Annotated in this window: 877 protein-coding genes, 20 tRNA genes, 3 rRNA genes, 1 other RNA gene, 8 pseudogenes and 1 CRISPR repeat array (2 of these 910 only partly in view); of the genes and pseudogenes, 449 read left to right on the top strand and 460 right to left on the bottom strand. The window is 40.6% G+C overall.

Translation table 11 applies throughout. The features are described from left to right. The 3 genes in view from H729_RS07980 to H729_RS07970 are tightly spaced (at most 4 nt apart) and all read right to left on the bottom strand, a layout consistent with a single transcriptional unit that may run on beyond the window. Nucleotides 1-468, bottom strand: the beginning of a protein-coding gene (locus H729_RS07980; protein ID WP_020449497.1) for a hypothetical protein. The gene continues 1431 nt to the left of window position 1, outside the view; 468 of the gene's 1899 nt are visible here — the first part of the coding sequence; the start codon lies at nucleotides 466-468; the stop codon falls past the left edge of the window. A gap of 4 nt (nucleotides 469-472) precedes the next feature. Next, a complete protein-coding gene (locus H729_RS07975) occupies nucleotides 473-2407 on the bottom strand; it encodes an InlB B-repeat-containing protein (RefSeq protein ID WP_020449496.1) in 1935 nt (644 codons plus the stop codon). Next, nucleotides 2404-4791 (bottom strand): leucine-rich repeat protein, encoded by a 2388-nt coding sequence (locus H729_RS07970; protein WP_020449495.1) that lies wholly within the window; start codon nucleotides 4789-4791, stop codon nucleotides 2404-2406. The genes H729_RS07975 and H729_RS07970 overlap by 4 nt, the downstream gene beginning before the upstream one ends. A gap of 136 nt (nucleotides 4792-4927) precedes the next feature. Between H729_RS07970 and H729_RS07965 the strand changes: the two genes are divergently transcribed. Then, nucleotides 4928-5803, top strand: coding sequence for a hypothetical protein (locus tag H729_RS07965; protein WP_020449494.1), 876 nt, complete (start codon nucleotides 4928-4930; stop codon nucleotides 5801-5803). A 3-nt stretch (nucleotides 5804-5806) separates the two neighbouring features. On the opposite strand, the gene H729_RS07960 is transcribed toward H729_RS07965, so the two are convergent. From H729_RS07960 to H729_RS07920, 9 genes are all read right to left on the bottom strand, one after another. After that, the gene (locus H729_RS07960; protein ID WP_020449493.1) at nucleotides 5807-6094 is read right to left on the bottom strand and encodes a hypothetical protein; all 288 of its coding nucleotides are present in this window, start codon (nucleotides 6092-6094) and stop codon (nucleotides 5807-5809) included. A gap of 81 nt (nucleotides 6095-6175) precedes the next feature. Then, the gene (locus H729_RS07955; protein ID WP_020449492.1) at nucleotides 6176-6811 is read right to left on the bottom strand and encodes a recombinase family protein; all 636 of its coding nucleotides are present in this window, start codon (nucleotides 6809-6811) and stop codon (nucleotides 6176-6178) included. Further along, entirely contained in the window at nucleotides 6811-7170 is a 360-nt protein-coding gene (locus H729_RS07950) for a hypothetical protein (RefSeq protein ID WP_020449491.1), read from the bottom strand. The genes H729_RS07955 and H729_RS07950 overlap by 1 nt, the downstream gene beginning before the upstream one ends. Further along, complete coding sequence (locus tag H729_RS07945) at nucleotides 7170-7406, bottom strand: hypothetical protein (RefSeq protein ID WP_020449490.1); 237 nt, start codon at nucleotides 7404-7406, stop codon at nucleotides 7170-7172. The genes H729_RS07950 and H729_RS07945 overlap by 1 nt, the downstream gene beginning before the upstream one ends. Next, nucleotides 7406-7594 carry a hypothetical protein gene (locus H729_RS07940; protein WP_020449489.1) on the bottom strand — a complete coding sequence of 63 codons (189 nt, stop codon included), beginning with the start codon at nucleotides 7592-7594 and terminating at the stop codon, nucleotides 7406-7408. The genes H729_RS07945 and H729_RS07940 overlap by 1 nt, the downstream gene beginning before the upstream one ends. Continuing rightward, complete coding sequence (locus H729_RS07935; protein WP_020449488.1) at nucleotides 7591-7839, bottom strand: ASCH/PUA domain-containing protein; 249 nt, start codon at nucleotides 7837-7839, stop codon at nucleotides 7591-7593. Before H729_RS07935 ends, H729_RS07940 begins: the two co-directional genes overlap by 4 nt. Before the next feature lies 1 nt (nucleotide 7840). Continuing rightward, complete coding sequence (locus H729_RS07930; protein ID WP_020449487.1) at nucleotides 7841-8104, bottom strand: hypothetical protein; 264 nt, start codon at nucleotides 8102-8104, stop codon at nucleotides 7841-7843. Next, nucleotides 8101-8964, bottom strand: a complete 864-nt coding sequence (locus H729_RS07925) for a DNA adenine methylase (protein WP_020449486.1) — start codon at nucleotides 8962-8964, stop codon at nucleotides 8101-8103. Before H729_RS07925 ends, H729_RS07930 begins: the two co-directional genes overlap by 4 nt. After that, nucleotides 8961-10094, bottom strand: a complete 1134-nt coding sequence (locus H729_RS07920; RefSeq protein ID WP_147554421.1) for a TrmB family transcriptional regulator — start codon at nucleotides 10092-10094, stop codon at nucleotides 8961-8963. Before H729_RS07920 ends, H729_RS07925 begins: the two co-directional genes overlap by 4 nt. Nucleotides 10095-10406: 312 nt before the next feature. Between H729_RS07920 and H729_RS10230 the strand changes: the two genes are divergently transcribed. Further along, a complete protein-coding gene (locus tag H729_RS10230; protein ID WP_256365361.1) occupies nucleotides 10407-10538 on the top strand; it encodes a hypothetical protein in 132 nt (43 codons plus the stop codon). A 77-nt stretch (nucleotides 10539-10615) separates the two neighbouring features. Here the strand turns inward: H729_RS10230 and H729_RS10045 are convergent, their stop codons facing one another. The 6 genes from H729_RS10045 to H729_RS07890 all read right to left on the bottom strand — a co-directional run bounded on the left by H729_RS10045 (nucleotide 10616) and on the right by H729_RS07890 (nucleotide 12630). Then, nucleotides 10616-10783: a hypothetical protein gene (locus tag H729_RS10045; RefSeq protein ID WP_172618685.1), complete on the bottom strand. Its 168-nt coding sequence runs from the start codon at nucleotides 10781-10783 to the stop codon at nucleotides 10616-10618. A gap of 342 nt (nucleotides 10784-11125) precedes the next feature. Next, nucleotides 11126-11201 (bottom strand) — tRNA-Pro (locus tag H729_RS07910). A 38-nt stretch (nucleotides 11202-11239) separates the two neighbouring features. Then, the gene (locus H729_RS07905; protein ID WP_020449485.1) at nucleotides 11240-11431 is read right to left on the bottom strand and encodes a DNA-directed RNA polymerase subunit N; all 192 of its coding nucleotides are present in this window, start codon (nucleotides 11429-11431) and stop codon (nucleotides 11240-11242) included. Nucleotides 11432-11437: 6 nt separating this feature from the next. Next, entirely contained in the window at nucleotides 11438-11839 is a 402-nt protein-coding gene (locus H729_RS07900; protein WP_020449484.1) for a 30S ribosomal protein S9, read from the bottom strand. Between the two features lie 4 nt (nucleotides 11840-11843). After that, nucleotides 11844-12263: a 50S ribosomal protein L13 gene (gene rplM / locus H729_RS07895; RefSeq protein WP_020449483.1), complete on the bottom strand. Its 420-nt coding sequence runs from the start codon at nucleotides 12261-12263 to the stop codon at nucleotides 11844-11846. A gap of 4 nt (nucleotides 12264-12267) precedes the next feature. Then, complete coding sequence (locus tag H729_RS07890) at nucleotides 12268-12630, bottom strand: 50S ribosomal protein L18e (protein ID WP_020449482.1); 363 nt, start codon at nucleotides 12628-12630, stop codon at nucleotides 12268-12270. Between the two features lie 238 nt (nucleotides 12631-12868). On the opposite strand from H729_RS07890, the gene H729_RS07885 reads away from it, so the two are divergent. The 10 genes from H729_RS07885 to H729_RS07840 all read left to right on the top strand — a co-directional run bounded on the left by H729_RS07885 (nucleotide 12869) and on the right by H729_RS07840 (nucleotide 22698). After that, nucleotides 12869-14059: a TIM barrel protein gene (locus H729_RS07885; RefSeq protein WP_020449481.1), complete on the top strand. Its 1191-nt coding sequence runs from the start codon at nucleotides 12869-12871 to the stop codon at nucleotides 14057-14059. Between the two features lie 8 nt (nucleotides 14060-14067). Continuing rightward, nucleotides 14068-14607 (top strand): SIS domain-containing protein, encoded by a 540-nt coding sequence (locus tag H729_RS07880; protein ID WP_020449480.1) that lies wholly within the window; start codon nucleotides 14068-14070, stop codon nucleotides 14605-14607. Between the two features lie 89 nt (nucleotides 14608-14696). After that, nucleotides 14697-15815, top strand: coding sequence for a tryptophan--tRNA ligase (locus tag H729_RS07875; protein ID WP_020449479.1), 1119 nt, complete (start codon nucleotides 14697-14699; stop codon nucleotides 15813-15815). A 31-nt stretch (nucleotides 15816-15846) separates the two neighbouring features. After that, on the top strand, nucleotides 15847-17352 hold the full coding sequence (gene pheS, locus H729_RS07870) for a phenylalanine--tRNA ligase subunit alpha (RefSeq protein WP_020449478.1): 1506 nt from the start codon (nucleotides 15847-15849) through the stop codon (nucleotides 17350-17352). Between the two features lie 94 nt (nucleotides 17353-17446). Next, nucleotides 17447-18361, top strand: a complete 915-nt coding sequence (locus H729_RS07865; RefSeq protein WP_020449477.1) for a hypothetical protein — start codon at nucleotides 17447-17449, stop codon at nucleotides 18359-18361. Between the two features lie 136 nt (nucleotides 18362-18497). Further along, nucleotides 18498-19433, top strand: a complete 936-nt coding sequence (locus tag H729_RS07860; RefSeq protein WP_020449476.1) for a hypothetical protein — start codon at nucleotides 18498-18500, stop codon at nucleotides 19431-19433. A gap of 83 nt (nucleotides 19434-19516) precedes the next feature. Next, nucleotides 19517-20524 (top strand): S-methyl-5-thioribose-1-phosphate isomerase, encoded by a 1008-nt coding sequence (mtnA, locus tag H729_RS07855; RefSeq protein WP_020449475.1) that lies wholly within the window; start codon nucleotides 19517-19519, stop codon nucleotides 20522-20524. A gap of 10 nt (nucleotides 20525-20534) precedes the next feature. Continuing rightward, the gene (locus tag H729_RS07850) at nucleotides 20535-21149 is read left to right on the top strand and encodes a class II aldolase/adducin family protein (RefSeq protein ID WP_020449474.1); all 615 of its coding nucleotides are present in this window, start codon (nucleotides 20535-20537) and stop codon (nucleotides 21147-21149) included. A gap of 12 nt (nucleotides 21150-21161) precedes the next feature. After that, nucleotides 21162-22244, top strand: coding sequence for a ribosomal biogenesis protein (locus tag H729_RS07845; RefSeq protein WP_048134074.1), 1083 nt, complete (start codon nucleotides 21162-21164; stop codon nucleotides 22242-22244). A gap of 73 nt (nucleotides 22245-22317) precedes the next feature. Continuing rightward, a complete protein-coding gene (locus H729_RS07840; RefSeq protein ID WP_020449472.1) occupies nucleotides 22318-22698 on the top strand; it encodes a translation initiation factor IF-5A in 381 nt (126 codons plus the stop codon). Nucleotides 22699-23351: 653 nt separating this feature from the next. Here H729_RS07840 and glmM read toward each other — a convergent pair. Beyond that, on the bottom strand, nucleotides 23352-24713 hold the full coding sequence (gene glmM / locus H729_RS07835; RefSeq protein ID WP_020449471.1) for a phosphoglucosamine mutase: 1362 nt from the start codon (nucleotides 24711-24713) through the stop codon (nucleotides 23352-23354). A gap of 276 nt (nucleotides 24714-24989) precedes the next feature. Here glmM and H729_RS09910 point away from each other — a divergent pair, with 276 nt between their 5' ends. After that, the gene (locus H729_RS09910) at nucleotides 24990-25172 is read left to right on the top strand and encodes a hypothetical protein (RefSeq protein WP_147554420.1); all 183 of its coding nucleotides are present in this window, start codon (nucleotides 24990-24992) and stop codon (nucleotides 25170-25172) included. Between the two features lie 281 nt (nucleotides 25173-25453). Here H729_RS09910 and H729_RS07830 read toward each other — a convergent pair whose 3' ends face one another. The 8 genes from H729_RS07830 to H729_RS07795 form a co-directional block, all read right to left on the bottom strand. Beyond that, nucleotides 25454-26419: a sugar phosphate nucleotidyltransferase gene (locus tag H729_RS07830; RefSeq protein ID WP_020449470.1), complete on the bottom strand. Its 966-nt coding sequence runs from the start codon at nucleotides 26417-26419 to the stop codon at nucleotides 25454-25456. A gap of 13 nt (nucleotides 26420-26432) precedes the next feature. After that, nucleotides 26433-26648 carry an LSM domain-containing protein gene (locus tag H729_RS07825; protein ID WP_048134072.1) on the bottom strand — a complete coding sequence of 72 codons (216 nt, stop codon included), beginning with the start codon at nucleotides 26646-26648 and terminating at the stop codon, nucleotides 26433-26435. Nucleotides 26649-26755: 107 nt separating this feature from the next. Further along, on the bottom strand, nucleotides 26756-27262 hold the full coding sequence (gene scpB / locus H729_RS07820; RefSeq protein ID WP_020449468.1) for an SMC-Scp complex subunit ScpB: 507 nt from the start codon (nucleotides 27260-27262) through the stop codon (nucleotides 26756-26758). A gap of 1 nt (nucleotide 27263) precedes the next feature. Then, the gene (locus H729_RS07815) at nucleotides 27264-28142 is read right to left on the bottom strand and encodes a hypothetical protein (protein ID WP_020449467.1); all 879 of its coding nucleotides are present in this window, start codon (nucleotides 28140-28142) and stop codon (nucleotides 27264-27266) included. Then, complete coding sequence (gene smc / locus H729_RS07810) at nucleotides 28139-31744, bottom strand: chromosome segregation protein SMC (protein ID WP_020449466.1); 3606 nt, start codon at nucleotides 31742-31744, stop codon at nucleotides 28139-28141. The genes H729_RS07815 and smc overlap by 4 nt, the downstream gene beginning before the upstream one ends. Nucleotides 31745-31857: 113 nt before the next feature. After that, nucleotides 31858-32691, bottom strand: coding sequence for a DUF2797 domain-containing protein (locus H729_RS07805; protein WP_020449465.1), 834 nt, complete (start codon nucleotides 32689-32691; stop codon nucleotides 31858-31860). Further along, nucleotides 32681-33319 (bottom strand): RNA 2'-phosphotransferase, encoded by a 639-nt coding sequence (locus H729_RS07800; RefSeq protein WP_020449464.1) that lies wholly within the window; start codon nucleotides 33317-33319, stop codon nucleotides 32681-32683. The genes H729_RS07805 and H729_RS07800 overlap by 11 nt, the downstream gene beginning before the upstream one ends. Nucleotides 33320-33360: 41 nt before the next feature. Continuing rightward, nucleotides 33361-34251, bottom strand: a complete 891-nt coding sequence (locus H729_RS07795) for a bifunctional 5,10-methylenetetrahydrofolate dehydrogenase/5,10-methenyltetrahydrofolate cyclohydrolase (RefSeq protein ID WP_020449463.1) — start codon at nucleotides 34249-34251, stop codon at nucleotides 33361-33363. A 138-nt stretch (nucleotides 34252-34389) separates the two neighbouring features. Here H729_RS07795 and H729_RS10040 point away from each other — a divergent pair, with 138 nt between their 5' ends. From H729_RS10040 to H729_RS07770, 6 genes are all read left to right on the top strand, one after another. Beyond that, nucleotides 34390-34557 (top strand): hypothetical protein, encoded by a 168-nt coding sequence (locus tag H729_RS10040; protein ID WP_020449462.1) that lies wholly within the window; start codon nucleotides 34390-34392, stop codon nucleotides 34555-34557. A gap of 33 nt (nucleotides 34558-34590) precedes the next feature. Continuing rightward, nucleotides 34591-34923: an Lrp/AsnC family transcriptional regulator gene (locus H729_RS07790; protein WP_020449461.1), complete on the top strand. Its 333-nt coding sequence runs from the start codon at nucleotides 34591-34593 to the stop codon at nucleotides 34921-34923. A 38-nt stretch (nucleotides 34924-34961) separates the two neighbouring features. Continuing rightward, nucleotides 34962-35216 carry a UPF0147 family protein gene (locus H729_RS07785; protein WP_020449460.1) on the top strand — a complete coding sequence of 85 codons (255 nt, stop codon included), beginning with the start codon at nucleotides 34962-34964 and terminating at the stop codon, nucleotides 35214-35216. 27 nt (nucleotides 35217-35243) lie between these two features. Next, nucleotides 35244-35318 (top strand) — tRNA-Gly (locus H729_RS07780). A 58-nt stretch (nucleotides 35319-35376) separates the two neighbouring features. Continuing rightward, nucleotides 35377-35709 carry a DUF3800 domain-containing protein gene (locus H729_RS07775; protein ID WP_020449459.1) on the top strand — a complete coding sequence of 111 codons (333 nt, stop codon included), beginning with the start codon at nucleotides 35377-35379 and terminating at the stop codon, nucleotides 35707-35709. A 340-nt stretch (nucleotides 35710-36049) separates the two neighbouring features. Continuing rightward, nucleotides 36050-36436 (top strand): DUF3784 domain-containing protein, encoded by a 387-nt coding sequence (locus H729_RS07770; RefSeq protein ID WP_020449458.1) that lies wholly within the window; start codon nucleotides 36050-36052, stop codon nucleotides 36434-36436. Nucleotides 36437-36584: 148 nt separating this feature from the next. Here the strand turns inward: H729_RS07770 and H729_RS07765 are convergent, their stop codons facing one another. Next, complete coding sequence (locus H729_RS07765) at nucleotides 36585-38492, bottom strand: potassium channel family protein (RefSeq protein WP_020449457.1); 1908 nt, start codon at nucleotides 38490-38492, stop codon at nucleotides 36585-36587. Nucleotides 38493-38721: 229 nt separating this feature from the next. Between H729_RS07765 and rtcA the strand changes: the two genes are divergently transcribed. Continuing rightward, nucleotides 38722-39714 carry an RNA 3'-terminal phosphate cyclase gene (gene rtcA / locus H729_RS07760; RefSeq protein WP_048134069.1) on the top strand — a complete coding sequence of 331 codons (993 nt, stop codon included), beginning with the start codon at nucleotides 38722-38724 and terminating at the stop codon, nucleotides 39712-39714. A 14-nt stretch (nucleotides 39715-39728) separates the two neighbouring features. Further along, nucleotides 39729-40358 carry a 2,5-diamino-6-(ribosylamino)-4(3H)-pyrimidinone 5'-phosphate reductase gene (locus tag H729_RS07755; RefSeq protein WP_081633179.1) on the top strand — a complete coding sequence of 210 codons (630 nt, stop codon included), beginning with the start codon at nucleotides 39729-39731 and terminating at the stop codon, nucleotides 40356-40358. Here the strand turns inward: H729_RS07755 and H729_RS07750 are convergent. The 6 genes from H729_RS07750 to ppk1 form a co-directional block, all read right to left on the bottom strand. Further along, nucleotides 40330-41262 carry a hypothetical protein gene (locus H729_RS07750; protein ID WP_020449454.1) on the bottom strand — a complete coding sequence of 311 codons (933 nt, stop codon included), beginning with the start codon at nucleotides 41260-41262 and terminating at the stop codon, nucleotides 40330-40332. The two genes, H729_RS07755 and H729_RS07750, sit on opposite strands and share 29 nt — an antisense overlap. An 86-nt stretch (nucleotides 41263-41348) precedes the next feature. Continuing rightward, nucleotides 41349-42281 carry a transcription initiation factor IIB gene (locus H729_RS07745; RefSeq protein WP_020449453.1) on the bottom strand — a complete coding sequence of 311 codons (933 nt, stop codon included), beginning with the start codon at nucleotides 42279-42281 and terminating at the stop codon, nucleotides 41349-41351. Then, nucleotides 42247-42537 carry an H/ACA ribonucleoprotein complex subunit GAR1 gene (locus H729_RS07740; protein WP_148285444.1) on the bottom strand — a complete coding sequence of 97 codons (291 nt, stop codon included), beginning with the start codon at nucleotides 42535-42537 and terminating at the stop codon, nucleotides 42247-42249. Before H729_RS07740 ends, H729_RS07745 begins: the two co-directional genes overlap by 35 nt. Nucleotides 42538-42650: 113 nt before the next feature. Continuing rightward, on the bottom strand, nucleotides 42651-44165 hold the full coding sequence (locus H729_RS07735) for a Ppx/GppA phosphatase family protein (RefSeq protein WP_020449451.1): 1515 nt from the start codon (nucleotides 44163-44165) through the stop codon (nucleotides 42651-42653). Further along, a complete protein-coding gene (locus tag H729_RS07730; RefSeq protein WP_020449450.1) occupies nucleotides 44162-46288 on the bottom strand; it encodes a YfcE family phosphodiesterase in 2127 nt (708 codons plus the stop codon). Before H729_RS07730 ends, H729_RS07735 begins: the two co-directional genes overlap by 4 nt. After that, nucleotides 46275-48404: a polyphosphate kinase 1 gene (gene ppk1 / locus H729_RS07725; protein WP_020449449.1), complete on the bottom strand. Its 2130-nt coding sequence runs from the start codon at nucleotides 48402-48404 to the stop codon at nucleotides 46275-46277. The genes H729_RS07730 and ppk1 overlap by 14 nt, the downstream gene beginning before the upstream one ends. A gap of 531 nt (nucleotides 48405-48935) precedes the next feature. On the opposite strand from ppk1, the gene H729_RS10035 reads away from it, so the two are divergent. From H729_RS10035 to H729_RS07700, 5 genes are all read left to right on the top strand, one after another. Then, nucleotides 48936-49418, top strand: a complete 483-nt coding sequence (locus tag H729_RS10035; RefSeq protein ID WP_020449448.1) for a hypothetical protein — start codon at nucleotides 48936-48938, stop codon at nucleotides 49416-49418. Continuing rightward, nucleotides 49415-53452 (top strand): hypothetical protein, encoded by a 4038-nt coding sequence (locus H729_RS07715; RefSeq protein WP_020449447.1) that lies wholly within the window; start codon nucleotides 49415-49417, stop codon nucleotides 53450-53452. Before H729_RS10035 ends, H729_RS07715 begins: the two co-directional genes overlap by 4 nt. Before the next feature lie 9 nt (nucleotides 53453-53461). Beyond that, a complete protein-coding gene (locus tag H729_RS07710) occupies nucleotides 53462-55381 on the top strand; it encodes an InlB B-repeat-containing protein (protein WP_020449446.1) in 1920 nt (639 codons plus the stop codon). A 65-nt stretch (nucleotides 55382-55446) separates the two neighbouring features. After that, entirely contained in the window at nucleotides 55447-56658 is a 1212-nt protein-coding gene (locus H729_RS07705; protein ID WP_020449445.1) for an InlB B-repeat-containing protein, read from the top strand. 119 nt (nucleotides 56659-56777) lie between these two features. Continuing rightward, nucleotides 56778-56864 (top strand) — tRNA-Leu (locus tag H729_RS07700). Between the two features lie 131 nt (nucleotides 56865-56995). Here H729_RS07700 and H729_RS07695 read toward each other — a convergent pair. Further along, nucleotides 56996-58168 (bottom strand): hypothetical protein, encoded by a 1173-nt coding sequence (locus tag H729_RS07695; RefSeq protein WP_020449444.1) that lies wholly within the window; start codon nucleotides 58166-58168, stop codon nucleotides 56996-56998. Nucleotides 58169-58354: 186 nt separating this feature from the next. On the opposite strand from H729_RS07695, the gene H729_RS07690 reads away from it, so the two are divergent. The 6 genes from H729_RS07690 to H729_RS07665 all read left to right on the top strand — a co-directional run bounded on the left by H729_RS07690 (nucleotide 58355) and on the right by H729_RS07665 (nucleotide 77696). Next, a complete protein-coding gene (locus tag H729_RS07690; RefSeq protein ID WP_147554419.1) occupies nucleotides 58355-59437 on the top strand; it encodes a hypothetical protein in 1083 nt (360 codons plus the stop codon). Then, a complete protein-coding gene (locus H729_RS07685) occupies nucleotides 59434-60366 on the top strand; it encodes an ABC transporter ATP-binding protein (protein WP_020449442.1) in 933 nt (310 codons plus the stop codon). Before H729_RS07690 ends, H729_RS07685 begins: the two co-directional genes overlap by 4 nt. Further along, the gene (locus H729_RS07680; RefSeq protein WP_020449441.1) at nucleotides 60363-61163 is read left to right on the top strand and encodes an ABC transporter permease; all 801 of its coding nucleotides are present in this window, start codon (nucleotides 60363-60365) and stop codon (nucleotides 61161-61163) included. Before H729_RS07685 ends, H729_RS07680 begins: the two co-directional genes overlap by 4 nt. A gap of 815 nt (nucleotides 61164-61978) precedes the next feature. Next, nucleotides 61979-63754, top strand: a complete 1776-nt coding sequence (locus H729_RS07675) for an InlB B-repeat-containing protein (protein WP_020449440.1) — start codon at nucleotides 61979-61981, stop codon at nucleotides 63752-63754. A 396-nt stretch (nucleotides 63755-64150) separates the two neighbouring features. Then, a complete protein-coding gene (locus H729_RS09855) occupies nucleotides 64151-76246 on the top strand; it encodes an InlB B-repeat-containing protein (RefSeq protein ID WP_020449439.1) in 12096 nt (4031 codons plus the stop codon). Between the two features lie 16 nt (nucleotides 76247-76262). Then, nucleotides 76263-77696, top strand: a complete 1434-nt coding sequence (locus tag H729_RS07665) for a hypothetical protein (RefSeq protein WP_020449438.1) — start codon at nucleotides 76263-76265, stop codon at nucleotides 77694-77696. A 260-nt stretch (nucleotides 77697-77956) separates the two neighbouring features. Here H729_RS07665 and H729_RS07660 read toward each other — a convergent pair whose 3' ends face one another. From H729_RS07660 to H729_RS07625, 8 genes are all read right to left on the bottom strand, one after another. After that, nucleotides 77957-78505, bottom strand: coding sequence for a hypothetical protein (locus H729_RS07660; RefSeq protein WP_048134061.1), 549 nt, complete (start codon nucleotides 78503-78505; stop codon nucleotides 77957-77959). A 510-nt stretch (nucleotides 78506-79015) separates the two neighbouring features. After that, on the bottom strand, nucleotides 79016-79498 hold the full coding sequence (locus tag H729_RS09575; protein WP_147554418.1) for a 4Fe-4S dicluster domain-containing protein: 483 nt from the start codon (nucleotides 79496-79498) through the stop codon (nucleotides 79016-79018). Between the two features lie 66 nt (nucleotides 79499-79564). Further along, entirely contained in the window at nucleotides 79565-79789 is a 225-nt protein-coding gene (locus H729_RS09570) for a hypothetical protein (RefSeq protein WP_052312436.1), read from the bottom strand. 98 nt (nucleotides 79790-79887) lie between these two features. After that, the gene (locus H729_RS07650; RefSeq protein ID WP_020449436.1) at nucleotides 79888-80070 is read right to left on the bottom strand and encodes a helix-turn-helix domain-containing protein; all 183 of its coding nucleotides are present in this window, start codon (nucleotides 80068-80070) and stop codon (nucleotides 79888-79890) included. Between the two features lie 1540 nt (nucleotides 80071-81610). Further along, complete coding sequence (locus H729_RS07640; RefSeq protein WP_020449434.1) at nucleotides 81611-83563, bottom strand: hydantoinase/oxoprolinase family protein; 1953 nt, start codon at nucleotides 83561-83563, stop codon at nucleotides 81611-81613. Nucleotides 83564-83698: 135 nt separating this feature from the next. Then, nucleotides 83699-84910: an ATP-binding protein gene (locus H729_RS07635; protein WP_020449433.1), complete on the bottom strand. Its 1212-nt coding sequence runs from the start codon at nucleotides 84908-84910 to the stop codon at nucleotides 83699-83701. Between the two features lie 110 nt (nucleotides 84911-85020). Beyond that, nucleotides 85021-85359, bottom strand: a complete 339-nt coding sequence (locus tag H729_RS07630; RefSeq protein ID WP_020449432.1) for a DUF1634 domain-containing protein — start codon at nucleotides 85357-85359, stop codon at nucleotides 85021-85023. Beyond that, nucleotides 85359-86186 (bottom strand): sulfite exporter TauE/SafE family protein, encoded by an 828-nt coding sequence (locus H729_RS07625; RefSeq protein WP_048134059.1) that lies wholly within the window; start codon nucleotides 86184-86186, stop codon nucleotides 85359-85361. The genes H729_RS07630 and H729_RS07625 overlap by 1 nt, the downstream gene beginning before the upstream one ends. A 77-nt stretch (nucleotides 86187-86263) precedes the next feature. Between H729_RS07625 and H729_RS07620 the strand changes: the two genes are divergently transcribed. From H729_RS07620 to H729_RS07605, 4 genes are all read left to right on the top strand, one after another. Next, on the top strand, nucleotides 86264-87121 hold the full coding sequence (locus tag H729_RS07620; protein ID WP_020449430.1) for a THUMP domain-containing protein: 858 nt from the start codon (nucleotides 86264-86266) through the stop codon (nucleotides 87119-87121). Between the two features lie 544 nt (nucleotides 87122-87665). Next, nucleotides 87666-88976 (top strand): dockerin type I domain-containing protein, encoded by a 1311-nt coding sequence (locus H729_RS07615; protein WP_020449429.1) that lies wholly within the window; start codon nucleotides 87666-87668, stop codon nucleotides 88974-88976. A 38-nt stretch (nucleotides 88977-89014) separates the two neighbouring features. Beyond that, entirely contained in the window at nucleotides 89015-90157 is a 1143-nt protein-coding gene (locus H729_RS07610) for a FecCD family ABC transporter permease (RefSeq protein WP_020449428.1), read from the top strand. A 4-nt stretch (nucleotides 90158-90161) separates the two neighbouring features. Continuing rightward, a complete protein-coding gene (locus H729_RS07605; RefSeq protein ID WP_020449427.1) occupies nucleotides 90162-90941 on the top strand; it encodes an ABC transporter ATP-binding protein in 780 nt (259 codons plus the stop codon). Between the two features lie 22 nt (nucleotides 90942-90963). Here H729_RS07605 and H729_RS07600 read toward each other — a convergent pair whose 3' ends face one another. From H729_RS07600 to H729_RS07590, 3 genes are all read right to left on the bottom strand, one after another. Beyond that, entirely contained in the window at nucleotides 90964-92274 is a 1311-nt protein-coding gene (locus H729_RS07600) for a nitrogenase-related protein (protein WP_020449426.1), read from the bottom strand. Then, entirely contained in the window at nucleotides 92271-94379 is a 2109-nt protein-coding gene (locus H729_RS09565) for a nitrogenase component 1 (protein WP_020449425.1), read from the bottom strand. The genes H729_RS07600 and H729_RS09565 overlap by 4 nt, the downstream gene beginning before the upstream one ends. Nucleotides 94380-94620: 241 nt before the next feature. Continuing rightward, a complete protein-coding gene (locus H729_RS07590) occupies nucleotides 94621-95247 on the bottom strand; it encodes a 50S ribosomal protein L15e (protein ID WP_394295673.1) in 627 nt (208 codons plus the stop codon). A gap of 263 nt (nucleotides 95248-95510) precedes the next feature. Here H729_RS07590 and H729_RS07585 point away from each other — a divergent pair, with 263 nt between their 5' ends. Then, nucleotides 95511-95993, top strand: coding sequence for a TspO/MBR family protein (locus tag H729_RS07585; protein ID WP_020449423.1), 483 nt, complete (start codon nucleotides 95511-95513; stop codon nucleotides 95991-95993). Between the two features lie 14 nt (nucleotides 95994-96007). Here the strand turns inward: H729_RS07585 and H729_RS07580 are convergent, their stop codons facing one another. Both H729_RS07580 and H729_RS07575 read right to left on the bottom strand, forming a co-directional pair. Beyond that, on the bottom strand, nucleotides 96008-96472 hold the full coding sequence (locus H729_RS07580; protein ID WP_020449422.1) for a peroxiredoxin: 465 nt from the start codon (nucleotides 96470-96472) through the stop codon (nucleotides 96008-96010). Continuing rightward, nucleotides 96465-97031 (bottom strand): flavin reductase family protein, encoded by a 567-nt coding sequence (locus H729_RS07575; protein ID WP_020449421.1) that lies wholly within the window; start codon nucleotides 97029-97031, stop codon nucleotides 96465-96467. The genes H729_RS07580 and H729_RS07575 overlap by 8 nt, the downstream gene beginning before the upstream one ends. Before the next feature lie 175 nt (nucleotides 97032-97206). Between H729_RS07575 and H729_RS07570 the strand changes: the two genes are divergently transcribed. From H729_RS07570 to H729_RS07550, 6 genes are all read left to right on the top strand, one after another. After that, the gene (locus H729_RS07570; protein ID WP_020449420.1) at nucleotides 97207-97770 is read left to right on the top strand and encodes a cupin domain-containing protein; all 564 of its coding nucleotides are present in this window, start codon (nucleotides 97207-97209) and stop codon (nucleotides 97768-97770) included. A 12-nt stretch (nucleotides 97771-97782) separates the two neighbouring features. Continuing rightward, nucleotides 97783-99432 carry an AMP-binding protein gene (locus tag H729_RS07565; protein WP_020449419.1) on the top strand — a complete coding sequence of 550 codons (1650 nt, stop codon included), beginning with the start codon at nucleotides 97783-97785 and terminating at the stop codon, nucleotides 99430-99432. 651 nt (nucleotides 99433-100083) lie between these two features. Then, nucleotides 100084-100332 carry an HsdR family type I site-specific deoxyribonuclease gene (locus tag H729_RS09905; protein WP_020449418.1) on the top strand — a complete coding sequence of 83 codons (249 nt, stop codon included), beginning with the start codon at nucleotides 100084-100086 and terminating at the stop codon, nucleotides 100330-100332. Nucleotides 100333-100430: 98 nt separating this feature from the next. Beyond that, nucleotides 100431-101273, top strand: a complete 843-nt coding sequence (locus H729_RS07560; RefSeq protein ID WP_020449417.1) for an alpha/beta fold hydrolase — start codon at nucleotides 100431-100433, stop codon at nucleotides 101271-101273. Between the two features lie 136 nt (nucleotides 101274-101409). Continuing rightward, complete coding sequence (locus H729_RS07555; protein ID WP_020449416.1) at nucleotides 101410-102681, top strand: cation:proton antiporter; 1272 nt, start codon at nucleotides 101410-101412, stop codon at nucleotides 102679-102681. Nucleotides 102682-102761: 80 nt separating this feature from the next. Then, entirely contained in the window at nucleotides 102762-104045 is a 1284-nt protein-coding gene (locus H729_RS07550; protein ID WP_020449415.1) for an AAA family ATPase, read from the top strand. A gap of 234 nt (nucleotides 104046-104279) precedes the next feature. Here H729_RS07550 and H729_RS07545 read toward each other — a convergent pair whose 3' ends face one another. Next, complete coding sequence (locus tag H729_RS07545; RefSeq protein WP_020449414.1) at nucleotides 104280-104825, bottom strand: HdeD family acid-resistance protein; 546 nt, start codon at nucleotides 104823-104825, stop codon at nucleotides 104280-104282. A 171-nt stretch (nucleotides 104826-104996) separates the two neighbouring features. Between H729_RS07545 and argF the strand changes: the two genes are divergently transcribed. Further along, nucleotides 104997-105908: an ornithine carbamoyltransferase gene (gene argF / locus H729_RS07540; protein WP_020449413.1), complete on the top strand. Its 912-nt coding sequence runs from the start codon at nucleotides 104997-104999 to the stop codon at nucleotides 105906-105908. Here argF and H729_RS07535 read toward each other — a convergent pair. After that, entirely contained in the window at nucleotides 105895-107373 is a 1479-nt protein-coding gene (locus H729_RS07535) for a single-stranded-DNA-specific exonuclease RecJ (RefSeq protein WP_020449412.1), read from the bottom strand. The genes argF and H729_RS07535 overlap by 14 nt on opposite strands. After that, on the bottom strand, nucleotides 107370-108134 hold the full coding sequence (locus tag H729_RS07530; RefSeq protein WP_020449411.1) for a ribonuclease H-like domain-containing protein: 765 nt from the start codon (nucleotides 108132-108134) through the stop codon (nucleotides 107370-107372). The genes H729_RS07535 and H729_RS07530 overlap by 4 nt, the downstream gene beginning before the upstream one ends. A gap of 84 nt (nucleotides 108135-108218) precedes the next feature. Between H729_RS07530 and H729_RS07525 the strand changes: the two genes are divergently transcribed. From H729_RS07525 to H729_RS07510, 4 genes are all read left to right on the top strand, one after another. Next, nucleotides 108219-108944: a metallophosphoesterase gene (locus H729_RS07525; protein ID WP_020449410.1), complete on the top strand. Its 726-nt coding sequence runs from the start codon at nucleotides 108219-108221 to the stop codon at nucleotides 108942-108944. Between the two features lie 303 nt (nucleotides 108945-109247). Then, nucleotides 109248-109892: a cobalamin B12-binding domain-containing protein gene (locus H729_RS07520; protein WP_020449409.1), complete on the top strand. Its 645-nt coding sequence runs from the start codon at nucleotides 109248-109250 to the stop codon at nucleotides 109890-109892. A gap of 184 nt (nucleotides 109893-110076) precedes the next feature. Further along, the gene (locus H729_RS07515) at nucleotides 110077-111075 is read left to right on the top strand and encodes an MtaA/CmuA family methyltransferase (RefSeq protein ID WP_020449408.1); all 999 of its coding nucleotides are present in this window, start codon (nucleotides 110077-110079) and stop codon (nucleotides 111073-111075) included. A gap of 106 nt (nucleotides 111076-111181) precedes the next feature. After that, on the top strand, nucleotides 111182-112819 hold the full coding sequence (locus H729_RS07510) for a methylamine methyltransferase corrinoid protein reductive activase (protein WP_020449407.1): 1638 nt from the start codon (nucleotides 111182-111184) through the stop codon (nucleotides 112817-112819). A gap of 183 nt (nucleotides 112820-113002) precedes the next feature. On the opposite strand, the gene H729_RS07505 is transcribed toward H729_RS07510, so the two are convergent. Then, nucleotides 113003-113278, bottom strand: coding sequence for a helix-turn-helix domain-containing protein (locus tag H729_RS07505; protein ID WP_048134049.1), 276 nt, complete (start codon nucleotides 113276-113278; stop codon nucleotides 113003-113005). 136 nt (nucleotides 113279-113414) lie between these two features. On the opposite strand from H729_RS07505, the gene H729_RS07500 reads away from it, so the two are divergent. Further along, nucleotides 113415-113675 (top strand): hypothetical protein, encoded by a 261-nt coding sequence (locus H729_RS07500; RefSeq protein ID WP_020449405.1) that lies wholly within the window; start codon nucleotides 113415-113417, stop codon nucleotides 113673-113675. A 337-nt stretch (nucleotides 113676-114012) separates the two neighbouring features. Next, nucleotides 114013-114477, top strand: coding sequence for an Lrp/AsnC family transcriptional regulator (locus tag H729_RS07495; protein WP_020449404.1), 465 nt, complete (start codon nucleotides 114013-114015; stop codon nucleotides 114475-114477). 96 nt (nucleotides 114478-114573) lie between these two features. Here H729_RS07495 and H729_RS07490 read toward each other — a convergent pair whose 3' ends face one another. Together H729_RS07490 and H729_RS07485 are read right to left on the bottom strand one after the other, a co-directional pair. Next, the gene (locus H729_RS07490) at nucleotides 114574-115185 is read right to left on the bottom strand and encodes a hypothetical protein (RefSeq protein WP_020449403.1); all 612 of its coding nucleotides are present in this window, start codon (nucleotides 115183-115185) and stop codon (nucleotides 114574-114576) included. A gap of 143 nt (nucleotides 115186-115328) precedes the next feature. Beyond that, complete coding sequence (locus H729_RS07485) at nucleotides 115329-116222, bottom strand: class I SAM-dependent methyltransferase (protein ID WP_020449402.1); 894 nt, start codon at nucleotides 116220-116222, stop codon at nucleotides 115329-115331. Between the two features lie 38 nt (nucleotides 116223-116260). Between H729_RS07485 and H729_RS07480 the strand changes: the two genes are divergently transcribed. From H729_RS07480 to H729_RS07450, 7 genes are all read left to right on the top strand, one after another. Next, nucleotides 116261-117460, top strand: a complete 1200-nt coding sequence (locus H729_RS07480) for a YcaO-related McrA-glycine thioamidation protein (RefSeq protein WP_020449401.1) — start codon at nucleotides 116261-116263, stop codon at nucleotides 117458-117460. Then, entirely contained in the window at nucleotides 117457-118086 is a 630-nt protein-coding gene (locus tag H729_RS07475; RefSeq protein ID WP_020449400.1) for a TfuA-like protein, read from the top strand. Before H729_RS07480 ends, H729_RS07475 begins: the two co-directional genes overlap by 4 nt. Nucleotides 118087-118339: 253 nt before the next feature. Further along, nucleotides 118340-119662 (top strand): coenzyme-B sulfoethylthiotransferase subunit beta, encoded by a 1323-nt coding sequence (gene mcrB / locus H729_RS07470; RefSeq protein WP_020449399.1) that lies wholly within the window; start codon nucleotides 118340-118342, stop codon nucleotides 119660-119662. 19 nt (nucleotides 119663-119681) lie between these two features. After that, the gene (gene mcrD / locus H729_RS07465; RefSeq protein ID WP_020449398.1) at nucleotides 119682-120095 is read left to right on the top strand and encodes a methyl-coenzyme M reductase operon protein D; all 414 of its coding nucleotides are present in this window, start codon (nucleotides 119682-119684) and stop codon (nucleotides 120093-120095) included. Between the two features lie 12 nt (nucleotides 120096-120107). Further along, nucleotides 120108-120881: a coenzyme-B sulfoethylthiotransferase subunit gamma gene (gene mcrG / locus H729_RS07460; RefSeq protein WP_020449397.1), complete on the top strand. Its 774-nt coding sequence runs from the start codon at nucleotides 120108-120110 to the stop codon at nucleotides 120879-120881. A 2-nt stretch (nucleotides 120882-120883) separates the two neighbouring features. Next, nucleotides 120884-122539 carry a coenzyme-B sulfoethylthiotransferase subunit alpha gene (gene mcrA / locus H729_RS07455; RefSeq protein ID WP_020449396.1) on the top strand — a complete coding sequence of 552 codons (1656 nt, stop codon included), beginning with the start codon at nucleotides 120884-120886 and terminating at the stop codon, nucleotides 122537-122539. 11 nt (nucleotides 122540-122550) lie between these two features. After that, the gene (locus H729_RS07450) at nucleotides 122551-122826 is read left to right on the top strand and encodes a DUF2098 domain-containing protein (RefSeq protein ID WP_020449395.1); all 276 of its coding nucleotides are present in this window, start codon (nucleotides 122551-122553) and stop codon (nucleotides 122824-122826) included. A gap of 368 nt (nucleotides 122827-123194) precedes the next feature. On the opposite strand, the gene H729_RS07445 is transcribed toward H729_RS07450, so the two are convergent. The 4 genes from H729_RS07445 to H729_RS07430 all read right to left on the bottom strand — a co-directional run bounded on the left by H729_RS07445 (nucleotide 123195) and on the right by H729_RS07430 (nucleotide 126414). Next, nucleotides 123195-123578 (bottom strand): hypothetical protein, encoded by a 384-nt coding sequence (locus tag H729_RS07445; protein ID WP_020449394.1) that lies wholly within the window; start codon nucleotides 123576-123578, stop codon nucleotides 123195-123197. Between the two features lie 73 nt (nucleotides 123579-123651). Beyond that, a complete protein-coding gene (locus tag H729_RS07440) occupies nucleotides 123652-123831 on the bottom strand; it encodes a hypothetical protein (protein WP_048134047.1) in 180 nt (59 codons plus the stop codon). 481 nt (nucleotides 123832-124312) lie between these two features. Further along, the gene (locus tag H729_RS07435; RefSeq protein WP_020449393.1) at nucleotides 124313-125023 is read right to left on the bottom strand and encodes an NYN domain-containing protein; all 711 of its coding nucleotides are present in this window, start codon (nucleotides 125021-125023) and stop codon (nucleotides 124313-124315) included. After that, nucleotides 125020-126414: a hypothetical protein gene (locus H729_RS07430; protein ID WP_147554417.1), complete on the bottom strand. Its 1395-nt coding sequence runs from the start codon at nucleotides 126412-126414 to the stop codon at nucleotides 125020-125022. Before H729_RS07430 ends, H729_RS07435 begins: the two co-directional genes overlap by 4 nt. Before the next feature lie 98 nt (nucleotides 126415-126512). Between H729_RS07430 and H729_RS07425 the strand changes: the two genes are divergently transcribed. Further along, a complete protein-coding gene (locus tag H729_RS07425) occupies nucleotides 126513-127001 on the top strand; it encodes a hypothetical protein (RefSeq protein ID WP_148285443.1) in 489 nt (162 codons plus the stop codon). A 33-nt stretch (nucleotides 127002-127034) separates the two neighbouring features. Next, the gene (locus tag H729_RS07420; RefSeq protein ID WP_020449390.1) at nucleotides 127035-127610 is read left to right on the top strand and encodes an OsmC family protein; all 576 of its coding nucleotides are present in this window, start codon (nucleotides 127035-127037) and stop codon (nucleotides 127608-127610) included. A 15-nt stretch (nucleotides 127611-127625) separates the two neighbouring features. Here the strand turns inward: H729_RS07420 and H729_RS07415 are convergent, their stop codons facing one another. Further along, on the bottom strand, nucleotides 127626-127979 hold the full coding sequence (locus H729_RS07415; protein ID WP_020449389.1) for a NifB/NifX family molybdenum-iron cluster-binding protein: 354 nt from the start codon (nucleotides 127977-127979) through the stop codon (nucleotides 127626-127628). 86 nt (nucleotides 127980-128065) lie between these two features. Between H729_RS07415 and H729_RS07410 the strand changes: the two genes are divergently transcribed. Next, the gene (locus H729_RS07410; RefSeq protein ID WP_020449388.1) at nucleotides 128066-128524 is read left to right on the top strand and encodes a hypothetical protein; all 459 of its coding nucleotides are present in this window, start codon (nucleotides 128066-128068) and stop codon (nucleotides 128522-128524) included. A gap of 103 nt (nucleotides 128525-128627) precedes the next feature. Then, the gene (locus H729_RS07405; RefSeq protein WP_020449387.1) at nucleotides 128628-129998 is read left to right on the top strand and encodes an MFS transporter; all 1371 of its coding nucleotides are present in this window, start codon (nucleotides 128628-128630) and stop codon (nucleotides 129996-129998) included. On the opposite strand, the gene H729_RS09560 is transcribed toward H729_RS07405, so the two are convergent. Continuing rightward, nucleotides 129974-130678: a metal-dependent hydrolase gene (locus H729_RS09560; RefSeq protein WP_020449386.1), complete on the bottom strand. Its 705-nt coding sequence runs from the start codon at nucleotides 130676-130678 to the stop codon at nucleotides 129974-129976. The genes H729_RS07405 and H729_RS09560 overlap by 25 nt on opposite strands. Nucleotides 130679-130912: 234 nt before the next feature. Between H729_RS09560 and H729_RS07395 the strand changes: the two genes are divergently transcribed. Further along, nucleotides 130913-131659 (top strand): ABC transporter ATP-binding protein, encoded by a 747-nt coding sequence (locus tag H729_RS07395; protein WP_020449385.1) that lies wholly within the window; start codon nucleotides 130913-130915, stop codon nucleotides 131657-131659. Further along, nucleotides 131635-132861, top strand: a complete 1227-nt coding sequence (locus tag H729_RS07390; RefSeq protein ID WP_020449384.1) for a SufB/SufD family protein — start codon at nucleotides 131635-131637, stop codon at nucleotides 132859-132861. The genes H729_RS07395 and H729_RS07390 overlap by 25 nt, the downstream gene beginning before the upstream one ends. Nucleotides 132862-132945: 84 nt before the next feature. Here the strand turns inward: H729_RS07390 and H729_RS07385 are convergent, their stop codons facing one another. Further along, entirely contained in the window at nucleotides 132946-134019 is a 1074-nt protein-coding gene (locus H729_RS07385) for a GTP-binding protein (protein WP_081633139.1), read from the bottom strand. A gap of 114 nt (nucleotides 134020-134133) precedes the next feature. Here H729_RS07385 and H729_RS07380 point away from each other — a divergent pair, with 114 nt between their 5' ends. The 6 genes from H729_RS07380 to H729_RS07355 all read left to right on the top strand — a co-directional run bounded on the left by H729_RS07380 (nucleotide 134134) and on the right by H729_RS07355 (nucleotide 139033). Further along, on the top strand, nucleotides 134134-135024 hold the full coding sequence (locus tag H729_RS07380; protein ID WP_081633138.1) for an MIP/aquaporin family protein: 891 nt from the start codon (nucleotides 134134-134136) through the stop codon (nucleotides 135022-135024). Between the two features lie 105 nt (nucleotides 135025-135129). Continuing rightward, nucleotides 135130-135909: an EFR1 family ferrodoxin gene (locus H729_RS07375; RefSeq protein WP_020449381.1), complete on the top strand. Its 780-nt coding sequence runs from the start codon at nucleotides 135130-135132 to the stop codon at nucleotides 135907-135909. Continuing rightward, a complete protein-coding gene (locus H729_RS07370; RefSeq protein WP_020449380.1) occupies nucleotides 135906-136691 on the top strand; it encodes an SDR family NAD(P)-dependent oxidoreductase in 786 nt (261 codons plus the stop codon). Before H729_RS07375 ends, H729_RS07370 begins: the two co-directional genes overlap by 4 nt. Before the next feature lie 133 nt (nucleotides 136692-136824). Further along, complete coding sequence (locus H729_RS09555; protein WP_020449379.1) at nucleotides 136825-137496, top strand: TetR/AcrR family transcriptional regulator; 672 nt, start codon at nucleotides 136825-136827, stop codon at nucleotides 137494-137496. Nucleotides 137497-137508: 12 nt separating this feature from the next. Then, nucleotides 137509-138366: a DUF1638 domain-containing protein gene (locus tag H729_RS07360; RefSeq protein ID WP_020449378.1), complete on the top strand. Its 858-nt coding sequence runs from the start codon at nucleotides 137509-137511 to the stop codon at nucleotides 138364-138366. Between the two features lie 253 nt (nucleotides 138367-138619). Further along, complete coding sequence (locus tag H729_RS07355; RefSeq protein ID WP_147554416.1) at nucleotides 138620-139033, top strand: hypothetical protein; 414 nt, start codon at nucleotides 138620-138622, stop codon at nucleotides 139031-139033. A 639-nt stretch (nucleotides 139034-139672) separates the two neighbouring features. Here H729_RS07355 and H729_RS07350 read toward each other — a convergent pair. Next, nucleotides 139673-139876, bottom strand: a complete 204-nt coding sequence (locus H729_RS07350) for a hypothetical protein (RefSeq protein ID WP_020449376.1) — start codon at nucleotides 139874-139876, stop codon at nucleotides 139673-139675. Nucleotides 139877-139957: 81 nt separating this feature from the next. Here H729_RS07350 and H729_RS07345 point away from each other — a divergent pair, with 81 nt between their 5' ends. Then, complete coding sequence (locus H729_RS07345; protein ID WP_147554415.1) at nucleotides 139958-140164, top strand: hypothetical protein; 207 nt, start codon at nucleotides 139958-139960, stop codon at nucleotides 140162-140164. 117 nt (nucleotides 140165-140281) lie between these two features. Here the strand turns inward: H729_RS07345 and H729_RS07340 are convergent. Continuing rightward, nucleotides 140282-140357: transfer RNA gene (locus tag H729_RS07340), tRNA-Pro, on the bottom strand. 121 nt (nucleotides 140358-140478) lie between these two features. Here H729_RS07340 and H729_RS07335 point away from each other — a divergent pair. From H729_RS07335 to H729_RS07320, 4 genes are read left to right on the top strand one after another with little or no spacing between them, the layout of a single operon-like run. Further along, nucleotides 140479-141162 (top strand): helix-turn-helix domain-containing protein, encoded by a 684-nt coding sequence (locus H729_RS07335; RefSeq protein ID WP_020449374.1) that lies wholly within the window; start codon nucleotides 140479-140481, stop codon nucleotides 141160-141162. A 14-nt stretch (nucleotides 141163-141176) separates the two neighbouring features. Beyond that, on the top strand, nucleotides 141177-142235 hold the full coding sequence (locus H729_RS07330; protein WP_020449373.1) for a hydroxymethylglutaryl-CoA synthase: 1059 nt from the start codon (nucleotides 141177-141179) through the stop codon (nucleotides 142233-142235). Continuing rightward, nucleotides 142232-143401 carry a thiolase domain-containing protein gene (locus H729_RS07325; RefSeq protein ID WP_020449372.1) on the top strand — a complete coding sequence of 390 codons (1170 nt, stop codon included), beginning with the start codon at nucleotides 142232-142234 and terminating at the stop codon, nucleotides 143399-143401. The genes H729_RS07330 and H729_RS07325 overlap by 4 nt, the downstream gene beginning before the upstream one ends. Next, on the top strand, nucleotides 143401-143805 hold the full coding sequence (locus H729_RS07320) for a Zn-ribbon domain-containing OB-fold protein (RefSeq protein WP_020449371.1): 405 nt from the start codon (nucleotides 143401-143403) through the stop codon (nucleotides 143803-143805). Before H729_RS07325 ends, H729_RS07320 begins: the two co-directional genes overlap by 1 nt. 60 nt (nucleotides 143806-143865) lie before the next feature. On the opposite strand, the gene H729_RS07315 is transcribed toward H729_RS07320, so the two are convergent. Beyond that, nucleotides 143866-144906 (bottom strand): DUF2776 domain-containing protein, encoded by a 1041-nt coding sequence (locus H729_RS07315; RefSeq protein ID WP_048134043.1) that lies wholly within the window; start codon nucleotides 144904-144906, stop codon nucleotides 143866-143868. 310 nt (nucleotides 144907-145216) lie between these two features. Beyond that, on the bottom strand, nucleotides 145217-145687 hold the full coding sequence (cgi121, locus tag H729_RS09550; RefSeq protein ID WP_020449369.1) for a KEOPS complex subunit Cgi121: 471 nt from the start codon (nucleotides 145685-145687) through the stop codon (nucleotides 145217-145219). Nucleotides 145688-145844: 157 nt separating this feature from the next. Between cgi121 and H729_RS07305 the strand changes: the two genes are divergently transcribed. Both H729_RS07305 and thrC read left to right on the top strand, forming a co-directional pair. Beyond that, nucleotides 145845-146777 (top strand): homoserine kinase, encoded by a 933-nt coding sequence (locus tag H729_RS07305; protein ID WP_020449368.1) that lies wholly within the window; start codon nucleotides 145845-145847, stop codon nucleotides 146775-146777. A gap of 1 nt (nucleotide 146778) precedes the next feature. Further along, nucleotides 146779-147981, top strand: a complete 1203-nt coding sequence (gene thrC / locus H729_RS07300; RefSeq protein ID WP_020449367.1) for a threonine synthase — start codon at nucleotides 146779-146781, stop codon at nucleotides 147979-147981. Here the strand turns inward: thrC and H729_RS07295 are convergent. Further along, nucleotides 147978-150173 (bottom strand): DEAD/DEAH box helicase, encoded by a 2196-nt coding sequence (locus H729_RS07295; protein ID WP_020449366.1) that lies wholly within the window; start codon nucleotides 150171-150173, stop codon nucleotides 147978-147980. The two genes, thrC and H729_RS07295, sit on opposite strands and share 4 nt — an antisense overlap. Before the next feature lie 169 nt (nucleotides 150174-150342). Here H729_RS07295 and lonB point away from each other — a divergent pair, with 169 nt between their 5' ends. The 3 genes from lonB to H729_RS07280 all read left to right on the top strand — a co-directional run bounded on the left by lonB (nucleotide 150343) and on the right by H729_RS07280 (nucleotide 153362). Beyond that, complete coding sequence (lonB, locus tag H729_RS07290) at nucleotides 150343-152322, top strand: ATP-dependent protease LonB (protein WP_020449365.1); 1980 nt, start codon at nucleotides 150343-150345, stop codon at nucleotides 152320-152322. A 66-nt stretch (nucleotides 152323-152388) separates the two neighbouring features. Then, complete coding sequence (locus tag H729_RS07285; protein WP_020449364.1) at nucleotides 152389-152898, top strand: nicotinamide-nucleotide adenylyltransferase; 510 nt, start codon at nucleotides 152389-152391, stop codon at nucleotides 152896-152898. Beyond that, on the top strand, nucleotides 152895-153362 hold the full coding sequence (locus tag H729_RS07280) for a CinA family protein (RefSeq protein WP_020449363.1): 468 nt from the start codon (nucleotides 152895-152897) through the stop codon (nucleotides 153360-153362). Before H729_RS07285 ends, H729_RS07280 begins: the two co-directional genes overlap by 4 nt. Here the strand turns inward: H729_RS07280 and H729_RS07275 are convergent. Genes H729_RS07275 through H729_RS07250 form a run of 6 tightly spaced genes read right to left on the bottom strand, consistent with a single transcriptional unit; the run spans nucleotide 153359 to nucleotide 160452 of the window. Then, on the bottom strand, nucleotides 153359-154468 hold the full coding sequence (locus tag H729_RS07275; protein WP_020449362.1) for a GNAT family N-acetyltransferase: 1110 nt from the start codon (nucleotides 154466-154468) through the stop codon (nucleotides 153359-153361). The genes H729_RS07280 and H729_RS07275 overlap by 4 nt on opposite strands. Beyond that, entirely contained in the window at nucleotides 154458-155852 is a 1395-nt protein-coding gene (locus H729_RS07270) for a B12-binding domain-containing radical SAM protein (RefSeq protein WP_020449361.1), read from the bottom strand. The genes H729_RS07275 and H729_RS07270 overlap by 11 nt, the downstream gene beginning before the upstream one ends. Next, on the bottom strand, nucleotides 155849-157018 hold the full coding sequence (locus tag H729_RS07265; protein WP_020449360.1) for a glycosyltransferase family 4 protein: 1170 nt from the start codon (nucleotides 157016-157018) through the stop codon (nucleotides 155849-155851). The genes H729_RS07270 and H729_RS07265 overlap by 4 nt, the downstream gene beginning before the upstream one ends. A gap of 8 nt (nucleotides 157019-157026) precedes the next feature. Next, complete coding sequence (locus H729_RS07260; protein WP_020449359.1) at nucleotides 157027-158442, bottom strand: B12-binding domain-containing radical SAM protein; 1416 nt, start codon at nucleotides 158440-158442, stop codon at nucleotides 157027-157029. Next, nucleotides 158439-159611 (bottom strand): glycosyltransferase family 4 protein, encoded by a 1173-nt coding sequence (locus tag H729_RS07255; RefSeq protein WP_020449358.1) that lies wholly within the window; start codon nucleotides 159609-159611, stop codon nucleotides 158439-158441. Before H729_RS07255 ends, H729_RS07260 begins: the two co-directional genes overlap by 4 nt. Before the next feature lie 4 nt (nucleotides 159612-159615). After that, nucleotides 159616-160452 (bottom strand): glycosyltransferase family 2 protein, encoded by an 837-nt coding sequence (locus H729_RS07250; protein ID WP_172618684.1) that lies wholly within the window; start codon nucleotides 160450-160452, stop codon nucleotides 159616-159618. Nucleotides 160453-160662: 210 nt separating this feature from the next. Between H729_RS07250 and H729_RS07245 the strand changes: the two genes are divergently transcribed. The 6 genes from H729_RS07245 to H729_RS07220 are packed head-to-tail and all read left to right on the top strand — an operon-like array spanning nucleotide 160663 to nucleotide 167183. After that, complete coding sequence (locus H729_RS07245) at nucleotides 160663-162327, top strand: hypothetical protein (RefSeq protein WP_147554414.1); 1665 nt, start codon at nucleotides 160663-160665, stop codon at nucleotides 162325-162327. Between the two features lies 1 nt (nucleotide 162328). Further along, on the top strand, nucleotides 162329-163507 hold the full coding sequence (locus tag H729_RS07240) for a glycosyltransferase family 4 protein (protein ID WP_020449355.1): 1179 nt from the start codon (nucleotides 162329-162331) through the stop codon (nucleotides 163505-163507). Continuing rightward, nucleotides 163504-164589, top strand: coding sequence for a glycosyltransferase family 4 protein (locus H729_RS07235; RefSeq protein ID WP_020449354.1), 1086 nt, complete (start codon nucleotides 163504-163506; stop codon nucleotides 164587-164589). The genes H729_RS07240 and H729_RS07235 overlap by 4 nt, the downstream gene beginning before the upstream one ends. Next, entirely contained in the window at nucleotides 164589-165524 is a 936-nt protein-coding gene (locus H729_RS07230) for a DUF1616 domain-containing protein (RefSeq protein WP_020449353.1), read from the top strand. The genes H729_RS07235 and H729_RS07230 overlap by 1 nt, the downstream gene beginning before the upstream one ends. Beyond that, nucleotides 165505-166263: a class I SAM-dependent methyltransferase gene (locus tag H729_RS09545; protein ID WP_020449352.1), complete on the top strand. Its 759-nt coding sequence runs from the start codon at nucleotides 165505-165507 to the stop codon at nucleotides 166261-166263. The genes H729_RS07230 and H729_RS09545 overlap by 20 nt, the downstream gene beginning before the upstream one ends. Beyond that, on the top strand, nucleotides 166263-167183 hold the full coding sequence (locus H729_RS07220; RefSeq protein ID WP_020449351.1) for a glycosyltransferase family 2 protein: 921 nt from the start codon (nucleotides 166263-166265) through the stop codon (nucleotides 167181-167183). Before H729_RS09545 ends, H729_RS07220 begins: the two co-directional genes overlap by 1 nt. On the opposite strand, the gene H729_RS07215 is transcribed toward H729_RS07220, so the two are convergent. Continuing rightward, nucleotides 167184-168179 (bottom strand): glycosyltransferase family 4 protein, encoded by a 996-nt coding sequence (locus tag H729_RS07215; protein WP_172618683.1) that lies wholly within the window; start codon nucleotides 168177-168179, stop codon nucleotides 167184-167186. It abuts the gene before it with no gap. Between the two features lie 118 nt (nucleotides 168180-168297). Between H729_RS07215 and H729_RS07210 the strand changes: the two genes are divergently transcribed. After that, nucleotides 168298-168957, top strand: coding sequence for a PIG-L deacetylase family protein (locus H729_RS07210; protein ID WP_020449349.1), 660 nt, complete (start codon nucleotides 168298-168300; stop codon nucleotides 168955-168957). Here the strand turns inward: H729_RS07210 and H729_RS07205 are convergent. Further along, the gene (locus tag H729_RS07205; protein ID WP_020449348.1) at nucleotides 168954-169997 is read right to left on the bottom strand and encodes a GNAT family N-acetyltransferase; all 1044 of its coding nucleotides are present in this window, start codon (nucleotides 169995-169997) and stop codon (nucleotides 168954-168956) included. The genes H729_RS07210 and H729_RS07205 overlap by 4 nt on opposite strands. A gap of 234 nt (nucleotides 169998-170231) precedes the next feature. Between H729_RS07205 and H729_RS07200 the strand changes: the two genes are divergently transcribed. Then, complete coding sequence (locus H729_RS07200) at nucleotides 170232-171137, top strand: phosphoribosylaminoimidazolesuccinocarboxamide synthase (protein WP_020449347.1); 906 nt, start codon at nucleotides 170232-170234, stop codon at nucleotides 171135-171137. Nucleotides 171138-171148: 11 nt separating this feature from the next. On the opposite strand, the gene H729_RS07195 is transcribed toward H729_RS07200, so the two are convergent. Then, nucleotides 171149-171574 (bottom strand): UPF0179 family protein, encoded by a 426-nt coding sequence (locus H729_RS07195; protein ID WP_020449346.1) that lies wholly within the window; start codon nucleotides 171572-171574, stop codon nucleotides 171149-171151. A gap of 9 nt (nucleotides 171575-171583) precedes the next feature. Next, a complete protein-coding gene (locus H729_RS07190; RefSeq protein ID WP_020449345.1) occupies nucleotides 171584-172648 on the bottom strand; it encodes an NAD(P)-dependent glycerol-1-phosphate dehydrogenase in 1065 nt (354 codons plus the stop codon). 118 nt (nucleotides 172649-172766) lie between these two features. Here H729_RS07190 and H729_RS07185 point away from each other — a divergent pair, with 118 nt between their 5' ends. Both H729_RS07185 and H729_RS07180 read left to right on the top strand, forming a co-directional pair. Then, nucleotides 172767-173324 carry a flavodoxin family protein gene (locus H729_RS07185; protein ID WP_020449344.1) on the top strand — a complete coding sequence of 186 codons (558 nt, stop codon included), beginning with the start codon at nucleotides 172767-172769 and terminating at the stop codon, nucleotides 173322-173324. 22 nt (nucleotides 173325-173346) lie between these two features. Then, nucleotides 173347-173724 (top strand): CopG family ribbon-helix-helix protein, encoded by a 378-nt coding sequence (locus H729_RS07180; RefSeq protein ID WP_020449343.1) that lies wholly within the window; start codon nucleotides 173347-173349, stop codon nucleotides 173722-173724. On the opposite strand, the gene H729_RS07175 is transcribed toward H729_RS07180, so the two are convergent. The 4 genes from H729_RS07175 to H729_RS09540 all read right to left on the bottom strand — a co-directional run bounded on the left by H729_RS07175 (nucleotide 173721) and on the right by H729_RS09540 (nucleotide 178484). Then, entirely contained in the window at nucleotides 173721-174572 is an 852-nt protein-coding gene (locus H729_RS07175; RefSeq protein ID WP_020449342.1) for a HisA/HisF-related TIM barrel protein, read from the bottom strand. The two genes, H729_RS07180 and H729_RS07175, sit on opposite strands and share 4 nt — an antisense overlap. 49 nt (nucleotides 174573-174621) lie before the next feature. After that, the gene (locus H729_RS07170; RefSeq protein ID WP_020449341.1) at nucleotides 174622-176205 is read right to left on the bottom strand and encodes a TrkH family potassium uptake protein; all 1584 of its coding nucleotides are present in this window, start codon (nucleotides 176203-176205) and stop codon (nucleotides 174622-174624) included. 10 nt (nucleotides 176206-176215) lie between these two features. Beyond that, nucleotides 176216-177577: a Trk system potassium transporter TrkA gene (trkA, locus tag H729_RS07165; RefSeq protein WP_020449340.1), complete on the bottom strand. Its 1362-nt coding sequence runs from the start codon at nucleotides 177575-177577 to the stop codon at nucleotides 176216-176218. Nucleotides 177578-177668: 91 nt separating this feature from the next. Next, the gene (locus H729_RS09540; protein ID WP_020449339.1) at nucleotides 177669-178484 is read right to left on the bottom strand and encodes a fasciclin domain-containing protein; all 816 of its coding nucleotides are present in this window, start codon (nucleotides 178482-178484) and stop codon (nucleotides 177669-177671) included. A gap of 158 nt (nucleotides 178485-178642) precedes the next feature. On the opposite strand from H729_RS09540, the gene H729_RS07155 reads away from it, so the two are divergent. Together H729_RS07155 and H729_RS07150 are read left to right on the top strand one after the other, a co-directional pair. Continuing rightward, nucleotides 178643-179227 (top strand): TetR/AcrR family transcriptional regulator, encoded by a 585-nt coding sequence (locus H729_RS07155; RefSeq protein ID WP_020449338.1) that lies wholly within the window; start codon nucleotides 178643-178645, stop codon nucleotides 179225-179227. Between the two features lie 50 nt (nucleotides 179228-179277). Continuing rightward, entirely contained in the window at nucleotides 179278-179724 is a 447-nt protein-coding gene (locus H729_RS07150) for an Hsp20/alpha crystallin family protein (RefSeq protein WP_020449337.1), read from the top strand. A gap of 26 nt (nucleotides 179725-179750) precedes the next feature. Here the strand turns inward: H729_RS07150 and H729_RS07145 are convergent, their stop codons facing one another. Then, nucleotides 179751-180161, bottom strand: a complete 411-nt coding sequence (locus tag H729_RS07145) for a hypothetical protein (RefSeq protein ID WP_020449336.1) — start codon at nucleotides 180159-180161, stop codon at nucleotides 179751-179753. 68 nt (nucleotides 180162-180229) lie between these two features. Between H729_RS07145 and H729_RS07140 the strand changes: the two genes are divergently transcribed. From H729_RS07140 to H729_RS07125, 4 genes are all read left to right on the top strand, one after another. Next, nucleotides 180230-180970, top strand: a complete 741-nt coding sequence (locus H729_RS07140; RefSeq protein WP_020449335.1) for a winged helix-turn-helix domain-containing protein — start codon at nucleotides 180230-180232, stop codon at nucleotides 180968-180970. An 81-nt stretch (nucleotides 180971-181051) separates the two neighbouring features. Then, the gene (locus H729_RS07135) at nucleotides 181052-183196 is read left to right on the top strand and encodes a CDC48 family AAA ATPase (RefSeq protein ID WP_020449334.1); all 2145 of its coding nucleotides are present in this window, start codon (nucleotides 181052-181054) and stop codon (nucleotides 183194-183196) included. 40 nt (nucleotides 183197-183236) lie between these two features. After that, complete coding sequence (locus tag H729_RS07130; RefSeq protein ID WP_020449333.1) at nucleotides 183237-183608, top strand: cyclophilin-like fold protein; 372 nt, start codon at nucleotides 183237-183239, stop codon at nucleotides 183606-183608. A gap of 1 nt (nucleotide 183609) precedes the next feature. Further along, complete coding sequence (locus H729_RS07125) at nucleotides 183610-184077, top strand: hypothetical protein (protein ID WP_020449332.1); 468 nt, start codon at nucleotides 183610-183612, stop codon at nucleotides 184075-184077. Here H729_RS07125 and H729_RS07120 read toward each other — a convergent pair. Then, nucleotides 184074-185174, bottom strand: a complete 1101-nt coding sequence (locus tag H729_RS07120; protein WP_048134037.1) for a M24 family metallopeptidase — start codon at nucleotides 185172-185174, stop codon at nucleotides 184074-184076. The genes H729_RS07125 and H729_RS07120 overlap by 4 nt on opposite strands. A gap of 107 nt (nucleotides 185175-185281) precedes the next feature. On the opposite strand from H729_RS07120, the gene H729_RS07115 reads away from it, so the two are divergent. After that, the gene (locus tag H729_RS07115) at nucleotides 185282-185665 is read left to right on the top strand and encodes a hypothetical protein (RefSeq protein ID WP_147554411.1); all 384 of its coding nucleotides are present in this window, start codon (nucleotides 185282-185284) and stop codon (nucleotides 185663-185665) included. A gap of 55 nt (nucleotides 185666-185720) precedes the next feature. On the opposite strand, the gene H729_RS07110 is transcribed toward H729_RS07115, so the two are convergent. Continuing rightward, nucleotides 185721-186533: an aspartate dehydrogenase gene (locus H729_RS07110; RefSeq protein WP_020449329.1), complete on the bottom strand. Its 813-nt coding sequence runs from the start codon at nucleotides 186531-186533 to the stop codon at nucleotides 185721-185723. A gap of 72 nt (nucleotides 186534-186605) precedes the next feature. Between H729_RS07110 and H729_RS07105 the strand changes: the two genes are divergently transcribed. Genes H729_RS07105 through H729_RS07095 form a run of 3 tightly spaced genes read left to right on the top strand, consistent with a single transcriptional unit; the run spans nucleotide 186606 to nucleotide 189101 of the window. Beyond that, a complete protein-coding gene (locus tag H729_RS07105; RefSeq protein ID WP_048134552.1) occupies nucleotides 186606-187010 on the top strand; it encodes an archease in 405 nt (134 codons plus the stop codon). Between the two features lie 57 nt (nucleotides 187011-187067). Further along, on the top strand, nucleotides 187068-188003 hold the full coding sequence (locus H729_RS07100) for a carbohydrate kinase family protein (protein WP_020449327.1): 936 nt from the start codon (nucleotides 187068-187070) through the stop codon (nucleotides 188001-188003). A gap of 18 nt (nucleotides 188004-188021) precedes the next feature. Next, nucleotides 188022-189101 (top strand): hypothetical protein, encoded by a 1080-nt coding sequence (locus tag H729_RS07095; protein WP_020449326.1) that lies wholly within the window; start codon nucleotides 188022-188024, stop codon nucleotides 189099-189101. 88 nt (nucleotides 189102-189189) lie between these two features. Here the strand turns inward: H729_RS07095 and H729_RS07090 are convergent. The 4 genes from H729_RS07090 to H729_RS07075 form a co-directional block, all read right to left on the bottom strand. Then, a tRNA-Glu gene (locus H729_RS07090) sits at nucleotides 189190-189262 on the bottom strand. A 126-nt stretch (nucleotides 189263-189388) separates the two neighbouring features. Beyond that, on the bottom strand, nucleotides 189389-190180 hold the full coding sequence (locus H729_RS07085) for an NAD+ synthase (RefSeq protein WP_020449325.1): 792 nt from the start codon (nucleotides 190178-190180) through the stop codon (nucleotides 189389-189391). 54 nt (nucleotides 190181-190234) lie between these two features. Beyond that, a tRNA-Ser gene (locus H729_RS07080) sits at nucleotides 190235-190318 on the bottom strand. 227 nt (nucleotides 190319-190545) lie between these two features. Next, complete coding sequence (locus tag H729_RS07075) at nucleotides 190546-190788, bottom strand: hypothetical protein (protein ID WP_020449324.1); 243 nt, start codon at nucleotides 190786-190788, stop codon at nucleotides 190546-190548. Between the two features lie 164 nt (nucleotides 190789-190952). Here H729_RS07075 and H729_RS07070 point away from each other — a divergent pair. The 3 genes from H729_RS07070 to H729_RS07060 all read left to right on the top strand — a co-directional run bounded on the left by H729_RS07070 (nucleotide 190953) and on the right by H729_RS07060 (nucleotide 195493). Further along, a 16S ribosomal RNA gene (locus H729_RS07070) occupies nucleotides 190953-192420 on the top strand. 179 nt (nucleotides 192421-192599) lie between these two features. Continuing rightward, the gene (pyrG, locus tag H729_RS07065) at nucleotides 192600-194237 is read left to right on the top strand and encodes a glutamine hydrolyzing CTP synthase (RefSeq protein ID WP_020449323.1); all 1638 of its coding nucleotides are present in this window, start codon (nucleotides 192600-192602) and stop codon (nucleotides 194235-194237) included. A gap of 23 nt (nucleotides 194238-194260) precedes the next feature. Next, a complete protein-coding gene (locus tag H729_RS07060; protein WP_020449322.1) occupies nucleotides 194261-195493 on the top strand; it encodes a tRNA (N(6)-L-threonylcarbamoyladenosine(37)-C(2))-methylthiotransferase in 1233 nt (410 codons plus the stop codon). Here the strand turns inward: H729_RS07060 and H729_RS07055 are convergent. Beyond that, nucleotides 195488-196516: a BMP family ABC transporter substrate-binding protein gene (locus tag H729_RS07055; protein WP_172618682.1), complete on the bottom strand. Its 1029-nt coding sequence runs from the start codon at nucleotides 196514-196516 to the stop codon at nucleotides 195488-195490. The genes H729_RS07060 and H729_RS07055 overlap by 6 nt on opposite strands. Before the next feature lie 110 nt (nucleotides 196517-196626). Here H729_RS07055 and H729_RS07050 point away from each other — a divergent pair. Then, nucleotides 196627-196699, top strand: a tRNA-Gln gene (locus H729_RS07050). 143 nt (nucleotides 196700-196842) lie between these two features. Continuing rightward, nucleotides 196843-197199, top strand: a complete 357-nt coding sequence (locus tag H729_RS07045) for a hypothetical protein (protein ID WP_020449320.1) — start codon at nucleotides 196843-196845, stop codon at nucleotides 197197-197199. Here H729_RS07045 and cca read toward each other — a convergent pair. After that, the gene (gene cca, locus H729_RS07040; RefSeq protein WP_020449319.1) at nucleotides 197196-198524 is read right to left on the bottom strand and encodes a CCA tRNA nucleotidyltransferase; all 1329 of its coding nucleotides are present in this window, start codon (nucleotides 198522-198524) and stop codon (nucleotides 197196-197198) included. The two genes, H729_RS07045 and cca, sit on opposite strands and share 4 nt — an antisense overlap. Nucleotides 198525-199060: 536 nt before the next feature. Between cca and H729_RS07035 the strand changes: the two genes are divergently transcribed. Then, nucleotides 199061-200020 carry an InlB B-repeat-containing protein gene (locus H729_RS07035; RefSeq protein ID WP_020449318.1) on the top strand — a complete coding sequence of 320 codons (960 nt, stop codon included), beginning with the start codon at nucleotides 199061-199063 and terminating at the stop codon, nucleotides 200018-200020. Nucleotides 200021-200068: 48 nt separating this feature from the next. After that, nucleotides 200069-200344 carry a KEOPS complex subunit Pcc1 gene (locus tag H729_RS07030; protein WP_020449317.1) on the top strand — a complete coding sequence of 92 codons (276 nt, stop codon included), beginning with the start codon at nucleotides 200069-200071 and terminating at the stop codon, nucleotides 200342-200344. Between the two features lie 19 nt (nucleotides 200345-200363). On the opposite strand, the gene tgtA is transcribed toward H729_RS07030, so the two are convergent. Beyond that, a complete protein-coding gene (tgtA, locus tag H729_RS07025) occupies nucleotides 200364-202322 on the bottom strand; it encodes a tRNA guanosine(15) transglycosylase TgtA (RefSeq protein ID WP_020449316.1) in 1959 nt (652 codons plus the stop codon). Nucleotides 202323-202417: 95 nt separating this feature from the next. On the opposite strand from tgtA, the gene pth2 (H729_RS07020) reads away from it, so the two are divergent. The 9 genes from pth2 (H729_RS07020) (at nucleotide 202418) to H729_RS06980 (ending at nucleotide 211779) form a co-directional block, all read left to right on the top strand. Further along, nucleotides 202418-202771, top strand: coding sequence for a peptidyl-tRNA hydrolase Pth2 (gene pth2 / locus H729_RS07020; protein WP_020449315.1), 354 nt, complete (start codon nucleotides 202418-202420; stop codon nucleotides 202769-202771). 393 nt (nucleotides 202772-203164) lie between these two features. Further along, complete coding sequence (locus H729_RS07015) at nucleotides 203165-203593, top strand: 30S ribosomal protein S12 (protein ID WP_020449314.1); 429 nt, start codon at nucleotides 203165-203167, stop codon at nucleotides 203591-203593. Further along, nucleotides 203590-204186, top strand: a complete 597-nt coding sequence (locus H729_RS07010) for a 30S ribosomal protein S7 (protein ID WP_020449313.1) — start codon at nucleotides 203590-203592, stop codon at nucleotides 204184-204186. Before H729_RS07015 ends, H729_RS07010 begins: the two co-directional genes overlap by 4 nt. A 15-nt stretch (nucleotides 204187-204201) precedes the next feature. Next, the gene (locus tag H729_RS07005; RefSeq protein ID WP_020449312.1) at nucleotides 204202-206400 is read left to right on the top strand and encodes an elongation factor EF-2; all 2199 of its coding nucleotides are present in this window, start codon (nucleotides 204202-204204) and stop codon (nucleotides 206398-206400) included. A gap of 77 nt (nucleotides 206401-206477) precedes the next feature. Continuing rightward, on the top strand, nucleotides 206478-207743 hold the full coding sequence (gene tuf, locus H729_RS07000; RefSeq protein WP_020449311.1) for a translation elongation factor EF-1 subunit alpha: 1266 nt from the start codon (nucleotides 206478-206480) through the stop codon (nucleotides 207741-207743). Between the two features lie 37 nt (nucleotides 207744-207780). After that, on the top strand, nucleotides 207781-208092 hold the full coding sequence (gene rpsJ / locus H729_RS06995) for a 30S ribosomal protein S10 (RefSeq protein WP_020449310.1): 312 nt from the start codon (nucleotides 207781-207783) through the stop codon (nucleotides 208090-208092). A gap of 112 nt (nucleotides 208093-208204) precedes the next feature. Further along, nucleotides 208205-209851, top strand: a complete 1647-nt coding sequence (ilvD, locus tag H729_RS06990) for a dihydroxy-acid dehydratase (RefSeq protein WP_020449309.1) — start codon at nucleotides 208205-208207, stop codon at nucleotides 209849-209851. A gap of 112 nt (nucleotides 209852-209963) precedes the next feature. Then, on the top strand, nucleotides 209964-210353 hold the full coding sequence (locus H729_RS06985; protein ID WP_172618680.1) for a PH domain-containing protein: 390 nt from the start codon (nucleotides 209964-209966) through the stop codon (nucleotides 210351-210353). Next, nucleotides 210340-211779, top strand: coding sequence for a PH domain-containing protein (locus H729_RS06980; protein WP_020449307.1), 1440 nt, complete (start codon nucleotides 210340-210342; stop codon nucleotides 211777-211779). Before H729_RS06985 ends, H729_RS06980 begins: the two co-directional genes overlap by 14 nt. Before the next feature lie 468 nt (nucleotides 211780-212247). Here H729_RS06980 and H729_RS06970 read toward each other — a convergent pair. Next, a tRNA-Ala gene (locus H729_RS06970) sits at nucleotides 212248-212319 on the bottom strand. A gap of 472 nt (nucleotides 212320-212791) precedes the next feature. Between H729_RS06970 and H729_RS06965 the strand changes: the two genes are divergently transcribed. Next, a 23S ribosomal RNA gene (locus H729_RS06965) occupies nucleotides 212792-215716 on the top strand. Nucleotides 215717-215920: 204 nt separating this feature from the next. Here the strand turns inward: H729_RS06965 and H729_RS06960 are convergent. The 29 genes from H729_RS06960 to H729_RS09530 form a co-directional block, all read right to left on the bottom strand. After that, on the bottom strand, nucleotides 215921-216703 hold the full coding sequence (locus H729_RS06960; protein ID WP_020449305.1) for an S-methyl-5'-thioadenosine phosphorylase: 783 nt from the start codon (nucleotides 216701-216703) through the stop codon (nucleotides 215921-215923). A gap of 193 nt (nucleotides 216704-216896) precedes the next feature. Next, on the bottom strand, nucleotides 216897-217445 hold the full coding sequence (locus H729_RS06955) for a hypothetical protein (protein WP_020449304.1): 549 nt from the start codon (nucleotides 217443-217445) through the stop codon (nucleotides 216897-216899). A 36-nt stretch (nucleotides 217446-217481) separates the two neighbouring features. Beyond that, entirely contained in the window at nucleotides 217482-218294 is an 813-nt protein-coding gene (gene pheA / locus H729_RS06950) for a prephenate dehydratase (RefSeq protein ID WP_020449303.1), read from the bottom strand. Then, nucleotides 218291-218944: a histidinol phosphate phosphatase domain-containing protein gene (locus tag H729_RS06945; protein WP_020449302.1), complete on the bottom strand. Its 654-nt coding sequence runs from the start codon at nucleotides 218942-218944 to the stop codon at nucleotides 218291-218293. Before H729_RS06945 ends, pheA begins: the two co-directional genes overlap by 4 nt. Continuing rightward, nucleotides 218941-219552 (bottom strand): bifunctional phosphoribosyl-AMP cyclohydrolase/phosphoribosyl-ATP diphosphatase HisIE, encoded by a 612-nt coding sequence (gene hisIE / locus H729_RS06940; RefSeq protein WP_020449301.1) that lies wholly within the window; start codon nucleotides 219550-219552, stop codon nucleotides 218941-218943. The genes H729_RS06945 and hisIE overlap by 4 nt, the downstream gene beginning before the upstream one ends. After that, a complete protein-coding gene (gene hisF, locus H729_RS06935; protein ID WP_020449300.1) occupies nucleotides 219549-220301 on the bottom strand; it encodes an imidazole glycerol phosphate synthase subunit HisF in 753 nt (250 codons plus the stop codon). The genes hisIE and hisF overlap by 4 nt, the downstream gene beginning before the upstream one ends. Then, a complete protein-coding gene (locus H729_RS06930; RefSeq protein WP_048134024.1) occupies nucleotides 220302-220850 on the bottom strand; it encodes an imidazoleglycerol-phosphate dehydratase in 549 nt (182 codons plus the stop codon). It abuts the gene before it with no gap. Continuing rightward, nucleotides 220847-221554 (bottom strand): 1-(5-phosphoribosyl)-5-[(5-phosphoribosylamino)methylideneamino]imidazole-4-carboxamide isomerase, encoded by a 708-nt coding sequence (locus H729_RS06925; protein ID WP_020449298.1) that lies wholly within the window; start codon nucleotides 221552-221554, stop codon nucleotides 220847-220849. Before H729_RS06925 ends, H729_RS06930 begins: the two co-directional genes overlap by 4 nt. Then, nucleotides 221551-222216 carry an imidazole glycerol phosphate synthase subunit HisH gene (gene hisH / locus H729_RS06920; RefSeq protein ID WP_020449297.1) on the bottom strand — a complete coding sequence of 222 codons (666 nt, stop codon included), beginning with the start codon at nucleotides 222214-222216 and terminating at the stop codon, nucleotides 221551-221553. The genes H729_RS06925 and hisH overlap by 4 nt, the downstream gene beginning before the upstream one ends. After that, a complete protein-coding gene (hisC, locus tag H729_RS06915) occupies nucleotides 222210-223253 on the bottom strand; it encodes a histidinol-phosphate transaminase (RefSeq protein WP_020449296.1) in 1044 nt (347 codons plus the stop codon). The genes hisH and hisC overlap by 7 nt, the downstream gene beginning before the upstream one ends. After that, nucleotides 223253-224116, bottom strand: coding sequence for an ATP phosphoribosyltransferase (gene hisG / locus H729_RS06910; RefSeq protein ID WP_020449295.1), 864 nt, complete (start codon nucleotides 224114-224116; stop codon nucleotides 223253-223255). Before hisG ends, hisC begins: the two co-directional genes overlap by 1 nt. A gap of 127 nt (nucleotides 224117-224243) precedes the next feature. Beyond that, complete coding sequence (locus H729_RS09535; protein ID WP_020449294.1) at nucleotides 224244-225734, bottom strand: ComEC/Rec2 family competence protein; 1491 nt, start codon at nucleotides 225732-225734, stop codon at nucleotides 224244-224246. A 38-nt stretch (nucleotides 225735-225772) separates the two neighbouring features. Beyond that, nucleotides 225773-226486 carry a UPF0280 family protein gene (locus tag H729_RS06900; protein ID WP_020449293.1) on the bottom strand — a complete coding sequence of 238 codons (714 nt, stop codon included), beginning with the start codon at nucleotides 226484-226486 and terminating at the stop codon, nucleotides 225773-225775. Continuing rightward, nucleotides 226483-226887 carry an NIL domain-containing protein gene (locus tag H729_RS06895; protein ID WP_020449292.1) on the bottom strand — a complete coding sequence of 135 codons (405 nt, stop codon included), beginning with the start codon at nucleotides 226885-226887 and terminating at the stop codon, nucleotides 226483-226485. Before H729_RS06895 ends, H729_RS06900 begins: the two co-directional genes overlap by 4 nt. Continuing rightward, nucleotides 226887-228056, bottom strand: coding sequence for a homocysteine biosynthesis protein (locus H729_RS06890; RefSeq protein WP_020449291.1), 1170 nt, complete (start codon nucleotides 228054-228056; stop codon nucleotides 226887-226889). Before H729_RS06890 ends, H729_RS06895 begins: the two co-directional genes overlap by 1 nt. 10 nt (nucleotides 228057-228066) lie before the next feature. Continuing rightward, a complete protein-coding gene (gene asd / locus H729_RS06885) occupies nucleotides 228067-229128 on the bottom strand; it encodes an aspartate-semialdehyde dehydrogenase (RefSeq protein WP_020449290.1) in 1062 nt (353 codons plus the stop codon). Continuing rightward, nucleotides 229129-230196, bottom strand: a complete 1068-nt coding sequence (locus H729_RS06880; protein WP_020449289.1) for a prephenate dehydrogenase/arogenate dehydrogenase family protein — start codon at nucleotides 230194-230196, stop codon at nucleotides 229129-229131. Further along, nucleotides 230189-231268 (bottom strand): chorismate synthase, encoded by a 1080-nt coding sequence (gene aroC / locus H729_RS06875; RefSeq protein WP_020449288.1) that lies wholly within the window; start codon nucleotides 231266-231268, stop codon nucleotides 230189-230191. Before aroC ends, H729_RS06880 begins: the two co-directional genes overlap by 8 nt. Further along, nucleotides 231265-232521, bottom strand: a complete 1257-nt coding sequence (gene aroA, locus H729_RS06870; RefSeq protein ID WP_020449287.1) for a 3-phosphoshikimate 1-carboxyvinyltransferase — start codon at nucleotides 232519-232521, stop codon at nucleotides 231265-231267. The genes aroC and aroA overlap by 4 nt, the downstream gene beginning before the upstream one ends. After that, nucleotides 232505-233359 (bottom strand): shikimate kinase, encoded by an 855-nt coding sequence (locus tag H729_RS06865; RefSeq protein WP_020449286.1) that lies wholly within the window; start codon nucleotides 233357-233359, stop codon nucleotides 232505-232507. Before H729_RS06865 ends, aroA begins: the two co-directional genes overlap by 17 nt. Beyond that, the gene (locus tag H729_RS06860; protein WP_020449285.1) at nucleotides 233356-234777 is read right to left on the bottom strand and encodes a shikimate dehydrogenase; all 1422 of its coding nucleotides are present in this window, start codon (nucleotides 234775-234777) and stop codon (nucleotides 233356-233358) included. The genes H729_RS06865 and H729_RS06860 overlap by 4 nt, the downstream gene beginning before the upstream one ends. Continuing rightward, a complete protein-coding gene (locus H729_RS06855; RefSeq protein ID WP_020449284.1) occupies nucleotides 234777-235805 on the bottom strand; it encodes a 3-dehydroquinate synthase II in 1029 nt (342 codons plus the stop codon). The genes H729_RS06860 and H729_RS06855 overlap by 1 nt, the downstream gene beginning before the upstream one ends. A 6-nt stretch (nucleotides 235806-235811) precedes the next feature. After that, entirely contained in the window at nucleotides 235812-236603 is a 792-nt protein-coding gene (locus tag H729_RS06850; protein WP_020449283.1) for a 2-amino-3,7-dideoxy-D-threo-hept-6-ulosonate synthase, read from the bottom strand. An 89-nt stretch (nucleotides 236604-236692) separates the two neighbouring features. Next, nucleotides 236693-237265 (bottom strand): hypothetical protein, encoded by a 573-nt coding sequence (locus tag H729_RS06845; RefSeq protein ID WP_147554409.1) that lies wholly within the window; start codon nucleotides 237263-237265, stop codon nucleotides 236693-236695. Between the two features lie 608 nt (nucleotides 237266-237873). Further along, on the bottom strand, nucleotides 237874-238527 hold the full coding sequence (gene phoU, locus H729_RS06840; RefSeq protein ID WP_020449281.1) for a phosphate signaling complex protein PhoU: 654 nt from the start codon (nucleotides 238525-238527) through the stop codon (nucleotides 237874-237876). Next, nucleotides 238527-239360 (bottom strand): phosphate ABC transporter ATP-binding protein PstB, encoded by an 834-nt coding sequence (gene pstB / locus H729_RS06835; protein WP_394295672.1) that lies wholly within the window; start codon nucleotides 239358-239360, stop codon nucleotides 238527-238529. The genes phoU and pstB overlap by 1 nt, the downstream gene beginning before the upstream one ends. Beyond that, on the bottom strand, nucleotides 239338-240201 hold the full coding sequence (gene pstA / locus H729_RS06830) for a phosphate ABC transporter permease PstA (protein ID WP_020449279.1): 864 nt from the start codon (nucleotides 240199-240201) through the stop codon (nucleotides 239338-239340). The genes pstB and pstA overlap by 23 nt, the downstream gene beginning before the upstream one ends. Further along, nucleotides 240198-241106: a phosphate ABC transporter permease subunit PstC gene (gene pstC / locus H729_RS06825; RefSeq protein ID WP_052312456.1), complete on the bottom strand. Its 909-nt coding sequence runs from the start codon at nucleotides 241104-241106 to the stop codon at nucleotides 240198-240200. Before pstC ends, pstA begins: the two co-directional genes overlap by 4 nt. Then, nucleotides 241096-242040: a PstS family phosphate ABC transporter substrate-binding protein gene (locus tag H729_RS09530; RefSeq protein ID WP_020449277.1), complete on the bottom strand. Its 945-nt coding sequence runs from the start codon at nucleotides 242038-242040 to the stop codon at nucleotides 241096-241098. The genes pstC and H729_RS09530 overlap by 11 nt, the downstream gene beginning before the upstream one ends. A 196-nt stretch (nucleotides 242041-242236) precedes the next feature. Here H729_RS09530 and H729_RS06815 point away from each other — a divergent pair, with 196 nt between their 5' ends. Further along, the gene (locus tag H729_RS06815) at nucleotides 242237-243259 is read left to right on the top strand and encodes a PhoU domain-containing protein (RefSeq protein ID WP_020449276.1); all 1023 of its coding nucleotides are present in this window, start codon (nucleotides 242237-242239) and stop codon (nucleotides 243257-243259) included. 2 nt (nucleotides 243260-243261) lie between these two features. Here H729_RS06815 and H729_RS06810 read toward each other — a convergent pair whose 3' ends face one another. Together H729_RS06810 and H729_RS06805 are read right to left on the bottom strand one after the other, a co-directional pair. After that, complete coding sequence (locus tag H729_RS06810; RefSeq protein WP_020449275.1) at nucleotides 243262-244311, bottom strand: mRNA surveillance protein pelota; 1050 nt, start codon at nucleotides 244309-244311, stop codon at nucleotides 243262-243264. 32 nt (nucleotides 244312-244343) lie between these two features. Further along, nucleotides 244344-245444: a branched-chain amino acid aminotransferase gene (locus H729_RS06805; protein WP_020449274.1), complete on the bottom strand. Its 1101-nt coding sequence runs from the start codon at nucleotides 245442-245444 to the stop codon at nucleotides 244344-244346. A 55-nt stretch (nucleotides 245445-245499) separates the two neighbouring features. Here H729_RS06805 and dcd point away from each other — a divergent pair, with 55 nt between their 5' ends. After that, entirely contained in the window at nucleotides 245500-245994 is a 495-nt protein-coding gene (gene dcd, locus H729_RS06800) for a dCTP deaminase (protein ID WP_020449273.1), read from the top strand. Here dcd and H729_RS06795 read toward each other — a convergent pair. Beyond that, entirely contained in the window at nucleotides 245971-247002 is a 1032-nt protein-coding gene (locus H729_RS06795) for a class I SAM-dependent methyltransferase (RefSeq protein WP_048134023.1), read from the bottom strand. The genes dcd and H729_RS06795 overlap by 24 nt on opposite strands. A gap of 9 nt (nucleotides 247003-247011) precedes the next feature. Between H729_RS06795 and dph5 the strand changes: the two genes are divergently transcribed. Continuing rightward, the gene (dph5, locus tag H729_RS06790; RefSeq protein WP_020449271.1) at nucleotides 247012-247806 is read left to right on the top strand and encodes a diphthine synthase; all 795 of its coding nucleotides are present in this window, start codon (nucleotides 247012-247014) and stop codon (nucleotides 247804-247806) included. Here dph5 and H729_RS06785 read toward each other — a convergent pair. Further along, a complete protein-coding gene (locus H729_RS06785; protein WP_020449270.1) occupies nucleotides 247793-248713 on the bottom strand; it encodes an FtsZ/tubulin family protein in 921 nt (306 codons plus the stop codon). The two genes, dph5 and H729_RS06785, sit on opposite strands and share 14 nt — an antisense overlap. A gap of 233 nt (nucleotides 248714-248946) precedes the next feature. Here H729_RS06785 and H729_RS06780 point away from each other — a divergent pair, with 233 nt between their 5' ends. Further along, nucleotides 248947-249501, top strand: a complete 555-nt coding sequence (locus H729_RS06780) for a hypothetical protein (protein ID WP_148285442.1) — start codon at nucleotides 248947-248949, stop codon at nucleotides 249499-249501. Nucleotides 249502-249541: 40 nt separating this feature from the next. Here the strand turns inward: H729_RS06780 and H729_RS06775 are convergent, their stop codons facing one another. The 3 genes from H729_RS06775 to H729_RS06765 are packed head-to-tail and all read right to left on the bottom strand — an operon-like array spanning nucleotide 249542 to nucleotide 253718. After that, on the bottom strand, nucleotides 249542-250642 hold the full coding sequence (locus H729_RS06775; RefSeq protein WP_020449268.1) for a DNA topoisomerase IV subunit A: 1101 nt from the start codon (nucleotides 250640-250642) through the stop codon (nucleotides 249542-249544). After that, nucleotides 250632-252632 carry a DNA topoisomerase VI subunit B gene (locus H729_RS06770; RefSeq protein ID WP_020449267.1) on the bottom strand — a complete coding sequence of 667 codons (2001 nt, stop codon included), beginning with the start codon at nucleotides 252630-252632 and terminating at the stop codon, nucleotides 250632-250634. The genes H729_RS06775 and H729_RS06770 overlap by 11 nt, the downstream gene beginning before the upstream one ends. A 57-nt stretch (nucleotides 252633-252689) precedes the next feature. After that, nucleotides 252690-253718: a zinc-ribbon domain-containing protein gene (locus H729_RS06765; RefSeq protein ID WP_020449266.1), complete on the bottom strand. Its 1029-nt coding sequence runs from the start codon at nucleotides 253716-253718 to the stop codon at nucleotides 252690-252692. A gap of 251 nt (nucleotides 253719-253969) precedes the next feature. Between H729_RS06765 and H729_RS06760 the strand changes: the two genes are divergently transcribed. Both H729_RS06760 and hisS read left to right on the top strand, forming a co-directional pair. Continuing rightward, nucleotides 253970-255085, top strand: coding sequence for an OBG GTPase family GTP-binding protein (locus H729_RS06760; protein ID WP_020449265.1), 1116 nt, complete (start codon nucleotides 253970-253972; stop codon nucleotides 255083-255085). A 33-nt stretch (nucleotides 255086-255118) separates the two neighbouring features. Continuing rightward, complete coding sequence (hisS, locus tag H729_RS06755; RefSeq protein ID WP_048134527.1) at nucleotides 255119-256360, top strand: histidine--tRNA ligase; 1242 nt, start codon at nucleotides 255119-255121, stop codon at nucleotides 256358-256360. On the opposite strand, the gene panD is transcribed toward hisS, so the two are convergent. Further along, nucleotides 256361-256726 (bottom strand): aspartate 1-decarboxylase, encoded by a 366-nt coding sequence (gene panD, locus H729_RS06750; protein WP_020449263.1) that lies wholly within the window; start codon nucleotides 256724-256726, stop codon nucleotides 256361-256363. It lies immediately after the preceding gene. Between the two features lie 208 nt (nucleotides 256727-256934). Between panD and H729_RS06745 the strand changes: the two genes are divergently transcribed. Continuing rightward, nucleotides 256935-257267 (top strand): DUF6951 family protein, encoded by a 333-nt coding sequence (locus H729_RS06745; protein WP_020449262.1) that lies wholly within the window; start codon nucleotides 256935-256937, stop codon nucleotides 257265-257267. A gap of 429 nt (nucleotides 257268-257696) precedes the next feature. Here the strand turns inward: H729_RS06745 and H729_RS10030 are convergent, their stop codons facing one another. Beyond that, nucleotides 257697-257870 carry a ribbon-helix-helix domain-containing protein gene (locus H729_RS10030; RefSeq protein WP_020449261.1) on the bottom strand — a complete coding sequence of 58 codons (174 nt, stop codon included), beginning with the start codon at nucleotides 257868-257870 and terminating at the stop codon, nucleotides 257697-257699. A 144-nt stretch (nucleotides 257871-258014) separates the two neighbouring features. Further along, complete coding sequence (locus H729_RS06740; RefSeq protein WP_020449260.1) at nucleotides 258015-258662, bottom strand: DedA family protein; 648 nt, start codon at nucleotides 258660-258662, stop codon at nucleotides 258015-258017. A 407-nt stretch (nucleotides 258663-259069) separates the two neighbouring features. On the opposite strand from H729_RS06740, the gene H729_RS06735 reads away from it, so the two are divergent. Then, the gene (locus H729_RS06735) at nucleotides 259070-259432 is read left to right on the top strand and encodes a hypothetical protein (protein WP_020449259.1); all 363 of its coding nucleotides are present in this window, start codon (nucleotides 259070-259072) and stop codon (nucleotides 259430-259432) included. On the opposite strand, the gene H729_RS06730 is transcribed toward H729_RS06735, so the two are convergent. Continuing rightward, on the bottom strand, nucleotides 259427-260728 hold the full coding sequence (locus tag H729_RS06730; RefSeq protein WP_020449258.1) for an MFS transporter: 1302 nt from the start codon (nucleotides 260726-260728) through the stop codon (nucleotides 259427-259429). The two genes, H729_RS06735 and H729_RS06730, sit on opposite strands and share 6 nt — an antisense overlap. A gap of 118 nt (nucleotides 260729-260846) precedes the next feature. Here H729_RS06730 and H729_RS06725 point away from each other — a divergent pair, with 118 nt between their 5' ends. Further along, a complete protein-coding gene (locus H729_RS06725; RefSeq protein WP_020449257.1) occupies nucleotides 260847-261473 on the top strand; it encodes a class I SAM-dependent methyltransferase in 627 nt (208 codons plus the stop codon). A gap of 54 nt (nucleotides 261474-261527) precedes the next feature. Next, nucleotides 261528-261785 (top strand): DUF3795 domain-containing protein, encoded by a 258-nt coding sequence (locus tag H729_RS10315; RefSeq protein WP_020449256.1) that lies wholly within the window; start codon nucleotides 261528-261530, stop codon nucleotides 261783-261785. 81 nt (nucleotides 261786-261866) lie between these two features. Here the strand turns inward: H729_RS10315 and H729_RS06720 are convergent. The 4 genes from H729_RS06720 to H729_RS06705 form a co-directional block, all read right to left on the bottom strand. After that, nucleotides 261867-261980 (bottom strand) — tRNA-Leu (locus tag H729_RS06720). Nucleotides 261981-262021: 41 nt separating this feature from the next. Further along, on the bottom strand, nucleotides 262022-262912 hold the full coding sequence (map, locus tag H729_RS06715; RefSeq protein ID WP_020449255.1) for a type II methionyl aminopeptidase: 891 nt from the start codon (nucleotides 262910-262912) through the stop codon (nucleotides 262022-262024). Beyond that, nucleotides 262905-263543, bottom strand: coding sequence for an L-threonylcarbamoyladenylate synthase (locus H729_RS06710; protein ID WP_020449254.1), 639 nt, complete (start codon nucleotides 263541-263543; stop codon nucleotides 262905-262907). Before H729_RS06710 ends, map begins: the two co-directional genes overlap by 8 nt. Continuing rightward, complete coding sequence (locus H729_RS06705; RefSeq protein ID WP_052312427.1) at nucleotides 263543-264178, bottom strand: MBL fold metallo-hydrolase; 636 nt, start codon at nucleotides 264176-264178, stop codon at nucleotides 263543-263545. The genes H729_RS06710 and H729_RS06705 overlap by 1 nt, the downstream gene beginning before the upstream one ends. Before the next feature lie 171 nt (nucleotides 264179-264349). Between H729_RS06705 and H729_RS06700 the strand changes: the two genes are divergently transcribed. Beyond that, nucleotides 264350-264712: an indolepyruvate ferredoxin oxidoreductase subunit alpha gene (locus tag H729_RS06700; RefSeq protein ID WP_020449252.1), complete on the top strand. Its 363-nt coding sequence runs from the start codon at nucleotides 264350-264352 to the stop codon at nucleotides 264710-264712. On the opposite strand, the gene H729_RS06695 is transcribed toward H729_RS06700, so the two are convergent. The 3 genes from H729_RS06695 to H729_RS06685 form a co-directional block, all read right to left on the bottom strand. Continuing rightward, nucleotides 264709-266745 (bottom strand): ATP-dependent DNA helicase, encoded by a 2037-nt coding sequence (locus H729_RS06695; RefSeq protein WP_081633129.1) that lies wholly within the window; start codon nucleotides 266743-266745, stop codon nucleotides 264709-264711. The genes H729_RS06700 and H729_RS06695 overlap by 4 nt on opposite strands. A gap of 52 nt (nucleotides 266746-266797) precedes the next feature. Beyond that, nucleotides 266798-267268, bottom strand: a complete 471-nt coding sequence (locus H729_RS06690) for a hemerythrin domain-containing protein (RefSeq protein ID WP_020449250.1) — start codon at nucleotides 267266-267268, stop codon at nucleotides 266798-266800. A 79-nt stretch (nucleotides 267269-267347) separates the two neighbouring features. Then, entirely contained in the window at nucleotides 267348-268289 is a 942-nt protein-coding gene (locus H729_RS06685; protein ID WP_020449249.1) for an EF-Tu/IF-2/RF-3 family GTPase, read from the bottom strand. A gap of 126 nt (nucleotides 268290-268415) precedes the next feature. Here H729_RS06685 and H729_RS06680 point away from each other — a divergent pair, with 126 nt between their 5' ends. After that, nucleotides 268416-268853 carry an Lrp/AsnC family transcriptional regulator gene (locus tag H729_RS06680; RefSeq protein WP_048134018.1) on the top strand — a complete coding sequence of 146 codons (438 nt, stop codon included), beginning with the start codon at nucleotides 268416-268418 and terminating at the stop codon, nucleotides 268851-268853. 52 nt (nucleotides 268854-268905) lie between these two features. Here the strand turns inward: H729_RS06680 and H729_RS10255 are convergent, their stop codons facing one another. Continuing rightward, the gene (locus H729_RS10255; protein WP_020449247.1) at nucleotides 268906-269478 is read right to left on the bottom strand and encodes an NUDIX domain-containing protein; all 573 of its coding nucleotides are present in this window, start codon (nucleotides 269476-269478) and stop codon (nucleotides 268906-268908) included. Nucleotides 269479-269563: 85 nt separating this feature from the next. On the opposite strand from H729_RS10255, the gene H729_RS06670 reads away from it, so the two are divergent. Genes H729_RS06670 through H729_RS06660 form a run of 3 tightly spaced genes read left to right on the top strand, consistent with a single transcriptional unit; the run spans nucleotide 269564 to nucleotide 274511 of the window. Continuing rightward, a complete protein-coding gene (locus tag H729_RS06670) occupies nucleotides 269564-270559 on the top strand; it encodes an NOG1 family protein (RefSeq protein WP_048134016.1) in 996 nt (331 codons plus the stop codon). Between the two features lie 8 nt (nucleotides 270560-270567). Continuing rightward, the gene (locus H729_RS06665) at nucleotides 270568-273918 is read left to right on the top strand and encodes a DNA polymerase II large subunit (protein ID WP_020449245.1); all 3351 of its coding nucleotides are present in this window, start codon (nucleotides 270568-270570) and stop codon (nucleotides 273916-273918) included. 38 nt (nucleotides 273919-273956) lie between these two features. Next, nucleotides 273957-274511, top strand: a complete 555-nt coding sequence (locus H729_RS06660) for a manganese efflux pump MntP (RefSeq protein ID WP_020449244.1) — start codon at nucleotides 273957-273959, stop codon at nucleotides 274509-274511. Nucleotides 274512-274608: 97 nt separating this feature from the next. Here the strand turns inward: H729_RS06660 and H729_RS06655 are convergent, their stop codons facing one another. Continuing rightward, nucleotides 274609-275091, bottom strand: a complete 483-nt coding sequence (locus tag H729_RS06655; protein WP_020449243.1) for a DUF835 domain-containing protein — start codon at nucleotides 275089-275091, stop codon at nucleotides 274609-274611. A gap of 200 nt (nucleotides 275092-275291) precedes the next feature. Between H729_RS06655 and H729_RS06650 the strand changes: the two genes are divergently transcribed. Both H729_RS06650 and H729_RS06645 read left to right on the top strand, forming a co-directional pair. Continuing rightward, complete coding sequence (locus tag H729_RS06650; protein ID WP_020449242.1) at nucleotides 275292-275666, top strand: DUF6015 family protein; 375 nt, start codon at nucleotides 275292-275294, stop codon at nucleotides 275664-275666. 421 nt (nucleotides 275667-276087) lie between these two features. Next, complete coding sequence (locus H729_RS06645) at nucleotides 276088-276891, top strand: ZIP family metal transporter (RefSeq protein WP_020449241.1); 804 nt, start codon at nucleotides 276088-276090, stop codon at nucleotides 276889-276891. Nucleotides 276892-276895: 4 nt separating this feature from the next. On the opposite strand, the gene H729_RS06640 is transcribed toward H729_RS06645, so the two are convergent. The 3 genes from H729_RS06640 to H729_RS06630 form a co-directional block, all read right to left on the bottom strand. Next, nucleotides 276896-277213, bottom strand: coding sequence for a YlmC/YmxH family sporulation protein (locus tag H729_RS06640; RefSeq protein WP_020449240.1), 318 nt, complete (start codon nucleotides 277211-277213; stop codon nucleotides 276896-276898). Between the two features lie 42 nt (nucleotides 277214-277255). Then, nucleotides 277256-278710 (bottom strand): flippase, encoded by a 1455-nt coding sequence (locus tag H729_RS06635; RefSeq protein WP_081633127.1) that lies wholly within the window; start codon nucleotides 278708-278710, stop codon nucleotides 277256-277258. 73 nt (nucleotides 278711-278783) lie between these two features. Then, nucleotides 278784-278981, bottom strand: a complete 198-nt coding sequence (locus tag H729_RS06630; protein WP_020449238.1) for a hypothetical protein — start codon at nucleotides 278979-278981, stop codon at nucleotides 278784-278786. Between the two features lie 153 nt (nucleotides 278982-279134). Here H729_RS06630 and H729_RS06625 point away from each other — a divergent pair, with 153 nt between their 5' ends. Continuing rightward, nucleotides 279135-280070 (top strand): NAD-dependent epimerase/dehydratase family protein, encoded by a 936-nt coding sequence (locus H729_RS06625; protein ID WP_020449237.1) that lies wholly within the window; start codon nucleotides 279135-279137, stop codon nucleotides 280068-280070. On the opposite strand, the gene H729_RS09525 is transcribed toward H729_RS06625, so the two are convergent. Then, the gene (locus H729_RS09525) at nucleotides 280034-280381 is read right to left on the bottom strand and encodes a helix-turn-helix domain-containing protein (protein WP_020449236.1); all 348 of its coding nucleotides are present in this window, start codon (nucleotides 280379-280381) and stop codon (nucleotides 280034-280036) included. The genes H729_RS06625 and H729_RS09525 overlap by 37 nt on opposite strands. 87 nt (nucleotides 280382-280468) lie before the next feature. After that, complete coding sequence (locus H729_RS06615; RefSeq protein ID WP_020449235.1) at nucleotides 280469-281299, bottom strand: Mrp/NBP35 family ATP-binding protein; 831 nt, start codon at nucleotides 281297-281299, stop codon at nucleotides 280469-280471. A 145-nt stretch (nucleotides 281300-281444) separates the two neighbouring features. Between H729_RS06615 and H729_RS06610 the strand changes: the two genes are divergently transcribed. Together H729_RS06610 and H729_RS06605 are read left to right on the top strand one after the other, a co-directional pair. Then, complete coding sequence (locus H729_RS06610) at nucleotides 281445-281969, top strand: PRC-barrel domain-containing protein (RefSeq protein ID WP_020449234.1); 525 nt, start codon at nucleotides 281445-281447, stop codon at nucleotides 281967-281969. A gap of 31 nt (nucleotides 281970-282000) precedes the next feature. Continuing rightward, on the top strand, nucleotides 282001-282720 hold the full coding sequence (locus H729_RS06605) for a HesA/MoeB/ThiF family protein (protein WP_048134014.1): 720 nt from the start codon (nucleotides 282001-282003) through the stop codon (nucleotides 282718-282720). Here the strand turns inward: H729_RS06605 and H729_RS06600 are convergent. Beyond that, nucleotides 282717-283430 carry a hypothetical protein gene (locus H729_RS06600; RefSeq protein ID WP_147554408.1) on the bottom strand — a complete coding sequence of 238 codons (714 nt, stop codon included), beginning with the start codon at nucleotides 283428-283430 and terminating at the stop codon, nucleotides 282717-282719. The two genes, H729_RS06605 and H729_RS06600, sit on opposite strands and share 4 nt — an antisense overlap. A 201-nt stretch (nucleotides 283431-283631) precedes the next feature. Here H729_RS06600 and H729_RS06595 point away from each other — a divergent pair, with 201 nt between their 5' ends. Next, entirely contained in the window at nucleotides 283632-284552 is a 921-nt protein-coding gene (locus H729_RS06595; RefSeq protein ID WP_020449231.1) for an ABC transporter ATP-binding protein, read from the top strand. After that, complete coding sequence (locus H729_RS06590) at nucleotides 284516-285403, top strand: ABC transporter permease (protein WP_335324211.1); 888 nt, start codon at nucleotides 284516-284518, stop codon at nucleotides 285401-285403. Before H729_RS06595 ends, H729_RS06590 begins: the two co-directional genes overlap by 37 nt. Before the next feature lie 14 nt (nucleotides 285404-285417). Here the strand turns inward: H729_RS06590 and H729_RS06585 are convergent, their stop codons facing one another. Continuing rightward, nucleotides 285418-285918, bottom strand: a complete 501-nt coding sequence (locus H729_RS06585; RefSeq protein WP_020449229.1) for a hypothetical protein — start codon at nucleotides 285916-285918, stop codon at nucleotides 285418-285420. A 109-nt stretch (nucleotides 285919-286027) separates the two neighbouring features. On the opposite strand from H729_RS06585, the gene H729_RS06580 reads away from it, so the two are divergent. Continuing rightward, complete coding sequence (locus tag H729_RS06580) at nucleotides 286028-286498, top strand: CBS domain-containing protein (RefSeq protein WP_020449228.1); 471 nt, start codon at nucleotides 286028-286030, stop codon at nucleotides 286496-286498. Between the two features lie 16 nt (nucleotides 286499-286514). On the opposite strand, the gene H729_RS06575 is transcribed toward H729_RS06580, so the two are convergent. The 11 genes from H729_RS06575 to eif1A form a co-directional block, all read right to left on the bottom strand. After that, nucleotides 286515-286859: a hypothetical protein gene (locus H729_RS06575; RefSeq protein WP_020449227.1), complete on the bottom strand. Its 345-nt coding sequence runs from the start codon at nucleotides 286857-286859 to the stop codon at nucleotides 286515-286517. A 62-nt stretch (nucleotides 286860-286921) separates the two neighbouring features. Further along, the gene (locus H729_RS06570; RefSeq protein ID WP_020449226.1) at nucleotides 286922-289330 is read right to left on the bottom strand and encodes a DNA-directed DNA polymerase; all 2409 of its coding nucleotides are present in this window, start codon (nucleotides 289328-289330) and stop codon (nucleotides 286922-286924) included. A 4-nt stretch (nucleotides 289331-289334) separates the two neighbouring features. Further along, nucleotides 289335-290525, bottom strand: a complete 1191-nt coding sequence (locus tag H729_RS06565) for a redox-regulated ATPase YchF (protein ID WP_020449225.1) — start codon at nucleotides 290523-290525, stop codon at nucleotides 289335-289337. A 35-nt stretch (nucleotides 290526-290560) separates the two neighbouring features. After that, complete coding sequence (rsmA, locus tag H729_RS06560) at nucleotides 290561-291352, bottom strand: 16S rRNA (adenine(1518)-N(6)/adenine(1519)-N(6))-dimethyltransferase RsmA (protein ID WP_020449224.1); 792 nt, start codon at nucleotides 291350-291352, stop codon at nucleotides 290561-290563. Nucleotides 291353-291360: 8 nt separating this feature from the next. Beyond that, nucleotides 291361-291909, bottom strand: a complete 549-nt coding sequence (locus H729_RS06555; protein ID WP_020449223.1) for a DUF655 domain-containing protein — start codon at nucleotides 291907-291909, stop codon at nucleotides 291361-291363. A gap of 23 nt (nucleotides 291910-291932) precedes the next feature. Continuing rightward, entirely contained in the window at nucleotides 291933-292253 is a 321-nt protein-coding gene (locus H729_RS06550) for an Rpb4 family DNA-directed RNA polymerase subunit (RefSeq protein ID WP_020449222.1), read from the bottom strand. A gap of 10 nt (nucleotides 292254-292263) precedes the next feature. Next, nucleotides 292264-292557, bottom strand: coding sequence for a 50S ribosomal protein L21e (locus tag H729_RS06545; protein WP_020449221.1), 294 nt, complete (start codon nucleotides 292555-292557; stop codon nucleotides 292264-292266). Between the two features lie 2 nt (nucleotides 292558-292559). Then, complete coding sequence (locus H729_RS06540) at nucleotides 292560-293795, bottom strand: tRNA pseudouridine(54/55) synthase Pus10 (RefSeq protein ID WP_020449220.1); 1236 nt, start codon at nucleotides 293793-293795, stop codon at nucleotides 292560-292562. Between the two features lie 12 nt (nucleotides 293796-293807). Further along, entirely contained in the window at nucleotides 293808-294347 is a 540-nt protein-coding gene (locus H729_RS06535; RefSeq protein WP_020449219.1) for a KH domain-containing protein, read from the bottom strand. Beyond that, nucleotides 294344-295120 carry a serine protein kinase RIO gene (locus H729_RS06530; protein WP_020449218.1) on the bottom strand — a complete coding sequence of 259 codons (777 nt, stop codon included), beginning with the start codon at nucleotides 295118-295120 and terminating at the stop codon, nucleotides 294344-294346. The genes H729_RS06535 and H729_RS06530 overlap by 4 nt, the downstream gene beginning before the upstream one ends. A gap of 11 nt (nucleotides 295121-295131) precedes the next feature. Beyond that, complete coding sequence (gene eif1A / locus H729_RS06525; RefSeq protein WP_020449217.1) at nucleotides 295132-295458, bottom strand: translation initiation factor eIF-1A; 327 nt, start codon at nucleotides 295456-295458, stop codon at nucleotides 295132-295134. A gap of 305 nt (nucleotides 295459-295763) precedes the next feature. Between eif1A and H729_RS06520 the strand changes: the two genes are divergently transcribed. The 5 genes from H729_RS06520 to H729_RS06500 all read left to right on the top strand — a co-directional run bounded on the left by H729_RS06520 (nucleotide 295764) and on the right by H729_RS06500 (nucleotide 299810). After that, nucleotides 295764-295836 (top strand) — tRNA-Glu (locus tag H729_RS06520). Nucleotides 295837-296117: 281 nt separating this feature from the next. Next, nucleotides 296118-296930, top strand: a complete 813-nt coding sequence (gene thiD / locus H729_RS06515; RefSeq protein WP_020449216.1) for a bifunctional hydroxymethylpyrimidine kinase/phosphomethylpyrimidine kinase — start codon at nucleotides 296118-296120, stop codon at nucleotides 296928-296930. 57 nt (nucleotides 296931-296987) lie between these two features. Further along, nucleotides 296988-298154, top strand: coding sequence for a glycosyltransferase (locus tag H729_RS06510; RefSeq protein WP_236608626.1), 1167 nt, complete (start codon nucleotides 296988-296990; stop codon nucleotides 298152-298154). 110 nt (nucleotides 298155-298264) lie between these two features. Continuing rightward, entirely contained in the window at nucleotides 298265-298753 is a 489-nt protein-coding gene (locus H729_RS06505) for a hypothetical protein (protein ID WP_020449214.1), read from the top strand. After that, nucleotides 298734-299810, top strand: a complete 1077-nt coding sequence (locus H729_RS06500) for a glycosyltransferase family 4 protein (RefSeq protein ID WP_020449213.1) — start codon at nucleotides 298734-298736, stop codon at nucleotides 299808-299810. Before H729_RS06505 ends, H729_RS06500 begins: the two co-directional genes overlap by 20 nt. Nucleotides 299811-300147: 337 nt before the next feature. Here the strand turns inward: H729_RS06500 and H729_RS09705 are convergent, their stop codons facing one another. Next, nucleotides 300148-301179, bottom strand: coding sequence for an HAD-IIIA family hydrolase (locus H729_RS09705; protein ID WP_020449212.1), 1032 nt, complete (start codon nucleotides 301177-301179; stop codon nucleotides 300148-300150). Beyond that, complete coding sequence (locus tag H729_RS06490) at nucleotides 301176-302129, bottom strand: GHMP family kinase ATP-binding protein (RefSeq protein WP_020449211.1); 954 nt, start codon at nucleotides 302127-302129, stop codon at nucleotides 301176-301178. The genes H729_RS09705 and H729_RS06490 overlap by 4 nt, the downstream gene beginning before the upstream one ends. A gap of 161 nt (nucleotides 302130-302290) precedes the next feature. On the opposite strand from H729_RS06490, the gene H729_RS06485 reads away from it, so the two are divergent. Together H729_RS06485 and H729_RS06480 are read left to right on the top strand one after the other, a co-directional pair. Further along, on the top strand, nucleotides 302291-304129 hold the full coding sequence (locus H729_RS06485) for a threonine--tRNA ligase (protein WP_020449210.1): 1839 nt from the start codon (nucleotides 302291-302293) through the stop codon (nucleotides 304127-304129). 292 nt (nucleotides 304130-304421) lie between these two features. Further along, the gene (locus H729_RS06480; protein WP_020449209.1) at nucleotides 304422-304604 is read left to right on the top strand and encodes a hypothetical protein; all 183 of its coding nucleotides are present in this window, start codon (nucleotides 304422-304424) and stop codon (nucleotides 304602-304604) included. A 148-nt stretch (nucleotides 304605-304752) separates the two neighbouring features. Here H729_RS06480 and H729_RS06475 read toward each other — a convergent pair whose 3' ends face one another. Further along, a complete protein-coding gene (locus tag H729_RS06475; protein ID WP_020449208.1) occupies nucleotides 304753-305154 on the bottom strand; it encodes a hypothetical protein in 402 nt (133 codons plus the stop codon). A 443-nt stretch (nucleotides 305155-305597) separates the two neighbouring features. Here H729_RS06475 and H729_RS06470 point away from each other — a divergent pair, with 443 nt between their 5' ends. From H729_RS06470 to H729_RS06445, 6 genes are all read left to right on the top strand, one after another. Next, the gene (locus tag H729_RS06470; protein ID WP_020449207.1) at nucleotides 305598-306494 is read left to right on the top strand and encodes an ABC transporter permease; all 897 of its coding nucleotides are present in this window, start codon (nucleotides 305598-305600) and stop codon (nucleotides 306492-306494) included. Further along, entirely contained in the window at nucleotides 306494-307303 is an 810-nt protein-coding gene (locus H729_RS06465; protein ID WP_020449206.1) for an ABC transporter ATP-binding protein, read from the top strand. Before H729_RS06470 ends, H729_RS06465 begins: the two co-directional genes overlap by 1 nt. A gap of 2 nt (nucleotides 307304-307305) precedes the next feature. Continuing rightward, nucleotides 307306-308283, top strand: a complete 978-nt coding sequence (locus H729_RS06460) for an ABC transporter substrate-binding protein (RefSeq protein WP_048134009.1) — start codon at nucleotides 307306-307308, stop codon at nucleotides 308281-308283. Between the two features lie 8 nt (nucleotides 308284-308291). Next, nucleotides 308292-309326, top strand: a complete 1035-nt coding sequence (locus tag H729_RS06455; protein ID WP_020449204.1) for a uroporphyrinogen decarboxylase family protein — start codon at nucleotides 308292-308294, stop codon at nucleotides 309324-309326. A gap of 127 nt (nucleotides 309327-309453) precedes the next feature. Next, nucleotides 309454-309897 carry a C-GCAxxG-C-C family protein gene (locus H729_RS06450; RefSeq protein ID WP_020449203.1) on the top strand — a complete coding sequence of 148 codons (444 nt, stop codon included), beginning with the start codon at nucleotides 309454-309456 and terminating at the stop codon, nucleotides 309895-309897. A 4-nt stretch (nucleotides 309898-309901) separates the two neighbouring features. Beyond that, entirely contained in the window at nucleotides 309902-310882 is a 981-nt protein-coding gene (locus H729_RS06445) for a radical SAM protein (RefSeq protein ID WP_020449202.1), read from the top strand. 18 nt (nucleotides 310883-310900) lie between these two features. On the opposite strand, the gene H729_RS06440 is transcribed toward H729_RS06445, so the two are convergent. Genes H729_RS06440 through H729_RS06425 form a run of 4 tightly spaced genes read right to left on the bottom strand, consistent with a single transcriptional unit; the run spans nucleotide 310901 to nucleotide 314819 of the window. Beyond that, complete coding sequence (locus H729_RS06440; protein WP_020449201.1) at nucleotides 310901-311719, bottom strand: ABC transporter ATP-binding protein; 819 nt, start codon at nucleotides 311717-311719, stop codon at nucleotides 310901-310903. Then, nucleotides 311720-312886, bottom strand: a complete 1167-nt coding sequence (locus tag H729_RS06435; RefSeq protein ID WP_020449200.1) for a FecCD family ABC transporter permease — start codon at nucleotides 312884-312886, stop codon at nucleotides 311720-311722. 22 nt (nucleotides 312887-312908) lie between these two features. Then, nucleotides 312909-313397, bottom strand: a complete 489-nt coding sequence (locus H729_RS06430; RefSeq protein ID WP_020449199.1) for a hypothetical protein — start codon at nucleotides 313395-313397, stop codon at nucleotides 312909-312911. 36 nt (nucleotides 313398-313433) lie between these two features. Beyond that, nucleotides 313434-314819, bottom strand: a complete 1386-nt coding sequence (locus H729_RS06425) for an iron-hydroxamate ABC transporter substrate-binding protein (protein WP_020449198.1) — start codon at nucleotides 314817-314819, stop codon at nucleotides 313434-313436. 344 nt (nucleotides 314820-315163) lie between these two features. On the opposite strand from H729_RS06425, the gene H729_RS06420 reads away from it, so the two are divergent. Then, nucleotides 315164-315553, top strand: coding sequence for a hypothetical protein (locus tag H729_RS06420; RefSeq protein WP_020449197.1), 390 nt, complete (start codon nucleotides 315164-315166; stop codon nucleotides 315551-315553). Between the two features lie 331 nt (nucleotides 315554-315884). Here H729_RS06420 and H729_RS06415 read toward each other — a convergent pair whose 3' ends face one another. From H729_RS06415 to H729_RS06395, 5 genes are read right to left on the bottom strand one after another with little or no spacing between them, the layout of a single operon-like run. Then, a complete protein-coding gene (locus tag H729_RS06415) occupies nucleotides 315885-316436 on the bottom strand; it encodes a hypothetical protein (RefSeq protein ID WP_020449196.1) in 552 nt (183 codons plus the stop codon). Then, nucleotides 316433-317443: a hypothetical protein gene (locus H729_RS06410; RefSeq protein ID WP_020449195.1), complete on the bottom strand. Its 1011-nt coding sequence runs from the start codon at nucleotides 317441-317443 to the stop codon at nucleotides 316433-316435. The genes H729_RS06415 and H729_RS06410 overlap by 4 nt, the downstream gene beginning before the upstream one ends. A gap of 1 nt (nucleotide 317444) precedes the next feature. Further along, nucleotides 317445-318191 (bottom strand): hypothetical protein, encoded by a 747-nt coding sequence (locus tag H729_RS06405; RefSeq protein ID WP_020449194.1) that lies wholly within the window; start codon nucleotides 318189-318191, stop codon nucleotides 317445-317447. A 4-nt stretch (nucleotides 318192-318195) separates the two neighbouring features. Continuing rightward, entirely contained in the window at nucleotides 318196-319320 is a 1125-nt protein-coding gene (locus H729_RS06400; RefSeq protein ID WP_020449193.1) for an SPFH domain-containing protein, read from the bottom strand. Then, nucleotides 319317-319853 (bottom strand): hypothetical protein, encoded by a 537-nt coding sequence (locus H729_RS06395; RefSeq protein ID WP_020449192.1) that lies wholly within the window; start codon nucleotides 319851-319853, stop codon nucleotides 319317-319319. The genes H729_RS06400 and H729_RS06395 overlap by 4 nt, the downstream gene beginning before the upstream one ends. Nucleotides 319854-319969: 116 nt before the next feature. Here H729_RS06395 and H729_RS06390 point away from each other — a divergent pair, with 116 nt between their 5' ends. From H729_RS06390 to H729_RS06385, 3 genes are all read left to right on the top strand, one after another. Continuing rightward, nucleotides 319970-320182, top strand: a complete 213-nt coding sequence (locus H729_RS06390) for a zinc ribbon domain-containing protein (RefSeq protein ID WP_020449191.1) — start codon at nucleotides 319970-319972, stop codon at nucleotides 320180-320182. Nucleotides 320183-320297: 115 nt separating this feature from the next. Continuing rightward, on the top strand, nucleotides 320298-320438 hold the full coding sequence (locus H729_RS10025) for a hypothetical protein (protein WP_172618679.1): 141 nt from the start codon (nucleotides 320298-320300) through the stop codon (nucleotides 320436-320438). Nucleotides 320439-320456: 18 nt separating this feature from the next. Beyond that, on the top strand, nucleotides 320457-320696 hold the full coding sequence (locus H729_RS06385; protein ID WP_147554407.1) for a hypothetical protein: 240 nt from the start codon (nucleotides 320457-320459) through the stop codon (nucleotides 320694-320696). Nucleotides 320697-320904: 208 nt separating this feature from the next. Here H729_RS06385 and H729_RS06380 read toward each other — a convergent pair whose 3' ends face one another. After that, nucleotides 320905-321267, bottom strand: a complete 363-nt coding sequence (locus H729_RS06380; protein WP_020449189.1) for a hypothetical protein — start codon at nucleotides 321265-321267, stop codon at nucleotides 320905-320907. A 794-nt stretch (nucleotides 321268-322061) separates the two neighbouring features. Between H729_RS06380 and H729_RS09900 the strand changes: the two genes are divergently transcribed. Then, complete coding sequence (locus H729_RS09900; protein ID WP_147554406.1) at nucleotides 322062-322328, top strand: hypothetical protein; 267 nt, start codon at nucleotides 322062-322064, stop codon at nucleotides 322326-322328. Between the two features lie 312 nt (nucleotides 322329-322640). Here the strand turns inward: H729_RS09900 and H729_RS10020 are convergent, their stop codons facing one another. From H729_RS10020 to H729_RS06355, 5 genes are all read right to left on the bottom strand, one after another. Beyond that, nucleotides 322641-322790: a hypothetical protein gene (locus H729_RS10020; protein ID WP_172618678.1), complete on the bottom strand. Its 150-nt coding sequence runs from the start codon at nucleotides 322788-322790 to the stop codon at nucleotides 322641-322643. 378 nt (nucleotides 322791-323168) lie between these two features. Beyond that, on the bottom strand, nucleotides 323169-324281 hold the full coding sequence (locus H729_RS06370) for an isocitrate/isopropylmalate dehydrogenase family protein (RefSeq protein WP_020449187.1): 1113 nt from the start codon (nucleotides 324279-324281) through the stop codon (nucleotides 323169-323171). Then, nucleotides 324281-324763 carry a LeuD/DmdB family oxidoreductase small subunit gene (locus H729_RS06365; protein ID WP_020449186.1) on the bottom strand — a complete coding sequence of 161 codons (483 nt, stop codon included), beginning with the start codon at nucleotides 324761-324763 and terminating at the stop codon, nucleotides 324281-324283. The genes H729_RS06370 and H729_RS06365 overlap by 1 nt, the downstream gene beginning before the upstream one ends. A gap of 9 nt (nucleotides 324764-324772) precedes the next feature. Continuing rightward, nucleotides 324773-326014, bottom strand: coding sequence for a 3-isopropylmalate dehydratase large subunit (locus tag H729_RS06360; protein WP_020449185.1), 1242 nt, complete (start codon nucleotides 326012-326014; stop codon nucleotides 324773-324775). A gap of 4 nt (nucleotides 326015-326018) precedes the next feature. Next, entirely contained in the window at nucleotides 326019-327608 is a 1590-nt protein-coding gene (locus H729_RS06355; protein ID WP_020449184.1) for a 2-isopropylmalate synthase, read from the bottom strand. A gap of 602 nt (nucleotides 327609-328210) precedes the next feature. Here H729_RS06355 and H729_RS06350 point away from each other — a divergent pair. Next, nucleotides 328211-329233, top strand: coding sequence for a hypothetical protein (locus H729_RS06350; protein WP_020449183.1), 1023 nt, complete (start codon nucleotides 328211-328213; stop codon nucleotides 329231-329233). Between the two features lie 82 nt (nucleotides 329234-329315). Here the strand turns inward: H729_RS06350 and H729_RS06345 are convergent, their stop codons facing one another. The 4 genes from H729_RS06345 to mtxX are packed head-to-tail and all read right to left on the bottom strand — an operon-like array spanning nucleotide 329316 to nucleotide 331901. Beyond that, nucleotides 329316-329951, bottom strand: a complete 636-nt coding sequence (locus tag H729_RS06345; protein WP_020449182.1) for a 7-carboxy-7-deazaguanine synthase QueE — start codon at nucleotides 329949-329951, stop codon at nucleotides 329316-329318. Then, complete coding sequence (gene queC / locus H729_RS06340) at nucleotides 329948-330631, bottom strand: 7-cyano-7-deazaguanine synthase QueC (RefSeq protein WP_020449181.1); 684 nt, start codon at nucleotides 330629-330631, stop codon at nucleotides 329948-329950. Before queC ends, H729_RS06345 begins: the two co-directional genes overlap by 4 nt. Then, the gene (locus H729_RS06335) at nucleotides 330628-331113 is read right to left on the bottom strand and encodes a 6-pyruvoyl trahydropterin synthase family protein (protein WP_020449180.1); all 486 of its coding nucleotides are present in this window, start codon (nucleotides 331111-331113) and stop codon (nucleotides 330628-330630) included. The genes queC and H729_RS06335 overlap by 4 nt, the downstream gene beginning before the upstream one ends. 23 nt (nucleotides 331114-331136) lie before the next feature. Then, nucleotides 331137-331901, bottom strand: coding sequence for a methanogenesis marker protein Mmp4/MtxX (mtxX, locus tag H729_RS06330; protein ID WP_081633175.1), 765 nt, complete (start codon nucleotides 331899-331901; stop codon nucleotides 331137-331139). Nucleotides 331902-332220: 319 nt separating this feature from the next. On the opposite strand from mtxX, the gene H729_RS06325 reads away from it, so the two are divergent. Further along, nucleotides 332221-332775, top strand: coding sequence for a phosphatase PAP2 family protein (locus H729_RS06325; RefSeq protein ID WP_020449178.1), 555 nt, complete (start codon nucleotides 332221-332223; stop codon nucleotides 332773-332775). Between the two features lie 15 nt (nucleotides 332776-332790). Here the strand turns inward: H729_RS06325 and dph2 are convergent, their stop codons facing one another. From dph2 to H729_RS06310, 3 genes are all read right to left on the bottom strand, one after another. Further along, a complete protein-coding gene (dph2, locus tag H729_RS06320) occupies nucleotides 332791-333762 on the bottom strand; it encodes a diphthamide biosynthesis enzyme Dph2 (protein WP_048134008.1) in 972 nt (323 codons plus the stop codon). 32 nt (nucleotides 333763-333794) lie between these two features. Then, nucleotides 333795-334313, bottom strand: a complete 519-nt coding sequence (locus tag H729_RS06315) for a 50S ribosomal protein L16 (RefSeq protein ID WP_020449176.1) — start codon at nucleotides 334311-334313, stop codon at nucleotides 333795-333797. Between the two features lie 465 nt (nucleotides 334314-334778). Then, nucleotides 334779-336665: a cation:proton antiporter gene (locus tag H729_RS06310; protein ID WP_020449175.1), complete on the bottom strand. Its 1887-nt coding sequence runs from the start codon at nucleotides 336663-336665 to the stop codon at nucleotides 334779-334781. Nucleotides 336666-336856: 191 nt separating this feature from the next. Between H729_RS06310 and H729_RS10310 the strand changes: the two genes are divergently transcribed. Genes H729_RS10310 through serS form a run of 3 tightly spaced genes read left to right on the top strand, consistent with a single transcriptional unit; the run spans nucleotide 336857 to nucleotide 338765 of the window. Further along, on the top strand, nucleotides 336857-337177 hold the full coding sequence (locus H729_RS10310) for a ribonuclease P protein component 4 (protein ID WP_020449174.1): 321 nt from the start codon (nucleotides 336857-336859) through the stop codon (nucleotides 337175-337177). Beyond that, entirely contained in the window at nucleotides 337178-337453 is a 276-nt protein-coding gene (locus H729_RS06300) for a YhbY family RNA-binding protein (protein ID WP_020449173.1), read from the top strand. A gap of 49 nt (nucleotides 337454-337502) precedes the next feature. Next, nucleotides 337503-338765 (top strand): serine--tRNA ligase, encoded by a 1263-nt coding sequence (gene serS / locus H729_RS06295; RefSeq protein ID WP_048134498.1) that lies wholly within the window; start codon nucleotides 337503-337505, stop codon nucleotides 338763-338765. 13 nt (nucleotides 338766-338778) lie between these two features. Here the strand turns inward: serS and H729_RS06290 are convergent, their stop codons facing one another. Beyond that, the gene (locus H729_RS06290) at nucleotides 338779-339525 is read right to left on the bottom strand and encodes a TrmB family transcriptional regulator (RefSeq protein WP_020449171.1); all 747 of its coding nucleotides are present in this window, start codon (nucleotides 339523-339525) and stop codon (nucleotides 338779-338781) included. 65 nt (nucleotides 339526-339590) lie between these two features. Here H729_RS06290 and tes point away from each other — a divergent pair, with 65 nt between their 5' ends. The 3 genes from tes to H729_RS06275 are packed head-to-tail and all read left to right on the top strand — an operon-like array spanning nucleotide 339591 to nucleotide 342523. After that, nucleotides 339591-341144: a tetraether lipid synthase Tes gene (gene tes / locus H729_RS06285; RefSeq protein ID WP_020449170.1), complete on the top strand. Its 1554-nt coding sequence runs from the start codon at nucleotides 339591-339593 to the stop codon at nucleotides 341142-341144. Nucleotides 341145-341162: 18 nt separating this feature from the next. After that, complete coding sequence (locus H729_RS06280; RefSeq protein WP_020449169.1) at nucleotides 341163-341336, top strand: DUF362 domain-containing protein; 174 nt, start codon at nucleotides 341163-341165, stop codon at nucleotides 341334-341336. Continuing rightward, nucleotides 341333-342523, top strand: coding sequence for an NAD(P)/FAD-dependent oxidoreductase (locus H729_RS06275; RefSeq protein WP_020449168.1), 1191 nt, complete (start codon nucleotides 341333-341335; stop codon nucleotides 342521-342523). Before H729_RS06280 ends, H729_RS06275 begins: the two co-directional genes overlap by 4 nt. A gap of 5 nt (nucleotides 342524-342528) precedes the next feature. Here H729_RS06275 and mvk read toward each other — a convergent pair whose 3' ends face one another. Continuing rightward, nucleotides 342529-343482, bottom strand: coding sequence for a mevalonate kinase (gene mvk, locus H729_RS06270; protein WP_052312454.1), 954 nt, complete (start codon nucleotides 343480-343482; stop codon nucleotides 342529-342531). A 187-nt stretch (nucleotides 343483-343669) separates the two neighbouring features. Here mvk and H729_RS06265 point away from each other — a divergent pair, with 187 nt between their 5' ends. Beyond that, nucleotides 343670-343975, top strand: a complete 306-nt coding sequence (locus tag H729_RS06265; protein WP_020449166.1) for a hypothetical protein — start codon at nucleotides 343670-343672, stop codon at nucleotides 343973-343975. Here H729_RS06265 and H729_RS06260 read toward each other — a convergent pair. The 3 genes from H729_RS06260 to lysS all read right to left on the bottom strand — a co-directional run bounded on the left by H729_RS06260 (nucleotide 343952) and on the right by lysS (nucleotide 347283). Then, complete coding sequence (locus tag H729_RS06260) at nucleotides 343952-345154, bottom strand: MFS transporter (RefSeq protein ID WP_020449165.1); 1203 nt, start codon at nucleotides 345152-345154, stop codon at nucleotides 343952-343954. The genes H729_RS06265 and H729_RS06260 overlap by 24 nt on opposite strands. Then, entirely contained in the window at nucleotides 345151-345663 is a 513-nt protein-coding gene (locus H729_RS06255) for a hypothetical protein (RefSeq protein ID WP_020449164.1), read from the bottom strand. Before H729_RS06255 ends, H729_RS06260 begins: the two co-directional genes overlap by 4 nt. 75 nt (nucleotides 345664-345738) lie before the next feature. Then, on the bottom strand, nucleotides 345739-347283 hold the full coding sequence (gene lysS / locus H729_RS06250) for a lysine--tRNA ligase (RefSeq protein ID WP_020449163.1): 1545 nt from the start codon (nucleotides 347281-347283) through the stop codon (nucleotides 345739-345741). 539 nt (nucleotides 347284-347822) lie between these two features. Here lysS and ppsA point away from each other — a divergent pair. Next, complete coding sequence (ppsA, locus tag H729_RS06245) at nucleotides 347823-350132, top strand: phosphoenolpyruvate synthase (RefSeq protein ID WP_020449162.1); 2310 nt, start codon at nucleotides 347823-347825, stop codon at nucleotides 350130-350132. Nucleotides 350133-350147: 15 nt separating this feature from the next. Here the strand turns inward: ppsA and H729_RS06240 are convergent, their stop codons facing one another. Both H729_RS06240 and H729_RS06235 read right to left on the bottom strand, forming a co-directional pair. Further along, nucleotides 350148-350957, bottom strand: coding sequence for a CBS domain-containing ParB/RepB/Spo0J family partition protein (locus tag H729_RS06240; protein ID WP_020449161.1), 810 nt, complete (start codon nucleotides 350955-350957; stop codon nucleotides 350148-350150). A 71-nt stretch (nucleotides 350958-351028) separates the two neighbouring features. Further along, nucleotides 351029-352471, bottom strand: a complete 1443-nt coding sequence (locus H729_RS06235) for an MFS transporter (RefSeq protein WP_020449160.1) — start codon at nucleotides 352469-352471, stop codon at nucleotides 351029-351031. Nucleotides 352472-352904: 433 nt separating this feature from the next. On the opposite strand from H729_RS06235, the gene H729_RS06230 reads away from it, so the two are divergent. From H729_RS06230 to H729_RS06225, 3 genes are all read left to right on the top strand, one after another. Further along, nucleotides 352905-352980: transfer RNA gene (locus tag H729_RS06230), tRNA-Asp, on the top strand. 463 nt (nucleotides 352981-353443) lie between these two features. After that, on the top strand, nucleotides 353444-353587 hold the full coding sequence (locus tag H729_RS10015) for a hypothetical protein (protein WP_172618677.1): 144 nt from the start codon (nucleotides 353444-353446) through the stop codon (nucleotides 353585-353587). 22 nt (nucleotides 353588-353609) lie between these two features. Next, nucleotides 353610-353999 carry a hypothetical protein gene (locus H729_RS06225; protein ID WP_147554404.1) on the top strand — a complete coding sequence of 130 codons (390 nt, stop codon included), beginning with the start codon at nucleotides 353610-353612 and terminating at the stop codon, nucleotides 353997-353999. A gap of 61 nt (nucleotides 354000-354060) precedes the next feature. Here the strand turns inward: H729_RS06225 and H729_RS06220 are convergent, their stop codons facing one another. The 6 genes from H729_RS06220 to H729_RS06195 all read right to left on the bottom strand — a co-directional run bounded on the left by H729_RS06220 (nucleotide 354061) and on the right by H729_RS06195 (nucleotide 358621). Next, nucleotides 354061-354282 carry a hypothetical protein gene (locus H729_RS06220; protein ID WP_020449158.1) on the bottom strand — a complete coding sequence of 74 codons (222 nt, stop codon included), beginning with the start codon at nucleotides 354280-354282 and terminating at the stop codon, nucleotides 354061-354063. 129 nt (nucleotides 354283-354411) lie between these two features. Next, nucleotides 354412-355203, bottom strand: a complete 792-nt coding sequence (locus H729_RS06215; RefSeq protein ID WP_020449157.1) for an ABC transporter ATP-binding protein — start codon at nucleotides 355201-355203, stop codon at nucleotides 354412-354414. A 1-nt stretch (nucleotide 355204) separates the two neighbouring features. Further along, nucleotides 355205-356248, bottom strand: coding sequence for a FecCD family ABC transporter permease (locus H729_RS06210; protein WP_020449156.1), 1044 nt, complete (start codon nucleotides 356246-356248; stop codon nucleotides 355205-355207). Nucleotides 356249-356257: 9 nt separating this feature from the next. After that, nucleotides 356258-357220 carry an ABC transporter substrate-binding protein gene (locus tag H729_RS06205; RefSeq protein WP_020449155.1) on the bottom strand — a complete coding sequence of 321 codons (963 nt, stop codon included), beginning with the start codon at nucleotides 357218-357220 and terminating at the stop codon, nucleotides 356258-356260. Nucleotides 357221-357612: 392 nt separating this feature from the next. Continuing rightward, nucleotides 357613-358086: a flavodoxin gene (locus tag H729_RS06200; protein WP_020449154.1), complete on the bottom strand. Its 474-nt coding sequence runs from the start codon at nucleotides 358084-358086 to the stop codon at nucleotides 357613-357615. 22 nt (nucleotides 358087-358108) lie between these two features. Further along, a complete protein-coding gene (locus H729_RS06195; protein ID WP_020449153.1) occupies nucleotides 358109-358621 on the bottom strand; it encodes a nitroreductase family protein in 513 nt (170 codons plus the stop codon). A gap of 325 nt (nucleotides 358622-358946) precedes the next feature. On the opposite strand from H729_RS06195, the gene H729_RS06190 reads away from it, so the two are divergent. The 3 genes from H729_RS06190 to ileS all read left to right on the top strand — a co-directional run bounded on the left by H729_RS06190 (nucleotide 358947) and on the right by ileS (nucleotide 363563). Continuing rightward, nucleotides 358947-359132 carry a hypothetical protein gene (locus tag H729_RS06190; protein WP_020449152.1) on the top strand — a complete coding sequence of 62 codons (186 nt, stop codon included), beginning with the start codon at nucleotides 358947-358949 and terminating at the stop codon, nucleotides 359130-359132. A 91-nt stretch (nucleotides 359133-359223) separates the two neighbouring features. Further along, the gene (gene fen, locus H729_RS06185) at nucleotides 359224-360276 is read left to right on the top strand and encodes a flap endonuclease-1 (protein ID WP_020449151.1); all 1053 of its coding nucleotides are present in this window, start codon (nucleotides 359224-359226) and stop codon (nucleotides 360274-360276) included. Nucleotides 360277-360419: 143 nt separating this feature from the next. Further along, nucleotides 360420-363563 carry an isoleucine--tRNA ligase gene (ileS, locus tag H729_RS06180; protein WP_020449150.1) on the top strand — a complete coding sequence of 1048 codons (3144 nt, stop codon included), beginning with the start codon at nucleotides 360420-360422 and terminating at the stop codon, nucleotides 363561-363563. A gap of 88 nt (nucleotides 363564-363651) precedes the next feature. Here the strand turns inward: ileS and H729_RS06175 are convergent, their stop codons facing one another. The 12 genes from H729_RS06175 to H729_RS06120 all read right to left on the bottom strand — a co-directional run bounded on the left by H729_RS06175 (nucleotide 363652) and on the right by H729_RS06120 (nucleotide 377075). Beyond that, nucleotides 363652-364179, bottom strand: a complete 528-nt coding sequence (locus H729_RS06175; RefSeq protein WP_020449149.1) for a DUF2085 domain-containing protein — start codon at nucleotides 364177-364179, stop codon at nucleotides 363652-363654. A gap of 85 nt (nucleotides 364180-364264) precedes the next feature. After that, nucleotides 364265-366412, bottom strand: coding sequence for an InlB B-repeat-containing protein (locus tag H729_RS10245; RefSeq protein ID WP_020449148.1), 2148 nt, complete (start codon nucleotides 366410-366412; stop codon nucleotides 364265-364267). A 28-nt stretch (nucleotides 366413-366440) separates the two neighbouring features. Beyond that, nucleotides 366441-366818, bottom strand: coding sequence for a hypothetical protein (locus H729_RS06165; RefSeq protein ID WP_020449147.1), 378 nt, complete (start codon nucleotides 366816-366818; stop codon nucleotides 366441-366443). A gap of 46 nt (nucleotides 366819-366864) precedes the next feature. Further along, entirely contained in the window at nucleotides 366865-367632 is a 768-nt protein-coding gene (locus tag H729_RS06160; RefSeq protein WP_020449146.1) for a transglutaminase domain-containing protein, read from the bottom strand. Nucleotides 367633-367844: 212 nt separating this feature from the next. Next, nucleotides 367845-369410: an Hsp70 family protein gene (locus H729_RS06155; protein WP_020449145.1), complete on the bottom strand. Its 1566-nt coding sequence runs from the start codon at nucleotides 369408-369410 to the stop codon at nucleotides 367845-367847. A gap of 5 nt (nucleotides 369411-369415) precedes the next feature. After that, the gene (gene grpE / locus H729_RS06150; RefSeq protein WP_020449144.1) at nucleotides 369416-370372 is read right to left on the bottom strand and encodes a co-chaperone GrpE; all 957 of its coding nucleotides are present in this window, start codon (nucleotides 370370-370372) and stop codon (nucleotides 369416-369418) included. Nucleotides 370373-371172: 800 nt separating this feature from the next. Next, on the bottom strand, nucleotides 371173-372312 hold the full coding sequence (locus H729_RS06145) for a DUF362 domain-containing protein (RefSeq protein WP_020449143.1): 1140 nt from the start codon (nucleotides 372310-372312) through the stop codon (nucleotides 371173-371175). A 153-nt stretch (nucleotides 372313-372465) separates the two neighbouring features. Next, complete coding sequence (locus tag H729_RS06140) at nucleotides 372466-373317, bottom strand: SIR2 family NAD-dependent protein deacylase (protein ID WP_020449142.1); 852 nt, start codon at nucleotides 373315-373317, stop codon at nucleotides 372466-372468. Then, nucleotides 373283-374050: a protein-ADP-ribose hydrolase gene (locus tag H729_RS06135; protein ID WP_020449141.1), complete on the bottom strand. Its 768-nt coding sequence runs from the start codon at nucleotides 374048-374050 to the stop codon at nucleotides 373283-373285. Before H729_RS06135 ends, H729_RS06140 begins: the two co-directional genes overlap by 35 nt. A 4-nt stretch (nucleotides 374051-374054) precedes the next feature. Next, nucleotides 374055-374678: a 4Fe-4S binding protein gene (locus H729_RS06130; RefSeq protein WP_020449140.1), complete on the bottom strand. Its 624-nt coding sequence runs from the start codon at nucleotides 374676-374678 to the stop codon at nucleotides 374055-374057. 140 nt (nucleotides 374679-374818) lie between these two features. Beyond that, a complete protein-coding gene (gene hcp, locus H729_RS06125) occupies nucleotides 374819-376393 on the bottom strand; it encodes a hydroxylamine reductase (protein ID WP_020449139.1) in 1575 nt (524 codons plus the stop codon). Between the two features lies 1 nt (nucleotide 376394). After that, complete coding sequence (locus tag H729_RS06120; protein WP_020449138.1) at nucleotides 376395-377075, bottom strand: ATP-binding protein; 681 nt, start codon at nucleotides 377073-377075, stop codon at nucleotides 376395-376397. 73 nt (nucleotides 377076-377148) lie between these two features. Here H729_RS06120 and H729_RS06115 point away from each other — a divergent pair, with 73 nt between their 5' ends. Beyond that, entirely contained in the window at nucleotides 377149-377820 is a 672-nt protein-coding gene (locus H729_RS06115; RefSeq protein ID WP_020449137.1) for a Crp/Fnr family transcriptional regulator, read from the top strand. A 45-nt stretch (nucleotides 377821-377865) separates the two neighbouring features. Further along, entirely contained in the window at nucleotides 377866-378603 is a 738-nt protein-coding gene (locus tag H729_RS06110; protein ID WP_102030416.1) for a DUF4241 domain-containing protein, read from the top strand. A gap of 50 nt (nucleotides 378604-378653) precedes the next feature. Here the strand turns inward: H729_RS06110 and H729_RS06105 are convergent, their stop codons facing one another. Then, nucleotides 378654-379988 (bottom strand): MATE family efflux transporter, encoded by a 1335-nt coding sequence (locus H729_RS06105; protein WP_020449135.1) that lies wholly within the window; start codon nucleotides 379986-379988, stop codon nucleotides 378654-378656. 148 nt (nucleotides 379989-380136) lie between these two features. Here H729_RS06105 and H729_RS06100 point away from each other — a divergent pair, with 148 nt between their 5' ends. The 11 genes from H729_RS06100 (at nucleotide 380137) to H729_RS06055 (ending at nucleotide 392262) form a co-directional block, all read left to right on the top strand. Then, complete coding sequence (locus H729_RS06100; protein ID WP_020449134.1) at nucleotides 380137-381636, top strand: tetratricopeptide repeat protein; 1500 nt, start codon at nucleotides 380137-380139, stop codon at nucleotides 381634-381636. Nucleotide 381637: 1 nt separating this feature from the next. Then, the gene (locus H729_RS06095; RefSeq protein WP_020449133.1) at nucleotides 381638-382366 is read left to right on the top strand and encodes a hypothetical protein; all 729 of its coding nucleotides are present in this window, start codon (nucleotides 381638-381640) and stop codon (nucleotides 382364-382366) included. Nucleotides 382367-382381: 15 nt separating this feature from the next. Continuing rightward, nucleotides 382382-383866, top strand: a complete 1485-nt coding sequence (locus H729_RS06090; RefSeq protein ID WP_020449132.1) for a DUF6348 family protein — start codon at nucleotides 382382-382384, stop codon at nucleotides 383864-383866. Between the two features lie 12 nt (nucleotides 383867-383878). Next, on the top strand, nucleotides 383879-385225 hold the full coding sequence (locus tag H729_RS06085; protein WP_020449131.1) for an immunity protein Imm33 domain-containing protein: 1347 nt from the start codon (nucleotides 383879-383881) through the stop codon (nucleotides 385223-385225). A gap of 110 nt (nucleotides 385226-385335) precedes the next feature. Continuing rightward, nucleotides 385336-386118 carry a 4Fe-4S binding protein gene (locus tag H729_RS06080; RefSeq protein ID WP_020449130.1) on the top strand — a complete coding sequence of 261 codons (783 nt, stop codon included), beginning with the start codon at nucleotides 385336-385338 and terminating at the stop codon, nucleotides 386116-386118. Between the two features lie 200 nt (nucleotides 386119-386318). Next, a complete protein-coding gene (locus H729_RS06075; protein ID WP_020449129.1) occupies nucleotides 386319-387683 on the top strand; it encodes a periplasmic-binding protein in 1365 nt (454 codons plus the stop codon). 42 nt (nucleotides 387684-387725) lie between these two features. Further along, nucleotides 387726-388829: a FecCD family ABC transporter permease gene (locus H729_RS06070; protein WP_020449128.1), complete on the top strand. Its 1104-nt coding sequence runs from the start codon at nucleotides 387726-387728 to the stop codon at nucleotides 388827-388829. Continuing rightward, nucleotides 388829-389173: an ATP-binding cassette domain-containing protein gene (locus tag H729_RS10190; RefSeq protein ID WP_052312426.1), complete on the top strand. Its 345-nt coding sequence runs from the start codon at nucleotides 388829-388831 to the stop codon at nucleotides 389171-389173. The genes H729_RS06070 and H729_RS10190 overlap by 1 nt, the downstream gene beginning before the upstream one ends. A gap of 17 nt (nucleotides 389174-389190) precedes the next feature. Continuing rightward, nucleotides 389191-389640, top strand: a complete 450-nt coding sequence (locus H729_RS10185) for an ABC transporter ATP-binding protein (protein ID WP_052312425.1) — start codon at nucleotides 389191-389193, stop codon at nucleotides 389638-389640. A gap of 139 nt (nucleotides 389641-389779) precedes the next feature. Next, nucleotides 389780-391273, top strand: a complete 1494-nt coding sequence (locus H729_RS06060; RefSeq protein WP_020449127.1) for a catalase — start codon at nucleotides 389780-389782, stop codon at nucleotides 391271-391273. A 116-nt stretch (nucleotides 391274-391389) separates the two neighbouring features. Then, nucleotides 391390-392262 (top strand): SPL family radical SAM protein, encoded by an 873-nt coding sequence (locus H729_RS06055; RefSeq protein ID WP_020449126.1) that lies wholly within the window; start codon nucleotides 391390-391392, stop codon nucleotides 392260-392262. 92 nt (nucleotides 392263-392354) lie between these two features. Here the strand turns inward: H729_RS06055 and H729_RS06050 are convergent, their stop codons facing one another. From H729_RS06050 to H729_RS06040, 3 genes are all read right to left on the bottom strand, one after another. Next, nucleotides 392355-393872, bottom strand: coding sequence for a catalase (locus H729_RS06050; RefSeq protein WP_102030401.1), 1518 nt, complete (start codon nucleotides 393870-393872; stop codon nucleotides 392355-392357). Nucleotides 393873-394013: 141 nt separating this feature from the next. Next, nucleotides 394014-394709 carry a M48 family metallopeptidase gene (locus tag H729_RS06045; RefSeq protein WP_020449124.1) on the bottom strand — a complete coding sequence of 232 codons (696 nt, stop codon included), beginning with the start codon at nucleotides 394707-394709 and terminating at the stop codon, nucleotides 394014-394016. Between the two features lie 268 nt (nucleotides 394710-394977). Continuing rightward, a complete protein-coding gene (locus H729_RS06040; protein WP_020449123.1) occupies nucleotides 394978-396762 on the bottom strand; it encodes a leucine-rich repeat protein in 1785 nt (594 codons plus the stop codon). Between the two features lie 341 nt (nucleotides 396763-397103). Between H729_RS06040 and H729_RS06035 the strand changes: the two genes are divergently transcribed. The 3 genes from H729_RS06035 (at nucleotide 397104) to twy1 (ending at nucleotide 400874) form a co-directional block, all read left to right on the top strand. Then, nucleotides 397104-398441, top strand: a complete 1338-nt coding sequence (locus tag H729_RS06035; protein ID WP_172618676.1) for a hypothetical protein — start codon at nucleotides 397104-397106, stop codon at nucleotides 398439-398441. A gap of 102 nt (nucleotides 398442-398543) precedes the next feature. Beyond that, nucleotides 398544-399935, top strand: coding sequence for a replication factor C large subunit (locus H729_RS06030; protein WP_020449121.1), 1392 nt, complete (start codon nucleotides 398544-398546; stop codon nucleotides 399933-399935). A 9-nt stretch (nucleotides 399936-399944) separates the two neighbouring features. Next, nucleotides 399945-400874, top strand: coding sequence for a 4-demethylwyosine synthase TYW1 (gene twy1 / locus H729_RS06025; protein ID WP_020449120.1), 930 nt, complete (start codon nucleotides 399945-399947; stop codon nucleotides 400872-400874). A gap of 78 nt (nucleotides 400875-400952) precedes the next feature. On the opposite strand, the gene H729_RS06020 is transcribed toward twy1, so the two are convergent. The 3 genes from H729_RS06020 to H729_RS06010 all read right to left on the bottom strand — a co-directional run bounded on the left by H729_RS06020 (nucleotide 400953) and on the right by H729_RS06010 (nucleotide 404698). Continuing rightward, nucleotides 400953-402860 carry a beta-CASP ribonuclease aCPSF1 gene (locus H729_RS06020; protein ID WP_020449119.1) on the bottom strand — a complete coding sequence of 636 codons (1908 nt, stop codon included), beginning with the start codon at nucleotides 402858-402860 and terminating at the stop codon, nucleotides 400953-400955. A gap of 46 nt (nucleotides 402861-402906) precedes the next feature. Next, a complete protein-coding gene (psmB, locus tag H729_RS06015) occupies nucleotides 402907-403572 on the bottom strand; it encodes an archaeal proteasome endopeptidase complex subunit beta (protein ID WP_020449118.1) in 666 nt (221 codons plus the stop codon). Nucleotides 403573-404185: 613 nt separating this feature from the next. Then, nucleotides 404186-404698, bottom strand: coding sequence for a DUF2085 domain-containing protein (locus H729_RS06010; RefSeq protein WP_020449117.1), 513 nt, complete (start codon nucleotides 404696-404698; stop codon nucleotides 404186-404188). Between the two features lie 77 nt (nucleotides 404699-404775). Here H729_RS06010 and H729_RS06005 point away from each other — a divergent pair, with 77 nt between their 5' ends. Beyond that, a complete protein-coding gene (locus tag H729_RS06005) occupies nucleotides 404776-405588 on the top strand; it encodes a UbiA family prenyltransferase (RefSeq protein WP_020449116.1) in 813 nt (270 codons plus the stop codon). Here H729_RS06005 and H729_RS06000 read toward each other — a convergent pair. From H729_RS06000 to H729_RS05995, 3 genes are all read right to left on the bottom strand, one after another. Next, nucleotides 405585-406760 carry a geranylgeranyl reductase family protein gene (locus H729_RS06000; RefSeq protein ID WP_020449115.1) on the bottom strand — a complete coding sequence of 392 codons (1176 nt, stop codon included), beginning with the start codon at nucleotides 406758-406760 and terminating at the stop codon, nucleotides 405585-405587. The genes H729_RS06005 and H729_RS06000 overlap by 4 nt on opposite strands. Then, entirely contained in the window at nucleotides 406757-406927 is a 171-nt protein-coding gene (locus H729_RS09695; RefSeq protein WP_020449114.1) for a 4Fe-4S binding protein, read from the bottom strand. The genes H729_RS06000 and H729_RS09695 overlap by 4 nt, the downstream gene beginning before the upstream one ends. A gap of 229 nt (nucleotides 406928-407156) precedes the next feature. Further along, complete coding sequence (locus tag H729_RS05995) at nucleotides 407157-409412, bottom strand: hypothetical protein (RefSeq protein WP_020449113.1); 2256 nt, start codon at nucleotides 409410-409412, stop codon at nucleotides 407157-407159. A gap of 367 nt (nucleotides 409413-409779) precedes the next feature. Here H729_RS05995 and H729_RS05985 point away from each other — a divergent pair, with 367 nt between their 5' ends. After that, nucleotides 409780-411696, top strand: a complete 1917-nt coding sequence (locus H729_RS05985; RefSeq protein WP_020449112.1) for a U32 family peptidase — start codon at nucleotides 409780-409782, stop codon at nucleotides 411694-411696. Nucleotides 411697-411699: 3 nt separating this feature from the next. On the opposite strand, the gene H729_RS05980 is transcribed toward H729_RS05985, so the two are convergent. Next, complete coding sequence (locus H729_RS05980; RefSeq protein WP_236608625.1) at nucleotides 411700-412941, bottom strand: 2,3-bisphosphoglycerate-independent phosphoglycerate mutase; 1242 nt, start codon at nucleotides 412939-412941, stop codon at nucleotides 411700-411702. A gap of 154 nt (nucleotides 412942-413095) precedes the next feature. On the opposite strand from H729_RS05980, the gene H729_RS05975 reads away from it, so the two are divergent. Next, the gene (locus H729_RS05975; RefSeq protein ID WP_020449110.1) at nucleotides 413096-413662 is read left to right on the top strand and encodes a sugar O-acetyltransferase; all 567 of its coding nucleotides are present in this window, start codon (nucleotides 413096-413098) and stop codon (nucleotides 413660-413662) included. Nucleotides 413663-413779: 117 nt separating this feature from the next. Then, entirely contained in the window at nucleotides 413780-414163 is a 384-nt protein-coding gene (locus tag H729_RS05970; RefSeq protein ID WP_081633122.1) for a VOC family protein, read from the top strand. Nucleotides 414164-414469: 306 nt separating this feature from the next. On the opposite strand, the gene H729_RS09690 is transcribed toward H729_RS05970, so the two are convergent. Further along, nucleotides 414470-414646, bottom strand: coding sequence for a CxxC-x17-CxxC domain-containing protein (locus tag H729_RS09690; RefSeq protein WP_020449108.1), 177 nt, complete (start codon nucleotides 414644-414646; stop codon nucleotides 414470-414472). A gap of 190 nt (nucleotides 414647-414836) precedes the next feature. On the opposite strand from H729_RS09690, the gene H729_RS05965 reads away from it, so the two are divergent. The 3 genes from H729_RS05965 (at nucleotide 414837) to thiE (ending at nucleotide 416751) form a co-directional block, all read left to right on the top strand. Then, nucleotides 414837-415199, top strand: a complete 363-nt coding sequence (locus H729_RS05965) for a hypothetical protein (protein ID WP_020449107.1) — start codon at nucleotides 414837-414839, stop codon at nucleotides 415197-415199. Nucleotides 415200-415318: 119 nt separating this feature from the next. Beyond that, a complete protein-coding gene (gene thiM, locus H729_RS05960; protein ID WP_020449106.1) occupies nucleotides 415319-416122 on the top strand; it encodes a hydroxyethylthiazole kinase in 804 nt (267 codons plus the stop codon). Continuing rightward, complete coding sequence (thiE, locus tag H729_RS05955) at nucleotides 416119-416751, top strand: thiamine phosphate synthase (protein WP_020449105.1); 633 nt, start codon at nucleotides 416119-416121, stop codon at nucleotides 416749-416751. The genes thiM and thiE overlap by 4 nt, the downstream gene beginning before the upstream one ends. Here the strand turns inward: thiE and iorB are convergent. From iorB to H729_RS05925, 6 genes are read right to left on the bottom strand one after another with little or no spacing between them, the layout of a single operon-like run. After that, nucleotides 416729-417337, bottom strand: a complete 609-nt coding sequence (gene iorB / locus H729_RS05950) for an indolepyruvate ferredoxin oxidoreductase subunit beta (protein WP_020449104.1) — start codon at nucleotides 417335-417337, stop codon at nucleotides 416729-416731. The genes thiE and iorB overlap by 23 nt on opposite strands. Continuing rightward, nucleotides 417334-419148 carry an indolepyruvate ferredoxin oxidoreductase subunit alpha gene (gene iorA, locus H729_RS05945; RefSeq protein WP_020449103.1) on the bottom strand — a complete coding sequence of 605 codons (1815 nt, stop codon included), beginning with the start codon at nucleotides 419146-419148 and terminating at the stop codon, nucleotides 417334-417336. The genes iorB and iorA (H729_RS05945) overlap by 4 nt, the downstream gene beginning before the upstream one ends. Before the next feature lie 11 nt (nucleotides 419149-419159). After that, nucleotides 419160-420038 (bottom strand): thiamine pyrophosphate-dependent enzyme, encoded by an 879-nt coding sequence (locus H729_RS05940; protein WP_020449102.1) that lies wholly within the window; start codon nucleotides 420036-420038, stop codon nucleotides 419160-419162. Next, a complete protein-coding gene (locus H729_RS05935; protein WP_020449101.1) occupies nucleotides 420031-421188 on the bottom strand; it encodes a transketolase C-terminal domain-containing protein in 1158 nt (385 codons plus the stop codon). Before H729_RS05935 ends, H729_RS05940 begins: the two co-directional genes overlap by 8 nt. Continuing rightward, complete coding sequence (locus tag H729_RS05930) at nucleotides 421185-421454, bottom strand: 4Fe-4S dicluster domain-containing protein (RefSeq protein ID WP_020449100.1); 270 nt, start codon at nucleotides 421452-421454, stop codon at nucleotides 421185-421187. The genes H729_RS05935 and H729_RS05930 overlap by 4 nt, the downstream gene beginning before the upstream one ends. Beyond that, nucleotides 421451-422011, bottom strand: a complete 561-nt coding sequence (locus H729_RS05925; RefSeq protein ID WP_020449099.1) for a 2-oxoacid:acceptor oxidoreductase family protein — start codon at nucleotides 422009-422011, stop codon at nucleotides 421451-421453. The genes H729_RS05930 and H729_RS05925 overlap by 4 nt, the downstream gene beginning before the upstream one ends. An 865-nt stretch (nucleotides 422012-422876) precedes the next feature. On the opposite strand from H729_RS05925, the gene H729_RS05920 reads away from it, so the two are divergent. Both H729_RS05920 and H729_RS05915 read left to right on the top strand, forming a co-directional pair. Continuing rightward, the gene (locus H729_RS05920) at nucleotides 422877-425687 is read left to right on the top strand and encodes an InlB B-repeat-containing protein (RefSeq protein ID WP_020449098.1); all 2811 of its coding nucleotides are present in this window, start codon (nucleotides 422877-422879) and stop codon (nucleotides 425685-425687) included. A gap of 77 nt (nucleotides 425688-425764) precedes the next feature. Beyond that, nucleotides 425765-427162 carry a hypothetical protein gene (locus H729_RS05915; RefSeq protein WP_020449097.1) on the top strand — a complete coding sequence of 466 codons (1398 nt, stop codon included), beginning with the start codon at nucleotides 425765-425767 and terminating at the stop codon, nucleotides 427160-427162. A gap of 272 nt (nucleotides 427163-427434) precedes the next feature. Here the strand turns inward: H729_RS05915 and H729_RS05910 are convergent, their stop codons facing one another. Next, nucleotides 427435-429114 (bottom strand): glutamate--tRNA ligase, encoded by a 1680-nt coding sequence (locus H729_RS05910; protein ID WP_020449096.1) that lies wholly within the window; start codon nucleotides 429112-429114, stop codon nucleotides 427435-427437. Nucleotides 429115-429201: 87 nt separating this feature from the next. Here H729_RS05910 and H729_RS05905 point away from each other — a divergent pair, with 87 nt between their 5' ends. Further along, complete coding sequence (locus H729_RS05905) at nucleotides 429202-430464, top strand: UbiD family decarboxylase (protein ID WP_020449095.1); 1263 nt, start codon at nucleotides 429202-429204, stop codon at nucleotides 430462-430464. A 204-nt stretch (nucleotides 430465-430668) separates the two neighbouring features. Here H729_RS05905 and H729_RS05900 read toward each other — a convergent pair whose 3' ends face one another. The 5 genes from H729_RS05900 to H729_RS05880 all read right to left on the bottom strand — a co-directional run bounded on the left by H729_RS05900 (nucleotide 430669) and on the right by H729_RS05880 (nucleotide 435051). Continuing rightward, nucleotides 430669-431349, bottom strand: coding sequence for a nitroreductase family protein (locus H729_RS05900; protein ID WP_020449094.1), 681 nt, complete (start codon nucleotides 431347-431349; stop codon nucleotides 430669-430671). A gap of 29 nt (nucleotides 431350-431378) precedes the next feature. Beyond that, entirely contained in the window at nucleotides 431379-432245 is an 867-nt protein-coding gene (locus tag H729_RS05895; RefSeq protein ID WP_020449093.1) for an alpha/beta fold hydrolase, read from the bottom strand. 179 nt (nucleotides 432246-432424) lie between these two features. After that, the gene (locus tag H729_RS05890; RefSeq protein ID WP_020449092.1) at nucleotides 432425-433771 is read right to left on the bottom strand and encodes an MATE family efflux transporter; all 1347 of its coding nucleotides are present in this window, start codon (nucleotides 433769-433771) and stop codon (nucleotides 432425-432427) included. Then, entirely contained in the window at nucleotides 433768-434214 is a 447-nt protein-coding gene (locus H729_RS05885; protein WP_020449091.1) for a MarR family winged helix-turn-helix transcriptional regulator, read from the bottom strand. Before H729_RS05885 ends, H729_RS05890 begins: the two co-directional genes overlap by 4 nt. A gap of 300 nt (nucleotides 434215-434514) precedes the next feature. Beyond that, nucleotides 434515-435051, bottom strand: coding sequence for an FmdE family protein (locus H729_RS05880; protein WP_020449090.1), 537 nt, complete (start codon nucleotides 435049-435051; stop codon nucleotides 434515-434517). Nucleotides 435052-435144: 93 nt separating this feature from the next. Between H729_RS05880 and H729_RS05875 the strand changes: the two genes are divergently transcribed. Genes H729_RS05875 through H729_RS05865 form a run of 3 tightly spaced genes read left to right on the top strand, consistent with a single transcriptional unit; the run spans nucleotide 435145 to nucleotide 438298 of the window. Continuing rightward, nucleotides 435145-436362 (top strand): ABC transporter substrate-binding protein, encoded by a 1218-nt coding sequence (locus H729_RS05875; RefSeq protein WP_020449089.1) that lies wholly within the window; start codon nucleotides 435145-435147, stop codon nucleotides 436360-436362. Between the two features lie 9 nt (nucleotides 436363-436371). Further along, entirely contained in the window at nucleotides 436372-437517 is a 1146-nt protein-coding gene (locus tag H729_RS05870) for a FecCD family ABC transporter permease (RefSeq protein ID WP_020449088.1), read from the top strand. Beyond that, nucleotides 437504-438298, top strand: a complete 795-nt coding sequence (locus H729_RS05865) for an ABC transporter ATP-binding protein (RefSeq protein ID WP_020449087.1) — start codon at nucleotides 437504-437506, stop codon at nucleotides 438296-438298. Before H729_RS05870 ends, H729_RS05865 begins: the two co-directional genes overlap by 14 nt. Before the next feature lie 53 nt (nucleotides 438299-438351). Here the strand turns inward: H729_RS05865 and H729_RS05860 are convergent, their stop codons facing one another. From H729_RS05860 to H729_RS05830, 7 genes are all read right to left on the bottom strand, one after another. Beyond that, nucleotides 438352-438831, bottom strand: a complete 480-nt coding sequence (locus tag H729_RS05860; RefSeq protein WP_020449086.1) for an MGMT family protein — start codon at nucleotides 438829-438831, stop codon at nucleotides 438352-438354. A 15-nt stretch (nucleotides 438832-438846) separates the two neighbouring features. Next, nucleotides 438847-440031: a hypothetical protein gene (locus tag H729_RS05855; RefSeq protein ID WP_020449085.1), complete on the bottom strand. Its 1185-nt coding sequence runs from the start codon at nucleotides 440029-440031 to the stop codon at nucleotides 438847-438849. Between the two features lie 80 nt (nucleotides 440032-440111). Next, nucleotides 440112-441413 (bottom strand): adenylosuccinate synthase, encoded by a 1302-nt coding sequence (locus tag H729_RS05850; protein WP_020449084.1) that lies wholly within the window; start codon nucleotides 441411-441413, stop codon nucleotides 440112-440114. Between the two features lie 467 nt (nucleotides 441414-441880). Further along, nucleotides 441881-442123 (bottom strand): hypothetical protein, encoded by a 243-nt coding sequence (locus tag H729_RS05845; RefSeq protein ID WP_147554402.1) that lies wholly within the window; start codon nucleotides 442121-442123, stop codon nucleotides 441881-441883. A gap of 73 nt (nucleotides 442124-442196) precedes the next feature. Continuing rightward, nucleotides 442197-443294 (bottom strand): tRNA (guanine(26)-N(2))-dimethyltransferase, encoded by a 1098-nt coding sequence (locus H729_RS05840; RefSeq protein ID WP_020449081.1) that lies wholly within the window; start codon nucleotides 443292-443294, stop codon nucleotides 442197-442199. Next, complete coding sequence (locus tag H729_RS05835) at nucleotides 443291-443836, bottom strand: NTPase (protein ID WP_020449080.1); 546 nt, start codon at nucleotides 443834-443836, stop codon at nucleotides 443291-443293. Before H729_RS05835 ends, H729_RS05840 begins: the two co-directional genes overlap by 4 nt. 188 nt (nucleotides 443837-444024) lie before the next feature. Continuing rightward, on the bottom strand, nucleotides 444025-444507 hold the full coding sequence (locus tag H729_RS05830) for a GNAT family N-acetyltransferase (RefSeq protein ID WP_020449079.1): 483 nt from the start codon (nucleotides 444505-444507) through the stop codon (nucleotides 444025-444027). A gap of 191 nt (nucleotides 444508-444698) precedes the next feature. On the opposite strand from H729_RS05830, the gene H729_RS05825 reads away from it, so the two are divergent. Beyond that, a complete protein-coding gene (locus H729_RS05825) occupies nucleotides 444699-445049 on the top strand; it encodes a hypothetical protein (protein WP_020449078.1) in 351 nt (116 codons plus the stop codon). 189 nt (nucleotides 445050-445238) lie between these two features. Here the strand turns inward: H729_RS05825 and H729_RS05815 are convergent, their stop codons facing one another. Continuing rightward, complete coding sequence (locus tag H729_RS05815; protein ID WP_020449076.1) at nucleotides 445239-445625, bottom strand: dihydroneopterin aldolase family protein; 387 nt, start codon at nucleotides 445623-445625, stop codon at nucleotides 445239-445241. 85 nt (nucleotides 445626-445710) lie between these two features. On the opposite strand from H729_RS05815, the gene nadA reads away from it, so the two are divergent. From nadA to H729_RS05775, 8 genes are all read left to right on the top strand, one after another. Continuing rightward, complete coding sequence (gene nadA / locus H729_RS05810; protein WP_020449075.1) at nucleotides 445711-446613, top strand: quinolinate synthase NadA; 903 nt, start codon at nucleotides 445711-445713, stop codon at nucleotides 446611-446613. 27 nt (nucleotides 446614-446640) lie between these two features. Next, nucleotides 446641-448137 carry a hypothetical protein gene (locus tag H729_RS05805; protein WP_048133994.1) on the top strand — a complete coding sequence of 499 codons (1497 nt, stop codon included), beginning with the start codon at nucleotides 446641-446643 and terminating at the stop codon, nucleotides 448135-448137. A 31-nt stretch (nucleotides 448138-448168) separates the two neighbouring features. Continuing rightward, a complete protein-coding gene (locus H729_RS05800) occupies nucleotides 448169-448630 on the top strand; it encodes a putative immunity protein (RefSeq protein WP_020449073.1) in 462 nt (153 codons plus the stop codon). A gap of 210 nt (nucleotides 448631-448840) precedes the next feature. Beyond that, nucleotides 448841-450163 carry a hypothetical protein gene (locus H729_RS05795; protein ID WP_020449072.1) on the top strand — a complete coding sequence of 441 codons (1323 nt, stop codon included), beginning with the start codon at nucleotides 448841-448843 and terminating at the stop codon, nucleotides 450161-450163. Nucleotides 450164-450200: 37 nt separating this feature from the next. Continuing rightward, complete coding sequence (locus H729_RS05790; protein WP_020449071.1) at nucleotides 450201-451286, top strand: FecCD family ABC transporter permease; 1086 nt, start codon at nucleotides 450201-450203, stop codon at nucleotides 451284-451286. Further along, nucleotides 451286-452338 carry a FecCD family ABC transporter permease gene (locus tag H729_RS05785; RefSeq protein WP_020449070.1) on the top strand — a complete coding sequence of 351 codons (1053 nt, stop codon included), beginning with the start codon at nucleotides 451286-451288 and terminating at the stop codon, nucleotides 452336-452338. Before H729_RS05790 ends, H729_RS05785 begins: the two co-directional genes overlap by 1 nt. A gap of 6 nt (nucleotides 452339-452344) precedes the next feature. Then, nucleotides 452345-453181, top strand: a complete 837-nt coding sequence (locus tag H729_RS05780; RefSeq protein WP_020449069.1) for an ABC transporter ATP-binding protein — start codon at nucleotides 452345-452347, stop codon at nucleotides 453179-453181. Between the two features lie 13 nt (nucleotides 453182-453194). Next, nucleotides 453195-453458 (top strand): hypothetical protein, encoded by a 264-nt coding sequence (locus H729_RS05775; RefSeq protein WP_020449068.1) that lies wholly within the window; start codon nucleotides 453195-453197, stop codon nucleotides 453456-453458. Nucleotides 453459-453570: 112 nt separating this feature from the next. Here H729_RS05775 and H729_RS05770 read toward each other — a convergent pair whose 3' ends face one another. Then, nucleotides 453571-453783, bottom strand: a complete 213-nt coding sequence (locus H729_RS05770) for a hypothetical protein (protein ID WP_020449067.1) — start codon at nucleotides 453781-453783, stop codon at nucleotides 453571-453573. A gap of 107 nt (nucleotides 453784-453890) precedes the next feature. On the opposite strand from H729_RS05770, the gene H729_RS10010 reads away from it, so the two are divergent. The 3 genes from H729_RS10010 (at nucleotide 453891) to H729_RS05760 (ending at nucleotide 457792) form a co-directional block, all read left to right on the top strand. Next, entirely contained in the window at nucleotides 453891-454043 is a 153-nt protein-coding gene (locus H729_RS10010) for a hypothetical protein (RefSeq protein ID WP_172618675.1), read from the top strand. Between the two features lie 19 nt (nucleotides 454044-454062). Beyond that, complete coding sequence (locus H729_RS05765; protein ID WP_147554401.1) at nucleotides 454063-457293, top strand: InlB B-repeat-containing protein; 3231 nt, start codon at nucleotides 454063-454065, stop codon at nucleotides 457291-457293. A gap of 298 nt (nucleotides 457294-457591) precedes the next feature. Next, on the top strand, nucleotides 457592-457792 hold the full coding sequence (locus H729_RS05760) for a DUF6440 family protein (protein ID WP_048134469.1): 201 nt from the start codon (nucleotides 457592-457594) through the stop codon (nucleotides 457790-457792). A 79-nt stretch (nucleotides 457793-457871) separates the two neighbouring features. On the opposite strand, the gene ilvN is transcribed toward H729_RS05760, so the two are convergent. From ilvN to H729_RS05740, 4 genes are all read right to left on the bottom strand, one after another. Next, nucleotides 457872-458372 carry an acetolactate synthase small subunit gene (gene ilvN / locus H729_RS05755; protein WP_048134466.1) on the bottom strand — a complete coding sequence of 167 codons (501 nt, stop codon included), beginning with the start codon at nucleotides 458370-458372 and terminating at the stop codon, nucleotides 457872-457874. A gap of 10 nt (nucleotides 458373-458382) precedes the next feature. Next, entirely contained in the window at nucleotides 458383-460110 is a 1728-nt protein-coding gene (gene ilvB, locus H729_RS05750) for a biosynthetic-type acetolactate synthase large subunit (RefSeq protein WP_020449063.1), read from the bottom strand. A 175-nt stretch (nucleotides 460111-460285) separates the two neighbouring features. Next, a complete protein-coding gene (locus H729_RS05745; RefSeq protein ID WP_020449062.1) occupies nucleotides 460286-461032 on the bottom strand; it encodes an ABC transporter permease in 747 nt (248 codons plus the stop codon). Then, nucleotides 461029-461916 (bottom strand): ABC transporter ATP-binding protein, encoded by an 888-nt coding sequence (locus tag H729_RS05740; RefSeq protein WP_020449061.1) that lies wholly within the window; start codon nucleotides 461914-461916, stop codon nucleotides 461029-461031. The genes H729_RS05745 and H729_RS05740 overlap by 4 nt, the downstream gene beginning before the upstream one ends. Nucleotides 461917-462182: 266 nt before the next feature. Here H729_RS05740 and H729_RS05735 point away from each other — a divergent pair, with 266 nt between their 5' ends. The 6 genes from H729_RS05735 to H729_RS05710 all read left to right on the top strand — a co-directional run bounded on the left by H729_RS05735 (nucleotide 462183) and on the right by H729_RS05710 (nucleotide 474462). Then, entirely contained in the window at nucleotides 462183-463481 is a 1299-nt protein-coding gene (locus H729_RS05735; protein ID WP_020449060.1) for an ABC transporter substrate-binding protein, read from the top strand. Nucleotides 463482-463562: 81 nt separating this feature from the next. Next, the gene (locus H729_RS05730) at nucleotides 463563-464663 is read left to right on the top strand and encodes a FecCD family ABC transporter permease (protein WP_020449059.1); all 1101 of its coding nucleotides are present in this window, start codon (nucleotides 463563-463565) and stop codon (nucleotides 464661-464663) included. Between the two features lies 1 nt (nucleotide 464664). Continuing rightward, the gene (locus tag H729_RS05725; protein ID WP_020449058.1) at nucleotides 464665-465489 is read left to right on the top strand and encodes an ABC transporter ATP-binding protein; all 825 of its coding nucleotides are present in this window, start codon (nucleotides 464665-464667) and stop codon (nucleotides 465487-465489) included. Between the two features lie 24 nt (nucleotides 465490-465513). Further along, nucleotides 465514-469239: a cobaltochelatase subunit CobN gene (gene cobN / locus H729_RS05720; RefSeq protein ID WP_020449057.1), complete on the top strand. Its 3726-nt coding sequence runs from the start codon at nucleotides 465514-465516 to the stop codon at nucleotides 469237-469239. A gap of 83 nt (nucleotides 469240-469322) precedes the next feature. Further along, a complete protein-coding gene (locus H729_RS05715) occupies nucleotides 469323-469859 on the top strand; it encodes a RusA family crossover junction endodeoxyribonuclease (protein WP_020449056.1) in 537 nt (178 codons plus the stop codon). 430 nt (nucleotides 469860-470289) lie between these two features. Continuing rightward, nucleotides 470290-474462, top strand: a complete 4173-nt coding sequence (locus tag H729_RS05710; RefSeq protein WP_147554400.1) for a Hint domain-containing protein — start codon at nucleotides 470290-470292, stop codon at nucleotides 474460-474462. A 181-nt stretch (nucleotides 474463-474643) separates the two neighbouring features. Here H729_RS05710 and H729_RS05705 read toward each other — a convergent pair whose 3' ends face one another. Beyond that, entirely contained in the window at nucleotides 474644-474868 is a 225-nt protein-coding gene (locus H729_RS05705; protein ID WP_020449054.1) for a ribbon-helix-helix domain-containing protein, read from the bottom strand. 88 nt (nucleotides 474869-474956) lie between these two features. Here H729_RS05705 and H729_RS05700 point away from each other — a divergent pair, with 88 nt between their 5' ends. Next, nucleotides 474957-475325 carry a helix-turn-helix transcriptional regulator gene (locus H729_RS05700; RefSeq protein ID WP_020449053.1) on the top strand — a complete coding sequence of 123 codons (369 nt, stop codon included), beginning with the start codon at nucleotides 474957-474959 and terminating at the stop codon, nucleotides 475323-475325. Nucleotides 475326-475461: 136 nt separating this feature from the next. On the opposite strand, the gene aspS is transcribed toward H729_RS05700, so the two are convergent. Then, the gene (gene aspS / locus H729_RS05695; RefSeq protein ID WP_020449052.1) at nucleotides 475462-476781 is read right to left on the bottom strand and encodes an aspartate--tRNA(Asn) ligase; all 1320 of its coding nucleotides are present in this window, start codon (nucleotides 476779-476781) and stop codon (nucleotides 475462-475464) included. Nucleotides 476782-477637: 856 nt separating this feature from the next. Here aspS and H729_RS05690 point away from each other — a divergent pair. The 3 genes and pseudogenes from H729_RS05690 (at nucleotide 477638) to H729_RS05685 (ending at nucleotide 479093) form a co-directional block, all read left to right on the top strand. Then, on the top strand, nucleotides 477638-478204 hold the full coding sequence (locus tag H729_RS05690) for a GrpB family protein (RefSeq protein ID WP_020449051.1): 567 nt from the start codon (nucleotides 477638-477640) through the stop codon (nucleotides 478202-478204). A gap of 37 nt (nucleotides 478205-478241) precedes the next feature. Further along, a pseudogene (locus tag H729_RS10305) lies at nucleotides 478242-478413 on the top strand (cysteine-rich KTR domain-containing protein). Between the two features lie 305 nt (nucleotides 478414-478718). Then, a complete protein-coding gene (locus H729_RS05685; protein WP_020449050.1) occupies nucleotides 478719-479093 on the top strand; it encodes a hypothetical protein in 375 nt (124 codons plus the stop codon). A gap of 47 nt (nucleotides 479094-479140) precedes the next feature. On the opposite strand, the gene H729_RS05680 is transcribed toward H729_RS05685, so the two are convergent. The 3 genes from H729_RS05680 to H729_RS10225 form a co-directional block, all read right to left on the bottom strand. Further along, nucleotides 479141-479542 carry a pyridoxamine 5'-phosphate oxidase family protein gene (locus tag H729_RS05680; RefSeq protein ID WP_020449049.1) on the bottom strand — a complete coding sequence of 134 codons (402 nt, stop codon included), beginning with the start codon at nucleotides 479540-479542 and terminating at the stop codon, nucleotides 479141-479143. Nucleotides 479543-479633: 91 nt separating this feature from the next. After that, nucleotides 479634-480143: a GyrI-like domain-containing protein gene (locus H729_RS05675; protein WP_081633121.1), complete on the bottom strand. Its 510-nt coding sequence runs from the start codon at nucleotides 480141-480143 to the stop codon at nucleotides 479634-479636. A gap of 187 nt (nucleotides 480144-480330) precedes the next feature. After that, nucleotides 480331-480465, bottom strand: coding sequence for a hypothetical protein (locus tag H729_RS10225; RefSeq protein WP_256365360.1), 135 nt, complete (start codon nucleotides 480463-480465; stop codon nucleotides 480331-480333). Between the two features lie 238 nt (nucleotides 480466-480703). Here H729_RS10225 and H729_RS05670 point away from each other — a divergent pair, with 238 nt between their 5' ends. The 4 genes from H729_RS05670 to H729_RS05655 all read left to right on the top strand — a co-directional run bounded on the left by H729_RS05670 (nucleotide 480704) and on the right by H729_RS05655 (nucleotide 483718). After that, nucleotides 480704-480928 carry a ferredoxin gene (locus tag H729_RS05670; protein ID WP_020449047.1) on the top strand — a complete coding sequence of 75 codons (225 nt, stop codon included), beginning with the start codon at nucleotides 480704-480706 and terminating at the stop codon, nucleotides 480926-480928. 115 nt (nucleotides 480929-481043) lie between these two features. After that, entirely contained in the window at nucleotides 481044-482186 is a 1143-nt protein-coding gene (locus H729_RS05665; RefSeq protein WP_020449046.1) for a fructose-1,6-bisphosphatase, read from the top strand. Further along, on the top strand, nucleotides 482179-482856 hold the full coding sequence (tpiA, locus tag H729_RS05660) for a triose-phosphate isomerase (RefSeq protein WP_020449045.1): 678 nt from the start codon (nucleotides 482179-482181) through the stop codon (nucleotides 482854-482856). Before H729_RS05665 ends, tpiA begins: the two co-directional genes overlap by 8 nt. 232 nt (nucleotides 482857-483088) lie before the next feature. Further along, nucleotides 483089-483718, top strand: coding sequence for a hypothetical protein (locus H729_RS05655; RefSeq protein WP_147554399.1), 630 nt, complete (start codon nucleotides 483089-483091; stop codon nucleotides 483716-483718). A gap of 109 nt (nucleotides 483719-483827) precedes the next feature. Here the strand turns inward: H729_RS05655 and H729_RS05650 are convergent, their stop codons facing one another. From H729_RS05650 to H729_RS10300, 5 genes and pseudogenes are all read right to left on the bottom strand, one after another. Beyond that, nucleotides 483828-486044 (bottom strand): S8 family peptidase, encoded by a 2217-nt coding sequence (locus H729_RS05650; RefSeq protein ID WP_020449043.1) that lies wholly within the window; start codon nucleotides 486042-486044, stop codon nucleotides 483828-483830. Beyond that, nucleotides 486037-487191, bottom strand: coding sequence for an ATP-binding protein (locus H729_RS05645; RefSeq protein ID WP_020449042.1), 1155 nt, complete (start codon nucleotides 487189-487191; stop codon nucleotides 486037-486039). Before H729_RS05645 ends, H729_RS05650 begins: the two co-directional genes overlap by 8 nt. A 1041-nt stretch (nucleotides 487192-488232) precedes the next feature. Next, the gene (locus H729_RS05640) at nucleotides 488233-490476 is read right to left on the bottom strand and encodes an AAA family ATPase (protein ID WP_020449041.1); all 2244 of its coding nucleotides are present in this window, start codon (nucleotides 490474-490476) and stop codon (nucleotides 488233-488235) included. A 76-nt stretch (nucleotides 490477-490552) separates the two neighbouring features. After that, nucleotides 490553-491197: pseudogene (locus tag H729_RS05635) on the bottom strand (DNA adenine methylase); the annotation flags it as partial. A 7-nt stretch (nucleotides 491198-491204) separates the two neighbouring features. After that, nucleotides 491205-491426 (bottom strand): annotated as a pseudogene (locus tag H729_RS10300) (helix-turn-helix domain-containing protein); the annotation flags it as partial. 119 nt (nucleotides 491427-491545) lie between these two features. Between H729_RS10300 and H729_RS05625 the strand changes: the two are divergent. The 8 genes from H729_RS05625 to H729_RS05610 all read left to right on the top strand — a co-directional run bounded on the left by H729_RS05625 (nucleotide 491546) and on the right by H729_RS05610 (nucleotide 516716). Then, nucleotides 491546-493906 (top strand): InlB B-repeat-containing protein, encoded by a 2361-nt coding sequence (locus tag H729_RS05625; RefSeq protein WP_020449038.1) that lies wholly within the window; start codon nucleotides 491546-491548, stop codon nucleotides 493904-493906. Between the two features lie 168 nt (nucleotides 493907-494074). Continuing rightward, a complete protein-coding gene (locus H729_RS05620) occupies nucleotides 494075-495214 on the top strand; it encodes an IS1634 family transposase (RefSeq protein ID WP_455424298.1) in 1140 nt (379 codons plus the stop codon). Between the two features lie 1306 nt (nucleotides 495215-496520). Beyond that, on the top strand, nucleotides 496521-496661 hold the full coding sequence (locus tag H729_RS10005; RefSeq protein ID WP_172618674.1) for a hypothetical protein: 141 nt from the start codon (nucleotides 496521-496523) through the stop codon (nucleotides 496659-496661). Between the two features lie 67 nt (nucleotides 496662-496728). Continuing rightward, a complete protein-coding gene (locus tag H729_RS05615) occupies nucleotides 496729-496911 on the top strand; it encodes a hypothetical protein (protein ID WP_020449036.1) in 183 nt (60 codons plus the stop codon). Between the two features lie 1025 nt (nucleotides 496912-497936). After that, nucleotides 497937-498074, top strand: a complete 138-nt coding sequence (locus H729_RS10000) for a hypothetical protein (RefSeq protein WP_172618673.1) — start codon at nucleotides 497937-497939, stop codon at nucleotides 498072-498074. After that, a complete protein-coding gene (locus H729_RS09995; protein WP_172618672.1) occupies nucleotides 498064-498213 on the top strand; it encodes a hypothetical protein in 150 nt (49 codons plus the stop codon). The genes H729_RS10000 and H729_RS09995 overlap by 11 nt, the downstream gene beginning before the upstream one ends. Before the next feature lie 744 nt (nucleotides 498214-498957). Further along, complete coding sequence (locus H729_RS10220) at nucleotides 498958-499080, top strand: hypothetical protein (RefSeq protein ID WP_256365359.1); 123 nt, start codon at nucleotides 498958-498960, stop codon at nucleotides 499078-499080. A gap of 131 nt (nucleotides 499081-499211) precedes the next feature. Next, entirely contained in the window at nucleotides 499212-516716 is a 17505-nt protein-coding gene (locus tag H729_RS05610) for an InlB B-repeat-containing protein (RefSeq protein WP_020449035.1), read from the top strand. Between the two features lie 65 nt (nucleotides 516717-516781). On the opposite strand, the gene H729_RS05605 is transcribed toward H729_RS05610, so the two are convergent. Beyond that, the gene (locus H729_RS05605) at nucleotides 516782-517063 is read right to left on the bottom strand and encodes a peptidylprolyl isomerase (protein WP_020449034.1); all 282 of its coding nucleotides are present in this window, start codon (nucleotides 517061-517063) and stop codon (nucleotides 516782-516784) included. 106 nt (nucleotides 517064-517169) lie between these two features. Here H729_RS05605 and H729_RS05600 point away from each other — a divergent pair, with 106 nt between their 5' ends. The 5 genes from H729_RS05600 (at nucleotide 517170) to H729_RS05580 (ending at nucleotide 524198) form a co-directional block, all read left to right on the top strand. Continuing rightward, nucleotides 517170-518132 carry a transglutaminase domain-containing protein gene (locus H729_RS05600; RefSeq protein WP_020449033.1) on the top strand — a complete coding sequence of 321 codons (963 nt, stop codon included), beginning with the start codon at nucleotides 517170-517172 and terminating at the stop codon, nucleotides 518130-518132. Then, nucleotides 518116-518595 carry a GNAT family N-acetyltransferase gene (locus H729_RS05595; protein ID WP_020449032.1) on the top strand — a complete coding sequence of 160 codons (480 nt, stop codon included), beginning with the start codon at nucleotides 518116-518118 and terminating at the stop codon, nucleotides 518593-518595. The genes H729_RS05600 and H729_RS05595 overlap by 17 nt, the downstream gene beginning before the upstream one ends. Nucleotides 518596-518688: 93 nt before the next feature. Next, a complete protein-coding gene (locus H729_RS05590) occupies nucleotides 518689-519888 on the top strand; it encodes an MFS transporter (RefSeq protein WP_020449031.1) in 1200 nt (399 codons plus the stop codon). 229 nt (nucleotides 519889-520117) lie between these two features. After that, nucleotides 520118-520261: a hypothetical protein gene (locus H729_RS09990; protein ID WP_172618671.1), complete on the top strand. Its 144-nt coding sequence runs from the start codon at nucleotides 520118-520120 to the stop codon at nucleotides 520259-520261. Nucleotides 520262-520319: 58 nt separating this feature from the next. Further along, nucleotides 520320-524198: a beta strand repeat-containing protein gene (locus H729_RS05580; RefSeq protein ID WP_147554398.1), complete on the top strand. Its 3879-nt coding sequence runs from the start codon at nucleotides 520320-520322 to the stop codon at nucleotides 524196-524198. A 158-nt stretch (nucleotides 524199-524356) separates the two neighbouring features. Here H729_RS05580 and H729_RS05575 read toward each other — a convergent pair whose 3' ends face one another. The 4 genes from H729_RS05575 to H729_RS05560 all read right to left on the bottom strand — a co-directional run bounded on the left by H729_RS05575 (nucleotide 524357) and on the right by H729_RS05560 (nucleotide 527967). Continuing rightward, on the bottom strand, nucleotides 524357-525889 hold the full coding sequence (locus H729_RS05575) for an ATP-binding protein (RefSeq protein WP_020449028.1): 1533 nt from the start codon (nucleotides 525887-525889) through the stop codon (nucleotides 524357-524359). Then, nucleotides 525882-527291: a DNA primase DnaG gene (gene dnaG / locus H729_RS05570; RefSeq protein ID WP_020449027.1), complete on the bottom strand. Its 1410-nt coding sequence runs from the start codon at nucleotides 527289-527291 to the stop codon at nucleotides 525882-525884. Before dnaG ends, H729_RS05575 begins: the two co-directional genes overlap by 8 nt. Before the next feature lie 274 nt (nucleotides 527292-527565). Beyond that, on the bottom strand, nucleotides 527566-527766 hold the full coding sequence (locus H729_RS05565; RefSeq protein WP_020449026.1) for a ubiquitin family protein: 201 nt from the start codon (nucleotides 527764-527766) through the stop codon (nucleotides 527566-527568). A 9-nt stretch (nucleotides 527767-527775) separates the two neighbouring features. Further along, the gene (locus H729_RS05560) at nucleotides 527776-527967 is read right to left on the bottom strand and encodes a hypothetical protein (RefSeq protein ID WP_020449025.1); all 192 of its coding nucleotides are present in this window, start codon (nucleotides 527965-527967) and stop codon (nucleotides 527776-527778) included. 132 nt (nucleotides 527968-528099) lie between these two features. On the opposite strand from H729_RS05560, the gene H729_RS05555 reads away from it, so the two are divergent. The 6 genes from H729_RS05555 to H729_RS05530 all read left to right on the top strand — a co-directional run bounded on the left by H729_RS05555 (nucleotide 528100) and on the right by H729_RS05530 (nucleotide 534727). Then, nucleotides 528100-528206: transfer RNA gene (locus H729_RS05555), tRNA-Ser, on the top strand. Nucleotides 528207-528313: 107 nt separating this feature from the next. Further along, nucleotides 528314-529831, top strand: a complete 1518-nt coding sequence (locus tag H729_RS05550) for a serine hydrolase (protein ID WP_020449024.1) — start codon at nucleotides 528314-528316, stop codon at nucleotides 529829-529831. 231 nt (nucleotides 529832-530062) lie between these two features. After that, nucleotides 530063-531157 carry a FecCD family ABC transporter permease gene (locus H729_RS05545; RefSeq protein WP_020449023.1) on the top strand — a complete coding sequence of 365 codons (1095 nt, stop codon included), beginning with the start codon at nucleotides 530063-530065 and terminating at the stop codon, nucleotides 531155-531157. Continuing rightward, the gene (locus H729_RS05540) at nucleotides 531148-531921 is read left to right on the top strand and encodes an ABC transporter ATP-binding protein (RefSeq protein ID WP_020449022.1); all 774 of its coding nucleotides are present in this window, start codon (nucleotides 531148-531150) and stop codon (nucleotides 531919-531921) included. The genes H729_RS05545 and H729_RS05540 overlap by 10 nt, the downstream gene beginning before the upstream one ends. Nucleotides 531922-531934: 13 nt before the next feature. Next, the gene (locus H729_RS05535; protein WP_020449021.1) at nucleotides 531935-533302 is read left to right on the top strand and encodes an ABC transporter substrate-binding protein; all 1368 of its coding nucleotides are present in this window, start codon (nucleotides 531935-531937) and stop codon (nucleotides 533300-533302) included. A 57-nt stretch (nucleotides 533303-533359) separates the two neighbouring features. Then, nucleotides 533360-534727: an MATE family efflux transporter gene (locus H729_RS05530; protein ID WP_020449020.1), complete on the top strand. Its 1368-nt coding sequence runs from the start codon at nucleotides 533360-533362 to the stop codon at nucleotides 534725-534727. Here the strand turns inward: H729_RS05530 and H729_RS05525 are convergent. Further along, a complete protein-coding gene (locus H729_RS05525) occupies nucleotides 534724-535221 on the bottom strand; it encodes a hypothetical protein (protein ID WP_020449019.1) in 498 nt (165 codons plus the stop codon). The two genes, H729_RS05530 and H729_RS05525, sit on opposite strands and share 4 nt — an antisense overlap. A gap of 174 nt (nucleotides 535222-535395) precedes the next feature. Between H729_RS05525 and H729_RS05520 the strand changes: the two genes are divergently transcribed. Continuing rightward, nucleotides 535396-536136 carry a class I SAM-dependent methyltransferase gene (locus tag H729_RS05520; protein WP_052312422.1) on the top strand — a complete coding sequence of 247 codons (741 nt, stop codon included), beginning with the start codon at nucleotides 535396-535398 and terminating at the stop codon, nucleotides 536134-536136. A gap of 55 nt (nucleotides 536137-536191) precedes the next feature. On the opposite strand, the gene H729_RS05515 is transcribed toward H729_RS05520, so the two are convergent. Both H729_RS05515 and H729_RS05510 read right to left on the bottom strand, forming a co-directional pair. After that, entirely contained in the window at nucleotides 536192-536932 is a 741-nt protein-coding gene (locus tag H729_RS05515) for a class I SAM-dependent methyltransferase (protein WP_020449017.1), read from the bottom strand. A 121-nt stretch (nucleotides 536933-537053) separates the two neighbouring features. After that, nucleotides 537054-539507 (bottom strand): MMPL family transporter, encoded by a 2454-nt coding sequence (locus H729_RS05510; RefSeq protein ID WP_020449016.1) that lies wholly within the window; start codon nucleotides 539505-539507, stop codon nucleotides 537054-537056. 244 nt (nucleotides 539508-539751) lie between these two features. Between H729_RS05510 and H729_RS09500 the strand changes: the two genes are divergently transcribed. The 3 genes from H729_RS09500 (at nucleotide 539752) to H729_RS05495 (ending at nucleotide 541439) form a co-directional block, all read left to right on the top strand. Beyond that, nucleotides 539752-540486: a TetR/AcrR family transcriptional regulator gene (locus tag H729_RS09500; protein ID WP_020449015.1), complete on the top strand. Its 735-nt coding sequence runs from the start codon at nucleotides 539752-539754 to the stop codon at nucleotides 540484-540486. 139 nt (nucleotides 540487-540625) lie between these two features. After that, complete coding sequence (locus H729_RS05500) at nucleotides 540626-541015, top strand: hypothetical protein (protein WP_020449014.1); 390 nt, start codon at nucleotides 540626-540628, stop codon at nucleotides 541013-541015. 13 nt (nucleotides 541016-541028) lie between these two features. Further along, nucleotides 541029-541439, top strand: a complete 411-nt coding sequence (locus tag H729_RS05495) for a tetratricopeptide repeat protein (RefSeq protein ID WP_020449013.1) — start codon at nucleotides 541029-541031, stop codon at nucleotides 541437-541439. On the opposite strand, the gene H729_RS05490 is transcribed toward H729_RS05495, so the two are convergent. Together H729_RS05490 and H729_RS05485 are read right to left on the bottom strand one after the other, a co-directional pair. After that, entirely contained in the window at nucleotides 541431-542117 is a 687-nt protein-coding gene (locus H729_RS05490) for a tetratricopeptide repeat protein (RefSeq protein WP_172618670.1), read from the bottom strand. The two genes, H729_RS05495 and H729_RS05490, sit on opposite strands and share 9 nt — an antisense overlap. Beyond that, entirely contained in the window at nucleotides 542098-543282 is a 1185-nt protein-coding gene (locus H729_RS05485; RefSeq protein WP_020449011.1) for a tetratricopeptide repeat protein, read from the bottom strand. The genes H729_RS05490 and H729_RS05485 overlap by 20 nt, the downstream gene beginning before the upstream one ends. A gap of 217 nt (nucleotides 543283-543499) precedes the next feature. Between H729_RS05485 and leuS the strand changes: the two genes are divergently transcribed. Next, nucleotides 543500-546547 (top strand): leucine--tRNA ligase, encoded by a 3048-nt coding sequence (gene leuS / locus H729_RS05480; RefSeq protein ID WP_081633173.1) that lies wholly within the window; start codon nucleotides 543500-543502, stop codon nucleotides 546545-546547. 2 nt (nucleotides 546548-546549) lie between these two features. Here leuS and H729_RS05475 read toward each other — a convergent pair whose 3' ends face one another. Further along, nucleotides 546550-547089 (bottom strand): UbiX family flavin prenyltransferase, encoded by a 540-nt coding sequence (locus H729_RS05475; RefSeq protein ID WP_020449009.1) that lies wholly within the window; start codon nucleotides 547087-547089, stop codon nucleotides 546550-546552. A 1055-nt stretch (nucleotides 547090-548144) separates the two neighbouring features. On the opposite strand from H729_RS05475, the gene H729_RS05470 reads away from it, so the two are divergent. The 6 genes from H729_RS05470 (at nucleotide 548145) to H729_RS05445 (ending at nucleotide 550773) form a co-directional block, all read left to right on the top strand. Continuing rightward, nucleotides 548145-548402, top strand: a complete 258-nt coding sequence (locus H729_RS05470; protein ID WP_020449008.1) for a CopG family ribbon-helix-helix protein — start codon at nucleotides 548145-548147, stop codon at nucleotides 548400-548402. Nucleotides 548403-548855: 453 nt separating this feature from the next. Next, a complete protein-coding gene (locus H729_RS05465; RefSeq protein WP_020449007.1) occupies nucleotides 548856-549284 on the top strand; it encodes a 30S ribosomal protein S19e in 429 nt (142 codons plus the stop codon). A 22-nt stretch (nucleotides 549285-549306) separates the two neighbouring features. Continuing rightward, nucleotides 549307-549648: a DNA-binding protein gene (locus tag H729_RS05460; protein ID WP_020449006.1), complete on the top strand. Its 342-nt coding sequence runs from the start codon at nucleotides 549307-549309 to the stop codon at nucleotides 549646-549648. A 5-nt stretch (nucleotides 549649-549653) separates the two neighbouring features. Further along, a complete protein-coding gene (locus H729_RS05455) occupies nucleotides 549654-549809 on the top strand; it encodes a 50S ribosomal protein L39e (RefSeq protein ID WP_020449005.1) in 156 nt (51 codons plus the stop codon). A gap of 17 nt (nucleotides 549810-549826) precedes the next feature. After that, complete coding sequence (locus H729_RS05450; RefSeq protein ID WP_020449004.1) at nucleotides 549827-550099, top strand: 50S ribosomal protein L31e; 273 nt, start codon at nucleotides 549827-549829, stop codon at nucleotides 550097-550099. Nucleotides 550100-550116: 17 nt separating this feature from the next. Continuing rightward, nucleotides 550117-550773: a translation initiation factor IF-6 gene (locus H729_RS05445; protein ID WP_020449003.1), complete on the top strand. Its 657-nt coding sequence runs from the start codon at nucleotides 550117-550119 to the stop codon at nucleotides 550771-550773. Nucleotides 550774-550810: 37 nt separating this feature from the next. Here the strand turns inward: H729_RS05445 and H729_RS05440 are convergent, their stop codons facing one another. Next, nucleotides 550811-551446, bottom strand: a complete 636-nt coding sequence (locus tag H729_RS05440; RefSeq protein WP_020449002.1) for an MBL fold metallo-hydrolase — start codon at nucleotides 551444-551446, stop codon at nucleotides 550811-550813. 254 nt (nucleotides 551447-551700) lie between these two features. On the opposite strand from H729_RS05440, the gene H729_RS09495 reads away from it, so the two are divergent. Together H729_RS09495 and H729_RS05425 are read left to right on the top strand one after the other, a co-directional pair. Continuing rightward, a complete protein-coding gene (locus H729_RS09495) occupies nucleotides 551701-552822 on the top strand; it encodes a DUF373 family protein (protein WP_020449000.1) in 1122 nt (373 codons plus the stop codon). 6 nt (nucleotides 552823-552828) lie between these two features. Next, nucleotides 552829-553470, top strand: coding sequence for a 6-hydroxymethylpterin diphosphokinase MptE-like protein (locus tag H729_RS05425; protein ID WP_020448999.1), 642 nt, complete (start codon nucleotides 552829-552831; stop codon nucleotides 553468-553470). Here H729_RS05425 and cutA read toward each other — a convergent pair. Continuing rightward, nucleotides 553445-553864 carry a divalent-cation tolerance protein CutA gene (gene cutA, locus H729_RS05420; RefSeq protein WP_052312420.1) on the bottom strand — a complete coding sequence of 140 codons (420 nt, stop codon included), beginning with the start codon at nucleotides 553862-553864 and terminating at the stop codon, nucleotides 553445-553447. The genes H729_RS05425 and cutA overlap by 26 nt on opposite strands. Between cutA and H729_RS05415 the strand changes: the two genes are divergently transcribed. Further along, nucleotides 553839-555434 carry a site-2 protease family protein gene (locus H729_RS05415; protein WP_020448997.1) on the top strand — a complete coding sequence of 532 codons (1596 nt, stop codon included), beginning with the start codon at nucleotides 553839-553841 and terminating at the stop codon, nucleotides 555432-555434. The two genes, cutA and H729_RS05415, sit on opposite strands and share 26 nt — an antisense overlap. On the opposite strand, the gene H729_RS09895 is transcribed toward H729_RS05415, so the two are convergent. Further along, complete coding sequence (locus H729_RS09895; RefSeq protein WP_147554397.1) at nucleotides 555405-555674, bottom strand: hypothetical protein; 270 nt, start codon at nucleotides 555672-555674, stop codon at nucleotides 555405-555407. The genes H729_RS05415 and H729_RS09895 overlap by 30 nt on opposite strands. Nucleotides 555675-555932: 258 nt before the next feature. On the opposite strand from H729_RS09895, the gene H729_RS10215 reads away from it, so the two are divergent. Further along, nucleotides 555933-556064 carry a hypothetical protein gene (locus tag H729_RS10215; RefSeq protein WP_256365358.1) on the top strand — a complete coding sequence of 44 codons (132 nt, stop codon included), beginning with the start codon at nucleotides 555933-555935 and terminating at the stop codon, nucleotides 556062-556064. Next, a complete protein-coding gene (locus tag H729_RS05410; protein WP_020448996.1) occupies nucleotides 556061-559939 on the top strand; it encodes an InlB B-repeat-containing protein in 3879 nt (1292 codons plus the stop codon). The genes H729_RS10215 and H729_RS05410 overlap by 4 nt, the downstream gene beginning before the upstream one ends. 108 nt (nucleotides 559940-560047) lie before the next feature. Here the strand turns inward: H729_RS05410 and metA are convergent, their stop codons facing one another. The 7 genes from metA to H729_RS05375 all read right to left on the bottom strand — a co-directional run bounded on the left by metA (nucleotide 560048) and on the right by H729_RS05375 (nucleotide 566971). After that, complete coding sequence (metA, locus tag H729_RS05405; RefSeq protein WP_020448995.1) at nucleotides 560048-560965, bottom strand: homoserine O-acetyltransferase MetA; 918 nt, start codon at nucleotides 560963-560965, stop codon at nucleotides 560048-560050. 12 nt (nucleotides 560966-560977) lie between these two features. Continuing rightward, entirely contained in the window at nucleotides 560978-562261 is a 1284-nt protein-coding gene (locus H729_RS05400) for an O-acetylhomoserine aminocarboxypropyltransferase/cysteine synthase family protein (protein ID WP_020448994.1), read from the bottom strand. Nucleotides 562262-562291: 30 nt separating this feature from the next. Further along, nucleotides 562292-563197: a cysteine synthase A gene (gene cysK, locus H729_RS05395; RefSeq protein WP_048134445.1), complete on the bottom strand. Its 906-nt coding sequence runs from the start codon at nucleotides 563195-563197 to the stop codon at nucleotides 562292-562294. Between the two features lie 92 nt (nucleotides 563198-563289). Continuing rightward, nucleotides 563290-564384: an ATP-NAD kinase family protein gene (locus tag H729_RS05390; protein WP_020448992.1), complete on the bottom strand. Its 1095-nt coding sequence runs from the start codon at nucleotides 564382-564384 to the stop codon at nucleotides 563290-563292. 182 nt (nucleotides 564385-564566) lie between these two features. Then, nucleotides 564567-565304, bottom strand: coding sequence for a cell division GTPase Z (locus H729_RS05385; RefSeq protein ID WP_020448991.1), 738 nt, complete (start codon nucleotides 565302-565304; stop codon nucleotides 564567-564569). A gap of 68 nt (nucleotides 565305-565372) precedes the next feature. Beyond that, complete coding sequence (locus H729_RS05380) at nucleotides 565373-565741, bottom strand: ribbon-helix-helix domain-containing protein (RefSeq protein WP_020448990.1); 369 nt, start codon at nucleotides 565739-565741, stop codon at nucleotides 565373-565375. A gap of 351 nt (nucleotides 565742-566092) precedes the next feature. Further along, the gene (locus tag H729_RS05375; RefSeq protein WP_020448989.1) at nucleotides 566093-566971 is read right to left on the bottom strand and encodes an ABC transporter ATP-binding protein; all 879 of its coding nucleotides are present in this window, start codon (nucleotides 566969-566971) and stop codon (nucleotides 566093-566095) included. A gap of 122 nt (nucleotides 566972-567093) precedes the next feature. Between H729_RS05375 and H729_RS09490 the strand changes: the two genes are divergently transcribed. After that, nucleotides 567094-567681, top strand: coding sequence for a hypothetical protein (locus H729_RS09490; protein WP_020448988.1), 588 nt, complete (start codon nucleotides 567094-567096; stop codon nucleotides 567679-567681). A 92-nt stretch (nucleotides 567682-567773) separates the two neighbouring features. Beyond that, on the top strand, nucleotides 567774-568775 hold the full coding sequence (locus H729_RS05365; protein WP_020448987.1) for a methanogenesis marker 2 protein: 1002 nt from the start codon (nucleotides 567774-567776) through the stop codon (nucleotides 568773-568775). Here H729_RS05365 and ffs read toward each other — a convergent pair. From ffs to H729_RS09675, 3 genes are all read right to left on the bottom strand, one after another. Continuing rightward, an RNA gene (ffs, locus tag H729_RS09680) (signal recognition particle sRNA) lies at nucleotides 568770-569081 on the bottom strand. The two genes, H729_RS05365 and ffs, sit on opposite strands and share 6 nt — an antisense overlap. 49 nt (nucleotides 569082-569130) lie before the next feature. Continuing rightward, nucleotides 569131-569412, bottom strand: coding sequence for a DUF2769 domain-containing protein (locus tag H729_RS05360; protein ID WP_020448986.1), 282 nt, complete (start codon nucleotides 569410-569412; stop codon nucleotides 569131-569133). A 17-nt stretch (nucleotides 569413-569429) separates the two neighbouring features. Next, a complete protein-coding gene (locus H729_RS09675; RefSeq protein ID WP_020448985.1) occupies nucleotides 569430-569720 on the bottom strand; it encodes a DUF2769 domain-containing protein in 291 nt (96 codons plus the stop codon). A gap of 104 nt (nucleotides 569721-569824) precedes the next feature. Here H729_RS09675 and H729_RS05355 point away from each other — a divergent pair, with 104 nt between their 5' ends. Continuing rightward, nucleotides 569825-570418: a 2-oxo acid dehydrogenase subunit E2 gene (locus H729_RS05355; RefSeq protein WP_020448984.1), complete on the top strand. Its 594-nt coding sequence runs from the start codon at nucleotides 569825-569827 to the stop codon at nucleotides 570416-570418. On the opposite strand, the gene H729_RS05350 is transcribed toward H729_RS05355, so the two are convergent. Beyond that, complete coding sequence (locus tag H729_RS05350; RefSeq protein ID WP_172618669.1) at nucleotides 570419-570706, bottom strand: YbbN family protein; 288 nt, start codon at nucleotides 570704-570706, stop codon at nucleotides 570419-570421. A gap of 146 nt (nucleotides 570707-570852) precedes the next feature. Between H729_RS05350 and H729_RS05345 the strand changes: the two genes are divergently transcribed. Then, nucleotides 570853-571224 (top strand): YbaN family protein, encoded by a 372-nt coding sequence (locus H729_RS05345; protein ID WP_020448982.1) that lies wholly within the window; start codon nucleotides 570853-570855, stop codon nucleotides 571222-571224. A 92-nt stretch (nucleotides 571225-571316) separates the two neighbouring features. On the opposite strand, the gene H729_RS05340 is transcribed toward H729_RS05345, so the two are convergent. Further along, on the bottom strand, nucleotides 571317-571598 hold the full coding sequence (locus tag H729_RS05340) for a peptidylprolyl isomerase (protein ID WP_020448981.1): 282 nt from the start codon (nucleotides 571596-571598) through the stop codon (nucleotides 571317-571319). A gap of 151 nt (nucleotides 571599-571749) precedes the next feature. On the opposite strand from H729_RS05340, the gene hisD reads away from it, so the two are divergent. Genes hisD through H729_RS05325 form a run of 3 tightly spaced genes read left to right on the top strand, consistent with a single transcriptional unit; the run spans nucleotide 571750 to nucleotide 574065 of the window. Beyond that, on the top strand, nucleotides 571750-573000 hold the full coding sequence (gene hisD, locus H729_RS05335) for a histidinol dehydrogenase (RefSeq protein ID WP_020448980.1): 1251 nt from the start codon (nucleotides 571750-571752) through the stop codon (nucleotides 572998-573000). Then, the gene (locus H729_RS05330; RefSeq protein WP_020448979.1) at nucleotides 572960-573469 is read left to right on the top strand and encodes a hypothetical protein; all 510 of its coding nucleotides are present in this window, start codon (nucleotides 572960-572962) and stop codon (nucleotides 573467-573469) included. The genes hisD and H729_RS05330 overlap by 41 nt, the downstream gene beginning before the upstream one ends. Further along, nucleotides 573466-574065, top strand: coding sequence for a class I SAM-dependent methyltransferase (locus H729_RS05325; protein WP_020448978.1), 600 nt, complete (start codon nucleotides 573466-573468; stop codon nucleotides 574063-574065). The genes H729_RS05330 and H729_RS05325 overlap by 4 nt, the downstream gene beginning before the upstream one ends. Nucleotides 574066-574069: 4 nt before the next feature. On the opposite strand, the gene H729_RS05320 is transcribed toward H729_RS05325, so the two are convergent. Beyond that, nucleotides 574070-575854 (bottom strand): ABC-F family ATP-binding cassette domain-containing protein, encoded by a 1785-nt coding sequence (locus tag H729_RS05320; protein ID WP_020448977.1) that lies wholly within the window; start codon nucleotides 575852-575854, stop codon nucleotides 574070-574072. 126 nt (nucleotides 575855-575980) lie between these two features. On the opposite strand from H729_RS05320, the gene H729_RS05315 reads away from it, so the two are divergent. The 7 genes from H729_RS05315 to H729_RS05285 all read left to right on the top strand — a co-directional run bounded on the left by H729_RS05315 (nucleotide 575981) and on the right by H729_RS05285 (nucleotide 581614). Then, nucleotides 575981-576202, top strand: coding sequence for a hypothetical protein (locus H729_RS05315; protein ID WP_020448976.1), 222 nt, complete (start codon nucleotides 575981-575983; stop codon nucleotides 576200-576202). A 14-nt stretch (nucleotides 576203-576216) separates the two neighbouring features. Continuing rightward, nucleotides 576217-576621, top strand: coding sequence for a PaaI family thioesterase (locus H729_RS05310; RefSeq protein ID WP_020448975.1), 405 nt, complete (start codon nucleotides 576217-576219; stop codon nucleotides 576619-576621). A 7-nt stretch (nucleotides 576622-576628) separates the two neighbouring features. Next, on the top strand, nucleotides 576629-578386 hold the full coding sequence (locus H729_RS05305) for a M3 family oligoendopeptidase (RefSeq protein WP_020448974.1): 1758 nt from the start codon (nucleotides 576629-576631) through the stop codon (nucleotides 578384-578386). Nucleotides 578387-579037: 651 nt separating this feature from the next. Further along, the gene (locus H729_RS05300) at nucleotides 579038-579280 is read left to right on the top strand and encodes a hypothetical protein (protein WP_020448973.1); all 243 of its coding nucleotides are present in this window, start codon (nucleotides 579038-579040) and stop codon (nucleotides 579278-579280) included. Continuing rightward, a complete protein-coding gene (locus H729_RS05295) occupies nucleotides 579247-579594 on the top strand; it encodes a hypothetical protein (protein ID WP_187289318.1) in 348 nt (115 codons plus the stop codon). Before H729_RS05300 ends, H729_RS05295 begins: the two co-directional genes overlap by 34 nt. A gap of 233 nt (nucleotides 579595-579827) precedes the next feature. Further along, nucleotides 579828-581483, top strand: a complete 1656-nt coding sequence (gene pheT, locus H729_RS05290) for a phenylalanine--tRNA ligase subunit beta (RefSeq protein ID WP_020448971.1) — start codon at nucleotides 579828-579830, stop codon at nucleotides 581481-581483. A 43-nt stretch (nucleotides 581484-581526) separates the two neighbouring features. Then, nucleotides 581527-581614 (top strand) — tRNA-Ser (locus H729_RS05285). A gap of 20 nt (nucleotides 581615-581634) precedes the next feature. Here the strand turns inward: H729_RS05285 and H729_RS05280 are convergent. The 3 genes from H729_RS05280 to H729_RS05270 are packed head-to-tail and all read right to left on the bottom strand — an operon-like array spanning nucleotide 581635 to nucleotide 584667. Next, the gene (locus tag H729_RS05280; protein ID WP_020448970.1) at nucleotides 581635-582417 is read right to left on the bottom strand and encodes an ABC transporter ATP-binding protein; all 783 of its coding nucleotides are present in this window, start codon (nucleotides 582415-582417) and stop codon (nucleotides 581635-581637) included. A 4-nt stretch (nucleotides 582418-582421) separates the two neighbouring features. After that, nucleotides 582422-583474, bottom strand: a complete 1053-nt coding sequence (locus H729_RS05275) for a FecCD family ABC transporter permease (RefSeq protein ID WP_020448969.1) — start codon at nucleotides 583472-583474, stop codon at nucleotides 582422-582424. 38 nt (nucleotides 583475-583512) lie between these two features. After that, the gene (locus H729_RS05270; protein ID WP_020448968.1) at nucleotides 583513-584667 is read right to left on the bottom strand and encodes a hypothetical protein; all 1155 of its coding nucleotides are present in this window, start codon (nucleotides 584665-584667) and stop codon (nucleotides 583513-583515) included. 388 nt (nucleotides 584668-585055) lie between these two features. Between H729_RS05270 and H729_RS05265 the strand changes: the two genes are divergently transcribed. After that, nucleotides 585056-585994: a Na+-dependent transporter gene (locus tag H729_RS05265; RefSeq protein ID WP_020448967.1), complete on the top strand. Its 939-nt coding sequence runs from the start codon at nucleotides 585056-585058 to the stop codon at nucleotides 585992-585994. Here H729_RS05265 and yjjX read toward each other — a convergent pair. The 6 genes from yjjX to H729_RS05235 all read right to left on the bottom strand — a co-directional run bounded on the left by yjjX (nucleotide 585991) and on the right by H729_RS05235 (nucleotide 590846). After that, on the bottom strand, nucleotides 585991-586956 hold the full coding sequence (gene yjjX / locus H729_RS05260) for an inosine/xanthosine triphosphatase (protein WP_020448966.1): 966 nt from the start codon (nucleotides 586954-586956) through the stop codon (nucleotides 585991-585993). The two genes, H729_RS05265 and yjjX, sit on opposite strands and share 4 nt — an antisense overlap. Next, on the bottom strand, nucleotides 586953-587156 hold the full coding sequence (locus H729_RS05255) for a DUF2116 family Zn-ribbon domain-containing protein (protein WP_020448965.1): 204 nt from the start codon (nucleotides 587154-587156) through the stop codon (nucleotides 586953-586955). Before H729_RS05255 ends, yjjX begins: the two co-directional genes overlap by 4 nt. A 51-nt stretch (nucleotides 587157-587207) precedes the next feature. Next, nucleotides 587208-587798, bottom strand: a complete 591-nt coding sequence (gene trmY / locus H729_RS05250; RefSeq protein WP_020448964.1) for a tRNA (pseudouridine(54)-N(1))-methyltransferase TrmY — start codon at nucleotides 587796-587798, stop codon at nucleotides 587208-587210. Beyond that, entirely contained in the window at nucleotides 587795-589132 is a 1338-nt protein-coding gene (locus H729_RS05245) for a signal recognition particle protein Srp54 (protein WP_020448963.1), read from the bottom strand. The genes trmY and H729_RS05245 overlap by 4 nt, the downstream gene beginning before the upstream one ends. Nucleotides 589133-589460: 328 nt before the next feature. Then, nucleotides 589461-590333 carry a coiled-coil protein gene (locus tag H729_RS05240; protein ID WP_020448962.1) on the bottom strand — a complete coding sequence of 291 codons (873 nt, stop codon included), beginning with the start codon at nucleotides 590331-590333 and terminating at the stop codon, nucleotides 589461-589463. Between the two features lie 162 nt (nucleotides 590334-590495). Further along, nucleotides 590496-590846, bottom strand: a complete 351-nt coding sequence (locus H729_RS05235) for an ArsR/SmtB family transcription factor (protein WP_020448961.1) — start codon at nucleotides 590844-590846, stop codon at nucleotides 590496-590498. Between the two features lie 104 nt (nucleotides 590847-590950). On the opposite strand from H729_RS05235, the gene purB reads away from it, so the two are divergent. The 4 genes from purB (at nucleotide 590951) to H729_RS09670 (ending at nucleotide 594505) form a co-directional block, all read left to right on the top strand. Continuing rightward, on the top strand, nucleotides 590951-592312 hold the full coding sequence (purB, locus tag H729_RS05230) for an adenylosuccinate lyase (protein WP_020448960.1): 1362 nt from the start codon (nucleotides 590951-590953) through the stop codon (nucleotides 592310-592312). 2 nt (nucleotides 592313-592314) lie between these two features. After that, nucleotides 592315-592791, top strand: a complete 477-nt coding sequence (locus H729_RS05225; RefSeq protein WP_020448959.1) for a flavodoxin family protein — start codon at nucleotides 592315-592317, stop codon at nucleotides 592789-592791. A gap of 55 nt (nucleotides 592792-592846) precedes the next feature. Beyond that, nucleotides 592847-592918 (top strand) — tRNA-Ala (locus tag H729_RS05220). Nucleotides 592919-592987: 69 nt separating this feature from the next. Beyond that, complete coding sequence (locus H729_RS09670) at nucleotides 592988-594505, top strand: mechanosensitive ion channel family protein (protein WP_172618667.1); 1518 nt, start codon at nucleotides 592988-592990, stop codon at nucleotides 594503-594505. A gap of 2 nt (nucleotides 594506-594507) precedes the next feature. On the opposite strand, the gene larE is transcribed toward H729_RS09670, so the two are convergent. Then, entirely contained in the window at nucleotides 594508-595281 is a 774-nt protein-coding gene (larE, locus tag H729_RS05210; RefSeq protein ID WP_048134433.1) for an ATP-dependent sacrificial sulfur transferase LarE, read from the bottom strand. Nucleotides 595282-595338: 57 nt separating this feature from the next. Between larE and larB the strand changes: the two genes are divergently transcribed. From larB to thsA, 6 genes are all read left to right on the top strand, one after another. After that, entirely contained in the window at nucleotides 595339-596097 is a 759-nt protein-coding gene (gene larB, locus H729_RS05205; RefSeq protein ID WP_020448956.1) for a nickel pincer cofactor biosynthesis protein LarB, read from the top strand. Further along, nucleotides 596084-597712 (top strand): PHP domain-containing protein, encoded by a 1629-nt coding sequence (locus H729_RS05200; RefSeq protein WP_020448955.1) that lies wholly within the window; start codon nucleotides 596084-596086, stop codon nucleotides 597710-597712. Before larB ends, H729_RS05200 begins: the two co-directional genes overlap by 14 nt. Before the next feature lies 1 nt (nucleotide 597713). Continuing rightward, nucleotides 597714-598610, top strand: a complete 897-nt coding sequence (locus tag H729_RS05195) for a GNAT family N-acetyltransferase (RefSeq protein WP_020448954.1) — start codon at nucleotides 597714-597716, stop codon at nucleotides 598608-598610. Between the two features lie 67 nt (nucleotides 598611-598677). Beyond that, on the top strand, nucleotides 598678-599961 hold the full coding sequence (locus H729_RS05190) for an Nre family DNA repair protein (RefSeq protein ID WP_020448953.1): 1284 nt from the start codon (nucleotides 598678-598680) through the stop codon (nucleotides 599959-599961). After that, nucleotides 599954-600727, top strand: coding sequence for an SPL family radical SAM protein (locus H729_RS05185; RefSeq protein WP_048133977.1), 774 nt, complete (start codon nucleotides 599954-599956; stop codon nucleotides 600725-600727). The genes H729_RS05190 and H729_RS05185 overlap by 8 nt, the downstream gene beginning before the upstream one ends. A 91-nt stretch (nucleotides 600728-600818) precedes the next feature. Next, on the top strand, nucleotides 600819-602477 hold the full coding sequence (gene thsA, locus H729_RS05180; RefSeq protein ID WP_020448951.1) for a thermosome subunit alpha: 1659 nt from the start codon (nucleotides 600819-600821) through the stop codon (nucleotides 602475-602477). Nucleotides 602478-602628: 151 nt separating this feature from the next. Here thsA and H729_RS05175 read toward each other — a convergent pair whose 3' ends face one another. Continuing rightward, nucleotides 602629-602937, bottom strand: a complete 309-nt coding sequence (locus H729_RS05175; protein ID WP_020448950.1) for a nucleic acid-binding protein — start codon at nucleotides 602935-602937, stop codon at nucleotides 602629-602631. A gap of 303 nt (nucleotides 602938-603240) precedes the next feature. Here H729_RS05175 and H729_RS05170 point away from each other — a divergent pair, with 303 nt between their 5' ends. After that, a complete protein-coding gene (locus H729_RS05170; RefSeq protein WP_020448949.1) occupies nucleotides 603241-604056 on the top strand; it encodes a recombinase family protein in 816 nt (271 codons plus the stop codon). Continuing rightward, the gene (locus H729_RS05165; protein WP_020448948.1) at nucleotides 604056-604883 is read left to right on the top strand and encodes a recombinase family protein; all 828 of its coding nucleotides are present in this window, start codon (nucleotides 604056-604058) and stop codon (nucleotides 604881-604883) included. Before H729_RS05170 ends, H729_RS05165 begins: the two co-directional genes overlap by 1 nt. Nucleotides 604884-604948: 65 nt before the next feature. Here H729_RS05165 and H729_RS05160 read toward each other — a convergent pair whose 3' ends face one another. Beyond that, the gene (locus tag H729_RS05160) at nucleotides 604949-605503 is read right to left on the bottom strand and encodes a flavodoxin family protein (protein ID WP_020448947.1); all 555 of its coding nucleotides are present in this window, start codon (nucleotides 605501-605503) and stop codon (nucleotides 604949-604951) included. Nucleotides 605504-605577: 74 nt separating this feature from the next. Continuing rightward, entirely contained in the window at nucleotides 605578-606222 is a 645-nt protein-coding gene (locus H729_RS09485; protein WP_020448946.1) for a hypothetical protein, read from the bottom strand. A gap of 515 nt (nucleotides 606223-606737) precedes the next feature. Between H729_RS09485 and H729_RS05150 the strand changes: the two genes are divergently transcribed. Then, nucleotides 606738-607016, top strand: a complete 279-nt coding sequence (locus tag H729_RS05150) for a DUF5615 family PIN-like protein (RefSeq protein WP_020448945.1) — start codon at nucleotides 606738-606740, stop codon at nucleotides 607014-607016. 31 nt (nucleotides 607017-607047) lie between these two features. Next, entirely contained in the window at nucleotides 607048-607728 is a 681-nt protein-coding gene (locus H729_RS05145; RefSeq protein ID WP_020448944.1) for a TIGR00266 family protein, read from the top strand. 58 nt (nucleotides 607729-607786) lie between these two features. Here the strand turns inward: H729_RS05145 and H729_RS05140 are convergent, their stop codons facing one another. Genes H729_RS05140 through H729_RS05130 form a run of 3 tightly spaced genes read right to left on the bottom strand, consistent with a single transcriptional unit; the run spans nucleotide 607787 to nucleotide 609668 of the window. Continuing rightward, nucleotides 607787-607999 carry a heavy-metal-associated domain-containing protein gene (locus H729_RS05140; RefSeq protein WP_020448943.1) on the bottom strand — a complete coding sequence of 71 codons (213 nt, stop codon included), beginning with the start codon at nucleotides 607997-607999 and terminating at the stop codon, nucleotides 607787-607789. Between the two features lie 53 nt (nucleotides 608000-608052). Continuing rightward, complete coding sequence (locus H729_RS05135) at nucleotides 608053-608748, bottom strand: demethylmenaquinone methyltransferase (RefSeq protein WP_020448942.1); 696 nt, start codon at nucleotides 608746-608748, stop codon at nucleotides 608053-608055. Then, nucleotides 608745-609668 (bottom strand): prenyltransferase, encoded by a 924-nt coding sequence (locus H729_RS05130; RefSeq protein WP_020448941.1) that lies wholly within the window; start codon nucleotides 609666-609668, stop codon nucleotides 608745-608747. Before H729_RS05130 ends, H729_RS05135 begins: the two co-directional genes overlap by 4 nt. Nucleotides 609669-609813: 145 nt before the next feature. Between H729_RS05130 and H729_RS05125 the strand changes: the two genes are divergently transcribed. Next, nucleotides 609814-610449, top strand: a complete 636-nt coding sequence (locus H729_RS05125) for a metal-dependent transcriptional regulator (protein ID WP_048133974.1) — start codon at nucleotides 609814-609816, stop codon at nucleotides 610447-610449. 115 nt (nucleotides 610450-610564) lie between these two features. Here the strand turns inward: H729_RS05125 and H729_RS05120 are convergent, their stop codons facing one another. Both H729_RS05120 and H729_RS05115 read right to left on the bottom strand, forming a co-directional pair. Beyond that, nucleotides 610565-611476: a 4Fe-4S dicluster domain-containing protein gene (locus H729_RS05120; protein WP_020448939.1), complete on the bottom strand. Its 912-nt coding sequence runs from the start codon at nucleotides 611474-611476 to the stop codon at nucleotides 610565-610567. A gap of 13 nt (nucleotides 611477-611489) precedes the next feature. Further along, nucleotides 611490-612908, bottom strand: coding sequence for a cobyrinate a,c-diamide synthase (locus tag H729_RS05115; protein WP_020448938.1), 1419 nt, complete (start codon nucleotides 612906-612908; stop codon nucleotides 611490-611492). Between the two features lie 178 nt (nucleotides 612909-613086). On the opposite strand from H729_RS05115, the gene H729_RS09480 reads away from it, so the two are divergent. After that, complete coding sequence (locus tag H729_RS09480) at nucleotides 613087-617880, top strand: DUF4011 domain-containing protein (protein WP_020448937.1); 4794 nt, start codon at nucleotides 613087-613089, stop codon at nucleotides 617878-617880. 103 nt (nucleotides 617881-617983) lie between these two features. Here H729_RS09480 and H729_RS05105 read toward each other — a convergent pair whose 3' ends face one another. Beyond that, on the bottom strand, nucleotides 617984-618694 hold the full coding sequence (locus H729_RS05105) for a pseudouridine synthase (RefSeq protein ID WP_048133972.1): 711 nt from the start codon (nucleotides 618692-618694) through the stop codon (nucleotides 617984-617986). A gap of 218 nt (nucleotides 618695-618912) precedes the next feature. On the opposite strand from H729_RS05105, the gene H729_RS05100 reads away from it, so the two are divergent. Beyond that, nucleotides 618913-620184: a hemolysin family protein gene (locus H729_RS05100; protein ID WP_020448935.1), complete on the top strand. Its 1272-nt coding sequence runs from the start codon at nucleotides 618913-618915 to the stop codon at nucleotides 620182-620184. A 114-nt stretch (nucleotides 620185-620298) separates the two neighbouring features. After that, on the top strand, nucleotides 620299-620919 hold the full coding sequence (locus tag H729_RS05095) for a flavodoxin family protein (protein ID WP_020448934.1): 621 nt from the start codon (nucleotides 620299-620301) through the stop codon (nucleotides 620917-620919). A 95-nt stretch (nucleotides 620920-621014) separates the two neighbouring features. Here the strand turns inward: H729_RS05095 and H729_RS05090 are convergent, their stop codons facing one another. Next, a complete protein-coding gene (locus H729_RS05090; protein WP_020448933.1) occupies nucleotides 621015-621332 on the bottom strand; it encodes a DUF6951 family protein in 318 nt (105 codons plus the stop codon). Nucleotides 621333-621597: 265 nt separating this feature from the next. Here H729_RS05090 and H729_RS05085 point away from each other — a divergent pair, with 265 nt between their 5' ends. The 3 genes from H729_RS05085 to H729_RS05075 are packed head-to-tail and all read left to right on the top strand — an operon-like array spanning nucleotide 621598 to nucleotide 623791. Beyond that, nucleotides 621598-622518, top strand: coding sequence for an ArsA family ATPase (locus H729_RS05085; protein WP_020448932.1), 921 nt, complete (start codon nucleotides 621598-621600; stop codon nucleotides 622516-622518). Beyond that, complete coding sequence (locus H729_RS05080) at nucleotides 622496-622852, top strand: thioredoxin family protein (RefSeq protein WP_147554395.1); 357 nt, start codon at nucleotides 622496-622498, stop codon at nucleotides 622850-622852. The genes H729_RS05085 and H729_RS05080 overlap by 23 nt, the downstream gene beginning before the upstream one ends. Continuing rightward, the gene (locus tag H729_RS05075; protein WP_020448930.1) at nucleotides 622853-623791 is read left to right on the top strand and encodes a phosphoenolpyruvate carboxykinase (ATP); all 939 of its coding nucleotides are present in this window, start codon (nucleotides 622853-622855) and stop codon (nucleotides 623789-623791) included. It abuts the gene before it with no gap. Here the strand turns inward: H729_RS05075 and H729_RS05070 are convergent. Beyond that, nucleotides 623781-624617: a PD-(D/E)XK nuclease family protein gene (locus tag H729_RS05070; protein WP_081633114.1), complete on the bottom strand. Its 837-nt coding sequence runs from the start codon at nucleotides 624615-624617 to the stop codon at nucleotides 623781-623783. The genes H729_RS05075 and H729_RS05070 overlap by 11 nt on opposite strands. 179 nt (nucleotides 624618-624796) lie before the next feature. On the opposite strand from H729_RS05070, the gene H729_RS05065 reads away from it, so the two are divergent. Then, entirely contained in the window at nucleotides 624797-625231 is a 435-nt protein-coding gene (locus H729_RS05065; protein ID WP_020448928.1) for a C-GCAxxG-C-C family protein, read from the top strand. A gap of 19 nt (nucleotides 625232-625250) precedes the next feature. Here the strand turns inward: H729_RS05065 and H729_RS05060 are convergent, their stop codons facing one another. Together H729_RS05060 and H729_RS09475 are read right to left on the bottom strand one after the other, a co-directional pair. Continuing rightward, nucleotides 625251-626279: a uroporphyrinogen decarboxylase family protein gene (locus H729_RS05060; RefSeq protein WP_020448927.1), complete on the bottom strand. Its 1029-nt coding sequence runs from the start codon at nucleotides 626277-626279 to the stop codon at nucleotides 625251-625253. Further along, nucleotides 626276-627766, bottom strand: a complete 1491-nt coding sequence (locus H729_RS09475) for a redoxin domain-containing protein (protein ID WP_020448926.1) — start codon at nucleotides 627764-627766, stop codon at nucleotides 626276-626278. The genes H729_RS05060 and H729_RS09475 overlap by 4 nt, the downstream gene beginning before the upstream one ends. A gap of 138 nt (nucleotides 627767-627904) precedes the next feature. Between H729_RS09475 and H729_RS05050 the strand changes: the two genes are divergently transcribed. The 4 genes from H729_RS05050 to H729_RS05035 are packed head-to-tail and all read left to right on the top strand — an operon-like array spanning nucleotide 627905 to nucleotide 632308. Next, nucleotides 627905-629527 carry a hypothetical protein gene (locus tag H729_RS05050; RefSeq protein ID WP_020448925.1) on the top strand — a complete coding sequence of 541 codons (1623 nt, stop codon included), beginning with the start codon at nucleotides 627905-627907 and terminating at the stop codon, nucleotides 629525-629527. A gap of 26 nt (nucleotides 629528-629553) precedes the next feature. Continuing rightward, nucleotides 629554-630408 carry an ABC transporter permease subunit gene (locus tag H729_RS05045; RefSeq protein WP_020448924.1) on the top strand — a complete coding sequence of 285 codons (855 nt, stop codon included), beginning with the start codon at nucleotides 629554-629556 and terminating at the stop codon, nucleotides 630406-630408. After that, complete coding sequence (locus H729_RS05040) at nucleotides 630405-631199, top strand: ABC transporter permease (protein WP_020448923.1); 795 nt, start codon at nucleotides 630405-630407, stop codon at nucleotides 631197-631199. Before H729_RS05045 ends, H729_RS05040 begins: the two co-directional genes overlap by 4 nt. Next, nucleotides 631196-632308, top strand: a complete 1113-nt coding sequence (locus H729_RS05035) for an ABC transporter ATP-binding protein (RefSeq protein WP_020448922.1) — start codon at nucleotides 631196-631198, stop codon at nucleotides 632306-632308. The genes H729_RS05040 and H729_RS05035 overlap by 4 nt, the downstream gene beginning before the upstream one ends. 17 nt (nucleotides 632309-632325) lie before the next feature. Here H729_RS05035 and thpR read toward each other — a convergent pair whose 3' ends face one another. Both thpR and H729_RS09665 read right to left on the bottom strand, forming a co-directional pair. Continuing rightward, nucleotides 632326-632868, bottom strand: coding sequence for an RNA 2',3'-cyclic phosphodiesterase (gene thpR / locus H729_RS05030; RefSeq protein WP_020448921.1), 543 nt, complete (start codon nucleotides 632866-632868; stop codon nucleotides 632326-632328). 73 nt (nucleotides 632869-632941) lie between these two features. Next, on the bottom strand, nucleotides 632942-633109 hold the full coding sequence (locus H729_RS09665; RefSeq protein WP_020448920.1) for a 4Fe-4S binding protein: 168 nt from the start codon (nucleotides 633107-633109) through the stop codon (nucleotides 632942-632944). A gap of 113 nt (nucleotides 633110-633222) precedes the next feature. Between H729_RS09665 and H729_RS05025 the strand changes: the two genes are divergently transcribed. From H729_RS05025 to H729_RS04995, 8 genes are all read left to right on the top strand, one after another. Beyond that, nucleotides 633223-634281 carry an amidohydrolase family protein gene (locus tag H729_RS05025; protein ID WP_020448919.1) on the top strand — a complete coding sequence of 353 codons (1059 nt, stop codon included), beginning with the start codon at nucleotides 633223-633225 and terminating at the stop codon, nucleotides 634279-634281. 1 nt (nucleotide 634282) lies between these two features. Then, nucleotides 634283-634744 carry a universal stress protein gene (locus H729_RS05020; RefSeq protein ID WP_020448918.1) on the top strand — a complete coding sequence of 154 codons (462 nt, stop codon included), beginning with the start codon at nucleotides 634283-634285 and terminating at the stop codon, nucleotides 634742-634744. Further along, entirely contained in the window at nucleotides 634731-635576 is an 846-nt protein-coding gene (locus H729_RS05015) for a CBS domain-containing protein (RefSeq protein ID WP_020448917.1), read from the top strand. The genes H729_RS05020 and H729_RS05015 overlap by 14 nt, the downstream gene beginning before the upstream one ends. A gap of 86 nt (nucleotides 635577-635662) precedes the next feature. Further along, nucleotides 635663-637372, top strand: a complete 1710-nt coding sequence (glyS, locus tag H729_RS05010; RefSeq protein WP_020448916.1) for a glycine--tRNA ligase — start codon at nucleotides 635663-635665, stop codon at nucleotides 637370-637372. Between the two features lie 185 nt (nucleotides 637373-637557). After that, on the top strand, nucleotides 637558-638760 hold the full coding sequence (locus tag H729_RS05005; RefSeq protein ID WP_020448915.1) for a CBS domain-containing protein: 1203 nt from the start codon (nucleotides 637558-637560) through the stop codon (nucleotides 638758-638760). A gap of 78 nt (nucleotides 638761-638838) precedes the next feature. Then, nucleotides 638839-638959: ribosomal RNA gene (gene rrf, locus H729_RS05000) — 5S ribosomal RNA — on the top strand. 235 nt (nucleotides 638960-639194) lie between these two features. Further along, nucleotides 639195-639371, top strand: a complete 177-nt coding sequence (locus H729_RS09985; protein ID WP_020448914.1) for a hypothetical protein — start codon at nucleotides 639195-639197, stop codon at nucleotides 639369-639371. A 79-nt stretch (nucleotides 639372-639450) separates the two neighbouring features. Then, entirely contained in the window at nucleotides 639451-642063 is a 2613-nt protein-coding gene (locus H729_RS04995) for a valine--tRNA ligase (RefSeq protein WP_020448913.1), read from the top strand. 28 nt (nucleotides 642064-642091) lie between these two features. Here H729_RS04995 and H729_RS04990 read toward each other — a convergent pair whose 3' ends face one another. From H729_RS04990 to H729_RS09980, 4 genes are all read right to left on the bottom strand, one after another. Continuing rightward, the gene (locus tag H729_RS04990) at nucleotides 642092-643036 is read right to left on the bottom strand and encodes a DUF2971 domain-containing protein (RefSeq protein WP_020448912.1); all 945 of its coding nucleotides are present in this window, start codon (nucleotides 643034-643036) and stop codon (nucleotides 642092-642094) included. 43 nt (nucleotides 643037-643079) lie between these two features. Next, a complete protein-coding gene (locus tag H729_RS04985) occupies nucleotides 643080-644984 on the bottom strand; it encodes an AAA family ATPase (RefSeq protein ID WP_020448911.1) in 1905 nt (634 codons plus the stop codon). Next, entirely contained in the window at nucleotides 644966-645997 is a 1032-nt protein-coding gene (locus H729_RS04980) for an ATP-binding protein (RefSeq protein WP_020448910.1), read from the bottom strand. Before H729_RS04980 ends, H729_RS04985 begins: the two co-directional genes overlap by 19 nt. Nucleotides 645998-646265: 268 nt before the next feature. Further along, on the bottom strand, nucleotides 646266-646412 hold the full coding sequence (locus H729_RS09980; protein WP_020448909.1) for a hypothetical protein: 147 nt from the start codon (nucleotides 646410-646412) through the stop codon (nucleotides 646266-646268). Between the two features lie 265 nt (nucleotides 646413-646677). On the opposite strand from H729_RS09980, the gene H729_RS04975 reads away from it, so the two are divergent. The 3 genes from H729_RS04975 (at nucleotide 646678) to H729_RS04965 (ending at nucleotide 648453) form a co-directional block, all read left to right on the top strand. Continuing rightward, nucleotides 646678-647565 (top strand): ABC transporter ATP-binding protein, encoded by an 888-nt coding sequence (locus H729_RS04975; RefSeq protein WP_394295667.1) that lies wholly within the window; start codon nucleotides 646678-646680, stop codon nucleotides 647563-647565. After that, nucleotides 647565-648314: an ABC transporter permease gene (locus tag H729_RS04970; RefSeq protein ID WP_020448907.1), complete on the top strand. Its 750-nt coding sequence runs from the start codon at nucleotides 647565-647567 to the stop codon at nucleotides 648312-648314. Before H729_RS04975 ends, H729_RS04970 begins: the two co-directional genes overlap by 1 nt. Before the next feature lie 66 nt (nucleotides 648315-648380). Next, nucleotides 648381-648453, top strand: a tRNA-Gly gene (locus H729_RS04965). Nucleotides 648454-648456: 3 nt separating this feature from the next. On the opposite strand, the gene H729_RS04960 is transcribed toward H729_RS04965, so the two are convergent. The 37 genes and pseudogenes from H729_RS04960 to H729_RS04780 form a co-directional block, all read right to left on the bottom strand. Continuing rightward, nucleotides 648457-649569 (bottom strand): tyrosine-type recombinase/integrase, encoded by a 1113-nt coding sequence (locus H729_RS04960; protein ID WP_020448906.1) that lies wholly within the window; start codon nucleotides 649567-649569, stop codon nucleotides 648457-648459. Between the two features lie 143 nt (nucleotides 649570-649712). Further along, nucleotides 649713-649901, bottom strand: coding sequence for a hypothetical protein (locus H729_RS04955; RefSeq protein WP_020448905.1), 189 nt, complete (start codon nucleotides 649899-649901; stop codon nucleotides 649713-649715). Between the two features lie 501 nt (nucleotides 649902-650402). Next, nucleotides 650403-651026, bottom strand: a complete 624-nt coding sequence (locus tag H729_RS04950) for a hypothetical protein (protein ID WP_020448904.1) — start codon at nucleotides 651024-651026, stop codon at nucleotides 650403-650405. A 256-nt stretch (nucleotides 651027-651282) separates the two neighbouring features. After that, complete coding sequence (locus tag H729_RS04945; RefSeq protein ID WP_020448903.1) at nucleotides 651283-651867, bottom strand: hypothetical protein; 585 nt, start codon at nucleotides 651865-651867, stop codon at nucleotides 651283-651285. Between the two features lie 218 nt (nucleotides 651868-652085). Continuing rightward, entirely contained in the window at nucleotides 652086-652367 is a 282-nt protein-coding gene (locus tag H729_RS04940) for a hypothetical protein (RefSeq protein ID WP_020448902.1), read from the bottom strand. Continuing rightward, nucleotides 652360-653070, bottom strand: coding sequence for a hypothetical protein (locus tag H729_RS04935; protein WP_020448901.1), 711 nt, complete (start codon nucleotides 653068-653070; stop codon nucleotides 652360-652362). Before H729_RS04935 ends, H729_RS04940 begins: the two co-directional genes overlap by 8 nt. Nucleotides 653071-653225: 155 nt before the next feature. After that, nucleotides 653226-654008: a hypothetical protein gene (locus H729_RS04930; RefSeq protein ID WP_020448900.1), complete on the bottom strand. Its 783-nt coding sequence runs from the start codon at nucleotides 654006-654008 to the stop codon at nucleotides 653226-653228. Next, a complete protein-coding gene (locus H729_RS04925; RefSeq protein ID WP_048133965.1) occupies nucleotides 654005-654316 on the bottom strand; it encodes a hypothetical protein in 312 nt (103 codons plus the stop codon). Before H729_RS04925 ends, H729_RS04930 begins: the two co-directional genes overlap by 4 nt. Then, the gene (locus H729_RS09470) at nucleotides 654316-654822 is read right to left on the bottom strand and encodes an ASCH/PUA domain-containing protein (protein WP_172618666.1); all 507 of its coding nucleotides are present in this window, start codon (nucleotides 654820-654822) and stop codon (nucleotides 654316-654318) included. Before H729_RS09470 ends, H729_RS04925 begins: the two co-directional genes overlap by 1 nt. 45 nt (nucleotides 654823-654867) lie before the next feature. Then, nucleotides 654868-655149 carry a hypothetical protein gene (locus H729_RS04915; protein ID WP_020448897.1) on the bottom strand — a complete coding sequence of 94 codons (282 nt, stop codon included), beginning with the start codon at nucleotides 655147-655149 and terminating at the stop codon, nucleotides 654868-654870. After that, nucleotides 655146-655394: a hypothetical protein gene (locus tag H729_RS04910; protein ID WP_020448896.1), complete on the bottom strand. Its 249-nt coding sequence runs from the start codon at nucleotides 655392-655394 to the stop codon at nucleotides 655146-655148. The genes H729_RS04915 and H729_RS04910 overlap by 4 nt, the downstream gene beginning before the upstream one ends. After that, a complete protein-coding gene (locus H729_RS04905) occupies nucleotides 655391-656254 on the bottom strand; it encodes a DNA adenine methylase (protein ID WP_020448895.1) in 864 nt (287 codons plus the stop codon). Before H729_RS04905 ends, H729_RS04910 begins: the two co-directional genes overlap by 4 nt. A gap of 85 nt (nucleotides 656255-656339) precedes the next feature. Further along, complete coding sequence (locus H729_RS04900) at nucleotides 656340-656999, bottom strand: DUF2786 domain-containing protein (protein ID WP_020448894.1); 660 nt, start codon at nucleotides 656997-656999, stop codon at nucleotides 656340-656342. Continuing rightward, on the bottom strand, nucleotides 656996-657166 hold the full coding sequence (locus tag H729_RS09975; protein ID WP_172618634.1) for a hypothetical protein: 171 nt from the start codon (nucleotides 657164-657166) through the stop codon (nucleotides 656996-656998). Before H729_RS09975 ends, H729_RS04900 begins: the two co-directional genes overlap by 4 nt. A gap of 5 nt (nucleotides 657167-657171) precedes the next feature. Further along, a complete protein-coding gene (locus H729_RS09465) occupies nucleotides 657172-657960 on the bottom strand; it encodes a DUF5662 family protein (RefSeq protein ID WP_020448893.1) in 789 nt (262 codons plus the stop codon). Nucleotides 657961-657974: 14 nt separating this feature from the next. Continuing rightward, nucleotides 657975-658875, bottom strand: a pseudogene (locus H729_RS10295) (DNA cytosine methyltransferase). Nucleotides 658876-659160: 285 nt separating this feature from the next. Continuing rightward, nucleotides 659161-659460, bottom strand: a complete 300-nt coding sequence (locus H729_RS04885; RefSeq protein WP_147554394.1) for a hypothetical protein — start codon at nucleotides 659458-659460, stop codon at nucleotides 659161-659163. After that, nucleotides 659453-659791, bottom strand: coding sequence for a hypothetical protein (locus H729_RS04880; RefSeq protein ID WP_020448889.1), 339 nt, complete (start codon nucleotides 659789-659791; stop codon nucleotides 659453-659455). The genes H729_RS04885 and H729_RS04880 overlap by 8 nt, the downstream gene beginning before the upstream one ends. Then, nucleotides 659788-660492, bottom strand: coding sequence for a hypothetical protein (locus tag H729_RS04875; RefSeq protein WP_020448888.1), 705 nt, complete (start codon nucleotides 660490-660492; stop codon nucleotides 659788-659790). Before H729_RS04875 ends, H729_RS04880 begins: the two co-directional genes overlap by 4 nt. Next, nucleotides 660489-660779 carry a hypothetical protein gene (locus H729_RS04870; protein ID WP_020448887.1) on the bottom strand — a complete coding sequence of 97 codons (291 nt, stop codon included), beginning with the start codon at nucleotides 660777-660779 and terminating at the stop codon, nucleotides 660489-660491. Before H729_RS04870 ends, H729_RS04875 begins: the two co-directional genes overlap by 4 nt. Beyond that, nucleotides 660776-661045, bottom strand: a complete 270-nt coding sequence (locus H729_RS04865; protein WP_020448886.1) for a hypothetical protein — start codon at nucleotides 661043-661045, stop codon at nucleotides 660776-660778. The genes H729_RS04870 and H729_RS04865 overlap by 4 nt, the downstream gene beginning before the upstream one ends. Before the next feature lie 94 nt (nucleotides 661046-661139). Beyond that, entirely contained in the window at nucleotides 661140-661322 is a 183-nt protein-coding gene (locus tag H729_RS04860) for a hypothetical protein (RefSeq protein ID WP_020448885.1), read from the bottom strand. Between the two features lie 153 nt (nucleotides 661323-661475). Then, on the bottom strand, nucleotides 661476-661889 hold the full coding sequence (locus tag H729_RS04855; RefSeq protein WP_020448884.1) for a hypothetical protein: 414 nt from the start codon (nucleotides 661887-661889) through the stop codon (nucleotides 661476-661478). Nucleotides 661890-661893: 4 nt separating this feature from the next. Continuing rightward, a complete protein-coding gene (locus H729_RS04850; protein ID WP_020448883.1) occupies nucleotides 661894-662097 on the bottom strand; it encodes a hypothetical protein in 204 nt (67 codons plus the stop codon). Beyond that, complete coding sequence (locus tag H729_RS04845; RefSeq protein WP_048133963.1) at nucleotides 662087-662314, bottom strand: hypothetical protein; 228 nt, start codon at nucleotides 662312-662314, stop codon at nucleotides 662087-662089. The genes H729_RS04850 and H729_RS04845 overlap by 11 nt, the downstream gene beginning before the upstream one ends. 1 nt (nucleotide 662315) lies before the next feature. Next, nucleotides 662316-662564, bottom strand: coding sequence for a hypothetical protein (locus tag H729_RS04840; protein WP_020448881.1), 249 nt, complete (start codon nucleotides 662562-662564; stop codon nucleotides 662316-662318). 2 nt (nucleotides 662565-662566) lie between these two features. Then, nucleotides 662567-663532 carry a hypothetical protein gene (locus tag H729_RS04835; protein ID WP_020448880.1) on the bottom strand — a complete coding sequence of 322 codons (966 nt, stop codon included), beginning with the start codon at nucleotides 663530-663532 and terminating at the stop codon, nucleotides 662567-662569. Nucleotides 663533-663772: 240 nt separating this feature from the next. After that, nucleotides 663773-663982 (bottom strand): hypothetical protein, encoded by a 210-nt coding sequence (locus H729_RS04825; protein ID WP_020448878.1) that lies wholly within the window; start codon nucleotides 663980-663982, stop codon nucleotides 663773-663775. A 34-nt stretch (nucleotides 663983-664016) separates the two neighbouring features. Continuing rightward, the gene (locus H729_RS04820) at nucleotides 664017-664301 is read right to left on the bottom strand and encodes a hypothetical protein (protein ID WP_020448877.1); all 285 of its coding nucleotides are present in this window, start codon (nucleotides 664299-664301) and stop codon (nucleotides 664017-664019) included. A 15-nt stretch (nucleotides 664302-664316) separates the two neighbouring features. After that, on the bottom strand, nucleotides 664317-664775 hold the full coding sequence (locus tag H729_RS04815; RefSeq protein ID WP_048133960.1) for a hypothetical protein: 459 nt from the start codon (nucleotides 664773-664775) through the stop codon (nucleotides 664317-664319). Nucleotides 664776-664809: 34 nt separating this feature from the next. Further along, a complete protein-coding gene (locus H729_RS04810) occupies nucleotides 664810-665118 on the bottom strand; it encodes a hypothetical protein (RefSeq protein ID WP_020448875.1) in 309 nt (102 codons plus the stop codon). Nucleotides 665119-665140: 22 nt separating this feature from the next. Further along, complete coding sequence (locus tag H729_RS04805; protein WP_020448874.1) at nucleotides 665141-665590, bottom strand: leucine-rich repeat protein; 450 nt, start codon at nucleotides 665588-665590, stop codon at nucleotides 665141-665143. After that, complete coding sequence (locus H729_RS04800) at nucleotides 665590-665916, bottom strand: leucine-rich repeat protein (protein WP_020448873.1); 327 nt, start codon at nucleotides 665914-665916, stop codon at nucleotides 665590-665592. The genes H729_RS04805 and H729_RS04800 overlap by 1 nt, the downstream gene beginning before the upstream one ends. Further along, complete coding sequence (locus H729_RS04795) at nucleotides 665909-666175, bottom strand: hypothetical protein (protein WP_020448872.1); 267 nt, start codon at nucleotides 666173-666175, stop codon at nucleotides 665909-665911. The genes H729_RS04800 and H729_RS04795 overlap by 8 nt, the downstream gene beginning before the upstream one ends. Further along, entirely contained in the window at nucleotides 666159-668309 is a 2151-nt protein-coding gene (locus H729_RS04790; RefSeq protein ID WP_020448871.1) for a minichromosome maintenance protein MCM, read from the bottom strand. The genes H729_RS04795 and H729_RS04790 overlap by 17 nt, the downstream gene beginning before the upstream one ends. A 30-nt stretch (nucleotides 668310-668339) precedes the next feature. Beyond that, on the bottom strand, nucleotides 668340-669044 hold the full coding sequence (locus H729_RS04785) for a hypothetical protein (protein WP_020448870.1): 705 nt from the start codon (nucleotides 669042-669044) through the stop codon (nucleotides 668340-668342). Nucleotides 669045-669108: 64 nt separating this feature from the next. Beyond that, nucleotides 669109-669297: a hypothetical protein gene (locus H729_RS04780; protein ID WP_020448869.1), complete on the bottom strand. Its 189-nt coding sequence runs from the start codon at nucleotides 669295-669297 to the stop codon at nucleotides 669109-669111. A gap of 363 nt (nucleotides 669298-669660) precedes the next feature. On the opposite strand from H729_RS04780, the gene H729_RS04770 reads away from it, so the two are divergent. From H729_RS04770 to H729_RS04735, 7 genes are all read left to right on the top strand, one after another. Continuing rightward, nucleotides 669661-669939 (top strand): hypothetical protein, encoded by a 279-nt coding sequence (locus H729_RS04770; protein WP_048133956.1) that lies wholly within the window; start codon nucleotides 669661-669663, stop codon nucleotides 669937-669939. Between the two features lie 497 nt (nucleotides 669940-670436). Continuing rightward, a complete protein-coding gene (locus H729_RS04760) occupies nucleotides 670437-670718 on the top strand; it encodes a hypothetical protein (RefSeq protein WP_020448866.1) in 282 nt (93 codons plus the stop codon). Between the two features lie 366 nt (nucleotides 670719-671084). Then, complete coding sequence (locus tag H729_RS04755; protein WP_020448865.1) at nucleotides 671085-671351, top strand: hypothetical protein; 267 nt, start codon at nucleotides 671085-671087, stop codon at nucleotides 671349-671351. A 600-nt stretch (nucleotides 671352-671951) separates the two neighbouring features. Then, complete coding sequence (locus tag H729_RS04750) at nucleotides 671952-672218, top strand: winged helix-turn-helix domain-containing protein (protein WP_020448864.1); 267 nt, start codon at nucleotides 671952-671954, stop codon at nucleotides 672216-672218. A 1446-nt stretch (nucleotides 672219-673664) separates the two neighbouring features. After that, the gene (locus H729_RS04745; protein ID WP_020448863.1) at nucleotides 673665-673895 is read left to right on the top strand and encodes a hypothetical protein; all 231 of its coding nucleotides are present in this window, start codon (nucleotides 673665-673667) and stop codon (nucleotides 673893-673895) included. A 4-nt stretch (nucleotides 673896-673899) separates the two neighbouring features. Continuing rightward, nucleotides 673900-674562 (top strand): hypothetical protein, encoded by a 663-nt coding sequence (locus tag H729_RS04740; protein ID WP_020448862.1) that lies wholly within the window; start codon nucleotides 673900-673902, stop codon nucleotides 674560-674562. Nucleotides 674563-674828: 266 nt separating this feature from the next. After that, nucleotides 674829-675299, top strand: coding sequence for a hypothetical protein (locus H729_RS04735; protein ID WP_020448861.1), 471 nt, complete (start codon nucleotides 674829-674831; stop codon nucleotides 675297-675299). A 132-nt stretch (nucleotides 675300-675431) separates the two neighbouring features. Here H729_RS04735 and H729_RS04730 read toward each other — a convergent pair whose 3' ends face one another. Further along, complete coding sequence (locus H729_RS04730) at nucleotides 675432-675704, bottom strand: hypothetical protein (RefSeq protein WP_020448860.1); 273 nt, start codon at nucleotides 675702-675704, stop codon at nucleotides 675432-675434. A 150-nt stretch (nucleotides 675705-675854) separates the two neighbouring features. On the opposite strand from H729_RS04730, the gene H729_RS04725 reads away from it, so the two are divergent. The 30 genes from H729_RS04725 to H729_RS04585 all read left to right on the top strand — a co-directional run bounded on the left by H729_RS04725 (nucleotide 675855) and on the right by H729_RS04585 (nucleotide 707654). Continuing rightward, nucleotides 675855-676400 carry a Panacea domain-containing protein gene (locus H729_RS04725; RefSeq protein WP_172618665.1) on the top strand — a complete coding sequence of 182 codons (546 nt, stop codon included), beginning with the start codon at nucleotides 675855-675857 and terminating at the stop codon, nucleotides 676398-676400. A gap of 124 nt (nucleotides 676401-676524) precedes the next feature. Further along, complete coding sequence (locus tag H729_RS04720) at nucleotides 676525-676851, top strand: MarR family winged helix-turn-helix transcriptional regulator (protein ID WP_020448858.1); 327 nt, start codon at nucleotides 676525-676527, stop codon at nucleotides 676849-676851. Nucleotides 676852-676958: 107 nt separating this feature from the next. Beyond that, entirely contained in the window at nucleotides 676959-677369 is a 411-nt protein-coding gene (locus H729_RS04715; protein WP_020448857.1) for a hypothetical protein, read from the top strand. Between the two features lie 22 nt (nucleotides 677370-677391). Then, nucleotides 677392-677703, top strand: coding sequence for a hypothetical protein (locus tag H729_RS04710; RefSeq protein WP_020448856.1), 312 nt, complete (start codon nucleotides 677392-677394; stop codon nucleotides 677701-677703). Between the two features lie 125 nt (nucleotides 677704-677828). Next, complete coding sequence (locus H729_RS10210) at nucleotides 677829-677951, top strand: hypothetical protein (RefSeq protein WP_256365357.1); 123 nt, start codon at nucleotides 677829-677831, stop codon at nucleotides 677949-677951. Nucleotides 677952-678122: 171 nt separating this feature from the next. Beyond that, on the top strand, nucleotides 678123-681395 hold the full coding sequence (locus H729_RS04705) for an InlB B-repeat-containing protein (protein WP_020448855.1): 3273 nt from the start codon (nucleotides 678123-678125) through the stop codon (nucleotides 681393-681395). Between the two features lie 185 nt (nucleotides 681396-681580). Then, nucleotides 681581-684613 (top strand): InlB B-repeat-containing protein, encoded by a 3033-nt coding sequence (locus H729_RS04700; RefSeq protein WP_020448854.1) that lies wholly within the window; start codon nucleotides 681581-681583, stop codon nucleotides 684611-684613. Nucleotides 684614-684708: 95 nt separating this feature from the next. Then, nucleotides 684709-685563 carry a hypothetical protein gene (locus H729_RS04695; RefSeq protein ID WP_147554393.1) on the top strand — a complete coding sequence of 285 codons (855 nt, stop codon included), beginning with the start codon at nucleotides 684709-684711 and terminating at the stop codon, nucleotides 685561-685563. 417 nt (nucleotides 685564-685980) lie between these two features. Continuing rightward, nucleotides 685981-687525: a PKD domain-containing protein gene (locus H729_RS04690; RefSeq protein ID WP_020448852.1), complete on the top strand. Its 1545-nt coding sequence runs from the start codon at nucleotides 685981-685983 to the stop codon at nucleotides 687523-687525. Next, nucleotides 687515-690199 (top strand): InlB B-repeat-containing protein, encoded by a 2685-nt coding sequence (locus H729_RS04685; protein ID WP_020448851.1) that lies wholly within the window; start codon nucleotides 687515-687517, stop codon nucleotides 690197-690199. The genes H729_RS04690 and H729_RS04685 overlap by 11 nt, the downstream gene beginning before the upstream one ends. Continuing rightward, complete coding sequence (locus tag H729_RS04680) at nucleotides 690196-693093, top strand: InlB B-repeat-containing protein (protein WP_020448850.1); 2898 nt, start codon at nucleotides 690196-690198, stop codon at nucleotides 693091-693093. Before H729_RS04685 ends, H729_RS04680 begins: the two co-directional genes overlap by 4 nt. Further along, entirely contained in the window at nucleotides 693090-694922 is a 1833-nt protein-coding gene (locus tag H729_RS04675) for a hypothetical protein (protein WP_020448849.1), read from the top strand. The genes H729_RS04680 and H729_RS04675 overlap by 4 nt, the downstream gene beginning before the upstream one ends. Beyond that, nucleotides 694919-695086, top strand: a complete 168-nt coding sequence (locus H729_RS09970) for a hypothetical protein (RefSeq protein ID WP_172618663.1) — start codon at nucleotides 694919-694921, stop codon at nucleotides 695084-695086. Before H729_RS04675 ends, H729_RS09970 begins: the two co-directional genes overlap by 4 nt. After that, complete coding sequence (locus H729_RS04670; protein ID WP_147554392.1) at nucleotides 695083-695865, top strand: hypothetical protein; 783 nt, start codon at nucleotides 695083-695085, stop codon at nucleotides 695863-695865. Before H729_RS09970 ends, H729_RS04670 begins: the two co-directional genes overlap by 4 nt. Continuing rightward, the gene (locus H729_RS04665) at nucleotides 695862-696740 is read left to right on the top strand and encodes a hypothetical protein (protein WP_020448847.1); all 879 of its coding nucleotides are present in this window, start codon (nucleotides 695862-695864) and stop codon (nucleotides 696738-696740) included. Before H729_RS04670 ends, H729_RS04665 begins: the two co-directional genes overlap by 4 nt. Continuing rightward, the gene (locus H729_RS04660) at nucleotides 696737-697180 is read left to right on the top strand and encodes a hypothetical protein (RefSeq protein WP_020448846.1); all 444 of its coding nucleotides are present in this window, start codon (nucleotides 696737-696739) and stop codon (nucleotides 697178-697180) included. The genes H729_RS04665 and H729_RS04660 overlap by 4 nt, the downstream gene beginning before the upstream one ends. Further along, the gene (locus H729_RS04655; protein WP_020448845.1) at nucleotides 697177-697710 is read left to right on the top strand and encodes a hypothetical protein; all 534 of its coding nucleotides are present in this window, start codon (nucleotides 697177-697179) and stop codon (nucleotides 697708-697710) included. Before H729_RS04660 ends, H729_RS04655 begins: the two co-directional genes overlap by 4 nt. Then, nucleotides 697710-698831, top strand: coding sequence for a hypothetical protein (locus tag H729_RS04650; protein ID WP_020448844.1), 1122 nt, complete (start codon nucleotides 697710-697712; stop codon nucleotides 698829-698831). The genes H729_RS04655 and H729_RS04650 overlap by 1 nt, the downstream gene beginning before the upstream one ends. Before the next feature lie 231 nt (nucleotides 698832-699062). Further along, complete coding sequence (locus H729_RS04640) at nucleotides 699063-699269, top strand: hypothetical protein (protein WP_020448842.1); 207 nt, start codon at nucleotides 699063-699065, stop codon at nucleotides 699267-699269. Nucleotides 699270-699380: 111 nt separating this feature from the next. After that, nucleotides 699381-700223, top strand: a complete 843-nt coding sequence (locus tag H729_RS04635; RefSeq protein ID WP_020448841.1) for a hypothetical protein — start codon at nucleotides 699381-699383, stop codon at nucleotides 700221-700223. 67 nt (nucleotides 700224-700290) lie between these two features. Then, on the top strand, nucleotides 700291-700773 hold the full coding sequence (locus H729_RS04630; protein ID WP_020448840.1) for a hypothetical protein: 483 nt from the start codon (nucleotides 700291-700293) through the stop codon (nucleotides 700771-700773). Nucleotide 700774: 1 nt separating this feature from the next. Beyond that, entirely contained in the window at nucleotides 700775-701872 is a 1098-nt protein-coding gene (locus H729_RS04625) for a hypothetical protein (protein ID WP_020448839.1), read from the top strand. 57 nt (nucleotides 701873-701929) lie between these two features. Beyond that, on the top strand, nucleotides 701930-702820 hold the full coding sequence (locus tag H729_RS04620) for a hypothetical protein (RefSeq protein ID WP_020448838.1): 891 nt from the start codon (nucleotides 701930-701932) through the stop codon (nucleotides 702818-702820). Continuing rightward, nucleotides 702759-703256, top strand: a complete 498-nt coding sequence (locus H729_RS04615) for a hypothetical protein (protein WP_020448837.1) — start codon at nucleotides 702759-702761, stop codon at nucleotides 703254-703256. Before H729_RS04620 ends, H729_RS04615 begins: the two co-directional genes overlap by 62 nt. Nucleotides 703257-703262: 6 nt before the next feature. Further along, nucleotides 703263-703523: a hypothetical protein gene (locus tag H729_RS04610; protein WP_020448836.1), complete on the top strand. Its 261-nt coding sequence runs from the start codon at nucleotides 703263-703265 to the stop codon at nucleotides 703521-703523. Nucleotides 703524-703528: 5 nt separating this feature from the next. Next, complete coding sequence (locus H729_RS04605; RefSeq protein WP_236608656.1) at nucleotides 703529-704218, top strand: DUF3800 domain-containing protein; 690 nt, start codon at nucleotides 703529-703531, stop codon at nucleotides 704216-704218. 459 nt (nucleotides 704219-704677) lie between these two features. Beyond that, nucleotides 704678-704806, top strand: coding sequence for a hypothetical protein (locus H729_RS10205; RefSeq protein WP_256365356.1), 129 nt, complete (start codon nucleotides 704678-704680; stop codon nucleotides 704804-704806). A 29-nt stretch (nucleotides 704807-704835) separates the two neighbouring features. Beyond that, nucleotides 704836-705939, top strand: coding sequence for a hypothetical protein (locus H729_RS04595; protein WP_020448833.1), 1104 nt, complete (start codon nucleotides 704836-704838; stop codon nucleotides 705937-705939). Between the two features lie 91 nt (nucleotides 705940-706030). Continuing rightward, nucleotides 706031-706855, top strand: a complete 825-nt coding sequence (locus H729_RS04590) for a DNA-methyltransferase (RefSeq protein ID WP_394295671.1) — start codon at nucleotides 706031-706033, stop codon at nucleotides 706853-706855. Continuing rightward, nucleotides 706833-707654 (top strand): MvaI/BcnI restriction endonuclease family protein, encoded by an 822-nt coding sequence (locus tag H729_RS04585; protein ID WP_020448831.1) that lies wholly within the window; start codon nucleotides 706833-706835, stop codon nucleotides 707652-707654. Before H729_RS04590 ends, H729_RS04585 begins: the two co-directional genes overlap by 23 nt. A gap of 109 nt (nucleotides 707655-707763) precedes the next feature. Here the strand turns inward: H729_RS04585 and H729_RS04580 are convergent, their stop codons facing one another. The 3 genes from H729_RS04580 to H729_RS04570 form a co-directional block, all read right to left on the bottom strand. Beyond that, complete coding sequence (locus tag H729_RS04580; protein ID WP_147554391.1) at nucleotides 707764-708882, bottom strand: InlB B-repeat-containing protein; 1119 nt, start codon at nucleotides 708880-708882, stop codon at nucleotides 707764-707766. A gap of 483 nt (nucleotides 708883-709365) precedes the next feature. Further along, nucleotides 709366-710166, bottom strand: coding sequence for a DUF2971 domain-containing protein (locus tag H729_RS04575; RefSeq protein ID WP_020448829.1), 801 nt, complete (start codon nucleotides 710164-710166; stop codon nucleotides 709366-709368). Nucleotides 710167-710219: 53 nt separating this feature from the next. Then, complete coding sequence (locus tag H729_RS04570) at nucleotides 710220-710999, bottom strand: hypothetical protein (RefSeq protein ID WP_020448828.1); 780 nt, start codon at nucleotides 710997-710999, stop codon at nucleotides 710220-710222. A 1092-nt stretch (nucleotides 711000-712091) separates the two neighbouring features. On the opposite strand from H729_RS04570, the gene H729_RS09890 reads away from it, so the two are divergent. Further along, entirely contained in the window at nucleotides 712092-712271 is a 180-nt protein-coding gene (locus H729_RS09890) for a hypothetical protein (RefSeq protein ID WP_147554390.1), read from the top strand. 350 nt (nucleotides 712272-712621) lie between these two features. Next, complete coding sequence (locus H729_RS04565) at nucleotides 712622-713098, top strand: hypothetical protein (protein WP_020448827.1); 477 nt, start codon at nucleotides 712622-712624, stop codon at nucleotides 713096-713098. 660 nt (nucleotides 713099-713758) lie between these two features. Here H729_RS04565 and H729_RS04560 read toward each other — a convergent pair. Continuing rightward, on the bottom strand, nucleotides 713759-714364 hold the full coding sequence (locus H729_RS04560) for a hypothetical protein (protein ID WP_020448826.1): 606 nt from the start codon (nucleotides 714362-714364) through the stop codon (nucleotides 713759-713761). Nucleotides 714365-714502: 138 nt separating this feature from the next. Here H729_RS04560 and H729_RS04555 point away from each other — a divergent pair, with 138 nt between their 5' ends. The 3 genes from H729_RS04555 to H729_RS04545 all read left to right on the top strand — a co-directional run bounded on the left by H729_RS04555 (nucleotide 714503) and on the right by H729_RS04545 (nucleotide 716568). Further along, a complete protein-coding gene (locus tag H729_RS04555) occupies nucleotides 714503-715381 on the top strand; it encodes an SPL family radical SAM protein (RefSeq protein ID WP_020448825.1) in 879 nt (292 codons plus the stop codon). Between the two features lie 85 nt (nucleotides 715382-715466). Further along, the gene (gene pth2, locus H729_RS04550; RefSeq protein WP_020448824.1) at nucleotides 715467-715934 is read left to right on the top strand and encodes an aminoacyl-tRNA hydrolase; all 468 of its coding nucleotides are present in this window, start codon (nucleotides 715467-715469) and stop codon (nucleotides 715932-715934) included. Nucleotides 715935-716034: 100 nt separating this feature from the next. After that, nucleotides 716035-716568, top strand: a complete 534-nt coding sequence (locus H729_RS04545) for an inorganic diphosphatase (RefSeq protein WP_048134395.1) — start codon at nucleotides 716035-716037, stop codon at nucleotides 716566-716568. Nucleotides 716569-717254: 686 nt separating this feature from the next. Here the strand turns inward: H729_RS04545 and H729_RS04540 are convergent. Continuing rightward, entirely contained in the window at nucleotides 717255-717794 is a 540-nt protein-coding gene (locus H729_RS04540; RefSeq protein ID WP_020448822.1) for a flavodoxin family protein, read from the bottom strand. A 1-nt stretch (nucleotide 717795) separates the two neighbouring features. Beyond that, on the bottom strand, nucleotides 717796-718371 hold the full coding sequence (locus H729_RS10250) for a sugar O-acetyltransferase (RefSeq protein ID WP_020448821.1): 576 nt from the start codon (nucleotides 718369-718371) through the stop codon (nucleotides 717796-717798). A gap of 244 nt (nucleotides 718372-718615) precedes the next feature. On the opposite strand from H729_RS10250, the gene H729_RS04530 reads away from it, so the two are divergent. Next, nucleotides 718616-719497, top strand: a complete 882-nt coding sequence (locus H729_RS04530) for a LysR family transcriptional regulator (RefSeq protein ID WP_020448820.1) — start codon at nucleotides 718616-718618, stop codon at nucleotides 719495-719497. Between the two features lie 158 nt (nucleotides 719498-719655). Continuing rightward, entirely contained in the window at nucleotides 719656-720339 is a 684-nt protein-coding gene (locus H729_RS09460) for a helix-turn-helix domain-containing protein (RefSeq protein ID WP_020448819.1), read from the top strand. Between the two features lie 25 nt (nucleotides 720340-720364). Here H729_RS09460 and H729_RS04520 read toward each other — a convergent pair whose 3' ends face one another. Beyond that, nucleotides 720365-721381: a uroporphyrinogen decarboxylase family protein gene (locus H729_RS04520; RefSeq protein ID WP_020448818.1), complete on the bottom strand. Its 1017-nt coding sequence runs from the start codon at nucleotides 721379-721381 to the stop codon at nucleotides 720365-720367. A 15-nt stretch (nucleotides 721382-721396) separates the two neighbouring features. Further along, entirely contained in the window at nucleotides 721397-722899 is a 1503-nt protein-coding gene (locus H729_RS04515; RefSeq protein WP_020448817.1) for an APC family permease, read from the bottom strand. A 390-nt stretch (nucleotides 722900-723289) separates the two neighbouring features. On the opposite strand from H729_RS04515, the gene H729_RS04510 reads away from it, so the two are divergent. From H729_RS04510 to H729_RS09450, 4 genes are all read left to right on the top strand, one after another. Continuing rightward, nucleotides 723290-724090: a hypothetical protein gene (locus tag H729_RS04510; protein ID WP_048133949.1), complete on the top strand. Its 801-nt coding sequence runs from the start codon at nucleotides 723290-723292 to the stop codon at nucleotides 724088-724090. Nucleotides 724091-724168: 78 nt separating this feature from the next. Beyond that, nucleotides 724169-724333, top strand: a complete 165-nt coding sequence (locus H729_RS09965) for a hypothetical protein (protein WP_172618661.1) — start codon at nucleotides 724169-724171, stop codon at nucleotides 724331-724333. Beyond that, nucleotides 724330-726141: an InlB B-repeat-containing protein gene (locus H729_RS09455; RefSeq protein ID WP_020448815.1), complete on the top strand. Its 1812-nt coding sequence runs from the start codon at nucleotides 724330-724332 to the stop codon at nucleotides 726139-726141. Before H729_RS09965 ends, H729_RS09455 begins: the two co-directional genes overlap by 4 nt. 136 nt (nucleotides 726142-726277) lie before the next feature. After that, complete coding sequence (locus H729_RS09450) at nucleotides 726278-726715, top strand: hypothetical protein (RefSeq protein ID WP_020448814.1); 438 nt, start codon at nucleotides 726278-726280, stop codon at nucleotides 726713-726715. A gap of 3 nt (nucleotides 726716-726718) precedes the next feature. Here H729_RS09450 and H729_RS04490 read toward each other — a convergent pair whose 3' ends face one another. Then, nucleotides 726719-727696, bottom strand: a complete 978-nt coding sequence (locus tag H729_RS04490) for a caspase family protein (RefSeq protein ID WP_172618704.1) — start codon at nucleotides 727694-727696, stop codon at nucleotides 726719-726721. Nucleotides 727697-730308: 2612 nt separating this feature from the next. On the opposite strand from H729_RS04490, the gene H729_RS04485 reads away from it, so the two are divergent. Continuing rightward, a complete protein-coding gene (locus H729_RS04485) occupies nucleotides 730309-730524 on the top strand; it encodes a hypothetical protein (protein WP_020448811.1) in 216 nt (71 codons plus the stop codon). Between the two features lie 209 nt (nucleotides 730525-730733). On the opposite strand, the gene H729_RS04480 is transcribed toward H729_RS04485, so the two are convergent. From H729_RS04480 to H729_RS04415, 14 genes are all read right to left on the bottom strand, one after another. Beyond that, the gene (locus tag H729_RS04480) at nucleotides 730734-731555 is read right to left on the bottom strand and encodes a hypothetical protein (RefSeq protein WP_020448810.1); all 822 of its coding nucleotides are present in this window, start codon (nucleotides 731553-731555) and stop codon (nucleotides 730734-730736) included. Further along, nucleotides 731552-732724 (bottom strand): hypothetical protein, encoded by a 1173-nt coding sequence (locus H729_RS04475; protein ID WP_147554389.1) that lies wholly within the window; start codon nucleotides 732722-732724, stop codon nucleotides 731552-731554. The genes H729_RS04480 and H729_RS04475 overlap by 4 nt, the downstream gene beginning before the upstream one ends. Nucleotides 732725-733033: 309 nt before the next feature. Next, nucleotides 733034-740479: direct repeats of the CRISPR family, unit length 31 nt; unit sequence ATTTACATTCTAGTTTAGATGGATTTCTAAC. A gap of 177 nt (nucleotides 740480-740656) precedes the next feature. Further along, on the bottom strand, nucleotides 740657-740953 hold the full coding sequence (gene cas2, locus H729_RS10290; RefSeq protein WP_048134385.1) for a CRISPR-associated endonuclease Cas2: 297 nt from the start codon (nucleotides 740951-740953) through the stop codon (nucleotides 740657-740659). Nucleotides 740954-740955: 2 nt separating this feature from the next. Then, nucleotides 740956-741948: a type I-B CRISPR-associated endonuclease Cas1b gene (cas1b, locus tag H729_RS04465; protein ID WP_020448807.1), complete on the bottom strand. Its 993-nt coding sequence runs from the start codon at nucleotides 741946-741948 to the stop codon at nucleotides 740956-740958. Between the two features lie 9 nt (nucleotides 741949-741957). Then, complete coding sequence (locus H729_RS04460) at nucleotides 741958-742443, bottom strand: CRISPR-associated protein Cas4 (RefSeq protein ID WP_020448806.1); 486 nt, start codon at nucleotides 742441-742443, stop codon at nucleotides 741958-741960. 11 nt (nucleotides 742444-742454) lie between these two features. Continuing rightward, entirely contained in the window at nucleotides 742455-744668 is a 2214-nt protein-coding gene (locus tag H729_RS04455; RefSeq protein WP_048133944.1) for a CRISPR-associated helicase/endonuclease Cas3, read from the bottom strand. Between the two features lie 11 nt (nucleotides 744669-744679). Beyond that, nucleotides 744680-745408 (bottom strand): CRISPR-associated protein Cas5, encoded by a 729-nt coding sequence (gene cas5 / locus H729_RS04450; RefSeq protein WP_020448804.1) that lies wholly within the window; start codon nucleotides 745406-745408, stop codon nucleotides 744680-744682. Next, nucleotides 745401-746276, bottom strand: coding sequence for a type I-B CRISPR-associated protein Cas7/Cst2/DevR (cas7i, locus tag H729_RS04445; RefSeq protein ID WP_394295670.1), 876 nt, complete (start codon nucleotides 746274-746276; stop codon nucleotides 745401-745403). Before cas7i ends, cas5 begins: the two co-directional genes overlap by 8 nt. Next, on the bottom strand, nucleotides 746263-747936 hold the full coding sequence (gene cas8a1 / locus H729_RS04440; RefSeq protein ID WP_020448802.1) for a type I-B CRISPR-associated protein Cas8b1/Cst1: 1674 nt from the start codon (nucleotides 747934-747936) through the stop codon (nucleotides 746263-746265). Before cas8a1 ends, cas7i begins: the two co-directional genes overlap by 14 nt. Before the next feature lie 4 nt (nucleotides 747937-747940). Then, nucleotides 747941-748645, bottom strand: a complete 705-nt coding sequence (cas6, locus tag H729_RS04435) for a CRISPR-associated endoribonuclease Cas6 (RefSeq protein WP_020448801.1) — start codon at nucleotides 748643-748645, stop codon at nucleotides 747941-747943. 107 nt (nucleotides 748646-748752) lie between these two features. Beyond that, the gene (locus tag H729_RS04430; RefSeq protein WP_020448800.1) at nucleotides 748753-749421 is read right to left on the bottom strand and encodes a tetratricopeptide repeat protein; all 669 of its coding nucleotides are present in this window, start codon (nucleotides 749419-749421) and stop codon (nucleotides 748753-748755) included. Between the two features lie 370 nt (nucleotides 749422-749791). Further along, a complete protein-coding gene (locus tag H729_RS04425) occupies nucleotides 749792-752497 on the bottom strand; it encodes a metallophosphoesterase (RefSeq protein WP_020448799.1) in 2706 nt (901 codons plus the stop codon). Nucleotides 752498-753291: 794 nt separating this feature from the next. Beyond that, a complete protein-coding gene (locus H729_RS04420; RefSeq protein WP_020448798.1) occupies nucleotides 753292-753861 on the bottom strand; it encodes a DUF3793 family protein in 570 nt (189 codons plus the stop codon). Between the two features lie 49 nt (nucleotides 753862-753910). Beyond that, nucleotides 753911-754243, bottom strand: coding sequence for a hypothetical protein (locus H729_RS04415; RefSeq protein WP_020448797.1), 333 nt, complete (start codon nucleotides 754241-754243; stop codon nucleotides 753911-753913). Between the two features lie 111 nt (nucleotides 754244-754354). Between H729_RS04415 and H729_RS04410 the strand changes: the two genes are divergently transcribed. From H729_RS04410 to H729_RS04385, 6 genes are all read left to right on the top strand, one after another. Next, complete coding sequence (locus H729_RS04410; RefSeq protein WP_020448796.1) at nucleotides 754355-754732, top strand: GntR family transcriptional regulator; 378 nt, start codon at nucleotides 754355-754357, stop codon at nucleotides 754730-754732. Beyond that, nucleotides 754732-755601, top strand: a complete 870-nt coding sequence (locus tag H729_RS04405) for an ABC transporter ATP-binding protein (RefSeq protein ID WP_020448795.1) — start codon at nucleotides 754732-754734, stop codon at nucleotides 755599-755601. Before H729_RS04410 ends, H729_RS04405 begins: the two co-directional genes overlap by 1 nt. Then, a complete protein-coding gene (locus H729_RS04400; protein ID WP_020448794.1) occupies nucleotides 755589-756221 on the top strand; it encodes an ABC-2 transporter permease in 633 nt (210 codons plus the stop codon). Before H729_RS04405 ends, H729_RS04400 begins: the two co-directional genes overlap by 13 nt. Nucleotides 756222-756366: 145 nt before the next feature. Then, nucleotides 756367-756696 (top strand): DMT family transporter, encoded by a 330-nt coding sequence (locus H729_RS04395; protein ID WP_236608654.1) that lies wholly within the window; start codon nucleotides 756367-756369, stop codon nucleotides 756694-756696. After that, nucleotides 756697-757068, top strand: a complete 372-nt coding sequence (locus H729_RS04390; protein WP_020448792.1) for a DMT family transporter — start codon at nucleotides 756697-756699, stop codon at nucleotides 757066-757068. A gap of 59 nt (nucleotides 757069-757127) precedes the next feature. Further along, entirely contained in the window at nucleotides 757128-757487 is a 360-nt protein-coding gene (locus H729_RS04385; protein ID WP_020448791.1) for a DMT family transporter, read from the top strand. A gap of 30 nt (nucleotides 757488-757517) precedes the next feature. Here the strand turns inward: H729_RS04385 and H729_RS09445 are convergent, their stop codons facing one another. From H729_RS09445 to H729_RS04365, 3 genes are all read right to left on the bottom strand, one after another. Beyond that, on the bottom strand, nucleotides 757518-758114 hold the full coding sequence (locus H729_RS09445) for a DUF998 domain-containing protein (protein WP_020448790.1): 597 nt from the start codon (nucleotides 758112-758114) through the stop codon (nucleotides 757518-757520). 119 nt (nucleotides 758115-758233) lie between these two features. After that, nucleotides 758234-760330 carry an anaerobic ribonucleoside-triphosphate reductase gene (gene nrdD, locus H729_RS04375; RefSeq protein WP_020448789.1) on the bottom strand — a complete coding sequence of 699 codons (2097 nt, stop codon included), beginning with the start codon at nucleotides 760328-760330 and terminating at the stop codon, nucleotides 758234-758236. A gap of 351 nt (nucleotides 760331-760681) precedes the next feature. Next, nucleotides 760682-761866: an FprA family A-type flavoprotein gene (locus H729_RS04365; RefSeq protein ID WP_236608653.1), complete on the bottom strand. Its 1185-nt coding sequence runs from the start codon at nucleotides 761864-761866 to the stop codon at nucleotides 760682-760684. 265 nt (nucleotides 761867-762131) lie between these two features. On the opposite strand from H729_RS04365, the gene H729_RS04360 reads away from it, so the two are divergent. The 7 genes and pseudogenes from H729_RS04360 to H729_RS04325 all read left to right on the top strand — a co-directional run bounded on the left by H729_RS04360 (nucleotide 762132) and on the right by H729_RS04325 (nucleotide 769719). Continuing rightward, nucleotides 762132-762776: a cobalamin B12-binding domain-containing protein gene (locus H729_RS04360; protein WP_020448787.1), complete on the top strand. Its 645-nt coding sequence runs from the start codon at nucleotides 762132-762134 to the stop codon at nucleotides 762774-762776. 9 nt (nucleotides 762777-762785) lie between these two features. Continuing rightward, nucleotides 762786-764195 (top strand): annotated as a pseudogene (gene mtbB / locus H729_RS04355) ([dimethylamine--corrinoid protein] Co-methyltransferase). A gap of 190 nt (nucleotides 764196-764385) precedes the next feature. Beyond that, nucleotides 764386-765876 (top strand): annotated as a pseudogene (gene mttB, locus H729_RS04345) ([trimethylamine--corrinoid protein] Co-methyltransferase). 12 nt (nucleotides 765877-765888) lie between these two features. Then, the gene (locus H729_RS04335; RefSeq protein ID WP_020448782.1) at nucleotides 765889-766539 is read left to right on the top strand and encodes a cobalamin B12-binding domain-containing protein; all 651 of its coding nucleotides are present in this window, start codon (nucleotides 765889-765891) and stop codon (nucleotides 766537-766539) included. 83 nt (nucleotides 766540-766622) lie between these two features. Then, on the top strand, nucleotides 766623-768080 hold the full coding sequence (locus tag H729_RS04330; RefSeq protein ID WP_020448781.1) for a DMT family transporter: 1458 nt from the start codon (nucleotides 766623-766625) through the stop codon (nucleotides 768078-768080). Nucleotides 768081-768094: 14 nt separating this feature from the next. Beyond that, nucleotides 768095-768244: a hypothetical protein gene (locus tag H729_RS09960; RefSeq protein WP_172618660.1), complete on the top strand. Its 150-nt coding sequence runs from the start codon at nucleotides 768095-768097 to the stop codon at nucleotides 768242-768244. A 17-nt stretch (nucleotides 768245-768261) separates the two neighbouring features. Continuing rightward, complete coding sequence (locus H729_RS04325; RefSeq protein WP_020448780.1) at nucleotides 768262-769719, top strand: APC family permease; 1458 nt, start codon at nucleotides 768262-768264, stop codon at nucleotides 769717-769719. A gap of 106 nt (nucleotides 769720-769825) precedes the next feature. Here H729_RS04325 and H729_RS04320 read toward each other — a convergent pair whose 3' ends face one another. The 3 genes and pseudogenes from H729_RS04320 to H729_RS04305 form a co-directional block, all read right to left on the bottom strand. Further along, a complete protein-coding gene (locus tag H729_RS04320; protein WP_020448779.1) occupies nucleotides 769826-771157 on the bottom strand; it encodes an ammonium transporter family protein in 1332 nt (443 codons plus the stop codon). 77 nt (nucleotides 771158-771234) lie between these two features. Then, a pseudogene (locus H729_RS09655) lies at nucleotides 771235-772602 on the bottom strand (monomethylamine:corrinoid methyltransferase). 6 nt (nucleotides 772603-772608) lie between these two features. Continuing rightward, a complete protein-coding gene (locus H729_RS04305; protein ID WP_020448778.1) occupies nucleotides 772609-773250 on the bottom strand; it encodes a cobalamin B12-binding domain-containing protein in 642 nt (213 codons plus the stop codon). Between the two features lie 541 nt (nucleotides 773251-773791). On the opposite strand from H729_RS04305, the gene pylSc reads away from it, so the two are divergent. From pylSc to H729_RS09650, 7 genes and pseudogenes are all read left to right on the top strand, one after another. Continuing rightward, a complete protein-coding gene (pylSc, locus tag H729_RS04300; RefSeq protein WP_020448777.1) occupies nucleotides 773792-774619 on the top strand; it encodes a pyrrolysine--tRNA(Pyl) ligase large subunit in 828 nt (275 codons plus the stop codon). A 10-nt stretch (nucleotides 774620-774629) separates the two neighbouring features. After that, entirely contained in the window at nucleotides 774630-775712 is a 1083-nt protein-coding gene (gene pylB / locus H729_RS04295; protein WP_020448776.1) for a methylornithine synthase PylB, read from the top strand. After that, nucleotides 775709-776881, top strand: coding sequence for a 3-methylornithine--L-lysine ligase PylC (pylC, locus tag H729_RS04290; protein WP_020448775.1), 1173 nt, complete (start codon nucleotides 775709-775711; stop codon nucleotides 776879-776881). The genes pylB and pylC overlap by 4 nt, the downstream gene beginning before the upstream one ends. 8 nt (nucleotides 776882-776889) lie before the next feature. Continuing rightward, entirely contained in the window at nucleotides 776890-777729 is an 840-nt protein-coding gene (pylD, locus tag H729_RS04285) for a 3-methylornithyl-N6-L-lysine dehydrogenase PylD (RefSeq protein WP_020448774.1), read from the top strand. Next, nucleotides 777726-779360: a methylamine methyltransferase corrinoid protein reductive activase gene (locus H729_RS04280; protein ID WP_020448773.1), complete on the top strand. Its 1635-nt coding sequence runs from the start codon at nucleotides 777726-777728 to the stop codon at nucleotides 779358-779360. The genes pylD and H729_RS04280 overlap by 4 nt, the downstream gene beginning before the upstream one ends. Nucleotides 779361-779447: 87 nt before the next feature. Beyond that, nucleotides 779448-780104 carry a cobalamin B12-binding domain-containing protein gene (locus tag H729_RS04275; RefSeq protein WP_020448772.1) on the top strand — a complete coding sequence of 219 codons (657 nt, stop codon included), beginning with the start codon at nucleotides 779448-779450 and terminating at the stop codon, nucleotides 780102-780104. A 5-nt stretch (nucleotides 780105-780109) separates the two neighbouring features. Further along, nucleotides 780110-781501, top strand: a pseudogene (locus H729_RS09650) (monomethylamine:corrinoid methyltransferase). A 245-nt stretch (nucleotides 781502-781746) separates the two neighbouring features. On the opposite strand, the gene H729_RS04260 reads toward H729_RS09650, so the two are convergent. Next, nucleotides 781747-782403: an SIMPL domain-containing protein gene (locus H729_RS04260; RefSeq protein ID WP_020448771.1), complete on the bottom strand. Its 657-nt coding sequence runs from the start codon at nucleotides 782401-782403 to the stop codon at nucleotides 781747-781749. 94 nt (nucleotides 782404-782497) lie between these two features. Between H729_RS04260 and iorA (H729_RS04255) the strand changes: the two genes are divergently transcribed. From iorA (H729_RS04255) to H729_RS04240, 4 genes are read left to right on the top strand one after another with little or no spacing between them, the layout of a single operon-like run. Beyond that, nucleotides 782498-784282 (top strand): indolepyruvate ferredoxin oxidoreductase subunit alpha, encoded by a 1785-nt coding sequence (iorA, locus tag H729_RS04255; RefSeq protein ID WP_048134369.1) that lies wholly within the window; start codon nucleotides 782498-782500, stop codon nucleotides 784280-784282. Beyond that, entirely contained in the window at nucleotides 784276-784857 is a 582-nt protein-coding gene (locus tag H729_RS04250; protein WP_172618703.1) for an indolepyruvate oxidoreductase subunit beta, read from the top strand. The genes iorA (H729_RS04255) and H729_RS04250 overlap by 7 nt, the downstream gene beginning before the upstream one ends. 35 nt (nucleotides 784858-784892) lie before the next feature. Next, nucleotides 784893-786122, top strand: coding sequence for a phenylacetate--CoA ligase family protein (locus tag H729_RS04245; RefSeq protein WP_048134366.1), 1230 nt, complete (start codon nucleotides 784893-784895; stop codon nucleotides 786120-786122). 38 nt (nucleotides 786123-786160) lie between these two features. Continuing rightward, nucleotides 786161-786508: a TIGR04076 family protein gene (locus H729_RS04240; protein WP_020448767.1), complete on the top strand. Its 348-nt coding sequence runs from the start codon at nucleotides 786161-786163 to the stop codon at nucleotides 786506-786508. Nucleotides 786509-786593: 85 nt separating this feature from the next. On the opposite strand, the gene H729_RS04235 is transcribed toward H729_RS04240, so the two are convergent. Genes H729_RS04235 through H729_RS04225 form a run of 3 tightly spaced genes read right to left on the bottom strand, consistent with a single transcriptional unit; the run spans nucleotide 786594 to nucleotide 793850 of the window. After that, complete coding sequence (locus H729_RS04235) at nucleotides 786594-787514, bottom strand: DUF1848 domain-containing protein (RefSeq protein ID WP_020448766.1); 921 nt, start codon at nucleotides 787512-787514, stop codon at nucleotides 786594-786596. A 3-nt stretch (nucleotides 787515-787517) separates the two neighbouring features. Further along, a complete protein-coding gene (locus H729_RS04230) occupies nucleotides 787518-788198 on the bottom strand; it encodes a DNA alkylation repair protein (protein WP_020448765.1) in 681 nt (226 codons plus the stop codon). Between the two features lie 9 nt (nucleotides 788199-788207). After that, on the bottom strand, nucleotides 788208-793850 hold the full coding sequence (locus H729_RS04225) for a DUF3320 domain-containing protein (protein ID WP_020448764.1): 5643 nt from the start codon (nucleotides 793848-793850) through the stop codon (nucleotides 788208-788210). 975 nt (nucleotides 793851-794825) lie between these two features. Here H729_RS04225 and H729_RS04215 point away from each other — a divergent pair. From H729_RS04215 to H729_RS04205, 3 genes are all read left to right on the top strand, one after another. Continuing rightward, the gene (locus H729_RS04215; RefSeq protein ID WP_020448762.1) at nucleotides 794826-795365 is read left to right on the top strand and encodes an HdeD family acid-resistance protein; all 540 of its coding nucleotides are present in this window, start codon (nucleotides 794826-794828) and stop codon (nucleotides 795363-795365) included. Between the two features lie 197 nt (nucleotides 795366-795562). Next, a tRNA-Leu gene (locus tag H729_RS04210) sits at nucleotides 795563-795649 on the top strand. A gap of 28 nt (nucleotides 795650-795677) precedes the next feature. Beyond that, nucleotides 795678-796133, top strand: coding sequence for an RNA-binding domain-containing protein (locus H729_RS04205; protein ID WP_020448761.1), 456 nt, complete (start codon nucleotides 795678-795680; stop codon nucleotides 796131-796133). On the opposite strand, the gene feoB is transcribed toward H729_RS04205, so the two are convergent. From feoB to H729_RS04155, 10 genes are all read right to left on the bottom strand, one after another. Next, entirely contained in the window at nucleotides 796109-798025 is a 1917-nt protein-coding gene (gene feoB, locus H729_RS04200; protein WP_020448760.1) for a ferrous iron transport protein B, read from the bottom strand. The two genes, H729_RS04205 and feoB, sit on opposite strands and share 25 nt — an antisense overlap. After that, entirely contained in the window at nucleotides 798026-798688 is a 663-nt protein-coding gene (locus H729_RS04195; RefSeq protein ID WP_048133934.1) for a metal-dependent transcriptional regulator, read from the bottom strand. It lies immediately after the preceding gene. Nucleotides 798689-798726: 38 nt separating this feature from the next. Then, nucleotides 798727-799761: a radical SAM protein gene (locus H729_RS04190; RefSeq protein WP_020448758.1), complete on the bottom strand. Its 1035-nt coding sequence runs from the start codon at nucleotides 799759-799761 to the stop codon at nucleotides 798727-798729. Then, nucleotides 799746-801140 carry a cysteine--tRNA ligase gene (gene cysS / locus H729_RS04185; protein ID WP_020448757.1) on the bottom strand — a complete coding sequence of 465 codons (1395 nt, stop codon included), beginning with the start codon at nucleotides 801138-801140 and terminating at the stop codon, nucleotides 799746-799748. Before cysS ends, H729_RS04190 begins: the two co-directional genes overlap by 16 nt. 29 nt (nucleotides 801141-801169) lie before the next feature. Then, a complete protein-coding gene (cysE, locus tag H729_RS04180) occupies nucleotides 801170-801817 on the bottom strand; it encodes a serine O-acetyltransferase (protein ID WP_020448756.1) in 648 nt (215 codons plus the stop codon). Nucleotides 801818-801868: 51 nt separating this feature from the next. Continuing rightward, nucleotides 801869-801965, bottom strand: a tRNA-Cys gene (locus H729_RS04175). Nucleotides 801966-802093: 128 nt separating this feature from the next. Then, on the bottom strand, nucleotides 802094-803992 hold the full coding sequence (locus H729_RS04170) for a heavy metal translocating P-type ATPase (RefSeq protein ID WP_048133933.1): 1899 nt from the start codon (nucleotides 803990-803992) through the stop codon (nucleotides 802094-802096). A gap of 15 nt (nucleotides 803993-804007) precedes the next feature. Continuing rightward, complete coding sequence (locus H729_RS04165) at nucleotides 804008-804226, bottom strand: cation transporter (RefSeq protein WP_020448754.1); 219 nt, start codon at nucleotides 804224-804226, stop codon at nucleotides 804008-804010. 14 nt (nucleotides 804227-804240) lie between these two features. Further along, on the bottom strand, nucleotides 804241-804600 hold the full coding sequence (locus H729_RS04160; RefSeq protein ID WP_020448753.1) for an ArsR/SmtB family transcription factor: 360 nt from the start codon (nucleotides 804598-804600) through the stop codon (nucleotides 804241-804243). 167 nt (nucleotides 804601-804767) lie between these two features. Further along, on the bottom strand, nucleotides 804768-805352 hold the full coding sequence (locus H729_RS04155) for a ribonuclease H1 domain-containing protein (protein WP_020448752.1): 585 nt from the start codon (nucleotides 805350-805352) through the stop codon (nucleotides 804768-804770). 53 nt (nucleotides 805353-805405) lie between these two features. On the opposite strand from H729_RS04155, the gene H729_RS04150 reads away from it, so the two are divergent. Then, nucleotides 805406-806266, top strand: a complete 861-nt coding sequence (locus H729_RS04150) for a DUF7714 family protein (protein WP_020448751.1) — start codon at nucleotides 805406-805408, stop codon at nucleotides 806264-806266. On the opposite strand, the gene H729_RS04145 is transcribed toward H729_RS04150, so the two are convergent. Continuing rightward, on the bottom strand, nucleotides 806226-806693 hold the full coding sequence (locus tag H729_RS04145; protein WP_172618659.1) for a tetratricopeptide repeat protein: 468 nt from the start codon (nucleotides 806691-806693) through the stop codon (nucleotides 806226-806228). The two genes, H729_RS04150 and H729_RS04145, sit on opposite strands and share 41 nt — an antisense overlap. 2 nt (nucleotides 806694-806695) lie before the next feature. Then, entirely contained in the window at nucleotides 806696-806902 is a 207-nt protein-coding gene (locus tag H729_RS04140; protein WP_020448749.1) for a hypothetical protein, read from the bottom strand. A 223-nt stretch (nucleotides 806903-807125) separates the two neighbouring features. On the opposite strand from H729_RS04140, the gene H729_RS04135 reads away from it, so the two are divergent. The 4 genes from H729_RS04135 to rd all read left to right on the top strand — a co-directional run bounded on the left by H729_RS04135 (nucleotide 807126) and on the right by rd (nucleotide 810390). After that, nucleotides 807126-808334 carry a PAS domain-containing protein gene (locus H729_RS04135; protein ID WP_048133932.1) on the top strand — a complete coding sequence of 403 codons (1209 nt, stop codon included), beginning with the start codon at nucleotides 807126-807128 and terminating at the stop codon, nucleotides 808332-808334. 137 nt (nucleotides 808335-808471) lie between these two features. After that, nucleotides 808472-809773, top strand: a complete 1302-nt coding sequence (locus tag H729_RS04130) for a phenylacetate--CoA ligase family protein (RefSeq protein ID WP_048133931.1) — start codon at nucleotides 808472-808474, stop codon at nucleotides 809771-809773. Further along, nucleotides 809774-810202 (top strand): ACT domain-containing protein, encoded by a 429-nt coding sequence (locus tag H729_RS04125; protein WP_020448746.1) that lies wholly within the window; start codon nucleotides 809774-809776, stop codon nucleotides 810200-810202. Nucleotides 810203-810228: 26 nt separating this feature from the next. Continuing rightward, entirely contained in the window at nucleotides 810229-810390 is a 162-nt protein-coding gene (gene rd / locus H729_RS04120; protein ID WP_020448745.1) for a rubredoxin, read from the top strand. 56 nt (nucleotides 810391-810446) lie between these two features. On the opposite strand, the gene H729_RS04115 is transcribed toward rd, so the two are convergent. From H729_RS04115 to H729_RS04100, 4 genes are read right to left on the bottom strand one after another with little or no spacing between them, the layout of a single operon-like run. After that, complete coding sequence (locus tag H729_RS04115; protein ID WP_020448744.1) at nucleotides 810447-811214, bottom strand: dihydroorotate dehydrogenase electron transfer subunit; 768 nt, start codon at nucleotides 811212-811214, stop codon at nucleotides 810447-810449. Beyond that, nucleotides 811207-812115 (bottom strand): dihydroorotate dehydrogenase, encoded by a 909-nt coding sequence (locus tag H729_RS04110; RefSeq protein WP_048133928.1) that lies wholly within the window; start codon nucleotides 812113-812115, stop codon nucleotides 811207-811209. The genes H729_RS04115 and H729_RS04110 overlap by 8 nt, the downstream gene beginning before the upstream one ends. A 41-nt stretch (nucleotides 812116-812156) precedes the next feature. Next, nucleotides 812157-812528 carry an iron-sulfur cluster scaffold-like protein gene (locus tag H729_RS04105; RefSeq protein ID WP_020448742.1) on the bottom strand — a complete coding sequence of 124 codons (372 nt, stop codon included), beginning with the start codon at nucleotides 812526-812528 and terminating at the stop codon, nucleotides 812157-812159. Then, nucleotides 812512-813687: a cysteine desulfurase family protein gene (locus H729_RS04100; RefSeq protein WP_020448741.1), complete on the bottom strand. Its 1176-nt coding sequence runs from the start codon at nucleotides 813685-813687 to the stop codon at nucleotides 812512-812514. The genes H729_RS04105 and H729_RS04100 overlap by 17 nt, the downstream gene beginning before the upstream one ends. 100 nt (nucleotides 813688-813787) lie before the next feature. Between H729_RS04100 and H729_RS04095 the strand changes: the two genes are divergently transcribed. From H729_RS04095 to H729_RS04080, 5 genes are all read left to right on the top strand, one after another. Continuing rightward, nucleotides 813788-814984, top strand: coding sequence for an aminotransferase class V-fold PLP-dependent enzyme (locus tag H729_RS04095; protein WP_020448740.1), 1197 nt, complete (start codon nucleotides 813788-813790; stop codon nucleotides 814982-814984). A 63-nt stretch (nucleotides 814985-815047) separates the two neighbouring features. Continuing rightward, nucleotides 815048-815881 (top strand): deoxyribonuclease IV, encoded by an 834-nt coding sequence (locus H729_RS04090; protein WP_020448739.1) that lies wholly within the window; start codon nucleotides 815048-815050, stop codon nucleotides 815879-815881. A gap of 138 nt (nucleotides 815882-816019) precedes the next feature. Next, entirely contained in the window at nucleotides 816020-816313 is a 294-nt protein-coding gene (locus tag H729_RS09440; RefSeq protein WP_020448738.1) for a transporter permease, read from the top strand. Continuing rightward, entirely contained in the window at nucleotides 816289-817137 is an 849-nt protein-coding gene (locus tag H729_RS04085) for an SLC13 family permease (protein ID WP_020448737.1), read from the top strand. Before H729_RS09440 ends, H729_RS04085 begins: the two co-directional genes overlap by 25 nt. A gap of 162 nt (nucleotides 817138-817299) precedes the next feature. Then, nucleotides 817300-818712, top strand: a complete 1413-nt coding sequence (locus H729_RS04080) for an MBL fold metallo-hydrolase (RefSeq protein WP_147554387.1) — start codon at nucleotides 817300-817302, stop codon at nucleotides 818710-818712. 60 nt (nucleotides 818713-818772) lie between these two features. Here the strand turns inward: H729_RS04080 and H729_RS04075 are convergent, their stop codons facing one another. Further along, nucleotides 818773-819150 carry a hypothetical protein gene (locus H729_RS04075; RefSeq protein ID WP_147554386.1) on the bottom strand — a complete coding sequence of 126 codons (378 nt, stop codon included), beginning with the start codon at nucleotides 819148-819150 and terminating at the stop codon, nucleotides 818773-818775. A 135-nt stretch (nucleotides 819151-819285) separates the two neighbouring features. Here H729_RS04075 and H729_RS04070 point away from each other — a divergent pair, with 135 nt between their 5' ends. Beyond that, the gene (locus tag H729_RS04070) at nucleotides 819286-819762 is read left to right on the top strand and encodes a DUF835 domain-containing protein (RefSeq protein ID WP_020448734.1); all 477 of its coding nucleotides are present in this window, start codon (nucleotides 819286-819288) and stop codon (nucleotides 819760-819762) included. Nucleotides 819763-819780: 18 nt separating this feature from the next. Here the strand turns inward: H729_RS04070 and H729_RS04065 are convergent. After that, nucleotides 819781-819855: transfer RNA gene (locus H729_RS04065), tRNA-Ile, on the bottom strand. A 146-nt stretch (nucleotides 819856-820001) separates the two neighbouring features. Beyond that, on the bottom strand, nucleotides 820002-820424 hold the full coding sequence (speD, locus tag H729_RS04060; RefSeq protein WP_020448733.1) for an S-adenosylmethionine decarboxylase: 423 nt from the start codon (nucleotides 820422-820424) through the stop codon (nucleotides 820002-820004). 173 nt (nucleotides 820425-820597) lie between these two features. Here speD and hmgA point away from each other — a divergent pair, with 173 nt between their 5' ends. Beyond that, entirely contained in the window at nucleotides 820598-821749 is a 1152-nt protein-coding gene (gene hmgA, locus H729_RS04055) for a hydroxymethylglutaryl-CoA reductase (NADPH) (protein WP_020448732.1), read from the top strand. 22 nt (nucleotides 821750-821771) lie between these two features. On the opposite strand, the gene H729_RS04050 is transcribed toward hmgA, so the two are convergent. From H729_RS04050 to H729_RS04030, 5 genes are read right to left on the bottom strand one after another with little or no spacing between them, the layout of a single operon-like run. Beyond that, nucleotides 821772-822308: a 2-oxoacid:acceptor oxidoreductase family protein gene (locus tag H729_RS04050; RefSeq protein ID WP_020448731.1), complete on the bottom strand. Its 537-nt coding sequence runs from the start codon at nucleotides 822306-822308 to the stop codon at nucleotides 821772-821774. After that, nucleotides 822301-823056, bottom strand: coding sequence for a thiamine pyrophosphate-dependent enzyme (locus H729_RS04045; RefSeq protein ID WP_020448730.1), 756 nt, complete (start codon nucleotides 823054-823056; stop codon nucleotides 822301-822303). The genes H729_RS04050 and H729_RS04045 overlap by 8 nt, the downstream gene beginning before the upstream one ends. Then, entirely contained in the window at nucleotides 823057-824118 is a 1062-nt protein-coding gene (locus H729_RS04040; RefSeq protein WP_020448729.1) for a 3-methyl-2-oxobutanoate dehydrogenase subunit VorB, read from the bottom strand. Between the two features lies 1 nt (nucleotide 824119). Beyond that, nucleotides 824120-824329 carry a 4Fe-4S dicluster domain-containing protein gene (locus tag H729_RS04035; protein ID WP_020448728.1) on the bottom strand — a complete coding sequence of 70 codons (210 nt, stop codon included), beginning with the start codon at nucleotides 824327-824329 and terminating at the stop codon, nucleotides 824120-824122. Nucleotides 824330-824352: 23 nt separating this feature from the next. Next, nucleotides 824353-825006, bottom strand: coding sequence for a hypothetical protein (locus H729_RS04030; protein ID WP_020448727.1), 654 nt, complete (start codon nucleotides 825004-825006; stop codon nucleotides 824353-824355). A 126-nt stretch (nucleotides 825007-825132) separates the two neighbouring features. Here H729_RS04030 and H729_RS04025 point away from each other — a divergent pair, with 126 nt between their 5' ends. The 4 genes from H729_RS04025 to hypD are packed head-to-tail and all read left to right on the top strand — an operon-like array spanning nucleotide 825133 to nucleotide 828851. Further along, on the top strand, nucleotides 825133-825717 hold the full coding sequence (locus H729_RS04025; protein ID WP_020448726.1) for a helix-turn-helix domain-containing protein: 585 nt from the start codon (nucleotides 825133-825135) through the stop codon (nucleotides 825715-825717). Beyond that, nucleotides 825714-827345, top strand: a complete 1632-nt coding sequence (locus H729_RS04020) for an AMP-binding protein (protein ID WP_020448725.1) — start codon at nucleotides 825714-825716, stop codon at nucleotides 827343-827345. Before H729_RS04025 ends, H729_RS04020 begins: the two co-directional genes overlap by 4 nt. A gap of 47 nt (nucleotides 827346-827392) precedes the next feature. Continuing rightward, a complete protein-coding gene (hypA, locus tag H729_RS04015) occupies nucleotides 827393-827785 on the top strand; it encodes a hydrogenase maturation nickel metallochaperone HypA (protein WP_052312417.1) in 393 nt (130 codons plus the stop codon). Beyond that, nucleotides 827778-828851 (top strand): hydrogenase formation protein HypD, encoded by a 1074-nt coding sequence (gene hypD / locus H729_RS04010; RefSeq protein WP_020448723.1) that lies wholly within the window; start codon nucleotides 827778-827780, stop codon nucleotides 828849-828851. Before hypA ends, hypD begins: the two co-directional genes overlap by 8 nt. A gap of 206 nt (nucleotides 828852-829057) precedes the next feature. Here the strand turns inward: hypD and H729_RS04005 are convergent, their stop codons facing one another. Continuing rightward, complete coding sequence (locus H729_RS04005) at nucleotides 829058-829324, bottom strand: TfoX/Sxy family protein (protein WP_020448722.1); 267 nt, start codon at nucleotides 829322-829324, stop codon at nucleotides 829058-829060. Between the two features lie 113 nt (nucleotides 829325-829437). On the opposite strand from H729_RS04005, the gene H729_RS04000 reads away from it, so the two are divergent. From H729_RS04000 to H729_RS03990, 3 genes are all read left to right on the top strand, one after another. Beyond that, nucleotides 829438-829890, top strand: a complete 453-nt coding sequence (locus H729_RS04000; protein WP_020448721.1) for a ferritin-like domain-containing protein — start codon at nucleotides 829438-829440, stop codon at nucleotides 829888-829890. A 378-nt stretch (nucleotides 829891-830268) separates the two neighbouring features. Further along, nucleotides 830269-830862, top strand: coding sequence for a DUF1638 domain-containing protein (locus H729_RS03995; RefSeq protein ID WP_236608652.1), 594 nt, complete (start codon nucleotides 830269-830271; stop codon nucleotides 830860-830862). An 84-nt stretch (nucleotides 830863-830946) separates the two neighbouring features. After that, on the top strand, nucleotides 830947-832356 hold the full coding sequence (locus H729_RS03990) for a DEAD/DEAH box helicase (protein ID WP_020448719.1): 1410 nt from the start codon (nucleotides 830947-830949) through the stop codon (nucleotides 832354-832356). A 346-nt stretch (nucleotides 832357-832702) separates the two neighbouring features. Here the strand turns inward: H729_RS03990 and H729_RS03985 are convergent, their stop codons facing one another. Next, nucleotides 832703-833035, bottom strand: coding sequence for a hypothetical protein (locus H729_RS03985; protein WP_020448718.1), 333 nt, complete (start codon nucleotides 833033-833035; stop codon nucleotides 832703-832705). A 498-nt stretch (nucleotides 833036-833533) separates the two neighbouring features. Here H729_RS03985 and H729_RS10285 point away from each other — a divergent pair, with 498 nt between their 5' ends. Continuing rightward, complete coding sequence (locus H729_RS10285) at nucleotides 833534-833692, top strand: DUF3096 domain-containing protein (protein WP_020448717.1); 159 nt, start codon at nucleotides 833534-833536, stop codon at nucleotides 833690-833692. Nucleotides 833693-833700: 8 nt separating this feature from the next. On the opposite strand, the gene H729_RS03980 is transcribed toward H729_RS10285, so the two are convergent. Continuing rightward, nucleotides 833701-834996 carry an ABC transporter permease gene (locus H729_RS03980; RefSeq protein WP_020448716.1) on the bottom strand — a complete coding sequence of 432 codons (1296 nt, stop codon included), beginning with the start codon at nucleotides 834994-834996 and terminating at the stop codon, nucleotides 833701-833703. After that, nucleotides 834993-835709 (bottom strand): ABC transporter ATP-binding protein, encoded by a 717-nt coding sequence (locus tag H729_RS03975; RefSeq protein ID WP_020448715.1) that lies wholly within the window; start codon nucleotides 835707-835709, stop codon nucleotides 834993-834995. The genes H729_RS03980 and H729_RS03975 overlap by 4 nt, the downstream gene beginning before the upstream one ends. A 185-nt stretch (nucleotides 835710-835894) precedes the next feature. Here H729_RS03975 and H729_RS03970 point away from each other — a divergent pair, with 185 nt between their 5' ends. Beyond that, nucleotides 835895-836512, top strand: a complete 618-nt coding sequence (locus H729_RS03970; protein ID WP_020448714.1) for a hypothetical protein — start codon at nucleotides 835895-835897, stop codon at nucleotides 836510-836512. A 2-nt stretch (nucleotides 836513-836514) separates the two neighbouring features. Here the strand turns inward: H729_RS03970 and H729_RS03965 are convergent, their stop codons facing one another. From H729_RS03965 to H729_RS03930, 8 genes are all read right to left on the bottom strand, one after another. Then, complete coding sequence (locus H729_RS03965; protein WP_020448713.1) at nucleotides 836515-837330, bottom strand: cobyric acid synthase; 816 nt, start codon at nucleotides 837328-837330, stop codon at nucleotides 836515-836517. Continuing rightward, the gene (locus H729_RS03960) at nucleotides 837327-839111 is read right to left on the bottom strand and encodes a cobyric acid synthase (RefSeq protein ID WP_020448712.1); all 1785 of its coding nucleotides are present in this window, start codon (nucleotides 839109-839111) and stop codon (nucleotides 837327-837329) included. The genes H729_RS03965 and H729_RS03960 overlap by 4 nt, the downstream gene beginning before the upstream one ends. Before the next feature lie 40 nt (nucleotides 839112-839151). Continuing rightward, on the bottom strand, nucleotides 839152-839424 hold the full coding sequence (locus H729_RS10280) for a DUF1294 domain-containing protein (protein WP_020448711.1): 273 nt from the start codon (nucleotides 839422-839424) through the stop codon (nucleotides 839152-839154). Between the two features lie 28 nt (nucleotides 839425-839452). Beyond that, a complete protein-coding gene (locus H729_RS03950) occupies nucleotides 839453-843433 on the bottom strand; it encodes a DEAD/DEAH box helicase (RefSeq protein WP_020448710.1) in 3981 nt (1326 codons plus the stop codon). 6 nt (nucleotides 843434-843439) lie between these two features. Continuing rightward, a complete protein-coding gene (locus H729_RS03945; protein WP_020448709.1) occupies nucleotides 843440-844096 on the bottom strand; it encodes an endonuclease III domain-containing protein in 657 nt (218 codons plus the stop codon). Continuing rightward, the gene (locus H729_RS03940) at nucleotides 844074-845345 is read right to left on the bottom strand and encodes a bifunctional folylpolyglutamate synthase/dihydrofolate synthase (RefSeq protein ID WP_020448708.1); all 1272 of its coding nucleotides are present in this window, start codon (nucleotides 845343-845345) and stop codon (nucleotides 844074-844076) included. The genes H729_RS03945 and H729_RS03940 overlap by 23 nt, the downstream gene beginning before the upstream one ends. 37 nt (nucleotides 845346-845382) lie before the next feature. Beyond that, on the bottom strand, nucleotides 845383-846081 hold the full coding sequence (locus H729_RS03935) for an asparagine synthase C-terminal domain-containing protein (protein ID WP_172618657.1): 699 nt from the start codon (nucleotides 846079-846081) through the stop codon (nucleotides 845383-845385). Nucleotides 846082-846202: 121 nt separating this feature from the next. Next, entirely contained in the window at nucleotides 846203-848146 is a 1944-nt protein-coding gene (locus tag H729_RS03930; RefSeq protein ID WP_048133927.1) for an FUSC family protein, read from the bottom strand. Nucleotides 848147-848458: 312 nt separating this feature from the next. Here H729_RS03930 and nikR point away from each other — a divergent pair, with 312 nt between their 5' ends. Both nikR and H729_RS03920 read left to right on the top strand, forming a co-directional pair. Next, nucleotides 848459-848917: a nickel-responsive transcriptional regulator NikR gene (gene nikR / locus H729_RS03925; protein WP_048134359.1), complete on the top strand. Its 459-nt coding sequence runs from the start codon at nucleotides 848459-848461 to the stop codon at nucleotides 848915-848917. 48 nt (nucleotides 848918-848965) lie between these two features. Next, nucleotides 848966-851443, top strand: coding sequence for a DNA topoisomerase I (locus tag H729_RS03920; protein ID WP_020448704.1), 2478 nt, complete (start codon nucleotides 848966-848968; stop codon nucleotides 851441-851443). On the opposite strand, the gene H729_RS03915 is transcribed toward H729_RS03920, so the two are convergent. Beyond that, the gene (locus tag H729_RS03915; RefSeq protein ID WP_020448703.1) at nucleotides 851431-851847 is read right to left on the bottom strand and encodes a hypothetical protein; all 417 of its coding nucleotides are present in this window, start codon (nucleotides 851845-851847) and stop codon (nucleotides 851431-851433) included. The genes H729_RS03920 and H729_RS03915 overlap by 13 nt on opposite strands. Further along, the gene (locus H729_RS03910; RefSeq protein WP_020448702.1) at nucleotides 851847-852446 is read right to left on the bottom strand and encodes a GTP-binding protein; all 600 of its coding nucleotides are present in this window, start codon (nucleotides 852444-852446) and stop codon (nucleotides 851847-851849) included. Before H729_RS03910 ends, H729_RS03915 begins: the two co-directional genes overlap by 1 nt. Nucleotides 852447-853168: 722 nt before the next feature. On the opposite strand from H729_RS03910, the gene H729_RS03900 reads away from it, so the two are divergent. Genes H729_RS03900 through H729_RS03890 form a run of 3 tightly spaced genes read left to right on the top strand, consistent with a single transcriptional unit; the run spans nucleotide 853169 to nucleotide 856001 of the window. Further along, on the top strand, nucleotides 853169-854257 hold the full coding sequence (locus H729_RS03900) for a hypothetical protein (protein ID WP_020448700.1): 1089 nt from the start codon (nucleotides 853169-853171) through the stop codon (nucleotides 854255-854257). Continuing rightward, complete coding sequence (locus tag H729_RS03895; RefSeq protein ID WP_020448699.1) at nucleotides 854254-855198, top strand: ABC transporter ATP-binding protein; 945 nt, start codon at nucleotides 854254-854256, stop codon at nucleotides 855196-855198. Before H729_RS03900 ends, H729_RS03895 begins: the two co-directional genes overlap by 4 nt. Then, nucleotides 855195-856001: an ABC transporter permease gene (locus tag H729_RS03890; protein WP_020448698.1), complete on the top strand. Its 807-nt coding sequence runs from the start codon at nucleotides 855195-855197 to the stop codon at nucleotides 855999-856001. The genes H729_RS03895 and H729_RS03890 overlap by 4 nt, the downstream gene beginning before the upstream one ends. 150 nt (nucleotides 856002-856151) lie before the next feature. Here H729_RS03890 and H729_RS03885 read toward each other — a convergent pair whose 3' ends face one another. The 4 genes from H729_RS03885 to H729_RS03870 all read right to left on the bottom strand — a co-directional run bounded on the left by H729_RS03885 (nucleotide 856152) and on the right by H729_RS03870 (nucleotide 859507). Continuing rightward, nucleotides 856152-856577 (bottom strand): OsmC family protein, encoded by a 426-nt coding sequence (locus tag H729_RS03885; protein ID WP_020448697.1) that lies wholly within the window; start codon nucleotides 856575-856577, stop codon nucleotides 856152-856154. Then, nucleotides 856574-857764 carry a nicotinate phosphoribosyltransferase gene (locus H729_RS03880; protein ID WP_020448696.1) on the bottom strand — a complete coding sequence of 397 codons (1191 nt, stop codon included), beginning with the start codon at nucleotides 857762-857764 and terminating at the stop codon, nucleotides 856574-856576. Before H729_RS03880 ends, H729_RS03885 begins: the two co-directional genes overlap by 4 nt. Before the next feature lie 161 nt (nucleotides 857765-857925). Continuing rightward, complete coding sequence (gene eno, locus H729_RS03875) at nucleotides 857926-859203, bottom strand: phosphopyruvate hydratase (protein WP_020448695.1); 1278 nt, start codon at nucleotides 859201-859203, stop codon at nucleotides 857926-857928. Nucleotides 859204-859357: 154 nt separating this feature from the next. Continuing rightward, nucleotides 859358-859507, bottom strand: coding sequence for a 50S ribosomal protein L40e (locus tag H729_RS03870; RefSeq protein ID WP_020448694.1), 150 nt, complete (start codon nucleotides 859505-859507; stop codon nucleotides 859358-859360). A gap of 249 nt (nucleotides 859508-859756) precedes the next feature. On the opposite strand from H729_RS03870, the gene H729_RS03865 reads away from it, so the two are divergent. Both H729_RS03865 and H729_RS03860 read left to right on the top strand, forming a co-directional pair. Continuing rightward, nucleotides 859757-860098, top strand: a complete 342-nt coding sequence (locus tag H729_RS03865; protein WP_147554385.1) for a DUF6442 family protein — start codon at nucleotides 859757-859759, stop codon at nucleotides 860096-860098. A 3-nt stretch (nucleotides 860099-860101) separates the two neighbouring features. Next, entirely contained in the window at nucleotides 860102-860311 is a 210-nt protein-coding gene (locus tag H729_RS03860) for a helix-turn-helix transcriptional regulator (RefSeq protein WP_020448692.1), read from the top strand. Nucleotides 860312-860346: 35 nt separating this feature from the next. On the opposite strand, the gene H729_RS03855 is transcribed toward H729_RS03860, so the two are convergent. Next, nucleotides 860347-861318: a replication factor C small subunit gene (locus H729_RS03855; protein ID WP_048133922.1), complete on the bottom strand. Its 972-nt coding sequence runs from the start codon at nucleotides 861316-861318 to the stop codon at nucleotides 860347-860349. Between the two features lie 170 nt (nucleotides 861319-861488). On the opposite strand from H729_RS03855, the gene H729_RS03850 reads away from it, so the two are divergent. The 5 genes from H729_RS03850 (at nucleotide 861489) to H729_RS03830 (ending at nucleotide 864365) form a co-directional block, all read left to right on the top strand. Continuing rightward, nucleotides 861489-861869, top strand: coding sequence for a hypothetical protein (locus H729_RS03850; protein ID WP_020448690.1), 381 nt, complete (start codon nucleotides 861489-861491; stop codon nucleotides 861867-861869). A gap of 98 nt (nucleotides 861870-861967) precedes the next feature. After that, on the top strand, nucleotides 861968-862345 hold the full coding sequence (locus H729_RS03845; RefSeq protein ID WP_020448689.1) for a zinc-ribbon domain-containing protein: 378 nt from the start codon (nucleotides 861968-861970) through the stop codon (nucleotides 862343-862345). Nucleotides 862346-862443: 98 nt separating this feature from the next. Beyond that, nucleotides 862444-862890: a zinc ribbon domain-containing protein gene (locus H729_RS03840; RefSeq protein WP_020448688.1), complete on the top strand. Its 447-nt coding sequence runs from the start codon at nucleotides 862444-862446 to the stop codon at nucleotides 862888-862890. 66 nt (nucleotides 862891-862956) lie between these two features. Beyond that, a complete protein-coding gene (locus H729_RS03835; protein ID WP_020448687.1) occupies nucleotides 862957-863391 on the top strand; it encodes a zinc-ribbon domain-containing protein in 435 nt (144 codons plus the stop codon). A gap of 59 nt (nucleotides 863392-863450) precedes the next feature. Next, complete coding sequence (locus tag H729_RS03830) at nucleotides 863451-864365, top strand: TIGR00269 family protein (RefSeq protein ID WP_020448686.1); 915 nt, start codon at nucleotides 863451-863453, stop codon at nucleotides 864363-864365. A gap of 15 nt (nucleotides 864366-864380) precedes the next feature. On the opposite strand, the gene H729_RS03825 is transcribed toward H729_RS03830, so the two are convergent. Together H729_RS03825 and H729_RS03820 are read right to left on the bottom strand one after the other, a co-directional pair. Then, the gene (locus tag H729_RS03825) at nucleotides 864381-865658 is read right to left on the bottom strand and encodes a serine hydroxymethyltransferase (RefSeq protein ID WP_020448685.1); all 1278 of its coding nucleotides are present in this window, start codon (nucleotides 865656-865658) and stop codon (nucleotides 864381-864383) included. A 132-nt stretch (nucleotides 865659-865790) separates the two neighbouring features. Beyond that, a complete protein-coding gene (locus H729_RS03820; protein WP_020448684.1) occupies nucleotides 865791-866834 on the bottom strand; it encodes a bifunctional phosphoglucose/phosphomannose isomerase in 1044 nt (347 codons plus the stop codon). 326 nt (nucleotides 866835-867160) lie between these two features. Between H729_RS03820 and ribB the strand changes: the two genes are divergently transcribed. Genes ribB through ribH form a run of 4 tightly spaced genes read left to right on the top strand, consistent with a single transcriptional unit; the run spans nucleotide 867161 to nucleotide 869175 of the window. Further along, nucleotides 867161-867862 (top strand): 3,4-dihydroxy-2-butanone-4-phosphate synthase, encoded by a 702-nt coding sequence (ribB, locus tag H729_RS03815; protein ID WP_020448683.1) that lies wholly within the window; start codon nucleotides 867161-867163, stop codon nucleotides 867860-867862. Nucleotides 867863-867866: 4 nt separating this feature from the next. Then, a complete protein-coding gene (locus tag H729_RS03810) occupies nucleotides 867867-868298 on the top strand; it encodes an adenylyltransferase/cytidyltransferase family protein (protein WP_236608651.1) in 432 nt (143 codons plus the stop codon). Continuing rightward, the gene (ribC, locus tag H729_RS03805; protein ID WP_020448681.1) at nucleotides 868295-868762 is read left to right on the top strand and encodes a riboflavin synthase; all 468 of its coding nucleotides are present in this window, start codon (nucleotides 868295-868297) and stop codon (nucleotides 868760-868762) included. The genes H729_RS03810 and ribC overlap by 4 nt, the downstream gene beginning before the upstream one ends. A gap of 5 nt (nucleotides 868763-868767) precedes the next feature. After that, the gene (gene ribH / locus H729_RS03800; protein ID WP_020448680.1) at nucleotides 868768-869175 is read left to right on the top strand and encodes a 6,7-dimethyl-8-ribityllumazine synthase; all 408 of its coding nucleotides are present in this window, start codon (nucleotides 868768-868770) and stop codon (nucleotides 869173-869175) included. A gap of 60 nt (nucleotides 869176-869235) precedes the next feature. Here the strand turns inward: ribH and H729_RS03795 are convergent, their stop codons facing one another. Both H729_RS03795 and H729_RS03790 read right to left on the bottom strand, forming a co-directional pair. Next, nucleotides 869236-870183 (bottom strand): bile acid:sodium symporter family protein, encoded by a 948-nt coding sequence (locus tag H729_RS03795; RefSeq protein WP_020448679.1) that lies wholly within the window; start codon nucleotides 870181-870183, stop codon nucleotides 869236-869238. A 101-nt stretch (nucleotides 870184-870284) separates the two neighbouring features. Next, nucleotides 870285-871484 carry an aminotransferase class I/II-fold pyridoxal phosphate-dependent enzyme gene (locus tag H729_RS03790; RefSeq protein WP_020448678.1) on the bottom strand — a complete coding sequence of 400 codons (1200 nt, stop codon included), beginning with the start codon at nucleotides 871482-871484 and terminating at the stop codon, nucleotides 870285-870287. Nucleotides 871485-871630: 146 nt separating this feature from the next. Here H729_RS03790 and H729_RS03785 point away from each other — a divergent pair, with 146 nt between their 5' ends. Beyond that, nucleotides 871631-873541, top strand: coding sequence for a phosphoadenosine phosphosulfate reductase domain-containing protein (locus H729_RS03785; protein WP_048133918.1), 1911 nt, complete (start codon nucleotides 871631-871633; stop codon nucleotides 873539-873541). Nucleotides 873542-873609: 68 nt separating this feature from the next. Here the strand turns inward: H729_RS03785 and ftsZ are convergent, their stop codons facing one another. Continuing rightward, nucleotides 873610-874848 (bottom strand): cell division protein FtsZ, encoded by a 1239-nt coding sequence (gene ftsZ / locus H729_RS03780; protein ID WP_020448676.1) that lies wholly within the window; start codon nucleotides 874846-874848, stop codon nucleotides 873610-873612. Nucleotides 874849-875294: 446 nt separating this feature from the next. Between ftsZ and H729_RS03775 the strand changes: the two genes are divergently transcribed. Beyond that, nucleotides 875295-875627 (top strand): roadblock/LC7 domain-containing protein, encoded by a 333-nt coding sequence (locus H729_RS03775; protein WP_020448675.1) that lies wholly within the window; start codon nucleotides 875295-875297, stop codon nucleotides 875625-875627. Here H729_RS03775 and H729_RS03770 read toward each other — a convergent pair. Next, nucleotides 875617-876372 carry a hypothetical protein gene (locus tag H729_RS03770; protein WP_020448674.1) on the bottom strand — a complete coding sequence of 252 codons (756 nt, stop codon included), beginning with the start codon at nucleotides 876370-876372 and terminating at the stop codon, nucleotides 875617-875619. The genes H729_RS03775 and H729_RS03770 overlap by 11 nt on opposite strands. 110 nt (nucleotides 876373-876482) lie before the next feature. Here H729_RS03770 and metG point away from each other — a divergent pair, with 110 nt between their 5' ends. Genes metG through H729_RS03755 form a run of 3 tightly spaced genes read left to right on the top strand, consistent with a single transcriptional unit; the run spans nucleotide 876483 to nucleotide 881180 of the window. After that, nucleotides 876483-878693, top strand: a complete 2211-nt coding sequence (gene metG, locus H729_RS03765) for a methionine--tRNA ligase (RefSeq protein WP_020448673.1) — start codon at nucleotides 876483-876485, stop codon at nucleotides 878691-878693. Then, on the top strand, nucleotides 878690-879346 hold the full coding sequence (locus H729_RS03760; RefSeq protein ID WP_020448672.1) for a CehA/McbA family metallohydrolase: 657 nt from the start codon (nucleotides 878690-878692) through the stop codon (nucleotides 879344-879346). The genes metG and H729_RS03760 overlap by 4 nt, the downstream gene beginning before the upstream one ends. Before the next feature lie 46 nt (nucleotides 879347-879392). After that, nucleotides 879393-881180 carry a ribosome biogenesis/translation initiation ATPase RLI gene (locus H729_RS03755; protein ID WP_048133913.1) on the top strand — a complete coding sequence of 596 codons (1788 nt, stop codon included), beginning with the start codon at nucleotides 879393-879395 and terminating at the stop codon, nucleotides 881178-881180. A gap of 235 nt (nucleotides 881181-881415) precedes the next feature. Here H729_RS03755 and metK read toward each other — a convergent pair whose 3' ends face one another. Further along, nucleotides 881416-882660, bottom strand: coding sequence for a methionine adenosyltransferase (gene metK, locus H729_RS03750; protein ID WP_020448670.1), 1245 nt, complete (start codon nucleotides 882658-882660; stop codon nucleotides 881416-881418). A gap of 86 nt (nucleotides 882661-882746) precedes the next feature. Between metK and H729_RS03745 the strand changes: the two genes are divergently transcribed. Beyond that, on the top strand, nucleotides 882747-883268 hold the full coding sequence (locus tag H729_RS03745; protein ID WP_020448669.1) for a CBS domain-containing protein: 522 nt from the start codon (nucleotides 882747-882749) through the stop codon (nucleotides 883266-883268). 42 nt (nucleotides 883269-883310) lie between these two features. Then, a complete protein-coding gene (locus tag H729_RS03740; protein WP_048133911.1) occupies nucleotides 883311-884255 on the top strand; it encodes a PHP domain-containing protein in 945 nt (314 codons plus the stop codon). Between the two features lie 220 nt (nucleotides 884256-884475). Here the strand turns inward: H729_RS03740 and H729_RS03735 are convergent. Together H729_RS03735 and H729_RS03730 are read right to left on the bottom strand one after the other, a co-directional pair. Continuing rightward, a tRNA-Arg gene (locus H729_RS03735) sits at nucleotides 884476-884553 on the bottom strand. 30 nt (nucleotides 884554-884583) lie between these two features. Then, nucleotides 884584-885354, bottom strand: coding sequence for a peptidylprolyl isomerase (locus H729_RS03730; protein WP_020448667.1), 771 nt, complete (start codon nucleotides 885352-885354; stop codon nucleotides 884584-884586). A 208-nt stretch (nucleotides 885355-885562) separates the two neighbouring features. On the opposite strand from H729_RS03730, the gene H729_RS03725 reads away from it, so the two are divergent. Next, nucleotides 885563-885639, top strand: a tRNA-Thr gene (locus tag H729_RS03725). A gap of 85 nt (nucleotides 885640-885724) precedes the next feature. Here H729_RS03725 and H729_RS03720 read toward each other — a convergent pair. Further along, nucleotides 885725-886264, bottom strand: a complete 540-nt coding sequence (locus H729_RS03720; protein ID WP_048134349.1) for a methylated-DNA--[protein]-cysteine S-methyltransferase — start codon at nucleotides 886262-886264, stop codon at nucleotides 885725-885727. Between the two features lie 26 nt (nucleotides 886265-886290). Further along, nucleotides 886291-886542: an Ada metal-binding domain-containing protein gene (locus H729_RS03715; RefSeq protein ID WP_020448665.1), complete on the bottom strand. Its 252-nt coding sequence runs from the start codon at nucleotides 886540-886542 to the stop codon at nucleotides 886291-886293. Between the two features lie 281 nt (nucleotides 886543-886823). Between H729_RS03715 and H729_RS03710 the strand changes: the two genes are divergently transcribed. Both H729_RS03710 and H729_RS03705 read left to right on the top strand, forming a co-directional pair. After that, nucleotides 886824-887612 carry a 4Fe-4S double cluster binding domain-containing protein gene (locus tag H729_RS03710; protein WP_020448664.1) on the top strand — a complete coding sequence of 263 codons (789 nt, stop codon included), beginning with the start codon at nucleotides 886824-886826 and terminating at the stop codon, nucleotides 887610-887612. A gap of 113 nt (nucleotides 887613-887725) precedes the next feature. After that, nucleotides 887726-888691 (top strand): asparagine synthase-related protein, encoded by a 966-nt coding sequence (locus H729_RS03705; protein ID WP_020448663.1) that lies wholly within the window; start codon nucleotides 887726-887728, stop codon nucleotides 888689-888691. A gap of 181 nt (nucleotides 888692-888872) precedes the next feature. Here H729_RS03705 and H729_RS03700 read toward each other — a convergent pair whose 3' ends face one another. The 8 genes from H729_RS03700 to argC form a co-directional block, all read right to left on the bottom strand. Further along, nucleotides 888873-889220, bottom strand: a complete 348-nt coding sequence (locus H729_RS03700) for a cupin domain-containing protein (protein WP_020448662.1) — start codon at nucleotides 889218-889220, stop codon at nucleotides 888873-888875. Beyond that, complete coding sequence (locus H729_RS03695) at nucleotides 889217-889900, bottom strand: DUF7523 family protein (protein WP_048133906.1); 684 nt, start codon at nucleotides 889898-889900, stop codon at nucleotides 889217-889219. Before H729_RS03695 ends, H729_RS03700 begins: the two co-directional genes overlap by 4 nt. 188 nt (nucleotides 889901-890088) lie before the next feature. Then, nucleotides 890089-890490: a secondary thiamine-phosphate synthase enzyme YjbQ gene (locus H729_RS03690; RefSeq protein WP_020448660.1), complete on the bottom strand. Its 402-nt coding sequence runs from the start codon at nucleotides 890488-890490 to the stop codon at nucleotides 890089-890091. 72 nt (nucleotides 890491-890562) lie between these two features. Beyond that, nucleotides 890563-891216: a hypothetical protein gene (locus H729_RS03685; protein WP_020448659.1), complete on the bottom strand. Its 654-nt coding sequence runs from the start codon at nucleotides 891214-891216 to the stop codon at nucleotides 890563-890565. Between the two features lie 39 nt (nucleotides 891217-891255). Further along, nucleotides 891256-892410, bottom strand: a complete 1155-nt coding sequence (locus H729_RS03680; RefSeq protein WP_020448658.1) for an acetylornithine/succinylornithine family transaminase — start codon at nucleotides 892408-892410, stop codon at nucleotides 891256-891258. 2 nt (nucleotides 892411-892412) lie between these two features. Beyond that, the gene (gene argB / locus H729_RS03675; RefSeq protein WP_020448657.1) at nucleotides 892413-893207 is read right to left on the bottom strand and encodes an acetylglutamate kinase; all 795 of its coding nucleotides are present in this window, start codon (nucleotides 893205-893207) and stop codon (nucleotides 892413-892415) included. Between the two features lie 10 nt (nucleotides 893208-893217). Then, on the bottom strand, nucleotides 893218-894444 hold the full coding sequence (gene argJ / locus H729_RS03670; RefSeq protein ID WP_020448656.1) for a bifunctional ornithine acetyltransferase/N-acetylglutamate synthase: 1227 nt from the start codon (nucleotides 894442-894444) through the stop codon (nucleotides 893218-893220). Nucleotides 894445-894446: 2 nt separating this feature from the next. Beyond that, entirely contained in the window at nucleotides 894447-895466 is a 1020-nt protein-coding gene (argC, locus tag H729_RS03665; RefSeq protein ID WP_020448655.1) for an N-acetyl-gamma-glutamyl-phosphate reductase, read from the bottom strand. Nucleotides 895467-895673: 207 nt separating this feature from the next. On the opposite strand from argC, the gene H729_RS03660 reads away from it, so the two are divergent. The 3 genes from H729_RS03660 to H729_RS03650 all read left to right on the top strand — a co-directional run bounded on the left by H729_RS03660 (nucleotide 895674) and on the right by H729_RS03650 (nucleotide 899069). Next, on the top strand, nucleotides 895674-896963 hold the full coding sequence (locus H729_RS03660; protein WP_020448654.1) for an argininosuccinate synthase: 1290 nt from the start codon (nucleotides 895674-895676) through the stop codon (nucleotides 896961-896963). Between the two features lie 55 nt (nucleotides 896964-897018). Continuing rightward, nucleotides 897019-898467 carry an argininosuccinate lyase gene (gene argH / locus H729_RS03655; protein ID WP_020448653.1) on the top strand — a complete coding sequence of 483 codons (1449 nt, stop codon included), beginning with the start codon at nucleotides 897019-897021 and terminating at the stop codon, nucleotides 898465-898467. Between the two features lie 377 nt (nucleotides 898468-898844). After that, the gene (locus H729_RS03650) at nucleotides 898845-899069 is read left to right on the top strand and encodes a hypothetical protein (protein ID WP_020448652.1); all 225 of its coding nucleotides are present in this window, start codon (nucleotides 898845-898847) and stop codon (nucleotides 899067-899069) included. A gap of 44 nt (nucleotides 899070-899113) precedes the next feature. On the opposite strand, the gene H729_RS10095 is transcribed toward H729_RS03650, so the two are convergent. Next, entirely contained in the window at nucleotides 899114-899485 is a 372-nt protein-coding gene (locus H729_RS10095; RefSeq protein ID WP_020448651.1) for a hypothetical protein, read from the bottom strand. Nucleotides 899486-899713: 228 nt separating this feature from the next. Between H729_RS10095 and H729_RS03640 the strand changes: the two genes are divergently transcribed. The 4 genes from H729_RS03640 (at nucleotide 899714) to H729_RS03625 (ending at nucleotide 903649) form a co-directional block, all read left to right on the top strand. Next, a complete protein-coding gene (locus H729_RS03640) occupies nucleotides 899714-900508 on the top strand; it encodes a hypothetical protein (RefSeq protein WP_020448650.1) in 795 nt (264 codons plus the stop codon). Between the two features lie 136 nt (nucleotides 900509-900644). Beyond that, a complete protein-coding gene (locus tag H729_RS03635) occupies nucleotides 900645-901763 on the top strand; it encodes a pyridoxal phosphate-dependent aminotransferase (RefSeq protein ID WP_020448649.1) in 1119 nt (372 codons plus the stop codon). Nucleotides 901764-901775: 12 nt separating this feature from the next. Next, complete coding sequence (locus H729_RS03630) at nucleotides 901776-903230, top strand: MFS transporter (RefSeq protein ID WP_020448648.1); 1455 nt, start codon at nucleotides 901776-901778, stop codon at nucleotides 903228-903230. A 41-nt stretch (nucleotides 903231-903271) separates the two neighbouring features. Further along, the gene (locus H729_RS03625) at nucleotides 903272-903649 is read left to right on the top strand and encodes a hypothetical protein (RefSeq protein WP_147554382.1); all 378 of its coding nucleotides are present in this window, start codon (nucleotides 903272-903274) and stop codon (nucleotides 903647-903649) included. Nucleotides 903650-903654: 5 nt separating this feature from the next. Here the strand turns inward: H729_RS03625 and H729_RS03620 are convergent, their stop codons facing one another. The 8 genes from H729_RS03620 to H729_RS03585 all read right to left on the bottom strand — a co-directional run bounded on the left by H729_RS03620 (nucleotide 903655) and on the right by H729_RS03585 (nucleotide 910380). Further along, nucleotides 903655-903999 carry an SdpI family protein gene (locus H729_RS03620; protein WP_048133904.1) on the bottom strand — a complete coding sequence of 115 codons (345 nt, stop codon included), beginning with the start codon at nucleotides 903997-903999 and terminating at the stop codon, nucleotides 903655-903657. A gap of 85 nt (nucleotides 904000-904084) precedes the next feature. Continuing rightward, nucleotides 904085-904921: a DNA-directed RNA polymerase subunit D gene (locus H729_RS03615; protein WP_020448645.1), complete on the bottom strand. Its 837-nt coding sequence runs from the start codon at nucleotides 904919-904921 to the stop codon at nucleotides 904085-904087. 15 nt (nucleotides 904922-904936) lie between these two features. Continuing rightward, the gene (locus H729_RS03610; RefSeq protein ID WP_048133899.1) at nucleotides 904937-905326 is read right to left on the bottom strand and encodes a 30S ribosomal protein S11; all 390 of its coding nucleotides are present in this window, start codon (nucleotides 905324-905326) and stop codon (nucleotides 904937-904939) included. Next, nucleotides 905323-905967, bottom strand: a complete 645-nt coding sequence (locus tag H729_RS03605; protein ID WP_020448643.1) for a 30S ribosomal protein S4 — start codon at nucleotides 905965-905967, stop codon at nucleotides 905323-905325. The genes H729_RS03610 and H729_RS03605 overlap by 4 nt, the downstream gene beginning before the upstream one ends. Nucleotides 905968-905980: 13 nt before the next feature. After that, nucleotides 905981-906502, bottom strand: coding sequence for a 30S ribosomal protein S13 (locus H729_RS03600; RefSeq protein ID WP_020448642.1), 522 nt, complete (start codon nucleotides 906500-906502; stop codon nucleotides 905981-905983). A gap of 141 nt (nucleotides 906503-906643) precedes the next feature. After that, entirely contained in the window at nucleotides 906644-908425 is a 1782-nt protein-coding gene (locus H729_RS03595; protein WP_020448641.1) for an alanine--tRNA ligase, read from the bottom strand. A 49-nt stretch (nucleotides 908426-908474) separates the two neighbouring features. Next, complete coding sequence (locus H729_RS03590) at nucleotides 908475-910022, bottom strand: mechanosensitive ion channel family protein (RefSeq protein ID WP_172618655.1); 1548 nt, start codon at nucleotides 910020-910022, stop codon at nucleotides 908475-908477. Between the two features lie 67 nt (nucleotides 910023-910089). Further along, nucleotides 910090-910380 (bottom strand): DUF5654 family protein, encoded by a 291-nt coding sequence (locus tag H729_RS03585; RefSeq protein WP_020448639.1) that lies wholly within the window; start codon nucleotides 910378-910380, stop codon nucleotides 910090-910092. Between the two features lie 460 nt (nucleotides 910381-910840). Here H729_RS03585 and H729_RS03580 point away from each other — a divergent pair, with 460 nt between their 5' ends. Beyond that, entirely contained in the window at nucleotides 910841-912379 is a 1539-nt protein-coding gene (locus tag H729_RS03580; RefSeq protein ID WP_081633167.1) for a beta/alpha barrel domain-containing protein, read from the top strand. Between the two features lie 172 nt (nucleotides 912380-912551). Here the strand turns inward: H729_RS03580 and H729_RS03575 are convergent, their stop codons facing one another. The 7 genes from H729_RS03575 to H729_RS03545 all read right to left on the bottom strand — a co-directional run bounded on the left by H729_RS03575 (nucleotide 912552) and on the right by H729_RS03545 (nucleotide 918308). Then, nucleotides 912552-913136, bottom strand: coding sequence for a DUF4443 domain-containing protein (locus H729_RS03575; RefSeq protein WP_020448637.1), 585 nt, complete (start codon nucleotides 913134-913136; stop codon nucleotides 912552-912554). Between the two features lie 83 nt (nucleotides 913137-913219). Continuing rightward, nucleotides 913220-914128, bottom strand: a complete 909-nt coding sequence (gene rnz / locus H729_RS03570; RefSeq protein WP_020448636.1) for a ribonuclease Z — start codon at nucleotides 914126-914128, stop codon at nucleotides 913220-913222. A gap of 10 nt (nucleotides 914129-914138) precedes the next feature. Next, the gene (locus H729_RS03565; RefSeq protein WP_147554381.1) at nucleotides 914139-914333 is read right to left on the bottom strand and encodes a hypothetical protein; all 195 of its coding nucleotides are present in this window, start codon (nucleotides 914331-914333) and stop codon (nucleotides 914139-914141) included. Nucleotides 914334-914496: 163 nt separating this feature from the next. After that, nucleotides 914497-915456: a prenyltransferase gene (locus H729_RS03560; protein WP_020448634.1), complete on the bottom strand. Its 960-nt coding sequence runs from the start codon at nucleotides 915454-915456 to the stop codon at nucleotides 914497-914499. 58 nt (nucleotides 915457-915514) lie between these two features. Next, nucleotides 915515-916162: a ribulose-phosphate 3-epimerase gene (gene rpe, locus H729_RS03555; protein ID WP_048134342.1), complete on the bottom strand. Its 648-nt coding sequence runs from the start codon at nucleotides 916160-916162 to the stop codon at nucleotides 915515-915517. A gap of 101 nt (nucleotides 916163-916263) precedes the next feature. Continuing rightward, the gene (locus H729_RS03550; protein WP_020448632.1) at nucleotides 916264-917202 is read right to left on the bottom strand and encodes a radical SAM protein; all 939 of its coding nucleotides are present in this window, start codon (nucleotides 917200-917202) and stop codon (nucleotides 916264-916266) included. Between the two features lie 38 nt (nucleotides 917203-917240). Continuing rightward, entirely contained in the window at nucleotides 917241-918308 is a 1068-nt protein-coding gene (locus tag H729_RS03545; protein WP_147554380.1) for a hypothetical protein, read from the bottom strand. A 369-nt stretch (nucleotides 918309-918677) separates the two neighbouring features. On the opposite strand from H729_RS03545, the gene H729_RS03540 reads away from it, so the two are divergent. The 3 genes from H729_RS03540 to acnA form a co-directional block, all read left to right on the top strand. After that, entirely contained in the window at nucleotides 918678-919379 is a 702-nt protein-coding gene (locus H729_RS03540) for an NfeD family protein (RefSeq protein WP_081633103.1), read from the top strand. Between the two features lie 87 nt (nucleotides 919380-919466). After that, nucleotides 919467-920546, top strand: coding sequence for an SPFH domain-containing protein (locus tag H729_RS03535; protein WP_048133895.1), 1080 nt, complete (start codon nucleotides 919467-919469; stop codon nucleotides 920544-920546). Between the two features lie 136 nt (nucleotides 920547-920682). Then, nucleotides 920683-922746, top strand: the 5' portion of a protein-coding gene (acnA, locus tag H729_RS03530) for an aconitate hydratase AcnA (protein ID WP_020448628.1). It continues 555 nt past the right edge of the window; only the first 2064 of its 2619 coding nucleotides appear in the window; the start codon lies at nucleotides 920683-920685; its stop codon lies off the right edge, out of view.

The following is a 922746-nucleotide window of genomic DNA, read 5'->3' as shown; positions in this document are numbered from 1 at the left end:
CTCAGACTGCCTCATCCAGTACGCATTTGAGAACTTCCAGATGTCGGCATATCCTGAAATACTGTTAGCAAGCAGTTCTTTGTTGCTGTTAAGAATTGTGTAGACTAACTCGGCTTCATGAAGCCTCATCTGCTTAGCAACCTCGTCCTCGTTTCCTGCCGGCGGTGTGCCTGGAGGGATGATCTCCCCCTTGTAATAGTACTCGGCAGCTTCCCATCCCAGCGCGCTAAGGGGGTTCATGTGTGCTAAGACATCAACTGCAAAGAAGCCCCAGTCAACGTTTCCGTCTTTATCTCTCCAGCCGTCGAACCAGTGGTCTGTAAAACCTGCTAAGACAGTAGCGTCTGCATCAGTCTGCTGTTCCTCTTCCTGAAAGATGAACGGACTGGAGACTGCTACAGCAAGCATGCATAGCGTGATTATCAGAGCAACACATGAGGCAATTCTTTGTTTTTTAGTAACCTTCATTTTATCACCCAAAAATCACGTAAAGTATGATGCAGACAATGATCAACAGAACAATTAACCAAATCCACCATGGAATTGAAGATAAGATGCCAGAACTAGATTTTTCATCCCACTTGGCATAGAGAGTTATGTTAGAATTGACGAGCGTATTAAAATTGTATTCAGAAACCAATTCCGCATCAGTGAACCAGCCGGCAAAGGTGTATCCTTTTTTAGTTGGGTTGTCTGGTTTCACGGCATTGGTGTTGGCGCCCACGGTCTGATTTTCTATCTCACTACCACCGTTGGTGTTGAATGAGATCGTGTACTTTGAAGCGTCTTCCCATTTCGCATATAATGTGAGATTACTTTTTACTGGCTCGTTAAAGTCATATTCTGTGGTTAATTCTGCATCGCTGAACCAGCCGGCAAAGCGGTAGCCGGTTCGAAGCGGATCAGCGGGCTTAGACACTTTGTTATTCTCAACAATGACCTGATTCTGCACTTTGCTACCACCGTTGCTGGTAAAAGTGACAGTATAGGTTGTCAGATCTGATGAAGCTTTGACAATCTGAATTGAGTACGACCCGCTGACGCTGACGTCATACTCGTATGATGTCAGAGTGATGGCATAAGCAGAATTTGCTTCGTATGTATGTCTCAGAACATCACTGACGACTGAACCCGCAGTATCTGTTTTTCCGTCTCCCCATTCGACCGTATGAGACGTACATTCAGACATGCTGTTGCTGATGGTGATTGAAACAATCGGGTCTTGCGTGACATCGACTTTGAAATAGTCGGTTCTGACAGGAGTCAGAGTGATGGATTCCTGAGCAGGCACGGTATAGCTGTAGCCTACTGCATTGCCTGCCTGATCTCTCCAGCCAGTCATAAGCTGTACCCAGCCGTCTTCAGATATTGTAGCTGGCATTTGCGGTAACTTTATGGTTGTTCCTACGGGAATGTCTGCTGAATTATTGAGCAATGCGATGTTGTCTTTGTCTGTTTCTAAGTAGTCGATGAGATCATCACAGTTCAGAGTCACAGTAGGCATTTTCCAAATTGCATAGAGCTTTTCTCCTTCTGCTGATGCTGTATATGTGCTTCCAAGAGCGTATTTAGTGCCTGAACCGTCTGCTGATGTGTTCCAACTGTCAAGATAATATCCTTCTCTTGAAAATCCATCTGAAGGCAAAACAACACGGTGATTATCATCAGTGACGATGAATGAATACCAGTAATCAGAGACACCGCCATTTGAATGCAGATACACTTTGTAAACTTCAGTCGCCCAGACGGCATAGAATGTGACGTTTGATCTGACTGTGTATTGTCCTAATGTTGTATACTTAGTTCCTGACGTGGAATTAAGAGCCCAGCCGTTCAGGTACGTGCCGTCCTTCTCCACATCACCAATGCCTGGAAGCGTGATGGTTGTACCAGATGTAACAGTGCGTGTTGTTGACATTGATGATACTACGTGACCGCCAGACAGATTGTATGTGACTGTGTAAGTCGGGGTTGATGAAGAGTAGTGATCGATGGTTACACTGATCGTTTTAGATGTTGTTGCTAGTTTATTCGCCCCGTCTTTCCATGTTTCGATTGATATTGATATGCTGTAATGTCCGTTTGATGTGTAAGTATGGGATGCTGATCCATTATTGTATGAGTTCAGTTCAGATGAGCCGCTGTCTCCCCAGTTGATTTTGTAAATATCATCAATGGCAGAGCCAACATTAGAATCACTCACACTTATCGTGACTCTTGCACCTGATACGCTTACAGTAGCACTTGAATACTGGGTAGGAGAAAATGAAGTTGGGCTTACACTGCTTGATAGTACAACACCGTTGTCATTAGTTTCAGCATCGTCATTAACCGCTAATGCAAGTGATGATAGGCAGAAGACGAGAACAAGGGCTACCGCTCCAAGCATTATCTCTTTGCGCTTCATAGTACCACCTTACAAATCAATGCGAACATAACAATGCACAGAAGCAGAATGACAATGTAGACCCACAACGGTAAGTCTTCAGATGTGTGTTTGTCTGAAGGGTTGTCCGTGTTATTTACCGTCCATGATGCATAAAGTGTAACGTCACTGGTAACCGGCTCGTTAAAATCATATTCTGTTGTTAATTCTGCGTCTGAATACCAGCCTGCAAATGTAAATCCGTCTTTTGTCGGGTTGTCTGGTTTTGTCAGCATGCGGTCTTGCAGTATTTTATGAGATGTAATTTCTGATCCGCCGTTGCTGTTGTATGTGATTGTGAATGTGTCGAGCTTAATGACTTCAGCGGAGGCTGGAAAAGACGAAGCTGTATACTGTACAGTCTTAGGCATCGTGATTGATTCAAGAGATGTTTGAGCGAATGCCTGATTGCCTATTGATTCTACAAGAGCACCTATGCTTGCTTGTTTCAGTGACGTGAAGTAAGCAAAACAATAGGCAGGAATCTGTGTTACATTGTCTCCGATTGTAACAGTAACTTCACTTTCTGAAAGCCCTGCGTTGTACCATGGAGTGGTACTCGACGTGTATATCTTCTCATTTAGTGATTTAGCATTAAACTCTATATTCTTTAAGTGAACTAAATTATAGAAGATTGATTCTGGAATATATCTGACGTTCTCGCCGATTCTGAGTGTTATACCGCCTGCAACGCTGTTGCCTGCTTGATTTTCAGCTTTACTATCACCATATGGGGATGTTGATGCTGTGTAAGAAGCATCTGATACAGCTACTGCATTGTAATTGATCACTGCCAAACGTTGACAACCGCTGAATGCACTATTTGCTATTGATATGACAGACTCACCGATGGTTACCTCGATCAAATACGATGATTTCTGGAATATGCCCGACGGGATATTTGTTACATTGTCTCCAATAATGAGTTTGAAGCCTGCCAGCTTTTCTGGGTCGCTATAGTATAACCTGTATCCTGTAGAGTTGAATACTGGTGTACTGCTGCTTCCTACACTCAAATCGGCGACACTTGGAGCATTGTAATAAACTGTTCCGTAGTAGTCAAGATTTGAGAACATAGAGAGTTGCAGAGCAGTCACAGATTCACCGATGACAAGAATGCAGTCATCAACATCTTTCCCGATGTTTGATCCAGATATCGAACCTGTCGCATTCGATGCGTTGTAGTTTATTTGTGCAAGTTTGTAGCAGTTGTAAAATGCATTGCTTCCAAGTGTTGTTACAGATGCGGGTATTGTTATTTCTTCTAAATTAATGCAGTTATAAAATGCATTTTGTCCGAACTCTGTAAGAGTCTGATTCATTATGATGCTATGTAGATTCTCGAACCAGTAGAATGCAGAAGACGGCAGCACCTTCACATCATCAGACAAAACAACAGTCACATTTTCGGTGTCTTTTCCGGTGTTAAGCCATGCGGATGTTGTGTTGCTATACGATACTGATGTTGCATTGCAGTTGTAATTGATCGTTGCAAGCTTTGTACAGTCTGCAAATGCAAGATTGCTGATGTTAGTTACCGCTTTAGGAATATTGATACTCTCAATAGATGAACAGCCCTGGAACGCTGACACCCCTATTACTGTCAGTGAGTCTGGCAGTATCAGATTGTTCAATTGTTTACAGTCCTTGAATGCACATTCATCGATCTTTGTTGCATGCTCGATCGTGATCGATTCGAGTGAAGACTTATCGAATGCATGAACCCCAATAGTAGTCGTTGAAGGACTCAGAGTGACAGACTTCAGATGATTTGCATTGTAAAAACAGTAAGGTGATATGCTTGTAACAATATTGCCGAATACAACGTTAAGTTCCGATCCAGCGTTGTACCACGGGCTTGTAAGATCTGTATATGGAGTTTCTACACTTGTCGCTGAATTTGAATTGTAATAAACTGCATTTAATTTCAGACAGTTGGTGAATGCATTAATTCCTACCGTCTTGATTGTATACGGAATCAAAACAGATGTCATGTCATAGCAGTTTCTGAAACCGTTTGCATCGATCCGCACAACAGGCAAATCTTTGTAAGAATCTGGGATGACAACATCTCCTTTCAGGTTTGTTGTCTTTGCTGACACACTGTATCCAGTCATCGTAGTCACAGCAGACGAGCCCGTTCCTGTTGTCGTATATACTTCTTTGAATGTGAAGTCGTCAAGTGATGACGACAAAACGTGACTTTGTGTCTGATCGCTTTGATTGTCTGATGTGACCATTCCGAGTGGAATGACAAGCATCAGAGCAACCAAGGCGATGAGAGCTATCGCTAACTTATTTCTTGATTGAATGAAAATACCTCCATTGTTGCCTTCCTTTTTAGAAAAAAGGAGTAAAGAAACCACCTTGCTCTGGTAGGCGGTTCGTAAGTATCTACACCAACTTAAACATATTTATTAAAAGCTAAATTTAAATATTTAAAAAACGAAATGTATATATATATATATATATAAGAATTTTGAAGATAGTTAAATACTAAAAATGCCATCAAAATATTTGGTATTTATCATGAATATGATTATTGAACAGATGGACTATCTAAAAGGGTACATGTCTAGATTCTTAGTAACGACCGTAATCTTTGCCATCGTATCCGTTGTGTGTATATATCTATGTATTATAAATCCAGAGAATCCATACATAGTCATTCCAACGACATTAGCAGGAGCAACTGTTTCAACAGTGGTATGGTTGATAAATGACTATGTGAGATTTCAGAAAGAAACACGTATGTTATATGTTAGCGAAAGGATAAATTGTGAAATAAAGGTTAGAGAATATCTATCTGAAATTAATAACTACATACGACAAAAGATCGATCGTAAGGCATTGGCTATGAATAAAAACCCACTTAGCCAGGAAGATTACAAATATATATTTAGTAAAGTTGATGATATTCGATCATATCTCTGTGATTACCCTTATTTCTGTCAGGTTTATACGGTTTCAGAAGAATTTTTAAGGGCATATTATTATTTTACCAGACTATATTTTAAATTAGATGCATGCGTAATGATTAATAAAAAGAAAAACGTCAGTATAGATAAAGCATATGATACTCTGGTGTATCGAACACGGCTTGATCAAAACATTTGCGATATTGTAAACGAGAATAATGAAGTACTTGAGACCTCTATGAAATTACAGGATATCGAAGTGAATACAGAGAAACTAGAGTGTGAAGGTTTTATAGACACGAGTGAGGAGGATCTAGGATTCATATTTGAAACAGGTAACATTGCATACTATCTCATACCATTGAGGCAACTAAGGGATTATTTCCCTATTAACATGGGCGATTATAGCTTTTATAAATTAAGTATGAGAGATAGAGATATTTATAAGGATATAATCTAAGAATTAAAGAATCCGCCGAAGAAGAGATTCGATCTCTTCAACGGTTTTTATACACTTTTTAGCATCTTTATCCATCAATGAATCTAAGATTGGTTCCATTAACTCCTTTGGGATACATGAATACATCAAGTAGAGGAGTCTGATTGCATCTTCAGCCAGTTCTGACTTTGTTTTATTAGTAGCTAACTTCAGGATCTCTACTTTTTGCTTAACATCATTAGAAAGAATAAAACCACACACTTTCTCATCTATTTTTTCTTTGAAAAATAGGTCATGAGTAGTTATTCCCATTTTATCTACCTTTGTACGGCATCATAGCATCTAAGATGGCTTTACTAACGACCGTTTGAAGATCATAGCTTATTTTGCCATTCATTTATATACCTCCGACGATCCCCTTTCTTGACCACTCCAAAGACCGAGGTCTGATAATTCTCTTCGTAAAGTATTGCGTGAGATCCCTCTCATCATCGCAGAGAGTTTTCTAAGCGAGATCTGCGGATCTTCTTCTAGAATCTTTTTGATCCTCTCGATTTGATCTTTACTCAATGTCGTCTTAGGATGCCCGATCTTCTTGCCTTCTCTCCTTGCTCTATCTAATCCATCCTTTGTCCTCTCGCTGATCAATTCTCTTTCAAATTCTGCAAATGCAGAAAGCATCGTGAAGAACATCTTTCCTGCCGGTGTGCTTGTGTCGATCTGCTGATCAACGAATTCTAGATCTACATTGTAGCTTTTCAGCTGATCGCACACGGTGAGAAGATTTGAAACGGATCTCATCATTCTGTCAAGCTTAATTGCAACGATTTTGTCGAAGCAGTGCATCTTAGCATCTTTCATCATTCTGTCAAGATCAGGACGATGCGCCTTTGCACCTGAACAGACATCCATGTAGGTATCATAGACTTCAAGTCCTCGTCTCTGCGCAAACTCCTTGAGTCTGAACATCTGATTGTCAGTGTCCTGCTCTCTTGTAGAGACCCTTGCATAAAGAGCGACTCTGAGCATCAGATCGCCCCCAGGAATAAAAGCAATGCACACAGTCCCAGCGTACCGATCAGAACAACCGTGAACAGATGGAGAAATCCATCCATTCTGTACAGAATTGCTGTGTACCCAGTCGTTATGCCATCTGCCTCATCCGTAACGATATGAGTTATACGACCGCGATTCTTGCCGAATGGAAACATACCATGCTTTGAGTCTAAATTTATAATTTCAATGCGGTCTCCTGGGTAAAACGTAGGGGATGTCTCATTGTTTTTTGATGTGGCGATACCATACCGGCTCCAGAATACGTGTCGATATTCACCACGCCTCATGTATGTTTTATGCAGGATTGGCAGCCTGTCTGGTGATCCGTTCATCACTCATCACCTATCCTGAAAAAGTGATCAATGCCTTTCTGCGTGATGCTCCAGCGATCGCGTGTTGATCTTATGTAGTTCTGTTTCTCAAGAGAGTAAAGAGCAGTCAGGAGTTCGTCCATGCTGTAGAGCTCGTGTCTTATGTGGGTAATTAAGCTTACACTCAACACAGTCTGGCCGTTCTGCTGTGCAGACAAGAGATATCTAGCTATGCAGAGCTCAATAGATTCAGACATTACAGACCCTCCCTGCTTTTGATGATCCAGCATCCTGATGATCTGATGACATCATTTCCTGCATGCTTTAGTTCTGTCTGTGCAATACTAGATAGGTAGCCCTTGTAACGATATGTGTGTCTGGCAGGAGTGAAAAAGAACAAACGGGCTGGATTTTGCAGTATCACGCGCGGGATCTGATATTTCATTCCGATCCCTCCTCGATACCCAGAATGGCGTATCCAGAAGTCAGACCTGGGACACGCTTCAATACATAGCAGATGCGTCTGACCACTTCCCTGCCCGTAAATTCTTCAGCGTCTGGATCCCATTCTTTCAAAATGAGAATATCGCGAATCTGGAAACCTCTGTCATCATTTATCAGCTCAAATGTCTTTGCTCCAATAACCACTGCTTCAAAATAATCTGGCATTATCTTTAATTCATGAATCATATTAATCACCTAAAAAATCTAGTCTGGCCTGCTTTCCGGAAAACATTTTAGAGCGTTTGAGATAGTCTCGTCCCAATGGACTTAGCACATATCCTCTGAGAAAATAATCAGCTAAACGCTCGTCTTCAATGTACTTAAAAACATTTGTTAAGATCTCGTTGTCCTCACCGCAGTCTATCATGCTGACGAGGGATTTTCGATCAAGAGGAACATCTGAGTCTTTGATGAGCTTAAGAGTCTTGAGTAATAGATCCTCAAAGCTCATTGAACCACCTCTTCAAGTTTTGTCTGCTTCGGCGCCTGTTTGATATTCAGCTTCTCAAACGTTTCTGGATCATAATTGGTCCAGAGGATTTCCTGTCTCTCTGATTTTAACTCGTTGTTTCTGTTGATTTTATCTTTACTGCAATACCAGCCTTCGTAAAGCTCATCAAAAAAGTCTGAGTGGTATCCAGATATGGCCACGTAGCCTTCTACGTTGTTGAGAATGTATGCCAGATGCCTATGTTGCACCGAGCTCATTTCATATTTGTAGCAGTAAGAATTTGACCTGGAACCATGGTAGTACGGAGGATCCACATAGAAGAGTGTATCCTGAGTGTCATATTTCCTGATGATCTTGAGAGCGTCATCGTTTGTTATCTGCACCCTCAGAAGTCTTGATGCGATGAGCTCTAAACGTTCCAGATTGACCTGGTATCTACCTACGGCGCCGGACATTTCACGCCGCGTATGTGTGATGGAAGGATTCCACGCTCCATGATATGGTCTTGCCCCTCTGGACATTGTGGCTCTGATGAAAAATGATCTTGCGCGTTCCAGGTCGCTGTGTCCTTCTGTATTGAGGGTTATCAGGGCATTTTTAAACTCTTCCTGGGAAAACGGTGTCAACTCAAGCGATTTGAGAAGATCTTCCGTCTGTTCTCTGAGGACTCTGAAGAATATGACAATGTTTGAGTCCAGGTCGTTGTATGTTTCCACCTCAACTGGGTCTCTTGACAGTAAGACGGATGCGGCGCCGGCGAAGGGCTCACAGTAGCGTTTGGTCTGAGGTAGTTTCGGCAGAATGAAACGCAGATGTCTTGATTTACCGCCGTAATATGGAAACGGGGGCACTGCTTTCATAGGTACATCACTCCAAAGTCTGTTGATGCAGTTGTTGGCTCCTCTGACTGCTGAGTTGATCCAATCTTGGCCATTACGAAATGCTTGAATTCAATATCGTTCCTAATTGCCTCTTTTGTCCTCTTGGCATCCATCTCATAAATAGACCAGAATGTTTCCAAATCATTCTGGAAAGATGTCATTTGAGTGGCCATTGATTCGACATTTGCCTCTAGTCCTCGTATCTTTTCTGGAGCTTCAACGATGATTCTTGCCAGCGTTGGAGTGTGTGCACCGATTTCGTATCCTTTCCTTGAGTCTGAGAGATACACCTCTCTGCTTTCGGAATACGTTACGATTCTGTCAGATATGCCTTTCAGGGATTCATCGTACTGTTCCAGGTGCGGTTTCTGTTTTGTTAGAATGGGAGCACCTAACTGCCATTCCAGTTCAGTTTCCAGATAATCGATTATGTCTTTTGTTGCTTCAACTGCTATCTGTTCCCAGATATCTCCTTCGTCAGGGGTGACTATTAGTTCAGGAGGATTGATGAGCAACAGAAGTTTAGGGTCTCCTCCCTGCTTGTAGCTCTCGTTGACTACGATTGTCACTGTGGGATCAGGAGAATAAGGCATGCGGCCAAGCAGCTTAACGAGATTTTCATAGTGAATAGGCTTCTCGTAGTAGGGGAGCTCTCCCCTGAGAGACCGTGTGTTGTTTTTGATAGGCCTGTTCCATGAATCCTTCTCTATGAAACCAATATCGCCGTGTTTGTAGACCTGCACCTTGCACATCGAATGATGAAAATTCAGGAACCTAGAATCGTGATCGGGGGCGTGACTAAGGGAGGGGGTGGTGGGGGCTATGCCCTTGATTTTTGCCTTGTAGTCACGGCCAGTGTTGCAAGAGTACCCTTCGGGTAGTTTATCCAATAAAAAGTCTGGCACATTTCCGGCTTCGTAGATCACAGGTTTTGAGGAACCTTCTTTTTTCCTGACGTATCCTAGCCTTTCTAGCTCTTTCACATACTCAGAAATTCTCTGTTTAGGCTTTCTAAGCCTCATAGAAATTGTAGCCTGGCTATTTCCATGCACTAACATTGTGAAAACTTTCGTAAGAGTTTTGGAGAGGGGCATGGGTTTAGAAATCACGGCGGAGCCCTCCCGTAGGTGTCACGGTTTTAGTCACGGCCAGTGTTGCAAGAGTGCCCTTCAAAGGGTGCCCTCCCTTAGTCACGGCCAGTGTTGCAGAAAACTCTTCCCTAAAAACCCTAGGTTTCCTGTGTTTTCTGTGGTCATAGTCACGGCCAGTGTTGCAAGAGTGCCCTCCCTTGCTATACGTACACACGGTACACCCTAAGCAGTGAGATTCTGCACCTAGTCTGATGGTCGCGGAGCACCGCAGACCTGGTTTGAGAGGGCAGGCGTAAAGCTTCATTGCCGCTCCCTTTTCAGAGGTTCAAAGTGTCTGCACCTGGGGCAGGTTCTGCAGCTTACTCTTCCGCTTGTGCATCTGAACTTGTCATACCTGCACGGAGCAGATACCTCGTTGTGTATGCAAAATTCACAACAGTCTTTCCGTATCCAGTGGATTGACTCGTCACAAGGCAGGTCAAGGTAGGTCTGCGAATAGAGATCTAAAGCAGACATGAAATAAGGGTAGGAGGTGGTCATTATGACCGTCTCCGTGTCCAGTTCAGAGCCGTTATCTGCCTCTTTTTTAGATCTTCTTCCAGGATATTTAATGCAAATTCAAGCTCATCGAGTGATTTGTTGAGTTCATTTATCGTCAGAGCTTTGTTTGCTTTGAAGATCGGTGTTAAAACGCTCGGAAGCGTCAATTGACCACTTCCTTCTCAAGAGCTAGCGCTATTGCTGGCTTATCATTTAGCTTCAGAGCTAAAGCTAGAGCTAATTCAATTCTTCTTCTCATTTCTTCGACACCTGTTACGCTATGCGCAACGCCGAGGGCTAACGCTTGATCTTTATAAATATGTTTTTGAAAAAGTCGTAAGAGAGGACCGCCCTCACAGATTTTAAGGTGTCGAAGCTTAAAAAATGTGAGTGAGGGCGGTTCATATTCAGCGTTTTTTGTATATGATTCTTGTGATTTTTGCTGGCGAATTCCAATGCACTGAATGCCGGCGGAATTAGAGCCAGATTTAATGTTTACCAGTGGTAATTGGTGGGTCCGTCCGAATTTGAATCGGAGTCACCAGCACCCCAAGCTGGAAGGATACCAAGCTACCCCACGGACCCGTTGATATAAAAGGGAAAAGGGAAAGAGGTTTATAAGCTTAGCCCAGAGGTATAACTTCGTCGACTAAATCTGCGTGAGCGACGATCATCCTGCGGCAACAGTAGCGGGTTAAACCAAGGTCATCTAAGACGTCCTTGGGGTTTTCGCCCATCTGCACTCTTTTGACATATGTTTCGTATAGGCCTCCGACGACCTTGCCGCATGTAAAGCACCTTACTGGGATCATCATATTGCATCACCTGTATGACTTCTGTCTCTTCTTTCTAGCACCGCGTCCCTGTGGTTTCTTTGGAAGTTTTCTACGCGGGTCGCTGATAAGCAAAGAGCGGTCATATTGTTTGAAGCTTGCCTCTAGTTCTGAATCCTGCAGAAATTCAACAAGTCCTTTTGCGATGGATGTACGGACTGCTTCAGCCTGTCCCATAAATCCTCCACCCTGAACATTTACGTTGATATCTACAGCTGCAACTTTATCCCCTGCGAGGAGCAGAGGTTCCATCATTTTGAAACGGGCAAGTTCAGGAGTGTATATCTCAATTGGTACATTATTTACCCTGACTTTCCCACTTCCGCTTTTTACGGAAGCACGGGCGACAGCTTCTTTTCTCTTACCGCTAGTATTTACTGCGTCTGCCATACAATCACCTCACTCTAGATCCGAGACGTTCTGCAACTTCACCGAGGGTTACATATTTGTCAGTCCAAAGTGTCATCGCGCTTTCAATCTTTTCAAGTTTAGCGGACTCCAGCTCTTTAGGAATTCCAACGTATACCCTTACTCTGCGGTATGCTTCTCTTCCTCTTGGGTGCATGAATGGAATCATTCCCCTGACTGTTTTCTTGAGGATTAGATCAGCTCTCTTTGGGAAGAACGGACCGCTTGTCTGCTTTCCACGGTGATATTTATCAAGGTACTTGTTGAATATCACTTGCCTGTCGCCTGTAATGATTGCTTTCTCGGCATTTACTACGATTACCTCTTCACCATTAAGGATACGCTTTGCGATATTTGTGCTCAGACGTCCTAGGATGTGTTTATCTGCATCGATAACAATTGCCATATAATCACCCCATAATCCTTACGCCTTTACCACTGGGGTTTTCTTTCACTAGCTCAGCTATTGTAAGCTTTTTTCCACCAGCGTCTTCTATGGCTTTTGCGGCTGCGGCAGAGAAACGGTATGCTGCGATAGTAATGTTTTTACTAATTTTCCCAGCACCTAGTACCTTTCCAGGCACTAAAATTATGTCTCCATCGTTTGCGTTCCTTTCTAGCTTGCTCAAGTTAACTTCGGCCCAGTTACGACTGGGTTTTTCTAGTCTTTGAGCAATGTCTCGCCAGATGGCCGCATCCCCTTCGCGCGTCTCCCTCTTCAATTCAGCGATGAGGGCTACTAAATTGGGATCTGTCTTCTGTGTCGTTTTCATTCTGACTCCCTCGACATTGAGTGGGAGCTCTAAACAGGATGCAATAGATAAAGCTTTCCAATGATCTCTTTTTGATATTCGTATTTATATCATCAGATGCTTTAGCATTTCTATTCTTCAGATGATGCATCGATAGAAGAAGATTTATAAATCCTTCATCTTTTTCATTAGTTATAAATATAATCAGATATAACCTCCATTCTGGAAGTGTTGGAGTTATTGTGATGGTGATTTGTCCATGATACGATTTGGTCCCGCTGGTATCCCGCTCTCGTGTAAAGGAAGAACACTTAGGGATGGAATTGAAGATGTCCACAGCCTGGGCTTAACAGCCATGGAAGTTCAAATGTTGCGAATAAATGCAATGGAAAGATTTCCGGACGATGATGAAATCGGTCTTTCTCCCTTAGAAATTGAGACTGATTTAGTTGTAGAAATAATCAGAACCAAAGGGAAAAAAGAGATATCCATAACCGACCCGTCAGAGCCAATCAAGGAATCTGATGTCCTAATATCTCTTGCTTCAGGCCTTGCTCAAACTTACTCTGAATTCAATGAAATTGGAGCAATGGGCAAAGAGATGGATGTCCAGCTTTCAATGCACACTCCATACTATATGGATCTTGGAACCAATGATGAACTGACAGCAAAATGTCTCAATGCTCTGAGATGGGCCGGCATGATGACTGATCAGATGGATGGTAAAATCGTTGTAACACACATGGGTTTGTACGGTGACAACCCTAAAAAACAGACCAAGAAAAACATTATCGACAATCTTTCCGAGATAATGGCTTGGTGGGACGATAATGGAATCAGGCCAAAATTAGGTTTGGAGATGAGCGGACGTCAGGAAGTATTTGGTTCCACATCTGAAATCTTTGAAGTCTGTGATAATGTTCCAGGAACAATACCTGTGATTAATTTTGCTCATGTTCATGCCCGCAATCCTACGCTGCACGAACCTGAAGATTTTGGCATACTTATTGATGAAGTCAGGAAATATGCAAGCAATGATATTTACGCTCATTTTGCAGGTGTAGAGCATGAAGGCGGAAATGAGAAAAGGATAACTCCAATCAAGCGCGGAGACCTTAAATTCGAACCGCTGGCCGAGTATCTAGCTGATGAGTCTGCAAATGTAACTATAATCTCTTCATCTCCACTGCTGGAGCACGATGCGATGTATATGAAACTGATATACGAACGCATGCTCACGAGAAAAGTGTCAAAAGAGTCCAGAATTAAGAAAGGCGGAAAGGAGCAGTCGTTTGACGATGTAGGATATGACATCTCAATCGATGGGGTATCACCCTCATCTGATGAATCTGCATCGTTCCCTGACGATTCAATTGATGACTTAGATACAGAATCCGACAGTTTTGATGATCTCGAATTAAAAAAATCCTCACCTAAAAGAAAGAGATAAGTGATCTCATGAAAGAGACACTAAACTACTTTCTCGGCGCAATTGATAAAGCACTATCTGGCGTAAATCAAGCATCTGTCGATCTGATGATCGATTCTATAACTGCGCCCAGAAAGATCTTCATTTATGGTGTAGGCAGATCCGGTCTCATCGCTCAGGCATTTGCAGTCCGTTTGGTACAGCTGGGCTTTGATGTTCATTTCGTAGGGGAAATGACAACGCCAATTGTTGATTCCGGAGATCTTGTGATAATTGTCTCAAACACTGGTGAAACAATGTCTGCTGTACAGACTGCCAATATCGTAAGGAGGGTAGGAGCTGAGGTTATTTCAATAACTTCTCATCCTAATTCAAAACTTGGACACGCTTCTAACCTAATCATTCAGATATCTTCTCCAGATGATAAGGAAAAAAAGCGTAACGCTCCTCTTGGAACTATTTTTGAAGATGCTTCGCTGTTATTCTTTGATCTGTTGATTCCTAAAATAATGGAGAAAACAGGACAAAACGAACAGTCCCTAGAGAGGCGTCATGCTATCTGGGTATGACGTACAACAATAGCAATTCTGTATTCTAACTTAAAGAACTACCCAAGGTAAAATTTAAACACTACCAGCGCTCTCTTCGCTTTGGTAAGATGGCTGAGGATTTTAAAGTCACTCCCTGGGAAGTCAGCGGTGAAGTAGATTACGACATGTTAATCGAAAGATTTGGAACCAAACATGTTGATAATGCACTTCTTGATCGTATGTCTAAGTATGGCGAGCTTCATCCATTGCTTAAGCGAGGTATAGTATACTCTCACAGGGACATGGATTGGATCCTTGATCGCTATGATGCAGGTGAAAAATTTTATCTGTATACTGGAAGGGGGCCGTCTGGTAACACTCACATGGGGCACCTAATGCCTTGGATATTCACAAAATATCTTCAGGATACCTTCAAAGTACCACTTTATTTTCAGCTCACTGATGATGAGAAATTTCTTTTCAATGAAAAATTAACATTGGATGATACAAAAAATATGGCATACGAAAACATGCTGGATGTAATCGCTTTAGGCTTTGATCCTACATTAACTAAGATAATAATAGATACGAACTGTATCAAGACTCTTTATCCCATCGCTTTGAAAACTGCAAAGAAAATCACATTTTCTACAGCTCGTGCTGTGTTTGGGTTTGAAAATTCCACTAACATTGGGAGCATATTTTATACAAGCATCCAGGCAGCTCCAGCCTTCATGGTATCTGAAATCGAAGGAAAGAATGTTCCTTGCCTGATCCCCTGCGGAATCGATCAGGATCCTCACTTCAGGGTTGCTAGAGACATAGCTCCGCTGTTAGGATACTATAAACCAGCACTGCTGCACAATAAAATGTTTCCCGGTCTTCAGGGAACAGATAAAATGTCATCTTCACAACCAAACAGTACAATATACACCACTGATACTCCCAAACAAGTCCGTAAAAAGGTAATGTCTGCATTTACAGGTGGTGCAGTAACAGTTGAAGATCAAAGGAAGAATGGTGGTAAACCAGAAATCTGTTCTGTGTTCAAATACCTGCATTTCCTCTTTGAAGAAGATGACAAAAAGCTTGAGGAACTGATGATAAAATGCCGTAATGGAGAAATTCTCTGTGGCGAGTGTAAAAAGTCATTAGCGGATTCTATGGTAAACTTTATTGAAATTCATCAGGAGAAACGGGAAAAAGCGAGAGACAAAGTTCAGGATTATCTTTTCTGCGAGGATTAGTCTTAATTACTAATGCGTTTTTCCTCTTTTTATGAATGTCTCAGAAATTCTAGAAGGCCTGAATGCCAACGAATCAAGGCTACTTCTAGCGCTGGCATCGAAAGGTAAACCGACTTCCCCTGAAGAAATATTTTCTGCTGGTGCTTTTGACCAGTTAGTTGAAGTCATGAATGCTGCTTCCTGGCTTAATGCTAAGGGATTAATCACTCTTTCTGAGACCTCTTACAAATGCTATGCCCTTAAGAAGCCGTTGGATGCGCCTCTTCCTGAGAGGCGGGCGTTGGAATACATATTGAACAATGACGGTAAAATAGAAATGGCCGATCTGTCAAAAGCGGTCGACAGTTCTGAAGTTTCTATTGCTCTCGGCTGGCTGAGAAAAAAGAATCTCGCATCCATTGACAAATCATCTGGCAAAACAATGATCATCGTTACAGAAGAGGGAAAATCCAAAACTGAGACAGACGATGAAAAAGTTTTGAGAATCTTATCAAACGGTGAGGCACACGAGTCTGATCTTGATTCAAAAGCCATAGCTCAATTAAAATCCAGGCAGGATCTTATATCTGAGCGCATAGTCACAGATAGGATACTTACATTGACTGATCTGGGAAAAGAAGTTGTGAACAGCGGATTAGAAGTCAAAGAAGAAGTAGCACAACTGACTCCAGAATTGATCCAGAGTGGGAAATGGAAAGACGTTGCCATTAGAAAATATGATGTCAGGACATTTGCACCTGCAATCTATCCCGGTAAAAAACATCCTCTGAGCATCATAGCCGATGAGATTAGAACGATTTTTACCAGTATGGGGTTTAAAGAAATCGATGAACAATACGTGCAGCCTGCATTCTGGAACATGGATGCCCTCTTTACACCACAAGATCACCCAGCCAGGGAACTCCAAGACACTTTCTACTTAGCACATCCGCAGCGTGCTGAATTGGACGATCCTGTAGTAGAAAAAGTAGCAGCAATTCATGAGAACGGAGGAAATACAGGATCAATAGGCTGGGGAACAAAATGGTCAAAGGAGGAAGCTGAAAAACTACTTCTGAGGACTCACACAACCGTCAACAGCATCAAATATCTCAGCCAGCACACTGAACCTCCAGTAAAGGTGTTCTCACTCAGCAAAGTTTTCAGAAAAGAAGCCATAGATGCAACGCATCTTCCAGAATTCACACAGATTGAAGGGATCATCATGGATGAAGATGCGAATTTCGATATGCTGTGCGGTATCATCAAAGAATTCTACCGTCGCATGGGTTTCACAGACATACGATTCCGTCCAGGGTATTTCCCTTACGTAGAACCTTCATTAGAAGTAGAGGTTAAATTCAGAGGAAAATGGATGGAACTCGGTGGAGCCGGAGTATTCCGTCCAGAGGTTACAGAGCCTTTTGGAATAAAACATCCTGTTTTAGCATGGGGCATGGGATTTGAAAGGTTAGCCATGCTAAGGTGGAATCTGAAAGATCTGAGGGACCTTTACATCAGTGATATTGAGATGTTGAGAGAAAATCCTCTCATCTAATTTATTCTCAATTTATTAATTCAAAATTTAGGGTCTCATTCATATCCTAGAGCATTAAGTAATATCCAGCACATGCATTCTATGGAGAACCAATATGACCGCAATACTCACTGATAGACCCCTTGAAGAGATAATGGAGCATGCACCTTCAAGAGGAGAGGACTACCTAGAAGATGAACTGCTGATTCATGGCTGTGTGAGGATCATCAGGCGTGATGATATACGACTCAGCTATCTCAAATACTTCAACTGCGGTTTTGATCAGCAGGTCAATAATCTTCTGCATACTGATGTAAATCATTGGTACGTATATACTCTGGAAGAGGATACCGGACTATCAATTGATGTTAGTACGTTTCTATTTGTGTATTGGTATCTTACAAAAGGTAAGCATATCGTACTATACCGCATAGAGAATATACCGGGATTTGGACCAGAGACTATGGTTTCAACCATAGACATTGCACCAAAAGGTTCAGGCATGACACCTAAGGAAGAGTATCATCGTAATGTCCCAGATGTGCTATATCATTTCTTAGATCCCAGCGGCAGTGCACACCTTCATGATACTGCTATTTTGGAACGGATGAGTAAAGATGAATATTTTGATGAGAATTTTTTAATCGGCAGAATACCAAACGATCATATAACACTCAAAGAGCTCATGGAAATTTCTGGAAACTGTTCGATGTATACAACAGTCTATGATTATGATGAAGCGATGTCTATACTCTCTGAACTCGGTGGAATACTGTCAGCAAGAGAGAATGAAGTATGGAAGAAGTACGCTAAACCATTAGAACTGATAACATCATATGAGCAGTACTGGGAGTGGAAAGATCGAGGCGGTAAAACTCCTCCGATGACTAGAAAAGACAGCAAATATAATGACTGCCAGGTGAAAATGTACGGTCTCTATAGCAGATCCTATGTCAATATGCTCCTCAGGGTTTGTATATGGGACGTACCTGTTGACAATAATCTGATTGGATTGATAGCTTTCATCTAATCGACAATAAAACATAATATTTGGGCAAATGCCCAATCTTATTCCTGTCAGCAAGTACATTATTTGTAATCGATTTACTACAATATAATGAGAGTACTAAAAAATACACAGCACATGCATTCTATGGCGGAGTAATATGACCACGATACTTACAGATGTGCCTTTAGAAGAAATCATGAGTCATGCACCCCCAAGGGGATATCCATACTTGGAAGAAGAAACATTAATTTATGGTTGTATCAAGTTGGCCAGATATGATGAAATTCTCAACGCATCTCAACAGGAATATGCTGATAATTTTAATCACCATCTCAACAAACTGATGAACACTGATGTTGATTGGCACACATATGTAGTGGCAGATGATATCTGTCCCAAAATAGACGCTCGTTTGTTCTTATTCGTATATTGGTATCTAACAAGGGGAGACAACATTGCCATTTATCTGGATGTTGATATGCCCCCATTTGGGCCTGAAACCATGGTCTCCCATATAGATATAAGTGTAAAAAAACCAGGTATGACTCCTATGTGGAATTGTCGCAAAGTGTCTGAAGATGTAATCTATCATTTTACTGATTCTAACAACACCGCGCATCTTCATGACACAACCATACTTGAGAGGATGGCAAAAGATGAATATTTTGATAAAAATCATTTTCAGACAGGCAGAGTACCACATGATGTTTTATCTCTCAATGAACTCATGAAAATCACTGGAAATTGCTTAACATATACAACGGTCTACGATTATGACTTGGTAACATCTACACTCAATCTGTTTGGGGGAATCTGCTCTGATCGTGAAACTAATGCTCTTGATATGTATGTTACTCCTCTGGAATTGATAACATCTTTTGAGAAGTATTGGGCATGGAAGGATTGTGGTTGGGAAGGTCCTCCTATGACAAGGGGACCAAGCATGTATGGTAATTGCCTAGTGCGCATGTATTGCCTGTACAGCAGCTCCTCTGTTGATGAGCTCTCAAAAATATGCATCAATGGAGAACCGATAGATAATAATCAGATGGGGATGGTAGTTCTGATTGACAACAAGATTCCAAGCAGATAAACACTTAGGGGGTTAAATCTCCCTTATCTTTTTTGTCAACAAGTATATTATTTGTAAGCGACTTCCTACAACTAAGTGGTTAAATGAAAGTTCTTACTGATGGTGGATCCATTGATATCCGTGCAGTATGGTTTGAAGATAACAAAGTCAAAATGATCGACCAGCGAATCTTACCTCATGAGTTCAAAATTATCGAATTTTCTAATTATCTTGATGTAGCCGAGGCTATCAAAAATATGACAGTCCGCGGTGCACCTGCTATCGGTGCCTCTGCGGCGTATGGCATGGCTTTAGCATCTCTGCAGGAAGTAGATCTTTTGGAAGCAGCAACTGTTCTGAAATCTACCAGGCCGACAGCTTTTGATTTGTTCTATGCTGTAGATAAAATGCTCGAGGCTGCAAAAAATAATGAAAATCTGGTCACTGCCGCGAATAATTACGCTGATCAGATTGTAGACAAATGCCGTAAGATCGGTGAATATGGAGCAGAATTAATTGCCGATGGAAACGTCATCATGACTCACTGCAATGCCGGTGCCTTAGCAACTGTAGATATCGGGACTGCTCTTGCACCTATGAGGGCTGCCAGGGATCAGGGTAAGAATATATTCGTATATACCTCTGAAACCCGTCCCAGGCTGCAGGGTATGAAGCTAACTGCATGGGAACTTTTGAACGAGGGGATCCCGCACAAGATTATCGCCGATGGAGCATCAGGCGCAGTGATGAGAAAAGGTGTGGATATGATCATAGTCGGAGCTGACAGAATCGCTGCAAACGGAGATTTTGCCAATAAAATCGGGACCTATGATAAGGCCGTCTTAGCTCATGAGTTAGGCATTCCATTTTATGTAGCCGCTCCAGTTTCAACATTTGACTTCAGCATTGCCAGCGGAAAAGAGATTGTTATCGAAGACCGCAGTGAAGAGGAAGTTACAGAAATAGATGGATACAGAATAGCTCCAGACGGATGCAGTGCGCTCAATCCATCATTCGATATGTCTGAAGCTAAGTATGTTAAAGGTTTCATAACTGAAATTGGGGTCTTGTCTCCAAGCGAGATAAGCCGCATAAATTCTGCAAAACTATGATGGTGCAATTATGAATGAACAACTTTCTCAGGATCTGGCTGATGTCGGCAGGCTGCTTTATGAAAAGCGTCTGACAATTGCCAGCGGCGGCAATATGAGTGTAAGGGCTGGCAACTCTATGTTGATCACTCCGTCAGGTGTCTGCAAAGGAATGCTTTCCGGTCGCGATATGATTGAAATTGATATTTCATCAGGAGAGATAATCGGAAAAGGAAAACCATCAATCGAGACTCCCTTCCATTTAGGGATCTACCGTTCCCGGCCTGATGTAAATGCAGTCATCCACTGCCATCCTGTTTCTTGCACAGTTCTTGCCATCCAGAAAAAAGATCTCCGTACGAATCTTACTCCAGAATCTTTAATGATCCTAGGAAAAGATGTGCCGATGATACCTTACGATACTCCAGGTTCAGACGGCTTGGCTGAGAAATTAATTGCCACTATGGGACCAAGCAAAGCCTGCCTGATGCAGAACCACGGCGCTTTGGTAGTCGGCAAAGATCTGATGGATGCCTTCTTCAGAATGGAAACCCTTGAATACATTGCCACTTTACAATTGAAATGCGGTGAGGTACCCGGTCTTCCAGAAGATGAAATCGAAAGGGTACTTGCTATGAGCAAATGATGGTGCATGCCGATGATAATTGTAACAAAGTGGTTTGGAGTATTCTTAGTTGACAAAGACAAAGTAGTCCGCAGTATCCTGTTTGATAAGAATCCAAACACCATTGCGCAGAAGCTTTCAGTTGTTCAGCGCGGTGAAATCCTTCCAGAAGAGGAACAGCTGGCTGGAAAGCATATTCATGTGGCTGAAGCAAGGATGTCCTCATTGGGCAGACCGGAATTCTGTGATTCTTCATTCATTCACCCTGAAGATTTTGGCTATTCTCCCCAGCTTATGCAGAAAGTAATGATTGAACTGGGAAAAATGAGGATCAGGGAGCCTTTGTCGCCGGACAGGGTCATCGTGCAGGCCGTCAGAGCCCTGGATGATGTGATAGAAACAATTAACCTTGTTAGTGAGAGACTGCATGAGTGGTACGGGCTCTATTTTCCAGAACTTTCAGACTATGCAGCTGATGAAAGCTATGCCCGCATGATCTCTGAAAAAGAGTCAAGGGAGGATATTCTGGATTCTCTGGATCTCCGCTTGGAGACAGTAGGATCAGAGTTAGAGCCAGTTGATCTGAACTCAATAAGGCATTTTGCCTCCTCACTTCATTATTTATACGAGGAAAAAGAGGAACTTGAAAAATACATCAAGGACAGGATGGATAAGGCTGCACCAAATCTTTCTGCAGTTGTAGGACACAGTCTTGCTGCCAGATTAATCTCTCTGGCAGGGGGTCTGAAGCGTCTCACAACTATGCCTGCAGGAACAGTCCAGCTCCTAGGTGCAGAAAAAGCTCTCTTTGCACACCTGAAACAGGGCAAAAGACCACCTAAGCACGGTATAATCTTCCAGCATCCTCTGATTCACAAGGCTGCATATTGGCAAAGGGGAAAGATCGCTAGAGCAATGTCCAATAAATTATCGCTGGCTGCCAAGATTGACTACTTTAAAGGTGAATTCATTGGAGATCAGCTTTATGAGGATCTCTGCAAAAGGGTAGAAGAGATTCAGGAGAAGTATCCCGAACCTCCGCCAAGGAAGGAACCCGTAAGACAAAACCGCAAGCCTAAAAAACGCAATAATAACAAAAATAGAAAGGCAAAATAAAATTTTCCATAATATTGCGCTTTCGACCAGCAAGTTATATAAATAGCTGGTGTTTTCCCTTTTTTAGATTACTATGTGGACTCAGGCTGAAGTAAGGGAACTCAAAGTAGGCCGTTATATGCTTATTGATGAGGAACCCTGCAAGATTATTTCCATCGATACATCCAAACCTGGAAAACACGGCGAAGCTAAAGCTCGTATAGAAGCTGTAGGCTTGTATGATGGAAAGAAGAGAAGCGTTGTGCACCCAGTGAAACATAAAATCCAGGTGCCAATGATCGACAAGAGAAAGGGACAGATCCTGAATCTTGCTGGTGACGAATTGAATGTAATGGACCTTGAAACATACGAACAATTCTCATTACCTGCTGATCCAGAATTTGCAGACCTGCAACCAGGCGACGAAGTTCTGTACATGGTCGCAATGGGAAAACGTAAAATTATAAAAGTATAAAACCAGCATGGGGCCGCAGCCCCACTTATTTTTCTATATCTGCTATCGCAGCACACCATTTCACAGATCATGCTCTGCTTTTTTTGATCATGTGAATACACTTAATTGCAGTGTAAAATTATGCAGTGATAATGCATATATAATTTGGATGTAATCTCCAACTATAGCTGCAATAAAGCTAACCACTTTAAAGTTAGTTTCGTCCTCGATAACCTCCCATTATGGTCAGGGAGTGTTAGCTTTATGCACTATACATACGTTAAGCGCTACGGGTGTCTCGTGCAGACACCCAAAACCTTTTCGTAGTTTATTTGTTTTAAATGTTGTTTTTGATTCGTTGTATTTTAGTGCGATACGTAACTATAAATATATTGGATGCTATGTCCAATTACTACTATCGCAGAGGCATACTCATATCGTCTAATTGAGTAAGCCATTGTGTTGTAGCACTAGCGAAATCCATAGTCTACAGGCTCGGACATTATGCCTGTAAAACCTCTTGTCGTAAGCTATGCATATGGGTGCACACAAGCACCCCAAACCTTTTCATGATGTTTTATTAGAATTATCTTATTGGTTTTTAATTGCATATATTAATTTTATAAAAATTATAAATAGGTACAGGCTTAGAAAGCACTGTCCCCGGTTTCAGATCATTTTAGGTATTTTCTTATTGCTTCTGCTAGAACTTTCTCGCACTCATCAGATCTTTCTTTTGCTTCCAGTTCCGTCTTTGCTTCAGAATATATTCTGAATAGAGGTTCAGTTCCAGAAGGTCTTACAAGAGTCCATCCATCAGAGTAGCAGATTTTTACACCGTCAATGGTATTGACCTCTTCCTTTTCATACTGTTTTACCAGATAGGAGAGAACTGAATTTTTCAAATCATTTGGACACACAGTCTTGCGTTTATCCTGACTGTATCTTGGAAGTTTCTCTACTAAGTCTGACAGAGGTCCCTGTTTTGATACAATTTCAAGCATTTTGGCGGCAGTCATGGCGCCGTCTCTGCAGTACTGATGCTTTGGAAAGATCAATCCTCCGTTTTCTTCTCCTCCAAAGACTGCACCGATCTCGATCATTTTTCTTGATACAACCGGAGCTCCTACTTTGGTGTAAACGATCTTTCCGCCTTCTGCGGTCACAACATCTTCTACACAGTTGGAAGATGAAACAGGAGTCACTACTGTGCCGCCATTATTTTCTTTGACCATTTCTGATGCTACTATTGCCAGACTTTTGTCTCCGTAGAGATAATGACCTTTGTTGTCTATGAATATCGTCCTGTCGGCATCGCCGTCATGAGCTATTCCCAAATCTGCTCCAGTTTCCTTTACAGTCGCTATCAGATCTTTTAGATGATCTTCGGTAGGCTCTGACGGATGTCCTGGAAATGTTCCCATCGGATTGCCGTTCAGAGTAATCGCCCTGACTCCCAGATCTTTCAAGAGTCTTGGTGATGAAACTGTTGAGGCTCCATTTGCACAGTCAAGAACGACTTTCAATTCGGCGTTTTTTATTGCCTGAACATCAACCAATTTTATGATGGATGAAAGGTACGCATCGATAGCTCCAGATCTTGGATACATCGAACCGACCTGATCCCAAGACATATTTGAGAATGATTTTTTATAATAACTCCTCTCAATTTCTTCTTCTTTCTGTCTTGGCATCTCTGTTCCGTCTGCATCTATGCATTTGATGCCGTTGAATTCTGGAGGATTGTGAGATGCAGTGATCATAACTCCTCCTGCAATACCATTGGATTTTACATAATGCTGTACAACTGGAGTAGGAACCATTCCCAGATCAATTACATTGGCTCCAGAAGACATAATTCCGGCAGCAACTGCACTTTTAATCATATCTGCAGATGTTCTTGGATCATTACCGATCGCGACATTGCCTTTCATGCAGGTTCCAATAGCTTTTCCCAAGTCCATTGAGAGTTGTGCAGACAAGTCTTGATTGATTACTCCCCTTACACCATTTGTTCCAAATAAACGTTCATCCATAACAAGTACACCTTATGAATCAGACTCAATGTTGTTTTATAGCAATGTATGATATTTGAACTTCCCTATCTTTCTTTAGATTGTATTCTATATGGCAGTATATAGCATAATAACATTATATATTGATGAACAAAGCTGGATAACAGAACTGCTAACTCTTTTCATACGTTTGATTCAGTTAAAAATGGAGACGCTATCGATATCAAGGCTTTAGCCGCACTTCTTACCATAATGCTCTTTTATTAAATATCAAAAAGTCAATTCGAAAAATCCCGGATGTCGCAAGAAATTGTGAAAAAAGGGAGAGTCAGCCCTGCGGGGGTGACTACCACTCATCCCCGCCGGGCCGGATCCTCGCATTTGGGAGGAGGTGAAGAAATGAACCTTTTCTCCAGATGTAGCGTCTGGACGATCGTTACGATCGATGATGTCATTGTAGCGATCCTTGATTGGATGTAAAAGTCCAATCCGTCTGGCTCACGTTACGAGCCCGGTTCCTGCAAAGGAACCGTCAACCCCCGCCTTGATCTCATATTGTCTTTGGTGCTTATACTTTTTTTGCTTTTGTCATTCAATGACATTCTTGTGAATGAAATGCAACAACTTCGCTAAGAAACGTTTTCGATTATTGTAAACACCTTCATTCGCAGTAATGATACGCTAAAGTATGCTGGCTCAGGCTAATGAATTGTAAATGTTGATAAAAATATGCAAAAATTATGATCTATAAAGTGTAAAATTCAATCTTTTGCTGATATGGTATCAGTCACAACAGAATTTTTTGTAACTATGCAGCCCTGGCTGATGACAGAACCTTCTATTGTTGATCCTTCTTCGATCAGCGAACCACGCAGCAGCATGCTGTTTGATACCGTTACATTTGATGATACTAGCACATCGTCTTCAATGTATACATTGGGACCGATATTGCAGTTTCTGAGATGTGCTCTTTTGATGAGATTTTGACCTGTAAGCTTCACATTATCTTCGAGGATTGCATCTGTGGAAACATGTGCATATCCGTTGTTTAAAAGAATCTTCTGAGCTGTGATGTAGTTGGCTCTGGTTCCGCAGTCTACCCAGTATCCATTGAACTCATAGCCGTACATGCCTTTGTCCAGAATTTTGGGAAATACTTGTTTCTCTATCGAAACAACTCCGTCTGGAATATAGTCAAAAATTTCTTTCTCAAAAATATACGTTCCTGCGTTTATCAGGTTGGACAGTGCTTCTTCTCTTTTCGGTTTTTCCTGAAAAGTCATTATTTTAGAGTCTTTGCAACCTACAACACCAAATGCTGAAGGATCATCCACTGTCCAGAGCGACATACTGCCGATCCCGCCGTGTGTTTTGTGGAATTTCAGCATGTCACTGATATCTAATGAGCAAACAACGTCACCGTTCATGACAATAAATGTATCATCAAGATATCTGGAAACGTTTTTGATAGCGCCTCCTGTTCCCAGAGGCTCTTCTTCACTGACTAAAATTATCGTTCTTCCTACATCGTTTTCCTTAAAGTATTCTTCCAGCTTGTCACGCATGTATGATACTGCCAGAATTACACTGTCAACCTCTTTAGGCAGAGAGTCAATAATATGCATTACAAGCGGCTTTCCTACTAATGGAATAAGCGGCTTGGGAAGATAGTTTGTTAGTGGACGCAACCGTGTTCCGAGTCCACCAGCTAAGATTAATGCGTTCATTATAATCTTAGATTTACATTGGAGAGATCCTTACGACATTGTTGCCGCGAAGAACTACAGTTCCGAGACGACGGGTCTGTTCTGCTGTACGCTCTTCAGTCTCCTCAAGTACCATGTTCATATAATCGTCATAACCCGCTAACTTTCCTTCAAGGATTCTTCCATCCTTGAGTAGTAGGGATATGCGGTGGTTCATTGATTTCTCCAGTAAAGCCAGGGGCATAACCATGATTACTCACTTCCAAGTGGCATTGTGGATTCTTGATTTAAACTTTCCGTATTAATACGGTCTGAAACTCTGACCTTCATACCATATCTTAAATCGCATTCAAGAGCTTAATTTCCTTTCGCTCTTTCTTCTAGATATTTTTTGATAGCGGTCGGGCTGGTGCCGTTTATTCCAAAGTATTCCGGGAATTTTTTGGTGGTGCTCAGCACATAGCTGTGCCCTTTCTTTTTCATAGATATGAGTCCGAGATCATGAAGCTCTCTGACGTCTGTGTATGTTTTGCTTCCCAGAGCATGAGCAAGATCGCTCTGCATTACCGGCTGATGATAAGCTATCCAGGTGGCTGTCCGAAGTATGTTGTCTGGAATTTCCTTAGGGGCAAAGGCTCTGCCGAAAGGCGCGTATTCATCCTTCAGCAGCAAAGCATATCCGCTTCCCACTTTGGCAACTCTCAAAGACGTCTCTTTTTTCTCATATTCTGATGTTAGATCCTTTACTGCTTTGCGGACGGTGGCAGACGGCAGCTGTGTCTGTATTTCCATATCTGATATCTTAACGGGCTGAGGCGATGAAAATAGAACAGCCTCGATTATTCTTACTGGATCCAGATCCATCTCACACCACCGAGTCTTTGTTCTCAATTACAATCTCTTCAGCTACCTCAGAAGAGATGTCTTCAATTGTAGCAATGTCCTTTTCAATTCTTACCTGAAGTCTGACTCTGCCGAAAGGAGCATCTTCCTGCCAGAGATCGATTTTTCCATCTCTTGCCAGGAACAATACGGACATGAATATAGTCACCAGGTCTTCCCGGCCTCCTTCCCAGATGTCTTCGATGTCAATCTCGCCTGGTCCGCATTTCATAATCCTGGCCCAGATCATTTCAACATCGCGTTCCATGTCATCATTGTGAGCCTTTGTGTCAAACTTCTCATCTTTAGGCTTGACCTCTCTGATTCTGACTCTGGATAAGTTCTGCTCCTCTTCTCTTCTTGCCTCTTCGAAGGCTTCCAGAAGCTCTACCAGAGTGACTGCCCTGGAACCTTTGCGTCTGACAACCTCATACAGGGATACTTCATCAGGCATGCAGAGCAGTTCCCTTTCGCTGCCATAATCATCATAAAATTCGTCAATCGGTTCTTCCTGTTCTTCAGAGTTTATAAGAATCCTCTCACTCTGCATCCTCAGGATTGACCAGGCCATAAGCATTAATTTTCCAGCAAGTACGAAATTCACTTCGCTGTCCTTTACCTTCTCAGTATAAAGCTGTGTAAAGCGCATCAGATCGATGTCCCACGGATCCATGTCGTTATTCAATACTAAGTCGAATACTGTTTCAATGGAGCGGTCGAGAGGGTCGCTGCTTGTTGTCTCTGAAGCACTTTCCAGGATTCTTAGATAATTGTCAATTTTCTCTGAAGCATCATTCTCATCGATTATTGCTTTGTGAAATAGAAGATGCTGCAGGACACCCTCTGTACCAGTGAATTTCATGTGCTACCCTCCTCTTTCTCGTCCGAGATTCCAAACTCCTTCTGGAAGTCTTCAATCCCTGAGATATTAGGCCTTACAATTACGTTTGAGATTCCTCCGCCCTGTTTTGTAACACCGATTATATGATCGGCCTTGGTGAGAGTAATCTTCCTCAGTGAAATCTGTACGAACTGAGCTGTCTTTGATGACTTCTGCACTCTCTTTGCTACCATATCAGCGTTTATTCCGTCAAGGAACATATCCACTTCATCCAGAAGATAAAACGGAGACGGCTGGTATTCCTGAATGGCAAATATGAATGCAAGCGCTGTCAGCGATTTCTCTCCTCCGCTGAGCGCATCAAGCCTGAGAACCTTTCCCTGCTTCGGCTTAACTTTTATGCTGAGACCGCCTTCAAACGGATTCTCAGGGTTTTCTAAAATTAAGTCAGCATCTCCTCCCTGAGACAGTTCTGAGTAAGCTTGTTTGAAGTTTACATTTACGCCTTCGTAAACTTTCATCAGCGCAACTTTCTTTTTATCTCCCAGCTCCATTTCTAGTTTGAGCAGGTCATCGCGCTGTGCGCTGAGTCTCTTGATTTCCTCATCAAGTTCATCATGGCGCTTTTTCCTTTCAGAGTAATCTTCCAGAGCCCTGAGGTTCACTGCCCCCATGGCATTCATTGCTCTCTCGCATTGTCTTATTATCTCTTTCAGAGATTCGATTGTAGGAAGAATTTCATCAGATATGTCAACATTATAACTCTGCAGCTCTTCTTCCAGCTCTTTAATGCTGTCCTGACACTGCCCTATTCTGGTATTGATGTTGATGATCATTCCTTCGGCAGTTTCAATGTCTGCAGAAATCTTGTCCTTTTCAGAGCCGAGCCTGACTTTCTGCTTGAATAGATCATCTCTTTTCTTGCGCAGAATATTAATCTCATTTCCCATCGACTCTTCAATCAGTCTCAGAGCTGTGAGTTCCACTTTGGCTTTCTCTGCTCCTTCTGCAGCGGTTTTTCCTTCTGCCTTGACCGTCTCTATTTTATTGATCGTCTGCAGCTTTTCTTTTTCAAGATCATTCAGTCTGCGTTCGGTCATCCCTATTGTTGCTGTAAGTGTATCGATCTCCGCCTTCAGCGAGGCCATGGTTACTGCCAGCTCTGAAGTCTGAGCCTGAAGGAATTTAAGTCTGTCAGACAGCTCCCTCGGTGCAATCTCTTCCATCTTGGCACGGGCGGCTTCCAGAGTTTCCCTCATTCCATTCAATTCAGTCTCATGAGATTCAATCTTTCCAGACAGTTCAGATATCTCAGCAGATATCTTCTGCTTCTCGATTTCTTTCTCTTTTCTCTGCTCCACTCCCTGGTCATATCTTTCTTTCAGCTGTTTGCGCTGTTTTTCCAGAGTTTCCAGAGTTATCGATGAAGACTTGTCTGTTCCGGTGATTGTGTGCAGCTGTCTCTCAAGATCTAGAATCTCATCGCGGAGGTCCTTCAGATCCACAGATAAACTCTCCGAGGCCAGCAGAGCTTTTTCAAGCTGCTGGGATATCTCTTCTTTCTTTCCCTTTGATGACGACCCGAATTTAAGGCTGGACTGTTCCACATTTCCTCCGACCATTGCACCGGAGGCCTCCAGCAGTTCTCCGCCTGCTGTCACCAGTCTCACGCCGCCCATCAGCTTTCTGGCCTGGTCTAACGTATCAACGACTACTGTGTCTCCTAACACATACCAGAAGGCGGCGCGGTACTGCTCGTCAAATTTAACCAGATCTATAGCAAATCCCACGGCATCTTTGGCTGCCATTATTGCCTTTCCTCTCGGGCGGCCGTCCAGCATCTTTGTCAGAGGCAGAAATGTTGCTCTGCCGGATCTGTTGTTCTTAAGATACTGTATGCATTCTGCAGCCGTCTGATCATCATCAACGACTATTGCCTGCATTCTGTTTCCAGCAGCAATATTCAATGCAGTCTGATATGCCGGATCTACCTCGGCAAGTTCTGCTATTGTGCCGTGGATGCCCCTTATCTTTAAAGAATCCCTGGCATCCAGTATTGCACGGACCGCTCTGTTGTATCCTCTTGCAACATCTCCTGCAGCCTCTTCTTCAGCCTTAATGCGCGTTAATTCCCGAGTCAGGCTCTTAACGGCCTGTTCCAGCTCGTCAGACTCTCTCATCAGTCTTGTTTCCGCGCTGCGTTTAGCCATCAGTCTTTCCTGCAGCTCCCTGAAGTCTTTCTCAGAAGTTTTCTCACTGTCTCTGATCTCTTTGATCTTCCAGTCTATTTCCTTGACTTCAAAGTCCAGAGAATTCACCCTTTCAGCTGCTTCTGTTATGTCTGAGTCAAAGCGGTTTTCTCTGCTGACCAGTCTTTCCAGTTCCATCTTCATGGAATTCAGGACCCTGTCAGATTCTCTGACTGAAGCTTCCCTTTCGCTGATCTCTGCATCAAGATCTGCAAGCTGTTCATCGCAGGCGGAAATCTGGTTCTGAGTCTCTTCCAGTTCCTTTTTGGATTTAGCCAGCTTCTCTTCTTCGGAAGAATACTCTTTCCGATTCTTTTCCAGCTTGGTTTTCATTTCTGAGACTTCCTGGCTCATTTCATCATGTTCTTCTCCAATTTCAACCAGGGACTCTTCAAGTTCTGTAACAGTCTGCGCGGATGTTGCAACTTTATCCTCCATCCTTGCAACCTGAATCTTCAGAACATCGATTTTTTTCTGCAGCTCTTTGAACTCTTCTCCGCCTTTTGACACAAGCTCCTCTTCAATCTGAACTACGGCTCCCTCGATTTCATTTATCTTGATGAATATCTCTGATTTCTTCAGTTTGCCGTCTTCGATCTGCTTGTTGAAAGTTTCAATCTGGTCGCGGAGGCTTCTTATCTCTACCTGCGTGTTTTCTTTTCTGCGCTTGGCCAGCTTGGCTTTGGAAATGGTAAGCTTCTCTTCAAGCTCCATATACTTAAGCGCATTTTCCTTCTCTTTTTCCAGCTGCTTCATCTGAGCCAGTATCTCGTTGAGAATGATGCTGATGCGTTCAATGTTCGCATTCGCTTCTTCTCTTTCTTCGCTTGCTTTGTTCAGCTCCTCATCGAATTTTGCTATGCCGGAAATATTGTCTAAAATTCTTCTGCGCTCAACATTAGACATGGTTACAATTCTAGTAACATCTCCCTGCTGTACCAGGTTATATCCGTCGGCGCTTATGCGGGCATTGGATAGCAGCATGTCAAACTCAGATAGTGACGATTTTCTGTCATTGACGTAAAAATAAGAAGTATAGCCTTCGCCGTCAGCAGACATCTTAATCATTCTGGTGAGGCGCACAATGTCTTCATCTATGGGGATGGTGCGGTCTGTATTGTCAAAAACAAGTGAAACTTTGCAGTATTTAGCAGGATTTTTATTGTTTCCGCCGTTAAATATCAGGTCAGAAAGCTTGCCGGCTCTGATTGCTTTAGAGCTCTTGGGACCTAAAACGAACAATATTGAATCCGATATGTTTGATTTGCCGGACCCGTTAGGGCCAGTTACTGCAGTATATCCTTCAAGAAGTGGAACAGTAAGCTTTTTTCCAAATGACTTAAAGTTTTCCAACTCGATCTGTTTTAAATACATTTAACCTCCGCTCGGAGGCGAGACGCTATCTCTAGAGTTTCTGTGCATCCCACCACAGAATCAACTTCAGTTGAGCGGGGTAAAAACGGTTACTGGGTATATAATATTTCTCTCTATCTGGAATCATCATCAGCATTGATGAAAATCGTTCTTCCTACCAAATCAGAAAGGTCTAATGCTCTTGCTCCTTTTGGTGTGCTGTAAACTAAAAACCTGCCTTTTATCCCCATTACGCTGCCGGTATGCTTTCCTTTAGAGTGAACAATTTTCGGAGGCGACTTCGGTCTTGTTGTTATGGGATACTTATCAAAGGCATCCAGATCTTTATTCAGCGGTTTTTTCCAGGTGCTTATCTTCTGTAAATATGTGCTGTATACATTCTGCATCTGCGGCATGGATGGTGCAGTGACCCACTGTTTCATCAATGCTCCTGGCTTTATTTCCTGAGGAATTTTGAATCTTGCTGAAATCTCTTTTTCAAGGGTTCTTGCTTCCAATCTGTTTCTGCACACAAAGATCTCCGCGGCTGCATCAGCTCCCTGTTCTGTTATGCGTTCTTTGAATCTCTTTTCTGAGGTCATGCCGACTTTTATCAGATTGCTGTAAAGTGCAAGATACACAACGTGCGGTCTTGTGCAGAAAAGAGGACTGCCGCACCGTTCCCCCTCGCATCTGGGTTCAAAAACGCATTCCAACACTGGTATGGCAGGAGAGCTGCATTTCATGCATGTTGCATTCTTAGTAAGCTTCACCTGCTGCGGACACGGGATGTACTCATCATCCTCCATTTTTCCTGTGCAGATTTTGTTCTCCGAGGCTGAAAAATTGATCTGTGTTAATCCAAGCTTATCTATGGAATTATTCTGAGAATTATAAAGCAGTACTACCGGGTCAAATGCGTCCCAGTAGTATGCTATAACGTGTTTTGCTGCAGTATCATTCGTCATTGACAACTGTCAGGTATTCTGGAGGTACTTCTTTGGTGAGAAACACCGTTTTTGCAGCATGCTGAATTTCCATACCTGCGCTGATCATATCTGCTGCAGCCACCTTCAGTATGACTGGAGAATCCGTGCGGACCCTGCCTGCTGTTAAAGCGTCCTCATATGCCCTTGAGAGGTGCACCATCTTACGGTCTGAGGGCTTGAGTCCCGTTTCCAGAATAATATCTTCTTCTTCCTGGGTTGTCGGGTAATACAGTTCGTCCGGAATGTCATCGGTAGGATGCTTCAGATCCAGATCTATTGTGTGACCATATGTTGCGCGCATATTCCCGTTGACGATCTGATACCTTCCCTTCTCATCAGTTTCAATCAGTGCAACAATGTGATGTGGTCTGAGCCAGCGGTATCTGGGATGACTTTTCTTCATCGCATCTACAAAATCGCGGATAGACACGAATCCCTGTTCGTCCATTTCCAGACCAAATTTTTCAGGGAAGTGACGAAGCGAGCCAGCCATAGCTTTGCTGATGCGGCTCAGTTCTTCATCATTCATCAGGTATTTTCCTTCTTCTCCGCATACTTGGCAGAAATCGCCTCTGAAATAGCCGTGCTCTGGACATTCGCGTAACATACCAACACGCCTTAATGTTGCTGATTGATTAATACTTTCCCTTACATCTCTAAGTTATTCGCTTTGTATGCTGCTGAGATGGCATTTTTCATCAGCATGACAATGGTCATCGGTCCGACTCCTCCCGGAACCGGTGTAATCGCAGATGCTACTTCTTTCACGTTCTCAAAGTCTACATCTCCCACCAGTCTGTAGCCTTTCTTTGCTGTGGCATCTTCCACCCTGTTGGTTCCGACATCTATCACGACCGCCCCTTCTTTTATCATATCTTTCGTGATGAATCTGGGAGATCCTATGGCCGCTACGACAATGTCCCCGGTTTTTACAATTTCCTGGAGATTGCTTGTTCTGGAGTGGCATACAGTAACTGTAGCATTGGCGCCTTTTCCTTTCTGCATGAGAATTGCGGCGACAGGTTTTCCGACAATGTTGCTGCGGCCTATAATCACTACATGCTTTCCTGCCGGGTCGTTTCCAGACCTCACAAGCATCTCTTGAATGCCGTGCGGGGTGGCGGGCATGAAGATGGGGTCTCCGATAAGCATCCTTCCTACGTTGAATGGATGGAACGCATCTGCATCTTTGTGGGGATCGATGCGGTTGATTACCTTATTCTCATCGATATGCTTCGGCAGCGGAAGCTGTACCAGAAACGCATGGATTTCCGGATCCGCATTTAATTCATCTACTTTCTTCAGCAGCTCGTCTTCCGTCACTTCCGCTGGGAGAATCACTGCTTTGGATTTCAGTCCCAGATCTTCGCAGGCTTTGATTTTGTTATTTACATATATTTTCGATGCAGGGTCTTCCCCTACAAGCACCACTCCTAAACCGGGAGTAATGCCGCGGTCTTTCAAATATGCAACTTTTTCTCTCAATTCTTCACGAATCTGTTCTGAGATTTCCTTTCCGCTGATGATCTGAGCATCCATATGATCAAGGTATAAAACACGCCATTAGATTAAGCATTTTGCTGAATCAAGATATTTACGTTTGTTGATTTTTGACAAAAGAGATATATATAAAATCTTGTTTGCACCAATCAGACTAAAATTTTGTTGAGAGGTGTTATGGTGGAAGAGAGCCTTTGCAACGTTGAGTTTATAAAGGATAACAATGACTACATAGCCAGAGTTCAAAGTGATATCGGCGGTCTCCGCGAATACCGTAGCTCTTCACTTGAAGAAGTTTTAGAGCAGGTAATTATCGACCTTCAGGAAGAATTTGAAAACGCATGAGACCCGTGTAGCTAAGAACTCAGGGGTGCCTATATGCGCAGCAGTAAAGATGGATCAGATTATGACTCGATAATCTCCTCATACTATGGGGATGACCAGGTCACAGCAATGATCAGCGTAAAAGTGGAAACCAAAGATGTAGATTTAATAGCCGAAGCAATATCTAAGAACAGTTCTGTTGATGATGTTTACATTCTCACAGGCGAAACGGATATTATGGCGATGGTCCGCTTTAACACGTATAAAGAGTTAAAGTCCTTCCTGATTGAAACTGACGGGATACCCGGAGTAAAAGAGACTAACACATCAATGGTGGTCACTACCTTTAAGAGAAGCGGAGAATCATTCTTCGAGGATGAACTCTGAACCAAACATTTTAAAAATACTTTAAGTGGGGTGTAATTATGGCAGACAATTCGAATTTAAAGCAGATTATCGATGTGCTCGATCAATTGGCAGACGATACTTCTGTGCCGCGTAACATCAGACGCGGGGCAAACGATGCTAAAGATAAACTTCTTAAACAAGACGAAGCTTTGGATGTCAAAGCCGCGAGCGCGATCTTTATTTTAGATGAACTGGCAAATGACCCCAACATTCCATTACACGGCCGCACACTGATTTGGAATATCATAAGTCAGTTAGAGATGGTAAAGTAATCCATCTCTCTTTTTTAATATTTTAATGCGAGTATAGTCTAGCGGTTATGATTTAAGCTTCCCAAGCTTGAAGCCCGGGTTCGAATCCCGGTGCTCGCACCATTACGCATAGCCAGAATTCGTATCTATATCTCACTTTCACTGGGGAGAAAAGAAGAAAATGTATCAGCAGGCCTTGGCAGAATTTACAGACTTTATTCTGCAGGATTCTGGTGACTCTAACTACTATTTCATTTTGGATGAACACACAGCAATCAGTACAGAAAGCGAGCCGGACAAGGGTTGTGAAATCTGTAGGAAAGTCGCTGCTCAAAACAGTAAAGACATAGAGTGTAAAATGGTCAAATCAAAGGATACAATGTCTCTGCAAGCTCATGATTTTGTCGTAGGTGCTATTGGAACAGCATTCAATCATTCCGATGACCAATATTTACACAGACTTAAAAAAGCCAAATACAAAGAAGGATCTGCTTACTGCACAAAAAAACTTTAGAAGACCACACCCCCAGATCCGCATTTCTGCGGATCTGATAATGCCGATAACGTCCTGTATGCTAAATCCATCATCGCACGCGGCTAGGACCCCACGACTTCTCAGCGGATGCGCAGTTACTAATTGCATCAATAGTTATTTGACATTTCTGATCTGTGCTGAAAGGCATGAGTCGACAACTCCATTTGAAATTTCTGTCATAGAAAGAATATGATGTTTTTATTGACTGCAATCTTTGAGAGTCGCGAACATCTTTATCGAATTTTAGTTTATACTACAAATGCATATACTGATCGTAAATGTACTGAATCAATCTCATCATGTTTATGGAGGATTTTGAATGGATGATAGTTCAAAGTTAGCTGCTCTTGCAGTAATATCTCCTTTTTTAATTATTGCAATTTTGATCTTTGCCCTCGTATCTCCAAATGGGTCTGAATATATATCTTGGATTTTTTTACTGGCCATGATCGTGATCAGTGTCATATTTTTGTGCGGAAAAGGAACTTGGGCAATTGCCGGATTCAACACAATGAATGACTCAGAAAAGTCTCAATATGACACAAAAAAATTAGCAAGTTTAGTCGGTTTAGTATCTTTAACAACTATACCATTAATCCTGTCTGCTATAATCGAGAGCGAAGGTCTTTTGATTTTTTCAATTATTCTGATGGTCTGTGCATCAATTTTCGTTATTGTCTTCTGTAACAAACGGTGTATGTTGTAATGTTCCTTTGAGATAATAACACACATCCATACGATATTTAGTAACGACTCATCAGAACTAGTTATTTAGACAGTGGGCTTGAACTTACAGTTTCTTGATTATTCCTCTATTCTCTAATGGAATATTGTCTTTTAATCTTCCAGAGTTGTCATCTGAGAGTTTTCCTTGTGAATGAAATGGTCAAATACGCCATTAAGAAAAGGCCGAGAAATCCTTCAACTATCACGAATAGCCTTGGAACTGCTTCAATCGGATACATATCGCTGAATCCGATAGTCAGGAATGTAATGCTGCTCAGGTAGAGGGCATTTGCAACATTATGTACTGGATTAGTCGGGCCGTCATTTCCCAGTTCTATTACTGATCCATATTGCATCATTATATAATAAACTCCTGCGAATATTAATGGTACAATGAGCATCCAGCAGACAACTAATTTCGGATTAGTTCCATATTCTCCCACTAAATCTAATAAAGACGGCAACGGTCTGTACGTACGTTCATCATTTCTTCTTACCTTTTGTGTAAACCTGGCATATCGTGGATGTTCTTTACAACGTTCTATATGTTTTTCTCTTACTTTTTCTCGTTTATACTCCACATACGCTTCATCCTCCCAGTCATACTGCCCAAGCTGACGATAATTTTCTTTCAGTATCTGAAAGACTCCTGATGACCTGTTCTCTAATCTGCAGCCGCATTTTTCCTTTCTGAAAAACATATCTTTCTTGTTTTGTTTTGCATTAAGATAATCCCAGTCCAGATACAGTTTTCCGATAATCTTAGCTGCAGTAATATCAATAGTGCCGTATCCTTTAATTCGTGATATCTGTTCGAATGTGCAGTTTTTAAAACATAAATTATTGCCGTTTTGTTTCGAATCAGTCGGCTCTGGCAATTCAATGTTGGCGTTTATGATCTTAGAGCTGCTGAAGTCTGCAAGATTCGCAAATTCAGATCTTATGAATTCACAATCTCCTCTGAAGTTAGATTCTGTAAATCTGGCATCTCCTTTAAATTTGCAATATCGAAAATTTGTTCTCCCGCCATACTCTGAATTTGTAAAGTCAGCCAAGGCTGAAAATATAGACTGTGTGAATTTGACTTCTCCTAAAAATCTAGAACTTATAAAATCACAGTTCTTTAGAAACTCTGATCGAAAAAAACTCACATCTCCTGAGAACATCGGTGCTTCAAATTTGACATCTTCTGAGAATCTGGAGTAGAAGAAACTGGCGTAGCCGGAAAATTCTGTACCTGTGAAACTACACTCTCCCAGAAATTCAGAATTTGTAAAATCGGCGTTTTTAAGGAATTTAGACCAATGATAATTTGTGCTGCCAGAGAATCTTGTATCTGTAAACTCTGTGTTTCCTTCAAATTTGGATTGTATGAATTTGGCATTTCCTAAAATCCTAGAGCCTGTGAAATTACTGTCTCCTAAAAATCGGGAGCTTGTGAAATCAGCATTTTTAGAAAATTCTGAGTTTGTAAAATATGTGTTCCACGAAAAAATAGATCTGCGAAAATTTCCATTTTCCAAAAATTTAGAACCTGTGAATTCAGCACCTTTCAAAAACACAGAGTTAGTAAAATCAGCTCTTTCCAGGAACGTACATTCTTGTGCTTCAAACGCTCTTTTAAATATGGCATACTCAAAGTCGCTGCAACTAATTGTACAATGTCTTAATATGACTGGACATTCAAAGTATGCAAAATCAGCATGCATCTCCAGTGTTTCATGTTCTTTGAGTAATAAAATTTTATTAAATTCACTTATAGATACATATCTGTGAGTAAGATCAAGGATATTACTATTAAAATCCACTCCTCTCTTGAATTGACGCCTGAAGCAGACATTCTTAGAACCATATGTGTACTCAAAGAAAATTATTACAGCATCATCTGCAATTTCAGCAATCTCATGTTTCAATAAGTCTCCATATCTTATTGCTGAGAGTATGAATGAATCTTCTGAATCTTTTTCCAGTCGTCCGTGTATCAATGCATAAAATTCATCAGGTGTAAATGTAGGAATGTAAATATCTTCATTCATTACATACTTGTATAATGGATCAATGCCTAGATATACGCTATGAATGCGTTACATCGACTAATTACTCATTCATGTCTGTTAAAACTCATTTGAAAAAGATGTGCAATAGGATTGGTCAAGTTTCTCAGAGATTGTACATATAGACGCATAGTGTCTGTCTTAATCAATTGTATATTAGATAATCTATTGAAAGGGTTGTAATACTATCTTTACATACACTCATTCACAAATGTTAACTATTGATGGATCGATGGGAGAAGGAGGAGGACAAATTGTCCGTACCTCGATGGCCTTTTCTGCTCTGCTGGATGAGGAAATTACAATCACAAATATCCGTGCCAACCGCAGCAAGAAAGGACTGAGGCCGCAGCATGTCGCCGCAGTTTCAGCCATAGCTTCCATCTGCGGGGGAGAATTAGAGGGAGCATTCACCGGATCAGAAGAATTGAGATATTCTCCAGGTGATTCAGAACTTCAGGATTATACTATAGATGTAGGGACGGCAGGCAGCATACCGCTTGTACTTCAGGCATGTATGCTGGCCGTGTTGAAAAAACCGCACATGCATCTCAAGGTTTACGGCGGTACGAATGTGTACTACTCTCCCTCCATAGATTACTGTGAATACGTTATTTTTCCATTTCTGGAGAGAATGGGCTATAATATTACATTGAATGATTTTGCAAGAGGCTTTCATCCTCAGGGGGGAGGAATGGTCGACATCTCCCTATCTCCAGGACCGCTCAAATCCATTGATCTGAGCTGCCGCGGAGAGCTTCTTAATGAAGGCGGCATCTGTTACATTCAGAATCTGCCGTATAAGATCGGAGAACGGCTGAAAACCATGTCCGGCGCTGATGTGATTCAGAGCAGCAATGGTATTTCTGACGGAGCAGGACTGTTTTTGTACACTGAGTATGAAAATACAGTCTTTGGAGTAGATGCCCTGGGAAGAAAAGGACTGTCATCAGAAAAAGTAGCGTCCATGGGCATTGATGCCATGAAGCAGGAAATCAACTCCGAGGGCACGATTGATATGCATGCGGCAGACCAGCTGTTTCCCTACATGGTTCTTGCAGAAGGAACTTCCCGCTTTAAGGTTAGAAAAATCTCAAATCATCTCTACACCCTGATGGATCTGATTCCGAAATTTGTAGATGTGCAATGTAACATATCAGATGACAGCGGATGCTTTTTAGTTGAAGTCAAACCTCAGAAATAATTGGAATGATCATCATGCGGCCTTTTGTAACTGTTAACTGTGCCATGACTGCAGACGGAAAAATAGCTTCTGTGCTGAGAAAACAAATGCGGATATCTTCAGCGGAAGATCTCGCAAGGGTCAAAGAACTGAGAAAGAATTCTGATGCCATTCTGGTCGGGATAGGTACAGTCTTGTCTGATGATCCGCATCTTACAGTCAAAGGTCTCAGCTACGAGGAAAATCCGCTGAGAATCGTCTTAGACGGCAGAGGACGTCTGCCTGAAACCGCCAGAGTATTAGATGATCTCGCTGAGACATTGATTGTAACATGCGAGAACTGCAGCAAAACATGGGCAGGCGCAGAAGTTTTGAGAACAGGCAGAGACAAAGTCAATCTGACAGACCTGATGGAGAAACTCTACGACCGCGGCATCAGGACATTAATGGTTGAAGGGGGAGGTGAAGTGATCTCCTCATTCTTTGAAAACGGACTTGTTGACAAATACTGCGTATTTGTAGGCAGCATGATCATCGGGGGAAGAACAGCACCTACGCCGGCAGACGGAAACGGTTTCGAGCAGCCTGTAAATCTTAAACTGGTTGATTATAAAATTCTTGGAAACGGTTTGCTGCTTACGTATGAACCGGTGAACGATCTATAGGAGATTTGTAAAAGTCTATTATTTTCTTATTGTATCCGTTCACATATATTTCACTGCCTTCATTTTTAATGTGCCAGACCGGAACATAATATGTGTTCAGATATTCTATCTTTATCTCATCTTCTTTAGGTGCGATCTTACGGCGCTCTTTAAGCGTGATGCTCTTGTTTTCAAAGATGTATTCTCTTACAGAACTGTTGGATTCTATGATTTCCTGCAGGGTTATCTGCTCAGCATCACTCACTGTAATGGCCGGCTGCATTTTGCTGTGCTCAATCTCCAATGAATACACAACATCAACATCTCCCCAGGCTTCAGCTCTCATCGATACTGAATTTACGGCGATGTTCATGCTCTTGGCACTCTGCAGGTCATCAGATTTTATCATACATCTGAAAACAAAATACGGTACGAGATGTATGGACTTTAAAATGCAGGCAGGGTAGTCTTCATCCACTTCATTTTCTGTGTAATTGAGTTTAAGAATAATATCGCATAAAGAAACTTTTTCGACTTCATCTATCTCTTCTTCAGAAATCAGGGGAGGAAAATCAGTTGCAGTTATCTCATCGAGGATACTGCAGTTCTTTTTATTCACAGAGTCTTCGAGCTTTACTCTCTTAATCTCATCCTCTAAGCTGTTTTTATCCCAGATTATCACATCTGGATCAATATCATATGCAACTTCTTCCGGCAGGCCTCCCATTACCACTAAAATCTTTTTTCCAGTGAAGTCGCTGAATTTTGCCAGAAATTGATTGAGGGCTGCCATATCAAAAGTCATCTGCAGGCATATTGCTGCATTACTGTCTTCCCTGTCTGCAATGATATATCCATCTGCTCTGTGCGAATCAAAGCCGTTGTAGCTGAGGATTTTTTCGATAAGTGAATATAAACTCTGCAAAACAGTCCCTGCGCCCGATATGAAAATAAAGAATATAAAGATAATCACATGGTACTGGACTGCAGTATCATATGATTGTTTGGAATTTAAAGCTGAATCTCGATGCCGAGTTTTTCAGTGAGCTCTTTGTAACGGTTTCTGATTGTCACTTCAGTAACACCGGCGATATCTGCCACTTCTCTCTGGGTCCTGCGCTCATTGCACAGAATCGATGAGATGTAGATAGCTGCTGCAGCTACACCAGTCGGTCCTCTTCCGGATGTAAGCTCTTTTTTAGCTGCATCTTTGAGGATTTCTGCTGCTTTTGTCTGCACTTCGCCGCTCAGCTTCAGTTCTGAACAGAACCTCTGCACGTAATCCTGCGGTTTTGTAGGCATCAGTTTGAGTTTGAGCTCTCTCGTCATGAATCTGTATGTTCTTCCGATTTCTTTCCTGCCGACACGTGATGAAGTTGCTACTTCGTCCAGAGTTCTCGGGACATTGCACTGTCTGCATGCCGCATACAGCGAAGCTGCTACGACTCCCTCAATGCTTCTTCCTCTGATGAGGTTCTTGTTAACTGCTTTACGATAAATCATTGCTGCAGTTTCCCTCACGTTTCTGGGAAGACCCATTGCAGATGCCATTCTGTCTAATTCGCTCAGAGCAAATGCCAAGTTTCTTTCTGTGGCATTTGAAACTCTTATTCTCCTCTGCCATTTCCTCAGACGATAGAGCTGGGCACGGTTTCTTGTAGGAATGCTCTTACCATAACTGTCCTTGTTTTTCCAAGAAATTTCGGTAGAGAGACCCTTATCATGTATCGTGTAAGTCATAGGCGCACCAGTTCTGGCACGCTTTTCTCCCTGTTCTACGTCAAATGCTCTCCATTCGGGACCCTGGTCTATGAACTGATCATCGAGCACCATTCCGCAGTCTTCGCAGACTAGTTCCCCACGCTCATAATCACGTACCAAGTGGCGGCTTCCGCACGCTTCACATTTTTCAATTTCTTCGGTCCCTTCTCTTACCTTTGGCATTGTATGTGACCTCCTCAATGTAGACCTGCTTTCCGATCAGGGAAAGCATGCCCCCCTTGCCGTTTGGTCTGACCAGTATGTAGGGTGAATCAACAGGTCCGAAGACTCTTCCTACCTGGCCAACAGGTTTGTTTCGGTTATCCACGATGCGGTCGCGCGGGTTCGGTGCAAAGGATCCCCTTACAATGAGTTTGCCATCATAATTGATCTTTGAAACCGTACCTAAAAATTTCATGCGCATCCCTGCAGATAACATTTTTATAGGAGCTAAGTCAACTTACTAATATTTATACTTTACGATATGCTTTTTAATTAGTATGGTTAGATTCATTTAACAGATTTCAGAGGCTTTATTCGCATATATATTAGTTATTGTTTTTCGGCCTGTTTTATTTTAATTCTCAGGTCCCTATTAAAGGCTTTCTGGAACGTTTTTCTGCAGTTTTCCAGGCCCCATTTTTCTAAAGTAGCATCTCCTTCTGCCGTACATTTCAAAACTGCTGATACTTTGCCGTCTTTCTGCAGCGATGCTGATTTTATGACATTGTTTCTGCTGCGGTCCAGGCTTTCAGCCAGTTTAAGAAGTGCCGACAGAATCAGAACCGTCTGCGGATTGACAGAACTCTGCAGTTTTTTACTCTGATGAAGCACTGCCTCAGCTATGATCGTAATCTCCCGGTTATTAAATCCCAGCAGATCAGCGTTCATGATTATGTAATAAGAATGCTCTCTTCTGTTGTTGAAGGAGATGAATTCTCCTGCATCATGAAGATATGCTGCATACTGCAGAAGTTCCCTTTCATCGTCTGACAGTTTGTGCATGCCGCTTTCTTTTGAAGTATCAAAAAGCTCCAGTGCAAGTCTTACCACTGTTTCAGCATGTTTTTCATTGATGCCGCAGGACTTTCCCAGTTTCTGTACGCTTGCCTCTCTCACAGACATGCCGTTCTGAGAACATTCTTTCATCTCCAGAAGATAATCGGCGACCATCCCGTCCTTGACTCCCCTGTCGGTAGTTCTGAGTTCGCTGATCCCGAATTCTTCCATAATCGTTTCAAGAATCGCTGTTCCTCCAACTATGATATCTGCCCTCTCGGGATTTATGCCGGGAACCTTCTTTCTCTCTTCCAGCGGCAGGCTGCGCAGTGTGGTTGACATCTTCTTCAGGTTGGAGTACTTGATCGTTCCTTCCTTTCCGCCGTAAGCTCTGAAACTCATGTCCGCCAGATTAAGGATGGTTCCTGAACCGCCTATGACCGTCTCCCACTTTTTCTTTTTTATGGAGCTGGCGGAAGCCCCGATGCTCGTCCTGGCGTATTTTTTCATTTTGTTATATGCGGAGTCTCCGACAATCTCCTTGTCTTTTTGGAATTTATGACTCAGCCTCATGGCGCCGATCTGAAAACTCCACAGTCCGCTGTAGTCTTCCTTGTCGCCGACAGCTATTTCCGTACTGCCCCCGCCGATGTCTATCAGCAGAGTGGTTTTATTCTCAAAATCTGTGCCGGACCTTACTCCTAAATAAGTAAGCCTGGCTTCTTCTCTCCCGGAAATGACGTTGATGTCCAGTCCCGTCTCTTCCTTCACGCGTTCTATCAGCTCTTCCTGATTCCTTGCTTCCCTGGTTGCTGACGTTGCGACAACTACAATCTCTGCCGCATTGTATGTTTTAGCCAGCTGTGAGAACTGTCTGCAGACCATTACTGCACGATCTATAGCATCTTCCCGGAGAATATTCTCTCCGAATTCTCTTTCTCCCAGCCTGACAATCTCTTTTTCTTTTCTTAAGAGCGTAAATGTACACGGCTCTTCAATGCTGCCTATTAAAAGCCTGATGGAATTTGTTCCCAAATCAATGAATGCTACATTGCGGCTTTCGGTCACAGCACTTCCACCTTGTATTTAAAGACCTTTTCAAACAAGTCGTTCTTTTTCAAGAAAATGTCATCTGTTTTCTGCGAGAGGAATATTTCCAGTCTTCCATTGATTACCGGGCAGTTTGTAATCTCTTCCATATCTGTCTGATTTGCTATGTCATCGGCAATCCTGAGAATGCCGGCCAATCTTAAAATTCTGTTCAGGTCTGTATTCGACACGTCTTTTATTTCCGGGTCGTCCAGTTCCGGCAGATCTCCCCTGTGGTATCTTGCTATGCAGGCGATGATGTTTTTATCATTGCTGCTCACCGGCAGGCTGAGATCCATGATTATTTTGTAAGAATTCTTTTCATGATCTCTCTTGCCCATCAGCCAACCTGCATCATGCAGGATTGCTGCATATTGAAGGAGAGTGAGATCATCCTCATACAGCTTGTGCAGCCCGCATGTGTTGCAGAATATACTGGAAGATAATCTTGCTACTGCCGCTGCATGGCTGATATTTATGTCCAAATTCTCTGCCAGTCTGAAAACGTCATCGATTCCGCCTGATATCTCTGCATTTTTCTTCCTATCCTCTGTATGTATGTCTTCCAGTCTGCATCTGGACGAGACCTCTGAGAATCCATCATCCAGCTTTATTATTTCTGCTTCCCCGGTGCTTACATCAAGAACTGCGTAAGACGGTCTGGCATCTGAGTCTTTGATATTGCCGATGCTTCCCGGGTTGATAAAAAGGACTTCATTGACCCTGCGGATGAAGGGCAGATGAGAGTGCCCCATGAGTACTATATCCGCTTGAGACATATCTGCCAGGCAGGCAAGTCTGTCCGCGGGGGTCTTGGGTCCCAGGCGCTCCTTTCCTCCGGCAGGGCTGTCATGAACCATGAGGATCCTTTTGTCTGATACTTTCAATCTCAGCCTTGAGGGGAATGTCAGAATCTCATTTATGCTTTCCAGTGAGATATTCTTCATTGAATCTTTCAACTCATATCTTGATTTGAAAAATTCCGATGACCAATAGATTTCGGCTGTAGCCAGATCATAGTTTCCATGAATGCATATAGCATTATTCTGCTTGAGCAGCCGGAGACAGGCATCGGTGTCTCCTCTGCCCGAGATGTCTCCCAGGCAGAGAATGCCGCCGACTCCTCTGCATATGGCATCATTCAATGCTTTGACAAGTGAATCGTAACTGCCGTGAATGTCTGAAACGATCATCAGTTTCTGACTCTGCATTTCTTTTAAACAATCTGGCAGATTTTCTTCAAATTTGGCAGTAAGATGTTCTTTGTAATATTCATCATTCAGCCTCTTCCAGACTTTCCTTGTTTCTGTGTATAGTCTATCTCTCGACTCTCTGCAGTTTTTAAGCAGTAAATCCTGCAGCTCAAGAATCTTGTCCATATCTGCGCCTTCGAACACGGATTCCCTGATAATTTCTGGAATTTTTTCTAAAAATACATCAAAATCATGCATTTTTCCCAGAGAATCCTGCAGTTCTTTCAGAGATGCCAGCTCTGCAGACAGTTTGTCATCGAACAAAGGGCTGAAAACTTCAAGACAGTAACGGAACTTCTTGACTGCTATCCTCATTTTATGATGTCCTGTCTTGTCATAGACATCATCCAAATTCCGGCTGTATTTTTCTACTGCTGAATATCTCACACAGATGTTTGCCAGTCCGAGGGAGTAGCAGTTCTTATCGCTGCAGTTTATTTCTTTAAGATTTGAAATTATATCTTCCAGGATGCCGCTTTTGTGCATCTGAGATATTCTTTTCTTTGCAAATATATACGATTTCTCCCGGCTGACTTTCAGTCTTTCAACGATTTCTGTCAGCGGCTGATCCTCATACCTGCTGAGATACTTGATAAAAACATCGCTGTCCCGGGCATCTCCCAGTGAGTTTGTAAGAGATTTCAGGGCTTTCAGCCATTTGGCCGCTTCTTTGCCCTCGAAGCATGAGCTGAAGATTGGTATGCCGGTTCTCAGCCTTCTCGATGCTACTCTGATGTCGTGAATATCCTCTTCTTCAAAGTTCTTCAGAGAACTCAGTTTAATCAGAGTTTCAGCAGGCTCCAGAAGAGTCTGAATTGCAAGATCCTGCAGGCTTTCAGTTTTCCCCATGCCATATTCCTCTATGCTCAATCAGCCATTCCTGCGAATCGATCCTTTCCTGCCCTTCTTTGGGATGAAGTTTTATCCATTCTCCGTCCAGCTGCAGTTCTCTTGCTTTCACATTGTCTGAAAGGTGGATATTGAGAATATCTATTGCTGCTTTTCTGAGGCTGTCATCTTGAATGGGAAACAGTTCTTCCACCCTTCTGTCTAAATTTCTCGGCATCATGTCTGATGAGCCTAAAAGCACCTCTTCATCCCCGCCGTTTCTGAAGTAGTATATTCTGGCATGTTCTAAAAATCTTGAAACAATGGAAATCACCCTGATGTTCTCGCTGACTCCCTGAATTCCTGGTCTGAGGCAGCACATTCCGCGGACATTGAGATCAATCTTGACTCCAGCCATTGATGCTCTGTACAATGCTCTGATAATGCCTCTGTCCACCAGTGCATTGAGCTTGAATCCCAGATACCCATCGCCGTGTTCCCTTTGTCTTTTAATTTCTCTCTCAATTCTTTCCATTATTCCTGCTCTCAGGTAATCAGGTGAAACGAGAAGCTTCTTGTATTCTTCATTTACGCAGTATCCAGTAAGACTGTTAAACAGCTTGGATACATCAGAAGCTATGTCCGGATCACATGTAATGTATCCTATGTCTCCATAGATCTTTGCAGTCTGTGTATTGTAATTTCCTGAAGATAAGTGGCAGATGCGCTTGATGCCGTTTCTTGTCTTGTAGACTATCATGCACAGCTTTGCATGAATTTTCAAACCTACAGGACCGTAAACAACATGCACACCTGCTTGTTCCAGGCGTCTTGCCCATGAAATGTTGTTAGTCTCGTCAAACTTAGCCTTCAGCTCTAATACGACAGCTACAGCTTTGCCGTTTCTTCTTGCTTCCATCAAAGCATCAATCAGCGGCGAATGAGCATCAACTCTGTAAAATGTAATCTTAATTGCCATCACATTAGGGTCTTCTGCAGCCTTCCTGACTAAATCTACGAAGGACTGGAAACTGTCGTAAGGATGGTAGAGCATGATGTCTTTGTAAGTGGATTTGGCCACTATCGTTGACAGGTCTGAAAGAGCTCTCGGCGTGTACGGCTGAAAAGGAGTATCCATCAGCTCTGCTCTTCTTATGCCGTGAATCTGCCAGAAGTCATTGAGTGCCAGTGGAGCTTCTGATTTGTAGATCATATATGCCGGCAGTTTCAGGTTCCAGGACAGCAGTTCGATGATTTTGTCCGGTGTGTTTTCTGAAACTTCAAGCCTCACCGGTTCTCCGACAAATCTTGATTCCAATCCTTCTTCCACTGCTGTCAGAATGTCTGTTGTCTCATCAACTTCTATTTCGAATTCTGCATCCCTCAGCACTCTGAATTGATACACTTTTTCTACGCTCACTCCTGGAAACAGCACATCCAGATTGGAGCTTATCAGATCTTCCAGCATGACCAAGTGGAATTCTGCTGATTTTTCTGCTCCCTCGTCCTCTATCCTGATAAACCTTTCAATCAGGTTCCTTCCCGGAACCTTTACCCTTGCAAATTTGCTGTTTCCAGTTTTGTCTTTAACAAGGATTGCAAGATTTATGGACCCGCCTGAAATGAATGGAAATGGATGATTGGAGTCAAAAGACAACGGTGTAAGTATTGGATAGATATTGTTCTCGAAGAATTCCCTCAGTTTCTTCTGCCTTTCTTCGCTCAGGTCTTCTATTTTATGAACATATATCCCATTTTCTGCCAGCTGGGCTTTCAGTTTTTCCCACACTTCGCAGTATCCTGTTGTAAGCCTACACACTTCTTCCCTTATTGCTTCGATCTGCTCCAAAGGAGTGGATTTCCCGGAAGAGATGTTCAATGCTCCGCTCTCTGCCTGATGTCTCAATGTAGACATGCGTGACATGAAGAATTCGTCCATGTTGTTTCCGCATATGGCTAAGAATTTCACTCTCTCCAGCAGCGGCTGGGTCTGGTCTTCCGCTTCTTCCAGTATCCTTTTGTTAAACTTCAGCCAGCTGAGTTCTCGGTTGAAGTAAAGCTGCGGGTCATCAAGGGAAACATTGTCTGTATTGTTCATCTCGCAACACTCTGTATTGGGTAGTTCACTGTCAGTCATAACTTACACACATGCCATTAATATGAAATTGTTTAGTCTTCCTGAGCTAATATATAACTGTTTTTTGTCTTAGCGTTATACTCATCGCAAGACTAACCTAAATAGCTTAGGTCTAAACTGTCAACTCATTTAGAAGCCTTTATGATATTATCTATTCTGAATATTTTTATTTAATACGTTATGCAGGCTTTTTTTGATTATACACTATTTGTATCAATTACGAATTTTATAATCTGTCCGCTCAATGATGCAATATATCATGTTTAATGTTTAGAGTTTTACTCATTTAGAATTATCTGTAATGATAATTCTACATATGTTAAAATCAGTTACTGGCTATGGATAAATACTCCATTTATCAAATACTTAATCCAAGTAATATTTTAAATATGAGGCAACCAATCGGTAGCCTAAGTTCATTGATATTCAATGTGTGTGCGATCGCAAGGATGGGAACCGGCGTGTCATCACATCGCTCGTCTTATTCTTCTTACGCACCCGTTGTCGATGAACAAAACGATGGTGGCATGTATGAATAAACAGACCTTGTTTGTTAAGGTTTCAGACACATCTGGAGCTGACATGCTGTCTCAGAACCCCTACCTCCAAATCCTGACGGGGGGGGGGTATTGGAATTCTCACTCTGCTAAAGAGTCAGGATTGTTGATCACTTCTTCTGTTAAAGAAAGAAAAGGATCTCAGAATTCCTCGCCGCTTAACCTTAAGTCGATTTTTTATGCGGATAAGCGTGGTGTTGTTTCATATTACAAATGTTCCAGCGTAAGCGGTCAATGCTCACCGGTCGCTTCGTTTGTAACATTGTTATGCGAAAGCAAGCATCACCTTACTTCACATAATTTCGAGGCTCGAAACTCTGAGATGCATGCATCATGTCATTGTCGTTTTAAAAATCCATCGTTTGCAACGGATGGTTTTCAAAATCAGTTTTTGAAATTTTCTCCAAATAGGATCAGCGAAAGCTTTCGTGATTTGGAAGGCAGAGTGATATTATGAACGACAAGTCGAAAAATAAATCGATAATTATGGCATTAGCAGTGTTCATAGCGATCGCTGCATTTGCATCGCCTTTGCTTATGAGCGATGACAATGGCGATTCAAACACTGTTGTGCTGAGCGATGAGGCTCCTGACTATGTATCAGTTTCATCTCAAGATGATATTGATAACGCAGCTGAAAATAGCAAGCTTTTGCTTAACGATGACTTCACTGGGTCTTTAACAATCCCATCTGGAACGTCACTGTATGGTATAGATATCCCTAAGGATCTGACTGATCTTGTAGGTGCCCCAGATGGTGCAAAAACAATCACTGGAGACGTTACTCTGGAAGCAGGAGCAACCTTAAACTTTATCAAAATTAATGGAAAAGTATCCATCTGTGACAATAACGTAACTGTCAATGACTCTACAGCTACAGAAATCCGATACTGTACAATTAACTCGGAAACTGCAATTGCAATATCTTATCTTGATATTCAGGCAGGAGATATATCCATAGTTTCAAACGAAATCAATAATAGTAACACTACCAACGCAATATTATCCTTTGAAGGCGCTCGCGATGGTAAAAGAGGTGCTACTGCATCTGAAAGCATATTTAGTCTTAGTATCTCTAATAATAAACTCGGTGCAGATGAAGGCAGGGCTTTTTCAGGAAATGATAAAGTTGGATTGAGCTACGCTGGTGGAAGTCAAATATCGATTTCTAACAACATAATTGCTGATGCTCCTAGCTGGGGCGCAAGCATTATGCTCAGATCTTTAAATGAAAACTCAACATTCGACGTATCTAAAAATAACATAGCAAATGGTGACAAACCTGAGGTTGGTTTATCGGGAGGTAATGCTTTTGATGGAGATGCAAACTCATTTTTAGATGGATTTACGACTGATGCTAAATCATTAATTATTCCAATTGGATCTATCGCAGTACTTTCAGAAGGGTCTGAATTTGAGTTTGAGAGGATAACTGTTAATGGTACAATTACATACGATGGCAGTTCTATCTCAAATGTTGATGGAATCTCAGCAATCAAAGCTGGTTCATTAATTATTAATGGCGAACTTACTCCAATTGGTGCTGACACACCAATCGTTGTCTCTGGAGACATCACTCTGGAAGGCAGTTTAATGGGAAAACTTATCATTCTTCCAGAAGAAATAGATGAGGATGGAAATGTTCTCGTAAAATCAAACATAAAGCTTCGTAATTTTGAAACAACTGATGGCGCTGTCATCGAATACAAACTAACCGTTGATGACGAGGGATCTGTATCAGATATTGGTACAATATCAAACGTATCAGAAATAAAGACTAATGAAGCTGGAGAAGATGTAGTTATTTCTAACTTGTATGAAGACCGTGGTGTTATAATTGATGTTCATGACATTGAATACAACAGTGAATACCAGGATGCTCCAGTTGACGTCACTCAGTTTAAAGCTGCAAACAACATTAAGGTTCTAAAAGAGATCACTTATACCAATGTATGTGGAGCTAAATTTGTATACAATGTAGAAGATTACTTCACTGATAGTATACTAGATGTAAATGGAATAAGTGCTAAAGTAGAGACTATCGACAAAACTTCTGCATTCCTCAACTTAAAGGTAACAAATGCCGGAAAATATGAGTTGACCTATATTGTATCAACAAATGCCATCAGTGATGATGGTAAAAACATTGTAGATTCTGACTTTAAAGTTGAGTTTACAGTATCTCAGAAAGTAATCAAATATGCTTTACCACTCGTAGTCAAGATATTTGATGGAACGACAGATGTATTTGGAAACATAGTCTGTTTAGATATATTTGATGAAGATGAAGTTTCATTCCTCTTAGAATTTGAATCAGCAGATGCTGGAATTCACAAACTCATCTTCAAGGGATTAGATGGTGAAGATGCGGGTAACTACATTCTAGCAGATTATTATTTCATAACTAATTATACACACGATTGTTGTGAAAATTCAGAGTCCTGTGAATGCGGAGACCTCCCATTTAGTATGGATGATTGCACATGTGAAAATGACTTCTGCATGTGTAAATTCATATTCTATGGGCTGATTCTACCAAAAACAATAACCTCGGATATGATCACAATATCGAACGTCGTTCCGTCTTTTGATCATCCTGATAAAGTCTACCCAACAATTACAGTTGAACTCCTTGATGGGACTACAGTTGAACTGGACACAAGTAAGATGAATGAACGCGACTATGATATCCCATTCGATGGATTCTTTGTAAATAAAAATGATTGTGAACAATACTTTGAATTTGAAGATGGTATCAGCATCAATGACGCTGGAGATTATTATGCCGTCATATGTAATCACCCTCTAGCACCAAGCTACAATATGAATTATTCATCAAGCTTCTCAGGGTCAAACTATATCGCAGGTCCAATTCTTGAAAATATATTTTATGAATATATTGAAAACGTTATTTATGAACTCCCTGACGCTACAGATAATGGAATGGATAATTCAATTCCTATGTATCTAACCGACTTGTTAACTCAATTCATATCTCATTTCACAAACAATGGTGAATCTGTTAACATTCAGGACATTATTAATCTGCTTTTCACATTGCCTATTAACGGAGAAGACAGTGGAAACAAAGCAATTGTTGACATTGATGATAGGACACTTTTTATGATGTACTATCTAGCATCTGCTGAAGAGAATGCCAATCTTAAAGGAGAATTAGCCTACGATGGTGGAAATAACATAATTAGATTCTCTGAAGATCTTAAAAATGAAGCAGGACTCCGCGCATGGTATCTCTCATTCAATAATCAGTTATCTGAATTTGGTGAAGGAGATTACCATCTGAGAATCTCTGCAGACGATGTTACAATTGCAGAATATACATTCACATTCAGCAGCGATGGAATTGATGATATTGTTAATGTGATCTATGACGAAGGTTATGCTTTGGACTTTGCAAATGCATGGGCGTCTAAGAAAGGGTTCGAATCAAAATCAGGAATTGTAATTAACTACCATTATATCTATGATGATAAAGGCAGTGAGATCCGTGAGGAACACATTGAACAGATAATAAACATCGCAATGCTCAAAAATGGATTACAATACACTTACAGCAACGTAGGCGCACAACTGCAACAATATGAGTTCCTTAGATGGTCTACCGTAGGAAGCCCAAGTCTATATGATGATGCCTGTTTAGTTGATAATGAGTTATTCCACTTCAATGCCCTTGAAGTCATAGATAGAACTGATCTTGAATCATATGCAGTTGATGGAGTTCTCAACCTCTATGCAGTTTACGACATGAAAACACCGAAACCAGACAACAAATCTATCGATAATGTTGCTGCATTCTATGATATAGATGCTAAAAAAGTGCAGGACCTGATGAGTTTGTATGGCATAAACGTCGATGATGTTATCAGCAGAACAATGGCCTTCATTTATGAACAGTCTGGATACAGCAATACAACCATGAAAGGTATTCTTTACAAGCTTGTTAATGGCGAACTTTTAGAGGTATATCATGAAGATAATCTCAATAGCGATGATGGTTTAAGAGCTTGGTATTTCTCATTCGATGATCAGGTAAACTCCGCCGTTGATACATACGGACTCGCAGGTTACTATGATGCACGTATTGTTGCTGTCGATCCTGAGGGAAATGAAACAGAACTTCTGAGTGCTAAATTCCACATTGCAGAAGAACTGTATGGGGCAAACATCACCGTTGACTACGTAAATGTAGACGATATAAATGACGCAGTGAAAGTATATATTGAACCTAAAAATGGATGCTTAGTCCCTGCTGGTGACCTCATAGTTGCTTACTCATTCATGTCTTCTGGACCGTTTGGAGATGAGCCTGCTAGTGCACTAGCTGATGCTGTTCCAATACCTGTATCATCCTCAACACAAATCATTGATGTTGATATCTCTGGTATGGACTCAGCAAATGCTATCTTCAAGTGGATAGATAGCAGCGGCCACACGGTATACTCTCTGTCAAACACGGTTACATCGCAGTGAGGGAGTCGAATGAAAATTACAAAAAGGACCATAGGGGCATTTACCTTCTTGGCGGCATTCGTCATGATGATGTCAGTAATGACACCATTAACGGATGCCGGCGCTGACAACAGCGCTCCTGTTCTTTTTTCTAATGAATCTGAAGATGGCTCTTTTTCAGACATTGATATCTTAGGAACATGGACCAATGAAGATGGTTTGACTCTGAAATATGCGCAAGCATATTATCATGGTGAAACCAAATACGGACTTATTGCACAGTTTGACGATGAATTCCCTCTTACCACCTATAACACAATTATGCCAAAATTGGATACGTCTGAGTTGTTGAAGGTGGCGGCTAATGCTGTAAGTATTGTGAAGGCTGATAAAACTCTGAATATCACACTAAACGGGCCATTAACTCCGGGTGAACATATCTATTGTGTGTACGATCCGGACCATAAGGATAAAACTCTATCATCCGTCAACTTTACAATAGGCTCTTCATACATTGGAGTGATAACATCAAATTATTTCGCATCAGCCGAAAACGCTAAAGCAGCAATCAATGCTGTATTGGAAGAAAGCAGAACAGATGTTGCAGACAAAACAATGTTCATTATTTATAATCAAATAGGAACATTCACCAACGATGTTATTGGAGAGTTATACTTCAATGATACGCTAATCTACTCTGAAACTCTGAAAAATGAGAATGGACAGCGTATCTGGTACTTCACATTCAATCAGCCAAATGCTAATGGAGACTCAATTTCCTGCATTGCAGGTGAATACGTTATGAAACTTGTTTCAAACGGTGAAGTAGTTGCAGATGGAAAAGCAACAATTTCTGCAGTAATGTATACGATCAGTGCTACAGCAGGAGAAAATGGATCAATAACTCCATCTGGAACAGTGACATTAGCAGAAGGATCGTCTCAGACTTTTACATTCACTCCTAATGCAGGATTTGAAATAGATCAAGTCTTAGTCGATGGATCACCAGTTGAAGTAACAGAAAACACATATTCAATCGAGAATGTAACTGAGAACCATTCAATTAAAGTTACATTCGTAGAAACTGGAGATATTCCTCAAAAACTGATCATTGAAGTAGAAGCTGGTAAAGGTGGATCTATCTCTCCATCTGAAAACGTGGAAGTAATAACTGGAGGAAACCAGACGTTCACAATAACTTCTGATTCAGGATATAAAGTCGATAAAGTCTTAGTTGACAATAATGAAGTATCTCTGACAGATGGAAAATACACATTCTCCAATGTAACTGAGAACCATTCAATTAAAGTTACATTTAAGAAGTCAGATACTGGCGGAGGCAGTGGTGGCGGTGGTGTAACCACAAACTACACAATTACTGCTACAGCAGGATCTGGAGGAAGCATCAACCCTTCTGGCAGCGAATCTGTGAAATCCGGAGGTTCCAAAACTTTCACAATAACTTCTGATTCAGGATATAAAGTCGATAAAGTCTTAGTTGACAATAATGAAGTATCTCTGACAGATGGAAAATACACATTCTCCAATGTAACTGAGAACCATTCAATTAAAGTTACATTCGTAGAAACTGGAGATATTCCTCAAAAACTGATCATTGAAGTAGAAGCTGGTAAAGGTGGATCTATCTCTCCATCTGAAAACGTGGAAGTAATAACTGGAGGAAACCAGACGTTCACAATAACTTCTGATTCAGGATATAAAGTCGATAAAGTCTTAGTTGACAATAATGAAGTATCTCTGACAGATGGAAAATACACATTCTCCAATGTAACTGAGAACCATTCAATTAAAGTTACATTCGTAGAAACTGGAGAAACACCAACTCCTTCAGGAGACAGTGGTAAAGATAGCACGATGTACTACATTATCGCAGCTATAGTCATTATTTTGATTATCGTTGCTATTGTATACTTCGTCATGAAGAAATAAACGCTAAAAAATAGGACTGCGTGAGCAGTCTTTACTTTTTTTTAGTAGTTAAATGAGGGATCACAATGAAAACTGCAAAGATGCAGGCACTGATATTCGCGATAGCTGCTGTAATGATTCTGTCAGCATTAGCATCGCCCATAACATCTTCCGAATCATCAGATTCAAGGATGTTTCTTGGAAACGCAGAATATGGAATAAATGTTACCTACAATGAGGGAGGTTTGGTCAAATATCAAACAACCGTATCAGAAGGAAAAGATGCATTAATTATTGTATCTCCTAATGAAGGATATGTAATAGAAATTGTAAAGTTAGACGGAGAATCATTCAACCCATCAAGTGTATCACCGGATGGCAAATCCGCCCTGTATGTTATTTCAAATGTTCAAAGTAGTCATTCAGTCAACGTAAAATTTAAACAGGAAGACGGCAGCGGTGAAGAGCACTACGCGATTACTGCATCAGCAGGAACAGGCGGCTATATCTCACCGCAGGGCAGTGTATCTGTATCTTCTGGAAGTTCTAAGACTTTCAAGTTTACACCAAACAATGGATATGAAGTAGATACCTTGTTAGTGGATGGAAAAACTGCGTATATTTCAGGGAACTCTTATACATTTGAAAATGTTACTTCAAATCATACAATTTCCGTGACATTTAAGAAAGTCAGAGAGTCTACCACTTACACAATTACAGCAACCGCTGGATCTGGAGGAACGATCACTCCTTCTGGAGAAATCTCTGTAAATAACGGAGCAGATCAGACCTTTATGATCTCACCAAGCAGCGGTTACAGAATAAATACCGTATCGGTTGATGGTAAAAGTATACAGATAACCAATAACCAGTATACTTTTTCAAAAGTCACTAAAAATCATGCAATATCTGTAACCTTTGCAAGCAATGGGGGAGATACGCCGGCTCCCGGAGAGCATACGGTTACAGCAACAGCGGGAAAAGGTGGTTCAATCAACCCTGCTGGATCTGTAAAAGTAAGTGACGGACAGAATCAGGCATTTACAATTTCTGTTAATGAAGGTTATGAAATTGATACTGTAATTGTAAATGGGAATGAAGTCAAGCTTACCGGCAATACCTATAATTTTTTAAATGTTGATGCAGATCAGTCAATTTCTGTAACATTCAAAGAAACAGGTACTGAGCCCTCTACCAGCGGAGATGACAGCAATGGCAATACTGTATACTGTATCATCATTGCAGTTGTAGTAGTTCTCATAATCGTGGCACTCGCATACCTCTTCCTGCGGAAATAAACATAACACGACTGCTTCTGCAGTCTTTTACTTTTTCTGGATCATGTTTTTATCGGTCTCACAGTCTTTTCTGCACTAAGGAAGCTTTATATTCTGGTTGGTTATTTGGTGAAAGATAAGCAAGGGTAGCCAAGCTTGGCCAACGGCGTAAGATTCAGGGTCTTATCCTTAGTGGTTCAGGGGTTCAAATCCCTTCCCTTGCACCAGTTTTTATTCTTATTGCTCACTCTTTATAATTTATACAAAGATCTTACGATTAAGAGTTCACGATCTATTCTTCATATTAAAATAGAAAAGTTTGCAGATGCACATCTGCAAACTCACTTCTCAGGTTTGTTTAAGGAATATTTACACGAAGTGTAGCATCATACAACTGATAATCCTGACAGTACCATGGTGACCAAGGCCAGAATCCAGCTTTATATTTACAGTAATTTATACTGTAGTAGTCATCTACAATGTATCCACCATTGTTGCTAGATTTTGATGAAGATGATATTAAACCTGGTTGTATCATGGTGGTAGTATTTCCAATATTTTCCCCTTCATTTATATCATGACTTGTACTAAATAAATCATCCCCAAATGATGAATAGTCATGTACTGCTAGATCTGGAACACTATATGTCCATGTAGTTGACATTCCAACTTCTAGACCACTTTGGCTGACACTCCAATTCAAGTTAACAGATACTTGTGATGTACCAGATGTACTGGTTGGTCCATATATTAACAGTTGTTGCGTATTCCTTAGGTTATCTACATCCGATCTAATATTTATGTCTGCAATTCTGGAATCAGAGTTTGGAACACCTTGGAATATATAGCCTGCTTTATAATACCTGTATGTATCACTATTGGTAATCTGTTCAAAGTAATTTGTTCTAACATATGCCCATCCATAGCTGCCACAATCTATATCTGTATGAGATCTGATTTCTGATCCCCACTCAGGTTCTGCTCCATTTGTGGCAGATAATGCTACGCCTTCTTTTAATTCAGTACTTTGAACTAACATATCATCTGCCCAGGCATATAGTCTATTTTCTGCTTCAGTCATATTATTTGTTTTTATACTGTAGCATGTAGTCACATCGTTTACTTCATCATAATATATTCCACATGCAGCTGCGCCTAGTGCAAATGCTGTCGGGATATCAAATCCATCTTCCATAAATACAGACGGATCATCTAACGAGACAACGGGTGTGCCTTCTAAAACGCAGTTTGCCAGGGCCTGGCGATACTCAAGAGTATTTGACGAATCAATGAGGCTCGAATCTATCAATACTATGCTGTCTGCCTTAATCGATTCAAAATTTTCTATTGATGATGCTGTCACAACACGCTTGCTTATTTCATCAGCTTTTTCTTGGGTAATCGAATAATCACCCAATATCACATTGCCATCCATACTATCTGCTTTATCGTTTAGCATGTATGCTGCAGGAGCTATGGAGAAAGATGCAACGATTAGCACCGTGATTATAAACGTTCCAATTTTGTTCATCTTTTACCTCCATCATACTTTAGCTTCTCTTTAGAAGCGTATTAATATATGTTTAATAGTATTAATAATTTACCAATTATTAAAATATGAATAAATTATATTATGATTATTATTTAACATTAAAACTTGGTGTATTTTTATTGAAAAATATATTAACTCATAATCGTATATCTATGAGGGGATTTTATGAAGTTTCGGAGCACTAAAACAACAAAGCGTACGGTCATTTGTCTAACACTAATCCTCGTATGTTTATTGTTGTCTCTAGGACTCATCTCAATTTACCATCATTCTGAAAAAAATTTGCAGCCCCTTACTCCATTTTCCATCTCTATGGAAGCAACCGGATCTGCAGAAAATACTGGCTATGGTGAAAGTCTGCAAGGTCAAATTTTATATGAGGCATTATTCTCAGAAGCTGATTTAATCTACAGTAGAATGGTTGTAACATATTGGACTAATCAAGGACCGTACGTTTCACAGCATTTTCAATATGAATACTATTTTTGGGCTTCAAAAGACCTCTTTATCCCCCAGAATTCAGAAAAGATCGAATCCAATCCTTCAAAAGAAGTCTACCTCTACATAGATGAAGAGTCTGGTGCAGAATTCAAGCTAACGCTCAATGCACATACAAAAATGTTATCTTTAGTTGAATACACTCACATTGGGATCTTTAAAAAATCAGGCACGGCAGAACAGAAGATTTCGCACATCTCTTTGTTGACATATGAGTCACATCCTCTAATAAAATATGGTGAAGTTCAGAAAGGAACTTCAGCTTTGCATATAGCTGTGGATGTAACAGGAAAGGAATCTTCAGGTGAAATATCAGATGAAACTAGCGGTAAAGTAGACATGACTCCAGTCTCGTCTGAAAGAGTGTATGATTTAAACAGTCACATATTACCAGATGAACAATCAAACAGGTATAGCAAAATTTCAGTAAATATTCCTGATACTTTTCATCTGCCCTCATGTGTTTATGAATTCTATGCACCTAGCAATCTCAATGGTTCTGTTGGATCATACAAATCAATGGAAGATGGATCAAAACCATATTATGAGTATGTTCTAATCATCAATATCCTTTCTTCAGATCTGCATGAGTATACTGGTAATATGACTCTACGTAGCTATGTTGATGATGTTGAGGGGCAGATTACTGGTATTCAATATTCTGGAGAAATTGCATCTACGCTTTATGATGAGACCGGCAAGATCATCGAGGAAAATCTGATAATCCTTGGATATGAGGGGTCATTATGAATGCAATGCTGGAGACTGTAAATTTAGTTAAATACTTCAATGATTTCTGCGCTGTAAATGATATTTCATTCACTGTAAAGAAAGGAAGTTTTACTGGTTTATTGGGACCGAACGGATCTGGAAAAAGCACTACTCTGAAAATGCTTTGTAACTTATCTTCTCCTACTTCTGGTGAGGTATATATCAATGGAATTGATGTATGCAAAGATGCTCCTCATGCATTGTCTACCGTGGGTTGTGTAATTGAAACACCAGAGGCATATCCATACATAACACCAACTGAACTACTGCACTATGTGGGTAAATTATTCTGCATGTCTAAGACTGCAATAACCGCTGAAACTAAAATTATTTTAGATAAAGTAGGGATCACAGAATATGCTGATAAAAAGATAGGAAAATTCTCGAAAGGTATGAAACAACGAGTTGCCTTAGCCCAAGCATTAATCAATGAGCCAGAACTTCTTATTTTAGATGAACCATCTTCAGGCTTAGATCCTAAGGGAATGTCGGACATGAGGACTATCTTAAAAAGTCTTAATGATGACGGAACAACAATTCTCATGAGTTCCCACATGTTACATGAAGTTGAAGAATTATGTAACAATGTCGTAATCATCAGTCAAGGACGTGTCATTGAATCAGGGGATCTGGAATTTGTAAAATCTTTGACAAAAAAAATATGCTTAACTGTCAAATCATCAAACAATCCCGATGCTGAGATGCTCTCTAAAATCTCATCGCTATCGGGCGTCAAATCAATATCACTTCACGATAATTCAGTCTCACTTTCTTTTGAAGGATCCATATCTGATCGTGCTTATCTATTAAGGGAAATTCTTAACTTAGGGTTAGATGTGTATGATTTTTCTGAATCTAGCACAGCATTTGAGCAAGTATTTCTTAAACTCACGGAGGAATCTAAATGAATGCTGCTCAACAAACAGCCAAACAACTCAGCTCAGTTACATTTTTTGAATTTCGAAATATACTTAAAAGCTGGAGATTTATAATTCCCCTAGCTATAACATTGGGAATATTTGCAATGGCATTCATCACTGGAAGCGATGCAGCCCGCGCTCACGAATATGATCCAGTTGAATTTTTAAGAGCAATGGTTGGTTCATCTGCACTTTTGCTTGGCATTTATGCAGCCGTTTCTTCTTCTGATTCGTTATCATCAGAGTACGATAAAAAAACAGGTTTAGTCTTATTTACAAAACCAGTTAGTAAATATACAATATACAGTGGTAAGTTATTGTCTAGATACCTCTTAGGATTAATCATCATATCTATCTATTATGTCTTGGCTTATTTATCATGCATATTGGTATGCAGCCACGCTCCAGTTACACTCGGACTTTCATTTTTATTGTCTCTTCTATACTTGTTTGCAGCAATTGGTATTGCGATGTTTTTTAGTTCAATATCTCCTAAAAGCATGGTAGCAACAATGTTGTCTTTTATGACATTAGTTGTCTTGACGCTTTTCATCCAGAGCATTACCATATCTTCCTTTGAGCCATGGTATAGTTTTTCATACTCCTCTGGAGCAATAGAAAACATAGTTTCTGATCGCTGCACAATATTTACATCAAATGGAGCTGGATCATTTTCAACCAATGAGTATATTCCAGAGACAGTCATTTCAACAATTGTGATGGGTATTTATGGGGTTTTTTCAACTTTATTCTCTGCAGTATTTTTTAGATATAGAACTCTGTGATGCACAATGGCTATTTATCTGAGGTTGAGTTGAGAATATACAAAATTTTAGTATATTGCATATGCGATATACTCCATCTGAATGATATTCTAATGCTCGATCTACCATCATTTATGTGATAAAAGTTAACACACGCAGTATTGTGCTTTATATTTTGTAAAATTTTATCACCATCTATTTTAAGAGCTATCTGCCGGATTAGAACATATTATAGCTCTATTCCTGTGACTAAAACTCAATTTTACATGATTTAGCTTTTTAATTAATGTATGTCATTCTCTCATCTATTGTTTAAATTATTTACTAAATCACCCAATACATCTGGTTCATTTTTTAAGGACAATTAGTTATCTTTGCAGTACCAAAATGGGCCCATAAAAAGATCATTTTTAGAATTGGATTCAAAATAATTTATCGTTAATATTTTAGGCGTGCGGAATTATATTAAACCTCTTGTATGGTAATACTCTGTAATACATAATGATTATAAATTATAAATAGCATAGTATATTTTATAGATCTGGCTTTGAATTATAACACATCTCGGGGGGGGGGGGTAATAAAAATCAGAGTTTTATCTTGGTTTAGAACACCTGTCTTAATATTATATAGTAGCATCAAAATTATCTCGCTTAGTTAGTCACGCCTATGCATACTGATCTATGCATTCGGGTGTGCTTAAAGATTGATAAGTTTGAAATTTAACAATCTCTAGGTGAGTAGTATGGAAAAAAACAACAAGATGATTGCAGCAGTAATCGTAGTCTTGGTTATATTGCTGGCAGTCGTCGGCGCCCTTTACGCCACGGGTAACCTTGGCGGGGGGGGGGGGGGGAGATGAAAAACTAACCGTTTCCTTCGTCGACGGCGACAGCGAGCTGTCAAATGTAGACATTGATAAGAACTCATATGTCACAGAACCGGCAGCACCGACCAAGGAAGGTTACATCTTCGCAGGCTGGTATTCAGACTCAGCATGCACAAAGGAATTTGATTTTAAGAATACTAAGATAACTGAGAACACTAAGATCTATGCTAAGTTTGTAGCAAATGATGAAAAGTTCACAGTTTCATTCAATACTAACGGCGGATCAAGCATTGCTTCTCAAACAATCAACGCAGGAGAGAAAGTAACAAAACCAGCTGATCCGACAAAAGCAAACAATAAATTTGCAGGCTGGTACTGCGATTCAGCATTGACTCAGCCTTATGATTTCAGCAGTCAGGTATTATCAAGCTTTACATTATATGCAAAGTGGACTGCAGAATCAGGAACTTATACAGTAACGTTTAACAGCAACGGAGGAAGCGCAGTTCCTGCTCAGACAGTAAAAGCAGGAGAGAAAGCAGTTAAACCAGCTAACCCTACTAAATCAGGATATTCATTCTCAGGCTGGTACTCAGACGCTTCACTTATAACTCAATATGATTTCAATTCAGCAGTAAATGCAGATATAACTCTCTGCGCCAAATGGACTTCTAACGGAGGAGGAGGCGGAGGAGGACCAGTTACACCTACAACTTATACTGTAACATTCTGCAATAATAATGAAACATATGCTACAGTTTCTGGCATCACATCCGGAACTTCCTTAGGCGACAAAATGCCCGTAGATCCATTCAATGGTGGTTATCAATTCTTAGGATGGAACACAGCTAGCGATGGAAGTGGAAATGCTTTCACAAAGACCACTAAAGTGAACGGCAACACAACTGTGTATGCTAAGTGGTCCGAAATTGAAGTAGTAATCCCTCCTACTCAACCTACTGACAAAACAGCATCTATATCTGAGTCTGTGGATATATCTGATTTAGTCAAAACTGCAGAGGATAATGGTAGTACTACCATTGCTTTCAATGCTTCTGGTTTCACTAATCCTGTGGATTCCATATTAATCCCTTATTCACAGATATCTAGCATGAATGATGCAATCAGTAGTAGTACTACTGTGGATTCAGTTACACTAAAAACAACAGAAGGTACAATCGTATTAAGCTCTGCGATGCTCAATAATATATCAACAACTGTCGCACAATCTAACGATATTATAATCTCTTTAAGCAATGTCACAGATGCAACTGATACTCCTACGTTATCTGGTTTACCTGATGATATACTATCTAGTGCAGTTGTATATGACTTATCAATTAAATATGATAATGGTACACCTGTATCCCTTAATGATACTAACACATCGACTATGTATGTAACAGTGCCAATATCCGAAGATTATGCCTCATCAGTTGTAGTTTTCTATGTAAATGATTCTGGAAAATTAGTCTCAAGTTGCAATGTCATAGATAGAGGCGTAGATACAATTACCTTTGAAACAACACATAATTCATATTACACCATTATCCAACAGCCATTTAAAGATTCAGCCGATGGTGTACTGACTAAAAACAACGTGGATGGAAAATACGAAGCAACATTCACACTGAGTGAAACTAAACCGGACGTAAGTGCATATGACAACTATCTAGTGGATTCATTCTTACAATTGATACAAAAGATAACAATGGCTTCACACTGGACTTCAGTGGAAAAACATATGCAAAAGGTAGTAACGATCCACTTGGTGTTAGCCTAGATAAGACTGGCTATCAGGTTGGCAAAGATGTAACAAAGCTATTCTTCAGCGACATCTATATAGCCGAAAAGTCAATCGAAACGTACAACTTCACAGTTAGTAAAGTCTGGAGCGCAGGAGCTGGTGGAAGAGCTGTAGCAGAAGTTTCGAACATACGTGGTCTCGATGAACCCGCTGATATAACTCTGACAATGATCATGTATAAAGATACAGATGCCAAAGCAGCTGGAAATTACTTTGTTCTTTCCAACACCGTTCCAGGAACAATAGTCAAGCCTCAAACATCTGAACCACAAACCGCGGAGTGAAAACTCCGTTTTATTTTTTTATTTATTAAATGAAACAATCAACAAGACCGAATTGACAACAAAAATAACACACACATAGGTGAAGTCTGTGAGCAAAAACAACAAAATAATCACCGCGGCAATAGCAGTCGTAGCTTTGCTGATCATCATAGTAGCTGTATTCGCTTCAGGCATACTCGCACATGACAGCGATGATGTCAAATCAGCAGAATATGAAGTGAACTTTATCGACGGCGATGATATTCTTAAATCAATATCAGTAAAGGAAAATAACTTAGTAAACAGAATAAGCGATCCTGTAAAGGAAGGATATGTCTTCACAGGATGGTATTCAGATAAAGAATTAACAAATGAATTTGATTTTAACGATACTTACATTACTGAAAATACTAACATTTACGCTAAATGGGTCAAGTCATCAGAACCTGAACCAGGCGACATCACATTCACAGTTACATTTAACACTGACGGCGGTAATGAAATTGCTTCTCAGATTGTAAAGAAAGGAGAGAATGCAGTAAGGCCGGCAGATCCTATCAAATCAGGATACAAGTTTGCAGGATGGTATTCTGATTCATCATTCACTACAGAATTCAATTTTAAATCACCAATCAATTTTGACATTACTCTTTACGCTAAATTCACTCTTAATCAGGGAGGAGGCGGAGGAGGTGCAATTACACCGCCGCCTGTAACTCCTGAGAAATATACAGTTACATTCAATTCTAATGGCGGATCAGCAGTTCCTTCTGAGTCAGTTGAATCAGGAAAGACTGTTTCAGAACCAACAACAGCTCCAACAAAAGAAGGATACGCTTTTGCAGGTTGGTATGATGGCTCAGACTTTACAACCAAATTTGATTTCAACAATACAAAAATTAATTCTGATAAAACATTATACGCTAAATGGACACCTGGAACTTATACGGCTGAGGGAGACAAAGTCACTGTAAATATCTCAGAAGAGCAAATCAATGAAATTATCAATTCACCTAATGATACAATTACATTGGTTGACGCTTCAGCATTTAATACTAATTCAGTCTCAATCGATTCTTCAGTACTTCAGAACGTCAAAGAGAATTTAAGTAGCAGCGATCCTAATAATAACAAGAAAATAGAAATTGCGCTTCCTAATGCTTCTATTGAACTCGGAAAGACTGCAATTGAAAACATTCTATACAAGAGCGGCGGAGAAGAATTATCATTCTCTGCCTCGAAAATCGATAACCTTGATACTAGTGTGATTAATAACTCGGATGTTGTATTAGATTCAGACTCAATTTATGAATTTAAAATCGGAGACGGTTCAATAAGTACTTTTGGTGAAGTGATCACAGTATCTATCCCATATGATCTTGATGGTGCTAACGAAGAGGATATCGTAGTTTATTACCTCAAGGGTGGTGAATTACTGCAGATCGCAGGTAAATATGATCCTAAAAATAAATGCGTAAACATTCAAACTGATCACTTTTCAACATTTGCTGTCGGCAATATCGGCAGATTCACAGTGAATTTCGATCTTGACGGCGGTGTCTTCTCAACAGAAGATTTCGATCCATCTGACTACGTATATCTCAAATTTAATGCTAATATCAAAGAAATAACTCCAACGAAAACTGGTTATAGCTTTAACGGGTGGGATTATAATGGCAGCATATGGAATTTTGCTAATGATGTTGTCAAAAAGAACATATCGCTCAAAGCCACGTGGACTCAAAATTCTTACAATATTGATTATGAATTGAACGGCGGATCTTCTTCTGACTATGATAAAAAATATACAATCAAATCAGAAACAATAAACCTCGGCAAACCTGTTAAGGCAGGACATACTTTCCAGGGATGGTTTACTGATAGCAATCTTAAAACTCCATTCAATTATGTCAGTGGAGTAACATGCGATAATTTGACTCTTTATGCGAAATGGAGTATAAACGAATACTCTGTTACGCTGCTGTCTGGAGAGGGATATAAGTTAAATTATCTCAATAATCAGAATGCAGATCAAAACATAAAAGTCAAGTACGGCGATAATTTCTCATTTACTCTTGAACTCTATGGCACATATGAAAACTCAAACATTGCCGTCAAAGACATTGATGGAAATGAAATACGTCCTATCAATGAAGTATACACATTAAACAACATCACTAAAGATCAAGTAGTTGCTGTCGAAGGAATTGAAGCAGACCCCGTGGACAGCTATAACATGATATTTGCCAATGAGAGTGAAGCATATTCTGTTAATCAAAAGGGTCCTGTTGAAAAAGGAAATGACTTTACATTCACTATTTCATTAACTGACGCTTACTCTAAATCTGCTGCTTTGTCTCTGCAGATATATGGCAGCTATGATTCCTTCGCTCTTGATACTTCATCTGGAAACAATCACACTTACACTATCAAAAATGTAATATCAGATTTAGTGATAATTGTCAACGGACTTGAGAAGAATACATACACTGTTACTTTCATGTCTGAAAATAAAAAGATTCTCGATCAGACTGTAACTCATGGTGAATCAGCATCGCTGATTAAAAATCTTACAAGGCCTGGATATGAATTTGGTGGATGGGCTTTTGAAAATGGAACTAAATACACTAATCAGCAAATCACTGAAGATACAACACTCTATGCAGTCTGGTCTGCAGGCAGTTCTAATTATTTCATTTACGTCTATCAGGAAAAAGTACAGTCTTCAGGTGTAAATACGTATGAATTAATCAAAGTTGAACAGAAATCAGAAACGATTGGTACAGAGATAAATGTCACTTCGGATGAATATCACACTAATGAGATATTAGGTGATTCGAAGGGCTTTAAATTAAACGAATCTATGAGTAAGCTCAATGGAACAGTTTCTTCCGAATCTCCATTAGTCTTAAGCCTCTATTTTGACAGAATTGAGTTTACTATAACCTTCTTAGCTCAAGACGGCTCTCAATTAACAACAGATGGTAGAACGGTAGCAAAAATCACTGCTAAGTATGGACAGCCCGTTTATCCTGTCAGAGTTGTTTTGCCAGACAATGCAATTCTTGATTACTGGCATAAATCTGGTGAAGAGGCTCTTTATACATTCACAACAATGCCTGCTGAAAATCTTACACTTTGTGCTAAATATGCTAGTGTTTACACATTATCATACAATGCAAACGGTGGAGAAGGCAGTCTTCCATTCTCTGTTCTATATTCCCCAGGTACAAAAGTAACTTTATTTGGTCCTGGTTATCCTGAAGATAACACATATGCTCTTACTAAAGAAGGCTACACATTCAGCGGTTGGATGTATGATGGCACTGTTTATCAGCCAAAAGATACATTCGTAATGCTTGAGGAAGATGTCACTCTAGTCGCCAAATGGACGGCTAACAAATATACAATAACATTCAACAGCAACGGCGGATCAGATGTAACTTCAATCACTGAGGATTACGGTAAAGTAATAACAAAACCAGCAGATCCGACAAAGACAGGTTACACATTTGCAGGCTGGTTCAAAGATGAAGGTTTGACAACTGCTTGGAACTTCGAAACAGACACAATGCCTGTCAACGGAACAACACTCTACGCAAAATGGCAACCTAATAAGTACACTTTAACAATCAACTATGTTTATGAAGATAGTTCAAAAGCTGCAGAATCATATTCTGAATCTCTGGATTACGATTCATCATATGATGTAACACCACCAGAAATCAGCGGCTATCTTCCAGACCGCAGTACTGTTTCCGGAATTATTAATGGAAATATATCTATTACTGTAACATATGGAGCATATGTAGCAAGCATAGGAAAAAATAATTACAGAACTTTAGAAGATGCTTTAGATGTTGCTACTGCTGGTGATAAGGTAATCCTGTTAAGAGATTACACTCTTACTCGGAGCGTTACAGTACCGAAAGGCGTATTCTTAGTACTGCCCTGCGCTGATGATGACAAAGGTTACGATTTAACAGTTGATTATGAACAACAGCACAATCCTGATGGAACTGTAAAAGATAAGGGAAGTTACAGCACTTTGTATCGCTCACTCACCGTCTCTGAAACTGCAACAATCACTCTTGATGGTCAGTTATTGGTCAATGCAGTTACTGGACGTGCCGAAGGTGGTTACAGAGTAATGGACATCACCGGTGGTTATGCGCAGATACTCCTTGAAGGGAATATAATCATCAAAAATGAAGGAATTTTAGAGGTCTGTGGATATATCACAGGAAGCGGACAGATAACAGCAGAATATGGTGCAGAAGTTAGAGAAATGTACATTGTGCAGCATTGGAGGGGTGGCTCTCAAGCATTGGCTATCTATCCCGATCTCTTTCCTTTCAATGAGTATGATTGTCACAGCATTCAATCTGATCTTAGAATTGAGTCTGGCGCATCGCTGTTTGGAAATGTAAAAATGTATGAAACTTGGTATAAGAGTTATCACTATACTCGTTTCCCTCAGATTGATAATGAAAATGGTTTAATCAGGCTTGCTGATGGTGCTTATGCAGTTATATCATTTGATTCAAGTGCCGTAAATGGAGAATCTTCTTCAGACACAGGCCGAACAACAATTGAAATCTACGGTGGAGCAACTTTCAGTCACAGCACTCTTTTAATCGTTGGTTTGGAATTGTCTACAAAAGAATTTATTTATCCAATCGATGGAGACATCTCGTTCGGTCTTCATGATGGTGATTATTTTATTGAAAACAGCTTTAAAGCCTTAACTGGTGTTGAAGTTACGCTTTATGAGCACACTTCGTTAACTTTAAATGCTAAAGGTGCAGAGGTAAACAGTAGTAATTCAAAGCTTGAAAAAAATACATTGGTATTTTACGATAATTTCAATGATGTAAATAACACTGATACGACTGAGTATCCGCAAAGACCCGCAGCAATTCTTAACTTAATGGATGATAGCACATTCAACATCTATGGAGTGTTTGCTGGTATTATCAATTTCGAAGGAAAATTGGGAAATGCAGTCGTAAATACAAAAGATGCTATCTCTTTGAAGTTAGATACAATCGAGGTCAATGGATACGTTGGAGATTACTCCCCTACTGAAATAACTGCACATGGTTTTGTAAACCTTCCTTTTGAAACAAAATATCAGTACACAATCCTCTTCGATTCTAATGGGGGATCAGATCAGCCTCCGATGAAGTATATTGCAGGAGATGAAATCGAAGAACTGCCTGTTCCTGAAAGACTGGGTTATGACTTCAAGGGATGGTATTCAGACTCTGCTTTAACCCAGTTATGCAATCCCGACAGCATAACCTCTGGAAACCTGACTCTCTATGCTGGATGGGCTGATTCAAAATACACAGTTTCTTTCAATTCAAACGGAGGAAGTTCTGTCTCAAATCAAACGATCAATTATAATGAAACAGCTAAAAAGCCGAGTGATCCTATCAGATCAGGATTTACATTTGATGCTTGGTATGCAGATAAAGAACTGAATCAGAAATATGACTTCAACACTCCTGTAACTGAAAATACAACAATCTATGCTAACTGGAATGCAATTGTGTATACGATTTCATTCGTCACCAATTGTGATGAAACTCTTGACAGTATGGACTATACTACTGACAATGCTTCCTTAAACATTGGAAAAATCAGCAAGACAGGATATGATTTCAAAGCGTGGTATCTTGATAAAGAACTCACTTCTGAGTTTAAATTCAAACAGTATGAAACAGTTGGTGATCTGACATTATATGCAGACTGGACTCCTACTGTTTACACTATAAAATATTATGACGGTACTGAGCTGAATCTTGAACCTCACACTTACACCATTGAAGATACTGTAACTCTCCCGACCCCTGTGAAAAAAGGATATGAATTTGCAGGATGGCACGAGAAACAAGATTTGACTGATGATGCAATATTCACTATCGCTGAAGGAACAATCGGCAACAAAGCCTACTATGCATCATGGAAGGAATCAGTATACTCAATAACATACATGGATGGAAAAAATAAGATTGAGAATCTATCTCCAGTGTCATACACCACAACTGTGAGAACTGAGCTGCCGACACCGTCAAAAGAAGGTTACGCATTCACTGGATGGTACAGTGATGCAGACTTCAAAAATAAAGTATCTTCAATTCCAAATGGCAGCACCGGAGACAAGATATTCTACGCCAAATTCACAATTAATCAATACACAATAACATTCGAAAGCAATGGTGGATCAGAAACAGGTGCAGTAAAACAAGATTATGGAACCACCATAACAAAACCAGCAGATCCAACAAAGACAGGTTACACATTTGCAGGCTGGTTCAAAGATAACAATACATTCCTGCAGGAGTGGAACTTCGACACAGACACAATGCCTGTTAACGGAACAACCATCTACGCTAACTGGGATCTGGATACATACACAATAACTCTACATGATGGAGATTCCATCTCAACCGTAAACTATGATGTAACAATGGATTCAGTATCTCTGAATAAACCATCTAAAGAAGGTTACACTTTCAATGGATGGTTTGAGAAAGATTCACAAACTGAATTCAAATATGTCAAAGGAACAACTGTAGGAAACAAAGATCTCTATGCAGAGTGGACCATCAATCAATATGCAATAACATTCGAAAGCAATGGTGGATCTGCAGTAAAATCAATAGAACAAAACTATGGAACCATCATAGAAAAACCATCAGATCCAACAAAGACTGGTTACACATTTGCAGGCTGGTTCAAAGATGATGAAACATTCCTGCAGGAGTGGAATTTCGACACAGACACAATACCTGTCAACGGAAAAACCATCTACGCTAAATGGACTCCAATGGTATACTCAATCATCTTTGATGCAAACGGCGGAACGGGCAGTATGAAAGATCAGCCTTTCATTTATGATGAGGCTAAGAACTTGGCCGCTAACACTTTCTCAAGAACAGGATACAACTTCCTAGGATGGTCTCTAAATCAAAGTGCAACAAACGTAGAATATGCAGATCAAGCTTCAGTTAACAATCTTGCTTCTGAAAATGAAGCAAAAGTAACTCTCTATGCTGTTTGGCAGATCAATAAATACACAATAACATTCAACAGCAATGGCGGATCAAATGTAACTTCAATAACACAGGATTATGATACGACAGTGGATAAACCGGAAGATCCAACAAAGACTGGTTACACATTTGCAGGCTGGTTTACAGATGCTGAATTCGCAAATGCATATAAATTTGGCAAAATGCCTGCTGAGAACATTACACTCTATGCAAAGTGGACCATTAATCAATACACAATAACATTCAACAGCAATGGTGGATCAGCAGTAGATGCAGTAAAACAAGATTATGGAACCACCATAGCAAAACCAGAAGATCCGACAAAGGACGGACATTCATTTGCAGGCTGGTTCAAAGATGAAACACTGACAACTGCTTGGAACTTCAAAACAGACACAATACCTGTTAACGGAACAACTCTCTACGCTAAATGGGATGTAATCAGTTATAATGTGAGATATTACGTAGATTCTAACATAGTCCTTGATAAAAACGTAAAGTATGGAGAGTCTGTACCTAAACCAACAGATCCAACAAAGACAGGTCACACTTTCATAGACTGGGGTATAGAAATACCACAAACAATGCCGGCTAAGGATCTTGAGTTCCATGCAACCTTTGAGATCAATAGCTATAAGATTACATACATGATTGATGGGGAAACCGTTGAAACACAGACATATGAATACGGAGCTGAGATCTCACCATATCAGCCAGCAGCTCAGGAAGGAAAAGAATTCTCCGGCTGGTCTCCAGGTATACCAGCTACGATGCCTGCTAATGACATGACTGTATCTGGATCATTTGATCCTAGTAAATTCACAATAACATACTATGTTGATGGAATTCAGTACGAATCGCCTCAGTCTGTCACATTTGGAGAAGCAGTAACTCCAATGATTGCTCCAACAGAAGTAGGTTACAGTTTTTCAGGATGGGATTGGAACGAAGATGAAGAAGGATTAGGAGAAGCTCCGCAGACAATGCCTGCTAAACATCTCAGTGTTTACGGATACTTCACAATAAATTCATACGATGTAACATTCCATTACAACAATGGAACTAATAACACAACAACTTCTGTTAACTTCAACAGTTCAATAACTAAACCAGAAGTTTCCAGATTGGGATACACTCTTGAAGGTTGGTATTTAGAAGACTCATTCACAACTAAATGGGAATTTAATGCTGACAAAATGCCTGCCAATGATATTGATCTCTATGCGAAATGGAATCTTGATACATACAAGATAAAATTACACAATGGCAGTGATGTACAATCAATAGGCTATAACATCACTCAAGATGTATCATTACCATCAGAATCTAAAAAAGGTTACACATTCAATGGATGGTTTGAACAAAATTCACACGCAGCCTTCGAATATATCAAAGGAACAACAGTAGGAGACAAAGATCTCTATGCTGAGTTCACCATCAATCAATACACAATATCATTCAACAGCAACGGTGGATCTACAGTGAAAAACATCACTGATGATTATGATAAAGCAATAACAAAACCAGGTAATCCAACAAAGACAGGTTACACATTCGATGGCTGGTTTACAGACAATGGAACATTCAACAACGAATATTCATTCACAGCGATACCTGCTGAGAACGTCACTCTCTATGCAAAGTGGATTTTAGACTCATACTCCATCAAATACTATGATGAAAGCAGTGAGATCTCAGATCTTAATCCAAAAAGTTATACTATTGAATCTGGTGAGATAACTCTTGAGAATGCAACAAAGACTGGTTACATATTTGCAGGATGGTATGATACTGCAGACCTTTCAGGAACTGCAGTATCATCAATTTCTGCCAACTCAACTGGGGATAAAACATTCTATGCTAAGTTTGTTGCAAATTCATACTCAGTCATCTTCAATGCAAACGGCGGAACAGGTAGTATGGATCCTCAGACATTCACATATGGTACATCTCAGAACTTAACTGCCAACACTTTCACAAGAACCGGACATGATTTCAAAGGATGGTCTACGGATTCGAATGCAATAGATGCAACATACAACGATCAAGATTCAGTTAGCAATCTCACTCCTGATGCTAATGGATCAGTTAATCTGTATGCTGTTTGGCAGATCAATCAATACACAATAACATTCGAAAGCAATGGTGGATCTGCAGTAGCAGACATCACTAAGAATTACGGTAGTGAAATAACAAAACCAGAAAATCCAACAAAGACAGGTTACACATTTGCAGGCTGGTTTACAGATTCTGAATTCGCAAATGCATATGCATTTGACAAAATGCCTGCTAAAGATATCACATTGTATTCAAAATGGACTATAAACTTATACAATGTAACATTCCATTACAACAATGGAACTGTTGATACAACTGATCCTGTTGAATTCAACAATTTAGTAGCTGAACCAAAAAATGTTTCCAGATTGGGATACACTCTTGAAGGTTGGTATTTAGAAGACTCATTCACAACTAAATGGGAATTTAATGCTGACAAAATGCCTGCTGAAAATATCGATCTCTACGCAAAATGGACTTCGATTACGTATAATATATCATTCAATCTAGGTGAAGGATCTGGATCCATACCGGATATGGAATATACTGTCGAAATCTCAATAACATTACCTACACCGACACGTGAAGGTTATGTGTTCGTTGGTTGGTATGAAAACGGTGCTAAATTTGAATACACCAAGGGACAAACAGTTGATGATCATAGTCTGGTTGCCAAATGGACTGCAGAAAACTATACAATAATATATATGGATGGAGACTCTAAACTTACTGCAGAACCTGGATGGCCTACAAAATATACATCTGAACGTGCAACAGACCTGCCTGCTTCTGCAACAAAGACTGGTTACACATTTGAAGGATGGTATGCTAATGCAGATTGTTTGGGAAATAAAGAAACATCAATTTCTGCTCAATCTATCGGAAACAAAGTGTTCTATGCCAAATTCGTACCATATAACTACACAGTCATCTTCAATGCAAACAGCGGAACAGGCAGTATGAATGGTCAGCCCTTTGCTTATGATGAGACTAAGAACTTAACTGCCAACGCTTTCATAAAAGAAGGTTATATATTCATAGGATGGTCTAAAACTCCAGACGGGTCTGTAGACTATAGAGATCAAGCTTCAGTTAGCAATCTCACTTCTGAAAACAAAGCAGAAGTGACACTCTATGCTGTTTGGCAGATCAATCAATACGCAATAACATTCAACAGTAACGGTGGATCAGAAGTAGCTTCAATAACTACTGAATATGGCTCAACGATAACTAAACCAGTAGACCCATCAAGAACCGGATATGTGTTCGGTGGGTGGTATTCAGACGAAGGGTTGAGTAATTCATACATCTTTGGTTCTGCAGTTACTGAAAATCTGAATTTGTATGCGAATTGGACTCCAATCAAATATAGAGTAACATTCTACCCAAATGGTGGTGAAGGTAGAGCTGTATCTGCATCATTCAATTATGATGAGTTAAAACCATTAACTTTGAATACATTTACAAAAGAGGGATGTAAATTCATAGGATGGTCTTTAGATCAAAATGCAATCGAGCCCACATATTATGATGGGGAGATTGTAAACTTAACCTCTGTGAATAGAGCTCAAGTTAATCTATACGCTATTTGGTCTTCTGGTCCTTATGTGGTTTCCTTGCCCAATAACCCAATAGATGGACATACATACACTGTTAAGGTTGCAGAAGGATATGATGAGAGTTCTGCCGAGTATCTCAAGCCATTTGAATTCATAATTACCTTTGATGACGAATTATTGGATAATCTAGTTCCAATTGTTAACTATGATGGTAATTACATTATTGGAACTACTTCAGATGGCCTAACTTATAGTTTCATAATTGATTGTATAAATGGAAATATAACATCTTCAAGATTAGATGTAATTAATCTTGATGAAAAACTCAATGCACTCATCGATGGCATTCTTTCTGATGATTTTTCAGTAGTAAAAACTGGAAAAACAATATTGGTATCCATCAAAAATGCTAATAGTAACGCAGCCGAACTGATGTCTGCATTATCTATGCTTGGGAATTTAGGACACAATTCAGTTAGAACAAATGATTCGACACTCTTATCTTATCTACCATCTGATGAAGACTTATGGGAAGACAATAATGCACAATATACAATCAATACTCATGGATATTCAATTATATTCAAACAGGACACCAGTGAATTAGAAAAAATTAAGATTGAATATCTAACTAAAATTGAACAGGCTGTGAGAGTATTCCGTGATAATACTACCTGGTATCCTGTAATGAAAGTAGTAGACTCCGTAACGAAAGAAAACATCCCTTGGGATGAGGTGATATCCACTTCTGCAGGAATTGAATATCTTGATGGGGTAGAATATAAATATATTGACCTGCCCATTCTATACACAGCAATTAATGGGTCTGATATCTCAATTTTCAATGCTTTGACAACAAACTTTGCGACAGTGATGGTGTTGATAGGTCACGAAGATCTGAGATATGGTACTTACTCCACAGATACAAACTTCGGTTCAGATATGGTAGAATTTGGAAGTAGCTTATTCGATCCCAATGGAAATATAAATGGGAATTATATATCATACATCTATAAGCAGGCGCTGTCTTTCTTAAAGTATATGGGTCTGCCTATAACAACTATAAACGACCCACTTGCTAAGTGCTTCGATGAAAATGGAATTGGATATGGTGGATTTGCTAGACAGTATTGTATAAGTGGTGAGAATGGACTCAGATATACTGATATCTATCATTTCAAATTCTCCAACTGTACTGATGCTGGTTCAAAACCGAAAATGCATACACTCACCAATTCACAGGGCATATCGCTTCAAGACTTCGGTCTTGGAAACAGTCTGATAGATGACTCTCTAGTGTTATATAAGAATGAATATGGAGCTAGTATGTTGGGTAAACCCAATTCACTAACTAATGTTTATGAATCTGAAAATACTAGGTTTGTAAAAGGTGAACTAATTGTATTTGAAGGTGGCTACTCTCAATCGAATCTGACTATAACATCTACAGCTGGAGATATCATCTGGTACAATGATCACTCATTCATCATGCCCGATGGGGATGTAACAATTACGATAAACCAATAATTAGGAGGAAAAATAAATGCAAAACAAAAATAGATTATTACTTGCAATGGGAACAGTACTGCTTGCAGCATTCTGTTTCATCGCAGTTGGAGCATTGGAGGATTCTAGCTCTGACAACGATGTAACATTATCTGCAACAAGTACTGAACCCGTAGCAATGGTAGGAACTGAGACATTTACAACTTTGGAAGCAGCATTGGAATATGCATTTGAGGGAGATACAATAATCTTACTTGGTGATTATACAATGTCCCAGAGTGCAACTTTGTATTCGGGCGTATCATTACTCATACCCTGCATGGATGACGATGTCGGATATACATCAACAGGATACAACCCTGATGGAACAACATCTAGCGTTAAGACACTATACAGAACTCTGACAATTCCTGAGAATGTTGTTTTAACAGTTGAAGGAAGTATTTTAGTCAACGCAGTCACAGGTTACCCTGCAGGCGGAGATTTTGATCAAGACATCAGAGGAGGATACGCTCAGATCAACTTATCAGGAGACATCATTGTTGAAAACGGTGGTCTTCTTGACAACTGCGGATACATCAAAGGAGCAGGACAGGTAACTGCAAAATCAGGAGCAGAAATAAGAGACTTGTTTGTAATTGAAAGCTGGAGAGGAGGAAGTCACGCTCTTAACTTAATCGGTGGATTATTTGATGTAATTCTTGCTGATGAGTATCACGATCCCTTCCCTCTCAACGAATACAACTGTCATAACATCGAGTCAACAGTAAAAATTGAATCAGGATCTTCTTTCATCGGCAATGTAAAAATGTACGGTGCAAGCTCATTCAATTACACTCTGTTCCCTCTGATTGACAACACAAACGGTCTGATAAGATTAGCACCTAACGCATACATAATCAAAACATACAATGAAACTGCAAGCAACGGTGCTGCAGCAAACGATACAGGCAGAACAACAATTCAGATTTACGGAGGAGCAACTGCTGATGATTCTACATTGAATTTCACATTCAGCGGTGTATCTAAAGATCTCTCAACAAGCAGGTTTACTTTCCCTGTAGACGGAGACATTGAATTCGAATTACACAGCGGGAACTACACATTCAATGACAACTTCAAATTCTTAACAGGATCAGTCATGACAGTGTATGCAGATGCAACTCTGACAGTGCCTTCCGATAAGAAAGTTGTCTTCTACGATGAATTCAACGATATCGACAACAACGGAACTTCAGAGTATCCTCAGAGAGATGCAGCTTACATCTTACTGAAAGGAAATTCAACACTGAATATTCAGGGATCATTTGCAGGCATTGTCAAATGTGAGACCTCACTGGATCAGGTAATCGTAGGTGCAAACGCTGTTACAATAAATATCGAATCAAAGGAAGCGAACGGCTACAACAACAAAACAGCACCGTCCGTATCTCTTTACTTTGATCTTCAGACGCAGCTGGTAACAGCTTAAACTCTAAACTGAAAATAAAACCTGTCAGTCTCTCAGACTGACAGTATCAAACTCTTTAATAATGACGGCGCTGCTTTAAAGTTCCCGCAGAAGAACTGACGCGGCAGGATCGGTTATTTTTGCTCACCAATCGATCAGCTGCGAAAGATCATCTGACGAGATGCAGCAGTGACCGTCATCCTTGATATCAACAAGGATTATATTAGATTTTCAGATCAATTCATGATATCCTACTAGCTTCTCAGTAAATTTTTAGACGTTTATTGATCAGAAGCTCCGTAAAATACCTGCACAGGGTATTTTTCATCAGCTACATACATAGCATGACGAAAATGTGCGATCTTAAGCAGATTCTCTTTTAGATCAGTATCTTCTATAGCATTTCCATCAGAACCTGCATTTTCAATCAGCTTGTATGCAGTGTTTCTGTCTGCTGCATATAAATCAATTTTCATATTCTTGTCTTCTGTATTGAATATTCTTAAAGCATCCTCTTCATTGATTGGGTCTATGGAAACATACAGTTCGGCTTCATTCTTCTTTTTAGTTTCGATGTATGCTATGTAGTATTCAGAGGGTTCTTTCTTTTTGCTGGTATCCTGATTTAGAATCTCCATATCGTAAGTTTTGCCCCCATAGGCTTCCGCAGTAACTAGCTTTTTTTGTGATTCTTCAAAAGAGCAGTAGTTAACATCTAATCTTACCTCTTTTACCAATCCCTCTAGTTTTTCATTGAATTTACGCAGTTCCCGCGGTGCGTATATCATGAGAATTATACCTACTACAATTGTAGCCGCTATGAGAATCATGCAAAGTATGTTTCCAAACAATTGCATCTCAATTGATTTGCCTCGAGTGATGATACTTACGGAAAGCGAGACTATCAACAGGACTACAAAAAGAACTGCAAGCCCGATACTGACAGCTTTTACGCTGCTTCTATCTCCTCAACTCGATGTTTTGTACTTAACGATCTAACATCGGCTTCTCATCTATTTAGAACACTAACTAAATTCTTACTCTGCAATTTTAGACGCAATCTCGATTAATATAAAATAATGAAATTGAAAAATCTGCCTAGATGCGCTTGCTGCTATTGGGGATACCAAATTACAGTTCTGATCTTAGATTTAATAATCTTTGATAAGTTCTTTTTTGTATTAAGAAGCCAATCAACAAGGATGTAGATCCGGTATTCAAATCCGTTTCATCCTGTCTGCAGAAATCATTATTTTGGTAACCATCATCTATCGAAGTTTTAGTGAAGGATTGACCGCATGCTTAACATGCCTTAACCAAGCTCTATTTGCTGCATTCAATTACGAACCATGTTTTTGACAGTGTTCGACACCCGCAGCAGTCACAACTTCTACACCCCTATACTTTTTAAGATCATCTCCGACAGGACAGACGCTTGTACAGATCCCGCACGGCCAATGATGTTCATTTTTTATCCTGAGATGATGCCTCGTGCATCTTTCTTTATCCATCGCGTAGATGCCGCCGTTGTTTTCTGTAAAACACTGTGCAGGACATTTTTTAAGGCATTTTCCACAATGAATGCAGATGTTGCTTTCCTGCATATCATCCGGTGGAATCGGAGCATCTGTAAGAATGGAAACAAGCCTGATGCGGGGTCCGAATTCCTTTGTAATCAGATTATGACTGTCACCTATGCTTCCCATGCCTGCATAATATGCAGCAACGACATGAGAAAACGCTGCATCAGAATTGTCCATTAAAACTTCAATATTGTAATAACAATCTCGTGGGAAATAAAGTGCTCTGTATCCTTTTTTCATTGTTATGTAATTTGTTAAACGATAAGCGATATCATCGAGAACTCTGTTGCTTGTATTGTACAGCTCCTAATACACCATAGATGGTGTGGTATCAATCATTGGTATGTAGAGTGGGATTCCGAGAACGATGATATTTTTCACCCATGGCCAAATATTCTGCGGCCAGAATTCAGGCTCCTGTATTGGGAGTTCCTCCCATTTTGAAACCGAGCAGGAACGGACAATATTGGCTCCCAGGTCTTGTGCCTTTTTGATGATTTCCTGCTTCAGTTCTTTATCGATCGAATCCACAGTACGCTCCTCCAACCGCCTTTATCAAACATAACTCAAATAATTTAAAAAAATGGTTTTGTCAGCTGATCTCAGCCGTTTTCGTATTTCTGCTGAACTCACTTCTTAGCGGGTTCCCATTTGCAGCGGACTGGAGAAACAATTGCACCTTCTGCCTTCAGCTCTTTGAAGGCTTTGTCAATCTCCTTCCTGTCGATTCCAAGTGCTTTTTCAACTTCCCCTGCGCTCATGGGCTTTCCATTTTCATTCATGGCTTTTAAAACATCATCTTTAACTGCCATTTTTTCACCAGGTGCGAATCAGTCTGTTTGTATTTGATCTTGTCACCAAACTGCAAAAATTTACCCAAAATAGTTTCAGCAGACTGATTGATGCAAAAATCCGGCTGGATATGTTGCATCTCTGTTTTTTTGAGATTTTTTGATGCATATGCTCATTTTTACGAGCAGTTTCATTCGTTTTTGCAGGCATTTTATGAATTTTTCGCTCGGATAAATGCATACAATTCCATGCACTGATCAAAATCACATTTATTATCATGCTGATTATCTCAAGACAGAGACTTTTTGCAGCACTTACCTCTTTCCAGAGTCCATTTGAGCAGTAATCATTTGTCAATATTTTCATTTTTTTAAGAACCTCCTGATTAGCATATCAGATATGACTATATCAATACTTTTTTCGAATCACTCCGAATAAATTTAATATTATTTTGATTCACATAATCAAATGAGAAGCCATTGTTTTATGCGGATGCAACAATTATTTTCAAAAATGAACATGCCAAAACCATAGTTTTAAATAGGGTTCAGAAAAAATCTAACAAGATTTCTTGATTTTGATAATTAAGTCAAGCACATTCCAATTTACACGGCAACAAGTCACAGACTTGTATCCTAACTTCAATGCCAGTCTTAAAAAACAGTTCATTTTCGATCATTTTTTTAACAGATGCTGATGAAACTGCCGATTTTACAGAATTTAAAATCATGCCTGAGAGTTTACGAACGTTCATCGTCGCACTTTCTTATTGTTTTAAGCTGAAAATCCTGTTTTTGACGTATTCTAATGCTATGGATGTCTCAGAATGAGTGAATGCCGTTTTAGGTGAGTTGTGATGCTAAAATCAATCGAAACTGCATTCGAAATCAGGCGTTTTATGCTGTTCGTATCGAGTACGATCGGCTCATTTGCATGATTAAAAACGAGGGGGCATTTAGCAGTGGTATTTTGATGAATTTAACCAACGGAAACTAAGCAGATTTCAGCTCAAAATTCTCAAAATTTTGATTGATTTTCTCATCAAAATCTTTGAAAATTTCGAAAAATTTCGAAGGGCGCAAATTAGGCGAACTTGACTTAAAAAGACGGGCAGGGGGCTATGCGTATGCGCACGCGCGCGCACATTGTAAGCAACCTTTGCGAAAACGATCACTGCAGGAAATTCATATTTAATGATTTTCCCGTTTAGATATTTAAATATATCTCAAATTTAGCATTAAACTATTGATTTTATTGTATTTTATATGACATTATTAAAAATAATTTTAAGTCCGCCTAAAATAAACACAATTTCAAGAGCATTTATGATCAGTTGCAGCTCTCATAATCTCACATCGGATAGCTTAATTTAAGTGACTTTTTAGATCAGAGATGAGTCAAAATATTTCAAAAAAAGCAGAGTCTTTTTAGCTGATAATCAATGATGCATGCTTACCTGCGATGTGCGTTAGAATGATACTCAATGGCGTAGCTCTTGAGGAAAAGTCTTGCGCTGCAATCATAGACTCTCTGTTCGTGCAGCGCAGTTTAGAACATTATTCACCGCATTTTAGTCTTCGGCATCCCTACTGCTGTAGCTGTAACATCGATCCAATTCGTGAACTTCATTTCTTTGCCGTATCCATCACAGAATCTGTGCTCATCGACTTCCACATTGAGATGCACATCTGTTACAGACATAGCTTTCATTTTGTCCATTACATGATTTTCTGCAGCAGTTCTGGCAGAGCTCTTTGCCATTTCAATGGTAGAATATTCAATCGGTGAAGAACCCGGACTGAATACTCTATATGTATGGTCTGCACTGGGGTATATCTTGACAGTCACAGATTCGATAACCTTGCTGAGAACAGCTCCTACTGCATTACAGACTTCATAGCCCTGAGGAACGATCATTTCCACATCCATTTTTCCAGATACCGGTTCTATGAGAATTTGAGCCGGAGCACCAACCCCGATCAGCGGCAGTTTCATGTGCGTTTCAATTGAAAGATCATTGAATAAATCAGACCCGGCGGCAGCGCGGAGAAGAGTTTCAAATGCACTATCATCACTCAGCAGGATGTTCTTGTCCGACAAGGATTTCTTGATTACTTCTTCACCAACGCGTGTTATGATCAGATCCATGATAACTTCTGACAAATCAGCATCATCATCTCCGTATTTGTCAGAGAAAATTTTCAAACCAATCTTTGATGCTTCCTCATCTCCAGACTTATAACTGCCGCGGCAGTGCATAATGTCTGTCGGAGTCAGCCCAGTCATGCTCACAAATCCGCGTTTTTTCAGTTTTATAAGTTCATCTTCTATGAAGACTATACCTTCAATTTTGGAAATTGCTTCATAAATGCTGCACGGAGCATTTTCCTCTACAAACTTAAGTGCAGTCTTCTCTTTTTCAGTCATGTTTGATATTGCTGGTCTGGAAGGAACATAGAATGTGAGAATATTCTCATCCAGCATCTTGTCTTTTAAGTTTGGATACTTCAACGAAGCAACTGCCAGAGGCACTACTTTGTCAGGACCGATTACGATGTTTCCCTTATCATTGATATAAACATTGGAATCTCCTCCGAGTCCGCACGTCCAGATATCGATTGCGTTTACTCTGGTTCTCCATTTTCCAACCATTGCCCCTTCAGTGTTCAAACGAGGGAAGCCGTTTTTCAGACAGACTATGTCTGTTGAAGTTCCTCCCATATCCACAACCATGCAGCTGTCTTTTCCGGAGAGTGCGTGGCCTCCCATAAGTGATGCGGCAGGACCGGAAAGAAGGGTCTCTACCGGGATCTCCTTTGCCATATTGAGATCCATCAGACCGCCGTTGCCTCTGAAAACGTAAACAGGAGATGTAATCCCCCTGGAGTTAAGGGAGGTTTCCATTGAATTCAAAAATGAACTGATGATCGGCATCAATTGAGCATTCAGAACAGCTGTGACAGTGCGCTCATATATGCCGAGCTCTGCACTCATCTCATGCCCGAGTACAACCGGCAGGCCGTACTTCGACATGATCATTCTCTTTACTCTCGTTTCCTGCATAGGATTAGCTACGCTGAATTTTCCTGAGACTGCAACAGCATCAACGCCTTCGCAGATATACTCTAGAGCTTTATCCAGCTCACTTTCATTCATGTTGGTTGACTTCATTCCCCAGGAATCGTAGCCTCCAGTGATGAATGTAGATTTTTTGCATCCCAGCTCCCAGTCATCTCTTGGAGTCCATCCTATACCGAGGAGACCAACTTCTCCTCCTTTTCCTTCTAAAATTGAATTGGTAGCCAATGTGGTAGAAAGTCCGACTATGTCTATGTCTGCGGGCGGGATGCTGCAGGATGACAACGCTCCATCGATAGCGCCCAATATTCCGATCGATAAGTCTTGGTAAGTTGTAGGCGATTTTGCTTTGGAAAGAATTTTCTTACTGTCTAAATCAACTATTGCCGCATCGGTAAAAGTTCCGCCGGTATCGACTCCCAGACCTATTGACATAGTCTTACATCGTCCTCTTGAATATTAAACCATACGTGAAAAAATGTTACATTCATATATCAGAATTCTGGTTGAAATGTAACGGGATTGCTCTTAATTCACTGTTGATATTCAGCAATAAATGGTTTAAACGAGTCACAATCTTGTTGCTTCAAGCAGCCAGTCCAGCAGATTAACATGTTTTATCCCGTTGCCTGTATTGCGCGTAATTGGATCTAATGATAATATTGTTTTAGGAAAATTATCATTTATCAATTCCAATGATCTCACTTCTCTTTCATATGTTTCTTCAGGCAGTAAGGTCTGAGTTACTTGAAAATACTCAATTTTATTTCTTTTTCTGGCCGTGAAATCTATTTCATAATCGCGGTAGCTGCCGACATTCACAGAATATCCCCTTCGCAGAAGCTCAAGGTATACAATATTCTCAATCTGTCTGCTGATATCATCTCCGGCTGAATTACCGAGAACTGTATTTCTCATTCCAGTATCCGAGACGTAATATTTCTCACGCGTTTTCAATAATTTTTTTCCTCTGATATCATATCTGTACGCTTTGTAAATGATGTAAGCTTCTTCCAATGTGCGAAGGTAATTTCTTACCGTGACTGGAGATAAATCAGTATTTTCAGAAATTGAATTGCTGCTGGTGATATTTCCGATATTGGACATTATGTATCTGCACACATTGTTGAGCATCACCGGATCATGGACACCCAATCTAAACTGAACATCTTTGTTGAGAATTGTATTGTATATGCCTACCAGATGATCGCTGGTAAACTCCTCATCTCCGTCAGGGTCAACCATTGGCATTGATCCATACCATATATAATCCTGAAATCTGGCATACTTGTCATGACCTTCGCTTGGCGGATGAAGTTCAAGATATTCTTTGAATGATAATGGCAGCATGTTTATCTCTACATATCTTCCAGACAAGTAGGTAGATAGTTCAGAAGACAGGATGTACGCGTTAGATCCTGTAATATATATGTCGGCATCATAGTCAACCATCAGAGAGTTGATGCTTTTCTCCCACCCGCTTACTCTTTGAATTTCATCCAGGAAAACATATGCTCTTTTTGCTGAATTTATTTTTGAAGCTAAGTAATCATTGAGATCCTTGTATGTTTCAATTGATTTGGCTTCTCTCGACTCCAGATTAATGTAGACTATGGCGTTTTCATCAACAGTCTCTTTCAGTTTCTTAATATACTGCCTTATCAAAGTGGATTTGCCGCATCTTTTGAGGCCTGTGATTACTTTCACCACATCGCAGCGGTCCTTTCCACTCTCCAGTCTTCTGAGATAACCTGTTCTTTGGACTTCATGAGATGCGTTCATCCGCCTTTCCTCTTTGACTCATGAAGACTTCATATGTAAAAATTATAACTGTAGTTACAAAACTTGTAAAATATGAGAGTTTTGTAACTGTAATTACAAACTTTAATCATTTATGCGCCCGATTTAAGAATTACTGTCACTGCTACCAATATCAAAACTATAAGGCATGCCGCAACAAACTTGCCTTCTTTTTTCATGGCGAATGTGACAGCTAAAGAGATCACACGTACCAGCGGAGTAATGATGAGCAGTATAATTCCTAAATCAATAACGGCTATTGGATTTCCCTGCAGAATCCCCTGTGCGATTTCTGAAAGAGACATCGTGACTTCTTCGTAATCTCCACCGAGGATGATGAGCATGACCAGTCCGATGAATAGAACGATGATGCTGGCAATCATGCCGACAGCAAGAACGGAACTTATTCTGTGATTAAGATTATCGTCCATCACATCACCTCATATCCGAATACTTTCAGAATCATCGCAATGGCAATGATTATCATCAGCACTGCGAACATTTTTTTCATACTGTCGCTGGCTGTTTTTAATGCTAATATCGGTCCTACTTTGGTTCCTAAGAATGCTCCGATAGCCACTGAAGCTGCCAACGTTGGTGAAAGACGCCCGCTGACATAGTAAACGCTGGCGCTCGCAAGTGCTGTCACACCGATCATGAAGTTGGATGTAGCGGTGGCAGCTTTCATGGGAACGTTCATCCAGAGGTTCATTACTGGAACTTTGATGATGCCTCCCCCCACACCCAGCATGCCTGATATATTGCCGGCTCCGAAGCTGGCAGCCATTCCGCGCGGGAGATTCACAACATCATAACTGACTTCCTTTCCCTCATCCATGTAGCTTCCGGAGACTGAAGGATATGTCTTTTTATCTTTTAGCGCAGAATCCGATTTTTTCCCATATGCCATGTGGTATGAGCCGTAAATCAGAATGACTGCAAAAAGTGCAGAGAGGATCTCCTGGTTCAGGTACATGGCTATCGCTGCTCCGGTTATTGATCCTGCTACAGTAAACGGCTCCAAAAACATTCCCAGCTTCATATTGGCCATGCCTTTGGACACATATCTGGAAGCTGCGCTGGTTGATGTTGCAATGATACTTATCAAACTGGCCCCTATGGCTTCTTTCATAGGCAGGCCGAAAATTAAGGTTAAGACGGGAATAACAATCAATCCGCCGCCTATCCCGAACATGGATCCGATTATACCAGCTGCTGCAGCTGTTATCATCACTTCTACCATGAGTATAGGATCCATTGGCTAAGGAATACAGAACAACTAATTGAAGATTAATCCTGCGCAAAGTGTTATAATCGATATGCAATACGAGTAATGTGGATGTAATCTTAGTTCGATATGCAGAAGTCGGTCTGAAAAGCCCAGGCGTCAGACGTTATTTTGAAAACATACTTATTGACAACATTCTCAACAATCTCGCACATCATCAAATCGAAGCACTGGTGGATTGTGAGCAGGGCAGAATACACGTTACTACTGACAAGATCGAGGCTGCAATCCCAGTCCTTACTAAAGTCTTCGGAGTGGCTTCTGTCTCTCCTGCTTACACCTGCAGCAGCGACATGGCTGAAATGTGTCAGGCAGTTGCAGACTTTTCCAGAGACTACATGAGCGAAGGAATGTCATTTGCCGTCAAGGCCCGCAGGGAGGGCAATCATCCCTATTCAAGCATGGATGTAGGCAGGGAAGTAGGGTCGGCAATATTCATTGCAAATGAAGACAGAAACGTAAAGGTCAATCTGTCTAAGCCTGATATGACCTTCTACGTTGAAATAAGAGGAAAATCTGCACGTGTCTTTACTGAATACATTCCCGGACCGGGGGGTCTGCCTTTTGGAAGCCAGGGAAAAGTTGTAGCTTTCGTAGAAACGGAAAAAGATGCCCTTGCTGCCTGGTTCATGATGAAACGCGGCTGCAGAGCGGTAATCGCAGGCAGAGAAGACGGAGCTGCCAGACTTCTCAGGGAATGGGTTCCTAACCTAAAAATCATGGACTGCAGCATAAAAGATGTGCTGTATAAAGAAAATAAGATACTGGCCGCAGTCTACGGCTATACTTTAAGAGACATTGATAAAATAAAATCTGTAAATCTCAGCCTGCCGGCATTCTATCCGCTTTCAGGAATGAGTGATGAAGAAGTCGACTCATGGATTCTGAAAGTGCTTAACAGCTGAGAACAATATCAAAATCAGAACCGGCCTTAATGCCGGTATGCACATTTTTGTAAGTTTGAGGCAGGCAGTAGATATCAAGAAGGGAATCGAAATATCTATCGAAAGCAGAATGCCTTCAGTCCCGCCTCGCTACCCCTATGTAGTTGAATTATATAATATGATACTAATACAAGTAAAATTAATGTAATCTGGTGTATAACAAGATAAATTCTTGTTTTGTCATTCAATATACTGTACAACTTATGGCATAGTTATCCATAGTTATGATTTAATGAATGAAATAGATCATGAAATTTTAATCTGAGCATCAGTTTCAGTGAACTCTGATGTATTAATCCTAGATCACTTCTGTGCTTAATCTGCACTTTCTGATATGATTGTTTTTTCATATGTTTTGACAGGGTTCTGCTCGTTGTGCAAAGATTTATATCGATTGATACTTTGTAGTGGATATATCATCCAATATCAATACATATGATGGAGATATATGACATCTGCAGGCGGTAGGTTTCCTGCAAAGCTATTCAAATGAGGAATGTTTATCATGAACAGTAAAATTATTGCCGTTGTAATTGTTGCAATTTTAGCGGTAGCAGGAATTGGAGTAGTTGTTCTTACAACGGGGAACGATGACTCCTATAAGACTGTTGAAACCAACAGATTAGTTGTTTATGGAAATGCTAACAATGACGATACGATTGATACTCATGACTTGGACATCGTCAAAAGCATTGCTGATGGGGAATCAGTCTGGGACAGTCAGAGCAATCCATTTGCAGATACAAATGCGGACGGTGTAATAGATTCCAAAGATGTGGATCTTCTTGAGAAAATAATCAAAAAAGAGCCCTGTGAAGTATATTACCGTGATTATCAGGGAGATGCTGTGAGGGTGGATTATCCGCTTGTAGGCAAAATTGGAACTATGTATTATCAGCAGGCTCAGCTGGCAATTCTTCTTGGCCTCTGGGATAATGTAACTGCGTGCTGCGAACGCTCTATGAATGATGTAACAAGTCCCGGCTACCTGGAAAAATTCTCATATGGTGATGGATACAATGTCGATCCTGAACTTGTGTTGAAATCTGGCGTAGACACTATAATCTGCTACACACAGACAGACACAACAGCTCCAGATATGAAAAAGCTTGTTAATTCCACAGGTGCAGATCTAAATGTACTGTGCATAAACCACGAGAGCCTTCTGGAATGTGTTGTTACGTATGGTTTTCTGTTCGATGTTACTGAAAAATCTCTTGAATATGCAAAACTTGCAGATGAGTGCAGCACTTCACTCTATGAATGCATGAAAGATGTTCCTACAGATGAACAGCCGTCAGTGGCTATTGTCATGCTTTATGGAACAGCAACAACTGACAAAATAAGAGTGCTGGGCTACAGTGAGACAGGAAATAAGCACAACCTAGCTAAACTCATAAATTCTGTACCCAATGTCAATTGGGTAAGAGCGGATCTTAATTCTCCTTCATATGGTACATATGTAACTTCTGAATGGTTTCTGGAAAATCAGCCGGATTACATAATTCTGGTCGGATCAAGCATGGGTACGTCATCAGATATGTCTTTAGATGAAATTAAAAATGTATATTATACCAAATGTGAAGAGGTGTTTGGAAAAACCAACGCGTTTAACAACGGCCACATAATCGCAGCATCCAACGGGTTGTTGAATGGTTATTCCAATCCGCTTGTATCACTCAAGCTGCTTTCTTACGTGTATGATGAGATTGATGATAAACTGGCGGAAGAAGCATACAACCAGTGGTATGACAAATATGCACTGCACACAGTTGAGGAATACCCTTCAGAAAGCATATTCTATGTTACTAAGTAAACCAGGGGCTCAGCCCCTGTTCTTTTTCCAGTGATGTTATGAGTGAAGGCGAGATAGACAATGACAGACTGATTGGTGAAATCGTCAGAAATTCTATCAAAAAGTGGCAGGAAGAAAAACAAAGCCCCGCTGTCAAACCGGAAGTCGTCAATGAATATCATAAATACAATTCAAGAAAATTTACCTTCATCTTACTCTGTTTTATCGCATTAATCGTATGCTGCGGTATTGCGCTTACAATCGGACAGTATGATATAGGTTTTTTTGAATCGTATCAGATACTGTGGCAGCACATAACTGGGAATGTACAAGATGTTCTCAAAGATTATACAATCTGGGAGTTAAGACTGCCGAAGATCATTGTCGGAATAATTGCTGGATCTGCCCTTGCCATATGCGGCGTAACCATGCAGAGCATTCTGAAGAATCCTTTAGCTGATCCATACACCACAGGTGTATCATCCGGTGCAGGATTTGGTGCTACACTTGCGATAGTGCTCGGAGCTTCAATAGTCACAGATGAATACTCGATCGTTCTGAATGCATTCATCTTTGCATTAATACCAACAATGGCAATCATATTTGTTTCTAAAATAAAAAATGCTTCTCCAACCACCATGATCATGGCGGGCATTGCTATAATGTACATTTTCAATGCCATGACGACAATTATAAAGCTCTGGGGTGACCCGGATTCATTATCAGCCGTGCTGGAATGGCAGGTAGGCTCTATCGGCGGAATAGAGTGGAAGAACATTCCAGTTATGTTAGTTATAACTGTAATAGGTTTTGTAATCATTCAAATCCTGTCTAGAAAGTTAAATGTCCTGGCCACTGGTGAAGACAATGCTAAAGCCTTGGGAGTGGATGTAGACAACCTCAGAACATTGACAATGGCTCTTGTCGCCCTTGTTACTGCAACTGTGGTGAGTTTTACAGGTTTGATAGGATTTATTGGTTTAGTGGCACCACACATATCTAGAATTGTCATAGGTGCAGACAACAGGTATCTTGTACCAGCATCTGCGCTGTTTGGAGCTGCGTTGCTCATCGCAGCAGATATTGTGGGAAAGACTGTTATTGCTCCGGCAGTTTTACCAGTTGGTGTTATAACTGCCTTCTTAGGAGGACCTCTGTTCCTATTCTTGATACTTAGAAATAAATCTGAAATATGGGGCTGATTTGATGCAGATAGAAATTTCTAACGCATCGTATGATTATTCTAAAAATGTAAGCGTTCTTCATGATATCAGTCTTAAGATGGAGAGCCCTAACCTGATCTGCATTGTCGGACCAAACGGCGTTGGTAAATCGACATTAATCAAATGTATAAACGGGCTCTTAAAACCAAAATGTGGAGAAATAATCATCAATGGAAGAAATATCAGGGACTTTAGTAAAAAAGAACTGGCAATGACGGTTGGCTACGTCCCTCCCAAAACGACTGATCTATTTTCCCTGCCTGTTTTAGATGCCATAATGATCGGCAGGCACAATCTTCAGGGATGGAAAAACACTTCAGAGGATGTAAATGAGATTTACGGCATACTCAAATTGTTGAATATCGAAGATCTGGCTATGAGATCATTTAATAATCTTTCATCCGGGCAGCATCAGAAAGTATCAATCGCAAGGGGGCTGGCGCAAGAAACACCCATTCTTTTGCTTGATGAACCTACATCAAATCTGGATGTTAAACATCAAGTATATGTCACCGAGCTGTTGAGAGGAATTGCCAAGGCTAATGATATGCTGATTGTCATGATAAGTCATGATTTGAATATCGCAGCCAAATACGCAGACAAGATCATTGTGATGGCAGAACCGGGAAAGATCTACTCATACGGCACTCCCGGGGAAGTGATAACACAAGAGATGGTCAGAGATGTCTACGGAATCGATTGTGAGATCGAGGACCATGACGGAGTGCCGCATGTAATTTTAGGTTTTGTGCTGTCTGCCTGAAATTAATTGATATCTGCTGTTTTTATCTAAAGTCAACCATGGTCGGCTGTCCGCAGTAAAACATTCCGCGGCTGTTGATGATCTCATCCAGAATATACCTGCAGCCATATGTGCCGATCAAGCTTCTGTTCACAAGCGATGTTCCAAAGCTGTAGGGAATTCTCGTCTGAACACATGAACTCGTACCATCATTTCTCTTGATGATTTCTGCACTCATACCGTCTGTAAATATCAATTCGTATTTCTCTGATGGATCTGCGTCAAGTGCATCCATGCAGTCTATTTCTTGAAGAAATTTCATTAAATGTTCTGTCATCGGAGATTCATCTTCTCCTAGGATCTTTACATATTCCGGCACTATTGAAAGATGATCATGCATCCATCTGATGATGGGCAGAACATCTGACGGAATGCCTGTGATTGAGCATCCGCATCCCCTGAAACCGCCCAGCATCTTTTCTGAATTCATGAGAATCCTGTCAACATCTGACTTTTCAGACATAATTGATTCCAGTGCGGTTGTAGGATCAGTTCCAAACCTTGAGGAAACCTCTTGAATAAACGAACAGATCGAAGGGTAGCCTATGGGTGATCCGAAACTTGGGATCATGTAGGGTATATCAAAATTAGCTGAATAATACTCTGCAGTCTTCATTGAAAATTCGGGATGAATCAAGATGTTCAGTTCGGAACTGGTTGATCTTTTCAGCTCTTCCTTTGTACAGCCGCATCCTATGAATGCTGTTACACTGATACCTATTGACTCCAGCATCTTTGCAATTTCTTTTCTGCCGTATTCCCAGCAGCTGTCTGATATGTTATATCCCAGAATATTCACCGTCTGAGGAATTTTGTGTTTTTCTTCAGCTTTACACAGATGTTCTACAATTCGTGTTATCGTATCATCAAAACCTTTGTAGATCGACATCGAAGAAACATATCGGCTGGCAGTGATTGTTTTGTCTTCTGCATGAGCTCTTCTTATTGCATTCATATTGTCTGTTACCTGCACCGATGCTCCCAGCGTATCTACCATAATTGTGTCAGAGTCGGATACAGAATTGATCGAGCTCAGCCCATCTGAAATCTTATCAGCAGAACCCATAATCATGTCATTGGAATTCAGGTATGTGCACGGCAGTTTGGATTGTCTGCTGAAATACTTGGATGAGCAGCATTTGGGGTCTTCTTTGGAATACTCATGTATCAGCTCTTTCAGCAGAATCTGGGTTCTGGAGCGGCAGCCTCCGGGGCCGTTTATCAAGATCTTCATTCCTTTTATTCCTTCAGCAGCCAGCACTGCACCCAGAAATCCGTCAGGTTCAGTATTCATAAGTCAATCCTCCAGCCATCGTTCACTGGTATTTTCAGCGAGTTCCGAACTCTTCTTGCCCAGCGCAGTGCACCGGATACTCCTGTGTAACCTGTATTGAAACCTATCCATCTGATGCCGAGTCTGCCTACGCGGGAATCACTGGTTATAATCAGATCCGGTTTAATCTCATCAATGAGATCTTTTAAGCCGCAGAGCGACACATCATAGTTGTGCTGAATATTTTCATGTCTGCTCTTTTTAAAATTTTTATCAGATGTTGTTCCTTTCCAATGTGCTATCCTTTTGACATCTATACCCATATCAAGAAGAGTATCGATCTGCCAGTCTACATCATGTTCAGGCATTAAGTACAACATTGCAGACAGTCCTTCAGTATTTTCTTTCATTTTTTCCATAAATCCATAATACCTGTCTTCAGCGCAGAGCAGGTAGTCTTTGCCGGCATCAGGTCTGCCCGTCATCTTCGACAATGCATCTATCCAGGTTCTTATTCCATGCATGCCGTTGGGCATCTTAAGCATCCTGCAGTCTTTTCCCTGAAGCAGGATTTCAGACATTTTGTTGTTTAGCTGCGAATCTCCAATCTGGATGTTATATTCTGCAGTATGCAGTTTTTTAATTGAATCAAGTGACGTTTTTTCATTTATCACCGTGTTCACATTGAGTCCTGACGATTCCAATATCCTGTAGATCTCACGGATATTTTCAAGCCTGGACAGCATTGGTGAAGAATAACATAGAATATTCACAGTGTTGGGAATTACCTCTTTGTCTTGATCTATCAGGCTGGCCATGCACTTTAGTGCACCTGTATAGCATCCAAATTTGCTGCCAAGAAAAACATCATCTTCCGGGACTGCTATGACCTGCACATCATCTCTGCACAATCTTTTAGCAGCGCGTTCTAAATCAGCGCCGATCTCAACAGGGGTGCACGTCGGTACTAAAAATACAGTTTTGTATCCCTGAGAAATTACTTTGTCTACAGTGCTGTTTAAACATTCTAAGTCTCCGCTGAATGTAAGATCATCATTCATTTCTGTACAGAATATATTGCATGAATTCAGTTTCCCTTCAATAGAGGGAAGTTTCAGCGACCGTCTTCGATTGGCATATTCCATGAGATATGCACAATTCCGGGGTCCATGGAGCACGACAGCAGCATCTGAAATTCCCTGAAGAAGTTCCACAGCGCCGTGCGATGTGCACGAAGGCATCACGTAATTTCCTTTGTATGTGATGCCCCTTTCACAATCATACGCATCAAAATTGCACACTGTTTCCTTTTCAGAGGAAATATCCTTTCTTGCAGGTTTTCCAGATGCTATATCTCTCATAGCTTCTTCTGAAATGGGCCGAGGGGATTTCAGTTCAGCATATCCCTCTGATGCATTGATCACAGCTTCAACAATCTCATTCAGCTCTGATGCAGATTCTGACTCTGGAAACAGTTCTAAAACAGTGTTGCCTATAATCTCTGCTTTTGAAAACACAGCATCTTTTGAAATGCTGCCAATAATCTCCAGACCTGTGGCAATAGAAAACTCTCTGACATTTGCACTCAGCTCAGGCGCCCTGCTGTTCACAATCAAACCAAGTATGCATGGAGTATCGTTTAGATTTTTGATTCCGCGGAGGATATTGTTAGCAGCATACAGCGACATGAATTCTTCAGAGACCACAAGAATAACCGCATCCGTGTTTTCTTTTCTCATCGGTACTGAAAATCCGCCGCAGACAACATCGCCGAGAACATCGTGTATTCTTATATCAACATCGTCTGGAGTGTGTTCGTCCAGATAGTCGAATAATCTGATCATTCCTTTTCCTGCACATCCGATTCCAGGAAATGCTCCGCCGCACTCTACACATGATATTCCGTTTGATCCGGATTCTACCGGGTCTGTATCTTTCTGGTCCGTCAGGCAGTCCATGAAAGTTATCTGATTTACTCCGCCGGTCAGCAGTCTCGTGGAGTCATGCTTGGGATCGCAGCCTACGTGAAGTACTTTCAATCCTCTGGATGATATTCCGTAGGAAATATTGGCTGAGATGGTTGATTTTCCTATGCCGCCTTTGCCATAGACTGAAATCCTGTACATATAAACAAACTGACACTTTATGTTAGATATATAATCCAATTGCTTAGATTGTTATATTTCATAAAATCATTTAATTTCTTCAAGCTCTTGCATGCAGCCTTGTGGATATCAATCTTAAAAACATAAATCGGTTATTATAAAACAAAGTCTGCACTGGAAATGAAGGGGTCTTTATTGAAAAATTCAGAAAAATTGGTAAATAGATATCCCGCATGTGCGGGAATATCTTAGTTTACTGAGTTTACTTTCCTTTACGGTTGTGAGCACCGATTGAAGGTCTGACCTTCTCAGCGCCTTTGCCTTTCCATTTAAGTCCACGTCCTGCTTTTCCAGCAGCTGTGAGTCCACGGTAGGCACGGCCTTTCTGTTTTGGAGAGCAAATCCAGTTGATGTTCTTGTCAGCTTTGATAACAGGGTGGTGAGGGTCAACCATTATGATTTCAAACCATTCGTGCTGTCCATCCATTCCAACCCAGTAGGAGTTGAGAACTTCTAAGTTTGGATATTTCTTGCAGGCTCTTTCCTCAGCAATGCGCTGAAGGCTCTTTGCCATTGTGATCTTGTTGATACCGCGGCGTTTTGCCCTGCGTCCTTTTCTGATCTTTCTCTTTCTGAGAGATCCCTTACGGACACGGCCTCTTACAATGATATATCCCTGCTTGGCTTTGTATCCAAGTTTTCTTGCACGGTCTAAACGAGTAGGATGATCAATCTTTACAAAATTCTCTTCCTTTCTCCACTCAATCAAACGAGACCACTGTAACTGCTTAACATAGCTCTCACTTGGTGTGTTCCAAGCTTCAGCGATGTAAGTGTACATGCTTTTTCCATTTACATTCCTGGAAACTTCCTCGGAAGTCTCAGGCATTTGTTTCTCTTCGTTATCGTCCATGTATGTCACCTGCCGCCACAGCGGCTATTCAGGATTCACCCTTGCGGGCACATTTCCGAGAGCAAGCCCTCGTGACTTGGGACTCGAAGATTGAGTGATGATATTTATACTTGCCCATCAGCCATAAATCATTAATATCTTTATCAAACCAGGCTTTCTGAGTTTTCTGCGATTGTAACTGGTTAAATCAGCATTAACTGAACAAAATATGAAGATGGTGGCAATAAACTCACACTCATATGAATGAGCGTAAAAAAAGGAATTGGATACGCCTGATAATTCTCATTGTAATTCCTTTAGCAGTAGGCATGCTGTCGTCTTTTGTCACAGGAGACAGCATGACAATGTATAAGGATTACAATCAGCCGCCGTTTTCACCGCCTTCGCTTTTGTTTCCTATAATGTGGACGATCCTTTACATCTTGATGGGCATATCCGCATACCTGGTCACTGGACCTGAAGTTCCTGCCAGACAGAAAAGCGCTGCTTTGACAATTTTTGCAGTGCAGCTTGTAGTTAACTTCTTCTGGTCGCCTCTTTTCTTCAAAATGGGGCTGGTTCTGATCTCTTTCTTCTGGATAGTCATGCTGTGGATTTTAGTTCTGATAATGATCTTGGTGTTCAGAAGGATCAGCAAAGCCGCTGCCTGGCTGCAGCTTCCTTACATAATCTGGCTTACAATCGCGGCATACCTGAATCTAGGAATCTTTTTACTGAACTGACGGGCGCAAGCCTATCATTCATTTATTTTTAAAGCTTCTAAAACCGATTCAGCACTGCTCTCCGCTTTGATATTGTACAAAGCAGAAACGATCTTTCCTTCTTCTATGATAAATGCGGATCTGACAGTTCCCATAACTTTCTTGCCGTACATCATTTTCTCTTTTCTTACACCGTATGCCTCTGCAGTTTTGCAGTCTGGATCGGACAACAGATGAAATTTCAGACCGTACTTTTCTGCAAATTTTTTGTGTGAAGAGACTGTATCTTTGCTGATGCCGATAATCTCGTACTCCATCTTCTTAAACGATTCATACGACTCGTTGAACGAAACGGCCTGTTTGGTGCATCCCGATGTATTATCCTTTGAATAGAAGTAGAGGATGATTTTTTTGAAGTCTGAAAGGGAAATCTCTCCTTCAGCGCTGTCAAGTTTGAATGAAGGAGCATCGTCTCCTGATTTAAGCTGCGTATCACTCATGAGAAGGAAACTCCTTTCCTATCTTGAATGCTTTTCCTACTTTTTCTCCCAGTGAATAGTAGATGCTGCCGCAGGTGAAGTACATCAGTGGGTTCATCTTCAGAGCGTCTGCTTTGCCCTGTTCTAAAATTTCATCATCTGCATATACATTCACAATTCTGCCTACGATCAGATCTGTGCCTTCGAACTCAATGATCTTTTCAAGTCTGCATTCTGCTGTTACGGGGCAGTCGCTGATCATCGGCGCTCCAGTCTCTCCGCTGAATGTTTCGAATACTTTGGATTTATCAGTGTCATACCCGGAAACAATGCCGCAGTAGTCTGTCGGCTCTGCCATCTTTATGTCTGGAATATTGACAGAGAAATTTTCAGTCTGAACTATGCCGTCTTTAGTGTATCTCTTCTTGGCTGTGACCAGCCCGATCATCGGGGGCTCATCGTCAATAATGGTTGACCAGGCTATCGGGCAGAATGTCGGTTTGTCATTCATATTTGATCCCAGCAGACATACGGGCAGGGACATTGGAGGCACCGCGGCTCCCAGTTTTACTTTGTTCATGCATCACACATGCACTTCTTTTCTTATCTTTAACTGCATGTCTTTTCGCAAGAATGACTGCCGTTCTCTAAAGCTAAATTTAAGTATGATTTTTCGCTTTTCCATCCAACCTGTTTAATAACACCTATTTTTCGGCCGATCGCAGTCGAAGAGTACCATTAATGGAGAGAAGAATATGACAAATCCACAGACACTTGGAAACAGAGTTCGCACATTCCGCGAACGTTTAGGATTATCTGTTGAAGAACTATCTCAAAACTCAAATGTGGATACAGCTGTCTTGGAGAGCATCGAAGCTGATGAGGTATATCCATCAATCGGTACATTAGTCAGATTAGCAAGGGCCCTGGGTCAGAGAGTGGGGACTTTCACAGATGATCATTTTGTTCCCGACCCGCTTATTGTAAAATCCTATGTGATGCAGAATGAAACCGCTCCCAATCAGGGAGTCGGAACTCCCGGATACCGCTACTGTCTGCTGGGAAAAGGAAAAACAGACAGGCACATGGAACCTTATTATATCGTGATTGAGCCGTCTGAAAAGAGGCCGATCTCCGCCCACGAAGGAGAAGAATTCATAATAGTGGTCTCTGGAAAACTAGAACTTGAGTACGGGAAGCAGAAATATGCTCTGAATGCCGGGGATTCGGTATATTACAACTCAGTCGTGCCTCACGCGGTCAATTCGGCAGATGACAAGCCGGCTACCATATATGCCGTAATTTACACACCGATCTAAAGGGGTATTGAATTGAGAACCGAACCAACTCGCGAAGCTACTCTGGGACAGTTACTGGATGAAACAGTTTCTAAGTTCCCGGACACAGATGCAATCGTATACCCCGACAGAGATTACAGACTTACATGGTCTCAATTTTCAGATGTTATCGACACTGTAGCAAAAGGCCTGATGGCGATGGGGGTGCAGCGCGGAGAAAAAGTAATGATCTGGGCCACAAACGTTCCTCACTGGCCTACGCTGCTTTACGCAACTGCCAAAATCGGAGCCATCTTATTAACAATTAATACCAATTATAAAGAAAAAGAGCTTGAGTATGTTTTCACTCAGTCTGAATCAGAAAACATCTTCCTCATTGATGGTGTCAGAGATACAGACTATGTGCAGGTGGTATACAATCTCCTGCCTGAACTGAAAACGCAGCCGAGAGATACTTTTCATTCAGAAAGATTCCCTCACCTCAAGCGCGTTTTCTTCCTTGGACCTGAGAAACACCGCGGAATGTACTCTATGAATGAGCTCATGTCCATGGCCTGCCAGGTTTCAGATGAAGAATATGAGGCAAGAAAAGCGGAAGTCTCCTGCTATGATGTAGTCAACATGCAGTATACATCTGGAACTACCGGCTTTCCCAAAGGTGTGATGCTGACGCATCATAACATAGGAAACAACGGATACTGGATAGGAAATTACCAGAACTTTACGGAAAAGGATCGTATCTGTATTCCCGTTCCGCTGTTCCACTGTTTCGGCTGTGTGCTGGGTATGATGTCCAGCTTAAATACCGGTGCCACGCTGGTAATCCTTGAAAAATATGATCCGGTAAACACAATGATGGCCATCGAGAAAGAAAAATGTACCGCAGTCTACGGTGTTCCCACGATGTTCATTGCCATGCTGGAGCATCCTCTGTTTGACAAGTTTGACTTCTCATCTCTGAGAACGGGAATTATGGCCGGATCTCCGTGTCCAGTCAAAAGCATGTACGAATGCGTTGAAAAGATGAACATGACCCAGGTGACAAGCGTATATGGTCTTACGGAAGCTTCACCGGGAATAACGCAGACCCGCTGGGATGAACCGAGTGTAGAGAGAAAATGTACAACAGTCGGCAAGGTTCTTCCCGGTATCGAAATGGCGCTGATCAACCCAGACACAGGAGAATTCTGCAAACTGGGAGAACACGGAGAAGTGTGCTGCCGCGGTTATAATGTCATGAAGGGATACTATAACATGCCTGAAGAAACAGCCAAATCCATTGATAAAAACGGATGGCTTCATTCAGGAGATGTCGGTGTTTTAGATGAGGAAGGATATCTTTCCATCACCGGACGTCTAAAGGATATGATCATCCGCGGAGGAGAAAACATCTATCCTAAAGAAGTGGAAGATTTCATTCACACCATGGATGGAATTCAGGATGTACAGGTAGTCGGAGTTCCAAGCAAAAAGTATGGAGAGCAGCCCGGGGCATTCATTATTCTCAAGAAGAATGTCGACATGACCGAACAGGATGTGCTGGACTTCTGCCGCGGGAAGATCGCCTGGTACAAGACTCCAAAATACATAGCCTTCGTTGACACTTACCCGATGACGGCTTCAGGAAAGATCCTGAAGTATAAACTCAGGGAAATGTCTGCTGAGCTGTGGCCCGATGCGTGATTAACTGAAAAGGATGCGATGCCCATCACCGCATCCTTTCTGTTTTTATTTTTTGAATCGTTATTATTGAACTGAATATGATACATATCGATTGTGATTCATTCGTATCTGTTCGTTCTTCTGATGAAAACTTATCATTTACACAGAGGTGCAAGCCGTCTTAGAATGTTTGATATGCTTGAATATTTACCAATGTATAAAGTACACAATATGGCAGCAAACTTGGCTAGACAGCAACCGACAAGAAATTCTTGTTGGTTCGTACTGGAGTGCAAGGCAAGTACGAGAAAAATTGACTATCATTACCTGAGTATAACATTGCATTAGACTATCGTGTTCAATCGCAAATTGCAAACGTATTTCTGCTGTTGGGTGGCAGTTGGGCTTCATGAATATCTTCGAAAAGAGATTTGTGATAGGCGATGACTGTTTAAAACAGGATGGCCCCTGTTATTTCCGGGAACCTTGCAATATATTTGCGACATTCGGTCTTCTGAAAGAAATTTCTATCAATAAGTAATGAATATATATGCAGTGGTAACGGACTACAACCAATATTCCGATCTAGCAGGGGTTTTTTTGCAATGGTGCAGAACAAGCATTACTTTACTGTAAATCTCAATATAACAACACGGACGTGGATGAAGATTGATGAAATTTATTTTGGAACAGAAAGGATCAGATCTTTCGACAATTATTGCGGAGGAATATTTGAAACCGGAAGAGACTAGAAAATATCCAGGTAATTCATTCCGAAGTGGTATGTTGAAAACAATCGGTACAAGTGTAGATCTCAGTGTGCCATCAGTGTCACGGTTTGGCAGTGAAAATAGACTAACGAGGAAGCAGAATATAATCAAATATAATAACTTTTTAGACAAATATTCTGGATTAATCTGACGTACTAGAATTATCTTCAAAGATAAACATTGATCTGTATGATATTCCAAGAAACTCTTGGAATAATCCGTAAATACTTGGTCACAATTTGGCGATTGATGCCATTTCAAAAAGTAGGCGATGTCAAAGTTCATTATCACGTATCAGGTGAAGGAGAACCTCTTCTTCTGGTAGCCGGCTTGTTTGGAGATCTGCACAATTGGAAGAAAACTGTACCACTCTTTGAGAAAGATTATAAAGTGATCATCTGTGACAACAGGGGATCAGGTCTCACCGAAGCGCCTTCAGATCAGTTTGTGATGAGTGATTTGGCAGATGATGCAGCCGGTTTATTGACTGAGCTGGGAATTGAAAAGGCACACATATTGGGATGGTCGATGGGTGGAAATGTAGCTCAGGAAATTGCTATAAACCACAGCGATCTGACAGGAACGCTCACTCTGATGTCTACATACACTAGAGAACCAGATCGGTCCAGGTATGCAATTGAGGCTATGCTTCATTCTGTTCTGGAAGGTGCTGATCTGTATACATTCAATGCCATGATGCAGGCCTGGTGCTCTACAGATGCTCATTTGAGCGGTAAATTATACAGGCCTACGAGACGGGGAAGTGAGAACCGCGGGGAAGATCTGCGCATCATCAATGGGTATGTGCAGCAGAAGAGGGCATTAGATGCATTCGACAACCGCGAGAGGCTGCATATGATCACCGCTCCCACACTGGTTGTTCACGGAGATTCAGATATAATGGTGTCTCCATATTTTGCAGATGAGCTTGTGAAAGGCATATCCAGCGTTGAACAATACTGGGTTCCAGGCGCAGGACATTTTCTTTCTTCTCACTCATATGCGGAAAGGGTGATGCAGTTTCTAAACTCCCACCCTTTAGATAATCTCTCAGCGGAATCAGAGAAGAAACCCACTGCCTGTCAAAACTAACTTTTTCAATATTCTTTTGTCTCTAATTGATGAGAGCTTATATGATAAGATTAATTAAGCCCAATATGTTGCGTTAATTGATATCTCATGAATTCACGCCCCTTAATCTTTTCATGTATTTTCCAGAGGTGCCGATATGGCTGAGGAATTTACAGTGACTGTTGTGATATTACAGTTATTTGTTTTGTTCCTGCTGTCTAAAATCGCAGGTTACCTCTGCAGGAAAGTAAAAATTTCTGCTGTTATCGGGGAAATTCTAGTTGGGATAATTGTTGCAAACATCTTCCTTTATCAGTGGCTAGGTTTCGGAGATACTCCGGAATACATGGACGTTTTAGAAGTCCTCAGTGAACTGGGTGTCATTTTCCTGCTGTTCTCTGTAGGTCTTGAGACTCCTTTCAGCGATCTTAGAAAGGTAGGAAAAACGGCTATGCTAGTAGCTATACTGGGTGTAGTTCTTCCATTTATTGCTGGATTTGCATTAATCATGTTCCTCTACAACAATCAGGCAGAGGCATTATTCATTGCAGCAGCGATGGTTGCTACCAGTATTGGAATCACGGCACGTGTGATAGGCGATATGAAGCTCACTCAGCGTATTGAGTCCAGAGTCATTATCGGAGCGGCTGTGATTGATGATGTTCTAGGCATGATTGTTCTGGCAGTAGTGACCGGTATAGCAGTAGGTGGAGAAAGCGCCAACGTAATCGACATCGTATCTACAGTCGGCTTAGGAATACTGTTTGTAATCTTAGTCATTGTAATGGGGTCGTTTATCTTACCGAAAGTTCACAAACGGCGCCAGGAAGAGTACAAGAAAAAATGCGAATGTGAGGGATATGTACCTGCTAGAAACCCTAGGAGGAGCAATCCGTTCATTCTCGCAATTATCGTATGTCTCGGTATCTCGCTTGCTGCATCATATGTCAACCTGGCAGCTATCATCGGTGCATTCCTTGCAGGTATGGTATTTGCTGAGTTCAAAGAAGAGCTGCCTTGTGAAGAAGAAGTTCAGTCATTAAATCAATTTTTAGTGCCGTTCTTCTTTATTTATGTAGGTATGCAGGTGGATCTTTCCGCTTTCGACTTAGAGACGCTCATACTTGCGATTGGAGTAACGATCATTGCGCTGCTTACTAAATTCATCGGATGCGGAATTGGTGCCTGGAAGCTTGGTCCCAAATCAGCTGCTATCGTAGGCATAGGGATGGCACCGAGAGGTGAGGTAGGTATTGTCGTTGCTACATTAGCATTTGGTACATACGGTCTGATAACATCTTCCCTCTTTGCGGTCATCATCTTCATGTCGATGGCTACTACGATTATTGCTCCGCCGATCTTAACATGGCTGTTCCGTAGGAAGATCGAGAGTGAAAATCTAGAAAAAGTGGAAGGAACAACAGGCTAAAACTAGCGGGATTTTCCCGCTTTCTATATTTTTTTAACATCTTTTGCCTGCATATGAACTCCTAGATCTGTTGTGATCTTATGAAATTGCTAAGTGTAAAAATTGATGGATTTAGAAATCTCAAGGATATACACGTCTCATTCTCAGATATGTGCGCATTGGTTTCTACGAATGATTATGGCAAATCCAATTTATTGGATGCTATCAAGTTCACAACTGATTTCATGTTGGAATCTAGGGACTCTAAGCGAAAAATGATGGCAGATATGTCTTGCATGCCCTATAATATCAATCATCATCCAGATGTGTTTTCAGCAGAATTATTATTGGCTGTAGACTTTGATGGTTTGGAGTGTATAGTAGAATATCATTTTGCATTTGAGTGGAGATATGAGGAAGAATATAAGATCGTCTCAGAATCTCTTAAAATAAAACAAGACAGAAGTAAAAAGTTTACTACATTGATAAATAGAGATGAAAGCTCTGCACAATACAAAGCTTCAGATGCTGCCAGATGCAACAGTAAAATTTCTGTTGATGATTATGAGCTAATTCTAAACAAGCTCCAAGCGTATGAAGATCTATACTATCATTCAATAATCTGTAAACTTAACAATATTGAGATTTATGTAGATCGTTATCTAGACGCATCTTCATCATACCAACCAGATCCATTTATCAGAAAAGACTTTAATGAGCTGGATCTAGAATCTCTGCATAATCTTCCAAGGATACTTTTCTTCTTAAGCAAGCAATATCCAGATGAGTATCATCGTTTAGAAGATGCCTATATGCAATTATTTCCAAATATAATAGAAATACAAATACGTGAGCTTGAGTTAAACGCACCTATGATATCTGAACCAACGGATGATTTTTCGCATGTTATCGCCGATAAGATATATTTGATGAGGTTCAAAGATAAAAATCTTCATAGATTATTGGATATGGATTCTTTATCAGGTGGTGCAAAAAGAGCGTTTGTACTGCTCACACGCTGTGTTATTGCAGACATTAGACAAATGCCACTTCTTGCATTTGAAGAACTAGAAAACTGTGTGCATCCTTCACTTTTGAAAATGCTCTTGAGCATAATTAAACAATTAACCAATGATGACTGCAATATACTGCTAGCGAGTCATTCTCCATATCTGGTAAGTTATCTCAATCCTCAAGACATATATGTGGGACTTCCGAATGATGAGGGGATAGCTGAGTTCCTTTGTATAAATAACGGTAAGAAATTGCTGATTGATGCTTATGAGTCTAATTGTTCCATAGGTGATTTATTATTTGATCTGATGTCAAGTGATCATGATAATTTACTGAAATATTTGGGGAGAAATAAAGCAGGATTGAATTAACCGTGCTTTTTGTTGAAGGAGATACTGAAAAGTTATTTTACAATAATGTCTTGCAATTCTTATCTGGCAATATCAAACAAAACCTGAAATTAATACAATGTAATTGAGGAATCTCAATATGCTTTAAACAATCTCTTTGGTCACGTCTCAAGTTTATAAATACACAATGCAAACTTTGTTCATCTGATTAAAAAAAATGATCAGCGGCCTGTTTTCAGACCGCTTAAAATCTGTTTAGGAAAATACTTTCTTAATTTTCAGTCCGCCAGCAATGTTGATTATACCGATCAGAATCAAGAATGCTCCAATGATCCACATTGAAACTTCAATTGTCTGAGCGGGGAATATTGCGATTACACATCCTAGTATCAAGGAAATAATCCCAGTTATAAGCGGGAATAAACTGTCGCCCTTTGATCCGGTGCCGGCAACGAATATGAGGCCGAAGATCTGGAACAATCCCATTACAATCAGGAATGCTGCCATGATGTATACCAGAACTTCTGCAAAGTACAGTGGCGTCATTATCATAATTATTGCAAGAATAATATACAGTATGCCTTCCAGGAGTGGAAAAGCTCTGCTTCCCTTGGGAAGTGCTGTACCGTTTATTACTCTTGAAAGTCCAGACAACAATGCAAATGCTCCGAGCAGGATAATAGTAATGCCCAATGTAATGCCGGGATACACAATTGCTATTATTCCGACAACCAGCGCTAACACGCCAAAGATTAACATGTTCTTCCAGTCATTGGCGATCATTCGTTTCATTATATCCATAATAATCATCTCAAGATCTATTGTAAGATCTTATCAGGTTCGATAGGCAGGGATGTACGCTTGAAATATATAGTTTCATCCCAATAACTAGAATAAAACAAAGATGACGGCTCTTTGTATATCTTTGTACACAATCTATTATATCGGCATGGTATTTTAGCGGGTGAAATCATGAAGAGAGATATTATTTCGGTTTTTGATATGAAGGATGATATTCAAGACATCCTCAGTCTCGCAGCAAAGCTCAAGAGTGGTGAAAAATACACACCAGTTCTGCAGGGCAAGACACTCGCATTAATCTTTGAAAAATCAAGTACAAGAACCAGAACCTCTTTTGAAGTAGGCATATATCAGCTGGGAGGACACTCTGTACATCTGAATCAACACGAGTCGCAGATGGGCAGGGGAGAAACAATTGAGGATACTGCAAAAGTCCTCAGCCGTTTTGCCGACTGCATTGCATACCGTGCATTCAATCATTCAGATGTTTGCACTCTCGCTGAGAATGCGTCCATTCCTGTAATAAATGCTTTGGATGATCTCGAGCACCCATGTCAGATTATTGCAGATCTTCTCACAATTACTGAAAAGAAACATAAATTGAAGGGTCTTAAGCTGTCATATATCGGTGATGGAAATAATGTCTGCAACTCTCTTATGATCGGATGTGCTCTTACTGGAATCAACTTTGTAGCAGGATGTCCAGAAGGATATATGCCCGATCAGGACATAGTTGAAGAGTCTGCGAAAATAGCATCTGCTAATGGCTGTAGCCTAACCATCACGACAGATCCTGTCGAAGCCGCCACGGATGCTGATGTAATTTACACAGATGCATGGGTTTCGATGGGTCAGGAAGATCAGGCGAAAGAAAAAGAGAAGCTGTTTGCACCTTATCAGATCAATGCTGCATTAATGTCCCATGCTAAAAAAGACTGCATTTTTATGCACTGCCTTCCAGCTCACCGCGGTCTAGAAGTGACGGAAGATGTAATTGACGGCAGCCAGAGTGTTGTTTTTGATGAGGCAGAAAACAGACTTCACGCTCAGAAAGCGATAATGCTGACAATCATTCCCCATTAATCTGCTGACCGATCATCTTATCGAGTTTCAGCAGAAACTCATTTTCTTTTCCATACGGAACACTTGCGCCGGCAGCGATGTTGTGGCCGCCTCCTGTGCCTCCGCATTCTTTTGAGCTTTTAATCATTGCAAGAGACAGATCCAGGCCGCGGTCGACCATTTCCTTTGTGCCCCGTCCTGATACTTTCAGCATGTTGGAACCGTCAGATGAGTCCGCAAAAGCAATGAGGGGTCTGTCAGAACACTGCACTTCTGGAGAATTCAAGAGCATCCCGGTAATTATTCCCAAAATTGTGTCTTTAACCTTTTTTCCGCCGTTGAAGAATCTGATGTTGTTGAGAGGAACACCTGAGATCTTGTCTTTGATGCCGTTTTCTTCACCAAGCTTAACAAGTTCTATTGCGGTTTTCAGACTTTCTCTGTGCCCGCTCTGCTGATTGAGAGCACGAATGAGATATTCAGACCTGTCTCCCTTGCAGACTTCCATTCCAACTTCCGGCAGTTCATGTCTTCCGCATGCATTTAGCAGAGTGGCGAATTCTTTAGCATCAAAGAGTACACGCGCATTAGCTCTCATTTCTTCAGGGAGTTTTTCTATCCAGTTGTCTGGCGTTCCTACTGTATTTTCCGGAATGGTATAAATCTCTCCAAGAAGTTTTCTCACATCAGCTACTCCGCAGCCTCTGTTTATCATCCTGTTTACCAGCGCACTGACAATTTTAGATTTTTCATTTCTGTCAAGCTGTGTCCAGTAAATGTTCTCATTCACATCAATATCCAGCTCTGTGAAAAATCTGATGCATGATTCCCGGTCATCATTCTGATCTGTTATGTAATCAATTAACTTAGGATCTGTAGAATACTGAAACAGTATCGGCAGCGGTTTAGTCTGCTTTCCGAATGTTCTGATGTCAACTTCTGCAGTTATGCCGGCATATTCAACAGCATCTTCTACAATTTTATGATTGTATCCAGTAAGTCTGCTGTGGGCCGACTCCTGAAAATCACCTACGGCTCCAACTATTGCCAGGGCCGACAGGTCTCTGTTGCGTTCATCCATTGCAACAGCTATTGCATATGCCACACCGGAACCGGACACTTCTGAAGACCCGTCTATTCCATACAGATGTGGATTTACATGCCTCTCTTTTTCCAGAGAATCCGGTCGATGGTGGTCTGCAACCACGCATCTTTCATCCATCTTTGAATACATGCCGCTTCCGAGATCTACAAACCAGAGGACATCACACTCCTCATCCAGAATAAACTGCAGTGCAGGCGGGTCAAGTTTTTTGATGAACTTTACACTATGCTCAATCTCTTCTCGTTCCAGAGCAATGGATGCGATAGATGCTGCAGTTATCCCATCGGCATCTATATGAGCTATCACCAGTGCAGATCCAGCACTCTTTATTTTTTCTGCTGCCTCTGCAGCTCCCCTTTCAAAACCGCTTATGTCGCTCATATGTCTGCCTCCTCAATCAGTTTTTGTTTTAGAATGGAGTATGTTGTTTTGGCAATCGGCTCAAGGTTGAGAACATCCTCTTCATTGTACTTTACTAAAAGTTTCAGAGCATTTTTGCTTTTAGATCTCTCCCATGCACGCCAGAGATAGACAGCCTCTTCTCCGGTCATATACTCAACTTCCTTCTCTCTGAACATTCCCATCTGTTTTTCAATACTTTTCAGGCCTCCGCAGTATCCAGCTCTCCTGCAGGCATGGCGCAGGTCGCAGTGCGGTACTTTAGGTACTGCAAACGGGAAATGATACTCCAGTATCGGCAGGTCGAATGAACTGCCGTTGAATGTAACCAGCATTTTAGCGTCTTTCAATGAGTCAGAAAGGCTTTGGAAAGTCAGATCTTCACCTTTGACCAGCGAAGTCATTTTTCCTTTGTAATATATTCCTACCACGGTGACACTGGCATATCTGCTTCTTCCGCTGGTTTCGATATCAAGATACGCAGCATCGTCCCAAAAATTATCAAGCATTCTCCAGTGTTCCACACTGGGAAGGATCTTTGAAAAGTATTCGCTCTGCCTGTTTTCAAGAGACTGGTCTGCCCTCAGCAGCAGAGCATCCATGTTTTCTTTTCTTTCGGCAGAGATGCCCTTGATTTTTGAAGTTGATACAAAATCATTCCAGTCTAATATTCCTTCTTTCCAGAGGTTGACCTCTTTTTTCTTGCCCAGTGAAGGAAGGATCAGAAAGGTTCTCCGTATCATAGCGTTCTTTATGCACAGGTCATTAATCTTGATTTCGCAACGGGAATCGCATGAAGTATATAGCACTCAGAGTCATATGGAATTGTGGACAAGGTAGAACTTTTCGATGATATCTATGCGGTTCCGGAAAACTGCGTTTACATTCCCAGAGAAAAATGCATAATCGCTGCAGATTTTCACATAGGCTACGAATCAGCGCTGGAGCAGGATGGGATACACATCCCGCGGTTTCAGACCCAGACTGTGCAGGATGCCCTGCTGAATCTTTTAGATAAGTACTCTCCTGAAAAATTTATAATCCTCGGAGATCTCAAACACGATTTCAGCAGAAATGCAGATCAGGAGAAGAAAGACATCTCAGCCATATTGAGAATTCTTACTAAAAATACTGAGGTAGTTCTGATAAAAGGCAATCATGACAATTACCTTGAAAACATCTCTTCCAGGTTTAGCCTGCCTGTTTATGAAGAATATGAGATTAACGGGGTAACGCTGGTTCACGGGCATAAAAATATACTTTCAAGGCCGGTGATTATTGGTCATGAGCACCCTTCGATCAGACTTACTGACGGCGTAGGTGCTTTTTTGAAACTGCCTTGTTTTATGCATTTAAGATCTGAAGGTATTGTAGTTCTTCCTGCTTTCAGCCCGCTTTCTGCAGGTACTGATGTAACAAGAGCCTCTTCTAATTCATACCTGTCTCCGATACTCAAGTCTGCTAATGTCAGAGAGGCAGAGCTGATTGCATGCAGCGACATAGGCCTCATCCCTCTCGGCAAGCTCTCCTCGCTGGATGATCTGCTGCATTGATCAAGATGTTTAGAAATGTTAAGGCAGTTATGTTTGATGATTTACCATCAAAATCAGTTTTTTGTGGCTATTCATCTAAATTTTGTTGATTTAATATATATCTTATGTACCAGATATTTGCATGGCGGGTTAAACCAGCCATGAGAGCCTTTATAATAATGATACCGTGATCCCTTATTCAGACCTAGGAATTTATGTGCACATATTCTACAAGACTCTTGTCTGGTCTTTACCAATTAAACCGAAGGCAACGGGGGTAGCCTGATTCGCATCAGGAAATTTGCCAAACTTGGAGGAATCATAATGAGCGCAGAAGAATCATTAGAGAAGCTATCAGAAGTAGTGATAAAGGGAAAGATCAAGGAAGCCAAGCCACTCGCAGAAGAGGCTATTGCCGCAGGTGCCTCACCTGAAGTCATCATTTTCGATGCTTTGAGCAAAGCCATGGGGGTTGTAGGACAGAAATACGAGAGCAAGCAGTACTTCCTTCCTCAGGTATTATTGGCCGCACAGACAATGTACCAGGCCTTAGATGTAGTATTACCATTACTGAAAGCAGGCTCTGCAGCAGACACAGCCGCAAAAGTTGTTATTGGTGTAGTTGAAGGAGATGTTCACGATATCGGAAAGAACATCGTAAAAGCTATGCTTACTGGTGCTGGATACACAATATTCGACATGGGTCGCGACTGCCCAACCAAAACAATGATTGACAAAGTCAAAGCCGAGGGTGCTAACATTGTTGCTACCTCTTCATTAATGACTCCTACACTCGCTGCAATGAAAGAGATTGAGAGAGTCCTCGCAGAAGAGAACTTAAAGCCCCAGGTAAAATCCATCATCGGCGGAGGAGCTACAACAAAAGACTTTGCAGCTCAGATCGGTGCAGATGCATGGGCATACGACGCTGTAGAAGCTGTCGAAGTTGTAAAGAACTTACTGAAATAAGCTCAATACACCATCCCAAACCCCTTCCTTCACATTTTTTAAGGGGATTGGGAGTCAACCGTCAAAATATCATATTCACATATACTGAAGTCAAGAAAATTCATATATGATAAGCAAAAACTCTTTTATACAGTGTCTCTATTCGAGAAACTAAACACGTTTATTGAGATAAGGAGATTATTCAATGACCCCAAAAGAGAGATTTTTAGGAGCCCTTGCCCGTAAAGAGATGGACAGGCCAGCTGTAGGATGCGTTACACAGTCCGTAACTGTTGACCAGATGGATTGGGCCGGCGTAGAATGGCCAGCTGCCCACACTGACGCACAGATGATGGCAAAGCTCGGTATTGCAGGTGCAAAAGTTTTCGGATTTGAAAACGCTAGAGTACCTTTCTGTTTAACCGTTGAAGCTGAAGCTTTTGGAGCAACAGTCGATCTCGGAAACAGAGTAAAGACCCCTATGTTAAAGGCTCACCCTTATTCATCTGAGGACGAGCCTGTAATCCCAGAAGGATTCTTAGGAAAAGGCAGAATCGCAACTGCAATCGAGGCTGTAAAGATCTTGAAAGCAGAATATGGTGATGAGTATCCAATCGTAGCTGGTACAACTGGACCATTAACAATCGCTGGTCACTTAGTAGGAACAGAAGACCTCTTACTTATGATGATCACAGAACCAGATACAGTTCACAAATTCATCAAAGTCACAGCTGAGATGGAGAAACAGTACATTTCTGCACTCGTTGCTGCTGGTGTCGATGTAATCAACATGAGCGACCCATCTGCTTCAACAGATATGCTCTCTACAGAAATGTTTGATGAGTTCGCTCTTCCATACACAAAGCACGCATTCGAGGGAAGCGGAGATGCAAAGAAAATCTTACACATCTGCGGTAACACAACAGCTCTCCTCGACCACATGATTAACACTGGTGTAGACGCTCTGTCTATCGAAGAAAAAGTCGACTCTGCAGAAGCAGTTAACATCGTAAACGGCCGTGTAGCCCTTGTCGGTAACCTCGGATCAGTTAAGCCTCTCTACATGGGAACCCCAGAAGAGTGCGCAGCTGATGCAGCCCGTATCAGAGATGCAGGATTCAACATCATTGCTCCTGGTTGCGGACTTGCTGCTGAGACTCCAAAGGCTAACATCGAAGCCTTCGTCAAAGCAATCAAAGGATGAGATTGTATCTCATTTCAAACCCCTTCCTTTTACCTTTTTTGATATGTTGGACTCAATTTTTGCTTAGGGCTTAAATACTTAAGTTCCACTGTTTATTCTGATTTTCATGGGATATGGCATAGCATTGGATGTCGGTACAAGCGGATACCGTAGCCACGTGGTAGATCTTTCAGATAATGGTAAGATTATCTCTACAGCTATCACTATGAGGCACCCCCTTCCCGGTGCAAACGTGATGGATCACCTTCATTTTTGGATAGAGAACGGGGCTGAAGTAGGTCATAAGATTCTGATGGATACAATCAATAATCTGATTGATCTGCACCATGTCGATAAATCAAAAATTGAAAGACTGGCAGTATGCGGTAATCCTATCCAGGTCTCCATGTTTGAGAACATCGAGGTCAGGGATCTGGCATATGCTGGAAAATCAATGCTCAAAAAGCTAAACATCACGCCTCCCAACAGGCGAGGTAAGATCATAACCGCTGGAGATCTCAACCTGACAGCCCTCAATCCTGAGACAAAGGTAATCATACCTCCTGCCATCAGACATGAAATCGGTGCTGATGCTCTTGCCATGATCATTAAGTCTGGACTGCTGGATAAAAAGGAAACATGTATGGTTACAGATTATGGTACAAATGCAGAGATGGGGTTGTATCATGACGGCGACTTATATTCTGGATCTGCAGCCGCAGGACCGGCAATGGAAGGACAGGCGATTACTCATGGTATGCTTGCAGCTCCATTAGCTATCAGCGATGTTAACTTTGCAGAGAACGGCGGATGGACAAATATCATTCTCAATGATGATCTGAAACCGACAGCAGGATCCGTCATAGATCCAAGGGACGGAAAACTTCTGAAATCCTCATCTCAAAATGCTATTGGAATCACTGGTACCGGAGTCGTTTCCATTGTAGCATTAGGTATAGAATCTGGTGTAATTAAGCTGCCTTCAATTGCAACCGTTGATCACAACATCCATCTGCAGGGCGGAATGGTTTTGACAGAGGGAGACGTCAACGAAGCAGGAAAGGCAATGGGTGCAATCCGCGCTGGACATCGCACTCTGATTGAAGAAGTGGGAATCGATGATGAAGAAGTAAAAACGATGTATATGGCCGGGGCATCTGGTACATATGTCGATCCTATAAAGTCACAGACGGTAGGTATGATTCCGAGAGTCATAGATAGGACTGTACAGATTGGAAACACCTCATTAATGATGGCTTATGACCTGGTCAGGGATGATGAAACTCTGGATATGATGCAGAGTGTAGCCGATTCCATCGCTTCTAAACATATCATGTTTGCCGGCAATGAAATCTTTGAGAACATCTATGTCAGCGAGTTAGCCTACTGGACTGAGGGTATGCCTCTGGAGATGTACAACGATATGATCGTTGGCAATGGTCTCAGGCCTCTTCCTGATCTCAAACGCCCCAAACATGTAGACCGCTTAGTATTATCAGATATCCCAGTCATCGGCGGAGGAAAGCTCAAAGTGCTTGATAATGTGGGCGTATACCTTACAGGCAGCTTTGAAGGCTGCATCGGTTGCGGTGTATGTGTGGACCGCTGCCCTGAAAAAGCGCTCTCTCTTGTAGATGGTGGAAAATATGGATACACTTTGAAGATTGCAACAGAACATTGCCTGGGTACAGCCTGTAAGAACTGTGAGTCTGTATGTCCTCAGAGTGTCTATAGTTTCAGCGATCTTACGATCTCTGAAAAATGAGCACGTAAGATAAGTACAATATACCTTCAAAAAAGATGAAAAAGAAATAAAGGTATATTGTACAATATTTTTTTTAACTCAATATACAAACCGTAATCTGTAAGGTCTTGTGCAGATACACATATGCCAACCGTAAATAATTATTTTTGGTAAATTTTAAAATAGCTTCATCCGAGAATCTTCTCATTGAGCTTCAATTTCTTCATTAAGCTTTAACAATCTCTTGGCGAGATCTTCTCCGCGTGGTGTCAATGAAATCAGTTTACGTTTTCTTGGTTTAGTTTCTTGTATTATCTCGATCATCTTTCTATCTTCCAAATTTTTGAGAATATTTGATATCTGTTGATAGTTAGAAACTGCGTTCTTTAAGTCTGTAGCAAGTATCTCTGATTCTTTATTTTCTATCAAATACGTTAATACATCGAGTATTCCAGTCGTTTCTATGACTGTTTTTCCCATACGTGTTACGTAATATGTTTTTGCTAATAACATATCTGATACGAATTACGTATTCCGTAATTAATAAATAAGATTATATAGTATATGTGTATATTACATATTACGTAATATAAAACTATATTTCACAGGTGAATTTATGAAAGAAATAACCAAAGAAAATGTTACATTGTTGGATGTGTTAGTATCACTGCCAGATTCTTCTTCGGTGAATGGCATTACTCCTGCAAAGCTTTCGATTAAGTATAATATTTCAGAAATGTCATCAAAAAGAGCTTTAGACATCCTAGTGGAAATGGGACTAGCAAGTGTTTTAGAATGTGAAACTTATATTGAAAGTTCAGAATCAGAAGATTTTCTGAGGGTTCTCAATGCTCTCCAATTATCTTTAGTGGGGTGACATTAGGGTTTACTCATCCATCGCTGATACACATTGGAGTCAGCATTTCTATTTTTATTTGAAATATTTATTGGGTAATATCTTTAACGAAATTCTGTTCTGGTCAAGGTCATCACATAACTCATCAAGATATGAAAGTAGCTATAAATAGTCATTAAGCCTCACTCATCCAATCAAAGTTAGATAATGATTTGATTCAATGATCTCTGATCCTTTATAAAAAACTTTGATAATTGTATTTTTGATATTTTGTTTTTAAATATCGCCTTTTATGCAAAAATATTTTAATTACTATCACGTTATACATACTAAATGCAAAAATATTGCGGTGAATTCGATGGATAAAACTGATGTAGAAATCCTCAAGATTCTTAAGAAAAACTCTAGGGAAAATCTAGCCACTATAGCAGATCGTCTTGGGATTTCGAAAGCCACCGCATCCAGGAGAATTGCAAAGCTTGAGAGCGGCGGAGCAATTTCATCTTATTCTCTAAACATAAATTACAGTGACCTTGGAATTATACGTTCATTGATATCCATCCAGATTGAAGGAACTTTTGTAAATGAGGTAATCGATCCAATCCGATCATTTCCTGAAATTGCTGCTGTTTCTAAAGTATTCGGGGACTACAGTCTGATTTGCGAAGCTTATACCAGGAGTGTTGATGAGCTGTATCAACTGATTCAGGAACGAATCGTCAAGCTTCCCAATATCAGAAATGTGGATGTAAGTATCATCATTTCTACTGAGGCCTCACATTTCACTCCAGATCTGGATATTCTCGTTAAAAACTCACCATGATCTGTATTAACCCGCGATCTTACTTATCTTAATACAGTTTCTGGTCAAATCATCGACCTGAACTTAATGCATCCGACCAGATTTGAGTCTATCTACTCATGCGTTGTCGATATGGCTCTGATCATACAGTGGAACACTGATGGTGTCGTGTACAACCCCTGTGGAATCACCTTGGGTGCCGAACGCTATGCCAAAATCCAATGATGTAGCATCACCAATGGCCGACATGTCTACGTCATATTCTATAATGCACATTCCATGCCCTCCGCCAGGCGGTGTGTATGGCCTACAAAGAGTTCTGGCAACTTCCACCATGATATGATATTTTTCCATATCTCCCGATGTACTCCAAGTGGCAACATAGTCGTCAGAGGTGTTTCCTCCGATGCTGCAGATAATATCAGTTATAGAAAGACAACCCAGGGCATAAAACTGAATCCCACCTGTGTCTTTTTCTTCCACATTGGTATTCGCTACCATCTTTATATGAAGATTATCATTTTCTTTTGAAACAAAAAATGTTCCGTTGACGAACGAATCAGTCACAGACTCATCAGAAATGTTAAATTCTGTTATGGACATTAATCCATCATTAGGCACGACATATCTTTTTTCGTTGCCTTTGCTATTGTCAATTATGTAAAACCCGCCAGCTATTATTACAACCGCGATAAATACTGTAATCAATGCTACGATATTCTTTTTCATACGAATCATCAACCCGCTGACGCATAGACTCAGGCAACTGTTTTCATCATAATTTCAATGGAAGCTAGTAATAATATTTTATAAAACGTAATGCAGTTGATATATATAAATATGCACAACTGCATTAATTATATTAATATTGATTAAGAAATCAAACATACCCAGTGATCGTAAAAACCATCTCTTTCATTTTCCATCAACTTGGTTTTTCGACCTGATAGCTCTGCCCATTCCTTTACAATACCTGCTTCCTGCTCGCTTTCTACAGTCACGATTATGTTCTGGCATTGTTCTATCAATTCTTCAATAATATCTTTCCAGATGTAGGCTGTATGTGTGCTTATACTCCCTGCCATCAATGCCAATCCGTATTTACAGTTAGGAACGTAAAATGAGGCATAGCGTGCGTCAATGCAGATACTTTCATCTGCCTTGAGGCGGCCGCTTTCAATGCCTAGATGAAGCAGAGATGCGTCATTGTCATAACTGACTGGTGAATATCCTAGATCTCTGAGAATTAGTGCCCCCATTCCTGATCCGCATCCGCAGTCCAGGCATTTCTCTCCGGCGCCGTTTCCCCAGACTTCTGATATCAGTTCTTTTACTTTTGAAGCCCTGTCCGGTGAAAAGTCTTCAATGGCAGGAGGGACATCCTGACATAAGAGGTCCATGTAATATTCCCTGATTGAATTCATGAGGGTTTCTGTATCTAACTCTACAGTGTCTCCATCAATCTCCTCAAACTTTTCAACTACTTCTACAACCGGCGGTCTAAGAATAAATACGCAGCCTCTCCAGTTTTCTCCAGACTTCAGAGCAAAAAGTGCCGGCCATCCCTTCTCATTAATAACCAGTTTTGCTTCAGTCCCGGTTTCAAGAAGAATCTCATCAGTATATGCTTCATTAATTAATGATTCAAATGTGGGCTCAATCAGCTCGATCGAGGGAATGCCTAAAAGTTCATGGAGTTTCATCAGCGCCTTGATGCTCTTATGAGATATATCTAAATCTCCCGAACCTGCCTGATCATTTGTCATAAGAAGGTTAAATTATCACATAGCTGATTTACGCATTCATGAAGCTGGGCCACACACCGAAAAAATACACTCACGGAGGTCATCATGCCGTTGATCCAGAAACAACTTTGAAGCGTATCGAACCGCTTGCTGAAGTTGCAGGGATAACAAGGACTGCAGACATAACAGACCTCGATCGTATCGGAATACCGGTTTTTTCGTCAATAAGACCATCTGCAGAGAGCGGGGCCATTTCAGTATACAATGGAAAGGGTCTTACCAAAGACGAGGCAAAAGTGTCTTCGATCATGGAAGGAATAGAAAGATACTGTGCAGAGCAAGGCAGCATGCAGGTTGTGCGTGCAGGTGTGGAAGAGTTTATGGCAGCAAACAATGCGGTCCATCCGATGGATCTCATTCTGCCTCAGGGTGCAGCCTACACCCTCTCAAGATATCAGGTGGGGTGGGTAAAAGGAACAGAGCTCAATTCCATGAGCGAAATGTGGGTTCCGGCATCAGCGGTATTTCATCCTTATTCATCTAAATTGGACATGATGCTCTTTAGAACTTCCACAAACGGTCTGGCATCTGGAAACACGCTGGAAGAAGCAATTCTCCACGGCCTGCTGGAAGTTGTAGAACGGGATTCATGGTCATTTACAGAATACTACAGGCGAGTCAACGGAGACATTGAAATCCCGGGCTCCGGGCCTGTGAAAGACCTGGTGGATAAATTCACTGCCAAGGGAATAGAGGTGCATCTGAAGGATCTGACATCAGATATTGGAATTCCGACTATTGCCGCAGCGACTGATGATGTAGAAATGCAGGATCCTGCTCTTTTAACGCTTGGCATCGGGACGCATTTAGATCCGGAACTGGCTGCAGTAAAGGCCCTCTTGGAAGTGGCGCAGAGCCGTCTGACTCAGATTCACGGCGCCAGGGAAGATACGGTAAGGGGAGAAGCCGCCAGAAAGCTTGGATATGAAAGGATGAGGCGTATCAATAAAATGTGGCTTGAGGACTCTGAAAACTCAATCTCTTTGGATAGCTTCCCTGATCAAGTTACAGATGATATTTTTGACGATCTGCAGATCACAAGAGCCAGGCTGAATGCAAAAGGTTTGAACCGTACCATAATTGTTGATCTGACTCGTGAAGAAATTGGAATTTCAGTCGTAAAAGTCATTGTTCCCGGCATGGAAGTATTTGCGATAGATGACGAAAGAGTCGGACTGAGGATGATGAACGGCAGATGACAACATTCGTCTACGTAGGTCCAAGCATGCCTCATGAGGATGCCTGTAAGATATTAAATGCAGAATATCTGCCGCCTGTTAAACGGGGAGACCTGCAGAATATCCCAGATGATGTGGATACAGTCGTCATTATAGACGGGGTTCTGCTGAATGATGCTGCTGTTGGGCACAGAGAGATACTTTCTCTCCTGAAATCCGGCATAAATGTGATCGGCGGAGGCAGCATGGGAGCTCTCAGAGCCGCTGAGTTGGGCTCATTCGGAATGAAGGGATTGGGAAGAATTTATGAGGAGTATAAATCAGGCAGAGTGGATGGAGACGATGAAGTCGTTTTAGCTTACGATCCTTTTTCATTAGCACCTCTCTCTGAGCCGTTAATCAATTTCAGGCTCAATTTGTACGAAGCGGTCAATAATGATGTAATTAGCAAAAATGTTGCAGATGAGATAATATCTGCCTTAAAGAAGGTATATTATCCTCACAGAACAGACAAGAAATTCACAGAAATCGTATCATTATTTTTAAATGAGCCTGAATGCGGATCTTTTTTAACTTATTGGAATTATAACTTTAAAGATTATAAAAACCTCGATGCAAAGATCATCTTGGAAAGTCTGAAAAAATAATGCAAAAAATTTGCATTTTAACGAACGTTAATCAGCTTTATTTTGCTGGGTAGTTTTCTCAATGCCCAATTGGGATGGATGGATGAACCCTTTCTAATCAGCAATTATATAAGCTTCGCTCTCTTTTACGTTAAACATACAAGGGGGTTCGGTTTTCACTGAAGTACTGCTTCTGATGAAAATCAACTAAAACTTTTTAGCTAGACAGAGGGGACTTTGTTTGGCTTGGAAAGATTAATTAGGAGGTAGAAAATTGGCTAAATACAAGGACAAAATAGACTTGTATGACGAGAGGGGTAAACTCATTGAGAGTGGCGTTCCATTAGACGCTATCAGCCCGTTATACAACCCTGCTATCCAGAGAACTGCTTCCTTGGCTAAGAGGACAATCGCTGTCAACCTTGCTGGAATTGAGAAGAGTCTCAAGTCTGGCCGCGTTGGCGGTGGATACATCAAGGGCAAGGAAATCGACGCACCTGTCGTTGCAAATGCAGAAAAAGTCGCTGCAAAAGTAAAAGAGTATGTCAAAGTAGACAGCAGCGATGATGACACAGATGTTCGTGTGTTCTCCGAAGGAAAGAACATGATTGTAATTGTTCCTTCCCGCAGGATGGATGCTGGTGTCGAGTACACCACTGGATTTACAACTACTGCAGCCGCTGTTACCCAAGCAATCATCGATGAATTCGATGTTGATATGTTCCACGCCAACATGGTTAAGGGAGCTGTTTGGGGCAGATATCCACAAACTCTTAACTTCGTCGGATCTAACCTTACATCTATTCTGGATGTCCCACAAGTTAACGAGGGATCTGGTTACGCTTTAAGAAACATCAAAGCTAACCACATCGTTGCTCTAGCTGGAAAGAACTCAATGAATGCTGCAGCCCTCGCGTCAATATTTGAACAGACTGCTATGTTCGAACTCGGTGACGCTATCGGACCATTCGAGAGATACCATCTCTTAGGTCTCGCTTATCAGGGTTTGAATGCAAACAACATGACAATTGATCTCGTAAAGGCAAACGGATCCACTGGAACCGTCGGTACTGTTATTGAATCACTTGTTGACCGTGCTATTGAAGACAAAGTAATTAGAGTAAAGGAGAAGCTCCCATCTGGATACTGTGTATACACAACCGATGACTTCCCACTCTGGAATGCATACGCTGCAACCGGTATGCTTGCCGCAATTATGGTAAACGTCGGTGCTGCAAGAGCTTCACAGGGTATTCCATCAACAATTCTCTATTACAACGACTTACTTGAACACGAAGTAGCTCTACCTGGTGTAGACTTTGGACGTTCAATGGGTGTCGCCGTTGGTATGTCTTTCTTCTCTCACTCCATCTATGGAGGAGGAGGCCCTGGTCTGTTCCACGGTAACCACGTAGTTACAAGGCACTCTAAGGGTTTCGTTATCCCTGCTGTCGCAGCTGGTTGTTCATTGGATGCTGGTACTCAGTACTTCTCCCCCGAAGCCACATCTGGCTTAGTTAGAGATGTATTTGGAGACATTCCAGAATTCCACGCACCACTCAAATGCGTTGGCGAGGAGGCCAAAAAACTAATGTAAATGGTTGGTGACTAAAATTATGAGTACTGAAACAAAAGAATCCGTTCCGCTGCCAGAAATTTTGATATTTCCGGCACGCATGCTATCTGCTGGCACAACAGAAAAACTACTGAATAATATCTATGAAGTACCAAACGTACGACAAGTAAACATCAGCGGCGAGGCTCTGCCTGCTGTTGTGGGGAACGGACCTGCTAAAGGGACACTTGTAAACCACCCCGAACGCAAAGTGATTAACGTAAAGGGAAGGGAGTATGAGCTTAACCTTCTGGTAGGAAGAGTTTTTGTTGAAATCAATGATATAGACAATGTGGATAAGGCCGTTGAGGAAATCAAAAAGATTTGCGACGATCTTCTTCCGTTTGGATATAACCTTGAAGTAGGTAGGTACTCAAAATTCCAACCAACTATCACTGATTACAAAAAAATGTAAGAGGTAATTATTATGGCATACAAGAGACAATTCTATCCTGGAATCAGCCAGGTAGCCAAAAACAGGCGTCGCTTCATGGACCCTTCCCAGGAACTCAAGAAGCTGCGTGACGTTTCTTTGGATGACGTCGTTAGAATCATGGGACACAGGTCACCCGGAGAAGAATACAAGTCCATCCACCCACCACTCGAAGAAGGAAACGAACCAGATGATCTCATCAGGCAGCTCGTTACACCTATCGAAGGTGCAAAGAAAGGTGACAGAGTCAGGTACGTTCAGTTCGCTGATTCCGTGTACTTCGCTCCAATGGTTCCATACGTTAGAGCATGGGCATACATGTCAAGAATCCGTGGATTCGATACAGGTACACTTTCTGGAAGACAGATCATCGAAATGAGAGAAAGAGATCTCGAGAAAGTCGCTAAAGAATTCATCGACAACGAAACATTCGATCCTGCTAGATGCGGTATCAGGGGTGCAACTGTGCACGGTCACGCTTGCAGACTTGACGAGAACGGACTTATGTTCGATGCATGGCAGAGATACGTCTGGAACGAAAAGACCGGTGAAGTCGACTACGTCAAAGACCAGGTCGCTATACCACTCGACAAACCAATCTCCGTAGGAAAACCAATTCCTGAGGCAGATCTCAAGAAAATGACCACAATCTTCCGTATTGACGGCGACGACATGAACGCTGACAAGGAAGTTTTGGACATGAACTTAAGAATCCACACACTCAGAACACTCTGTGGATACCAGGCCTTCGCTCTCAAGGGGGAATAAACATGGCTGACAAATTGTTCATGGACGCAATGAAGAAGAAGTTTAAAGAAGATCCAACTGATGAATACACATCCTATTACACCTTCGGTGGCTGGAAACAGTCCAAGAGAAAGAGGGAATGGGTTGAGCAGGCCAATGCAATCGCAAAAGCCCGTGGTATTCCAATGATGAACCAGGACATCGGTGTTCCACTCGGTCAGCGTGTCCTCATGCCTTATCAGCTTTCTCACACAGATATGTATGCAGAAGCTGATGATTTGCACTTTGTAAACAACGCTGCTATCCAGCAAGCATGGGATGATATCCGCAGGACCGTTATCGTAGGTCTGGATACCGCTCACACAGTTATCGAGAAGAGATTGGGAAAGGAAGTTACACCTGAAACAATCAACAACTACCTTGAGACTGTCAACCACGCTATGCCCGGTGGAGCAGTTGTGCAGGAACACATGGCAGAATGCAGCCCAGCTCTCACTGCTGACTGTTACGTCAAAGTGTTCTCCGGTAACTCAGAACTTATCGACCAGCTCGACAAGCGCTTCGTTATCGACATCAACAAAGAATTCCCAGAGGATCAGGCAAAACAGCTGAATGACGCTATCGGCAAATCACTCTACCAGGTAGTACGCTGCCCAACAATCGTTGGACGTGTGTGCGATGGTGGTACAATGTCCAGATGGAGCGCCATGCAGATCTCAATGTCATTCATCAGCGCATACCGTCTTGCTGCCGGTGAAGCTGCAATCGCAGACTTCGCATACGCCGCAAAGCACGCATCTGTCGTTGAAATGGGTACAATGATGCCTGCAAGGAGAGCCAGAGGACCAAACGAGCCCGGTGGAATTCCATTCGGTTTCCTCGCTGATATGGTTCAGTCTACAAGGGAATACCCAGATGACCCTGCAAGAGCAGCTCTTGAAACTGTAGCTCTCGGTGCAATCATCTTCGATCAGATTTACCTTGGATCATACATGTCTGGTGGTGTCGGATTCACACAGTACGCTACTGCAGCATACACAGATAACATCCTTGAAGACTATGTCTACTGGGCTGTTGACTTAATCAAATCCCAGTACGGCGGTCTCTGCAAGAGCAAACCTTCAATGGATCTCTTAGAGAAACTCGGTACTGAGGTTAACACATACGCTCTTGAGATGTATGAGAAATATCCTGCAGCTATGGAATCTCACTTCGGTGGATCCCAGCGTGCTACAGTTGCAGCCGCTTCAACCGGTATCGCTTGTGCAATGGCAACCGGAAACGCCGACTTCGGTGTAAACGGATGGTACCTCTCTATGCTCCAGCATAAAGAAAGGCACGGACGTCTCGGATTCTATGGATACGACTTACAGGATCAGTGCGGTTCTGCTAACTCATTCTCCTACAGAAGCGACGAAGGTCTGCCATTCGAACTCAGAGGACCCAACTATCCAAACTATGCAATGAACGTTGGTCACCTTTGCGGTTACGCTGGTATCGCAGCTGCTCCTCACGCAGCCCGTGGAGACGCTTTCGCTTGCAGCCCACTCATCAAAGTCGCATTCGCCGACAAGAACCTACCGTTCGACTTTGCACACATTACAAAGGAAATCGGTCGCGGTGCACTTCGTGAGTTCATGCCTGCCGGTGAGAGAACCGTCATCATACCTGCAAAGTAAGCGTGATTACCATGCAGATCGGAGACATAGTAAAATACACCAACACTGGAACTGTCGGCAAGATAATTGCCGAGAAGGAGCAGGATGGAGCAATGTGGTATCAACTGGATATCACTCAGTTGTTCTATCATTACTCTGCACTAGTGCCAGCTGAGGAAAGTGAATACCGTGTCTTCGATCAAGAAAAATCCTTGAAGGATAAGTTAGACGATGCCGAGGCCGTTCGGAAAGAATTTGAAGATATGGTCAAGGATCTCGTTGATGTTACTCCTTCAGGTGCAGGTTAAGACGACACCAAACTAAACCACTTCCTTCACTTTTTTCTAATTTTAACCTTTTATAATTTTAAATAATGTACGTTTATTTTATTGGTGTCTTAATGGATATTAAGATCAATTTAAGAATAATCATATATTGAAATGCAACCTGCATTCTATGGATACGTTCAAGAATGATTGAATGTGATATCACATTGATTTATCAAAAACATGTGTTTAATGAGGACTTAGTGTATGTTCATAAATAGATGGCTCATAGAAATTAGAATATGTGATCTGAGTTTATTGATCTTTTAATTTACATATGCAAAATTGGATTGAGCATATTCAGCACTAATGCTTTTTATCAAGAAAAAGAAAGGGGTTTAGGATGTGCTTTATACAGTTGCTTGTATCTTGCCCTTTTGCATACGATCTGCAACATACCGTATGAGAAAGACCATTACTGCTATCTCAAGAACTATCACACCTGTGAAGATGGAAGGTTCCAATGAGAAGACTACTCCGCATACAATGGTGGCCGTAACAACGATTATTAATGCACTCATATACCCTTGGAATGTTGGTGTAGAGAACATCTTCAACCATTGAACATCCATTAGTATGACGCGGCATAGTACTCCAAATATGACTAGATCTATCAACAACCATGCCGCAAGTTCTACAGGATCATCCAGATTGCCTACCTTGTAGGTGCATAGAAGCATTATCACTAACAATGATACCGCACCTACTAATCCAACTATTGGTGGTCTTCTCATGTGTAATCACCTCATATGTTTGTTGGGATTCTTGTATGCAATAACGTGACAAGTGGTATTGTAGTGCTGTGTGTTATGTATGTTCCAGTGTTTCCATGGCTTCTATGCTCATGAGATCACGCTCACCTTTAGTAGCCAATATTGGTGCATCGCCCGTAGCGTTCTCAGAATCGTTAGGGTTCAAAGCTGCAAAACAACTTACAGACAAAAACATCAGTGCTACGACCACACACGATATTTTTTTTGCATCCATTTTATCCCTCTTTGCTTGATCTACACTCGTAGGGAATGGCTATCGCTATGGATATAAATCTGTAAAAGCTAGCTAACCTTTGGCTAGGATATAGATCATATGAGTGATGGATTGGTGCAATATATAGCACTATCTAAAAAATTCTATGACTTTATAATAGATTATTATATATATTCATTATTTATTTTATTTTTTAAAGAACTTTATAATCAATATGTTCATGTAGTTTGATAATTCAATGATTTACCTAGCATAATCCATCTGGATACTTACAATATTCATATCTTTGGACATATGCGTCTTTGATTAGAGACCTATGGGGGGTAAAAATAGGCAGTCTTCGATGCAAAATTATACGGATTATATATCAATAACTTAGATACTAAATTTGAGTCACATATGATGATTTAACAAGATTATTTTGTATATTATAATATGATTAAGCTTTTTTGTAGTCGATAATAACATGATACCTTGTAAATTATTGATCGTTTCTCTCTTTTCTAAGACGTTCTTCCCAGTCTTCAGGTCTTTCAGAAAATCCTCTAGAACGCCAATAAGCAATGTTGTTTGGATTTAGTTGGTTAGGGCGGACCTTGCTTTTTGGACGTTTCTCTTCATTGCGCTTTTTAACTTCTGGTCTTATAATTGTTTCCGGAATCATATTCTTAAAGTCACTCACATGAGAAATCAATTGCAAAGAGTGACACCTGTAACCGAGTTCATTGCATTTTGATATTAGATATCCAGACATTGTACTGGATTCTCCGATGACCATGACTTCTTTTTCGTGGGCTTTAATGTATTCAAGCGGTACAGTTATGTCCTTGTCGCCGGTAATTATCATAAATATGTCTGGGCAATCTTCGTCATGCAGGCGATCTATCAGAAAGCAGTACATGGCAGGATCAGTGAGGCTTTTTCCATAGGCATATCCTCCTCCAGCATTAAAATATTTGAATGCCTTGCTTTCTATGAATTTAAACCCGTTTACTTCGTAATTCATCTTAGTAGTTTCTTCTCTCCACTGCGTATCTTCGTCAATAAAAACAAATGATTCAATAAGATCTCCATTCAGTGAGGCATACTCTTTGAGGATATTTCCGATATTCTGCAGAATTGCAGTTTCTTTGGCTTCGTAAAGGCCTCGTTCAATATTGGGTCCATCTACATACAGCCCGATGGACTTCATAACTCATACCTCATATGCTCAGATAGAATTTCATCAGCTGACTTTTCAAGCAGTATGCAGTTCAGGATCGTAAGCAGAATATTGGGGATTGTAAACGACATTTCCCGCATTCCCAGCACGTATCTCACAATCTCATTGCAGACTGCCGTGCAATAGCTGTTTATTGAACGATATAAATCTGAGATGCAGTTAAGCTCCATCAGTTCAGATATGACTTTTTCATCAAGGTCTTCTTCACTTATGTTTAGTATCTCTTGTATTCTCTTACACGTTTCCTCTTCACCGCGGATGTGTGCATTGCAGCATATCTTTTGAGATAGTTCGATAAGCCTTATTCTGATTATCTCTGAAATTTTCTCTTTATTGCTTTCTTTGACTTCTACCCCGTCAATCATGAATGATTCGTCATCAAGAGTAACATCAAAATTCAAAAAACAAAGAAAATCATCAGATGGAAACTTCATATCAATATTTAGCTTATTGATAGTTTTCAGCAGTTTTTGGATATGCGCCAATCCTTCTGGGGATATATCCTGAGGAATGATCGTTCCCTCAAGTATTTCCGACTCAATGCTTTTTATCTCCTGCACAGAAGTTTCATCCTCTGCGGATGCACCATATACCCTTACTGTACAATTCATTATGTTTCCCTTGCGGCTTTCCAGCAGTAGCATCTCAGCCACTTGGTCATAAAGCACATCGTCAACTCTTTTTATGCTGAAACTGTAGCAGGGATTGAACAATTGTATCGATAATTTTTTGAGGTACGGGCAGAGCTCTGATGAAAATATCCCTGAATCTGGAGAAATTTCATCCCAGTATTCATCTATGGTCTCTTGTGAGTATCTTGGTCTGTTGTTTATTATATTGTTTAACTGAAATAAACATTTTATAAACTCCCTTGTACACAGGATGTATTCGTCTGGTACATTGTTTTCATTTAGGGTAATTTTCATAACCGGCATTGGTGCCACTTTAGCTCTGCACGCTTCCGGGTAATCTGAATCGGCATTGGATGTGGTTTTAGTCCACTCGTTTAAAACAAATTTGAGAATTTCCAGTTTATCTGGTGAAATCATTGGAGAATATGCTTCAATTTTAGCTTCTATAGCCGGACTTAACATTTTTCTGATTATGCTGTTTTTACTCTCTCCCGTATCGCCCATGAGGCTCATCAGCTTATATGCCGTGGCAGTTTTCATTTTAATTTTGGATGAGGTCATCTGTGAGAACGTACGTTTAAACAAGCCCTCTCCGTCAAATTCTGAGCCGCCAGCGGTATCTTTTTTTAAGAATTCTATGCCGCCGTCATCAGTTTCAACAGGAATGCAGTCCAATACTGCTGCTAAGATTTCTGAATCAGATTTGTTCAGTCCATTTATTCTCATCACACCGGCATCAGCGAATCGTTTAATCAATATGTCGATTGGATAAATCTCGCACTCTCAGCGCTTTATAATCATATAGTTAGCTTTGTAAAATGTTTGATATGACTGATTCAGGCGTTTCACCATATGGCAGGGTCTGTCGAAGACCCTTAGGTGTAACTATCCTGGCTGCTTTGGAAATTATCTGGTCTATTTTCATGCTTATAGCTGCAATCGGCATGTTTGCAGCTGCAGGTTTTCTGGCTATAGACGGAGTTCCTCCAGAACTGATGGACATGGTCTCTCCAGACGTCCTTCAGGGTCTTCCAATGACTTGGGCGGTTATGGGTATAATGATCTTGATTTTTGCAATAATAGGTTTCGCTATTGCATGGGGTTTCCTCAAGGGCAGAAACTGGTCCAGAGTACTGCTGATGATTTTCCTGATACTTTCGATCATTTCATCCATTTTGGGAGCCATAATGTACGGATCTATGACCACAGGCACACTGGTGTCTTTAGGAATATCAATCGTGATACCCGTAATCATCCTGTGGTACCTTGCATTAAATCATGTTTCAAACTGGTTCCACTGCTATGACCGCCGTTAAGATGAAATACTCTTTGTTGCAAGCAGATTCGCAATGCACATGGAGATGCCATTACAAGAGGTCAAAGGGTTCATTAACGGTGTAGATGTCGGAAAGCTGGAGGCCACTATTGATGCGGTAAATAACAATCCGGATCTAGCGGCCTTCCGCTTTCACATCGCGAATGAATGGATAAACGGAACAAAAACAGAAACGGCGGCTCAGCGTATAGACGGCGGTCCTCAGGTCTTAATCAGGACAGAACCTTTTAAAATACGTTCAGATCAACCTTGTGTATTAATGGGAGCTGATACAGCACCCTGCGCCGCTGTATCTTTGATGCATGCTTTAGCATCATGTCTTTCGACATCGATAGTCTATGCAGCAAGCCTCAGAGGAATAGAAATCAAGAAGATGTCTATTATTCTGGAAGGAGATGTAGACATTCAGGGAGTGTTAGGCATTTCTGAACAAATAAAACCAGGATTAACAAATCTTGATCTAGATATCAGGATCGATTCAAACTCCCCCAAACAAGAAATAGAAGAGATTGTGCAGTATGCACAAAAACATTCAATGATCCTGGATACACTGATCAATCAGATGAATCTAGACATCAATCTTGTCTGATGTGGTATGAAACGGTCACTGCTTCTTCAGCCATCTGTCTATGGAAGAACGGACCGTTCCATCTTCATCAAACACGAGTTTTATACCAGCATCTTCCAGGATCTTCTTTCCGTGAGGGCCTACAAAACCAGTCAAAACAACTTCTGGACCTAATTTTACTACCTGTTCGGCAGCCATGATTCCAGAGCCTTCAGCAGAGATCGTAGCTTCATTTGGATAGGCATTCCATTCTCTGGTTTCAGAATCATAGATTATGAAGTAGTCAGCATGACCAAATTCTTCTGCTACCAGCGATTCAAGCTCAGGATCCTCAGCACTTACACACAATTTCATATCTGTACCTATTACCAGCATGGGTAATGATGGCACATTAATTTTCCTCAAGAATCAGAAATCTTCTATCTGATTAATAGGGAACTTCAAATATTTGAGACGTTCATGTGGAAGGGATTCCTATGGATTCATTAAACCGCAAAACACTATTTTGGGTGTTAATAACATTAGCAATCTCTCTTTTCATCTTGTTTGTACTGTTGGCATTATTCATTGACCCTCAGGACGTTCAAGCGTCAGGACTTGTAGATCTTGCCGCAGCTGATGAGCTTCGTATGATCTGGATCCTAGCGTTAATGCTGTTCCTTGGACCTATAATCATGATCCTTGTAACCGCGGCTACGATCATGCTGCTTAAAGACATACAGATCCCTCAGATTGTACAGTATGCAGACACATCTAATTTTAAAAGCCAGATAATCGGGAGGAAACCTACTCCGGTTCCGAGCAATATTCCTGGAGAAACAGAAAATACCCAGGCATCTCTGGATGACTTGAATCTTAAATTTATACGCGGAGAGGTAACAAAGGAGCAATATGACGAGATGAAACTCGCCATGGAACAAAAGGGAAAAGACTGAGTTTAGGCGGTTATTATCAAATTTGATCACTTGATAATAACGAGCTTATAATATCTCCTGGGGTGGAACTCTTGGGACTTCTAAACTGTCCCTGGAGAAGGAGATGAAAAACAAAAGACTGCTCAGTGATAACGAGGTCCAGAAAGGACTCAGAAGCATCATTTTTGACGGAATGATGTCACAGTCACTGTCAACGCTTACGGGCAGTGTTTTTCTCACTGCTTTTGCGCTGGCTTTAGGCGCCTCTGAATTAATTGTAGGTATATTGGCTACGATTCCGTTTCTTGCCAATGTTATTCAGATTCCTGCAGTTTTTCTGGTTGAGAAACTGCGTGTAAGGAAATCCATAACTGTATTAGCCAGCGCCTTAAGCCGTTCTTTGTGGCTGGTCATAGCCTCTGTACCATTTATCGCTGAAGGCTTTGAGATACCTTTGATCATAGTGCTTCTTGTAGCACTCTCTCTGCTGGCATCTATCGGAAGCTGCAGCTGGAACTCATGGATGAATGACATAGTGCCAAAGAAGTCTCTTGGGAATTTCTTCTCTAGGAAGATGCTGATGTCCACTGCAGTGGGAATACCAGCAGCGTTAGCCGCGGCATGGTTCATTTCAGTCTGGCAGACATACTTTCCAGGAATGGAAGTGTTGGGATACTCTACGCTATTCATCTGCGGGTTTGTATTCGGCCTTATCGGCGTAATAGTCGTCTCCAGAATGCCTGAGCCTTCAATGACCGCACAGACTATGCCGCCTTTCTCGGAGATTGTGAAGAAACCTTTTGAAGATAAAAACTTCAAGACGCTCATAAAGTTCCTGGCTTCATGGAATTTTGCCATTAATCTGGCAATGCCATTCCTTACCGTATATCTGATGACCACCTTCGGTTATTCTGCTTCATCCGTGACGATATTCACTGTGATCAGCCAGATCACCAGTATGTTGTTCTTCAGAGTATGGGGAGCCTTGTGTGACCGCTATTCCAATGTATCCGTGTTAAAAATTGCAGGACCTGCCATGGTCGCAGTGGCTTTGATGTGGGCGGCAACTTCCGCCTTTGCAGGCAGCGATTTAGTAGCAGTACTGATCGTAGGAATACACATGATCAGCGGTGCAGCCTCTGCCGGTGTAAACCTGGCTACTGGAAACATAGGCCTGAAGCTTGCACCAAAAGACAAAGCAACTTCTTATCTGGCGGCAACCTCGCTGTTCTCATCTGTGTCTGCTGGATTGGCGCCTTTAATCGGTGGAATCGCAATCGGGTTTGTAGGCGGCTGGGAGTATTTCTTCGTCTTTGCCTTCATACTGGGACTCGTATCTCTGTGGTACCTCCTGAAACTGAAGGAAGACGGAAACGCTCCAAATAAGGTGGTAGTCAAAGAACTGGTGGTGGAATTAAAGAATACAACATCTCCTCAGAACGTAGCATCCAAAGCCAAATCTGTAAGCGATCACCTCTTGGCTGCATTCAAGTGAGATGATAGCAGATCATCATCAATTTCTTTTTCTTTCATGCCGTAAAGCAGTCCCAGACCTCCAAGGATTGCAACGGCGCCTATTACAATATCATCATGATAATGGCGATTAACTCCATACATGATGTATGTGAATCCTACTATCATCAAAAATATCTGAGATATTGGATAGCTTTTTTCAATATGCGGAGACAGTCTGGCAAATAGCTTTATTTTATCTTTATACATTACAATTAATACTAATATTGACATTATTGCAAATACCCATTCTGAGACTGAGAGAACTTCTTTGACTGCGAATGTAGTAAAATAAGACTCAAAATTCGATGTTTCAAAAGGCCCGTTGAACGGCCAGAGTAATGTTGTTGGAGATTTCCAGACTTCATCGAGAACAATATGTGATGAGATTCCGGCAGAGACTGCAAGAATGGAAAGACTCGACTTTTTCTTCCAGTAATAGAGTCCAATGATGACAAATATGCTCAGCATCAACAGTGTATGAGCATAGATTCTGCCGGAATTGAGGGAATCTGCAAGAATAAAATGCCCCAGAGGCTTATCTATCAAATCTGGAAGTATGGCTCCGAATCCGCAGGCGATGACTGCAGAGCGCTGATCTGTAATCTTGTAAATTATCAGGCCGATGACAATTCCTGCGAATAAATGACAGAACCCAAGCACATTTTGACTTTTGCAGTATGGTATTTTTGAATCTTTCTATGCATTTTTCAGTCTGACTCTCATTTTGCTACCAATTTTTCGTTATGTTCAGACTCTTTATTAACTATCGTGAATATGAGAGAGCAGTTATTTCGGGTAAGCTTGATACACTCAAATCAGAAGCAGGCCGTAAGCTTCCTAAAGGAAACAGGGGAAGCTTCAATAACGATGATTTGTTTCTTTAGGAGGGAGAGCATGTTAGAAATTAAAGATCTCACAGTTGAAGTAGGGGGCAGAAGAGTCCTCAACAATGTAAATCTCAGCGTTTTACCAGGATCTACAAGTGTTTTGTTTGGACCCAATGGATCTGGAAAATCCACGCTGCTTTCAACAATAATGGGGCTGGGAAACTACAAAGTTGTGAAAGGACAAATTCTGTTCAATGATGTAGACATAACGCATATGCCCATTAATGAGAGGGCAAGACTGGGAATCGGCCTCATGTCTCAAAGGCCTCCAAACTTAAGCGGTGTCAATCTTTACGACATTATCAAAGTAAGCAGCCGTGGAAAAGTGGATCCAAAAAATCTTGCTTCAAAGCTCAACATGGAGAATTTTCTCAGCAGAGATGTGAATGTCGGCTTCTCCGGCGGAGAAATTAAGAGATCTGAATTGCTGCAGCTTGCTGCCCAAGATCCATGTCTGTTCATGCTTGATGAACCAGAATCCGGTGTAGATCTGGAAAGCATTGAAAGAGTGGGTACCATGGTGCATGATCTGATTTCCGGCGGCAGATGCGCTGGAAAAAGGGAAGAATCTGGAAAAAGTGCTTTGGTGATTACTCATACAGGGCAGATTCTTGATTACATTGAGGCTGACCGCGGATATGTCCTCTGTGACGGTACTATCACATGTACAGGCAACCCGCGTGAATTACTGAAAGATATCAGAACAAAAGGTTACGAGGAGTGTATAAAATGCCGTCTGATAGAAATGAACTGATAGAACGTGCAAAAAATGCATTACAGAAAAAAGGGGCCTTCGGAGAAGATTTTGATCTTAAAACTTACTCTGAAGTTTCCGGAGACATTCCTGTATTCAACGCTCCTTCTGAACTGCCAAGCAGCATTAAGGAAGCAATGCTGAAAACCGGTGTCAACCCGTCTGCTGAAGGGAATGACGGAAGCATGCTGGTTATCGATAATTCCATTGTATTGAATAATTCAAGCGATGATGGATTTGAACTGATGGATATCAGAGACGCTTTAAAAAAGTATGACTGGCTTAAAGAGTATTCATGGAACGCGGTAAGCGTTGACGCTGACAAATACACCGCAGCCACATATCTGAATGACTCTCCAGGATATTTTATCAGGGCTTTTGCAGGCAAAAAGGTCAAACTGCCGGTTCAGACCTGCATTATGATCGGCCACAACACTGCCGCTCAGACAATTCACAACATCATCATAGTGGAAGAGGGAGCTTCTATCGAGATCATTTCCGGATGTACTTCCGGAAGCGATGTGGATACCGCACTCCACATGGGTATCTCTGAGATGTACATCAAAAAGGATGCCAGCTTGAAATTTACGATGATTCATAACTGGGCGGAAAATATCGGTGTAAGGCCTCGTACCGGGATAGTGGTGGAAGAAAACGGTACTTTCATCAATAATTATGTGATCCTTAAGAAAGTCAAGAGTGTCCAGACATATCCAACGGCAAAACTTGTTGGAAGAGGCGCAGTAGCTCAGTTCAACACTGTGGCGATTGCACAGCCTGGAGCGGAGCTTGATCTTGGTTCAAGAGCTATCCTGGCAGCCCCTGAATGCAGAGCTGAGATTATTTCACGTTCAATCACAGTCGGCGGAAAGGTCATAAACAGAGGTACTCTGGAAGGAGACGCTAAAGACATTAAAGCTCACCTGGAGTGCCGCGGGCTCATTCTCGGGGACAGTGGTGAAAACATTGCAATTCCTGAGCTGGATGCCAGAGTGGCTGATGTTGAAATGACTCATGAAGCTTCACTTGGAAAAGTCGCGCAGGATCAGGTAGAGTACATAATGTCTCGTGGACTGACTGAGGATGAAGCTGTAGGAATGATCGTGAGAGGATTCCTTGAGGTAGGAATACGCGGAATTCCTGATGATATAAAAGCTGAAATCGATGAAGCCATCAGGCAGAGCGATCTCGCTACTGGATAAGCAAACTTTGGTTCGGTATTACCGAATCAACATCTATTTTTTAAGTTATAAAAATAAAAAAACGGGGAGGGATACATTCCCCGTTTATTCGTCCAATATCCTGTAGGTTGGATTAGGCCTGCCAGGTGAGAAACAATCGTCGAATTGGAGTTTATATTGGATGCATTTCTCTTTGAAACAGGAGTCTATTGTTTCTCTGATAGTCTGTCTCAATTTCTCTGGTTCAGAAACAATTCTTGCATTGAAGTTTAATTTAGATTCTCCCTTGCCGAATCTGGATCCTTTGACACCGCCTATTGTAAACTCGTTGCCGATAAGAGAGATCTTTGTATGACTGCTTGCATTTGTTATCGCTACCTTTGCATGTGCGATGTCAGAAGGCGTATACTTCGATGCCAGACTTTTTAGTATATTCATTGAGAGCTCGTACGAATCATATTCTGGTGCAGTGAATTCATATATTCCGTTATACCAGCCCAATTCAGCTTCTGCTTCAGCATATTTATCATAATCCACATCTACTGGTTTTCTTGCGGTCTCTTCATCTGAGGTGATGATGCCAAGTATGTCTTGGAAGCCCTCGCCGGTGACTGCGGAATATGGAATAATTTTCCTGTTTGGATTGATACCTTTTAGTTTTAAGATCAGGGATTCAACATCGTCAGAACCGATTTCATCAATTTTTGTAAGTATCAGATACTCAGCTTCTTCAGCCTGATGATTTCTGAGATATCCGCCGAGAGTCGATGTATCGAATGCATTGTTCAGCAGTCTTGGAGCATCAACTAGTACGATCAGCGGAGCTACAGAAAACTGATCTCCGTGATATTTTTTCAAAGGTGTAGCCACTGTAGCTATCAAATCTGTACAGCTTCCCACAGGTTCTGCAACAATATACTGGGGATTAATCTGTTTTAATAACTTATTTGCATTGTCCAGAAGCTTTGGGAAGTTACAGCAGAAGCACCCGCCACACACTTCTTCTACATTCAATCCTCTGACTTTTATGAATTCAGTATCAATAAGCAATTGTCCCTGATCATTTGTAATTATGCCGATCGGTACTTTTTCTTTGATAAACTCCTGTGCGATTTTGTTTATCAAAGTGGTCTTTCCTGCACCTAAAAACCCTCCAATTAATACCATTCGAGCTCTCATGTTCTCTACATCAACTTACTTAAATATATATTTTTTGAATTTCACATTATAGTTTATAATATATTATTATATTCTATGCCTCAACATTAAATATTAGAATTAAGATTACTGTCTATGACCTGTTGCCAAAGTCTTTCTAAAAACTTAGTTGCAGAATTTCTTGGAACAATGGGACTAATTATAGTTGCAATTGGATCAATTATTCTTCCTCAACTCGTGTGGGGTGCTGAATTTGGATACCAATTTGTATTCATGAATGCTATAGCAGTAGGTTTTGTATTGTTTGCTCTTATCGAAACATTCGGACCGCTGTCAGGGTCTCATTTTAATCCAGCGGTAACGATTGCACTCTTAGTTTCAAAAGAAATAACTCCTAAGAAGGCTGCTGCATACATTGTAGCACAGATCTGCGGAGCATTAGTCGGTATCTTCCTGCTCAACATAATCTTCTACGATACTACTCAGGCGTTATACTTTGTGAGTGACATCGATAGATCCAGCATATACATTCTGATTTCAGAGTTCCTTTGTACATTTATGCTGGTTGCAGTAATCTTTGGATGTGTAAGAGGGACGTCTAACAAAACATCACTGGCTGTTGGTTTATTTGTAGGCGGTATGATCATAACAACCTCCAGCACAATGTTTGCTAACCCTGCCGTAGATATTGCCAGAATATTTACTAATGCGGCTTGCGGCATTAATCCAATGTCTGCTGTTTACTTTATAATTGCTGACATTTTAGGAGCTGTATGCGCTGCAGTCCTCTTTAATTGGCTGTATCCGCTTAAACTAAAAGAAGGAGAAAAATGTGAGCCGTTCGACTGCAGTACCTGCCAAAGTACTCCAGAACAAACAGTTACAAGAAAGCTGGAAGACGGGGAGAAGTGTGAACCGTTTGACTGCAGTACTTGTCAGAACACTCCAGAACAAAAAGCCACAAGGAAGCTGGATGACGATGAGAAATGCGATCCATTCGATTGCAGCCGCAGAGATAATAAATAAAGATAAATAAGAACTCCAAGTCAAACATTTTCCACTCGAAACGACGGTGTATGTCCCAATGGAATTAAATCATTATACACATACACCGTCAACCGAGTGAGTATTATGATCTTCTACTTCTCTGGAACTGGAAACAGTCTGTATGTCGCACGCCTGCTTGCAGATGAATTGAATGACTGCATAATCTCAATTCCGGATTGTATCAACAACGGTACTTTTGAATTTGAGTTAAAAGATTCAGAGAAGATTGGAATTGTAACGCCCGTATATTTCTACGGTCTCCCTTCAATCGTAGAAACTTTTTTGGATAAGCTCAATCTTAAAAAATATTCTTCATTTTATCTGGTAGTTACATTCGGTTCTTTTACCGCCAATACAGGGCCCAACGCTCAAAAATATTTTAGTGGTCTGGGATTAAATCTGGATCATATCTTTTCTGTTAAGATGCCTGAAAACTATGTCCCTTTGCTTAAAGTTCCATCACAGGATGTGTGCAGCGCGCTAATCTCCGATGCACAAAAATCCGTTCATGATATAGTAAAAATTCTAGATGAAAATCCACCAGGGGATTACGACATACACAAGGGAAAATTTCCTGGTATTGTATCTTCACTCTGCAGAATGATCTATAAAGATGGAATGACGACTAAAAAATTCTGGGTTGATGATGCTTGTACCAGCTGCGGTTTGTGTGAACGCATCTGCCCCACCAATGCGATTTCATTGCAGGATGGGAAACCGTGCTGGACTAAGGATATATGCCCAAGATGTCTAGCATGCCTTCACCGCTGCCCTTCTTCTGCAATCCAACTTGGGCATTTTACAAAGAAAAAGGACCGATATGTGAATCCAGAGATCAATTTCAATCAGGAGATTCGGCAATGACTCCTATTGAAAATAAACACATAGTTCTTACCGGAGCTAACAGCGGTATTGGTCTGGAAGTCTTAAAACTCCTTCTGGAGAGAAAAGGAAACATCATCTTTGCTGTTGATTTGCACATTGATGCAATCAGCAGTTTCGATCCCTCGAGAGTTATTCCATACATATGTGATGTCTCGAAGCCTCAGAATATCGATAAGCTGTTTGAAGATGCAGTCTCTGCAATGGGTTCAATAGACATATTCTATGCCAATGCTGGATTTGCCTATTACGAAGAACTAAACTATACTGACTGGGCGCGGATTGAAAACATATTTGAAACAAACACAATATCTCCGATATACTCATATCAAAAATTTGTTGAATATCTGGACGGCAGAGAGGGCATGTTTGCAATCACGGGTTCAGCGATGGGTTTCATGGGTATGCCAGGATTTACACTGTACTCCGCTTCAAAATTTGCAATTACTGGATTTCAAGAGTCAATCCGTCTGGAGAAGCCAGACAACATTCATCTGGTAACTCTCTTTCCCGTGTCTACAGACACGGGTTTCTTTAAAACTGCCAGTAATGTTGAATTCAAAAAGCCTTATCCTGTTCAGTCTCCAGATATTGTAGCAAAGAAAATGGTTAAAGGCATGGAAAAGCAAAAGAAAAAAGTCATGCCATGCACCATGTTCAGATTTGCACTGGTGCTGTTTCGCATTCTTCCTTTCGTGAGAACAATGTATTGGAATCATGAGAAAAAGAAGTTCGAGGATTATAAGAGTAAACGAGATCGTTAAACCGATGCAAAGCTGCTGGCATTTTATTCATTTCTTCTAAAAGCACGTCTTAATTTTTTGTTGAACAAGTTCAAATACTAGGAATCATATTCTCTTGAACAAGTTCAAATAATGCTATGTACGAGGTGAAATTGTGAATCAAACTGACAATATGAAAGAGAAGACGTGTGAAACGCCTTTTGAGAAAATCATCGACATAGCTTTTGATTTATTCTTAGAAAATGGTTATGAGGATACAACAATCAGAATGATTGTTGAAAAAGCCGGGATACATATAGGAAGTCTTTATTATTTATTTCCAAATAAAGAAAGTATTCTAAAAGCAATGATGATCACAGTATATGATATGATTCACAAAAAGGCTGAGATCGTCCGCATCAACAATAACGATCTGGCTGCTCTGTTATATCCAACTGCTTCCATATTGTACATGACCAGCCGATCTAAAAATGTTGCCAGATTATTGTATAAATCATACTCAACATGGTCTGTATTTGATGAATTACTGAAATTCTCAAAGAACTGGGCTCTGAAGTATGATTTTTCTCCTAACTCCGATGACCGCGAATATCACTCAAAACTCTTTTTTGTCTTTGGAGGGCTGGGTAATATGATAGGGGAATTTTACTACAGCAGCAGAGCTCTTGATTACCGTGAACGACTGGATAAGTTCATAGATGTAGCTTGCAGAATATTTGCAAGAGATGTGCCGGAAGACATAGAATCTGCAAAAAATCTTCTTTACAATTTATTGGAAAGTGAAGAAATCACGATTTTAGGAAAACAGATAGATTTGAACAATTGAGAGGTGAATGATATGAATCAGAACAGTGGTATAGAAAAATCAGATTTTCAGATCCCGAAGGGTGTTGCTGGGACAATTGGTGTAATTGCCTGCCCCATGCTTGAAGATGAGCTCATTTACGACATCCTCTGCGATTCTGATGAGAAGATAATATATGTCGTAGATACAGGATCTCAGGGAAGCTTTGTTGGTAAATTGAATTCTAATAACATCCCATACAATATGATAAGCGAGTACTCTTTTGATCATGGCATCAACGGATTGGACAAATCTAAATTTAACTTAGTTGTGTGCATGAACCAGCTGGGGTTACATGCAGAGCCAAAATCTCTGAAAAGCCAGATTGAAAGCCAGGTTCTGCTTCATTCGCATCTGTTTGACGCAATACTTGTATTCTATGGCATCTGTGGTAACTTTGGCTGGGACATATCTGAAACTTCATCAGCTACTTCAGAAATTCCAGTTATAACAATACGTGATGAAAACGGTAAGATTTGTGATGATTGCATAGGTGTTGCTGTAGGAGGAACTGACAATTATTTTCGTCTCAACAAGGCATACACCGGAGTTCTATATCTTACACCGGCAACAGCTACGAACTGGGATGATTTTATGGCTGTATCTGATATGGCAAGAGGATGTGACATAACTGATCATTCGCTGATGAAGATGCTCTTTGAAATCTGCGGATACAAGTATGCTCTCAGGCTTGACACCGGACTCGGAGACAGGGAAAACTATGAAAAGTGCGCTCAGGAAATCTGTAAGGAAATGAATTTAGAACTCATCGACCCGGAAGGCACTTGGACTACTTTAGAACCTATCAAAAGAGCATACGTTGAAGCTAAAAGTGCGTTAAAATCTTCATAATCGGTGATAAGCAATCACCTATTTTTTTAATTTTAATTTTTTTAAATATTGGTTTTACACATTGAGAATGATTTAAAAAGATGTATATAATGTTGATACATTTAACTTACCCATTCACATCTTAGCCAAACTTGGTTGATTTTTCCAGTTTGCATAGCCTAACAGGTTTGGCCGTCTTAATCTAAAACTAATAGCTCTTAAAGAGTCTTCATTGTAATCCATAGATGCAGATGTGAATATGGGTGGTGAAAATATGTTTGGATGGACGCTAAGAAAAAAGCCGCCAATCGTTGGGTTGGCAATCGCCGTATCAATATTGATAACATTACTGGCCTATACTTTTGTAGCATGTCCTTTAGACGACCTCTTTCTACTTTTAGTATGGTTAGTTGTAGACCTTATTGTATTTGGACTCGCATATTTTGTAATGAGTGTAGATGTTCCCTGGTTAGAGTTCTTTAAAATGCCTAAGTTTCAGAGGAACATTAGTCTAATTATTGTTGCAATTGCAATAGTAATTGCTTTTGAACTTTTGATAATCGCCTTAGATATACTCACTTATGGCGCATTAGTGCATTTGGACTTAGCCTTGATCGTCTGCGCTCTTTTCTATACCCTAGCATCTGTCGAATCTGCGCAAAAAGCCGCGCTCTCTGCAACAGCTTAAACCCTTATTTTTTATTTTTTAAATCCAATGTATATGACTTCACGGTATTATGTAATGTGCATCAATAATTGCCGTATATTGAATGAACACTTTGTTTCTTTTATTATCCTCTTTTTAGACAGTTCGTTTAATACATAAGCAAAATTTAGATGAATATATGATCAGTGCACAGGCTGCCTCTGAATCTGCGAGTGGGTTTAGAGGATGTAAAAAAACCTTGAGCTCATTGGAACATCCTAACTCTCAAAATCAATAGCTGTGCAATTTTGCAACTTGTGTGTCTTTTCCTCAGATCTCAAGAATCATTATTAATTGAGTCTAAAAAAGCAGTTGATCAACAAAATACTGGCAGTTATTCTCTAGGGATAATCCCTTCAGTTAAATTCAAAAATTCAACCAGAAAATGCCCAAAAAAGGTTGGGCCGGCTCCGTAGAGTGTTACTCATCTTGCTGGTCAGATCTCGGGAGGAGGTGGTAAACATTCCACATTTTTCTGTTGTGGTCTGTATAATAATCACGATCGATAACTTAGTCATGATTACTGAAGACTGGCGATAAGTCCAGTCTAAGTGCGGTTCACTTTACAAACTTCGTCCCAGCAAGAGAACGGTCACCTCTGCTCCGAGATTGTGTATACTTTCAATCCTCGCATGTGTTTTGATATATCTGTTCCCACTTGTCATCAGTCGAGTCTAGATAATATTTCATTACATGAATGATAAACTCACTGACTGCCTCAAATCCTAGTTTCTTAGCCATTTTTTCAGCCAGTTCGTATTCGTCTTCATCTAGGTATAGCATAATATCTGTTTTAGTCTCATCAGTCTCAGAATTAACACTCATTTCGTATCACGTTGGGTTAGATAACTGCCCCACTTATTATAAGTTTTGAAATTAGATATCAGTTGATTAATGCCTCGTAGCTTGCCAAAACGATACGAATTCAAGGTTTTTGTTACTGAAGATGTTCTCGCTCAGATCGATGAGATCGTACGGGATGAGGAGTATAACGGCAGAGGTGATTACGCGCTGACCTTGATCAGGCAAGATCTAGCAGATAGGAAGCGTGCAAAGCTCATCGAGCAGGAGTTTGCACTGATGGAGGATCGTAATCACAAAAAGCAGAAGTGAGTGAGAAGGTAAAGGATTTGTATGACTACTCATTGACCAACCGGCCGAATTGAACCCTCTCTTGAAGTTAAATCCTATTTGATTGATTTGAAAAAATGGGACCCTGGCTATGCATGATGGTGGGTCCGCCCAGATTTGAACTGGAGTCTATAGCTCCCGAAGCTACAAGTATACCAAGCTAGCCCACGGACCCACTTAAAACCGCTAATAAGTAAATCAAATATATATCTTCGCACCCATTGCTTTTTTAGATATGCTATTGTCGATGTTTGACTTCGACATCTATATATACAGACTTGTTTTTCTCACCTTCGATGAAGGATCAGCTGCGAGAAAAGATCGCAGGAGAGATAACTCTTTCTCAGGATGCTGGTAAGACTATCCGAAAGTGGAGGGAAGAGTTTCATGTATCACAGCAGGACCTTGCAGAATACATGGGTGTTTCTCCTTCAATGATCAGCGACTATGAGTCCGGCAGAAGAAAATCACCGGGAATCGCCATAGTGCGCAGGATTGTAGACAGCCTCATCGAACTGGATGAAATGTCAGGTGGAACAGTTCTTAAAAAATTTGGATTAGATAAAAAACATGATTGTGTCACCCATATCGCTGAGTTCAGTTCAAGCATTTCTATTGATGACTTTTTAAAGGCCATAGATGCTGAGCCGCTGAATGATATCTTTGATTCTGAAAGACATATTCATGGATATACCATCATTGATTCGCTCAAAGCAATCACATCTCTGAGCTCCTTTGACTATCTTCAGATCTATGGATGGAGCAGCGAAAGGGCTCTTATCTTCTCCGGCGTTAAATATGGACGTTCGCCGATGATTGCTATCAGAGCACATCCTCTTAAACCTTCAATGGTGGCATATCTGAGTCCTGAACAGGTGGATCCTTTAGCTATTCGATTGGCAACTCTTGAAAACATACCTTTGGTGAAAATAACACTGCCGGTTTCAATATTGGTTGACCGGCTCAGTAAGTTTGAGTAGGAGAGATTGATTATATGGACGTTGGAATTGTAAGTTACGGGGCATACATCCCTAGATATCGAATAACTCCCCAGGAAATCGGCAGAGTATGGGGTACCGATGGAGAGGCCATGAGCCGCAATCTCTTCATTATCTCTAAATCTGTACCGTCTCCAGATGAAGATGTTGTAACTATTGCGGTTGAAGCTGCCAGAAATATGATGAAGAGATCTACAGTGGATCCAGCTGAAATAGGCTCAATATATGTTGGATCAGAATCTCACCCATATGCTGTCAAGCCTACAGGGACAATCGTTGCAGAAGCCATCGAAGCATCTCCAAATCTTACAGCTGCTGATTTTGAGTTTGCCTGTAAGGCAGGAACAGCCGCCATCCAGTGTTGTATGGGATTGGTCGGTTCTGGAATGATTAAATATGGTGTAGCCATTGGAGCGGACACGTCTCAGGGTGCTCCGGGAGATGCTTTAGAATTTTCAGCATCAGCAGGGGGCGCAGCATATCTTATCGGCAGAGATAAGCTCATTGCAAAAATCAATAAGACTTGTTCATATACTACAGATACTCCCGATTTTTGGAGGCGTGAGGGAGCTCATTATCCTTCACACGGCGGACGTTTTACGGGAGAGCCAGCATACTTTAAGCATGTGACTTCTGCGGCTAAAATGCTTATGGAAGAAATGGGAACCACCCCAGAGGACTATGACTATGCAGTATTCCACCAGCCTAACGGAAAGTTCCCTGTGCGGGTAGCTAAACAGCTTGGGTTTACAGAAGAGCAGATAAATGCAGGGCTGCTGACTCCCTTTATCGGTAACACTTACTCAGGCGCTGTACCCTTGGGATTAGCTTCAGTACTTGATATCGCCAAACCGGATCAGCACGTCTTCGTAGTGGCATATGGTTCCGGCGCCGGGTCGGATGCATTTGACATTACAGTAACGCCAGCAATACGCAAATTCAGAAAGGAAGCGGCACCGTCCGTAAGGGATTTGGTGGAGAATAAGAAATTTTTAGATTATGCTTCATATGCAAAAGTTCGTGGAAAGATAAGAATGAAGGAGGCATCCCAATGAGAGAAGTAGCGATTATTGGAATTGGAGATACGAAATTTGGTGAATTATGGGGGATGTCCCTTAGAGATCTGGGAATCAATGCCGGACTGGCAGCAATAAATGATGCCAAACTGTCTGGAGATGAGATTGATGCGCTGTATGTTGGAAACATGTCTGCAGGCAAATATGTCGATCAGGAACATATTGGGGCATTGATAGCGGATTATTCCGGCATGTCTAAAAATTACATACCAGCCACTAGAATCGAAGCGGCTGGTGCTTCCGGCGGTCTAGCTTTTCGTCAGGGATACATGTCTGTAGCTTCTGGAGCAACAGATATTGTTGTTGTAGGAGGAGCAGAAAAGATGACTGACGTTGGAGATGTACTCTCTACTGAAATTCAGGCAATGGCTGCAGATCAGCAGTGGGAAACATTCTTTGGAGCTACATTTCCAGCTCTCCATGCAATGATCGCAAGGAGACACATGCACGATTATAACACAACAAGGGATCAGATTGCTCAGGTAGCTGTGAAGAATCACAAACATGGTTCATTGAACCCAAAAGCTCAGTTCCAGAAGGAAATAAAACTGGAAACTGTGCTGAGAGCAGCACCAGTGGCAGATCCTCTGCGGATGTTTGACTGTGCTCCTGTTTCAGATGGTGCCGCAGCCGTAGTTCTGTGCGCCATGGATAAAGCTAAAAAGTATACAGATACGCCCGTTAAGGTGCTGGCGTCAGGACAGGCCTCTGACACACTCGCGCTGGCACATCGCAAAAACATCTGCGAGTTTAAAGCAACATCAATCGCAGCATCTAAAGCATTTAAGCAGGCAAAGCTGACACCAAGTGATGTCCAGATTGCAGAAGTGCATGATAACTTTACCATCTCTGAAATTCTTGCAATTGAAGACCTTGGATTTTTCCCTAAAGGCGAGGGTGGAAAAGCTACAGAAAATGGAGAAACTGAGATCGGTTCCAAGCTGGCAGTAAACACCTCTGGAGGCCTAAAAGCCAGAGGAGACCCGATGGGTGCTACAGGAATTGCTCAGATAGTTGAGCTTGTAACACAATTGAGGGGAGAAGCAGGTAAGAGGCAGGTCCCCGATGCAAAAGTAGGCCTAGCTCAGAATGTCGGTGGAACTGGTGCTACTGCGGTAGTTAATATTTTAGAGAGGGTGAACTAATGACAGTTGCTAGATTCTGGAGAGAGAACTCTGCAAGATACAACCTGGTGGGAGTGAAATGCGGCAATTGCGGCAAAGTCTTCTTCCCTCCAAGAACCATTTGTCCAGAATGCCGCCGTCTCAGTATTGGAAAGATGGAGCCGTATAAACTAAGAGGCGATGGAGAAGTTTTTACATTTTCCATCGTTCATGATGCACCATCTCAGCTGGAGCTGCAGAAACCATATATCATGGCAATTATTGAAATGGCTGAAGGAGTACGCATAACTGCTCAAATTATAGATTGCGATCCTGCAGAGGTGCATATAGGGATGAAAGTAAGAGCCACGATGCGTAAAATCCGTGAAGAAGGAGCATCTGGTATAATCCATTATGGTTATAAATTCATACCTATTAATAAATAAGATATTTTATCCAAGGATGCCGACATAAACCGGCATCCAGAGATTTTTTTTATAATTTGATTACTTTGAAGTTCCAGACTCCAATATTGATACTATTGCAAACAATGTGAAACACACTGCTCCCAAACCTACCATAATGTGTGATGGAACAAAGAAGTTTGAATTGAGATATGAGGTCTCAAAGAGGAATGCTGAAAGGAACAGACACGTCAAAGCAGTTACAATGGGTATCAATGGAATACGGTTTGCCAGAGGTTCATTTCTGCGCCACACTGAAGCAAGGAGAATGACCTTGCTTGAGATGCTGTAACAAATCATTCCCAGGCCGATCAGTACAAACCCTGGAGCAACAGCCGCAGCACTGTACGGAATCATGATTGCAATTCCCCAGATTATGCATATCGATCCCATAATTCCAACAAATACCGACCATATCCAGCGTTCTTTTTTGCCAAACTTGTTTTGTATCTGGCGCAGAACCGTTCCAACGAGTGCTATAAGGCTTGCACACACGAGTCCTAATCCAACCATGACATGTCCTGCTACAAAGTCTGGAGGGGTATTTCTGCCGATAAGCACACTTGCATAAATCAAAGCGATTGCAGTAGCAACTATCGGGACGCTGAAATACGCATAGTATCTTGAATTTGAATATCTGTTAGATGGCACATCTTTATAAGTTAGATTTTCAGAATTTTGTGGAATCATTGTAAATTTAGCAGATGAAATTGCGACTGTAGCAACACAGCAAGCGATCAATCCAACTCCAAAAACAACATTTCCTGAAACTATATCATCCGTTGTTTTTCCAAAAATGAATAAATATATTCCACACAGACACGTAATTACTCCCGCTGTATATCCTAAAATCGGAAGGACAATTCGATCAGCTCTGCTGAACTTATTAATGAGCTGCCTTATGATTGTGGCCGCTGTGGAAAATAGAGCTATGCATATGGCAGTGAGTGCTATCAGAACATTTCCTGCAATAATATATCCGCTTCCAATACTCATCGTGCGGACGTACATCCCAAAAGCTAAGCAGATCACACCCATAGCCAAGGGAATTATGCGGAAAAGTATACTCATCTTGTAATTCAGTCAGATCACCGCTATTTCGTTTTGGAAACTTATGTGCATTTTCAGAGTCTTTCTATTAAAACCCTCTTTGTTAAAAAATCTAAAAATACATCAATTCCTACAGTTTTTCAATATGCATTATACATGTGAATGATCTTGCATTAATTCTGATGAATTGTAAGTTCTGCAAACTACCACACATCATCTAACAATAATTCTGCATTAGTTTTACTATAATATGTTCAGCTAATTTTAGCCGATTGATAGTTTAGCAAATTGCTTTTGGCAGCTTACCCGATGACTGTTGTTTTTTTGGGTCTGCATCAATTCTTCATTTTTTTAAAGCTGCAAATGCTACATGTTCCAAGATCAAATCATACTTTTTATTCTCAGGAACAGAATGCATTTCGGATTCATCTATCCCGAACCTCATCATTTTTTCTTCTGAGGGCTCTAGTAGTGAATCATCCTGTTTTAAATTTAATTTGGAAAGAACCTCTTCCATTTTCATATCAAATATCACTAATGCCACTGCATTGTTGGACTTAATTCCCATCTTGTCTGCGGCTTTTAATATCTGGTGCTCTCCCGATGCATAGAGCATGGTCTCCATAGCTAAAGTGCTGCATACATTTCTGTTTGATGAAAATGCTCTGACGGCGCAGTTGGCAGCCGAAATGAGATGATCTTTTCCACAGACCATTTCAGGATCTATACCTAGCACTCCCATTTCCTGAAGTTTCATTTTAAAATCTTCTATTTCAAACGAGCCGGTCGCGCCGATTACAGTTACCTCAGCCATCAGGAGTAGATGACAGATACAAGATATCAGGCTTTCGAAAGAAATCAGATTCTATGGTGATGCCAAGGATCTGCAGTTTTTCCATATTTATACCGCCATGGGTTCATTTGTGAAAGCTTAAAGTAGTCCATATTAATGAAGGCTCAGAGGCATAATCATGGAAAAAGTAAAGGTTGTCGCTCCGGCAACACTTTCCAACCTTGGATCCGGATTCGATGTGTTTGGAATGGCATTATCCGAACCATTTGATATTATCGAGGCCAGGAAAACCAGTGAACCTGGAGTTATCATAGAATCTGTTGAGGGATGGGGTGCCGAAGTTATAACTCTGGATGCAGCTCTAAACTCAACCGGGGTAGCAGCGGCCGAAGTTCTGAAAAAAAGCAATGCAGATTTTGGTATAGCATTCAACATCAAAAAGGGGTTCCGCCCTGGATCTGGGATAGGTTCTTCTGGGGCTTCTGCCGCCGGCGGCGCCGTAGCAGCAAACCTGCTTTTAAAAAATAAACTCCCTCCAAGAGATATTGTAGCCTGTGCTGCAGAATCTGAGAGAGTAACTTCTGGAAGTTTTCATGCGGATAACGTAGGTCCTTGCGTTTTAGGCGGATTCACGGTAATCCGCTGCTATGAGCCTCTTGAACTTAAGAAAATAACCCCACCTAAAAATCTGGGTGTTGTTGTAGTAATGCCATCCTTTACGGTAAAAACACTTGATGCACGAACAGTAATTCCCAAACAAGTCAAACTGAGTGACATGATTTATGAAGTCGGGAATGCTTCATCTTTAGTTTTGGGAATGTGCAGCGGGGACGTTGATTTAATTGGTAAGAGCATGACTGATATTGTTGTAGAACCTTCACGGTCTAAGCTCAATCCCGGGCTTATGGATGCTAAGAAAGCAGCCATTGAAGCAGGAGCAGCAGGCTCATTTTTGGGTGGATCCGGTCCCTGCGTTATAGCAATATTTGATAATTCACTAACTGATGGAAAACCTATTCTGGATGCAATGCTTGACAGCTATAAACGGGCAAACATTGCAGTTGATAAAACCTGGATCACCACGTGGGGTGAAGGGTGCAGGAGTTTATAATATGCATAAAATAAAATGTTTTGAGTGTGGATCGGAAATTACTGATCCATTTTTAGATGCCTGCCCTAAGTGCGGCGGAATTTTAACGATAGAAACAGATCTGGATGCAGTTGCAAATCTCAAACCAAAAGATCTGAGAGAGAAACCATTGAATGTCTGGAGATACGCTCCGTTCCTGCCTGTTAAGTGCAATGTTTCCCTGTTGGAAGGAGGAACTCCCCTTTATGACTGCAGGGCTCTGAGCAAACAGCTTGGTGTCAAAGAAGTATATGTGAAGTATGAGGGAGCGAATCCAACAGGTTCATTCAAAGATCGTGGTATGACCGTTGGTGTATCTAAGGCAATAGAACTTGGATGTCAGACCGTTGGATGCGCTTCAACAGGCAATACCTCTGCATCACTGGCCGCATACGCAGCCAAAGGCGGTTTGAATTGCGTAGTACTGCTTCCATCTGGAAAAGTTGCTGCCGGTAAATTAGCTCAGGCAATGTTCTACGGTGCGAAGGTTGTAATGGTCAATGGAAACTTTGACGATGCATTAAATGTTGTAAAATCCCTTGCAGACGAGCGCGTTTTGTACTTATTAAACAGCATAAACCCATACCGTCCGGAAGGCCAGAAAACATTAGCCTTTGAGATTGTAGATCAGCTGAACTTTGAGGTTCCAGACAGAATCATCATCCCTGTTGGAAACGCTGCTAATATCTGGGCTGTATACAAAGCACTGTCTGAATGGAAAGCATTAGGCTGGATCGACAAGATGCCTAAACTCACCGGTATTCAGGCAGAAGGAGCGGCCCCAGTTGCAAAGGCCTTTAAAGAAGGCTCTTCGGATTTTCAGCCTGAATTAAATCCCGAGACGATCGCTACTGCGATAAGAATCGGAAATCCTGCCAGTGGCAGAAAAGCTTTAAAGGCAATATATGACACAAAAGGCTACTCAACCACTGTAACCGATGCAGAAATTCTCGATGCCCAGAAGTTACTGGGACGTAAAGAAGGAGTTGGTGTCGAACCAGCATCTGCAGCATCCATTGCAGGATTGGTTAAACTCAGAAACGAAGGTGTCATCGATTCCGATGAACGCGTAGTGTGCGTCTGTACTGGCAATGTGCTGAAAGATCCTGACACAGTCATAAAATCCTGTGGAAATATCCTGAATGCAGAGCCAAACGTAACTGATGTCAAACGCGTTATAGCTTAAAAATCAAAAAGACTTTTTTGATGCGGAGGTGGAGGAACCTGTTTAACTGGTTCCTTCATTTCCACTTTCTCATTTTTAGATGACCACTGCGGATCAACTTGTCGTTTGATCCTCTCAGCCAGTTTAAGATTTATGCTGGGAATTCTTGCTAGTTTCTGCATTTCTGTGTTGCGGATATCTTCAAAACTTCGGATATTGTATGTATACATAGATCTGGCTCTAGCTCTGCCCACTCCTTTTAAGCGTACCAGCTCAAGAAGCTCTGGTTTGACACCATTTTTCAATCTTGCCATAAGTTCTGTGAGCATTGGGTAAGCATCCTTATTGAAAATGTTTGAAAGTTCCCTCGTAGCGTAGATCAGCCATTCTGCAGTATCTGCCTTGTTTCTCAAATCTCCGGGACCGATTCCAAACTCTGATAAAAGCTCATCTTCATCCTTTTCATCAATCCAGGATTCGATCATACATGCAGTCTTAATCTCAGTGAGGTAGAATTCATAATCCTCACTGAACTCATTAGGGGGTTCAAGAAGCAGTTCGCCGGATCTTCTAATTACAACTTCATCATATTTTATGTCCTCACCGACTTTCAGATAAAGCGGAAGCAGGTCTGGAGTAGAACATATTGCCTGCAGAAATCCAAATATGGTCTTTCCGTCTGTGTAATTTCGAAGGGCGTCTCTTAATTTTATTGCGCTGAGAGGGTCTATATACAAATCAGAAACCCTCTTTCCAAAAAATGTAGCCTTAATAACTTCATTGGATGTTTGTATCATCTCTTCCTGTTCTAAAAATTCCAGCACCTTATCCGCTGTGTCTTCTAACAGCGACATTGTTGTCTGATGTGCATAGAATGTAGAATTTAAGAAATCCATCAGGGTGTCTCTGGAATGCGCAGTCTCAGATGCAATGAGTGCTAAGATATGAGATCTTAAAACAGATTCATTGCCTAATTTTGAATAAATCTCTTCAGAATCTGCAAGGATGTAGTTATCAATCAAAAATGATTTCTTTTCTTCTGAATTTGCAAGAAGTATAGCTTCGCCGTAGGGATCGAATCTCGGTCTGCCGGCTCTTCCACACATCTGTTTGATCTCCATTACTGGGATCGAAACCTGTCCTCCAGGTCCAAATCTCTGAACATCTCTGATGATTACTCGTCTGGCCGGGAGATTTATGCCGGCGGCGAGGGTGGGAGTGGCAACAATGCATTTGATATGGCCATGTTTAAAATTCCTTTCCACATACTTTCGCTGGTCGTTTGTCAGGCCTGCATGGTGAAATGCAACTCCACGCTTCATGCATTCTTTAAGCAGTTTTGCCACCGAAGTCTGTTCGCCGTCTTCATTCTCCTCCGATTCCAATTCCGGAGAGTACTTCAAAGTAGCAGCAATCTTCTTTGCTTCAGTCTCTGTGGCTTTTCTCGTATTTACAAAAACCAGACACTGGCCGCCGTTCTCCACAGCATCGCAGACAAGGGATACCACTGGAGTTTTAAGATTCCGCACTTCATGCCTTGTGTTGTCTACAAAATATATCTTATTCTCTAGGTAGACACCCTCCTTCAATCTGGTTGGGCGCCATTCACTTTCTATCAGTTTGGCATCAAGCCATTCTGCAACGTCTTTTGCGTTTTGAATCGTGGCGGACAATGCGATTACTTGGATCGCCGGGTTTAACTTTTTCAGTTTAGCTAATGTTATCTCTAACGTAGGACCTCTTCCCGGGTCGTGTATGAGATGCACTTCGTCAGCTATTACAAGTGCGATGTTCTTGACCCAGTCGGTTCTGTGTCTTAACAATGAATCTGCTTTTTCAGAAGTAGCAACAATTATGTCATATCTGTCAAGCTGAGGATCAGGTGAATCAAAATCTCCGACAGAAACTCCGACTTTCAGTCCCAGTCTTTCAAATCGTTTCAAATCTTCATATTTCTCTGCGGCCAGCGCCCTTAATGGGACTATATATATGACTTTACCGTGATTTTCAAGTACTTGTTTAACCGCAGCCAGGTATGCTATCAAACTCTTTCCAGAAGCTGTCGGAATGGCTACCATGAGGTTTTTTCCATCTAATGCAGGGAATACTGCTTCTGCCTGGGGGGGATACAGCTCTTTAATGCCGTTTTTAATCAGAATTTCTGTAACCCCTTCGGGTAAATCCAAATCTTCCACTGATACATTCTTAGCCATTCATTTTCAACATTCTTTACTTGAATTAAAACCCTTCCTTTAATATGTTGGATTTTAACGGCATCGCTGAGATTTTCACATATATTGGTTGCCATACATTCATAAAGGTAAGGATAAACTTTAATTAAGGGCAGGGGCATGAGTTCATTTGAGTTGGAGAATATCTGATATGAGCAACGAACAATTCAGCTCTACAGGAAGGTCTTCTGATATCGACAACTGGTTAAATTCTCAGAACTTTAACACGACCGCTGATATTGAAATTCCTGAAAAGCTTGCCGATCAAGTTATCGGCCAAGATTCTGCTGTCGAGGTAATAAAAAAGGCTGCCGAGCAGAGGCGTCACGTGATGCTTATCGGTGAGCCTGGTACTGGAAAGTCTATGCTTGCCAGGTCGATGACAGAGTACCTTCCAAAGAGCGAGATGCAGGACATCATTGGGTATCATAATCAAGAGGATCCCAACGAACCCAAAATACGGGTGGTCCCTGCTGGAAAAGGAAAAGAGATCGTCGCTGCGCAAAAAAGGGAGGCCATGCAGAGGAAGCAGCAGAAAACAACAATGCTCACCATGATCATGGTGTTAGTTGGTATGATGTGTCTGGCGTGGTTTATAATCACAATGGACACAACAATCCTGTTTGTTGCACTGTTGTTTATCCTAGTTATTATGATGGCTATGCGCTACATAGGTGGTAACAAAGAGAATTATCTTGTTCCTAAGCTGTTAGTCGGGCATGATGATAATGAAATGCCGCCATTCGTGGATGCAACAGGTGCTCACGCAGGAGCATTACTGGGTGATGTCAAGCACGATCCTTTCCAAAGCGGAGGACTAGAGACACCAGCCCATGAGCGTTTAGAGGTAGGTGCAATCCACAAAGCTTCAAGAGGAGTTCTCTTCATAGACGAGATCAACCTCCTTAGAACAGAAAGCCAGCAAAGCCTGCTGACTGCTCTGCAGGAAGGAAAGTTCTCAATTACTGGACAGAGCGAAAGATCCTCCGGTGCTATGGTGAAATCTGAACCTGTACCCTGCGAATTCATCTTAGTCTGTGCTGGAAACCTCGATGCTATTCAAGGAATGCATCCCGCATTAAGATCTCGTATTCGTGGATATGGTTATGAAGTCTACATGCAGTCTACAATGCCCGATACCGATGAAAACAGGACAAAACTTGTAAGATTCGTAGCTCAGGAGATTGCTAAAGATAAGAAGATCCCCCACTTTGATAAAGCCGCAGTTGGGGAAATCCTTAAAGAGGCACAGCGCAGAGCCGGTAGATTTGGTCATCTCACACTCAGGCTTAGAGAACTGGGTGGATTAATCAGAGTTTCCGGTGATGTTGCAAGAGAAAGAGGTGCAGATCTCGTCACTGCTGATATCGTTGTAGACGCTAAGAGAATCGCCCGCAGTCTTGAACAACAGATTGCAGATAGATATCTGGAGTCTAAGAAAGAGTACAACACATTTGTTGTAGAGGGCGATGCAGTGGGAGTAGTCAATGGTCTTGCAGCTCTAAATGGTGAAAGTTCCATGTCTGAATATTCAGGTGTGGTACTGCCGATAGTGGCTGAAGTTACACCTCCACAGACCAGATCTGGCGGAAGAATAATCGCAACAGGTAAGCTTGGCGAAATTGCAAAAGAGGCTGTTGAAAATGTCTCTGCTCTCGTCAAAAAATACTCCGGCGAGGACATATCCAACCACGATGTACATATTCAGTTCATAGGAACCTATGAAGGAGTCGAAGGTGACTCTGCATCGGTAAGTGTAGCAACTGCCGTAATCTCTGCCTATGAAAACATCCCAATCGATCAGACAATAGCCATGACCGGTTCACTCTCAGTCAGAGGCCAGGTTCTGCCGGTTGGTGGAGTTACAGCTAAGATCGAAGCAGCTGCAGACTCTGGGATTAAAAAAGTAATCATTCCAAGATCTAATCTGGGTGACGTTGTCATAGAAGATCGTTACATGGATATGATTGAAATCGTCCCAGTCGACACCCTTGGAGATGTCTTAGAAAATGCACTGGTATCTTGCCCTGAAAAGGAAAGTCTGGTACATAAATTTACAAACATCGTCTCCAAAGGAACTGAAAAAATCAGACCTGTAAACATAAGGAGTAGCGGTCCTACTCCAAACTAATCTTTTATTTTTCTGCGGAGCAACCGCAGATATCTTTTTAATTCTTATTTGTGTATGGTGCTTCTGATGAGCGCTCTTATTATAGGGAGATTTCAGCCATTTCATAAGGGACATCTCAGTGTCATCAAGATGGTCGCTCAAAAGAGTGACAGCATTATTATTGGTATAGGGAGTGCTCAACTGTCGCACACCTTTGAAAATCCATTTACGGCAGGTGAAAGACACTTAATGATCTCTAGAGCTCTCCGTTATGAAGGTATTGATAACTGCTATCTAGTTCCAATTGTAGATATCAATCAGTATTCATTGTGGGTAGCTCATGTAGAGTCTATGGTGCCTCCGTTTGATACAGTGTACAGCAATAACCCATTAACCCGCAGGCTTTTTGAAGAGGCTGGTTATGAAGTGGATATAGCACCTATGTTTGATCGTCACATCTATTCTGGTACTGAGGTTAGGACTAGAATGCTGAATAACGGGGACTGGCAGTCTCTGGTACCAAAAGGCGTAGCAGAAACAATTTATGAAGTTAAGGGCGATGAACGGCTGCGTCAGCTTATGGGCGATTCCCAATGATCTCCGAAGCAGTAAAAAATCTATTAATCTCTAACAATCTCACACTAGCCGCAGCTGAGTCTTGCACCGGCGGCATGGTCTCAGAGATAATTACAAGTGTTCCTGGAGCTTCAAAATATTTTCTTGCGTCCTGCGTAACTTATTCATACGACTCTAAAACAAATCTTATTGGCGTAAGCAAAGAAACTTTAATGCAGCATGGTGCAGTAAGCATCGAAACCGCAGCCGAGATGGCATCTGGAATAAGAAAAGTCACCGGTGCTGACATTGGCATATCAACAACGGGTATAGCAGGGCCAGATGGAGGTACAGACTTAAAACCAGTTGGTACTGTATGTTTCGGTGTTGATTATAAAGGACGGATTATAACTAAAAAAGAGGTTTTTAAAGGAGATAGAGACAGCATTAGAAAGCAATCTTCTGCTTATGTGTTAGATCTCCTTATAAATGCTGTTGAAGATTAATCATTTATTGCTTTCAAAGCATTTTCTTTAACTCCGCTTTTGTTTAATACATATTTTACACCTGGAAGTGAAGATAGTTTAGACATGGTTTTCATAGATCCTCGTTTTGACTGTATGCGCATTAAAAATCTATCTTTTGATCCCAATCTATATTTATATTCTTCAGAACCAGCACCAAAATCAAATCGTGTAAATCCTGATTTTAAAGCTTCGCTCATGGCGTAGTATGATACTAAGTTTCCTGGAGACAACTGCGAAAATCTAGGCTGCATGCCGACCCGGTATGCTCTCATAACATCTCCATCTTCAAAACATATCATCTGTGATGCAAGCGTACCATCAATCCAGACTTCAAAAACTTCGCCATATCCTTCATTAGCAGCATATGTTGTAATATCTTTTAGAAAGGAGGCAATATCTTCATTTGAAAAGATGCTGCCACCCTTGTCTTCCCATCTTGATATGTGATGCAGTGCATAGAATTCTGCAGCTTCCTTCACTTCTTCTGGTATGTCTACTCTCCTGTATCTTATCCTGGAATCTTCTTCAAGGGACTGTAATGTTTTTCTGATCATTCGTCTGGTACGCGATGAAGCGTTATCCAGAGCATCTGAAATGGAATCTAACTCTACATATGGACATGGAATTTTTACTATTTCATCAGTATCCCAAAGCGAAGATATTTTTTCATAAAGCAATGTTGAAACATCATCTTCCCTTATGTCATGTATTTGTATGACATTCCAGTCCAGCTGATCTATGATCTCTGCAAGGGCATCAGCTATCTTTTCAGCCTCTCCGCACCAGAGAATGCTGAGATCGTATAGTTCGGTGGTACCTGTACCGTTTCCAATCATTGATAGTTTTTTGATTTTGATGCCTGCGGTTTTCTGTTCTGTAATTATAAACGGTGCAATAGCACATGTTCTGCCATTTTCTTTCAAAACAACTACATTAGGCTGCGTATGCGATCCAAATTTATCCAGCCACTCTAAAGCCCAGGCATGAGACGCATATATTGATGCATCGCAGCATTTTCTCAGAATTTCCCACTCTCTTTCTATGCCTTCTATCTCATCCTGCGAAGTCAGAATTTCATGCTCCATTATTGTCCCCCTTGCGTTTCATCATAAATCTAATAGCTCTCATCGGTGCAGTAATCGGATCTTTTGTAATTGATTTTAGATAAGAATTAATTGTTGCCTTACGCTTAGTTCTCTTCTCCATTGAAATGTACATCTTATTGGCATAACTTGATAATCCCTTATCCTGAATGGATGAGACGCTGAACGTTCCCATGTCTCCCCACCCTTCCAGATTCTCCGGAGGAGCAAATCCATTCTCAACAGCAGATTCAAAAAGTGCTGTCCCTGGATATGGCATATATGTTAAAAATTCAGTATATTCTGGTTTTATCGTGTCAAGCATATGCTCTGTACTTCTGATATCTTCTTTAGTCTCAGTAGGAAGGCCATTGATCACCATCGCATAGACTTCCATACCGGCTTCATGAATAAGATTTGATGCTTTGATTATGTCATCTGCTGTAATATCTTTTCTAACCATGGTCAGGAGTCTGTCTGAACCGGATTCCACACCTACTAAAATTTGCTTACATCCAGCACGTTTCATGATATCTAATAAAGATTCAGTTATCATGTCTGCTCTAATTTCACAGTTCCAGATGATATCAAGTTTTTTATTAATTATTAATGAGCAAATATCTTCAACTCTTTTTGGATCTGTAGCAAACAAGTCATCCATTATGATGAATCCCGTTATCCTCGGGTCTAGTGTCATAATGTTTTCTATCTCGCTCACAACTCTCTGTGGACTGAATGCATACCACTTGTAACCCCACATCATTTTTGAATAACAGAATGTACAATTTCCTGGGCATCCGCGGCTTGTAACAATTGATACAGCGTTTCTGCCGTACAGCGGAGTAAAATATCTTGAAAGATCTCCTAGTTTATTCCAGAGTGGTGATGGAAGTGAATCGAGATCTGTCATTCTTTCTCTTGGTGGAGTTCTTACATATTCTCCATTTTCTAAATAGGCTATACCGTTAACATCTCTTAGAGAAGACCCTTTTTCTAAACACTCCAGAAGTTCTGCAGCAGTAATTTCTCCTTCGCCTAGTACCAGATAATCAACAGGACCTTCCTTGAGCATAAGCTCTGGAATAACCATTGTTCCAGGACCACCCCATATTACCGGAATCTCCTTTACCTTAACCCATTTACTGATTTTAATGGCTCTCAGAAGTGCGGTCGAAATCTTCGTGTGTATCCCGACTATGTCTGGTTTAAAATTTATGAGCATTCTTCTTTTTTCATCATTCAGTTCTTCTCCGCTCCAATCGAACAGTGACACTTCGTGCCCTTTAGATTCAAGATATGCCCCAATGGTCATTATTCCATACGGCGGAGCGGGTCGTAAATCGCCTTCATTTGGCTCAAAACCAGAGTTTATCAACGCTACTCTCATATCATTGCCTCCACCACTGAAAAATACTGCTTCATGAAGGCTTCCGGACTATGTTCTTTCTCATACTTCATCAATGCATTGTGCGACATTTTACCCCTCAACTCGTTATTACTGTAAATCTGGATTAATGCAGACGCGAAATCATCATCATTAGGTTCTGAAATGATTCCGCAGTTTTCAGCAAGCTCAGGTAATCCTCCGTTGGGTGAGACAACTAACGGCACACCCACTGACAATGCTTCAATGCAGGACAGTGGAGAATTTTCACCACATATTGATGGTGCAGCCATACAGAGAGATGATGCAACTTCTGGAATTAATTTAGATCTTGGAAGAAATCCTAGATATTTTATTCCCTTGTCAGACATTTTTAAAATATTCTCTCTCAATGATCCGTCACCGAGAATATGCAATTCAGCATCTGATTTAGATTTCAAATATGCATTAATGAGTATCTCTAAACCCTTGTGTTTTTCAAGAACCCCAGTGTATATAAAATGAGAATTTCCCTCGAAGTTGACATTTTCAGTAGGATGGGGAACAAAATTTTTAATCAAAACAGATTCTGTTCCAAACATAGATAGCATATTCTGCATATATTTTGAAGGAGCGATTATAGCATTCACTCGTTTAATCTCAGACATGATTTGATTTGTACTGATTATTCTAACTGGTCTGTGCGATTTTATCGAACACTTTAGACAGTTTTGTTCATCGCAGATTCGCTCTCCAAATTTCATATAATCATTGCGCTGACAAAACGGCCAGTGATCATGACATGTGTATATTTTCTTGGATTTTCCTTTATTCAATACTCCGCATCCTAACATTGATATGTTATGATAATGAATCCAGTCTGGTTTTATCTCTGAGCATACTTTTTCTACAAGTCTGTCTGCGCTTCTGTTTTTACCGATTATGTAACTGCCAGCCGCAGAAATAGCTCCCAGTTCTGTTTTTAATCTGTAAATATGTTCAGAGTCAGCATCATTCTCATGCTTCTTTTCATTCTTTTTTAAATTATATGCATCTAAACTATGAATTACGTGTACTTCGTGACCTGCCTTAGACAGTTCATCGGCGAGGTACTTTACATGAATTGCATCTCCACCCAGATGATATGGCGGATAAAATGTTGAAACCATCAGTATCTTTGCAGTTTCCATATAATTCCTCAATGGGCGTCTTTCATTTTGTGAAAAACAAAATTGTTTACAATCTTCAACGCGTACCTGAATGCAAGATCAAGATCAGACGGCTCTGTAATCACGTGTTTTAGGTTTGATCCCCACCACCTGCCAGATGTATACAGCGCTCTGTACGCAGCTTCTCTGGCGTTGTTGAGATCGTCTGGAGTAAGTTCTGCGGTCCCAGTCACCGCACTGTCTTGATACAATTTTCTAAAATCTGTGTTTGGCACATCCTTTCCATAAGTGTCTTCGTACAGTTTTGTACCAGGATATGGGACTGCTACATTGAACTGAGCTGATGTTGGCAGCGTTTCTTTCACAAAACGCATAGTTTCAGATACGCTTTCCCAGTTTTCTCCAGGCAGACCCAGAATAAATGAACAAAATGTCTTAATCTTGGCTTCTTTGGCCCATTTTATTGCATTTTTAGCTTCATCTATCTTGATATTTTTCCCTACTGAATCCAGAATTCTTTGACTCCCTGATTCTATTCCGAATGATACTCCGCGGCAGCCAGCGGATCTCATCATTTCTAAAAGTTCCTTATCTACTAAATGCGCTCTTGTATTGCAGTACCATTTAATATCCAGATTTTCTTCTTTCAATAATCTGCAGACTTCTTCTGTTCTTTTTCTATTGAATGTAAATGTTTCATCAAAAAATGAAGCTGTGCGCAGGCTGTAATGTTCTTTAAGATATCTGAGCTCTTCAATTATCTTTTGTGAAGATTTCATCTTTAAGGGAGTACCAGCAACTGTGCAGAATGAACACTTGAATGGGCATCCTTTACTGGTGTATAATATGCTAAATGGCTGACCTGCTGGAGCAGTTACAAAATAAGGATCTAAATTAGGAAGCAGATCATACGCAGGAAGAGGCAGCGAATCATAATCTTTTATTGCCTCTACATTTCCTCCATATCCATGTTTTGTTATTGCACCGGGAGAGATGTTATCTCCGTTTTCCCAGGAATTAATTAATGCGGGAGATGCAACTTCATATTCATCGGTTATGTATGCATCAAGGTCAGGAGCTTCATTCATAACCTGTGATCCAAGAGTGTGAAGTGTCCAGCACAGTCCGCCTGTATGTATATCTGAATTCAATTCCTTAGCTATGCTGGCAGTTTTCATATCATGATCAAATGTGGTGGGAGTAAAACGAAACAAAACTGCATCTGGCTTAGTACGTTCTATCTTATCTTTGAGGGTATCATAACCCATATCCAATCCATTTAGATCTATGAATGATACATTGTGATTATCATTTCTCAGGAGCGAAGCTATCTGCAGAAGTGAATATGGCTCCAATACTGAATATCTTTCTGTGACTTCACATCTTTCTTCACGTATAACGGATACTCCATTATACCTAGGCGGATTTACAAGAAGAACTTTCATTTTGATTCTCCAATAGCTTTTATGTAAGCGTTTGCAGTGTTTCTTGCCATAGTTTCCACGTTGAATTTATCTAAAATTTTGTTACGTGAATTGATTTTAATATCATTTACAAAATTATCATTAACTAATATTCTGGATACAGCTTTAGCCAATTCTTGGCTGTTTCCAGCATTTATAAGCATGGCATCTTTTTCATTTTGAACAATCTCTGGAACTCCCCCGACATTTGAAGCAATCACTGGAACTCCACACGACATGGCTTCTAAGATTGTCAGTGGAAAGCTTTCTGAAAAAGAAGGAAGTATAAATGCAGAGGCTAACGAATATAGGTATGGCATTTCCTGATAAGCTACAGGTCCGAGGAATATGCACTCATTATCATCCAGACCGATTGTATGTGCGTAAGATATCCATCTCGATGCATCTCCATTCCCTGCAAAAACAAAACATGCCTTATCATCTAGATTTTTTTTGGCAAGTATCGCAGTTTCTATTCCTTTGAGAGCAATCATTCGTCCAGAAAACAAAACAATATTTTCGATACCATCCAATCGTGGAAAATGCTGTATTGCTTCACTATATTCTTTGTGTGAAAATACATCAGCGTCTATGCCATTGGGAATTACATTTGAATCGGTTCCTACACCTATTTTATCTATACACCAGTCTCGTATGTATTCTGAAACGAAAATAAGGTTAGGTGATCGTTTTAGATAGAATTTTTCGGTAGCAGACAGCAATGGATAGAGCGCATAAGTCATTCGTTCAGACTTTTCCAACCTCTCTACCGGAGCGGCTGAATTTTTAGTGCCAAGCCGTTGTGAGCCAATTGTGCTGTGTACAGTTGTTATTGATGGAACTCCGTTGCGGTTTAATTTCATCAGGATGTCTGGCATCTGGGCATGGTTTGCGTGTATGATATCAAATTTGTTCTCATTCTGTAGTTTTTTAAATGATCGCCACAGCCTGTATTGGAATTGTCCATTGCAGAAGAAAGTATCTTTTGATTCTCCTAAGCTGTGTACGTCTATATCACATAAGCAGTCACTGCCATTTAGGCAGATTAAATGCATTTCAAACTCATCTGGAAGATGTTTTGCAAGTTGCATCGTATAGCTCCCTATCCCTCCCCAGCTGAGAAATTCTGGAGTAACCATTGCAATTTTCATATAATCATCCAGAACGAATCGAATTTGCAGAATTATCGCTATGTTTTATTAGTCGAAATCCAAAACCACCACCGGCATTCCAAAATCTTCTTTTTATGATCATGGCAAGTATGGAGACTCCTGCTGCTATCGGAACCAGTTTAGTCTCTCCGCGCCTTGGCAAATATCTGATTGGAACTTCTCCCACATTCAATCCTTTCTTTATGGACTCAGCGAACAATTCTGCTTCAAGTTCAAAGTGTTTAGATTCCAGCTGCAGCACTTTTAATGCATCAGTCTTAAACCCCCACATTCCTGTGCAAATATCGCTGCATTTATGACTGTATAATAATGCAGCTAGAGCGCTCAGAATCTTATTTCCGATTCTATTCATTCCAGTCATTGCGCCTTCTTCAATTGTGCCTTTAAATCTAGACCCCATAACAACGTCCTCACCAGATTCAAGAGCGTCAATTATGTCTGGGATGTACTTTGGAGGGTATGTTCCATCTGCATCTAGCATTATTATATAATTAGTATCTAGAAGTGAAGAAATTTCCTGAACTTGATCACAGTTTCCGCATGCAAGAGATAACGTTCTATTTACTACATTTTTTGGAAAGCAAAGATCAATAGTCTGTCTTATTCCAACTCCTTTTCCTTTTCCTTTTTGAACTATTACGTTTGCACCTTTCTCTCTGGCAATTTCTACAGTTCGATCTGACGAGCGACCATCTATGATCTCCAGAAATAGGTTATACTCTGGATTTTGATAACCAACTTCTAGCACATTATCGATAACATCTGCTATGCTTTCTTCTTCATTCAATGCAGGTATGATAATTGCTACCTTTTTGGTCATTTCTGGCATCCTCATTCAGAGCGTACGCTGTATTATGCAGAAACTGCTTTTCAGAATCATATCTTATAGTCCAGCGTTTGCTTAGAATTGATCCTATTTTGTAAAGGAGAGCTACTTATAATTTCGGTTTTAATAGCAGTAGCTTCTTCTGAAACAATATCATATTCATCGGTTAATTTTATAAACACTCTGTTGAAATAGGATTCAAAGATGGGGAAATTCTTGAACAATGAATACCGGGTACGTCCACTACCCCTCTATCTTTTGACGTTGGTGGGATTAGCGATATGCATAGTCTCATCGTACGGATATTCAATACAGCATATTCCAGTCTCTGAGTCATTTGGGCTTTTTGGAATGCTCCCTGTTGGTTTCTGGATTGGAATCGGTGTGATGACACTGTCCCTTGTAATAGGTGCTTTCACAGCATCTGAACGGGTATTTTTCATTCAAGCAATGGCCGTCTTTGTTACATTATGGGGATCAACGGCATTGTTTCAGACATATCCTGCTGTATGGGACTCATATATGCATTACAATTCATCATTCGAAATAGTTTCAACTGGTTTTATACCCGATGATCCTGATTATTCTTATGCATATAACTATCCTGGATTCTTTGCATTTGCTGCAACTTTTTCAACCATTGCTGATCCAAATGTAATTGAATTTCTGCGATTTTATCCTGTATTTGCTGCAGCCTTTACATTGGTTGCAATATACCTGTTTATTAGAACATACGTACCAGCGACAGGATACCGGGTAGCGTTTTTGGTAGCCGCTTTTGTAAATGTGTGGCTGCAGTTTAATTTCTCTCCTCAGTCTGTAGGTCTGGCAATCGGGCTTTTGATCTTTGTGTGTCTCGAAAGACAGGGAACAGTCTGGAAAGGTACTGCTGTTGCATTATTTGCATTTTTGACAGTATCTCATCCGACTACGGTGCTTTTTGTGTTGAGTGCAGTTGTTGTAAAGGAAATACTCAGTAGGATATATCACAGAGTTAAGACTACAGCACCACCGGCAAATGGACACTGGCCGGCAGCGTTATTCTTGATAATCTGGATACTGTGGTCTTTAGTTGGAGCAGCTGAATTTACTTTAAATCTGACACAGTTTGTTCTCGGTCAAGTTCAATACCTTGGATTCATGGATCAAGCTGTTCAAAATCAGTATGAGATGAGGACAGGCACAGAGAATATATTTGGGACTCTTTACCCGCAAATCCGTACATTTACTATCCTGTTGTTTGGATTATTAACTCTCATTGGACTGTTAATATATGTATTTAATAGAAAGAAAATTTCTATTCCAAAGCACATACTGCCTCTATTATTCATTCCGGCATTAGCTATTCCATTGGATGCATTGTTCTTTAATGGTCAGATATACGACAGAGGGATATTGTATTTAATGTTGGTAGCACCACTGTTCTTTATCCCAACTCTCTTGAGAAAAAAGAAAATCACTGCTGCATTAACCACTATACTCGTAGCAGGTATAGTTGTTTCCTGTGCTTCAACGATGTTTTATCAACAGAGTTTGTATACCAGCAGTGCCGAAAGTATCGCAGCTTCCGATTATTTATCTGAGGAAGTACCGCAGACCTATGTAATTGGAGGTTATTATCCGTATAAAGACTGGGGCGATGGGGAATCATATCAAAGACTGCAGTTCAGTGCAACATATCCAACAACTGTGCTAGAAATGGCTTCAAGTTCTGGATCTGGTTCATACCTATTTGATGATACTACTGAGCTATGGTACAAACAATGGGGAATTGAAGACAGATATGATTTCTATTTAAATCAGGAAATAATGAACTCTAAGGTCTATGATAATGGGCGTTATCAGGTAATGTTTGTCAGGGGGACTTAATGTGAACATCGCCCTGGTAAACTTGATTACCAAAACTGCTGATCTGCCAAAAGGACGAACTGCAAAAAATCCAGTACCAGATTCAGACGATGATCTGAATATTACAAAACTAGCAAAGACTCTGGCATCCAAAGGTCATAACGTAACAATATACATCTCAGACGCCTATGAGCCAACTATAAAATGCTCTAGTGACGGTATAAACATCATATATGTGCCAACACGACTAACTTCAATCTTCCCTCCTGCAGTGTTTCCCTGCACACCGTCTTTGAAAACATATCTTAAACAGAATGGCTTTGACATAGTTCAATCTGGAGAAGTTTTCCAGATGGGAACTATCTACTCAAATTCTGCAGTTAAAAATTCACATTCAAAGTTATTTGTATGGCAGGAATTAGATGTTTTGATGCAGGGAATGGCAGGAACCATCCAAAAACAATTCTATAATACGTTGGGAAAACGGATAGCAAAAAATTGTAAAATAATTCCTCGTTCCAAATCAGCAGCCACTCATCTTATAAATTATGGATTCGACAGTGATCTGATAACACAAGTAGTTCATTCTGGTGTAGATTGTTCGGTATTCAGGCCTATGGACAAAGACGAGTCCCGCAGGGAATTTGGGCTGTCCACTGATCAAAATGTAGCGATTTCTGTTGGAAGGCTGCATTATAACAAAGGCATGGATATTCTGGTCAGAGCTGCTAAGATAATACGAGAAGAAGATCCAGATTTTAAGCTGATTCTTAAAGGAACAGGTCCGGAAGAAGAAAATTTAAGAGCACTTATCCAAAAATTAGGACTTGTAGATACAGTTTTCATTCACACTGACTATCTTGACAGTCATGGCTTGGCAGAACTCTACAACTGTGCAGATCTTTATATGCTGAGTAGCAGAAACGATCTATTTCCATTTACTGCTATAGAATCCATCTCCTGCGGAATACCTATCTTATCTTCATTTAGCCGAGGTATAGAATCAGATATAGTTGGTGAAGGCGCAGGGATTATGGCTCCACAAACGCCAGAGAACATTGCCGATTCAGCAATAATGCTCTTCAATGATCTAGGCAGGCTCAAATCAATGAGCTGTAAAGCCAGAGATCTGGCGGTTGGTGAATTTGATTTTGGTGTTTCTGCAGACAGACTGTGCTGCATTTACGAGGAATCTCAATGAACAAAATCATATTTGTTCCATATATAACTCCAAATCCTCAAAGCAGTGAGCGAACTCCAAAACTTATCCATATCCTGTCAGGATGGACTGAAATACTGCCCGTATCTACTGATGAACTTGATAACAGAGTATATGATCAGAATTATAATAAATTTCAAAGATATGGTTTATTTATTTTGAGTGAACTGAAAACTTTCTTCAATATACTGAAGATTGGAAGAAAAAACAGAGATTCAATCATATTCGCAGAAGGTTCGTACTATGCATTTGCTGGCGCGATGGCTTCCAAAATTCTGCAGATCCCTTCAGTTTGGGATAATCATGGAAATATCAAAGATTTTGGTGCGGCAGTTGGAAAGTCTAATGCATTTATAAAATCCAATCTGATGATGGAAAAAATAGTGGCAAGGGCTGCATCCAAAATAATTGTAGTATCTGAAAAAGATGAAGATGTTTACAAGAAGAGTGGTTTTGACAGATCAAAATTCATTGTAATTCCAACATGTGCAGATTTAAGCATGGTAACAATAACTCCAAAATCAGAAGCCAAATCTAAATTAGGAATACCAGCTAATAAGAAAGTCATCCTTTTCTTTGGATCTTTAAACTATTATCCAAATGAAGATGCAGTGCGGTATTTGATTGACAATGCCATTCCTGACCTAAGGAAACTGATTCCTGACGCAACGTTGTATGTTGCTGGCAGCGGAACTATTGAGAATACAGATGATGCAGTAATGCTGGGGTACGTACCGGATATATTTCTATGGATCTCAGCTGCAGACGTATGCGTAGCTCCGCTGTGGAAAGGTGTTGGTATTTTGACTAAAGTAATAGATGTCCTGTCTGTAGGCTGTCCCATTGTAGTAAGCAGCCTTGCAGTAGATGGGATTCCAGAACTAGTGGATGGGAAAAATTGTTTAATCGGAACTAAGGATAATTTTCATGAAAAAATCGCACAGATTCTGTGCAATCCAGAATTGGGAAATACGCTTGGAAATGAAGGCCGTAAACTGATCCTTGATAAGTACTCCTGGGAAGCGGTCGCTCCCAAATTAAAATCATGTCTGGAGGCATTATAATGAAGAACTTTGTTTTTGCAGGACCATCGAGACCTTTTGATCTGATACTTAATCTGGTCATTGTAGTTGTTGCGCTCTTTATGAGTCTTGCAGGCCTGTATGGGGTTGTTTTAGACATTATTGCATTTTACGCAGTATTTTTTTCTGTAGGATATGCTCTGGTTTCTGCATTATTTCCTGGAAACACAGCGCTGATGTCGCAGTCGTTTACACTGCCGAGAACAGAAAAAACTCACGAGATCACGATGCTTGAAAGAATTGCACTTTCTGTAGCGCTGAGTGCTGTAATCGTAGGTATAACTGGAACTTTCTTATCTAGAGGCATATTTGGAATAACTACAATAACCGCAACGTTTGAAATTCTTATCTTTACCGTAATTTTCACAATAATTGCAATAAGCAGGAGAATTTCATGGGCAAGAGATCCGTTTATACTAAATGTTAAAGTTGGAACTGGCATAAAGTACACGACTGCTGAGAAGTCGATGCTGATGATGGTTGTTGCAGCTTTAGTATTGTTTGCTGCCGTGTCTGCAGTTACTTTAGCCAAAGAACCTCAAAAAGAGAATTTTGCAGAATTTAGCATAAGTGGGCCTTCAGGCACTGTAGATACACTTCCCACCACAGTAACCGGAGTGTCAAACGTTGTAGTTAACATAAAATCTCACCTGTCCGAAGCAGAAAATCTGACGCTTATTGTCTCGGACGGGTTAGGGTACACGCATACGGTTTATTTTACACCTGGATCCGTAATCTCACTTGACGCTTCAACAGGGCAGTCTACAGTACTGTCACTCGATGAAGGTGAGGAATTGCACCTGAACATTTACTTTTCAGTTCCTTCACCAGGCAGTCATACTATCTTCTTTACATTAATCAGCAGTGAACAAACATTACAACTTTGGATGCCTGTCTATGTCCCCTCTAGTGAATGATCAAGACACTTATCAAATACCTCATACTACAAAAGTCAAAGTAGTGTATGGCTCTGAGAACGGACTGCTTGGAAGAACCCGAATACTCTCCGAATGGATGTCTGATGGAGAAACATACCTGGACGTTGGATGCTCAGACGGAGAAGTAGTAGGTTCTGTAGGCGGCCGCTGTTCAAAAGCTGTAGGCCTGGATGTGGATACAAGAACAATGGCTGAAGCCAAAAAGCGTTATCCCGATTTCGAATTTGTTCTTGGGAGTGCCGATAATCTGCCCTTTGAAGACGAATCATTCACTACTGTTTCAATGCTGGATGTCTTAGAGCACGTACCAAATCCTGAAAAGTCTCTGAGTGAAATAGATCGTGTTCTCCAGCCCGGAGGACATTTGATAATTTCCGTACCGCACAAAGGCTCATTTTGGTACATAGATGCTCAGCGTTCCAGAATCTTCGCTGCAGGCCGAAAGATACTCTTAGGAAAAAACGACTCAGTTTTGGAGCATAAACACTACAAGACAGATGAGTTGCTGGGAATGCTTCCCAGCTACACTGTTGTGAACAAACACTATGGAGGACTTTTATTGTATCCTTTATGTGGTTATGCATTAATGTTTACAGACAGCCTGGGCGTTAGCAGACTGTCGAGCGCGATAAGGCGAATTGAGGAATCTGATTTTCAAAGAGATTATGGCAACAGAAGCTGGCACTTAATGATGCAGCTTAGAAAAGGTGAGAAATAATGACTTCTGTCTCTATCATCGTATGTACCTATAATCGAATACAATGGCTTACAAAATGTCTCAGATCGATAGAATCACAGACGCCGAGACCTGATGAGATAATCGTTGTTGACGGACCATCTACCGATGGAACCAGAGATATGCTGGAGCTGCTGGCTACAAAGGGAGAACTTAAGCTCATTCGTCAGGAAACTCTGGGCGGGATATCTTCTGCAAGGAATCTTGGTTTGGCTGAAGCAACATCGGATGTAGTTTGTTTCATTGACGACGATGCCGTAGCACAGCCTGGGTGGTTGCAGTCTATTATTGACGAATATGATGACGATATGGTTGGGGGAGTAGGCGGTCCTGTTTTTGATATGAATGGAAATTTATCAATGGGCAAAAATGCAGTCGCTCCAGATGGAAGATGGTTTGATGAATCTCGTGAGGAATGCTTAGATGGTCTTTATCCAGTAATGGTTGGATGTAACATGTCTTTCAGAAGACAAATTTTAATCGATGCTGGCGGATTTGACCCTTATTTTAAATTTCATCAGGATGAAACGGATGCATGTCTTAAAGTTGTAAGGTCTGGGTATACAATAGCTTATTCAGATACTGCTGCTGTAAGGCATGAATGGTGCGAAGGATCTTATAGAAAAGACAGAGTTCGTTGGTATCTAAAACTCAGGTATTTATGGGGCAGAAATAATTCATATTTAGTACGTAAACATTTTAGTGAAGAAATGAGATTTAAACATTATGTAAACTGCAGAATGTCTAATTTCATTAACAAACGCGTTGCTCCAAAAGGTATTTTAGAAAAAGAGGAAACCGAGGGTAAACTGCCGATTTACATCGTTGTTGTTGGAACAATGTTTGAAGCAGTTGGCTTACTTAAAGGTTGGAAAGATGGAGCGAGTAGAAAACATCTCTAACTACGCGATTTCTTTCACCAACTCCATATACTCTTTTTTGAATCGTTCCATGGAAAATCGTCTGGCAATTTCGGAAGAAGGAACAAAGTTTGTTTTGATGACGTTCTCGATTCCCTTCATATACCCTTCTTCATTACCAATTTCAACTATTGCACCAACATCTTCTGCATCGATATCTTCAAGTATGCCTGTTTTTGAAGCCACTACCGGAATCCCACATTTAATCGCTTCCATCACTGAGTATCCCGATGATTCATATCTTGAAGGAAAAATTAAAAAGTCAGCAGCAGAATAATATTTGGGCATATCCTCGTATTCTACATTGGTTCTTATTATTATATTATCCGTACTTTGTAATCTATTAGGAGTAACACATATTATTTTTATACTTTTAGAAATTTTTGATACTATGTCAAAACCCTTAGTCCTGTCTGTACGTCCGACAAATATCCCCAGAGGCCCTGAATAATCAATATTAAGTTCTTCTCTAGCTTTTTCTTTAGGTATGTTATGAAATATATCAGGAACTGCATTTTCTATGACTTTGGATTCTGTTTTATAGTATCTTTTCAGTTCTCTTTGAACCTTTGCACTGACTGCAATATTGACACCCTTGTTCAAACAAAGTTTTTCAAAAAAAGGTGAGATGTATTTAGCCTGAAACCGACCTTTTGTTCCCTGCATGGCTTCCCGTGAAAAACCAGAATATGTAAAATGAAAAATATTAATCATTGGAGACCTAGTTTTGATATTCCAGCCTGCATAGGCATTTCTGAAGATGGCATCAAATTGATCATCGATTTCCAAAAATCTTTTCCCAGCTTTCCAAGATCGGTATTCATTTTGAAAACCTGCTTTTGCGAAGATCTGCCCTATATTCTGCGGTGCAGTTATAATTGTGGATTCAGGAAATACAGTATGCAGGTGTTTAGTAAATACTTCAGTACCTCCTTTGACCTGATTGTAATCATTCAGTGCAATGATTGCGGTTTTCAAGAGTATTCCTCCGGTTAATTTATTAAGGGAACCTTTCAGTATATTCAATGTGGGTATGCATAGTGCTTCATTGGAGCTAAAGTTCATAACTGAAAAGATCAGGAGACGATTTGGAGTAATGGACTCATTAGAGGGAACTACATGGGATCCGAAGGTTATGGAAGTCCCTCCTGGAAATCGATTTCTGGTGATCTCTCCGCATCCCGATGATGATGCGATAGGTTGCATGGGCACACTACTTAAACTTCGCGACAATGGATCGGAACTAAGAACACTTTATCCATCGATACAAAGCGGTAATTTTACTCAAGATGAGAGAATCTCTGAAATAAACGCAGCAATCAGGGAATGTGATATCCAAAACTGCAGACTGAATAAATCTTCGTTTCCTAATGCTGCAGATCTTAAGGACATGATCTCTGATGAAATCCTTACGTTCCAGCCAGATACTATTTTGGTACCGTCTCCTTTTGAAAATCACGATGAACACTTGAGAGCGTTTCATGCCGTTGCCGATCTTCTTGAAAACAACAATGAGATTAATGTGATGATGTATGAAGTCTGGGGAGCCCTGATGCCTAATCTGGTAATACCCATCTCAGAAACAATGGAAAAAAAACTTAGTGTAATCAGAATGCATGGCACGCAGATGGAAGATATTGATTATGTCAGAATGGTAAGGGGAATAAATGAATACAGAGCAGCAATGAATCGGTTAGAGGGCTATGCAGAGTCATTTATCTACATGCCAGGTAAAGATCTGAAAAAGATGTTTTAAGATGAAAGCTGTTCTTCTCTGAACCTTGACTCGACATTCCTCAGCATTCCTTTGTTGACAATTCTCATCGTAGATTGCATTCTGTCAATCGCATTAAATCTGTACTTATATCCTTCAGTGCCCCGCAGCATATCTACTTCTTTTATCTTATTCGAACAGCACTCTTGAATTATTTCAGATATTAGCACATATCCAGGAGACATTTTTGCATACTCTGGATTAAAACCTGAGAGATAGTACATATACCGTTTCTCATCCTCAAAACCCATTGCGATGGCTATTGGAGTATCGTCAATGTCTATTGAATGAAATACTGTGCCTCCCGACTCTCCATGAATTCTGGAAACCCTTTCAGCAAATTTCATCATATTGGGAAGCTTTAGGACATTATCACTTTCCCAGCGGGCATCGCTGAGTTCCTGCAGCATCCGCACTCCTTCTCTGCACTCTTCATCTCCCTTTCTGGAGGTAAATCGGCCGCCGGCTGCTTCAATCTTTCTTTTAGACCTTCCGATATTGTATCTCATATTCTTTGAAAGATTGGCCATATATTCCTGATATCCGTGTGATACATCGATATGCGGAGACAGACTCGTAACGTATTCCGCTTCCGGAAATGCCATCTTTGCATTTGTGAAAGTTGGGTTTGCATATACCATATCCCGAAGTTCGATTACATCCCATTTATTCGTTGATTTCAAGTAATTCCATATTGCCATGTGTATGTCGCTTCGTCCGTTCTTTGCAATAATTCCACATCTGTCTGATGGTCCAGTTCCTAAAAACAGAACCTTCCTCCAGGGAATGGCCCGACCTCTTGAAGAAACTGCGAACGGTCCCACACCAACAATCTCTCCGTCTTCTTCAACAGTTATGCATTTTAGTTTGTACTCAGACCCAAAAACATCCCACCAGGTTTTTAACCATGGTATGGAGAGAAAAAAAGAATCCTCTCTGCTTGATTTCAGCAGCTCATTCCATATCTCCTCAAGTGCCAGCATACCTGATAATGAATCAATTTCTTTAGCTTCAAGAGCCATTATCTTAAGTTTTTAGAGTATTAACAACATTATACTTTCGTAGAATCATGACTGACTGCAGATCTAACCCCATTAATGCTCCTGTTCTGAACTCAAAACTCAATTTTCCCGTCATCCAGGTTGCAGTTTAAACTGCGTTAGTCTGATGTTTTTTGCGAAATGTGTAGAGCATTGTTCAAGCTTATACAAAAACCTCATATACTGCCATAAATCTCCTCGCTTGGGGCGCTAGTGATGAACTTATTACGAACCGGCAAAGTAAAGGAAGTCTATGAAGTAGATAACGATACACTGGAATTTGTCTTTACTGACAATATCTCTGTGTTCGACAAGATTATACCGTCTAATGTTCCAGGCAAAGGCGAAACTCTCTGCAGAACTGCAGCGTTTTGGTTCCAAGTATGCCGCAAAGCAGGTATTAAGACTCATTTTACTGAGCTAATTCCTCCGAACCGCATGAGAGTAAAAAGAGTTGAAGTCATTGAAGATACAAACAGAATAAACACTTCGACTGTGAATTATCTGATTCCCTTGGAATTCATATCCAGACACTATGTAGCCGGATCTCTATTTGACAGAGTTCGTTCAGGTGAGATCACAGCTTCAGATCTAGGGTTTGAAAAAGATCATGAAGTTAAATATGGAGAAAAGCTCCCGACTCCGTATTATGAGACTACAACCAAACTTGAAAAAGTTGACAGGCTTCTTACGCGGAAAGAAGCTCTGGAACTATCTGGCTTAACTGAAAAAGAGTTAGATGGAGTGTTTGAACTTGTAGCAAAAATCGATGATGTCATCGCATCTGAAGTCGGTGAACGCATGCTCATTCATGTAGACGGAAAGAAAGAGTTTGCTATGGATTCTCAGCGCAACATCATGCTGATTGATACATTTGGAACTTCTGATGAGGACCGCTGGTGGGATGAGGATGCATATGCAGCCGGAGAATGCGTAGAGCTGTCCAAAGAAGCAGTAAGACAATATTACAGAGAAACTGGATATTTTGATAAATTAATGGCCGCAAGGAAAAACGGTCAGCCAGAACCAGATATTCCAGCACTCCCCAATGAATGGATAAGAAAGGTTCAGGATCTGTATATTGAAATGTTTGAACGTCTCACCGGAGAAAGTTTCCGGTGAAACATACAAACTCATTCTAAAATTACTTTTACCATCCTCTGCCCTGCGGGACAGTCAAGTTCCCCATCGGCAGAGATTATTTTAAAGCGCATTCCTTTGGTGACGCCTGTTGGATGACAAAGTCTGTAATTTTCACATCCAATCTGGCTGCATTCAGTCGGATTAAATGATAATGTAGACCCTTCAAGCGCATATTTTTTTGGAACTGCTCCATTAATATTCAGTTTCTCAACTTCTGCTGCGCGTACACCACCTTCGTGGATGCGGCATTCATGATGAACATCCCTCACTTCTTTTACACAATAGCGGCAGCCAGCGTCTAGATTGAAGCAGATTCCTTTCAATTTGCAGTCTCTGCATTCAGTTATTGGGCCGCGAAAGACAAAAGTTTTTCCAACTTCTGCAAAATCTTCTCCGATTAAGGTAACAACTACCATTTTAATCCCTCAAATGACCTTTGTGATTTTAGCCAGTCTCTCCGCAGCTTCGTACGTGAGACCTTGATGACCGAGTATCGTAAATCTATCGCGAATTTTATGAGCCATAGTCAGAGCTTCAAGAAGCTCTTCCTTTGTTATTCCCAGCTCTCTTGCTGTTGTGGGCGCCCCTAGTTTGATCAGAGCATCTCTTATTGCCATCCAGTTCCCCCCGTGCAGGTACATCATCATAATACAGCCTACTCCGCATTGTTCACCGTGGAGGGCTCTGCCGGGAGCGATCATATCTAATGCATGAGAAAACATATGCTCAGATCCGCTGGTTGGTCTGGATGAGCCAGCAACAGCCATTGAAACTCCCGATACGATGATTGGCTTCAGAGAGATCCAGACGCTCTCTTCAACACCGGGTTTTATTAAATCTGCGGATTCAATGATCGCTTCTGAAGTGTAAAGTGCCATAGCGCATGCAGATCTTGAGAATTCTTCGCCAAGGAGTCTTTCAGCATATTCCCAGTCTTTGATTGCGGTTATGTTTGAGATGACATCTGCGCAGCCGGCTACAAGCAGCCTGAACGGTGCTTTAACAATAATGCTCGTATCTGCGACTACTCCCAGAGGAGTCTTTGCTTCCATGGATATTGGCCCGTCAGGACCCTTAATGGAAGCTCTGCCGGATGCTATACCGTCATGAGATGCAGAGGTGGGTACGGAGATAAACTCAATACCTAACTCCTTAGCAGCCATTTTCGCGAGGTCTATCTTAGAACCGCCGCCAACACCTATTAAAAAATTCGCATGGCTGTCTTTTGCCAGATCCACCGTTTTGTGTAGATTCTCTCTGGTTGCAGCCCCTATGCTTATTGTAGTTACATTATAATTGCTTGATTTGAGAAGTGAGGATATCGAGTCTGCTGCAACGTCTTTTGTTTTATCACCTGTAATTATTGTTGCGGTTCCAGACAGATCGAAGTTTTTACACATTTCTGGAATGTCCTTTATTACACCATGTCCCATCAGTACATTCCTGGGAAAAAGAATCGAACGAACTTTACAAAAATTACCTTCATCCATTTAATCCACCCTAACTATAGACGTCTATTTGTATCTTCTCGGTGAAGTTTAACAACCATACATTAAACGATATGCCTGTCGGAAAGTAGTAAATCATCATAAGATATACTTCACCGCGATGCTTGTAATCGGGATATCTGGAAGTCCACGGGTTAATGGAAACACAAATTTGCTGCTGGATGCAGTATTGGAAGGTTCCAGATCTGAAAATGCTGAAGTTAAAAAATTCTATTTGGCAAACTCTGTACATTCGGGATGTCTTGGATGCGGCAGATGCGACACCGCCGGTTCATGTCACATCAAAGATGATATCTCAGAAATTTATGACTGCATAAAAGAAGCTGATGCGCTGGTCTTAGCTTCTCCAATCTATTTTGAAAATATCTCATCTTGGATGAAGACCTTTGTAGACCGAGGTCAGTTTTTATGGTCCAAGAATCTAGATGTGGATACTTCGAAGGCTGGTTTGTTCATTTCAGTCGCTGCCAGATTGAGCACGGATTTTGCCTGTGCTGAAAAGACCATTCGTATATTCTTTAAGACATTAGGGTTTCAGCAGAGTAAATCCCTGCTGTTTCCTGGATTTGAAGAGCCAGGTTCTATTTTGGATGCACCCTTCGCATTGGACGAATCAAGAGCGGCAGGCCGCAAACTTGTTGTAGAACGATTGCATTAATCTATCAGGTATAGTGGGAACAATGGTGGTAATCAGTGTATCTATCCCGGAAGAGGAGCTGCAGGAATTTGACAGCGCATCCAAAGATGCTGGTTTCTCGTCAAGATCTGATGCAATACGTGATGCTATCAGGGGTTTTATTTCCACTAAAAAATGCATTCCAGATTCTGGTGAAAATATAAGTTGCATCGTAACAATCATCTATTCTGACAAAAAGAAGCACCATGTTCATGACATAATCCATAACTACTCAGATGTTGTGCATTCTTCAATGCACACTCATGTCAATGGGCAGTGTGTGGAACAGATCGTGCTGGATGGTTCTTCTTCAGAGATAAAAGAACTCTTTTATCATTTATCCGCACAGAAAGATGTCAGGATCAATCTAAGTATACTTTAATTAAACTCTGGATCAAGTATTACTCCCCTGAGTTTCAGGTTTTTCAGATCTGTAACATCTTCTTCGCGTACTCCACCGCCGAAGATTATGCCGGAAAATGTTTCCGAGATCCTGGATGCATATGATTTGTCAGGGCCTTTATTTTTGCCAAGGCAATCTAAATCAATGATGATTATCTCCTCATATCCTATTCTTTTGAGACTTTCAATTACTCTGAACAAATCAGTTTCATTAGCGGATGATTTCCATTGAACTTTATCCCCGCATGTACAGATACAAGGCAGAATATGATCCGATAAGTCGAATGCTTCTTCATAGACTTGTACTGATGAAACGCAGATGCTGCTGCAGATCACTCTGCCTGCATCTAATGTAAATGCATCAAATATGTCCTCATCATTATGTATTCCGATATCCAGCCAGATGTTGTATTTGGGCTTTACAATATTTTTCAGTATCTTATAATTGGGATGTCTGGTTTTAATTCCTATCAAGTCTAGAATAATTGTGTTTGAGCATCTGTTATTCCGTATGGTACTCTTGTATTCTTCGAATATTGTTTGGTTATCAGTGGTGACATATTCATTGCCATCCCACTGTATTTCTGATACAATATTCTCCAGTTTAGTATTTGCAGTATCTACCGGAACCATAGCCACTTTGTAGAATCCGTCTTTATTTTCATTCTCAACCTTCGACTCATCTATAAGAAGCGGAACGGATTCCTGTCCACACGATCTGCAGAAGTATCGTTCGTTACCGGTAAGGCCTGGAACATACCCTACATTTCTGGACGGCTCAATGTCTCTGCTCCCGCAGTTGGAACACACTTTTACATACTCAACCATTGGCTTCTTTTCAGCTAACTCTTGGTTACTATTTTAATCAACCGTACTCTCAGCTGTACCTTTTGTGGAATCTTAGGAATTCTTTCCAGAACACCGGACTCAATATGACGAATACAGAGATAAACTCAAGACGACCGGCCCACATTGCAAACATCAGCACCAGCTTAGCAAGATCCGGAAGTCCTCCGTATGATGAGGCCACATCTCCCATGCCCAATCCTGCATTTGAAAGCGAAGCTATCGTAGAACACACAGAACCCATGGTGTCTACTCCCAGCATCATAAGTATGAATATGCACACTACTGCCGTACCAAAATAGCACACCAACAGCGCCATAAGGGAAGATACCGTTTTTTCTTCTACTGTTTTTTCATTGATTTTTATGGGGACTACTGCCTTGGGGTGAATCGTTCTATATAATGTGGCAGACAGGAATTTACGCAGTATAACAAACCTGACTATCTTTATACCACCTGCAGTAGAACCGGAAGACCCTCCAATTATCATTGCAATAATTAAAATCAAGCTGGCTATGTTTACAAGTCCACCGAGACTGATTGTGGTATATCCTGTGCTGGTCATGGCAGATATTATCTGAAACGTGGATGCGGTAAATCTGTCAAACGTGCTCATTCCAGCAACTTCTGGACCTAAAAATGCGAATAAAATCAAGCTTGCAATTATGACGATAAGTACATATGCTCTAAATTCGGAGTTTTTGATGAGTTCCTTATACCCGCCTCTGCTCATGGCGCGGAACTGCAGGAAAAAGTTCGTACCACCCAGGAACATGAATATAATCACAATCCACTCTACTATCCGGCTGTTGAAATGAGATATGCTGTCTGAATACGGTGAAAGCCCTCCTGTTGATATGGATGAGAGCGCAATAGTTGCAGAGTCATAGACGCCCAATCCTGTCAATAAGAGCATCACAATCATCAACAGCGTAAGGCTGAGATAGATGTAATGGAATTTTCTTGATTCTTCCTGCATCCTTTGTGTAATATTCTGAGTGTCTGTTCCTGCCAATTCTAACGTCACAAGGCTGCGGCCAGTGGCCCCCATCATTGGTAGGATCGTCACGAATATCATAATTATACCCGCGCCTCCCAGCCACTGCATCATGCTTCTCCACAACAGTATGCTTTTAGACCATTCTTCAATAGGAGCTACGCCGCCTCCACCCATAATTGTAGATCCAGTCGTTGTGAATCCGCTCATTGATTCAAAAAGTGCATCGATTACATCCATTCCAGACAGGATGAACGGAAGTGAACCGAATATTGTAACGAGAATCCATGATGTGGTGATTACAAACAGAGTTTCAGTAGAACGTGTATGCTCTGCTGATTTGAATCTCATAAGAAGTGGAATAGAGAAAAGGAAACAGATCAGCATGGTAATGATCCATGGATCATATGGATCATTGAAGATGTATGAGCAGATCAAAGGAACGATCAATGCCAAGCCCACATAGAATACCAGCGTCCCAAATAGGTACAGCACGGTATTCTCTCTTCTTGAGACTTTTTTTGTTATAGTATATTTGTCAACACCATGTCGTTTGAAAAATGATTTTTTCTTAACTGGTGCTATTTGACTATTTTGGGATGGTTTGGTCAGTTCCATGCAGTGCCTCTTAAGGTGTTATAGGTATAGTCGTTCCAAACAGTTTTTCCAACGCATGAATATCCATCTTATCAGCGTAAACCAGAAGAGTATCTCCTTCTTTGATTACAGCCTCTGGTCCTGGTATTATGATATCGGTTCCAGTTATAATCAGAGCGATGTTGGTCCTATCTGGCAGATTGGCTTCGATAAGCATTTTGTCTTTTATGCGGCAGCGTGGCCCTACAGTGAGTCCAATAAACTCTTCCGTTGTACTCTCCATGGTCATTAAGACTTCATATTCCGGAACTGTCTGGCGAATGGCTTCGTTCGCAACCACGCCATAATATCCGATTGCCGCATCGATACCTGCCATTCTAAAAATATCTCTGTAATCTCCCTTAGTGTATACTGTAACAGTCTTGCTGACTCCTAGATGCTTTCCTACAAGGCAGGACAGCAGGTTACCGTCTTCATTATTGGTGGTGCATACTAAAACATCTGTATTCTTGGCGTCTTGGCTACGCAGAACTAGTGGATCTGTACCGTTGTCATTGATGATTATTGCATCATCGAACATCTTAGACAGCTCTTGACAGCGATTCTCGTCTTTTTCAATGAGTCTGACACTGACCTTTTCTTCGGACAGCATTTCTAGCAGGTATTCTGCCAATATGCTGCCTCCAATCATTAGAATATCGCGATGTTTTTTATGGGGGCTGAGGAACTTATCAAACTCACGAAGCGATTCCCGGTCTCCAATGACAACTGCTTCATCGCCAACAATAAAATAATCATCATCTGTGGGCACTATGCTTTCCATTCCTTTCTGGCTCATCCGATGGATCATGATGATCTTACATTTTTTAGGCAGTGGAAGGTGCTTCAAAGCTATTCCCTGAATACCGTGACGGTTATCCGGTCCAATACGGAACTTTGCAAGGCTTAATCCAACAGCTTCAATATCTTCAAAATCAATCGCATTATCCATCATTGCGATTTCTTTCATTTTGGATGCTACAATATACTCTGGAGAAATTATGCAGTCCACACTAAGATAGTTTTCCAGCTGGTCCCCAAATGTATACTCTCTGTCTCTCATTCTAGCAAGCGTTGTTACATTGGGGTTTAGACGTTTGGCAGTCATACAGGCGAATATATTGGCCTCGTCACTTTCTGTAACTGCCATAAGCAAGTCTGTTTTTTCATTTAGGAGTTGATTAAGAATTCTTGGGCTGGCACCATTGGCATTGATTCCGCCGACGTTCAACGAATTGATAACGTAATCGAATCGCTTTTTGTCTCTTTCAACTACTGTCACTGAATGTTGTTTTGAAAGTATTTGTGCCAATAGGTATCCAACATTACCAGCTCCTATGATGACGATATTCATGATCGTTCCTGCCTACTTTCAGCTGAGGAGTATGCATGGAACAATAAAAGGATATCCCTCTCTTGAGAGATATCTACTTATTTATTGGTAATTAGTTTTTATCATCTGTTTTTTTCCGGATCTCCTCTTTCATTTCTCCCATTTTTGGCGACTCAGACGACATATTTTTCTGATCCATGCTGCCACGGACATTGTCTTTCGTATCAGAAGCTGATGATTTTTCATCTCCCATGCTCTCGTGAACCTTATCTTTCATGTTATCCATCTTTGAAGATGTTGCCGAAGATGTATTGCTTACTGCGTTCTGCATTTTATCTTTCATATCGTTCATCTTGGAGGATCCAGCAGACATTGTTTTATCTCCCATGTCCTTCATTTTATCCTTCATGCCCTGCATTTTCTGAGAGCTGGTAGACATGGCTTTATCCATCATTCCTCCTTTTGGAACCATCTTCACATCTCCGCCCTGTGGAACATCCGTATCTATCAAATCTCCTTTGACATCCTTTGGCATCAGCACAGCATCTATCACATGTACGAGCCCATTGCGGCATTCAATGTCTGCTTCAGTAACTGAAGCGTTTCCTACTTTGAATCCATTGCATGTTTCTAAGTCAAGAACTTCCCCATCAAGAGCCATCGCATTTTTGGCAGATATTGCATCCGAGGAAGATATCTGATCTGCAATGACATGATGTTTTATCACTTCGGCCATCCTGGCCTTGTCCATCATCAGAGTATCCATCAATCCCGCTGGCAGATTTGCGAATGCTTCATCTGTCGGAGCAAATAACGTAAATGGTCCGCTGCCATTGAGCTCTTCTTCCAGTCCACTTAAATCTACAGCATCGGCGAGACTCTGAAATCCTCCCTTGTTTTCAAGTGTTTTCAAAATCTTTCTTTCCATGCTCAATAAGTGATGTTTGCGCTCCATAAAATTGAGGCATATTGCATTTTATATGCAATCTCTCCAAGCATAATGCGGTTTATCACTGCTAGTCCGCATTTTTTGAAAAGTAGAAACTGTAATAACATCAACATGCTTTGTGGTAGTGGAGACACACAATGTCCAATGGGGATTTAAAAAAAGCTATTGTCGATGCAGCATTGGAGTTATTTGCCGAGAGGGGCTTATCAAATGTTGACATGAATGATATATCCAAACGTTCTGGAGTTTCGATTGATAATATCTTGCAATATTATGAGATTCCTGGTGACATTTTGCATGAATCATTTAAGAAAGGCCAGAGAAAAATGGAAGAGATCTTTAGAGATCCAGTTATGGGAAACATGGATAATTATCTAGAAGTAATGTTTGACGGTCTCGAAGCTGCCATAAGTCCATGGGGTCCAGAACTTTATTTCAATACTCTTTATCTATCCACTAAAGACAAAGTTTTAAAAGATGCTTTTCTAAGATCATCGAGAAGTATGGGATTTGCTGTAAAATCATTCTTGGCTCAGATGGTTGCCATGTCAATCGTTGACGAGATTGAAAATGTGGAAATAGTCAACAGCAATCTGGTAAGTTCATTTATTGAAAATCTTGCAAAGTCTTTAGAAGGTGTGAGCATGAATGATATAAAATCTAATTGGGTGAAGAATGCTTCCAAGATGCTCGTCCAATCATCATCCACTCATGTTGAATGAATAGGCAAACATTCTATATCTGAACCACCCAAAACTATCTTGGGTGAATTATGAACAACGAAAATCAAAAATGTTGTAAACCTCAGAATAATGCTATCGAAGATATTGGAAAAGCAATGGATAGCATTAAACTCACGGTAGGCGGGATGGTTCAGTCAGCGGGCAATATGATAGCTCCTCACTTTCCAGCTGTGGATATCATAGATAATTTTGACGGGTACATTATAAATATAGATTTACCTGGAATATCTAAAGAAAACGTATCTCTGGAATGTTCAGATCATGCACTTGTAATCAAAGCAACCAGAATCGATGAGGAAGAGACTAAAAGTGCTGGTTACATAAAAAGGGAACGTGGTGTTTCAACAGCATATCGGAGAATAGAACTGCCAGAAGATGCAGATCGAGACAACCTTGAGGCTGAATTGGTAAATGGAGTTCTGCGCATTGATATACCTAAAAAGGAAATGAGTGTCAGAAAAATTGATTTAAAATAAATAAGCCGCTAGTGCGGCTGTTAATTTCATGCGATTTTGTTTCCAGCATTCGGACTGGCACCCTGGTCGAATACTTCGGCAGGCTCTACAATCCAGACGCCTGCTGCACGAAGGTGTATTGCAGCAAGGTGCTCATTCATTCCATCTACAACAGGACCTGATGTCTGATAATCCTTGATGGAGGCGCTGATGGAATATGATTCTTTTCCGCCTGATACGAGAATGGACATTTTCTTGCCGTTTGCTTTCATGTTCTCTAAGTTCTTTCCAGTGGTTTTCATCAGGACTGCTCCGAATACGATTGTATTTGCATCTGGAGCTGAAAGACTTCCAACCTGAATTGCATGCGCATTTCCCTGAGCGTCAGCAGTAGCTAAAATCTTGACTGCAGACGGATCATTTACGAGTTTCATAACATTTTCCGGTAATGATACCATATTAACACCTACGTTCTAAATTGAAGAAGTAATACATAAATATTTAGAATGTATACAATTTTATACCTATGACCGATGAGATACTCAATGAGATCCGGGAACTGCGGGATGAAATGACTGCTCTCAGCGATAAATTAGCGAGTCTTCGTTATTCCGATTTTAAAAATCTATGTACCGAATACATGAGGCCAGTTATTGCAGACGAAGGAAGGAGAGTTTTCGAAAACGATCGCAGGGATGCTGAAAGCTCTTCCGTATGTGAACTGCGCAGTAGTTGTACAACTACTCTGAAAACTATAGTTGACCGCTCTGCAAAGGAATTTGAAAATGGTAATTTCGAAGAAGCTTCACGCATTCTTTCTGATGCAAAGGATCTCGTCTGCTGCAATTCAGAGTCATGTCAAGACAAAGAATGTTCTCGCAAAACTGTTGAAATGCTGCATAAAATCGACTCTGTTCAGAATACTTATTTTCGAATAATGAATATGATGGGTACAAGCGCCGGTCTGCCGGTTCAAACAGCAATATTTACAGAAGAAGAAGTTGAAACTTATCTGGCCCCTTTATCCAATGCCAAACGAATCGGGATTATGAGAAGTCTTACAGGCGGTCCCAAAAATCTATCCGGACTCTGCAGAGAATTCGATATGCCAACAGGCCACATAACGTTCCATCTCAATGCCCTCAGAGATTCTGGATACGTTATTAAAGACACAAAAACAAAATTATACTCATTAACTACAAAAGGATCAGTGGCCTTGAATGAACTAAACTTCCTGGTTCAGAAATTGAAGGGTGTTATAGGTTAAGTATTTATAGAAGAACTGACCTATATCATCTATACAACTGTAAGTTAACTACTCTAAGATGTAAGTATAAGGGGGCACTATATGAAAAATGATGATAAAGTGTTGAAGGTGGCTGAAGCACGCTCCAAGGATGCCGGCCGCGGAATAGCACGTATTGACTCTGCAGTAATGGATATTTTAGGTATAACCGCAGGAGACGTAATTCAAATCGAGGGAAAGAAAAGAACTGCAGCTATAGCTTGGCCAGGACTACCCGAAGATACTAACAAAGGAATCGTAAGGATCGATGGAACATTAAGGAGAAATGCCGACACTGGTATTGACGATCGCATTTCCATTCGCAAAATCTCAGCCAAAGAAGCTACAAAAATTACTGTAGCGCCTACCAAAGCTCTAAGAATCGTAGGCGGAGAAGAATACCTCCGTCAGATACTGAACGGGAGAGTAATCGTCAAAGGGGATATTGTTGAAGTCAACACTCTAGAAGGACGCATTGATCTGGTCGTGACCAACTGCAGCCCGGTAGCAGATGCCTTAATTGTCAAATCCTCCACCGAATTTACGATAAGTGAAAAGCCAGCGAGCGAGACACCGTCAGTCCCAAGGATTTCCTACGAAGATATTGGAGGTTTAGGCGACGAAGTCAAAAAAGTAAGGGAAATGATCGAACTGCCGCTTAGGCATCCAGAGTTATTTGAAAGGCTTGGAATTGAAGCTCCTAAAGGAGTCCTTCTGCATGGTCCTCCTGGAACAGGCAAAACGCTGCTGGCTAAAGCAGTAGCATCAGAGACCAATGCCAATTTCATGACAATCGGCGGACCTGAGATCATGTCAAAATATCATGGGGAAAGCGAAGAGCATCTTCGTGAAATTTTCAAGCAGGCTCAGGAAAATGCGCCGACCATTATATTCATAGATGAAATTGATTCCATAGCGCCAAAGCGTGAAGAAGTTACAGGGGAAACAGAAAGAAGGGTAGTAGCCCAGATGCTGTCTTTGATGGATGGTCTGGAATCCCGCGGTAAGGTGGTAGTCATCGGAGCTACCAACAGACCAAACGCACTCGATCCCGCTCTTAGGCGTCCAGGCAGATTTGACCGTGAGATCGAAATCGGAGTTCCAGATAAAGCAGGCCGCCTAGAGATTCTGCAGATTCATACGAGAGGTATGCCTTTAGAAGATGGAATCGATCTTGATAAGTTTGCAAATCTTACTCATGGATACGTGGGAGCTGATCTCTCTGCATTGTGTAAAGAGGCAGCAATGAGATCTCTTCGCAGAATCCTTCCAGAGCTTAATCTCGAAGACGATATCATTCCGATTGAGATCCTAAATAAAATCACAGTCTCTGAAGATGACTTCATGGGCGCGCTTATGGAAATGCAGCCATCTTCCATGAGGGAAGTGCTCGTTGAGCGTCCGAATGTCCACTGGGTAGATATCGGCGGGTTAGAGGATGCTAAACGCCAGTTGAGAGAAGCTGTGGAATGGCCACTTAAGTATGGAAAAGTCTTCAGAAAAATGAATGCAGCCCCACCTAAAGGGATCTTGATGTACGGCCCTCCAGGTACAGGTAAGACCATGCTTGCAAAAGCAGTTGCTACAGAGTCTGAAGCAAACTTCATCTCCATAAAAGGTCCGGAGTTTCTTAGCAAGTGGGTGGGTGAATCCGAAAAGGCCGTGAGAGAAACTTTCCGTAAAGCCAGGCAGGCGTCTCCATGTGTAATATTCATGGATGAAATCGACTCCATCGCTACATCTCGTGGGAGCGGTGACGATTCACACGTTACTGAACGTGTGATCTCACAGCTGCTCACAGAGCTGGATGGTCTTGAAGGACTTCAGGATGTCGTAGTAATTGCCGCAACCAACCGTCCAGACATGATCGATCCAGCTTTACTGCGTCCAGGCAGATTTGACCGCATGGTGGAAATAGGCCTACCTGATTTAGAGAGCCGTAAGAGCATCTTAGCCATACAGACCGCAAATACACCATTGGCAGATGATGTCGACCTCACAGCAGTTGCGGATAAAACAGAGGGATACACAGGAGCCGATTTGTCTGCTGTTGTTAATGAGGCGATTATGGATGCCGTAAGAGAGCTTGTCAAGAGTGATGACATATCAGATGAGCGCCTGAACGAGGCTAAAGTTTCAATGTCTTCATTCCTCTCTGCTATAGAAAAATTAAACCCTGCAAACAGAAAAGCTGAAAACTATCTGTGAAGGCAAAACGCTAATATCCCTACTCAATTAGGGGCAGCATATGGGAAACAGAATATCTTTCCTGATCGGCAACATTGAGTTTGAGGCTGAGCTCAACGATTCAGACACTGCTAATGCAGTATGGCTTGCTGCTCCTTTCACCTCATACACTAACATATGGGGTGGAGAGATATATTTTGAGATACCAGTTAAGACTCGGCTTGAAAACGGCAGGAGGATTATGACCCCTGGTGAGATTGCTTATTGGCCCGAGGGACAGGCATTATGCATATTTTTTGGTCCAACTCCTGTGGGAAAGGGAGATAAGCCAGTTGCAATTTCAGATGTAACTCCGATCGGGAAAGTAGACGGCCCTATAGAAATTCTTGAGAGTGTTGGTGATCGTACTAAAGTTACGGTGAGGATTGCTTAATATGGCCTCAAAGAAGTATCTACTCAATAAGGGAGATTATTACATTTACTCTGCTACCGGAAAACTCGGAGACAAAGATGTAAAAGGTGTTCTGGCAGTAAAGGTAATATCTGCCACTGATAAAGGATTCAAAGTAGCCGTTTTGCCAAAAGATATCCCATTTATGAATCCTGCAAAACTGGACTTTCCATGGTCTAATAATGATCTATCAAACTTAGGTGGAATTGTAGCTGGATGGTCTGTAGTATTTGATGGTATAAGAATTGGAAAGGAAACAGTTCCCACGCCGTTTGGGGATAAGGAACTGGAAAAATACATGAGAATTGAAGAAAAAGAAAACGGCACCTTAAAGGTAGAACAATTTGTGGATCCAGCCAATAACTTCCCGTATGGTGCACTGCTTTCTGGAAAAAGCGGAGAGGTTTTATTTGGGATAATTAAGACAAACATCCCTTGGATTTTGTCTTAAGCTATCTTCACATCATCGAGTTCTTTCTTTGCATGTGTAAGTACTTCACATCCATTTTTTGTTACCAGTATATCATCTTCAATTCGAACCCCGCCCCATCCGGGTATGTATATTCCTGGTTCTACCGTCATCACCATGTTTTCTTCAAGTATAATCTGCGATTTTGGAGAGAATGAGCCCCCATCATGAACGTCAAGGCCTAGTCCATGTCCTAACGAGTGTATCATTTTTCCTTTGAATTCTGAGATCGAATCAATGTGATCTCTTGCTACTTTATCGACATCCGCAGAACAAATTCCTGGCTGTATCTTTTCGATAGCTAGATATTGAGCTTTAAGTACAGTTTCGTATACTTTTTTGAAAAGGTCTGAACATTCAACTGGTGCAAATGTCCTCGTGATGTCCGAACAGTATCTAGATACTCTGCATCCGAAATCAAACAGTCCCATGTCTTCCTTCTGCAGCTTGTATTTCCCTGGACTATGGTGAGGTTCAGCAGCACTTTTTCCAAATGCAGCTATTGTATCGAATGAAGTAGAAGATGCTCCTATCTTCTGCATTCTATATCCGATCTCTGCAGCCAGTTCATACTCTGTTTTACCGCATGATAAGACTTCTGGAATACTGTCAGCTACAGATGATGCTATTTTGCATGCGGAACGTATCTTTTCAATTTCATCCGAATCTTTAATCATCCTGGCTTTTAATAATGCATTTCCAGCATTGATAAATTCAATATTGTCTATTATTTTCCTCAGATACTGCGTAGAAGAATAGGTGATTCCGCGGTTGTTTATACCTATCTTATTTGATTTTTTAAGTACATTCTTAATAGCATCGTCTCTTTCTTTTTGAGTGGAATATGTGATTATCTCTGCAGATGAATTCTTAGCTGCACTCTCTTCAAGCTGGGATGTTACTAATGTAGATCGGCCATCCGGCTGCAGTATGGCAACACATTCTTCAAAGAGGCCAGAGTCTATTCCGCAGGCATAGTAAAATGAAGCATCGAGCATTGGTTCTTGGCCATTCATTAGAACAATGGCATCGCATTCTTCCTCCATTTTGGAGAATATCTTATTCACCCTTTCTTTCATAACTCGATCTATAATTAATAACCGCTATTTCGTGTTTGTTATTTTGCTTAATGATTTGTTTAAAAACTGATATTTAATATATCTGAATTACTTTAGAGGGATTAAAAATGGTGAACGAAATGGTTACACTAGGCACAGCTTTTGGAGACATTGAAGACGAGCTTGAGAGTATGTTGGACATAGTTTCAGAAGCTCTGGATCTTATGGACGACAATAAGGATGATGAAGCAGCAAAATTGTTGCTGGATCTAGAAAATAAATTGCTTGATTTCTTAGATTATGAAGAAGTAGACGAATCCTCGGAGGATATAGTCTTAGCCGAGACCATTCAGGCAAAGGCCCCTTCAAAGCAGCAGTCCAATAAGCCTAAAAGTTCATCAAAACCAAAATCTAATCCAAAACCAAAAGCTGCTGCAAAGGCCCCTTCGAAACAACAATCAAAGCAGTCCAATAAATCAAAAGGTTCTTCAAAACCAAAGTCAAAAAGATGATACTGAAACTTGAGATTGATGAGTAGATGGGTGATAAACACCCTCCTCATCAAAATTATATTCCTATCCAGACATTTCCTAGTATTCTTTTGATTGAAGAAGCTGCCGAAAGCGCAGCCAGATAGCTAGTGGCTGGATTCATAGGTGATGGTACATTATTCACTTCGCACCTCATTTCTCCAAAATCACCTTTAGCAATTACTACATGGGAATTTTTATTGGTGTTAGGATCACAGATAATTGTGACTCTTGTTTTGTCAAATCCTATGCCGAGGAGGGATAAAGTAGCAGCTACGTTTATGTTTTTAGGAAATTTATCGACTGCATCTTTAGCCGTACCATCAAACACAATAGTTGAGTCAGTCAAAGAATCAAGATCAATTCCCGATTCGATTATTCCAGGTGCTCCTTTCAGACTTTTGGGGTTCTTAGTTGTTATCAAGCGGACTTCATCAAATGTACCTGATGCCGCTGCGTGAATTCCATCAGTTCCGCACACTGCACCAGACGGAACATATATCCTGGCATGATTATTTTTTGCTAATTCAAAGCATTCATCTTTGAATTTTTCATCTGAAAATGCGCCAACACTCATCATCATCACATCAGTTCCCTTTCTTAGAACCTGTGGTATGTATGTTTTAGCAGCAGTCTGGCTTGCGGCTTCTACTACAAGATCTACTTCAGTCATTATGCTATCGATCTCTACTAAACTAACAAAGCTTGTTTTATTCAACCGCTCAATAAGGTGAATTGAAAGATCCTTCTTTTGGTCTGTGATGTAAATACGGTCCACTTCTGGAATCTCATGAACCGTTTCAGCGAGTATTGATCCTATCGAACCGCAGCCGATGATTAGTATGCGCATGACTCTGTATCCTTTGACTTACATATAATCCTTAGGAAACATTTTCATATGTTCAGTGCATGTGCAATCCGTATGAGGTACGAACGGCTTGAACACACAGCTGACGTTTTGATAAAAGCCTTCGGTAACTCGATCGAAGAATGTTTTGGAAATGCAGCATATGCTATGCTGGATACTGTTCTAGATATATCTACGGTCGAATCTCTAGAAACGGTATGCTTTTCAGTGGATGGAGACAATCTCTATGATAAACTTTATAACTTTTTATCAGAACTCTTGTATCTTTTTGATGCTGAACATTTTGTTCCAGCAGAATTCAATATTTCACTCAGCCAGAGCACTCTTCGATGCGAATCAAGGGGAGAACGGTACAATCCATTGAAGCATGATCCGAAAACAGAAATAAAAGCGGTTACATACCATAAAATGAATATTGATTTAGACGAGCCGTCAATTACTGTTTTATTCGATGTGTAGTTCAAAATCCGGATTTTAAATGATAATTATATATTCTCTTTCATAGTGGGGATAGATATGGATTTGCTCGGTGTCGGCTCAGTGTATTATGAAATCATGTATGATCTTCCTAAAAATTCAAACATATCTTTAGAAGAAATTCGCATGGATTCCTCGAAGCCAGATCAACTCCTAGAAAAACTTCAAAATGCTTGTCCGCCGCTGTATCACGGAATTGGTGGTAGCAGTGCGAACACAATATACGCGCTATCGCGTTTGGGGTACCGTGTGGGATATTTGGGAGTTGTGGGCAACGACAAATATTCAAAAGAGACCTTATCCTTTTTTAAAGACGTTGATTCTAGATTAGTCCGACGGTATGGAGAATCTGGAATTTCTATTCGCGTCTTTGATGAAAAAGAAACTCTCCATCTGAAATTTCCAAATTCAAACAATTATCTCTCATTTATTGAAGACGACCTGTCAATCATAAATTCATCGAATTACATATATCTTGGTCCAATCGAGGCTGGAAATCCAGTCAACTCCTACAAGCAGCTTTTAAATTTCATAGATGATTCAATCTATATATTTTATGCACCTGGAATTGAATGCGCATCTCTTGGACTTCAGAAGCTCGGAGACCTCATATCTAAAGCTCGTATTGTTTTTGTCACAAAAACTGAACTTGAACTCTTAACTTCATCAGATCTGAGTGATGGCTGTAAAGCTATGATTGATGAAGGTGCAAGGGTTGTAGTATGCATTAATGATAGCGATGCCACTATTGTTTCTAAGCATTCCAATTACACATTGCCTTTCAAAAAGACAGTCTTAAAAGATAATACAGATTTCCTGGATGCATACATAGCAGGATTTTTATCGGCGTATGTTGAGGGATCTGACCTTAATATATGTGGTAATGCAGGCGCAACCGTTGCTGCATTAACCAGTACTTCGTATGGCAGGAAGTCATACCCTGATTCGAAGTTTCTAAAAAATATTTTACCATGATTATTTGGAGAGGTCTTTATGGATTTTGAACCAATGGATAATGCATCATATGATGGCTGGAAATTTTTCATAGTATGTGGAGAAGGCACGATATTTCCAAAAAATGTAACCAGAGAGTTATGCTTGAATAAAATTCCCAATGGCTCTAAATTGTATGATGTCTTGTACAGCTATGCATCATTTTCATTAATTTCAATGGAACGACCCGCATATCGCAAAGAAGACACTCTTAGGCTAATTCTGCCATTCTTAAGATCATATGGGCTATCCAACACATCTCTAAAACAGTACTTTAAAACAAATCTTAACTTAACACCAGGATCTCGTCGTACGATGCGATTTGCACAGGAGATCACTCTTCCATTCCTGATATCTTCTTTATATGAACATTACGTTTGCGAAGCATGTGAAGTAGTAGACATTCCAGTCGAAAATACTTACTCAATGAGCCTAGATTTGGATTATTGGGACATATCGAAAGATGAAGAATCAACTGTCAAAAAACTTGGAGATGAAATTGCATCAATGCCGATCATAAACAGGCCATCCGATGAAAGCACAATGGATGACATTTCTGAAACAGATAAAAACACTCTGTCAAGGCTTGATGAAATTTTTGAGGATGAATTGATCGGGCTTCAGTCATTCAGGCTGCTTTCGTCTTCATCTCCGCTGGGTGGGGAAGAAAAAGCCTCTTCATTTTTAGACATTCGGAGGAAGACCGCGCTAAATGCTGATGATGTCATGCTGGTATGCTCATCCGATTCCGACTCTCTGCTTGCTCACATGATTAGAGAAGCTGGAGGTCTTGTAGTAGCGTTTAATGCTACACCATTAACACTTATAAGTTCGGACATCGCCGTAGTTTCTGAAGACACTACAATTCTTTCATTCCTTGCAGATGTATTCCAAAGCTCTGGTAAAGGACACGTGGAAGAATTAGTGGAAAACTGGTCTACAGAGGCTATTCGTGAGTCTCCAGCAAATAAATATCTAATAAATGATCTTTTGAAGTCCAGTGCGCTTAGTGCTCCACTGGTAACCAATGTAAATCATAAAACACCTATGCTGGATTTAAATGAGAGGTTTCTCCAATAACCTCTCATCTGCAACAAGCAGTCTTTAACATGGGCTCATTTGGTCTGGACATTAAGTGCACAATTGTGCGATAGTATGTGTAAAATAGTGCTCTTGTCGGGATTTGAACCCGAGTCGAAGCCTCGAGAGGGCTTCATGATTGGCCGCTACACTACAAGAGCGTGATAGGGTGCAAAATAGCGTAGGATATATTAATCTTTCCATCATCCTACATTCACTTTCTTGCACCTGCAATCATCAATCATATTTTTAATATGTTTGTATTTAATATCATTTTATGACTATAATCACTCTCTCCAATCGCATCCAATTGTTCTGATTCCAAGTTTTGGAATCAAAGGTGTCTTTCTTTTATGGGTTGAAGATTTGTACCTATCCCATATTGAATCGATTACATCCATATCGATACCTGTATCGTCATGAATCTCATCTGCACTTTTCATTTGTTCAAAGCCATATAGAATTTCATCTAGGTCGCAATAACGAACCCCTAGATCCTCTTCATCCGTCTGTCCTAACCTAAGCCCAGCACTTGGTGATTTTGATATTATATGTTCTGGAATATGGATCAATTTTGCAAGTTCTCTAACCTCTGTTTTGTATAAATCTCCAATAGGTGATATGTCCACTCCGCCGTCTCCATATTTAGTGAAATATCCAGTTAAAAGTTCACTTTTATTGCCAGTTCCAATTACCAGTCCATTCATAGAGTGAGCATAGTTGTATAGAATAATCATTCGGCTGCGTGCCATTATGTTTCCTTTTAATATTGGATTTTCGGCATTTAGAACTTGGGTAAATGCATTTGTAATTGTATCTAGATGTATCATTGTATAACTCATACCAAACTTATTGCACAAGTCCTGCGCATCATTGATATCCTCTGCTGAAGAAACACCAGATGGCATAATAACATTGAATACTCTTTCAGGTCCCAATGCATCGCAGCATAATTTGGATACAACGGCAGAATCAATCCCACCACTTAAGCCAATGACTGCGTAATCTTTCTGTTCAGTCTGGCATTTTATAAATTCGATTATGGATTGATATGCATATTCCTTAAGATGGGGTTTCATCAGTCAGAGATATTCATGTTAAATATCAATTCTTTGGATGATTGAAAAATAAAGCGCGAAGGGAGGGATTTGAACCCCCGAGTCCTTGCGGACATTGGATTAGCAATCCAACGCCTTGCCGGGCTGGGCCACCTCCGCTTAGCTCCTCACAATACAATGCGGGATTTAAAGCTTTTGTGAATGTGGTCGATATTATAGACAATTCGCGAAATACATTCTGCCCGCATCGTTTTTAATATTGTCCGGTGCTATTGACCCAACAAAACATGAGAAATCTGCTTAAAACCTTGTCTAATATATCATATTTTTCTCTTTGTGGAGAAAACATCTCAAAATGTACGAAGGTTTTAAATACAACTTGTGTTTTAGACGGAAATACTGAGGCATGTGGGAACATATGTGTACACTCCCTCAGAGAACGCAAAAATTGAGGCTTCGGGACTTGTTTCGAAACCTTTATATACCTCTCCTGCTTTGGAGGGAAAGCTGCGTTCAACAGCAACCAACGCTGCGAAACGGAACAGAGCCAAGATCGGAAGATCAGCTGTGAAGTATTCGTATCCAAAGCGATTGGACAAAACATGGAGGACTAAGATCTCCGCAATCATGCGTGCACTCTTGGTTCTGACGTTCGATGCAAAATGTAACCCAAATCAAAGTTATAACGTGAGTACAAGAATATCAGCGTGGTTACGCTGGTGAAACTTGGTATCCTGCCAATCTTAAATTAAGTGTGTCCTGCAACGACTCTTTGTTGTTTGTGGAATAATGGATTCCGGTTGATCCTGCCGGCGGCCACCGCTATTGGAATGCGATTAAGACATGCGAGTCGAGAGACATTTGGTCTCGGCGGACCGCTCAGTAACACGTGGACAACATGCCCTAAGGTGGGGGATAATCTCGGGAAACTGAGGATAATACCCCATAGGTCTAATCTGCTGGAATGCTTTTAGGCCGAAAACTCCGGTGCCTTAGGATTGGTCTGCGGTCTATCAGGTTGTAGTGGGTGTAATGGACCCACTAGCCCGTGACGGATATGGGCCTTGAGAGAGGGAGCCCAGAGATGGACTCTGAGACATGAGTCCAGGCCCTACGGGGCGCAGCAGTCGCGAAAACTTCGCAATGGGGGAAACCCCGACGAGGGAATTCCAAGTGCCAGCATTTAATGTTGGCTGTTCTTTTGTCTAAAAAACATGAGAAGTAAGGGGCGGGTAAGACGGGTGCCAGCCGCCGCGGTAATACCCGCGCCCCAAGTGGTGGTCGATATTATTGAGCCTAAAACGTCCGTAGCCGGTTTTCTAAATCCTTGGGTAAATCGGGCAGCTTAACTGTCCGAATTCCGGGGAGACTGGGAGACTTGGGACCGGGAGAGGTCAGAGGTACTTCTGGGGTAGGGGTAAAATCCTGTAATCCTGGAAGGACCACCGGTGGCGAAGGCGTCTGACTAGAACGGATCCGACGGTGAGGGACGAAGCCCTGGGGCGCAAACGGGATTAGATACCCCGGTAGTCCAGGGTGTAAACGCTGCGGGCTTGGTGTTGGGGGTCCTTAGTGGGCGCCCAGTGCCGGAGAGAAGTTGTTAAGCCTGCTGCTTGGGGAGTATGTCCGCAAGGATGAAACTTAAAGGAATTGGCGGGGGAGCACCGCAACGGGAGGAGCGTGCGGTTCAATTGGATTCAACGCCGAAAAACTCACCAGGAGCGACGGATATATGAAGGTCAAGCCGATGACTTTACCTGATTTTCCGAGAGGTGGTGCATGGCCGTCGTCAGTTCGTACCGTAAGGCGTTCTCTTAAGTGAGATAACGAACGAGACCCTCACCATTAATTGCTAATCCTTTCTCCGGAGGGGATGCACATTAATGGGACCGCTGGCGCTAAGTCAGAGGAAGGAGAGGTCAACGGTAGGTCCGTATGCCCCGAATCTCCTGGGCAACACGCGCGCTACAAAGGACGGGACAATGGGCTTCAACACCGAAAGGTGAAGACAATCCTGAAACCCGTCCATAGTTCGGATTGGGGGCTGTAACTCGCCCCCATGAAGCTGGATTCCGTAGTAATCGCTTGTCAACATCAAGCGGTGAATATGCCCCTGCTCCTTGCACACACCGCCCGTCAAACCACCCGAGTTGGGTTTCAGTGAGGATGTTTCTAATTGGGGCTTTCGAACTGAGATTCAGCAAGGAGGGTTAAGTCGTAACAAGGTATCTGTAGGGGAACCTGCAGATGGATCACCTCCTACGTAACAAATTAAGCAAGGAGAGGCCCCGTGCCTTTCTCTGCCCAATTCCAAGTGGGATTCCAAGCACCAAAAATTTGCATCGAACGTCAATGTTTGTTTTTTTATTGTTTTTAATATCTCTATTCTAAGCTAACTTTAAATATCATGTTATCTTCATCTCAAAATCCCATGCAGATGATGAAATATATATTCGTCACTGGTGGAGTTATTTCTGGTTTAGGAAAAGGCATAACGGCTTCATCAATGGGACGTCTTTTAAAATCACGTGGATTAAAAGTTACTGCTATTAAGATCGATCCATACTTGAATATCGATGCTGGAACCATGAACCCATTCGAACATGGTGAAGTCTATGTACTCGATGATGGCGGAGAAGTAGATCTTGATCTTGGCAACTATGAACGATTTCTTGATATTAGCCTAAGCAGTGATCACAACATCACAACCGGAAAAGTTTACAAGACCGTGATCGAAAAAGAGCGGGCTGGTGATTTTCTTGGCAAAACTGTACAGATCATTCCACATATTACTAATGAAATCAAGCGGAGAATCAAGTCAGTAGCTGAATGCACTGGTGCTGACGTATGCATTGTGGAACTCGGTGGAACCGTTGGTGATATCGAGTCTATGCCTTTTTTGGAGGCAGCTAGGCAGATGGGAAGTGAATTGGGAAAAGGAACTAACTGTATTTTCGTTCATACCACGCTTGTTCCAGTTATGGGATCTGTCGGAGAGCAGAAAACAAAACCAACTCAGCATTCTGTCAAAGAATTACGCTCTATCGGCATACAGCCCGATATTATCGTTGCGAGAGCCAAAGAACCTCTTGATTACTCAATCCGAAAAAAGATTTCTTTATTTTGTGATGTTCCAATCGAAGCAGTTGTTTCAGCGGCCGATGCCGCTTCAATCTATGAAATTCCGATTGTGCTTGAAGAACAGGGAATCACAGACTACCTTCTGAAAAAAATGGGTATCGAAGCTACAACTAAAGATCTCACTTCCTGGAGAGAATACTTAGACCGCATTCATTATCCAACGAATACTGTAAAAATCGCGTTAGTTGGAAAATACACGAACTTGGCGGATAGTTATCTATCTCATCTGGAAGCATTCCACCATGCATCTGCAGAATTTGGCACTCAGGTAGAGTGTGTATTCTTCGACTCAGAAAAAATTGAGCAAACGGGAATACCGAAAGATCTGGCAAGTGTCGATGGAATTCTCATTCCAGGCGGTTTCGGAAATAGGGGAGTAAATGGAAAGATTCTAACTGCTAAATTTGCAAGAGAGAATTACATTCCATTTTTAGGAGTTTGTCTTGGATTTCAGGTTGCAACCATGGAAATTGCTAGGAATCTTGCAAACCTTGATGGTGCTAACAGCACAGAATTTGATCCAGATACAAAATACCCAGTAGTGGATTTGTTGCCCGATCAGGTAAACATTACAGATATGGGAGCAACAATGCGTCTGGGCGCTCAAAAAGTAATCATTTCTGAAGGATCAAACGCGCATGAATTGTACGGAGCTCTGGAGATAAGCGAGCGTCACCGCCATAGATATGAAGTTAATCCAGAGTTTATTGATAAATTAGAATCAGTGGGATGGAAATTTACTGGGAAATCTGAAGACGGGATCAAAATGGAAATTGCAGAACTGGAAGATCACCCATATTTTATGGCATCTCAATTCCACCCCGAGTTCAAATCTCGTCCTGGAAAACCATCCCCGCTGCATTTAGGACTTGTGAAGGCAGCAGTTGCCCGCAGGCAGCGGCTTGTGGATAGAAATCTCCATCTTCCATCAGACTGATATAAACAACCTGGGTGAAAACTGTGAAGGTATACGTTGAGAGCTATGGATGCACTATGAATCACGGCGAGGGCGAAAAAATAGAAACGACAATGTCTTTGCTTGGGCACGAAATCGTTTCAGACCCATCCGATGCGGATTTGATAGTTCTCAACACCTGCACAGTAATTACGGAAACTCAAAACAGGATGTTGAAACGTGCAAAAGAGATTTCAGAAGATGGTAAAAAATTAATCATTTCAGGCTGCATGGCATCCATACAGCCGGAGGATCTAATTTCTGTAGCGCCGAATGCTCAAATAATCGATCCAAAAAACTATCATAAGCTGCCATCGCTTGTTGGAAATGGTGATGGGCTGCCTGTAATTAAAAATCCTACAATTACCTCCATTTTACCAATTGCGCAAGGATGCCTGGGATCATGTACATATTGCATTACGAGATTTGCAAGAGGTACACTGTGCAGTTATCCACTTCAAGATCTGGTCTCAGAAGCTAAAAGTCTAATCCAAACTGGAACAAAGGAACTTTTAGTGACTGCGCAGGATACTGCGTGCTATGGATTTGATACAGGCTCAACATTGACTGATCTGATAACCTCGTTGACTAGTCTCGACGGCAGATTTATGATACGGATCGGCATGATGAATCCAAATAATCTCTTGAAAATCTTAAAAGAGTTTATGCCGGCATGGATGAATCCTAAAGTCTATAAGTTCATACACATACCAGTTCAAAGCGGCAGTCCAGAGATCCTCAAATCCATGCAGCGTTCGTACTCGCCGGAAGAGTTTAAAAATTTAGTCTTTGAACTTCGCTCTTATTGTCCAGAAATCTCAATTTCAACAGATGTAATCACCGGATTTCCTGGAGAAACCGATGTCGATCATAAACTCACCATGGAATTAATTGAAGATATCATGCCAGACACTGTTAATGTCACTCGGTATTCAGCAAGGCCCAACACTCCTGCTGCATCATTCAGCCATCAAGTTCCTGGCTGGATATCTAAAGATCGCTCCAGAGAGCTAACAAAATTAAGATTTAAAATCAGTGAATCAAAGAACAATTCACAGATTGGTAAGGATTTTTCAGGAATTGTATCAGAACTTGGAAAACCTGGCACGATGATTGTTCGTACGAACTCCTATCGGCCAGTTGTGATTTGTGAGAAGCTCCCGCTTGGATCAGAGGTTCGTGTTAGGATAACGGATTCCAAATCCACGTACCTCATCGGCGAGATAATCTCTTCATAATTGCACAAAGTTTTGTATGAATTTCTCATAGCTCAGTTTATCATCAGGTACGTTTATATCTCCAGACAATATTTTTTCTTTTATCTGCATTATATCTTTGTATTGATTATCTGTCAGATTTCCTTGAACTATTCCTTCAGCGCCATTTGAAAAATCAAATACGACATTTTGTACCGCTAATTTTTCATCGTTTACCAATTGTTCATTGACTAGAGCTGTTGCTTTTGTAATCTCTTTAATGACAGACGTCAACACGTTATCTGGAGCTAAATATTCTTGATCAGAATCTGACCCAATTACCCATTTGTCGTATACCTTAGCCTCTTCTATAACTCCAATTCCTGTGACGCCAGCAGCTTGGAATATTACATCGCATCCCCCTTCATACAATTCCTGGGCTATTGTTCTGCCTTTGTCTTTATCGGTGAAACTGTCAGCATATTGAGATATTGTCTCTACATTTTTTCCAAGAATCTTACTGGCATAGTCAACGCCAGCTTTGTATCCATATTCAAATGCCTCAATAACTTCTGATTCCTGTCCTCCTACAAATCCTACTACATTGGTCTCAGTAAGCATCGCCGCGGCACACCCACCTAAGAATGAAGATTCGTTCGAATTAAATGAAATTGTAATCAAGTTATCTAACTTTTCTTCAGATTGAAAATCAACCATCACATACAGGATATCTGGATTTGCTTTTGCTGAATCAATTACCTCTTTGTTTGTTTTGGATGGGACTGTCCATATTATATCAGGGGTTTGGGACGTGGCCTTATCTAACTTATCTTTCATACTCTCGCTTCCGGCGATATATGAAACGTTTGCTTCAGCCGATGCAGATTTTATCCCTTTGAACACTAGATCGTTATAACTGCCATCACCAATTGCTTCTTCTTCTATGACCAATATTACAGTTTTTCTCTCTTCTTTTTCATCTGTAATAATGTATGCTGCAGATGCGATAATGGCTACTACCAAAACCAGTGCAATTACGATTGAGACGATAACTCGATTATTCATCTTTTTCATCCCTCTCATCGATATTTTTAATTCGTATATATTTTGCTCTCTGTGTTGTTTGAAGTCTTAGAAAGAAAATATGTATATGAGAAGTGTAATGCAAGTTTGAAAGTCCTGTAGTGTAGTGGTCAATCATCCCGGCCTTTGGAGCCGGGGACAGCAGTTCGAATCTGCTCAGGACTATCTCCTTTCTAGATTTTTCAGATCAATGGTTCTGCAGACGCATGCTGGATGCGGTTAAAGTTGATATTTAAAGCAAGAGTCTAAACGATTATTTGTTTGAATCTGAGAGAAAGTTTATAATATGCTTATGACATCCGAATTTCATGGCTCAGAAAAGAAAAAAGAAAGAGCTGGAAGAAGAATATGTCTGGGTACCTCCAGAATTTGACGAGAAAGCGTTCCTTAAAAAGGATATTCTGAGCACTAAGCTTCTAGCAATAGCAGCGGTTATTGCTATTGTTTTTGGTATAATCTCTGCATTAATCGGCAGAGGACTGGGAAACAATGCATATGGTTTCATTGGGTGGATCATCGGTGCAATCGTAATGACTCGCGCATATAGACTGGCCGGTCTTAAAAAGGAAGAAGTCGAAAAAATGAGCCTGGTTGGTAATATCCTACTTTATGCTTTACTGGCACTCGGTGTATGGATTTTACTGATAAACGAACCGTTTATCTAAACTACTTCCCAACTCATTCTTTTATCAATCATTTTTGATAGGATTACTGCATTATCTTCGCATATTGCATCTTTACCGCTTGTAATTTTCATGCCTTTCAGTTCTCTAAAATCCTTTCCCAGCGCAGATGACTTCAGGTTTTTGTTGAGATATGATACAACATTTGTATCATCACGGCGGATTATAACCTTCCACAGTCCATTTTCAACATATGGTTCAAATGTATTAGATTTCCATTTGTTTATAAATGAAGGAGCGTTTTCACTCCAAACTGGTGGACCGTAATGCTGTTTAATTGATGGTAATTCTAGCGTTTCTATTTCTATCGCAAATTTTACGGACGTCTCTTTCACTTCATAATCTGAATCTATTGCAGAGATATTCTCTTTTTGCAGTGTGGTGATAACCCCTTCCAGAGTTTTTCTAATTTGCGGGTATAGATTATCATCGATCAAGTTTGGTTTATCTAGTTCGATTATGATAACCTCAGTATTTCTTTTTGAGATATAGTGTTGGATGCCATCTAGCGAATATGTAGTTCTCACATTTGGAAAGAAAAACCGCTCCGATGGGTTTTTTAGATATTCCTTAGCTGCGTATATGAATTTAGAAAAAGATTGGATAGATACTGCGGAAGCTACATTTCGATTGGAATCAACCGGGTCATGAACAATCAGTGGGTCCCCTTTGAATTTTTTTTCATTGTTTGGAAACACCACTTGTCCCAGGTTCCATCTAGATGCCGCTTCAATGACTTTATTAAAATTGCCATACCGGATGATTAGAAGTTCCGTCAAGTATCCAGATATTCCTTCTGTTTTGGACTCTGCCCCATATACCCCAATGCCTTTTGCAAATTGTTTGAGCAGCCTGACTTGATCTTTCATCTCAGAGTCCATGTTTGTCTTTATGTATTTTGTATGAAACGGAGTCCTATCAACTGCACATTTAATATTTTCAGTTGATTCCAGCTTATAGCATGGTACAATATCCATCTCATATCCACCTCTGGTACCATGCGTATACGGATGTTCGGCATATCGCTCTTCATATGTTGGTAAGTGTTTTTTACCAATTTCCAATCCAATTTTCTGTAGATGAGATCTATCGGTTGATGTTGGAAATAAGATGAATATGTCGATATCTGGATTGCTTAGAAACGTACCTTTGGCCACCGACCCTACCAGCATGATTTCTGCATTGTATTCTTTTACCAGATTATCATCTTTGATTTCCTCAACTACTTCTTGAGCGCACGTTTTCAAACGTTCAACATCACATGCAGATGGTAATATTCGGTCCAGAATGGTGGTTTCTAAAGACATCACATTGAAATCTCGTTTTATATCAAAATCTTTGCTATGAATCCGGAGCGGGGCAGTGGGGATTCTTAGAACTGTCGCTTAGGAGGAAAAGTCGGGCCCCGCTTCCAGATGTTATGATTGTGCATCGCCTCTTATATCATCATTTTTTGTTCGAAGAGCGGTAATTCCTTATTCATTTGAGTTTAAAGCGATTGCTTAATATGGACCATATGGATACCTATTCGGTATACCATAAGGCTTCATTTATTTATACTCAAAGGACCATATTTGTCATAGATACTTTGTAATCATATACGCATACGGAGCATGATACTATCGTTAAAAGACACGCAGTGATCTCGATATCGGCACTTTTGTTGCTTGCTTTTTGTTTAATTGCTATATGTCCAGACGCACAACCCTCTGTGGGGGGGGGGTATCAACATGAAGCTTTACAAAATATTTCAAATTATGAATTATTAGGTGAAGATAATTCAATCGATGTAATATATCATTCGAATGATTCGCAAAACCTAGAAGAATGCATCTCCGAACCCTTGTACAAAAACATTATCCTTATTGATAAAACTCCAGCGAAGTTAGGATGGTCAGATGATGATTTGTCCTTTATTGGTTGGTGTTCAAATCCGCTGGGCGGCACATACATATATCATTCAGGAACATACACAATTGATCCAGATAATCTAGGCAATATTCCAGAGAGCTTAGACTTATATGCTATCTGGGAGCCATATTTCGTGACGGTTTCATTTGAAACATTTGGCGGCACATCAATAGCTCCTAGAGAAGTTAGATATCATGAGGTATTAACACTTCCAGGTGATCCTGAACGGTATAATAGCACATTTATTGGATGGTATGCGGATAAAGAATATGGTGTTCTTTATTCTGCAAATGATCCCGTTATCGAAAATTTTACGTTGTACGCTAAGTGGTACACATATTCAGTAGACTATCAAGTTCAGTATGATGGCAATTATAACACTGGAGGTAAAGTCCCTATTACTTCATATTTTGAATCTGGAGATCGGTTTAAGGTACCGGGTCCAGGAAATTTAACAAAAGATGGTTATACATTTGCAGGTTGGCATTATGGCGATATCACATACTCTGAAGGCGCCATGTTCAAGATGCCATCCAAATCAGTACATTTTGTTGCAGTATGGGAAAAAATACCTGAATGTGTGGTATCATTTTTAGTGGATGGTGTTCAAATTTCATCAGTCAATGTTGAATCTGGACAAGTGGTTGAAGTACCAGATGAGCCTACAAAAGATGGATATAAATTCTCTCATTGGAGTCTAAATGATGAGGAATACGATTTTACTTCAGCAATAACTGGTGATGTGACTCTTGTTGCTGAATGGGAAAAACTGGCAGATTCCACCGATGATACACAAAGGAGCAGTCAACCAAATTGGTTCTACACTGCAATCGCAATAATCTGTAGCATCGTGGCAATATTAGTCTATCTGTTATACAAAAATAAGATTTAATGGATAACTAATATTTTTAAACCATTTTTAACCATTTTTTTGTTAACTATGCAGCAGAAGCTTTATTCTGTATTGAATCGTTCAAGGTTCATGACTGTGAATTGCAAAATTGAACTGGAATACGCATCTGATGAAGAGGCTAATGTGGTGATGGAGTCAATATCTCCTGACAATTTCAATTACGTCAATGCGTACATGGAAGGTAAAAAAGTAATCGTAAGTTCTTCTTCAGATACGCCTATGCAGATGCTGCACACAATGGAAGATTTACTGGCGTGCATCAAAATTGCAGAAATGACATTTGATGCAGCCAGTGGAGAATGAACCACCAAGATCGATAGTTCTAAGCTTCTTTTATTCCTTCTCTTACTTTAACTGCTATTCCAGTTTGGAATGACAACATCTCTTCCCTGATCATCATTGCGCGGCCTATTGCTATTAGATTGTCAGATGAATCAACTACCATGATCTCATCCATCAGTTTGATGTCCTTATCGCAGTCTTCAACAAATGAGCAGAATACATTTTTTCCTTCTCTGTTGAATGGAATTGCGTCATCATTCACAACAACTCTTAGTTTTGGGGCCGGAAATGTCTTCATGAGGATATGTGCCCCTTCTGGCCTGAGAGTAAAGAAACCATCATTAGCGCGCATAGACAAGATATGCTGGCCGTTTAGAAGCACATTTCTGATCTTACCAGTGCTTTTTGATTTTATAATTGAAACTTCACCGTCTAAGAATGCATTTCCTGCACCGGTCCCGAATTGATAATCTGAAACTGCTTTCACCCTAGCTCTATCCATATCGAACTTAGGTGTTTCTTGGCACATCATATCCAATGCGTCCAGTGTACTGTTTTCATCCCACATCATGGTTAATGCATAGGGATGTTTATGGGACATGTGTTCCATCTGCGCACGAGAATATTCTTTTGTCTCCATATCCTCTGGATCAGGGAACAGGGATTGAGCAATCGGATATATCTCATCTAATTCAATGGGAACGGGTCCAAACGGTGTATGTACCATAAAATGAGCATCATATTTTTCAGATATCTTGTTGATTTCTCCTTCTCTATATCTGTGATATGGTTTACCCGTGCTGTCTTCGAATACCACCAGAGCCTCAGACGCAGGATATTCATATCTTGAAAAGAATCTTTTTGAATAACGGAGGAATGAAGGTCTGTTGAGTGTTTCAATTCCTGTATATAGCAGTGAATTATCTCTGCTCAGCGGTTCGTACTGTTCTAAGAAATCCTTATGTTTTTCGAGAGTTCTTAGCGCACTAAGAAGTGCTGGATGAGCACGACATCTTCTTTCTGCCAATTCCCAGATGTCGCCTTCTAGTATTGCTCTTTTTACTCTTTCAATCTCGCATTTCGAGGCCCATAAATTATGTCTTGCAATAAGAGCAGTTCTTTCAGCAGGTTTCATTTTTGTAATTTCATCATAGCTGTGGCCGCTGCATGCAGGACAATTGCAATGCAGGCCTTTCATATCCTGCAGCCCTGCGGTACCTTCTGGGAACATAAAGCGGTCAGTTCTAGCAAACTTTGCATAGGATGCAGAGTCGAACATGTCGCATCCAAGAAGTGCAGCCAATGCGAATACCATAGGATGACCGGCTCCAAAAAGGTGAACGGGCCTGCTGGGATCCAAACCTTTTTTAGATGAAATAATTACATTAACCAGATCTGAAAAACGATACTGTTCCATCAACGGAACAACTCCTCCAATGGGATGAACATCAACATCCAAAAGTGCCATGCGTTTAGCGCAGTTTTCTCTAAGGTTCTGATATATGGAACCCTGAACTACGCCGGCAAGCAGCATATCTCCTTTGAGTTTAGCTGCTTCACCCGTACGGTCGATTGTTACATCCACTGCATGAGATGTCTTATCCTCGCTCCATTCCGGTTCTGTAAATATATCAAGAACAGTTCCAATATCGGAGCCAATTTCTCTTTGAAAATTAACAATATCCTCATTTTTAACTTCAACTTCTCCATACATGTGAGATTGAAAAGTTCCGGAATCTGTCATGATTACACTAGGATAGTCAAGCATCTGGTGCAAACCTTCATTCAACGCCCTTTCTTTTAGTTTTTCATCGCTTCTGATGATATATGAATTAGTAATTATCGCTTTAAATCCAAAAATGTCATACAACTCTCTCGGTGGTACAGTACTGAGTTTTGGATTTACCACAGGTAGTAACGCAGGAGTTTCAAGGATTCCATGAGGTGTAGATAGCTTTCCAGTTCTTGCTAACCCATCCCTACGGATTAATTCAAACATGCATGGAGGACACAATACTGATTAATTAAATTATTTGCACTTTGCCGACTTCATAATACTGAATATTAATATAGCTTTCAATATTCTCACGGCTCATGGAATACAAAATGGTAATAGCCATGAGGAAAGACATAAAACTCTCTCCAGGTAAAATGGCCGCACAAGCTGCACACGCTGCAGTTTCATGCTCTTTCGCATCTAAAAAGAAAAATCCATTAGTATTCGAAAAATGGTATGCAGAAGGTCAAAGAAAAATAGTTGTGAAAGTTGACACATTAAGAGAACTTTATGAACTCAAAGCTTCTGCGGAGTCGATGGGGGTCGTCTCTTCAACTGTTATTGATGCAGGATTAACCGAAGTGCCTCCCGGTACAGTAACGTGTATAGGATTTGGCCCAGGGTCTAATGAGGTCTTAGACAAACTCACGGGGCACCTAAAACTGATGTAATGCTGTAATATTCATTACTATAATATTACAAGATCATTCAGGAAACATTCTGTTTTTGTACATACAGTGAACTCTGTGTTGACTGGATAATTGAAAATTGTGAATTCTGAATTCACCGACTGCAGCAGTCAATGACTTAGAATCCTGCAAACTAACACGAGTCCAGCCGATCTGTTGAATTGAAGTGTGTAATATCCTACCACTCGTTCATATTCCAGCCGCAAGACTATTAGATAATCTAATATAGGTAAGCTATCTTCCAAGCTTATCAAGTCGTGAAGCGAAATAATCACAATTCAAGCAGAATCATGCAATTCAGCAGGTTCTTGACCCTTAACTATTAAATATAGCTACCATTATGGGGAACCGCTTCTGACATAAGAAGGTGAAACATTGGCTAGAGGTCTATATACTGCTAGTAAGCTGAAACACGATCATCAGAAATCAAGATGGTCTGACGGCAAATACAAGCGGAGGATGTTGAAATTAAGGGAGAAGTCTGACCCATTAGAAGGTGCAGCTCAAGCCCGCGGTATCGTTTTGGAAAAAGTCGGTATCGAAGCAAAACAGCCTAACTCCGCTATCAGGAAATGCGTAAAGATTCAACTCATCAAGAACGGACGTCAAATTACTGCTTTTGCAGTAGGAGACGGTGCTATCAACTTCATTGATGAACACGATGAAGTTATGGTTGAAGGCATCGGTGGCAGAATGGGAAGATCATATGGAGATATTCCTGGTGTCCGTTATAAAGTCATCTTAGTAAACAACGTTTCCCTTAACGAACTTGTAAGAGGTCGTAAGGAGAAGCCGGTTAGGTGAAAACTGTGGACGGAGAAACTCAGATTCAGAGCAATATTTTGCTCTTTGGTAAGTATGATATGACTGACATCGCCATCAGGGACGGCGGATTAGCTAAATACATAGACCTCTCCCCCATCACCGTGCCACATTCTGGTGGAAAGCATGCCAACAAGTCATTTGCAAAGTCTAAGATGAGTGTTGTTGAGAGATTAGTCAACAATCTCATGAGGACCGAAGTATATACTGGCAAGAAGGTAAAGTCTATCAAAGTCGTACAGGGTGCCTTTGAGATTATTGAAAAGAAAACTGGAAATAATCCTCTTCAGGTACTCGTAGAGGCTATTGAAAATGCTGCACCTCGCGAAGAGATTACAAGGCTGCAATTTGGTGGAATTTCCGTACCTAAGGCTGTGGATATCTCTCCAGCTAGAAGATTGGACATCGCTCTCAGAAATATTGCTAAGGGTTCAGTTGATGCTTCTTTTAAAAGCAAAAAGTCAGCAGATGACTGTCTCGCTGATGAATTAATGCTGGCTTCCAAGGGAGATATGACCTCTTTTGCCGTAGCTAAGAAAGAAGAACTCGAACGTGTAGCTGCATCTGCAAGGTAATCAGGGTGAAAACACATGGGACGTAAGGAAGAAAATGTTGCTAGGGCACAGGCCGTAGCTAAAAACCCTGAATTCATAAGGAATATCGGTACAGCTGCTCACATTGACCATGGAAAAACTACACTAAGCGATAACTTAATCGCTGGTGCTGGTATGATGTCAGAAGATCTTGCTGGTCAACAGCGTATGTTAGATTTTGATGAGCAGGAGCAGGCCAGAGGAATCACGATTAATGCAGCCAATGCATCCATGGTTCACAAATACAATGGACAAGAGTATCTTATCAACTTGATTGATACGCCCGGTCACGTGGACTTTGGTGGAGATGTTACCAGAGCCATGAGAGCTCTTGATGGTGTAATTATCCTAGTTTGTGCTGTTGAAGGTATAATGCCACAAACAGAAACTGTGATAAGGCAAGCCATCAAAGAGCGTGTCAGGCCATTGTTATTTATTAACAAAGTCGACAGGCTGATCAATGAGCTTAAAGTAACCCCAGAAGAGATGCAGAAGAGATTCACATCAATTATTACTGATGTAAACCGCCGTATTGCAGCACAGTTACCAGAACCTCTGAATAAAGAGTGGCAGGTCAACCCCGCAGATGGTAGTGTTGCCTTTGGAAGTGCATTCCATAACTGGGCTGTAAATGTGCCATTCATGCAGAAGAGTGGCATCAATTTCAAAGATGTCTATGAATTCTGTAAAAATGAAGACCAGAAGACACTGGCTAAAAAATCTCCAGTTCATGAAGTCCTTCTCAACATGGCAATCGAACATGTTCCTAACCCACTTGAGGCTCAGAAACTTCGTATCCCTGTAATCTGGAAGGGAGACATGGAGTCTGAAATTGGAAAGTCCATGATGAAATGCGACCCCAATGGTCCAGTGGCCTTGATGGTTACAAAAATTGTAATCGATCCCCATGCTGGTGAAGTAGCACTTGGAAGATTATTCTCTGGAACTCTATCAAGAGGACAAGAACTGTGGATTGCAGGCATGCCGAATATGCAGCGCTCTCAAACTGTATCTCTGAGTGTTGGTGCGGATCGTATTCCCGTAGATGCAATGACTGCAGGGAATATTGTGGCAGTAGCCGGTCTAAAAGATGCTATTGCAGGTTCAACTGTGACATCAATTAAAGATGCCGAACCGTTTGAAAAGATCAGCCACTATACAGAACCAGTAGTTACAGTTGCGTTAGAAGCAAAGCATATGAAGGATTTACCAAAGCTCGTAGAAGTTTTAAGAACTGTAGCAAAAGCAGATCCTTCTATTCAAGTTGAAATTAACAATGAAACTGGAGAACACTTACTATCTGGTATGGGTGAACTTCACTTGGAAATCACGACATACCGTATCGTAAATGATTTCAAGATTGAGATCAACCAGTCTCCGCCAATCGTTGTATATAGGGAATCTGTAAAAGGCAAGAGTGAAACTTTCGAAGGAAAATCTCCGAACAAACACAACCGTTTCTTCGTAGAAGTATCTCCGCTCGAACAGCCTATCATCGATGCAATCAAAACTGGTGAAATCTCAGTAGATGGTAAGATCAAGGATACTAAAGAACTCGCAAAGAAGCTCCAGGACCTTGGAATGGATCGTGAAGAAGCAAAAGGCGTTGTGATGTTCAAAGATAACAATGTCTTTATCGATGGAACAAAAGGTATCCAGTACCTCAATGAAACTATTGAACTATGTAAACAAGGTTTCGAAGAGGCCATGAGTCTTGGGCCTTTAGCTCAAGAAAAAACAATGGGCCTGAAAGTTAAGCTCATGGATGCTAAGCTTCACGAAGATTCTATTCACAGGGGACCAGCTCAGGTCATTCCCGCTTTCCGTTCTGCTGTTTATGGAGCAATGTGCTTAGGAAAGAGGGTTCTGATGGAACCGCTGACTAAGATCTACATTAACTGTCCAGAATCTGTAATGGGTGATGCCCTGCGTGAATTGCAGCAGAGAAGAGGTGTAATTGACGAGATATCTCAGGAAGGAGAAGCAACAACTATCGTTGCAAGAGCACCTGTAGCTGAGATGTTTGGATTTGCATCTACGATTCGTGGAGCTACTCAGGGACGTGCATTATGGTCTACAGAGAATGCTGGATTTGTTCCAGTTCCGCCAGAATTGCAAACCAAAGTGGTAGAACAAATTAGAACAAGAAAAGGTCTGAAACCAGAACCTTATGATGCAGCTTATTACTCCGCATGATGGTGAATAAGCGTTATATACAACTAACATAATGAAGTGAAACCAATTCCGATATAATATACTCAGGAGACATAGAAATGGCAGAGAAACCACACATGAATTTAGTCTTCATCGGTCACGTCGATCACGGTAAATCTACATCCGTAGGTCGTATGCTCGCCGATACTGGAAACGTGGATGCATATTTGATTGAAAAATATAGAAAGATGGCTGAAGAGACTGGAAAAGCCACTTTTGAATTTGCATGGGTTATGGACTCTCTAAAGGAAGAGAGGGACAGGGGTGTGACAATCGATGTTGCTCACAAGAAATTCAATACTGATAAGTATTATTTCACCGTCATCGATGCACCTGGTCACCGTGACTTCGTTAAAAACATGATCACCGGTACCTCTCAGGCAGATGCAGCAGTATTAGTCGTATCTGCAGTTGAAGGACCTCAGGCACAGACAAGAGAACACTTATTCCTTGCATTCACACTTGGTGTAAGGCAGCTCATCATTGGTCTTAACAAAATGGATGCTGTAAAGTGGTCTGAAGAGAAATATAATGAAGCAAAAGGCGAAGTTGAGAAGCTTCTTAAACTCACCGGTTACAAAGATGTACCAGTTATTCCGTACTCTGCATACACTGGTGACAACGCTACCAAGCGCTCTGAAAACATGCCTTGGTATAAAGGACCTACAATCTTGGAAGCTCTTAATAACTTGAAAGAACCAGCAAAGGCCACCGAGTTACCACTCAGGCTTCCTGTTCAGGATGTTTATACTATCACAGGTATCGGAACAGTTCCAGTAGGACGTGTGGAATGTGGTGTACTGAAACCAGATACAAAGGTTATCTTTGAACCATCACACGTTGTCGGTGAAGTAAAGAGTATCGAAATGCACCATGAACAGTTACCTCAGGCAATTCCAGGTGATAACGTTGGTTTCAACGTCCGTGGTATCGCCAAGAATGATGTACGCAGAGGAGATGTTGCTGGTCCAGTCGACAATCCACCAACCGTTGCAAAATCATTCAAAGCTCAGGTAATGGTTCTTAACCACCCATCTGTCATCACCGTTGGATACACACCAGTATTCCACTGCCACACCATGCAGATAGCTTGTACCTTTGTAGAGCTCCTGGCTAAACTCGATCCAGCTACCGGTTCAGTCAAAGAAGAGAACCCACAGTTCTTAAAGACTGGAGATGCAGCAATCGTAAGAATTCAGCCTTCCAGGCCTATGGTCATTGAGAAAGCTAAAGAATTCCCACAGCTTGGCAGGTTTGCTATCCGTGATATGGGTCAGACTGTAGCTGCTGGTGTCTGTTTAGACGTTGAGAAGAAGGTGCAGTAATCTTCTTCCCCTCCCAATTTTTTTGGGGCGAATGTCTATGGCACAGAGAGCAAGAATATCATTAAGCGGTACAGATCCCAAGAAAGTAGATAGCGTCTGTGGTCAGATTAAATCTATTTCTCAAAGAACTGGGGTTGCGATCCGTGGACCCATTCCACTTCCGACTAAGAGATTAGTTGTTCCAGTCAGGAAATGTCCTGATGGAGAAGGTTCTGAAACATGGGACCGTTGGGAAATGCGTATCCACAAGCGTCTGATCGATCTTGATGCTGATGAGCGTGCATTAAGGCAGCTCATGAGAATTCAGGTTCCTGATGGCGTAAATATTGAGATCGTATTGAGATCTTAAACCAACACATTCTAAACTCCTTCCCATTTATCTATTTTTTATTAGTTCTTTTCGAATATTATTAAAGCATCATAGGATAATTATTTTTACATGTCATGTTATCGTAAACTCAATGAGAAGCGATCAGATAAAGTCAGGACTTGAAAAAGCACCAAGCCGTAGTTTGCTACGTGCAACTGGTTTGACTGATGAACAGATGAAAAAACCTTTTGTTGGTATTGCAAATTCTTGGAATGAGATCGTTCCTGGACATATACATCTGAATCGTCTTGTTGATGAGATTAAAAAAGGAATAGTTGAAGCAGGGGGTGTCCCCTTTGTTTTTGGAGTACCAGCAGTTTGTGATGGCATTGCAATGGGCCACAAGGGCATGAGGTACTCATTGGTTTCCAGGGAAACAATTGCGGACTGTTGCGAAATTATGGTAGAAGCTCATGCTTTAGATGGATGGGTAGGAGTAACAAATTGCGATAAAGTTACACCGGGTATGCTAATTGCGGCTGGGAGAATGAATATTCCTACAATGATGCTGACCGGTGGCGCGATGGAGGTCGGCGTTAAAGATGGAAAAAACTTAGATCTTCAATCCATTTTTGAAGCTATTGGGGAATACCAAGCAGGCAAGGTTGACGAATCTTATGTAACTGGTATCGAATGTGCCGCCTGCCCAGGTGAAGGAAGTTGTTCAGGTTTATTTACTGCAAATACTATGGCTTGTCTTACGGAAGTACTTGGTTTAAGCCTAACTGGATGTGGAACTTCCCTAGCTGTTGATGATAAAAAGCTAAAAATTGCAAGAGAAACCGGGCATAAAATTGTAGAATTGATAAAGAAGAATATCACTTCTCATGACATTATAGACCTAAAATCCTTTAGAAATGCGATAAAAGTTGATATGGCCATAGGCGGATCTACAAACACTGCGTTGCACATTCCTGCAATTGCAAAGTCATTTGGTTATTCAATTTCTCTGGATGAGTTTGATTCAATCTCTAAGCAGATTTCACACATAACTAGTCTAAGGCCAAGTGGGCCATACAGCATAAGAGATCTCGATAATGCAGGTGGCGTACCTGCAATCCTGTATCGATTGAAAGATCATCTGGAGGATACTCCGACGGTAAATGGTAGATCATTGATGGATATTGCAGCCAAATCCAGTGTGCTTGATGACGCAGTGATCAGATCTTTGGACAATCCGTTTCATTCTGAAGGTGGCATAGCTGTTTTAAAAGGAAATCTTGCACCAAAAGGTGCGATAGTTAAACAAGCAGCCGTTAGTGAAAAAATGATGAAATTCAAGGGTGCTGCTATTGTTTTTGATTCTGAGCAGGATGCTATTGATTCAATAACTGCAGGAAATGTAAAAGCGGGTTCCGTTGTAGTTATTCGATACGAAGGTCCGAAAGGCGCGCCAGGGATGCCAGAAATGCTTTCACCAACAAGTTTGATTGCAGGTATGGGACTTGGTGATTCCGTTGCACTCATTACAGATGGCAGATTTTCTGGTGCTACACGTGGAGGTAGTATTGGTCACGTATCTCCAGAGGCTTTTAACTGTGGTCCGATAGCTGCAGTGAATAATGGAGATATAATTGAGATCAATATTCCAGAACGAAAATTAACTCTTTGCATATCTGATGAGGAGTTGACTGAACGTATGAAACACATTACTGTCTTGGATCGCAAGCCTATAGGTGTTTTGAAAAAGTATAGAGAACTAGTTCAGGATGCCTCCGAAGGAGCATACTTGGAGTGAAATAATGACTGAGTATAAAATGCTCAATCATAAATCGATATATTCCATGTATATTGGGTATATCATATCTTTCATATTTTTAATTATTGTATTTTATGTAATTTATTACTTAATGAATACTCATAACTATGAATATCTGGAGTATGTAAAATATTCAATGGGCATCTTGATAATTATTTCACTCATTTATATCATTATAGCACCACACATATATTATCATCATTATCGATATCTAGTTACTAATGAAAAAATCGACATCAAGCGCGGAATAATTATCCTGAGGCGTATCTTAGTTCCTGTTGAAAGAATTCATCAGGTTGAGATAACAAAAGGACCGATAAATAATATATTTGGTCTTGCAGATATAGAAATCACAACTGCAGGCGGTAAGGTCAGATTAGAATTTTTAGACAGTCAAGATGCAGAACAAATTGCTGAACTGTTAAATGAATTCGTTAGGTCAATGATTGCGAATCGAGGTAGTTCTATTGAACAGCAATGATGGATTTAGACATCATCCTTCCATTATACTGGAACAATTACTTGGAGCCTTGTTTACATTAGCAATTTTGTTTGCTGTAATCTATGGGACAACTTCGTATGCCAAGTATATTTTTTTGTTAATGGTAGCCGCTGTTGTAATATCATATGTCTGGTGGAAAAGAACATTAATTTATTTTAAAGACGATGAATTGGTAATCGAAAGGAATTTAGTATCAAAAATGAAAAAGACCATACCCTATAGTAAAATCGCATCTATAAATATAGAACGTAAAGTCTTGAATAGAATATTTGGTACCTCTGCCATTAAAATAAATATTAACTCTGGCGTTAATGCTTTAAATGCAGAAGCAACGTTGGTATTTAGTGAAGACTTAGCTGTAAAAATCAAATCAGAACTCTCATCAAAGGTATTCAATAACACAGACTGCATAGAAGATGACGTTGTCAAACCATTAATCAACTTTACATTTAAGGACATCTTAATTCACAGTATCTTTGGAATGCCAACTGGTCAGTCTATCTTAGCACTGATTTTTCTGATGTGGACAATTATCTCCATCTTCTTGCAAGGTTCAGGGATAACCATTCCATTGATTCTCTTCATATTGGTAGAAATATTCCCTTCACTGGGTGGAGTAATTAAATTCTACAATTTTAAAATGTATCGTACTGGAGACACAATCCATGTACAACATGGGATGCTTCAGACATACAAATCATCATTCAAAATTTCGAGAATAAATGCAGTATGCATAAAGCAGCCACTTTTAGCCAGATTGCTGCATAAGTCTTTAATTGAACTAGAGGTTGTTGGATTAAGTGATTCAGATGGTAAAAAACCTACAATCTGTCTTCTTGCAAATAATAATCTCATACCTGTAGTCATGAGTGAAGTTTTACCAGAATTTATTTACGATCATTTCTCATTGAAACAACCAGCAGCTGCTAGATACCCAATCTTGTTTGAATACTCTATAGCAGTTATCATCTCTGTCTTGATTATTTCGATCATTGGGTATGCATCCATGTCATACTTTGATGATTCTGCGATTTCATCATATGTCTTATATGTCTTTCTTATCATGGCAGTCTTAACAGTCTTTTCATTATTCATTTGTGCTTACTATTCATATTCAATAATGGAATTCGATATGGGAAACGATCTGTTTACCTTTGTAAATGGAGTATTGGATAGAGAGATGTCTATTGTTTCATATGATCGCGTCCAGATTATTGAAATACGGGCTTCTCACATAGCAAGACATTTTGATCTTGCAAAATGTAAAATCTCGTTATTGTCTTCAGTAGGTGAACGTAATATCAGTTCTGGATATTTTTATGAAGCTGATCTCTCAAAAATATCTGATCGGATATTAGAAAGACTGTGTGACGGAGAGTATGATTATAAATTCAGCGGAGCTTAATCATCACTCTTTCTTTTTTTGCATTTTCCATATTTGAATTAACTTATCTGCATATAATTGGTAGGTTCGAACCAGGGAATATATATGTCCGTGTCCTTCAATTGATAAACAATTGCCAGGCATGTTTTCCACTTTAGTTCTTCTTTTGGTGTATGCGGTTATATCTATATCCAATAAATGGAGGACGATCTGTGCCATTTTATTTTTCTTTTATTGACTTCGCTTTGTATGATGTTGAATTTGCACATTGGGAATCGTCAACGTTAATATCAGATTCCAAAAGAATCGAGTTCAAATATCCTGGGTGATCGTACGGATGAAATTTTTTTGACGATAGCCCAACCAACAGTTCACAGTCTATTCTGTTGAATTGGGTTAACGCCGAGCTTATTAATCTTGCCAGGCTGTGTTTTCATTATCTAATGACTCTGATGAGCCAGATCTATACTTTATAAAGTAGTAAAAAAGTGGACTGAGCGGGACTTGAACCCGCGGCCTCATGATTGCAAATCATGCGATCTACCGCTGATCTATCAGCCCTATATTTCCCTGTATTATACACTTACATATATAGACTTCGATTCAAAACCCTAAAATCTAGCATATTTGCAATAATTCGCTTTATAATATACACTATTAAGTACCAAAATCTCATCATTATCTAAGCTATATTCTCACAATCGCCTAGATTTATCCTATCTTTGTGCGGTTGATGTGGGATTTTTAGAAATATTTATATAGTAGTTGTGTATAGCATGGGATACCTGAGTAAGTCGGTAAGACTTCAGGGACATAGGATAGCCTCCTATGGTAAGCTATAAATACTCCTTCAGATATGGAGGGGAGCTGCGATCGAATAGAAATATTCGGACGCAATCACAGTAACGTTTAATGTGCACCCGAGAAATGTATTTCCCGGGGAAGAGATGGAGGACAACAGTGGTTTGGAAGATAACATTGTTGTTCAGTGAATTCGATCATATGCAATTCGGACGTGTGTTAAGTCGACACAAGTAGCGGCATATGCTACGTTATATAGGGAATGGCTCGGCTCAAGCGCCGATGAAGGTCGTGTCAAGCAGCGATATGCGCCGGGTAGACGCAAGAAGTCTATGATCCGGTGACCGCCGAATGGGACTTCCTATTCTTCGGAATGTTCAGTAATGAACGGGAACGCGGGGGATTGAAACATCTTAGTACCCGCAGGAAAAGAAATCACCGAGATGCCGTCAGTAAAGGCGATCGAACGCGGCACAGAGCAAACCGAATCCCTTGTAGAAATATGAGGGAGATGTGGTGTAGTGGACCCAGATACGTCTTAACCAACTAACCTGAAGTCGTCTGGAAAGACGCGCCATAGTGGGTGATAGCCCTTTAGGGGTAAGTTGGAAAGATGAGTTTTGGTGCTCCGGAGTAACGTGCGTTGGATATCGCGCGTGAAGCTAGGGAACATTCATCTCTAACTCTAAATACGTCTTGAGACCGATAGCGCAGTAGTAGCGTGAGTGAAAACTGAAAAGCACCCTTGACGGGAGGTTAAAAGAGCCTGAAACTATATAACTATAAACTGATGTGGCGTGGAAGCTAAGAAACCTTTATGGTGGAGCAGCGTTGCATCATCCGTTTTGAATAACGGGCCAGCGAGTTCTGATCAGTGGCGAGATTAAAATATTGAATATTGGAATCAAAGGGAAACCAACAAGCACGCAACCTTCGGGTGAGGTGCGAGGTGTGCTCGCCTGGAGTCACTGGTGGGATACCCGAAGCCAGTTGATCTATGCGTGGGCAGGATGAAGCCCTTCGAAAGGGGGGTGGAGGTCCGAACAGGTGATGATGTGCAAATCTTTCTGATGACCTGCGTATAGGGGTGAAAGGCCAATCTAAACTGGAAATAGCTGGTTCCTCTCGAAACTTGTCGCAGCAAGACCTCAGCCGAGGTAGATTGTGGGGTAGAGCGACCAATTAGGGATTTAGGCCGAGAAATCGGTCGGTCTCTTGTTAAACTCCGAACCTGCGATCGCCGAAGACGCTGGGATTGAGGGCCTCTGGGGTAAGCTTGGGGTCCATAAGGAAATGAATCCAGCCTGAGGTTAAGGTCCCTAAATACCGGCTAAGTGAAACATGAAACCGAGTCCGTAGTCTAAAACAACCGGGAGGTGGGCTTAGAAGCAGCCACCCTTTAAAGAAAGCGTAACAGCTCACCGGTCGAGATTATGGGCCGGGAAGAGAGACGGGTCTAAAGCCGGTTACCGATACCTCAGAGCACCGCAAGGTGATCTGGTAGAGAGGTGACGTGCATGGGTGGAAGTTTGGCCGTGAGGTCAAGTGGACCGTGCTCGTATATGGATGCTGGTAGGAGTAGCAGCAAAGAATGGTGAGAATCCATTCCGCCGCAGGGGCCAGGGTTCCTCGGCAATGTTCGTCAGCCGAGGGTTAGCCGATCCTAAGACAACTCTTAATCGAAGTTGCCGAAAGGGAAACAGGTTAATATTCCTGTGCTATAATAGTCATCGCCTAATATGAAACATATCCGGATAAGCTGAGCAGGGGTGTCAATCTGTTCAAGCGTCGAAGCCTTTGGAGTACCGTAATGGTGAGAATTAGGTGAATGCGCGAGTAGGCAAGCGAAGGCTTGCTTCAGCTGATTCCAGGTATCAATGAAAATTGTATTAGTTTAGTCTGTTATGTTCGTACCAAGAACTGACACAGGTGCCCCTAGGTGAGAAGCCTAAGGCGTGTCGGCGTAATCGTAGCGAGGGAATTCGGCAAAATAGCCCCGTACCTTTGGTAGAAGGGGTGCCAGCCATGAAGATGGCTGGTCTCAGTAACAAGGGAGCTCCGACTGTTTAACAAAAACATAGGTCACAGCTAGTTCGAAAGGATGTGTATTGTGGCTGAAGCCTGCCCAGTGACGGTATCTGAAACTCGGGTTCAACTGAGCGAAGGACCGTTAAACGGCGGGGGTAACTATGACCCTCTTAAGGTAGCGTAATACCTTGTCGCTTAATTGGCGACTTGCATGAAGGCACAACGAGAGCTCTACTGTCCCCGCTTCGAAGCCGGTGAAACTGATAGTACCGGCGCACAATCCGGTATCTTCCACCTGAAAGCGAAGACCCCATGGAGCTTTACTACAACCTGTTGTTGTGATACGAGCCCTAATGTGTAGCGTAGGCAGGAGTCGTTATCAGGGCTTGCCGCCAGGCAAGTTCCGAGACATCAATGAAACACTGCCCTTTAGGACTCGTACCACTTACTCTTTCTGAGAGGACAGCTATAGGTGGGCAGTTTGGGTGGGGCGCCACGCGCTCAAAAAGATAACAAGCGCGCCCAATGGTCAGCTCAGGCAGGTCAGAAATCTGCCGTTGAATGCAAAGGTAAAAGCTGGCTTGACGTCGGTTGGGACAATAACAATCGGCGATACGAAAGTAGGGCTTAGCGAACCACTCAGCCTTCTGAATGGGGGCGAGTGATAACAGAAAAGTTACCCTGGGGATAACTGAGTCGTCGCTAGCAAGAGTTCATATCGACCTAGCGGTTTGCTACTTCGCTGTCGGCTCTCCCTATCCTGGTGGTGCAGCAGCTACCAAGGGTGGGGTTGTTCGCCCATTAAAAGGGATCGTGAGCTGGGTTCAGACCGTCGTGAGACAGGTTTGTTGCTTTTTGGTGGAAGTGTATTGATGCCTGACGGGAAGGATCCTTTAGTACGAGAGGAACGGGGATTCGTAGCCTCTAGTTCATCAGTTGTCTGGCAAGGCACTGCTGAGCAGCCACGCTGTAAGGGATAAGAGCTGAAAGCATCTAAGCTCGAAACTCCCCCGGAAAAGAGGCATCTTAGAACGCTCATAAATGATGAGTTTGATAGGACTGGGGTGTAAGTATCAAGGTTTTCCGAGATATTCAGCCCGCAGTTACTAACGTTTGCTTCGTCGCGAACGTGTCGACTTGACAGTCAATCGAGTTGCGTATGATCTTCTTCCATCCCTTAATTGGATTTTTGATAAGTTATTTTACTGTAATTTGACTTTAGTAGTTTAATTTAGATTTTTTTGTAAAATACATGGATCAGGTTTAATGATCTACTCAAATCAATAAATTAAGGGATCTGGGGTTATACACCCCTCGATCATATAAAAAAATATTAGAGTGCTGATGACTCTAATGTTTTAGGGCAGTTGCATTTTTCTCGTTTAACTGGTATTTTTGGTATAATTGCCCCTAATAAATTCCTGATTTTTTCAGAATTTTCTTCCATAACTTTTGATACAGTCATTGCATCTACAGTTTCTTCAGACCACGCATCGTAGTCTGTAATTGTTGCCAGTGACATGTAACACATATTCATTTCCCTAGCTAATTGGCATTCGGGAACAATGGTCATGCTGATAATATCAGCAAATTGTCTAAACATCTTAGATTCTGCGCGAGTTGAGAATCTGGGTCCTTCTATGCATACACATGTTCCATTATTGTGTGAGTTTATCTTTAGATTCTTGCACTCAATTTCTGCAATCTGATTTAATTCAGGACAGAATGGATCAGGTATTGCAATGTGCTCTGTTTTAGGACCATCAAAAAATGTATATTTTCTTGACTTTGTAAAATCGATAAATTGATCGACAATGACCATGTCGCCAGGTTTATACTCTTCCTTGAGTGATCCTACTGCGCAAGGTGATATTATTCTCTCAATTCCAAGTTGTTTTAATGCATATATGTTGGCTCTATAATTGATCATATGTGGTGGAATGGTATGATTTTTTCCATGACGTGGGAGAAATGCTACTTCTATTCCATTCATAACGCCAATTGCTATTGAGCTGGATGGAGATCCATATGGTGTATGAATATCTATTTCGTTTACTATCTCTAATTTGTCCGGGTACACTCCTGTACCCCCAATGATGCCGATTTTTGGCTGCATATCATTAAGATGCATTGTTAATATATTTTAGTTTATGAGCTCGATCCTATCTTTAATTGTAAATATCAATATTGTTAACTTTCTTGAATTATTTTCAAGAAGTCTAAATAATCTTTTCTGATAACACTCTAGTACTATACTTGAATTATTTTAATCGTGTGTATAGTTTCGAGTGTCACCAGATTATGCATGCTTACAATTCTTTGATGCCAAGGCCATCTAACAGATCTATAATGCTCATCAGTTCTGTACAATTTCTTCGTCCCATCTTTATTTTCATATTATTTTTGAGTACGAATGTTAGGTGTATAGGAAGGTTTTGGATGCCATTTTCTGTTTGAAGATTCATTCTTTTTACTTTAATCCCCCTTAAATCATCTGAAGTCATGAATGATTTTTTCCCCAATGCCTTTTCAAAGCTAGTCGTATACACCAAAACTCCATTTTTATAGACTCTTATCGGTCTAATCACTCTCTGAGCGTCTGGACTTATTACTTCTGTTATGTAAAATATCAGCAGAGCTCCGATCAGAAAGATAACTGGATAAACTATCTCCAAGCCATAAATTGCAGACAAAATTGCCATAAATATAAGAAATACTCCAACAAACCTCCCTAGATTTTCGAGGATGTTCCATTTTTTACCTCTCATCCATTTTCTTGGCATGAGGCTCAAGGGTATTTTTTCAGTATAGATAGGTTTTTCTTCTTCAATTGTGTTGCCACGTCTGCGTCTTGCCATCGAACAGTGATCAAATTTGTAGAATAAATGTTTTGGTCATATATCTTTAATTATCCGTGAATATCTTCCAAGTACTTTCACAAATGCAGCTTTTTTGTTTAATTCTGCCGTTGCTTTTGAGGCGCGCTCGCTCCAATCCATGTCTGCATAGAATACATATTCCCAAGGATGATTCTTTCTTGGCCTTGATTCTAGCCTGGTAAGATTAACATTGTTCTCTGCAAAATATTTCAAGGCTTCGCATAATGAGCCGGGAGCATCTTTTACAGCAAATGCTATTGAAAAACGATCTCCTTCTTGTTTTTCAGGATTCTTTTCTATAACAAAAAATCTGGTGTAATTCAGAGGTTCATTTTGTATATTCTCTGCTGCAATTTTCATGTTATATTCTTCTGCCGCGCGTCTTGATGCTATCGCGGCTTCTTCTTCAGAACCGTCATCCGCAATCATTTTTACTGACCCTGCTGTATCGTATGCAGACATTATTTCCCACGGCATTTCGTTAAGGTATTTGCTGCATTGCCCCAATGCCTGTGGGTGAGAATACACTCTTTTAATTTTAGATAAGTCTGAATCAGGTTGTATTATCAGACAATGCTTAATCTGAACGACAGTCTCTTTAGTAACTGTAAGATCATTTTCCAGTAAAAGATCATTTACTTGTGTAACGCTGCCATGAAGTGAATTTTCTACAGGAACTACGCCGTGGGTAGCATCTCCGCAGGCTACTTTTGAAAACAGCTCATAAAAATCATGGCAGGGTAACGTTTCAGAGTCGCCGAACAGCTTATTGCATGCATCTTCGCTGTATGCCCCTTTGATTCCTTGAAATGCAATCCGAAGGTTCATATCAATTTCCTTACCAAACTCTTAGGAATATCATATACACATTTTTCAGCTTCTGAATTGCTAAGACCTGCCCCCATTGCAATCTGAATCGCTCTCTCTTCTGTGATCAAGTCTTTAGGTGAGTGGGTATCTGTATCAACTACCATGTTTGCGCCATATTTTTTTGCTACAGCAGCGACATGCCCGTTCGTCAATGCATGAGATGGTCGAGACGTAATCTCTAAAGCGATGCCATTGTCTGCAGCTAATTTAGCATCGTCTTCAGTAATGAATCCTGGGTGAGCTAAAATATCAACATACTCGCACACAACAGATGCATGGTTTGTTCCTGGTGCTACTGGTTCAGATATGGTTTCTCCATGTATAACTACAATTTTTGCCCCCATCTTTTTAGCTTTTTCAGAAACTTCTGAAATTTTAGACGGCGGGACATGTGTAATTTCCACTCCAGGAAGAACCTTTAATCCATATTCTTCAGCAAGAATTGCATCCTTTGTACATTTTGAAATTATGTCTTCTAGATTGCTCAGCGATGCATGATCTGTAAATGCTATTGCTTCATGGTTCATTACCGCTGCTCTTCTTGCTAATTCTATTGGTAAAAGCTCTCCGTCACTGAGAAATGTATGCATATGCAAGTCAATTCTCATTCTTTTGAACCCCCATGTCGGCGAGTTAATTTCCCAAAGACTTCATCCATTGGAAGTCCTAAATATTCATACATCACAAGTTGGTGATAGATTAGATCAGCAGCTTCCCAAATCTGTGCATCTCTGTCTTTGCCTTTGCCTGCGATTGCTACCTCACCTGCTTCCTCTATGACCTTTTTTAGAACCTTATCCTCATCATTGAGAAGAGCATTTGTGTAGCTGCCTTCTTTTGGATTTTCTTTTCTGTCATGAATGACTCTAACGAGCTCAGGTATTATCGCTGCTGTTTTTTCGGTGCTTCCATATAGCACTTCATCAAAGCAAGATGGTTTATCAAGATGGCATGCATTGCCAGTCTGTTTTACCTTTACAAGCAGTGTGTCAGCATCACAGTCTGTCTGAATGGAGACTATGTTCTGTACGTTTCCAGATGTTTCTCCTTTCATCCATAATTTTTGTCGGGATCTCGACCAGAAGTGTGTTTTTCCAGTGGTGAGCATCTTTTCATATGCTTCTTCATTCGCCCAAGCCACCATTAAAACTTCATTGGTCAGATAATCTTGAACAACTACTGGTATTAACCCATTAGAATCATAAGTCAATTTCATCTCACGAGCACTCCTTTATCGCGAAGGTATGCTTTCACATCATTTACAGTATATGTGCCGTAATGGAATATGGAAGCTGCCAGTGCTGCGGAGGCATTGGTCTGTGAAAATACTTCGTAAATATGTTCCAATGTGCCACAGCCACCAGATGCTATGACTGGTATGTTTACTTGATCCGCTATTTTTTCTGTTAATTCCAAATCATATCCATTTGTTGTTCCATCTGCATCCATACTAGTCAATAGTATTTCTCCGGCACCAAGATCTTCAACTTTTTGAGCCCACTCTAAACAGTCTAGATCTACTTTATTTCTGCCGCCGTGTGTGTAAACATTCCACGACTCTCCATCTTTTTTAGCATCAATGGCAACTACCACGCATTGGCTTCCGAATTCTTCAGCACATTCAGATATGATGTCTGGATTCTGAACTGCGGCACTGTTCATTGACACTTTATCTGCTCCTGCTTTTAGCGCAGCGCGCATATCCTCCTTAGACCGGATTCCGCCGCCGACAGTCAGTGGAACAAAAATCTTTTCTGCGGTTTTTTCTACTATATTTAGAAGTGTTTCTCTTGCATCTGATGTAGCAGTAATATCTAAAAATGTGATCTCATCAGCACCCTGCTGTTCATACATGTGAGCAAGATCTGGCGGGTATCCGATTCCCTTGAGATTCTGGAATTTAACTCCTTTCACAACCTTTCCATCTGTAACATCTAGGCATGGTATTATTCTCTTAGTAAGCAATCAGTCACTCTCCATAATTACTTTACTTTTAGTGCTCAATAGGTCCTTTCTAACAACTACTGCATTTTTCAGGGCTTTACCCAGTGCTTTGAATGACGCTTCGATGATGTGATGATCATCGAAACCACGATAAACCAATATGTGCAGCGTTATCCCCGAAGCCATTGAAAATGAGCGGAAGAAATGTAAGTATAAATCGTCTGGACAATCAGCATCACACCATGGTCTGTCCACTATATCGACAGATGCCATGACTAGGGCATCATCCATTGGTAGTGTGAAAAATGAAACACGCTCCACTGGTTCCTCTCCCAGCGCTGATTTAAAAGCTCTGCCCAACGCTATAGCAACATCTTCAATTAGATGATGCGTATTATCTCCAGTTGCAGTTATATTGAGATCGAATGAACTGTATCTGCTGAATGTTTCAAGCATATGTTTGAAAAACTGATCATCTACGCATACTGCAGATGCGCCTGTGCCATCAAGGTCAATTTTTATAGAAATATCAGTCTCTTTAGTTTTTCTTTTTAAACTTGCCGCCCTCATTTTTGTTTCCTCCATATATCTTCTGGCATTATGGCGCCTGTGTATATCGCCATTCCAACCACTGCAAATTCTATGCCGATCTTTTCTAACAGGGCTATATCCGACTTGCTTGAAATGCCGCCAGATTCGATGATTGGATGAGGGCACATAGCTCTAAAACTCTCAGTCTCTTCTACATTTATGCCCTTGTTCTGACCCTCTACATCAACATTAGTGTGCAGTACACCTTTTAACGGCAGCTCTGACGTGTTTCTGAGAATACTTTCTAATGATTCTGGTGAGGATTCTTTCCACCCTTTTACCTGGATCATTCCTTTCTTAACGTCCAATGCCAGAATGACGCGGTATGGGTATGAATCTGCTAGATCTTTCAGCCATTTAATGTCCATAACTGCGCGGGTTCCAACTACGATATCAACGCCTAGTTCTAGCAGCGACTCTGCTTTTTCTGTAGTTCTTATGCCCCCGCCGACTTCGATCTGTACATTTGTATGATCAACTATTGATGAAATCGCAGATAGGTTATCGCCGTTGCTCATAGCAGCATCCAAGTCTACAACATGCAGACGTTCTGCTCCCTTATCTTCCCAGGATTTTGCGACACTCCACGGATCAGGCAGACTGATTTTTTCTGTTCCTGGTTTCCCGCCTACCAATTGGACAGCTCTTCCTCCGAGGATATCAACTGCTGGGATTACAATCATAATTTTTCCTCAATGAACTTTACAAAATTTTTTAGAAATATAGCACCAGAAGCTCCGCTCTTTTCTGGATGAAACTGTACAGCTACAGTGTTCTTCTTTCTCATTATTGATGGAAACGTTTCATAATATTCAGTAGTTCCTTTGATGATATCTTCTTCTGGATTGGCCCTATATGAATGTGCAAAATAGAAATATGGTGATTCTACATCTGTGAAATATTTGTCTTCTGTTGTTACTTTATTCCATCCCATGTGAGGAATTTTTTCACCATGAATCTTCTCTACTCTGCCTTTCATAAATCCTATCCCAGGTATTGATCCTTCTTCACTTTCTTCGAATAATATATGGGTCCCGATGCAGATTCCTAAACAGGGTGTACCAGCGTTCAATCTGTCTAATATTATTTCTCTGTATGGTTCTAGCTTCGCGGCTGCAGGATCAAACGCTCCAACACCCGGAAAGATCATCACTTCTGAATCCAAAAGATTTCTAACATTTGATTCTATAACAGGTCTTGCACCAGCTAATTCAAGTGCTTTTCTTATTGAATGCAGATTTCCAACCCCATAGTCAACAATGGACACTTTTACCTTCGGCCTTTGGCCGATTCTATATGAGTCATTGGATTCGGGATATTTTACTGAACGGCGAATCTCTACCACTCTTCGTTCACCTCTTTTATTTTACTCAAGAGCAGTTCATTCAATTCTTCTGTTCCGATTGTGGTCCGTACACAGTTTTCAAGCATTCTGCGTTTTCCAAAGTCACGAATCAAAATCCCCTTTGCAGCCAGTCTTGACACAAACTCATCAGAAGGTACTTTAACTCTAAACATAATGAAGTTCCCATCAGACGGGAATACTTCAAATCCGAGTTCTCTTAGTCCGTTGGATAGTTTTTCGCGCTGTTCCTTTACAATCTTCTGACCTTTTTCTAAATATTCTGTGTTCTGAAGTGCTGCGATCGCCACGGCTTCGCTTATCTTATTCAATGAATATGGAATTTTTACCTTTTGCATCATGGTTGCCAATTTCTTATTGGCTGCAAGATATCCGATTCTCATGCCAGCAAGCCCGTATGCTTTTGAAAAAGTTCTGGTTACTATCAGGTTATCAAATTCATTTACGTATGAGAGATACTCTTCTGAAGTGTACTCGGTATATGCTTCATCCACGATTATCGGGCGATCATATTCTTCGATCAGTCTTTTCACATCAGCTCTTTTGAAACAATTGGATGTTGGATTATTTGGAGTACACAGAATAATCATTTTACTCTTCTTTTCTAGCATTCCATCTACGTCCAGTTGGAATCCCGGGAGTAAGTCAACAGTTTCGAAACATCCTCCGTTTATCTTTACGAAGAAGCTGTGCAGTACATATGACGGGTGTGGGGCGACAACAACGTCACCGGATTCTAAAAATGATTTAAATGATACATCCAGAAGTTCATCAGATCCATTTCCTACAACGAAATTGTCTGCCTCTAAATTATATCTTTCAGCCAATGCTTTACGCAGATCATCAGAGTATGGAGACGGGTATTGATTAACTTCCATGTCCATACACTCTTCAAGTACTTTTTTCACTGCCGGGTTGGGTCCAACTACATTTACTGATGTATCCATCCTGATGGCTTTTACCTTTGGATTATAATATAATTCTAGATCTCTTACAGTGCTTCGACGCAATTCTTCCATTACGGCACCATCCTGTCAATTGGTACGATTAATATGCCTGAAGCTCCAAGCTTTTTGAGTTTGTTTACTGTATTATATATCTGTGATTTATCAATAACAACATGAATTGCCACAACATCATCTCTCCCTGCGATATTCATGACGGTTGGGCCGTCTATTCCGGGTAAAAATGTTCTCACCTCGTCCAATACAGCCACCGGCACGTCTGCCATCAGGTACTTTTTATGTTCAGCAATTTCTACACTTTCAAGCGCGTTGGCAAGCTCTTCCAGTTCCTTCATTTTTTCAGAGTGTAGGTTTTTAGATGCTATCAAAACGGCCTGAGAATCTGAGATAACTGCTAGTTCTCTGAGATTGTTGCTTTTTAAAGTGCTCCCGCTTGATACCAAATCTGTAATAAAATCAGCCACACCCATGCGTGGCATTACTTCAGCAGCTCCGGAGATGACTGCGATTTCTACTTTTTTACCTATACTTTCGAAGAACTGTTTCGTCATATTGGGAAATGAAGTCGCAACCCTGGAACCATCGGCAATGTCTTCAAGAGAGTTAATTCCTGAGGACTCGGGAACAGCTACTGAAAGCCTGCATTTTCCGAACCCCATTTCCCTTACAAGTTCTACCCCATTGCCGTTTTCTAGAACAAGATCCCAACCAGTAATGCCTGCATCGACCGCACCGGTTTGCACAAACCGCACTATATCTTGAGCTCTTAGAAATAGAACAGAGAAATTTCCATTTTTAACAGATGCAAAGAGAAGTCTGTCTCCCCCGTTTTCTATCTCTAACCCAGCACGCTTCAGCATCTCTAATGAGCGCTCATTTAATCGTCCTTTGTTTGGTACAGCCAGTTTGATGGGCATCTGATTCACCAGTATATATGTGGGGGCAATCATTGCTCCCATATATTAAGAATCTTGCCTAGCTGGTTACAGCTGTATTTTCATCATAAATACGGATAGTATACGGCATTGTTCTGTTGAGTATTTCTCAGTCAATGATCTTTCCAGATGATGTGTAGCTGTAAGCTCCAGAGATATCTATCCTAACGACCTCTTCTGAATATGTGTTCAATCTTTCTAATGCTTCTTCGTGCGGATGCCCATATGAATTATCCTTGCCACATGATATTACGGATATGGATGGTGTAACAGCCTGTAGGAAATCACTGGAACTTGATGATTTAGATCCGTGATGGCCCACTTTAAGTATGTCAGTATCAAGTTCATCCGAATAGCTCTGCAGCATCTCCATTTCAACATTATCTGGAGCATCACCGGTAAATAAGAATGAATGCGATTCGCAACTCATTCGTATGACGATGCTTGCTGAATTAGCATCATTCTTTGTTTTGCTGTCTACAGATAACACTCTGAAATTTTCAGTGGTACTTAAATTTAAATAATCCCCAGCTGAAAAATCTCCTATGTGCTTTTCACAGCCTTCTTGATCTATTGCGCTTAGCAGATTGGTATATGTTGCACTCTTAGCTGTTTTTTTGCACATGTATACACTCAAAACATCATACTCATCTAAAACTGCTTCTGCACCCGCAATGTGATCGTAATCCGGATGCGTCAGTATCATGGCATCTATCTTTTCTACGTGGTAATTTTTTAACTGCTCAATAAGCTTTGGAGCATATTCTGTTTTCTTATTCAAAGGGACTCCAGCATCAATCAGGATTGTTTTGTTGTCTGATGTGAATATTAATGCGGAATCGGCCTGCCCAACGTCTAGGAAATTAACTCTTACATTTTCAGGATAGCTTTCTTCACCATTCTCGAATATGTGAAAATGGAATTGGTTATTTCCGTTTTTATAATTCTCATAATCCAATTCAATATTCCATATTCCGGCAGTTAACCCATTGTCTGCTTCAAATGTCAGTTTTTCATTGGAATCCATTAATCCATCATTATCTGTGTCCTGAAAGCTTACCCGCACATTATCAAATGACAGTGTATATTCAGATCCGCCAAGTGATCCTCTGCACTGTTTTCCAGTTTCAGGGTCATACACAATCACCGTGACTTCTTCTACCTTTGGAATTGGGTATAGATCTCCCAAGACTATCTCTACTGTCTTGTCATCTATCTTGTATGACTGACTTGATGTAGAAGTAAATCCGGTTCTGTCATTCTCTTCTTCGATTGTCCAAACTGCGAATACTGTAATATCTTTATTGATCTGAGTGTCTGAGGTTACATTATTGCCAGATCCGTCAGTTTTAGTATTCCATCCTACAAAGATCATACCGTTTTCGGATGAAGGTGCACTTGGCATATTGTTCCCGATTGTTGGGTGAGCAGGATCAATATTTATCCTAAAATATTCGGCATTTCCATTGATAAATGTAACTTCATACTCTTTTGATCCCTCGTTATCTGATACCTCATCAGATAGTGCTGGGTACACCAATATGCAAATTACTAGTAAAATTATGATTATCGCAATTATTCCTTTTGCAGATTTGGACATCTGTCGTGTATATGTTTCGTATCTTTATAGTTTTTTTACTAAAATTCAATTTTAGTTATTGACGATTCATCAAAGCGAACTCTGCACAATTGTGGAAGAACTCCCTTCATTGCGATTTTTGAATTTACTGCTACAAAGGCGCCATCGACTCCATCAATGCTGCATACTATATCCATTGCTTTTTTTATCACATCTTCTTCATCGGATGTTACTAAATTTCCTAATCTTGTAGCGCATGCATCAGCAAGACACACATCATTCGATATGACCACTGATGCATCCGATACGCCGAATGATATGGACGGCCCTATGCTGGCAGAGGATGTACACATTCCTAAGATCTGATTTACTGGATCGATGTGAAAGCCCACATCCTTAAGCGCAGGTGCGAATATTCCGATATTTACTGGTTTTTCTAAAACCATTGCAATGTCGCCGCCATTCTCAACTATGCAGTGTCTTGACCCTTCATCCATTGCGGTCTGAACCGCTTTCTCTGCAATTGCACCCGCCACGGCGGCCATTGGCCCAACCCCTGCTTTTTTTGCGGCTTTGCACATTTTTATAATAATCTCTTCACCGCTAACTTCCAAAGGCTCTAGTGACCACTGGAACTCAGGAAAATCCATTATGCATTGTTTGATTATTTCTCTAGAATCAAAAATTGAATTTTGAATGGATGAGACATATTCTTCATCACAGATGATCGTAACAGCAGTCTCTTCCACTTCAAAATGTTTATGAATTATCATATTTTTAGAACCATTGCGTTCAGGGGGCAGGCTTCAACACACAGAAAGCAGCCTATGCATTTTTCGGTGTTGAATTTGACAACCCAGGTATCTCTGTCCATATCTATTGCTTCAGCAGGACAGATCGAAACGCATAATCCACAGTTTGTACATTTCATTTCATCTTTGGACACGAAGTCGCATACTTCTTTCACAGAAACTCCGCGGTCGCGAAGGTATTTTAGGCCGGCACCAATGCATTTTTCTTCTCCTTCTATTTCTAAGAGAAGTTTTCCTCCGCCGTCTATTATTTTAGCCTGAAGTATGTTGAATCTCAAATTGTAATCTTTCACAAGAACGTATGTAATGGGCTCATTAGCTTGTCCCGGTACAAATTTTAGCTTAACTTTCTTTTTAACCATTATTTAGCCACCTCGTCTTTTGTGCAGATATTCAATGGTTTTTGTTTGCGTTCTTCTGGAAGTTTTTCAACAGGTTGTGTAAGCAGAAATTCTCCATTGGCTATCATATTTTTCAGCTTATCTGCGATCACGCGGGCCTTGTTATATGAGGATAAAGATGAAGTTTTAATGCTCTTTCCCAGGATCTCTACGCTGCCGCTTTTAAGTTCTGCATAGCTTACTTCACCTATTGGACGTCTGTCTCTCGATTGTTCTGAATAGTCCAATACTGGTGCATAGATATCCTTATCTGCAGTAACTGCAGTTTTCATCAGATTTTCATCCAATATCGGTATTGGAACTCCTATACCAACACCAAGTGAAACGCCATACCCATGAATGCTCATTCCTCTCAGGAATTCACTACTCATTCCTTTCAAATCTCCGATCACTGCCAGTGTACGTGCAGATGCTGATGGTACGCCATTTCTTATGGGTACATTAGTTTTGTATTGTGTACCCTCCCACGCTACATATCCGATCCCGCCGCCCAGAAATATCCTTGTACCTATTCCTATTGTACGCAGAGTTGGATCTTTGAGCAGTGGTGAAAGCTGTCCAGCACTGCTGTATGTCATGTTTCCATATTGTGGAAGCAGTTTTCCCATGTACGTAAACAAAGTCTTCTCTGAAGAATTTGTAGCAACTGCATAGTTTTGATACATGTTCCTTGGATTGTATAAGTATGCTTGATTTAGAGTTTTTAGTGATATGTATGTATCTATTTCCTTTCTTGGATAGCAGTCTGTCCCAGGGGCGGTTGCTTTAAGATGTACAGCCTCTCCATTTACGAGCGACTCTATTACGTGAGCTCCGCCATATCCGTGTTCTGAATCGGGACGTTCATCGGTAGCACCTATGTATGCATCTACTGCAGCTAAACCAGCACATACAGGAACCCCGTTTAATGTAACATTTGACATACGAATCGGTGGTTCCGAGTGTCCAAAATTTACAAACGCTCCTGATGAACACATAGCTCCAAATGTGCCTGTAGTCACGACGTCTACTTCTTCCGTTGCCTTTTCAATGCCCTTGCTCTCAGCGAGTGCAATGGCTTCTTCAGCTGTCATGACAACTGCGTCGCCACTTTTTATTTTGGCGTTTATTTCATCGTATGTCCTTTTCATTGTATTAGCCTCACATCATCTTTTTTGCTACAGCTAATTCGGCATTAAGCACAGATCCACCTGCCCCACCGCGCAGAGTGTTATGTGATAGTACGAACATCTTGAAATAATTGTCTTTTTCGCGGATTCTTCCAACTGTACATGCCATTCCACGTGCTCTAGCAGGTGTCCCGGCAAAAGCATCGCATGCAGGCTGCGGGCGGTCTGGTTCATCGCGTACGATAATCGGCGCAATCGGTGCAGACGGTAGCTGTAGTTTTTGAGGTTCTGCTGTGAATGAACGTATCACTCCAGCCAGTTTATCTACGTCAGCATCTTTGGACAGATTGAATACCAGCGATTCAAGATGGCCGTCTATTACAGGTACGCGGACGCAGTTGGAAAGTACATTTACATTTGCGTCTATGAATCTTGAACCATTATAGTCTCCCAGTATCTTTGCTAATTCCATCTCCATTTTTTCTTCTTCATTTTTAATATATGGCACTACATTGCATAATATGTCTAATGATGGAACTCCTGGATACCCAGCACCGGAAACTGCCTGATATGTGGATATGCATACCATTTTTAGTCCAAATGACGTATCAATTGCTTTCAGAGGCACAGCAATGCCGGTTGTTGAACAATTGGCATTTGTAACTATATATCCACCGTTGCTGTATGTTTTCTGCTGTTTAATCGCTTCCAAGTGAGATGAATTGCATTCGGGAATAAGCAGAGGAACGTCATCCCTCATCCTGTGGTTAGCCGCATTTGAAAAAACAGCTACGCCCAAATCTGCCAGATCACTCTCGATTGGACCGGCGATATCTGAAGGAAGACCAGAAAATGCAATTCTATTCAGCTCTGAGATCTTTTTTGTTTCAAGACGCTCAATCGTCATATCCAGCGTTTCATCATTGAAGCTGTGATCTCTGACTTTGAGTACATCTTTGAGTTTTTTACCTTCTGAGCGTTCAGATGCGTATAATCCTCCGATTTCGAACCAGGGGTGATTTTCTAGAAGTTGTATGAACCGCTGACCAATCATCCCCGTAGCTCCCAGAACTGCTACATTTATTTTTGACATTTAATTGCCTCCAAAGTATTCTTTCCCTTCATTCATCATTTTGGTGAAGGCGTCTTTGTTATTTTTACGAGCTGCATCTTTTATTGTGTTTACTGAATCTACAAGACTACTAAGAACTTCTTGTTCGTAAGGGTTGAGATTTTGAATTTCGTAGTATAGCTGTGCATTATCGGATACTACATTGTGAGAGGTCTCTACCTGATCTTTAAATGTGGTGGATGCCACTCTTGACAATTCTGAATAACTTTTACCACTTCTATTCAATGTCTCAAAGAATGCAATGTTTGTGGCGTGGCTGAGTCCTAAAACATATGCCATTAGCTTATCATGCTCATCCAGATCAGTCTTAGTTATATTGGCACCGTCAAATAACTCTTCAGCTTTGTCGACGGCGCTGTATGATCCGCAGTTACATATGACAACATTTTCATCAATAATTGAATTAGTTTCAGGTCCAAACATTGGGTGCACTGAACAGACTTCTGCAATCTTACCGCCTTTCTTCAGAATCTCTGCAGACGGGGTCTTAACAGAAGAAACATCAAATATCAGTGCTGATGTGTTATATGACAGAACCTCTTCCAAAATCATTGGTGTATATGAAATAGGTACAGCAATAATTACAACTTCAGCCTCTAGAACTCCCTGCTTCAAATCTTTCTCGCAAGGATATTTTATATTTTCAGTCGTATCGTAGATCTTTATTTTGTGGCCTCGTGAAGCAAAGAATCTGCACAACCACTGCCCCATTTTTCCATTTCCTCCGATGATCAGCATTCTTTTTGATTTTGCTGGACGGGGAATTAGTCCTTGCTGCTCTATTGATTCATGAATGAGTAGTCTGGCTATTGTAGATGCCGAATCCTCGGACATTCCAAATTCTTTAGCTTTACTAACATATCTCCCAATGACTTTTTCTTCTACATCTGGAGCACGTAAAGGTAGAGAATCCGAGGCTTTTCTTTTACCCATTTCAACAGCGGCGGCCGTTCTGTTGGCCATCATGCGCAGTATTTCATTATCTATCTTCTCTATGCGCTTTCTAATGTCTTCTATATCTTCACGCAATAAAATCTCCCCTTAAACACAAATCAGTCAGTACTATCGCTGTTGCAGCCTCTACCGGGGCAACTGCTCTTGGAACTATACAGGGATCATGCCTTCCTTCAATCAGAAGTGTTTCTTTCTCCATCTTCCCAAGATTTACACTTTTCTGCTCTTTGAATATGGATGCTGTAGGTTTAAATGCAACTTTAAAATCCAGCGGCATGCCATTTGAAAGACCACCCAGTACACCGCCGGCATTGTTCGTATCAGTCTTAATCAGATAATCATCTACAACTGAATATGGATCATTATGAATGGATCCTCTCATCTTGGTAGCTTTGAATCCTGCTCCGAACTCTATTCCTTTTACACCGGGAATTGCAAACATCATTTTTGCAATCTCGCCATCTAATGTATCAAAAAACGGTTCTCCTACACCAACAGGCAATCCTTCAGTCAGGCATCGAACTATCCCGCCCACACTATCTCCATCATCTTTAGCGGTCAATATTTCATTCAGCATGTCTAGTGCAATTTCTGGATCAGCGGCATGAACTGGATTTTCTTTCGTTTCCCTTTTGATTTCTTTGAACGTGTGCTCTGCAGGATCATCTATCGATCCTATGCTCTGTGTGTAAGCGGCAATCTTAACGTCTATGCCAAGCAGCATTTCCTTTGCTATTGCACCAGCGGCGGTCAGCGGAGCAGTCATTCTTCCTGAGAATTGTCCGCCGCCGCGTATGTCATGGGCTGGACCATATTTCTCAAATGCAGGAAAATCTGCATGTCCTGGCCTGGGTATAATTTTAAACTTTTCATATTTTGAAGAGTCTGTATTGGAATTTTTAATCTGGATGACTAATGGAATTCCCGTTGTAACTTCGTCTTTTAATCCTGCAAGTACTTCCACTTTGTCTTCTTCTTTTCTTGGCGTGCCGATGAGTGCCACTGGTTTTCTACAGTCCACTTCTTTCTGGATATAATCTAGATCCAATTCTATTCCTGCAGGGATGCCGTCAATTACGCAGCCGATGCAAGTATCATGGCTTGCACCGAAAATTGTAACGCGGAATCTTGTTCCGATTGTGTTCACTTAACTTCCTCCAGATCCGCACCTAGAGTATTAAAATCCTTAATAAATGCTGGATATGATACATCATAGCAGCCGCCGTCTGTTATAATGGTCTTCCCGCTTGCTGACATTGCGGCAACCACAGCTGCCATTAATATGCGATGGTCTCCGTTTGGATTTACTGTACATCCAGTTAGATTGCATTTACCTCTTATGATGCAACCATCATCAGTCTCATCTATGTCGGCACCCATATTTCTTAAGAATGTGACTACTGCGGCTATCCTGTCGCTTTCTTTATGTTTCAGATGAGCTGCATTGTATAATGTAGTCACTCCTTCAGCCTGCGTTCCTATGACTGCTAAAATTGGAAATAGATCTGGGCAGTTCCCTATGTCGGCATTTATTCCCTCTAACTCTGATTTTACAACGGTCACAGAATCTCCAGATATGCTGATGTCTGCACCAAACTCTCTTAAAAAATCGATTATTAACCGGTCTCCTTGAACATCATTTGGATCCAATCCAGTTACTGTCACCTTTCCAGATATTGCACCAGCTCCAAGTGCGAATGCAGCAGATGAATAGTCTCCTGGGATGACATATTCTCTGGGCCTGTATGATTGTCCACCCATAACTCTGTAACCATCTTTAGTCTCACTGCATCTGACTCCAAATTGAGCCATCATGCTTGTTGTGATATCTATATATGGTTTTGATACAAGGGGCGATGTGATCACGATGTCCGTGTCTCTTGGTTTTAATGCAGAAGAGATCAACAATGATGATATGAACTGAGAAGAGACATCTCCTCTTATATGGGTCCACCTCCCATTATTTGGACCTCTAATCGTTATCCCCTTCGAAGTTGATACGCAGTAGACTCCCATTTCTGTAAACGCATTCAGCAATGGTTTCATAGGTCTTCCTTTTAAAGACTCATCTCCTGTAAGTGTGATATTATTGTCCATGAGGGAAGCTATTCCGCTGCACAATCTGAGGGTTGTTCCGGAATTGAGACAATCAATTGGTTCAATGGGGGCTTTCAGTCTTCCACCACGAATGCTCAGCTTATCATTGTCTTCTTTAATTGTTGCTCCAAATGCTTCCATTGCCTGTATTGTAGCTGTTGTATCTTTGCAAATCAGAGCTTTTTCTATTTTTGAAGTACCCTTAGCTAAGGAGGCTAGTACTATTGCCCGGTGTGTACAGCTTTTTGATGGGGGTGCAATAATCGTGCCACTTATTTCGGATGGTTTAACTTGAAGTTTCATTAAAATCCCCGTTATTTACATTAGCGACAATTAATCGATGCTCACCCATATTTTCTATGAATTTATCTAATTTATCCTTATTAACTACCATTATTGTTGCAGGCCCTGATCCTGTTAAACCCGAGGCGAGTGCACCGTTACATAATCCGCGTATTGATATTTCCTGATCAAGGTTGAATGCTGCTGAATAGCACATCCCATTAAGAGTCAAGGCTTCCCAATACTTTCCCTCGCTTGCTTTATCAAAAGCTATTCTTGCTATCGGAGTTACCGCTTTAATTCTGCTGCGGTCGAGGGATGGTTTTCTTATCTGGTACTCTGGAATATCGATTACAACTGCTACATCTTCTTCAAGATGTCTTCTTTTTATTAAATCATTTGAATTGTTATTTGTCAGTACAACTCCACCTAACATGGATGCGCAAGCATCATCAAAAGCTCCAGTTAGTGATACTCCGCAATCAATCGAAGCGGCAGTACCGATTCTTATTAGATCTAGGATATCGCAATCTATCGACAATGTATTTTTCATTGCCATCAGCACAGCATTGCACGCTGCACTGCTGCTTTTAAGCCCACGTGATACTGGTATATTTGAATTTAATTCCGCACATACTCTATATTCTTCACCGGGTGCAAATTTGTCTAAAAATCTTTCAATGCACAGGGTCACAAGCTGTGGAGATTCATCAACATCTGTTTTTATATAGATACCTTGACCAGAACTGATCGTAATTTCAGCTTCTGTTTTTAAGTCTATGCCGAATGCTGCACCATATCCAGTAGCCATGGCATTCACTATAGTTGCAGCACTGTATGCTGTTCCAGTCCCTTTCATCTTGTTTCACCATATGCCTTGGACATAACCGAATAGTCAGGCTTAAGCCCGGTCCAAGTTTCAAACGCATCCATGGCCTGATAGATTAACATTTCTCTTCCAGAAATTATATGCGCTCCGCATTCTTTGGCCTTTTCTAGAAACTTAGTAATTTCTGGAACCGGAACTGCATCCATCACTGTTTGATTTTTGTTAAACAAGCACTCCTGAAAAATAGATTCTTTCTCAAAACCTTCCATTCCTATTGGAGTGCAATTTATAATAATATCTGAGTCTGTATCTGCAGAATCAACCACTGTGCCATTAAACTCTTTTGCAAGTTTCTCTGCTTTTTCTTTTGTGCGGTTAGTGATCTTTATCTCTGAGTGCTCTTCTGAAAGGAATGCTGCGCATGCTCTAGCAGCACCTCCCGCTCCGATTATTAAAGAATTTTTATCCCGTACACAGACTCCAGCTGCCTTAAAAGACTCTCTAAATCCAGCTATATCAGTATTCATTCCTTTCAGCTGGTTCCCTTCATTCATTATGCAGTTTACAGCACCCGCATCTTCAGCCGTTTTGTCCACTTCATCAATATACTCCATTATTTTTTGTTTATAGGGTATAGTTACATTCATGCCCTTCATGCCGAGCACTCTGATGATATGTACGATCTTCTCCAGCTCATTCTCTTCACATCTAAATCTAAAATAATGTCCATTTATACCTAAGGATCTAAAAGCTGCATTATGCATGTCTGGAGACCTAGAATGACTAACTGGATTTCCGATTATGCCAGTCAAGCAGCAGCCTTTGCCAAGCTTTTTTAGTGACTTGACATCAATCTGTCCTGCGGCAGTTTCTTTGCCGATGCATGGTGATGCATATGTTATCTCAGATCCCAGGGTATCATAACATATTCTAGTCAACTCTCCCAATTCACCCATTCCGATCAGAATATAACTGCCAGTAAGATGCTGAGATGCAGTTATGATTTCATATAGATCCGTAACCGATCTCACATAGAACGCAGCTTTTGCAATGCATGCTTTTTTTTGTAGATTAGTTATAATCTTTTCAATAATCTCTGCGGGCGGAGTTTTTAAAAAGTCATGATATGAAACAATCTTTTTACAATTATCAAATTGCATATCTGATAGCTTAGAATCATATTCAATATCGATGTACTCAAAATATTTTGAGCATTCTCTAAAAAAATCCAAACGCTCCTCATCGAAATTGCATTTTCCACCTTGTGATAATGTTCTAAATGTAGCTATCTTCGGTACAGGTATTTTTTGGAATACACTCAGGTCCTGAGGTATTTCCTGTATGGAGTCAAATCTTACTTCTACAAGATCCGCCCCAATTGATGCTGAGTCAATGCCGACATTCACGGCATCCTCAGCAGATTGTTCTGATATAGCTGCACAGATCATTATAATTCCACGATCGTTTCATCGATAACTTGTCCAAAGTGGCGGCCGCCTTCTTCAATTCTAGCTAAAACGCAATCACCCACTTTCAGATCAGAAACTGATACCGTGCTATTTTTTGTGCAAAGGCGTATTGTTTCTGCATTTTGAAGAATTACGCTATGTTTTTTATTTTTGCATTCACCTTCGATTAAGACCAGTGGACGTTTTTCGACTTTAGCCCTTCCCACGTTAACCTTTCTTGCAACACCATCACTCTTTACTGCAAGAAGCTCATCTCCAGATCCAATTTCTGACAGATACTTTGTACGTCCAGATGATGTCATGACATATGCATGTACAGCACCAGCATTGACTCTAAATGGCCTTGAAGCTACATACTCACTTTCTAGGCTTTCAGATGCAATCAAAAACAAGCAGGATGATTGAGACCCTACAAGCATTCCTTCTCCTACTTCTAATATGGAACAGGTATCTATACACACACGGTCTCCAATACCTAGTGTCTCTATTTTTGTTATTTTCACTTCATTAAGACATACTGGTTCATTCTTTTCGATTAAGAACGCATACTTGCTCAAATCTGCTGGATTAGAGATGTTAACCAGAATACCATCGGATCCTACTTCCATAGTTTCTAAAAACAATTTTGCATCGTCTGGATTTGATGACGAAACAATCAAATTTGTGATTGTTTTTTGGAATGCAGTTATCAGATTTTCCAATGGTATGACTTTCCAATTTTCGGTAGATATAACTACATTTTCTATCTTGCCGGCGAGAGTGGCTGCAAAGTCCTGATCTTTAGACGATGTTATTACGACTTCTTCTCCTATTTTTTTACCATCTAATATGTAGTCGCCATCATTGTAGATTATTGCATTGAATCTACCTAGATGTTTAAGCTGTTCATCTTCTGCTCTAATAATTATATCTGTAAATCCTGCTTCAAGTGCTGAAGATACTATCGATTTTCGATCATCATACTCCTCAAGCAGGTCTGCTCTAATCCAAACGATCTTTTTATCCATGCCAAATCACTCTAGAAATCTTATCGCTTCATCAACACTCAGATCATCAAATACAATTCCAGATATGGCTTTTGTTATTCCTACTACATTTTGATGCTGGAATACATTTCTTCCAATACTAGTTCCGCTTGCTCCAGCATCTATTGAGTCGCGTACCATCTGTAGAATTTCTTTAGTGGATGACATCTGCGGGCCGCCTGCTACTAATACAGGAATCGAAACCCCTCTTGTAACCTCTTTAAATGTATCAATATCTCCAGTGTATGACGTTTTTACAATGTCAGCTCCTAATTCTTGAGCTATGCGAGCACAACGTTTTATCATATCGACATCGAAGCTGTCTTTTATTTTCTGTCCGCGCGGGTATACCATTGCCAGCAGTGGCATTCCCCATTCTGTGCATTCTCTCGAAACGTATCCAAAGTCTCTCAGCATTTCAGCTTCAGTGTCCGCTCCGATATTTACGTGAATTGAGACTGCATCAGCGCCCATCTTTAGTGCTTCTGTAACTTCACAGACTAATACGCGGGAATTAGGGTCGATTGATAATGAAGATGATGCGGACATGTGAACAATCAAACCAACATCTCTGCCTAGCGCACGGTGTCCATAGGGTATTGCACCTTTGTGTTCGATAACCGCTGTAGCACCACCTTCTGCTACTTTATCCACTGTATCCTTCAGATCAACGATTCCTGGGATTGGTCCCATTGAAACTCCGTGGTCTAAAGGTACCACAACTGCCTTTTTCGTGTTCCTATCTAATATTCTTTCTATTCTAATTTCTTTACCGGACATAGTAGTCTCATGCTAGACAAACTCTAGCACGTATATAATCTTTTACTATCACTTCTTCATAAACAATTAAAATTAAGCTCATATCAGGCTTATTCAGGGCCTATAGTTGCTATATCTGAAAAGTAAGCGTTGTTTTTGTGCTCTTTTTGAAAAACTTTTGGGGGTTTCAATATTGTAATTTTCCAAGAATTGGACTCTTTTTCATTGGTGCTGAATATAACACCTGCCGCATCACAAATGCTGCATTCTACTATTTTCCCAGAATATAATATTGGTGAATTAGTCTCGATTGAATTATTGCAACACGGACACATTATTCTGCCACGTTCATCCCGCTCAGTTGGAACGACATCTTCTGAAAAAAATGCTTTTACTGGTATATCTATATAGTAGTTTTTTTTTGGATCAAGCACAACTCTTCCGATTATGCGCTCATCTTCGTTTGGTTTTTTTAATATCATGACTAATCCACATTTTGGACATTCTGTTTTACATTCTGCGTCTGAACTGAATTTTAAAGCATCTTTTGATCCGCAGGATGGACAGTTTCTTACCATAACCCTTTCATCTTCTTCTGTAGGGTATGCCGCCCAGGTGTATTTGTCATGAAGATCTATTGCCAGTACTCTCATTTTTTTTGGAACGTCTTTTATTTGATACATTTTCACTCTTTTTTCGTTTGTATCAATATATTTTCCCCTGATGCCGCACTGAAAACAAATCCATTCACCGCGAGTGGCGGCCAAACCACTTTTACCTATTGGAGTTTTACATTGTGGGCATAGATATGTAGTAATCCGGCTGCCACAGATGATCTTTTCATCAGTTTCAAATTTTCCGCAGTCTCCGGAATTAAACTCTACAATTTGTACGCGATCACTCATCTAACTCGAATCCCTCTTTCTATATGAAAAATATCCTAGATCAATATCGGCAATGACATTTGTTCCCCGAAGTTAGTCATCATTTTTTATAAAACTGATCTTAGATTTTTAAATGCATACTACAAAATATTACACCGTAATACGACAAATTACATTAGTTATTTATGTAATTCCTATTCAGAGTTTATGATACCTTGCCAAAATCTCAACCTATTGTAACAAGACTTCCATTGGAGCTAGTAAATTGGTTAGATGAAAAAGTAGAAAAACGCGATTTCGCTAGCAGGTCTCATGGCGTAGTATGGTGCATCTCGAAAATGATGGAAAAAGAACAAGAGGAGCAAAAGGAGAACAAAGATAGTAATGATTGATGTTTGTTTCAAGCATCAGATCATTGGTCTTTGTCCAGAGATCATGAAAACTACCCTGTCTCCAATATTGCAGGCATGATCTGCAATCCGCTCTAAGTATCGTGACGCTAATATGGCTTCAGCTCCAACAGAAACGCTAGTTTTACATTTTTGATTTTCTTTTATATAATCCAGTGACTCTTTTAAGGTCAGTTTCCACAATTCATCGATCGTATCATCTCTGCAGGATATGCTTTTAGCTAGTTCGATGTCTCTGGTTACAAAACTTCTAATCGCATCCGACACAAGCAGCAGAACCTCATCGATCATCGTAATCAATGCTTGTGGAACATCTTTTGACTTATCTGGGTCTCCGGTTTCTGCCAGATCTCTGCCATACCTTCCTATTCTATTGAGATCCGTTATTATTTTTAATATCGAAGATACTGTTCTGAGATCCACCGCTAAAGGCTGATGGAGAGCTATAATATCCAGACAGTGTTTCTCAATCGTCTGATCCATTACGTGCAGCTCATAATCCAGATTTTTCATCTCTTCAAGATACTGAGGATCCCCTTCTACAAATGCCTTGGTTCCAGTTTTTATCATCGTTTCTGCCAAAGCACCCATCTGGATCATTTCTTGATCCAGATTTTTCATCTCCTGTGTAAAGACAGTTCTTGAAGCCATTATCCCATTCTCCCCGTCAAATACTGCTCTGTGAGCTCTTTTTCTGGTTTTTCAAATAATTTTTTAGTTGGACCGTATTCGACAAGGTCGCCCATATAGAAAAATGCTGTCCTGTCAGCTACTCTAGCAGCCTGCTGCATATTGTGGGTTACAATAACCACGGTATAATCTTTACGCAGATCGACTAACAAATCCTCTATCTTTGCAGTTGCTATTGGATCAAGTGCTGAACAAGGCTCATCAAATAAAATTACTTCCGGCTCGATGGACATTGTTCTCGCTATGCACAATCTCTGTTGCTGGCCGCCAGACAAATCATACGCAGACTTATTTAGTCTGTCTTTAACCTCGTCCCAGAGGGCAGCGCGTCTTAGACATTTTTCAACGATTTGGTCTAATTCGTCTTTTGTTGGTTTCCTGCGTACGATCTTCTCTTTGTTGGTTCTGGGATCTTTCTTAACTTCCTCTACACCGTGTATTTTAGGTGCGAACACTATATTCTCATAAATGCTTTTAGGAAATGGGTTGGGTTTTTGAAATACCATTCCGACGTCTTTTCTTAAGTCTACGGGATCAATATCATTTGCTAAGACGTTTTTGCCATCCAATAGTATTTCGCCTTCTATTTTTGTAGATGGTATGAGATCATTCATTCTATTGAGGCATCTGAGAAATGTTGATTTTCCGCATCCAGATGGTCCGATTATTGCAGTGATTTCTTTTTCATATATCTCGATACTGACATCTTTCAGCACATGTTTTGTATCGAACCAAAGATTCAGATCTTTTACTTCTATTTTTGATATTTGATCACCACTTGTATTTTTCACGATACCTGCTACGCAATGTAGCAGCAGCTAGATTCATCACCATCATGATTATAATCAGAACAAGTGCTGCCCCATATGCCATGGGGTATGCACTAGCTCTATCTGATGCGGAAGTCATCATGTATATATAATATGGTAGAGCCTGGAACTGGTCGAATATAGATAAAGGAATTGCTGCATTTATAGCAACTCCCGTAAGCAGCAGAGGAGCCGTCTCTCCTCCGGCTCTGGATAGTGATAAAATAATTCCTGTAATTATTCCCGATGCGGAATATGGAAGAATATGATGCAGAATTGTCTGCCATTTTGTAGCTCCCAGTCCTATGGATGCATCATATATTGAGCTGGGAATTGCCTCCAAGGCTTCTTTGGTGGATACCATTACAATCGGAAGAATCATCAAACTCAGTGTAATTGCAGCAGAAATCAAACTTAATCCAAATGCTAAATAGTATACGAATATACCAACACCCAGCAATGCCCAGACTATTGATGGCACTCCGGCCAGATTGTTAACTGTCATCCATATATATCGGGACCATTTATACGGCCTGCAGTATTCTACCAAGAACACGGCTCCGAAAACTCCAATGGGGATTGCAATTATCAAAACAAGCCCCATCAGCATTAAAGTCCCTATTATGGGGCTGAGTATTCCACCAGATACTAAAGCTCCGGAATCATTTGGCATTGGATTCTGTGTCAAGAAATCCCAGCTTATCGTACCGGCACCGTTTACAATTACGAACATTATGATGATTGTTAAAAATGCAATGACTGCCGCCGCACAGCCTCTAAATATCCAGAAGAACACGCGCTCTTTATTTTTGCGGCTCATCATCATTTATATGTCTCCTGATATTTTGAAAGGACCATATCTGCTATTAAATTAATCACAAATGTTATAATAAACAGAAGCAGACCAACTGCAAATAGTCCTTGATATTGTAATGATCCAATGGCTGCTTCCGGAACATCAATCGCAAGTGCCGCAGTCATTGTCCTCACCGATGTAAGAATGTCAAATGAGAATTGCGATGCATTTCCTGTAGCCATCAGCACAGCCATTGTTTCTCCAACTGCTCTTCCGATTGCTAGAGCAATGGAGGCGATTATGCCTGGCAGTGCTGCTGGAATGATCACTCCTTTTATGGTCTCCCATCTGGTAGCTCCCATTGCGTAGGATGCTTCTCTGAGGTTTCTAGGTACAGCGTTCAGTGCTTCTTCAGAAATTGAAACTTGAATGGGAATCATCATTATTGCTAGAATTATAGCACCGTTTAGTGCATTTAATCTATATAATGGATCAAACAACTCCATTATCCAGTTGGAAAGAACCAATGCCGCAAACAAACCATATATTACAGAAGGTACGCCGGCTAATATTTCAATCGCCGGTTTTAATATCTTTTTTATTTTAGAATCTGCCAGTTCTGACAGATATATTGTACAGCCAAGCCCTATCGGGATGGCAATTATCGCACCTACAAAACTTACAAGCAGCGTGCCTGAAAGAAGCGGCAGCACGCCCCACATGGCTTCGCTGCCAAACGGATCCCACTGTGTACCAGTGAAGAAGTTTGTAAGGCCTACACTTTGAAAAAATGGAATCGAGTTGGTAATTAAAAATATAAACACAAGCGCAAGAATAAGAACAGAAAAGATACCACATACTCCTAGCACTCCAGTGATGCCACTTTCTGCATAACGGCGAACTCGGTTCTCTCGTTTATATATCTTAATTTCCATTCTGTTTTCCCACCCATTCATCCGCTAGTGATTCTTCTGCATAACCTACGCCCACATAACCAATTCCGCCCAGGTTATTTTCCACTTCAGCTACAATAAGTGCGTTTGATGAAAATTGTTGCATTTTGATACTGTAGCTTTCCCCATCCAATATCGCTTCTTTAAAGTAATCATAACTTCCCGATGCACTGTCTCTTCCATACAGTACGATTGGACAATCATATCCTCCCAGCTCGCTCCAGTTTGTATATGTCCCATTGTATATACCTTTCAAATCTTCAAGCGTGATATTCGTCACTGGATTGTCCTTATGAACAACTATTGCCAAAGCATCGTATGCCACTATCCATTCAATAATGTTCACATTATTGCTTTTTGCACTTTCCAACTCGATCTCCTTTATATCTCTGGATGATTGTGCGGCATCTACAAAGCCATTTATCAAGTTAGTTATTCCTGTTCCAGATCCAGGAGTATTGAGTAATACCTTAATGCCGTATTTTTCTTGAAAATCATTTGCCCACAACGTTGCCAAATCACCTAGCGTTGTGGACCCGCTTTGAGTTATCTCGCCGTTTCCATAATTATTGTTGATTGTGCCGCTATTCAGCTGAATCTCCATCTTGTTCTTTACTTCAGAAGTAACCGGATAAAAACCTGCATTTTTAACATAACGCTGGCCATCATCTGAATAGATATATTCAAGCCACCTGTATAAAGAACTGTTTTCTGCCGGCACTCCATCAGTATAGATGTATAAAGGCCGTGTAATCGGATACTCTTCTGGATTTTCTAAAGGTGAATAGCTGATATTCTCTTCATTTTGAACGCTTAAAACACCGACACCTGGAAAATTCATGCTAGTGAACATAGCTAATACTGCAGAGATTACGAGAAGTACTGCAAATCCTCCAGCTACTAGCTTGTTGCCCATTTATTCACATCCAAACGGGTTATAAATCTTAAATTAAATTTCAAATTATATAGATTACCTATATACTGTAATTATTTTTTACATAATACACTTGTTATATTGTTAAACTATATTGTATGTATATCCAATTGTATGTAAATCATATTTAGTCGAAAAGAATATATTGCATCGTACTTTTACATATCTAGGTAGTTCTATGCCAAACAATACTGAATCTAGAAAAGTGCAAAAAACAGGTACATCAACAATTACTGTGTCCCTTCCTAAAAGCTGGATAGATTCTAATAACATTAAAGCAGGCGACAGGGTGAATATGTGTATAACGGATGATGGTACACTATGCATAGATGCCGGCGAGAGAAAAAAATCTACGCCAGCCAAGAGTATCATCGAAGTGGATGAAGGCGAAGCAGAGCACTTGGGCCGCAAGCTCATCGGGGCATATCTCGCAGGCTTTGATATAATCGAGGTAAAGTCCAAAGAGAGAATCGATTTGGAGATGAAACATGTTATTAAGGCATTCTCAAGACTGGTTATAGGACCTGAAGTTATAGAAGAAACCAGTAATTCGATCACCCTGCACGATCTATCGGATCCTGTAGAACTGCCACAGAAAAAATGCGTACGAAGGATGCATCTTCTCGTGGGCTCCATGTACAAGGATGCAATAACATCCTATGTTTCATTGGATTCTGCTCTTGCAGAAGACGTGATTGATAGGGATCAGGATATTGACAGGTTGTATTGGATGACTGTGAAACAGTTCAATCTGATCCAAAAAGACCGTAAACTTGCTGAGATTGTAGGCACCAACATCTATGATTCTATGAGCTTAATGCTTGTTGCAAGAGCTATTGAACGCATAGGCGACCATGCAGAAAAAATTGCAAAACATGTACTTGAGAGAAAATCTCAAAAATCATCGCAGGATGAGATGGATACGATTATTAAATTCAGCGAAGAAAGCATAAACATATTATCACTGGCTACAGAGTCATTTTTCTCTAGAGATGTTAATAAGGCAAATAAAGTCATAGACTCTGCTGACGAGCTGTCTGAGAGAATAAAGGAAACCTCATACTCCAGTCAAAATGATTTTACTGCTGAAGTAATGTCAATATTGGACTCAGTAAGTCGAGTTGCAATGTATTCAGCAGATATCGCAGAGCTTGCAATCAACGATGCCATGAGATCAGTTGATACTTCAAATGCCAACTAAGTTTAAATGCTGAAGCGTAAAAGAGCAGCAATCCCTCCGATGGATTCAAGCTTTTTTCCAGCTTCAAAATTTTCACTTATAACCACTACCTTTCCTCGGGCCTCTTCAACCTGATTCATAATCGATTCCACGTTGTTTTTTCTTATCTCTGAATCAAGAACTAATAACGTGTCGATGGCGCTCATATCCGCAGCGTGTTTAACGTCCAATGGACCATATGAGATTAGGTTGTCTTTGGCTATTCTTTCTAATGCTTCTTCTACGAGCTTAGTCTCCATGGAGATTCTGGAATCCTTTATGACCTCTGCCCCCATTCCGGACTTCATAAGCTCCTGGATACCAGCTGTACCTGCCTGCCCTGTATGATATATGTATGAATTTGCGAAGATCTCTGGTTCTTTTGATTTCCCCAGAGACATTAAAGTCTCTTTGGCGAATCCCGGGCCGAGTATAACAATTGGAGTTCCTGGTTCATAGCTCATTTTTATTTTTTCCAGCACTTCTCCGTAAAAGTCTCCGGATTCTTTCTGATCATACATTTTTCCAGATGAAGATGCATTTATTGTTGCAATTTCCTGAATTCCAAACTGCCTGGACGCTGCCAAATACGCCTCATCAGTCTCGATGGCTATGAACAATATCTTTGGCTTTTTGGAATCATCAACTGCTCTTGCAATCCGTTCTAAAGCTACTTTGCTCCACTCTTCTTTTCTGATTGTAAGATTTTCTCTTTCACTCAATATCAGTGTGTGATGGGCACCTATATCCTGCGGTCCCTCTTCGATCACACCTAATATGCGGAGTCTTGATTCAGAATCATGAAACTCTATTTTCTCAACCCTGATTCCTAAAACCATTCTCTTCTTTTCTGCACGTTCTGCACGGATCTTATCTGCCTTTACTTCATCCCGTCTGAATGTGACAGCTATTACAATATCTCCAGGGTTGATAATATTGTATAAATGCCACAGGTCGTCGAGAGTCTCAATAAGAACTTTGATCTCTCCTGTTTGTTCTTCTTGATTGAGAACGCGCATGAGAATCTCATACATCAAAGGTTATTTCAACTCTCGCCCTCGTGGCTTTATTGAATCTTTGTTATCCAGCCAAATGTATCTTCTTTCTCACCGTACTGGATTCCGGTTATCTCATCATAGAACATTTTTGCAATGGGTCCTGTTTTGAAATTATTAACTGTTACACTTTCCCCATTGTGATACACCTCTCCAACAGGCGAGATGACAGCGGCTGTTCCGGTTCCAAAGATTTCAGTCATGCTTCCGTCTTTGACAGACTCCATCACTTCATCAATTGAAATTCTCCTTTCTTCAACCTTTATGCCTTTTTTCTTTGCAATTTGGATTACACTATCGCGTGTAACTCCAGGGAGGATTGTACCCTCAAGCGGTGGAGTGATTAATACATCATCTTTGAAGAATGCAATATTCATCGTTCCCACTTCATCAATGTATTTTCCTTCCAGAGCATCTAACCATAGAACCTGTGAGAACCCTCTTCTCTGAGCTTCCATTGCTGGCAACAGTGATGCAGCATAATTCGCGGCTGTTTTCGCTTCTCCAAGCCCGCCACGGACAGCTCTGACATATCCTTCAGATGTCATCAGTTTAACTGGGCTCAGACCTTCTTTAAAATATGTTGAAACTGGTCCGGTTAATATGTAAAAATCGTACTTTTCTGAGACTCTGACACCTATGTAGTTCTCAGAAGCGAATATGAATGGCCGTATGTACAATGAGGATCCTCTTGCCTGAGGTATCCATTGCCTGTCCAGACCGACTAGTGTGGTTACTGCTTCTTTGAACATTTCACTATCCAGTGTTGGAATGCACATCCTTTTGCATGAATTTTCCATCCTAGCAATGTGCTTGTCCAGTCTGAATATGTTAACAGATCCATCCGCCGAACGGAATGCTTTCAGTCCTTCGAATATGCTTTGTCCATAGTGCAGGCTTGATAATGATGGATATACCTCGATCTTTCCAAAAGGAATAATCGCTGGGGGATTCCACTTGTTGTTGCGATACTCCATCTGGAACATATGATCGGAAAAAGTATGTCCGAACACTAAATTATCAAAGTCGACTTCATCGATTCTGCTTTTTTCAACCTTGTGAATTTCAATACTCACGATATCGCCACGTTCCAGACCCCTAATGCAGATCAAATATTTCTATCCATCCTCGGAGAAGCTATTTATCTGAGATGCTTACCGGGGCATCATGTGCATTTTACCAGATCATGAGATTCTGTCAAATATTCAAAATGGAATAATGAATATCAGTGATTTTTATGATGGATCCATAACTCCTAATGGCTATGACCTGAGAATCGCTGAGATCTCCATACCTGATTCCGGGCTAAAAATTACAGATGGGAAAGTAAAGATTCCACCCAAAACTATGTTTTATGTATCTACAATTGAAAAGGTAGAACTGCCGAATTATATCTCAGCACAATTATGGCTGAGAACTTCCTGGATTCGAAAAGGAATAATCGCCGGATTGGGAAAAGTGGATGCTGGATTCAAAGGAACGCTGACGTTTATGGGTTACAACGTCTCAAACAGTGACATCGAACTTTCCATCTCAGACAGATTTGTTCAGATTGTTTTTGAAACTCTGCATTCTCCGGCTTTAATTTCGTATGAGAAAAGAAGCGGGAATTATCAAGGTCAAAATGGAATAACACTCTCACCAATCCTCGACAAGATCTAGATCTGAAAATCTAATGTCTGCGCTGTATACGCTCATAGTCGGAGAGTATGTTTTAAGCTCTTCCAGTCTGTCGATAGTGATCTTAGATCCCATACTTCTTGCCTGCATAGACAGCTTGGCAAATACGGAATCCAGACTATCTCTCTCGCAGATCGTATAGAAATGGATGGTTCCGCCGGGGTTCAGGCATGTGAGGGCGTCATAAAAGAATTCGTGAGCGGAGTGCGGCAGGTTCATAATTATTCTATCGGCCGGAGGAAGATCATGGATCATCGCGGCAGAATCCCCTTCCAGAGGAATTATATTCTCTACCTTATTTATCTCTATATTTTTTTTCAGATAATCGATAGCATATGGGTTCAGATCCATTGAAAATACGATCTTTGGTTTGGCATATTTGGCAATCATTACTGAGTAAGGGCCAACTCCGGCGAACATGTCCACAACAATCTCATCATCTTTCACAAGAGATGTTATCCTGTGGCGTTCTGTAGCTAATCGTGGATTAAAGTATACATATGCAGGATCAAGAAGCAACCTTACCCCATGTTCCGTATGCATGGTCTCTGTTTTATCTTTGCCAGCAATTATATTCAAATCCCGTACCCGCAGTTCGCCCTTTACACCGCGGTCTTCCGCTACCGTACTGATATTGGGATGCACTTTCAACAGAGCATTTCCAATTTCATTTCTATATTCTTGAAGTTCCTCATCCAATTTAATGATGATAACCTCGCCGATAATGTCATACGATGCTGGAAGATAATCCTTTAACTCTGCAGGCATCTTTACAATATTCTTATAATCAGTTTCTGTCTTTTCTTGAGACTGAAGTTCTTCTTCAACAAACTCGTACTCACAATCTATCTCTTTAGAAACGACAGGTATTAGTATAAATTCACCTTGACCTTTTATTCTGAATGAAATATCCAGCAAACCGGATTCTATAAGTCTTCTGCGTATGGACTCCGCTTTCTCTCGAGGAACTTTAAGACAAGTGGCTAGCACGGTGTCATCATGGGTGAAATAATATTTGTGGGTTTAGGCATGTCAAAGCCTGAAGACATGAGCGTAAAAGCGCTCGAAACGCTTCGATCATCTGATAAAATCTTTGCGGAATTTTACACATCCAAGCTCATCGATTCATCAATAGAAGACTTAGAAAATTTTATTGGCAAAAAAATCACGGTTTTAAAAAGATCAGATGTTGAAGAGCATGATACTATAATCGAAGAGGCAAAATGTGGAAAAGTATCATTTGTGACAGCTGGAGATCCCATGTCTGCCACGACTCATGTGGATATAAGGTTGAGAGCTGAAAAGGAAAATATTCCTACGAAGCTAGTACACGGCGTCTCGATCTTTACAGCATGCGCTGCAGCTTTCGGCCTTCAGCCTTATAAATTTGGAAGAGCAGTAACAATTCCATTTCCTGAACCTGGTTTTCTTCCAGCATCTCCATATGATAATATTCTGGAGAATTTTGAACGCGGACTTCACACATTGATTCTTTTAGACATCAAAGCTGATGAAAGCAGGTATATGACGGCGAACATTGCCATGCAGTGGCTGTTGGATGCTGAAGAAAGACTGCATAAAAATTTAATAACGGATACCTCGCTGTTTTGTGCTGGAGCAAGGATTGGTTCTTCAACTCAAAAATTAGTTGCCGGATCTCCAAACAGTATTCTATGTGCAGATCTTGGATCACCGCTTCATTGTCTAGTTATGCCTGGGAAGCTGCACTTCATGGAAGCCGAGTCATTATGTGCATTTGCCGGAGCACCAAAATCTATTCTCAATGCTGATTAGGGCAGTCAAGCAGTAATGTAACTTCAGATTCTGCATTATCCTCCAGTGTTGGAACAGTCCAGTACAGAATCTTTGAGTGAGGTATCTTAGGACCCAGAAATTTCATTACATTTTTAAATGTATATTCATCTGCTTTTGGTGCAGATATAATCATAAGCGCCCTTTCTACCTCATACAGGTCAAAATCAAACCATGGGGATGTTAGTGCTTCCTGAATGGCGGCTTCTTCACCCCATGTGCCGCCGCCGCGTCCTATCCCCACTCTCATGTGGGATCGATTAAGATTTGTTTTTATTGCTGAAATGTCATCTTTTGTGATCATGCCTGCGATGTCTAAAATTGGTTTCGTCATGAAAAAATTCATAACTTTAAGCGCAGATTGAAGTGGTAAATCTGGTGCAAGTTTCAGCAATCCATCGTTTGGATATGAGATTGTAATATGTGAATGTTTTACTATTGTCGGTAGAGCTGCTGCAGATTGTTTTTTTCTGGCCTGTCCTTCTGCTGAAAAAGGTATGGCAACTGACGATACTGCAAGGGCTGTTGATTTTTTGCATGCATACGCTGTAAGTGGTGTGATCTTACTTCCAGTTTCACCACCCAGACCAGAAAAAATCGATACCATTTCTATGCCATCGATTAATCTGCATATTTTGTCAAGGGATGTGTGATTCAGCGTTCCAATAAGCTCGGGAGTTATCGAGTTTAAAAATTGAACATCATCATTGTCTAGTTTATATGCCGGTACAACCGGATCGATAAATGCGTCTCTGGATGTACACAATGCCACTTTATTTAAGGAACAGTCTTTTAGAATGTTGTGTCCAGCTCCGCCTATACCTATTGCTTTGACCGGAGGTCTGGGGTTTACACTTCCCGATCCTAGTGGTATTAGTTCTAGATCCATGATTCAATTTCCAATAGCCATGATTCCTTAACTAATCTTCTATTTTGCGCTCATTTTGCTTTTAATGGATCTTCTTCAACTGTGAATTGTTACTCAGCAAAATATGCACAACTCGTCAACATTTAATTTGGATGGATGCTTTATTTTAAAATATCTGGCTAAATTGGATACTACATCCAATTACTATTTTTCAAGTAATAAGGTTTATTTATTGACATTTTCATCCCAATATGATGGTAAAGCTTCAAGACATAGTGGATCGCATAAAATTAATGGACGGCACTCACCACGTTTTTCCTCTAAAAAACGAATGTCGTGAAAAAATATTAGACATCGAAAAAAATATCACTGCTGCAGCGGGAATACGTGTTTCTAATATTGGTGTAGAGGAGTGTCTGAAGAGGCAGTATGTGATATGCATTATCAAAGACAAGCGTTTCCGTCCTCCTCCGGAACCTACATTAAAGCTAATCTCTGACAACATAATACTCGGTGAAGAAGTTCTTCCGAACGCTAAAGAACAGTTTCTTGCAAATGTAAACGAATCAATTCTATGGCTATCTGAAGAATTTGTAATGTACCCTGAACGGTATGGCGGTGGTAAAGAGTGTTTTATCATGCCTCCGGTATCCTTCCCAGAAGTCAATGAATTCGAAGGTGCAGAAAATATTGTATCATGCTCTCCAGCTCCGCCTTCTGATATGTATATCAGAGCAAAACACGGCTATGAGGATGATCCGAAACTTGCAACAATTCTGGTAGGATTTGATTTTCCTAATCTGGAGTGATAATTTTAATAAAATTAAAAAAATGGTTTACTCAGAAGATTTAATTTCTGAGTATTCCAAATTCATTGAGTTTATCTGGTAGATATGTATCTGTAACGAAATCCAGACCATATTTAGCTAGAGCCTGCTGTTCAGCTTTTTTCTTTAATTTTAGCATCAACTCTATTTCACCTTTCCAGAATGATGTTTGAAATCTAGGGTCTTTCAGCTCTGCGTTAAGTGCTCTTACATCCATATCCGACAGCTTATCTGTAGGCAGGTCATAATTTTCAATATCTGAGGCAGTTATACCAATATACTCTGCAGATGGGGTTGCGAGATATTCAGAAAGGTGAGCTGTTTTAATTGCACCATATGCTACAGATGCATATATCCTAAAGGACCATGGATCTCCATCCGTGAACACTATAACCGGAAGCCCCATTTCATCGTTTAAACGTTTTATGAATCTTCTGGTGGATCTTGCAGGCTGCCCCTTAAGGTGAACCAATATTCCATCACTCTTTTCATCGAATCCGTTCTCAACAAGACGGTCAAACATACCACCGGTTTCTATTGCAATTACGAATTTAGCGCTGGTACTCTTCAGCTCTAATTTTTCTTTCTCAACATTGTATGGTATGCCGTATCCAGAATCTCCAACATCATCTCTGCAGTTCAATGCTTTTTTCTTTCCCTTTCTGTCTGTTTCAATGATGTTTAGATCTCCGATGATGTGTGCTCCATTTTCTTCTGGCCTGAGCTTGAAGTCCTCCCTGAGACAGTCTGTAACTATTTCCAGGTCTTCTGCTAGCAGATTGGATTCATCCTGTGAATTAAATTTAGCTTTGCCCCACGCTTCTGAAATGTAATAAGCTTCTCTTAAGGTAGATGACTTGTTTGTTTCAATCATATTCTGGATGAGCTCCAGCATGTACGATGTTCTCAGCAGCATCATGGCGCCTTTTACCTTTTTTGCGCTTCTGACACCGTTCATACTTCCGTATTTCCACACCTGGGAACGGTTATCAAATTTAATATTGGCTTTTGTTCTGAGAGGAAGCACCATTTTAGGAATTTTTCCAGACTCAAGCTGGTCATAAATATCTTCAGATATGGAATAAAGACGTTTTATTGCTTCCGTGTTGCGTTCATTCGTCATATAAATCCTCCTCAGTCTCATCGTAGTCGGGTTCTTCATCTTCTTCTTCACTAATTTCCACATCTGGAACCATGTCTACTTCCGTGAAATTAACTCCTTGAAGATCCCAGTCTCCTGGCAACGGGTCAGCACCCATCACATCTACCGGATTAATATTTGAAACGTAAATGTCCATCTCTTCATATGCCTCTTTATCAAGACCATTCAATTCAAAACTGATCTCAAAAATTTCTGTTGAGGCGATGCGGGGAAGATCCCATGTTAATTTTATATCATCTTTAACTTCTGATGGGTTTAATGAATATGATATGAGACTCGTTCCTTCTTTTGGCAACACTGTGTGCAATTTAAACTTCTGATTTTTTGGAGTATAGTTGTATATTGTAATTTTAGCACGGTGTTTTCCCTTATCATATGTTATTGACTCATCAATCCATACGACATTCATGATTTTTGTGATGGTTCCTCTTAGATCCGGTATTGGTTTACCGAGAACATTGGCAGTTTTTTCTGCCATGAGCGGAATAATGACCTGAACAATTTCGAATTTAGCTCTTGTTTTCTTTTTTCTTTCTTTTTTATTCAAGTGTGTACGCAGGCTTCTTCCGCAGGCTTTGAGTGCAAGAGTTATCTCTTCTTGTATCTGTGGTATTGCAGAAACTGCTTCTTTAGCTTCTGATGTAAATGGTATTTTTGTGGATGCAATATGCACAAGAATTATTGCTGGACCATATGGAATCCCGGTTCCGCCACGCTGCTCCAATCCGTATCTTCTCCAGTCTGTGGCTTCTATCGCTTTTGTAATTGCGCATGCGCCCTGCTGATAAAGAAGAGGAACCCTGTTAGCAAATCTCAATATCTGAACCTGTTGATCAGACGGCAGCCCGCCTCCATATACTATTCCAACTTCAACAAGGAATGGATTCCCCGAATGTGATTTGGGATCTCTGGTGATGGGAGGTGCATAGTATTCTGGTTTAATGTCTGAAAGAACGTGCTTCAAACCCTTCCTTATCAGGTTCTCACCAATCGGCGAAAGGCAGTCAGACTGCGGTGCCATGATCTTTACTTTTCCTATGCCATCCTGCAGCTGTTTGCATTTTTCAAGATCCATCGTTGATAATCTGGTTGTTTCTGTTATTCCAGCTGCACTGCAGATCTCTTTGGCTACACGTTCTGATATCCTGCTAAAATCATTCTGAAGAAACTTTATCAGACTCTTTTCAGAACTGGCATTTACCATGTTCATCAATGTTCCCAGTTCAATCCCGTCAGGATGTGGTTTGATCTCCTTTGACTGGGGAGGCAGTTCATTCGTTGCCCTTTCAAAGATATATTTGTGTCCGTCTGGATCAATAAATGTTAAAGATGCATGAGGATTGACAATTGCAGTTTGCCGGAGATACTCATAGATTGATTGTTTTCCGGTGATGTATCTTCCGCTCATGTAGAATGTAATGCGGGTTCCAGACTCTTTCTCATTCCACGGGATATACTCTTCTCTTAAGATTACCGGGGTGTTCTTTTTAGTATCAATGATAATATCAATTTCTTTGGCGGCTTCCGCACTTTTCACCTTAGATCTGGCTGTTGCAGGTTTTCCGGTAGTAATCTGTGCACACATTACCGTTGCAGAAATGCCGATACCCTGTTGTCCTCTGGACTGTCTCACAGCATGAAATCTCGAACCATGCAGCAATCTGCCAAATACATTCGGCATAGCTGCAGAAGGTATACCAGGACCGTTGTCTTCAATAGTTACTTTGTATTCTTTTTGATCCATTTTTGATATTTCTACAAGTATGTCTGGAAGGATTCTAGCTTCCTCACAAGCATCCAGAGAATTATCTACTGCTTCTTTAACACCCATAAGCAGTGACTTCACTGGAGAATCAAAACCAAGAATCTGTCTGTTTTTTTCAAAGAATTCTGAAACTGAAATGTCTTTTTGACTTTTCACTGTTTTTGTAGTCGTCGTCTTAGATGGCATGCCAGATGAGGGCAATATGTAAAAAGATTAAAAAGTTTGGGAGACAAAGTCCCCCGTTCATTCAAATTTTTTCCCGCATCCAGGACAAACCGTAGCGTTTTCATCCACCTTTGTGCCACATTCTGTGCAGAAGTAATCATCATCAGCGCCTTTGAATGGGGCAGATGGCATCTGAACCTCTTTGGGATCCACAGCAAAGCTTTCTCCACACTGTGGACAGAACTTTTGTCCTTTAATTACTTCTGAGTTGCACTTTGGACAATGGAATGTTCCGTCAGGCCCTTCTTCTGGACGGCTCTGTTTAGCTCTCTGCTGTTCGAACAGTTCTCTGTTCCTGCGGTTGGTATACATCATGAACATTAGTAAGAAGTATAACAGACCGATATACAATGCAACATTTGTGACAGTTGTTTTGTATATTGTGACGTACAGCGATGTGGAATCCTCATTGATTGGTCCGATAACTGCACTAGTGAACTCACCATCTATCTCTGAGCTTTCATCAACAAGCTTTCCTTCAAACATGTATGAATACATATTTGGACTCAGATTGTCAAGAGTTACGCTCCAAATATTTTTTCCATCCTCTGTTTTGCCTTCAGTAGTCATGGAGTAAGAACTACTATGACCATTTCCTACGAAGTATATACCAAATGCAGATGTCGGTGCAATCCAGAGTTTAACAACGTCATATTTTTCATCTGCTTCTACAGTGAATGTATATGTTCCGTTTTCTGATTCAATATATGGAGTTACTGTTCCATTAATGATTGTTTTGTCCTTACTTTCTGAAAATATATCTTTATCTTCATATTCGTACACTACATTTTCTGAAAAATAAGATAACGGTATTGGCATCAATAGAATAAATGCAATTCCCCATACTGCAAGCAGTTTAAACGATTTTAATCCGAAATAGTATGGAATGAAATAAATTACTAATACACATATCAAAAATCCAAAGCAGATGCTTGGTGATATGTATGCCAGTAATATAAATGCAATAACTGATGCTATTACAATACCCAAGATCGGTCCCCATTTTTTACTGGAGATCGCGTCTAGAGATGATTTATATCCGGCCATGTTTAACCATCTCACCCATGCATTGATGCATATATAACTTTCTTTCTACTTTATATGCGCCTGTAATCTTAACACTCTTTCTTTTTAAATGTGATGAATGTTGCCCCATTGCAGTGTTTTTATATTGTTAAATATGTCTATTCAACTGCTCTCTACTAAATATTGCTGTATGCAATGCTTTATATGTCACATGGAAGGGAAAGGATAAATAAGGTCATGGAGTACCGAATTACAGTCGGTTGGTGTGTTTATTGGCTCTAACGATTGATGAACAGATAAAATCTATTGAAGAGGAAATCGAGAAGACCCAATATAATAAAAAAACACAGGGACACATAGGACTTCTGAAAGCCAAGATCGCCAGATTAAAAATGGAGCAGGAAAAAAGACGTGCTGCTTCAGGCGGCGGAGGCCAGGGATATTCTGTTAAGAAATCAGGCAATGCTACTGTAGCACTGGTTGGATTTCCGAGTGTAGGAAAATCAACACTTTTAACTAAATTAACAGGCGCTAAAAGTGATGTTGCAGCTTATGCATTCACAACTCTGGATGTAATCCCCGGATTGATGACTTATAAGTTTGCTAAAATCCAGATTTTAGATATGCCAGGGCTTATCCGGGACGCGTCAAAAGGAAAAGGCCGAGGCAGAGAAGTTTTAGCTGTTGTCAGAACTTCTGATCTGGTGTTTTTTATTGTTGATGTGTTCGACACCAATGTAGAAGTTTTGATGGATGAACTATATAATGCTGGTATTCGATTAAATACCCACCCTCCGAATGTTGTAATCACAAAAACTGATCGCGGTGGTATAGAGGTTAAGCCTACAACCACTATGACTAAAATGAGTGCAGAATCTGCTGCAGAGATGGTATCTGCCTACGGGTACGTAAACGCAGAAGTCATCATCAGAGAAGATATCGATGAGGAGCAGTTGATCGATGCTCTTACTGGCAATCGTGTATACCTTAAGGCGATTGTAGCTATAAACAAGATAGATTCAGCCGAACCTAAGCTTTTAAACTCCGTTAAAGAGAAAATGAAGAAATATGATCCAGTTTACATCTCTGCGAATAAAGAAATTGGCTTAGATGAACTGAAGGAGCGCATATATCATGAGCTCGATTTCATTCATATCTTTTTGAAGCCGCAGGGAATGGATGCTGATATGGATGAACCCATGGTCATCATGAACGGGTCGTCTATCGGAGATTTATGTGACCGCATCCATCGTTCCTTTAGGAAAAATTTCAGGTATGCTATAGTCTGGGGCAAAAGCGCCAAGTTTCCAGGACAGACTGTTGGAGTGGATCATATCCTCAAAAACGGCGATATCGTGACTGTAGTGGTAAAGCGCGGTGGTGACTAACCATTTTATATCCTTTATTTATTTGTACTTTTGATGATTCAGAAACCACGCGGCACTAGAGATTTTCGCTCAGATGAGATGGAAAAGAGAAGATATCTCGAAAAATTGATGCGTGAAGAAGCAGCGCTTTTTGGTTTCAGAGAAATTGCCACACCGATTTTTGAGAATACCGAATTATTCACTTTAAAATCTGGCCCCAACGTGATCGATGAAATTTATGCATTTACAGACAAAGGCGGGAGAGAAATAGCACTCCGCCCTGAGCTTACTGCTCCGGCAATGAGATTTTTTGTAAATGAGCTCTCTTCAGAACCAAGACCATTGAAGATGTTTTACTTTGGACAGTGCTTTAGGTATGAAAGACCGCAATCTGGACGTTATAGGGAGTTCTTCCAGTTCGGCGCAGAAATGATCGGATCAGCCGGACCGCAGTCTGATGCTGAAGTGATATCTCTGGCAGCTTCCATTATGAAACACATTGGATTGAAGGATTATAGAATAAGAATCGGACACATCGGAGTTCTGAGAGAAATGCTATCTTCTTCTGGAGCCAGTGCGGAAAATATTCCCCTCATACTTCAGAAACTTGATAAAAAAGAGTATGAAGAAGCATCTCAACGTATGGAAGCAGCCGGGTTATCTAAAGATTCGATCTCTACAATCATTGATGTAACTGAGACTGTAGGTTCCATTGATGTTTTAGAAAAAATCAAAGGGGATGCAAGAGAACATTTATCAAAAGTATTCCAGATACTCAATTACTATGGGTTTGACAATGTAGAGATCGATCTTGGAGTTGTAAGAGGTCTGGATTATTACACAGGATTAGTGTTTGAAATGGACGCACCGGTTTTAGGTGCTGAGAAACAGATCTGTGGAGGAGGCTCTTATTCTCTTACAGAATTGTTCGGCGGAGAAAAAACATTCTCCACAGGTTTTGGCATTGGGTTTGACAGGACGCTTCTCGCACTGGAGCGTGAAGGATTTGAAACTCCAAAATATGAAATTTCGGCATATGTAATCCCTGTGTCCGACACTATGAAAGATGAATGTTACAAAATTGCTGCAGACTTAAGACTGTCTAACATACCTACAGAATTAGACTTGATTGGTCGCAGTCTTTCAAAGAACTTCAAATATGCTTCTTCGATAAATGCTAAAAAGGCAGTTATCGTAGGTGAAAAGGAATTTGCTGAAGGGTGCGTTTCTATCCGAGATATGTTGAGCGGTGAACAGAAAGTTGTAAAAATCGCCGAGATCCTTCAAGAGTTCTGATTACTTATTGAGTGGCTGGGACTCTACAGATCTTAAGATCTGAACACATCTGTTCTTTTCATCTACAAGTAATATCTTTGGTTCTATCTGGACGTCACCGTACTCAAATGACATTATGATTACTCTGTCGCCTACATCTACCAGCCTTGCCGCTGCACCGTTTACGCATATGACTCCAGAATCGCCAGGGACAACATATGTTTCAAATCGGCTGCCATTGTCCACATCTGAAACCAGTACTTTTTCTCCTGCCCAGATCTCCGCTTCAGCTAAAAGCGATCTATCTATAGTAATGCTACCAACGTATTCTACGTTCGCTTCGGTTACCGTTGCGCGATGAATCTTGCTCCGTAGGAGGCAACGCATGGGGGCTCTATGGTAGCTTTATTTTAAATACTTTTGATTCTCCATGTGATTTACAGAATCTAACGTCTTGAAACAGACCATGCATCAATGCACGCTGCTCATTAAATGCAGCAGCGATCTGTTGCTTCACGGTTTCTCTATTTGATAGACTTATGCTGTGATGATGAGTGATATATAGTATATTGATAATTATGACATGGAGTTGGAAATGTCTTCAAAAGTTGTAGTTGATATGCCTATTTGTCCTAATCATACTGTTATTGAAACTGATTTGAATGAAGATGGGTCTGTTAAAATTCATATAAAATCCACGTGCAGTCACGTTCGAGACTATGCTAAATCTTTAACAGAAGTTGAATTAGTCGATATGACATCAATGACAGATTCTAAAATAATGAAACTTGCAGAAACATCCCATATCACACCAACTTGTTTAGTTCCAGTTTCAATCTACAATGCTTGCTGGCTGGAATCTGGAATGATCTCAAAGACAGCTGCAAAAAATTCACCGACTTCTACAATGACATTTGATATGGAATGAATACAGCTAATATTCTGCATATCCCTCTGAGTTTATGCAGACATCATATTTACAATTTGGAATTTAGTGAAAAGCAATATATGCTCTTTAACAATGCTGCACCTATGGTTTGTGATAATGATGCTTCAAAATGCAGCTGCTCAAGTAGCTGTCCCAGACATGGAAAATGCTGTGAATGTGTTACATTCCATAGAGATGTGAAGAAGAATCTCCCTTCATGTCTTAGAGGACTGCAATCAAATTCTCCCATTACTATCTGCTAATACTGCTTTGAGTATTGGTCTTATTTTAAGTCCTTACTCTGAAATGAGTATTTAGCAGCGCAGATTCTGCAAGCGATGCAAATCTGTTTATGGCATATGCACATGCCAAAAACAGTTACGCTTCATCGTAAAATAATGATCATCTCATTATTTGACATTATTATATTTAATCTTCAGATTCCTTTTTAGTGGCTGGTGTTTTATGATTGTCGATGTAATACCTTATTGCGTAGAGTACAAAGTCTCCACGACCTGTAAATCTCCCATTCTCAACTTCTTCATCGATGACTTTTACAATTGCAGGCGGAGCTGTGACTTTGATTTGCCTTGTATTGGACATATCTGCCTTATAATGGTATTTAATTAATGATATTTTATGTATTGTATGGTTACTATTTTAGACCATTTGTGAATCTGGCTATTTATGACCGTAAAAGGGCTGTTTTTGTAATAAATTATGTCTGAATATATCCGTTTAAGTCCATTATTCGTCTGTAATATTGTTTTTGACTTTTTTATAATGCTTATATATGAAATATGTGGCTAATGCAATTACAAGGATACTTAATATTATAATATCGATATGAGCTGCCTCAAAAAGTTCCTCAATCTGCCCGTAATTCTCCCCAAGAACATAACCTGCAGATCCTAATACAGTATTCCATATTGCAGCCCCGATGAATGTAAAAATTGTAAACTTCTTTAAATCCATATCTGCAAGGCCTGCAGGAAACGAGATTATAGAACGAATGCCAGGCAGTGCATGGCCTATTAAGACTCCATATGATCCATACTTTTCAAACCATGCATTTGCTTTGTTTAATGATCCTTCATTTAATCCGATGTACTTTCCGTATTTTAGTATCACAGCCCTTCCCAGCCATTTTGCGAGATGGTATGCTACTATAGCACCGAGTGTAGCTCCGACTGACGCTACAAATATTACCAGAACTAAATTAAAGCGGCCATTTTCTGCAAGGTAGCCAGCAAACGGCATTATAATTTCACTGGGTATCGGTGTCAGAATGCCCTCAATAAACATTGCTAAAAATATTCCTGCATATCCAATAGTATCTATAAAATTGGTAACAATCTCAAATATCGTGTCGAATAAGCTGCCGACTATGGACACTTTGTAACCCTACAAGTTAATCTACGGTTGTTTCAGTATATTTCTTTTGTGTTTTACGTTGAAATGCAACCCGATCTAAAAACGTGAATGCATTGCTGAAAACCGTTAATACTTATGCTAGGTTTTGCTTTCACTACTGAAAACAACATTCTAATCTCTTTGTTATTTCAAAGGAACCCCTTCGTTCTGCATTTTTAGATCCCATATCTTTAGAATTCGATGATATTATTGGGTCGTATTGCAAAAGAGACTAAGCATATCAGAAATAAAAAAAATCACAAGATGGAATTTAATTTTCTTACCTGCAGATATTACATAAAACATGCCATTATGTTGAAAAGTGACATGTTTTTGAAGATAAATTTGGGTAATTTTTAAAGTTCATTAGTTGAAAAGATTTTAGCAATATGATTACACTATTATGTCCATTATGCAACGATCCTATCATCGGTGCAGGCGAATCAGATCTTAGTAAAAATCTGCAAAATCACTTTTTAACAAAGCACAATATTTCCGTAGCTTCAGTACCACATGGTAGCAATCTCCAGCCCGAGGATTATTCTCAGAGGCCATATGATCAGGAGGCAGTTATTGAATTTCATGATTCCCGATCAGAAAGACTTCCAGGCGAAGCATTACCAGAATCTATAATCTGTCCAATATGTGGAGATGCGATAAGAGGTTTAACCGATGATAAACTTTCATATAACCTGGCATATCATATGGATGTAGTTCATGGTATGAAGGTTAAGTTCAGTGGCAAATCATAATTCCCTAATCTTTACTACTGCTTCTTCACCTTTTTTATTTTCTGGAGATATATATACAAAGATGCAGGTCAAAACCTGGCATATAAACATTATCATCCATAAAAATCTAAACTCATCTATGGAGCTGTTCTTGTTAACTATATAATGAGACAGACTCTGCATTACACCGGCACCTAGGAATAAAAAAACATTCATGGTAGCAACTGCAGTACCAGATATTGCTATTGGAAACCAATCTTTCAACTGAGCATAGGTAACTATCATCCAAGATGCTGTGAAACCCATTGCTACATTGACTGCTATCCAGAAAGTGTAATTATTTATCATTCCTGCAAATGTGAAAATTATCAGCCATATAACTGCGTATCCAATGTTTCCTGTAAGGCTCACACGTTTTCTGGAGTGAAATACGCGGTCTGACATTAGACCAGCAAGAGGAGCACCTATGATCATACCGATGCCGACTGCGGTGATCATCCAGCTGGAGTTATACTCAAAGTCATAGGCATTATTGAAATATGTACCCGCCCACAAGCCTTCGTATGTCATCAATGTTCCGTACAATAAGAAATAAGCGATAGCCGGAGCCCAGAATTTTCTTCCGCTGGTTACAACAGTCATCAAGCCGCTTTTCATGGATACTTTAGCGGAGGTGGAGTCTGAGACAGAAACTCCAGTTTCATTTGAAATTATTTCTTCTATGCTCATATACCCTTTTTCTGAGGGGTGGTTTCTGATAATTACATAACACATTACAGCCAGGATCAATGTGGTTATAGCTAGGAATATAAACACATCCTGCCACCCGATAGCATCTGAGAGGATTGCAAGCGGAGTCGCCGAAGCTATTGCTCCGGCATTTCCAACTGCAAGTATTATTCCATTTAGTGAAGCAAACTCATTTTTCTTAAACCATACTGCTAATACCTTTAGCATTGGGATGTAAATAGCACCGAGTCCAAGGCCTATGAGCACCCTTCCAATTAAGACGGTATTCCACGATTCTCCCAGTCCAATTAAAAATGCACCTAATGCTGCGATTAACAAAAATACACTTACCAATGACCTGACTCCATATCGATCTGCCATCAATCCGCTTGGAATCTGCATCAGCACATATGAATAAAAATATGCGGAGCCGAGTAAAGCAACAGACCCTCCCACCGCTGAAACTATTTCTGTACCAACTACAGCGGTTGAGGTTCTATGAAAATAAACAAAAAAGTAAGCTATGAGAAGTATGACTAAGATTATCCATCTATAACTCAAAGTCTTGTTTGCTTTTTGGCTGTTCACGACAACGCCACATTGAGATATTATAAAATCCTATTTGCTATCATATTTTCAAAAAGAATGCTTATAAAAATGCATCAGTATATATTTGAATCCTGATCTGATACACTGTTGAATATTAATGAATCAAAAGGAGTACTGGGACAAGTCTACATGCAAAACATTCACTGCTATGTTGCATCTTGATGAATTATCATTATATCTGAAAAATGATGACAGCATTTTGGATGTAGGATGTGGTTATGGAAGGACTCTGTATGAATTATATTCAAATGGTTATAAAAATTTAAAAGGTGTTGATTTTTCTTCAAAAATGATTGAAAAAGGTAAGCAACTTTATCCATTTCTAGATCTGACTGTTAAACACGATAAAACACTTGAGTTTGATGACTGCAGTTATGATGCAGTTATCTTATCTGCAGTTTTGACATGCATTGCAGATGATAATGAACAAAAATACCTCTTGGATGATATATTTCGTATCCTCAAACCAGATGGGATTATTTACGTAACTGATTTTTTAATTAATTATGATAGAAGAAACTTAATCAGATATGATCTATATGCATCAAAATATGATAAATATGGAGTTTTTGAAACTCCTGATGGAGCTGTTCTGAGACATCACGACATAGTTTGGATCAAGGAATTATTAAGTTCGTTCAAAATGTTAACTCTAAAGAATGTAGTATATGATACGATGAATGGCCATACTTCCAATGCCTTTTACTTCATCGGTAAAAAATGATAGCGTCACCAAATACACTTATTTTTTAATAATAGGCATTCGTTAGTTATCTACATGTATGAATCGCGGTGCGGTGTGCTCTGTAATTCTTGTGAACGTAAAGAAAGTGTGCATTGTAAAGGCTGCATAGACATGAAAACGCCATTTTGGGGCGGAGAATGTAAAGTAAAAAGCTGTTGTGAATCAAGAAGTTTCAATCATTGCGGAGAATGTAATGTTTTTCCATGTGATACTCTCTGCAATATGGGTAAGGATCAGGGGTATGATCCAGCTATTAAGATAGATCAATGTAAAAAATGGAAAAGTGAGTAAACATTGTTTGACTAATGAACAGTCAGACATTCAAAACTGATTATTAACAGCTAATAACTAACCCACAATGATATTCTTCAGTGGTGCGAGGGAAGGGATTTGAACCCCTGAACCTCTACGGAACAGATCTTGAGTCTGTCGCCTTTGGCCGGTGAGATAGGAATCTCACCATTGACCTGGCTTGGCTACCCTCGCTTAGCAAGCTTGTATATACATTGGGTAATTAAAAGTACCGTTTAACGTGTAGTAACTATTGTTTTAGAGCCGTCTATGTATACCGTATGCTCTTTTTGAGATACAAGGCCGTCTTTAACTTCATTTAATATTGCATATGAGTATACGATGCCGCGGCGCAACAGTGTTTTGAGGTTGTCCTGAGCATTTGGATCTATATCCGAACACCATCTTTCACAGAATGGCAGTGTTCCAAAATTATTCTTAATCTTTTCAAGCAGTTCATCTGCTCCCTTATCCTTTGCAGGGCGGTCTCTTAAAACACGGTAAATGTTGCCAGGCTTTCCATTGGCTATTTCTCCTTCTCCATCAGTGGCAAACGGTTCAATGGCTACCAGCATCCCGCTCATAACCTTTGTTTTGTCTCCGTTGTCATAGTTTGGTACTGAAAGTCCAGCATGTAGATTGTACTGCTTCATGCTGTGTCCTGTTAAGTTTGTGACTGGTACAAAACCATTGGTTTCAATTGCTTTTTCAATTACCGCTCCTATAGCTCCTACTGATATATTGTCAGTTACTGTGTTTAGTGCCATATCTAGGGCTTCTGCGGAAGCTTCGATGAGTGCTGAATGTGTTTTTGTTCCTACTTCTACTGTTTGAGCAGTGTCTCCAATATATCCATTAACATGCGCTCCCACATCGACTTTAACGAGGTCTCCTTTATGAAATTTCAAAGTATCATTCGAGTGCGGTGTATAATGAGCTGCTTGATTATTGATACTGAGGTTTGTAGGGAATGCTGGTTTAGCACCTTTGCGTATCATATATGCTTCAACTTCTTCCGCTACATCTAGAAGGCGGACGTTCTCATCTACCATGGAAGCTCCGAGAGATCTAGCTTCCCCAGCAATTTTACCTGCTTTTAATATGCATTCAACAACATCATCATTCATTTAGAACAGCCTCTACGCGTTCTTTAGGAAGAGAACCGGGACGAATCAGTATCATTTCATCTTCAGTAAGCTGAATAATTGTAGAAGGTTGCCCTATTGGGGACTTTCCACCATCAACATATAACGAAACACTAGGACCCAGATCTTTCATGGCATCTTGACATGTTAAAGGAGAATTGTGCGAATGTACGTTTGCGGATGTTGATACTATTGGTCCAAACTCTTTTACGATGGATAATGCAACATTGCAGTCCGGGATTCTAATTCCTATCTCATCTGTAGATGCACTCAGGATATTCGGCACAACTGGTTTTTTTGGAAGTATTAATGTTAGCGGCCCAGGCATAAATTCTTTGACTAGTTTTATGGCTCTGTCGTCAACATACGCTACTTCTTCCATCATGGCAATGTCTTGAACTATTATGGACATGGCCATATCGAACGGACGCCTTTTTGCCATGAAAAGTCTCTTAACAGCGGTCTCATCAAACGGATCACATCCAAGCCCGTAAACTGTTTCAGTTGGATACACAATAAGTCTACCGGCTGAAAGCTCAGTTACTACTGAATCCATATCCTCCTTATTAATCGAAAGCTTTCCATTGTTTTTTTCGCAAACTATCGTCCGCATTAAAATCCCTCCACGTACATTAGAGCGTTAGCGATCCTAGACTTAGCATTTCCCTTTACGCATGGTCCATGACCTGGATATAAGTATGAAACATCTAGTTCAGCTAGTTTATGAACAGAATGTTTTAGGCATGAGAGATCACCTGTTGGAAAATCCCATCTGCCAACGCCTTCTGCAAATACAGTGTCTCCACTGAATAAAATTTGATTAACCCTATCAAAAAGTGATATTCCGCCAGCCGTATGTCCTGGAGTATGTATAACTTCAAGCAGGTGTTCACCAGTATCTATAGTTTCTTTGTCTTGAAGTATTGTAACATCTACTGCCGGCATCTCACAACCGAATACATCTGCTGCTGTTTCTTTTGTCAATCCGTTGCGAACTGCCGCGGCATCACGTTCATGAATAAATACAGTAGCATTGAAATGTTTCGATAATTCAGCAGCTCCCCCAGCATGATCAAAATGACAGTGAGTTAATATGATTTTTGAAATATGATCTGTAACCTTTTCTATATCATTCAAGAGCCTTGAATATCCTGACCCAGATCCAGCGTCTATAAGAATCGGTTGCATCCCTGTAACAAGAAATATATTGCTGTCGTATCCAGCACCAGGGAACATGTGGACAGTCATTTATGATTGAGAAGAATGAAGTGTTATATTTGCGTTTCGCAAATCCTGCATTAAAGTGCAGGTTTTAGGCTCATATATTTAAAAAAGATCACAACGCAGCAGACTCAATATTTGATCTAGTAGCAGGGATCAGTAAATACAAGAAATAACATCAACATATTGGGTGTCAGAGTGAGTGGTACAAATGATGATTATTCTCCTATCAGAGAAATACTATATGCCCTTCCAAGGGTTCCAAAAGAACTAGCTGTAAAATTTGCTAAAATTCCAGGCATCCACATCCGTGCGAATGATAACTGCAGAGGCTGTGGATTATGTATAAAAAGAGAGTTTTGTAAAGTTCATGCTATTAACATCATAGATGGAAAAGCTATGATCGATGATAGGCGCTGCCGGGGATGCACACGCTGCGTACAAATGTGCCCTCACGATGGACTTGAGATGTACGGCCGGACAGCCTACATCTTAGATTCAACCAAGAAGCATGTGGATCCAGTAATAAACAAAATGATGGATGATTTCGACAAACTTTAAAATCTTCTTGACCAGCCTAGGAAATCTGTAAGCTCTTTTACAGGGTCCTTGGTTGGTTTAGCATCCAGCTGTTCACGGTAACGGGAAGCTCTTGAATCCAAGATGATGGCAACACCCTTGTCAGTTTCTGTTCTAATTAGCCGTCCTATGGCCTGTTGCATTTTGCGTACTGCCGGAGCAGCTGAGATATATTCCCAGCCCGTTCCAGATCCGTATCTGGCATCATAACGTCTCTTAAGTTCATCACTTACCAAACTGGGCGGTGGATAAGGTATTCCAACGATTACCGCTATATCTAATTCTTGTCCAGGAAAATCCAGGCCTTCTGAAATTTTTCCTCCCATTACTGTAAAAAATACTCCATCTTTGTGTGTTTTGAATGATTCGATGGCATTTGCCAGTTTGTAAGAATGACCCGACTCTTCCCAGTATAATTTTCTATCAATCTCGCTTTCCAATGAATATCTCATTGATTTCAGCATTTCATATGATCTGAAGAATACCATTGTGTTTCTATCTGTAGCATTGCAGATGTCGATTATGTATTGTTCAATCCTCAGCTTCATCGAGGGGTCATCTTTCATTTCCCGTTGTCCAGCGCTTACATCCTCAGTGTATAATGTGAGCTTATTTGTCTTGGGAAATGGGGATGGAAACTCCTTTAGTACCGAAACAGGTGTAAGATCCAACAGATCAGCATATTGTTTGAGCGGTTTTAATGTACCAGACATGTGAACGGCTCCACCGGTGCCTAATAGAAATTTAGAAATTTCGCTTGGCTCCAGACAGGCGGCACACAGCATACCGCCGTTATCTGAAGAAACTGTTTTTAGATACATTGAATCAGACGATCCAATCCAAGAATTAAGGGCTGCACCTAACTTGAGGATGTATGACATCGGCTCTTTTCCTGAGTCTACCCTGTCTTCCAGGATTTTTTCTCCCCTGTCGATCATTGCAAAACATAGATTATCTAGATCTTCTCCACTGATGCCAAGTTCCTGTCTTAATTTCCCTTCTAAAAATCTTCTTCCTAGGCGTGCATCGTTGGATCTCGGAGGTATCAATTCTTTAACTGCCGTCTCAATAATATCTTTAAGCAGGATGCACAGGTCAAAAATTGAAATATTATTCTTGAGATATACATTACCAGTCTCTCTGATTTCTACCAATACAGAATCAATATCTGAAACAGATATGTGAAAACTTTCCTGATCTCTGGCAGCATCTATAAGGTTGTGTGCTTCATCTACGATTACTGTAAAGTCTCCGCCTTCTATTTTCAATCTGTCAAATAGACTATTTCTAATATCTTCCGAAAGCAGATGGATATACGGCACAGCGATGATCTCTGCCATTGGCATTATTGCTTTTCGTGCTTCATAGGGGCATGCTCCCTGTTTCTCGCAGAACTTGTCAAATTCCCCGACAGTAGGCAGATTCGCAAAACAATACTGCGTAAATGCTAGTTCTCCGATTGCAAGGAAATCTGCATAATACGGGCATCCGCCGCGTTCTTTAGCAATCGTCCTCTTTTTGCGATCTTCGCAGATTCTAGACATGACTGCAGGCGGCACATCTCCCATTTCCTCTTGTTTTTGTAAGAGGCATGATTTCATTCTGCCTGCAATTGCAATCCCTGTGACTTTATTATTCCTTGAAATAGTTCTAAGTTCTCTCATCACCTGGTCGCTTTGAGAAACGGTCCTCGTAAGGTAGATGATCTTCTTTTTTCGAGGTTTTGAATGCTCCAGCGTTCCTACCAGCGAACATATTGTCTTTCCTGTGCCAGTCCCTGATTCCATTATGATATGTTTTCCAGAGTCTAGAGTGTCTCTGATGCAGTCTACAATTTCCAATTGAAACGGTCGCGGCTCATAAGGAAATAACTCGTGGCCATGTTTCTCAATACTCTGCGACGATCTCGCTGCATTTTGAAAATGTGCCACAGGTGCTCCCGATAAGCACCTTGGACATTTCCCTGTTGCAGGGTTCAAAAGACTTCCGCATTTATCGCAGAAATTGCCACTCATGCTGGCATCAAGGCAGTCTCTATAATCAATTTAGCGGCTCAGGATTTAGTATTTAATTTTCATACACCATTTCAGACTGTTTAAACTCTTCTTTTTCATGTCTTTCAAAGTCTATACCGAGACGGTTTATTGTTGCCTGGTCTAGCATTTGTTTCGCCAGCGGCATGATCGAATCTTCTTCAAAAGACATATGCTGCAATATGAGTCCCTGAAGGGCTAAGAATTTAGGTAGCCATAATTCATCATCCAGTTTCACATTTTGGAGCTCTATTGTCAAAACTTTTGCGATTCTCTCTTGTTCTTCTGCAAGGAGTGCGAGCGGTTTTGTTTCATCATATAGCTTCATCTGAGCATGAATGGTTTCCTGTTCAGCTTTCTCATGAGCAAAAAGTCTAGACTCTATCTCTGCAAACATTTCCAAGCGCTCGTCAACATCTTCAATGCTGGTGTCTGCAACAGCCTCCATGCCGTTTCTCAGCAGATCATGATCTTCCTCAATCATCTGTTCAAGACTACGTTTCATGATCCAATCTTATTCCGCTTCGTAGTAGTATTTTTCTCGCCATGTGTGCGAAGATGTATAGCCGAATCAGAAAAAATGCTCAGGAAAGGGAGATTGATCCAACGATCCTGAGTTTGCCCCCGTCCAGATACATAACCACAGCTTTATCGCCAGGTAAGTGGACCATAGGTTTTTCAAGACTCAGTTTTATTTTTCCTCCTTCAGGGGCACTCTCAACCCTTGATGGTATAAACTGCATCCAATGACCGATATGGAGTACCATTCCTTCTTTAACCGGGCTTTTCCAGAATGGAACGAGCTCTAGTGTAGTTTCCAAATTGGATGTGCATTTGATACTGGGATCTGATGTAAGCACATCGCCTCTATCCAGATTCTCTACAGTGACATTTTTAAGAGCTAGTCCTACACGGTCACCCTTAAACGCTTCGTCATAGTCATCATCATGTTTCTGGATTGAACGTACTTGGGCCGTTTTATCCGTTGGCAGGACTTTTAGATCCTCGTGTTTTGAGACTTTCCCTGCTGCGACATATCCTAAAATAACAGTTCCTACACCCTTGACATTGAAAAAGTGATCAATGGGAATAGAACATGCGCCATCGCTCTCGCTCTGTAAAGTTCTGGCATCATTTAAGAACTGTTCTCTTAGTGCAACCATATCCTCATTTACGATAGAATATGATTCAAGGACTGTACCTTTAATGAGCGGCGATATCTGTTCAGCTGTCAGGTAATTTCTGAGGAGTATGTATCCATGAGAAATTCCAGCAGCGTGGAGCATGACTATGCATTCTCCTAATTGGGCGTTAATCTCATCAATGACAACAATTGCACTGTCTGCCATTGAGACAGCAAAGAATAAAGGAGCAAGACGCTCTGGATATTTGCTTGCTTCAATGAACGTAACTGTATCCTTTCCCTGTTTTAAATCATATAGAGTAATATCTGAAACCGTTCCTTTTTTGCCTAGTTCCCGAGCAAAGTCAGCAGGGCCGATTACAGCTACATTAAGATTAGACATATTCGATGAGTAAGCACATGAGGATATAAAATTAAGGCTCAATCATACGAAACTTTTAGAAATTTCAGCAGAATCTGCAATACGACTGCAAATTATAAGAACGTAGGGAAACATAGAATTTAGAAGATGGTTCAAGATTACTTGGATTCGGAGATACTGAAGTATCTTCAGAGGAACAGTAAGTTGACTTATGAAGAAATCGGAGAGATTGTGGATAGATCTCCTTCGACCGTACGGGACAGAATTAAAAAACTTGAGGAAAACAAAACGATAACTGGGTATTCGGTAATTGTCGATCATGAAAAGATGAGCATAAATGCAGATGCATATGTTGCAGTATCATTACCTTCGGAAGAGATTGAATCTGTGGAAGCTCTAAAAAAAGTCGAGGGTGTTTCAGAAATACTCAGGGTCACCGGCAGACGGAAAATAATGTTCAGGCTTTCTGCAACAGACAATAAGACGCTGTCAGAGATTATCGATAAAAAAATCAGACCGCTGGGTTTTTATGATATTGAAATCACAATGATACTAGAACCCGTGATAAGATACCCTGGAATCTAATGGTTACTGCTGCTTTTCTTCCATTTTTCAATCATCTGGTCATGATCGAAAGCTAAATGCGGAAGATTATCCAGGGAAAGTAGTCTGCATTTGCTGCATCGTCCCCGGAACAGAGTGTTCCACCTAGTACACGTAATGAATATGCTACAGACATTGTATGCCTTCTTGGATCCCTGTCAGGTGATGAGAATACTCCTACTAAATCAATGATTTCAGTCTCCAGGCCGGTTTCTTCAAGTATTTCGCGTACTACCGCTTCTTCTGCAGTTTCTCCATACTCCACAAAGCCTCCAGGGAGTGCATAACATCCTTTGAATGGTTCTTTCTTACGTTGGATGAGTACGATCTTTCCAAAAGCTGTGATTATTCCATCCACAGTCGGTGTAGGGTTCCTATAGGCTGCAGAAAAAAAGTCTTTGAAATATTGTGATTTTTCCAAATACTCGTTAAGTATCTCATTTCCTTCAAAATTCAAAGAAGAGCCGTCTGGAGTAGTATATTGGGGAAGGTCGTCTACTTTTGAACTAATCCCATTTCTTAAATCCAGCAGACGTTCTGCCTCTTCTGCACTCAGGATTATTTGATTACCTTTTTTTAACCTGATTACTGGTTCAGGAGTGTACATGCAAACGTATGTTTATGGCGGATCAGTCTTATAAAAGATCATTCCACACGCTTAACTTTAATAATACCATACCATATTGAATGGCATGACCGATTGGAAAAGGAAGATACCAACCATTATGACTTCACAAGAATTGCTGGACAAAGCTTATGCCAGAGCGTCTAAAATTACAGTAAATGGTGCCGTACCTTTCGATACTGTCAAAAAAACCAATATCGCTAAAATAACGGCGATTGGCGACATGACAATCGTCACACTGCTCAAATATGTAAGAGGCTTTCCAAAGATGGAGAAAGAAGAGGACTTCTTTTCTCAATTGGTTGATGTAATTATCGGTCAGGACAAGCTCAAGATTTCTCTGTCCAATGTTTCTTGGTGTGCTGAAAAATGTTCAGAACTGCAAAGAAAATATTTGCTTAAGGTAAGAAGAGCGCCAAACATAGACAGCGTTGCGAAATCAACTAAAGAATTCTACGGCCGTTTCTCATCAGTCGTAAAAAGAATCAATGAAGATTTGGTATTTCTTCAAAAAGCAAGAGACTCTCTAAAAGTTCTTCCTACTGTAGATCCAGATCTTGAGACAATCGTAATTGCAGGATATCCAAATGTAGGTAAAAGTAAGCTTGTAGAGAAAATTTCAACAGCTAATCCTACAGTTGCATCATATCCGTTTACAACAAAAGGTATAATCATCGGTCATCTGACTAAAGGATGGCGCACATATCAGATTATTGATACACCCGGTCTGTTAGACAGAGAACTGGAGGAGAGAAACAGCATAGAACTCCAAGCTATATTGGCATTGAAATATCTGGCAGATGTGATTGTATTCGTAATAGATCCATCTGAAAGCTGCGGATACTCTACTGAAAAACAAATAGCGCTCCTTAATTCTGTGAAAAATAATTTTAATGGAATTCCAATGATTGAAGTGGAAAACAAATGTGATCTCCAAGGAAACTTCACTGATCGCAGAAAAATTTCTGGTGAGACCGGTGAAGGGGTGGATGAGATGGTTGATGAAATAGAAAAGCTCTTTAAAGCGAAACGTCTTGAAAATATGGACAAACTGCCGGAGTGAATTAAGTCATGCCAGATGTCGCGTGCAGCCAGCACATGAAAGAGTACTTTAAGAATTTGGCAGATGGTGCGGAATACTGTTATCAAATCGCAAATGAAGCTAGAAGCAAGGGTTTGGATCCAGAATTGTCTGTAGAGATTCCTAGGGCAGAAGATCTGGCTTCCCGTGTAGAAAAACTTCTAGCTGATTGGCATGTTGAAGGTGTAGCCGAACGCATCAGGGAATTATCAAAAGATCATAACAGAGAAGAAGTCTCTCTTTTGATTGCAAAAGAGATGGCATCTAAAGAAGCCAAAACCAGGGAAGAAAGAGTTGATAGGGCAGTAAGGGTCGGTCTTGCTGTATTGACGGAAGGAATCCTTGTGGCGCCTCTTGAAGGAATTGCCGGAGCAAAAATCGGTAAAAATAGTGATGGCAGTGAGTATCTTTCATTATCATTTGCTGGGCCTATACGTGCTGCAGGCGGAACTGGTCAGGCATTAAGTGTTCTCATCGGAGATGTCGTTAGAAGAGAGCTGGGTCTTGGAAAATATATACCCACTGACTCTGAAGTTCAGCGCTTTAAAGAAGAAATCCCGCTTTACAGGCAGTGTCAGCATCTTCAGTACTGCCCAGGCAATGAAGAGATCGAGATTATTACAAGTTCCTGCCCCGTATGTGTTGATGGTGAAGGCACGGAGAAAATGGAAATCTCAGGATTTAGAGATCTTCCTCGCATTGAAACAAACCAAGTCAGAGGCGGAGCATGCCTGGTTATTGCTGAAGGAATGTGTCTCAAAGCCCCTAAAATCCAGAAACACGTTAAAAAATTAGGAATTGATGGATGGGAATTCATTGATGAATATCTAAAATGGAAACAGCATCATGAAGCAGAGGTATCGGGTGGAAAAGAAACCAAAGGTATCGTTCCCGACTCGAAATTTCTGAAGGACATGGTTGCCGGAAGGCCAGTTATTGGCCACCCGTCAAAAGCAGGCGGACTGCGGTTAAGGTACGGCCGAGGCAGGACCACTGGTTTAGCGGCGTTAGCAATTCATCCTGGAACCATGTTCGTTCTTGATGATTTCTTGGCAATAGGAACCCAGATCAAAATTGAAAGACCTGGTAAAGCTGGAGCTGTAACTCCCTGCGATCAGATAGAAGGTCCCATTTTACTCATGAAGAATGGAGATCTTATACAACCCAAGGAAGCAGAAGAAGTCAGAGCAATCAGAAAAGACATTGAGGAAATAGTCGATCTTGGAGAAGTACTCCTGCCGTATGGGGAATTCATGGAAAATAATCACGTACTGGCTCCGGGTGCCTATTCCTTGGAGTGGTACAAAGTAGAATTGGAGTCCAAATGTGAAAAACTTCCAGATGACTGGAAAGATCCCACTTATGAACGCGCGAAAGAAATTTCAAAAACATATGGGGTTCCGTTGCATCCAAAATTCAATCTTTTTTGGTATGATGAAACAGTAGATGGGCTAAATGTACTCAGATCTGAAATAATTAAACATGGGAATTTTGCTGAAGGTAAGCTGATACTTCCAAGAGATGATTTTCCTAAAAGAACGCTTGAGACATTAGGTGCATTACACACTATACAGGACGGCAAAATCGTCATTGATTTTTACTCCATTCCTCTGCTTGAAGGTTTAGGACTTGGAGTTGATGGTGGGAAAATTATTGAAAAGGTTCCCTTAATTGATATTGGTGAAGATGAGGAAAAAGCATTTTCTTCAGCTACTCTTCGCTCAGTTTCAAACGTCCTTGGAATAGAGGTTCGGGCCCGGGCTGTAACTCGGATAGGTGCCAGGATGGGAAGGCCTGAGAAAGCCAAAGAGAGAGAAATGAAACCTCCGCCGCATGCTCTTTTCCCACTTGGTCAAAATGGTGGAATGCAGCGTCTTGTTTCAGTAGCTGTCAGGAGCAGGGTTATAGAAGTGGACATAGGTGTCAGGCAGTGCACTAATTGTGGAAAAACCGGATACTTTTGCGGTTGCCCTGATTGCGGTGGTCATACTATACCAATAAGCGAACCTACGACTCAAAAGGTAGAACTTTCAAAGATACTTTCAGATGCGTTGAGTAAATTAGGTATCTATCCAGCACCAGAAATTAAAGGAGTGCAGGGGATGATGTCTAAAAACAAAACTCCCGAAGCGTTAGAAAAAGGGGTATTAAGGGCATCAAATGGTCTCTTTGTTTTCAAAGACGGAACGATCAGATATGATATGACTGATGTTCCAGTCACTCATTTCAGGCCCAATGAAATTGGTTTAAGTGTAGAAAAGGCCAGAGAAATTGGGTACGTGACTGATACATTTGGAAATGAATTGGTCAGCGGAGATCAGGTTTGTGAACTCAGAGTTCAGGATATCATCCCGTCAGTTGGATGCGGAGATTATCTCGTTAAAGTTTCAAAATTTATTGACGATCTGCTGGAAAAGCAATATGGAATGGAACGATTCTATAATGCAAAGACGAAAGAGGATCTCATTGGGCAGTTGACAATAGGACTCGCCCCTCATACTTCTGGTGGAATTCTCTGCAGGCTTATTGGTTACACGAAATCAAATGTGGGCTACGGGCATCCATTCTTTCATGCTTCAAAAAGACGTAATGCAGACGGCGATGAAGATTCAGTAATCCTGCTTCTTGACGGTCTTATCAATTTCTCACGATCATTCCTCCCTGATAGACGAGGTGGTCTGATGGATGCACCACTCGTTCTTACTACAAGACTAGATCCAAATGAGATCGATAAAGAAGCTCATAATATCGATGTATTATGGGAATATCCGCTTGAATTCTATAACGCAACACTTGAGTACAAGCATCCTAAAGATATTGAAAAAATAATGGATACTGTAGCTACCAGAATAGGATCTTCTTTGCAGTATGAGGGTTTTGGATTTACGCATGACACTTCCAACATTTCTGCCGGGCCTGCCGAATCCGCATATAAAACATTAGAAACAATGATTGATAAAATGAACGCTCAGCTTGAGATAGCTCGCAAGGTAAGAGCTGTAGACTCTCAGGATGTGGCATATCGGGTAATCACAAAACACTTTTTACCAGATATGATTGGAAATCTCAAGAGTTTTTCTTCACAGACTCTGAGATGTACTAAATGCAATACCAAATATCGGAGAGTACCGTTAATAGGGCGCTGTTATTGCGGAAACACCCTAACACTGACTGTTCATGAAAAGAGTGTTAAAAAGTATCTTGAGATTGCCAAGGAAATCAGTGAAAAATTCGATCTTGATGCATATACTCAGCAACGTATTGCAATTGTAGAAGAATCCATGAATTCACTATTTCAATCAGATAAAATTAAGAAGTGTAAGCTCACGGACTTTATGTAATTGTTTAATTAATCGATTTAGACGAGATCCGCGATACTATGAATCTGATTGAGCTTATCTTCATTGCAATAGGATTGTCCATGGATGCCTTTGCCATCGCTATCTGCAAAGGAATCTCCATTGGAAAGGCTACGATAAAAGATGCAGCAGTAGTCGGATTATTTTTTGGTGGATTTCAAGCAATCATGCCCATAATCGGGTACTATGTTGGTGAGGGTTTTCATGGTTTAGTTGAATCATTTAGCTATCTGATTGCAGCTGCTTTGCTAATTATCCTGGGACTTAAAATGATAAAGGATTCCAGGGGTGAAAAAGATACCACAAAGGGTTTAGATTTCAAAAATTTATTAGTTCTTTCAGTTGCTACCAGCATTGACTCATTAGCAGTAGGAATAAGTTTCTCACTCACAAATGTTGCATTATTTCCAGCAGTAGTCATAATCGGACTAGTTACATTCATAATCTCATTTATTGGGGTAAAATCTGGTAGTTTCTTTGGAATGAAATTTCAATCAGGGGCCGAAATATTTGGAGGTATCATCCTTATCCTGATTGGTTTAAAGGTGCTTCTCGAAGGTCTTGGGACTATTTGAGGTCTATTTAGTTCCTAATTAGGTTATCTCGTATCTACTCTATAGGTACAAATAAGGTACCAATTTGGTATTAAATAGTACTTAAGAAATGAGGCCATTAATCTTTAGATTTTTTGGATATTACTTCATCTGCTATATCTTCTAACATCAATAATCTATGAGAATTTATTACAAGTGGATTTTGAGTAATTATGACAGAATAGCCATTCTCCAATGCAAGCTTCTTTACATATTCTATTGTTGATTTAATCTTACTAAAACTCATCCATTTTTCCATTATTTCAATTCCGTTGATAACGATTATTCCATCTGATCCATCTTCAATAAATTTTTGAATAGTATGCATCAACGCATCAACATTCATCGGGGAAATGCAATTTGATTCAGGTCTGGGAGATAACGATCTTAGATCTATCAGATTATTGTCTTTATCAAACTGTTCTTTAAGAACTCCGATTGGCATTTTGGATATGTATAAAATTCTTCTTCCATTTTTAAGTTCATTTCTTATCAAGTGATTAGTGTTATATGCTTTTTCCTCTTCAAACAAATATACTTGTCTATCGCATGTTATGATCATATCAATCGAATTTGATAAAGGAAATAATTATAATTAAATTTTGTAGCAATCTTCGTGTATTGTAATCTCTATTTAAATTTTAGAGATGGAAAAATAAAATCACGATTTAATTATGATAGCCAGTAGTTTTTATGATTATTTTATGAGAATATACCTTTATGACAAAATATATCTACTCCTTAATTCGAGATAGATAAATCATGACGGTCGTGTCCGTATTAGAAATAGAGTTAGCTCTAAAGAACACTCTTGGAAAAAAGGGCATGGAATGTGATGACATACAAAAGCTAGCTGAATATGTAGCTGGCTTTTTTGGATATGCAGGAGCGGTTATCGACAATCGCTTAGCGTCTGAAGATCGGGATATCTTCTACATGCTGGAAGAAGAAGGACTTCTGACAACTATGGAAGAAGAAGTCCATCTGAAGAAAGGAAAAATGTGGAGGATTCATTATTGGATGCTGAAAACTGATCAAGTATCCAGACTGGCGCAAATGGACTCAGGCAGCTCCGAAGAGGAAGAGCTCTTAAAGATCTATGAAGCACTTCCTTCAGATGCATGGGGAAGAGATTAGATTAGATTAGATTAGATGATCGATCATACTTGAATGAGCAATCATTACAGCAGATACATATGAATGGTGTATACAATAACAAGATAAACCACTGATACTTGAATTACTCACACATAATTGCACAATCAATCATTAGTTTGATTAACAATCCTATCAAAAGGTAACAATAATCCCCATCTGCATAAACCATCCAAACGCTATCGAAAAATATGTAATTACATGACCAAGCATAATAAAAGCAGAGCATGCACTTCATTAAGGAGTATAATATGGCATATGCGCTTTTATTATGCTAGTCATTTTTGTTGTCATCCTGCTGTCTAAAGTTTAAATTACGCCGTGTAAAGACATTCCTTAAGTATTTATTAAAAAATACAAAAGTTTTTAATAAGTAATCTGTATTTCTCAATTTAGGATAACGATGAGTGATACCTTGGTGGAGCTAGTACTTTATTTACTGGCAATAATCGTAGTCTCTTTAATTGGCGGGGCTCTTCCGTATATGCGTAGGTGGGGCTCTTCAAATCTTCATTACTTTGTTGCCATAAGTGCTGGTGTGTTTATCGGTGCAAGTTTTTTGATTTTGATTCCAGAAGCAATCAACACACTCATCGAAGAAGGCGGAGACGTACACGATGCCGTATCTCATGCTCTGATGTGGGTAATGATTGGATTTATACTCCTATTAATGATTGAAATCATAATCAAAGAGCGTCATGAAAAAAAGTGTCGCAACCATACGAATGAGCATAAACATAAACTTACATCGCTAGCTGCTTTCACTGGTCTAGGCATTCACTCAGCAGTAGACGGCTTAGCCCTTGGAGCAGCCATAGTCGCCTCTGAATCAAATTCTGAATTGGGAACCGTGGTTTTACTTGCAATCTTAGCTCATAAGGCAATAGACTTATTCTCGTTATCAACCACTTTTTGTCTGGCAGATGTTCCCAGAAAACAAGGTTTGATCAATATTGGACTTTTTACGCTGATTACACCAATCGCCGCAATAATCTCATTCTTCGCTGTTGATTTAATTGACTCAGCTCCGATTGGGGTTTTGATGGCTCTGGCCGGCGGAACATTTACTTTCGTAGGTATGTATGATCTGCTTCCTGAAGCATTCCATGAGAAACGCAATAATTACAAAGCCTATGCATTGGTAGTTATTGGCATACTTCTGATACTCATTTTGAATATGCTTACAGGAGGAGCTCATACACATTGATTGATTACACTTTAGACTCTGTTAAAGCACCGCTAAGCTCTTCAATTGTTGAATTAAGCTTCACCACATCGGAAATTACGCCGACATACCTCACAGGAAGAGCAGTTTTAGTGCTTCTCAGCATCTTCTTTTTCAAATCTAACATCTCTGCGGTATTCTTATCCATCTCAACGATGAGGTGTTCTACATTCCAATTTGATGTGTTTATCCACACCCCAGTCATTTTCCCAAGAATCTTCCCATCCGATGATACGACATCTTTACTGTCTGTCTCACCAATCTCGAGAGGTCTTGTTTCTACGAGAGTTTCAGACTTAAACATATTCTTACCTAGTTATAACTTGTAATGCATGGTAATTAAAGCTTAGACTCCTTTTTTCATAACTCTCTTAAGAATTTCGCGGTCTTCTTTGTTTAATCCGCCTAATATCAGAAATACTCCAAAGTAGGAAATGACTCCTACAAGCAGCGATATAATCAGAGACATGTGCGGCAGTATCAAAAGCACTATACCCATGATCATAGCGGAGATTATTGGTTTTACGAGTATGTCTCTAACATCTACTGAAAATATTTTCTTTGCCATAAACCTCTCTCCAGACACAACTATCGCCACATATGATATTGTGAATGCCGCCGCTGCACCGATCGCACCAAAAAATGGAACTAGTGCGCAGCATAGGATGGCATTTACACCCGCTCCAATAGCTGCCGATAGAGTATTGTAGTGCACCAGTCCCGCAGATGCCAAAACTCCGCCCAGGCCCGTTCCAAAATAGCTGATTGCTATCACAGGCGCTAAAACTTCAAAGACCTGATATGAGTCTATGAATTCTGGAGAGTATATTAAAGAGATTATATCCTTTGCTAAAATTACCCCTCCAACAGAAAGAGGAATACCTAGCGCAAACATGTATTTCATTACCTTCTGCTGTGTAAGTCTTGTCAGATCTGAAGAAGTACGATACAACCTGGATATCGCCGGCATAAGCGCGGTCATCAGAACTGTAGGAATTGTGATCAACGCTACAATGACGTTGAATGACAAATTATACAGGGCGGTGTCATGAGCTGCATATACTGATCCGCCCCCAGTCCATAAAACCACATTCCATATTATCACTGCATTCAATGAATACATGGACGTGTTCAAAACTCCCGCGGCTGCGTATGGGAGTGCTGTTTTTAATTGTCTCATTGACTGTTTGACATCTGGTTTTTTATTTGCTTTTACAATGTATTTTGAAGTTACAGCCCAGCTGAGAAATACATTTAGAATGGATCCGAGCAATACGATGATAATTACAAACTCCAATCTGTAGCCGAGGAATAGTGCTGCAATTGCTACCGAGGTAGTAAAACAGCGTTCTACCAGTGTGGTATACATTATGTAATGCATTTGTTCAAATGCAGACAACATTGCTGTAAATGATTGAGAAATCCAATTGAATGCAGTACTCAATGCGATTATTAAAATTGCCAGATTTGTTTCATATCCCAGATTGGATACTGCAATGACTACGAACGTCACACCCATTCCTATTGTGCCGAGAATAATTCTTAGAAAAATTGTATTTGTTAAATACTGAGGGGCAATCTCTCGATTAGGAGCTACGTCAATAACTGTTTGAAAGTTAAGTCCAAAATCTGAGATTATAAAAATGAGAGACGCTAATGAAAACGCGTAAGAATATATTCCATAGCTGTTTCCCAAGTATAACTGCAGGAACACGGATAGTATGAATGTAGATAACTGACTAGCGAGTTGTACAGAACCCATCGCTATAGTATTCTTTGCCACATTCCTCGCTAAGCCCATGATCCCCAATCCGTTTTGTAAGACTTTGGAGTGTCAAGTATTTAAATTGCGCAGAATGATGAAAAAGATTCGATCAGTGTTTGAATAGAATGGTTAACACTAATATGACTATAAATGAGATTACAGTGTATGTAATGTTTTCAGTAACGAACCAGACAAGTACAGCAGCTATTGATGGAGGTATCAGAGAATAAACTGATTTAATCAGAGCAGCTACTACAATCACAATTGCAACTGCAACTATTATTTCAGTCAATCCAATCTCTATCATAACACACCTTCTGGGTGGCCAATGCTTTGTTAATATCTAAATTTTAGCAGTCTACCTGCAGTTTTATCATTTATAGGGACTTACAAAATTTAAGTCTGTCTGAGCATCTGCTCGTAGTAACTTTTTTTTATTTATTGCTAGAAACATAGTGCTATGAATATTTTGATAACTGGTGCATCTGGGCAGCTTAGTTCTTATCTGTTTGAAGAAGCAGATGTTAGAAATCATGATGCATGGGGTGTAGATATTGTACCGCCAGGGAATGCAAGTGCAAAGGACAAAGTGGAGATTATCGATATCCGCGATACAGAAAAATTAGCTAAATCAGCGAACGGGGCAGATGTAATTATTCACACAGCCGCACAAGTTTCTGTTCAAAAATCATTAATGGATCCAGTTTTTGACGCCGATATCAATGTTCTAGGTACCGTGTCAGCTCTCAAAGCCGCTGTGGATTCAGGCGTTAAAAAATTCATATTTATCTCTAGTGCAGCAGTTTATGGAAATCCAGTAAGTCTTCCAATATCTGAGATGCATCCGGTTAATCCGTTGTCTGTGTATGGTGCAAGCAAGCTCGCTGCGGAAGGATATGTAAGAATGTTTGAGAATACATATGGATTAAAAACCATCATTATCAGGCCTTTCAATTTTTATTCATCCAGAGCCGATGCGGACAGTCCATATTCTGGAGTAATAACAAAATTTTCAGAGTGTGTTAAAAACAATAGCCCCATCACAATAGATGGAGACGGTATGCAGACTCGAGATTTTCTTCACGCTGCAGATGTTTCTAAATTTATTCATCTGGCGATGGAGTCGGATGTAAGCGGAGTTACTTTCAATTGCGGATCAGGCAAAGCAATCAGCATAAACGAACTTGCTGAAAAGATGATTTCCGTCTCTTCAAAAAATATTGATATAGTTCATTCGCAGCCTAGGACTGCAGATATTAAACACTCAGTAGCGGATGTGCGATTGGCAGAAGAACTGCTGGATTTTCACACATCCGTTACTATTGAGGAAGGATTGAAAGAATTGTTCACGTCACAAAATCAACTTTCAGCGAAGATGTCCATATCTATGCAGTAATCGCTGTCTATAAACGTTCCATCAATCATTTCAATTCTGGCGCGTATACCGTTTCTTTCCATTGCGATAGAAGCGGATTTTACCCTCGCTTTGTACATATTCACTCTCTTACCTGCTCTTGTAAGTTTTCTTTCTTCACAGCAGATCAGCCCAGCGGATTCTAAAAGATTGATTTTTCTATAGCATGCAGCTATCGGTATGTCTAATTTATCTGATAACTCCAGAGCACTCTTTGGTCTTCCCATGAGTGCTAAAAGAATCTTTGCTGAATACTCTTCCGTTAGAAGCTTAGATGTTTCTAGTGCGTGCATACGCCATTTCACCTCAGGCTTCGAGGCTAAGATTCCCTATTTAGAGAAATCTTTCTGATTATCAGAAATGACGTGCACGCATTAGTCTTAGTGTTTCTCAGTTTTTTCCAGTATTTTGTCTATTATGCCTTCAAATGCTTCAGCTGCAGGGGAAGATCCATTATCAGCAATCAACGGCATTCCGTTATCTCCTGCATCGACTACATTTGGATCTATTGGGACTCTCCCCAGGAATGGAACGCCTAGTTCATTAGCAGCTTTTTCACCGCCGCCAATCTTAAACAAATTCACAGTTTCTTTACAGTGTGGGCATACGAATCCTGCCATATTTTCCACTATGCCTAGTACGGGAAGTTCAAGTGCATTGGAAAATGAAACACTCTTTCTGGAATCTAATAATGCAACATCCTGAGGGGTGGTCACAATCACACTGCCGTCTGCATTTGATATCAGCTGGGCAATTGTAAGAGGTTCATCACCGGTTCCTGGCGGTAAGTCTACAACAAGGTAATCCAATTCTCCCCAATAAACATCTTCTATAAATTGACGGAGAGCTCCCATTTTCATAGGACCGCGCCAGACGATTGGTGTATCCTTGTCCTGAGACAAGAATGCCATGGACATTACTTTAATGCGTGGTGGAACTTCTGCTGGATATATGCCATTTTCATCCGCTTCCAACCGCATATCTTCAAGTTTCAGCATTTTAGGAACATTGGGTCCATGAATATCAGCATCCAGAATACCGACTTCGTAGCCTCTGAGAGCCAATCCAACGGCGATGTTTACACTTACAGTACTCTTTCCCACACCACCTTTTCCAGACATCACAATAATTGTATGCTTTATTTTTGAGAGTTTTTTCATTAATTTGACGTCTTCTGGTTTTGCAGTAACTACGTTAATGTCTCCTTCCATTAAGAATCACCAATCCAACACGGCGTACTTAACGCATGTGCGCCGTTAGAACGGTAGTTGATAATCACCAATAGCTTTAAGTTTGTGGCTAATTGACTAGTTTAAAAAGAAAATTGCTTAAACCTATGTCACTCAACTATCTGTAATGAGAAGTTTAGATCAGATAATCGGCCTGCCTGTGATAACTTCAGATGCTAAAAATATTGGAGTAGTCAAAGATGTAAGCATCTCTACAGTGGACTGGAAGATAAAATCCATAGAGGTATCACAGAAAAAGAAGATTTTACAGATATTTTCTGAAAGCACATTCATTGGATCGGACAGCGTCAAAGCTTTATCTGACACAGTAGTTTTGAGTGTTCCTTCGGATGAGCTCGTCAACAGTATCGAAGAAAATCCTGAAGGAATGGTTGCTAATTCCATTCTTGGAACTGAAATAATCCTGAAGGATGCTAATAGAGTCGGATCAGCAGATATGATTTTCTTTGGTTCAGATGATTTTACAGTATCTTGTATACGAGTTAAACCAGAACGAGAAATAATGGAGGCTCTCAGATTACAAAATACGCAGCCTCTTTATCTTAAACCTGATGATATCAAAGCTGCTGGAGATATGATAATTGTAGACATCACAAAAGATGAGCTTACTACATTCCCTGGAGCCGCCTAAAGATTAATAATGAATAATCAGATAGGTAAATATGGAGAGGTATTCCCGACAGGTAATCTTGGATGGTTTTGGGTCTGAGAAACAAAAGATTCTCTCAGAGTCTACCGTCGGTATACTTGGTGTTGGTGGATTGGGATGTCCAGCTGCTACATATCTTGCAGGTGCCGGGATTGGAAAACTGATATTGGTCGACTCACAATCTCCAGAAGAAAGCAATCTAAATAGACAAATTCTTCACTGGCCGGAGGATATTGGAGAACGAAGTAAATCCGAATCAGCCGCCTGGAAGCTGAAACGATTTAATCCAGATATAAACATAATCGAAAAAACAATGGAAGTAACTGAAGACAATATTAAAGAAATTTTTATGGATGCAAATCTCATTTTGGACTGCACCGATAACTTCCTGACAAGAATGATTTTAAACAAATATTGTATAAATTCAAGCACGCCATTTATTCATGCTGCTGTAGAAAGCTGGCATGGCCAGATAACAACCATAATTCCAAAAATTACACCATGTCTAAAATGTATATTTCCAAATCTGCCACCCGCTAAAAAAATATTTCCGATAATCGGACCCGCTGCTGGAATATTCGGCTCTCTGCAGGCTTCAGAAGCAATAAAAATCTTGACAGGCACTGGAGATCCATTAACTTCAAAACTTCTCATTGGAGACGTTCAATACAATCAATGGGATATTATAGAAATAGGAAAGCGGGAAAACTGTCCCGCCTGTAAAATTGCTTAAATGAAATAGAATCTTGTTCCTGTGGATGAGCATAAGTCAGCCATTGTTTCTAAACGATCTATTACTCCGCTATAACGCCTGACCATTGCTTTTCCTTCATCAACAAGTTTTTCACGAAGGATTTTGCACTCAGCCGATAGAGCCTTTGCATCTTCAGTGTTTAATTTTTCTCCGCTCTCTGCATATTTCATTATGTTAGCTATCAGTTTGCAACCGTTTTTCTCAGCTATTGATGGTAAGAGTGAAGAATCAGGACCAAATGCGCCGATACATCCTCTGCCCTTATCCCATGACATTGGACATTTTGCACAGATTTCATTGGTCTCTGTCAGAGGGATCGTATCCCACTCGGTCATAAGATTATCTGGACCAGCTTCAGCAATTAATTTTGATTTTAAATCGTCAGACAGCTTGTCTAAGTTTATCCATCCAGTGTATGATTTTTTAGCGTATGATTTAAGTTTTTCCACGTCATCTGGATTTTTTAATTTTGAAAGTAAGAACGACTCTTTTTCTCCGTCCAAGCGATTCTTTTTTAAGAACTGTTCAAAGTCTGATGAGAATACTTTCTTTGCATCAGACATATTTACAAACTCATCATAATCAGAATATTCTTCATATCCAGCTACTGAAGACAAACGAGCTTTAATTACTGTTTCTTTTCCTTTTTTGCAAAGAGAATCTTTGCAGTCTAATTCACAGATGGCCATGCTTATTCCCATATGATCACGATTTCGTCCACTACTTCTTGGAATATATAAATTGTTAGTCGTAAGCCACTTCACAAAATAATGTTAAATTATTATAGTCTGAGGCATCAATTTTCATCTGGATCGTGACTCAAAAATGAAAACCATACAACTCTGTGTGTGTAAATAATGATATATATTATAAATCCACATGTGCGGACATTGAACGAAGATCCAATAATCCAGATAAAAAATTTAAGAAAGAAATACGGCAAAGTGGATGCTGTATCTGGCATAACATTTAATGTTGAATCTGGCAAGTTGTTTGCATTTTTGGGACCCAATGGCGCAGGAAAATCGACTACGATCGATATGATTTGCACTCTCCTTGAACCAGATGAAGGAAAGATTATAATTGACGGCATGGTGCGCGGGAAAGATGATGACGCAATTAGGAATAGGATCGGCATTGTATTCCAGAACAGCGTACTGGACAATCTTTTGACTGTTCGGGAAAATCTCATCGTAAGAGCTGATTTATACGGTCTTAAAAATGAGGATTTAGAGAGAGCATTGAATGATGCTGCCGAGGCTACAGATATCTTGGAGTTCTTAGACAGGCCATACGGTAAACTATCCGGGGGACAAAAACGCAGAGCTGATATTGCCAGAGCTCTTGTAAACACTCCAAAAATCCTATTTTTAGACGAACCAACAACTGGTCTTGACCCGCAGACTAAGAATATTGTGTGGAACAAAATAATGGATCTTCAGAAAAAGACTGGAATGACTGTGTTTCTTACCACGCATTACATGGAGGAAGCCGCGTCTGCGGATTATATCGTTGTGATCAATCATGGTGAAATAGCAGCACAGGGGACTCCATATGAACTGCAGGAAAATTACAGTTCAGACCGCATAAAGCTCACAGCAAACGACATTGATCTTCTCAAAACAGCTCTGGAGAGAAACCACATCAGCTATACTGTTAAAGAAAATACTTTTACCATCGCTATAGGTAGCACTTTGGATGCAATACCTATTGTAAATTCTGTGAAACATCTGATTTTGGGATTTGAAGTTCTTCATGGAACGATGGAAGACGCATTCATCAATATAATTGGAAAAGAGGTATCATTCTGATCAGATTCGCTCAGCGAAATTTAAAGCTCTTTTTTCGGGACAGAACGGCTGTATTGTTCTCATTGATGGGAGCTATAATTGTTATTGCCCTCTATATTCTATTTCTTGGAGATGTTTGGACTGATTCTTTGGATGTTGAAGGGTCAAGGTATCTCATGGACAGTTGGATAATGTCCGGAGTTTTAGCAATCACATCAATAACAGCAACTATGGGAGCATTTGGAACATTTGTGGATGACCGTGCTAAAGGAATAATTAGAGATTTTAACGCATCTCCAGTTAAGAAATATGAAATGGCCGGCGGATATATTCTCAGTACATTCATCATCGGAATTATAATGAGTTTAGTGGCTTTGATATTTGCCGAAGCATATATAGTTGCCAGCGGAGGGGAATTTCTCAGTGCTGTAAACATGCTCAAAGTCCTTGGAATCATGCTTTTGTCTGTAATATCTTCAAGTGCACTGGTCTTCTTCATAGTCAGTTTCTTTCATACGACTCAGTCTTTTGCGACTGCTAGTACTATACTGGGCACGTTAATTGGTTTCATAACTGGTGTATTCATACCGATTGGTGCTCTGCCTTCTGTAATCCAGTGGGTCGTTATGATTTTTCCAGTATCCCATTCTGCGCTTCTTTTCCGTCAAGTATTCATGGAAGCCCCTATGAGTGCAAGCTTTGCAGGCGCCCCTTCAAACGTCATTGCTGATTTCAATCATGAAATGGGTGTTACATTCACATATGGTAACTTTACACCAGGATTTGAATTCAGTATTGTTGTACTCATTATAACAGCAGCATTGTTCTATATCCTTGCGATTTTAAATCTTTCAAGGAAAAACAAAGTATGATGGATATTCCACTCTCAGAGATCACAGTCAGTATGAGCTGAGGAATCTATCAAATTTTTCTCTTTTTTCCATCTGCGGCGATAGAATAAAAGTTCTCCTAGGACATATATGGCTTTCATTCCACAGAATAGTCCTATAAGGAATACAAAGAATGAATAATCCACATCAGCAAATATGCTTGTTAAATCAAACATGATATGAATAAGCGATGAAATCTGCCACAAGAATAGAAACAAACTTCCCGAAAGCAATAACCCGGCAACAGTGCGTGAATAGGAGCCTTTTGGATAATAATTATTAAAAAATGCCATGCATGTCAGTACACCACCGATCACGATTATGCTGCCAAAATCTTTTGCATAGCTGCTAAATTCTGTTAAGATGTTATAATTTTCAATTATGTAGTTAAGGGCAATTGCCAGCAATATGGGAACAATTATTGCAGTAAGTGCATAGCTGAGTGCACCAGAAATGCCTGCTCTGAATGATCCATACTTCCTTTCAAACTCGCCCATTTTTCATACTCCGTGTGATCATGTGAAGTTTGCCTTTAGTCTTTAATACAATAACAATCAGCCATATAACGCCAACCATTTAAAATATGCATGGGACAATTATCATACTATGGCCGATATGAACATGAAATTCAGTGAAACCAAAATTGGAGACGTATTTGATGATATGGTAACTAAACCCTCAGTGGTTCAGAAAGGTACTAAAATACGCCAGATTATCGACCTGATGATTGAAAATCCCCTTTCCCGTAAAGCCTATGTGGTGGATGCTGATGAAAAACTTCTTGGTATGGTCAATACCGAGACTCTGCTCCGTTTAGTTGGGTATAGAATAGGTGTCAGGAAATCTGGGGGTGTGGCTTTTTATCAGTTTCTTAGAGACTCATTAAAGGAAGAAATCGATGACATCATGACATCGGTTGTACCGATTAAAAAAGATACAATGCTCACCGATGCCATTGAACTCATGGTTAAACAGCATCTTAACGATCTGCCGATTGTTGACGAAAATGGAAAACTCATCGGTGAGATGATCAGTCTTAATATATTCAAAAAGGCCAGAGATCTTTTTGAAGATTAACTAGTGGCTTTTGCCACTAGATCTTAAAGCATTCAATGGCCTCAAACAGAGTATCCTTCAATTCATCGATCTTTCCATCTTTAAAGCAAGCTACATATCCATCGCAGCCACGCAGAAAGAATCCCTTGCTGGCAAGGTCTTTTATGATCTCTACTTTACTTTCTAGAAGTTCAACATTGTATGCTCCGTCTTCATCTTCAGTAAGCACTACTTTGAGCATTAGTGCATAACTACCGTCGCAGAAAAGGTTTAATGCTGCTTTCATCCCAGAGATGGTAATACAGTGATCCTGATCCAAGGAAACATTTAGTAAAAATTCCTCGGCGTCTAGGAGCTGTCCGTCCACTTCGATAAGATTCATGTATCCTAGAAACTTTCAATAGTGGAATTAAACGCATCGATCTGATGTTTAGCAACTGATAATCAGAAAAAGTCATTTAGACTAGTAGTTTTGCTGGTCTTTTTGCTAGCTGGTTTGGACTTTTTCTGTGAAATTACCGGATTTTCTTCAAATGATGAATCGAACAGTGTTACCTGCTGAGATCCCATGATCAGATCTTTCTCGCTCCAGCCAAAGAATTCTGTAACTCTCGCAAGAGTCTGTGCCAGTCTTTCTGCATAGTATCTGTAATCTGGACGATATGTAAACGGTCTTCCGCTGACATATGGCTCTACTTCTTGAGGGGTCTTTTTGGAATCTGTTACAATCCATGACACCTTCATACCAGGAGTAAAATCATAACCTAATGAAATCATCTTCTTTGCTGCAATAACATTTACTTGGGTGTCAGGATCCTTGTATGAATTGAACGATTTGCTCGTCCTTGATATAACCAGATCTTCAATCGGCACGTCCCCCGATAACACTCTAGATACACTTTCCTTGGCTATTTTTATTGCTTCTTGCGGGTTATCATCTAGTACTTTTTCGAATACGGACATCAGGCAATTGCTCTGATACTCAAAAGCATCACTTCTTCTTATCTCATAGCCTCTGATCAGCATCTTATTTTCTGGCCACACAGACCTTCCCACATATCTCTTTTTTTTACCATGAGAAAATAACGGTTCCAGTACCTTTTCAAACTCCATTTGAGAAACTTCTTGAGAAAACTTTTCTGCAGTTTCTTTCCCAAATTTTACAGTGTCTTCGAGATTCTGGTATGGGGACTGAATAAACAGCGAATCCGTGTCAGAGTAAACAACCTTCAATCCTTTCTCATTCAATTCTGTTATTAACCGCTTAACAGTCTCTCTTGCAAAGCCAGTTATCGCACTTCCAATATCATGATCCGTAAATCTGTAGAAAGATGATGCAAACACTCCATAGAACGCATTCATCAAGACTTTTACTGCATTCTGAAGACCATCGTAATACCTATACTCATCTGGTGTCTTGCTCTCTTTCATTTTCTTTTTGATCTCATCCCTCTGTTTCATCAATTCAGTTAAGATTCTTGGAAGAAGACCTTCTTTAACATCTTTTGAAAGGAACTTTGCTCCGTTAGGAGCTACGATCGTTCCTTCTGGATTCAACGTTGTGAAACAAATATTGTTGCGTATGATCAATGAGGGGTACATCGATTTGAAATCTAAGACGATGACCCAGTGATACAATCCAGGTTCTATATCATGCACATAGCCGCCTTCTATTGCATCCTCATCATTATTCATTGTACTGGTCATAGGGACAGCAGTCGGCGGTAGAGTTCTATCTGCCTCACGTATCAATATAGAATCTATCAGTGTGGAACTTCCAGATGTATGAACATCTTCAAGTGGAAGTTTAGACACTGCAGAAAGATCCATCAATTTTCTTAGCGCTTCCAGATAGTCAACGATCTTCAGAGCTAGTTCAGCATCTTTTTTACAATACTCAAGAACCTTCTCTTTATTATTGGCCCATTCTTCATCCATGTGCGATGGATCAACATCTAACTTCTCTTCACCAAGATATGTTTTAGCTATATGATTCAGCGTTTCCTGCTTTGGGCGCAGCTGCATTTTAGCAGACCACCAGGCATCAACAACTAACCTGCCAGTTATTTTCCAGCCTCTTTTACCCACCTTCTTGGGTTCAGAATAATCCCTTCCCCACAGGAGCTTACCGGCTTTGGATATGCCGCCCCTTTCCATAATCGTAGGAATATCGTAGTTATCAATATTGTATCCAGTGATGACATCTGGATCTTCTTTTTGAATAATCTTTGTAAAATTATCAATTATTGATCTTTCATCTCCATGTATTGGTTCATGATATTTCATTACGCCATTTTCTTCTGTTACATAACAAATCGCAAGAATCGTCCCTTCTTTGATTGAATTTTCAATATCAAATGACAATATTTTCAAATCAGGATTAAATGGCTCAATATTTTTAAAAGACGGTCCTTCTCCCATATTTACCGTCAAATCTGTAGAGCTTTCTCCGGCTACTTCTTCTCCTTCTACACAAAAACATGCATTCATGTTCACATCGTAGAGGAACCTGTGATGAAATGGAATGTCAGCAGCCACCACTTCAAAATTGGATTTAATTCTCGATCTGAAGTCAGGTACCAGCCATGGATATGTAACGAATACCTTTGCAGCTTTTTTTATTTTGCCACGTATAAAAATGTCTAACCTTTCAATACTTTTTACATTTTCATCATTTGAAAGTTCTGTTAATAGTTCTTCTGAAGGTTCTATGACCTCAAAATATGGACCAAATCCTTTGTAGTATATGCAGATAGACCTTCCATCATCTGTAATTCCATACAGCTCTATTCTGAGGTCATCTTCTATTCTTTTATAACCTGCTGAAAGTAAACGAACATTCCATTTATCCACAACTTCACTTCCTTGATACGATTGAGATTACGTCATTATTCAGAAGGATGTAGTCGCTGCCCACAGTTCTATGGGTTCGGACATTTATTGCACGAATGAACGTATCTCCCAAATCTGTATGTATCTTATATGCGAGTTCTCGTGCAGTTGTGCCATTTGGAACTAAGAATACATCTGGAAGAACACGGCCGTCATGATCTGTAAGTTTACTCTCATCTTCGACAGGGTAAACAGATATCATTTCCAGAAGTTCATAAACGGCCTTTTCTATGCAGTTTTGCACACCTGTACCACCATATCTGCTGATCTCTTCTGAGATTTTATCCAATGCAGCTTTTTGACCATCCGATAAGTTTACTCCATCCATTGTTTTAAATGACGAATCTCCCGGTTTATACGAAATTAATCCGCCCTTAGCAGCTTTTTTAAGAGCTAATTCGGCCTCTGCGCATGTAGGTATTGCCATTCCACCTGCTGCCTTTTTAATTCTTTCAAGAGTCTCATCATTTGCCATGTCTGCTTTATTCATTGCAACAATGATTGGCTTAGCATATTTTCGTATGTGATGCATTAGCTGTAACATATCTTCTGGACTCCAGCTTAATGGATTGCTGCTTAGTTCAACATCTCTCATAGCTGCACTTATCTGAGATTCTGTAACTCCCAACCCAGTAAGTTTTTCATGAATCACAATTTCAATACGCTGGCCGGTTTGGTAAGCTTGTCTGGCCGCTTTATCCCATCCTTTTTCCAGGATTCCCCTCATCCAGCATGCTATTTCATTTTTTAAGAATTCAACATCTTCTACTGGATCATGGCTTCCGAGCGGTACAGAATTTCCTTCAATGTCTGTAGATCCAGAAGCATCAACTATGTGAATTAATACGTCAGCCTGTCTCAAATCATCGAGGAACATATTTCCCAATCCTCGGCCTTGCCAGGCATCTGGTACAAGGCCAGCTACATCAAGCATCTCTATAGGAATGTGCCTTACTCCCTCATCGCAGATTGCATTGCGAGGGACGCATTGCACTTCAAAATCTACATGGGGACATTTTCCTCTTGCATATGCTACACCTTTGTTTGCTTTGATTGTTGTGAATGGGTATGCTGCAATTTCTGCAGGCGCCATCGTCGCTGCACTGAAAAAGGTGGATTTTCCAACGTTAGGCTTTCCGACGATTCCTATCTGCATAGTATCGTACCTTAAAAGCCTCTTACTTAGAAATACTAACGGTCATTTAGTGCTAAAATGGCCTCTGATAGCTCACCAATCTGTTCTGGAGATAAGGTTTCAACTCTAAGATCTAGGTATGGAATGTCTCCATCCATCTCGATTAATCTTTTGGATTTTAGGATTGTTCTTATCTTTTTCCTGCGGTGTTGAAACAACATTTCAGTTAACTTAAAAAAGAATGATTTATTGGATAGTGTAAATGGAGGCTCTCGCGGTATGATCTCTACGACAGCCGAATCTACTTTAGGTGCGGGATAAAACTTGGATGCAGGAACATTTTCAAGTATTCTACACTGTGAACGATAATATGTAGATACACTCAATCTTGAGTAGTCTTTGGATCCGGGCTTTGCAACCATTCTGTCTGCAAATTCTTTTTGTAACATTACTACCGCGTTTCTAAAGTCATAATTAAGAATTTTAAAAACTATCGGAGAAGATATTGAGTACGGAAGGTTAGCTACCATAACATCGAATTTTGGAAAATCTACACACAATGCATCCGCAGTAATTAGTTCTACATTCGATGGTAGTTTTTTAGACAGATAATCTGCTAATTTTTTATCAGTTTCTATGGCGATTACTTGTTTGGCTTTAGATGCAAGTCTATTTGTAATCATGCCTAGTCCTGGACCAATTTCCAGCACAGTATCTTCCGGGCATATGCTAGCATATGTAATCTGTCTGTCTGCTACACTATCATCAATCAAAAAGTTCTGACCCCGAGATTTCGATGGGGACACACCTATTGATGATAGTTCTGCTGCTAGCTGTGAAGGATTCATAAAAAATATCACTTAGATATGAAAAGATGATATTTTTGAGTGGGATCTGAAAGCTCTTCTTCAATGCGCCTAGCAATAAGCTTAGAAGGGCTTTTTATCGCTGGCACTCTTTTTGTAATATCCTCATAGCTTTTGAAGTTCCCTTTTTTACGTTCTTCAACTATTGCCCACATCAGTTTCTTTCCCAATCCTGGTATAAGCTCAAGCATGTGATATCTTGTGCTTATTGCTTGGGATTCATTGAAGAATTTGACAAAGCGCTCTTCAGTGTCTTCTACAATTTCTTGAATTACAAATGGAAGTTCTGCCTGTGCTGCAGCAGTGAGTTCATCATAACCAACACGCTTTTTTACATGAGCAACTTTATCGCGCTGGGAGGTCTCCTTTCCTATGTAAACTCTGTCTCCCATTGTTATTATGGCATCGGATTTTGGAACTAACTCAAAGAGTTTAAACTCAACCTCTCCAACGCCGTAAGCCACAGGTTCTTTTTTAAATCCTTTCTCTGAAGGATGTCCTTGCGGCAAATAATCTATTATACGCGCATAGTCTTCCATTTGATCCGCTCCCTGTAGGAAGTTTACTTGTACTTCCCTACAGCAGATAGTATCTGATCAATATGAGTCTTTTCTAATATCATTCTTTCTTTTGAGAAAAGCACTCTTACCTCTTCTGGGTATTCTGGCAGAAAATCAACGATTTTTATCTGAACATTCTCAGGAATGAATTTCATGTCTGCGAGTTCTGCCTGAAGATTTTTAGCATCTTCTACACTGAGCCTAGCAACCTTTGATGCATGTTCTTGTGCAAATTTCTGAGTAAGATTCAACTCTCTCTCTTCACCTGCTTCGTCAAGCATCTTCTTTGCTTCTGAAAGTGTTACGTAGCATTCTTCAGGCATCACAATCGCCTCACAAACTCTTTTTCAAGTGTTCTGGACGGGTAACTACTGTCTTTGGTTTGTCACCGTCTTTTAATTCTACAACATATGCGCGGCCCTGTTTACCTGAAACCACGCCAGTTTTTCCCTGGAAACGCATATGGGGCATCCCATGATGTACAGCAGGATCAATTACTACGTTTACTTTTTCTCCCACTTCAAAGTTTCTAAACTCATGTGTAATTGGTGACATGCCCTTTGTGCGGGGTGTTTTTCCAAGAATGTTGCGTGTTTTACGCCTAAGGCCTTTTGAAGCTTTGACCATTTTTATACCTCGTGAACGTTATCAAGTATCTGTATGACATCAAGCGCGGTAACTTTGCAGTCGATGCCGAGTTTTTCAGAGATACTAGGGACTGTACGGCCCCCATCCCCACTGACGAATTCCTTGATATATGTACCGGATTCCGCTGTGATCTCAAGCACCATGCTGTTTTCCGAGAAATCTTTTAGGTTGATCTCACGGATGTGTCTTTTTCGTGCTAGGTCTGCTCTTCTGTGACTTACACGAACTGGCGTCTGCTGGGTAATGCATGCTTGACTTAACGACTGGAGTACCTCATCCACTAACCCTTTATTAACTTTATCCTGCATAGACACCGTCGCTGAATAGGTTTTATCGGGTGATGCATTTTTAATTTTACGAACTTCATCTCTGCTTGAGAATCGCAAGTCTGAGTAACTAGCATCCTCATTTTTGTTCGACTCACATTCTAGAACATTAAGATCGATTGAACGCTTTTTAGGGTTGGATATTTCAAGAACGAATGGTCTTCCAGTACCTAACATTCTGGCATCTATGTCTTCTCTGCCCATTCCATGAAAGAAATGATCGCTGCCTTCAGCCATTTTGATGGCAATATCTCCTATGATCTCTTGAACACTCGTCTGATACATTTTTCCAAGACCATTGCAGCGCTCGCAGCCTTTTCCCCGACATACCCTGCATGGCCATATCGTCTGCGGGATCTCTCTTGAATACTTGTTGTATCTGCCATATATGAATAAAGGAGTAACTGTCATTTCTACATGACTAAAACGGGTATCCACCAGAGTGACTGCATCTGGATTTTTAAAATCTACTTCTTTTTGAGTACGCGCTTCCATGATCTTGCCTATTTCTCTATTCAATTCCGCTTTAATTGGTTCTGCGTCTTCTCCTCCGACTTCAGCCCATAATCTTTCTTCGCGGTCTTGTATATCAGGACTTACTTTGGTGCCGACCAGGAAAGTCTTATACTCTATTTTTGAAAGTTCAGCTATACAGGCGTCTGCAAAACGATCCAGACTGTCAAATATCTCTTCACATATCCAGCATTCTTCATGTGCGGGCAGTTCTTCGCTTCTTGCAGAGCGCTCTAAACTGACAGCGATGCGCATATTCCGACCCCGTTCTGCATTTGTAGTTCCTGTATCTACGTGGGCAAAGAGTCTTCCCAGACAATGATCGCACAAATCATGTGAACTCAGGGCTTGATCTGCTCTTGAAACAATTTTATTCATTTAGATCAAACCTCAGTCAAAACCCATCTCAGCAATTCTGAGCATTGGTCTGGATCTTTCTAAGTATCTATAAACTGTGGAATGTTCACTTCCACGCAGGATCATTTCAACGGCCGTTTTTGCTACAGGCAGCTGTACTGAATTTCCTATCAGACATACAGTACTTCCAAAAATAGACATATTTACACCAGTCAGGTCTTCAATTATTCTTCTCGTTTTTCCTTGAGATCCTATAAGCCTGGACCTTACACGAGTCATTTGTTCTGGTTTTTTACTGCCGATATAATCTGCAATTTCTATAACTTCCAGATATTCATCTTCTTCTAGTAATCTCATTGCTCTCTGTGGAGAAAATCCTCTTCCAACAGCTTTTACAAAATCCATTACTTTTAGAGATGCAACAGGATCATCTGGATTTTCTTCAATATCTACTTCACCTTCACTGCTTATGTTTAGTTTCACACCAGTAATCTTTTGAACAAGAGCTTTCGTCTCTCCTTTTTCTCCGATTAACGCCCCTACTCTTTCTTTTGGTATGCGTATGAGTCTCATCCTTTAATCCCCATTATATTATTGATAATATGATCTGAATCTTCAATGTCTACATCTAGTGACCTGAAGTATCTGTTGATATTTTTCACATCTCTTTCAAGAAAATCTTTTGAATTTAGATGATCGGTTAGAACTGCCTGACCGACATCGATTATCACTGGTTTACGTTTGTAATATAATATATTGTACTCACTCAAATCCGCATGTACCAGACCAGCCTTTTGATACATAAGACTGATATTATCTATGGTATTTTTGTAAACTTTCGAAGGATCATCCAATGCTACTTGCCTGAGGGTTGGTGCCGGGGCAGTTTTAGAACCTATGTATTCCATGACTACCATGTTGCGGTGGAATTTGATAGGCTCTGGTACATTTACCCTAGCTTCATGCATCCTTTGTAAATTCCTAAATTCTTTGCTTGCCCAGGCAGCCATAACTTTTCGTTTAGAGCCTGATATTCCCAGAAACCGCTTATCTCCTTCGATGTACTTGTTGATGCGGTTAAATGTTGAGTTTGATGTTCGATATATCTTTAGAGCCAGCAGTTTACCTTGGAGATTTTCACAGGCAAAGACATTTCCTTCTTTACCAGTTGATATTGGGAATAGTACACTCTCGATTATTTTTGAAGTCATAAGCTTGTATATTCCCATGACTGTCTCGTGGTCGAAAACTTCATCGAGAGTTTTTCTTTCATCACCAGTTCGACTGTTTTCTCTAAGAGCCATTAACTTATGCTCCAATTGAGCATAAGCTTCTTTTTCCGGCATGTTAAGCCCAATCAGAATATATCCAGAGTCTTTGGAATTGCTTTTCTGCGATGCAGATAGCTAGCCTGGGTCTTAGTGTACCTATATTTTATATCTGCTTTATCATCTTGGAATTCCCAGGGTCTGACTATCAACAAATCTCCTTCTCTGATCCACATCCTTTTTCGGATCTTACCAGGGATACGTCCTATTCTGGATGTACCATCTTCGCACATCACTTTAATGTGAGATGCACCTAGAAGCTGATCGGCAACGCCAAATATCTCTCCTTCTTTGTGATTTGGAAACGGACAGCGGGTAATCTCCTCACTGACTTCCTCTGAATCGTATGATGTCACGTGAATCCTCCGTAATTCGAATAGCGATTATAGCATAAACGCTTGTTTGAGTCATCTAAGATAAACCAAACAGATATTCAATACTTACTCTGATATCAAATAATCTTTTTGTAAGTTTCTAAGCTCTAAATACTGCTAAATATTGTTCTTATCTCAATACTCTATACAACACTATTGGGATACCAGCATAATCAGGCGTTGTTCATTCTCGAACGAGACTCTTTGAAACTTTAAGCAAATGTTTATACCAGTTTCAACAATAGCGAAATTATTAAGTACTCATTCCTGTATCGAGCCGAGCATAAGCTCTTGTAGTGTAGCGGCCAATCATGAAGCCCTTTCGAGGCTTCGACTCGGGTTCAAATCCCGACAAGAGCACTATTTTAACACAACTCTTTAGTTCACTAGATTTTTTTATGTTTTTAACTGGCTTTTTTCAGTATCTGGCCGATTGATATTTTCATCGCCATCTGTAAAATTAACGATATTTAGGCGAAAGTATAATATCAAAAAACTCAACTGATAAAATCACAACCCCCATAGTGAATTATAAATCTCTTCTGTCCTCCTTTTTGGAGGACAGTCTTGATTTAGATTGGTGATTGAGAAACTTATTATTTTTTTAATATCCTTTGTTATGTGGGTGATGAGGTCTGATTATGTTGGTTACTCTTACAGTTGCTGGTTCGGATTCTTTAGGTGGAGCTGGAATTGAAGCAGACATTAAAGCAATGTCTTCATTGGGTGCTCATCCCGCTGTTTCAATAACTGCTGTGACATCTCAGAATAGCCAGAAGGTTTCCGGCATATTTCCGATTCCTGCATCAGTGGTCATTTCTCAATTGGATGCAATTCTTGAAGATTCTCACGTATCTGGAGCAAAACTCGGAATGCTCTACTCCGCAGATGTTGCTGAACAAGTTTCTAAAAGGCTGAGAACTGAAAGCTTTCCGATAGTTGTAGATCCAGTATTTATTGCAGGCGTAGGGGACTCTCTAAAAACAGATGAATTAATAGAATCAGTTTGTAAATTTGTAATTCCTATCGCTACTTTGATAACCCCCAATATACCAGAAGCAGAAGATCTAACAGGCATCAAAATAAACAGCCAGGATGACATTATGGATGCCTGCCGCAGGCTGCACGCGATGGGAGCAGATTCTGTCCTTATTAAAGGAGGACATCTCAATGGTCCATGTATTGACACATTGTTCAGCAAAAATAAATTTCTCAGAGTAGAAGTTCCCCGAGTAACGATACGCGGACATGGTGGGGGATGCATACTATCGTCGCTGATTACAGTATATCTAGCTAAAGGAATGAGCGTCTGGGAATCTTACTTGAGATCTAAAATAATCTTAGATGAATCTATCAAGTTGAATTATCCAGTTGGACATGGGGTACCTGCAATGAGCCCCATACTCCAGACTTATTTAGACTCTGAAAAGCTGCATCGCATGCCAAAGCTCTAAAAGCTGTATGCCCTTCAGCTATGCAAATCAATAAGTTTCGATCGGATGGGACGACTGTTGAAAATTGCAATGTTTACTGATACCTACCTGCCTACTAAAGATGGAGTAGTGACTTCAATCTTAACATCCAAAGAGCAATTGGAAAAGAAAGGTCACGAAGTCATAATTTTTGCTCCTGAATCACCTACTGGTGAAAAGGAGGAAGGTGTACAATACTACAGATCTAAGGAGTTTAAAAAGTATCCAGGATATAATCTCCCAATTTACATCGAGAAGAAAATAGACATCTTGAAAGAGCTGGATGTTGATGTAATACACTGTCACGCTCTTGCAGTGATGGCTCTCAGAAGCATGCTGGATGCAAGAGAAACAGGAAAACCGATAGTTGTAACATTTCACACTATGGTTACAGATGCGGCCCAATACTACAATCCATTTCCTTTCCCAACATGGATGACTCAAAGACTTTCCTGGATTTACCTTCGTAAACTGCTGGAACATGCAGATAATGTCATCGCTCCAACGGACGCAATCAAGAAAGAATTATGCTCTCAGGCACCTGGAATGAGACACATTGATGTGGTACCTACTGGTATAGATTGTGAGCGTTTTTCTACTAATGTAAATGGTAGCAGGATACGTGAAAAGTATGGGCTGCAAAATAAAAAAGTACTTCTGCAGCTTGGCAGAGTAGCCAGAGAAAAAAATATTGAACTAGTAATGGACAGTTTTGCAGATTGTGTAAAGAAAGATGAAGATATTATGCTGCTTATAGCAGGAACCGGTCCTGCAAAAGAGTACTATATGAAATATGCCGAGAATGCTGGTATCTCAGATAAGACGGTATTTGCAGGTTTTGTACCTGATGAAGACTTACCTGAATACTATGCAGCCTGTGATGCATTTATAACTGCATCCAAGTTTGAAACACAAGGTCTCACTACGCTTGAAGCGATGGCATGTGGAAAACCAGTTGCTGGAATAAATTACCGGGCAACTGCAGAACTCATCCACGATGAAGAAAACGGATTTTTGTTTGAAGATGATATCAAGTCATGCTCAGGTGCTATTTTCGATGCATTGAACGCTCCGCAGATAATCAAAGATCATGCAAGAGAGACTGGGGAGAAATTTTCTTCTGAAAGATGTGCTTCTATGTTGTTGCAGACTTATGAGTATGCCATAGAAGCTAAAAAGAAAAGACATCAGACTGGAAGGCGGTAATCCTGGACATTGGCTCTTTTTTTACAAATCTGTTTGAGCCGCTTGGCATCTTAGGTGGTCTAATCTGTATTTTCTTATTATTCTATATCGATGCAATCGTATTTCCAACATTGCCTGAATTGTTTACGGTAATTATTTTCACATCATACCCAGACGCTAACATTTTTGTATTTGCCGTAGCCATCTTAATTACAATTGCACTAGCTGAAGTCAGTGGTGTATTTACATTGTACACCGTTGTAAAGAAAATCAAAGTCCCAGAGAGAATTGCCAAGGTAGCTCATCAATATCGGGATTTCTTGATTGTGTCGGATGAGCGCATGATCCTATTGAACCGTGTAGCACCAGTCATTCCATTTATGGGTGCATTTGTATACTTATTTAATTGGGATATGAAAAAGTCCATGTGGTATGTTATTGCAGGAGGTTTAATAAAATATGGAGTGATTCTTGCATTAAGTGGTGCTTTCTTAACCTACATGGAACACGGAACAGCACAGAAAGTCACAATCGTCATGATTATCATTGTGATGGCCATTAGCTTAGTAGCATCATACTTCAAAAAGAAAGGTGTAAATAATGCGAATCGTCCAGCTTAATCCCTATTATTATCCGTATAAAGGAGGGATAGAACGCCGTCTGCACGAGATTTGCCGCAGACTATCTAAAAAACATGAAATGATAGTCCTCACATCTCAGTTGAAAGATACTGAATTAGAAGAAGAGATGGACGGGTATACGATAAAACGTCTGCCTTCAAAATTTTATACGAATTATAATCCGCCGCACGTGTCTACACCTGGCGTTCTCCAGGCATTAAATGATCTGGAACCGGATCTTGTTGATTTCCACTACCGCTGGGCCCCTTCATATACTAAAGCTATGAAATCTTATGGTGGGAAATGGGTATTTACATTTCATAATACATATGGCGAAGGGCAAGGCCCAATGCGCTATCTCAGTACAATGAATGATTTCTTTTTCTGCCAGATGATTCGTGATAAAAACGTAATCTGTGTAAGCGACTTTGTAAAAAATGATCTGATTTCCAGAGACTTTAAGGAAGAAAATCTTGATGTGATACCGACAGGTGTTGACTTCGTTACTGATTCTGGAAAAGATGAAAATTTTATCCTTTTCGTGGGCAGACTTGTTAAGACTAAAGGTTTATCTACTTTAATTGAAGCAATGAAAAATGTAGATTGTAAGCTGGTGATTGCAGGTACTGGACCAGAAGAAGAGCTGCTTAGGTCGATGGTTGGAAAATACGATCTTACAGATAAAGTAGAATTCACTGGATATGTTGATGAGGAAACAAAAACCAGATTGATGACTACTTGTTCCGCATTTGTGATGCCTTCTGTATTTGAGTCCCTTGGATTGGCTGCTGAAGAAGCTCTTGCGCATTGTAAGCCGGTAATAGCTTCTCGTGTTGGAGGCCTTCCAGAAGTTGTAGGCAATGCTGGCATACTGATACCTCCAAAAGAGCCTCAGGCTCTTTCAGACGCTATCAACGCAGTAATGGTGGACAAGGAGCTAAGAGATAACCTTATAAGTAACACCAAAACGCAAATTCAAAAATATAACTGGGATAATATTGTCAATGACTTAGAGGCAGTTTATCTGAAAAATATTGAGAATAATTCACAGTCTTAAAATCAGAATACAAACAAATCCATCTGGATTTGTATTATTTTTTATATGGTTTTTTCAATATGTTATATCTGTTATCTACAACCGAAACGCTGTACTCAGGCAGATTCTTCCAGATGTACATTATACATCTGATTTCTAACAGATTCTCAATGTTATAAACACATCAGGTGGTCTGTTTAGATCAGAACAAAAGCGAATACAACTGAACCTACCATGATTGCTACAATAAAAACAGCCATCAGGATTTTTACTGTTTCTTCCTTTTTTTCCTAGACTTAGACATTGGTATTCTCCTGTTTATTATTCAATATCCTATATGTGCATTGTGGTTTAATTCTTAATCGTTTAGGATTGTATTCACAGCATCTTCGAATGTATTTCCATCTTCAATTCTAATTGTTCTGCATCCTAATTTTTTTCCAGCGTCCATATCTGCATCACTATCCCCAATTACCCAGGATTCGCGGAGATTTATATGATGCTCCCTCACTGCTTTCATATGCATGCCAGTATTTGGTTTTCTGCAGGAACACTTGTCTTCTGGAGTATGCGGACAGAAATATATAGAATCAAAAAATGCTCCCTGTTTGGAAAGTTCAGAGTTCATTTTATCATGGATCGATTTTAAAGTATCTTCTGTAAAATACCCTCTCCCAATTCCAGACTGGTTTGTAACAAGTATTGATATGTATCCCGCATCGTTAAGTTTCTTCAGAGACTCTGCGACATATGGATATAGATTAAAATCATCTGGGTTTGAACAATATGGGACATCAGGAGCTATTGTATTATCCCTGTCTATAAATACAGCTTTATGCCCAAACACTCCTTTTTCCACCAAGCCGCATATTATATGGCCGGCGCATAGATACGCTTCCTGGATCCTTGGAGTATGTGTAGACTGAATTATCAATGGATAATCCACAATGTCTTTTATTGCTCCCCCCGAACCTGTAAATGAAACAGTTATGCCGCCATTTGCCTTTGCAAATTCAAGAGCTAAAACTACATTTTTAGAATTTCCGCTGGTGCTGAGTCCTACCGCCACATCTCCTTCTTTCATGCATGCTTCTAATTGCCGTATGAATATGCGGTCATATCCGTAATCATTTCCTATTCCCGTTATTGATGACAAGGAAGAAAGAGCAATGCCGTCCATGGCAGGTCTTTCCATAAGATATCTGCCAGAAAACTCAGCAGCTATGTGGACTGCATCTGATGCGCTTCCGCCGTTTCCAAAGAAAATCACTTTATTGCCATTCTTGATTGCTTTAATCATGGCTGCAGATATGGCTTCAATCTGTTTCGGGTCCAAAGATGAGATGACTGATGTATTTTCATGCAATTCTTCTTCAATCAAATAGCTCATTCGTTGAACCTCCATGTCTGAAATCCATATTTTTCAAAGTTGTATCCGACTATATTAGCGCCTAGAGATGTCAGTTCACGGGCAACATCACGCTTTTTATCATATTCACATATGAAAAACATGAATCCTCCACCGCCAGCGCCTGAAATTTTACCACCTATTGCTCCTGTGGACAAGGCAGTTTTATAAATTTTATCCAAGTACTCATTAGAGATGTTATTTGTATAATTCTTTTTATATGTCCAGGCTTCGTTTAGAAGTTCTCCCATATACCGAATCTCGCCTTTCAGCAGGGCATTTTTCATTTCCTCAGCAAGACGCTTTGCATTGTCAAGTGCTTCTGAAGTCTTGGAATTTCCATCAATATATCCCTGTGTTTGAGCTTTTATAATATTCCCAGAATCCCTGGTTTTACCTGTGTTTGCCAGAAGCATCACATAATTAAGCTCGTTGAGTACGTCTGATTTGATTCTGAGAGGAGTCACAAGCGTCCTGTCGTGATTAAACTCCATAAAGTTAAATCCCCCGAAGGTCGCAGCGTATTGATCCTGTTTTCCGCCAGGCAGTTTCAGTTCCTCTCTTTCCAAGATATATGCAAGCTCTGCAATTTCATATTGAGATAAAGATTCGTTTAACCACTCTGACATGGCGCCGATTATTGAAACCATCACTGCAGAAGACGATCCCAGACCAGATCCAGGAGGTGCACCGCAGTGAAGAAACATGTCAAATCCCTGTTTAACCTTGAAATGATTGACTACTGCTTTAATGAGATCCAAGTTGCCATCATAGGTTAGAGTATTGCCTGCCTTCCATTTCTGTATTGTTTCATAATCTAAAGAGTGCACCGTTGCCTGCTCATCAGATCGAGGTGATATTGTACAATATGCAAATTGGTCGATAGTTGAGTTTAAAACAGCTCCGCCGCGTTCATCGCAATACGGAGACACGTCAGTCCCACCGCCAGCAAAACTTATTCTTAGTGGCGCTTTACATCGTATAAACTTACCTTTTTGCATCTATTCCTGCATCAGCCTCTACCTATATTTAAAAAGCGCTTAGACTCCAAAAGCAATATTATTAGTACGGGTCGGGTGATGGTGGGAGTTAAATGAAGACCTTATACATTCATGCAGATTATCTCGAGTTTAACGTCAAAAAAGCTACACCGGTAGCAGAAGATATTACTGATGAGGAGAAACAAGGACGTTTCGAAGAGGTTTTAGTAGCGTTTATCAGTGTTGAAAAACGAGATGAAGACAATCCAGATGCTGTTGCCAAAGCAGCTGCTAAAGACATTAAAGAAACTGCTGAAACTGTGGGCGCAGAAAGGATTGTTCTTTACCCATATGCTCACCTTTCATCTTCATTATCATCTCCGAGTGTAGGAAAAGACGTAATGAGAAAAATAGAAAAACTCGTGGGAGGCGATGTTCATCGCGTTCCATTTGGATGGTACAAAGCATTTAAAATATCATGCAAAGGACATCCATTGTCAGAGCTTTCCAGAGAAATTACTGGAGAAGAGGAAGTCTCTAAGCCTGAAGGAAAAGATGAACATTTTGTCTATACGCTCGATGGCAAAATGATAAATCCAGAAGATTTCAAAGACGGTACAGAATGCTTCCAGATAATGATGAAAAAAGAAGCATTGCATGAAGAGTCTAAATTAAGCGGAGAACCAAAATATCTCAGGCTCTGTAAAAAGTTTGGAATCCAATGGGAATCCATGAGTGATGCAGGACACATGTCATTCAGTCCCAAGGGGGCGTTGATATTCGATCTCTGTTCTGATTACTCTTGGCAGACCGTAAATTCTACGGGACTTCCAGTTTACACAGTAAAAGGAACCAACATGTTCAATTTGGATGAAGGTCCGGTTGCAGAACATGCTAAGCTGTTTGGAGACAGGCTTTATAAGATTGAAACTGAAAAACATTCATACGTTCTCAGATATGCCGCTTGTCATCAGCAGTTTGCTATGATGAGAAACTGGAATATGAGTTACAAAAACCTGCCTTTCGGTGCTTTTGAAGTAGCAGATTCATACCGTCTCGAACAGTCTGGAGAAACCATGCTGTGTTTCCGTACAAGGCGCATGAATATGCCGGATCTGCACGTAGTCTGTAACGGAATGGATGCAGCGGAAGAATGGTTCGAAAAACTCGATGAGCGCATATATCAGGAAGCCGAAAAACTTGGCAGAGATTATGAGATGCTTGTAAACTTTTCATCAAAAGATGCTTTTGAGCAGCATAAGGGGTTAATCTCCAATCTGATGAAAAAGCATAACAAACCTGCATTATTGCACTTCTATCCAGAGGGTATTAATTACTATTGGACAGTAAATATTGAATATCACATTCTTGATGATATGAAGCGTGCAAGAGAAATCGGAACAGTGCAGATCGATATCGGTAATGCACACCGTTTCGGCATAAGATATGTAGATGAGAAAGGAAAAGAGGAATATCCGATTATTCTCCACTGTGCAGTAATTGGTACAATTGAAAGGTATATCTATACGCTCTTAGACACTGCTGTCCAAATGGAAGCAAGCGGAAAAGTCGGATGTCTTCCAGTATGGGTAAATCCAGAACAAGTACGTCTTTTGACAGTTTCTGATGTACATCAGAAACGCGCCAACGAGCTTGCAGACACGATACAGTCTAACTCAGTAAGAGTCAGTGTTGATGATCGTTCAATAACTGTTGGAAAGAAAGTCCGCCAGGCAAAGCAGGACTGGTGCTCATACGTCATTGTTATTGGAGACAATGAGTTAGAATCTGATTCCTTTGATGTGTATGTTAGATCTGAGGACAAAAATGTGAAAATGACTATCCCAGAACTTATAGAAAGAATCAAAGGAGAATGCGCAAACAAACCATTTAGACCATTATATATGCCTAGAGATCTAAGTCGCCGTGTTGACTTTGTAGATCAGGCTTAAACAATCCCCTTTGGGGATTAATTTTTTCAATAATATTGTATTGATTAAAAATACTAGGTGTATTGGAGGATTCTTCTATCCTCCTCTGCATCCGTCTTTCCAATCTTTATCATACATCTTCAAGTCAATTGTATTAAATTTTTTGAATGACATTTCACACGAAAGTCTCTGTAATCCCCCGGAACTCTTTGCGACATTGAAGAAAACGCATCACATATGATCGAGTATGAAATTGTAAGCATCATTCAGATCATGGGCGATCAATCTCACAACTAAAAAATGGAATTACAGGATGGGTGGCAGAATCGGAAGACACAAACGGGTTCCAGCAACAGTATCAAGAAAGCAAGCATATGAACTAGCTGATTTTGTTGTTGTCACAATTGAAGCAGAAAAACCTGGAACAATGCAGTATCTCGATTACAGCCTGAAGATACTTGACTCATCTGTTGTATATATTCCACAAACCATTTGATTGACAGAAAATTGTCAATTTATATTTTTATTAGTCTTAATGCAACGAAACATAAATACTGACGTAGTTTTAATTCAAATTGCCAACTCTGATAAAATAAAGATCATAATTAAAAAAGAGATAAAAGGTTTGATCTGAGATTAATTCATCAGTGAGCTATCTCTTTTTGAGCAATTGCAATATCTGATAGTACATATATAGATGCCAACGCTATCACGCAAGGAAATAACCATGATGCATCAAGTTGCGAGATCATATCTTCTGACACGGCAGCTATTCCAATCACGAATATAACGGCAAGTACAATCATCGTTATGCCAATTCGTTTCTGAAATTTCGGTACAGAAAATATTTCAAACCATTGGACATCTCTGCTTACAACCACGAGTACGGTTGCAAATACAATTATATCAAGGACTAGCGAAACAACAATCTCTATTAAATTGTCTAATGGAAATGCTATGAAAGTATAAGCCACCAGCACAATTAGTATAGATATTGCAGCCATCAGCCCAACAATTGACGGTTTCCTCAGTTCCCATCCAAACATGCTTTTCACCCCCAAATATTTATTTCTTTATGTTTAGATTTAGACAGCTAAAGCTAATCCTAGGAAATTACAGAAGATGTCTAGATCAGTATCTAATTTTAATTAAATAGCTAGTAAATTTGTATATATAAATAAATACCTAAAAAAATATCGATTTGTAAAATAGACATACCTAGCATTCTTATTGTACATAAATTGAGTTGCAATTATTTATCTAGGTGTTTGATATTTTAATCTAGATTGCCTTATGAGGGCGTATACAGCTTGCATGACTAAATAAACACTCAGAGTTATAACTCATGTCAGTCTACAAGACATATATATTCACTGAAGAAGTTTTCTAGCTATTCTATATTTTTGTTTTTGTAGGGGTATCTTTAATAGTATTATCATAATTGAAGTTTGAATTAAAATATTGAGTTTGTGTCTAAATTGTGATTAGAATGGGAATTCAAAACCGAGAAGACAAGATATTGAATTCATTGCTCGAATCAAGAGCCGATAACGAGCATGTTATCGATGTTCCCAGAGATCATACTTACACTATAATAACAAACATCTTAACTTTTTTAATCGGCATTTTTATAGTATTACTTATCTGGCAGGGGTTTGCTGTTTTATATAATGACTATATAGGAAACTCTCTGATACCCTTCACAACACCATTAGAAGCTTTCGAACGGCTTTTTGAATTATTGTCAGGCGGCAATATGTTTGGTGTTACAATATATGATCACGTGTTTGCAAGCCTCAAGAGATGGACTATGGGATATGTCATTTCTGCAGTCATAGGCATTTTAACAGGTTTGATCCTTGGGTATAGCACTAGATTATACCCCGTTGGAATTATTCCAGTGCATATACTGCAGATGATTCCTGGATTAGCATGGATTCCAATAGCAATGCTGATGTTTGGACTTGGAGATGAGTCCGCAATATTCATCATTGCAATGACAGCAATGGCACCTATCATCATAAATGTGTCATCAGGGATTAGAAAAGCACCGCCGGTAATCATGAGAGTAGCCAATATGGTTGGATCTTCTAAATTTTCCATCTTTTCGAATATTCTAATTCCTTATGCTTCGTTGGACATCATCAATGGTCTCAGAATAGGCCTGGCTAATGCATGGAGGGTACTGATCGCTGCCGAAATGGTAGTTGGAGTGGCGGTAGGATTAGGGTATTCAATATCTCAGGCTACTTATGTTATTGATTATAGTTCAGCATTTGTCTGTATAATGGTGATATGCGCAATTGGTCTGTTTGTAGAAAAGGTTGTATTTGTATCAATTGAAAAATACATACGAAGAAAAATTGGACTTGAGGAGGGAGTGTAATGTGCATCCTTGAGACAAAAAATGTTTACAAAGTATACTTGGATCAAAAGAAAACCAAGGGAAGACTTGTTTTAAATGACGTGTCACTTAAGATAGACGAAGGGGAATTCGTTTGTTTAATCGGGCCAAGCGGATGTGGAAAGACCACAATGCTAAACCTCATGGCAGGATTTGAAACTCCTACTAGGGGAGAAGTCCTATATCGCGGCAATCCAATTAAAAAACCATCGTGGGAGCGCGGAGTTGTGTTTCAGGAATACAGCCTGCTGCCATGGATGAGCGTAATAGAAAATGTAGAGTATGGGCTCGATGGCAAGAAATTATCAGATAAGGAAAAAAATCAGATTGCCATGGATTGTTTAACCATGGTTGGTTTAAGCGAATTTATAGATCACAGGCCAAATCTATTATCAGGTGGTATGAAGCAGAGAGTGGCCATAGCAAGAACTCTAGCTATGGATCCAGACATTATGTTGATGGACGAACCTTTTTCCAGTCTTGATGAACAAACAAGAAGAAGATTAGATGGTGAGGTTTGTGATATTTGGTTAAAAAAACAGAAAACTATAGTTTTCGTAACCCACAGTGTAGACGAAGCACTTCTCTTAGGAACTAGAATAATAATGTTTTCTCAGTCTCCAGGAGAGATTGTGAAAGAGTGGAGTATTTCAGTAGATCATTCTAAAAGAGATCTTACAGCAAACGAGTTCGTATCATTAAAACAAGAGATATTGTCCACACTGCAAGCGTGTTCTTGCGCAGATAATTATACCAATAACCCCAAGATGATAAAAATAGAAGGTGAATGAAAATGAAAAACAAAATATTAGTTGCAATAGTAGCTATTGTACTAGTTGTCATACTCGCGGGAGCTGGATACTATGTTCTTGCGGATAACAATGACGATGACAGCAAGGAAACAATAACCGTAGGTTACTGTAACAAAGTATGCTACGAATCATTTATGATCGCAGAAGAAAACGGATACTTTAATGGGTTGGATGTAAATATTGAAGCCAAGATCATCCCAGGCGGCGGAACAGATGTTTCGAGTGCACTTCTTAAAGGTGAAGTGGATCTTGCAGCCATGGGAGATACGCCTGCTGTACAAAATCTGAATACAACTGATAAAACATCGATAGTATGCAGATATGGTTACAGCGAATCCATGCATGTTTTTGTAGCTAGACCAAACAGCGGTATAGATGTCGATGATTTGTCTACGGTAGAAGGTAAAACTATCGGAGTTCAACAGGGATCTTCCACAGAAGGGGCATTACTGGATTGGATGAATGTTAATCATATCGATACCAACAAAGTCACATGGAAATACCTGAAGCCTAACGTACAAGTGGAAGCATTAAGCAAAGGAGACGTAGATATGATTGCCAGCAGTCAGCCGAATCCTCAAAAAGCTCTGCACCTTGAAGGAACATATGTTGTTGGGACTTCAGAAGGCCTTGGAAATTACTATCCATTAATTCTCCTTGGATCCAACTCCGTAATCTCTGAAAAGGCAGATGCAGTAAATGCAGTGGTTGATGCTTTGAAAAAGGCAAGCGATTTCATGAAGGATAATCATGAGAAAGCCGCTGAGATTGCTGCCAATAAGATCGGATGGGCTGTAGATGATGAACTATACTGTATGCAGCAGATCACCTGGGAAGTAGGATTTACTCAGGAAATCGATGTAAAGAGCCTTGAAAAGACAGCACAGGTACTCAGAGATAACGGTCAAGACATCTCTAAGGACCTGAACTTCGTTGAAAGGTCAATCATGAAACCATAAGTGATATCATGACATCAAAAGAGCAAGTAATGTCTAGGCTGGCGTTGAACCCAATTGGAGGCACTCCAGTATTCCCACGTGATTTAACTTTAGGACTGGATGCATTAGACATCTCAACTGAAAAGATCTTTAAAGATGAGTATAACGCAGATCTAGCCGCCAAGGCAGTACTCGCTCTTCAAAAAATCACACATCATGATGCAGTAGTAGGATGCATACATTCTGCAGGATTTAATGTTGAATGTTTCGGAGGTGAGATGAGATATCCAGAAAGAGGAATTCCCTATGTTCAAAGACATCCATTCTCATCTCCAGATGATTTCTATAAATTTAAAGAAAGAGAGTATGACTATACACAAGTAGTCAGGTCATATGACATTGTTAAATCAAGCTCTCCAGACCTTGCTGTTTTTGGAAACTTAGAAGCACCTGTGACCAGAGCTGGGATATACAGAGGCCTGGAGAACTTAATGATGGATCTGAGTTTAGATCAGACATTTGCTCTTGAAATTGTGGAATTGGGTGTGGAAAGAGCAATGAGTTATATCGAAAAATTGGCTGAAAATCAATCAGCAGATGCTATATTTTTTGCTGCCGCTTCAGATAATCCAGATATGATCGGCCCTGAAGTATACGAATCGATTACGCTGAAGTACATGTCTCAGTTAATAAATAAAATTCATAAGTTGGGCTTGCCTGTTGTATTTCATCCGCATGGTGATTTTTCATCTGATGAGCTGAGCAGCACATTGGATAAAACTATTGATCTCGGAATTGACGGATTTCAATTTGCTGAACAAAATAATCATAATATAATTTTACAGCATACAAAGAATAGGTGCTGCATATTAGGCGGGATTAATGTAACAGACAGTCTTTTGCTGGGGCCAGATGAAAGAATAATTAATGATTGTAATAAATATATGAAAGACCTTTCTAAGGAAGATTATATTTTTATGTGTTCATGCTCTCTTCATAGAGGTATTTCAATTAAAAACGTTAAAACGATGGTCAGTGCAGTAAAAGAGTTTGACTCAAAATAATATTGGATTTTAAGCATTTGCTGACAATGGGTGCATTATTCTGCTAACAATTTTCATTGTGTAATTATAAAATGAAATAATAACATTTATCATTCAGTATATCAATTGTATAGCCGGGTGTATACAAATGGATGAGAAAACAGTAGCTGATCTTTTCAAAAATGGTATTGCATGTTCACAGATCGTATTTTCAGAATTGTCAGATGATGTTGGCATAAACAAAGACGATGCCAGAAAGATAGCATCTTTATTCGGAGGCGGGATATGGTCTGGTGAAGTCTGCGGTGCATTCACCGGGGCTCTTATGGCACTTGGACTAAAGTATGGACATTGCAAAGAAGGAGATGTTGATGCTCAGAATATCGGGATGTCTAAACTGATGGAATTTAAGAGTAAATTCGAAAAAGAATACGGATCTGTTGTATGTCGCAAAATTATGGGTTATGACCTATCAGTGCCTGAAGAAATGAAAATGATTGAAGAAAAGGGTTTATTCGAAAACTTCTGTCCAAAACTGGTCTGCAGAACAATTCAGATCGCAGAAGATATGTTATCAGAAGATAAGCCGTGATCGTATGGATCAAGATATAAAAAAACTAATAGATGATGCTAAAAGTGCAACTCTTGCAGGCAAAGCAGTAAACCGGGACGCACTCAAAAAATTTTTGGATTTGGACCCTCTTTCTGAAGAGACTGAATATTTAGGAGCCGCTGCAAGAGATATAGCCAGATCGATAGGCAACAAAGGCAAGGTTTGGAGTGCAATAGGAGTGGATTACCGGCCCTGCACAATGAACTGCGAGTTTTGTTCATTCGGTGAAAAATGGAAATTAATGAATGATTCCCACGAACTTACTGATGAGGAAATCATCAAAAATGCCATTGGATTTGTTAATCAAGGCGCATCCTGGGTTACGCTGCGCACTACAGAATTTTTCGATCTAAACAGACTTTGTAATATCGCAAAAAAAATCAGAAAGGAAGTAGCTGGAGATTACGGGCTGGTGGTAAACACTGGTGAATTTGATCTTAATATGGCAAATAAATTTGCCGAGTCCGGCATAGATATCGTGTACCACACTCTAAGACTTGGAGAAGGAAAAGCTACACCTTTTGATCCAAAGGACCGCATAAGGACCATTAATGCAGTAAGAGATTCTCCCATGAAATTAGCATATCTTGTAGAGCCACTGGGTCCTGAACATACCAGCCAGGAGATCATGGATGTCCTGAGCGTAGCGCTTGACAATAACGCATTCTTATGTGGTTCAATGGCTAGAGTAAACATAGCTAACACTCCTTTTGAAGGTAGCAAAGAAGTAGATGAAGACCGCCTAGCGCAGGTTGTGGCTGTAACAAGGATTGCTGGAGGAATCAATATGCCTGAGATCTGCGTGCATCCACCAAGTGAAAAGGCTCTTAGATATGGAGCTAATGTTATGGTCGTTGAAAAAGGCGCTATTCCCAGAAGCGAAACTGAATGCTGTGATGATTGGAAAGGCTTCAGAATAGAAGATGCAAAAAAGATGTTTAGAGAAGCTGGTTATTCAATATGACCAGCTAATTCTTTTAACTCATTCCTCAGGCGAAGATGCATTTTTGTTATTACTGGGAATTATCGAATCATCAGCATGGAAAATAACATATGGGCGTCCATCAACAGTGATAACGTCTGAACGTACACCATAAACATCCAGAATATTCTCTTCTGTAATTACTTCCTCCGCTGACCCGTCAATATGCACATTTCCTTGAGAAAATAATATGATCCTGTCTGAAAAGCGTGACGCAATATTAAGATCATGACATATGACGAGAACTGTAATTCCCTGCTCGTGGGCAATATCCCTGAGAAGCTTCATAACGTAAATCTGGTGATAAATATCCAGATTGGATGTTGGTTCATCAAGCATCAGAATTTTAGGCTCCTGAGCAAGACCACGGGCGATCATTACTTTCTGATGCTGACCTGCTGAAAGTTCATCGAAATTTCTCATTGCCAGATCAGTGATGCCCATCATTTTCAGACAGCGGGCGGCAATCTGCAGATCCTCTTCAGAAGTATTATAGCCAGTATGTGGGTAGCGACCCATTAGAACTGTATCCATGACCGGCATGGAGAAAGTTTCATTGGAGATCTGCGGGACATAGGCAATAAACTTAGCAACATCTTTGAAGTCAAGATCTTGAACGTTGGCATCATCCAGAAAGACCTGCCCCTCAGTAGGTGAGAGAATCTTATTGATACAGTACATGAATGTTGATTTACCAACTCCATTGGGTCCAAGAATGCTGACTAAACCTGGTTTTTCAATATGCAGATTAATATTTTTGAAGACCCGGACATCCCCGTATTTTACACCTAAACTTTCTGTTTTAATATTTACTGCCATTCACCAGACCTCCTTCTTCTGTCGAAGAATAAGAATCATAAACAGCGGTCCGCCAATTAATGCCGTTACTATTCCTATCGGCAGCTCAAACGGCGACACTAGGTGGGCAATGGTATCAGAAAAAATCATTAGACAAGCACCCATAAGAGCTGATGCGGGAACCAAAATTCTATTGTCTGAACCAACAAAAATACGTGCAATGTGGGGTGCAACCAGTCCTACAAAACCTATAATGCCGGTAAAACTGACAATGCCTGCAGCCAATAATGACACAACTACCATTGTCACTATGCGCACACGATCCACATTTATACCAAGGCTTTTGGCATATGAATCGCCAGAGTTCATAGTATTCAGAGTTTTAGTGAGTAGCTGGATGGCTGCTGTGCCGACTGCGACAATGATAACAATGAATGGTAGTGTGCTCCAACTAGACGTTCCAATACTGCCGACAGTCCATTTATAAACAGCAGAAGCAGCGTTGGGATCAGCCTGCAACATCATGAAGGACTGCACAGCATTGAAAATGTACATGATGGAAATTCCAGTGAGAATCATCATAGCTGGCGATGGCCGCCTATAGCGAGAAAGAAGAAGAATCACTAGTGCAGGTACCATTGCAAAAATGAAAGCGTTTAAAATCTGTCCATAGTAGCCAGATACAACAGAAATACCCATTGTAATTGCCAATGTGGCACCAAAAGCCGCGCCTGACGATATCCCCGTAGTATATGGATCAGCCAGAGGATTCTTCATCATACTCTGCATAGCAGTTCCGGCTACTGCCAAACCAATACCTACGAAACTTGCCGTCAGCATCCTTGGCATGCGCTGATCCCACACCACAGATTCAGAGATTGTCTTTGTCTCTTCCCAAAGATTCCAGTTCAAAAAGCGGTCAATGATGATCTGATAAACCTCTGTAAAAGAAATCTTGTATGCTCCGATGCCAAGTGTAAGACCAACGAGCACAAAGAACAATACTACGAAACCCAGCAGAAAAATATACTTAGAATATTTGTAAGCTTTATACTGATGAACGACTAGGTCCGTTTCATTTTCATTTCCCTGCAGAGCCTGCGGGCGAATGCGGTTGAGAGTGTAACCGCTGATGCGTGTATGGAGTTTAACATCCCGCAAAGTATTTTTAATTTTTATATTGGCCATGATTTCACCATGTAACAATATTTCAGGATGTGATCTGACCTGTCAAAGACAAAATCTGGGAAGCAATCTCAAATTTCTCTACCAAGCAGTTGTCTCCAACGTAAAATCGATATTCATAACCGTTTTCTGAGTGTGACCAAATGCTGAGTTCTGTATCACCTAGATTCTCTGTGCCAAGATAAGTGTACAAACCGTTCTGCGGCTGATTATCATCTGCATCAAAGATCATTCCAAAATCAAATGTATGTTGATTCCCATCATCACATGTAATTTTAAGATTAAAGGAATAAGTGAAATATAGATCAGACTCCTGTGTGAGCTTCGAATGTCCTTCACCATTACAGGTTATGTTTTCAATAAGACCTGTAACAGAGTAATTATGTGGAGATTCGCGAGGATCTTCTGTCTGGTTGTTAAGCAGTTCGCCGATTGAGTATACTGTCAGCGTACCAGCTATAAGAGCAACAGTAGCAATCAGAACCACTATCATATTAGATTTTGAGCTGGACATTATTCCTCCAAAATAAAAAAGGGACCACGGCCCTGTTCAGCCGCGGTTGTTCATAATATCTTGGCTGGGATCGTTGCAGTACAAGAGGTTCATACTGTCATAAGTCCATTTATCATCTATTCCCAAGAATTGGCAGTATTCATTGACATATTTCTCGACATCGACATCGGCGAAATAGTCAGGATAGATGTATTTACCAAGAATCAACTGATTAAGAACTTCCGATACTCCTGAACTGAACGAGTAGCCGCAGATAGCAAACTCACATTCGTCTAAAGCAGGGCCAATGGCATTTTTCCATGTATTATATGTATTAACCATTGCCTGATATTCACCCTGTGTCTGGAACGGCGCCCCAACCATACCGATCAGATACTGCATACCATACTGATCGACCATTGCTGAAACGGCCTCATTGCTGATAGCATTGCCGTGGCCGCCGGTCTGCTGACCATTAAGATATTTCTCTGCAACATCTTTAACGCCGAGCTTCATAAGATTGGCATATTCGCCAGTGTACTCTCCCAGGAGCTGAAGAGAATCCGTATGAGCATACGCTGCTGCAACCCATGGACGGTCTTTTTCAGGAATAGTTTTGATGATCTCCTGCACCATCTTTTCAACGCCATCGTACCACTCCATGTATTTGTAAGCGTTATCCTGCTCGTCAAGCAGATATCCAAGAGTAATAAATCCCTGTGTAGTGGCACCATATTCCCATGAAGGCAGACGTAATATCTGAACTCCAGAACCGGCTAATGCTTCCTCCATATTCGGTCCATATGATTCCTGAGTACCGCAGACAACTATCATTTCACCGCCGTTGTCTTTAGAAGCCTGAGATATTTTCTCTTTGTCTGGGTCATTACAGTTACCGACATCTACCAGTTTACTGATGTCTAAAACCGTATTGTACTCCTCAGCATATTTGCCTGTAGTTATCCTGTTGTCTACACCAACCACAAGGCTGCTGTTAAGAATAAGAACATTATCTAATGGAGGTGCAATAAGCGTGATACATTTCTTAGAAGTAGTCATGTCAAACTTACAGACTTTGTAATCAACATTTACGTAATAGGCATAAGTAATATCATCCCACTGCTCCGCAATCATCTTTTTTAGGTAATCAACATCCTGTTCGTCAATCACCTTGTCAAAGTTGGCATCACACATGAAATAATTATCATAATCAATTTTCTCTTGCTTTATGATATTTTCCAGATATGCAACATCCCTTTCATCCAAATAATCATCCAGATTGGCATTTCCGAGAACCATCAGGCGTGATGGATACTCATCAGTATTGTATTCTTTGCTACCGCTGCTGTCACTCATCAGCATATAGGCTCCTCCAGCAGCAGCTACAATCACTACTACAGCGACAACTGCTATAATTTTCGTATTGATGTCAATCCCCCGCACAAATTTTACTAAATCTACTGTATGTATTACTGAATCATATTTAAGTATTATTGATACTCGATCGTTCTTGATTTAAAATATAACTTCTAAAATGATGTGTACCAGAATAAATTCTGCAGATTGTAACTCCATCAAAGACCATTATTATACTCAGCATACTCCAAATTAACTCCAAGCATGAGGATCCGTCCAGTGGCAGGATCATGACTCGCAGTCTTCAAGGTATCAGAATATTTGAAAAACAAAAATCAAGCCTTCAATGAGTTTGACTATTCTAGTAATTTTAAATTGTAACTTTGAAGGTATTAAATCATTTAAATTATATACAGTGTGAGGCGAATCATATGAGCGAAATAAGACATTTAAACACTATGAAGAAACCATCCATAGTTGTGGTTGTAGGTTTAATGGCAACATTAGCTCTGCTAATCTTATACACTTATCAAACATTTGATGAGATTAACTATGAATTTTATCTTCAGATTATAGTTTATTTAATTTTTATTATGTTTTTACTTACAATTGCAAGTATGAATATCAACTGGATAACTTTAATAAATTCATCAGTTTTTAAAATTTTTGCAATTGTAGTAATTCTTATAATTTCCATCACAATTGCATATGACATGATCTATCCAGATGTTTATGATGTGTTTTATGCTGTAAGCTCTGAATTTATACTTGCAAACTGTGTATTTCAGGGTTTAGTAAGTTATCTTGGTGTGAGAAAGTAAAAACTATCCCGTCGTTTTCCTTGTACCTGACAAACTTAGTGAGTCTTTTCGAGACTCATAATTTTTTTTAAAACAGTTTACTTCTGTTAGCTAAATGTATTCTCTGCAATCTTATGCAGAAAAGAGCCGAAAGATCCACATTCAGATTTTAACTGGTAGGTGATATACAATCCTTCAGTATAACTTCGCTAATCAATTAGTAAAGTTCAATCTGCACAGAATTTGAAATAATAGCTGCAAACTTGTGAACAGAATAAAAATGATCATTTAGTCATGCAAGATATACTGCCGGGATAATTAATAAAAATATAAATTGACAGTTTTCTGTCAATCAAATGGTTTGTGGAATATATACAACAGATGAGTCAAGTATCTTCAGGCTGTAATCGAGATACTGCATTGTTCCAGGTTTTTCTGCTTCAATTGTGACAACAACAAAATCAGCTAGTTCATGTGCTTGTTTTCTTGATACTGTTGCTGGAACCCGTTTGTGTCTTCCGATTCTGCCACCCATCCTGTAATTCCATTTTTTAGTTGTGAGATTGATCGCCCATGATCTGAATGATGTCGGGTCTGTATCCCACGCTGGAATGAAAATATTAAGCTCTCTTTTACCTGCATCATCCGTTCTATATATTGATGACCAAAATCCATCAGACTGTGAAGAATTAACAGTAAACTCTGATTTTAATTTCCAGACTGGCAGATACTGCGTTCTGTCATCTTCATTATCGGGCCTAACAACTTCATACTCGATCATACGCGATGTATTTTCTTCAATGTCGTGAAGAGTCTCACATCTTTCACACATAAACAGAAGATCAGTGCCGTTTAATTTAGAAGGGGCTCCGCATTTTGGACAGGTGATTGCAGAGACCTTCATATTCTCATACCTCCCATTAAACCACTCAATTCATTCAAATCATTAATTATATCTGATGTAGATTTTTTATTGTTTGGCTTAAAGTCTCCTTCTATTATTTCGGATCCATTTCGGAAGAAATGATATGCAATTGCTGTAATTGCCACGCCAAATATAAGCCCTATTATTCCCAATTCGGGTGAAGAATACCACGCGAGCGGTATTGACAGTGAAGCTACAAGGCCGCCTGCAGCTGCACCTCCAGTTACTGCTAAACTTTGAAACAGTGCGTCTCCGGGTGCACGTCCAGACAACAGTGAGTTTGTAACACCATCTACAGTCGCTAAATATATCCTATCATTGTACTCATACTGCACAATCCAGATTGGATAGTATATCATAGAAATGTCCTGTATGATCGCGCTCACTTTCTGAAATGTGATGTGTGGAACTCCGGCACTGGCTATCCCGCTGTCTATTGCATACGTTCTAGCAGCAGATAACGCATCATCTCTACTTGTTACAGCTTCGTATGTAGGCAGCATGGTAAAATCTTCTAATGTCAGTTCTCCATGAAAATTATGCAGCCTGTGAATGCCAAGATCTCCAGGATCACAGGCGATATTGCTGTAAATGGTATCTCTCAGTACCATCTGTTCCATTGGTATTCTTTCAGTATGTACGTGGCCGTTGCTGTCCGTTCTATGACGCTCTTCATAGCCACAGACCCAGCCGGCAGTTCTGGCTTTAATTTTCCAAAATGGAAGATATATTGAGTAGCACTCTACAATCTTTCCATGAGCCTTCAGATCTCTTGATTTCAGACCCTTCTTCCACCATTTTTTGACAGTATCTATTGACTGTTCTTTAGTAACCTTATTCTTAAAAGCAGCAATCATCACTCCTTCATCGCCGTCAATGTGCAGTGCAGAGTCGCAATATTGGCATTTGATATTCTTTTCTCCTTCTCCAACAGAGATAGTACCGCCGCACGTGGGGCATGTTAAACCTACTGATAATTCAGGCATATCACGCAGCCTCCTTAGTTATTTTATATGATGTAAGAAATACTGCCAGTGCTGTAACTCCCATTAATGCTATAGCAATCACTGGATACTTTACTGCCAATGCTCCTTCTATGAAAAATGCTACGAATCCGCCGGCAGTAATCGCAAGATATGAGGCTGAACTTCTGGTAGGGAATGATGATGCGAAAACTTCAGAAGATGAAGCGTCTATCACTGCTTTATAATTAGTTCCTTTATATGAATATTCAATGATCCATATAGGGAAGTATACCAAGGCTTGTTCTTTGCCGCTACCAGGAAGACTATCTAAATAATGAAGCATTTCAATATCAGGTTCCATCAGTTCTGCATCATCTATATTGTAAGAACTGTCAAAGATCTGAAAGTCACCAGCTGGAATTTTTAATCTATGCAGACCAGGCAAAGTAGTGGACTGAGCCGGTTCAATGATGATTTTTTCTATTCCATCTACATGTCTGCGGAAGAAGTATGTGGGAAAGAACATTTTCTTTATGTTGGTGATTGATGCAGCTTTATCTAGATTCTTAACTTTTGATGGTCCGCTGGCCCATCTTTTGAAAGTTCCAATTGCTGCATCTTTGTTTAGTGTAAAATCTATGATATAATAAAATCCAGCGCCTGAGCGGTCTATATATATCTGAGTATCACAATATGGACACTTTGTGAATTTAGTTCCAGCATCGATTTCAATCGGTGCTACGCACTTGGGACACTTTATAGTAATCATACCATCACTGCGTAGGCTTTCCGCACTCAGGACAGAACTTTGCACCGGCTGGAACGTCTGCACCGCATGTGCACTTTGCTGATGTCATTTTAGCTCCACACTCTGGGCAGAATTTCGAGTTAGCAGGAACTTCTACTCCGCAGCTGGGGCATTTTTTGGAACTCTCTATTTTAGCTCCACACTCTGGGCAGAATTTACTTCCCTGATTTATCTGAGCAGAGCATGATGGACATGCAGCAGTTGGTGCCGCAGGAGCCTGTACGGGCTGTGATGCCTGCTGAACGGGTTGGTTCTGGGCCTGCTTCATCTTATCAATCATCATATATCCCATTCCGAAACCTGCACCTACGCCAACTCCTGCACCAGCGGCACCTCCTGCAGGATTAGATGCAGCTTCTCTCATGGCGTTTCCAGTCTGATATCCCATATAGTCTGTTCCGAGGATTTGCATAGATGATCTGGTATCAACAGCTTTCTGCACTTCTTCTGGAAGAGAGATGTACAATCCTGAAAGTTTATCGATCTCTATACCGTACAGATCAAAGTGGTCTTTGGATTTTGCAAGCACCGCTTGTTCTATATTCAAAAGTGCTGATGCAATATCAGCGACACCCATCCCTTGGTTTTTCATATCGCCCAGAATTGAGTATATCAGAACTACAATCTGCTCTTTTATACGGTCTTCAACTTCATCTGATCTTGAATAATTGAATGTACCTATGAACTGATTTACAAAGTTCTCTGGTGCAGATACTTTGTATCTGAATTCTCCAAACAGTCTCAGGTTTACCATTCCGAACTCTGCATCGCGGAACTGATATGGCTGTTTAGATCCAAACTTGCCGTCAAAGGTTCTCTTTTGCAGGTAGACAACTTCTGCTTCCTGTTTAACGCCGGAAAGCGCTTCTACAACCTTTGCCACCACAGGAATATTTGTCGTGGTCAAAGCATAACGGTCTGGCCTGTCAAAATAGGCCAATGCTTTTCCATCCCTGTAAAATACTGCTATTTCGTCTTCTCTGACAACGATATTGTCATTGTACCTTATATTGCGTGGGACGCGGTACATAATATTCTGACGTTTCTGGGAGTCATCCCAGGTTATTGTTTCAGCACCAATGAGGCTCATTGTTTCACCACTGTATCCTGTACGACATCAATACGTCTGTTGAACTCTGTTTCAAAATTATCAAGTAAATTCCTTAAATTGATTATTTCATTAACTATTGAATCAGAACTGCCTGATGTTATGTGGTTTTTTAAACTGTCATTTTCTTTCTTAATCACGTCAAGCTCTTCAAACAGCTTAAGATCAAATTCATACAGTCTGTCTAATTCCTCTTCTTTGAATGAAATGTCAGCAGCTATTCCTGAGTATCCGAATTCAGCATGCTGAACCAGGGATTCGAGTTTTTTATAACTGTTAATGATTCCGCCGATATACTCTGGATCTTTGGAATTAAATTTTATAGGCATCATGCTGCGGGCATTTTCTATATCCCTGCATAACAAGCCGATGTTGTCTGCCAACTGGTTCCTCAACATTCTGTCTGCGTCGCGTATATCTTCTTTTATACGGTAGCCACGAAACCCTGGAACGAACATCTGGATTTTTTTCAGTAATCCTCTGTCATCTTCGATTCTTTCACGAATATCAGACATTTTTTATCGTTTCCCTGATTGCATTGTTGTCTTAATTTTGTTGCCTGTGTTATTCAATTTAGAAAAATGAAACAGCTACCGGTGATTTTATTTTTCGATATGTTATAGCAACAGTCATGGCAAAAATGCAGTACGTCTGTCCAAAATGTGGCTGCAATGAATTTGAAAATGATACCTTTCAAGCAACCGGCGGAAACCTTTCAAAACTCTTTGACATCCAGTCAAAAAAATTCATAACAATAAGCTGTAAAAAATGCGGCTATACAGAACTATATAGATCAGAAACTTCGCTCGGCATGAACATTCTTGATTTCCTAATCGGCAGATGATGTGCGTATGTGGAAAATTCTCATTTTCCATATTGAAATGATAGCTAAGATAAAAGTGCGGTATACGTTTTCCTAAAGTGAAATCAAAAAGTAGCGTACGCTGCATGAAATGCATATGACTGGATGCACTAGAACAATCACTGTCGCTAGCGTTATCAGCGACAAAGGCAAGAATGTTAAAATGATAAGTGTTGAAGCGTCTGTTTCAGGTCTGAAAAGATACGCCAGTATCTCAGCAGTACGAATTGCTGCGTGATAATGGAATCATCTACGTATGGCGTATTTACCTTACAGATTCTTTGGTGACTTAAGGATCGAGACACATATGATTCGTGCTCAGTTATTCAAGATGATAACAGACACAGGCGATAAGATAGGCCTGTTAGACTCAGACAAGTTAGGAAAGTATCTGAGACTTTGGAAGAGAAAAGAGATTGAGTTATCGATGTTATTTGTTTCTACTCGTCAGCAGTATGAATTGAAAGACTTATGCAGACAGAGAGCACTCAAGTGACAAGCGATGAGGCTCAAGATCAAAGATGTGTTGTCAGGTAAGCATAATGCATCATGATTAGAAAACCAATATGTTTCTTTAAAACACAGAGGAAATGAATTCAGACGCTATATTCAATCTAAGTTGTAAGAAGAATAGACGATTTCTTAAGTTTCGCCGTTCTTTATTGCATGGAAAAGAAAAAAATAAAAAAGTTTCATCAGTTGGATCATTTGATATCTAGTGATCTATGGCCCAATATTATACCTACTGCTCCTATTGGGATACCTATAAGTGCTATAAGTTTAATCGGATCCCAGGATGCAATTCCTATCGGGTTCCAAGTTATCAAACTTAGCGTGAATGTTATTATAGGTAAGACTATTAGTATACATCCAATTTGATATATCTCTTTTTTAGTCATGGATGTTTTTTTTGAATATCCATAGATCCCAATCAAGATTCCACTTATCATCCAGATAAGAACTGATATTACTGCTTGATCTATATTATCTGGAGAAAGTGTAAATCCAAGTCCAGATATCCCTATGAATCCTGCTGATGCTCCATACCAATATGCTTTGTTGGCCATAATACCTCATCATTGCGAGTTACACTTACTAAGGTGGGTGAGAATGGATATGGGACTCCATATTCATACCCCCATTAGCTTAATTTTAACAGCAACTCCCGAATCAAAGATCAGGGGACAATATTGTATGTTAATACCTTTTGCAGATCTAATATCTATATGGAATACATTCTATATATATTTTAACATTTGGAAATACTAAAAATTAATGCTGCGTATCATTATACAATGTCATCAGTTATAAATCACACTTAGATAATGGATCTAGTTGTAACTATGATACCAACCATGGCGATTTCTAGTTTAAACTTCAACCATGATGGTATCGTTAATATAATCCTATAAAAATTAAAATATGAAATGGCTGCAGGAAGTAGGACTGTCCTAGGCGAATATATGTTGTTAGTTAGCATATGCGCCATCTAACCTAATATATAACATGGTTGTGTACACAACATCCCGTATTCATCATCTATAATATCACTCTCTTAAATTTTCCTGTGTTATTATTGAATTAAAAAAAGATCGGGCAGATACTGCCCATTCTTAAGAACTGAATATCCAATCTATACGTCTAATGTTGTATTGATCTAGCATAGCTGAAGTATGTTAGACTGCCGACCAATAAGATTGCAGTTGAATATAGTACTGATTTTGGATATTCAACGTAGATGGACAAAGCAATACCTATTATCACTATTGCAAGCAACATTGCTGCGCCGATTTTAGCACTGTTTCGCAGTCCTGCTGGATGTTCTTGAATAGTATATACGAGCGATCCAAGTATTACAGAGATGAATGTCCCTGATATCACGATTGAATTCCCATATTTAGGCAATAATAAGAAAGATATAATCAATCCTATTATTACAATTGCAATGTCCTCAATCAGATGGTTGTATTTATTGTTCATAGACATTTTCCATCCTTGTGTTTATTCATTTATGGCTGTACCAGATGTAGCAGATACTAAAACTATCATAGCAACAACACCGCTTCTACCCATAATCGCCTCAAGGTTTTATTCAAATCAGGATGGAGTTCTCGATTATGATGAATAACTAATCTTGATGCCTTTTCACTTAACTACATATCGATATTGCTGGATAAGCTAGTTCAAACATATCTATTACATATGCCGCTTTAAGACCTGCAACAGGAATGCTGCAAGTGTTATCTTAAGTCCATACTAAACAATGTTATTACATCCAATAACTCTTGTTCATATAGCTCTCCCGGATAGTCTCAGAATTTTTATTCTATTTTTAAACTCTAAAACTATGCAATTCTATATCTCATCTATAGTATATAACATCTTTTTTTTAATTCGTTGTTCTCTTTATGCAGTTTTAAATATTGTGATTTATCTCAAGTTAATCACTCGTTGTGTTGATTTTTACCAGATCTGGACGGTCCATGAACTCTTCCACTCTTTCCAAATATGTTTCTTCTGACGATTTCTTTCGCCATGAATGTTTAGATGTGCTGTTGATATACAATGTGTGTGTAAAAGTTGTAATCATATGTTAAAAATAATCACATTGTAATGTTGGTTTTCATGAATGCAGTCAATATTTAAGACAGAACAATCATTGAACAAGTTTAATTTGATATGAATACTCGATTGAAACTTAAGAAATTATACGATATATTCATTCGTTTAAACAGGATATGTCCAAATCGTTTCAAAATCTGTTTTTAGAACATTTTGCTATTGTACGAAATGATCTATATCTCATGCATCACATTGTGCTGGAGAGTGGTAATGCGATCTCAAATCTGGATTTCATCCAATTTTTGTAATTCTTATTTATGATGATATTATCGAATCAAATGCTTGGTTAAGATGAGTGTTCTTGATAGCCCGTACTTAAAAATTATAGTAAGCGGGTAATTCCCGCTTACTCAACTATTGAAATATATTTTGCAATTGCATCTCCAGTTTGTTTAGTGCTAAGATGACCGCCCATATCTGCTGTCAGATCTTTATTGTCCATTGCTTTTCTGACAGCTTTTTCAATTAGGATGCCTAAATCTCTTCTGCCTAAGTTATCAATCATAAGCTTAGCTGCCAATATCGCTGCGATAGGGTTTGCTTTTCCTTGCCCTGCAATATCTGGAGCTGACCCATGCACTGGTTCAAACATGGAAACGCCGCTTGGAGATATGTTTCCTGAAGCTGCGACTCCCAATCCGCCCATGATCTCTGCTCCTATGTCTGTGAGAATGTCTCCGAACATATTGGGGCAGGCAACAACGCCGAAACGTTCCGGGGCTCTTACCAGAGCCATTGCCATAGCATCAACATACATGTGTTCCAGAGCGATTCCATATTCCTGAGATTTCTGTTTGAAGATCTCTCTCCACATTCCATAAAGAGAAGTGCAGACGTTGGCTTTATCCACGGCAGTGACTTTGTCTTTTCCCAAATCTTTTGCTGTTTTGAAACAATAATCAGCAAAACGTTCTATGCCTTTTCTAGACATCATTCCGATCTCAAATGCAAATTCATCGTCAGTATTGGCTTCCATGCTGACGGTAATCTTTGCATCGTATAATTTACGTTTAAGATCTAGAGAAACACCTTTGCCGTTGGAAAATCTGCTTCCAGCTCCCATGTAAAAATCTTCAGTGTTTTCTCTTAAGAATATTATATCAAAATCTTTCTCTTCTTTTAATGGCGTATATGGATGCCATGCTTTGGATGGGCGCGTGTTCACATACTGATCAAAAGTTGTGCGCATTGATATCAAAATACCTTTTTCTAAAATTCCAGGAGCTACACGCGGATCTCCTATGGCACCGAAATATATGGCATCATGCTTTCTAAGATCATCTATATCATTTTCGGTCAGGAGCTCCCCCGTACGGAGATACCTTTCTGATCCAATGTCTAAATAATCAAGAGAAAATGACACGTCAGCAGTTTCTTCCAATGCATTGAGGACCTTCACGCCTTCTGCGATTACTTCTTGGCCTATGCCGTCTCCCGGGACCACTGCGATTTTATACATCACTTTCCTCCTTTCAGCCTGGCCATTAATCCACCGGATGCTATCAGTTCTTTAATGTACGGCGGGTACTCCGGAAATGACCATGATTTTTTGGATGTTTCATTAATGATTTTTCCATTGTCAACATCAACTGATAGTATATCTCCCTCATCTGCTTCGATTTTGCACTCAACAAGTATCAGACCGATATTTATCGAGTTTCGGTAAAATATCCTGGCAAAACTTTCTGCCACTACGCAGACTATGCCTGCCTGCATAAGTGATCTGGGTGCATGCTCCCTTGACGATCCGCATCCAAAGTTCTTTCCTGCTACTATTATGTCCCCCTTTGAAACCATTTCTGGGAAACCAGGCCTTACTTTTTCAAACAGGAAAGTTCCTAGTTTATCATTATTCTGGCTAGTGAGTCGTTCAGCAGGAATTATCTGGTCTGTATCGACATGATCCCCAAATTTCCAAACCTTTCCATTAATTGTATTCATATAATCACCTCAGGGGACTGATATTTTACCAGTCAAAGCACTTGCAGCTACGACAGCCGGTCCGGCAAGGTAAACTTCAGAGTCTTTGTCACCCATTCTTCCTATAAAGTTACGGTTGGTGCTGGAAACGCATTTTTCACCGGCAGCCAATACTCCCATGTGCCCTCCTAAGCATGCAGCACAGGTCGGACCGGAAACAAACGCACCAGCCTCGCTGAAGATTTTGAGCAGCCCCTCATCCATCGCCTGGTTGTATATTTCTGTTGATGCAGGAACGACAATCATCCTAACATCTGGATGAATTTTCTTTCCTTTTATGATTTTAGCAGCTACTCTGAGATCCTCGATCCTGCCGTTGGTGCACGATCCTAAAAATGCCTGATCTATAGTAACAACTACGTCTCTGGCATTTTTTCCGTTTTCCGGCAGATGGGGAAAAGCTACCATATAATCCAAATCATCAAGATTATACTCAAGCTCTCTGCAATATGTTGCATCGGCATCCGGGGCTACTGGAGTATATTCTCCTCTTACTCTTCCTTTCAGAAAATCTTCAGTAAGTTTGTCGCAGGGGAATATTCCGGCTTTTCCTCCAGCTTCTATGGCCATGTTGCTTACTGCAAGTCTGTCAGATATCGAGACGTTTTGAAGATCTCCGCAGAATTCAAATGCTTTATAGTTGGCGCCGTCAACACCGATGTCTGATATGATTTTTAGAATAAGGTCCTTGCCTGAAACATATTCTTTGAATTTTCCGTTTACTTTGACTTTAATGGATTCTGGTACTTTGAACCAGAGACGGCCCTCTGCAAAACAGGCAGCAGCTTCAGTGCTTCCTATCCCCGTAGAGAATGCATTCAGACCTCCATATGTGCAGGTGTGAGAATCTGCTCCGACTATTAGTCTGCCCGGAGCTGCAAAGCCCTCGTCCACCATTACTTGATGACATACGCCGCCCCTTCCAACTTCAAAGTAATTTTTAAGGTTATATTTTTTAACGAAACGTCTCATCTCCGCAGCCTGTTCTGCAGAAGCAATGTCTTTATTGGGTACAAAATGATCTGGAATCAGAACAATCTTATCTCTTACTGGTTCTCTCCCCAGTGCTTCAAACTCTCTGAATGCGATAGGGGCCGTTACATCATTCGCCATAACATAGTCTATTTCAGCTTCAACGATCTGTCCAGCATGTGCATCGATCCCAGATTTTGTGGACATTATCTTTTCAGCGATTGTTTTTGTATCTACCATTTTCTCACTCCAGTCTAGAGTATAAGCGGTCAAGAGCTTCCATTGTAGCGTCCACGCTGGTCTGTACGATATCAGATCCAACGCCTTTTCCTACGGAGACTGCTTTTCCTTTGCCATCTTTACTGATCTTAACCATCACTTCACACAGAGAATCGCTGCCGCCAGTAATGGCATTTAAACAATATTCTTCGAGTCTAAATACGTTGCCCATAACTGTTTTTATAGCATTTATCGCAGCATCCACAGGTCCGATTCCTATCGATGTGCCTGTTCTCTTTTCTCCGTTTATGTCAAGCGTAACGACTGCTGTCGGAGTTGTTTTAACTCCAGTGAATACAGCAAATTCATCTAGATTAATATGCTTAGATTCATGCTGTTCTGCAAAGTGGGATGCTAATGCAACTAATTCTGCATCATCTATCTCTTTTCCACTATCAGCCAGATCTTTTATTTTATCGACTACCTGTGCAATACGTTCATCATCCAGCACCACTCCGTATTCATTTAGTTTTTCTTTTATAGAATGTGTTCCAGAGTGTTTTCCTAAAACGATGTTTCTTTCCACCCCTACTAGTTCCGGTCCAAACGCTTCATATGTAGACGGATCATTTAAGACTCCATGTACATGGATTCCAGATTCATGAGCAAAAGCATTCTTTCCTACGATTGCTTTGTTAGCCGGGATGGGATATCCAAACAGTCTGCTGACAAGTTTGCAGGTAGGGCCGATCATTTTTGTATTAATCGTAGTTTCTGCATTATAAAATGCCATTAATGCTAGTACAGCTTCTTCCAGTGATGCATTTCCCGCTCTTTCACCCATTCCGTTAATGGTAGCATGAATCTGTTCAGCCCCTCCTCTTACAGCTGAAAGTGTATTTGCCACAGCCATTCCGAAATCGTCATGGCAGTGCACAGATATGGGAACTTTTGTAACAGTTTTCAGCTCACGGATGAGGTATTCCATTGCTATGGGTGATATTGTACCCACAGTATCTGGAACATTTATGCGGTTGACACCCGCTTCCTGAACAGCGATATGCATTTTTTTGAGAAATTCAAGGCTGGTTCTGGTGGCATCTTCACAGGAGAACTCAACTTCGAGTCCTCTGGATTTTGCATATTCCACTGCAGACACTGCTCTTTCTAAAACCTCATCCTGAGTCATTTTAAGTTTGTATTTTAAATGAGAATCAGATGTGGCAATAAATGTATGAACATAATTCAGGCCGCAGTCTGCTACAGCATCAATATCGCTTTTCACAGAGCGGGCTAATCCGCAGACTTTTGAATTTAACCCAAGGTTCATAATGGCTTTAGCAGCGTCTTTCTCTCCTTGGGATGAAGCTGGAAAACCGACTTCAATAACATTAACTCCCAGTTCATCAAGTGCTTTTGCGATTCTTATTTTATCATCGCATGTAAGAGCAACACCCGGAGTTTGCTCACCATCTCTGAGAGTCGTATCGAATACTGTTATATTTTTTGGAACATCGTTAGATAAAAAGAGTTCATTGAATTTACTGGTGTATACTTTCTTTTTATCCAGCGAACTTCGACAGCAATCTGAATCTATAGCATTAGGATCAATCATAAAAACGCCTCACGGCATCTACCCTACAAATGTGATATTTAGCAATACAAACGCAAGAATAGCAACTCAATTTTAATTGCATTCCACATTTAAGGGCCTCGATAAGCCTCCGAGGCAATTAACAATATTTTAAGATTACTGCGATTTTACAATTTCGTTAGCAAAATCATTTGAATATACTCTCTTCCTTACTTGGGACTCGTAATATGATGATCAATAACTTTCCTGCTGCTCCTTTATTTTTGAATTATGAAGTCTGGGAACCATTTTGGAGTAGGCAGATATCTTTCAGAAGTTTCGAATTATCAATGTCAACAGTCACTGGTATTTATTAAACAACAGCTGTCTTTCAATTCCCAGTATCTCTGCAAGTAATTTGACATTGAATCATGGCATATTAATTCGGTGCTGACAGTGAATTTTTAAGTCAATTGAAGGATATTCATAGAAACTTAGTATAACACATCAGAGTTTCATTTGCAGAACTCGTTACAACTCTTCGCAACCTTAACTTAGAATATATATGCATTTCATAGAACAAACTATGTAATAAGACACTTAATTCACACTCGTTCTGTGTGGACTTCCTGGTGGTATGGCATATGACGGAGACAAATTTAATCGCGTCACCAAAACCATTATCGAGATGTGTAGTGACAGATCCAGAAATTGACAATGGGAAACCGTTTGAGTATGGACCATGCGTTAAGCATTGGGGAGATGCCCGCCACGGTATAGATATTCTATCTATTGAGAATAATGAACGTTGTGCGGATAACTGGCAGACAGATACGTTATCTAACCTGCCAAAAATACTCCCTGAATGCATATATTTTCTTCAAAATTGTTTTGGTTTTGATAGTCAAAACGAATTAATGAATATTTCAGAACTGAGATCAGATCTAAAAAGGTTGAGAGCATACATCAGGAGTGTAGTCGAAGAGATGGGTGAATTTGATCTGTTGTCTCTCATTATACCGGACACACTTCCATGCATGGAGAACATACCCTCTGTCACGATGTGCGTAGATGACCTTGATTTGAATGGTGGCTATTTTTATTTCAAGCACGGCTTACTTTACCGTTTTGTAAGCCGTGAAAAGGCACCTTCTCCTATATATGACGGAAATCTGGTTCGCAGTAAATATGCCTGCATCACCCTTTTAGCATGTCCTGAAAAACTTCCTGATGGTTATGCTAAAGAATATGATCTTGAATTTCCAGATGGCGTAACTTCACCCTATTTCAATCAATTTTTTATAGATCGCAGCAAACTCCATATGGGTTTGGAAATATTCTACTGGTATTACTTACAGGTATTCTCCACTAACCTAACAAATATACTTCCCAAGAATCTATATATTTCAGCATTAAACCCTTCATTTTACCCCTATGGTTGTATAGATGATAGGAAGAAAAGAAGAAATGTAGTCGAAAAACTGCTCAAATATATAAAAAGCATCGTAGATATGCAGGGCGAGGCATGGTATATTAGGCAGTGGCTTCCAGATAAGATAGCCACCGCTGAGTCAGTTGAGATAAGAACAATGAAAGTAAGCGATCTGGATATCAGCGGAGAAGAATTTGAGTTTGAATTATGCGCCCTCTATCATTTCGTGAAGTGAAAACTATGAAAGAGCAAAACAAGCTCATTGCTATTGCACTAATATATATGCCTAACTAAACATAACACCGTAAGCCGTTGTGTTACACTCCTTTAGCATTTCCCCAGATCAGTTTGTGAAGCTGAGGCATGACTCTTACCATCGGGCAGTCTTGGATAACCCATTCTGCTAATGGTTTAAGATCCATTCCCCCCACGGGAGTCATTATGACTGGGCAGTTTATATCATTTTCTCTCAGCACTTTCTTAGCGAATAAGTAGTCCACTCTGTCTGCAATCACAAATTTTAACTGATCCCGCGGTGAAAGAAATGAAAGATTATCATACATCTCTGATTTTGTCATGCCGGAACTGGGGCATTTCATATCCATCGAGATCATTATTTCTTCTGATGTAGGAATAGAATCCAACGGTATTGAACCATTTGTTTCAATTGTTATGTGGTATGATTCTTCAAGAAGAGCATTTATGAAATCGATTATGCCTTCTTGAATCATAGGCTCTCCTCCTGTCAGGGATACAAAAGGAGAATTATATTTCTCAATCTCATCAAGGATATTATTTACACTCATTTCTTTAGCATCTGCATCGTTTTTTGCATATTCTGTATCGCACCATGAGCAATCAAGATTGCAGCCGGAGAATCTGACGAATATTGTCGGAGTTCCCATAAGCACTCCTTCTCCCTGAATTGAAAAAAAGATCTCAGATACTTTCATATGGATCCCTCATATTCAACTGGATCTTTGATTCCGGCTTCTGCGAATCCTTTCAATCTCAATAAGCAGGAATCGCAGTGACCACAGGCTTTTTCTCCTCCGTTGTAACAGGACCAAGTGTATTGCAGGGGCGCTCCGAGTTTGGTCGCTAACTTAACAATTTCTGCTTTTGACATTGATAGGATTGGAGTTATTATTTTTACAGGGCTGCCCTGCACACCACATTTGGTTCCAACATTGAGTACTTTTTGAAAAGCTTCGAAGAATTCTGGTCTGCAGTCTGGGTATCCTGAATAATCTACTGAATTTGCACCTATGTATATGGCATCTCCACCTTCAGATTCACATAGGCCTGCTGCTAGACTAAGCATTGATATATTCCTTGCTGGAACATAAGTTACTGGTATGTCAGCCTTTACTTCAGATGCAGAGTTATGTGATGGAACCTTCAGATCTTGAGATGTCAGGGCACTAGAATGCAGAAAACTCATATCCATTTCTACAATGATATGCTTGGCATGGTAATGTTCTGCTACTTTTTTTGCAGATTCGATCTCTTTTGAGTGTCTCTGCCCGTATAACATGCTTAATGCTATCACTTCATAACCATCGTTGATGGCGCAGGCCAAAGTGGTTGTCGAATCTAAGCCGCCTGACAGAAGAACTACTGCCTTTTTCATTGATGAAGCCTCCGTCCAGCCCATGCAGTCTGTCCTCTTTCTTCATCTAATCCGATTTCAGCATATTCTACATTACTTGGAAAATCAATTTTGCTCAGCAGCATGTTCAATATCATCTCTGCCATCTCTTCTGCACTTGTCTGAGAGATGTCCAGTAGCATCACATCTTCCAATGGGAAAACATACCGCTTTGTACATGTTTTTACTTCAATTTCAGACCCAACATTGATACTCAGCTCTGGTGAGTTTTTAGGCAAAAGGATTCTGTGATCCAGCTCACTCACTATATCACGCAAGCATTTTTTTAGATCCACAAAATCCATAATCATTCCATTGTTGCCTTTTTCTCCGCACAATACTAAGTGCAGGATATATGAATGACCATGAAGCCTGCCACATTTTGAGTGGCCGGGAATAAAATGAGATGCAGAGAACTTTATGCCTGAGTACTCTCCGTCAATTTCAATGCGCATGGTTTCCATGACGGACAACATCTTATTGAAGTTTATTGTTTGTTGTAGATATTCTTGCCAACTAATGCGGATGCAAGAGCTATGGCATCAACGTAATCTGACTTAGCTCTTGAAGTGTCTATATAGACTTTATCTATATTCAATATCGGCGCGCCCATTGCAATGCCGTGACCAAGAAAATGAAGTGTTCTGAATATTAAATTGCCAGAAATTCCATCAGGTGCAATTATAACATCACAGGTCGTAGCAGCGTCTTCAATCAATATCTGCATGTCCACAGCATTCAGTCCATCCAGCTTTGCAAGCCTGACAGCTTCTTCAGCATTGCGTATGCTCTGATCAATCTCAGGCATTCTTCCTAGATCTGAAGATCTTCCTCCCGACATTATCCCGATGACCGGTTCAATCCCCATTTTCCTGAATAAATCTGCTCCAAGTTTTGCAAACTGCACTTTTTCAGGTACTGTCCATCCTTCATCTATCCCAGCTGGACCAAGCAGGAACAATCTGCCGTCTTTAGGCTGCATCATAGCTGCCCGCAATACTTTGGAGGTCCCAAAGACATCACGAACAGCACTCATAGCATCATTTGATGGAGTATCGCCTCTTACAGCCGCATCAATTTTACCGTCATGCAGATCTAGTGCTAGTTTTGTAGCATCATGATAAACGTCAACGGTCCCGTATCCCAGATCGCAGGCTTTCGAGGCGCTAGACTCTGCTTTGTAACCTCCGCATATACCAATGTGAGCCTTTGAATTTTGAGCCAACTCGAATATGTCTGTGATGCTGAGCATATGCAGTTGAAATATCCTATTTTGATCATATATGTTTGCGCTGTCGATTTTTAATTTCTTCAAAAATGATGTTCTGAAGGCAGGTCTGTTTTTGTGCAAATTTACATCTACGCTTGTCAATTCAGATAAAAATCTCTATTTCTCAAACTTCTGCCACAAACGCTGCAAAATGCATCATTATATGTAGCATCGATCAAGCTGAGATGCGGTTCTAACGATAATTATCTGTAACTCTTGCAGTTATAACAGATCGACACTTCATTATATATCTGGATTGCATTGAGCTGATAATTTCTCAAATTGACTAATTGTGATGTGTATGTTTGAGCTCACACAGACCTTTGACAGTTCTGTACTACTGTGGATTCAACAAAATCTCCATAATTCTATTTTGGATCCGCTCATGGTAGCATACACAAGTTTGGGAAACTACAGCATTATTTGGTTCTTGGCAGCAGCTGTGATGATCTATTTTCCCAAGACCCGCAAAGCTGGTGTATTGGTATTGCTTGCAATATTTTTGGGTTACATGGTTAATAATTTTGTAATAAAAGACCTGATCGAACGACCCCGGCCTTGGGTAGATATTTCAGGATTGGAACCATTGATTTATGCATCAAATCCAAATTCGTTCCCTTCAGGTCATACCTGTATAGCTTTTGCGGTAGCCGGAATAATCTGCAGGACACTGTCAAAAAAATGGGCATTAGTAAGTGTTGCAGCAGCAATTCTCATGGGATTCTCAAGGCTGTATGTGGGCGTGCATTATCCAACCGATGTGATTGCAGGGGCCGTTATAGGAATAATCTGCAGCCAGATTGTCTGGTATGTTTACGTTTCTGCAAATAAAAAGACATTTTCAGCCTGTTTATGAGAAATGTCTCGGTATTCAAAAGAAGTCTAAATGGTAATCTTCCCAGTCTCTTATTCCCAATACAATTTCAAGTTCGATTGGAGTAAGAATGGGCTTATCATATCTCAGATAATCATCTATTGCAATTCTAGAACAAGCAGTTGATACATAGGCATCTGCTTTGAATGGGAGTAAATATTCTGGATCAAACCTTTCCATCATAATTACATCAGCGGTTTTTCCTTTTGATTCTAAAAGTTTTTTCATTTCAATGGTTTTATCCATTCGTATCTGACCTGGCTTTGACGATGCCAATATCAAATAATGCTCTGCAGTCTGTGCTCTTGCAATTGCACCATAGCGCTGCCTGAGAATCTTATCTTTAAGATCAGTCAATTCTCTGACTTCATTCATCTGAGGGTCCAAAACTATCAGGTTTTTACCTGTTTCAATGGATATGCTTATCGGATGAAAATTGCCGCTTCCAATGTATATATATTGATCAACATCAGCAGACAGCGCAGAAGAAATATTGCATCCCAAAATCTGTCCGTTGAATACTACCCGGGAATCTCCTTTTCCAATTATCGCTTCTTTTCCATGAGCCTTTAGTATGTCTTGAATTTTTGGTAATAGATTAACATACTGAACCGCAGATACTAAGCCGATTTTAGAACCTAGTTCAGGCAGTATTTTTTCAATGATGTCATTTACTTCAAAATCAAAGAAGACTTCAACAAACAAAACATCTGACGATGCATTCATAGAAGGTATGTTTGAGTGACCAAATTGTATCAAAACATCTGCATACTGCTTAAAATCTGTATCATAATCACAAGCTCCAAAGCAGGGGTCTGCACAGATTATACAAAATGCATTAGTTTCAGACTCTATTTTGGATTTTACACCTTGAGCATATATCTTCAGCCCTTCGGGCATTTGAATAGCTACTTTAGAAGCATTTTTAGATAATATCCAGGAGATGACATCATCGAGCTTTAGGTCCAGATGTACACCTCCAAAAAAATTAAGAAAGTGGCTTAAGCTACGAGCTCAGCGCCTTTTTCAATCTCGATTTGACATGGAGATGGAAGTTTCATGGAAGCTTTCCACAAGGCATTCTTGCCTAATTGGAATGTTTGAGGTGTAACTCTTAGTGTAATGATTGCTGTTCCACTTTCAACTCTACATGCGGTACCTACACATTTTCCAAATGCACTGCGCATTCCACCAGACACACGGTCTGCTCCTGCGCCCGTTGCCATCTTATGCTCTCTCAATACGATATGGGGGTATAAGCGAATGCGGAGGTGATAAGATGCAGATGTTGTACCTTTCGAAAGTGCCCTATTTGCTGCAATACGAGCAGCTTCCAAAGCCGTATGCCTTATCTGGCAGGGCTCCTTTATTCTTAGGTTCATAACGATGGGAAAGTCTCCAGTTACATTGCCTAAGTTATATGTTGAAATACGGTTAGCAGGCACTCCTCCCATATACTCTCTGCGAGTGTATGCCTGTCCCCTAATTTGACGATACATTCTATTGGGTTTCCTTGCCATTTTTAATCACCATGAATTAAACTGTAAAGATTCGGTTGCATTAGCCTTGTCGTATTTAACATTATTCTTAGCTTAACCCCTGACAAAGCATAGGAGGACATGATTTATACCCCTTTATTAAACCTCTGGTACTAGTATGAGGTTATTGTTGTTTCCAACACTTACCTAGGTCTAATTTTATGAATTTATGATGAAACTCGATCAATAACATTGATGTAGATTATAATCAGTGGATTTATCCGATGGTTTGATAAAATTACGGTTGGAATAATATGACCTATATCCATCAGCTCATATCTGATATATTTTTATGGCTGTTAAACCAGAAAACAATGTAAATATGGCAGGCTCTGAAGTGTTAAGCGTGTAAACTGATTGTGCACAAACCTTCCTTTCTATATTGACATGTGATTACTGGATAAAAGTGATGTTTGGATTTTAGGAGCAACTGAATTCTCTGCAGTTTTACTGGATTTTATTATCATTTTTTGGTGGTTCTATTGCTCCCTCAAAACCTTCATGTTCGTGCGTAGATATATCTGACACAAATCCTTCTTGATCTTCTACATATTTGTCTTCAGACCACGATGGGTGAACTCTTCTTTCAGATATACTGTTTGCAACGGCGGCACGGGCTTTCATGTAACTGTTTTTTTTACTGTATACTACGTAAACTAAAACGATAGCAAGGCATATGAGCAGTCCTGCAAGATAGTTCCATATGCCGAATGATATGGGTACAATTATCAAAATAAGCAGTGTAATTATTGTAACACTGATTACAGTACTCATATTCTGAACAAATGTAAATAATGGGGTAACCTCTGTTGTTTTTGTTATTTTAGAGATGGTCCCTCCTACTATCATCAGTTTAGAGATGGCTTTTAGGCTTTGGACTAATGAATGTACTACTGGGATCAGTACAAGGAAATCTGCAATCAGTATCAGCAGCATCACATAATTGTTTAGTGCTGGTAATGCGTCTGCAAGATACTCTACGGTATATGGTGATACATAGTAGAATAAAATCTCTATGATGATTATCACTGCAAAGTCCATAGCAATCATCAATGTCTCTCTGGCAGCGATCTTTTTAGAAGCTGGTGAGAATGAAACTCTTGTGAAGATATCTGCACGAATTTCATTGATTTTATTGACCCATCTGTGCAGCCAGTTTGGAGATTTCTCTGAAACTTTATCATATATCTTGACTGAGTTTCTTGAGATCGGCGGTAACAGAATCATTGAAACTAGACAAGCCCCGATTACTGAGGTATAGAACCAGCTTTGAACAGCACCTGCATCGTATGCAGTTTTAGATATGATAAGTGCAAACTCGCCCATTGCCAATAGGCTGGCAGCGGAGATAAATGCAGTTTTTAATGGACGGTTTGCAACATAACATGCAAACGTTGCAGAAAATCCCTTTGCTAATATGAATATGATTACGATTATAAATATCAGTAAGAGGTTATTAACCAATTCTGCTGGGACAATCTCCATTCCAATGGAAATGAAAAACACGGCCATGAAAATCTCTTTAAGAGGTTCCACTCTTGCCATGACAATCTTTGAATACTCACATTGAGAGATGATTATACCCATTAAAAACGATCCGATTGCAATTGAAAGGCCGATATATGAGGCACAGAGGGCCATTGCAAAACACAATCCCATTGAGATTATCAGCAGAGATTCAGGGTTGTACTTTTTCCCAACCCAATTTAAGAATTTTGGAATCAGCAATACGCCTATCGCTATACTCAATCCAATGAATAATACAATACTGAAAATCAAAATTAATGTGGTATCTAACGCTGGAGAATCTCCGCTGAGCAGAGGTGTGGCCATTGTGAGTATTATAACCTGGCCGATATCCTCCATTACCGTGATTAATATTATACCATCTTTAGTCTCTTCATCTATAATATTATTTGATTTCAGCACTGCTGCAACCACTGCCGTGCTGGATCCTGATAGAACCGCCCCTAAAAATATCGATGCGGTGAACCCCCATCCCATAGCGATTCCGGCAATATAGCCGAACATGACTACTAGCGGAAGCTGAATAGCTGCGACTACTATGACATATTTTCCTACTTTTTTGAGCTTCTGTAAATTTAACTCGAGTCCTATATAAAACATTAAAACTACGATGCCTAAATCGGAAAATATTGAGACGATGGACATCATTTCGCTGGAATGTGATAGTTCCAAAATCGGTCCGATAATTATTCCAGCTGCTAAATATCCTATGACTGACGGGAGTTTCAACTTGGAGAAAATCAGAGTGCAGGCTCCAGCTACGAGCATAAGGCATGCAAGATTTATCAGCAGTATTGTTTCGTCCAAGTCAGTCCTTCCATTATCTCGCCATATTATTTTAGCAGAGCGTTTGCCAGATAATCGTCTTGGTATATCCTTTTTTCATTCTTTACAGCAGTTGGCTCTTTAATTATTCAGCCTAATTAAATATTAAGAGATTTAAATCATATTTCAAAGCGAAGGATCTAATAGACGGATATTTTACATAGGCTCTGAATATGACTAAAAAAAGAATATCCTCTAAAGAAATTAGACATATCTCAATCGATAGAATTAACACACTTATGCAGATGGCTCGCAACGAGTCCCGGTATGGAAATTATATCCGGAGTAAAAGATACGTAGAGCTGGCTAGGAAAATAAGCAATAAAACTAAAACATCAATTCCAAAAGGTGATCTGTATTGCAAGACATGCCTGTCTCCACTCATTCCTGGAATGAATTGCAGAGTCAGATTAAATTCCGGCCATTTATGTATACACTGCTTAAACTGTGGTAAGATTATAAGAACATCATATGCATACAAAAAGAGTGATTAAATGTCAACAAAGTTAAGTAAAAAAGAACTCGTGAAGCGAGGAAGCACAATTGATCCTACGATCCATGTGGGAAAAGAAGGTGTTTCTGATGGAGTAATCGAGGAGATAAAAACTCAGATAAAAAGAGCAAAGATAGTCAAAGTAAAAATGCTGCCCGCAGCCGGTGAAGATATAAAAGACGTAGCAGCAGACATTGCAAACCGTGCTGAAGTGAAATGCGTTGAAACAAGAGGTTTTACAATCCTGTTATGCGATCCCAAAATAGCAGAAAACTAATACAAGAGTTTTTGAATACTTGATGTAATTAGCCGTGTGGGGAACCGCATTGCTAGACATCGATCTAATCCGTAACAACCCCGATCTTATCAGGGAATCACTTAAAAACAGAAATTATTCAGAGAAGCTGCTGGATGATTTTTTAACCGTGGATGAGGAATGGAGAAAAGCCGTTGATGACAGTAACAGACTGAAACATGAACGTAACGACGCCTCAAGCCGCATCCCAAATCTAAAAGGTGACGAAAAACAGACTGTTATTGCTGAGATGAAACGAGTTTCCGAGAGAATTAAAGAACTCGATGCACTCAAAATTGAACTTGAATTAAAAAGGGAAGATATTGCATTAAATATACCCAATGTGCCAGATGAAAGCGTTCCCATTGGAAAAGACTATGATGGAAACAAAATCGTAATGGAATGGGGCACACCAAAGAAATTTGATTTTGAACCTAAAAAACATTATGAGCTCGGCGAAGACCTTGATATTATAGATTTCGTAAGGGGAGCAAAGATAACGGGCAGCGGATTTTACATCATGAAAGGTGACGGGGCCAGATTGGAACGTGCTGTAATCCAATATATGCTGGATGTCCATCATGAGCAGGGATACACCGAGATAATACCCCCTGCAATAATCAATAAAAATGCTGTGATTGGAACTGGCCAATATCCAAAGATGAAAGATGATATGTATTGGTGTGAGAGGGATGATTTATGGCTCAATCCTACTGCAGAAGTTCCAGTAACAAATATGCATCAGGATGAGATTTTTGAGAAAACAGATCTTCCAAAATATTACACTGCATATCTCCCCTCATTCAGACGTGAAGCTGGAAGGAATGCAGATACCCGAGGTATAATCAGAGTCCATCAGTTTAATAAAATTGAACTTGTTGAATTCGTTCTTCCGCAGGGATCCATGGAAAGGCTGGAAGTCCTGCGCGGTAATGCTGAAGCGATTCTGCGGGGTCTGAACCTGCCATATCGTGTCCTTTTATTATGCACTGGTGATATGGGATTCGCATCTGCAAAAACCTATGATCTTGAAGCTTATGCACCCGCAGCAGATCAGTGGCTTGAAGTTTCTTCATGTTCTTGTTTCACTGATTTCCAAGCCCGCAGAGCTAGAATAAAATACCGCCCAGAACCACACCTGAAGAGTGAATTCATCAATACGCTGAATGGATCAGGTCTTGCTTTGCCGAGGACGATAGTCGCTATCATGGAAAACTATCAGACCCCTGATGGCAAGATCGTAATCCCGGAAGTTCTGCGCCCATATATGAAAGGACAGAAGATAATTGGATGATCTCCAGATCATCCTAACCTTCATTTAATAGTGATATCAGCAGAAATGACTGCATATGTCCTACGATGAATTCATTATCTGTGTATCCGCAGATTCCCAGATCGTTTGAAGCTAGCATTGCGGCTTTGCAGTCGACAAGAACATCTGTAGCCATTATTCCTTTTTTTCTGACAATTTCTGAAGCATATTGTATTTCAGGTCCAGGCACTGTAACGACAACTACATTTACGCCTCGCTTAACGGCTTTAGAGAAGTTAGAATAACAACATCTGTAAATCTCTTCTATCAACGGTGATGCAATAAAGAACGATTCTTCTGCAGAATCCAGCATGTCGCTTATTTTTGCAATGATTTTTGCTTTTCCAGTCATTGTGTATACAATCTGAGGAGTTCCCCTTTCAGTAATGAGTCCATACACCATCTCTAACTTTTCAAAAGATCTGCTGAAGTCTGCGATAAATTTATCTCGTATATCGCGAGGGTGAACTGGAAAATACAATGTGGGCCTTCCTTCTTTAGATGTTGCATATCCTTTGGATATTAGGCTCTTAAGAACTTTGTACGAAGAAGTTCTTGGAATCTCAGCCATTTCTGCTACTTCTTCTGCTGAAGCTCTTGTTTTCATAATGAGAGAAAGATATGCTTTGGCTTCATATTCTGAGAATCCTAGGTTGCTCAAGAGCGACAGTAATTCTGACTTAGTTTGATCCACATCCATTGGATCAGAAGATAAAAATCTGAATAAACTTTCTTCATTCATTTGTAGCAACTAGAGCTACAATTCTATTAAATACCTATCTATCATTCTAACTCTGGGGACTTGTTATGATTACAATAGACAGTGCATTAAAGAAGGGGCTCCCAAAAGATACAAAGTCTCTTTGTCCCGAATGTAAAAAGGTTGTACCAGCTACTATATACGAATCAGACGGCAAAGTGTTGATGGACAAGATCTGTCCAGAACACGGTAAGGTTACAGACATTTACTGGTCTGATGTGGAACTTTACCTCAAAGCAGAAAAATTCGCATATGATACGACAGGTGTATCCAATGCTTTAATTCAAGATGCTACCAGTTGTCCTGAGAACTGCGGATTGTGCAACTTACACACAAGCCATACAGTCTTGGCTAATCTGGATTTGACTAACAGATGTAACATGAATTGTCCAATCTGCTTTGCAAATGCAAATCAGGCTGGTTATGTGTATGAACCTACATTTGAAGAAGTAGTCAAGATGCTTGAGACACTGCGTGCAGAAAAGCCAGTGCCATGTACAGCAATTCAGTTTTCAGGTGGAGAGCCTACAATATATCCTAGATTCTTTGATGTAATTAAAAAAGCAAAAGAGTTGAAATTCGCTCAGATCCAGGTGGCTACGAATGGTGTGAAATTAGCATCAGACCCTGAGTTTGCAATTAAATGTGCAGAAGCTGGATTGAATACAATCTATCTCCAGTTTGATGGGCTTGACGATGACATCTATATGAGATCAAGAGGCAGAAAAATGATGGATGTCAAAAATAAAGCCATTGAGAACATAAGAAACGTTCCCAACAAGCGTCCTTCAGTCGTGTTGGTTCCAACATTAGTAAGGGGCCTCAACGATCATCAGATTGGTGACATCATCAGATTCGCAATTAAGAACATGGATGTTGTAAGAGGTGTCAACTTCCAACCAGTGGCATTTACTGGCCGTATGGAACAGGAAGAGAGAGAAAAAGGCAGATACACAATCCCCGATCTCGTTAAAGATATCGAAGAGCAGACTGGATATGCCCATAAAAAAGATTGGTACCCTGTACCAAGTGTCGTCCCCATTTCTGCATATGCTTCTGCTTTCTTAGGTAAAGACAAGGTAACATTCTCTGCACACCCTCACTGTGGTCTTGCAACATACTGGTTCGTTAAGGATGAAAACAATGTAATACCGATTACTGATTTCATCGAAGTCGAAGGTCTTTTTGACGATTTATTTGAACTGGCTAAGAAGACTGAGAACTCAAAAGTAAAGAAACTCTCTCTCTTGAAAGCAGAGAAAATCATCAAGAAACATATGATTGAGGATAAGATCCCAGATGGTATGAATACAATGCAATTCATAAAAATGATGACCAATGTATTCAACAATGAGACCAAAGAAGGATTGGCTAAATTCTCATGGAATATGCTGCTTGTGAGTGCAATGCACTTCCAGGATGACTACAACTATGATGTTGAGAGAGTCAAACGCTGTGTAATTCACTACGTTGTACCCGATGGAAGAATAATTCCATTCTGTGCATATAACGGAGGGCCAGAATACCGTGCAGGCGTAGAGAAAGAATTCTCAGTTCCGCTGGATGAGTGGAGAGCTAAACAGGGAAATGAATATACCTGATCCAAAGGAGAGAGTTCAATGATAGTACATATTGAAAAGTGTCATAAATGCGGGGCATGTGTTGGATCATGCCCTCAAAACGCAATCTATCTAAATGACGTCATGCTTGAATTTAATGAGAACTGCAACCGCTGCGGGAGATGTGTCAAAATATGCCCCGTTGGAGCTATAGAGATGGAGGGTAAAAAATGAGACAGATCAAGTGCGATGTAGTTGTTGTAGGCGCCGGTCCAGCAGGCAGTATGACTGCAAAATGGGCGGCTAAAAATGGAGTCGATGTTGTACTGATTGAGAAGCGTCAGGAAATAGGATCACCAGTCAGGTGCGGAGAAGGTATCTCCAAAGCATGGCTGGATGAAGTCGGCATCGAAGTAGATCCCAAATGGATTGCCAGGGATGTCAGGGGAGCAAAATTCGTTTCTCCAACTGGATTCACATATTTTATCGATGAAAAGAACGCCGGCAATGAAGTGGGCTGGGTTGTAGACAGAGTATTCTTCGATAAAGCCTTGGCAAAAGATGCTGCAAAAGCTGGTGCAAAAATACTGCTCAAAACTGCTGCAACTGGTTTGATCTGGAAAGACGGCAAAGTTGCTGGTGTTAAAGCAATAAGCAATGGTGAAGAAATTGAAATCCTTGCCGATGCAGTAGTGGGTGCTGATGGTTATGAGTCACAAATCGGACGCTGGGCTGGAATAGACACATCATTAAAACCAAATGATATCCTGACCTGTTATCAGTACAGACTTACCAATATCAAATACGACTCTGATTATTGTGAATTCGTGCTTGGATCAGCTGCTCCTGGTGGATATGTATGGGTATTCCCTAAAACAGATGACACTGCAAATGTGGGATTAGGAGTTCTTACCACCCTTATCAAGAACCCTGGTGATCCAAAAATGTATCTTGATAAATTCATTGCTGAGACTCCTGGCCTTAAGGACGGTCAGCCTCTGGAATGTGTAGCCGGTGCTGTGTCTGTATGTGCACCTCTTGACTCTGTTTGCATAGATCATGTAATACTGGTTGGAGATGCTGCAAGACAGATCGACCCGATTACTGGAGGAGGAATTTCAAACAGCTGTATCGCTGGAATGTTTGCTGGAAAAGCCCTTGCTAAAGCAAAAGAAACAGGCGACTATACAATGAATACATTCCAGGAGTATGAAGCTAATTGGAGAGATCGTTTGGAAAACAAACTCTGGCGTAATTGGATGGCTAAAGAGAAATTAGTTACATTGGATGATGCTACTTTAGACTCATTAGTCAAGACAATCTCAGAAGTGGGTGTTAAGAAGCTCTCTGTCAGAAACTTACTGGCAGTTGTTAAAGAGAAGCATCCCGATCTCGTAAAAGAATTTGAAGACTTAATCTAAGCGGGTTAATCCCGCTCACTTATTTTTAATCCGTCTACGCCGGTATGGACGATGTATGGGGTTCCGCCGCGGAGTTTTATGGCTTTGTAAACCTTCTCTGGCTTATCTGTTAAAGCAATCATGCTTCCACCGCCTCCGCCGCCAGTTAATTTTGCACCATATGAGTGAGGCAATGCAGCATCTACTAAGTTCTGAAGTTCTGGAGAGGACACACCAAGGATTGCTAAGAGTTTATGATTTTTAGTCATGAGCCTCCCGAGTTTTTCAATATCATTGTGGTTTATTGCTTCTGCCCCTTCAAGAGTTATATCGCCGATTTCATCAATAATCTCGCATGCAAATTTGGTTCGCTTACAGTATGATGCTACTCTGGAAATCATAGGGCCAGTAGGTTTTCTTATTCCCGTGTATCCAATAACCATCCCCATCTGAGGGACTTTCAGATCATGGATATACCAGGTTTTATCATTCCTTGTTGATTGCCAAAGAAAATCAGGACCTTTTTTACTGTCTAGGAAAATACCGCCTCCATGTGTAGACACTGATGAATCCATCGGACTGGCTCTTCCTTGGACGTCATATTCCACTTCAAAAGCTTTTTTTGATATAGCTTCTTCATTCAGTGGTTTATTTTCAAGAGCCGCTAGGGCTCCAATCGTTGCTACGCTCAATGCAGCGGATGACCCTAGTCCAGATCCAGCAGGAATGTCAGATAAAACATCAAATGAAAGCTGCTGGTTCGAAGGTATATCTGTATTTTTAGATAAATTATTTACAATATAACTTAAATATGGATTACCAGCCGTTGCTAAAGGCTGTCCGTTTACTAGATTTTCACTGCTATGATCAATTCTGCACCTTAAACGTAAATTGACTGCCAGAGCTATTGCTGGCTTCCCGAATACTACTGCATGTTCTCCCATGAGGACTATTTTTCCTGGTGCAGAAGCTGAAATCACGATCACTGTATATTCTTCTTCTTTAAAGACTTAAGTCAAAACAGTAATACACTCTTTGAATGCATCAATATCATTCTGTAAAGATATCCATTTAATGACAGTATTTATCAGATAATCTGCTTCAACTTCAGGATTATTTTAAAATACATTGCGTTCTCAAATGATAGAAAAACTCGGAGAATGCTATATGACCGACAGAGTTGCAGTATTTACAACATTAAATGGAAAAATTGTAGAATGGAAGATGTTTGAAAATAGGATGCGAGGAATGGAATATTATTCAGCCGGTGTAAACAAACTAAGTGAAATGATTTCAAGAACCGGCGATGCCAAATGGGAAGTTTTATTCTGTGATGTGAATCAGTTTGCACGATCATTTCCAGAAAGCGAAGCTAATGGTTCTGACTTAATGTCTGGACATATTTCAGATATGCATAGCTTTGATGAAGCTTTTTATGAAGACGGGGGATCAAACATTCTGTTTACGGAATGAAATTTTTTCTGTTGCTACCGGATCTTTAACGCTTATCAGGAAAGCTACCGGTAAAACTGAAATCAGAGCCGCAACAATAAACGGCATTGATGATACGGTCTGTCCTGAGGCTCCTGCAATGGCAGCCAATAATATCGGACCGATAATAAATCCTAAATCCCCCACTGTGCGCTGAATGCCCATAGCTCCACCCAAATCTTCTGGTCTTGAAACATCAGTGATCCATGCTGAAACAGGCCCTGCCAAACCGAGGCAGATTCCCAACACACCCATTGATATTATTAAAGACAGTAAGGATTTATCCAGAGGTATTGTTAAGACCACTACTGCTGAAAGGATCAAGCTCAGTATCATGAATATTTTTCTTCCAAATCTGTCAGATAATTTACCGACAATCAGCATCATCACAGTATTGCCGATGGCTAAAACTCCCAGTGCGATTCCAAGATCTATTTCTCCAATGCCGATATTGTTGTACGCATAGAGTGGAATTACTGTGTTAATCACTCCCTGCCTAATCAGAAATGTGACCAGTACTGCAAAGCAGATGGCCATCAGATTGTAATCTTTCAAGAGTTTTGTAACATTCATATTTGCTGGATGGGCTACAGAACTTTTGCCAGTCTCTTTTACTGCTGCTGTTATTATGATCAGTGAAATCAGACCAAATGCTGCGTATGTGTAGAATGGAGCAGACATTCCCCAGGTCTCTGAAATAAACCCACCTATTACTGGACCGCTGACTGTTCCCAGCAGCATCATGCTCATATAAAATGAGAGAGTGGCTCCTCTGCGTTCTGGCGGAGACACAACAGCAACAAGGGTCATTGAAACTGTTGTATATATTGCCGATCCAGCACCTTCGAGAATCCTTGCTACCAGAAGTGTTTCATATGTTGGTGCATAGCCGGCAACGAATGACGATGCGGCAATCAGCAGCAATCCAATTGCCATGAATTTCTTCATTCCCAGCCTATATGCAACAACTCCGGCTGGGATATCTAAAAATGTTCTTGCTATAGCAAATGATGATATGATTATGCCAATTAGTGCATAAGGTATTCCAAAGCTAGCTGCATACGCTGGCAGGATTGGAGATATTATTGAAACCCCAGTCATTACCATGAATGCAGCAATTGACAGTGCTGCGACTGCACCGTAGCTTTTAGACCCAATCATAGACCATATTTCTCTGACATTTCTGTAATTGCATCATTCATGGTTTTTCCATTAAGATATTCTCTTTTTTCATTCCACCAGTTTTCATCGAATGTTTCTATTTCATCAGCATCTTCAGAATCTCCGATGGTTTTGTTATAATCTTCCATGTACTTTTCCATAACATCAATGTTGTATTCTTTATTGATGAGAAGCGTTGTCAGGAATTGACTCATGTTATTTGCAGAAGCTATTGCAAATTCTCTGGGAACTATATCGAAGAACATATCCAGCAGCGCATTTGACAATGATAAAAACATAAGCTCAGGTTTGGACTCTTCAGGAGAATCACATTCTTTGAGATATTTTGTCATATCTTCAAACCATAAGTCTTTAATGGCGTGGCTTCTGTTTTGATTTTTTCCAAATATTACCTCTTCGGCAAGCTCATCCAGTGATGTAAGATCTTCTTCACTGAATTCGTCTTCGCAGCCACATTTGCATGATGATTTTTCATTATCTTGACTCATAAGTTCACCTGAGTTAAATGAAAGTGCATTGCTGCCGGCATATAGGTAGTTTTGCCGGCAGATTTGATAAATGGTTTAGTTGCTAGCTTCGTTAATTCTGTTGATGACAAAATCTTTTTCAATAGTGGAGAAGAAGAAACCTAAACGAGGCCCCTGCTTCTGATTACAGAATATTTTGTACAATGCTTGAAAGCATCCTTTGGGACCTAGTTCCGTATCCTTTGCACATTGATATATTGCATCATGTATGCTTTCACCGTTCCACTCTACTGCGGAAATAGACTCGGCAAGCTTTTTAAAGAATATTTTTTCGTTTTCTGAAATCTCGCATTCAGGCAGGCTGTCGCATACTGCAAATTTAACGTTGTCTGGTGCAAATCCATTTAGCCAGTATTTTACGCATTCCATTCTTTGTCTGAGTATGTCTAGATCTTCCTGATCTACATCGTCATCGATAAGATTCATGCGTTTTAGAACCGCGATAACACCATCGAAGCCGTCTGCGATTTGCACTAATGAAACAAGGTGTCTGTATGGTATTTGAAGAGGTGCTGTCGCCCTGGGGCCTTCCGGCTGTGAAAGTTCATAGGCTCTCAGAAGATCTTTGTCCCTGTCTTCACACTCTTGATTATAGTACATGTATTCTACGCGATCGTATTCATCAACCATGTCGAGTATGCCTGCACCGGAATCATAATCAATGTGTCTGGAAGGATTGACTCTCAGAATAATATAATTCATTACTGCAGCCGGGGTGATATGCAGTGCATCTACACCAGTAACTGACGAGCCTGTTGACTTATGCATCTGTCCTTTACCTTTCAGCTGTACGAATTCATATGGAATCGGATAAGGTGCATCGATGTCGAATATCTCTTTTGCCAGCCTTACGCCTGTATCATAGGATCCGCCGGCAGCGGCATGGTCTTTTCCGAAAGGTTCACAGGTTACTCCAAATACCTTCCACTTTGCTGCCCATTCCACTCTCCAAGGAAGCTTCCCATCTCCCTTTCTGATGTCTGCTTTTCCTTCATGACCGCATGCACATGTGTATGAAACATATGGATATTCATATCCCTGTACCTTTGTATGGCTGAGACGGCCGCAGCATTCGCATCTTGGCGAGTAAGGGAAGAAATCCTTAGGGAGTTCACGGCCACTTACTTCTGTAAGAATCTGGGCAATCTGATCTTTCTTTGTAATTGCTGTATCGATGACTTTTTCAAACTTACCCTGTTCGTACTGTTCGTGAGTCCATAGAACATCACAGTGAATGCCCAGCTCTTTAATGGAATCTAAAAATGGTTGGATATAATGCTGAGCATAGTTCTCATGCTCTCCGCAGGGGCAGGGTATGTAAGCCAATGGCTTTCCTACTTCAGCTTCAAAGCTTTCAGGAAGAAACGGATATCTTTTTCTCAGCGGATCCCAGGAATCCACAAGGTATATCATTTTTACATCGGCACCTTGTTTTTCTAATGATTTGCGTACCGATTCGGCTGTTATTGACTCGCGCAAAGTACCTACATGAAGTGTACCAGAAGGTGTTATACCAGTAGAAATCAAGTGATTATTTCCTTTCTCGAGAAGAGTATTGGCCAATACGTCTGCCCAGTGCATAATATCGGCCTTCCATCAATAACAATGATATAAAGACTATGGTTACGGAAGCTAGCAATATGCTGTTTTTACACGAAAGGTTAAAATCTAATGCTACTGTAATGAAATTGCTTTCGGAAACCGGAAATGATACGTGATTTTCCTTGCAAACCGTTGGTATACAGATCGCCGTAATTTGGGTCTTTCCATGAACAACGATGTGACATCGGGTCATGAATGGGAAACAACCCCGGCGAACGACAATAAACCCCCGGCCTGGGTCAGTGTGGGGAGAAGAGGCATAAGCCGTCCATGAACTAATCTGTTAAGGCTCGGGGGACAATTCATAATACAATACCAAAAATACTCCGTAATCTAACAATATTTCTGTAATATTCGCGTGAAATAGATGAGCTAAATTCTGTTATTTTTAAAAAAATGCGAAAAGCGTATTGTCAGCACTATTTCTTTCTAAGAACAGAAGGGAAAATATATTAGCGTTGACTATATCAGAGCGTTGTTCCATTTAATATAACGTGGAACAGTTTCCGGGGATAATCATGAAAGGGATAATGAGCATCAAGGATCTAGGTGTAAATGATATTCCGATTGCTGGCGGTAAGGCTGCCAATTTAGGTGAGCTTACTGCTGCCGGGTTTGACGTACCTCCTGGGTTCGTGTTGACAACAGAATCCTATGACGAGTTTTTAGAGCACAATAATCTTAAGACTGTCATATCGGAATCAATCGAGGGTATTGATGTAGATTCAGACGCAGCGCTTCAGGAAGCATCTGCAAAAATCAGAAATGCTTTTGAAGCTGGAGAGATTCCAAAAAATCTTGAATCACAAGTCCTGGCAGAATACAAGAAGCTGGGAAAAGGAAAATACCCTCTTGTTGCTGTTAGGTCAAGTGCGACTGCAGAAGACCTTCCGACAGCATCGTTTGCAGGTCAACAGGATACTTATCTGAATGTTTCAGAACCTTCGTCTCTTTTAATATGCATTAAAAAATGCTGGTCTTCTTTATTCACTCCGCGTGCGATTTCATACAGAGTGTCTAAAGAATTCGATCATGACAAAGTTAAACTGGCTGTTGTAATCCAGCGTATGATCAATTCTGAAAAATCAGGTATTATGTTTACTGTTGATCCTAATTCAGAATTGCCTCACATAATTATCGAAGCAGGATATGGACTCGGCGAAGCCTTAGTAGGGGGAAAAGTAACTCCTGACACATACGTTGTCGATAAATTCCACCGTAATATCCTGAACAAGAGAATATCCACTCAGACATGGAAATTAGTCCGTGGAGAAAGCGGAGAGTGCCTGAGAGAAGAGATTCCAACTGACCAAGTAAAATCTCAGAAATTGACCGATTCACAGATTGAAGGGGTTGCAGACATTGGAAACCGCATAGAAATGCACTACAACCGTCCAATGGATATTGAGTGGGCAATAGAAGATGACCACATATATGTTGTTCAGGCAAGGCCGATCACTACATTATCAAAACAAAATAAACAGCAGGAAACTGTTGAAGAATCTGAAGAATCAGGTCGCACCATTCTTGTCAGGGGTCTTGGAGCTAGCCCCGGAAATGCCAGCGGCAAGGTAAAGATCTATGACGAGAACATGAGCTTGGATGTGGTTAAGAAGGGAGATGTTTTAGTAACTCAAATGACCACCCCGGATATGGTTCCGGCAATGACTAGAGCAGCTGCCATTGTTACTGACGAAGGCGGTATGACCTGCCATGCAGCGATTGTAGCAAGAGAACTTGGAATACCATGCGTTGTAGGAGCTACTGAAGCTACCAGCGTCCTCAAAGACGGAATGGAAGTAACGGTTCATGGTCAGATGGGAGTTGTTTATGAAGGAGGAACACCCTCTGTCGAGGTAATATCCACTTCAGCTGCTGCTACTGCAGTCGCAGTTGCCGTACCAGTGACTGCTACAAAAATCATGGTAAACATAGGCGTCCCTACAAAGGCTTCGGAATATTCTGAGCTGCCTGTCCAGGGTGTAGGTTTGATGCGCAGCGAATTCTTATTTACATCTCATGTCCAAGAGCATCCTTGTGCACTGATCGAGGGTGGAAGAGAAGAGGAGCTTATAGATAAACTGGCAGAAGGAATAGCTTCTGTAGGAAGAGCTTTCTACCCAAGACCTGTAGTTTTGAGAACTTCAGATTTCAAAACCAATGAGTACCATGACATGAAAGGCGGAGCAGATTATGAACCTAAAGAATCCAATCCTATGATCGGATGGAGGGGCTGCTCCAGATATGTTTCAGAGAGCTATAACAAAGCATTCAGGGCTGAGCTTAAAGCCGTGAAGAAAGCCCGTGATGAAATGGGTCTCAAAAATATATGGGTCATGCTGCCGTTTGTGCGCACCATTGATGAAGTCGTTGAAATCGAGAAGATGATGAATGAAATAGGGCTCTACCGCAGCAAAGACTTCAAGCTGTACCTGATGGCAGAAGTCCCGGCAGTGGTATTCATGGTTGAAGAATTTGCAGAGCACTGCGATGCATTCTCAATCGGATCCAACGATCTGACTCAGCTTGTAATGGGTGCTGACAGAGACTCAGATGTGCTCGGCAAAATGGGATATTTCGATGAAAGGAACGAGGCTTTGAAGAGAGCTGTTAAACAGATAATTGACGGGGCTCATAAGAAAGGCGTTACAGTCAGTATCTGTGGACAGGGCCCGTCTGTATATCCCGAATTCTGTGAGTTCCTGGTGCGTGCTGGAATAGATTCCATCTCACTTAATCCTGATACTGTTGTTAAAACAATAAACTATGTTGCTGCAGCAGAAAAAAGGATTATTATGGAATCAATCAGAAAGCAGCTGAGCCAATAAACAATAAAAGCAGGCTCATTCAGAGCCTGCATCTTTATTTGTTAAAAGTCTGGTTGCAACTTTTACAAGAGGATGATTTTTACCTTCTATTATTCTGATGTCATCAATCGTTTTAACTCCCATTTCATCGGCTGATTTTTCCATGCCCAGCTCAATGTCATGCTCTGGTTCTAAAACGAAAGCCTGGAACTGCTTAACACCCATTTCCTTAGCGGCTAATACTCTGTGATGGCCATCAACGAGAACATAGTATCCATCTTTACGAATTACAATCAGGGGTTCTACAAGACCTCGTTTGATCTCATACTGTCTTCCACGAAGTTCATCAGCATAGACTTCCTTTTGTGTGGGTCTTAGCTGGTCTATTGGGATTACACGTCTTCTGACTTCAATCTTAACATCATGCTGCTGCGATAAAAAATTCTTAAGCATGTTGATCTTATTCGGAGTCGCTTTCTCGATGGCAGAGCGGATTATGTCCATGTTGGATATCATTCCGACAGCCATGCCGCTTTCATCTACGACAGGCGTATTTCTAAGTCCGTACCTAAATAAAACACGTGACGCATCATCAATATCCATATCTGGCGATACTGTCACAGTTCCGTCTTTAATGATCTCGCTGACTTTCTTATCAGGATGATCTATTTCTCTCAGAAGTTCTTTAGCAGTTACAAACCCTAAGATCTTCCCATCTTGTGAAACCGGAAGTCCATGAAATTCTGTACTGATTATCTTATTTTTTGCTTCTAGAATCGTAAAATCTGGTGGTATGGAGACGACATCTCTTACCATATAGTCACTGACTTTAAGCTTTGAATCCATAAGATCACTTCTTGAAGTGTGCTATGTCTCAATCAAATTATGGTATAAAAAGTAAAGTAGAGTGATTAGCTCTACCTTTTTCGTGTTTCTAACCCATTCTCTTTTTGTTGGAAAAATCCGATTATGACTGAAACCAGTGCCACGATGAAGAATATCAGAAATGTCTCATGTATATTGTCCACAATTGGCCCTAGAATCTCTATCGGAACGCCGCCGCCTTCAATGAAGATCTGTTCCATGTAGTCTTCAACGCCGTTGAACAGAACTGGGAAAGCGATAGTAAAGCTGAACATTCCACCAGCATTCATCAGCATCATTCTTGTCGAGGCTGCTGATCCCCTTTCTTCAGGCGGTGCAGCTTTCATGACTGTGCTTGAATTCGGTGATGAAAACAGTCCTGAGCCTATACCAATTATCAGCATGTATGCGGCTAGCAGTGCAAAACTGGTTTTTTCATCAATGGTTGTTAGGCATATGAGACCTAGAGCCATCAGAATCAATCCTGAGAGTGCGATGTATTTTGTTCCGTAATTGTCTGATAAACGTCCTGCAATGGGACCCAATGCCATGAATCCCAGGCCATATGGAATTAGAGCCAGACCTGCGGTGAGTGGATCCATTCCATATGGTCCCTGGAAGAAACAGATCAATGCAAACAGAATTGCACTTCTGGCCAGACCAGTTGTAAAGTTGGTAAAGTTTGATACTGCATAGGATCTATTTTTGAAAAGTCTCAGATTAATCATCGGCTTTTCTACTTTAAGCTCTATGTAAATGAATACAATCAGAGCGACTGCTCCGATAATTATCATGAGCCATACCCAGATCATATCCAGCATTGGGAAAGCCAGCAATGTAATTCCTAATAGTAGAAATGTAAGCCCTACTGATACAGACAAGCATCCCTTGAGATCAAAGGAATTATTAGCGGATTTCATTACAGTTTCTCTGAGACTCTTTATGCCCCATAATGTTCCAATTATTCCAATCGGGACGTTGAATGCAAATATTGCCCACCACCCGTATCCAACAAGTACTCCGCCTACAACGGGGCCCAATATGATACCTGCTGCTCCGGCCACTTGATTTATTCCCAGGCCTAAGCCAAGCCTGCGGGAATCAAATGCATCTGCAACCAGTGCAGTGCTGTTGCCGAGAAGTAACGATCCGCCTAATCCCTGAATTGCCCTGTATATAACTAAATCCCAGCCGTTGAATTGTGGAACGGACAGGCAGCACAATAATGAAGCAATAGTAAATATTGCAAAACCAGAAAGGTATAATTTCTTTCTACCATAGATGTCCGCCAGTCTGCCAACTATCGGCAGCATAACGGTGGTCATCAGCATATATGCTAAAATTACCCACATTATTGTGAGAAAATCTATATTGAGGTTACCCATCAATTCAGGAAGAGCTATAAGAAGTGCAGATGACTGCATCGAAGCAAGTAAAGCTCCGATTGTAGTAACAGAAAGCACAATCCACTCATAACCAATTTTTCTCTTCCCCATAATAATCTCTCATTTTTGCTAAATAAAATCTACTATTTAAACAATAGTATAATATATCTAGTTATAAAATTATAACCTACGCTGATCCTAAAATCGCATATGTTCCACACCAAACGTCTTTTGGCGATAAGCGTTAAAATTGTTTGTAAAATCAAATTAGCAAGAGCCTAATATTACGTTTTACAAAAGGAATGCAACGAACTACATATTACAAAAAAATGGATACTAGTATAAGTAACTTTAAATCACTTCTCAATTCAATTGTATATGCATATCAAATTTTTCCGAAAATCGTATCTTAAATGTGTCAAGATACTACTTTGCACTCAAAATTTGATGTATGGTGTATAATCGAATTCATCTTTGATACTGAATCAGATGACTGGAGATAGAAATCAATATATATGACCTACTTATTGATGAGGAAAAGTAAGCCCTGGTAGTGTAGCGGCCTATCATGAAGCCCTGTCGAGGCTTCGACTCGGGTTCAAATCCCGACCAGGGCGCCATTCACTAAAGCTCGTATCTTCTTTTTAGGATAAGATGAAGACCTAAGTCTTCCATTACTTTGTTTTTTTAACTCCCTTACTCTGTTGCTAGGATGGAGATTTCAGAACGTTAACTGTCTCGTTTGAGGCTAGATCATACGTCTTATTTTTGCCGTTGATGGTTGTGGAGATCTCTGATGGCGCCACCGGCATCAGCACCCCGTTCACATGTACTTAGTACAAAGTGATCATTATTGTTTTAGAGCTTATGAATTATACCTTATTGACTAAGCAAGTGAGGTTTTAACCGAGTTTATATTGTTTTTTACGTTTTTAAAATACATATATAGCATATATATAGTCTGTATTTTTATTAACCCTAGACTATACCCTAGCCAAAACTTGGCTGACTTTCTATGATTTGTTTGACTTAGCCAGCGCTAGTTTTGACTATCAATAGATCAAGAATTGGAAAGAGTTAGACATGAAGAACTTATACAAAGTATCGTGTGTATTGATTGCACTGATGTTTGCATATGTAAGTTGTTTTGCAGCCCTGGGTCCGGGAGACTCCAAGGATGCTTCAGATGTAATAGGGCTTTCAGCACAAAATGTATATTCCCAATAAACTAAGAGGCGGCATAAAAACTATGAGAAAAATACCAGCTATTACAACAACTGTATTAATCGCAACAGTGTTATTGATTCTAGCCCACCTTCACCTCACATATGTAAATGATGGAGATGTGACTGTGTATGAATTTTCACATGTTGTGTTGATTGGTAATGTAGTAATATTGTTTATCTTAGCATATGGAGATATGAAATGGTATGAGTTCTTTCAAACCTGCATTGGCAAAGCTAGCATGATCTCTATCATCTCAGTTATTACCGCTACAATAATTATTGGTGTGACATATTCACACGAAACCTGGTTAAATATCATAGCATATGAGATATTGATAGCTATCGGAGTAGAACTCATATTATTAGATCGTGCTAAATTAGGCAGCAGTTGGAGACACAAACCTGCAGAATAAAACGCTCTCTCTTTTTAGTCTCGTTTTCTGCCTTCATTTGACGTGCAGAAAACACTCATCTTCAAAGCCCTTTGATCCACTTTGATCTATTTTTAACATCGGCGATACGCTTCGTGTCTTTGTTGAAATTTACATCTAATGAATCATATATGTTAATCGCATCTAAGGCAAATCCCCTGGTGGTTATTCTCACCGTATTGTGAGCATCTTTACATTCTTTTATGATTGTCTTAGTAGGTCCGTCTTTTACTGAATTTTTCTGAGAAACAATCTGTGCCTGCATGTTATTTACTACTTATTTTATTAATCATTACATATTTGTAAATTAATGATTTGGCAATAGGGATTAATGCATAACATCATATGTAACAATAAATTTTAGTTACTGAAGTTTATTCAAGATTTGATATATTCAAATATCCTCTTTTAGTGAAGACATCATTGAAACATTGTACTTTTGAATTCTTTCATCAAAATAAAGTTCTGCTTCAATCGAAAATACATCTCTCATGGATTTTGATGTAAGCGATATCTCTGGCGGACCGGATGATTGTATTTTTCCTTTTTTCATGAGAATCAGTTTATCACAGTATCTGGCAGCTAATGAAAGATCATGTGTGACCATCACTACTGTAAGATTTTCAGATCTTGATAGAGAATAAATCATTTCTAGAATCTCTAATTGATGATTTACATCAAGGTGAAGTGTCGGTTCATCCAATAATAATATTTTAGGCATCTGAGCAAGGGCTCTTGCGATTATTACACGTTGACGTTCTCCTCCGCTCAAACTATCCATACTGCGTTTTGCGAGATGGGTGACATTTGTCATCTCCATCGCATGCTTTACTATGTTAATATCTGAATCAGATTCGCTTTCAAAGCGTTCTAAAGCTGGAATGCGCCCCATCATCACGATATCCAATGCAGAAAATTGTGAGCCCATGTTTACACTCTGAGGGACCACGCCTACCTTGAGCGCAATTTCTTTGCGTGACATCTCATTCACATCTTTATCTCCGATCAAAATCGATCCGGATTTAGGAGAAAGCGCTTTGTTTATGCATCTAAGCAGTGTGGTTTTTCCAGATCCATTAGGTCCAAGGATGCCTACAATTTCTCCCTCAGAAATGTCCATTGAGACATCAGATAAAACCTGAGAACTACCATATTCAAACGCAATTCCTTGAACTGATAGTTTCAATTTACCACCCCATGGATTTTTTACGAGATATCAGTAAATATATAAAGAACGGAGCTCCGATTGCAGAAGTTATTATTCCTACTGGCATTTCTGCAGGGCTGATAATTATTCTAGCCACAGTATCGGCTAAAATTAAGAATATGGCGCCTCCCAATATTGATGCAGGAAGTAAAATGCGGTGATCTGGCCCTACAAACATTCTCATGATATGAGGTACAATCAGACCTACAAATCCAATGGTTCCTGTCATAGAAACAGCCATGGCAGTTATGAGGGATGCTGCCAATAGTAGCAGTAATCGGGATCTATTGACATTTATACCCAGGTTACTGGCTTGTTCTTCGCCTACCGTCATAGCATTCAGTTCACGTGATAACCCCAGGATGAGAACTGAACCAATTAAGATGGGCAGGAATGCAATTGAAACTTTACTCCAGGATGATGAATTGAGACTGCCCATCAGCCAGAACACTATTCCAGAAAGTTGATCCCCTGCAAAATACTGCATGGCTGAGATGAGTGCACTAAATAAAGCACCCACAGCTATACCAGCAAGTAATAACGTCTCTACAGGAACATACCCATTGCGTGTTCTGGATATTGAGTAAACCAGTAATAACGAAATGAATGCAAAAATAAAAGCCATGGCAGATGTTGAAAATTGTCCACTGATTATTGAAATGCCAAATACCATGGATAATGAAGCACCAAAAGCTGCTCCGTTGGAGATACCAAGTACAGATGGAGATGCCATGGAATTTCTGAATATGCCCTGCATTGCAGCCCCGGCCAATGCCAGTGCAGCTCCTACGATGGCAGCTAAAACAATGCGAGGAAGACGATAATCTATCACGATCCATCGTTCTGTATCATTTCCGTCGCCAAGGAATAGAATCTTGATAACATCAGTCAATGAAAGATTTGCATATCCAGCTCTTAGTGCAACAACGCTTGAAAAAAAGAGAAGAATCGCGAGTACAGCTATGTAGACTAACCATCGTTTTTTGTTAGTCTTTTGTATCTCGGCGATATCTAATTCACTCATTATCCAGCCTCATAGATCTGGATAAAAGAATGAAACCATTTCTTCCAATGCAATGATTAGATTGGGAGAAGCGGTCATAGTATTTGCAGATATGATGTGTACTCTGCCATCCTGAACAGCGTTTGTAGTTGGTAACTTGGCAGAAATAGAATCTACGGTTTCAGTCTGCGCACTTCCTGCTTCCAGTAGAATTACATCAGGATTTTGAGTGGCAATATACTCTGCGTTAGGTGTTGGATTTTTAGAGGTCGTAACTTCTCCATAAATATTAATTCCACCTGCCAGTGTGATTAATTCATTGGATATGGAATCTTTTCCCACAGTGTTGCCGCTTTGAAGCTGAAGATATACTTTCACACGTTCATCTTCCGGTATATTAGCCACCTTAGCAGAAATGGCATCAATTCTGTTTTGAAGATCAGCAGACTTTTCAATAGCCTCATCGCTTCCAATTATCTTAGAAATTGTAGAGATGGACTGCATGGTTGAATCTACACTGCTTGGATAGAGAGCTACTACTTTGAAGCCGTTGTTTTCAAGATTTGTAATTATTCCATCAGTCGCAACATATGATGGAAAAGACCAAATAAATATGCAGTCTGGGTTGATTGTTTTCAGGCTTTCAAGATTTATAGAACTTACAGCTCCTAAATCAACAATGTTTAATTCCTTTGCATTTTCAAGATTTTTATAGCTGGTACCATCTAATCCAACGATCTTATCCTCACAATTCAACCAGGATATGACATCTGTAAAAGCAGATCCCAGCGAGACTATTCTTTCTGCTGGAGCATCAAAAGAAATAGTATTTCCTCTATAGTCAACTATTGAAAAAGCTTCTTCACTGGGAACTTCTTCACCGGGGTTATCGTTCTTATCAGAACTGTCTCCTGCGAAGACTATTGAGTATGTTGCAACCGCTGCAATTAAGATCACAGCGACTGCGATTATAGCATATACTTTACTCTTCATAATATCCCCTCGTCACAAGGTAAGGCTGTATCACAACAGTCATTTTAATACTTTCTTTAGATGAAAACGTTCAAACTTGAGTTTTTTCCTACCTGAGTACAGCTATGCTGGTCTGGATCTGGATAATTATTTAAACACATCTTATGTGAATCCAGACAATATTTTTTGCTGATCTGTCATCAGATTTCTAAGTAAAAGAATTGTTTGAAAGGATATATATGAAAATCTTGATTTTCACAATGCATCATTTTGAATGAGATATTGATGATGACTCAGGTTTGATTTCCTTTCTATTGTTGTTTGAAGATAGTCAGGAACTTTCCCCTGAGTCATTTTATATTCTGCGCTGCAGTATATCAGGTCACAGTGTACATGCTGTTTGCTGATTCTCTTTAGAATTTCTCAGCCCAGGATTTCAGTTCTGCAGCTTTTGCTCCAGCGTCAAACCGCTTTCCTTCACACAATGTAGCACCCTTGCATGAACTTTGTAATCCAGCGTTGGTTTTGCCCATGTCGCTAGAACCTGAAGTTGCAAACGGAATAATTTTCTTACCTGTCAAATCATACTGCTCCAGAAATGTATTGATGATTGTTGGAGCTACATACCACCAGATGGGAAAACCGATGAATATGCGGTCATACTGCTCTATATCATCTACCTTATTGTCGATGGCAGGCCTGAAGGATTTATCATTCATTTCTATGCTGCTGCGGCTTTTCTTATTCGTCCAGTCCAGATCCTCGCTGCTGTATGGCTGGGCAGGTTTGATCTCATGCAGATCTGCGCCGATTGAATCGGCCAGAGTCTTTGCCAGCTTTGCGGTTACACCGCTAGCAGAAAAAAACGCAATCAATGTTTTGCTCATGTTTTTCCCTCCATTTCATTGGTTACATGTAAGTAACTGTCTCAGAAATTTCCTTGCGCTGGTTATGGGTTGCGAGAGGTTTTGTACCTTCTACCGGATAGCCGAGATCCAGCAACATGAGAACTTCTTCATTTTCTGGTAGGTTAAGTTCCTTTGCTGCTATTTCCGGGTCAAAGAAATTGATCCAGCAGCTGTCTACACCTGCAGCTTTAGCTGCCAATACCATGTGCGTTGCCACAATGGTAGCGTCTTCTATTCCCGAATCACGTTTTTCACCTGGATATGTAAAAACGTTGTCGCGGTTAAACGCTACAGCGATCACCGTCGCCGCACCGTATCGGCAGGGCGTTATCTTGTCGATCTTTGCAAGACCATTTTCAGACTGCACTACATAGACACGCTGCTCCTGCAGGTTCTTTGCGGTCGGAGCAAGTCTTCCAGCTTCAAGAATTGCATCCAATTGAGATTGCTCTACTGGACGGCCGTCAAACTTTTTACAGGAATAACGCTCCTTTACTACTTCAAAAAATTCCATTTACTCTCTCCCTCTGGTTATACAAGGTTCTCTGAGCCTTTAGGCTTATTTCATGAGATTAGTCTCATGAGTAACCAGTTCAATATATACGCGAATTCAAGTATACAAATTATCTGTAAACTTGTTTATTTAAGCGATCTGCATAGGGCTCACGCCAACTGCATATCCATCTATGGCTGTAATGCAGAGGTATTACTGAAAGATACATAATCCAAACAATATACAAGAATCATCAACGGAACAGTCGTTTTTACAAGAAATCTTTTGATCGATTCATACGATTCGATTCACAAAGTTTTTAATCATCTGTGTATTGGGGCATGCTATGAAATTCGAGTTTGCCGGAACTAAATGGTTCCTCTTGCTGGTGGCCTTTATAGTCCCGCTTATACTATTACTGGTGTCCATATTCACAGGAACTGGTATTTGTTCCGTAGTGTTTTTCATTGTTTGGATTGGTGCAATATTTCTTATCTTTTACCTTCCAAGGTTTTCTGAAAACGAAGAATGATCATTTTAATACAATTTGGGACTTACAAGTCCCATTTACTTTTTAAACCTTTACGAATGGCTTATATTATTTATGCGCTTAACTGTAAGATATGGGAGTAAACATCTCTGATATCGTTCCTTCGGAAAAGATGGAACTTTCTGGCCTCTCCGACAGAACACTTGCAATTGATGCATACAACTCAATCTATCAATTTTTAAGTATAATCCGAGGCAGGGATGGAACACCTCTTAAAGATGAGAATGGAAGAGTAACATCTCACCTTACAGGACTTTTATACCGCAACATTAACTTTTTACAGGCTGGTATACGGCCTGCATATGTTTTCGATGGCTTGCCCAGTGCATTAAAGGCACAGACTCTTGCAGAACGATTTGAGAGACGAACGAAAGCTCATGATGAATGGAAAAGAGCGATTGACGAAGGCGATATTGAAAAAGCAAGATCCAAAGCTGCTCAATCTACAAGAATAAGCAATGAGATTGTGGAAAGTTCCAGAATTCTCCTTACATATATGGGGCTGCCTATTATCCAGGCTCCCTGTGAAGGTGAAGCGCAGGCAGCATACATGGCAATGAAAGGCGATGTCTGGGCCGCATCATCTCAGGACTTTGACTCACTGCTGTTTGGAGCTCCGAGGCTTGTTCGTAATCTTAACATCACCGGTAGGCGCAAAATGCCTGGCGGCAGAGAGTATAGGGACATTTTCATTGAAGAAGTGGACCTTGAGAGGGTTTTAAAGGAAAACGGACTCGAAAACAGGGAACAGCTGATTTCTCTCTGCATTCTTATCGGGACTGATTACAATAAAGGTATACGAGGAATCGGCCCCAAAAAGGGATTGAAATTAATCAGACAGTATGGTTCAGCATCCGCAGCATTGGAGGCCATAGGGGAAAACATTCCGAATCTTGATGAGGTTCAGGACGCGTTCATCAATACAGCGATTACTGAGGAATATTCATTAGAATGGAAACATCCTGATTTTGGACGCATCATCGAATTCATGTGCGAAGAGCACGGTTTTTCAAGAAAACGAGTAGAGTCTTCATTGAACAAGCTGGAAAATAAAAAGAGAGTCAAAGGTGACTATAAAAAACCGGTACCGACTAAATCGCAGATGAGTTTGGATGATTGGCATTAATCATTCATTTCTTCTTTATGATCTCAACCATAATCTGCGTCAGATATCCGCTGATATTTTTGTTCAGGCCTGAACGTGTAATTCTGGCACACCGCATCCTTAATTAACAACAACAGGATTACCGCGATGGAAGTGAACAGGCGATGATAAAGCAGGTTCAGGCTGAATACAACCCTCCAGAGCTTGAGAAGAAGATTCAAAAACTCTGGAAAGACAACGACACGTATACGAAAACCAAGCAGATGCGTGCCGAGGGAGAGGACTATTACTTCGTGGATGGTCCTCCATATACCACTGGGTATATCCATCTCGGTACTGCATGGAATAAAACGATTAAAGACTCTATTATTCGTTACAAAAGGATGTGCGGATACAACGTCCGCGATCAGCCTGGGTTCGACATGCATGGGCTGCCCATTGAAGTTAAAGTCGAGCAGTCTATTGGAATCAAAAGCAAAAAAGAAATCGAAAGTTTCGGTATTGACAATTTCATTTCAAAATGTAAGGATTTTGCCCTGACTCATCAAGAAATGATGACCGACCAGTTCAAAGAATTAGGTATTTGGATGGACTGGGACAGGCCTTACCGCACCCTTGCCCCTGAATATATTGAGGCTGCGTGGTGGACTTTGAAGAAAGCTCACGAAAAGAATCTTCTTTCTTCAGACAACAGGGTTATCTCATGGTGTCCGCGGTGTGAAACTGCTCTTGCAGAAGCTGAAATAGAGTATGGGGATGAAACAGATCCTTCAATCTATGTAAAGTTCCCTCTGAAAAACGAAAAAGGAGTTTCTTTACTAATCTGGACAACAACTCCTTGGACATTACCTGCAAACATGGGAGTTGCAGCCCATCCTGATCATGAATACGCTAAGGTTCGGTTTAAAAAAGAAGGTGCTGAGGATACAGTAATCATGATGAAATCCCTCATCGAATCCGTGGGAGCAGTCGGGGGATGGACTGGATATGAAATTTTAGAGACATACATGGGAGAAGACATCGAAGGTATGGAATACATTCCTCCCCTTTATGAAGAAATAGATGCTCAGAGAACAATCTCTGGTGAATGGGTTCATAAAGTTCTCTTATCCGATACTGTAGAAGAAGACATGACTGGTCTGGTGCATATCGCTCCAGGACATGGTCCGGAAGACTTTGAGACTGGTAAAAAATACGGCATACCTCCGTTCTGCCCTGTAGATGGCAGCGGAAGATTTGTTCCAGAGGTTGGGGAGCGCTATGCAGGAATGAAAGTTAAAGAAGCCAATCCCCTGCTCATTGAAAATTTGGAATCTAAAGGTCTGATGTTCTTCTCAGGAAAAATCGAGCATCGTTATGGTCACTGCTGGAGATGCCGTTCTCCTATTATCTACCGTAACACAAATCAGTGGTATCTGAGGATAACTGAAGTTAAAGATAAAATGCTGGAAGAGATTGCCAGAGTGGACTGGGTTCCAGAATGGGCAGGATCTTCTAGAGAATATGACTGGACGATGAATGCCCGTGACTGGTGCATTTCCCGTCAGAGATACTGGGGTATTCCAATCCCAGTCTGGATGTGTTCCTGCGGTAAAATGAGAGTTATCAGTTCGTCTGATGATCTCAAAGGTGCAGAAGGTTACGAAGAGGGAATGGATCTTCACCGTCCTTGGATAGACAACGTAACATTTGACTGCGAATGCGGCGGAAAAATGAAGCGCGTTCCTGATGTCTTAGATGTATGGTTTGATGCAGGTGTTGCTTCCTGGGCTGCTCTGGGATGGCCCCGCAAAACCGATGAATTTAACAGATGGTGGCCTGCAAAGTTCATCACCGAAGCTCACGATCAGACCAGAGGATGGTTCTATTCACAACTGGGATCTTCATGTGTAGCTTTCGACAGGGCTCCTTACGACAGAGTTCTGATGCACGGATGGATGCTTGATGCCAAAGGCCTTCCAATGTCCAAAAGCCGCGGAAATGTAGTGGAGCCTCATGATGTAATCACTGAATATGGTGCAGATGCTCTTCGTTTCTATCTTCTCCGCGTTTCATCTCCCTGGGAAGATGTATCTTTCCAGCGTGAAGGTGTAAAAAGTGCAAGAAAGACTCTTAACATCCTCTGGAATGTAGCCAGCTTTGCTTCTACATACATGTCTATAGATAATTTTGACCCTCAAACTCAAAAAGTTTCTAAAGACTCACTGCGTCCAGAAGACCTCTGGCTAATGTCCAGGACAGAAAAACTCAAAATGACTGTGACTGAGAATCTTGAGTCTCTTGATATTCATAAAGCATGCCGTGCTCTGGAAGATTTCATTCTCGGGGATCTTTCAAGATGGTATGTCCGTTTAATCAGAGACAGGATGTGGAGTGAATCAGCAGATGAAGACAAACTCGCAGCTTACAATACTCTATACTCATCGTTGATGACCGTTGTGAAACTGCTCTCTCCTTTCTGCCCTCATATAACAGACGAGATTTACATGGCAATGGACGGCAGCAAGGAAACTGTACACATGGTGGACTGGCCTTCTGTTGACAAGTCTCTCATCGATGACAATCTCGAAGCTTCTATGGAGCTGATGCAGGAGTTAGTGGAAGACATTACAAGGGAAAGACAGAAAAATAATGTCAAGCTCCGCTGGCCTCTGCGCAGAATCGTTGTCAGAATAAACGCTCCTGAAGTTGAAGGTTTAATCAAGAGAATGGAAGAAGTTCTGCTTTCTCAGGCTAATGTAAAGGAGATCGAATATTCTTCAGACAACTGGGACGAGCTTCTGCTTGTTGTGAGTCCTGTACCTAAACCGATAGGCCATACCTACAAGCAGGCGTCTGCAAAGATCATTCCTGCAATAAAGGAAGGAGACGCACGTGCCATTAAAGCCGGTACTGATGCCGGGGCATACATGCTTGAAATCGATGGTGAAACCTATAAGATCACAGAAGAAATGGTTTCCTACAATTATGTTCCACCGTCTGATGTCATAGCTGTGCCGTTCAGCCGCGGAGATCTCTACATTGACTTCAATCTCGATGAAGATCTTAAACTGGAAGGATATGCAAGAGAAGTGATCAGGCGTATTCAGCAGATGCGTAAAGACATGAAACTTGATGTCGAAAGTTTCGTTTCTGCAGAAATTAATGCCGGGTCTCTTGCAGATGCTGTCTCGGCATGGAAAGAGCACATCATGAAAGAAACCAGATCTACAGATCTGATTATTTCTGATACTCCTTCAGGCGAGTATTCTGTCGATTGGGACATCGAGGGAGAAAAGGTAGTCATTGCCTTGACTCCTTCAAAATAAATTTAACTGGGGAGAAAATCCCCTCTAATTATTTTGTAAATACTTAATCAGTCTCTGTAGTGAATACGCTACTTGACTCATGTGTAATTCACAGCTTATTATTTAGAAATTTAAACTCGTATCTTACAAAATGTTGTATTATAATCGCAACTCCAATTCCTGAAATTATGCTAAATGAGGTCCGCATGATGGAAGAATCCACAAAGTTTATTTTAATTACTAAGCACTCAAATAATGTTGCTAGTGAGAGGGCTAATGAGATTAGCAACAGCTTAGTATTGTATGTTTTAATAATTTTTAGTCCGTCATCCGTTAAAATTAGACCTATTTCTATTCCTACCAATACTGAAAAATCTCTAATGCAAAGTGCAATCTCAGAACCATTAATTATGAAACTTCTACTCATCTGCTGATGGCATAAATAATCACTAATCGAATATATTGCTCTTGAGATTGGATCTATCTCATCCCATAGCTCTGCATGATCAATAACCCCAATCGAACCATCCAAATCTACAAAATATCCAGAACTATACATATATGGGATGATTATCATTAATGTAAGTATGATCGATACAACTGTTAGTGCGATTCTCCCAGGTGTTGATACCTTCATACACATTCCATCTAATTGTTTGTTATCTATATATTACATTTATTAAAAAAAATTGAAAAAGATAGTTACGCAGAATATAACTACCTTATAAGCGCCGTCCAATGTATCCAATTAATGGAATACATGCTGTTCCAGCAAATATTAATGGTACTGAAACTATTAAACTAATGCAGTTTGATTTATTCCATTTAGCATGTAATACCATATCTTGTGTTATTGGTGTATTAAAATCAAATTTATAAGATAATGACGAATCGGTGTACCACCCACCAAAGCTGTAGCTATATGTCATTCCTCCTTCTCGTGTGGGATCATCTGGTTTTATAGCCTCTTTTCTTTCTACGATACTTTGTGTCTCTATTTTTGAACCGCCATTTGAATCAAACGATATTGTATATTTTTTAGTAATTTGATCCCATTTAGCGTATAATGTCGTATCTTTTGTAATTGGGGTGTCAAAATCATATTTATAGGATAAATTGGAATCTGTATACCATCCCCCAAATATATATTCATGTACTCCATCATTATATGTCGGATCGTTTGGAGCTATGGCCTTTTTTCCTTCTATAACCATCTGTGAAGCAATATTTGAACCACCATTCGAATCAAATACTATGTTATATTTAGGGTGAGGTGTGCTAATCCATTTAGCATATAATGTTATATTTTTTGTTACTGGCATATCAAAAGAATATTTTTGTGTACAACTTGAATTTAAATACCAATTATCAAATGAGTATCTATTATTCATATCATCCTCACGTATGGGTGTAGAAGGAATTTCTGCGGTACTTCCTTTTAACACGTTTTGTGAATCAATCTTATCTCCTCCATTTGATATGAAGGATACTGTATAATATATATCAGATATTGTCACTTCATCTCCAGATTGTCCATTTGTACCTTTCATGCCGCTTGACCCACTAATGCCATCTCTTCCTTCAAATTGAATGTGAGTAATGTCGGCAACCACGACCCCTTTGGAACCACCGTTGCCACTATGTCCTCCCGATCCACCAATTCCCCCATCACCAGGTATTAGACCTTTACCACCATTGCCACCGGTTCCGCCATTACCACCATTACCACCGATTCCACCGTTACTACAGATGGGTGTTTTTACTACAAACAACTGCCTTGTTCCACCATTGCCACCAGTTCCACCATTGCCACCAGTTCCACCATTGCCACCAGTTCCACCATTACCGTCTAAAACGAATAATGAAGAAGGCGATCCTGAATATGTGGAGTATATTAAACCGGTTCCACCATTGCCGCCATTACCACCATTGCCGCCATTACCACCTTTGCCGCCATTGCCGCCATCGGATACTTTGTATCCATCGATGCTGCTAACTCCTTTGCCACCAGTTCCGCCATTACCACCATTACCACCTTTGCCACCATTACCGCCGTCACCTCCTGTGCTATATATGTAGGCATTATCAGAAATTGTGAGGCCAGATGTTACTATGCCGAATGCTCCATTGCCACCATTAAAACCATCCTGTCCATTATTACCCGTAGAACCTGATGTGCTTTTAGTTGCATTATTCTCGATTGCATTTTTGCCGGAATTTCCATCACTAGCTTTGGTACCATCGCTCCCATTACCACCATTTCCTCCTGTAGCGATAACTTTTCCACTTCCAGTAACTGTTAAATCATGTGTATTTATTGCAACTAATCCGTTAGATGATGTCTCACCGTTTCCTCCATATACCTCAACATCGCAATTAATAATCATATTGATGCTAGCAGAATATATTGTGGACGTGTAACTTTTTGAACTAACTGCATCTGAACCCTGAATAATGACCTTGTTATTGCAGATTAGATTAACCTTATATTTGGCTGAGTTAGGATAATCTATTGAGTATATGGCTGGTTGTCCATTAAGACTTTTAAATCCCACATCATTTAGAGTTATTGTCAAATCTGTCGATCTAGAATCAATGCATATTGAAAACCCGTCTAATATCTCGTTTGTCAATGTGTATTTTCCATTTATTACTAATGTCTTTATATTAGAATTGATATGATATGTTTTTCCTAAATATGCTGTTGATAATTCAATGATATTAGAGTTTTCATCATTCTGAACAATGATGTCCGGAATGTCACTTACTGCATCATCCTCATTTAATGAATCATCATTTACTACATATGTAAATATAGACATACTAAGCATCACAACAACAGCTATTGATAGTAACATTTCTTTTTTCATTAGCTATCTTCTCCATTTTCAATATATATTACCAATCTTTCCTTGAGCCAGGCATCAATGCATCAATATATTCTTTTTTTAACATTTTTACTATGAATAAATCCTGATCGATGATCTGTTTTTCTTTTTGGGTCATATTAGTTCTATCAAACTCTAGTTGTTTTTCTTTTTTAGTTAAATATCTAATCTGATCTTCGATCTTTTGTTTATGGTCTGATCCAAGCTTTTCTTTGTTGCACTCATAAGATCTATATGCGTCAGATGGTAATAAATTTCCAATATCTGCATCTTTCCTATAGATTTCTCTGATGACAAAATCCTTTAATTCCTGATCATTAATATTTTCTATTGCTACATCGAGTGTTTCTTTAGGACTTGTAAATGGAAAAACTTGTGTACCATTCACTTCATCATCTTCTATTATTATTTCTGTTTTTTTATTAATAATTTTTTTATTCAGTATAACCCCTCCTTGTCAATATTAGCATTTTTTGAATCTCATCATACTCATATCTGTATTTTTTTAAATCAAAGTATTTATCTCTCAATTGCATAATTATATTACGTACGTCACTCATATTTAGATCTAAAATTTTAACCATAAATGAGTCTTCATCGATATGTTTAATAATTGCCCTATCCAGTTCATACTTGTTTGATGCAATTAATCTATTTTTTACATAGTAATTCATAGCCATTGATGGACAATTAACGTTCTGTTCACATTCATGGTCTAAAAAACAAGTTTTATTATCTATGTTAAAATACTGATAATTATTATTAAAATCATATGTTACATCAAGATGATACCACACATCATCTAGTTTTACAATATTCCATTGATGATTATTTCCTGTTATTGAAGCGCAATCTACTCCATAGCTATTTAGTAGCAAGCAGGTAGTATGTGCAATTGATGAACATACACCACGCCCATACAAAAGAGTCCCCAGTATACTGTGATATTCTGATTCCTCAATTCGGTCATTGGATTGTTCTTTGTGCCAAACACTGTTTTTTATTATCCAATCATGAACTGATTTTTCAATGGAAAAATCATCTGTGCAGTTAAATATATCACTATAGTATATTTCATTTATTTTATACACTATCTGATCATCCAATATTGTTTTCTTATCATTGTCGAACATATATTTTATTTTTATTTCAATTATTCCATCATTAGTCTTTATCGAACGGTGACTTATGTCATATATCATCGGGTCATCAAGAATAATTTTTGATATTATGTTGTCAATTTCACAAAAGTTGTAATTTTTATTTAAATATATATATATTTGTTTCTATCTATTAATCCAGAATGTATCCTATCATATGCTTCTTTTAATCTAATATCTAATTGTTCATAGTAGTACTTATATCGATTTTCCATTGATACTTTTGACATTCATATCACCTATCTGAATTATACTCATTTTACTCTTAATATCAGATCAATTGGAAGTGATTCTTCTAGCTCTGGTGTGAGAGTGATTGTACAAGAATTTGTTACGCCTATGCACTCACTTATGACGCTTAATATTCCAGATGAATCTACTTTCAATGTGGTTTTTATTGGCGTATCTTTGGGAACAGTATGTGGTAATTGAACAATTAATGTTCCTATTTTATCACATTCATCTAATGAAGTATATTTTGTACCTATTGATGAAGCATTTTGATATATGTTTTGGTGAAGAGCTGTGCATTCATAACGTGTTAAGTAGTCCAATGTGCATTCGCATGGTATACTTTGACCTATATGTATATGATTACAACAAACTATATCCTCATCTTCATCATTCGGGTACGCACTAATCCCAAACGTATTGGAAAGGCGCTCTGTTAATATAGTTTCATTATATTCTTTACACCATATCGCTGCACCTTTTGATATGGATAGGTCTGGATCCCTCATCAGTATCTTATCAGCAAAATCTGGATGCCTTGCTATCATTCCTTTTTTGATTTGAGGCATCCTCGACCCCCCTCCAACAAGTATTATTTTGTATATGTCATCTTTTGTTATTTTTTGAAGACCTTCCACTTCACTATTATATGCACTTTCTAGTGCATTATCAAATACGCCTAGTGCTTTGAGCAATAAATGTTCTGTTTTCTTTTCAAAATCCTCAATGCTAAATCTAAAATTTACAAGGTCGCCGGTTGAACGTAATACAAACGTAGTATCCAATGATCCAGAAGATAACTGAATCTTATATTCTTCTGATGTACACTTTATCAATGTATAATCAGCAACACTCTTTCTAATATCCTCTTCTGATCTATTAGTCTGTTGTGAACATTGCAGTAACATTTCTTTCTCTACTTCAATATCCCATAATGATCCACCTAGCATTTCTTCTCCTTTAGATGAGCGTATTTTATATTCCAATGTGTAGTTCTCATCACCATCTCGCTGCACCTTTATACACGTAGCAACCGTAACATCAAGTGTACCACCACCTAAATCAAAGACTACTATTGTTTTTCCGATCGTATCTTTATTTGTTTTAAAGAATGATATTGCAGCTGCAGTGGGTTCATTCAAAAGACTTTTAACTGAAATTCCAGCAGCTTTTGCTGCTTCCAAAACAAGATTTTTTTTATTCTCCATATAATTTGCTGGACATGTTATTATACACTCATAACTTTCATTACCATATTGATTCTTGTAATGCTCCATCAATTTTTTTAATACCTCTGCAGATACATCTACGGGAGTCACACTCAAATTTTCATTTATCTTCCATCTTTTTTCTGAACCCATATACATCTTTGCTAATTTTATAGTTTTATTTTTATGTTTAACATCAAACAAATATTGTTTTGCTATATCTCCTACAACAATTCCGTCTTCTTCATAACTAACTACAGACGGAAGAGTATGTTTATCCGATGCCGATGTCTCTATCACTCTTGGCTCATCTTCCATATCTGTAATTCTGGATATGCAAGAGTTAGTTGTTCCTAGATCAATTCCTAGATATACTTTCATAATATTCACTCTTGTTCATAGTTTTCCATTCTTGTAAAAATCATTACCTTTTGTTGACGAATTATTCTGTCATTTCTTTTATATGAACCACTATCAATGTAATTACTAATGGTACTTACCTTATACTCATCTTCAGTATTTTCAGTTCCTATTATTCTCATAGTTTCATAATCAACATTTTCTCCAACTAAAAATTTTTCAATATACTCTACATTTATATTCTTTAGAGCACATCTAAACATCTGATCTATACTCAAAAATGATTTTTTATAATCAAAGCTATTGTTATTTTCAGCAGCATTGTACATTTTTTTATAATTTTCGAATACATCTATAAAGTAATCAATGATCTTATTTTCTGTATCTATGTTTTTACTCTTTGCTAGATCTCCACACGTTTCATTTATTACGGAAGATAGATGTTTTCCCAAATCATTAATACCATCTGTAATGTTGATCTTAGAGTATAATGAAACTAGCACATTATATGCATGAATTATTTCATCAATCTTCGTATTTATGTCTCTTAACATTTCTTCGAATGTTTCAATACTTTCTTGATTCTCATCGTTTGTCTTTTCGTAATAGCCAGCTCCAGAAACCATTTGAAGTACTGGTTCAAGCATTTTAATTATCTGTTGTATGCTATTATGTATCTGTAATAGCTCATCTTTTTTGTCAATTTGATCATTTTTTTCGAGTATGATCTTTCCACTAATATTAATTCTAGAAGTAGATGCGTTGTTTATTTTTGGAGGTTCTAATCTGGATAAGTCATTAATATCATCAGATAACCCATTAACATGGCTATTGGAACCTTCATAGCCATTTTTTTCACATAGCTCTTCAGTACCATTCTCAGAATCTTGAATTGTTTGGTCTGGATGTGATATTTTGTCCTCATTAATCGTTAAATCTGTTTTTTTAGGAGTTATTGAGGATGAACGTCCCCCCCCCCCCACTCAAATCTTGGTTATTCTCAATCAAATCAACCACGCCCTCTTGAACAGATGGTAATCCTTATAGTACCATATATACATATCTATACATCTCTTATACAAAGTAAAATTTAGACTTACTGTAATGTACATATGCAATACTGCTCATGAAGCATATGACCCATAAAATTAAACTTTATTTATACATGCTTTATATTTTATATTTATGTTTAATAATATTTACATATATTTTTTAGATATCATAATAATTATCATGACAAAAAGGTCAGGGTATTTAGGAAATCATTGGATATATTATGACGTCTAGTCAAATTTTAGGGTTTTTGAAGTATAGTATGCAATGCGATAAATCTGCAAAGCTGATCATCATACATCAAGAGTATATTGAATACTGTGTGGATTAATAAGTTTCACACATCCCCTTGTACTCTAACGGTTTGTAAACATTGTGGCCTTTCCCCGTATGTTCTTTTATGCCTAAATACGTCCGCCACCCTCTCTATATACTCCAGCCGGACTGCACACATCCTCAATTAGATTACTAAGTGAAAATACATTCTAATTATGGTTGATTATATTTTTTTAACTCAGCTTCATGAAACATCATAGCTACTAACTTATCGATGGATTTCTCCAATGTCTCAAATGGTCATAACATCTTTTTCCATGAATCTTTTTAAACATGCGGTGTCTAATATCAACTGGTCAAATATCTAATAGCTGATGTGTAATTATAATAGTTGGATTGTATTTAAAAATATTAAATACCTCCAAGAAGGAGGCTGTTTTAAAATAAAATAGATTTAGTTGGTTTTTACAAAGACTAGCTCATATGACCTGTTTCCAAGTCCGATTTTTTCAGCATGTTCTAAACAGCTCCGCCATTCCGATTCAGGTGTGGAATTGGTGAAATGATCATGGTGGTCGACAAAATCTGCTTTTTTCATATTATCTGTCAATTGGCTGTTAGGCAGTGGCTGAGCAGCAAGGCAAGCGTCTACGCAAGCCTGATCTAAAGCTAAAGGATCAAATGACGCGAACATTCCAATGTTTGGAAGAATTGGAACATCATTTTCACAGTGACAATCGCAGTTAGGTGAGACATCAATAATCAGAGATATGTGAAATTGTGGACGTCCATATACGACAGCTTTCGTATATTCCGCCATGCGGCAGTTCAATTCCTTTATGGCACTGGAATTTTCAAATGAGATTGCATCGAAGTTGCATGCTCCAAGGCATCTGCCACATCCAACACAGTTTTTAGAATCAATTCTCATCTTCTTTTTCTTCTCATCAAAAACCAGACCATTGTTGGCACATTCTCTTTGACATAAACGGCATCCACGGCATTTTTCTTCATCTATGCATGCCTGACTGTTGCTGTGTTGTTCTGTTTTTCCGACACGTGAACCGCAGCCCATTCCTATATTCTTGATCGCTCCTCCAAATCCAGTCATTTCATGTCCTTTGAAATGACTTAGACTGATAATAACGTCAGCATCCATTATTGCACGGCCGATCTTTGCATCTTTAACGTACTCTCCGCCTACAACCGGTACGGAAATATCATCAGTTCCTTTTAACCCATCTCCGATTATTATCGGGCAGCCTGTAGACAAAGGTGTAAATCCATTCTCCCATGCACACTCAAGATGTTCTAGAGCATTTTTACGGCTTCCGGGATACATGGTGTTACAGTCTGTCAGGAATGGTTTTCCTCCCAATTCTTTAACTAGATCTGCGACTGCTTTAGCATAGTTCGGGCGCAGGTATGAAATATTGCCCAGCTCACCAAAATGCATCTTTATGGCAACAAACTTTCCAGCCATATCGATCTGTTCAATTCCAGCAGCTTTAATCAACTCTTTAAGTTTGGCCGGCAGTCCGTTGCCGAATGCGGTTGTGCGAAAATCGGTATAGTAAACTTTTGATTTTTCCATTTCAGCTCCTCCTTATCTGTATAGTTTTCAATATACTTTTGAAAGCATTATTTTCATTGATTTTCTGAGCTCTTCGATAGATTACAGAGACATCATACATATTATTTAAACTTAGAGTTTGCTCAAACTTTAAGATATTGAATTTCTATGATATTATGCAACAATCTCTCTCAGAACTTTGCCTATATCTTCATCAATACATATGGAACGAGGTTCGATCTCTTTAGCTGTATGTGCTTCACCCAGATTTATGCAGGCATAGACTGCCTGTGGGTTTAAATAAGTCATCCTCCAGAAAGGATATTTGATGATAGCTGGAGTATTGCATCCTACTCCCAGTTCCAAAAACAATATGCGACTATTTTTATGATTTTGGATATACATGGAATAATTCTCTGCTGCAAAATGCCAGTCTTCATCTTCTACAAAATTGTTATCGATGCGAAGATTTACACACATTTTTCTTCCACAGATGGGGCAATGTGGTATCAATTCTGAAGGTATCTTCATGTCTTCCTGCTCTGACACCATGCGACGTACGATCATTTCGTTGTCGTATGTTTTCTGATGGCACGGTTTTGAGCACTGCCATAACCCATAATCTCCTTGAGTACAGAATATTCTGTTTTTGTCAAAGCCGGCAATCTGAAATTGATGGTCTACGTTTGTTGTAATTACAAAATAGTCTTTATTCTTTACAATCTTTAATAAATCCAAATATGGCTGGCCAGTAGTTTTGTTATATCTATTAACATAGATGTATCTGCTCCAGTATGCCCAGTATTCTTCTGCTGTCTGATATGGATAAAACCCTCCGGTGTACATATTTGTTAAATCATATCTTGTGATAAAGTCTGAAAAATTCTCCTCGAATCGTTTTCCAGAGTATGTCAAACCTGCAGATGTAGACAGGCCTGATCCCCCGCCTATCACAATTGCATCAGTTTCTTCGATCTCGCACCGAAGGCGTTTAATTTGTTTTGAGTAGTCGTCTGTAGATGTCATAATCCACTTCTTTGAAAACATTGAAAATTACATTCATCTTATGTGTTTTCAAGAATCCTTTTACAGAATTCACGGCAATTTTGGCAGCATCATAATTGGGAAAGTGAAATTCTCCGGTAGATATGCAGCAGAATGCTATGCTCTTTACATCATGATCTGCAGCAATGTTTAAACATGATATGTAGCAGGATTCCAGTAACTCACGGTCTTTTTGTGTGACTTCATTCTGAATCATAGGCCCGACAGTATGAATTACATACTGAGATGGCAGATTGTATGCAAAAGTTATTTTGGCAGTTCCAGGCGGTTCTCTTCCTCCTTGTTTTGTCATTAAGTCGCTGCATGCAAGTCTGAGCTGTACCCCGGCTGCAGAATGAATTGCATTATCTATGCATGCATGTCTTGGAATAAAACATCCTAAAAGGGAACTGTTAGCCGCGTTGACAATCGCATCTACGGCAAGTGTAGTAATATCTCCTTTCCAGATGTAGATATGCTCATCAATGGGGCTAAGATCATTCAATGAAGTAATCTTCTTCTTTGACAGCTCTTCTGAAAGGTATTCGTCCTGTATCTCTAAAAACTCCTTACTGACCTGATTGGGTGTCCTGATATTCATCAAGTCCCGTAGCAGTTGTTTTCTTTCATGTTCTGAAGACGGTACATCTCGGCAATCTTTGTTTTCCTGCAGAAGATGCTCGATCAACCACCGAAGGCGTTCTTCTTGTTTCATTCTATCATCTTCTTTCTATAGCCTGCCGGTCGCATGCTTCAGTGCATCTCCCACAATGCAGGCAGTTCTCTTCTTTAATCTTAACTGAAGTATATGAGACATCTATACATTTCTGGGGGCAGACATCATAGCATAAAGAGCAGCCGTCACATTTTTCGGTAACAAAATACCCGGTTTCTCGAATGATAGCATTCCCAAATGAAAATTTTTCTCTGAATATAGGTTTTACACTGAGATCAAAAAATTCTCCCTCTCCTTCATAAATTTGAAAGACTGTCAAGGATGTCCGGCTTTTCTCATCAGGATAAATCTCAGCCATGTATTGATTCTTTGCAAATATCTCTGGAATGCGGCCGTTTCCAATTTCTTTTACTTTTCCGCAGATAGTTATGGATTTTGAAGACAATGTATTTTTACCTTTTATTCCTGTAAGTGATATTATTGGGTGGGAAACGAGGCGGTCATAGAAAGCTTTCCCCCTAGCAGTCAGAAAGTATAGGCCTTCTTCACCAGCTAACATAATATCTATTGCACATGTCACGGGATTTCCGTTATTATCTACCGTAGCAAAAATGGTAGAATGGATCTCATTCACCAGCATGTGCAGATACTCTTCATATCTTTTCATATATGTCTTATCTGAATTGATATGGACTCATATATAGAAAGCAGTAACCTTGCGGATACTGTCACATATAAATAATAAGTGTAAAGCGCTTAATCCAAATGGGTTCAAGCGCTTTTGTTGTAGATTTTAGTAAAAGTGTCTCAGGCTTGCTTCAGCAGGTCTTTCATATCATCTTCCGGTACTGTGATCGGAGCAATGCCGAAGTTCTCAACAAGGTATGTCAGAACGTTTGGGGACATGAATGCAGGAATTGATGGACCCAGGCGGATATTTTTAATTCCGAGGTATAACAAAGTCAGCAGAATGCTGACTGCCTTCTGTTCGTACCATGAGATTACAAATGAGATGGGCAGATCATTCACACTGCAGTTCAGAGTTTCAGCAAGTTTCACAGCTACGTGGATTGCACTATATGCATCATTACACTGCCCCATATCTAAAATTCTGGGGATTCCTGCGACAGTGCCTAAATCAAGATCATTGAAACGGTATTTGCCGCATGCCAGTGTCAGCGCGATGGAGTCTGACGGTGTGAGTTTAACAAAATTCGTATAATAACTGCGCTCAGGTTTTGCCCCATCGCATCCAGCCACCAGGAATATATGCTTGATCTGCCCGTCTTTTATTGCATTGATTACTTTATCTGCAATAGACAGCACAGTCGCGTGTCCAAATCCAGTAGTAACTTCTTTGCCGCCATTTATTCCTGCAAACTCCACATCTTTTTCATAGCCTCCGAGTTCCAGCGCTTTTTGTATCACTGGAGTGAAATCTTTATCCTCGTCAATATGAATCGTCTCGGGAAATGATACTGCTCCGGTTGTGAATACACGGTCAGAATAGCTGTGTTTGGGAGGCATCAGGCAGTTCGTTGTAAACAGGATCGGTGCAGGAATGTCTGAGAACTCTTTTTTCTGATTCTGCCAGGCCGTACCAAAGTTACCTTTTAAATGGCCATATTTTTTAAGTTCTGGATATGCATGAGCCGGCAGCATCTCCCCATGAGTGTAGATGTTTATTCCTTTTCCTTCTGTTTGTTCTAGTAGGAGTTTCAGATCTTTCAGATCATGCCCGGTTATAACTATGAACGGGCCCTTGTTTACTGTAAGCGAAACAGTTGATGGTATTGGAGTTCCATAAGTTTCAGTATTGGCTTTATCCAGCAGCTCCATGCATCTTAGATTAACTTTGCCTACCTCCATTACAATCGGCAGCAGTCCATTCATATTAGCTTCTGGATTTCCTACAGCTCGTAATCCTTCGAAAAAGAAGTCAGAAATTTTATCATCTTGATATCCAAGCATTGCTGCATGATACGCATAAGCAGCCATGCCGCGAAGGCCGAATAATATAAGTGATTTAAGTGAACGGATATCCTCTGTTTCTGCCCATAACTGCAGTGAATGATCTGAATATGTATCTTCAGAGTTGGTATTGGGAAACTGGGAATTGATTTCCTTAGTCAGCGCAGTTATTTTTTCACAGTCAAAATTGACATTGGTAATCGTTGTGAACAGCCCTTCAAGCATGAGGCGGCGCTGATTGTCATTCGGTTCTTTTCCATTTAGAGACAGAGACAGATCGATAAGTGCCTGTGTCAAGCTGTCTTGTGTATTGGCTACCATGAATGATTTTCCGCATACACCGTTTTCGCCGGTACATCCTTTGCATCCTGCTGTTTGTTCACACTGAAAACAAAACATTTTTCCATCCATTTTAATCACCTGCTTTATTTTTAATTATTTTTCCATTAATTGATATTATTGAAGTCTGCAACGGGATAGTTTTTCCGCTGTTTTGAAGAGCTTTTAATACTGCATTTTCAAGACCGGTGCAGCATGGCACTTCCATCATCACAATCCTGATGCTGTTGATCTTGTTATTTTTGATAATTTCAGAAATTTTCTCACTATAATCTATTGAGTCCAGTTTTGGACATCCTATTAATGTGATGCGGTTTTTGATAAAATCGTTATAGAAATTTGAATACGCAAAAGCGGTGCAGTCGGCGGCTATAAGCAACTCCGAATCATCAAAGTAGGGAGCGTTTGTGGGAACGAGCTTTATCTGTATCGGCCACTGATTTAGACAATTATTGTCTAAAGTGTCGATAACCCTTGTCTGTCCTCCTGGACATCCGCAAGCAATCTCCTTTTCTTTGTTTTGCAGATGTGATTTTACAGCATTTTCATCGTAGGCTTCCGCTTCTCTTTCTTCAATCGATATAGCTCCAGTCGGACATCCTGGCAGGCAGTCTCCTAATCCATCGCAATAATCATCTTTGACAAGCTTAGCTTTGTTATTTACTATCTGAATTGCCCCTTCGTGACATGCGTCTGCGCATATGCCACAGCCGTTGCATTTTTTCTCATCAATCTTAACTATTTTTCTTATCATGACACTTCACACTGTAGCAAATGAAATATAATAAATAAAACAATTACGTTGTAAAAACAACAATGTGAGTATAATGAAAAAATATCTGCATTTGATCAGAAATTCACCGCTATTTTCCGGCATGACAGATGATGAAATACTATCTATCTTAGACTGCATGAACGGCACTGTTAAAAGATATCAGAAAGATGCAGTCATCCTGCGGAGCGGAGATATCGTTCATAATGTCGGAATAGTATTGAGCGGGAATGTGCATATCGTGAAAGAGGATTTCTGGGAGAACGATAACATCCTTACATGTCTTGGCAACGGCCAGATTTTTGCAGAAGCCTATGCCTGCTTAGGCACAGAAAGGCTGGAAATCAATGTAATTGCCAAAGAACGCACTGACGTCCTGTTTATTAATGTAAATAAAATAATGAATGTGTGTACTTCAGCATGCGAGTTTCATTCAGTCTTAATCCGTAATTTACTTTGGAGTCTTGCAGAGAAAAATCTTGTTTTGACAAAGAGAATAGAGCATACCTCAAAACGCAGCATTAGAGAAAAACTTCTTTCTTATCTTTCTGAACAGTCTAAGAAAGCCCGCAGCCCTGAATTTGAAATACCATTCAACAGGCAGCAGCTTGCAGATTATCTTTCCGTGGATAGGAGTGCAATATCCAACGAACTGTCTAAACTTAGAAATGAAGGATTGATAGACTTTGAAAAAAATAAATTTAAACTAAATGAATTGTCAGCATAATCGTTACAGATAACTCTATAACAGAACCATACTATGGACTGAATGATGAAACCTACTGCAGAATGGCTCAAGTCCTTTAAAGAGATTCGCGAAAAATTGACCTGTCCAGCTCCGATTAACAATTACTTCACTATGCCGGAAATTGCCGGTAAAAAACTGGATTTATTGGACTTTGGTATAGTGTCCATTCCAACAGGTGTGATTTTAGTCAGAGACCCTCTCTGCTATCTCGACTGTGAAGAGGAGCCTTATTTTACAGAAGTACCTCCTGGAGAGTTTCATGCAGTTGCCTGTGTGGTCTCTGAAGATGATTCTGATTGCTCAAGATATGCTGCGGTGCGTGTTCAATTCACTAAAAAAGAAGCTGTAACTTTTGAAGAGGCTCTTATTGGAAATGAAAACCTCTCTGAACTGGAAGATGATGAATATTATGGATTCAATGTAGATGCAGGCTTAGCGTGTATATGTGATATCGCGGTGAGGGATGCATTCTGTGAATTTTATGATGATTGGTCTGAAAGTAATCCAGGTAAGAACATTTATGATGATTACTTTGCGGCAATCTTTGCAAAAAGCTATGCTGAAAATCCAAAACATCAACGAGAGGGGGGAGATTGGATAAACTGGATAGTTCCAGGAACAATTTATCATTTACCCATCTTTCAAACTGGATTTGGAGACGGCACTTATCCGGTATACTTTGGGTATGATGCAGATGGAAAGATCTGTCAGCTGGTAATTCAGTTCATAGATATCGATCTTGCATACGGTGATGAAGACTAAACTTTGCTGAGTGTCTGGTCATGAAGCTGAACTCACCTCCATGAATCAGACTAAGCAACTATCAATTTTTTATTCCGCATATAATACACAATTCCAGTAATATCTGCCAGCAGCCAGCCTATCGGTATTGCCCACCAGATTCCTACCAGGCCGATTGACGGTATCGCTGCCAAGACGTATGCCAGCAGGACTCTGGTTCCCAGTGAAATAACTGTTAAAACAATCGATACCGCTGGTTTTCCTACTCCGCGGTACAGACCGTAAAGAAGGAAGAGACCGCCGATTCCGCAGTAGCAGGCCCCTTCTATTCTCAGATACTGGACACCAATTGAAATGATCTCCACATCTTCAGGGCTTACAAACAGTGTCATTAACGGTTTAGCAAAGATCACTACTATTGCTGAGATTACAATGCAGAATATCAACGATACTTTTGCTGCGGACTTTATTCCCTCATGGATCCTTTTTGATTTTCTAGCTCCATAATTCTGTGCTACATATGTGGAGAATGCGTTTCCGAAGTCCTGTACAGGCATATATGCAAAAGAATCAACTTTAACAGCCGCTGCGAATGCAGCCATTACCGACACTCCGAAACTATTGACCAATCCCTGAACCATCAGTATTCCAAAATTCATAATTGATTGTTGTATGCAGGTCAGAGAAGAATACTGTACAATCTTATTCAATATCGATTTTTCAAATTTTAGATGTTTTCGTTTTAGTCTGAATTCTGGAGTCTTCCATATGCAGTAAACAGCAATTGAAACTGCAGATACGGCCTGAGAAACTACGGTTGCAGCAGCGGCACCCTCTATACCCATTCCGAATGATATTATCAATATCAGATCAAGAGCAACATTTAAGATTACAGCTGCTCCTAAAAATATCAGTGGAGTTGTGGAGTTTCCAATGCCTCTCAGTACTGCTGTAAAATAGTTATATATGAATACAAAAATAGTTCCATAGAGTGTTATTGTGAGATAGCTTTTAGTTGCGTTGTATACTTCAGATGGGATATGCAGTGCGCTGAGTACCGGATCAATCAGACACAATGTGGTAATTTGGATTACAATCGTAACAGCAGCAATGAATACGAATGACATGAAAAAACTGGACTTTAGTTTTTCTTCCTCCCTGGCACCAAAGAATATGGAATAAACAACTCCGCTTCCCATACACAGCCCTATGATGATAGACGTCAGAAAAACCATTAATGCAAAAGAGGATCCCACTGCAGCTAGAGCGTCAGAGCCAACGTATCTTCCGACTATCAGAGTATCGGCAACATTGTAAATTTGTTGCAGAAAATTACCTAAAATCATCGGCCACGCAAATAGCAGCATTGTTTTGGTAACACTGCCGTTTGTCAGATCTCTCTGCATGGTCATACCTGATTTTTTCTTTTAACTCTAAAGTGGTCTGCTGGAATATTAAACACCCTCATATAATATTGTCTCTGCAGCGTTTTTATGCGATCTAGTCAATTTCAATACGTAAGGAATGCTATTTTCTAAATACTAATGTCTTGATATGAAATTGATCCAAGTGGAACAGGAACTTTGTCAACGTTTAGATGAACTGCGCAACAGCGGTGATTATTGCAGCATAATTGGAGCAATCACAAGCATCTCAGATTATAAACTGGACTATGATCTTGTTACCCGCTTAGCTGAGGCATATCTGCGCACTTACAAGTATCGGGAAGCCATCGACTGCCTTCTTTCAGTCAGTGATAAAGGCGCTGAGGATTATATGTGGCATTTCATTCTGGGTCAGGCGTATTATTTTACAAATGATATGACAAAAGTAAATGAAGAGATTGGTAAAGCATTCGAATTAAATCCTGAAGGAGATTATGCTTCAGACTTTGTAGAATTTTGTCATATTTATCATTATGTCAAACTTCATCTGGAAAGCTTGTCAGAGAGGCTTGTTCCTAGAAATAAGCTCATTCCAGAACATCAATTTTCTGACAGAGTATCTTCATTCTGGAAGTGGTTCTGTGACAATGAAGCAAAATTATCTGAATTTTCTGAAAACAACGTGTGTGATTCAGAAGTCACAGCTTTCTTTTCAGAAGGCACGAATTTAATAACCAAGGATATCAAGTGCTTTGTTGAAAAAGGATTCAAATTCACATTTGTTTTAAACGGCAGCAGTCCTCTCTACTATCTTCTTCCATATCTCATTTCCAGGGCTCCGAAGAATATTCAGAACAAATGGGATATTGGCATATCGATACCTAAACTAAACCGCTGCAATGATCTCTCAGTCAATGGTATTCCGATAAAAAATGTTAAAATATCGTTTAATTATGAATCTGAATCTGACAAATTTAACTTATATTTTTATTCAGAAGAATTTCAATCAATTGAAGAGAGTGAGGCAAGCATTATAGTTGTTGATATGTTGAAATTATTATTCAGTGAAAATCTGTTGAGGCTTTATATTGACACATTATCACTGCTGCGCTCTCCAACGGATGAGATGTTTCCCATGGAACAGATGTGTGAAAAAATGTCTAATGTTCTAAAATTGTCTGGAAAAGAAATGATTGAAAACCCCAGTGACATCCGTGTTGCATATGCCTTTGGAAATGAATACACAGACAAATTGAGACATGACACACTCAGCGGCTTAACATCTCTTTTGAATTCAGTTGCTGAATATATTTCTGATGTAAATAATACATATATGGACATGGAGAACTGTGGAGCCAAACTCGTTTACCTATTCTACACATGGCCGATGGAAATGGATGAAGACAAAATATTCAATCTCAGGTATAATTTTGAATATTACCTGATAGACGAAATTCTTGGTGAGAAAGGCAGTGGCAGAGAAATTGGAATAGCTCTGGGAAGCGCCAGCGGCAGCATGTATGAATACGAAGATCTGCTGATCTATGACATGTCTGAATTTTTCAAACGAATTGACCGCATGTTAAAAGACTATCAATTTGAATTTCATTTAGCTGAGTTTTGTCCAGATGGAAACATAGTCAATCTTAGGTCTGAAATGAGGTTATAAAATGGGTCTAGATCTATATGCTGGGACATTGACAAGGTATTACACTCGCAACTGGAAAACCGCTGTTCAACAGTGGTCTGAACAAAATAACGTCCGCTGTGAAATCATAACACCAGATGGTGAATTGGGAAATGAAAACATAGATGCTGAAGAGGTCCAGAGTTCAACTGAACTCTGGATGGAAGCATTGATAAGCGGACTGTCAAATGAAGACATTTTTCTTAAGCCCTGGGAAGAAAACAATGAAAAAGAGTATTACACTGATAAACCAGATTGGGCTGGTTATGGTGCTTTAGTCATTTTAAGCGCATGTTTGTATTCTGGAAAAGAAGTTCCTAAACTTTATGAAAAATTCAGTGATTGGAATGACAATCTCATAGTGCAGGATCTTGTTAAAGAAGAGTCGTATATAAATTCGTTTTTGAATGGAATTGAAATGTGGGTCCCGTTTGAAGAATGCATGTCATTCAGTTATATATTTCCAACAGGCAAAGAGGCTAATATGTCTACGGTAGGACAATTGGAATCTGATCTTCAATATATAAATAAAATGAGATGGAATGCTGATGAAGAGACCATTCTCAGCTGGTTTGACATTGAGATGGTTTCTGATGAATCCAATGAAGATGTTTTTGATTTTGACGCTTTGTCTAGATTTGCATATTGTATATTCTACAAAGCAGTTTTGTTTGCTAAAGAGAATAAAGTTCCAATAAGATTGGATTATTGATCAGGAGGAAGTTGCATGTCATCAGAATTTATAGAGCAGTTAGATAGCTGGCATCGATCTGAAGAACACCAAAAAATCGTAGACTCAATTCTGAGCGTTCCAGAATCAGAAAGAGATTACAACCTTATAGTTTTACTTGCAAGAGCATATAATAATCTGGAAGATTATGAAACTGCGGTTAAACTGCTGCTTTCTGTGAGTGCTGAGGGAAAAGATGACGATCTGTGGCACTATCGGTTGGGATATGCCTATTATTATCTCGGAAAAGATCTGGATGCTAAGAATGAATTCAAACTAGCACTTCAATTAAATCCTGATAATAAAGATGCAAAAGATATTTTGGACGACTGCAATTATTATCTTGAAGATATAGACGACTCTTTTTGTCCACATGACCCTCTGCAATACATCCTTGAAGGTCTTCATGAACTGATCGTAGAAGATAACGTCATTGAAGACGGTAAATTATTCATTCCTGAATGGGATTTGACGATTTCTCCGTTTGTGGAAGAATTAGCAGAAGATATGGCTGTTTTGTATTTTACTCTCAACTGCGGTTCATGGGACCGAGAGTTGTTTGAATGCTCAGTTGCATTGGGTGATACGCCAAAAAAGGCAATTGGTATGGCTGAGGGAAGTTTCCTGTTCTCAGTTGTAGACGGCATCAGGATCATGATGAATGGGGAGAATTCAGAGGAGCTGGTTTCTGAATTTGCTGGTGAAAAACACAATTGGCATGCATACAAATCAGATATTGTCGGAATGGGTAATAATCCGGAAGGTGACGATATCGATGAGTTTTGGAATCTGCTGAGAGACGGCATTATCAGACGTCTGGGAAATCAGAAATTTGTGTATGTTAAAGTATACGCAGCCAAAAATGGAGATTCAATCACGGGAGAATGCCGCATTAATGATATACAAAGCAGAGAGCTCAGCAACATAGTTTCTGAGATCGCTGGTAAATGGGATACAACAGACTTCAGCTCTAAAAAGCAGTTTTTCTTTATAACCCAGGATGAAGAAACTTATCTGGAATATCCTTACAGCGAAGAAGAACTTGAGGATGCTACTGTCAAGGCAGTCAGCTTATTTGAAAAATGTACTTCTGGAGATGACTATCAGCAATACCTGGAGAAACTGATTGAGGAGCTAGGGGATTCAAGTCTTGCTGAGGAACTGCAGGCCTTTATTCCCGAGATGTGTGCCGAAAATGCATTCCCTTCTATTCAGTATCCTGAGTCTGTATTAATTTACAGAAACGGAGAAAGTTTAGAAGTTTATAAGAATCAGATAGCGAGCTACCATTCTATACAGAAAGCTTTATTAAACGGATTCAACGACAATCTTTTCTCGAATGAAGTATTTTCCTCTTACGTCTATGTAAGTTCAATTTATGGTGCAATCTGTGACGCAAAAGAGAAAGGTGAGAATCTGGAGACTAGCGAAGCAATTATGATGATATCATTTAGTTTTTCAGATGACTATCTATTGCGGTAAGAGGGAGTATAAATGAATAAGGAAACTCTTTATAAACTAAACAAATGGCACGAAGAAGATGAATTCCAGAAGATCGTAGATGAGATCTCATTAATGGTTGAAGAGGAGATGGATTACGACGTCATTTCTCATCTTGTGAGAGCCTTCAATAATCTAAAAAGGTATGAAGAAGCCATTGAAAAACTTCTTTCGGTTGAAGAAGAAGGAAAGAATGATTTTTACTGGCATTTTGAATTGGGTTACGCTTATTATTACCTGGAAAGATTTGACGAAGCTAAAAATGAGTTTGAGGCAGCTTGGGAATTGGATCAAAACGATGAGGATACAATGCGCTTCATTGGTTTTTGTAAGGAAAAGCTTCAAGAAGCGGCCGGTTTAAAACAGGAAAACTTTGATCCAGAACTTTATACAGAAGAGCAGCTTAAAGTTGTTGAGCGGCATATTGAGAGGCGTATTGGCCATTATGGCCGAGTGTTCCATGAAATAGTCTCTCCTGATATTCATGTGGATATAGCGATTATAGATCCTGATCCAGATCATAACTATTATACGCTTGTGACCATGGGCATGGGTGCCCACCGCATGACTGTACCGCCTAACTTCGAAGGCGAGAATTTTGACAGGGCGGAGCTTGTAATATGTCTGCCTCCAGACTGGCCTATAAATAGCAACAGTGATATATGGTTCTGGCCTGTAAAATGGCTGAAAGTTATGGCCAGACTTCCCGGGGAGCAAAATACCTGGCTTGCATGGGGACACACAGTGTCTAACAACGAACCCTTTGCAGAAAACACCAAACTATCGGGAATGATTGTTTCCAATATGACTGATTTTGACGAAGGAGCAGATAAATGTATTTTGCCTAATGGAGAATGCATCAATTTCTATCAGATCATTCCTCTGTACCGCGAGGAGATAGAATTTAAGGTGAGCCACAGCAAAGATGAATTGATACATATGCTGGATGGCATCGATCCTGTTGTGGATCTCAACAGGCCTAGTCAATGTGTTTCAGAATCCAAAAAGAAATTCGCTATCCCGAGTGAAGACATTAAGCCTGTATTATCTGATTGGTATGGACCGCTTGGATGCAAAGCTACGGACCGCATTATGGTGGATGGCGAAAAAATAGGTTATATGTACAGAGAGGAGCCAGATCCCGAAATGCCGGACAGCGGCTGGAGATTCTTGGCAGGAGATGAGTCTGATGAATACCTGAATGATCCTCTCAACATAGGAATTTATTCATTAAATACAATATGCAATTATGATCCAGATATAATTCCTCTGCTGCATGCACCTTATGGAACTGCATACTTCAGGGATGAGACTGGTAAACTCAGGAAAAGAACTATTTGAAACCTGAAAATGAGCAGTCATTTTCAGTCTTAATTATTTCGTAAAATTATTATTGATACTAAGTAATTTTATACAACCTAGCTGTTCCCATCTGTAAAAATGGTGAGCATATGAGCTTTGATAAAGCAACTCAAGTGTATTTTAGTCCCAGTGGAAATACTGAAAAAGTTATCAAGGCAGCGTCCAGCAGAATATGCAACGACATTACCGAATATAATCTATTGAAAACACCTTTGACCGAAGATATCCAAATTTCAGGTGATTCAGTACTTATTGTAGCAATGCCAGCGTATGCAGGCAGGATTCCAGAGCCTTGCGTGAGCATGATCAATCACTTGAAAGGCAGTAAACAGCCTGCAATTGCTATAATTGTGTATGGAAACCGCGACTATGAAGATGCATTGATTGAACTGAAAGATCTCTTAGAGGCAAATGACTTCTGTGTAGTAGGTGCCGGGGCATTTATCGCTCAGCACTCTATATTTCCTCAGGTGGCAGCAGGAAGGCCTGATGAGAATGATCTCAGACTTATTGCTGAATTTGCAGACCACTGCAGTAAACTGCTGTCGACATTTTCTCCAGATTGCTATATGACCATTAAAGTCAAAGGAAATTCACAATACATTAAACCGGGAAAGGTGCCTCTAAAGCCTAAAGGAGACAGTAAGTGTAACGGATCGTGCATATGTGTTGACATCTGTCCCACACACTCAATTTCTGCAGAGCATCCAAAAAAGACGAACAAGGAAACATGCATATCATGCGGAGCCTGTATTCATGCATGTCCAATGAATGCAAGGGCGTTTCATGGCTTCATGTATAAACTCGCTACAAATGAATTCATAAAAAGTTGTGCTGAGTATAAAACGCCAGAGACATTCTATATCGATTGATCTAACTGGATCATTCTCTGTTGATGATTTAAGCAGAAGATATTTTCTGCTTACAATCTACTCTTTTATCTGTTTATAACATATATCATTTTAGATCTTAATTGTGTTTTTGTCGAATATCATGTCTCCTACGTTCTTTCCACAACTATAATATATGGGATATATGATCCAATGGTTGGATATTACATCCAAGTGAGATTATGAACAACAAGCTTGTAGCAATTATTGTAGTCGCTATCCTCGTAGTTGCAGGAGGAGCCATTGCAGTGATTTATTCAAATAACAGTGGCACTGATAATAAACCGTCGGTTGCATCAGACATTCGGCTCGTGGTTTATGGAAATGCAAATGGTGATGATTATTTAGATAACAATGATCTAACATATCTGCAAAATGTCTTAGATGGAAAAAATGAAGAAAATAAATTTTGCGATACAAATTGCGATGGAAAAACGAATCAAGAAGATGTCGAGTATCTGAAAGCTATTCTAGCAGGGACAGCATCTGAGATCTATTATGAAAATCTAAATGGAAACATTGCTTCCGTACGTCAACCTGTGAATACGATAGGTGCTGACTATTGGCCTATTATGTATGGGATCATGGCTATCGGGGCTACAGACATTCTCACATGGACAGACAGTGGAATCTACAATAGCCTTAGTACAAACGACATATACAGAGGTCTGGATACCTCCAACATAAGGAATTTTGGAAGTGGATTCCATGAAGGATATGACTTCGAGACGATAATGTCTACAAATCTTGATGCAATTGTTTGTGGATCTGAAGATATATATTTTGTAGGAATTGAAGATAAATTTTCAGACGAATCAAAAATCGATATGATTAGACTTCCATTTTGGGAAGGTGGAGACGTATCATCAGCAGTTATTACGCTAGCATATCTTCTTGGAAACTCTGAATATATTGAAAATGCACACAAGTTTATTGAGTTTCAAGATCGCATACAGAAAATAATTGATGATGGACTTTCAAATGTAGATAAAAAAGAGACAGTTCTAGTGACCTACCTTGGATCCAGTACAGAATCTTCTTTAGAAGTTGAGGTGGAGTGCAGAGGTTCTGGAAGCTATGAATGCAGCATTATCGCTGGGATGAACAATCTTGCATCGTACCTGAACCAAGAAGGAAAATTATCATCTGACACTATGTATTACAACACTGATCAAGAATACATAATCGGAAAAAATCCAGATTGGGTTATTATTTTAGGATCGGGATCAGGACTTTTCCCCAATGAGGATAAATTAAAAACATCTTATGATGTAGGTGCAAAGTATCTGGTTACTACCAGTGCAGCCAAAAATAATCAGATTGCGGTTTCTGGGTCTGGTATAACATCAGGAACAATGCAGATGAACACTGCTTTGTATCTGGCATGTACAGTTTATGCAGATGCCTTTGAGAATGTAGATGCAGATGCATTTCTTCAGGAATATATTGATAATTTTACATCTGTAAATAATGGTTTGAGCTCTACAGATTCTGATTATCTGAAGGCCGATTCAACCGGTTTCATATACATACCTTCGAAAGTGTAACTTTCGATAATCTTTCTTTTTTTATGATCTGGAGGTACAAAGGTGAAAAGTCATACAGCCAATGAACTCTCAAAAAATGATCTTAAACGGATGTATACTACAAGAGAAGATGTATCTCTGGGCTATGGAAAATATCTTTGGAAAAAACGAATGTTCATAATCGTTTGTGTAGTCATCTCCATACTCATTGCAGGTTATGCAGTTACTGTTGGAAGTTACCCAATAGGATTTTTTGAATCATATCAGATAATTATCAACCACATTCTGGGAAATGTAACAGATGCTACAAAAGATCTGATAGTTTGGGAAAGTCGTCTGCCGCGCATTATTGCAGGAGCACTAGTTGGGGTAGGCCTTTCGATAGCAGGGGCTACAATGCAAAGCACCATGAAAAATCCTCTGGCTGATCCATATACTACTGGGATATCCTCAGGTGCTTCCTTTGGAGCGACCATTGCTATAATTTTAGGAATCACAGTTGTGGGTTCATCCTACGGTGTCGTAATAAATGCATTTATATTTTCATTGATCCCAGCAGCGGTCATCATTGTCATATCGGGATTGAGAAAAGCGTCTCCTACCGTAATGATCCTTTCTGGAATAGCAGTGATGTATGTTTTCAATGCTCTGACCACTGTAATCATGTTAATGGCAAATCCAGAGGATCTTGCAGCTGTTTACAACTGGCAGGTGGGAACATTAGCTAAGTCAAAATGGGAAACACTTCCTGTTATGGCTGCGGTCACACTCATTGGATCTGTTGTCTTAGTAACCCTTTCGAATAAGTTGAATATCCTGGCAACTGGAGATGAAAGTGCAAAATCGCTAGGCATAGATGCAAACAAACTAAGATTATTTTGTTTGGTAGTCGTATCTTTTTTGGCTGCTGGTATTGTAAGTTTCACGGGAGTGATTGGTTTTGTGGGTCTAGTTGCACCACATGTTGCAAGAATATTTATCGGTTCAGACAATCGATATCTGCTTCCTGCTTCAGCAGCGTTTGGAGTGGCATTAGTATTGATTTCTGATGTAATTGGAAGAACTGTAATCTATCCTGCAGTTTTACAGGTTGGTGTCGTGACTGCTTTCCTGGGAGGTCCCTTATTCTTATATCTCCTAGTAAAACAGAGAAAGGAGGCGTGGTGATGGAGATAACTTTAGATAATGTTAATTTCAGTTATGACGATTCACCTGTTCTGCATAATATTTCTTTAACACTCAATGAACCAGGGTTAGTTTGCATAATTGGACCAAATGGGGTAGGAAAATCAACTCTTATTAAATGCATAAATAAAATACTCCAACCTGATTCTGGACAGATCTTTTTAAACAATAAAAACATAAATGACATGTCTTTTAAAGAAATTTCAAAGATAATGGGGTATGTTCCAGCAGCTGCCAATGATATGTTTTCAATGACTGTAATTGATTCCATATTGATTGGAAGATACCCTCATAAAATTGGAGTTCTCCTACTAATGAAGATGTAGATATTGCATGTGATACAATGGAGATGATGAGCATAATTCATTTAGCATTGAGAAATCTAAATGAACTCTCCGCAGGTCAGCATCAAAGGGCGTCCATAGCGAGAGGACTCGCACAGCTTCCGCAGGTCTTAATTCTAGATGAACCAACTGCTAATCTGGATGTAAGGCATCAGCTGATGGTTACCAATCTGCTCAGCAGTCTCTCGCATAAAAATGATATGATGATTCTTATGATAAGTCATGATCTGAACATTGCAGCAAAATACGCAGACAAAATAATCATCATGAGTACTCCTGGAATTATTTATAAAATAGGAACACCTGGAGAAGTCATAACTCCTGAGGTTATGCGATATGTCTACGGGGTGGATTGCATGATTGAAAATGTCCAGGGTCATCCTCATGTTATCTTACTTGATGCTTTGTCTGATGAAAATATACGCAAAATGCATGAGGAGTCTGAATAATATATATTTCAATCTTTAATGCAATCCACATCATTCAGTAAATATCTCATCAATCTTCGACCTAAGCTGAGAATATACCCTGATTTACCAATTTTTTCTCAAGCAATGTGATTATATATGACATTGCAACAGACAGCTTATGAAAGGAAAATTAACTACTGCCAGCGGCTCTCCAATTGATGACGATCAGGCATCAATCACTGCAAGTGGGTATACACTTATTCAGGATGTACATCTGACTGAGAAACTGGCCCATTTCAACAGAGAGCGTATTCCCGAAAGAGTTGTACATGCAAAAGGTACCGGTGCTCATGGATATTTTGAGGTAACTAATGATCTGAGCAAGTATACAAGAGCCGCTTTCCTTTCAGAAGTTGGAAAGAAGACTGATATCTTTGTAAGATTTTCCATCGTCAATACTGAAAGAGGGGGTCCAGATGCTGATCGGGATCCAAGAGGATTTGCTGTTAAATTCTACACAGAAGAAGGAAATTATGATATTGTAGCCAACAACACTCCTGTATTCTTCGTAAGAGATGCTATTAAATTTCCAGATTTCATTCACAGTCAGAAGAGAAATCCTAAAAACAATCTCCATGATTATGATACATACTGGGATTTCCTGTCTTTAACTCCTGAAAGCATTCATCAGGTAACGATTTTATTTACTGACAGGGGAACTCCTAAAGATTACCGTCACATGGATGGTTTTGGCACTAATACATTCATGTGGTATAATGAGAAAAACGAATATGTCTGGATAAAATATACATTTAAGTGTGATCAGGGAAATGAAACTCTGACTGCCGATGAAGCCATAGAACTTAAGGGAAAAGAGGCCGACCATGCAACAATCGATCTGTATCAGGAAATTGAAAATGGAAATTATCCTTCATGGACGGTATATGTGCAGATAATGACTCCAGAGCAGGCTAAAAAATATGAATTCGATCCATTTGATGCTACTAAGGTTTGGTATCATGGAGATTTTCCGTTGATTCCTCTGGGAAAAATAGTTTTGAACAAGAATCCTGAGAATTATTTCGATGAAGTCGAACAGTCTGCCTTTGCTCCATCCAATATGGTTCCAGGTATCGGCGCCTCCCCTGACAGGATGCTGCAGGCAAGATTGTTTGCTTATACAGATACGCAGCGTTATAGGCTCGGTCCGAATTTTCAGCAGCTTAAAATCAACGCACCCAGAGCATTAAATGTTTATCAGAGGGACGGACCGATGAGTTATGGCATTGTAGGCACAGATCCCAATTATTATCCAAATTCAGTACCTGACGCACCGGCTCCAGATATCTCATACACTCCGCCTGCATCAATAGTTGATGATGAAGCCATGAGACATCAGGTGCCGATAGATGATGTTGATTTCGCTCAGGCCAGAGCTTTGTATACCAGAGTTCTGAGTGATAAGGACAAGGATCATCTGATTTCTAATATTGCAGGACACCTTGGTGGTGCTAAAGAAAGCATACAATATCGTCAGACTGCTTTATTCTATAAAGTCGATGAAGACTATGGTACGCGGGTTGCTGAAGCCTTGTCGCTGGATATTAATAAAATCATGAAGCTGGCCGCGGCATCCCAGGAGGAACGAGAGAAAATAACTATGAAGATGTAAAACCACTTTTAATTTATTTTTTTATTTTAATTACTTATCTCGTCAATAGATTATTTAAACGTCTGTGCACATGTCTGTTTTGTATTGAATGCTAATGCAGATCATGAGGTAAAGAGATGCACTATGTCCAGGCAAAGGGGATATTATCTGCTAAAAATGGAATGAATCTCTATCGCGGATGTTCTCATGGTTGTATATACTGTGATTCAAGAAGCAGCTGTTATCACATGGATCATCAGTTCGAGGATATTGAAGTTAAAGAGAACGCTATTGAACTGTTGGATGCCGCCCTTAAGCATAAGAAGAAAAAATGTATGATTGGTACGGGATCAATGACTGATCCATATATTCCTCTGGAAGCAGAACTGGGTAATGTCAGAAAGGCTCTGACTCTGGCATATAAATATGGGTTTGGTTTTACATTAATTACAAAATCAAATCTTATTCTGAGAGATATTGACCTGTTAGACAAAATCAATAAAAAAACAAAATGCGTAGTGCAAATGACTATGACTACGTATGACGAAGAACTTTGTAAAAAAATAGAGCCCAATGTCAGCACCACAAAGGAACGTTTTGAAGTATTGAAGCGAATGCGTGATGCAGGAATACCCACCGTAGTATGGCTCTGTCCAATACTTCCGTTTATTAACGATACTTATGAGAATATATCTGGGATTTTGGATTACTGCATAGAAGCAAAGGTGCACGGCATCATCTGTTTTGGCATGGGATTAACGCTCAGGGAAGGAAACAGGGAGTATTTTTACAGCCAGCTGGACAAACTGTTTCCACGTCTTAAAGAAAAGTATGTCAGTGCATTTGGCAACCAGTATTCAATCGGCAGCCCGCATAATCATGAACTGATGAGTTTGTTCCATAGTACATGTGAACAAAACGGCATCCTCCATGACAATAATCAGATATTTGAATACCTGAATCTATTCGAAGAAAAATCAACAGGCAGACAACTAAGTCTGTTTGATTGATCATCATATATCAAACTTGACAGTGCTTGCATAAAACGAATATTAAAAGAAAAAAAATCATCAGATGACATATGCATCTGATGACTGTGTGTTTACTGCATTTTCTGATCTAATGTAGCTTTTATCAGTTCAGCGTTGGACAGTTTTGAAAGTTCTTTGACTTTCTCAAAATTCAGTCCCATGGCTTCCGTGATGCGTTTTCCATACTCTTCATCTGCCAGATAACAGTGGACGGCATGGCGGTACTTGATATTCGGAGTTACTGGTGCAATATTGCGTGCAGTATTCTCGATCAGTAACGCACGTTTATCTTCTGTCATCAAACGGTATAAATCTCCACCTTGGCGGAAGCAGTTGTCAGTAGGATCATCCTTTGGATCAAATGCATACATTGCTCCACTGAGATCTAACGGCGGCTCCATAACTTCTGGCTGGGCAGCCCATTCACCTAAGCTGTTAGGTGTGTATGCAGGAGCACCGCCATAGTTTCCATCAACGCGCATCATTCCATCTCTGTGGTAATCATGAACCTCACATTTTGCTCTATTGACCGGAATCTGATTGTAATTCACACCAAGACGGTAACGCTGGGCATCTCCATAAACGAAAAGACGTCCCTGCAGGAATTTATCAGGTGAGAAACCAATTCCAGGTACGACATGAGCTGGTGTGAATGCAGCCTGTTCTACCTCTGCAAAATAATTTTCAGGATTCCTGTTGAGTTCCAAAACACCAACTTCATGAAGCGGGAACTCTGCATGTTTCCAGACCTTGGTGATGTCAAACGGATTCTCATAATGATTCCTGGCCTGCTCTTCAGTCATGATCTGTACATACATGGTCCAGCGTGGATATTCGCCGCGTTCTATAGCTTCATACAAATCCCGGCAGTGGCTTTCCCTGTCTCTGCCGATTAATTCTTCTGCCTCAGCATCAGTAAGGTTCTTAATTCCCTGCTGAGTATGAAGATGGAATTTACACCAGACGCGTTCATTTTTAGCATTGTAAAAACTGAAAGTGTGCTCGCCGTAAACATGCATATTTCTGAATGATGCTGGTATGCCGCGGTCAGACATTACAATTGTTGTCTGATGGAATGTTTCAGGAAGCATGGTCCAGAAGTCCCAGTTATTCTGCGCTGAACGCATATTTGTACGGGGATCTCTCTTTACAGCTCTGTTTAAATCTGGGAAATCGTGCACATCTCTTATGAAAAAGGTTGGTGTGTTGTTTCCTACCAAATCCCAGTTTCCCTCTTCAGTGTAGAATTTACAGGCGAATCCTCTGATATCACGTTCGGCATCTGCAGCACCTCTTTCTCCTGCTACAGTAGAAAATCTGACGAAGACATCTGTTTTCTTTCCCGGTTCAAAAACTTTAGCTTTTGTGTATTCAGTAATGTCATGTGTTACTGTAAACGTACCATATGCCCCGCTGCCTTTAGCGTGCATGCGTCTTTCGGGAATTACTTCTCTGTCAAAATGTGCTAGTTTTTCTAACAGCCAGACATCTTGCAGCATCACAGGTCCGCGAGGTCCGGCAGTTAATGAATGTTCATTCTCAGCTACTGGAGCTCCGACCTCATTTGTTAACTTTTTAGAAGATATGATATCATCCCCGTTATGAATCCAAACTTACCGCGGTAACATTGAACTCATATCAGGGGAGAATCATCTTGAAGTTATTATAGCATCGCCGTAATGTCATGAAATGCAGTTTCTGAGATGTCAGTAAATCACAGTGGATTCTGCTTAAAAAGTCCCTATGGGTTCTTCATTTAATTTTTTCCTTAATGCTCTCCAGTCAGGCAGATATTTATCCATGTATAATTTGAAAACTTCATTATGGCTGCCCTCCAGAAGGTGACACAGTTCATGAATTACTACGTACTCTAAAAATTCCGGTGATTTTTTAGCAAGCTGCAGATTGATGCAGATTCGCTTGGTGGATGTGTTACAGTTCCCCCATCTGGTGTGCATATTTCTGATGATGTATGAACTAGCTTTTACGCCGATTATGTTCTCCCATCTTTTTGCGGTTTCAAGCATTATTGGTTCCAGCTGATTTTTATACCAAACATTTACAACCTTTTCTCTTTGTTCGAAAGTACTGCTTTCATCAATCAGTAGAAGAGCATTATCTCCGCTGACTATGAAACTTTTAGTCTCTGAAGGAATAATTGTCAATGGGTATTTCTTTCCCCAGATGTTTATTTCATCTCCATTTGTGTAACGGCATGCTTTTGATTTCTGTTTTTGAAATTTGGATTGATGTTTTTCTATCCAATCTATCTTTGAAGTTACAAATCTTATAATCGTTTCATCACTCATTTTAAGAGGTGCAGATATCGTCACATTTCCGTAAGGTGGATGAACATACATGCGAAGATTTTTGATTTTCTTCCTTTCTATTTCCACCTCTATGCCGCAAATTTCAAGAGTTTCCATCAATCGTCTCAACCGAGATGTTCCATAATTCCTATAAATCCCTCGTTGAGATTATGAATGTTAAAACTTATCCTGAATGATATACACATGTGAACAGAAAGTCAGCACTCAGTATTGGAGTGAGGTAAAAAGACCTGCGTCTATTTTTCTTATTCAGACTGAAATTCGGATACTTTCTCGGATCATAATTCTTAATGGTTTGCTGAAGCTTTTTCAACTAGTATTTAATTATTTCCGATTATAAAAAAATTGGAGGAATGAATCCTCCTTATCTCTTTTTAATGTATATGTATGCAGCAGTGATCACTATGATGATTATGGCTGCAAGAATTATCAGGAAATATATCAGATTGTTATCTCCAATGTTATCTGTCACAGTTCTTTCCCACGCTGCAGTAAGCACAATGTCATCAGATACTGGAGTATCAAAGCTGTAAGGTTCATTTTCATAATACCAGCCTATGAAGTTATACTCTATTCCCCAATTGTCTCTTATCACTGGAGGCTGTGCAGGAGGTGTAATTTTCTCACCTTCTTTTACAGTTTTGAATATGGTATCTATGCTTCCTCCATTTGGATCAAACGTTATTACATGATCTTCGAGGGTGATTATATTCAGATTGTTAAACTGATTTTCCAGCCGGTCTGTGTTCTTGATGCCGGCTTTAATGTATACATCAAGACCGCCGTCATCGAGTGTTGGATACCATGCATCATGGGTTTCTCTCTGAATATTTTTTTGACAGTTATAAAATATTGAACCTGCTCCATATATCTTCATATCTGGCATTTCTGGCAGCATGTCAGAATGGGAAAAATAAACTTCTTTCATCTTTGAATGTGCAAAAGCTGCTTCTCCGATATGTTCTACACTTTTGGGTATTGAAACTGACGAAAGACCTGTACAGTAATCAAATGCAGAATCTCCGATATACACAACGTTCCCAGGAATAACCAGAGTTTGAATATTATTTGATTTGAATGCCCTGTCGCCTATGTATGTTATGGAGTCTGGAAGATTCAATTTAAACAGATCTGTGTAAGCAAAAGCCTCCATTCCTATCTTTGTTATCCTGTCGTGTATAATTACATCTACGATGCTGCATCTAGTATCTCTGAAGGCGCGATCTTCAATTACTGTATCATCTGATGGTATAACTATGCAGACCTGTACGTGATTGTCCCATGGATGTTCAATTCCGCTTGTGATGAGCTCTGCTCTTGATGATGCCGTGATTCTCAGATATGGACTTTCATTGATTATAGATTGTATACCAAAAGCATCATAAAATGAATTATTTCCCAAGGTAACTTTATTATTCCCATCTATGATACAACTTTCAATTGAGTGGCATTCTTTGAAAACATTATTGCCTATGCTTTTCATTCCTGCAGGGAGATTTACAGTTTTAAGATTCTGACATCTGTAGAATGCATTGTTGTCGATTTTTTCAAGGTTTCCTGTAATGTTCACTGAATCAAGACTTGTACATCCTACGAATGCATACTGTCCAATAGAAACTATACTGCCTGATAGTTTTAGAGACACAATCGATGAGCAGCCCATGAATGCACTGTCATCGATTATCAGTGAATCACCTTCTATTTCAATTTCATTCAATGAATTACAGTTATAGAACGCCAACTCTCCTATCTCTCTGACGCTGCCGGCAAATACTACTTGTTCCAAAGATGCACAGTTGTAAAATGCTCCAGTTCCTATACCGACTCCAGAAGCTTCAATCCGTACCTCTTTCAGGTCATGTGACATGGCACTGACAAACGCATCAGCCGCGATGGCAGTAACAGCATAATCTCCTTTTTTGGTTTTTACGACTTCAGGTATTGTTATGTCTGTCAGATCAAACTGTGCTAGCCCTTGAACAGTAACACTGCAGCCGTCTTCATTCAACCGGTATGCTATCTCTGGATCGCTGTAGATATCCTCTAGAGTAGGGGAGCCGTCATTATCACTAATTATTCCATTACTGGAATTATCATCTTCAAAATTCGGCAAAGCGAGTAAGATTATTGCTAATGCGACAATAATCATTCCAATTGATGCTGTTTTCAGTCTACTCGTTTTAATCCCTCAAGTGAATGAATAGAATTGCTGCAGGCAGCTAAAACTTATAGTATCAACAACTCCAAATCCTGTATAGATTTCATAGTATTTATTTTGTAATATGAAGCATTGTTTCTTATTACTATACTTGTTTGAGTACCTTTTAGTGCGGCATGTGCTACCTATTGGTTACACATCATATGTGTGCAGCATTATTTTCATTAATTACCTGCCAGTATCTAACATTTTTAATCTTATGAATTATATGTATTTAGAATCAAAGGGCGAGTATTATACATTGTATTCTAGATGTATACACCATGTTGAGTTTGAGTGAGGATGCAGAATTTAAAAAACCGAAGATGTTTGCTATAGCAGGAATACTCTTTGCACTCATCGGTGTTGTTTCGTTTTTTACCTGCTGGTTTATTATCCACGATTATGAACTCAAAAATCTGAGCGGTCTGGATATGATTCCAGACTCTTCAATTTTTGCATATCTGCCATTAGTTATTATGATCATTTCTGTAATTAACATAGTAGCTTTTGCATACTGGCTGCACGCACCAAAAAATAAAGTTGGATATTCCGCATCAATTCTTGGCATGGCCGTAATCATATTGGCAATTTTTGAACATTCAGAGATATACATGACAAATGCATACCCATCAACCAATGTTGGGATTGGATTTTATTTAGCTATGATCTCCGGCATAGGCATATTTTTCTGCGGTTTCCTCAAAGATGCAGATTACAAACGCAACTCAATAAAAAATTCAAGTCTCATAGGAATTTCCGCTGCGATTATAGGAATACTAATCATCTTCACAACGTCACTGGCGATGAATCACTCACTCGGCGAAGATGGTTTGCAGGTCCTGCATAATGCGCGTGTTTTATCGGGAAACATTGAGATTTACTTTCCGCTGTTAGTTTCTTTATTTTCTATACTCTGTGCGATTCCGCTTATTACAGATATTTTCATATCTAACAGAACCGGGCTAACCTTGTCTTCCATATGCGGAGCTTTGGTAGTTATATTTACACTGCTTGAACTTAATTCTTTTATAAACCAGCCTTCATTCCGCCAGCTGAGGATAGGCTTCTTAATTTCATTAATCTGCGGAATACTAATGTTTCTGTTTCCGATTTTCAGTAAAAAACATGATAAGCTTTGTGAAACAAAACAGTCTCTGGAATCTGACAAATCCCGTGTGATTAAATTTGTTGGAATGTTGGCATCTCTGGTCGGCGTAGTTTCTATTGTGTTTGGATGGATCAATGTGACGGTCTACACACACGTTGATCTAAACTACAACTGGACTGGCATAGATCTGCCAACTGTGCATTTCACCGGGCTTCAACCTTATCTGCCTATTGTAGTTGCAGTCATCTCGTTAGCTGCATTTTGTCTGTTTTTAGTCCAAATGAGGAGTGAAAGGAATAAGCTGGGCTATGCTTCTGCCATTCTAGGCATATCGATTATAGTAATCTCGATTATCTTCGGCGTCTGGGTGTCAGATCTTGGAATGGGCTATGTCAACGGCAATCTGGCAACTACTGCTCTCGGTGCAGCCGTTTATATCTCATTCATATCTGGAATCTTGATGGCATCGTCAGGCATTATTGCAGCCAGGTTGAAAACTTCTGGTTCAGATCACAACTGAACCAAACCTTTTTCATATTTTTTTAAATCAGTCCGGCGTTTTATCTGCTGCCTCTGCAATTGTGAGAGTATTCTATTTATCCTGTGTTTGCATCTAACCTTTGTGAGTGATGATTGGACTGAACTCTACAGACCTAACAACCTTGATGAGGTTGTGGGGAATCCCAAAGCTGTAGCGGCGTTAAGACAATGGGCAGATAATTGGGCTGCGGGAAAGCCGGTAAAAAAGGCTGCAGTTCTGATAGGCACTCCCGGTGTAGGAAAAACCAGCGCTGCATTAGCATTAGCTAAAGAGTACGGCTGGGACACTGTGGAGATGAACGCTTCAGACCAGCGTAATGCCGATGCAGTAAAGAGTGTTGCTCTGCGGGGTGCTCTCGGCCAGACATTTACTGATTCAGGAGAATTTCTCTCAACATTGGATGGTAATCTTAAACTCATAGTCCTAGATGAAGCTGACAATTTAAGCGGTAAAGAGGACAGAGGCGGAGTGCCGGCATTGGTTGAGGTTGTCAAAACTACCAAACAGCCCGTAATTCTGATCGTAAACGACTGGTATGCTCTTTCCAGAAAAAGTTCTGCCCTCAAAAGTGATACAGAACAAATAAAATTCTCACAGATTAAATCTGTCACAATAAGAGGTGTTCTGAGAAAAATTGCCAAGGATCAGGGAATTACAATCACCGACAGAGCTCTGGAACTGCTTGCAGATAATGCAAACGGCGATATGAGGTCTGCAGTAAGAGATCTTCAGGCAGTTGCAATGGGCAAAGACGAAATCAAAGATATTGACGCTACATCGGTTTCATACAGAGAAGTGGAAAAGACAATGTACAATGTCATGGATGATATCTTCAAATCCAAAGATGCAGATCGGGCAAGAAGATCCCTTGCAGAAGTGGATGAACCTCCTGAAACTAAACTGCTCTGGATTGAAGAAAATCTTCCTGTTGCATACCGTGATCATCTGGATATGTACAAGGGAATGAAAGCCGTAGCAACAGCCGACAAATATCTGGGGAGAGTGTACCGCAGACAGTACTTTGGTTTCTGGTCCTATGCAGGTGATTTCTTATCATACGGCGTCTGCGCTGCTAAAACCAGGGAGATGCATGGATTCCTGAGGTATAATTTCCCGCAGTACTTGATGAAAATGTCCAGGTCAAAAGGCATGAGGGCTGTGCAGGCCAGTATCTGCAGCAAGCTCGGTGAAGCGGTGCACATGTCTGCAAAACAGACGCGGCAAGACATACTGCCTTATTTTTCAAGAATCTACATAAGTGATCAGGAGTTTGCACTCAAAACTTCTCTGGATCTGGAGCTGGAACAGGAGGAAATTGCCTACATTCTAGGGGAAAAGATCGATTCAGCGGCTGTCAAGAGAATCATGAAATCTATGAATCCTGACGGTGAAAAACCTGAAAAAGAGAAGAAAGCCTCCTCAAAACAAAAAGAAAAGAAAAAATCTCCTGTAAACCAGAGCACTCTGTTTTGAGGTTTAAACATGAATGATGTTACAGAAACTCTCAAAAAACAGCAGTATAAACTTCATGGCGATCATGCAGCTGTAAAGCTGTGCCACTGGGTAAAGCAGAGTCTGCTTCATGACCGGCCTTGTTATAAACAAGAATTCTACGGTATCAAGTCCCATAGGTGTCTGCAGATGACTCCTGTAGTCAACATGTGCACTCACAACTGCCTGTTCTGCTGGAGAGTCCAGGGATTTGATTCTGAAAATATTGCTTGGAAGGAACCTGAAGATATTCTTGAACACTGCCTGGAGCAGCAAAAGAAATTGGTATCTGGATTCGGGGGAGATCCCCGCTGCAGCAAAGAGATGTGGCTGGAAGCAAGAGAACCGAAACAGGTAGCGATCTCTCTCTCAGGCGAACCTACTTTGTATCCTATGCTGGGCGATTTCATCGAACTCTGTAAAAGAAGGGGCATGACTACGTTCCTAGTTACAAACGGCACCACGCCGGAAATTCTGGAGAAACTTGATCCTCTTCCTACTCAGCTGTATGTTACCGTTGCCGCTCCGAATGAGGAAGTTTACAAAAGAATATGCGTTCCAAGAATCCCGGACGGCTGGGAAAAATTGATGAAGACTCTGGAATTGTTTCCATCCCTTAACACCAGAACTGTGATACGCCATACACTCGTCCAAGGATGGAATGTGGGCTGGGAAGATGAGTATGCCAAATTGGATGAAACTGCCGATCCCATGTTCATAGAACCTAAGGGCTATGTCTTTGTAGGCGACTCCCGGCGGCGTATGACTATTGACAACATGCCGTCTCCCGCATCAGTGGCTGAATTCGGCAAAAGGATTGCATCACGTTTGGGCATGGAGCTGCTCAGGGAAAGACCGGACAGCAGAGTCTGTCTGCTTGGAGATAAAAACGCCCAAGTCAAAATACCTGGTCTAGAATAACATTCTTTAGAATTTTTATAAAATAAATGAAACTATGAATCAGATTCCTCTGATTCATTAAAAGTTTAAACGCGCTGATCAGCGCATTCTTATTGTTTCTAGGTTCATCGGCGCTCTTGTTTCAATATTGAATTTCTTGTATATTGATGAAGCAAGATCTGAACATTTATGTTCATCACCATGACCTATGATAATCTTATTAGGTTTAGGATCTAAAGATGCAATATATGCCATCAGCTGTCTGCGGTCTGAGTGACCGGAGAATCCTTCGGCAACTTCAATATCCATACACATTTTGATATTGATCATCTTACCCCTTTCTGGAATCTGCAGATCCGTCTGGCCTTTTAGAATCCTGCTTCCAAGAGTTCCTTCAGCCTGATATCCTACAAAAATGAGGCAGTTGTTTGAATTGTCTGCCCATGATTTTAGATATTCCATAACCGGACCGCCGTTCATCATACCGCTTGTGGAAAGCACTATGCACGGTTCATCATCATGACATATCCTTTCTCTCATATCCTGAGTTTCAACACGTTTGAAGAGGGGTGATAAAAATGGATTTTCTCCCATCTGGAAAATCTGTGTTCTCAATTGTGAGTTCAGGTATTCAGGGTATGCTGTATGAATTGCTGTAGCTTCCCAGATCATACCATCAAGATATATTGGAACACTGGGCAGCTTACCCGTACGCATCAGTTCTTCGAGAACCAGCATAACTTCCTGAGAACGTCCGACTGCAAATACTGGGATGAGGATTTTTCCCTGCCTCTTAAGCACTCTGTCGCAGATCTCATTCAAAGTGTTGACCGCGTCTGCCCTGGATGGCTGAAAGTCCCTGTGTCCTCCGTACGTAGACTCTATAACTAATGTTTCCAGTCTCGGGAAGCGGTTGGCTGTAGCATTGAACAGCCAGGTCCTTTCAAACTTCATATCGCCGGTAAATGCAATGTTATGCATGCCGTCTCCGACATGGAAATGACATACGGCTGAACCTAAGATATGCCCTGCATTCTGGAATGTAAGTCTGATATCTGGAGCAATATCGGTAGTCTCTCCATACTTCAGTGGAATACAGTGAGCCACGACTTCTCTTACATGAGATGATTCATATGGAGCTTTCTTACCCTCTCCGAAAGAGACTTTGATACCATCCAGCTGCATCAGTGACATTAGATCTCTGGTAGGCGGAGTACAGTAAACCGGGCCGTCATATCCAAATTTATACAAAACAGGCAGAAGTGCACAGTGATCCATGTGTGCATGGGTAATCACTACTGCGTCCAGAGTGTCCAGCGGCATAAGTTCCGGGGCATTGAAATAAGGCGTACCTCCGTCTTTTCCGGGGTCAATTCCGCAGTCGATAAGGACTTTAGACTCTCTTGTGGAAAGCAGCGTAGCACTTCTTCCTACTTCTCTGAAACCTCCCAGGGCGGTCATGCGGAGCCAGCTTTCGCCTTCAAGCCTCTGTCTTGCCAGGCGTCTTCCTACTTTTTTTAGAAATACCTTTCTGTCATCTGAAATCTGACGAAGGTAACTTCTGATATCGGAAACTGTTTTTGACGGCAGAGGGGGAGCTCTCACAACTTTAGGCGCCCACCCAACTTCTTTTTTGATTTCGTTAAGGGTGCTTCCATGTTTTCCAATGACGATGCCTGGTGAAATGGCCTCAATCATTACTTCCCCGATGTCATCGTCAAAATAAATATCTGTGATCTCAGCTTCATCTGGAATAATCTCTCTTATTCTTCTTTCGACTTCCTCTGGATCTGCCAGCATTGATGGGTCTGGCCTGATGGCTACTCTTCTTCTCAATCCCTGGGCAAGCTGTTTTACAATATCATTATTGGATGCAAATGTATCCATGTCCTTTGTATAAACCACAACCAAAGGGCCTTCGTATTCAATGCCAGAGATGTTAACTCCTTCCGGAATTATTTTGCTGATCTGCTCTCTAGCTTCTTCTAAAATCCTCTCTGTACTCATAAACTATTCCAGCTGAATAAATTAAATTAAAAAAAGAAGTTTGAAATTAGTAGTGTTTAGCGAAGCCTACCATGAGATTCATGTCTTCGGCCCTTTTAAGGGACTCTTCTGCAGATAGTTCGCGGAAGCCATCTTTGTTGATGACTGCTACTGCATACCCATCTCCGCTAGCGGAGTCGCGGCGCATTGCAGCATTCAAAGCTCTGATTGCAGTGTTGACAGCTTCATCTTCAGACATGTTCGGCTTATAATTGTCTTCCAGCACACCGTATGCATATGGTGAACCAGATCCAACAGAAATGAAATAATCTTCGATAAGTCCGCCTGCAGAGTCAAGTGAGAATAAATGTCCTCCGTTCTTGTCTATGCCGCCCATAATCAGGCCTACATAGTAGAAACCATATGATCCGCCGCCGTTTCTCATCAGATTTGCAAGAAGTGTACTGGCAGCATTAACGGACATCGGCGCCCCACGCTTAAGCTTGTAAAGTTCAATCTCTGCTTTAACATAACGAGTAAGAACTTGGGCATCTCCAACTAAACCGGCAACAGTCAATCCAAGGTTGTCGTCGATCTTGAAGAGTTTTCTAACGTCCTTATGAGCAATGACGTTATTCATTGTAGCACGGTGTTCTGTAGCCATGACCACACCGTCGCTATACACAATACCCAGCGTAGTTGTCCCAGTCTTTAATTTATTATCATCTGCCATAGCGATCAACCTCAAAAGCGGTTAAAAGATAATGTTTTTCTCGCTGATTCTTTGAAATGAAGGCGCTGTATTTATAACTTGTCTAGATTAAACGATGCTTTCTAAAGCTCTGGATACTAAAATATCATCCGATGAGAAAATGCAAACGTTCTGCGTACGATTCCAGTCACATAGAATATGCTTAAGCACCCTTAAACAATTACGTGTCTCAAAGAGTTGTCTGCAGGCTGAGTTCAGACAATTATATATCATAAAATCTTAGAGACCTTTCAGGGCTGAATTAGGCTGTTGTCTCTTTTAGAAAGTCAAATATGATTGAGATATTCTTTAAATTAAAAAACTTATATATTACATTTTGTCAGAATAATTTACAATCTTATTTGTTGTTGTAACTACTCTTAAAAGCGTTCATATTTTTATATGTTTAGGTGTGACTGGGTATAATCAATCTATCGATCCGCCTCTGATGGGGAAGGTTTCAAATCCATGTACGTTTTAATGACTGTTGAGGGAGTAGCGATATAAGCCCGTTCTCTTACGCACCACATTAAAACTGTGTGCTCCAAAATACATATCAGAACGGCCTCGCGTCAGGACTTTTGTGCCTGCTCCCTCACTTTTTAACAGCGCTTTCTGCCAGGTATCCTAAGAAGTATGTGACGCCTATTCCGCAGAGAACTCCAGTAACTAACCTGAGCTGGTTGAATGATACATAGTCAGATACCATCTGGGCCCCGCCGTCTATCAGGATGGGGAGAATCAAAACTGCCAGAACAATCCATTTGAATCTGGGAGCGGCAAGAAGTGATATCAGCGAACCTATCACCAAACCTATGAAGATTCCAGTATCCCTTATGCAGAACGGCATCTCATTGCCGTTTATGTAAAGACTGTTGCTGGCCATCTGGTGGCAGTTGGCATCTCCCAATATGTACATCACAGCCGCCAGAGGATTCATTTCAGAAATGACATCCATGTTATCCATGTTGCCCGCTGAACCATCCAGATTATCTACGCTTCCAGACGGCAGTGTCGCAGGAGCTATGAACACGAGAGCAAGCCAGACAATGAAGATGACCGCAAGTATCTTTTTAGTTCTTTTGACATAGTCAAAGGCCTTCGGCACATCATGCCCACCTATTCTGTAGTATTTTATACCTCTCCTTTCAGATAATTTAAGTGTAAAAATGCTTTTAGAGCGGTGTGAACAAATATCTGCAGCTGTTCAGGCCCGTAGTTCTGCTGATGGGGATCGTATTTCTCATTGCTGCTGCTTTTATTGCAGCAGGATCAAATATTGATGATTATCTGAATGATCTGCTGATAGCTGTTCCAGTGGTGCTGGCGTTTGTTATCGGAGGAAACTCTGTAAACGATTATGTCGATAGGGATGTTGACAAGGTCGCACACCCCGAGAGGCCGATACCTTCAGGCCGTATGAGCGCCGACACAGCATTGTATATTGGGATGACCGCATTGGCTTTTTCCATCATCCTCTCGTTTCTGCTTCCAAATTATGTCTCTACTGCGATCGTCATAGCCGCATGCGTCTTCATTATTGTTTATGAATTATTATTGAAACAGCTTGGATTTATCGGAAATATAACTATCGGCGTCCTCACCGGCATGGTTTTCCTTCTTGGAGGGGCTGTAGTGGGGAACGTGGAATCCTGCTATGCAATAGCCGCAATGATTATTCTGATATCTCTTGGAAGGGAGATAGGACTTGACATAAAAGATATGGATGGTGATGCAGGAAGGACAACGCTTCCCATGAAGATAGGGAGAAGAAATGCTGCTGCCTTAGCAGCAGTGTTCTTTGCGGTATCTATCCTTGTAAGCATCTATCCTGTGGTGCGTGGATCTGCAGGCAGCTTGTATGGCATAATCATCATTGCTGATGTGCTGATCGCGCTGACAGCTTATTCTGCCTTCAAAAACCTGGATAAGTTCCAAACGCTGGTAATCGTATCTATGTTTGTAACGGCGATCGCCTTTGTTTTTGGAGCGGTTTAATCTTCCAGAATCTGAGGGAACTTTTCCTTTGCAGCTTCAATGAGGTCATCCACTCTAATCTGCTTTAAGTCGAAGTCAGAAATTGCCAGTATAAATTCATCAAGGAGTTCATCTGACATTTCAACATACTTCTCTTTTATTCTCCAGTTTCTTTCTAGTTCTGGATATATTTTAGCTCTCCAGGCTGAATCATATTCAATCAGGGCTTCTTTTGAAAAGTTGTTGTTTTCAGCACATTTGGACAAGATCTCGCCAGCCAGTTTGCCAGTCATGCAGGCATGATAAATCCCTCCGCCGGTCAGGGGATTAATGATTCTTGCAGCGTCACCAACAATAATCAGGTTATCTGCTACAGAGCATTCGAGGCCTGCAGATGTAGATACAGCTCCTCCAGCTATCTCTAAAATCTGACCGTTTCTGAGGCGTTCGTCTTTTTCAATGTATCTGTCAAGGTAATACTTGGCATCTGCTTTTCCTTTGCATTTGCTGCCTTGTATTCCCAGCCCTACGTTGGCAGTTCTTTCTCCCTTGGGAAATATCCATATGTATCCGCCGGGCGCTGCAGATCCTATGAGAAACTCACAAAATTCGTGCTCTATATCCACATTGGTCATTCTGTATTGGATGCAGGTATCTACATCGTTCGTTCCTATCGATGTATCAATCCCGGCCCATCTGGCTGTCTGAGATTCAAAGCCGTCCGCAGCTACTATGCACTTGGCATAGATTTCAATGTCAGTACCCATCTGTCTTGCATGGATTCCAATGAGCTTTCCATCTGCATCTCTTATGACGCCTGTGCAGCCCGTTCTCATCATGATCTTTGCACCGGCAGCCGCTGCCTGTTCTGCTACAGCCTTGTCAAACAGATGTCTTTCTAAAACGTACCCTACTCCATGGTCTCCGTGGGCTTCTATGACCTTCAGGGTGTGACCCGAAGGAGATTTCATGATCGATCCGAGGATCTCTTGTGAAATCCATTTAGGGTCTGGTTCTATGCCAACTTCCACCAGTCTTCTCCTTGAGACGCCTTCTGCGCACCTCAGGGGTGCTCCGATCTCAGCCTTCTTTTCAATAAGTATGGTGTCCAGACCGCCGAGGGCCGCATGCTTTGCAGCCATGCTTCCTCCCGGTCCGGCTCCGACTACTACGACATCGCAGGTATATTTCATTCAGAAACCTCCGACAGGGCTCCCACCGGGCAGAGTCTGATGCACCGTTTGCAGTTTGTGCAGCTGCTGTCAAATTCTATGATGTAATCATTAAGATAAATCGCATTAACAGGACAGCTTCCGGCACAGGCCCCGCAGTGGAGGCATCGATCGTAACAAACTCTCATCATATCACTTCTGGCGGATAAATGCAGCTTTCAGTTATGCTGCTGGTATCATCGCGATTGAAATGCTAAGAGGTTATTAACTTTTCTCCTTTTAATGCAATTTTATTTCATTTGTTTGCTTATAAGCTAAATAATTTTACAAAATAAGTGAATGTGAATGGGATCTTGTAACTTATTTACAAATTTCACAATCTTGATTATAAAAAAGATTAAATGCGGCCGGAGCCGCTTAGATTTCTTCTTCAAGATAAAGAATTGAGGTCATGCTGAAATCACCGAATGAGATTGTGCAGGTAAAAATCATCATTTTATCGTACACAGATCCATGAGCGAAGACTCCTGCACTATCCTGCAGTTTTTCAATGGTGATACCGTAGCCGTTTTCAAACATGCAGGCAGCGAATTTGCTGGGAACATCACCTACATTTTCTGTACCTGCGAGTAAGGAGCCTTTCTGAGATTCAATTTTCATTTCAAAGTCCCCATCGGCAACAATTATCTTGCCGTTATTAAGAATAGAGTACATAGTGGCGGTATCCCAGCTGGTATTCTCCAGTGACGGAGTCTGCGGTAATTCTACAGCTTTTCCGTCAAGCGTATAAACACGTTCAACGGCTACAGGCTGTCCTTTTATCTCGGCTAATTCAGACTGCATGGCTGAATGCATGAGAAGAGCAGAATCACTGACATTGATGTACCAGTAGTTGCCGTTTTCATCAATCATTGTACCGGCAGTGAGCCCGCCGGCATCGAATATGAAGCCGATTACTGTTTTGTTGACTACCTCTGAACCTACTGTCTGTTCCATCTTGCATGAGATCCAGTTTCCATCCTGCATGATGATTTCAAAGCTTGATCCAGAAAGATTGTGGGATGTACCATTATAGGATTCTCCGTTTGCCAGCAACCATTTATTCTCCAATACCGGGACTTCATCATACGTCATGCTATAATCGACAGGTCCTCCGGATCTTGTGTAAACCATGCACCATGTTGCGATGCTGTCAACATTTTCAACAGTTTTGAAGGCTGTTGAATAGAGCACTAATACATCTGTTTCCAACAGAAAACCTTTCAGAAGCTCGCTGGAGCCCTCATCACGAATTTCAATCGTAATTAAATTACCCAGCAATGTTCCGGTAATGTCCATATCGCGGTATGTACCGCTGATTAAAGACAACTGTGATTTATCGATTGTAAGATCATAGGTTGACAGATGCGGTGTTCCTGCTCTGGAATATTCTTTTAATTCTGTACCCTGGGAACTTCCTTTGGCATAGGCTACTTTCCAGTCGCCGAGGATCTTGTCATTGTTTGTATTTTTACTGAATGTGGAATGTTCAGCAGTCTGTTTTCCCTTGTCATCAGTATGAATTTCAATTAAATTGAAAACATTACCATCACTGCTTAACCAGCCATAACCGGTGATGAGTTCATCTCCATACTGGCTGACAACCTTTATCATCTGATTTCCCGTATCTGGATCAGTGAAGTGGTAAGCTACTATGCTCCCGTTTTCACCATTGTGTGAAGAGGTACCGGCAGCTATGGAATTGTAAATATTGATAAAGCTGAGGGAATGGAAAACAGTTTCTTCAGAGGTCTTTCCGTCTGCGCTCAGAGTGTGTGTAGAGTCTGCGTACCAGTCTCCAGCCAGTTTATCGAGGTTTAGTGATGCAGAGATGCTGCTGTTGTTTTTTACATATATTCTTTCAATAGCACTCAGTTCATCTTCATTTATGCCGACGTCTGAAATCATTATATTGTTGACTATGGCAACATTATCCTTCAGACTCATTTCCCACACATGTCCGTTTTCGTCAATGAATCTGCACAGAGTGTTGGTATCTGGATAGATGATTCCTCTGATTTCTAATGGAACATTATCATCTCCAACCACCTGATCCATCACTCCGATGAATGCCCCTTCTTCGTGAGATGTTATTTTAATTCCCTGCTTCATATCTCCAATAAATTCTTCAGCTCCAGATATGGAACAGATATAACCGCTGGATATGCTGAGGTCCAGATCTTTAAGGTCAGCATACTTGTTTTTATCCTCATATTTTCCATTGCTGGTAAAAATTGAATAATGAATGCAGGTATTTTTGTCTGTGCCGTGTGCATAAGTGAGGCTGAGGACACCATCATTCAGATGACCTTCAAAATTCACTTTTTCTCTATCTACAGTAGCTTGGAAGAATACATGTCCATCAATGTATGCTCCAGCTATCTCTTCATTTAGATATTTTCCGTAAAACAAATCATCTTTTACGCTGCTGATCGATATGACCGCTGTTTCTGCAGTTTCATTATGCGACATGAAGTTTCCTTCACTGTCTACGCCATGTTCATCAGCCAGCTTCCATTCGCCGGTGAGAGGTGACGTTTCATTGCTTTTACTGTCCTCATAATAGAAAACTGCTGCAACAGCAGCAATAATGATGATCGCAACGATAATTACCGCAGCGATTTTTTTGTTCATGTTCGGATATCATTATCCTGCTATATTAAGAAAATCAATAAAATATAAACTCGGTAAAATGCTAGATATTTTGAATAATTTCAAGATTATCAGTTGGCATATTTATCCAATGTTCGAATCTAACCTTAGACATTTGTTTTATGACATTTTGTTGGATATTAGCCTGATTTTATCTAAGCAACCGCGGTTAGATTGATAATCTACCTACACATACTACAGCATATGCCTCTCACAGGACAACTTGCAGAATCAAGGGGATTAAAAAATCAGAAATCGTTTTTAATTTCTCTGATGATTAAGTATAATTCATCTCTTGACAGATGGATGCCAGTTAATTCTCTGCAGAGTCATTTTGGTTGTGAATTATATGATTGAAGTTTTAGCTCCGGCAGGTTCCAAAGAGGCTTTTTCAGCAGCATTAAAAGCAGGCGCAGACGCTGTATATCTGGGAGGCAAGACATTTGGTGCCAGAAGCTCTGCCGCTAACTTTTCAGACGGGGAGCTGGACTTCGCAGTTAAGACAGCGCATGAAAACAATATGAAAGTGTATGTTACGGTAAATACACTAATCAAAGATTCTGAGATGAAGGAGGCGTTCTCCTTTGTTTCATTTTTAGATTCCATAGGCGCCGATGCAGTAATTGTCCAGGACAGAGGCCTTGCTTCACTGGTAAAAAAAGAGCTGTCAATACCGCTGCATGCTTCTACACAGATGGGTCTTCATTCTAAAGATGATCTTCTCTGGGCTGAAAAAATAGGATTCGAACGAGTGATTCTTCCGCGGGAGCTTTCAATAGGTGACATCAATGCTCTGAGAAAAGAAACTTCAATAGGTCTGGAGGTTTTCGTTCACGGCGCACTGTGTTATGCTTTTTCAGGACAGTGCCTGTTCTCTTCAGCAGTCGGAGGAAGGTCCGGCAACAGGGGAATGTGTGCTCAGCCATGCAGAAAACAATACACCCTCGGGAAAGAAACGAGCTTCATGCTCTCAACCGCAGATCTGTTCTGCGCCGATTCTCTGCCTGATCTTATCAGTGCCGGAGTCGGGTCTGTAAAAATTGAAGGAAGACTCAGGTCTCCGATTTATGTATATTTAGCAACAAAATTATATAAAAAGGCTGCAGACCGGGCCGCGAGGGGAGAATACCCTCTTTATGACGAGCGTGACGCAGAGCTCCTGATGACGGCTTTCAATCGTGGATTTTCAGAAGGTTATCTGAAGACTGACAAGGTCATGCAGAAATCTTATGCAGATTCCAGAGGGCTTCCCCTTGGAAAGGCTTCAGTGGAGGGCAGGACCGTATCTGTAAATTCCGAGAGGCTGAAACCTGGAGATGGACTTACATTTTACCGCGGAGCTGACAAAGTCGGCGGATTTGAGGTGAGGTCTGTAGACTTCAAGAACGGCATCTCAAAACTTACTTCTCCATTCCGTCTTGAAATGGGAGAGTATGACGTATACAAAACAAAAGACCGGGAGTTCAATGAGATTGAGAAACTCATCTCAATGGATATGCGTTATACAACTGCGAAAAGGCGGTGGGTTGACATACCCAGCAAAGTGGCTAACCGGAGAAAAAAAGAATGTAAACTCTCCTGTTACGTATCTGACATAAAATCTCTGAAAGCTGTACTGCCCTATTCTGACCGCATCTATTATGATGCACCGAATGCAGAAGAGGCCCGTGACCTATGCGGAGATATTGAGATGGTGACAGTGCTTCCGCGCGTTACACCCGTAATTCCAGATGCTTCTGGACCAGTAATGGTAAACTCCCCCGGGCAGGCCTATCACTTCATTGGACACAGAATGTATGGATCATATTTCATGAATTTCTTCAATTCATATACGATTCCTGATCTATATCAATACACAGCTTCAGTGGAGCTGTCCAGAGAAGACCTGAAAGATCTCACTTCACATTACAAGGGAAAACTTGAAGTCATGGTTTTCGGCAGAGTTGAAATGATGGTTACTAAAGATCCTAGTCTGAGAGAAGGAAATTTAGTTGACGGTTTAGGAAAGAGATTCCCTGTTGTAAGAGATCCATACGGCTGGGCCCACATCATGAATTCTTCTGACTTATTCCTGCTTGATTTTCTGGATGAGATTGATACGATGGGCATAGATTCGTATGGACTGGATCTAAGATACAGACAGCCTGAATTAGCTGCAGCAGTTGCCAAAGCTTTCAAACAAAGAGATATTAATGCTAAAGATAAATTAAAAAAGAGATGCGGCTCAATAACCGCGGGGCATTACCTCCGCGGCTTGAAAGCCTAATGTTTATGCTCCGAATTTCTCTGAGCGGTCTGCTTTGTCTATGAGGATAGACATCAGATTCTTTCCCAGTACTCTTCCCAGACAGCCGCGGGTACATGAAACTTCATTGAATTCTGTAGCTTCATCTTTCAGGCTGTTTTCCGAGTAGATGCATAATGGTACAGGATCTCCTGAGTGATCCATTCTTTCAACTGGGGTACAGTGATCTGCTGTAAATACTACAATAGCTCCCGGCGGAAGATTCTCTTTGATGTATCCAGCCATCTTATCGAGGCGTTCAACGACTTCGACTTTCTTCATTGCCGCTCCGTCATGTGAGCTTATGTCAGAAGCTTTGACATTCATAAGAACGAAGTCTTTCTTTTCCAGTTCTGTCAAGGCTGCCTTTGCTTTAGCTTCCATGTTCGTGGAAAGGCCTCCTGTGCAGAGAGTGGGTTCGATGATTTCAAGCCCGCAGATCCTGCCTATTCCTCTTATCAATGATACACCCGCAACGCATGATCCAGTCATACCGTATTTCTTTTCAAACGGTTCAATGTCCGGAAACATTCCTGCTCCTCTCGGCAGCAGTATGTTTGCAGGGAGTTTGCCCTCCATCTTTCTTTTGATGTTTACAGGATGATTGTTGAGAATTTCATATGATTTCTTTACAAATTCATTTACCGCTCTTGCGGTTTTCTCTGCTCCTTCCTGTGTAGCTCTGGAAATTCCTACTTTTGCAAGATCATGAGGATCTGCATCTGAAACATATGGGCTCAGACCTTCTCCGCGCAGAAGAAGTACGGCACGGTGTTCTGTAGCCTCTTTTACAATGCAGTCTACATCCCCGATCTTCAAATCTTTCAGGGCTTTCACGAGTTCAGTAGTGTCCGGCTCTTTGATACGCCCTGCCCTGCGGTCTGTTACATTCATGCTGCTGTCTACTGTAGCAAAATTACATCTGAATGCTACATCTCCGCTTTGTCCTACAAGTCCTACGCCGGCAGCCTCAAACGGCCCGCGGCCAGTATATACTTTGAAGGGATCGTATCCCAGAATAGCTAAATGAGAGGTATCGGATCCAGGCCTTATGCCGGGTCCTATCGTATCCATAATCCCGGTAGATCCGTTTTTAGCAAACCAGTCAAGATTTGGTGTGTTTGCATATTGAAGGGGTGTTTTATAATCCAGCTCCTTCACAGCCCGATCTCCGAGTCCATCCATAACGACTATTAGGATCTTTTTTCCAGAATCCATTTTTATCATATGTGTTATTGTACACTTCCCTATATACCTTAGTCTAATTACTACTCTGTATTTGGTTGGATCCTTAATTCTTACATATCTTAGTACGGCAGCTATAACAAACTGATTGTTGCATACAAAACAATCTATACTTATTCAGAATTCAGTTTTTACGATGTCAGATATATTTGACAGAGATAGATCTGGGGAACTTATATCAATTCATGATCCAGACTATCCTAAGATTTATAAATTAATTCAAGAGGCTCACCGCATAACTGCAGAGATAAATACAGTATTCCATGATGAAGATGAGATCAGGCAGCTGTTTTCTGAGTTAACCGGATCTGTCATAGATGAAACCACAGTCATCTGCCAGCCGTTTTATACGGACTTTGGTAAAAATATCCATCTCGGCAAAAACGTATTCATCAATACTGCATGTACGTTTATAGACCGCGGGGGAATAACCCTGGAGGATCATGTGCTGCTTGGCCCCAATGTGAATTTAATTACTACCAATCATGCATTTAATCCAGCTGACAGGAGATCCACAATTTCCAAGCCTATCAGAGTATGTGAAAATGCATGGATCGGTGCCTGTGCTATTGTTTTACCCGGTGTTACAATAGGCAAAAATTCTATTGTGGCTGCCGGTTCAGTAGTTACAAAGGATGTTCCAGCAGACACAGTCGTGGGTGGAAATCCCGCTAAATTTTTAAAACATATTTCTGAGGAGTAACTGCCCTCAGAATTATATTTTTATAAATTAAATCTTAATATTTAATTTTATATGACTTTATTATGCTTTAAAAAAGTTAAAATAATGCAGTTTCTATTCTTTTATTAATCTGGAGGCATGATGATGAGAGTATGTTGGTGTACAATACATGTAAATGATATGGAGAAATCTAAGAAATTTTATGGAGATATCTTAGGTATGAAACTGGAAAAAACATTCAGCCCAGTACCTGAACGTACTATCGCATTTTTCAAAGGTGATGATGACGGTGCAGAGATTGAATTAATTTCTGACTCTGAAGGCATCTCCTCTGCTGAAGAAAGAATAAGCATCGGCTTCATGGTTGATGATCTGGAATCTATGATGCAGAAACTGAAGAACAGCGGAGTAGAAATTCTGAGAGGACCTCTCACTCTGGGAAAAGATACCTACTGCATCTTTGTAAAAGACCCAAACGGGATTGAAATCCAGATTGTTGAAGATAAAGGGTCCCAAAATTAAATCAACATCCAAACATGAACTCATTCATGCTCTGATCTGCAGCTATTTTGAATTCAATTCATTTGCTTCATTAGAGCCATTTATGAGTTCATGCATAGAAAAAAATCGTCAGAATAATCTTACAATGACGCGTAACAAATCTTACTTGCTTTTTTATTGTATAAAACTATGATTTGAATGCCAATCATTTCTGATCTGAACATAAGAATTTATAAAAAAATTGGTTTGCGTCCTATCAAATTAACATCCGAAACTCAGCGAAACCATTAAGAAGTTTAAAGAAAGGGTTTGAGGACTAAGAGACGTTTAATATCTCCTATCGTTGCGCGGTGGCCTGTGCTTTTGGAAGCACTCCCTGCAGTATACCGGCCTTCCCTCGGTCGGTTTAAAGGGAACCTGGGTTTCTGCTCCACAGTCAGAGCATGTTGCTGTATGCATTTCACGGGGCTCGTCGCGCCTATATCCGCCTCTTCTCTCGTACATTTAAATTACCTATTGTGTTCTACACATACCGAAGCATGTGTAAATCAGCCTATAGACCATTAAGTATTTAAAAAGATACTATGAAATCTTCAAAAACAGTCTATTTGCGCTTAATTATGAATTACAGAACTTGCTGTTTTCTATTTCTTTTCCATTACTGTTATATATTCTGTCTATATATCGCCATCCAATGAAGAAAAAAGATGTACTTCTAGTTCTAGTAGTCATCCTTATCCCTATCGTAATTCTGGGTGCTGTAGCTGTTGCAGGCGCGGATAACATTAAGGACAGCATCACCTTCGAAGGCACTGAAGGCTGCACTATTACAAACGTTGATGGTAATATCATAAACGGATCCGTGGAAAAGGTACATGTCGACAGTGATTACACCTTTACCATAACTGTTAATGAGGGGTACTCAGGCACTCCCGTATTATATGTTGATGACAGCAGTGTTCCTCTGAACCCTACTGACTCTGATTCAAATACATACACTGTGCACATCGATGAAGACCCTATTGTTATCAAAATAACCGGTATTGAAAAAGCTTGAACGGGTTAAACTACAATAATTCAGGATCATATCCTGAATTTTATCAATATTTCTTATTTTGTTTTTGATTTTTGGGTAAATATGATATTTATCCTCTGCATTGCATGAGAGCGATTAGCATGGACAACAGCAGCTTGAAGGAACTTTTTGCCGCATTGAGAAACAGCCGCCCTTTGATTCATCATATTACGAACTATGTTACTGTAAACGACTGTGCCAACATTACGCTGTGCATAGGCGCTTCTCCAGTGATGGCTGATGCAATTGAGGAAATGGAAGAAATGACCTCAATAGCCGGAGCCCTCGTTCTCAATATCGGCACATTGAACAGCAGAACTGTGGAATCCATGCTCCTTGCAGGCAGAGTTGCCCGTGAAAAAGATATTCCGATAATTCTGGATCCAGTGGGTGCAGGTGCAACTTCTTACAGAACCAAGACCTCTCAGACTCTGATCGAAGAACTCTGTCCTTCAGTGATTAAAGGCAATGCAGGCGAGATATCAGTCCTGGCCGGAGCAGGAGGAGTTGTTAAAGGTGTGGATTCATGCGATGCCGCTGATGATCTAATATCTGTCTGCAAGTCTCTGGCAAGGGAAACGGGAGCTGTAGTGGTGGCAACAGGAAAAAATGACATAGCCACTGACGGCATTACATCATACTCCGTATCAAACGGACATGAATTGATGGATAAAGTTTCTGGAACCGGCTGTATGCTTTCATCCGTAACCGGTTCATTCAGCGCAGTGGCTTCAGATCTGCTGACTGCTTCAGTGGCTGCGGCAGCGGCTTTCGGCATCGCCGGGGAAAGAGCAGCCGCTGACAAGTCATATGGTCCGTATTCTTTCAGAACAAAGCTGTTCGATAAAGTCTCATCTCTGACGCCTGAAGATCTGGCAGCAGAAGCTAAGGTAGAGAGAATATGAGAGACTACTCGCTTTACGTGCTTACTGACGAACATCTCTCCCGCGGGAAAAGCCATGTTGAACTGGCGCGCCTTGCTGCAGAGGGAGGAGCTGATGTCATTCAGCTCAGAGACAAACATCTGGAAAGCAGGCAGCTGTACGAAACAGCCCTGGAGATTTCAAAGATCTGCAGGCAGCATGATGTATTATTTATCGTCAATGACCGCGTAGACATAGCGCTTGCAGCAAAAGCTGACGGAGTTCACGTCGGGCAGGGAGACATTCCCGCAGCAGTTCTCAGGAAGTTCGTCCCTCCAGACTTCATCATCGGAGTTTCAGCAGGCACTGCGGAAGAGGCTCTGAGGGCTGAGAAAGATGGAGCAGACTATGTTGCCCTCAGCCCTGTTTTTGATACATCATCTAAAGATGATGCCGGCTGCGGCAGGGGCATCGAAGAGCTTAAAAAAATGAAACAGGCCGTTTCAATTCCAGTTCTTGCCATAGGCGGAATTAACAAAGACAATATAAAAGAAGTAATTGCAGCCGGCGCCGATGGAGCTGCCGTGATCTCTGCGGTGGTGTCGCAGGAAGACGTAACTGCAGCGGCTGCCAGCCTGAAACGATTGATCACTGAGGTGAGAGGCACTTAAGAGCTGCCTCATACCCCATTTCGAATGCTTTTTGATTAACGTCCTTAGCTTTTGCCGGCACTCTTTCCAAGAGTATGCTGAGCATCTTTTCTTTGGAAAGAGGGAATCCGGGTACTGCAGACATGGCGCCGATCAGAACAGAGTTTGCAGCTATCGCATTGCCGGCTTCCATAGCCATGCTGACTGCATCTATCGCTATCAGCCTGGATACTCCGCTGTCTTTTACAGCTTTTATTATATCATCCACTGCCGGATATTCTTCCAGACCTGAAGAGACTGTCACAGGCACCACCGGAACGGTGTTTGTAATGACATAGGTGTCTCTGCTGGCATAGACCAGGTTTCTGCAGGTTTCTGCAGGTTCGAATCCCAGGAGAACGTTTGCTTCTCCCTGAGCCAGCAGAGGACTCAGCACACCCTGGCCGATCCGCACTGTGCACTGCACGCTTCCTCCCCTCTGAGCCATTCCGTGAACTTCAGACATGGCGGCGTCCATGCCTTCCGAGACAGCCACGCTGCCTAAAACTGTTGAGGCTAAAAGCACTCCCTGTCCTCCCACTCCGACCAGCTGGATTCCGTATTTCATTGTTTCACCTCTATTGCATTCTGAGGGCAGACCTGAGCGCATCCCCCGCAGCCTATGCAGGAGGATTTATCGATCAGAGGCTTCCCGTCATCAACGCTCAACGCAGGGCATGAAAACTTGCTCAGGCAGATTTTGCAGCCTATGCACTTTTCCCTGTCGACTTCGTAAAGTTTCTTTTCCAGTTTTCCTTCTTTTTTCCTGAGCAGAGGGCAGGCATGTTCACTTACAATCACTGCCGGACCGTTAAAGTCCAAAGCTTCCCTGACAGCCTGTTCTGTAGCTGCAAGGTCATACGGGTCCACAGTCTTGACAAATTCAATTCCGCAGGCTCTCACCAGCGGCTCGATCTTTAAAGGAGGGCTTTCTATTCCGCCGTAGTCTCTGCCGGTTCCAGGGTTGGGCTGGTGGCCGGTCATGGCGGTTGTTCTGTTGTCAAGGATTATGAGAACCAGATTATTGTGTTTGTTGTAGCCTGCATTGATCAGCCCGGGTATTCCTCCGTGGAAGAATGTCGAGTCTCCGATGAATGCCACTGCTTTCTGGTCGGTGGCCTCTGAAAATCCGCCGGCTGTTCCTATCGATGAACCCATGCAGAGAGTGATGTCGGCGCAGTTCATCGGCGGCTGCACTCCTAAGGTGTAACAGCCTATGTCTGTGCAGTAAATCGCACCTTCCTTTCCCACTGCCTTCTTTGCTGCATAGTATGTAGAGCGGTGGGGGCAGCCAGCACACAGGACCGGAGGCCTTGAAGGCAGTTTGAAACTTGATGAAAGCGGCTGAGCTTCTTTTTTGATCTGCAGTATTCCTGATAAGGCATTCAGAGTGTCTGGAGAGTATTCGTAGGCTCTCGGTAGATGGCCGGTTCTTTTTCCGATGATCTCAGTTCTTATGCCGTTCTGCTGAGCTATCCTTCTGACTTCATCTTCGATGACTGGTTCCAGTTCTTCAATGACAACTACTCTGTTCTTGCTCTGCAGGAACTTCTTGACCTTTTCTTCCGGAAGCGGGTAGCTGAACCCGAGTTTCAGAATTTCGGCGTTTTCGATGTATTCTGCCGCATATGTGTATGATACACCGCTGGTGATAACACCGTCTGCTCCGCTGCCGATGATGTAATTCAAAGGAGAAATCTCTGACAGCTTCTGTGCTTTTTCTATTCTTTCCAGCTGGTCTATCCTGTCTCTTCTGGCGTTTGCCGGTACTGTCACAAGGTGTGCCGGGTCCTTCTCGAACACTCCCTTCCTTTCTATCTTTCTCGGCCTGCTGAGACTAACCGCCCCTCTGGCATGATTCACTCTTGTGGTAGTTCTTACCAGTACCGGGCTGTGCAGCTTCTCTGAAAGTTCGAAAGCTTCGATAATCATGTCTTTGCATTCTGCAGGAGTTGTCGGTTCCAGCATCGGAACCAGCCCGAACTTTGCATAATACCTGTTGTCCTGCTCGCTCTGCGATGAGTGAATTGAAGGATCGTCTGCGGTCAAAACAACCATGCCGGCCTTTACGCCTACATATGACAGAGTCATGAATGCATCCGAGGCTACGTTGAGTCCCACATGCTTCATGAAAGCAAACGATCGTACTCCGGAGACTGCGGCTGCAGCTGCGACTTCCATCGCCACTATCTCGTTGACTGAGTACTCAAAGTACATGCCAACCTTGTCAGCTATGTCATCCAGAACTCCTCCGATTTCAGAGGAGGGAGTCCCTGGATATGTGGCAGCCACTCCGCATCCGGCTTCTATTAAACCTCGTGCTATCGCTTCATTACCGAGCAGGAGGATTCTCCCGCTGTCCGCAAGCAGTTTTTCCAACCAGTCACCCTCTATTCCTCCTTCAGAAGTTTCTGGATGCTTTCGTCAAGAACTCTCTGCATTCCTTCCACATCGGCCTGAGACAGATGCTTGAAACGCCCCTGAAGGCGGAGATACTCTTCAAGCGGCTTCCTGTTTTTAAGGTCTTTGGTAAAAATTGTCTCTCCATTACGATATTCGTAAAGAGGAAACACACCGGTTTCTGTTGCAAGCCTTGCGATTTTTATCGTATTGCGGGGGTCAAATTTCCAGCCTGAAGGGCAGGGTGAGAGGATGTGCAGGAACTTAGGTCCCTCGATACCCTTTGCTGTTACGACTTTCTCCATAAAATCTTCAGGAAACGCAGGATTGAGGGATGCTCCATAGACTATGCCGTTGGCGATCATCATCTTCATGACGTCTTTTTTCGTCCTCTGATGGCTTTTTCCCCCTGGGGTCGTGGTGGTATTGGCTCCGCACGGCGTTGCTGAACTGCACTGGTTTCCTGTGTTCATGTATGCCTCATTGTCATACATTACGTACAGCATGTCAGTTCCCCTGTCTACCGCGCCTGAAAGAGACTGCAGCCCTATGTCTGCCGTGCCTCCGTCTCCGGCCCATCCCACTACGGTAACATCATCCTTTCCAAAATGATCCAGAGCTGCCCTTATGCCTGATGAAACCGCCCCGGTGCATTCAAACGCGTGATCCACCAGCGGTATTTTTAACGAGTATGCCGGCCAGACTCCGGGGATTACAGCACAGCAGCCTGCCGGAACGTTCATGATCGTATCCGGCCCCAGGGCTTTGAGAAGCATTCTCATCGAAATCGGTTCTCCGCACCCCGGGCATGCTGAATGTCCTGGATGCATGTACTCTTCTTTAGGCAACGGGAATTGAAACTCAGTCATCAAGATCTCCTCCTTTGAGGTCCGCCCAGACGGTTCCTCTGTTTTTCTTTAAAATATCATTAAAAATTTTAACCAGAACTTTCGGAGGCACATCTCTTCCCCCGAGGCCTGCGATATAACTTCCAATCTCCAGAGTTCCGGCTGCAGACCTGACTTCATTAAACATCGCTCCGCCGTCGCCGAAGGTGTAGCTCTTGTCCAAGACTCCCACGGACGGCACTGAGGCGACAAGCTTTCTTATTTCCTCAGACGGAAACGGTCTGAATACGCGTATTCTTGCTACTCCAACCTTTTTTCCTTCCTTTCTGAGCTGGTCTGCTACTTCCTTTGCCGTTCCTGCCACTGCGCCTGCAGCTATCAGTACGGCATCTGCATCCTCGCAGCGGTAGGTTTCTACAGGACTGCCGTAGCTTCTGCCGAATATCTTTTCAAAATCTTTCTCTGCCGCCTTGAGCTTCTCTCTTGAAATCTCATGGGATTCTGCTATGCGGTACCTGAACTCAGTCCACAGGTCCGGAGTGACAAGCCCGCCGAATCTCATCGGGTTGGAGGTGTCGGCAGAGAACTCTGGATTGTATTTCGGGAGGTATGCATCTACCTCCTCCTGGTCTGGAATGTCTATTCTTTCTACCGTATGTGAGAGAACGAAGCCGTCCTCGACAACCATTGCCGGCAGCATCACTTCCCTGTCTTCTGCAACCCTGTAAGCCATGAGAATCGTGTCCAGCACTTCCTGGTTATTTTCGCAGAAGAACTGCAGCCATCCCGTGTCTCTTTCTGAAATTGCATCCTGATGATCTCCCCAGATGTTCCAGGGTCCTCCGATGGCCCTTGCCGCCACAGGCATCACAACCGGAGTCCGCGCTCCTACCGCCCACATGAGCATTTCATGCATCAGTGCCAATCCGTGAGAAGAAGTAGCCGTGAATGTTCTTGCCCCGATAGTCGAAGCCCCTATCAATGCAGACATGGCTGAATGCTCGCTCTCCATCAGCAGGAACTCTGCATTCATCTCTCCAGACTGAACCATTGAAGCTACATACTCGGAAATGGTGGTCTGCGGCGTAATGGGGTAGACAGCGACAACATCCGCTCTGGCCAGCTTTGCAGCCTTTGCTGCTGCATAATTGCCTGTAGACGCTTCAATCATAAGTCTTCCCTCACCATTGTGATCGCCTGCTTGGAACATTCCACCGAACAGATTCCGCAGCCTTTGCAGTGATTCAGATCTACTTTTGGAAATGACCCTTCCTCTTCAACAATGACGCTGACATCGGGGCAGAAGGCCCAGCAGTGATAGCAGCGGTCGCAGAGATCCTTATTCAGCACCGGTCTGATTGTTCGCCATTCTCCGGTCATCATGCTTTCCGTGCTTTGTCTGGCAACCGGCATGCCCGGCAGGTCTCTAAAGTTCATGCCACGCCCCCGTATGCAAATTCTGCCGCTGCAGCATTTTCTTCTCTTTTAGCTGGCACTGAGCTTTTTATGCAGTCTATGATGGAACTCATAGAGACAGCGTTACACACGCGTGCAAAAGCTCCGAGAATTGCAGTATTGACGATAGGTGCTGTCTGGCTTCCCAATCCGAACTTCAAGGCTGCTGACGTAGCATCAAAAGTGACTGTATTTTCCGGCAGACCAAGCTCTGCTGCTGTTTTAGACGTATTTACTATTGCTGTGCCGTCTTCTTTCATGCCCTGCAGCACGTTTGTGAGCTTAATCAGTCCCTGATCAAGAACTACGACATAATCAGGCTCGTAAATGCTGGCATGCGTTCTTATTTCTTTATCAGATATGCGGCAGAACGCTGAAACCGGTGCTCCTCTCCTTTCTACTCCGAAACTGGGAAACGCCGAGGCATACAGTCCTTCTCTGATTGCTGCTTTTGCCAGTATTTCTGAAGCTATGACGGCTCCCTGGCCGCCCCTGCCGTGAAATCTTACTTCTATAGTATCCCTGGAAATCTGCGACAAATATATCTCCCCAAGGATAAGAATTCACGGAACCAGGAGTACTTAAAATATGCGGATGAAACTCTTCGTCTGCATAATTTTCTGCATATGTTTTTACTTTGATAGAGGTCTCAGACTTTAATTGCCCGATCTGACTGCATATAAATCTGCCTTTTATTGTCTGTATATTCTGCTTATATGCATTTCTCTGTTTTTACAGCTTCTTTGAATTTTTCTCTGACGTATTTGAGATTTTTCTTTGAGTGTGTGAAAAATTCTTTAATTTTTAAAGATGTTTCTCTGATTTAGTGAAGTGATTGGTTACGCTTGTGTCTGTCCCAGCCTTTTGTTTATTTAATCTTAAATGCTAATAAACTGTATTAAGATCATCTGGCTGTACTGGATTCATGCATGTTTGTCAATTACAGTCTAAATTAATGATTATTGTAATGTGGTAATTTATTCTTGATCGTATCTGATGAGTCCTGCAGCCACATCCTTTGTTTATCGTGAACTAAACATGTATCAATTCAGATAAAATAATGTTCTAGTTGTTTTATTTGATTATCATGCATATATTTTTGATGAATGATGCTGTGTTCTTTTAACTTCATTTATGAGTTTCCTAGGGTGTATTTTGTTATCAATAGTTTACACTGTAGTTACTTGTTATGCAATATAAAATTACACAAAATTATGGGATAATTCTATGTGGATAGAATTGTGGTGAGTTGTTATTATATACACAAACAATGTGCCTTTCTTCATACTCTTAAGGCTCTCTGTTGAAGAGTCTTATTAAAATACTTTACTTAAAATTTAAACTGTTTAAACTTAATCGAATCTGAATGAAGAATCGAATAAGTATAATCTCTAGGTGAGTAGTATGGAAAAAAACAACAAGATGATTGCAGCAGTAATCGTAGTCTTGGTTATATTGCTGGCAGTCGTCGGCGCCCTTTACGCCACGGGTAACCTTGGCGGGGGGGGGGGAGATGAAAAACTAACCGTTTCCTTCGTCGACGGCGACAGCGAGCTGTCAAATGTAGACATTGATAAGAACTCATATGTCACAGAACCGGCAGCACCGACCAAGGAAGGTTACATCTTCGCAGGCTGGTATTCAGACTCAGCATGCACAAAGGAATTTGATTTTAAGAATACTAAGATAACTGAGAACACTAAGATCTATGCTAAGTTTGTAGCAAATGATGAAAAGTTCACAGTTTCATTCAATACTAACGGCGGATCAAGCATTGCTTCTCAAACAATCAACGCAGGAGAGAAAGTAACAAAACCAGCTGATCCGACAAAAGCAAACAATAAATTTGCAGGCTGGTACTGCGATTCAGCATTGACTCAGCCTTATGATTTCAGCAGTCAGGTATTATCAAGCTTTACATTATATGCAAAGTGGACTGCAGAATCAGGAACTTATACAGTAACGTTTAACAGCAACGGAGGAAGCGCAGTTCCTGCTCAGACAGTAAAAGCAGGAGAGAAAGCAGTTAAACCAGCTAACCCTACTAAATCAGGATATTCATTCTCAGGCTGGTACTCAGACGCTTCACTTATAACTCAATATGATTTCAATTCAGCAGTAAATGCAGATATAACTCTCTGCGCCAAATGGACTTCTAACGGAGGAGGAGGCGGAGGAGGACCAGTTACACCTACAACTTATACTGTAACATTCTGCAATAATAATGAAACATATGCTACAGTTTCTGGCATCACATCCGGAACTTCCTTAGGCGACAAAATGCCCGCAATTCCATCTAACCCAGGTTATGCTTTCTTAGGATGGGCTGATGACTCAGGAAATGCTTTCACAGAAACCAATATAGTGAACGGTAACAAAACTGTATCTGCTCAGTGGTCAATCGAGATTGTTAAATCAGACACAACCACTGATCCGAACAACCCTGTAGCAAAAGTGGAAATCGCGGATGACGATGCAGCAAAAAAGTTAGTGAATGATGCCAAGGCAGAAACAATCTTAATTGATGCTGATATAAGTGATGACACTACATTGCCTATTCAGATTTCAAAAGAGGATCTGTCAAAGTTGAATACTGCTATGGCTGATTCTACAGTAAACTCATTAGAATTCAAGACTAAAGACGGCAGCGTGACACTTGATTCTGCTACAATATCTGCGTTAGTAACAGGCACCAGCGAAGGTTCTAATGACAATATTATTATCAAAGTAGAAAATGTATCTAATGATTCTACCGCCAACGCTGCTAAAATTGGAGATAATCCTTTAATTGATGTTTCAATAACCAATGGCACTAAAGAAATTGATTTGCCAGAGGGCAGTAAAATCACAGTAAAGATCAATGCAGAGGATCTAGGCATAACCGATCTTAATAATTGTAAAATCTTCTATGTCACTGATGCTGGAATAATCGAAGAGAGCTTTAAGCACACAGTCTTTGGTAATATAATCACCTTCGAGACATCTCATAACTCCTACTATGCTATAGTTGAACCTGATGGACTTCTCGAATCTACAATAACGACAGCAAACAACTGGCTTAAAGAAGCAAACTTGAATGAATTATTCGAGTTCAAACAAGATACTATCGATCTTACTAACGTCAGCTTAATAATCAACGCTGACAAAGTGTTTGGAGATAGCAATGCATTACAAACTGTGAAACCTGAAGCATTTAACGGGTTCTTAACAAACTTTGGAAAGTTTGTCAATGCAGTGTATGGTAACACTGAAGTGGCCGTTAAGGTTAATGACATTAGAGGAAATATCACAAATACAAATACCTTATATGCTAATAACAATATAAATGCAGATGGTGTAAAAGGATTCATATTGGACTTTGGATATGGTTTGTTCGAGCTAATCGGTAATATGACATCTGATGGGTCAGATCATTATAAATTCAAAGATATTGATGTTACCATTGGAGAATCAGATCCATTTAATTTATCGATTGTATTTACTGGTTCAGGGATGGACAAAATACAATCATTTGCAAAAACAATTGCTGATCATATATCGATGAATAACATATCTGATAAGGTTACGATTACACTTACTGCACCAGATGCTTTGATGAATTCTGTTTATAATAAAGTTAGCCAACCTGGTAATAATTCATCGCCTGATGAGACTAAAATCCTGGTTTGGGTGCTCTTTAATTGCTATTTGAATTTGGAGGGTGTTTTAGATAATATTGCTGACCTAAATGTATCGGATGTATTTGGATCAGAAAACGATGCAGTCGAAAGACTTATTTCAATATTTTATTCAAATTCTAGTTTAATAAATAAAGTTATTGATGAAATAATATCTATTGAGTACTATTGTCCAGATGCTCTTAATGAAACTTTATCTGAATATATATCAAAATATGATTTGAGCGAGTTTTCAGATACTTGTGCTGGTACATGTGAGGGACATGATCTATTAATTAATCCTGCTAACTTTACTATGGGGTCTAATGGCTGGAACAGCTTTATTGTAGCAATATCGTCTATGTTTTCACAAGAGGCCTTAGCTACTAATCCAGGAAACTTCTACATAGGAGACGGAAAATATCAGATTGATGTGAAAGTAACTTTAGGGCTTGAAGAGTTAGGACTAGGAAATGTGCCTGTGGAATTTACATTGATTTTAGATATATTTGATGAAAATATCGATGAGTTGGTAGCTAACTATGTGCCTCAAAGTTAATATTTTTAAATATCTATTGATATCCCGCAGTTTATCTGCGGTTTTTATATTTTTATAATTTTGTGAGGTGATAATAAATGCAAAACAAACATAAATTAGCACTTGCCGCAGGATGCTTAGTTCTTGCAGCACTCTGCTTCGTTGCAGCAGGAGTCTCAGAAGACTCTGACTTCGACAATGAAGCAGTACTGGCTGCAGGCGATGCTCCTGCAGCAAGCATAGGCGATGTGACATATGCTTCTCTCGAAGAAGCTTTGAATGCCGCCGTCAGCGGTCAGACAGTCGTATTGATTGATGATTACGTCATGACTTCAAACGCTGCAGTGAAAGCAGGAGTTCTTCTGCTTCTGCCCTGCATGGACAATGATGTCGGATATACTTCAACAGGATACAACCCTGACGGAACAACATCAAGCGTTAAGACATTATACAGAACTCTGACAATTCCTGAGAATGTTACTTTAACAGTTGAAGGAAGCATCTTAGTCAACGCTGTCACAGGATATCCTGCAGGCGGAGATTTTGATCAGGATGTCAGAGGAGGATACGCTCAGATCAACTTAGCAGGAAATATTGTAGTTGAGAACGGCGGTCTCTTAGACAACTGCGGATATATCATAGGAGCAGGACAGGTAACTGCAAAATCAGGAGCAGAAGTAAGAGACTTGTTTGTAATTGAAAGCTGGAGAGGCGGAACTCATGCTCTTAACCTGATGGGAGGAAGATTAAACGTTCTTCTGAATAAGTATGGAGATCCCTTCCCTATCAACGAATACAACTGTCATAACATTGAGTCAACAATAAAAATTGAATCAGGAGCTTCATTCACAGGAAACGTAAAAATGTACGGGGGAAGCACATTCAATTACACCAAGTATCCTCAGATCAACAATACAAACGGTCTGATAAGATTAGCAGACAATGCATACTTGATCAAAACATATGATTCAGCAGCAGACAGAGTCAAAATCGCTATTTACGGAGGAGCAACAGCAGACAGCAGCACTCTTACCTTCTCATTCGGAGGAATATCAAAGGCGATGACGACAAGTAAGTTCACTTATCCTATTGACGGAGACATTGAATTCGAACTGCATAACGGGAACTACACATTCAACAACAGTTTCAAATTCTTGACAGGAGCAGTTCTGACAGTATTTGATGATGCAACTCTGACAGTGCCTTCAGGAAAGAAAGTAATCTTCTACGATGAATTCAACGATATCGACAACAACGGAACTTCAGAGTATCCTCAGAGAGATGCAGCTTACATCTTGCTGAAAGGAAATTCAACACTGAACATTCAGGGATCATTTGCAGGCATTGTCAAATGTGAAACCTCGTTAGATCAGGTAATCGTAGGTGCAAACGCTGTTACAACAAATATCGAATCAAAGGAAGCGAACGGCTACAACAATACTTCGCAGCCTGCAGTTACCTTATCATTCGATCTTCAGGTGCAGTTAGCAGCTTAAACTCTAAACTGAAAATAAAACCTGTCAGTCTCTCAGACTGACAGTATCAAACTCTTTAATAATGACGGCGCTGCTTTAAAGTTCCCGCAGAAGAACTGACGCGGCAGGATCGGTTATTTTTGCTCACCAATCGATCAGCTGCGAAAGATCATTTGACGAGATGCAGCAGTGACCGTCACTCCTCTGCATGATATGCTTATGATACATCTACAAAATATGATTTAATTTAAAATAGTAACTGATAAAAAAATAATTATGGGTTTTTTGAGAGCTTACTGTGTAAAGTAAGCTTCGATCTTGTCACCCATTTTGCCGATCCTGGCAAAGCCGAATCTTTCGAACTGCACCACTTTGCCCAGATCTTCTTTGCGTATATCTTCACAGATTCCCTTTTTGACCGTTCCGTCAGGCATGAGGATCTCACAGTCCTTGCCGTCAACAGGGGCCCAGTGGGATATCTTCACTCCTTCTTTTAGTACACTGTGATCCGTACCTGTGTATACCGCTTCTCCGTTTTCCCATTTGAGATTACACAGGTCCTTAAGCCTGACAGTGCCCCTTTCCTGAAATCCTTTCACATCTTCAGGGGTCATGCAGACTTTTATTGGTGCGGTGATCACAGAATCTCTCACGCCCCTTTCTGGATGATCGGGGTGCAAGGGTGCACACTCTTTCAGAGAATCAACGCCCTTGATCTCAATAACTTCCGGATTGTCAACAAAGAAGTAACGGTCAGTAACGGGATCTAAAATCTGCCTGTTGAATGCATATAAGTTATCCCAGGAAAATTCTATGTCAACATCTTTCATACCCACATCGAGCCAGTAATTGCGTATGGCATCTGACTGAATGCCTCTTTTTGCAATTGCTCTTACTGTGCCGAGCCTGACATCATCCCAGCCGGTATATTCTCCGTTTTTAATTCCAGCACCGACAGTGGAAGTCTTCAAAATCGAATCAGGAATTTTTACAAAACCATAGTGGTGATACCAGGGTTTCTTCCAGCCGAAGTATTTGAAGATGTATTCTTGTCTGATTGTATTATTGAGATGATCTTTTCCTCTGATGACATGCGTCAGACCTAAAAGGTGGTCATCCACAGCCACGGACAAATTCATCATCGGGTACACCACATATCTTGTGCCTGTACGCGGGTGAACTGCCGTGTCGTTAATTCTCAGACCCACAAAGTCTCTGACAGCAGGATTAGGATGGTCCAGATCTGTCTTGACTACTAAAACTGCTTCTCCCTCGCCGAAACCGTGCGCAAGCATTTTGTCGAACAGTTCATGAGCTTCCTCAGGAGATTGGGAACGGCAGGGGCAGGCTTTCTTCTGCTCTTTCAGTTTTCTCCAGTCGTCACCGTTGCAGGTGCATACATACGCCTGGCCCATATCGATAAGTTTTCTGGCAATGTCATAATAGATTTCAAAGCGGTCGCTTTGAATCACAGTCTCATCCACATGCACGCCCAGCCATTCCAGGTCCTCCGGGATCATCTTGTAAGCATCTGGATCAATTTTTTCCGGGTTGGTATCTTCCAGGCGGTTGATGTATTTACCCTTGTATTTCTTGACATAGTAATCGTTGATGATGGCGACTCTCGTATGTCCGATGTGCAGGGGGCCTGAAGGACCGGGAGCCATACGCATGACTACGCCGTTTTCTGTATTAGGCAGATCTATCATCACGTCTTTCTTTTCGCTCTTGGTCTTCTTCAGCAGATCTGGGTTGATGCTCTCCGTCTCTGTTATAATGTCATCAAGATCCATTCCGCAGAGTTCAGCGCAGATTTCTTCCGCTGCAGCTGAAACTTCTTTTGAACGGGAGCGGAGTTCAGGAACTTCTCCCATTACTTTTCCTACAACTGCTTTCGGGTTCGCGCTGCCTTTATGCAGTGCCGCGTTCTGCAATGCATATTTTCTCACGATTTCTCTTAAATCTGCGGACATTGAAGTCTCGGTAGAACGGCCATATTCTTATCTTTTATGTATGAAAGCTCCGCAATCGTTATTATCATACATTGCATCTAGACCACTATGGCATTTAGAGATCTCTTGGCGCAGATGAGCGGCATGCGCGTGATTAATGAGGATGTACCTTTAGAATATGAAGTCTCTAGAATCCTGTCTCAGGATCAGGAGCTTCCAGTATCCTTCACAAATCTGTCTGGAATGAGGGCTGCAGGAAATGTCTGGAGCGACAGAGGGAGAATCGCCGAAGCACTTGGTACAACAAAAGAGAACCTGGTGCGCTACATTCTGGATGCCATGGCTTCTCCTCAGGAGACTACATTAGCTTCTGATGTCCCTTTCAGGGATCAGGTATTGACGGAATTCGATCTGACGAAGCTTCCGATTCCGAAATATTTTCCCAATGATGCAGGACGGTACATAACCTCTGCAGTAGCTGCTGCTGAATACGAAGGAAAAAAGAACGTATCATTTCACAGAATGATGCTTTATGACAAGAGCTCATTTGCGTTACGCTTAGTTCCCCGCCATCTTTATACGATGTGGAAGAAAGCTCAGGCAAAGGGAGAAGATCTGCCTGTAGCATTTTCGATGGGGTTATCCCCGTCTGTTCTCCTTGCCGCCGCCACATCTACTGATTACATGGCTGATGAGATGAACATTGCTTCTGCATTGGAGAAAAAGGCCACCGGCAAACCGCTTGCTCTTGCTGAACTTGACGGCGGTCTGAAGGTTCCCGCCGAAGCGGAAATAGTCTTTGAAGGCCGTATTACCTCTGAAATGGTTGAAGAAGGACCTTTCATGGACATTACCGGTACATACGATTCAATCAGGCCTGCTCCGATATTTAAAGTGGATAAACTGTACATGAGAAATGATCCAATCTTTCATCTTCTTCTTCCGGGAGGTTATGAGCACTATATGCTCATGGGTCTGCCTAGAGAACCGATAATCTACCGCACTGTGAATCAGGTGGTGCCGAATGTTCATGCAGTACGCCTCACTGAAGGGGGCTGCTGCTGGCTTCACGGCGTGGTTTCAATCACCAAGAACAAAGAAGGCGATGGAATGAATGCCGCCATGGCTGCTTTTTCAGGCCATCCATCTATGAAAAAAGTGACTGTTGTTGATGCAGATATAGACATCTTTAACGACAGAGAAGTGGAATGGGCAGAAGCTACAAGATTCCAGGCCTCAAGATCTCTTCTGGTAGTGAACAATGCCGCCGGTTCCTCTCTGGATCCCAGCGCTCACGGCACGACTTCTAAAGTTGCCATTGATGCTACCAAGCCGTTTGGTGAAAAGGGCTACGACCGGGCTGTTCTTTGAACAGTCCATATTTTTTATCATATTGCAATTTTTCAGAATTCATGATATCTTTCTGTAGTACGCTGCAAACTTCTTAATCTGATTCAAAGAAACTCTATCAGACATTGAATTCTCTAACTAATAATTAAGAAAAAATTTCACTCGATAAGATTATGGTGGAATAAGGAGTCAATATCTCATTGACTTCCTTATGGAAGAGTGACATTAAATGTCAAGACTGCCCCATTTAAAGTTGTCAGTGCCTGCGCCTGCTTCAAAGTGATACTTCACTATTCCCAAGTCGACCTTTGAGTAAGGGCCTCCCATCGACTCGGCATTTACAGAGTTTCCCGAAAGAGTGAAGCGGAATTTCTGCTGATTGATTGCCGTAGGAGCAAGCATGGCGGCATCCATGCCGTTTTTGAACCACTCTGGTGTTTCGTCATTCTCAATTTTACACAATGAATCGAAAGGCTTGCTTTTATGAGGAACTCCCTCAGTTGCACCGTATCCGAGAGCTATCACGCAGACTTGTTTTTCTCCTTTTTCGATAACACATTTGCTTTTTCTCTTGCTGTATGTCAAAGCTACCCAGCATGTATTCAGTCCCAGTTGTTGCGCCTTTAGAACAATCCTTTCTCCATAGTACCCTATCTTTTCATCCAAGCCCTCTTCTTTCTTTCCGATCAGGCCTATGTAGTTCTTCACATTGCTGAATTTCCCGTAATGAGCTTTGAAACCGCTGAATGCTTCCGGGTCATCAGTAACAAGCTGGATATGCAGACCGCTCTCTTTATTGCAGGATGCAACTTCAGCATGAAGTTCTGACAGTACTTCTCCTTCGATCTTTTTGTCTGTGTAACTTCTCACAGAGTGTCTCTTCTCAATTGCTTCAATCAGTTCCATAGTCATTCCTCATGCTGCAATAGTCAACATTATAAAAGAAAGTTCTTAACATCCTCGTATACCTTTTCTTTTCCTATTTCATTCAGAACTTCATGTTTCATCTTTGGATACACAATTTTTGTGATATTTTTGTAGCCTATCTTTCTCAGCGATTCCATTGAATCTTCCAGACCCTCTTCTCCTTTGGTGACCGGATCCTCTTCTCCGGATATGCTGAGAATTTTCAAATCTGGATTTCTGCATTGATACTTGTTATAATCATGAAGCTGCGCCACTCCTTCAATAACTGTCACATTGGCGCTGTTGGTATACTTGTAGCCGCTGCATAACCTATCATTTCTGTAGGCTTCCATGACTTCCGGGTCTGAGCAGATCCAGGTATCATCGTCTCCATCGACTGTATTCTGCAGGATTTTGCTGTGGCCGTCGCTTCCTTTGAAGAATGAAATGATCTTTCCCAGCCTCTTTCCAGAATTTATGAACTTTATATATCCTACAGTGCCGCTCAGGACAAGTTTGTCTATTTCATCATCATGCTGCTGTAAATAACATCTTGCCAGCAGAGATCCGAAAGAGTGTCCTATCAAATACAGTTTCTTTCCAGGATATCTTTCTTTCATGTATTTTGTAATCAGATATTGATCTTTGATGATCTGATCGCATCCTTCCATGTGTCCCAGGGGAAATTTATCATTCAGTGATTTTCCATGGCCCCTGTTGTCTGAGATAACCACGCTGAAACCGGTTTCATTTAAAAAATGTATAAAATCGTAATATCTCTCCTTGTGCTCCTTCATTCCATGAATTATCTGAACGATTGCCGCAGGATTTTCTATTTCAAAGAGGGCTATTGATAAATCCAAGCCGTCATCTGCTTTAAGTGTAAATTCTTCCATTCTCCATTACCATTCGAATGATGCCTGCTGGCAACATTAAACTTTTGACGAATCCAGATCTTTTTTTGACTGCAGTTTATTTTTTTTAACAAATGCACTTCAGCATGGAAGAATGAAATTCTATTTAGAAAAACACGGATGTGAATATGAGCAGCCCCGCTCCGGGGCTGCGGTTTAAATCAGCTGGAAACAGTTTGTGTTTTTGGCGCTCTTGTATATCCGCTGCTCTTTATCAGATATATCGATATCCAGATTGTCAGGAACTCTGCCAGGGGCACTGCTATCCAGACGCCGTCCAGTCCCATGTATATTGGAAGCACAAGGACTGCAATGGCGATGAACACGAATGTTCTCATCAGCGATATGAATGCTGATACCTTTCCGTTTGAAAGGGCAGTGAAGAATGCACTAGCGTAAACATTCACTCCGCAGAACAGGAACTCTACAGCGAATATGTAAAATCCGCTTATCGCCAAATCGTGAGCATAGGTTCCTTCCTGAAGGAAGATGTTCGTAATCGTAGGAGCAAGTATCATTGCCAGAACGAATGCGCTTACCGACAGTATGACAATTGTCGTAATGCTCATCTTGAATACCTTTCTCAAGCGTTCAGTGTTGCCGCTGCCATAGTTGTAACTCAGAATGGGCGCCACTCCTGTAGAGAATCCGAAGTATATTGCCGTGAAGATGAATTGCGCGTACAGGACTGTAGTGATAGCAGCCACGCCGTCTTCTCCCACGTACTTCATCATCTGATAGTTGAAGAGGAACACCATTATTCCGTTTGCCAGGTTGGTCACCATTTCTGATGAGCCGTTGGTGCATGTTTTGCTCAGTGCACGCCAGTCGGCATCAGGTTTAGTGAAGTGCAGATTATTCCTTTTAGTCAGGAAATATCCTACGCCCACTACTGCAGGCAGCATGAATCCGACTGAAGTTCCGAGGGCTGCACCTGCTACTCCCAGTTCCATGACGACAATGAAGACATAGTCCAGAATGATATTCAGAACTCCTGCTCCTACTATTAGGGTTAGACCTAACTTAGGTTTGCCGGCGGTTACGAAGAGGGTCTGAAACATCACCTGCAAGATAAATGCAGGCATGAAGACCAGCAGGATCTGCAGATAGTCTTTACAGTATCCAAACAGCAAGTCGCTTGAACCCAGCAGATATATCAGGGGATCAAGGAAGACTAGTCCGACTACGGATATGACTACGCCTGCAATGAAGCCTGTCAGAACTATCATGGAGAAGTTCTTTCTTGCTTTTTCGATAACTCCTTCTCCCATTCTCTTGGCGATTATGGCGCTTCCTCCCGTACCCAGCATTACTCCTATGGCCAGGATTGCTGAGTAGAACGGACTGACTATGTTAATTGAAGCGAGAGCATTTGAGCCCACATATCTTGCTATGAATATGCCGTCTACTATGGTGTACAGTGAAACGACAACCATCATTATTGCTGTAGGCAGGGCAAACATCAACAATGATTTGTAATTAAAATCTTTTGAAAGCGGGTTGGTCATAACTCCTCTGAATGCGTCTTGTTGCAGTTCTGGAAGCAGTCATTGAGTGTTTCCAGAACTTCACAGAACACATCTATTTTTTCTTGTGTATATTTCTTTTCGATCGTCTCTATTGCATATCTCAAGGGCCTGTAGTAAATCTCGTAGTCTTCGGATGCAATTCCTGTAACTTCAAGATGATTGATGCGCTTATCCTCTTCGCTCTGTATTTTCTTTACCAGGCCCTGCTTAACCAGCTCGTTAACTTTCATAGTTACCGCAGCTTTGGAGATGTCGAGATCTTCAGCAATGGAACTGACTGTAGCTGTGCCCCTGAATTTAACCAGGTCAAGATACATGCTGGTGTTGAACGATATGTCTTTCATGCATTTACCCTGTTGATTGCGCAGCTGGTTCACAGTGATTTCATACCAGAACCGATCCATTGAATCTTCTAAACTCATTTATCCATCTCGCAAGTAGTTAAGTCAACTTACTTAATCTAGCTTAACTATTTATATTTATTTGATCAAGTGTCCCGATAGACTTGAAAAAAAGTTAGTCTGTTCAATATTATAATTTAATTGTAATTACGATACTTATCAAAATTTTTGTATATACAATATTATTTATGAAATGTAAATAAATTCTCGAATGTCATCATCTGCTTTGAATGCCAGATCATAACATTTTTCAATCAGTTTATGCGTTTAATGCACAAACCTTAGAAAAATGACTGTCTGGATTTCATAAGTGTGCTAATATCACAGGAAGAATCGTTCGTAGCTTTCAAAGCAGTCCAGGCAGACTTTCTTTCCATCCTGCAGCCTGATCTTGTCTTCCCTCGCGGCTTCTCCGCAGCATTCGCATACTACACTCTGAAACATTCTTGCTTTCTCAGGCATTTCTGATCTGGGCTCGCTCATCTCAAAGATATCTTCTGCAGGACTGTCTAGAATATGCTGAATAAGTTCTTCTCTGCTGTATGATTCTTTGTCAAAGTTCTTGACAATAAGCCTTATTCCTTTTCCACTGTCTCTTCTGAAGAATGTGTACGCTGGTTTTCCTGTAATCCTGAGCAGCAGGTTGCCTTTTCCGATGGTGCAGGAAAGCAGGTACTGAATGCAGTCTACGCCGCAGGCATCGTTTTCTGAAATGCATACGATTTCCTCGTCTCCGGCTTTCTCCAGCGGAATTCCGAGAATCTCTGCAGCGGTTGCGGAAGCTTTGTAGCCGAAAGCAAGCCCGGGACAGGCGTGGCCGTGAAATTTGATACATTCTCCCCACAGTTTTTCATCCATGTTTTACAGAATACATCTTCTCCAGATAAACTTAATGTTACTTTATTTAAAAAAGTAATACTCATATACTAGGAGGTTAATTATACACATCAGATGAAAACTAAACTTGTAGCTGTATGTTTGGTTGCAATCATAGTTGTGGCGGGAGCTGCAATTGTATTCACCTGGAACTCTGACGATGTCAAAGGAAATGAATCGTCAGATACTGTTAAGGATATGGCCGGCAGAAGTGTAGAGATACCGGACAATCTGGACCGTGGGATTGTAACCTTTGGAAGCGTGGATCCGCTTAGATTTGTTTCATATTTTAATTTAAATGAAAAAGTTATCGAAGTCGATGACGGAGATGTCACTGACAACAAAAACGGCAGAGCATACTCATACGCATACGACTATGATAAGCTGACAAAAGTACATTCTGACAACGCCATCACCTCTGAAGATGTTGAAAGAGTGGCAAATCTCCAGCCGAGTCTGGTAATTGTCGGAGGAAACGTGTATGCCAACTATGCAGATATGGTAAATATTCTGGCAAAGGCCGTGCCTGTTTTTGTACTCAAATCCATGAGCACCAGTGCTGCTTACTGGGATCCTGCGACTTATAAGCTTAATGATGATTTTACACAGCAGATCACCCAGCTGGGAATAGTTCTGAAAGAAACTGACAGAGCTAAAGAACTCATCAGCGGATTCAACAAGTATCTTCAGGAGTTGAAATCAATGATTGGAACTACGGACGAAAAAATAATAACCTCCGGTCTTACAATCAGCGGTTCAAACCCTCTGAATGTTACATTCCCATTCTACGCACCTCTGGAAGTTAACGGCGTAAGCAATGTGTACAATCAAAGTAAAGATACAAAAGTAGAACTGGATGTGGAAACCGTTGCCAAACTGAACATGACCATGATGTTAATCGATCCCTCCTCCTCCGATAAAATCATTGGCAATAACTCCAGCCAGCTGGTTATGGACTACATCTACGGCGTGAACAACGATGCCGACCCATCCAATGACATTTCAATGTATACTGTCCTGCCGATCGTGTGGGACGGCTGCAACTGGGATGTTTCATTGGTGGGCTCGTTCTACATAAGCTACCTTCTTTATGATTCTATGAGTCAGAAAGATGTGATGAACAAGATGAATGAGATCTTTGAATTCTTCTATGGTTCAGACGGATCCTCAGTCATCAGCGACATGTCACAGTTCTTTAATGAAAAATCATCAAAGAACGGAGTAGAGCTGCCTCTGTTCAGCCAGGTAGAAATTGTGAAGAACGCCGGCGGATACACATTCAGTGTAGCGTAAGGTGGTATCTTGGCTGATGACAAACACCTTTCAATTTTTTCTTCTTTAAAAAAAGAAAAGGTGCTGGATCTCAGCAGAGAGACTGAGGTCGATGCCGTCACGGAAGGCTACCTGAAATACACTTATCGAAAAATTTTATTCTTAGTATCGATGCTGGTGCTGCTGATTGTTCTGATTGTTGTTACGTTAGGACTCGGAGACACCAGTCTTTCTTATTCTGAAATCTTCAGCAGCATTTTCAATAAAGGTGGTGCCTGGAAAGATGATGTCGTCTGGGATCTTCGTCTCCCCAGAATTGCCGCTGCTATTCTGGCAGGCTGTGCTCTGGGGATTTCAGGAGCTGTAATGCAGAGTATTCTCAGAAATCCTCTGGCTTCTCCCTTCACACTTGGTCTGTCTAATGCTTCAGCTTTCGGTGCAGCGATCGGCATATTGGTACTAAACGGCGGAATAATAATAGCAGGTTCTTCTCCTGCTTATCCTGTCATAAACAACCCTGCCATCGTAACAATCTGTGCATTCGTGTTTTCTATGGCAGCCACGGGTCTGATCATAGTGCTTTCTAAGTTCACCAGTGCTTCTCCGGAAAGTCTTGTGCTGGCAGGAATGGCCATCAGTGCCATATTCTCTGCCGCTCTGGCATTTACACAGTATATCGCAGATGATGTAGCGCTTTCCTCAATTGTATTCTGGCAGTTTGGAAGCCTTGACAAAGTTAACTGGGATGGTCTAAAAATAATATTTTTTGTAAGTTTAATTGGAATAATATACTTTCTTTGGAAGCGCTGGGATTATAATGCAATGGAGGCAGGAGAAGAGGTTGCAAGAGGACTGGGCCTGAATATTTCAAGAACCAGGCTTATGGGCCTTACAGTCTCTGCAGTCATCACCGCTGTTACAGTCTCTTACATGGGAGTAATTGGTTTCATCGGACTTGCAGCTCCGCATATAGTGAAGAGGGTGATAGGCAACGATAACAGATATCTCCTCATAGGTTCCATGCTGATTGGTTCCATCATCATGATGATTTCCCACATAATCAGCCATTATGCATTTGACAAAGTAATCCCGGTAGGCATAATCACTTCTGCAATAGGAGGTCCTTTGTTCCTGTATGTTTTAATCAGGGGGTATAAGAAAAATGCTTCATGTTGAAGATCTTAATTTCTCATACGGCAGCGAAAAAGTACTGTCTGACGTATCTTTTGATGCCAAAGAGAACAATATTGTCTCAATCCTAGGTCCTAACGGGGTAGGAAAAACGACACTTCTCAAATGTCTGTGCAATGTCCACAAGCCTCAGACAGGTAAGGTGCTTATCAACGGCACCGATGTTTTGAAACTATCTGGAAAAGAAATGTCAAAGAACATTGGATACGTGCCGCAGTTTGTGCCAAAATCCCTGATGACTGTATATGATTCTGTTTTACTGGGAAGAAAACCTTATTTTGAATTGAATGCCACCAGAGAGGATCTTAAAAAAGTGAGTGAAGTGATTAACGGCATGGGCCTCGCCCCGTTGTCCCTGAAGTACATTACAAATATCAGCGGCGGAGAGTTTCAGAAAGTGCACATCGCCAGAGCCATCGTGCAGGAGCCTAAAGTTTTAATTCTGGATGAACCGACAAATAATCTTGATATCGCAAACCAGCATAAGACTATGCAGATGATTGAAAAGGTTGTCAGATCCAGAGGAATATGCACCCTGATGACTATGCACGACATCAATCTGGCTGCTCATTATTCTGATAAATTCATGTTCATCAATGAAGGCAGAATACTAGCTTACGGCGGCCCTGAAATTATCACAGAAGATCTGATAAGAAAAGTGTATGACATCGATGTGGAGATCATCGATCACCGCGGAGTTCCTATGATCATCCCGCAGAATTCCTCAAAATACATATGTCCAGTACCTCTGGGATGCGAATTTTAAATGCAGACCTCCCCAGTCTGCTTTTTTTATAAAAACAATTTTACAAGGTTTGACTAATGCAGATCAAATAAGACATTTTCACAGTCCTTTACAAAGAATCTGATGTTTTTTCTGCCTTTCTGAATGATAACATGCCCTTCTTCTTCAAGCATCTTTTTCTGGGCTTCAATGCCGCCGGGATATTTTGCATTAAGTTCGCCGTCAGTCTTTAATGTTCTCCAATATGGAGTTATATTTTCTTCTCTCTGATGACTTGCCCATGCTGCAATCGATATGAATAGTCCAGCCGTCATGGGATCTGTAAAATCTGCACAATTCTTTTCTGCGAGATATTCTCTGATTTTTTCTGCAGTTACAACCTTTCCATGAGGTACCTTTTTCATGAGTTCATCGTAAGCCAGCGGTGGAGCGAAGAACATTCGTTCTCCGCCGTATCTTTTGATAATGCTTTCATCCGTAACAATCTGCGTTTTTGGCATATCCGTATTCTTACGCAGCATGGCATTGAAATCTTTCTTTTCTTCATTTGCCACGTAAACACCTGCAGATCAGAATGAATCTGTTATGCTGCCGTCATTCTTTCCGGTAATGCTGTGAACATGTGCATTCGTGTCTGTTGAAGACTCTGCATAAGCCTTTCCCATATTGCGGCTTTGATGAACGTTTCCTAAATTGATTCCGACTATGCCGCCTGAATATGACTCTTCAGCCCCGCTCTTGCTTAATCTTGATACAGAGCGCACTTCATTCTCATTGTAGCATTTTTCAATTATTCCGGAATTCCAGCCGCTTATACCACCTGCATAAGCGTTAGCAGTCAGCATTTCTTTTTCGGATTCAATGTTGATGACTGCTTTAACTCCTTTCAGATTGTAACAGTCATTCAGATGACCGTCGCTCCAGCCGCAGATCCCTCCTGCGAACAGCTCTGCATAATCGGTCTCTGCTGAAGTGAGCGAAGATTCAACAATGCCCTCGTTGTAACATTTTCCTATGAATCCATGACTGATTCCAGATATTCCCCCGGAATAGATGCTTACACCCGCAGGCAGATTTCCTTCCTGTATCTGAGAAGATACTTTTCCTTCGTTATAGCACTCTTCAATAATGCCGTTGTTCACGCCTGCAAGTCCTCCCATCTGAACAGCTTGGGATGATGATATCATATCAGCATCGTTGAAACAGTTGGAGATCATTTTGAAATTAACTCCTGCAATACCGCCCACGGATGAGTTTTCTTCTGATTTGATGTCTGTAAAAATACTGCAGGCATTGAAGCAGTCCTCGATTGTGCCGTGGTTTACTCCAGTTATCGCTCCTGCGTAAACTTCTGAGTCTGAAACAATCTTAAACGTCCCTTTCATTCCCAGCTTTACAATCCTGCCGTTGTCGTCTACCGCTCCAAACAGACCTGCATATATAGAATTCTGAGTGCGGACGTTCATCACCGAATTGGTCTGCCCGTCAAACAGGCCGTCAAATCTGTTGTTTTCACTTCCTATGGGTTTCCAGATCTTATCTCCCAGATCTATATTGGACATGAGTCTGACGGTTCTGCCTGAGAAATTGTTGCCGGAATTAACCTGTTCAGCAATCCAGGCGAGTTCTGAAGCCTTTGATACTGAGTAAATATCTCCTTTGGGCTTAACTTCCGCAGTGCTGAAGCCGTCCCATACATCAACCGATGCTGTTGAAGAATTGAATGTAACGTTAAGTTCCGGCATATTGACCATGTTACATCATATGCTGAATTGTATTAAGCTTTCCCGACTTCTGTCAGGGAAGCAGAAAAAAATATGGAAGTAAGTGGTGGTTACCACTTGTTTTCTCTTCTGTCTATTGTTTCGTTTCTGCCTTTTCCGACTGAGATGATTCCGACAGGAACGCCGGTGTCTTTCTCTATGTATGAAATGTATTCTTTCATCTTTTCTGGAAGGGCATCGTAGCCGCGTTTGCAGACCTTTGAAGTTTCCTCTGTCCAGCCTTCCCAGCCCTCGAGGGTGTCATATATCGGCTTGGCATTCTCAAGCTTCCGCGGATTTCCGGGGAAGTTCTTTACCTCTTCTCCATCGATTTCATATGCCGTACAGACTTTAATCTCTTTAATTCCGTTAAGGACATCGAGCTTAGTGAGTGCAATTGATGTAAGGCCGTTCAGGCGCACCGCATGTCTCACGACAACCAGATCCAGCCAGCCGCATCTTCTTGCTCTGCCGGTGGTTGTACCGAACTCTCCGCCGTTCTTGAGCAGCATTTCTCCAGTTTCATCATGCAGCTCTGTCACAAACGGACCGGATCCAACTCTTGTGGTGTACGCTTTCACGACTCCGACAACTTCCTGAACTGCAGACGGTGGAACACCCACTCCAGTGCAGATTCCGGCAGATGTACAGTTGGAAGATGTAACGAATGGGTAGGTACCGTAGTCTACGTCAAGCATAGTTCCCTGGGCACCTTCAAACATTACCTTCTTTCCTTCTTTAATCGCATCGTTAATCAAAACTGAAACATCACAGATGCTGTCTTCATACTTTTTGCCGTATGCTAAAAGTTTGGAGATCAAAGCTTCTTTTTTAATGTCTAGATCTTCGCCGAGAGTAGCTGCAAACTTCTCCTTTATAGGCAGTATCATATCAATTCTGCTTCTGAGGAACTCTTCATCCAGAAGGTCTCCCATTCTGATGCCTTCCCTAGAAATCTTGTCAGCATAACACGGGCCTATTCCGCGGCCTGTGGTTCCTACACCCTTGGCACCTCTGGATCTCTCCTCTGCACCGTCAAGAGTGCGGTGATATGGAAGGACGATGTTGACTCTGTCAGAGATTCTGAGGTCATATCCTGTTATTCCCTTCTCTTTAAGTGACTCAAACTCTTCTTCCAGACGATCTAGGTCAAGGACCATTCCGTTTCCGATAACAGCTGTTACATCTTTCCTGAGTATGCCTGACGGCAGAAGATGAAGTGCGAATACTTCATCATCTATCTTTATTGTATGTCCAGCGTTTGCACCGCCTTGATAACGGACAACAATGTTTGCACCTTCGGCAAGGTAATCTGTAATCTTTCCTTTTCCTTCGTCTCCCCATTGCGAGCCTATAACCGCGAGAGTTGGCATGAAATCGCTCTTGACATTATTACTCGCTATTTTAATATATTGCGTAGATTTGGATCTTAAACTGCTTTTATATACCTACTCAGAGCCAATCTTCATCAGATTCGAATGAAAGGGGGCGATCATAAACGCAGGAGATTATCAATAGTTTGATGATCAAAGCATTCTGGAATTTTCAAAAGAATTTATCAGAATGATGATAAACCGCGTTCTTCATGAATTCTCGGTGCAGCGACTGTGCACTTTTCATTTTTGAACATATGTTCAGTGCCGGCACTAGTTTAATAAAAATTTGAACTTTATTCTTTGAATTCTGCTGCATCCTGCCATTGAACAACGGGCAGCAGAATGAATTATTTGGAGCAGAACCTATCTTGATTACAGGCTCTGCTCCGGCAGTTATATCTCTGATGGTATGCAACTGCCATATCTTCTGTGTACAGACCTGGGCAACATCTCTCTGGCTGCCTTTATTTTAATTCATTCTGCTGTTTTTCTTTGCGGCTTAGCAGAGCGATTTCTCTATTTACCAAATCCTCATGTGCTGCTTCTTTCAGATAGTTCATTAATAAAAAATACAGCAGGTCTGTTCTGTTTTTGAATCCGATTTTCTTGATTCTCATATCCACGGTATCCAAAACTTCTTTCGTAACTCCTATTTTCATGTTATATTTTCTAGGCGTATGTGATGCCATGGAACCTTTAAGCCGCACGCCTCTAAAACAGGATGCATTTTGTTTAAAATAATTATATTTAATAATTTTAACAGACCACTGCAGATATAGCTTATAATCTGCTGTATATATCTGTGAGTTCTTCAAGTTCCAGATCCGTTTTGAATCCGGTAGGAGAAAAATGAGTCTTTGAGCATTTTCCGGCGTCATTCAATGCTTCAAGAAGATCATCCATTCTGTGAGGTGACCTTTTCAGCAGTGAAGCCAGCTCATCATTTTCATAAAAATACGGCATATCTAATTCGTTCCTCCAGAGATCCAGATACTTGCTGCAGCGGTTTCTGGTTTCCAGATTTTCGTCTGCTTCCATTCTGCCTAAGAACTCTTTGTCATGAATCGGTCCTGTCCACAGAGGGCCTATTGACTTCTTAGAGCTTCTTTCTTCTGAGACAGTCCTTCTTGCCGTCAGAGGATCATAGTCTATGTACCCAAGCTGGGCAAGCGCCTTATCCGCTTCAGACCCTCCCTCTGTCATCCTTACAAATGTTCTGAGATAATGGTCTGCATAGAAAGAAAGCACACATTCTAAACCCCTGTCCTCTTTAGCGGCTTCTTTTACAATGTGTCCTATCAATATTCTCAGGCCGGTTTCATGTCCAAAAGGCGATCTTGCCGAGACGGCCCCATATCTCCTGATGCATTTTTTAGGATAAGTTCCAGCCAGAGGCGCCGTGTCTGTAGCAGTTATGCCGGCAATGCCGTGCCTCTTTAATCCCTGGATGACTGAGGGTATAAAATGTACAGGGCTTCCAAAAGGATCTAAGTCGACATAGTCAAAGACTCTTTTTGCCAAGGTTCTTCTCAGATCGTCTGCTATTGATTCTATGTTGGCGTTATTCAATTCAGAATTCGCATCGATGTATACGCAGCTTTCAGGATCCTTGTCATTGGCTGCAATTTCCAGATCCGGCCTGGCTTCATGAGCTATCCTTGCTGACCTTACTCCGGTTCCTGCCATAGCGTCAAGCATGCTTCTGCTTTCAGTGCTTGCTGCCATAAACATCACAGAAACATCTCTGTTGAATGCCATCTGGCCATTGAAAAATACTCTCCCTATGCGTTTCCCGGGACCATGAACGGAATGCACAGAAGGAATTACAATCTCTGTCGCACCTTCCCGGCTTACGACAGAGTCTTCTGGAAAATTCAAAGAAGTTCTCCTTTCATTAATTTCATTATTTTATACGGCAGAAGGTTTCTGTTGATCGGCGTGACTTCAAGGATTCTCACGTCATCTCTTCTTCTGATGTCTTGAAGCAGGGGGTTTCTGGATTTCTTATGCAAAGTCAGCAGAATCGGCTTTTCCAAGTCTAAGCAGTACTTTACTGTGTCGATGAATGCTGGAGACTCCACCTCTACTCTTCCAACCTCATCAATCACAATCACATCTGCTTCTTCTGAAGCTTTCATCAATGCCTTTACGCCGACGTCTTCAAGGGCTTTCAGGTCAATGCCGAATTTGCCTATCATGTACTTTGAATTGATATCTGCATGAGCAAAGATGCCCTGCTGTTTATTCATCCAGTCCACGATCGCAAAACCCGTTTTTTTACCGTCTTCGATTATGGGTTCGGTCATCATTCCTCCGACAACCAGATCTTCGGCTTCCAACATTTCCACTACTTTACGTACAGCGTATGTTTTCCCTGCACCGGGCAGTCCAGTGATACCGATTTTCGCGATTGTCTCCATATTTTCACCAAAACGCTCTGGAAGAGGTGTCCTACTTCAGGCTCCAGCGATATGCTCATCTTTCTTATTATGTTTTTGCATTCGAGAGCAGCTTATGCCCTCAATTTTCTGCAATATAATACATTCTCGTAATGACTATATGTATTCCACATAGATGATAAACTCTTCATATGTCCAATTAAAATAAATTATAGTACGACAGACCGTCTGAGATTCAAAACCATCACATCTTCGCCTTTGATATCTTTTTCACCGTTGAAGCGAAATCCATTTTTTTCGTAAAGATTAATGGCAGCTGTATTGTCTTTGAATACACTCAGATAGATCTCGCTGCATTGATACTCGCTTTCAATCTTCTTCAGCAGCTGCGGGAATACTGCAGAGCCGTATCCCTTTCCTTGAAATTCGGAGGCGATCAAAAACCTATCCATCCAGACATGCTGGTCTTCCTTCCAGAAACAGTACATGGCAAAGCCAATCAGAATATCTTCATCGTAAATTCCTACAGGTCTCCAGCATGATTTTTCTGCAGCTTCTTTTAAACATTCCGGGACACTTTCAATAAATGTCTTTTGATTGTCCTTTACCTTGAGCTTCAAGATGTCCTCGATATTTTTTTCTGTTACTTTTTTAAATTCAATTCTCATTTTTACAGTCCTTTCGAAGTTCACTTAGTTCTTAAGTGGAGTAAATAATTAACTGATTTACATCTTAAATTGTTTCTCAGAAGCACTGACATATTTTTCGTTCTATTAAATATTAATGAAATTAATTTTCGTAATATGCCAGTATATATATCAAAAATCTATTTATTGTTATTTCGTGGTCTTGTTAATATACTACTATATCAGAATACCCCGTCATGGCAAAAAGACCATTGATGATAACTATTATCTGCGTATTGTTCGCGATTATAGGCATAGTAGGATTAGCAGGTGGAATTTGGCAGATCATCGATACTGGTGCAAATCCAGACATAGTTGGTTCTGTGATTGTTTCAATACTTATGCTGATCGTTATCTATGGACTGTGGAATGGAATAAAAGTGTTCTGGTACCTCGGTCTTATATTCTCTATCTTAGATATCATAATGGCAGCATATACGATGATCGAATCTGAAGGCATTAACGCAAACATAGTTCCTGCAGTGATAGATGTAATCGTTATCTGCTACTTAGCTACACCTAAAGTTAGAACTTATTTCAAAATTTAAGTTAAAATCTGAGAGACCCAGTCTCTCTTAATTCTTTTTTTAGCAGAGTCCTATCTATTGAAAATCTGTCTGAGCAGGTACTAGATATGTGTGTTAGGCCGGCAGCAGAAACAGCGCTGTACTCCGGCTCTGAATAAACTTGAGAAGAATTCAGTTGTGTATCTAGATCTATGCAGAGACTGAGAATACTCAATCTTCTGAAATCTCCTCTACATACATCAGAGGGTATCTCACATCTTTGATGTATCTCATTCTCGAAGTCACCCTGATGTTTTTAATCTTTATTTTTACAAGGACGTCAAGCATTTCTCCTGTAAGAGACTGATAGTCATATTCGTTTTTCTTTTCTCTCAGCCTGCTGCGGTCTACTGATACCTTCACATCTTCCACAAAAGGCTGGACTTTAACACCTTCTTCAATAGCTCGTTCAAGGCTTTCAGCATTAGAGGCGCTGATAGGGGTTCCTATAAACTGATGATATACGGCTGCCAGTTTGATGCCGGCTTCGAATACGGCACGCTCTCTGATGCTGCAGTTAAAGTATTCTGCCACTTTTTCTTCTCTAGAAGGAGACATTTGACCATCTGAGCATACCCTCCGCATATACTAAATTTGCCGTCTGCATACTAACCTTTTATATGCATTAAAATATCACGTAGCTATGCGGCCTCAGGAAAGAATTGAGGAATTAAAACGGGAGAGGAATGCCGTAATCCTAGCCCATAACTATCAGGTACCGGAAATACAAGACATCGCTGACTATGTAGGCGACTCCTTAGGCCTTGCGCTTCAGGCATCGAAAACCGATGCGGATGTGATTGTTTTCTGCGGCGTAGATTTTATGGCAGAGAGTGCCAAAATTCTAAATCCAGACAAAGTGGTTCTTCACCCGGAACCAATGGCAAAATGCCCGATGGCTGCGATGTGCACAGTCGATGGAATCAAAATGCTGAAAAAGGATTTTCCAAAGGCTGATGTAGTTGCCTATGTGAACACTTCTGCCGAATGCAAAGCTGAAGCAGATGTATGCTGCACATCTTCCAACGCGGTTAAAGTCATTGACAGTCTGGAGTCAGATATCGTTATTTTCATTCCCGATGAAAACCTGGCTTCATGCTCTCAAAGAGAGACGGACAAAGGCATCATAATGTGGCCTGGTTACTGTCCCACACACGACTCCATCACGAAAGAAAAGATAGAGGCGCTCAAAAAAGAGCATCCAGATGCAGTTATATTGGCACATCCAGAATGCCCTCCGGAAGTTATAGACATTGCTGACTTTGTCTGCTCCACTGAAGGAATGATTTCTGCCGCCAGATCTTCTGACAAGACTGAATTCATAGTTGGTACAGAAACGGATATGATACACCGCCTTACCAAGGAAGTGCCGGACAAAACATTCTATCCTGTAAAGGGAGCAGTCTGCCCGACAATGAAACTGATCACTCTGGACAACATAATCAGCGCTCTTGAAAACATGGCTCCAGAAATAGTTGTAGATGAGGAGATTGCCGCAAGAGCCAGGGAACCTCTCCGCAGGATGCTTGAGATAGGAAGGTCTTAAAGGCTACAAGCTCTACTATTTCATCACATGAGTTATGACACTCATGGGTACGATTTAGTTCTGGAAGCAAACGAGAAGACGCTTAACTCTATGGCGTCTTCTGCGTTTCACTCATCATATTTTACTTCATTCAAGGGCACTGCCAGATTCAGAAGTTTTAATGTGCCCTATACAATCTCACTGTCTGAACCTCCATATGTTGAGCTTAGAAAAGGCAAGGCCGGTCTCAGGCTGGCTTTGCACATAACTTCAGGAATTCTCACTGCTGATACAGTAGCTTATTTTGATATTCTTGTAGGTCCTGGGATTAAAGTCAGAAACATAAGCATAGAAGATGCTAAATTCTGGGGCAGAAGTTCTGGACCGATTGCCATTGCCATCCTGAATGTTATTATAAATGCCCTTCCGCTGCAGAAGCTGCTGCATCTTGATTCCCTCGATGCCGATATGTCCCTGTCTGTTCTGGTGCCTGCCTCAATGCTGGCCGGGAGCCCTAAATTCAACATCTCAGCTCCTTATCTGGCCTCATTCAACGGCAGCCTTGCAGCAGCACTGTGTCTTAATGAATGCTCGCTCGGCATTAAAACAGACTTGGAGAGTTTCACAGGAGAAAATGATCTTTCCGCATCTATTTCCGAAGTCGCATTGAACGATATGCTCAAAGACATATGGCCAAATCTTGTTTCTCCCATTGTTGAAGAGGGAAAAATCGAATCTGATTCTAATGATTTTATTTCCTGGCTGAAACAGGTAAGCGGAATCAGAAGGCCGTTCTGGGGAGGCAGCAGAGCTAAAGTTGATTATCATGCCGAGATCCGACCGGCAATGCCCAAAATGCGCATAACTGATAATGTGGAGATATACGATGCCGATATGGACCTGAAAATACACGCCGTGGCCAGCATGCCTAAGCCATTTTCTTCCAAAGACATGACAATCTATGATCTGGATACAGACGCCAAGGCTGTTGTAAACAATGCAATCGTCAAAATTTATGCCGAGAATGACAAACTCTTCGCTAAAGTCTCAAAGATCGCGTTCTCCATCGATGCTCCCGGGAGCTTTCCAAATCTTATCTTGAAGGTTGCCAGAAGCCGTCTGGAAGAAAAGATTCTGAATATGGATCCGGTTGACATTACAGCAATATTTGAGAGGAAACTTTCTGCAGACCTTCCCTTTCAGCCTGAATTTCTGGTCAAAGGAACTTCTGTCTCTTCAGGCATTCTGACTATCCGGAGCGATATCAGTTTTGATAAACTGTTCCCTACATCCTATCCATTCATTGCTGATGTTTCTTCAGGGGTAGTTCACAGAGCAACTTGTCCGGGAGTAGCCGCCGTCAGAGGTGCTGACAGACTTGGATACGCTTCTCTCGGAGACGCATTCGGAGACGGCTATAAAGGTTCCAGAGACTGCCTGAAACGATATCAGTCGTACGGTTCTGTTGCGGTACCGGACATCAATGTCGGAAGAACTGATGAAACTCTTGAAAATATCGAAACCGAGTCATTGCAGATGGAATAGTTATTAAGATAAAATGCATTAACAGGCCTTTATGAAAGCAAAGTTTGCGGACTCAGAAAAGTTATTCAATTCCATTGAAAAGCTGGCATGCAAACAGGATCAGAAAATTCTTGCCGTCTGGGCAGCTGATTGTGCTGAACGCGTACTGAAAAATTTTGAGAGTGTCTGTCCGGAAGACAAAAGACCAAGACTGGCTATCGAAGCTGCAAGAAAATGGGCTGACGGTGAAATACCAATGCCGGAAGCGCGTTCGATTGCTTTTGATGCACATGCTTCTGCAAGAGACTTAGAAAATATGTCTGCTGAATTGGCTGCCAGATCTGCAGGTCATTCTGCAGCTACTGCACATGTTGCAGAGCATGCCGTACACGCTTCCACTTATGCTGTTAAATCCTTGTATCATTCTTTGAAGGATAACGCCAATGATGCAGTTGAAGAAGAAAGAAAATGGCAGTATCAGCATCTGCGCGAACTGGGCGCAAACAAATCTTAATTCTATCTTTTTTATGTTTTTACCAGTCAGCTGCTGCTGAAACAGACATCCGGACAGTCAGCAGGAAATGCTATAATTTTGTTGCATCTCAGCTCTGCAAATAATATCTCAGCTGCAGCAGTTCACAGGATATTTTTAAAACTGGCACGAAGAAAGTAATATATATTCACTCACTTATTTCGCGAATGGATATTACATCCAAGTGATTGTATGGATAAGATGAAAATTACGGTTGTTGCAGTAGTTGCTGTTGTTCTTGTGGCGGCTTGCGCAATCGTTTTAATAACTCATGAAAGTAAATCCAGTGAGGTAGAGATCAACTCTCAGCTGAGAGTATTCGGCAATGCTGATGGTAATTACACCATTGACCAGAATGATCTTGACCTCATTGATGATATTTTGGCAGGCAAGGAAAATTTCTCTGATCATCCTTTGGCTGATGCCAACCATGACGGAAAAATAACTGAAGATGACAAAACTCTTGTCCAGCAGATAATCAACGGCGATACATGCACTGTTTATCATTACAACACCTGTTCAACAGGAGATTATGTTGTATCGACTCAGTGGCCCGTAAAATCTGCTCTCGCGACAGGATCTGCAAACATGCTCTGGCTCTTGACTATGGCTGGAGTAAATGACATGGTGCACGGAATTTCGTACAGCAGTTCTTCGCCTCCGGATCCAACACTGTTCCCTACATACAGCAAAATGGAATCTATCGGCGGAAGCTCAACCAAAATGCCGATTGACAATGCATCATCCTACATTTCAAAGTACAATGTTACAGCCATCATTTCAGATAAGACCGCAACCACTGTTGACAAAGACAGTGTGGAACCGCAGTACGAAGAGATGAATGTTGATGTTATACGCGTAGCTCCTGCATCAGTGGATGTAGATGAGTTCTGCTCACAGCTTTTCCTGATTGGATTCCTGTTCCAGACTGAAGATGCATGCAAGAATATTGCAGAATGGTGGATAGGTCTTCAAAATGAAATCAATTCTAAGTTAAATGGAGTAGAGAAGAAAACAGCCATCACCTGCAATGGTACTGCAACAACTAAAGGTCTTTGGATCTCTGCTGGAACATCCGATTATGTTGACGTAATCAGAGCTGCCGGAGGAGAATATGCTCTGGACGACAGTGTTCTTACATCCTACTCATCTGGTGCATACTTCAGCACTTCTGATACCTGGCTGTACAATTATGATTTCGATTACATAGTATCAATCAGAACCAATGACTGGTACAGCGGAACCATAGATGACACTGATAAGTATGAAAGCAGTCTGGATATACTATCGCATACCAAGGCATACGAGAATCATGATGCATATGTGATCACAGGAGACGCACCGATACCTCTGAGAATAGCTTATACTGCAGCTGTGCTATATCCAGAGATTTTCTCAGAAGACTGGGCTGATTCTTTGAATCAGGAGTTTATGGATAAATTCACTGATCTGGATATCGATCTTTCCAGCTTGCATTTCATAATCTCTTATGATATGGCATACGGGAAAGCATAATCAGTCTTAGACAAAACCAAATGAAACGGGTGGCAGGTTGATTACAGGCAGTTCTTCAGAACATATCAAAGAATACAAACGATACAGAAAAAGAAGAGTCTGCTTTGTCTTAATCTGCCTCCTGTTGGCTTTTTTATTGCTTGGCTTGTCGATATATGTCGGCGCCAGAAATATTGATTTTATTGAGGTATATGAACTATTATACAACCATATTATCGGTACAGTTTATCCACCGGGAAGTTCAGAATATGTCAGTGATTTCATCGTTTGGAATGTCAGGCTTCCAAGGACTTTGTTTGCCTTAGTCGCCGGAGCAGGTCTGGCAGTCGGCGGGGCTGTGATGCAGAATGTCATGAACAACCCTCTTGCTGATCCTTATACCACAGGAATATCATCAGGAGCCTGTTTCGGAGTTGCAGTTGCAGTTATTCTGGGTATTTCAGTTTCAATAACTTCTCAGCTGGCCAACCTTGGAGTTGTTTTTAACGCGTTTATTTTTGCACTTATCCCAATGGCAATGATCATCATCATAGCTCCGCGGAATAATAAGTCCCCGGCTACATTGATCTTGTCAGGTATTGCGATATCTTACATTTTTAATGCATTGACCACTGTGCTGATGATGTCGACAGACGCCGAGACGCTGGCAGTGGTATACAAGTGGCAGGTTGGATCTCTGAGCGATATCACGATGCAGTCTCTTCCGCTTATGTGCGCCATCAATATTGCAGGAATTATTTTTGCTGTTTATTCATCAAATAAACTCAATGTTCTGACGTTAGGTGATGACAGTGCCAAGAGTCTCGGGCTGAATGCAAACAATATGAGAATTGCCTGTCTGATGGTCATTTCATTCATGGTTGCTTCAGTTGTCTGTTACGCAGGAGTGATCTCATTCATCGGGCTGATTTCTGCGCATATCGTCAGAAGCATAATTGGATCTGACAATAAATTCGTCATTCCTGCGTCTGCAGCCTTCGGTGCGCTTTTCATGATCTCAGCTGACATTCTGGTCAGGTATCTTTCTCCTTCTGATTCAATTCCTGTGGGAGTCATGCTGTCTTTCATCGGAGCGCCTATCTTCTTATTTTTAATAATTAAACAAAAAAAGGCGGTGTGGTAATGGAGGTCTCCGATTACCGCCGCCAGAGCCGAAAGAGAATAGCTTTGATACTGATTCTGGCTGCAGTAACAGTTGTCATTGCAATATACTCCCTCTGCATTTCAAAATATTATATAAGCTTCTCAGAGTCCCTGGATATTGTAGTAAAAAATCTGCATGGAATTACATTTGAATCATATACAGAGCGCTTGAAGAGCTTCATAGTCTGGGACAGCCACGTTCCGATGGCTATCGCCGCTATTCTGGTTGGCGGAGTGCTGGGGATAAGCGGTGCTGTAATGCAGATCTTGATCAGAAACCCAGTTGCTGATCCATATACTACAGGAATATCCTCCGGCGCGTTGTTTGGCGTAGCTATATTTATCATCCTGGGTGCCGGCTTCACAGACTTGGCTTATGACACCGGCTTGATGATCAATGCATTCATATTTTCCTTGATTCCGATTGGAGCGATTATTCTCTTTTCTGTTTTCAAAAAAGTGACGCCTACAGTAATGGTTCTGATTGGAATTGCAGTCATGTATGTGTTTTCTGCAATGACCACTCTTCTGAAGTATACGGCATCAGATGAGGATGTAGCTTCAATATATGCTTGGTCTGTCGGTACGCTGGATAACGTTTCCTGGGATGCCATTCCATATATCATTTTTGCATATCTTTTGATATTAATTTCAATGATGATCTATTCGAACAGGCTGAATGTTCTTTCTTCCGGTGAAAGCGCTTCTAAAAGTCTCGGTGAAAATCCGACCAGGCTGAGGCTCATCTGTCTTGTTCTGATTTCTGTCTCAGTTTCAATCTCAGTGTGTTTTACTGGCACAATAGGCTTTGTTGGATTGATTGCCCCGCATATCTCGAGAGTCCTGGTCGGTTCGAATGCAAAATATCTGATTCCCTGCTCTGCTGTATCCGGATCTTTAATTCTGATAGCAAGTGAATGTGTTGCCAGGTGTATAGGCAGTACGGGTTTGGATGTAGGTGTTGTAACAGCGCTGATCGGCGGTCCGGTATTTCTCTACTTCTTGGTTAAATTAAGAAAAGGAACATGGTGATGTAAAATGAATATAATGATCAAAGGCATGACATTCAGTTATTCTTCCGTTTCAGTTTTGAATGACATCTGCCTGAATATCAGTGGTCCGCAGATGGTTTCCATTCTTGGTCCAAATGGTGTTGGAAAGTCTACGCTGATCCACTGCATCAACAAGATTCTTACGCCTACCGGCGGAGCGGTTCTGCTTGATGACAAGGATGTCAATGAGTATTCGCTTAAAGAGATGGCAAAAAAGATCGGCTATGTTCCCTATGCTTCATCAGACACATTTCCGCTGACTGTCGTGGATACTGTTCTTCTGGGCAGACATCCGCATGCCAACTGGAAGACTTCAGACGAAGACCTGCAGATTGTATATGATACTCTGAAAAAGCTTGACATTGAAGATCTGGCCGTGAGATATTTTAATGAACTTTCTGCAGGGCAGCATCAAAAAGTGATGCTTGCCAGAGGATTGGTTCAGAAACCTAATGTTCTGCTGCTTGATGAACCCACAGCCAATCTGGATGTGAAACATCAGCTCAGCATCTCCCGTCTGTTGAAGAAACTTTCACATGAAGATGATCTTCTTGTCATTATGATCAGCCATGATCTGAATATTGCAGCTAAATATTCTGATGCTGTCATCCTAATGCATGATGGCAGGATTTATGATGTCGGTTCTCCTGAAAAAGTCATTACTGCAGAAAATATAGAAAAGGTGTATGGTGTAAAATCCAGCATAATCATGAATGAAGGGCGGCCTCATGTGATTCTGGAAGACCCTGAAAGCATGCGCTGCACTCCTGTGAAAAAAGAATCAATCTGTGTGATGGAGAACTCAGTCTGTGAAAACCTATAGGTGAATTAATATTATGGATGCCAACAGATCGAAAATAGGTGCTGCATTATGCACAGCAATACTCATTGCTTCCTTAGCACTGTTTATAGTTTTTTTAATGTTAAATAAAAACGGTGTCTTAAGCGATGACCAGCTTACAGTATCTTCATCGATACTCTCAATTTTAGTGACGACTTCTGTGATTGTTTTCGCTCTGCTTTCATCGCACAAATCCGATTCTGAGAGATATCTGGAACTATATAGAAATGATGAATCGGACAAGCCTGCTGGCAAGTAACTGTAACTCTCATTTGTTTCAATTATACTTGATTCATCTTAATTTTTTGACACTATCTATTGTTGTCTTAAACTTCTCCTCTGACAAAACTTAGTATGTTCTGAATTGTCTATCATGAAACAGGCGTGAATTGTGAAGCATATTCTGAGCTTTTTCTCCTGTATTGATGTGTGTTGATTGAAAACCTATATTTTTTTAATTCTGCATTTAGACCAGCAATATCTGTAGTTTCAAATTCCTTGCATCTTAGATACTTGAGATCTGAAATAAAAACCATCTTCTTTTTTGAATACAATATTGCCAAGTCTTTTCTGCCTTTGATCATACATATTACTCAGTTTGGACTTCTTCTTAAACTGTGTATCATTGAGGTGTATCGTATAAATATGCCTCCAACATATCCTCTGAATTGCACTAAAAGAGGAGACTCTTATGAAAACTAAGATTTTAACAGTACTTATGGTACTTGTCATGGTAGCTTCTGTATTTACAGTGGCTGCAGGAGACTCTTCCTCCTCTGGTTTGGATACTAAAACTGGAGCGGGGGGGGGGTGTAGGAAACTACACGCCTGTCTTATTGAATAATGATGAAAATATTCCCGATATGATCTTGGGGAATTGGACTGATAATGTTGATGATGATTGGTACACTAAACATCCAGATGACACTACCTTTGCAATTTCAGAACCTGGTGAATTAGCATATCTTGCTAAACTTGTGAATGAAGGAATTAATTTCACTGGTAAAACAATCAAGCTTGATAGTGATATCGATCTTTCAGAACATTACTGGGTGCCGATTGGAAACCATTCTCACAAATTTAACGGAACATTCGATGGTCAAAATAATCAGATCAAAGGAATGTTTATTTCTGAACGTGATTCTGAGTATGTCGGTCTTTTTGGACAGATTGGTAGCAATTGTGCATTGAATAATATCACAATTTTAGGCAAGATCGAAATAACTTTGAAGAATGACATTCGTCTAGGTGGAATATGTGGATATGCAGATGGCGGATCAATCACAAACTGCCATAATTCTGTAAATATGAGTATCAGTAGTATTGATAAAATCGATAATACCAATCCATCTGGTAACTATATCCGCATTGGTGGAATCATTGGATCTATTGAAAATAGTACAGCTATAACCAATTGTTCTAATAATGGAGATATTGCTGTTGATTCTTCTACTACTGAATTATCAGATATGCATCAACTTGGTGGAATCGTTGGAGAAATTCATTCTACAACAGGTCAAAATACAGCTAAAGTTATAGATTGTTATAATGATGGTAATATCTCCAATAAAATTTCCAAGGATGATGCTTACTGTGATATTGGTGGGGTGTGTGGCTGGATAAATAATGGTCTAATCATTAACTGCTATAATTCTGGGCTAATCAAATCAATTTCAACTTCTGGTACAACAAAATCATACATTGGTGGACTTATAGGATATACCGAAGGATTAGATTTAGTGAACTCATATAGTATAGGCAATATTACGGTAGAATCTGATATAAATTGCAACGATCTAGAAATGTTTGTAGGTGGCTTAATAGGATACTCTCGTTTTTGGGGTAACGTCTTCTCATCTTATAATCTAGGTGATATAGAAGTAACTTCCAATGCAAGAACTGATCTGAATATATACATTGGTGGCATAATCGGGTATTTTAAAGCGTCATCCATCTCTTGTTGTTACAATATAGGAAATATCTCTGTAGAAACAAGCTTCACCACCGTACCAGATATCAATAGCGATCTATATTTAGAAAGCTGTAGCGCTATAGGTGGAATCGTTGGATTCAATTATGGAGGAGAGATACAAAATTGTTACAATTCTGGAAAAATCGTAGCATGTACAGCTGATCATGTGGATGAAAACATTTCAAAACCCAGTATTAAGTTGTATCTTGGTGGTTTAATCGGATATAGCATGGCGAGTGGAAATTTAATAAATAGTTACAATATAGGTATAATTAATGTATTTATAACAAAAATCATAGAAAATATTGATGAGAGCTCATTAGATATTGCGTTAGGTGGGATTACGGGTAAGGGCAATCAATATAAGATAAGTAACTGTTACAATATTTCTGTTGCATCGTCACCAAGTTCAATAATAAAATGTGGTGGTATACTTGGATACGAATCTAATGTAGGAACATTAATTGATACTTATTGCTCTGATGGCAATCTAACTAGCATAGGAAATAAGGCCAGTGATGATAGAGTAACAAAACTCTCCAACGATGGTATGAGATACCTAAGGTTGCTGAATGGAAGTAACAACCTCAATAACGGTCAAGAATCAAAACCATGGTCTCCCGATATTTTTGGAGTTAATGATGGTTATCCAGTTCTTGCAGATGTTCCAATACAAATAAGTCCAGATGGTGTACAAACTAATTCAGAAAAAGTTCCAAAATCTGTTATATACATCGTAACAAACAATGAAGAATCTCAGCAGGAGAATTACCTTAAACATATTGCATTAGCAACTGGTTCAAAATTAAACACATCTTATCAAAATGTGATTTTGGATACATTTAATGTCATAAATCCATCATACTCGTGGAAAGAATTCGATATGAAATATCCTCCAAAATGGATTAATACTTCTGCAGATAACTCTAAAAATAGCATACTTCTGAGTGCTAGCGGAACATATTGTGGAGTAATAACCTACGATGTATCGGAGAAATCATCAACAGATGCTAATGTGCAACCTATATCTTATCATTACACAACTCTTTCAAGAACTGTTGAATTAAAAGATGGCTTAGTCTATGACTCAAATGACGGTTCGGGTAAAACATACTCTGTACTTCCAGATGAAACTGGAAAAGTTACTGTGGAAGACAATATGTTCCATTATGATGGGCATGCGTTTGTTGAATGGAAAAATACAGCAGACGAATCTGGGAAATCATATAAGACTGAAAATGAACTCACCATCAATTCAGGAAGCATAATTCTTTATGCTCAATGGGAAGAAGCTTACACAGTTACCATCTATGTTTCTCAGGAAAATGCAACAATCATTATAACCGATGAAGACGGGAAGGAAATAAAACCTGAAAAAGACGGCACATATATGCTTCCTCAAGGCAAGTATACATACAAAGTCTTCAAAAGTGGTTATATAACTTCAACGAAAGAATTTACTGTCGGTGATTTGTCTGATGAAAAAAACAAAGAAATTACAATTTCTGTCGATCTGAGTTCTTCAAGCAGCGGAGGAACCCCTGTTTCCTACAATGTAACTTACAATGCAAACGGAGGATCAGGAACTCTCATCGATGTAAACAGTCCTTATCATTCAGGAGTTACAGTATTGGTTCTTGAAAATAACTTCACTAAAGACGGTTGCACTTTCAAGAACTGGAACACTAAAGCAGACGGTTCAGGAACTTCATATTCTGCAGGAGACAGATTCTCAATCAATTCTAACATATCATTATATGCGCAATGGGAAGAAGTATCAACTCCGCCTGCAGTGCAGAAAGTAACAGTTACATTCTACATTGGAAATGAAGTATACAAAGTAGTAGAAGTAAACAAAGACTCATCACTGAAAGACAAGTTCCCTGTAAATCCTGAATCTTCTGACAATGACAGTAATTTCAAAGAATGGAATACAAAAGAGGATGCTTCAGGAACAGCATTTACAGCAGATTCAATAGTAAACGAAGACACTTCAGTATATGCAGTATGGGAAAAGTCTTCATCAAGCAGCAGTCACAGCTGGTGGTGGATTATAATCATTATCATAATTCTGATCATAATTGCTGCTGCTTACTATTACTACAAAAAGAATCAGAACTGATAAGCTGAACACATACTGTCAGCAAACCTTTTCTTTATTTTATTTTTTTACATATTTATATTACTAAAATCACAGCAAATACTTCAAAACATGCACATATCACTGCTCTGCTTAGATACTCTAGCTTCCAGATTGATACTGCCAGACATTACATGAATCTGGGATTAAAAGAAACTGAACAATACAACAGAATGTATTTGCGTAAATATTCATGAAACTGCAGTTATGACTTTTTTACGCGATATATTTTATATATCAAAAAATTCAGTCTAATTTTGATATATACGGGATGATTGCAATGAAACAAAATGAAGAACGATTTATAAAAACATATGATCAAGGCTCATTTAATGTATTTGAAATATGGGTAGACAAGATGACTGGAGTAAATTATCTATATCGCAATTCCGGCACTTCCGGAGGACTGACTGTCTTAGTAGATAAAAATGGAAAGCCGATCGTTACCTCTGTTTTTGAAGACAGCATAAAACCATTGTGATGCACAATACTCAATATTTGCTGCTGCCTGATAAAATTCTTTTTGAATAAAAATATACAGGTTATAGGGAAAACTCCCCTTACCTGTCGGTTATGCTGATTGCTTCGATAGCAACACTTCCTCCCCTCACTATCTCTAAACGGTTGGGGAAGCTGTTGCTTAAGAGCCTGATCAGATCATCATTTCTTGTTTCAGTCTGAATGCTCTCCAGCAGAACTGTGGTTGAATTATAATCTATGGCTTTGACATCAAACACCTTGCAGATTCTGAAGATCTCAGTCATGTCCTGCTGGGTACAGTCAAAGACTTTGGTAAACATCAGTTCTTTCATGTGAATTGCAATGTCTGTGAAATCCACTACTTTGATGACTTCTATGCTTCTGTTAAGCTGTTTTTTGACTTGTTCGAATGTCTGTTCATCACTTGTAAGACTGATTGTCATGCGAGAGATTGACTGATCTTCCGTGGTTCCTACTGTGAGACTGTTTAGATTGTAGGATTTACCGGAGAATAATCCAGAGATGCGGGCAAGAACTCCCACTTCATTCTCTACAAATATGCTGATCCATCGTTTTTTCATCTCCATATTATCACTCCTTATTTTCCATTATCATGTCGCTGAGGGGGCTGCCCGGCGGAACAATCGGAAGCACATTCTCTTCCCTTTCAATTATGAACTCAATGACTGTAGGTGACTTCTTGTTCTTTTTTGCAGAGAGCAGCGCTGGAACAATGTCTTCCACTTTTTCTACACGGATGCCTTTGGCCCCGTAGCTCTCAGCCAGTCGTACAAAGTCAGGAGTGTATTCAGGGCAGTTATTTCCCGGTGAGCTGCACGGACTGGGACAGCTTTTCCTGTGACGCATGCAGGTGCTCGAGTATCTCTTGTTGAAGAACATTTCCTGCCATTGGCGGACATTGCCGAGATATCCGTTATTCATTATACAGATGATTACCGGAAGCTCATACACCACGGCAGTTGCCATTTCCTGGATGTTCATCTGCATGCCCCCGTCTCCCGTGATGACAATGACATCCTTTTCGGGATTTCCGATCTTGGCGCCTATGGCTGCCGGGAAACCGTATCCCATGGTGCCTAAGCCGCCTGAGGTGAGCATCTGTTTGTTTCCATTGAGCTCCAGGAACTGGGTCGCCCACAGCTGATTCTGCCCCACATCCGTGGTGATAATGGCCTCTTTAAACGTCTCATTTATTTTTTGGATAATTGCTTGAGGCGTCATGTGTGTGCTTTTCATCACCAGAGGATAATTTTGTTCCCAGGTGCGGATCTGATTCATCCAGTCTTCGATAGGCAGTTTCTCGGCTTTTTCAAGCAGGGCAGTTATGGCATTTTTGGCATCTGCAACAATGGGAACATCGACAACAATATTTCTCGAGATTGATGCCGGGTCGATATCAACGTGAATGATCTTGGCATTCTTTGCGAATTCTCCGACTTTCCCTGTAATGCGGTCGTTGAATCTTGTGCCTATTGAGAGAAGAACATCACAGTTGCTGATTGCAGAGTTTGCAGCATAGCTTCCATGAATTCCCAGATTGCCTATGTATAGCTCATGGTCTGTAGGCACAGCGCCCTTTCCCATGATGGTTGTGACAACAGGTATGCCTGTTTTTTCTGCTAGCTTTGTCATTTCCGGACCTGCATGGGCTATGTTGACACCGCCGCCGATTAAGAATACAGGCCTCTCTGCACTGTTGAGGATATCCATCGCTTTCTTCATCTGCCCGCTGTGCACAGATGTATTGGGCTTGTAGCCACGGATGTCTATGGTGTCTGGATAGTAATCACTGCCATATGCCTGCTGCACATCCTTCGGCAGATCTACAACGACAACTCCTGGTTTTCCAGATCTTGCAATATAAAATGCTTTTTTTATGGTCGTAGCCAGGTCTTCTCTGTTTCTGACCGTTACAGTATATTTGGATATGCTTCTGGTAATGCCTACAGTATCTACTTCCTGAAATGCATCATTTCCAATGAGGCTGGTAGGAACCTGCCCGGTAAAACACACAAGAGGAACGCTGTCATAATTGGCTGTGGCGATTCCTGTTACTAAGTTAGTGGCACCTGGTCCGCTGGTGACTAAGCACACTCCCACCTTGCCGGTGGAACGCGCATAGCCGTCTGCGGCGTGGACAAGGGCCTGTTCATGTCTTGGCAGGATCATCTCTATATTGTCCTGACCGTAAAGAGCATTGAATAGATCTATTGCCTGACCGCCAGGGTAGGCAAAAAGAACGTCCACGTTTTCTTTTTGTAATGATTTAACAAATAAGTCTGCACCTGTAATCTGCATTGATGACTCCTTCTTCGCGGGTGGTTGTATTGGTTTTTGATATTTTTCATTATGGGCAATACTCAGTAGGACTTAAACTTAAGGAAAGGGTATTGCTGCTGATTTCGAAAATTTATAACTGATTAACTTCATTGATTGCCTCCAGCATGTGAATAATGTCTAAAGAATTACGGACTTACTTTCTTCCCTTTGTCATCAGATATCTGCAGATGAGGAAGAATGCAGTTCCGTAAACTATCGAGATTATCAGAGATGTCCAGGGAAACGCTGTACCCAGTATCGATGATCTTATGCATGCTGTAGTATGAGTGAGAGGAAGGGCATAGATCACGGCCTGTACAGTCTCCGGCAGGCTGTCCAATGAGAATATGGTGCCGCAGAGAAAAGTCATCGGCAGAATAACCAGGCTGGTAAATACCGTCAAAGTCAGATGAGAGTTTGCCAGCAGCCCGGAAACTACTCCTAAGAGGGAGTATAGAAGACACGAGAGCGGTATTAAAATCAGAGCGGAGGGGGTCAGCAGCATTTCTGGACTTATCACCAAACCGATAGCGTACAAAACTGTGCAGCTGATGAGTCCCCTGATTACTCCCGCATATGATTTTCCTAAAATGATTGCGTTTGGGGTCATTGAGCATAAGAACAGCTCATCAAAGCTCTGGTAATAGTTGCGCTGAACCATGACTTTAGTTGCTACTGTATTGAAGCATGCTGAAAGAGTTGTAAGAGCTATGATTCCAGGAATCATGAACGATAAGTAGTCATATCCTTCAACCGTCATTCCTTTACCAAGACCGTAGCCGAATGCGAAGAGGTAGAGCAGAGGAGCTACGAGAGATGTTATCAAAACCATCACAATGTTTCTTTTAATGAAACACAGGTCTATCCAGGCAACACGGAACGAGTCTGTCAGTGTGGTCATATCCTGTACTTCACCTCCTGCGTTGCCTCTACGTCCCGCCCTGTATGCTCTAAAAACACATCTTCCAAATTGGTGGCTCTTGATACTACGCAGGCGTTTGCAGGCAGAAGGTCTTGAAATTCCTTAGAAGCCTTTCTGTCTGGAAAATATCTGTAAGTCTTTCTTTTATCAGAATCAATGTATTCAACAGCCCAGGAACCGATTGAAGAGCAGAGTTCAGCAGGTGTTCCTTCACAGACAATTTTCCCATGATTGATGATAGCCACACGGTCGCAGAGCTCTTCAGCTTCATCCATGTAATGTGTAGTAACGAATATTGTCGTGCCCATATCATTGAGCCGCCTGATGAGATCCCACAGCATGTGTCTTGACTGAGTGTCTAAACCTGCCGTAGGTTCGTCTAGGAAAAGAATCGCAGGCTTGTGAATTATGGCACAGACAATGGCAACTCTCCGTTTCCATCCTCCTGAAAGGTTGACTACCAGTTTATCCATGTACGAGTCAAGCCCCATCAGGGAGGCAAGCTCCTCTATTCTGGCTTCAGCTTCCTTTTTTGGAATGCGGTGCAAAATGGCATGGTAGCGAATATTTTCTCTTACAGATACATCCCTGTCTAAAGCAATATGCTGCTGGATGATGCCAATCTTCTCTTTTACAGGGTCTGAAATCTCGGTGACGTCATGCCCTTCTATTTCAATGGAACCGGATGTTGGACTTGCCAAAGTAGTTATTATGCGCATGGTGGTAGTTTTGCCCGCTCCGTTCGGACCCAGAAAGCCGAAGATTTCTCCGCGTCTGATATTGACGTTTATTTTATCGACAGCAGTAAAATCTCCAAATTTTTTTACCAGGTCTCTGGTGCGCACAATGATCTCTTCATCCATTTCAGGGGCATATCTTGAACTTTGTATATATGTGCTTGTCCTATCATCCAAGTATTTTACATATTAATCAGTATTATCCATTAGTCTGCACTGAAAAACTTTTTTTTAGATTTATTCAGGTGCATCTGCATATCGCATTGTGTTTAGATGAGATAATCAACGTGGATACCTATTTTCATTGTAATAGATGTATAATCCTATCTCTGCGAAATTAATTTATATTAACCTACACATCTGCAAAATGGATAATATATCCAAGTGATTGTATGGGCAATAAAAAAGTGTATGCAGTAATTCTTGTCATTGTTTTAGTCGTTGCAGCTGCAGGAGCTTATTTCGCATTCAGCAGCAGTGATGACAGTTACAGATCATCTAATACCGATGGCAGGCTTGCTGTTCTTGGAAATGCAGATGAGAATGATTACCTCGACTCAAAAGACATAGATGTAATTAATGACATGATCGAAAACGGCAAATATTCGCAGATGGCCGATGCCAACAATGACGGTGTTGTGAATGATGCCGATGCAAAAATGGTTCAGGAAATCATAGATCTTAAAAAATACAACGAGGGAAAAGCGGATTCTGAAAAGAAATCCATGACTGTCAACTATATTTCTGTAGATAATAAAGTTCTTTCAGCTGAGATCCCCGTTCTTAAAATCGTTATTCTTAACAGCCAAAGATCACTCAGTCTTGCTATTGCCATCAATGCTGGAGATAATATTGTCGCTTTGAATGATTATATTTACACATACTGGGATGAAAATCTTTTCAAAAATTACAAAGATCTGCCGACTGTGGGAGATAGAAAAGAACCCAGCCTTGAGGAGATTCTAAAAACTGATGCGGATACTATTTATGCCGGTTCTGAAACTAAATACGGCGTCAACATTCAGGGAAATACCTTGGGAGATAAACAGGTCCTTCGTTTGGTAACATATGAAGATGGAAGACTGGCTGACGGCGCATTGATGCTGGGATTCTTCACAGATCATGATGAAGACGCTCAGAAGTATGTAAAATGGATGGATGACCTTACCAGCAAGATTGATGATAAGCTGAGCAAGATTGAAGATAAAGACAAAACAAGATTCTATGTCGGAACACCTACCTACATGTATGCAGGTCTGGACGGGGTCTCCACGGCGCTGTCCGCAAGCGGTGCAACCAATGTCGGAAATCTGATAATCACCGATCCTACCAAACCGGGTGCCTCTACATCCGAATATATTGAAGATATTCTGAAGTGTAATCCACAGTACATAATTGGTGGAAAATACATATACACTCATCAGAGCGAGAGTGAAATCAAAGCAGTTTATGACAGCATGGATTTCAGTAAATTTGCCATTACTGACGGCTATGTCAACAATGAAATTTACATGATTAACTATGATCTGCCGTTTTGTATACACACTCTGATCGGAAGCACCATATTCTTCCCTGAAGCCTTTAGTGTTGCTGAATTAGAGGATACGATCAAGGATTATCTCAGCCAGTTTTGTGAAACAAACGGCTATGAGTTTAACATGTATAATTTCGTCTATTTTCCAGCCGACTGAATTCCGAGGGGGAAATCTTCCCCTTTTTTCATTTCAGAATATGCTGAGACAACATGAACGTGATCTGGTGGATGTGACTAGTTGATAGCGCCTTGGAAAAAGTACTATGATGATTTCGATCCCGACAGCTCTGCAGAAGAAGCAGAGCTGATGAAAAAATATGGAAACTATGTTTACAAAAAGTATATTTTCATAATTATTTGCATAATCGGAGCATTCATCGTTGCCGGATTTGCTACTACAATCGGTCCATATGATATAGGATTTTTCGAGTCATACAGGATCATATTTGATCATATTTTGGGAAATGTCCAAGATGCAAATAAAGACTATATTATCTGGACTGTGAGGCTTCCGCGGATTGTTGCTGGATTGATTGCAGGTGCAGCCCTGGCGGTTGCCGGTGCAACTATGCAGAGCACTATGAAAAATCCTCTGGCAGATCCATACACTACAGGAATCTCGGCAGGTGCTTCCTTCGGCGCCACTATTGCAATTGTAATGGGGTTTTCTTTAACTGGAGGAAACTATGCGGTCGTAATCAACGCCTTCATATTTTCATTGATTCCAATGGCTGTCATCATGCTTGTCTCTACGATAAGACACGCATCCCCGACAACCATCATCCTCTCTGGCCTGGCAGTCATGTATCTCTTCAATGCTATGACTACTCTCTTGATGCTCATGGCCGACCCTAATGCTTTAGAAGATGCTTTCAGGTGGCAGGTAGGCACCCTTGGATACTCTTCCTGGGATACGATACCGATAATGTTCGTTGTAAGCCTGATAGGCGGACTGCTGCTGCAGATACTCTCTAGTAAAATCAACGTTCTGACATCTGGAGATGAAAGTGCAAGGTCCCTCGGAATCGATGCAGACAAACTGAGGCTGATCTGTCTAGTTATCGTATCACTCATGGCTGCGGCGGTTGTCAGTTTTACAGGAATTATCGGTTTCATAGGACTCGTGTGTCCGCATATCTGTAGAATGTTTGTAGGATCTGACAGTAAGTATCTTCTACCATCATCAGCGGCATTCGGGGCTGTATTTCTTATTCTGGCGGACTTAATCGGACGGACAATCATTGCACCAACGGTTCTGCAGGTGGGAGTGATTACTGCATTCATCGGCGGTCCTGTACTGCTGTATTTACTCATAAAACAAAAAAAGGATGTGTGGTGAATTGGAAATCAAGCTTGATAAAGTTCATTTTTCATACAATGCACATCAGCCGGTCCTGCGCAGAATAAATATGATTCTTGATCAGCCTGGACTTACCTGTATCATAGGACCCAATGGAGTCGGTAAATCTACTTTGATCAAATGCATTGATAAACTTCTCAAACCTACTGAGGGGGAAGTCACACTTGACGGCAGATCGATCAAGAATTACACCCTTGGTGAATTATCAAAAATAATGGGATTTGTTCCTGCATCTTCATCTGATAATTTTTCAATGACAGTAGTGGACACAGTTCTGATGGGAAGGCATCCCTTCCAAAAGATCGGTTCTGAAAAAGAAGATATGCACATTGTTTATGAAACATTGAAAGCACTAAACATTACCCATCTGGCAATGAGAAACTATGACGAACTGAGCGCAGGGCAGCATCAGAAAGTTGCCCTAGCCAGAGGACTTGCGCAGCAGCCCGCAGTGCTTCTTTTGGATGAGCCTACTGCCAATCTCGATGTCAGACATCAGGTAAAAGTAATTGAACTGCTGCACAAACTGGCTCATGAAAAAGGAATGATCATAATCATGGTCAGCCATGATCTCAACATCGCTGTAAAGTATGCAGATAAGATAATTGTCATGTCAACTCCAGGTGTGATCTATAAGGTCGGACTGCCGAACGATGTCATCACTGAAGAGACGATCAGATATGTTTACGGAATGAACTGCCAGATCATCGAAGTTGAGGGGAGGCCTCACATAATTCTCGGAAGTGCCATCTCTGATGAAGAAATGGTCATGCTTCATAAAGATGAAGATTTTATTCAAGATTAATTACATAATATTCAGGTGGATACGATGAAGATTTTAAACATCAGTATAAGAGTGAAAGATACCTCTTTTTATTCAGAAACGGAAGAACTCAGGAAAATGGGACACGACATAGATCTTACTGAATGCACTTCTGATGAATTGGATGCTGATGACGATCTTTTTAAAAGTTTAATTGGAACAATAAGCAAAACTGATTTTGTGATTATAAGAGTATCCGGAGATGTATCCATCTTTAAGAAAAGCCAGATCTTTCTTGAAGAGATTCAGAATGCTGAAACTTCTCTGCTCATTGTTAATAATATTCTGGAAAAATCATTTCAATACCGGAACTTATTCTTACAGGGCGATGATGATTACACTCTTTTGACCAGATATGCAGCTCTTGGCGGTAGCAGCAATAACAAAGGCATTCTCATCTGGGCGCTGAATACTTTTGAAAACAAAAATCTGGATCTTCCTGAACCGATCATTCCCCCTGCACAGGGAGTTTATTATCCAGGCAGAAAATCTACAGATATTTTAGAATATATTCATGAATTGGATAAAACTAAACCTGTTATAGGTCTGCTTCTCAGCCAGCGTAAATGGAATTCTGGAAAACTTGACCACATCGACCGGCTCATACATGCGATTGAGGATAAGGGAGCATCTGCGCTGCCCATTTTCTTGAATTATGCAGAAAATAAAGATACTGGATGTATTGGAATCAAAGGAATTATTGACAACTGCCTGCTGTGCGATGAAAAATCTGTGGTTGATTTTGTCATAAACACTATTCCATCTTCAATAACTATCGAAGCGAAACTGCGCTCAGAAGATCCAAATGACAAATTTCTCGAAAGACTCGGCGTGCCTGTTATGCAGTCTCCTGTAATCGTCTATGATGAAGAAAGGTGGAAATCTGACATCTATGGTCTTACAAATGCCGAGATTGCATATGATGTGGCCTTTCCTGAATTTGACGGTCAGATAATCTCAATACCCAATGCCAGCTCGGAGACTGATGAAAGCAATGTGCAGTACTATTCTTCCATAGAATCAAGAGTTGATGATGTAGCGGACATGGCTGTAATGTGGGCCAGGCTTAGAAAAATTCCCAACAATGAAAAGAAAGTCGCTATTATCCTGTACATGTACCCTCCAGCGTCTTCTCATGCCGGGGGAGCCGCAGACCTGGATACTTTTCAGAGCGTCAGAAATATGCTCATCCGCCTGAAAAATGAAGGATATTCTCTAGATTGGATACCTGAAAGCAGCGAAGAACTGGTGGAAAAGATCTTTGCTGGAATAACTAATGATACGGAATGGGTCTCTGATCAGGATATATCTTCAAGAGCTGCAGCAATGATCTCTAAACATGAGTATGAAACGTGGTTCAATGAATTATCTGAAGATCAGAAGAATTTCCTGATCAAAGACTGGGGAAAACCTCCAGGCAGCGTTCTTGTCATCAACAAATCGATTGCTGTGCCTGGAATAATCAACGGAAACGTAATGATCAGTTTCCAGCCCAGCAGAGGCAAGGATATTCAATCGGCATACCACAACCACAACTGCTCAATGCCGCATCAGTATGTTTCATTCTACAAGTGGCTCAGACACTCATTCGGTGCAAATGCCGTCATACATGTTGGAACACACGGCACATTGGAATGGCTTCCGGGCAAGGGAGTTGCCCTGTCTAAAGACTGCTGTCCAGATTATGTGCTCAGCGGACTTCCGAATCTTTATCCGTATGTCATAGGCAATCCCGGGGAAGGAACGCAGGCAAAGAGGAGAAGTTATGCTGTTCTTGTGGACCACATGATTCCTGCTATGGTCAGAGCAGGTTCGTATGATGACATAAGCGAACTGGAATCTGTGCTTCAAACATATATGAAGACAGAATCGATGAAGCAGATGGATCAGCTGGACATAGTAAAGAAAGATTTGTATGATATAATCAAACGCCTCAGCATGTTCAGCGATATCGGTCTGGAAGAGAGCGCTTCGCCAGAGCAGGTTGGTGAGATGGCTGATGAGCTTTATGATTATGTGCTTAACTTCAAAGAAAATATCATAAAGGATGGTCTTCACGTATTCGGAACGGCGCCTTCCGGGGAGCGTCTGTATGAGATGATCTATTCATTAGTACGCTTGAGAAATGGTAATGTGCCGTCACTCCTTGAGTCAATCGCACATGCACGCGGATTGAATTTCAGAGAATTGAAAGCAGACTGTTCTGCATATGATGAAGCATCAGGTCTGTTCAATGGGGATCTAGTCGATGAGATTGAAGAAGAGGCGATGAATCTGATACGTTTACTGTCGTCTGCTGAATTCAATGCGGAAGAATGCAGAAATATTGCAACTTCCAGATATCCGCAGGATAACAGTGATCTTCTTGCAGCAATAGATTTCATATGTCAAGAGCTCCGGCCTAACATTGAAAAAATAACTGAAGAAATGGACAGCTTGATGATCGGATTGAATGGTGAATATGTTCTTCCGGGCCCTTCTGGATGTCCTACAAGGGGAAGAGCGCAGATTCTTCCTACCGGCAGAAACTTTTTCACGGTCGATCCCGAGGCTGTACCCACTCCGGCCAGCTGGGAGTTGGGAAAGAGAATGGCAGAACAGATGATAGAGCGCTATCTGAAGGATAAGGGAGCATACCCCGAAAGCATAGCAATTGTTATCTGGTCTACAGATACGATGAAAACCGGGGGAGATGATGTAGCCTACATTCTTCATCTGATGGGTGTAAAACCGGTATGGGCGGGCTACGGCAATCAGGTAATAGGCTTGGAGGTAGTCCCCTTATCAGAGCTGGGAAGACCGAGAATTGATGTTACAATAAACATGAGCGGACTTTTCCGGGATACATTTCCCAATCTTACCGATCTAATCAACAAGGCGGTACAGATCGTGTCTGAACTGGATGAGGCTGATGAAACAAACTACCTTAAAATGCATTTCAGAAAAGAGTTGATGGATAACATTTCGGCAGGTATGCCGGAGGATGAAGCGAGAAAGCGTTCTATGCTGAGAATCTTCAGCAGTTCTCCGGGACAGTATGGAACCGGAGTAAACGTTCTCATCAGCACTTCAAATTGGAAAGATCGTTCTGACCTGGGAGCATACTATAGAGAGGTAGGCTGCTACGCATACGGCATGGGAATCAATGGAGTTCCTGATCCAGAGACATATAAGAAAAAATTATCCAGGGTTAAAGTGACTGTAAAGAACAGTACAAGCCGTGAATATGACCTATTTGACAATGATGATGTTTTCCAATATCTGGGAGGACTTAATTCTGCAGTTGAGTCAGTCACAGGCTCAATGCCGATGTCTCTCATAGGCTGTTCTGCTGATACGGATGATCCAGTTTTGAGGACTATTCAGGAAGAATCTCGTTATGTATTCAGAAGCAAAGTTCTCAATCCGAAATATGAAAAGGGCCTGAGGGAACACGGTTTCAGGGGGGCATCGGAGATTCTGAAAATGTTTGAGTATGTCTTTGGCTGGGATGCTACTTCAGATATCATTGAAAACTGGATGTATGACGGATTAGCAGAAAACTACCTTCTAGATGATGAAGTCAGAGGATGGATTGAAGAAAGCAATCCTTATGCCGTCCGCGACATGATCGGAGTATTGCTGGAAGCTGCAGACCGCGACATGTGGAAGCCTTCAGAGGCTACGGCTGAAAAGCTGAAGGATCTGTATCTGAAAAATGAAGCCGTTCTGGAAAAGATCACGGATGTTTAGAACGCCTTTCTGCATGGGTTGCAGCCTTGTTATCTGCATACCTAAACTATTAGTATGCTGGATGTATGCTTGAATGGAAGTAAATGCCGATCGGAGAACCTTTAGAGACGATTGAGTTCAGCGTTCTGGGAGAACCCTCACCAGAAGGAAGCACCAGAGCGTTCTATATCAAAAAAATAAACAAAGCTGTTGTAACACACTCTAACCAAAGCAATCTTGAAGCCTGGAGAAACAGAGTGGCTACGGAAGCCCAGAGGGCTCTGGAAGGAAGTTCCTGGATCTCTGACAGCTCTTCTGCATATGCACTTGATGTTGATTTTTATCTCACCAGGCCTCCGTCAGTACAGCCCCATAAGAGGCTGCACCCGATCGTCAAACCAGATCTTGATAAGTTTATCAGGGCGATTAATGACGCTCTTACAGGAATCTTATTCTCCGATGACTGTCAGGTTATTGCTCTCAACATAACTAAGACGTATGATGATGACCTGCGTCCTGGTGCGCACATTAAAGCGTACAGGTATGCCAACACATGTGAAAAGCCTAAGAAAATAAAGAAAGAGGAAGTTAACCAGGGGCCGTTGGACGAATTTGAAGAATTCGAGGATCCCCGTGATTAATCTTATATCTGATTATACGCCAGCGGAATAAGCTCCTGTTGTCAAGTTTCAGGAGTCTTCATAATTTCAACGTATCTTTTTACTATCAACCATGATGCGATGAGGTCAATTTTTCATATCAGGTAGTTTTCAAGCTTGATGTACGCAATGCAGTATTTACCAGAAGTGCGCAGGCTGCCTTGGCACCCAAGGAGTGCACTCACGCACCTCTGACAATTTTTATTGCTGGTTTCATACGGTTTCATCAAATTTACTTGCAACAAACTCAGCTCTAAAAGTTACGGAAGTATCCAGAGGCTTGATGGTTATCTTGGTAAACAACCAATTCTATTAGTTTATTTATTGTAAATATAATATCCAAAAATATATATTTACATGTAACAATTACCCTGTAGATAATGAAATATCAGGCTAGGGAAAATAAATGATTGTGAGTGATTTTATCAATGCTTTAAAAATGCAAGCGATTCCAGATGGTTATTTTTCAGAACGTTTGGTGGCTGCTGTAAAATTTAGTGAAAGTACCACAAAAACTACATTTTTTAAAAATGATGTCGACACTGGTCTGGCTCATGCTGAAGTTTATCGTAATGTATTGAAGCAGCTTTCAGCCTGTGTAGTGTCTTATGCTTTATCACAGGTCCGTGAGTATGATTTTTATAAGTGTGTCTCAGTTCAGAAAACTTGTATTGATAACTGGTTTAACAATCATGGTGCAGAAGTTGGGCAAGCATTCTTACAAGACTATGTGGAATCTGTTTTAGGAACACCGCTTGATTGCTCTGATGATTTTTTGAGAAAATTAACTGATGAAGTATCCGAACCTGGTTTTATACAGAATTTTTTCATCGAATCCGCTGCTTCAAACACCCTTGGCGGAAAAGCACTTTTAGTCCTGCTGAAAAACTTAGACAAAAGCGGTAACTATTTCAATAAGGTTCTTGACGCTTGGAAAAGTCACGAGTTATTCCAGAAAATGTTTTCTGACTATGAATCCTACTCATGGATCGAATCTTCAAAATCTCATTTTTACAATGGTTCTGACATTTTTTCAGAAGTATATGATGCTGTAAAATCCGTTTGCTGTTCTAGAACTGAGGTTGTACGCCAAGAACGGGATGTTGTAGACATAGGGCCTACAGGAGCGCCAATAGTTGGCAATGTTGATTATGATTATGCTATATTCGGAGATCCAGTTGTTTATTGGATATCCAATGTAGCAAGTTCATATTCATTATCATCTAACCTTAAACCCAATAATGAAATGAAACTGGGCAAACATCAGAGAGACCCTGGTTGCGTACTTGCTGGAACTAAGATACTTATGCAAGATGGCAGCAGTAAACCCATAGAAGCTATTCGCAAGAACGATAAAGTATTGAGTGTAGGTGGGATGCCAGCAGTAGTTTCTGATGAGCTGATCGTAAATCCGCAGGTAAAAGAATTTTATGCAATTAATGATGATGAGCCGTTTTTATCTTTAGAACATGCAATTTTAACTCAACAGGGCTGGAAATGCTTAGATCCTGAAACGGCACAACAGATCAATCCAAATTTTGAAGTATCTCTATTAAAAATAGGTGACATCGTCTGTAAACTAAAGGAAAGAGATCCAGATACTGGAGAACTAATTTATGAAAATGTAGCAGTAAAGAAGATAAATACAATCTCTAAAGAATATGTCATGTCTTATGATCTGCACTTCACAGATGGTTATAAGTCATATCATGCTAATGATTACTGTTGTCTGTTAAATTATCCTGACATTACTTCCAATACAATACGTAAAAATGTCCGCTCACTTTTCAATCAATACGATTGTGATGAACTAGATATGCTTAAAGTTAAGCTGGATGACATGGGGCCAACATTAGAACAGATGTTTGGAAAAAGTTCTGTAGATTATGTTAAACGTAAGTTAGAAACTCCTTACGTTGAAGTGGAGAAAGCTCAAAATAGATATCTGACTTCTGATATGGTTCAAAAGAATTTTCTTTTTGATCAAGTCATTTTCACAGATGGAAAAGATGCGTTTACACATCTCCACATTATTCAGGGAAACGTTTTGGTGCATGACCAAACTTGTTCCGAATATGCAGATGTTACTGTTCCTCTAATGGATAGTGAAGGTTTCTATTTTGAACATGAGCATTACAAAGTATATCTAAAACTTCTTTTTAATGGTTTGATGGCCAAAGGAATAATCCATGATGGAAAAAGCTTCAGAACTTTTTATGCCCTGGGCAAATCAACCTTTTCCGTCAGGCTGTTCGTAGATGATCATTGGCTTGATTTTGCCAATCTAAAACTCTGGTTTGAAAAAAATAAAACAGGCAGTTATGTGCCAACAGCAGCATTATACATGGTGTTAGATGGTAATGAAGAACGCATAAGTGAACGATGCATCTTTCAAACAATACTGATCGACAAAAAACCAATATTTAATGCAACTCTTTATATAAATTCTGACATTGCAGAACTCTGCAGAGATGAAGGTATATTTTGTGTCGATGATCTCAGCATTAACTTCAGCTATAATTATAAGACATTGTCCGGCACTGGTTATATTCGGACAGCAGAGAAAGATATGGATTATAAGCTGCAAGGTGAATTTTTACAGTATGATCTCCTGAATAAAGAAGAAGATCAACTGCAATCCTGGCTATTTACAAAAAAACCAATTGCATATCAGCTTCATCGGGGAATCAGTGCAGCCACTGAGAATAGTATTTCGTGTTTGCGCAGCAATCTTGCCTTGAGTGTAGAAGATTTATTCTGCATTGCACCACCTGAAAGTATGGAAAAGGTCTACGATCTCAATTTCACCAAGATTAAAAATATGATGCTTTATGCCATTCCCCAGAATTGGCTGGGTATGATGTGTGCTCTAAGACCCAGTGTCGGAGAATACGGTGATCTTACCAATGCAGAAGTGGAAATGATCACCAGTGATGCTGGTATGCGTGAATATCTGACAAATAACTTTGGAAAGGGATTTATCACAACTTCATTATTTCATTCAACTGAGCCTAAGATTCATAATAAATTCGATCAAACGACCACTGCGACTAAGCTTGATTATTATTGGAAAGGAGTAGATAATGACAAATGTTTTTCTAAAAATCAATACTATAATCGAATATCCAATACTGTCCATCTGCACAGTTACATGACGTTTGTTCCTGATTTAAAAAAGTACAAAGACGATAATGCAGAATCTTGGGCAAAGCAACTATATGACTACATTCTTTCACCGCAGATCCTTCAGATGCTGGCTATTGAAACACAATCAACTGATAAAAATAAGCTGCGTCACATTGTGACTATGTTGGATATATTAGATAATAGACAAAATGTAGAGATCGATCAAGATAGTAAAAAGGTGAAGGTAAGTTATGCAAATTCGGTATACATTAAAGTCCTTACCTATAACTTGAATTTTTGTTCAACGAATGTCAAAAAACTTCCCGAAGGCTCCTCTGTAGATGAGATACGCCAGTTTGTTGAAGCCATCTTTAGAAATTATTATCTGGCATTGATAAACGGAACTCCATTTCTGGGTAAAAATATACCAGAGGATATCCAACGGAAGCTGAAAGAAGATCTTGTTCAGTATATGAAAGATCAGAAAGAGTATTCCGTTGAAACATTTATCGTTTCAATTACTACCTTTTTAGATGATTTTGCTAATTTAATCAATGACTGTACTGGATTAAACTTTCAAAGACTTAGGAATTTTTCAAGCAGGCATCCCACAATCTGCGGATTACTGTCTCTTGCTGTAATCTCTACAATGCTCATATCTATGATCGCTTCCATCTATTTTCTTATAAATAATACAGGTAAATTGGACATAGTATCCTTGTTTGAAGTTATTGTAGGATCTGCAGCGGGAATTACAGGTGCGCTCTCCACATTCGCAGTTTATAGAGCAGGGAAAGCCATATTTAATCTAGAAACTAAGTTTCAAGAAGTCCTTCAGGCTATGCGGCAACTTAACCATGCGGTGGAAGATGTTGATATCATCGCAATAGGTGCAAAAGAAGCCGGCAGCACAGAACGGTATCTTGTACGCTTAGGAGAAAGTCTTGGTAGAGAATTAACAGCTAATGAAACTGGGTTTGTAAAAATCGCTGTTAGATGGTCTAAAATTGTAAAAGTTGCTTCAGTAATGGCTAAATTAGTATCTGTTGTTGTGATGGGTGCTGCATTAGGATTCTGTATCTATCAGACAATACTTGATTTCAATAGTGGTCAGTCGACCGTCATAAAAGTGTTTGAAATAATTGATGTCGTTTGTACAGGCTTAGGATTCTTTGCGGAGATCGGCTCAGGAATTGCTGGATTGGCAGGTAGTGCTCTAGTTTCTTCTGCCTTTTCTGTATTTGGAATTGCTCTTATGGCTGTTGGAATAATCATCTCTCTGGTGCTTGCTTTCTTACCACGCAAACAGGAACCTACGCCAGCAGAAAAATTTGTAGATGATCATGCTTTAACTTTCGTAAATAACCTGCCAATGCCCAGCAATAAGTGGATAAAAATGAAAGCGAATCAAGAGCATTACCTCAATGGTGGAAAAATGTGCAAGTGTGTTTCCATCTAAAACTATCCTTTTATCAGGTCTGTGAGCATTGATGTTTGGACTACTGACATTCCTAGTCTGGACACCAATGCTCAAAACATTTCAAACTTCTTATTTATCATATAGATATGATGAGTTTTGATTAAAATTTAGATTGTTTCATTAAGAAAGCTGATCTCTTGTCTGCTTGCAGCTTAATCATTCATTGTTTAGTTTTAGGTTTTTTAGTCTGAGCTGCATAAACGTCATAGTCGCGTTTAGACTTGTCACGATCTTCCATTTTATCAAGATGTGATCTGACAAGGTACATTATAAACTCACTCCGTCCTGAGAACAGTCCTTCTTTTACTGCGCGGTCAATCTCAGGCAACATTTCAGTAGGAAAAGTCAATTTGACTGGCGTCTTTGGAGGTGCTCTTTTTGGCATGCATATTGGTGTATGGTTGGCTATACTATATTTTATGATGCATCAAATTTAGAACTTATAGATAGTACTAAAATAGAGACCTACATTCATGTTTATGAAACCTGAAGATGAATTTGAGATCATCACATACGTAGATGAAAAAACGCTGAAGAAGCTGGAGAAACTTGCAGAAAAAGAAGGCTTTCAGTCAGCAGATGAATGTGCTGATTATATATTCCATAAACAGACGTTTGTCTTATGTTGTAATGATCCAGATTGTAGAAAAGACCTGATTGAAAAAGTGTTTGCAAAAAGCAGACTCAGCAGAACAGATCTTGCAGTATACTCAAGGTATCAGACAGGACAAAGCATTAAGGATATAGCTGAAGAATTGGGTCTCAGCGAGAAAGAAGTCAAAGACTGCATAGGATACGCAAGACTGCAGTTTCCATCCGAAACAAGGAGACCATTTCCATAATTAGATTATTTTTGGATTATGCTAGGCAATTTGATCTGGCAGTTTACATAATCCAAAATAATCTTTCTTCTTAATATATGACTGTAAAAAAAGAAAATAGATTAAAACCCCTTATCACAGGGGCTTCTGTAAAAGTTTAAGGTACTAATCTCACTCTGTCTCTGGGGAAGAGGATTGCTTCTCTTACGTTTGGTAATGAAAGCATTTTCTGCACCAGACGTTCCACACCGATACCCCATCCTCCATGAGGGGGCATTCCATACTTGAAAGCGTCAAGATAGAAGTTGAAATCGTCAGGATTCAGACCTTTCTTGCTTATTCTGTCAACCAGCACATTGTATCTGTGTTCTCTCTGTCCTCCAGAAGAGATTTCCTGTCCTTTGTAATCCAAGTCGAAAGAGTATGAGTAGGGAGTGCCTTCTTTTTCCATGATGTAGAATGGCTTTGCTTCTTCAGGATATTCTACGATCCAGTACATCTCGTAACCTTTTTCTTCCATTACTGAACCGAGAATCTTCTCTCCTTCTGTACCCAGATCATCACCTAATGAAATCTCCATTCCTTCTTTGGTTACGATCTCCACTGCATCTTTGTATTCTATGATTGGATATGGAGCTTTAGGAACCTTTACCTCAGTGCCAAGAATCTCCAGCTGGGCTGATGAAGTTTCTGCAACGCCTTTGATTACATGCTGTATGCAGCCTTCCAGCATCTGCAGGACATCATTCATGGAATCGATGTAAGCCATTTCTCCGTCAAATGATATGAATTCCGAGACATGTCTTACTGTGTCTGAGGGTTCTGCTCTGAATGCAGGTCCGATTTCAAACACGCGGTCTAAACCTGTGGACATGATCATCTGCTTATACAGCTGCGGCGACTGTGCAAGGTATGCAGGCTTGCCGAAGTAATCAAGTTTGAACAGTGTAGCTCCGCCTTCTGCGCCAGAAGCTACAATTTTAGGACTGAATACTTCTACAAAATCTTCGCCTAACAAATATTCGTCAATGAGCCTGAGTACTTTTGATTTGATTTCAAAAACTGCTCTGGCTTCAGGTTTTCTAAGATCCATGAAACGGTGGTCGTAACGGGTATCCATTTCTGCGTTTACCTTATCGACAACTCCTAGAGGCAACGGGGAAGCTGCGCTGCTGAGGACAGTAATGCTTTCAGGAATTACCTCTGCTCCTCCTTTAGCCTGATTGGAAGCTTTGGCTGTTCCGCATACTTCAACTACAGATTCTCTGGATAATGACGTTAATACATCCATTATCTCTGGTGCTACTTTTTTCTTAGGAGCTGTTACCTGAACAGTGCCGTATCTATCTCTCAGAATAAGGAATGAAATTCCACCCAGATTTCTGATTTCCTGAGCCCAGCCTTTCACCTTTACCTGCTTTTCAGCATCTTCTGGTGAAAGAGTCTTGGAATTTCTTGTGATAAGATCCAATGCCATGTATTGCTGGAAGTTACTAAGAATTATAAAGCTTCCGTGATGCCTCAAGTTAAGCCGGAGACTATCCAATTTAAAAATCTGCTTTAAATGGCCTTAGAGAGCCTTTACGCAAAATAACCGATCTAGGTGCGATTCTAACCGATCTAGGTGCGATTCTATATCATATGTCACTGTATTCTAGATTGTTAACATACCCTCAGGTTGTCTTATTTTTAAAATAAGATCATACAAACTGTGAAATTATGCTGAGGGAAGAACGGATAGGTCTAGTAAATAACATTCAAAAATGCAAGAGTATCCCAAAACAACACAGGTGAAAACATCTTCTAAAAGATGTCCAACTCATTTATATGAGACTCTGTCTTGTTTTTCTAATCAATATTGATGGAATTATTGTTTTTAGTTTGGACAAATCACAAAATTCAACATCGCCAGTATATGATTCTGTAGGATATTCTATAAAATGTTCTAGGGTGATATGCTAGTATGATTTTGGTGTTGATTTACATCGTATTTCCGAGTTTGACATCTTTTTACTTCCGAGTTTGACAATGATCTCCCTCATATCTACTCATTTTAAATGTAAAAAGTAAGCAACTTTGGCGGTTTCAACAATCATACACATCTTGATAGATTCTCATACTTCGATTTTGTTCGTAATGTCAGTTATAAAACAAAGGCTTATGATGAGACTTTATCATTAATTCTCAGATGTATCTGAAGAATATCTTTCAACACATGACTATTAGTAAATCACAAGTAATGTAACTTCTGACTTGCCGCATTGTTATTTGAATTACCTTGGGACAATCTGCCATGAAGTTCAATAAGTCAGAAGTTATAAAGGAGAGACAAGATGGGGAAAAAGCTATCAGAAATGACTCTTGAAGAATTATGGACACTGTTTCCAATCAGATTGACGGAGCACAATGCTGAATGGAAAGATCAGTATGCGGAAATGGCTATATTTTTGGAGAATAAACTGTCATCTTGCAAGGTCATTCGCATTAGTCATATCGGTAGTACAGCAATAAATGGCATTTTGGCAAAGCCTATTGTTGATATTCTTGTTGAAATCGCTACCGATGAAGATATTAGAGCTGTTGCTGAAATCATTACGAGTAGCGGATTTATCAAAATGTCAGAGTCAAAAGGGAGGATTTCCTTTAACTATGGATATACAGAAAGCGGATTTGCCGAAAAAGTTTACCATTTGCATCTTCGATATGTGGGTGATAATGAAGAACTGTATTTTCGTGACTATCTAATTGATAATCCTGAGATCGCAAAAGAATACCAACAGTTAAAACTCAATTTATGGCACCAGTACGAACATAATAGGGATGCATATACCGAAGCAAAAACGGAATTCATAAAAAAACATACAATGGATGCAAGAAAACAATATGAGAAGCGTTATTGACAATTCCCGTTTGATGAACTGTTTAAGCGCGCCTTAGATAAAAACTGAATGGCTGTTATGCCCCGTCTGCGGCAACAAAACGAGGTTGAGAGTTCGAGAGGACACGGAGCTAAAAAAAACTCCAGCTATTCTGCCCCAAGTGAAAGCAGGAGCGTTTGATCAACGTACAACAACTGAATACATCTGATATCACAGATCTAGACGCCTGAGACGCAGAGTTGATAACCATTACAAAAACGCGGTTGTCGGCTCGTTTTTCATATCGCAATCAAAGCCGCCTACTCTTTTGAAAGAACGATTTACGGGAGCGTGATAAAATTACGCCTTTGTGAGAGCGGCGGCACAAGGAGAGTGCTGCCATGTTTTTCTGTAAACGACATGTAGTGGCAAGTATCGGCGTATCAAAAAGATTTTTGCGCTTTGACGGGATAGCCATGCACACCACATATAACAATCACTCAAGTCTGCTTATTATTTTATAGCAGATTCATTCTCAGCACTTGGAAGTGGAAAGATGAGGAGAATACCGGCAACATTGCTTGCAATCTTAACAGGCATATTCATTCTGGCTGCTGCAGGTACAGCATACCTCTACTCACTTTCAGAAGATCCTCTTTTCCTGATTGAGATTGTTCTCATCTTTCTTCTATATCTGATGGCGTGCAGATTTTCCAGTTACAATCTCGAATGGTCTGAGATCATTTCTGCAAGAAAATTTGCGTACTGGCTCATCATGTCGGTTTTCTTTATCGCCATCGCAGTCTGCATTGGAGTATTGATGGCAGTTGCTCCAGCGGGTATAATGCTCATTATCTGTATTGAAATATTCTTCATTCTGGCAGCACTGCGCATCTTCTTTCTCAGAGTTGGTATGATGACAGTTTACTGACGCTGTTTTTAGCAGAATATAGAAAAGGATACTGCCGCTGGGGCAGTTCAGAGATCATAGCGTTTTGGCGAATTCTCATACATGTCAGCGATCTGGGCATGAGCATCAGCCAGATAGAACACTGCCAAAGCAGGGTTGTCAGCGGTTTTGTAGTACTCTTTAACCAATGGTACAGACAGGCAGATTTTCTTAGCTTCCATGTTTTCTTCAAAAACTGCTTTGCCGCTCAGGCGCATCCAGGAATTCTCAGAACCCGGTCCGGCAAACTCTATCCAGGGATTATACTGCATGTCCATGTATGCTTCATGCTGGTTGTCAGTGCAGAACCATAATTTTTCATCAATCTCTCCGACAAATGTAAAAGGGCGGCATTTTGCTTTATTGTCGCTGCCGACTGTAGCAAGGTACTGTATCGGACTGTCCTGTAAAAATTTTACAACATCATTCATGGGTAAACCTCTGAGTCTGCATGATACAGACACAGAGATTCACGTGCCTCCTTGCACTATTTATACAATACCAGATGAAATTTTAAAAGGTTTAGAGATCCACAGGTATCTGAATTTCAGTCAGATACTCGCTTACACTCTCCTTGTTCCAGCAGCCGTCTATATAGCATTCCCGGGGAGGTTCAGACATTGCATATCCGTTTTCTTTCAGATACTGAAATGCAAATGCATAGGCAAATTTGAGACCTTCATAACTGCCTTTGTGGAGAACGCAGACAGCTTTGGTTTTTTCAATCTTTTTGAATTTTATGGATTTTGTCTCGTTGCCGAATGCTTTTACGGCTTCGTAGTACTCCAGCAGGATATTCCCATCTCCACCGAAACCATTGGGATATGTTATGAAGTTGTATGCGGAATCATCACACTCCATGTCTGGGTTCGCCGCAAGGCATTCGTCAGCAGCGGAATGTATGAATTCCACCAGAGAGTCCCAATCTGCGATAACACCGCTTTTACAGTACATGATGTATTCCGGTATCTCTTTAATCACTGCATTATAATTCATAGGGCAAAGAGTCCTGTCTTTACATATATAGTTCATCAGGGGGTAGGTGAAAGTACCTAACGCTATGCACTTCACAGGCTGCACTGCAGTCTTTAAAGCAAGGCCGCTTCAGTAAATGTCTGCCAGAATGCAGAATCTTTAATCAAAAACCAACATTGAAAATGTTTTTCTGTCGGAATACCCCGACAAAAGGCCCCTGCAACCGGGTTACAGGGATTTGATATCACTCTTTTTTGTCGCCGCCACAGCCGCAGCCGCACTCAGAAGGCTTTTCTTCTTCTTTTTTCTCTTCGCCGCAGCAGTCACAGGATTCCTTCTTATCGTCTTTTTTCTTACTGAACCAATTTTTTATGGACATACTATTCCTCCATTTTAATAGTGCAATAATTTGTTTAGATATACAACTTTCTCCTATCTATTATGGTCCAGAGGTCCTGCCAGCATCTGCTTTGACAAAATCTGCATGTACTTCTCTGTTTTAAACAAAAATACTGCCGATCAGGAGAGTGAAAAACCCGTCCTCATTTATCTCAGTCCTGGCAGCCGCCGGAGCCTTCCGCAAAGTCTATCTGCTTAAAGGTGCCAAATAGCGTTACATGGTCAAAGTAGAGATTGATCTAGAAGGATGCATTCAGTGCGGAAGGTGTTACGATGAAGCTTGTTCCGACATCTTTATTCAGACAGATGACGGTACATCCAATATCTCGGAGAAATACCGTACTTCCGGGCCTGAAGCAGGAGAAGTTCCGGAAAATATGTTCGATTGCGCCGCCAAAGCGGCAGAAGAATGCCCCGTTGACGTAATTTCTATTCAGAAGTAAGCGGGGCTGACACGGAAGACCCTCTCTCGTGGGGATGGGGGTGCTCTTTCCGTGTAATTATTTATAACACTTGAAATATTGCACATGAAGATTTAAGACCAATTGGGGATTACAAATGTCAGACAGAGTCACAGTATCAGTTATTAAAGCGGATGTTGGATCGGTAGGAGGACACGCCCGTCCTCATCCATTGATGATGCAGAAATGCGTCGAGCGCCTGAAAGACGGTGTCAGAGCCGGAACCGTGGACGATTTTTATGTTACCAGAGTCGGTGACGACATAAATCTTTATTTGACACACACCAGGGGAGAGAACAACAAAGATGTTCATGGTCTCTGCTGGGATGCCTTTATGGATGCTACCAAGGTAGCTAAAGAGATGAAGCTGTATGCTGCCGGTCAGGATCTGCTTACAGATGCCTTTTCAGGCAACATAAGGGGTGCCGGTCCAGGCGCTGCTGAGATGGAATTCAAAGAGAGAGGCGCAGAACCGATCGTATTCTTTATGGCCGACAAAACTGAGCCTTCTTCCTACTCATTCCCGCTCTGCAAAGTTTTCATGGATCCATTTACCACCACAGGTCTGGTAATTGATCCCCGCGCCCACGAGGGCTTTAAGTTTGAAATTGTGGATGTAATAGACTCCAAGAAAGTCATCATGTCCACTCCTGAAGAGACATATGATATCCTTACTCTCCTGGGAGATACCACAAGGTACGCCATCAAGAGGATCTGGAGCAAATCTGACGATATCGGCATCGGTGCAGTCGTCTCTACAGAAAAACTCAACATTTCTGCAGGCAAATACGTAGGAAAAGATGACCCCGTTTGTATCTGCCGTGCCCAGTCTGGTCTGCCGGCAGTAGGGGAGCACCTGCAGCCTTACATGTTCCCTGCTCTCGTTGCAGGATGGATGCGCGGTTCTCACTACGGTGCATGGTATCCATGCTCAGTTGCTGATTCCGACCCTGTCTTCTTTGACGGTCCCCCGCGAATCTGCGCTGTAGGTATGCACGTCAGCAACGGTAAGTTCCAGGGTCTGGAAGATCCAAACTCTCCTGTAGGCGTCCACGAACCTCTGGATTATTTCGCAGGCAGCTGCTGGGATGAAGCCCGCCGTTCTGCTGTGAAAGCTTCAATGTATATGCGCAGACACGGTCCATTCATGCCTGCCGTTCTGGGACCAGAAGAGATGGAATACACCACCCGCCCGGCTGTACTGAGCAAACTTAAGGAAAGGATGGAAAAGCTTGAGTGAACTTAAGACTCCGGCAGTAATCGTCAACTTCAAAGCATATTCAGAGGTAGAGGGCGGAAAGGCCCTCAAACTCGCTGAATCCTGCCTTGAAGTATCGGAAGAATCAGGCATCAAAATCTCGATATGCCCGCCGATGCCGGAACTCTCCCTGATTGCTTCTGCCATTTCCATTCCTGTGCTGTCGCAGCATGTGGATGCTAAAAAACCAGGATCTGCTACCGGCTGGGTTACCCCGCAGATGGTAGCGGCTTCAGGAGCTGTGGGAAGTCTGCTGAATCATTCTGAACACAGAATGATGCTTGCAGATATTGCTGCTGCAGTCGAGTCCTGCCGATCTTTAGATCTTGTCACAGTTGTTTGTACTGACACTGCGGTAACTTCAGCTGCTGCCGCGTCCTTATCGCCTGATTTTATTGCCGTAGAGCCTCCGGAGCTTATCGGCGGTGACGTTTCTGTCACTGATGCAAGACCGGAAGTTGTTTCGGAAGCAGTCAGCGCTGTCAGGAATATCAACAGCAGCGTCAAGGTTCTCTGCGGTGCAGGCGTAAAAACAGGAAAAGACGTTTCAAAGGCTATTGAACTCGGAGCTGCAGGTGTTCTGCTAGCTTCTGGTGTTGTCAAAGCTGCAAATCCCAAAGAAATACTGCGCGATCTGGTGCAGTACCTTTAATTTCTTCATTTTTTTAATGTTGTTTTCAGGCTGTCGTATTCGGCTGCCGCATTTTTGATGTAATGATTATTTTGGAAAATTAGTGCTAGATTTTTTGATTTTAGTGTTTGTCTCAATCAGAGCTCATCATTCTCGATGAACAATAATTTCTCTGTTTTTTAGTCAAATGAATAATGAGCATTAAAGCAAAATAGTTTGATTTTTTGATTGATTTTACGAGTGTGTAGTGAAATTGCAGTCTCGAGAAATTGCGCGAGAATGTGATGTATATGTTTCTGAGCGTGCCTGCAAAGCTCAATGTGTAGATGAAAGGCATAGTGCTTACAACGGAAAGGACTGGGATGACGAGTTAATTAAAGAACTTACAGGCAAGAAAGGATTAGTCTCGCTTTTAGAATTTACAAACGATAACGGCAGGATAAAAATAACGAGAAATAAGCAGTTAGTCGATGAATATATCAAAAGACATGGAATAGCGATACTGCTGACAACAAGCAATGATTCCTGGGATGTGGTTCTTTCAAGATATCGTCACAGAAATGATGCAGAAGAAGAGTTCAGAATGCTCAAGTCATCAATGGAAGGCGGCATAAAACATCTCTCTTCAAGAGAATCAGTCGAAGGCATGCTCTACATCGAATTCATCGCTTTGATTTTAAGAACTATTTTATTAAACAAAATGAGAGAAGAAAACATGCTGCAGAACATCTGGATTCCTGACGTCATCAATGAAATGAGTAAGCTGAAAATAGGAAATATAGGAAACATCTGGAGACTTAACGAGCTGACGAAGAAGGAGAAAGAGCTGCTTAAGAAGCTCTCGGTCAAGCAGCCCGACAGCTCGTGCTACGAGCTGTGGTGATCTCAGCATCACTTTCAAACCATGTTATTAACTGATGCGGAGGTTGCGTTAAATATTCAACTGGCAACACGCCATCCCTGCGCACAATGTCTGCATATTGTAAATAACATTAACTATCGATTTTAAGGCGAAAGGTGTCAATTTCCTGAAAGCGGTTCTGTTCTTGTATCTCGTTGTAAATATCTAGCTCCCCACTCAAATCTTCGATTGTTATTACTAAGGCATATGGAATATCGGCTACTTTATCGTCCCAACGTGAAAAGAGTTCCAACCAGACTTGCCAATCACCAGCATTAAACTTAGAAAACACTTTACTAAATTGATTACAGACATCCCATTTTCTGCGACCTTCTTTATGAGGTTGTTCAACTGGGGTCAATTTTCCATGTTTGCCGATTTTTTTCAGTGAAGCGCCCACATACGCTCCGAGATACTCGCTACCCTTGGTTCGATCAACTGGTGGTTGTGAAATGCAGGTGACAGTAACTCTTGCAGTATTCTTGCCATATTTCGATGCCAAAATTTTTGGCATATATATTTTCACACGTTCCTTAGTAAGACGATTAAGCGTGCCTGTCCTTACAAATGTCACTCTCGATGGTGACGAAAATTTACTACTTGCGACTGAAGAAATTCCACGGCCATATAGTCGATGAATGAAATTTAAGTCATCATCCTGCGGTTTAGCTACCTGTATTGGAGGTTGTGCGTATTGATATAATAGTGTTTTTGCTAATAAAATATTTGAATCAGGCACGATCGTTTGAATCTCAGCCAAATCCCCAGCAACAATCGGAGCAGCAAAGCTTGTTCCCACATCTGGTGTGATTGTTCCATCGGGAGTCATCACTAGAGCATAAGGATCACATGGCACATGTGCACCATTCTCATCGACAACAATTGTTCCGCTGTATGCACACACATCTGGTCGTAGGGAGCCAGTAAAACCAGGACCACATCTGCTGTACGGTGCGACAGTATCTTTGCCAGAAATGCTACCCTGATGATCTTCGCCGACAAGAGCTCCCACCACAATGCTCAACATAGAATCTGCTGGTGCAGCGATTTTTGAATCATCATCGTCAAGAATTTTATCTAATGATGTATTAGTTCTCCAAAGGTAATGATTGCCAGCCGAAACAACGAACTGCACTCCCCGTTTAAGTTGTAAAACATCTAATTCAAAGCCAAGGATACTCATTTCATTTCCATCAATGGGGCTAGATGAATTAGCCGATAAATTGAAAATTTTTGTTACATCTGCATACTTATCAACTGCGGCTTGAATGCGTTGGATCATAATATTTTCTGGAACATTGCCATCAAGGGTATTGCAGTCTATAATTCTTGTTCGTGGTGTAAGAATCTGTGAAGTTGTTAATTGCTTCCCCAAATGTGCAAAAGCTACTTTACTGGCCACGCGCGTACCATGCTCGCAGTTACCACCTGATGAATCAGGCGCTTTCCAATGTTCAACGATCAATTGATCATATTGTTTGTTAAATTTCACACCAGAATCTAAAACTGCTACGATTGGCAAAGAAGCCACGTCTACTTGAGAATTAAGTTCAATTGGTAATTGCTTTGTTTTGTTCTGATCATCAACCACGGCATTAAAAAAACGAGTTTCTTCAATCCTGTATACTGCTGAGTCATTTTCATATCTGTTTAAAGCTGCAGAAGGAATAATAACACGCATTACTGGAGTGTTATCTGATAAATAATATATGTCTTGTTGAATCACACCATCGGTAGCTTTAATTTTTTCTTTCATTCTTTTAATAATCAACTCATATTCTTGCGTTTGGAGATTGGGAATGAACATGAGTTGAATGTCAATCTTCTCAGGAGGTGAAGTATGATATATTTTTTTCCGTAATTCATCGGACTCTTTTTCAACTCCCACATATGGTGCAATACTTTCAACGTAATCGAAATGAGTTTTATTGGTGCCATTTTGTGTATATGCATCCACTCTATTTTTCAGCATTTGGAACTTTTGTTTGGTTGTTGATACGATTGCGCGACGTTCATCTTTGACTGCATTTACAGTCATACCGTTTTTAGAAAAAAGATTGGATCTGTTTTGAACTTTCTCTTTTTCAGGAAGTTCAACTTTAAACACATACAAATCAACGTCTCGCAGGGAATCATCGTTTTGCGTTGTTTCTAAAGTTTGTTTAACTGTTTGTAGTCCCTGGCTTAATTTTGCACCATGTTCTGAGTGAACAATATCCCTTGTTTTATCTCTTCCTCGTGGTTTTTTGGGAACTCGTTCTACTTCTTGATCAGGAATCCAAAAATGTGGTCGTTGATTATCATTCATTTGACTTCACCTCTTTTTTGAAACGATAACTTAATGTTGATTTGGAAATCCCGCTTACAGTTGCAAGTGCTCTTATCGAAACTCCACTCTGATGTAATTTTAAAAGTTCTGCAGTAAGATTCTCATCATTATCCTCTACATGCAAATTTTTATGTTTGAGCCAAATTTTTCTAACTTCTTCGATAGTAAGGACTTCGCCTTCTTTTTTATATATGATGCAATATTTTCCAAGCGCTTGTAAAAATGTCTGGATCTGCGCGCCGCTCATACCTTTAGAAAGAATAATCAACGATTGAGCATCTACTTGAAAATCTTTTAGATACTCGGCAAGTGCTGTTGTAATTATCTTTTTTCTTTGACTCTCATTCGGCTCTTCAAGAAGAATCGAAATGTCAAAACGTCTCCAGATTGCTGGATCTAACAAATGTTGATGATTTGTTGCTGCCACTAGAAAAACATGGGATGGCATTTCATCCAGATTCTGCAGAAGGGCAGTCACCACACGTTTCAACTCACCAAGTTCATTCAGATCATCTCTTTTCTTAGCAATCGCATCGAACTCGTCTAGAAAAAGCACCATGCGCTGGCTTTTGGCGAATTCAAAAATTTTTCGTATGTTTGTTCCAGTTTGTCCAAGATACGATGAAACCAAACTATCCAGTCTGACGTATGCAAGTGGTAAATCAAGTGCCGAGGCCAATGCTTTAGCAGTCATAGTTTTACCACACCCCGGCGGTCCACAAAATAAGACGCGATTGGTAGGAGGTATGCCCGAATGCCGCAGTTCTTCAGAATTCCTTTGTTCTTCGATTATCTGTTGGATTATCTCTAATGTTTTTTCAGGTAATGCCACATCATCAAGAGTCACATCAGATTGTATAATCTCAATTAACTCTAAGGTACTGTCCTTGTCTTTAGGCAGATTAATCGTTGACTGTGCAGAGTAGGTTGGTGAAGGCGAGGGATAAATCATCGAGCCGTTTGAAGGATGTTTTTTGGCTGAATAAGCGCTCTCAAGGGATGAAGCCAAGGAGTAATTTCCTTTCATTTCTTCATCTTGAATTAGTTCTGAGAGTGTTTTTTTGAAGAGAATTTCATCGCCTGCGCTGTGGGCGGATATGAGTTTAATAATTAAATTGGCCTTCATTTTTCTCCTCCTTTAGTTGGACATCTTTGTCCTATCAATTATATCCATATAGTTAGAATGCCTATAAAGTTATTGGATATGATTGGATAAAATGAGTTTTTTATTGGACGTAGTTGGACATTTACCACTTGTTCTTTGTCTCTGTCGTGGCGTCTTTTACTTATTAATATTCTGTATCTTACGTCTGGGCTCTGAAAAATCGCTAAAGAACATTATCAACACTTTTGAAATCTTTAATCGTATGACTCATTACAAACGACATTGTGTTTTTGCACTCGTATACTTAATTTGCAATTCATCATCGGTAGTTTTGCGATTTTTGGTACGCTAATATTAATCTCTCCAGAATAATGAAAGTTGGTGTAGGCAATCATCTGTAAAATTCTAAATGTTGATGTCTGAGGTCAATGGTGGTTAATTAACAATTTACTCTAAGAGCTGATAGATGCTAATTTCAGTGTTAGAATTTTCAGTAGATCCATTAAACTTCTTCGTATGACGGCTGATTACATTATAAGAAAAGCTCTTATTTTATACAAAATATACTCTCTGGCTGATTTTTATCATTGAAGAGAATCCTCATAGTATTCCTAAATATACTGCTATATATCACCACAGCAGCGCGCATTTGCAAAGAAGAGTATGCCAGTTACGATTTCAACAGGATTCGAAACAATCGCATTCTGTGGAACTTCGCTGACTCTCTGCTTTTCTAATGCAGCGGTTGAAACGTAAAACAGTTTCAACAACAAACAAACCCCCTTAAAAATAAATAAGTGAGCAAATGAATAAAAAAAGTAAATTGATACTTAGCATCAGCGCTATTTATTGCGGCCCTGATGCTACTTGTACCTTTAACCCAGGTAGATATGCCTGGGGGAGGGGGGTACAGGAAACTTATCATTCTGACTCGCTCCTGTTCGGCGTGTTCTAAACAGTTTCGCTTATGGGATTTAGCTCGAGTATTTGCATTGTTTTCATTATCCAGATAGTATTGGCTATCTGATTTTTTGTTGCCATGCTAGCCACAGGAAGTACGAATTAAAGAACTGAAACTTTAGTAAAGAGTTCTTTTAATACCCAGTCGGAAATATCTATCAGCGGCTCAAACATAAAAGAATTCAAGTGTATGCTTTCGGGTGTGATAAGATTCACTTCCTCAATTATGGCTTTTTGATCTGGCGTTAAGAACCGCTCCGATTTTTTATACCATTCTCTTGTTTGATTACTATTTGCATCTGCACAGGTCTGCCCGTTTGTTGTAATTATCCGCTGCATAAACTTTTCGGTCAAGAGCCTAATTGCAATAGCAATAACCAACTTGTTATCTAAAAGAACCTCGTTAGTATTATCTGCTACACAGGCGGTTGCAATCCTTATAATAGCTGAAAAGTAATTTTCATCATTTCCAGAAAAAGAAACACCATCCAGGAAAGGTTTAATTATATTCCATAGTTCCGAGATTTGTACAGCTTGTGTATTGAGCGGTGTTGATTTTAAGTGAAGAAAGCAAGTCAACTTTGCATACTCATCTTCTTTACCACTATATTCACACAGGTTTCTATAAAACGGAATGCTTGATATCAAAAGCTTCTTCTTATCATCATCAACAATGTTACCGTCTTTAATACCCTTGATTACTACATTCTTGAAAAAGTCCTTTTGATACTTGAATTCCGAAATTGAAATGACGCCTTCTTCATCTCGTTGTGCAATATAGCAATTAGTGCGAGCAACGCCTAACCTCGATTTTACTGTTCTATAAAAGTCAAAATTATGGGTGAGGATCATTAAATCAATGCCAGTGGTACTGCCAAGATCATTTAGATACTCAATAATGGCATACTTATTCTTGTAATCAAACGAATCTGCTATATCGTCTGCAATTATTAAGAATTGTCCGCCGCCTGCAATTGCTTGTTGTCTGATTCTTTCAAGATCAAACAAAATATATAGGAGATAAAGTGCCCTTTTTTCACCTGTACTCAAAGATGCCATCAAATCATCTTTTTTTAGCATGGCACTCTGTGGGGCGGCAACTCCCCTCGTATATTTGAATGATAGGTTTGGTGCTTCATCCTTCAACAAAAAATTGGCTTTGTTTTCAATCTGCACTTCAAACGGGACACGAAATCGTCTATTAAACTCATTAACAACCGTTTGCCATCTTGCTGACTGTGTAGCTGCCTGTTTATACAGGGCCCTAATTTGAACTGTATATTGTGAAATCCTATTATAATAATCGGTAAAGGGTGTATCAAGTTTAGAGAAACAATCAAGCCATGTTTGAACCTTCAGGGTATTAATATCTCTTAAGGCTGGAATGATTTCACGGTGAGCAATGATAATATCTCTAAGCCGAGAAACATCTTCATTAGCTGTAAGCAGCTTTTTCAGTTTTTGAAAAACCGCACTTAATTCTGGTGTAGCATAAATACGCTCTAATTGCTTATTTACAACAGTATTCCATTCATCAAGTGAGTGAATAACTGTAACACCATCTTTTAATTGAATAGTATGCTGTGCATTAAAAAGGTTATGCTTTGCCAACTCCTTTCCGAGCGTTTCTGCATTTCTATCTGTAAATCCATCACTCAAAACTGGATTGTTTGCCAAAAGAGTATTAAGATTTTCAATGTATGTCTCTATTGAATTAATAAATTCCTGTTTCCCATAAACCGCCAACACTTTATCGTTGAATAATTCTGAATAAGTACAGTCATTCAAATAACCGAGGGTCTGACGGTTATCAAATAGTTCATGAATTTTTTCAAAAATATCCGTCCAATCAGAAGTTTCGTTTAATCTTAAATCAGAAATGAGCTTTCCTTTGATTTGAGGTTTAGTTAATCCAGTCAGTACTCGAAGGTTATTTTCGATTTGTCGTATTTCTTCGCTAAACTGAGCCATAAGAACATTGTATTCATTTCGGGTTGTTTCATCAGCAAGCAATGTACTTACAGTTTCTTTAGTAAACTCAAATGAATCGGCAAATGTATTAACAACATAAATTCTATCGGTTGCTGTTGGAGTCGTGGTAGCATTAGATGAACTGTAAACATACTGACTGATATAATGCGTTACAGAGTAGCTACTTACTACACCAGGAAATATTCGGTCACTTGTTGTCATGCCTTTGGAAATATCATCAAAAACCTTAGCTAGAGAACTTTTCATTACACCATTAGGTGCATATATCATTGCTTTATTGCAACGAGTAAAATCAATACTTGGAAGATTAAACTGCGTTAATCCGTAACAGTTTTCAAAATGACCACTAAGCATATATTACACTTCCATTATCAGAATTTGCAGCACAAAAATAAAGAATTATTCTATAATTCAACGGACAAAGTACCATCTGTAAATGCCGCAGGATATGCTCTTTTGCATATCTCTTGAAGTCAGTATATTCAGAGATGGGCAAATATGGAGGGTCAAGGAAAACAAAGTCACCGGGCTGAGTATAGTGTTCCAGAACTAAAAGGTAGTCACCGCACAGAATATCTGATTTTTTCAATACTACTGATGCTGCTCTCAGCCCATCCACATCACAAATTTTTGGATTTTTGTACTTCCCATACGGGACATTGAATTGCCCCTGTTTGTTAACACGATATAGCCCATTAAAGCAAGTCTTGTTCAAGAAGATCGTTCTTGCAGCAGCTTCAGTATGAGGAAGTGCTGTCCATTCCTGACTGCGAACAGCATAAAATATTTCAGAGGTGTTTTTATATTGTTTTAGGTATTGAATAACATCTTCAACATGATCGGCAACTTCTCGATACATATTGATTAACTCTGGATTGCTATCTGCAATAACAGCATTCTTCGGCTGTAAGGCAAAGAACATTGCGCCACCGCCAAAGAACGGCTCAATGTATCGACCATAGGAGGCCGGTACTTTTGGCAAAAGATCGCTTAGCATCTGCGTTTTCCCACCAGCCCATTTCAAAATTGGCTTGGCCTGAACAGGTTCTATTTTTCTCGCTGTTTGTTCTGCCATCGTACCGTCTTCTTTCATATTTTGTATCTTGTGTTAGTTCCATTATATCGCCAATGTCACATTGTAAAGCAGTGCATATCTTTACAAGAACATCAGTTGTCACATTTTCGCTTTTACCAAGTTTGGCCATTGACGCATGGCTGATTCCCGCTGCTACACATAAGTCTTTCTTTTTCATATCCTTATCAATCAGCAGTTTCCATAATTTTTTATAACTCACAGCATACATTTCACTCCATTAGCAAGTCTCAATTTCATGCTTTAATGAGATTACAAATCAGCTTTCGCTGAACTTAAAGATAGTATAGTATATTTGAAAACTGTGGAAAAGGCGGCAATCTTGAACTGATGGACTGCCATATCTCCAAAGTTGCATATAATGCAATTCAGATAGACTCCTCTAACTTTAATGATATTATTATTGATTCCAACATAATCTCGACTTGGGATTCAGATAACACGGGTTCTACTTCAGAAAGCGAACTGTATGCAGGTGGACGTGCAGTCAGAATAAATATTAATGCTGACCAACCATTGACATTCATTTCTATCTTGAACAATACTTTCACTAAAACGTATAATAACAATGAATTTGTTGATGGTTTAGGAACAACCAACACAACTGGATACGACAATGGAAATGTTCTGAAGATCACGGTAAGCGATAACTCTATTGCAAACGTTACCTTGGCTGAGAATAAGCATAACGGATCTAAGTTACTTTCGACAGATGGGAATTATGTAATTCTCCCACCATCTTCTCCTGGTGTTACCTTTGAGACTGTTTCTGATAGTGAATTATATGGACAAACAGTATCTGAATTAACAGATGGTTTAAACATCTCTAAAGTATACTCGTATAATAATGTACCATTGAGTGATTATGTCTACGATGTAACTGGAGCGCTCAATTATATCAATTCTTACAGTGGATTCAGCAGTCTGTCTGCTATGCAGTCTGGATATTATCTACCAGTTAAAATGAAACTGCTGGATGGTATTGATGCAGACAAGCTTTCAATTACCATCGTTGGAAAAGAAACTAAAAAATTAGTTTTGGACAACTCTGATAAAGCAACACTTAAAAACGGTTATCTCAACTTAGTCTTGTTTGTCACAGGAGAATGCGAGAGCTTCGAAGTAATTGTTGATTTTGACGGTAATGAAACCAATTACGCTGCTTCAACATACATTCTGAGCTTACCTTGGTTAAAGTTTAATGAAGGAATAAAATCAGCACCGCTTGCAGATCAGCCTGCAAATGAATCTGTGAACCCAATAACTCTTCCAGGAACATACGAAGCATATCTAGAATGCGGATATGATGATGTTGCGATAATTCATCTCATCGCAGGTGGAGTTCCAGAGCACTATAATGGCAAGCACATCAAAGGCTATTGGGTAGGTGTAGCTATTCCAGTACCCTCTGCTATGTCAGCCGATGACCTTACATCTGCAATGTATTACTTTAGTTCTGAACCATGGAATGAAACTGATGCCTTAACTGATGCATTCTTAACCACAGACTTTGAGAGCAATCTATATGGGGATGACATAAATTATGTTTGTTTCTATATTGATGTACAATCCAGCTCTGATATTAAACAATACATTATTATTGACTGGGATGGAAATGATGCTTCAGAGCCAGTGAAGTACTATGTGGATCTGCGTGACGTTATATGTAATAATGGAGAATGCGTAGTAACTTACTATGATAATGGTTCGTACGTGAGTAGCGTTAGTATTGATTACGGATCCAAACTCACAAAGCCTTCAGATCCGATAAAATCTGGATATAACTTTGCCGGTTGGTATGTAGATGAAGAACTGACAACCGCATATGACTTCAGTGAGGATGTGTACAACAATCTCAACCTCTATGCGAAATGGGAAGTTAAACCCTCAGGCAGCGGCGGCGGAGTTCCAGTAACACCACCAGTAACTCCAGACACACCGAAAGAACCAGTCATTCCTGACAGCAACGGCAATGCAGAAATTAAGGTAGATGACAAGAAAGCAGAAGAATTAGTTCATGAAGCAGTATCTTCTGGTTCTAATACTGTTGAGATTGTTAATAAAGACAGCATTGAAGGAACTCTGACATCTGTAACTGTTTCTGTATCAGACTTAGAAACAATCTCAAAGACAATTGAAAACAATCAGAACATCGATTCAGTTTCAATTGCCACTTCAGAAGGAGAAGTAATCATTGAGAAAGAAGTCTTAGCAGGAATAATTGAAAACACTGATGCAGGTTCAATCGTCTTCGAAGTAATTGATGCTAAAGATAGATTAAACGAAGAGCAGAAGAAAACAGTCGGTGACAACCCTGTTTACGATATCAACATTATCGCTGGTAATGAGAAAGTAACAGACTTCAACGGCAAGTCAATTACCATCTCTCTTCCATACAAACTCAAAGCAGGCGAAGATCCAAACAACATCGTTGTTTATCATCTCAAAGATGACGGAACAGTCGAAAAAATGGACGGAACTTACAAAAACGGTGTAGTTTCATTCGAAACAGATCACCTTTCAAAGTTCATCATCGCCTATGAAGCTCAGGAACCAGTCAATCCGGACAATCCAGATGGACCAAGTAACAAAGACAAGAATGACAACACACTCTACTACGCAATTGCAGCAATTGTCGTCATCCTCATCATTGTTGCTTTAGCATATTACTTCCTGAAGAAGAAACAGTAATACAAACTCTGCACAAACTCTAAGCGAATATAATCAAAGACTGCTTTTGCAGTCTTTTTCATTTTTATTTAATTTTTGATTCGACACCTTCTTCATGCAGATTATTAACAACTTCAACCGGAACCTCTGCACCATTTAATAATCTGTTATACACTGTAATTATTCTGAATTCACGATCATAATCTACATATTTTTCTTAATTCAAGTAGCCGTAACTTTCTGTCTTCGCAGATCAGCAATGACAATGTTTTAATCTACGACATCACAGGGGCTGGCCCATTATCAAAATTATATGAGTATGCTGAGTTCGGAAAGAGTTATCATGTAACAAACCCGATACAGATGAACTTAGGCTTAGTCCATTCACTGGATACAGACCTTCCTGTTTATTATAAGCTATTTCCGGGCAGCATCCGCGATACTGCTGCACTGAAAAACTTAGCAGATGACCTTGCAGAGCTGGGAGTCTCCAATCTCCACATTCTTTTAGACCCCAGTTTCTTCAGCGAGGCCAGCCTCAGCATGCTGTCTGAGATGCATTTAGACTTCACAGTATCAGTGCCTATGGGATGTACTGCCGCTAAAGAACTCCTCCTGCGTTCACATGAGAAAATCCGCGCGCCGGCTCGCACTCATTCTTTTCAAGGCGAGGCTGTTTTTGTTTACGAATCAAACTTGTCCATCAATCGAAAAAGTTTCAGAGCAGTTGTTTATAGTGATTATGCAAGAGAAGTGAAGGAACGTTCTGCGCTTTACGCGCGAATCACTGAGGCGGAAGAGTACCTCAACGGTCGCGAATATGACGCTGACTTCGTTGCTGAGTTTCGCGAGAATCACAAGCTCCTCGCTGAGCTGTTGAGTCTCCGCGAGGCAGACGGCAGGATCGTTACAAAGCGTAAAGAGGCTAACATACACAATGCTGAATCGAAATTAGGCCGCACGATTCTTTTGACAACAAGCGAAGAATCATGGGACAAGGTTTTAGCATGGTATCGGCAGCGCAATGATGCAGAAGCGCATTTCCGCACAGTAAAATCGTCTTTAGAGGGTGAAAATCTTTCATCAAATGAGTCGCTGGAAGGGCAGATGTACATTGATTTTATCGCTTTAATTTTAAGAACTGTTTTACTCAACAGAATGAAGAAGCAGACTCTGCTGAAGAACTGCTGCGTTCCTGACATAATCAATGAGATGAGCAAGCTGAAGGTCGTCAGAATCGGCGAGGACTGGCGCCTGAATGAGCTGACGAAGAAGCAGAAAGATTACTTCAAAGCGCTGAGCATCACGCCTCCGATCGATAATTATTGAAAATAAACTCAAACAGGTTTCTCAAGTAAATCCTTGTTATAGTTAAGGGGGAGTTAACGGTTTGACGTAATGATTATTTTGGAAAATGAGTGCTAGATTTCTTGATTTTAATGTTCGTCTCGATCAGAGCTCATCATTTTCAATGAACAATAATTTCTTTGTTTTTTAGTCAAATGAATAATGAGCATGAGAGCAAAATAGTTTGATTTTTTGATTGATTTTACATGTATGTGATGAAATCGCAGTCTCGAGAAGTTGCGCGAGAATGCAGTCTGCTATGTTGAGTGTCTGCATATGCTTTCTGATCAATCTAATGCTGCCTGCAATGCGTTTTAAGCCGTTTTGAACTGCTGTTAAGCTTTGTTGTTAACTCGATCAATGAGATGCGTTTCTGAGAGAGTCTGCAAAGCTTAGGAAGGTAAAGGGAAGGCACATCGCATCGATCGTTATAATCGATTTAATGACGCGTTTAAGCTTTGCATATGTGATTTATCGCGTACGCGCGCAAAGCAGGCGGAGAAGGCGTTTATGAAGCGTTTTAAGTGTTTTTAGCAGGCAGATTACTGTCTGTTTTCTTCTTGAAATTCGAAAGGTTATATGCGTAATTTCTCGTCAAAAAACGTCGATTTTTTGAAAAATTTCGAAAAGAGAAAAGGGGGCAAACTTGACTTAAAAAGACGGGCAGGGGGCTATGCGTATGCGCACGCGCGCGCACATTATAAGCAACCTTTGCGAAAACGATCACTGCAGGAAATTCATATTTAATGATTTTCCCGTTTAGATATTTAAATATATCTCAAATTTAACGTTGAAGTATTAATTTTATTGTATTTCGTTATCGATATTATAATTGTTGATTTAGGCCATCTTAAATTAAACGTTTTCTTAAAAGACTTTTGAACTGCACGTTTTGTCATTTCTGCAGTTATCCTCTCATTTTTGCTCCTAGGTACTTTCACCTCATTTTACATGCTTTTTAATGCGATTTTTCTTCTTGTTCTTTTGATGCTGATCATTCGAATTATACTTGAAATTTCCTTCAAAAATCAAGGGAGGTACTTTCACTCACCCCCCTGTCAAATTTATAAATATCAATCGGCAGACTGATCTCATGCTTGTTTAAATCATGCAGAAAAATATGAAATTTAAAACAGAAAAGGAGGTAGATAATAAGCAGTGAAAAACAAGAAGAAGCAAGTGAAAACAAGACGATGTAATCAAAACTAAAATGATTAAACGTCTAATAAAATGATCGAATATTGAACGAAATAAAAAAGTCAGTTTTCACTGACAGGAGATGTACATTATGATGAGAACCTCAAAACTCGAAATAAAAAGCATATATGCGACAGGCAGAATGAAAGAATCGAACGAAGAAAGAAACAACTTAGAAGAAGAAAGAATGAAAGAATCAAACGAAGAAATGATAAAGGAGGCTTTGATATGAGTTTTTGGCAGTGCCCTGCATGCGTCAGAGAATCATCGGGTTAGAATCCCGGCGGGTGAAATCTAGTATGTGTACAATCAGCGAAGGAAAAGAGTTAGAACGTATTTTTACTAAATATTTTGATGGCAGAGAAGTAGATTGTAACGATAGTGCAATACTGGATAAACTCGTGCTTTCTGCATATTTATCATATGATGTTAAAGATGGCAGGATGATCGCTAAAGCTGGACCTCTGGCTACAAAAGACTAACGATCTAAAAAAGTAAAAATTTGTGCATCTGCTGTCTTAAAATCACGCCCACAAGAGTAAAAAAGACTTTGCCCTGCCTGACGACACATGTTTAAGACTTACTCTTTTCCAATGAATAACTAATAAAAACGGCTTTGAGGTCGCTGAAGATGTTATCAGGCTTCTTTATGCGGTCTACACTTTCATACCCAGAGAGATTGTGGAGCCGGTATTGAAAACTCTGGAAGAGCAAAAAGGTGAAAAACACCTAAGGATGTTGAAGACTTAATCAACAGACTCTTAGATTCAAAACTATTTTAAGCATCAAAAACAATTAGGGATTATCAGGAGGAAGAACGTCCCCCGAAAGGGAGACGGAGACATAAAGTCTCAGAGTTTGCTTTGAGTTTTACTAGAACTCAAAGCTTGATAATGAACTCCACTTTCACGGAGTTTATTATCAATTGAACCCGAACAGTGAGGCTTATATTTTCACCTCCTGCCAAAGGCCCAAACCTGCTAGAAGGTTAGCTACCAAACCTCCTCCTAGCAGGTTTGGATTCCTAACAGGCAATATCTGTATGACTTTTATCTATATATTACTTATTATTATTGACTAGCCAGACGTATATTTTTTACATTTCAGGAGGCATTTTTCAAGATTTCCTATATTTAATTATTTTGTTCTCTAATTTCTGCCTTTCTAACTTTTCAACTTTCTATTTTTCATGTACGATAAATCATACTTCCGCATCAATAGCTATTTGATATTTCTGATCTGTGCTAAAAGACATCTGAGTCGACAACTCCATCTTAGTTTTTAGAACGTCATTAAACCATGTTGGATCAAACGTGTTTGTACATCATTCATCCATCAGAAAAAAAGAAAAGGGTTTGTACAATTTTCCTTTCGATTGGCCTAAAAAATATGAGTCTAGCTAAACATAATGGTGCGAGCCGGCGCTCTCACCATTACATACAGTGCCCTGCATGTGTCAGAGAATCATATTTCTGCGACAAAACTCATTTGAAACTTCATTTGATGAGTGATAATAACATTTCAGGAAGGACTCATACCTGCATTTGAAGAATCAATCATCAATAAGAACGAAGTTTCAGAAAGTGAGATTGAATTAGAATCAAAGCTTCAGGAAGAAAAGGAAGTGAATCAACATGCATTATGAATCGAATAAATCATCAATCGAAAATGATGCATCAATTATTCTCAACATCATTCCTGCTGATGAGAGAGAAATAATCAATCAGTATATCGTTCGTGAGTGTATGATTTCATACTCATACTGCGAAGCTGCATCAGCTTGATAAATGAACTTCTGCATGATTTAAACAAGCAACTTCGCTTCAATCATTTTTTCTTTAAAATATTCAGTACTATCTCTGAGAAATATATTCTCATCAGCATTTACTGAATGTGATACATTCTAAATTCATTCAAATGACTGGAGAACATATCCAGGTGTATACAAAACAATTTAAAACATTAACTTTTAATGTTATTTCGAAACAGTTTCAAGATCTGCAGGAACAGCAGCCTATATAAATAAATTCTCGATTTATAAAAAACTAATATACTCTATCAATTATTTAGCAATAGTTTATTTATACCATTAGCAGCAGTTAATCTAATTCAAGATATTAAAAAAATGAAGTGCAGCAGTGAATAGATAATAACTTAATGATTAGTATTACGCTGATGCAGAAAACAACATAAAAATAAAAAGAAAGAAAAGAAGAGTTCAGAAATTTCAGAAAGTTCTGATTCAAAAATATCAAAACAAGCATTTCTGAACACTTCGCTTTAAAACATGCAGAAACAATTTCAGACAAGAACGAACAAAAACAGCAGCAAATCAAGAAGGTCTGAATAATCATGAACGCAGGAATGAATAAAATAAAATCAGCAATAACAAATGAATCAAATCACTCGAAAGTCTCAAGATCATTCCTGACGGGGGGGGGGGAGAAGGATTTCCCTCAATAATCACTCTCAAGTTTCACAATTATCATTTATTCAATTTATTTTTCAGAATCTAGGAGGCATCGTGAATGAATTTGAGTAAAAAAGCAACAGTTGTTCTTACATTAGCAGTAGCATTCATGATGTTAGTTACGCCTCTCTCGACAGCTCTGGGGGGGGGGGTACAGAATATTGGAAAAACAACAGTCTGAGCGCAGGCGAAGGACTGAATCTCAATCGTGAAGATATTTCAATTGATTCTTATCAGATTGATTATATAAACAGCAATTATCCTATTGATTCTCAATCAGTATCAACAAATCTCAATTCAACAGTGGTGCAGATGTATTCTTCTGCTTGGAACTGGACTGCACCGACTGATAAGGTATTCAACGGGTGGTATGTCGTAACATCTGGAAACGACACTCCGAGGAAATATCTAAGCGATGAGAAGGGTCCGATCAGAGTCATGCCTGGAGACGGCATAACGATCACTTACAATCAGTCAGAATCCATTTCGTACATTTCGTACGCATATGATTCTGGTAACGGAGTTCTCGCAATCACAACTCCTGATAAATCAGGACTTGTACTGACTTTAGAAGCTCTGTGGGATACGCCTCATTATGCATATCTGTCTAGCTCTGGTGGGTATTCAGGATCGTTAGATAACCCTAATAGGCCCTATCATAATTTATCAACAGCCTGTGCTGCTTTTAATGGAGAAGGAACTGTTTTCACCAATATTGTAGTGTTGAAGACTAACTTCAATCCCACTAATTATTCTGGAGTGTATAATGTTACTATCGATGGGACATATAATGGATCTAAACATACACTAAGCATTCCCGCAGGCACAGGATTAAGTGGTGACATTTATTTCAAAAACATCACTTTATCTACACCTGCGATGGGATATAATGAATTTTCTAAGGGATTGTATGCTAACGGCCACAGGCTGATAATCGGTGAAAATGTCGATACAGATTATTCTGGAGGAATAACCACTGATAATTGGTATCAGAGGGTAAATGATGACCCTGGTACAACACATGTCGGGTTCATTCTCTTTGGGGGCAGCAATACTTCATCGATAACAAATGCAACACATGTTGTCGTGCAGTCAGGTACTTTTTCTTCAGTCTTCGGAGGAGGAAATTCTGGTTCTGTAAGTGATACTTATGTTTCAATAGGAAGCACTGGCAGCACTGGTCCGACCATCTTTGCTGTATATGGCAGCAGTTATGGTGCTAATGCTGCAAATACTAACATTCAGGTAAACAGCGGAACAATCATGGAACTGCTCGGCGGCGGAAGAAGCAGCAATTCTGATTCTAACTCTACTGAAGTTACAGGCGGTTATGTAAGTTATCTCAACGGAGCTCAGAGAAGTGGTGGGAATTCAGTAGGAAAAGGAGAGGGTAAAACAGTAGTTCAAGTATCTGTTGTAAATGGAAAGATAGACTATCTTTATGGTGGTGTAAAAGATGGAAACACAGATGCAAAACATCATCCTGTCGACGGCAACATCGAGATAAAAGTCACAGGCGGAAACATTTACAGTTTATGCGGAGGAGGATATGACTTCTGGGCGCTCCCTGCAGAACCTTCAGTATTCGGCAAGATTGCAATAACAATTACCGGCGGAAGTTTTGGTGATAAAAACACAATAACCAACGATCCTCTCGGATCTAAGACTTCTTATTATTATGCTAAAGAAGCAGGAATTTATGGCGGAGGATACAGAGGATCAGTGCAAAGTCCTGACAATAAAGACTCAACAGAAACAATCACGATAAAAATAGGAAGTAATGATCCAGTAAAGCCTGTTACAATAAACTGCAGTGTCTACGGCGGAGGCTCAGGCGGCAAAGACGACTCTTCGAACAATAGTGGAAGTGGATGGAGCGACTCTACTGGAAAATCTTACGTTACTGGAAGCACTAAAGTTGTCATCGGCAATGCAGCAGTATCAGGAAGCATCTACGGAGGAGGAAAAGGATTATCACGCTCATCTGATCACTATTTTGATACCACTAATAATAAAGATGGAGGTATAAGCACTGACTCTTCAGGTCACGAGGATGTAGCAAAAGTGACAGGAAGCACAACAGTGCAGATTCAAGATAGTGCAACGATAGAAGGAAACGTTTTCGGCGCAGGCAAAGGAGTCAGCAAATCAGTGTGGATCGGCGGATTGAACGGAGAAACTTTTGGAAGTTCTACAATTTATTCTCGTTTGTATAATCTAGCCGATAACGCAGATCTCGGCATTGATGTGGCAACATATCAGTGGCAGTACTGTACTGGGAGCAGCGCCGAATTTACTGACATAACTAATGCTACTTCTAGCAGTTTTGATATTAGCAGTGCTGGGTATAACTCAGGATACATCAGATTAAAGATGACAGTTGTTGGTACAGAGGAAGTAATTTACAGCAATGCAGTTGCAATCAGTTATGGTAATTCTTTTTCATCCAAGCTTGATCTAAACACCTGGGAATCATGGAACAGAGGATTTGTAGAGGTAGCGTCAGTCACAGGAACTGCAACAGTTAATGTTCTAGGTAATGCAGCAATTGTGAAGAACGTCTACGGCGGAGGCAGTTACAGCGTTGTAGGAAATATCAGCCAGCTTCCTGATACCAGCGCAGCTCCTCAGTATACTCTTAGCGGCGATGCTGGCGGCGGAAAGACTTCAGTAAACATTCAGAGCGGAACAGTCACAGGCAGCGTCTTCGGCGGAGGAATGGGAGAGTCTAAAGATATTACAGTAGGTGCAGTAGGGTCATCAACAAGCGTTAAAATCGGTGGCAGTTCAAACTCTCCGACAGTAAACGGCAGCATTTACGGCGGAGGAGAGAACGGGTTTGTCAGCGGATTCTTACTGACTTATGATAAAAATAATCTATCGATGGAGCAGATCGAGGACCGCGGAACTAAAACAAACACTTATTCTTTAAAGTTCAGCATAACATATGGCGCCAGAGCTGCTCTGGGAACATCATCAGTTGCAGTTTATAATTTAAATGAAAATAAGACTGAAAATAAAACTAACATTTACGGCGGAGGATATGGAGCAAATGCTTCAGTTACTGCAAGTACTGATGTAACAATCTCCGGCGGAACTGTATTCAGCGTCTATGGTGGAGGAGAGTTAGGCGCAGTAGGCAATCCTGTTCAAGGGACTAAATACAAAGTTCTTACTGGCGGAGAAACGAATGTAGAACTTATCGGAGCTTCTGCAGGTGATACCGCAACGAAAGTAACAGTACTCGGCAGCGTCTACGGCGGAGGACATGGACAAAGAGCAACTGCTCCCGACGATCTCATTCTCGGTTCAGTAGGAGATAAGACGTCAGTATCTACCAGCTCAAAAACACTCACAGGCATTCTCATCAAAGGCAGCGTCTTCGGCGGAGGAGAGCTGGGATTAGTAGGCAGATGTGAAATTCAAGGCGAAGCCGGGTCTGTTGATACAAGATCAATGAAATTCACCGGCGGAGAAACAACAGTAAAAATCGACGGCGGTACAATATACTATAATGTTTACGGCGGAGGAATGGGCAGTCCTGTAAACACTCTTGCAGGAGCAGTAGGAAAAACAAATGTAATCATTGCAGGAGAATCAAATCCTAATTATTCTAACAATATGATCGAAACTACAGTAACGCAGATCGGTGCAGCAGATCAGGCAGTTCCCTTAAACTCTGATGAATTGAATAAAACTAATCCTGAATATATTAATCTCTCTGATAACAGCAGCATTGTGCTTTCAGAAAATGAGAATGCAGAATACACTCCCCCGGCACTTGCTAATAATAAATTCGGCAGCAAAACTGACGAAAATAACCATCTTATCGCTCTTGCTCATCCGCAGCACGGGTCACTGAGTATTAAAACCGGTGAAGCAGGAAAAGAGACATTACTGAACCCGACAAGTACTGTTTCAAATGACGGCAGCACATACAAATATGATATTTATGAAGTAGCTAAAGACAGTAAAATAATCATAACTCATACCGACAGCAGAAACAGATACAGTCCTGAATGGTATCAGTACTTCAATACATCAAGCGCAGCTTCTAAAATTGAAAATACATCAAACAAAACAATCACACACATAGTCTCAAATGACAAATCGACAATTTATGCCAATGAAATCGATCAGTACAAGACGGTCTACGTAGAGCAGCCAACCGTGGGAGTAATAAGCGTTTCATTGAACGGTACGCCTCTTCCGGCAGAGGGCAGTGCCACCGGCAATTTGATCTACGCTGCTCCCGTAGGTAAAAAATTAACGCTCACATATTCATCTCCGACAGACGAAGGATATTATGTAACAAGTTGGACCGGAGTCACTTCATCTGATAAGAACACCGCGACTGTGACGGTATCGGCTGAAGAGCAGAACGTATCAGTCAAACTTTCCAACACGTATACAATCACTGTAAATAAACCGCTTTACGGAACCATCAAAGTCTATAATCTGACAACTCCAGTTCTGAAATCCGGAGTGAGCGAAACTGCTGATAAGACTCTGATTGAAAACTTAAGTCCTATTAATAATAATCCATCAAGCTCTCAGACATACACCGTAGCATACGGTACAAAATTGATGTTTGAATATTCTACCAACGATTCAACCCACTTCGTCAAGAAATGGATCTGCAATCCGCAGTTCAATACTTCTCAGGCAAAGGATGACTCTGACATCATGGTTATGGATGTGCTGGGAGACGCAGCAGTCTCTGTTTTCGAAGGACCGGGAGTCGGCAGCGTCTACGGCGGAGGAGCATACGGACTGGTAGGAAACGTTACTATCGGCGCGAATGGAGGAAAATATGTCATCACAGGCTCTGACAATCTTGCTGAAACAAATGTAGTTATCATCGGAGGAAAAGTCGGATCAGATGATTTACAATCACTCTCTACCGGCAATGTCTTCGGCGGAGGATATGGTCCTAATGCAGTTGTAGCAGGTTCAACTCACGTGTACATAGGTCATGCTCCTGCCTCGATAGATGTATCGGAAATGACGCACTCATCAGTGGGAGTTCACGGCAATGTCTACGGCGGAGGAGAGATGGGCTCAGTCGGAGCATTTGATTCAGATAATAATAGATTATTTAGTTACGAATTACAAACTCCAAACGTCTCATCAAACGTTTCGATAATTTCCACTGATACAAACAAAAAAGTAATCATCGGACACCCTGGACAAACCAGTACGGCTGATGATTATGCAGAGCGTATCGGCAATGTCTTCGGCGGAGGACAGGGAGGAGACATTCCTTCAGCGGTTATGGCCAACACCAACAGCTCTGATTCTGAGCCTCATGCTGCTCTTGACTCACTTATAGAATATGGTTATGCTACCATCTACGGACCGGCGAACGTGGTTATTTCCGGAAAAGAAAGCGGTCCATCAAGCACTTCAAAAAATACTGACTCTAACATCCGCATAGGCGGTGAAGTTTACGGCGGAGGAGAAGGTTTAATCAAAGGACAGAGCAGGCATGCTGACATCGGCGGCAGCAATATCGTAACTAAGAAAGAGGCAATTCTCTCCAGCACTTTATACGGGAGAGTTACAGGCGATCTTGTCGGCGACAGCGATGGTAAACTTTCTTCAGCAGCGACGCGCGTATTCATCAATGATGCAGTTGTTCTCAAATCAGTCTTCGGCGGCGGCAAGCTCGGCATTCTCGGCAGTTTTGATGAAGAATCAGCAATTTACTCAGGAAAAGACTCGATCGTATTCATTTCAGGATTTGTAAGGTCAAGCGTCTTCGGCGGAGGAGAAGGCCACTCGGAAAGTGCAGTTTCAGGAGCGGTAGGAAACACTCTGGTAATCATCGACGGCAATGCTGAGATAGGATTGAAAAATACAAAATACACTGTAGTAGGAGCAAACGGTCTGACTATTTCAAGCGGAAATGTCTACGGCGGAGGACGTCTGAGCGTTGTCGGCGAGATATTTAAAGTCAATAAAGATAGTCCGGAAGGATTTTCATCAACAGATAATGACAACAAATCAGAAACAAATGTAATCATTCTCGGAGGAAGCGTTTACAACAGCGTCTACGGCGGAGGCTTCTCGCCGAAAGCAACAATTGCCGGCAGCACTCATATTTACATCGGAGATGCTTTCAAAGATGTAGAAAATCATCAATCGATGTCAAATCCAAATCTGCGTAATCAGCTGAACAATTTCTTCTCAACTGCAAAGAATTTAGGAGCATCTTCTGCAGGAATTGAAGGCGGCAGCTCAATACTGCTGGGAAATGTCTACGGCGGAGGAGAGATGGGAGCCGTCGGTTCAACGACATTGATTAAATTAAATGATGATGGTACTACAAATCCCGACAATCAGCTTAATCCTGAAAAAATGAAAGATGCAGGCAGAACGGACGGATGGGTTTCTGCCAATGTTGATATAAAGTCGTCATCAGCAAAAGTAACAGTAGGAATTGATAATGGTTACATCAACACAGATGGAAATGTCTTCGGCGGCGGAAAAGGTGTTTTAAATTCGAAGATTAACAACCTTCTTGGTTATGCTGTAATCAGGGGAAACACTTCAGTTAATATCACCGGAAATGCCACTGGAAATATTGTCAATATATTGGGAAACGTCTTCGGCGGCGGAGAGGGAGTTGTCTCTGATACGCACGCGATCAATTACGCTGAGGTTTATGATTCTACAGAAATATCGATAGATAAGGCAGCAATCAACGGCAGCGTTTACGGAGGAGGCAGTTACGGAATCATAGGGCACTTTGTCGATTCGCTTCCTAAAAATGGATCAGAGATAACAGTCACGCAGTATGATGGCGACGGCAAAATGATAGTAATCGCCGGAATTGTTTCAAGGAATTCTGACGGAAAAACAATCAATATTGTATATAAGTCAGATAACAATAAAATTCTCTTAGGAAACCTGACTGTAACAAAGAGAGACTTCTGCGGAGACGACCTTATTACTATCACTAATGGTAAGACCACCTCCTACAAAGAAGGACCTAATGCTTACAAGGGAAAAGGAACGACAAAAATAGACATTCTCGATTCTAAAATAAGTGGCAGCGTCTTCGGCGGCGGAAAAGGTTCGCAGATCAATGCTCTCGCCGGAGCAGTCGGCAGAGGTACGGAAGTTACTCTCAGAGTAACTGCTACAGGAGAAGGCGGATCAATCACTTCAATTGATAATGGCAGAACAGTAATCGGTACGAATGTCTACGGCGGAGGAGAATACGGTATTGTCGGCTCGATAATAACGCAGATTGTCGACAGCGATAGGTTTTCTCCCGTGAAAGTACTGAATGTTTCTCACGCAAATGTCGTTCGTATGAATTTAGGAGAATATACTTTCGACCAGGTAAACGATATTGAACTGGTAGTCAACATTCAGGGCGGAACAGTCAACGGCAGCGTTTACGGTTCAGGAAAAGGAGAAGAAATCAGACTTGAAAATATTGATTACGAAACACTCTCGACTGCATATTACAAGCTTTCATCATTCGGCAGAACAGAAGTAAACATTTCAAATGGAATAATATCTTCAAGCGTATACGGCGGCAGCGAGAACGGAGAAACAGGCAGCTTAACAGTTTTGAAAGATGCGGTAACATTCACAAATGCATACTGGGAGTCATTGGGAAAACCGTTCTCACCGCCAAGCGATATTCCCTCAGATATCAGGGATAATGGATTTACTCAGAAAGATAAAGATGGCAACCCCGTCAAAGATGAAAACGGCAAAGATGTAATCATAAAAGCAAATCTGTCTACATTCAGTGCTACCTTCGTCAACATCATCGGCGGCACAATCGGCGGCAACCTCTTCGGCGGAGGATATTATGGAGCCATCTACGGTACCAGCCATGTGCACATGGGCTGGAATGCGATGATGCCTGATGGTGACACCAGAGGAGACTGCCATTATTACAATAATTATGGTGATGGTAACTTCGGAGGAGATTCCAATGACGAATATGCAATTCTTCCTTTTGATAAAAATAACCAGAAAGCTCTCGTCAGTAATTTATTCATCAATGGTTCTGTTTACGCCGGAGGCGACAGAGGCAGTCCCGACGGCAAAGTAAGTTATGACTTCGTCACAATTTACGGAAATTCGCACATTCTGCTCAACGGTACAGGCTATGCAGCAGGAACCAATGTCTATGATCCGCTGACGCAGATGGCGGCAATGTACGTCAAAGGCAGTTTATTCGGCAGTGGCAACAGCTGCAGCGCTTTCTATGATACTCCTGCATACTCTCACTTCATTACCATCAAGAATTATCAGGCGGTAGAGGAAGGAACAAACTTCCCCTTATATTCGATTCAGAGAGCTTCGACCGTGACTCTGATCCACACCAAGCTCAGATTAGCAGGAAGAGCTGACGGAGCCAATGCCAATCCTACTGCATTATATTCATTAAATTACATTTACTCGTTAGTATTGCAGAGCAGCAGCGAAGGCAGCAGCCAGATAATATTGGATGCACCTACAAAAGACTTAAGAAAAATCACTTCGCAGGAATATGACGGCAGCATTAATGGATATAAAAATACAACAGCAGATAAGCCTTACAACATCATCCAGCTCAACGGCGGTATCGTTCTCGAAGTCAAAGAGGACTCAGGAAATCCCCGTGAAGATTACGGCCCTGTGCAGGGATATTTCTATCTCGATGTAAACCAGCTGAGTTACTACAGCGCTTATGTTTATGGTCAGAGACAAGTAAGCGGTGTTGAAGGCAGTGCAACAGGAGGATTTGTTTACGGAAACAGCTTCTACGGCGTAAGCTTCGGCGAGGTCGGTCATACAGATTCAATTGTTTCCGGCGGTAGTGATTACAATAATCTTAAGGTAGGTTACAGGGCCTGGATGCCGGTAGGAGGAGGCGGACATCTCACAGCGTCGACTACTGTGGTGGCAACAAACGGAAATTCGGCAAGTGATCCTTCCGATTCGACTAAAACTGTTTACCTCAACGAAGGCAGCGTTACCTTGCCTATGGCTGAAGCGGGATCAAAATACAGGCTGGTAGGTTACAACATTTACCCTACGCAGATTGCGTCATTGACTGATCCAGATAGAAGTTTAAAGCTGGTAACCGGTGAAAAATCGACTGCAGAAAAACCTAATGGTTTTACAGGTTCTGACAAAAACTCAACCTTTAAGCTGAAGATCTCTCCCGGAGAGGGTTTTGATAAGACTGATGAAGAGCAGATGTATCTCTGGTTCACTGATTCTAATGACTCAGCAATCGGATCCGAAGACACTTGGAAAACAACAGGAGCAGTTCTGCCTCAGTTTGATTTAGAATTATACTCGCAGGGAGTGACGAGAACTGCAGTAGCAGGAAATGTCGTGCTTACAGTTCAGGAAATGAAGCCTATTGTTGATGCAGATGGTAAAGAGACATATGCTCCCGGCAATGAAATCAATATTGTCATCGTAGTCGAGACGCAGTCGGGGACCTTGGGAGACAAAGTTACTGATGATACAAGTGATCGTTATGGAGATGGTAACAATTATCAAGACTCAACAACTCTTTATGTGAACTCATTAGGAAAGTACTCGCTGCAGTACATCATTCCATCGATTGACAACAATCAGTACACGCTTACTCTTAAAACTGTCAAGTTGACGCAGTCAGAAGGCAGAAGTGACTTCACACTGGTAGGTAATCCAAAGGATATTACGAATAAAAATCAATACGCCATTTCCATAAAAGCCAATGATGTCAAAAACAGAGAAGGCTGGCATTCTAACAGTATGTCAGAAGAGAAATTCCTGACAGAAGCTGATCTTAGCAGCACAACAATCGGTACGACGGACGGCAGATATCAGGCAGGAATTCTCATCACTTTATACAGTAAGACGCCTGATCAAAACACATCAATCACTGATCAGGACTATCCTGCAGGAACAATAACCTTTGAAATAGAATATTCTAACGATTCATCATCAGGATCGATATATATTGACAACAAGATCAGCACGCAGCGTGAAATTTATACAGTATCGTTTGTGCCGGGACAAGGAGCAGCATCAATTCCTTCAAAGAGAGTCAGCAGCGGAGATACTCTTAATACAGACAATTCTGACTTTGTAAGCAATCTCAGTAACAATCCTCCGCTGAAAGAAGGAGAGACATTTGCTAAATGGGTGGTATTAGAAGGATACACTCCTGATGCGAATGGAAATCTTGTACCAAAGCTCGGCTCTGATTTTAATTTAAAAGATAGCAAAATAACTGGCAACACAACTCTCTATGCAGTCTACAAACACTCAGTGGTCTTCCATTTTGGTTATAATAACTCTGACGGTAACGAAAATATAACAACTTTAGATGTTGATGATAATACTGATAAATTAGACGAATCGCAGTATAAGGGTCTGAATACTAACAACAGACCTGGTTACGAATTTGTAGGTTGGTATACAGACAAAACTTTCACCACCCCATTCAAAAATGAAAATATAACAGAGTCTATCGATGTTTATGCTAAATGGGATGCAGTCAAATATACGATTAAACTCGATAAAAACAATAATGATGCAAGCGGAAGCGTAACTGATATGCAAAATCTTACGCTTGATAACCCGGTAATAAATCTGCCCACCAGCGGTTATGAATTAACTGGAAAATCTCTCGGAGGGTGGTCTTTAGAAAAAGATGCAGCATCAGGAGGAGTATTCAGCATAAATCTCAATGATTATATCGACAAGGCTGTTGATAATGTCATAACTCTTTATGCAGTTTGGGTTGATGATCCTGTAATCGCTGTGTCTCTCGACAAGACAGATACATCGGCGGAGTTCTGGTATTCTACAAGCAATGATGGTACTACTGATTCATGGACAGAGTATCAGAAATTTACGGGATCATTCACTGCTGTTTTAGACACATACGTAAAAATCAAGTGTAAATTAACCGATGACGGCAAGTATAATATTTCAAATGCAACATATAATTCTAATGATACACCGATCAACGGTACTGATACAGATGGAACAGTCGTCTTTAATCTTGGCCAGATAACCAGCAATCAAAACAACCTTGTGATACATCTCAAAGGTCTGATTCATACTGTAAAGTTAGATGCAGGCACAGGTGGAAAAATTTTAGTGAAACAATCAGATGGGACAAGCGTTGAAGTAGATATCACATCAATATCAGTAATTTACGGTAAAACATTTGCAGAAGTAACTTACACTGAGAATGGAACAACAACTACTGACACAGTTGCATTAAGCGATATAGCAGCAGCACGTGACGGATATAAGTTCAAACACTGGTATCTGGGAAGCGATCCTAATCTCAAGACTAAAATCAATGATGCTGATAAAGTCAATATAGCAGATGATAATCAGACGTTAATCGCATCCTATGAGGCAGTAAGTTATGGTGTAATGGTAACAACAGGATCGAATGTCAGCATTTTGATAAACACTCAGACTATCGCTGCAAACACTACTGATAGGGATCTGGGAAAAATAGCTTCTCAGGACGCACAACTTCAATTCTATGTTTATCTGCCTGAGGGATACACGCAGACTACTGTAAGTAATATTCTGACAATTGAGATGAAAAATGCAGGTACATTTGTGCCTTTAACCAGCGATCAATATTCAGTATCTAAATCACCCGATGGTACATATGCTACAGTAGAAATAAATGCGAATGTAATCAAAAATGATATAAAAATAACTCTTAATAATGCAACTCTTAACACTTATTCAATTTCAGGTATTGTGTCAGACAACTTAGATAAAAACCTCTCAAACATAACTGTAAATTACACAATTGCTGGTGTGCCAAAGAGTGTAACTACCGATGACAATGGAAAATATACCATATCTGGTGTGCCTCACGGAGCAACAGGATCAATATCAATTAATCAATGGGGATATGATCCACGTTCACAGGATGTTACAGTCACTAGTGATCAAACTGTGAATATGGCTCTGACTAAGAATTTAACAGTAACATATAACTTAAACGGTGGAACTGGAACAGCTCCGACCGACGGCAGTAAATACGCTCCGGGAGACTCGATTACTCTTAATACTGATGCTCAAAGCAGAACAGGTTATACTTTCGGAGGCTGGGCTACATCGAATGGAACGGCCATCAAAAATTCATATGCAATCACTTCAGGTGACTCAGGAAAGGATCCTAATTTCAAAGACAACGAGATCACATTCTATGCTGTCTGGACTGCAAATAAGTACATCGTCTCATATGATGCAAACAACGGATCTGGAAATATTGAAGACGGTTCTGCAACTTATGATCAAAACTTCACACTGAGTGACGGAACAGGATTCAGCAAAGAGGGATATAAACTTGTAAAGTGGAATACTGCTGCAGACGGCAGTGGCACAGATTATGATCTTGGCGCTATATTCAAGTGGTCTCTTACAAGTAATCTAACTCTCTATGCTGTCTGGGAAGAGATCACCTATCTAATTAATGTTTATGATTATTTGAATAATAAAGATGCTAATGTAACAACGGTTGATTATAATGCGTACTTGATAAAAAATGAGAATCTATTAAACCCGGCAAATCCTCCTCTTGATAAAAGCAAATACATTAAGCTTAACTTTAATAGCGGAAGATATTACACCGCAAATGTTCCTGCAGGAACCTATCACATCTTTTTCTTATTTGGTATGGAGGATGTTGATGCAGATAATTTCTCCAATGGAGTTTTATCATATACAAACACTCCCTTTACTGTTACTGCCAACAGCATCACAGACTCTGACGGTGGAACCAATCATACAGAGATGACTACTGTGAGAACAGTAAATGTGATGCTGTATTCAGTAGAATTTAGTATGTCTGGAGTAACAACAGATGGGAACAGTTCATTTGATTTATCTGATCAAACTCACCCTAATGGATTATTGCCGTCCTATACTTCAAGCGGCTTACCTGGATTGCTGGTAGTCAGCGGAGCTCTGCCTTATCAGTACAATATGAAATTATACGCACCAAACACACTTCCTACTTCAGATGATTATTACTTCGACGGCTGGTATGTGGAAACCTCTGAAGGTTCAGGGGAATATAAAGAATGGAATATAGCCGATTCGATAACTGAAAAAACAACAGTCTATGCGAAGTGGGTCAGCAAGACTCTTACTGTCAAATTCAATGATGACAAAAACAGTGATGTTTATTCAGGATTTAATTTAAGTAATTCTAAAAACAATATAACATTTTATAGAGGCGTTATAAAACCTGGTACTACGGCACCCGTTGAAGAACGAATAACCACTGATGAATTTAACACATTTAATTGGTATGATTCAAATGATGGCACTGTATCGGTAAGTGAGATAAAGAATGCAGGCACATACTATCTGAAAGGAGATGTAAACCACAATCAGTTTGTTACTACTTATAAAGAAAATGAGATAAAAGATCCATTCAATTCAAATGGTTATACTGTCACACTACCAAACTATCCGGAAATCAATGCAGTCGGTGATACAGAATCAATTTCAGGATCAGCAGAATTCACAATAACTCCGTACACCGGCACGATTACAATAATACCTGCTGGTGATGGTAGTAATCTTGAATATATTTACAACGGAGACGCGCCAGATCTCAAATATACAGCATTTATTGACGACGATGATGATGGAACATTTGATGAAAGAACTGATTACAAGTTAACAGATGATGATCTCAATAACTTTATAAAATCATACGCTAGTGGAGATACTAGTCTAAAGTCTGCACCTGTTAATGTAGGCAGTTATAAGTTAACACTGACTGCTAACAGCGCAGCTTCTAATTTCTACAGCAGTGATACTTCAAAAGGTGCTTCTGGCAGTATTGAATATACAATCAATAAATTAGCAATAACAATAACTCCAGTGGATGATCAGTGGAAATATTACGGTGATAATCTCAATCATATCTACACAGGTATAAATCCACCGACTGTTGCAAGCTCTTCCAAAGATTATGTAGATTATAAAGTCACTTTCATAGATGCTAATGGAAATTCAGTAATGGTAGATTATGGTGTTTTAGGTGCTGCCTATGGCTCATATGTAAATTATTCTAGGATCTCTGGAAACTTAAAAATTATACACACCGAGGATAAATCTCAGACACTAACTAAATTTGATCCAGTAAACGGTAGCTACTCATATAGTATAGATTATATGGATGCAGATAGTAACTCTAACTATACAATAAACTTGGATAATTCCAAAAATCACACATTTGAAGTTAAACCACTGCCGATAACAATCAAACCCGATGATGGTCAGTGGAAGTTCTATGGCGATCTAGATGATCAGATTTATACTGGTGACTATACATTAGATAGCTCACCTGACTCGATAAAATACACAATAACTGCAACGATAAATGGAACATCTACAGAAGACCTGACTCCTGAACAATGGTCCAAAAACTATTCTGATTATAGTACAATAAATGTCACTGTTTCTTACGACGGTGCTACTCGATTTATCGATGCTGGATCATACGACACTAACTGCACTGGAACTAATCCAAACTATGATGTTAAAATATATGCAGATCCAACAACAAACGAGAAGATCAAATTCACAGTGAAACCGCTGCCTATCTTCATAGTTCCTCTTGCAGATCAGTGGAAATATTATGGTTATGACCTTACAGACCCATCTAAGATTGATACAACTGACAACAGTATTTCATGCATATTCATCGGAGAGAACGGTACCGACTCACTAATCAAATCAAACAAACTTAGATTCGATACATACGATTTTAGATCTATAAATATACAGAATACAAATAAACTTGAATTTGCACCTGGCACTTACAAAACATTAGATGGTATTCTTTATTCAAAAATGTTAGAAAAAGCTTCAAATGTAAGAGGTGATGAAAACGTTCAAGTTCAATATGGGTTTGATATAAGTCATCTTACTAAACTGAATGGAACTGGAGCTAATATAAACACAAATTATGATATCTGGGACATAAACAGATATAATGAGGAGAGCACTCATCCAGTTCCATATAGTAATGAACAGTCTTCATCTGATAAAATAATCTTAGGTGCTGGAAATAATGATCTATCAGTTGAATACTTTGGCACTATTTCACCTACACCAGCAACCCTCACTTGGTCTGGTATATCTCAAACATATGATGGAACTGATCAAAGCGGGAAGGTAATTGCGAGCTATTCTGACGTAGATGGAAAGACACAAAATATTCCATCTGAGTTATTATCCTTCGTAGGCTCTGATAATGTCACACAGTTCTTAGTTGCAGGATCTTATACGGTAACTGCAGATGTTTCGTCTCTAACTAATTATGATTTCGGAACCGATACTACTTCAGCAGCAACAATGAGTCAAAAACCTCTGACAATCACTCTGAATGGTCTAACTGCAGAATACAACGGCACAAATTCATTTACATTCACTATTCCGAATGATAATATCTCCGTTAGTGATTTAGCTAGCGGTGATACTATCACTAAAATAAAAATAGAAACTATGAAAAATGGAACAGCATCAGCAGATGCAGGCACGTATACTACGAACGATCTAAAAGTCACTTTGACTGTAGTAAATAATTTGTTGAATGATAGGTTGAACTGCTATGATGTGAGTTTGAGTAATAGTTTCACAATTACTCAGTATGCTGGAGATCTCACAGTAACTCTTGACTCAGCAACGGAAGAATACAATGGAAAACCATACGCTCCTAGCATTCAGGGAGTTGAAGACTCAAATGGAAACACCTTATCTGCTGATGATTACAGCCTTTCCTGGAATCCTTCTGGAGACAAAACCTCAGCCGGTACTTACACACTCACTGTAACTGGAAAAGGTACAAACTATGCTAGTTCCGCTACAGGAACTGCAACATTCACAATTACTCAGTATGCTGGAGATCTCACAGTAACTCTTGACTCAGCAACGGAAGAATACAATGGAAAACCATACGCTCCTAGCATTCAGGGAGTTGAAGACTCAAATGGAAACACCTTATCTGCTGATGATTACAGCCTTTCCTGGAATCCTTCTGGAGACAAAACCTCAGCCGGTACTTACACACTCACTGTAACTGGAAAAGGTACAAACTATGCTAGTTCCGCTACAGGAACTGCAACATTCACAATTACTCAGTATGCTGGAGATCTCACAGTAACTCTTGACTCAGCAACGGAAGAATACAATGGAAAACCATACGCTCCTAGCATTCAGGGAGTTGAAGACTCAAATGGAAACACTTTATCTGCTGATGATTACAGCCTTTCCTGGAATCTTTCTGGAGACAAAACCTCAGCCGGTACTTACACACTCACTGTAACTGGAAAAGGTACAAACTATGCTAGTTCCGCTACAGGAACTGCAACATTCACAATTACTCAGTATGCTGGAGATCTCACAGTAACTCTTGACTCAGCAACGGAAGAATACAATGGAAAACCATACGCTCCTAGCATTCAGGGAGTTGAAGACTCAAATGGAAACACCTTATCTGCTGATGATTACAGCCTTTCCTGGAATCCTTCTGGAGACAAAACCTCAGCCGGTACTTACACACTCACTGTAACTGGAAAAGGTACAAACTATGCTAGTTCCGCTACAGGAACTGCAACATTCACAATTACGGACAAAGAAGTGTTTACCATTACTTTCGACAGCAACGGCGGCAGTTCTGTAGAGCCAGTTGACGTAGTAAAAGACAGCAAAATTGAAAAACCAGAAAACCCAACAAAATCAGGTTACACATTCAAAGGCTGGTACAAAGACGCAGCATTAGAAACAGAATGGGACTTCGATAAAGACGTAGTCACAGCAGACATAACCTTATACGCCAAGTGGGAAACAAAGGACCCTGACAGACCTACTTACTTCAAAGTAGAATACAATGCAAACGGAGGAGAAGGGGAAGTTCCGAAGTCGGAACTTCACTTCTCAGGCGAATTTGTAACTGTCAAATCGTCAGAGCTGTCAAAGAATGGATACATCTTCAAGGGATGGTGCGACTCATTCACTCAGCAGACATACTTGCCTGATGAAGAATTCAGAATGCCTAACAGAAATGTCTGTCTGACAGCAGTATGGGAAGAAAGCAGTCCTCCTACTCCTGGAAAAGAAGTCACAGTCACATTCGTAGTAGACAACGCTTTCTACGGAGAATCAAAGACTCATATCAACACAGCATTAGGAGAATCAATGCAGCCTGATCCTGTCAAAGAGGGATATGACTTCGCAGGATGGTATACAGAAGACGATCAGGTCTTCACAGCAGATTCAATAGTAAGCAGTAACATGACAGTCTATGCAGACTTCAAATTAAACAAGGACTACGTCATAGTTACTTTCGTTATAGATAACGAAATTTACTTGGAGAAAGTCTGCAGGAAAGACAACATTCAGGAACCTAATATCCCTTACAGATTAGGAAAGGAACTGAATGCATGGTATTCAGACAAAGAGTTACAGAACAAATTCAGTTTTGATTCAGTAGTATCAGAGGATCACATAACACTCTATGCTGAATGGAAACAAGACGAGAATGTAATGATCTGGTTTATTTTCATACTCTTCGCAGCATTCATGGCAGCAGTGATAGCATCAGCAAAGAGAGTGTCATTCTTCATCAATGAGAATGACGAAGAGAAGTATGCATCAGTAATCATGTTCGGAAAGGGAACTCTGGGAGACAGACTTCCTCAGATTCCTAATTCTGATTTCTCAGGCTGGTACTCAGAATCAGGAGAACTGATAACAGAAGAATCAGAGATCACTCAGAGCATGAAAGTCTATGCTCACTGGAATGAGTGATCTCAAACCTCTTTTTTAGAATAAAATAAACGACTCTTAGCATTAAGCTAAGAGTTTTATCAATTTCATTTAAGGTCTTTTACTTGAATGATGTGCCAGCCGAATTCAGTTTTCACTGGTCCTACAACAGCACCTTTAGAGGCATTGAAGGCAGCAGTTTCAAACTCAGGAACCATCTGACCTTTTCCAAACCAGCCGAGATCTCCGCCTTTGGATTTGGAAGGACACTTGGAGAAGCGTTTAGCCAGATCAGCAAAGTTCTCTCCTTTTTCAATGCGGGCCATAATGTTTTTGGCATCTTTTTCTGAGCCTACGAGAATATGCGCAGCGTTAACCTGTTTTACCATGCAGATGACAATGCATCACCACGGTTTATAAATTACCCTTTACAGGGTAAAACAAAAACATATGTGCAACATCTGAATTACTCTCCCAGTCTGAGAGAAAAAACCTATGCCGACTTTTGAAGGTTACCGTAAAACATTGTCGCCGCTGCAGGTGCAGATATATGATGCTCTAAAAGATGGTATGAGCAGGCACCGTAAGGAGATTGAAGTGCAGCAGTGCACAGACGAAGCCTTGAACGGTATCTTTGAGTCAGTGCTGTTAGACCACCCTGAAATCTATTACGTTAAGGGATACCGGCTCTGGAAACGGCAGGACTCGTCACCAATGGCAGTTGCTCCTGTTTACACATCTGCACCGAAAGAGGTAAAATCAGTATTAGAAAGCTGCAGCAAGGCGGCAGAAATTCTCATCAGCAGAGCAGAGGGTTTAGACGAATATGCGCAGGAGCTCTTCATCCATGACCTGCTGCTGCGGGTAACTTACGGTGACGGACGCAAAGCTGAAGCGCATTCATTAGTGGGACCGCTGCTTCACGGCATTGGCGTCTGCGAGGGAATCTCCAAAGCTGCCAAGTTTCTCTTTGACCTTCTCGGCAGAAAATCATTTGTTGTCATAGGGGTAGCTAAAACTCCTAAAGGGCATAAAGACGAACCGCATGCCTGGAACTGCATTCAGACCAACGGCTGCTGGTATCATTTAGACATTACCTTTGATAACTCGCTCAGCGGAAGAAGTGTAAAGCGTTATGATTACTGCAATCTTTCAGATTATGAAATCGAAGCGGATCATAAGGCCACCAAGAGACTGCCGGTTAAGTGCGTCACTCAGCAGAATTACTATCAGCAGACTGGAGCGCAGATAGAAAACAAACGGCAGCTTGTTGATTTCATTACCAAGGAGAGAAGCAGCGGTGTCAGAGATATCATTGTTAAATTTCCTTTCTCTGAAGAAGAGGCATATTTAATGATCAGGGAAGCTCTGGCAGAGTTAAATTATAAAGGTACGGCAGCGGTCAGCTGCAACAAGCAGCAGATGGTCTTCCATCTTCACTGTGGAGAAAACAATTAAACATTCAGGAAACAATATCATGACAGTGTATCTGAGAAATTTTCGGGATTCAGACGCTCCGGCAGTTTATGATCTAGTCTGTTCTACCCTTGAGGAAGACTATGACCCGACAATCTTCACAATCCTGCCGAAACTGTGGCCGCAGGGCTGCATAGTGGCGGAAAGTGTCTCAGGCATCGCCGGCTTTCTTTTAGGTTCAGTAGTGTCTCCGGGACAGGTACAGATTCTCATGCTTTCAGTCGATCCCGACATGAGGCACCGCGGCATCGGTGCAGAGATGATGATTAAGTTCCTCTCCGCCTGCAATGCCCTCAACTGCCTCGAGGTGCAGCTGGAAGTAAGAAAATCAAATATCAATGCCATAAGGTTCTATCAGCGCTTCGGTTTCAAGCTCAAGGAGCTCAGGGAAAATTATTACAAGGATGGTGAAGACGCTTTTATCATGACTCTTGAAGAGTCATAATGTCTGATTTTACGACTTTGATGTATATTTTATACACTATTGTTGTTGGATGCCGGTCGCAATCATCATATAATACCTCACATTGAGCATTTTATGAAAGGGAAAGAGTTCAAGCCCACAAAACTTTCAATGATTGCGATTTTGTTGGCATCAATGCTCATGCTCATGGGAGGAGCCGCGGTTGCCCCGGCACTACCGGCTATAAGCTTAGCATTTCCCGACGCCTCTGAATCTCTTATTAATCTGATAATCACACTTCCTTCATTGGCTATCGCCATCACAGGTCTTCTCATAGGTGCACTTTCAGATAAAATAGGCAAAGTGAAAGTCCTTTTAGCTTCATTACTTGTTTTCGGAGTTGCTGGTGTTTCCGGTTACTTCCTGAATGACGTTTACACAATTCTCATCGGTCGTTTCTTCGTTGGAATCGGTATCGCCGGTATCACCAGCTGCTGTACGGCTCTAATTGCTGAATATTACACAGGCATGGTCAGGGTCAAAGTCCTCAGTTATCAGTCTGCTGCAATGGGTATCGGCATTCTTGTGCTGGAGACCTCAGGGGGAGCCCTGGCAGACTTCAGCTGGAGAGATCCTTTCTTAATCTATGCAATCGGCTTCTTCATTTTCGCTCTTGCTCTGGTTTCACTCAGGGAGCCTACAAGGCCTGAGGTAACAGACGGCATAGATATTCAGCCGGAAGAGAAGTTCAACCTGAAGCTTATTATCGTCTGTTATCTGACGATCTTCTTAGCAATGATCATGTGCTTTATTCTTCCAAGCAAGCTTCCTTATTATCTCTCGGAAATGAACGCTCCATCGATCATGTCAGGTGTGTTCCTGGGAGTGCAGGGAGTATGCAATGCTGTGACAAGTCTCAGCTTCAGAAGGATTTCAGCAGCTATCGAAAGATTCAAACTGCTGGCCATTGCATTTATTTTCCTGGGAATATCCCTCTGTCTGCTGTATCTGCCTCATTCCTACGCATACATTGCAGTCTCAATGGTGTTTGCAGGAATAGGCATGGGTATAATCTCGCCTACAGTATCTACGACACTGGCATCTCAGTCTGTGGCAAAAACATCAGGCAAGATTATGGGCGGTTATTCGACAGCGCTTAATCTGGGACAGTTCTCTGCTACCTTAGTGATAATTCCTATCATGGCAGTTATGGGAACATACAGCGGTCTGTTCCTGGTGATCGGTGTCATTGCTCTCATAATCGGAATAATCTATGGAGTAACATCACTGTTTCTCGAAAGATCAAACTCAAAGAAAAAGCAGGTAAGCGCCTGAGCGCTTTCTCTGCAAACACTTTTTTTTTAATTTTTATTTTTGTATGGAGATTATCGATTGTTTAATCATTTTCTGCCGTTAGAATCTTGTCCTTATTAGCTTATATATCTACGAACATGCCGCAACGTAATACTGATTGAGAAAGGACTTGAAGATATCCGCCTGGTCTGAAATTGATCCCGGCATACACACGTTTCTGGTCTTTTCTTTAACAATATTTGGTGAGCAAATGAACAATAAAAGCAAGTTGATATTAGCAGCAGCTATGCTGGTTGCTGCAATGATGCTTCTGGTCCCTCTTACCCAGACAGACCTGGGGGGGGGGGGTATCGGAAAACAACGCTTCAGACTCAGTTGTTTTGAGCGAGAATAATGAAGTAACTGTTTCTAATTTGACTGACTTGAAAAATGCCCTGGGTGGCAATATTAAATTGGCTCAGGATATTACAATATCTAACGAATCCGGACCATTGACTCTTATAAATGGAACAATCCTTGATTTGAATGGTCATACAATTACGATTCCATCTGTAGGTAATGAATCTAATAAAAATGATACATCTAATTCTAATATTGATTCTAATTCTAATCGATTAGTCATCGCAGATAATGCAACGGTGACCATTAAAGATGGTAAAATTGTATACAGCGGAACGTTAGGAGATATATCACCAATTAGGGTAGGTCAAACTAAGACATCCGTAACTGATGCAAACGTGCAGACTTTGAATCTAAACAATGTTGACATAATCAGCAATGGATATGGTGTAGCAGTCTTTTCCAAGGGAGTACTCAATATAACCGGTGGTTCAATTACTGCAGACAGTTCAGCCGTTGCTACAAATGGAGGCAATCCTGTCGAAAATGGGACCACAAATTCTGCTGATGCAAAAATAACTTTGAATGGCGGATGCTATACTTCAACGACAACTGCCGCTATCTATTTTCCTGGTGGAGCTGAGTTAAATGTCACTGGCGGAACATTCACAGGAAAGACAGGATTTGATATTCGATCAGGTACTGTAACCATTGATGATAATGCAATAATAAACGTTCTCGGCAGTCCTGATGAAAAGAAGACTGACGATGATGGCCCAACACCATGGGGAATGGGTGTAGCTGTTTTTGATAATACTGCATATGGAAAGAATACAGATGATAACGATAGCGTAACTCAAACACCGATTAATGTTACTGTCAATTCAGCTAATATCTATAATGCAGCATACGCATATTATTTCACTTCATTTGGTTCATATGACGATCTCAGGATTGAGGGCGGCTCTTTTAACACATCTCAACAAACTATACCTAGCGCGTCTCATAATGTATCCATATCTATCCCTGGAAACGGTAATAGTTTTGTAAACCTTAGTAAAGGTGCTACCGTCACACCAACAAAACTACAAGCTGATGGAACCGACAACTCCCAAAAACATCCAATTACGATTGAAACAATCGGTATTGATAATTTTATCTTTGCCAATGGAACTCCAATATCAATCGGTTCAGGATCATTATCTGATTCTAAAATCGAATATAAAGATAATAGTGGTAATACTATATTATTTGTTGATAATTTCGATTTATCAACTTTCACTGTGTTTGGTGGATCAAATAATGCTGGGGAGACTGTCACTTCTTCAGAAATCACAATGAATGGCGGAAAGGCTTATGGTATCGTTGGTGGCGGATATGGAAACGCAACTGTTGGTACGTCAACAATAACAATCGATGGAGGAAAAGCAACATATGTAGCCGGTGGAGGCTGGTCTACAGATAGCTCAACAACTGCTGTCAGTCTAGAAGCTTTAAAAAATAAAACAACAACTACCAATGTTACCATTAATGGTGGAGATATCTTATATGCAGTAGGTGGCGGCAGACTAGGATATACACATGTTGAAACTGCCAACTTAACAATTAATGGTGGAAACTTTGATGAAATCGTTGCTGGCGGTATTAATGGATATACCAAAACTGCAAATCTCACTGTTAACGGGACTTCAAAGATAACCACTGGTCTGATCTCTTCAGGAAACAGGGGACAAGTATCCAATGTAACTGTTGATATCAAAAGTTTAGGAACAGAAGGTAGTGCTAACATCGTTGTTATTGGAGCATTGTCTGGATTCACAAGTACTGATGGTGGACCGAATGCTATATTTGATAACATTACTTTCAAAATAACTGAGGATATTAATGGAATTGATAAGATATTTCTTGGCGGAGCCAAATGGTCAAAAGGAAGCAATCCTTGGATCACATCAAGAATCAATTCATTAAGTGATACTACTATTACAATAGATGCACCTGGATACACAGTATCAGCTGCAGACATCTCTAATGCAAATGATTATACAAATATTACTGTACAAGCTTCTGATTACACCATTGGTGATGGTAAGACTTGGACACTCACTGAATCTTCTAAACTTGAAATAATTGAAGGTAGTTCATTAACAACTAATGGATCTGGAAAGTTCATCAATGAGGGTATAATCGAAGTAAATTCTGCAGATGCTCTAAAGAATGCAATTAATTTATGTTCTGGAACAATAAAACTTATGGACAATATTAATGTTGTTAATTCAGTTGATGTAAATGTGGAGGAGGGTTATACGACTTCACTACTTATCTCAAATAATGTAACATTAGATCTCAATGGTCATACCTTAACACTTTCATCAGCAGGTTCTGGAATATATGTAGGAGCAGGTGGATATCTAACAATAATGGACTCGTCAAATTCTAAAGGTTCTATCATCTATACATATTCAGACATGTCCAATGCTACTATAATGGTAAATGGTACTTCTCCAGATTATGCACAATTAGTTCTTGAAAAGTGCAATATATTTGTCGTTAATACCACTGGGGCTTATGATGCGGGGTACGGAGTATTCGCTTCAACTTATTCTAAAGTATCTTCAGACAAAGATGTCTCAATCACTGCTGGTTACTCTGCAATAAGTGGAAATGGAACTGATAATGGAGCTGAAATAACTATTTCAGGTGGAAAATACACATCTAATGCATCTGCCGCAATATTCTTCCCTTCAACAACTAATCTGACTGTAACTGGTGGAAAATTCATAGGAAAAACAGGATTTGATATTAGAGCTGGAACTGTTTCAATTTCAAATGCTGAAATTTCGATCAATCAGAATGAACCTATCGATTCAACAGGTGCATCTGGTCCGTCTTCATGGGGAATGGGCGTTGCAGTAATTGATCATCCTAACTATGGCTCCGTGGGAACAACGGGTAATAAATCATATTCAGACATCTCTGTCACAATTAGTAAAACAGCTGTAACTGGTGCAAAATATGATTTATATGTTGGGGATTTAAATAGGGGTAAAAACGGAGAGTTCTTAGGTACTGATGGAACATTCACAGCTAATCATAGCATCGAAGTTGAAGTGAATGGAAGCACGGTCTATACCGTGGCTGCTGATGATACAAATGCTGAACGTTTCACATCAACCATTAAATCAAGTTCAGGCGGCAGCAGCGGAGGATACCCCGTCAATCCACCTGTAACTCCTGATACACCGGAAGAACCTATCATACCTGACAGCAGCGGAAACGCAGAAATTAAGGTAGATGACAAGAAAGCAGATGAATTAGTTCATGAAACAGTCGCATCAGGCTCAAACACGCTTAGCATAGTTGATAAAGACAATGTAGAAGGAACAGTAACATCTGTATCAATATCTGTTTCAGATTTAGAAACAATTTCAAAGAAGATTGAAAACAATAACAACATTGATTCAATTTCAATAGCAACTTCAGAAGGAGAAGTAATTATTGAAAAAGAAGTTCTTGCAGAAATATTAGAAAATAATTCAGAAGCAGACACGTTGATCATTGAAGTAAACAATGCAGAGAACAAATTAACAGAAGAACAAAAGAAAGTCGTAGGAGACAACCCTGTATATGACATCACAATCAGAGCAGGAAACGAGAACATATCAAGCTTCAACGGTAAATCAATTACTGTATCGATACCTTATGAACTCAAAGAGGGAGAAGATCAAAACAACTTGATTGTTTATTATCTCAAAGATGACGGTTCAATCGAAAAAATGAACTGTTCATATAAAGACAATCAGGTATCGTTTGAAACAAATCACCTTTCAAAGTTCATAATCGTCTATGAAGCTCAGGAACCAATAGTTCCAGACAACCCTGATGACAAGAATGATGACAATAACAGCGACAATACTGTTTATTACATAATCGCAGCAGTAATAATTATTCTCATCATCATCGCTTTAGCATATTACTTCATGAAGAAGAAGTGAGAGTAAACCCTATAAAATCAATAAAGACTGCTTTCGCAGTCTTTCATCTTTTTATTTAATTTCGATTAAGATTCATTAATCATTTTGTGAAAAGTCAATAATGTACTGTCAGCAGTAAATTAATAAAAATAGAATGGGTCAAAGACCCTGTTTGACGTTTACTGATATGCCTGATCGTCAGTCACGTGTTCATTCCAGAAGTAGTACTGTGAACGCTCCTTCTGAGCAGAAGAAATGTCTGTTCCCAGTCCTTTCATGTATGTACCGTATCTTTCTCTGATCTGTTCTTCGGCAGTACGGCTGCGGGCTTTAGCTGCAATGACATGACTCTCTTCGATGACAGGTGAATCCATAAAGACTGCAATATCCCCTGCAGACCTGATCAGACCGCCTAGTTCTCTAAGACGCAGCGTCAGAGCATTATCTTTCGAATCAATCACTTTTGCACGGCGTTTGGCCTCGGCAATTATGGATTCTACAGCAGCTCTTGATGCCGGAGGTATCTTTCCATCGGTGGCGATCTCCTGAGCAGTGAACTGGGCAATTCTGGCACGGTTAATGTCATTGTCTTCCATGAACGTGTCTACCAGCACTTCGTAGCCGTCACCGGCGATTCTGGATCTCAGAGGAGAAAGAACATTCTCTAAGTCCTGGATGTTGCAGGCCCCTACAAGAATAAAGTTGCAGGGAACGTTGTCAACCTTGACAGATGCACCGGCGGACTGGGGATTCCTTCCAGAAATGGGGAACCTCTTCTCCTGCATTGCCGTAAGAATAAACCTCTGGGTCTGGCCTAAATGAGACAATTCATCAAGGAATAGAACTCCCTGATGGGCTTCATGAATGGCACCGGGAATAACTCTCTCATACGGGGGGCTTCCCAGCTGGACATGGCCTCCGAAGGGGTCATGCCTGACATCTCCCAGAATCTCAGTCTCGCTGGCGCCGGTGGCAAGCACAAAGGGATTGCGCTCAAGAGGAACCAGCACTTTGCGGGGGCGCTGTTTTTCAATCTCTCTCCTTCTTTCCAGAGCGCTTTGGTCAAGCATGCGGATCATGTCGCCGCTTCTTTCGAAGACTACGACTTCCTCTTTATCAAAGCGTTTTCTGGTGGTAGTGACTTTTTCTTTTGCAGGAGAGAGTCCTGAGGCAGGAACACCCATGGATTCCATCATGTTGCCGATCAAATCTCCAAAGGGATTGTTGGGCTGACCCTCCTGGCCGGCTTTAGGCTGGTCGCAGGACGGGCAGGTCTTCTCCCTCGGAGATGAATAGTAGCCGCAGTTTTTGCATCTGTATCCCAGTTTCTCTGCGACAGCCGGGGGTGCAGCCTGCGGTTCAATAAGTTCTCCTTCGGCAAAGCCCTTTGATTCCTTTTCCCTGTTAAGCTCGCTTTCTGTGAGAACTTCAATCAGGGGGCGCTCGGGATTCTCGGGGTTATGTACGACTCTGACTTCTTCAGTAGGATGAGGAAGATGCAGAGCCAGAGCCTGAGCGATCATTGACTTTCCGGTACCTGGAGGCCCTACAAGCAGCAGATGTCTTTTTTGTCTTGCAGCGATTCTCGCAAGTTCTACAGCTTCGTCCTGGCCTATGACTCTGTCTAAGGGGTCGTTAGGTATGGCAATGTCAGCTGTTGTAGAGATAGACTTGAGGTCTATCTCTTTCCGGATGTCAACTTTTTCAGGCATTTAATTCGTCCTTTGTCCAGATTTCAACATTCTCTGGCTGCTTGGCGATGTTTCCCAGTTTGGTACCAACGATGGTCTCGATATTCATATTGGAAGCAATATCGACTATACGCTGGGTTATAATTCCGTCAAATACGACAGAGTAGACGCCTTCAACTCCGTTCTTGAGTGTGTTGACAAGCTCGCGGACTGAGACTTCTCTGATGACTTCTCCGTCTTTACCGAGAATGTTTGCTTTAGATGTTGTAGAAAGGCTGTTAATCATTTCTTTGTATTTTTCCTGCGCTTCAGACAGGCCGCTGGAGGATTCCTTCTCCTCATCAATCTCAGCGAATGGATCTGTAACAGGCTCTTCCAGTATATCTGCGGCAGGTTCCTTCTCTTTCTTGCTCTTGCGCTCCCTGGGCTCGCGGTGCGACCTGCTTTCTCTTGGTTCGCGCTGGCGCTTTTCAGGACGTTCCTGGACAGGCTCGCGCTCAACAGGCTTCTCTACTACAAGACTCTCTATGGGCTTCTCGATGATTGCTGTAACTTCCTCTTCTTTGAGTAAGGAGGGAGCAGCATCGGGAACCATATTGTACATCTCCATGTACTGTTCGCCGGGAATCTTGTTGCGCAGGCATTTCATGATCTGCTTCTGAGTCAGCTCTTCAACCTCCATGCCTCTGGGGGCACGGGCCACGAAATCGACTTCTGCGACCTGGAAAAGTTCTCTCAGAATAAGGTCTCCTCCGCGGTCTCCGTCTACGAATGCCGTGATGATCCTTTCTTTGCTGAGGTCCATGACAGTCTTGGGAACATTTGTTCCTTCCACTGCGATTGTGTTCTTGATGCCCGATCTCAGAAGATTCAGCACATCAGAGCGGCCCTCGACAACAATGACTGCATCGCTTTCGCCTACATTGGGTCCGGCTGGAAGGTGTTCCTTTCCATAGTGCACGAGTTCTTCAATCTGCACACTCTGCCTGACGCTTTCTGTAAGATCGATGCCGGTTGTCTTAGACTGTTTGATAAGATCTGCCAGAAGCTCTTTGGCCCTTTCGATGATTTTGGCTCTTTTGATGACTCTTACGTCTTCGATTCCCAGAATGGTGATCTTGGCTTTGCACGGTCCGACCCTGTCAATGGTCTCCAGTGCTGATGCCAGAATGACAGTCTCAACCTGATCCAGGCTGGACGGTATGAGAACTTCGCCGTCTGATTTTCCTTGTTTGGATATGACTTCTACTTCAATGCGACCCATTCTTCCGCTTTTCTGCAGGTCGTGCAGATCAAGCTCGTCGCCGAGTAATCCTTCGGTTTGTCCGAAAATTGCACCAACCACATCAGGCTTCTCAACAATGCCGTCGGCTTGGAGTCTTGCCTTTATCAAGTACTTGGTGGTGCTGGGATCAATATTCATTTGTACACCTCTTTATCTTAAAAACCAACTTAGAGTTAGAACTAAAACATACGCGCTTTGCCATTACAAAATATGGCAAAGATCGTTGGCCGACCATCATGCGGATGATTGTTTGAAATTGTTGTAAGATTCCCACCCTTAGCCGGATGGAAATGATGATAGTGAGTATGAGTAGTTAAATTAAGTTGATTTCCAGCGTCCATAGTGAAGAAGGGGGTTTATAACCCTTTGCACGTTTTCTTGACTTATAGAACATTGGATCATTAATCCATTATCAGCCGCCAGATGCCACTTTTATTAATTTTATGGAATCTCCCTCGCTTAAAATACAGTCTATCGGAATCGGAAGTTTTCCCTTTAAAACAATGTAGGCATCAGGCATCAGCCCCATGCAGGAGAGCAGATTTTCTGCTGTGGAGCCTTCATCCAAGCAGATTTTTTCCGTTTTGCTTTCATGCTGCACATTAATCATCATTGTAAAGCCTCATTTTGATTTGTCTGAGGAGAGGAGTGCGACAGCTATTGTTATAATCACTGCAGAAGCGCCGAGGCATATTCCCCACAGCGTGTAATTCAGAATTACTAGAATTCCGAGTATCAGGAATGCGATGACGAACCCTATCGCAAGGATGTCAACAGGGCTGACTTTCTTTTTCACCTGCTCTTTTTTAGACATGATGCCACTGCACCCGCATCGAAATTAAGGTTATATATGCTTGCAGGAAAGTCTGAACGGGCATCAGAAATAATATTCATATCTGTCAGTTACATGTAAATTTATATAACATGGTCTGTTTGAAGGGGTTAAGCCGAGGTAGTCTAGTCCGGTAAGGCGGCGGTCTCGAATAAGACATTAGTCTCCGAGTCAACCGCTGGCGACTCGCCACGGGAGTTCAAATCTCTCCCTCGGCGCCATTGTTTTATTCTCATTTTAATATGCAGAACTGTTTTTCACATATTCAATCAGGGGGCAGAAGTATATGCAATAACCTCGCTTTCTAACTTTAATTGTGAGGTGCAGCATGATGAGCAGAGATTCAGTAAAAATCAGGGGCAGTGCCGATACGTCTTATTTACATCAGACTATTGATAAGATGATCTGGGAGCTCATGGAGAAAGAACAGATTCCTGGATTGACTTTAGCCATCGTGCAGGCGCCGTATATTCCCCGTGTAGTGGGATATGGTCTTTCTGACGAACAGCAGAGAAGACTGGCATCTCCCAACACCCTGTGGCCGATAGGTCCGATTTCTCAGGCATTTACGGCAGTGGCGGTTATGCAGCTTTATGAAGCCGGGAAACTAGACATCAATGACCCGCTTGGCAGGTATATTGCTGATCTTCCGCCGGCCTGGCAGAATATCACAGTTCTGCAGCTGCTGCGCCATGCCAGCGGTATTGCTGATTATCGCCGGCATGAGAACTGGAAACCGTTCCGCGAGTGGACCTTTACAGAATTAATTTCGCTGGCAGCTGAGGAAGATCTGCATTTCAATCCCGGAAGTGATGTGGAACTCAGTGCTACCAACTTCTTATTGCTGACTGAAATAATCGAAGCAGCCAGCGGTCAGACTTATCATGATTTTGTAACAGAGAAACAAATTGACTTTCTCGGCTTGCGGCATACAGGCTTTACAGAGGATCTGGCGAAATTCAAGCAGGAAGATCTCACTCAGTCTGCCAATGTGCATCAGGTCTTTAAGCAGAACAAGCTTTTTATCGATCCGACTGAAACAGCCGCCAGCTATGATGAAAAAGGCACAGCGGTGCAGAATATCTGCTCGTCTGCCCTCAAGGGCTTTGCAGACATCTGGGCCTCAGCACAGGACGTCTCATACTGGGACATTGCACTTGCCGGTTCTGTTTTAATTCATGAAGCTGAAAACCGTTCGTTAATCTATGCTCCATGGACATTACCGGACGGCAGACAGGTGCCGGCAGTGGCGGGATGGCATTTCTATCACCACCGCGGGCTGATGGACATCAAAGGTTCAGTTCCCGGTTATTCTGCTTTTCTCAGCCGTTTTACAGATGCATCAGAACTGGTCTGCGTGACTCTGCTCTGCAATAAGGAAGGAATTGACTTCACAAATCTCGGACGCCGCATAGCAGCCGCTTTCGGAGATCTGCTGGCGACTAATTACAATGACAACAATCTCTTTCTTTATGAGGGGCAGTTCCCGGCAGCAGAGACTGTTAAACGTTTAGAGGATGAACTGAAACGAAGAAACATTCCCCTTTTTGCAAAATTTGATCATGCTGAGAATGCCCGTCAGGCTGGTTTGGAGTTACGTCCAACCACTGTGGTTGTGTTCGGCTCCCCCAGCGTTGGTACGGCACTTATGCAGGCTGATCAGTCTGTCTCGCTGGAACTGCCGCTGAAAATTGCCGTCTGGGAAGATGAGGCAGGCAGTACGTGGCTGGCCTTCCCGTGGCTTTCTAAACTAGCTGGTGAGTATTCTCTTACTGACAGCAGTGTCATCAATAAAATGCAGTATCTGCTGGAGGATCTGGTTCGCAGAGCCGGCAGTATTTATTAAGGCTCCAGGGCCTTTTACTTTTATTTTAAAATGAATACTTTTTATGTGCAGTTTCTAAAAATCATATTCTTTGCTATGAATGCTGTATGACTCATTTCATGAGCATGGAAATGATGATATCTATAGAGCCTGAATGAGGCCGCTGCTGGATTTACTTATTATATATTCTGTATTTTGCCGCTTGGGATATAGAAACATCTAAATACAATCTGTATGAGATAATATCAGTCATTGAAAAGTAATACTGAAATCACCCTGCCGACATTATCAACGACTGCTGAAACAGGCTTCAGAAGAGCTTACCGCAGTAAATTCTTCAAGCGTGTAACCTTCATCACAGTCTGCACTATTATCTGCATAGTCATTGCACTCTATTCAGTAGCTCTCGGCTCATCGGATATTTCATTTACTGACGTTTATACAATAATCACCAATGCGCTTCTGGGAAGGGAGCAGACCAACAGTACTGAAGCATACATTGTTTTGAGTCTGCGTCTGCCAAGGATCATCGGTGCCATCGTCTGCGGCGCAGCCCTTTCAATCTGCGGTGCAGCCATGCAGAGCATGATGAAGAATCCCCTGGCTGACCCTTACACAATGGGCATTTCTTCAGGGGCAGGCTTCGGGGCGGCAATGGCAATTATTTTTGGATTCGAACTTATTGCCGGAGGCGGAATAGTTATCAATGCATTCGTCTGCGCAGTCATTCCCGCATTGGTCATTCTTTTCTTAAGTAAGGTAAGAAAAGCAACTCCAACAATGATGATTCTCTGCGGCATCTCATTGATGTATGTCTTTAACGCTTTAACACAGCTTTTCATGCTGGTCTCCAGTCCTGATGATCTTTCGGCAGTTTACACCTGGATGGTGGGATCTTTAGCCAATGTCGGCTGGAGTGATCTGCTGCTCATCACAATCGTCACAGTTCTCGGTTCCATCTACATTCAATACATGGCCAACCAGCTCAATGTCATGGGCATCGGTGATGAGAGCGCTAAAACGATGGGTGTCAATGTTGACCGTCAGCGTTTAGCCATCTTAATGGTCATAACCCTGGTGGCAGCGGCGGTTGTCAGTTTTACAGGTGTGATAGGCTTTGTAGGTTTGATCTCTCCGCATATTGTAAGAACCGTCCTCGGTGCAGATAATAAATTCCTCATAATCGGCTCGGCAATTTTCGGGGCCGTACTGCTGCTGATTTCAGACATTATTGCCAGAACAATAGTGGCGCCTACGATGCTGCCGGTCGGTGTAGTGACCGCCTGTCTCGGCGGGCCGCTCTTCATGTATCTCATTCTGCGCAACAGCAAGGAGGTGTGGTCCTGAGCGATATCACAATAGACAATCTTTCATTCAGTTATGACAATGCAGATGTGCTCAAAGATATTTCACTGCAGTTTCAGGAGCCCAATCTTACCTGCATCATCGGTCCCAACGGAGTAGGCAAAACAACTTTGGTCAAGTGTATAAACAAGCTGCTCAAGCCTCACCAGGGCCGCGTTCTCCTGGATGGCACCGACATCAACAACATATCTCTCTTCGAGATGGCTAAAAAAATGGCTTTCGTACCTAATTCGGTCTCCAGCATATTCTCGATGACTGTCGCCGAAGCGGTGCTTATGGGACGCTATCCTCATTCCGGCTGGGTGACTTCTGCCGAAGATCTGCAGATTGTCGAAGAAATGATCTCCACAATGCATCTGGAAGATCTGGCAGAAAGAAATTTCCGGGAGCTGAGTGCAGGTCAGACACAGAGGGTTGTCATCGCCAGAGGCTTGGCGCAGGAACCGGAAATCCTCATTCTTGATGAACCGACTTCCAACCTGGACGTCAAACATCAGATGGAGATTATGAATTTTCTTAGTAACTATTCAAAAAAGATGGGCATCAAGGTGATCATGGTCTGTCATGACCTGAATATCACGGCTGCTTTTGCCGACCGTATCGTTATGATGCACCAGGGAAGGATTTTTGCCGATGGTACTGCCCGGCAGGTGATGACTGCCGAGAACATTCGTGAAGTTTACGATGTTAACGCGCGGGTCATCGATGTCGAAGGCAAACCGCACATAATCATGCTGAAAGATTAAGAGGTGAAACAAAATGAAAAACAATCGGACTATCGCGGCAATGATAATTATTGCTGCAGTGGTTGTCGTGGCCGGCGTAGCGGCTTACACTTTCCTTGCGGACAGCAGCGGAGAGGAAAGCAGCTCGATGGTCGGCAAGACGCTCAACAAAGAGCAGCTGCCCTCAGACGACTCCCGCCTGTGGGTTTTTGGCAATGCCGATGAGGATGACAAGCTCGATGCTGACGATCTTGCTTACCTGCAGAAGATCATCAGCGGAGAGGAAAAAGAAACCACTCTGGCAGATGCCAACTGTGACGGCTTCGTTGATGCTGATGATGTAACCTATCTGCAGCGGATTCTTGACAGTGAAAAAATGAAAGTTTATTATGTGGATAATTACGACCGTGTGGCTGCAGTGAACTGGCCAGTGAACTCCATTGCTATCGGCTACTGCAGCGGAGCATACTGTGCTGACTTAATCGGCGTCTGTGACAAAGTAACAATGGTCGACAATACGATTGCCGATTACTGGTCTGGAATCAACTCCAACTTTGCCAAAGCAGCCAGTTACGGCACTACTGAAGAACCGGACTATGAAAAGATGATCACTTCCGGCATTGATGTCTATGTTGTCGGTTACTGTGATTTCAACGCTGATGCAGTCAGTCCCGGCAAGCTCAATCCTGCCGGCATAGATGTGATGTTTCTCACAACATGCGATAATTCCGGTGTTGACCGTCCCAATGAGTATATTGATAGAACCATGGTGACCATGGCTTTCCTGCTGCAGGGCAATATGGACAAAGTCTATGAGTACCTGCAGTGGCACGATGAAGTTATTGAAACTTTAGAGCAGGCAGGCGAGACAGTTAAGGATCAGTCTGCCTACCTCATGGCAAGAACATGCCCGCCCAGTCTTACTGGTGACATCAGCATCACCGGTTACAACAACACCAATAATATCCATGCAGAGTGGGTAGGCATAAATGCCATCGGCATGCATGAAGCCGGACTGTCAAAGAACTATCAGACTATCGGGGTAGAGACTATCATGTCATACCTTGAGAAATATAAATCCCAGGGTTATGAGACATATTACATGGAGAACTGCCACGCCGGTCTGAGGCAGCAGTATGATCTGCTGGATTCGATGGCTCTCGATGCCCAGAGATTCGCCAGCATGAGCAACCCTCCGAAAATTATCGGTATGGCCAGGGAGGCAGGAAACAGTCCTCTGTATGTGATAGAGCTTGCATTCATGCAGAATGCGATGTATCCTGGACTTAACAACGGTATGGATTACAAGGAATTGTTTGAATATTATTTTGATAATTTCTCATCCGAGAATTATTACAATCAGCTGGATATCAATCAGTTCTTTGCAGTATACAACGCATAATTATAAACGCTTTAACCGGTCTTCACGGACCGGTTCTTTTTATTAGGACTGAGGCGAATGAACTCTGAAAATGTATCCGTCATGCTGGGCAATCCTAAACTCGCGATAGCATCAATGACGGTGCCCATTCTCATTTCTCTTGTGGTGTCTCAGGTAAATACATTTGTAGATATGTTCTGGTGCTCTACGCTGGGTGATGACGCTTTAGCCGCAGTGGGAATGGTCAGCTCAATATATTGGCTGATTGCCGGAATCGGAAACGGCATCGGAATAGGTGTGTCGGCATCTGCTTCATTTAATATCGGCTCGGGAAACAAGGCGGCTGCAGATTCAATAATCACACAGGCGTTTGTTTTCATGATCCTGGTGTCTGTTATCATGACCCCGGTGCTGCTGCTTTTAAACGGACCTCTGGTCAATCTCATCGGAGGAGGTCTGGTGTATGAGGAAGCTGTAGCTTACACAACTCCGTTCATGATCATGACGATTGCAATCATCATGCAGGGTGTGTTTGCAGGCATATTGAGGGCAGAAGGAGCTGCGAAAAAATCGATGGAAATGATGCTCTCGTGTGCATTATTCAATATGGTTCTGGATCCCGTGTTTGTTTTCGTATTTAACTGGGGGATAGCAGGACTCTCATATGCTCTGGTGGTTGCATCTCTGCTGTCGATGATACCGTTCATTTATTGGTATTTTATTAAAAAAGAAATGTATCTGAAAATAACTCTGAATAAATTCAGGTTCAGAAGTGAATATATTTTTTCATTCCTGAGAGTAGGATTTCCTAAGATGGTTGAATTAAACATCATGGCTCTTTTTAATCTGCTCTTCGTTCATTTTATAGTGTTATGCGGAGGCGTAGCAGGAACAGCGCTGTATAACACTGCATGGAGATATGTGGCTCTTCTGCTGATACCTTCGCAGGCTGTCGCGGCCAGTGTGGTCTCCGTGTGCTCAGCGTCATACGGGACAAATGATTTTCAGAAGCTGAGATCTGGATACAATTATGCTCTGTGGATCTCAATACTAATCTCTATTGCAGGTTCCGCATTGGTGGCTCTGATGGCAGAACCGTGTGCGGCATTGTTTACACATACGGAAGATACTCTGTATCTGAGGGACGATCTGGTAAATGTCATCAGAATATTCTGCATATTCATTCCCTTTTATGCCTGGATAAATGTGGCCTCATCCCTGCTTCAGTCTCTGCAGATGTCTTCGAGTTCTCTGTACTCAGCACTGATAAGAAACATCGTTCTGACGGCAGCACTGTGGATCTCATCATCAATGACACTGTATGATATGTGGTGGTCTCTTGTTTTGTGCGAAATATTCGGCGGATTTCTGATGGGCATCTGGGCATTTCACGGCATGAATCTGAGAAAGTCAGAGCGCATGACTGTCGTATCCAACAATGTTTAATCGATCACTGCTGTAATATCAAAGCTTCCTGTATCAACTTCAATCTGGAGGGCTTTTCCCTCGCTGCAGTAGAATCTGGATTCTCCATCAGCGTTATCTAATGATTTCCAGATGGAGACTTCCGTACCGTTTATGCTGGCCTCGCCCTCATACACAAACAGGGATTCCACCGGCATTTTAGTCTCTGAGGAAATTATGAGTGTGGATTTTATTGTTTCATTGTGAACTTTTCCAGAATCATCCACATAGCTTACGTCAAATGTATATTCATAGATGCGGCTGAGATCAGATTCATTCAGCTCTTTGTATGTTCCAGTGCCTGACACTTCATAATATGCAGAGCCTTCCAGATATTTTCCCTCTACTGTATATGAGGCAGGTTCTTCATCATCCTGCATAAAATTCATGATAACTAAGCCGGTTGCAACTGATACCAGAGAAATAAGAAGGATAAGGAACGCACCTAGCACATATGCACTGTTTCTGCTGCTCATATTGACCAACCAACTGTGTACGCTGTTCCCATATGTTCGCAGCAGTCTTTAATCTATCTCGGCTGAAGAGTAATCTCAGAAATGTCATTGATGTTTTTTCATAATTGCTTTATTATCTGCACATAATCTAAGTAATAACTTTTTAAACTTGTTGTTATTTATGCATCTATGAATATGAGCATCAGGAATCACTGGGATACAGAATCCGTCACCTATGACAGCTTCGTGGTCAAAGGCTTCTCCATAAAAAAAGAAAGGGAAGCCTGGCAGACTTTGTTCCTTGATGCTCTCAAATCAAAAAATCTCAGACTGCTGGATGTCGGCTGCGGGCCGGGAATAGTGTCTATGCAGCTGGCAGATCTGGGATACAGCATGACTGCTGTAGATTTTTCAGAGAAGATGCTGGCGGCTGCGGTAAAAAATGCTGCAGACAACAATCTGAAAATAGACTTCCATCACGGCGATGCTGAGAATCTTCCCTTTGAAGATGAATTCTTTGAGGGGGTTGTCAGCGACTATATGCTCTGGACCGTACCTCATCCAGAAAAAGTGATTTCTGAATGGTTCAGAGTATTAAAGCCGGGGTGCAGAATAGCCTATGTGGACGGCAACTGGGTTTCAGATCCTAAAATGACCAGGCTTAAAGTCTGCCTATCAAACCTGGGTGTTTTTCTGGACTCTCCTTCACGGTGTTTTCATGGAAAATGCGAAGTGTCTGCAGATCTGCAGACTCTGTGGTCTGTAAATGCTTCCAGACCAGCTGATGATATTAAAATGATGGAAAAAGCAGGTTTTACTGATATCTGTGTAAGGCACAATATTCAGGACAGCGTGCTTCACGGCATACGCCACCTTGCGTACGGAAGCACCAATGATCATTTCATGATCACAGCAGTAAAGCCGCATACATCCTGAAAAATGATTTATTGTAAATTATCATATATCACTGATTGCTCAGTGATATACTTCCTTACTTAGTAGCACAGATCATAAATGAGAACGGAAGGTAAACGTCTTCTCCGTTGCACTGAGTGCAGTACGAGTCTTTTCCGTCAGTATCCACCTTTACAGATTTGACGCCCATTTCTATCAGCGTGTTGATGTCCCACTGCGGTCTTCTCTCTTTACTCAGGGGAAGCTCTCTGGCAATGTCTTTGATTATGTTGCTGTCGACATTTTTGATATATCTGTGTTCAACTTCTCCTCTTCCTGTCTTATGGGCATCTGCATAATCCTCATCATACAAATGCAGGTAGTGGTTTCCATCGAAAACCATCATTTTTCCATCGGGTTTGAGAACTCTGAGCCACTCAGCATACGCTTTCTTGGGATTTTCCAGATCCCATATCAGATTTCTTGACAATATCAGATCAAAGGTGTCATCTTCAAAATCCAAACTGTGGGCATCCATTTTAGAGAGCTCTGCGCTGACATTGTATCTCCGGCAGTTCTTTTCTGCCTCTTCCAGCATGGCTTCTGTATAATCCACGGCAGTGATTCTGTGCCCGTCTCTTCCCAGGAGAATCGGAAAAAACCCAGGGCCTGTGCCGACATCGAGAATTTTCAAAGGTCCGTCTGTATCTACATGATTTAATATCATGCTCTTCCAGTGCTCAGCTCTGCTGGTCTCAAACTCATCGATGATGCTTTCTGAATATCCTTCTGCCCTCATCGACCAATAGTTTTTGATTTCTTCCAATTTTCCTATCAATCGTATCCCCGTGAGGTGTAGGTAATACGAATATTAAAAAAGTATCATGGTTTAGATCTGTTTATTGATCAAAAGATTAAGAAAAATAAAGGTTTCACGTTGCCGTGAAACCTAAGATGTTTCATTCTTTGGCTGCCCTTCTCTTCTGAAGGAACTTGGGTCCTTTCCAGCTCCAGTCACCCATAAGGTGCATGAGAGCAGGTACGAGGTATGTAACCACGATCAGAGAGTCAATCAGGATAGCGAATCCGAGAGCGAATCCGAATTCCTGAAGCATCGGTGAAGCGGATGACAGCAGGGTAAGGAATGTTCCTCCCATGATCAGTCCGCAGAGGGTGATTACTGCTCCAGATTTCTCCAGGGCGCTCGTGATGGCTTCATCATTGGAAAGACCCTTGCTCTTTCCTTCTCTGATACGTGTTGTGAGCAGGATATCGTAGTCCATACCAAGTCCGAGACAGACGACAAGCAGCACAATCGGGACGATCCAGGTAACGGGTATTCCCAGAAGTTCTGTGAATACAAGGTGTGTAAGTCCGATTGTCCAGGATATGCTCAGCAGGATGGTAAACAGAGACCTGATGGGAGTGAAGTATGATCCCAGTACAAAGAACAGGAGGATGAAGATCAGTACAACAACACCGATTTCAATCCAGGTGAACTCTGAATCTACAGTCTCTGATATGTCCTGAACTGTAACTGCAGTTCCTGTAACCCATGTGTTCTTAATGTCCGAATTATCCGCAGCATATCCAGATGCCACATCTTTCAGGGATTTGATTGAATCCATGGAAACAGCAGACATGGGTTCGTCAGCCATCATTACCGTCAGGATAGCATAGTTTCCGTTGGTGGAGACAAGGCCTGTTCCGTAGTTGACAATGTAGTCGATTACTGGAGCGGCTGTTGCCACGTCAGTGTTCCATCCGACCATGGTGAATGCCTGTGTAATCGCCGGCTGTACCATGCTTGGCAGGTTATCTACAGCTACCTTATTCACCATTTCAGGGGTGATCATTTCTGCTGGCATTCCCTGTGCAATCATTCCCTGATACACAAGCTGATATACAGAAGCCCAAGGAGTTGGTCCGAGAACATAGCTGATGTTTTCATCAGAGGAAGCGAGTTCTGTAGACATTTCAGACAGAGTCTTGAGATATGTGTATCCTTCAGCTGTCCAAGTCAGCGTATGATTTGTACTGTCTATGACGGCAATTGGATTCTGAAGTTCGTAAAGGATATAGGTCGGCATGATAAGGCCGCCTTCAGCCCTGTCAGTGATTACTTGCACTCCTTTCTTTCCTTCACTGTCAGGCATGATGCTTACCATATCATAGGAGTCATCGGCTGTGAATGCTACATAGCACAGCGGGACTGAAACGATTATTGCAGCTATCACAATTGGTACTGCATATTTGATGGCGCGTTTTCCAGTTTTCTTGAAATATCTCTTGCTGAACTCTACGCATCTTCCGTAGAATCCATTGCGGGCTTTGCTTCCCTGCTGATATGTAGATATTTTACTGGGCCAGAAGATCTTGTCTCCTATAACTGAGATGAGAGCCGGGATGAATGTCAGGGCGGCAAGCATGGCCATTACAATTCCGAGAGCAAGAATGATACCCATTGTAGAGACCATGGAGAATGAACAGAATGACATCACACCGAAACCGATGATGACAGCGAGACCAGAAGTTGCGACAGACTCGCCAGCCCATTTGATGGCTTCTTTAAGAGCTGCATCTTTCTCTTTACCGGATTTGCGCTCTTCTCTGTATCTTGATATTATGAAAATCGAATAGTCACATCCCGCACCAAGCATTGAGACAAGCACAATGATGCTGGTGATGTAGAATATGTCAAGTATACCTCCGAGGAAGAATATCAGTGCCAGTACTATTCCGTATGCGATACCGACAGTGGCTGGAGGCACTACTGCAGTAACAACGGTAAGGAAGAACAGACCTATCAGCAGAAGAATCAGAAGAATGGAGATCGGGTCAATTTTCTGCACATCTTTGTTTGCACCTTCCATGGTGTCATATGTAATAGCGTCATTTCCTGTGACATATGTCGTTACGCTGCTGAGGCCAAGATCGCTCTTGGTGGTGGAAACTACATCTCTTATGTTTCCTATTTCATCAGTGCTGACAATATCCTCATCGTTGTATGAAATCGCTATAAGATATACACCGCGCTGCTCAGCCGTTGACTGATCTTTGCTGTAATAACCCATTCCTGCGGCCGTGACGTTTCCTGCCCCGTATTTTTCGTCAAGATGGGATTGCAGACCTGAACCAGTGTCAAGCAGTCTCTGGGCGTCAGCCAGTTCTTCCGGAGTATCGTAGGGGACTGCAATTATAGTTCCCTGACTCGTACTCGAGTAGAAATTGTCTTCAATTATCTCTGCCCCGCTTACAGACTCAGAATTAGCTCCCGACATGGTGGTCATGTCGTAGTTCATAACTGAATTGTACTGCACTGCAAACGGCAGAGCCACAACTAGAATTATAATCCATAATGCCAGGATTGGTTTTGGATGTTTGATAATGGCATTAGCTAATTTTTCGAACATTAAGTTCTCACCTTGAGCATGCTCAAGCAACATTGAGTATTTGAATCTTTTGAACATGCTCAAAAATATGACTTATTTTTGCTGAATTAATCATCTTCGAAATTCTATGAAAAATATTGATGTAGAGAGTCCAGTAATAGCAAGTTATTAAAACTACAAAAACAATGTAGGCAACAGGGTTTGTGTAATTTGAGCACATTCAAACAACAGTAATTTGATCCTGAATTGAACATGAAGGTTTGGAATGAAAACAAACGGACGATCTCCAAAAGCCTCGTTGGAGAAGGCAAATCCGAAACGTGACGTTTCCCGCAGTAAGATTCTAGAGGCAGCCATGGAACTTTTTTATGTACAGGGCTACAACAAAACCACCACGCGTCAGATAATCCAGAAAACCGGAATTCTGAACGGCAGTCTGTATCATTCATTCACCAATAAGGAAGATATTTTCAAAACCATTATCATTCAGGCCCTCAAGGATTCACTGGAGGAATCTGAAAAGCTCCTTCACAAATGTGATTCCATCTCTGATCTGATTACTGTTGCCGCATTCCCGGTGGCACTGGAATTTTATGCGGCCAGTTTGTCAAAGCGCGCTGCAGAGCTGCTTTATCAGGCGCATCAGTCGTGGACTGTCCTGGACAGCTTCATAAATGTATATATCGAATGGGTTTCAAGCCACACAACTCTGTTTGATCCCAACGAGCATAAGCGCGAGTTCTATGTGAATACACTTGCAGTAATGGGAAGCATTGGAAATCTCGTGGGGGAATTCTGCAATACGGATCAGAAACTTAACTACAGAGACAGCTTCAAGATAGGTCTGGAAATATTCTGTGCGGTTTTCAAATATCCTACGTTTACGATAGATTCCATAGCTGAAAATGTATGCAACATGGTTGAATCAAACAATATCCAGATTTTCAATAAAAAACTGCAGATCGACAACGACAAACTGACAGTTGAAAACATTTCATAATCTCAGACTACGAAAACCTTTTAAAATTACGAAAAGAGCACGGCATATTATTATTCTCAGATCCTTAATCAATAGGTACTTGTATATCTAGAGTTATTGCACATTCTGACAATACCTGAAGTTCTATGGATGGGACATTATGGTTGGCTACGATCTTAGCTGTAACAAGTGCGGGCATACAGTAAACATTTCTGAGTGGGTAGGACAGCATGATACGGATCAAGAGATTGAAGAGAAGATCCGCAAAGGCGAATTTGGAGAAGAAGTAAAGAAGTTCTACGATGAACACGGGGGACCCATTACCGTTCTATATGAACTATACCGCTGTGAAAAATGCGATTTAATTTCTGAAGAAATATATGTAATAATTGCCAAGAATAATGATGAATTCCTGATGCACCAGACCTGCAAAGAATGCGGCGGAAACACGTCGCTTGTAAACATGAGCATCGAAGGTACGGATCATATTCCCTGCCCCAAATGCCACAGGGGACGGCTGGTAATGACTGGAGAATTCCTCTGGGACTGAGCTTTGTGAGATTATGAATTTCGAAGAATTGGTAAAAGCGGCTGAAGAGGGAGATATGAATGCCGGGACGACCCTCGGCATAATGTATCTCTCAGGTGATGAAATCGCTCAGGATTTTGAGATGGCTTTAAAATATATCCTTCCTGCAGCTGAATCAGGAAATGAAGAAGCGATGTTTTACCTCGGCGGCATGTTCCTCAACGGCATGGGTGTAGAGGCAGACGTTGCAAAAGCCATTGAGTATTTTACAATCGCTGCCAAGGCAGGCTATGACTCTGCCCAGCTGCTTCTGGGACTGGCATATCTGGAAGGCGAGGGCGTTGAAAAAAATCTTGAGACTGCTGAGATGTGGCTCACTGCAGCTGCAGAACAGGGCAATGAAGATGCCGCCTTTGAGCTTGAAAATCTAAAGTCGTTAAAGTAATTCGTAAACATTCCGGTTGGCTCTTTCAAAGAGCTCCTTCGCTTTTTCTTCATTTTTTGCAACGCCGATGCCGCTGAGATACATTTCTGACAGTCTGAGATATGCATCGCTGTTATCCTGCTCAGCAGAAATTTTCAGGAATTTAATGGCATTTTCATAATCTCCCTTTGAATAGTATATCATGCCTGCGCTGTATGCGGACAGATCATCATTGAGCTCTCCTCCTTTGGAAAACCATTGAAGAGCTTCTTCCTTATCGTCATGAAAACAAAGTTCTCCCATTCTGTAGCATGCAGGCCCGTATCCTGATTCAGCCGCCTTTCGGTACCATTTCATTGCTTCTTCGGAATTCTTTCCCACTCCTTCTCCATGCATATACGATTCGGCCAGATCATACATGGCCTGGCGGTGGCCGTGGATAGCCGCCCTCATATACCATTTTACAGCTCTTTCAGGATCTTTCCAGATTCCCTGGCCCTCGCCGTGGCATTTTCCTCTCAGGTACATTGCCCCGACATTGCCGGCATTGGCTGCAGAACGGAACAGCGCAAAGGCCTTTCTGAGATCCTGTTTTACGTATATTCCAGCATAGTATCTCAGGCCGAGCTCATAAGCCGCTGACGGATCAGCACCGGAGATTCTTTCCAGTTCTTCAATATCAGTTTTTGAATATTGCATTTTCATCCCTTTCCCGCAGCGCCATCATGGCGCCGAGATGTCCCTGCCTTGCAGCCTTGGACATCCATTTTACGGCTTCATCTTCATTTCCTTTTCTAGAGAATATCACGGCTGCTTCATACTGCGATTCCATGCTGTCTAGTTCGGCTCCTTTCAGGAACCATTCAAATGATTTCTCTTCATCCGGTTTCACTCCCCAGCCGTCTCTGTATGCCACTCCCAGGGTATAGGCTGCAGAAGCATTTCCGCAGAGAGCTGCTTTCTCGCTCCATTTTACAGCAGCCTCATAATCCTGAGGCACACCGTTTCCCAGGGCATACATGGAAGCTAAGTCGTGCATCGCTTCAGCGCTGCCGTTTTCAGCTGCTGTGGTATACCACCTGACCGCTTCGGTATAATCTTTGCCGGTTCCTCTTCCCCACTCGTACATTTTTCCCAGTGCGGCAGCGGCAGGAGAATAACCGCATTCTGCCGCTTCCCTGCACATTTGAAAAGCTTCTGCCAGATCCTCATTGTTTTCAGCAGTTTCATCAAGAACTGCCGACAGAGCAAACTTTCTTTCAGAACTGCCTCTTTCAGATTCTTCTATCATATCTGCCAGCGGGCTGCCGGCTGTTCTGTACCATTTTACCGCTTCTTGCCGGTCTTTCAAGACTCCGCTGCCTGTGAGGTACATTCTGCCAAGGCGCAGGGCGGAGATAGTGTTTCCCTGAGATGCGGATTTAGTCAGCCAGGTTACTGCCTCTCCGCAGTCTTGCTCAATTCCGTCTCCTCTCAGGCAGGCCATGCCGTAATTGTGCTGAGCCTCTGCCAGTCCGGCTTCGGCAGCCTTTTTAAAATAACCGGCAGCTTTCTCAGGCATGCCCCTCTTCAGATAGATGGCTCCGGCCTGAAATGATGCAGCTGCGATGCCTTTTGAAGATGCAGTACAGAACAGTTCCAATGCCTTTTCCAGGTCTGCATCAGTACCCAGGCCGTCTTTGTACATCATGGCAGCGTTGAATGCAGCCTCGGCATTTTGAGGCGCTGCTTTCAGGTACCATTTTAAAGCCTCCTCATCATTCTTTTCAACTTCTTTTCCTAAAGCGTAGGCGGTGCCGAGGTAGTACATTGCGTTAAAATCATTTGATTCTGCTGCGGCTCTGAGCGATTCGATAGTTCCCATAATCATCAGCCATAATTTTAGTAGTGCAACTTACAAAAAAGCCTGCAAGTGCCGGCAATCTAGAGGTTAATCCTCACAAGGGGGTTAGATCACCGGCATGGCATATAAGTTGTAATCAGATATGAGATTTACTCTCAATTTTTAACTGTGCCACAGCAGCCCAACAAACATGGTATTAATAGTGGTTGTGTATTCCTGCGTAAAGACAGGTGTAGCTATGTCCGATTGGACGACTGAGATAGAAGCCAAGTGGCAAAAACGATGGTATGACGCCAGAATCAATGAGGCGGAGCGCGATTCAAGACCAAAGTTCATGATTATCTTTGCATACCCTGGCTTGACTGGATATCTTCACGTTGGCCATATGAGGGGATACACCTATGTGGATGCTATCGGGCGTTTTATGAGGATGACAGGTCACAACGTTATGTTTCCTGTGGGAACTCATGCAACTGGAAACGGAGCCATTTCGCTCGCCAGGCGTGTGGAGAGAGGAGACTCTAAAACTATCGAGTATCTCAAAAACAACGGCTGTACCGATGAAGACCTTGAAAAGCTGAAGGATCCTCTCAGTGTAGTTTCGTTCTTTAATGATGTTTATATTCAGCAGTACTGGAAGCGCTTTGGATTCCTGTCAGACTGGCGCAGGTTCACCTCTACAGTGCATCCAGGCTACAGCAAATTCATTCAGTGGCAGTTCCGCAAGCTGCATGATAAGGGAATGCTGTTCCAGAAGCCTTACTTTGCACCGGCATGCATAGAATGCGGACCGGTTGCTGTGGATCCTTCAGAAACAGATCTGTCAAAGGGAGGAAATGCAGAAACAACAGAGTATACGCTTCTGAAGTTCAAATGCGAAGATTATTTCCTGGTGGCTGCGACTGTAAGACCTGAAACTGTATACGGACAGACCAACTTCTGGGTGAACCCCGATGTTGAATATGTCAAGGTAAAGATAAATGATGAGATCTGGGTCATAAGCCCGCAGTCTTTTGAAAAGATGAAGCTGCAGAAAGACGGAATGGAACTTGTGGGAACTGTTCCGGGCAGAGAACTCATCGGCAAGATGGCCACAGCGCCTGTGATCCACCGCGATATCCCGGTACTGCCGGCTAAGTTCTGCAAGCCCGAAGTCGGAACCGGTCTGGTGACTTCAGTGCCCTCAGATGCCCCGGATGACTGGATATCAATTCATATTCTCAAAAAGAATGACGAAATGATCAGGGAATACGGGCTGAATCCTGAAATGGTAAAGTCCATCAAAGCTATACCGATCATCGACACCAAGGGCTACGGCCCCCTGCCGGCAGCTGAACTTATTGAGAAGATGGGCATCACCGAAGCCGGGGATCCCAGGCTAGATGAGGCTAAGAAGCTGATTTACAAAGACGGTTTCCACACTGGAGTGATGAATCTCAACTGCGGGCCCTTTGCAGGCATGAAAGTTGAAGAGGCCAAGGAAAAGATGAAACAGATGATGCTCGACAGCGGGGAGGCAGACGTGTTTTACGATCTGTCCGAGGAGGTAATCTGCCGCTGCGGACTGCCGGTATTCATCAAAAAGGTTCCAGACCAGTGGTTCATTGACTATGCCAACCCTGAAGTAACTGAGCAGACCAAGGAGCACTGCAAGGGCATGCATATTCTCCCGGCTGATTACTACAACAATGTGCAGGGTGTCCTAGACTGGTTCAGAGAGAGAGCATGCGTCAGGCAGGGAAACTGGCTGGGAACTAGATTCCCCTATGATGACAAATGGATCATCGAAGCCATCTCAGATTCCACTCTTTATCCTGTTTATTATATCATATCTAAATATTATTTCGAAGGAGTAATAAACGAAGACGAGATGACTGAGGAATTCTTCGATTATGTCCTGCTTGGCAAGGGAAATATAGAAACCGTGGCTAAAAATACCAGAGTCGATCTGGATACCCTCTATAATATCCGTGAGGACGTACTGTACTGGTACCCGCTGGATCTCAACCTCGGCGGCAAGGAGCATATGACTGTGCACTTCCCGGCGTTTCTGATGAACCATGCCGCCATTCTGCCCAAAGACATGTGGCCGAGGGGAATCTTTGTAAACTGGTATGTCACCGGCAAGCTGGGAAAAATCTCCAAATCCAAGGGCGGTGCAGAACCTATTCCGGATGCTGCAGGAAAATTCGGTGTGGACGCGCTCCGTTTATATTACGCCCACATAGCCGTGCCTTTTGCAGATGTGGCATGGGATGAGGATGCCATCGTAACTTATGAAGCCAGAATGGAGCGTATTCTGAGGACAATAGACTCTCTCAAGGAGCTGAACGGCACTGATCTCAAAGATATAGATGCCTGGCTCATTTCGAGGATGAATACCCGCATTGATACCATCCGCGACTGCATGTATGAATATGACATCAGGGGAATGGCTAACGAAGTTTATTTTGAGGCTCTCAACGACATGCGCTGGTACATGCGCAGAGGCGGCAGCAACAAGAAAACCGCCCAGAAAGCTCTGGATATCTGGGTAAGAATGATGGCGCCTATCACGCCGCATATTGCCGAAGAAGTCTGGGAGTCTCTGGGTCACAAGGACTTCGTCTCTATTGCTGATTATCCGGAATATGATGAAAACGACTCTGACTTCGGAGCTGAAATCTCTGAAGAGTATCTTGAGTCAGTCATAGATGATATCAAAGAGATTCTGAAAGTCATCGACAATCAGAATGCCAAAAATGCAGAGGAGGATCCTGCAGCAGCTCCCAAGGTGCCGGGAACCATCTACATTTACACAACTCCCATGTGGAAGATGAAAGTGCAGGCTCTGGCAAAAGAGATGCTCGGCAACATGAGGCTGCCTGCGCTGCTGAGACCGGCTGCCGTGGCCAGGGAGATGAGGCGTTCTGGAGCAGAAGACGATTCAATTATTGAAACTGCCTTCGATGCAGGGAGAAAAGCCGCCTCCAGGATGCTTACCATACCCTCATTCACAAAAGCTGTCATGGCAAACAATGAACTCAAAAAACGCGGAAAGGAATCAGCTGATTTCGCAAGGAAGCTGGCAGAAGAGTTCAATAGAAAATCAGATGCAGAAATTGCCAAGGCCACACTCGATCTGAATGAGTATGAGTATCTCAAAGAGGCAGAGAGTTTTCTGGCATCAGAACTGGGATGTGATGTAAAAGTCTATTCTGCAGACGATTCAGATGCTCCGGATCCACAGAAGAAAGCAAGAGCTTCAGCACCAAAGAGGCCTGCCATCTACATAGATCTGGTGTAAACTCATTCCCATCTTTCAAACAGCTCGTGGTTCTGCCCGAGCTGATCCAGTATTTTTCCGACTATAAAATCAATCAGTTCTTCTAAGGTATGCTGATTTTTATAGAACCCTGGCGAGGCCGGCAGGATTGTAGCACCAGACTTAGCAAGTTTCAGCTCATTTTCCAGCATGATCACGCTTAAAGGCGTTTCTCTGGTAACCAGGATAAGTTTTCTTCCTTCCTTGAGAGCTACTGACGCAGACCTCGTGATTAAAGAATCGGCTATCCCGTTGGAAATCTTTGCCAGAGTCGACTGGGAGCAGGGGCAGATGATCATAGCATCGATTTTATGTGTACCGGATGCGGAAGGTGCAAAAAGATCGTCATCGCTGTAAAGGTTCCCATACTCTGAGAGTTTCTCATAGCCGATGCCAGTTTCATGTTTCATTACTGCTTTTCCTGTTTCGGAGACTATGATTTCCTTCTCTCCCTGCAAAGCCTCTAAAAGTTTCAGCCCATAGCAGATTCCAGAAGCTCCAGTAATGGCAACGAGATAACGCATACGAAAAAGCATTGGTATAGATGTATTTCAAATCTACTTGAAAACCAAGTGATATATGACGCAGCATTAATATAGCTCCTCTATCAAAATCATCTTAGGGACTTGTGCAATGAGTCACTGTCCCTCTTGCCAGTTTAGTGAGAGCATTCTGTGAATTTTAGATACACTCATTGACAATTTAATCCGGGCCTATCTCTCAAAACAGCTATATTTTTCAATTGGTTAGTCAAATGATATTTTTCTCAAGATGATGTCAGAAAATAATGATATTTTGTTTAATGCATCATTCAATCATTTGAAAAACAGAAATATGCAATTCTTCAAGAATTTGATTCTGATGAAATGCATTTCTAAAATGGAAGATATTGATCAAAGGCAAAAAAGTATAAGCATAAAATCGATAAGAGAACTAGGATGGAGGTGACCGTCCTCTTAAGAGGACGGGGTTCGTAAAGTGAACCACACTTTGACTGGATAATTACATCCAGTCAATAACTATCGACAATTTGCCGATAGTTATTTTAACTCTGAATCCACGAGAGAAACGAGTTACTTTGGCTGAAATCAGCACTTTCACCTCCTCCCAGAGGACTCAACCCTATGGAGAATGGGGTCAGCTACCTCCATGAGGTTGACTTCTCCCCTTTTCGGGCATTTTTCTGATTGCGTTTTGGCATCTAATCCATCAGATTATCTAAAAGTATTAATCAAAAATTGACTATAATGGCTAGAGGAAGGCTGTTGTTGCTATTTCAGTGTATAACATACCACCCAAACCCTTTACCTTCCTCGCCTGGATGATTATTCACTCATTTCATTTTCCATGATCTTGATGAGGAGCTGTTCAATAGGTATGCCTTCTTTCTTTGATGCCATTTGTATCTTCTTAAATAATTCATCATCAACTTCCAATGAGAATCCATTGCCGTCTTCTGATTCTATTATTAATTCTCAAATCTCGTCAAGCATCTGAGTTTAGTATTATTGTAATTTACTAAATAGGTAACATAGAACTGTGCTAAGTTTATATTTTGATATATTAGATGCATGATATCATGTCTTCTAAGAGTCCTAAGACGCCTTTTAAACTGTTAATTCCAGGTGCATTGCTGAAAAGGGTTGACTATTACGTAACAAATGACGATTACAGTAACAGGTCTGAATTCATAGTGAGAGCAATCAGAGACTACGTTGACAAGCTCGACTATGTCAAAGCAATCGATAAAGAATATGCAATGTTCGAAGACAAGAAAAATAAAGAAGAGAAATCGACAGATGATAAGGAAGATTCAATCCGAAGTGGTTCGCGATGAGTAAAATTCTGAATAGTAAAGATGCGACCGCTTGAGCTTTTCCAGCATTAGTTTTTCGTCTGTTTGAGTACGATGCTCTCATCAGCGGATTCGGTAATTTCTTCGATGGCCTCCCGTCAAAACTGTCAAAGTCTTATTCATCATTAGTTGATTGATCAGGAGATGAGCTTTCTCAATTTAGAAAAATTCCTGCGAAAGCTTTGTAAACACTTCATGCTCTCTTTCGTTAATTGCTTTAAATGCATACCTGTTACGGTCGGAATCTGATAGAAACTCAACATAGTTCTATTCGTATCTGGCTATCAGGGAAATGGCAATTTCTATATTATTGTCCCAGACTGCTTTTCCAGCGCCAAAGTAACATATAGGCTTAAATATAAGTGTAATATTGGTGGGAGGTAGCATTATCTATATTCAATAATAGAGAACAAATGCCATTAGAGGTAGATTCAAATGGTTACTGTCTATGATGTCCCGCCGGAGAAGCTTATCATGAAGGCCGCTGAAAAATTAAAGCAGGTCGATGCGATCGCAGTCCCGGAATGGGCAGAATTCGTAAAAACTGGAAGGCATACTGAAAATGCTCCAGTTCAGGAAGACTGGTGGTTTATCCGTGCAGCTTCCGTTATGAGAAAAGTTTATACAAAAGGCCCAATGGGAACGTCCAGACTCGCCGCTGAATACGGTGGCTTTGCTGACCGCGGTTCCAAACCGAACAGAGCTATCAAGGGATCCCGTGCAATCGCAAGAAGATGCCTGATCCAACTTGAAAATGCTGGATTTTTGTTAAAAGACAAGAAAAACGGCAGAATGATATCTCCAAAGGGTCAGTCATTCCTTGACAACGTTGCCAAGGAAGTTTACGACGAAATGAATAACTAATACTTATTCAGGAGTGAAACATATGCATGACGCTGAGCTTGAAGAACTTCGCCGACGGAAAATGGCGCAATTGCAGCAGTCACAAGAGTCACAGTTGCAGCAGCAGGCCATGATGGAAGAACGTGCGAAACAGATGGAAGCAGAGCGTCAGGCCATTATGCGCCAGATATTAACTCCGGAAGCCAGAGAAAGACTGGCAAAGGTGAAAATGGCGTATCCAGATGTAGCTGCAGCCGTTGAAGAACAGCTGCTCCGCCTCATGCAGATGGGGCGTATCCAAAATCAAATAGACGATGCTACTCTGAAAGCGATTCTAAGACAGATTTCGCCTCAGAGGCGTGAAATTAAAATTGAAAGGGTGTAAAGTTTATGGCTAGGAACAAGCCCGCCGCTATGAAAGGCCGCCTAATGAGGGCGGACAAAACTAACCGCAGAGTCCCTGCATGGGTTATGATTAGGACTAACAGAAATGTACTCCGTCATCCTAAGAGGAGAAACTGGAGACATAACGATCTGAAGGAGTGAGCAACATGGTGGATAATATGGATGAGAGAATTATCAACATAACACTCAGAAAGACAAGAGCAGTACCTCGTACACAGAGAGCTAGAAGAGCTATCAGCGAGCTGCGTTCCAATGTTGCAAGACACATGAAGGTCAGCGAAGATGATGTATGGATCGACAAAGGTCTAAACGAAGCCATATGGGCCCGCGGGATTACAAACCCTCCAATTCACATAACTGTAAAAGCTGTGAAATTTGAGGACGATCTCGTTGAAGTATCTCTTCCAGACAACTCCGTGGCAAGCAACTAAACCCGCGGTGACGTCATATGATGAGACTCTCCAGCTACAATGGCAATCCGTTCATAGGAGTCTACTGTGTAGCTAATGAAGAGATCTCATTAGTTCCTTTAGATTGTCAAGACTCGCTCGTGGATGATATCCAGGCATGTCTTGAAGTAGATGTAATAAGGACGAGTTTGGCTTCTAGCACCATCCTTGGTACCCTAATGGCTATGAATTCTTACGGGGCCGTGACATCCGACATGGCCTCGCTTTCAGAGCTTAGGCCTTTACGCGGTAAACTTCGTTTCAGAAGGATCAAAGACCGTGTGAACGCATTTGGCAATAACATTCTTGTGAATGACAACGCTGCACTTGTGAATCCCGACCTGGACAATGCCAGCATCAAAACGATTGCCGACACACTCAACGTGGAAGTCGTCAAAGGTTCTGTTGCAGGATACAATACTGTCGGATCCGTCTGCGCTGTTACTAACAAAGGCCTGCTCTGCCACCCTCTGGCTACAAAAGAGGAACAAGATATGCTGAAATCTCTGTTTAAGGTTCCAGTGGCGGTGGGAACTTTGAACTATGGTTCCCGTACAGTCGGAGCCGGCATTCTGGTTAATACAAAAGGTGCTGCAGTAGGATCTAAAACAACTCCCATAGAAATGGGCAGAGTCGAAGACGCTCTGTATCTGTAATCTTTTTTTTAAGTTTATTTTTTAAAAGGGCTTTCACTTAAGGTGAAAAGACCCAGTATTCAGTTTTTGGAGACATGTCTTCTTTATTGAAATCAATCTCATTACCGACTCCCAGTATATCTTCTTCCGGGAGACCATCTAAGAATGGATCAATGCCGGCTACAGAGATTGAGAGGCCTCCGACATGATAATGCATGGGAATGGCCACAGACGGTTTAAGCAGCTCAATCACTCTCTTTGCATCCTGGCTGTCTATTGTAAAGACTCCGCCGACAGGAATGAATAAAATATCAACGGGTCCGATGGCCTCAGCCTGCTTTTCTGTAAGCAGATGTCCAAGATCGCCGCAGTGGCAGAATCTTATGCCATCCATCTCAAAACAAAAAATTGTATTTTTACCGCGCTTGGAACCTTCTTCATTATCGTGAAATGTCGGTATGCCCCTGACATTCAAACCGCAGGCGGCAGTTTCTCCGCAGCTTGTAACAACCTTGGGATCGCCTTTGACAATTCTTACGCAGTTGTGATCAAAGTGATCATGCGAAACCAGCACAACATCTGCTTTCACAACTGGAGGTTTTATCCCAATAGATTTACCGTCATGGGGATCAGTAACCACAGTTATGCCGTCTCGAATTTCGAAACAAGAGTGTCCGTGCCAAATAATTTTCATCGAATTTCCTCTGCAGCTCTATGCTGATGATTAATGAAGGTTCCTCAGCGACTGCCTAGAGGGGATATTACATCTAATATATATCTTGATGCCTATCAGTCTATCATAATTCAATATGCCAGTGTTATTATTGAGTTGATAATGATATATTTAAATTATAATCTTTTTTTAAAGAAATCTCTATTTTTAAAATTCTTTATTTTGCTCATCCCAGGTCGAAGCTTAAATATCTTAGGTTTCGATATGGGGGGTGAATGAAAACACTTGTTCTCTGCGTGGATCGAGATGATGATTTTGGTAGAAAGGCTGGTTTGAACAGTCCTTTTATCGGCAGAGAAGAAAATATGATTGCCGCGAACGGGCTGGCTCTCAAGGATCCAGAGGACTCGGACATCAACACGATTTTTGCAGCAATCAGCATGTATGATGAGATGCTGAAAAAGGGTGTCGATGTTGAGATAGCGACTCTATGCGGCGATATTCATGTAGGGTACGAGAGTGATTTGGCCCTTACAACTCAGCTGGAAACCGTTATAAATATAACTTCAGCAGACCGCGTCATACTGGTATCTGACGGAGCAGAGGACGAGTACATCTATCCGATTATTTCGTCAAGAATTAAAGTCGATTCAGTAAAAAAGGTGTATGTCAAACAGGCTCCAACCATGGAAGGCATCTTTTACATCATTGTGAAAATGATCCAGGATGACAAGATGCGCAAAAGGATTCTGGCCCCGATCGGTCTTGCGCTGCTTATCTTTGGTCTGTTCTCAATCATGGACCCGCTCATGGGCATAATGAACGGTTCAAACATTTCATACAGCACCATCGGGATATCAATGATCTGGCTGGTGGTGGGTGCCTATCTGGTATCGTTTGCATATAAACTAGATGAGCATCTGAAATTGTATCTGCGCGGAGTGAAAAAGGCCGTCCGTTCAGGAAGCCAGTTAATTCCGTTTGCCGTTCTTTCAATAATCCTGCTGGTAACTGCAATATTCTACGGCTGGGATTCTGCCGCAGCTATTGTGGATAAGAACATAGGCAGGCACGCCCTGGCATTTGTGGGCGGATTCTTGTGGCTGGCAATATTCTCGTACGTTGTACTTCTCATTGGAAGATTTGTGAACAACTATGCCCTGGAGAGAAAGATAACATACGGGGCGATAGTGGAATCAATCACAGTCTTTGCAATAGGATTCATCGTGCAGGGAGCTCTTGATTCAGCCAACAGTCTGTTTGGGTATGCAAGTTATGAGGATCTTTTAGTGGTGCTGGAATTTGTGCTTGGATTTGGTCTGGCAATATTTGCCGGCATTCTCAACTTCTCTTTCCGCGCTATGGACAAAGATGATGAGTACAGTGATCTGGAGTGAAGCCGCATGGACTTCTCTGACTGGGAGCCTCTTTATTTGGAGATTCTGGACAGTTTTGGTTTTTCCAGAGATGATGATGAAAAATCAGCGCAGCTTCTTGCTGAATTACTCAGGAACCGCAGAATAATTTCTCCCGAGAGTTTGAGGATAAGCGGAGAAGCAACGGTATGCGGATGCGGTTATAATCTTGAGGACGATCTGGAAAAATATGGTATCAAAGGTAAACTTATAGCTGCAGACGGCTCAGTCTCAAGAATGGGGACCAGGCCGGATATCATCGTGACTGACTTGGACGGCTGCATCGAGAAAGAAATTGAAGCGAATGCAGGCGGTTCTGCGGCAGTGATTCATGCCCACGGGGACAATATGAACCTTTTGAAGAGGTATGTGCCGTTGTTTGAAGGTCCGGTTCTTCCCACTGTTCAATGCAGGCCTCCAGACGGCCTGTTCAATTTCGGCGGTTTTACGGACGGGGACAGAGCTGTGGTTTTGGCAAAATGTCTGGGTGCCGAAAAGATACACCTCAGGGGATTCGATTTTTCAAAACCGTATGTCAAAGCAGGCAGAGATCCTGAGATTAAGAGAAAAAAGCTCCTCTGGGCTAAGAAAATAATCGAAATGGTCAGTCCCGAATCGTTGATTCTCTGATCCAGTCCAGGTAGTCGTCTGTGCCGTTGCTTATCTCATAACTCACAATGCAGGGAACTTCATAGGGATGTAGGCTGCGCACACACTCTGAAAACTCCTCAAAATCTTCTGATCTTATCTTAAAAACTGCTCCTACTTCATTTTCATTATTGATGTTTCCCTTCCAGCGGTATATTGACTCTATTGAAAACAGATCTGCACATGCCGCCAGCTTCTTTTTTATGATCTCTTCGGCTATGCTCTTTGCCCATTCCTTGTCAGGAAAGGTAACCAATGCAGAAGAAAAATTCATGCTCGTTTCATCCCTGTTTTGGAGAATGTCGGCGTAGACATAAATAATGCTTGTTGCTTGATGCGATTGGAATACAATGAACGGATACCTGATAGCGATCATATTAGTAATCGCATTCTGGGCTGCGGTTTATATTCTCGACAAAAAAGGGATTCTTGCAAAGCATCACATGTCTGCATGGGGTCCGTTTGTTATGTGGAGGACCAGTCGCGGAAGAGATCTTATTGATAAGTTGTCCCGCCCCCACAGATTTTGGAATGCCTATTCTCTCGTGTCTAAAGGCATCGTAGCTGTAATCATGTTTGGGATGACTGCCCTGCTGCTGTGGGAGGCAACTCTTGTCTCCAGCATTCCTGCAGAGAGTGCTCCCGGTGTAGACATGATTCTGGGAATTCCGGGAATCAATCCTGTAATCCCCTTGTGGTATGGAATCCTGGGTCTGGTAGTGGCTGTGGTCATCCACGAGTTTGCCCACGGTATCCTTACCAGGGTTCATGGCATGGGTGTAAAATCACTGGGTATTGTCTGGATGGTAATACCCATGGGAGCCTTCACCGAGCCTGATGAAGAGGCCCTTGAAAAAACTACGAGAAGAAAGCGCACCGCCGTCTATGCTGTAGGTCCTGGAACCAACATCATAGCAGCTTTGATCTTTGCCGTGCTGTTCTCGTCTGTGGCGCTGGGCTCTGTAGCTCCTGCATATGATGCTCCCATGGCTGCTACAATCTATGAAGACAGCCCTGGTGATATAGCTGGAATTCCCGTAGGTGCACAAATTATCTCTATAAATGGAGAGGATGTCCCGATAAACGGCTATCCTGATGTCAATGCACCTGATCCCAATACTCCTGTTACGGTGAAGTATTATTATAACGGGGAAATTTTTGAAAAAGAGGTCATTTCAGGTGTCATACTGACAACGACTGAAAAAGGACTGCCTTCCGGCGATGCCGGTCTGAAGCCGGGTATGATGATTTACTCCATAAATGGTGAGATCATCCGCAATGAGACTGATTTCAAAACTGTAATGAGCAGTCTTGAGATCGGCGAGACAGTACCGATCGTAGCTTATTCATACAATGCGGAAACAGGAACTTACGAAGTTGCTGAAGAAGTCACAGAAATAACTCCGATGAGCAAGATCGATTATTATAAGTCCAGGGGAACCAGCACAAACGGCGTAGAAGACATGGCATTTCTGGGTGTAAACACAGCATACCTGGGAATGGTAGTCAAGGATCCTCAGGCTCTGATCGACTCCATGGCACATCCGTTTGCCGGCGATGATTCTGTAGACGACTATTTCCACTCATTCCTGACATATGTGACTCTGCCTCTGACAGGATATCAGCCATTCCCGGCATCGTTAGTTGATGTGTATGAACCTCAGGGAATCTTCTCTGGAATGTCTTCAAATTCATTCTGGATCATGGCCAATTGTTTCTACTGGCTGTTCTGGATCAACCTTATGCTTGGTCTCACCAATGCACTTCCGGCCATTCCGTTAGATGGAGGATATATCTTCAGGGACTGGTTAGATTCGCTGGTTCAGAAGGTACGCAAGAAAATGCCTGATAAAGAAAGGACTCAGTTTGTGGACTCAGTCACATGGGTCTTTGCCCTGATGATTCTCTTCCTGATCCTATGGCAACTCATCGGTCCGAGAATATGATCGATAGCTGCACCTTAAACACATATCCTCTCTGAGGGACATGCAGTTGGCGGAGACCTCAAAAATCTCTCCGCAGGAACTGCAGCGTTTATACGCTGCCAGAATGGGAATGAAGTGTTCGCATTCTGTAACTCTTTCCCCTTCTTTTTTATATAAACAAATATCGGCAGAGCAGTTGTCGCAGAGGGTCCTCCGGCTCAGTACCAGAACTCTGTTGCTGCCAATACTTACTCTGCTCATGCATTTATCAATGGTTTTCTAAGTAATTTAAACATCTCTCAAAAGACCGGTTTCTGACTTACATTCATCTGTATGTGTTTGTCAGCAGTATTGTTTATTTTCTGCCGTTGGAATCTTGTCCTTATTAGCTTATATATCTACGAACATGCCGCAACGTAATACTGATTGAGAAAGGACTTGAAGATATCCCGCCTGGTCTGAAATTGATCCGGCATACACACGTTTCTGGTCTTTTCTTTAACAATATTTGGTGAGCAAATGAACAATAAAAGCAAGTTGATATTAGCAGCAGCTATGCTGGTTGCTGCAATGATGCTTCTGGTCCCTCTTACCCAGACAGACCTGGGGGGGGGGGATCGGAAAATAACGCTTCAGACTCAGTTGTTTTGAGCGATGATAGTACTGAAGCAACTGTTTCTAACTTGAATGACTTGGAAAGTGCCATTAGCAATGGTAGCAATATTAAATTGGCTAAGGATATTACAATATCCGGCCTAACCGGACCATTAACTCTTAAAGATAAGACAACCCTTGATTTGAATGGCCATACACTTACGATTCAATCCATAGATAATATCTCTAACTCTAACAGATTAGTCATAGAGGATGATGCAACGGTAATTATTGAGAATGGTACAATTGTATACAGCGGAGAGCTCAGGAGTAAATCGCCTGTCAAACTAGGAGACTCGACGAAGGTTTACAATAATGGTACTAATGATGTCACAGATGTATCTAAATTAACTCTTAATAATGTAATAATTAAGAGTACTGGATATGGCGTATCTGTCTTTTCTAATGCAAATCTTAATGTGACTAATTCAATAATTACTGCTGAAGTCTCTGCAATAGCAACTAATGGGACTTCTGCAGGATCTCCAGGGAATTCATGTGGTTCAACGGTGTCCATTACTGACAGTCAATGTACATCTATTGACTCAGCTGCTATCTTTTTTCCTGGTGGAGCTAAGTTAGACGTCAATGGTGGAACATTCACAGGAAAGACGGGATTTGACATAAGGTCAGGTACTGTAACCATTGATGATGCAACAATAAACGTTCTTGGAAGTCCTAGTGAGAAAAAACTAACTGATGATAATAAGGCTGGAGGAAATGGACCTACTTCATGGGGAATGGGTATTGCGGTATTCAATATGAATTCATACGGTCAAGATGCATCAGGTACCCCTGCAGACATCAGCGTAACCGTTAATAGTACAACGACGATCAACAATGAAGTTTATAAGTTATATATCGGCGGTTATGACCTCAATAAGACTTATGATACTAATGGTAAGTTTATTGCTAAGAATGATGAGACAAAATATACTCCAGTTCATAAATGTACTGTAACTTTGGATGGTATTGAAAAATGTAATATCTCCTCTACTAATGAAAGTAATGTTGTACTGATTGATGGAACTCGAAGTGCTGATACGTCAGTTCAAATATCAATGGATTACCGCAATATGATCTTTGCCAATGGTACTCCAATAACAATTTCTGGAGTAACTGGTGGAAATAACTCTAAAATTACATATGGTTCTGACAATGAAGTAGTATTTGTTGATAATTTCGATTTATCAACTTTCACTGTGTTTGGTGGATCAAATAATGCTGGGGAGACTGTCACTTCTTCAGAAATCACAATGAATGGCGGAAAGGCTTATGGTATCGTTGGTGGCGGATATGGAAACGCAACTGTTGGTACGTCAACAATAACAATCGATGGAGGAAAAGCAACATATGTAGCCGGTGGAGGCTGGTCTACAGATAGCTCAACAACTGCTGTCAGTCTAGAAGCTTTAAAAAATAAAACAACAACTACCAATGTTACCATTAATGGTGGAGATATCTTATATGCAGTAGGTGGCGGCAGACTAGGATATACACATGTTGAAACTGCCAACTTAACAATTAATGGTGGAAACTTTGATGAAATCGTTGCTGGCGGTATTAATGGATATACAGGAACTGCAAAGCTGACCATCGATGCTTCTTCTGGAAAGTCAATAGTCACTGGTCTGATTTCTTCAGGAAACAGGGGACAAGTATCCAATGTAACTGTTAATATTCAAAGTTTAGGAACAGAAGGTAACGTAGATTTAGTCTCTATCGGAGCATTATCTGGACTTACAGCAACAGACGGTGGCCCGAATGCAATTTTTGATAAAATTAACTTTACCATTGCTGAAGATGTAAAAGCTGACAATATCTATCTCGGCGGAGCCACATGGTCAAACGGTACAAGCAATCCATGGGCTGTAGGTAGAGTTGACTCATTATCTGCAACAGATATCACAATCAATGCAGGTGGTCACAAAATAACCGCTGCAGATATACCAATAGGAGTAAAAGGCTCTTATGGTGATTACGCATCTCAAAGCAAAGGCATCGCATACACAATTGATTCTGATAAAACTTGGACACTGAATAGCGGAACATTAGAGGTGAAAGGAGAAGCTTCACTAACTATTAATGGGGCTTTCACAAACAATGGAACAATCTGCTATGATTCTTTGAATGTCGATCAAAATGGTTTAATCATTAAGAACATTCAAGGATCTGGGGAATTACAAGTCAAAGATACTACATTCACAACAAAAGGGTTGTATATAAAAGGAACAAACAATGTAACAATCACGGGTTGTAAATTTAATAGTATAACCAATGATCTGGACTTATCTGGCGCATACATGCATCATCCATCTGCTATTCACGTGGATTCTGCAGAAGGAACTGTAACAATCAGTAAAAACATCCTTACTGACATATACCCCCAAAATGAATCAGCCAACACAAAGAAATTTATGGGAATATCCGTAACTTCTAATAATGAATCTGCAGGATCAGTTGACATCTCTGAAAATGAAATAACAAATGTTCTGCACAATGCAATCTACACGAACGGTAAGTTCAGTTCAATTTTAATTAAAGGAAATACAATTGATAATTGGGCAGCTCAACCTACAGCAGATAAAGGACGTGCCATCAGAATCGACACGCTCTCGGCATCCGCCAGCAATATCATCATATCTGAAAACACATTTGTAAAGACATATACAAATCCTACTTTTGGTGATACTGGGAGTTATGATGACGGAAACATTCTGAAAATTACTGGTTCAAGCGCAGACTTCAAAGACAACGTTCTCAGGCTTACAGGAATTACAGATTATTCTGATGACAAGCTTTTCAAGTTTGATGATAAAAATACACGTTTCTTAGTCACATTCAATGCCAACGGAGGATACTTCCTTGATAATAGCAATAATGAAAATCTTTACTCGCTGTTCGTTGCATCTAAAGATGGAGCTACTACAATATCGCAGCCAGATTCAAAACTAATTAATCGGTCTGGATCATACACATTTGCAGAATGGTATGACAGCAATGATGTAAAATGGGACTTTGATACCCCTATAGATGAAGACAAGACTCTCTACGCTAAATGGACATATACAGGCGGAAGCGGAGGATACCCTGTCAATCCCCCTGTAACTCCTGATACACCGGAAGAACCTATCATACCTGACAGCAGCGGAAACGCAGAAATTAAGGTAGATGACAAGAAAGCAGATGAATTAGTTCATGAAACAGTCGCATCAGGCTCAAACACGCTTAGCATAGTTGATAAAGACAATGTAGAAGGAACAGTAACATCTGTATCAATATCTGTTTCAGATTTAGAAACAATTTCAAAGAAGATTGAAAACAATAACAACATTGATTCAATTTCAATAGCAACTTCAGAAGGAGAAGTAATTATTGAAAAAGAAGTTCTTGCAGAAATATTAGAAAATAATTCAGAAGCAGACACGTTGATCATTGAAGTAAACAATGCAGAGAACAAATTAACAGAAGAACAAAAGAAAGTCGTAGGAGACAACCCTGTATATGACATCAATCTCCGCTTAGGAGACAAGTATGTTACAAGCTTCAACGGTAAATCAATTACTGTATCGATACCTTATGAACTCAAAGAGGGAGAAGATCAAAACAACTTGATTGTTTATTATCTCAAAGATGACGGTTCAATCGAAAAAATGAACTGTTCATATAAAGACAATCAGGTATCGTTTGAAACAAATCACCTTTCAAAGTTCATAATCGTCTATGAAGCTCAGGAACCAATAGTTCCAGACAACCCTGATGACAAGAATGATGACAATAACAGCGACAATACTGTTTATTACATAATCGCAGCAGTAATAATTATTCTCATCATCATCGCTTTAGCATATTACTTCATGAAGAAGAAGTGAGAGTAAACAAACTGACATCATTGATGTCAGTAAACCTTTTTTTTATTTCTTTTAATTACTTAATATAACACCTAGAATGACACTTGAATTTTTATTAAATGATGAAAATTAGGATCTGCCGATTTTCAGCAGATCATATGGAGTTTGTTGATACACATAATAATTGAGCCAGTTTGAAAACAGCAGGCTGGCATGGCTTCTCCAGAGCTTTTTTGGAGCTGCATTGGGATCATTATCTGGAAAATAATTCTCTGGAATTACTGGATGCAGTCCTTTTTCAAGATCTCTCTTGTATTCATTGGCTAAAGTCATCGTATCATATTCTAAATGACCAGTGACAAAAACCTGTCTTAGCTTGTCGGACATTATTATTGCCGGTCCGGTTTCTTCAGAGCGTGCCAGAACCTTAAGATCTCCCTTTAAGTCAGATTCTTTTACCGTCATATATCTGGAATGAGGCATGTAGAAAACATCATCGAATCCTCGTAGAAGAGGATGATAATACTCAAGCGGAACATGAGCATAGATTCCTGAGATCTTTTCATCCAGTGGATGCTTTGGTATCCCATAGTGGTAATACAATGCTGCCAGTGCTCCCCAGCAGATATGCATTGTTGAGAATGAATTAGTCAGAGACCAATCCAGGATTTCACAGAATTCTTTCCAGTATTTTACAGATTCATACGGCATATTCTCAACAGGAGCACCTGTGATTATCATGCCGTCATATTTTTTATTTTTAATCTCATTAAATGTTTTATAAAAATGCTGAAGGTAATCCTGAGATGTATGTTTTGAGATATATGTCTCAGTACGCAGCAGATCAATATCTATCTGGATGGGGCTGTTGCTTAATAATCTCAGAATCTGTGTTTCAGTCTCTACCTTTGAAGGCATTAAATTGAATATGAGAATTTCAAGAGGACGGATATCCTGATGCCGGGCGCGATTTTCATTCATGACGAAAATCTTCTCTGATTCCAGTATTGATGCGGCTGGGAGATCATCAGGTATGTTAATCGGCATCAGTATTCCTCTTTATTCTCCGAATGCCTGCTCAAGATCTGCGATTATATCATCTATATGCTCTGTACCGATTGACAGGCGGATCGTATTCGGTTTAATTCCCTGGGCAAGCCTTTCTTCTTCAGTCAGCTGTGCATGGGTTGTGGTAGCAGGATGTATCACCAGTGATTTAACATCAGCTACATTTGCCAGGAGTGAAAATATTTCCAGTTTGTCAATAAATTCCTGGGCTTCCTTTACTCCGCCTTTGATGTCAAATGTGAATATAGATGCCCCGCCGTTCGGGTAGTATTTTTCATACAGGTCATGATTGGGATGATCTGGAAGAGACGGGTGGTTTACTTTCTCCACTTTAGGATGTCCGTTTAGATATTCCACTACTTTGAGTGCATTCTCCACATGTCTTTCTACACGGAGGGATAATGTTTCCAATCCCTGCAGAAATATGAATGAGTTTACAGGAGAAATGGTAGCTCCGGTATCCCTGAGCAGAATTGCCCGGACTTTGGTTACAAATGCTGCAGGTCCGGCTGCTTCAGTGAAACTTACTCCATGATAACTGGGATTAGGTTCAACCAATGAAGGGAATTTACCGCTGGCTTTCCAGTCAAAGTTGCCGCTGTCGATAATCACTCCGCCTATGGCTGTTCCGTGGCCGCCGATGAATTTAGTAGCAGAATGAACTACAATGTCTGCTCCGTATTCAATAGGTCTTACAAGATATGGTGTAGAAAAAGTACTGTCTACCACCAGGGGAATTTTATTATCATGAGCAAGTCTGGCAATTTCTTCAATGTCTATGATATTTGCATTGGGATTGCCGATTGTTTCAATAAAAATGGCTTTAGTATTGGGCTGAATTGCATTTTTAAAACTGTCTTTTTCATCAGGATCTACAAAGGTAGTTTTAATTCCGTACTTCGGCAGCGTCTGATCTAACAGATTGTATGTTCCGCCGTAGATTGTTTTAGAAGAAACAATATGATCTCCCGCCTGTGCCAGATTCATAATTGTATAGGTAACAGCTGCAGCCCCGGAAGCTACTGCCAGTGCAGCCACTCCTCCCTCCAGCGCAGCGATTCTTTTCTCGAAGATCTCCTGTGTTGTATTGGTCAGCCTGCCGTATATATTTCCCTGGTCTGACAAATCAAAACGTGCAGCAGCATGTGCAAAATTCTTGAATACATAGGCTGTAGTCTGATAAATTGGAACGGCTCTTGAATCAGATGCTGGATCTGGAGTTTCCTGGCCGGCATGAACTTGAATAGTTTCAAATTTATACTTATTTTTCTGCATACTTTTACCTTCTTAATATAATACTAGTAATCAGTCGTATATCCCTAAACTTACATATCTCTCTCCGCCGTCTGGGAGAATTGCGAGTATGATTTTTCCTTTTTCCTTTTCAGCCTGCTGCAGAGCTGCAAACACAGCGGCTCCAGAGGATATGCCTGCGAATATCCCTTCCTCTTTTGCAAGCCTTACTGCGGTGGCGATTGCATCATCTCCCTTCACAGTTACAACTTGATGTATTGCGTTGGGATCGTAGTTGTCTGGTATGAAGTTTGAACCTATTCCCTGGATCTTATGCGGACCGGAACGGCCTTCTGTGATCAGTGGACTTTCGGCAGGTTCTACTCCGATTACTTTTCCTTTGGATCCTGAGTCTCTCAGGCTTCTTCCAATTCCTGAAGCGGTTCCGCCAGTCCCTATGCCTGCAAAGACATAGTCTACATCTGGAAGGTCCTTCAGTATTTCATTGGCAGTCGTCATGTAATGTGAGTCAATGTTTGAAGAATTGCTGAACTGCATAGGCATGAATGCTCCAAGTTCTCTGCAGAGCTCTTCTGCCTTTTCAACAGCACCGGCCATTCCGTCTTTTCCCGGTGTATAAACAATCTCTGCGCCGTATGCTTTCATGAATGCCGTGCGTTCTTTGCTCATTGTATCCGGTATTGTTATGATCGCTCTGTATCCTCTCGCAGCCGCGACTAAGGCAATAGCTATGCCTGTGTTTCCTGATGTCGGTTCTACGATGATGCCGCCTTTTTTCAGAAGACCTTTTTCTTCAGCGTCATCGATCATTCTCAAAACGGCACGGTCTTTAATGGACCCTGCGGGATTAAAGCTCTCTATCTTGACATACACGTGAGAGCCTTCCGGGGCCATTTTATTTAATTTCACTATGGGTGTCTTGCCTATAGTGTCTAATATACTGTCATATGCAACCATTGTCATCCCTGTATTCACAATAGTTAATCAATGCATGCTTACGCACGCATATATAACTTCTCTTCTCTGAAATATAAATAAGCTGGACATATTCATTCTTCTTCAAGTTTAACAACATGTTCTTCTTTGCTGTGGGCATCTATCTGCAGGTAGCATTTGAACATGGCATCCAGTTCCAGATCTCCTGTATCCACCTTTATGCATTTTATCTCACTCAGCTTGGCCGGTGTTGCTATCACAATGACGTTCTCCACTCCGACTCTGCGGATTACTTCTGCAGATATCTGCTGGTTTCCTCTTCCAAATATAAATCCCTGAGAACCTATCGGAGTGACGACTATTTTGGCTTTCTGATACATGTCCAATGCAGCCAGAATCTCTTTTTCTGAAAGATCTTTTCCAAGCATTGTTCCATTATATACTGTATCTACGCCGAGCATCGTTTTATCTATCCCCAGTTTTTGTCCGACCGCTTCAACAGTGCTTCCAGTGCCCAGTATGTACAAAACGTCTTTTTTCATGTCAGCTACGAAAAACTCTGCCAGTGATTTTTTCATCTCTTCATCAGATGCACCATACGACATCGTTTTTGAGCTCTGCATAAAATCATTTTCTTCTATGGACGGCAGATATCCGTAAAGAGAAGCACTCATTCTGTCTTCATCAAGTGCGTTTTCATCTACGTCCATAACTTCTGCGGTTCTTACTTTAAAACCGCCTATCAGAATCATGCGGAGGAGATCCCCTGCTTCTTTCGGGGTGTTGGCAAATACGGATGAGTGCATTTTGACACCAGCTGGAATCCCAAGTACCGGAATGTCCTGTCTGGCGTCCATTATATCTCTGGCTGTGCCGTCTCCGCCCGCAAAGATCAGGAGGTCAATATCTTTAAAAGTCTTGCAGGCCGCTTTTGTATCTTCACTATCGCTGCTGTCTTTTGGTGTATATGTGACTTGGACATGAGAAGTGAATTTTCTTAAAACATCCTCACCCATTTGTCCGCCAGCAGTTTGGAATTCAGAATCCATAAGGTCTCCAGCACACTCAAACGCCTCCAGTGCTCTTTCGGATACATGGGAAACGGCACCGCGGTTTTTAGCTTCGATACACCTTTTGCCATCTGTTCCTTTCAGACCTACGCTTCCGCCTAATCCTGCTATCGGGTTTATTACAAATCCTATCTTCACGCTTCATCATATGCTTAGTTGGTATTAACGGTTTTTCGAATTTGTATGTGAATATTATTCAGCATATATGCTGAGATTTCAATACCTATGAGAAAATCCTCTTATGATCAAATATGCCGCTGGCACAGTTATGATCAAATATGCTCTAAAAAAAGAAAAAGCAAGGAACATAGGTTCCTTGTTTATTGAGGTAATGGATTGGATAATATTGATGGCAGAACACCGCATATTGATACTTCTGAAGTTTGAGGCTCCAGTATGCGAACCTCATTTTTGACTTCAGTAGCAACCTGATCTCTGATTTCTGTGGTTATTTTATCAGAGATCACTGTAACAATCTTTGCTACGAAACGGTTGATGACGTTGAAACTCTCTTCCATGCTCGAATTTCCGGCCATGTGAAGGAGGCGGTCATTATCAATGACCACAACATTTGAAACTACAGACTTAAGGGATGAAATACTGTCTGCAGCTACTTTTTGACGGTTCTTCTCAAACGAGAATGGACTGACTACTATTCCGACAACGACAGATCCCATCTTCTGTGCGATGTCTGCAATTACGGGAGTGGCACCGCTTCCTGTACCCCCTCCCATGCCTGCAACTACAAATATAATGTCACTTCCATTCAAAACATTTTGAATGCTCTCTTGAGCCTCGACAGCACATTGCTTTCCTATGCTGACATTTCCATCAGCGCCTTTACAATCGGTTATGTCTTTTCCGATGAGGAGTTTTTTGTCTGCTTCGATGCCGTCTAAGTTTGTATCGTCAGTGTTTATTGCCACTGATGTCACATTTTCCAAGCCTGTACATATGCTGTTGATTATATTGCAACCAGCACCACCGCATCCGACAACGGTGATCTGAGGATCTGTAAGTCCTCTTGCAATCTTTGCAGCTATCTGCTCTGAATTCATTTGTCATCCCTCAAATGTTAGCGTTTGTCTTCCTATGCATAAGTCAAATTGGTGCCCGCCAATTTCACTTATCTGTCTATGATTTCAACCGTATCGTTATTCACCTGAGCTTTATGCGCTACATCCATCATTTCCTGCGTATTCAGGTATTCTTTTCTGATACTGTCAATAACCGCTTCTTCGATAGAATCGAAGAAACCATCGTCAACAATTTTTGAAAGAGCCTTGTGCAGTGCTTTTGGAATTTTAACGATGACTTCACGCTCGCCCAATGAACGAGTTTTAGGATTTGTGCCATCTGAGGTTTCTATGTATTCGCGAATTGCTACCCTTGCGAGATTGGAACGGTTTGAGTACTCTGGATGACTCTCAATGAATTCATCAAGAATCTCCAGATCTTCTGATTCCAACCGCAGTGATATTCTTTCCCCATCCATGCGAATACCTCAGATTTGCAGATTATGTATGACTCAAGAAGTATATAAAATATGTCATTGTCCTACTTTGTCATACTGAGGTCTTTTTTGTAGGATACAACTATGTCTGCCAGCATATCTAGTATTGTGTATTTTACCTTATCTGAAAATTTGTACGGGCTGCTGTGTTTTGTCGGACGCCGTCTAAAATTTGATCGTTATTTTATTATTTACCTAATATGGTAACAAATAAATTTCCCCGTCTTGCATTCAAACAGTCTCTGAAAAATATGAGAAATAAGCATCTTTGACATAATTTCGTCCGACAACTGTCAGATTCAAGTCATACAGCCGTCGATAAATTTCCGCAGCTCACTCAATAAACTCTGTGCCAGCATATCCTTCCAAGAGATGATCTTCTGCACTGTGCGGATGTTTGTGAAAATGCTGATACCCTTTCTTTGGTATTACAAACGGAGTTCCAAGATGATCGATTATGTCTACATCCATTCCGTATACATCTCTGATAAGCTCTTCAGTGATTATCTCTGAACTGCCATAGCCGGCAATTTTTCCATTCTTGACAAACAGCAGCATATCTGAATAATGTACGGCCAGATTTATGTCGTGCATCGTCATAATGGTGCATATGCCTCGGGAATTTACAGCATCCATGACCATATGCATAGTCATGTGCTGATTTGCAATGTCCAGATTGTTCGTAGGTTCATCCAGTATCAGCACGCTCGGTTCCTGAACCATGGCTCTTGCAATCTGGACTTTTTGAAATTCCCCGCCGCTCAGTTCGTCTGCATATCTGAGAGCGAGATCCGTCAGCCCGAGCACGTCTATGGCTTCCCAAGTGATCTGTATATCTCTGCTTGCTGCTCCCCATTCAATATACGGTCGTCTTCCTATCAGAACCGCATCGAATACCGTTGTATGAGGAACGGGGCATTTCTGAGGCACATACCCTATGTGTCTGGCAAGTTCCCTTGAAGACATGTCTCTGATGTTTTTCCCGTCAACCTCTACTGAACCAGACTGTGGCTTGATAAATCCGCATATACATTTCAAGAGCGTGGTTTTTCCGACTCCGTTTGGGCCGAGTATTGAGATGACCTTGTTGCCTGCAGCTTTAAATGAAAAGCCGTCCAATACTTTTCTCTCCCCATATCCAAAAACTAAGTCCTTTATTTCGAGAGCCACTGCCGCCACGCCCGCATTATCTGTATGTGGATGGCATATCATATTACCAGTATTTATAGTAATATCAGATATTGCATAGGTAATACTCAATTCATAGTTTTCATTTCATAACATTCTCTAAAAAAGTATATAATTACCTATTTGTTTACTTACTTGGTTACCTAATGTTCGATCCACAGCGTCCATTGAAAGATATAATTTTTGAATTGATTGGTTCAGATGGAAAATCGATAAGTGCATTGTCCAGGGACTTGGAAAGCAATGGAATTACGATGCACAAACTGATTCTTACAGGATATCTCAGAGCTTTGACTGATATGAATATGCTCAAAGAAAAGGATATACCGCCCTCTAAACTTTATATTCCTGTAAAAACAAAAAATCTTGACATCTATGGACTGGTGGGAGAATGTTCCCGGAACATATGCAGCGGATCAGAAGCAGATCTGTTAGCGCTGCATGCTTTTTGTAAATTGTTCAAGCGGGCTGTATTCATGGATGAACTGAAAAAAGCAGGTGTACGAGACATACCAAACCTAGAACAGGCTAGCAAAGAAGATAAACAGGAAGCAAAGAAAGTCCTGCAGCGCACCAACATGAAAAATCTCGACAGCAACACCGCATATCTCTACTGTGATGAAGAGAGATTCGGAGACCTGTATGAAGATCTGCTCAATCAGATGCTGTCTCAGCTGGTAGAAGTCAGTCAGTACTCAAAGCAGACAAAACAAACAACTCTCTTTGAGATCTGATCATTCTCACACCATAATTCAAAACAATTTAGATGCTGTTGGCAATTCAACTGTCAGGTAAGATATATATGCCCCTCCGCCATGTATGAAGTATGGATTTAGTAACCCTGGCTGCGGAGATTAAATCATTTCACGGGGTAACACGAAAGAAAACAATATCTAACGTAGTCGATTTCTTTCCTTCCATACCACAGGAAAACATATTGGCTGCATACGGAGAAGACTGTGCTGTAATTATGCACAACGGGAGTGAGCTCCTGTTGGCTGCGGATGGCATAATGGAATCGCTTATGAAACTTCATCCGTTTTATGCAGGTTATTTTGCAGTTCTTGTTAACATTCATGATGTGGCAGCCATGGGCGGAATACCGCTAGCGATGGTTGACATTGTATCCTCAAAAGATGAAAAAGTCTGTGCTGAAGTTATGAAGGGCATGGAATCTGCAGTGAGGAAGTTTGGAGTTCCGATAGTCGGAGGTCATACACATCCAGACTGTGAATACAATGCGATTGATGTGGCAATCTTAGGCACCGTTGATGCAGGCAACGCTATCTTTTCTCATACGGCAGAACCAGGAGACGATATCATCATGGCAATGGATCTGGACGGGTTTTTCCCTGAGACTCTTCCTTATGCCTGGGACACTACTTCCAAAAAGTCAGCTGAACACTGCCGCGAGCAGCTGCTTTTAATGAATAAAATAGGAAAGCTTCATCTTGCAAAATCTGCTAAAGATATAAGCAATCCAGGGTGCCTTGGGACCTTGGGAATGCTGCTGGAAACCAGCGGGGCAGGCGGGGATGTTTATGTTGACAAAATACCGATGCCGCTGAACGAGGATTCCATTCAATGGATGAAAGCCTATCAGGGATGCGGGTATGTCTTAACCTGCAGTTCAAATAATTCTCAAAAAATAATTGACGTTTTTGCAGAAGGTGGATTGGATGCTGCAGTCGTTGGTACAGTAAATGATTCTAAAAAACTCATTCTGAAAGACAACACTCAGAACGTCTTACTCTTTGACTTTTCAGTAGAGAAAATAACAGGCTGCGATCCCACTAAACTTCCTTCGAATGTAAAAATAAAGCGCTAGGCCGCGAAGGTTGATGCCCCAATCGTTGCGAGTGATCCAACCTTCTTCTCAGCCCTGCAACCCCCTGAACGTTAGTAATCCATGGTAAGGCTGCTCCCGTCAGGGCCTGGCCCGTTCCCCATGATCAGTGTAAGGGGGGCCGCTCTCCAACTGCCCCCGCAGACAGCTTCCAACTCCATAGGACAAGACTTCATTGTCGAAGGCTGGGCTCGTTTCTCTCAGGTTACGCCGTCCTCCGTTGTCACCCCCGTTATCGACAGTTTACGGTGTATAAGGGCGTGCCGAACGTCCCGGTCAAGCCTAGCAGTTCGACTAATCTCATGAACCTATTTATAATCTTCAGTACGAAAAAGGCTCAGAGGCGTTTAGGAGCTGTGCTCTCTCCGCCTTTAGTACAATAGTATTTTTTTCGGAACCCATACTCCTCATGAACCGGACATTTGGGGCATTTGCAGGAAATTTCCCTGTTTATGCAGTCTAACGATTTCCCATAGAAACAAAATGTAGTCTCTTTTCTCTCTGCAGCACATTCAGTATATGTGGGGCAGGAGGGACATGCGCACTTGCTGCGCATGTCAGCTATTGCTTCCTTTCTCTTCTCAGGGCTGAGGCGGTTTAAATCCTGAATACTTTTCATTTGGTTTCCCCGCTAGATTAGTGGCTATCTCTAATCTCGGCCTCGGAACCGTTTATACAATAAAATACGTTTCTAAGACCTGACGACTCGTACACGGGGCAATCAGGGCATATGCATCTTTTTTTGTCAGTTATGCAGGGGCTTCCGCCTTTGAAACAATATAGATATTCTTTATTGGATGAAGCACAGCTGTTATATGTAGGACAATCAGGGCATATGCACTTTTTCTCCATTTCCTCTACGTTACCTGTCCTTTCCTGATCATCCATGCCTTTCAAATTCGTACATTTGTCTTCGAATTTGTCCATACATTGCTTTTTGGAGCTTATTGTTTATTAATCATTTCTCATCGTCATGAATAAATAATATGGGTTAGAAAAATGGTCAATACAGGTATATCATGCAGCAAGAAATGGAATATGCACCACATAACAGACTTTCTGTACTTACGACACTGACTTCAGCAATGGACGCAACAGCCTTATTCTGTATGAAAGAGAAGGTAAAAAAATATGCTGAAGAGGTAAAGTGCGTCAAAATCGACTATGCGCCCTTTGTCATGAAAGCAGTAGTTGCAGCTCTTAAGAAACATCCGGACTTGAATTCATGCATAGACAGGGACAGATTATTCGTTCAGAATATCTATGATATTGAAATATTCGGTTCAGTGATAAAAGATGCAGATAAGAAAGATATGTTCACCATTGCATATGAGCTGGAACACAGACCGGTGTATTCCCAGCCTACCTTTGCAATTCTGCCCTATGGGGTAAAAGGTGAAACTTACCCCATAATCATACCGACTTCTTCTGAAGTCTGTGTTCTCGGTGTGAGTATGATCTACAATGACTTCTCATTGTCGGGAAGCGGTCTTGTGAACAGTAAGATAATCTATGCCTCGCTTGTATTTGATTCATCATATGTATCAAGGGAGGAGGCCTCTGGATTCATGGCAGACCTCAATATGTTTATGGAGAATCCAGAAATATCGCTGTTGGATATCTGATTACCTTTCATTTGCCCAATCGATAATATTCTCTTTAGACAGGCGGTCGCCGCATATGGCCTTGCCAGTCTTCTCATTGTACAGTGTTGGGACACCGAGGCCGCTTCCGCATGAGCTCTCTACTTGTTTTGAGTACGACTCCATCAATTGAGCGTTTTCTGCAGAATGCCACACTTCGAGTTGTTCAATAGGCTGAGCTATTTCCTTTGATGCATCTTCTACGACTGGATGCAGTTTTGCGCAGTGTGGGCATTCTCTGCCCCAAAAGTAAATCAGTCTATCCATCATCTTGACCTCAAATGTCCTTCCGATTAGAAAGTTGATTATCTTTGTGCGCTTTGCTGTCGCACCAGGCATGTTTTGGTAATTCTTCAGCGTATCAAAAAATAATTATGCTGTTTTTTCCAATCTGTAAATGACGTGATGGATACGCCATGAAACGAACTGTATGTACAATACTGGGAACGATTGCAGTAATGCTCGGAGCGGTTGGAATCGTGCTGCCGGTTATGCCTACGGTGCCGTTTATTCTTGCAGCCGCTGCTTTGTTCAGTGCCGGAAATCCCAAAATGCATGACTGGCTTATAAATACCAAACATTTCGGACCGTTTATTGAAAATTACCAGAGCGGCAGAGGAATTCCCAGGCAACTGAAATTTAAAACTCTGGTATTCTTATGGATCATGCTGAGTATTTCGATGTTTTTTACATATAAGAATTCAATTGTGCTGCTCATCTTAATAATCGTAGGAATACTCGTCAGCGTGCATATTTTAACTATCAAAACTCAGACAACGGCTGATTAATTCTGTAAGAAGTTTTCAGTCCGCTTGATAATCATTATGAATTTAATTATTTTTATAAATGAAATTAGGACTGCAGGTTATCTGCAGTCAGATCATTGTACGTCAATGATTTTTATGACATGATAGCCGAAGTCTGTCTTTACAGGTCCTACGATCTCACCAGCTTTTCCATTGAACGCTGCATCCTCGAATGGTTTTACCATTTGTCCGCGTTCAAAGTATCCAAGATCTCCGCCATTTGCTTTAGACGGGCATGCTGAGTACTCTTTGGCAAGTGCTTCAAAACTTTCACCGTTTCTTATACGGCCGATTAGCTGCTGGGCTCTAAGCTGACTGCTTACAAGTATATGGGCTGCACGAACTTTTGTTGCCATAATTGCGCGGAATCTTTTTTACAATATATACCCATCGCTCTGCTTTGTGTGGCACAGGCTTTACGGGGCTGCAGAAGTCAGTTTTTTGAACCTTAATGTGCAGCGAAGTCTTGCATGAAGTTTAAATCCTTCTTAAGCGTAATTCGCCTCAATGTGGAGCAAAGTAAACATCAGCGAATGGACGGCAAGGCGTAAGGGTACCCTTTCCGAAGTACGGCAGCCCGTTGAAGATATAATCAATAATGTACGGAATAATGGAGATTCTGCATTATTTGAGCTCACAGAACGTTTTGACAAAGTCAAACGCGACTCCATCAAAGTGAGCCGTGAAGAGATCGAGAAAGCTTATGAGTCTGTAGACCCAAGCCTGATTGAAGCTCTTAAGACATCAAAAAAGAATATTGAAGCTTTTCATCTTATGCAGCGCCCGTCTGACATGTGGCTGAAGGAAGTGTGTCCTGGTTTGACTCTCGGTGTAAAAACGACACCTCTTGAAAGTGTAGGTGCATATATTCCGGGAGGCAGGGCATCATACCCATCAACCGTTTTGATGTGTACTGTTCCAGCAAAAGTCGCCGGTGTCAGGAAAGTAGTCTGCTGCACACCGCCGCCTATTAATCCACTCACTCTTGTAGCAGCTGATCTGGCAGGTGTGGATGAGATTTATGCTGTCGGCGGAGCTCAGGCAATAGCCGCCATGGCTCTGGGAACTGAAAGTGTAGAACCTGTTCAGAAAATCGTGGGACCAGGAAATGTCTTTGTTACAACTGCTAAATTTATGCTGAAAGATACTGTGGAGATTGATTTCCCGGCCGGACCATCTGAAATAGCCATACTTGCAGATGAGACCGCAGATCCTGAATTTGCAGCAGCTGACATCATGGCTCAGGCAGAACACGATCCAAATGCAGCCTGCATTCTTGTAACGACCAGCCAGAAACTTGCTGACAGCGTTGGTTCAGAAATTGAAAAAATGCTCCCGCTGGCTCAGAGAAAAGAAATAATCGAAAAGTCACTCAACAATGCCGGTTATGTCGTGTCCGACAGTCTTTCTGATGCCATCGACTCAATTAATGAAATAGCACCTGAACATCTTTCAATACAGGTAGCTGATCCCTTGTCAGCTTTGAATAAGATAAAGCACGCCGGTTCAATCTTCGTAGGAAGATATGCTCCGGTGGCCTGCGGGGATTATGCTTCCGGGACAAATCATGTATTGCCCACTGCAGGATATGCGTCAACATATTCTGGACTTGACGTGATGCACTTCATGAAGAGATCTTCAGTCCAGATCATTGAAAGAGAAGGTCTGGATAGAATCGGGGACACAGTCGAAACATTGTCTTCTGCGGAGGGTTTATTTGCACACTGCAACTCAGTCAAAATCAGAAGGCAAAACTGAACCCTTATGCCTTGAACCGGGCGAATACAAATGGCTGCGCCCTAACAGGTTAAGCGCCGCATGGAACCTGATGTACGGTGATGAAAAGTTAACAACACTTTCATCTCCAAAATCATTTGGCAGAATGGTGACGTTCGAGTCTGCCGGGGAGAACTACACAATTAAAAAAGGCGGAGTTAGAAATCCAGGGGGAGACCTCCGTTCAATGTCATCCGCCGAACCAGTTACACTCCTTTCCATTCAAAACGTGACTACCTCTGCCATCTCTGAAAATGGAAAAAACTACACATTAAAAAGAAAAGAAAAAACTGAAGAATGGACTCTCATGGAGTCAAACGATGTGGTTTTCAATGCAGTCAGGGATACATCCGGGCGTTTGCCTCAGGGAACTGTAATGGTTGCCAAGCCTGTATCAATAACGGTCATGGCTTTTGCATGGTTCATGATATTCTCGGATGAGATCCAGTGACATTAGATGCCTGGGAGGCAGAATATGCCAAATCTGATCCAGTCTGGAAAGGTCCTCCACTGTATGAAAATCCCTTTCCTCCCAGACTTAATATTCTGGAGCTTGGATGCGGAAATGGAAAAAATCTTCCGGTTTTGTTAAAGGATGCCTCATCAGTAACTGCAGTAGACTTCTCTCATAACGCTCTTCAGCTGTGCAGGGAGCAGTTTACAGGTGATAATATTTCATTTATTGAGGCAGACGTATGCGATCTGCCTTTTGAAGATGAAAGCTTCGATGCAGTCTGTGCCATTCATATTCTGGAGCATCTTTCAGAGAAAAACAGAATTCAGGCGCAGAATGAAATTTACCGGGTATTAAAGTCTGAAGGACTTCTTGCGGTGCGTGTTTTCTCCATTGATGATATGAGATTCGGCAAAGGCACTGAAATTGAAAAAAATACATTCGCAAGAGGGAATGGAATTTATTACCATTATTTTACTAATACAGAACTGGAAATGCTCTTCAGCGGATTTAAACTTGTAAATGTCACTGAGATCAAATCTGAAAAGAAATATGGTGTGAGATCTGAAATCTCGACACTCTTTAAGAAATAATATTTCATTTTGTAATAATCTTCCGCTCTTTTCCAGGAATCCTCTTAAGTTTGCCGTTGTCTATTGCCCATTGATAGTTGGCTTTTTCAGAGGGAGCCACCACTATCCTGTCGCCTTTGGAAAATTTCTTCCTTGAGTTCCACTCGGTAAATGAAGACACAACTTTGTAAACTTCAGCTTCTTCAACGACATCCCTTCCCTTTCTGACGCCTTTGAACTGCGAGTAACTGCCGTTGAACATGGTGAATGTGCCGTCTTTAAGTTCTGCAACTTTGCTGCATACGGAATCCAGCAGATATCTGTCATGACTTACAACTAAAAATGTGCCTTTGTATTCTGCAAGCGCGGTTTCTACAGCGTGTCTTGCCATGATGTCCAGGTGGTTTGTAGGTTCGTCAAGCACCAAAAAGTTCAGGTTCATTGATAAAAGCATTGCAAGACTGAGCCTTGCCCTCTCTCCGCCGGATAATGTTTTGATGGGACGTTCCGCATCTTTCTTCGTCATCTGGAGACGGTACAGGCAGGATCTCGCTCTTGACCTGGCTTCCCCTTCCAGATAATCATCTATCTGTTCATAGGAAGTCATTTCTGGATTAAGATGGTCATGGCCCTGTTCAAAATAGCCTATTTTCGCGCCGGGGGCAATCCACAAGTCGCCTCTGAATGGAATATCACCCATCAGCGCTTTGACAAGTGAACTTTTTCCAGAGCCGTTGGGACCGAAAAGTCCTATTTTATCCCCGCGGTTAATATCAAATTCAATATCTTCGAAAAGAATCTTTTTGCCTCGCATCACTCTCATTTTTCTAGCCATAACTACATTTTTTCCAGATTTGTCTGCAGAGTCTATGTCTAGAGTAAGATCCTTCTTTTTATCCGGGGCTTCTGTGACTTCCATCCTCTCAAGCATCTTCATACGTGTTTTGTGAGTTGAGGAGAACCACTGCATGCGGTGCTGTTCTTCAGCTATTTTTGCCTGCCTGTCTCTTTCTTTGGAATTGCGCTGGAACTCTTTTTCCTGACGCTCGATCTCCAAAGCCTTTTTATCCACAAACTGAGAGTAATTTCCCAGATAATGTTTCATTTTAGAGCCGTCGATCTCAAGAATCTGGGTCACTGTTCTGTCTAAAAAGTATCTGTCGTGGGAGACTATCAGCACTGCACCTTTAAAATCTGCAATATATCCTTCCAGCCACTCAACGGCATCGATATCCAGATGGTTTGTAGGTTCGTCCAATATGATCAGATCGGCCTTTTCAGCTCTGGACAGGACCTTTGCAATCATCACTTTAGCTCTTTCTCCTCCGCTGAGCTCGTTCATCTTTCCTGAAACCCTGTCCTCGATGCCGAATGTCTTAAGATGGTCCAAAGCCCGTTCAGCATCGCTCTTGTTCTGCCTCAGGGCTTCCTCCTGCAGCCTGGCATACTCCATGGAGATATCATTCCAGTCTGCTCCGCGGGGCAGTTCTCCCGAAGCCATTATATTCTCCAGTTCGAGCATTCTTTTGTTCTGTACCTCGTCAGAGTCAACATTGAGGGCATCTTCTACCGTGGTATCGTTGTCAAATGATGGAAACTGTGACAGGTACACGATCTTGTTTGTCTTAATCACAAGTTCGCCTGAGTCCGGAACATCATCCCCGGTTATCATCTTCAGAAATGTAGTTTTGCCGCAGCCGTTGGGTCCTACTAATCCAATTCGATCATTATCATCGATCTGCATTGATATATTTTTTAAAAGTTCCTTGGGACCGAATGATTTTGTGACACCGTCTGCGCGGACTAGCATGATTCTGCCATCTCCAGTTTATTCATAAGGTTTGCGTGTCAAAATCATCTTTTTGCGATTAATTTTCGGGCTTTTAAGCAGTTAAAGGCGAAAGAATAATGCCCTTTAAGCGTGTAACGGGAAGGCATGAAAATCACAAGACATGATCTGTATGAGCACGTCAAGTCTTACGAATGTGCTACGGATTTTACTGGATTTCTAGGTTTTATAGACACGCCGATCAGGGAAGTAAGCATAATCAAAATGCCCAAAGGCAGGATAAGACTAAAGTACATAGACGTCCAGAACAACATTCACAGAGTGGATGTCGGCCCTGGAGAACTTGAAGAAATTGATTTTCCCTGTTAAACCGGTGACACTGCATGGACTGTTCAAGTATGAATTGCGGAATCGATGAACGTTTAGATGCAATGAATCATGCACAGTTTGCTGAATTATGCGGTCTTAAGGTAGTTAGTGTGGGTAAAGGCGAAGCCGTCGTCAGAATGTCAGCCGAAGGAAAGAAAAATGCTATGGGCAACCTTCACGGCGGTGCCATTTTCACACTGGCTGACCAGGCGTTTGCCCTGGCCTCAAACTCATATGGAGACCCTCAGGTGGCATTGTGCTCCAGTATAAACTACATCAAGGCGGCAAAAGGAGACCTTGAAGCCAGAGCTGTTATAGTTAGTGAAACAAGGAATACTTCAGTATATGAAGTGCGTGTTTTTGAAGGGGAGACATTAGTCGCCATATTTACAGGGACAGGATACAGATTACGAAGGTGATATTTTGATGAAATGGGATCTTACGCAGTTAGCGCCGCAGGATACGATTGAAGAAGATCTAAAAAAGATGCCCTCTGAGGCAGAAAAATTCCAGAAAGAGTATCAAGGCAGGATAGCATCATTGGATGCACAGGGACTCAAGAAATTCATTGAAGACCGTGATACTTTTTATTTAAAGTTTGAAGGACCGGTTATGCATGCCAGGCTTGCTTACTATGCCAATGCTCTGGATCCTGAAGCCCAGCGTATAAGCGACATTGCAGACAGGGCTGGCACAGAGGCAGCTCAAAAACTTGCTTTCTCATCCATAGAGCTGGGGAAGCTGCTTGAATCAAATCCTGCTCTTATAGAAGATCCCGTATTGTCAGAATATAAACACTTTCTGCAGCTGGTACTCCAGTCAGCTCCCCACAGGCTTTCAGAAAGTGAAGAAAAACTGGTGATGTCTAAAGACCTCAACGGTGTTGAAGCCTGGTCCCGCCTTCAAAGCGATTGGCTAGCCACAAGGACTTTCGATCTAACGATCGGCGATGAAGTCAAAACTATGCCTTATGGTGAAGTAATCAGCTATTATCAGAACCCGGACAGAGATGTCAGAAAATCTGCCAACAGCGTAGTTTACACCAAACTTGGAAATGATGACATCGTCTGGTCTTCTGCACTCCGGTCCATCTGCGATGATCACATCAGAATGTGCAGCCTGAGAAAATATTCTGATCCGATGGAGCCCAGTCTTGAAGACAATGATGTCGACAAGGAGACAATAAATGCTCTGATGGAAGCCATTGATGAAGGAAAATCTTTCTACAGACGATACCTTAAAACAAAAGCTAAGCTCCTTGGCCTCAACAAACTCGGAAACTGGGATCTCATGGCGCCGCTTCCTGGATCTGGGAACATAAAGTACAGCTGGGAAGACTCTAAGAGAGAGGTTTTTGAAGCGTATTCTTCATTCGACAAAGAGTTTGGAGAATATATTGAGGACATGTTCAGCCGCAACCACATCGACGGGGAAGTCAGGATGGGGAAGACAAGCGGGGCATTCTGTTCATTCTGGTATGGCGGAAAGAGCGCTTACGTCCTGCAGAGCTTCAACGGGCAGCTCTCTGATATTTACACACAGGCTCATGAGCTCGGCCATGCAGTCCATGCATATCTTGGACAAAGGGCCCAAAAACCGCTAAACTTCAATCCCGGATCATGCATAGCGGAATGCGGATCCATCTTTGGTGAGCTGCTGCTCACAAAAAGCCTTCTGGAAAAAGCAAAATCTCCGGAAGAAAAGCGTGCCGTGCTCTGCGTAGTGCTGGATGAATTTGGAATGTCTGCTTTCCAGGTAACAGCCCGTTTCCTGTTTGAGAACAGCCTTTACGCATCAATCAATGGTGGAAAATTCCTAGACGGATCTGCTATTTCCGATCTGTGGGTAAATGCAAGGGACAGCATATACGGGGATTCCGTAGAATGGCTGCCAGAAATGAAATGGGAATGGACCATGAAGATGCATTATTACATTCCCAACTACCGCTACTACAATTATCCATATGTGTTTGCCCAGCTGTTTGTTTTCGCCCTTTACCGCTTATATGTGGAGGAAGGAGAGACCTTCATTCCCAAACTGAAAAAATTACTGTCGGCAGGATCGTCACAATCCCCGTATGATCTAGCGAAAGATCTGGGATTCGATATAAGATCTGCTGATTTCTGGAAGAAGGGAATAAAACAAGCAGAGTACTTTCTGGATGAACTGGAAAAAACTATGTAACGTGTCTGCAGAATATGCAGAGATGGCTGATTATAATCTTGGGCGAGTCTCTGCCCATAATCAGTCATCACAGATTTTATCTGATTAAATGTTTAAACTTCACTGCCGCATCTTCTTAAGCTGCTGGACAGCTGCATAAAACCTGCATTCTAAATTTGAGCTATATTATCGCACTGCATTTGTATATATTATTTTTTAAAATCTGTAATATTCAACGGGCAGATCAGTCTTCGGGAGTTTTATTGTCCACAGTTTCCACGAAATTCATGCCTTCTCAGATGATGTTTAAAAATCTCTGCTTAAAACTGCAGTTTCTTAAACGATGCCTTTTTGTTTTACAGCAGTGAAAGGCAGTATGCTTAAACGGATGATATGCAGAATGTCTGTTTTGAACTACAAAGATGAATATTTCCTCTTCAGCAGTCAGTTCAAAAGCTTTTTTGAGATGTTTTTGACTGTATAGTTTAAAATTGCTGTTTTTTACGATATGTAAAATAAGACTACATCTAGCCGTAGTTATTTAAATATATGATGCAGATAAATCAACAGAATGTTCATGGCATACACGAGCATTCTTTGAATCAGAATACGAAGTGCGTCTTGTAGCTTCCCCCTGCACTTCAGATCTGGTGTAGATATGGAGGAGAATAGATGTCTGACGAAACGACTGTAAAGTTTAATTTGGCTTTTGCCGAGCCGCTGGGATGCTATACCGTGTCGGTGGTAGCATTCCTCGTAGCCATGATTGGTTTGGGAATGATGACCCTGGGGCAGGGAGAGGGTATTTTTACTGCAGTGGCAGTAATATTCTTACTGGGTGCTTTTATATCATATCTTAACAGCAATCTGCTGTGTGTACTATGGTTTTCGGAACATTGGCTGTGTACTTCTTAGGACTAATGTCTGGGGTAATGGATGAAGGAATCGCATATCTGACGATATTTGCTGGAGTCTTATTCTTCCTGGAAGCTTTGATTGCATACAAAGTGCAGCCGATACGTGTTCTGCCGATTTTACTGATATTCACAGCACTCGGATTCTGGGTACTTGGAGCTGCATTCCTGCCGGATGTTGCATCAGATGCAATAAACACTGCATATGGTGTATTATTCCTGATCGTGACAATCATCGCCATGTATCTCGGAAGCGCAGTGGCACTCTTCCTTTCTGAAGGGAAAGAAGTGCTTCCGCTCCTGATGAAGAAGTAAACTCAAACGGGCAGCAAAACTGCCCTTTCATATTTTCTTAAATACAGTTTGAATATGTGATTTCTGCGGGGGAAATCAAATCCTGTCTTGTACACTGTGGTTATCATCACTGTGCTGGATTAATATGCACTCTGCCGTGCCCTCTTGTATCTTTTTTGCATTTCACTGAGCGTCTATGATCTCAACAGATCCTTGCTGAAAGTTTAAAATATCAACTCTTATATTGCACATCAATGCCAGTAGTTACTTTTGACCGCAATGATCTCGATGCCTTGCTTGGGCAGAAAGTGGATCTAGAGACGTTATTGGAACGGGTTCCGCAGTTGGGTGCGGACGTTCATTCATATGATGAAGCTACAAACTCGCTGTCTATTGAGTTTTTCCCGGACCGCCCTGATCTTTATTGTGTCGAAGGTGCTGCCACAGCCTTAAGGGCATTCTTAGGCTTTGAAGAGGGTTTAAAGAGATATCCTGTAACCGACTCAGGCATCATTCTGAAGGCGGAAGAAAGTGTAAAGAATGTTAGGCCCTACATAGTGGCAGGAGTGGTGCGCGGTGTTTCTCTCAACAATGCTGCAATAAAATCACTTATGGAGCTGCAGGAGAAACTTCACATCACCATGGGAAGGAAAAGAGCCAAGGTCGCTATCGGCATTCACGACTTAGATAAAATCACTGCACCGTTTACATATAAGGCTGTAAATCCAGACTCATTATCATTCGTACCACTGGCAAAAACTGAATGTATGAGTATGAGGGAGATTCTGACTAAGCATGAAAAAGGAAAAGCATATGCACAGCTGCTGGACGGCAAGGAATTATTTCCAGTAATCCTTGATTCCAATGATAATGTAATCTCATTTCCGCCGATAATAAACGGAGCCCTTACAACTGTTACTGAGAATACAAAAAACATATTCATTGATGTAACTGGAACAGATTTAAATGCTATAAACGGAGCTTTAAACATTGTTGCATGTGCACTTGCAGAACGCGGAGGCAGCATACAGCTCGTTTCTATCGAATCTTCTTCAAAATTCAAAACTCCAGACTTAAATCCAAAAACAAAAGACATAACAGTCGGGGATGTAAATTCACTTCTGGGATGCAATCTGAATGCCAATCAGATCTGCGAGGCCTTGAGTAAAATGGGCTGCGATTCTCAGATTATCGGTGACATCATACGAGTAAACATCTCTGCCACAAGGATGGATATTCTGCATGAAGTCGACGTGATTGAGGATGTTGCCAAAGGTTATGGATATGAAAACTTTGGAAACAGGCTGCCGGCGTCTCAAACGTTTGGATCAGAGCTCAGCGAAACCAAAGCTTCTAATGTAATCCGCCAGCTGCTGATAGGCTACGGATATCTGGAGACAACAACTCTGACCTTGACATCTGAAGAGACGCAGTTTAAAATGATGAGGCTCCCTGAAACTGAAGTGGTATCTGTTTTAAATCCAATAAGCGAGGACCACACATGCCTCAGAGTTTCACTGATTCCCAGCCAGATGGCGCTTCTCCGCAAGAATAAGCACAGAGATCTGCCTCAAAAGCTGTTTGAAGTCGGTGATGTGGTCATTGATGCTGTAAGACACAAACGTCTCGCTGCAGTCAACATCTCTGTAAAATCCTCTTTCACAGAAATCAAATCACTGGTTGAAAGCATTCTGCGGGATCTTTCAGTAAAATATGAAATTCAATCATCATCTTCGGAAATGTTCATTCCCGGCAGAGGTGCTGAAATAGTTTCAGACGGAAAAATAATAGGTGTATTCGGAGAGATTCATCCTGAAGTAATAACAAACTTTGAACTCCGGTATCCGGTAATCGCTCTGGAACTAGATGTCGAAGCAGTTACTGAGGGAAAGCTCGACAGGGTTGCTTAAAGCCAAAGGTTTATATTAAGTAAGATATTCAGACCCTTATCAAGCCGAGGTAGCTAAGTCCGGCCTACGGCGCCAGTCTTGAAAACTGGTGGTGTCTCACCACGGGAGTTCAAATCTCCCCCTCGGCGCCATTTTTTCTTTTATGCCGGTTTTAAGTTTTACATCTTCCAATCAAAGTGACGTTTAATCCAAAGCGGTCGTCATGGGAGATCTCTGAATCTATCTCAAAAATTTCTTTAAAGTTGCCTGGAGATGCTACATCTGCCGTTTTTCCCATATGATTTATTTTTCCATTTTCAATCAGGATCATCTTGTCGCAGTACCGCGAGGCAAGTATGATGTCATGGGTTACAATTAAAACAAGCAGTTTTTTTTCTTTAGCAAGTTTATTAATAAGTTCCATCAGGTCGAATTGGTGATTAATATCCAGATGAAGCGTAGGTTCGTCAAGCAGGAGTACTTCAGGTTCTTGCGTGAGTGCCCTGGCAATCAGGACTCTTCTCCTTTCACCGCCGCTGAGCTCATTTATGCCGCGGTCTGCAAACTGCAGTGTTCCCGTGTCTCTCATCGCATTGTATACTATGCTGAGATCACTGTCGGTTTCCGAGCTCATCGAGCCTATCCGCGGATATCTTCCCATCATCACGGTTTCATAGACTGTAAATGGAAATGTGATGTTGGTTGTCTGAGTTACAAATGCCATCCTTCTTGCAATTTCTTTTTTAGACAGTTTTTTAACATCTTCTCCATCCAAGGTTACATTGCCGCTGCCGGGAGTGAGTGAGGCGTTGATGCACCGCAGCAATGTTGTTTTACCGCAGCCGTTCTGGCCGAGTATTCCAACAACTTCTCCCCTGTCCGCTTCAAAGGATATTCCTTTTAATATTTCTTTTTTAGAATATGAAAATCTAATATCATTTACGTTAAGCGACACGTAATCACTCCCATATCTCTCTCTTTCTTGTTTTCATTATATATATGAAAAATGGGGCTCCCAGCAGTGAGGTTAATATGCCGACAGGCAGAATTATTGTACTGAAACCCGCTTTAGCAATGGTATCTACAATTATCATGAATGTTCCGCCGCCGACTACACACAGCGGCATAAGCAGCCTATGATTGGGACCAGCGATCATTCTAAAGATATGTGGTACAATCAGGCCGACAAATCCTATTACTCCAGAAATGGCTACTGCTCCCCCTACCGCTAAGGAAGTTGCGATTATCAGCGTGAAACGTACTCTTTTTACATTCACACCCATATTTGCCGCCTGTTCTTCACCGGCGGAAATAAGGTTGAGTTCTTTGACATAATAAACCATAATTGCAATTCCGATCGCTATCGGAATCAATGCGAGCTGGAAAGAATTCCATCCGCAGTTGTTAAGACTGCCCGTTGTCCAGTAGACAATATTGGACAGCACATTTTCATCGACAATATATTGAAGAAGCGAAACCAGTCCATTGAAGAATGCACCTATGGCTACTCCTGATAAAAGAAGCGTGGTCGTAGCCACTCCGTATTTTGTTCTAGCCAGGAAATATACAACAATCATTGTTACGAAACAAAATACGAATGCCATTCCTGGAACTGCATACTTTCCTAAGAATCCGCCGACTCCGAATGAAATTGCAAGGGATGCTCCGAATGCTGCACCCGATGAGATTCCTAAAACTGACGGAGACGCCATGGGATTTTTGAAAAGGCTCTGCATTACTAATCCAGAGGTAGACAGTGCCGCTCCAATCAAAATACAGCACAGCAGCCTGGGAACTCTGACTTCAAACAGTGCATAGTTGGTATTGTCATTAGCATCGCCGACAAATGCTCTGAGTACCTCTGATATTGTCAGATGATAGTTTCCAACAAACAATGCTAAGAAAAATGTAGTTGCAAGACAAACAGTGGTTAGTAGAATAATCAGCCATGACTTTCTGCTGACTTTTTTGTGATGATTTTTAAGGTCTTCGAAAGTCTTCAGTTCATCCATACTAACCACCTATAAATTAAAAAAATGTTTTTTGTCCCTCAGATATTAGTTCTCATCTTTTCAGCATCTGTACGGGTGTCATTTGTGTAGAATATCAGGTATGAAGGTTTGTCCTGAAGGAGAGACTCCATATCATGTTCTGCACCATCTAGAAGTTTAGAGTCAAACCCTAAAAATTCAACAATGATTTTTCCCATAGCAGATTTAATTGCTTTTCCAGAACTGCTTTCCCAGTACGCATATCCTGAGGATGTTCCATCTGTTTTCTCCTGAACTGAGTGATACACTTTGTAAAGTCTCAGCTGAATGTTTTCAATCAGTTCCTGTATGGTTTTGTCATCAAAACCGGTGAGGTGGCCGATACATTCGATTGAAGAATAAACTTCAGATATCTCAGTAGGTCCGAAGAATGCGTAATAGGATCCAGTTTTCTTGCACGGCTCTACATTGTTGTCATAATAGTCGGTGGTGAGACGTGTTCCAGAGGCCAGATATAAAACCTCTTTTGTTCCGTTCTCTCCTGCATCTTCCAAGATCTGCATGAGCTTCTCTTTTTCAACAGTCTGAACACTGTTTACTCCAAGGTCGAGATATGATGATTTGTCTATGTAGCTCAGCATGTATTCTACTTCATTTGTTACATAGTAATCATAACTCATGCCGCCTGCTATATGAGACTGAAGATATGCACCCACATCTGCGTTGTGCAGCCCTTCTTCTGTGTATGGTTCTACACCGTATAGTGTGCAGGCAAGGAAGTACATGGTTTCAGTGTACATAGTTCCCAATGAAACTACGGTATCGACTGGTGGTATGATTAAAGTCTCACTTTCATGACCTTTTGCACCTGTCACGCTTTCCACAGTGTATGTTCCGTCACCGTTGTCTTTGATAATGGGAGTCCACTGACCATATTTATTCCAGAATTCAGTATCTTTTTTAGCATCTTCGATGGTAAGTGTATCATCTACCAACTCACCGTAATAGTCTGCGTACATCTGTTCAAATGTAAGTATGACTCCGGGAGTTGCTGAGCACTGTCCCATATTTACATCGCTTACTGTCGCATCCAATCTGTAGAGCCCTTTCTTTTGAGGCTCATCCCCCTCACTCTGGGTATAGACTATGACGCCGATAGCAGCCACCAGTAAAATGATGACAGCAACAATGGCAATTATCTTTTTTTGCTCCAATCGATCACCTTTTTATGTATTTAGGCTAGTTAATTTCACCTAGCTATGCGTTGGAGATTACAAACCTTATATCTGTACATTGAGACAATAGTTCTTAATTGATATAATGTTGGATGATATGTCTTTAATTTTTGATTATGTCTGATCCAGATACAATATAATCTAGAAATTTCAGGACAAAATGCAGTGAACAAAAAATACAGTTAGGAATCTATGAGTGCCTGAGTTTGGTTTGATCTAAAGAATATGTTAATTCTGCTATTATTTCGTAGTTTAAATAGACATAATCGCAGTTATGTATGTAATTTGTATGTTTTTCATAGTTTTTCACCTGAAACTGATTATGGCCTAAGAAAAGTACTAAATACCAATCACATTTCCAAACGATGTGAGAGTAAGAGACCTTCTCGGAAACAATTCACTGGTATTGGCAGTAGCTTTAGTTATTGCATTAATTTGTGGAGGTTTTCCCGAGACGGAGCACATCACTAACAAAGACATCGCCATGGTATCTCTTTGTCTAATGATGTGTTTTTCATTGTGTAATATAAAACTGACTGGTCTGAATCCTAAAAATTACTCTAAAGATATCCTCAAGGCATTTTTCTTATGCATGATTCTTGGATTGGCAGTTACCGTGTTGATTTCTTTCTTCTTCGAAGGAGATATACGGCACGGCTGGATTTTGGAAGCCGCGGTTCCTTCAGCTGTTTCTGTGATTCCATTCACTGCCCTGCTGCTTGGAAATATGAAATCATCAATTGTATCATCCACCGTTATTTATTTTGCAGCGCTGGTAATGACACCGCTGGTAACCTTAATATTCTTAGGAGAAGCCATAAATCCGCAGACGCTTCTGGAATACATTGCAATTCTGATCATAGTTCCGTTAATTGTATCCAGGTTTATGAGGCGGCTTCACATACCTCCTGCTGCTGGATCTATAACAATCAATCTTCTGTTTGCTGTTCTTGTTATTGCAATTGCAGGCTCTAACAATTACGTATTCTTTGGGGAACCGGTTCTTCTGCTGTCTTTGCTGATTGCAGCAGTTCTGAGAACATTCGGAGTAGGAATCGGCCTGAATGCTTATTTAAAAAAGAAAGGGGAGCCCCGGGAAGACAGGGTGCCGGAGATTCTCTTTGCAACTCATAAAAACACTGGCATGGCAGGTGCGCTGGCTGTGGCTTTGATTGGAGACGCCGCTGCTATACCCATAGCTGTGTGCATGACGGTTGATATTGTCTGGCTTATTTATGTGAGTAAATTCATGTTTCCAGTGAGTAAAATTAAAAACGAAGAGATCCAATCGGCATCGGCAGCCTAAATCTCAGGAAACATCTCTCTTTTTATCCTCGGTACCAGAGCGGCAATCACAGCTTGTTCGGAAAGCTGTGTTCTTGTGACAACACCTTTTGTAAGGCATCCGATCGCTCCTTCCCCCATTCCTTTTCTTTCCCACTCATACATGGTGTTGAAAGCATCGCCGACTGTCCAGCCATTTTCAACCTTTTCTCTAACTGCATCAGGATACCTAAATCCTGGACCATGTCCGATGGTTATCTTGCCGGCCTTATCAATTATAGAACAATATTGAACATCATAGAGACCATCCTCTGTTTCGAAAACACCGGCTTCTAAACCAACGCCGTAGTCTGCATCTCCTATGCAACTTTTGGCACGGTTAATGGATCCTTGTCTGGTCTCACTTTCTTTGGGCTGTTCAGGTACTCCCGACTGTACATTTACCCCAAAAACTTCTACATTTTCATAAAATCGTAAGAATGCAGATCTGGTTGCATCAATCTTTATTTTGTTTAATGACCCTACTGCAATTTTCAAAGGGCGGAGCATTTTTCCATAAGTATCTATCTCTCCAGAAATAATTCTGGTGGATGAGATAGGCATACCGTCTTCAGCCAATACATGAGGAACAGTGACTATCTCTAAGGGTTTCAATCCGTTTAATTCTCTGGATACATTTATCTTCACTGCATTTTCATATGTTTCAGGAGATACAACAATAGCATCTAAGAATTTATCATAGGGTGCATTTCCTTCGGGAGTATCTATCACTGTAATGGAGTATCTGCATTTTTTGGATGAGAGGTACTGATCAACGCGTTCTGCTCTCTTTTCCAAAGGCGTGTGATATTTTTTGGTCTTTGAAATGAAGTCATCTGATGTTATTGCTATACAGACTTCATCGCCTATGGCTGCAGTAGCATCCAACAGTGCGCAGTGTCCTGCGTGCAGGACATTAAATGTTCCGCCTAGTCCAACTCTCAAATAACCATTCCGGCCACAATTGCTATGATCATTATTACCATAAGCACTCCAAAGAGCACATACAGTTCTTTCTTCTTTTTATTAATCTCACCTTTATTTTTTGATGCACATTCATCTGAGCAGTATCGTTCAGTGCCAATGAATGCTTTTCCGCAGGTACGACAATGGTTGTGTTGGGGGATTTGTACTTTTTCTGACATGCTAATCTCCGTGATTTATTTGAATTGATTATCTGAATTGGATTATTATGATTAGACTCCGCGTCTGTCTAATTCATTATTGATGATTATTATGCAGTGATCTGCATGATATGAATAGGGACCAAGTGAACAGATCGCTGGGTTTAGAGAACACAGCGTATCATCTTCCTGACTGGTTAAATCTTGATTATCTGAAAGAACAAATGTAACGTCTTCTGGAAACTCTGCTTTTTGCACATCCACACCATTTTCCCGAAGATAAACTATCTTTGATCTGGCTGAAAGGCGGTTAATTACATCATAAAAAGAATCTCTGGAAACATATATGCCCGGTGAAGATCTCATCTCTCTGTCTTCTACATCCATCATCAATGCATTTCTTACGAGTGCACCTGTGGAGCGCTCATCAGGATTCAGATACTTTACTTCAGACCCTACAATTCTGACTGTTTTAGGAGCATCTTCTCCGCCTAACATGACGAGATATATCTCAGCATCTTTTCTAATCGAGTGAGATAGGAAAAATGCTGAATTTATGCAGCGTATTAAGATATCCAACCGTCCAGCTCCTCCGGCCATATCTTCTAGTTTAAAGTTACCAGATGATGCGGCTTTATGTCCGACTACTACAAAGCGTCTCATTCCTGATCGACTCCATTCGATGAGAGCTGTTTCATAAGCTGTTTTCTAAGCTTACGATTTCCCATGAATCCTTTTACAGCTTTTTTAGACGTGTTATATTGTCTGATAAGTTCTCTTACATCTTTAGCTTCCACACCAGCACCTTTGGCTATGCGTGATACTCGTGATGCTTTGATTACTTTGGGGTCTTCCATCTCTTCCTGAGTCATTGAGTCCATGATATATCTGAAGCGTCTGAGTTTGTCCTGGGATTCTTCCATGTCTACCTTTCCTTCCAGATTTCCCATTCCTGGTATCATGTTCATGACTTTCTGAAGAGGACCCATGTTTGTAAGCATCTCCATCTGTTCATACATTTCAACCAATGTAAATTTCCCAGACATCATTTTTTTAACTGTTTCTTCAGCCTGCTCTTCAGATATGTTCTCCTTTGCAGTTTCAAGAAGACTCTGAATATCGCCCATTCCCAGAAGCCTGGATACGAATCTTGCAGAATCAAACGGTTCTAAATCAACAAGGTGTTCGCCTGTTCCGATAAATGAAATTGTAGCATTGGTCTGGGCTACAGCAGACAGTGCTCCACCGCCCTTTGCAGTACCATCCATTTTTGTAATAATTACGCTGGTTATATCAACGGCATCATGGAATGCTTTAGCTTGCGGACCAGCCTGCTGTCCTACAGCGGCATCCAAAACCAGAACCCTTTCATCTGGTTTTGCTACATCAGCCACATCTTTTATTTCCTGGATCAAATCTTCTTCAAGAGCATGACGTCCAGACGTATCGATGATGACTACATCCATGTTTGAAAAATGTTCTAAACCTCTTTTTACGATTCCAGGTGCATCCTTCACACCTTCTTCGCCATAAAATGATACATTGACTTTTTCTGCGACCTGCTTTAATTGATCATATGCTGCAGGACGATGGACATCGGCAGCTATAACTCCGGTTTTCAGTCCTTTTTTTGTGAAATACCTGCCCAACTTTCCAGTTGTAGTTGTTTTACCCTGTCCGTATAGTCCGACCATCATTATTGTCTGCTTTTTAATCGGCAAAGGTCTTGGATCACCCAGAATATTAGTCAGTTCCTCATTAATGATCCTGATAACGTATTCTTTGGCGCTCATTCCCGAAGGCGGAGCTTCATGTAGTGCTTTGTTCTCGAGCCCCTTTGTCAGCTCTAAAACAAGTTTTACATTCACATCTGCATGCAGCAATGCCCTTTGAATATCTTTGGAAATCTCTTTGATCAGTTCTTCATCGATGTGGTTAGCTCTCGTAATTTTAGAAATAGCATTCCTTAGAGATTGTCCAAGCCCTTCGAGCACCATATATACCAGGGCAGTTGAGAGCGAAGGTTAGTTATTAACTTTGCTAAAAAAACACACGCATAGGAAGCGGACGGCTAGCTCTGTCAGAAGGGATGGGATGCACTCTGTAGACTAGCTCGTCCTTCCCACCCTAATATTCTCTAAACACTATTTATACTTTCCTTCTATCATGCTAATATATCTAGTCTTCTACATATTTATGCATCATTTGGAGCGTTGAATTAAAAAAATAGATTTGTTTGATCTAGTGTCTCAATAAAAACAAGTTCTAAAAATTTAAACTGTATGCATGGGCAGAACCCATGCAATTAGTTTTAAGGTGGATATTTCAGAGGTATCCTGATTTCTGCAGCGCCATCAGGTCATCGGTACTGAGTTTTTCTCCAGCTTTGAAGCGGTCAAAGATCTTCTCTGCTTCTTCTTTGGCTGAAGCCTCATCATCTTTCTTCTTAGCTTTGCGAGCTTTCTGCCTCATGCCAGCTAAGATCTTGTCGTAATCATGTACCTGACGTATATTTTCAATGTACTTTTTGTGCTCTTCATCAGAGTTGACTTTGTTGGTAATAAAAGCTTCCTGGGCGGCATCTGCTTCTTTTCTCAATGCATCTGCTTGTTCGTACAGGGCGATCATGGCATCATGTTCTGATTGTGCACTTTCTGCATATTCTGATACCTTATGGTGATGCACTTCGGCTTTTTCCTTTGCATCACGCAGTTCTTTCAAAGCATCTTTTATATCGTCATTCTGATCGTAGGCTTTTTCACGCTCTTTAATCTCAGCCTGAAGTTTAGCCATCTGATCAATAAGTTCCTGCTCTTTTCCTTTAGAGAGCACAGATGTCATTTGCTTAAATTCAAGAGACTTCAATTCTTTTTTGAGTTTTTGAACCGAAGGGCCGTTGTTTTTAGGTAAGTTGTCTTTTTTTATTTTTGTAACCTTTTCATTCAAGTCATTGACAACTTTGTTCCAAACATCGCGTTCTTCCTTGGCTTCACGCACTTTAACGTTCAGTTCATCTCTGGACTCACGATGTTTTGCTGCCTGGTCTACAAGCTCCCTAACTTGAGCATTAAGGGAATCTCTCTTCTCGACCCATTCTTTCGTCTTTTCATTCAGTTCATCACGTATCCTGCGGTGTTTCTCCGCTTCAACGTTATGTAATTGACGCTTTTGTTCAAGTTCCTCCAAAAGTTCAGTCATACGTTCCACGCTCAATTCAAGCAAATAAATAGCTTGGCAACGAAGGGGATACTGACACTCGTTTATATTACTTTCTCATAACACCCCTGTCTCACATTACGCTGCCAGATGTGAATTATTATCTTCACACATCTAATTTGTACAGCTAATAAGTAATAAAGCTTACATTGCATTTTTGAGATCTATCTCATGCCATCCGCTTCCAAAGCGGTCAGCTCCTCCTGTTTTTAGGCTGAATTTCACCCGCATATGTCCATTTTCATACAGCAGCTCTGCGCTTTTCAGCATAGAGCTGTAAATTGAAACCCTCTTGCCTTTTTGATTAAGGATCCTTCCAGATTTAACAATCAAACCAGCTTTTTCCAGCTCTTTAATTCTCCTGTAACAGGCTGCAATTGGTATATTGTATTCTTCAGACACCTCCTGTGCACCTTTGGATTTGTATGAAACTGCTGCTAAAATACGCAACGCATATCCATCTGTGAGTAGTCTGCCGGCTTCAAGGACATCCATCTGAGTACCTTCTAGACCTCGATCTATTAATCTTCTTGCCGTATAAGTGCTCTGTATGAGATTTATATAATGCATGTTGCTATGGTGCCTTGGAAAGTGATGTCATGTTAATCTGTCCTTTGGACTACAGATATGGAAGAAATGAGATGAAGTCTGTGTTTTCTGAAGAAAGCAGACTTAGAAGTCAACTTCTTGTTGAGGCAGCTCTGGCTAGGGCACATGCGGCAGTAGGAAACATACCTGCCGAGTCTGCTGATGAAATAACAGCAAAAGCAAATTTAGATCACGTTTCTCTAGAACGCGTGAAAGAGATTGAAGCTGAGACCAAACATGACATTATGGCAATGGTCAAAGCACTCTCTGATCAATGCGGGGATGCTGGAAAGTATGTCCATCTGGGAGCTACTTCCAATGATATTGTCGATACGGCTGCAGCTCTAGAAATAAAAGCTGCTTTGGAAATAATCGAATCCGATCTGGATGAATTTATATGCACATTAGTTAAGCTGTCATATGCACACAGGGATACCGTTGAGATCGGCAGAACACATGGGCAGTTTGCAATACCCACAACATTTGGATTTAAAATTGCAGGCTACGTATCTGAGATGATGAGGCACTATGAACGCCTTCAGGAAATCAAAAAACGTGCCTGTGTGGGAAAAATGTCCGGGGCAATCGGGACAGGAGCCGGGTTTGCAGATAAGTTCTTTGAGATTCAGGAAAGAGTTATGGCAGATCTTGAGCTTGGCATAGAAGATGCTGCAACGCAGATTGTATGCCGCGATAGATATGCTGAACTAGTCTTCTTGTTGGGCCTGATTACTACTTCCTGCGAGAGATATGCTACGGAAGTTAGAAATCTTCAGAGATCTGAAATCGGAGAAGTTTCTGAAGCATTTGATGCCAAAAAGCAAGTGGGATCTTCGACCATGGCTCAAAAAAGAAATCCAATGCTGTCTGAAAACGTCTGTGGACTCGCGAGAATAGTAAGGTCATATATCGCACCTCAGATGGAATCTATGATTCTGTGGCACGAGCGCGATCTGACAAACTCTTCCGCAGAAAGATTCATTCTGACGCATTCCATAACATTAACGGATGATATTCTGAATAAGATAAACAATGTTTTTTCACATATCGAAGTTCACACATACAATATGCAGCGCAACATAGGCTCTTCAAACGGCTTTATAATGGCAGAGTCTGTTTTGTTGACATTGTCATCCAAAGGAATTGGAAGGCAAAATGCGCATGAGCTCGTCAGGCAGATAAGCATTAAAGCCGAGGGTGAAGGAAAATCTCTAAGGGAAGCTTTACTTGAAAGTGATGAAGTAATGACACTGGTAACAGAATCAGAACTAGACGCCGCCCTTGATCCAAACAGCTATGTCGGCTCAGCACCTCAGATGGTTGACAGAATAGTCGCAGATGCAGAAAAACTTCTTGGAAAAAGGATCGTTTAATCGTGAAGTCTGTGATTATTTTTGACAGTGTTTATGGATGTACAAAACAGGTAGCGGAAGCACTTGCAGATGAATTAAATAGAAATGGTTGTGAAGCATTGCTCTGCAGTCTAAAAGATTCAAAACCGGAATCAGTCGACTGCGACTACCTGTTTCTAGGATCTCCAACGCGTTTTGGTAAGCCTACCAGAAGGATGAGAAAATTTCTGGATACATTTGATTTAAGTAATTTTTCGGGAACTGCAATAGCATTTGATACGATCATGCAGATACCAGAAAATGACAGCAATCGGGAAAAGATGAAGGCGAAGTATATTGACGATGGTTCTGCACCTACTATCAAGTCTGCTTTGACACAAAAAGGAATACATGTGTCAGATAAAGTCCTCAGAGTTGAGGTATCTGGATTAAAAGGCCCTCTTGTTGATAATGCGTTAGATGCTGCAAAAGAGTTCGTCAATGAATTAATCTCTCATTAATCCTGCAATATGCAAGCAAAGAGATATAAACAAAACAATCTTACAGGAACTGAAAGGGCTGATAGATCAGGGGTAGATCGCGACATTCGCAATGTCGAGGCCGCGGGTTCAAATCCCGCTCAGTCCACTTTTAATTTTTTACCTGCTGATTCAGATTTCAGGTACTTTTTTAAATATAGACGATATGTATGCATTAGTGTCTAAGAGATTTCCCATTTTGGTAATATCAATATTGTTGGCGCTCATCTTCATACCATCAGTATCTGGCGAAACTACGATACATGGTTTTGGAGACTCAGAAGTAGATATTACTGCTGGAGACTCTTGTGCTTTTGAGTGGGGAATTTGGAATCAAGACGACACTATGTATCTGGTAGAAGTCAAAGCTGAATTGAGTGACAGTTCTGTCGGATCTCTGCAGTATGTTCAGAATTACACACTTGAAAGCGGTTCAGATGAAATAATCAGAATTGAAGTGAATACGTACGAAGGGGCCAGCACCAAAGATGTAACGTTGAATGTGCAGTTCATAGTGCAGGATTTATCACAGCCAGGAGTGGAACATACTCACGAGTCTCAGGCTACAATCCACATCTCATCCATATTTTCGTCCGTAGGAAATAAAATATTTGGCTGGGAAAATACTCTCCCTGCTCCATTCAATAGCCTGATATGGACATTTATCATTACATTAATTATCTGGGTTCTAATCGGATTGGTGGTTTATTTCATTATAGACCCGTTTGTGGAAAGATTCATACTCAGAACTAAGACTAAGTATGATAATACAATTTATGACGTCACCAGAGTTCCGATCCTGATCACGATCCTGTTGTATGGGCTTGTGAGTTCTGTGGATATTTTAAGCATATCCAACAACGACCACATTCTGATGCATAAGAGTGTAATCATCATTCTGACTGTGATATACACCCTTGTGGCTTATCGTATATTCGACAGAGTTTTCATAAATTTTCTGCGTGCCTGGTCTAATAAAGTAGGATCCAATCTTGGATCTGCCATTATTCCAATACTGCATTTTCTCGGCATGATTCTAATTCCGGTTGCCGGCATTACGTTTTTACTCAATGCTCTGGGAATCAACGTAGCACTATTGGTTGCCGGTGTCGGAGTTGGTGCATCAATCGTTACACTAGCGGCAAAAGACGTTTTCAGCAGCTTCTTTGCAGGTCTGCAGGTTATGCTTGACAGGCCGTTTAAAATTGGCGACAGAGTTATGCTGGATAGCGGAGAGATATGTGAAGTAAAAAAAATCGGTATACGCTCAACTCAGTTATACGATTTAATCAATCACGATATTGTAATCATCCCCAACACTATGATCGCTGCGGACAAGATTACAAACTATTCTGAACCAGATAACCACAGAGCTCTTTACACTTCAATAGGTGTGGCATACGGGTCTGATGTTAAGAAAGTGGAATCCATTCTGCTGGATATCGCAAATAATCATCCAGACATTGTACACAATAACAAAGCACAAGCACCATATGTAAGGTTCGCTAATTTTGGATCAAGTTCTCTTGATTTTTCAATTTGGTATTACGTAAACGACATTAAAAAAATGTGGAGGGTAAATTCTGAAATCAAAACACAGATTAATAAACGATTTAATGAAGAAGGTATAGAGATACCCTTTACTCAAAACGTCATTACATTCAACAACCCGATGGAGGAGAAAGGAGCGGACTAAACTTAGTCCATGCTTCCTGCCCTATATCCTTCCAGATCTAAACATATGTATTTGAATCCTAATTTTTTAAACTCGCTGCATATGTAACCACGATTAGCAGTTACTTTCTCCAGCAGTTCGCAAGGAACCTCTATTCTGGCGAGATTCTTGTGGCATCTCACTCTCAGATTAATAATTCCCAATGAAAACAAAATTTCTTCTGCTTTTTCAACAGCTAGCAATTTTTCTTCATTAACCTCTTCTTCAAAAGGTATTCTGGTCATTAAACATGTGCCGGATACGGAATCTGCGGTTGGAAGTTTAGCTTCAGCAGACATCTGCCTAATCTCACTCTTCATCAGTCCAGCATCTTTCAGCGGTGACAATATCCCCAGTTCCTCTATGGCTTTCATACCCGGTCTCAACGACGGATCGTCATCGGCGATGCTGCCTTCAGCCACACAATTTAAGTTAAGGCTTTCAGCGACTTTTTTGATTTCAGACATCATTGATTTTTTACATATGTAGCATCTGTCATGAGGATTCATTTTTAATTTGCTATCCAGTACGGATATTTCTATTACATTTGCTCCGATAATCTCAGCAGTATCTCTTGCAGACTGTATCGATCGGGTGCTGTTTATCGGAGACGTGTTTAAAACTCCGACAGCATTTTTTCCAAGAATCTTTTGAGCTTCATATAATAAAAATGTACTGTCAACACCCCCTGAGTATGCAACAGCTACACTTTTCATCTGCTTAAGCATGGATTCTAGTTTGTTTAACTTTTCATTCATTCCAACATGCATGGTTACCCACGATTTTAAAATGTTGATTTGCTTTTTAGCATCCTGATGAATGTAAAGAAAGTTTTGGAGGAGTATAAAGAGGGAAACCTCTCTGCAGATGAAGCTGAAAAGCAGTTGCGGTTAGATTACATTCAGACAATTGAAAATCATACTTTATTTGATAAGAGTCGCTTTAACCGGAAGGGAATTCCAGAGATAGTATTTGGTGAAGGTAAATCACCGGTGAAGACAGCTGAAATAGCCTGCAGAGCTGAAAGCGACATTGTGCTCATTTCCAGAGCGTCTCCCGAACATTATTCTGCAGTACATGATAGAATTCCAGAAGCCAGATATGCAGAAGATGCAAAAATGATAATTATTGGAGAGTTTCCGGAACCGACAGGTCTGATCGGAATACTGGCAGCCGGTACTTCAGATATCCAGTATGCGGAGGAGGCAAGAATTGTGGCAGCCGCAATGGGTGTCAGGTCGATAACATCATATGATGTTGGGATAGCTGCTTTCCATCGTTTTCTGGACCCTCTCAAAAATATGCTGGATGAGAATGTTGATGCTATTATTGTTGCAGCTGGCATGGAGGGAGCTCTTGCTTCTGTAGTTTCTTCATTTTCCAATGTTCCTGTGATAGGACTTCCCACTGCAGTAGGCTATGGGTTTGGTGGAGAAGGCGAAACTGCATTAAGATCTATGCTGCAATCATGCTCCTTAGGTATCGCTGCAGTTAACATAGGGAATGGAGTAGGAGCTGGAGCTTTTGCTGCAATGATAAGCCTGAGATGCAGAAGGCCACATGATGAACTCTGAAAATTGTGCAATATCTGATTGTTTTAAGGATCTAGCTATTGCCATGGAAATACAGGGTGAACAATGGCGTTCATCTTCATATCTGAATGCTTCAGAAGAAATTCTGAATTTAAATGAGAATCTGTCTAAAATTTATACTTCTGGCAGAGTGCGGGAGATTAAGGGAATCGGACCGTCAATAGAATCAAAAATTGCAGAATATCTTGAAACTGGAGGAATAGCTGCATTAAATGATGTGAGAGGTATTCTTCCAGATGATATGGAAGTTTTTAGAAGACTTCCACTGAGTCTGAGAGAGATAGCCGATGTCTGCATATTTGCAGATGTCCATTCCGCGGCTGATCTGCTTTTAGCAGTTGATGAGGGAGTGATCCGCAACATTCCTGCCTTAGGTACTGCTGTGGAATCAAAACTGCGTGAATTTATTGCATGGCTTGGAGAACAGTCAGCTGAGCTTCCATACTGTGTGGTAAATGCTTCAGCTGAAAATGTTTTGAAATATGTATCTGAAGATGCCTGGACAATAAAAGCAGAAGCCGCTGGAGTTTTTAGACGAAAAGATGAAATTGCGACAGCATTCACAATACTCGTTTCCTCATCAGCAGACCGGGCCGTACCATTATTCGCAATGTGTCCTGAAATTCAGGAACTGACACATGCCAATAAACAGACCGCTACAGGAAAAACGGTCTCCGGTGCGGCAGCGATGCTGAAGTCTATGAGCCCAGAACAGATACCATTTGAGCAATTGAGAATTACCGGCCCCGCTGAACACATAACTTATCTGGAAAAGAGGGCCGCGAGCCTTGGCCTCACATTATCTCCAGAGTCTATGCGCGACGTTCATACCGAAGCTGAGATATATTCCTGCCTGGGTATGGATTACATACCGCCGGAGTTCCGGTCCGGGGGAGAACCAAACATATCCGTCCGCGGTGATCTCCGGGTACGATCCATCTCTGCGGATGGATCCATGAATTTGAATGAAATAGTTTCTCAAGCAGAATATATAGGATACGAGTATGTCTGTATCGTAGACAGGCTATGCAGCCGTGTAACACCAGATCATATTCGTGAACGAAATGAATTAATCAATCAGTTAGACTGTTCAATTGATGTTCTGAAGGGTATTGAAGTCGATATACTAAACGACGGCACTTTATCCGCCCCGGACGATCTTTTTGATTCTTCAGATTTAGTGGTAGCTTCAATAAATTCACATCTTGACTGCTCTGAAGATCTGATGACCAGTCGTATCTCTAAGGCATTAATGGATCCGCGGGTAGACGTCTGGGGACATCCATTGAATCGTCTGATTGGAATCAGAGACTCTTTGCCATTGGATTATCCTCACTTGTTTGGATTAGCTTCTGAAAATGGTGTTGCTTTAGAGATAAATACGTCTCCATATCGATCCGATCTTGACTATTCTACAATTTGCAAAGTTTATGAACAAGATGTTATCTATTCTATAGGTACAGACGCAATCCTTCCGCACCAGCTGAATAGAATCAGTCTGGGAAAGATTGCAGCTGAAAAATCGAGATTAGATAACGGGAGGTTGTTGAATACTCTTACCTCGTCTGAAATTCGGGACAAAGCGTGGAGAGACTGAAATGACCAGTATCAGAGTGATGGATCAGAGGGATATTGGTCAAGTTCAAGATGTAGGCCAAATTGCATGGTCAGATATGGCAACTAAGGATGCAGGACGTAAAATAGTATATCCAAAACGTTCAGATATATTAATCAGCATGTATCTTAAAAATGATCCAGAAGGATGCATTGTGGCAGAAGACAATGGAAAAGTTGTCGGATCTGCTTTCTGCCACAAATGGGGAGATGTCGGGTGGATTGGACCTTTAGAAGTACTTCCTGAGTATCAGAACAAAAAAATTGGAAAGGCATTGCTGAGTGCTTGCTGGACATACTTATCATCAGGAAGCATATGTGGTTTAGAAACATCTCCGAAAAGTGAGAAAAATATGCACTTTTACACATCTTCCGGATATTCTGTAGGCACATCCATTCTTGTTGCTGAAAAATTAGTATCCAAGGATGCAGACTACCGGGCTGCTGAATTAAAATCTTCCCGCGATTTTGATATTTCTGAATTATGCAATAAAGTCTGCCCCGGTCTAGATCTATCCGCTGAGGTAGAATCTGCACTATCCGGTTTAGGTAATGTATACGTCACTGAGAATGGTTTTGCCATACTTCATACATTCAGCAGGGGAAATGACATAAAATATGCATCTGTTAAAGCTCTCATACTGGATCCAGATTGTAAAAAGCCATCTCAGGAATTGTTTAATCTCCTGTCTGCATGCGAAGCAAAAACACGCGACCTTGGGAGAGACAGTTTGATGATGCGGTTCTCACTGGAGCACCGTGAGCTGGCATCAATCCTGCCATCTTTGGACTATTCATATAAAGCAGTTAATGTCAGAATGACCTGCAAGGGGGATTTTTCGGAGAACGGTGATTACCAGATAATTTCCTGGGCCGGTTGATCACCGATATCCCCCTTCAACATCAATGGGATAAGGTATATATGTTTATGAATTAGTAGTGAAAAGGATGTCTGCAACATTTGACGTAGGGGGATTTAACAAATATGCGGAAGATGTGGATATGATTCCGCCAGGCTCTCCCTGTGCCATATGCAAGGGATCTAAAAATCTCTGCGGGAAAGACAGATGTCCATTAATGATCAAGTTTTATTCCAGAGCTAAAGCTAAAAATTTAATCAACTCTCTAGATATTGAAGGAATGTCGCCTCCAAGCATATTTGTCGGGAGATATGGATATCCAAAGGTTGACATTGGGCCGTTAGTGCCGCCGATGATGGGTGATACATCTATAATGGACACTCCTGAACTGTGGGTTGGAAAAAGTATTGAAGAATTTGTAGATTTTCGTTTTTCGCTTATCCGGGGAAAGCATAGAATTGATGCAGTTGATTTTCATAAAGCTGGAAAAATTATCGATCAAACAAGAGATCTGGCTTTGTCAGAGAATCCGTTGGAAGTGGAAGCAGCCTTTCAGAAAAGGCCCGTTGGAAGGCTGGTGCTGGATGATGAAGTGCAGCCCTTTGGACCATCAGCAAGACTGAAGACTCTGGATGTAGGGAACACTAGGTATGAGCAGCATGTTGAAAAGGCATTCTACGATACAGATCTGAAGGCGACAGAGGCCGTCAGATCTCTGTACAGCGATGGAGTATTGGTCTCTAAAATTCAAAAAGCATTCTCAGTCGGAGCTTTTGGAATTGATAAAAATAGAAAATTCGTTCCAACAAGATGGTCCATAACAGCGGTTGATGATATCCTTGGAAAATCTCTTCTTTCGACTACAAAATATAATCCAGTAATTGAGGACTGGAGAGTATATGATTGGTACCAGCTGGATAATAGATGGAGCATTCTTCTTATGCCGGTTTCATGGAGATATGAACTGATTGAAGCGTGGTTCCCAAATACAGTATGGAATCCCCTTGGAAGAGATGTAGAAATCATAAGTTCTTATGAATTTTACAATGGCAGAAAGAAATATGCGGAGATAGGCGGCTGTTATTATGCTGCAAGGTTTGCTGTCAATGAACTTCTGCAAAGCGAAGGCAGACAGGCTGGAGCCGTGATCTTCCGAGAAGCACATCCAGGGTATATTATGCCGGTTGGTGTCTGGAATGTCAGAGAAAACGTGAGGGCGGCATTGAAAACAGATCCACATAGATTTGAAACACTCAACGATGCATTAAACCATGTCGGGTCCAAGATGAGCATTCCCGTAAATCAGTGGATTGCAAACTCTGGGATTCTAAAAGATATGTTTACGCAAAGAAGACTTGATGATTATGTCTAATCTTGATGATTTTATACCTGGTCCAAAAATAAAGTATCAGGCTTGTTCTTGTGCACTTTCTCCATCTCGCCTTCCTGACCTGAATTATGCACTCAATCCATACATCGGATGTTCTCATAATTGTGCATACTGTTATGCTCCAGACATTTTGAAAATAGATCGGAATGTATGGAATGATGTAAAAGTTAAATCTGGAATCTCAAAAATGTTATCTAAGGAATTAAAAACTAAACGTGGAATAATCGGGTTAGGCACAGTGACGGATCCATATCAGCCGATAGAATCCGTGGTCTGCAATACAAAACAATGTCTTTTGGAAATTTCAAAAGAGGATCTTCCAGTGAGCTTGCTAACGAAGTCTGACCTTGCATTACGCGATCTTAAAATTTATTCTGATCTTACGCGTGTCGAGATCGGCTTCAGCATTGCCACTGACGATGAGCATTCTAAATTTTTTGAAAAGAATGTACCTTTGCCTTCCAAAAGACTGGCGGCTGCTAAGGAATTTGCTGATGTTGGATTAGATGTTTACGTTCTCATTGGACCTGTAATAAATGGAATTACTGATAAATCAGACAATCTGATAAGCGACATTGTTGATTCTGGGATAAAACGTGTAATGATCGATAAGCTGAATCTGAGGACTGGCTTATCCGAGACTTTGGAAAGAATCCTGCCAGGTTCTTCAGTTAATTCAGATAAAGCATCTAACCTTATAAAATTCAGATGTAAGTCTGCAGGAATAAAAGTAGAGGATGTATTTTGATACGTTGTGCCAGAATGAAAAATAATCTTATCTAATAGAGAAAGGTATATATAGAAGCTTTAAACTACTCCTTCTTAATAGGAGGCCCATTATGGGATATTCTTTAGGACAAGGTCAACCAATCATCGTGCTCAAAGAAGGTACAGAGCGCACAAAAAAAAGAGAAGCTCAAAGTAATAATATCGCCGCTGCACGCGCAATTGCCGATGCAGTAAGGACTACATTGGGTCCAAAGGGAATGGACAAAATGCTTGTTGATTCTCTTGGAGATGTAGTAATCACGAACGATGGTGTAACAATCCTCAAAGAGATTGATGTACAACATCCAGCTGCTAAAATGATCGTAGAAGTAGCAAAAACTCAAGATGCTGAATGTGGAGATGGCACAACAACATCCGTAGTGGTTGCTGGAGAGTTACTTAAAAAAGCCGAGGCTTTGATTGAACAGAATGTGCATCCTACAATTATTGCCAACGGATACAGATTAGCTGCAACAGAAGCTGTAAAGATACTCGAAAAAATAGCATTTAACGCAAACAGCGATGAGATTTTGAAGAAAGTATCCAAGACAGCAATGATCGGAAAATCCGTTGGGGATTCTCGCGATTACCTTGCAGATCTTTGCGTTGATGCAGTAAAGTCTGTTGTTGAAAAGAGAGGAAACGATTCTATCGTAAACATCGACAACATCAAAGTGGAGACAAAGACTGGAGGATCAATCAAAGATACCGAACTCATAAACGGTCTTGCAATTGACAAAGAAAAAGTCCACCCACGCATGCCGAAATCTGTATCTAACGCTAAGATTGCAATAATTTCCTCACCATTTGAAATAAAGAAGACTGAGGTAGAAGCAAAGATCCAGATACGCGATCCAGCATCCATGCAGGCTTTCCTCGATGAAGAAGAGAGGACCCTTAAAGACATGGTTGAGAAAGTAAAGTCAGCCGGTGCAAACGTTGTATTCTGCCAGAAAGGAATGGATGACTTAGTCCAGCACTACATGGCTAAATCTGGAATATATGCTTGCCGCAGACTCAAGGAATCCGATATGGATAAAATCGCTAAAGCCACTGGCGGAAACGTAGTAGGCAATATCGATTCATTAACAAAGGCCGATCTAGGTACTGCAAGTCTCGTTGAAGAGAAGAAAATCGGCGAGGAAAACATGACCTTTATCACAGGCTGCAAAAATCCAAAAGCTGTCAGCGTCATTGTACGCGGTGGTACAGAACACGTAGTTGCTGAAGTTGAACGTGCACTGCACGATGCACTGCGTGTAATTGGTGTAGCCATTGAAGATGGAAAAGTCGTAGCCGGTGGCGGAGCTCCAGAAATCGAAATGTCCATGAAACTGGCAGCATACGCATCAAGCGTAGGCGGAAGAGAACAGCTTGCAATCGAAGCATTTGCTGAAGCTCTTGAAGTCATACCATGGGCCTTGTCTGAAAATGCAGGATTAGATCCTATTGATCTTGTAATCCAGTTAAAGACAGCTCACGAAAAGAAAACAAAGACTGCATCCTACATGGGTATTGACCTTGATGAAGGAAAAGTCGTAAACATGTACGACCTTAACATCTTAGAACCTCTGAGAGTAAAAACACAGATCATAGAGTCTGCAACAGAAGTAGCAGCAATGATCCTCAGGATTGATGATGTTATCGCATCCAAACAGGGTCCAGCTCCTGGTGGAGCACCTGGCGGAATGCCCCCAGGAATGGGTGGAATGCCTCCAGGAATGATGTAAGCTTCTTCACTTACATCTCTTAAACCCCTTCCTTTTAACATTTTTTTAGAATTGATATTTTGACAGTAAAAACGTTGTTAAAAATATGCTGGCTAGTTTGTAAAATTTGATTTAATAAAACAAAGGTATGATGTGCGGAAAAGCCGCACATTCAAAGTTTTTCGATAGTGCCAACTCTTCCTTTGGAGACGTCAGTACCATAATCTGTTTGTTTCACATAGCAGCTTGTAAGTTTTAATTCATCTCCAACTTCTATGCTCATGCTTTCAACTAAATTTACATCTTCGTCCCATAGTGTGATACGGCAGTTGCCAGAATCATCTTCAACTCCAATATTCCTGACTTTTCCCTCTCCACCGGTTCTTTTATTAAACATCTTGGTATCAAATATCTTTGTTACCTTTACAGTAGCTGAAACTTCCTCTTTATCGCCAAATTCTGAAATCTTTTTTTCTGACATATTAACACCTCTTGATTCAACTAACCTACGTAAAGTATTATCGTCGATAAGCCCGCCGAATTCTTCCTTTAAACGTAACAACTCTGAATCAAGTTCTTGTTGCATTTTACTCTAACATATGCTTTACATTCTTGAATCTTGCCATTAGATTGTATTCTAATTGGATTATTAGTCCTTGATTATTCGTGTTTGAATATTTATATGATCTGTGTTTTAAAGAATCTATCGTCTGCATTACTCTCAAAATCTTTGGCCATATCCTGATTAAAAGCTTAAATTGTGGTTTGTTGTTTACATTATGGGATGCGAGCAGCCGTATACGCCAGGGTTTCTACAGAGGACCAAGCAAGGGATGGATTCAGCATAGCTGCTCAGCTCAAACGATTAAGGGCATATTGTAAAGCTAAAGGCTGGGAAATTGCCGATGAATATGTAGATGATGGTTTTTCAGGCAGAGACATTTCGAGGCCTATGTATAAAAAAATGATGCATGAATCTGACTCATGGGATGTCTTATTAGTCCTTAAAATGGACCGTATTCATAGAAACTCTCAGAATTTTACCAACATGATGAATGAGCTAGCCTCGAAGGGAAAGCAGTTCAGTTCAATGCAGGAGAAATTCGATACAACATCTGCAATGGGACGATTTGTGATGGATATCATACAAAGAATTGCCCAGTTAGAATCAGAGCAGATAGGTGAAAGAGTAAAAATTGGAATGGCTCAAAAAGCAAAAAATGGGGATGGATATCTAGGTTCTGGAGAACCGTATGGATATGAGTTTAAAGATCCCGGATTAAAAATAAATCCATCTGAAGCTGGAATAGTATCCTACATATTCAATGCATACATTTCAGGAAACAGTTTAAACGATATTGCTGACAATCTTAATTCAAAAGGCATTCCCTCCAAAAAAGGTACAACCTGGAAAAAACAAACAATCGGCAAGATCTTGAGAAATCCACTTTATTGCGGATTTGCATCATGGGATGGGTATCTTATCAAACTTGATGATATCGAAATAATATCCATATCAATCTTTAATTTAGTTCAAAAAATGATGGAAGAACGGCGTAGGAATGCATCAGGTTCATCACACATCTTGATTGGGGGATAATGGTGACAAGAGCTGCACTATACATCAGAGTATCTACAGAAGAACAGGCGGAAGAGGGATACTCGCTTGAAGCTCAGCAAGAACGCTTAACTGCATACTGTGAAGCTCAAGGATGGGATGTTGTAGATGTGTATGCCGACAGGGGATATAGCGGCAGAAAGATTGGTTCAAGAGCGGAATATAAACGAATGATCGATGAAAAGGACAGATGGGATACAATTCTTGTCCTTAAAATGGACCGTATTCACAGAAATTCTAGAAATTTTATAGAAATGATGGATAACCTTGAGAAATGGGGTAAAAAATTCACATCAATGCAGGAAGAACTTGATACATCCAGCGCAATAGGGAGATTTGTAGTGGATATGATTCAGAGGATCGCCCAGCTGGAGTCTGAACAGATTGGTGAAAGAACCTATGTGGGTATGGAGCAGAAAGCCTCAATGGGAGGCATGATGGGTTTCAATCCACCCTATGGATACAGATTAGAAAATTCGGAATTAATCATTGAAGAACGGGAAGCAGAGATTATCAGGCGTATCTATCTGGATTATCTCCAAGGAAATAGTATGGCATTAATAGCAGATTCTTTAAATTCCGAATCAGTATTTACAAAAAACGGCAATCTTTGGACCAAGTGGTCAATAAGCAGGATACTTCATAATCCAATATATGCTGGATACAGGCGCTGGGATACTTTGCAAATAAAGTCAGACCATGCTCCAATTATATCCTTAGAAGTTTTCAATAACGTTCAGATCCTGGCATCAAACAATACGAAAGATCCATCCAAACGAAAAACAAAAGTGCTTGACGATCTAAATTGAGATTTTAATATGATAAAAAATAGTAATGAGAGCATATGCTTAACGCACATGCTCATGTATTAATTTTAGAGAAGTTTATCTGCGGCAGATTTCACTTTAGAAATAAACTCTTTATTCTCGGCAGCAGCGTTTGCATCATTTCCATTTACAAACACAAGCTTGTCTATCACATTGAGTTTAAAATAGCCGCTTAACGTTTCTGCAAGCCATTCAGTTTCACCTTTGAATGCATTTTCATCCGGTGCTCCCTGTGTGCTTATAACTATCGCTTTTTTACCTGCAGGAAGGGCGCATGAAAAGTCCGGTTTCACCAAGCAATACATACGGTCAATCAATGCTCTAAACTGTGAGTTATACTTATGGAAGTATATGGGAGCTGCTAAAACTACTGCATCTGCATTAAAAATGGCCTCGATAATTTTTGTAATATCATCATTTTTGACGCATTTTCCCTTAGACTTGCAGTACATACAGCCACTACAGCCTTCAATCTTCATACCAGCCATTTCAAAAAGTTCTGTTTCTGCACCTTTTGATGCAAGTTCATCCAAGGCAGCTTTTACAATTGTCGAAGAATTGCTTTTAGGCCTTGGGCTACCAGATACACCAACGACTTTCATAAAAAAACTAAACGAATTATGTATAATTATAGTTATGGTAGGATGAGATAAAAATCACCCTACCTTAAATTTGTTTATTTTTTAGCCCTTTTAGCTGTGCTTCTTTTCGAGGAAGCTGGTTTTTTCTTTTCTGCAACTTTTTTGGTAGTTGTTTTGCTAGCTGCGGGTTTTTTATCTTTGGTAGCAGCTTTAGCAGGTGATTTTACGCTCTTTGTTGCAGCAGCCTTTGGTGCTGGTTTAGCCGTTTTAACGGTTTTAGCCGGTTTAGCCTGTTTTGAAGGCTTTGTTGCAGCAGCCTTTGGTGCTGGTTTAGCTGTTTTAACAGTTTTAGCTGGTTTGTTTGCTGAAACCTTTGCAGGTGCCGATTCTCTAACGCCTTTTCTGTATACTGGGACTTGTCCCATGTATTCAACGACTTCGTTGAGACTGTCTGCGATATTCTTTCCTTTCTCTGTGAGTTCTACATTGTGGCCAGGCCTTCCTGGGCGCGGATGATCTTCCTGCATGGATTGGTTAATTTCGATTATTCCCATGTCTTCCATCCAAATTAGTATCTTTTTCACAGAATTGTAGTTTGCCGATACTGTATGTTTCACGCCGCTGAGTGTGAGTAATGATTCTCCCTTCATCTCTCTGTCTCTCAGCATTAGAAGAATGCCTGCGGCATACGGCTCATCTAGTATCGATGCTCTTTTTTCTTTTTGATCAATAAATGGCATACATATTAATTAATCATCATAATATATAGATATATCGCCGATAATGCCCTGTGTAAATAAATTTTGCATACTTGAGCACGCTATTTTTCCTCATGAGTTTCAATTATGTTAAGGTTTAAGCACATTTTATTCTCATATCTAAGCAAGCAAAATTTTAAAATCAACACGAGAACCATTACTCAAAACACATACTCATTATTGATAAATTATATATGAAATGTGTTTTGATGCCCTATCAAAAACCGCACGCTCAAGTTATATGTTTGTTTATAAACGATATCTTATGCCTAATTGAATTAAATTACACTCGAGTATTGTGTGGATTTTTAGATGATTGTGACAATCTCTATCGATATCAAGAAATAATTCATTAAATGACTCTTGAAAATACACTCACCACGTGCATAAAATTTTAATCGTATTGATTCTACATTTAACCCGGTGGGTATTACAATATTATGTTTCTTGTTGATTTATCATGAAAATCTTTTTGAATGTGACTGTCATGTTCATTTATGAAACTGTTTCTTGATGAACATTTTACAGGGTCTAAAGAGTATTATGAAGCATTAGGCTGGGATGTGACTACAGTTCAAGACGAAGGACTGAAGGGTAAAAAGGACAGGGAGATAGCAGAATACTCTAAAAAGAAAGGTTATCTACTCATCACAAGGGATGAACTCCCATACAATATTTCAAAACTGATCGGCGGTAAATGTTTCAGGGTAACTGAAGCAATGATTGCTGAAATGGTAAGTGAAAATATTAAGATGACCTTTGATGAGCTCAAGTGATACTTTATAACTAATATCTCAATTACACAGTATGAATTATAAGATCATTGGAGATAATCTTCAAATCGCAGAAATTGAGCTTGAAGCAGGTGAAACAGTTTACTCTGAATCAGGCACCATGAAGTATATGAGTGAAAACATTACCATGGAAACAAATACCAAAGGCGGTCTTTTAAAAGGTCTGAAAAGAACATTTTCTGGAGATACACTTTTCATCACAAATTTTAAGTCAGAAGGCAAAAAAGGAATTGTAGCATTTGGTGGAACATTTCCTGGTAAAATTATACCTCTTGACATGCAAGGCAGGTCGTTCATCTGTCAGGGATCATCATTCCTTTGCGCTCAGGACGGAATTGATCTAGATCTATCCGTACAGAAAAAACTAGGTTCAGCGGTTTTTGGTGGAGAAGGTTTCTTGCTGCAAAAGATATCGGGAAATGGAACTGCATTCATCGCTGCTTGCGGAGATGTTGCTGAGTTTGATTTACAGCCAGGAGAGGTCCTAAAAGTATCAACTTCGAATGCTGTATTGTGGGAAGATTCAGTGCAGTATGAAATTCAGAGGATCAAAGGAATAAAAAACATGTTGTTTGGCGGCGAGGGAATTTTCGTCACAATTCTGCGCGGTCCTGGAAAAGTAATCGTTCAATCTATGACCCCACGGGATTTAGCATTTGCTATTTATGAATTAATACCGCACAATCAAGGTTAAACAAATCTTCGTATGTGGAGTTATTGACCAGATGATCAATCTCTCCACATCTATCGTTTCAGTCTTTAACTGAAAAACCAGCTTCAGACACGGCCTCTTTTATTTTTTTGACGACTTCTTCTGTAAGATCTCCTTTTACTTTTATCTCTCCTTTAGAAGCATTCGCCTTTACTGCTTTTATGCCGTCAATGGCAGACACTGCTTTTTCAACAGAAGCTTCACAATGGCTGCAGGTCATTCCTGTTACCTGAAATGCTGTACCGCCCATCATATTTTTCTCATGGGACTACAACTATTTTAAAAATCTCTTGAGTTCAAGTGGTATTATTTCTGACCTTTGTGCAGAGCAGCCGAACCCAGCAGGTATGTTTTGTATGAGACATTGGCTAATCCGCATTCCTTAAACAAATCCGCCAGTTCGTCCTTTTTTAAGAATAATTCTGTAGACTCATTCAACCATTCATATTCTTTTTGTTTTCCAGTAATCAGTCCTGCCAATCTGGGCATAATATATCTGAAATATAGTCTGAAAAATGGTTTTATGTATTTTGAATCCGGGTAAGATGCTTCAAGGCAGTACACCCAGCCACCTTTTTTAATCACTCTGGTCATTTCAGATATGACTTTGGAATAATCAGCAACGTTTCTTAAACCAAATGAGATTACAGCGCAGTCGAAGCGATTATCTTCAAAAGGCAGGTCCATTGCATTTCCCTGAATCAGTTCTACATCTTTTATCTCATTTTTACTCATTCTCTCTTTTGCGACAGAGAGCATGTTTTGTGAGAAGTCAAGTCCTATTACTTCATTTGAACTATCTTTTTTGGAAAGCATCACTGTCAGATCGCCGGTGCCGCAGCAAACATCCAGAATGCATTTACCTCTTTGAGATATCTCATCAGCAAGAGAATCTTTCCATCCGCGGTGCAACCCTACGCTAATGATATCATTCATAATGTCATAATTTCCACTGATGCGCTGAAACACACCTTGTACTTTTTCTTCTTTGTCGTCTTTCATAATATGGCACCTAGGATCAGATCTGCTGCAATCATTGCTATGTAATATAAATTTAAACGTGTGTGTATTGATAGAATCGAATTCATGGAGAGTATCCTTGACTCTGGCATAAATCTTCCATTTGACAACCTATTGAATGGCATGATTATCGATCCGATCATCAATGGAATCAGAAAACTTCCATTTCTGAAATATACAACTACTAATGTACAAACAAAAATCGCTGATAGAATTATAAGTGACTTTAACAGTACTGAAGTTTTATCTCTATTCAATATGCAGGGAAGTGTTTTTCTTTTTGCATCATGATCCTTTTCTATATCTGATATGTTGTTTGTCATCATTATCAGACCTATAGAAATGATTGTTGGTATGCAATACACGATCACCATTGGCTCAATCTGAAGTGTAAATACATAATAGGAAGCCAATGGAATTATTCCACCCATTACAAAACCGGAAATGACTTCTCCAACTGGAAGATAAGATAATGGAAATTTACTGAAAGAGTATGATGCTAATACTGCTACTCCAACAGCACCGAATACTACTGGAATCCACCCAGCAATATATATTGCGTAGATTCCAGATACAGCTGCTAGTATAATGAATGCAACCCCAACGTTTCTTGCAGATTTTGGATTCAATTCGTTATATATAATTGAAGCATCGGTCGGGTCATCTGAATTTTCGATAGTATCTGTGCCCTTTACAAAATCTGCATAATCATTCAGAGTATTAACTGCACATTGTAAAAATATTGAAGTAAGAAGTACGGAAAAGAATAGATATTGTGAGAATTGGTGTGTTAATGAAACACTGAGCATCGCCGCTAAGCATACAGGTATGCTGCTAGCTGGCCAAGTGTGGGGAGCTGCAAGCTCAACAATTGCTTTCATTGTTAATTTTTTGTAATGCATTTGATCCCTGTCATTAAAGCATCATCTTAATGAGCGTACACATATTATACAAAGTATTCAAATCTTACATTTTGCAATTTTGTGCATGCAATGTGAATTACATTTGGAGAAAAGTTTCAAGAATGTTTAGAGGTATCGGCTGTATATGACTACCTATAATCGAGAGGACTACTTGATCTACATATTAAGGATCACAGGTGGATCGCAAGTAGCCAAGACTTCTGAAATAGCATCTCGTTTAGGTGTATCTCCTGCAAGTGTCAGTGAAATGCTGGGAAATCTTGCGGATGAAGGCATGGTTGAATATGAAAAATACAAAGGTGTTTCTCTTACTGAGAAGGGGTTTGAATATGCAAAACACCTCAGAGAAAAACATCAGGTTATGGAAAGGTTCCTGGTAGATGTTCTGGATGCAAACGAAGACGTAGCTCATGAAGAAGCATGCAGAACAGAACATGTAATTTCTGATGAATCAGCCGGCAGAATGTGTAAGATTTTAGGCACAAATGAACATTGTGGCTGCGGCTGTTCTATTCAATGTGATGTTCCAGAAAACAGCAGGACTTTAGATAAAGCAGTCATCGGCCGGAGATATATAATCTCTCATTTAAAGGGAGGAAATCCAGATCAAATTAAAAAGCTAATTTCCATGGGTTTTGTTCCAAGCGTTGAGGTGAAACTTGTTGACAGGATGCTTCCAGACGGGCCGCTGGTAGTATATATTGGCGGGGTTCATCTTGCTATAGAAAACACGCTTGCATCTTTCGTGTATACCAGATAATCAATCTGCTGGATGTCCTGTTGGATAACATCACGATTGTTATTCAGCATCCGACATGTTTCCAGCGTTTACATAAAGGTTAGGCAAGGAAGGTTTAACCTTCCTACGATTGCGGTCACTCCATCTTGATTATCTCTTCTTTTTGGTCGAGTAATTTTTTAGATGTAATGATCTTTTCAGCTGTATCGATACCTACGCGGTCGATCGTTTGTCTAAAACGTTCTCCTGTTTTTCCTTCTTTTTTAAAGAATAACATAGAGCTTTCTATGATGTCCATAACTTCAGCTCTTTCAAACAATCTACTTAATTCATACCCCAGATAGCGATGTTTTCCCCACTGGCCGCCTATGAATATCTTATAAAGAGTAGTTTCTCCAGTTACTGCTCCGAATGGACATTTATCAGAACATCTTCCACATTGAACACAGGCTTCTTTATCAATTACAATCATATCTGATTTGACTGCTGCATTCATGGGGCACACAGCTTCAACCTTGCACTTTTTACATGATTTGCAGATCTCAGTATTTACGATGGGAATTCTTTGACCTATTATCCCAATATCGTTTATGTCAGGTTTTACACAATTATTCGGGCAGCCCCCGACTGAAATTTTTATCTTATGTGGAAATAACACATCGGCATATCCTTTGAAAAAGCGTTCATGTGCTTCAGTAGCCATTTCTTGAGTGTCATGAAGGCCATATATGCAGGTAGTACCCTTACAGGACACAATCGGACGGACCCGCCGGCCGGTTCCCCCAACGCTGAGACCTCTTTCTGTTACAAACTGTTTGAACTCTGGAATCTTTTCATAAGGTATCCCGGGAAGCTCTACTGTTTGACGAGTTGTAAACGTGAGATTGCCGTTGCCAAACTTCTCAGCAGCTTCGCATGCAGTTTTAAGCTCCGCAGCCGTGAGAACTCCATTTCCCGTAATAATTCTTCCAGAGAATAACTCAGTGCCGCGGTTAATCAAAAACCCTTGGTTTTTGACTTCTTTAATCTGATCTGCATTGAGAGACATGCCTCTATTAACTTCACTCTTGTTTAAGGTACTTTTCCCTTACGGTTCTGTAATTTATACACGCTTCTAAAAATCGTCTTATCATGTCTGGGCAGGATCTGTAAAATATGTGAGGATATCCAGCAAACACATTATTTTCACAATGTATGCATTCCCAGCTTCCGTCTCCCGATGCCCTTGTAGATATAACATCGCTTCCACAATTGCTGCTGTCCCAGTAGTGAAACTCATGAGCTTTGACGGTTTCGTTTGATTTTAATATCCATGAGTCATTTTTACTCTTAAGATCTACATACCCAAATCTAACAAGTTTTTCTGTTTTATACGATCTGCCGGAGATTATGCCGCACATCGAATGGGACGTTCCAGACGGATCCTCCATTTCGTCATGCAGATACATAAATCCACCGCATTCTGCAATACATGGCATTCCGCCAGATACTGCTTTTTTTATGGACTCGATCATAGAACTATTTCTGCTTAATTCTTCGGCATACAGCTCTGGATATCCGCCATATAATATCACTCCGTCTGAAGCAGGTATACATTCATCATGTATCGGAGAAAAATATTCTATCTGTGCTCCCATATCCTCTAATAACTCAAGATTGTCACGGTACATAAAACAGAAAGCCTCATCCTTTGCGATTGCGATTCTTGGACGGCCTTCCATCTTACGCACTGGCATGTCTTGACATTCAAGAGATGAAGCGCTTTTCGAGATCTCAATAATCTTATCTATGTTGACAGTTTTTTCGAGTACCTCTGCGATTAAATTAAGCTTGTTTTTAATGTCTTTAATATTATCTGGAGTTACAAGCCCCAAGTGTCTGCTTTCGAGTGATATATCTGGAATAGATGGTACATATCCAAGAACATCTATCTTGAGATCATTTTCTATAACATTTTTTATACGTTGGTAAACTTTTTCACTCATCCTATTTAATATAACTCCCTTTATATGACTGTCTTTTTTATACTCTAAAAACCCAAGAATTGTAGCAATTACTGATGTGCTTGCACCTCTCGAGTCTACGATTAAAATCGCTGGAGCATCCAACGTCACTGAAACTTCATATGCAGAAGCTCTGGAAGATGCTGAGCTTATGCCATCATAATATCCCATAACCCCCTCTATGACTGATATATCTGAGTCTTTAGCGGATTTTGTAAACAGATATCTCACGGTATCAGGTTCTGAGAAAAATAAATCCAGATTTGAAGAAGATGTACCTATGGCGTTGGAATGAAACATTGGATCAATATAATCCGGTCCACATTTGAATGAAGACACGCTCATTCCTCTATTTACAAGAGCTTGCAGTATGCCGCAGGTAATTGTGGTTTTCCCACTTCCACTGGATGTAGCACCAAGTAATATTCTTGGAAATTTCGCCTTCTGCGTAATTATCTTCTCATTTGATTGTTTCAAATTATCAGATACATATTGCTGTACGGCTATATAACCTCACTTGATTAATCAGATGGATGTATGCTCTAATCAGTAGAATACTTGTTCCGTTCAACGATCTAGCCAACATAAGGTTAATTGCTTAAAAGCATATTCACCTTCATATTTAGGCAATTACGGGATGAAGGGGATTCAATCAATGACAGAAATCGATGATAAAATTGAATTTTGGAAAAAGCAATTATTAGATTTAGGGAGAAGAAATCGTCTCATCAGTTACAAAGAGACGAAAAATTCAAACATAAAAATTATTCGTCCGAATTATGACGACTTATACAAAAAACTGGTAATCTCTAAAAAACAGTTGCGGTTTCCATATACTCCCCCGAAAGCTCTGGAAGATGAAGAAGACATAGCTGAATTTACAAAAGGAGATGTAGCTACTGATAAATCGATCAACGAGCAGCAGAAAATATTGGGTTCTCTGCGTACAAAATCAAAGGAAGGATTTGAAGAGCAGGGTATGAACACACTATATCTGTCGTTTGGATTTTTAAATTGGAATGATGGATCTGGAGAAATAACATCCCCCCTTGTATTAGTCCCTGTGTCCCTATCAACCGAAAGTATTGCGGATCCGTTTATTATGGAACTGGCTGATGAGCCCATCGTTGTAAATCCCCTGTTACTGTATAAATTGAAAGATGAGCATAATATTGTATTTCCAGAATTCAATCAAAATGATGAGAGTCTTAAAAGTTATTTAGATTCTGTCTCTGAAATTGTAAGCCAGAAAGGATGGAATGTTGATGAAAAAGCAGAATTGGCATTACTTTCTTTCCTGAGGATAAGCATGCACCAAGATCTGGTGCAGAATAATGAAAAGCTTAAAAACAACTCAGTTGTAAAAGCTATTTGTGGTGATAATTCTGAATTACCTTCTGTAGATTTAGTATCATCCAAACTGGATCATGATAAACATAAATCTTCAGAGTGCTATCAGATTCTGGATGCAGATTCAAGTCAGGAAGATGCATTAGTTCTTGCAAGAAATGGAATTAGTTTTATATTGGAAGGACCGCCCGGTACTGGAAAATCGCAGACTATTGCAAATATGATTTCAGAAGCAATGGCAGACGGAAAAAAAGTTTTGTTTGTTTCTGAAAAAATGGCAGCGCTGGATATAGTTCATAAAAGGTTATCTGAAGCCGGATTGGCTGATTTCTGTATGGTTTTACACAGCCATAAAGTCAACAAACGTGATATTCTTGACGAATTGAAGTCTGTATTGTATATGGATAGAAATCCATCAGAATGTAATCTTGACGATCTGTATGCTTTAGATATGAAGAAGCAGGAGCTGGATACGTACGCTGAAGAACTGCATGCAATTAGGAACCCGCTGGGACTTTCCGTATATAGAGTCTGCGGGGAGCTTTCCCGGCTTCAAAATGCAAAAAATTTAGATTTTAAACTGGACTCAATTTCTAATACTGACATGGATACGCTGATGAAACGCGTATACCTGGTAAGAGCCTGGTCGCGGACAACTTCAGCAGCCATGAAACAATCTTCGTGGTCAAACTGCATATTTAAACAAAGACCAACTCCCGGGGAGAAGGAAATAATAAAAACCAGGCTATCCAGAATGCATGATGAACTGAAAGACATCTCTGAAGTGATCAATGAGATATACTCAGTACTCAATCTTACAGATCTTCAGATATCACTTAAAACGCTTAATGCGTTTATTGATTCATTAATTCATTTTAGTAAATCTCCGTCTCCTCCAGAAATTTGGCTGGAAAAAGATGATCTGGGATTGCTTAGAGAAAATGCAATGAGCCTTGCAACATTGATGGATGAGTACGAGTCTATAAAGCAGAGGCTTTTGCAGTTATACGATCCAAAGATTCTGACACTGCCTTCCATGGCTGTTTCTGAAAAAACTGCTGAAACAGAAATGGCATTCCTTAGAGAAAACTTAGCAATCGAAGTATATGCAGATGAAGATGGAATTCTAAGAGGTGCGGATAAACTGATACGTGCATGCGGAGAATCGATTACTGCGCTTGGAGAACTTGAAAAAGTAAAAGATCTTGCAGCCTCTTTGATACCTCAAGAAACTGCTCCGACAGTGTCTGATCTCATTGCTGCCACAGATATATTAAGCATTTTAGACGGACCGATACACCCCACAGATGATTGGTTTACAGAATATGGCAGAAATGTGAGAGATGAATCATTCACAGAGGTAGTTTCCAAACATGCGATAATCCGATCATTAGAGCAGGAGATATTCCACGCATATGACCGACAGATACTGGAACTGCCGTGCTCCGAGATGCTGAGCCGATTTAAAAACTCTCAAAAATCATTTGGACTGAGATTTGGACAGCATAATACTGATCTTAAATCATTGAAGGGCCTTAAGATTGACAATTCTAAAAAACTGGATGATGCTGAGGCCATAAACATATTGCAAAAAGTGATAAGGCTGAAAGAAGAGAGAGTATGGCTGAGAGCAAACGACTCAGATTTACGAGATAAATTAGGAAGCGGTTATACTGGTGAAACGACAGACTTTGAGATGTTGAAGCAATCATTCAGTGCTTTTGATTCGATAATTCAGAGGTTTAACGGCCCTGTTCCAGAAGGTATCAGAAGATTACTTCTTACAGGTATTGAAGGTTTAATTCCAGAGACTTTGGAAATCAAAAGGATTGCAGCAAGATGTGAATCATTAGGTGAGCTTGAGTCTTTATTAAAAAACCTGTCTTTATCAGAGATGGATATTCAGCAAGCATCGACAGAATGCAGCTGTATTCAAAACTCTCTTATCGATCTTAAGCGCGCAATTATGCCAATGATCGAACTGTCACTGTCTCCTGCTGGTTTTTCGTCACATATCATAAACATGCAGCGTCTTGTCAGGCTTCAATCACTGCACGACCTGGATGCTTCTAAAAAATCTACGATGGAAGCGGAATTTGGGCATCTGTATGATGGTCTGACCACCGATTTCAGAAATATTATAGATCATATCGACTGGACAATTGAATTTAATAAATTGATTAAAGAATGGGGTATTCCAATTGAAGTTGCTAAATCCATCGCCAATGATCCAGTTATTGCAAAATCCTGCGAGAGACTAGCAGGGGATCTATCTAGATCGAAAAATATGCTAGATGAGGATGAAGAATGGCTTGAATCATTGTTTTCGATACCTATTGACGCTCATGGTATGAAATTCAGTGATCTGGATATAAAAGTCACATCCTGCTTAGATGAGATGGGAGATATTGACGAACAAGCCGACTTTAACAGAACAACGGATGACTGCATTTCTGAAGGTCTTTCTTCATACATGTCTTCAGCATTGAATGAAAAATTATCAGGTGAAGATGCAGTAAATGCATTTCTGAAGAAATTCTACTCTAACTGGTTGGAAGACATTCTTTTCTCATCTTCTTCACTCAGAAGCCTTTGTGGAAAAGATTATTCAGAAGAAGTCACACACTTCAATCAATTAGATATCAGTCAGCTATCTAGTGCTAAAACAAGAATAAGAAATAAAATAGTAAGCAGACTGCCTAATGTCGATGATGCTGTTTATTCCAATACAGAATTAAGTATCTTGAAACAGGAGCTATATAAACAAAAAGGCGGAATGCCAGCTGCTAAGCTGCTTCATAAAATACCAAACATCGTCATGAATCTTAAACCCTGTATGATGATGTCTCCTTTGTCTGTAAGCTTATTCTTACAAAATGATGACTATATGTTTGACATGGTTATCTTCGATGAGGCATCTCAGGTTAGAACTGAAAGTGCAATCGGCGCTATTATGAGGGGTAAGCAGGCAATCATCGTTGGAGATGTTAAACAGTTACCGCCAACAAACTTTTTCAGCTCTTCAGGTGCAGACAGTGATTCTGAGGATGATGAACAATTTTTAGAATCTATCCTGGATGAAAGCCATGCGTTACCAATCAGATCTCTCAGATGGCACTACAGGAGCAGAGATGAAAGCCTTATTGCTTTTTCAAATCACAATATCTATGGAGACATGTTAATCACATTCCCGTCTTGTAATCACAGAAGACCTAACACTGGAACTGAGTATATCTATGTGGAAGACGGCGTATATGATCGCGGTAAGAAAAGATGCAACGTGAAGGAGGCGAGACGCGTTGCAGAACTTGTGTTTGAGCATATTGAAAACAGAGGCTCTCAGTCATTAGGTGTAATTGCTGCCAGTGAAGCACAGATGCAGGCAATTGAAAGTGTTATCAATTTTATGCGGTATCAGAACAGGGAATATGAAGAATTCTTTAAAGAGAATAAAAAAGAGCCCTTCTTCATAAAAAATATTGAAAACGTTCAAGGCGATGAACGCGATGTCATCATATTCAGCTTAGGATATGGCAAAGATGCCAACGGTAAGATGTATATGAATTTTGGTCCCCTGAGCAAAAAAGGCGGTACACGTAGACTAAATGTTGCTGTTACGCGGGCCAGATCTAATTTAAAATTCGTCGGCTCAATACTGCCTGAAGATATTGATACATCCGAAGGAGATCTTGGCATGCTGAGATCATATATTGAATATGCAATGCATGGCTCTGAATCTCTTGTTGAAAATACTGAAAAAACCGAGACTTCAAAATCCATCTTTGAAGAGTCCATATGTAAATTCATACAGGAACATGGGTATGTGGCTAAGCCGAGAATAGGATATTCGGGTTATCGCATAGATATTGGTGTAGCTGACCCATCAGATCCAGAAAACTACATACTTGGCATAGAATGTGATGGATTTGTATATAATTCAGCTCGTACAGCAAGGGAGAGAGAACGTTTAAGATATGACATGCTGCGCTCTATGGGCTGGAATATTTATCGTCTCCATGCATTAGACTGGGTCAGGGATCCGGAGTCTGCTGGAAATGATCTATTAAATGAGATCAAATCCGCAGTTTCCAACGCATAATGTGGGCATCGAACAGCCCACGTTTTATATTAATGTCTAACCAAATAAATGATGGGATCATGAAATAGCTTACTGAGACGTCTAAAAACGCAGAAAATAACGCTCAATAATCACTGTCTTCCAGCATCATTCTCAATTCTTCCATTTCCTTTTTAGTTATTTTTCGTATTTTTCCAGGTTGGAGATCTCCCAGTTTAATATTCATTATTCGTATTCTGGTTAAAGATGTAACTTTGTACCCAAGTTCTTCGCACATGCGCCTTATCTGTCTGTTAAGTCCCTGTGTTAATATTACATCAAATTCTTTAGGTCCAGTTTGATACGCTTTACAAGGTTTGGTCACTGTCCCTAAAATTTCCACCCCTTTCTTCATCTGATCTATAAAACGTTGATCTATCACTTTGTCTACTTTTACAATGTATTCTTTTTCATGATTATTTCTGCTTCTCATGATTTTATTGACGAGATCTCCTTCATTCGTCAAAAGAATTAAACCTTGAGAGTCTTTGTCAAGCCTCCCAATTGGATAAATCCTGATTGGATAATTGATGTAGTCAATTATATTATTTTTTTCGTTTTTTGCTGTTGTACAAACAAGACCTTTTGGCTTGTTGAATGCGATCAGTACCTTCTCGCTTTTTTTAATGACTTTCTCTCCATTTACTTCTACTACATCTTTATCTGAGATCTTGGTGCCGACAGCCGCCACTTTTCCATTGACCTTCACGCATCCATCTTCAAGATATTCGTCTGCTTTTCGCCTAGAACAAAATCCACAATCGCTAAGATATTTGTTAAGACGAAGCTGCTCCATATCTATACGTTAAAGCAGGATCTTTATAAACAATTTTTGAGTTTTGAAACAAATTTTCACTCAATGTGAAAATCATTCTCTTTCTGCAGTTCATCATCTTTAAATACTGATACACATATTGGAATCAGTTTAGCTATGATGTGTTATCACACGATCTCAGATGGATCTTCAAAAGATCGATCGATTTTTAAGATATGAGGTGGCCAGAGGTCAACTAAATGGACGAGTCCAGTGTCATGATGGTGATTATTCTCATCATCCTAGTGGGTTTATCAGCATATTTCTCCGCGTCAGAAACAGCATTCTCAAGTGTTAACAAGATCAGATTAAAAAATTATGCAAAAGAAGGCAATAAAAAGGCGGAGAAGGCCTTATCCTTAGCTGAAAACTTCGATAAGTCAATAACCACGATCCTGATTGGAAACAATTTAGTAAATATTGCAGCTACTTCACTTTGTACGTTATTATTTACTCTGGAATTTGGTGCTGTGGGTGTAGGTTATTCTACAATTGTGATGACTATTGCTTTACTAGTCTTTGGTGAGATTACACCAAAATGCATTGCAAAAGAGAATGCCGAAAGCTTTGCAATTGCAGTGACCTCATCATTAAATATTCTCATAAAGGTGTTTACGCCAGTCAGCTATCTGTTCATCAAACTCAAGAGCCTGATTACTAAATCGATGAAAAACAAGGAAGTTCCGACACTTACGGAAGAGGAGCTCATGGTAATGATCGATGAGATCGAAGAAGAAGGGACTCTTGAAAAGCGCGAGAGCGAGCTGATCAAATCTGCCATTGAATTTGATAACATTACTGTAGATGAAGTACTGATTCCCAGAGTTGACATTGCCGCTGCAGACATAAGGTCTGACAGGTATGAGATGAAGTATATCTTTACTTCGACAGGCTATTCCAGGATTCCAGTTTATGAAGATAATATTGACAACATAATCGGAGTAGTGTATGAAAAAGACTTTTACACTAAATATTTCGACTCTGAAACGGTGTTGTTGACTGACATAGTGCGACCGATCCAGTTTGTTCCAGAAACTATGAAAATCTCTACGCTTCTAACAGATCTGCAGAAGTCTAAAACCCACATGGCAGTAGTCCTTGATTCCTACGGTGGAACATTAGGAATCGTTACTCTGGAAGATATCCTTGAAGAGTTAGTGGGTGAAATCTGGGATGAAAGTGATGAGATAGAATATTCAGTGATTAAAGAATCTGAAGACCGTTATTCTGTACTTGGCGGTGCTAACATCTATGATGTGATGGAAGAAATCGGACTTGACTTCGATCCAGGTGAGTATGAAGACCATACAGTCGGTGGATATATTCAGTATGTTCTGGAGAAAATACCGCTCAAAGGTGATAAGGTAGAACTTCCCAATGCGACTCTGATTGTAAAATCCATAAAGAAACGGCGCATACGGGAGATTCTTATTATTAAAAAACCACTGCTGGATAATGTAGAACCTGAATAATCTGTAATACACCGGCACACAGTCTGTATTTTATCCTGGGTGTCTGCATCTAACTATGATTCAGCAGCTAGTATTTAATGTAAAAAACAGTATATCTCATTTTAGGTGTGCTTAATGAATGTATTACTCATTAATGGAAGCCCGCATAAAGAAGGCTGTACATATACCGCATTGTGTGAAGTTGCTAAAGAGCTGAACAAAGCGCAAATTGATACCAAGATTGTGCACATAGGAACCAAACCTATTGCTGGATGCATTGACTGCAAAAAATGCATGAAGACTGGTTATTGTGTGTTTGATAACGATTCAGTCAATGAATGCGTTGACATTATGAAAGAAGCTGACGGTTTAGTAGTAGGGTCTCCGGTATATTATGCAGGACCAAATGGTGCGTTGTGTTCCTTTTTAGACAGGATGTTTTATTGTAAAAAACGGTTCTATGAATATAAACCCGCAGCAGCCGTTGTGAATTGCCGCAGAGGCGGAGCCAGCGCATCTTTTGACAGGCTGAATAAATATTTTACAATCTCTAACATGCCTGTAGTATCATCGCAATACTGGAATTCCACACATGGTTTTATTCCAGAGGAAACTATGCAGGATCTAGAAGGACTGCAGACCATGAGGACACTCGGCAGAAACATGGCATGGTTGATAAACTGCATATCCTATTCTAAAGAAAAATATCCGCACCCAATATCAGAACCTCAAATAATGACTAATTTTATAAAGTGAGAGCTAAAACACGGCGTGAAGTGAACTAGATTAATGCATCTATGGCTTCACGCCAGCATATCTAATCATAACACAATGTCGTTGCATACTGAATCTTATTCTATCGTTATAACTGCATCTCGTTTAATTCCAAGCTCTCCAGCAACTTCTATAGCTTTAAGCACAGCGCACGGCACAGGGCAGGCAGCGTGTTTTAAGCATTTGCTGGCAGCCTGATAGATCTCAGTCTCATTCATTGGCGATTCTACGCATGACCATGCATATATTGGTTTGATACCCCATGACATCTCCAGCACTTTAGAGCAATCACTCTGAATGTCAAGTATAACTTCACCATCTTCGTTGGTTTTTGCAATTATGACAGTCTTCATTTTGCATACTCCTGCATCTACTGTTACTTTGCAATCTGCCATGGTAATTCACCTCATAGATTGAGTATTTAATGTGTCAGACAACAATGATGAATCCATAAACAATTCAGTTTCCTGAATGAAATATGATTTCAACACGTCTTTTTTCTTAATCAGGGTTATGTTATCTAATACTTATCACTAATTGTGTGAAATTTTTTCTCATGCTTATCAGGTATAAAACACCTCAATACGCTGAAACGTGGGTGACAACTGGTACGACCTTTTTAAGGGTGAATGCCCATATTGGAGATCAGGAGGATTAAAAATGGAAACTGCAGAGATGAGAAATCTCATTGAGGATAAAAAATTCTTATTTTTTGGTGGCAAAGGTGGTGTTGGAAAAACAACTATGGCATCAACAACCGCATTATGGCTTTCTGATCATGGATATAAAACATTAATCGTTGCCACAGATCCGACTGTATCCCTTTCCGCTATTTATGAGCAAGAGATTAGTGAAACAGAAATTGTTAAAATCGGGAAAGAAAAAAATCTCTGCGGCCTTAATATAAATCCACGCAAAGCAGTAGGTGTATTCCAAACAAGAATGAATGAAATGATGGAAGGATTTTCATCAATGTTTGGATCAGAGCTGCTGTCTACACCATGTACAGAGGAGATTGCTGCATTCGATCAATTTGTAAGCTATATGGGAGATACGGAGCATGACAAAGTCGTTTTTGATACAGCTCCAACAGGACACACTCTCAGAGAACTCAGCATGCCATTTGACTGGTCGGGATATATTGCAAATCAGATACAAAATCGCAGAGAACTGTCAGAAACTCTGGGATTCATCTATGATGAATCAATGCTGGATGATTTAAAGAAAGAAAAGGAGCGGTATGATTCAGCCGTTAAGGCTTTATCAGATACAACCACGTCATCATTCAATCTGGTACTTTTACCTGAAAAACTGCCTATCGAAGAAACAGAAAGAGCTGTGGAAGACCTAGGAGGTTTTGGAATAAAGGTTCGTTCAATAATAATCAATGAAGTCATACCAAAAGATGTTCTTCAGGGAAATTGGTTTTTAGAAAAACGCCGTTCTACGCAGGATAAATACCTCTGTGAGATAGATAGCAAATTCAATGAAATGATACGTGCTGAAGTCCCACTTTTTGACAGCGACATATACGGACTTGATAATCTAAGAAGAGTTGGTGAAACACTGTACGGGAAATGATCACATGATGCGGATAACTGTGCTGTCTATGGCATGCTGTAACCCATCGCTTGCTAAGTTCGATGAGAAATATCTGACACTTATCAGTGAGGTTTTAAAGCAAACTGGAATAGAAGCTTCAGTAGATTTAGTACATGCCACCGAAGCTAGAATGATTCCAAGATATGAATTTACAGGAGCAATTTTGCCACTGTTCAATAAATATGGACAGGCAGTTACGCCGGCTTTGTTCATAAACGAATCCCTTACACTTTATGGCGGGGTTCCTACTCAGGAAAAGCTTACTGAAACGTTTAAGAAAGCAGAGATTGCAATAAGCCAAGGGAGACTTTGAATGGCATATAGTGTTACATTAATCACCAAGGAACGTATGAATGAGTTACGGCAGAGTCTAAAATCTCAAAAATTCATCTCTGCTAAAGCGGACATCCATGGGATATGCGTTAAATTGTATTCTACAGACCGCACAATGGTGGACATGTGGGAGAGTAACTTCCATTCAATGTCTGATTCAATAAGGCCACATGCCAGCATAATCCTGTGCAGTGATGACAGCCGTGAGACTAAAGTTCTATATGAAACTGTAAGCCATACTGCATTTTTATTAAATTTTGATTATTATGGGTGGGTCAAAAGCATTGGATTAGCAGTAGCATCAGATATCCTAGAAGATACTTATGACAGCATTTCACACGTTCATGGGGCAGTCATCGACACTCCGTTCGGTGGTGTAACACTAATCGCTCCTTCAAAAACAGGTAAGACTACTCATTCATGGGGTCTTTTAAGACTCGATGGATCTAGATTAGTAACTGACGATTGGTATTTTGTAAAAGTAGGCAGCGGACGTCCAATTGCATACGGATCTGAAAAGAACTGTTACATTGATGCAGATATTGGAAAAGTGTGGAGTGAGTTTCAGCCACTAGTCGATTCTTCAACGTTTGATTCAAAAGGCAGAGCCATCGCAGATATACGCTGGGTTGCAGGGGATGAATCAGTAATCCCGATGACTACAATAAAAACAATCATTCTTTTAAAAAGAGACAGTAATGACAAGAATGTATCAATTGAAATGACAGCCGGGGACGCATTTGAGTACCTCAAATCAAATAATCTTTGCAATCCACACCAGATTGTAACTGATGAGCGAAAATTAAAAATCAGATATGACTTCTTCAAACAGTATCTGCAAAGCGCTAGCGTGTATATGATTAATACAACGGGGGATCCTGTAGACACTCAAAAAGCCATACGAAACGTTATACAGTAACTTTTTCACTGTATATCCTGTCTTTACTTTGGTTGCATAGTGTGTAATACTTACAAAACATACAATGATCTCCAATGTTTTCTTCTGGGATGCCTTGTAACGATCGCATCTCATCGGTTTCATCACATATTCTGCCTTTCATTTCTTTGATATCCTTGCAATCAGGAACTAATACTTCTCTATTGAGCTCTGAAAGATATATCATGTCTACAGATACATGCTCATTGTCTAATCCGTATTTTGACATTGCATGCATGGCGTATACAACAGACTGGTAAAAGTCATCACCTTTTTTTAGACCTGTTTTCCAATCAAAAATTTTAATACCGCTTCTTTTGTCTTTAACGACATAATCTAATTTTACTAATACATCCACATCCCCGCATCTAAATTTATCAAATGATTCTATAGAGACATGCGGATAGTCAAAAATAGACGGCCAGATATCTGATTTAAAATTATGCAAACATTTGGAAATTTCAGCCTTAGCGTTGTTGAGCTGTTCTTCAGAAACTGTCTTTCCATTCATTCGTTCGATTGTCTGCATCTTTTTGTACATCCAGTCTATTTGTCTAGAGGCATTGACTGATGCTTTGTTTAAATCATATGCATTCCCGCACAACTCCTGCAGTATATAACGTTCAATTTCCTTATGAACTAATTCACCTTTGTATAGATGTAAACTTGTTAATTGATATAGATTCTTAGCTGCTTTGCCCTCGTCATCAGCATCAAACCTTTTAACATATGTATAATAATACATCTTCTTGCAGGTATTCCAGATCTGGCTCTTACTGAATGACCATGAATCGGGCATATATTTCATCAGATCTGTATGGTTATAATATAATAATGTTTTATCTATTTAGGAGTGTCTAAGAATAAAATCATTAAACAAATCTGAAGATCATATCCAATATCTGCCATGATGCTGTTATATTCAATAATCTATTTATTCATTCTATACTCAATTAATAAATACTTATCAATGCATAGCTATGAATAATGATCGCTGAAAAAGAAATTGCTGAGAAATTTACACAAGGTTTTGACTGTGCAATGGTTGTTCTTGGGGAAGTAGCAGAAGATCTTGGAATTGAGCAAGAAGAAGCATATCGACTCGCTTCGTGCTTTGGAGTTGGTATGATGCAGGGAAGCATCTGCGGTGCAGTATCTGCAGCATTTATTGCAATAGGATATAAATATGGAAATACAAAACCAAATGATGTTTCCCAGAAAAATCTGGTTTTAGCAAAACGAGAAGAATTCGTAGAGGAATTTACAAATGAATTTGGTGATATCTCTTGCCCAGGTCTCGTAAAACTTGATCTCAGAATACCTGAAGAAATGGAAAAAGCGAGAGAGCGTAAAATTCTTTCTGAATTTTGTCCCAAAGTCTGTCTACGTTCTACCAACCTGATAAAAACTATTTTAGAATAAATGGGATGTTACATCCCTTTCAATTTTTCTTAACAACATTCATCATCAATTTTAGGCGACCAGCATCCAGGCCCCTGTCTATTGAACAAGAACATGTAAAAATATAATTTTCATCTTTCATGAGTTTCAGTATTTTTTGGGTGTCGCGCACAACTCGTGAATCTGGTCCTAAATATATTGTTGTGTATGTGTCAATTCCGCCCATTATCGATATTCTGCCATCGATAAGTTTTGAGAGCATTTCCGGATCGTTGTTTTCACCATAATATAAACATTGTATGCCTGTTGAAATGAAACGCTCAACTGACTTAGATCCGTACTCAGACGTCATCGATCCATGAGGGTGTATCGTTGCATATCTGCCCATATTGCTAGCTTTATTCACCATTCTGCTTATGTAAGGCATTGAGAACTTATCAAGTCCATCCAGCCCAATGAGATCTACGTTATCATATGCAGCTGATATCAGCATGCAGTCTGGATCAGAATCGCTGAAAATCTGTTCTTGTACAATGTCAGATACATTGGATGAAAAATTCATAATATCTTTTATATATGATTCATCTAATAACATATCCATCATAAATGATTCAAACCCTCGAAATGATGTAGATAATGACAGTATTGAGGGGATGTGGCCCATTAAAAACGCTTCAGGATCTTCTTTTTTGATCGTATTATATGATGTTACAATATTCTCCAATACTAGGTTATCAATCTCATTTGGATCATGTTCATACAGTGCGTGTGGATCTGAAAAAGCAGGTGTTTTTATCACTGGAGTTCCATTTGGTGGAAACAATACTTCAGCACCAAATGCTCTGCTGTCTGCTGCAAGAACTGAACCTATTACAGCGTCATGACCTAAATATTTTCTAGAAGCCATTATCGATTTTGCAGACTTTTTTCCATCAAATCCATTCTGAAATATTTCTGTTGTTGTGTATCCTGCTACTTCCATACCAAACGTAAGATCGAAAAGGAATGTTGGAACTCTGCTATGGTTCTTACATTCCAAACATTCTTTAAAGTTTTCTTTAGAGGTCATAGTCTCAAAGCCTCATCTATTTGGGAAATAAGACAATCTACTGGAATCGTTTCGTCTGCTAAACGCGCCCTCCAATGATACTTAAGTTTCGCGTCAGTATCGATCAGAAAAAGTTCTCTGTTCGTTTTACCTATCGAATCTTCAGATGAATCTCTTATGATGTATGATTCGTAATCCTTTGCAATTTTCATATCTGTATCCGATATATGTTCATACCGCGAGTCTATGTTCTTGACTAAAGTTTTATGAGACTCAACAGACTCATCGTTTATGCACACAAGTGCAATGTTCCTTTTTACAAAATCATCAAAATGTCTGTTCAAATCTTTTTCATACTCTTGAGAAATATGTCGATATTCCTGTGGATAGAAATAAAGCATTACGGGTCCGTTTCTAATACGTTCTGAAAGATCAAATCTGCCATGGGTGGACTCAGATCTAATCTTTGGAACGGAATCACCAGTTTTTAATGAAGTCCGTTCATATAATCCATCCCTGGACGCCTGTCCAAGCTTTAATCCAGAATCGATAATCAGTTTCATAGCTTCCTGGTGATTGTATGGTTCCCAGCATTCTATTTGCTGCAGATCATCTCGTGGATTAGCACCGGTTTCAACTGTAATATGATCCGCACCATATTCTAGAGTTTTTGGAATAACTGGATGTGTTGCGACACCCCATCTGAGGCCTCCAGCGATTCTCGCGACTGCAACTATCTGTGCAAACCGATCGTCTGAGATTTCTGCATATCTAGAAAGCGGAGTTCCAGCTACATTAACTCGTTTCATGATGCAGACAGACACCAGATCAAGATTCCTGAAATACTCGATCATATCGAGAATTTCATCATCAGTATGCTCTGATCCTATTGGTTCAATACCAACAGTGTGCATAAGTTTTGAGTCCTGGATGGAGTTTATAGAATCGATTCGTGTCTGTGGATCAAATGGTGTATCGATACCTTCTCTCAAACGTAGCGTGTGATACATGCCTGTAAAACCGCTGTAGAAGAGTTCATCTGCCATTTTTGTTGTTACTTCTCCAGTATTGGCAGTGAGCATGTAATCTCCAGGTATGGCAGCTCTGATCTTACGCCCGAGCTGACAGAGTTTTTGATGACTGAAGTATTCAGTAGTTCTAAGGGTTATTTGAGTGAATCCTTTATCTACTACACTTTTGGCCAGGCTTAGAATTTGATCATCAGTAAGAATGTGTGTCTCTGTGACTAAGCCCCATTCTTCACCCAGGGAACAAAATTGGCAATTCATGGGGCATGGTGCAATATCTACACCTATGGACGAACCAATTCTAACATATCCACCAGTATGTTTAATCATAACCTCTCTTGAAGCTTTACCGAGATACTCACATTCTTCACTTCCTGGTTTAAGCTCCAAAAGCTTTTTTAAGGTGGATCTATCGACCATGCCATTTGACAATGCTGTTGATTTAGCATTATCGATTAACAATTTTATTTCTGCATCCATCAATCTCGACAAACGATATGCTTGTCCTGTTTAATATGGTTTTTTAATATGATTAACATAACTTTATTATTTTAGAAAAAAGTTAAACAGTTAAATACTACAAGTCAGTTTATTATCCATAATTTAGGGAGGAATCAAATGGACGGGACACAAAAAAAGATTGTAGCCGTTGTCGCTGCGTTGCTTATTGTCATCGTTGCGATTGCTGGCGTATTCGTTCTCACAAAAGAAAGTTCATCAAATGATGAGCTGAATGATGAGGATTTGATCACTTCAGATTGGCAGGCAATTTTGAATGATGCCAAAGGCCAATCTATTGAAATTGCATTCTATGAGGCAGATACTCAAACTAAACAATTTTTAGCGTATATGAAAGACGAAATGAAATCTAAATATGATATATCAGTTTCATGGAGCGAGTATGGTCCGGTAGCAACTGGTATTGTAAAAAATGAGTTTAAAAACGGCGTCACCACAGGTGGAAAATATGATCTCATCTGGGGAGATACGACAATGTTTGCAAACGTTATCAGTACAGTGAGTGGCGCTGAATATGATTATATTTTTGATAAGACTGTTGATGGTAAAGGATGGGTAAATGCACTTCCTAACTCCAAATATCTCTCAGACCATGCAGAAGATATGGTTTCATCCATTGTTTCAGGATACAAATCTGGAAGTGCAGCTGAATTCTCCAATGGAGAAACAATGTATATCTACAATCCAGATTACTCAGTCTATCAATACAACAATGAAAAAGTTCCTTACAATGTAGTCATGGTTAAAGATGAAGACAATACAGGTTTTGTAAAGGTTGGATACACAGGATCATTATACAACAACCAATACGAGAGTACAATTTCTGCAGCCAGTTCATCTTCTACAGTCTACAGTATATTATCTGTTAGACAATACATGACGTCTAACTTTGGAACAGTTCAGGGTCATGTATTCTTTGGGCTTCCAGATAATTTCTCAGACCTGTATCAATGGGCACAGATCTACAGGGGACAGTTTACATACCCAGATGCTACCAATTCATCAGCAACATTCCATACAAATTTAATTCTTAGTGCAATAATGTATGAATTGCAGTATGAAAATCAAACAGCTAAAACCGGATGGGCTGTCGCAGAAGATAAAGATCTCAACATTGAGCGTGTTGATAAGGCATTAGCGTCAATTTCATCCAAAGAAGAATTCACAGCAGAATTTGGGTACTTATACAATTATCTTGCCGATCTTGACAAATATACAAACAAATCCATTGGATACAACAAGACTGGAACTGTTTCTGAAATAAACGGTAAGATGATTGGATGCAACAGTGAAAAAGATTACGGTTCTGGAACTGTATTAATCGGACTTACCACCGTGGCCTCTGTAGATATGAGAACAGATGCATACGCCTGCTCTATCGCAGCCTATGCTTTTGATTCATGCTGTTCCAGTCAATACTATCTGCTGATTCCAGACAACTCATCACATAAATCTGCAGCTATGGTTTTAGCAAACTGGATGCTCGAACCGTCAGTTCAAGCCGAGTTCTACCTATTGACTGGCAACTCATTCAATATCGATACCAGCAAGACTGCCGATGGAGATTCAGCAGACATCTGGACAACATACTTCGCAGATGGAGTCTCAGATTGGACAAGGTACGTTCCAATCGACAGGCATAATGAAGTAACCATTGTCGGTCAACCATTAGGTAAAGCTTCTTTGATGGACACTATTTGGCATGAACGCATAGGAAACTGATCAAAAATCTTTGACATGATGATCATATGAAATCAAAATGGATGCCATACATCGCATTGATTCCTGTGATCATCATCATTTTTTTATTCTACATAATTCCAATTTATAACACATTTTATGAGTCTCTTCATGATTTTTATGGGAGATATGTTGGATTAGAAACATTTTATAATGTTATAGCAAGCAAATCTTTTCAAAATGCATTTGTATATACAGTTGAATTATCACTAATTACAACAATAATCTCCATCATACTTTCAATCATAACAGCAATGGCATTGAAAGATACATTTATCGGGAAAAAATTAGTTCTTTTTTGCTATCAATTTAACGTTTCAATACCGCATATAACTATGGCAACAATGATACTATTTATATTCAGTCAGTCTGGAATTGTGTCCTCAATAGCTTACCAGTTGGGGTATATTGACAACTGGTTTGATTTTCCAAGAATTGTTGAGGACTCAAGTATGTTTGGAACAGTAGTATCGTTCTGCTTGAAATTTATACCTTTTATTGGATTATCCGTGCTCTCTGTATTGATGAGTTCGTCAAACGAGTGCGAAAACCAATCCTTATCTTTGGGTGTGGGGAAGTTTAGAACGTTTTTCTACGTAACTTTACCTTCACTAAAGACTTCAATATTCTCTACGTCAATGATTGTATTTGCATACTGTTTTGGGTCATACGAAGTTCCTACAATTCTGGGGAAGACTCAAACTTTAGCTATGCTGGCATACAACAGTTATAATAATTATTATGATATTAATGCAATATATGTAGCATACTCTACATCTTTAATAATCGCCGCTGTGACGATATCCGCTGCGGTAATTTACCTTTACATAATAAATCGTTCTAAAGCGGAGGTGACAATTTGAAAAACATATGGAGGAATGTTACCTGCATAGCCATAATCGTGGCAGTAATTCTTCCTGTATTACTGCTAGTCCTCCAATCTTTAGGAAAATGGACATTTCCAGATATGTTACCAGATTGGAATTTGGAAGTGACCATTGAATATCTCACAAGTGATGCATTGCTTAGACCATTATCTAATGGACTTGTGCTTGCAGCTATTGTAACTATCTTGTCATTAGTTCTGGGATTTTTTCCTGCAAAATACATAGGCACTATGAATTTTCGTGGAAAACGTATCTTAGAAATTCTTATAATCATCCCAGCTCTCACTCCTGGCATTGCTGTAGTATTTGGAATGCGAAGTGTATTTATCGATCTCAACATCTATCAATCATATCTGGCGTTAGTTCTCGGGCAGATCACATTTGCTCTACCTTACATGATTCTTTCATTAAGTTCTGTATTTAGAAATTATGATACATCTTTGGAATCACAATCTGAAACACTGGGTGTAGATAAAATAAATACTCTGCTGCATGTGACTATTCCAGCAGTCAAACCTGGAATTGCAGTCGGCTGCATGTATACATTTATCGTATCTTGGTCCATGTATCTGCTTACTTCGATTTATGCTCCAAGGGGATTTCAAACATTGGTTACTTATCTATTCCCGCTTTTCAATTCTGGTCTCGTTTCAGATCAGATAGTCGCAATATTGTCAATTGCCTACTTCATGCCATCAGTCTTCGTTCTTTGGATATCTTCCAGACTCATGGGATCAAATAAACTGTATAGCCGTGGTGGATTATGAGTTATATTGAATTAAAATCTGTTTCGAAAACATACCCGGGTGCTTCTAAACCGTGCATTCATGATACGAATATAACAGTTGAAAAGGGTGAAATAGTTGTTATTTTAGGGCCATCTGGCTGTGGAAAAACAACGATATTAAAATTAATCAGTGGTTTAGAAAAACAGGATTCGGGAGATATCATTATAGATGGTGAAATCGTAAATGATGTAGCTCCAAACAAGAGACCGATTGCAATGGTATTTCAAAAATCTCTTCTTTTCAAAAATATGACTGTTGAACAAAATGTAAATTATGCACCCCGCGTATTAGGTACACTGAAAGGCGTTGATCTGGATAACGCAACCAATGAAATGCTTAAGCTAGTGGATTTAGAGGGATATGGCGATCGCAAAGTAAACCAGCTTTCTGGAGGCCAAGAACAGAGAGTTTCCCTTGCACGAGCGTTGATAACTAAACCAAAAGTATTGTTGCTCGATGAACCATTCAGCGCTTTAGATGCAGAACTTCGCATACAGATGAGAAAGAATGTAAGAAAAATCTGCAAGGATCTTGGTCAAACAATGATATTTGTCACGCATGATCAACAAGAAGCTGTTGCTATCGCAGACAAAATCGCCATGATTGATGACGGACGGGTTATTCAATGCGGCAATCCTGAAGATTTCTACACAAAACCTAAAACTCAAAGTGTCGCTGCATTCTTTGGCTGGAAAAACTTAATACAGGGATATTTCGATGGGAAAGAAATTGAGTGTATATTTGGAAATATTCCAGTTTCTTGTGATTCCAAAATCGGTAAAAAATACTTGACAATTCGGCCCGAATCTTTTTTTGAATCGTCTTCTGGTTACACTGGAATTGTGCGGTCTGCCACATTTATGGGAACAAAGGTGGACTATGAAGTAGAATACATGGGATGTGTCATATATATGTCACTAAACACAAAAACACTGCACATTGTTGGTGAAGAGATTACATTTGAATTTGATAGAAATGCTTTATGGATTGTCGATATTTGTGAAAATAAAGTTAATGCCATTCCAGAAGTGAAAAGTAAGTCAATGTTTAGTGTGTTGTCTGATAAGATTCCTAGAAGAGCTAAATAAGTATATTTTATTTGGATTCAGAGATTATCTGAAATGAGTGGATATTCTTTCTCTATGGTGTATATCGGACCAGCGGGAGTCAGAACGCTGCTCATGAGAAACATTGAATTAATGGTTTGTTCTTTAAAATGATATTCCCTTGAGTTCAGGTATTCATTAATATTTTTAATGTCATGTTTTGGTCTTGCAATAGTTACATGATTTTTAAAAGGTTTATTTTCACGATCGATCCCATTTGAATACAATAACTCATCGAGCTTTTTAGATATGTCAATTACTGTTTGGTCGTCAGATCCGATCCAGACTATGCCCGATCCATCCTTTCTAGGAAATGTTCCTACCTTGTTTATCTTCATATCAAATCGATGGAATACATCAGCTGTTGCTTCAACAGCCTTACTAATATTGTCTACATGTTTTTTATCAATGTCTCCTAAAAATTTCAAGGTTATATGAAGCTGATTTGAATTTACTGTTTTAACACCTATGCTGTTTAAATCCGCAAGAACCTTAGATATAGACTCATCGCACAATAAATTCAACGAAATGAATGCACGCATCGTAAAAACCGTAAGTAACTAAAAAATATATAAGAAAATAAGCCGGGGAGACCAGTCCCCGTATGTATCTTGTTTATTCAGATATAGCACCGTTGGGACACTCATCAACGCATGTTCCGCAGTCTACACAGGCATCTGTGTCTACTACAATAGTATCAGTCACCTTAATAGCTGACTGAGGGCATGCATCTTCACAAGCTCCACACAATACGCAATCATCAGTGTTTATCTTTACTACCATGTGAGTAACCTCGCTAATGTCTAAAAGAATGGTTCTATAAAAAGACTGCGCATAATCTTCCGAATCGAGTGCAGTAAAGTCAACATAAAATAATCGTTTGTAGTTGACATGATATGAATTGCGCCTCCGGCAGGATCTACACAGAAGATGGTTTCGTTGAGGGTCACATATGTTTTGAGAATGGAATAGTGACTGAAGTGTGCGAAGGACCGTCTGAGGATGCAGATGTCAAGGGGCTGATCATTCCAGCATTTACAAATGCTCACACCCATGTTGCAGATTATATCGTGCCGGTGGATCTAAGTCTTTCTTTAGAAGATCTCGTTGCTCCGCCGAACGGGTTCAAGTATCAAATGTTAAATAAGACGCCAGAAAGTGTGCTCAGATGTGGAATTGAGAAAGTTTCTGAATATATGTTTAAACGCGGCGTAACCTCATTCATAGATTTTAGGGAAGGGAGCATCTCTGGAGCCAAGATTCTTTCTCATTTGACATGGGCGCAGCCAGTTATTATGGGAAAACCGGTAACATTCGATGCAGAGGAACTATCAGTTCTACTGGATGTATCGGATGGAGTAGGACCTTCTTCCATATCGGATTGGAAATATGAAGATTTGATGAATCTGTCAAAGCTCGCCAGGTCCAAAGGAAAGTTGTTTGGTATACATTGTTCAGAACGTATAAGAGAAGACATCGGTGCTGTGTTGGACCTAAAACCATCATTTTTGGTTCATATGACTAAGGCAACTAAAGAAGATCTAAAAGCCTGCGCAGATGAAAATGTTCCGATCGTAGCCTGCCCTCGTTCGAACATGTTCTTTGGTTCTGAACCGCCATTAAAGGAAATGCTGGATCAGGGCGTATCTGTAGCTTTGGGGACAGATAATGCTATGATCTGCATGCCTGACATTCTGTGTGAAGCAGAATTTGCCGGCAGGCTTTTAAGAAGGCAGGGAGTTTCTGATCTGGATGAAGTAGTCAGAATGATTACTTGTAATGGGCGAAAAATTATAAATCATAAGCAGAAGATATGGATAAAACCGAGAGATCTGTGCAATTTCGTGGTAATTGAAGATAAAGGTGGAGATCCCATTACAGATTTAGTGCTGAGAAATGCCGGTACTTCACCATTACTGGTTTGCCTAGATAATAAAGTTTGGAGAGGTGGATGAAATGAGTCAATTTACTAAGATACTTATACCTACGGATGGAAGCGAGAACACGCTACCAGCAATTACAACTGGTTTGGCATTAGCTAAACAGATGAATGCAGAAGTGACGGCATTGTATGTCGTAGATCAGACAGCATTCGTTAACTTCTCAATGGATTCTACGATCGTAAGCATATTTTCTCTTCTTGAAAAAGAAGGAAAAGCTGCAGTCAGTTATATCGAATCTGAAGGAGAAAAACTTGGAGTCAAAGTAACATCAAAGATTCTGGAAGGTTCTCCATCTAAGAAAATCATTGAAGAAGCAAAAGAAAACGATTTGATTGTGATGGGGACGCTCGGTCGCAGCGGAATCTCCAAATTACTCTTAGGCAGTGTTGCAGAGCGCGTAGTAAGGTACTCTCCATGCCCAGTTCTCATCATACGTTCACCACAAGAGAAGGAGGATGCTGATGACAAAAATTAAAGATGTAATGACGCACAATCCAATTGTCTCACAGGTGCCAGGCTCTCGTACTGATGTCATAAAACTGATGGTCACCCACAACCTCACAGGTATTCCGATTGTGAAAAAGGATGGAGGGGAACTTGTAGGCATGATAACTCGTGATGACATCTTTACAAAACCAGATGAGGATCAGCTTGCAATAATCATGAAGAAAAATCCAGAGACTCTGTCACCAGACGATTCAATAGAATATGCAGCCGAGAGAATCTTGGAAACACATGTTACTCACATGCCAGTAGTTGAAAATAAGCATTTGGTTGGGATTCTGACACCTACTGATCTTCTTCATGAAGTAGAAAAACGAGGTGGAAACATCTCTGTCGAAGATGTTGCTATATCTCCATGCGTTCCAATCTTTCAAGACTCTCCTCTGAGAGTAGCATTGGCCACTTTTCGTGCCAGTAATGTAAATGCTCTTCCAACATTGGATGAAAACGGCAGACTTTCTGGAATTCTGACTGATCGCGATATATTCAATAAGAGCCTGATAAATGGATCCAGCACAATTACCGCCATGGGAATCGCCAGTGATGAAGATGAATGGAGCTGGGAAGGACTGAAAGGCGTTATGAAAATGTGGTTTGAAATATCCAAGGTAGAATTGCCGGCTATTCCTGTAAGAGACATAATGATCCCACACCCAACAACAGTATTCAGTAAAACATCAGTTGTAGAATCTGCTAGGATCATGAGGCGTAATGACTTTGGACAGCTGCCAGTGGTAGATTCCAAAGACGTCCTTATTGGTATGCTGTACGATACAGACATCATATCTGAATTGGTGCAATAATATCGGAATGTTTTAGTATCTGCTCTAGAATGATCGGGCTGGCACACAGTTACTGTTGTGCCACCCGATATATGGAGTCAGATGATATGGATTCTTCAGATATTCTTTCCCTGTGTAAACGAAGGGGTTTTCTTTTTCCATCATACGAAATATATGGTGGAGTTGCTGGAATGTATGATTATGGACCGCTTGGTTCAACTCTAAAGAACAATATCATGGAAGTCTGGCGCAGACTCTATACACTTGGAGAAGGATTTATTGAAATCGACTCCGAAACTGTAGGTCCAGAGATCGTGTTCAAAGCATCTGGTCATGTAGATGAATTTGCAGACAAGATGGTTAAATGCACAGCATGTGATGAAGCATTTCGTGCAGATCATCTGGTGAAGGGGCTCCATCCAAATCCGGATACACTTGATGAAGCTGCCTTGGATAAACTGATAAAAGAAAATAATGTAGTATGCCCCACGTGCAAGGGCGTCTTGTCATCTGTAGAAGAGTTTAATCTGATGTTTAAAACAACAATCGGACCTGGGAGCGGGCGTACCGGCTATCTGAGGCCTGAAACTGCACAGGGAATTTTCGTAAATTTCCCAAATCTTTACAGATATAACAGGGAAAAACTACCTCTTGGAGTCATTCAGACTGGAAGAGGATATAGGAATGAGATTTCTCCAAGACAGGGTATAATCAGGTTACGCGAGTTCAATATGATGGAATGTGAACTTTTCGTAGATCCAGAAGATAAAACATGGCCGCGATTTGAAGATATTAAAGATGAAATCTTGACACTGCATGCTGCAGATGGAAGGGACCTGAAGATCTCGGTTGAAGATGCAGTAAATCAGAAAATAATCTGCAATGAAGTTTTGGCATATTTTGTCTGGCTCACCCAGGCTTTTCTGACCAGCGTGGGAATTGATAGGGAAAAACTGAGATTCAGACAGCATGAGCACGATGAAATGGCACACTATGCTTCAGACTGCTGGGATGCTGAAGTAATGTTATCATATGGCTGGACAGAAATTGTAGGTATCGCAGACCGTGGCTGCTGGGATCTTTCAAGGCACGCACAGTTTTCCAGCTCCGATATGACTGCATTTAAGAGGTTTGAAACTCCCAAAGAAATCGATAAAGATGTTATAAAACCTAAATACGGTGCCCTTGGTCCAAAATTCAAAAATCAGGCAAAAGCCATAGGTGCTGCGATGGAAGAAACCGATCCATCTTCGATAAAAGACGGCATTGTATCTGTAACTGTAGACGGCGAATCATACTCATTAGGAACTGAATTTTATGATATCGGTCGTATGAAGGTTACAGTAACTGGTGAGAGAGTAACCCCGCACGTGATAGAGCCTTCACATGGTCTGGATAGGATCATATATTCCGTTCTCGAACATTCATATTATATGAGAGACAAGGAAGATCAGACAGTTCTTAAACTTCCATCTGCTGTAGCTCCTATAAAAGTCGGAGTGTTTCCGCTTATGCCCAAAGAAGATCTGGAAAAAGTTGCTAAGCAGATCGATATGGATATAAGATACAGCGGTATAGAATCGTATTATGATTCTACCGGTTCAATAGGCAAACGCTACGCTAGAATGGATGAAGTTGGAACTCCTTGGTGCATTACTGTAGATTATCAGACTCTTGAAGACGGAACTGTAACCCTGCGTGAAAGAGACAGTACTGAACAGATACGTATTGAGTACATGGGTGCAGCAGAGATAATCAATGCCGTACTTTGCGGAGCTGATTTTAAAAAATTTGAAGTAATCTTAGATAAAAACTAAGACTCCAGTTAAATAAAAGGATGCATCCATTGGATGCATTCTTCCATATTTTTTTTATTTTGATCTATCTCCCATTCGATAATCCTCAAGCATGTTAAATAATATAGGAGATCAATAATGAATTGCAGTGTGACGAGAAAATGCTGCAGATTTGTTCTAAACATTTTCTCCACTGGAGGTAAACTATGAACACACAGGAAGTAGCGGGACTTAAAAAACGGGAAAGGCTCAGGTCCCTTCTGGAGAAGATAAAAGTTGAAGATTTTGTCCAGAAGGATTTCGAGTATGTAGGGTCCGACGAGCAGCTCTCTGAGATTATCACAAAAATGGGACAGTATGATCTCCATGAAATCCCAGTGAGTAATGACGGAAAGGAGTTACTCGGCATAGTAAGCTACAGAACTCTTCTGAAGCGTAGGAATTTACCAGTTGAAACGAAAGCAAACACACTAATGGTAATGCCTCAGGAGATAACACTAGACTCTACAGTGATGGACATCGCAGAAGCTTTCGTTGCTTCCGGATATAGACACATACCAGTTAGAAAAGGACAGAATATTATCGGGGTCGTGTCTCGTACCGACTTAATAAACATTGCAGCTGGAATAAAAGAATTCTCAGACATCTTAGTTGAAGACATTATGACTGGAGATGTTCATACAGTCCTATCTGAGGATTCGGTAGAAGTTGCACTCAGATCAATGAGGGCACACACTCTTCAAACACTACCAGTCATTGATAAAGAGGGCAGGCTTACAGGCATAGTCGGCATCAAGCAGGTTGCTAACTATAACTGGAGAAAAAAACAGAGAGAAAGCAGCGGAGAAGTATCTGGTCAAAGCGAGCCAGTAGACATGACGGTATCTTCAGTCGCACTTGATTCTGTCCGTACTATCGGACCCAGGGCATACATAGGTACTGCTATCCAGGAAATGGTTAAATACAATATTTCAACCCTTCCAGTGGTATCAGAATCTGGAAACCTGGAAGGAATCCTGTCCAAATACGACATTGTAGAACTGATCGCTTCTCTAAAAGAACGTGATATGGTTTATACCCAAATTGCAGGTATGGACCAGGAAGATAAGTTCGCTCTTGAGTCTATCGAGAGGGAGATCTCCGCATCATTACAAAAAATAGCAAAAATTTCCAAGCCAACAATGTTTACAATGCATGTCACTAAGTATCATGCACAAGGTGTAAACTTCAAATATTCCCTCAACGGGCGTATGATGGTTGGAGATAAAACATTAGTTGCATCTGCGGTCGATTGGGATATTGTCAAGGCCACCCAGGATCTTATGGAAAGATTCGAAAGGATGGTTATTGGACAGAAAGAAGAAAAGTTAGACCGTCGCAAGAAAATAAGGAGTATTGGACACTGGTAAAATCCAATACCCCTTTTATTTATCTTTTTAATATTGCATAGAATTGTTTATATAGTGGATATGTATCCACTGTATTGGTATGACGGCCAGAGCGGCGGGGATACACCCGGTCCCATCTGAACCCGGAAGTTAAGTCCGCCTGCGTTTCATGTTGTACTGCGGTGCGCGAGCCCGCGGGAACCATGAGACGCTGTCAGCCACTTTTTTGATATCTTGTTATATATTTGATTGTACACATTTGTTGATTTGTGATTTTAATCGATTATTAAAACTTAGTCTGCAGTGATAAATAATTAGTATATGGCTGTAGATTGTGTGGTGTAGATTCGAAAATAAGTCTTTAAATTACCAGTATCAGATGAAAAATATTTATGAGTAGAACTACAAACAACTATGTTGAATATTTTCAACTATAGATATCAAGAAGGGAAAATATGGCAAGCAATGAAGACGCATCAATAATGGTTGAAATTCCTCTGAAGATTTTAGACAAAATCGATGAGGAGGTTTCAAAGGGCAAGTTTAGAGACCGTGAAGAATACGTATTGGAAGCCTTAAAATTCTGTATAAAATCAGAAAATATGGAATCCGATAATAAACAGAGAGAGTAACATCTCTCTAAAACCCCTTTGTATTCACATCCAGGGTTAGCAAACCTTTTATGCGGTTTTATCATTCCATCCGTATGCTATGACCCAATATGAAGCTGTCTCTACTGAGCATAAGTGGCAAAAATACTGGAAAGATAATAATCTTTATAGATTTGATCCAGAATCAGATAAGCCAGTATTTAGCATTGACAATCCTCCCCGGTATACATCGGGATCTCTTCATCTAGGACATGCTACTGGCTATTCTCTAATAGACTTTGTAGCGCGTTACAAAAGAATGCGCGGGCATAATGTGTTTTTCCCACTGTGTTTTGATGTCAACGGGACGCCCACAGAGATCAAAGTTGAGAAAAAATATGGAATCACTAAACTTACTGTTCCACGTCAAAAATATATCCAGCTGTGTTCTGAATTTGCCAATTCATTCATTGAAGAAATGACGCACCAATTTGAGATTCTAGGCGAAAGCATGGATCCATCCATATATTTTCAGACGGATGCGCCATATTATCGCAGAATTACACAGATCACATTCCTAAGATTATTGGAAGAGGGATTAGTCTACAAAGGGACGTATCCAGTTAATTGGTGTCCCTCCTGCATAACTGCACTTGCTGATGCAGAAGTGGAGTACAAAGATAACGTTACTAAGCTCAATTACATAAAATTTAGAATAAAAGATGAAGAAAACGATGCAATTATAGCCACAACACGTCCTGAACTACTATGTGCATGTCAGCTAATTGCGGTTCATCCAGATGATGAGACTAAAAAGGATCTGATTGGTAAAAAACTCATAACTCCGATATATCACAAAGAAATCGAAGTAATCGCTGATGAAAAAGTCGACCCGTCATTTGGTACTGGAATAGTCATGATCTGCACAATAGGTGATAAAACAGACCTGGAGTGGGTAATGAAATATGGACTTCCTCTTGAGAAGGCAATTGATGAGCAGGGCAAGATGACTGCGTTGTCTGGAAAATATGAAGGAATGAGTGTACCAGATGCTAAAGCTTCAATAATTGAAGATTTAAAATCGGAAGGACTTGTCATCAAACAAGAAGATTGCCCTCAAAGTGTTGGATGCTGCTGGAGATGTCACTCTCCGATAGAATTCCTGCAGGTTCCTCAGTGGTTTCTAAAGATCTTGGATTATAAAGAAGATATTCTGAAAATGGCTGAAGAGATCGACTGGCATCCGCAGTTCATGAAAGTCAGACTTGAGGATTGGATAAACAGTCTTCAGTGGGATTGGGTCATATCGAGACAAAGGTTTTTTGCAACGCCTATTCCAATATGGGAGTGTAAAACCTGCGGAACAGTAGTTCCTGCATTGGAATCTGAGTGTTATGTAGACCCCACTGTAGATAAGCCACCAGTTGACCGCTGCCCTAAATGCGGCGGAGAATTAGTAGGCTGCCAAGATGTGTTTGACACATGGATGGATTCCAGCATATCTCCGTTGTTCAATACATTCTGGGGACGTGACGAGAAACTGTTCTCAAAGTTATTCCCAATGTCCTTAAGGACTCAGAGTCATGATATTATCAGAACCTGGGCATTTTACACGATGATCCGTAGCCATTTAATAACTGGACAAAAACCATGGGATAATATCATGATCCATGGGTTTATAATGTCTCCAGACGGAACACCAATGCACTCTTCTTTAGGTAATGTTATTGATCCTATGCCGATACTTGAAGAGTACGGTGCAGATGCAATGCGTTACTACGCGTGCACCTGTGCGCTAGGCGAAGACAATGCATTCAGAGAAAAAGATGTAATCCACGGAAAGAGACTTTGTACAAAACTATGGAACATCGGCAAGTTTACATCAATGGTTGTTAAAGAAAAACCGCATCAGACAAATCTTCATGCAGTAGACCTCTGGATCTTAGGAAAATACTCAGATACTGTAGAAAAAGTTACCGAGCTGTATGAAAACTATCAGTTCGACAAAGCAATGAGAGAAATCGAAGATTTTGCCTGGCACGAATATGCTGATCATTATCTGGAAATGATAAAACACAGAACTAAAAATCCGGATGATGGTGTTCTATTTACGCTGTATACAGTAACTCTGGGCATTGCAAAGATGTTTGCTCCTTTCCTTCCTCATGTCACAGAGGATATTTATCAGGATTTCAAGGACATGGATGGATTCAAGAGCATACACGTATCTGAATGGCCTAAACCTCTTGAATTAAAGGACGAAAGGGAAAACGGAGATATTGTAAAGGAGATAATCTCGGCTGTAAGATCTTGGAAATCCGAAAATAAGATCCCCCTGAATCAAGAGCTCAAATCCATTGAACTTATTGGTCCGGGAGCGACAAAATTAGGTGAATATGCTGAAGATATCAGAGAGACTTCTCGGGCTTTGAATCTAGAAATGCTGCATGACGCAGAACTTGAAGAGGAAGTTTGCGCTATAAAACCAATCAAGTCTAAGATTGGCCCCGCCTTTAAAACACAAGGTAAAGAGATTCTGCAGATATTATCATCAATGGATCCTCAAAAGGCAGCAGAATCTCTTAAGTCTGGACCATTGGTTCTAAACATGTCTGATGGCAGCATAGTTTCTATACCAAATGAGTTCATCGAATTAGAAAGAAAACTAATGCTGATGGGACAATCTGTTGAGACTATTCAAATCGGAGATATTCTCATAGCAATTTCACAATAGCCGTCTTAAGACGGTTATCTTAATTTTTTTAGAATCTTAATGGAACTTGTGATGTCTTTGAGGTCATATTGTATCCATTCATCTTTAAGAATAAATCAGCATAGCTCTTAGCCTGTTTAGACTTAAGAGTTGGTGAGATAATCACATCTTTCAATGTCTTATCATTGATGAATGGTACAATTACATATGGAGTAAATATTCCATGCATGTCTCTGAATTTTATTATATCTTTGATGCTCTCTATACTTTTATTTTGTATGTAAAATATGTATCTAGCTTCATGTTCTGACTCGAAGGCTTTATGTTTTAAAAATGCCCCTGCAATCCTTATCGCAGCATATGTTTTTTTGATGATTTCATCTTTATTGACATCATCCAGATTCCAGAGACTGTATGCTGCATCGCATATTTCCTTAACAAGATTCTCTTTTTCTAAATCATCATAGATTACTGGATAAAGGTTTGAACCTATCCCGTAAAGCATCTTTTCTCTAAACTGCATTTTTATAATCTCATTTACATCCAGACCAATGCTGAATCCCGCTTTTGCAGGATTCTTTGAATAATGGTTCCAAAGCGGAAGGCTATCTTTATCCAATGAACACGAAAATATGAATATCTGCACTTCATCTGGATCTATAAAATCTACACCGTCTGGATCTTCTTTCTTTTTATGAAATAATTCTAAAAGGTGTTCTGTGAATTCATTTTTACTTGAATCATCAGAATATGACTCTAAAACAGTCTCTACAATGTCAAAAACGTGAGTTCTTTCTGTGGAATCGTTTAAAAAAGCATTGTGTGTGAAATGAACCTCTCCCTCTTCAATGATACTTTTAAAACCCTCTGCAGAGGTATAATGCCAGATCGTGCTAAAATCACACAGTTCATTATGAATGTGACAGTATTTTTCGATCACATTGAAAAGTTCATTGCTGTCAGAAGCAATCATTGGATAATATAACGCAGACATCGTTAATATCTCTATCTATTTTTCAGAATCTCATGCATTTTCATCAGTTTACAATCATACGTATGTTTTGAGATAAATTCTCAGCATTCAACTCCTCCAGTCTAAAGTAAGTTGCACTAAGTTTTTCAGCCAATTTCTCTGCGTTATCAAAGCGAGGGTATCCTGCACAAGTATCTACGACAATCCATTTAACTCCAGGAATTGATATGTTCTCGGCGATTGTCTGTGCTTCATCGTTTGCATTGAAGCTATCTTTTAGAGGTACGTTTGCTCTGCCATCCGTCAGTACCACAATGTAACAATGTTCTCCAGGATGAGATCTGGAATATGTAGTCATGTACTCATTAGCCTTCATGAGTGCTGCACTTAGAGGCGTCTTTCCGCCAGTTGGAAGATCCTCCAGCATTTTATAGCTATATTCTACAGATTTAGTTGGCTGAAGTATCAGTTCTGCAGAGTCTCTTCTAAATGCCATCATGCCAATTCTATCCCTTTTCACGTAGCTCTCCTTCAGCATCGATAAAATTGCTCCCTTAACGGCGATCATTCTCTTTCTCACGCCGAGTGAGCCGCTTGCATCTACTAAGAATAATAATGTACAGCCGCATCGTCTTTCTCTGACTTTTTCTCTTAGATCAGAATCTTTTATAGTTATGCATAAATCTCCTTTATCTCTGCATTTTTGAAAAGGTGCAGCAGCTTTGATCGTTGCATCAAATGCAATATCTCGTGGGAAATCCTTTGGAACTCTGTATCTTGCATATCTGCCAGTCTTATCCCCACTCTCTACAACATCCCTTCTGCCTTTTCTGCTCTTAGTCTTTACAATACGCAGTCTATTGTTTCCTAAATAATTAATTAATTTGAATTGATTACCAATCTGAAACATGAGGTCATCCATTTTCTGAATGTCATTATTGCTTTGGTTGGTATCATTTTTTTCCGGAGTGTCATTATCATCTTGTTGTTTTTCATTATTATTTTTTTGATTTGGCAGATCATCCTGAGAATTCTCTTCTGACTGTTCATTGGTATCAGGGTCGTCTTCATTGTCTGCATTCCTTTGTGGGGGAGGATTTGGAGTATAGTCACGTCTGTGGGATAGACATAACATGGCCGCTTCCTCAACATCTTTTCTGGATACTTCTTCACGTCCATTTAATGCTGCAAGTGTTAATGCAGTGTTTAATGTAGAAATGTCTCCGCGGTGACCTTCTGATCCAATATTGATGCATAATTCAACAATAATTGAAATAAGGTCGTCTGAAATCGTGACGTATGGAAGTAATTTCTTTGCTTTTTCAATAGTGTCGATGATAGTAGTCTCTTCATCATGATACTTATGTCTAAATTTTACTGGATCATTGTCAAATTCTAAATTTCGTCTCAAAATTTCTTCCTTTGCTGCAATATCATCTTCTTCGTTGATGCATATGCAGATGTCAAATCTATCCAGAATATGAGAGCTTAGATCTGAGTCAGCTGGATTCATCGTACCTATCAATAATCCATTAAAGTCGTGACTGGATGATATTCCCTCTCGCTCTACAATGAGTTTGTTGGCATGCAGCATGTTCAGGATAGATATGAGTATACTGCTGTCAAAGAGATTGATATCATCGATATAAGCAATATTTTCGTTAGATCTGAGCAATAATCCAACTTCTTCTTCAATAACTCCATTTTTTAATGTTTTTTCGATATTTATACCGCCAAAAATCTGCTCCTCTGTAGCGTTTAATGGCACGTTTATCAATTTTTTATCAGGTATGCATTCTGTAATCGCACGTACGACAGTTGTTTTAGCAACTCCAGACGGACCTCTGATAAGGACTGATTTAATCTGCGGGTTGACGAGTGCACATATCAGCGCTTTTTTGGCATCGTTCATTCCGTATATTGCAGAAAACGGAAAAAAGATCGTTCTGTTCAAAGACTCTGAAGACATTCGTCCAGTTCCTCCAGATCAAGAACTGATTCTTCAAATGGACGTCTTCTCATTCTATGCATCAAAACCAATGGAGCGGTTTCTTTTACATCAACGTCTGTTACTTCCAATCTTCCCTGAAGGGCAGCGTTTGCCTTAGAAGCTTTTATAAGAGTTATATCCGCACGGTGTCCATCTATTCCAAAGTGTGTAGTGGTCTTGACTATCTTTTGCAGGAGGATATCGTCCACAAAAATACTTTTCAGAGTGTGTCTGGCAGATATAATCTGCTGTGTCATTTCAGTAAGATTTGACTCACATGTTTTTAGGTATTTTTCTGGGTCTTGATCAAAGAGCAACCGTCTTTTGACAATTTCTACACGCTCATCGATTTCTTTCTCACCTTTTACATTCACGGATAATCCAAATCTATCCAGGAGCTGTGGGCGAAGATCTCCCTCTTCTGGATTCATAGTACCTACCAATATAAATCGAGAGGGATGTGAAAATGATACTCCCTCTCTTTCTACATAATTTACACCCATTGCTGCTGAGTCTAAAAGAAGATCTACTATATGATCATCCAATAAATTTACCTCATCCACATACAGAAGATTGCCGTTTGCTTGAGCCAGGACACCAGGTTCAAATTTTTTCTCTCCCGTTTTTAAAACATGCTCAAGATCTAGAGTTCCAGCAACTCTATCTTCGGTAGAACTCAGTGGGAGCTCTACTACGTTCATAGGAGTATATTCTTCCTCCAGGTCGATTCCTTTTGAAAGTTTTTCTTGACAATATTGACACATCGTTTCCGGGCTGTCTGGGTTGCAGTTAAAAACACATCCTTTTACAGTTTTACGTTCTGGAAGTATCTGGACTAAAGATCGTACCATCGTTGATTTTGCTGTCCCTTTCTCCCCTTTTATTAAAACTCCACCAATGCTCGGGTCTATTATATTTAGAAGCAGAGCTTTTTTCATATCTTCTTGCCCTACTATACTTGTAAAGGGAAATAGCAATTTTTTAGTCTCCATGTTTTTCCTCCAACAGACGCTTTTTCACACTTGGATATGTAATCCAACAAATAGTGCATATGTTTTTAGCATTTAAGAGTATTGGATACTAGATCCATCATTATCTTACATATAGGCTATTGTTTCCAGTTGTTGATGTGTGGAGTATTATCTGATCACTAAAAAAACCATTAAAACAGCTGCAGTCTGCAGTACTTGTATAATTATCTCTATAAATTTAGAGATGACTGACAGAGAAGAATTTGATTAATATTGAATGAAATATTGATTACTGCTCATCATCTCTTTCAATGTTCCATCTCATGACATATCTTATAAAATCGGTCCTGCTGATGAACTCTCCATCACATACTTTAGTGTCAATATAACTTATAATGGACTTTGGAAGTTTTATTACTACAGGTTCTCTAGCCAATTTTACACCATTCTAATATAGACGTGATTCTATTTTTACTTTTACAGAGTCAATGTGTTATACGATGGATAATCATTCCATATACGTAATTCAATATAATCTAAGGCAGATATGTACATGCGCCGTGACTAATGGATGAACATCTCTGTGTTGATCATTATCCTCAAAAATTGGTGATAAAAATAGTTAAATATGTATACCCATATCTCCACGTCTAAATAGTATTGGATATATTAACCAATAATCTTCTGATGGATCAAATGGTGTGTGTAAATTGACCAGAGATGTACAGTCTAACAATATTATCGAAGTCAATGATTTAGTCAAAAAATTCGGTAACTTCATAGCAATAAATAAATTGAATTTAACTGTTAAACGGGGAGAGATATTTGGTTTTCTAGGACCTAACGGAGCTGGAAAAACGACCACTGTCCGAGTTTTATCCACCCTTACGAACTTTGATTCTGGAGAGATCTATGTAGATGGATGCAATCTGCTAAAAAACCCGCTTGAAGCTAAGATCAGAATGGGGGTTATTCAGCAGCATATCAGCTTAGATAAAGATTTGACTGTAAAGGAGAACATGATTCAGCACGCCATGTATCATAAAATTCCTGCATCTGAAAGACTAAAGAAGATAACAGAGCTCTCGTCTTATGTAGGTCTGGAAGAATACATGGATAGGATGGTGGATTCTCTCTCGGGCGGATGGAAAAAGAGAGTTGCCATCGTGTGTGCTCTGATACACGAACCTAAAATCTTATTCTTAGATGAACCTACTGTAGGTTTGGATATACAAGCACGGAGATTGCTGTGGGATCTGATAAGGAAGCTTAATTTTGATGGAACTACCATTTTCCTTACAACACACTATATCGAAGAAGCCGAAGCACTCTGTGACAGAGTTGGGATTATAAATCATGGTAAGCTCATTGCGCTAGGAACACCTCCAGAATTGTGCAGCAAGATTGGTTCTACGGCTGTAGAGTATTATGGCCCGAATGGTAAGACCGCATATCGGTATTTTTCAAAAAGAACTGATGCTAATGACTTTGCTGGTACGATCCCGGATGGAACCACCGTCACCATTCGAAATACCAATCTGGAAGATTGTTTTGTTGAATTGACGGGTGAAACGGTTGGTGGGATGTAATGCTGGATTTTCTAAGAGAAGTGTACTATGTTTCATGGGCAGATCTTAGATTTCTAAAACATAATTTTCCCAATATTCTAATCACAAGCCTTGTGAGCCCTATACTCTATCTGATAACTTTTGGATATGGTTTAGGAAGGGGAATGAGTTCCGGTGACATAAGTTACATAGCATTCATTATACCAGGTATTGTTGCCCTGTCTTCTTTATCATCATCCTTTTCATCCACCTCGACAAGAATTAATGTGCAGAGGCTGTATTACAAAAGTTTTGATGAAATGATGATGTGTCCCCTTAGGCCTACTGCTATAATTTTAGGTAAATCTATGATGGGCGTTTTGAGAGGACTTCTCAGCTGCAGCATCATCTTCATCATGGGCTTGATACTGTCTCCTGAACTCATGTTGACGCCGTTGTTTATTGGGTGTCTTTTGATATCGTGCTTTTCGTTCTCATTTTTGGGTGTAATGGCCGCATTATTAGCTAAATCTCATCAGACACTAGCTACATTCAACAGTCTTGTCATTCTGCCGATGACTTTCCTCTGCGGAACATTCTTCTCCGTATCTTCAGTTCCGGCTTTATTCCAGTACATCCTGTATTTATTCCCTTTAACACACGCGAGCATGTGTGTAAGAGCATCAGCTCTTGGATGGGTATTTCCTTGGGGATCTTTAGCTGTTTTAATTGGTTTCGGAATTGCATTCTACATAATTGATGTGTATCTAATCAAGACTAGAAAGGTCTGAACAGCTTATTGGAGTGAGAATAAACAGTAATATTTAAATGGAAGAAGAATATCTCTGGGATACTAAGCGAGCGTGGTGTAGCTGGTTATCACTTAACCTTGCCAAGGTTAGAACTCGGGTTCGAATCCCGGCGCTCGCACTTTTAAGCATAGCCAGGATCCCATTTTTTCTGCCCAATCAGCGGGGAATTTGTAGGTTCGGGCTCAATAGTCGCAGGAGCAGTCTCAAATTGTGGCGTAAGAGACGGATTGGGTACCTGGGTCTTATGCCAAACTTCTTGTGCTTCTGCGATTGCACATTCATTTGTCATCCTTGCATACGACTTCTCTGTGGTTTTTGTACTGGAGTGTCCCATCGAGACACTTATTGCTTCAATTGAAGCGCCATCATTTTTCAGCGCTTGTCCAAATGTCCTTCTGCACTTTCTTAAATCATACTTTATCCCTGTTTCAGCCATCACTATTCTTCTCAGACAGGTCGTGCCGTTTATTGAATATCTATACATTTCACGGTCGGTGGTGCCGCTCTTCTGGCTCAAAGCAGGGAAAAGAACCGGAGTCCTCACGCCTCTTTTAGTCAGCTCTCTTTGTCTTGCGTCTACATACCTGCGAAGAAACGGAATCGCGAGTGGGTTTATCGGAGCAGTTCTAGCCTGTCCGTATGTGTCTTCGCCTTTGACATGCTCCGTATAGATGGTTTCCGCATCAAGATCTAAATCAGAGAGGTTTGCCATGCGCAGTTCTTTGTTTCGCAGACCTCCGGATATTGATACTATCGTCATTGCATACGCGACCATGTGCCTCCAGTTTTCACTTTTCACCTTATTCGCTGCTTCAATGATCGCCCTCGTGTCATGAGGAGACATGGGAGGCAGTCTGGTGTAATGGATCTTAGGGACTGACGCAGCATGTCTGTGTTTCACCTGTGCGATGAGGTCTGTGCCGTTTGCATATTTGCACAGATCATTGATCAATCCCAAATTGTGATGGATTGATTTGGCTTTGAGAGGTTTATTTTTTCCTTCTCTCCCCGGTCCTTCTCCAGACATTAAGAGGTTGATATATTCGAGAATGTCTACATCCGTCAGTTTCATAGGGCTTGTGCTTTTAATGCGCCCTTCTTTCTTTAAATACTCCAGATCATAGTTTATATTTCTGTATCTTCTTCTCATGTCTGCGATTGTAGCTTCAGATCGCACAGTTTTGACGGACTCGATATATTTTAGAGCATAGGTCAAGAACGGATGAGGTCCCATTGACCTAGCCCCCCTTTTTCTTCCTCGTTTTTTGGGTTTTGAATCGGGTTTGGAAGGGGTTTTAGAAGGGGTTTTGACCACAGAGGTTCCATCATATGATTCATAGGAACCACCGGACGGGGAATCGCGACGGCTCGTATATATCACCTCTTCTTTGACTCAAGTTCGTCCTGCAGGATTTCCAGCAGGAGATCTACTGCCCAGAGATGGTCGTCATATTCCTCGGGGATCTTTTTTCGTATCCGTTTCCAGTATTCTATCCTCTGTTCTTCTTCGCTGAGTCCAGCACTATCGCTAACACTGGACTTGGTTTGATTAATACCAAGCGACACTATCTTTCACCAAACTGATTATCAGGACTGAAAAATATAAAGTTAATGGGGAGGTCGGTGAAAGTACCTTCGGCCTGTAAAAAATATGCTGGCTAATTATTTTTAGTGTAAAATCACCGGGATATTTTTTCCTAAAAGGTGTGAAAGTACCTCCTTAAATCACAGATAACCGGCTTATCTTCGACAATTGTTGTAGCAGAATCTTGACTGATTCTGCATATCTTCTTTTGACAGCTTTTCCAATGCAGACTTAGTGCTGTTACCATCGTTGACATGTTAAAAAAAGAGTGCTTAAGCCACAAAACTATGATTTGGTGAAAGATAGTGTCGCAGCTTAAGCAGTTGTATAATGCATTCATGCATAATATGTTTCGCCCCTGTGCACAGCGAATTTGATCCTCATGAGATCTATGGAACGTTCTTTTGGAGAAGTATTCTATATATTTTCAATGTAAAGCACAGCTTAACGAAACATCGTCAATAGGTATACTCCTATACTGCTCAATGAGTCTGTGGTATGCATCTAAGCATCGTTCGATGAAATTCTGCATCTGCTAGTAGCTTATCTATCTCAGCAATTCTTGCGTTTAGCCGTTCTTTCTCAGCTAGCAGTGAGTCAGCATTGATTTCTGTCCCTTCTAAGTCTACGATGATATTTTTGATGGGCTGATATGATTCATAAAGTATTTTTGGTACATTTTTGAGAGAGATCTCTGCACCAGCCGGAACCACGGAACACCAGTTCTTCATACTTCCCCCACTTTTTGGATAGCCTTTTATATAATTCACACCGGATCCGCAGGTTGCTCCGCTGTCTCTGCCGTACGCATGGCTCAGACATCGCCCGAAAAGAGTAACATCACCATGACATTCCGCGAATTCTTCTTCAAATCTAAGTCTGATTGAGACTGTTTCAGCCGGGCCGCCAGTGTCATCATGTCCGTATACCTCTTTCATAATATCTCTGACAGCATCAACACAGTCACTTGGTACGCTCCAGCATTTAAGAGACGCATTCCATTTAGCCCCGCCGATTCCCCGTTTTATTTTAAAAACGAAATCCTTGTTGTACGGCGTATAGCTATCTGCCATATCCTCTTTGATTATTATGTTGAGTTTCTCCATGATTTCACTTTCCTTTTTTCTACGAGGTTATCATTCTCGCAACAATGCCTAAAACACGAGACTATTATTTAACGCTTTCTAATAATCGGCTAATATCGACTCTCTAACTGTTGATTATTGCAAGATTATCGGTGTGTGAGTCAAAATAAAAAGATATTTATCCCTCGATCATGCTTTTGATTTTGCAGATGCCTTATCAACATCTGTCGGGCATGTCCCGTCCCACTGCCGGAAATTCACTTTCGCCGGTGGTGGGTCAAAAGATGTTTTGTTTTATTCGAAACTCGGCGAGATCTCCGGCTTGCAGACCAAGCTTTTCCAGATCCTGTTTAGATAGTCTTATCTCACTTGATGTGCGGCCCTGCACATCAGTAATCCTTTTAGTCAAGATTACAGGCTCCTGCACATCATTTCTAGTTATATCGATATAATCACCGATTTTCAGATTCATTTGATTAAGATCACTCTTTGACAGGACGATTGCCCAGTTTTTGCCGTAATGCCCGTGTGAGATGATCCGTTTCTTCAACACGATCTCCTCAACACTGAGGTTCTTGGCAGCCTCTATCAATTCAGAAAAATCTGTTTCAAAAAGTTCAAGGTGGCCTGAATCCATAATCGCTTCGGCTGCATCTAAGGCCGTAATCACACGCCCGTACGCATCACCTTCTTCAGACATGATTAAAACATAATTGCAGGATAGTTTTGTGATTCCCAGGTGTACTTCAGGATTACCGGCGTTGAAGCTCTGAGATTCCTCATCCCAGATATCTAAATTATATACTGGGTCAACTTCTCCGACCACTTGATTCTGATCATCATATATTGTTACCTTGGCCATTCTAAAATGAGAACGCACTTGGGGAATATATACTTTTAAGCTAGATAATGTTAAAATATGTAAATTATACATAAAAAATCCACAACATGTGTTTCATCAGTCCTTCTGGAATGCAATGTATAAGGCAGAGCGGCTTTGGCACATCAAAATCTGGTGAAGAGTATTGATGCCCAAGCCATCCATACCTGCTGTGCAGTCAGCTGATGTTTTTCGTTCGATTACGCCAGCAGCTCGTCATTTGCTACGAAAAACCTGTCTAGTGTACGCTGCAGATCCTCTTGAGACAAGACTTCATCCTGGTAGTTCAGCGCTGCCGCCAGCAGTCTGTCAAGTTCTTTCGGCCGTTCGGCCATCAAGAGCCGCAGAAGAGCAACCGCTTCTTCAACAACCTCATACTGCTTGAGATTGTTGTTGAAAGCAATCGCCCTGATCTGCCATTCACATTTTTCGCTGAGAATGAATGTCTTGGGTACTTTAGTCTCCTTGGTCTTTTTATACATCTGCAATCCCTTCAAAAAATACGGTCGGTATGTCATCCAGACCTGAATTGGGCACAATCTTTTTTATGACAGGTCTGGGTTCTGCACTTTCTTCTTCACATTCTTCAGAAACACAGTCATCGTCTGTTAATTCGTCATCTAACTGCTGTTTTTCCTCTATCAGCTCATCCAAAACAGATCTTTCGATAAGTTCCCATCCCTGAGACCGCAGGTCAGCCAGCATCATCTGGAATTTCTCTTCGTTTTTCAGGCGCTCACGCTCTTCGATCTGTACTTTAGTCATGCGGTGCTTGGATCTTTCAACAAAGGGGGCAAGCACTCTGCAGACTACAGATGTTTTAATGCTGTTCCAGTTACGGTCAATGTCATCTAAAGTGAGATCTTCTTCGGTATTGTACGGCGAAGCAGTCTCCAGGATCCAATCCATATCATATGTGGATATTCTGTCGAGAGTCTCAAGGATATTGGAATCAGATTCATATATCCAAAAAAAGTGAGACCAGTATATGTCGGGATAGGCCGTGTCCACAACATCCGCGGCTGCCTCTTCAGCATATTTCATGGCAATTGACGCCGCAGATATCAGATATGATCTGACATTCTTGTTTTTGTCTTTTGCTGTAAGCTGGACATACTTCAGTTTAACATCAGTTTTAGCGTCTCTGGCAGGCAGGGCCGGCAGAGGTCTGAGTTTAATCATCATTATCAATCCTGTTAATTAATTAATATTCTAATAATCATTTATTGTCTATTTATCTTGCATTATATGTAGTTTTGGAATTCAAAGACACGGAAGGCCTTTGATGGGCGCTGCACCGCCCTATTTCTGCCAGTGCAGCAGGCAGATCCGCATCATCCTCAGGCATATGCGGTGCCCTCGCTGAGTTTCTTCCAATTGGTTTCGAACCATGAATTAAAATCATCCACGGAGATCCGCTTGGTGCCTCCGCATGCTTCACATTCGGCCTGCTGCCTTTTCGCCAGGTCATAACAGTAAGGGCAGCGGTACATAGGCATCGGGCGTTCCTCGTCCCAGACTATGTTCGGCTGATCAATGTCAAAAAATGCGCTGTCGATCGGCTTGCTTGCATAAGGCCACTCAGACTTTTCGAATACCACTTTGCCGCATTCAATTCTTACTTTGTTAGTCTTGCAGTATACGCCTTTGGACTCCCGCAGAATCAGTTTTGACAGTTTCTGCTCAGTCATTATCTTTCGGATTTTTTTATGCAGATCTGCAAGACCGTAGCCTCCGATAACTGCATAACGATCAGCAGAGCTGAATGCACGCACAATCAGAAGATCTTGATTGTATTTTTCTTCAAGAGATCTGTACAGTTTATTCTTTTTGTATCGGGTCGTTTCCTGATGACCCAGTTCTTCTGACATCTGGGCTATGAGCACGGATGCATCTTTCCACTCCGATTCTCTGAAATCATGTATCTGTGATGCGAGCTGCAGACATTTGCTGATAGCAGTACTGAGTGCACCGCAGTCGTGATTTGAAGTGAATTTGTTAATCTCTGCAGAGATTGTATCTGCCTGCCGCATCCAGAAGTCCAATCGGTTGCTGAATGACAGCAGTTCGCTTTGCGTCATCGTTGGTAATTTTTTATCTGCATAATGTTCAGCATCAGTCATTGCTCTGCCTCCTCAAACATGTCTTCAAAATCAGAGCAGTTCCAGTCATCCACAGGGGCATTGTTGAACTCACAACGCAAAGTCTCCAGGCCACGCACTGTGCCGGATATGATGTGAATGCAGTCGCTGCAAGAGTATGATTCTGAATCATCTTCGAACGATCTGCAGACATTTGTTTTGTATGCAGTGAGATATTCATCTGCATTCAGAAGGTCGCATCCGAACACAGTCCTGCCTATGCAGTCATCAACGCCGTATATCCGTTCACGGGTTGTGTGTTTGCAGTGTCTGCACAGTCTCACAGGCATCATCTATCACCTGATCTGAAAAAATGATCAATGCCCTTTTTGGTTATGATCCAGCAGTCGTGTGATGATCTTATGTAATTCAGCTTCTCAAGGGAGTAAAGAGCACTTATCAGATCATACATGCTGTATTGCTCATGCCTTATGCGGGTTATCAGGCTTATAGTCAACACAACCCTGCCGTTCTGATATGCAGACAGGAGGAGTCTGGCTATACAGAGTTCAATAGATTCGGACATTACAGACTCGCCTGGATCTTGATTGTCCGGCATGTCACTCTGATTCTCTTCGATATCCAGAATGGCGTATTCAGAATTCAGACACGGAACATTCTTCGGCACATGACGGATGCGTCTGGCCGCTTCCCTGCCTGTGAATCCTTCAGTGTCTGGATCCCACTCTTTCAAAACTAAGAGATCATTTACCTGGTAATCCCCATTGTCATTTATCTGTTCAAAATTCTTAATTCCCGTTATGGCCTGTTCAAAATCCTGCAATAATATTTTCAATTTATGAATTATATGTGTATGGTTAAAATCATCTGATTTGATCATTTATAATCCCTCTAAAAAATCTAATTTAGTCTGATTGTCTGGCAGCGCCCTGCATTTCCGCAGATGCATCGTTCCCTTTGCGGTTATTTTATAGACTGTTTTTTCTGAAACCGTTACAAATTCCATCAGACTCAGGTGCGACAGCACTGAGCCCAGGCCTCCTTCTGAAATGTTCTTAGATCCAGCATAATCCAAGAGGTCTGTGTAGGAGCAGCAGCCTGGGTGATTGTTGATGACTAAAAGAACATCTTTTACCAGTCTGTCGAAGTAGGTTTCAGTCATCTTGACGCACCTACATTGACTTCCGCATAGCCTCCAGGCCTGCGGATCGGGGTATCGGCTACTCTGCGGTACAGCTTACGCACTGTCATTTCCGTCTTTGTGTTGAAAAGGAAAATGCAGAACGTGTCTCCTGCAGATATATCGCAGTAAGGGTCATAGCAGACTATCGTGTCAATTTCTCCGCGCTCCAGCTTGAGAAATAGAGCCTCTGGCAGCTTGCGGTAATGAACAAGAGGATAGCTCATTGACACGCACCTCCTTCAATCCCGTCAAGATTTAGCTGCTTAACCTGGGGCATGATGCTAATTTTCTCAAACGTTTCTGGATTATAGTTAGTCCAGAGAACCTCTGTCCTTTCACTGTGATTCTCATTGTAACGGTTCGGCTTGTCCTCCGTGCAGTACCAGCCTGAGTAAAGCTCCTCATAGAGTCTGCTCTTGTAGCCCGAAATGGCAGCATAACCCTCAATAGATCTGAGAGCAGAGGCAATGAGGCGGTGGTATGTGCTGTCAGGCTCTACTTTGTAGCATCTGTCCTGAACCCTTGCACTGTGATCATACGGAGGATCGCAGTAAAAAAGGGTATCCGGGGTATCGTACCTTTTGATAATGTCCAGAGCATCGAGGTTTTCGATCTGTATCCTGAGTATGCGTTCTGAAACGGCCTCCAGCCTTCCCAGGTACCTGCGGTACCTTGAGATTCTTTCAGGCACCCCGTTTACAGAATTGTTGTTGGTTGTATTGAATGCTCCCCTGGAATATCTGGCACCGTATGATACCGAGGCTCTGAGAAAGAACATTCTAGCTCTTTCAAGATCGCTTTCTTTCTCCATATCCCTGGCCAGATTGTACTCTTCCCTGGAAAACGGAGTGAGCTCCAGCATTCTGAGCAGTTTGTCAGGCTGCTCTCTCAGGACTCTGAAAAAGTTCACCACGTTTGAATCGATATCGTTGTAGGTCTCGACCTCGGATGGTGTTCTTGCCAGCATGACGGCCATTGAACCGCCGAAAGGCTCACAGTAGCATTTTGTCTGAGGGAGCAGGGGCAGCAGGAATCTGAGATGCTTCGTCTTCGCTCCATAATATGGGAAAGGCGGCAGGGTCATACAGAAGCCTCCTTTGGTCTGATGACCAACCTCCTTCCCAGCAGATGTGCTGGATTTTGCAGCATCACACACGGGATCTGATATATCACGCTGATCCCTCCTCTGCTTTACAGATCTTCTTGGTCAGATGATTCTTTCCATCCAGCACTCCAAGGCTGTATGATGTGGCACAGTATGCCCTGGTGCGTTCGTTAGGCTCCTCCTTCAGAAACTTGACGGTGGATTTTACATACTCTGTGACTTCTTTAGGAATGATGGCCACCAGAGCTGTTTCTTCACATTCGTCTTGATGATCATAGGCCTTTTTCAAACCATTAATGAAGCCGAGTGCATATGACATCTCATGTGCTGGCTTTCTGTAGATTATGTTAGTGTGGACAGCATAGACAGCATACTCAAACGCCCTAATGCACAAATCAAGATCATCGGGAAAACCGATCATCTCCACAAACCGTGTCTGTTTGTTGTACTCGTGTGTATAGCAGCTGCTGCAGCAGTGCTTTTCAGCGATCAGGTTTGCAAGAGCACCTATCCATGCATCACGCCTTCTTGAATAGGTTATGCTTGTAAGCCTTTTCTCCACCTCCAAACTGGACGGTGTCTTTGTGAGATCGGCATCTGACAGCTTGTATGATGCCATGAGCTTTCTGGCCATCAGAAGGGCAGTCTGTGCCTCATGCTCATTCGGAGAGTCTGAAAGGGCAAGGCACTTCTGAATCTTCTCTTTCGCTTCCTGAAGATTCATTGATACATCACCCTGGCATCACTGCTGAAGTGCATCTGCTTCTCAGGCTGCAGCGGATCGGAGATGCTGAAACCTACGTCATCCCCTAGTGCTTTATGATACGCTGACAGTTTCATTAATGCCAGATTGGGAATTTTCGAGTCAGCATCGATCAGCAGAACATTCATGCAGATCACTCCTGTTCAACAAGTGACAGATGCTTTTTCAGCTTCCATCCGTATGCTGAAGTGAAATAATAGCCGCCTCTTTTGCCAAACGCTCCGATATCCACTAAAGTATCTATCGACTCTTCGATTCCTTCTGAGTATTTCTGAGAGTCGCCCCTCAGCTCTGCAGCTGATTCCTGCAGCTCAGCGCGAGTCATCATCCGAATGCCTGGGATATTGAGAACAAATAGGTCTAATTCGCTGAGGTACTCAGCATCAAGCAGCAGAGTCTGGCTCACTTCCTGCACATTATTGTCTGTCTTACAGATCTCACTGTCGTTTCTGTTCATGCCACAGTCTTTTGAGCAGATATCCAAAAGGTCGGCAGTATTCTGAAAGATGGAGCAGAGGTCGTCTGAGAAGCCGAATCTTTTCTGATTCTGAACTATGCTCTTTCTGATGTCCCCGTTTTTAGTCCTCTGACATGCAGCAGACCAGTCGATGAACATCTCGCAGATGTCTACCAGATTCATGCCGGATATGCCGCTCTCAAAATGTTCCGGATGATGACGGTTGCACTGATAGTGATGTTTCAATGCATCCTCTAAGCTCTTCAGCGATGCATTGTAGTCTTCCGAGCTGTATTCGATTTTACTGAGATCCACTGCCCTGCGGAAAGCATCTGCTTCAGGCTCTTCAAGCTTAGATGCATCGTGTAATAAGAGCCTCCTTTGCAGCTGGGTAATAATGCTAATTCCTATATTATTTACTAATTTAATATGTTCAAGTGTTTCATAGTTTTCACTGTCATCCATGTAAATGTCTCCTATTAATTTGAAATTATTATTGATGAAAGTTTATCAGCGATGGCGGCAATAACCGGAACAGTCACCGAGTTGCCAGCCTGTTTGTATAGCTGAGTATCGGAGTTTACTTTTTCAGCTCTCTCGAATGCCCAGTCTGGGAAACCCTGCAGCCTCCAATACTCCCTCGGAGTAAGGCAGCGCACTCTGCCGCCGTTCAGTATTTTCACCGTCCGGCCTCCGCCCCCCGGGATCACAAGAGTAGGCGAGAGACCGTTGGAAGAGAACACACGACCAGATGATTCGTAGGTTCTGTCAATTATTCCAACCTGTATCAGTCTCGTGCCGATATTCTTCATTGGAACAGCCTCAGTCTTGCACGGGATTTCTCCGAGAGGGAATACTTGTCCGCTGCATTTTCCTCTAAGATATCCAACAATGTACACACGTTCTCTGTTTTGGGGCACTCCGAAATCCTTGCTGTTAAGCACCTGCCATTCCGCATCATACCCCAGATCATCCAGCGTAGTGAGGATTGTTTTAAACGCCCCCCCCCCCGTGACTGAGCAGACCTTTAACGTTCTCAAGGAACAGAAGAGGCGGTCTGATGCTCTGCGCAAGTCTGGCGATTTCAAAGAAAAGAGTTCCGCGAGTATCTTCAAATCCAGATCTTCTTCCTGCAATTGAGAAAGTCTGGCACGGAAATCCTCCGCAGAAACAGTCGATCCTGCCGATGGCTCTGAGCTCGCCAGCAGAAACACATCTAATATCTGCTGCACTCCACTCGCCTTCTGTGTCGTAGACTGCTTCATAGCTGCGGCGGGCATACTTATCTATCTCCACATAACCGGCGCATCTGTGGCCTGCCTGTTCCATGCCCATCCTGAAACCGCCGATTCCGGCGAAGAGATCTATAAAACGGAGCATTTATTATCCCTCCTTCTTTATCAAAACGACTTTTCCAGTCTAAAACGCAGCAATATGATGGATCTGCTTCGAACAATTCACAGATATTCATTCTGTAGGCGGTGAAAAATTGATTTGCATTCAGAATGTCACATCTAAGCAGAGTCCTGCTTATGCCGTCAACACATGCATTTTCACGGGTTATGTGCTTACAGTGTCTGCATAACATCATACGCATCAGTCATCACCTGACCTGAAAGATGACTGACGCGGGTATTGAACAAATTGTCTTTCCGCAAGACACATTCAGTCACCGTCCTCGTTGAGTATATCTTCTGACATTTCGAAGTGCCCCCGCTCCATGTGTTCATCTTGCAGATCTATGCCGATATTGTCAATATTTCTGCTTCTACCGTCACTTGTATGGAATTCCAGCCTGCCGCATCCAGAGTCCCAATTGATTGATGAAAAACCGTCTCTGATTGCACGGAATACCAAATCATATGCTTCATCGATAGTCAGCTCATCTTCAGACTCAAATTCTACGCGATAATCACGAGTCAAATGTATGGTTATGTCTGTCGAATAATAATGCATTTCAATCATCTCCATCATCCAGTCTGAAAAAGTGGCCGATACCTTTCTGCGTGATGCTCCAGAGGCCGCCCTCTTCTCTGATCCATTTTTCTTTCAGCATGTGATCTACTGCGCTGAGCAGGTCATGCGGATCGTGAGAGTTTGCTATCAGGTGGCTGCGCAGAGCTTCATAGTCTAGTGCTCCCGGCCAATCCATCATGCAGCGGGCAAGACAGCGCTCTGCAGCTTCACATTCTAACTTGCTTGTAACTTGCTGAGGACTTGCTGGAAAAGCAGAATTTTCAGCAGCCAGATCTAACTTGCCTGTAACTTGCTGAGGATTGGAAACACCTGTCTTCATTCCAGCCTGCCTCCTGGTATGGGGACAATATACGCCAGATAGGAATAGCCGCAGTTGGTCCACTCAAATCTGACTGGATAGTTTGTTCCAAAGGAGATTTTAACCTCGCCTGACATTACTCCAGCAAGCCTAAACAAAAATCTATGGTATATGATGCTTGAATGCTTTCCGCCGGTAAAGATGCCGTTCAGATGGAAATTGTATTTCTTATCGCTGTTTGACATGATGATGCCTCCCAAGGGGTCGGTATGAAAACGAATGCAGCTGCTGTCAGGAACATAATTATTGCAGGTCATCATAAAACGGCGCAGATCTGCCTGGCTGATACTGGCTTCTACTGGAGTTTTATCCGCGATACTGGAAAGTACAGGAATCTTTCTGCCGACTGGTGCGTTGGATAACCCTAATAAATACGATTCTTTTTCGTTATATATTTCAAAATTATCCTTGCTGAGCCTGGTGTAATAAACGGCATCTTCATCCAAGTCCAGATATGAAAGCTGAGACAAATTGATTCTTAAATCCGTGTCACACGCCGGCAATCGGAAGAGAGTGCTGCCATCGATACGTTTAGCCTCGATGAGAACTGTATCGTCATAAGTTGTAAGAATGTCTTTCATGATGTTGATATATTCATCAAAGGCATGCAGTGTTCTAGCCAGTATAATTAATTCTTTACCTTTAATACTATTTTCTGTCATTGTCCTTCCTCCTGAAGTTTTATAAATTGAGTATAGCATACTCCGCAGAACTGGACAGCTTCTCCGCAGTCACTGATCTTGTATCTCTGTATAGCACTGCCGCAGAACGGGCAGTATGACCGTGTCTTGGAGATATAGGGAAAGGGGGATCCTCCCAACTCTATTCTGATGCTGTTGCAGTCTTTACATTCCGTTATCATTTCCTGGCCATTGTGAGAGTATGTGCAATATTCACCACATCCTGGGCAGTGAACATCTCCATGGTGCTGGTTCTCGATCTCACTCACTGAGATACCCCCGGTCCGTAGTATTCTGACTGCAGTCTCTCTTTCAAAAAACAACAGTATGCGCCATACCTGCCTTCAGGTACCGCTTCTACCTTTGATATCACATATACTGCCACATCATCCGGCAGCATGAATGTGATCAGATCGCCGCTCGTAGGTATCACATCTTTTGACGGAGCTTTTTTATGTTTATAGAAATAAATGCATAAGTCGTGTTTTACTCTTTTAAATTCAGATTCATCGGTGTGATATATCCATTCTGCCATATCCGTCACTCCATATCCAAGCCAGTTGCATTTTTAAAAAATGCAGAATATTCCCTCAGCTTCGCCGCTGAATATGCCGGTGCAGGTTCGGTAATCATTCCTTTTCACCGCCTTTGGTTTTGCGCGTCCTTTCAGCAAGCTCTTCTGATGCCTCAGAATCATCTCCCACAAACACTGTTTTATCCCAAATTCTGAGATTTATCAGTTGATCGTCAGTGAGCAGTAAGCCGCTACGGCCTTCGTGCGTCTCTGCATCTGTTTTAAGATCATTTCTCATCAATTTCATCACCACATATCAGTAGGCTGCCTTTCAGACTTGATGCGGGGTGTATCTGCAGAGCCTGTGCTGTTCCATAATATATTTTCAAATGTCATTTTAATCACTTTTTTTGTATAGCCAGAGTTTCAAATATTTTCAGAGATCAGGGAATTATCTTTTATCCGGATAGACTCCAGTCGCTCCGTCTTGATCATCTGCAGAATCTGTATTATCCAAGCGTGTTGAGGTTTCATTGAATTCATCTTTAATCTCAATCGATTCGTCCATTTTCAATCGCTCATTGTATTTTCTTTGCAGCGGGCAGAATACTTGCGGATCGTGTTCCGACTCTCTAAATACATTTGAGTGATAGCACATTGTGTACGGTATAGGCACACCATCCCAGTCACGGCATGGCTCACCGATTTTCTTGAATTCAGTATAAATTTTTATTCCGCACCAAAACAATTCATCTTTCTTGTTATCACAAAAGGGGCAATTTATATACGATGTGACTTTAAAATCCCTCGTATAATCGCCGTCATGAGTGGATACAGTAACTATTTTTTCTTTGAAGTCATACATGATATCACTCGCCTTCTAATTCGCCTTTATCAACGTCAATACTTTCCCAATTATCGTAGTCCTCATCTACGAGGCTCTCCAAAGGATCTCGCTTAACTACTTTAAAAGCGGCATCCGCCAGCTCTGAGCGAGTTAATTTCCTATAATAATCTAATTCGACTTCATGCCATTCCCTTTTTATAACTTCAATCGTTACTTCATAGTGCATTTTTAGCGTCCTCCTCTTCTTTTAACTCGCCTTCCTCGACTTCAAGGGTGTCCTCATCGTAATCATTATAAAATTTTTGTAAACACCAGCCGCCATCACGTTCAACACTCTCAAAAGCCCTTTTTGCCAGCTCAGACCCAGTTAATTTTTCATCTGAATCTATTTCTATATAGTGCAATTCCGTGACATCTACATTCACGTATACGCCATAGTGCATTTTAATCCCTCCAGCCATCGTCACAATCTTCTTCGGTCAACGTGAATTCTTCAGTTAGTAAGTCGCCTTCGTAAATCTCGATCATTTCCCAGTAGTCCCTACAATCCGCTTCTATACGATCGCTCTTTCCTTCTCTGACAGCCTGAAAAGCTCTGTATGCTAAATCTTCATATGTTAATTTCTCATCTGAATCTAATTTCACGCTATGCGACTCCACCACTTCCACATCAATCACTACTTCATAGTGCATTTTTAATCCTCTTCCTTTTCTTTTAGTTCTCTTAAGGTCTTTACAAGATTGTAAGTGTCAAACACCAACACCTTCTGGTGAGCTGTTGAATCCATACGCTCATTATTATCATTAATTATTTTATTTATCTGATTCAATGTTTCCAGACAGTCCTTATATGCGTTGCGTGCAAAATCATTGAATGCCTTAAGATTTACAATCTCATCTTGGGCTTGTTCAAGTTCGCACTTCAATCCATCCCTTGACTCCCTTGCAAGATTGCGAACATCCTCGACTAACTGTAATCTGCGGTGTTGATTAGCCATTGCAGTCTTGTTATCAGTATCGGGAACGCCGTTGACTATCCCATTTATCTCGTTCAATACATCGATGGCCTGATTGTAAAGTTCATTGGTCTGTCTGTGTTTGTATCGAAACGATTCTAGCTGCTTTTCGGTCCTCTTTAACTCTGATGCTAAAGCGTCAATCTCCTGCCTTTGGGCGTGTAAGTCGTCTATCGACTTGGCGTATTTACTTTTAATTTCTTGCGCATAATATTCTGGAATATCTGGATCGGTGAGATCAAAGTATTCGACCAGGTCATCAAACGCCTTCGCCGCTTGGTTAATGTGAAATTCGATCTCTACCTTATCCTCTTGCAATTCTTTAATCATGCGAATAGCCTTATCTGCAATCGTTTGAGGACAGTCGGAATAGACAATACCCAGGTACTTTTGCAGAATTTCAATAGCGTTTTCACATGCTCTCAGTCTATCCTGGTCTCTAGCAGTGTAAGTTACCACATCTTCTGGAGAGCTACAATCATCTATGTCCATTACCAAACGCAAATTTTTAAACGCATCAGCACATCGAGCGTTATATCTTCTGGTTATGAGATCTTCCTCGGCGGCTGTTCTTTCCCTTGAGTTGTACTCATTCAATCCAACGGATGCCATTTCAATTAATTCCGCAATTTCATCTAATTCCATTTTACTCGTCCTCCTTTTCTGCTGCCGCCAACTTAAAGTTATATAGTATTTCTTCTAAATTCGTGTCAAATTGCTGCAAATCATTAAAATTCAGCAGCAATGGATATCTATCGATGACTTTGTCATCAACCCTGATTCTTAATTCAACTGTTTTTTGTAGACTGCGATGTCTGCAAAAATCAAATTCCACTTTCCCAAAATTAAAGCAGTAATGAGGTTCTACATATCGTGGCAAGCGGATCATTCCCCCTCATTAGGTTTGTAGTTCATGCGCTCCCAGAACTCAGCTAGGTGTAATTGTGTGATTGAATACGCCAGTAAAATCGTCAACTCCTCTATATCTTCATCTTTCGATAAGAGATCTGTCAACTCGTCCACAGCGTCTCTCACGCCATTCATGCGTTCAAACACCTTTCTGCGGGCGTCTTGGGCCTCATCAGTGATATTCATCAGTTCACCTCTCATTTGGCTTGAATTGCTCAAATTATGCTGTCAGAATATCTCCAAGCTCATCCGGTTCACACCCTGCCCAATTTCTGCTGGAATCATCCTCAAACATATAGACCAGAGAGCCGATGTTTTTTGATGATTTCCGATAGTTCTCTTCCAATGCCCTGCTGCGTTCATACAGCCCTTTGACATCTTTTAGATCCATGGTGCGCGGTTCAGGGATGTGCATGATCAGTGTTTCCAGTTTCTCTGCCAGATCATTATATTCTTCTGCAAGTATCTCTATGTCCATCATCCAGTTAGCTATTGATTTACTCATCTTGTCACCTCTGTTTTATCTCTCCACACCTACACTCCCGCATACTTCATTCACAGTCTGCATCGAGTAAATGTGCTCATCCAATCCAAGTTCTTGTTTAAATTCTGTTAAACAACTAATCAGCGCGTCAAGATCTTCAACAGCAACATTCAGATCATTACCGCAGAAATGAACTGCAAATGTGTCATCACCCACGCGGTGCTCTACATGCAGATCAGATCTGGAGCGTACTTTGGTAAATACTGCATTTCTATAAATCACCAGATCCGACGGCCTGAATCCAAAATCAAGATTCAGAGTGTTCAGGACATATTTCGAACTCTTCAGTACTGCAGTAAGTGATTTGTACATTTCTTTATACTGCTTTATGTCAAGCGGTTCTCTGCATGCAGATGCCAGCATATCATCTACTTCATTGAGATAATGCAGGGCAATGCGGCAGCTTGTTTGAGCTTCGTTAAATCCGTCATACATATTCATCACTCTCTTCGTCTTTCTTCAAGAAAATTCATAATGCAGCATCTCCAGCCGCTTCACACTCATCGCCTCTCTGCTCATGCCGGCATTCCGAACAGATGCCGCCGTTGATTTCAAACTCATCTGGACTGATATTCATACGACCGCACATCGGACATAGAGACCAAGAACCGGAATACTCTGTTTCCGCTCCGCAGCCCCCGCATCTGCTCCAGATTCTTCCATCGCCGTCAGCATCCTGGGTTCTGAACAGCTCTAAATCGCCGCAGAACGGACACCGTTCAACAGAGACCACCCTGTTGCTTTCAGCCTCATATATTTCCCAAATAATGTCGTTCATTTTAATTCTCCTTTCAAATAAATCATGCTTCTGCTTTATCGTAATCAAACAGGGAGCACTGCCCCCTCTCGCGGATTTCATAACTCTGTGCCTCTCGCAGGATGTTCCGCCCTTTTTTCATGACCTTATACACGCTGGGGCAGTTGTGGCAGAGCGGACCGTAATTTTCCGGCTCTCCCATGATGTAGATCTCCTTCAGTGCCGGACAGTCGTAGAAAACATCATTGTCCAGGTAGATGACTGATGCCGGCAGTGTGACATGTTCTAACTTCGTCAGTCCCCAGAATGCCCCGCAGTTGATTTTTTTCAGGGTGTCCGGTAAAAACACCCTGATCAGTGTGTCTCTGGAAGCATCAAAGCAGTTGGTATCCAAGACCTCCACTCCCTCAGGCACATGATAGAACTGGGAGTTTGGAGGAGCTCTTTTCAGCCATCTGCCGTTATGCGACAGTACCGGAGGATGCTTTACCATCACTCCACCTCCTGTATCCTGTTGACTCCGTCAGCAGTCATCAGATAGCAGACTGGAGAACCGGTGAAGGCGCCGTCTTCTATTTTGGGCAGCACCAGTGTGCTGAGGTACACAAAATACAGGGACGGGCAGTCGGCAAATGCCCCGCTTCCTATGCGCCTGATGCTGGCCGGCAGTGTAACGCTGCGCAGCTTATCCAGGCTGCGGAAGGCATTGCTGCCGATTACCTCAAAGCCGTCCGGCACCACAACATTCTGCCATGATCCGACATACTGAGTAAGCACGGTTCCGTCAAAGATATACGGTCCGTCTTTTGCTTCACTCATCTGATTCCCCCGTTGGATTTAATACGTAACAGGAATCTTTCCAGACAACAGTGTTATAAAGGGACAATTCGGCAAGCATCATCGGTGATGCATAGCCTCTGAGTTTTGTATTGTGAGGATACTGTTTGTAATATCCGTATCTGGCTGCATTTCTCTTCAGCTTGTGGTTAAGTTGGGCAGCTCCCCCTTTCAGGGGAGGGGACAGGCCGTTGAGAGTGTTGCCTGCTGCCCTTTGTTCAGAATTATCTGAGCCGTTCATAAATTCCGCCTCCTAAATGTCTAATTTCTCTTAGTTTGCACATACTTGCTAAGATGTTTGAGATGCTTTCAGCAGGTATGCCGTGTTCGAGACCGTTTTCTAAAACATCATCGTCTGAAAAAGTGCGTGACTCGAAATTATGAATTATTTCAGAAACAACTGCTAAAGTATTCCGTTTTTGTTTGGTGATGCCGGTCGCTATATGATCTATATCCAGAGTGCCGCTCTGGCCGGCTATTTTCTGCAGATAGTACTCAATCAGGCTGATGGCCCTCTGTGCATCTTCCTCTGTTGCGATATTTGAGAGTCTTGCTCTTGCAGAGGCCTCAGCAAGCCTGATATATGCCTCAAGCTGCCTGGCAGTAATCGGAACCGAGGAATTGTTTCCATAGCCCTGCTGCCTGATCTTCATATATGCGTCCTGTATCAGGTCTGCCGCCTTATCAGTCAAAACAGGAAAGATGTTTTTCGCGTAAGCAATATATTTCCTCATGATCTGTCTGTCATAGACTGGTTTCAGGGTTTCTGTGTCATTGAGGATCTTTTGCAGATCTACACCCTCCAGATCATTACGCTGCTGTCTTGCTGAGCCTCTCCTGTGTGTGCTGATTATGTGTGTGGATGTGCTGCGGTCCCTGGCCTCATCCGGTTTATCAATGATTACAAAGATAAGATCAAATCTGGACAGGAGCGCAGGGGGCATGTCGATCTGCTCAGAAAACGGGATAGTGTCTTCAAAGCGGCCAAATTTCGGATTTGCCGCCCCCAGGACGCTGGCTCTTGAGTTCAGCTGAGCAGTGATTCCGGCCTTGGCAATGGATATGGTCTGGCTTTCCATGGCTTCGTGCATTGATGAACGGTCTTCATCACGCATTTTGTCCATCTCATCAATGCAGGCATTTCCTTGATCTGCCAGTACCAATGCTCCGGCTTCGAGAGTCCATCTCCCTTCTCCAAAATCATCCTTGACTGCCGTTGCGCACAGGCCGGCTGAGGTAGATGATTTTCCAGATGCATATATTCCCCGTGGAGACATTTTTGCGATATACCGGAGCATCTGTGACTTAGCTACCCCTGGATCACCGATCAGTAAAATATGAATGTCCCCTCTCACTCTCGACCCGTCATCAAGAGTCTTGGGAACTCCGCCGAAGAGCTGCAGAACCAGTGCCAGCTTCTCCACGTCATATCCGCATATCGTTGTAGACACTGACGCTACCAGATCCTTGTAGAGCGTTGGAGACTGTGAGATCGTTTTGATCTCTGCGATGTCATCATCAGTTATCTCGATCTCTTCGTAGACATCCTGCTGCGTCTCGACTGATAGAACATCCAGGTACAAGTCGCACTGCGGAGTCATCGCCTGGCTCTTATGCTCTGCTCTTAAGATGCCGTTAAGAGTCACTCTGTCTCCTGCAGTAACGCTGCCTACCGCATCATCATCAAGATATGCAATGATGGATGCAGGCTGCGCTCCGGATCTGACCGAATCCGGTGCCTCCTGTATCTCGATTTTCTGATTGTCTAAGAAAGCAGTTTCCTTATACAGCAGTTTAAAATTTTTAGCTCCTGCCTTTCCGCATCCGTCTTCGCTCCGCGGACACTCTGTCGGTTCAGTGTACTTTCTTGCATCGTCCTGTATAATATGAATTTTATTTCCGCAGATGCGGCACTGATATACAGACTCAGTGATGTATGGTTTGACTGCCGTGGATTTCCGGATTATGCCCTCTACAGAGATCAAGTCTCCAAGATGGCACGTTCTGATGTGGCTGATCGGAATCTTGACATCATTCGGAAGAGAGGTGATCCGCACATGCAGCTCATCCTTTAAGCCGCCGAATGTGAGAGGGTATGTTTTCTTGATTATACGGCTTGCCGCATCAAGCGCCCTGTCCGGATCTTCGAGAACAGCTGATGCCAGATCTGGATCAAACTTGTCAAGATCTGAAAAATCAACATAGACTGATCTGATGTTTGGGAATCCGGCTACGATCTCAGACAGCTCTGAAGTGTAAGCAAGAGTGAGAAAAGACTCCCACTTTGACTCAAGACTGGCGTCTTCCTGAGTATAATATCTGACAGAACTGTTCTTCTCCTGCAGTTCGGTGATGTCGGATTCCAGAGCTGTCACTCAGCTGCCTCCGAGACTGGGAAAGGCCGGTCAGATTCTGTCATCGACCGCTTCCTCCTTTTCTTTCTGTCGTCTGTGCACCTCATATGCTTCTTCAACAGACCAGCCAGACTGCGATATCAGCCTCGTGCCTCTGTCGGTTGCTGTCCAGGCAATGAATTCATCCTTCTTTGCGACCCAGTTATTGCGTATGAATTGTCTGGAGATCTCTTTTCTGGCGGATACAAGGATGGCCGCAGCATCTTCCGTTGAAACGCTGGTCTTCGGCGGAATTCTTGTAATCTGATCTCTGACAAACCTGTACGCAGCATCTGAGGACTCAAACCCGCAGGCCGCGATGATCTGAGTATTTCCTTTTGCCCATGCTGAGAACAGGTCCCATCCGTCAGAGGTGAACCAGTCTGGAGAAGCTTTTGCTCTTTCCAGGAATCGTATCCTCTGCTCAGCTCTTGACTGCTCCAGGCGGCTTGATAATTCCAGCCTGTTTTGAAGATCGCTGATCTCGCTGGTTATCTGGCTCAACTCGGACTGCTGCTTCTCTTCAAGCGTCTTTTTCTGGCCTAAAAGCTGGTCCAGTCTGAGCCTTATACCCTCGCTGCCAGTATTCTTGATGAGAATCGGAAGTATCGCAGTGCAGACCATTTCTGAAAAATTATGATCCTGTTTGTAAATCTCAACAAGCTTGTATACGTGTTCTGGAGCAGCGAATGTAACATTTTTGACTTTACGTCCCACGATCATCACAACCCAGATGTGATACTAGATCTGAAAACCGCAACAGTTGTCTTTACACAGGCCGTCATGCTGCAGTCTCCTGTGGATTGCTGATGATCATTATCTGTGAATCAATCATCAGTATCTCTGAAATGAGTCCAGAAATCGCTGACTTATCAGGATTGATTGCAGATAAAATTTCATTGATCTTTCGCACTTTTGTCTGTCGTCTGAGTACGAGACTCAGGATATTGGGGTTGGTTTTTGCTTCCATCGGTTATCTCTCCGTTAGTTTTACAGCGCTTTCGCTGAATCATTGTTAAAGGCGGTCCGTACTGGTGTGGAAATCGATGGCAAACATACCAGTAAGGACCATGCAGGGTGTTTCTGCCATCGATTAAGGGGTTTGCGTCCAGAGCTTTCGCTGGATATACAAGGGGTTTTTTGGGTTAGAAGAAAGGCATTTTTACCTTGGTTTTGCCGTGCAGCGTTTTCAGACTCCGATGCTGCTTTAATTATATTTTGTAATTGCATAATGTAATCTAAAGTATATAATATTTTGTAATTACATATTGCAATTATGTGATGTAAATACAAGTTGATACTTATATACTGCATTTCAATATCCAATACTGCAATGATCATACCAGACAGTGTGTTGGATGAACGTGGTGCTGTAGGGATCTTAATCCGTCTTTTTGAGTCGGATTCATCGCCATATATTACAGATTTTGACACGATCATTCCAAATCCACAATCTAGAACAAGAGTAATAGAACGGATGGCAGACGATATGCTGGTCACATTGACTTCAGATCCGTTGCGTCCGGTGAGACGTACAGTCTCTTTAACAGAAAAGGGAAAACGTGTAGCAGAGCATCTTAGACTGGCTAAGGCTGAGTTAGAGTCTGACTGACTTTCTGCATTTCTTACTATTTCCATCGATTTCATCTCCTTGATTTTTTTACATAGCTTTCGCTGAATCAGTGTTAAGGGCGGCCCTGCCCGCTAGAAACCGATGGAAGAACTGCGGGCAGAGAGCCATAGGTTAGTGTTTCTCTCCCATCGGAAAATATTTTGGGATGCCGCGGCTGTCAGGGCATAGAGAGATGCACTTTTGTACAGCCGCGTAAATGGTTTGTCCAGCGCTTGCGCTGGATGAATGTGTTTTCTGTGGTCAAACAATCGGGCAGTCTCAGCTGATGGTGTTTTGCTCTGGTACCAATTAAGCCAGTCCTGCCATGGGTCAGACTTATCTTTGCAGCGTTTTCAGACTCCGGTGCTGCATTTTTTACATTTTGTGAACGCATGATGCGTATACATTTATTTAATAATATGTATTCGTATATTGCGAACGCATAAAGAAAATATACATCAAGAATCAAATATCGCACTTGATTATTGATCCTACGAATGTTATCGCAAATAGGATCCGTGCTTAATGAACGAAGCGCTGTCGATATTCTGATATTTCTATTAGAAGAGGAGAAAACTCCGTATATCGCAGATCTTGAGCCCATTTTACCAGGGGATAGGGCACGGTTAAGAGTCTTATCTAGAATGGAAGGAGCAGGATTAATAGTTTTGAAACAAGATCCCATAAGACCAGTACGCAGAACTGTATGCATAACAGAAAAGGGAAAACGTGTAGCAGAATTCCTCAAACTAGCTAAGGCTGAGTTAGAGTCTGAGTGACTTTCTGTATGTCTTGCTTTTTCCATCGTTTCGTTCTCCTTGTTTTGTTCAGCGCTTTCGCTGATTCGAAGCAGTTTGTAGGAAACCCTAGGGGCCAGCTTTCATATCCAAAAAGCCGGCGCCCAATCGGGTTATGTCTCAGATTTAAGGTCGATGCACCCATTGGAGTCTAAAATTATTGAGTGCATCGGTTAAGCAGTGTCAGACTCCTTGAAATTGTTTGGAGGAGTTGAATGGCCCCTTGTTTGATTTTGAGGCATTTCGTTCTAGATTCTAGAACAATAAAGATGTATTTATATGTTCTGTGTTCTAGAACAAATAACACAAATATATACAACGGTTAACTGTTCTAGAACTTAGAATTTCATGAATGAGCTGGACATCGAAAAGATATTTGGAGAACCAATTGTAGTTCTTTATCATTTATATGATCATAAAGAAAAAGAGATCCACAAAAGAGATCTCAAATATGAAGTTTTAAGCAACTATAACCGGTTAATGAATATATTGGATACGCTTAAAACAGAAGAACTGATTGATATCCATGATGATGGAAAAAGGCATATTGTGTCTATAACTCCAAAAGGATGTAAATTAGTGGAAAAGCTTAGGGAAATATCACATTCACTATAACAATTTAAATTTGAAATGATGCTGCAAATATGTTTTATAAACACGAATTGTCGTAGATCTCTAAGCATTTTGTGAATATCATATTGTACATATAGATGGGATTTACATTTCAAACGGTGAACAGCTCGATTCTCTTTGTGAAAATAGACCTATCTAAATCATCGATCGTCTAGGATCCAGGAAAAACGCTACAATAATCACAATCACATCTGAAGGGGAAGAATACATTCGCCTTATCGCTGAAGCTCAGAGGCTTATTGATTATGTAGGAAACCCTAGGGGCCAGCTTTCATATCCAAAAAGCCGGCGCCCAATCGGGTTATGTCTCAGATTTAAGGTCGATGCACCCATTGGAGTCTAAAATTATTGAGTGCATCGGTTAAGCAGTGTCAGACTCCTTGAAAGGGTTTAAACCGTCTAACAATTTGATCGATGTAGTTTTCACTGAGGCATATGATGAGCCCTTGTAGTAAATCCGAGAATTAATATTCTCGATTACTAACTCAACAACAGATACATGGTATAAATAATTATTCTTGATTAGTGAATTGAGAACCATATCTTATATTTGATAGTTGATTTATGAATTAAGAATTGAAAATGCCTGACTCAAGTCTATCTGAACTCTTTGGACCAACCGTCGATGTGTTAAACTATGTCTACGATCATCGAAATGAAGAGATATTGAAAACAAGAATTCAGAATGATGTTTTATCGACATATGTACGGTTGATGGAGATTTTAGACACTCTCGAATCAAAAGAACTGATAAAGATCAAGAAAGTCTATAAAAAACACATAGTTTCGATCACACAAAAGGGCATTAAGGTAGTGGAAAAGCTTAGAGAAGTATCATCTTTACTTTAAAGCCCTAATTTTTGACATTTTTAAGCCATTTTACGGCATGTTTGTTTTAACACGTACGTTTTCATGCTTGATGGAGAAACTCGCAATTAAACCGGATTTATGAGATTTTAACGGGATCCCGCGCTGCAGAACATATTCTTTAGTGATCAAATCGCAGTGCGGATCCTGCCTTGATGCATCGGATCGAAATTGTATATAGAATATTGTTATAAGATCAAAAATACATACTGAAGCAAAGCTTTTTATATGATGAATCTCCGAAAGTGTCTATAGAGAGAGCGGATGTTAATAACAATTTTAATTGTTATTGTTATTGTAATTTATACGATACACTTTCTATATCTTCCCTCTTAGAGTATTTAAAACTTTGCGTTTTTTACAAGTATTTATCATACTAATCCTTATTATCTCTTGTTTTATCTTGCCATTTTGTAAAAAAATAATATTTAACGGCGTTGAATGTTATTAGATAACATTTTTTAAATGAAATAACACCGGATAACATTTAGTTTGTAGAATGTTATACTATACGATATTATTAATTTATTAAAGTAATTAGCTAAAAAAGACCTGATCCAGAAAAAACAAAAGAAAGCTAAAGCTATGATAAAAGAAAGTCCGACATCATGCCGGCAACGAAGGGACTCTATGACCGCGAACGGCCTGCATTTCTCCGCTTTGAGAAAATACAGACTGCATTATGAAGTAAGAATTATTTAAAAGGATAAGAATTGCATGAGATTCCGTTTGAAGTTTGAAGAAAATATACGAACTTATCAGACCAGACAAGAACAAGATCATTCGGTTGGCACCGAAATACAATATAACTTATTTGAATAGTTCAGAGGTAGAATATATTAAGATGGAGTTTCTGATCATCCGAATTACCTATTTGATCTGGGTATGATCAATAGAGACTTGATAATCCTCGATGGACTGATGACCAGAGTATCTCCAGATCTCTTTTTCATCGCTAATGAAACAGAATGATATATGATTCATAGCATGGAGCTCTTCAATTATTCTACATTGCTTAGTTTTTGAGTGTTGATTTTGACATTATTTTAAACTTGCATCATCAGAAGGCTCAATTCTGCAAAAGTATTCATAACTCTTTAAAAAAATATTCTATGTTCTGTAGAATGATAACTATATATGGTAGTTAAGCACTTTATGCTTCTCAAGCATCTATTGCGTGACTGATTACAATAGCCTGTTTTGATGACAATCTTTAGAGATTCATTCATTTTTCTGTAAAAAAATTTAAATACTTGTTGTTGTATTAAAGATCGTCTCTTTGGGATTAAATGAATAGAGACGTTATACATCTTCTAACTCTGTTGACTGGCATAGTTGCTATGCAGCATACATGAATAAATAGAAGGTGTTATCAAATACACATGGTAGCTTGATCGCCGCCTCATAGAAATTGAGGTATCAAATGGCTTGATCGCCACCCTAGGTGTAGGCGTTGATACAATGATGACTTACCAGCAAAAGCATGTATTGAAAAAATACAGACAAGGACGCATCATCGATAAAGGAGATGAAGATGCGGTTGAGTATCTAACATCCGTAGGGTTAATGAGATGTGGATACAACGACAATAAAAAAAGGGCCACTGCAAAAACAACACCACTTGGAAGAGACAGCGTCTCATTCAGATTATTTTGGTGAGCGAGTGGGAGATGTAGAATATTGGGGTTGGTTCCCAATGGCCAGCCCCAATTACATTTTACAACAAAGACGTTTGATTCTAAAAAAATTAACACTCTCAGCTGATAAACACTCTAGAAATATTTCTGCGGATAATATTTTTGAACTCATATTGAACTCAAACGATTATGATACATTTTCTCCAATAAATGACGACCAAAACATACAAGAATCAGATCTAGACATGTCTAACCCATATCTGATGGATAATCGTTTATCTACTCAGATGATAGAGAGCGTAAAATCCATACGTGACGAAATTGTAATGCTAGGGTCTGTTGCAAAGGAGAGGATTAAGGGATGCTATCAAAGAAGACAGTTTAGGAAGGGAATTAATAATAAAAAGAAAGAATTAATTGAGGCAATCAAGAGCGAGATAAAGAGAATATATAATGAAGAATTTAGCCAAACAGAGGGTAAAGAATTATATTACACCTTAAAAGGCATATATAAAGATGAATTTCCTTATACCTTTTTACCTGTACTGATCGTTTCATCTTCTGAATCATTTGATTACACAAAACCTAAACTGTACTTAATAGAGACTCTTAAAGTTAAAGATACAAGCAATAGGTTAGAAATATCCAGTATTATGCACATATATATGGATCAGGCCTGTGCAAATTAGTCTCACATAGTTCACAAAGTAAGGAAGCTTTACTGGTTCAATACGATCTTAATAAGATTCGAGACGATCTCAACAATGGTAAATATGATCCTAGTAAGATTCAATACTCGACGGGGACTGATTCAAAATCTGAGAATCAGTTTCATGAAATATTTAATGCAGTTAAAGAGCTTTTTCATGTACACAGTCACCATTCTGATGAAAATTATAGTGCCGACTGCATAATCGGGTGTGAAGCTATACCTGCAGGCAATGTATATGTAAATATGGATATAGCACTTAAAAAAATTTTAGATCAGTATAGGATTAGGATAATTCGATACCATGAATTGGTATCTGTACATGAATCCAGAATAATCTATGATCTCATAGTTGATTATGCCAAACTCGCTCAAGGAGTCTTTTATTATGCAGTGAATTTTCTTAAAATTTTTAATATAGATTTAAGTCGTCTGGGCATAGATGTAAATTCAGAAATAGATGCTTTTGATCGAGCAAGCAAGTCCATGGAAGGCATTTCAAGCCATGCCTCTTCAAGTTTTGATATTAGATACGGACGTACTATACGTGTAACTTCCATTGCCTTAGGAGCAATAGCACTCGTCACAGCTATAGCTTGCACGTTATATAGCAGTTATCCATGTGCGATAGGCATAGCTTGTGTGATAGATGCCCTATTGATATTGGCTCTGTTTTGCATAAATTTTATGCCCAGAAAGTTCTATAGCTGGGTCTAATGCACAGATAGCATACGCTCAGGATTACAATCATTAAAACGAGTTTGACCGGTAGATCATCAATGATTTCTTTTTAGAATTACTTTTTCCATTTATCAACTATTCTGCTCTTTCTTATAAACAATCCTCTTATTAACAGAACTCATCCCATCCATCCTCGGCAGCAGTTTTTTTGGCATTCTTAATATATGATGGTATGGTGCCTGTTGCAGCATCGATGAGATGTAAAGATTGATTGAGAATCTTCTTTTCATCCTCAGACATGCCATTATGATTGTCATGCCATGAATTATAATCAGATGACATGGTATCCATCATGCGCATTACAAGTGCAATATTGCTGCGTGCTTTAATGAGATCATCTTTCTGCAATTGAGTGATTTTCGTATCATCTTTATCAGTCATTAAACTCCCTTCCTTTCAGACAGTGACCTTGATGGTCTGATTATTTTACAAATGTCACAATATATAAATGTCACGTTCTGCCTGCTTTATCAACATATGTATGTTCAGCAGTCAGTTTTAATTTCTCACCACGTGGTATCAAGCAACAATATGCGAAACAGACCAATATGCCCTTGGGAAAGGGGGACTTTAAAATGGTGCAGAAGATTGGAAAAAAGGCACAACGCTAAGACTAAGTCTCTTCAAAACGGTGGAAGCGATATGGCATATGACGCGTTGGATGTAGCTAAATACATCATAAAGAAATACTATGGGATGAGAAACCCAGTGACCAATCTTAAGCTGCAGAAGATGCTGTATTTTGCATGGATAAGATACTACAAAGAGACAAAAGAGTATCTTTTTAATGATAAGATAGAAGCATGGATGCTAGGTCCTGTAGTTCCAAACGTTTACTATCAATATTACATCTATGCAGGAATACCGATCAGAGAAGATAAAGAACCTTCAAAACCATTCTCCCCGGAAGCAGTCGCAGTGCTTGATAAACTGATTGAAGACTGCATGGATAAGACTGCCCGTGAACTAGTGGATAAGGCTCATAAAAACGGCACTCCTTGGGATCGTACATATAAACCCGATGAAAAGAAGACTATTGACTTCGAGATGATAATCGATGTCGAATGCGCAGCCTGATGTCATAGACTAGAGAGTATAATCCTCATCCTGCAGACTCATGACTGATCATAGAAATAAGTACTGAGTACTACTTAGTAACCATTACTAATTTATTAAAAATAAGAAATGTATTGAGTACTACGTGGCACTTGATACTAATCCGCCGGAAACTGTTCTCTATAAACGATACGCGGTATATGTATTAGTATTAATGCTGGATTCAGACAAATGCAAGCTGAATGAAATCAGAGGTTATATCAAAAGCTATTCAACTCTGGTTGATCTGATAGAATCGCTGGTGCAGTCTGGACTGGTTAAGAAATCAGAGCCCGTAGGCAGGTATCGAACAACATATGTATCTCTCACTGATGAAGGCAGAGAAATTGCTGCGCTGCTGAAAGATGCAAATGACAGATGTTCCAGACTTGATCGCTGCAGTCAGCAGAGCCAAGAAAGCGCAAAGGCCTGAGATACAGACATATAAAACTCACTAAATACTTGTCCGTCTATACACGATGCAGCGCGTGAAGCTGTCGAATTTAACGTTGTTGAAAAAGACTGAGGAAGCGTGATCCTTTGAATGATGCCATATATCCAGATGGTTATGATTTTTATAAAACAGACCTGACTGGGGATGAAATTGCATTCCGTGGCAACATACTGCTAATGTTTTTCTCGTTTTCGATGCCGGCCAAGTCTATATCGAGTTTCTATATTAGGCGTGACAGAATATACCGCAGCCTTAAGCTGTCGCCTAATCCCTGTGACAAATGCTGGAATTCTAACAAAAACCCGCCATGTGAGCGTTTAATCAAGAATCTGATCAGTTCAGCCATGATCTGCTATATGATCGACATTCCGATCATCCTGCCGTGCCACAGACTCAAGAAAAAAGAGAATAAGCTGCTTCGCAGAATTAAAAAGGAATGCAGAGAACTTAGAGACAATAATTTAGTCTCTTTTGATAAAATAATCGATTCAGAGTAACATCTATGGAGGGTTCAATCACATGACACTGGATGATAAGTACTGCTTCACAAGCACAGAATATAAGGTTATGATTGCTAAATCTGTCGATAAAAAGTCAAATGAAGAGATATCTCAGGATCTGGGCATCCCTGTACAGAGAGTTATCAACATGCAGCGAAAGGTCAGGACAAGGCGGCACAGAAGACATTTTCTGGGATACACAGTCTTTGAAACATCTGGCAGAGTAGCTTATAAAAGGATCAAACACTGGAACAGCTACTGCAAAACAATACCAGAGATCAATATGTATTTCAGCTTAGATCAGGTATCTGTAACCGCTCCAGAATTATAATTCTTTGATATCTGCCATTTTTTTATGTCCTTACTCTTGTTTGATTTCGAACAACCGTAAGGATGTAAAATATTTTTTTCTTGTAAATCAATAGTATATATCCTGTAAAGCTATATGCTGATGTCATGAGCCAGCCTGCTCCTGACACCATTCTTTTCTGCAGTTTTGAGAGGCTGGCCTTCGACCACATGAGGAGCAGCATTCCTATGAATATTAAACATGACAAGGTGATGTCTCTTGAAGAGTAAGTCTTTGGGCGGGGGGGGGGGGGGCGAGCATGTCTTCTTCTGGTTCTCTGTCTCATCTCTTCCGCAGCATTTCTCTCGCCGGCTGAAGATCTAAGCGATGATTCGCCGATATTAGCATCCAACAGTCAAAATCTGGGCAGGGTCACAAGCACCGATCTGGGCTCATGGACCATGTCTGTAACTTCTTCCCGCATCACTGTTTCGTTCATTACGCCGCTGCCGCTGTTCAGTGCTCTGCAGCAGGATCTTGTTGTCAACAGTCCCAGCTGGCTCAGCGCTTCCGGCAATCTTTCCACAAGTACCGTCACCCTGAGCGGAAATGTCCCCTACTTCGGCACCTTTCCCATTTCTGTAACCTGCAAGCTTTCACAGGGATCGGCAACATTCACCGGTACAGTTAAAATCGTTAACGGAGCGCCCTCAACGACCTCCTACACAGTCTCATACAATGCCAATGGCGGTACCGGATCAATAGCATCAAGCACAGTCACTTCCGGCAGCACTGTCACTCTGCCTACCAGCGGTATGTCTAAGGAAGGATACACCCTTGCAGGCTGGGCTTTGAATTCTGTCAATGGAACAAACTATGAACCTGGAGAAAAATACAAAGTCACAGGGAACGCGACATTCTATGCCAAATGGACATCCAGCACATATTACGCAGCATTCAACGCCAACGGCGGAGTGTTCAGCAACGGATCAGACACTAAGTATCTTACAATGAACACCGGCACATCTTATACTCTTCCCAGATCCTACGAGGTAAGCAGGTACGGCTATGAATTAGTGGGATGGTACCCTGGTCAGTTCTCCAGCAATATTACCAAACCAGGAACTTCGTATGATATGCAGACATGGTGGACTGCAGTATGGACTGAAAAACCTGTTTGTACTGCCACATTCAATGCCAACGGCGGTACCGGTACGGTAGCAAGCATGTCTGCCTACGCCGAAGAGGCCATCTATCTCCCGACTGAAGGATTTACTAAATCAGGATATGTACTCTCAGGCTGGAATCTTGAGAGTACGGATGGAACTCTGATCGATCTCGGAGGATATTACAGAATAGGTACAAACGTTACATTCTATGCCAACTGGAGCACTGCCTCATACACGCTGAATTTTGATGCCAACGGCGGATCATCTGTTCCTTCCAAGACCATATTCTACGGCAGAACGTATGGAGATTTGCCAACGCCTGCTCGGACAGGTTATGACTTTGCAGGCTGGTACACATCAGCGTCAGGCGGATCCAATGTCACTTCATCAACGCAGGTAACTGCAACTGCCGACCACACGCTTTACGCTCACTGGAATGGCAAATCATACACTGTTACATTCAACGCCAACGGCGGTACAGTCAGTCCTGAAAGTAAAACTGTGAATTACGGCTCAAGCTATGGATCACTGCCGACACCGACAAGAAACGGATACACTTTCCTGGGATGGTACACTTCATCATCTGGTGGAACCCAAATAACAACCACAACTAATGTGTCTTTGGCTTTGAGTCATACATTATATGCTCATTGGGAAAAAACAGTCGTTGTGTCATTCGAATCTAACGGAGGATCAGATGTATTTTCGAAAACAATAGCTCAGGGAAGTCATGCAGTTAAGCCTAGCAATCCGAGTAAAACGGGATTTATTTTTAGAGGATGGTATGAAGATATAGAATTGACTCAAGAATATTATTTTGATTCGCCTGTTAATGAAAACCTCACGTTGTATGCTAAATGGAAGTCAACCTATCTAGGCCAGTTTACCGTTTTTGTTGATGATGGTTCCGGCTGGCAGTATGAAACAGTATCTGCCAATGATGGTGCACAGGCGGTACGGGCAACTACTTTCTGGAAAAGTACTGACTCGATGGTAGAGATGGAGTATTATGATAGACCTTCAAACAGTATGTGGATCTCTACGAACTATGGGGAGATTACGGAATTCATGGGGCACAGAAATAGTGAAAGTGGATGCGTGTGGAATGCATACGCACTCATTGGGAATAGATGGATAGCATGCGATTATTCAATAGGCCACTACAGGTGCTTTAATGATTATAATGCTGATCTTCAAAGCGCTAATATTGCATTACAATATGGTGATAAATCGACCGCTGTACCTCCTTCTCTTGAGACATACATAGATGATGAGATGATAGATACAAGTAACATTACATCGGTTGCTAACACTCCAGAATTTGCAGTATATTTTGATATCTCTTCACGATATAATGCATATAGCTTAGTTTCAGATAGGACACTTATTGATGTGTACGGCAATAAAGTGAACTCTATAAGAGATGGAGAACATCTTATAATTGTGGGGCATGGATCTGACGCTTATACTGCTCTCAAAGATGCCATAGGGTATTCAACATACAATCTAATGGGGAGAGAATTTCCTGGACCTCTGCCCTATGGTACAGTTACACGCATTCTTGATGTTACAGAATCACGCGATCCAAATCTTAGTTTGAGTTTGTTTGCATCCGACAGTCATCTGGGATATTCCAGACCATTTGAGAATAGTAACTATTTCTGTCTGACACTTGTAGAGGATGTGATTTTTGACACCTTTTATACTATGTGGACGGTGCGCCCATACGCGGACTATAGCGATATAGCACCAATCATATTCGATTCCAACGGAGGTACTGATGTAGAGCCGCAGTTTATAGAAATATATAACAAAGCGATAAAACCTGCAGATCCAGTAAGATCTGGATATACGTTCAAGGGATGGTATCTGAACGATAAATTATATGATTTTGATACAACTATTAGATCTGAAAATACAAAGATGACACTGTATGCTCATTGGGAAAAATCTGTGTCGCATACAATTACATTCTATGCCAACAATGGTTCAGATGTTAATGTTCAGACTGTCGATCACAATGCGATAGCGGCCAGGCCTGCAGACCCTGCACGTTCTGGGTATGTGTTTGGAGGATGGTATGTAAATGAAGAATTGACTTCAGAATACACATTTACTACACCGGTTACTTCTGAAATTACTCTTTACGCCAAGTGGTACAGCAATCTGGTCTTTACATCGATCCCGTCCATTAATGATATCAAAGTCACTGTTGACGGCAGGACGATAACAGCCTCGGTAGCAGCAGACAATTACCTTTACATTTTATGGGACATGGGAAACGGTGAAACTGTCAAGACATACACCAACAGACTTACTTACACATATGACGAATTTGGAGACTACCAGATCAAAGCCACTGCAGTAAACTCTGAAGGTACATCTGAAACAGAATTAGGCGTGTCGATAGGCACAGAGCATGGAACAGACTGGACAGTGCTGGCGCTGGTAGTCGTTTTAGGTATTGTCTTAGCAGTTGTTTCATACCTGTTCAATATCCCAGCAGGTATTATTGCAGGCGTTGTCGCAGCAGTCATCATCTATCTGCTTAAACACTTTCTCTGATCCTCTCTGAGGATCTCTTTTTTTAATAAATAATTTTTTCTTTAAAATAAAGATTATTTATGCTGTAATCTGTTAACACTACGGCATGAGCCGGTTAGCTCCAAATTTTTATTTTTCATTTTTTTGGAAACTGGCCTCAATCAGAAAGGAGAGATTTTTATGAATAGGATTTACGAGGTAATCACATGAAAAACAAATCCAAGATAATGGGAACAGCCTGTTTCCTTTTGGCTTTGTGTTTCATTCTTTCAGCTGCTGCAATGCTGCCTGCGGATGATCCAAACGATGATTCGCCGGTATTGGCATCAAGCAGCCACAGTCTTGGTGTGGTGAACAGCACCAATCTGGGCTCATGGACTATGTACCCTACATCGGATAACATCACCATTACATTCCGGCCTGCCCAGTCTCTTAAAAGCACAAACATTACGGTCAATAATCCCAGCTGGCTCAGCGCTTCCGGCAATCTGTCTACAGGTACCGTCACCCTGACCGGCAGCCCTCCGTATCTAGGTACATTTTTTGTTTCTGTAACCTGTCAGTTAATGCAGGGATCGGCAACATTCACTGGTTCTATGAATTTAGCAAGCAGTACGCCTTCAACGACATCTTACACAGTCTCATACAATGCCAACGGCGGTACTGGTTCAATTGAATCCAAAACTGTTACTTCAGGAGACAGCGTCACTCTGCCGACCCGCGGGGTGTCAAAGAGCGGTTATATTCTGTCAGGCTGGACACTGAATTCTGTCAATGGAACAGTCTATGAGCCTGGAGAAAAATACAAAGTAACTGCCAATGCAACATTCTATGCCAAATGGACATCCAGCACATATTACGCAGAATTCAACGCCAACGGCGGAGTGTTCAGCAACGGATCCGACACCAAATATATCACAATGAACACCGGCACATCTTATACTCTTCCCAGATCCTACGAGGTAAGCAGGTACGGCTATAAATTGGTAGGATGGTATCCAGGGCAGTTCTCCAGCAATATCGTTAAACCAGGAACTTCGTATGATATGCAGACGTGGTGGACTGCAGTATGGGTAGAAATGTCACCGTATACTGCCACATTCAACGCCAACGGCGGTACCGGTACGGTAGCAAGCATGTCTGGATATGAAGAGGAAGTCCTGTTCCTGCCGACTTCAGGATTTACCAAGTCAGGATATGTACTCTCAGGCTGGAATCTTGAGAGCACGGATGGGACGCTGATCGATCTCGGAGGATACTACAGAATAGGTACAAATGTTACATTCTATGCCAACTGGACGCCTGCAACATATACCGTTACATTCAACGCCAACGGCGGTTCGACTCCGGTTGCAAATAAGACCGTCACTTACAACGGAACGTATGGAGACCTGCCGACGCCTACCAGGACAGGTTATAACTTTGCAGGCTGGTACACGTCATCATTCAGCGGATCCAAAGTCACATCATCAACGCAGGTAACCGCAACTGCCGATCACACGCTTTACGCTCACTGGAATGGCAAATCATACACTGTTACATTCAACGCCAACGGCGGTACAGTCAGTCCTGAAAGTATGAATGTGACCTACGGCTCAGGCTATGGATCACTGCCGACACCGACAAGAGACGGATATGCTTTCCTGGGATGGTACACTTCATCATCTGACGGAACCAAAATAACAAACACAACTTATGTGTCTTTGGCTTTGAATCATACATTGTATGCTCATTGGGAAGCAGGAGTCGTAGTTACATTTAATTCCAATGGCGGCTTAGATGTTCCACCTCAAAGAATTGCAATGGGGGATTCTCCAACATATCAGACTGCAACAAAAGAAGGAAAAGTATTTGTAGGCTGGTATTCAAATAGTTCTTTAACGACCTCTTTCAATTTTTCAACTCCTGTGTATGAAAATATTACCTTGTATGCCAAATGGTGCGATTATCTTGTGACATTTGTGGGAGGGAAAACTCCAATAGATCCACAGTATCTAAATGATGGTGATTGTGTAAAAAAACCAACATTGGATCCATATAGATCGGGTTACAAATTTCTATGCTGGTGTACAGAACCTATGTGTGCTAAGGAATATGATTTTGATATCCTGATTTCCAGCAGCATTACACTTTACGCTAAATGGGAAGATTTCTATGATTTAGGTGAGCCTCCAGAAACTCACTATTTAAGATTAGGAGAAAGCTATAATATGCCTATAGTAGCTGGGGGTAACCCTCAACACGGAGTGGTTTTTAGATACTTGAATTCTGGTCCGGAGATAAAACTAAGTGGTAATTCCTATATATTTACACCCACTGAGTGTGGAGCACACACGCCATATATCTATTTCGAAATAGCAAGATCTATAAATGGTCATTCAGGCATATCTCACACTGGCAATACTAATGCCTATTTCTATGTTTATAATTATGAGGTAAACTTTGTTGGCTATCCATCGCATACACAGTATCTTATAGATGGGGAAAAAGCATCAAGGATAAAAGACCCAACAACATATAATAGGACATTTGTCGGCTGGTACACAGATGCTGCTCTGACAAACGCCTATGATTTCAATTCACCTGTTACAGCCGATTTAGATTTGTATCCTAAGTGGACAGCGAGAACATATTCTGTTACATTCAATTCTAACGGCGGCAGCTCTGTAGCGTCACAGGCCGTAGGAGAGTATAAAACTGCAAGTAAGCCGGATGATCCCACTAAAGATGGTTATACTTTTGGAGGATGGTATAGAAATGCATCCTTGACGAATGAGTATACATTTACAACTGCTGTAACCTCAAACATTACTCTTTACGCCAAGTGGTACAGCAATCTGGTCTTTACATCGATCCCGTCCATTAATGATATCAAAGTCACTGTTGACGGCAGGACTATAACAGCCTCGGTAGCAGCAGACAATTACCTTTACATTTTATGGGACATGGGAAACGGTGAAACCATCAAGACATACTCCAATAAGCTGGTCTATACATACAATGAATCCGGAGATTACCAGATCAAAGCCACTGCAGTAAACTCTGAAGGTACAGCTGAAACAGAATTAGGAGTGTCGATAGGCGCAGAGCATGGAACGGACTGGACAGCTGCAGTCTTAGCCCTGGTGTTAGGTGTTATTGTCTTAGCAGTTGTTTCATACCTGTTCAATATCCCTGCAGGTATTATTGCAGGCGTTGTCGCAGCAGTTGTCATCTATCTGCTTAAACACTTTCTCTGATCCTCTCCGAGGATCTCTTTTTCTTGTAAAACCTTAAAAATATTTTCTTCTTTAAAATCAACATATTATATTCTTCAGGTCAATATCATACCGTCATGGATGAGAAACGCCTTGACGCGTTTAGATTATGTATGATTCTGATCTCTGTTTTTTTAGTCAGTACATTTTTGATACCAAGCATCGCGGACAGCATAACAACTGAACATCCAGATTATCCAGGTGAAAACGGCACTTCCAAGGCATATAAATGGTCATACAATGCAAAAGGTGCGGTCAGCTGCGGAATCTCTCCAAACAACACAGTTACATTAGAATTTTCTCCATCGGAATATGACAGAGCTCAAAGATGTTCACATCTTCTTAATGCCCTCTACTACTCTCCGTCATCTGAAACCATGAAATATCTGGCAAATAACATACTAGACATTGAAAGCAGTTTAATTTCTGATCTGGCGGACACATTCAGCGAGAGAACGGCGTCCATGAGCGATCTGGACAGGGCAGGTTGTGTCTTAGCATTCGTTCAAAGCATACCGTATGTATCAGATTTTGCTTCGACAGGGAAACTTGATTACTGGAAGTCAGCCTATGAAACACTGTACTGCGGGGGAGACTGTGAGGATCTTTCGATCCTGTATGCAAAAATAATGCAGAAGCTGGGCTATGATGTAATCCTGGTACATGCCTGGAATCCTGATTCAGAGAGTGCACACGTGTGTGCAGCCGTAAATATCCCTGAAGCTGAAGGATTCTATTTTGAGTACAATGATGTCTGTTATTACTACTGTGAAACGGTTGCCGGAACCCACCTGGCGAATCCATGGGGCAGGATCGGCAATGCAGCAGGCTGGAACTATACAGATTATGAGATCATTGATATCTCTCCAGATTCTCCTTATAAAGAACATATCCTGGATCACCTGGATTATGATATGATTTTTAAAGACTGATCAAATCATAGTCGGCGGATGTGATATGCAGTATTCCATCAGACTCCTGCAGCTTCATTTTATTGCACATCCTCAAAAACCCATAATTCCACAGCCGCGCCTTTCTGCTCATTTTTCTGGACCCGGCCATGATGATCTACCTTGATCTTTTCCGCACAGTCTGAAACTCTCCTCCTCTCTGACGGATATTTCAGTCTGTTATCGGTATATGATGCTCACGGCGGCAGTGAACGTATCATGGTTTATACTTGTTTAAAAAATCCTATATGAGATGAACAGCACACTGCATAAAATTTAATAAAAATATTTTCTTATTTAAAATCAAGGATATATAAACGATCATACGATATCATAATGCCATGAGCCGACCTGCGGCATCTGGCATCATATTTTTCACATTTATCAGACGACAGGCCGGTGACTCCTCCGCGCTTTCAGCCCAGGAGGATATCTGGAGGAATAAATATTAAACAGACATACCTAAAACTCTTTGCGATTGCAATCGTTGCCATGTTGGCAGCCATAGTTCCGGCAGGAATGTTCGGCTCTGACAGCAATGACAGCAGTCTTACATTGGGTGCTGCAGTATCCGGTACGGGTACGGAAGCAGACCCATATCAGTTTGCAGCCATCGCAGGAGATCAATACAGCTATACAATGACGGCAAATGTAAACGCAACATACTCAGTTACTTCAGGCAGCATTGCAGATATCGGCCTCACTCTGGACGGCAATGTGCTTTCAGGTACCGTAAAAGAAGGTAAAGAAAAGATTTGCATCACAGCCACTTCCAATGACGGCGGGCCTGTGAGACAAGCAACACAGTGGATTTCTTACTCAATTTATAACTTATTAAAACTTACTGCAGCACCCTCTACAGCTTCATGGGCAGGTACTGCATATGAATATACATTCTCGATAACAGATGTTGATCCAGACGCTACCGGGGAAACGACAGTATCTTTGAATTCTGAAGCCACGACTGCCGGATTTGCAATTACAAAGGTGTCCGAGACATCTTACAAGCTGACCAGATCTGCTGAAAAGAACACAGTCGGAACCGTTAAGGTAACAATCACCGCTGCCAGTACCACATCAGGCATTGCGCAGAGCAAATCAGCTACCGCTACCATCAGTACCTATGATACGGTGGGAATTACTTCGACACCGTCAGGACACCAGGGATCCGGTCTCACAGTCTGGCTGATCGAAGATAAGGACCAGTCCTGGACATACACAGTCACAGCAAAGCCCAGCGATGCCACGCTCTCAGCCAGCGGCCTCAATGCCAACATGACTTTCACAGACGGCGTTTTGACAGTCAGCAGAGCAGCTCCGTTTGCTGATACCAATGTAACAATCACAGCTACAAGCACTGCAGGGGGTTCAACCGAAACTGCCACTCAGGTGCTTAAAATCAAAAACTGGACCCAGATTGCATTCAACTCAGCTCCTTCATTGTCCGACATTAAAGTCACAGTGGACGGCAGAACCATATCTGCTTCAGTAGTCGCTGATAACTACAGTTCAATAACATGGGTGCTCAGCGATGGCACAGTCTATGAAGGAACCAAGAGCATTAACCACACTTTCGCAGACGATGGAGCATATGACATAAGAGTCACTGTCAAAGATGAGATAGGCCGTGAAAAAACATCATCTACTTCAGTAGTACTGGGAGAGGGTGAAGACCCAGCTCCGGCACCTGGAGGAGACGACCCGAAAAAAGAAGACAGTGATTACTGCTGGTACGCTTTGATCGGCACAGCAGTAGGTGTCATCTTAGTTCTGGTCGGTCTTTTAGGAATCGGTATCAACAGCCGCGGAATTGCAGTTGCCGCCATCGGAGTGATTATCGCTGCCCTTGGACTTCTGTTCTTCTTCAACGTGGTCTCATTCGATGAGATCAAAGACTGGTTCTCCGGCCTGTTGAACGGCAAGGAGGAAGCTCATGAAGCATAAACGCATTTTGGGGGCTCTTGCCCTCATCATCGCGTTATGTTTCCTCTGTTCTCCAGCGATAGCTGACGATCACCAAGTTGCAGACTCGCCGGTTCTCGGCGGGAATGTAAACACATATGACATGGGAGTAGTAACATCGCCAAACCTGGGAACTTGGACAATGAATTCGAATTCGGAACAGGTCATTATCAAGTTCACTACCTACCCCTCGCTGAAGTCAGCTGTCGTAACTGTCAACAGTCCTAACTGGCTCAGCGCTTCCGGCGATCTTTCCACAAGTACCGTCACCCTGATCGGAACACCGCCTACCAACTCAGGAACATACAATATATCGGTCACCTGTCAGTTAATGCAGGGATCGCAAACATTCACCGGAACGATGATTCATGTAGACGGCACGGTAGAAGTCTATAGCGTCAAATTCATTACAGGAAGTACAGTATATGCAACAAAGACCGCAAAGGCCGGGGAAAGAATAAACCTGCTTACTGAAGGTGCATCCATAAATGGAAAAACCCTTACCGGCTGGAGGCTTAATTCCACTTCAGGAACTCTATACAGCCTCGGAGCATCATATACCGTCAACTCTGATGTTTCATTTTATGGAGCATACACTACAAACAAATACAAGATTTCATTCGATGCCAACGGCGGTACCGGGACAGTAAATTCTATCAGCGCGGATTACCAGAGCACGATCACCCTGCCCAGTGGAGGCTTCAGCAAAGCAGGATACACTCTCACAGGCTGGAACAGCCTTATGAACGGGGCTGGAACCCACTATGACCTTGGGTCATCATACAAGATAGATACGATCTACAACCGGACACTGTATGCCGAATGGTCACCTATCACATACACAGTTACATTCAATTCTAACGGCGGTACTTCGGTAGCGTCACAGCAAGTGACCCACGGCAGTTCAGCATCATTGCCGGCGCCGCCTCCGACAAAAGACGGATACATCTTTGAGGGCTGGTATACAAATTCATCATTGACAACCAAATATAATTTTGAATCCTCATCAATCACCTCTAATACCACAATATATGCCAAATGGATTAAGCCGCAGGGAACCCACATTACAGGCGGCGGTTACAAAGTCGAGATCTATGTCGGTTCAGCATATACTGAAACATTCACATTCGACCCGCCGGATCTCTCAAGCTTTGACGAGATCAATGAGATCTTTGCAGAATTCAACAATGGAACTGCAACGCAGTACGGACTCACAGTCACCAAGCTCTCTGATTATGTATATACCGTTTCAGGAACGCCGAATCAGGCAGGCAAAACTTCGTTAAGCCTTGTTGTTTCCGGACATCTTGTCGATGCCGATGACGGTGAATACGGACTGTATACAGTCTCGTACGACATAAAGTTACCAGCATACAAGGTTACCTTCAATCCAAACGGAGGTACAGTCAGTACTGCCAGCAAAACTGTAACTTACTCATCCACATACGGAGATCTGCCGAATCCTTCCAGAGAAGGTTATGACTTTGCAGGCTGGTACACATCAGCGTCAGGCGGATCCAAAGTCACATCATCAACGCAGGTAACTGCAACTGCCGACCACACGCTTTACGCTCACTGGACTGCTAAATCATACACTGTCACATTCAACAGCAGCGGGGGCAGCTCTGTAGCGTCTCAGACTGTAGAGCACGGCAAGACAGCTTCCAAGCCGGCAGACCCTTCCAAGGGGAATAAGGCCTTCGGAGGCTGGTATACCGATGAAAATCTTACATCTCAGTTTAACTTTAATTCAAAAATAACAGGAAACATCACTCTGTACGCAAAATGGGTGGATCCGTTCATCGTTTCCTTCAACACCAACGGCGGTTCAGAGATAGAGAACCAGCAGATAAAAAGCGGGGAAAGGGCAGTAAGACCGGCCAATCCCGTTAAGGACGGATACACCTTCCTGGGATGGTACACAGACCTGACTCTGACAGAAGAATACAATTTCAATTCTGCAGTCACTTCCGACCTGACTTTATTTGCGTCATGGAGCCTCAAAAGCTATACAATCACATTTAACAGCAATGGAGGTTCTGAGGTAGATGCTCAGATCATATCGCACGGCAACAAGCCTGTACGGCCTGAAAACCCGTCAAGGAACGGGTTTACTTTCGGCGGCTGGTATACCGATGCGGCTCTGACAGATGAATACGCATTCGGCCTCAATGCTACAGAGAACCTCACCCTTTATGCCAAATGGTATGAAGACATTGTTTTTACTTCTACCCCGTCAATCAGCGATATCAAGGTCACCATAGATGACAGAACCATAACTGCATCTGTTGCAGCTGAAAATTACGAATACATCATCTGGGACATGGGAAACGGTGAAGTTTATAAGACATATACCAACAGCTTCAGTTACACATACGCTGATCCTGGAAATTATCAGATCAAGGCAGTGGCGGTCAACAATGCAGGCGAATCAGAGCCTGTATTCTACGATTTAGAGATCACAGATATAATCAATGAAGAACCGGCTGATGAGAATACTGTTGACTTTGCACTCATATTTATAGTTGCGGCAATCATCTGCATGGTTTTGGCCTGGATAATATTACCCATTAGAAGGTGGGAACAAGTCATCTTTTTGATAATCGTAGCCACGGTATTGCTTCTGATCGCCTGCATTCTGGGGGTAATCCTTTGAAGAAAAAATATTTAATCGGAGCGTCAGCGCTGCTTCTTGCATTATGCTTCATGGCCGTGGCCTGCGCAGCGACAGATGATAACAACAGCACTGACGAAATCGTTCTGGCTTCCGGTGATTCTTATGATTTTGGTACCATAGGCGTAGATCCGGATATGGGAACAATCACCCTGAACCCTTCATCGGGGTCTGTCACCATAACAATGGAACCGACCTACCTGATGAGTCTAATATCGGTGGATAAACCTAGCTGGCTGTCTGGTTCAGCGAACAACGGGGTCATTACTCTTACAGGCAGCTATCCGTCATATGGATCATATGATGTGGCTGTCAAAACACGTCTCACACAAATGGAGCTGACCTACAGGTTTACATTGAACATTGAAGAGGGCAGCAGCACAACTTCCACCGCAACATTCAGCCACGGCGTCAGCAGCGGCACTGTGCCAAGCGGCACTGTTTCACCGATAACTGCCAAGACTGGAGAAACAATTCATCTTCCAGGCAGCAGCTATACTCATTCAGGATACACGCAGAAGGGCTGGAGGCTCAACTCGCTTTCAGGAACATTCTACAACCTGGGAGCATCATACACTCTCAATTCCGATGTCAAATTCTATGCTGTCTGGGAAGCTGAACAGTATACGATTACGTTTGATGCCAACGGCGGTTCCGGCTCTGTGAGCTCAATTACCGCCGACAGTTACACTAAGGTAACCCTGCCGGCAGGCGGTTTCACAAGACCGGGATATGTGCTCTCAGGCTGGAATTCGAAGGCCAACCCGCAGAGTGGCGGACAGGGCCATTATGATCTGGGCGGAGCATGCAACATCACCACATTCAATCTCACACTCTATGCTGAATGGAGAGCTGAGGTCTGCACCGTTTCTTTCAACGCCAACGGCGGCACGGGAACAATACCTTCCCAGACTGTAAAATCCGGAACCGAGATCAATCTTCCTCAGAGCGGATTTACCAACGCCGGATACATTCTGGCCGGCTGGAACCTCGACAGCACTTCCGGCAGATTCTATGACATCGGGTCTGCATATGCGGCCAATTCTGATGCGGTGATGTATGCCAGCTGGGTAGCCGTTCCCACCGGCGATTATGGAGCACCGGCAGAAGTGAAACTGGGAGAAAAATACTCCTTCTCGCCGAATATGCAGTCCTCGGTCTGGGGTCTGTATATCGAAGTCTCAGGCAATACAAATTACTCAATATCATATGACGGCCCAGACTGGCTGAGCCAGACTGGTGACAAACGGCAGCTGAAATTCGAAGGAACCCCGGCAAAGCCAGGCGTCTACCATGTGGTGATCTCACTTGCAGGCGACAATGCCCCGTACATCAATGCCTCTAAGGCAGAATGGTACATCACAGTCACAGAGGATGTTCCAGGCGCATACACCGTCACGTTTGATGCCAACGGCGGTACGGGCAGCATTCCGTCAATGAATGCACAGCCCAACAACGCAGTTATTCTGCCGTCTTCGGGAATCAGCCGTTCCAACTACACCCTGATCGGCTGGTCTGAAGGTTCTGCCTCAGGCCCGACATATAATCTGGGATCGATTTACACCGTGTCTTCTGACATCAGACTGTATGCTAAATGGACAGCAGACAGCAATCTGATAGTCTTTGATGCCAACGGCGGTACTGGAGATGTTAAATATCTTGCAGCCACCGATGATCTGGTCACATTACCGGATGACGGCTTCACAAAATCAGGTTACACGCTTGCAGGCTGGTACCTCTCAGACAATCCAGATGTCGTCTATGCTCCCGGTTACACATACATTGTATCAGGGCAGACAACGATCTATGCCTACTGGATAGCTGAGGGCGCTTCCTGCAGGACAGTTACATACAGTGCCAACGGCGGTACCGGAAACATCTCAGTTCAGAAGCTGGAGGCTGGAAAATCAATTGCTCTGCCGATATCCGGCTTCAACAGATCAGGCTTTAATCTCAGCGGCTGGAGCACAGAATCAGGAGCTGCCGGCTCCGTCTACCGTCCCGGTGAGGCAGTCAGCATATCAGACAGTCTCACGCTATATGCCCAGTGGGAAGAATCGACCGCTGCTGATGTGACTGTCATCTTCAATCTCAACGGCGGATCCGGTTCGATTGCATCTCAGACCGTTAAATCAGGCAGCACGGTCTCCAAGCCGCCAGAGCCTGTCAAGGACGGATATGTCTTTACCGCCTGGAGAGTCGTCGGCGGATCTGACTGGGACTTTTCAAACCCTGTCAAGGATTCAATGACACTCGTTGCCCAGTGGAACAGGCACTTCACCGTCAGCAGCAATTATCTCATCGTCAGCGTAAGTATGGGTGCTGAATATGCAGGAATGATTCACACTGTCGATTGGGGAGACGGAACTACTGAGATGAAAACCGGCAGTACCTTTTCCCATTCGTATTCCTCGCCCAGTGCCGGCAGGATAACGATCACCACTGCGCTTGACGACCAGAGCTCCGTTTCATCCAGCCTGCCCTACAATCTGACAGACCTGCCTGTATATACGGTCACATTCATCAACGGCAGCCAGATCATCAAATCAACAGTTTTGAAAGGTGAAAGGGCTGCCGAGCCGGAGATAGATATACCTTCAGGCTGCAGACTGACAGGCTGGTATACCGATACAGAGTTCAAAGACCGCTTCGATTTCAAATCACCCGTTACGCAGAATATCACACTGTATGCTGAAATCACCGATGGAGAGACACCGGCAGACAGCAGCACTCTGTATTTTGTGATTGCGACTTTCGCAGCGCTGATCCTTTCAGCCCTCGCCCTGGCTGTCCTGAAAGTAAAGGGACTGCCGGTTGCGGCTGTCATTGCAGCGGTCTATGCAGCCGCGTTATACTGTCTGGGGCTGATCGGATGAACTGCCGGAACAGGAAAATCACGGCAGCAGTCTCAGCACTCATTGCAGTGCTCATTGTCTTTGCTGCAGTAGCTCCCTCGATAGTCGGAGAAGCAGAAGAACCGGTTCAGGAAGCACCGGCTCTGGGCTTTGCTGTGACTACAATCATGGTCGTCTTCTTTGTAATGGGAGCAGTCACAGGATATGCGATTCACGAGGCATACGATAAGCTCACTGAGAAAGGAACTGGAGATACAGATTCATATGTCAGGGGAGAAGAGACAAAGGCTGTCGCACAGTCGATATTGAGCGGTCTGGCCTACTACGACAATGCCCTTGCCAACTACTCACAGATCTGGCCGCTGACAAACGAGCACCACATCAGGCAGGCAGAGATCACATCAGCATACAACTGGGGCAAGGATCTGACATATGATCCGAGTTTGATACTCGACTCAAGCGGATTCTACACAAACGCCTCATACATGCTCAGAAATGCCGCTGCCCAGGTCAATTCCCACTTTGATAACCTCAATGAGCGTATCCAGATCTGGAACGGCACAGACACCTACAGGAACATGATGAATGTCGAGATATCATACGGACTCGACAGCATCTCTTCCAAGTCGTCTGCACAGACCTATGTCGGTACTGCTGTCGATGCAACTTCAGCAAAAAATAAGGTCTACATAACCGGAGGAGACATCTGGGTGTTCGGCGGGTCCGCTGTGATTTCCAGCGATGCTGCCAGGCTGACACTCAACGAAGGCCGCAACAGCCTTGATTCAATGTCAGGATTCAGTGAAGGAGTCTATACCCTGCAGTCCGGCAGGTCCTATGCAGGAGGCATTCTGCCGGTTGTTGATGCCAATGCCGCGGCAGTCATGACCTCGCTGGTTCTCAAGGCCGGAAACGATGTGAAACTGGCCAAGCTGACATCTCAGGGAATCATCGTTGATGATGTGGTAAGAGACAAAATCTCAATCACCATCCATCCAGACGGTGCAGAAAGCAAAAGCGTGGACATTACAGAGCTGATGACTGATTACGATGAGCTCCTCAAGACCATCAGGGTCTCGATTACCAAAGCATCCAATGCCGCTGCCACAGTCTGGAACATCTTTGACAAAGCAGGAGAGGCGAATTTCTACCTCACCACTCTGATGATGCCGGATAACTATGACAACATCAGCATCACACAGGAGCAGCAGGAAATACTGACTGTACTGGCTATGGAGCAGCTTAGCGATTACTACAGTAAAAATGATCAGAAGATCAAAACCGGAGACTACAGTTTTTCAAAGGAATCTCTGACGCTGTATGTCCGGGGAGATCTCTACACAAGTACTGGTGATAAGCTCTATGAGAATGTAATCTTCACACCGTTCGTCTATGGCCAGAATTTTAATCTGAATATAGGCAAAAACACTCTGAATCAGCCTGGGATCATGGCTGTATGGTCTACGGAAGGCACACCGCTGTCTTCCTGGAATGCTGCAGCGAACATGAATGATGCCAGTCTGGTCAACATGTCGGAGAACTGCATGCTTGACGTATACGAGATGTACTACGACAATGCCCCGTCTTCATCAGTCAGTCTTGAAGTCACGAAACTCAAACTGATAAATTCCTCTGAGTTTCCGGATCCGGATCCCACAGATTCAGTTCCAGGCGGCGGACTGACGCTTGAACAGATCGTCAAACTGATCTGCATCATCGCAGGCCTGTTGATGATCATCGGCGGCCTGCTTGCGAGATTCAACTGGACGCTGATCATTGCCGGTGCAGTGATAATTATCGGCGGCCTGCTTCTGGCAGGTCCGATATTAGGTTTAGCGAGGTTTCTATGATGGAAGCGGCGGCAGATTTCATCCTCGCTCATTCAGAGGGCCTGCTGGCATTTGCGGCAGTCCTCTCAACTGCACATTTTGCATGGAGGCATAAGTTTGTCAGGCTGGTGGCGGCATTGGCAGCGCTGTTTACAGTTTATGTCCTGCTGGAGGTCTACCCGTGATGAAAGCCGCAGCAGCAGTTGCCGTCATCGCCGTATTGGCAACGGCATTCTTCCTTCAGGCAGATGATGCTGGACAGCAGGAGATCAAGACAGACACCGGCATCGAAGAGACGCTGGTGTCTCACACATACAGCTGGGTCTATGAACGTGAAAGATACGTGCTTACTGCCGAGTTTTCTCAGTCGGAATACCTTGCCGCAAGGGCTGAAAACCGCGGAACCGTCACGCTCAGCTCATATGCAGACTATATTGACTGCCGGTCAGTATCAGCTCTCGCAGAATCCCTGGCAGAATACACGGACGACACACCGGCTTTCATCCTCTCATTCGTTCAAAGCCTGGAGTATATAGATGATTACGAATCGACAGGATACCAGGAGTATCCGAAGTATCCGATTGAAACACTAGTGGATGGAGGAGGAGACTGTGAGGATGTCGCCGCGCTCTATTCATCGCTGATGGGTGCGCTGGGCTATGACACGGCATTGATATACATACCCACTTCAGCAACAACAGCTCATATGGTGTCAGGCATTGCCGGGGACTTTACCGGCGCCGGCCTGTATGACAGCAGCCGCACCAAGTATTTCATCGCCGAGTGCACCGCAAGATGGGAAATCGGCGATGTTCCGCAGGGCGTTGTCTTTGACCCTGAATTATGCTTAGTTTTGAAAGGAGGGCACACTTTGGCCTCAGATAAAATTGTTTCCACAAATCATTTACCAATCGATATAACCGAACTTAGAGAAGACCTGATTTCCGCCGGAGGCATGAGATGATCACTATAGATCCACTCAGTGTCATCTTTGCATGTCTGGCTGCCCTGCTGGGAGTGCTTATCGGCAGAAAGATACAGAGTATCGTAAACTTTGTTTTCCCTGTGGACCCGGTGACGGTGGCTGTGCTGGTGGTACCATGCATAGCTGCAGTATGGGCACAGGCCGCAGGCAGGGGGAGCCTCGCGTTCCTGCTGGTCTGCCTGATCATATTCTACTTCGTTGGATACTACTTCAACGGCCGCCAGGACTACCGCTACCTAGCGAAGCTGGACACTGCCAACAATGAGATTGTCAGATTCAATGTGAGGCCGTGGGTGGTTTATACGAATGAAGACGGGCAGATCTGCAGACAGGATCAGACCTGGAAGGCTCTCTGGATCAAATGGCGCTGGGGCATTCATCATGTCATTCAGGCAAACGGCGATCTTGACGGCAGGATAGAGACGGACTTTAAACCGCTGGTTTATCCACCCATCTACGGCAGGCTGGTCTTTGCAGAATATGTCCACGATTCATATGTCGAATGGACTGTCAAAAGATCTAAAAAGATGGTTGAAAGGAACGGGCAGTATGTACCCAAGAAAGAACTGAAGGTAATGCAGACTGTGACAACCGTCATTCTCGCTGAATCTGCCGACCTTTCGGCTCTGTCTCTGCTGATGAAGCTGCGGGCATTCAACGATCTCAGCCAGAAATATGCAGAGACTGCTGAAGAAAATTACCGCCTGCGGCAGGCAGTGGGATCTCAAAGCCTCTATGCAGCGGCTGAATTCCTGAAACAGCAGGCAGGCTATGATCCGCAGGCCATAGTCCTCGGAAGCATGGGCTACAGCAAGAACAGCGAGGCCATCAAGACTCAGGAGGTGGGACGATGAGGCGCGATTCAGGCCGGAAATTCCTCGGAGTGGATGCACCTTCCATATTCTGCATCACTGCCAAGGAGGCGCATAATGAAGACAAACGCATACTGTCTCCGATACTGGAGCAGACACGTTCGGCATACTCTTTCCTGAAGAGCAGGGCCGATCTGACAGTCCAGGGATTTGAAAATGACGGCGGAACAATCATCCAGGACGATGCAGGCGACATCTTCACGCTGAAAGACACAGTCTTAACATGCTACAAAGACGAGAGCGGTAAAATCTACCGCCATGACCTGCGTCATCCCGCCTCCCAGGCCGCAGAAGCCAGAAAGGTCATAGACGCCGCCAACGCATATCAGAGCAGTGTCTTTTATGAAACAGAGATTCAGACAGTGGAAGCGCTCATAGGCCGTTTCACCAATTTCTCGCCGGAAGAGGGGTGCGGACAATGAGCGAGAGCTGCATAAAACCGACCGGCGATGTCAAAGTAGGAATTCTGTCTTCCGAAGACCATCTTCAATTTATGCTGCAGGGCCAGGTGCTCAACAACATCAAAGACAGCCTGATTTATGATCTGGCCGGCGATGACATTGACATCGCCCGTTTCCAGGAAAAAGAGGGGCATATCATCTTCCCAGATGACGAATGCAAGGATCTTCAGCTCATTCTGGGGAATGACCATCTCTTTACGCAGACACCTCTGGGCGATGATGTTGTGCGGAGGATTTCCATACCGGTAGGGATGGCGGATCGGACGCAGCTCTTGGAAGATGCAATGATCGCCCTCACCGACCGCTACGCTTCGGATGTGGCCAGGAGTGAAGGCTGGTCTGTCATGAGCCGCAATCAGCAGAATTATGATTACCTGATGGGCCTCAACGACTACCTCAAGAGCATAAAGAACGATGTTGTCCTGACCTCAAAAATGCTGTTTTCTCAGACCGCAGACACTGAATCAGACATATCCGGGAGTGATATCTGATGAATTCCCAGTCCGCAGCGGATCTGATGGAACGCATGGAAAAAGTCCGTCTGTATGAGCAGGAGAAGCTGGAGCAGGAATCTGATATCTATTACAGCTTGCGATCCGCAGGAACAGATTACCATATGCGCGGTCCCGCTGATGCTCTGATTGCCCAGAAACCTAAGGCAGACATCACCGATCTGGCACTAGCTATTCTCTTTCCTACGGAAATTCCAGACAAGGAAGTTATCTGGGTACATGCCTGTGTCGTGGGCTGGCCGGGATGCGGTAAAACTGAGCTTTTCATGTGGCTTACCGAGTATGTCTTCAACCTTTACGGCAGGGAAAATGTCAACTACTGCTACTGCAACGATCTGGCGATTGCCATTGACCAGATCGATTCCAGAAAGGTGCAGATGATGATCATCGATGATGCAGCTAAGTGTGCCAGCTCCCTCAATATGATGGACAAGGACAATATGGATGCAGCCGGAATCTTTCAGCAGTTAAGGCATGAGTATGAAGAAGTGTCCGGTCGTAAAGGAGGGATCGTCATCTGTATCTTCGGCTGGCAGCGCTGGACCGAGCTGAGAAAATCATATCGTTCCGGTCATGTAATCATCTTTAAAACCGCCGTGGCTGAGCGCAATGACACAGAATGGATGATCTCCAATCTTGGCGAACGATGGTACAACGAGCTTATGGATATCTCCGGACAGATCCTCATGCGCAACAATCAGGCAAAATCCACCTCGATTGCATTCATTCCCGCGCTTGGGAGCACAAGAGGCGTTGGATATTTCCATTCGGGTCTGTCAACATTGGATGACAGCTACAGGGAGATGCTGGTCCGCGACAGATACACATTCCAGAGAAGGATACCCCAGTCCGAGATTGGAAAATCAACAGAGATTGCTGATTGGGAGATCAGGATGCATGCCATGGAGGCGCAGTGTGCAATCGGCACGGAAGCAGCTGCTGCGAAATATTTCCACCGCCACTATATCGACAAACTGCCGCTGCCCCTGATTGCTTTTGAAGAGAATGTTGACCGCCGGAAGATAGAGTCTCTGATCAAAGACTACCGGGAGATTCTTGCGTACAATTACAGCAGGGAGGGTGGTGAAGATGATGAATGACTGCACATCCGACAGGTGCTCTTTGTGCTCTGCAGAGATGCCGTATAATGTGCTGCAAAAAATCCGCCGCAGTGTCTACGCGCGGGCGTACGCGCGCGCGAGTATAAGGAGCGGTAAAGTCCCTGAAAAACAAGTATTTACACTTTTCGATTTTGAGGGCATTTTTACCCCTAACTTATATTTAAGCGTTTCTGCCGAAAATTACAGGGATGATGCATCCAAGGAGGCACTATGAGATTCCGGAAACCGCCATCTAAATCAGTTGCTGTCAATAAAAAGCATCCTAAAAAAAAGAGAAAGCTGAGCAGTAAGCAGCGGTCTGCACGAAAGAGGAAACGTGAACAGAACGTGCTCTTTGCAAGAGCATGGGCCGACAAACAGGCAGATAACTACTCACGCCGCTATGACAGGGACTTCAAGATTCCGCTGAAGAAGTGACAGCTGCAGATAACCGAATAGAGCAGGAAAGCAGGAGATGAGAACATGTAAAACCAGCTGAGAAAGCATCAGAACAGGATTGCAGCGGGGAAACGTTGAGAAAGAGGTACCATGCCGCAAGAACCAATGACCAGACTATCAAAAACAGGAAACGAGTACATAGACAATCACATCTATATTTTGGGGATCAAACCCCAGAAACCGCAGGAAAAAGCCAAGTCTACTGCACCAGCAGTTAAACAGGCAGCTAAAAAACCAGCAAAGAAGACAAGCGCCAAGAAAACATCAAAGACTGCATCCAAACCTCCTGTCAAAAAGAAACCGGCCAACAGCGGTTTTCAGACAGCCGTAGGCACCAAGACGATCAAAGGAGTTAAGATACCCGTCACAGCAGACGGATATGTGCCTCAGAATGTGGTAGATAAGTTCCAGGCCGGCAGGAGTAAAAATGCAAGAACCGCTGACGGCTCTTTCGATGCCAAGAATACTTTTACCATGCCTATTACACCAGAGGAATTCTACAAATGGACGAACAGACCCGGATCGTATGATGTGAAGGGGCAGGATACAAGAACCAGATCTGCCGCAGGCAATAAGACTGCTGCCAGTACAGGTTCAAAATCACGGTCTCCAGTTTCCGGACAGTCAACGCTGATGTATCCCGAGCAGAAGAAAAAAGTGACGCTGAGAATACGCAGAGACGGGAAAACCGAGGACTACAGCGGAAAATCTGTAAAGACGATTATACAGAGAGAGTTCGGCAGATCAAACCGGATAAGGCTGCTGCCGAATTATAGTGACAATTCCCCAGAATATTTCACAATCGGGGAATGGATGCCAGATTATCATGCCAACAATGTGCTTGGTGTAGTCTACGATGTAGAAGTAGACGATGTATCACTGTCTAAGCAGAAAGCAAGGAAGCTTATAAAATCTGAAATGGAAGATAAATAACGATAAAAACTAGCTGAGAAAGCATCAGAACAGGATTGCAGCGGGGAAATGTTGAGAAAGAGGTAGTATGTCACCGACAAAATCACGAAAAACCACCAAACCAAATACTAAGACAAGAAAGGCAGAATGCTCATGCGGCAGATCCAAGCTGAACGCAGTGTCAGCATCTGCAAAGAAGCCCAAGAAGGAGTCAGCTGGAAAGAAAATTGCAAAAACAAGAGCAAGGAATAAAAAGAGGCTGGAAATTGTTGATAATCTGAGGGCAAAGGCAGATTATGCCTATAGGGAAAATGCCCCTCGTACACTAAGCTGGCATCCGGACATAGTAATAACGGAAGAAGATCTGATTCTGGATCCCTTCAGAGAGAAGTACAAATTAAGCGTTAATGTGCCAAACGAAGCAGTGATCAAGAAGCTGTCCGATAAGGAATTTTCAGAGTATCTTGCAGGGATGCGCGAAGTTATCCATCAAGTCAAGAACCCGGACGAATATCATTGCTATGACATTCTGATGCCAAACAACAAGACGGCAAAGGTAAGGAGGGTCTGATTTGCCCCAGGCGGGATTTGAAAGGATAGTCCTCTCCAACGGAAAGGAGGCCAACATCCCTGTAGACAAAGACGGATATGTCCCGGTAGAATCTTTGATCAAAAGATTCAACTTTGTTGTGGAGCAGGGACATGTCAGAAACAGGCCGAAAGACTACGATGAACATGCATCAGTGGTTCTGCCGATAAAGATGACCCCCAGGGAAGCAGCTGCCTGGTGGGTATCCCCCAACAGCTATGATGTTGAGTATATAGATGCTCCTGGCAAAGCGCATTACAATGTAAGCGGTATAAAAGACCAGGATCTGCAGGGTGTGCACAAGAAAATCGGCATTGTCTGCCCTCCGCATATGGAAAAAGAAGTGCGGACCCTGATAAACGAAGCCTATCCCAAGAGCGAGCTGAAAAAACTAGTTGCTGACGGCCCCATCACGGTGACCGTCAGGCCTCTTGAGGAATCTGCAGGAGACTACTGGAAGAACAAGATCAATCTGGATATGGAGCACGGCCTCAACAACAGTACTGTTGTTCACGAAGGCCTGCATCACATGCGCATGGTAGATAAGGACCGCAGAGGACCGATTACGCGCGCGCAGGATATCAAAGATAAAAATTCCATGGTGATTGAGGAATCCTGTACCGTGGCAGAGCAGATGGCCAGAGGCAAAGACCCTTCGAGCGGATATTATCAATTTGTTCAGATCTTTGATGAGAATAAAAAAAGATGGAGATATCCAACTGAAAAAGAAGCTCTGGATATGATGAGGGAAGACCGGGCTCTCTTCACTAAAGGCACCAATAAACCGCTCTCGGGAAGAGATGCAATTGAGTCTGTTGAGCAAAACTGGTCCAGGAGCAACATTTCAAGACTGAAGCTGCCTGGAACGAAGAGTGCCATTTCAGCAATGTCAGCCGTTACAGGATCGATTAAAGCTCCGACAAAGCCCCGTGCTGCACAGGGCAGATCCAATAAATCCAAGTCTGCAGCAGCAAAGAAGAAACCGGCCCTTTCTGAAAAGAAACACACTCCCAAAAAACAGGCAGCCAAGAAGAAAACATCAGGAAGGACTAGCAGAGGAAAGCAGACCCGGAGGAAATGATCATGCCTCCAAAAAGGTCAGCCGAAGAATACAAGAAAGATCTGCCAGAGTGGTGAAATGTCAAAGTGCACCCGTGTCTCAGCAGGCGGCAGATCGTACTGCATTCCGACTGAAAACAGCATCGTGCCGGATGACATGCTGGTAGCCCGCCTGCTTTCAGCAGGCCGTGCAGGGAATGATACTGCAAAGACATCTGTCAAGATTATTAAGAGGCCTTTTACGGCTGAGAAAATCGCAGGATGGTGGGACAACCCCGGATCTGCAGATCTCGAAGATATCGATACTGCAGATGCAAAATACATCACCGAAACGGGCATCGGCATCGTAGGGACACCTAGTGAGATCAGACAGATCAAAAAGGCCATCTCCGGCTCATTCACCAAAACAGAGCAGAAAGAGATGGCCGATGCAGGGACTGTTTTTTCAGTGAGGGATCTCCCTGAAGGGATTTCTGCTCAGTATACCGGATCCAGAGGCGTGCATTTCATCATCTGCGACCCAGAGCATATTTCTGAAAATGAACCGGTTGTTCACGAGTCAGTGCATCTTCTGAGGATGATAGACAATGGGAGAAAGGGACTGCTGAAGACAAAGAACCGAAGCCGAAGGTCAGTTTTCGTTGCCTATGAAGATCTTGCGGCAGAGGAGGCTCTGACAACTGCAGAGACAATTGCCAGATTTCCAGGTTCTCCCGGGCTTTCTTACTACACTTACATCCGCGGAGATCCGAGAAAGCTTGTAGAAGATGACCGCAGAAAGCTCAAAGGCGGACAGAAGGGAAAGAAGGCATTGCAGGCGGTAGAGGAAAACTGGAACAGCCTGAACATCAGAAAACTGAATCTGGGATACGGAACAGCTGAAAAATCAATTAAAAGAGGTAATAAAAATGACATGCAAATCAAAAGCATCAGCAAAAGGAACAAATCAAAAAAGAAAAACAGGCGCTGAGAGAGGCGTCAGAAATGTAGCCTATCCAGAGCTGGCCGGTGAAGGTGAAAAAGGTACAGTCATTGTACCGGCAAGCAAAGTAAAGGCGGTGCGGGGAAAGTATCAAAGCTCAGATACCAAAGCAACAGTCACCGACAGCGGAATTGTTGTTCTCAGTCCCAACGCTGGTAAGAACATTGATGCTGCTCTGAATCTACACGAAAACAACAAAAAACGATACCCGAAAGGCCGTTCCAAGAAGGTGATGATCAATCCCAATGAATCAAAGGTCATTGAGATTGAACCGGGTGTTGTGTATGTAACCATGGAGGTGTCAGCAACCCCGACATACACAGCAAATGTATATAAAAAATCGAAGAAAGGCAGGTGGAAAAAATATCCTTTCAGCAAGTCGGTAGCTAAGTCGATCAAGAAAAAGGGAATAGTTAAAATCTGAGGTACCATGAAACGCATTGTATGGATAGTGGCGATTCTGACAATCGTCACTGTCTTTTTTCTTGCAATTACCGGCGTAACCAGCATTGATTCTCTTGCCGCACTCTATGAATCTGAAGGATTTTTTCCTTTTGCAGCGGTTGCCTTCAACCTGACAGTGATATTTGTCTGCTGGACGATAAAGAGCTGGGAGGTTATGCAGGTGTTGGCAGTGATCGATTTGTTGTTGACTATGTACGCACTTTTTGAGGGGGCCGCAGTTCTTTGAAACAAGTGGATTCTAGGAAAAAATTATTAAATCCAGCAGAAAAGACTCGATCACATAAAGACGCTAAAAACTATGTCGTTCTTATCGATGAGTCTGGAGATCTGGGGAAATCTCCAATGTCTGATCCATATCTGGTATTTGCAGCCAGTGTCACAGACAAACCAGAAGAATATGTTAGAATTGCTGGTTCACAACCTCAGAACAGCAGTAAATACAATAAAGCCGGCTCTGAGCTTAAATTCAACAGGTCATCCCGTAAAGTAAGAATGGAAATATTGGATGAGATCTCTAAATTAGATCCGGATATCTATGCAGCCGCTGTCTTAAAATCAAGCCCCCGGTGGGGAGAAAAAGGAAAAATGTACAGAAAGGCTCTGAGTGAGTTTGCTGAGTTTATACTTGAGGATTCAGACGACAAGCAGTACTATTTCTTGCTGGATGAGCATACAGCAATAAGTCCAGAAAAGGATCCAGATTTAGGATGCAGAATATGCAGAAGAGCAGCATCTAAAAAGAAAAAAACCATCGGTTGTCAGATAGTAAGCTCTAAAGATACGAAATCTCTCCAAACGCACGATTTTGTTGTTGGCGCGATCGGCAGCGCATATAATAAAAATGACGACAGATATGTTAAAAAACTTAAAAAAATCAAGTATAAAGAAGGTGAAGCCTACGCGGCGAAACCAAATAAATGATAGGTGCACAGGCATCCCCAGATCCGTAGAGAAACGGATCTGATTAAGCTCCTAACATCCCTTATAAGCCATAAACGACCAGCGATCTCGGAGCGGATGCGTAAGATTCTAATCAAGACTCGGGTATTTAAGATTATTCTAAAGAACGCCTCCCAGATATGCTCTCTTAAGGAGGCTTTAGAAAGAGATTCGTATCAATTATGAGATCTTCCGGAAAAAGATTTAAAAAACACAAGATTAAGGGATTCAAAACTATTTTAAGCATCAAAAGCAATCATGTATTATAAGGAGGCCGGAACATCTCCCCTGAGGGAGATGGAGACATAAAGTCTCAGAGTTTGCTTTGAGTTTTACCAGAACTCAAAGCTTGATAATGAACTCCACTTTCACGGAGTTTACTATCAATTGGACTTTGATAGTGAGGCTTATATTTTCACCTATTTTACAATCGTAGAATGGATGCCAAAATATCACGCTAATAGTGTGCTTGGTATAGTCTGCGATGTAGAACTGGACGGTGTATCGCTGTCCCAGGAGGAGGCAAGGGAGCTTGTAGACTCTGAAATGGGAGATATAGATGACTACTGATCATTAACTATGTCTGTGAAGGCGCTGCTATGAACCACCTCATAACCTACAAAGGCAAAACCAAATGCATTTCTGACTGGGCAAAAGAATTCGGTCTAAGTCGCTCTACCTTCCGTGGTCGTCTTGCCCGCGACTGGCCGATGGAACGAATCGAGAGCGAAGCGATACATGTCAGAATGGGACGGGAACAGAAGCTCATAGGCTACAAAGGTCAGTATAAGACAATGAGAGAATGGGCTGAGGAGTTTGGTCTGAATTATGATACATTTAGGCGGCGCTTTAGGTCCGGCTGGTCGATAAAAGAGATTGAGAGCACGCCAGCGGTCGCCAGGGCTCAGAAACTCATATCATACAAAGGTAAAAAACAGAATGCTTCTGAATGGGCGAAAGAGTTCGGACTAAGCTTCGAAACCTTTTACGGTCGCCGTGAGTTAGGATGGTCGATGGAACGAATAGAAAGTGAAGCAGTACAGTATTCACGATGCAAACTCATCACATATAAAGGTAAAACTCAGAGCAGTAAACAGTGGGCTGAAGAATTCGGACTTGATGAGAATACTTTCCGCTACAGATATAGATCTGGATGGCCTATGAAGCGTATAGAAAGCACACCTGCCACCTCTGGAAACCGTCAGCCATCAAAATTGATCAAATATAAAGGTAAATCTCAGAGCAGTAAACAGTGGGCTGAAGAATTTGGTCTCAAGCTATGTACCTTTAACTATCGATACAGGCAGGGTTGGTCAATGAAAGAGATTGAGAAAGAATCGGTCAACGGGAAGCATGGCAGAGATCCGAGGCTCATCACATATAAAGGTAAAACTCAGAGCAGTAAACAGTGGGCTGAAGAATTCGGACTTGATAAGAATACTTTCCGCTACAGATATAGATCTGGATGGCCTATGAAGCGTATAGAAAGCACACCTGCAGCCGCCTCTGGAAACCGTCAGCCATCAAAATTGATCAAATATAAAGGTAAATCTCAGAGCAGTAAACAGTGGGCTGAAGAATTCGGACTTGATGAGAATACTTTCCGCTACAGATACTGGTCTGGATGGTCTATGGAAGAGATTGAGAAAACTTCGCCTGGAGAGAAAAACACATACCAGAAAACAAGAAAATGCAGACAATGACGGGAGATTATTGAAATTTTTTCATCAAAATATAATTCATCGCAGAAATATCAGTTATAAATATATAGATCTCAATCATCAAAATGATATGATGCCTCTTGATCAGGAACTGATGCTTTCTAAGGCTGACTACATAGACAAAATCATCCACGGCGATTGTTTAGAGATTATGAAGCGTATGCCAGATGAATCCGTTGATATTATATTAACATCGCCACCATACAATCTTAAAAACTCTACTGGAAATGGAATGAAAGATGGTAGATGCGGAAAGTGGGCAAATGCAGCATTACAAAATGGCTACGAGTCCCATTCAGATGATTTACCTCATGAAGAATATGTTGCCTGGCAGAAAGATTGTCTGAGAGAGATGATGAGGCTCATACCAGACAATGGAGCAATATTTTACAATCATAAATGGAGAGTCCAGGGAGGATTGCTTCAGGATAGGTCAGACATTGTTTCACAATTTCCTGTAAGACAGATTATAATATGGAAAAGAAGCGGCGGGATAAATTTCAATTCTGGTTACTTTTTACCAACATATGAAGTCATATATTTGATAGCAAAAAAGAACTTTAAATTAGCTCCCAAAGCTAATGCATATGGAGATGTGTGGGACATTAAACAGGAATTCCATAACAAACATCCTGCTCCATTTCCCTTAGAGCTTGCTAAACGTGTGATATCCTCAACTACCGCTGAAATCGTATTGGATCCATTTATGGGATCTGGAACCACTGCATTAGCCGCAAAAACCCTCGATCGGCATTATGTAGGAATTGAATTGTCAAAGGAATATTGTAAAATGGCTGAAGACAGGTTAACGCAGTCTGTTGATTTTTACGCACTATCATCACACTGTGGGAATGAAAACAGCGGTTGTGAATACAATGACACTATACTCAAAAGATGAACTGATTGCAAAATTTATTGAACTGTCTGAGAAAGGGTGGGTAAAGAATAGGCGAATGGGCAATTCAGGTGGTGTGGGAAACACCTTGGAAGACTATTTGGGCATTGAAGAAAATAATTTACCGATACCTAATGCTGCAGAATGGGAACTCAAAGCTCAGCGTAAAAATACAACTTCATTAGTGACATTATTTCATTCAGAACCTTCCCCGAGGGCGCTTAAATTTGTACCTTGTGTACTGCTTCCGCATTATGGTTGGCAACATAAAGAAGCCGGTCGAAAATATCCTGAAACTGAAATGAGTTTTAGACAGACGATTACCTGCAAGTATAGTGATAGGGGATTTTGTGTAAAGGTGGATCGAGACGCAGAAAAGATACTGATTGTTTTCAACCCTTTGGAAGTGGATCCCAAACATAGTGATTGGCTAAATCAGGTCTATCAAAATATCGATTCGGGCTGCACCAATATCTGTACGATGCAGCCATACTGGGGTTTCAGAGATCTAAGTTGTAAAGCTGGAGGGAAACTTCTGAACTGCTTTTATGTGCAGGCAGATGTGAAAAGGGAAGAGGGTGAAGAGTATTATTGGTATAACTCTGTAAAAATTCTTCAAAACTTTAGCTTTAAAGGCTTTTTAGATGCGTTAGAATCAAATAACATATATATCGATTTTGACGCACGAAGCGGTCACAATCATGGAACAAAATTTAGGATGAGTGAGAGTGCATGGCCACTGGTGTACGAGAAAATAACACCCATCATTCAAGATGGAGAAGTTCTTCGCACATCATATTGAAATCGGACAACCTCATCCTATGGAACGATCATGTTTCAAACTTGGAGTACTAAAGTATCATGAATCTGCCATACGATACTTTAGTATGCCTTTTTCATTTTGGACGACCTCAGCTCTTCTTATCATTCAGAGGGAATCCACAGGACTTACAAAACGCATCTCCACCTTCGATTTCCATTCCGCAGTTGGGGCAAAATCTAGATGTCGCGTCATGTTCTGTTCTAGTATTCTTCTTTTTCCGTGCCCAAGCATATATGAGACCTGATGCCACAGAAGCCGCTATCAGTACAATTACGACATATATCATGGACTTTCCTTCGCTACCAAGATTGTCCAGAGCGTTCGTTACGCTCAGTTCCCATTGGGCATAGAGTTTAGAGTCGGACGCTCCTACTTTGTACAGAGAACCGGCCTTGTAGCTGATCCCCGAACCGTCTTCCTTTGTGTTCCAGCCTTTGAAAACATATCCGCTTTTTGTTGGTTCAGTCAAAGGGAGCGTAAGATCCGAACCATATTTTGCAGTAACAGGCGAATAATTGAATGACCCACCAGTTACTTTGCTTCCGCCTTTTGTATCCAATGCAACTTTGTAATAATTAGCATCCCATATTGCATAGAGAGTTGTGTCTTTCTCTACCCAGTAAGCACTACCTCCAAGCGTATATCCATAGCTTCCGTCCGCTTTGTCGCTCCACCCTACGAATTTGTATCCTTCTCTTGAAAAAGTATCATCAGTTGGAAGAACAATGGTTGTACCTGTGTAGCCTGTCATAACAGAAACAACTTTTCCGATCCCCCCATTAAGGCTGAACGAAACCGTACAGACCTTCGGTTTCCACTGGGCATATAAAGTCAAGTCTTTGTCGTAATTGAATTTTGATCCGACAGTATAGGTGTTTCCCAAACCGTCAGCCCTAGTGTTCCACCCGTTGAATGTATAACCATCCCTATGAATTGCACGCCCATCGTCTATTTCAGTATAGTGCAGGATATCGGAGGTTGTAGTGTATATTGAGTTCATATAAAATCCCGTATATGTGAAATATCCCCCGTTTGCGTTGTAGGTAAGGGTGTGCTGTGGCAGAATGTTAACAGACAATGCAATTTCATCATCTGTCAGATTATTTTGATCGTCTGGCTCACATACGAGTGAAAATACAATCACTGAAATTAATGCAATAAACATCGCTGAAAAAAGCATCGCATATCTAAATTTCAAATCGCTCACCGATCGTGCATATATATTTTAGGTAATAAAAATTGTCCATGGAATATGAATATATTATAAATCATCAAGTGTTCATATGATTGATTATAACCCATAGAATTTTAGTTTTTAGAACATCATTAAACCATGCTGGACCAAACGTGTTTGTATATCATTCATCCATCAGAAAAAAAGAAAGGGGTTTGTACACTACAATCTTCTTTGTCTTTTTACTTAAGCCATTTCTTAATATCTTTTTAATTCCTTAAACCAGCAGCTAATTCTTGGACGAATGGATACTCACTTTACTGATCGAGATCTATCTGCTCGTGCTCAACAAGATAATTTTTCTGTTACCGTAGAAGCTGTTCTTCTATCACCAACTAAAGATCTAGTTCATAGGTGAGAATATACTGGTGCAGTACAAACTTCAATGGGCTGGGATTATGTTATATCAATTATTAGATGGAGTTATTAGCATTCATTATCACATTCTCAATGGAATTACATAGTTTTGAATTCTGTACAAAAGTGCTCAACAATCGGTAATTCATATCGATAATCATCTTTCTTAAATTCACTCAAGTCTTGACGGCTATCATTATCTTCCACCAAGAGGATACGAACTTCATTCTCTTTCGAATACTCTTCACTTTTCAGATATATCCCTAAATACATGAGATATGAAACCATTAATCCAATTGCTGTTTTTTTATCTTCATCGGACATCGCCCTTTTGAATTTTAAATATGCATGATCTACAATAAGTTTTACCAGAGCTCTTTTATCTTGTTCATTATAAATTATGGGAACAATTTCAAGATATTGCGGATAGAATTGTTCTCCTAGATCTTTAGCATTTATCGTTATTCTACATCCTATAGGGTTATTCCTTTTAGCATAAGTTGATATAAGATACTCAGAATGTTCATCAAAACTGCATGAAAATACAAAAAATCGTGAGATGTCTGAAAATCTGTTATTTTGCAGGTCTGATGAGATATATTGATCAAGATATTCATCTTGACATATCTGATAAGCATATCGTTTAAAATCATCAGAGTATTCATCCATGCTTATCATCTCGTTTAAAATGTTGAATACATTTCGTTGTTCAGTGTTATCAGCTAACAATCTGCTGTCTCTAAAATGAATAACTTTTGAATCTATAATTTTTATTGCTGAGTCTAATGATGTATAATGGTATACGATCTCTGGATATTTGTTATAGACTCGTTTTACTAGCTCTGCAATTAATATTCTGTCATCACCATCTAGATCATCGACCAGAAACTTATCAGACATCCAGCCAGCATTTGTGTTAAAATCTATATATAATTAATGATCTTAATTATTAATCAGTCTTCATAGCTGACCATAACATCAGGGTCGTAGTCTTTAGTCTCAAAGTTCATGGCTTTGATATCAAACACACAGACTTCAGGTAATTCTAAGATACCCTTATCTGTTTCACAGAATTTGTATGGTGTATACCATATTAAAAAATCAATATCTGAATTGATTATTGGTTCTAAGAATGCCTTATCACGCCAGTGCTCATGTGGTCTTCCTAAGATAAGATCGCCTTCATGCAATTCAATATCTGCATCTGCTAGATTTTCTGGTTTGATATACGCAGAGGACTCATCGAAGACAAAAAATATCATCTTGTGCCCCGGGTGATTCTTTCGATAATTTTCAATTTTACTTTTATGATCTTCTATAACTCGGATAAAGCTGTCTAAATAAAACTTAAAATTATGATCCTCCTTAGTAGGAAGATCTGTAATTGCGTTTATGATGAGTATTTGTGGGAGTACATTCATCGTTTTCAATTCTTTACGTAACTCACTGCACTTTGCATTTGTTGGATTAGTGTATTTTCCTTTTTCATTTAAACGTGTGTGATCATCCACCCTCATTACTTCCATCATAGAGCAGAATTCATCACAAAAGAAATCTGGAGGAAGGTCTGATTTGCTAGAGCTATTGGTCCATCTATTCCAGTTGTTTATCTCATGAATCTGTTTAAATACATTTTCAGCCGCCTTGGATTCAAAGGGAAAGAATACTTTTGAGTTTTCTACTCCTTGAAAACATTCAATAATAAAACATTCATTATCAAAAGAGTCCATCATTCTCACTCAGCTAACATGTGATCTAACTAATGATATATTTAATGATTTAGCGTTTTTAGACAAATATTTGTGATTGAAAAAAACTTTACATGAATATGAGAACCTTAAGCGATTTACAACAATTATTGAGTGAAAAAAATCATCTAATGCTTCGTAACGATAAAATCAATACATGATTTATATATCCAACGTTCTAGAGTATTATTAATGCCATGATGGCTTACTTTGCAACCCCTTGATATATTGGCAAGGTATTATACATTTTTTCAAAAGATCAGTAGATGTGAATAACTCAAAAGCATCATTTTTTATAACTCCGCATTCTACATTGCCTATACTGTATTTTTTGAATATATAACGACCCTGAAAGTTTATTTAGTAACTTATCTGGAGCAGTAATTTATGAATTTGGATCATATAAAACAGACGTTATACTCAAGATCCTGATCATCTGAACTCTGATATTTCTCAACAAAAGCAACATATGTAAAAAATAAAAAGAAAGGGGTTTGTACAATTCCCTTTTGATTGACTTAAAAAAATACAAGTCTGGCTAAACACAATACTGCGAGCCGGCGCTCGCACTTTTAAGCATAGCCAGGATCCCATTTTTTCTGTCCAATTATGGTAGAGACTGCATTGACTTATTCACAGAGACAATTTTATTTGCCAGATGTAGTATTTGTACCACAACGGGGCTATCTATTTTCAAACTTAATTTGCTTCTGCGATTGCATTTTTTTTGATTTTGTGTATTGTTGGAAAAAGAACACAAATAACCAAGTAATTTTTAGTCAGCCTATTTTGTTTTGCAACTATTATCCCCGTAAGAATGGGATTGCGAGAGGATGTGTCGAAACAGTTATGATTTCACTATATATGAGATCATTCGCATCCAATATTGGTACAGTATTTGCCAGCCTCGATAATCCCATAAACTCCTCAGAGGTCAGCAGTGGGCCGTCTGATTGTATATACTTTTAGAATTGGAGTAAGTGTTATGCAAAAAAGTATAAACACCAAAGAATATACATGAATTAAGGGTAGAGGTGACCGCCATTTAAGGGGCGGAGTTCGTAATGTGAACAATTCATGACTGGCTCCTTGTCAGCTCTCGATAATCACGACCGAATCATCGATCACAACCACCTTGCAGATCGCCACGACAAAACGTGGTATTTTACCATCTCTTCCCGAAAATCTGACCCGCAGAGAATGTTTGACGACTCATCTCTGCGGAGTCAGCTCAAATATCTTTCGGGCGCTTTCTGATCGTATTTTTAACATATGTCGATGAAAAGAATAAAACCTAATATGATCTCTAGATATTTACTCAACTGTCTTAAACCTTCATCAATCTCTAAAGATCATCATTTGTGTCTTCCATTTTGAATTTTACAAATTTCTTTGCTTCCTGCTTAGGGAATGATACATCATCCACTTCAACATCATAGATATCGAGTTTAGCACATCAATAGATGGCAGTATACCAATCAAGAATGAAAGGATATTTATTGAGATATACCCCCACTCTGTGAATGTTTTTGAAGCTGTTAGTGACTATCAAATAGGGATTTAACATATACAAAATGAATGAGTAGATGCTCTCTAGGAGGACTTGTATGGCAGAAAATCTGGCTAAGACTGCTGGAATGATCGATGAAATCTTCTCACTGGCAGACCATGAGTTTAATGTCGAGGAGTTCAATGATCGTCTCCTTGCTCAAAAGGGTGTGTATCTCCTAAATCTTGCCAGAGTCGGTCCGGTATACAACTTTACAAGATATATCCGCGGCCCATACTCTAGAGATCTAGCAGACGCATATTATAAAATCTCAGAAAAAAATATCGCTCCAGAACATATAGACATCCCAGAGGATGTGAAAAGTGATTTAAAGTATATACTTGCTCAAGGCTTGGAATATACCGAGGCCCTTGCGACAATCCTTGTAGTCGCAGAAACTAATAGAAACATCAGCGGAAAAGAACTAATTGAAACAACAATCCGTCTGAAGCCTCATCTAAAAGACCATGTAGAGGGGGCATATAAATATCTGGAGAACAACAAACACTATTCTACATTGATACGTGCTACCTGATTGCTTTCTGCGATCAATCTGATGATGTGCACGGAGATGTAAAACAAATTTTAAAAAACTGGAAGAGGGGAAAACCAAATTATCATGTCCCTTTTCCGGCAATCGACGAAGCGTATCTTGTTGCAACTAAAAAAACCGAATAGATGATATTTTTAATAATTTTCATGATAATGTGAAAAAGGGAATACTGGTTCCAGAAGGAATCCACAATCACAATTGCTATCGTTATGCTCACAGACTGCTGAATAGCACAATGTCTGCAAGAAATCACAAAAATGGATGGGGGAACAATACTTGCAGTCTACCGATGCCTTGATTCTCGCGTGCGCTCTATCAGATAGTCGTTGCACTCATTTTTTAACATCAGATAAACAGATCAATATGCTTGATTCTCTTAATGGGATGTGTAAGAGATATTAGAGATGAAATGGAGTTTGATTTTTTGAAGATAGATGAATTTTGTCCTCTTAAAAAATAGTGAATGATGTCTTCATTCAATTCTAATGTTATGTATCAGCGAGTATCATTCATTTCAAAGAACTAAAGGCCTCAAAGCTACCATCTGGTCTGTTTAAGTCTAGTACTCGCTACTCTGCTGGAATAAATAGAATTAGACAGATCTAGAATTGATGTGATCAGATCTGTCTAATATTTTAGAGATTAGTTTTCTACACCCTGCAGGATATACTTTTTTGCTTTTTTCCTAAACATCAGCACGAATGATAAACCGCTGAATATTGCAATAAACTCCTCAAACCAAGGATATTTTATGCCATCAAAAATTTCTATTCCAAGACTTTGTGCAAATGATATCAATCCATCCCAGAATCCCCCAAGATCTGCAGGAACTAAATGGAATCCAAATAGATAATACACATCTGCAATACACATGACTGCAAGAATCACCATATTTGCATAATACAATGATTTCTTGTTTTTGCCTCTGGTGTAAAACATCGAAGCCATCAATACTAGCGATACTATCCCCAATACTGCAAAGATGATACCAAATGCGGTGAATCCATCCTGAGGGGAGTTAAATATCCCCTGTGGGACCATATTCCCAAAAAAGCTCAGAAGTTTAGTATCACTTGCCTGTGAGAATATAAAATTGAAACATACAAATATAAACGCTAGAATTATAGCAATCATCTGTGAACCAAATGTTATCAGATTAGCTATGGATATCTTCCCAACGTCTATGTATCGTGGCATTTTTGGCTCATTTTGTTGAATCGGTGCTTCCGTTTCATCAGAATCTTCCATATTCTGACATCATATACGAAAATGATATACTTTGGCACTATGAGTGTACAAAGGTGATGATTAATGCATTAAGTGAAACTCATACCTAATCATATTTAGATGAAAACACTATGCAGATTATCTGGATGTGGTAACCTTATGGACTATGTTGGCTTAGAATGTAAATCAGCACTTCATCCAAATAAGCATAAGATGCCGTGTTCCTGGGATTTGAACATCTATAGGGGATGTGAACATGGCTGCAGGTACTGTTATGCTTTATACTCTCATGAGTATCTCAACGATGATCGTTTTTTCGACAGGATATATTACAAATCAAATATTGTAAAGTGTTTAGAAAAACAGCTTTCTTCAAAAAACTGGAAACACGAAGCTGTTAACATCGGTGGCGTTACAGATTCCTACCAGCCTATAGAAGAAAAGCTAAGAATCATGCCTGAGATCTTGAAAATACTGATAAGATATAAAACACCAGCAATTCTCGCTACAAAATCTGACCTGGTTCTGAGAGATATTGATTATCTTAGAAAACTAAGTGATGTGGCTGATATAAAAGTGTCCTTAACGATAACAACTATGGATAAGACCCTCCAAAGATCTTTAGAACCAAATGCCGCAGCTCCTGACAGGAGAATCGAAGCATTGAGGATTTTAAGAGAAGAGGGGATTTCTGCTGGAATAACACTAATGCCAGTCATACCATATCTAACAGACTCGTATGAGAATTTAGACTCGATATATAATGAAGCTTCCAAGGTATGTGTAGAATACATCAGACCAAATGTGTTGTATCTGATCGGAAAAACAAGAACGAATTTTTTGAATTTTTTGAATACATATGACCATTCACTCTATGAAAAAATGAAAAATTTATACCGCTATGATTTTCCACCACAAGAATATTTAAAAGGATTCAATCATAAGATAAACTTGCTTAAAGATAAATATGGTATTCCTAGCTGGGCAAGTCTTAAAAAATCAGAAGTTCACACACAGACTGCATTGACAGATTTTTAAATCATTTAACAAGAGAATAGTTCTTGACATCTTGACTATTTGCTAAAATCAAAAAGTATTTAATTTGCTGATTAATTAATGCATTATGTCTGATCTGCTGGAGATTATAGCTAGAAAGATGAATAGAAAGGTGTACAAGTCTAAGCAGATGATTGTTGTGCGCAAGGACCTTAAAATGAGAAAAGGTAAAATTGCTGCACAGGCCGGACATGCTTGCGTTACAGCTGTACTTTTAGCATTGGAAAAAGAGAATAGACTTGGAGAAATTAAATCAGTCGGTGGAAACATCGTCTTAACGCCATCAGACAGGCCTTCGACACCTCTGAGCGATTGGTTTAATTACGGTGTAGCCAAGATCTGCGTCAGCGTAGATTCTGAAGAAGAACTTCTTGAAATTGATAGAAAGGCAAAAGAAGCCGGTCTGATCTCGGCACTCATATTGGATGCTGGTCATACTGAGTTTAACGGCGTACCTACGTACACTTGTTTAGCACTAGAACCAGAATCTTCTGAAAAAGTAGATCCTATCACTGGAGACCTTCCACTATACTGAGCATCACTCACTCTTCAAATCTATAGAATCTATCTATTGCCGGTTGCACGGATGGATTTATAGGATACTTATGCATATGAAGAGGTACGAGATGAATGACATGTCGAATATATGGCATAACATAAATCCTGCAAGGATTAATCCAGATGATTTTATAGCAGTGATTGAAATCGAAAGAGGTTCTAAAAACAAGTATGAACTTGATAAAGAGACGGGGCATATCATATTAGACCGTATTCTATATACTTCTACACACTATCCAGCTAATTACGGATTGATTCCAAGAACGCTTGCTGATGACGGGGACCCTCTGGATGTTCTCGTTTTATGCAGTGAGAATATTCACCCTCTGAGTCTTGTACAGTGTTACCCAATCGGAGTCATTTCTATGCTTGACGGCGGTAAGCTGGATGAAAAGATCATTGCAATACCATTTAATGATCCCACATATTGCAACTATAAAGATATCAGCGAACTGCCCAGCCACATATTTAATGAAATGCGCCACTTCTTCAGTGTATATAAAAACCTAGAGGGGAAAGAGACCATTGTTAATGAGGTGCAGGGTCCGGACGAAGCCAAAACGATAATTGAAAAATGTCGTGAGGCATATATCGATAAATTCTGTAAATGATAATCTCATTTACACTCAATATTTTTTTTTAACAACAGAAATCATTAGACTTTTTACTTGTAAATTCAATTTAATCTCATTTTTCAGAATACTCTAATGACTGTATTTCGCATAAATACTATGTATGTCGCAGCATCGCTGGAATATTTACCGGAGTTTATGGAGAAAACACCGTTAACTTTATCAGTATTCGTATTTAGTAGCAAATTGAGGCCATTTTCACAGCTTAAATTGAATAAATCTATGCATAATATGCGGATAGTTTACTCAATATACCATATTTCGAATTTATTCAATAATTATGGCCGATATTTTGCAGATACAATTTCAAGAATCTTCGATATTCGAATTAATGCAAAGTTAAGGAGAATCAATGCAGTGTTTTACCGAAGCTTTGGTTGATGCAGGATATAGTGTAAATTCTTTATACACAGGTACAGATGGAATAAGAGAGGTTATTGCCTTCAGAATCTATCACTAGCTAACTAGACGATAACAGGGCTTGTGGTTACATTAAAAAAAGGAGAATTGCGTTTATGACGCATGACTATATTTCTGCTTTAGATTCTACACATCAACGGGTTTATTTCAAAACTTTGGCAATCATCATAGTCTTCAAAGTTGAGCAGGCCATAGTCCAAATTTCATAACGTTACCCTTCAGCATACCTTATATTTTCAAACCATTCAAACGCTTTTTCCCAGCTCGTATGCTTCATGGAGTGAAGGATTTCCTGCTATAGCACCGATCCCTTCTAATCCCAGGCCTTTGACCACTCCTTTAAGTTCTGTTTTTTCAAAACAATCTATCCATCCTTGAAGACCTTTAATCGCCCCGTCAACAGAATCTTCACTAGTGTCTGCTGCAGTTGCTATGATATAGACATCTCGAAACGCATAATCTGAAGAGAAAAGAGGGTTTGTACGATCTAAGACAGTCTTCATCTGACCGCACATTTCATAAAAATATATCGGTGTAGCAAAAACAATAACTTCTGACTCCAGCATTTTTTCAATGATCTGGCATGCATCATCTTTAATAACACATTGTTTTGTTTTTTGGCAGCTCAAACAACCTTTACAGAAATTTATATCTTTATCATGTGTATTGATTTTTTCGATATTGTTTCCAGAATCCGCTGCACCTCTTGCAAACTCATCCGCGAGTGTTTCTGAATTACTTCCTCTACGAGGACTTGTAGATATGATTAGAATATTTTTACTCATATTATCCCCTTGCATCTATGGTCTTGATGATCTTGGCCGGGACTCCTCCGACAACTGTGTTTTCAGGTACATCTTTTGTAACAACCGCCCCAGCTGCAACCACTGAATTTTCACCGATTGCAACTCCTGGAAGAATTGTAGAATTTGATCCTATCCAGACATTATTTCCAATAGAAATCGGAGATGGATACATTCCAGCTCTCTTTTCTGGATCTAGGTTATGATTTAGAGTCGCTAAAACTACATTATGACCGATTAATACATTATCACCTATGGTAATGCCTCCCTGATCCTGAAAGCAACACCCTGCATTGATGAAAACATTTTTTCCTAATGCAATATTTTTTCCGCAGTCAGTATGAAATGGAGGGAATAAGCAAAACGAGCTGTCAACAGATTTTCCAATAAGCCGGGAGAATATGTTGCAGATTTCCTCCGGGCTGTGATATGAAGAATTTAATTCTGAAGTGATCTTTATTGCTTCTTGACTTACTTCACGCATGAATAAATATGCTTCAGAACTGCCATCCACATACTCTCCGCGTTTCAGAATATCCAGATATTCCTCAAGATCCATTTTATATCTCCTGTTACCTAGTTTCGAACTCATCATTCGACATTTACAGATACAAAATACCTATATTAAATGATTTGTAATGCCTAAAAAGCATAGATTATTTATCAATTCATTGCATCAATTTGAGCACCTAAGAGGATTATTTCTTTCATGAAAATGATTGGACAAGTTCCACAAATAACAAATAACTATGATTCATGCAATGTAATGCCTAAAAAGCATAATCTGTAATTGGAGAATGCAAATGGAGATCAGAATTCTGCGATACTTTCTTGCCGTAGCTAAAGAAGGGACCATATCCGGTGCAGCCGAACTTATGAATGTTACGCAGCCTACACTGTCTAGGCAGCTTATGGAACTGGAAGATGAATTAGGAAAGAAATTATTCATCCGTGGCAATAGAAAAATAACTCTTACTGAAGAAGGACACTACCTTCGAAAACGAGCAGAAGAGATTATAGAGCTTGCAGACAAAACGAAACTGGATATACAGACATCTGATGAAGTGATAACAGGTGATATTTTCATAGGCAGCGGTGAGACAGATGCGATGAGGACAATAGCAAAAACGATAAAAGATATGAATACAGCATATCCTCAAGTGAAATATCACATATTCAGTGGCAATGCCGATGATGTAACAGAAAAATTAGATCGAGGGTTAATTGATTTTGGTTTATTGATTGAACCTGTAGATAAGGAGAAATACGCATATCTCAGACTTCCTGTTGCTGATACATGGGGGCTTCTTATGAGAAAAGACAGCCCATATGCGAAATTGGATCACATAACTCCAAAAGACATTGCAAACATGCCTCTATTATGTTCACGGCAGACTATGGTAAAGGACGAAATAACTAACTGGTTTGGAAAAAGTTTTGATGAACTCAATGTTATTTCTACATACAACCTTCTCTACAATGCTTCACTCATGGTAGAGGAAGAAGTTGGATATGCTATTTGTTTAGACAGGTTAGTTAATACAACTGGAAAAAGTAAGTTGTGTTTCAGACCATTATATCCAAAACTTGAGTGCGGTCTCGTGATCGTATGGAAAAAAGACCAGGTTTTTTCAAGGGCGTGCGAATTGTTCTTGAACATGCTTCGGGATAAGTATCTAGCATGATCTTGGGATGGTAGCACATCGTTAAAAAGTGACAAATGGCTAATTTAAATCATTTTATTAATTTTTATAACTCATAGCATTTAAACTACTATGCATGAAGGTATCCAGATTGAAACTCAATGGATAAATGATATCAATTAAGACAACCATACAATCCCATGTATTGCGTCAAACTTCTTATCGGAGAAGCTGAAGGTGGCAACTCATGCTTCAAAATACTTCCCCCAGAATGCAGAGATTCTGACAATGGTGTAGAATGTGAGGTTATACAGTGTACCAGTTTGGCTGGGGAAGGAGGATGTGCCATGATCCGTGTAATGGATCCACACGGTACTCTTCAAAACATCACAGAAAAACAGTACTATGGTAATGAAATGGGTGAATGTACTATTGACAGAATCTCCAGCCATCAGCTTATGGCAATGGTCATGAATAACAACTGCCAGATCTCAAAGATGGTATCAGAATCAGGATGTATGATAACTTCAGCAGTTTCTTCGAAAGACAATGGTGATATATGCTGGACAATTGTCGGGCCAAATTCGGTGTATGTGATGAATCTCATAAAGAGACTAAACGCAGAAGGATTTCGTACGGAAAGAAAATCATCTTTTCAATCAGACTATGCCGCGTTATTGTCTGACAGGCAGGAAGAAGCTCTGAGGCTTGCTCTAGAGCATGGGTATTATGAGATCCCAAGAAGAATAAATCTAGAAGAACTCTGCCTTCTTTTAAACTGCTCCAAATCTACATTGGATGTTACTCTCAGAAACGCTGAAAGAAAAGTAATAACACATTATGTACTGCAAAACAGAGAGACCGTTTTCAATAGAAAAAAATAAACGGGCCCAAAAAGGGCCTTGAGGTTTAGAAATTCATAAAAACTTTAGACATTGCTAGAACATTCTCATATGCAGTGCCGACAGGTATATCGCATCCAGAACCAAGCAAATATCCTTTTTTACCGCCAGCTTCGAGAAGAGTCTGAGTGTTTACACGGACATCCTCTGGAGTACCGCAGTACAAGATTCCTGCAGGATCCAGATTCCCAATAATTGCCATGCGGTCACTCATACTTGAGACAGCATTCTTTATATTTACCTGGTAATCAACAGAAAATGCTGCACATCCTGTATCTGCAACAATATCCAAGCGGTCGCTGGTGTCTCCACAGATGTGATTTATGTGTGTTTTACCACCTTTTCTCACAATATTTCCCAGGGCTTTCATCGATGAAGCTGAAAAATTCGCATAATCTGGTGCTGATATCAAATCCCCAGACGCAGTAGGATCACAGATAATCACAGCGTCTGTATCCCATGTTATCATATCTTCAACAAATACTGTGAGTATTTCCAGAGATTTGTTGATGAGGTTATGTACAAATTCTTCTTCCATCAGACAGTCCATCATCAGCTGTTCTACTCCTCTGAGTTCCCCAGATAATGTAAATGGAGAGAGGATTGAACACATGAGAAAACGCTCTTTTCTCAATTTTTCTGCCATGGCTGATGCAGTACTCTTGGCACCGGCAAAGCGGTAGAAATCATTTATCTCCGGGATCTCAAGTTTATCAAGCATTCCCGGTTCATCAACGATGTGTGTCAGAGTAGGAATGGTTCCGTGTTCAGGAATATTAACTCCGCAGCCCATGGCCTCCGCCGGCAGGAGCCAATCCCACATTATTTCCACAGCATCCATGCAGCATGGCTCAACTACCTTGAACTGGGCTTCTGCAGCCATTTTAGGATTTTTAATGGAGTCTATTACAGAAACTCCGGCAAGGTTTAAAGCCCAATATCCCTGAAACGGGGGACAGAATGGTATTCTTTCCACTTCTTCACGCCTGAGTGCAGATTCAACTAATTCTTTTGATGATGTCAATTTAATACCTCCAAATTACTTGTTCAGTTCAACCGGCATGTCTACTACACTTTCTTCAGCTGTTACAACAGCTTCTTCCTTTGACAATAGTATAGGTTCCTCGACATACCTGTCTGGATTTTTCTGCTCATCTTTTTTCATGAAATATCTCATCACGCCGATAATCACGAAGAATACGATAGCCATTACAGCCATGATCGGATCGCCGTTGAGAACAGCGCTTATTACTGTCCAGATCATCATAAGGGTCATGAAGAGGGATGACGCTGCAGCAATGTATCCCATGATGGCTTTACCGGGTGCAGACCAAGGGCGGTCAGCGTTTGGATATGCTTTTAAAAGCTTAAGATACGACAGCGACACACCTAGATAGGTAAATCCTACACCCAGTGCCATTAAGCTGAATGTTGCATTGATCCAGGCTGGACCTGACAGCGCGATAAGTGTGAGAATGAGAACCATGATGAGAACGAAGTAATTGCCTGTGGAGGGCATTCCGTGTTTGTTAGTCTTGCTGAATACAGACGGAAGTGAACCTGCACTGCCCATTGCATGTAAGATACGCGTAGCTCCCATCCAGAAACCAATCAGACAACAGCCCATACAGCAGAAGTTGGCAATAACTATGAACCATTTAAGCCAGTTACCTACATAAGCCGCAGCGAATATTGCACTTACCATACCGTTGGAGCTGTACAAACTGGAGATATATTCATAGGTGGTCATAGTTGGATCTAGAGAAGTCATACCAAGCTCTGCCAAGCATATGATAGAATCGAATATAATTACAAAGATAATTCCGCCGGCCATAAGTTTCCAGTATTTGTTTGGAGGATAGTCCGCTTCTCCAGCGAACTGCGGGATCAGCTCAAAGCCAAAGAACATAGTTACCAGCGCTGCTATCGCCAGCAAAAATCCCGCATCCATGCCGATAATATCATTATGTCCAGTCATACCCTCTTGGAAAAACGGACCTATGTTGTCTATGCTCCATGCATCATTTAAGAAGAAGCATGCTACGAATAAGAATCCTACAGTTACAAGCACGAAGAACAACAAAGTCTGCACAGTAGTTGCTACTGACAAATCTCTAGTATTCAAGAGTGTCATGACGATCATAAGTGCAATGGAAATTCCTATGATGAGTGCCTGTGAGAATGCCCATCCTGCGATGTACTGCACAAGCATAGTGACACATATAATTTGGAAACAGATCAGTACAATATAAGTGAACATAGTTGTCCACGATATCCAATACCCCGCTTCCCTGTTGTATGCAGTACGGACATATTCGTACGTACCGCCTCTAGTCTTAAACATCCCAGCAAGTTCTCCATAGCACAATGCTATCGGGATACAGAGCAAACCGCATAATGCAAAGGCTAAAATCACCGATGCTCCGGTGTACCCTATCCACTGGGATGTGAGTACCAGCCAAGGTCCGACAATAGAAGAAGTTCCTATGATGAAGAGCTTTTTCCCTCCGACCTTTCCTGTCAAATTTTTATCCTCAGACATGATAGTCCTCCATAGTGATCCATGCCAGAAATTCCAGCTGGATGAAAGGTACAATTGCTTAGAAATTTTATAATGAAAATTACGAACATATCCGATTTCCTAAAATGCATCTTATGAATGGCACATCATTAAACTCAGCATTGAATTGAATAAAATGTCATAATGGCTGAGTTTTAAACTGTCTGAACAAATCATGAAGCAGAGTATGATGAGTATCACATTACCCGCATCAGTTATTTGTACAAATATGATTTAATTCCTGAGCACTCGTTTTGATTGACTGCGATGTATGTCGCAGCCCCATTCAATCTCAGATATCATTGCCTCAAATAAATGCTGTGAAATTCCTGTTTCAAAATGAATATATATTTGCAGAGTGTTGTTGAATTGATGCACAAAAAAGGGCTTGAGATCATGTCTGTCGTTCTGGCACTCGTGATTGCCACTGCATGTCTCATCCCCCTGACAGAAAATGCATCCAATCAAAGTTTTGATGACCACCGCTTAGCCGACAAGGTTGTGACGATAAGGCCTCAGGACATCGATGAAAACTCATCCATTCTAGAACTTGTTCTCAGTTATGAACAAGCATCAGCTGAGAAAAGATACTATGAATCTAAAGGGATGGAAGTTGAATTCTACAACCCAATGGAGTACATATCAGGTACATTCAAGGGGGATCTGATTAGAGAAATGAATTCTAAACTGCATTTACCAATGTTAGATAATGCAGATGCAGACAGACCTTTAGAACCTGTCAAAAAAGATATCATACCCAAGGATGATTTTTCAGATCGTTCATCAATCCCTATTAGCGGCATCATAGACTTAGAATTTTTAGAAGAAGTCATTACCTTTGTAGAAAACCGCAGCGACCGGATAGAGTGCTGCCTTTCAGAGCTTACATCTGCATTACACACTCAGCAGGAAACACTGTTAAAGGTCAAATTGATGTCTGCATATGATGACCTCTTCTGTGTTGATTTGAGATCCTTGGATAAATATAAGCAATCCATGGAGACACAGCAGTTTCAGCAGGAAAATCTGATTGAAGATGATTCAGAAACTGAGCTGGACATACAGACGTGTGAAAACGTGCCGGATATGCTATTAACCGAACAGCCGGTGACTGAAAATTTTTTAACAGACACATTTGTGCTGGAAGTGTACCTAAACAGTTTTAATTTTTAAAGTGGGCGCTGACGGCGTTTGAGTGATGCAATATGATGCATACCACATTATGCCGTCTGGCACCAAGGTGGTGATATATTGAGATATAGAGAGCATCTTCTCATTTCTGCCGTGCCGGCATCCCCGCAGCAGTTATGCTGTATGGATACAAAATCTGCAGATTCCATGAGATCAGAAAATAACGTACGGATAAGGTTGATATCTGACACAGATATTAGATGGAATGTTGAGGGAAAAACATGAATAAAAAATACCTGGTTTTAGCAGCAGCTCTGATTATTGCTTTAGCTTGCGCAGCCGGTGCTATTTACATCATTTCAGACGATGATGATAAAAGTGTTTCGAGCAGCAGCGGCGAAAGCTATTCAATCACATATGTTCTGAATGGCGGAATAAATTCGGATTTAAACATGGATAGTTATCAATCAGGAAATGAGTATAAAATATACAACCCTACATCTGATGAAATGTATTTCTATGCATGGTATCTGGATGAAAATTTTGAGAACGAATGCAACAAGATCACTCCAGATATGCAGGGAGACTTGACTCTCTATGCTAGATGGGCTGACAATCTGGAAGGAAAAGGAATCAGTTTCATGGTGTCGGGATGTGTCAAAGCCGGTTTCTTTACAGAATATGAAATGACTGGTGTTGAAAACTACATGTATTTGTACTATGACCAGGAGGCTGATCGGTATTTCATGTCTAATACCTCTGAATATGTATACTCCAGCGGATTCCTGAAGGAAACTAAGGACTATGAAAGCACATACTGGAGTGATGAAAGCGATATAATATGGACATATGCAGGAGAGACGACCATAGACACCATAAATGGAGAAAAACTATGCGAGGTCTGGCAGGGTACTGATGCTCAGGGGACGTTTGTGCAGACACAATACATCGGAGATGAGTGGATTCCATACATAATGACGTATGAATCCAAAACCACACGGTCCACTACGTATCTAGAATACATATTCGCAGGAGATTTTACATTTGAAGCGTCCGATGAATACAACGTTCAGGTTTATTGCGATGCAGGAATAATTGTTTCTGGAAATGGAAAATACAATCCAGGAGAGATTGTAATTTTAACAGCCTCAGTAGAGGAAGGCACAGAATTCCAAGGATGGTATGATGCAGCCGGCAATCTATTGTCTTCTGACCTTTCATATGAATTTGAGATAGTTGCGGCTGATGTAGTCGTCTATGCAATAAACAACACGGATCCAGATTTCACATATGAGTCAGGACATGAGATTGAATTCAATAACGGAATCAATATTGGTTCTGCATCGAGTAAGATTGTAGACATAGACAGTGGAGAAACAATTGCAGAGTTTTCAGGATCATCATTCGCATACACGTTTGATACTGCTGGAGAATATGCGGTATACATCACTGGAGAGTATGATGGAAGTGCATACTATGGATATTGCACAATCATAGTAACAGGGGATATTGCACGCAGCTACGAATGGTCATTTGAAGGAAAAACATACACATATGATCTGAATATAGAATATGCTGATCTTCTTTACTATCGCAATTTATACTCCACCGAGGAAAGACAGCAGGGGACCGCGAGCCATGACCGGTCTTTTGTCACATCCAATGATGAATATATCGTGCAGATTGCCGCTGATTTTAAAAAGATGACATCGGGAATGGATGATCTGCAGGTAGCAGGATTCATACTTAAATTTATACAGAGCTTGGATTACCAGGCAGACGACGTATACATGGGCTATGAAGAATACTGGAAATTCCCGTTAGAGACATTATTTGATTTAGGCGGGGACTGTGAAGACACGTCGATATTATACTGTGCAATAGCAGATGCAATGGGATATGATACCGCTCTGCTGCTGTTACCTGGGCATATGGCAGCTGGTATATCTGTAGACGATTGCAAGGGATTTGGCTTTACCACTTGGCTCAACACATACTACTATTGTGAAACTACGTCAGATGGTTATGATGTCGGTGAAAATCCAAATACCCAGCTCTACAATGGACGCACCGTCACTTTAATTACAATCTAAAACCATTTTATGGGAGTTCTCTCCCATCACCATTTTTATTTACCAGTCGTATGTACCAATACTGCTAACGGTGCAGGATAATGTTTATATAATGTTGTACATGTGAATATATTAAAATTACAGAGTGAAATATAATATGAAGATAGGACGCAATAAACATTTACATAAAGCAAATCCAAAATCCAGCAGGGCTAGAGTATTTATCTCCTACTCATTTAAAGACAGGAGTCAAAAAGCATTGGTTGATATTCATAAAGGTTCAAAGTCGATAGACTTTACAGACTACTCAATTAAAAGTCCATATGATTATGGCTGGAAAAGTTCTGCAAAATATAGAATTAGAAATTCTGACATGGTTTGTGTATGTCCACCCCGGAATGATGAGGTTGGAAAGGGAATGATTGATGAGCTGAAGATAGCTAAACGATACAAAAAACCAATCATATCTCTAAATACAAATCAAAGATCACTCCCTAAAAAACTTGTAAAAAAGTATGGAATTAAGGAGATACCTCACAACTGCAGTAAACTCCAAAAAGAGATTGATAAATCTCGCAAAAATAGGAAAGTTTGAAGTTCATATTCTTTCCTTTTTTACTAGATTCCAATAATGCTGGCCGGCTGATGTTAATCTACAAGGTTTTGAATTCATAGCTGCAAAATACATATGTTCTTCATCCAACGGAACTACAAGACCAACACTTGCTAATTTTTGCAAATCAGAAAAAATCTTTACGTGCTTGCTCTCTGCATATGGCTCGATAATCTTATGTTCAACCACTGGACTGTTTGTCGGTTCATATGATGGATCAAGGAGCAGTTTTGAATCGGGTGTTTTAAAATAATCAGTCAATCGACGCAATACCTCTTTTGACACTCGTGGAGTAACCTGTCTCAATGGAGAAAAACTACTGATATTTGTCTTAAATATCGGCCGCTGATCCCATGCACCTAATGATTTGTCAATGTATGAGTATATTCCACCTGGTGTTATATACCCCGTGACGTCTGCAGCGCCCCCGGATAATGCTTCTAAGAGTAATGAAGTAAATAACCCATGCCCATTGAATTCCATTGCAGGTTCATCAGATCTGCACGCAGTTAATAATGTGACGCCATCGCCGATTACAGAAGACTGTTGATTCACATTAATCTGGCCCAAATATCCAGAATAGCAACAGTCTAGAATCACAACCTTATTCTTACATTTTGAGTTGTTTACGATATTCAAAAGGTCTTGCATCGAGACACCCACATCACATTCACTACAATCAGGTGTGACGATGTATCCACCCGTAGAGTCTACATATCCATGCCCTGAAAAATAAAAAAGTGCAACCTCGGCGTCCCCTGAAAAACAATTTATAATTAAATGCTTCAGATGACCTTTATTTTCTACGTTTAAGTGTTTAAGTACGTCAAAATTAATGGTTTTTTCTTCATCGCCATTTTGCTTGAGTATGTCTGCTACAGCCTCTGCATCATTTACACAACCATAAAGTGGGCATGTGTCATAATCATCAATACCAACAACTAATGCTTTTTTCAACAGTATCCCTCCTAAAATACTAAATTACAATTATAATATTCTTTTACTTATTAAAATTTCAAAGCAACCTTGTGCATTCATAAGGCCGCATCCAATGCATGATTTATAATCATTTGAATTTTTAATTCATGCAATCATAACCACATCAATATATAATTATTATCCTTACATTCAATCAAAGAATTTGCATAATCCTGCTCATATTATGCATATTTCTGTCCAATGTATAAAAATATAGTGTATATCTAAATTATCGTTATTATTAATTGTCAGATCAATCAGTCAATAGGTTTATCTTTTTAGAGGTATCTTTTGGTGAATGCAGAGTTTCTCATTGTTCTTAATTTGAATTATGAAATGTAGGAATAAATCCCATAGATGTTCGTATACGCAAAATACATTAATAATATAACATGGATCGATATGTACTATAATATTACATGTGTTTACAAAATGATCCTTATTTTCATCACATGAGATGGTCAATGTTGATAAATCCATTGGTAAAGTATATCTCATACATTGAATAATATTAATATGTTGCAAAAAGCCCACATCTAATGCATCTTTTTTAATGACTATTACATCCATCTAAATAAGTATCTTAAATATAGCTAATTATGTTATTTTTAATTGATTAATCAACTCACTCTAATTTTTAAATAAATTTGGAGGTCAATATTGACATTCTCCGGATTTAGATTAAAATGAACACATTTCACTCCGTGAAAAATGTCTGAGGTTTAATGTAAACTATTGTTTACCTATTATAGTATACATATTGTACATAATTAAGTAATTTAGTCAACGACGGAGTCCCGAACATCAACTTAAATGTGGAAAAAATCCTTACTTTAAGACATTTTTTGATTGAATTTCTGGATTAACACTATTGAAAATAGACTATTTTTCTATAAATGCATTTATGATTGATTTGAATTTCTAAAAATCGTATCATTGTCAGATTTATCTAAACTAGATTTAAGTTTAATATAAAATCTCCACAACAAAGAATTCGCACAATAGCAAAATCTTAAGATTACTACAATATCCACATATACAATAATAATTTAATATCTAGCTATACATAATTAAATAATATTACAAATGCTATAACTATCGATTTTTTTAAGAGTAACATTTATCATTAAGTTATTATCGCCAGAATCTTGGGCGATTGTCTAGAAATCTACAATTATAAAATAGTATATAACGAGATATAAGATAAAAATATAGCTTAAACAGATATGTCTGATAAAATAAACAATTCATGTGGGCTTTTTGGGTGTTTTTCACTACTTTTTTGATAATAAAATATCAAATGATGGATAAAATGCAAATAATTAGTACGTATTTTGGATAAATAGAAAAAAATGAAGATGATAAATAATACTATAAAATAATCTAATGTATAGATACAACATATAATAATAACTAATTGAATTAATTATCAAACCTTGCTAAGTTCTCGAAGAATAAACACATAAGTTCAAATACATAATAAATCTAATATGCAATAGTTCACTACAATTCGTATTTCAGCTTAGATAAGTTTCTAACTATATGCTATATCCACAACATTGTATTCTAACTCAGGTAAATTTCTAATAAATAGATAGGTTCATAATCACAGATTCATCTACAAAATTCGATATAGCTTCATGCTATATTTATACATTATAAATCGATATCTAGTTTAAAAATATATTGTAGATGATTTTAACAATTATTAAGGAGCTCCTTAAAAAGTTTTAATAATCCTATACTTTATTGAAAATCAAACACTGGATATTTGATAATCTCTCTGAGCAAGAAAGCGAGAAAGCCTATCAGTCTTTAGTGGAAAGAATAACCGCCAACGAGTGGAGCCTGAATGATCTAACTTCTTCTGTGCGGGTGCAGCTCATTCAATAAAAGATTAGACGAAGATCTCAAAAAGATGAGATTATTGCAACAATATGTAGTTGGGGTAGATGTCACTTATCGCTATATGTTGAGTACGGAACGGATTCACATCCTGTGAGCAGAGCGAGAATTAAACAATTAGCAGACTGGGCTCACAATAAGCTAAGCATTCCTGTTGAAGACACTGAATATATAGCACAACTGTTGCTAATAAGATTCGCACAAAAAGGACGGATCCCCAACCATTTTTTGGCTTTCAATCGCTGAGATGAAGGTTATGATTGATGCAGGAGAATTCAATGACTCTACAAATCCTCTTGAAAAGATAGCCCAAGAATTAATTATGCATCTGATTGATAAGATCAATACCAATAATATTACTGAGAAAAGCACGTTGGTAAAATCAAGTTAGAAATCCATCTAAACTAGAATGTAAATGCAACGGTAAGCAGGTATGCAAAACGGGCAAAGGATGGTTAGAAATCCATCTAAACTAGAATGTAAATGAAATCGAATTAGCAAGAAGTTCTGCATTTTTTGCTAGTTAGAAATCCATCTAAACTAGAATGTATATCAATAGTACTGGAAGATTTGGCGGAAAATATGATAGCTTTGAATTGAGTTTCTTATGAAACGCAACATGAAACATATAATAACAAAAGTAATTATGATGACAAATTGACAATCATCGAAGTAGTGACGGTGGAATGAAGATGCACTTACAAAAAGATCAGGAGCCTTGGAGACGATTCGTTGATGGCGTCTCTTATGATGTATCAGAAGAGGAAGTGGCTCTGATATTGAAAAGACTCGGATTTTCGTCTATGGAGGAATTTAAAGGTTATGCAGACAGCATAGTAGAATACGAGTGTGGGCGAGATGGCACGAAAATCAAGAATAAGGGCGATGATGAACAACTATTGGAATAATAAGCAAGAGATGGGGGACACATGTGCAAGAGTTCGTGAAGGTAGATATTCCCTATATTTTTCGTCTTCTTGTGTTTGGAATACTGGTTGAAAATCCACCTAAACTAGAATTTAAATTAGCAACAATTATCAACATAATTAGCCAGATCCATCATAGGGCTAGCATATACCATTTATAACGTGTAATAATACAATCTAAGTGATAATAGTCATCTCATCTTAGATGTGATGGTGTGCCTGCAGTTTGGATGCGGCAGCCACTCGCGGATCTGCGTTTTATATCCTTTAGATTCATAGTATCTCTTCGCCTCTTCTTTGATAACCCTGCTTAGATCTTCTGGGCTGTCAAATCCGGCTGCAGGAGTTCTTGTCTTGATATTGCTGCAGATCTCTGTAGTTCTGTGATCACTCGGACCGCTCCAGTAATAGCCGTACTTTCCAGGAGGATCTCTTTCAAACTGCATCTCCCTGCTCTTGTTGACGATCAAAGTACTTTCAGATCTCGCTATTGCTTCTGCCTGTGCCTCATCGAGTATCGGCTCCGCTTCCTGGATAGTTCGTGTGAGATCTTTCAGTGACCACTTGTCAGCTGTCATTCTTTCCACCAATGCAGTATATAGGTTCTCGCTCTGTAAAGGAGTTAAAGATGCGAATACCCAGTGTTTAATGGAAAGAAGTGCTTGGACAAATAAGTGCAGATCTGCTTTGATGAGATCTCTGCGGATATATTCGTCAGCCCATTCTTCAAGAGGCAGTTCAGACTTATAGAAGTTTGAAAGGAGCTCTTCTTCTTTCTTCAACCTCTTTGCCGTAAATTCGCTGCGGAAATCTTCAACTCTTATTCGGATATATTCGTCATTTCTATACTCTTCAGCAGGTTCAAAAACAACTCCATTGTCACCATTAATTGGAATTACATGGTCGTTGTAATACGCTTCATCTGGTATTTCATCAGGAAAAACTTCACATTTGCGAACACCTTTGATTTTATACTTGCAGAAGTCACAAAGTGGCATCGCTTCCATCGTCATTGATCTCCTCTCCTGAAAAACTGATTGATCTTTTCGACTATCTCTTTTGCTATAGTAGAAGGATTATCACTATGCAGAACAGATACAAGGCATTCTGAGATGAACTCTTCCTTATTTTTAGCTGCATATCCCGATACAAAATCAGAATCATCTGGCGCGACAGTTCCCTCTGGAAACTTTTCAGAGTAGCTTTTCCAAATATCCTCGATAGATTCAGAAAAGTCAAAATCTATAAGAGTATGGCCGAATTCGTGAGTGATCACAGACTCTATTTCTTCTCCCTTTCGGATAGGGGGATTATAGCCTGCTGATGCACTTCTTCTAATGTCCTGTTCAACTCTTGCCGATCCAGGCCTTGTTGATCCTGGATTACTCGAAAAATATGTTGTATTTAATTGGATAGAGTTTCCATTCATAGATGTTCCGGCATAGGTACGTGAGTTTTTCAGAGGTTTGACTCTTATCTCTTTGCAGTTCGTTTTATATTGTTTAGAAAGATCTGCAAATCTCAGCATAGACTTTTTACAAGTCTCCATGTCACCAAGACTGATATCCATCTGCAGGTCGGGGATGTAAGATTTTAATTCTTCTTTTACTGACTCCTCTAGCTGTTCCAGATTTTCGGCTGCATCTATGCTGTTTTTACCCTCATCGTTCTGATTTTCCTGTGAGTTTGAAGGGTTTTCAGCGTCATCGTTCCTGCCTCTTTCGGTCCTGTGCTGTCGGTCCTCCGGATGGCAGTACGGAAAATCCGGATGTTCATGCTCCCCGGAAGGACACTTCTTCCGCAGTGCTTTACTCACTTCCCCGGAATTTGCAGGGACATCCGGAAGGGATACGGGGCTGTAGCTCTGTTCTTGCAGCTTCGGGGTTCCTGAGATTAGATAGGTCTTGTCTTTCCATTCCACATCAAGACCGACCTGCAATGCCTTGTTTACATTATCCAGCCTGGCAGACATCAACTGTTCGTCTCTCAGTTCATCTGCATCTTCCGCGGGTACCAGCTGCAGCATGTAGTCAGTAATGTGAAACTGCCTGCAGATCCATGGCAGGATGTCTTCATTAAAAATTCTCTGGCCTTCTAGAAAAGAACGGTTTGATATTGTCAGCTGCTGCTTTTCATTATTCAATCCTCCAGATGTTGCAACATCACCCTGCCAGAGGGGCATGACACCATACCAGGATCCCATACGTTTTCGTATGTCATCTTGACAAACATAATCCCTTGAAGATGGATAAATTCTTTATATTTGATGACATACAAATCCAAGAGTGAACAATCTAGTATATATGTAGAATACAGGTATGCGGGGACTTTATATCCATATCATCTAGCGAGTATTCAGTTCAGCATACTGCAATATAGGAATCATTGTTTCAAGAAATTGAAGATATAATTTGGAGATATTGTGGTTTTGACTATAGATGATGGATTTCTGACTTGCAGTTTTATATGCAAGAGTCAGCACAGATGACAAATTTACATTCTAGTTTAGATGGATTTCTAACCGTATGTTCTGAGAAGATCCCTTTTTTCTGAAGATGATTTACATTCTAGTTTAGATGGATTTCTAACTTGCTTACTGCTCTTATTTCCTTTTCTGTGAGTGCCATTTACATTCTAGTTTAGATGGATTTCTAACCTAAATCGTCAAACGCTTTTGCCGCTTGCTTAGTGATTTACATTCTAGTTTAGATGGATTTCTAACTTTTAGTATGAAGATCTTGCTTAAGATCGAAGATGCCATTTACATTCTAGTTTAGATGGATTTCTAACATTTAACATTATTTACTTGCATAAACACACCTCAAAAATTTACATTCTAGTTTAGATGGATTTCTAACGAAGCTTCGAAGAGTGCGGAGTTTCTTAAGTTACTGGATTTACATTCTAGTTTAGATGGATTTCTAACCTATCAGCACCAGATTAGAAGGCTCTCGATATATGTAATTTACATTCTAGTTTAGATGGATTTCTAACTCGCTTTAATCTCGCTCCTTCGTACGCAACGTTATAATTTACATTCTAGTTTAGATGGATTTCTAACTAATTGATCACATCGGGCGTCACACCAGGTGCTTGTATTTACATTCTAGTTTAGATGGATTTCTAACTCAACTCCTTCTCCAAGGCCTTTGATTAAGATCTTGATTTACATTCTAGTTTAGATGGATTTCTAACGAGTGAAACATGGATGACAAAAAGCCGATTGATTTCATTTACATTCTAGTTTAGATGGATTTCTAACAAGTCAACTAATCGTTTCCATCTTGTGTATAAAACGTATTTACATTCTAGTTTAGATGGATTTCTAACCTGTCTATAATGCCGGATGCAATGTTAGCCATTCCTAATTTACATTCTAGTTTAGATGGATTTCTAACTTCTTGTAATGAATCCAGGGGACTGCCCCTTCTTTCATTTACATTCTAGTTTAGATGGATTTCTAACCGTCTATCAATTCCTCATCAGGTTTATAGCCAGGTGCATTTACATTCTAGTTTAGATGGATTTCTAACCCAACACGGTAAGATCTTTTAGTTGTTCTGCCAAGATTTACATTCTAGTTTAGATGGATTTCTAACGACGTTAACCAGAAACGCGCCAATGACGATTGTTATATTTACATTCTAGTTTAGATGGATTTCTAACTCCGCCAATACACCGTTATTTGACAGTAATCAGCCTGATTTACATTCTAGTTTAGATGGATTTCTAACTAATACGATCACCTCCACAATTTCAGGAGCACTGAAATTTACATTCTAGTTTAGATGGATTTCTAACTTTGCTAGATCATACGCCCATACATTCCCATAGTTCGATTTACATTCTAGTTTAGATGGATTTCTAACACGACGATTCACAGAATATCACCCACCTCACAGAAATTTACATTCTAGTTTAGATGGATTTCTAACTGATTGGAGCAGTTAACAACCGGCTCAGGAACACCAAATTTACATTCTAGTTTAGATGGATTTCTAACTACTGCACTCCGTCTGTGAACCGCAGATCGGCATCAATTTACATTCTAGTTTAGATGGATTTCTAACTTGATAGGGACGGTGTTTATCGTTCTTATCTTGACATATTTACATTCTAGTTTAGATGGATTTCTAACTATGTGAAATGTTTTTAGATTGGTATGCTTCCACCAGCATTTACATTCTAGTTTAGATGGATTTCTAACCTACTATAGACTCAACCGGCTGTTAGAGACAGTCAGATTTACATTCTAGTTTAGATGGATTTCTAACATTCTCAGCGTCTATGATGCACTCACCGCTACCCTGATTTACATTCTAGTTTAGATGGATTTCTAACCCATGCAGCGGCTTGTATTTAGATACCCGTATATGCATTTACATTCTAGTTTAGATGGATTTCTAACTTTACCAAAATTCCGAGGTCTGCCAGCTGGTTAAATATTTACATTCTAGTTTAGATGGATTTCTAACGCTTCTTTAAGGTTGCATGTAAAGGTTCTTTGGTTGATTTACATTCTAGTTTAGATGGATTTCTAACCGGCATTTGTAGAGCTGGATAAACAACGTATGAATCATTTACATTCTAGTTTAGATGGATTTCTAACCTGGCCTGTCGGAACAGTTCGCGCGCGAATATTGGGATTTACATTCTAGTTTAGATGGATTTCTAACCCTACACGCGCGTAGACATTAGGCGCATGTTCGCGCATTTACATTCTAGTTTAGATGGATTTCTAACTAGGCGTTTTTCTGCTTTAGTGATGTAAACTGTATGCATTTACATTCTAGTTTAGATGGATTTCTAACTGTGAATGTCTCTCTACCGATGTATTCCCACTTAGAATTTACATTCTAGTTTAGATGGATTTCTAACTCGACATCATTATCTTCTATTTCTGTGCCCATTGTGTATTTACATTCTAGTTTAGATGGATTTCTAACACTCAAACCAGTAGGATCTACAGGCAGAGTAGACGAATTTACATTCTAGTTTAGATGGATTTCTAACGTAAGACTACAGACAAGCAATGATAAGTTTTTTGAAATTTACATTCTAGTTTAGATGGATTTCTAACAGAAGCAACAGACTCTTGGGAATATGAAAGGAAAGAATTTACATTCTAGTTTAGATGGATTTCTAACTTGAGCTGACACATACAAATGATGCAGACTTTGGTAATTTACATTCTAGTTTAGATGGATTTCTAACTTTTGAGACAACAGTAGAAATGCAATATCGCGTAGAATTTACATTCTAGTTTAGATGGATTTCTAACTTAGTCTTTATATATTTGTTTGTTCATTGTTGCTTTCATTTACATTCTAGTTTAGATGGATTTCTAACGTGGGAAGTTCCTAAGGAATACCCCTTGTTATACAATTTACATTCTAGTTTAGATGGATTTCTAACGTGACATGTTCAACCCTGGTCTTGTTCGCATAACGAAATTTACATTCTAGTTTAGATGGATTTCTAACTATCATTCAAATACTTACCCATGGCGAAATCGTATCATTTACATTCTAGTTTAGATGGATTTCTAACTAGGGCCGGATACAATGCCGTCACCACCATATAAGAATTTACATTCTAGTTTAGATGGATTTCTAACGTATTAGACAAGATTAAGAGGGCTTGCAGCCCTCAAAATTTACATTCTAGTTTAGATGGATTTCTAACCCGATGCGTGTGATATATACAAGCGCCTGCCACCCAATTTACATTCTAGTTTAGATGGATTTCTAACTAACTTCACGATTGAGAGGTCTGTAACCCATCAGCAGATTTACATTCTAGTTTAGATGGATTTCTAACAGACTGGGGAAGTCCAGTAAGTTTAAACAATATTGTATTTACATTCTAGTTTAGATGGATTTCTAACCATTTATACCACGACTTCCTTACTTCTAGTTCCATGCCAATTTACATTCTAGTTTAGATGGATTTCTAACCCGATGCGTGTGGTATATACAAGCGCCTGCCACCCACATTTACATTCTAGTTTAGATGGATTTCTAACGAGCAGAGACGCATGCTCCATTTTTTAGCGAGTCGTATTTACATTCTAGTTTAGATGGATTTCTAACCTGATTTCATCCCCCGCCAGCCTCCTAGCTAATTTAGATTTACATTCTAGTTTAGATGGATTTCTAACATTTTTATAACTGCTATGAACCCATTGTATGATTTCTTTATTTACATTCTAGTTTAGATGGATTTCTAACACGCATTCGTCTAATGTTAATCTCGGACCGAGCTTAATTTACATTCTAGTTTAGATGGATTTCTAACCCTAATGTGCAATTAGGGATAACATTGATACTAACAAATTTACATTCTAGTTTAGATGGATTTCTAACGTCAGTTTGCTGATGGTTCTTATGTAGGTACTACAAATTTACATTCTAGTTTAGATGGATTTCTAACACTCCATTAGTTTAGTTCTTGATGATTTCGAGGTAGATTTACATTCTAGTTTAGATGGATTTCTAACTGACTATTACCGCCGGATCGGCATATCAATGTACAAGATTTACATTCTAGTTTAGATGGATTTCTAACGGCATCTCACACTTATAGATGTATTCTTCATTCGAAATTTACATTCTAGTTTAGATGGATTTCTAACCTAAGGTTGATTATGTTGCCTGTATTGATACCATGGATTTACATTCTAGTTTAGATGGATTTCTAACATACCTGAAGCTCATGTAGAAGAAGCAACAGACTCAATTTACATTCTAGTTTAGATGGATTTCTAACTGGCTTAAGAGGGTTAACAGTCACACAGTTCGCATTAATTTACATTCTAGTTTAGATGGATTTCTAACGAGTTGAGGGTAGGGTAAGAGTCTGGGCATGGGCAGATTTACATTCTAGTTTAGATGGATTTCTAACCAAGCGATATGGGTATAGGATCACCAGCGTACCGCCATTTACATTCTAGTTTAGATGGATTTCTAACATAGATCCGTGTGAGGATTGAAATCCCTCTTGAGGTATTTACATTCTAGTTTAGATGGATTTCTAACCTGACCAGTCAACCGTTAACATTGAGATGACAAGAATAAAATTTACATTCTAGTTTAGATGGATTTCTAACTGTTTCCACTGATTGTATACTGACTGTCAGGCAAAAAATTTACATTCTAGTTTAGATGGATTTCTAACATTATCCTGATGTAACTGACCAATTCTCCAGTATAAATTTACATTCTAGTTTAGATGGATTTCTAACTAAAACTGCCCGTGACCGTCAATCAAGCTTTCTACAATTTACATTCTAGTTTAGATGGATTTCTAACTTTGATCTTATACGTTGTCTCTTTTAACAAGTATCCACATTTACATTCTAGTTTAGATGGATTTCTAACCCGGAGATACTGGCTTCCTGTTTAATTTTGTTCCAAATTTACATTCTAGTTTAGATGGATTTCTAACAATACATAAATGAAGATACATTAATATCTTCAAGCAATTTACATTCTAGTTTAGATGGATTTCTAACTTTCAACAAGCTCACGTCCGTTGTAATACACGCTCAATTTACATTCTAGTTTAGATGGATTTCTAACTAAAAATATTGGTAATGTCAAATACATATCCTAAAGATTTACATTCTAGTTTAGATGGATTTCTAACGGCAACATAATCAACCTTAGGCTCGCTTCCTAGTTCATTTACATTCTAGTTTAGATGGATTTCTAACTGGTCACTAGCTGGCAGAGGGGTATTTAATTTCCTCATTTACATTCTAGTTTAGATGGATTTCTAACGCTGACATTAGACGAGTGCGTGCCTATTTGGAACAATGATTTACATTCTAGTTTAGATGGATTTCTAACAGTTTGAATAAAATCGTAATAGTATCTAGTTCTTAAATTTACATTCTAGTTTAGATGGATTTCTAACCTACTCACAATTGGCTTAATCCGTTTACTGCCAGTTTATTTACATTCTAGTTTAGATGGATTTCTAACGCGGTTCCTGCTTAATCAGCAGACGCTCAACCAGCATTTACATTCTAGTTTAGATGGATTTCTAACCTTGTTGATATGAGTATCTGTGACGTGATACCCTAAATTTACATTCTAGTTTAGATGGATTTCTAACCAGCAGGTAGAACTACAGTAACAAGATCAACTTCGGGATTTACATTCTAGTTTAGATGGATTTCTAACATGGAGTTCCTTCTTCGGCTTTTCTTCCTATTGAGTATTTACATTCTAGTTTAGATGGATTTCTAACACTAAGTGCTGTTGCCAGGGTCTTAACTGAGCATTTATTTACATTCTAGTTTAGATGGATTTCTAACTTGGTGATTCTAACAAGTCCTGGGTTAAATTGGTCTCATTTACATTCTAGTTTAGATGGATTTCTAACCGTACTTTGGATACTCATTTGTAAAAACAAACACTCTATTTACATTCTAGTTTAGATGGATTTCTAACGGAAAAGGGTTTAATCAGACCGTATCAGTCTGACAGATTTACATTCTAGTTTAGATGGATTTCTAACTATTGCTCGTTCTACTCTCGATACTGTTATATCTGCATTTACATTCTAGTTTAGATGGATTTCTAACCTTCCTTTAGAACATAGTCAAAATTTCTTACATGTGTATTTACATTCTAGTTTAGATGGATTTCTAACCTGCCCGTCGATCCCACTGGACTCAGTTATGAGGCATTTACATTCTAGTTTAGATGGATTTCTAACTGTGGTTTGATACGAGATATCTCTATCACTATTTAAATTTACATTCTAGTTTAGATGGATTTCTAACTGAACATTTAATGAAGGCGGATTATTTAGCCTCGAAGATTTACATTCTAGTTTAGATGGATTTCTAACTTAACTCTGCCTTTATCGCCATCTGTATAATAATCATTTACATTCTAGTTTAGATGGATTTCTAACGATGAAGATTATCGACTAAGGGAAGGAGAAGTAGATAATTTACATTCTAGTTTAGATGGATTTCTAACTAACAGTATGGATGGTGAGGTATCGTGGGCTACTACATTTACATTCTAGTTTAGATGGATTTCTAACATTTTTCATTGGGGCGGAGCTTGAAGGAAAGAAGGCATTTACATTCTAGTTTAGATGGATTTCTAACGTAGTTTCTCCTTAGATGCTGTTATATCGTACCACTTATTTACATTCTAGTTTAGATGGATTTCTAACAATAGTTATAAACGTATATGCAATGCATGCTCAAAGAATTTACATTCTAGTTTAGATGGATTTCTAACTATCTATGAAACTGTGAAGACGCTATATGATAACTTTATTTACATTCTAGTTTAGATGGATTTCTAACTCGATAGCGCTCCACACGCTCTTGCTCTGTTTCGTTAATTTACATTCTAGTTTAGATGGATTTCTAACTGCTGCTCGTGGTACTCTTGATGCTGCTATATCTCTATTTACATTCTAGTTTAGATGGATTTCTAACCAGGATGGTTTTAGACGTGATGCTGTCCCTTTGTATATTTACATTCTAGTTTAGATGGATTTCTAACTCATTCCGCGAAGCGGCATTTCGCCTATACACGTCCTATTTACATTCTAGTTTAGATGGATTTCTAACCTACCGCTGAAGTGTTCAAGCCTACCGACTGTTCAAATTTACATTCTAGTTTAGATGGATTTCTAACCGATATAACCCCCTTCGCAGGGAGTGTATCTAATAACATTTACATTCTAGTTTAGATGGATTTCTAACAAGGGATGCGTATGGCAACGATGCACTTCAGGCAATATTTACATTCTAGTTTAGATGGATTTCTAACTGATGTAATAATCCCAGTAGTTAATTCAGCTACCTCATTTACATTCTAGTTTAGATGGATTTCTAACTACTATATCTCTTTGGATTCGTTCAGCTCGAGCCGCATTTACATTCTAGTTTAGATGGATTTCTAACCCGCGATCTTTCAATAATATTTCATAATTTGTCTAGTTATTAAAAAGTTTTTCATTAGATACCTTTTTTGTAGAAATGTCGTAGTATTTTGTACGTGATGTATTGAATATAAGTAGAATTTTACCAAAATTTTCTGTCGACCCTTGGATATTTTTGCATAATACCCATCGACAGAATTTACAAAAATTGAGAAGTCTGGTTGAGCTCTTTAGTCAAAAACTCCTTTTGCATCCAGACATCATTTCTTCCTTTAAAGATAATGCATGAGTCTCGATCACATCTTAAATATTTTTTCAGTTCCAATTTCAATTCCATTAATTGAGATTCTGATAATTCGCCTTCGAAAACTGAGTTTTGTATATGTGTTAAATATCGTTTACATATCTTGAAAACAGTTCTCAACACCCGTGCATCTTCTTTGTGCATATATTCATCAGATGAAAGTGATATGTCATAGATTAATACGAGATACAGGTTTACCACCAAATCCTAAATCCTTGATACTTTTGTTCTCCAATTATATGTTTAATTAGCTTATATGCTTCAAGTCTAATCAGATGTTTGTATGAAACTGTTCTGTTCAAAGTTTTATGTTTTATAGTCGCCTGTAAACGTTTTTCAAATTCCTCAACAATCTTTTTTACACCTTTTTCTTTTATTCTTAAATACCCAATTTTATTATCAAAATCATCCATCGTTATCTGATTTTTATTTAACATTGAAAAGATCATTCTGTCAACTATCAATGGTTTAAAAATTTCAGAGATATCCAGGCATAATGAAAAACGTTTAGTTCCTGGTTGATGGAGATAGCTAATAGTTGGATCAAGATATGTTTTATACAATTCTGATAAAATTTTTGTATATAAAAGTGAGTTGCAATACGAAATCATCGTATTTATCATATTGTTTGGTGGATTCTTTACCCTCTTTGTAAAATTTATTTCTTGATTTATTATCACATTGAATGCAGCATAATATTTTTGTCGTATGTTTCCTTCGATACCCATCAATTCTTCGATTGATTTCACATCTGGAAGCATGTGTGATAGTTCTTCAATATAGATCATATATGGGATCAAATCTTTGTCTCTTTCTTCATAATACCTCAGGTTTCTATAGATATTATCTGCAGCAGAAAGAATAAACTCTTTAGCTATTTCCAATCGTTTGGAGTAATCAAGATAATGCTCTACTTGTTTAACGAGAATGTTGCCACTATTCATTGAATCCTTTGGGCAAAAAGAGCCCACATAAAAATCATAATAGTTAAACATGTGAACAGTAACCTTTTTCGATCCAAGAAATGAAAATAGTGAGGAATTGTAATTCATTTCACCAAATATATAGAGATCATACACGCGTTCAATTGGTATATCGCTATAACTTCCATCACTTTTGATAAGTGTTAAACTATTATCTTTTCTGTGAAGAGAGCCACTAGAAAACAAATAATATGACTGTTCCAAAGAATCACCTCACACAAAACAAAATTCAAAATATGCACATTTCTTACAAATTTTGGTCTTAGTTTTTGGAGGTAAATCTTGATCAATAATTTGAATTATGTAATTCATCCGTTCTTCTATTTCAGTGTACTTTTCATCAGTCAAAAATACAGATTCTATATAATTTTCTTTTGGAATTCTAAGTTCACCATTTAGATCATCTATACCTTTTTTCTTTAAAATATATAGATAGTAGTAAATCTGCTCTAACGCTGCTTCTTTCTCAGATGAGCTCTTTTTAACCTCATAGATAATTTTATCTTTCAGTACATCCACATTTGCATTTTCATCGATAAGAATATGTTTTACATTTCTACCATATGCATTTTCATCGATGATCTTTCCAATCTTGACATTTTCATAATCTGATTCCATCGAGATTCCATGAGCATATAGCCATAATTTACGCTCGCATATGAAGCTGTACTGATATAATGTGCCTGAAATTTTTACCATTTTAAACACGTTTAGAGCTGATTGCTAAAATTCTCATTAAGCGATTGAATAGTCAATCCCACACCCATATGACTTTCCTCATCGAAATCATACATAGCATTCACTCGATAAATTTTAACAGATGAACAAATACTATCTTTGTCTGGCATTATTTCTTTTGAAAATATCATGGGGTTTACAGAAATCGTATATTGCATTAAATCATCGAGATATTTCTGCCGTCTGGATGTTTTTGTATGTGGATTATCAATTACTGATCTTAGCTTATCAATCATACCATTGTTTAGCAATATATCATATTGTTCATCTGGGATGATAGTTATTGTCAATATGTCTCTAAACTTTTCAGTGGCCTCTTTTTTTGAAAAATCTGAAAAAGCAAATTTTTCCAAAGAATTATACTCTTTGAGTAATTTTTTAAAGTACTGAGTATTTTTTAACAACTCGTGAGAATAAACACTTTCAACATATGAAATCTTTTCTTTCTCTGTAAAAAACTTATTATCGTATTGTTTTAAACGCTCAACAGACAGATCATATATTTCCGGATCGTATATACTTGAAACACCACTTCTTGTATTGTGTATATGAACATTTGGAGCTGTTCCAGAGTAATTTCTTTTTCTATAGCACCTTCCCAAACGTTGTAGTAAATTATCTGCTGGGCACATCTCAGTATACAATTCATCAAAATCGATATCGAGACTAGCTTCAACTATCTGAGTTGAAACCCAAATGCCATTTTCATCACCATCTGAAAATTTGAGTATTTCAGCTTCTAGCACATCACGATGCCTTTTTTGATATCTGCTATGGATTAAATGAACATTCCTGCAATCATGTCTTAAATTTTGAAAAACTTCACATGCTCTGTTAACTGTATTGCATATGACCAAAACCTTTTTAGAGACACTGTTTCTCAATATTTCTAGATAATCAAAATCCCCTTCAACATATGAGATCATATGACGTGTTTCATATGGACTTAAAAAGGGTGTTGGTTTTCTATAGGCTATTTTTGTCTTATTTTTTATCAAATACTCCAAGATTGGAGGGAATGTAGCGGTGACTATCGCAAACTTTCCTCCCAGATGATCGATAATCTTTAATCCAAATAAGATCTTAGCCAGAATATCTGGAGAGTAAGATTGAATCTCATCAATTACAACCTTTGAATATTTTAAGGTTGCGGGAATCATTTCACATCCAAGATATTTATATACAAATGTGAACAGCTGATCGACAGTGCAGACGGTTAGTGGATATGAAAAAAGTTTTGATCTCCGATATTTGGTGAGTGCATCTGCATCAGCATCTTCCTGCATCAATAAAGATAATGAGTCTGAATGAAGGAAAATGCTATTTTCATATCCATATCCTTCGGTTGAATCGTGTATACGCTCATAAATAGCATTTATAGCTACTTTTAATGGCAGCGTATAAAACAATTTAGATCCTCTTCCCCACAGCAGAGCAGCTTCTGTTTTACCAATCCCCGTAGATGCAACAACGATCATATTTTCATCAGTATGATCTTTCATTTCTTCTTGGACAGACCTAAGTTTCCACTTTGATGTTAATTTTGATTCTACAATTTCATCATATCTTTGACCATTCTGAAGTGGATCCAGTTCAATTGATAAATCATCGTTTGAGCTGGCTACATAATCTAATCTATTTAATATCCCTTTCACTACGGCATATCTTTCCCACCTATCCAACTCAACAAATATGCCTTTTTTGAAGACTTTAGATAAGTAACTATTTTGCAATTTATAATCGTTTTGAAACCTTGGATAGATATCTGCTTCCAGAGTTCTGTGAACATCTTCTTTTGAACAATCTTGCCGCGTATGGTGATAATATATAGCATTAATAATTGATATTACCCATTCTTTATCGAAGTCACCAATCATCGACTCATATGGTAAAAAAGCAGGGCTTAGATACCCATGCGGAATGCTCATATCACCATAAAATTCATCAAGATCTTGATTGTGCAATAATGGTTTTTCTAATTTTTTTAACAGCTTATTTTGAAACTGATAGTTTACTTTTCCATAATCGTGATATTTTAAGGCTATGAATATGGCCTGTTTTTCATTTTCTGAAAAGTATTCACCATAATAATGCATTAATTTATGAAAACACATCTCTAGCTTATCCGTATGCTCTTTAATCGTTTGCTCAGGACTTGTTTTAGCTAGAAAGTTATCCACTAACATATGTGATCACATTATGAGAGGAACACTAAGTCTTTTGATTGATCTATATACATATTCTCAGAGGTCACCAGAGTACCTCTGCATGCATGGTGAACTCTTACTGTTTCTACCCATGACCTGGTTTTTTTCTTTCCGCTTCCTGTGATTTTGAAAACCTTATTTATGCGATATACTGTCCCAATTAAATCTGTATTTTCATCTAAGTCAATATACGAATCTGGAATATACTCATCATGTGTTAAAATACCTTCAGTACATTTTTCCAGATCAACGATTGATACGTCACTTATTATTGCAAGATCTTCATACCTGCCTAATGATAAGTACACAGGTGGGTTAATCAATGAATTAGCGATAGTATTGAGATCCATCGCATCTTCTGGTACAATATGAATTATCAGTTCTACGTCTGTAAGAAGTTCATAGCTTCGCGGAATAACACTAATGCCATCATATTTACCATCACCAGAATCAACTTTTTTTTGATGTCTAGTGGGATCGTATGCTATCCCAAAAACATAGTTTGTAGCATAATCACTTACAGTAGATGCATACGTTCCCTGAATTGATATTTTCATTGGGTGATATGAGCCCTCAGATGTCCAGCCGCATGCTGCGTGTACCATGCCAATTACACTAGAGTAAGGTGGTAAAGGATAGCTTTCTTTAATCATAAAGCTAGCAGGCTTTCTGTAATTTGGCATCTGTTGAGTGATGTGAAGTTTTATTGCCTTAACCATAATAGCTCCTCACCTTATCCTGAAGCTTTGAAAACACAGCACTTATTGATTCTGCTTTGAGCTCTTCTATTATTTCCTCATTGTTTGAAAAACTATTATCTAAATAACCCACATAAGTATTTTCTTTAGAATCATTACATGATTCAATAACTTCTTTTAATCTAGAAATATTTAGAGCATTTTTCGAGAGTGTGCATCTTCCTTCAAAGTATGGAGTTTTTCGATCAAAAACACCGCCAATTACAAAAACAGGTGCCATGTTTTCTCTGCGTCCTTTTATATCTCTAAACAAAAATTGAATTGTTTCTAAAAGTGTACACACCCTTTTTGCTTTTTCTTCAGGTGGTAGAGATATTTTTCCATCTTCACCGATGCGATCCAAGTCTATAGAAACTGTATAACTATAGTATGAGTGATGGATTTCACTTTGCATTATACCATTTTGTAGATCTGCACGTTTAGCTAATCCCATATTAGTCATAAAATCAAGATCGCTCCTGAATGGTTCTAGGGAAATAGCATTACTCAATCTTGCTGCAGCACTGCGTATATCTGCCCCACCAGTATCTCCTTCAGATTTACTTCTCGTTTTCATATATCCAAAAAGATCTATTTCTGGATAGTCTAGAATTGTTGCGGATGGATCAAATTGAACGGTACCTTTGTCACCGTTCACTGGTGTATCGTCCCAACCGGATTGCTGAACAATGTTATACCTTAAGGCTTGACGAGATATGTATGAATATACATTCCCATCACTTCTGCTCATTTTTTTCAGCATTGTGATATTTCCCATACCTTCTCCATAATTTGCACTTTCAGCTTCAAACACGATTGTAAGTGTCAACCCTTTTTTATTCACTAACATCACCCTCTTTTGGTTTTTTATATCCATCTGATTTTAATCCTAAAAGATATGCATAGCCAATTGTTCTAAATTTTTCATCACTTTCAAAACATGAGAAAAATATGTCTGGAACTGGCTGACCAACGCTCGAGTATGAGCGAATTAGCAGATTCATAAATGCATCACGATTACTCAAGGAAACTGCATTTAAAAATTGATATATCATTCCTTTTAACTTATCGTCTCTATCGGATGTTGAGACGTCTTTTGTTAAATTTACACGCATTTCTTCACCTTTCTTTTTAGCGACATATGCTTGCTTAGTATCGGCTTCCATTTTCTGACCACCCTGAGAATTTATTTGAATTATTAAAATCGGAAATAAATGGTTAGAGTTTGTTCCATCTCTCAATGAGATTTTCAACAACCTAGAAATGAAATTATATAAACTCTGCCTATTGATGATGTGTTCAACTGTAGATTGGTAAACATTTATAAACTCGTCAGAATCTTTAACATACCAATTACGGATATAATCTAATTCATTTTTGCTATCGGCCAATGTTGTAACAATCTGCTTATCTATCATATTTAATGAGTATCTTTTTGAATCTTTATGATTCTCTCTTACAATTACCTGTATATTATCTATGCGTTTCTGTACGTTAGATAATTCTAGATTTGTAAATTTGTTATATACTTTATACCAGACATTTTTATCAGCTTCATCCGTCCGATAAAACATCCCCTCAGAAAGACTTTGAAGAGTTTTAATGTTTATATTGCTGTTTATAAAGATTGCATCAGATGCAGCATATGAAAAACCAAGTGGAACTAATGAATAGATAAATGCACATAATGGGCATAAGTATGCATCGGGCACACAGTTCCAGTAATATGATTTTTTACGATTCGTGTCGTCTGTAACGTCCGACATGAATGATAGAGATGTTGTAGTTTTTGAAAGTCTTCCACAATCTATACAAGGCTTGGTTTTAGATTTTGTATATGATAAATCATCCAACAAAGGTTGAACGAAATCATTATGATATATTTGGGTAATGTCTTTCTTTGTATTAGATCTATTCAGAAAGCTTACATCTCCCATAAACATATTAATTTTTGAGTATAGGATATCCTTAAAAATTAAAACTTCTTTTACCTTAGGCTGATTTAAAAGACGACATAGTTCAAAGTATAGATCTTTTTTAATTATATAGTCTTTTTCTTTTTTGAACGACGCAATCATTTCAAGAGTTATCTTTTCCACATTATCATAACTAGCTAATATTTCATAACCAGATTTGAAACTAGCTTTTTCTAGCATCTCTGAAAATTCTTTAAATAATTCGTTTACATCTTTGATCCATTTTTTATCTTCAGGGTCATACTTTTCAAATAATTTATTTACAGCATCTTGTTTTGACATTACACGAATAAATTTAGTGTCTTCGCCCAAATAATATACAATGGATTTAACGTACAAATCGGCGAGATTGTGTGTCAATATGAATTTTTTTGATATGTATAGGTCTTGATTGTCAATTATATAATCTTCATCCTTTACACATCCAAGTTCATCATACTCTTCAGCATATTCAAACAATCTAAGAAGTCCAACTACTCCCGCATTCAAGAGAAAACCATTTAATGTCACTTTCAAATAGTCTTTTTCATCCATGATATCACCGAGAAACTATCTCAAAATGACCGAAACCTTCACTACGTCTACTGCCCATACCACTTAGCAATAATTCATTAAGTACATCCGGATCTGATGTAACTTTATATGTCCCTAGAGACGATCTAATGTTAACTCCAAATGATTTTACAACCGTCTTTTTGGGCGATATTGGCTCAACATCAAGCTTCACATCTTTTCCAAGTCTATTTGCAGTCACGATATTGAGACAATTGCTGAATTCATCATCTTCAAAAATATAATATTTATCTGCTTCACCTGCATAGTGTTTTCTTACAACTAGCGGACTTAAAAACCGAATGGTAATTGTATTTTCTGTGATTTTAGGAACTGGTTTAATCTTCAGATATTGAAGTGCCATATAATTCCCATTTGCAATTGGATATGGATTTTGCATATCTTTCCTGAATGCATTATATAATAAGAGCGTATCAAAATCATTTGAAGATGAGAATGTTACCCAAAAACGAGAATTTCCCAACTCCATACTATCGCTCTGAAATTTTGCTTTCGGTAACGCAACAGAAAATGTAAATGACTTTTGTATGGTTCCACCTGTACCATATAGGTCATGATAAATCTTGGGATAATATTTACTCAATGTATATTTGATATAGCTTACAATAGTCGGCCTATAGTCCTTCGGCAGATTATTTTTATGTAACGCAAATGATAAATCAATAGTCATGCAGCTACCTCAAAGAATGGTACTTTGCTGAAAGTACCAAATACACGTGCTCACTATACAATATCTCTAAGCTACTATATAAATGTAACACTAATGTCATGTTTTTACTACTTTCTTCTCAAAATCTTATCAGATTTGTCAAAGTCTTCATTACCTTTGGAAAGTCTTTCAAGGTTAAGTTTAGCACTTGCATAATGCTGATCAGCAGCAAGCTTGTACAATCTTGCTGCTTCCTCAAGGTCCTTAGAAACACCTTCGCCAAATTCATACATTAGAGCTAAATTATTCTGCGCCCTTGCAGATCCCTGCTCGGCAGATTTTCTATACAGCTCAGCGGCAGTCTCGTAATTCTGCTCTACACCCTCACCGCGGTCATACATCAGACCCAAGTTGGTCTGAGCATCGATGCTCCCCTGGTCAGCTGCCATAGCGAACCATTTCACAGCTTCCTCATAACTCTGAGGTGCTCCCCTGCCTAATCTGTATAAAACTCCGAGATTATTCTGTGCGGTAGCATCTCCTTGATCTGCAGCAAGCTTGTACCACTCGATAGCTTCCTCATAATCTTCGCTGACACCCATACCGCTGTGATAAAAGTAGCCCATGCTGAGCTGCGCTTTGACATGGTTTTGTTTTGCTGCTAACTTGTACCAGTGCATAGCCTTCTTGTAGTTTTTTGCTACGCCGTCTCCCATCTCATACGCATATGCAACCTGAAACTGTGCCTCGGCATCTCCGCCTTTGGCGGATTTCAGCAGAAGATCAAAATCATTCATCGTATAGTCATCACTATAAGGCAGTTAAAAGCTTGCTTTGGAATTGTTCGATTATACACTAGTAATCCATGGTATATGCATCAGTTCTAGTGATCTTATTGTGCAGAATGTATGAGTATAGAAAATTAAAGAACACATCTTATTGATATAAAAATGAGGTCTCTGAGAGCGTAGTGAATGCTTTATAAATAACTTATTGTTGTATTTAATATATGAATAATAGATTGGCATGTGCATAGAATTAAAATTCAATTGATTTAAGGTATAAAGTCATTCAACTCTAAATTTATATTGAATTATATATAATTACAAATATGACATACTAATAGAGTATCAGAATACACTTTTATTTCCTCCTGCCAGTCAATGTTTATTTCGTTTGGCTATTGTTAATGAGCCTTTGCGGATAGTTTGCAATGATAGGGTCGTTATCATTCGTGTCAATCGTTAGTATCTCATCCTTCCACACACGAACGACATTTTGGTCAAAAATATATTGCACAGATCGCATAACACGAGATGGCTCATACATAGTTTTGTCTAAAACTAACTCAGATACAGTAGTCAATGCAGTGTTCTCATCATGTTCCTGCGCTGTCAAAATTGGTAGTAAACCCGACCTAGATGCTTTTTTGTATTGTAGCAATAACGGTGTGCCATTAGGTAATTTTGGAGGCTGGGGTGAATTTTTTAACAATATGGGGATATTCTTATAAGTGTATTTTATCAATGTATTTGATGCAAAGTATGGCGTTATTTTTCCATCAAAGGGATTGACATAAATGTGGTTAAAAAAATCAATATCTATAATGCAACCGTGAATATTTCCATTTCCTCCGAATGCACGTATCTCTTTAGAAATAGTTTTAAGCGCATTGCGATACGGTGTAAAAGCAGCTTTCACACACTGCTTATATGCTGCAAGATTATTGAAATAATAGTCAATATCATGTTCAACTCTGTGAATCTGACCACCTTCCAACATATACAAGTTCTTGTCCTTTAGAAAGAACATGTATGCACCATCGCGTTTTAATAGGTATAATTCTCCTCCACGTTTGAAGCTAGATATAACTATCCCACAACCACGATTAAAATCAATATATTGATTTGGTCTGATATGATAGATACCATCTTCCCAATCATAAAATGGGTCATAACGGCCGCTTACCGTAAATGAGTTAAAATGCCAATTTTTTGGTACGTACCCGACTTGATTATCTGATAAAACCGTGGTTCCATCATCCTTACGAATCAAAGAATTTTGATGCGTGTGTCCATTGATATATACCCAGTTAGGATTATATTCCGCATTTGACCAGTTTTCCATTTGTGTGTGTGTCAGTACAATCACTCGTTGGAATTCTGCACACTGCAAGACTTTTTCATATACTGTTTGGAATCTCTTTGATCTTTCAATGTCTTCTTCAGCAGTTATGGTATTGCGATATAGTCCCATTGTAGCATTAAATACCGGATTAAGACCTGAAAATCCAATGCCTCCAAGAATAATTAATGTAGACTTCTCACAGATCTCTGAAAGTTCGTTTGGATCTGCTTCAAGTATCGTTTTTTCATCAATCCGCACACTGCGTTGTCTTTTATATTCAATATATAATTCATTCTCTAACAGGGTGTTATATAAGGCTTTACGATAATCTTCAATTATTTCATCAACAGGACGGCTTTTAGAGATTCCCATTGGATCACCATCCCACAGTTCATGATTGCCAAGCACCGAGATGATGTTTACGTGAAAATTCCAAATTCTGGATAATGCAGCTTTGAGTGCTTTATAAAATATTTTCTCAAGTTCAATGCTGTTGGCGACATCACCCGCAATCAAAACAGTTCCTCGATCTTGAACTGAATTCACAAGTTCAGAGACTTTATCAGCTACCATTGATTCGATTTCTGGTAATGTTTTATCAGTTAGATCAAGTTGATGTTCTATGTGGACGTCGGATATATAGTAAATATGCTGAACTGAAGAATCACTAATTGTTTCTAGTTCATGAGATATTAATTCATTGCTCTCGGTAATTGCAGACCTGTTCTTCAAAAGCGTACTTGGTGTTTCAAGTGAAATTGGTTTGCAGTTAAAAGAACTTATTCCAAAAATAGCTTCATACTTTGCGCGTACTTTCTCTGGAAACAATGAAATGGGAATTGTTGGGTCTCTTTCAATTGCTCTAAAACAACGAGATTTTGTTCTTTTAGCTTCAGGAATATGTGCTAAAGCACCAGGCCATGCAGATAAAGCCGCGTCTATGATTGCATCATGTTCTTTATACATCTCGGGAACCCATTCGTATAAACTAGCATCGCGTTGTACAAACTGAAGACACTGTGCTTTTGACAAATATTCTGATGGTACACCTCTTAGGCTTGCAGGGCACATTTCAACAGATAAATTGATGAGTTCTTCTGTCATGTATCTTTTAGGGACATGACTAATGGGCCAATTGTTGGCTGGGTAGAGACGTAAACTACCATCTGACAATCTAATACAGTTTTCCTGAGAGGTACGAGATACCACATCATATGCCATTGTCTTTGTAATGAATTCATTTGGTACTTTCTCAATTGCAAGAGGATTTTTCTTTATGGCTAGTTCACACAAACGACGTCCTTGCTCTCCCATAATCAGATTTAGAGGTACATATGATAATGCAACATATTTCTCATCTGTACTCACTGCAATTTCGCATAATTCATATGTTTTGAACTTTTCAGGAATTTTCGATAATAATTCACCCCTGTTACTCAAAGCCGCTTTACAGATGTTATAACTAAGCAAATATTCTGGAACATAATCTAGATTATCGCCGTTCTTACTGCAAGCAATAATGCATAAGTCTTCAGTCATCAATTGCTTTGACATAAATTTCAGTATAGTTCCGCACCCGTCATCATTTTCAACAGCACGCTGCACCATCTCAAACGTTTGTAGATTTTTTCCGATGCGTGATAATGTCGATGCGCACGGGTTTTTATTAAAAGCTATGAACGGATCTTCTTCATCAGCAATGCCAAGTTTCTCAGCAAGCTTATTAACACCCTTACTCTTATCCATATGCATTGCACCTAGGCTAATCAAGTTTAGAGTTTAATCCATTATGCAAAGTGAAGACTGTGTGATGATTTTAAATCTCTATATTTTTTTATTTATAATCAAATGTACCTTCGATTTTGTACAAGCTCACACTTCTGTTGCATAAGCAATACTCTATTATACATGTATTATTTATGATTAATTCCTACCATGTTTGCTCTAATGCGCTTGCATATCATATGCAAACAGTTTTGTTAGTATCTGGCAGACATGCCCTAACATGTAACGGCCGATGCAGTTTCAGCCATAAGCCTTTTAAAATTAGGGAGCGTAAATTTAACTTATCAAGCAGCATTCAGTTCCTCCTGTTTTCATATGTTGCATCAGCGAACCTATCATCAAAGAGTATCCTTCTAACACCATTAAACTAACAAGATGGCGGGATGGCGAATTTTCTGCTTTACCGCCAGTCAGTGTGTGTTATCTCCACATACAAACATCAAACTAAAGAACTGTAGTCGGCATGATCTAGACTATCATCAAATATCGAATTGCAGACTTGTAAAGGTTCGAGGCACGTTATCCATATCACATCGAATGACTGCACTCTACTTACAAAAAACAAAAAAAAGAGCAACCCTCCATACTTTCGTACTAACCGTTGTATTTCGGACGAACAAAGTATAATAGGTAACATATCATGATAATTAATGATTATTGAAGCAAGCAAACTGTATTACAAATTAAGGGAATAAGAATTAGCCTAAATAATGTTTCGAGAAGTGCTGCCTAATTATGCAACAGATATTTTGAAATTAACCTGCATAGACTGCCAAGTCTGCTACACTTCTGCCATCTTCAAACTCATTCAGGTAAAGCTGCCTGCATAGCTTGATCTCATTGAACATTCTCTGTGCCTTGCATTTGTCACAGTAGACTTTCCAGCATCCCCGGCAGAGATAGTTTCTTCCCTTATTTTCTATGAAGCCTTTGACATCTTCCAGGGGGTAACCTAAAAACAGTCCGATCTCGTGCGGAACTCCTTCCGCAGCAATTTTTCTCTGCAGACTTGACAGTACTGACTTTATATCTCTGCAGTCATAACCAGAACTGCATAGAAACTCACAGATCTCTTCTTTTTTAATGTAATCATGCAGCATTTTCGGCCTGTAGACATACACAAGCGCTCTTCCCGAGGAGATATTCAATAACCTGAGGCGGATGCCCTTGATATTTAGAACTGAATTTAAAGCACGTATCTCCGCTGCTAAAGATATGGTGTTGTCAGACGGACATGTAAATAAACTGCCCGGCTTGATATTTGCCAAGGTGGGTGAGCAGTGCCTGACTAAACATCTCTCAAGATAGCTCTCTGATTCTGCCATCTTAATTTAGGTATGCCTAAATAGTTTAAATAATTATCCTGAAGAAAGATTACTTTTCAGCCGCCGATATCTTATTCAGCTTATTCTGAATCCTTTCTGCCAGGGCGGCCGCATCAGCAGCTATACCATTCAATTCATCATCAATCACGGAGTCCTTACCCAAAACATCTGCAGCATCATACAAAGTCTCAGAAACAGAAGACATCATGTGTATGAGCTCATTTTTTGCTTTTTCAAGCACTTCAGATCTGAGCTGGTGCAGCCTTTCAATGATTTCTTCTGGTATGCCTTCACTGCTTACGAAGATAATGTTATTCAGATTTTCTCCCAGCTTAAATTCCACATTGTAGCTGTCGTCTTCAGTTCCGAATCCTATGTGCATATTCTTAGATGATCATAAAGAATAGAAGACTTTCTGTGAAGATTCTCACATTTCACCTATGTGTACTGCAGTGTATATATAGTACAAGTACATTAAGCACGCAGGGAGAAGATGGATATAATCATCAGCAATCGGTCAGGCAAACCCATCTATGAGCAGATTACTGCGCAGGTAAAATCTGCCATCATGAGCGGCGAGCTTCAGCCTGGTGATCCGCTTCCTTCTATGAGAGCTCTCGCCAAATCGCTGCATATCAGCGTAATCACGACTCAGCGCGCCTATGAAGACCTTCAGAGAGATGGCTTTATCGATACCATAACCGGCCGCGGAAGCTTCGTTGCTGTTCAGAATAAAGACATTATTCAAGAAGAGCAGCTGCGGAATGCTGAAGGCCATCTTCAAGAAGCAGCTGAAATTGGAAGAACCCATGGGATCAGTCTTGAGAAATTGATAGAAATTCTGACAATATTCTATTCGGAGGAAGAATGATGGATAACATACTAGAAGTCAAGGATCTTACAAAGAGATACGACGGCTTCTGTCTAGATCGTGTTAGTTTTTCACTGCCAAGCGGTTCAATAATGGGCCTCATAGGAGAAAACGGCGCGGGAAAAACTACAGCGATCAAAGCGATCCTTGGACTGATATCATCAGATGAGGGATCCGTAAAGATATTTGGTACAGATTGTAAAACAAATGAAAAACTGATAAAGAGCCAGATTGGCGTGGTATTTGATGAGTGTAATTTTCATCAGTACATGAATGCAGATAAAGTTTCAAAAGTCATGAAAAATCTGCATCCTGACTGGGACGATGCACTTTTCAGGAAATACCTGAAAGGATTCGATGTATCTGAGAGCAAGATAGTAAAAGAAATGTCCAGAGGAATGAAGGTTAAATTCAGCATAGCGGCGGCACTGGCTCATAAGCCGAAACTTCTGATTCTTGATGAATCTACCAGCGGTCTTGATCCGATTTCGAGAGATGAAATCCTCGATATATTCCTTGAATTCATCCAAAACGAGGATCATTCCATATTAGTATCATCTCATATCACCAGTGATCTGGATAAGATAGCAGATTACATAACATTCATTCATAATGGCAAGGTTGCGTTGAGCAAATCCAAAGATGAGCTCATTTACAGCTACGGGATAATAAAATGCAAGAGCAGCCAGTTTGACAAAGTTGACAAAAATGATATTATTGCATACATCAAAAAGGACTTCGGCTGTGAAATATTAGTAAAAGATAAGGAAAAAATAATATCAAAATACAAAGATTTTGTTGTAGACGGTGTCAATATCGAAGACATAATGCTGTTCTATGCAAGGGGTGAAGTATTATGCACGGATTAATCCAGAAGGATCTGTACAGCATTACTGGCAGCTTAAAATCGCTTCTGCTAGTCATGGTTGTGTTTGGGATTATATTTATTCCGCAGTCCGGAGGCATTTCATTTATTGCCGTGACTGTATTCATGATGTCTGCTCTAGTGATATCAACTATCAGCATGGATGACTTTGTGAAATGGGATAAATACGCTCTGACGCTGCCGTTGAGCAGAAAAGACATTGTAAAAAGTAAATATGAACTGCTGATCATATTCAGCGTCATCGGCTCAGTTATTGGTCTGGGTGTGTCTGCAGCATATAACCTCATAGTAAAAGAAGCATCAATGGCGGATCTGCTGGTGATGGGTATTATGATGATTGCAATGTCTATCGCGCTACTCAGCATCGTGATGCCTGTAATTTACAAATATGGAGTGGAAAAGGCCCGCATACTGATGATGGTGTGCATATTTCTGCCGATAATCCTAATCTTGGGCTTAGTGTACCTTGCAGAAGATGCTGGTATTGCTATTCCTGAGATGAATGAAGTGCTGGTGATTGTCTCGGCCCTTCTGGTCTCTGCGGCTGTGTTCCTGCTGTCATACTTCGTGTCTCTGAGGATCTATTCAAAAATAGATCTGTAAATGCCGTCAGCGGCACCTTTTTATTTTTACCAGATATTATTTTATGTCCGCTGGACTACAGAATAGACGTTGTTTGATATTTGATGATACACAGACGGTCTCACTAAACAATAGGGTTTTATATTGAGTGCTAATTTTTGGTAGGGTGGCTATACTCATATGGATACTCTTAATCATAGCTGGTCTGCTGGAACCATGTTGGGTTATAGCGTTAGAGAAATCTAATAAACTGAAGAATCTGAAATGGACGCTGGTGACTGCGGTCACAATGTTCGGCAGTTTATTCTTCCTGTCTCTGGTTATGAAAGAAATTCCTGTAGGCATGGCATATGCGATCTGGACAGGAATAGGCGCCATAGGAACATTAGTGGGCGGCATGATTCTTTACAAGGAACCCGTCACATATCTACGCATCATGTTCATATTGTTCATTGTCATCGGCATCGTCGGCATACATCTGACAGCGGGGCTTTAAATGTCAAATATTCCAAGCAAGAAACTTTCATGGGCATATCTGACGATCGGAGGAATCATGGAGACTGTCTGGGCAGTATCAATGAAATTCTCTGAAGGATTTACACATATACCCTACACCATTGTCACTGTTGCTTTCATCCTCATCAGTCTGGTGTTTCTATCTAAAGGAATGGACGGTGGGATTCCCGTTGGTACTGCTTACGCGGTCTGGGTTGGCATAGGTGCTGTCGGAGCCGTAATCGCCGGAATAGTGCTGCTCGGAGATCCTGTGAACGTTGTTCAGGTCTTATTTATAATGCTGATCATCGCGGGTATCGTTGGTCTTGAACTTACAAGCGGCAAAAAGGATGAATCTTCAACTGAGAAGTAAGTTCACGTATGCAGAATTAAATCCAAAGTAATATTAATCTAAGAATAGATACACTGTTAATGAAACGCATCACGCCGGGTAGAGAGATCTCTGCAATGAGCTTTATAGTTGCAGCATTGATGGTCATATTTGGCATATTCTTCTTGAGCTCCATACCTTCAGGTGGCGGTTTATTTGGCATAATATTCATACTTGCTGGAATATTTCTTGTAATCTGGCACCTCAATAATGCTGTTGGAAGTAAACGTTTCTCACTGTATGATATTACAGACAGCAAAGATGAGGTTAGGAATAAATATCCATTCGACAACGATGGCGGATTCAGCACATCATCCCAAAAGACATACTGTCCATGGTGCGGAGAAACTTTAGATAACTCGCAATATGTGTTCTGTCCAAAATGCGGCAAACGCATGTAAATGCAATATCAAAAGACATCAATGTGAAATCTATGTCGGGACTTTGCTTTCAAAGCCCTCTTTTTTCATCTCCAGTATAGAAATTAGACAATTCAGAGCAATCCAGATCATGATAAGTATAACAGCAGATGCTTCCAGAAATGGAAATGTTTGAGTAAGAGCAATGACAACTATTAATAGAATCAAGACTGCCGTCACCACAGCAGACAATGTATTTTTATAAATGACATACAAAATTAACCGGATCAAAGCAGAAATGGATATAGAAATGAATAACGAATATGCACATAAGTTATGGGGCCACCCCACATCCTCTGTAAATATTCCAACACCTATCAGGAACATTCCTGCTAATGCAATAAGTACGTAACTTATTCGATCTAAAGTTGATCCGCTGAAGTATGCAGCCAATATTCCATAGATGTAAATGAGTATTCCAGCAGACATGCATCCATAATTGAAAAAATAATGAGCATTTGTATCTGATACTCCAAGATCGCTAATCATATTCACACCAAATATCCATGAAGAATCAGAGACAACTGCACAAATCCAGCATATTGAAAACACTGCTATTCCAGTAAGACCAACTGCTGCCGCCGTTCTAATATTTGATAGTGGCTGCACGATCTTTAATTCACAATGTCCATTATTTTATTTTCTATAGTTGTGACGTTACCAAGACACTGATATGCTGACGATCATCATTAAAAAAATAATTAGAAGAGGTTTGACAGGGTGTTTATTTACCCAATCGTATTGCGTGTCCTGTCATTAAGCTCTCCAATCTTTCCCTTATTCCAGCCTCTTGTTTTAGAGAAGAAACCAGTAACACGAGTCATCCCTTCAATATCCGGTGATCCGCATGCGGGACATGATGGTTTCAGGCCGCGGACAGTTTTTCCACAGCTGAGACAGGAAGTGAACTCCGGGCTGAACGCTATCTGAGCATTCTGCGTATTTTGGAATGTTTTAACGACAAATGAAGCAATACTCTCAGCCGGAGGTTTTGATTCTCCCAACCAAACATGCGTGAGAGCTCCTGCATCAATGAGGGGATGGAATCTTCCTTCCTGTTTCACCCTGTCGATGGCAGAAATCTTAGCCCCTACGTTCATATAAGTCGAGTTGGTGTAGTAGACCTCTCCCTTAGATTTGTTTCCTCTAACAACTGTGGGAGACTGCAGTGGATAATATTTCATATCCAGCTTTGCAAAGCGGTATGCTGTTGATTCTGCCGGCGTCTGCTCAAGGGGCATTTTGAGACCGTATTCTGCTCCGATCCTCTCCGCTTCTTTCTTCATGTGCGCTATGACTTTAAGGCCAAACATGGTAGCATCTTTAGACTGATGCATCTCTTCCCCGGTATGATACTGCACCATTTCATTAAGCCCTACCATTCCTACTAAAAATGAAGATTTATGAATGCGGTAGTACGATTCTCCATCCAGGTTCATAGTGAGAAGCGACAGCGGACCATTTTTTCCCATGTTGAACAACTGAGTAATGAATTCCCTTTTCTGGATGTGCGCTTTAGCCACCATTTCCAGACGTTCTGTTAGTATTTCAAGTAGTCTGGAATCGTTCTGGTTTGCTTCATAAGCCGCACGCGGCAGGTTAATTGTAACATTCTGCATTGCAGAGTACCTCATTTTCCAAGGCGTCTTTGCATCATCCAGATCGTTCTGCTCCAGTTTGAATGATAATCTGCAGCATTCTGAGATCTTAGCTGTGTTTCCCCTGTCAAATACAAAATACGTATTTCCTTTTTCAGATGCAACCCTGGAAATCTTTTCCAAAAACTCTTCATGACCATCAGTCTTAAAGAATTTTTCAGTCATGTGAACTTCTGGTTTCGGGAAGAAAAACGGTCTGCCCATCGCATCTCCATTCATGTACACATCAAAGAGAGCATTCACAAATCTCTGGGAATCTTCAATGTAATCCTCGTAATTCAAGCCTGTAAACTTCCCGCCAGGTCCAATTGCAGGAACACCAACAAAATGATCTGGAACTTCCCAATAAAGGTTAAGATCTGAAAAGATAGACTGTCCACCTCTGGCTACGGCCTGCTGTGCAAATTCATATACTAAGATCTGTGCCAGCTGCCTCATGCGGTCGTCATCAACATCGCCGAGATAGGGAGCTAAAAATAGATTAAATGCGTCCCAGCCGATAGCTCCAGAAAAGTGTCCTTGGAGAGCTGCTGAGAATTTAACAATCTGCTCTATAAGAACCTCTGGGTGTTTAGCGGGTTTTGCAATAGATAGTGCATTTGGCAGATTCAATCCGAATTTTTTTACGTATTCGATTGACTGCCCAGAACAATATGGCCGATCAACCATTCCAAGATCATGAAGGTGAATATCACCTTTCATATGGGCATCAGCAAGATCTTGTGTAAATACTTCCAGAAGAGCAAATTCCTTTTTAATATTCTCAGCAAGAGTCAGATTTGTAGCTTCAGGACCATGTGGAACATTGGCATTTTCTTTATTCGGGCACATGATTATCTGTCTTGCATCATAGAGAGGAACTCCCAGCCGAGTGTGTTGTTTACGTACAGATGATAAACCATATTCCACAAGCTTGGCATTTGTAAGTTCTCTTATCAGAGGTGCCGTTATAACCTCGATATTAAGTTCCCCGATCATTTTCTCCACTTCGCGGGATACGATCATTGCGGCATCTTCACTGATTGTCGTTTCTCTCATTAGAGCATCATAAATTCTAGATTTGTCCCATGCTTTGAGCTCTTCATCCGATGTTCTTACGAATAGAGTTAGTTCGGTAGATTCCTTACTATCTGAATAATTAACTCTGGTTTGTCCTGCAGCTTTCATAAATTTGCCCTCTTAGTAGTGAAACAGCCGCGTTCTCCAAACATGTGAAAGACTATGAAGTCCCTAATTATATAATGCGCAGGCAGGCTCACCTTGTGAAATTGGAAATGAGGCTTAGCTATATAAGAGAGTATTAAAACAAATTTGGCTAACTCAAAAACGATCATAGGTAACCATAATTTTGTATTTATTATCATATTGATTACATGATTGATTACTTAATATGGTAAAGTATATCGTATATCACATCTGGGTATGTGGATAACGGAAAAAATATAATCCGACAAAATACGGAGTAGGCGGAATAAAGACGGATAGAACTGAGCCGAGAGCGAGCTCAGTTCTGCTCGATTAGGGTTCAGATTTTATCTTTAAAGCAATCTCTTTACCGAAGTCGAAGCATCTTTGTTTTGCAGAAGAGTCTGGTATATATTGAACTTCTAGAGGCTCAAAAAACATATTTAGCCCTCCATCCTTCATAATATTTTGCAGGTCCTTAACTGCTCCTCCAGCCCATCCAAATGATCCAAATGCTGCACCAATTCGTCCTTTCGGTCTCAATCCTTTCATGTATACTGCCATATCAGCTACAGTCGGGAACATATTGTTATTAAGAGTCGGGGTACCCATGATAACTGCTCTGGAGGTCAAAATACGAGCCATTGCTTCACTGCGATCCGTCTCAGAGAGCTTTATAATCTCTACATCTACACCCTCTGATGCGATTCCTTCAGCAATCTCTTTTGCCATAATTCCAGTACTTCCCCACATGCTGTCATAGACAATAAGTGCCTTTTGAGGAGTATTGTTAGATGCCCATTGAGAATAAAGCGAAATAATCTTGTCAAGATCTGTTCTCCAAATTACTCCATGTGAGGTTGCTAAGATTTTAATGTCAAGATCTTTTGCTTTTTCAAGTGTCTTTATAACCCTGGCACTGAAGGGGGTTATAATATTTGCATAATATTTTTGAGCTTCTTGATATAATATATCCTGATCAGCTTCATCATCAAATCTTTTAGAAACAGCATAGTGCTGACCAAACGCATCCATGCTGAATAAAAGCCCATCTTCAGGGATGTATGTAAACATGGAATCCGGCCAATGAAGCATAGGAGTGTCAATGAATTTAAGAGTTTTAGAACCGCACTTTATTTCCTGTCCGTCCTTGACTTCTTCAGTTTTCAAATCAGGAAAATGCATTTTTAGACCTTCAACACCTTTTTTAGATGCTAAAACGGTCGCCCCTGTAATCGACTGCAACTCAAGAAGGCAACCCGAATGATCCATTTCTGTGTGGTTTGATACTATGATATCAATATCTTTTGGATCAATAATGCTACTGATGCGTTCTAGCAATTCATTAAGAAACGGTTTTTTTACAGTATCCACCAAGATGTTCTTATCTCCAGTAATTAGATACGCATTATATGTAGTCCCTCTGGGAGTGCAGTAACCATGGAAACTTCTTACATCCCAATCAATTGCCCCTACCCAGTAGATCCCGTCTATTATCTTTTCACCATTCATGATCATGCCTGAATTTGTGATGTTGATCCAAACTATATATGTTTAATCTCAGTTAAGGTTACAGGCATACTGTGAGAATATTTTTTATTAAATTCTCGTTGGATCATCAGTTGATATGTGCAATTTTTGTATTATTTTAAAAAATAATTACTAACATTATAAATTATTACAATTTTTGTTGCAATGATGGATAATTCATAGTTATCTGCTCATCTACAAACCCTTTCTTTTTATTTTTTTATTAAATCAAACTATTTATTGAGGTGAACTAATGGGCGAATTCGAAACTGAAACAAAAGAATTGTTTGATGCGATGGTAGCATACAATAAGTCCAACCTCCTGGCAACAGTAGATAAAGCCAGAAAGGCGGGAATGGATCCATTGGAAATTATTGGAGTCCTAGGTACTGGAATGACCGAAGTTGGTGTCCGTTTTGAAAGAGGTAAACTGTTCTTACCACATGTTTTGAGTGCGGCTGATGCAATGACCGCTGCTGTCAAAGTTCTGGAAGCGGATCTTCCTGTAGAATCAGCTAGCAGTAAGATTGCAAGTGTTGTTATGGGTACCGTAGAAGGAGATGTTCATGATATTGGAAAATCAATCGTATCTACGCTTCTCCAGTGTGCGGGTTTTGATGTACATGACTTAGGTAGAGATGTACCAACTTCAAAGTTTATTAATGAGATTAAAAACGGCTGCACAATGCTTGGAATGTCTGCATTGATGACCACATCCATGGTAGTTCAGAGAGAAGCTATTGAAAAATTGAAGGAAGAAGGACTACGCGATGGCGTCAAAGTCATGGTAGGAGGAGCTCCAGCCACTCAAGCATGGGCCGATAAGATTGGAGCAGACGGATATGGCGAGAATGCAAATGACGCTGTTCAGGTTGCATTATCTCTTGTAAAAAAGTGAGGTGAAATTATGGCAGAATACCCAATTAGAAGGGGAGATGGTAAAAGGCTATACCTCAGTCGCCAGCAAATTTTAGACGACATTAATGAGGGAATAGCTGATGCCGCAGATATTGCATCAGTACCAAACTTAACCTCGGATGATATAGATTTCTTATTGGAAATTCTAATCGATTCGAACAGGACTGTTGGTGTTGAAGTTGGTAAGGAAGTTGTCCTTACATATGATATTGGACAAATAGACCTTGAAGGCGATACTGGTAACAGTGGTCTAGGCATACCGATAAGCAGACTGACTGGTGCATTAACCCATGAAAGAGCAATGGGTGCTGACACATTTGAATTAGCACATGCAGATTACAGTATAAAACCAGTCAAACCAATTATTGCTAATGAAATGCAGGCTATGGAAACTGCGCAGAACAATTTAGTAATCCCATATTTCTATGGTGCTATGCCAAACATGGGATTGTACTACAGTCCTGATGGGCCATATGGAAACCCTGCCGATCTTATGAGAGAATTTAAAATTCAGGAAGCAAGGGAATCATGTGAAGCCGCTGTAGACCATCTAGCTAGAGATATTCATTTTGTGTCAACAAAGATCATGTCTGCTGGTGCAGATGGATTTGATTTTGATACAACTGCATCTGCAGGTGATGGGGACTTCGTAGCAACTCTCAGGGGAGTTGAAATGCTGAGAAAGGAGTGTCCTCAAGCATACATTAATTTAGGAATGTCCGGGGAACTCGTTTTAGGTATTCACGGAGAGTTAGAATATGATGGTCAGATCGTTGCTGGTCTCTGTCCACATCAACAAGTAAAGCTTGCTGCAAAAGCTGGAGCCAGTGTATTTGGACCAGTTGTTAATACAAACACTGGAAAAAGCTTAGCGTGGAATCTAGCCCGCGCTCTTACATTCATAAAAGAATGCGTCAAAGTGTCACCGATACCCTGCCATGCAAACATGGGTATGGGTGTTGGAGGAATACCAATGACTGAGACACCTTCTCTTGATGCAATGACTCGCTGTAGTAAGGCCATGGTCGAGATTGCTGGCGTCGACGGTATATAGGTTGGGGTCGGCGACCCCGCCGGCATGGCTCTTCCACACTATGTTAGCTCTGGTATGGGGGGCATTAGGACCGCAGGCGACCTTGTCGCCAGGATGGAATATTCCAAAAGCATGAAAATTTCCGAAGCGAAAGAATACGTAGCTAAGAAATTAGGAGTTTCTTCAATAGATCTCGCTGATGAATATGTCATGAAAGATCTGAGAGAAGAACTTGGTCTCGGTGTAGTCACAGCAATCCCAGGAGTTCCAAAGGGAATAGCTGCCAAGATGAATATCGAGAGGCTCCTTGATACAAAGATCAACTGCTGCGAACACTTCCGCAACATGGGGAAACTTAAAGCTTAAATCTGAACAATGCCAGACGTCTGGATGGATCATATCATTACATCTGAAAATGATTACATGATTCCTCCTGGTCCATCTAGATTTTTCTGGCGCCAGTTTAGATATTTAAGACTAATTTGGAATATATCAACCAAGCTGATTAGATAATGATAAACAATAATTGGTAAGAAAAAAGAAAAGAGGTGAATATATGAGTAAGCACTACTACCCAGGAAAAAACATCCTGGAAGGCGTGAAACTAGATCTCTATACTGAAGACAGTCTAAGATCTATCGATTACGCCACGATGGAAGTTTTGCAAAACCCAGGTATTCAGGTATCTGATGACGAGGCTTTGCAGATCTTTAAAAATGCAGGATGTGAAGTAAACGAAAAGACAAGAATGGTAAAGATACCCGAACACATTGTTAGAAGGGCTTTATCTACTGCTCCATCTAGATTTGAATTATATGGAAGAGAAAAGAAGAACAAGCTTGTTCAGGAACACAAAGGAAAAGTTCACTGGACCTGCTTTGGAACTGGTATTCAGGTATGTAACTATAAAGGTCCTGGCCAATACGAGACTGTTGATTCCACAGATAAAGACCTTGCAACTGTTGCAAAGTTAGTGGATTGGGCAGACAATGTAGATTATTTTTCACTGGCTGTTTCTGCTCGTGATTGGGCTGGAAAAGGAAAAGAAGACGTACATGAGATGTACACTTCTGTAACAAATACAACTAAACACTTCCATCATATTGATCCTGTTGGAGAGAATGTAGAATACTACTTCGAATTAGCTAAGGCAATATATGGCGGAAATGAAGAAGAAGCAAGAAAGAAGCCATTAATGTCTATGCTGGTTTGTCCAACAAGCCCGTTAGAATTAAGCAGCAATGCCTGTCAAGTAATTATCAAGGGCGCTCGCCTGGGAATTCCGACAAACGTCCTGAGTATGGCAATGTCAGGTGGATCTGCTCCAATTTACCTAGCAGGAACACTAGTTACACACAATGCAGAAGTTCTAGCTGGAATCGTATTATCTCAGTTAGCTGTTCCTGGAGCAAAAGTATGGTATGGTAGCTCTACTACAACCTTCGATATAAAGAGAGGAACCGCACCTGTTGGTTCTCCAGAATTAGGCATGATCAGCGCATCTGTCGCCAAGTTGGGTCAATACTACGGATTGCCAACTTTTGTGGCCGGCATATAGGCTGACGCCAAGGTACCTGATGTACAAGCAGGGCACGAGAAGACAATCACCACAATTCTTCCCGCTCTGTCTGGTGCTAACACCATTTATGGTGCAGGTATGTTGGAACTTGGCATGACATTTTCAATGGAACAGTTAGTGATCGACAACGATATCATCTCAATGGTCAAGAAAGTGATGCAGGGAATTCCTGTAAATGAAGAGACCCTTGCCGTTGAAGCTATCCAGAAAGTCGGTGTTGGAAATAATTTCCTAAGTCACAAAACAACAATGGCAAACATAGATTTACCATCTGATCCTCAGATTATCAACAGAGATATGTTGGGAGACTGGGTAAATGCTGGACGTAAGAGTCTGGATGTTGTAGCTCATGAAAAAGTTTTACAAATACTGGCTGACCATGTTGTATCTCCGATCGATGCTGACATACTCAAAGATATGAACGCTATCGTCGAAAAAGGAGACAAGGCATTCAGAGGCCAATTATAAGGAGGATACTAAATGTCTAATGAAGAAATAATAGAAAAGGCCAGAAATGCAGTCCTTGAATATGATGCAGACTCCGCAGTTGAAGCTGCTGAGGAAGCAATCAAAGCGGGAATGAATCCTGTAGATGTTATCGCTAACGGTTTCACAAAAGCAATGAATGAGATCGCAGCAAAATATGAAGCAAAACAGCTATTCCTTCCTCATGTCGTGGCTGCATCTGATGCAATGACTGCAGGTATCGATGTTCTGAATCCATACCTTGAAAAGATGGGCGTTTCAGAAGGTTCTGGCCTAGGCACAATTGTGATCGGAACTATTGAAGGAGACATTCATTCGATTGGAAAAGACATTGTGGCAATTATGCTTAAGATAGCTGGGTATAACGTTGTCAACTTAGGACGTGACGTTCCAGTTAAAGACTTTATTGAGGAAGCTAAAAAGCATAATGCAGATGTGATCGGATCTTCAGCTTTGATGACAAGCACCATGGTTAACCAGATTAGAATCGAAGAGCTGCTAAAAGAAGACAGCGTTCGTGACAAATTTAAGACCATGGTTGGTGGAGCACCTGTTACCCAAGATTGGGCAGATAAGATTGGTGCCGACATTTATGCTGAAAATGCATCAGACAGTGTCAACAAACTAAAAGCAGCGTTGAACTAAGACTCTTTCCAGTCCTGGCTATGTAAAAATAGCTAGGACTTATTTATTTTTTAAACTTAAAAAAATAACATGGGGGAGATCATATGATAGATGTAGATTTGAAAGAGGATTCCAGTCCGGAGTCACCAGTACAACAAGACTTGGAAGACGCACGTCGGTTGGAGCATAAAAAAAGAGTACGCTTCGGATATATGATGGCTTTGTTTTGTGCGATTTTCTGGGGATTGTGGTATGTTCCAGGAGAAGCGATCTGGCTTATTAATCCTTTTGATCAAATGACTGCAGCAATTTCTGCTACAGATGGGGATGCTCTAGCGACTGTGATTGGTGCAGTAGTTATTACAGGACTTAATGCTATTTTCGTAATTATTGCATTATTGGTGTGGAACGGCGCTCTTGGAAAGTTGCGTGAGATGGGGAGAACGGTTAGACAGATGCGCCATTGTACAAAATGGTTCTTTTTGGCATCGATTTTTGGCGGACCGCTGGCAGTTTTAGGATCGTTTTTGGCAATGGGTTTTGTCGGCGCTGCATTTGCGGCAGTAGCAGGATTAATGTATCCTGTTGTAGGTTCAATCCTTGCTCATTTTACTGGACAAAAAGTTTCTAAAAGAGCATTATTGGGAATTCTTGCCATTGTAATTGGTGGAATTACAGTATATGCAGGTGGCCTTATTGAGGATTTAGCCAACGGTGGTGGATCCATTTGGGGATACGTTGGAGGAATAATGGCTGCCATTGGTTGGGGAACTGAAGGTATTATTGCAAGCAAAGGTCTGGATGTAGCAGAACCTGATATCGGTATTACTCTTAGATTCGTTGGTGAAGGAATTATCTGGTGGGTCATTGCGATTCCGATATTAGCACTGCTTGGCTATCCTGTATTAACTTATGTAGTACAGATTTTAGACCCTCTTACCATCGGTGTCCTGATTATGCTTGGTATAACTTTTGGTTGCTGCTATGTAACTTGGTATAAATCGTTTACTTTAATTGGTGTTAACAGAGGACAGGGAGTAGGAAATCTATACGGAATCTGTGCAGTTATCTTCCTATTTGTATTCATGGGCAGAGTTCCCGACTGGACAATCATTCTTGGAGGAATTCTCTGTATTGTCGGCAGCTTAGTGATGTTTACTGAAGGAAGCATTGGTCTAGAGACTTTAAAAACTGATGAATTCATCAGCAAGGAAGCAGCACCAGCTAAAAAAACATCATCAAATACCAAAAAAACCAATGCAAATGGAACTGCTTCCAAAGTTAAATTGAGACCTATTAAATTCAGAATTCTTGAATTGTATTCTGATGGTGAAGAGCATTGGAATTCTGAGGTCGTGAAAGTTATCCAGTCCGAATATGGAATGGGTAGTGGATATGGTCGGGATTTGATTAATTTCGATATTATTGAACTTGCTGCAGGCGGCCTGCTTAAAGAACTTGCAGTCGCACAAGATGATGGCACATACAAAGCGGGAGCATTGCTGCACAAGTACAAAATTACTGAATTTGGCAAGAATCAGCCATGCTTAGCGAGTATCTAATGGAGGTGTAAAACATGCAAACTGAAGTTGCACAGGCGGCATATGACGCATGCTTCAATGCGGGATTATTCTCAAACTATTCTGAGATTGCCTTCATTGTATTCATGCTTGCGGTCACTGTAGCCGGAATCTGGCAAGCCAGAACAATGGTAAAGAATTTCTGATATTTGGAGGCTTCTAAATGTCTGAATGTGAGAATGAGTCTACCTTGCGCCGTACGATAAACTGGAAACAAGGATTGTTGATAGCCTTAGGTGTACCTATCTTGATCTTGCCTTCCATTGGTTATTCAGCAAGTTATCTCTGGGCATTTTCTATTGCGCTCTGGGGGATGTCAGTCATTCAAGGATTTCTGCAGAACACTGCATTCGCAGAGATGGTAACAGCTTATCCCAATGCATCTGGATTAGCAGGATGTGCACAAGAAGTATTCACCGATCGGAATAGTAAATCAAGATATGATAAGGGCAAATTCATAGGTGGATTTTGCGCATGGAGTTACTGGTTTGCATGGACTCCAGTGGTTGCAATTTTCACAATGACTATCGGAACATATCTGCAAGGGTTTGTACCAGCTTTAAGCGATGTGAATTCTTTAGCACTCAATCTGATAATTGGTGTGATGATTATTGCAGTCATGATTGTAATTGGAGCCCGCGGTTTATCAGGTGGAGCGGCAATTGGGCTTATTTTAGCACTTATTACCTTAGTTCCATTAGTCATCATATTAGTTGCTCCATTCATCACTGGTGATTTCCACATGAGCAATGTTACTTCTTCATGGTTCCCATCAGGCTGGAGCTGGAATGGTCTAGATCTCGCGGTCTTCTTTGGATTAATGGGTTTAGCACAATGGAGTGCTTGCGCATGGGAAACTGCTGCAGTATATGGTCCAGAATATAAAAACCCCAGTTCAGATGTTCCTAAAGCGCTTTTCTCCTGTGGAATTATATGTTTATTCCTATATCTCTTAACCCAGACATCAGTCATTGGTACATTAGGTGTAGACGGTGTGCTCAACGCACAACTAGATCCGCTATATCCTCTAGCATTGATGACCTTTGGTGATATCGGATCAACAATACTTTTGATCTTGCTGATCGGGGCAATGATACTAATCATTCAAACTGGTTTCTTAGGTGGATCGAGAACTTTATATTCAATGGCACTCGAAGGAAACCTTCCAAAAGCATTTGTAAAAACCAACAAGAAAGGGATGCCCGTCAGAGCTATGATTGCAGTAAGTATCTTCAATCTATTCTTGATCTTAATTGGAAATCCAGTAGCAGTGCTGGCAGCATCATCAATCGGTTATGCCATTGCAGTTTCTATCGCTCTAATGGCTTATGTCAAATCCAAGAGAGATCCGGAACTTAAAAAGCTGGAAAGGCCATTCAAAGCACCACGGGGCTGGACATACTTAGCTGCAGTGATGGTTTTTTACGAATTGGTGCTCTTGGTCCCATGTCTAGTTTATCTCAATTCACTGGACTATGGTTCGATCTCGACTATTGTTGGTGCAGTCGTATTGCTAGCATTCATTCCAATATGGATATTTACGCAGAATATGAATAGAAAAGATGTGAATCTGGAGGCTAAAAAGCCAAAAGAAGATGAGGAGGTGAAAGAAGTATCCTAAGATGCATACTTACTCAATAATTCTGCCATGCAGAATTAAACTCATTATATTTTTTTAATAAAAATAAAAAGAAAGGGTTTGGGAGGACATCATTACTTGGTTATATTCAAGCGGTTCCAGGCCCAGGCGCATCAGTATTTGTAGGATCCTCATCCAATTTTGTTTGTATGTAAGTTTGACTTGGATCTTCTGTCTTTATGAAATCTGCATCATCAGAGAAGAGCATTTCATCAGTCATCTTTCCTCTTGTGAAACGCACAATTAATCCAACTACTGCACCGAGTACAAGTACAAGCGCTGCTACGCATACGGCAGCAACGGCATTTACAAGCTCTCCAGTTATAACAACTACTGATAAAGCACCTATCCATCCACCTACTCCGTGAAGGTTATGGACGCCCATAACATCCACAGCACCCATCTTCTTACAAAGCCATGGCTGTAAGTAAACGAATGCAAGAGCTGACACTGCACCTGCAACTAGACCTATTACCAATGCACCCCACTGATCTACTAAAAGCAGCGGAGAACCAATGGCTACTGGACCAGCAAGCATGGCGTATGTATATATCAACGGATTGACCTTCTTTTGAGTTATCTCCAGTATGATATATGTTGTAATTATGGATCCTATTCCAGACATATAGCATGTGACAAGCCCCCATGTGACCTGATCCGCAGGAAGCAGAGATGTCACGAATGATGGCCATAGTATGAATAGAAGCATACTTGCTAACCATACAAAAGTCACACTATGTGTAGTTGTATACATAGGTTCTTTGAATGCTCTTTTCTCGCGCAATGCTAAAAGAACTCCTAAACCGAAGTATGCAGCACACATATGCACCATTATTGATCCGCCTGGATCTGTAACAGTTCCAATGCCTAGGTCATTCAGATACGGGGCGGCAGTTAAGAACCATTCTACAAGCGAGTATATCGGAGCAAATAATACACCAACTAGCAAATATTGCCACATCTTTATGGTTCCTAAGAATACACCGATTCCTATCACTACCGTTATTGAGCAGATTACACCACGAATCATCAATGACTGATCCCATATATCAGCGCCAAAATAGAACTGCTGGATAGCCATATATGATAAAAAGCTACCTGCTGTAACAAGTAATGTAGCTAAAGCCACACCCCATTCGAACTTCCTAATAAATATCATCAAAAAGGCAACTAGCATAAGCATGAACCATATGTCCATGTTCTTGGAGTAACGGCTCATCTCATCATCTGTGAATGACTGGTCAGAAGATCCAGGTTCGTCAGACGGCGTAAGCATTTCTTCTCCAGACGATAATGCTATGTCCTGATTTGCAGCTATATCTTCTTGGGAGCTGTTTGTCGGTACCAAAGTGATACATAATAACGCCAAACAGGCTACGACAAGGATAGCTGCTGCTAATTTCTTTCTACCCGCATCCATCTAAATCTCTCCTTTTAATATAAAAAAATAAAAAAAATGGGTTTGGGAATGCAATGTAAGATAACTATGAATTATCCTTACATCGGAAGTCCAAGGTCCCTGAGTTTTGCTACGGCACCGTTGTAGATTTGTACATACTCATCAGTTGGTATGACATTCTTGACGTCGTAACATTCCTGGAAGCGCTTTCCTGCAGGAGCTTTTGTGTAGTTCTGCTCATATTCGCTTACCAGTTTCTCGAGGATCTCGTTAACTTCAGAGACTTTCATTCCGCATGTTGCCATTGAGGCTTCTCCCATGATCCTTGCTTCCATACCAGTGGTCTTGTCCTGGACAACACCCTTGGCAGCAGCAGAACCAGACAGAAGTTCACGTCCGCTTGCGGTATCAGACATTGCCTGAGCTGCAGTCTCAAGAAGACACATCTCTGTGCAAGGTCCAGCGATTGTATAATACTGGTTTGCAAGTAACAGATCTGTGTTTGCATCTATGGCTGCTGCAGCATGGGCAGCTACCTGTAAAGTCTCTCTTGATGTTGTGATACCCCACCTGATGTGGATTGGACCATCTAAGTGGAAGTTTCCTCCAAAGAGTGTGAAAGATGCAAGGGTTGTAGCAATATCACAAATTGCTGTTTCTTCAATTCCACCACAATATCCACCGAAGATAGGCATCTGTTCGATCATAATGGTGTTGCCCTGAGCCTGCCATCCAGCAAGCATGTTGAGTCCTGCCATATCTATCTTCAGTTCGTTCAGCTGTGAGCACTCGTGGCTTTCGCATGGCCTCATGGCGTAATCTCCGGCGAGACGTCCCGCTGCGGACAGCGGTGTCTCAGGGCCCTATATAGCCATGTATGGACGGTTAGCCCTGACTCTAGCTTCCTTTACCGCCCTCAGTTCAGCCAATGTGGCTTTGATTTCCCAAGGTGTGTTTGTTGTTGCAGGGTGTCCTTCTATTGTAGCCATTACACCGTTTACAAGTGTATCGACTGTAGCCTCCTGAGCGTAGCTTTGCATTACTTGGATAAATACTTCCTCAGAAACAGGAGCACCTGTTGGTCCACCCTGAATGATTGGCTTTGTAGAAGAGTTTCCCTTCCTTGGTTCAAAGCGAGCAGCGTCACGATATTCTCCCAGAACTAATTTTTTAGGAGTCTTTTTGATGCCTTCTTTAATTTCTTCTTCGGTTACATACAACACTCTACCCATATCAGCGTTGTAAAATCCGCTGGTAACGAGCATTTCCATACCTGCTTGGAATAACCTGTTTTTAAGGTCTTTGTCTTCAGGTATGATTTCCTTACCGAATTTAATGTTGTATTTTTCTTTCATTGCGGTTGCATTTGTTGGAATTGTGACGTAATCCCAATCACTTTCCGCGACTTTTTGTCCTTTCAAAAATCTCTCATATGTATCATATATTGAGATTGGTCTGGCTGCCATTTACTTTCACCCCTTGATTAATTTAGTGACCAGTTCTACTGCTTCTGCTCCAGATGGGCAATACATATCTCCACCGATACTCTCAACCCACTCTGCACTAGCTGGAGCTCCACCGAAAATGGTCTTTACGCTCACATTTTCTTCTTTGACCAGGTCAACAATGTCCTTTTGAACCACTACTGTGGTTGTCATTAATGCAGATGCACCAACAACATCGGCCTTGTTTTCCTTTACAGCCTCTAGGAACTTTTCAGGTGCTACATCTCTTCCAATATCTACTACATTGAATCCAGCACCTTTCAGCATGGCTGCTACTACATTCTTTCCGATTTCGTGAATGTCACCTAGCACTGTAGCTAAAACTACGGTACCACGTGAGCTTGTAGATCCCTTTACCATTACAGGTTCGAAAACTTCTAATGCCTTTTCCATAGCTTTAGAAGCTGCTAAAACCTGTGGGAGGAAGATCTTTGCTTCATCGAAAAGTTTGCTGATTGTTTCCATGCCTTTTCCTAGACCGTTTTCCACTGCATCACCAGGGTCTATTCCGGCATCCAAAGCTTCTTTTGCTGCTGATTCAGCAAGCTTGACGTCCCAAGTCTCAATTGATTTTTTGAGACTTGCCATTATTTCTTCTTTGCTGCTCATCTAGACACTTCCATTGTTCTAGTATAAAACGTTTATATGTTCATTTATGTTCTAGTATTTAAAATGATAAGTTCGACTAGAAACATTTAAATAGTATTAAATGAGAGTTTATATAGGTTAACAGTTACATTTAAATATAAGTTATTGACCCACATAGGTTTTAAGGGAAATCTTTAAATAATATGCAAAAGTTTCAGATTCTGTGTGAGGAAATGAACTCGTCAACTATGCGATTCAAAAACGTATCTCAGTTTGGAAATAACTCTAAATTTGAGATGGCTTCTCACTCCTCTTATATACACCCTATACAAGATGAGCATCATTTCCTCATGAGAAGTCCTGTTGTTCAATCATATCCCCCTACGATTGAATACAGGGGAGTGAACCGCCCTGAGATTCTGCGCCTCAGGGCGTCACTTAACCGCAATGTGGAGTGTTGGTCCGGGACCACCAGGCCTCTACAGCCACGGCAGCCGGGTTCAACTCCCGGGCACTTCGCCATCAATTTTAATGATATAGTTCTAACGGAGGCCTCTTAAACATGCCGGTTGAATGGACAGCTTCTCAAAAACAGAGGCTAAAAGAATTAGGAATACCTGCCGAAGCAGATAGAATATTTAACGATACAAAGGAAAGGGAAGAAGTGTTTAAGGATATCACTTCTGAACATCTGTCTAAAGTAAGAAAGGATATCAAGCATATGCTGGATTATCCAGAAAGACATCAACTGTCGCAGATTGAATCTATCCTTGCTCAGGCTTTAGTTGATAATGGTTTCATTGAAGTAAAAACTCCCAGTATAATTTCCCGCAGCGCATTGGAGAAAATGGGTATTGATAGATCCCATCCGCTGCATGAACAAGTATTTTGGTTAGATGAGAAACGTTGTCTCCGGCCTATGCTAGCGCCTAATCTCTATTTCATGATGAGGCACATGTACAGATACAGTAAAGGCCCGCTTAGGCTCTTTGAAATCGGATCGTGTTTTAGAAAAGAATCAAAGGGATCCAACCACTTAGAAGAATTTACGATGCTGAACCTTGTAGAGATGGCACCAGATAATGATCCGGCCGACCAGCTTTTGGTGCATATTAAAACAATAATGGATGCTCTTGGACTGGAATACAGCCTTGTAGAGTGTGAATCAGATGTCTATGTTAAAACCCTTGATGTAGAGATAGATGGAGTGGAAGTAGCATCTGGTGCTGTAGGACCGCATAAATTAGACCCGGCCCATGGAATAACTCAGTCTTGGGCAGGAGTAGGATTTGGATTAGAGCGCCTTTCCATGATGAAGTATGGAATGGATAACATCAAAAAGTCTGGCCGCAGCCTAATCTACCTCAGAGGAGTCAGACTAGATATATAGGAGGCAGTGCATGAAAGATGCAGACATAACACCCATACTTCAGAAATCACTGGATGGCCAGGATCTAACTGTTACGGAAATAGAAGCTTTGCTTGCTGCAGAGGATCAGAACTCTGTAGCACGGCTGTTTGAAGCGGCTAGGACTGTTAAAACTCAATATTTTGGAAATAAAGTTTTTCTTTACGGTTTTGTATATTTTTCAACACACTGCCGCAATAATTGTTCATTTTGTTTTTACAGGAGTTCCAATACAGACAGCGTAAGGTATAGAAAAACAGACGATGAGATTCTGGAACTTGCTACTTCTCTTGAGGATTCCGGAGTTCATGTAATCGACCTCACTATGGGTGAAGATCCTCTGATACACAACGACAATCACTACAACAGACTTACTGACTTAGTGAAAATGGTGAATAATGCTGTGGATATTCCTCTTATGGTTTCACCAGGCGCGATTCCCGAACGGCTATTCCCAGTATTAATGGAAAACGGTGCAGATTGGATCGCTTGTTATCAGGAAACTCACAATATGGAATTATTCAAAAAACTGCGGCCTGATCAAGATTATGAATTTAGGCTCAATCAGAAGAAATGGGCTGATAAATACGGACTTCTTGCAGAAGAAGGAATAATGATAGGCGTTGGAGAATCTGTAAAGGACAGGGCGGATTCCATTGATACTATGAGAGGATTAAATGTAAATCAAGTAAGAGCGATGAGTTTTGTTCCACAGGAAAACACACCGATGTCTGTCAACTCACCGTCCCCGTTCATTGAGGAGCTGAAAGCAATTGCAGTGATGAGACTCGTACATCCAAAAAATCTCATACCTGCCAGCTTAGACGTAGAAGGCGTAGCTGGATTAAAGACCAGGCTGGCCGCAGGGGCAAACGTGATTACGTCCATTATTCCTCCACGTAAGGGTCTTGCCGGGGTAGCACAACATGAACTTGACATTGATGACGGCGGAAGATCTGTAGAACAGATTGAAGCAATTCTAGATGATATTAATGTTAAAATAGCAGATAAATACGAATACATCAACCTCATAGAGAGCTGGAAAAACAGCAAAAAAGCGGGGGTTTCTCTGTGAAATTAGGAGTAATAGGAGGCCTTCTGCAGGGAATGGAAGCCATATATCTTGCAAAAAAAGCAGGATATGAAACTCTTGTGATTGACCGTGATGAAAAGGCACCAGCTATATCGCTGGCAGATAGTTCAGAAATATTGGATATTAATTTAGAAAAATCAAAAGCCAAAAGGATACTTTGTGACTGTGATGCAGTGATACCGGCAAATGAGAATATCGAGACTCTGATTTCTATCGATGAAATTGCCAGAGAAATTGATATAGATCTGCTCTTCGACATTAATGCATACAACATCTCGTCATCAAAAATACTGTCAAATAAACTTATGGATGAGCTTAAAGTCCCAATACCGAAACCATGGCCAGAATGCGGTTTTCCAGTAATTGTAAAACCATCAGGCCAAAGCGGAAGTATAGGGGTAAGAAAAGCATATAGTACAGAAGATGTAAGTTCTGCAGTGAACACAATTCATGGAATGGGCGATAAAGAGGTAATACAAGAATTTGCAGACGGCCCCAACATCTCAATAGAAGTTATCGGAGATGGAACCCGCGCAAAATCCATGATTCTGACAGAGGTTGTTCTAGATGACAAGTACGACTGCAAAATGGTCCGCTGCCCCATGCAGAATATTGATCCGGATACCTTAGACTCGTTTTCAAGATACGGCGAATCAATTGCCAAAGCCCTCAAGTTAAAAGGAATCATGGATGTAGAGGCGATTTATTCAAAAAAAGGATTAAAGATACTGGAAATAGATGCCAGGATACCAAGTCAGACTCCAGCAGCAATACTGAATGCAACCGGTGTAAATCTCATCAAACATCTAGTCGAAGCTGTGAAAGGGAACCTTTCCGGACCTCAACCTGCTGATGGATCAGCAATATATGAACATCTGATTTTTGAAAATGGAATTCTGAGATCCTGCGGAGAGAAAGTGTTTGCTGGAGTCGAGAACCCCAGAATAGAATACGGCCTCTTCGGATCATCGGAAATGATAACGGACTATGAACCTGGAAAAGACCGCTGGCACGCAACAATGATCACGAAAGGAAAAATGCCAGAAGACACGTGGGACAAGCGCCAAAAATGCATTGAATGCATTTTAAAAGAAAACAACATCAAACAATATTTAGACCCAGCACCGGAGGTGATAACATTACCCGCTTAACACCAGAGATGATAAAACATGTACCGTATGCATCGGTGGAAAGAGACAGGACCCTCATATCATCAATAGGCATAGACATGAAGGGATTGGCATACGAAGCTGTGAGTGTGATTCCCGATAGTATGCCATTGGAAGATTTTTCTACCGCTGTTGTTCCAGTCACAAGCGGAAAGGGTGTTACACCAGGATTCACAGAGTCAGTCTGTTCCATTCTGCAACATCTTGGTATGAAATCATTCATTACCCAGAGAACAGATATCGCCGGGCTGTCTGATGCACTGGCAGCCAAAGCAGACATTGTCTTTATGGCTGATGACGCTGAATTCATAGCACTCAACACTCATACGAGCACATTTTCAGACAATACACGCTCCACAGCTTTAGGATACTTTACCGCGCTTAAGATCGCAGCCAATGGACTTCAGGGAAAAGAAGTGCTGCTGATAGGAGCAGGAAGAGTCGGAGACAAAATGGCTGATATGCTTGAAGCAGAGGAAGCAAAAGTTACAATTACAGACATTGATCCTTTAAAATCACGGGCACTGCAGAAAAAACATATTGATTTTAAAGTATGTGATGACCTTGAAAAAGCTGTAAGAAATTCTACATTAATCCTGAATGCTTCACCTGGAAAAATACCAGGAGACTGGATAAATAAAGGGACGATCGTGTCTTCCCCGGGAATGCCTTACTCTTTTGATGAAGAAGGTCTTAAAAAAATGAAGATTCTGATTCATGACCCGCTGCAGATAGGCGTGTCTGTCATGGCAGTATGGAGTGCTAGTTTGTCTTTGTATGAACCACCAATACCGATTGAAAGTCCTGTCTGTGCGGAAGTGATCCTGTGACTGAATATTCAATAGCCTTAGACATTGGAACAAGCGGCTTCAGGGCTCAGGCGATTAAAAGAGAGAACAATGAAGTTGTATCTACCGCCATAACTACAAGGCATCCAGTACCCGGAGCCAACGTGATAGATCATGTAAACTTCGCCATGGATGCCGGTCCTGACATCTGCAACAGACTGATAATTGACACAATTAACAAACTTCTTCCATTATTGCAGATAAATTTAGAATGCGTAACCAAAATGGCTGTCTGCGGAAACCCTTTTCAGTTATCACTTTTTCAAAACATTGAGATCCGTGATTTAGCATACGCAGGAAAAAATCGCCTGGAAGAGCTTAAGATAATTCCTCCGAAAAGAGATGGTGAAATCGTTCAGGCGTCTGACTTAGGCTTAGCTAACATGAAAAATGCATCGGTAGTTATTCCGCCTGCTGTAAGCCATGAAATCGGTGCTGACGCTATAGCCATGATGCTGATGACAGATGCATTGAAACAAGATGAGCCGTGTATGGTAATAGATTACGGAACTAATGCAGAAATGGCGCTGATCGTTGACGGAGAAGTATATACTGGATCTGCAGCCGCCGGTCCGGCCCTTGAAGGGCAGCAAATTGAAATGGGGATGCTGGCTGCTCCTGGAACCCTTTCTGAAGTAAATGCTACAGAAAACGGTTGGGAATCCTGGGTGCTTGATAGTGAGTATCTGCCTGTGAAAGGGGACATTGTAAATCCTCAAGATGGAAAAATCGTTTCGAAAGGTCCTGCGCACGGATGTGCTAAAGGAATCACAGGCACGGGAGTAATTGCTGCGTTGGACTGCGGGATATCCAGCGGTCTGGTAAAAATGCCTAAAATCTCTACGCCTGATGAAAGGCTGCATCTGCAGGATAAAATCTCCATAAGTGAAAGAGATGTATCTGAAGCGGGAAAGGCCATCGGAGCATTGAGAGCCGGTTATCTTACATTAATGAGAGAAGTGGATCTCTGGGTTGAGGATGTTCCTATATTCTTTATGTCCGGTGCATCTGGATTATACGTAGATGCCAAAAAGGCTCAGCGTGTGGGAATGGTTTCTCCAGGATCAAAGAAAATCATTCAGTTTGGAAATACATCTCTTGCAATGGCCAGAGAAATCGCTACTGGCAAACTTGAATTGGACGAATTGAAAGAGTTCGCAAAGAAGCTGAAAGCCAGACACTGCATGTTTGCAACCTCTGAAACTTTCAAGAATCTTTATTCGATCGAGCTGTCCCTCTGGACATATGGAATGCCGATGAGCTCATACAACGACATGCTGGACATATATGGTTTGCCTCATCTTCCCATGGAAATATCTGAACCTCAGGTAGAAAGGAGAATGAAGAGAGACATTCCGGATCTTGGAGATTTCGGCATGGCCGTTTTGGAAAACCCGGGCACGCTGATCACCAAAGAGCTGATAGGCTGTGTGAGATGCGACAAGTGCATTGAGGTATGCCCAGAAAAAGCTCTGGTTATCGATGAAAGCGGTGCCAATCCTATTGCAGTCATCAGGTCGGATTTGTGCGATGGAGCGGCCTGCAAAAGATGCGAGCTTTCATGTCCTAGTCATGCTATGTCCCTGAAAAATATGGGAGTTTGTAGGAGATGACTGAAAAAGGAAAAGCTAAACATTTTACAAATTCTTCTTTTATATCCAGCATATAGATAGAAGGAACAAAACGGCAGGGGGATTGTGATGGATACTAAAGGGGAAGTACTCCAGATGTTGAAAAAGGCCGTGGAAACCTGGGATATGGAATTAGTCCATGAAGCATCTCAGAATGCGTTGTCTCAGGGAATCACGCCTTACGAAGCTATTGAAAAAGGCTTGGGAAAGGGAATGATAAACATAAGCGAGAGGTTTAACGAAGGGCTTATTTTCTTGCCTCAGGTGCTAGCAGCATCAAAAGCAATGGAAGAAGGCATGGCAGTCTTCGAACCTTTCATAGGCAAAGACTCTCCCCACACTACTAAAGGAAACATAGTTATCGGAACGGTGCAGGGAGACGTCCACGAAATAGGAAAACACGTAGTGTGTGCTTTCTTGAGGGGAGCCGGATACAGCGTTTTCGATCTTGGGAGAGATGTGCCGCCCGATGATTTTCTAGAAGCTGCTAAAGAGCGAAATGCCAGTATTGTTGCTGCATCTGCACTTATGACAACTACATTGATCGGCCAGAAAAAGATTGTAAAGTGTCTTAAGGAGGAAGAGCTGAATATCAAGACGCTCTTCGGAGGTGCCTGTTGCACCAGAAAATGGGTTGAAAGCATAGGTGGAGACGAATACTGCTCTTGCGGATCAGAAGTAGTAGAATGTGTGGACAGGATGTTAAAATTCAATAAAGGAGATTGATTATATTGGTGGCTGAGAAGGCCTTAACAGTCTATGATGCGTTTCTTAGATCTGAAAAAGGTCCAAAAATTACAGAAAATGTTTGGGACAATAATGTAATACCAGTAACAGCAGTTGAGCTGAAGGAAAAGTATGAGATAGATTTCGGCAACAAATTCATTCCTACTGATCCTGACTTAAAGGAACGTCTCTTCCGCGCAGGAATCGAAATGCTCGTAACTGTAGGCATTCTCAACGTAGACACCGGACGGGCCATAATAGTCACCGAAGAAGAGATAAGGGCGGGAATCAGAGCCGCTCCGAAACGCATCCAGTTAGGCGAGAATAAAGACGCCGTAATTCTAGAGCCAAGAAGAAGTGCATCCAGAAAAAAACCGATAATACAGGGAGGCCCGACAGGAGCTACCGTATCTGAAGATATTTTCGTTCCCATGATTCAAAGCTATGCCCAGGAACCGATTGTAGATACGATCGTCAGCGGTGTGATGTCTACCGTTGACGGAATTCCCGCAGCTACAAACACACCTTTCGAAGTCAAAGCAACCCTTGCTGAGATCAGAGCGGTCAGAGAAGCTTGCAGTAGAGTCGGAAGACCTTATATCAGCATATAGGGACCTGAGACACCGCTGTCCGCAGCGGGACGTCTCGCCGGAGATTATGCATGCGGATTAAGACCATGCGACAGCCACGAAGTATCTCAGCTGAATGAACTTAAAATAGACAACTCATCGCTGAATATGATTTCAGGATGGCTTCACAACGGCAATGTGATAATGGTAGAGCAGATGCCGATCTTTGGAGGCTACATTGGAGGTGTTGAAGAGACAGCAATCTGTGACATTGCCACGACTCTCGCATCATTCACGCTTCTGAACGCCAGTTATCATCTCGATGGGCCAATCCACATAAGGTGGGGCATCACAACATCAAGGGAAACTCTACAAATAGCAGGCCATGTGGCAGCTACACTCGATTCATATACTGACCTGCTGCTCGCCAACCAATACTATCCAATTGCCGGACCATGTACAGAAATGTGTCTTCTGGAAATTGCAGCCCAGGCGATGCTGGATACTGTCAGCGGCAGGGAGCTTGTCTCAGGCTGTGCTTCTGCAAAGGGAGTATCTGAAGATTACACCACCGGGATGGAAGCCAGAATGATGGGTGAAGTGGCTACGGCCTCAGCCGGCATGGATCCTGAAGATGTCAACGACATATTGAACCGTTTGGTTAAAAAATATGAGAGGCAATACCTCACAGCACCACAAGGAAGAACATTCCAAGAGTGCTATAACGTCCGCAAAATCGTTCCTACAAAGGAGTATCTCAAAGTGTATGAAAGTTCAACAGAGATACTTACAGAGCTTGGTCTGGATATGAGTTCCATATCCGACTAATTTTTATAATTATTTACACAAGAGTTCTAGAATTTATAAGATATAGCACATGCACCGCTTGAGATTATATAGTTGAGAGAAAGGGTGCCTATGGATGACTGATAATTTCCGATACTCCAGCTGCAAATCACACCGGAGCCGGTATCGGCGATGAATTGTCTGAAAAACAGAATAAACTCGAAAACGACTCATCGCCGTATTTCAGGAAGAGGATTTCTTTTGCAGAGATGTGTTTGAAAAAGAGATTATGAAGGCTGCTTCAAACTCCATACAAAAAATACAGATTCTTCAACAACAATTTCTTCTGGAGTCATGTCAGCCATGGCTTCAGAACTGCAGCTTCTCAGCACCATGCGGTTTGCTGGAGCATGGATTTTACAGCCTTCGATATCATATGAAATCTCTTTCACGCTGCCCAGCAGGGTTCCTGAAGCCTTGGTGATCACTTCTGCCTTGTGTCTAGCATCCTCAGCAGCCAGTTTGAGAAGATCGTCTCTTATGGAATCCCTGTCAGCCAGCATGAAGCTTATAGACAATTCAGGAGAAACGCTGCTACATGAGATTGAAGAGACCGCCTCAGAGAGTAGATCCAGACTCATCGGGAATTTGACGCTGATTGTCTGACTATATACGTAACCCGTGAACTCTCTTATCTGCGCACCGTCATCTTTTCTGACATAGTCATACTTAGCGTCGATAGAAATAGCCCCGGTTTTCAAATCATCTGCGCTGAATCCAGCAGAGACCAGCGAAGCCGTCAGACTATCCAGCTTTGCATTGGCTTCATTCATCATCAAGCTGTAGTCTTTGTTTTCTGCTTTTAATTCCAAATTTAACTGTATCTGGTCAGGTTTTACTGACATCCTGCCGATTCCTTTTACGGCAATTGATGGTTTAGTCATTGAATCTCATCCTGCACACATGTTTTTAATCTTAAATAGTGATTGGAAGTGCAATAGGCTTTTAACTGAATCTCCCGATAAACCGACGAAAGATATGCAGCGGCTTCTAATGGGAAATGAGTGCATAGCGCTGGGAGCAATCCATGCCGGAGTAAAGTGTGTATGCGGTTATCCAGGTACGCCTTCTACAGAAATTTTAGAAACTGTGGTGAAAGAGAATCCTGGAGACATTTACGTAGAATGGTCCGTTAACGAGAAAGCAGCCATAGAAGTGGCTGCCGGAGCCTCATATTCTGGAGTGCGGACTCTGGTCACCATGAAGCAGGTGGGGCTAAATGCCTGTTCTGATCCGGTTATGTGCCTTGTATATATCGGCATAAAGGGCGGAATGGTGATCGTCGTTGCGGATGATCCGGGCCCGATATCATCGCAGACGGAACAGGATACCAGACATTTCGCCAGTTTCTCTAAACTTCCCATTTTTGATCCTTCAACTCCAGACGAAGCGTATGAGATGATTGAAGATGCATATGAGTATTCTGAAAAATACAAAACTCCAGTGATTTTCAGACCTACCACCAGGATCTGCCATGGCTATTCTTCCATTGACTTAAAACAGGATAGAAAATGCATTGAGGCAGAAGGTTTCATAAAAGATCCTAAATGGGCAATTTTTCCTAAGCTGTCATATCAGAACCACATTGTACTGGAGAAAAAGATTTCGCAGATGGGTAAAGACTTTTCATCATACAGATTTAATGGGATTAGTGGAAATAATGCAGTCGGGATTGCATCATCCGGCATAGGATACGCTTACTCAAAAGAAGCTTTAGACTCGCTGAATACGGCCTGCAGAGTTTTGAAAGTCGCCACTGCATATCCGTTCCCTGAAGAGCTCGCTTTAAAGTTCTTAGACGGCCTCGAGAAAGTCCTGGTGATCGAAGAGCTGGATCCAGTCGTAGAAAGGGAGCTTACATACATCTGTGGAAAGCACAACCTTAAAACCAAAATATTCGGCAAACTGACGGGCAATATGCCTTTCGCCGGAGAGTATTCTGCAGAGCTTGTGAAGTCTGCAGTCTCAATATTTCTGAACATCCCCCAAGATGAAGAACCGCTTTCTATGCCGGGTCTTCCGATTCGTCCTCCTGTGCTCTGTGCGGGCTGTCCGCACCGGGCATCATTCTATGCAGTAAAACAAGCTGCAAAGGGTCTCGATGCCATCTTTTCTGGCGATATAGGTTGTTACACCCTCGGAAACGCTAAACCCTTAGAAATGGTGGATACGTGCCTCTGCATGGGTGCAGGAATAACAATGGCGCAGGGGCTGCAGCGTGCTAACCCTCAGACGATTAATTTTGCATTTGTCGGCGATTCCACATTTTTCCACACTGGGATACCAGGGGTAGTAAACGCTGTTTACAACCAGACAAAAATTGTTGTGATAATCCTGGATAATTCCACTACCGCTATGACTGGACACCAGCCGCATCCCGGCACAGGAGTCAAAGCTACAGGGGCAATAGCAGAGAAAATAGACATTGCTGGCGTTCTCAAAGCCATCGGCGTAAAGAAGATAATTAAGTCAAACCCGCTGGATCTGGAGAAAGCCGTCTCTGCAGTCAGAGAAGCTGCTGAGTTTGAGAGTGTATCTGCCGTGATCTTCGAAGCTCCCTGCATTGCTATCTCAAAACCCAAACCGCATCTAATTATCACAGACAAATGCACAGCCTGTAGGAAATGCATCAAAGAACTGGGATGTCCGGCCATAGTATACTCTGAAGGAAAAGTGTACATTGATTCTTCACTCTGCGTTGGCTGTAACCTATGCTCTCAGGTCTGTCCTTCAGAAGCTATTGCACAGCAGGAGGAATCTTGATGAATTACATCATCACTGGAGTCGGTGGCCAGGGAACCGTTCTGGCGTCAAAGCTTATCGCAGACACTTTAATGGAAAGAGGAGAAAAAGTCAGAAGTGCAGAGACTATAGGCATGGCTCAGCGCGGAGGATCTGTTGTAAGCCACATACGAACCGGTCCTGCCATGTCGCCTTTAGTTCCTAAAGGCTATGCGGATGTGCTTATCGGCTTTGAACCTGCAGAAGCGGCCCGCTGCCTTCCATATCTAAAGAGAAATGGAGTCGCGATAATAAGCGTTAGTCCAGTCAAACCGGTGACTTCATCTCTGGAAGACAATTATCATCTCAATGAGATTCTGGATTTTCTGAAGAACGCTTCCCAGAAGACGCTGATGGTGGAGGGCAATGAACTCTGTGCAGAAGTCGGAAACTCCAAGGTGCTGAATGTCTGCCTTCTAGGTGTAGCTGCCAATTCTGGATGCCTTGGAATCACAATAGAGGAAATGCAGTCCACTCTTAAACGCCGCATTCCCCCCAAACTTTTAGATATCAACAACAAAGCACTAAAAATTGGAGCAAGCGCACCGTTAGTATAATTACTAGGAAATACATACCTAGATGACCTAACATGATGAGTGATGATCAACTATGTACAATAAAAAAGGTTTTGGATTCCATTAAGGAAAAAAGCCCTTTTTATAACAAAAAATATAAAGACATTGATTTAAACAAAATATGCACAAAGGAAGATTTTGAAACTCTCCCTTTAACAGACAAATGGGAACTCAGGGATGCGTATCCATTAGGCCTGCAGGCAGTGCCTGATGAGAAGATTGTCCGTATCCACTCATCATCCGGAACTACCGGCACTCCTATAATTATCCCATACACTGCCAAAGACGTTGAAGACTGGGCTGTGATGTTTGAAAGATGCTATGAATTGGCAGGTGTTTCAAACATAGACAGAGTGCAGATCACTCCTGGATACGGCCTCTGGACTGCTGGTATAGGATTTCAGGCTGGAGCCGAAAAACATGGTGCCATGGTCATACCGATGGGACCCGGAAATACAGATAAACAGATACAGATGATGCTTGACCTGAAAAGCACCGTGCTGTGTGCCACTTCTTCGTATGCTCTTCTTCTGGCTGAGGAAATCACCAGAAGAGGATTAAATGATAAGATTCACCTTGAAAGAGCCCTCATCGGATCCGAAAGATGGGGAGAGAAGATGAGAAACCGAATAGCCAGCGAACTTGGTGTAAAACTGTATGACATATATGGCCTTACTGAAATATATGGACCCGGGATCGGAATAAGCTGCGACTATGCATCTGGAATTCACTATTGGGATGATTTTCTTTATTTTGAGATAATTGATCCAGAAACCGGCGAAGCCCTGCCGGACGGAAAAATCGGAGAGCTGGTAATCACCACCTTGAGAAAAGAAGGAGCCCCACTTATCAGATACAGAACTCATGATTTAACAAGAATCATTCCTGGAAAATGCTTATGTGGATGCAGTCATCCCCGCATAGACATCCTGATAGGTCGCACTGATGACATGGTGAAAGTAAAAGGCGTCAATATCTTTCCTGGACAGATCGACGAGGTTCTAAAAGAAGTCGATGGAGTCAGCAGCGAGTATCAGGTGATGATTGATCATCTAAACGGCAAAGACATAATGACCATATTCTTCGAGACTGAGTGTGATGAATCAAAGCGGGAAAATATCGAAATGAATGTCCGGAACCACTTCAAAGAAAGAGTTGGTGTGACTGTAGTTCCTAAAGCAGTGTACATAGGAGACCTGCCCAGAAGTGAAAAGAAGTCAAACCGTATCTTTGACAACAGGTATTAAATGATGTACATTGTTTTCTTTTTTTTGGGAGGATCATCATGAAAAAATGGTATAATGAAGAGTATGAGTTTGAAATTGAAGTAAGCGGATTTCTCCGCGGCGATCATACAGAAAGATACTGCAGAAACGGCGAGGAAGTCGGTGACAAATATACCTGCACATACGGGTGTCCTGTAAATAGTGATGGACAGGGCATCTGCTCCAAAGTGATGATGATTATGTTTCCAATAATGGAAGCAGTCAGAAGCGGTGGAGATCTAGAGAATATCGGTGGTAGCAGCAGATACAGCAAAGACATTGTGTGTCCAGACGGCTGCGTTATGTTCAGGCTGACAGCCAAAAAACTTGGAAATGAGAATTTTTACAAAGGAAAGTTCTTCGATTAAGTTGAGCTGATACGCATAAAATACAAACAGAATCGATTGGGAATTTATCAATTAATTTAGAAAACTGTAACCAAAGAAATTATCTTCAGAACAATACTATCTGATAGTCTCTAGAAGATGCGAGCTTTTTGCAGACTACCTCATCTTCTTCTGATATGCTGCCTATAAGCAACTCATTTTCCGGATGATGATTTTTATAATTGTAAATAGTCTCTCTGAGATTACTGGTAGCGTAACAGTAAGTGCATCCATGAATGCAGGTGTTGTATATACCAACATCAATGCTCTCGCAGCACTCGCACAAAGTCCTCTGATTCTTATCTCTAGGCAGTTTGAGTTTATATCCGCAGATCATTTCCAGATACTCCTTGTCTATGCATTTCGCTCTCTTAATTCCATACATCTGCGGATCTTCAGGATAGCAGCACAGTCTTGGTTCGATACTGTATGATAAAGCAGTCTCTTTCAGGTTCCTCAGGAACCTTTCCTTATCCTGCCTGGAAATCTCAGATCCAAAGTTTTTATTATGATATGACTGGACAAGACTCATGTTGACAATTTTAGTATATCCAGAAAGCTGACTGCACATATTTTCAAAATTCTTGAGATGATACTCTGGTGTGAATAAATTATTGAAGATTATAGGATCATAACGCCAGATTATACGTTCGCATCCGATCATGTCACTAAGACGCCTGAATGTCTTGATGATATCTTCTTTAGGTCTTATATTTCTCTCGATATCGCTGCCGTATGGGGTTATCGTGAATTGAAATACGTATTTATATCCCAGTGAAGTTATCTCATCCAGTTTATCGAGGATATTTGCAGCATCTTTTGTCCAGAATACTATGCAGTTGACAATTTTAGGATTTAATTCTATTTTATACACTGTCGAACTCATCACAGGATTTCTTATCAAAACATATCCTGCTTTCAGTCTTTTCAAAAACCATTCTGAATAATATGCCGGGATATCAGTTCTGCGGGATGCTGAAATTATCATAACTCATTTCCTTCTCATTTTACGAAGGCCGTCTTTCGTCATATCGTCAACTCTGCGTGACTCAATTATTTTCTGAATTGATTTATTATATGTCCAGTCATCAAGGTTGTTGTACTTTAGATATTTCATAGTTTTATCTGAAAATTTTACAAAACAGACTGAAACTGCCCAGGCTACAGCCATTTTTACGTAATATCCATCGTGTTTTACTGAATCTAATGCTGCTATAACCTGATCAATGTAATCTTCACAGATATAATGATCCAGCATCATTACGACAGCAAACCTCACTTTAAATTCATCATCAGAATAAAGATAAGGCTGAATGAACTCCCATACTGTTTCCATATTCTTTTTGGTTACCTTCAGGCCACTGCAGAAACAGTCACAGACTAACCAGTTGTCAATAGAGGAGGTAAAATCATCAACATATGAAAGAATCTCCTGGATATCACCATTTAACTGGCCGATAAGCAGTCCTTTTATTATTAATTCTTCCAAGTATTCACAGTTGTAATGATCAATATACGGCCGTTTATCTTCTTCTGGCATCTCCCTGGTGATCGTTCGAAGCTGAGGAATTTTAACTCCCAAGATATTGCTGTTGGTTGGAATCAATTTTAATGAGAAATCTTTAAATTTCTCATCTGCTAGATCCTCAAGGATCTTTCTTACATCATACATTTGACACCTTCAGATCACAGAAACTCTGTCACCATCCGATTTTATGAGGCCAGCCTTTACAGACTGATCTATGCATTCGCCGATGATTGCCTTGAGGTTGTTGCCCAGCCTTGAGAATCCAAACAGTTTACCTACTTCCCGTACAAGGTCTGAAGACGATAATGCAAACTGATTGTTTACGACTTCTTTAATGGCATTAATTATCTCTTCTGGAGGAATGTCTGCAATATCTCTTCTTTCTTTGTCAGTTGGAGTTCTGTATCCCTCATATGTTTCTGGATCCTGGTCTGCATTCCAGATAAAGATCTTTCCGTTGAAGGTTGTCTGCTTTGGATTCAGATCATTAAATAATTTCTCAAAATACTTGTTTACTTTAACGATAGGTCTGTAAATTCCCCAGGAGCTGAGAGTCTTTTTCTGAAGCAGCTTGTATGAAATCGGACCTTCCAGACGGATTATTTCTTTCATCTGCTCAATGATCTTTTCTCTGCTGTCCCCGGTCATGAAATCTTCCGGATTTCCGATATTCTGCGTGTCTGCTGGATTGTATTCTGGTTGTATTGAGTCCTCTGCAGTCTCAGATACCTTATCATCCGGCACTTCTACATTCAGCACTATTTGGGCATTGGCTCTCAGGTTATTTTCATCTATTGCTTTCTCTTCTTCTGCCACGCGATTCTTTTTTATTGCAAGTTCAATAGCGTCCTTTATCTTTGACAGTTCTTTTTCTGAATCGTACCACCAGTCCATTATCCACAGATGATGAAGATTCCATCCCAGGGATTCCAGTACTGAGTTCTGAACAATGTTTCTATCCCTTGCAGTACTAGGAGATTGTTTATTTTTACCATCAATCATTATTCCTAAAACATACTCGTCTTCATTATCAGGGTCTATTATACCAATATCCATTCTATACCCCGAACTGCCTATGTCTACATTAGTTTTGTAGCCCATTTCTTCGATCTTATGTGCAATGATGTCTTCGATACCTTCACCTGCACAATCCTTTTTATCGCGCGGAAGACAGTTCTTGCCATTCTTTGCAAATTCTAAGAACGATTTGAGATTGATTATCCCTTCAGAGTTTGTTCTGGTAATATCTATCTGATCTGGCCGGAGTGTTGAGAATACTATCATTTCCATTCTTGCCCTTGAAACCGCGACATTTAATCTTCTCCAACCGCCTTCGCGGTTTAATGGTCCGAAATTCAAACGAACAGTACCACTTTTATCTGGCCCGTAACCGATCGAGAACAGAATGACATCTCTTTCATCTCCCTGAACATTTTCAAGATTTTTAATAAATATTGGTTCTTCTGCAGAGCTGTTTATTGCATCCAATTCAGGATTTTTATCCAATGCATCTGAAAGCATGTCGTCAATTAGATTCTGCTGAGCTATGCTGAAAGCAACAACTCCTATACTCTGATTGCGCAGAACAGGATCTGCCAGCCGTCTGATTATTTCATCAACTACAGCTTTCGCTTCAGTTTTGTTCTGTTTAGTCTTACCGCGGTCATAATAACCGTCCACATGCACCAGGCTGACTTTTGAAACTATGTCGTTCGGAGACGGGAATGTAAATAATTTATTATCATAAAACTGCATATTGCTGAAGGCAATCAGGCTTTCATGCCTAGATCGATAATGCCACAGCAGATGTTCCTGAGGCATTGAAAGTGCAAGGCAGTCGTCAAGTATGCTTTCCAGGTCTTCTTTTTCAATATTATCTTCATCAACCGTATTTATCGTGAAGAATGAAGTCGGAGGAAGCTGCTTAGGATCTCCCACTACGATGAACTCCTTCCCTCTTGCTATTGCTCCTACAGCATAGCAGGTCTGCATCTGCGATGCCTCGTCAAATATGACAAGATCAAATTTCGGAAACTTCGGATCAATGTATTGAGCGACGGAAATCGGGCTCATCAGCATACACGGGCAGAGCGTCTTGAGCAGATTGGGGATCTGATCAAACAGTCTTCTTATAGACAGCCCTCTTCCACCGGTTTTTATTGCTTTTCTTAAGATGCTTAATTCAGATGAAGAGGCTGCTGAACCAGTTATGTCTGGAAGTTTAGAAGACAGTTTTGCAACTAGTTCTTCCCTGGTTAGTCTTTCAAACTCTTCTGTAGCTTCATGATATTTCTTGATTTCATCCTCGAATATATCTCCGTTAAATGATGAAAGAGATGGTTCGGTATCAATTACATACTCGGCATAAACACGAGAAATTGATTTTGTGAAAGCAGGCATCAGTTCATCAGACTGTATCCTACCTGACATGTACTCCTCTACCACATTTGAAAGACCCAGCAATCTGGCCTCTTTTATGCGAGAAGCAAACAGCGACCATGCTCTAAGAGATTCAATATTCTCCAGCCAGACTGATACTTTTTTAGTCGAATCTTCAAAACATGATTCTCCAGCAAGCACCTCAACATCAAGTGCCAACTTTACGGTAAGATCAAATGTAAGCTTGGAAACTTTTTCGAATGAGTTCAGGTACGCCTGGGCAGCCTGCTCGTCAATGTCTATAATCTGCTGCCACATATCCGCGCCCAAAGCTGCAGCCAGAGATTTTATCTCAGTTGACTCTACATACAAGCTGTTTAGCAATCTCCAGTCTGTATTGTTTATATTCCAGATGGGTCCGAATAGCTTATCAAATCCGGCACCTACTTCCCACATCTTTTCTCCGGCTAAACGGTAATCGCAGAGCAGCTGCAGGTATGCCGGCACCTTCTCCTTATCTATCGAGGTCCTGGCATATTCTTTCAGTTCTTTTATTATATCTCTCTGACCGAATCTGATCATCTTCCTATCGATCTCATTCCACTTATCAAAAAGCCTACAGGCATCCAGCTTAAAAACACCTTCAGAGAATATTCTCAAGATTTTATCATGAATCTCAGATCTTTTACGGCATAATGTATAAATGATGTCCAAATTTGATCTGATAGAGGGATCATCGCATGAAGCAAGAAGCTCTTTAGATATTTGTTTTGAATTTATTCTATTAAGTACATTATAAAGCGTCTGGTAGTCTGCATATTTAGACAGTTGAATACTTTCACATGGTGATTTGAGATCCTGAATAGTTTTCAGATATTCATTCAACAATTCAATGACTTCATCCCGGAATGAATAACTGTATTCGCATGCACCCAGTTCTTTCAAAGGATGATCTGCAACATTTCCGCAGGCTGCACCGGCAGTAGCTATGTCCCTGACTACGCTGTTCCACGAGTCATATGTAGATGCATTCAGAGACGCAACCTGCTGACGTGTGAAGTGTATGTGCTCCTCCGAACGTGTTGCCTCATACAAAGTAATGACGTCATATAGCGATAGTCCAATAGACCTTTTTGAATGAATTGCGCTTATGACTGAATTCAGCTCTTTTCTGAGTTCAAAGAGTTTCTGAGCACGCGCAGCATACTCATCAGGGTGTATTGCCTTAGGAATGCTAAGAACTTCATCCAACTGGCTTAATGCATCCCGCTTTTTTGTTTTATTAGAATGAAGTTCCAGACTGAAGGGGCCGAGCCCGATGGATTCCAAACGGCGCTGCACTACAGACAATGCCGCCATCTTTTCTGCAATAAACAGAACTGTTTTTCCTTGGAAAAGGGCATTGGCTATGATGTTTGTGATCGTCTGCGACTTTCCAGTTCCCGGAGGCCCATGAAGCACGAAGCTCAGGTCGTTCCCAGAGGCATATATTGCCGAAAGCTGAGAGGAATCTGCGCTTATGGGAACCGCCATGTCACTTGGAAGAACCATATTATCTAAAGTATCTGGAGACTGAAACTCTCCATGCTGCTCCCACTCCATCTTGCCGGAAATCAGGCTTGCAACAACTTTGTGATTGGTCAGTTCCTCGGAACGATTCCGCATATCATTCCACATGATGAACTGATTGAAGGAGAACTGTCCAAGAACTGAGATGTTCTCCACTTCCCAGCGCGGCTTGTCAATAACGGCTTTTCTGAATGTGGCAAACACCTGCTTGATATCTATACCAGTCTCTGCAGTAGGTAGAGGGTCGACATCTGTTACATTTATGTTAAAATTCTGCCTGAGCATCTCAACCAGCGTGACGTTTACTAGAGAGTCCTCGTCACGGATTCTGAGAACATACCCTTTGCCGGCTGATTTTCTGACCAATTCTACAGGAACCAGCACTATCGGGGCCCGGCGTTCTTTTTCTGATACGTCGGTTTCGTACCATTTGAGGAAACCAAGTGCCAGATAGAGGGTGTTTGCCCCATTTTCTTCCATATTTGTTTTTGTAGTCCTGTAAATATAAACGATCTGTTTTTTCAGCTCATCTTCTTTCAGATAAGTACGGAGCCTGTGATTGGAATACTCCATATCGGTCAGGTTTCTGACCGATTCCAGATCAATAGGGAAATGAATATTGTCCTGCTGCTTTGTGAGAATGTCCGATGGTTTTGAAAGTATCTGGAACTCTTCTCCGCTGGCAAGAGCCGCTTCTAAGGAGTTGAGGTCTGCAGCCATTATCTGAATAGAGTTCCTTCTCAGCCTATAGCTGATAAGACCGTTTCTCAGACTCAGATCCAGAAGCTTATTTTCCCACATGCGCTGCTTTGAATATGAAGCCGGTGGAGGATCTAGCTGCTGCGAGGGTGAAGTTTTTCTTGGAGTGTATTTTTGCTCATCGCCGAGTCTCTCGGGAATCGGAAAGATTCCGCTCCCTCTGCATCGTATGACATCTATGAAAATATCAAAAGAAGATTCAGCAAGGTGATATTCTGCTGACTCCTGTGCCTGCTCGAAAGATCCATTGTCTGTTAAAATAGAAATATCAACAGCAATTATCTCTTCAACCCCTTCAGCCATACGTTTTGTAATCAGAGAGACATCGTCTTCAACACATTCAGCAAACGTTTTATCCTCTAACCAGCAGGCTGTGATTACGCGGTTGTCTAGGAGGATGATTACTGGGTTGAGGCCAGCTCTTTCCAGACATGAAGCATAAAAGATTGATAAATCCAAAGCTGTTCCCTGTTTTCGGCTCAGCATTTCCATGGCATTGATTGACCCGGCAGCTGGATTCATCTGTGTTATCGTGAAAGGCCCCTTTTTCCGGATATTCTCATAAATCTCTCTTGCATATTCCTTTGCTTTTTCAGGCAGCCCGGACTGATATGCTGAAGCCTCTTCGGTTATCAGCCTGACGGCATTCCTTCCTGGTGTTACGAATGATGCCAGCAGCTCCGGCATAATGTCTGATCCGATCCAGGTATCTCTGGGAAGAATCTTGAGATCCAGAGTTTTTTCTTCTAAAACTTCGCCGGTGGTGTTTGAGGTAACTGTGATTATGAATGATGCGTCTGTATTTTTTTCAGTCAAAAAAAACAATTCTTTTGAGATTTTGAGGGGTATTCTATCAAAACTTACATACTGACCTGCAGGAATCGACCCTATGCTGGATTCCCACTCAGATTCGTATTGTTCAGATTGCTCTGTGTTTTGTTTGAATGAAACGTTTAACTTGATGTTTCCAAGACTTTCTGAGGAGATGTTTCTGACCTCAATACGCTTAATTAATGGTACCCTGTTATAAACCATTGAATAATTTGCAATAGCACTATATAATACTCTGATTTCAATAATCCCATCCATACGCATCCCTCAAAAGCTTTAGCTGCTCACGTTCAGACGGTGTAATGTGTACAAGGAAATAACAATTACTATGAATAACAGTTCACTGAACGGCATAAATGCATCGATTTCTCAGGATCTGAACAAAGAGTGCTAGAATTTATCATTAATGACAATTGTTCAAATCATGGATTAATGATTACCATTCAAAGATATTGTAAAAAAATAAGCAAGATTCAGAATATGTACTACAGACCACACGATCTTTAGGTAACATACATGCGTTGTCAAGTGCGTATGGACACATTAGAATATACCGTGATGAGAAATAGGAGGTATGTATGGGGAATACATTGAGCACTGTTATAGACAAGATGAGAGCGAAATTCGCAATGCATAGGACAACATTTGACCTTCCTACACCATTGTCCAGTCCATTTAGGTTACCATGCGGTAGTATACGTTTATAAGTCAAGGATTACGTTATAAACTAATAATGCCCAAAAAGCTTCCCCCAAAGGTACCAGTTAAGTTGCTAATACCTAAAAACTTGATACCTGAAATTGATGAGATAGTTACTGAAGAGTCATATGACGGTCGAGGCGATTTAGCATTAACGCTTATCCGATGGTATATTTATGAACGCAAGCGACTGAAAGGAATAGATAAGGAACTTACTATTGTAAAAAATAGAGATAACGGCCCAAAAATATAGGTTTTAAGATTGATAAACGATAACAACATGATTGATTGTAATCGTGGATGAATTTACGATCAACGTGATTTATCATTATTTAACAATCATTGAAGATGATTGATATTCACAGTGGTAACAGTGTTTTCTGATCGTTAAACTTAATACATTGTTAATGATTAATACGCCAGCATTCAATTTTTGAATAGATTCATAGAATTTTATGTGTCAAAATATTAATATTTTTAGGTCTATCCCCCGTTAAACTAAGAAATCCTATATAGGATTTTTGAGGTGATAAAATGGATGTTATGAATAAAATGGTAGCTAATGACTACAAAGGAAGATTAATATTCGGAATATTAGCTGTAGTTATTGGTATAATTGCACTTGTATATCCTGGAGGAACATTAAAAGTCATTATCATTCTCCTAGGTATATTTGCATTACTGAATGGATTATCAATCCTATTCAATGCTTTCTCCCAGAAATCTAAGGATACGCATGATCTACTTGTAGGAATTTTATATGTAGTTCTCGGTCTGATCATGATTATTGCATCATTTGCATTCTTAGATGTACTAATGTATATTCTAGCTGCATTCTTAATCATATTCGGACTGTTCCAGCTCTATGAGATGTGGCCAATAGCAAAAGACAGTCTAAAGGGAGAAAAACTGTACAATCTGGTTATCGCCATTATCGCAATAGTATTAGGCATTGTCATAATAGTCTATCCTGGATTAGCCGCCAATATCGTAATGATGATTATAGGAGCGTTTCTGATAATCATTGGTCTAATCAACTTACTTGGTGCTTACCAGATGAAAAAATCTAACTAAACAATATATTATGTGTAGTCAGATGACTACACATTTATTTTTATATTAATTTAATTCCAACACTAAGCTATATGTTTATAAAATAGTGCATAGTGCAAGCAATTTCATCACTGGATCAGCCATGCAAATATTGAAGATTGATTTCAGCCACACCTAAGAACATTTTGATATATGAGTTCCGCATTGCCATATCATCTGCAAGGGTAGCCAAGCCTGGCCAACGGCGCAGGACTTAGGATCCTGTCCTTAGTGGTCCGAGGGTTCAAATCCCTTCCCTTGCACCATTATACAATATTGACGGTTGTTCGTACTATGGACATAGATAATATTTCATTTAGAGCATTTTCCCACGCTACAGAAAACGAAGACCGTGTTAAAAAAGCAGTTATAAATGTATCTAAATCTGAAGATCTTACATGCAGCAAAAGTTGTGGATATCATGGAAATCCAATAACAATAATTGAGACTAAAATCACCCATGCAAGAGATATAAAGGATTTTTTGATTTCACTATCTGAAGAGGATATTAAACAGTTGATTGATACAATTGACCTTAGAGTTGATGATGAATCATTTTTTTACATGAGATTAGATAAACAAGAGGCATATCTTGGAAATCCAATGCTGAATAATGGCGAAGATGTCATATCAGTCAAAGGGAAGATAAAATCATATCCACAAAATAGAGAAAATGCAGTGGCGTCAATAAAACAAACACTGGATATGATTCTCGATAAAAAATATCAAAACACAATAAATAAGAAGTGAGCTAATCCACCAAGCAAGAATGATAGACATATTGATGAAATGCATATCAGTACTGCATTCTTCATACCAAATTCTTTTAGTAATACAGCTAGAACCGCAATACACGGCATATATGTAGCCATTATCAATGCGAACACAAACATTTGTTCTGGAGATAAGGCAAGACTAAGATCTATTCCTGCAGTAATCGGAAATATCACATAGAGGATCTGTAGAGCCATCTCTTTTCGCAAAACTCCCATAATCAGTGCTATAATGATAATTGCTGGCAACCCTAAGAATCCAACAGTAAATGGAGATAATGGATCTACAAGAGCGTCGAGTACATTATAAACCATAAGAAATTCCAGAACCAGACTGCCAATTAACAGCAATGGAAAGGCGATTGTTATAAAGTCCTTGGTTCTTGCCCACGTTTTATACAGAACGTTTTTCACAGAAGGCATTGTTAAATCTGGTATCTCAATAGTTAGACCACATGGTTCATCATCCAGAACCTTATGGAGTACCTTTCCTAAGATAAATATCATGCCAAGCAGAATTAAATATATCAAAGCGGCCCAAAATATACCTGAGTATGTTCCTACAGTTCCAATTATAATTATTGTCTGCGCTGAACATGGAACTGCCATTACAATAACGGTTGAAAGGATTAATCTTTCCCGTTTTGATTCTAAGGTTCTAGTCGCTAATATAGCTGGTACGTTACAACCAGTCCCGACAATCATCGGGATAATGGCCCTCCCATGCAAACCTAATTTTACCATTATCCCATCAAGCAACATTGCTACCCTGGGAAGGTATCCAGAATCTTCCAGGACACCCAATATCAGGTAGAATACAACTATAAATGGTATTACGATGGCAAGTATTGCTTCTATTGAAAGATATATTCCTTCCGAAATAGCTTCCCCAATCTCACCACCGATCAGTAATGCTAATTGATCAAAAAGAGGCCCCAGATACAATTCATAAAGTCCAACGAGAAAATCTTCTAAAACTCCCCCAATATAAATTACTGAAACAAAGATTGTAATGAGTACAATAATCAATATGGGTATACCAGTAATCGGTTTCAGAGTTATATCTGAAATTTTATCTTTAAAATTTCTCTTCTGAGTTACGTTGGCAGATATTACTTTTGAAGCAATATTGCCGGATTCACCATACCGGTCTCTGGCAATATGAACTTCTATTGATTCCATATGCTGTTCTTTAAATTCAACTCTATAGTCTTCCACTAATTTCTTTGTTTCATCTGAAAATTGGTCTGTGAAATGACTGTTTCCTTCAAGAAGCTTGATCGCTGCTCCTCTCTCAGGGTACCCAGCGTCAGTTCTGGTTTCTTTAAAATTTTTTTCAAGAAACTGTTCGATGTGCCCGTCGTATTTTATTTTATAATCTGAGACATATGATTTTTCAGAGACTACGGCATTCATCAAACGATCGGTTCCTTCACCAGTGGTGGCTGTAATTGGAATAACAGGAATCTTAAGGATTGAGGACAGCATTTCCACATCGATAGTATACCGTTTTTTAGCCTGATCCATAAAGTTCAAAGCTAAAACTACATCGTATCCCAACTCAATCAATTGTAGAGTTAATACTAGACTTTGACTGAGTCTTGTAGCATCAACTACGGAGATTACACGATCTGGAGATTTCTGCTCTAGAAGTTCGATTGCTACTTGCTCATCTTCAGTAACACCGGAAAAAGAGTAGGTTCCTGGGAGGTCAAATACAGTGATAGTCTTTCCATTGAAAATAACGGTAGCTTCTTCAAATTCAACCGTAGTGCCGGCATAGTTTGAGGCTATAACGCCAACACCAGTCATTCTTGTAAATAATACGGACTTGCCTACATTAGGGTTACCGACAAGAGCGATCTTCAATTAAGCCCTCCTAACCCATACAAGAGATGCCATATCTTTAGCCAGCGCTATGCGCCTACCATCGATCCTTACAAGTAATGGACCACCTACTGGAACCTTTTCATCAATCTGTATGTCATGACCTGGAACAAAACCCATAGAAATTAATCTGCGTACCCTGTCCAGATCTTCACTTGCAATGTGTGTTATTGATGCCGCTTCCCCTTGTTTCAGCGTATCTAGTTGAACAGATAAACCACTGACATCTGGCTGTGGAATGTCCGGAGGGGGTATTGGATTCCCATCTGGGCATACTACAGGATCTCTAAGAATTTTCGAGATTCTTTCTACAGATTCATCAGATACAGTATGCTCAAGTTTCATAGCCTCATCATGAGATTCTTCGGTTTTCATTCCGAGAATATCTACGAAAAAACGTTCTAAGAGTCTGTGTCTTCTTTTAACTCTCCTCGCAATAGTTAATCCTTCATCAGTAAGAGATACTCCCCTATACTGCTCATATGATACATATCCAAGAGATGAAAGTTTTTTAATCATCTCGGAAACACTGCCAGGAGAAATATTGAGCTTCGATGCTATCTGATTGGTTTTAACAACTCCGCCATCTATCGAAAGATCATATATGCATGCGAGGTAATCTTCGATATTCTCAGATATCATCATATCCGAATAGTAGGATGCGATTATATAGTTTGGCGTGCCTAAATATCTCTGAAGGGCACGATATCACAGCATGTACATTCATGACACATTGTTTTAAAAGAGAATGTAGTAAGGTCATATTTGATAAGCATCTGTTTATATTTCTGTGCAAGTTTTACCATCCTTTCAGGATTTACTGGTTCTAAATGACCGAGCGCTGCTTCCATTTGTGGTCTGTTTAAATCATTAAGCCTCAGAGGTCGAAGCGTTGCGACACATCCTAAAGATGCTAAATACTCACATCCAGCAAGTACATTTTCATCAGTCTCGCCCATTCCATAGATTATGTTAGAAGTTACCTTTCCCCTGCCGAAGATTTCTACTGCAGAGATTATATTTTCGATTATCTGATCTATGTCTTGCTCCCCACATACTTTTTCAAAAATAGATTTATCATACGTTTCAATGTTTAATTTTATTTCATCAGCACCAGCAGCTTTAAGCTGCTCAATTTGCTGTCGTTTTTCTACATAGGGCTCTACGCCAATGGGCATTAAAGGAAGTTTTTCCCTTATATCCTTTACAATTTTTGACATTCTATCTATCGTGTCTTGAGGTGTGGATATCACCGCTGAGGTAAGGGCAACTGCCTTGAGGTCATCATGTTCAGAATAATGCATAATCATGGAAATGATCTTTTCATCAGTCAGAGATTTTGTGGCTCCCCGCTCTTTCAATGATGGGGATGTACAGAACTTACAATTGTAAATACACTCGGTAGCTAAATTAAAAAATGCCTGCTCTGGAGCATGTGCCAGAGTATGCCCTATACAAACTTTATCCAAAAAAGGTTTTCCATTTTTTGTTATAAAATAATTTCCACCTGACTCGTTTAAGCTAAAAACCTCATCATCCCATGTAACTGCCTTTTTTACACGAATACCTTCGAACTCAATCACCAATGAAGCTGATCCTGCTCCAGGACCAGCTGTGGATTTTGAAAGCGGAAATGGCAGAGTTAGGTGTTTAGAAACGTGAATGGGCCCTCCCGACAAAAGTTCTGCTTTTTTAATAGCCCTCATGTATGAATCCATTTTACGCCTTCCGCAGAATCCTGTAATTCAATTCCACATTCTTTTAATCGATCTCGTATAGAATCAGCTAGAGCATACTGTTTCAGTTTCCTAAGTTCTGATCTAACATCAACAAGAATTTGAATTAGATCATCTGAAACATTTTCTGAAGCAGATACTGGAAGAATTCCAAATACACTATCCATTTCTTCCAATACAGACAGTATATTTTCAGCACCTTGATTACTCAACTCATTGGAAGATATGAGTTTATTTGTTTCTTTCACAAGTTCAAAAAGCTCTGAAATTGCAGCTCTCGAATTGAAATCCTGATCCATAGATTCAATAAATTTATCATGGAAGTGAGCCGCTATTCCATCTGCATCTTCAGTTCCTGCAAATTTTCCAGCAGAATCACGCAGCTCTCTGACTACGTTTGTTATTCTTTTTAGACTAGCTGCCGCTTCATCTAGAGCAGATTCAGAATATATCTGTGGTCCCCTATAATGTGCAGAAAGAACATAAAATCTGATTTCCTCTTTTGAATACTTCTCCATTATATCTCTGAGCGTGAAGAAATTCTTCAAAGACTTAGACATCTTTGCATCCTGCACTTGTAACATCCCATTGTGAATCCAATAATTAGCCAATGGTTTTTTATTTGCAGCCTCGGACTGCAGAATCTCATTTTCATGATGCGGAAATATCAGATCATTGCCGCCTCCATGAATGTCAATCGTTTCCCCCAGATATTCAGTACACATAGCAGAGCATTCGATATGCCAACCAGGCCGACCTTCTCCCCAGGGGCTGGTCCATGATATTTCTCCAGGCTTTGCAGCTTTCCAAAGTGCAAAATCATATGGATTGCGTTTAGACTCATTAACGTCTATTCTTGCACCTGCCTGCATGTCTTCTAGTTTTTGACCAGTAAGTCTTCCATAATCTGATACAGCTTCCACTGAAAAGTATACGCTGCCATCATCTGCTACATACCCATACCCGTTAGCTATTATTTTCTCAATCATGCAGATGATTTGATCAATGTTTTCAGATGCTTTTGGATATGCATCAGCTCTCCTCACGCCAAGCCTGTCTATATCTTCAAGATACCTATCGATATAATTTCTAGATAGCTGCAGAGGATCAATTCCAAGCTCTGCAGCACGATTGATGATCTTATCGTCCACATCCGTGAAGTTTGTAAGGTGTGTTACATCATATCCGCGATATCTAAGATACTTGGCGATCATATCAAAGACAATGATGGATCTCGCATGACCCATGTGAATGTCATCATAGACAGTGACCCCGCACACATACATTTTGACTTTATTGTCTTCAATCGGTACGAACTCTTCTTCCTGCTTAGACAGCGTATTAAATATCTTGAGAGCCACTTTTTTCACTCCACATATGATGGGAATGGTTAGTCCTTTTTTAGTTTTTCCTCAAGTTCCTCTACTTTTTTCTCAAGTGCGCTTATTGAATTCACCAAATCTGCAATGGTATCGATTAAAGGATCAGGAAGATTTTCATGAGTGAGGTCTAAAACTTTTTCTCTTTCACCATTCCGTTTTACAACTCTCCCAGGAATCCCTACCACTGTAGTGTTTGGAGGAACATCTTTTACCACTACTGAGCCGGCTCCGATTTTAACATTGTCCCCGATTGTTATATCCCCAAGCACAGATGCATTTGCTCCAATTGTAACGTTATTTCCAATAGTAGGGTGCCTTTTTTTCTTAGACGTTGAAACTCCACCTAATGTTACACCTTGAAAAATTGAAACGTTATCATTGATGATTGTGGTTTCTCCGATTACAACACCTGTTGCATGATCGATGAAAAAACCTTTACCAATCGTTGCTCCTGGATGTATGTCAGCACCGGTGAGAACCCGAGACCAATAATTTATAAGCCTGGCAATTTTATATTGCCCCCTTAGATACAGATTATGAGATATTCTCTGCATCAAAATGGCGTGAAGGCCTTGGCTGAACATAAGTGCTTCTCCAAAGGATCGTGGAGCCGGATCCCGCTCCAGAACTGTATATACGTCAGCCTTCCAGTCCATAATACGACATCACACCCGATGATATGTAGATTTGCCTAAATGCACAAAAAATGGGGCCGGGACCGAGATTTGAACTCGGGTGTACGGATAACTGTGTATGCAAACTGCATCTCTGCAGTCCGCCACATGGCCGCTCTGTCATCCCGGCTTTGGACGCTAATTTAGCTCCCCATATATTTAGGTTCGCTTTAAGAATGGAAAAAAATTGAAAAAAGTACTCAAAAACCCCATGATTCGTGCTCAAGAGTTTTTGAGTCTGATTATTTATCCTCGTGTTTATGCTATTTCAGTACCTTCAGAGCTTGGTATTGAACTACTGAGATCTGCATTTACTGAGTTTCCAACCCATAGTGCTCTAAAGGAATTGAGAATCGCGATGATCGAGACTCCAACATCTGCGAATATAGCTTCCCACATATTTGCCATACCAAATGCAGCAAGTATGAGTACAACAATTTTCACAATTAATGCAAAAGCAATGTTTTGATAAACAATTCCCAGAGTCCTTTTTGAGATACCAATAGCATCGATGATTTTGGATGGTTCATCAGTCATTATGACTACATCTGCTGCTTCTATTGCCGCATCTGAACCCATGCCTCCCATCGCAACTCCAATATCAGCTCTTGCGAGTACTGGTGCATCATTTATCCCATCTCCTACAAAGGTAAGAATGCCTTTTTCAGATTTCTGATTAATCAGCTCTTCTACCTTTTCGACCTTGTCGGCGGGGAGTAAGTCTGTGTATACTTCATCAATATTCAGTTTTTTAGCGATTCTAGTTCCAACTAAATCAGAGTCTCCTGTCAGCATTACAACCTTTTTAACATTCTTAGATTTCAATTTCGTTACTGCTTCAAATGCATCTGGCTTTAATTTATCTGAAATGGAGATATAGCCGGCATATGTACCATCGACCGACACGTGTAATATAGTGCCAACTATCTCATCATCTAGATAAGACACTCCCAGTTCATTCATCAATTTTCCATTTCCGACTGCAACAGTATTGTCATTCACATTAGCTATGACACCATGACCTGCGATTTCTTTCACATTTTTTACACATGAAGGATCGATATCTTTCCCATATGATCTCTTTAGCGACATTGAAATTGGATGTGTAGAATAATTCTCGGCGTATGTAGCAAGCTCGAGCAACTTATCACTTGTGATACCAACAGAACGAATATCCTGAACCTCAAAGACTCCTTCTGTTAATGTTCCCGTTTTATCAAAAACAATTATTTCTGTTTTTGCAAGAGCTTCCAGATAGTTACTGCCTTTAATTAAAATACCTTTCTTTGATGCTCCGCCTAATCCTCCAAAGAAACTTAACGGTATAGAGATCACTAATGCACATGGACAGGAAACCACTAAAAATGTCAGCGCCCGATATAACCAATCAGAAAAAATAGCACCTGGTAACACCAGTGTTGGAACAACTGCGAGAAGTAATGCGACTACCACGACTATAGGCGTATATATTCTTGCAAATTTTGTAATAAAATTCTCTGACTTTGACTTTTTGCTGCTAGCATTCTCCACAAGATCAAGAATCTTACTTACAGTAGATTCTTCGAAATTTTTTGTGACTTTTACAGTCAGTAATCCATTTAGGTTGATGCACCCACTAAGAATTTCACTGCCTGCCGAAACTTCCCTTGGAACAGATTCACCAGTAAGAGCAGAAGTGTCTAAATAAGACGTACCATCGATTACTTCCCCATCCAACGGGACCTTCTCACCAACTTTTACAACTATTAGTTCTCCAATCAAAACTTCATCAGGATCAACCGTTGAGATCGTGTCTCCACGTTTAACATTTGCATGATCTGGTCGGATATTCATCAATTCAGATATTGATTTTCTAGATTTCGCAACGGCATAACTTTGGAATAATTCCCCGACTTGATAAAAAAGCATAACTGCTACAGCTTCGGTATATTTTCCAATACATAAGGCACCAATAGTTGCAATAGTCATCAGGAGATTTTCATCAAATACCCTTCCATGCAGTATGTTTCTAACAGCCTTGTAAAGAACGTCTCCACCAGCTACGAGGTAACTTACTACAAACAATACTAGTCCAATCCATTCTACATTGCTGTAAGTCAGGATTGCAGCAATCAAAATAACTGCGCTTAGTATAATATACAGAAGACGATTTTTTATAGTAAACGCCCCCCATCAAACTTTTCTTATTTTAACATCTGGCTCTATTTTCTTAATTATTTTCTCTACCTTAAAAAGCAGTTCATCCTGATTTTCATCTGTTTCTATCGTCAATTTTGCAGTTATGAAATTAACTGTAGCATTTTTCACTTCTTCTAAGTCGTTAATAGCTTTTTCCATCTTGGCAGCACAATTTGCACAATCTAAACCGTCTAATAAATATGATTTTTTCATAATAGTCACCAATTTCACATTTCCCTTATGTGTTCATGACCTGTTTCAAAAATAGCTTTTACATGATCATCTGCCAGTGAGTAAAATATCACTTTTCCATCTCGCCTGGATTTGACAAGATTTGCAATTCTCAATAAGCGCAGTTGATGCGATACCGCAGACTTAGTCATATTTAAAAGGGATGCCAAGTCACATACACACATCTCGTTTTTATCCAAAGCCCACAAGATTTTAGTTCTTGTATAATCTCCTAAAATCTTAAAAAAAGCAGACAAGTCAGTAAACTCTTCATCATCTGGCATATGCTTTTTTACCAAATTTACAACATCTGCATGGATCACATCACAATCACAGGCAAATTCATCGTTTGTCATATTTTCCCTCTTACAAATTACAGTTGAGTATATGTTCAACTGTTATATAGATTATGGTTGAACATCTGTTCAACTATACAAAATCATATCGTTCTCTAGATAAGATACAATTACCATTTGCAGTTGTAAGCTTGTTACAATGAATGCAATAGATTCAAACCATCCAATCAATTAAATAGGATATCTTTCGCCAGTGAATCAGCCATATCATTAAATTTATCACCAGAATGGCTCTTAACTTTCACGAATGATATGTCAATCTTGTTCTTAATCGCATCAAAATAATGCTTATAGTTTATTGTACCTTCTTTATTGGCTTTCCATTCACCAGTGCACCATTTTTTAATACCTTCATAATCATAGAATATTGTGAGGGCGTTAGCACCAATTTCCAAGGCATAATCCATTGCTTTGATAGAACCAGATATTTCTCCTGCTACATTACGCATAGCCGCTAATGATCGATCGTTCGACTTTTCAGAGAATTTTTTTAGACTCCCATCTGGATGTATAATTACCACCCCATATGAGAACTCCCTTGATGCAGGATTATAACTACCATCAACATAAGCTACCAAGTCTGACTGAATGAAATTGCATTCGTTATCGAAAGAGAGGTATCGTTCAGCTTCATCATACGACTGGAAACTTTTATATTCAGCACCTGAAAAACCAGAGACTTGTTCTCTGCATTCATCCCAAGTTTCAAACAGACCAACCTGCCTGCCTTTCCTGACAGCATAGACTTTCATTCTGCAAGCTAGGTTGCATAAGGATTATATCAATTCTTTCCTTTGGAGATGTTATGCTTCCAGAGCACTGCAAGGACGTAGCTGTAAAAGAAGTCTCTTTTGATCTGACTGAAGAGAATATCTCCAACAATATCAAAGGAAAATGTGCATACACCAGATGTGAATATTATGTCCTGCGTAACGGAAATGATACAGCAGTTTTAAGTATCACTAAAGCAGACGGAATAGAATTATTTCGACCAATTATTTCACACATGATAATCTCCATGCCTGAAGATACAGTATACCTAAAAGATGAAAAAATCAATGTTATAAACCAGCCGGCAATGGCTGAAATTTCTCAACATTATCCAGATAAAACAGTAGTTGTTGAAGGAGAATTTGGCCATGTTTCGTTCACAGCCCCGGGAAAACCCTTGAGACTGAATGTGCTAGATGTCGTTCCACCATATCCTTCAAAGTTATCATCATTAGTAAAAACAGCTCTAGATTCTGGAATGATAGATCTTCCGATAGTTGCGGAGTACTCAGATTTGGATGTTAATATATTAGCCAAAGCAGTCAATGATGATGCCGTTCTATTTCCATGCAAAGCTTCGGGAATACGATCTGACAAAAAAGACTATTATTTAGACCAGCTACCAGAGATTAATGAAAAATGCACGCTCATAGGGTGTGAACTCTCAGAAAAGATATACCATTCAATTTATAATGAGGATATTGAAAGAATAGAGATGTGTCCTAGGAAATTAGCTCCGCAGGACGATCAAAAAAGGATTGTTAAATGCTGTAAAATTAAAAATGGACATAAGCTGGACGGGAATTGTGTCATCGTACCGTGGGGAGCTACGGTAAAAGAAGTGATCGATGCTATCAATGACCTTTTTTTGGCAGACTCTTCGCATAATTCATAGCCTTGAACCCTTCTTCTTGGCGTTTGAGTTTGAAGAGAACTTCTGCAGTTACGTACCAGGCATCGGCATCATCTTCATTATCAACGAGATACTCTTCAAGAATTCTCAAAGCCTCCTGGTTTTTACCACTGTTCATATAATCCCTTGCTCGTTGAGGGGTGGTTTTTGACCTTTCAATATGATCTTTCATTGCCTCGACTGCACCTTTTTTTATTTCATCGAGGGCGTAAACAGAAAGCCATGGATACCTGGATTTGATAATTGAAAGAAATTTTTCCATCTCTTCATCATTGAATTCAGATGTACCGTTTTTAAATATCTTTCTAGGTACCATAATCTCAAGATTGCCATGGTACATCTTAATAAAATTCGGATTGTCCTGAGAGCGGGCTACCCGCTTTATCGGCGTATTCTTTATGGCAGTCATATTCATTCTGGCCCTAATCCATTTACCCTTACGTACCCATAGATTGTATAGGTTATAAAAAATATACAGGCCAAGACACCTAGTCCTGCGATCATCCCGATATTAAAAACAAAACCAATAATCGCGATTAACAATGAAGCTACCAACAGCACAGCGTTGATTTTAAACTCGTTGGATTTTAACCATTCTTTTGCAGACATATCCGACACGCAACACACACCATCATACTAAAGATTTTGAAACTTTCCACAAAAATGATGGTAGATACGCTTAAAAATATCAACTCTAGGCATTTAGATATCAAACGCTACCTTTTAATACTCCCTCATTGAAGAAAAATAAAGCATGTTTACATCAAATACAATGCATGAATTCATAATGAACCTGCCAACACCTTGCATATATTTTGACGATAATAATTCATGTAGGCTAATGAATCAACCATCCAGAGATTTTTTAGAAAAATGGGAGCTGGAGTGTAATTGTATCCGAGACATAACTGAAACTTTTGATATTACTCCATGCAGATCTGGCAGAACTGTAGCGTGGTGTGGCTGCATAGATTATGCATTCGTACCAGTGAGTCATGGAAATATCTTTATTTTTAATCAGAATAAGACTATGTTGGACTTTCAGAAATCATTACCCATCGGAATTATGGTTGTTAATCATAATGGAAAAATTGTCGATTATAATCCTAAACTCAGGAGCCTGTTGGGATTTTCACCTGCCGATGTAAAATCAATGAGTTCTTTAAAAGCAAGGTGGACAGACAATGGCATCAAACTGAGTACAGGAGACTGGGCGATGATGCGGTCTCTGAAATATGGGGAAGCGGTTGAGGGAGACAGTATAGATATAACGTCTAAAGGGGGCGAAAAGGCTACACTATGTATATCTTCATGCCCAATTAGAGATATTGAAACCGAATCAGTTATTGGATCGATTTCAATATTTCAAGACATCTCTCACCAAAGAGTCGCAGAAATGGATGCTGTGGAAGGAAAACATAAGGCTGAAGATTGTTTGAAGCAGATTGTAGACAAAGTAAAAGAAATGTGCATTAATTCATCAGACAATCTTTCAGATTTGATTTCAAAAATAGATTTGACTGTAGAGAACGAATACAAATCATATTTAATAGAGAATAGATTTTTCTCATCTGAGCTTATAGATATATCTTACCTGATAGATTCCGCTGGTTGCGAATGTGAAAGATCTCTTCGAAACGGAACTACAGTTTTGTGTGAAGTTACTGAGCATCGTTTAGTTTCTGCCAACATCCACCTCAAAGAAGCTTTTAAGACAATAATCAGAAAAGTATCAGAATCCTCAGATCATGCAAAAATCACAATTAAGATTAGAGACTACTGTGAACGCGGGAGAGAATTTCACCGCATAGAAATTTGCGATGAAAAATCAAAGAATAATGAATATGGAGAGCTTGTAGAATGCTCCGATGATCCGGATATAGATTTGTCATTAGCCTGCAAAATTTTCGAAAGTTTTGGAGGGCACATCTGGGCTGAAGAGGAAATAACCATGAATCATTTCGGATATTCTAAATTTGTAGTAATTCTACCAGTTGCTATGTGTACAGACAAAATTGAAATAGGATTTGATATGGAAAGTCTTGCATAGGTAATTATTGGTGAGAATACACAAGACAGACAGTGTTTATCTAAACACTGTTATATTTAATTATCAAATTTGAAAAGATGGAAAACGATCAAATATGTTCACGATGTTCGGTAGTACGTATCCATTGAGGTTTAATTATGAGTTATTGGAATCCTCGAGTAGAAGAGATGTCTCCTGAAGAGATACGTAAGTTGCAATTCAAACTATTAAAAACTCAAGTATATAGATTGTATTCTTTTTCAGAGTTTTATCACAAACGCATGAAAGACGCAAATGTACATCCAGATGATATTAATTCACTGGAAGATATCAAAAAGCTTCCGTACATGTACAAAAAAGATCTCCGTGACAATTATCCAAATAAACTGTTTGTAGGGGGTCAGGATGATCTGGTTAGATATCATGTATCATCTGGTACAACCGGCAAACCCACAGTTGTAGGTTATACACAGAGAGATCTTGACAACTGGGCAGAATCGGTAGCCCGCGGCATGACTTCAATAGGTCTAGGAAGGCATGACACGGTCCAGGTAAGTTACGGGTATGGACTGTTTACAGGCGGTCTTGGAGCGCATTATGGATCTGAGAGAATTGGTGCTACAGTAGTACCAGCTTCAACAGGAAATACAGAACGTCAGGTAGAGCTTATAAGAGATTTGAATGTAAGTGCAATCTGTTGCACCCCATCATATTTTCTGCACATAGCCGAGACTGCAGAAAAAATGGGCATATCGATAGAAAAAGATACGAAATTAAGAACAGCAGTTCTTGGTGCTGAGCCTTGGAGTGAAAAAATGCGTAAGAGAATAAAGGACAGCACTGGAGTGAATGCATACGACATTTATGGAACTTCAGAACTTTCAGGGCCGCTGTTTACAGAATGCACTGAGATGAATGGAATGCATATCTGGGGAGACTTGGCATATGTAGAGGTTATTGATCCAGAAACTGGAGAATCTTTAGGTCCTGGAGAAAAAGGAGAAATGGTTATCACCATGCTTCAAAAAGAAGCATTGCCTATAATCAGATACAGGACTGGAGATATTACAGCATATGACGATTCGCCTTGTCCATGCGGAAGAAATCACCTTAGAATCGAAAGACTAAGCGGAAGAGTAGATGATATGCTCATAATCAGGGGAATCAACGTATTCCCATCTCAGATAGAGTATACTTTGATGACCATACCAGAACTTGGAGAACATTTCCAGATCGTCATTGATAGAAAAGGCGTTCTTGATACAATGACAATAAGAGTTGAGTTGAAGCCATCAGCATTTAGTGATAAACTATCAGACATTATGAAACTCAAAAAGAACGTTGAGTATGCTCTGAAAAATTCACTTAATGTAGCCGCTGGAGTAGAGCTGCTAGAGCCTGGATCTTTAGCACGCTTTGAAGGAAAAGCAAAGAGAGTTATTGATAACAGAGGGGATTAAATGAGTTGCCTTATTGATCAAATATCAGTTTTTGTTGAGAACAGACCGGGTAAGCTGGCTTCAATATCGGAAGTGATGGAGGCACAGAAAGTTAATTTTCTGGCATTCTCACTCGCAGAAGCTGACGGTTTTGGATTATTGAGAGCAGTGGTTTCAGACCCACATGCAATAGCGACTGTAATGAGAGACCTTGGATACGCCGTTATAGTAAATAAGGTCATAGCAGTCAAAGTAAAACACCAGCCAGGCGGTCTTAAAGGGATAGCAATTAAACTTGGAGAAGCTCAGATAAACGTCGATTATGGATATGCGTATACGAAGAATGATTCTGCTGTACTGATATTACGTGTAGATGATGCAGAGAAAGCTGTAGATGTCCTTAAGGAAGCAGGATTTAACCTCCTTGATGAAGAGGATTTAAAAGATTGAAACTTCCAATACATATAGGTGAAAACATGAAAAAATACAGATGTACAGTATGTGGTTACATATATGATCCAGATAAAGGAGATCCTGATTCAGGAATCGCACCTGGAACCCCATTTGAAGATATACCAGATGAGTGGGCATGTCCGTTGTGCGGCGCTGCCAAAGAAGATTTTGTACCACTAGATTGAGGTTTACAAAAATCAATCTGTGTGTATCATCCTGAAAAGGATGATACACTATATTTTTAAAATTTCACGCAACGACCAGCATGATCTCTTTTACTTACAGAAAACTCAGACATTTTTTTGACTTCGTCTCCTCTAAAAACAGGTCCATCCGCACATACTCTTAATCCATCAATAACACATGATCCGCAGAGTCCAGTACCGCATTTCATGATACGTTCCAGAGATAATTGTACTGGTACATTGTTTTCTTCACAAGCCTTGAGAAGGTATTTGTTCATTATTTCAGGACCGCAACCAAGCACAACATCGTATCTCTGATCTTTCATCATTGCATCAGCAACAGCAACGGCTGTACCTTTTATACCCAGACTTCCATCATCTGTTGATATTTTTACATTATTGGAAAGAGACTTAGCCCTATCAATGAAGATTACTTCACCTGAGCTTCTAGCGCCAAGAACTATATCAATTCGGTCTGGATCGTTCACGGCTTCTGCTGCAGCCATAATCGGTGCCGTACCAACGCCACCTCCAACACAGAGAATCTTACCTTCAGGAATTGTCCAACCGTTGCCATATGGACCTCTTATACCAATTTTATCTCCTACATTTAAAGAAGAAATAGCTGATGTGGCTTCACCAATATTTTTAACTGTAATGCCACCTGAAAGATAAGAAATAGACATGGGAATCTCATCCACACCTGGTATCCAAACCATCAAAAACTGTCCGGGTTTTACATCCGAATTAAGGTCAAATCTAACCGTAGTAATATCAGTTCCTTCCGTAACCACTTCTTTGACCGTAACAACCTCACTATACATGCGCTACCCCCACAATTTCCTTTATTGATTGGATATCATTTTTTTCCATAAGATCTTTCATTTCAGAACAAATATCATTAAATACTGATAATCCACGACGGCCAACGGCGCTCCCGATCTGAACTGCGGATGCTCCAGCCATTATGTATTCAAGAACATCCCTGCCAGTCTCTATTCCTCCGACACCGATTATTGGAATATCAAGTACTTCTGAAAGTTCATATACACAACGCAGGCCTATTGGCTTAACAGCAGGCCCTGAAAGCCCTCCTGTTTTGTTAAAGAGCACTGGTCTCTTTGCTTCAACTGAAATTGCCATGGCTTTCAGAGTGTTGATAGCTGCAATACAGTCACAACCTGCGGCTTCGGCCTCCTTTGCCACATCTAAGAGAAGATGTGTATTTGGTGTAAGCTTTGCAATTACTGTAATGTCCACTGAACCTTTGACTTCTCTAATTATTTTCCCTACAGCTACAGGGTCTATTCCAATCTCCATTCCGTATCCTTTTGCATGTGGACAGCTTAGATTAAGTTCCACAGCTGAAGCCCCATACTCTTTCATCTTAGCAGCCAAGTCTATAAAGTCATCTGGAACAGCTGCAAAAAGGCTGCCTATAACTGGAACGTTACACTTCAGAGCGTTTTTCATCTCATCTTCAAATAACTCTATTCCTGGACCAGGCAGTCCCATTGCATTAATGTAACCATATGGAAACTCAACTAGTGTTGGATTTGGATATCCATGTCGAGGTTCCAACCCAATTGATTTAGTAACTAGTGCTCCTGCTCCCAGCTCTGAAACTCTGCATAGTGATGAACCAGTTTCCCCCATCACGCCCGATGCCAGCATGGTGGGGTTTTTCATAGAAATCCCTGCGAAAGATGTGTCTAGCGTAATCATATCGTTTCGCGATGCGCTTTGATAATGATAAGTCTTGGGATTCAAGCACTCTTATTTTTGTAATCTTCAATCGCAGCTTTTAATGCATCGGCCGCCATATTTGAGCAGTGAAGCTTTTTTTCTGGTAGACCACCCAGTTTTCCTGCAACATCTTCTCTTTGAATATTCAACGCATCATCGATATTCATACCTTTAGCCATCTGTGTGATCATGCTACCAGATGCTATTGCTGCACCACACCCGAGTGTCTGAAATGATACGTCAGTAATTGTATTATCTTTTACTTTTATATATACAGTGGTTACATCATCACACTCTGGATTCCCTACCTGGCCTACGCCATCTGCATCTTTCATAACTCCTGAATTGCGAGGATTCGCAATATTGTTCATAACCTCAGGACCGTATTGCATTTTTATTATCTCCTAGGGGAGACATTGCTCGCACTTTATCTACCACTGAAGGTAGAACGGATGCAAAGTACTCCGCCTCTGACATAACGTTGAACCTCGATAATGATAAACGTAACGACCCACGGCATTGAACCGGGGTTAGACCAAGAGATCTGAGTACATGAGAGGGTTCTGTAGATCCTGTGGAGCATGCTGAACCCGTGGATGCTGCGATTCCTTCCATATCCAGATATAAGATGAGGCTTTCGCCATCTATATAATCAAACCTAAAATTTGCATTATTACACAGTCGATTTTCTCTTGGTCCATTCAAATAAACACCATCAACAGAGTCCAGAGTTGTATCGATGATAAAATCTCTAATATCAGTCATCTTTTGGATGTCAGAATCCATTTGTCTCATACATATCTCCGATGATTTTCCTAAACCTACTATTCCAGGAACATTTTCAGTAGAAGGTCTCATTCCCCACTCATGATCGCCTCCATACATCAGAGGCTTGATTTTTACCCCTTCCTTCAGCAGCAATGCCCCTACGCCTTTGGGACCGTGAATTTTATGACCAGACATGGAAATCATATCCACGCTGGAGTTCGTAAAGTCCATGGGGATTTTTCCTACAGCTTGGACAGCATCTGTATGAAACAAAGCTCCTGCATCTTTAGCTATTTCTGCAAATGATTCGATTGGCTGTATCGTTCCGATTTCATTGCTAGCAGCCATGATGGTAACCAATGAGGTGTTGTTATTTACTGCATCTTTCAAACTTTCCTCGGATACAAAACCTGCTTCGTCAACTGGAATATATACTACATCAAACCCACATCTTTCCAAAAAATGGCATGTGTTTAAAACTGCAGGATGTTCAATGACTGATGTAATTATTCTGTTTTTCTCATTCTTATAATAAAAGGCGGTTCCTTGAATGGCAATATTGTCTGATTCTGTACCACCAGAAGTGAATATAACTTCCCTCGGAGAAGCATTTAGCAGATCTGCCACCTGCTTCCTTGATTTTACAATAGCGGTGAATGCTTCTGATCCAAAGGAATGAATTGAGGATGCATTTCCATATTTTTCAGTGAAGTATGGGAGCATTGCATCTAGCACATCCGCATCTACTTGAGTAGTTGCACTATTGTCAAAATATACAGCCATTGAACAAGAATAATGGAATGTAAAGTATTAGCGATTTTGCACAATTTCTACCAACTAAATACGCAAACCTAAATAGGTGATATTTGAATCGGAGTGGGGCATGGATCCAACTAAGATACGCAGTGACTTCCCATTATATGAATCTGAGAATAGTGATGTAATTTATCTAGATAATGCATGCCAGACCTTAAGGCCAAAACAAGTAATAGATTCGATGAATGAATATTATTATAAATTTCCAGCATGCGGCGGCAGATCGATTCATAGACTTGCAACTCAAGTCACCATAAAAATTGATGAAGCCAGGGAGAAGATCGCCTCATTTATGGGATGCGAACCTTCAAATCTAATTTTTACAAAAAACTGCACTGAGTCTCTTAATATTGTAGCTAAAGGATATCCATTCAGAAAGGGGTCTTCCGTTCTTACTACCGATATGGAACATAACAGCAATCATGTTCCATGGATCACATCCAAAATCAACCACAAATATGTAAAAACTCCAGAAAGTGGCATATTCGATTTTGATGAGTACTTGAAAAATCTAAACAAAGATGTTTCTATCGTATCGATGGTTCATACAAACAATGTTACTGGCACCACAATACCCGCAAAAGAGATTATAGAAGCTGCTCATGACAATGGTTCTTTAGTAATGTTAGATGGGGCACAATCTACACCTCATCGAAAGATTGATCTGAAGAAATTAGACGTTGACATGTTTGCATTTTCATTACATAAGATGCTCGGGCCCTCTGGAGTTGGAGTTCTCTATGCAAAAGATGAGATTTTAGAGAAAATGAATCCATTGACTGGTGGAGGAGGTAGTGTCGGAACGACTGATTATAATTCAGTAACTCTCTTACCACCACCTGAAAAATTTGAGTCTGGTCTTCTTAATTACTCAGGAATAATCGGATCTGGTGCAGCAATAGACTATTTGTCTAGAATAGGCATGGATGAAATAGAGGATCATGAGAAAAACCTCAATAATATTATAACATCCAGATTAAAAGATAATGATTCAATACAGATACTGAACCCTGTGGAATCATCCCTTCGTAGCGGAATATTTTCATTCAATATATCTGGAATTGATTCCCATGATATAGCTATGATATGCGATGAAATTTCAAGTATCGCAATCAGGTCTGGAATGCACTGCGCCCACCCATTTTTTACATCAAGAGGTATAAATGGGTGTGCCAGAGCTTCACTTTATGTGTATAATACAAAGGAAGAGTGTATCAAATTTGCTGATACTATAGAATATATCATCAAAACATTCTCTGCTTAAATTGGGAGAATTAATATGATGATGAATGAAGTTACCTTGTGAAAATAATCTGCAGGTATGGTTATGTTAAGCATAGGATGCCATCTTTCAACTTCAAAAGGATTTCTTGCCATGGGAAAGGATGCACTGAGCATCGGTGCAAATACATTTCAGTTTTTTACACGAAATCCTAGAGGCAGCAAAGCAAAAGCAATAGACCCAAAAGATGCCCGATCTTTAAAAGAACTGATGGATGAGCATTCGTTCGCCACAATTCTCGCTCATGCACCATATACACTTAACCCCTGTTCATCTCAAGAGAAAACTCGAGAATTTGCGAAAATAACCATGGCAGATGATTTAGAAAGGATGGAATATTTTCCTGGCAATATGTATAATTTTCATCCAGGAAGCCATACTGATCAAGGAGTAAGTATAGGGATAGATGAAATCGCATCTATGCTGAATACGATACTTGATAAAAAATATCACACAACTGTACTCCTGGAAACGATGTCTGGAAAAGGCAGCGAAATCGGTGGAAGATTCGAAGAACTCATCGAGATAATAGATAGAGTAGAACTCAAAGAAAAAATGGGTGTTTGCCTGGATACCTGCCATGTGTATGATGCGGGTTATGACATAGTGAATGATCTAGATGGAGTATTGGATAGCTTTGACAAGATCATTGGTATCGAGAAACTTAAGGCCATTCACCTAAATGACAGTATGAATCCTATGGGAAGCCATAAAGATAGGCATCAAAAAATTGGTGAAGGGAATATAGGATTAGAAGCAATATCTGGAATAATTAATCATCCTAAACTGAAAAAACTTCCGTTTTATTTAGAGACTCCAAATGAATTATCTGGATATGCTAAAGAGATAGAGCTACTAAAAAGCAAGTATTCAGATTGATCCACCATCATCATTTAGACGCATAAAAAGACTCAAATTAATGTGTAAATACACCAGGGTGCACCAACACTTTATTAATTATCAGACAATTCCGGTCAAAATAGCATAAGGTTCTGAGACTAGCCTGGTGTATCAACGATGGCCGCTAATGTGCAGAGTATTAAATCAATGATGAAAAACGAAAGCCTGCTGATAATTGCAGCAGTACTCGCACTAGTCTCCATGTTTTTTGCGTCATCAGATGTTGTATATTCCGAACATGTTGATTTGAAGGTTATCGTTCTTTTGTTCTGCCTGATGGCATGTGTTGCTGGTTTGAATGAATCTGGTGTTTTTCAATCACTGTTTTCAAAGCTAACAGCTAAAACAGTTAGTGTAAGAAAACTTTCTCTGATGCTGATTTTGGTATGTTTTTTTCATCAATGGTTATAACCAATGACATCACGTTGATAACATTCGTACCGCTTACCATGATGTTCTTAAAATGCATAGGTTCGCGGAGAGTGATATTTATAATCGTCATGGAGACAATTGCTGCAAATTTAGGAAGCATTGTCACTCCAATGGGAAATCCGCACAACATATTCCTATATTCATACTATGACATGAGCTTAGAGACATTTCTGTCAACAATCATTCCTTTTGCAGTATTCAGTTTTATATTAATTGTCATTACAGTTCTGCTGCTAAAAGACTATAAAATCGATGCATCAATAACATATACGGATAAGCGTCCAGATAAGTTAAAAACAGCAAAATACGTCATTCTTTTTATAATTTCGATATTAGCAGTGATAAATGTAATAGATTACGTTGTTTGTTTATTATTGGTATTGATTGTTCTACTCCTTACAGATAGATCTGTATTCAGAAAGGTTGATTATTCTCTACTTCTAACATTTGTATTCTTCTTCATATTTTCAGCAAACATTGGAAGCATTGAGGAAATAAATCACTACATAGTACAAACAATTGAAGGGCGAGAATTGGCTACGTCAATACTTCTATCTCAAGTTATAAGCAATGTTCCAACTGCAGTAATGCTAGCACCATTTACATCCAATGGAATTGGGCTTCTTGTTGGAACAAACCTTGGAGGATTAGGAACTCCTATAGCATCCTTAGCTAGTCTGATTTCATATAGATTATATACCACACTAAGACGAAATGAAAAAATAGACTACCTAAAGACGTTTTTTGTCCTAAATATCTCATTCCTATTGATTTTGATAGTCTTTGCGACAATTATCATGTAAAAAGAAATGCAGCCCATATATACTGCATTAGAAAAATAGGTGCGTGTTGATTTTCAGCTGACAATGTGATTAAATAGTTATTCAGAATTCGGTAATCTGCATCTCAGATGTGCATGTGTAAATATGGCATCAAATATGAAAACTCAGACATTTATTACTAGAATGCCGGATAAGCCAGGAGCATTTATGCTCGCCACAAAGGTCATTACGAAGCACAACGGAAATATAATCAGAGTTAGTTATAATAAAGCCGTAGACTTTCACATGCTATTTGTTGAAGTTAGAGCTGATGAAGAAGCACTTAATGAGATTACGAAAGAGCTTCTCAAAATTGGATATCTGGAAAATGATGTTAGCGAATCCAGAGTTATAGTGGTTAATATCAAAATGAAGGATGAGCCTGGAAGTCTTTATCCAGTATTGAAAATTCTAGATAGGTATGACATAAACATATCATACATTAACTCAAACGAAGAAGACGGTAAATTTCAAAACTTTAAAATGGGATTACTTATCGAAAACCCAGCATTAATAAAATGCGTTCTTGATGACATAAGCGAGATATATCCTATTGATATTATCAACTATGCCGAAGAAGAGCCTAACCTGGATAATACCATATTCTACATAAGAATGGGAAATGAAATTCAAAAACTGTTTAATTTAGGAACTGATAAAACTATGGAATTCATCTGCGAATCCAACAGAGTTTTCCAGATGCTGCAGGACCGTGGGGAAACACCCAATAAAGTTTTCGAATATGTTCTTCATTTAGCAAAGTTCATGTCTCGATATCGTGGAGAAAATTTTAATCCAGACATAACCAAACATCAGATTACAGATAAGATAACGCTCCATGTAATAGAACCCCCTTGTGGCAGCAATACATATATTCTTGATAATGGCAAGGATCTGCTGTTTATAGACACGGGTTTTGCGATATATTCTGATGAAATGATGAGCATATTCAGAACCATGTTTGAAAATTTCGATTCTCGTAACAAGAAAATTCTGATAACTCACGCAGATGTGGATCATTGTGGGCTTCTGTCAGTAATCGATGCTGATATATACCTTAACGAAAAAAGTGCTCAGAGTCTTCAGAAACAAAGTCAGAATTTAATGGATTACCGGGAAGAGAATATCTTTTGTCTTGGATACAGCCGGTTAAGCAGAATTTTCTCAAATTATGTTCCCCCGGATTCGTCCAGGTTTATAATTATTGGAGAGAATGTACCAGAAGAACACAGAGAATTATTGAGAATCGGTTCTGTATCTTTTGGAGATTTGACACTGGAAGTTTATGAAGGCAGCGGCGGTCACTTGTATGGGGAAATGGTATTCCTCTGTCGCGATCCTTGGATCTTGTTTACTGGCGATATATATGTAAATGTCAAAGGCCTTACAAAAGAAAGATCAGAATTCAATTCGCTAGCTCCTTACTTGATGACCAGCGTAAATGTAAACTCTGAATTTGCAAAAGAAATGCGCAAAGCAGTTTTTGAGTTAATTCCTGAAGGACAAGAGAGTATGATATGTAGCGGTCATGGATCAATAGAGACGATAACTAAATGATGTTTAAAATATACACTACCACATAAGAAAAAGATAAATAAAAAAGAGTAAAAGGAATCGTTAATCCTTTTCCCATACATCTGATGGAAGACTTGAATACAAGTCTACAAATTCATTGTTTTCAGGTTCATTACATTCAGAGCTTCCATTCAAGAGCTTTATTATTAAATCAGATCTTAAAATCCAAGAACGTTTGCAATTATTTAGACTGGGTGAATCTGCTGAACGATGGATGGAAGAGACAATGCCAACCTCATCTAATTTGTAAAAAGCATCTCGGTCGTGAGAACCCAGACATCGATCATCTACACTTTTTCGATCATAGAAAAACTCGATGATGAAATCTGTCAATTCTATTACATCTAGATCAAATTTATCTGTTTTCTGTGTCAGTACCTTGTTCAATACGATGGTTAATTCCTCTCTCGTAATTTGCATAATTAACATTATTTGAGATTCACATTTAAATATATTTTTGCTCAAAAGTTACATTTCATTTAAAATTGATAGAGCATTTAATTTTTACAGTATGTTTTATATAGAACTACTTCCAAAAGACAATCTCAGATAAAAATGTCCGGAATGAATAAAGGATTGTTCTACTTATTCGAAGAAAGAGTGCCTCTGAGAATGCATCAAACATTGAGAAAAGAGCTCGGCGAGGGAAGGAGAGTTCTATACATATCTAAAAACTCACCGAGACTGCTGGAGACCCAACTAGAATTTGAAGAAGGGTTGCTTGATGCTAGATGGTTGTCTCCAAGACCGTTTGCAGACTGCGTTCCGCCGATGAATCTGAAAATGTTTGAAGATGTCGTGTATGAATTTTTACAAGAGAATCCAGACGGAATAATCGCCATCAACGGCCTTGATGTCATGGAGATGTGGAACAGCTTTCATCCCATTATCGATATGCTGTCAAGACTGAGGGATAGAATTAATGTTGGCAACAACAACATGGTTATGAGCCTGGATCCTAAGAACTTCTATCCACCGAAACTGGAAATGCTAGAGAGCATAACGGATGAGATCATCTCAAGCTATGCATAAAGTAAGTATGAAAAATAGTGGACCCACAGAGATTTGAACTCTAGACCTTCCGGTTATCAGCCGGACGCACCAACCAGGCTATGCTATGGGTCCGTGTAGAGAAAAGGGAAGACGGACATCTATTTAACTTTTTTGTTATCCAACCGGTTTGAAATGCTTCAGCTTACTGCAGTTTTGATGGAGTTGGAACATAAAAAGGTAATAAAAGAAATGAAAAGGCATTGCTGCCTTGATGTTAGTTACTTACGGAATATGACCGAATAATCAACTTCTGTGCCGCCAAAGTAGTCCATACAGAATTTAGCTGCTTTCTTAGGAGGATATTCTTTACAAGAGAACACATCAATAAATGCCTTATTAGTATCTTCTGCAAAATGACCAGAAATCATGGATGTTTCAATTAATTGCGCAAGTGAGTATCCTTGCACCTTTGGGTCTGCACCAAAACGTACTACGATTGGATCTCCAAAGCGTTTCATTTTAATATACTCGCAGAGGTCAATAGCAAACTGAGTGATTATCTCTTTGCTTCTAATCTTTTCTGGATCGCAACCGCTGATGTCCAGAGAAGTGAGCAATCCCCATTCGCCACCCTCTTTGAATTTTTCGATTATCAAGTCATCATCCATATTCTGGGTCAATTTGAAGGTCATTGTGTTCATTGTGACACCTCACAATAGTGTTAGGAGGAGAGGCAAGAGAACCCAGTATTTTAAGTTATTTTTACATTATAACGGTTTTGACACAAGAAATCGTGCATACATTGAGAATGCTTACTAAATCTGGGTGTCAATACAGGAGAATTCATAACTGTTTACGCAGTTTAGGGAAACGAATGACCAATGCTGGGCTTAAAAACAAAGGAAAGACAAATGATGATATGAATGAAAGGCGAATTGCCGCTGAAGAGTATGCGAATGTATCCCTTTCAAACATAGGATCGATATCTTTTGATGCCATAGCCGCTGAAAAGAATGTAGAAAACATGATAGGCGCCATACAGATTCCTCTTGGATATGTGGGGCCCTACAAAATAAACGGCGATTATGCCAGTGGGGAGTTTCTTGTTCCAATGGCTACGACAGAGGGAGCATTAATTGCTTCTGTAAACCGTGGATGCTCCGTAATTTCGAAATCAGGAGGAGCTTATGCCAAAGTAGTACATGATGAAATGACAAGAGCACCTGTTTTCCGCACTGAAAATATTAGTCATGCAGTCAAAGTGTCTGACTGGATAAATGAAAATTTTGACAGGATAAAGAATGTTGCAGAATCTACCACGTCTCATGGAAAACTTGTTTCAATAAATTCGTTTCCTGCAGGGCGATCCTTGCATGTAAGGTTTGCATACAGCACAGGAGATGCCATGGGAATGAATATGGCAACGATAGCCACTGAAGCTGCTTCTAAGCTCATTGAAGATGAAACGGGAGCTGTGATGATCTCAGTTTCTGGGAACATGTGCACAGACAAGAAGCCGGCAGCCATAAACAGTATATTGGGAAGAGGAAAAACTGTAGTTGCAGATGCAACCATTCCTAAAGATATTCTTGAAGAAAAAATGCATACTACGGCTCAGGCGGTTGCAGAAACATGCTTCAGAAAATGTGCATTGGGAAGTGCTATGGCAGGATCCCTTGGACAGAACGCTCATGCGGCTAACATGGTTGCTGCATTATACATCGCCACTGGACAGGATCCAGCTCAAGTAGTGGAAGGAAGTTTATGCATGACATCCTGTGAAGACATTGGTGATGATTTGTACATTTCAGTGAGAATGCCTGCAATAGAAGTAGGCAGCGTAGGCGGAGGCACTAAACTGCCATGCCAAAAAGAAGCTTTAGATCTGATCGGCTGCGCAGGATCTGGAAAATCCAAAAAATTGGCTGAAATTGTGGCTTCAGTCGTTCTTGCAGGAGAGCTTTCCACTCTGTGTGCTCAGGCTGCAGGACATCTTGGAAAAGCGCATAGCAGATTAGGAAGATAAAATATAAAACGAGGAGGGGAGCTCAGCTCTCCATCCCTACTTTGACAGCGCCACGGTTTGAGTCTATCAATTTCTCTTTCTTAGGCGGTACACTTTTTAAAATACCTTTATCAAGAGAGTTTTCTGTACAGAATTTGATCTCAGAAAACAGCTTTCCAACCATGATCATATTTGCCATACCTTTGAAGCCACTGTCTTCTGCGATTTTAGTTGCTGGAATATATATCGTCTTAACATCAGTACGTTCAACTTTTCTATCAATTAAAGAGCTGTCAACAAGGATAATCCCGCCTGGAACGACAGCGTCCACAAATTTATCCAGTGATGGAAGATTCATAGCAATCAATACATCAGGAGTTACTACTTGTGGAGATCCTATCGGAGTATTGCTTAGACACACACTGCAATTGGCAGTTCCTCCACGCATTTCCGGACCATATGAAGGGAGCCAAGAGACTTCCATGCTGTCCATTAGACCCGCATAAGCAATAACCTTACCAGCAAATAAGATACCCTGACCGCCGAATCCTGCCAGCAGAATATTTGTAGATTTACTCATGAGAATCACCCTCTTTGATATCTTTATAGACCCCGAGTGGATAGTATGGTAGCATATTCTGCCTCAGCCATTCTAATGCATCCCTAGGAGCCAGACCCCAATTTGTAGGACAGGATGAAATTACTTCTACGATTGAGTAACCAAGACCTTCCATCTGATATTCGAAGGCTTTTTTTATGGCTTTTTTAGCAGTTCTCACATTTTTGACACAGTCAACTGTAACTCTCTGAGCCAGAGCGACTCCATCCAGAGTGGATAGCATCTCACAGACTCTTATTGGATAACCCGCGGTTTTTACATCTCGTCCATAGGGTGTTGTTTGTGTCACCTGTCCTGGAAGGCTTGTTGGGGCCATCTGACCTCCAGTCATTCCATAAATCGCATTATTGATAAAAATCACCGTGATGTTTTCCCCACGTGTCGCTGCATGGACCGTTTCTGCAGTTCCAATAGCTGCGAGGTCTCCATCTCCCTGATATGTAAATACAATATGGTCTGGATCCACACGTTTTATTCCTGTAGCAACTGCAGGAGCACGCCCGTGAGCAGCTTCTACCATATCACAATTGAAATAATCATATGCAAACACAGAACAACCAACTGGAGCTATTCCGATTGTTCTGCCTTCTATTCCAAGATCGTCAATTGATTCTGCAATGAGCCTGTGTACAATTCCATGAGTGCAGCCCGGACAGTAGTGAAGCGGAACATCCGCCATTGCATGAGGTTTGGAAAATAATACCGCCATTTAGATACCTCCCATGATTTTTTTGATTTCGTTAAGAACTTCAGCCGGCGTAGGAATTATTCCTCCTGTTCTTCCAAAGAAATTGACTGGTCTTCTGCCATTTACTGCTAATCTAACGTCATCTACCATCTGACCCATGCTCATTTCTACACAAAGGAATGATTTTACCTGATCCATATTTTTCTCAATATAATCAACCGGATACGGCCAAAGTGTAATCGGCCTTATCATCCCTACCTTTATTCCTTCAGCTCTTGCCATATCAATAGCACTGCGGGAAACACGAGATGATGCCCCATATGCAACGATTATCAGTTCAGCATCATCGGTAAGATACTCTTCAGCCCGCTGCTCAGTTTTATGAATATGATCATATTTCGCATATCTTTCATGCAGAAGGCTCTCCAGCTCAGGAGGGTTTATGTAAAGCGAATTAATCACATTGTGTTTTCTCTGGTCTTTATGACCATTTGTTGCCCATAGTTTTTCAGGGAGACACTCCACAGATTTTTCAGGGAGAGATACTGGCTCCATCATCTGTCCAAGCATTCCGTCTGATAAAATCATTACTGGCATTCTATATTTATCCCCTAAGTCAAAGGCATCTGAAACCAAGTCTACCATCTCTTGAACTGTAGAAGGTGCAAGAACAAGCACATGAAAATCTCCATGGCCGGTTGAACGGGTGGCTTGCCAATAATCTGCCTGAGATGGTTGAATACCGCCTAATCCTGGGCCGGCACGCTGAACATTGATTATGAGAGCTGGAAGATCTGAGCCTGCAAGATACGAAATTCCCTCTGATTTTAGGCTTATTCCCGGAGAGCTGGAAGAAGTCATAACTCTTGCTCCGGCAGCGGCAGCTCCCAGAACCATGTTGATTGCAGAGACTTCTGACTCAGCCTGCAGATATGTTCCTCCGACTTTGGGCATTCTTTTAGCCATGTATGCTGCAACCTCAGTCTGAGGAGTGATAGGATATCCAAAGAAATGTCTGCAGCCTGCTGAGATGGCTGCTTCGGCCAAAGCTTCATTTCCTTTCATTAGAACACGTTCGGACACTTCAGTCACCTTCCACAGTTATTGCCACATCAGGACACATCATTGCACAAGAACGACATCCAGTACATTGAGATGAATCTGTCAGGTGAGCGGGGTGGTATCCCTTGCTGTTAATCTTGTCTTTTGCAAGAATGATCAAGCCACGAGGACATGCGTCGATGCACAGTTCACAGCCTTTGCAAATGTTTTCACTAACGATAATTGTAGGCATGTTTCAATCCCTCAATTTTAATATTATTCCCAAAGCGTTTTTACATAAACGTCAATCGGATATAAATATTCGATTTCTCTAAGATCCTTTGCGAGATACCTAGGAGCAGTTGTAAAAAGAAGCGGAATACATAGCTGCTTTGCGGTTTCCTTTGCATAATCTATAGACTCTAGAATTGTTTGTTTTGTAGTTTCCTGTTTCAGATGAGAATTATTGACTATTCCGGTAGCTTTCAACCTGCAGGCAGATTCTATATCGTGCAGCATTTGTACAGATTCTTCTGGTGAAGCGGTCATGACTCTATGCTTATTAATGACGTACAACATCTGATAACCACAGGATTCTATCTGTTTTGAGAATCTGCCTAGTACCGTAGAGCCAACATCATCTCCACCCACATCTATGATAACATCTCCATCAAACTCAAAAATAGAATATATCTCTGCAGGAAGAGAAGGAAGATCAAGATTTGTATGTCCAAAATTTGGAGCTATTATGCGGACCCCAGCATTTTTAATAAGATCGGCATAATCTGAAGACCTAAAATATGGATTTACAATATCAAGGTCTACCAGTATAACAGGGGAGCCTTTTTTTGCAGTGTCTAAAGCCATGTTGATTGCGAGGTTTGTCTTCCCGCACCCATAATGGCCACATATTAACTTGATGTTAGCCATTCAGACCCTCATAAATTCCTGCCAGCATTGTCATACCTGAATATATAACATCTTACGTGAACTGAAAAAATCTACAAAAATCTTGATTATCTTTTTATCGGGGAACGACATGTCGAAAAGGAGAATATGGAGCCGAAAATTGCTGAAATCGCCGAAAGAATTCGCGCTTTACGCGAAATGTTGGGTTTAAGCTACGAAGAAATGGCAGAATCTACTGAAGTTAGTATTGATGACTACGTAGCTAGTGAATCGGGATCTAGAGATTTTACATTTACATTCTTGTACAAATGTGCCGAAAAGTTCGGAGTAGATATTATTGAGATTATGACCGGGGAAAACCCGCATCTCAGCGGATATACTGTTGTCAGAGGTGGAAATGGTCTTTCTATAAAGAGAAGAGCCGGTTTTGAATACAACCATCTGGCAGCACATTTCAAGAATAAACTTGCAGAGCCTTTCCTAGTAAAAGCTCCATACAGAGAAGAAGAACAGAATAAACCGATTTCCATGTCAATGCATGAAGGGCAAGAATTTGATTACATTCTGAGCGGGAGCTTGAAGTTCGTGCATGAAGGTCATGTTGAAGAATTAAATGAAGGGGATTCCGTATTTTACGACTCTGGAAAAAAGCATGGCATGATTGCTACCAGCAAAGGTGGCTGCGTATTCTTAGCAGTGGTTATAAAAGAGAAGGAGGACGAAAACAGATGAGAAATATAAACCTCCGCTACGTTGAAGAAGAATATGATGAAAAAGGCATCCTCACAAAGCTTAATGTGAAATGCCCTGAGAATTTTAATTTCGGATATGATATCGTAGATGATATTGCAATAAATGATCCTGACCGCCGGGCCATGCTATGGTGTCATGAAAACGGTGAAGAAAGGACTTTTACATTTGGAGATATTAAAAAATACTCTGACAAAACGGCTAACTTTCTCAAGAGCATTGGCATAGGAAAAGGAGACGCGGTAATTGTTATCCTTAAACACAGCTATCAATACTGGTTTACTGCCGTAGCACTACATAAGCTCGGAGCAATTATGATTCCTGCTACCTTCATGCTCACAAAGCATGATGTAGAATATCGTATCAACGCTGCAACGGTTAAAGCGGCTATTTGTGTAAATGATGTTGCTGATGCATTTGACAGCGCTGAGAATTGTCCATCTCTAGAGACAAAGATAATTGTCGGAGATAAACGTGAAGGCTGGTATAACTTTGATGAGTGTGTAGAAGCTGCATCGGATGAGCTAGAGAGAGTACCGACTAAATCTACAGACATTATGCTTGTCTATTTTTCATCAGGTACAACTGGATATCCAAAGATGGTTGTCCATGATTTCTCATACCCACTGGGGCACATATTAACCGCCAAACACTGGCAGAACGTAGATCCGGATGGTCTTCATTTTACAATAGCTGATACTGGCTGGGCAAAAACTGCATGGGGGAAGATATATGGTCAATGGATTATGGAATCTGGAATTTTCGTATATGAATATGAGAAGTTCATTCCAGCGGATATCTTATCACTTATATCAAAGCATAAAATCTCTACACTCTGCTGCCCACCAACCATGTTCAGGATGTTTATCAATGAAGGATTGGAAAAATTCGATTTATCATCATTAAAGCATACAGCCATAGCTGGAGAAGCTCTGAATCCAGATGTATTTTATAATTGGTATAAGGCCACTGGTCTGAAGTTAATGGAAGGATTCGGCCAAACTGAAACGACCCCGATTGTCTGCAACCTGAGAGGAACAGAACCAAAGCCAGGATCCATGGGAAAACCATCTCCGCAGTATACCGTTGATATTATTGACGGCGAAGGAAAAAGCTGCCCGCCGGGTGAGACTGGAGAGATCGTCGTTAAACTATACAACCCAAGACCTCCAGGACTAATGGTATGTTACTACAGGGATGAAGCCAAAACTGCAGAGGCCTGCGAAGGTGGATGGCATCATACAGGAGATACTGCCTGGCGTGACGAAGACGGTTATATTTGGTACATAGGTAGAAATGATGATGTCATCAAGTCTTCCGGATATAGAATTGGACCATTTGAGATTGAGAGTGTTCTTGTGAAGCACCCGGCAGTTCTTGAATGTGCCATTACTGGAGTTCCAGACCCAGTGAGAGGGCAGATTGTTAAAGCAACAGTAGTGCTGAGAAAGGGATTCGAACCAAACGATGCTCTCAAAAAAGAACTTCAGACGTTCGTTAAAAGAGAGACGGCTCCGTATAAATATCCCAGAGCTGTTGAATTTGTAGACGAACTTCCGAAAACCATAAGCGGAAAGATAAGACGCGTAGAAATTCGCGAGGGGAAATAACCTCCCCTCGTGCAATCTATATATACTGACTTTCCGATTGAGCAACAGTGCATGAAGTATCTGTGATGTCCAGCATAATAGAAGCTGTATTAAAAGAACTAAACAAATATGACATAGAATCTGTAGAGGAAGTTTATCTCACAGTAGGCGAAATGACATATTTAGGGTCTGAACAGCTGGAATTTGCATATGAGATTCTCACGCAGGACAGCATTCTTAAAGGATCTAAACTTGTGATTGAGACTGAAAAAATAGAGGTAATGTGTAATAACTGCGGCTATACGGGCGGTATCAAATATCTTGAGAGTGGGGAAGAAGATGAAAGCTATCATACCCAGCTACCTATAATCTCATGCCCACAATGCTCAAGTCAGGTTGAAGTTGTCAAAGGTCGTAGCTGTGTCGTTAAGTCTGTAAAGGCGGTGGAAAGAGATGTTTAAACTCAGAGATGAAGACGCGGCCAAAAAAATAATTGAACTTATAAAAAAAGAAAACGTGAATCTAAGGTTTATGCATGTGTGTGGCACGCATCAAGACACTCTTGTAAGATTTGGAATAGAACAGATGCTTAAAGACACTGGTGTGGAGATTCGCCAGGGTCCAGGCTGTCCAGTCTGCGTTACCACTGCAGACGAGATTGCTGATGCAATAACTCTTGCTAACTCCGGCGTAACGATTGCAGTATTTGGAGACATGATGAAGGTTCCAACACCAATAGGCTCTTTGGCAGATGCTAAGTCTAACGGTGCAGATGTTAGAATTGTTTATTCCATAGAAGACGCAGTAAGACTGTCTTCTGAAGTAGATAAAATGGTATTCATGGCAATAGGCTTTGAGACCACTAGCCCAACAACTGCAGCTGTAATGGTTGAAGATCTTCCTGAGAATTTTTCTGTATATTCCTGTCACCGCATTCTACTGCCAGCACTGCAGGCGATAATAAACATGGGAGAATTCCACATAGACGGATTAATTGAACCTGGACATGTTGCTGTAATAACAGGAACCAAGATATTTGATGAATTCTCTGTAAAATATAACATACCGCAAGTCGTCACAGGATTTGAACCCCTCGATCTATTAATGGCCACATATATGCTTGTAAAACAGATTAAAGAAGGCAGAGCTGATGTTGAAAACGAATACAAAAGACTAGTGAAGCCTGAAGGAAATGTCAAAGCATTCAACCTTGTAAACGAAGTCTTCAAACCGGTTGACAGGGCATGGAGAGGATTCCCGATGATACCTTTGAGCGCCTATGACTTAAGAGAAAAATATGATGATCATAATGCCAGAAAGATTTATGAGGACCTTTTGTCAAAGCGCGCTCCTGTAAAGGAAGAAATCGGTGGCTGCAGATGTGGGGAAATGCTCAGAGGAATTATCGACCCTGAACAATGTCCAGCATTTGGTAAGGCTTGCAATCCTAGATATCCCATGGGGCCCTGCATGGTTTCCAGGGAAGGCGGATGCAATATTGCGTTCAGATATCACGGAAAACTTTAACCATATACGAAATCATAATGCCCATGCGCATTATGAAATTAATTTTTTATTTTCACTATGATGACAACTGAGCAATACAAAAGCCAATTCTAGAGTTTATTTTAGAAAAAACTCATCATATGCTTCCCATAATCATTGTTAAACTTAAGCAGTCTTTTATTCAAAGTCAAATGATGCCAGATCAATAAATCAAGATTGTTTCATGCCTAGTCATTGCAGTGACAATTCTCATCATAAAACTGTTTTAGATCTTTTTTCACATCAATTGGAAGATCGTGCCACCTTATGCCTCTTATGCCCCCCTCTAAAGCGCATAAACGGTTATAACATGCAGAATCATCCATTTTCTTGATCAGCAGCCATGCACGTTTGCTACCGATATCGCAAAGTTCATCAATTGTATTGATACCGATCAGATTGAGCTGTTGTTCAACAACCTTCCCAATGTTTTTGAGACTGCGCAATTCTCCCATTGTCCAAACCATTCCTTGATACGTGATTATGTCACTTCAATTGAAAAGACTTTACATGACAAGCTGTCGAAAAGGAAAAAGTTCAAGTTCATAGTGTTACAAAAGAGTTAGAGATGACTCAAGAGAGAAATGATATCAAAGAAGGCGCTGGTTCAGAAAAAATGAAGGCTATGCTCAATGATGCTATCGCTGGTGAGCTGCAAGTCAGCATCCAGTATATGTGGCAGCATGTTGTGTGGAAAAAGCCAGAAGGGTACACTGCAAACGACGAAATAAAAAGAATTGCAATCGTAGAGATGAAACATGCAGAAATGATTGCAGAGAGACTGAATTATCTAGGTGGAATTCCAACAACAAAACCCTACGAAATCGTCCTAGGCGGAGAAGACATTCACGAACAGCTTAAACAAGATCAAGAAGCTGAAGAACGTACCATTAAGCTATATAATGATATAATTGAATTAGCTGTCAATGAGCATGATGTAACGACCAGACATCTTTTCGAGAGGATCCTCGAAGAAGAGGAAGAGCACCATGATTTCTTTACATCATTCTTGGATGATTAAAAAAGCTGATTGAACACACTCTACACATGGGCTTCGGTCAATCTACAAAGAGATCCAGATTCAATGGTTAAGATGCATAATGCATCCATTGAACTCTGGATTCTCAAATTTGTACAAATTGTAATCCAGCATTTAATTTAAGGTTATTATTTGATGATGTGATTAAAACAACAAACATGTATCAAAAAAATGTGAATTATATATCGGTATGATGGTTATGTGAATCACATCCCATAATGTTGTTTTGATTTACCTGGTATCTAAGTTTATAATTTTCAGTTACTCTGAGAAATACCCCATAATTAAGATTAAGAAAATAATATCATCTATGTATGCAATGTCTGGTGTATGAGACTTGGAATTGTCGCGTGTGACATCTTGAAAAAAGAGATAGAATATTTGGTAGCTGACGATCCAGACTTTGTCAAAAAAGAATATTTAGAATTCAGTCTCCATGTCTATCCAGACGAAATGAAATCAAAGATTGTAGAAGTAATCGATGATGTTAAAAAGGATGTTGATGGCATTTTAATAGGATATGCAGTCTGTCAGGCTTTAGAAAACTTTACTGATGAATTGGATATTCCAGCGATGATGATTGAGGGTGTTGACTGTATTGAAGCAGTCTTGGGGCCTGAAGAATATAAAAATGAAAAGAAGATATGTACAGGCACTTGGTTCAGCACGCCTGGATGGGCAGAAATAGGAAAAGAAGGCATCATAAAAGAATTACATTTGAACGAACTTGAGGATCAAGGGTATTCAGCAGACTTTTTTTTAGATGTGGTTTTTGACTCATATTCAAGATGTTTATATGTTGATACCGGAGTAGACAGCGATGGATCTTATAGAGAATTATCGGAAAAATTTGCTGATGAGTTGGGATTTAAGCATGAATGTAGAAAAGGAAGCATATCCAACATCGAAAAAGCCATAAGTGGACTTAAGAAATTAGTATCAGAAAAAACATGATACAATGTTTTATATGGACTCTGCTTATCCTGCTTCATAGTTTCCTCCAGATGACAGGAGACGATACTTATCGTGTGATGAATTATGCTTAAAACTTTCGAATCATTGGGTATTGACGACCGTATACTTGATGCAATAAGAAGTATGGACTGGGAAGAACCGTCTCCAGTCCAGATCGCTACAATACCCGTCATTCTTGAAGGGCATGACATAATCGGACAGGCTCAAACAGGTACAGGAAAAACTGCAGCATTTGGTATCCCATTGCTACAGATGATTGAACCTAAGAAGAAGCCGTCGGCCCTGATATTATGCCCTACAAGAGAGCTTGCAGTTCAGGTTTCTGAAGAAATGAAAAGATTGGGAGAGTACGTTTCCCTAAGGATTCTATCAGTCTATGGTGGAGCCGGGATCGAACCCCAGATAAATGCCATGCGACAGGGAGTCGACATAGTTGTCGGAACACCCGGAAGAGTTATTGATCATCTTCACAGAGGCACTCTTGATCTTGCTGAAATAAAATACATGGTACTGGATGAAGCAGACAGAATGTTAGACATGGGATTTATTGATGATATAAAGTATGTTCTTTCAAAGCTTCCGAAAAACCACCAGACACTGTTGTTCTCAGCAACTATGCCTAGTGAAATACATGCTCTTAGCGAGAAATATATGAAAGATCCTCAGACGATTTCAGTATCTGAAGACATATTAGTTCTTCCTAATACAGAACAAATGTACGTCCCAATAGGCAGAAGAAATAAAATTTGGGCTCTCTGTAGAATTCTTGAGGCTAACAAACCTAAAACAATTGTATTTGCACAAACAAAATTCATAGTAGATATGATTGAAAAAAGATTGAAATCCTATGGATACCCAGTGGCGGCGATTCATGGAGATCTTTCCCAATCCAAAAGAGAAAGGGTTCTAAAAGATTTTAGATCAGGTAAAACAAACATCCTGATAGCAACTGATGTGGCTGCGAGAGGATTAGATATCGAAGGAGTTGTGATGGTTGTCAATTATGACATTCCAGATAGCCCTGAAACATATGTCCACCGCATAGGTCGTACTGGAAGAGCAGGTAAAGAAGGAAGAGCCATAACATTCGTATCTTCGGATGAGATGCACCTTCTTGAGGCCGTAGAAGCATTTACAGAGACAAAAATTCCTAAGTTTGAAGTTCCAACCACAACTGAAAAAACAAATGCAAACGTGCATGAGGTGCTTGACTTTGACGAGATGGCAGATATTTTCGGAATGGTCAATATTGAAATATCAGCTGGATGCTCTACTGGAACTACTACCAATGAGATTTTAGAGCTCCTGATAAGAAAAGCCAGAATAAGTGAGATGATGATTGGAAAAATAACGATTGGAGCTAAAACATCCGTAATAGAATTGCATAAAAGTGTCGCTATGCGTGCAATTAGATCTCTAAACCAGATGAACTTTAAAGGAAAACGGTTAGGTGCAAGACCATATAAGAGCTGAGTTATTGCATATAACTCACTCTTCAATCAATAAAAATGAAGCTTCGGCGAGGGTAATACGCAGTGAGACAGCTACAGATCTTCACTGCGAATCCCACATAATCCAAATTATACTCCAGATATATTTAGAATGTTGACATAGTTTCAAAAGAACGCATTCTGTAACATATGAGCGACTTTCTTTATGCAGTAAACTACTACAAACCGCATAAAGATCTACGAAGAATCGCAAAGTGAGAAAACAAGCAGCATAAACTGATCGTTATGCTGAAATCTCACATATGACTGCATTGCGATTATAAACAATAAGGACGTTCAGCTAGTCATTATTGAAAAATCAGTTTTGCTTATCTCCACTTTGAATAACGATCAAGTAGTGTGCAGGTATCGTCAGCAGCAATTTTATCAATTACACCTTCTGCTTCAATACTGCGGATATATTCTTTAGTTTCTCTTACTGATACTCTGGACGCTTTGGCAATGATATTTGCTACAACGGTAGGAATCATTGATTTGTCCATTGGTGATGCATTCAGTATCTCTCTTAAATCATATTTGAATGGTCCGAGTCTATGAAGGTTTAGCATAGAAGTCCTTGGAGTCTGATTCTTAGGACGCTTCTTAGAGGATTGCTGTTTACGATCATTGCCGAACTTATTGTATGCTGTATTCGATGCCAATATGTTGTCTCCAGAAAGGAAGAGTATCCGTTAGATACTTAAATATTGTGTGATGACCTGGCTTAGCCTTAGATGATTACCAGATTATATTCTGTTCAGAAGATCTTAGTCTAGTAACACACAACAGCAATTTGGTATATACGAGATCCAGTTTAGACTATTTTAATACAATTTCATCATTGAAGAGTTCATGAAGTGGTGTTGATATGTTGTAAAGGTGTTGATCATGGAGAGTAATATGATCTTGTGAACTATACATATTACAGATATGTGCTTGAAAATAGTTCGCAACCTCGTTCTGATAGGTTGTGTTTGCAATAATCAGGCACATTCTACCAAGCTGGCCCCTTAGTACATTTAACAGCATTTGCTACATAGCAAACTAATCATATTTGAAATTGAAAAACATACTGATATCGCTGTTATAACGCCAATATCATTATTTTTCGTTATGAAATCACAATGAGATTATCAACTGTACTTAGAGATTAACAAGATATGAATTCTAGTTTGTGGTTGGCGATCATAGCCATAATATTTGGTATATTAGTCATCGTATTCAGAGATCTGCTTAATTGGATCGTAGGAATTTTTTTGATAGTGTGGGGGCTGTGGACGTTTTATGAAAAGTATGTTTCAAAAAAAGAAGATGAATGAAGGAAGGATTATTGGCCTTCCTCATTCACTATTTGATTTTTGGGTTTTTTCTTTGAACGGCCTGTGATCAGAATGTCTTTTTTGAACAGTATGACTGCAATTACAATCATTACTGCTGCAAAGAGCAGTTCGTACCCTATACCTGCAAGAACTATCGAATAATTATCCAGCATCAGATTATTTATTGCCATCATAGGGTGACTGAATGGAATTGCAAACAAAAGTCCCTGTATAGCTGTTGGTAGAGCGTTGAAATCAAACAGCATAATCACAAAGAATGGTACCATTGCCAAAAATGTTACAGGCATGATGAGTCCCTGAGCAGTTTTGTAATCTTTAGCAAATATTCCCAGTATCATGCAGAGTGCTAGAGCAGAAAGAATGGCAAGGAACAATGATATGCCGAGCAATAGATAATCAACAATCCCTAGAGACATACCATACTGTACAAGATCTACTTGAGCACCAGACATTAGAGAATCCATGTAGATAATCATACCAACCATGTAAATCAAAGCCATGACCAAGCCTACTATTGCGGCTGCAGCTAGCTTTCCTACTACAATCTGACTACGCTTTACAGGCATAGTCAACAGAGTCTCGAGCGTTTTGTTCTCTTTTTCCATACCCATTGAAGAGATTACAATTCCGCCTGCCATGATAACAATCATCATCACGATTATGGGGACAATGAATGAATTAGACGAAAGGGAAGCGCTAACCAAATCTGGAGTAATATCTTCCATGACATTTCCATTGAAATATGTATTCACATTAGTTCCCTGAGAAATAGGGTTCTGCAATACAGCTGTGGGTATGTCTGAAGATATGCCTGATTTTTCAATCATATGAGCAGACAGATCATTGGAAGCTTGGGATATGATCGCCATAACCATTGATGAGGGGAAAGACTCCAACATACCTGTTGAGTTCATGATGTAATATACATCCAGAGAGGCTTGCTTGCCGCTCGCTATAGTTTCACTGAATCCCTCTGGAATGATTATTAATGCGGTTCCATCTGAACTTTTCACCTTCTCAAGCATTTGATTTATATCCATATTGTCATCGAGGCTGATAGGTTTAGAATTACTCGTTATGGAATCCAAGACTATTGTGGAAAGGTTGCCATTGTCTTCATCAACAATACCAACTGCAGGAGTTTCAGTCAGATCATCAGTTATACCACTCATGAATCCGCCTAACGAAGCAAAAAGAATCGCTATGATTACAACTGGTATGAAAGTTGCAGGCGTAAGAAGCTCCTTAATTTCTTTTCTTAAAATGTTCAAGAGTGGTTTCATCCTACCACCTTCACGAAGACTTCCTCTATGTTTGAAGCATCATATTTTACTTTAAGATCCTGAGGGGTGCCAATTTCTAAAATTTTCCCTTTTGCAATCAGTGCTATGCGATCGCAGATAAGTTCCACTTCAAGCATATTGTGAGAAGATACGATAACAGTCGTGCCTTCTTTTGTCGTCTGTTTTACAGTTGCCCTTACCTTCTGAGCACTGATAACATCCAAACCTGAGGTTAATTCATCAAGAATCGCTAATTTTGGCTTGAACATAAGTGCCCTTCCAACAAGCAGACGGCGGGTCATTCCCTTGCTGTACGTGCTGATTTTATCATTGAGTCTATCGCCTAAACCAGAAATATTTTTCCCACGCTCAGCAATTTCCTGCGCCGCTTTTCCATCTCCAAAGAATCTAGAAAAGAAATCAAGGTATGCTTTTCCAGTTAGATCTTTATAAGCGCCTGACTCTTCTGGAAGATAACTCAAAATTTTTCTTACTTCATTAGGTTCTGTTTCAACATCATGTCCAAACATAGTTATGGTTCCAGAAGTTATCTGGAGAAGTGTAGAGATCATACGCAAAGTCGTACTTTTTCCTGCACCATTTGGCCCTATAAGTCCGAATACTTCCCCCTCATTCACAGAGAAGGAGACGCCGTCAACGACACGGACTCCACCAAATTCTTTGACGAGATTAGTTACTTCAATAGCTGACATATTGTTCCCCCTCCTGGGGGACGTTGAGGTGGCATGTGGATGTAGTTAATATAACATGTATGTCAATTTAGACAAAAAAGATAATGAAAAAAAAGAGATTATGTATGAGAAATCAAAACTAATTGATAATAAATTAATCATCCTGAGGGAAAAACATTAATTATTTGCTCCCCACTTAAAGCGTTATGAGCAGTAACCCGGATGTAGTCTATATTGTCAGGGACGAAGCATTTTTTACAACAGCTGCACTTGCAGATCACATACTAGAAAATGCCAATTCATATCATGCACTGGCAGAAGCAGATAAATTCCCTGGGAGAGATAGAATGGCATTCTCAATTATGCTCACCATGTTCGATGAAATGGGAAAGCTTCTCCACATGGTAAGAGAATGCGAGAAAACTGCGAAAGCAGATCATCCCGATGTAAGAGTGGTAGATTTTCATAATAATTCTTTGAATGGTAGAAGAGGATTGGGACAGATATTAGAAGAAATAAGAACAATAGAGTCTGCATCTGTAAACCTTGGATTTTCAAAGGCTGTAATTACAGAAGAACCGGAATTTCTGAAAGAAGATTACTCATCATTAGATGGCAGATCCAGATATTTCCAGATTGATAAAATCATGAGAAAGGATGAGTACATTCCTACAATCGATATAATGAATAGATATGCTGCAGTAATTGAGAGAAATGCAATGGCTGCAGGAAACTATTTGCATGACCTTGGAAAAGCGCTTGGTTTATGGGTATCACTTGAGTTAAGTCCAGCAGAAAAAAATGGTAAAGTCAGATATCTCTGACTTTACTCATCAATAAAAGATTCAATCAGACTGTAATTCAGATATTTCTGAGAGATAGCATATATCCTTTCTAAATTCTCCATCCAAGCTTCTCGGATATCTGTTCCTTCTGCTTCTGTTCCCCTGCCAGATATGAAATCCAATGAATCCTCTGAAGGAAATAGGAGATTTGCATGAGGCAGCACCCCTGCACAGGGAACACCAATCATTTTTTCAAGTTTATCGATACCCGGGATTAATAAACTCATATCTCCCCTGAATCTATTGATTACGAATGCCTTAACTCTCTGACGATGTTTTTCACTCATAAGAGAATATGTTCCATAAAGTCCAGCAAAAACTCCACCATACTCAATATCCCCTACTAAAATGACAGGTGCATCAGCCATATCTGCAACTGCCATGTTAGACCTGTCGATAAGATTGATTTCTACGGGAGAACCAGACCCTTCAATGATTACAAGATCATTATCCAACTCTGATCTAAGATATGCATCTGCAATGTATTTGTCAATCTCATCCCGAGTGCCGTTGAAAGGTTTTCCTCCCAGAATGGTCTGAGATTGTCCAGGACCATGCGGTTTAATCAGAACGGGGTTCATGTCTGTTTGCGGCTCTTTGTTACACGCCCATGCCTGATATGCCTGAGACATTCCTATTTCTCCCCCAGATTGAGTTGCAAATGAATTTAATGATATATTCTGGGCTTTGAAAGGCACCGTATTGATGCCCTTCGATGTAAAATGCTTACAGAGTATAGCCACTAGTGTCGTTTTCCCAGCACCTGAAGATGTAGCCTGAACCATGATACTAGTCATACCCCATCCTCCATAATCTTCATGATGACTTTCATGTCTATATTGCTCCTGAGCGTTTCTGCCATCAGATCAAGGTCTTTATCAACTTCAGCATCATAGTCGACCTCTTCACTGCTCGTTATGCTGCTTTTTTCCAAAAAATAATCCCTAAATGGTGGCAGATCAAATATGCCATGAAGATATGTTCCTATTACCATCCCATCAGGAGAAATTGAACCCTCTGGGCTCCCATCATCCAATGTTATGAGCGGCTTCTCATGGCTTTCGGTCTTACCCATGTGAATTTCATATCCTCTTATTTCTTCACCGTTTTCAAGACATCCGCATACCTGAACTGTCTTTTTGTCAGTTGTATCAAACACAGTAGAAACATCTAAAAATCCAAGGCCTTCCGCAGCTTTGACATCTCCTTCAATCCCTTCCGTGTCATAGATGCTTTTACCAAGAATCTGGTATCCGCCGCAGATTCCTAGAATCGGTACTTTACCGCGTAGTTCTTTAAGAGTCTCAAAGAAGCCATTTTCTTTCATCCAGGCCATGTCTGCAAATGTGTTTTTAGTACCTGGGATTACAATAGCCCTTGCAGTGCGAAGTTCATTGGGTTGCCTGACAAACTTTACTGACACGCCGCTTAAAGACAAAGCATCAAAGTCAGTAAAATTTGAGATCCTGGGAAGATGAACTATCGCTATATCATTTCCATCTTTTGAAGATTTGAGATCTTGTGAATCTTCTTCTGGAAGAGCATGTTCAATATGAGGAATCACACCTAAAACCGGGATGCCTAGCATTGATTCCAGTTTTTTGATTCCAGAATCCAGACAATCTGCAGATCCATACATATTGTTGAAGATTATTCCTTTGATATGCTTTCTATGTGCAGGTGATAGTAGAGTGATTGTTCCATATGCATACGCAAATGCCCCTCCCCGTATCATATTTACAACAAGGATACATGGAGCATTAGCAATTTCAGCTGCTTTCATATTAGACAGTTCACATTCTGAAAGGTTTATTTCAGCTGGAGAGCCTGCACCTTCAATAACTACAATGTCTCTGGTTCTCCTCAAATATTCCCAGGCATTTGTCACTATATTTATACCTTCATTTACTGTGAAATTTTCATAATATTCAGAAACTGGCATATTTTTGTAAACAGAGCCATTTACAACAACTTGAGAAACATCATCGCCTTGTGGCTTAAGCAGAATCGGATTCATGCTTACTTCTGGATCTGTCCTGGCCGCGATAGCCTGCAGATACTGCGCCCTGGCGATTTCTCCATCTGATATTGCCATAGAATTTAGCGACATATTCTGAGATTTGAATGGGGCAACGTTGTATCCCATGTCAGAGAACACACGGCAGAATGCACTAGCAATTATTGATTTACCAGCCCCTGAAGTAGTCCCAAGAATCATTAGTGGTTTTGCAGACACTGGACATTTTTCCTCAATTTTCTTTTTTATTTCAGCTCTGATCTCGTCAGCAGGTGGTTCTTCTGAAAATGGAAAATTTTCAGAGATGAGTTTAGCCACATCGCTTCTGTGCGTCCAATAACAGTCCTGACAACTCCACACTTCTTCATCGTCGCCTTCTTTATGCACCATCTTTCCCAGTCGTTGATCCATGCAAGGATAAAATGGGCAATAACAATATGCACAATCCTGTCCCTTAAAATGACATGGATAGTAATTGCAATCTTCATTAGGCCCCGGCTTAAATGTCTCAAGCTCGGTTTTTACTACGGCCCAGTATTTTTTCAATAAATCTTCATCCATATGTTTTCTCTCCACAAGTATTGAGTTATAACAGAGCCCATTACATAAATTCAAAAATGACAAGAGCCGCGATTATTATATGTAAAGCCATGAAAACAAAAACCAATTTAAATTTCAGCTTCCTTGTTTTATGGTGATATCTTCTCATACCTGCGTAAGCACCAAACGGCCCGATCAGAGCCGCTAAAAGCAAGGTACTCTCAGATGTTCTATATTGATTATTTATTGCTTTATCTTTATCAGACCTGTACATTAACAGGGATACGAGATTCAAGATGAGATAGATTATCAGTATATAGAATACTATATGCATTAAACATAATAATTGCCGAACTCTCACTTTAAACTAACGGCGGTATTCTCACTTCTACACAGTGCCCTTTATACTCACATTTAAATACTGTTGTGCTGCAGAAGGATCTTAACTTTTTCCAAAGTATAGAATTCTCATATTCCTCAGCTTCAGAAGGTACGCTGTTTAATAGATTCTTTGAACATACAACGATCAAACGGTTCTTGGCTCTGGAAAAAATAACATTCGTACGATTGAGATCTAATATAAACTCTGCATTTCCACTAATTTCAGTAGCATCGCTCTGCGTTCCAGATACAATTATAGTACTACACTGCCCTCCTTGAAACCGTTCCACAGTGTCAATTGGAATTACATCTCCAAGAGATCTCTTCAATGCACTTTTCTGCGCTCTGTGCGGTGTAATCACAGCCGCGTCTTCTTTTTCATCTTTATATCTTAAGATATCCTGAATAATTGATACCTCATAAGGATTGTATTTCTTTGATTCGTGTTCATCGTGAACTATCAAATAAACCCCCGTTCCATCCCAGAGATCAGAAAAGGAATTAATAGCCGATTTATAACATTTCGATGTTGAAGCGGATATTAAATTAATACCTTCTGCATCATATATTTCAGATATTAAATCAGTACATTCTTCATTCATCCTATACGTAACTGTGAGGGGTGATTGATTTGCCACATAATTTAAAGAATCGCCAGATTGTGGGCAGAGACCTCTGATGGCAGCATATGCACTCTGATATGGCTTCAAGATCTCAATTTGTTCCCTTTGCTCATTATTCCAGTCATAAGAGGTAATTGGAGATAATTGCAAAATATCACCTGCAAGCATTATATCACCATTGATATCAAGAGTGGAAGCCAATGATAAGAAATGAGGAAAGATCATCATGCTAGCTTCATCAATAATTAATGAATCTACTAAAAATCCCTCATCAACCATAGCATCTGAAAGTTTTATTATCTGCCCCACAGTTCCACAAAATACCGTTCTGCCACTAGCAATGAAATCCTTTGCTGCTGCAATATTTCTAGGATCGATTGTTCCCTCTCCAGGCGTATCACTAAGTCTCACAAATGCAGGCTTAGAAAAGTATTCATTGTGCATATTTGATGTTTTTACAAATTTATCAATAATTGTATTAATTCTAGATATGAGCTCATTTATTGCAGTATGTGTATTTGCAGAAATTAAAAATATAGAGTGCTCTCCACTTTTCATCAAACGAAGAAGTGTCGCATAAGCCATGGTATTCGTTTTTCCTGTTCCAGGAGGACCAAATAGCAACTGCACTCTGCACTCCAAACCCTCAATACATGCAGTTCTTTGGCAAGTGTTAAGTTTTCCGTTACTAGATTCATACAATATATGATCATATCGTAATTTATCATCTGCTAGTATCGGAAGTTTTGGAGGGACTTTTGGAGATAAGGGATTAAACCATTCAAAAACAGGCGATGATGATGAAGCTATTCTTTTAGAGACTTTCTCATTAGTGAAGTCTGAAATACTTGATACTACAATCCCAAGATTACAGTCATCAAAATCAGATGTTCTAGAACTCATTATATAATTAGATGATCTGCCAGGGAATATTAAAGCTTCCAAATCTCCAACAATAAAATCAATTTTATTAATTATTGCGGTTACCCCTTTTCTTAAAGAATAATCAACAGAATCAGTACTTCCAGAATATGGAATAATTCTAACAAAACTGGATTCTTCAAATTCACATACCTCAAAAAATTTTTCATTGTCGATACCGTATGTCTTGAGATCTAATTGGGCATGCATTATTATTTTATTATTATTTTGTGAAAAACTTATATTTTTTAGAGGAATACATGAACCATCCATGACCCTTGAAAATGTAGGTCTAGCATTATTTGATAGCCATTCGGATTCTTTCATACTGTGATCCAGTTTAAGAAAATCCAAACATGCCTGTTTTATGGAGTATCTTGATTTGAATTCTTCTTTTAAACAGGTTAATTCATTTAAATTGATGGGGGGCTTGCTGATGATGAATGTAGGCTGTCGTTTTCCAGACTGCGTTTCTTTAGGCATGAGTCGTTCGTCTAGCCATCTTAGTGCCTGACATTTAGCCTTCATGAATCCATTAATATAGTCTGATTTTCCTGCATTCCGGTATTCAGTCATCGCAGTATAGGCCCTGCTGTCACTGATTTTCCAGACAGATTCTGGATCCCACATCATATGCCAATATGGTAGAGATATCAATGAATCTGCCATAATTCTGACTTCATAATATTTTCCGTTATCAGAAGAATACAGCTTTCCATCCTTCTCATCTAACTTAGCTATGAGATCAAAAATATCCTGTCTAAAAGAACGCCTGAAATTAATTATTTCGTTTCCGACTTGTCTATTCCAGTGAAAATACCATCCAAACCAACCAAGTGAAGTTACAGATGCTAATGATTGAGAAATTTTCCCAATTGATATTTTTCGTTTTATCTCATTGTATATGGAAGAATATATGACCTGCTCAAGATTGTGCGTGCATTCTGCCCTGCAACCAAGCAGTTCAACTAGATTCCCCAAAACATCACCGCCGGCTCTTTTACATCCGTCTATGAAATGTCTCATATCAGATTCGGACCAGACATAGAAGTGAAGTGCTCTTTCAGTTCCATTTCCAATATCCGAGAGTATGTTTGAAATACTCAAGAAAAAATTCTCCAATAGCTCTCTTTCTTTCAGATCGTTTTTGTCTGAAGAGTCAGTCCATGCAGATTCCATTATAACTGATACTTCTTTTGCATTCATTCTGCTGATATTGTTTCTAGATTGGTCGCACTCCATTAAATCTGGACTAGCATTTTTTCCTTTTTCAAAATAAATGTATTTTTCAGAATCTGTTATGTGAGCTGCTACACCTAGAAGTCTATCTTCTACCGGATCCCATTCTACATCAAGATATATACAAATAAGTCTGCTTTCTCCTTGAACATGATCTGGAAGTGTGGAGATCTCTCCATTGTTGTACGCCTGAACTGGATAACCATATCCATCCAGTAAACCGGCCATTTTTGTCTCTGCATCCAGCTTTAGTCTTGAAATACTACTTTTAAAAGCTGGGCACATTCGGAGTTCTTCGGATTTTTCCAGAGGCATGCTCATGATGTCATCGAGGGTGTGTATATCTGACTGCTTTAGTGCTCTGTTTTCCGAGATAGAAAGACCAAGCAACTCTATTTTCCTTTTTCTTATGTTCTCTGCAGCACAGATCGCAGAATGAGTGCACATACTACATTTAGATCCTAAATGGTAATCAATATGACTGTAATCTGAGATATATGCTGCATAGAGAGGGCCATTTATATCAACTAACTCCCTCAGATCAAGCATTTCATTTTCAAGGTTCAAAGACGGAACTTCAAAAGGATCTTGAACTCCAGCATGTCCTTCTACCCTTACAACTGCGCATTCAATCACGACATCCCTTTTAACTCCGCCAATTACAACTCCTTCTGCAAATTTCTGTTTGATCATCAATACATATGAAGCAAGCTGGATTCTATGATAAGTCTTGTCTTTCCTACTGGATTTACACTCCAAAATTCGTATAACTGGATTACCAGAAATCCATCTCAAAATAACAAAATCCATTTGACCGTGTAATGTAAACGCTCCCTCATCAGAACATATTTCAACTTCTCTCATGAAAACGTCTTTAGATTCTCTAGCATTTTCCAGATAATCTATGAAAGAATCCCAATCTGTATATTCTACTCCTCGAGATTTACTTGTGCAACCAAGAAATTCAATATTATATTTATTTTTTAAAATATCTGAAACTTTTTCTTCTGCGGATCTTCCAGCTTCAACTAATATTGGGTTTATAGGACTTCTTACAAGGTGATAGTACGGAAAATTAGCCTCTGTGGATGTCTTGTCAGCACGGAGCTTAAATTTTATAGCACAACTATTCTGAGTTATATATTCACCAATATCTGTAACTCTAATATCTATACCCATAAGATCTCACTCAGATTCGTTTCTAAATTCTCTGCACAGATCTTTCAAAGGACATATTTGATGTTTAGGTCTTTGAGGAGTGCAGATTTCCTGCCCAAATCTCACAAATAGATCGTTAATTTCCAGCCATCGATCTCTAGGTACAGCAGTCTGAAGCTGCATTTCAGTTTCTTCAGGTGTCTTAGAATCTACAATTCCAATCCTGTTAGAGATTCTATGGACATGAGTGTCAACACAGATTGAATCTATTCTATATGCATATCCAAGAAGACAATTGGCGGTTTTCCTCCCTACCATTGGAAGCTTTACGAGTTCATTGATATCTTTCGGAACCTCGCTGTTGTAGTCTTCACACAATATTCTAGAAATCTCTTTAATCGCCTTAGCTTTATTGAAATGGAAATTAACGTTGCTGATTATATCATTCACATCATCAAGATCAGCATCCACAAGTGTTTCCGGTGTGGGATATTTCTTGAATAGTCTTTCAGATGCAGCATACGTAATCTCATCCCGGTTTCGCTGAGACAGTACTGTAGATATGAGAACAGTAAATGGTGTAGCATTCCAAGTAGGGGTTTTAGCTAATGCCGTTGGAGATTCCGTTCCTTCGAATAGTTTTGTAAGACGGTCTAAAACTTCACAAGATACTTTCTGAGACATTGAGCACCTCCATAGCTTCACCTGCCATATACAATGATCCAGTTATCAATATAGTTCCGTTAGAGCCTGCATTTTCTTTTGCAGCTGATATGGCGCATTTCAAAGAAGGGCAGATCTGTACTTTTGTATATGGTTCAAAATATTTAGAAGCCTGTTCTGCAGAGAGGGCTCTTTTCGAATCAGGCGTGACTATGAAAGCCTTCTCAGAAATTGCCCCAAACTTCTCTGCTACGGCCTTTACATCCTTATCCTTAAGAATTCCAAAGATCAAAATAACGTTACCAAATATTCTTTTCACTTCAGATGCTACGACTTCAGCTCCAGCAGGAGTATGAGTGCAATCAATTATGATCCTGGGATTAAAAGAAACAGTCTCCAATCTGCCTGGCCATTTGGTGTTCTGGAGACCTCGGAGAAAAGCTTCATCTGGGATGTAAAATCCGCGATTCATCAGTTCTCTTAGCATGATAACTGCTAAAGCACAATTATCCCCCTGATAAGACCCAATAAGTGGTACTGAAAGGTTCATCCCCACGGCGTCAGAAAATATCTCAGTCCCATTAGAGTCAGAAGATATTATCTCGAATTTTGAGTTCTCTCCTGCCACTATGAGCATGTCCGTTTTAGATCTTATGACTTTTATAACATCATCAGGCTGTTTAGAACATACTACGGGAATTCCTGGTTTGATTATTCCTGCCTTCTCTGCAGCAATTTTAGCAAGTGTGTCTCCTAGAAACTCTGCATGTTCCATACTAATAGGTGTAATTGCACAAACTTCTGGCGAGATGACGTTTGTAGAGTCCAATCTACCACCCATCCCAACTTCAATTACTGCAATCTCTACCCCACATCTAGCAAAGTGCGCAAAGGCAATTGCAGTAGTAAGTTCAAAAAATGTCAATTTTTTAGATTCACTCAACATTTTATCAGCATGATATTTGACATCTTTAGCCAACTCAAGAAACTCACTGTCTGAAATTTTTTTCCCACACACGCGTATTCTTTCGCTGAAATCTACCAGATGAGGAGACGTATAAAGCCCTGTAATATATCCAGATTCACGTAAAACAGATTCAGTCATTGCACTTACTGAGCCTTTGCCATTGGTTCCGGCAATATGAACCGATTTAAACTTTTCATGAGGGTTACCCATGCGTTTCAAAAGTTCTTTAGTGTTTTCTAACCCAAACTTTATGCCTGAGGCTTCCTGTGCAAAAAGCCATTCGAGAACTTCTCTGCGGTCCACAAAAGCCTATTTCGTATTTTGCATAATTATGTTGCGATCAAATATTCTCTTTTTTTAACGAAGAGATATACTCATCCAATGTTTGATTGTTCTTTTTGGAGCAGGATTTTAAAGATTTCATGATTCCTGAACCATATTGTGCCGCCTTTTTCTTTCTTGAAGCGATAGTTTTTAACCCAAGCTCCTCAGCCAAAATTCTAAGAGGGATCTTATTTACTCCTCCCGATATCTTATCAGACATAGGAATGGACAGAGCTACCTCGGCTACTCGCTCATTTAAGAATGGTCTCCACAACGTTTTGCAGTATGCTGAAGCAATCAGATCCTCCTTGAGCATGATGTTTGTAAAAAGCCGCTCATAATCGTTCTTAGATGATGATTCAGCTTCACTGATTGACATTTCTGAGTAACGGTTGTAACCTCCAAAAAGTTCGTCTGCTCCCTGGCCGCTTATCAAATTTTCTTCATCAATTCTTGAAGCCAATATCTGAAGCGGCAGTTCATAAGAGAGTTCTAATGGAGAAAGATCGACAATCTTCAGAACTTTACAGCATTCTTCAAGAATAAGCTCATCCGTAATGACTATTCCAGTCCATGGAAGTCCGATTTCCTGAGCCCCCTGTTCTCCAGCGATAAGATCATGTGAGTTTTCTATTCCTACTGTGTATAATTTTGGCGTGAAGTATTTTTTAGAGAGTGCAGAAAGAACTCCACAATCTAAACCCCCTGAAAACATCACAGCTTGCGGTGATGGGATTTTTTTTATCACAGATTCAAGAGAATCAAGCAGCATATAATGCATGATAAAAGAAGACTTAATAAAATTTTTTGGATATAAAAATAAGAAGCTGCGCAGCTTAAGCTGCCACAGCATTTATTGTAGGTGTGTCTTCATTGTGTGAAGTTAGCTCGATGAACATATTTTCACTTTCACGCTGAAGCCTGAGCACATTCAATACCATCTTCATATATTCACTTCCATGCGTAGTCAAACCATCTAAGAAAGGAGAGATATCTTTTGGAATTGATTCTTTTCCATTAGAGCCGAATGTATCGATGACCTTCACGACCATTTTTTTAGTATCCTTAACACTTCCATCATCTGGAGTAGATATCAGTATCTGCCGGAGAATGGAACATTGATTCGTTACTTCAGTCTGTTTTGTCATCAACCTGTCTACAAGATCGTCATTATCTTGATCATTATTGACCTTGATTTTCTCAGCGATTGTGTGGGCTGTGAGTGTGAGTGCAGCGCTCTTCACATCATCAACTGTGCCAGATGCCACATTTCTCAATTCTCTAATCTGGCTTTTGCTGATTGAAATGTATCTTCCAGACAGTTCAATATTTTCATCTTTAAGCCTGTATGGGAAAATAATACGGCTTCCCACCATAGCTGCACCGATGCCCAGCAAGATATATACAAGACGTTCTATGATTGACGTTTCTGTAGGGAATACCATTGATGCAGTCATTAAAGCCATCAGGGTTATGAAGACCATCATCACATCGTACCTCTTTGGATCAAGGATACTGTATAGATATGATATGATCATCAGTACTGCTGGTGTAAGCGATGGGTTCTCTATCAAGATGAAGTATGCTAATACCGTAAATATTGCCACTCCCACCAACGTTCCCTTTACTCTCATTAGTGATTTACTAGCTGTCGCTTCAAGATATGGCTGTACTACAGCTACTGTAGTAAATGCCAGCCATTTAGCATTTTCAAGGTTATAGTAGTCACCTATAAACTCCCATAGTGCCAGCAGTAACGCTACACGGAAAGCAAAACTGAACTTTAGAGAATCTCTTCTAAAATTCTCCTTAAATAATGTCTTCATTCTGAAGCTTTTAGGAATTTGTTCAGAATCAGTATATTTAATCAATGATTCTTTATCAGACTTGACAAGAATATCCAGCTCATAATCGATAATCCTCAGGCTTGATAGGACTTCGTAGTCCGCAGACCTGTGATTATCTAAATACTGCATTATGCTGTTATGGACCTGCTCAAGCGGAATTTTCAATTCTTGATAACTGATGAGGTCATCTAATACAGGAAGTAGGTCTCTAAGATCTTGTTCTTCATCATCTCCATCTATGACAGCTTTTCCAAGTTCTTCTGCAGAGATTGCAAGATTAATTGCCGATCTGCTCCCTGGGGATGTATAATATTTTTCTTCCAGACGGTCATAAACAGCAGAGTTTACAAGTTTAGCTTTTTCGATAAGAGTGTTTGAATTAACTTCTTCGCCGTTGAGGAATTTTTCTAAGAGTGATTTTATCTCAGAGAACAGACCTGAGATGCCCGCATGGCAACTCATTGCAAGCCTGTTGCGATTGACAACTACGTTGAGCACTACAATAAAAATTGATCCAACTATCAGGGATAAAAGACGAAGCGGAAATTCCTCGACAGGCACCGGAAATGCCAGGATAAAAGCGTACCCCAGTAAGAATGGAAATTGTACCGGTGACTTTATGTCGTGCATCAAAACAAAAGTTACAATGAAAACAACTGTAAAATTCGTTACAAGACCAAGCCAGGGGTTGAGATATGCTAAAAACGACCCTACTCCCAGAGTGACATTTATCCCGATCAGTCCAGCAAGGCTTTTAAAAGGCTTTCCAGTTAGATTTTTGGAAAGCATCATCAAAGCTGCGGTGATCATCATTACACCGATCAGTACATTTTCAGATCCAAAAACATACATGAATAAAGTTACAAATATGATGATCGCTACAAACAATAGATTCTTCTTGATAAATGTCTTGAGATCCATAGTCCAGTTCATCACGACCAAGTGTGTATATAAGGATTGGTTTGCAAAGTTTTAATATGTAAAAACTGATGAGTTTTGACTTATTCTTGAAAGATGTGGAATTATCAATTGCGAAGTTTAGAAAAATATTACATCAGATTAGACTGAAGATCAAATCTTTTTAAGATATTGCAAGTGATTAAAGAGAACGATTCATTCAGAAATAGATAACATTACAGTTTTATTGGCAATTGTAATATGAAACATCAAAAGATGTGTATATCATAGTCCAGATTGATGGAAGATGAGCCAATTATTATATCTTTGAAGCCCGATATGTGCATGATGGATAAGGTCGTAAGAATAAGCATGTCGCTCGAACCCGATCTTTTAGAAGAGTTCGACACGCTTGTAAACAATAAGGGATACACAGCAAGATCTGAAGCTATACGCGATCTTATAAGAGATGCTCTTGTAGAAGATCGCTGGAGGGATAGCGAATCAGAGGTAGTGGGTACAATTACAATGGTGTATGACCATACTGTGAGTTACACCCAAGAACGATTGATGGAAATCCAACACTCTAAGCACCTCAGCATATCTTCAACAATCCATGTACACCTAAATATGGATCAGTGTTTAGAAGTGCTGATTGTATGGGGAAAAGTTAAAGAAGTCACACATTTGGCAGATGAAATTGGTGCAATAAAAGGTGTGGTTTTCAGCAAACTTACTATGACATCAGGTTCTATGAGCCATAGCGAAGAGGATGATCATAAGCACGCTCACGTTCATTCCCATTAGGAAAATCATAACACTTTTTTTATACCCTTTTCTCTTTGAACACATTGCATGAGCCGGCTCATTATATCAGAAAAAAGTGACGCAGCCGCAAGAATTGCGGTCATTCTTTCACAAGGAACGTCAAAAAGGACGTCTGTGAACAAAGTCTCAGTTTTTCAATTCGAAGGGGAGTCGGGTACGACTTTCATTATCGGATTAAGAGGACACATAATTGAGCTGGACTATCCAGAAAGTCTCAATAATTGGTCTGAAGTTGAACTTTCAGATCTTATATATGCTGAACCTATAAAGAACGTCAGCGCTCACAGTATAGTAAATGCCCTAAAAGATCTCTCGATTGATGCAGACGAGATAGTTATCGCTACTGACTATGACCGAGAAGGAGAACTCATTGGAATGGAAGCCGTTAGGCTTCTAGACACTGAAGGCAAAGAAATAAAAAGAGCAAGGTTCAGCGCGTTCACTAAACTTGAAATCGATACAGCATTCAATGATCTTACAGACCCTGACATAAAACTTGCAGACTCTGCAGAATGCAGGCAAAAAATAGATTTAGCATGGGGTGCGGTGCTAACAAGATTCATTTCGATGTCCTCTGGACAAGGAGGAAGCAACTTTTTATCAGTAGGAAGGGTGCAGAGCCCAACCCTGGCACTGATAGTAGCCAGACATAAAGAAATTGAAGAATTCGTACCTCAACCATATTGGAATATAAATGCAAGGTTTGAAGATGGAATAGAGTTCAAAGGAGAGCATGTCAATAATCCATTTCACAGTGATGTAGATGCGCAAAAAGCACTTGATGCATGTCAGGGAATAGAACTCGGGAAAGTTCTGAAGTATGAAAAGAACGAAAAAGACGAGTATCCTCTTCCACCATTCAATACTACTATGATGCTTATGGAGGCTAACAAACTTGGTTTCCCGGCATCAAGGGCTATGAAGATTGCTGAAGACCTATACACTGCAGGATATATCTCATACCCAAGAACAGACAATACGGTTTATCCTCAATCCCTTGGCCTAAGAAGGATTTTAGAAAAACTCAAGGAATCTGAGTTCAAAGCTGAAGCCGAGGAGTTGCTAAAACAAGAGAAGATCAGGCCATCTAAAGGAAAGGTACAGACAACCGATCACCCTCCAATATATCCCACTGAAGCAGCTACTAAGAAACAACTTAAAGGTGACAAATGGACATTATATGAGTTAATAACCAGAAGATTCTTTGCAACTGTAGCTCCTCCTGCTAAGGCTGAAGTGTCATCAGCAGTTATTGGAATTAAAAATGAAAAATTCACATCCAAGGGATACAAATTAATCTTTCAGGGGTGGAAAAAATATTACCCGTATCTGAAAACTACTGAATATGATCTCCCAGAACTTATGATCGGAGCAGATATCGATGTACTGTCAGTGGAACTTGAGAAAAAAATGACTCAACCGCCTAGACGGTATTCCCAGGGAAGTTTAATCCAAGAGATGGAACGGTTAGGGCTGGGAACAAAGTCCACAAGGCATGATATTATTCAAAAGTTATATGACAGAAAATATGCTGAAGGCAATGATTTGATACCTACAGCAAGCGGGATAGCTGTTGTAGAAGCACTAAATAAACATGCACACATAGTTACAGATCCAAAAATGACTGCCAAACTTGAAGAGGATATGGATGAAATTGCTCATGGCAGTAAAACGTTAGACGGTGTTGTTGAGGAATCTCAAGAGATGCTCTCCAATGCCTTAGAGACATTAGAAAGAAACAGAGACCAGATAGGTACTGAAATAAGAAAAGCCCTTGAAGCCCAGCATTACATTGGAAAATGCCCGTCGTGCAATGGGGATCTTAAGACAATACGTACAAAACTAGGAAAAACGTTCATTGGATGTTCTAATTATCCAGACTGCAACCAGACCTATCCAATGCCACCTAATGCCTTGGTGCAGCCTCTGAATGAAGAATGCGAATGCGGCGCCCCCAGAGTAAAGGTTATCCGCAGAGGGCAGCCCGTCTCGATCAGCTGCATCGATCCAGAGTGCGCAACAAACAGAGCGAAGAATTTCATAGCTAGATGCCCCAATTGCGGCAATGATATGAGGATTATATATTCCAGAGCTGGAAAAAGATTTCTGGGTTGCACAAGCTATCCAGACTGTACTCAGACATATCCACTTCCCCAAATGGGGCAGCTCTTGGGAACAGAAGAACAGTGTGAATCCTGTGGCTCTCCAATGATACTAATGAAAACTGGTGGCAGATCATGGAAGTTCTGTGCAAATATGGAATGCCCGGAAAAGAAAGAGAAAGCTAAGAGATCTAAGTCTTCAGCTAAGAAAAGTGTCACTAAGACCGATAAGAAAACTTCGGTTAAGACAACAGCAGCTGCTAAAACAAAAACTACAAAGAAAACTGTAACTTCAAAGACCGCCAGCAAAAAGACTACTTCAAAAACAGCTGCGAAGAAAACCACTACGAAGAAACCAGCAGTAAAAGCAAGTACAAAGTCTAAAGAGGATCAGCCGAAATGAATCGGCTGATTTTCTTCACTTTCTAGATCCCATATTTTTATCTCAGCGTCAACGAACGAAAGAGATACTGGTACAGCAGCCTTAGTTATTTGCTTTACAGTTAGTTTGTCTAATCCATATAGAAGCACATTGATTATGACTTCTAAAGATTCGGAACCATCTCCCATCTCTCCTCTTACCGATGGAGTATCGGTAGGCGCGGTTATGCTGGATGCATAAAATCCCTTTTCAGATTCTACAACGCATTTTATGTGCCCAATCAGATAGGCTCCATTGTCAGAACATTCTGATGCTATGAGTGACAGAAACGTAGTTAATTTTCTCTGAATCGAATCTGCAGATACTGGTTCTTTCAGACTAATGTTTACTTTAGCAGCATAAGCTGTGAAATCATCAGTAAGCATCAATTCACCAGCCTGTCTATCATTTCTGAAATGTTTTTATTCTGAGATGCGGATGCACATACAATTGGCTTGCCTGGAGCAAGTTCTTCGATTTTAGTTTTTATCTCAGATAGTTCATTGTCATCCACAGTATCTATCTTATTGATAACCACAAAATCAGAAGTATTGAGTTGATTTTTTAGGGGTCTTTCAAATGCTTTCATAATCATGGGAAATCTGTGAGCATCCACAACAACGACTGAACTTATCTTCTCAGGCACCCATTCTTCCTCTGCTTGATATAAAATTCCTACTACAGCTTCGGGATTTGCTATGCCGGTAGGTTCTACTATTATTACATCTGGATGGATATTTTCATAGATTTCCTTTACAGTTATAAGGAGACTTGGACCCAGAGTGCAGCATACGCATCCAGCTGCAAGTTCTTTAACCTGAAGACCATATTTTTCCATCACTTTTCCATCAATGCCTATTGTACCAAAATCATTAACGACAACTGCAACTTTTTTACCATACCGCTCATAGATATCTTTAACCGATGAGAGTACAAGCGTTGTTTTTCCGGATCCCAGAAACCCAGCTATGACAATCATATCCATATAAGTCGCCTAATCTTCTATCCAGTTAGGCGTATTTAAAAAGAATGTTAGCAATCACTATAAAAATTATCAGAAGATTCAGAATTTTCATTATCAATCTCAAGTTCTTCGGCAATTCTCCTATTTCGACAGGCTCTACATTCAACTGATTTGCCTAAGAGCTTTTTTCTAAGGATTACCTCTTCATCCAAATCTGCCAATTCGCCACAGTCGCACAGTACTTTGCCTATTAAATATGGACCGAACATATCTGTCTGACCGTCCTTCAGTGTTAAACAAGCATGCTGAAATATTGCAACAAGGGTGTCTAGTACTGAAACGAGAACGAAACTATTGAGGGACTCAATATAAAGATTTGCTCAAAATATTCTACATATAGATTTTAGATTTTAAGAAGAGTCAGATTGCAAGCAGATTGGATGATATTTTAAATCAAGTGGTGTGTTTTTATCTAGCCCGCAGATCATAAAATGTTAACTATAGTTTCAATGTATGACCACAAAGCCATAAGTAACAATATCATCAGCAATGTTGCATATACACTGATTAATAACAGTAATAATCTACTGAAAATTTATGCATGATATAAGCTATAAAAATCTATAATACTGTATAAATAGTATGTAAACAATACCCCTTTCAGAAATTATGGGGGTGATGCAATTAATGAAAAAGTTAAAAAGGCAAAGAACAAAATAATTTCATTAATTGTTGCTGTTGTTTTGCTGATTGTAATTATTGCTGGTCTTTCTGCATACCATAACACGCTGGAATCAGAAATGCAGATCATACCAAATGGGCAATCAGATACTAGTGCAGATATGATTTTTAAAGTTTCAGGTGAAATTAAGGATACGGACAATGGCCAGACATATAAAATAGATAGTGGATATGCATATCAGTCTTTACTATTTATATCTGATGAAAAAATATATTCCATATTTACTCTTCAATCTGCTTTTTCTAAAGACATCGATATCTATACACATAAACAAAATGAGTTTATGTGGCTTGATGCTGGAAACTTAACTCCAGATGGATCAGGATACAAAGGAGTGGAAAATGTCAGTGTAGAAGATAAAAATTTTAGATGCAATGTTTATGAGTATGTCAGCCCGTTAACTGAACAAGTTTATACATACTATATCGGGATAGATGCACCTTTAATTTATAGAATTGACTGCCAGATCCATAGCCTAGCACAAATTGATTCTAAACAGACTATTGCTGACATATCAATAACAGCAGACTTAGACAGAGCATCAGTCACCGAAGGAAAATATGAAATTGGGGAAATAGGAGAGATACAAAATATTCAGATGAGTGGAAACGAAAAGATATACATGAGTGATTCCCAGGATGCTACGAATAAATACTATTCTGAAACTATATCTATAAAAACTATATCAAATACTAAATTTTTAACGAATGCGTATCTCAATTCATATGGTATGTACAAAGAGATCACACTGACGTTAGATAATAATTCCAACACTGATGAAACATGCCTGATTATGTATGTACCATGCATAGAAGGTGATCATTTAGGCAATTCAAAACATTATGAAACGGTCGATGATAGACTTGCCGATTTTCAATATGAGTATTCTGTAAATTACTCATATATCGATAAAGACCTTGATATGCATACTATAGAGTATAAAATAAGCTCAAAATATGACGATGATGGAGATACCCTTAAAAAGATGACGATTGAAGGGAATGTATCTTTATATAAGTATGAATGGCGCGTGGATCCATACCCTACGTCAATAACATTCAGTTTTGAATCTGCCGAGGTGAGCTTGTGACGCATGAAGACCCAATTGTCATTGAAAAATTAACCAAGACATATGGAAAATTCGTAGCAGTTGATGATCTTACCTTTTCTGTAAAGAAGAACAGCTTTACCGGCATGCTTGGGCCAAATGGCGCAGGAAAAAGCACTACATTAAAGATATTATCCAATCTCACCAGAGCCACATCTGGATCAGTTTATCTGGATGGATATGATGTTGAACTTCATCCAAAAAATGCCTTGAAGAACGTTGGAACAGTTGTTGAAACACCAGAATTCTACACGTATTTGACTCCGCGCGAAACATTCAGATATATTGGTAAGATTCTTGGAATGTCCAACGAGAGCATAGCTACAGAAACGGATGAGATTCTTGAAAAGATAAAGATGAGTGAATGGGCCGATAAAAAACTTGGAACATTTTCAAAGGGAATGAGGCAAAGAGTAGCCTTGGGACAATCATTAATCAATAGTCCAAGTATTATCATTCTCGATGAGCCTACATCCGGCCTAGATCCAAGAGGAATGGCTGAGATCAGAGAGATCCTAAAAGAGCTGAGAAAAAAAGAGAGTCTCACTATTTTGATGAGTTCGCACATGCTTCATGAAGTAAACGATTTGTGCGATAGAGTTGCGATGGTCAGCCGTGGAAAACTCATTGTTAACGATGATCTCTCAAATGTAATCGGGACGAAAGGAACGCGGAAAATAGAGATTAAACTTATAGATGAGCCAAATGCAGATATTCTAGAAAAAATAAAAAATTTGAGCAATGTGACAGATGTAGAGTATGCAGGGAAAAATGACGTTGAAATAATTTTGAAAGGCGGGCTGGGTGAACAGGCGCAGCTTCTCAGTGAGATAGGAGCTTTAAATATATATGTATACAGTTTTTCCAGTTCTGAAAACAGTCTTGAAACGTCATATTTAGATCTTGTAAAGGAGTCGATATGATGCTGTCTGAATTTATTGATGATTTGAGACAGACCAGTGTCGTTATGAATCAAGAGTTTCATAAATACATAAAAGGAAAAAAATTAGTTGGATTCATAGTGCTGATGATAGCAATAATCGCAGGGATTTATCTGATATTTACACTGTCTGAGATAAAATTTCCTTCAGAATCTAAAGATTTTATCACACTATATCTGCGATTTATAACAATCTTAGCGATAGTTGCTGTAACCATATTCTCATCCGGTCTCTTGGTTTCAGAATATGAAGAAAGAACTGGTTTACTACTATTCACAAGACCTATCAAAAAAGAATCCATATTCGCCGGAAAATTTCTGGCAGGATTTATAACATCAACGTTCGTGATAATCATATATTATGTGATAGTAGCAATAATGTCATACATAATAACCGGCTCAATATATGGCAAGATCTGGGTATCACTTGGATTAATGATCACGTACATATTCGGAGCAACTGGTATTGCATTGCTATTCAGCTCATACTTCAAGAAAAGCAATACAGCTACATCTGTAACGATCATAGTTCTGCTGATAGTGGGAAACTGGATCTCTCAATTATTTTCCGGAAATGGAATCGAACCTTGGTTCAGCATCACATATTCATCAGGCAGCATCATTACTGTGCTAAACGGCGCCTCTGCAGCATTGATGTATGATGATGCCATAAGATCTTCATGGTATTATGTGGCTGATCCAGCGCTTTCAGCAATGGTCATGGTTACATGGGGAGTGTTTGTATCATTCATTGCATCATTGATCTACAAACAAAGAGGCTTTTAAGCCTCTTTTATATTTTTATATAATCCACTTTTAGATGTACTCGGACGGAGATTTTCAGTATTAATTAAAAATCATACCTAAAATCATAAGAGCCAGTGCAGTTAATCAATGGATGTAGAACCTTCTCCCATCTAATCATGATTAACATTTCTAATCCTTTGAAGTTATGACTGAAACTTTGATTCCTTCAGCAACACTCCGGCTAACTGTACAGTAATCTTCAAAAACATCCAAGCAATGGCGGAGCTTAGGACAATCATCTATGCCATGGACGATGTGCACATCTATTCCAGTTATCCTAATTTTATTATCATCATTACGCTCAGCATGCGTCATAACTTCTGCACAGATGTTAGAGCAGTCCAATCTAGATTTTTCAAGACAAAATGTAAGAGACGCACAGAGACAGTTCCCTACAGCCGCTGCAAGAAGTTTTCCGGCATTAGGAAAGTTTCCAGTACCAAGAGGCTCGGGTTCATCCATATGTATGTCTTCGATTTTATTCGAAGAGAATGATATTCTAAACCTGTATCCCTCTTCCCTTGATATTACGACCGGACCTTTTTCCGAATTCATAATTCCATTGTCTCCAGCTGCTTAAGAACATACGCTCTTATTTCTTTTGGAGATCTTTCACCATAAATCCTTTTTCCATTTTCCATTAGCTTTTCAAAAGCAGGTTTCATGTCAGATCCACAGCAGAGGCATACGGGAATGTCTGATTCATTTGGAGAAATTTCCCAGGAGTTGCAGTCTGGACATCTGAATACATATTTTTTACCGCCGAGTTTACCGCGTTTAGCAACAGGCTTTCCATCTTTCTCCACAATATCTAATGCAAAATCCACAGTCGGAGCATTTGATATGGAAGTTCCTACACCAAAGCCATCTACTCCCGCTCTAACTAAATCTGGAATTGATGTTTCATCTAGACCGCCAGAAACTATGATCTTTACATCCGTAAATCCACGAATATCCAGTTCCCATCTGACTTCTTTTATTATCTCAGAGAATGACCCTCTTCTGGAAGCTGGAGTATCCAAGCGTATTCCATATAGGTCTTTTATTGTTTCAGCTGCCATAACCGCTTCTGATTTTTCATCAGAATATGTGTCGGCAAGTGCAATACGCTGTACTGAAGAATCTATTATCTCATCAAACGCTGCAAATGCAAGTTTTGAAGAACCCATCATCACGATTAATGCATGAGGCATTGTGCCGTTTGGTTCTTCACCGATAAGTTCAGCACCCATCAAAGAAGACACACCATCGCAACCTCCAATGTATGATGATCGATCAAGCATAGGGCTGATTGCTGGGTGAGATCGCCTCACACCAAATGCCATCATAGGTTTGTCTTCAGCGGCAATCCTGCATCTTGCAGCCATTGTTGCTACACCCGTAGAATGACACATGAAACCAAGCATGGGACTTTCAGGCATACAATATTCAGAATATTTTCCATCCAGACTCAAAAGAGGAAGTTTAAGCCCACTCTGAGTTCTTGAAGGAAAGATTGTGCCTTCTGGAACCCCATATATGTCAACATCCCTGCCCTCCATAAAGCGCAGTGCCTCTTCGAGGCCACAGAATACTCCCCACTTCCAACAGCCAGGCAGTGATCCTACAGTCATCTCTGCAAAGGCTCTCTCATCAAGCATGCCTCTGGATTTTAAAATTTCCATAGTACGCACAAAATAAATGTCAGTAGTCCTGCATGCATTGATGTCATCATCAGTCGCGGTAAAGTATCGCGGTTTCATATTTTTGTCCCGGATCCTAAAAGAACTTACAGTAAATAGGTTTTGGTGAGCTTTTCACATATTGGATGAATGTGGAGTAGTCAGGATCTAGACCTAATATGTGCCTCTGATCTTAAAAATTTAAAGAAAAATAAAAGCTGGTAGATTACCAGCCAAATGTTTCATTTCAAAGCGGCAAATGCAGACTTACCTGCATATTTTGCACTCTGACCCAATTTTTCTTCAATGCGCAACAGCCTGTTGTATTTTGAAGTTCTTTCACCCCTGGCAGGTGCACCTGTCTTAATCTGCCCGCATCCCAGTGCAACAGCAATGTCTGCAATTGAGGTGTCTTCTGATTCTCCAGATCTATGGCTTACCATGACTGCATAATTAGATTTTAGAGCAAGCTCTGCAGCTTCGATGGCCTCTGAGACCGTTCCTATTTGGTTGACCTTGAGCAGCAGGGCATTACCAGCATCTGCTTCTATTCCCCTGCGGAGCCTTTCTGTATTGGTAACAAAAAGATCGTCTCCTACCAGTTGCAGTTTTGAGCCTAGTTTTTTAGTCATCTCAGTCATGGTTTCGAAATCGTCTTCCATTACTGGATCTTCCAGACTTATCAAAGGGTAAGATCTGGATAAATCAGCGTAGAAATCAACAAGTTCGCCTGCATTTAGGGTTTTGCCATCTAATGTGTAGCTCCCATCAGCATAGAATTCAGAAGCTGCGGCATCCATGGCCATATATACATCTCTGCCAGGCGCATAACCTGCACCTTCTATAGCATCCATGATGATATTCATAGCCTCTGGTGTCGTATCCAGTGCAGGTGCAAACCCACCTTCGTCACCAATATTTATTGCACTCACACCATATGACTTTTTAAGAAGGCTTTTCAGCTCATGATAGACTTCTGCTCCCATTCTTAAAGCATCGGCAAATGTTGCTGCTCCAGCAGGAGAAATCATGAATTCTTGAATCTTCAGGTTGCTGCCTGCATGTTTCCCGCCATTAAGGATGTTCATCATAGGTACTGGCAGAATGTAACTTCCCGGTGAAAGATATTCATGAAGCTCAACACCTTTTGATATGGCACCGGCTTTTGCAACAGCCAGGGAAACTGCAACGGTTGCATTTGCCCCAAATTTGCTTTTGTTGGGAGTTCCATCTGCAGAGATCATGGCATTGTCTATAGCCTTAAGATTTTGAACATCCATTCCTTCGATGACCTTTGAGATAGAAAAACGGACATTATTTACAGCCTTCATAACGCCTTTTCCATTGTAACGTGCATCTCCATCTCTGAGCTCCAATGCTTCGTGAGAACCTGTAGATGCACCCGAAGGGGCTATGGCAGACACACAGTCTTTGCCTGCTGTAATTTCAGCTTCAACTGTTGGATTTCCTCTTGAGTCCAACACTTCTCTGGCCCATACACGAGTAATAGGTGATGACATTTATTCAACTCCAAATGATTATAGAATATACTCACCGGATATTAATTAATGCATACTGAAAAGAAAAATTGTAAAAACAAAACATATAAAGTATAAACTAAAATAGATAAGCAAAATTTAAAAAGAGGGGGCAAGCCCCTGAATAAAGCTCAAATCAAGCTTTTCTGCTTTCTTTTGCTTTTGGACGAAGCTTATCATATCCACAGCGGCGGCAACGAGTTGCTTTTGGAGCATTGCGTGCGTCGCATTTCATGCAGATCTTCTTGTTAAGAAGCCTTTCGTCAGCTTCCTTGAAACGTGTCATGTAAATCCTCTGGGCTATGGAAGATAGATGTCATATAAATAGATTAGTATGAAGCCATCTCATCAGACCCGCATCGCAAAAACACCCAGCAATCTGCAATATGGCTGAATCCTGCATAGATTAGATGATATCCAATAGGAGATAAAACATTAACCTCAGAGATTAGATAAAAAAATCAATAATTATGACAAGTTTACTTATATTTTTAACAAGTTTAATATACAAAATGATAAGTGTACATGCCATAGATTGTCTAAAAATCAGGTAATCAGAATGGAAAAAGAAAAGATTTTAGAATTGAGCAGAGACGAGAATAGGGATATGGATGAAAGAGAGAGTCACATAGATGATGAATCTGCATACATGGGTCTTTTATGCGTTTTAATATTGTCTTTTGCATACATGCTGTTTAAGATTTTTATCAACCAGCCGTATATGGACATCTTGTCAATTTTAACAGCTGGAAGCGCAGCAATGTCGATATACAAATATACAAAAATTCCAAGTAAAAAATTCTTTTTAGTGATGGGGATGATACTTCTGGCTGCAACGATCATATTTGCTATTTGCTATATCATGGAGGCCATTTGAAAAATGGATGAAAAACTCGTACTCAAAAATAGGCTCAAAATAGCAAGAGCCGAGAAAAATCTGACACAAGAGGATCTAGCAAATATGACGGGAGTCTCGAGGCAGACCATTAGCTCAATAGAAACTGGACAATTTAATCCCACAGCGAAACTAGCATTAGTTATGTGTATAGCACTTGATAAAAAATTTGAAGAATTGTTCTATTTTGAATAAAAGATGAATGAGCTGAACATCAGCTCAGAGCATATTTAATCTGCACTATCTCCCCTGTGCTCACCCAGCAATACCAGATATGCAAGAAGAGATTCGAGTTGGATACGTTCATTTGATCCTTCGACCATTCTAAATTCTATTTCACCAGTCCGATCGATAAGCCTTACCTTCTCATAGTCTTCGATTTCTAGATCAAATATTGTTTTATGGATCTGTTTGAGAATATCTTCACCAGATAAACCATATGAAATCATTATTTCATCCAGCCGATTTCTGGCGCCTATGAAGTCACCAGAAATTGCAGTTTCCAGAAGACTTTGAACATCTTCGGGCCTTGCCATGCCGGTTGTATGATATACAAGATCGACATCAATCGTAGTCCCTAGAGATGCAGCAACTTGAAGAGAGTTTACAGCTTTTCTCATGTCACCATTAGAAACATGCACTAATGCATCGAGTGCATCTCCAGAGATCGTAAGATCTTCTTTTTGTGCAATTGTTTCTAGATATGTTTTGATGTCCTCTGCGCGGAGTGGACGGAAACGAAAGACCGCACATCTCGATTGGATAGGTTCAATAATCTTTGAAGAGTAATTGCAAGATAGGATGAACCTGCAGATTTTACTATATTTCTCCATAGTTCTTCTTAGAGCAGCCTGCGCATCAGATGTAAGGGCATCAGCTTCATCTAAGAAAATTATCTTAAACTCTGCTCCACCAATTGGAGCTGTTCTAGCAAATTCTTTTATCTTACCTCTGACAACATCAATTCCCCTCTCGTCTGAGGCATTGAGTTCATTGAAATTACCTTTCCAAGAATCACTATATAATTCCCTAGCCATTGCAATGGCAGAGGTTGTTTTCCCAGTACCGGCAGGGCCTGCAAACATAAGGTGGGGGAGATTCTTCGTATTTACGTAGGATTGTAACCGTTCAACTATATCTGTTTGCCCTACAACTTCCTTCAAAGTCTTAGGTCGATATTTCTCTATCCAAATCTCATTCATCTAAACTCATTAGACTAAATGACGGGATAGGCTTAAATCTTTTTGACTGCAAAAAGAAATAACGAGTCGATTGATCTCACTTCTGGAAAGATTAGTTCAATAGAAATAGTCTTTATAATTGAATAGAAGATGTGCATATTCAACATCTAACTGTGTATAAAGTGACAGCCATGGCTGAAATAGATCATACCCAGGATATAACCCACAACGGCGCCACAGAAGATTGCCGAGAAGTGGAGGATTCTACAAACAAAACATTTCAGAAATTAGAACGGGCAGTATACGGAGATGAAAAAAGTTTTGCGATTAGTGCAATATTGTCAATCGTGCCGGGAATCGGTCTGATGTATATGAAGAAACTAAAAGATGGCACGTTGTTCTTGATCATAGAGATTATCTTATTATCTGTTGGGTATGTGCTCGGAGGGTTACCTGGTAAGCTCGTGTGGATCGTGGCCATAATAGTGTGGCTTCTGCAGATATGGCAAACATTTGTCAAATATAACGAGTATAAAGAGTATTTTAACAAAACGGGGAGAGCTCCTTGGTAAAAAAATACGCTCCTTTACTTTTTAGTTATTTTTTATGAATCATAGACTCATAAGCTATCTTTTATATCTCAAGTGATCAATCTATGCAATTGAAGATTATGTTTTGCCCAAAATGCGGAAACGACATTGAAAACGGTTCAAGCTATTGCAAAAATTGTGGTGCAAGAATAGAAAGCACTCCGCAGAGTGCATACCAAGCAGGAGTTCCGCCGCAGTATATACTTCCGCTCAAAAGTTCTGGTATTGCAGCAATACTGTCTTTTATAATACCAGGCGCAGGAGTTATCTACGCAGGTCAGATTGGAAAGGGACTGCTATACTTCATCATTGGAATTATTGTATCATTTGCAACCATTATGCTTTTACCATTTATAGTAGTGTTCCTGATCTTCTGGGTGTGGCAGATATATGACGCATATAACATCACAGAAGAGTATAATCAGATATTACAGACCACGGGACAGAAACCGTGGTAAAAAAACCATTTCATTATTTTAAATTTATTAATTTTATCAAAAATTGGATTTCTAAACCATCACATTTATCATTAAAAATGTATTACGGTGTGATAACAATGTATTGCCCTAACTGCGGTACGGAAACGAACCCGGACTCAGAATTCTGTCAGAAATGCGGCACGAATCTGAAAGAAGGGACGAGGAATACGTGCGTCCCACCTAATGTAACATATGCGCTGCCTTTGAAAAGCACAGGTCTGGCAGCAGTGCTATCCTTTTTGCTTGCGGGTCTGGGACAGGTATATGTCGGAAAAATAGCAAGAGGAATAATCTTTGTATGCGTAGGCGTATGCATCGGAATATTATCTACTATACTCATGTTAGGCGGTATAGAAATAGATACAAACGGAGAGTTATCTGCGTACACTCTGTCATATTTTATAGCCGGAGCAGCCATTCTGATTGCATATCTAGTATTCTGGGTATGGCAGATATTTGATGCACGCAATTTAGCAAATCAGTATAATGACGCACTGAGACAAACTGGGAATCCACCCTGGTAACTATGATTAGTGTGTCTGATTCGATTGGAAGATAATTTCATAATCTGATTCAAAGGAGGGAAGAAAATGTATTGTGTGAAATGCGGCTCGGAAATACCTGACGGCTCTGAATTCTGCAGTAAATGCGGAAATCCTGTGTCGCCAAGTGCATCCCAGAATAATGCATATGCTAATCCACAGCCATATGCGTATCAATACCAAAGACCTCTGAAAAGTGCAGGATTGGCAGCAGTTCTGTCATTTTTATTCACAGGTCTGGGACAGGTATATGTCGGAAAAATAGCAAGGGGTATCGGGTTTATCGTATGCGGCGTTGTAATCGCATTAGTTATGATGTCAATGATAACGATATTCATCAGCTCATATGGTGCGGTCTGGATAATAGCTGTGATAGCATCAATTGTCTGTATAGCCATCTGGATATTCAATGTTATTGATGCATACAAGCTGGCAAACGAATATAATGATGTACTGCAACAAACTGGGAATCCACCCTGGTAAACCATTTCTTCTATTTTTCTTTCAACAATACCAAATACCAGCGAGTTAATGCTACACTAATGGTCAAGTGTGATAAATGTCAAAAGGATGCTGTAACCTATATCAGATATAATGGAAGTCATCTTTGTCAAGGACATTTTTCAGAGTTTGTAGAAAAACGTGTAAAAAAAGAGATTAGAAATCAGACTAATTTTAATAAAGTTAAAAATGTAGCCGTAGCCATATCCGGAGGTAAAGACAGCAGCGTAGCTCTATCTCTGATGCACAGTGTGGTAAAAGAGCGGCGGGATGTCACTCTGACAGCTATTACTGTGGATGAAGGGATAGAAAATTATCGTCCTGAAACAATCAAATGCGTCAGAGAGTTGTGTGACAAACTTGATGTGACTTTAGAGATAGTTTCATTCAAAGATCATGTCGGATATACGATGGATGACATATCTAAAAATTTAGGATATAGGACCCCATGCGCATTTTGCGGTGTATTCAGAAGACAATGCATGAATGCAGTTGCCAGAAATATTAACGCAGACATAATTGCTACGGGTCATAATCTCGATGATAATGCACAAGCGATCCTCATGAATTTTACAAGAGGCGATGTGGAAAGGCTGGCGCGTTTGAGTCCGCATGTAAGAATTCAGCCTGGACTTATTCCAAGAATCCACCCATTAAGACAGATTCCTGAAAAAGAGACTTACTTGTACGCAATTATAAATGAAATACCTTTTTCAGATAAGGAATGCCCATACTGGTCAGCTGCGCTTCGCAATGAGTACAGAGATATAATCGATGAGCTTGAAAGCAGATCGCCTGGGACAAGACATTCCATACTATCAAGTTATGATGCGATTAAGCCGCTCCTGATAGAAAAGTATCCCCAGAAGGATTTAGGAAAATGTAAATGTGGAGAACCTTCCCCGAGCGGAAAATGTATGGCATGTAAAATGCTGGAAGATCTAAATAAAAAATAAAGGGGTGATGACCCCTTAGAATATATCGTGGAAAGAATAGGCTTCTTCGCCTTCATTCAGACAGTAGCGGATCTTTGTGAAGTCTTTCTTAAGTTCCCAGACATCTTTCTTAACTTTTTCCTGGTCTTCCTTTTTCATGACTACACGATAAATGAGCCTGGCTACTTCTTCCATCTCACTCTCTTCCATACCTACTCTGGTAAGCTCCTGGGTACCAAGACGAATACCAGAAGGCTTAACAGAACTCGTGTCGCCTGGAAGCATATTTTTGTTACAGATGATGTTTGCTTTTTCTAAGTCAATGGAAACTTGAGACCCGCCGCCTTGTTCTGCTACGTTAACTGCGAGCGTGTGAGATTCTGTGAATCCCAGGTGTGGACACATGACGTCCAGACCCATTTCATATAGAGCGCTGCCTAGTGCTTTTGCATTCTTTATAACCTGGCTGGCGTATTGTTTACCATATATCTCATATTCAGCCATTGTTACAGCAAGAGCGGCCATTGCATGCAGATGATGAGAAGAGGTAACGCCAGGAAAAGCAGCTTTCTGGAGTTTTGCCTGCAGTTCATCTGTAAGGTTGTCACCAATTAAAATACCGTGATTCGGACCAGGGAATGTTTTGTGAGTTGAAGCACTGATTATATGCACTCCCTCTCTAAGCGGATCCTGGAATTTACCGCCGGCGATAAGACCCAAAACGTGAGCTGCATCATACCAGACTACAGATCCTGCTTCCTGCAGAGCGTCTTGAATTTCTCTTATAGGTGTAGGGAATAAGAATACAGACAGACCAAACTGGGCTACCTTCGGTTTTTCTTTCTTGATGAATTTGATAGCTGCATCGACATCAAGATTCCAGTTTTTATAATCCCAAGGATAGTGGATAGTCTCTAGACCCCTCATTCCAACTGCACCGAATGGAGCAGTAGATATGTGAGCACCGGAAGCCAGTTCTGGCGTAGAGATCGTGTCCCCTGGCTGAGTCAAAGCAAATAAAACTGCCATGTTGGCGACTGTACCTGATATGGGACGAACGTCTGCAAACTGGCATTTAAAAATCTTCTTTGCAAGCTCGAGACATTTCAATTCGACTTCATCCACATAGATGTTGCCGCGATAATATCTCTTACCTGGAAGACCTTCTGCATATCTGTCATGGAAATCGGAGATCATCATCTCTTTTGCTAAAGGGCTCATGAGATTTTCAGAAGCAATCATAGGGAGACTTGCCTCGAACCATTTTGTATGAGCTTTTACAGTGTCTTTGATCCAATAAGCATCTTCTTTCATAAGAGTCATAGCGCTGATGAATGAAGGTATAAAAATAGGTTGTGTAATCAGCAATATATCAAATCTGTGGTTCTTATCAGAAGTTAATAATTGCTGGAACTCATAAACTATGATAATCTAAAGGTTTTAAAATCAGATGTCTGTCATCCTTTCTTTCAACTTAGATATTGGATCAATCGGCGTTGGATCGACTCCACGCAGTGCTGCCAGATAGTAACTGACAAAATCTCCCAGAATGATTCCACGCATTGTGCACTCCAGTCTACTTTCTCCTTCTAAATTTATGATTATTGTTTCTACACCCGAATCTTTAAATAATGAAGTAGTAGCATCGACTATTTTAGAGATTTCTATATTGTCTACAACAGACCTTAAGAATACAGCTGTTGCAGGTGCTGATGGGGTTGATATCCACCCTACGATCTGATTATGGTTAAACTCAGGAAGAATTCCACACATACTCAGCATTTTGGAATTCTCATTAATCTGTGTTCTCCACCTTTTAGCAGCTGGTCCAACACTAATTGTACCATAGATTGCTGGAAGAGTGTTCTCTAGATTGTCTGCAATTGTTTTGGCCAGATTATCACGTATAGGCACAGATATGGAATATTGTTTACACTCTTCATACAGACAAGGTATCATTGATTTTAGATCATCTGCAATATTACATAGGTTGGCACTTTTCATCACTACTGCACAGGCACCCAACATATATCCTAAAGCAGCACGAGGCTGGAGTCCAGAAGGAATCTCAATAAATGGATTATTGTTCTCAACAAACAGCTCTTTTAATTTTCCTCCAGAGGTAACTCCAGCTATTCTAGCTCCTCGGGATTTTGCTTCTTCATACATATACAATGTCTCAATCGTATTTCCAGAGTATGATAATATTAAAGCGAATGTATTTTCATTAACCCATTTTGGAAGCTGAGTGTCTCTTACAACTACAGTAGGAAATGATGAGTGTTCGTTCATATATTCTCTGAGAATATCGCCACTCATAGCAGAACCGCCAAGACCGCAGATACAGACATTTGAAAATGTACCTGGTTCAAGAGATATTGACTTTGATAATGAATATTCGAGTTGCGAAGGCAATGCCATTATCTGATCCAACATGCCTAATGCATCTTTTGTTGAAAGCGCTTCTGCATCGTCCAACACAGCAAACATAATGGAACAATGGCATCAAGGTATTAATAAAAGATTGGATAACATTCTAATTAAATTAGGACATAATCTAACAATGTGAATGTGTTGCAGACGATACTTAATCAGTCGTTAGTATATTATTCACATATGCGCTAGATCATAAAATTACATTATTTTTAATTTTAAGATATGGATTGAAGACCACCTATGCATACTTGGATAGTTAAATCGATGTCAAGAATGATTAGCTGCATATCAATAGAATAATGTTGAAAAATTTTACTAAAAAATGAGTAGCTACCTAATAAACATATATAGTTTATATAATGCAGGATAAGGCGAAAAATATGAGCGATCTAAAAAAAGCATTTTCTGACTTAAAAAATGGAGAATTTATACTTATATATGACTCAGACGGGAGAGAAAGAGAGACTGATCTCATAATCGCTTCTGAATTCATGACTGCAGAGGGTGTAAAAAGACAAAGAAAAGATGCTGGTGGGCTCATTTGTACATCAGCCCCAAGCAGAATGTGGAAAAAACTTGATCTACCATTCATGGCAGAACTTCTGGCAGAATGCTATAACGCTCACCCGGTTCTAAAAGGTTTAGCTCCAAATGATCTGATCTATGATACTAAATCATCATTTTCGCTCACAATAAATCACCGCAAGACATTCACTGGTATTCCAGATGCTGACAGGGCACTTACTATCTCCGAATTCGCTAAATTCGGCAAAAAATGCGACAGCATGAACGAAGCCGAAGCCAGAGAAGAGTTTGGTAAATACTTCCGTGCTCCAGGACATGTTCATCTGCTGAATTCACAGCCGGGTGTCCTTGATGACAGAGCCGGACATACTGAACTCTGCACAGCCATGTTAATGATGGCAGATATGTTTCCTTCCGCTACAATGTGTGAAATCATGGGCGACAATGGCCGATCTATGCCAAAAGAAGAGACTATGAAATATGCAGAGAAACACGGACTAGTATTTCTTGAAGGCAGCGACATTATAGATGCCTGGAATAAGAGGGATAAAGATTAGAGTTATGGCTAGCGGGGTTTTTGATATCCTGCATACGGGACATATTCATTATTTAACCGAAGCTAAAGCATTGGGAGATGAGTTGGTAGTGGTTGTAGCCACAGATAAAACTGTGCGCAAAAACAAACATGAACCGATTACTCCAGAAAAGATGAGATTGGAAATAGTACAGGCTCTGAAACCCGTGGATGAAGCTATACTGGGTAGAGAAAATGATATGTACGGCGTGGTTTTGGAAATCAAACCAGACATAATAGCAATCGGGTATGATCAGAAATTCAACGAAAAAGATCTGGAAGCTGAGATTGAAAAAAGAGGCTTGTGTGTTAAAGTAGTTCGTGTAGGGCAGTATGACGACGATTTGAGTGGCACTCGTAAAATAATCAAGAGGATAATAGATTGGCATACTGCAAACATGCTGGGGTATAAAGAATGAAGATTATTGGAATTGCAGATACAACCTTTGCTCGATCAGATATGGGTGGAGCTGCCATTGAAGAACTTAAGACAATGGGCACTGGTTTTAAGATTATTCGATACACCGTGCCTGGAATAAAAGATCTCCCGGTTGCAAGCAAAAAATTGATCGAAGAAGAGAACTGTGATATCGTGATGGCCCTGGGAATGCCTGGTCCAATGGCTAAAGATAAGAATTGCGCACATGAAGCATCTACAGGCATAATTCAAGCGCAACTGATGACTAACCGTCATATAATTGAAGTATTTGTGCATGAAGATGAGGCTCCAGACAATAAAACATTAGATTGGTTAGCTAAACAGCGTGCGAAGGAACACGCGAGAAATGCATATAATTTACTATTTAACAAAGAAATACTAACAAAGAATGCTGGAAAAGGATTACGCCAAGGATATGAAGATGCTGGACCAGCTAAGGAGTGATGAAAATGGAATATAATCTTGGAATAGTTGTATCGGAATTTAATTTTGATATTACATCAATGATGTTGGAACGAGCGAAAGCACATGCAGAATTTCTTGGTGCAAACATTAAAAAAATATTATATGTGCCAGGAGTTTATGATATGCCACTCGCGATTAAAAAACTCTGTGAAGATGAAGGAATAGACGGTGTTGTAACACTTGGTGCCGTTATAGAAGGAGAAACGGAGCATGACGAGATTGTTGTACAACATGCGGCAAGGAAAATTACCGACCTGTCTCTGGAGTATAATAAACCAGTATCATTAGGAATCACTGGACCTGGGATGACCAGATTACAGGCAGAAGAGCGCATAGAAAAAGGGCGCGATGCTGTGGAAGCTTGCGTAAAACTGCTTAAAAATCTTCAATAATAAACATTGCCGATTTTCCGGCAATTTCTTTTCCATTTTATTGATTGTTTCTATCGAAGATTAAGCATCCATAGATTGTGTAGATGCAGACTCCAGCCTGATTTCTTTTTCTCTTCGTTTAGATGTGAAAAGAAAACGATCCATGCAGATCACCCAGCAGACTTCAATAATTATGGATGCTGTTATTGGGAATGCTGCTGCAGGTGGCAAAAGTCCCATAGTTAACGCAATAGCTACACCTTTATTTTTATACGAAGCCATTAAAACATCAGGAACTCTCTGTTCCCATGCAATACCACACTTTTTTTCTAGATACTCAAGCCCCAAGCCAAGAACAAATGTTCTTAAAACTGCTATACCCATGAATATTAAGAGCAGGCTTGTTTCACTTTCAAATATATTTTTATTGGATCCAACTGAAACAAATATCAAAATGGCAACACACAGATTAACAAATATCTGCATTGAAGAAGTAGATATTTTAACTCTAGATACTGGCCTGGAGAGGATTATAGGGATTAATACTAAAATTACTACATATCCAACTACATCCAGTATACTTACAGTTTCTCCTGCAAACAACTTCACAATTACTGGAATGTATATGATGGAAAGAAGATAGACAATTATGGTTCCCCTCGCAGCATGTTCTACATCACCTTTCATTATGAAGGACAAAGGTACAACTGAAGCTGCAAACGGTGCAGCTCCTATGAATACAAGACCGGCTTTGTAAAGAGGATCGTCAATAAAAAGCGAAGCTGCTAAAGGTATAAATGAAGCTACCAATGTGCCCAGAATAAGTGCTCTTAGCACAGAAGTTTTATGTTTTATGGGATTTAAATTAGAAAAAGATATTCTTGAAAGGGATACTGTCATCATAACTGCCAAAACAATTAATGGAATCTTACTGCCCATATCACGATATGGGAATCCAATAATCAGCGCTAAGATAAGAGCCAGCACCATTATGAAAGAACTGTTGCCAAGAAGATCTTTTATGCCCATGCAATGGGCATAATACAGCAGAAGTAGATATATGTACAGTTAAGATGCAAAAAATATTAATTAAAACAGAGGATTTGTATCCCCTGTTTAAGATCTAAAGTTCAAGCCACCTTATTCATATAGGATTCTATAGAATCGAATGCTTCACCAAGCGTGTCGAGAGGCGGCAGGAATACTGCACGGAAATGCATCTTTCCATATTTTTCATCAAACCCAGATCCAGGAACAAGCAGTACATGGCAGTTATCCAGGATGTCCAAAACAAAGTCCATATCATTTGTCCAATGCTTTGAATCAATTCTTGGGAAAGCATAGAATGCACCTTTGGGTGCTCTCATACTTAACCCTGGAATATTGTTAACTCTTTTATACATGTACTGGGCGCGTTCCTTCAATTTTCTGTTAATCTGCTCATGATGATCCTGTGGACCTTCCAAAGCTTCGATTGCAGCCATTTGACATGGATTGTTTGCAGAGATACGTAATCTAAGCTGTTTAGAAATTCCTTCTTTAATCTCATCCATACAGTTTAGAGGATCTGAAAACACCATGTAGCCCATTCTCCATCCTGGGAGAAGGTCTACTTTCGAGAATCCATTAAATAATACTACTGGAACATCTTTTGTCATTGAGGCAGGAGAGTGGTGTGTTCCCTCAAATGACATGAGATCATAAATCTCATCAGAAAGTACAAAGAGATCGTATTCTCCAGCAAGGTCTACAATCTGTTTAAGAACCTTGTCTGAGTATAAAGCTCCGGTCGGGTTGTTTGGATTTATCACCGTTATAAATTTAGTCTTATCTGTGATTTTTTTCCTCATGTCATCAATATCAGGCTGCCAGTCATTTTCTTCATCATTATGATAAGAAACTGGTTTCCCATTAAAGAATTTTATAAATTCAGTATATGACGGGTATCCTGGACCAGGCACTAGGGCTTCATCGCCGGGGCTGATAGTGGCTGCTACCAGACTCTGAATTGCTTCCGTTACGCCGCTTGTAATCATACAGTTGTCAATACCTACATCCACACCATTCTTCTGCTTCTCTTTTTTAAGAATGGCTGCTCTGAGTTCTGGATAGCCTTCTGACTCTGCATAACCATTGTCATTAATTTCCACAGCACGGCCTAATGCATCACGAACATGCTTTGGAGTCTCAAAGTCCCACTTATTAGGGTCTCCGATATGCAACTTTATGATCTTTGCTCCTTTCTCCTCCAGCTTTCTAGCGGGGATAAGGACGTCGCGTATTGCGTATTCCACATTCAAGGAACGTTCTGTTGCGTGGAAAGTCCTCATTTACAAACCTTCTGCACTGCATGAATGCTTCCGTATATAACTTATCACCAATACTCCAGATTTTGCGACAATTCTGACTCCTAGATTACAGATTTCGCTGAACCGGATACGCATACTATTTATACTCAAAATAAAAGTGGAGAACGATGGCTCTAGTCCGCTTAGGAAAAATGTCTTTACGATGGTGCGATCATTGCAATGTTCCCGTACTTGAACAGAAAAAATGTGCCGTGTGTGGTGGAGATACCCGGCAGATGGATATTACTCCGCCTGGGGATGTGCGGCCTGCATTCAAACATGACATTGATGTTATTCAAAAAACCATAGATAGACAATTTGGAGAAGGCTGTGGAGAGTCAGTAATTCCAGATAATCATGTTGTACTTCTCAATAAGGCCCCGGCACTCGATAGAATGGACGAAGTGATCATGGACGGAGAAGTAATCGGCACAATGAGGTATGATATAGGCAAAGGATGGACATTTCTTTCAAGAATGCCGGCTGCAAGGTGCATTGTCAATAAAGCAACAAAAGGAATAGTTACAACTGATGACGGCGCCATAAAACCAATCTTAAGCGGTTCCAATCTTCTAGCTCCTGGAGTTGTCTCCACCAGTGATGATTTGGAATCTGGTGACGAGGTAATTGTTATTTGTAAAAACGGAAAGGCTCTGGCTTCGGGAACAGCCAGAATGAGCGGAAAAGATCTTGTCCCTGGATCTCGTGGAATGGCCGTCAAGATTAGATGGTGTGATGAGCCAAAAGATGCAGATAAATTTCCAGAAACAACATGGGACTTAGTCATCAAAGCAAATTCAAAAGAAATGGAAATGAAAATAGCTGCCTCTGAGAAATTTATGAAGACGGTTATTGAAGAAAAACAAAGACCGGCCATGATTTCATTTTCAGGAGGAAAGGATTCCTTAGCAGTATTGATTCTCTCCAAAAAAGCCGGCTTAGACATTCCCCTATTTTTTATAGATACTGGACTTGAATTTCCAGAGACAATCGAATATGTCAAAAGAACTGCAGCAAATCACAACACTGAATTAATCTTAGAATATGCACCACGGGAAGCTTTCAAAGAAGGTTTGAACGTTTTTGGTCCACCCGGCAGAGATTACAGATGGTGCTGTAAAACAAATAAACTCGGCCCTACGGTCAGAGCAATAATGAAACATTTTCCAGATGGCGTTCTTTCATTCATCGGGCAGCGAAGATATGAATCAGAATCTAGAGCATCGAAGCCAAAAGTATGGGAAAATCCCTGGACTCCAGGACAGATAGGTGCATCCCCCATACAAAACTGGACTGCACTTCATGTTTGGATGCTGATTATAAGTGAAAAAGAAGAGTACAACCCATGGTATGAAAAGGGGCTTGACAGAATCGGTTGCTATCTATGCCCAGCATCAGACCTTGCAGAACTGGATATTGTTCAGGAATCACCAAAATATCAGGAATGGAAGTCATATCTGGAAGAATATGCTGAAAAAAGAGGGCTTCCAGAAGAATGGATAAGATATGGAGCTTGGAGGTGGAGAAGGATGCCACAGTCCATACACGAAGAGCTCGACCGTATCGGAGTTTCGATTAAACCTGACAAGTCAGTCAAAACAAGTATTCTTCAAAACTTGAATCTGTCTCTGCAAGAAGGCATTTCACCATGTACTATGGGATTCAGCATAGAAGGAGCATTCAATAAACCTCTGGATATTCAAAGAACAGCCAATGTTCTTAGAATCACTGGAGACGTAGAGCTAAATGAAGAGGAAGGTTGGTGTGCAGTCTCCAATGTAACAATATTTGAAGAAGGCGCATTGATTGCTAAAGATAAGGAAGAAAAAAGCCTGAAAGAAAAAGTAGAAAAAATACGCAAAATAGTCATAAAATCTGCTGAATGCGTGGGATGCGGAGTGTGTATTGGCAAATGTACACAAGGCGCCATCAAGCTGAATGATGGAAAAATTACCATTGGAGAAGGCTGTATACACTGCGAAAAATGCCTGGAGCCATGTCCCGCACTAACATTTAATGAAACAGCATATGAATTCTAAATGCTGACTGGATGCTGGCATGTTGCCCGCATCTAGCCAAACATTATAAAAAAATTTGATGTGGAATCTCAAAGGATTATATCGATTCCATCATCGTCATACATGGACGGTTGGCTTGGACGAGAAGGCTGCCTGCTGTTATTGTCTCCTCCGAGTTTCCTTGATTGACGATATTCATCTCCAAAAGATCCTCCGACTTTTGTGGATTCACCATTGTTTCTGCCATAAACATACTTGGAAGATGCACCGGTTACGATGAGCAGAACTTTTATGGTGCCCTCAAATTCTGGATCTACTGAACAACCCCAGATGATTCTAGCACGATCACTGACACTCTCTGTAACGATCTCTGCAGCCCTCTGAGCTTCATTAATCGTCATATCTGGACCACCGACAACTCTGATCAAAGCGCCCTTGGCTTCCTTCAGATTTATCTCTCCGAGAAGAGGTGACATTAATGCTTCCTGCACAGCTACTGAAACGCGGTCTTCTTCTTCTGTATCTGCCTCACCGATACCAACAAAGGCTACACCGCCTTCCCTCATGACTGTCTGAATATCTGCATAGTCTAAATTAACTAGACCGGGCTTGGTAATGATCTCAGTCAGACCTTTGATTGTCTGCATAAGAACTTCATCTGCTACTTTGAATGCTGCATCGACAGGGAGTTTAGGAACTAATTCCAGAAGCTTATCGTTAGGAATTACAATGGTTGTATCGCAGATTCGAGAAAGTTTATCCAAACCTCTGAGGGCGTTTTCTGCACGCACAGTTCCCTCTGCTTTGAATGGAAAAGTAACTACACCGATTGTAAGAGCACGAAGCTGTTCTTTAGCAATTGTTGCCACATAATGTGCAGAACCTGTTCCTGTTCCGCCGCCCATACCTGCAGTTACAAATGCAATCTGAGCACCAGTCAGGAAATTACGTATGTCACCATCGTTTTCTCTTGCAGCTGCTTCACCATTTTCTGGCAGAGCTCCGGCTCCCATACCACGAGTTACATTCCTGCCGATAAGAATCTTTTTAGGTGCTCGGACTGTGAGAAGATGCTTTGCATCAGTGTTAATGGCGCATAATTGAGCTCCATCTATTCCAGCATCTACGCAACGATTAATTGTATTACAACCGCCTCCGCCGCATCCAATGATCTTAATGCAGACCTCGAGTTGTTTAATCATCTCATGAATCGCTCTATCATCATCTGACATATTTTCAAAATCCAATGCACTCATTGGATTGTCAGCTTCTGAGATAGTTTTCATATAATCGCTGCCTAAAGCATTTTTCACTAACGAATTTGGCATTGTGCATCCCTCAGGGCGTAATGGTGATAACGTGCATATAAATGTTGCTAAATCGTCTGCCGAATTTAATTTATAAAAGAATATTTAAAAAACTAAAAATATGATACAATTAATAAATGAAGATATTTTAATTAAGATACTGGATGTATCACAATATTCAAAAAATTTAAGAGAAATTTTATCATCTATACAGTATTATCACATTGAATAGATTTATACAACAAAATTGAGCTGTCCGCATATTGTCGGACAATTTATCAAAGACCCCTTCATTTCCACTGGAACAAGTAGAAGATTGCTCTTGATTAAGTAAACCAAATTGTCTGACAAAATCATAATTGGAGCAATAAATCAACTGGCTAGAGTTGAGCATCCAACAGTAATGGTATTTATACAATGGAGTAGGCTAATTAACAAGATACTACATGATGAAATCAACTCAGTTGATGAGCATAGATGATATTGCAAGTATTGATGGTGTTATCAGTGCATCTCTGATTACAAGAGGTGGAGAATATCTCGAAGGAACTATTCCACCTGATACAAGAAGAGATACTTTCTCTGCGATGTCTGCAATCATTCTAGGTGCCGCTGAAAGATCCGCTATAGAGTTGAATGACAGTCTTTTAAAAGTCTCTGTTGGATTTGACAGTTCATTGCTGATGATATTTGGACTGGATTCTCAATGTCTAATGGCAGTGATAGGCACTCCTGAAGCAGACATAGATAAGATCATTGAAACGACTAGGGTGTGGAAAGGAAATAGTATTAAGCATTAGGGAAGTCTGATATGACTTCCATGCCGCTTATCCTATTCCAATATGTACTTTCACCTAGATGCTTTGCTGAAGATGTCGTTTCACAGAAGTAATAGTCTACACCATCATATGTGTAAAACGGTTTAAGACCTCTATTATCTTCAAGATGTACACCTGCAGCCATGTGTCCAGGGTTATCCGGGAACATGAACATTATAGAGTCCAGCCCTGCCGCAAGTGCTATTGAAGTATAAAGAGCTGAAAGATCTTCACAGTCTCCTCTCTCTACAAGAGTTTCAACAGGAGTCTTGGGGTATTCTATTTCAATTCCGTTGATCGTATCGTCCCTTTTATAAGTCGTCTGATGTACAAAATCAAGTATCAAAGATGCGAGTACATAATCCGAATCTTTGTCTATTGTCTCTGCGATTATTTTCAGCTTATCTGCAATATCTTGCACTACATCATCAACAACGACATATGCTGCATAATCCATCCAGCCGTTGCTAGCCCTGAGTCTGGATTTATCCGCATAAGAGTAATACAAATCTCCAGGTATTGTAACTTCTATTGTGTAAACCTGGCCTCCGTAGCTAACTTCATATTCTTTTTCAATATCTTCTACGTCAAAACGGAGAACAAAATGGTTGCCGTTGACAATATATGTAAACGGAGCCAGTATTGAAGCTGCAAGTATTATCACAGTGAAGATGGCGGCAAGCGCCCTCATTGGCATATACTTGCAGTATTTTTTACCCTCAAGCATCAAAGCTCACATTATGTGGATTGTATATTAATCATTCCCTGCAGGCAAGAAAAACACAGATTATTTCAGATATCTTTTATATCCAACGAAGACATGGCGATTTGATTTAAATGAGCAAGGTACTCATATGCGCAGCGTGGCCATACGCAAATTCACCCATTCATCTTGGACACATAGCAGGATCTCTGCTTTCTCCAGACATATTTTCTAGATATAACCGTCTGAAAGGCAATGAAGTTTTGATGGTATCTGGATCAGATCAACATGGTACACCAATAACTGTCAAAGCAGACAGGGAAGGGGTTACACCAAAAGAAATCGCCGAGCGTTACCATGAAATCAACAAAAAAGCCATAGAAGGAATGGGTATTGAATTTTCACTGTTCACAAAAACTCACACGGAAAATCATGCAAAAATTGTCAGTGAGATTTTCTTAAGCTTGCTGGATAAGGGTTACCTAATCAAAAAAAGCACCCCGCAGTACTATTGCCCACACTGCATGAAGTTTCTCCCGGACAGGTATGTAGAAGGCGTCTGCCCAATATGTGGAAATGAAAAAGCAAGAGGAGATCAATGCGAAAAGTGCGGCAATACATTTGAAAGCGGAGGATTGAACGATGCAAAATGTGTACACTGCTCTACAACTCCAGAAATGAAAGAAACAGAACATTTCTTTCTTAAGTTATCAGAGTTTCAAAAACCTTTGACTGACTGGCTGGAGAACAAACAGGACTGGAAAAATTCAGTACAGTTATTTACTAAAAACTGGCTTGATGAGGGACTACACGACAGAGCAATCACAAGAGACATGTCCTGGGGAATACCGGTTCCTCTTGAAAACTGGGAAGGAAAAAGCATATATGTCTGGTTCGAAGCCGTTATCGGATATTTATCAGCATCAATAGAGTGGGCCAAGAAAAGCGGAAACCCTGATGCATGGAAAGATTACTGGACAGATCCAGAAGTGAAAAGTTATTACTTTTTAGGGAAAGACAATATTCCATTTCATACGATCATATGGCCGGCAATCCTGATGGCATATGGAGGACTCAATATGCCATATGATGTCCCGGCAAATGAGTTTCTTACATTCAAAGGAGACAAGATGTCCAAAAGCAGAGGGATGTCAATTGATATTCCATCAATGCTGGAAAAGTACGATTCAGATTCAATACGTTACTATGCTTCAATAAACATGCCTGAAAACAAAGACGCTGACTTTTCATGGAGCGAATTTGTAACCAAAAACAACAACGAGCTTGTAGCTACACTTGGAAACTTCTACCACCGCTCATTGAGCTTTACACACAAACACTTTGGAGAAATTCCAGAATATAAAGGAAGTGCAGAGGAAGAAGAGAAGATATCTGCTGCTATTTCTGCAGCTGCTAAAGAAGTAGAAGAAAACCTAGATAAATGCGAGTTTAAGCGGGCATTGAAAGCTGTAATGGAATTGGCTCAGTTTGGAAACCGTTACTTTGATGCATGCGCACCGTGGGCACTCATTAAGAAAGATAAAGAGGAGTGTGGTTCAGCGCTTAACTTAAACCTTAGGCTAGTAAAGGCCCTTGCAATACTAAGCAATCCATTCCTGCCGCGTTCATCGAAAGGTGCATGGAATTTGTTGGGATATGACAACACCATATACGATGAAGGGTGGAAATCACTAAACATTCCTCCTGCAGAGCATCAAAAATTAAGAAGCCCTGCGCCATTATTCACAAAGATGGAACCTATTGAAGAAGAAACTAACAAATTCGGCGGATTCAGTTCACTGAATCTGAAAGTAGGGAAAATAGTAAGCGTAGATGATCATCCTAATGCAGATTCACTGTTTCTGCTGCAAGTTGATATAGGACACGAGATTCAGGTCGTTGCCGGTCTTAAAAAGTACTATTCAAAAGAAGAAATGCTGAACCGCAGGGTAGTTGTAGTCTCGAACTTGAAGCCTGCTAAGCTGAGAGGATGTGAATCACAGGGAATGCTTCTAGCTGCCGATGCCGGAGAAGAATTAGTCATGCTACTCTCTGCACCTGAAGAATCTGAACCTGGAGAAGCTGTCAACAGCGGACTGCCTCAAAATGAAAAGCGCATAGAGTTCAAAGATTTCCAAAAACTCACACTGCGCATAGGAAGCATTCAGGGAAATAAAGTTGATATTGGACGAGAAATAAGCGCTGATGTTAGAGAAGGAGACTGTGGCAAAGTGGCAGTATTCCTTCCATCAGAAGATTCCGATGAGGGACTCATACTGAGAACTGAATCTGGGAGAGCAGTCTCGGTCGGCAGCGAGATGCCGAATGGAGCGAATATCAGATGAATGCAGATCTGCACGTCCACTCCGTGCATTCTAATGATGGGAAACAAACCGTCGCAGAAATTCTAAATGAATGCAGAGTGAAAAATATTGGTGCTGTAGCACTTACAGACCACAATGAAATAGGCGCCTGGGAAGATGTCGGTGATGTCTCTGATATAATCATTATTAAAGGCATCGAAGTTACCACATCTGAAGGGCACATTTTAGCATACGGAGTGGATAAGCTGATCCCCAGAAATCTACCGATAAAAGATACGGTAGATATGATACATGAAGCAGGTGGTATTGCCGTAGCGGCTCACCCATACAGATGGTGGTCAGGCATAGGGGGAGAAAACGTTGATGGCATGGGGTTCGATGCCGTTGAGAGCATCAATGGACGATCTCTGAAAAGCAGCAATTACAGAGCTCTTAAGCTTGCAAAAAAACTTAACTTGCCAATAGTCGGAGGATCGGATGCACACACATCGCCTTCCGTAGGAAGAACCTTTACAGTCATCCCTGATGAATGTAAAAATGAAAAAGACGTTATCGCAGCTATATTGAATAAACAGACACAAACGGGCGGAGACCACCGCACTAAACTGTCATCGCTGAAGTATGTGGGACTGAATATTCTGCGTTGGATGCGCCGTGGATTCAAAAAAATGTGATGAATAAGCGTCATGTTTTTAGTAGTGATTAATCATTGCGACTTTTATGCGTATAGCCGTACTCCTGAGAGACCATTGTCAGCCAAAGAAATGCAACACAGAATGCATCAAGTATTGCCCTAAGGTAAGAACAGGGGTTGAAGCAATTACAATGGGAGACAGCGGAAAGCCTGCTATCTCAGAAGAACTATGTGCTGGCTGCGGGATATGCATAAACAAATGTCCTTTTGAAGCAATCAAGATAATAGGTCTTCCAGAGGAGCTTAATACAGAGCTTATGCATCAGTATGGCTTGAACGGTTTCAGGATATATAGACTGCCAGTGCCTAAGAAAGGGGCAGTCACTGGTATATTAGGGCCTAATGGTATTGGAAAGACCACATCCATAAAACTCCTGTCAGGTGAAGAAACACCAAATTTTGGGAACTATGATAACCCACCAAACAGAGAAGAAGTACTTTCCAGGCTCTCAGGAACAGAATTAGGCGATTATCTTACAAAAGTGTATGCGGGGAAAGTTAAAACCGCTCTCAAACCGCAGTATGTAGATAAACTTCCGCTGGTCAGCAAAGGAGTCGTCAAAGACCTCCTGAGCAAAGTTGCAGAGAGAATGACAGTAGATGAAGCTGCAGATCTTCTTGAGCTGAATGAAGTGATAAATAGACCACTGGATAAATTGTCTGGAGGAGAACTGCAGAGAGTTGCTATTGCAGCGTCCATCATGAAAGAAGCAGATACATATTTTTTCGATGAACCTTCGTCATACCTCGATATATATCAAAGAATCAAAGTTGCAAGGATTATTCAGGATCTTTCAGAAACAAAACAAGTAATTGTAATTGAACATGATTTAGCAATTCTAGATTTCTTGGCAGACAGCGCATATTTAGTATACGGTTCAGAAGGTGCTTACGGTGTATTTGCACAGCCAAGGCAGGTAAGAACGGCAATCAACACATATCTGGATGGGTACATGAGAGAAGAAAACATAAGATTCAGAGACACCCAGATAAGATTTGAAAGTCATCCTCCAAGGGATAGTCAGATGACTGCGAAACTCCTTGAATATGGAGCTTTAGAGTGTGATTATAAAGAGTTTAAACTTACAGTTGACCCGGGGTCCATAATGATCGGCGAATCTGTAGGTGTTGTCGGACCTAATGCGATTGGTAAGACTACATTCGTAAAGATGCTAGCCGGAGTGCAAAAACCAACATTGGGAGAGTTAGACAGTCAAGTGAAAGTTTCATACAAACCGCAGTACATTGCTCCAGATTTTGACGGCACAGTGAGAGAATTGTTTATGACTGCAAACTCTGAATTCTTCGAATCAGGTTTCTTTGAGAGTGAAATAGCTCATCCCCTGAGTTTAAAAAGATTGTACGAAAAAAATGTTAAAACACTGTCAGGAGGAGAACTGCAGAGAGTTGCTATTGCACTCTGTCTTTCGAGGGAAGCCGAAATATACCTCATTGATGAACCGTCAGCATATCTAGATTCAAACCAGAGAATGGAAGCTGCTAAAACCATCAGGAGAGTTATGGAAAAAAGAGGCCGCAGCGCTATGATCATTGACCATGATATTTACTTCCTGGACATGGTATCAGATACAATGATGGTTTTTGAAGGAAAACCAGGCAGTGAAGGAAGAGCCACCGGACCGTATGATATGAGAGACGGCATGAATAAGTTCCTAGCTAAGGTAGATGTAACGTTTAGAAGGGACAATGACACAGATCGTCCCAGAATCAACAAACCAGGATCAAGATTAGATAGGGAACAAAAAGAGAGGGGAGAGTACTATTACTCTACAGTCTCTGCTCCCTCAGCTTAAACACTTTAATATTATCTTATTTTTTTATATTTTCAGATTGGATGATATGTAACTTGTAATGAGGAGAATATCGTTAAAAAAAATCATCCATGGACCTAGCCAGATATTTTAGATGAATCAGCGTTTACTGAAGAATCACCTGATTCAGGTTATGAGAGTTACCTGCATCAAAATCAAAGATGAATAACTAGATAGTATTGAAATGACTTCATAAAAAATATAAAAAAGGTTTAGATCAGACAGACATTACTGTGCTGTCTTTAGGGTTTTTAGGCTTTGTTTTGGTGACACCGCAGGCCTTTTTAAGATCTTTTACCCTGTCAGTTTTCTCCCAAGTAAATGCAGGATCATTTCTTCCAAAGTGACCATATGCTGAAGTCTTCTGATAGATAGGACGCTTCAGTTTGAGTGTGTTGATTATGCCATCAGGAGTAAGATCAAAAGTCTCTTTCACAGCATCAGCAATCTTATCATCTGAGACAACACCAGTTCCTGCTGTATCAACCATTACGGATACTGGTTCTGCAACTCCAATTGCATATGCAAGCTGCACTTCTACCTTGTTGGCTAATCCTGCTGCAACAATATTTTTTGCAATATATCTGCACATATATGCTGCAGAGCGGTCCACTTTTGTCGGGTCTTTTCCAGAGAAAGCTCCTCCGCCGTGTCTTCCCATTCCACCGTATGTATCAACAATGATCTTTCTGCCAGTAAGACCTGAATCTCCGCATGGTCCGCCGATAACAAATCTCCCGGTTGGGTTTATGTGGTAGATTGTCTTTTTATCAACCCAATCTCCGCAGACAGGCATTATTACCTTTTCCATAATTGCTTTGTGGATGATCTTCTGGACATCGGCATCTTTCTTTTTTCCATTTATTTCAGGGGCGTGCTGAGTTGATACTACAATAGTATCAATTCTCTTTGGTACTCCATCTTCATATTCTACAGTCACCTGTGTTTTTCCATCAGGCCTGAGCCATGGCAGAGTACCATCTTTCCTGACTTTTGCCAGCTGCATTGCAAGTTTCTGAGCCATGCTAATTGGAAGCGGCATTAATTCTGGTGTTTCGTTTGTAGCATATCCAAACATAAGTCCCTGGTCACCGGCGCCGGTAAGCTTCTTGCTTACACTTCCTCCGCTTACGCCCAAGTCAATATCAACTGATTGATCGTGTAGTGAAACTAAAACTGCGCAACCCTCATGATCGAAACCAATTTCAGATGAGGAATAGCCTATGTCTTTTACAGTTTCTCTTACCAGTTTGTCGATATTTAATGCTGGTATCTTTTTCGGATCTGCTTTGACCTCACCTACGACCATGATCATTCCAGTAGTTGTCATAGTTTCAATGGCCATATGTGCATCAGGGTCTTGTGCCAGATAAGCATCAACTATAGCATCGGATATTCGATCGCACAATTTGTCAGGATGTCCTTCTGTTACAGACTCTGAAGTAAATAAGTGGCGTCCCATTTAATCACTTAGAGCATAAAGGGATGATAGAGTATATATATTTTAATACATGATTAGCTATTGTTTCAATAACCGAGGGTTATCTTATGGATCTAACGGACATAAAGAAACTGAGGATAAAGGCTGGAATGAGCCAGAGTGAACTTGCTAAAAAAGCAGGAGTTTCGCAGGCCCATATTGCAAAAATAGAAACTGGAAAGGTAGACCCTCGATTCTCAACAGTAAAAAGAATTCTAGAATGCCTGCAAGAAGAAGAAAAAGATCACTGTACAAAATACATGACCCCCACGATATATCATGTAGATACTGATAATACAGCAGCCGATGCGGGTCGGATGATGAGTGAAAAAGCAGTTTCACAATTAGTAGTGACTCATGATGATCAGATAGTTGGACTCATAACTGAAAGAGACCTTTTGAAATTCTCTGGAAGACTGTCTGAAGTGATGGCAAACGAAGTTATGAGCGATTCGCCTCCAGTTGTCTCAAAAACAGCTAGTTCTGAAGTTGTGAAAGAACTATTACTGGAATTTCCAGCAGTCGTAGTTATGGACGGTAAAAATCCCATAGGCATTATAACAAAATCTGATATAATTGAGTCTGAATGAGTTTATAAATCTCAATTGCATGCAAAACGGTTATATGGTCAAATGAGTTCATGTCCAGGCGTGCAAGGAAAAGCGGACCTCCATGTCCATACAAAATATTCGGGTGTTCATAAGATGGGCCCCCTGCGGTTTCCTGAATCTGTTTCAGATCCCGTAGATGTTGTTAAGAAAGCTAAAGCCGCAGGCATGGATGTTGTATGCATTACAGATCATAATTCCGTTACAGGAGCTCATAGAGCAGTAAGGGACTGTAAAGATATCAAAGATATTGGAATAGTAATAGGTGAAGAGGTCTCAACAGCAGATGGAGAAGTTCTTGCATATTTTATTGAAGATGAAATTCCTGCTGGACTTTCTGCAGTAGAAACGATTGAACGTATCAGAGAACAGGGAGGCTTGGCAATAGCTCCTCATCCATTCAGTCTTCACTGCCCATGTCTAAAAGATCAGATTTTTGATTTAGATCTGGATGGAATTGAAATCTTGAATGGCGGTCACATTGATGATTATGCTAATGCTCATGCACAAGAAATTGGAAAAAAAGAATATGGCAGATGGGCATTGACTGGTGGTTCTGATTCTCACTGTCTGAAAAATATTGGGGCTACATACACATTGTTTGAAGGAAATACTCCAGAAGACCTACGTAAAAGCATATTGAATAAAACTACTGATGCTGATGGAGAAATAATCCTCATGAACCAGGCAATAGCTTGGAGCATAGAAGTGATAGTCCATTCAGACAAATTAATACTACGTTCATTTTTAGGATTAGATAAGGAAAAGATAGATGACGACCCGATAATATACAAAGTTCACAAAATGAAACTTGGTCAAAAACTAGGAGCTCTTTTTGGATCACTGGTGTATTTCACTCCACCCATACCCTTCATCGCAGGCGGTCTGAGCAAGGTCATATTCAAGAAATTAGAAAAGCATGGCATTGATGATTCAGAAATGTTTGATATATTCAAGCCGTTCCCATAAATCAAACTCTGTATAGATTTCTAAATTCTAAGTAACTATTATTCTGAAATTTTTGCTTAAGATGTTGCAGACATAGGCTCAAAGCGCATAATAACATCCGGCATCTTCACAGAGGCTTTGACCACACACTGTGAATTTCGCACTTTCCCATGTATATAAGGGGTCAATAACAAAAAATCGTTGATTGAATCCGAATTAATCAATGTCTGGACAAGAATAGTGGCGCACACGGGGGGATTCGAACCCTCGATATGTGGCTTAGGAGGCCACCGCCATATCCAAGCTAGACCACGTGTGCATTAAAAATTTAAAAAATTAAGAGAAGAGCTTACTGCTCTTCTGGTGGTATTTCTTCAGGAGCTATCTCTTCGGGGACACGTTCTTCTTCTTTTGGCTCGTCTTCCTTAGGAACATTCTTAACATATTCCTCAACGAACCTCACATTTTTGTCACCGAGTGCTTCTCTCAGATCTGCGATTACACGGTATTTTGCCATACCCCAGTTAGAGTCATATTTGCAGACATCTGGGAGAACTATCTCAATAACGTTTTCGCTAATTGAAATTGAAAATCCTTCAGAAGTTCCATAGTCCATCTTTAAGATGCCTTCAATTTTCTCATCGTCATTCTGAGCCTTAGAAACTACTGTGAATACATATTTGAGATTCTTGCCTGCAAGAGGGCTGTTGTAATCTACACGAACACGTCCGGCAGTAACAGCAGTAACGATACCAGTACGGTTACGGGATTGAAATTCCATTCCAACGTAAGGCTGTACATCCTGTTTTGCAAAGTCTCTTATAGAGATTGTCTCGACAAGCCTGGAATCTCTTGCGCCAGCACCCTTTTCAAAAGGAACTGTTATTTCGTATTCCTTGTTTAACTCAGCTCCCTCAATGGCTTCTTCCAATCCGGGGAAGATTCTGCCGCTTCCTACTAGATAGGAAATAGGAGCATATGTTGACTTTTCATCGTAGACGCCGTTATCCTGAGCAATCTGCTCATTGGTTGTATCAAAAAGAGTGTTTGACTCTTCGATATAGCCGCTGAAATCAAGACTAATGACATCCCCTTTAACGATTTTATTATCCTCAGACATGAAATATCACCATGAAATGTCCAATTATATGGAACTTTGATAATGTGTGATTGATCCTTGGTTTTTAAACTTTACGGCATTTCATCCTACATTAATATATGGTTATCTAACTGGGTATATTACACAACAAACGGTTTATTCCATCTCAGAATAAGTGCAATCAATGACAAGTAATAAATGGGAGATGTGTTTTCCTCCTCACTACAACGCCACCTTGGCTTAGCCCGGTATAGCGGCTGACTTGTAATCAGCAGGTCCTGAGTTCGAATCTCAGAGGTGGCTCCATTTTTTATATATCATTTTGAAAAGACACTTGAACGGATGTGAATTCTCAACAATGCAAGACTAAACAGCTCTGGCTTTGAAGAATTCACAAAGCGGTTTGGGTTTTAGGTACAAAGAGTTTAGACATATCTACACCCTCATGTTCCAGCAGCTTCATTTTCACATCAATACCGCCGGCATAGCCAGTCAAACTACCATTTGACCCTACAACACGGTGACATGGTATTATGATTGAGATCGGATTGCGGCCTACGGCTCCACCTACCGCCTGACTAGACATACTTGTTACCCCAGTGCGTTTGATTATTTCTTTGGCAATTTTTCCATAAGTAGTAACTTCCCCGTATGGGATTTCCATGAGAATTTTCCACACCTCTTGACGGAACTTACCACCGATTGGTGCCAGCGGAAGACTTGAAATCTCAGGTTTTTTTCCCGCAAAATAATCATCTAGCCAACTCTTGCCCCTGTTTAGTATTTCATTATCCGGATCTTCTGTAAATTCCCCTGAAACTGTGTCACCGAAGTATTTTTGTCCTTTTATCCACAACCCTAAAATGTTATAATCATCACATACCAGAGTAATTTCTCCTACTGGAGAGCTGCACCTCTTTGAATAATAGATCATGGTAAAATCTCACCGCACCACATTCAATACCATTTTTTATCTGGGTTTGAAATGAACTTATCCGGGCGACATCTTTTGCATGGACGGTAACCTGCAGCCTGGGCTTCAACCTGTGTATCAAAATATCTGATATTTTGACGCATTGGCGTTCTTGCCTTACAAGATGGCATACAATAGCATTCAGATGCTTTGGCGCAGAACCAGAAAACACCATCATATTTTTTGTTGCGATTTACGATAGCATTGTATTTTTCATCATCAGTCAATTCCTTCAAATAGCACCCTCCATCAGCAATACAGGTATCAAAAAACAATCAGAAAGACATACTATCTGATTGTTTACGCAATCAACCTTTATTTATCCCTAGTACTGAAATAAATATAATATTTGTTTATAATAAATAGGTTGTCAGAACATTATTTATACAAGTTTTTCAAGACTTATCGGATTATTTCATGCATTCAAATAGTCATCTGAATGTTTTTAAACTTGTATAAATATTCATCTAACTAGTTTTATATGATATTCTGATGTAAATTCTTCAGAGATGGAAAAATGAACGAGGACGATCTTAAAGAAGAATTACGAAAAAAATCCAAAGAATTGGGATTCCAGCTCTTCGGTGTTTCTGACATCAACAAGATGGAAAATGTACCATTCCCTGATGGCAGAGGTCTGCAGAAACCATCTGAAGTGATGCCAAGTGCCAAATCATTGATAATGATGGGCATGGTGATATGGGATGAAGGAATGAATGTTTCAGTATCTACAGCTGGCAGCGGAGATTTCAGCGGTGGAGACTCAGAATACTATAACCTTTACTATCAGATAGTAGAGAACAAAGCATGGTATTTCTGTAAATGGCTGAGAGATACGAAAGGTGCAGAGGCTATTCCATCCACTACGATACACGCTAAGGCAGCAGCATCTCTTGCTGGTTTAGGATTCATAGGACACAGCACATTGGTCATTACACCAGAATATGGTCCGCGTGTCCGCTGGATCGCCGTTCTCACAGAGCTTGAGCTGGAACCGGATCAACCATTCACGCGCGATCTCTGCGCCGAACAGCCGCTGTGCAAAAATGGATCGTTGTGTGTAAAGTCCTGCCCATATAATGCGATCATTCCGGGTCCTTCACAAGGCGTGGAGCCTGGAAAGAAAGTAACATATGGCAAATGCGTTGTAGCACATGAATTTGATACTAAACTTGATAAAACCTGGGAAGAACATATACGCCGTGTTTCCGACAGGGGATTTGCAGAATGCACCATATGCAATCTAGCCTGCCCATACGGAAAACCTGTAGTAAAAGAGATTATTCCCAAAAAACGCGGATACTGAAACAATTCAAAAGGGAGACAAAATGTGAAGAAATCTTCCAACTGGGAAGAATTATCAAGCGTTTTGATCTCCTATCCGTTTCAGTTATATAATACAAAACAATCCATCCATTGATGTCTTTCAGATACGACAAATTGGAAAATTCAATTGTCACAGTCATTAAAGATAATGTCAAAGGCAAGGATATCGGCGTGGCATTCTCCGGCGGCCTTGATTCAGGATTAGTCTCAGCAATCGCTAAAGAGTATGCGAACTCAGTCACTCTTTATACGTGTGGATCTGAGAATGCATATGACGTTATCATGGCTAAGGATCTCTCTGAAAAGCTCGGACTTCCATGGGTTCACGTACAGATCTCCAAAGAGAACATAGAAGATCTAATTAAAGAGATGATAAGCGCCACAGGAACGACTGATCCATTCACAATATCGTATGAACTGCAACTATTCTGTGTCTGCAAGGCATCTAAAGAAGACTGTATTTTAACTGGCCAGGGAGCCGATGAGTATTTTATGGGATGTGCCAAGTTCATCGACCAACCTGATGATGATTATGAAATACTAAAAAATGCAGCTGTGGAAAGACTTCTGGATGTGTCTGTTCCCTGCGAAAAGAAAATTGCAAGCCATTTCAATAAAGACCTTGTTTATGTATACATCAATGAGTTGGTAGTCTCTGAAATATGGAACATTGATCCTGATGAGCTGAAACCGAAAGACATGGACTCCAGAAAATCAGTTCTCAAAGAGATTGCCATTGATCTTGGATATCCAGTACTTGCAGAAAGAAAGAAAAAATCATCCCAATATGGCTCTGGAACTACAGATCTAATACGCGGTCTAGCTAGAAAAAATGGAATGAAATATAATGAATATATCGAATCATTATGCGAAGATGTCCTGCACGGAGTTGAGTCAAGAAGAAAGACGGCTGCGGTGTATGCTCGTGTAGATCCGATCATTAAAGCAGAAGCTGAAAGAATATTACAGCAGCAGGGATCATCGCCGTCCGAAGCTGTAGAAAAGCTCTATCTAAAAATTATAGCAGATGGCCGTTTGAATATCTCAGATCATGCTTAAGTAATCAAATGTTAGTCTTTGATCAAACCACATGCAAAATGCCTCATGAATATGATAATGAACGCATAGAGGTACTTGTCAAAATTCATAAAGAAGCACTGAAACTCTTAAGCATATGATGAGTGCGTACAGTATTGTATCAGTAGACGGCGTGATATTATTATTTTAAATATACATCTGTTTAAAGCCAGATAGTATCATTTTCTTCATAATTAATTTTTAAGACTAAAAATCCAAAATCATCTTTTATTTCAGGTATGCCATGAACATCCCCAGGCTCACAGACTATTGTATCACCCTGCGAGATTATAATCTCCGAATCATTGATGATCATGTAACCTGCCGCCAAGGCATAGAAGATCTCAGTCTGTTTTTTATGATAGTGATCAGGCATTGAAGAACCTTTGGAAAACCTGACTTCCTGAATAAAGTCAACTTCTGCAGGAAGTGTATTTGAAACTGGCAGTCTTTTCTTTTTGTAACCTCTGCCTTCAATCCACTCAAAATTGTTGCATTTAAAATGTTTCATGCTACTCCTGATATCCTTTCTGCAGATTCTATGCATTTTGACAAAATTGAATAGGCATTTATCATATCTGATTCGTCAATAATGAAAATTGTATCAGTAAACACACTTACAGACTCGATCACATTTATGCCTCCGTCTGCAAGGTTGTTTGCCAAATATGCAAACACACCGCTTACATCACTGATACGCTCTGGAGAACGAACAGAAATCTCTACAAGATTAGTACGTGTTTTCACTACGTTTTCACTACGTATGGCACTTATTACTTCATTCATCAAATTTTCATCACATATGACTGTAATTGCCTGCTGTCCCTGGATTATTTGCATTGCAGATTTCTCATTCAAAAGTTTTGAGAAAACAGTTTCCAGACACTGAAGCACATTCCAGTCGTTCTTAGCTGTGATGATGGATATTTTTGTCTTAAGAACAAGCCTTGAATTACTGAGAACCTTCAGAATGCTTCCTTCATAATCGTGGTTGTTCAGCTTCATAGCATATCGTCTGCATGCAATCATGACTGCTTCTTCATTATTGACAGCTAAATCTTTCATTATCTGTCGTGCTAAAGATGAATAATTTATCAAGTCTTTAGACATGCAGTCCTTAATGCTAGGATGTGCATCGATATATTCGCGGGTGCGCTCCGCGATGCTTTCCTTACTAGTCTCTTTCTTCAAGTGAAAGTCGAATCTCAGACATATTTTTAATACTTTTGTAAGGAGCAGGCTGTTCCACTAGTCATTTTCTTATAGATTTTTAAGATCCAGACGTTTAACGTTACATTTTCTAAAGATTCATCAAACCAAAAGAAATGAAGAGGCCGGAAATACTCATGCAGCCATATTTTTCAAGGATAAGTGAAAGTTCAGTCTTTCATAGTTTTCACAAAATATTTCCTTCGTCTAGGACCATCGAATTCACAAAAGTATAGTCCCTGCCATGTGCCTAAAAGCAGCCTGCCTTTAGAGATTATAATCGTCTGAGAACAGCCTATGCAGCTTGACTTTAAGTGAGCTGATGAATTTCCCTCACTGTGTCTGAATTCATTGCGGTCCGGAAATGCAGCATCCAGACCCAATAGAAGATCATGCTGTACATCAGGATCGGCATTTTCGTTTATCGTCACAGCCGCTGTTGTGTGTGGTATGTGAACTAAACAAACGCCTTCTTCAATTCCGTCTTTTTTCACCGCTTCGGATACCTGAGAAGTAATGTCAATCAGCTCCTCTTTCGAAGACGTAGAGATACTGAACTCATGCAGGCTCATGATTAAACATTGCATTTATTGATATTAACAATTCCTAGTCTGCCCACAAGGATATCCAGTGAAATGGCTGTGTCACCATCCTGACTGATATACGAGTGTAGCCAAGATTGTTCCCATGATTGCAAATATGACAGCGGTCTTCCAGATGTTTCTGTTCAACCTCTTTGCATATGCTGCTCCTATAATTGTAAAGATCACCACGGAAATCATGTGAGAAGTGTAAACAGCATTATGATAATCAGGCATTAAATAAAGAGGAAGTAGGAGAGGAATAACCATGACTGAATCCAAAAATATTATTCCAAGTGCATATCCAATATCAGACTTTAAAGGTCTGGATCCGCAGTCTTCTACTTGTTTACTCTTTGATATTAAATCAATAACTATGTCCATGTCATCTTCATCAAGAGAATCAACGATTGTATCTTCCAAATACGATTTTGCATCAGCTCTGGCAGATGCATCTCCTTCATGAAGACGCTTAATCACATCGTTGCGCTGAATTCTGCCTATAACCATGCCGTACATCACAGTAACTCCGTCAATAATCCCCCAGACGACATTTACTGAAAATGCAACGATCGTTACCGCCACTATGGATAACATAGAAGCTTCCATCTCTACTAAGAGACCTATTGATACTACAACCATCCAGTTAGCGTAAAACAGCTCACCCAGACGCTCGCCTACCGGGATGTACTGCAGAAGGTCACTTATTTTAGACACAGACCTTAATATTAATCTGATTAAAAAGAAGTTTGGTGATTAGAAGAAATCTTCAACCACCTTAGTAAATGAAGAAAGGGATTCATCAGAAGTTATCAGTGGAGGAATTAAACGCACTACTCCGCCGCCGCATACGTTGACGAGGATATTTCGTTCCAGCGCAGCAGCCTGCAGACCGCGGCCGTCTTCTATAACCATACCCAGCATCATGCCGAACCCACGCACCTCTGAAGAGGAGGCTTTTTTCAAATCTGCCATCCATTTTGATCCAGCATCTGATGAGCGCTCTACCAGCTTGTCGCGTTTCATGACGTCAATAACTGTTTTGACAAGCGTGCAGCCCATGGGATTTCCTCCAAAGGTAGTACCATGCATTCCCGGTTTCAGAGTCTCAGCAATTTCTGGAGATGTAACGCATGCACCTATTGGGAAACCTCCGCCGAGAGCTTTAGCCAGCGTAAATATATCTGGCACTACATCGTAGTTTTCAAATCCAAACCATTTGCCTGTGCGGCCCATACCAGTCTGCACCTCGTCTACAATAAACAAAGCGCCATAATCATCACAAATGTCACGCGCTGCCTTGAAAAACTCTTTTCCTGCCGGTATTACTCCGCCTTCTCCCTGAATAGGCTCCATGAGCACAGCTGCAGTTTCAGAGTTTACAGTTTTCTTAAGTTCTTCCACATTTCCATATTCAATATACTCAAAGGCATGCGAAAGAAGGGGCGTAAATCCATTTTGATACTTCGGCTGGCCAGTTGCAGAAAGTGATGCAGCGGTCCGACCGTGAAATGAATTCTTTGCTGTTACGATGCGAGAGCGGTTTGTGTGCTTTACGGCAAGCTTAAGCGCAGCCTCGTTTGCTTCCGCCCCGCTGTTGACGAAAAGTGTCTTGCTGATGGGATCGGGACAAACCGAAGCTAAAGCTTCTGCGGCCAGGGCCTGCTCCTTCACAAGATAAAGATTTGAAACATGCATCAGCTTGCGAGACTGCTCACAGATTGCATTTACTAAATCTGGATGAGCATAGCCTAACGCATTTACAGCTATCCCTGCTACAAGATCGATGTATTTCTTACCATCCAGATCATAAAGGAATTCTGCTTCTCCACGCTCAAAACATAGGTTTTGGCGGCCATAATTCTGAAAAAGATATTTTGAGTCCAATGATTTTACTTCATCTGTATTCATAATTATTCGACCATTATTGACGTACCGCAGTCTTCACCGTTGATAAGACGCCTGGCTAATGAGTGCGGCTCCTTTCCGTTCAGCATATATACAGTATTAGCTCCATTCAGCAGTGCCGCACGGCATGCTTCCACTTTCGGAAGCATTCCACCGGTGATTACCTTGGAATGTATCAGATTATCGACATCCGCCAAGGTCAGAGACGGGATTCTCTTTCCATCATTCAGAATCCCCGGCACATCCGTAACAAGAACCATTTCTGAAGCACCTGCGGCTTTTGCAACGCCGGATGCGACTGTGTCTGCATTGACATTTAATTTCAATCCGTTTGAATCTGAGCAGATTGGGTAGATTATAGGGATGTTGCCAGACATCAGAACAGAATCTATGCTCTGAGGATTTACAGATGCGACATCGCCTACATACCCTAAATCTACTTCTTTACCATCAGATAGCACAGGAGGTTTTTTTGAAGCTGTGATTATACCTTCAGCAGACATTCCTTGAACGCTGCAGCCTGCCTTTTGAAACACCTGCACTATTTCTGAGTTCAAAGATTTCAATACTTCCTCAGCAACATGAAGGGCGTCGATGTCGGTTATTCTCAATCCAGCTACTTTCAAGGCTTTCATTCCGCGCCTTTCCATTTCTGCACTGATTTCCGGACCTCCGCCATGCACTATAACTGGAGTAAAACCAGCATTGGAGATGGTACAGACGTCCTGAGCAAATCGATTCATATCGTCTTTGTCGGACAGGGCGTTCCCTCCAAATTTAAGAAGTATGCGACGATTCATTGAATGCACCTTATGTTGTGTACTCAGCGTTGATTTTTACATATTCATATGTGAGGTCGCATCCCCAGGCTTCAGCACTTCCGTTCCCGATGCCTAGATCCAGATAGACATCGATACGGGAATGCTTTAGAATTTCACGGGCTTTGGCCTCAGACTCCCCTCCAGGGATAAGCTGCGGCATACCGTTTTCAAAGAGAACTGCAATTTCATTGCCATCTCCAATGCAGAGCTTTATTTTTGTAAGGTCAAATTCACTGCCGGAATTACCCAGTGCTGCCAAAATACGCCCGAAATTGGGGTCTGCACCAAAAACTGCAGTTTTCACCAATGCAGATGAAATGATCCAACGTCCTGTAGTGCGGGCCTCCTTGTCAGTTTTAGCACCGCTTACCTTTAGCTCAATGAGCTTTGTGGCTCCTTCCCCATCCATTACCACCTGTTTGGCCAGTGATTTAAGGACATAAAGAACACCTTCCCAGAACTCATGATTATCATCAACAGGTTTTCCGCCTGCAGCACCATTGGCAAGCATTATTGAAGTGTCGTTGGTACTCTGATCTCCATCTACATTGATCATATTGAAACTCTTATTGATGCATTCCTGCCACTTATAAGTAGGAACTTTTGTAAGGACGGCATCGGTTGTTATGAAACTTAATGTAGTGGCATGAAGCGCTTTCATTGAAGGGGAGATCATACCAGAGCCTTTTGCCATACCGGCAATGGTAATTACTGTACCATCTTTGAGTGTAATCCTGCATGCGGCTTCTTTGATAGTTTTATCAGTGGTAAGGATCGCTTCAGCAGCCAAATGATCCTGTTCACGGCCTGTTCCCAGTTTCTCTGAAATTTCTTTGATTCCAGGAATGATCTTGTCCATCGGCATATAATGAGATATTACCCCGGTGGATGCTACTCCGACAAGATCGCTGTCTATTCCAAGACATTCTGCGGTTGCATCAATCATTGCCTGTGCATCTTTCATACCCTGTTCTCCAGTGATTGCATTTGCATTCCCGCTGTTCATGACAACAGCCTGGAGCTTTGGTGAAGAGCGCTTGACCATAAGTTCAACGGGTGGGGCACGCATTTTATTCTGTGTGTATGCTCCTACAGCCCATGCAGGACGATCTGAAGAGATCATCGCAAGGTCTAAGCGTTTTTTCTTGATGCCGCAATGTATTCCATAGGTACTGAAGCCTTTGGGAGTTGATACTCCTCCATCTATAATTTCCATATTTATACCCCCAATCCTGGGAAGTCAAGGCCAGTTGATTCATTTAAGCCGAACATGAGATTAGCATTCTGAATTGCTTGTCCGGCGGCCCCCTTCACTAAATTATCAAGCGCTCCCATTGCAACAACAGTATTCTCTGGAGCGATTACAAAACCGGTTTCACAGACGTTAGATCCGACTGTAGATGGAATGGATGGCATATTTGTCACACGCACAAACTTACTGCCGCCATACATCTTATCGTATGCAGATTTGACGTCATCTTCTGTAACATTATCTTTGAGCTGAGCGTAAGAAGTGGTAAACATCCCCCGTACAATCGGAAGGAGATGAGGTGTGAATACAGTCTTGACTTCATTACCGTAAACACGGCTCAGAACCATTTTGATCTCGGGAATGTGCCGATGATTTCCAACTTTATATGGAGTTATTGAAGACCCACAGGCTGGATGATGTGTCAGCTTGGACAGCTCCTGACCTGCTCCGGACGTTCCGCTTTTCGCATCAATAATTACGTAATTATCTATCAGACCTGCAGACAGCAGAGGTGCAAGAGATAATGAAGAGCATGTAGGATAACATCCTGGATTTGCGATCAATGATGCTTTCCTAATTTCTTCGCGGAACAGCTCAGGAAGACCATATACTGCATCATGAAGACCGCGCAGGTCTACATGTGCACGTCCATACCATTTTTCATAAAGCTGCGGATCGCCAAGACGGTAATCTCCACTCAGATCTACTACTTTTATGCCGCGCTCCATCAGAGATGGTATGATCTCCATAGATGCTCCATGAGGAGTTGCACAAAATACAAGATCATAGTCTCCATTTTCTTTAAGATTGGAATCAAAGCATAAATCTACAAATCCATTCAGAGAAGGCAGCACATTGCAGACCTTCATTCCGCAATTCTGTCGAGAAGTTATTGCTTCAAGCGATATGTCTGGATGACGGCAGAGAATACGAGCTAGCTCGCTGCCTGTGTATCCCGACCCTCCAACAATTGCAGCTTTTATCATTTTTTGATAGCCTCTTGAGTATGTGAAGGCGGCTTATACACAGGTTCGTGGCTTAAGCATGATGACCCAAATGAGACAAAGAGGTCTAATCTGTAGTAATTGAGACATATCTGACTAGATTCATTCAATATGGATAAAATATTGAATTCCGGACCATTCAATAGTTAATCAATAATCTATAATAATCAGTGCGGATATCATACCCCTATGCAGGCCAGTTCTACCAAGAATAAAAGTGCAAAAAAATCCAAAGATAAAGTCGTTTTAGCATATTCCGGAGGTTTAGACACCTCGGTTGCAATCAAATGGCTGGAAGAAAAATACAATCTAGACACAATTGCAGTTTGTATTGATGTCGGACAGCCTGGCGATATGAAAGCCAATATTGAAAGGGCAAAATCAATCGGCGCCGTTGGAGCTTATGCCATTGATGCCAAACAGGAATTTGTAACTGATTATGTCTGGCCGTCCCTTAAGGCAAACGCCATGTATCAAGATGTTTATCCATTATCAACTGCCATAGCCAGGCCGTTAATAGCTAAACTTTTGGTAGATATTGCTAAGAAAGAAGGAGCAAAATACATAGCACACGGATGCACAGCAAAAGGAAATGATCAGGTAAGGTTTGATGTATCTATCGCGGCTCTGGCTCCTGAAATTGGAATCATCGCTCCCATGAGGGAATGGGTGATGACCCGTGAAGAAGAGATTGACTACGCTAAAGATCATAATGTCCCGATACCAGTAAAGAAAGCATGTCCTTACTCCACTGACGAAAACTTATGGGGAAGGAGTTGCGAGTGCGGAATACTAGAAGATGCTTCGGTAGAGCCTCCGGAAGATTCTCATGAGTGGACTGTATCTCCCCAGAAGGCCCCTGCTAAACCAACATATGTTGAGATAGGTTTCGAGAGCGGAATACCAGTTTCAATTGACGGGAAAAAGACTGCTCCTGTAGAATTAATTAAGATTCTTAATGAAGTGGCCGGACAAAATGGAGTAGGCCGCATTGACCATATTGAAGACCGTATGGTTGGTATTAAATCACGTGAAACATACGAATGCCCAGCCGCAATAGTACTGATTAAAGCTCACCGCGCTCTGGAAAACATGGTTCTTACAAGGGATCTGCTTTCATTCAAAAGGGGCGTTGAGCAGCGTTACTCAGAACTATGCTATGATGGAATGTGGTTCTCTCCACTCAAGGGAGCAATTGACGCCTTCGTAGATAAGAGTCAGGAGAATGTTACTGGAAAAGTTCGCGTTAAACTTTACCGTGGCAGCGCTGAGGTTGTAGGCCGTTCATCACCATGCTCACTGTATGATGAGGGATTAGCTACATATGCTCAGGGAGACAAATTCAACCACAAATCTGCTGAAGGATTCATATATGTCTGGGGTCTCCCTCTGAAGACCGTAGCTTCCATCAAAAAGGCAAAAAAGCCAGCAGTGCAGTCTTCAAACACAAAGAAAAAATCTGCCAGTAAAAAGAAGTGATTTTAATCACTTCTAACCAAAACCTTTTCTAAATTTTTTCAAGGGTGGTTTTGTAATGGACAGTAAAAAAGTTCTATGGTCTGGAAGGTTCAAAGAAGGTGCAACTGATGCAACACTGGCATTCACATCTTCTCTCCACACCGATGTAAAGCTCGCCAGGTATGATGTCCTTGGTTCGATTGCACATGCCAAGATGCTGAGCGCACAGGGGATAATTTCTCAAGAAGATGGAAAGGAAATTCAAAAAGGGCTGAAAGAGATTCTGCTCCAGATTGAAGATGGAACACTTCCAATCCAGGATAGCCTTGAAGATATCCACTCCAATATCGAGTTTATTCTTACCGACCGCATAAAAGATGCCGGAGCTCGACTTCATACAGCCCGCAGCAGGAATGATCAGGTTGTCACTGATGTAAGAATGTTCATGCGTGATGCCATTCTGGATACAATTGAAGAGCTCATAGGATTTGAAAAAACACTTCTTGAAGTTTCAAAAGATAACATTGATGTGATTGTGCCGGGATTTACACATGTACAGCATGCCCAGCCCGTAACTATCGGTCATCACTTTATGGCTCATTTTTCAAGGATAAGAAGAGATATTGAAAGGTTTATAGAATCATACAGCAGAGTAAATGTGTGTCCTCTAGGATCAGCAGCACTTGCCGGAACTACATATGACATAGATAGAGAATATACGAGCTCGCTGCTGGGATTTCAGAACCCCTGCTATAACTCAATGGACGGAGTATCAGACAGAGACTTCATTGCAGAGTTTCTCTTTAATTCATCCCTCTGTGCAGTACACTTGTCATCGATTTGTGAAGAACTTGTATACTGGTCATCTCAAGAATTTGCATTTATTGAAATGGATGATGCCTATGCAACAGGAAGCAGCATCATGCCTCAGAAAAAGAATTCAGATGTTGCAGAACTTACAAGAGGCAGAACAGGAGCAGCCATTGGGGATCTCGTCAACATTTTGACTACAATGAAAGGACTCCCGCTTACGTATAACAGAGATCTGCAAGAAGACAAAGATGCTATGTTTTCATCATACACCAGATTGACTTCATGCATCAAAATGTGCAGTGCGATGATTGCTACACTCAGCTTTAACAAAGAAAGAATGCTGTCGGCAGCATCAGAAGGATTTATGAATGCAACCGACCTGGCCGATTATCTTGTAGTGAAAGGGATGCCTTTTAGAAAGGCACATGAAGTTGTCGGCGGAGCCGTCAGGTACTGCATAGATGAAAACAAGAAACTGGAAGATTTGACCCTTAAAGAGCTGCAGTCTTTCAGCGATCTGATTAAAGAAGATGTCTTTGATATACTTCCATTAGAGAAATGCGTAAACAGACGAAAATCATTTGGAGGCACTTCTCCAGAGATAATCCCAGTACAACTGGATAACGGTCATTCCGCAGTAGACCGCCAAAATGCATTTTTGATAGGGGAGCGGAATATCATCGAACAGGCATTTGATGCATTAGAGAAATAAAAATATTATAATCTGCAGGCGCATTGACGCCTGCCCATATCCTTTTTATCAGACCACTGATCAGTGAAAATGCTAATTATTCTAAATAGTACTTAATTAACTAAAAAAATACATAACCCTGATATCAGTCATTTAATAGGAACCGTATATGTCTGATAGATCATTAACAAATAATCTCATTCAAAAAGTACATCAACAATAAAACAATGAAAAATGAAGAGATATGCACAGAAACTATGAAAATCGTAAAAAAATTAGTGTAAATAGTATTATTTGATACCTCATGTACCCCCTAAAAATGCTTATTTTCTTTTGCATTAAGACAACATTATATATTTTGAACGTTCATTAATGAACACTCCTAAGGAGGAAAAACCATGGAAGGAACATTGAAAGCCTTAGTTGGTATGATTGTGGGAACAGTCATAATGATCATATTGAGCGTGATTTATTTCATAATCACGTTGTTCATTGTGGACTTTTCTGCAGATCTATTGATGGGTACTGGAGCAAAAGACCTTTATGATGGATATATCATCATAGCAGCTGCACTGATCACACTTGGATCAATGCTAGGCGGATCATACGGACTGCGCAATTAAACCTTAAAACAATACGAAAACTGAGCGTAAAAACGCTCAGGATTTCATTTTTTAGATTTTGTGATGAGCTGATCCCATTCGACTGTGTGCTGGATGCCTTCGCGGAGCAGCAGTTTACTGAGCTTTTCTGTTAAGCGTACAGTTTCCACATTGGATGTGTAGGATTTTATGTAGAATTCTTTTTTGCCGATAGGGAAGATTAACCTCATGCGTCCTTTTCTGTTATATCCTTCAGGCTTTTCATTTCTAGCTATTTCTTGCATATTCGCATATAGAAACATCTGAAGAATATCATTATCATCCGGGACTTGGTTTGTTTCCTCTAAAAATGTAGTAAATAATTCTGGGAATACGCGCTCTAAGTCTTTGTAATCTACGCCGTCCCCAAAAATGAGATGACCGCTAGTAGCCTTCATTGATGATTCAAACTGTTTTGTATATTTAAGTATATGTGTTTCAACAAAACTGGAAAGTGGCAGATTAATGAATATAACTCGATTTTATATGAGTCTGAGCGGTTCTAACAACACAGATAATTACTGGTATCCTTGTGGTAACTATGTTTCTTAATGGTTTCTATTTGATACTTATATCCCTTTTGATATTGTAGTACTCGAACACAAATGTGTTCAAGAGGATAAAATATGGTAAATTACAAAGATGTGCCAATGGCTGTTGGAAAGATGAGAGTGTACGATTTTGGAGACATTAAACTGCATGCATATCAGACAAATGATCCGATCGATGATGAGGTATTTGTCATTGAAAAGAACAAACGGGCTGTAGTTATTGAACTCCCGTGTTTCAAGAATAATATAGAAGAGCTCACCAAATATATTGATTCAAACGGCATCCGTGTAGAAGGAAAAATGATAGCATATCATGCTGCCGGATCATCATTCATACCAAATGTAAAAAATTACGGAACTAAGACATCGATAGATTACAACTCTGTTGGAGGAGGAAAAGCACTAATTGAGAACTTCACAGGTGCATTCGGAGATGCTTTTGACTGTGGAATACCATCAATTGATGAGATTATGACTCCAGGAAAAGTAAACATTGCTGGAATCGAAATGAATATTGTGAGCACTCCTGATGCATATAACATAGAAATTGAGTCTATAAAATCAGTTTACATTCATATGATGGGACATGACTGTCATTCCATCGTAGCTGGAACTAACCATGCGGATGCAATGATTAACGAACTTCAGAACTATATCGACAGGGATTTTTCACTAATTCTTACATCACATTATACTCCAGAAAATCTGAAAGATGCTGAAGAAAAAATTGCGTATCTGAAAAACATAAAGGGTATAGCATCAAAATGCAGCTCTGCAGAACAATTTAAAGAAAAGATAAGAGAAACATACCCTCAATACTCAGGCGGTAATTATCTCGATATGACTGCGGGATTTTTCTTCCCAGAATGAGCGCTGGTCGCTCAAACTATATATTTTTCGAATTTTGCAGAAATGTTTTCGAATATCGAGACTGAAGTCAGACATTTCTGCTGTTTTTTATAGTATATACAATCAAGTTCAAAAGGAAGAAGATTATGTTGAACTGATGGTTTCTAAAAAAGTTCAGTCTATCAAACCTTCTGGAGTTCGTGCCATTTTTGACATGGCTCAGGAAGACAGTATCAATTTAGGATTAGGAGAACTTGACTTCAGACCGCCTCGGGAAGTTACTGAAGCCTGCAAGAAAGCGCTAGACTCTGATTCTTATCGCTACGGACCTACAATGGGCATTCCTGCTCTCAGAGAAAAAATAGCCAATAAGATATCTAGATTCAACAAAGATATCAAAACGTCAAACGTGATGATAACATCAAGCGGCACTCAGGCAGCCATGGCAACATTCCAGACGCTGTTTCAAGAAGGAGATGAGGTTCTTGTCCCCGATCCAGGATTTGTAGTATATGCACCAGAATGCACGCTCTGCGGAGCTGATCCTGTACCATACACAATGGATGATGAATTAAATATAGACTTAGAAAAAATAAAAGAGGGCATAACTAAAAAAACTAAAGGAATTGTTGTCAACTCTCCTGCAAATCCCTGCGGATCAGTTCTCACTGAAGAAGCATTCAAAACAATATGTGACTTAGCAGAAGACTATAATTTATGGATCATCTCTGATGAAGTGTATGAGAATTTCATATACGAAGGGAAACATTACTCATTCAATGAGTATCTAGATAGATCAGTCGTGTTAAATTCATTTTCGAAGTCATTTGCTGTAGCCGGCTGGAGAGTGGGATACTTATCTGCACCAGATAGCATAATAAGCGAGATTTCCAAAATGCAGTACCATATTCTTGCATGTCCCCCCAGTCCTTTCCAGTATGCTCTAAATGATGCATTCGACTGTCAGGAAGATTTTATAAATGAAATTTTTCCAATCCTTAAAAAACGTCGCGATCTTACTACAGATTTGCTGAACGAGATTCACGGATTTTCATGCATTAAACCCAGGGGAGCGTTTTATGCATTTCCATCATATGACATAGATATACCATCTGCGGACTTAGCTGTAAAACTTGCACATCAGGGAGTGCTTTGTTCACCTGGTACTGCATTTGGAGACGCTGGAGAAAAGCATCTGAGAATATCATATGCTGCCTCTGAAGATAATATTGAAAAAGGAATAGAAATCATAAAAAATTTCGTAGAGAACTTTTAAAGGAGAAATAAGATGAAGAAAGAAACTGGCCTCTCATACAAATGGATTGTACTGATCGTAGCATCAGTAGGATCTCTTATGGGGCCTCTGGATTCCACAATCGTAAGTGTCTCAATGCCTTCGATATCTGATGCTCTTCAGATGGATTATGCACAGACTCTGTGGGTTCCAACGGCCTACCTTGTTACAATTGCCAGTATTCTTCTCATCATTGGCCGTGTTTCAGATATATTTGGAAAGAAAAAGATATATATCAGCGGTTTTGCAATCTTCGCGGTCGGCTCCTTGCTATGCAGCCTGGCTCAGAGCGGAGAGCAGCTGATATCATTCAGAGTTATACAAGGGATCGGAGCTTCATTTATCATGACTTCAGGAACAGCTCTGGTCTCTGCAGCATTTCCACCTGGAGAACAAGGCAGGGCTCTCGGCCTTAACGTAATGGCTGTTTATTTGGGTCTTGCAATAGGTCCTCCGCTCGGCGGAATACTTACTCAGAGCTTTGGATGGCATTCTATATTCCTGGTAAACGTTCCGATTGCAATAATTACAATTGCATTAGCAGTATGGAAACTGAATGAGTGCGAGATACTTGATAAAAAAGTGTCATTTGATATAAGCGGAGCAATTGCATTTGCTGTAGGCTTGATTACTATCCTGCTGGGATTGACACTTGGAAATACAGATGGATGGCTTTCTGCAAATGTCCTGATTTTAGTTATCATTTCAATAATATCATTTGTAATGTTTATCCGGATAGAACAGAAAAAAGGAGAGAATGGACTATTTGATCTTAGATTATTCACTAAAAACCGTCTCTTTGCCGCAGCAAACTTTTCCGCATTTTTGAACTATACAGCATATTACGGATCTACATTCGTCATTTCATTTTATCTTCAAAGAGTGCTTGGAATAGACATAGGCACTACTGGATTGATACTATTAGCAATGCCGTTGGTCATGTGTATAATCTCACCGATATCCGGAAGTCTATCTGACAAAGTTGGATCGAGGACACTTGCAACACTCGGAATGATAATCATGGCTGTCGGTCTATTCCTTATAAGCACGCTAGGCATGAACACTTCAATTGCTATTGTTGTAATCTATCTCGTAATACTTGGAATCGGAATGGGAATGTTCTCATCGCCTAACACAAGTGCCGTCATGAAAAGCGTCAGAAAAGATAAGACTGGTGTGGCATCAGGAATGTTGTCCACAATGCGTACAGTTGGACAATCACTAAGTTTAGTCTTAATGGGAAGCGTGATGGCGATTGTAACTTCATCAGCTCTTGTTTCTTCTGTATTTATGGGAGGCAGCTCCAGTGTAGATAATGCTGAGTTTATAACCGGAATGAGCGCAGCTCTAAAGGTATCTGCATTAATCGCATTGATAGGTGCAGCAAGTTCTACCCTAAGAGGAAAGGTTGAGACAGAGACAGAATACGAGATGAGCTGTCCCAAATAAAGGGAATGTGTATATTTATTGGAAATTCGATAGATATAATCATGAAGACTGTTGAAGATCTAATTAACTTTTTAGAAGAACATCCAGACATAACAGACTCAAAAGAAAAATATGCTGAAGATCTGTTCAGTCTCCCTAAGAAAGTAAAAAATGATGTTTTAGAATTACTGGAATTGGGAGCCTTTGGAAATCTGGAGCATATTGTAAAACTTGCTGAAACCTGTAGAAATGAAAAAATTAAGATCAATAGACTCAATGAAAATATGATAAAGGCATATTGTAAATTAGACATGTCGGCAGAGGATATTGTTCATGAAATTCATAGAAAAGACATGGAACGCCTAACCCCAACATACTATGAAGCTCCATGTAAAATAAGCAACTCCGATGCCATTAACAAATTAAAAGGAAATAAATGAAAATGTCATAAATTTCTTGCATGAAGATAGGCAATTATACAGCCCAGCATAATGAGAATAATCGGCAGAAATAACAAGATAATTTCCAGCATGGTGGATACATCACCGACCAGTGCATATGAAATTCCTAAAGCTGATACGAGGATACCAACAACAAGCAGTACTTTTCCACCATATCTATTGATTACATACCAGTTTTCATCTGATTCAAAACTCTTTCCTATTCTGATGCCATAAAGATTGTTTCTACTTACTTTTGATGATATCAAGGGGATGGATAATATTATCAGCACTAATCCTACAAAAATATATGTTACTCCAAAAATACCCAATAAGCTGTTAATAACCATACGTGAACAGAATAATGCTCAGTTGTTATATATGGTTATTCCTGCCATTTTAAAAATATAAATAAATAAGAAGTTTGGAAGAAGTTTATGCCTCAAGAGCAGAAATATTCTCACGAAACTCTTCAAATTTCTGTGTTAAGATTTTTAGAGCTTCTTTGAGCGTATCAAGGGCTGAAAGCGAGCCATCTGTTTCAAATTCAAATATAAACTTTGAGTCTGATCCAGACAATTTTATTGCATTCAACTCACATACTTCAAAGCATGACTTGCAAAGGATGCAGGATTCAAGATCTACAACTTTAACAATCCCATCTTCTTTGGCTAAAACTCCCCTTGGACAAGCTTTGATGCAAGTACCGCCGGAATCACAGCGAGCTGGATCGATTTCAATTGTAGGGTAGTATCTATATCCTGCTCCGGATACGACCTGCCATTTAGCGTGACGCTTTGCAGTGCCAAGCTCTGCCGAAGCATATGCTAGCAAAGCCTGACCTGGACCTAATTTTACAATGGGGATCAGCTCATCTTTTATCCTCAGCTCAGGAGGTCCAAGAGGTTCCATATCACCAGAGTAAACTTCGCAAGGTCCTTTTTTGTTTATAGAGTACATGATTGTACAATTGGGGCAGCCTTCCCCACCACAAACACATTCATCTTTGGGCACGTAAAGGCTAAGATCAGTCGGAACTGGCACGAGACCGAGTCTATGCGCAATAATCTCATCAAAGAGAGGACTCACACTTTCATATTCATTTCCTTCTTCATCCATAATTGGACCCAAGTGAAATTCTACCAGCTCAATAGCCATCTTGGGTATCTCTGTCATCAGGCATCTCCTAAGGGAGTTTACCAGAGATGGAGAAGCATTAGAAACTACAAAGCGTATGCGTGTCTCGGTCTGACTGATTACTTTAATATCCATAAGTTTGCCCCTTGATTATACTCTACGTCCTCTTCTTCCACCTTTCTTTTTGGTTCCATCGTGTGGTATAGGTGTAACATCTTCAATACGCCCGATCTTAAGACCAGCACGAGCCAAAGCACGAATCGCAGCCTGAGCTCCAGGTCCAGGGGATGTGGCTTTGTTTCCACCGGGAGCACGTACTTTTACATGGATTCCCTCAATTCCCTTTTCCTTAGCAATGTCTGCAACTCTCTCGGCTGCACGCATTGCAGCGTACGGAGAAGACTCATCTTTAGCTGCTTTTACAACCATTCCACCAGATGCCTTTGTGATTGTCTCAGCACCAGTTACATCTGTAAGAGTGATAATGATGTTGTTGTAGCTAGCAAATACGTGTGCAATACCCCATTTTCCCATACTCATTCCTCCACAGGTTTGTTGATTGCATCCTCAGAAGGAGCATCTACAGGTTCATTAGCGCCTTCTGCTGGCTGCGGCTCTTCGACTTTAGGTTCAGGAGCAGCCTCATTTTCACTCTGTTGAGGATTTCTAATGGGGTGCATCTCGTCAGCAATGGGAGATTGTGGATTGTATGTAATAAAATCCTCTTCATTGCGCCTAACCATGTATCCAGGCACGGTTACTTTACGACCATTTATGGATATGTGTCCATGGACAATAAATTGCCTGGCTTGCTTGGCAGTAGTAGCTAAGCCTTTCATGTACACAATCGTCTGAAGACGACGACCAAGAATTGATTCTTGGTCAAGACCTAGAACGTCATCAAGGGTGCTGCCGTCTGCCGGCAGAATGCCAAGGCGTGCGCACTTGGCGAGCAGAAGGTCAGATTCCAATTGTGCCTGTGCATCATCTAAACGTACACGGGCTTGGAGGTTTTTAGACTGTGTTCTCAGATTTCTGAGGTAAGCCTGCGCCTTCCAGAGTTCGGTCTTGCTTTTCAATCCATATTGCTTGCATATCTCGGTTTCGGCCTTGATCCTTTCTCCTCTCCAGGGATGTGAGGGGGTATCATAGGCTCTGCGCGGAAATTTCGGGTCTCCCATTTAATTCACCTATTTACTTTGAACCAGGCTGGTTTTTGGTCCTGCTAACACCCATAGTGAGGCCAGTCCTTCCGTTGGACCGGGTTCTCTGACCGCGAACTTTCTGTCCCTGCTCGTGCCTGCGACCACGGTAGCATTTAATCATTTTCAGCCTGTTAATATCATCTTTATTTGTCAACTCGAGGTTCTGACCATACAAATGCATGTCTTCGCCTGTCTCAATATCACACTGCCTGTTAATTGCCCAAGCAGGTGCGAATTCTATGTAAGAATTCAATACATTTTCAATCTCGGTTGTCTGCTCTTCAGAAAGATTTCCAAAGATTTCATCAGTTGGTATACCAGTTCTCTTTGCTACAATTCTAGCAACTCTGGATCCAACCCCTTTGACGGACTGCAAACCCAAGATAATATTCTTGTTACCGTCCACATCCGTATTTAAGATACGAACGATATAGCGGAAGTTTTCATCCTTCGCCTGATCTTCAGGCTTGGACTTCTTGTCCGCTTTCTTTGATTTAGTTTCTTCTGCCATTTTACTGCCTCATTTATTTCTCAAAAATCTGTGACATGTATAACATGTAGATTTATGAAGGGTTGCCGTTAGAATCGGTTTGCTATATAAGCATTACTATACGCAAATGGAGCAAATGGATAATGCTGGCAAACGCCGGATTTAGGCGTATTGCTCTCCTACCACAGCTTTGATTCTACGAACACCAGCACTGCTTGCTTCTTCCTTCTTGATTTTAAATCCTCCTATCTGAGCAGTATTGGTTACGTGTGGACCACCGCAAATTTCGCATGAGACTGTTCCAATGGTGTACACTTTGACCATTTCACCATATTTGTCTCCAAATACACCCTCAGCATTGCGTTCCCTTGCATCTCCAAGAGTCATTTCTTCACATACGACAGTAATGCCTGCTTTAATAGCTTCATTAACAAGCTTTTCGACTTCGTCCAGCTCGTCCTTGGTCATTTTTCTGTCGAATGAAAAATCAAACCTTAATCTTTCAGCAGTGATGTTGCTTCCTTTTTGATGCACATCAGGTCCCAGAACTTTTCTCAGTGCTGCTCCCAATAGGTGAGTGGCTGTGTGCAGCTTTGTAGTCTCTTCACTGGCATCTGCAAGGCCGCCCTTGAACTTCTGCATAGATCCGGCTCTTGAGATCTGCTGATGTTCTTTAAACAGCTCTTCAAATTTAACACTGTCAACTCCAATGCCTTTTTCAGCAGCCAGTTCAATCGTTAGATCCAGGGGGAATCCAAAGGATGTGTAAAGTTTGAATGCATCTTCTCCGCTTACAGTCCCATTCTGATCCATACCTTCAAGAATACGCTCCGTAAGCCTGAGACCCTGATCAAGAGTTTTTGCGAATTTGATGGCTTCATTTTGAAGCTGCTCTATTATGAAAGCTTTATTTCTTTCAAGCTCCGGGTATTCTCCAGAGTATTCTCTGACCACTGTGTTTGCGATATCGATCATCGGCTCCCAGCTCATGCCGAGTTTTTGCATATACCTGATAGTTCTCCTAATGAGCTTTCTGAGAACATAACCCTGATCTAAATTGGAAGGTGCCACACCTTTGTCATCACCCAGTATGAAGACCGCAGCACGCATGTGATCTGCAATTATACGAAATTCCCTGATTGAGTCGGCATACTTGAGTCCAGATGCATTTTCAATATCTTTTATAATTGGAGTGAAAAATTCAGTGTCATATACGCTAGGAATGTGTTCCAATACGCACAATGTACGTTCTAACCCTAATCCAGTATCAACATTCTGCTGTTTCAGTTTTTCATATTTTCCTTCAGAGGTCTTATTGTATTCCATAAATACATTGTTCCAGATCTCGAGATATCTGCCACAGTGGCATGAAGGTCCACATTCATCTGAACATTTTGGCTTAGACTGATCTATATAAAATATCTCCGTATCGGGACCGCATGGACCTGTAACTCCAGCAGGTCCCCACCAATTATCCTTCTTACCGTAGAAAAAGATGTGATCGTCTTTCATTCCCATGGATTTCCAGATCGATACTGTTTCCTCATCCCTCGGAGCATTTTCATCTCCGGCAAATGCGGTAACAGCAAGGTTATTTGGATCAATGCCCAGAATATTTACAAGAAAATCATAACTCATCTGGATAGATTCTTTCTTGAAATAATCCCCAAGAGACCAGTTTCCCATCATCTGGAACATGGTTAAATGGGATGCGTCACCTACCTCGTCAATATCCCCTGTTCTTATGCATTTCTGACAATCAACGAGTCTTTTGCCTGCAGGATGTTTTTCTCCCAAAAGATAAGGGGCTAAAGGATGCATCCCGGCAGTAGTGAACAATACGCTAGGATCATTCTCTGGAATAAGTGAAGCGGATTGGATTTCCGTGTGACCTTTGTTTACGAAATAATCGATATACTTTCTCTTTAACTCATTAGCCTTCATGGTTTTCGCAACCGGTGCAGTGTTAAAGATATCTTAATTGTTTTGCAAGTTATAGACTGTTCAAGTCGGACTGCTTATCATTTTTAGACTGCACGGGAGAATTAGCGAAAGTAACAACGGTCTGCGGGAATGGAATTTCGATTCCTTCTTCATTGAACTTCTGGTTAATACTTTCCCTCAGCTCAGATCTGACTCTCCCTTCTTTTGTGAAATTATCCACATACGCCCATAAAGCAAATGTTATAGCACTGTCATCAAAGGCTGAAAGCCTTGTGTATGGAGCCTGAGCTGGATTGTTATTCACTACATCCGGATGATGCTTGGCTATGTCTATAAGGATCTTTTCAACTTTTTCCGGATCTGTACCGTAGGATACACCAACTTCGACAGAAATAGCTCTGTGCCCGTCTGGCCTTGACATGTTTGTAACCTTATTGCTGCATAAGAGAACATTAGGTATCACAACCATCTCATTATTGACCGGACTGTATGCTCTTGTAGAACGGATTCCGATCTTTTCAACATCACATACTTCCCCGGTACTCAGAATAATTCTGTCTCCCACAGTAAAGGGCCTGTCGATCATAATCTGGATTCCAGCAAATATACTGTTGAACGTATCCTGTGCGGCAAGACCTATCACTATAGAGCCTATCCCAAGACCAGCCAGAATTGCAGTAAAACTCATATTGAAGTAATTAAGAATTATAACGAATGCCACAAGCGGTATGAGAATTGACCCCAGCGTATGCATGAATGGAACCAGTGCATCATCCAGCTCATTTTCTGTTTTGCTGGCCAGCTTACGAGCAAAATCTATAATGACATCATTGTAAACGCGGTAAGACACCCATGCATAGAATATAATGAATAATACTGTCAGAATATCATTTATTTTAAATATTGTATCCATTGAAACCGAGAGGATTGTTAGAGAATTAACCAGCGCATACGCAATAAGTGTAAGAAACAGCGGTTTTTTAACCAGTTTATAAATCTTAGAGATTACCTGCAATTTTGACTTGCCAAATACATATTTGAGTATTGGATCTACAATAATGATTATCGCCGCGGATATGCCGATCCAGATCAGTATTGTAAAGATGAATGTCCAGATTGCAGTGTTGAAAGGCGCGGGCAGGTTGTTTTCCCAGATCAAAATATTATTTCCAGTAGATGAGATTAATGAAGTGATGTTTACAACCACATCCTTATCGATGATTGTTTCAGAACCTGACGCCATATCAGTAAGAATGAAGCTTACAGAGAGTGTTGCAGTCTGTGTCGGAGTTGCTCTGTCAGTATGCAACGTCACTGTGATATCCGCTGAGTCTTTAGATTTTAGAATCTGATGAGGATTGCCGTTTACTGCAGTTGTGATGTGTGAATCGTTCCCAGAGACTGTTGATACGACATCCAATGCATAAGAGGTATCATCTGGATTATAGATCGTCCATGTATATTCTGCACTCTGCCCAGCTTCAAGATCTACATTATGCTGCCAATCTCCGATACCTGGATCAGCCGAAGCTGCAGGCAATAAAATCAGAGATGCGATGCATATCAATAACAATGCAGAAGCAGCTCGAGCATTCATCAGATCTGTACTAACATATTGGTTAAAAGGTTTACTCTTCAGGAATTGATCCTGAAGAAGAACTTGTTTATTCAGATTTATCTTTTGAATGCTTTCTCTTTTCATTGTCCAGTTTGTGGTATTTTACCAAGACTTTTCCAATCCAGACTGTAGCCACAACAGCAATAATCGTTACCAGAATTGCATATATCATCATTCCCATCAGATCGTCTGAAGTATCAAAGATTCTTGCAATCAAAGCTTTTATTGCTTCATTCCAAGCCAAAGCTGCCACCAATGCAAAGGCGGCTGTTATTAAGCTGGCTACAGTTTCTACCATAATTGTTCCAGTACTTTTAGACTCGTCATATTCAACCATAGTTACACATCCATATGTGTTTTACAGATTGTATAGACCCTTCTTCAATATAAATATTATAACATTTTCGTCTTAAATAAATTAGAATGCTGATGTATTCACATACGACATTCGTTCATCATTTTATGATTTCGTAGGTTATTCGTTCATAATTTCACGGATGTGTGTCATATTCATCTAATTAAATTTTATGTGCATATGCTCAGGTGATTTTGACATTAATAGACATGCATACATGATATTACCAAATATATGCATTAATGATGTGAATATCTTATACATATTAGATAAATGATCAGCAATATCAATTAAGATTATATAGCAAATTCTTAACTACCACATCACAATACCGCTTCATCCGTTTTACGGAATTAGAGGTGTATTTGTGATTTCAATTGAAAATGCACGATCTACAACAGGTACAAAATGCAGAGAGAAAGACATCAGTCCAATTTCAGGAATGTGTCCGCTCTGCATTGAAGAATGTAATGTTGTATGTGAAGTAGGTAAATCAGCTTTCAGAGGGAGAGAAGTCCTTTATCCCAGCAATGAATATTTCGGTCATAGCACAGCTGCTTCCAATAAAAACTACATGATAGACTGGTCTCATTTTCAGATACTTGCAGAGTTATTGGGTGCTCAAGGAATTGAAGCCAATCCAGATGTGGCATTTTTTGAGAATTCTGACATAACAACCAGAGTTGCTACTCATTCCAAAAAACCAATCGACCTCAAAGTACCTTTGGTAATTGCAGGCTTAGGTTCTACAGATGTAGCAAAAAGGAACTGGAAAGGAATGGCAATGGGCGCAGCTATGTCTGGAATAATTGAGACAATAGGTGAAAATGTCTGCGGAATGGATAAAGAATCCATCTATACCAATGGCAAAGTATCAAAATCACCAGACATGATGAGCAGAATTGCAGACTTCCGTGAACTCTGGGATGGAAAACATGGAGACATAGCCGTCCAGACAAATGTAGAAGACCAGCGTGGCGGCGTTGACGAATATGCAATATCCAGTTTAGAGGTCAACATCATTGAACGCAAATGGGGCCAGGGTGCAAAAGCAATCGGAGGAGAAGTTCGTCTCACTACCTTAGAGCGCGCACTCGAACTCAAAAAACGCGGATACATCGTGATGCCTGATCCTGAAGATCCAATGGTCCAGGAAGCATTCAAAGCAGGAGCTGTAAAAACATTCGAAAGGCACAGCAGGGTAGGATTCCCAGCCCATGAGAGTTTTGTAGAGGATGTTGAAAAACTCCGCGAGAAAGGTGCAAAATATGTGTTCTTGAAAACCGGTGCATACCGTCCAGAAGTAGTTGCCTTTACCATGAAAGCCGCTTCAGAAGCTAAAATCGATATGCTGACATTTGACGGAGCAGGCGGAGGTACAGGTATGAGCCCTGTCCCAATGATGAATGAGATGTCTACACCGACTGTTCATCTTGAAGCTCAGGTGCTCATGTGCGCTGAGATTATGAGAAAGAAAGGCAAATTCGTTCCTGATATCTGTTTCGCAGGCGGATTCACTAACGAAACACAGATGTTCAAATCAATGGCAATGAGCAATCTGGGAGACGGTCCAATCGTAAAAGCAATTGCAATGGCCAGATCTCCATTGACTGCAGTGATGAAATCTCAATACTTTGCCAGACTTGCAGAGACTGGAAAACTCCCTGCCCAATTCGCTAGCGGATATGGAGATGATCCTAACAAGTTCTTCATGCTCTCATCTCAAATTCAGAAAAGATATCCAGACAAAAAGGTAGGAGTCGACATACCATGGGGAGCAGTCGGTCTTCATACGTACTTCACTGACCGCATTGGAGAGGGATTGAAACAGCTCATGGCAGGTTCTAGAAAATTCAAACTGGAATGCCTTGCCCGCGATGATATCGCTTCTCTTAGCGAAGTGGCTGCAAGAATCACCGGAATTGAAACTTTTGACCAGATGGCTAAGAGGGTTATTCCGGGAATGCTAGAGTGCTGGTAAACATCACTCCAAACCTTTTCTTCCAAATTTTTTCATATTTTTAAAAAACCTGTTGTAATTTAATTTACAAAAATAACACGGGGAACTACAGCATCAAACAAATTGCATAGATGCAAATAAAAAATGTTTTTATCCGTTGCAACATGAATGTTGGCAAACGGAAGAAGTTTAATTAAATCAGATCTAAAGCTGCAGTAACTGCGCCTTCTTCAGCCAGTTCATATTCTGAAGCTGTTCCGATAATGATTATGTCTCCATTTTCTAAATCAAAAAGTTTGCTTAAAGTTGAAGCTGTGTCTGGATAAATGCCTTCCAGATCTATTCCGCCTGGGATCTGCAACTTACCATTTTTAACAAGTACTGTTGTAGCCCCGTCAGCACCAGCGATCATTGCGCGGTCACGCTGCTCCATTCCAGAACCGATCTTATCTTCAACACCTTTGACCTGTACCGCAACACCTTTTCTGCCATGTACCAGATCAGATTCACCTAAGGTATAGATCTGTAGAGGAATCTCGTTATAAAATTCACTTCCTTTTTTAGTGATCTTTATCCCGGTTTGTTTAACGTCGATATATCCCCTTTCGCGAATACATTCTACGATAGTACGCATGCTGCCTTCGCCAACGCCTACCTTGTCTGCCAACTGCTTTCTACCCTTGCGGGTACCGTCAGAAAGCACGGAAAGGGTCTTGTATACATGATAATCTGTGAAACGGTGCAGCGGTCCATACTTCGGACGTTCTATTAGTTTCATTGAATAGTAATATGGCAATGAGCAATATAGAACTACCGGTGAAAATTAATCTAAATGAGGATCTTTATGGATGAGAAAAAATTTCATTCTGAGTAATCTATCTTGAAAGTATAGAAATCATATGCAGCATTTGTATTGGGAAAAATGACTCTAGCTTCTGATTCCACCTCTTCTAAATTCTCATACCGATTTGAAAAATGAGTTAAGATTAGTTTTTTCGCATCTGCTTTTTTAGCAATCTCTGCTGCAGCTGCCGCTGATGAATGTCCAAACTCAAGACCTTTGTCTGCCAGATCTGCCATTACAGTGGCTTCATGTATCATAACATCGCAGCATTTAGCCTCCTCTGCAAACAGATCAGTCGGTCGCGTATCTCCTGAGTATGCCAGTTTCCTTCCCCGTCTCGGGGGACCCATAACCATAGAAGATTCGATAGTTCGACCATTTAACGTTATGCTCTTTCCACTCTGAAGTTTGCCATAAAGAGGTCCTTCTGGTATCCCCAGTTCTTTTGCTGCTGCCTTGGAAAATTTTCCTGCACGCTGAGGCTCCTGAACAATGAACGAAATCGCAGGAATTGTGTGATCCGCCTCTACTGCTTTAACTGTCAAACCAGAAACCTCTGTTGAATCACCTGGTTTCAGCTCACAAACCTTGATTTCATAATCAGGATTAAAATATCCTAGAGACAAAGATGATTTTATCAGGTCAACTGTGCCGGATGGCCCAAAAATGGAAAGCGGCTCTGTTCTTCCAGACAAATTCATTGATTGAATCAATCCAGGTATTCCAAGAATATGGTCTCCATGAAGATGAGTTATGAAAATTGAGCTGATCTTCATAAATGATAAAGATGCAGTCATAAATTGTCTTTGGGTTCCTTCTCCACAGTCAAAGAGGAGAATGTCCCTTCCATACTGAAGGGCTATTGCGCTTACACCTCTCTGAGGTGAAGGGAGACCTCCGCCAGTACCCAGAAAAGTCAGATTCATAGTAGAATCATCATCTTCCCAGAGATTCCAGAAGACGGTCTGTTTTTGTAGCTTTTTTCAGCTCTTTGTTGTGCTCTTTGCATAGGTGCACCCGTTTTGCTTTGTCATTGGCCGGTTTAAGACCTGCTTGGATACACACTTTGGCGGAGTACGATTTAACAGCAGGTGCAGAACATCCTTCAATCCCGCATGTGTCTTCAGACATAGGTAACGCATTCCCGTCAGAATCTAAATAACTTTCGTGGATTATTATGATCATAAAGCCAGTAAAATATCCCCTCAGAAGCGTTTTAAACTGCGATGAACGTTCTGCGAGGCTGAAAAATTAAGCAATTAGACGCCGAGCATCTGCCCGGCATCAGAGCTGATTATAGAATTAAAGTCTTGATTATCAAGACAACTACCGTAAGAAAAGCAATGCTGGTTGTCATAAACATGAACTTTGTCAAAGGCCGCCAGTACTTCACAGCATCATTAATTTTGAGCTCATTCATAGCTTTAAGTGGCAGAGGCAGCGACAGGAAAAGAAGAATAAAATAAGGATCTGTAACTGTGGCTGCTGCGATCATTAGGTAGACTAAGAAGATCAAAGTCCATTCGATTTTAGGGAGATTCTGCAGGCCAAATCTTACAACCAGATTCTTTTCACCCATTGCAATGTGGGCATCATATCCTGGAACCTCATCAGCTATACGCATCAGCATGGCTCCGAAACCGATTGCAAGCGATATGAAGAAAAATGTAAGATTAAACTGATTTGTTATCACAAAAAATGAAAAGAACGGTATACAAAAGAAAGACAGCAGTACATCTGTTTCCCCAAATCCTCTGGCTCCAAGATTGACTGGCGGAAGAGTGTATAGAATACATAACAAAAGTGCAATTGCACCCAATACCAGCGATATTATTCCAGACAGATAGATAATTGGAAGAGAGATGACCACAGCACAGCCGATGATTGCGATCATCAGCATTTTTCCTTGTTTATCTGTAATTATACCGCGGTCAAGAGAGTTTCCAACCCAGTAAACCTTTCCATCAGTCAGAGCCTTCATCTGCTGCATGAAATTTTCATCATCCAAGCATTCGAATCTGAGTTTGTCTACACCACTCTTATGATCGAAATAGTCATTTGAAAAGTTCACAAGCAGAGCAAGGAAGAAAACATCCAGGGGAATGAGAAACGCTAACAGCCATTCATCAGACATGGTCAAGGCAAATGCAACACCTGCGACAGATGCCATTACAAAAGGCAGAGTGTATGCAATTCTCAGCACTTCCTTAGCCTTCCATGCAATGCTGTGATTGCTGTTATCTATGGTTTCCATAGCCCCATGTAATTATGGTGAACGATATAACGATAACGGAAAGTTTAGTCACACAAGTTTAAAGATCATGCCATCTGGAAATCTCCATTTTCATATCCGGAGCTTTAAATATTGCACTTCCAGCTGCTAAAACTGAAGCTCCTGTTGAGACTGCGGTTTTTCCAGTGTTGTAATTTATGCCGCCATCGACAGATATTTCCATACAGTAACCGTTTTCATCAACCAGCCTTCTGGCTTCAGCCACCTTAGGCAGACACTCTGACATAAATGCCTGACCTCCAAAACCAGGATGAACAGTCATTATGAGAAGAAGATCGATTTTATCCATGTAAGGTTCTATTGTATTGAAAGGAGTTTCTGGGTTTATAGAAAGTCCAGCCTTTTTACCGAATGAGTGAATGTCATCTAAAACAGAAGGTATGCAGCCGCATGCTTCCTGATGGAATGTTATGTAATCTGCACCAGCATCTGCGAACTCTTTCACATACCGCTCGGGTTTTGTAATCATTAAATGCACATCAAATGGCAGAGCTGTAAAAGGCCTCAGACTTTTAACGACACTCTGGCCGATGGTTATGTTCGGAACAAAAACACCATCCATTACATCGATGTGAATCCAGTCCGCGCCTTCTCGCTCCAAACGCTTTATTTCGTCTCCCAGTCTGCTGAAGTCTGCTGAAAGTATGGATGGGGCTACTTTTACCATGACCATGATTATTCAGTAGTAGGTAATAATCCTTAAGGTAGCCGCAGGCAATAAAAGAAAAGAGAGATGTTGAGAATAATCGTATGAAACTCGAAAAGAGTTTAACTTCTTTTCGAATTATTATTAGTCAGGGCAAACTGTTTTGACATTTTCATTACCGTTTCAATGTTGAAATCTAAAATCAGACGATATTCTCGAACCGCATCAAATCCACAGTGTTTACAGGAGTCTGTTCCTTCTGCTGGACAGCCGTGGAATTTTGAACCATCAGGTATAGTAAAGACTGATACAAACTTAGGACATTTTTCAGAATAATCTTCAACCAGAAGCTCTTTCAATGCATTTTCAGTATTCAACACTGGAAGACCCTCTTTTTTGAATCTGAGGAGATCTTCTATGACAGCTGCCCGTTCCTCAGACGAAATGGCAATTTCATGTGGAGGAGGTGTGAGAAAATTTATCATCAGCCCGCTGATCTTGGGATTATCCCTTACAATCTCTAAAGTCTCGCGGATATGATTTTTATTTTGTTCCATTACCACCAGGTTAGCAAAGATGTTGGTATGATCCAGATTAGAGATGTTCTCCATCATCTTATCAAAAACACCTTCTCCCCTGATTGAATCGTGAATTTCTTTTGGGCCATCCAGACTTACTGAGATGACGTCACAGTCTTCGTATATCCTGCCGGTTCCATTTGTAGTATATCCAATCACATAATAGCCAATATCCTTTGCCGCTGAGATTAGACTTGGAAATGTCTTGTCCCCATCTCTCCAGATAGTTGGCTCTCCGCCCTCGAAGAATATAATTCTGGCACCATTCTCAAATTCGTTCTTCATCTCCTGAATCGCTGTATCATATGGGAGAGAGTGAACTCCTTCAATCTCACTGTTATGAGCGATTACAGAGCAATGTTTGCATTTTAAGTTGCAGTTATAGCCGATGATCATTGTATTGACAAGCGGTCTTTTTTTCCCTAATTTTGATTTAAAGAACCAGCCAGCATAGTAACAGTACTGGCGAAAGGATGACACCATGGACTCCCTTAACCACGGGAGACTATTTGGTGATTTCTCTATACCCAGTCAGAATCACCCAGCATTAGATGGCAAACCGGATCACTTGGAATCTTTCCTCCGTCAAACCGTCTGATGAGAAATTTCATTACCCTCTCGCCTGCAATAGGTTTCAAGGTCTTGAAACCAAAACGTGTTACATCGTATGAAATCCAATCTCTGCTGGAAAGCCATATCTGGATTGTTCTTGAACCGTGATTTCTGCACAGTTCGACAGAATGATTCAGCAACACCCGCACAACTGAATGAGAACCTGCGCAAAGGTCTACAATATCCATGTACTCGATGCCATCTGCAGAATAAAATCTGGAAACCATATATCCACAGGTCTTTCCATTACATTTCGCTATAGAAACTATATATTCCCCGCCGCAGGGATGCAGATATCTGTGCATCAGATATTCTCTGCTGTGCCTGATTGAAAGATCATAATCCATTTCAAAATCACGCGTAAACTCATCAATATCCTGTGGAAACTCGCTTACATCTTCAACTCTGACTCCTTTTATGCCGTGAGTCTCATTGGCTTTCAGGTACATTGCCGTGGCATATGCGAGTTTTTTCACTCTGCCGGTTTTGCTGCTTCCAAAAAACTTGTCTGGATCAATTATAAGTTCATACTGTTTGAAACGGCAGGGAATCTCCTTCAGACCTGTGTTGATTCCAATGGTGTATCCTGCAGGAGACGGGAAAGAAAAATCAGTTTCTATCCCTGCTGAGATCTCAGAGTCCTCGAGGTTCTTTAAAGCTTTTTCAATCAAACCTTGTTTCCTGAAATTCGGGTCAGTAAAAAAATCTGACCACTGCGCTCCATCCAGAACCTTTCCGTTTATCACAATTAAAGTCGGCAGAGACGCAGCATGTGATACGATATTATTTTCATGACAGACCAGACTTATCAAATTACGCTCTCTGCTTGCATCATATCTCCAATGCCAAAAATCTTCTTTAGAACCTTTATGATTGAAACCTGGCCATTCTGGGATAGCCTGTAAAAGCTGCACAATAGCAGTTGGGTCTGTATTGCACATATTGGGCGTCAGAGAATTTTTTGACTCCGTCTGCACCTGATGTTATATGTTACGCCATGATATTTGAAGCGTCCGATAGTTTGGGAACATTCTGAATGAGGGCATATTGTTTTGGTTGCTGTCTGTTTATGATCCGCAACTTGATTCTGCTGAGTGTTTTGTATGAGTAAATATGATCATTACTCAATTTTGACCAGGGTGTTCAAAACCTGAAAGGGATGTTTTGGTTTAAAACAAAGATTAGTGTTTAAAACTAGGAAATCTGAGTGTTTGTACTCGAAAAAATAAAGATGAAAAACCGATAAAAGCATTATTTCATATTATTAATACGAAAATCGAAAAGATACAACCGATACCCTAAAGCTGATAGTACTCTTTATAATTATAGAATGCGATAACCGGATTATGATAGACGAGATGATGATTGCAATCATAATGCTTATCATCGGTATAATTCTGCTTTTAGCTGAAGCAGCAGCTCCAGGTAACTTTATAATTGTTCCTGCTACAATGCTTACAATCCTGGGAATTGTGTTTGTTTTCATTCCCGATCAGCTTCTTACAATATACACACCGATTCTCGCAGTGATAATTCTGATAATAGCAGCAGTTCTAGCCATACAACTGTATAAGAGAATGTCCCCTGTGGCACCTCCAGAAACTTTAGTTGGGACGTCCCTAGTAGGGCGCGTAGGAATTGTTACTACAATGATTACACCAAGCACTATGCTGGGAAAAGTTAGAGTAAACGGTGAAGTGTGGAGTGCTGAAGCCAATTGCAGCATTGCGGCAGGCACACCAGTCAAGATCATAGCCTCCGAGGGAGTCCATGTGACTGTAGAAGAGATTTCCAAAGAAGAATATGATAAATGTTCTGCTCAAGAGTCCAAAGCTACCGTACCACCGATAACTGAAGCAAAACCAGCAAAATCCAAAAATGGAGAAACTGCAGTAGTCGTAACCTTAATCTCTCCTGGACTCGGAACAGGAAAGGTCAAAATAGGTGACGAAGTCTTCAACGCTACAGCTGACTGCAACATCTATGCAGGAACTGAAGTAAGGGTTCTTTCTAAAGATGCAAATGGCGTCCGCGTCGAAGAGATTTAAAATTGAAGGCTAGCCTTCAATTTTTTTCTTAATTTTTACCAAATTGTTTTAGTACCTATACATTGGTATGTGACTGAGGTCACTCAAATGGATCAAAGCCTAGTGTTAGGTCTTACTATTTTTGCTATCATCGTAGTGCTAGCGATAGTATATGGGAGCGTAAAAATCGTAAGCCCATACGAGCAAGGAATTTACATTAGACTGGGTACATTTATGAGGGTTCTGAATCCAGGTATCAACGTAGTAACTCCAATTGTGAGTCAAGTAATAAAGATGGATCTCCGTACCCAAGTTTTAGATGTTCCGAGTCAAGAGGTTATCACAAAAGATAATTCACCAACAAATGTTGATGCAATAATTTATATCAAAGTCATTGACCCCGCCAAAGCATATTTCCAGGTCACTAACTACAGATCAGCAACTGTGTATCTTGCACAGACAACACTTCGTTCAGTAATTGGTGATATGGAACTTGATGAAATTCTTTCCAGCAGAGAAAAAATCAACCTACGCCTGAGAGATATTCTCGATGAATCTACAGATAAATGGGGTGTAAAGGTTGATGCTGTTGAGATTAGGGAAGTGGATCCTGCTCCAAAAGTCAAACAGGCAATGGAAGAGCAGACATCTGCAGAGAGAATGAGGCGTGCAACAATCCTACGTGCAGACGGAGAGAAAACCGGAGCGATCCTGCAAGCTGAAGGTGAGAAGAAATCCCGTATCCTTCAAGCAGAAGGTCTGAGGCAATCTAAAGTTCTGGAAGCCGAGGGTGAAAGATTAGCAATTATCCTTCAAAGCCAAGGAGAAGCCCAGAAACTCCGTATAATGTCAGTTGGTGCCAGCACTCTCGATTCAAAAGCTCTGACAGTACTGTCTTTAGAAACAATGCAGTCACTCGGACAGGGACAGTCTACCAAATGGATCATACCATTTGAGATTACCAGCATAATGGAAGGAATTTCAGACTATCTCGGAAGCGGAAAAAACACTCCTGCAAGAGAGATTTCCGATGTAGAGAGCATCGAAAAAGCTGTAGGAAAACCAGAAGACATCCTTGGTCCGATACCATCTATCGAAGAACTTCGTGTAGACCTTAAAAATCTAGAAGCTTCAATAGAGCAGGAAAAGAACAAGGCTGAAGCAGTAGCTAAAACAAGAACTGAATAAACTAACAATGCGGAACTGTCTGACTGACAGTTTCTGCATACATTTTTTTTCTGATTTTTAGAAATTCCAGCAACGTGCGGAATCTATCGTTCAAAAACGTTGAAATATCTCATTTCATTAATAGTCACGAGCGACTATGAATTCTAAATTTACCGATACCATCAAAACAGAAGATGGGGACATAACAATTTACAGTCTAAAAAAGCTTGAAGATCTGGGACATTTCAGCTTAAAAAATGTTCCATACTCCATTAAAGTTCTGATAGAATCAATACTTAGACAAGAAGACGGATTCCTGATTACTGAAGAGGATGTTAAAAATGCAGCATCCTGGAGTCCCAATGGAAATGCCGATGTGGATATACCTTTCATTCCAGCAAGGGTAATTCTACAAGACTTCACTGGCGTTCCGGCAGTTGTAGATCTGGCTGCGATGAGAAGTGCAGTAGCTGCATTAGGAAAAGATCCTACTAAGATCAATCCGATGATACCTGTAGACCTCGTAATTGATCACTCAATACAAGTTGATTATGCAGGCACCCCTGAGTCTCAAGAACTCAATGAAAAGGTCGAGTTCGAGCGCAATGCAGAAAGATATGCTCTTTTGAAATGGGCTCAGACTGCTTTCAACAATTTCAGAGCTGTTCCTCCCGGAAATGGAATTATTCACCAGATCAATTTAGAATATCTCTCACCGCTCATTCATGTAAAAGAAAAAGACGGTATCAAGATCGCATATCCTGATTCGTGCTTTGGAACAGATTCGCATACTACCCAGATTAACGGCCTGGGTGTCGTTGGATGGGGAGTAGGAGGAATTGAAGCAGAAGCTGTAATGCTGGGACAACCGTGTTACATGAAACTTCCAGATGTAATTGGTTTTAAACTCACAGGCTCTCTGAAAGCCGGCGTTACTGCTACAGATCTAGTCCTTACAGTAGTAGAAATGCTGAGGAAAAAAGGCGTTGTAGGAAAGTTTGTAGAATTCTATGGTCCAGGATATAAAAATCTGGAAGTTGCGGATAGAGCAACTATTGCCAATATGGGTCCAGAATATGGCGCCACTCTGGGATTTTTCCCGATTGATGAAAAAACATTGGATTATCTAAAACTTTCAGGCAGAGACCCCAGTCATATCAAGATCGTTGAGGAATACGCAAAAACACAAGGTTTATGGTATACCTATGAACCAAAATACACAGACACGCTTGAGCTTGATCTTGGTACAGTTGTTCCTTCCTTAGCAGGACATAAGAGACCACAGGACAGAATTCCGTTAGACGGCATGAAAGAGAGCTTTGGAGAGCTCCTTAGTGGTATGGGGATTCAAAAGAGAACGATTAACGGATTGTCAGACGGCTCTGTAGTTATCGCATCGATTACATCCTGTACAAACACTGCCAATCCTTCAGTGATGATAGCGGCTGGATTACTGGCAAAGAAAGCCGTTGAAGCAGGATTGGATGTTAAAGACTATGTTAAAACTTCATTATCACCAGGATCTAAGGTAGTTACAGATTATCTGAGAAATTCTGGATTGCTGCAATATCTGGAAAAACTCAGATTCCATGTAACTGGTTACGGCTGTATGACCTGCATAGGCAACAGCGGACCACTGAGAGATGACATACGTTCAACCATAAAGGATAACGATTTGGTCGCTGCTGCTGTAGTCTCAGCAAACCGTAACTTCGAAGGACGTGTATCACCATATGTGAAAGCTAACTATCTGGCATCTCCTCCGTTAGTCATTGCGTTTGCAATAGCAGGAAGAGTGGATATAGATCTTGACAAAGAACCACTAGGTGTTGTAAACGGTAAAGAAGTATTTCTTAGAGATATCTGGCCAGATGATCAGGAAATAAATTCACTCATCGAAAAATATGTCACATCTGAAACATTTAAATTACAATATAATAACATTTTCAAAGGATCTTTTAGATGGGATGACATAAGCATTCCAGAGGGAGCTTTGTACGCCTGGGATGAGAAATCAACATATATTCAAAACCCCCCGTTTTTCAACAATCTCACATCTAAGGCTGCAATAAACAACATTAGTAACGCAAGGGCGCTGGCAAGCTTAGGAGATTCCATAACAACTGATCATATCTCGCCTGCCGGAGAATTTTCAGATAAATCAGATGCCGGTAAGTATCTAATTTCCTTGGGAATAAAACCTGCAGATTTTAACTCATAC

Source organism: Candidatus Methanomassiliicoccus intestinalis Issoire-Mx1, from assembly GCF_000404225.1.
GTDB classification, from domain to species: Archaea; Thermoplasmatota; Thermoplasmata; order Methanomassiliicoccales; family Methanomassiliicoccaceae; genus Methanomassiliicoccus_A; species Methanomassiliicoccus_A intestinalis.
Note: the sequence above shows the minus strand (reverse complement) of the source record. Positions and strands in the feature narration are given on the sequence as shown.

What these genes read in the sequence shown, in the direction of transcription:
- H729_RS07975 (WP_020449496.1), bottom strand. Translation starts at nt 2,407, where the DNA reads ATGAAGCGCAAAGAGATAATGCTTGGAGCGGTAGCCCTTGTTCTCGTC.
- H729_RS07965 (WP_020449494.1), top strand. Translation starts at nt 4,928, where the DNA reads ATGCCATCAAAATATTTGGTATTTATCATGAATATGATTATTGAACAG.
- H729_RS07960 (WP_020449493.1), bottom strand. Translation starts at nt 6,094, where the DNA reads ATGGGAATAACTACTCATGACCTATTTTTCAAAGAAAAAATAGATGAG.
- H729_RS07955 (WP_020449492.1), bottom strand. Translation starts at nt 6,811, where the DNA reads ATGCTCAGAGTCGCTCTTTATGCAAGGGTCTCTACAAGAGAGCAGGAC.
- H729_RS07950 (WP_020449491.1), bottom strand. Translation starts at nt 7,170, where the DNA reads ATGAACGGATCACCAGACAGGCTGCCAATCCTGCATAAAACATACATG.
- H729_RS07945 (WP_020449490.1), bottom strand. Translation starts at nt 7,406, where the DNA reads ATGTCTGAATCTATTGAGCTCTGCATAGCTAGATATCTCTTGTCTGCA.
- H729_RS07940 (WP_020449489.1), bottom strand. Translation starts at nt 7,594, where the DNA reads ATGAAATATCAGATCCCGCGCGTGATACTGCAAAATCCAGCCCGTTTG.
- H729_RS07935 (WP_020449488.1), bottom strand. Translation starts at nt 7,839, where the DNA reads ATGATTCATGAATTAAAGATAATGCCAGATTATTTTGAAGCAGTGGTT.
- H729_RS07930 (WP_020449487.1), bottom strand. Translation starts at nt 8,104, where the DNA reads ATGAGCTTTGAGGATCTATTACTCAAGACTCTTAAGCTCATCAAAGAC.
- H729_RS07925 (WP_020449486.1), bottom strand. Translation starts at nt 8,964, where the DNA reads ATGAAAGCAGTGCCCCCGTTTCCATATTACGGCGGTAAATCAAGACAT.
- H729_RS07905 (WP_020449485.1), bottom strand. Translation starts at nt 11,431, where the DNA reads ATGATGATCCCAGTAAGGTGCTTTACATGCGGCAAGGTCGTCGGAGGC.
- H729_RS07900 (WP_020449484.1), bottom strand. Translation starts at nt 11,839, where the DNA reads ATGGCAGACGCAGTAAATACTAGCGGTAAGAGAAAAGAAGCTGTCGCC.
- rplM (WP_020449483.1), bottom strand. Translation starts at nt 12,263, where the DNA reads ATGGCAATTGTTATCGATGCAGATAAACACATCCTAGGACGTCTGAGC.
- H729_RS07890 (WP_020449482.1), bottom strand. Translation starts at nt 12,630, where the DNA reads ATGAAAACGACACAGAAGACAGATCCCAATTTAGTAGCCCTCATCGCT.
- H729_RS07885 (WP_020449481.1), top strand. Translation starts at nt 12,869, where the DNA reads ATGATACGATTTGGTCCCGCTGGTATCCCGCTCTCGTGTAAAGGAAGA.
- H729_RS07880 (WP_020449480.1), top strand. Translation starts at nt 14,068, where the DNA reads ATGAAAGAGACACTAAACTACTTTCTCGGCGCAATTGATAAAGCACTA.
- H729_RS07875 (WP_020449479.1), top strand. Translation starts at nt 14,697, where the DNA reads ATGGCTGAGGATTTTAAAGTCACTCCCTGGGAAGTCAGCGGTGAAGTA.
- pheS (WP_020449478.1), top strand. Translation starts at nt 15,847, where the DNA reads ATGAATGTCTCAGAAATTCTAGAAGGCCTGAATGCCAACGAATCAAGG.
- H729_RS07865 (WP_020449477.1), top strand. Translation starts at nt 17,447, where the DNA reads ATGACCGCAATACTCACTGATAGACCCCTTGAAGAGATAATGGAGCAT.
- H729_RS07860 (WP_020449476.1), top strand. Translation starts at nt 18,498, where the DNA reads ATGACCACGATACTTACAGATGTGCCTTTAGAAGAAATCATGAGTCAT.
- mtnA (WP_020449475.1), top strand. Translation starts at nt 19,517, where the DNA reads ATGAAAGTTCTTACTGATGGTGGATCCATTGATATCCGTGCAGTATGG.
- H729_RS07850 (WP_020449474.1), top strand. Translation starts at nt 20,535, where the DNA reads ATGAATGAACAACTTTCTCAGGATCTGGCTGATGTCGGCAGGCTGCTT.
- H729_RS07845 (WP_048134074.1), top strand. Translation starts at nt 21,162, where the DNA reads ATGATAATTGTAACAAAGTGGTTTGGAGTATTCTTAGTTGACAAAGAC.
- H729_RS07840 (WP_020449472.1), top strand. Translation starts at nt 22,318, where the DNA reads ATGTGGACTCAGGCTGAAGTAAGGGAACTCAAAGTAGGCCGTTATATG.
- glmM (WP_020449471.1), bottom strand. Translation starts at nt 24,713, where the DNA reads ATGGATGAACGTTTATTTGGAACAAATGGTGTAAGGGGAGTAATCAAT.
- H729_RS09910 (WP_147554420.1), top strand. Translation starts at nt 24,990, where the DNA reads ATGTCGCAAGAAATTGTGAAAAAAGGGAGAGTCAGCCCTGCGGGGGTG.
- H729_RS07830 (WP_020449470.1), bottom strand. Translation starts at nt 26,419, where the DNA reads ATGAACGCATTAATCTTAGCTGGTGGACTCGGAACACGGTTGCGTCCA.
- H729_RS07825 (WP_048134072.1), bottom strand. Translation starts at nt 26,648, where the DNA reads ATGGTTATGCCCCTGGCTTTACTGGAGAAATCAATGAACCACCGCATA.
- scpB (WP_020449468.1), bottom strand. Translation starts at nt 27,262, where the DNA reads ATGGATCTGGATCCAGTAAGAATAATCGAGGCTGTTCTATTTTCATCG.
- H729_RS07815 (WP_020449467.1), bottom strand. Translation starts at nt 28,142, where the DNA reads ATGAAATTCACTGGTACAGAGGGTGTCCTGCAGCATCTTCTATTTCAC.
- smc (WP_020449466.1), bottom strand. Translation starts at nt 31,744, where the DNA reads ATGTATTTAAAACAGATCGAGTTGGAAAACTTTAAGTCATTTGGAAAA.
- H729_RS07805 (WP_020449465.1), bottom strand. Translation starts at nt 32,691, where the DNA reads ATGACGAATGATACTGCAGCAAAACACGTTATAGCATACTACTGGGAC.
- H729_RS07800 (WP_020449464.1), bottom strand. Translation starts at nt 33,319, where the DNA reads ATGTTACGCGAATGTCCAGAGCACGGCTATTTCAGAGGCGATTTCTGC.
- H729_RS07795 (WP_020449463.1), bottom strand. Translation starts at nt 34,251, where the DNA reads ATGGATGCTCAGATCATCAGCGGAAAGGAAATCTCAGAACAGATTCGT.
- H729_RS10040 (WP_020449462.1), top strand. Translation starts at nt 34,390, where the DNA reads ATGGTGGAAGAGAGCCTTTGCAACGTTGAGTTTATAAAGGATAACAAT.
- H729_RS07790 (WP_020449461.1), top strand. Translation starts at nt 34,591, where the DNA reads ATGCGCAGCAGTAAAGATGGATCAGATTATGACTCGATAATCTCCTCA.
- H729_RS07785 (WP_020449460.1), top strand. Translation starts at nt 34,962, where the DNA reads ATGGCAGACAATTCGAATTTAAAGCAGATTATCGATGTGCTCGATCAA.
- H729_RS07775 (WP_020449459.1), top strand. Translation starts at nt 35,377, where the DNA reads ATGTATCAGCAGGCCTTGGCAGAATTTACAGACTTTATTCTGCAGGAT.
- H729_RS07770 (WP_020449458.1), top strand. Translation starts at nt 36,050, where the DNA reads ATGGATGATAGTTCAAAGTTAGCTGCTCTTGCAGTAATATCTCCTTTT.
- H729_RS07765 (WP_020449457.1), bottom strand. Translation starts at nt 38,492, where the DNA reads ATGAATGAAGATATTTACATTCCTACATTTACACCTGATGAATTTTAT.
- rtcA (WP_048134069.1), top strand. Translation starts at nt 38,722, where the DNA reads ATGTTAACTATTGATGGATCGATGGGAGAAGGAGGAGGACAAATTGTC.
- H729_RS07755 (WP_081633179.1), top strand. Translation starts at nt 39,729, where the DNA reads ATGCGGCCTTTTGTAACTGTTAACTGTGCCATGACTGCAGACGGAAAA.
- H729_RS07745 (WP_020449453.1), bottom strand. Translation starts at nt 42,281, where the DNA reads ATGCCAAAGGTAAGAGAAGGGACCGAAGAAATTGAAAAATGTGAAGCG.
- H729_RS07740 (WP_148285444.1), bottom strand. Translation starts at nt 42,537, where the DNA reads ATGTTATCTGCAGGGATGCGCATGAAATTTTTAGGTACGGTTTCAAAG.
- H729_RS07730 (WP_020449450.1), bottom strand. Translation starts at nt 46,288, where the DNA reads ATGGGGAAAACTGAAAGCCTGCAGGATCTTGCAATTCAGACTCTTCTG.
- ppk1 (WP_020449449.1), bottom strand. Translation starts at nt 48,404, where the DNA reads ATGACTGACAGTGAACTACCCAATACAGAGTGTTGCGAGATGAACAAT.
- H729_RS10035 (WP_020449448.1), top strand. Translation starts at nt 48,936, where the DNA reads ATGAATAAACAGACCTTGTTTGTTAAGGTTTCAGACACATCTGGAGCT.
- H729_RS07715 (WP_020449447.1), top strand. Translation starts at nt 49,415, where the DNA reads ATGAACGACAAGTCGAAAAATAAATCGATAATTATGGCATTAGCAGTG.
- H729_RS07710 (WP_020449446.1), top strand. Translation starts at nt 53,462, where the DNA reads ATGAAAATTACAAAAAGGACCATAGGGGCATTTACCTTCTTGGCGGCA.
- H729_RS07705 (WP_020449445.1), top strand. Translation starts at nt 55,447, where the DNA reads ATGAAAACTGCAAAGATGCAGGCACTGATATTCGCGATAGCTGCTGTA.
- H729_RS07695 (WP_020449444.1), bottom strand. Translation starts at nt 58,168, where the DNA reads ATGAACAAAATTGGAACGTTTATAATCACGGTGCTAATCGTTGCATCT.
- H729_RS07690 (WP_147554419.1), top strand. Translation starts at nt 58,355, where the DNA reads ATGAAGTTTCGGAGCACTAAAACAACAAAGCGTACGGTCATTTGTCTA.
- H729_RS07685 (WP_020449442.1), top strand. Translation starts at nt 59,434, where the DNA reads ATGAATGCAATGCTGGAGACTGTAAATTTAGTTAAATACTTCAATGAT.
- H729_RS07680 (WP_020449441.1), top strand. Translation starts at nt 60,363, where the DNA reads ATGAATGCTGCTCAACAAACAGCCAAACAACTCAGCTCAGTTACATTT.
- H729_RS07665 (WP_020449438.1), top strand. Translation starts at nt 76,263, where the DNA reads ATGCAAAACAAAAATAGATTATTACTTGCAATGGGAACAGTACTGCTT.
- H729_RS07660 (WP_048134061.1), bottom strand. Translation starts at nt 78,505, where the DNA reads ATGATTCTCATAGCGGCTACAATTGTAGTAGGTATAATTCTCATGATA.
- H729_RS09575 (WP_147554418.1), bottom strand. Translation starts at nt 79,498, where the DNA reads ATGAAAAAAGGATACAGAGCACTTTATTTCCCACGAGATTGTTATTAC.
- H729_RS07650 (WP_020449436.1), bottom strand. Translation starts at nt 80,070, where the DNA reads ATGGCAGTTAAAGATGATGTTTTAAAAGCCATGAATGAAAATGGAAAG.
- H729_RS07640 (WP_020449434.1), bottom strand. Translation starts at nt 83,563, where the DNA reads ATGTCAATAGGTCTGGGAGTCGATACCGGCGGAACTTTTACCGATGCG.
- H729_RS07635 (WP_020449433.1), bottom strand. Translation starts at nt 84,910, where the DNA reads ATGAACGCATCTCATGAAGTCCAAAGAACAGGTTATCTCAGAAGACTG.
- H729_RS07630 (WP_020449432.1), bottom strand. Translation starts at nt 85,359, where the DNA reads ATGGACGATAATCTTAATCACAGAATAAGTTCCGTTCTTGCTGTCGGC.
- H729_RS07625 (WP_048134059.1), bottom strand. Translation starts at nt 86,186, where the DNA reads ATGGATCCTATACTCATGGTAGAAGTGATGATAACAGCTGCAGCAGCT.
- H729_RS07615 (WP_020449429.1), top strand. Translation starts at nt 87,666, where the DNA reads ATGAACAGTAAAATTATTGCCGTTGTAATTGTTGCAATTTTAGCGGTA.
- H729_RS07610 (WP_020449428.1), top strand. Translation starts at nt 89,015, where the DNA reads ATGAGTGAAGGCGAGATAGACAATGACAGACTGATTGGTGAAATCGTC.
- H729_RS07605 (WP_020449427.1), top strand. Translation starts at nt 90,162, where the DNA reads ATGCAGATAGAAATTTCTAACGCATCGTATGATTATTCTAAAAATGTA.
- H729_RS07600 (WP_020449426.1), bottom strand. Translation starts at nt 92,274, where the DNA reads ATGAATACTGAACCTGACGGATTTCTGGGTGCAGTGCTGGCTGCTGAA.
- H729_RS09565 (WP_020449425.1), bottom strand. Translation starts at nt 94,379, where the DNA reads ATGTACAGGATTTCAGTCTATGGCAAAGGCGGCATAGGAAAATCAACC.
- H729_RS07590 (WP_394295673.1), bottom strand. Translation starts at nt 95,247, where the DNA reads ATGCCTGAGACTTCCGAGGAAGTTTCCAGGAATGTAAATGGAAAAAGC.
- H729_RS07585 (WP_020449423.1), top strand. Translation starts at nt 95,511, where the DNA reads ATGAATGAGCGTAAAAAAAGGAATTGGATACGCCTGATAATTCTCATT.
- H729_RS07580 (WP_020449422.1), bottom strand. Translation starts at nt 96,472, where the DNA reads ATGAGTGATACGCAGCTTAAATCAGGAGACGATGCTCCTTCATTCAAA.
- H729_RS07575 (WP_020449421.1), bottom strand. Translation starts at nt 97,031, where the DNA reads ATGAACAAAGTAAAACTGGGAGCCGCGGTGCCTCCAATGTCCCTGCCC.
- H729_RS07570 (WP_020449420.1), top strand. Translation starts at nt 97,207, where the DNA reads ATGACAAATCCACAGACACTTGGAAACAGAGTTCGCACATTCCGCGAA.
- H729_RS09905 (WP_020449418.1), top strand. Translation starts at nt 100,084, where the DNA reads ATGAAATTTATTTTGGAACAGAAAGGATCAGATCTTTCGACAATTATT.
- H729_RS07560 (WP_020449417.1), top strand. Translation starts at nt 100,431, where the DNA reads ATGCCATTTCAAAAAGTAGGCGATGTCAAAGTTCATTATCACGTATCA.
- H729_RS07555 (WP_020449416.1), top strand. Translation starts at nt 101,410, where the DNA reads ATGGCTGAGGAATTTACAGTGACTGTTGTGATATTACAGTTATTTGTT.
- H729_RS07550 (WP_020449415.1), top strand. Translation starts at nt 102,762, where the DNA reads ATGAAATTGCTAAGTGTAAAAATTGATGGATTTAGAAATCTCAAGGAT.
- H729_RS07545 (WP_020449414.1), bottom strand. Translation starts at nt 104,825, where the DNA reads ATGGATATAATGAAACGAATGATCGCCAATGACTGGAAGAACATGTTA.
- argF (WP_020449413.1), top strand. Translation starts at nt 104,997, where the DNA reads ATGAAGAGAGATATTATTTCGGTTTTTGATATGAAGGATGATATTCAA.
- H729_RS07535 (WP_020449412.1), bottom strand. Translation starts at nt 107,373, where the DNA reads ATGAGCGACATAAGCGGTTTTGAAAGGGGAGCTGCAGAGGCAGCAGAA.
- H729_RS07530 (WP_020449411.1), bottom strand. Translation starts at nt 108,134, where the DNA reads ATGATACGGAGAACCTTTCTGATCCTTCCTTCACTGGGCAAGAAAAAA.
- H729_RS07520 (WP_020449409.1), top strand. Translation starts at nt 109,248, where the DNA reads ATGAGCGCAGAAGAATCATTAGAGAAGCTATCAGAAGTAGTGATAAAG.
- H729_RS07515 (WP_020449408.1), top strand. Translation starts at nt 110,077, where the DNA reads ATGACCCCAAAAGAGAGATTTTTAGGAGCCCTTGCCCGTAAAGAGATG.
- H729_RS07510 (WP_020449407.1), top strand. Translation starts at nt 111,182, where the DNA reads ATGGGATATGGCATAGCATTGGATGTCGGTACAAGCGGATACCGTAGC.
- H729_RS07505 (WP_048134049.1), bottom strand. Translation starts at nt 113,278, where the DNA reads ATGGGAAAAACAGTCATAGAAACGACTGGAATACTCGATGTATTAACG.
- H729_RS07500 (WP_020449405.1), top strand. Translation starts at nt 113,415, where the DNA reads ATGAAAGAAATAACCAAAGAAAATGTTACATTGTTGGATGTGTTAGTA.
- H729_RS07495 (WP_020449404.1), top strand. Translation starts at nt 114,013, where the DNA reads ATGGATAAAACTGATGTAGAAATCCTCAAGATTCTTAAGAAAAACTCT.
- H729_RS07490 (WP_020449403.1), bottom strand. Translation starts at nt 115,185, where the DNA reads ATGAAAAAGAATATCGTAGCATTGATTACAGTATTTATCGCGGTTGTA.
- H729_RS07485 (WP_020449402.1), bottom strand. Translation starts at nt 116,222, where the DNA reads ATGACAAATGATCAGGCAGGTTCGGGAGATTTAGATATATCTCATAAG.
- H729_RS07480 (WP_020449401.1), top strand. Translation starts at nt 116,261, where the DNA reads ATGAAGCTGGGCCACACACCGAAAAAATACACTCACGGAGGTCATCAT.
- H729_RS07475 (WP_020449400.1), top strand. Translation starts at nt 117,457, where the DNA reads ATGACAACATTCGTCTACGTAGGTCCAAGCATGCCTCATGAGGATGCC.
- mcrD (WP_020449398.1), top strand. Translation starts at nt 119,682, where the DNA reads ATGAGTACTGAAACAAAAGAATCCGTTCCGCTGCCAGAAATTTTGATA.
- mcrG (WP_020449397.1), top strand. Translation starts at nt 120,108, where the DNA reads ATGGCATACAAGAGACAATTCTATCCTGGAATCAGCCAGGTAGCCAAA.
- mcrA (WP_020449396.1), top strand. Translation starts at nt 120,884, where the DNA reads ATGGCTGACAAATTGTTCATGGACGCAATGAAGAAGAAGTTTAAAGAA.
- H729_RS07450 (WP_020449395.1), top strand. Translation starts at nt 122,551, where the DNA reads ATGCAGATCGGAGACATAGTAAAATACACCAACACTGGAACTGTCGGC.
- H729_RS07445 (WP_020449394.1), bottom strand. Translation starts at nt 123,578, where the DNA reads ATGAGAAGACCACCAATAGTTGGATTAGTAGGTGCGGTATCATTGTTA.
- H729_RS07440 (WP_048134047.1), bottom strand. Translation starts at nt 123,831, where the DNA reads ATGGATGCAAAAAAAATATCGTGTGTGGTCGTAGCACTGATGTTTTTG.
- H729_RS07435 (WP_020449393.1), bottom strand. Translation starts at nt 125,023, where the DNA reads ATGAAGTCCATCGGGCTGTATGTAGATGGACCCAATATTGAACGAGGC.
- H729_RS07425 (WP_148285443.1), top strand. Translation starts at nt 126,513, where the DNA reads ATGACTGATTCAGGCGTTTCACCATATGGCAGGGTCTGTCGAAGACCC.
- H729_RS07420 (WP_020449390.1), top strand. Translation starts at nt 127,035, where the DNA reads ATGCACATGGAGATGCCATTACAAGAGGTCAAAGGGTTCATTAACGGT.
- H729_RS07410 (WP_020449388.1), top strand. Translation starts at nt 128,066, where the DNA reads ATGGATTCATTAAACCGCAAAACACTATTTTGGGTGTTAATAACATTA.
- H729_RS07405 (WP_020449387.1), top strand. Translation starts at nt 128,628, where the DNA reads ATGAAAAACAAAAGACTGCTCAGTGATAACGAGGTCCAGAAAGGACTC.
- H729_RS07395 (WP_020449385.1), top strand. Translation starts at nt 130,913, where the DNA reads ATGTTAGAAATTAAAGATCTCACAGTTGAAGTAGGGGGCAGAAGAGTC.
- H729_RS07390 (WP_020449384.1), top strand. Translation starts at nt 131,635, where the DNA reads ATGCCGTCTGATAGAAATGAACTGATAGAACGTGCAAAAAATGCATTA.
- H729_RS07385 (WP_081633139.1), bottom strand. Translation starts at nt 134,019, where the DNA reads ATGAGAGCTCGAATGGTATTAATTGGAGGGTTTTTAGGTGCAGGAAAG.
- H729_RS07380 (WP_081633138.1), top strand. Translation starts at nt 134,134, where the DNA reads ATGACCTGTTGCCAAAGTCTTTCTAAAAACTTAGTTGCAGAATTTCTT.
- H729_RS07375 (WP_020449381.1), top strand. Translation starts at nt 135,130, where the DNA reads ATGATCTTCTACTTCTCTGGAACTGGAAACAGTCTGTATGTCGCACGC.
- H729_RS07370 (WP_020449380.1), top strand. Translation starts at nt 135,906, where the DNA reads ATGACTCCTATTGAAAATAAACACATAGTTCTTACCGGAGCTAACAGC.
- H729_RS07360 (WP_020449378.1), top strand. Translation starts at nt 137,509, where the DNA reads ATGAATCAGAACAGTGGTATAGAAAAATCAGATTTTCAGATCCCGAAG.
- H729_RS07355 (WP_147554416.1), top strand. Translation starts at nt 138,620, where the DNA reads ATGTTTGGATGGACGCTAAGAAAAAAGCCGCCAATCGTTGGGTTGGCA.
- H729_RS07350 (WP_020449376.1), bottom strand. Translation starts at nt 139,876, where the DNA reads ATGAGTGTTAATTCTGAGACTGATGAGACTAAAACAGATATTATGCTA.
- H729_RS07335 (WP_020449374.1), top strand. Translation starts at nt 140,479, where the DNA reads ATGAAGGATCAGCTGCGAGAAAAGATCGCAGGAGAGATAACTCTTTCT.
- H729_RS07330 (WP_020449373.1), top strand. Translation starts at nt 141,177, where the DNA reads ATGGACGTTGGAATTGTAAGTTACGGGGCATACATCCCTAGATATCGA.
- H729_RS07325 (WP_020449372.1), top strand. Translation starts at nt 142,232, where the DNA reads ATGAGAGAAGTAGCGATTATTGGAATTGGAGATACGAAATTTGGTGAA.
- H729_RS07320 (WP_020449371.1), top strand. Translation starts at nt 143,401, where the DNA reads ATGACAGTTGCTAGATTCTGGAGAGAGAACTCTGCAAGATACAACCTG.
- cgi121 (WP_020449369.1), bottom strand. Translation starts at nt 145,687, where the DNA reads ATGGCTGAGGTAACTGTAATCGGCGCGACCGGCTCGTTTGAAATAGAA.
- H729_RS07305 (WP_020449368.1), top strand. Translation starts at nt 145,845, where the DNA reads ATGGAAAAAGTAAAGGTTGTCGCTCCGGCAACACTTTCCAACCTTGGA.
- thrC (WP_020449367.1), top strand. Translation starts at nt 146,779, where the DNA reads ATGCATAAAATAAAATGTTTTGAGTGTGGATCGGAAATTACTGATCCA.
- H729_RS07295 (WP_020449366.1), bottom strand. Translation starts at nt 150,173, where the DNA reads ATGGCTAAGAATGTATCAGTGGAAGATTTGGATTTACCCGAAGGGGTT.
- lonB (WP_020449365.1), top strand. Translation starts at nt 150,343, where the DNA reads ATGAGCAACGAACAATTCAGCTCTACAGGAAGGTCTTCTGATATCGAC.
- H729_RS07285 (WP_020449364.1), top strand. Translation starts at nt 152,389, where the DNA reads ATGAGCGCTCTTATTATAGGGAGATTTCAGCCATTTCATAAGGGACAT.
- H729_RS07280 (WP_020449363.1), top strand. Translation starts at nt 152,895, where the DNA reads ATGATCTCCGAAGCAGTAAAAAATCTATTAATCTCTAACAATCTCACA.
- H729_RS07275 (WP_020449362.1), bottom strand. Translation starts at nt 154,468, where the DNA reads ATGGAGCATGAAATTCTGACTTCGCAGGATGAGATAGAAGGCATAGAA.
- H729_RS07270 (WP_020449361.1), bottom strand. Translation starts at nt 155,852, where the DNA reads ATGAGAGTAGCGTTGATAAACTCTGGTTTTGAGCCAAATGAAGGCGAT.
- H729_RS07265 (WP_020449360.1), bottom strand. Translation starts at nt 157,018, where the DNA reads ATGGAAACTGCAAAGATACTGATGGTTTCAACATTTTATCCGCCATAT.
- H729_RS07260 (WP_020449359.1), bottom strand. Translation starts at nt 158,442, where the DNA reads ATGAAAGTTCTTCTTGTAAATCCGCCTAGGTATAATGGAGTATCCGTT.
- H729_RS07255 (WP_020449358.1), bottom strand. Translation starts at nt 159,611, where the DNA reads ATGAAAATTGCAATGGTTACTCCAGAATTTCTCAGCTGGGGAGGGATA.
- H729_RS07250 (WP_172618684.1), bottom strand. Translation starts at nt 160,452, where the DNA reads ATGACCAAAAAGGTAGCAATTATCATACCTGCATTGAATGAAGAAGAA.
- H729_RS07245 (WP_147554414.1), top strand. Translation starts at nt 160,663, where the DNA reads ATGGGGAAATTCTTGAACAATGAATACCGGGTACGTCCACTACCCCTC.
- H729_RS07235 (WP_020449354.1), top strand. Translation starts at nt 163,504, where the DNA reads ATGAACAAAATCATATTTGTTCCATATATAACTCCAAATCCTCAAAGC.
- H729_RS07230 (WP_020449353.1), top strand. Translation starts at nt 164,589, where the DNA reads ATGAAGAACTTTGTTTTTGCAGGACCATCGAGACCTTTTGATCTGATA.
- H729_RS09545 (WP_020449352.1), top strand. Translation starts at nt 165,505, where the DNA reads ATGTCCCCTCTAGTGAATGATCAAGACACTTATCAAATACCTCATACT.
- H729_RS07220 (WP_020449351.1), top strand. Translation starts at nt 166,263, where the DNA reads ATGACTTCTGTCTCTATCATCGTATGTACCTATAATCGAATACAATGG.
- H729_RS07210 (WP_020449349.1), top strand. Translation starts at nt 168,298, where the DNA reads ATGGACTCATTAGAGGGAACTACATGGGATCCGAAGGTTATGGAAGTC.
- H729_RS07205 (WP_020449348.1), bottom strand. Translation starts at nt 169,997, where the DNA reads ATGGCTCTTGAAGCTAAAGAAATTGATTCATTATCAGGTATGCTGGCA.
- H729_RS07200 (WP_020449347.1), top strand. Translation starts at nt 170,232, where the DNA reads ATGAACTTATTACGAACCGGCAAAGTAAAGGAAGTCTATGAAGTAGAT.
- H729_RS07195 (WP_020449346.1), bottom strand. Translation starts at nt 171,574, where the DNA reads ATGGTAGTTGTTACCTTAATCGGAGAAGATTTTGCAGAAGTTGGAAAA.
- H729_RS07190 (WP_020449345.1), bottom strand. Translation starts at nt 172,648, where the DNA reads ATGGATGAAGGTAATTTTTGTAAAGTTCGTTCGATTCTTTTTCCCAGG.
- H729_RS07185 (WP_020449344.1), top strand. Translation starts at nt 172,767, where the DNA reads ATGCTTGTAATCGGGATATCTGGAAGTCCACGGGTTAATGGAAACACA.
- H729_RS07180 (WP_020449343.1), top strand. Translation starts at nt 173,347, where the DNA reads ATGGTGGTAATCAGTGTATCTATCCCGGAAGAGGAGCTGCAGGAATTT.
- H729_RS07175 (WP_020449342.1), bottom strand. Translation starts at nt 174,572, where the DNA reads ATGGTTGAGTATGTAAAAGTGTGTTCCAACTGCGGGAGCAGAGACATT.
- H729_RS07170 (WP_020449341.1), bottom strand. Translation starts at nt 176,205, where the DNA reads ATGGAACTGACCAAACCATCCCAAAATAGTCAAATAGCACCAGTTAAG.
- trkA (WP_020449340.1), bottom strand. Translation starts at nt 177,577, where the DNA reads ATGAATATCGTCATCATAGGAGCTGGTAATGTTGGATACCTATTGGCA.
- H729_RS09540 (WP_020449339.1), bottom strand. Translation starts at nt 178,484, where the DNA reads ATGGAAAGAAAGATTTTGAAAACACTTGAAAACAAGGGAGGATTTCAG.
- H729_RS07155 (WP_020449338.1), top strand. Translation starts at nt 178,643, where the DNA reads ATGTCCAATGGGGATTTAAAAAAAGCTATTGTCGATGCAGCATTGGAG.
- H729_RS07150 (WP_020449337.1), top strand. Translation starts at nt 179,278, where the DNA reads ATGAACAACGAAAATCAAAAATGTTGTAAACCTCAGAATAATGCTATC.
- H729_RS07145 (WP_020449336.1), bottom strand. Translation starts at nt 180,161, where the DNA reads ATGGTATCATTACCGGAAAATGTTATGAAACTCGTAAATGATCCGTCT.
- H729_RS07140 (WP_020449335.1), top strand. Translation starts at nt 180,230, where the DNA reads ATGACCGATGAGATACTCAATGAGATCCGGGAACTGCGGGATGAAATG.
- H729_RS07135 (WP_020449334.1), top strand. Translation starts at nt 181,052, where the DNA reads ATGAAAAATGATGATAAAGTGTTGAAGGTGGCTGAAGCACGCTCCAAG.
- H729_RS07130 (WP_020449333.1), top strand. Translation starts at nt 183,237, where the DNA reads ATGGGAAACAGAATATCTTTCCTGATCGGCAACATTGAGTTTGAGGCT.
- H729_RS07125 (WP_020449332.1), top strand. Translation starts at nt 183,610, where the DNA reads ATGGCCTCAAAGAAGTATCTACTCAATAAGGGAGATTATTACATTTAC.
- H729_RS07120 (WP_048134037.1), bottom strand. Translation starts at nt 185,174, where the DNA reads ATGAAAGAAAGGGTGAATAAGATATTCTCCAAAATGGAGGAAGAATGC.
- H729_RS07115 (WP_147554411.1), top strand. Translation starts at nt 185,282, where the DNA reads ATGGTGAACGAAATGGTTACACTAGGCACAGCTTTTGGAGACATTGAA.
- H729_RS07110 (WP_020449329.1), bottom strand. Translation starts at nt 186,533, where the DNA reads ATGCGCATACTAATCATCGGCTGCGGTTCGATAGGATCAATACTCGCT.
- H729_RS07105 (WP_048134552.1), top strand. Translation starts at nt 186,606, where the DNA reads ATGAGGTACGAACGGCTTGAACACACAGCTGACGTTTTGATAAAAGCC.
- H729_RS07100 (WP_020449327.1), top strand. Translation starts at nt 187,068, where the DNA reads ATGGATTTGCTCGGTGTCGGCTCAGTGTATTATGAAATCATGTATGAT.
- H729_RS07095 (WP_020449326.1), top strand. Translation starts at nt 188,022, where the DNA reads ATGGATTTTGAACCAATGGATAATGCATCATATGATGGCTGGAAATTT.
- H729_RS07085 (WP_020449325.1), bottom strand. Translation starts at nt 190,180, where the DNA reads ATGAAACCCCATCTTAAGGAATATGCATATCAATCCATAATCGAATTT.
- H729_RS07075 (WP_020449324.1), bottom strand. Translation starts at nt 190,788, where the DNA reads ATGATTGCGGAGATCTTAGTCCTCCATGTTTTGTCCAATCGCTTTGGA.
- pyrG (WP_020449323.1), top strand. Translation starts at nt 192,600, where the DNA reads ATGAAATATATATTCGTCACTGGTGGAGTTATTTCTGGTTTAGGAAAA.
- H729_RS07055 (WP_172618682.1), bottom strand. Translation starts at nt 196,516, where the DNA reads ATGAATAATCGAGTTATCGTCTCAATCGTAATTGCACTGGTTTTGGTA.
- H729_RS07045 (WP_020449320.1), top strand. Translation starts at nt 196,843, where the DNA reads ATGGCTCAGAAAAGAAAAAAGAAAGAGCTGGAAGAAGAATATGTCTGG.
- cca (WP_020449319.1), bottom strand. Translation starts at nt 198,524, where the DNA reads ATGTCTTTAGAAACCACCATTCTGGACCGAATATTACCATCTGCATGT.
- H729_RS07030 (WP_020449317.1), top strand. Translation starts at nt 200,069, where the DNA reads ATGCAGCAGAAGCTTTATTCTGTATTGAATCGTTCAAGGTTCATGACT.
- tgtA (WP_020449316.1), bottom strand. Translation starts at nt 202,322, where the DNA reads ATGTTTGAATTAATCCGTAGGGATGGGTTAGCAAGAACTGGAAAGCTA.
- pth2 (WP_020449315.1), top strand. Translation starts at nt 202,418, where the DNA reads ATGGAATACAAAATGGTAATAGCCATGAGGAAAGACATAAAACTCTCT.
- H729_RS07005 (WP_020449312.1), top strand. Translation starts at nt 204,202, where the DNA reads ATGGGACGTAAGGAAGAAAATGTTGCTAGGGCACAGGCCGTAGCTAAA.
- tuf (WP_020449311.1), top strand. Translation starts at nt 206,478, where the DNA reads ATGGCAGAGAAACCACACATGAATTTAGTCTTCATCGGTCACGTCGAT.
- rpsJ (WP_020449310.1), top strand. Translation starts at nt 207,781, where the DNA reads ATGGCACAGAGAGCAAGAATATCATTAAGCGGTACAGATCCCAAGAAA.
- ilvD (WP_020449309.1), top strand. Translation starts at nt 208,205, where the DNA reads ATGAGAAGCGATCAGATAAAGTCAGGACTTGAAAAAGCACCAAGCCGT.
- H729_RS06985 (WP_172618680.1), top strand. Translation starts at nt 209,964, where the DNA reads ATGAATACTCATAACTATGAATATCTGGAGTATGTAAAATATTCAATG.
- H729_RS06960 (WP_020449305.1), bottom strand. Translation starts at nt 216,703, where the DNA reads ATGCAGCCAAAAATCGGCATCATTGGGGGTACAGGAGTGTACCCGGAC.
- H729_RS06955 (WP_020449304.1), bottom strand. Translation starts at nt 217,445, where the DNA reads ATGGCAAGACGCAGACGTGGCAACACAATTGAAGAAGAAAAACCTATC.
- pheA (WP_020449303.1), bottom strand. Translation starts at nt 218,294, where the DNA reads ATGAACCTTCGGATTGCATTTCAAGGAATCAAAGGGGCATACAGCGAA.
- H729_RS06945 (WP_020449302.1), bottom strand. Translation starts at nt 218,944, where the DNA reads ATGAGAATTGACTTGCATATGCATACATTTCTCAGTGACGGAGAGCTT.
- hisIE (WP_020449301.1), bottom strand. Translation starts at nt 219,552, where the DNA reads ATGAAATTGACTTATGATTCTAATGGGTTAATACCAGTAGTTGTTCAA.
- H729_RS06930 (WP_048134024.1), bottom strand. Translation starts at nt 220,850, where the DNA reads ATGAGGGCGGCAAGTTTAAAAAGAAAAACTAAAGAGACTGATATTTCT.
- H729_RS06925 (WP_020449298.1), bottom strand. Translation starts at nt 221,554, where the DNA reads ATGATTGTAATCCCAGCAGTTGATATCCTCGGAGGAAGAGCTGTCCAA.
- hisC (WP_020449296.1), bottom strand. Translation starts at nt 223,253, where the DNA reads ATGGAAGAATTGCGTCGAAGCACTGTAAGAGATCTAGAATTATATTAT.
- hisG (WP_020449295.1), bottom strand. Translation starts at nt 224,116, where the DNA reads ATGCCCATCAAACTGGCTGTACCAAACAAAGGACGATTAAATGAGCGC.
- H729_RS09535 (WP_020449294.1), bottom strand. Translation starts at nt 225,734, where the DNA reads ATGTCCAAATCTGCAAAAGGAATAATTGCGATAATCATAATTTTACTA.
- H729_RS06900 (WP_020449293.1), bottom strand. Translation starts at nt 226,486, where the DNA reads ATGATAATTCATAAACATTTTGAAGTGGAAGAGACTGCTGTTACGATC.
- H729_RS06895 (WP_020449292.1), bottom strand. Translation starts at nt 226,887, where the DNA reads ATGGTTAAAAAGAAAGTTAAGCTAAAATTTGTACCGGGACAAGCTAAT.
- H729_RS06890 (WP_020449291.1), bottom strand. Translation starts at nt 228,056, where the DNA reads ATGAAAAGGACATACGATGAAATAAACGCCAAAATAAAAAGTGGCGAC.
- asd (WP_020449290.1), bottom strand. Translation starts at nt 229,128, where the DNA reads ATGTCAAAAATAAATGTAGCAGTTCTGGGAGCTACGGGGATGATTGGT.
- aroA (WP_020449287.1), bottom strand. Translation starts at nt 232,521, where the DNA reads ATGAAACTTCAAGTTAAACCATCCGAAATAAGTGGCACGATTATTGCA.
- H729_RS06865 (WP_020449286.1), bottom strand. Translation starts at nt 233,359, where the DNA reads ATGAAAGGGACTGGAACAGCATACAGTGCTGCAACTATAGTGAATGCC.
- H729_RS06860 (WP_020449285.1), bottom strand. Translation starts at nt 234,777, where the DNA reads ATGATCTGTGCAGCTATATCAGAACAATCTGCTGAGGATGCCGTGAAT.
- H729_RS06855 (WP_020449284.1), bottom strand. Translation starts at nt 235,805, where the DNA reads ATGGATAAAAAGATCGTTTGGATTAGAGCAGACCTGCTTGAGGAGTAT.
- H729_RS06850 (WP_020449283.1), bottom strand. Translation starts at nt 236,603, where the DNA reads ATGTCCGGTAAAGAAATTAGAATAGAAAGAATATTAGATAGGAACACG.
- H729_RS06845 (WP_147554409.1), bottom strand. Translation starts at nt 237,265, where the DNA reads ATGTATCAAATAAAAGACGTTCCAAAAAAAATGAGAGTACTGGCAATA.
- phoU (WP_020449281.1), bottom strand. Translation starts at nt 238,527, where the DNA reads ATGGCTTCAAGAACTGTCTTTACACAGGAGATGAAAAATCTGGATCAA.
- pstA (WP_020449279.1), bottom strand. Translation starts at nt 240,201, where the DNA reads ATGATGATGAGCCGCAAAAATAAAGAGCGCGTGTTCTTCTGGATATTT.
- pstC (WP_052312456.1), bottom strand. Translation starts at nt 241,106, where the DNA reads ATGGAAATTAAGATATATAAACGAGAGAACCGAGTTCGCCGTTATGCA.
- H729_RS09530 (WP_020449277.1), bottom strand. Translation starts at nt 242,040, where the DNA reads ATGGGCAACAAGCTAGTAGCTGGAGGATTTGCAGTACTTCTCGTAATC.
- H729_RS06815 (WP_020449276.1), top strand. Translation starts at nt 242,237, where the DNA reads ATGCCAAACAATACTGAATCTAGAAAAGTGCAAAAAACAGGTACATCA.
- H729_RS06810 (WP_020449275.1), bottom strand. Translation starts at nt 244,311, where the DNA reads ATGTATGAGATTCTCATGCGCGTTCTCAATCAAGAAGAACAAACAGGA.
- dcd (WP_020449273.1), top strand. Translation starts at nt 245,500, where the DNA reads ATGTGCATTTTACCAGATCATGAGATTCTGTCAAATATTCAAAATGGA.
- dph5 (WP_020449271.1), top strand. Translation starts at nt 247,012, where the DNA reads ATGGGTGAAATAATATTTGTGGGTTTAGGCATGTCAAAGCCTGAAGAC.
- H729_RS06785 (WP_020449270.1), bottom strand. Translation starts at nt 248,713, where the DNA reads ATGGATCTAGAACTAATACCACTAGGATCGGGAAGTGTAAACCCCAGA.
- H729_RS06780 (WP_148285442.1), top strand. Translation starts at nt 248,947, where the DNA reads ATGGTAAAGCTTCAAGACATAGTGGATCGCATAAAATTAATGGACGGC.
- H729_RS06775 (WP_020449268.1), bottom strand. Translation starts at nt 250,642, where the DNA reads ATGACGAATGAACGCAACACGGAAGCAATAAAACGTCTTTATTCCATA.
- H729_RS06770 (WP_020449267.1), bottom strand. Translation starts at nt 252,632, where the DNA reads ATGCCATCTAAGACGACGACTACAAAAACAGTGAAAAGTCAAAAAGAC.
- H729_RS06765 (WP_020449266.1), bottom strand. Translation starts at nt 253,718, where the DNA reads ATGGCCGGATATAAATCATCTCTAGACGCGATCTCCAGTAAAAAATGG.
- hisS (WP_048134527.1), top strand. Translation starts at nt 255,119, where the DNA reads ATGATTCAGAAACCACGCGGCACTAGAGATTTTCGCTCAGATGAGATG.
- panD (WP_020449263.1), bottom strand. Translation starts at nt 256,726, where the DNA reads ATGCGTTGCCTCCTACGGAGCAAGATTCATCGCGCAACGGTAACCGAA.
- H729_RS06745 (WP_020449262.1), top strand. Translation starts at nt 256,935, where the DNA reads ATGTCTTCAAAAGTTGTAGTTGATATGCCTATTTGTCCTAATCATACT.
- H729_RS10030 (WP_020449261.1), bottom strand. Translation starts at nt 257,870, where the DNA reads ATGTCCAATACAAGGCAAATCAAAGTCACAGCTCCGCCTGCAATTGTA.
- H729_RS06735 (WP_020449259.1), top strand. Translation starts at nt 259,070, where the DNA reads ATGATTACACTATTATGTCCATTATGCAACGATCCTATCATCGGTGCA.
- H729_RS06725 (WP_020449257.1), top strand. Translation starts at nt 260,847, where the DNA reads ATGAATCAAAAGGAGTACTGGGACAAGTCTACATGCAAAACATTCACT.
- H729_RS10315 (WP_020449256.1), top strand. Translation starts at nt 261,528, where the DNA reads ATGTATGAATCGCGGTGCGGTGTGCTCTGTAATTCTTGTGAACGTAAA.
- map (WP_020449255.1), bottom strand. Translation starts at nt 262,912, where the DNA reads ATGAATGATGATGTTGTTGAATGCATATTAAAAGCAGGTAAAATTGCT.
- H729_RS06710 (WP_020449254.1), bottom strand. Translation starts at nt 263,543, where the DNA reads ATGCGGACGATAGTTTGCGAAAAAAACAATGGAAAGCTTTCGATTAAT.
- H729_RS06705 (WP_052312427.1), bottom strand. Translation starts at nt 264,178, where the DNA reads ATGACTGTCCACATGTTCCCTGGTGCTGGATACGACAGCAATATATTT.
- H729_RS06695 (WP_081633129.1), bottom strand. Translation starts at nt 266,745, where the DNA reads ATGAGTGGCAATTTCTGCGATAAATGCGGAAGTCTTTTGAACCCTGCA.
- H729_RS06690 (WP_020449250.1), bottom strand. Translation starts at nt 267,268, where the DNA reads ATGAAACGTAGTCTTGAACAGATGATTGAGGAAGATCATGATCTGCTG.
- H729_RS06685 (WP_020449249.1), bottom strand. Translation starts at nt 268,289, where the DNA reads ATGTCTAATCTTAATGTAGCTGTAATCGGCCCTGCTGACTTTGCTCGG.
- H729_RS06680 (WP_048134018.1), top strand. Translation starts at nt 268,416, where the DNA reads ATGGTTCAAGATTACTTGGATTCGGAGATACTGAAGTATCTTCAGAGG.
- H729_RS10255 (WP_020449247.1), bottom strand. Translation starts at nt 269,478, where the DNA reads ATGTACACTCCTGAACCAGTAATCAGGTTAAAAAAAGGTAATCAAATA.
- H729_RS06670 (WP_048134016.1), top strand. Translation starts at nt 269,564, where the DNA reads ATGACCGATTGGAAAAGGAAGATACCAACCATTATGACTTCACAAGAA.
- H729_RS06665 (WP_020449245.1), top strand. Translation starts at nt 270,568, where the DNA reads ATGCCAGATGTCGCGTGCAGCCAGCACATGAAAGAGTACTTTAAGAAT.
- H729_RS06660 (WP_020449244.1), top strand. Translation starts at nt 273,957, where the DNA reads ATGAATCTGATTGAGCTTATCTTCATTGCAATAGGATTGTCCATGGAT.
- H729_RS06655 (WP_020449243.1), bottom strand. Translation starts at nt 275,091, where the DNA reads ATGATCATAACATGCGATAGACAAGTATATTTGTTTGAAGAGGAAAAA.
- H729_RS06650 (WP_020449242.1), top strand. Translation starts at nt 275,292, where the DNA reads ATGACGGTCGTGTCCGTATTAGAAATAGAGTTAGCTCTAAAGAACACT.
- H729_RS06645 (WP_020449241.1), top strand. Translation starts at nt 276,088, where the DNA reads ATGAGTGATACCTTGGTGGAGCTAGTACTTTATTTACTGGCAATAATC.
- H729_RS06640 (WP_020449240.1), bottom strand. Translation starts at nt 277,213, where the DNA reads ATGTTTAAGTCTGAAACTCTCGTAGAAACAAGACCTCTCGAGATTGGT.
- H729_RS06635 (WP_081633127.1), bottom strand. Translation starts at nt 278,710, where the DNA reads ATGGGCTTAGCGAGGAATGTGGCAAAGAATACTATAGCGATGGGTTCT.
- H729_RS06630 (WP_020449238.1), bottom strand. Translation starts at nt 278,981, where the DNA reads ATGATAGAGATTGGATTGACTGAAATAATAGTTGCAGTTGCAATTGTG.
- H729_RS06625 (WP_020449237.1), top strand. Translation starts at nt 279,135, where the DNA reads ATGAATATTTTGATAACTGGTGCATCTGGGCAGCTTAGTTCTTATCTG.
- H729_RS09525 (WP_020449236.1), bottom strand. Translation starts at nt 280,381, where the DNA reads ATGCACGCACTAGAAACATCTAAGCTTCTAACGGAAGAGTATTCAGCA.
- H729_RS06615 (WP_020449235.1), bottom strand. Translation starts at nt 281,299, where the DNA reads ATGGAAGGAGACATTAACGTAGTTACTGCAAAACCAGAAGACGTCAAA.
- H729_RS06610 (WP_020449234.1), top strand. Translation starts at nt 281,445, where the DNA reads ATGAGAAGTTTAGATCAGATAATCGGCCTGCCTGTGATAACTTCAGAT.
- H729_RS06605 (WP_048134014.1), top strand. Translation starts at nt 282,001, where the DNA reads ATGGAGAGGTATTCCCGACAGGTAATCTTGGATGGTTTTGGGTCTGAG.
- H729_RS06600 (WP_147554408.1), bottom strand. Translation starts at nt 283,430, where the DNA reads ATGGCCATCTGTGAATTAGACTGCAAAGATTCTCTTTGCAAAAAAGGA.
- H729_RS06585 (WP_020449229.1), bottom strand. Translation starts at nt 285,918, where the DNA reads ATGGGCGAGTTTGAAAGGAAGTATGGATCATTCAGAGCAGGCATTTCT.
- H729_RS06580 (WP_020449228.1), top strand. Translation starts at nt 286,028, where the DNA reads ATGGCCGATATGAACATGAAATTCAGTGAAACCAAAATTGGAGACGTA.
- H729_RS06575 (WP_020449227.1), bottom strand. Translation starts at nt 286,859, where the DNA reads ATGAATCTTATCGAAGTGGACGGACAGCTCCTAGACGCCGAGGAATTT.
- H729_RS06565 (WP_020449225.1), bottom strand. Translation starts at nt 290,525, where the DNA reads ATGCAGATAGGAATCGTCGGAAAGCCTAACGTTGGAAAATCCACCTTT.
- rsmA (WP_020449224.1), bottom strand. Translation starts at nt 291,352, where the DNA reads ATGAATCCTTCACAGCTAGCAGCAGAACTATCATCAATAGGTGTGTCC.
- H729_RS06555 (WP_020449223.1), bottom strand. Translation starts at nt 291,909, where the DNA reads ATGGAAGACTATGCGCGTATAATAGATTATTTGCCGCAAGGACATCCT.
- H729_RS06550 (WP_020449222.1), bottom strand. Translation starts at nt 292,253, where the DNA reads ATGCCTGAAGAATGCTACGTAACACTTTCAGAAGCAAAGAAGATGCTT.
- H729_RS06545 (WP_020449221.1), bottom strand. Translation starts at nt 292,557, where the DNA reads ATGGTCAAAGCTTCAAAAGGCCTTAGGCGTAAAACACGCAACATTCTT.
- H729_RS06540 (WP_020449220.1), bottom strand. Translation starts at nt 293,795, where the DNA reads ATGAATAAAATTGTTTCAAGAGCAGATCAAGCCCTGAGTTCACATGAT.
- H729_RS06535 (WP_020449219.1), bottom strand. Translation starts at nt 294,347, where the DNA reads ATGAGACTCATACGCATACCAAAAGAAAGAGTAGGGGCGTTAATCGGA.
- H729_RS06530 (WP_020449218.1), bottom strand. Translation starts at nt 295,120, where the DNA reads ATGCCGGAAAAAGAAGCTTATGCTCAATTGGAGCATAAGTTAATGGCT.
- thiD (WP_020449216.1), top strand. Translation starts at nt 296,118, where the DNA reads ATGTTGGTTACTCTTACAGTTGCTGGTTCGGATTCTTTAGGTGGAGCT.
- H729_RS06500 (WP_020449213.1), top strand. Translation starts at nt 298,734, where the DNA reads ATGCGAATCGTCCAGCTTAATCCCTATTATTATCCGTATAAAGGAGGG.
- H729_RS09705 (WP_020449212.1), bottom strand. Translation starts at nt 301,179, where the DNA reads ATGAGCTATTTGATTGAAGAAGAATTGCATGAAAATACATCAGTCATC.
- H729_RS06485 (WP_020449210.1), top strand. Translation starts at nt 302,291, where the DNA reads ATGAAGACCTTATACATTCATGCAGATTATCTCGAGTTTAACGTCAAA.
- H729_RS06480 (WP_020449209.1), top strand. Translation starts at nt 304,422, where the DNA reads ATGGGTGGCAGAATCGGAAGACACAAACGGGTTCCAGCAACAGTATCA.
- H729_RS06475 (WP_020449208.1), bottom strand. Translation starts at nt 305,154, where the DNA reads ATGTTTGGATGGGAACTGAGGAAACCGTCAATTGTTGGGCTGATGGCT.
- H729_RS06470 (WP_020449207.1), top strand. Translation starts at nt 305,598, where the DNA reads ATGGGAATTCAAAACCGAGAAGACAAGATATTGAATTCATTGCTCGAA.
- H729_RS06465 (WP_020449206.1), top strand. Translation starts at nt 306,494, where the DNA reads ATGTGCATCCTTGAGACAAAAAATGTTTACAAAGTATACTTGGATCAA.
- H729_RS06460 (WP_048134009.1), top strand. Translation starts at nt 307,306, where the DNA reads ATGAAAAACAAAATATTAGTTGCAATAGTAGCTATTGTACTAGTTGTC.
- H729_RS06455 (WP_020449204.1), top strand. Translation starts at nt 308,292, where the DNA reads ATGACATCAAAAGAGCAAGTAATGTCTAGGCTGGCGTTGAACCCAATT.
- H729_RS06450 (WP_020449203.1), top strand. Translation starts at nt 309,454, where the DNA reads ATGGATGAGAAAACAGTAGCTGATCTTTTCAAAAATGGTATTGCATGT.
- H729_RS06445 (WP_020449202.1), top strand. Translation starts at nt 309,902, where the DNA reads ATGGATCAAGATATAAAAAAACTAATAGATGATGCTAAAAGTGCAACT.
- H729_RS06440 (WP_020449201.1), bottom strand. Translation starts at nt 311,719, where the DNA reads ATGGCAGTAAATATTAAAACAGAAAGTTTAGGTGTAAAATACGGGGAT.
- H729_RS06435 (WP_020449200.1), bottom strand. Translation starts at nt 312,886, where the DNA reads ATGGCCAATATAAAAATTAAAAATACTTTGCGGGATGTTAAACTCCAT.
- H729_RS06430 (WP_020449199.1), bottom strand. Translation starts at nt 313,397, where the DNA reads ATGTCCAGCTCAAAATCTAATATGATAGTGGTTCTGATTGCTACTGTT.
- H729_RS06420 (WP_020449197.1), top strand. Translation starts at nt 315,164, where the DNA reads ATGAGCGAAATAAGACATTTAAACACTATGAAGAAACCATCCATAGTT.
- H729_RS06415 (WP_020449196.1), bottom strand. Translation starts at nt 316,436, where the DNA reads ATGAAGGTCTCTGCAATCACCTGTCCAAAATGCGGAGCCCCTTCTAAA.
- H729_RS06410 (WP_020449195.1), bottom strand. Translation starts at nt 317,443, where the DNA reads ATGCCTGAATTATCAGTAGGTTTAACATGCCCCACGTGCGGCGGTACT.
- H729_RS06405 (WP_020449194.1), bottom strand. Translation starts at nt 318,191, where the DNA reads ATGATTACTATAAAGTGTCCCAAGTGCGTAGCACCGATTGAAATCGAT.
- H729_RS06400 (WP_020449193.1), bottom strand. Translation starts at nt 319,320, where the DNA reads ATGAGCCTCATTGGTGCTGAAACAATAACCTGGGATGACTCCCAGAAA.
- H729_RS06395 (WP_020449192.1), bottom strand. Translation starts at nt 319,853, where the DNA reads ATGTCTGATATTCGTGAAAGAATCGAAGATGACAGAGGATTACTGAAA.
- H729_RS06390 (WP_020449191.1), top strand. Translation starts at nt 319,970, where the DNA reads ATGGCAAAAATGCAGTACGTCTGTCCAAAATGTGGCTGCAATGAATTT.
- H729_RS10025 (WP_172618679.1), top strand. Translation starts at nt 320,298, where the DNA reads ATGACTGGATGCACTAGAACAATCACTGTCGCTAGCGTTATCAGCGAC.
- H729_RS06385 (WP_147554407.1), top strand. Translation starts at nt 320,457, where the DNA reads ATGGCGTATTTACCTTACAGATTCTTTGGTGACTTAAGGATCGAGACA.
- H729_RS06380 (WP_020449189.1), bottom strand. Translation starts at nt 321,267, where the DNA reads ATGGCCAACAAAGCATATTGGTATGGAGCATCAGCAGGATTCATAGGG.
- H729_RS09900 (WP_147554406.1), top strand. Translation starts at nt 322,062, where the DNA reads ATGAATGTCCCTGATATCACGATTGAATTCCCATATTTAGGCAATAAT.
- H729_RS10020 (WP_172618678.1), bottom strand. Translation starts at nt 322,790, where the DNA reads ATGATTACAACTTTTACACACACATTGTATATCAACAGCACATCTAAA.
- H729_RS06370 (WP_020449187.1), bottom strand. Translation starts at nt 324,281, where the DNA reads ATGTATAAAATCGCAGTGGTCCCGGGAGACGGCATAGGCCAAGAAGTA.
- H729_RS06365 (WP_020449186.1), bottom strand. Translation starts at nt 324,763, where the DNA reads ATGAATACAATTAATGGAAAGGTTTGGAAATTTGGGGATCATGTCGAT.
- H729_RS06360 (WP_020449185.1), bottom strand. Translation starts at nt 326,014, where the DNA reads ATGGTAGATACAAAAACAATCGCTGAAAAGATAATGTCCACAAAATCT.
- H729_RS06355 (WP_020449184.1), bottom strand. Translation starts at nt 327,608, where the DNA reads ATGATTGATCCTAATGCTATAGATTCAGATTGCTGTCGAAGTTCGCTG.
- H729_RS06350 (WP_020449183.1), top strand. Translation starts at nt 328,211, where the DNA reads ATGACGGAGACAAATTTAATCGCGTCACCAAAACCATTATCGAGATGT.
- H729_RS06345 (WP_020449182.1), bottom strand. Translation starts at nt 329,951, where the DNA reads ATGAAAGTATCTGAGATCTTTTTTTCAATTCAGGGAGAAGGAGTGCTT.
- queC (WP_020449181.1), bottom strand. Translation starts at nt 330,631, where the DNA reads ATGAAAAAGGCAGTAGTTCTTCTGTCAGGCGGCTTAGATTCGACAACC.
- H729_RS06335 (WP_020449180.1), bottom strand. Translation starts at nt 331,113, where the DNA reads ATGGAAACCATGCGCATTGAAATTGACGGAGAGTACTCAGGCATAAAG.
- mtxX (WP_081633175.1), bottom strand. Translation starts at nt 331,901, where the DNA reads ATGCTCAGCATCACAGACATATTCGAGTTGGCTCAAAATTCAAAGGCT.
- H729_RS06325 (WP_020449178.1), top strand. Translation starts at nt 332,221, where the DNA reads ATGTTTGAGCTCACACAGACCTTTGACAGTTCTGTACTACTGTGGATT.
- H729_RS06315 (WP_020449176.1), bottom strand. Translation starts at nt 334,313, where the DNA reads ATGGCAAGGAAACCCAATAGAATGTATCGTCAAATTAGGGGACAGGCA.
- H729_RS10310 (WP_020449174.1), top strand. Translation starts at nt 336,857, where the DNA reads ATGACTAAAAAAAGAATATCCTCTAAAGAAATTAGACATATCTCAATC.
- H729_RS06300 (WP_020449173.1), top strand. Translation starts at nt 337,178, where the DNA reads ATGTCAACAAAGTTAAGTAAAAAAGAACTCGTGAAGCGAGGAAGCACA.
- H729_RS06290 (WP_020449171.1), bottom strand. Translation starts at nt 339,525, where the DNA reads ATGAATGAAGAAAGTTTATTCAGATTTTTATCTTCTGATCCAATGGAT.
- tes (WP_020449170.1), top strand. Translation starts at nt 339,591, where the DNA reads ATGATTACAATAGACAGTGCATTAAAGAAGGGGCTCCCAAAAGATACA.
- H729_RS06280 (WP_020449169.1), top strand. Translation starts at nt 341,163, where the DNA reads ATGATAGTACATATTGAAAAGTGTCATAAATGCGGGGCATGTGTTGGA.
- H729_RS06275 (WP_020449168.1), top strand. Translation starts at nt 341,333, where the DNA reads ATGAGACAGATCAAGTGCGATGTAGTTGTTGTAGGCGCCGGTCCAGCA.
- H729_RS06265 (WP_020449166.1), top strand. Translation starts at nt 343,670, where the DNA reads ATGACCGACAGAGTTGCAGTATTTACAACATTAAATGGAAAAATTGTA.
- H729_RS06260 (WP_020449165.1), bottom strand. Translation starts at nt 345,154, where the DNA reads ATGATTGGGTCTAAAAGCTACGGTGCAGTCGCAGCACTGTCAATTGCT.
- H729_RS06255 (WP_020449164.1), bottom strand. Translation starts at nt 345,663, where the DNA reads ATGAGTCAAGATAATGAAAAATCATCATGCAAATGTGGCTGCGAAGAC.
- lysS (WP_020449163.1), bottom strand. Translation starts at nt 347,283, where the DNA reads ATGCACTGGGCAGACGTATTGGCCAATACTCTTCTCGAGAAAGGAAAT.
- ppsA (WP_020449162.1), top strand. Translation starts at nt 347,823, where the DNA reads ATGAAAGGGATAATGAGCATCAAGGATCTAGGTGTAAATGATATTCCG.
- H729_RS06240 (WP_020449161.1), bottom strand. Translation starts at nt 350,957, where the DNA reads ATGGATTCAAAGCTTAAAGTCAGTGACTATATGGTAAGAGATGTCGTC.
- H729_RS06235 (WP_020449160.1), bottom strand. Translation starts at nt 352,471, where the DNA reads ATGGGGAAGAGAAAAATTGGTTATGAGTGGATTGTGCTTTCTGTTACT.
- H729_RS10015 (WP_172618677.1), top strand. Translation starts at nt 353,444, where the DNA reads ATGAAGAACTTATACAAAGTATCGTGTGTATTGATTGCACTGATGTTT.
- H729_RS06225 (WP_147554404.1), top strand. Translation starts at nt 353,610, where the DNA reads ATGAGAAAAATACCAGCTATTACAACAACTGTATTAATCGCAACAGTG.
- H729_RS06220 (WP_020449158.1), bottom strand. Translation starts at nt 354,282, where the DNA reads ATGCAGGCACAGATTGTTTCTCAGAAAAATTCAGTAAAAGACGGACCT.
- H729_RS06210 (WP_020449156.1), bottom strand. Translation starts at nt 356,248, where the DNA reads ATGAGTGAATTAGATATCGCCGAGATACAAAAGACTAACAAAAAACGA.
- H729_RS06205 (WP_020449155.1), bottom strand. Translation starts at nt 357,220, where the DNA reads ATGAAGAGTAAAGTATATGCTATAATCGCAGTCGCTGTGATCTTAATT.
- H729_RS06200 (WP_020449154.1), bottom strand. Translation starts at nt 358,086, where the DNA reads ATGAGCAAAACATTGATTGCGTTTTTTTCTGCTAGCGGTGTAACCGCA.
- H729_RS06195 (WP_020449153.1), bottom strand. Translation starts at nt 358,621, where the DNA reads ATGGAATTTTTTGAAGTAGTAAAGGAGCGTTATTCCTGTAAAAAGTTT.
- H729_RS06190 (WP_020449152.1), top strand. Translation starts at nt 358,947, where the DNA reads ATGAAATTCGAGTTTGCCGGAACTAAATGGTTCCTCTTGCTGGTGGCC.
- fen (WP_020449151.1), top strand. Translation starts at nt 359,224, where the DNA reads ATGGGAGTAAACATCTCTGATATCGTTCCTTCGGAAAAGATGGAACTT.
- ileS (WP_020449150.1), top strand. Translation starts at nt 360,420, where the DNA reads ATGATAAAGCAGGTTCAGGCTGAATACAACCCTCCAGAGCTTGAGAAG.
- H729_RS06175 (WP_020449149.1), bottom strand. Translation starts at nt 364,179, where the DNA reads ATGAAGGTATCAACACCTGGGAGAATCGCACTAACAGTTGTATCGATC.
- H729_RS10245 (WP_020449148.1), bottom strand. Translation starts at nt 366,412, where the DNA reads ATGAAAAAAGAAATGTTACTATCAATAGCTGTTGTTGTGATGCTTAGT.
- H729_RS06160 (WP_020449146.1), bottom strand. Translation starts at nt 367,632, where the DNA reads ATGATATATGACATAAGTCACCGTTCGATAAAGACTAATGATGGAATA.
- H729_RS06155 (WP_020449145.1), bottom strand. Translation starts at nt 369,410, where the DNA reads ATGAAAGTATATCTAGGAATTGATCTAGGAACAACTAACTCTTGCATA.
- H729_RS06145 (WP_020449143.1), bottom strand. Translation starts at nt 372,312, where the DNA reads ATGGAAAAATCAAAAGTTTACTATACCGATTTTCGCACAACCGCATTC.
- H729_RS06140 (WP_020449142.1), bottom strand. Translation starts at nt 373,317, where the DNA reads ATGACATCTACAGACGACTACTCAAAACAAATTAAACGCCTTCGGTGC.
- H729_RS06135 (WP_020449141.1), bottom strand. Translation starts at nt 374,050, where the DNA reads ATGAAACAAGAAGAACGCCTTCGGTGGTTGATCGAGCATCTTCTGCAG.
- H729_RS06130 (WP_020449140.1), bottom strand. Translation starts at nt 374,678, where the DNA reads ATGAAAAGATATGAAGAGTATCTGCACATGCTGGTGAATGAGATCCAT.
- hcp (WP_020449139.1), bottom strand. Translation starts at nt 376,393, where the DNA reads ATGGATGGAAAAATGTTTTGTTTTCAGTGTGAACAAACAGCAGGATGC.
- H729_RS06120 (WP_020449138.1), bottom strand. Translation starts at nt 377,075, where the DNA reads ATGATAAGAAAAATAGTTAAGATTGATGAGAAAAAATGCAACGGCTGT.
- H729_RS06115 (WP_020449137.1), top strand. Translation starts at nt 377,149, where the DNA reads ATGAAAAAATATCTGCATTTGATCAGAAATTCACCGCTATTTTCCGGC.
- H729_RS06110 (WP_102030416.1), top strand. Translation starts at nt 377,866, where the DNA reads ATGAAACCTACTGCAGAATGGCTCAAGTCCTTTAAAGAGATTCGCGAA.
- H729_RS06105 (WP_020449135.1), bottom strand. Translation starts at nt 379,988, where the DNA reads ATGCAGAGAGATCTGACAAACGGCAGTGTTACCAAAACAATGCTGCTA.
- H729_RS06100 (WP_020449134.1), top strand. Translation starts at nt 380,137, where the DNA reads ATGAAATTGATCCAAGTGGAACAGGAACTTTGTCAACGTTTAGATGAA.
- H729_RS06095 (WP_020449133.1), top strand. Translation starts at nt 381,638, where the DNA reads ATGGGTCTAGATCTATATGCTGGGACATTGACAAGGTATTACACTCGC.
- H729_RS06090 (WP_020449132.1), top strand. Translation starts at nt 382,382, where the DNA reads ATGTCATCAGAATTTATAGAGCAGTTAGATAGCTGGCATCGATCTGAA.
- H729_RS06085 (WP_020449131.1), top strand. Translation starts at nt 383,879, where the DNA reads ATGAATAAGGAAACTCTTTATAAACTAAACAAATGGCACGAAGAAGAT.
- H729_RS06080 (WP_020449130.1), top strand. Translation starts at nt 385,336, where the DNA reads ATGAGCTTTGATAAAGCAACTCAAGTGTATTTTAGTCCCAGTGGAAAT.
- H729_RS06075 (WP_020449129.1), top strand. Translation starts at nt 386,319, where the DNA reads ATGAACAACAAGCTTGTAGCAATTATTGTAGTCGCTATCCTCGTAGTT.
- H729_RS10190 (WP_052312426.1), top strand. Translation starts at nt 388,829, where the DNA reads ATGGAGATAACTTTAGATAATGTTAATTTCAGTTATGACGATTCACCT.
- H729_RS10185 (WP_052312425.1), top strand. Translation starts at nt 389,191, where the DNA reads ATGGAGATGATGAGCATAATTCATTTAGCATTGAGAAATCTAAATGAA.
- H729_RS06060 (WP_020449127.1), top strand. Translation starts at nt 389,780, where the DNA reads ATGAAAGGAAAATTAACTACTGCCAGCGGCTCTCCAATTGATGACGAT.
- H729_RS06055 (WP_020449126.1), top strand. Translation starts at nt 391,390, where the DNA reads ATGCACTATGTCCAGGCAAAGGGGATATTATCTGCTAAAAATGGAATG.
- H729_RS06045 (WP_020449124.1), bottom strand. Translation starts at nt 394,709, where the DNA reads ATGGAAACTCTTGAAATTTGCGGCATAGAGGTGGAAATAGAAAGGAAG.
- H729_RS06040 (WP_020449123.1), bottom strand. Translation starts at nt 396,762, where the DNA reads ATGATTATTGTCGCATTAGCAATAATCTTACTCGCTTTGCCGAATTTT.
- twy1 (WP_020449120.1), top strand. Translation starts at nt 399,945, where the DNA reads ATGAATGATGTTACAGAAACTCTCAAAAAACAGCAGTATAAACTTCAT.
- H729_RS06020 (WP_020449119.1), bottom strand. Translation starts at nt 402,860, where the DNA reads ATGAGTACAGAGAGGATTTTAGAAGAAGCTAGAGAGCAGATCAGCAAA.
- psmB (WP_020449118.1), bottom strand. Translation starts at nt 403,572, where the DNA reads ATGGCAGATGATAATAAATTAAAGACTGGGACAACTACGCTGGGTATT.
- H729_RS06000 (WP_020449115.1), bottom strand. Translation starts at nt 406,760, where the DNA reads ATGAAATATACCTGCGATGTCGTAGTAGTCGGAGCCGGACCGGGAGGA.
- H729_RS09695 (WP_020449114.1), bottom strand. Translation starts at nt 406,927, where the DNA reads ATGAGAGTTTGTTACGATCGATGCCTCCACTGCGGGGCCTGTGCCGGA.
- H729_RS05995 (WP_020449113.1), bottom strand. Translation starts at nt 409,412, where the DNA reads ATGAACAAAAAAATCGCTGCGGTAATTATCGTTGCGATCATCATTATT.
- H729_RS05985 (WP_020449112.1), top strand. Translation starts at nt 409,780, where the DNA reads ATGATTGAAGTTTTAGCTCCGGCAGGTTCCAAAGAGGCTTTTTCAGCA.
- H729_RS05980 (WP_236608625.1), bottom strand. Translation starts at nt 412,941, where the DNA reads ATGATAAAAATGGATTCTGGAAAAAAGATCCTAATAGTCGTTATGGAT.
- H729_RS05975 (WP_020449110.1), top strand. Translation starts at nt 413,096, where the DNA reads ATGTCAGATATATTTGACAGAGATAGATCTGGGGAACTTATATCAATT.
- H729_RS05970 (WP_081633122.1), top strand. Translation starts at nt 413,780, where the DNA reads ATGATGATGAGAGTATGTTGGTGTACAATACATGTAAATGATATGGAG.
- H729_RS09690 (WP_020449108.1), bottom strand. Translation starts at nt 414,646, where the DNA reads ATGTACGAGAGAAGAGGCGGATATAGGCGCGACGAGCCCCGTGAAATG.
- H729_RS05965 (WP_020449107.1), top strand. Translation starts at nt 414,837, where the DNA reads ATGAAGAAAAAAGATGTACTTCTAGTTCTAGTAGTCATCCTTATCCCT.
- thiM (WP_020449106.1), top strand. Translation starts at nt 415,319, where the DNA reads ATGGACAACAGCAGCTTGAAGGAACTTTTTGCCGCATTGAGAAACAGC.
- thiE (WP_020449105.1), top strand. Translation starts at nt 416,119, where the DNA reads ATGAGAGACTACTCGCTTTACGTGCTTACTGACGAACATCTCTCCCGC.
- iorB (WP_020449104.1), bottom strand. Translation starts at nt 417,337, where the DNA reads ATGAAATACGGAATCCAGCTGGTCGGAGTGGGAGGACAGGGAGTGCTT.
- H729_RS05940 (WP_020449102.1), bottom strand. Translation starts at nt 420,038, where the DNA reads ATGACTGAGTTTCAATTCCCGTTGCCTAAAGAAGAGTACATGCATCCA.
- H729_RS05935 (WP_020449101.1), bottom strand. Translation starts at nt 421,188, where the DNA reads ATGATTGAAGCGTCTACAGGCAATTATGCAGCAGCAAAGGCTGCAAAG.
- H729_RS05930 (WP_020449100.1), bottom strand. Translation starts at nt 421,454, where the DNA reads ATGAACTTTAGAGACCTGCCGGGCATGCCGGTTGCCAGACAAAGCACG.
- H729_RS05920 (WP_020449098.1), top strand. Translation starts at nt 422,877, where the DNA reads ATGGAAAAAAACAACAAGATGATTGCAGCAGTAATCGTAGTCTTGGTT.
- H729_RS05915 (WP_020449097.1), top strand. Translation starts at nt 425,765, where the DNA reads ATGCAAAACAAACATAAATTAGCACTTGCCGCAGGATGCTTAGTTCTT.
- H729_RS05910 (WP_020449096.1), bottom strand. Translation starts at nt 429,114, where the DNA reads ATGTCCGCAGATTTAAGAGAAATCGTGAGAAAATATGCATTGCAGAAC.
- H729_RS05905 (WP_020449095.1), top strand. Translation starts at nt 429,202, where the DNA reads ATGGCATTTAGAGATCTCTTGGCGCAGATGAGCGGCATGCGCGTGATT.
- H729_RS05900 (WP_020449094.1), bottom strand. Translation starts at nt 431,349, where the DNA reads ATGGAACTGATTGAAGCAATTGAGAAGAGACACTCTGTGAGAAGTTAC.
- H729_RS05895 (WP_020449093.1), bottom strand. Translation starts at nt 432,245, where the DNA reads ATGGAAGAATTTACACTTAAAGCAGATGACGGCTTGGATTTATCAATA.
- H729_RS05890 (WP_020449092.1), bottom strand. Translation starts at nt 433,771, where the DNA reads ATGACCAACCCGCTTTCAAAAGATTTTAATTACAAATCATTGTTGATG.
- H729_RS05885 (WP_020449091.1), bottom strand. Translation starts at nt 434,214, where the DNA reads ATGAGTTTAGAAGATTCAATGGATCGGTTCTGGTATGAAATCACTGTG.
- H729_RS05880 (WP_020449090.1), bottom strand. Translation starts at nt 435,051, where the DNA reads ATGGATGAAAAACTGTGGGGAGAATGTATCAAATTTCACGGCCACGCC.
- H729_RS05875 (WP_020449089.1), top strand. Translation starts at nt 435,145, where the DNA reads ATGAAAACTAAACTTGTAGCTGTATGTTTGGTTGCAATCATAGTTGTG.
- H729_RS05865 (WP_020449087.1), top strand. Translation starts at nt 437,504, where the DNA reads ATGCTTCATGTTGAAGATCTTAATTTCTCATACGGCAGCGAAAAAGTA.
- H729_RS05855 (WP_020449085.1), bottom strand. Translation starts at nt 440,031, where the DNA reads ATGGTCAATATGCCGGAACTTAACGTTACATTCAATTCTTCAACAGCA.
- H729_RS05850 (WP_020449084.1), bottom strand. Translation starts at nt 441,413, where the DNA reads ATGCCAACTCTCGCGGTTATAGGCTCGCAATGGGGAGACGAAGGAAAA.
- H729_RS05835 (WP_020449080.1), bottom strand. Translation starts at nt 443,836, where the DNA reads ATGGAGACAATCGCGAAAATCGGTATCACTGGACTGCCCGGTGCAGGG.
- H729_RS05825 (WP_020449078.1), top strand. Translation starts at nt 444,699, where the DNA reads ATGGCAAAAAGACCATTGATGATAACTATTATCTGCGTATTGTTCGCG.
- H729_RS05815 (WP_020449076.1), bottom strand. Translation starts at nt 445,625, where the DNA reads ATGTCTCCTTCTAGAGAAGAAAAAGTGGCAGAATACTTTAACTGCAGC.
- nadA (WP_020449075.1), top strand. Translation starts at nt 445,711, where the DNA reads ATGCGGCCTCAGGAAAGAATTGAGGAATTAAAACGGGAGAGGAATGCC.
- H729_RS05805 (WP_048133994.1), top strand. Translation starts at nt 446,641, where the DNA reads ATGAGTTATGACACTCATGGGTACGATTTAGTTCTGGAAGCAAACGAG.
- H729_RS05800 (WP_020449073.1), top strand. Translation starts at nt 448,169, where the DNA reads ATGAAAGCAAAGTTTGCGGACTCAGAAAAGTTATTCAATTCCATTGAA.
- H729_RS05795 (WP_020449072.1), top strand. Translation starts at nt 448,841, where the DNA reads ATGGATAAGATGAAAATTACGGTTGTTGCAGTAGTTGCTGTTGTTCTT.
- H729_RS05785 (WP_020449070.1), top strand. Translation starts at nt 451,286, where the DNA reads ATGGAGGTCTCCGATTACCGCCGCCAGAGCCGAAAGAGAATAGCTTTG.
- H729_RS05780 (WP_020449069.1), top strand. Translation starts at nt 452,345, where the DNA reads ATGAATATAATGATCAAAGGCATGACATTCAGTTATTCTTCCGTTTCA.
- H729_RS05775 (WP_020449068.1), top strand. Translation starts at nt 453,195, where the DNA reads ATGGATGCCAACAGATCGAAAATAGGTGCTGCATTATGCACAGCAATA.
- H729_RS05770 (WP_020449067.1), bottom strand. Translation starts at nt 453,783, where the DNA reads ATGATCAAAGGCAGAAAAGACTTGGCAATATTGTATTCAAAAAAGAAG.
- H729_RS10010 (WP_172618675.1), top strand. Translation starts at nt 453,891, where the DNA reads ATGAAAACTAAGATTTTAACAGTACTTATGGTACTTGTCATGGTAGCT.
- H729_RS05765 (WP_147554401.1), top strand. Translation starts at nt 454,063, where the DNA reads ATGATCTTGGGGAATTGGACTGATAATGTTGATGATGATTGGTACACT.
- H729_RS05760 (WP_048134469.1), top strand. Translation starts at nt 457,592, where the DNA reads ATGAAACAAAATGAAGAACGATTTATAAAAACATATGATCAAGGCTCA.
- ilvN (WP_048134466.1), bottom strand. Translation starts at nt 458,372, where the DNA reads ATGAAAAAACGATGGATCAGCATATTTGTAGAGAATGAAGTGGGAGTT.
- ilvB (WP_020449063.1), bottom strand. Translation starts at nt 460,110, where the DNA reads ATGCAGATTACAGGTGCAGACTTATTTGTTAAATCATTACAAAAAGAA.
- H729_RS05745 (WP_020449062.1), bottom strand. Translation starts at nt 461,032, where the DNA reads ATGACCACACTGACAGACTCGTTCCGTGTTGCCTGGATAGACCTGTGT.
- H729_RS05740 (WP_020449061.1), bottom strand. Translation starts at nt 461,916, where the DNA reads ATGGATGAAGAGATCATTGTGCGCACCAGAGACCTGGTAAAAAAATTT.
- H729_RS05735 (WP_020449060.1), top strand. Translation starts at nt 462,183, where the DNA reads ATGGGCAATAAAAAAGTGTATGCAGTAATTCTTGTCATTGTTTTAGTC.
- cobN (WP_020449057.1), top strand. Translation starts at nt 465,514, where the DNA reads ATGAAGATTTTAAACATCAGTATAAGAGTGAAAGATACCTCTTTTTAT.
- H729_RS05715 (WP_020449056.1), top strand. Translation starts at nt 469,323, where the DNA reads ATGCCGATCGGAGAACCTTTAGAGACGATTGAGTTCAGCGTTCTGGGA.
- H729_RS05705 (WP_020449054.1), bottom strand. Translation starts at nt 474,868, where the DNA reads ATGCCAAAAAGAGCACCTCCAAAGACGCCAGTCAAATTGACTTTTCCT.
- H729_RS05700 (WP_020449053.1), top strand. Translation starts at nt 474,957, where the DNA reads ATGTTTATGAAACCTGAAGATGAATTTGAGATCATCACATACGTAGAT.
- aspS (WP_020449052.1), bottom strand. Translation starts at nt 476,781, where the DNA reads ATGGCATTGGATCTTATCACAAGAAATTCCAAGACTCTTTCACCAGAA.
- H729_RS05690 (WP_020449051.1), top strand. Translation starts at nt 477,638, where the DNA reads ATGGGGAAAAAGCTATCAGAAATGACTCTTGAAGAATTATGGACACTG.
- H729_RS05685 (WP_020449050.1), top strand. Translation starts at nt 478,719, where the DNA reads ATGAGGAGAATACCGGCAACATTGCTTGCAATCTTAACAGGCATATTC.
- H729_RS05680 (WP_020449049.1), bottom strand. Translation starts at nt 479,542, where the DNA reads ATGAATGATGTTGTAAAATTTTTACAGGACAGTCCGATACAGTACCTT.
- H729_RS05675 (WP_081633121.1), bottom strand. Translation starts at nt 480,143, where the DNA reads ATGAACTATATATGTAAAGACAGGACTCTTTGCCCTATGAATTATAAT.
- H729_RS10225 (WP_256365360.1), bottom strand. Translation starts at nt 480,465, where the DNA reads ATGTCCATAAAAAATTGGTTCAGTAAGAAAAAAGACGATAAGAAGGAA.
- H729_RS05670 (WP_020449047.1), top strand. Translation starts at nt 480,704, where the DNA reads ATGGTCAAAGTAGAGATTGATCTAGAAGGATGCATTCAGTGCGGAAGG.
- H729_RS05665 (WP_020449046.1), top strand. Translation starts at nt 481,044, where the DNA reads ATGTCAGACAGAGTCACAGTATCAGTTATTAAAGCGGATGTTGGATCG.
- H729_RS05650 (WP_020449043.1), bottom strand. Translation starts at nt 486,044, where the DNA reads ATGAATGATAATCAACGACCACATTTTTGGATTCCTGATCAAGAAGTA.
- H729_RS05645 (WP_020449042.1), bottom strand. Translation starts at nt 487,191, where the DNA reads ATGAAGGCCAATTTAATTATTAAACTCATATCCGCCCACAGCGCAGGC.
- H729_RS05640 (WP_020449041.1), bottom strand. Translation starts at nt 490,476, where the DNA reads ATGCTTAGTGGTCATTTTGAAAACTGTTACGGATTAACGCAGTTTAAT.
- H729_RS05625 (WP_020449038.1), top strand. Translation starts at nt 491,546, where the DNA reads ATGGACTGCCATATCTCCAAAGTTGCATATAATGCAATTCAGATAGAC.
- H729_RS10005 (WP_172618674.1), top strand. Translation starts at nt 496,521, where the DNA reads ATGATGAGAACCTCAAAACTCGAAATAAAAAGCATATATGCGACAGGC.
- H729_RS05615 (WP_020449036.1), top strand. Translation starts at nt 496,729, where the DNA reads ATGTGTACAATCAGCGAAGGAAAAGAGTTAGAACGTATTTTTACTAAA.
- H729_RS09995 (WP_172618672.1), top strand. Translation starts at nt 498,064, where the DNA reads ATGCATTATGAATCGAATAAATCATCAATCGAAAATGATGCATCAATT.
- H729_RS10220 (WP_256365359.1), top strand. Translation starts at nt 498,958, where the DNA reads ATGAATTTGAGTAAAAAAGCAACAGTTGTTCTTACATTAGCAGTAGCA.
- H729_RS05610 (WP_020449035.1), top strand. Translation starts at nt 499,212, where the DNA reads ATGTATTCTTCTGCTTGGAACTGGACTGCACCGACTGATAAGGTATTC.
- H729_RS05605 (WP_020449034.1), bottom strand. Translation starts at nt 517,063, where the DNA reads ATGGTAAAACAGGTTAACGCTGCGCATATTCTCGTAGGCTCAGAAAAA.
- H729_RS05600 (WP_020449033.1), top strand. Translation starts at nt 517,170, where the DNA reads ATGCCGACTTTTGAAGGTTACCGTAAAACATTGTCGCCGCTGCAGGTG.
- H729_RS05590 (WP_020449031.1), top strand. Translation starts at nt 518,689, where the DNA reads ATGAAAGGGAAAGAGTTCAAGCCCACAAAACTTTCAATGATTGCGATT.
- H729_RS09990 (WP_172618671.1), top strand. Translation starts at nt 520,118, where the DNA reads ATGAACAATAAAAGCAAGTTGATATTAGCAGCAGCTATGCTGGTTGCT.
- H729_RS05575 (WP_020449028.1), bottom strand. Translation starts at nt 525,889, where the DNA reads ATGCCTGAAAAAGTTGACATCCGGAAAGAGATAGACCTCAAGTCTATC.
- dnaG (WP_020449027.1), bottom strand. Translation starts at nt 527,291, where the DNA reads ATGAATATTGATCCCAGCACCACCAAGTACTTGATAAAGGCAAGACTC.
- H729_RS05565 (WP_020449026.1), bottom strand. Translation starts at nt 527,766, where the DNA reads ATGATGATTAATGTGCAGCATGAAAGCAAAACGGAAAAAATCTGCTTG.
- H729_RS05560 (WP_020449025.1), bottom strand. Translation starts at nt 527,967, where the DNA reads ATGTCTAAAAAAGAGCAGGTGAAAAAGAAAGTCAGCCCTGTTGACATC.
- H729_RS05550 (WP_020449024.1), top strand. Translation starts at nt 528,314, where the DNA reads ATGATGAGCAGAGATTCAGTAAAAATCAGGGGCAGTGCCGATACGTCT.
- H729_RS05535 (WP_020449021.1), top strand. Translation starts at nt 531,935, where the DNA reads ATGAAAAACAATCGGACTATCGCGGCAATGATAATTATTGCTGCAGTG.
- H729_RS05530 (WP_020449020.1), top strand. Translation starts at nt 533,360, where the DNA reads ATGAACTCTGAAAATGTATCCGTCATGCTGGGCAATCCTAAACTCGCG.
- H729_RS05525 (WP_020449019.1), bottom strand. Translation starts at nt 535,221, where the DNA reads ATGAGCAGCAGAAACAGTGCATATGTGCTAGGTGCGTTCCTTATCCTT.
- H729_RS05520 (WP_052312422.1), top strand. Translation starts at nt 535,396, where the DNA reads ATGAGCATCAGGAATCACTGGGATACAGAATCCGTCACCTATGACAGC.
- H729_RS05510 (WP_020449016.1), bottom strand. Translation starts at nt 539,507, where the DNA reads ATGTTCGAAAAATTAGCTAATGCCATTATCAAACATCCAAAACCAATC.
- H729_RS09500 (WP_020449015.1), top strand. Translation starts at nt 539,752, where the DNA reads ATGAAAACAAACGGACGATCTCCAAAAGCCTCGTTGGAGAAGGCAAAT.
- H729_RS05500 (WP_020449014.1), top strand. Translation starts at nt 540,626, where the DNA reads ATGGTTGGCTACGATCTTAGCTGTAACAAGTGCGGGCATACAGTAAAC.
- H729_RS05495 (WP_020449013.1), top strand. Translation starts at nt 541,029, where the DNA reads ATGAATTTCGAAGAATTGGTAAAAGCGGCTGAAGAGGGAGATATGAAT.
- H729_RS05490 (WP_172618670.1), bottom strand. Translation starts at nt 542,117, where the DNA reads ATGCAATATTCAAAAACTGATATTGAAGAACTGGAAAGAATCTCCGGT.
- H729_RS05485 (WP_020449011.1), bottom strand. Translation starts at nt 543,282, where the DNA reads ATGGGAACTATCGAATCGCTCAGAGCCGCAGCAGAATCAAATGATTTT.
- leuS (WP_081633173.1), top strand. Translation starts at nt 543,500, where the DNA reads ATGTCCGATTGGACGACTGAGATAGAAGCCAAGTGGCAAAAACGATGG.
- H729_RS05475 (WP_020449009.1), bottom strand. Translation starts at nt 547,089, where the DNA reads ATGCGTTATCTCGTTGCCATTACTGGAGCTTCTGGAATCTGCTATGGG.
- H729_RS05470 (WP_020449008.1), top strand. Translation starts at nt 548,145, where the DNA reads ATGTCTTCTAAGAGTCCTAAGACGCCTTTTAAACTGTTAATTCCAGGT.
- H729_RS05465 (WP_020449007.1), top strand. Translation starts at nt 548,856, where the DNA reads ATGGTTACTGTCTATGATGTCCCGCCGGAGAAGCTTATCATGAAGGCC.
- H729_RS05460 (WP_020449006.1), top strand. Translation starts at nt 549,307, where the DNA reads ATGCATGACGCTGAGCTTGAAGAACTTCGCCGACGGAAAATGGCGCAA.
- H729_RS05455 (WP_020449005.1), top strand. Translation starts at nt 549,654, where the DNA reads ATGGCTAGGAACAAGCCCGCCGCTATGAAAGGCCGCCTAATGAGGGCG.
- H729_RS05450 (WP_020449004.1), top strand. Translation starts at nt 549,827, where the DNA reads ATGGATGAGAGAATTATCAACATAACACTCAGAAAGACAAGAGCAGTA.
- H729_RS05445 (WP_020449003.1), top strand. Translation starts at nt 550,117, where the DNA reads ATGATGAGACTCTCCAGCTACAATGGCAATCCGTTCATAGGAGTCTAC.
- H729_RS05440 (WP_020449002.1), bottom strand. Translation starts at nt 551,446, where the DNA reads ATGAAAATTATTTGGCACGGACACTCTTGTTTCGAAATTCGAGACGGC.
- H729_RS09495 (WP_020449000.1), top strand. Translation starts at nt 551,701, where the DNA reads ATGAAAACACTTGTTCTCTGCGTGGATCGAGATGATGATTTTGGTAGA.
- H729_RS05425 (WP_020448999.1), top strand. Translation starts at nt 552,829, where the DNA reads ATGGACTTCTCTGACTGGGAGCCTCTTTATTTGGAGATTCTGGACAGT.
- H729_RS05415 (WP_020448997.1), top strand. Translation starts at nt 553,839, where the DNA reads ATGAACGGATACCTGATAGCGATCATATTAGTAATCGCATTCTGGGCT.
- cutA (WP_052312420.1), bottom strand. Translation starts at nt 553,864, where the DNA reads ATGATCGCTATCAGGTATCCGTTCATTGTATTCCAATCGCATCAAGCA.
- H729_RS09895 (WP_147554397.1), bottom strand. Translation starts at nt 555,674, where the DNA reads ATGAGCAGAGTAAGTATTGGCAGCAACAGAGTTCTGGTACTGAGCCGG.
- H729_RS10215 (WP_256365358.1), top strand. Translation starts at nt 555,933, where the DNA reads ATGAACAATAAAAGCAAGTTGATATTAGCAGCAGCTATGCTGGTTGCT.
- metA (WP_020448995.1), bottom strand. Translation starts at nt 560,965, where the DNA reads ATGCCGATTAACATACCTGATGATCTCCCAGCCGCATCAATACTGGAA.
- H729_RS05400 (WP_020448994.1), bottom strand. Translation starts at nt 562,261, where the DNA reads ATGCAGAAAAATAAGTATAAATTTGAAACTATTCAAGTTCATGCCGGC.
- cysK (WP_048134445.1), bottom strand. Translation starts at nt 563,197, where the DNA reads ATGGTTGCATATGACAGTATATTAGACACTATAGGCAAGACACCCATA.
- H729_RS05385 (WP_020448991.1), bottom strand. Translation starts at nt 565,304, where the DNA reads ATGAATTCAGAGCAGATAGCTGCAAAGATTGCAAGAGGACTTACAGAT.
- H729_RS05380 (WP_020448990.1), bottom strand. Translation starts at nt 565,741, where the DNA reads ATGGATGGGGAAAGAATATCACTGCGGTTGGAATCAGAAGATCTGGAG.
- H729_RS05375 (WP_020448989.1), bottom strand. Translation starts at nt 566,971, where the DNA reads ATGATATGCCATCCACATACAGATAATGCGGGCGTGGCGGCAGTGGCT.
- H729_RS09490 (WP_020448988.1), top strand. Translation starts at nt 567,094, where the DNA reads ATGTTCGATCCACAGCGTCCATTGAAAGATATAATTTTTGAATTGATT.
- H729_RS05365 (WP_020448987.1), top strand. Translation starts at nt 567,774, where the DNA reads ATGGATTTAGTAACCCTGGCTGCGGAGATTAAATCATTTCACGGGGTA.
- H729_RS05360 (WP_020448986.1), bottom strand. Translation starts at nt 569,412, where the DNA reads ATGAAAAGTATTCAGGATTTAAACCGCCTCAGCCCTGAGAAGAGAAAG.
- H729_RS09675 (WP_020448985.1), bottom strand. Translation starts at nt 569,720, where the DNA reads ATGGACAAATTCGAAGACAAATGTACGAATTTGAAAGGCATGGATGAT.
- H729_RS05355 (WP_020448984.1), top strand. Translation starts at nt 569,825, where the DNA reads ATGGAATATGCACCACATAACAGACTTTCTGTACTTACGACACTGACT.
- H729_RS05350 (WP_172618669.1), bottom strand. Translation starts at nt 570,706, where the DNA reads ATGATGGATAGACTGATTTACTTTTGGGGCAGAGAATGCCCACACTGC.
- H729_RS05345 (WP_020448982.1), top strand. Translation starts at nt 570,853, where the DNA reads ATGAAACGAACTGTATGTACAATACTGGGAACGATTGCAGTAATGCTC.
- H729_RS05340 (WP_020448981.1), bottom strand. Translation starts at nt 571,598, where the DNA reads ATGGCAACAAAAGTTCGTGCAGCCCATATACTTGTAAGCAGTCAGCTT.
- hisD (WP_020448980.1), top strand. Translation starts at nt 571,750, where the DNA reads ATGTGGAGCAAAGTAAACATCAGCGAATGGACGGCAAGGCGTAAGGGT.
- H729_RS05320 (WP_020448977.1), bottom strand. Translation starts at nt 575,854, where the DNA reads ATGCTAGTCCGCGCAGACGGTGTCACAAAATCATTCGGTCCCAAGGAA.
- H729_RS05315 (WP_020448976.1), top strand. Translation starts at nt 575,981, where the DNA reads ATGAAAATCACAAGACATGATCTGTATGAGCACGTCAAGTCTTACGAA.
- H729_RS05310 (WP_020448975.1), top strand. Translation starts at nt 576,217, where the DNA reads ATGGACTGTTCAAGTATGAATTGCGGAATCGATGAACGTTTAGATGCA.
- H729_RS05305 (WP_020448974.1), top strand. Translation starts at nt 576,629, where the DNA reads ATGAAATGGGATCTTACGCAGTTAGCGCCGCAGGATACGATTGAAGAA.
- H729_RS05300 (WP_020448973.1), top strand. Translation starts at nt 579,038, where the DNA reads ATGTCTGACGAAACGACTGTAAAGTTTAATTTGGCTTTTGCCGAGCCG.
- H729_RS05295 (WP_187289318.1), top strand. Translation starts at nt 579,247, where the DNA reads ATGGTTTTCGGAACATTGGCTGTGTACTTCTTAGGACTAATGTCTGGG.
- pheT (WP_020448971.1), top strand. Translation starts at nt 579,828, where the DNA reads ATGCCAGTAGTTACTTTTGACCGCAATGATCTCGATGCCTTGCTTGGG.
- H729_RS05275 (WP_020448969.1), bottom strand. Translation starts at nt 583,474, where the DNA reads ATGGATGAACTGAAGACTTTCGAAGACCTTAAAAATCATCACAAAAAA.
- H729_RS05255 (WP_020448965.1), bottom strand. Translation starts at nt 587,156, where the DNA reads ATGTCAGAAAAAGTACAAATCCCCCAACACAACCATTGTCGTACCTGC.
- trmY (WP_020448964.1), bottom strand. Translation starts at nt 587,798, where the DNA reads ATGAGACGCTTTGTAGTAGTCGGACATAAAGCCGCATCATCTGGTAAC.
- H729_RS05245 (WP_020448963.1), bottom strand. Translation starts at nt 589,132, where the DNA reads ATGGTGCTCGAAGGGCTTGGACAATCTCTAAGGAATGCTATTTCTAAA.
- H729_RS05240 (WP_020448962.1), bottom strand. Translation starts at nt 590,333, where the DNA reads ATGACTGAACTTTTGGAGGAACTTGAACAAAAGCGTCAATTACATAAC.
- H729_RS05235 (WP_020448961.1), bottom strand. Translation starts at nt 590,846, where the DNA reads ATGGATGTCCTTGAAGCCGGCAGACTACTCACAGATGGATATGCGTTG.
- purB (WP_020448960.1), top strand. Translation starts at nt 590,951, where the DNA reads ATGTTAATCTGTCCTTTGGACTACAGATATGGAAGAAATGAGATGAAG.
- larE (WP_048134433.1), bottom strand. Translation starts at nt 595,281, where the DNA reads ATGAATGAAAAGTTAAACAAACTAGAATCCATGCTTAAGCAGATGAAA.
- larB (WP_020448956.1), top strand. Translation starts at nt 595,339, where the DNA reads ATGAATGTAAAGAAAGTTTTGGAGGAGTATAAAGAGGGAAACCTCTCT.
- H729_RS05200 (WP_020448955.1), top strand. Translation starts at nt 596,084, where the DNA reads ATGATGAACTCTGAAAATTGTGCAATATCTGATTGTTTTAAGGATCTA.
- H729_RS05195 (WP_020448954.1), top strand. Translation starts at nt 597,714, where the DNA reads ATGACCAGTATCAGAGTGATGGATCAGAGGGATATTGGTCAAGTTCAA.
- H729_RS05190 (WP_020448953.1), top strand. Translation starts at nt 598,678, where the DNA reads ATGTCTGCAACATTTGACGTAGGGGGATTTAACAAATATGCGGAAGAT.
- H729_RS05185 (WP_048133977.1), top strand. Translation starts at nt 599,954, where the DNA reads ATGTCTAATCTTGATGATTTTATACCTGGTCCAAAAATAAAGTATCAG.
- thsA (WP_020448951.1), top strand. Translation starts at nt 600,819, where the DNA reads ATGGGATATTCTTTAGGACAAGGTCAACCAATCATCGTGCTCAAAGAA.
- H729_RS05175 (WP_020448950.1), bottom strand. Translation starts at nt 602,937, where the DNA reads ATGTCAGAAAAAAAGATTTCAGAATTTGGCGATAAAGAGGAAGTTTCA.
- H729_RS05170 (WP_020448949.1), top strand. Translation starts at nt 603,241, where the DNA reads ATGCGAGCAGCCGTATACGCCAGGGTTTCTACAGAGGACCAAGCAAGG.
- H729_RS05165 (WP_020448948.1), top strand. Translation starts at nt 604,056, where the DNA reads ATGGTGACAAGAGCTGCACTATACATCAGAGTATCTACAGAAGAACAG.
- H729_RS05160 (WP_020448947.1), bottom strand. Translation starts at nt 605,503, where the DNA reads ATGAAAGTCGTTGGTGTATCTGGTAGCCCAAGGCCTAAAAGCAATTCT.
- H729_RS09485 (WP_020448946.1), bottom strand. Translation starts at nt 606,222, where the DNA reads ATGCCATTTATTGATCAAAAAGAAAAAAGAGCATCGATACTAGATGAG.
- H729_RS05150 (WP_020448945.1), top strand. Translation starts at nt 606,738, where the DNA reads ATGAAACTGTTTCTTGATGAACATTTTACAGGGTCTAAAGAGTATTAT.
- H729_RS05145 (WP_020448944.1), top strand. Translation starts at nt 607,048, where the DNA reads ATGAATTATAAGATCATTGGAGATAATCTTCAAATCGCAGAAATTGAG.
- H729_RS05140 (WP_020448943.1), bottom strand. Translation starts at nt 607,999, where the DNA reads ATGATGGGCGGTACAGCATTTCAGGTAACAGGAATGACCTGCAGCCAT.
- H729_RS05135 (WP_020448942.1), bottom strand. Translation starts at nt 608,748, where the DNA reads ATGAAAGACGACAAAGAAGAAAAAGTACAAGGTGTGTTTCAGCGCATC.
- H729_RS05130 (WP_020448941.1), bottom strand. Translation starts at nt 609,668, where the DNA reads ATGCATTACAAAAAATTAACAATGAAAGCAATTGTTGAGCTTGCAGCT.
- H729_RS05125 (WP_048133974.1), top strand. Translation starts at nt 609,814, where the DNA reads ATGACTACCTATAATCGAGAGGACTACTTGATCTACATATTAAGGATC.
- H729_RS05120 (WP_020448939.1), bottom strand. Translation starts at nt 611,476, where the DNA reads ATGTCTCTCAATGCAGATCAGATTAAAGAAGTCAAAAACCAAGGGTTT.
- H729_RS09480 (WP_020448937.1), top strand. Translation starts at nt 613,087, where the DNA reads ATGACAGAAATCGATGATAAAATTGAATTTTGGAAAAAGCAATTATTA.
- H729_RS05105 (WP_048133972.1), bottom strand. Translation starts at nt 618,694, where the DNA reads ATGGAGCAGCTTCGTCTTAACAAATATCTTAGCGATTGTGGATTTTGT.
- H729_RS05100 (WP_020448935.1), top strand. Translation starts at nt 618,913, where the DNA reads ATGGACGAGTCCAGTGTCATGATGGTGATTATTCTCATCATCCTAGTG.
- H729_RS05095 (WP_020448934.1), top strand. Translation starts at nt 620,299, where the DNA reads ATGAATGTATTACTCATTAATGGAAGCCCGCATAAAGAAGGCTGTACA.
- H729_RS05090 (WP_020448933.1), bottom strand. Translation starts at nt 621,332, where the DNA reads ATGGCAGATTGCAAAGTAACAGTAGATGCAGGAGTATGCAAAATGAAG.
- H729_RS05085 (WP_020448932.1), top strand. Translation starts at nt 621,598, where the DNA reads ATGGAAACTGCAGAGATGAGAAATCTCATTGAGGATAAAAAATTCTTA.
- H729_RS05075 (WP_020448930.1), top strand. Translation starts at nt 622,853, where the DNA reads ATGGCATATAGTGTTACATTAATCACCAAGGAACGTATGAATGAGTTA.
- H729_RS05070 (WP_081633114.1), bottom strand. Translation starts at nt 624,617, where the DNA reads ATGAAATATATGCCCGATTCATGGTCATTCAGTAAGAGCCAGATCTGG.
- H729_RS05065 (WP_020448928.1), top strand. Translation starts at nt 624,797, where the DNA reads ATGATCGCTGAAAAAGAAATTGCTGAGAAATTTACACAAGGTTTTGAC.
- H729_RS05060 (WP_020448927.1), bottom strand. Translation starts at nt 626,279, where the DNA reads ATGACCTCTAAAGAAAACTTTAAAGAATGTTTGGAATGTAAGAACCAT.
- H729_RS09475 (WP_020448926.1), bottom strand. Translation starts at nt 627,766, where the DNA reads ATGGATGCAGAAATAAAATTGTTAATCGATAATGCTAAATCAACAGCA.
- H729_RS05050 (WP_020448925.1), top strand. Translation starts at nt 627,905, where the DNA reads ATGGACGGGACACAAAAAAAGATTGTAGCCGTTGTCGCTGCGTTGCTT.
- H729_RS05045 (WP_020448924.1), top strand. Translation starts at nt 629,554, where the DNA reads ATGAAATCAAAATGGATGCCATACATCGCATTGATTCCTGTGATCATC.
- H729_RS05035 (WP_020448922.1), top strand. Translation starts at nt 631,196, where the DNA reads ATGAGTTATATTGAATTAAAATCTGTTTCGAAAACATACCCGGGTGCT.
- thpR (WP_020448921.1), bottom strand. Translation starts at nt 632,868, where the DNA reads ATGCGTGCATTCATTTCGTTGAATTTATTGTGCGATGAGTCTATATCT.
- H729_RS09665 (WP_020448920.1), bottom strand. Translation starts at nt 633,109, where the DNA reads ATGGTAGTAAAGATAAACACTGATGATTGCGTATTGTGTGGAGCTTGT.
- H729_RS05025 (WP_020448919.1), top strand. Translation starts at nt 633,223, where the DNA reads ATGAATTGCGCCTCCGGCAGGATCTACACAGAAGATGGTTTCGTTGAG.
- H729_RS05020 (WP_020448918.1), top strand. Translation starts at nt 634,283, where the DNA reads ATGAGTCAATTTACTAAGATACTTATACCTACGGATGGAAGCGAGAAC.
- H729_RS05015 (WP_020448917.1), top strand. Translation starts at nt 634,731, where the DNA reads ATGACAAAAATTAAAGATGTAATGACGCACAATCCAATTGTCTCACAG.
- glyS (WP_020448916.1), top strand. Translation starts at nt 635,663, where the DNA reads ATGGATTCTTCAGATATTCTTTCCCTGTGTAAACGAAGGGGTTTTCTT.
- H729_RS05005 (WP_020448915.1), top strand. Translation starts at nt 637,558, where the DNA reads ATGAACACACAGGAAGTAGCGGGACTTAAAAAACGGGAAAGGCTCAGG.
- H729_RS09985 (WP_020448914.1), top strand. Translation starts at nt 639,195, where the DNA reads ATGGCAAGCAATGAAGACGCATCAATAATGGTTGAAATTCCTCTGAAG.
- H729_RS04995 (WP_020448913.1), top strand. Translation starts at nt 639,451, where the DNA reads ATGACCCAATATGAAGCTGTCTCTACTGAGCATAAGTGGCAAAAATAC.
- H729_RS04990 (WP_020448912.1), bottom strand. Translation starts at nt 643,036, where the DNA reads ATGTCTGCGTTATATTATCCAATGATTGCTTCTGACAGCAATGAACTT.
- H729_RS04985 (WP_020448911.1), bottom strand. Translation starts at nt 644,984, where the DNA reads ATGTCTTCAGAGTCTTTGAACAGAACGATCTTTTTTCCGTTTTCTGCA.
- H729_RS04980 (WP_020448910.1), bottom strand. Translation starts at nt 645,997, where the DNA reads ATGGAGACTAAAAAATTGCTATTTCCCTTTACAAGTATAGTAGGGCAA.
- H729_RS04970 (WP_020448907.1), top strand. Translation starts at nt 647,565, where the DNA reads ATGCTGGATTTTCTAAGAGAAGTGTACTATGTTTCATGGGCAGATCTT.
- H729_RS04960 (WP_020448906.1), bottom strand. Translation starts at nt 649,569, where the DNA reads ATGGGACCTCATCCGTTCTTGACCTATGCTCTAAAATATATCGAGTCC.
- H729_RS04950 (WP_020448904.1), bottom strand. Translation starts at nt 651,026, where the DNA reads ATGGAGAAACTCAACATAATAATCAAAGAGGATATGGCAGATAGCTAT.
- H729_RS04945 (WP_020448903.1), bottom strand. Translation starts at nt 651,867, where the DNA reads ATGGCCAAGGTAACAATATATGATGATCAGAATCAAGTGGTCGGAGAA.
- H729_RS04940 (WP_020448902.1), bottom strand. Translation starts at nt 652,367, where the DNA reads ATGTATAAAAAGACCAAGGAGACTAAAGTACCCAAGACATTCATTCTC.
- H729_RS04935 (WP_020448901.1), bottom strand. Translation starts at nt 653,070, where the DNA reads ATGATGATTAAACTCAGACCTCTGCCGGCCCTGCCTGCCAGAGACGCT.
- H729_RS04930 (WP_020448900.1), bottom strand. Translation starts at nt 654,008, where the DNA reads ATGACTGATGCTGAACATTATGCAGATAAAAAATTACCAACGATGACG.
- H729_RS04925 (WP_048133965.1), bottom strand. Translation starts at nt 654,316, where the DNA reads ATGCCTGTGAGACTGTGCAGACACTGCAAACACACAACCCGTGAACGG.
- H729_RS04915 (WP_020448897.1), bottom strand. Translation starts at nt 655,149, where the DNA reads ATGACTGAAACCTACTTCGACAGACTGGTAAAAGATGTTCTTTTAGTC.
- H729_RS04910 (WP_020448896.1), bottom strand. Translation starts at nt 655,394, where the DNA reads ATGAGCTATCCTCTTGTTCATTACCGCAAGCTGCCAGAGGCTCTATTT.
- H729_RS04905 (WP_020448895.1), bottom strand. Translation starts at nt 656,254, where the DNA reads ATGACCCTGCCGCCTTTCCCATATTATGGAGCGAAGACGAAGCATCTC.
- H729_RS04900 (WP_020448894.1), bottom strand. Translation starts at nt 656,999, where the DNA reads ATGAATCTTCAGGAAGCGAAAGAGAAGATTCAGAAGTGCCTTGCCCTT.
- H729_RS09975 (WP_172618634.1), bottom strand. Translation starts at nt 657,166, where the DNA reads ATGAATGTTCTGCTGATCGATGCTGACTCGAAAATTCCCAATCTGGCA.
- H729_RS09465 (WP_020448893.1), bottom strand. Translation starts at nt 657,960, where the DNA reads ATGGATGACAGTGAAAACTATGAAACACTTGAACATATTAAATTAGTA.
- H729_RS04885 (WP_147554394.1), bottom strand. Translation starts at nt 659,460, where the DNA reads ATGATTGAAATGCATTATTATTCGACAGACATAACCATACATTTGACT.
- H729_RS04880 (WP_020448889.1), bottom strand. Translation starts at nt 659,791, where the DNA reads ATGAAGACAGGTGTTTCCAATCCTCAGCAAGTTACAGGCAAGTTAGAT.
- H729_RS04875 (WP_020448888.1), bottom strand. Translation starts at nt 660,492, where the DNA reads ATGACAGAAAATAGTATTAAAGGTAAAGAATTAATTATACTGGCTAGA.
- H729_RS04865 (WP_020448886.1), bottom strand. Translation starts at nt 661,045, where the DNA reads ATGGCAGAATGGATATATCACACCGATGAATCTGAATTTAAAAGAGTA.
- H729_RS04860 (WP_020448885.1), bottom strand. Translation starts at nt 661,322, where the DNA reads ATGAGAAATGATCTTAAAACAGATGCAGAGACGCACGAAGGCCGTAGC.
- H729_RS04855 (WP_020448884.1), bottom strand. Translation starts at nt 661,889, where the DNA reads ATGTATGACTTCAAAGAAAAAATAGTTACTGTATCCACTCATGACGGC.
- H729_RS04850 (WP_020448883.1), bottom strand. Translation starts at nt 662,097, where the DNA reads ATGCACTATGAAGTAACGATTGAAGTTATAAAAAGGGAATGGCATGAA.
- H729_RS04845 (WP_048133963.1), bottom strand. Translation starts at nt 662,314, where the DNA reads ATGCACTATGGCGTATACGTGAATGTAGATGTCACGGAATTGCACTAT.
- H729_RS04840 (WP_020448881.1), bottom strand. Translation starts at nt 662,564, where the DNA reads ATGCACTATGAAGTAGTGATTGATGTGGAAGTGGTGGAGTCGCATAGC.
- H729_RS04835 (WP_020448880.1), bottom strand. Translation starts at nt 663,532, where the DNA reads ATGGAATTAGATGAAATTGCGGAATTAATTGAAATGGCATCCGTTGGA.
- H729_RS04825 (WP_020448878.1), bottom strand. Translation starts at nt 663,982, where the DNA reads ATGAATATCACTGATGAGGCCCAAGACGCCCGCAGAAAGGTGTTTGAA.
- H729_RS04820 (WP_020448877.1), bottom strand. Translation starts at nt 664,301, where the DNA reads ATGAGTAAATCAATAGCTAACTGGATGATGGACATAGAGATACTTGCA.
- H729_RS04815 (WP_048133960.1), bottom strand. Translation starts at nt 664,775, where the DNA reads ATGTATGACGGATTTAACGAAGCTCAAACAAGCTGCCGCATTGCCCTG.
- H729_RS04810 (WP_020448875.1), bottom strand. Translation starts at nt 665,118, where the DNA reads ATGAACGACATTATTTGGGAAATATATGAGGCTGAAAGCAACAGGGTG.
- H729_RS04805 (WP_020448874.1), bottom strand. Translation starts at nt 665,590, where the DNA reads ATGGTAAAGCATCCTCCGGTACTGTCGCATAACGGCAGATGGCTGAAA.
- H729_RS04800 (WP_020448873.1), bottom strand. Translation starts at nt 665,916, where the DNA reads ATGAGTGAAGCAAAAGACGGACCGTATATCTTTGACGGAACCGTGCTT.
- H729_RS04795 (WP_020448872.1), bottom strand. Translation starts at nt 666,175, where the DNA reads ATGAACGGCTCAGATAATTCTGAACAAAGGGCAGCAGGCAACACTCTC.
- H729_RS04780 (WP_020448869.1), bottom strand. Translation starts at nt 669,297, where the DNA reads ATGGAAGCAAAAACCAACCCCAATATCCTGAGTCTCGTACTCAGACGA.
- H729_RS04770 (WP_048133956.1), top strand. Translation starts at nt 669,661, where the DNA reads ATGATCATACCAGACAGTGTGTTGGATGAACGTGGTGCTGTAGGGATC.
- H729_RS04760 (WP_020448866.1), top strand. Translation starts at nt 670,437, where the DNA reads ATGTTATCGCAAATAGGATCCGTGCTTAATGAACGAAGCGCTGTCGAT.
- H729_RS04755 (WP_020448865.1), top strand. Translation starts at nt 671,085, where the DNA reads ATGAATGAGCTGGACATCGAAAAGATATTTGGAGAACCAATTGTAGTT.
- H729_RS04750 (WP_020448864.1), top strand. Translation starts at nt 671,952, where the DNA reads ATGCCTGACTCAAGTCTATCTGAACTCTTTGGACCAACCGTCGATGTG.
- H729_RS04735 (WP_020448861.1), top strand. Translation starts at nt 674,829, where the DNA reads ATGGATATAGCACTTAAAAAAATTTTAGATCAGTATAGGATTAGGATA.
- H729_RS04730 (WP_020448860.1), bottom strand. Translation starts at nt 675,704, where the DNA reads ATGACTGATAAAGATGATACGAAAATCACTCAATTGCAGAAAGATGAT.
- H729_RS04725 (WP_172618665.1), top strand. Translation starts at nt 675,855, where the DNA reads ATGCGAAACAGACCAATATGCCCTTGGGAAAGGGGGACTTTAAAATGG.
- H729_RS04710 (WP_020448856.1), top strand. Translation starts at nt 677,392, where the DNA reads ATGACACTGGATGATAAGTACTGCTTCACAAGCACAGAATATAAGGTT.
- H729_RS10210 (WP_256365357.1), top strand. Translation starts at nt 677,829, where the DNA reads ATGAGCCAGCCTGCTCCTGACACCATTCTTTTCTGCAGTTTTGAGAGG.
- H729_RS04705 (WP_020448855.1), top strand. Translation starts at nt 678,123, where the DNA reads ATGTCTGTAACTTCTTCCCGCATCACTGTTTCGTTCATTACGCCGCTG.
- H729_RS04700 (WP_020448854.1), top strand. Translation starts at nt 681,581, where the DNA reads ATGAAAAACAAATCCAAGATAATGGGAACAGCCTGTTTCCTTTTGGCT.
- H729_RS04695 (WP_147554393.1), top strand. Translation starts at nt 684,709, where the DNA reads ATGGATGAGAAACGCCTTGACGCGTTTAGATTATGTATGATTCTGATC.
- H729_RS04685 (WP_020448851.1), top strand. Translation starts at nt 687,515, where the DNA reads ATGAAGCATAAACGCATTTTGGGGGCTCTTGCCCTCATCATCGCGTTA.
- H729_RS04675 (WP_020448849.1), top strand. Translation starts at nt 693,090, where the DNA reads ATGAACTGCCGGAACAGGAAAATCACGGCAGCAGTCTCAGCACTCATT.
- H729_RS09970 (WP_172618663.1), top strand. Translation starts at nt 694,919, where the DNA reads ATGATGGAAGCGGCGGCAGATTTCATCCTCGCTCATTCAGAGGGCCTG.
- H729_RS04665 (WP_020448847.1), top strand. Translation starts at nt 695,862, where the DNA reads ATGATCACTATAGATCCACTCAGTGTCATCTTTGCATGTCTGGCTGCC.
- H729_RS04660 (WP_020448846.1), top strand. Translation starts at nt 696,737, where the DNA reads ATGAGGCGCGATTCAGGCCGGAAATTCCTCGGAGTGGATGCACCTTCC.
- H729_RS04655 (WP_020448845.1), top strand. Translation starts at nt 697,177, where the DNA reads ATGAGCGAGAGCTGCATAAAACCGACCGGCGATGTCAAAGTAGGAATT.
- H729_RS04650 (WP_020448844.1), top strand. Translation starts at nt 697,710, where the DNA reads ATGAATTCCCAGTCCGCAGCGGATCTGATGGAACGCATGGAAAAAGTC.
- H729_RS04640 (WP_020448842.1), top strand. Translation starts at nt 699,063, where the DNA reads ATGAGATTCCGGAAACCGCCATCTAAATCAGTTGCTGTCAATAAAAAG.
- H729_RS04635 (WP_020448841.1), top strand. Translation starts at nt 699,381, where the DNA reads ATGCCGCAAGAACCAATGACCAGACTATCAAAAACAGGAAACGAGTAC.
- H729_RS04630 (WP_020448840.1), top strand. Translation starts at nt 700,291, where the DNA reads ATGTCACCGACAAAATCACGAAAAACCACCAAACCAAATACTAAGACA.
- H729_RS04620 (WP_020448838.1), top strand. Translation starts at nt 701,930, where the DNA reads ATGTCAAAGTGCACCCGTGTCTCAGCAGGCGGCAGATCGTACTGCATT.
- H729_RS04615 (WP_020448837.1), top strand. Translation starts at nt 702,759, where the DNA reads ATGACATGCAAATCAAAAGCATCAGCAAAAGGAACAAATCAAAAAAGA.
- H729_RS04610 (WP_020448836.1), top strand. Translation starts at nt 703,263, where the DNA reads ATGAAACGCATTGTATGGATAGTGGCGATTCTGACAATCGTCACTGTC.
- H729_RS10205 (WP_256365356.1), top strand. Translation starts at nt 704,678, where the DNA reads ATGCCAAAATATCACGCTAATAGTGTGCTTGGTATAGTCTGCGATGTA.
- H729_RS04595 (WP_020448833.1), top strand. Translation starts at nt 704,836, where the DNA reads ATGAACCACCTCATAACCTACAAAGGCAAAACCAAATGCATTTCTGAC.
- H729_RS04590 (WP_394295671.1), top strand. Translation starts at nt 706,031, where the DNA reads ATGCCTCTTGATCAGGAACTGATGCTTTCTAAGGCTGACTACATAGAC.
- H729_RS04585 (WP_020448831.1), top strand. Translation starts at nt 706,833, where the DNA reads ATGACACTATACTCAAAAGATGAACTGATTGCAAAATTTATTGAACTG.
- H729_RS04575 (WP_020448829.1), bottom strand. Translation starts at nt 710,166, where the DNA reads ATGTCTGATAAGTTTCTGGTCGATGATCTAGATGGTGATGACAGAATA.
- H729_RS04570 (WP_020448828.1), bottom strand. Translation starts at nt 710,999, where the DNA reads ATGATGGACTCTTTTGATAATGAATGTTTTATTATTGAATGTTTTCAA.
- H729_RS09890 (WP_147554390.1), top strand. Translation starts at nt 712,092, where the DNA reads ATGACTGGCTCCTTGTCAGCTCTCGATAATCACGACCGAATCATCGAT.
- H729_RS04565 (WP_020448827.1), top strand. Translation starts at nt 712,622, where the DNA reads ATGGCAGAAAATCTGGCTAAGACTGCTGGAATGATCGATGAAATCTTC.
- H729_RS04560 (WP_020448826.1), bottom strand. Translation starts at nt 714,364, where the DNA reads ATGGAAGATTCTGATGAAACGGAAGCACCGATTCAACAAAATGAGCCA.
- H729_RS04555 (WP_020448825.1), top strand. Translation starts at nt 714,503, where the DNA reads ATGGACTATGTTGGCTTAGAATGTAAATCAGCACTTCATCCAAATAAG.
- pth2 (WP_020448824.1), top strand. Translation starts at nt 715,467, where the DNA reads ATGTCTGATCTGCTGGAGATTATAGCTAGAAAGATGAATAGAAAGGTG.
- H729_RS04545 (WP_048134395.1), top strand. Translation starts at nt 716,035, where the DNA reads ATGTCGAATATATGGCATAACATAAATCCTGCAAGGATTAATCCAGAT.
- H729_RS04540 (WP_020448822.1), bottom strand. Translation starts at nt 717,794, where the DNA reads ATGAGTAAAAATATTCTAATCATATCTACAAGTCCTCGTAGAGGAAGT.
- H729_RS10250 (WP_020448821.1), bottom strand. Translation starts at nt 718,371, where the DNA reads ATGGATCTTGAGGAATATCTGGATATTCTGAAACGCGGAGAGTATGTG.
- H729_RS04530 (WP_020448820.1), top strand. Translation starts at nt 718,616, where the DNA reads ATGGAGATCAGAATTCTGCGATACTTTCTTGCCGTAGCTAAAGAAGGG.
- H729_RS09460 (WP_020448819.1), top strand. Translation starts at nt 719,656, where the DNA reads ATGTATTGCGTCAAACTTCTTATCGGAGAAGCTGAAGGTGGCAACTCA.
- H729_RS04515 (WP_020448817.1), bottom strand. Translation starts at nt 722,899, where the DNA reads ATGTCTGAGGATAAAAATTTGACAGGAAAGGTCGGAGGGAAAAAGCTC.
- H729_RS04510 (WP_048133949.1), top strand. Translation starts at nt 723,290, where the DNA reads ATGCACAAAAAAGGGCTTGAGATCATGTCTGTCGTTCTGGCACTCGTG.
- H729_RS09455 (WP_020448815.1), top strand. Translation starts at nt 724,330, where the DNA reads ATGAATAAAAAATACCTGGTTTTAGCAGCAGCTCTGATTATTGCTTTA.
- H729_RS09450 (WP_020448814.1), top strand. Translation starts at nt 726,278, where the DNA reads ATGAAGATAGGACGCAATAAACATTTACATAAAGCAAATCCAAAATCC.
- H729_RS04485 (WP_020448811.1), top strand. Translation starts at nt 730,309, where the DNA reads ATGCACTTACAAAAAGATCAGGAGCCTTGGAGACGATTCGTTGATGGC.
- H729_RS04480 (WP_020448810.1), bottom strand. Translation starts at nt 731,555, where the DNA reads ATGACGATGGAAGCGATGCCACTTTGTGACTTCTGCAAGTATAAAATC.
- H729_RS04475 (WP_147554389.1), bottom strand. Translation starts at nt 732,724, where the DNA reads ATGCCCCTCTGGCAGGGTGATGTTGCAACATCTGGAGGATTGAATAAT.
- H729_RS04460 (WP_020448806.1), bottom strand. Translation starts at nt 742,443, where the DNA reads ATGGTAAAAATTTCAGGCACATTATATCAGTACAGCTTCATATGCGAG.
- H729_RS04455 (WP_048133944.1), bottom strand. Translation starts at nt 744,668, where the DNA reads ATGTTAGTGGATAACTTTCTAGCTAAAACAAGTCCTGAGCAAACGATT.
- cas5 (WP_020448804.1), bottom strand. Translation starts at nt 745,408, where the DNA reads ATGGTTAAGGCAATAAAACTTCACATCACTCAACAGATGCCAAATTAC.
- cas7i (WP_394295670.1), bottom strand. Translation starts at nt 746,276, where the DNA reads ATGTTAGTGAATAAAAAAGGGTTGACACTTACAATCGTGTTTGAAGCT.
- cas8a1 (WP_020448802.1), bottom strand. Translation starts at nt 747,936, where the DNA reads ATGGATGAAAAAGACTATTTGAAAGTGACATTAAATGGTTTTCTCTTG.
- cas6 (WP_020448801.1), bottom strand. Translation starts at nt 748,645, where the DNA reads ATGACTATTGATTTATCATTTGCGTTACATAAAAATAATCTGCCGAAG.
- H729_RS04430 (WP_020448800.1), bottom strand. Translation starts at nt 749,421, where the DNA reads ATGAATGATTTTGATCTTCTGCTGAAATCCGCCAAAGGCGGAGATGCC.
- H729_RS04425 (WP_020448799.1), bottom strand. Translation starts at nt 752,497, where the DNA reads ATGGATAAGAGTAAGGGTGTTAATAAGCTTGCTGAGAAACTTGGCATT.
- H729_RS04420 (WP_020448798.1), bottom strand. Translation starts at nt 753,861, where the DNA reads ATGGCAGAATCAGAGAGCTATCTTGAGAGATGTTTAGTCAGGCACTGC.
- H729_RS04415 (WP_020448797.1), bottom strand. Translation starts at nt 754,243, where the DNA reads ATGCACATAGGATTCGGAACTGAAGACGACAGCTACAATGTGGAATTT.
- H729_RS04410 (WP_020448796.1), top strand. Translation starts at nt 754,355, where the DNA reads ATGGATATAATCATCAGCAATCGGTCAGGCAAACCCATCTATGAGCAG.
- H729_RS04405 (WP_020448795.1), top strand. Translation starts at nt 754,732, where the DNA reads ATGGATAACATACTAGAAGTCAAGGATCTTACAAAGAGATACGACGGC.
- H729_RS04400 (WP_020448794.1), top strand. Translation starts at nt 755,589, where the DNA reads ATGCACGGATTAATCCAGAAGGATCTGTACAGCATTACTGGCAGCTTA.
- H729_RS04390 (WP_020448792.1), top strand. Translation starts at nt 756,697, where the DNA reads ATGTCAAATATTCCAAGCAAGAAACTTTCATGGGCATATCTGACGATC.
- H729_RS04385 (WP_020448791.1), top strand. Translation starts at nt 757,128, where the DNA reads ATGAAACGCATCACGCCGGGTAGAGAGATCTCTGCAATGAGCTTTATA.
- nrdD (WP_020448789.1), bottom strand. Translation starts at nt 760,330, where the DNA reads ATGAAAGCTGCAGGACAAACCAGAGTTAATTATTCAGATAGTAAGGAA.
- H729_RS04365 (WP_236608653.1), bottom strand. Translation starts at nt 761,866, where the DNA reads ATGATCATGAATGGTGAAAAGATAATAGACGGGATCTACTGGGTAGGG.
- H729_RS04360 (WP_020448787.1), top strand. Translation starts at nt 762,132, where the DNA reads ATGGGCGAATTCGAAACTGAAACAAAAGAATTGTTTGATGCGATGGTA.
- H729_RS04335 (WP_020448782.1), top strand. Translation starts at nt 765,889, where the DNA reads ATGTCTAATGAAGAAATAATAGAAAAGGCCAGAAATGCAGTCCTTGAA.
- H729_RS04330 (WP_020448781.1), top strand. Translation starts at nt 766,623, where the DNA reads ATGATAGATGTAGATTTGAAAGAGGATTCCAGTCCGGAGTCACCAGTA.
- H729_RS09960 (WP_172618660.1), top strand. Translation starts at nt 768,095, where the DNA reads ATGCAAACTGAAGTTGCACAGGCGGCATATGACGCATGCTTCAATGCG.
- H729_RS04325 (WP_020448780.1), top strand. Translation starts at nt 768,262, where the DNA reads ATGTCTGAATGTGAGAATGAGTCTACCTTGCGCCGTACGATAAACTGG.
- H729_RS04320 (WP_020448779.1), bottom strand. Translation starts at nt 771,157, where the DNA reads ATGGATGCGGGTAGAAAGAAATTAGCAGCAGCTATCCTTGTCGTAGCC.
- H729_RS04305 (WP_020448778.1), bottom strand. Translation starts at nt 773,250, where the DNA reads ATGAGCAGCAAAGAAGAAATAATGGCAAGTCTCAAAAAATCAATTGAG.
- pylSc (WP_020448777.1), top strand. Translation starts at nt 773,792, where the DNA reads ATGCCGGTTGAATGGACAGCTTCTCAAAAACAGAGGCTAAAAGAATTA.
- pylB (WP_020448776.1), top strand. Translation starts at nt 774,630, where the DNA reads ATGAAAGATGCAGACATAACACCCATACTTCAGAAATCACTGGATGGC.
- pylD (WP_020448774.1), top strand. Translation starts at nt 776,890, where the DNA reads ATGATAAAACATGTACCGTATGCATCGGTGGAAAGAGACAGGACCCTC.
- H729_RS04275 (WP_020448772.1), top strand. Translation starts at nt 779,448, where the DNA reads ATGGATACTAAAGGGGAAGTACTCCAGATGTTGAAAAAGGCCGTGGAA.
- H729_RS04260 (WP_020448771.1), bottom strand. Translation starts at nt 782,403, where the DNA reads ATGACTAAACCATCAATTGCCGTAAAAGGAATCGGCAGGATGTCAGTA.
- iorA (WP_048134369.1), top strand. Translation starts at nt 782,498, where the DNA reads ATGCAGCGGCTTCTAATGGGAAATGAGTGCATAGCGCTGGGAGCAATC.
- H729_RS04245 (WP_048134366.1), top strand. Translation starts at nt 784,893, where the DNA reads ATGAGTGATGATCAACTATGTACAATAAAAAAGGTTTTGGATTCCATT.
- H729_RS04240 (WP_020448767.1), top strand. Translation starts at nt 786,161, where the DNA reads ATGAAAAAATGGTATAATGAAGAGTATGAGTTTGAAATTGAAGTAAGC.
- H729_RS04235 (WP_020448766.1), bottom strand. Translation starts at nt 787,514, where the DNA reads ATGATAATTTCAGCATCCCGCAGAACTGATATCCCGGCATATTATTCA.
- H729_RS04230 (WP_020448765.1), bottom strand. Translation starts at nt 788,198, where the DNA reads ATGTATGATGTAAGAAAGATCCTTGAGGATCTAGCAGATGAGAAATTT.
- H729_RS04225 (WP_020448764.1), bottom strand. Translation starts at nt 793,850, where the DNA reads ATGGATGGGATTATTGAAATCAGAGTATTATATAGTGCTATTGCAAAT.
- H729_RS04215 (WP_020448762.1), top strand. Translation starts at nt 794,826, where the DNA reads ATGGATGTTATGAATAAAATGGTAGCTAATGACTACAAAGGAAGATTA.
- H729_RS04205 (WP_020448761.1), top strand. Translation starts at nt 795,678, where the DNA reads ATGGACATAGATAATATTTCATTTAGAGCATTTTCCCACGCTACAGAA.
- H729_RS04195 (WP_048133934.1), bottom strand. Translation starts at nt 798,688, where the DNA reads ATGATGATATCTGAGAATATCGAAGATTACCTCGCATGCATATATGAT.
- H729_RS04190 (WP_020448758.1), bottom strand. Translation starts at nt 799,761, where the DNA reads ATGGATTCATACATGAGGGCTATTAAAAAAGCAGAACTTTTGTCGGGA.
- cysE (WP_020448756.1), bottom strand. Translation starts at nt 801,817, where the DNA reads ATGGACTGGAAGGCTGACGTATATACAGTTCTGGAGCGGGATCCGGCT.
- H729_RS04165 (WP_020448754.1), bottom strand. Translation starts at nt 804,226, where the DNA reads ATGAAAAAATCATATTTATTAGACGGTTTAGATTGTGCAAATTGTGCT.
- H729_RS04160 (WP_020448753.1), bottom strand. Translation starts at nt 804,600, where the DNA reads ATGACAAACGATGAATTTGCCTGTGATTGTGATGTGATCCATGCAGAT.
- H729_RS04155 (WP_020448752.1), bottom strand. Translation starts at nt 805,352, where the DNA reads ATGAAAGTCTATGCTGTCAGGAAAGGCAGGCAGGTTGGTCTGTTTGAA.
- H729_RS04150 (WP_020448751.1), top strand. Translation starts at nt 805,406, where the DNA reads ATGCTTCCAGAGCACTGCAAGGACGTAGCTGTAAAAGAAGTCTCTTTT.
- H729_RS04145 (WP_172618659.1), bottom strand. Translation starts at nt 806,693, where the DNA reads ATGACTGCCATAAAGAATACGCCGATAAAGCGGGTAGCCCGCTCTCAG.
- H729_RS04135 (WP_048133932.1), top strand. Translation starts at nt 807,126, where the DNA reads ATGAATCAACCATCCAGAGATTTTTTAGAAAAATGGGAGCTGGAGTGT.
- H729_RS04130 (WP_048133931.1), top strand. Translation starts at nt 808,472, where the DNA reads ATGAGTTATTGGAATCCTCGAGTAGAAGAGATGTCTCCTGAAGAGATA.
- H729_RS04125 (WP_020448746.1), top strand. Translation starts at nt 809,774, where the DNA reads ATGAGTTGCCTTATTGATCAAATATCAGTTTTTGTTGAGAACAGACCG.
- rd (WP_020448745.1), top strand. Translation starts at nt 810,229, where the DNA reads ATGAAAAAATACAGATGTACAGTATGTGGTTACATATATGATCCAGAT.
- H729_RS04115 (WP_020448744.1), bottom strand. Translation starts at nt 811,214, where the DNA reads ATGTATAGTGAGGTTGTTACGGTCAAAGAAGTGGTTACGGAAGGAACT.
- H729_RS04110 (WP_048133928.1), bottom strand. Translation starts at nt 812,115, where the DNA reads ATGATTACGCTAGACACATCTTTCGCAGGGATTTCTATGAAAAACCCC.
- H729_RS04105 (WP_020448742.1), bottom strand. Translation starts at nt 812,528, where the DNA reads ATGCAATACGGTCCTGAGGTTATGAACAATATTGCGAATCCTCGCAAT.
- H729_RS04100 (WP_020448741.1), bottom strand. Translation starts at nt 813,687, where the DNA reads ATGGCTGTATATTTTGACAATAGTGCAACTACTCAAGTAGATGCGGAT.
- H729_RS04095 (WP_020448740.1), top strand. Translation starts at nt 813,788, where the DNA reads ATGGATCCAACTAAGATACGCAGTGACTTCCCATTATATGAATCTGAG.
- H729_RS04090 (WP_020448739.1), top strand. Translation starts at nt 815,048, where the DNA reads ATGTTAAGCATAGGATGCCATCTTTCAACTTCAAAAGGATTTCTTGCC.
- H729_RS09440 (WP_020448738.1), top strand. Translation starts at nt 816,020, where the DNA reads ATGGCCGCTAATGTGCAGAGTATTAAATCAATGATGAAAAACGAAAGC.
- H729_RS04085 (WP_020448737.1), top strand. Translation starts at nt 816,289, where the DNA reads ATGTTTTTTTCATCAATGGTTATAACCAATGACATCACGTTGATAACA.
- H729_RS04080 (WP_147554387.1), top strand. Translation starts at nt 817,300, where the DNA reads ATGCCGGATAAGCCAGGAGCATTTATGCTCGCCACAAAGGTCATTACG.
- H729_RS04075 (WP_147554386.1), bottom strand. Translation starts at nt 819,150, where the DNA reads ATGCAAATTACGAGAGAGGAATTAACCATCGTATTGAACAAGGTACTG.
- H729_RS04070 (WP_020448734.1), top strand. Translation starts at nt 819,286, where the DNA reads ATGTCCGGAATGAATAAAGGATTGTTCTACTTATTCGAAGAAAGAGTG.
- speD (WP_020448733.1), bottom strand. Translation starts at nt 820,424, where the DNA reads ATGAACACAATGACCTTCAAATTGACCCAGAATATGGATGATGACTTG.
- hmgA (WP_020448732.1), top strand. Translation starts at nt 820,598, where the DNA reads ATGACCAATGCTGGGCTTAAAAACAAAGGAAAGACAAATGATGATATG.
- H729_RS04050 (WP_020448731.1), bottom strand. Translation starts at nt 822,308, where the DNA reads ATGAGTAAATCTACAAATATTCTGCTGGCAGGATTCGGCGGTCAGGGT.
- H729_RS04045 (WP_020448730.1), bottom strand. Translation starts at nt 823,056, where the DNA reads ATGGCGGTATTATTTTCCAAACCTCATGCAATGGCGGATGTTCCGCTT.
- H729_RS04035 (WP_020448728.1), bottom strand. Translation starts at nt 824,329, where the DNA reads ATGCCTACAATTATCGTTAGTGAAAACATTTGCAAAGGCTGTGAACTG.
- H729_RS04030 (WP_020448727.1), bottom strand. Translation starts at nt 825,006, where the DNA reads ATGGCTAACATCAAGTTAATATGTGGCCATTATGGGTGCGGGAAGACA.
- H729_RS04025 (WP_020448726.1), top strand. Translation starts at nt 825,133, where the DNA reads ATGGAGCCGAAAATTGCTGAAATCGCCGAAAGAATTCGCGCTTTACGC.
- H729_RS04020 (WP_020448725.1), top strand. Translation starts at nt 825,714, where the DNA reads ATGAGAAATATAAACCTCCGCTACGTTGAAGAAGAATATGATGAAAAA.
- hypD (WP_020448723.1), top strand. Translation starts at nt 827,778, where the DNA reads ATGTTTAAACTCAGAGATGAAGACGCGGCCAAAAAAATAATTGAACTT.
- H729_RS04005 (WP_020448722.1), bottom strand. Translation starts at nt 829,324, where the DNA reads ATGGGAGAATTGCGCAGTCTCAAAAACATTGGGAAGGTTGTTGAACAA.
- H729_RS04000 (WP_020448721.1), top strand. Translation starts at nt 829,438, where the DNA reads ATGACTCAAGAGAGAAATGATATCAAAGAAGGCGCTGGTTCAGAAAAA.
- H729_RS03990 (WP_020448719.1), top strand. Translation starts at nt 830,947, where the DNA reads ATGCTTAAAACTTTCGAATCATTGGGTATTGACGACCGTATACTTGAT.
- H729_RS10285 (WP_020448717.1), top strand. Translation starts at nt 833,534, where the DNA reads ATGAATTCTAGTTTGTGGTTGGCGATCATAGCCATAATATTTGGTATA.
- H729_RS03980 (WP_020448716.1), bottom strand. Translation starts at nt 834,996, where the DNA reads ATGAAACCACTCTTGAACATTTTAAGAAAAGAAATTAAGGAGCTTCTT.
- H729_RS03975 (WP_020448715.1), bottom strand. Translation starts at nt 835,709, where the DNA reads ATGTCAGCTATTGAAGTAACTAATCTCGTCAAAGAATTTGGTGGAGTC.
- H729_RS03970 (WP_020448714.1), top strand. Translation starts at nt 835,895, where the DNA reads ATGAGCAGTAACCCGGATGTAGTCTATATTGTCAGGGACGAAGCATTT.
- H729_RS03965 (WP_020448713.1), bottom strand. Translation starts at nt 837,330, where the DNA reads ATGACTAGTATCATGGTTCAGGCTACATCTTCAGGTGCTGGGAAAACG.
- H729_RS03960 (WP_020448712.1), bottom strand. Translation starts at nt 839,111, where the DNA reads ATGGATGAAGATTTATTGAAAAAATACTGGGCCGTAGTAAAAACCGAG.
- H729_RS10280 (WP_020448711.1), bottom strand. Translation starts at nt 839,424, where the DNA reads ATGCATATAGTATTCTATATACTGATAATCTATCTCATCTTGAATCTC.
- H729_RS03950 (WP_020448710.1), bottom strand. Translation starts at nt 843,433, where the DNA reads ATGGGTATAGATATTAGAGTTACAGATATTGGTGAATATATAACTCAG.
- H729_RS03945 (WP_020448709.1), bottom strand. Translation starts at nt 844,096, where the DNA reads ATGTCTCAGAAAGTATCTTGTGAAGTTTTAGACCGTCTTACAAAACTA.
- H729_RS03935 (WP_172618657.1), bottom strand. Translation starts at nt 846,081, where the DNA reads ATGTTTTCAGGGGGTTTAGATTGTGGAGTTCTTTCTGCACTCTCTAAA.
- H729_RS03930 (WP_048133927.1), bottom strand. Translation starts at nt 848,146, where the DNA reads ATGAACTGGACTATGGATCTCAAGACATTTATCAAGAAGAATCTATTG.
- nikR (WP_048134359.1), top strand. Translation starts at nt 848,459, where the DNA reads ATGGATAAGGTCGTAAGAATAAGCATGTCGCTCGAACCCGATCTTTTA.
- H729_RS03920 (WP_020448704.1), top strand. Translation starts at nt 848,966, where the DNA reads ATGAGCCGGCTCATTATATCAGAAAAAAGTGACGCAGCCGCAAGAATT.
- H729_RS03915 (WP_020448703.1), bottom strand. Translation starts at nt 851,847, where the DNA reads ATGCTTACTGATGATTTCACAGCTTATGCTGCTAAAGTAAACATTAGT.
- H729_RS03910 (WP_020448702.1), bottom strand. Translation starts at nt 852,446, where the DNA reads ATGGATATGATTGTCATAGCTGGGTTTCTGGGATCCGGAAAAACAACG.
- H729_RS03890 (WP_020448698.1), top strand. Translation starts at nt 855,195, where the DNA reads ATGATGCTGTCTGAATTTATTGATGATTTGAGACAGACCAGTGTCGTT.
- H729_RS03885 (WP_020448697.1), bottom strand. Translation starts at nt 856,577, where the DNA reads ATGAATTCGGAAAAAGGTCCGGTCGTAATATCAAGGGAAGAGGGATAC.
- H729_RS03880 (WP_020448696.1), bottom strand. Translation starts at nt 857,764, where the DNA reads ATGAAACCGCGATACTTTACCGCGACTGATGATGACATCAATGCATGC.
- eno (WP_020448695.1), bottom strand. Translation starts at nt 859,203, where the DNA reads ATGTCATCACCTATTACTCGTGTATGGGCCAGAGAAGTGTTGGACTCA.
- H729_RS03870 (WP_020448694.1), bottom strand. Translation starts at nt 859,507, where the DNA reads ATGACACGTTTCAAGGAAGCTGACGAAAGGCTTCTTAACAAGAAGATC.
- H729_RS03860 (WP_020448692.1), top strand. Translation starts at nt 860,102, where the DNA reads ATGGATGAAAAACTCGTACTCAAAAATAGGCTCAAAATAGCAAGAGCC.
- H729_RS03855 (WP_048133922.1), bottom strand. Translation starts at nt 861,318, where the DNA reads ATGAATGAGATTTGGATAGAGAAATATCGACCTAAGACTTTGAAGGAA.
- H729_RS03850 (WP_020448690.1), top strand. Translation starts at nt 861,489, where the DNA reads ATGGCTGAAATAGATCATACCCAGGATATAACCCACAACGGCGCCACA.
- H729_RS03845 (WP_020448689.1), top strand. Translation starts at nt 861,968, where the DNA reads ATGTTTTGCCCAAAATGCGGAAACGACATTGAAAACGGTTCAAGCTAT.
- H729_RS03840 (WP_020448688.1), top strand. Translation starts at nt 862,444, where the DNA reads ATGTATTGCCCTAACTGCGGTACGGAAACGAACCCGGACTCAGAATTC.
- H729_RS03835 (WP_020448687.1), top strand. Translation starts at nt 862,957, where the DNA reads ATGTATTGTGTGAAATGCGGCTCGGAAATACCTGACGGCTCTGAATTC.
- H729_RS03830 (WP_020448686.1), top strand. Translation starts at nt 863,451, where the DNA reads ATGGTCAAGTGTGATAAATGTCAAAAGGATGCTGTAACCTATATCAGA.
- H729_RS03825 (WP_020448685.1), bottom strand. Translation starts at nt 865,658, where the DNA reads ATGAAAGAAGATGCTTATTGGATCAAAGACACTGTAAAAGCTCATACA.
- H729_RS03820 (WP_020448684.1), bottom strand. Translation starts at nt 866,834, where the DNA reads ATGTTTGCTGTGTTGGACGATGCAGAAGCGCTTTCAACAAAAGATGCA.
- ribB (WP_020448683.1), top strand. Translation starts at nt 867,161, where the DNA reads ATGAGCGATCTAAAAAAAGCATTTTCTGACTTAAAAAATGGAGAATTT.
- H729_RS03810 (WP_236608651.1), top strand. Translation starts at nt 867,867, where the DNA reads ATGGCTAGCGGGGTTTTTGATATCCTGCATACGGGACATATTCATTAT.
- ribC (WP_020448681.1), top strand. Translation starts at nt 868,295, where the DNA reads ATGAAGATTATTGGAATTGCAGATACAACCTTTGCTCGATCAGATATG.
- ribH (WP_020448680.1), top strand. Translation starts at nt 868,768, where the DNA reads ATGGAATATAATCTTGGAATAGTTGTATCGGAATTTAATTTTGATATT.
- H729_RS03795 (WP_020448679.1), bottom strand. Translation starts at nt 870,183, where the DNA reads ATGGGCATAAAAGATCTTCTTGGCAACAGTTCTTTCATAATGGTGCTG.
- H729_RS03790 (WP_020448678.1), bottom strand. Translation starts at nt 871,484, where the DNA reads ATGAGGACTTTCCACGCAACAGAACGTTCCTTGAATGTGGAATACGCA.
- H729_RS03785 (WP_048133918.1), top strand. Translation starts at nt 871,631, where the DNA reads ATGGCTCTAGTCCGCTTAGGAAAAATGTCTTTACGATGGTGCGATCAT.
- ftsZ (WP_020448676.1), bottom strand. Translation starts at nt 874,848, where the DNA reads ATGCCAAATTCGTTAGTGAAAAATGCTTTAGGCAGCGATTATATGAAA.
- H729_RS03775 (WP_020448675.1), top strand. Translation starts at nt 875,295, where the DNA reads ATGAGCATAGATGATATTGCAAGTATTGATGGTGTTATCAGTGCATCT.
- H729_RS03770 (WP_020448674.1), bottom strand. Translation starts at nt 876,372, where the DNA reads ATGCTTGAGGGTAAAAAATACTGCAAGTATATGCCAATGAGGGCGCTT.
- metG (WP_020448673.1), top strand. Translation starts at nt 876,483, where the DNA reads ATGAGCAAGGTACTCATATGCGCAGCGTGGCCATACGCAAATTCACCC.
- H729_RS03760 (WP_020448672.1), top strand. Translation starts at nt 878,690, where the DNA reads ATGAATGCAGATCTGCACGTCCACTCCGTGCATTCTAATGATGGGAAA.
- H729_RS03755 (WP_048133913.1), top strand. Translation starts at nt 879,393, where the DNA reads ATGCGTATAGCCGTACTCCTGAGAGACCATTGTCAGCCAAAGAAATGC.
- metK (WP_020448670.1), bottom strand. Translation starts at nt 882,660, where the DNA reads ATGGGACGCCACTTATTTACTTCAGAGTCTGTAACAGAAGGACATCCT.
- H729_RS03745 (WP_020448669.1), top strand. Translation starts at nt 882,747, where the DNA reads ATGGATCTAACGGACATAAAGAAACTGAGGATAAAGGCTGGAATGAGC.
- H729_RS03740 (WP_048133911.1), top strand. Translation starts at nt 883,311, where the DNA reads ATGAGTTCATGTCCAGGCGTGCAAGGAAAAGCGGACCTCCATGTCCAT.
- H729_RS03730 (WP_020448667.1), bottom strand. Translation starts at nt 885,354, where the DNA reads ATGTCTGAGGATAATAAAATCGTTAAAGGGGATGTCATTAGTCTTGAT.
- H729_RS03710 (WP_020448664.1), top strand. Translation starts at nt 886,824, where the DNA reads ATGAACGAGGACGATCTTAAAGAAGAATTACGAAAAAAATCCAAAGAA.
- H729_RS03705 (WP_020448663.1), top strand. Translation starts at nt 887,726, where the DNA reads ATGTCTTTCAGATACGACAAATTGGAAAATTCAATTGTCACAGTCATT.
- H729_RS03700 (WP_020448662.1), bottom strand. Translation starts at nt 889,220, where the DNA reads ATGAAACATTTTAAATGCAACAATTTTGAGTGGATTGAAGGCAGAGGT.
- H729_RS03690 (WP_020448660.1), bottom strand. Translation starts at nt 890,490, where the DNA reads ATGAGCCTGCATGAGTTCAGTATCTCTACGTCTTCGAAAGAGGAGCTG.
- H729_RS03680 (WP_020448658.1), bottom strand. Translation starts at nt 892,410, where the DNA reads ATGAATACAGATGAAGTAAAATCATTGGACTCAAAATATCTTTTTCAG.
- argB (WP_020448657.1), bottom strand. Translation starts at nt 893,207, where the DNA reads ATGAATCGTCGCATACTTCTTAAATTTGGAGGGAACGCCCTGTCCGAC.
- argJ (WP_020448656.1), bottom strand. Translation starts at nt 894,444, where the DNA reads ATGGAAATTATAGATGGAGGAGTATCAACTCCCAAAGGCTTCAGTACC.
- argC (WP_020448655.1), bottom strand. Translation starts at nt 895,466, where the DNA reads ATGATAAAAGCTGCAATTGTTGGAGGGTCGGGATACACAGGCAGCGAG.
- H729_RS03660 (WP_020448654.1), top strand. Translation starts at nt 895,674, where the DNA reads ATGCAGGCCAGTTCTACCAAGAATAAAAGTGCAAAAAAATCCAAAGAT.
- argH (WP_020448653.1), top strand. Translation starts at nt 897,019, where the DNA reads ATGGACAGTAAAAAAGTTCTATGGTCTGGAAGGTTCAAAGAAGGTGCA.
- H729_RS03650 (WP_020448652.1), top strand. Translation starts at nt 898,845, where the DNA reads ATGGAAGGAACATTGAAAGCCTTAGTTGGTATGATTGTGGGAACAGTC.
- H729_RS10095 (WP_020448651.1), bottom strand. Translation starts at nt 899,485, where the DNA reads ATGAAGGCTACTAGCGGTCATCTCATTTTTGGGGACGGCGTAGATTAC.
- H729_RS03640 (WP_020448650.1), top strand. Translation starts at nt 899,714, where the DNA reads ATGGTAAATTACAAAGATGTGCCAATGGCTGTTGGAAAGATGAGAGTG.
- H729_RS03635 (WP_020448649.1), top strand. Translation starts at nt 900,645, where the DNA reads ATGGTTTCTAAAAAAGTTCAGTCTATCAAACCTTCTGGAGTTCGTGCC.
- H729_RS03630 (WP_020448648.1), top strand. Translation starts at nt 901,776, where the DNA reads ATGAAGAAAGAAACTGGCCTCTCATACAAATGGATTGTACTGATCGTA.
- H729_RS03625 (WP_147554382.1), top strand. Translation starts at nt 903,272, where the DNA reads ATGAAGACTGTTGAAGATCTAATTAACTTTTTAGAAGAACATCCAGAC.
- H729_RS03620 (WP_048133904.1), bottom strand. Translation starts at nt 903,999, where the DNA reads ATGGTTATTAACAGCTTATTGGGTATTTTTGGAGTAACATATATTTTT.
- H729_RS03615 (WP_020448645.1), bottom strand. Translation starts at nt 904,921, where the DNA reads ATGGATATTAAAGTAATCAGTCAGACCGAGACACGCATACGCTTTGTA.
- H729_RS03610 (WP_048133899.1), bottom strand. Translation starts at nt 905,326, where the DNA reads ATGAGTATGGGAAAATGGGGTATTGCACACGTATTTGCTAGCTACAAC.
- H729_RS03605 (WP_020448643.1), bottom strand. Translation starts at nt 905,967, where the DNA reads ATGGGAGACCCGAAATTTCCGCGCAGAGCCTATGATACCCCCTCACAT.
- H729_RS03600 (WP_020448642.1), bottom strand. Translation starts at nt 906,502, where the DNA reads ATGGCAGAAGAAACTAAATCAAAGAAAGCGGACAAGAAGTCCAAGCCT.
- H729_RS03595 (WP_020448641.1), bottom strand. Translation starts at nt 908,425, where the DNA reads ATGAAGGCTAATGAGTTAAAGAGAAAGTATATCGATTATTTCGTAAAC.
- H729_RS03590 (WP_172618655.1), bottom strand. Translation starts at nt 910,022, where the DNA reads ATGAATGCTCGAGCTGCTTCTGCATTGTTATTGATATGCATCGCATCT.
- H729_RS03585 (WP_020448639.1), bottom strand. Translation starts at nt 910,380, where the DNA reads ATGGTTGAATATGACGAGTCTAAAAGTACTGGAACAATTATGGTAGAA.
- H729_RS03580 (WP_081633167.1), top strand. Translation starts at nt 910,841, where the DNA reads ATGTGTCCGCTCTGCATTGAAGAATGTAATGTTGTATGTGAAGTAGGT.
- H729_RS03575 (WP_020448637.1), bottom strand. Translation starts at nt 913,136, where the DNA reads ATGAAACTAATAGAACGTCCGAAGTATGGACCGCTGCACCGTTTCACA.
- rnz (WP_020448636.1), bottom strand. Translation starts at nt 914,128, where the DNA reads ATGAATCTGACTTTTCTGGGTACTGGCGGAGGTCTCCCTTCACCTCAG.
- H729_RS03565 (WP_147554381.1), bottom strand. Translation starts at nt 914,333, where the DNA reads ATGTCTGAAGACACATGCGGGATTGAAGGATGTTCTGCACCTGCTGTT.
- H729_RS03560 (WP_020448634.1), bottom strand. Translation starts at nt 915,456, where the DNA reads ATGGAAACCATAGATAACAGCAATCACAGCATTGCATGGAAGGCTAAG.
- rpe (WP_048134342.1), bottom strand. Translation starts at nt 916,162, where the DNA reads ATGGTAAAAGTAGCCCCATCCATACTTTCAGCAGACTTCAGCAGACTG.
- H729_RS03550 (WP_020448632.1), bottom strand. Translation starts at nt 917,202, where the DNA reads ATGGTGTCATCCTTTCGCCAGTACTGTTACTATGCTGGCTGGTTCTTT.
- H729_RS03540 (WP_081633103.1), top strand. Translation starts at nt 918,678, where the DNA reads ATGATAGACGAGATGATGATTGCAATCATAATGCTTATCATCGGTATA.
- H729_RS03535 (WP_048133895.1), top strand. Translation starts at nt 919,467, where the DNA reads ATGGATCAAAGCCTAGTGTTAGGTCTTACTATTTTTGCTATCATCGTA.